The sequence below is a fragment of the Streptomyces yunnanensis genome (assembly GCF_029011865.1).
GTDB classification, from domain to species: domain Bacteria; phylum Actinomycetota; class Actinomycetes; order Streptomycetales; family Streptomycetaceae; genus Streptomyces; species Streptomyces yunnanensis.
The window spans coordinates 4389897-5312642 of the sequence record NZ_CP095749.1 but is presented as its reverse complement, the minus strand read 5'-3'; the positions used below and the strand labels follow the sequence as shown (position 1 = coordinate 5312642).

Sequence of the window (922746 nt, the reverse complement as noted above, 5' to 3'; positions counted from 1 at the left end):
AGATGTTCACGATGAAGTAGTTGAAGAGGTAGCAGACGAAGGCGATCACACCCAGCCAGGCGGCCTTGCGGCCCTTCCAGCCGACGGTGGCGCGGGCGTGCAGGTAGCAGGCGTAGGCGACCCAGGTGATGAAGGACCAGACCTCCTTGGGGTCCCAGCCCCAGTAGCGGCCCCAGGCGGCCTCGGCCCAGATGGCGCCCGCGATGATGGTGAACGTCCACAGCGGGAAGACGGTGGCGTTGACGCGGTAGGCGAACTTGTCGAGCGAGGCGGCCGAGGGCAGCCGGGTGAGGACCGAGGTGGCGAAGGCGCCGGGCTGCGGGCCGTCCGGGTCGGCGAGCTTGGCCTCGTGGCGGTCGCGGAAGAGGAAGAGCAGGCTCGCGACCGCGCCGAGGTAGAGCACCGCGCCGGAGAGGATCGCGCAGGAGACGTGGATCCACAGCCAGTACGAGTGCAGCGCCGGCACCAGCTGGTCGCTGGCGGTGTACAGCACGCTGACGGCCAGGCCCAGGTCGAGCAGGACGGTGGTGACCAGCGGCAGGCCGAGCCAGCGGACGTTCTTCTTGAGCAGCAGCAGGACCAGGTAGGCCGTCACCGCGGCCCCGCCCAGGGTCGTGGAGAACTCGTACATGTTGCCCCAGGGGGCGCGCTGCACGGACACGGCGCGGGTGACGATGCCGCCGACGTGCAGCGCCCAGGCCAGGACGGTCAGCGAGATCGCGATCCGGCCGTAGAGGTCGCCCTTCTCGGTGCCGCCGTGCGCGCCGGGGCCGTCGGGGACGTCAGGGCCGCCGGCCGCGGTCCGGGTGACGACCTTGGGGCGCTCCAGGACGGCGGTGCCCCCGATGCAAGCATCGGCTCCACTGGAGCTACGCGCCCCCTTCTGGGCGCTCCCGGCGGGGGCGGTGACCTCGGTGGTCAGGGCGGCGGCGGTCCGGCCGACCTTGCTGCGGCTGCCGAACACCCACTCGGCCATGTGGGCGACGAAGGCCAGGGTGTAGATGGCCATCGCCGAATAGACCAGCACATTGCTGTAGTGAGCCAGTGTCTCGTTGGCTGCGGCAGCGAGATTCACGTGCGCGCTCCTTCGGAGGGATCAGCAGGATCGGCAGAGTCGGTCGGCTCCGTCGGGTCTTCGGCGGACGCGGCGGGTTCGTCCCCGGTGTCCGGTGCGGCGGCGGCCGGCGGGGCACCGGGCGTCAGCTCGTCGGCGAGGGCGGCGAGCTCCTCCGCCACCCGGGCCGACTCGCTGCGGCCGAGGCCGGCCATCTCGACGACGGTGACGCCGCTGTCGTCGGCGCGCTCCGCGCGGACCCAGACCCGGCGCCGCTGGATGAACAGCGAGGCGGCGAGGCCGAGCAGGGCGGCGACCGCGCCGGTCAGCGCGAGGCCGTTGCCGGGCTGGTGGGTGATCTTGAAGCTGGCCCAGGTCTTGATGCCCTCGAAGGTGATGGAGCCGTCCCCGTTGGGGAGCTTCATCGTGGACTCGGCCTCGATCTCCTGGGGCGTCAGCTTGGCGCCGGAGTGACCGAGCATCTTCGCCGCCCGGTCCTTGGGCAGCAGCATCTTCTTGAAGAAGTCGCCGCTGGCGTCCTTGTACTGCTTCAGGCGCTTGGTGTCGAGCTGGTAGACGTTCTGCGGCAGGCCGGAGTCCATGCCGAGGTCGCCGTGCCAGGCGTTCACCGACAGGACGGGGAAGTCCGGGGCGGGGAACTGGGAGAACATCGACCCGGAGTTCTTGCCGCCGAAGGTCGGGACGAACAGCGCCTGGAAGCCGAGCTGGTTGCGCTCGCCGTCCTTGGACCGCGCGCCGGGGACCTTCACCACGCCGGAGGAGGTGAAGTTCTTGGGGTCCTGCGGGAGGAACGGCACCGCGCCGTGGTACACGACCTTGCCGCGGCCGTCCTTGACGGTGACGACCGGTGAGTAGCCGTGGGAGAGCAGGTAGACCTTGTTGCCGGCGATGTCGAGCGGGGTGTTCACCTCGATCGACTTCTTGTGCTCGGTGCCGTCCGCGCCGGTGAAGTAGGTGATGTTGGCGCGGAAGGTGCGGGGGGTGCCCTTCTGCGGGCCGGTCCGTTCGTAGGTCGCGTCGAACGAGTCCATGGTGAAGCCGAACGGCGCCATGGTGTCGGTGTCGAAGAACGGGCCGGAGGAGAAGTCGTCGTACTGGGTCAGGCTGTTGGAGAAGCCGTCGCCCTCGGTGACCAGCTTGCCGCCCTCGGACTTCCACAGGCTGCCGACGGCGAACGCCACCAGCATCACGATCAGCGCGACGTGGAAGAGGAGGTTGCCGGCCTCGCGCAGATAGCCCTTCTCGGAGGCGACCGCGGTGCCCTCCCGGCGGATCCGGAAGCGCCGCTTCTTGAGCATCCGCTCGGCGGCGTCCAGGACCTGCTCGGGCGCCGCCCCGGTGCGCCAGGTGGTGTACGCGGGCAACCGGGTCAGCCGGCGGGGGGCGGCCGGCGGGCGGCCGCGGAGCTGCCCGACGAACTGCCAGGCGCGCGGCACGATGCAGCCGATCAGCGAGATGAACAGCAGCAGGTAGATCGCGGAGAACCAGACCGAGCTGTAGACGTGGAACATCCCCAGCTTGTCGTAGATCTCGCCGAGGGTCGCGTGCTTGCCCTTGAACTCGTCGACCTTGACCGGGTCGATGCTGGTCTGCGGGATCAACGAGCCGGGGATCGCGCCGATGGACAGCAGGAAGAGCAGCAGCAGCGCCACCCGCATGGAGGTCAGCTGGCGCCAGAACCAGCGCGCCCAGCCGATCGGCCCGAGCGAGGGGAGGGAGATGTCCTCCTTGGGCGCGGTGGAGAGCTGGGATCCGGCGAGGCCGAGATCACCGCCCTGGTCGGCGGCGTCCGGCTCGTCCGTGGTGTCGGTCTTGGTGGACATCAATCAGATCCCAACGGTGATGCTTTGCGTCCAGCTCTGTAGCTGGGACATCAGAATGTCCCAGACGCCTGTGAGGAGGAGGACGCCGAGGGCGATCATCATGCCGCCGCCGGCCCTCATCACCCAGACGTAGTGCCGCTTGACCCAGCCGAAGGCGCCCAGCATCCGGCGGAAGGCGAGCGCCACCGCGATGAACGGCAGCCCCAGGCCCAGGCAGTACGCCACGGTGAGCAGCGCGCCGCGGCCGGCGCTGGCGTCGTAGAAGGAAAGGGTGTTGACGGCGGTGAGGGTGGGGCCGAGGCAGGGCGTCCAGCCGACGCCGAAGAGCACACCGAGCACCGGCGCGCCGGCCAGCCCCATCGCGGGCTTCTTGTGGAACCGCAGTTCGCGCTGGCCGAACCGCTTCAGGACGCCGGCGAAGGCCAGCCCGAGCAGGATCATCAGCACGCCCAGGACGCGCGCGATGACGTCCTTGTAGTCCTGGAGGGTCTTGCCGAAGAAGCCGAAGAGGGCGCCGCCGGAGACGAAGACGGCGGTGAAGCCGAGGACGAAGAGGAAGGCGCCGGCCAGCATCCGGCCGCGCCGGGCGTCGGCGAGGTCGGTGCCGGTGACGCCGGTCACGTACGACATGTAGCCGGGGACGAGGGGCAGCACGCAGGGCGAGAAGAACGAGACCAGGCCGGCCACGAGGGCGACGGGGACGGCCGCGATCAGGGCCCCGGTGAGGATGGTCTGGTTCTCCGCGGCGTTGGCGGCGAGCGTGATCACGCGATCACTTCTCGGCGATCAGCGGGTCGACCATCTTGCGCAGGTCGTCCTCGGCGAGCGGGCCGATCGACCGTGCGGCGATCCGGCCCTGCCGGTCGATGGCGATCGTGGAGGGGATCGACTGCGGGTTGAGGCTGCCCTTGGGGAAGCGCAGCATCAGCTTGCCGGTGGGGTCGTACAGGCTCGGATAGGGCACCTTGTGCTCTTCCTCGAACTGGACGGCCTGCGACTTCTCGGCGTCGCGGGTGTTGATCCCGACGAACTGGACGCCCTTGTCCTTGACCTCGTTCGCGACCTTGGCGAAGTTGGGGGCCTCGGCGATGCAGGGGCCGCACCACGATCCCCAGACGTTGACGATGACGACCTTGCCCTTGTAGTCGGCCACGTCCAGCTTCTTGCCGGTGGTGGTCTCCCCGGACAGGGCGGGGGCCGGCTGCCGGTCGCCGGGCTTGACGGTGTCGACGCCGTTCTTGCCCTGGACGAACCGGGTCTGCGCCGAGCCGCCGGAGGCACCGTCGCCGCAGGCGCTCAGCGTCAGCGAGGCGGCCGCCGCTCCCGCGGCGAACAGGGCGAGACGGCGGCGACTGGTGAGGCGGCGGGGGGCGCGGCTGTCACTCATGTGAAAAGTTTCGCATGGGCCATTTGCGGATCTTCCGCGCCCCCCTCGCCCCGTCGCGCCCCGGGCAAAGGGGCATGTCAGACCCTACGGAACGACAGCTTCCGGCGCGTTGTGCGGACTTGCGGGCCGGGTCAGACCTCGGCGAGGTAGCTCTTCCAGCCGCCGGCCGGCCGCTGGCCGACGCCCATCCCCTGGAGCTTGCGGACGACCCGGGGGTCCTGGGCGTCGATCCAGTCGGTGAACTGGCGGAAGGAGACCAGCCGGACGTCCTTGTTCCGCTCGTTGGCGATGTGCTTGAGCGCTTCCTCGACGGCGTCCATGTAGATGCCGCCGTTCCACTGCTCGAAGTGGTTGCCGATGAAGAACGGCGCGCGGTTGGTCTCGTAGGCCCGGCGGAATCCGGAGATGTAGGCGTCGGCGGCCTGCTTGCGCCAGCCCGGGTAGTTGGCCGGCGGCGCCTTGGTGGAGTTCTGGGACTGGTTGGCCAGGATGTTGTAGTCCATCGAGAGCACCTCGAAGGAGTGGCCGGGGAAAGGTATCTGCTGGAGCGGGAAGTCCCATATGCCCTGCTTCTTCCGGGGCCAGACCTGGCGACCGCCGGGCGAGCTGGCGTCGTAGCGCCACCCCAGCTTCCGGGCGGTGGGCAGCAGGTTCTCCTGGCCGAGCAGGCAGGGCGTCCGGGCGCCGACCAGTTCCTTGCGGTAGTCGAAGGGCAGCGGTTCGGCGTCGTCGAATCCGGTGTTCGTGCGCCACTTCGTGACGAAGGCCATGGCCTGGTCTATCTCGGACTGCCACTGCGCGGGCGTCCAGTGCTTGACGGAGGTCCGGGCGTCGCCGCAGAAGTGGCCGTTGAAGTGGGTCCCTATCTCGTGCCCGTCGAGCCACGCCTGGCGGACGTTGCCGAGCGTCTCCCGTATGTGGTCGTTGTTGAGGTAGCCGATGGCGGAGGCGCCGGGCTTGTTGTTCGGCGGGAGGTAGAGGTGCTTCTTGTCCTCGGGCAGCAGGTAGAGCCCGGAGAGGAAGAAGGTCATGGCCGCGCCGTGGTCCTTGGCGAGCTTGCGGAACCGGGGGAAGAGGCCGTTTCCGACCTCTCCCGCCCCGTCCCACGAGAAGATCACGAACTGCGGCGGGGTCTGCCCCGGCTCCAGCCGCTCGGGCGCGCCGGGCTGGTTCGGCTGCTTGCCGTAGTCCGCGGTCGAGCCGTCGCCGATGAGCTTGGGGCGGGCCGGCGCCGCGTTCTTGACCCGCTGCCCCTCCGCGTCGCCCTGCCCCGAGGCGGAGCACCCGGCGACACCCAGTGCGGCGGCCGCCCCCACGCCCATCCCCAGCAGACTCCGCCGGCTGATCGCGCCCATAGCGTCGTTCCCCATCCGTGCTCAACGAACCCGATATCCATATAAACGGACACCTTTGTAGAGGGCATGTCGGACGGTGAGGTTCCGCGTTATTCGCTCATACTTTCCGTTTCCGGAAAATTTGACATTCCGCCATGTAACGGCTTTTCAGGCCCCGAAAGCCTTGGACTTCCCCTTCGCGGGTTTGGCGCCGGCCAGCAGGTGGGAGGGAACCAGGTCGCGCGCCGGCTCGCTGTACCCCACCGAGATGATCTTGTCACCGTGGAAGGTGAACGACGTCAGCGAGGCCAGCGTGCACTGCCGCTTGCGCGGGTCGTGCCACAGCCGGCGCCGCTCGGCGAAGCTGCGCACGATCCAGATCGGCAGCTGGTGGCTGACCGCCACCGCCTCGTGCCCGCGGGCCGCGTCCCGGGCCGCGCCGAGCGCCGCCATCATCCGGACCACCTGCTCGATGTACGGCTCGCCCCACGAGGGCCGGAACGGATTGGTCAGGTACTTCCAGTTGCCCGGCTTCTTCAGCGCGCCGTCGCCCACCCCGAAGGTCTTGCCCTCGAAGACGTTGGCCGCCTCGATCAGCCGCTCGTCGGTGGCGATCGCCAGGCCGTGCGCCCCGGCGATCGGCGACGCGGTCTCCTGCGCGCGCTCCAGCGGCGAGGCCACCACATGCGTGATGTCCCGCTCCGCGAGGTGCTCGGCGACCCGGTCGGCCATCTTCCGCCCCAGGTCGGAGAGGTGGTACCCGGGCCGGCGGCCGTAGAGCACGCCCTCGGGGTTGTGCACCTCGCCGTGCCGCATCAGGTGCACGACGGTGATCTCGTCGCCGTTCTTCTCGCCGCTGCTCATGTCGCCCGTCCCGTTCATGCGGTCGCCTCGGCCGCGGCCCGGGCGGCGGCCGGCAGTGCGGCGGCGATCCGCTCGACGGCCGCGGTGTCGTGCGCGGTGGAGACGAACCAGGACTCGAACGCGGACGGCGGGAGGTAGACGCCCTGCGCCAGCATCGAGTGGAAGAAGGCCGTGAAGCGGAACGACTCCTGCGCCTTCGCCGTCTCGTAGTCCGTCACCTCGGCGTCCGTGAAGAACACCGAGAACATGTTCCCGGCGACCTGGAGCCGGTGCGCCACGCCCTCCTTGGCGAGCGCCTCGGTGACCAGCCCGCGGACCTCGGCGGAGACCGCGTCGACCTTCTCGTAGGCGGCGTCGTCCAGCAGCCGCAGCTGCGCGACGCCGGCGGCGGTGGCGATCGGGTTCCCCGACAGGGTGCCCGCCTGGTACACCGGCCCAGCCGGGGCGAGGTGCGCCATGACGTCCGCCCGTCCGCCGAAGGCCGCGGCCGGGAAGCCGCCGCCCATCACCTTGCCGAAGGTCATCAGGTCCGGGCGGACCCCGTCGATGCCGTACCAACCGGCCTTGCTGACCCGGAAGCCGGTCATGACCTCGTCGGAGATGTACAGCGCGCCGTTCTCGGCACACAGGTCGGCGAGCCCCTGGTTGAAGCCCGGCAGCGGCGGGACGACGCCCATGTTGCCCGGCGACGCCTCGGTGATCACACAGGCGATCTCGCCCTCGTGCGCGGCGAACGCGGCACGGACGGCGGCCAGGTCGTTGTAGGGCAGCACGATGGTGTCGCCGGCCTGCGCACCGGTCACCCCGGGGGTGTCCGGCAGCCCGAACGTCGCCACGCCCGAACCGGCCGCGGCCAGCAGCGCGTCCACGTGCCCGTGGTAGCAGCCGGCGAACTTGATCACCTTGGCCCGGCCGGTGAAGCCGCGCGCCAGCCGGATCGCGGACATCGTCGCCTCGGTGCCGGACGACACCAGACGCACCTGCTCGACCGGGGCGATCCGCGCCACGATCTCCTCGGCCAGCTCGACCTCGCCGGCACCGGGCGTCCCGAACGACGTCCCGCGGGCGACCGTCTCCTGGACCGCGGCGATCACCTCGGGGTGCGCGTGGCCGAGGATCATCGGCCCCCACGAGCACACCAGGTCGACATATTCCCGGCCATCGGCATCAGTGAGGTATGGACCGGTACCGGACACCATGAACCGGGGCGTACCGCCCACGGCCCGGAACGCCCGCACCGGAGAATTCACGCCGCCCGGCGTCACCACGGACGCGCGGTCGAACAGCGACTGCGAAACAGGGGCTTCATACGGAAAAGACACTGTGATCCTGACCTGCATATACGGGGGAGGAGGGCGGCGGCGCGCGGACACGGCCCGGCTGACTGCGGTACGGGAATCGCCCCGCGGACCACCCGGCCCGTCACGCGATTCCGCTTCATTCCCTCTTGGTTTCTTTTTTCGTTCCTCTCGCTCTCGACCGGGCGTCAGCCCCCGCGCGTCTGCGAAACTGGGGCGTCGTACGAGTAAGTCACGCAAGCAATGGTCTCAGAGGCGCACGGGGGCGTGCGGCCGGGCGTTTCACGCGCCGGCAACGGGGGAGGTCTCTGAGACGATGATCGGGTTGCGCGGCTGGGGCTGCGAGTGGTCGGGTGGAGATATGCATCGCGGTGGCGAACTGGGCGAGGGAACCAATGACCGGGGTCCCGAGCGCGCCCAGCGCGGCCGTCACCGGCGCGAGGGCTCCGAGAACGTCAGCGACGACCCTCCCAAGAGCACCGAGAGCATTACGGGCGGGGAAACCAGGGGCGGTCGCATGGGGGTGACGTACAAATACTTCGGCGCACCCAATGGCGCCACGGCTGCCCGGGTCCCGATCTCGATGCGGCCCGAGGAACTCGGCGGTGACGAGCTCGGCATGGGCGGCATGTTCACCAAGATCAAGCCGGAGACCATGGCCGCCATGGTCCTCACCGGTATAGAGGGCATACCGCTGCACAAGGTCCCCCCGCTGGAACTGGTCGTCCTCCACCCCGACTACGCCGTCGTGAAGCTCCCCATGACCGTGGTCGACCCGCTGCGCGGCGTCGGCGAGGAGTCCGTCGGCGCGGCCGCCTTCATCTGGTCCACCGTCCCCGACCGGGGCGGCCCGCGCGACGCCTTCAGCGTCTACCAGCTCCTCCACGAGTGGCAGGACTTCTCCCACCGGCTCCACGAGGCGGGCCACCAGGCGTACTGCCTGGTGTGGCCGTAGCGAAGCCGACTGCTCCGGCCCGGGCGGAGCAGCGCCGCGGGCCGATGCCGGATCGCGGGCCCATGCCGGGTCGTGGGCCCACCCACCCTGCGGGTCGGCTCACCATGTCGGCCGGGCCGAGACGCCGCCGTCCACGACGAGATCGTGGCCGGTGATCCACGAGGCCATCGGCGAGGCGAGGAAGACACAGGCGTCGCCGACGTCCTCCGGGCGCCCCAACCGCCCGGTGGGGGCCGCCTGTTGCCAGCGGCGCACCCCCTCGGGCCAGTCGTCGGCCAGGCCCGGCCGGGCGATCAACCCCGGCGAGACGCTGTTGACGCGGATCCCGTACGGCCCGTACTCCAGCGCCGCGGACCGGGCGTGCATCACCACCGCCGCCTTGGCCGCGCAGTAGTGGGCGTGCCGTGGCGCCGGGCGGTCCGCCTCGATCGACGCGATATGGGTCACCGATCCGCCGCCGGACCCGCGCATCACCGCCGCCGCGGCCTGGGTGCAGGCGAAGACGCTGTGCACGTCGGGGTCGGCGACGGCCCGCCAGTCGGCCAGCGACATCCCGGCCAGCTCCTGGGTGGGCTGCACGCCCGCGTTGTTGACCAGCGCGGTCAGTCGCCCCCGCCAGCCGGCCGCCTCCGCGACCAGCCGATGGCACTCCTCCTCCACGGCCAGATCGGCACGCAGCGCGAGCGCGTTCCGGCCGCTCCGCCCGATCTCGTCGACCAGCTCCCGCGCGGCCTCGCTCCCCGTGCGGTAGTGCACCACCACATCCGCCCCGGCCGCGGCGAACCGCACCGCGATCCCCCGACCGATCCCGCCGGACGCCCCGGTGACGAGCACGACGTGACCGGTGAGGTCGGGGAGGGCGGGGGCGGTCCCGTCCGTACGGTCCACGGGGTCGGCGGGGCCTGCCCGGTCCCCGGCGTCCGCGCGGTCGGCGGGGGCTGCCCGGTCGACCGGGGCTGCCGCCCCGTGGGCGGGGGCCGTGCCCGGCGGCCCGGTTGGGGGGCCGGTCCGGCCGAATCGACCCTGTGCGCCGGCCCGTTCGGAAGTACCCACCGCTCCCCCGGCGTTCGGCTCATGAGGGGTCCGCACCACTGTCATGCCCGGCTCAGCGCCCCGATCCGCACCGCCTCCTGGGGGAACCGCGCGGCCAGCGCCCCCGCCTCCCCGTGCTCGTAGTCCGCGAAGGTGAAGCCGGGTGCCATCGTGCAGCCGAAGAGCGTCCAGGACCCGCCGGCGGCGACCTCGGCGGCCATCCAGGTGCCGGCCGGCACCGTGAACTGCACGTGCTGCCCGCCCAGGACATCCGGGCCGAGGACGACCGTACGGGCCGCACCGCCGGCACCGCCCGCGTCGCCGGCCTCGGAGAGCAGGAGCAGGGCGAGCGGATCACCCCCGTAGAAGTGCCAGATCTCGTCGGTCGGCAGCCGGTGCAGCGCGGCGTAGACGCCCGGCTCGGCGGTCAGCAGCATCACGATCGCCGACCCCTCCGGTCGCCCGTCCGGCCGCTGCGGCCCCGCCCACGTACACCGGTACCAGCCGCCTTCACGGGGCATCCGGGTCAGCCCGTAGAACGCGATCAGCTCCTGCGGGAGCCGGTCGTGGGGCATCGCGGGGTGCTCGTCCATCCGTCTGGCCGCCTTCCGCTCGTCCACCGTGCCGAGAGGGTGATGGCCGGTCCACCGGTCCACCGGCCGCCGGCCCGTGGCCGGTTGCCGCCTCACCCTAGGGGCGACGGGGGCACAGGACGGGGAACGGCGGCACAATCGGGCCATGTCTGATCCCGCCGCCACCTCCCCGGGTCCCGTTGCGGACGCCAACTCCCCTTCTTCTCCCACCCGTTCCGGCGTCTCCTCCGGTGACGCGGTCCCCTGGGACACCGTCGCCGCGCTCGTCGGCTGGCTCGACCGGGAGAGTGCGCTGCCGGCGGAGCAGGAGCGGCTGCTGCGCATCCTGAAGCTCTCGGAGGAGGCGGGCGAGGTGGCCCAGGCCGTCATCGGGGCCGTCGGCCAGAATCCGCGCAAGGGGCACAGCCACAGCTGGGAGGACGTCCATGCGGAGCTGTGCGATGTCATCGTGACGGCGATGGTGGCCCTGCGGACGCTGACGCCCGAGGCGCGGCAGGTCTTCGACGGCCATCTGCGACGGATCGCCGGACGGTCGCTGGGGGCGGCGACCGAGACGTCCTGAGCCGCCGCCCGGCCGCGTCCGGGCCGGGCGCCGCCGACCCTTCGACGCGACTGCGCCCCGGCACCACGGCACGTCGCCGCTACGGCCGTTCCGCCGTCAGGTAGCGCTGGACGGTGGGCGCCAGCCAGGCGACGAGTTCGTCATGGCCGAGTTCGACGGCGGGGGCGACCCTCAGGACGTAGCGGCACAGCGCCATGCCCAGGATCTGCGAGCCGATCAGGGCGGCGCGGGTCGGCGCCTCCTCCGGCACGGGGCAGACCGCGTCGACGAACGGCCGCACCTGCTCGGCGAAGATCCGCCGCATCCGTTCCGCGCCCGCCTCGTTGGTGACGCCGACGCGCATCATCCCGGTCAGCGTCTCGTCGCTCTCCCAGAGCTCGATGAAGTGGCGTACGAGCCGGGCGCCCCGCTCCTCGTACGGCACCGTCGTGAGGTCGGGGGCGCGCAGATCGATCTCCGAGGCGGCGGCGAAGAGGCCCTCCTTGTTGCCGTAGTAGCGCATCACCATCGACGGGTCGATGCCCGCGTCCCGGGCGATGGCGCGGATGGTGGCGCGCTCGTAGCCGTCGGCGGCGAAGCGGTCCCGGGCCGCGGCGAGGATCGCGGCGCGGGTCGCGTCGGAGCGGCGGGGGCGCGGGTGGGTGCCCGCGTCGGGAGCCTCGGTGACCACCGGGGGCGGGCCGGCATCGACCTCGGGGCTGACCGCGGGAGCGGCGGAACGCGCACGGGAGCGGCCGCCGGACGGGGTGGCGGAGGGGGTGGCGGAGGGATCACGTTCGACCATGCCAACAAATGTAGGCCAACGAGCGTTGACACGCGAGTCGCGCGAGTCGTACGCTTGCCAACAAGCGTTGACCAACATGCGTTGGCAGGAGGCGGCAATCATGAATGCCCTCAACCGCAAGCCAGGAGTCACCCGCAGCGACACCGACGGCGCCGCCCGTCCCGACCGGGACGCGGACGTGATCGTCGTCGGCGCCGGCCCGACCGGTCTGCTGCTCGCCGGGGATCTCGCCGAGGCCGGTCTCGCCGTCACGCTCCTGGAGCGCCGCGACGGCACCACCAGCAATCTCAGCCGGGCCCTCGCCGTGCACGCCCGCTCACTGGAGCAGTTGGACGCCCGCGGCCTCGCCGACGAACTGATCGCCGGAGGCCACCGGCTCCCCGGTTTCCAGGTGTTCGGCAAGGCGGTGCTCCCCGCCTCCCGGCTCCCCACCCGCTTCCCCTTCGTCCTGATCACCCCGCAGTACGAGGTCGAGCGGCTGCTGCTGCGGCGCGCCCGGCAGGCCGGCGTCGCCTTCCGGCACGGGGCCGAGGTACTGGGGCTCGACCAGGACGCGGACGGTGTGACGGTGCACTTCCGTACGACAGGGGAGGCGGTCGAGGAGCCCGCCGAGGGCGTCGGGAGCCTCCGCGCCGGCTATGCGGTCGGCACCGACGGCGCCCGCAGTGCGGTCCGCGAGGCGGTCGGCCTGTCCTTCCCCGGCAAGGCGGTCATCCGCTCCGTCGTCCTCGCCGACGTCCGGCTGGCCTCGCCCCCCGACTCCCCCTTCATGATCAACGCCGCCCCTGACGCCTTCGCCCTGATCGGCTCGTTCGGCGACGGCTGGTACCGCGTCATCGGGTGGAACCGCCGGGCCCAGGCCGCCGACGACGCCCCCGCCGATCTCGACGAGGTCCGCGAGGTCACCCGGCTCGCCTTCGGCACCGACTACGGCATGCAGGACGCCCGCTGGATCTCACGCTTCCGCAGCGACGAGCGGCAGGCGCCCGCCTACCGCGTCGGCCGGGTCTTCCTCGCCGGGGACGCCGCGCACATCCACTCCCCGGCCGGCGGCCAAGGGATGAATGTGGGCCTCCAGGACGCGGCCAACCTCAGCTGGAAGCTGGCAGCGGTGGTGAAGGGCCACTCCCCCGACCACCTGCTGGACAGTTATCAGGACGAGCGCCATCCGGTCGGCACGGCGGTGCTGCGCAGCAGCGGCGCGATCATCAGGCTCGCACTGGTGCACTCCGCACCGGGCCGGGCGCTGCGCGCACTCGGGGTGCAGCTGCTGACCCGCCTGCGGCCGCTGGCCCAGCGAGCGATGGGCCGCGTCTCCGGTATCGACGTCGCGTATCCGGCCGAGCGTGGCGCGCATCGGCTGACGGGCCGGCGCGCCCCCGACGTCCGCCTCGCGGACGGCGGACGGCTCTACGCGCTCCTCCGGCAGGGCAAGTTCGTCCTGATCACGCCCGAGGGCGAGCCGCCGGAGGGCATGTCGGCGGGGCCCGCGCCCGACCGGGTGGTGACCGCCACCTGGGAGAGCGGACGCCGGACGGCCCTTCTGGTGCGCCCTGACGGCCATGTCGCCTGGGCCACCGACGCCACCGCTCCCGCCGAGCGTGCCGCGGCGCTCCGCGCCGCCCTCGCCCACTGGACCGGGTCCGGGTCCAGCAGCACGATCGCCGTCCCCGCTCCGGCCGCGGCTCGCCCCTTGCGCCCCAGCGAAGAGATATGAACCACCTGCGGCCGGGCCCGGGACGCCCGGCCGGACCGGGGCACCGGGACGGCTAGGGACGCCCGGCTCGGCCCCGCCCCGCCCTCGCCCGGGCCCGCTCGTCTCCTTACGCTGAACGGCATGCTCATCGCCCGTTCCGCCGCCCTGTTCGTCGTCGCCGCGCTCTTCGAGATCGGCGGTGCCTGGCTGGTGTGGCAAGGGGTACGGGAACACCGGGGCTGGGCGTGGATCGGCGCCGGGGTGATCGCCCTGGGGATCTACGGATTCGTGGCCACGCTCCAGCCGGACGCCGAGTTCGGCCGGATCCTCGCCGCGTACGGCGGGGTGTTCGTCGCCGGGTCGCTGGCCTGGGGCATGGTCGCGGACGGCTACCGCCCCGACCGCTGGGACGTCATCGGCGCGCTGATCTGCCTGGCCGGCATGGCCGTGATCATGTACGCACCGCGCGGCCGCTGATCCGACCGGCCGCGATCGCCCCCCTCATCACGCTCCGGGACCGCTCGACCCCGACGCCCCTCCGCCCGTCAACCCGCCACTTCCCACTGCATATCCTGGCCACGCACCACCCGAACCAGCCGCACCACCCACAGCAGTCGCACCACCCGCACCGCCGCTCACGAACCACACCGGGATTCACGCACCGCACCACGGCGCACGACCCCGGTTCACGGACCTGGTCCACCGACCCGGTTCACCGCCCGCACAAGGCTTCACGAGCCGCACCACGGCTCGCCGTTCGCACACGCACCGTGCAGAGGGAGCGCACCATGACCGCCGATTCCGCCGACATCCGTACCGCCGTCGTCACCGGAGCGAGCAGCGGCATCGGCGCCGCGACCGCACGGGCGCTGGCCTCCGCCGGCTACCGCGTCGTGCTCACCGCCCGCCGCAAGGACCGCATCGAGGCCCTCGCCGACACCTTGCCGCACGCCGAGGCGTACGCGCTCGACGTCACCGACCGCGCCGCCGTCGACGCCTTCGCGCGCTCCCTCGACCGCTTCCCCTCCGTCGACGTGCTGGTCAACAACGCCGGCGGCGCACTCGGTGCGGAGCCCGTCGCCACCGGTGACCCGGCCGACTGGCGCGCGATGTACGAGGTCAACGTGCTCGGCGTGCTGCACATGACGCAGGCGCTGCTGCCCGCGCTGACCGCCTCCGGCGACGGCACGGTCGTCGTCCTGTCCTCCACCGCCGGGCACGCGACGTACGAGGGCGGCGGCGGTTATGTCGCCGCCAAGCACGGCGCGCATGTCATCGCCGAGACGCTCCGCCTGGAGCTGTGCGGCGAGCCGGTACGGGTCATCGAGGTGGCGCCCGGCATGGTCAGGACCGAGGAGTTCGCGACCACCCGCTTCCGCGGTGACTCCGACAAGGCCGCCAAGGTCTACGCGGGCGTGGACGCCCCGCTCACCGCGGAGGACGTCGCCGACACCGTCGCCTGGGCGATCACCCGTCCCCCGCACGTCAACATCGACCTGCTCGTCGTCCGCCCCCGGGCGCAGGCGTCCAACACCAAGGTGCACCGCAGCAGTTGAGCAGCGGCAGTTGAGCAGCGCGGCAGCAGAGACGACGGCGAGGTGCCGGGCGGATCGCTGAGTGCGTGCCGCTAGGTGCGTGCGGCCGTGGACGGCTGGTGCGCATCGGTGGACCGCTGCTGTTCGGCGTCGACGATGCGGGACAGTCGCGGTACGCGTGAACGGAGCATCACCACGATCGCGAGGATCAGCGCGATCCCCGGCACCTTCTGCAACCCGTCGGCCTGGCTGACCGGAAACGCATAGACGATCACGACGTTCAGCAGGGCGTAGCCGAGCATCGCTGTGGCACTCGCGGCGGTGAGCCGGCGGTGGGTGGCCCGCATCTGCGGGGAGTTGTGCCAACTGCGCTCGTACGCCGCGGCCCGCTCCGGATCGCCCTTGGTGGCCATCGGTGTGGCTCCGGTGTAGGTGAGCGGGCGACCGCGCCAGCAGGAGAGCAGGAAGACGGTGGCGGCGACGGTGAGGTAGACGGTGGGGCGCAGCAGCGCCAGCCGGGCGTCACCGGAGACGGTCAGCAACGCGGCTGTCGCTGCGAGTTCGGCGATGACGAGCAGGCCGAGCGCATCCACTCGCTGGCCGCGGATCATGCGGGGAACGGTGTACCCGGCGGTGGCCGCGCAGGCGATGATCAGCGCGGGCACGTCGGCGACGCCGAGCCAGTGCAGCAGGTAGTAGACGACGGTCGGAACGATCAGGTCGGACAGGATGGGCAGCAGGGCCCGCAGCGTCCTGGTCATCGCTGGGTTTCCTTTCCGGCGTGGCGGATCGCCTGGGCGAACCGCTCGCCGTAGTGCAGCGACTCCGCTACGGCGGCGAAGCCGTAGCGGCGCATCTCGGTCTCGTACGCGTCCACCGCCGATACGAGCCCGGCGGGATGCCGGACGGCGGTGAGCCTGTCCGCGAGCGCGGCCGCGTCACGCAGCGCGGTGTTGGCGCCGGTGCCGCCGGCCGGCGACATCGGGTGGATCGCGTCGCCGAGCAGGGTGACCCGTCCGGCGGGCCAGGCGGGCGGCTGGTCGGCGACGCGTACGTTCTGGACGAAGCAGTCTTCCGGGACGGCCTGCCGCACCGCCTGGTGCAGGGCGGGGTGCCATCCGGTGGTCGCGTCAGCCGCGTACCGGTGCAGCGCGGCCGGCGACGCGGTACGCCACTGCTCTTCGTCGGCGAACGGTCCCCCCGGTTCTCCGCTGAGCACCCACATCAGGTAGTCGGGTTCCGGGTCCAGCGACACCACCGGCGTCACCGCAACGGCAGCTTCCGCGTGCGGTCGGCGGGCGCGGTAGGCCCCCCAGATCCCGATGTGGCCTTGCGGGGCGACCGTCACCGCGACCCGGTCGAAGAGCGGCGCGGGCAGCCCGTCCCGCAGTGCGGGGCTCAGTGTGGTGCGCCCCCACAGGCAGCGGACGCCGGTGTCGCGGGTCCGTACGTCGGGCAGCAGCCCGGCACGCACGGCCGAGCCCACGCCGTCGGCTCCGACCAGCAGATCGCCCTCGGCGGTCGAGCCGTCGGCGAGGAGGACCCGCACCCGGTCGGGGGTCTGCTCGAAGCCGACCACCTCCTGCCCGAAGCGCACCTCCCGTTCCAGTCCGGCCAGCATGATCTGGCGTAGCGTCAGCCGGTTGACCCCGGTGTGGTCCCGAGGGGTGGCGGTGCCGTCAATGCCGACGTCGGTCGCCTGCAGCGGGCGCATGCGGTGGTCGAAGACGGCTACCCGGGCCCGCGCCTCGTCGTTGGAGGTGGCCAGGTACAGCCGGAACAGTTCCTTCGGCAAGCAGGCGGCGAGGGCGTCGCCGCCCACGCGGTTGATGTTGATCCGGTATCCTCGCCGGTCGGCTCGTACCGTCGGCGTCCGCTCGAAGACCGTCACGGCCAGGCCGGCCCGGCGCAGTGCCTGGGCAAGGGCGAGGCCACCCACCCCCGCACCGGCGATCAGTACCCGAAGTGTCACGCGATCCCCCATGGTGAGGTGCTCTTGGTCGTGCGCTCCGCCCCGTGGTCACCGGTCCAGGTGGGTATCGCCCACCCTCGCCTTGGACTCCTCGAACCTGGTCAGCAGGTCGGCCAGGGTGCGCACGTCCGCGGCGTCCCAGTCGGCGACGAAGGCCGTGAAGCGGTCGAGGCCCTGCTCGGCCAGCCGGTCGAGCTCATGCCGCCCGGAGTCGGTGAGCGTGACGATGCTGGAGCGGCGGTCCGCCGGATCGGTCGTCAGTGTCACGTGACCAGCCTGCTGAAGCGTCTTCAGCTGGTGGGTGATGGCCGATCGGTGCACCTCCAGGGCGGAGGCGAGATCGGACGGGCGCACCGCCTTGTCCGGGACCTCCCGGTCCGCCCAGCCGAGCACCTGGAGGACGGCGAGGGACGCCGCCTCCGGAATCCTGCGTCGGGCCCGTTCCACACCGGCAGCCACCGTGTTGACCGCGAACGCCAACCGTGCCACGTCGTCTCTGCTTGGTCGCATGCCCTCACCATAATGTAGTTGATTGACTTAATCAACTGGATTGGGGCGAGGCCATGCCCTCAAGGGCCGTCCAAGGGGGAACGAGCGGGCTTTTCGACCGCTTCGCCACCCCGGTTCGAGCGAACCGGGGCTGAGCCTGAGCGCGCCTTTCACGCACCGAACCTGCCGAGGAACCAGCGGATACCCATGAGTACCCATGAGGCATGCACTCCTGGTGCCACCGGCCCAACGCGCTCGGCGCCCAGGCCGTCCGCAAGCATCAAGCCCCGGACCGCATCCGGTCCGGGGCTTGTCGATCACGTGCGGCGCCGGGCCTCAGCCCTTGACGCAGACGACCTGCTTGAGCTTGGCGACGACCTCCACGAGGTCCCGCTGCTGCTCCATGACCTTCTCGATCGGCTTGTAGGCGCCGGGGATCTCGTCGACGACGCCGGAGTCCTTACGGCACTCCACGCCCCGCGTCTGCTCCTCCAGGTCGCGCGTGGAGAAGCGCTTCTTCGCGGCGTTCCGGCTCATCTTGCGGCCGGCGCCGTGCGAGGCGGAGTTGAAGGACGCCTCGTTCCCCAGGCCCCGGACGATGTACGAGCCGGTGCCCATCGAGCCCGGGATGATCCCGTAGTCGCCGCTGCCGGCCCGGATCGCGCCCTTGCGGGTCACCAGCAGCTCCACGCCCTCATAGGTCTCCTCCGCCACGTAGTTGTGGTGGCAGGAGATCACCGGCTCGAAGACCGGCCGGGCCTTGTGGAATTCCTTGCGGACGACGTCCTGGTACAGGGCCATCATCACGTCCCGGTTGTGCCGGGCGTACTCCTGCGCCCAGAAGAGGTCGTTGCGGTACGCCGCCATCTGCGGGGTGTCCGCGATGAAGACGGCGAGGTCGCGGTCGACCAGCCCCTGGTTGTGCGACAGCTTCCGGGCCTGCTCGATGTGGTACTCGGCGAGCTCCTTGCCGATGTTGCGGGAGCCGGAGTGCAGCATCAGCCAGACCGAGCCGGTCTCGTCGAGGCAGAACTCGATGAAGTGGTTGCCGGACCCCAGTGAACCCATCTGCTTGGCGGCCCGCTCGTGCCGGAACTTGACCGCCTCGGCCACCCCGTCGAAGCGGCCCCAGAAGTCGTCCCAGCCGGCGGCGGGGAAGCCGTGGATCCGGCGCGGGTCCACGGGGTCGTCGTGCATCCCCCGGCCGACCGGAATCACCTGCTCGATGCGGGAGCGCAGACGGGAGAGGTCGGCGGGCAGGTCGTCGGCGGTGAGCGAGGTCCTGACCGCGCTCATGCCGCAGCCGATGTCCACGCCGACGGCGGCCGGGCAGACCGCCCCGCGCATCGCGATGACCGAGCCGACGGTGGCCCCCTTGCCGAAATGCACGTCCGGCATCACGGCCAACCCCTGGATCCACGGAAGCGTGGCGACATTGCGCAGCTGCTGCATCGCGACGCCCTCGACCGTGGCCGGGTCGGCCCACATCCGGATCGGCACCTGGGCGCCGGGCACTTCGGTGTACGACATATCTAACTCATTCCCCCGGAAAACCGAAAAACGCAAAAGCCGGACAATACGCCTGATCATGGACAGCGAACCGGCGTTCACGGCGAGACGTGCGGTAGACATTGTGTCCACCTGCTGCCATCCGGCGGCAACCGCATTTCCGCAAGGAAGGAGCCGCGAACGATGCCGCGCAAGTCGTTCGTACCCGGTGCCGCGCTGCTGGTCACCGCGGCCCTGGCCGCCGGTCTCACCGGCTGCTCCAGCGGCTCCACCACCGGCACCGGCAGCAGCGACGGCAAGGGCGGCGACACCACCGCCGCCAGCCGGTCCGCCCAGCCCGGCCGCTACCAGACCCTGCCGGAGGCGTGCGGCCTGCCCTCCCACAGCATCCTGCGCGACATGCTGCCCGGCGACGGCCAGCCGCTGCCCCCGGCGGACGCACAGAAGATCTACGCCGGCCGGGCCGACGTCACCTACGACACCGATCGACGGGTCGGCTGCCAGTGGACGCGGGAGACCACCGCGGGCACCCGCCACCTCACGCTCGACATCCAGCGCGTGGTCTCGTACAACGCCGCGGTCAGCGACGACGACCGGGCGCAGGAGATCTACCTCGGCAAGGAGCAGGCCGCCAAGATCCCGTCCGACGGCTCCGGCTCCCCCTCGGCCTCGGCCTCGGCCAGCCCGAAGGACCAGCCGAAGGGCAAGCCCACGGACCAGTCGAAGCCGACGGCCGGCGCCACGGGCCAGGGCGACGGCACGGACGCCGACGCGGGCGGCAAGAAGACGGACGGCGACGCGACCACGGCGACCCCGTCGGCCTCCCCGTCCGAGACGCCCTCCGACCCCGCCACGGGCCCCGGCAGCCCGCTCGCCCCGCGCGTCCTGGACGGCCTCGGCGACGCGGCCTTCCTCAACGACCAGCTGATCACCACGGACTCCGGCGTGCACCGCGACATCACTGTGGTCTTTCGCACGTCGAACGTCATCGTGACGCTCACCTACGACCAGTGGTCCACCGACAAGACGCAGCTGCCGGAAAGCCAGGAACTGCAGGACAAGGCCCGTTCGTTGGCCGGCGAACTCGCCGACAGCCTCAGCGAATAAGCCCGCTATAGGTCGATCCCCCGGAAAGGGGGAGATGCCCGAGAGCGCCCCATTCGCCCCACTTTTCAGTGGTGACGAACCGGGCAGCCGCCTCGCTCCGCCGCGTACCGTGCCCTAGGACCCGCCCCGACCACGGGGCCGGGCCGCCACACGCCACAAGGGTCCGCACCGACTCGACGACGACGAACAGCGAAGGAACCATGCACCGATCAGCCAAGCGACTCGCCGGCCTCCTCACCTGCGCAGCAGTACCGATGCTGCTCGTCGCCGGGTGCTCCGGCTCGGACAGCAAGAGCTCCGGTGACAGCACTCCCTCCGGCTCGTCCAGCGCCGCCACCAGCACCGCGCCGTCGCCGACCGTCGCCGCCGCGAAGTTCAAGAAGCTGCCGAACCCCTGCACGGCGTTCTCCAAGGACACCCTCGACAAGCTGCTGCCCAAGGTGAAGGACGCGGCCGGCGCGCAGGGCAAGTCCACCGACCCGACCGTCCGCGGCGCCTGCTCCTGGACCAGCTCGGACGACCAGGGCGTCGACGGCACCCAGTTCCGCTGGCTGGACGTCGCCTTCCAGCGCTACGACTCCGACCCGGCCGTCGGCTCGGGCGAGAAGCGCGCCACGGACTTCTACACCCAGCAGGTCAACGACGCCAAGGGCACCCAGGGCGCCAAGAAGGTCGCCACCGTGGCGACCGCGGGCACCGGCGACGCGGCCACCGCCATCACCTACGACATCGCGAAGGACGGCAACGACTTCAAGAACACGACGATCGTTACCCGCACCGCCAACATCGTCGTCACCGTCAACTACAACGGCGCGGGGATGGCCGGCGCCGACGACCCCAACGGCAACGACCTGCTGAAGGCCGCCCAGGCCGCCGCCAAGGAAGCCGTCACCGCCGCCACCAAGGCCAACAACGCCTGACCTCCCCGGGATCACCGGCCGGCGGCACCGCCCCGGCCCTCCCCGGCCCGGCGTGAACGGGTGTGCAACGCTAGGGCCGGCCCTAGGGCCCCAATTCGCCGAGTCCGGGGAGGGACCGCGGGTGTCCGCGACACAGACCGCGCAGTTGACCCGCACGCACCGCGTCCTGATCGGCGTGGTCATCGCCGGCGCGGCCCTGATCGCGGCGATCGGCTTCACCGGCTCCTACGCGGCGGTCCGCGCCCTGGCCGAGAAGAAGGGCTTCGGCGCCTTCTCGGTCGTCTTCCCGATCGGCATCGACGCCGGCATCGTGGTCCTGCTCGCCCTGGACCTGCTGCTCACCTGGATCCGCATCCCGTTCCCGCTGCTGCGCCAGACCGCCTGGCTGCTGACCGCCGCGACCATCGCGTTCAACGGGGCCGCCGCCTGGCCCGACGCGCTGGGCGTCGGGATGCACGCGGTCATCCCGGTGCTGTTCGTCGTCGCCGTGGAGGCCGCCCGGCACGCCGTCGGCCGGATCGCCGACCTCACCGCCGACCGGCACATGGAGGGCGTCCGGCTCGCCCGCTGGCTGCTGGCCTTCCCCTCCACCTTCCGGCTCTGGCGCCGGATGAATATCTCTATGCCGCACTGACCCGTCAGGGACGTACGGCACGTCCCATCACTCGTTCGTGGCTCACAAGTATCTACAACGCGGGAGTCACGTTAGGTACGGCATGAACGCCGATGCCTTTCAAGCTGAGCGGGCCCTGTCCCCCACCGGAGATCCTCAGGGCACCAGATGGGTCATCCTCGACCCCCAGCTTTCGATCCACCAGGAGGGGACGGACTTCCTGACGTTCCTGCACGGTGCGGACCGGTCCGTGAACACCATCAGGGTCTACGCGGGGCGACTGGCCCTGTTCCTGACCTGGTGCGCGGAGTACCCGGTCGACTGGAGAACCATCACTCTGGCCTCGATGGCACGCTTCCGGTTCTGGCTGGAGTCCACCACCGGAAGACGTGGCAAGCCGCGCTCCGGAGCAACGGTCAACGCGACGATCACAGCCGTGGTGGAGTACTTGCGGTACTGCGCTCGCCACGAACTGGTCGCCCCAGAGGTGGCGGACCGCTTGGCTCAGCCGCGCTACCTGGCTACACCGCCGCCCGGCTTCGATGCTGGTGAGCGCGGGCAGTTCCGCACGGTCCGCGCGAAGGCGATCAAGTCGCGCGAGGTGGAGAAGCCTTATGAGGCCTTAGCTGAGGAGCAGGTCGCCGCGGTGGTGGCCGGGTGTCCTACGGCCCGCGACCGGTTCTTGGTGGTGCTGATGCTGGCGACCGGCATCCGCATCGGGGAAGCGCTGGGACTGCGAAGGCAGGACATGCACTTTCTGCCGGATTCCCGCGCTCTGGGCTGCAGTGTGTCTGGGGCCCACATCCATGTACGCCACCGCCGGGACAACGAGAACAAAGCCCTGGCCAAGTCCCGCTACCCGCGGAGCGTGCCGGTCGATGCCCCCACTGTGGCCGAGTACGTGGCCTACCGCACCGACCGGGACGCGGTGGCCGAAGCCGAGGCGAACGACCTGGTCTTCGTCAATCTCTACCAGCGCCCCCTGGGCAAGGCGATGACCTATCAGGCGGCGAAGGGCATGTTCGAGCGGCTGTCGCAGCAGTGCGGCTTCGTGGTGCGTCCGCACATGCTGAGGCACACCGCCGCGACGTCCTGGGTCAGGGCCGGCGTGCCGATCGATGTCGTGCAGCAGTTGATGGGGCACGTCTCGGCCGCGTCTACCGCGATCTACCTGCACGCCAACGAGCGCGAGAAGCGGGAGGCCGTAGAGCGCGTGGCTGCCCGACGGGAGGTGACCACGCGATGAAGAGCGTGCCCGCTTCCACACGACTTCCGGCCCCGTCCCGGGAGCCTGAGGCGCCCACAGAGCGCTGGTTGGCGTGGCTGCGCCAGCAGGTGCAGCCCGGCTGGCGTCCGGGCGAGTGGGATCACGAGCGGATGTTCTTCGATGGCGATCTGGACAACGACGCCACCGGTGCCTCGCGGTGCAAGGTTGTCGCCTGCCGGACTCCCTGTCCTGGCCGCGTCGGCCGGTGCTCGCCCTGCAGCGTGGCCGCCCGGGGCAGTGACCTGTCTGACGAGGAATTCGACGCCACTTACCAGCCGGCCCGGAAGCGACGCGTGCGCGGAACGTCTGAGCGCGAGCCATGCCTAGTCACTGCCCCTTCGGGGCAATGCGCACGGGAAGCCGTGAGCCGCGGGCTGTGCCCGCGCCACGCCGCCGCCTTCAACGAGCGCCGGAAACGGAACCCTGGGCTGAACGTCGAAGACTGGCAACGCTTGGCGACCCCCCGCCCCCTGCCCCGCCGGGGGGAATGCCTCGTGGGTGGATGCGACCGTGAGCAGGAACAGCTCCGCCTGTGCACCTCCCACTACGGAAGATGGCGAGGTGAGGTCGACCGCGGGAACTGCGCGCCCGACCAGCTTCTGGCATGGGCGGCCACTACCGGGCCGTTCCTCCAGGTGCACCAATTCTGGTGCGGAGGGCTCCGCCCTGTCGTCGCCCACGAGCTGCTTCTCGGTCTTCAGGAGCGCGACCGAGCAGGGCTGAGCATCAATCCGATCGCAGTCCGGCACGCCATCGCATCGATCGCCGACGTGAACACATTGTGCGGCCTGGACCTGGCGTCGCTGCGGTTCGGCAAGGAAAAGGGCAGCAGTCCGGGGCGCGCATTACTGGGCCAGCTCCAGCGCATGGTCGAGCGCGCTCGACGGCGGTACGAAGGCGCCGACCCGATGGCGGGCGACGTATGGGACGCAGCCGCCGTAGGGTTGTGGGCTGCCACCCATCGCCGCTATGACGCGGTGAAGGGCTACGTCGACTTCCGTGTCGTCCGACAGACGTGGCTGCGCACACTTCTCGTGGACTGGGCACGCTCCGTCCGACCGACAATCCAAGACCTGCGCATCTCCCTCCTGGCTTTCTCTGCCGCGTCCGAAGGGCTGGCCACGCGGCCCGGAGGCGGCGAGGCTCCAGCGCGTCTGGGCGCCGCGGACATGACGACGGCAGTCGAGGCGATCAAGAAGTCCCGGAAGAAGAACGGATCCCTCCGCGCGGCAGCCACCCAGGACAAACTGGTCAGAGCATGGTTTGGGGTGTTGGACTTCGCTCGAGCGAGCGGGCTGATGGACGATGTGCCTGGCACCTTCAGCAGGGCCCGCCATCACCGTGTCGTTCCCGTCAAGGCCAATGAAGAACAAGCCGGCCGAGCCCTGCCCGACATCGTCATCCACCAACTAGACGCACAGCTACACCTGGTGGATGTCACCCACCGGGGCTGGCCGAAAGATCTCTCACGGCTGTTCCACCAGACCGTCTACGCCGTCCTGCGCGACACCGGTCGCCGCCTGGGCGAGGTCGCAAGCCTCAAAGTGGGCTGCGTCGAGCAGGAAGACGATCATTACCAGTTGGTCTACGACAACCACAAAGCCAAGCGGAACGGCCGCCGCCTGCCCATCCCCCAGAGCACGGCCGAACTGATCACCCTCTGGGAACAGCGCCGCGCGGAGCTCCCACTGACCGAGCGAGCCGGACCATGGCTGTTCCCCAGCGCCCTGCACGGCTCCGGCCGCGGAAACGGGCATATTCGGGCCGACAGTCTCTCAGCAGCACTGCGTACCTGGGTCGACGCACTCCCCCGCATCGACAGCGACGTCCCAGGATCAGAGGGGCAGCCGCTGCCCTTCGATCGCTCCCAGATCACCGCGCACGCCTTCCGCCACACCTACGCCCAGCGGCATGCCGACGCAGGCGTTCCCGTTGACGTTCTGCGCGACCTCATGGATCACGCCTCGGTCAATACCACGATGGGCTACTACCAGGTGACGCTGAAACGCAAGCGGGAGGCAATCCGCACACTCGCGCCCTTGGCGGTGGACCGCACCGGCCAGGCCGCACCTCTCCCCCAGACCAAGTACGAGATCGCCTCGGTAGCCGTACCGTTCGGCAACTGCACCGAACCCTCCAACGTCAAGGCCGGCGGCGGATCCTGTCCCATCCGTTTCCAATGCTCAGGCTGCACCTTCTACCACCCCGATCCGTCGTACCTGCCCGCCATCGAGGATCACGTACGCGACCTGAAGTCCGACCGCGAGACCGCAGACGCCATCGGGGCAGCCGACTTCGTACTGACCAACATCAAGGCTCAGATCGACAGCTTCCAGGAAGTGGCCACCACCATGCACGACCAGCTCGCCGCGCTGCCTGACGACGAACGGCAGCAGATCGAGGAAGCGAGCAAGATCCTCCGCAAAGCACGTGCCACTACGTCCCACAAGCTGCTGCCTCTGACAGTGATCAAGCAACGCGAGGAGGACCAGTGACCGCTCGCGAGGCCCGCGCTGCCGCGCTGAAGGCAGCGCGTGAGCGCGACAGCAAGGACAAGCGCCGGCGCGTGCTGGAGGTCCTGGAATCCCTGCAGCGCGCAGGAACGAAGATCACGTTCGCCCGGGTGGCCAAGGAAGCCGGCGTCTCCAACTGGCTTGCGTATTCGCCGGGGCTGCGCGAACCCATCGAGACCGCCCGCCAGCGCCAGGAGGAGCTCGGCATCGAGGCGACAGCCGATGCCGTTCCACCACCAAGCCGCGTCAGCAGCGCCAGCCTCAAGACCGACCTCGCCCTCGCCCAGCAGCAGATCAAGGAGCTCCGCGAGGAGCGCAACCGGCTGCGCGAACGGCTGCGCCTCCAGCTCGGGGCAGAACTGGACCGCACCGACGGCCAGGAACTCGTGGCCCGCGTGAGCGAGTTGAGCCGGGAGAACGCGGAGCTCGGCAGACAAGCGCAACAGGCTCAAGCTGACAACCGTACGCTTCGCACCACGATCGAGAGCCTGGAAGACGACCTGACGGCCGCCCGTCAGAGCTTGCGCAAGATGATGCGCAGCACGTAGAAGCAGATCAGACAGACGGCCTCTCAGCGCTGGCATGACGGACCTGCCCACACCATGCCGGTGCTGACCCTCACTCTGAGCGGAGGAAGCATGCCCCCGAGCCAGAGCCCGGTCCGCTTCATCCACTTCCTCCTGGCCCCCCGCATGGCTCGACGCCTGTACCTATGGACGCTAGATAACCCCGGTCTCACCTACCAGGCAGCACTGCGGTGGGAGGCGGCATGGGTCTGTGAACGCGCAAGATTGCGTCGGATTCACGGGTGGAGGTGGCGATGGAAGGCGCCTCCGATGGAGCGTGCAGCGATGCGTGTCGTCCTCTTCAAGCCCACACCACAGCAGTTCACTTAACAACGTTCCGTACCGGGACGTAGCCGTACCTGCACCTCTCGTGAACTCATTTCGCATGATCAGCATGAGGTGAGCACTGTTGCGTTCGCTACTCAACGTGTGATCATGCTGAAGTCACTGGCACTTCGAGGTATGCCGGAGACGACAGGGGGAGAGATGGCTGCTGATCCGTTAGAGACAGCGTGGAAGCTGCAGGCTGGGCTGGCAGACTCGACAGGCAAAGCAGATGCTAAAGCCTCGTTCGCGCTAGCCGTCCAATCAACCGCACTGGTACTACTCGGCGTTCTGACCAGCGCCGGAAAGAGTCCTGGCAACCCACAGCACGGCATCTCTCTCGTCCTCCTGTGGGCCGGCGCTGCCATTCTCGCCTGCGGAGCGTGTTGTGCGGCCGCTGCGGTCTCACCAAACCTACGCAAGGAACGACGCGGTCCACACCCTGACGACGACGTCCTCTTCTTCGGGCACCTGCGGCACTGGGATCCCACAGAACTCGAGGCTGCCTTAAAGAGCAAGGATCTTCTGCCGAACCTCTCCAGGCAGATCGTGGTGATGAGTGAGATCGCCTGGACCAAGCATCGCCGCGTGCAGTGGTCCTTCGCGCTAGCCGCAGTCGGCTCCGCAGCCCTGGGCTTGGCCGCAATCCTCAAGTGAGCCCGTGCGTTCTACCTGAGGGGGTAGCGCTACATGGTTTACCAGCCGCATCGAGCGGTGCTGGGGGAAGATCTGTGGAGCCGACTCTGTTCCCTGGCACCCGAACGCCCACGCCCCACCGGCAGCGTGCTGATGCGCCAAGGCGACCCGGGAACCCACGTTCTCGCGCTCACCTGTGGCTCAGCGATCGTGACACTGACCGGAGGTGAAGGGGAGCGCACATTGCTCGCGGTACGCGGCGCGGGTGAGCTGTTCGGCGAACTCGCGGTGCTGGATGCGCAACCCAGATCCGCCTCCGTCACCGCCGCACGCCCCTGTCTCGTCCATGTCATCGCCGCTCCCCTCTTCGAGCAGTTCGTCGCGGAGAACAGACTGACGAACGTGATGCTGCGACACGCCATCGCCCGCGTGAGGACAGCCGAGGAGGTACGACTGGAGCTGGCGACTGCGCCCGTCGTACACAGGTTGGCCTCCGCCCTGATGCGGCTTATCGAAGCCTCGGCACCAGAAGGCAGCGAGGTAGAAGTTCCCTTGACTCAAGGGGAGCTGGCGCAGCTGATCGGAGCCTCACGGAACGCGGTCGGAACGGTCATCGGCACGTGGAAGTCGAGGAACTGGGTGGCTACTTCACCGGCTGGCGGTCTACTGATCAAGAACGTGAAGGCCATCTACAGCACGCTGCACTGAACCGTGTGATGCACCGCACGCCGAGGCTGCCCAGCAGTGGGCAACCTCGCGGTCACACCCTCGACACCATGAAGGCCTGAGAACCAGACAGCGTCCCCTCGAAGGAGCCGAAACAGGATGCAATCCGAGACCGACTTCCGTGACATCCCCCCGGAGCAGGCCCTGTTCGTCCTGGATATGAAGGGTTACAGCCAAATCCGCGAGTGCCGTATGTCGCCCGTCCGCGGTGACCTGGACGACATCCTCGCGCACGTCTTCGCTCAAAGCGGCCTCGCCGAAGAGTGGGCGGACGGGACCGCCTACAAGGACACTGGTGACGGTGCGATCTTCGTCCTGCCCACTGCCCGGATGTGGCGGCTTGTGGACCCGCTGCTGGGCAACCTGGACCAGGCACTCGCCCGTTACGACCGAGAGAAGATGGAGCGCACGCCCACCATCAGACTCAGGGCGAGCATCCACGTCGGCCCTTTGACCCCTGAGGACCACCGGGGCAACGCGATCAACGATGCTTGCAGATTCGTCAACAGCGACCTTGCCTACGCTGGTATGAGTGCCGCCGTCGAGCACGACGCCTACGTCGCCGCCGTCCTATCTCAGATCGCTTTCAGTTACACCGTGGACGCTGGGCGATGCGAGCGACTGTCTGAAAAGCAGTTTCTGCCCGCGACCGCGCGGGTGGACAACAAACCTACGTTCACCGAATCGGCATATGTTCATGTGCCCGGAGTGGGCCCCACCAGCATCGCCGGGTGCATTACCCCTCACGCAGCCGGTCAGCGATCCGCCTTCCGTGGCGAAGAGCGGGAACGTGGTTCAGTGCGAGTCGTGCAGCGCCCGGAAGAAGTGAACGGCATCGTCCGTGGCGTGAAGGCTCGTGGTGTGACGGCACACGCCAACGTGGAGATTGACCAGGCAACCCCGGTAGTCAACCCAGGCGCTGAACTCACCGGTCTCGAGATCGACGGGACTCTCGGCTGAAGCATTCACGCTCTCACACAACCACGGCTCGATCATCTACGGGGAAGCAGCACCTCAATGACCGACTCAGACAGCGCAGCCACACCACCGCAGAGCAAAGATCCGCATGCGTTTGGACCAGGGTGGTTCGATCCTGACCACAGCCCAAGTGACGATATCTCCCCTCCTCAGGGTGAAGGGGACAAGAATGATGTCGTCGCCTCAGCAGAGGATCTACTTGAAGAGGCTCCCATCCCTGCCGACATCTCCGATCACTTGCGCAACTTGCTGGAGAAGTCCGGAACACGTGGCAGGCCAGAGCCCGAGGAAATCGCGAGGTTCCGGCAAGCTGCGATGCTCAACCTAGGCGAGATGAACCTCATTAAGGTTCTCAACGTGGCTCCGGACTCACTGGTGCCAGACGAGTTGGCCGAGGAGTATCTGGCGATGGTGCGCGCCGTCTACGCACGGCCGGCCGACTTCGACGACGCGTGTCAAGCGTTGCAGCAGCCAGGCTCCATCGTAGTCCTGCCCCGGAACGCTGGCACTGGCCGCATCATTTCTGCTCACGCACTCCTCGCCGAAATGCACTACAACCAGGACATCCGAGCACGGGTCGGGCCCCTGACCTTCGGAGGGCTAGACAAGTTCCCGGCAAAGAGGCTGCCGCAAGAAGACAACTGGTGCTACGTACTGGAACTTCCGGCTGACGAGGAAGGCTTCCAAGTCTCGGGAGACTTCGGTGCATCACTGAAAAATCTCATCTATCCCCTGCAGAAGCGAAACTCGCGCTTGGTCGTACTCACGACGCCAGACCAATGGGATCGGATCAAATGGGGGGCACCCTCTGGGGTCGTGCAGCTCACGGGGGAGGCCACCGCTAAGCAGATCGCCGAGAGGTGGCTACTCGCCGAGGATCCCGAATTCCCCGTGAGGAAGTGGCTCGACGATCCTGAGATCGACCATATCCTCCAAGGGCAGTATCCTGAAGACGCTTTGGAGATCGTCGATCATATACGATCCGCATCTCGCGCCGACGAAGAGGCACTACCTGCAAAGGAAGCTCTCACTGCAGGGCTCAGAGAGAGCCCTGACGCGCTCTTCCACCGACAAGTCCAGAGCGTGGTAAATGCCCGCGATCACTGGGAAAGTCAGTTGCTGGAATGGCATAGCGAAACTGGCCGCACCAGCTTCGAGCGGAACTATCTCCTCGCAGCCGCCGCTCTGCGCGACGCATCAGTAGCCCATATCTACGCGCAAGCAGCTATCCTTGGCTCCACGTTCAAGGAGAACGTGGAAATAAGCCTCGCTGGCCAGCAGGCTCCTGGGGTAATCCAAATGACAAAGGCCATTAAGGCCAAGCTCACTGCCCGCGGGACGCTTTCATTCGCTCGGCCAGGTTGGGACGATGGGGCATTGGAGTACTTCTGGACCGACCGCCCCCTGGCTCGCACCGCTTTCCTTAATTGGCTTGCCGAGGCCCCGTTCTCGGATTCCAAAGAGGCACTGGAAAAGCTGTCGCCTCCTGAGCAACGAGAACTAGCCGAGCGAATTGGGCGATTCGCAGTGCGTTGGGCCGCCCGGCACCGAAACTCCGCACCACTGGAGAAGATCGTCGCACGATGGCACGACAGTGACCTCTGGCCCGTCGCAGTTCAGCTCATCACCAGTGCCTCAGTGCACACTGCGAGCGAACAGTATGTCCATGAGGTCTTGTTGCGCTGGTCCAAGAACAAAGCAACGCCAGCACTGAGGATCATGACCGTCGCGGTATGCGCTGGCGAATTCGGCACACGACACACGGGCAAGGCACTTCGCCGCTTGCGGCACGCGGCGAACTCGCAGCACCCCGAAGTCATCGAGTCGCTTCGAGAGGCGGTCAGGACACTGTGGGCGGAGCCCACAGTCCGGACGACTCTCTTCGGTTACATCATCAGTTGGTGCGAGGCCGACGACTTGCTGGCTGAGGCCGGGCGTAGGACGTTTGGCGCCCTGGCCACTTCCGTCGCAGCCGACGACCCTTCCATGCCTCTCCTGCTCGCCGGAATGGAGGACGACGGCCCTCGACCAACCTCGATCTCTTTGGCAAAAGGATGGCGTACCTTGCTCGGTCCCGACTCGGATCTCGACGAGGCAGAACAGGCACTGCATCTATGGATGGATGGCGCCCTCAGCCATCCCACAATCAAGGAAACTGTCTTGGAATCCTTGCGCGCAGCTGTCGACACGTCCGTAGACGGAGGCCCTGTTCGCCCTCGGGACAATCTTCGCCGACTCCTTTTCCGATGGGAGAGCGCCTCCGCAGCGGGCTCATCGGTGGCGCGCGACGAACTGCGCTCCGAGCTGGCCAAGCTCCTCGACAAGGATCTCAGTAGGGCCCTGGATCACGCCCTCGAAAGCGCCAACAGCACCGGCGGCGCCGCGTGACCTGGTGGAGACGTACGAGGGACACTCCAAATCATCCCGAAAAGACATGGACATACATATTTCCAGACCGCCTCGACTCGCGTGACTCCGGTCTAGCCTTCGACGCATCCCTTCGCGTGGAGTGGCGCCCAGTACAAGACGCCCGTGCCCTGAGGCCGACTCAACAAACCGCCGGCCTGGTAGCACGGCGAATCGCAGAGGGCGCCGCGGTGGAGACCAGCGTGCTGCGTCGCCATGCCGCTGAACAGGACATCAACGACGCTCTGCGTCGCCAACTCCCTGCCCGTCGTGAGGGAGTAGAAGTACTTCGGGCTGAGATCAGTTTGCACGTCTCCAAAGACACTGCAGATGCCGCTAGCCATCTTGAGCAGGTAAAACGCGAGGGAGAACTCGATGCTTTGGCCCGCCGCCAGGCCAAAGCTCGCATGGAGTTTCTCTACAACGAAATGTTGGGCACCCCAGCGAAGGCCCGTCTCTACACCCTTCTGGAACACTCGCCTCGTCTGGAGGCCCTTCCTCCGGGCACTGATCCCGACGCTCTGGTACGTCAGGTCCAGCAATGGCAACCAGAAGGAAGGTGGGTTGTGATCGCCCAGCTCCTGCACACCTTCGTCGAACGCCTATCCAAAGAAGGTGAAGAAGAACTCCTCTTCCTCGCCGAGAAGCTGCTCCATTCCTTCGGGGAGAGGAAGCTCGCAGAGCAGGTCAAGCAAGTAGGCACCAAGTAACGAGTCGTCTCCCTCATGAGGAGGTTTGTTGCATCTTTGGGTGACTGCGTAACTCACATCCCAGACATCTCTGCAACGCCTCCACCTGCAGATATGCGCCGTCACCTAGAGATAAGGATGAAGCTGTGGGAACTGCGCTCCTACGAGCAGGTCATCCAGCTCGAACAGGACCGCCTCGTCTACCAGGCGCGACTGCGGGCCCGCTACGGGCGCGGCTGGCGGCGCCGGGCCCCGGTCGAGTCCCTGATGCCGCTGCGGCTGGCCCGCTACGGCGTCCCGCTGGCACAGACCGCGCCGGCCGGGCTGGCCGCGGCCGGGATCGACCTGCCGGCGGACCGGCCGCTCTCCCCCGCCCCTCCCCTTCCCACGGGCCCGGAGGCCCTGCCGGCCGTCCCGGGCCCCCGCGCGGCCACGGCCCCCGTGCCGGCAGCCCCCGAGCCGACGCGGGAAGCGGAGCCGAAGCCGCAACCGCAACCGCAACCGGAGCCGGAGCCGGAGCCGGAACCCGTAGCGGAAGCTCCCGCATCCGTGGCCGTCCCCGTGCCCGCTCGCATGGAGGAAACCCCGGCCGAGGCCGAACGCCCGCGCCCCGAGACCGAGTTGACCGTCCCGGTCGGACCGGGTCGACGACGCCCCCTGGGCACCGCGGGCGCCGCGCTCCCCCACGACGAGCCGGACGCCGAATTCCCCGACGCCGGCTTCCCGAACTCCGGCTTCCCGGAAGCCGACCCCGCCGACGAGGCGCCCCGGGACGAGAAGTACTTCGCCGCGTACCGCTCCTACGTGGCGGAGAAGAACGACTTCCCCGACTCCCGCCAATTCGGCCGCTATCTCCTGGAGTCCTACGGGTACCAGGGCCGCGACGGGGGCCCGCTCAGCGAGGGCTATCTGCGCGGTTTCCTCCGCGACTTCCGCGCCCGCTTCCGGATGGAGATGGAGTCGGAACACATCCCGTAGGCGGAACACACCCCGCGAGCCGGGCACCCACCGAGGCGGGCGGACGACGACAGCGACGACGGCACCGACACCGACAGTCGGCGCTCAACGCCCCTGCCCCAAAACCCCGTTACGCCGCTACGCCGCTACGCCGCTACGCCACCCTCCGCTCCCCCTCCCCTTCCGCCTTCCGCTTGCGGTCCCACTCACCCCATGCGATCAGTGCGACGCCCGCGGCACAGATGCCGGCGTAGGCGGGCGACGGCAGGTGGACGAAGTGCCGGATCACGCCCCAGGCACCGTCGAAGAAGACCTGCCCGACAAAGCCCAACCCGCCCTGGAGCATGACGATGAAGCCGATGATTCCCCTCATGCACCCAGCGTGACGGGTTCGGCCCCGGGGATCCTCCTCCCCGGGGCCGAACCCGTTCTCGCTCTTGGGTCGGAGAGCCCGGCGCGGCTCTCCTCCTCGGTCAGCCGGTCAACCGATCAGCCGGTCAACCGGTCAACCGGTCAACCGGCCAGCAGCTTGCGGACCCGGTCCGCGCCCACCGCGAGCAGCAGCGTGGGCAGCCGGGGGCCGGTGTCCCGGCCGACCAGGAGGTTGTAGAGCAGCGCGAAGAAGGCGCGCTGGGCGACCTTCAGCTCCGGCGTCGGCTTGGCCTCCGGGTCCAGGCCCGCCTGGACCTTCGGCACGCCGTAGACCAGGGTGGTCAGCCCGTCCAGCGACCAGTGGTCGTCCAGGCCGTCGAGCAGCAGCCGCAGCGCGCCGCGGGACTGGTCGTCCAGGGTGGCCAGCAGCTCGGTGTCGGGCTCCGCGCGGACGACGGTGCGCTGGTCGGCGGGGACCTGGGTGGTGATCCAGTGCTCCGCCTTGTCCAGCCGCGGCCGGGTCTCGTCCAGGGACGTGACCGGGTGCGCCGGGTCCAGGTCGGTCAGGATGCGCAGGGTCTGCTCGTCGTGGCCCGCGGTGATGTCCATGACGGAGGCCAGCGTGCGGTACGGCAGCGGGCGCGGCGTCCGCGGCAGTTCGCCGGCGGCGGTGCCGATGGCCCGGGTGTAGGCCGCGGCGTCCGCGGGCTGCGCGGTGCCGTCGGCGACCTTGGCCGCGAGCTTGTCCCACTCGTCGTAGAGCCGCTGGATCTCCTGGTCGAAGGCGATCTTGAAGGACTGGTTGGGCTTGCGGCGGGCGTACAGCCAGCGCAGCAGCGGCGCCTCCATGATCTTCAGCGCGTCGCCCGGGGTGGGCACGCCGCCCTTGGAGGAGGACATCTTCGCCATGCCGCTGATGCCGACGAAGGCGTACATCGGGCCGATCGGCTGGTCGGCGCCGAACACCTCGCGGACGATCTGACCGCCGACGACGAACGACGAGCCGGGCGAGGAGTGATCGACTCCGGAGGGTTCAAAGATCACGCCCTCGTAGGCCCAGCGCATCGGCCAGTCGACCTTCCAGACCAGCTTGCCGTGGTCGAACTCGCGCAGCGCCACGGTCTCGGAGTGGCCGCAGGCGACGCACTCGTAGGACATCTCCGTGGTCTCGTCGTCATAGCCGATGACCTTGGTGAAGTCCTTGTTGCAGACCGTGCAGTACGGCTTGTACGGGAAGTAGCCCGCACCGCCGGCGCTGCCGTCGTCCTCGGTGGCCGCGCCGGAGCCCTCGGCCGCCTCCAGCTCCGCCTCGTCCACCGGCTTCTGCTGCTGCTTCGGCTTGCCGGTCGCCTTGTCCTTGGTGCGGTAGCGGTCCAGGACGGCGTCGATGTCCTTGCGGTGCTTCATCGCGTGCAGGATCTGCTCGCGGTAGGCGCCGGAGGTGTACTGGGCGGTCTGGCTGATGCCGTGGTACTCGATGCCCAGCTCCGCCAGGGACTCCTCCATGGCCGCCCTGAAGTGCTCGGCCCAGCTGGCGTACGGGCTGCCGGGCGGGGCGGGCACGGCGGTCAGCGGCTTGCCGATGTGCTCCTCCCAGGACGGGTCGATGCCGGCCGGGACCTTGCGGTACCGGTCGTAGTCGTCCCAGCTCAGGACGTGCACACAAGCGTGGCCGCGGCGGCGGACCTCGTCGGCGACCAGGTGCGGGGTCATCACCTCGCGGAGGTTGCCGAGGTGGATCGGGCCGGACGGGCTCAGGCCCGAGGCGACGACGACCGGTTTGCCGGGGGCGCGGCGCTCCGCCTCGGCAATGACCTCGTCCGCGAACCTGGAGACCCAGTCGGTCTCGGTGCTCTGCTGAGCCACGATCGGCCCTTCCTCTTCCTGGTGTCCTGGTGCTTCCACGATGCGCCCACGCGCGCCCGCCGGCGCCGCGCTCCGTCTCCGCGCGGCGCGGGCGGGGCGGTCCCGGACGGACAAAAGCCTGACGGAGCCCATTGTCCCAGACGCCCGCCGCACGGAAATTCCATGGTGGTGCCGTGGGATACTCAGGGCAAACCCTTTCCACCCCAACGGAACGGCAGTTCAATGGCCTCGGTCACCTCCCTCGCAGCTACGGTCAACCAGCGCGTCGCGGACGCCCTCTCGGCAGCCCTGCCGGAGGCCGGCGCCGCGGACCCGCTGCTGCGACGCAGCGACCGGGCCGACTTCCAGGCCAACGGCCTGCTCGCGCTGGCCAAGAAGCTGGGGGGCAACCCGAGGGAGCTGGCCGGCAAGGTCGTCGACGCGATCGGCGCCGACGGCCTGCTGAAGGACGTCGAGGTCTCCGGCCCCGGCTTCCTCAACATCACCGTCGCCGACACCGCGATCACCGGCACGCTGGCCGCGCGCGCCGCCGACGACCGGCTCGGCGTGCCGTACGCCGACGCGCCGGGCACCACGATCATCGACTACGCGCAGCCGAACGTCGCCAAGGAGATGCACGTCGGCCACCTGCGGTCGGCGGTCATCGGCGACGCCCTGCGCAACATGCTGGACTTCACCGGCGAGAAGACCATCGGCCGCCACCACATCGGCGACTGGGGCACGCAGTTCGGCATGCTCATCCAGTACCTGATCGAGAACCCGGACCAGCTGGCCCCGGCCGCCGACACCGACGGCGAGCAGGCGATGAGCAATCTCAACCGGGTCTACAAGGCATCGCGCGCGGTCTTCGACTCCGACGAGGAGTTCAAGGAGCGGGCCCGCAAGCGGGTCGTCGCCCTGCAGTCCGGCGACCAGCAGACGCTGGACCTGTGGCAGCGGTTCGTGGACGAGTCGAAGATCTACTTCTACTCGGTCTTCGAGAAGCTGGACATGGAGATCCGCGACGAGGAGATCGTCGGCGAGTCCGCGTACAACGACATGATGGCCGAGACGGCCCGGATGCTGGAGGAGTCGGGCGTCGCCGTCCGCTCCGAGGGCGCGCTGGTGGTCTTCTTCGACGACATCAAGGGCAAGGACGACAAGCCCGTCCCGCTGATCGTGCAGAAGGCGGACGGCGGCTTCGGCTACGCGGCGTCCGACCTGTCCGCGATCCGCAACCGCGTCTTCGACCTGCGGGCGACGACGCTGCTCTACGTCGTGGACGTCCGCCAGTCGCTGCACTTCCGGATGGTCTTCGAGACGGCCCGCCGGGCCGGCTGGCTGAACGACGAGGTCAAGGCCCACAACATGGGCTACGGCACGGTGCTCGGCGCGGACGGCAAGCCGTTCAAGACGCGTGCGGGCGAGACGGTGCGCCTGGAGGACCTCCTCGACGAGGCGGTGCAGCGCGCCGCCGAGGTGGTGCGGGAGAAGGCCCAGGACCTCACCGAGGACGAGATCCAGGAGCGGGCCGCGCAGGTCGGCATCGGCGCGGTGAAGTACGCGGACCTGTCGACGTCGCCGAGCCGGGACTACAAGTTCGACCTGGACCAGATGGTCTCGCTCAACGGCGACACCTCCGTCTACCTCCAGTACGCCTACGCGCGGATCCAGTCGATCCTGCGCAAGGCCGGCGCGACCGAGCCGGCCGCCCACCCGGAGCTCGAACTCGCCCCGGCGGAGCGGGCGCTGGGCCTGCACCTGGACGCGTTCGGCGACACGGTCGCCGAGGCCGCGGCGGAGTACGCACCGCACAAGCTGGCCGCGTACCTCTACCAGCTGGCGTCGCTCTACACGACGTTCTACGACCAGTGCCCGGTCCTGAAGGCGGACACCCCGCAGCAGGTGGAGAACCGCCTCTTCCTGTGCGACCTGACCGCCCGCACCCTGCACCGGGGCATGGCACTGCTGGGCATCCGGACGCCTGAGCGGCTCTGAACAGCTGCTCCTCGCGTACGCCTTACCGCCGCGTCACACGGCGATAAGGCGTACGCGATCACCGCACAACGCCTTCATGTCATCGACGTCCGACGTCACCATCGCGACCGGGCCGGGCTGCCGCAGCGCGACCTCCGCGACGGTGGCGTCGATGGCGTATTTGTGACCATGCAGCCCGGTGGCCTTGAGCAGTTCCGCCGCCGCCTTCGCCGCCTGCTCGGTCACCGGCTCGATCTTCACCCTGGACAGCGCCCAGTGCAGCCGCGGCAGCTTGATCCGCGCATGACTGACCTCGACGATCGTGTTCGCACCGACGACGAGATCAGCGCCCATCTCATGAAACACCCGGAACATCGCCAGGACCTTGCGATCCTGAGCGACCCAGGCCGACAGGCCCTCGGAATCCAGAACGACGGTCTCGAAACGCCTGCTCACGCGGCGTCCGTCCGGCTGCCGGGCTCGCCCACACCGAAGATCCTCTCCTGCGCCTCAGCCAGCTCCTCCTCGGTGAAGGAGCCGTGCTCCTCTTCGTAGCGCCCGAGGTCCTCACCAAGGAGCTGGTGCCTTATCTGGCGCGCCACGGCCTCGGCGACATAGCCGGAAACGTTGTCGGTGAGCTTCCTGAGCACGGCCACCTGCTCATTCGGCAGCGTGACCGTGATGCGTGTGGTCTCGGACATACACCAAGCATACTGCGGTATGCGCGTGGATCGGAGCTTCAAAGCGGCCGAAGCCCTGCCGTGGTGACCCCGGCGGCGCGGTGCCACTCGCACCACACCACCTTGCCGGGGTGCCGCTCCCCCCCCGCCCGCCCGCCCTCGTCCACCGTGTCGGCGATCCGCGGCACCCCTCAGGGCCGTCCGGAAATTGATTTTCCCCATTCGCGGCACGAAGGTCGCGCAGCGTGACTAGCGTGCGGCAGTGAGTGAATCCGTACTCGGACTTTGTACGGGTTCGTACGGGGTCGGCGCGGGTGAGCGTGGGGAGTTAGGCCAGCATGAACTCCAGGAAGCAGCAACGGAAGAAGAACGTCTCGACCATGCGCATGCTGGGCATCCAGTTGCAGACAGCGCGCAAGGCGGCGGGGTACACACAGCGCTCGCTCGGCCAGGCGGTCCTCGTCGACGAGGAGACGATCGCCTCGATCGAGCAGGGCAGGCGGGCGCTGCTGGTCGACCTCGCCCGCACGATGGATCAACTCCTCGACACCAAGGGCACGTTGGCAGCCGGAGTCGAGAACCTGCCGGAGATCGACCAGTTCCCGCTCTACGCGGAGCAGTACATGGTGCATGAGCGGGAGGCGATCGCCCTGTCCTGGTACGACGCGCTGGTCATCCCCGGTCTGCTCCAGACCGAGCCGTACGCCCGCGCGGTCCTGTGCGAGCGCGTACCGGCGTACGACGAGGACGAGTTGGAGACCAAGACGGCGGCCCGGATCGCCCGCCAGGAGATCCTGCAACGCAAGTGCCCGCCGACGATGAGCTTCATCGTGTGGGAACCCGTGCTCCATCTCGACATCGGAGGCCTGACGGTCCGCCGCGCCCAGCTCCGCCACCTGCGCGAGTGCGCCGAACTCCCGGGCCTTTCCCTCCAGTTCCTGCCGATGCGCACCGCCGCGCACGCCGGTCTCGCTGGCCCCTTCATTCTCCTGGAGACACCCGACCACCAGCACCTGGCTTATGCCGAAGGCCAGCGTGGCAGCCAGTGGGTAGCTGACCCTGACGAGGTGTCTGTTATGGCACGCAAGTATGCGATGCTGCGGTCACAGGCCCTGACGCCTTACGAGTCAAAGGGTTTGCTCGACCGTCTGCTAGGAGACCAATGAGCACCGCACTTGAGTGGTTCAAGTCGAGCTACAGCAGCGACGAGGGCGGCGCCTGCCTCGAAGTCGCCTACGCCTGGCGCAAGTCCAGCTACAGCGGCGACGAGGGCGGGCAGTGCCTCGAAGTCGCCGTCTCCCCCCACGCCATCCACATCCGCGACTCCAAGAACAGCCCGGAGGGCGGCCCCACCTTCACCGTCTCGCCGGAAGCCTGGGCGGCGTTCACCGCGTACGCCGTCGCCGCTCGCTGAGGGACGCGTCACCGGCCGTTCGGCGATGTGCCCAGCTGCCCGGGCGTGGTGCCCGGGGCCTCGTGGCGCGATCTAGACTTGCCCCCGGCCCGGGGCGGGCACACGGAACCACGGAACCATGAGGGCTGCACGTGCGGGGGCGTATCACGACGGGTCGCAGGCTGCCCGCTTTCCTGGCAACGGCAGCGGTCACCCCGGCGCTGCTGCTGGTGACCGCCCGGCCCGCGGACGCCTTCGGCACGGTCAACGCGTTCGGGCAGCACGCCGAGCACGAGCGGATCACCCGGGCCGCGCTGGCCTGCGCTCCGGGGGTCCGCTCCGACGGTTCCTGTTTCGAGCCGCGCTCCCTGGGTCAACTCGCCGGGCACAGCTGGACGTTCGGCGCCGTCGGCGCGCCGGACTCGGACGAGTTCCTCAGCTCCGCCGCGCATTGCGACAATGCCGACTTCCTGGATGTCACGGGCTATCCGCAGAGTCGGCAACAAGCCACCGAGGCGCTGCGCACCTGCATAGCCCATCTGCAGGCGCGCTTCCGGCAAGGTCTCGCCGCGGCCGAGGGAACCCTCGACAGCCGGGGCCGCGTCGTGGCCTCCGAGACGGAGCTGCGAAGAGACTGCACCTTCACGCTCGGGCTGCCCGGCCGGGCCAAGTGCGAGGCCATGGAGGGGTTCGGCCGTGCCCTGCACGGAGTCCAGGACTTCTACGCGCACAGCAACTGGACGGACCGCACCGACCGGTCCCGCCCGGTCAGCCTGGTCAACCCCCCGGGCCTGGGCCGCTCCGCGCCCTCTCCGCTGCTCGACCTCGCCGCACCGCGGCCGCCCCGGCCGTCGGCGGTCCCGCGGAATCTGACGACGGGCTGCTTCTCGCTCCTCGTCGGCGCCTGCGCTCACCACGTCGGGCACTCCGACCTCAACAAGGACGAGGGGTTCATCGACCCGGCCTCCGGCTCCACCGGCGCTCCCGCCACGGCACGCGGCCGGGCGGCGGGGAACTTCGCCCGGGCGGTGCGGGGCGCCGTCGCCGACACCCGCCGCCAGTGGAAGCAGTTCCGCGAGGCGCTCCTCCAGCGGTACGGCACGCAGCGCGGTGCACGCATCGTCTGCGTCGTCACCCACGACGATCCGGTCCGCGACTGCGCCTGACACCCCCGGCGGGGCGGGCGGGCGCGGTCGCGGACCGGTCGTCGGCTTCCCGGTCAGAAGCCCTAGCCGAGCTTCCGGGCGACCTCCGTCGCCCAGTAGGTGAGGATCATGTCGGCGCCGGCCCGCTTGATGCCGGTCAGGGTCTCCAGGATCGCGCTGTCGCGGTCGATCCAGCCCTTCTCGGCGGCCGCCTCGACCATCGCGTACTCACCGGAGATCTGGTACGCAGCGACCGGCACGTCCACCGCGTCCGCGATCTTCGCCAGCACGTCCAGGTAGGGCAGCGCCGGCTTGACCATCACCATGTCGGCGCCCTCCTGAAGGTCGAGCGCCAGCTCGCGCAGCGACTCGCGGAGGTTGGCGGGGTCCTGCTGGTAGGTCTTGCGGTCGCCCTTCAGCGACGAGCCCACCGCCTCGCGGAACGGCCCGTAGAACGCCGAGGAGTACTTCGCGGTGTAGGCCAGGATCGAGACGTCCTCGTGGCCGGTCTGGTCCAGCGCGTCCCGGATGACGCCGACCTGGCCGTCCATCATGCCGCTGGGGCCCACGACGTGGACGCCGGCGTCGGCCTGGACCTGCGCCATCTCGGCGTACCGCTCCAGGGTCGCGTCGTTGTCCACCCGGCCCTCGGCGTCCAGGACACCGCAGTGGCCGTGGTCGGTGTACTCGTCCAGGCAGAGGTCCGACATGATCACCAGGTCGTCGCCGACCTCGGCCCGCACGTCCCGGATGGCGACCTGCAGGATGCCGTCCGGGTCGGTGCCCGCGCTGCCCACCGCGTCCTTCTTGGCCTCCTCCGGCACGCCGAAGAGCATGATCCCGGCGACGCCCGCCTCGACCGCCTCGACGGCGGCCTTGCGGAGGGTGTCGCGGGTGTGCTGGACGACGCCCGGCATGGCGCTGATCGGCACCGGCGCGCCGACCCCCTCGCGGACGAACGCGGGCAGGATCAGATCGGCGGGGTGCAGCCGGTGCTCGGCGACCATCCGGCGCATGGCAGGGGTGGTACGCAGCCGCCGCGGCCGCGCGCCGGGGAAGGATCCGTAGTGCGTCATGCCGCCCACGCTACGCCCGCCCCGCCCGTGCCTTTGCCGACGGCCCGTCGGCCGCGGGCGGGCCGGAACACGAAGTCGGGGGCGCCCCCGCAGGGACGCCCCCGGTCGACTACGGGGTGGCTCGCCTCCGGCGGGCACCCGGGCGCCGCTCGCTCGGCCGCGTCACCGGGTCGCCGGCCTCCAGCGCGGCATCGCGCCGCGCCGCGCCGAACTCCGCGAGCGCCTCGGCCAGCTTGTGGACCGACGGCTCGGGCGACATCACGTCCACCCGCAGCCCGTGCTCCTCGGCGGTCTTGGCGGTGGCCGGGCCGATGCAGGCGATCACGGTCACGTTGTGCGGCTTGCCGGCGATGCCGACGAGGTTCCGCACGGTCGAGGACGAGGTGAAGAGCACCGCGTCGAAGCCGCCGCCCTTGATCGCCTCACGGGTCTCGGCCGGCGGCGGCGAGGCGCGCACGGTCCGGTAGGCGGTGACGTCGTCGACCTCCCAGCCCAGCTCGATCAGGCCGGCCACCAGCGTCTCGGTGGCGATGTCGGCGCGCGGCAGGAAGACGCGGTCGATCGGGTCGAAGACCGGGTCGTAGGGCGGCCAGTCCTCCAGCAGCCCGGCCGCGGACTGCTCGCCGGACGGCACCAGGTCGGGCTTCACGCCGAAGGCCACCAGCGCCTTGGCGGTCTGCTCGCCGACCGCCGCGACCTTGATCCCGGCGAACGCCCGGGCGTCCAGCCCGTACTCCTCGAACTTCTCCCGGACCGCCTTGACGGCGTTGACCGAGGTGAAGGCGATCCACTCGTAGCGGCCGGTGACCAGGCCCTTGACCGCGCGCTCCATCTGCTGCGGGGTGCGCGGCGGTTCGACGGCGATGGTCGGGACCTCGTGCGGCACCGCGCCGTACGAGACGAGCTGGTCGGAGAGCGACGCGGCCTGCTCCTTGGTCCGCGGCACCAGCACCCGCCAGCCGAACAGCGGCTTGTTCTCGAACCACGAGAGCTGGTCCCGCTGCGCCGCGGCGCTGCGCTCGCCGACCACGGCTATGACCGGCTGGCCGCCGTCCGGCGACGGCAGCACCTTGGCGGCCTTCAGCACCTGGGCGACGCTCCCGAGGGTGGCGGTCCAGGTGCGCTGCCGGGTGGTGGTGCCGGCGACCGTGACGGTCATCGGGGTGTCCGGCTTGCGGCCTGCGGCCACCAGCTCGCCGGCCGCCGCGGCCACCGAGTCCAAGCTGGTGGAGACCACCGCGGTGGCGTCGCTGGTGCCCAGCTCGGACCAGCAGCGGTCGTCGGCGCTGCGGGCGTCGATGAAGCGCACGTCGGTGCCCTGGGCGTCGCGCAGCGGCACGCCGGCGTACGCGGGCACGCCGACCGCGGCGGCGATGCCGGGGACCACCTCGAAGACGATGCCCTCGGCGGCGCAGGCCAGCATCTCCTCGGCGACGTAGCCGTCGAGGCCGGGGTCACCGGTCACCGCACGGACGACCCGCTTGCCCGCGCGGGCAGCCGCCATGACAAGATTGGCGGTGTCCCGAAGGGCGGAAACGCCATGGGGACTGCCGGGGTTTGACACCGCGTCAGCTGACGCCTGCAGTGGCGTGTCCACCTGTGCGCGTGCGTGCACACGCACGACGTCCAGGACCTGCGGGTCGGCGACGAGGACGTCTGCGGACGCCAGCGCTTCCACGGCGCGCAGCGTCAGCAGACCCGGGTCTCCCGGCCCGGCACCCAGGAAGGTGACCTGACCGGAGGCGGAGTGGTTTGGGGCGGTGGGGTTCAAAGTGCTCGCTCCCCCATAAGACCGGCCGCACCCTTTGCGAGCATCTCGACGGCGAGTTCCCGGCCCATGCGAAGCGGGACCGAATCGTCGTCAAGAGAGGCAGGTACGTGCCCGGTGGTGGACAGCTGCACCAACGTGGTGCCGTCGAGCGTGCCGACGACTCCGCGCAGGTGCATTTCGGTGACAGCCTGCTCGTCGGCCTTGGGGCCTCCCCTGCTCGAACGAAGTCGAGAGCTTGGGGACAGGTCGGCGAGTGCCGCCACGGGGGCGGAACAGCCGGCCTCCAGGGCGGCGAGCAGGGAACGCTCGGCGGTCACGGCGGCCCGGGTGACCGGGTCGTCGAGCTCGCCGAGCGCGGCGACGAGGTGCGCGTCGGCCGCGACACACTCGATCGCCAGTGCCCCCTGGCCGGGGGCGGGCAAAACCACGTCGGGCGACAGCAGCTGCGTCGCCTCGTCGATCCGGCCGATCCGGGTCAGGCCGGCGGCGGCCAGCACGACCGCGTCCAGCTCGCCCTTCCGGACGAAGCCGATTCGGGTGTCGACGTTGCCGCGGACCGGGACGGTCTCGATGCGCTTGCCCAGCGTCCTGGCCCAGGCGTTGAGCTGTGCCATCCGCCGGGGGGAGCCGGTGCCCACGCGGGCGCCGTCGGGAAGTTCCTCGAAGGTGAGCCCGTCCCGCGCGATCAGCGCGTCCCGGGGGTCCACGCGCACGGGTATGGCCGCCAGGGCCAGCTCCGCGGGCTGCGCGGTCGGCAGGTCCTTCAGCGAGTGGACGGCGAAGTCGATCTCACCGGCCAGCAGCGCGTCGCGCAGCGCCGAGACGAAGACGCCGGTGCCGCCGATCTGCGCCAGGTGTTCGCGGGAGGTGTCGCCGTAGGTGGTGATCTCCACCAGTTCGACGGGGCGGCCGGTCAGGTCGCGCACCGCCTCGGCCACCTGCCCGGACTGGGCCATGGCGAGCGTGCTGCGCCGGGTGCCCAGTCGCAGGGGACTCATCGTGCTGTCGGTCATGCCCGCTCCCGTGCTGCGTCGTGCTGGTCGGCTCGGGTGTCGGCCCTGCTGACGGCGGCGACCGTCTGGGGGTCGAGGTCGAAGAGCTCCCGCAGGGCGTCCGCGTATCCGGCGCCGCCGGGCTCGCTGGCGAGCTGCTTGACCCGCACCGTGGGCGCGTGCAGGAGCTTGTCGACGACCCGGCGGACGGTCTGGGTGATCTCCGCCCGCTGCTTGTCGTCGAGGTCGGGAAGGCGGCCGTCGAGCCGGGCGATCTCGCTGCTGACGACGTCCGCGGCCATGGTGCGCAGGGCGACCACGGTGGGGGTGATGTGCGCGGCCCGCTGGGCGGCGCCGAACGCGGCGACCTCCTCGGCGACGATGCCGCGCACCGTGTCCACGTCGGCGGCCATCGGGGCGTCGGCGGACGCCTCGGCCAGCGACTCGATGTCGACCAGGCGGGCCCCGTCGATCCGGTGCGCCGCGGCGTCGATGTCGCGCGGCATGGCCAGGTCGAGCAGCCACATCCGGTCGTCGCGCCCGGCCAGCGCGGCGGCGATCCGCTCGCCGCTGAGCACCAGCCCGGACGCGCCGGTACACGAGATGACGATCTCGGCCCGGGCCAGCTCCGCCTCGACGGCCTCCATGGCGACGGCGCGGGCGGTCAGCCCGCTGGCCGCGCCCGGCCCGCCCGGCTCGGTCAGGATCTGTACCAGCCGCTCGGCGCGCGCCACCGTCCGGTTGGCGACGGCCAGTTCGCCGACGCCGTTGCGGACGAGGGTGGTCGCGGCCAGCGAGGACATCGAGCCGGCACCGATCACCAGCGCCCGCTTGCCCCGCGCCCAGGCGGCGACGTCCGGGACCGCGGCCAGCTGCTCCAGGCCGAAGGTGACCAGCGACTGGCCGGCCTTGTCGATCCCGGTCTCGCTGTGCGCGCGCTTGCCGACCCGCAGGGCCTGCTGGAAGAGGTCGTTGAGCAGCCGCCCGGCGGTGTGCAGCTCCTGGGCGACGGCCAGCGCGTCCTTGATCTGGCCGAGGATCTGGCCCTCGCCGACGACCATGGAGTCCAGGCCGCAGGCCACCGAGAGGAGGTGGTGGACCGCCCGGTCCTCGTAGTGGACGTAGAGATAAGGGGTCAGCTCCTCCAGGCCGACGCCGCTGTGGCGGGCCAGGAGGGTGGACAGCTCGGCGACACCGGCGTGGAACTTGTCCACGTCGGCGTAGAGCTCGATGCGGTTGCAGGTGGAGAGCACCGCGGACTCGGTGGCCGGCTCGGCCGACACCACGTCCTGCAGCAGCTTGCCGCGGCCCTCAGGGGCGAGCGCGGCCCGCTCCAGCACGCTCACCGGCGCGCTGCGATGACTCAGTCCGACGACCAGGAGGCTCATGCTCGCACCTCGCTCCGCGAGGCACAGCCTTCGCCTGTGACGCACCTTTCCATGATTCTCTCGCTGCGCTCGCTCATGCCGGCATCACCGCGGGTACGTCCCCGTCGGGTCCCTTGCGGTCGGTCGCGGTGGCGGTGGGCCGGGCCGGGGACGCCGGCGCGGTGTCCTCGGGACCCTCCATCGCCTCCGGACCGGCCTGGCCGGTCTCCTCGCCCGCCTTGCGCTGCTCGTGGAAGGCGAGGATCTGCAGCTCTATGGACAGGTCGACCTTGCGGACGTCCACCCCGTCCGGGACGGTCAGCACGGTCGGCGCGAAGTTGAGGATCGAGGTGACGCCCGCGGCGACCAGGCGGTCGCAGACCTGCTGGGCGGCGCCGGCCGGCGTGGCGATGACGCCGATCGAGACGCCGTTGTCCCCGATGATCTGCTCCAGCTCGTCGGTGTGCTGGACCGGGATGCCGGCGACCGGCTTGCCCGCCATGGCCGGGTCGGCGTCGATCAGCGCGGCGACCCGGAAACCGCGGGAGGCGAAGCCGCCGTAGTTGGCGAGCGCGGCGCCGAGGTTACCGATACCGACGATGACGACGGGCCAGTCCTGGGTGAGGCCGAGTTCCCGCGAGATCTGGTAGACGAGGTACTCCACGTCGTAGCCGACGCCACGGGTCCCGTAGGAGCCGAGGTAGGAGAAGTCCTTGCGCAGCTTCGCGGAGTTGACTCCCGCGGCGGCCGCGAGCTCCTCGGAGGACACCGTGGGGACCGAGCGCTCGGAGAGCGCGGTCAGTGCGCGCAGATACAGCGGTAGCCGGGCGACGGTGGCCTCGGGGATGCCTCGGCTTCGGGTCGCCGGTCGGTGAGTTCGGCCAGTTGCCACGGTGCTCCTGCGGGTAGAGCGGGGCTGCGGACGGCCGTGAGGAACCCGACCGCCCCGTCTCTTGCAGGCTATGTCTTTGTGAACGCGTGCACAAAGATGGTGTCCGTTTTGCCCGGCCAAAGTGATGGGGCTCACGCAGCTTTTACGGGGCCGCGCGGAACCAACTCCCGCGTCACACCGTTCGCACGCGCCACCGGCGATTCGCGGCAGCACCGACGGGAGCACGCGCCCTCACTCCTCACCGCCATCCCCCCGGACACCAACAAATCGCCCATCGATGGTACGCGAAACCATCCCTCCGGAGCGCCGCCGCGAACCGGCACAATGACCCCATGGCCCCCTTGTTCAGCCGCGCCCCCCGCAAGAGCCCCGCCGACCGGATGGTCACCCTCGTCCGGAAGCCGGGCTGCCACCTCTGCGACGACGCGCAGGCGGTGATCGAGAAGGTGTGCGCGGAGACCGGCGCCTCCTGGGAGCAGAAGGACATCACCGAGGACGCCGAGCTGTACCGCAAGTACTGGGAGCAGATTCCGGTCGTCCTCGTGGACGGCGCCCAGCACGACTTCTGGCGGGTCGACCCCCGGCGTCTGCGCACCGCACTGGGCGCCTGAGCGCCGCCGACCCGTCGGCCGCCCGCACCGCGGCGCCCTTCGGATGGCCGTAACGCAACCGTCGACCGCCCCGCTGCTCCCTGACACGCGCCCGTAACCGGCTGCACCGAACAAACTGGCTACGCTAGCCGCATGGCCCGCCCGTCGCCCGCCCACCGCCCCGACCGGAGCCCCGCCGGGGCGCTCTTCCCCGCGGGGTGGTTCACCCGCCGCAGACGACCCGCCACGGCGCGCAGCGTGCTGGCCGGCGAGGCCGCGGCCGAGGCCGCCCGCAAGTCGTCCCAGGAGGCGCCGCCCGCCGAGGCCCCGGCCGAGCCGGAGTTCCCGGTCGCCGGGGACACCAGCGCCGCCGCCTTCTTCGACCTCGACAACACGGTCATGCAGGGCGCCGCCCTCTTCCACTTCGGCCGCGGCCTGTACAAGCGGCACTTCTTCCACAAGCGCGACCTGGCCCGCTTCGCCTGGCAGCAGATCTACTTCCGGCTGGCCGGCGAGAACTCCGAGCACATGGCGGACGTCCGCAACAGCGCGCTGTCCATCGTCCAGGGCCACCGCGTCGCCGAGCTGATGTCCATCGGCGAGGAGATCTACGACGAGTACATGGCCGAGCGGGTCTGGCCCGGCACCCGAGCCCTGGCCCAGGCCCACCTCGACGCCGGCCAGAAGGTCTGGCTGGTGACCGCCGCGCCCGTCGAGACCGCGACGATCATCGCCCGCCGGCTGGGGCTGACCGGCGCCCTCGGCACGGTCGCCGAGTCCGTCGGCGGGGTCTACACCGGCAAGCTGGTCGGCGAGCCGCTGCACGGCCCGGCGAAGGCCGAGGCGGTGCGCGCCCTGGCCGCCGCCGAGCACCTGGACCTGTCGCACTGCGCCGCCTACAGCGACTCGGCCAACGACATCCCGATGCTCTCGCTCGTCGGCCACCCCTACGCGATCAACCCCGACACCCGGCTGCGCAAGCACGCCCGGGAACACAGCTGGCGGGTGCGCGACTACCGGACCGGACGCAAGGCCGTCCGGATCGGCATCCCGGCGGCCGCGGCCGTGGGTGCGCTCGCGGGCGGCGCGGCGGCGGCCGCCGCGCTCCAGCGCCGCCGCCGCTGACCGTCCTTGATCACCGGGCACGGCGCCGGGCCATCCGCACTCCCTACCCCCACCGTTGCCCCGTCAGTCCCTTTCCTGGCGGTTAACCACAACACGCCCTTCAACCAGGCAGATTGCGCTCCCTTCCGATCAATAGTTGCTCAATATTCGATACTTGATCCGCCACCAACCGGACACGGACCGTAAGTAATCGATGATTTGAGCAACTGGGTGTAGCGCTGCCTGTACGAAGCGTTATTCTCCTCAGACGCATTCCGGAACCCACACGTCCCTACGACGAGTGAACGGTCCCGCACTGCACGTGATGGAAGCTCTGCCTCTGGGAGTCCCGTGTACCCACACGTCGGGGTTGACGCCTCGGGCCTGGCTACGCTGCGTACGACACTCGTCGACCACCTGCGCAGTTTTGTCCCCACCGCGTACGCCGTCCCCGCATTCGCCACAGCCGTCCCCACCGGCCCCTGCTACGCGTTGGCCGACGGGAGCGCTACGGTCGGCAAGGCCGCCACCGCCGGCAGAACGCGCCGCGCCGGCACCGGTACCACCACCGCACGGCGCCCCGCGGACAGCGACAGCCGTCGCATGATGGATCTCGTCGAACGCGCGCAGGCCGGCGAGGCCGACGCCTTCGGTCGCCTCTACGACCAGTACGCCGACACCGTCTACCGCTACATCTACTACCGCGTGGGCGGCCGGGCCACGGCCGAGGACCTCACCAGCGAGACCTTCCTCCGCGCGCTGCGCCGCATCGGCACGTTCACCTGGCAGGGGCGGGACTTCGGCGCCTGGCTGGTGACCATCGCCCGCAACCTCGTCGCCGACCACTTCAAGTCCTCCCGCTTCCGCCTGGAAGTCACCACCGGAGAGATGCTCGACGCCAACGAGGTCGAGCGCAGCCCCGAGGACTCGGTCCTCGAATCCCTCTCCAACGCCGCCCTGTTGGAGGCGGTCCGCAAGCTCAACCCCCAACAGCAGGAATGCGTCACCCTGCGCTTCCTCCAGGGCCTCTCGGTCGCCGAGACCGCCCGCGTCATGGGCAAGAACGAGGGCGCCATCAAGACCCTCCAGTACCGGGCCGTCCGCACCCTGGCGCGGCTCCTCCCCGAAGACGCCCGCTGACAGCCGGCCCCTCACCGCCGACACCCCAACACCCCGCCCACCGCTCACCGTTGGTGATCGGGCATGCCCTGACGGTCAGATCATCGTGAGTGCGTAACCCGAGTGCCGCGCCGCTCGTTGTGCGGGATGCAGGCTCCACGCGGTCACGCCATGTCCGCAGCCCCTCACTCGTTCGAGTGGCCATGGATCACGGCGTGCAACCATCCGGCCCGTCTGGATAGTCAATGCCAGTCCGGGGAGTCGAGCGGGATGACGAGAGGAGGTGCCGCCCGTGATCGCGAATGTCTCGGTACACCGGCGGGCCAACGCCTTCGCCCAGGCCCTGGAGGAGCAGGTGCTCAGGGGCGCGGCGACCGAGGACCAGGTCGACAACGCGGCGCAAGCGCCGGTAGACGCACGGCTGTTGGCGGTCGCCGACGGCCTCGGGGAACTCCCGAAGCCGGAGATGGCCGCAGAGGTCAAGACTGTCCAGCGTGCCCAGCTCATCGCGGCGATGGAGGCAGCCTTCGCCGAAGGCGCCACGCCCGGCGACACCCGGGTGCCCGAACAACGCGAGAGGAAGGGCACCCACCGGGCCGGCACATCGCTCGGCCGGCTGCGCCCGCGCTCCCGCCTCTCCAAGGGGCTGGCGGCCGGCGGCCTGACGGTCGGCGTCGCCGCCGGCGCGTTCAGCGGCGTCGCCGCGGCCAGTACCGACGCCCTCCCCGGCGACTCCCTGTACGGCCTCAAGCGCGGCATGGAGGACCTCCGGCTCACCATGAGCGACGACGACTCCGACCGCGGCCAGCTCTACCTCGACCAGGCGTCCACCCGCATGTTGGAGGCCCGCCGCCTGATGGAGCGCGGCCGGTCCGCGCAGCTCGACCACGAGGATCTCTTCGAGGTCCGCAAGGCGCTGGCCGGCGTCCGGCACGACGCGGGCGAGGGGCACCGCCTGCTGCACGCCGCCTACGAGCGCGACGGCTCGCTCGGCCCCATCCAGGCGCTGAACTCCTTCACCAAGTCGCACCGCGGCACCTGGACCCAGCTGCGCGACAGGCTCCCGGTACAGCTCACCGACGTGCGCGACGAGGTCAGTTCGGTCTTCGCCGCCATAGACGATGAGGTCGGCCCGCTGCTCCCGGCGACCCCGGACGGCCACAGCCGCCACCACGACACGCCGACCGACCGGGGTGCCGTCGGCGGCGCCAGTCGCCCGTCGCCGGCCGGCAGCGAGTCCCCGTCCGACTCCCACGGCACCGCCCAGCAGGCCCCGCGCCCCTCGGCCTCGCCGTCCCAGGAGCAGGGCGGTCTGCTCGGCGGCAGTACGGGCGGCCTGCTCGGCTCGCCCGGCAAGGGCAGCGCCTCCCCGCACGACGGCAACCACGGCAAGGACGGCACCGGCCGCCCCGACGTCACGCTGCCGCCGCTGCTGCCCGGGCTCCTGCCCGAGCTGGGCATCGACGGCGACAACCTGCCCAAGTAGCCGGCCCGCCCGCGCGGCACGGGCCCGCGACGGCCGGCGCAGCCCCCCGGCGCTCGGTGTTCTTCCGGTCCACCCTCAGAAGAACACCGAGCGCCGCTGCACGAGCAGCTTGTAGAGGGTGTGCTGGATGGTCTCCCGGACCTGGTCGGTCAGGTTGAACATCAGCATCGGGTCGTCGGCCGCCTCCGCCGGATAGCCGTCGGTCGCGATGGGCTCCCCGAACTGGATCGTCCACTTCGTCGGCAGCGGCACCGCACCGAGCGGCCCCAGCCAGGGGAACGTCGGCGTGACCGGGAAGTACGGCAGCCCCAGCACCCGCGCCAGGGTCTTGGCGTTCCCGATCATCGGGTAGATCTCCTCGGCGCCCACGATGGAGCACGGCACGATCGGCACGCCGGCCTTCAGCGCCGTGGAGACGAAGCCGCCCCGCCCGAAGCGCTGGAGCTTGTAGCGGTCCGCGAACGGCTTCCCGATGCCCTTGAAGCCCTCCGGCATCACCCCGACGATCTCCCCGCGCTCCAGCAGCCGCTGGGCGTCCTCCGCGCAGGCGAGCGTGTGCCCGGCCTTGCGCGCCAGCTCGTTCATCACCGGCAGCACGAACACCAAGTCGGCCGCCAGCAGCCGCAGGTGGCGCTGTGCCGGGTGATTGTCGTGCACCGCGACCTGGAGCATCAGGCCGTCCAGCGGGAGCGTCCCGGAGTGGTTGGCGACGATCAGCGCGCCGCCCTCGGCGGGGATGTTCTCCATCCCCTTCACCTCGACCCGGAAGTACTTGTCGTGGAGCGGCCGCAGCAGCGACATCAGGACCTGGTCGGTCAGCTCCTTGTCGTAGCCGAAGTCGTCGACCTCGTAGTCGCCGGTGATCCGCCGGCGCAGGAAGGCCAGCCCGCCCGCGATCCGCTCGTCCAGGGTCCGGCCGCCTGCCGGGCGCGGGGCCGGTGGCGGCTCCGGTTCGGTGCGGGCCTCCGGTACGGGCGCCAGGGCGGTGCCGCGCGCGGACCGCCGGGCCTTGCGGCGCGCCCGCGGTTCCTCGCCGAAGGGAATGACCTTGGCGTCCGCCATCGTGGGTGAACTCCTCACTGGCTCGGGCCGCGGCGTGCGGAGAGCACACCGGCGAGCCGGTCGACGGTGCGGGCGAGGGACTCAGGCGGCAGCAGCCCGGGTCCGCGGCTGCGGGCGAATTCCTCGAAGGTCTCCGCCGTCGTGTACCGGGGGTGGAAGCCCAGTGTCTCGCGCATCTGGGTGGTCTCGACGACCCGGCCGTGGGTCAGCATCCGGATCTGCTCGGGCGAGAAGTCCGTGATGCCGAGCGACCGCAGGGCGGTGCCGGCCCAGGTCACGGTGGGCAGGAAGAGCGGGAGGGTGGGCCGGCCCAGGCGCCGGGAGACCTGCGAGAGCAGCAGGACGCCGTCACCCGCGATGTTGAACGTGCCGCTGTTGAGGGTGCCGCGGCGCGGCGCGGCGGCGGCGATCCGCAACACGTCGATCGCGTCGTCCTCGTGGACGAACTGCAACCGCGGGTCGTAGCCGAGGACGGTGGGCAGCACGGGCAGCGAGAAGTACTCGGCGAGCGGGGAGTCCGCGCACGGCCCGATGACGTTGGCGAACCGCAGGACGCAGACCGCCACGTCGGGGCGGCGCCGGGCGAAGCCGCGGACGTACCCCTCGACCTCGACGGTGTCCTTCGCGAAGCCGCCACTGGGCAACGACTTGGGCGGGGTGTTCTCGGTGAAGACCGCCGGGTCGCGCGGCGCGGAGCCGTAGACGCTGGTGCTGGACTTGATGACCACGCGCTGGACGTTCGGGGCCTTCTGGCAGGCGCCGAGCAGCTGCATGGTGCCGATGACGTTGGTCTCCTTCACGGAGGCCCGGCTGCCGCGACTGCCCAGGGGCGTGCCGTTGACGTCCATGTGGACGACGGTGTCGACGCCCGTTTCGGCCAGGACCCGGGCGATCGCCGGATGCCGGATGTCGGCCTTGAGGAATTCCGCCCCGCCCAGGGGGTGCTCCGGTGTCACGGCATCGACCCCGATCACCCGATCGACGTCGGGATCGCGCTGGATCCGGCGGACGAACCGGCCCCCCAGCTGCCGTGCGACGCCCGTGACGAGCACGACGTTGCCCAAGATCGGCCCTCCTTGCCGCAGCGGCTTCCGCCTGCGCCGAGATGTGCGGCTCACGCTATCGGGTCGGTGTTGCGCGGCGATGACCGCACGATGCCCGTAACGACATTTGCGTACGACCACCGTCCATACGGCCCACAAAAGCACCGCGGCCCCCTATCGCCCGAGGGACGACAAGGAGCCGCGAAATCGTGATCAGCGTCGCTTACTTCTTGTTGCGACGCTGCACACGGGTGCGCTTGAGCAGCTTGCGGTGCTTCTTCTTCGCCATCCGCTTGCGCCGCTTCTTGATAACAGAGCCCACGACTACCCTCGCTCACTTCGTATCACTCGGTGCGGGGCGTCCGAGCCCACACTACCTACATCGGGCCAGGGTACCCGGCGCCGGCCGTACCGCGTAATCCGAGGGTCGCCGAACGAGCCGTCAGGCCGACTCCACCCCCACATACGACTCACGGAGATAGTCGTGGACGGCCTGCTCCGGCACCCGGAAAGACCGTCCCACGCGGATCGCGGGCAGATGACCGCTGTGCACCAGGCGGTACACGGTCATCTTCGACACTCGCATCACCGTGGCGACCTCCGCCACTGTCAGAAATACAACCTCGTTCAACGGCCTCTGGTCCGCAGCCATCACACACCTGCACCTTCCGCATAAGACGGTCACCGGCTTCCCCTCCGGTGACTCTTCGTCGCCATGCGTTCACTCCCCAGATTAGGGGCGGGTGATGCGAGTGGGGAAGAGGAGCAGCGAACGACCGCCAATCAGGACAGATGCGCCCTATTGAGGACGTAGCGGATCAGGGGGCGGTAGTGCGTCGACCGGACGGCATCATCGAGCGGCACCACCGCGGACAGCCGTCCCTCCGCCCTCCCGACGAACGGCGCGGGGTCGTCGGCGTCCGCCAGCCCGATCGCCTCGATGCCCAGCTGACCTGCTCCGCAGACCCATCCGTGGTCCCCGATGACCAGCCCCGGAAGCGGTCCGGCGGACGCCGCGGCGAACCCCAGAGCGGTCCGCACCGGCAGCGGTGAATGGGTGTGCACGCCCCCCTCGGAGGGTGCGCCCCGCACGCCGGGCTCGCGCATCAGCGCGACTCCCCGTACGTAATCGAGGACCCGGGTGCGTACTCCGAACCGGGTCGCTATGTCGACACGATGGCCATACGCCGGGGTGAGGACGGTGCAACCCGCCGACGAGAGGGCGTCTGCGAGGGCGGCGTAGAACTCCAGCAGCCGGTGCGGGTGCCCGGTGCCGAGCAGCACCGGCACCCGACGGCCGGCCGCAACGGCGAGCCGGTCGGCGAACGCGTCCAACCCGGCGATCGTCCGGTCGGGATCGATCACATCCAGACCTGAAGTGTGCGCGGGATCGGCTGAAATACCGCACTCCTGTCCCATCAGTCGCAGGACTTCACCGAAGGACCAGTCCCGTTCGGGATCCAGCCCCAACAGCGCCCGCGGATCGCGCGCCGCGAAGAGCCGGTAGCGCCGCAGACTCTGCTCCCGCGTGGTCGCGATCGTCCCCGCGAGCCGCGCCTCGATCAGGTGCGCCCGCAGCGCCCCGGTGCCCAACACGGGCCCCATGCTGGCCGTTCGACCGGGATGCGGATGCCCTAACCGACGGGTAGTCACACATCCGGGGCAGCCCCGACGGAAGCGGGAATACCCCTTCCCCCCACCACGTTGTGGCCCCGCAGGGGGGCCTCGCATCCCCTACGGGTTCTGTTCCCCCACCCCCTACGGCATCCCCCGCCGCCTCACGGCAACAGCCCGTGGGACGGGAACACCGCCCGACGGGTGGCCAGCACCGCCTGGTCGAGCCGGTCGGCCGGGTCGTAGCCGCCCTCGGCGAAGTCCCGCCACTGCGGAGTCCGCCCGTCCGTCATCCGGTACGGCGCCAACTGCCGCGTCCTGCGGAACACTTCGTGCCGCCACTCCTCCGGCACCGGCGACGTCGGGTCGATCGGCCGGTGCCCGGCGATCGCCGCCAGATGCGTCCAGCTGCGCGGCACCACCTCCACCACCGCGTAGCCGCCGCCCCCGAGCGCGACCCAGCGCCCGTCCGCGTACTCGTGCGCCAACGCGTGACAGGACTCGGCCACCGCCCGCTGCGCGTCCAGGCTCACCGCGAGATGTGCGAGCGGGTCCTCGAAATGGGTGTCGGCGCCGTGCTGGGTGACCAGGGCCTGGGGCCGGAACGCGGCCAGCAGCTCCGGCACCACGGCATGGAAGGCCCGCAACCAGCCCGCGTCGGCGGTCCCGGCCGGCAGCGCCACGTTCACCGCACTGCCCTCCGCGCCCTCCCCGCCGGTCTCCTCCGGCCAGCCGGTCTGCGGGAACAGCGTCCGCGGGTGCTCGTGCAACGAGATCGTCAGCACCCGCGGGTCCTCCCAGAACGCCGCCTGGACGCCGTCCCCGTGGTGCACGTCCACATCCACGTACGCCACGCGCTCGGCACCCAGTTCCAGCAGCCGGGCGATCGCCAGCGCCGCGTCGTTGTAGACGCAGAATCCGGACGCGCCGCCGGGCATCGCGTGGTGCAGCCCGCCCGCGAAGTTCACCGCGTGCTCCGCCTCACCGCGCCAGACGGCCTCCGCCGCCCCCACCGACTGCCCGGCGATCAGCGCCGACGCCTCGTGCATCCCGGGAAACGCCGGGTCGTCCTCAGTGCCCAGGCCGTATTCGAGGTCCGCGGACTCCGGATCGGCGGACGCCCGGCGGACCGCCTCGATGTAGTCCTCACGGTGCACCAGGCGCAGCGTGGAGTCGCCGGCCGGCTTGGCGGCCACCACCTCCAGCGGCCCCCGATGGAGCTCGTACGCCTCCACCAGACGCATCGTCAGGGCGAGTCGGACGGGGTCCATCGGATGCCCCGGCCCGAAGTTATAGCCCGTTACTGCCTCGTCCCACATCAGCTGTGCGCGGCCGCTCATGGTCGTCACCGTATCGGGCCGAGGACGACCCGAACGAGCGGGCGTACACCAATGTCACCAGGACCAGCGCCATCGGGACGAGCATCGCCCCGCGATAGCTCCAGGCGTCCCCCAGCCCGCCGACCAACGGGGAGCCGATCAGAAAGCCCACATAGTTGAAGATGTTCAGCCGCGCGATGGTCGGATCCGAAGCACCCGGACCATGGCGCTCGACCGCGTACCGCCCGGCCGCCGCGAAAGTCTGCGGCACGATGACGCACAACCCGAGCCCCAACAGGACGAATCCCGCCATCCCGACCCAGGCCCCCGGCGCCGCCGCCACCACCGCGAAGCCGACCGCCGCGGCCACGGTCCCGATCCGCACCACCGCGACCGGCCCGAAGCGCCGCACCCCCAGATCCCCCACGGTCCGCCCGAGCAGCGTCGTCACCATGTAGACGTTGTACGGGACCGTCGACAACTGCTCCGAGCTGCCCAGGACGTCCTTCAGATACTTCGCGCTCCAGTTGGAGACCGTCGAGTCGCCGATGTACGCGAACGCCATCACCAGGCACAGCGGCAACAGCAGCCTCATCGCGACCGGCGTCCCGCCCGCCGTCCCCCCGGCGTCCTCCGACCCGCCCCGGTCCTCGCCGTCCACGAACCACCGGCCGATGACCAGCACCAGCGGGACGGCCACCGCCACCACCGGCCCGTACAGCACCACCAGCGGCACTTCCCAGTGCGCCCCCGCCCAGGCCAGCGAGGCCCCCACGATCCCGCCCAGGCTGTACGCGGCGTGGAAGCCGAGCATGATGCTCCGCCCGTAGGCCCGTTGGAGACTCACCCCGAGCATGTTCATCGACGCGTCCAGGCCGCCCACGGTCAGCCCGAACACGGCCAGCGCCACCGCGGCCTGCGCCAGCGACCCGACCGCTCCGACCGCCAGCAGCGCCAGGCACACCACCGGCTGCACGGCGCGCAGCACGACGCTCGGCCGCACCCGCTTCACCAGGTGCTCGGTGCCGACGCTGCCGACGCCGGCGAGCACCGGAACGGCCGCCAGGAAGACCGGCAGCAGGCCGTCGGAGATGCCGTAGCGCGTCTGGATCGCCGGTATACGGGTCGCGAGCAGGGCGAAGACCGCCCCCTGGGCGAAGAAGCTGAGGGCGAGCGAGACCCGGCCACGGCGGAGCCGCGCTCCCGGTACCTGAGGGGGCGTCATGGCGGGTCAGCCTAGAACTCCGGGCTACCGCTGGGTAGATGGATCACTGCCCCAATTCCGCCTGGTGTACGGGAAGTTGGCGGACCGGCGGGCGGATACCGCCCCGCACCCGTCCTTACCGCACCAACTGCGGCAGCTCCGCCATATCGCTGAACAGCGCGGTGGCCCCGGCCTCCCTCAGCTTCGCCGCCGGCGTCATCGCCGTGAACCCGTACACGTCCATCCCCGCGGCCACCGCCGCCCGCACGCCCAACGGGCTGTCCTCGACCACCGCACACCGCCCGGGCACGACGCCCATTTCCTTCGCCGCGTGCAGAAACAGGTCGGGCGCCGGCTTCCCCCGCGCCACGTCCTGCGACGAGAAGACCCGCTCCGCACCGAACCGCTCGAACAGCCCGGTCTTCGTCAGCGCCACCCTGATCCGCTCATGGCTCCCCGACGAGCCGACGCAGTACGGCACGCCGTCCGCGGCCAGCTTCTCCAGGACCGCCTCCACGCCCGGCACCGGCTGCAGCCGCCGACGGAACTCGGCAAAGACCCGCGTGTGGAAACCGGTCTCGAAGTCCGTCGGCAGCGCACGCCCGGACTTCTCCCGCACCATGTCCCGCACCCGCTGCACCGACCCGCCCATGAAGTCACGCAGCGATTCCTCGTACGTGGTGGGGTGCCCCAGTTCGGTGAGATAGCCGGCGAGGATCCGGTTGGAGATCGGCTCGCTGTCGACCAGTACACCGTCATTGTCGAAAATGATCAGGTCGTAACGCATCAAACGAGCGTACCCAGCCCGCGGGAAGGACAACGCAAAGAAGCCCTGTTGGGAACCGAGGTTCCCAACAGGGCTTCTTCTAAAATTAGTTCGGCGGCGTCCTACTCTCCCACAGGGTCCCCCCTGCAGTACCATCGGCGCTGAAAGGCTTAGCTTCCGGGTTCGGAATGTAACCGGGCGTTTCCCTAACGCTATAACCACCGAAACACTATGAAACACTAAACAACCGTTGGTCTGTTCGTGGCTTCAGAACCAACACAGTGGACGCGAGCAACTGAGGACAAGCCCTCGGCCTATTAGTACCAGTCAACTCCACACCTTACGGCGCTTCCATATCTGGCCTATCAACCCAGTCATCTACTGGGAGCCTTACCCCATCAAGTGGGTGGGAGCCCTCATCTCGAAGCAGGCTTCCCGCTTAGATGCTTTCAGCGGTTATCCTTTCCGAACGTAGCCAACCAGCCATGCCCTTGGCAGAACAACTGGCACACCAGAGGTCCGTCCGTCCCGGTCCTCTCGTACTAGGGACAGCCCTTCTCAAGACTCCTACGCGCGCAGCGGATAGGGACCGAACTGTCTCACGACGTTCTAAACCCAGCTCGCGTACCGCTTTAATGGGCGAACAGCCCAACCCTTGGGACCGACTCCAGCCCCAGGATGCGACGAGCCGACATCGAGGTGCCAAACCATCCCGTCGATATGGACTCTTGGGGAAGATCAGCCTGTTATCCCCGGGGTACCTTTTATCCGTTGAGCGACGGCGCTTCCACAAGCCACCGCCGGATCACTAGTCCCTACTTTCGTACCTGCTCGACCCGTCAGTCTCACAGTCAAGCTCCCTTGTGCACTTACACTCAACACCTGATTACCAACCAGGCTGAGGGAACCTTTGGGCGCCTCCGTTACCCTTTAGGAGGCAACCGCCCCAGTTAAACTACCCACCAGACACTGTCCCTGATCCGGATCACGGACCCAGGTTAGACATCCAGCACGACCAGAGTGGTATTTCAACAACGACTCCACACCAACTGGCGTTGGCGCTTCAAAGTCTCCCACCTATCCTACACAAGCCGAACCGAACACCAATATCAAGCTATAGTAAAGGTCCCGGGGTCTTTCCGTCCTGCTGCGCGAAACGAGCATCTTTACTCGTAATGCAATTTCACCGGGCCTATGGTTGAGACAGTCGAGAAGTCGTTACGCCATTCGTGCAGGTCGGAACTTACCCGACAAGGAATTTCGCTACCTTAGGATGGTTATAGTTACCACCGCCGTTTACTGGCGCTTAAGTTCTCAGCTTCGCCCCACCGAAATGGAGCTAACCGGTCCCCTTAACGTTCCAGCACCGGGCAGGCGTCAGTCCGTATACATCGCCTTACGGCTTCGCACGGACCTGTGTTTTTAGTAAACAGTCGCTTCTCGCTGGTCTCTGCGGCCACCCCAGCTCAGACAGCAAATGTCATCACCAGAAATGGCCCCCCTTCTCCCGAAGTTACGGGGGCATTTTGCCGAGTTCCTTAACCATAGTTCACCCGAACGCCTCGGTATTCTCTACCTGACCACCTGAGTCGGTTTAGGGTACGGGCCGCCTTGAAACTCACTAGAGGCTTTTCTCGACAGCATAGGATCATCCACTTCACCACAATCGGCTCGGCATCAGGTCTCACCCTGCATGAGAGACGGATTTGCCTATCTCTCGGGCTACACCCTTACCCCGGGACAACCACCGCCCGGGCTGGACTACCTTCCTGCGTCACCCCATCGCTTACCTACTACAAGTCTGGTCCGTCGGCTCCACCACTCCCCTTCACCCGAAGGATCCAGGGCGGCTTCACGGACTTAGCATCGCCTGATTCAGTATTGGGCGCTTCAAAGCGGGTACCGGAATATCAACCGGTTGTCCATCGACTACGCCTGTCGGCCTCGCCTTAGGTCCCGACTTACCCTGGGCAGATCAGCTTGACCCAGGAACCCTTAGTCAATCGGCGCAAGAGTTTCCCACTCTTGTATCGCTACTCATGCCTGCATTCTCACTCGTGAACCGTCCACAACTCGTTTCCACGGCTGCTTCACCCGGCACACGACGCTCCCCTACCCATCACGATCCCCGTTGGGGGTAATATCGCAATGACACGACTTCGGCGGTGTACTTGAGCCCCGCTACATTGTCGGCGCGGAATCACTTGACCAGTGAGCTATTACGCACTCTTTCAAGGGTGGCTGCTTCTAAGCCAACCTCCTGGTTGTCTCTGCGACTCCACATCCTTTCCCACTTAGCACACGCTTAGGGGCCTTAGTCGATGCTCTGGGCTGTTTCCCTCTCGACCATGGAGCTTATCCCCCACAGTCTCACTGCCGCGCTCTCACTTACCGGCATTCGGAGTTTGGCTAAGGTCAGTAACCCGGTAGGGCCCATCGCCTATCCAGTGCTCTACCTCCGGCAAGAAACACACGACGCTGCACCTAAATGCATTTCGGGGAGAACCAGCTATCACGGAGTTTGATTGGCCTTTCACCCCTAACCACAGGTCATCCCCCAGGTTTTCAACCCTGGTGGGTTCGGTCCTCCACGAAGTCTTACCTCCGCTTCAACCTGCCCATGGCTAGATCACTCCGCTTCGGGTCTTGAGCATGCTACTCCAACGCCCTATTCGGACTCGCTTTCGCTACGGCTTCCCCACACGGGTTAACCTCGCAACATACCGCAAACTCGCAGGCTCATTCTTCAAAAGGCACGCAGTCACGACCACACAGCAAACTGCATGGCGACGCTCCCACGGCTTGTAGGCACACGGTTTCAGGTACTATTTCACTCCGCTCCCGCGGTACTTTTCACCATTCCCTCACGGTACTATCCGCTATCGGTCACCAGGGAATATTTAGGCTTAACGGGTGGTCCCGCCAGATTCACACGGGATTTCTCGGGCCCCGTGCTACTTGGGTGGCTCTCAAGCAAGCCGCTGACGTTTCAGCTACGGGGGTCTTACCCTCTACGCCGGACCTTTCGCATGTCCTTCGCCTACATCAACGGTTTCTGACTCACCGACCGGCCGGCAGACCGATCAAGAAAGCTCCCACAACCCCAACCACGCAACCCCTGCCGGGTATCACACGTGACTGGTTTAGCCTCATCCAGTTTCGCTCGCCACTACTCCCGGAATCACGGTTGTTTTCTCTTCCTGCGGGTACTGAGATGTTTCACTTCCCCGCGTTCCCTCCACACTGCCTATGTGTTCAGCAGCGGGTGACAGCCCATGACGACTGCCGGGTTTCCCCATTCGGACACCCCCGGATCAAAGCTCGGTTGACAGCTCCCCGGGGCCTATCGCGGCCTCCCACGTCCTTCATCGGTTCCTGGTGCCAAGGCATCCACCGTGCGCCCTTAAAAACTTGGCCACAGATGCTCGCGTCCACTGTGCAGTTCTCAAACAACGACCAGCCACCCGTCACACACCCACAAGAGGCGCTTCACCGGGGCCGGCATCGCGAAGGCTCAGACCATAAGTCCGCACCCTCAGATACCCAACAGCGTGCCCGACCAGTTCAACCCACAGTCCCGTGTTCCACGCCGAAGCAGTACTAACGAGCCATGACCCTGAACAGGCCGAGTAGTCAACGTTCCACCCATGAGCTAACCACCGTCGAACACTCGCCGACGTAGTGGCTCTGGACAATCTTGCGACTGCCTAGATGCTCCTTAGAAAGGAGGTGATCCAGCCGCACCTTCCGGTACGGCTACCTTGTTACGACTTCGTCCCAATCGCCAGTCCCACCTTCGACGATTCCCTCCCACAAGGGGTTGGGCCACCGGCTTCGGGTGTTACCGACTTTCGTGACGTGACGGGCGGTGTGTACAAGGCCCGGGAACGTATTCACCGCAGCAATGCTGATCTGCGATTACTAGCAACTCCGACTTCATGGGGTCGAGTTGCAGACCCCAATCCGAACTGAGACCGGCTTTTTGAGATTCGCTCCACCTCGCGGTATCGCAGCTCATTGTACCGGCCATTGTAGCACGTGTGCAGCCCAAGACATAAGGGGCATGATGACTTGACGTCGTCCCCACCTTCCTCCGAGTTGACCCCGGCAGTCTCCTGTGAGTCCCCATCACCCCGAAAGGCATGCTGGCAACACAGAACAAGGGTTGCGCTCGTTGCGGGACTTAACCCAACATCTCACGACACGAGCTGACGACAGCCATGCACCACCTGTACACCGACCACAAGGGGGACCGTGTCTCCACGGTTTTCCGGTGTATGTCAAGCCTTGGTAAGGTTCTTCGCGTTGCGTCGAATTAAGCCACATGCTCCGCTGCTTGTGCGGGCCCCCGTCAATTCCTTTGAGTTTTAGCCTTGCGGCCGTACTCCCCAGGCGGGGAACTTAATGCGTTAGCTGCGGCACGGACGACGTGGAATGTCGCCCACACCTAGTTCCCAACGTTTACGGCGTGGACTACCAGGGTATCTAATCCTGTTCGCTCCCCACGCTTTCGCTCCTCAGCGTCAGTATCGGCCCAGAGATCCGCCTTCGCCACCGGTGTTCCTCCTGATATCTGCGCATTTCACCGCTACACCAGGAATTCCGATCTCCCCTACCGAACTCTAGCCTGCCCGTATCGAATGCAGACCCGGGGTTAAGCCCCGGGCTTTCACATCCGACGTGACAAGCCGCCTACGAGCTCTTTACGCCCAATAATTCCGGACAACGCTCGCGCCCTACGTATTACCGCGGCTGCTGGCACGTAGTTAGCCGGCGCTTCTTCTGCAGGTACCGTCACTCTCGCTTCTTCCCTGCTGAAAGAGGTTTACAACCCGAAGGCCGTCATCCCTCACGCGGCGTCGCTGCATCAGGCTTTCGCCCATTGTGCAATATTCCCCACTGCTGCCTCCCGTAGGAGTCTGGGCCGTGTCTCAGTCCCAGTGTGGCCGGTCGCCCTCTCAGGCCGGCTACCCGTCGTCGCCTTGGTGAGCCACTACCTCACCAACAAGCTGATAGGCCGCGGGCTCATCCTTCACCGCCGGAGCTTTCCACACGGAGATCATGCGACCCCGTGTCATATCCGGTATTAGACCCCGTTTCCAGGGCTTGTCCCAGAGTGAAGGGCAGATTGCCCACGTGTTACTCACCCGTTCGCCACTAATCCCCGACCGAAGCCGGTTCATCGTTCGACTTGCATGTGTTAAGCACGCCGCCAGCGTTCGTCCTGAGCCAGGATCAAACTCTCCGTGAATGCTTACCGGTAATCCGGTATCAACACTCGCGTTGAGCGGAACCACAAGGAGGAATAATCCTCGCGGTTCACAGCGTCCTCGCTGTGCGCCTCCCAAAGCTATTGGAAGGACTTTTCAAAGGAACCTCATCTCCATGATGGAGACGGGGTATCAACATATCTGGCGTTGACTTTTGGCACGCTGTTGAGTTCTCAAGGAACGGACGCTTCCTTTGGATTCCCTCTCGGGCTTCCTCCGGGCGCTTCCCTTCGGTCTTGCGTCTCCGACTCTATCAGATCCTTTCGGCTCCGATTTTCGCCGGTGCGATTCGGCCTTTCGGCTTCCTCGCGGTTCCAACCTTACCAGATCCGTTTCCGTCTCTGGCCCCCTGTTGGAGTGGGGTCCGGCCGCTTCGCTTTCGCTTTTCGGCCTTTCCGACTTTATCAGATCTTCTTTCCGTTCCGGCCCGCTTCTCAGCGAGTTGCGGTCGGTTCGAATTTCGATCCGATTCCCCGTCGGCGGGGTGTTCACTACGTTAGCGGAATTCCTCGCTGACGCCTAATCAGGCGCCCGGAATGAATTTCGAAATGCGAAATTCGCTCCCGTTGAGGGGCCGTGCAGTAGTGGGTTGCCGCGAAGCGGCGGGATGGCTGCCGCAGAACCGTTCCGGCTCGTTGGCAACTCGGAGAACACTACGGATCGGGGAGGGGCGTGTCAAACCCGGTCAGTCGAGGTCGCTCAGGCGGCCCTCGGCGTCGGGTTGGGCCTCCTCGACACGGCGCAGCAGCCGGGTCAACGCATCGCCGAGGATGCGGCGTTGCTCGCCGGAGAGGTCCTGGAGGAGATCCTCCTCGAAGACCGATGCCATGCGCATGGCCTCCAGCCACTTCTCGCGGCCCTCGTGGGTCAGCTCGACGATCACTCGGACGCGGTTGGTCTCGTCGCGCTCGCGGGTGACCAGACCCTCGCTCGCCATGCGGTCGATGCGGTGGGTCATGGCGGCCGGCGTGAGACCGAGGCGCTTGGCGAGTTCGCCGGGGCCCATGCGGTAGGGCGCGCCGGAGACGACGAGGGCCTTGAGGACCTCCCATTCGGCGTTGCTGATGCCGAGGGTGGCGGTCTGGCGTCCGTAGGCGACGTTCATCCGCCGGTTGAGGCGCTGAAGTGCGGAGACAACCTGCTCCACCTGGGGGTCGAGGTCCCGGAACTCGCGCTGGTAGGCCGCGATCTGTTCCTCAAGGCTCGGCTCGGAGTGACCGGCGGGCGCATCTGAGGGCTCTGGCATGCGGCGCAGTATGGCACGAAAGTCATTGGCGTTGAAGTTCTTCGTCATGTAGTCTTTAGCTTCGAACTTTAGAGTCGAAGTCTTGAGGGTGTGACTGTCCGGTCTTGGACGCCCCGGGTGTCGTGGACGCCGGGGACGCCGTGGACACCGCCTCGACTCGGCCCGGGGGTTCCTGACTCGTATCCGTCTTTTGTGACCTGACCTAGGTAGGTGAGTGTGACCACCGCGATGGGCGCCGCGCTGCGCCGGATCCAGCTGGGGAACGCGCTGAGCGCGTTCGGCAGCGGCTTCACCGTGCCGTATCTGTACGTCTACGTGGCGAACGTGCGGCATCTCGGTGCGAATACGGCCGGTGCGGTGCTGGCGATGCTGGCGATCTCGGCACTGATCGTGCTGCCGCTGACCGGACGGGTCATCGACCGGCGGGGGCCGCTCCCGGTGGCCGTCATCGGTACGGTCTCGGCCGCCGTCGGTTCGCTGGGGATCGGGCTGTCGGCCACCGAGCCGATGGTCATCGCGTCGGCGGTGGCGCTGGGGGCCGGTATCGCGGTGATCCAGCCGGCGCTCGCCACGATGATCGTGTGGTGCTCGACGACGGTGACCCGGTCGCGGGCGTTCGCCACCCAGTTCTTCCTGAACAACCTGGGGCTCGGCATAGGCGGCCTGGTCGGCGGTCAGCTGGTGGACGAGACGCACGCGTCGAGCTTTGTGCGGCTGTTCGCGATCGAGGCCGTGATGTTCCTGGTGCTGGGCGCGGCGATCGCGACCGTACGGCTGCCGCGGGCGCCGAAGGTCGAGGACGCGGTGCCGACGGAGGAGCGGGCCAAGGGCGCCTGGCGGGTGCTGTTCGGCGACCGGCGAATGGTGTGGCTGTGCGTACTGGGCTTCGTGCTGTTCTTCGCCTGCTACGGGCAGTTCGAGTCGGGGCTGGCGGCGTACGCCACGGAGGTGACCCGGATCGCGCCGGCGACGCTGGGCATCGCCCTGGCGGCCAACACGGCGGCGATCGTGGTGGCGCAGTTCGTGGTCCTGAAGCTCGTCGAGCGGCGGCGTCGGAGCCGGGTGATGGCGCTGGTGGGCGTGATCTGGACGGTGGCGTGGCTGGCCGCCGGACTGTCCGGGCTGGTGCACGGGAGCCAGGTGGTGGCGACCGTCCTGTTGATCTCCACGTATGCGCTGTTCGGCGTCGGGGAGTCGCTGCTGGCGCCGACCGTGGCGCCGCTGGTGGCGGATCTGGCGCCGGCCTCGCTGATCGGCCAGTACAACTCTGCGTTCGCGCTGGTCAAGCAGTTGGCGCTGGCGGTCGGGCCGGCCGTGGGGGCGCTGATGGTCGGGCACGGGATGCATGTCGCGTACATCGCGATGCTGGTGGCGTGCGCGGTCGGGATCTCGGTGCTGGCGCTGCGGCTGGGGCGGATGCTGACCCCGGCCCAGGACCAGCCGCACCGGGTGGCGGCCCTGCCCGCGCAGCGGGTGGAGGCCGAGCCGGTGGCCGCGGGCGTGTGAGAGGCGGTCCGGGGGCGGCGCCCGCTGTTGGCGCGGCGCCGCCCTCGGGTGGCGGCGACCTAGCCCCTGGGCAGGGCGAATTCGCACCAGACGGCCTTGCCGCCGCCCGGGGTGCGGCGGGAGCCCCAGGAGGAGGCGATGGTGGCGACGATGGAGATGCCGCGGCCGGTCTCGTCCACGGGCTCGGCCCGTCGGCGGCGGGGCAGGTGGTCGTCGCCGTCGGTGACCTCGATGATCAGGCGGCGGTCGGTGCGGCGCAGCCGTAGGCGCATCGGCGGGGTGCCGTGCTGGAGGGAGTTGGCGACGAGTTCGCTGGCGGCCAGGACACCGAGGTCGTGGAGTTCCGGGGAGAAGCGCCAGGAGGCGAGGACGCCGGAGGCGAAGGCGCGGGCGCGCGGTGCCGCCTCGGTGCCGCCGTGGAGTTCGAGGGCGGCGTTGTGGAACAGCTCGGCGTCGTGGCCCGTACGGACCGGGTTCTGGATGACGAGGATGGCGACGTCGTCGTCGTGCGCGGCGGTGATGCCCAGGGAGCGCAGCAGCCGGTCGCAGACGATGTCGGGGGTGCCGGTGGAGCCGGCGAAAGCGCGCTCCAGGGCGGCGACGCCCTCGTCGATGTCCTTGTCCCGGCGTTCGACGAGGCCGTCGGTATAGAGGACGGCGCTGCTGCCGGCGCCTAGCGGGACGGAGCCGGAGGTGTGCAGCCAGCCGCCGGTGCCCAGCGGCGGGCCGGTCGGTTCGGCGGCGCGGCGGATGGTGCCGTCGGCGTCCCGGACGAGCATCGGCAGATGGCCGGCCGAGGCGTAGACCAGGCGGCCCTCGTTGGGGTCGTGGACGGCGTAGACGCAGGTGGCGATCTGGCTGGCGTCGATCTCGGCGGCCAGGCCGTCGAGGAGTTGGAGGACCTCGTGGGGCGGGAGGTCCAGGCGGGCGTAGGCGCGGACCGCGGTGCGGAGCTGGCCCATGACGGCGGCGGCGCGCACCCCGCGGCCCATGACGTCGCCGATGACCAGGGCCGTCCGGCCGGCGCCGAGGGTGATGACGTCGTACCAGTCGCCGCCGACCGCGGCGTCCGTGCCGCCGGGTTGGTAGGTGGCGGCGACCCGCAGGTCGTCGGGCTGTTCCAGTTCCTGGGGCAGCAGTGAGCGCTGGAGGGTGACCGCGGCGGCGCGCTGGCGGGCCTCGCTGGCGCGGAGCCGTTCGGCGGACTCGATCTGGTCGGTGACCTCGGCGCCGAAGACCAGGACGCCCTTGTGCGGGGCGACGCAGGCGACCTCGGGGTCGGGGGCCGGGCCGCTGGCGGCGACCTCGATGGGGGTGCAGGTGAAGGTGTAGTAGCCCTCGCGGGTGCGGTCGCCGCCGGCGCCGGCCGGGACCTTGCGGGACTTGACGGTGCGGGGTTTGCCGCTGCGCAGGACCTGGTCCATCAGGGGCAGCAGGCCCAGTTCGCCGAGTTCGGGGAGGGCCTCGCGGGCGGTGTGGCCGGCCGGGCGGGGGCCGAAGACGCCGGCGTAGGCGCTGTTGACGTAGGCGATGCGGTGCTCGGGGCCGTAGACGACGGCGACCAGGGCGGGGATGGTGCCGAGGATGTCGTGGACGGAGAGCGCGTCGACGGTGGGGGGCGCGGTGGGCGGCGGGGCGTCCTCGCCGGGGCCCTCGGCGCGGGCGGCGGGGACGGTGCCGGAGGGGTCGTCGGTGGGCGCGGCGGAGTGCGCCGTGGGCCCCGACGGGGCGGACGGCGTGGCGGCGCGGTCGGACCGGGCGGCGGTGCGCCGCTGCGTGCCGGGGAATTTGGCGCTCCAGCGCGTGAAGATCACGGAGGGATACCTCTTACTTCGCGTCGTCGCGCGGGGTCGGGCCATCGGCGTGGGGGCGGGCCCCGTGGTGGGGCGGAGGGCACGATCGGCACCCTCTGGCGGAATGCAGCAAACGTCCTGAATCCTCGTGATTGTCACTCTTCGCAGATACGAGCCCACCCATGGTCACACGTCCAGTGTGGCCGACCGGACGGTCATCCGTCAGACGCCGGACGTCGAGGCGTAGTTCCCGGCCCGGGGGCGGTCGGCCCGGGCCGTCCGGGCGGCCGGTCAACGTCCCTGGTGGGGCGGCCGGTCAGCTGGTTTCGTTGTGCCGGCCGGTGCCCGCGGCGAGTTCGAATTCGGCGCGCGGGTTCTCCAGCGAGCCGAGCGAGACGATCTCGCGTTTGAACAGACCCGCGAGGATCCATTCGGCGAGGATCCGGGCCTTGCGGTTGAAGGTGGGCACCCGGCTGAGGTGGTAGGCGCGGTGCATGAACCACGCCGGGTAGCCCTTGAGCTTGCGGCCGTAGACCTGGGCGACGCCCTGGTGCAGGCCGAGCGAGGCCACCGAACCGACGTACTTGTGCGCGTAGTTGTGGATCTCGCCGCCGCGCAGGGCCGCGGTGAGGTTCTCGGCCAGCACCTTGGTCTGGCGGACGGCGTGCTGGGCGTTGGGGGCGCAGACGGCGCGCGGCGCGTCGGGGGTGGCGGGCGGCGGGGCCGTCAGGTCCGGGACGGCGGCCGCGTCCCCGGCTGCCCAGGCGTGTTCCACGCCGTCCACCTGGAGCGCGGCGGTGCACTTGAGGCGGCCGTGGTCGGTCAGCGGGAGTTTGCTCGCGGCCACGATGGGGTGCGGTTTGACGCCGGCGGTCCACACGAGCGTCCTGGCGGGGAAGCGGGAGCCGTCGCTGAGCCGGACGATGCGCTTCTCGCAGGACTCCAGGCGGGTCTGCAGGCGGACGTCGATGTTGCGGGCGCGCAGTTCGCGGACGGTGTAGCCGCCCATGTCGGGGCCGACCTCGGGCAGGATCCGGTCGGTCGCCTCGACCAGGACCCACTTCATGTCCTCGGGCCCGACGTTGTGGTAGTAGCGGACGGCGTAGCGGGCCATGTCCTCCAGTTCGGCCAGCGCTTCCACGCCCGCGTAGCCGCCGCCGACGAAGACGAAGGTCAGCGCCGCGTCGCGGATCGCGGGGTCGCGGGTGGAGGAGGCGATGTCGAGCTGTTCGAGGACGTGGTTGCGCAGTCCGATGGCCTCCTCGACCGTCTTGAATCCGATGCCGACGTCGGCCAGTCCGGGGACGGGGAGGGTGCGCGAGACCGATCCCGGCGCGAGGACCAGTTCGTCGTAGGCCACGGTGAGGGCGCCGGCGCCGGCGTGCTCCGTGGCCAGGGTGGCGATGGCCGCCTTGCGCTTCTCGTGGTCGATCTCGGTGACCTCGCCGATGACGACCGTGCAGTGTGGCAGGACGCGGCGCAGCGGGACGACGACGTGGCGCGGGGAGATGGAGCCGGCGGCGGCCTCCGGCAGGAACGGCTGGTACGTCATATAGGGCTCGGGATCGACGACGACGATCTCGACCGTGCCCTGCCGCAGCTCCTGTTTCAGCGTCCGCTGCAGCCGCAGGGCCGTGTACATCCCCACATAGCCACCGCCCACCACGAGAATGCGCGCCACGGCGTCCGAATGCTCCGAAGACACAGTCTTCACAGAGGTTCTCCTCGCGGTGTCGACCAGGCCGGGGCGCCACCGAGCGGGTGGCCAGGCCGGCGCGCGGCCACCTTCGGGCGCTGTGCCCCCGGACAGCACAGCACTGTTCCATGACGCACCGCCGGGACGGCTTTGTCCACAGGCCGGTCGAAAAGTATGTCCGGTACGAGGCACGGTGCGGAGCGGGACATTCCGGCTGAGCGGGGCGAAGTACGCTGGTCAGGCGGAGTTCGGCGCGAGGTGAGCGGAAGGACGAGCAGGACGGATCGGGTCCATTGGGCCGAACGGGGGGCACGGCGTACGGAGCGCCCCCTTCAATCTTGACGCGGGCTCAACTATGTTCGTATGTCGTTGGGGTGCACCCTCTTGTCGGGTCGCCCCGACCGTCAGGGCGGGGAGTCTCCGGGGGGAGACGTCATTACCGGGGGATCACTTATGCACATTCAGGGCTCTCAATGGTCGGCGGCGGCCACGATGACCGCTGCCGCTTCCGACGGTGTCAACGGCGCCGGCGGCAACGGAACGGGCGCGGCGACCGGCCTCAACGGCCGGAGCACACCCCTGCGGGTCGATGCCCAGCGCAATCTGGAGCACGTGCTGCGGGCGGCCCGCGAGGTCTTCGGCGAACTGGGGTACGGCGCGCCGATGGAGGACGTGGCGCGGCGCGCCCGGGTCGGGGTCGGGACGGTCTACCGCCGTTTCCCGAGCAAGGACGTTCTGGTCCGGCGGATAGCCGAGGAGGAGACCTCCCGGCTGACCGAGCAGGCACGGGCCGCACTGGGCCAGGAGGACGATCCGTGGTCGGCGCTGGCGCGGTTCCTGCGCACGTCGGTCGCCTCGGGCGCCGGGCGGCTGCTGCCGCCGGGCATCCTGCGGGTCGGCGCGAGCGAGGAGCGGGCGGACGGCGCGGCCGAGCCGCGGGTGCCGGAGGGCGGCACCGAGGCCCGGGTACCGCTGCAGCGGATGGCGCCCGGCGAGGCGGACGGGCCGCGAAGCGGCCCCGAGGCCGAGGAGACGCCCGGCGGGCAGGCGCTGCTGGACGTCGTCGGACGGCTGGTGGAGCGGGCCCGGACGGCAGGTGCGCTGCGGACCGATGTCACGGTCTCCGACGTGCTGCTCGTCATCGCCACGGGTGCGCCCGCGCTGCCCGATCCCGGGCAGCAGCAGGCGGCCTCCGCCCGGCTGCTGGAGATCCTGCTGGAAGGGCTGCGGTCGCGTCCCACGACATGAGGCGCGGCGGCCGGCTCCATGACTGCGGGCGGGGCACGAACCGCCCCCGTGGAGCCGGCGGCGGCACCGGGAGGCCCCGAGTGCGGGGCGTCCCGGTGAGCCGCCGGCATCCCTGCGATGCGGCGGCCCCGACCGGTGCGGGGCGCCCCGTGCGGGTGCACGCCAGTGCGGGCGCCCCGGATGAGTGGTTGCCCACCGGGGCCCTGAAGCCCGGGCCAGGGGTGTGGCACGCTTGCGCGGTGTTGCGGTGCGACGGGTTCGGGAGCCTCGGCGATGGGTGTTGACGGGCGGGACGAGCGGCGTGGCGAGACCACGGGACGCCCGTCGGAACAGGTGCCGGGCCGGACCGGGCCGCCGGGGGCGACGCCCCCGCTCGGCGGCGTGGAGGACGCCGGGCCCAGCGTGCCGGCGCAGCGCAGGCGCTCCCGGCACGGCGGGATGCCGTCGGAGGAGCCGGTGGGGGTGCCCGGCGAGCGCGCGGACGCGGATCTGCCGCCGTCCGACGCCGAGCTGGTCGCCGCGATGCGGGCCGGTGACGACAGCGCCTACGAGGAGCTGTACCGCCGGCACGCCGAGGCGGTGCGCCGGTATGCGCGCGGCTGCTGCCGGGACGCCCACACCGCCGAGGATCTGACCGGTGAGGTCTTCGCGCGCACCCTGCAGGCGGTGCGCGGCGGGGCGGGGCCGGACTCCGCGGTGCGCGCGTATCTGCTGACGACCGTGCGGCGGGTCGCCGCGGCCTGGGCGAGGACCGCCCGGCGGGAGCAGTTGGTCGAGGACTTCGCGGTGTTCGCGGTGTCGGCGGCCGGGTCGTCCCTGGACGACAACACGCTGGATCTGGGCGCGGACGTCCGGGCGATGCACGAGGCCGAGCAGACCATGGCGGTGCGGGCGTTCCGCAGTCTGCCGGAGCGGTATCAGACCGTGCTGTGGCACACCACCATCGAGGACGAGTCGCCGAGCGAGGTCGCACCGCTGCTCGGGCTGACCGCCAACGCCACCGCCGTGCTGGCCCACCGCGCCCGGGAAGGGCTCAAGCAGGCGTATCTGCAGGCGCATGTGAGCCAGTCGCTGACCGCGGGCGGCGACTGCGCGCGCTATGCCGACCGGCTCGGCGCGTACGCCCGGGGCGGATTGCGGATGCGGGCTGAGCGGGGGCTGCGCAAGCACCTGGAGGAGTGCGCCCGGTGCCGCGGGGCCGCGCTGGAGGTCGTCGACCTCAACCAGCGGATCGGGGCGGTGCTGCCGGTGGCGGTCGTCGGCTGGTTCGCGGCCGGGTACGCCGTCAAAGGTGCCGCCGCGGTGGCCGGGATCGCCGGCGCCGGGGCCGCGGCGGGTGCCGGGGTGGCCGCGGCCGCCGCGGGGTCCGGTTCCGGTACGGCGGGCGGCGCCGGCGGCGGGGCGGCCGTGGGCGAGGGGCTGGCCGCGCCGGTGAAGATCGGTATCGGGGCGGGGCTGGTGGTCGCGGCGGGGGCGGCGCTGGCGTTCGCGCTGGCCGGGTCGCCGCAGCCGGCCCCGCGGGCGCAACCGCACCGGCCGGCGCCGGTCGCGCCGCCCGTGCCGGCCCCGCCGCCGTCGCACACCCCCCGGCCGCCGGTGGGCGCGCCGGTCACCGAGCCGACCCCGTCCCGCACGCCGGCGCCCACCCCGGCGCCGTCCGAGCCCACCCCGACGCCGACACCGACACCGACGCCGACCCCGGCACCGCCGAAGCCGACGCCGACTCCAACTCCGACGCCCACTCCCACACCCACCCCGACCCCGACACCGACGCCCACCCCGACGCCCACTCCCACGCCGCCGACGACGGCATATCAGGTCAGCGCGTTGGCATACGACTTCATGGGGGACGGCAGCAAGCCGGAAGTACGGGCCCTCGACAGCGGCTGGCTGTGGAAGCGGTACCGCCCGAGCGTCGGCGGTACCGCCTATCCCCACGGGGTGAGCGTGCACGCCTCGTCCTCGGTGGTCATCGATCTCAACCGGCAGTGCACGGCGTACGACGCGATGGCCGGCGTGGACGACCTCAGCCTGGGCCTGGGCGCGCTGCGCTTCTCGGTGTACGGGGACGGGGTGCGGCTGTGGCGGTCGCCGGTCCTGCGCGGCGGGGAGTCGGCGGTGCCGGTGCACGTCCCGTTGGCCGGGCGCAAGACGCTGCGCCTGGTGGTCGAGCCGGAGAGCGCGGGCGATCTGTTGGCGCTGGGGGACTGGGCGCGGTCGCAGATCAGTTGTCGGTGAGTTGGTCGCCGCCGGTGGGGCGGGATCGCGCCGGAGGGCGGGCGGGACGGCGTACCCCGTTCGTCGGCACCGTGACGGACTGACCCGGTCGTCGGCGCGGCGGCGGATCCCGTCAGGGCTCGGCGGGCGCTGCGGGCGGTCAGGACGGGTGGGGTGCCGGGGTCGTACGGGGCGCAGGGCGGGCGGCGTGATCGGCGGTGTGATCGCCCGCGTGCGCGCCGCTTCCCCGGCGCGCGGGGCCTCGGGTGCGCCGTGGGTCGCGCCGTTCTGCTGGGCGCACCGGGACGCGGTCGTGCGCCGGACGTCCGCCCCGTGGAGAACGGGCGGCCGGGGGTGCCGGCGGGGCCGCCTCGACCCGGGGCGGTGAGGCGGCGCGCCGGGCGCGTCAGGAGAGCCGCGCGCGCACCACGCCCCCGGCGAGCGCCCGTTGCCGGGGCGCCTGCGCGCCCGTCCAGCACGAGCCGCGGCGGGCCAGCAGCCGGCGCAACCACACTTCGACGGCGACCAGTTCGGCCAGACCGTCCAGGGGCACCGGGGCGCCCTCGGCCGCCGCGCGGAGTGCGCGGCGGACCACCCGTGCCTCGACGAGGCCGGCGTCCGCCAGCAGGGGCGTGTCGAAGAGCTGGAGCAACGGGCCGACCGCGGCGCGCAGTCCGGCGCGGACCGCGGCGGTGTGGGTGTGGTGCGCGGCGGCGCCCCAGCCGGACGGCAGGTCCCGCACGCCGGCGCCGGCCAGGACGGCGCGCAGGACGGCGGCCCGGGCGCCCGGCTGCACCCGCAGGGTGTCCGGCAGGGCGCGGCAGGCCAGCACCACCTGGTTGTCCAGGAAGGGGGCGTGCAGCCGCTGGCTGCGGACCTCGACGGCCTGCTCGAAGATCCGGTGGTCGGCGGCCTGGCGGGCCAGGGCGGCGCGGGCCCGTCGTTCGCCGGGGCGGCCCCCGGCGGGCGAACGGTGCGCTGCGTCCCCGAGGCGAACCGATACTTCGGCCAGCGCCTCCCCCGTGAGCCAGCGGGCCGCGGGCCCCGGGCGGCACCAGGCGAGCGCGGCCAGGGAGGCGTCCACCGCGCCGCCGGCCACCGGCTCGTCGGCGAACCGGCGCTCCCTCAGGTGCCGCGCCGCCTCGGCCATCCCGGTGGCGTAGGGGGTGCGGGCGAGCTTCCGGGCGGCCCGGTAGACGGTGAACGGGACCAGCACCGAGTGCGCGGAGGGGCCGTCGGCCTTGGCCAGCGCGGTGACCGGGCGCAGCAGATGGCGCCGGCGGCGGTCCATGAGGAGGTCGGCGAGGCGGGCGGGGTGGGCGTCGAGGACCTGGCGGGCGCCGTTTCCGACGAAGTGGTCGGCGCCGCCGGACAGCAGCCGCCTGCGGTGCCGGCCGGCCAGGGTCAGCGAGGGACCGGACTCGTCGGTGAGCGGGAGGGCGTCCAGGCCGGTGTACGGGAGGGCCTCCTCGCCGGCGGCGACGACGACGTGGTGCAGCCGGGGGTCCTCGGCGATGCCGCGGGCGCGCTCCAGTTCCGCCTCGTGCTGGGCCCGGTCGCCATGGGTGGCGCGGTCGTTGAAGGTGACCGCCAGCAGGCGCTCGCCGTGGCCGTTGATCCGGCCGGGCTGCCCGGGGAGGCCGGCGGCCAGGAGGGCGAGGGTTCCGGAGGCGCTGCCTCCGGAGAGGTCGGCGCCGATGCCGGGGGCCGGTCCGCCGCGCGCCGCGCGCCGCTCCGCGGGGCCCATGCCGGGCACCGGGCCGGGGTCGAGCCGGTCGAGGCCGTCCGGGTCGGGCGCGAAGCGGGGGGCCGCCAGCCGGGCGCGCACGGCCTCCACGAGGGCCTCCCGGACGCCGTCCACCGCCTGCTCCGGGGCGAGTTGGGGGGCGGCGACGGCCAGGGACGCGGGCGGCTCGTAGGAGGCGATCTCGCTGCTGCCGGTGCGCAGCACCAGGGCGTGGCCGGGCGGGATCCGGCGGACCCCGTCGTACGGGGTGCCGGCGCCCACCGCCTCGGGGGCGTCCGGGCAGGCCAGCAGGGCGGCCAGATGGCCGACGTCGAGGCCGGCCTCGACGAGGTCGGCGAGCGGCAGGGCGGCGGTGGCGTAGGCGGTCCCGCCGGCCCACCGGGTGTGGAAGACGGGCCGGGCGCCGGCCAGGTCTCCGGTGACGGTGATCCGGCGGCCCACTTGGGCGACGGCGGTGTAGCTGCCCGGCCAGGCGGTCAGGTGGCGCAGCGCGCCCCCGCGGGCGGCGAACAGGCCCACCTTCAACTGGTCGTCGGTGGCACCGCAGACCCCGAAGACGGCGAGCCGGGTCTCCGGGTCGGCCTGGACGACGCGCACCTCGTGGGGCCGCCAGTCGCCCACCGCCCAGAGGGGATCGGGGTCGCCCCACAGGAGTTGGGCGCCCACGGGCAGCAGCGTGCGGCACTCCCTGTGGGCGGTCGCGGCACTGCTCCACCCCACCAGCCAGCGCATCGCCGCCTCCACCCGATTCCCCGTCCGCCGGGGCGGCCGGCGACCGCCCCGTACAGCGGATATCCCAGCTGTCGTGCGGACCATGCTGCCATGGCGGTGGCCTGCGGGAGGTGGCGAAGGAGGCCCGGACGCGGGCGGGGCGGCGGGCACGGCGAAGGGGCGCACGGGGGCGGTGTGGCGCCGTCGGGACGGCGGCTGCGCCCGGCGGCGGCCCCGGGTGGCCCCCCGTGTGGCCCCCGGGGCGCTGGACGGCGTGAAAGCATCACCCGTCGATTTTCGGCCAAAGTCCTTGCCGCGCAGCCGAGTTGACGCCCGGACACCGTCCCGTATACGGCGCCGTGCGGCGCGGTGGGCCGAGCCTCCGCCCGGCCCCCGCGACGGTCCGGGAAGCGGGCTGCGCCTCCCGGACCGGACCGCCACCCGCGGGGAATGAGGTGGCGGTGTCCCCCAGCCCACTGGATCCAGTGCAGCGGGCCGACCCACGCAGAACTCATCGAAGCGTGGGGGTCGTTGAGGGGCCAGCGCGCACGCACGGGCGCATGGGCACACGTACCCGGAGCACATGCCAATTCCCGCACCCCCGTTTGAACACGAATCTCGCCATCCAGGACACCGACCCTTAACGGTAGGGATCCGGCGAACTACTCTGGGTGGACGCATGCCCCGGGGTACGGGGCGGCTGTCGCTGTGTCGAGGGGTGCGCATGTCCAGGGATACACGCGGGCCGAACGAAAAGCTCGGCACCGTTCTCGCCCTCGCGGGGATCAGCAATGCCGGACTGGCGCGCCGGGTCAACGACCTCGGCGCGCAACGCGGCCTGACGCTTCGCTACGACAAGACGTCGGTGGCCCGATGGGTCTCCAAGGGCATGGTGCCCCAGGGCGCCGCGCCCCATCTGATCGCGTCGGCGATCGGCAGCAAGCTCGGGCGCCCGGTGCCGCTGCACGAGATCGGGCTGGCCGACGCCGATCCGGCACCCGAAGTGGGGCTGGCCTTCCCTCGCGACGTGGGCGCCGCGGTGCGCTCGGCGACCGAGTTGTACCGCCTCGATCTCGCCGGACGGCGGGGCAGCGGCGGCGGCATCTGGCAGAGCCTGGCCGGATCCTTCGCCGTCAGCGCCTACGCCACCCCCACCTCCCGCTGGCTGATATCGCCGACCGACAGTTCGGTGGCGCGGGAGACGGCCGAGGCGCGGGACAAGGACGCCGCGGCCGCCGGTGACGCGGGAGCCCCGCAGCACGTCGGCCACAGCGATGTCACCAAACTGCGCGAGGCGGCCGAGGACGCCCGGCGCTGGGACTCCAAGTACGGCGGCGGGGACTGGCGTTCGTCGATGGTGCCGGAGTGCCTCCGGGTGGACGCGGCGCCGCTGCTGCTCGCCTCGTACAGCGACGAGGTGGGCCGCGCGCTCTTCGGGGCGACGTCCGAACTCACCCGCCTGGCGGGCTGGATGGCCTTCGACACCGGCCAACAGGAGGCCGCCCAGCGGTACTACATCCAGGCGCTGCGGCTGGCGCGGGCCGCCGCCGACGTCCCCCTGGGCGGGTATGTGCTGGCGTCGATGTCCCTCCAGGCGACCTACCGCGGGTTCGCCGACGAGGGCGTCGATCTGGCCCAGGCCGCCCTGGAGCGCAACCGCGGCCTGGCCACCGCCCGCACCATGAGCTTCTTCCGCCTGGTGGAGGCGCGGGCGCAGGCCAAGGCCGGGGAGGCGCGCGCCTGCGAGGTGGCGCTGAAGGCGTCCGAGGGCTGGTTGGAGCGCTCCCGCAGCGGCGATCCGGATCCGTCCTGGCTGGACTTCTACTCCTACGAGCGCTTCGCCGCCGACGCCGCCGAGTGCTACCGGGACCTGCGGCTGCCCCGTCAGGTGCGGCGCTTCACCGAGCAGGCGCTGTCCCGGCCGACGGAGGAGTTCGTCCGCTCGCACGGGCTGCGCCTCGTGGTGTCCGCCGTCGCCGAACTGGAGTCCGGCAATCTGGACGCGGCCTGCGCCGCCGGCACCCGCGCCGTCGAGGTCGCCGGCCGGATCTCCTCGGCCCGCACCACGGAGTACGTGCGCGATCTGCTGCACCGCCTGGAGCCGTACGGGGACGAGCCCCGCGTGGTCGAACTCCGCGAGCGGGCCCGGCCGTTGCTGGCCGCGCCGGCCTAGCGGGAGCGCGGGCGGGACGGACCGGGGAGCGGGTCTGTGGGCCGGCCGTCGAAGGGGCGTCGCGGCGGGCCTGACGCCGCAGGTCAGACTGGTCACTGCGGATTGTCGGTGCCGCCCGTCATGATGGACTACGTCGTCGGCGATGACGCGCGGGCCCGCGGCGACGGGCGGGTCGGCGGTCATGCGGTTGGGGAGGTGCAGTGGCGGCGTACGACTGCGATGTGCTGGTGATCGGTGCCGGGATCGTGGGGCTTTCCACGGCCCATGCCCTCACGCGCGCGGCGCCCGGTATACGCGTCGTGGTACTGGAGAAGGAGCCTGCCGCGGCCCGCCACCAGACCGGGCGGAACAGCGGCGTGATCCACAGCGGCATCTACTACCCGCCGGGTTCGCTGAAGGCCCGCTTCGCCCTCCAGGGGGCGGCGGAGATGGTCAAGTTCTGCACCGCGCACGACATCCCGCACGAGGTCACCGGCAAGCTGATCGTCGCCACCGACCGCGCCGAGCTGCCCCGGCTGCACGGCCTCATCCAGCGCGGCCGCGAGCACGGCCTGCCGGTGCGGGAGCTGGGCCCGGCCCAGATCGCCGAGTACGAGCCCGAGGTGCGCGGCCTGGCCGCGATCCACGTGGGCACGACCGGCATCTGCGACTTCGGGGCGGTGGCCCGGCAGCTGGCCCGCCTCGCGCAGGAGGACGGGGCCCGGGTCGTCCTCGGCGAGGAGGTCACCACCATCGCCCGCCGCCCCGGCCGGGTCGCGGTGCGCACCGCCGGCGGCACGGTCTACCGCGCCCGCGCCCTGGTCAACTGCGCCGGGCTGCACTGCGACCGGGTGGCGAGGCTGGCGGGCGACGCCCCGGGCATGCGGATCGTGCCGTTCCGGGGCGAGTACTACACCCTCGCGCCGGAGCGCGCCGCCCTGGTCCGCGGGCTGGTGTACCCGGTCCCCGACCCGGCCTTCCCGTTCCTGGGCGTCCATCTCACCCGTGGCATCGACGGCTCCGTCCACATCGGGCCGAACGCCGTCCCCGCGCTGGCCCGCGAGGGCTACGACTGGCGCACGGTGCGTCCCGCCGAGCTCGCCGGGACGCTCGGCTACCCGGGTTCCTGGCGGATAGCCCGCCGCCACTGGCGCTACGGCGCGGGCGAGCTCCACCGCTCGCTGTCCCGCCGTGCCTTCACGGACGCGGTCCGCCGCCTGCTGCCGGCCGCCCGGGAGGAGGATCTGCTGCCGTCGCCGGCCGGGGTCCGCGCCCAGGCCGTGCTGCCCGACGGCACCCTCGTCGACGACTTCCTCTTCGCCGAGTCCCCCGGCATGATCCACGTCCTCAACGCCCCGTCCCCGGCCGCCACGGCCTCCCTGCCGATCGGGCGGGAGGTGGCCCGGCGGGTGACCCGGCTGCTGGGGCTCCCGGAGCGCGCGGTGCAGGACGGGGGCCCCGCGGAGTGAGGGGCACCGGGGCGAGAGGCGCCGGAGTGCGTCCGGCCGCGGGCCCGTGGGGACCGCCCGGATTCCGGTCGGCGCGGCGCTGACCTGCGGATTCGGGTGACGGTGGGGGCTGCTCTGTGCGTAGCGGCCGGCGGCGTTCCGGTCCGCCGCGGTGGCGTCCGTAGAATCGACACACTGTGTCCGAGAACCCCGCCACCCCCGAAACCACCGCCGCCGCGCCCGCCGCCCCGGTGGACGAACCGCGCCCCCTCGGTGCCACCGCCGTCTCGGCCGCCGTGCCCCGGCGTGGCAAGCCGATGTTCCCCGACGGGACGGGACCGGCGGCCGACCCCGCGGGCTCGCACCACGAGCGGCGGATCCGCTCCTTCCAGCCCCGTCGCAGCCGCGTCACCGCCTCCCAGGGCGAGGCGCTGCGCCGCCTGTGGCCCACCTGGGGCGTGGACGTCGACGGGCTCTCCCGCCTCGACCTCGACGCGTTCTTCGGCGGGCTGCCGGTCGTGCTGGAGATCGGCTTCGGGATGGGCGAGGCCACCGCGCAGATGGCCGCCGCCGATCCGGGCACCGGCATCCTCGGCTGCGATGTGCACACCCCCGGCCAGGGCAGTCTGCTCGGTCTCGCGGAGCGGAACGGCCTGTCCAACATCCGGGTGGCCAACGGCGACGCGATCATCCTGCTGCGCGAGATGCTCGCCCCGGCCTCCCTCGCCGGCCTGCGCGTCTACTTCCCGGACCCCTGGCCCAAGAAGCGCCACCACAAGCGCCGGCTGATCCAGCCGGAGTTCGTGGCGCTGGCGACCACCCGGCTCGCACCGGGCGCCCTGGTGCACTGCGCGACCGACTGGGAGCCCTACGCCGAGCAGATGCTGGAGGTCCTCTCCGCCGAGCCGACGCTGGAGAACCTGCACGACGGCTACGCGCCCCGGCCCGACTTCCGGCCCTTCACCAGGTTCGAGGGCCAGGGTCTGGACAAGGGGCACGTCGTGCACGACCTGCTCTTCCGCCGCCGGGGCTGAGGGCCGCCGCCCGGCGGGGCCCCGGCCCCGGTGGCGCCCGCCCGCGCCGGTCCGGCCCGACAAACCCGCATGCCCGCACTGTCCCGCCCTCGTTAGGGTCGATGGGTGTACCCGTCCTTGCCGCCGCTCCCCGAGCACCCAGCCGGCCCGCCGCCGTACACACCCGCCGAGGCCCACCGCGGGCCCCGGCGCTGGTCCGCGCCCTGGCACAGCAAGACCGTCCGGGCCATCGCGCTGGCCGCGCTGCTGGCGCTCTCCGGCGTGCTCATCCTCGGCATCGTCCGGCGGCAGACCGGCACCGAGGGTCTCCTCGTCGGCGTCGGACTGGCCGTCTTCCCGGTGCCCCTGCTGATCGCGGCCTTCTGCTGGCTGGACCGGATCGAGCCCGAGCCCTGGCGGAATCTGGCGTTCGCCTTCGCCTGGGGGGCGTGCGCGGCCACCTTGGTCGCGGTCCTGGCCAACGGCTTCGCCACCGACTGGCTGGCCAACAACGTCGCCTCCACGTCGCCGACCGAGGCCCAGGCATGGGGCTCGACGGTCATCGCCCCGATCGTCGAGGAGGTGATGAAGGCCGCCGCCATCGTGCTGCTCTACCGCTTCCGCCGCCGTGACTTCGACGGCATCACGGACGGCATCGTGATCGCCGGGATCACCGCGACCGGCTTCGCCTTCACCGAGAACATCCTCTATCTGGGCAGCGCCTTCGGCGAGGACCAGTCCTTGGGGCACACCGGTCTGAGCTCCCTCACCGCCGGCACCTTCTTCGTGCGGATCGTGGTCTCCCCGTTCGCGCACCCGCTCTTCACGATCCTCACCGGGCTGTCGTTCGGGATCGCCGCGACCCGCTATCCGCGGCGCCGCGGCGCCCGCGCCGCGCTCATCCTCTTCGGCCTGGCGACCGCGGTCCTGCTGCACGGCATCTGGAACGCCGCCTCCGACCTCAGCGACGCCGGCTTCCTCACCGTCTACGGCGCGTTCATGGTCCCGGTGCTGCTGGTCCTGACCTGGCTGGCGCTGTGGGCCCGGCGGCAGGAACTGCGCTCGGTCCGCGACTACCTCGCCCCGTACACCGCCACCGGCTGGCTCGCCCCACCGGAGCCCACCGCCCTCGCCTCGCTGCGGACCCGCGCGCTGGCCCGCGACATCGCCCGCCGCACCCACGGCCCGGCCGCCGCCCGCGCCGTCACCGCCTACGCGGCGCTGGCCACCGCCCTGTCCTTCCACCGCCGCCGGGCCCATCTGACGGGCCCGCCGCCGGACTTCGCCGCCCGGGAACGCGAACTGCTGGAGCGCCTGTGGCACTACCGGCCGTGGGCGGGCCCGGCGCTGCTCCAGGCGTGGGCGGGCGGGGCGGCGGGCCCCGGTCCGGCCGGGGCGGCGCGCCACCCGGCCCCGGCCCCGCCGCACGAAGCCGCGCCGCCGCCCGGCGCCGCGCGCTGAACCGTCCCCTCGACCGTGCTCCGCGCGCGGGATGCGGGCGCGCGTAGGCTCGTGGGAGTTGTCCGTGAAAGGGAGGATTCTGCGATGGCTGGGATACCGACGAGCGTGGTGGCGGCCACGGGCCTGGTGGGCGGTTACGGCGTGGCCCGGTGGACCAAGAAGCGGCCGTTGGGCGGCGTCGCGCTGGCCGCCGCCGGGGCGGTGGCGGCCAGGGGCTGGCAGCAGAAGGCCGGCACGAAGGCGGCCGCCGCGCTGAGCGGTGCCTATGTGGCGGCGTTCGCGGGGTCGCACCCGCTGGCCAAGAAGATCGGGGCGTGGCCTTCGGTGTTCGCGGTGGCCGGCGGCGTCGCCCTGGCCTCGTGGGCGGTGGCGGACCGACGCGGCTGAGGCGCCGCCGGGCCGGGTCCGCGCGACCGACGGCGGCCGGCGGCGCGGGGGCCTGTGCGGGCCCCGCACCGCCGTGCCGCGTCAGGCCGATGCCTCCGTGAGGAGGGACATCTCGGCGTCGGTGAGGACGAGTTCGTTGACGGCCAGCAGGGCAGGGAGCTGGGACACCGTGCGCGCGCTGGCGATGGGGGCCGCGACGGTGGGCCGGGCGGCGAGCCAGGCGAGGGCGATGGTGGTCGGCTCGGCGCCGTGGGCCGCGGCGACGGTGTCGAGGGCCTCCAGGACGCGGCGGCCGCGGTCGGTCGCGAGGTAGCCGGCGGCCTTCTCCGAGCGGGCGCTGTCGACACTGGCGCCCGGGCGGTACTTGCCGGTCAGGAAGCCGGAGGCGAGCGCGTAGTACGGGACGGCGGCGACGCCGTTGCGGGCGGCCACGTCGGCGAGTTCGCCCTCGTAGGTGTCGCGGGAGACGAGGTTGTAGTGCGGCTGGAGGGCCACGTAGCGGGCCACGCCCTCGCGGTCGGAAAAGTCCAGCGACTCCTGGAGGCGCCGGGCCGAGATGTTGGACGCGGCGATCTCGCGGACCTTGCCCGCCTTGACGAGGTCGTCGAGGGCGGTCAGGAACTCGCCCACCTCGACGGACTCGTCGTCGTAGTGGGTGTAGTAGAGGTCGATGTGGTCCGTGCGCAGCCGGGACAGCGAGAGGTCCACGGCGGTCTTGATGGTGGCGGCGGACAGGCCCTTGTGGTCGGGGTGGGCGCCGACCTTGGTGGCGATCACGACGTCGTCGCGGTTGCCGCGGGCCGCGAGCCAGTTGCCGAGGACGGTTTCGGACTCGCCGCCCTTGTTGCCCGGCACCCATGCCGAGTAGACGTCGGCGGTGTCGATGAAGTTGCCGCCGCCGGCCACGTAGGCGTCGAGAACGGCGAAGGACTCGGCTTCGTCGGCGGTCCAGCCGAAGACGTTGCCGCCGAGGCAGAGGGTGGAGACGGACAGCGAACCGAGCGACTTCGGGGTGGGGGCGGAGCCTTGGGCGTGTGTCACGGTCATGCCCGTTACAACGTCAGGACGTGGGGAGTTATTCCTCGTTCGGCGTCCGTCCGGGGGCCGGGGTCCGGGGCCCGATCGGTCCCGTCGGCCGCCCACGGGGCGTGGGCGGCCGGCCGGTCCGTCAGACGGCGGTCCCGCGGTCGCGCAGCCAGGACACCGGGTCCGTCGGTGCGCCGGCGTCCGGGCGGACCTCCAGGTGGAGATGCGGACCGGTGGCGTTCCCGGTGGCGCCGACCCGGCCGATCACGTCGCCCGTGTGGACCCTGCCCGTCGTCTTGACCATCGAGGACAGGTGGCAGAACCAGAGCTGCGTGCCGTCGTCGAGGGTGAGGACGATGCGGTAGCCGTACCCGCCGGCCCAGCCCGCCTGGGTGATGGTCCCGTCGTGAACCGCCTTGACCAGCGTGCCCGTTGGGGCCGTGAAGTCCTGTCCGGTGTGGTCCGCGGCCCAGCGGTCGTCGGACTGCCCGAAGCCGGCGGCGAGGGTGTACGAGGAGACCGGCGCGACGAAGGTCCGCGTCGGGTGGGCGCGGTGGTCGGCCGCCGGTGGGGCCGGGGCGTCGGCCGCCGCCGCCCGGGGTGCGGTCCCCTGCGCCGCCGGAGGCGCGGCCTCCGTGCGCTCCTCGGCGGCGCCGGCCTGTTTCGCCGCCCCCTGCTGCCCGGGCGCGCCCTGGTCCGCCTGCGGGGCGGCGGCGTGCTCGGCGGCCGTACCGGCCTCCGGCTCCGCGGCGTCCTGTGGGGCGTCGGTCTGAGGGGCGTCGGCCTGCTGGACGTCAGCCTGCTGGAGGATGCGGTTGCGCAGCGCCTCGGCCGCGCCCGCGGGTCGGGCGTCCTGGGCGGCCTCGTCGGGGGCGGTGCCGGTCCGGGAGGGGGCGACGGAGGGGCCGGCGGAGGCGGCGAGCGCCGTGCCGGTCTCCTGGCCCGTGCCGTCGCCGTCGGCCGCCCCGCCGGGGTCGGGCATCGATATCGGCACCGGCGGCCGGCCCTGGGCCGCGGCCACCCCGCTCGCGCCGACCGCCGCGATCACGCCGACGCCCAGTGCCGTGCCGCCGCGCGCGAGACCGCCGCTGCGCGCTCTGGCCACCCGGTGCTTGCCGCGGATCGCGCGGAGCGGCCCGTCGTCGTCGCTCGGCTCGTCGGCCGGGAGCCACTCGTCGCCGGTCCCGTCGCCTTCGCCGCGGGCCTCGCCCCCGCCTTCGGGGCCGGGGGACGGCGCGTCACCGGGCAGCGCGCCCTGTGCCGACCAGTGGTGCGGCGGCGAGCTCTGGGCCGTCTGGGAAGCCGGGGGCGCCTGGCCGTGGGAGAGGTCGCGGGAGAACGGCTCCTGGGGCGACCGCCCTTCCCTCAACCCGCCGGCGATCGGCGGGACTTGGGCCGGCTGGACGGGAGCGGCGGCCCCGGAGGGACCGGCCGGACCGACGGGGGCACCGAAGCCGACCGCGCCACTGAAGTCGGCGGGGCCACCGAGGCCGTAGGTGGACGGGCCATGTGGGGTGGGCCTGTTGGACGCCACGGGGGCGCACTCCTTTCCTTCCTTCTCGCCTACCGGGTTAGCTGACGGGTTCGGAGCAGGAAGGTCTCCTACGGGCACCGCTTGGCGAGAGGCGCCCGATTCACCCCAAGAGGGTGGTTCCCCGGTTCCCTCTACTCAATTCCCGGCAATTCCAGGCGGATCCGTCGGGGCCCCTCGAAACCGGTTGATCCGGGCGACTCGACGCGGGTCGAGGACACGGGTCGGGTCGTGCGAACAGCCGGCTCGGGCGGGTGACTCGGAGACGTTCTGGGCATGCGGGAACAGCGCGTGCGGGATTCGGCGTCGGCGCACGGTGCCGCCATTGGCGACGGCTGGGACGACCGCGCTCCGTTATCGGACAGTAATAGAGACGACGAGGGAAATCCAAGCGTTCCCTTGAATCCGCGGGGGTTCCGCAGGCTCCCCCTAGGGGCCCGCGGCAGGGACGTTCGCTACCAATTCGTCCGCAACCTGGGCGAGTTGGCGCCACACCGCCAAACGATCTCGCGACGATTGTGCGCCACTCGTTATGCGGAGGGACGCACGTCGATCACGGAGAGTGAGGACGGTAACGTCGCCCCATGGTCGTCAACGTCGCGAACACCGGAAACGCCGGGAACACGGTCAGCACCCCGCAGGAAATGGCGGTCCGGTACTGGGAGTTCTCCCGGCAACAGGCCCGGGGACGGTCCGACGCCCACGAGGAGCTGTCCGCCCGGATCAGCCACGACGACGAGCTCTGCGAACTGCTCGCGGCTTCGCTGCCGGCCGGCCACAAGCAGCAGCCGGACCTCCTGCTCGCCGCGGTGCGCCAGCTCGACGGTCCGCACGCGGAATGGGGGCCGCGCGGCGCGGCGGCATACGGGCGCTGGCGCGAGTGGACGATCCGGCACTGGGACGAGGTCCGCTCGGTGATCATGCGCCGCTCCGCCCGGACCGACGAACCGGCCCGGTGCGCCACCCTGCTGCCGCTGCTGGCCCGTATGCCGCAGCCACTGGCCCTCCTGGAAGTCGGGACGCCGGCGGGGCTGTGCCTCTACCCGGACCGGTACCGCTACCAGTACGTCCAGGAGGACGGCCGCGCGATGGACGGCCCGGGTGCCGCGGACAGCCCGGTCACGTTCACCTGCCGCGCGAGCGGGTTCGCGCCCGATGGCGAGGGTGGCGCGGCGGCGCTGCCCGGCGCCCTGCCCGAGGTCGTCTGGCGCGGCGGCATCGACCCGGCGCCGCTCGACCCCTTCGGGGAGGCGGACGACCTGCGGTGGCTGCGCGCCCTCGTCTGGCCCGGTGACGAGGCCCGTGCGGCGCGGCTCTCGGCGGCCGTGGAGGCGGCGCGGACCGCGCCCCGCCCCACCGTCGTGCGCGGCGACCTGCTCGACGAGCTGCCGGCGCTGGCCGCCCAAGTACCGTCCGGGGCGACGCTGGTGGTGTTCCACAGCGCGGCGCTGAACCACCTTCCGCCCGCCCGGCGCGAGGAGTTCGCCCGGCTCGTCCGGTCGCTGCTCGCCGAACGGGACGGCGGGGGCCACTGGATCTCCCAGGAGCACCACAGCGTGCTGCCGTGGATCACGGCGCCGGAGCACCGCTCCCCGGGGGCGGCGGACACGCCGCTGCTGACCCTCGCCCTGGACGAGCGCCCGGTCGCGCTGACCGACCCGCACGGCCGCAGCGTGCACTGGCTCCCTTCCGCGCTGTCGTAGCGCGCCCGCCCGGTCGCCCGGCGGCGGGCGGCGGGCGGCGGGCGGCGGGCGGCGGGCGGCGGGCGGCGGGCGGCGGCCGGCGGGCGGCGGGCGGCGGCCGGCGGCCGGGCGGCCCGCGGCGCCGGCCTACCCGTCCAGGGGCCGCTGGACCGCCAGCAGCGCCATGTCGTCCGCGGGCCCCCCGCCCGTGTGCCGGGCGACGTCCTCGACCACCACGTCCAACAGGTCGTCGGGCCCGCTGAACAGGCTGCCGCGCAACCGGGCGCACGGGTCGTAGAACCGCCCGTCCCGGTCGCGGGCCTCGGTCACCCCGTCGGTGAACAGCAGCAGCAGCGCCCCGGCCGGGAAGAACGTCGCGTCCGAACGGCCCGGCCGGGCCCCCAGGTCGCCCAGGCCCAGCGGCAGCGCGGCGACGGACGGGGCCAGCTCCCGGAGGCCGCCGTCCGGGGTGAGCAGCAGAGGGGGCGGGTGGCCGTGGTTGAGGACCCGGAGCACGGACGGGTCCTCGGCGGGGATCTCCGCCAGGACGGCCGTGGCGAAGCCCTCCTGTTCATCGAGGCCGGCGCGGCGCCTGCCCTCCCGTCTGAGCGCCCGTTCCAGCCGCTCCGCGACCGCCTCCAGGGTGGCCTCCTGCTCGGCCGCCTCCCGGAAGGCGCCGATGACGACCACCGCGGACTCCACCGCCTCCAGGCCCTTGCCCCGCACATCGCCGACGATCATCCGGACGCCGTGCGGGGTGTCCTGGACGGCGTACAGATCGCCGCCGATACGGGCGCCGGCCCGGGCGCCCACGTAGCGCGCGGCGATCCCGAATCCGGCCAGCCGGGCGGGCGGCGCCGGCAGGAGGGCCTGTTGGGCGGCCTCCGAGACGTCCCGTACGGAGGCCAGCCGGGCGTCGCTCACCCGCACGACCCGGTTGGTGGCGAGCGCGAGCAGCGCCACCACGACGACCGTGCTCGACTCGGTCACCGACTGCTGGTAGTCCGGGGCGCCGTGGAACGTGGCGAGCAGGACCTCGGCGACGATGGCTGCCAGCGCCATGCCGGCGGTGGCCCACAGGGAGAACAGCGGGGCGGCGACCAAGGGGGCGGCGACGAGGAACGGGGCCGCGGTGTACACGGGCGGCGTGACCAGGTCGAAGAGCACGCCGACGACGATCAGGGCGGCGGGGAGCCAGCGCGCGAGCCGGCGGCCGAGCGGGGACATCCGGGCGTGGCGCGCCCGTCGTTCCGCCTCGCCCGTGCGGTTCTCGCCGCCTCGCACCATCCGCACCGGCCTCTTCCCACTCCGCCGCCCGGTGGCGCCCGGAACGGGGCCCGGGGCCTCGCCGCTTCAAGGCTTGCCGGGGCGACGCCGGTCGGCGAGTCCTCCTGAGCCGAACGGGGTAGGACCGGGCTGGGGCCACCCCACCCCCTACGGGCCCCACCTACGGGCCCCCTGCCCCCACCTGACCCCTACCTGCCCCCGCCCTCGCACTGCCGGACCGTGGCGCGCGCATGGGCGAGGAAGCGCCGGGTCAGCGGATGCCCGTTGTGCCGCGGGAAGACCAGTTGCAGCGGCATCAGGGGCGCGTCGGGGATCGGCACGAAGGAGAGGAACGGGTGCACCCGTTGCCGGCCGATGGACTCCGGTACGACACCGACGCCCCGGTTCCCGGCCACCGCCTCCAGCCACTCGTCGAAGTTCCCGCACCGGACGGCGATCTCCGGCCGTTCCCCCGCCGGCCAGTCCGCCACGTCCGCCGGCCCGCCGGTCTCGTTCAGCACCAGCGGCATACGGGCCAGCTCGCGCCAGCCGACCTCGTCCCGCGCCGCGAGCGGGGACCGCACCGAGACCGCCGCGATCCGCCGCTCGTGCAGCAGCGTCACCGCCGTCAGGCCCGGCACGGCGACGTCCCCCCGCAGGATCGCCACATCGACCTCGCCGCTGTCCACCCCCGCCAGCGCCGCGTCCCGCCGGTGGACCCGCGCCCCGACACCGGTCTCCGCCTCGAACCGCTCGATGGCGGCCTGCGGCCACGTGGCCGGAAACCCCCAGGCGAACCCGATGCGGAAGACGGGCGCCTCCGGTGTCGGCAGGAGGGCGGCCTCCAAACGGGGCAGCAGGCCGCGGAGTTCGCCGTAGAGCCGCTCGCCGGCCGCGGTGAGCGCGACCTGGCGGGTGGTGCGCTCCAGGAGGCGGTAGCCGAGCAGCTCCTCCAGGCGGCGGATGGTGCGGCTCACCGTGGGCTGCGACAGACCGAGGCGGTCGGCCGCCCGGGTGAAGTGGCGTTCCTCGGCGAGGGCCAGGTAGCAGCGGAGGTGGTGCAGCTCGATGCCCGGTATCGCCATGATCGACATCCTAGGTCGGCTCCCTGACGGCCCGGCGGGGGCCGGCGGCCCCCGGCCGACCCTGCCGCGCCCCGAAGGGCCCCACGCCCCCGTCCCGGCCCGTCCCGGCGCCTCAACCGGCCGCCGCGTCCGCGCTCTTCGCGCCCGGCGCGCCCGGCGTCCCGCGCCGCGCCCGCATCCCCGCCCCGATCGCCAGGAACGCGGCCCCGGCCACCCCGCACAGCAGCCACATCGCCGCCTGGTTGCCCCGCAGGAACAGGTCGCCGGCGAGCGCCTCGACGTCGCGCCCGTCCCACCCGGTGTGCGCGCGCAACAGCCCGGGCCCCGCCCCGGGATCGGCCACGGCCCGCGCCGCCCACTCCCCGCCCGGCACGTGGCGCGCGGCGAGCGCGGCGTCCAGGGCGTCCCGCGCCGACCAGCGGTAGACCGCCATCCCCACCGCCAGCCCGATCGCCCCGCCCAGGTTGTGGAAGGTCCACGACGAGCCGACCGCCGTCCCCGCCAGCCGCTCCGGTACGGCCGAGAGCGCGGCCACGGTGGCCGGCCCGAGGACGAACGCCCAGCCGATGCCCATCAACGCGAACGCCGCCGCCACGAAGGCGACGTGGCTGTCCCGGGTGAACTGCGCCTGCAACGCCGCCGACAGGGCGAACGCCACGAACCCCGCGCAGAGCAGCAGCCGCGGCGGGAACCGGTCCACCAGCCGCCCCACCACCGGCGACAGCAGCGCCATCACCGCCGTGCACGGCAGCAGCATCAGTCCGCTCGCGGTGCTCCCGTAGTGCCGCACCGACACCAGGTACAGCGGCATCAGGAAGAACGCCAGGCAGTAGAAGAACGCGAGGGAGAAATCGGCGGTGAGCGCACCGAGGAAAGTGCGGTTCCCGAACAGCCGGAAATCGACGATCGGCGCCGTCACTTTCCGTTCCACGACACAGAACGCGACGACACCGGCGATTCCCAGGGCCAGCAGACCCAGAATGCGCGCGGAGGTCCAGCCCCAGGCGTCGCCCAGCGTCAGCGCGAGGACGAGTGCGGGCAGTGCCAGGCTGATCAGCGTCAGCCCCGGCCAGTCCGGCTTTCCGGCCGCCGCGGAATGCTCCCGCGATTCCCGCACCGCGGAAAAGCACACCGCCAACCCGATGGCGGTCAGCGGCACGTTCAGCCAGAACACCCAGCGCCAGTCCAGCCAGCCGACGAGGAGGCCGCCCAGCATCGGCCCGATCGCCAGGCCGAGTCCGTTGACGCCGTAGAGCGCCCCGATGGCCCTGCCGCGCTGCTGCGGCGGGAAGGTGTCCGAGACCAGGGCGCCGGTACTGGTGTAGAGCACGGCGCAGGCGGCCCCCTGGACGAAGCGGCACAGGATCAGCGTCCGTACGTCCCCGGCGAACCCGGCCGCCAAAGAGGTGACGCCGAAGACCGCGGTCCCCATGTAGAGCACCCGCCGCCGCCCGTACCGGTCCGCGAGCCGCCCCATGGTCACCATGAACATCGACAGCGCGACGATGAAGACGTTGACGATCAGCTGGAGCTCGGTGACCGTGGCCCCCATGTCCCGCTGAACGGCCGGCGCCGCGGTATTGACGATGGTGAGATCGATACATCCCAGGAAACTGATGATGCTCAGCCCGGTGAATGCCCGCCATCGGCGGGCCGCCCCGTCCCCTCTGCCGACGGGCCGCGCGCGCCGCCCTCCCCCTTCTCTCGCTTCTCCCCCTTCTCTCCCGTCGCCCGCGCACTCGGCAGAATTCACGCACTCGATCGTCAAGGTTCCCCCTCGGGCCGACGGGCGACGCCCGTGCCATTTCCCCCGTCCGTCACCCGCGACGCTAAATTCGGCGCCCCGCCCGGACAAATAGCCGCCGCGCCCGACTCATACACCCGCCGAATGAATCGGCGCGACGCCCCCACACCCCGCGGCGCCACCCCGACACGTCGCCCACCTCGCACGCCGCCCGCGCACCGCTCCCGCCCCCTGCACGCACAACGAGCGGCGCCCCGACCGCTGTACCGGTCGGGGCGCCGCTCCTCGTATGGCAGGAGCACCACACGTGCTCCATCTGGTGGGCCATCAGGGGCTCGAACCCTGAACCAATGGATTAAAAGTCCACTGCTCTGCCAATTGAGCTAATGGCCCGCACCGAGCAGCATAGCCCGAGGACGCGCCGCAGCCCGAAGGCATGGGGGATCTGGCCGATCCACGGCGTGCCGTGGCCGTCCCCCGCCGGCCCCGATTCCGCAGCTACGGCCGTGCCTCGCGGCCCTACGAGGCGCCCGCGATCACCGCGCACCCGGTACGGCACGCGCCCCGCAACGCGCCAACACGCGCGCCGGCGGCCCCGTATCCCTCGCCCCAACGCACAGGGCCCGTACGGCACTTCCGTGCGGTACGGGCCCTGAGAAGGCCATCAGGCTAGGGGCGGCGCTCCGTCAGGAGACCGGCCACCGCCGGATCAGCTGTTGCGCTTCCAGCGCGGCTTGTCCTCGCGGCGGCCGAAGCCGGACGCGCTGCCGGAGCCGCGGTGGTCGTCCCGCCGGCCGTACGGGCGCTCGCCGCCGGAACGGTAGCCGGAGACCGGCCGGCCGCCGGTGCGGTCGTCGCGGTTGAACGGACGGTCGCCGCCGCCGGAACGGTAGCCGCCGGTGGGGCGCCCGCCGCGGTCGTCACGGCCGAACGGACGGCTCGGACGGTCACCGCGGTCCCGGTGGAAGCCGCCGCGCTCGCCACCGCGCTCGCCGCCACGGTCGCCGCGCTCGTCACGACGGTCGTCGCGGCGGTCGAAGGAACGGCCACCGAAGCGGTCGTCACGACGGTCCCGGTCACGGTCCCGACCGAACCCACCGCGGTCGCCACCGCGCTCGTCACGACGCTCGAAGGAACGACCACCACGGTCATCCCGACGGTCCCGGTCACGGTCCCGACCGAACCCGCCACGCTCGCCACCGCGCTCGTCACGACGCTCGAAGGAACGACCACCACGGTCATCCCGACGGTCCCGGTCACGGTCCCGACCGAACCCGCCACGCTCGCCACCGCGCTCGTCACGACGCTCGAAGGAACGACCACCACGGTCATCCCGACGGTCCCGGCGCTCGAAGTTCCCACGCTCGTCCCGGCGCTCGCCGCGCCGCTCGTCACGACGGTCGTCCCGGCGCTCGTACGGCCGGCGGTCGCCCGAACCGGCCTGCGCCGGCACCGTGGCCTCCGCCGCCGCCTCGGCCACCGCCTCGGCGGCCGCCTGGGCGGTCACCGCCAGCGCCTCCGCCGGGTCCTCGCCGCGCTCGCGGGCGGCCCGGGCGGTCAGCCGGTCGGCCTCCTCGCGCAGCTCGGCGGCGCGGCGCTGGAGCCGCTCCAGCTCCTTGGCCAGGACGCCGACCTCGCGCTCGGCCTGCTTGGCGGTGTTGTTCGCCGAATCGGCCTGGACCTCGGTGAGCGAGCGCGCACCGGTGATCCGGGCCAGCTCCTCGTCGAAGGCACCGGCGCCGCCGACGATGTGGCGCGAGGCGTCCACGCCCGCGTCCTCCATCAGGCGGAAGATCTGCCGGCGCTGGTGCGGCAGCGACAGCGAGACGACGGTGCCGGACTGGCCGGCGCGCGCGGTGCGGCCCGAGCGGTGCAGGTAGTCCTTGTGGTCACCGGCCGGGTCGACGTTCAGGACCAGGTCGATGCCGTCGACGTGGATGCCGCGGGCGGCGACGTCGGTGGCGACCAGCGCGTTGAGGTAGCCGTCCTTGAAGTCCGCGAGGACCCGGGTGCGGGCGCCCTGCGTCATGCCGCCGTGCAGCGCGTCGGCCGTGACACCGGCCTCGATCAGCTGCTCGGCGACCCGCTCGGCGCCCAGCTGGGTGCGGACGAAGATGATGGTGCGGCCCTTGCGGGCGGCGATCGCGGCGGTGACCGGCGCCTTGTCCTTCGGCTTCACGACGAGGACGTGGTGGGTCATGGTCGTGACGTTGCCCTGGGCGCTGTCGACCTCGTGGCTGACCGGGTTGGTCAGGTAGCGCTTGACCAGCGTGGAGATCTCGTTCTCCATCGTGGCCGAGAACAGCATCCGCTGGCCGCCGTCGGGCACCTGGTCCAGCAGCTCGGTGACCTCGGGCAGGAAGCCCAGGTCGGACATCTGGTCGGCCTCGTCGAGGACGGCGACCTGGACGTCCTCCAGGGAGCAGGCGCCGCGGTTGATGATGTCGCGCAGCCGGCCCGGGGTGGCGACGAGGATGTCGACGCCGCGCTCCAGGGCGTAGATCTGGTTGCCCATGGACGTACCGCCGCAGACGACCTTCATCTTCAGGCCGAGCACGTCGCCGTAGGGCTGGAGGGCGTCCGCGACCTGCATCGCGAGCTCGCGGGTCGGGGTGAGGATGACCGCGCGCGGCTTCTTCTTCTCGGTGCGGCCGTCGGCCAGGCGGGCCAGGGTCGGCAGACCGAAGGAGAGCGTCTTGCCGGAGCCGGTGCGGCCGCGGCCCAGGATGTCCTTGCCGGCCAGCGCGTCCGGGATGGTCGCGGCCTGGATCGGGAACGGGGTGGTGACGCCGTTCTGGGCGAGCTTGCGGACGACGCCCTCGGGCAGCCCGAGGTCCGCGAAGGTCACGGTGTCGGCGTCGGCGTCCTCGGCGCGGTCGGTGTCGGTGTCGACGTCGGCCTCGGCGACGACGTCCGCCGCAGCGGTCGCCTCGACGGGCTCGACGGTCTCGACAGCCTCGGAAACCGGCTGCGCGGGCTGCTCGTCGTGTGCGGGCAGGACGGACTGATCAGGGGAAACGGACATGCGAAATGCGAAACCTTCCGGAGTCTCGGCACGCGCCCACAACTCCGTGTGATTTCACAAAGACCGCCTCAATGCGGTCAGCCACGGCAAGGGAGAGAACGCGCCACGCGGCGCGCTGTGGTCAGGGCGCCGGGCAAATGGGATCAAACGATCTACCACCATACGCACCTCACCCCCCGCAAAGCAAATGCTCCCCCCGACCGCCCCTCCCCGCCCGGCCCGCCCACCCCTCAGGCGTCCCACTCCACCTGCGGCGACACCGGTGAGGACAGCGAGGAGACCCCGGCCCCCGACTCGGACGCGTGCGCGGCGTCCGACGACTTCTGGGAGAACTTCGGCGGGGCCTGCGGCACAAGCGGCGACGGGCCGGACGCGTGGACACCGCCGCTCGGCGACGCGGAACCGCCGGACGGCCCGCTCGGCGGCGCGCTCGGCGAGCCGGAGCCCGGCGCGCTGGGCGGGGACGACGGGCGGCCGGGTCGGGACGGCGAGGGCTGCGCGGGCCCCGACGGGCCGTCCGTGCCGGGGGTCCCGCCATGGGCCGGCCCCGGCTGCGGGCCGGACGGCCGGGCCGGCGGGGGCGTCTTCGACACCGAGGCCGACGCGGACGGCACCGCGCTCGGCGACGCCCCGGCATCGCCCTCGCGGCCCGTCCCGGCGTCCCCGCCCGCCGGCCTCGCGGGCCCGCCGTGGCCGGTCCGCCGCGAGCCGTTGCCCCGCCCGTCGGCGGCCGACCCACCGGGGCGGGCGGCCTTCCCCTTCCCGTCGCCGGGGCGAGCGACGCTGCCCGACGGCGCGGGATGCCCGGGGTCACTGACACTCATGCAGCCGGCCAGCGAGGCGGCCAGCGCGGAGACGGTCACCGCCGCGACCGCGAACCGCGCCCTCGCGCGCACGGGCGGCGGGGGCGCCGGCGCCCTGGCGGTGGTCGGGTCGGCGTCGGACGACGGGCGAGGGGGCATCGGGTGCACGGGCGGGACCTCCGGATCCGGAGCGCAAGGACGGCGTCGACGCCCTGCCCAACTCCCGCCCCCCGCTTGAGGACACGCGGCGGCGGACACACCCGCCCAGACCGCCCGCCGGCCCCCCGTGGTGCGCCCGTGCCGGCCCCGGCGTCCCTCAGCCGTAGCCGAGCGCGTGCAGCCGCGCGTCGTCGATGCCGAAGTGATGGGCGATCTCGTGAACGACCGTCACCTCCGTCTCCGCGACCACGTCTTCCTTGGTGTCGCAGATCCGCAGGGTCGGCCCCCGGTAGACGGTGATCCGGTCCGGCAGGACACCCGCGTACCACTCGCCGCGGTCGGTGAGCGGGGTCCCCTCGTAGAGCCCGAGCAGGTCGGGGTCGTCGGCCGGGGGCTCGTCCTCGACGAAGACCGCCACGTTGTCCATGAGCCGGGTCAGCTCCGGCGGGATCCGGTCCAGCGCCTCGGCGACCAGTTCCTCGAACTCCTCGCGCGTCATTTCCAGCACGCCACCATTGTCCGCCACCGCTCCCCGTCGCCGGGCGCACGAGCGGAGCCGCCCCCTCCCGCATAACGGACGGCACAGCGGGCATAGGGGACCAATGGCCCGCGCCGCGCGCTCCCGGACATCACCCCCCGACCCGCCAGGCCGCCCCCGCCTCCGTCTGCCCGGCCCCCGCCGCCGCCCCGCCGTACGCGACCGGTCCGGCGCCGCAGGACGGCCGCCCACCGCCCTCCGCCGTCGCACCCGCCGTCCGGCCCCGGACAGCACCCTCGCGCCGCCCGCGCGCCCGTACACCCGGGCCCTCGGCCTGCTGGCCGTCAGCCTGCTCGGCGCCTGGCTGGGGCTGTTGCTCCTCGGCGGCGTCCGGGCGCCGGTCGGCCCGATGGACACCACCATGGCGCTGCGCCCCGCGCTGACCGGCGGCACCCGGATCACCGTCCCGCCCCTGGGCGACCTCGAACTGGACAGCCACCGCGCCCCCGTCCGCCTCGACGTCGCCGTCGACCGGCTGGACCCGGTCCGCTCCGCCGCGCTGGTCGACCACCCGGAGCGCTTCGCCGGACTCCAGCAGCAGGTCACCCGCGACGTGCTGCGCGGCGCCGCCGGCCTGGTGGTGACCTCCTGCGCCGCGGTCGCCGGCGGCGCCACCGCGCTGGGCCTGGTCGTCTACCGCCGCCCGCGGCGCGCCCTGGCCGCCGGCGGCCTCGCGCTGGCCCTGCTCACCGCCTCCGGAGCCGCCGCGTACGCCACCTGGAACCCCAAGTCGGTGCTGGAACCGCGGTTCTCCGGGCTGCTCTCCTCGGCCCCGTCCGTGGTCGGCACGGCGCGCAGCATCGTCAGCGAATTCGACGTCTACCAAAAGGAGTTGGCGCGCCTGGTCACCAACGTCAGCAAGCTCTACGACGCCGCCTCGACGCTGCCCGCCTACCGGCCGGACCCGACCACCCTCCGCGTCCTGCACGTCTCCGACATCCACCTGAACCCGGCCAGCTGGCACATCATCGCCTCCCTGGTGAAGCAGTACCGGATCGACGTGATCATCGACACCGGCGACACCATGGACCACGGTTCGGCCGCCGAGAACCACTTCCTCGACCCGGTCGCCACCCTCGGCGCCCCGTACGTGTGGGTCCGCGGCAACCACGACTCGCGCACCACCCAGCGCTACCTGACCGGCCGCCGGCACGTCACCGTCCTCGACGACGGCCGGGTCACCCAGGTGGCCGGGGTGCGCATCGCGGGCGTCGGCGATCCGCAGTTCACCCCGGACCGCTCGGTGGTCGCGGCCGGCGACGCGGCCGAGCGCACCGCCGGCGGCCGGCTCGCCGACGCGCTGCGCACCCAGCGGCTGGCCGGCACCCCGGTCGACATCGCGCTGGCCCACAACCCGGCCGCGGCGGCGGAGGCGGACGGCCTGGTCCCGCTGGCCCTGGCGGGCCACCTCCACCAGCGCGTGATCAGCACGCTCCCCCAGGGCACCCGGCTGATGGTCGAGGGCTCCACGGGCGGCGGCGGGCTGCGCGCCGTCCAAGACAAGCAGCCCGCGCCCGTCCAGGCGTCGGTGCTCTACCTGGACCGCACCACCCGACGGCTCCAGGCGTGGGACGAGATCACGCTGGGCGGGCTGGGGCTGACGCGCGCCGAGGTCAGCCGACACCTGCCCCGCGAGAACCAGCCCGGGGCACCGGGCGGCACCCCGTCCCCGGGCCCGTCGGCGACGCCCTCCGACCGGCCCGGGTAAACCGTTTTGGCGAACGGTCCTCCCATCCCATATGCTTCTCACGTCCCCGACGGGGCCGGCAACGGCACCAAGGCGGGCCATCAGCCCTCATCGTCTAGTGGCCCAGGACGCCGCCCTTTCAAGGCGGTAGCACGGGTTCGAATCCCGTTGGGGGCACGCACCACCGTGTGCGAGACTGGTTCACGCCACTCGCACAATGCAAGGTCCTGTGGAGCAGTTTGGAGTGCTCGCCACCCTGTCAAGGTGGAGGCCGCGGGTTCAAATCCCGTCAGGACCGCTGCGGCTGGGTAGCTCAGTTGGTACGAGCGTCCGCCTGAAAAGCGGAAGGTCGCCGGTTCGACCCCGGCCCCAGCCACACCCATTGGGAGAAGGTCCCGGTTCGTTTACGAACCGGGACCTTCTTCATTTCCCGCTCTCGTCTCCCGCCGCCCGGGAATCTCCCGGCGAAAATCTCCGCGCGGGTTTTTTCTCTTCAGGGTTCTCTTCGGGGGGCTCTTCGGGAAGCCGCTCCCGTCGGCGTGCGGGGCGGGACCGGCCGCCTCAGGCGCCGGCGGCGTGCGCGGGGGCGGGGGCCGGTTCGCGGCCGCCCGGGTGGCGGTGCCGCCCGATCCAGAAGACCGTGCAGGAGACCGCCGACCAGCCGGCCAGCACCAGGAACGGAAAGGCGTGCTGGTGACCGCCGAAGTAGACCGCGGTGTGCTGGGCGTTGACCGAGGCGCCGGGCGGCAGCCAGCGGCCGATATGGCCGAGGACGGACGGGAGCAGCGGCCAGGAGACCGCGCCGCCGGACGAGGGGTTGCCCAGGAGGACCATCAGGCCCCAGGTGGGGATCATCGCCCAGCGGCCCATCAGGGTGTTGAACATCGTGAAGACCATGCCGGAGGTGAACATGGTCAGCGCGAGGATCATCCAGGACTCGACCAGCGGCAGCCGCAGCGCGCCCAGCCACCAGTCGGCCACCGCCACGATGGCGAAGCCGCCGAGCAGGGCGTAGGCGACGGTGAAGGCGATCCTCTCGGCCGGATTGAGGTCGCGGGCGTGCACGCTGAGCTGGATGGCGCCGACGAAGCCGATGATCACGGCCGCCAGGGAGATGTAGAAGAGCGCCAGGCCACGCGGATCGCCCCGCTGCAAGGGGTTGATGTCCCGGACCGTGACGCGCACGCCGGTGGCCGGGCCGACCTTGGCGGCGGCCTCGGACAGCAGTTGGGCGACCGACGCGCCCGAGGCGCCGGACACGTCCAGTTCCATGCCGGTGCCGCGGGCCCGCAGCACCGCGAACTCGCGCTGGTCGTCGACGGCGTTCCGGGCGTCGGCGTAGGTGGCGTACCCGGTGAGCTGGAGGGGCGCGGCCAGGGCCCGCTCCATGCCGGCGACGAAGGTCTGCTGCTGCGGGGCGGCGGGAGCGACCACGGCGGTGGGGATGCGCCGGGGGGTCGGGTTGGCCATCGCGTAGGTGTAGGAGCCGGCGAAGAGGCCGGCCGCCGCGGCGAGGATGAACATCAGGACGACCGCCGGGAGGAACGGCGATCTCTTGAAGGCGGCCCAGTGCTCCGACCAGGTCCGGGGCCGGCCGTGCGCGCCGTGCGGGACGGCGTCACCTTCGTGATCACGCATGGGAAACACGCTAAGCCAGCGATGTCGGACATACCGCCCGAGGTCTCGCCTGCCGGCCGCCGGGGCCCTCCCGACCGGTGAGAGCCCCTCCCGGCGGGCCCGGACGGCGGCGCCCGGACCGCCGCCGACCCGGCCGGCCGGGATCCGCCCAGGTGGGGAGCTGGTCCGGCCGCCGCCGTGAAATGGTTCGCCAGTCTTTTCCGCGAGGTGAGATCCTGGGGGACGTATGTCCAGTCAGCCTGCCTCCGCCCTGTCCGACGGTGCCGCCCCCACGCTGCCCTCCCTGCTGAAGCGACTTCCCGAGCTGATGCTGCGCGACCAGCAGCGGCTGGGGCGCCGGATCGACGGCGCGCGCCGGATCCGCAAGCCCGAAGCCCGGGCGGCGGTGCTCGCCGAGATCACCGCCGGCCTCGACGAGGCGGAGCGGCGCGTGGCGCAGCGGCGCGCCGCGATGCCTGCGGTGAGCTATCCGGAGGAACTCCCGGTCAGCCAGAAGAAGGACGACATCCTGGCGGCCATCCGCGACCACCAGGTGGTGATCGTCGCGGGCGAGACCGGCTCCGGCAAGACCACCCAGATCCCCAAGATCTGTCTGGAGCTGGGGCGCGGCGTCCAGGGGCTGATCGGGCACACCCAGCCGCGTCGGATCGCGGCCCGTACGGTCGCCGAGCGGGTGGCCGAGGAGCTGAAGACGCCGCTGGGCGAGGCGGTCGGCTGGAAGGTCCGCTTCACCGACCAGGTCGGCGACGACACCCTCGTCAAGCTGATGACGGACGGCATCCTGCTCGCCGAGATCCAGACGGACCGGGAGCTGCGCCAGTACGACACGATCATCATCGACGAGGCGCACGAGCGCAGCCTCAACATCGACTTCATCCTGGGCTACCTGGCGCAGCTGCTGCCCAGGCGCCCGGATCTGAAGATCGTCATCACCTCCGCGACGATCGACCCCGAGCGGTTCTCCCGGCACTTCGGGGACGCGCCGATCGTCGAGGTCTCCGGGCGGACGTACCCGGTCGAGGTGCGCTACCGGCCGCTGCTGGAGGAGGGCGGTCAGGACCCCGATCGCGACCAGATCACCGCGATCTGCGACGCGGTGGACGAGCTCCAGGCCGAGGGCCCCGGCGACGTCCTGGTCTTCCTCTCCGGTGAGCGGGAGATCCGCGACACCGCGGACGCGCTGAACAAGAAGAACCTCCCCGCCACGGAGGTGCTGCCGCTCTACGCCCGGCTGTCGCACGCCGAGCAGCACCGGGTCTTCCAGCGCCATACGGGCCGGCGGATCGTGCTGGCCACGAACGTGGCCGAAACCTCGCTGACCGTCCCCGGCATCAAGTACGTGATCGACCCGGGCATGGCCCGGATCTCCCGGTACAGCTTCCGCACCAAGGTGCAGCGGCTGCCGATCGAGCCGGTGTCGCAGGCCAGCGCCAACCAGCGCAAGGGCCGCTGCGGCCGGACCAGCGACGGCATCTGCATCCGGCTGTACTCGGAGGACGACTTCCTGACCCGCCCGGAGTTCACCGACGCGGAGATCCTCCGGACCAACCTCGCCTCCGTCATCCTCCAGATGACCGCGGCCGGCCTCGGCGACATCGAGAAGTTCCCGTTCATCGACGCGCCGGACCGCCGCAACATCAAGGACGGCGTCGATCTGCTGCGCGAGCTGGGCGCGCTGGACACCGCGCAGCAGGACACCCGCAAGCGGCTGACCCCGCTGGGCCGCAAGCTCTCCCAGCTGCCGGTGGACCCGCGGCTGGCCCGGATGGTGCTGGAGGCGGAGCGCAACGGCTGTGTCCGCGAGGTCATGGTGATCGCGGCGGCGCTGTCCATCCAGGACCCGCGGGAGCGGCCGTCGGACAAGCAGCAGCAGGCCGACCAGCAGCACGCCCGCTTCAAGGACGAGGCGTCGGACTTCCTGGCGTTCCTCAACCTCTGGGGCTACGTCCGCGAGCAGCAGAAGGCGCTGTCCTCGTCCGCCTTCCGCCGGATGTGCCGATCGGAGTTCCTGAACTACCTGCGGATACGCGAATGGCAGGACATCTATTCGCAGCTGCGGACGGTCGCCAAGAGCATGGGCGTCCACCTGAACGAGACGGACGCGGCGCCGGAGCACATCCACACGTCATTGCTCTCCGGTTTGCTTTCGCACATCGGACTGAAGGACACGGACGCCAAGAACGAGTACCTGGGCGCCCGCAGCGCGAAGTTCGCGGTGTTCCCCGGCTCCGCGCTCTTCAAGAAGCCGCCGCGCTGGGTGATGTCCGCGGAGCTGGTCGAGACCTCCCGGCTGTGGGCGCGGGTGAACGCCCGGATCGAACCGGAGTGGATCGAGCCGCTGGCCCAGCATCTGGTGAAGCGGAACTACAGCGAGCCGCACTGGGAGCAGAAGATGGCCGCGGTGATGGCGTACGAGCGGGTGACGCTCTACGGCGTCCCGATCGTGGCCCAGCGCAAGGTCAACTACGGGCGGATCGACCCCGAGGTCTCCCGTGACCTGTTCATCCGGAACGCCCTGGTGGAGGGCGACTGGCGCACCCACCACCAGTTCTTCCATGACAACCGCAAACTCCTCGGCGAGGTCGAGGAGTTGGAGCACCGCGCCCGGCGCCGCGACATCCTCGTCGACGACGAGACGCTCTTCGACTTCTACGACCAGCGGATCCCGGCGGACGTGGTCTCCGGAGCGCACTTCGACTCCTGGTGGAAGAAGCAGCACCGGGAGGACCCGGACCTGCTGAACTTCGAGCACTCGATGCTCATCAACGAGTCCGCCGAGGCCGTCACCAAGGACGACTACCCGGACTCCTGGCGGCAGGGGAAGCTGAAGTTCAAGGTCACCTACCAGTTCGAGCCGGGCGCGGACGCGGACGGCGTGACCGTCCACATCCCGCTCCAGGTCCTCAACCAGGTCGCCTCCGAGGGCTTCGACTGGCAGATCCCGGGCCTGCGCGAGCAGTTGGTGACCGAGCTGATCCGTTCACTGCCCAAGCCGATCCGCCGCAACTACGTCCCGGCGCCGAACTTCGCCGCCCGTTTCCTGGACACCACCGTCCCCCTCCAGGGCGCCCTGACGACGTCGCTGGCCGCCGGCCTGCAGCGGATGGTGGGGGTACCGGTGGAGGCCGCGGACTTCGACCTCGCCAAGGTCCCGGACCACCTGAAGATCACCTTCCGGGTGTACGACGCCGCCTCCCAAAGCGGCTCCGCCGCGGGCCGCCGCAAGCTCGCCGAGGCCAAGGACCTGGAGGCGCTGCGGCTCCAGCTGAAGCCGAAGACCCAGGCCGCCATCTCCCGGGCCTTCGAGCAGGCCGCCGAGCGGCCCGGCAAGGACCGCAGGGGCGGCCGGCGGGAGACCCCGCTGGCCGGTCCGGAGCAGCGCACCGGCCTGACGTCCTGGACGGTCGGCACGCTGCCGCGCACCTTCGAGACCCGACGCGCCGGCCAGCCGGTGAAGGCGTACCCGGCGCTGGTCGACGAGGGCAGCAGCGTCGCGGTGCGGCTCTTCGACACCGAGGCCGAGCAGGTGTCGGCCATGTGGGCCGGCACCCGCCGCCTCATCCTGGCGGGCATCCCCACCAACCCCGCCAAGTTCGCCCAGGACAAGCTCAGCAACCAACAGAAGCTGGCGCTCTCCCGCAACCCCCACGGCTCCATCGCGGCGCTCTTCGAGGACTGCGTGACCGCCGCCGCGGACCGGCTGATCGCGGCCCGGGGCGGCCCGGTGTGGGACGAGGAGTCGTTCCGCAAGCTGTTCGACGCGGTGCGGGCCGATCTGGTGGAGGCGACGCTGAAGACCATCCAGCAGGTGCAGGAGGTGCTGGCCGCCTGGCAGGCGTGCGAGCGCCGGCTGAAGGCGACCGCCTTCCCCTCGCTGCTGCCGTCGCTGGCGGACGTCAAGGAGCAGCTGGCCGCGCTGATCAAGCCGGGCTTCGTGACCGCGCACGGCACCAAGCGGCTGCCGGATCTGATGCGCTACCTGGTCGCCGTCGACCGCCGCCTGACGCAGCTGCCCACCAACGCCGAACGGGACCGCAGCCGGATGGCGAAGGTGAAGGAGATGCAGGACGAATACGCCTGGCTGCTGGAGCAGTTCCCCCAGGGGCGTCCGGTGCCGGCCGCGGCCCGGGAGATCCGCTGGATGATCGAGGAACTCCGGGTGAGCTACTTCGCGCACGCCCTGGGGACGGCCTACCCGGTCTCCGACAAGCGGATCATGAAGGCGGTGGACGCCGCGGCGCCGTAGCGCCGACCCGGTCACCGGGGCGGCAGCCGGGACCGAGTTCGACCGCACCCCCTGACCTGCTGTACAGTCTTGCTTCGCAGCCCGCCGCAAGCGGGAGGCACAAAGCAAGGTCCTGTGGAGCAGTTTGGAGTGCTCGCCACCCTGTCAAGGTGGAGGCCGCGGGTTCAAATCCCGTCAGGACCGCATTTCACGGCCCGCACCGTTCTCCGGTGCGGGCCGTTGCGTTATCCGGATGCGCGGGCCCTACGGCCGGCGGACCCGGTACGGGGTGGCCCGAAGGTGCGGGCTGGGGCGGACGGCCATCTTGACGACGGCACCTGCCGCCGGTACTCACTCAGCAGAAGGCGTGGGGCCGGGAGGTGGCGTGCGATGACGACCGCGGTACGGCACGAGACCAGGGCGCTGCTACGCGCACATCTGTCGGCGGCCCTGCGATACGGCTACCGGCATCGGACCCACCACTGCCCCGTCTGCCATCAGCTGCTGCGGCTCGCCATGGAGCCGCACGGCGCCCGCTCCGGGCCCGCGGCGCCCCCGGCCGCCCCGACCCCCTCCCGGGCCGCCTGCGAGCCGCCGGCGGAGGACGAAAGTCCCGCCGGCGGGTGACCAAGGACGCCTGCGCCACCGGGCCCGGGGTGGAAGGCTGTTGAGAGAAGAGCGGCGGGAAGGCGCTATACCCCAGCGCCGTTCACCCTTCAAGGACCCCGTGATGTGACGGGAGTCACCGAACAAGTTTCGCGGGATGGGGAACTCACCACCCCCCTTCCGCTCGTCAATTTAATATGTGCAATTGCACCACCCTCACGGCATTCCGAAACAAGGTCGCCAGGTCCGGCCTGACGGGCCCTCTCAAAGCCCCTGAAGGCGCCCTGGCGCCCCTACCGGGGTCGGTAGGCGCCAGGGTGGCCCAAGCGTCGCGAGCGGCCCGGGAGCGGCCGCACACAAAAAGAGATCGCGCCGGACCCGGCGGAGTCCAGCGCGATCGATGACGTACCCGTGTGAAGTGGGTGTGGGACCTGTTGGGGCAGGCACCGCGTCGTATGAGCTCTGTTGGAGCGTGGTGAAGCAGGTGGAGCTGTGGCGCAAAAACGGGCGTTTCCGGGTTGGGGGGCCCGAAAACAGCCTGGTTATGCGGTTATTCAGGACTCGCTGCGCTGCTGCGGGATACCCGCGAGCAGTGCGCGGACCTCAGCCTCGCGGTAACGCCGGTGTCCTCCGAGCGTGCGGATGGACGTGAGCTTGCCTGCCTTGGCCCAGCGGGTCACCGTCTTCGGGTCCACGCGGAACATCGTGGCAACCTCGGCGGGGGTAAGCAGCGGCTCGGCGTCAGGGGTGCGAGCGGTCATGAGCGGCCTCCTCGGGAGAACCGAACCATCACGGTTCTTTCCTCTAAATTCTGCACCTTGACCCACGTTGCCCGAAATGGCGGACGCGGGCCGAGTCGGTTATAGGACGAACGGCTTGTCCTCGGCACTACAACTACACCATCTGTCCAGCCACGTCGGCCAAACCGATGGAATTGCCCTCTCAGGTGTTCAACCTTGGCGGATGCCGATGGACCGTGCCATAGCGGACAGTCACACCCCCGTGACGATCAGTCACAACGTGACCAGCCGCCATGAGACCCCTCAAGGAGCGCAATACCGATCTATCCGCCCTTAGTTGGACGGAAGGAGCCCAAGTCAGGCTCCTTGTCCTATTTTGGCACGAGGGTGCACCTTGGGAGCAAGACCCGAAGTCAGTGCTTTAGGTCACGCTTGGGGCAATAGCCCGGATCGGGACCTACGTCCCGTACGCCCGGCCTGCGGGATCTCCGCGGCCGGCAACTCCGTCCCGGACCCCCGGCGTTCAGCTGGAGAACTGGCGTTCGCGCATCACACGCCACCGCTGCGCGAGCTTCTCGTACGCGGCGTCGGCCCGCTCGCCGTCCCCCTCGCGCAGCGCCGCCAGCCCCTCCGCCACCTCCGCGACGGAACGGTCCTCGGCGAGCCGCCCCTCGGACACCGCGTGCACCAGCCCTCCGTAGTCCAGCTCCACGAGCGAACGCGGATGGAACTCTTCGAGCCAGCGCCCCACATCTACCAGGCCGTCGATCAGCGGCCCCTCTTCCAGGGCATCCCGAAGCGTACGCAGTCCGCGCGCGACCCGTCGACGCGCCTGCGCCATCGGCGTGCGGTAACGCAACAGAGCCCCGGGGTCACCCTCCGCATACTCCCGCTCGGCGTCGTCGAAGAGGACGAACCAGCGCACCGGGACGTGCCAGGTGGCGGCGCGGATCCACGGCCGGGCGTCCGGGTTGCGCTCGCGCCACCGCTCGTAGTCGGTGGCCGCCTGCCGGCGCACCACCGGGGGCAGCGCGGCGTCCAGCACCGAGGCCGGCAGCAGCTCCTCCAGGCCCTGGAGCGCCTGCCAGCCGCGCAGCCGGGTCCGCCAGGGGCAGACGCAGGTCACGCCGTCCACGACGGCGACGAAGGCGTCCCCGCTCTCGTGGACCGGCACCGGCACCGGCGGCGTCGACAGCAGGTCGGCGAGCGCCCGGCGCTGCTCCTCGACGGCGGTGGGGGTCTCCTCGCGCCGGGCGTAGCGCGCCCAGTAGGAACGCTCCGGCTCGGGGAACGCCGCCAGCGGCTCGTAGACCCGCAGATACGCCACATACGGGACCCGTACCGACGACGCCACGGCCACGCCCGCCCTCCAAAGGAAAGTCCACCGCGCGGAGTTGCCTGCCCCCGCCCGGCCCGGATACGGCAGATCGTCCCACGCCCGTCCCCCGGGAGAGGGTGATCCTCCCGACCTGACCGATCAACCCGCCCTCCAGGATCTACGCTCGTCCCAACCGGCCCTCCCCACCCTCAGGAGGGCGTCCTTCGCGACTATGGGAGTCACCACCGTGACCGACGTACGTCCTGCCCCTGCAGATGCCGCCGGCGGCGTGCTGCAGACCCTGTTCCGCACGGAGCAGGGCGGCCACGAGCAAGTCGTTCTCTGCCAGGACCGGGCCAGCGGCCTCAAGGCCGTGATCGCCCTCCACAACACCGCCCTGGGCCCCGCCCTCGGCGGCACGCGCTTCCATCCCTACGCCTCCGAGGACGAGGCCGTGCTGGACGCCCTGAACCTCTCGCGCGGCATGTCGTACAAGAACGCCCTGGCCGGGTTGGACCACGGCGGCGGCAAAGCGGTGATCATCGGCGACCCCGAGCTGATCAAGACCGAGGAACTCCTGCTCGCCTACGGCCGGTTCGTGGCGTCCCTCGGGGGCCGCTACGTCACCGCGTGCGACGTCGGCACCTACGTCGCCGACATGGACGTGATCGCCCGGACGAACAGGTGGACCACCGGGCGCTCGCCGGAGAACGGCGGCGCCGGCGACTCCTCCGTGCTGACCGCCTACGGCGTCTTCCAGGGCATGCGGGCCTCGGCCCAGCACCTGTGGGGCGACCCCACGCTGCGCGGCCGGAAGGTCGGCATCGCGGGCGTCGGCAAGGTGGGCCACCACCTGGTCGAGCACCTCCTCAAGGACGGCGCCGAGGTCGTGCTCACCGACGTCCGGGCCGAGTCGGTGGACCGGATCCTCGCCCGGCACCCCCGGGTGACCGCCGTCGCCGACACCGACGCGCTGATCCGCACCGAGGGCCTGGACGTCTACGCGCCGTGCGCCCTGGGCGGCGCGCTGAACGACGTCTCGGTGCCGGTGCTGACCGCGAAGGTGGTGTGCGGCGCGGCCAACAACCAGCTCGCGCACCCGGGGGTGGAGAAGGACCTGTCGGACCGCGGCATCCTCTACGCCCCGGACTACGTCGTGAACGCCGGCGGCGTGATCCAGGTGGCCGACGAACTGCACGGCTTCGACTTCGACCGGTGCAAGGCCAAGGCCGCGAAGATCTTCGACACCACGCTGTCGATATTCGCTCGTGCGAAGGCGGATGGCATTCCGCCGGCCGCCGCCGCCGACCGGATCGCCGAGGCCCGGATGGCGGAGGCGCGTCACACCTGACCGAACCCGGTCCACGTGGCCGGAAACACACCCTTGTGCGGCCCCTGGCGGGTGGTTGGCGAGACATCCCTCACCACCCGTCGGCGGGTCGCCGTACAGGACAGGTTAAAATCGCAGTTGACCAGCGTGGACGGGGCGCCGCGCCGGTCGTGCCGAGCGGTGGGTGATGCGGGCGACGTACCGTATGGCCGCGGAAGCAGGTACCGTTAAAGCCCTAGGGGCCGGTCTCTCTTTTGAGAGCCCGCTCTGAATCATGAACGCGTGTCAAGACTCTGGGGCCGACGAGCCCCGTCACTGAGGGGGTCGACCCATGGGGCGCGGCCGGGCCAAGGCCAAGCAGACAAAGGTCGCCCGCCAGCTGAAGTACAGCAGCGGTGGGACGGATCTCTCGCGACTGGCCGACGAGCTTGCATCGCAGTCGAACCAGCAACCTCCGAACCGAGAGCCGTTCGAGGATGACGAGGACGACGACCCGTACGCGCAGTACGCAGAACGCTACAACAGCGAAGACGACGAGGACGAGGGTCACTCCTCCCACCAGCGTCGTCGCGCCTGACACTTCTGCGCGCTCGCGGGGCTGATAGCACCATCGAGAACCCGGTCCAGGGAATCCCCCGGACCGGGTTCTCTGCTGCGCGCGGGGCCACCGGGCCGGTGCCCCCGCGCGGCGGCGGTGTCAGCTCGCGTAGTCACCGGTGAGGGTCACTGCCTCCGCGTGATCGCCCCGCTCGACGATCTCGCCGCTGACCCAGGCGTCCACGCCGCGGTCGGTGAGGGTGGTCAGGGCCACGTCCACCGACTCCGGCGGGACGACGGCCATCATGCCGACGCCCATGTTCAGGGTCTTCTCCAGCTCCAGGCGCTCCACCGAGCCGGCGGTGCCGACCAAGTCGAAGATGGCGCCCGGCGCCCACGTGGCGCGGTCGACGGTGGCGTGCAGGCCGTCCGGGATCACCCGGGCCAGGTTGTTGGCCAGGCCGCCGCCGGTGATGTGCGAGAAGGCGTGCACCTCGCTGGTGCGGGTGAGGGCCAGACAGTCCAGCGAGTAGATCTTGGTGGGCTCCAGCAGCTCCTCGCCGAGGGTGCGGCCGAGCTCGGGGACCTCCTGGTCCAGGGACAGTCCGGCCCGGTCGAAGAGGACGTGGCGGACCAGGGAGTACCCGTTCGAGTGAAGTCCGGAGGACGCCATCGAGATCACCACGTCGCCCTTACGGATACGATCCGCGCCCAGCACCCGGTCGGCCTCGACCACACCGGTGCCGGCGCCGGCGACGTCGAACTCGTCCTCGCCCAGCAGGCCCGGGTGCTCGGCGGTCTCGCCGCCGACCAGCGCGCAGCCGGCCAGCACACAGCCCTCCGCGATGCCCTTGACGATCGCCGCGACCCGCTCCGGGTAGACCTTGCCCACGCAGATGTAGTCGGTCATGAACAGCGGCTCGGCGCCGCAGACGACCAGGTCGTCGACGACCATGGCGACCAGGTCGTGGCCGATGGTGTCGTAGACGCCCATCTTGCGGGCGATGTCGACCTTGGTGCCGACGCCGTCGGTGGCCGAGGCCAGCAGGGGACGCTCGTAGCGCTTGAGCGCGGAGGCGTCGAAGAGACCGGCGAAGCCGCCGAGACCGCCGACGACCTCGGGGCGGGTGGCCTTGGCCACCCACTTCTTCATGAGGTCCACGGCGCGGTCGCCGGCTTCGATGTCGACACCCGCGCTCGCGTAGCTGGCACCGGTTGATTCAGCGGACATGGCTGAGAACTTTCGTTTGGGTGGGTACGAGCTCTACGGGCGACGCAGTGCGTCAGCGCCGCCGACCCCCGCAGTGAGCGTCCGGACGCCGTCCACGTCGGACGCGGCCGGGGCCTTGGTCTCGGACTCCAGAAGGTGCTTCCCCAGCAGCTCCGGGTCCGGCAGCTCCATCGGGTACTCGCCGTCGAAGCAGGCGCGGCACAGCTTCGGCTTGTCGATCGTGGTCGCCTCGATCATGCCGTCGATGGAGATGTACGCCAGCGAATCGGCGCCCAGCGACTTGCCGATCTCCTCGACGCTCAGTCCGTTGGCGATCAGCTCCGCGCGGGTGGCGAAGTCGATGCCGAAGAAGCACGGCCACTTGATCGGCGGGGACGAGATCCGGATGTGGACCTCGGCGGCGCCGGCCTCGCGCAGCATCCGGACCAGGGCGCGCTGGGTGTTGCCGCGGACGATCGAGTCGTCGACGACCACCAGGCGCTTGCCGCGGATGACTTCCTTGAGCGGGTTGAGCTTGAGGCGGATGCCCAGCTGGCGGATGGTCTGCGAGGGCTGGATGAAGGTCCGGCCGACGTAGGAGTTCTTGACCAGGCCGGAGCCGTAGGGGATGCCGCTGGCCTCGGCGTACCCGACGGCGGCCGGGGTGCCGGACTCCGGGGTCGCTATCACCAGGTCCGCGTCGGCGGGCGCCTCGGCGGCCAGCTTGCGGCCCATCTCGACCCGGGAGAGATAGACGTTGCGGCCGGCGATGTCGGTGTCCGGGCGGGCGAGGTAGACGTACTCGAAGACGCAGCCCTTGGGGCGGGCCTCGGCGAAGCGCGAGCTGCGCAGGCCGTTCTCGTCGACGGCGATCATCTCGCCGGGCTCGATCTCCCGGATGAAGCTGGCACCGCAGATGTCCAGGGCGGCCGTCTCGGAGGCCACCACCCAGCCACGCTCCAGGCGGCCGAGGACCAGCGGGCGGATGCCCTGCGGGTCACGGGCGGCGTAGAGGGTGTGCTCGTCCATGAAGCACAGCGAGAAGGCGCCCTTGACCTTCGGCAGGACGCGCGGCGCGGCCTCCTCGACGGTCAGCGGCTTGCCGTCCTCGTCGACCTGTCCGGCCAGCAGCGCCGTGACGAGGTCGGTGTCGTTGGTGGCCGCTACCTGGGTGGCCCGGCCGCCCTCGCGGGGCAGCGCGGCGACCATCTCGGCCAGCTCGGCGGTGTTGACCAGGTTGCCGTTGTGGCCGAGCGCGATCGATCCGTGCGCGGTGGCGCGGAACGTCGGCTGGGCGTTCTCCCACACCGAGGCACCGGTGGTGGAGTAACGGGCGTGGCCCACGGCGATATGGCCTTGGAGGGAACCGAGGGAAGTCTCGTCGAAGACCTGGGAGACCAGGCCCATGTCCTTGAAGACGAGGATTTGGGAGCCGTTGCTCACCGCGATGCCCGCGGACTCCTGTCCACGGTGCTGCAGCGCGTACAGCCCGAAGTAGGTGAGTTTGGCGACCTCTTCTCCCGGGGCCCAGACACCGAAGACGCCGCAGGCATCCTGGGGGCCCTTCTCACCGGGGAGCAGGTCGTGGTTGAGTCGTCCGTCACCACGTGGCACGCACCAGAGTCTAGGGCAGGTCGCTGATTCATCCGAACCGGGGATGGCCGCCGAGCTGGAGGAGTGCATGAACGGGGCGTTAAACCCGCTTGACGTGCCCACGACCGTCCGACGGGGTTTTCTGCCCGCGCAGACCCCGCAGCCCTTGGCGCGCCTGGGGTGTCACCGGGTGCCCCGCCGCGCGCCGCGCCTCGTGCGGCGCCGCCGTGCCGACCTCGGCCGGATGGCCGGCGCGATCCGTCACCGCGGGTGAGCGTGATGGCCGCGGGCCGCGCCTGATGCCGTGCCGAAGCCTCTGAGCTGCGCTTTCACGTTTCCGCCCGGTCTTCCGCCAGGGACTCTCCAGGAACTTTGTCGGCTTACGCCCGTAATGTCGGATGTCCTGTCGGTGTGAGATGCGCGACGTTCCGCCGCCCGCCCGTTCTCCCGCCGTCCCCGGGCGCCGATGCCCGGCATCACGGTCAAAACGACCTGCCCGGAGCGTCGCACCGATCCCTGCCGTCGGCCCCGCCCACTCGGCGCCCGCTCCGTGCCCGGATCAGCCCATGACGGGCAGCAGGTCGCCGAGGTCGGCCCGTTCGCCGCTGGCGCTGACCGTCGCCGCGTCCACCGCGGCGGCCCAGGCCAGCCGGCCGGTGGCCAGCCGTATCCAGGTCAGCGGGTCGGTCTCGACGACGTTGGGCGGGGTGCCGCGGGTGTGCCGGGGGCCCTCGACGCACTGCACCACGGCGAACGGCGGCACCCTGACCTCGACCGATCCGCCGGGCGCCCGGGCGGCCAGCGCGTCGGCCAACAGCCGGGTGGTGGTGGCCAGGGCGTGCCGGTCGAAGGGGATCTCCTGGCCGAGGGCGTCGGCCAGGTCGTCGGTGTGCACGACGAGTTCGAGGCAGCGGGTGACGAGATGGTCGCCGAGCAGCATCGCGGCGGGCCGGCAGGCGATGACCCGGTCGTCCGGCTCGGACGGCACCGTCGCGGCGTACTCCTCGGCGGCGCGCTCCAGCAGCTCCACCGGGTCGCTCCCGGCCGCGAGTTCGCGGACGGACTCGGCGGCGCCGGCGGCGAACCGCGCGGTCATGGACGGCCAGTCCTGGAGAGTGAGCTCCGCCGCGGCCGGGGCCGGCAGCCGCAGGGCGCGGGCCGCACTGCCGACCGCTATGGACAGATGCGCAACCAGCTCCCGCACCGTCCAGTCGCCGAGCCGGGTCGGCAGCGCCAACTGCTCGGATGTCAGGGCCCCGACGACCCCGCGGACGTGGGCGCACTGGGCGGTGACGGCGGCGCGGGTCTTGGCCGGGTCGTACCGGCGGGCACGCGGTGCGCGGGCAGCAGGAGACATACACCCAGCGTAGGCGGCACCACCGACAGCCGGCTCGGAATTCCGCGCGCCGGCCCGGGCGGCCGGGCGTCGGCCGCAACGGCGGAGCGGCCCGCCAGGCACTCCTGGCGGGCCGCTCCGGCACGGACACAACGGGGCGCGCATCCGGCCCCGTTGGCACCGCGCTAGGCGATCAGCCCCGGGATGGTCGCCTCATGGGCCGCCCGCAGCTCGGCCAGCGGGATGCTGAACTGCTCCTGGAGGGCGAACTCGTCGCCGTCGACGACACCGATCCGGGTGGCCGGCAGGCCCCGCGCACCGCACATGTCGGTGAAGCGGAGCTCCTCGCTGCGCGGCACCGAGACGATCGCCCGGCCCGCCGACTCGGAGAAGAGGAAGACGAACGGGTCCACCGCGTCGGGGACGACCACCCGGGCGCCCTTGTCGCCGCGCAGGCACGACTCCACCAGCGCCTGGACCAGGCCGCCGTCGGAGAGGTCGTGCGCCGCGTCGATCATGCCGTCGCGGGAAGCCGAGATGAGGATCTCGGCGAGCAGCCGCTCACGCTCCAGGTCGACCTTCGGCGGCAACCCGCCGAGGTGCTCGTGCACCACCTGCGACCAGGCCGAACCGCCCAGTTCCTCGCGGGTGTCGCCGAGGAGGTAGAGCAGCTGGCCCTCCTCCGCGAAGCCGACCGGCGTGCGGCGGGTGACGTCGTCGATGACACCGAGCACCGCGACCACCGGGGTCGGGTGGATCGCCACGTCACCGGTCTGGTTGTACAGCGAGACGTTGCCGCCGGTGACCGGCGTGCCCAGCACCTGGCAGCCGTCCGCGAGACCGCGGGTGGCCTCGGCGAACTGCCACATCACCGCCGGGTCCTCGGGCGAACCGAAGTTCAGGCAGTCGGAGATCGCCAGCGGCCGGGCGCCGGAGGCGGCGACATTGCGGTACGCCTCGGCCAGCGCCAGCTGCGCGCCGGCGTACGGGTCGAGCTTGGCGTACCGGCCGTTGCCGTCGGTGGCGACCGCGACGCCGAGGTTGGTCTCCTCGTCGATCCGGATCATGCCCGAGTCCTCGGGCTGCGCCAGCACGGTGTTGCCCTGCACGAAGCGGTCGTACTGGTCGGTGATCCACGCCTTGGACGCCTGGTTGGGCGAGCCGACCAACCGGAGCACCTGGGCGCGGAGTTCCGCGGCGTCCGCCGGGCGCGGCAGCGCGGCGGCGTCGTCGGCCTGGAGGGCGTCCTGCCACTCCGGGCGGGCGTACGGCCGGTGGTAGGTCGGGCCCTCGTGGGCGACCGAGCGCGGCGGGACGTCCACGATCTGCTCGCCGTGCCAGAAGATCTCCAGCCGCGAGCCGTCCGTCACCTCACCGATGACGGTGGCGATGACGTCCCACTTCTCGCAGATCTCCAGGAAGCGGTCGACCTTGTCCGGCTCGACGATCGCGCACATCCGCTCCTGCGACTCGCTCATGAGGATCTCCTCGGGCGAGAGCGAGGAGTCGCGCAGCGGAACGGTGTCCAGCTCGACCCGCATGCCGCCGGAGCCGGCGCTGGCCAGCTCGCTGGTGGCACAGGACAGCCCGGCGCCGCCGAGGTCCTGGATGCCGGCGACCAGCTTCTCCCGGAAGATCTCCAGGGTGCACTCGATGAGGAGCTTCTCCTGGAACGGGTCGCCGACCTGGACGGCGGGCCGCTTGGTGGGCTTGGCGTCGTCGAAGGTCTCGGAGGCCAGCACCGAGACGCCGCCGATGCCGTCGCCGCCGGTCCGGGCGCCGTAGAGGATGACCTTGTTGCCGGCGCCGGACGCCTTCGCCAGGTGGATGTCCTCGTGCTTCATCACGCCCACGCAGAGGGCGTTGACCAGCGGGTTGCCCTGGTAGCAGGGGTCGAAGACGACCTCGCCGCCGATGTTGGGCAGGCCCAGGCAGTTGCCGTAGCCGCCGATGCCCGCGACCACGCCCGGCAGGACGCGCTTGGTGTCGGGGTGGTCGGCGGCGCCGAACCGCAGCGGGTCCATCACGGCGACCGGGCGGGCGCCCATCGCCAGGATGTCGCGGACGATGCCGCCGACGCCGGTGGCCGCGCCCTGGTAGGGCTCGATGTACGAGGGGTGGTTGTGCGACTCGACCTTGAAGGTGACCGCATAGCCCTGGCCGACGTCCACGACGCCGGCGTTCTCCCCGATGCCGACGAGCAGCGTGTCGTTCTCGGGGGCCTTCTCGCCGAACTGCTTCAGGTGGACCTTGCTGCTCTTGTAGGAGCAGTGCTCGGACCACATCACCGAGTACATGGCCAGCTCGGCGCCGGTAGGACGCCGGCCGAGGATCTCCCGGATCCGCGCGTACTCGTCCTGCTTGAGACCGAGTTCGGCCCAGGGCTGGTCGGCTTCCGGGGTCTCGGCTGCGTGCTTGACGGTGTCGAGGCTCATGCGTTGACCAGCTTCTTCAAGATCGAGGTGAAGAACCCGAGGCCGTCGGTGCGGCCGGTGCCGATGAGCGGCTCGACGGCGTGCTCGGGGTGCGGCATCAGGCCGACGACATTGCCCGCCTCATTGGTGATGCCGGCGATGTCGCGGAGCGAACCGTTGGGGTTTCCGTACCCGTCGGCGGTCGGGCCGTCGGTGAGGTAGCGGAAGGCCACCCGGCCCTCGGCCTCCAGCATGTCCAGCGTCCGCTCGTCGGCGACATAACGGCCGTCGATGTTCTTCAGCGGAATGCTGATCTCCTGGCCCTGCGCGTAGTCGCTGGTCCAGGCGGTCGTGGCGTTCTCCACCCGCAGCTTCTGGTCGCGGCAGATGAAATGCAGGTGGTTGTTGCGCAGCATCGCACCGGGCAACAGGTGGGTCTCGGTGAGGACCTGGAAGCCGTTGCAGATGCCCAGGACCGGCATCCCCGCCCGGGCCTGTTCGATCACGGTCCCCATCACCGGCGAGAACCGGGAGATCGCGCCGGCCCGCAGGTAGTCACCGTACGAGAAGCCGCCGGGCAGGACCACGGCGTCGACCTGGTGGAGGTCCTTGTCGCGGTGCCACAGCGGCACCGCCTCGGCCCCGGCCGCCCGGACCGCGCGCTGGGTGTCGCGGTCGTCGAGCGTGCCGGGAAAAGTGATGACTCCGACCCGAGCGGTCATGACTCGGCCCGCGCGGCTTCGTCGACCCGGACGGTGAAGTCCTCGATGACGGTGTTGGCGAGGAAGGTCTCGGCCATTTCATGGATGCGGGCGAGGGCGGCGTCGTCGACCGGACCCTCCACCTCAAGTTCGAAACGCTTGCCCTGACGGACGTCGGCGATCCCCTCGAAGCCCAGGCGTGGCAGTGCGCGCTGCACCGCCTGCCCCTGCGGGTCGAGGATCTCCGGCTTGAGCATGACGTCGACTACGACGCGTGCCACTGGCACTCCCGGTGGTGTGGTGCGTAAGGCGGTGACCTCACAGTACCGTGTTCGAAAATCTACGCGCATAGATATACGGTGCACCTGATCACGAGCCGGTATCACCGGGAGTGCCCGCAAGGAAAAATCTCCGAAAAGAACGGGGGGCCGGATTGCGACGGGACACGCTGACGAAATTAAATGGGCTTCACAATGCAATGCCCATCGCTGTACAAATGAAAAAGCATTGATCCCAATCAGCCGGATCCGGAGCATCACCCCATGTCAACAAGGGGTTGCTCCACGAAAGGACCGATATCCGTGGCGCAGCGCGTAGTAGTAACGCTCTCCGATGACATCGACGGAGGAGAAGCCGCAGAGACGGTCATCTTCGGTTTGGACGGGAAGTCGTACGAGATCGACCTCAATCCCGCCAATGCGAAGAAACTGCGCGGCGCCCTCGCTCCGTACGTGGAGGCCGGCCGCAAGCGGGCCAAGTCCGGCAAGACCTTCCACCGGACCGCGGTGACCCCGGACCCGGCCGCGGTGCGCGCCTGGGCCCGCTCCCACCAGATGGACGTCCCGCCGCGCGGCCGCATCCCCAAGAAGGTCTACGAAGCCTTCAACGCGGCCAACCACTAACCGACTTCGCACCGTCCGCGGGTCCGCACACCGCCGACTTGCACAGCACCCCTACTGATCAGCTAGAGTCTGGAGCACGCCGAGGGGCGAGGCCGAAAGGCCGGGTCCCGAGGAGTCACGCGGGTGTAGCTCAGTAGTAGAGCGCCCCCTTTCCAAGGGGGAGGCGCAGTGTGCAATCCCTGTCACCCGCTCTGACAGTTCAACCGGTCCAAAGGATCAGGTAGAGTAGCTGTCGCGCCACTGGGTGAAAGCCGAGTGGATGCCTGCGGACGTAGCTCAGTTGGTAGAGCGCAACCTTGCCAAGGTTGAGGTCGCGAGTTCGAGCCTCGTCGTCCGCTCAGAGAAAAGGCCCCGGTCCTTGAGATCGGGGCCTTTGTCGTTTTCCCGACCGAAAAGCCGGACGGCTCCGGGGATCACGACCGGCACTGGCCGGCGCTCGCCCGCGGGCACCCTCGGAACTTTCCCCGGGAAATCGCGGGGTGGGCGGCGCGCGCGGTCGGACGGGCGGTGGCACGGCGTGTGGCGGTCGACACATTGCCGGGGTGGGCGCCGGGGCCGGGGGCGGGTGCGGGCGCCGGGGACGGAAGGTCGGGCGGGGGCGCGACGCGCCGGTCGAACGGTGCGGTGCCGACCGGGAGTTGCGCGGCGCGCGGCGGGGCCGGGGCGCGGGGTGCGGCGGGGGCGGAGCGCCGGGCGGGTGCGGGCCCGGGGAGCGGCGGCGGGGGCCGGAACGCAAAGGCGCGCAACGGCGGGCGGGAAGTTGGCTATAGTAGGGCTCGCACCGCGCGGCGGCGACCGGAACGGAAGCCAGGCACGGAGCCTGCGGACGTAGCTCAGTTGGTAGAGCGCAACCTTGCCAAGGTTGAGGTCGCGAGTTCGAGCCTCGTCGTCCGCTCAGAGAAAAGGCCCCGGTCCTCGTGACCGGGGCCTTTTTCATGGGCCGGTGCCGGCGGGCGGCGCCGGCACCGGGGTGTCGGATCGGGTGCGACCTAGAACCAGGATTGGCCGGTGAGGCGTTCGTACGCCTCCAGGTACTTGGCGCGGGTGCGGTCGACGATCTCCTGCGGGAGGGGCGGCGGGGGCTGCTCGCCGGTGCGGTCCCAGTCGGCGGCGGGCGAGGTCAGCCAGTCGCGGACGAACTGCTTGTCGAAGGAGGGCTGGGGGCGGCCCGGCTGCCACTGGTCGGCGGGCCAGAAGCGCGAGGAGTCGGGGGTGAGGACCTCGTCGGCCAGGGTGAGCCGCTCCCCGTGGAAGCCGAACTCGAACTTGGTGTCGGCGAGGATCAGGCCGCGCTCGCGGGCGATGTCGCGGGCCCGGCCGTAGACCGCGAGGGTCAGCTGGCGGAGCTGGGCGGCGGTCTCGGCGCCGACCTGGCGGGCGACCTCCTCGTAGGAGACGTTCTCGTCGTGGTCGCCGACCGCGGCCTTGGTGGCCGGGGTGAAGATCGGGGCGGGGAGTTCGGAGCCGTCGGTCAGGCCCTCGGGGAGCGCCAGTCCGCAGACCGTGCGGGACTCCCGGTACTCGGCGAGGCCGGAGCCGGTGAGGTAGCCGCGGGCGACGCACTCCACCGGGACCATGGCGAGGGAGTGGCAGACGAGGGTGCGGCCGGCCCAGTCGGCGGGGGCGCCCTCGGGGACCTCGGTGGACAGGACGTGGTGCGGGACCAGGTCGGAGAGCTGGTCGAACCACCACAGGGACAGCTGGGTCAGCACCCGGCCCTTGTCGGGGATCTCGGTGGGGAGCACCCAGTCGTAGGCGGACATGCGGTCGCTGGCGACCATGACCAGGTCGCCGGCGGCGTTCTGGTAGAGGTCGCGCACCTTGCCGGTGTGCAGGTGGGTGAGTCCCGGGACCTGCACGGGCTCGGGCTTTTCTACGAATCCGGACACGCTGCCTCCGCGTAGGTTGATCCAGGAGTCCTGGTGATTCTCCCGTATGCACCGGGGCGGCTCTGCCGCAGGGTCGCCGTCGGGGGCCGTGCACACACCCCGGGAGGGTCAAGCGGAGGACCGGGCTCCGGGGCGGAGGAGCACTGCGAGGGAGAGGAGGGCCAGGGCCGCGACGCCGGTGAGGATCGTCGACGGGGCAAACGCGCCGGTGAGCAGGGTCACCCCGTACGGGGTGAGGAAGCCCAGGTAGCACAGGGCCCAGAAGCGCGCGGTGAGGCGGGCCAGGTGGTGCGGGGACGCCAGGGCGGCGACCTCGGTCAGGCCGTAGGCCACGCACAGGCCGTAGCCGGCGCCGAGCAGGGCGGCGGCGAACAGGGCCACCACCGGCTGCGCGTGGGCCACCGCCAGGGCGCCGGTCAGCAGGCCGACGGCGGTGACGAGCAGGCCGGTGGCGGCGGTGGCGAGCCGGTGCCGGGCGCTCAGCCGGCGGGCGAGCGGGGCGACGAGGAGGCCGGCGCCGGGGGTGACGGCGGTGATGATCCCGGCGTAGACGGTCTGCCAGCCGTGCAGGCGGCCGTCGACGAGGGCGGGGAGGACGGCGAAGGCTATGGAGGGGGCGGCGAAGACCCAGGGGGCCACCGGGACGACGAGGCGGCGGAAGGGGGCGCGGTGGGCGGGGGCGGCGGGCTCGGCGACCGCGGTGTGCGGGCCCCGGGGCGGGGCGGTCTCGGGGGCGCGGGCGGCGCTCAGCGCCGCGGCGGCGGACAGCACCAGGTGCGGGACGTAGGCCAGGACCATCGGGAGCGGGGCCCACTGGGCGATCAGGGAGGCGGCCAGGCCGCCCGTGGCGAAGCCCGCGGAGAGGAAGAGGCCGGAGCGGCGGGCCGCGGCGCCGGGGCTGGGGGCCGTGCCGTACGGCGGGGTGGAGAGCTCCTTGATCCAGACGCTGCCGGCGGTGAGCAGGGTGCCCGCGCCGACGCCGGTCAGGAAGCGGCCGGGCCACAGCAGCGCGGGGACGGCCGGGCCGGCCATCAGCAGGCAGGTCGCCAGGGCCGAGAGGCCCAGGGCGGCGCGGGCGACCCGCCGGCGGCCGTGGCGGTCGGCGAGCGGGCCGCCCACGAGGAGGGCGGGGATCAGGCCGAGGACGTAGACGGCGAAGAGGGCGGTGGTGGTGGCGGCGGTCAGACCGAGATGGGCGCGGTAGGCGCCGAGCAGGGAGGAGTACTGGTTGGCGCTCCACCCGGAGGCGGTCATCAGCCAGCCGGCGCGGAGCCAGTGGCGGGGGGCGGGGGCCGCGGTGGCGACCGCTTCGCCGACCCGGGCCGTCGGGGTGTGTGACACGGACATGGAGGACGTTGTACGGCGCGGGCGGGTGGGCGCGCCGCCCGCGTTCAGGAAATGTGAACGGCCCGAGAACGGAGCTTCGGCCTCGGCCTATCGTGGCCGGTATGGATCTGCGCCGGCTGTCTTCCTTCCTGGCGGTGGTCGAGGAACAGCACTTCGGGCGGGCCGCGACCCGGTTGTTCCTGTCGCCGGCCGCCGTCACCCAGCACGTGCAGCAACTGGAGCGGGAGTTCGGGACGCGGCTGCTGGACCGCGGCCGGGGCCCGGTGGTGCCGACCGTCGCCGGACAGCGCCTGGTGTCGCACGCCCGGACGCTGCTGGCCGCCGCGAACGCCGCGGCGGCGGACGTGGCCGAGGCCGTCCGGGGCCGGCCGTCGCCGGGCCACGGGCTGCGGGTCGGGGTGATGAGCCACGGGTCGGCGGAGGTGACCCCGGCCGCGGTGAACGCGTTCCGCAGGGCCCGGCCGGACGTGCCGGTGTCGCTGGTGCAGCTGAACTTCACCGAGCACTGCAGCGCGCTGCGCGAGGACCGGGTGGACGTGGCGTTCGTCCGGCCCCTGGTGCGGGCCGAGGGCATCGAGGTGGACGTCCTGACGACCGAGCAGCGGATCGTGGCGGTCTCCGCGCGGTCGCCGCTGGCGGACGCGGCGCGGGAGGGGGTGCGGACCGCGGACATCATCGACCTGCCGTTCCTGCGGCTGCCGGCGCGCACCCCGCGGCCGTTCGTCGACTACCTCTACTTCCAGGAGGGCGAGCGGCGGGCGCCGGACTGTGCGCTGAACCCGCACGATGTGCTGACGAGCGTGGCGGCGGGGCGCGGGGCGGGCTCCGGGCTGAAGTCCTTCGCCCGGTACTACCCCTGGCCGGGGACGGTGTTCGTGCCGGTGCTGGACGCGCCGAGCGCGCAGAGCGTGCTGGCGACGCGGGCCGGGGATCCCCATCCGGAGGTGCGGATCTTCCGGGCGCTGACGGTGGCGCTGGCACGGGAGTTGGGGGAGTACGCGGCGCGGTAGCGCGAGCCCCGGGCGGGAGCGCGGCGCGCGGGCCCGACGGCCGGCAGACGGGAGTTTGACGGCAGGCCCTAGGGCGCTTCTGACGGATCTCCGCGGCGTCGCGGCGATCCGTCAGAAGCGCCCTAGTCGCGTTTGCAGATCCGGTCGAGGAGGTTGGCCGTGGCGCGCTGGACGCGCTGGTCGATGTGGCCGGGGCGGTCCAGGGCGGGCGACCAGGCGAAGGTGCCGGAGGAGAAGACCAGGGCGCCGCTGGGCGCGCGGTACAGGGACGTCTCCTGGTGGCGGCGGGCGCCCTCGCCGTCGCGGTACGGGGAGTGGGAGAGCAGGATGCGGCGGGTGTGCGCGGGGAGGCTGGTGCGCGGGAAGTAGCGGTCGGCCTCACCGGCGACCAGGCCGGGGAGTTCGTCGCCCTCGTGGGCGCCGGTGGCCTCCCAGAGCCAGTGGTCGGCGTTGCGCACGACCAGGGGGGCGGGCTCGGGGACCCGGCCGGCGTACTGGATGCCCATCAGCCGCTGCTCGGGATTGCCGAGTTCGCGCCAGAGGGCCGGCCGGCCGGGTCCCTGGCGTTTGCGGCAGGTGAGCAGGGAGTCGGGGCCGGCCGGCGACGGGGAGAGCTCCACCTGCCAGTACAGGGTGTTGGCGGAGAGGAAGACCAGGGAGGTGCCGCTGTCCCGGGCGGCCTCCACCGTGCGGCGCATGGGCACCGACCAGTACTCGTCGTGGCCGGGGAAGACCAGGCCGCGGTAGCGGGTGGCGTCCACCCGGCCGGCGTGCAGGTCGCGGGCGTCGGCGTAGGCGAGGTCGTAGCCGTAGCGCTCGGCCCAGCGGATGAAGTCGTAGGCGTGGCCGACATGGAGGGGGAGGCCGGCGCCGGCGTAGGGGCGGTCGAAGGAGACGGTGGTGGCGGCGTCCCGTTCGCCGAGGAGGGCGCCCTTCTCGTCCCAGGCGTGGTAGAGGCTGGCGCCGGTGCGGCCGTCCTCGGGGTAGAGGTTGTACGCCTGCCAGGTGATGTCGGGGAGCAGCAGCAGGAGGTCGGCGGGCTGGTCGTCGCGGACCGTGAAGGGGATGTGGGAGCGGTACCGGCCGTCGGCGGTGGTCAGGACGGCCACGTAGGCGCCGAGTTGCCAGTACGTGGGGACCTGGAGGCGCCAGGACAGCCACCAGTGGTGGCAGGAGACGGTGCGGTCGACGAGCAGCGGGGCCGGTTGGACGATGCCGGCGAGGCGGGGGCTGGTGGTGATCTTGGCGGCGCCGGCGCCGGCGTAGTGGCCGATGCGGTAGACGTCGATGCTGAAGGGCTGCGGCGGGTCGACCGAGACCCGGAAGTCGATGGCCTCGCCGGGGGCCACCGCGCCGGGAACGGCGAAGCCCTTGATCTGGCGGTGGACGTCGTCGGCGGTGCGCGGGCCGTTGTGCTTGCGGGGCGCGGGCAGCCGCAGGTCGCCGTGGGCGATCGCGGGATCGACGTACCAGGGGATGATCCGGCCGGAGTCGAAGTAGGTCTCGCTGCCGCGCAGCCAGGGCAGCGGGCCCTGTCCGAACGGATCCGTGACCGCGTGGGCGAGGGCGCCCGATTCCCAGCGCCTGATCTGTTCCGTCGCCACCTTCCACTCCCCTCCCGCGTCCCCCATGGCCGCGGCCGACCGGGCCTTACCCATCCCCCAGCACATCACATTACGCACTCACTTCGTCACCCTTCGTCGTGAATTTAGGTGCCCTTGCCCCGAAGCGCGAACTGGAAGGGAACATTCAGCCGGCCCGGCGGTCGCCGGGCGCCGGGCTCAGGCCAGCCGGACCGGCTTCTCCGGGCGGACGCCGACGCGGTGCAGCCAGCCGCGGAGCGGTTCGGCGTCGCCGTCGTCGACCAGGCTGAGGACGGGGCGGCCCAGGTCGGCGCGGCGGGCGCCGTCCACGAGGAGGGCCGGGCCGTCGAGCCAGTCCAGGCCGGGGGCGGCGCCGGCGGTGTCCACCGCGGCGCAGCAGACCATCGCCGTGACGTGGTCGGCGAGGAGTTCGCGGGCCGTGCGGGGCGGTTGCAGGGGGAAGAGCGGGAGGCCGCCGTCGGCCAGGCCGTCGCCCCAGGCGATGTCGGTGCCGCCGGTGCCGCCGCCGGCGGTCTTCGTCGCGCCGTCCCGAACGGCCTGGCGGGCGGCCGCCTCGCGCTCCTCGCGGGCGACCTCGGCGCCGAGCCGGGCGGCGAGCAGATCGCCGGCGTCGGTGTCGCGGGCCAGCCGGTCGATGACCCGGGCCAGGGTCGGGGCGACGGGCGGGGCGGCGGCCGAGAGCCCGGGGGCGGCGTCGAGCGTCCGGGGAAGGCCCGCGGGGTGATGGGCGGCGGGTGTACGGGCACGGGCGCCGGCGTAGGTGAGGGGCGGCGCGGGGGCGGCGGGGCGGTCCGGCGCACGGGACGCGTCCGGGGCCTCCGGGGCGAGGTCGACGGCGGTCGGTGGGAGGGCGTCGAGGACGCGGTGCAGCCGGGCGGCCTCCAGGCGCCACTTCCGGTCCACGATCTCCTGTGGGTACTGCTGCCAGCCGACCGGCGACCAGTCCGGGCCGGGCTCGGCCGGGCCGCCGTGGAAGAGCCGGGCGGCCAGCAGGGAGGCGGCGCGGTCGATGGTGCCGGGCTCCTCCAGGAGGTCGCAGGCGGGCCGCTCGCCGAGGCGGGAGGCGAACCCCTCGGCGAGGCGGTCCCGGCGGGAGAGCTCGGTGAGCGCGGAGACCACGCCGGCGTCCAGCCGGGAGGGCCAGCGGCCCAGGCGCCAGGCGGGCAGCGCGACCCGGGTCAGCAGGCGGTCCCAGCCCGCGTACGCCAGGCCGACCTGCTCCTGGGCGACGATCCGCAGGCCGTAGTCGACGCCCTGGGCGCGCTCGGAGGCGGCGGCGGCGACCCCGCGCTCCATGAGCGTGGCGTGCTCGCGGGCGGCGCGCAGCAGCAGCCGGGCGACCCGGCCGACGAAGCGGAGCGGGAGGGTGCGCAGCGGGCCCCGGGCGCGGGCGGCGACCCCGGCGGCCGCGTCCAGCCCGCGGATGAAGCGGCGGGCGGCCGCTATGTCCGGGTGCGCGGACGGGCCGGTGCCGGCGACGACGGGGGCGAGCAGGGCGCGCAGCTCGGCGACCCGCATCCACCACAGGAACGGCGAACCGATGACCAGGACCGGGGCCTCGGGAGCCCGGCGGCCGGCCCGCGGCGGGCCGTGGGCGCGGTGCGTGCGGTCCTCCAGCCAGCTGTCGCAGTCCGGGGTGAGCGCTATCGCCGAGGGGGCCGGGACGTCGAGGCGGTCGGCCAGATCGCGGACCAGGCGGTAGAGATCCGGGGCGGCGTCCTCGGCGATCGGCACGGAGGGGCTGAGCGCGGGGCGGGCGCGGGTGACGACGACGGAGACCAGGGCGGCCAGCACGAGGCTGAGCACGGTGAGTCCGCCGACCGCCCAGCGGGCGACCGCCCAGCCGCCCTCGGTGCCGAGCCGGCCGGTGGCGCCGCCCACGAGGAGCACCACGGCGGCCGCGGCCGGCAGCAGGGCCACCGCCAGCGCCGCACCGCGGACGCGGAGCACCGCGAGGGCGCGGGCACGCGCCACCAGGACGCCTGTTTCCGGACTTGCCACGAGCCTGTACACCCCCTGCGGTCCTGACGGGACGGGACGGAAGAACGCGGGACGGACGGACGAACGACGGTCGTGCGGTGTGCGGGCGGGAGAGCGTGCCCGCTCCCCACCACTGTGGCACCGGCCACTGACATCGCAATGTCGGTGGGCCAGTTGCCGGACGCGGCCGGGGTGGCGACCCCGGATTCCGGCACCGCGACCGCAGGACGCTTGCGCGGCACCATAGTTGGGGGTGCGGGGTTCGTCAGCTGGATACCCGCATGGTCACTCGATGGAATGGCTTTGGGTAAAGCCGTGAACCGACAGCGGGCGGATCTGGGCTGCTCCCGGCGGACGGAAAGGCCCATGACGCACCTGAGGCATATGTCGGGGAAATGACATATGCCTCAGGTGTCGTGGTCGTCGCGGCAGCGGCCGGCGAGCGGCAGGGAGCGGTCGGGCACCGCCCCGCGCTACTCCCCCGCCGCCGCCTTCGCGGCGATGTCGGTGCGGTGGTGCGAACCGTCCAGGGAGATCCGGCCGACGGCGCGGTAGGCGCGCTCCCGGGCGGTGGCCAGGTCGGCGCCGGTGGCCGTGACGGACAGCACCCGGCCGCCCGCGCTGAGCACCGCGCCGGACGCGTCGCGCCGGGTCCCGGCGTGCAGCACGTAGGCGTCGGGGGCGTCCTGCTCCGCGACCTCCGCCAGGCCCTCGATCGGGTCGCCGGTGCGCGGGGTGCCCGGATAGTTGTGGGAGGCGATGACGACGGTGACCGCGGCGCCGTCGTCCCAGCGCAGCGGCGGGAAGGCTGCCAGGGCACCGGTGGCGGCGGCGTACAGCAGGCCGGCCAGCGGGGTCTTCAGACGGGCCAGCACGACCTGGGTCTCCGGGTCGCCGAAGCGCGCGTTGAACTCGATCACGCGGATCCCGCGGGAGGTGATCGCCAGGCCCGCGTAGAGCAGCCCCGAGAAGGGGGTGCCGCGGCGCCGCAGCTCGTCGACGGTGGGCTGCAGGACGGTCTGCAGCACCTCGTCGACCAGCTTGGGGTCGGCCCAGGGCAGCGGGCTGTAGGCACCCATGCCACCGGTGTTGGGGCCCGCGTCGCCGTCGTGGGCGCGCTTGAAGTCCTGGGCGGGCTGGAGCGGGACGACGGTCTCGCCGTCGGTGACGGCGAAGAGCGAGACCTCCGGGCCGTCGAGGAACTCCTCGATGACCACGCGGTCGCAGGCCAGCGCATGGGCGCGGGCCTGCGCGACGTCCTCGGTGACGACGACGCCCTTGCCGGCCGCCAGGCCGTCGTCCTTGACGACGTACGGGGCACCGAAGGCGTCCAGGGCGTCGTCGATCTCCTCCGGGGTGGTGCAGACGTAGCTGCGGGCGGTCGGCACGCCCGCGGAGGCCATCACGTCCTTGGCGAACGCCTTGGAGCCCTCCAGCTCGGCGGCCTGCCCCGAGGGGCCGAAGACCGGGATGCCGCGCTCGCGCACCGCGTCCGCGACGCCCGCCACCAGCGGGGCCTCGGGGCCGACGACGACGAGGTCGGCCGCCAGGTCGACGGCGAGGTCGGCCACCGCCCGGCCGTCGAGGGCGTCGACCCCGTGCAGTTCGGCCACCTCGCCGATGCCGGCGTTGCCGGGGGCGCAGTGCAGCGCGGTGACGTCGGGGTCGAGGGACAGAGAGCGGCACAGGGCGTGTTCGCGGGCGCCGCCGCCGATGACGAGGACCTTCACGGGGTGCAGCCTAGACGAACGCACCAACCGACCGACCGCCGGGCGTGCCCCGATCGCACAAGCGCGGCCCCGGGCCGGAAACCGCCGGTGCCGGCGGCGTCCACCGGCGTACACCGGCACCGCGGCAACTCTTTCGGGTGAGATTCGCGAACGCCCTATACCGGATCCCGCACCACTTCCGGGCGGAAACCGGGCGATCTTGGGACAGAGGCCAGCCGTTCGGCGGTAGGAAAGGAGCGGTGCGCGGATCTTGCGTAGGCCATGCGCGCACCCCACGGATCCGCGTACGAGGGAGCGCACGGGTGAGTCAGCCGGAGATGCAGCCCGAGGGGCCCCCTTGGGGCGAGGGCGGGCCCGACCGGGGTCGCGGGCGGTCCCCGGACCGCCACCGGAACCAGGGCCGGCCGGGGCGGCGCCCCGCCGGCCCGCTCCGGGGTCGCGGCGACCTCGTGGGGCGGGCGTTCCCGCACGGCGACTGGGGGGAACCGGGCAACCGGCTGGACGCGCTGTACCTGTGGAGCGAGGAGGGTGCGCTGCGCACCGCCGACTGGTACCTGCGCGACCGGCTGACCAAGCGCCGCGGGGCGCGAGCGCTGCGGCTGGGGGCCGCCGCCGGGGTGACCGCGGGCGGCGCGCTGCCGTTGCTCGACCTCGCCGGCGTCTGGGAGCACGGGGCGCCCTGGGGCGCGCTGACGCTGCTGCTGGCGGCCGTGTGCGTGGGCTGCGACCGGTACTTCGGGGTGACCGCGGGCTGGATGCGGGACCTGGCCACCGCGCAGGCGATCCACCGGCGGCTGGAGGCGCTGCAGTTCGACTGGGCGACGGAGAGCGTGCGGGAGGTGCTGGGGCCGACGGAGGGCACCGCGAGCGAGGCGGCGGAGCGCTGCCTGGGCGTGCTGCGGCGGTTCAACGAGGACATCGGGGAGTTGGTCCGCACGGAGACGGCGGACTGGATGGTGGAGTTCCGGTCCGCCCCGCTGCCGCAGGCCACGCATGCGGTGCTGCCGTGGGCGGGGGCGCGGCCGGAGGGCCCGGGGCAGTCGGGGCGGTTCCTGCGGCCGCCCGGCACGCGGCCGAACATGCCGCGGCAGCGGCCGCCGGAGGCCCCGCGCTGAGCGCGGACCGGCCGGGTGCCCGGCGGGGCCGGGGCGGGGCGCCCCGCCGGTCCGGTGCGCTCAACTGAAGACGATCATGGAGCCCTGGCCGAGGCTCCGGGTGGCGGCGGCGTGCAGCCCGAGCCAGACGTGCCGTTCCCGGGCGAACGGGCCGTCGTCCAGGGGCACCTCGGTGGCCCGTTCCTCCAGGGAGGTGGGGCCGGCCGGCGGCGCGGGGGCGGCCGGCGGGTTGGCCGGGTCGATGCCCAGCGCCGGGGCGACCAGTTCGAGGTCCCGCAGCAGTCCGTGGGAGGAGCCCAGCGGGCCGCCGCCGGCCAGCAGTTCCTCGGTGGCGAGCGGGTGCGGGAAGTCGACCGGGACGTACGCGCCCGCGTGGTCGTAGTGCCAGACCAGGTGGGACTGCTGCGCGGTGGTCTCGAACATCTCCAGCAACTGCTCGTAGTCGCCGCCGAGTTCGTCGACCGGGGTCACCTCCAGACCGCACAGCCGCAGCAGGTAGGCGCGGCGCAGGAAGTGCAGCGCGTCGTAGTCGAAGCCGGCGACCGGCGCCACGTCGCCGGACAGGCCCGGCATGTAGCTGAAGACCGGGATCTCCGGCAGGCCGGCGCCCACCAGGGCGTCGTTGTAGGCGGCGATCTCTTCGGAGAACGGGTTGTCGGGGCTGTGGCACAGCACGTCGACGAGGGGTACCAGCCACAGATCACATGCCACGGGTGAGGGCTCGCTTCCGGTCGGGGACAGAGGGCACCGGCGCACGTACAGCCACGGGTACGGCCCATTACGGCCGATGGTCGGGACAGCGTAGTGCTAGCCGGCCGTTCCCACGAGAGCAAGGGAGTGCTCGTTGTACTCCGCGATCAGCCGCTGGGCGTCCGGCAGGTCGTGCCGCAGCAGGGCGTCGGCCAATTCGCTGTGGCCGTGCCACAGACGGCCCCGCAGGCGCGGATCGCGGCGCAGCAGCGGCACCGCGAACATCCAGGTCTGGACGCGGATCCGGTCCAGGAAGTCGCTGATGTAGGGGTTCTGGACGATGCCGCTCAGCTCGCGCCAGAACCGCAGGTCGTAGCCGATGAGGACGTCCAGGTCGCCGGCCCGGGCGGCGCGTTCGGCCTCCTCGGCGCGACGGCGGATGGAGATCAGCACCTCGGCGGGGGTGGCCAGCAGGGCCCGTTCGGCGTTGCTGCGGAAGATGCCCTCGATGATCAGGGTGCGGGCCTCGACCATGGCGCGGAAGTCGTCGGCGGTGTAGGCGTGCACCTTGAAGCCGCGGTGCTGTTCGACGTCGAGCAGGCCCTGGGCGCACAGGTCGAGCAGCGCCTCGCGCACCGGCGTCGCGGAGACGCCGTACTGGTCGGCGATCTCCTTGACGGTGAAGGGGTGGCCGGACGGCAGCCGGCCGGCCAGGATCTCGTCGCGCAGCGCGTCGGCGATCTGCTCGCGCAGGGTGCTGCGTCGTATCACTGAGCTGTCCGGGCCCGGGGCCATTCGGTGCGTCTCCTTCGACGTCCACGACCGCGGTGGCAGCGGCCCTCCCCACCATAGGCGAGGCGATTGTCGTGGTTTCACGTGAAGCGTTTCACGTGAAACCACGCGGCCCCCGTCCACGAGGGGCGGGGGCCGCGCGGAGCTGTCGCCCGGCGGGCGGGGCTCAGACGGTGTGCGCGTCGGCGACGGTCAGGGCCGCGTCGAGGGCGGCCAGGCCCTCCTTGGCCTCGGCCTCGGTGATGGTGCACGCCGGGACGACGTGGGTGCGGTTCATGTTCACGAACGGCCACAGGCCGCCGCGCTTGCAGGCCGCGGCGAACTCGGCCATCGGGGCGTTGTCGGCGCCGGCCGCGTTGTAGGGCACCAGCGGCTCGCGGGTCTCCTTGTTGCGGACCAGGTCCAGGGCCCAGAAGACGCCCAGGCCGCGGACCTCGCCGACCGAGGGGTGGCGCTCGGCGATCTCGCGCAGCGCCGGGCCGATGACCTTCGCGCCGATCTCCGCGGCGTTCTCCACGATCCGCTCCTCGGCCATCGCGTTGATCGTGGCGACGGCGGAGGCGCAGGCCAGCGGGTGGCCGGAGTAGGTGAGGCCGCCGGGGTAGGGGCGCTGGTCGAAGGTGGCGGCGATCTCGGCGCTGATGGCGACGCCGCCCAGCGGGACGTAGCCGGAGTTGACGCCCTTGGCGAAGGTCAGCAGGTCCGGGGTGACGCCGAAGTGGTCGGCGGCGAACCAGTGGCCCGTACGGCCGAAGCCGGCCATCACCTCGTCGAGGACGAAGACGATGCCGTGGCGGTCGCAGATCTCGCGGACGCCGGCGAGGTAGCCGGGCGGCGGGGTCATGATGCCGGCGGTGCCGGGGATGGTCTCCAGGATGATCGCCGCGATCGACTGGGGGCCCTCGAAGGCGATGGTCTGTTCCAGGTGGGCCAGGGCGCGCTCGCACTCCTGGGCCTCGTTCTCGGCGTGGAACGGCGAGCGGTAGAGGAACGGGCCCCAGAAGTGGACGACGCCGGCCGAGGCGTTGTCGGAGGGCCAGCGGCGCGGGTCACCGGTGAGGTTGATCGCGGCGGCGGTGGCGCCGTGGTACGAGCGGTAGGTGGACAGCACCTTGGGGCGGCCGGTGTGCAGCCGGGCCATCCGGACGGCGTTCTCCACCGCCTCGGCGCCGCCGTTGGTGAAGAAGATCTTGTCGAGGTCGCCGGGGGTGCGCTCGGCGATCAGCCGGGCGGCCTCGGAGCGGACGTCCACGGCGAAGCCCGGGGCGAGCGTGCACAGCTTCCCGGCCTGCTCCTGGATGGCCGCGACGACCTTGGGGTGCTGGTGCCCGATGTTGGTGTTGACCAGCTGGGAGGAGAAGTCGAGGTAGCGGTTGCCGTCGTAGTCCCAGAAGTACGAACCCTCGGCACCGGCGATCGGCAGCGGGTCGATCAGGCCCTGGGCGGACCAGGAGTGGAAGACGTGCGCGCGGTCGGCGGCCTTCACGGCGGCGCCGGAGGGGGGCACCTCCCGTGCCGTCGAGGCTACGGGGGAAGGGTCGGAGGGCAACGTGCTCACGGTCAGTACCTCGGATCGGTCGCGGGAGTCCGTCGCTGGACAGGAACGGCGAACGGCTCCCAGCGTAAGGATCACGGTGCGCTGACCGGTACCGACACTGTGTATGGCGCTCACCACGCGCGCGGACAGAATGTCTACGGTCCTGTAGGAAACTCCAGGGATGCCCGGGGGTGGGGTGACTGCCCCCGGGCATCGTCAGGATCCGCGGCGCCCAGTGCGCGCCGCTGCCCCGCGCACGGCCTCAGGCCGCCGTGGCGGCGGGGAAGGCGGTCCGGACCGGGCCGCGCCAGTGGTTGGCGTACAGGTGGGGGCGGAGCGCCGACAGCCCGCCGCAGTACTTGGTGAAGTCCGCGGCCTGGACGCCGCATCCGGTCAGCAGCCGGTCGGCCTCGGTGAGCCGGCCGGAGGTCTTGGTCTCGACGACGACCAGGCCGCCGTCGGCCCGCACGGTGCGGCCGGTCTCCAGGTCGCGGCAGACCAGCGCGGCGTCGCAGGTGACGCGCTGGCCGTCGGCGACGAAGGTGGCCCGTTGGTAGTCGGTCTCGATGGAGCGGCCCAGTTCGGTGGGGGCCTCGATGCCGTAGGAGCGGTCGAGCACGGCGGCGAGGAAGTCGCGCGGGGCCGGGCCGAGGGCCGGGTCGCCGGGCATCAGTGGACGGCGGTGCTTGACCGTCCGGCCGTGCTCCCCCTTGAGCTTGACCTCGAACTGCCGCTCACCGGTGTCCGCGTAGAGCCGCTCGCGGATCTTGAAGCGGAGCAGGTTGTTCCGTCGGTGGTCGTGGAAGGAGCGCAGGTCGGGGGTGTCGTAGTAGACGGACTGGTAGCGGAACCAGCGGCGGCCGTTGATGCACAGCGCCGCGAACGGGCCGCCGGGGCGGCGACGGTCGGTGAGTTCGGCCGCGAAGTCGGCGAAGACGTCGACCGGGACGAGGTAGGTGGTGCTGAAGCGGGCGAGGAGTTCGGCGCGGGCCTGGACCTCGGCCAGCGGGACGGGGCGGGCGGCCATGGCGGCGCGCGCGATGGCTCGTACGGCGGGTATCACACGGTCTCCTTGCGGAAAGGGGGACGGGGGATCGTGCGGGTCCTGTCGTCGCTCTCTGCGGTTTTTCTCCTTTCTTTACGATCGATAACCCCGGAGAGTTCCGTGTCGCGGAATCAGTCATCCATTACGTCAGTTCCCGGACAGCGCAGGCCCGTTGACGCGGCGTCGGCCGAGCTGCCCGGCACGCTGGCGGCGGGGCGGTGGCCACCTCGTGGACGGCGGCGCCCCAACCGCCTCTACGGGCGCGCGCCTTGGCCGAATACCGCCCCACCGGCCGTGCGCGCGGCCTCGATATCCTCACCGCGGACGAGCGGACGCTCCCGTGGGGCGGAGGCGGGGGAAAGTCGGGCAAAGGGCGGGGGACCATGGCACAGCAGAGACCGGCGGGGCAGCGGGGACGGGGCGGACGGCTCGGAGGGCTGGCACCGCTGGGCGCGCACGACCCCCAGTGGATCGGCGACTACCGCCTCCTCGGGCGGCTCGGCGAGGGCGGCATGGGCCGGGTGTTCCTGGCCCGTTCGGACCGCGGCCGGACCGTCGCGGTCAAGTTGGTGCGCGCGGAACTGGCCCACGAGGAGGAGTTCCGGGCCCGCTTCCGCCGCGAGGTGCGGGCCGCCCGCAAGGTGGGCGGGGAGTGGACCGCGCCCGTCCTGGACGCGGACACCGAGGCCGAGACCCCGTGGGTGGCCACCGGCTACATCGCCGGCCCCTCCCTCCAGCAGGCGGTCGGCGGGCACGGCCCGCTGCCCGAGCGCACGGTGCGGATCCTGGCCGCCGGGCTGGCCCGCGCGCTGCACTCCGTCCACGCCGCCGGCATCATCCACCGCGACCTCAAGCCGTCCAACGTCCTGTTGACCCTCGACGGCCCGCGGGTCATCGACTTCGGCATCGCGCGGGCCCTGGAGGGCGTCGGCGTCAGCGGGGTGACGCAGACCGGATCCGCGGTCGGCTCCCCCGGTTTCATGGCGCCCGAACAGGTCCGCGGCGAGCCGCTCACGCCCGCCTGCGACGTCTTCTGCCTCGGCTCGGTACTGGTCTACGCGGCCACCGGCCGCCAGCCGTTCGGCACCGAGACGACCCTGCCGCACGCGATGATGTACCGCATCGCCGAAGAGGAGCCGGACCTGACCGCGCTCCCCGAGGGACTGCACGACCTGGTCACGGCATGCCTGGCCAAGGACCCCGCGCGGCGCCCCGCGCCCGAGGAACTGGTGGCCCGGGCGGAGGCCGGCCCGGACGCGGCCGGGTCGGGCGAGGACGAACCGTGGCTCCCGGGGGCGCTGATCGCCCGCCTGGGGCGGCACGCCGTGGAGCTCCTGGAGGCAGAGAACCCGCAGGACGGCGCGGTCCCGGCGACCGCCGTCCGGCCGCACGGGACGTCCGCCACGGCTCCGGCCACGGTGGCGCCGCCGGCCGGCCCGTCCCCGGCGCGCCGCCGCCGCAAGGGCCGGGCACTGCTGGCCGCTGCCGTGCTGGTGCTGGCCGGGGCGGGCACCGCCACCGGGTACGCGCTGCTGGGCGGCTCGGACGGCAGCGCCGCCGCCACCGAGCAGGGCGCCACGAGCCGGCCCTCGGCCCCCGGGGGCATCCCGGCCGACTACCTGGGCATCTGGTCGACGACGGTGGGCGACTCCACCGTGGACGTCCGCCGCTTCACCCTCGTCCAGGGCAAGCCCGGCGAGACCGTCCTCCGGATGCAGGCCACCGGCCCCACCTACGACTGCCGTTTCGCGGCGACCCTGGAGAGCGTCGGCCCGCCGGTGCGGCTCGGCCCGTCCACCGTGGTCTCCGGCCCGCCCGACACCTGCCGTCCCGGTTCCCGCAGCACCCTGGAGCTGATCGCCGGGCAGCTGCGGCGGACCTTCGACGACGCGGGCGGCCTGGCGCCGCTGCTGTACGCGAAGAAGGGGTGACGGCAGGGGCACCAGGCCCCCGCCGCCACCCCTGGCGTCAGGTGTCCCCGACGGGGACCGGACCGCTACGGGCGCGCCGCGCGGCCCACCGGACGGCTCACGACAGGAACGAGTTGATCTCGATCGTCTCGTCCCGGCCCGGCCCGACGCCGATCGCGGAGATCGGGGCGCCCGACATCTCCTCCAGCGCCTTGACGTACGCCTGGGCGTTCTTCGGCAGGTCGGAGAAGGTCTTGGCCTGGGTGATGTCCTCGGACCAGCCCGGCAGCATCTCGTAGATCGGCTTCGCGTGGTGGAAGTCGGTCTGGCTGTAGGGGAGTTCCTCGACGCGCTTGCCGTCGATCTCGTAGGCCACGCAGACCGGGATCTGCTCCCAGCCGGTGAGGACGTCGAGCTTGGTGAGGAAGAAGTCCGTCAGGCCGTTGACGCGGGTGGCGTAGCGGGCGATCACCGCGTCGAACCAGCCGCAGCGGCGGTCCCGGCCGGTGGTGACGCCGCGCTCGCCGCCGATCCGGCGCAGCGCCTCGCCGTCCTCGTCGAACAGCTCGGTCGGGAACGGACCGGCGCCCACCCGGGTGGTGTACGCCTTGAGGATGCCGATGACCCGGCTGATCTTCGTGGGGCCGACGCCCGCACCCGTGCAGGCACCGCCCGCGGTCGGGTTCGAGGAGGTGACGAAGGGGTACGTGCCGTGGTCGATGTCGAGCAGGGTGCCCTGCCCGCCCTCGAAGAGCACGACCTTGTCGTCGTCCAGGGCCTTGTTGAGGATCAGGGTGGTGTCGGCGACATAGCCCTTGATCTTGTCGGCGTAGCCCAGCAGCTCCTCGACGACCTGGCCGGCCTCGATGGCGCGGCGGTTGTAGAGCTTGGTGAGCAGCTGGTTCTTGACGTCGAGGGCCGCCTCGACCTTCTGGGTCAGGATCGACTCGTCGTAGAGGTCCTGGACCCGGATGCCGGTGCGGTTGATCTTGTCGGCGTAGGTCGGGCCGATGCCGCGGCCGGTGGTGCCGATCTTCCGCTTGCCGAGGAAGCGTTCCGTCACCTTGTCGGTGGTGATGTTGTACGGCGTGATCAGGTGCGCGTTACCACTCAACAGCAGCTTGGACGTGTCGACGCCGCGCTCGTTGAGTCCGCTCAGCTCGGAGAGCAGGACCGCCGGGTCGACGACGACGCCGTTGCCGATGACCGGGGTGCACCCCGGCGAGAGGATTCCGGAAGGGAGGAGGTGAAGTGCGTACTTCTGGTCGCCCACGACGACCGTGTGGCCGGCGTTGTTGCCGCCCTGATAACGCACGACATAGTCCACGGACCCACCGAGCAGATCGGTGGCCTTTCCCTTGCCCTCATCACCCCACTGAGCACCGAGCAGCACAAGTGCGGGCACAGGCGTACACCCCTTCCGGGCGGGGCATGTCCAACGTGCGTGGATGGCGCGACGCCCGCGTGTTCACGCGTACGTCGTCGCCGGAGCCGTCGGACCGGTGCCCCGGAATAGACGAAGCCCCTGGCGCAATAGCGCAAGGGGCTCTTGCACCGAGATGCTACCTGAGGAAGGACCGAGGTGTCGGCGCAGTCTTCTGGGCACTCTCCCGCGGACTCCGTTCGGGGGTGCCCCCTGCTTGTGGTCATCGACCCGGTCGCCCGCAGGACGGACGGCGAATCCGTGCGGATCGCGAAGGACGTTCTGTGCGCCGGCGCAGGGGCGAAGATCTGCCTCCCGGAGGGCCCCGAGGAATTCGCCCAGGCGCTGGCCCGGCGCGGTCGGCGGCACCCGGTGGTGGTCGGCGACGACCGGGCGCTGCTGCGGGCGGTGAGCCTGCTCCACCGGGAGCGTGAGCTGGCCGGGGTGCCGCTGTCGATGGTGCCGGTGGGCCCGCCGGAGACGATCGCGCTGAGCCGCGCACTGGGCGTCCCCACGGACGCGGTGGCCGCCGCACGGACCGTCCTGGACGGCGGGGAGCGGCCGATGGACCTGCTCACGGACGACAGCGACGGCATCGTGCTGGGCGGGCTGCGGATCCCGTGCGGCGACGGGGCCGGGGCGCTGCCGGGGTACGCGGCGTACGGCGCGCCCGGGGAGCCTGCGGTGCACGGGGCGACGGGCGGGGTCGCCGGCTATCCGGGGCGGGCCGCGGCCCCCGGGGGCGCGGGGGCCGACGCGGCGGATCCGGGGCACCGGGCCTGGTGGAAGCCGGCCGCCCGGACCGCCCGTACGGCGCTGTCGCTGCTGGCCACGCCCGCTGCCGGCCGGTGGGGCGCGCCCCGGCCCGGCGCGACCGAGGCCGGCGGGGGCCGTCGGGGGCGGGTGCCCGCCCAGCGGCTGCGGCTGCGGATCGAGGCCGACGGGGCGCTGCTGGCGGATCTGGACCGGCCGGTGCGCGGGGTGTCGGTGGTGCCGGGCGCCGGAGGCGTCGGCGACGGGGACGCCGGGGCCGACGACCCTGCGGGGCGACCGGGCGGGCTGGCCGAGGTCGTCGTGCACTGGCCGGGCGAGGAGCGGCCGATACGGGTCCGGGCGCGGGCGGTGACGGTGTCCGGTGCGGACTTCCACTACCGGGCGGACGCGCTGGTCGGCGGGCCGGTGCGGACCCGGACGTGGACGGTGCAGCCCGGGGCCTGGCGGTTGCGGCTGCCGCGGCAGGAGTAGGCGCGGGGTCAGCGCCGCGTGGCCGGGCCGTTCTCCCGCGACGTGCCACCGGCCGCCCACCGGGTGGGCCCGTCCGCCTCGTCCGTGCGGAGCTTTCCGAGGTGGTCGCGCCAGCGTTCCATCATGCCGACGAGCTCGTGCTGCATGAACTCCGTGAAGGCCAGCGTCTCGCCGAGCCGGCGGCCGGCCGCGCTGTCCGGGCCGAGGCTGTCCACGCCCTCCCGGAGCACGTCCTCCCAGCGGGTCAGGATGCTGTCCCGGCGGGCCAGGGCCTCGTACCACTGGTCGCTGTGGACGCGGTAGCGGTCGCGCCGGGAACCGGGCTCGCGCTCGCGGCCGACCATGCCCACCTGGGAGAGGTAGCGGATCGCGCCGGAGACGGCCGCCGGGCTGACCTGGAGCCGTTCGCCCAGTTCGGCGGAGGTCAGGACGCCGGAGTCGGACGCCAGCAGGCAGGAGAAGACGCGGGCCGGCATCCGCTGCATCCCGGCGTCCACCATCTGCGCCGCGAAGCGCTCGACGAACGTCAGGACCGCCTCGTCGTCGCGGGCCGGCCGGCCCGCTCCCCGCTCGTACTGCTCGCTCATGTCCGCATCATCTCCCCTGTTCAGCGCAACATCTCCAACTTTATACGCTTTCTTAACTTCACAAATTTATGAAGCTAGCGTACCTTCGAAATCATGACGAAGGCGATCTCCCCCTTCCCCGCGATCCGGGTGGCCGGCCTCCACAAGTCCTTCGGCCGGACCCACGCGCTGGACGGCCTCGACCTCCACGTCGAGCCCGGTGAGGTGCACGGCTTCCTCGGGCCCAACGGGGCGGGGAAGTCCACCACCATCCGCGTCCTGCTGGGGCTGCTGCGCCCCGACGGCGGCACCGCGCAGGTCCTCGGCAAGGACCCCTGGTGCTCCGCCGTCGAGATCCACCGCCACGTCGCCTACGTCCCCGGGGACGTCACCCTGTGGCGCAATCTCTCCGGCGGCGAGGTCATCGACCTCTACGGGCGGCTGCACCGAGGCAGCGGCGCGAAGCGCCCCCCGTGGAGGGGTGGCGGCGGGCGACGGGCGGGCCTGGACGCCACCCGGCGGGACGAACTGCTGGAGCGCTTCGAGCTCGACCCCACGAAGAAGGGACGCACCTACTCCAAGGGCAACCGCCAGAAGGTCGCCCTGGTCGCCGCCTTCGCCTCCGACGTCGACCTGCTGATCCTCGACGAGCCGACCTCCGGGCTGGACCCGCTGATGGAGGAGGTCTTCCAGAGCTGCGTCGCCGAGGAGCGCGACCGCGGCCGCACCGTCCTGCTCTCCAGCCATGTGCTGTCCGAGGTCGAGGCGCTCTGCGACCGCGTCAGCATCATCCGCAAGGGCCGCACCGTCGAATCCGGCTCCCTGGGGGAGCTGCGCCACCTGACCCGGACCACCGTCGTCGCCGAGCTGGCCGGCCCGCCGGCCGGACTCGACGGGCTACCCGGGGTCCACGGCCTCACCGTCCAGCCGCTCCAGGGCGGCCCGGGCTGCCGCGTCCGGCTCCAGGCCGACACCGACCGGCTGGGCGCGGTGCTCGGCCCGCTCGGCGCGGCCGGCCTGCGCAGCCTCACCAGCACCCCGCCCACCCTGGAGGAGCTCTTCCTCCGCCACTATCAGGACGACCCGCGCCCCGAGGCCGGCCAACAGGACGGCGTCCGGCCCGCAGGGACGGTCGCCCGATGAGCGCCCTGGCCGCGCCCGCCGCCGTCCGCCCGGGCGGTCCGCGCCATCTGGCGGGCACCGGCACCCTGCTGCGCCTGGCGCTGCGCCGCGACCGGCTGATGATCCCGGTCTGGGTGCTGCTCCTCGGCCTCTCCGTCGTCGCCACCGGCCCGTCCTTCGCGTCGCTCTACGACACCGCCACCAAGCGCGCCGAGCTGGCCGCGTCGATGAACGCCAACGGCTCGCTGCGGGCGCTGTACGGACCGGTCTTCGGCGACTCCCTCGGCGGTCTCGTCGCCTGGCGGATGGCCGGATTCGGGGCGGTGCTGGCGGCCGTGATGAGCCTGCTGATCGTCGTCCGGCACACCCGCGAAGAGGAGGAGACCGGCCGCCAGGAGCTGCTCTCCGCCGCCATGGTGGGCCGGCGGGCGCCGCTGACCGCGGCCCTGCTGGCGGCCCTGGTCGCGGACGCCGGGGTCGCCGTGCTGACCGCCGCCGGGCTCGCCGCGTCCGGCCGGCCGGTGGGCGGATCGCTGGCCCTGGGCGTCGCGATCGGCGGCACCGGCCTGCTCTTCGCCGCCCTGGCCGCGATCGCCGCCCAACTGACCGAGAGCGCCCGATTGGCCAAGGGGCTGACCGGCGCGGTCCTGGGCGCCGCCTTCGCGCTGCGCGCCGCCGGCGACGCATCCGCCGACGGCGGCTCCCCGCTCACCTGGCTCTCCCCCATCGGCTGGGCGCAGCACCTGCGCGCCTACGCCGGCGAACGCTGGTGGGTGGTCCTGCTCCTCGCCGCCGCGACGGCGCTGGCGACCGCGGCGGCCTACGCCCTGACCGCCCGCCGCGACCTGGGGATGAGCTTCCTGCCGGCCCGCCCCGGCCCGGCCCGGGCGCCGCGCTCGCTCGGCGGGCCCACCGGCCTGGCCTGGCGGCTGCAGCGGACCACCCTGGCGGGCTGGACGGCCGGTCTCGCGCTGGCCGGCGCGGTGTTCGGCGGGATCGCCAAGGGGGCCGCAAGCCTGGTCGACGGCAATCAGCGGACCCGGGAGATCTTCGAGCGGCTCGGCGGACAGCAGTCCCTGACGGACGCCTTCCTGGCCTCGATCACCGGCCTGCTCGGCATGGTCGCCGCGCTCTACGCGGTGGGTGCGGTGCTCCGGATGCGCGCCGAGGAGACCGGTGGTCGCGCCGAGCCGGTCCTGGCGGGCGCGGTGGGCCGGCTGCGCTGGGCGGGCGGCCATCTGGTCATCGCGCTGGTGGGCACCGCCGTGGTGCTGGCCGCCGCCGGCCTGACCCTGGGGGTCGCCTACGGCGCCTCGGTCGGCGACGTCGCCGGCGGCACCGGCCGGGTGCTGGCCGCGACGCTCGCCCAGGTCCCGGCGGTGTGGACGCTCGCCGCGGTGGCGATGGCCGTGCTCGGCCTGCTGCCCCGGGCCGCCGGCGCGGTCTGGGCACTGACCGGGGGCTGCCTCGCCCTTGGCTGGTTCGGCCCGGTGCTGCGGCTGCCGCAGTGGGCGCTGGACCTCTCGCCGTACGGTCACCTGCCCAAGCTGCCCGGCGGGGCGGTGACGGCCGCGCCGTTCCTGTGGCTGACGGCCCTGTCGGTGGTCCTGATATCCGCCGGTCTGGTCGGACTGCGCCGCCGCGACATCGGCTGACATCAGCTGAATCGACTGGGAACGACTGGCAACGACTGGCAACGGTTGACCTCAGCTGACGCCGGCCGGTGCCGGCCGCCCCGGTCGTGCGCCGTCGGAGCCGTAGCGGACTCCGGCGGCGCACGGTGGCCGACGGCGACGCCGTCCACAGGGTGTGGACAGCGTCGGAGTGGGCGGCGCCGTCGTCAGCCGCCCGGTGTCACCAGCCGCGCCTCGTAGGCGAAGACCGCCGCCTGGGTGCGGTCGCGCAGCCCCAGCTTCACCAGGATCCGGCTGACGTGCGTCTTCACCGTCGACTCGGCGACGACGAGATGGGCGGCGATCTCGCCGTTGGACAGGCCCTGGGCCACCAGCACCAGGACCTCGGTCTCCCGTTCCGTCAGATCGCCGATGCGCTCCTGCGCCGGTGCGCGCGGCGAGCCCAGCCGGGAGAACTCGTTGATCAGGCGCTTGGTGACGGTGGGGGCGAGCAGCGCCTCCCCGGCGGCGACGATCCGCACGCCCTCGGCGAGCTGGCCGGCCGAGGCGTCCTTGAGCAGGAAGCCGCTGGCCCCGGCCCGCAGCGCCTGGTAGACGTACTCGTCCAGGTCGAAGGTGGTCAGCACCAGCACCTTGGCGTCCGCGTCGGCGGCGACGATCTCGCGGGTCGCCTCCAGGCCGTTCATCTCCGGCATCCGGATGTCCATCAGGACGACGTCCGGCTTGAGCAGCGCGACCTTCTGCACCGCCTGCCGGCCGTCCACGGCCTCGCCGATCACCTCGATGTCCGGCATGGCGTTGAGCAGCACGGAGAAGCCCTCGCGGACCATCACCTGGTCGTCGACGATCAGTACCCGGATCATGCTCCGCTCCCGCCCCGCGCGGTCTCCGCCGCCGTGTTCGTCACCGGGAGGAAGGCCGCGACCTCGAAGCCGCCTTCCTCGGTGCGGTCGGCCGTCATCTCACCACCGAGCATCTGCACCCGCTCCCGCATGCCGAGCAGCCCGTGGCCGGCGCCCGGCGACGGCTTGGCGAGCCGACTCGGGGGACCGTTGACGATCCGCAGCCCGATCCCGCCCAGGACGTAGGAGATCTCCACCCGTGCGTCCGCGCCGGGCGAGTGGCGCAGCGCGTTGCTCAGCGCCTCCTGCACGATCCGGTACGCCGACAGCTCCACGCCCTGCGGCAGCGGCCGGGCGGCCCCGGTGACCACCGACTCGACGGTCAGCCCGGCGCCCCGGACACTGTCCAGCAGCGCGTCCAGGCTGGCCAGGGTCGGCTGCGGGGCCTCCGGGTCGCGTTCGGCGAAGGCGTCCGGGTCCTCGGAGCGGACCACGCCGAGGATGCGGCGGAGTTCGGTGAGCGCCGCGACGGCGTTCTCCCGGATGGTGGCGAAGGACTTGGCGAGCTCGGGCGGCGGGTCGGTGACCCGGTACGGTGCGGCCTCGGCCTGAATGGCGATCACCGACATATGGTGCGCCACCACGTCGTGCAGCTCCCGGGCGATCAGCGCGCGCTCCTCCAGCAGGGTGCGGCGGGAGCGCTCCTCGGCGGTGACGCTGCGGGTCTCGACGACCTGCCGGCGCTCCTCCCGCCAGGCCCGGACCGCGGCGACCGAGACCAGGACGACGGCGGAGAAGAACGCCACCGGCGGCATGTCGCCCAGCGCACCGTTCCGGGCGAGCACCGACACCACCGAGCCCAGCCCGAACGTGACCACCCACATCTCCACGGCCAGCCGCGGCCGGGTGCGCAGCACCACCAGCGCCATCACGGCCAGGTGGACGACGAAGGCGGAGCTCCAGACGTTGGCGTACGGCGAGAAGAACCGGGCGCCGATCGACTCCACCACGAACGCCAGCAGCGACAGCCAGAAGGCGCCCACCGGCCGGGAGAGGACCAGCACCGGCGGCACCGCCATCATCAGTGCGAGGACGACATCGAGCATCTCGCGCGGCGCGCTGCCGCCGTAACTCGGGCCGACGGACCCCAGGAAGATGCAGGCCGCGAGGAAGGCGACGGCGCCGTGGGGGAGCCAGCGGGCCCAGCGCCGGGCCCGCGCCGGCAGCCATGACAGCCGCCGCGCCAGCCTGGCGTCGTCCAGTGGCGGAAGCGGGCGGAAGGCGAAGGCACCGACGAACAGGTCCTGGCGCACGGTGTGCAGCACGCCGTGGACTATCCGCGCCTCCGAGTGCAGGTCGCCCTGGCTCTGAGTCGTCTTGTTCACGCACACCACGGTAAGCAGCAACGGCCCGCAGGGCGTCCCCACCGAAGCGGATCTGCCGGCGTCCGTCTGAAGTACTACGCGGCGCCGTCGGGCCCCGCGCCCACCGTCCCCGCGGAGGCCGGACCGCCGCACAGCAGCCCGAGCAGGGTGCGGAAGGCGTCGGTGCCGGGCGTCAGCGGGGCGTAGTGGCCGGTGCCGGGCAGTTCGCGCAGCGCGATGGCGGCGGGGTGCGCGGCGGCGTAGCGACGGGAGAGGTCCGGCGGGACGTCGGTGTCGGCGGTGCCGTGCAGCAGCGTGACGGGGACGCCGGCGGGCGGGTGGCGGACCGGGTCGGCGTCGGCCAGCCGCCCGGCGAAACCGGGCCCGGCGCCGAGCAGCTCGGCCACCGCGCCGCCGCTGAGCCCCAGCTCGTGGGCGCGGGCGAGGTCGGCGACGGGGGCCACGGCGACGACCCGGGTGACCGGACCGGGGCGGGCGGCGGCGAGCAGCGCGAGATGGCCGCCCGCGGAGTGCCCGACGAGCACCAGCTCGCGGGGCGGGCCGCCGGGCGCCGCCCCGGCGTCGGCCGCGGTCGCGACGGCGGCCGTGACGTCCTGGAACGTCTGCGGCGCGCCGCCGCCCGCACCGACCCTGCGGTATTCGGCGAGCGCGACCGGCAGCCCGCGCCGGGCCAGCTCCGCCGCGCACGGCGAGAGATGGCGCCGGTCGTACGCGGCCCGCCAGAACCCGCCGTGCAGCAGGACGACGAGGGGCCCGGTCCCCGGCCACCGCCCGTACAGGTCCACGACCTGGTCCGGGTGCGGGCCGTAGGCGACCGTGCGGTCCGGCGCCACCGGGGCGAGCCCCAGCAGCGCCGCCTCCTCGTCCGCCGCGCTCACCCGGCGTCGCCGTCCGCCGCGGACTCCTGCCCCGCGCCGGCCGACTCCGACCCCGACGCCGACTCCGACCCTGACGCCGACTCCGCCGCGGCCTGCTCCCGCAGCACCTCGCCGAGCACCCACGCCGCCCGCTCCGCGTCCGCGAAGGTGGTGTAGAGCGGGGTGAAGCCGAAGCGCAGCACGTCCGGCGGCCGGAAGTCGCCGACCACACCGCGCCGGATCAGCTCCGCCATCACCTCACCGGCCACGGGGGCACCCCCCTGCGCGGCCGCGGAGGAGCCCCCGGGGGAGCACGCCAGCGAGACCTGGCTGCCGCGCCTCCGGTGCTCGTACGGGGTGACCGAGCGGACCCGGCCGGGCGGCGCGTACTCCGACACGCACTCCAGGAAGAAGTCGGTCAGCGCCAGGCTCTTGGCGCGCACGTCCTCGATGGCGACGCCCTCCCACGCCTCCAACGCCGCCTCCAGGGCCAGCATCGAGAGGATGTCGGGGGTGCCGACGCGACCGCGCAGGACGCCGTCGGCCGGGGTGTAGCCCGGCTCCATCCCGAACGGGTCGACGTGCGAGTTCCAGCCGGGCAGCGGCGACTCGAACCGCTCCTGGAGGCTCTTGCGGACGTAGAGGTACGCGGGCGAACCCGGGCCGCCGTTGAGGTACTTGTAGGTGCAGCCCACCGCGAGGTCCACCCCGCACGCGTCCAGCGCGACCGGCAGCGCACCGGCGCTGTGGCACAGGTCCCAGACCGCCAGCGTGCCCGCACTGTGCAGCGCGGCGGTGATCGAGGCCATGTCGTTGAGCTCGCCGGTGCGGTAGTCGACGTGGTTGACCAGCGCCAGCGCGGTCCGCTCGGTGACCTCGTCGGCGATCCGCGCGGGCTCGACCGGCCGCACCGCGAGGCCGGCCATCCGGGCCGCGGAGCGGGCGATATAGCCGTCGGTGGGGAAGGTCGTGGCGTCGACCAGGATCTCCGTGCAGCCCTTGCCGGCCATCCGGATGCCGCCGGTCACCGCCTTGAAGACGTTGATGCTAGTGGAGTCGCCGACCACCACCTGGCCCGGGGCCGCCCCGACGAGCGGGGCGATCCTGTCGCCGATCCGCTCGGGCGCGGTCCACCAACCGGCCTCGGTCCAGGAGCGGATGCGCAGCTCGCCCCACTCGTGGCGGATCACCTCGGCGATCCGGTCGGGCACCGCCCGGGGCAGCGCGCCGAGCGAGTTGCCGTCGAGATAGACGGTGTCGTCGAGGACGAACCTCTCGCGGGTCGTGGTCAGCGGCCCGGCGGCGTCCAGTTCGGCGGCGCGGATCGCCGCCTTGCGCGCCCCGGCAGCGGCCGGGCCGGGGCTCTTCGGGGTCTCACGGCTCTCAGACATGGCTTCGCGCCGTCCACAGCTCGGGAAAGACGTTCTTGCGGGCCCGCTTCTCCAGCCAGGCGACTCCCGCGGATCCGCCGGTACCCATTTTCGCTCCCATCGCCCGCCGGGTCGCCACCAGATGGTCGTTGCGCCAGCGCCAGACCAGCTCCGCGACATCGGTCAACAGCTCGCCGAGCCGCGCGAGTTCGGAGTCCGGCGCGCCGGCGAGGACGGTGGCCCAGACCTCCTCCACCGCCGGGTCCGACTCGTGGCGCTGGGTCGGGTCGCGCCGCAGCACCGTCTCCGGGATCGGGTGGCCCCGGCGGGCCAGCAGCCTCAGCACCTCGTCGTACAGACTCGGTTCGTGCAGTGCCTTCTCCAGTGCGGCGTGGTCCTGCGGGGAGCCGCGGTGCGGCACCAGCATCGACGCGGACTTCTCGCCGAGCAGGAACTCCAGCCGCCGGTACATCGCGGACTGGAAGCCGCTGCCCTCGCCGAGCGCGGCGCGGTAGGCGTTGAACTGCGCGGGCGTCAGCCGGGCGAGCGGCTTCCAGGCGGCGTTCAGCGCCTCCAGCTCCCACGTGGAACGGCGCAGCGCGTCCATCGCCACCGGCAGGTCGTCCCGGCGCAGCGCGTCGGCGGCGGTCGTCCACTCGTGGACGATGACGGTGAACCACAGCTCCATCACCTGGGTGGTGACCAGGAAGACCATCTCGCCCGGGTCGTCGGACTGGAGGTGCTGGAGGTGGGTGAGGACGCTCGCCCGGACATAGTCCTCGTACGGAGTGGCGGTGCCGGCGCCGATGCTCAGGTCGGGGCCGAACGGCGGGTCCGCCTCGGCGGCCGCGGTATCCGGGGCGCGGTGCGCGGGGTGGGTGGGAGACGGCTGCGACATGAGGGACTCCTCAGGTGCGAACTACCGGGTAGCGGTCCGCTCCTTCCTTGTCGGCTCGGGAGCCCCGGTCCCCTCGGGCGCGGGATGACCCGGCCCACTGGAAATCATCGGCGCTGCATCACCACCGCGCAAGAGCCGGCGCACGCCCGCGGCCTCCCGGACCGCCCGCCCCGGGAGAAGGGGCGGGCGGTCGCGACGGCTCAGGAGAGCGTGTCGGCCGCGGTCGGCGAGGAGTCGCGGAGGAAGGTCGTGCAGCGCTCGTACTCCTCCTGCTCACCGATCGTCTGGGCGGCGCGGGCGAGGGCGTGCAGCGCGCGGAGGAAGCCGCGGTTGGGCTCGTGCTCGAACGGCACCGGGCCGTGGCCCTTCCAGCCGGCCCGGCGCAGCGCGTCCAGGCCGCGGTGGTAGCCGGTGCGGGCGTAGGCGTAGGACTCCACCACCCGGCCGGCCTCGAAGGCGTCGTCGGCCAGCTGGGCCCAGGCCAGGGAGGAGGCCGGGTACTTCGCGGCGACATCGGCGGGCGCGGTGCCCGAGGCGAGCATCTCGCGGGGCTCCGGGTCGTCGGGCAGGTGGGTCGGGGGCGGTCCCCCGAGCAGGTTCTCGTGAATGGGCATGGGTCCAGTCTGCCCGTTCGCCGCGCTTGGCCGGTCGCCCACGTTGTCGGCGTTCCCGCCGTGGGGGTTTGGTTTGCGCCTGCGGCGCCTGTCCGCTGCGCGGGGCTGGTCGGTCGCGGTGTCGGGGTTGTGGGGTGGGGTGGTCCGGACTGCTGCGCTTTACGTCCAGACCACCCCACCCCACAACCCCGACACCTCCCGTTGGTGGGAGGGAATTCGCTGAGTGGGGGTGTGCGCTTGTGGGGCCCTGCGGGAGTTATGCGGGTGGGTGGGTGGGGGCGGTGTGGACGGTGGGGAGGGGTGGTCCGTGGTGTGTTCGCCGGGGTCCAGGGGTGGGGCGGAGACGCCGCAGTGGTAGGTGCACTCGGCGTGGCACGGCTCCGTGGCCTCGGGTTCCGTGGCGTGCAGGACGTCGCCGCGGACGGTCAGCCAGGCGATCAGCGCGCCCGCCAGCAGCACTCCGGCGCACAGCGGCATGGCGCGGCGGAAGGCCGCCTCGAACGCCGGGGCCGAGCGGTACGCCTCCGGGCCCATCCCGGCGAGGAGGGGCAGTGCGGCCACCGCCATCAGACCGGCGGCCCGGGCCGCCGCGTTGTTGATGCCGCTGGCCAGGCCGGCCCGGTCGACGTCCACCGACGCCAGCACGGTGGCGGTGAGCGGGGCGACCAGGGTCACCATGCCGGCGCCCAGCACCACCAGTGCCGGCAGCACGTCGACGACGTAGGACGCGCCGGGGCCCACCCGGGTCATCAGCAGCATGCCGGCCGCGCAGAGCACCGGGCCGACGGTGAGCGGGATGCGCGGTCCGATCCGTTGGCCCAGCTCGCCGGAGCGGGCCGACAGCAGCAGCATCAGCACGGTGGTGGGCAGCAGCGCGGTGCCGGCCTGGAGCGCCGAGTAGCCCACGACGACCTGGAGCTGGAGCACGGACAGGAAGAAGAAGCCGCCGAACGCCGCGTAGACGCACACCGTCACGGCGTTGACCGCGGTGAACTGGCGGATGGCGAAGATCGCGGGCGGCAGCATCGGATCGGGTCGCCGTCGTTCGACGCGGAGGAAGAGCGCTCCGAGCAGGACCCCGGCCACGGCCGGCACGATCACCGCGGGTGTGGCGCCCCGCCCGGGCGCCTCGATCAGCGCGTAGCTGACCCCGGCCAGCGCCAGCGCGCCCAGGACCGCCCCGAGCACGTCGAATCCGTGTGCCCCGTCGGCGCCGCGCTCGCGGGTCTCGGGGACGTGCCGCAGCGCGATCGGCACGCAGGCCGCCGCCAGCGGCACGTTGAGGAAGAACACCCAGCGCCAGCCGGCGCCGTCCACCAGCCAGCCGCCGACGAACGGGCCGACCGCCGCCGCCACGCCGCCCAGACCGGACCAGGCACCGACCGCCCGGGCCCGGTCGTCGGGGTGGAACACCGCCTGGATCAGGGCCAGGGAGCCGGGGGTGAGCAGCGCGCCGCCGATGCCCTGGAGCGCGCGGGCCGCGACCAGCACCCCGGCGTTCGGCGCCAGCCCGCACAGCAGCGAGGCCGCCGCGAACCAGATGACGCCGATGACGAAGATCCGGCGCCGGCCGTACCGGTCGCCGAGCGATCCGCCCAGCAGGATCAGCGAGGAGAGGGTGAGCATGTAGGCGGTGACGGTCCATTGCAGGACCGCCAGATCCGCGTTGAGGTCCGCGCCGATCCTGGGCAGCGCGACATTGACGACCGTGCTGTCCAGCATCGCCATCCCCGAGCCGAGGACGGTCGTGGTCAGTACCCAGCGGCCCTGCGGCGAGGCCAGCCTGACCCGCCCCGGCTCGCTCCTGGCCGGTTGCTCCATACGGTGAGCATGCCCCGTTCCACGACCACCCGCTCACCGGCGGCCCCGGATGCCGAAGGGCCCCGCAACCGATACGGCTGCGGGGCCCTTCGGGAGCCATGGGCGCTTACTTCAGCTTGGTGCCCGTGGAGCGCAGGTTGGCGCACGCCTCGCTGACGCGCTTGGCCATGCCGGCCTCGGCCAGCTTGCCCCAGCTGCGCGGGTCGTAGGTCTTCTTGTCGCCGACCTCGCCGTCGACCTTCAGCACACCGTGGTAGTTGCGGAACATGTGGTCCGCGACCGGGCGGGTGAAGGCGTACTGGGTGTCGGTGTCGAGGTTCATCTTGACCACGCCGTTCTCCAGCGCGGTGGCGATCTCCTCGGCGGTGGAGCCGGAGCCGCCGTGGAAGACGAAGTCGAACGGCGACGCCTTGCCGTACTTCGCGCCGACGCCCTCCTGGAGGTCCTTCAGCAGCTCGGGGCGGAGCACGACGTTGCCCGGCTTGTAGACGCCGTGCACGTTGCCGAAGGAGGCGGCGAGCAGGTAGCGGCCCTTCTCGCCCAGGCCCAGCGCCTCGGCGGTGCGCAGCGCGTCCTCGACCGTGGTGTAGAGCTCGTCGTTGATCTCGTGGGTGACGCCGTCCTCCTCGCCACCGGTCGGGGTGATCTCGACCTCAAGGATGATCTTGGCGGCGGCGGCACGGGGCAGCAGCTCCTGCGCGATGCCCAGGTTGTCCGCGAGGGTCTCGGCGGAGCCGTCCCACATGTGCGACTGGAAGAGCGGGTTGCGGCCGGCCTTGACGCGCTCCTCGGAGATCGCGATCAGCGGGCGGACGTAGCCGTCCAGCTTGTCCTTGGGGCAGTGGTCGGTGTGCAGCGCGACATTGACGTCGTACTTCTCGGCGACCACGTGCGCGAACTCGGCGAGCGCCACCGCACCGGTGACCATGTCCTTGTTGTGCTGACCGCCCAGGAACTCCGCACCACCGGTGGAGATCTGGATGATGCCGTCGCTCTCGGCCTCGGCGAAACCGCGCAGCGCCGCGTGCAGCGTCTGCGTGGACGTCACGTTGATGGCCGGGTAGGCGAACTTGCCTGCCTTCGCCCGGTCCAGCATCTCGTTGTAGACCTCAGGGGTTGCGATGGGCATCTGTCCGCTCCTTGTGTGTGCGGGGTGTGCGTTCTTGGCCCTGACCAGGGGGCGACGACTTCGCCGTGGCACATACTCCCAGACTCACCGACTCGCTCCACATCGCCCGTACGGCCGCGGGCCCCGGGGGAGCGCCGTTTCACGTGAAACGGCGCTCGGTGTTTCACGTGAAACCCTGCTCCCCGTTTCACGTGAAACACCGGATTCCCGGCAAAACCACAGGTCAGCGAGAACGACCCGATCGTGTCGTCAGCTCAGGCCGAGGTCGTCGAGCTGGTAGCCGGTGAGGTAAGGGAGCCCGGCGTCGGCGATGGCCGAAGCCGCACCGCGGTCGACGATCGTCGCCACTGCAACCACCTCGGCGCCGGCCTCCCGCGCCGCCTCGACGGCGGTCAGCGGCGAGCCGCCGGTGGTGGAGGTGTCCTCGACGACCAGGACCCGGCGGCCCTTGATGTCCGGGCCCTCGATCCGGCGCTGCATGCCGTGCGCCTTCTGCGCCTTGCGGACGACGAAGGCGTCCAGCCGGCGGCCACGGGCCGCGGCGGCGTGCAGCATCGACGTCGCCACCGGGTCGGCGCCGAGCGTCAGCCCGCCGACCGCGTCGAAGTCCAGGTCGGCGGTGAGGTCGAGCATCAGCTGACCGACCAGCGGCGCCGCCTGGCTGTCGAGGGTGATCCGGCGCAGGTCGATGTAGTAGTCGGCCTCCTTGCCGGAGGAGAGCGTCACCTTGCCGTGCACCACGGCCTTGTCCTTGATCTGCTGCAGCAGCTCGCCGCGCACGTCGTCAGTCATGCGCACGAGCTTAGGACAGCGCCCCCACCCCGGCGTCCGCCGGCTACAGGGCGCGCCAGCTCCAGGTCGTGGAGATCTCCAGCGGATCGATCGGGGTGACCAGGCGCGGGGCGGTGTTCAGTCCGTTCGGCGGGCCGGACTGCGGCTCCACGCAGACCGCGGCCTCCTGCTCGTCGTAGACCACGACCCACTCGGTGCGGCTGGACACCGTCAGCTCCAGCCGCCCCGGCCAGGTGAGCGTCACCTCGACCCCGCGCGACATCCCGAAGCAGTCGTCCCAGGGCCCGGGCTTCGGCGTGATCCGGCGACCGGTCGGAAGGTGGTCCGGCCCGCGCTCCTCCTGCCACTCGGGGGCGAAGTCGATCTGCACGTCCTGGCCCTCGCCGAGGTTGCGCAGGAACCACGGGTGCCAGCCGGCCTGCGCCGGGAAGGAGTCGCCGGTCGCCTCGACGCCCATGGTGAGGGTGAGCGAACCCCCGTCCTCGGCCAGTTCGACGACCTGGGTGACGGTCCCCGGATAGGGCCAGGGGGCCGCGGGATCGGTCAGCTCGTAGGTGAAGGCGGCCGTGGTGTCGCCGGTCCGCGCGGTGCGCCAGCGGAGGTTGCGACCGGTGCCGTGGATGGCGTGCGGCGGGGAGTTGACCGGCATCTGGTGCAGCTCACCGCCGTTGCGGAACCGCCCGTGGTCGATCCGGCCGCACCACGGGACCATCGGGAAGCAGCCGTACTTGTCGCCCTGCCGCAGCAGCTCCGTGCCGCCGACGCGCAGGCTGCCGATCCGGCAGCCGTGGTCAGGATGGACGGTCAGTTCGGTGTCCCCGGCGGACAGCCGTACGCCGTCCGCGCCGCGCTCCCGCGCCGCGCTCTGCGTGGTGTTCTCGGTGCTCACGGAAGCGACCCTAACGGTGCCCCCGCCCGCCCGCCGGGACCCGGGCGCCACCCGGTCACCGGCGTCGCCGCAACACCCGCCCGACGACCACCGCCGAGGCCAGCACCACCGCGGCGGCGGGGGCCGCCCAGCGCAGCGGCAGCGAGCTCCCGCCGGTCTCCGGCGCGGGCACCGGCGCGTACCGACCGCGCGGCGGGGCGTGGTCCACCTCCTCCGCGCTGCGCCCGATCATCGTCCGGCGGGCGTGCGCGGCCTCCGCGGGCGCGTCCCCGGAGAGCTCCTCCGGACCGCCGGCCGCGTCGAGCCCGTCCTCGTCGTCGTCCGCGGCGAAGGCGTCCGCGGCGATCTCGTCCGCCGCGTCGACTTCCGGTTCGTCCGGGTCGGCCACCACCTCGACGTCGTCCTCCGCCGCGCTGTGCGGATCCAGCGAGGAGGGCGGGACCTCGGTGTCGAAGATGCTCTGCGACACCGGCCCGGGGGCCTCGTCCGGAGCCTCGTCCGGGGCCTCCGCGATCGGCCGGTCCGTCAGATCCGCCGCGAGGTTCTCCGCGAAGCGGTCCAGCAGGCGCCGTCCGGCGGTCGCCGCGGTCTGCCCGTCGACCGCGGCCAGCCGGCCCTCGCTGCGGACCGTGCCGGTGCACACCAAGGTCGTCCCGGGACCGGGCTCGGTGGCCGGGACCAGCCGCACGGTCAGCGTCAGCGCCACCGTCCCGTCGCCCCGCGTCTCGGCGCCGCTCGCCTCGACGGTCATCGGTGCGGCCGCGTCGCCGGTCCCGGCGGGGCCGTCGCCGACCGTCAGCGCACCGCGGTAGGTGATGGTGGAGCTGCCGACCCGCAGCCGCAGCCGGCCCTCGGGGCGGTGCGGGACGGCGTCGGCATCGAGTTGGACTCCTGGGACACAGCGCGCCACGCGCTCCGGTTCGGTGAGCGCCTGCCGCACGGTCCCGACGGGAAACGGGACGTACACCTCATGCTCCATGGCATGGGAGCCTACCCAGCGCCCCCGCCGCCCGTGCCCGCTCCGGCGCGAACTTTCTGGTGCGGGCCCCGGACCGGTCCCGTGTCCCGTTGCGGGGCGGGCCTGCCGGTCACTGGAGATACCGGGGATGCATCAGCGTCGAGGGCGGCAGTCCGGGGATCCGCTCGCGGGCCGCGCCGCGCCAGCCGGCCCGCACGGCGCTCAGCGGGACGCCGGTGGGCGGGGCGTCCGGGACCGTGCCGAGCCGGGGCGGTCGCCGGGCGGCCAGCACGAAGCCCCAGTACCCCGCCCCGTCCGGCGGCGCGGCGGAGGGCCGCAGCCGGTCGAACGACCGCGCCGACGGCGGTCGGTCGTCGGTGCCGGGCCCGTCCTGCGGGGCGACCGAGCGGTCCGGGCCGCCCGAGAAGTCCGACGGCCGGCCGGGGATCCGGTACGGCAGGGTCCACAGGCCCACCGAGCGCAGCGTCGCCTCCACCGTCCAGTACGTCCGGGCCCGGGCGCGCGGCGGCCCGGCGTGCACCACCAGTCGTCCGTCGGCGGCCAGCACCCGGGCGGCGAGTCCGTAGAACTCCTGGGAGTAGAGCTTGGTGCTGGCGGTGATCCCGGGGTCGGGGAGGTCGGAGACGATCACGTCGTAGCGCTCCGGCGGACGGCCGCCCGAAGGGCCCTGGCCCCGCAGCCAGTTGAAGGCGTCGGCGGCGACGACCCGCACCCGGGGATCGTCGAGGGCATGGCGGTTGAGGGCGGACAGTCCCGGGTCCGTGCGGGCCAGCCGCACCACCTCGGGGTCGATCTCGACGACCGTCACGGACCGGACCGCGCGGTAGCGCAGCAGCTCGCGCACGGCCATCCCGTCGCCGCCGCCCAGGACCAGCACCCGGCCGTGCGGGCCGCCCGACATCGCGGGGCCCACCAGCGCCTGGTGATAGAAGCGTTCGCTGTCCGAGCTGACCCTCAACCGCCCGTCGAGGAACAGCTCCAGCGGTCTGCCGGAACCTTTCCTCCCCCGTCCGGAACCCGCCCCGATCTCGCGCGGACCGCCCGTGCCACCGGTCAGCACGACCTCCTGGACGGCGGTGCGCTCCGCGACCCGGGCCGCCGTCCCGTACACCGCCCGGCGCGCGGCCCGCTCGAACGGCCCGGCCAGCGCCACACCGGCGCCCAACAGTGCGAGCACCAGCACATTGACGCCGACCAGCACCCACCGCGCGCGGGTGGTCAGATCGCGGCCGAAGAGCCACAGCACCAGCACCGCGCCGGCCAGGAGATTGACCGCCCCGGTGACCAGCGCGCCCGTCAACTGCCCCAGACGGGGCAGCAGGAGGAAGGGGAAGGCCAGCCCGCCGACCAGCGCGCCGATGTAGTCCGCGGCGAACAGGTCGGCCACCGCCCCGCCCGCGTCCTGCCGGCGCACCCGCTGGATCAGCGTCATCAGCAGCGGTATCTCGGCGCCGATCAACACGCCGATGGCCAAGGAGAAGCCGACGAGCGCGGTGCGGGACTGGCCCAGCCAGGCGAAGCAGGCGTAGAGCGCCATCGCGGAGCCGCCGCCGACCAGCGCCAGCACCGCCTCCACCGCGCCGAAGCCGACCGCGGCCCGGCAGCGCAGCCGCTTGGCCAGCAGCGCCCCGACCCCCATCGCGAAGACCATGAAGGACAGCACGACCGACGCCTGGGTGACCGAGTCACCGACCAAGTAGCTTGCCAGGGCGACCAGTTCGAGCTCGTAGACCAGGCCGCAGGCCGCACAGACGAAGACCACGACGAGCACCAGCAGCCGACCGAGCCCGGACGGCACCGGAAGCCGGGCCGGCATCCGGACCTCCGGCGGCCCCAGCGTGCCGGCGACGAGGGGCTCTGGCGGGTCGATCATGACATGAACGCTACGTGACGATTCGGTGCCCCTATGTCACCCACACGAGTGCAGTGTGCGTGCCCCGCACACCAGTTGAGTCGTGTACGGAGTCGTGCGCGGAAAGGTGCGGCAGGCACCGGGGACGACCTCCTTCAGGCGGCGACCATCGCCCGCACCCCCACCCGCGTGCGGGTGACCACCAGCCGCCCTTCCTGTGGGTACGCATGCCAGGTACGCCATCGCACCTGCCCCTGCCGACGCTGCGCCAACATCGCGGTGAAGGCGTGCGGCGAGCCGGGGAAGGTGCCGGCGAGGCCGTGCGGATGCTCCGCGACCAGCGCCAGCAGTTCCTGCGCCCGCCCCGCGAACGAGCCGTGCGAGAGCGTCTCGACGTGCGCGGCGAACTCGTACTCCCAGTCGCCCAACCGCTTGGCCACGCCGAGCGGCAGCGGCGTGCTGCTGCCCGGCATACAGGCGACGGTTTCCGAACAGGTGCCGTGCTCCTCTTCGAGCAGCACCTGATGGGACGCCCCCAGCAGTCTCAACTGCACCTGGGCGTCGTCGAGTTGAAGATTCAGTACGGCCAGCGCCGGCAGGGGTTCCCTGCCCAGTGCCCAGGCCAGGTCGGATGCTCGGGTATCGGTATACGCCGTTTTCAGAGTGGTGAGCATGGGTCGGCTCCGCAAGCACGCAGTGGATGGTGGGCCGGCCCGCCCGAGAAGGGGCTCAGGGATGAATGACTGCCTGCCGGCTCGTGCCCACGCGAAGGTCCGAGAACTGGGGGATTCTCAAGGGAGAGGGAATCACGAATGGCGCAGTACCCACAGCGTTTTTACCCATCTTCGCCCTGGTTTCCATCCCCTAGAGGGCCATGCAGTTCACCTGTTCAACACCCCATCGCACAAATATCGGTGGGCGGTTTTGCGCCATGCGCCGGGAGCATATGCAGAGACGCATGAGCCGCCCGCATGTGTGCCGGAACCGGGCCCCGAAAGGCCGCCGGACGAGGGCCGGACCGGCCCGGAGAAGCAGTGCGCCCACGGCCGCGGACGAGCGCGTTCCGCGGTCATGGGCGCATATGCACGGGCGTCTGCGAGGGTGCTTGCCTCAGCGCCCCCTGGCGCCACTCTCAGGAACCGCCGCCACAGCCGCCGCCCCCGCCGCAGGAGGAACCCCCGCCACAGGAGTGCCCGCCGTGATGGCCGCCCCCGCCGCACGAGGAGTGGTGATGGTGGTGTCCGCCGCCCGAACCGGAACCGGTGTCACCGCCGGCGACCCACCAACTGCCCCCGGCGCCGGCGGCGGTGCCACCGCCGGACCTCTTGTACCCGCTGTGGCCGGCGTACTTCCGGCTCCCCTTGCGGGAGCCGCCCCGCGTGGCCACGATCACCACCGCCAGCAGCGCGATCACCACCCCCACGCACACCGCGATCGCTGCGAATCCCAGGATCACTGCCTCACACTCCTTCCGTCCCCCCAAGCGTGGGGTACCTCCCACGCCCTTAAAGCAGTGGGGTGGGGGTACCTCCCACGCCCTTAAGGCAGTGGGGGAGCCTGGCTCCCCCCGCGCCCCGTGCGCCGCGAGGCCGCCCTGGCCGGCGGCCGTCTTCGTCGTCGGTGCGGGGCTGATGCCCCGGCCCCGGGCGGCTCAAAGCACAGTTGAGGAACTCCAGAGGTTCGGCGGAGGATGGCGCGCATGGACCGACCGCTGCTCAACCACCGCCTCGCCGCCTTCGGCACCACGATCTTCGCCGAGATGTCGGCGCTCGCCCAACGCACCGGCTCCATCAACCTCGGCCAGGGCTTCCCCGACACCGACGGTCCGGAGGAAGTCCGGGAGGCGGCGGTGCGCGCCCTTCGGGACGGCCGCGGCAACCAGTACCCGCCGGGGCCCGGCGTCCCCGAGCTGCGCGCCGCCGTCGCCGCCCACCAGCAGCGCTTCTACGGGCACCTCGGACTGTCCTACGACCCCGACACCGAGGTCCTGGTCACCGCCGGCGCCACCGAGGCGATCGCCGCCTCGCTCCTGGCCCTCCTCGAACCGGGCGACGAGGTCATCGCGCTGGAGCCGTACTACGACTCGTACGCCGCCTGCATCGCGATGGCCGGCGGTCGGCGGGTCCCGGTGACGCTGCGCCCGTCCCCGGAGACCGGCACGTACCACCTCGACCTCGACGAGCTCCGCGACGCCATCACCGACGACACCCGCCTCATCCTGCTCAACACCCCCCACAACCCCACCGGCACCGTCCTGTCCCGCGACGAGCTCGCCGCCGTCGCCGCGCTGGCCGTCGAGCGCGACCTGCTGGTCATCACCGACGAGGTCTACGAACACCTCGTCTTCGAGGGGGAGCACCTGCCGCTCGCGTCGTTCCCCGGCATGCGCGAGCGGACCGTCACCATCGGCTCGGCCGGCAAGACCTTCTCGTTCACCGGCTGGAAGGTCGGCTGGGTCACCGCCGCCCCCGCGCTGATCACCGCCGTCCGCTCGGCCAAGCAGTTCCTCACCTACGTCTCGGCCGGCCCCTTCCAGTACGCCGTGGCCGAGGCGCTGGCCCTCCCGGACTCCTACTTCACCGGGCTCCGCGACGACCTGCGCGCCAAGCGCGACATCCTCGCCGCCGGCCTGGCCGACGCCGGCTTCGGCGTCTACCGCCCGGCCGGCACCTACTTCATCACCACCGACATCCGCCCCCTCGGCGCTGCGCTGTCCCACGAGGGGGACGGCTTCGCCTTCTGCCGCTCCCTCCCCGAGCGCGCCGGGGTCGTCGCCATCCCCAACGCCGTCTTCTACGACCACCAGGACCAGGGCGCGCCCTTCGTCCGCTTCGCCTTCTGCAAGCGCGTCTCCGTCCTGGAGGAGGCGGCGGGCCGGCTGAAGCGGCTGTAGCCGCACGGCGCGGGCGGGCGCCGCAACGACGCGGGCCCCGAAACCGAGGGCGTCGGTTACGGGGCCCGGGCAGCCGGAGGCGGACGGGGGTCAGTCCTCGTCGTCGCCCGGCTTCTCGTCGGAGTCGCCTTCGATCTCGGCCTCCAGACCGAGCTGCTCGACGATCCACCTGTCGAATTCGATCGAGGCACGCACCCAGCTGACCGTGCTCGACACGAAGTGTTCGAGCGAGACACCGGTGCCGACCAGCATCGATGCCTCACCGATCAGACGGACGCTGCCGTCGTCGTGGGTGTGGGTGTACACCTTGGGCCAGAGCGTCCGACGGTTCCAGTCGTCGATCGCCTCCAGCAGCTTCAGCTTCTCGTCGATGCCGTGGACGCGGTCGTAGAACGTACGGACGGAGAAGATCTCCTGCTCCGCCTCACCACGGAACATGAAGTACGTGCGGAACTGCTCCCACGGGGCGGCGAGGTCACCCTCCTCGTCGACGACGTACTTCAGCTCCATCTGCTCAAGGAGCTGCTTGACCAGGTCCTGGTCGGGGACGACGGGACCATCAGGCCCCGACGGCTGCGGTTCGGGCTGGCCCCCGAAATTCGGAATCGAGGACGGGTCGATGCTCACCGTGGAATTCCCTTCGTATGGTCCCTGCCATCCTCCCCCATACGCGCCCGGTCCTGGCAAGCCCGGAACAGCGGACGGGCGCGTACGGGGGCGGCGGGGCACCCCGCGCGGCCCAGCGCGTCAGGCGGCGGGGCGCACCGCCGCGACCGACAGTCGCTCGCCGTCACCGTCCACATCCACCCGGACGGTGTCCCCGTCGAGCACGTCCCCGGCCAGGATGGCGCGCGCCAGCTGGTCGCCGATGGCCGTCTGGACCAGGCGGCGCAGCGGGCGGGCGCCGTAGGAGAGGTCCGGCGCCGGGGCGTCCACGACCGGCTGCCGCCCCAGCCAGGCGAGCCAGGTCAGCGCCCGGGCGGTGACGTCCAGGGTGAGCCGCCGGTCGCCCAGGCGGCGCTGGAGGTGGTCCAGCTGGATCCGGGCGATCCGCTCCAGCTGGTCCGTGCCGAGCGGGTGGAAGACGACCAGGTCGTCCAGCCGGTTGAGGAACTCGGGGCGGAAGGCGGAGCGGACCGTCTTCAGCACCTTCTCCTTCTTCTGCTCCTCCTTCAGCAGCGGGTCCATGAGGAAGTTCGAACCGAGGTTGGAGGTGAGGATGAGGATGGTGTTGCGGAAGTCGACGGTGCGGCCCTGGCCGTCGGTGAGCCGGCCGTCGTCGAGCACCTGGAGCAGCACGTCGAAGACCTCGTGGTGCGCCTTCTCCACCTCGTCGAGCAGGACGACGCTGTAGGGGCGGCGACGGACCGCCTCGGTGAGCTGGCCGCCCTCCTCGTAGCCGACGTAGCCGGGGGGCGCGCCCACCAGCCGGGCCACGCTGTGCTTCTCGCCGTACTCCGACATGTCGATCCGGACCATCGCCCGCTCGTCGTCGAAGAGGAAGTCCGCCAGCGCCTTGGCCAGCTCGGTCTTGCCGACGCCGGTCGGGCCGAGGAAGAGGAACGAGCCGGTGGGCCGGTCCGGGTCGGCGATCCCGGCGCGGGTGCGGCGCACCGCGTCGGAGACCGCGGCGACCGCCTCGGTCTGGCCGATCAGCCGCTTGCCGAGCTCCTCCTCCATGCGGAGCAGCTTCTGGGTCTCGCCCTCCAGCAGGCGCCCGGCCGGGATACCCGTCCAGGAGCCGACCACGTCCGCGATGTCGTCCGGGCCCACCTCCTCCTTGACCATCGACTCCTTGGCGCCGCCGGAGCCCTTGGCCGCCTCCTGCTCGGCCTCCGCCTCCGCGGCCTTGGCCAGCTCCCGCTCCAGGGACGGGATCTCCCCGTACAGCAGCTTGGAGGCGGTGTCGAAGTCGCCGTCGCGCTGGGCGCGTTCGGCCTGGCCGCGCAGGTCGTCGAGGCGCTCCTTGAGCTCACCGACGCGGTTGAGGCTCTGCTTCTCCTTCTCCCAGCGGGCGGTCAGGCCGCGCAGCTCCTCCTCCTTGTCGGCGAGGTCCTTGCGCAGCTTCTCCAGCCGCGCCACGGAGCCGGCGTCGGTCTCGTTGCGCAGCGCCAGCTCCTCCATCTTCAGCCGGTCCACCGCGCGCTGGAGCTCGTCGATCTCGACGGGCGAGGAGTCGATCTCCATCCGGAGCCGGGAGGCGGCCTCGTCGACCAGGTCGATGGCCTTGTCGGGGAGGAAGCGGGAGGTGATGTAGCGGTCGGAGAGGGTGGCCGCGGCGACCAGCGCGGAGTCGGCGATCTGGACCTTGTGGTGCGCCTCGTAGCGCCCCTTGAGGCCGCGCAGGATCGCGACGGTGTCCTCCACGGTCGGCTCGGCGACCAGCACCTGCTGGAAGCGCCGCTCCAGCGCCGGGTCCTTCTCGATCCGCTCGCGGTACTCGTCGAGCGTGGTGGCACCGACCATCCGCAGCTCGCCGCGGGCCAGCATGGGCTTGAGCATGTTGCCCGCGTCCATGGCAGAGTCGCCGCCGGCGCCCGCGCCGACGACGGTGTGCAGCTCGTCGATGAAGGTGATGATCTGGCCCTCACTGGCCTTGATCTCGGCCAGGACGGTCTTCAGCCGCTCCTCGAACTCGCCGCGGTACTTCGCGCCGGCGACCATCGCGCCCAGGTCGAGGGAGACCAGCCGCTTGTTGCGCAGCGACTCGGGGACGTCGCCCTTGACGATCCGCTGGGCCAGCCCCTCGACGACCGCGGTCTTGCCGACGCCCGGCTCGCCGATCAGCACCGGGTTGTTCTTCGTCCGGCGGGAGAGCACCTGCACCACCCGGCGGATCTCCTGGTCCCGGCCGATGACCGGGTCGAGCTTGCCCTCGCGGGCCGCCGCGGTGAAGTCCGTGCCGAACTTCTCCAGCGCCTTGTACGTGCCCTCCGGGTCCGGGGTGGTCACCCGCTGCCCGCCGCGGCTCGCCTCGAAGGCGGCCAGCAGCTTCTTGGCGGTGGCGCCCTGCTGCTCCAGCAGCTCACCGGTGCGGCCGCCCTTGGTGGCGATACCGATGAGCAGGTGCTCGGTGGAGATGTAGGCGTCGCCCAGGTCCTTGGCGCGCTGGGCGGCGTCGGCGATGGCGGCGAGCAGCTCGCGGTCCGGCTGCGGCGGGGCCACGGTCGAGCCCTGGACGCTGGGCAGCCCGGCCAGCTGCCGCTCCGCGCCGGAGCGCAGCTGCGCGGCGTCCGCCTCGACGGCCGCCAGCAGATCCATGATGTTCTCGTTGTCCTGCCCCGCGAGCAGTGCGAGCAGGAGATGCGCGGACGTCATGTCCGCGTGCCCGGCGGCCACCGCCCGCTCACTGGCGGCGCTCAGCGCCTCCCGGCTCTTGTTGGTCAGCTCGGCGTCCACGTCTGCCTGGTCCTCCTCGTGTCCTCGTGCGATCCGGCGCTCGGCGCGCTTCCCTAGCCAATCCTGCCTCGGTTAACGTGCGATAAGTTGAGTCTATTCCACTCAATGCATTCGCTCACGCTTACGAGTGAAGATCCGACCATCGGCCTCATCCCGCTGGCGGCGGCCCGTGACACTGGCCTTCGACCACAAGGAGGTGCAGCATGACGGCTATGGCACAAGAGCCGATGGCCACGGACACGGAAACCCTCCTGGACTTCTTTCTCAGCCTGGACACCCCTGAGGGGTTCCGGGCCGAGCTAGTCGAGGGGGAGATTGTTGTGACACCGCCCACGGACGGCGATCACGAGGACTACCTGAGCATCATCGGCAGGCAGGTGACGCGAAGGTCCGCAACCGACATGCAGATCTCGGGCTGCAAGGGACTCGTCCTTCCCCACGCGGAGAACCAGCCCGCGGACCATGTGATCCCCGACGCCACCATCGCCCCCTACGCGTTGCGCCTCTTCCGAGGTGCGGAGCCATGGATGCCCAGTGACGGTGTCGACATGGTCGTCGAGGTGACGTCGAGCAAGCCCCGCCATGACCGCGTCACCAAACGGCACGCCTACGCACGTGCTGCCATTCCGCTCTATCTTCTCGTCGACCGCGGCAAGTCCGTGGTCACGCTCTTCAGCGAGCCGAAGGACGCCGACTACCTCACCACCCACACCGCCCCCTTCGGCGACCGCCTCCCCCTCCCCGCCCCCTTCTCCTTCGACCTGGAGACAGCCGACTTCGTGTGACCGGCCAGGGGCCGCCCGCCGCGGCCCCCACTACCCTGGCCCCCATGGCCCACGACCTGAGCGCGCTGTCCCCCGAGTACCTCGCCTTCTGGGGCGAGTACCAGATGCCGACCCTGACGACCCTGCGGGCCAACGGCACCCCGCACGTCGTCCCGGTCGGCGTGACCTACGACGCCGGGCAGCGGATCGCGCGGATCATCACCCGCAAGGACAGCACCAAGGTCAAGAACATCCTCGCCGCCGGCCCGGACGGGGCGCGCGTGGCGGTGTGCCAGGTCGACCGCGGTCGCTGGGCGACCCTGGAGGGTGTCGCCCGGGTGCGGACGGACGCCGAGACGGTGGCCGACGCGGTGCGCCGGTACGCCGAGCGGTACGGCCGGACCCCGGAGCCCAACCCCGACCGCGTCATGATCGAGATCGCGGTGACCAAGGCCCTCGGCCGGGCCTGAGGCCGCCGCGGCCCCGGCCAGGTCTGGACCTGGCCGAAACCGGATGCTCCAGATCCACCGTCGGGCGCCCACCTGGTACTCAGGAACGGCAGGAACCGAACACCTCCGCACATCGACGAGCGGCATCGGACCTGTCCCGGGCAAAAAGACGGCAGCTGGAGGCCGCATGGCGTCGGCATTAGGCAGCACGACGACCGTTCCGCGCCGCCCGCCGCGGCGGAAGCGCACGATCCGGCCCCGGCCGTACGCCGAGAACTGCCCCCGGTGCGGCGGCCAGTTGGCCGTGAATCAGGACGGCTGGAAGATCTGCCATGCCTGCGGATACGCCTCGCCACCCGGCGCAGCCCCTCCACCCCGGGCCCTCGGCGGGGGTATCGTCGCCCCCACAGTCGCCACGCCCCGGAGGGCACGATGAACTCGGTCCGAGTGACGGCGATCGCCTGTCTGATGCCGCTGTCCGAGCTGGACGAGGATCCGTTCCTGGTCGATGACCGCAGCCAGCACGCCATGTGCAAACAGTGGGCGGCAGCCCGTGACTACCGTCTGACCTGCCAGCTCAGCCTGCACCAGCTGCGCGCCGACCACAGCGCACTGTGGCACGACGTGGAAGAGGGCCTGGTCGACGTGTTCGTCACGCCCAACCGGCGGGCGCTGGAGTACGCGATCGACGGCGCCGACGAGTTCACCGCGCGGTGCGCGGCAGCGGGGGTCCGGCTGGAGACCGCCGACCTGGACGAGCCGGTCTACACCCTGGCGATGAAGTCGCAGGTGCACCGGCGGCTGTCGATGCCGACGGCCGGGTACAACGGCTGCTGACCGCAGGCGGACGACGCGGAGCGCGGGGACGCCGGACACACACGAAGGGCCGGGGTGGTGTGGGCGGTTTCTAGCGGTCGTTGCAACACGTGGTCGGTTGTCTAGGCCGCGAGCAGTTTATGCAGGCGCTCGGCTGGGGTTTCCCAGCCGAGCGTTTTGCGTGGGCGGCCGTTGAGTTCGGTGGCGACGGCGGCCAGGTGCTGCGGGGTGTGGACGGACAGGTCGGTGCCCTTGGGGAAGTACTGCCGCAGCAGGCCGTTGGTGTTTTCGTTAGAGCCGCGTTGCCAGGGGCTGGCCGGGTCGCAGAAGTAGACCGGGATGCCGGTGGCGATGGTGAACGAGCCGTGTGCGGCCATCTCACTTCCCTGGTCCCAGGTCAGGGACCGTCGAAGGTGGGAGGGCAGGGTCTGGGCCGTGGTGACCAGCGCGTCGCGGACGCGCTCGGCGCCGTGGTCGCCGGGCAGGTGCAGGAGCATGACGTAGCGGGTGGCGCGTTCGACCAGAGTGCCGATGGCCGACTTGCCGTCCTTGCCGATGATGAGGTCGCCTTCCCAGTGGCCGGGGCCGGCACGGTCGGATGCTTCCGCGGGCCGTTCGCTGATCATGACCATCGGTGTGGTGAACCGTGGCTGGCGGGAGGCGACCTGACGGTGGGGTTTGCGGCGGGCGCGGCCTGAGCGCAGGGCTCGGGCGAGCTCGCGGCGGAGCTCTCCACGTCCCTGGACATAGAGGGCCTGGTAGACCGTCTCGTGGACCACGTGCATCTCCGGCCGGTTGGCGAACTGTGCCCGCAGAGCCTGGCAGATCTGCTCCGGGCTCCACCGTAGGGTCAGGCGGTCCTGGATGAAGTCCCGCAGCTCGGGGTTCTGGCCGATCTTGCCCGGCTTGGGTCGCGGCCTGCGGGCGTCGGCACGGGCCTGGGCGGCGTGCGGGCGGTACTGGCCGCTGTCGGGGTGCCGGTTGCGGCGGATCTCCCGGCTGATGGTGGACGGGCTGCGGCCGAGCTCGGCGGCAATCGCCCGGACTGTCGCCTTCTCCCGGAGCCGGTCGGCTATGTGGATCCGATCGGCCTCACGCAGATATCGGGAAGGCCCGGAAGGCGGCACCACCGCGTTGATCGGTGGTGCCGCCTTCTGTCTGCGGTCGGCGCTACGACCGTTGCGCCACTTCCTGCCGGTCCGGGCATCGATCCCGACGAGTCGGCAGGCTTCCTTGTTGCTGTAGCCCTGCTGCACGAGCCGGGAGTATTCCGCGCGCTCCCGGCCCAGCTTCACAGGGCCCTGAGCCGTCCGGTCCCTTCGGATCTTGAAGTCCATTGCATCCCCTGAGCTGGGGTGTTGCAACGACTACTAGAACTCAAGGTGCCCACCCCGGCCCTTCGTCGCGTGGACCACGGCCTCACTCCGACGACCGCTTGGGCCGCCAGACCACCAGCGCACTGGTCTGCTGCACGTCCTGATACGGCACCAGGTCGCGGCGGTAGGAGGCGTGCACCGCGGCCTCCCGCTGCCGCATCGCGCTGGCCGCGCCCTCCAGGGCGCCCTGGAGTTCGGCGACCCGCTGCTGGAGGGCCGCGACCTGGTGCTCCAGCTCGATGATGCGCTTGATGCCGGCGAGGTTGATGCCCTCCTCCTGCGACAACTGCTGGACGGTGCGCAGCAGTTCGATGTCGCGGGCGGAGTAGCGGCGGCCCCGCCCGGCCGTGCGGTCGGGCGAGACCAGGCCCAGGCGGTCGTACTGCCGCAGGGTCTGTGGATGCAGGCCGGAGAGTTGGGCCGCGACGGAGATGACGTACACCGGCGATTCGTCGGTCAGTTCATAGGGGTTACGACGCTGCCCGCCCCGGCTGTCCATCTCATTCTCCCTTCGCGGCCTGGAACAGCTCCGCCCGCGGGTCCGGGCCCGCGGTCGCCTCGCGATAGGACTCCAGCGCTTCCTTCGCCTTGTCCCCGAGGTCCTTGGGAACGGCCACCTCTATGGTGACCAGCAGATCACCTCGGGTGCCGTCCTTGCGGGTCGCGCCCTTGCCGCGGGCCCGCATCGTGCGTCCGTTGGGAGTGCCGGCCGGCAGTTTCAGCGTGACCGGCGGGCCGCCCAGCGTCGGCACCTTGACCTCGCCACCGAGCGCGGCCTCCGGGAAGGTGACCGGCACCGTGACGGTGAGGTTGTCGCCCTTGCGGCCGAAGACCGGGTGGGCGCCCACGTGGACGACCACGTACAGATCGCCGGCCGGGCCGCCGTGCTCGCCCGGTGCGCCCTTGCCGCGCAGCCGGATGCGCTGCCCGTCCGAGACGCCCGCGGGGATGCGGACCTGCATCGTGCGGGCGCTGGAGGCCCGCCCGCTGCCCTTGCAGACCTCGCAGGCGTCCTGGGCGATCAGGCCGCGGCCCTTGCAGTCGGCGCACGGGTCGGTGAGCGAGAAGCCACCGCCCGCGCCCCGGCTGACCTGTCCGGTGCCGACACAGGTCGGGCAGACCCGAGGCGTACCGTTTTTGTCGCCGGTGCCGGAGCACGCCTTGCAGGGCGCCTGGCTGGACATCCGCAGCGGGACCGTGGCCCCGTCGACCGCCTCGGTGAAGCTGAGCGTCACCTCGGACTCGATGTCCTGGCCGCGGCGCGGCTGCGTACGGGTGCCGGAACCACCGCGGTTGAACAGGCCGCCGAAGACGTCCCCGAGCCCGCCGCCGAAGCCGCCGGAACCCCCCGAGCCCCCGGCGCCTCCGAAGAGGTCGCCGAGGTCGAAGTTGAAGTTCCCGCCTCCGCCGGGACCCGGCCGGAAGCCGCCGTTGCCGAACAGCGCCCGGGCCTCGTCGTACTCCTTGCGGCGCTTGGCGTCGCCGAGCACGTCGTTGGCCTCGGAGATCTCCTTGAAGCGCTCCTCGGCCTTGGCGTCGCCCTTGTTGGCGTCCGGGTGGAACTCGCGGGCGAGCTTGCGGTACGCCTTCTTGATCTCCGCTTCGGTGGCGTCCTTGGGGACGCCGAGGACCTTGTAGTAGTCCTTCTCGACGAAGTCCTTGGTGCTCATCCCCGACGTCCCTCCTTCCGCGCGGTTCTCGACTCTGCCCGTACGTCAGCCCTTGTCCGGGCCACCGCTCTCCTTGTCCGCAGCCTTGGCACCCTTGGCTCCCTTACCGCCCTTGGCGCCCTTGGCCTCCTCGTCGGAGGCGGACTTGGCGCCCTGTGCGCCCGGCTGCGGCTCGGCGACCGCGACCCGCGCGGGGCGGATCGTGCGCTCACCGATGCGATACCCGGGCTGCAGGATGGCGACGCATGTCGTCTCCGTGACGTCGGGCGCGTACGAGTGCATCAGCGCTTCGTGGATCGTCGGGTCGAAGGGCTCGCCCTCCTTGCCGAACTGCTGCAGACCGAGCTTGGCGACCACGGTCTCCAGCGACTCGCCCACCGACTTGAAGCCGCCGAGCAGTTCGCCGTGGTCCCGGGCCCGACCGATGTCGTCGAGCACCGGCAGCAGCTCGGAGAGCAGGTTGGCGACCGCGATCTCCTTGACCGTCACACGGTCGCGCTCCACCCGGCGGCGGTAGTTCTGGTACTCCGCCTGGAGCCGCTGAAGGTCGGTGGTGCGCTCGTTGAGCGCGGTGCGCACCTGGTCCAGCTGGGCCTGGAGCGCGACGTCCTGGACGTCCCCGGCCGGGGCCGAGCCCGCCTTGTCGGCGGACTCGGCCTGCGCCGCGTCTTCGGAAGCGGCATCGGAAGGGACGTCGGGCTTCTCCTCGAAGCCCGGGGTCTCCTCCGTCACGCCGCACCACCCTTGGCGTCCTTGGGCTTCTCGTCGTCGACGATCTCGGCGTCCACGACGTCGTCCTCGGCCTTGGCCTGCTGGCCACCGGCGGCACCCGCGGCGCCGGCCGCACCCTGGGCGGCCTGGGCGTCGGCGTACATGGCCTGACCCAGCTTCTGCGAGACGGCCGCGACCTTCTCCGACGCGGTGCGGATCTCGGCCGTGTTGTCGCCCTCGGCGGCCTCGCCCTTGAGCTTCTCCTTCAGCTCGCCGACGGCGGTCTCGACCTCGGTCTTGACCTCGGCGGGCACCTTGTCCTCGTTGTCCTTGAGGAACTTCTCGGTCTGGTAGACCAGCTGCTCGCCCTGGTTGCGGGTCTCGGCGGCCTCGCGGCGCTTGTGGTCCTCCTCCGCGTACCGCTCGGCCTCCTCACGCATCCGGTCGACCTCGTCCTTCGGCAGCGAGGAGCCGCCGGTGACGGTCATCTTCTGCTCCTTGCCCGTGCCCAGGTCCTTGGCGGTCACGTGCATGATGCCGTTGGCGTCGATGTCGAAGGAGACCTCGATCTGCGGGACACCGCGCGGGGCCGGCGGCAGACCGGTCAGCTCGAACATCCCGAGCTTCTTGTTGTACGCCGCGATCTCGCGCTCGCCCTGGTAGACCTGGATCTGCACGGACGGCTGGTTGTCCTCGGCCGTGGTGAAGATCTCCGAGCGCTTGGTCGGGATCGTGGTGTTGCGCTCGATCAGCTTGGTCATGATGCCGCCCTTGGTCTCGATACCGAGGGACAGCGGGGTGACGTCCAGCAGGAGGACGTCCTTGACCTCGCCCTTGAGGACACCGGCCTGGAGGCTGGCGCCCATGGCGACGACCTCGTCCGGGTTGACGCCCTTGTTGGCCTCCTTGCCGCCGGTCAGCTCCTTGACGAGCTCGGCGACGGCGGGCATACGGGTCGAACCGCCGACCAGGACCACGTGGTCGATCTCGGACAGCGAGATGCCGGCGTCCTTGATGACGTTGTGGAACGGGGTCTTGCAGCGGTCGAGCAGGTCCGCGGTCAGCTGCTGGAACTGCGAGCGGGTGAGCTTCTCGTCCAGGTGCAGCGGGCCCTCGGCGGACGCGGTGATGTAGGGCAGGTTGATCGTCGTCTCACTGGACGACGACAGCTCGATCTTCGCCTTCTCCGCGGCCTCGCGCAGGCGCTGGAGCGCCATCTTGTCCTTGGAGAGGTCCACGCCGTGGCCGCCCGCGAACTGCTTGACCAGGAAGTCGACGACGCGCTGGTCCCAGTCGTCACCACCGAGGTGGTTGTCACCGTTGGTGGCCTTCACCTCGACGACGCCGTCACCGATCTCCAGCAGCGACACGTCGAAGGTGCCACCGCCGAGGTCGAAGACGAGAATGGTCTGGTCTTCCTTCTCCAGGCCGTAGGCCAGGGCGGCCGCGGTGGGCTCGTTGACGATGCGCAGGACGTTGAGACCCGCGATCTCACCGGCCTCCTTGGTGGCCTGGCGCTCGGAGTCGTTGAAGTACGCCGGGACGGTGATGACCGCGTCGGTGACCTTCTCGCCGAGGTAGGACTCCGCGTCCCGCTTCAGCTTCTGCAGGATGAACGCGGAGATCTGCTGCGGGTTGAAGTCCTTGCCGTCGAGGTTGATCTTCCAGTCAGTGCCCATGTGGCGCTTGACCGAACGGATCGTCCTGTCGACGTTGGTCACCGCCTGGCGCTTGGCGACCTCGCCGACCAGCACCTCGCCGTTCTTGGCGAAGGCGACGACGGACGGCGTGGTCCTGGCGCCCTCGGCGTTGGTGATGACGGTGGGCTCACCGCCTTCGAGAACACTGACGACGGAGTTCGTCGTGCCCAGGTCGATGCCGACCGCACGTGCCATTTCGATTCCTCCAGCTGACTTGAGTGGAACAGGCTCAAGGGTGCAGCACCGAGCCGAAGCTGTCAACAGACCTGAGTCGGAGGCGCTCAACTTTTATGTCACCCTTATCGTCACCAGGTCATTCCGGAGGACGTCGGGACCGGCCCGACGGTTGCCCGCGCGACACAGATCACCGGCCGGGCGGCTTCAAGGGGCCCCGAATACTCGGTAACCTCAGCCGCAGACCCAAAAAGTTACCGCTTAGTAGTTCCGCTCGGATCTCCACGGCCCGGCCGTTCCGATCACGCGGAGCCGTCAAGATTTCGCCCGCTCTCGCAGGTTCGAGGAGCCCCCAATGCAACTCGCCGCGATCATCGTGTCGCTGGTCCTAATCGCGGTCGGCGTCGCGCTGTTCGGCCGTGCCATCCTGCAGATCTACCGCCACATGCGGCTAGGCCAGCCGGTACCCGCCGGAACCCGGACCGACGAGCCCGTGCGGCGGACCGGCACGGTGGTCAAGGAGTTCCTCGGCCACACCCGGATGAACCGCTGGGGCGTCGTCGGCGTGGCGCACTGGTTCGTGGCGGTCGGCTTCTTCTCGCTGCTGCTGACGATCGTCAACGCCATCGGCCAGCTCTTCAAGGCCGACTGGATCCTGCCGATCATCGGGGACTGGACGCCGTACAACGTCTTCGTCGAGTTCGTCGGCACCATGACCACGCTCGGCATCCTGGCCCTGATCGTCATCCGGCAGCTGAGCAAGCCGAACAAGCCGGGCCGCAAGTCCCGCTTCGCCGGCTCCAACTTCGGCCAGGCGTACTTCGTCGAGGCCGTCATCCTCATCGTCGGCATCTGCATCTTCATGCTGCACGCCCTGGAGGGCGCCCAGCACCACGTCGACGGCTACGAGGCGTCCTTCTTCATCTCGTACCCGGTCGTGGCGTGGCTGAAGGGGCTGAGCGTCGGCACGCTGCAGAACCTCACCTACCTCTTCGCCGGCGTGAAGATCGCGACCTCGTTCATCTGGATGATCACGGTCGCGCTGAAGACCGACATGGGCGTGGCCTGGCACCGGTTCCTGGCGTTCCCCAACATCTGGTTCAAGCGCGAGGCGGACGGCGGCACGGCGCTCGGCGCCCTCCAGCCGATGACGTCGGCGGGCAAGCCGATCGACTTCGAGGACCCGGGCGAGGACGACCAGTTCGGCGTCTCCCAGATCGAGCACTTCTCCTGGAAGGGCCTGCTGGACTTCGCCACCTGCACCGAGTGCGGCCGCTGCCAGTCGCAGTGCCCCGCGTGGAACACCGGCAAGCCGCTGTCCCCGAAGCTGCTGATCATGTCGCTGCGCGACCACGCGCACGCCAAGGCGCCCTACCTCCTGGCCGGCGGCGGCAAGGATGCGGAGGGCAACGAGAAGGCGACCGAGGAACAGCTCAAGGACGTCCCGGCCGCTGCTCTGGCCGAGGCCGAGCGCCCGCTGATCGGCACCCTCGAAGCGAACGGCGTCATCGACCCGGACGTGCTGTGGTCCTGCACGACCTGCGGCGCCTGCGTCGAGCAGTGCCCGGTGGACATCGAGCACGTCGACCACATCGTCGACATGCGCCGCTACCAGGTCATGATCGAGTCCTCGTTCCCGTCCGAGGCGGGCACGATGCTCAAGAACCTGGAGAAGAAGGGCAACCCCTGGGGCCTGGCCAAGAAGCAGCGTCTGGCCTGGACCAAGGAGGTCGACTTCGAGATCCCGGTCGTCGGCAAGGACATCGAGGACCTCACCGAGGTCGACTACCTCTACTGGGTCGGCTGCGCCGGCGCCCTGGAGGACCGCGCCAAGAAGACCACCAAGGCGTTCGCCGAGCTGCTGCACATCGCGGGCGTGAAGTTCGCGATCATGGGCGGCGACGAGGCGTGCACCGGTGACTCGGCCCGCCGCCTGGGCAACGAGTTCCTCTTCCAGCAGCTCGGCCAGCAGAACGTCGAGGCCCTGAACATGGCCTTCGGCGAGGACAGCGAGGACGAGTCGACGAAGAAGCCGAAGGCTTCCAAGAAGATCGTCGCCACCTGCCCGCACTGCCTCAACACGCTCGGCAACGAGTACCCGCAGCTCGGCGGCGACTACGAGGTCATCCACCACACCCAGCTGCTCCAGCACCTCGTCGACGAGGGCAAGCTGATCCCGGTCACCCCGGTGGAGGGCATCATCACCTACCACGACCCGTGCTACCTGGGCCGCCACAACAAGATCTACACGCCCCCGCGCGAGATCATCGGCAAGGTCCCGGGCCTGCGCAACGAGGAGATGCACCGCCACAAGGAGCGCGGCTTCTGCTGCGGCGCCGGCGGCGCCCGGATGTGGATGGAGGAGCGGATCGGCAAGCGCATCAACAACGAGCGCGTCGACGAGGCCCTCTCGCTGAACCCCGACATCGTCTCCACCGCCTGCCCGTTCTGCCTCGTCATGCTGACCGACTCGGTCAACGGCAAGAAGAACGACGGCAAGGCCAAGGAGTCCATCCAGGTCGTGGACGTGGCCCAGCTGCTGCTGGACTCCGTCAGGACGCCGATGGATCCGCCGTCGGACGAGGAGGAGCCGGCGGATGCGCCGGAGCCGGAGCCGGTGAAGTAGCTCCCCGACCGAAGTGGTTCCTCGGCGTTCCGGACGCCGAAACGGTGACGGCCGGTCCCTTCGGGGGCCGGCCGTTCCGCTGCGCGGGGCCGGTCCGCCGCGCGGGACGGTCGGGTGCGGTGACGGTCGCCACCGCCCCCCAGGGGTACCCCCTAGGGGATGTCACAGCTCGGCTCCAAAGGGCCGTCAGAATTCTCCGCGGGCCACCCCGCGTCGTGGGACCAGGTACTTTCGAAAGCGTGGCTGGATTCAGGATGGGGCGCGGACGGGATGCCCGCCCCGCACAGGACGGACAGCAGGCCGGGGCCCAGGGGCCGCAGGCGTACGGGCCGCCGGCTTCGTACGGGCGGCAGGCCCCGCCCCCGCAGGGTCAGTGGCCGTCGGCGCCGCAGCCGTACGGCGCCGCCCAGGCCGGGCCGGCCCCCCAGGGGCAGCCCGAGTACTTCGGCGACGGCGGGTACCCGGCGGAGCCGTCGTACGCGCCCTACGACAACCGCAACAACGCTCCGGGTCACACCCAGCAGTTCAGCGTCGGCGACGCCCCGGACGGCTACGGCACGTACGGGGACGGGTACGGGTCGGGCGACGACCAGTACGCGCAGGGCGGGACCTACCGCGCCGGGCAGACCAGCGCGCCGCCGGCCGGCCCGCGGCTGCACTGGAAGCAGCTGCTGTCCGGCGTCGTGCTGCGGCCCACGCCCACGTTCTGGCAGATGCGGGACCACGCGCTGTGGGGCCCGGCGCTGATCGTCACCTTCGTCTACGGCCTGCTCGCGGTCTTCGGCTTCGACAAGGCCCGTGAGGACGTGATCAACCAGACGATCGGGAACAGCCTCCCGTGGGTGCTGCTCACGTCGGTGATGTTCATCCTGGGCAGCCTGATCCTGGGCGCGGTCACCCACACCATGGCCCGCCAGCTCGGCGGCGACGGCGCCTGGCAGCCGACCGTCGGCCTGTCCATGCTGGTCATGACGATCCCGGACGCGCCGCGGCTGCTCTTCGCCATGTTCCTGGGCGGCGACAGCGCGCTGGTCCAGGTGCTGGGGTGGGCCACCTGGCTCGCCACCGGCTATCTGCTGACCTCCATGGTCGGCAAGTCGCACGACCTGCCGTGGCCCAAGGCCCTGGGCGCCTCCGCGATCCAACTGGTCGCGCTGCTGGCCCTGGTGAAGCTCGGCACGCTGTAACCGGCGCACGACGCGGTCCGGCCCACGGATCGAGGGGCCCGTTCCGAAAGGACGTCACCGACGTCTCTCGGAACGGGCCCCTCGTCGTGCCGGCGCGGGAGGCCCGCTCACGGCGTCCGACGGCCGGTCAGGCGAATCGCTGCCCCGCCGAGCCGTCGCACTTCTGGAGCCGCACCGGGTCCTTCGCCGCACCCAGCGTCAGGCAGAGCGACGACGCGGCGGCCGGCCGGAGGGTGCCGCCGTCCCGGACGAACTGCTGGTTGGCCGCGCCCGAGCAGTTCCACAGCACCAGCCCGGCGCCGGCCTCGTAGCGGGCCCCCGGCACGTCCAGGCACCGGGCCTGGGTCAGCTCCACGTGCAGCGACTTGCGGTCCTGGTCGTACCACCAGCCCTGGTTGCGCTGCCCGTTGCAGTCCCAGCCGCCGACCGCGGTGCCGTTGCGGGACAACCCGCCGGTGGCGTCCATGCAGGTGCCGGTCGCGGCGTTCTTCAGCGGCCGGTAGGCGTCGTCCCAGGCGCCCGGGTACAGCTTGGGCTGCCCGGTGTTCGCCGGGTCGGTGCAGGACGCCTCGCGCAGCTGCGGCGCCGCGTACAGCTGGGTCAGGCAGGACGCGAACGCGCCGTGCCCGCGGGCGTTGGGGTGGAAGGACTGGCGGACCGAATTGGCGTCCGGCGGGAAGGGGTTGGAGATGTTCACGTACAGCCCGCGGGCCCAGGTCTCCGACATGCACACCTCGTGCCCGTGGAAGAGCCGCGAGGAGTCGAGGTAGGTGGCGCCGGTGTCCTGTGCGATCTTCCGCATGCCCCGCTCGAAGGTCGGCACCGCCGTGTTGCGCCCCCATCCGGCGTCCGAGGTGTACCCGGTGCAGCCGCCCGGGATCTTCCCCGGGTACTGGGGGTTGTCCTCGACGTCCGGACCGATCGGGCTCGGGTACGACATCACCACGAGGCGGTAGTCGCCGTCGGCGTACCCCGCGTCCCGCATCACGGTCCGCAGGTCCCGCACCGTGGCCTCGACCTTCGGCACCAGCCCGTCGACCCGCGCCTGCCATCCCGGCTGGTACTTGGGCTCGCAGGTCCCCTGGAACAGGAACCAGCGCTCGACGCAGTCCGTCATCACCGGCCCGAACTGGAGGTCGTCGTTGGCCCCGGCGACCAACAGCACCATTTTCAGCCGGGTGTTGCGCGCCGCGATCGCCAGGCTGTCGCTCTGCACCAGTTCATCGGCGTACTGCTTGCTGCCGCCGATCCGGATGTTGCCGGTGTACGCCCCCGAGCACGCCGCGTTGTACGTCACGTCCGCGGCGATCCCGGTCCGGTGGATCGCCGAGTCCGGCGACCGGTGGCACCAGTTGGTGGGCCCGTCGGTGCCCGGCTCGTACGTCCCGACGCCCTCGCCGGAGATCTCGCTGTCGCCCAGCGAGATCAGCGAGGTCTTCCGGTCGTCGAGCGGCCGCACGGCGGCGGCGCCGTACAGCTTGGTCGCCTCCCGCGCCCGGATCCGTTCCAGTTCCGGCGACAGCGGCTGGACGGCCGGCCGCCCGGCCGTCGCCACGGTACCCGCCGTCGCGCCGGTGACCCCGGTGGCGCTGGCACCGCCCGCCGTCACCGTGAACGCGGCGGTCAACGCCGCCGCCGACACCGCCACGGCGGCCCGTAACCGCCGCCCTCGTGCACGTCCGCTCCCTCGCGGCCCGCGTCTCGCACGCACCATCGGACCTCCCCTCCGGTCTGCTGTTACCGCCGGTTTCTACTCGGAGGTACAGAACGGTGGAACACCCGGAACAGAACTGGCCGAAACGCGTGCCACAAAAAGCCCGCGAGCCCGCAAAGTACGCGGGCTCGCGGGAACGGAGAACGCCGTGCGGGCGCCCGTCAGGCGTCGAGGATCTGACCGTCCCGCCGGACCACCGGCGGCTCGACACTCCAGGGGAAGTTGATCCAGTCGTCCGTGCGCTTCCAGACGTACTCGCACTTCACCAGCGAGTGCGACTTCTCGTAGATCACCGCGCTGCGGACCTCGGCGACGGTCCCCTGGCAGAAGTCGTGCACCAGCTTGAGCGTCTTGCCGGTGTCGGCGACGTCGTCCGCGATCAGGACCTTCTTGTCCGAGAAGTCGATCGCGTTGGGCACCGGCGCGAGCATCACCGGCATCTCCAAGGTGGTGCCCACCCCGGTGTAGAACTCGACATTCACCAGGTGAATGTTCTTGCAGTCCAGCGCGTACGCCAGACCGCCGGCCACGAACACCCCGCCCCGGGCGATCGACAGCACGATGTCGGGCTCGTACCCGTCATCCGCGATCGTCTGCGCCAGCTCACGTATCGCTCCGCCGAACCGCTCGTACGTCAGGTTCTCCCGCACGTCACCCACGACTCTCCCAGACCTTCTCTTCGTCTCCGGGGGCCCGTGCCGGCCCCGCCTCGCACCCTCGCGCGGGGTGCCTCACACCTGCGTACGGTGGAAATTCTTGAACGACCGGGACGGCGTCGGACCGCGCTGTCCCTGATACCGCGAGCCGTAGCGCTCACTGCCGTACGGGTGCTCCGCCGGCGAGGTCAGCCGGAACATGCACAGCTGCCCGATCTTCATGCCCGGCCACAGCTTGATCGGCAGCGTCGCGACGTTGCTCAGCTCCAGCGTCACGTGCCCGCTGAACCCCGGGTCGATGAAGCCCGCGGTCGAGTGCGTCAGCAGCCCGAGCCGTCCCAGGCTGGACTTCCCCTCCAGCCGCGAGGCGATGTCGTCGGGGAGCGAGATGACCTCGTACGTCGAGGCCAGCACGAACTCACCGGGGTGCAGGATGAACGCCTCGGCGCCCTCCGGCACGACCTCGCGGGTCAGGTCCGCCTGCTCGACGGCGGGGTCGATGTGCGGGTAGCGGTGATTCTCGAACACCCGGAAAAAGCGATCGAGCCGCACATCGATGCTGGACGGCTGCACCATCGACTCGTCGTAGGGGTCGATGCGCACCCGACCTGCGTCGATCTCGGCCCGGATGTCCTTGTCTGAGAGAAGCACGCAGACGAGGATACGCGCCCGCGCACCCCCGGCCGTACGACGAGGGCCCGGCCCCACCGGGGACCGGGCCACTACGACCTCACGCCGACGTCACGTGCGAAGATCACCGCCGACCTTCACCGCGACCCCGCGACCGCCGCTACCGCTTCGCGTGCTCCACCGGCACCGAGTGCCGCAGCCGAGCACAGCGCGGGCAGCGCAGCAGCCGCCCGGGGCCGAGCCGGTCGGTGGTCTGCATGGGGAACGAAGCGGTGCTGAAGACGTGCCCCTCGGCACAACGTACGACGGTGCGCTCCATCAAGTCCCTCTCCCAACTGCGTGGACAACAAAAGCCACATTAGGGGATGAACTGGGCGCACTCGCAGGCGGCACTCCGATGCCCCACCGTACGCCCCAACTCCCTTCCCCCGCACCCGCGTCCCGCCCCGACACCCCTGCGCGCGCCCCCGCGCGAGACACCCTCCGAGGCCCCCACCGCACCCCCGGACATGCCAAATGCACCGCGAAGCGGTGATGGGGTAGAGTGTGCGAGGACGCTCCGCCTCCAGGCTGGTTCCCTCCAGACCGGGCGGTGTTACGCGGGTGTAGTTTAATGGTAGAACATGAGCTTCCCAAGCTCAGAGCGCGGGTTCGATTCCCGTCACCCGCTCCATAGTTGAGGCCCAGGTCAGCGACCTGGGCCTTGTTTGTTGTCTAGACCACTCTCGGGCTGCCCAGCCCTCCGCCAGCCCCATCTGCCGGCTGAGGCGTAAATTTCGCGCACCCCCGCACCGAGCCAGGCACCTTGGGAGTCGACCTTCTCAAATAGCGAGACGCATTTTCTGTGACTTGGGTCACCGACATCTGAGGTGTCGTGAGATTACGGATGCAAAATGGGCCCTTGGCAAGGGAGTTCGTCTGACCCCTGCCCGCGCTCCGGGCGGCGAACGCAACTCCGCCTAAAACACAGCGCAGCGTAGAACTCGCGCGGATAGGCGTGGGCTTACGGGCGTCGCCTGGGGCGGTTGTCCCAGCGGTGGGTGGTCCAGGATCGTCGGATCAGGCTGCGGACGGTGATGATCGTGTCCGCGAGGTCGAAGAAGGCGTCGATCACGACGGCGCGGCGTTCGTAGCAGCGGGAAAGACGGTGGAAGGCGTTCTGCCAGGCGTGGGTGCGCTCGACGTGCCACCGCCGGCTCGCCTGAATCGGTGCTTTCTCGCCCTTGTGCGCTATCTGACCGTGCAGCCCGCGTTCGTCGAGCAAGGCGCGGGCCTTGTTCGAGTCGTACCCAGCGTCCAGGTGCACCGTGATGTCGTCGGGCAGCGGCCCGAGTTCCGCGAGGCGGTCCAGGGTCGGGGCCGGCAGCGGAGAGTCGTGACAGTTCGCCCCGGCCAGAACGCGGCCGAGCGGGATTCCGTAGCGTCAGTCATGCCGGAGCGTTTCAGGCCCTGTTTTCCCCGGTCGACCGGGGAGCGCCCGGCGACCTCACCGCCGCCGGGTGCCTTGGTGAGGGAGCCATCGATGGCGATCTGATCCAGCATCAGGCCGACGATGCGGTCGTAGGAATCGAGCGCGATCTGCTTCAACTGGCTGAAAATGCCCAGGCGGATCCACTCATCGCGCCGGCTGCGGATGGTGCTGGCCGATCAGGTCGTGTCAGCGATCGCCCCACCGCAGCAACTGCGGAAGCTTGTCGAACACGATCCGGTCACTGATGCGCGGACGGTGGCAGCGCAGAGGATGGTCCGGGCGGTAGAGCCGCCGCTCGGGCAGCAGCGCCGAGAACTGGTCCCACAGCGGTTCGGTCCGCCATGACGGAAGAACAGGCACAGGTCCCCCCGGCGATCGCAGAGCGTCGCGCTGAAGCCGGCAGCAGCGATGGCCTCGACTGCCTGCGTCCGACTGATAGGCCCTTCCCGAACGTCGCCGCATCGTGGGCGCACCCCAGAGTTGACCATCCCACCCCAGCATTGTCATCATTGATGACAGCATTGATGATTGCGGGAGTGAGGGAGGGACATGGTTGTGGGCAAGGGCCGGGCGGTGCGGTTGTCGCCGGAGCTGATCGTGGAGGCAGCCGTACGGATCGCGGCGCGGGCGGAACCGGACGGGCTGACCGGACGCGCTCTGGGGGAGGAACTGGGCGTGGACCGGTCGGCAGTCTGGCGGCATTTCGCGGACCGGGACGCACTGCTGCTGGCGGTGGGTGACCGGCTGCTGGCCATGGCCGTGGAGCGTGTGCCCGACGGCCTGGGGCCGCGGGAGGTTCTGCAGGAGCTGGCCCGCTCCCTGGTGGAGGTCTTTGAGGCCCACCCGTACGTCGGTGCGGCCGTCGCGTGCCGGACCACCCGCGGCCCAGGGGAGTTCGCCGCGATGGAAACGATGCTCACGGCGCTGGAGGAGATCGGTCTGGACGCGGGCAGTGTGGCCCGCTACCAACGGATGCTCGCCGACACCGTGCTGGCGTACGCGGGCATGCGTGCCGGGTATGCCGCGCTCCCGCAGGAGGTGCGCGCCGCCGACGAGCGTGCCTGGGCCGGGGCGTACGCCACCATCTCCCCCGAGCGTTATCCGGCCATCACCACGCACCTGCCCCACCTGGCTGCGCAGGACGACGAGGCCGTCTTTCAGACGCTGATGGAGGCGTTCTGGCTGGCGGTCGACGCAACCGCCCGCACCACTCCCAAGGACGACGCCGATGTCTGACCATCGCCCTGCTGTGGAAGCCGCCGGCGAGGCTGACGAGGCCGTCGACACGGACCACAAAGCCCCCCAGGACAGCAGTCCTGGACCGGCAGCCAGCTCGCGGTCCGCTTCCGCTGCCGGTCCCACCACCCGGGCCGTGGAGCAGACCGACCGCACCGTGGCCGCCTCGCGTTCTGCAAAGCCGCGGACACGGCGCGTACTACGGCGCACCCTCATCGCACTGCCAATAGCGCTTGGCGTGCTGGTGGCCGGCTCCTACACCGCCACCGCGCTGCTGGACATCCCCTCCCCACCCACGCTGGTCCAACTGCTGACCACCGAGCCCTCGCGGCAGGGCGACCTGTTCGACACCCGCACCATTCCCGCCTCCGCCACGCCGGCACCTCTGCCCGTCCACGACGAGTCGCTACCTGCGACCGTGCCATGGAAGGGCGAGCGGGTGACGGTCGAGCAGTTCCTGACGACCACCCACACCAATGCCTTCCTGGTCCTCAGGAATGGCCGGCTGACCCACGAGTGGTACCGCGACGGGGTGGGCCCCACCACCCGCCTGTCCTCCTGGTCGGCTGCCAAGTCGGTGGTGTCCCTGCTCGCCGGGCAAGCCATCGAACAGGGCAGACTCCGGGAAGACGACCGGCTGGTCGACATCCTGCCCCAGCTCAAGACCGGCGGGGCCTACGACACCATCACCGTGCGCGACCTCCTGGACATGACGTCGGGTGTGGACGTCCCGGAGAACTACAACGAGTACTACCCGCTGACCGGCACCGCCCGGATGTACCTCTCCCGGGACCTGCCCGCCTTCGCGCAGGACCATCGCGACCTGCAGTTCCCGCCGGGCAGCCAAGGCGCCTACCGCAGCATCGACACCGAACTCCTCGGACAGGTCCTGGCCAAGGCCCAAGGACGGCCGCTGGCCGACCTCCTGGCGGACAACATCTGGGCACCGATGGGAGCACAGGACAGCGCCACCTGGAACCTCGACCACGACAACGGCCACGAGAAGGCGTACTGCTGCATCAACGCCACCCCCCGCGACTACGCCAAGCTCGGCCAGCTCGTCCTGAACAACGGCCACGCCCAGGGCAAACAGATCATCCCCCCGGCATGGATCAAGCGCATCGCCACCCCAGCACCCCACAAAGTCGACGGCTGGGGCTACTCCGCCCAGTGGTGGCATCCCCCCGGCGGCAACGGCAAGGACTACTCCGCCCTCGGCGTGTACGGGCAGTACATCTACGTCGACCCCATAAGCAGGACCGTCGTGGTCAAACTCAGCGACTACGGCGACCAGCAAGACGAACAGGAGACCTTCGACGCCCTGCGCGCCATCGCTCACAGCGGCTGACCTGCGCCTGTCGTGCTGTCACGGGTACCCCGCGCCTATCTGCGCGAGCTCGTAGGCAGGACCGTTCAGTTACTGAACGGTCCTGCCTACGCTGCGCATTGCCCTCTGGATTGGGGAAAGCCGACGCCTCAGCCGGAGTGCTTCCGCTCCTCCGCCTGAAGTTGCTCGGCTGCCTCCCGACGCTGCTGACGCACCTCGGCGTCGATGCTCTTCGCGAGCTTGCGCTGGTGCTTCTTCTTGGAGTGCTGGTAGATCAGCTGAGCCTTGGGGCTGGACTGGCCCGCGCGGACCATGAGGTCCTTGAGCTTCGCACCGGAGTCGGCCGCCAGGGTGTTACCGGTATGGCGCAGATCGTAGAAGCGGAAGTTGTCCGGCAGTCCCACCGCGATGCGTGCCTTGCGCCACTTGCGCCCGAAGGAGGACCGTCGCAGAGCGGCCCCGCGCTCGCCCACGATGAGGAGTCCGTCCGGTTCCTTCTCGGCGAACCACTGAAGGTGGCGACGCAGCTCGGGCACCAGGAAATCAGGCAGGTACACGGCACGCTTGCCCGCTCGCGACTTCGGATCGCCGATCACCTTCTTGCCGTTGGTCAGCTCCGGCGCGGCGCGCCTGATCCACACCACGCCCTCGTCGACGTCGATGTCGCTGCGACGCAGCTCGGCGAGTTCTTCGGGACGCAGGGACGCGAAGGCCCCGAGGAAGATCATGATGCGCCAGCGTGGTCCGATGGCTTCGGCCAGCGCATAGACCTGTTCGACCTCGGCGACGTCGCGTTCGTCGGCCTCCTCCTTGCCGGCGCCCTTGATACGGCACGGGTTGCTCTTGAGGAGATCGTCGTCGACCGCGGTCTGAAGGATGGCCTTCAGCAGGCGGTAGGACTTGGCCACCATCGTCTTCGCACCGTTGGTCGCCTTCAGCCGCTCGGCTCGCCAGACGCGCACATCCGCCGGTTGGATCTCGTCCAGGTCCCACGTGCCGAACGTGGGCGTGATGTGCTTGGTGAGCAAGCGGGTGTACAGGTCCTCGGTGGTCGCTGCGAGGCCGCGCTCGTTGACCCACTTCCTGGCGAAGTCCTCGAAGTTGACGGCGCCGGCGTCCGGGTCGGTCCAGTGCTTGCGCTCGATATCGGCCTGGGTCAGTGCGAGCCAGGTCGTTGCCTCCGTCTTGGTCTCGAACGTCTTCGGCGCATAGCGCCGCTTGCCGTCCGGTGCCCAGTAGCGGGCTTGGAAGCGCCCCGACTCGGTCTGGCGCACACTGCCGAATTCACGCCGCCGCTGCGGCTTGCGCGCCATCAGGCAGCCTGACCGTAGCCGGAGCGGAACCGTCGTGCCGGCTGAACGGTGCGGGCCGCTATATAGGCGGCGAGCACGCTCTCGGCGATACGGACGTGCCGCCCGACCTTGACGAAGGCGATCCGGCGCTCAGCGACGAGGCGGCGGGGGAAACGCTCCGTGGTGCCGAGGCGCTCGGCGACCTCGGGGATGGTCAGATAGCGCTCGGACGCGCTGGAAGAAGGCATGGAAGTCCTCCTCGCCGACCTGGGGCTGGCACCCCTGCGGCGTGATCGTTGATGGGTGGTCATTTGAAAGAGCTCGCTCACCTCGCGGGCGCGCTAACACCGTTGCGAGGAAAGCGGGTTAGACCAAGGGGTAGATGTCTCCCTTTTCGTCGACGTGGAAGTCAACGTAGGCCAGATCCTCGGGGAGGGCTGGGGGCACGAGACCCTCTTTACGCATGGCGTTGCGTTGGGCCCGAAGGTCCGTGAGTTGGTGCCGGGCGTAGTCGTCCAGCTTCTCCTGCATCTCGACGTTGATAGCCCGCTGCTCCGGATCACGGACCATGCTGAGGGTGCGACGGGTGCCGTCTGCGAATTCGACCGCCTTCCGCGCCGCGCTGAGCACCTGTGCGTGGAGGCGGAACTCGTAGAGCTTCGCCTCGATGGTGCCCTCCGGCGGCTCCTCACTGAGCGGGACCTCCGCGGTGAACCACGTCACCGCATCCCAGACCGACACTTCCTGGCCGGGGAGCACCTCGATGCTGCCGGCGACACCGACCGGCATCAGCAGCGCGATCGGGGGCACCTTCAGCGCCTTGGCGAGTACGAGCAGATCGGCGATCTCCACGCTCGCGCGCCGACCGTTCTCCAGGTTGGCGATCACGGTACGCGGGATCTCGTAGCCGATCTCGGCGCACGCGTCAGCGAGTGCCTGAGCGCTCATCCCCCGTTCCTTGCGGTAGCGACGCACGGCATCCGCCACTCGCTCAGCCAGCCGTCCTCGCCAGTCCTTCTCCGTCATACCCACCACGTAACCACACCTTCCGCACAGGATCAAGCGCAATATGTGCAGCGAAGGCGCATTGATTGTGTTGCAGGAGCCCAATATCGCGCCTTGACTGTGCGCACAGGGTGTGTAGTGTTCCTGTTCCCCTGCGGGGGTTGGTGGTGGCACTGCCTGCGGTGACGCCCCTGAAAACGGGAGCAGCCCCCGGTGTTAGCGCACCGAGGGCCGCGAACGGCTCCCTGAATGACCACCCATCAAGCGATCAACCGGAGTGCGGCCTGCCAGGGCCGTATGCACTCCGGGGAGGGATTCCATGTACAAGCCTACGGGCACAGGACCGAGCGACGCACCCCCGTCTGGGCCTTTCTCCCGCCCCGGCCTGTCGGGGCCGGATGCCGGCACGCCGCTACCGATGCAGCACGACGCCGACGCCGAGATGGCCGTGCTCGGGGCGTGCATGTTCCAGAGCGAGGTCATCGACCGGATCCGCCAGGTCCTGGAGCCGGGAGACTTCTTCCAGCCAGCGCACACCACGATCTGGCACGCATTGCTGCAGCTACGGAAGGAGGGCGCGCCCACCGACGCGATCGCCCTCTCCCACCAGCTGACGTCCACGGGCGATCTCACCCGCGTCGGCGGCCCCCCGTACCTGCACACCGTGGCCTCCGCGGCATCGGTGGGCTCCGGCGCCGAGTACTACGCCGACATCGTGCGCCACCACGCCGACCTGCGGACAAGCCACAGCGGTGCGTGTCCTGCAGGGCGCCACCGCACCAGGAGCGGACCCAGCAGAAGTTCGCAGCCTGCTGACAGCCTCGCTGAGCGAGGCAGCCGACCGCGCCCGCCGCAGCTCGGGCGGACGGCTTCAGCGCTACGCCACCGATGGCTGGTCCTTCGTCACCGACACCCCCGCCAGTACGGCCCCCGTCTGGGGCACGCCGGGGAAGACGGCCTGGGCGTCGGGCGAGAGCCTGATGCTGGTCGGCCCGCCGGGAGTCGGGAAGTCCACCATCGCCCAGCAAATCGTCCTCGCCCGCCTCGGCCTGCTCGCCCAAGTCCTGGACATGCCCGTACAGCAGGGCGAGAAGGTCCTCTACATCGCCGCGGACCGGCCCAGCCAGCTCGCCCGCGCCTTCACCCGCGTCGTGGACCCAGCCCACCAGGACATCCTTCGGCAGCGCCTGGTCTTCTGGTCCGGCCCGCTGCCCGCGTCTCTCAACGCCGAGCCGCAGCTGCTCACCGAGCTGGCCGCCGAACACGGCGCGGACACCGTGGTGATCGACAGCCTCAAGGACGTGGTCGGCAAGCTCACCGATGACGAAGCCGGGCTCGCCTACAACAACGCCCGCCAGCAACTGCTGCGCGACGGCATCGAACTGCTCGAACTGCACCACCAGCGCAAGCAAGGCCCCGACGCCTCGCGCAACCAACGCCCCGTGCTGGACCAGGTCTACGGGTCGGCGTGGTTCACCGCCGGAGCGGGAAGCGTCCTCTTCCTCAACGGCGCGGCCGGCGACCCGGTGGTCCAGCTCCACCACCTCAAGACCGTCGACGACGAGATCGGCCCCCTGCCGGTCATCCACGACCACCCCCGTGGCACCTCCCACGTCGACACCAGCCTCGACCCGCTCACCCTGCTGCGCCAGGCAGGCACTCACGGGCTCACCGCCCGCCAACTCGCCACGCAGACAACCGGTGAAGCCAACCCCCGCCCCGCGGACCTCGCCAAAGCGAGGCGCCGCCTGGAAGCCCTCACCAAGAGCGGACACGCCGTCCAGGAGACCGGCGCCGGAGGCGGGGCAGGCGGAGGCCAGGCCACCCGCTGGACCGCCGCCACCCGCCACATCAGCGCCGTCTCCTAACCGGCCCGGCTCCGTACGCACCCCCGTATGCGGTCTCCCCCGCCGAGACCGCCCACGCGCCGCTCACACCGCCTACGGATCGAACAAAACTGCAGGTCAAACGCGTACGCAGCCCCGTACGGCGCTTCCTCGCCCCAGCGCCTACGCGCGACCCCCTCCTTGTAAAGGGGGTCGCGTAAGCGCCCCGCCTCAAGCCCCCCCGGAGAACCCCTTTGTCCACCACCGCAGCTCCAGCGCTCAAGCACCCGTCGGCAACACGGGCGACGGCCTGGGACCGCGCCGCGATCGTCGCCCTCGGCGGCGCCGGCTGCGCCCTGTCCTACGACGCCCTCCAGCAGATGGCCATCGCCATACACATCCGCGGATTCCTCACCTACCTGTTCCCCCTCGTGATCGACGGCTTCATCGCCTACGGCGTCCGCGCCCTCCTCGTCCTGCGCACCGCCACGTTCCGGGCTCGCCTCTATGTGTGGACGCTCATCGGTACCGCCACCGCCGCGAGCATCTGGGCCAACGCCCTCCATGCCGTCCGCCTCAACCAGCAGGGCGCCACGGGCGAACTGCACTTGGGAGACGCCACCGTCGGTGTCCTGTCCACCATCGCCCCGCTCGCCCTGGCCGGAGCGGTCCATCTCCACATCCTCGTCACCCGCGAAGCCGCCGACGAGAGAGCGTCGGAACCGGTCGCCGCGGTTCAGGACGCCGGAGTTCAGGGCGCGGTGGTTCAGGAGGCCAAGCACCGAGGCGGCCGTCCGGTCGACGCCACCCTGGACAAGCTCGTGGAAGTCGGCCGCATCGCCGCCGCCGAGCACGGACGCCTCTCCCGCGCGGTCGTCCTCAAAGCCATACGGGACAAGGGCCTCAAGGTCGGCGGCGAACGACTGACCGAGGTCATGAACATCCTGCGGACCGAACTCGAAGTCGCCGCTGACACCGGTTCGGACAGCGGCTGACCACCTGCCCCACCGGGTGACCGGAACCCTTCCGGTCACCCGGTGGGTCGGTCACCGCCCCGCTCGGGGTCCGCTTATCCCCACCTGTGGACAGGGCGCTGACCATCCGCACTCCGCAGGACCTTCCCTGCCGGCCGACCTGCCCTCCCCGCCCCTTCCGGAGAACCACCAGTGACACACGACCAGCACCACATCGAAGATGCCCCCGACGAGCCGATGCCACTGACGAAGTCCCCTAAGCTGATGGACCGCCTGCGCCACGCGTTCGGGCGGATTGCCCCTGGCGGAGCCAGTAGTACCCCGAGTCCGACTCAAGGCCGGTCTTCGGGGATCTCCGCCCCGGGGGTGGCGGAGACGGCCCAGCGCCAGGGGGCGCAGGACCAGGAGGTCGGGGCCGAGGGTGGCCCCGACCTGGACACGCTCCACGCCGTCCAGAGCGAGATCCTTCGCCCCTCCCGCGCTGCCGAGACCGCCGCCGGCGAGCCCGCCGTGAAGAGTGCCCAGCCCACGATCCGCCGCTTCACCGGCACCAAACGCACCGTTCGTGTCGGCCCCATGCTCTTCACCGATGACGAGGAAACCCGTCTCCAGGAGACGGCCATCGAGCACGGCTATAAGGGAAAGTCCGGCTTCGCCGCCGACGTCGTCCTCGCCTTCATCACCGGTCGGTTCACCGCGAACCTCCCCCTGTCTGAGGACCGCCGCCGCACGCACATCTTCCGCGCCCAGGTCCTACGTCAGCTCAACCGCATCGGCGTCAACGTCAACCAGATCGCCCGCGCCCTCAACAGCGATCTCACCCCGCCCGACCTGCGTCAGCGCCTCGACGAACTCCACGACCTACTTGAGTTGATCGCCGAGGCTCTGCGTCAGCCCGCCGACGTGACGGAGGACCTCGCCGCATGATCGCCGCCATCAAGGCGCCCGGCGCCAACACCCGTGGTCTGCTGGCCTACCTCTATGGCCGGGGCACCCACGACGAACACTTCGACCCGCACATCGTCGCCGGCTTCGCCATGCTTGGCATGCCCGACCCCGGCCGTGACGAGAACGCCACCTTGACCGAACTCGCCCGTCACCTCGACGAGCCCGTCCGTCTGCGCAACAGCGAGTTCGGCAAGAAGATCACCGATCAGGTCTGGCACTGCCCTGTCCGCGCCGCACCCGAGGACCGCTACCTCTCCGACGCTGAATGGGGCGAGATCGCCCAGCGCATCGTGGAGGCTGCCGGTATCGCTCCGGCCGGCGACGATCTGGCCTGCCGCTGGATCGCCGTCCGCCACGCGGACGACCACATCCACATCCTGGCTACCACCGTCCGCGAAGATGGCCGACGCCCCAAACTCCACGACAGCGGCATCCGCGTCGGCGACGAATGCCGCGAGATCGAGAAGGACTATGGACTGCGGCAATTGAAGAAGGGCGACCGGACCGGCACCCGTCGGCCTACCCAGGCCGAGATGCACAAGGCCGAACGGCTCGGATGGGAGCAGACGAGTCCGGAGTGGCTCCAGGGTCGCATTCGTGCCGCCATTCCCCATGTGACCAATGCAGAGGAATTCATCGCCTACCTCGAAGCCGACGGCATCGAGGTGCAGGTCCGGCGCGGCCCGTCAGGAGACCTACTGGGATATGTCGTTGGCCGCCCCGGCGACCTCAACGAGCAGGGTGAGCAGATCTTCCACCCCGGCGGAAAGATCTCCCCCGACCTCTCCCTGCCCAAGATCCAGGGCCGCCTTGAATCCAGCCAGCCGGAAGAGCACCCCACCGCCCGCCGCAACCAGCCGGACACCCCCTGGCACCAAGCCACCGGCGCCCTCGACACCCTCCACACCGATCTCACAGACGACGCACGAGCCCAGGCACACATCACCGCCCTCGGCGAACTGATCGAGGCCACCGCGCAGAAAGCCCCCGCCGACCTGCGCACCGAACTCCGGGCTGCCTCGAAGGCTTTCGCTCACGCCCAGCGCTCCCAGATCCGGGCGGAGGACCGAGCCGCCCACGCCCTGCGGTCCGCGGCCCGCGACATTGCCAACACCGCCACCGGCCCTGACGGTAGCGCCCTAGCCGCCCTGGTGGCGGCGCTCGTCTGGGCGGCGATCGTCGCCGGACGGTGGCACGAGGGCAAGGGCCACGCCCACCAGGCCGACGCCGCCCGCCAAGCCCTCCAGCACCTCCAGACCGCTGCCGACCAAGCTCTCGTTCCGGTGCTCGCCGAACTTGAACCCCGCCCGCCCAGGGAATCGGCACAACGCGTACTCGCCAGCGACATCCGGGCGGCAGTCCCTGACCAAGCCGACCGCATCCTCGCCGATCCCGCCTGGCTGGCCCTGGCCACCGTCCTCGCCGATGCCGAAGCCCTCGGCCACCAACCCCACCAGCTGCTCAAGGAGGCCACCGCCCAACGTGAACTGACCACCGCCCGCCAACCCGCCCGCGTCCTGATCACCCGCATCCAGCACACCAGCCGCAACCCCGCACCCAATCGCCGCGCCGAAGCCGCCCGCAGCCGTTCCGCCATGGCAACAGACATCACTTCGCGGCAGATCCAGGCCCCGCAGCACGTAGCGGCCACGCACCCCACCAGCCAGCAGCACCAACAGCGTCGCTGACACCGTGCACGACGAGCCTCCGATCCTGCACATGGCCGGATCGGAGGCTCGGGGCTCCAAGCTGTCGGCAGAGGTGATGTGGTTCAGGCTCGGCACGGCTGATGTCCTCCCCCACTCGTCGCGAAGAAGGACATCCGGCTTTCCTTTGCCGCCCTTCAGGCCGTACCCAGGAGACAGCGTGAAGGCCGGCCGACTAGCTGGCGAGTGTGGCGTCCAGGTACTCCTGCACCGGCCCGAACAAGCCGTACGGGACGTACTCGGGGATCTGGTCGTGAGCCACCCAGGCAAGCTCGGCCAGTTCCTCGGTGTCCGCGACATGCGCGGTTCCGCTGAGCACTTCGCAGGCGGTATAGGACATCAGCCTGCCCGTTGCCGGGTGGACACGCTCGCCCAGCAGTTCGACGGCGGAGACGTTCAGTCCGGTCTCCTCTTTGGTCTCCCGCACAGCGGCGTCCTCGCGGGTTTCGCCGGGCTCGACTTCGCCAGCCGGGAACTGCCAGGAGAGCTTCCCCTCGCTGATCCGGCGCCGGACCATCAGAACGCGTCCCTCGTGCACGATGATGGCCGCTGCAATGCCGGGTCGCTCATCGGCGGTCTGCTGCGTCACGTCTGCTCCTCCAGGACGGCAAGCACGGGTGGAAAGATCGTATCGACGGGGATGAAACGGGTCACCGCGTTTCTGGGAACCCACATCACGTCGATGTTCTCGACAGCATCGGAGTTGGTGGCCTGGCCCGCGAGGTACTCGCACAGGAAGTATTCGCACTGGACGCCGGTCACCGGGTGAAGCCGGTTTCCGAGATGCTGCCGGATCGCGCAGTGCACACCGGTCTCGTCCAGCGTTTCTCGCACGGTCGCTGTCTCGGCCCTGGCGCCTGGTTTGATCACGCCTGCCGGGAACTGCCAGCTGAGGCCCGTTGCGTCATCGTCTCGCCGGCAGACGAGCAGCACCTCGCTGTCACGTATGACCACGGCGATCGCGACACGCAGGGCCTGCGCACCTGCTGGGCCCGGTGCGGATGCGCCGCGTTCAGCGGAGACCAGGAGCGCGAACCGCTGTCGTGCCGTGGGCGGGGCTTTCTCGTGGACGGTGTCGAGGAGCTGTTGCATCTCCTTGCGCGGCACTACGGCCGGGTCGGCGTGCCAGGCCGCCACGGTCCGTACCGCGATGCCGAGCCGGGCCGCGAACTGTTCATTGGTAAGGCGCAGGGCGGACTGCAGCAGGCAGGCGTGGCGGCCATTCCAGAGTTCGATCACATCCACGTCTACCCCCTCCTTCGCCACCGTCCTCAGTGCAGGAACTTGCGCACGGAAGGTGCATTCCGGCTGCACTGGCGGTTCATGGCCGTCCCGTAGGTGACTCGGAAGAATGATGGTTGCCGGGGCGGAGCGAGCCACAGGAATCGCCCTGAGCGGCCAAGCCGACTGCGCCCAAGAGCGCCGGTCGACCAAGGGGAGAGTCTAGGTGAGCGAGCCCAACGAGTAGTCAGGCCAACGTACTTGGCTGAAACGAATCCCGGTTTTCAGCCCTACCGTGCGCCATCCGGTGTCCGCCATCCGAGGGAAGGCCCGAGCGCCCGGTCGAGCAAGTGGGCGCCGGTAACCTCAGCTACCTGGCGGCTGATCCGCCGTCAATCTCCATGCATACAAGCGAAAGGGACTCCATGGCTGAGGATCAGGCACACCCCGTTGAGCGCACGCTCGTCCTGCTCAAGCCCGATGCGCTGGTGCGTGGCCTGGCGGGAAGGATCATCACCCGTTTCGAGGAAGCCGCACTGAAGATCGTCGGCACCAAGATGAAGTGGATGGACGAGGAGTTCACCCGGCGCCACTACTTCGATCTTGAGGAGCGGCTGGGGTCGGAGGTCTACCGCGTCACGTCGACGTTCATGCAGCAGGGGCCGGTCATCGCGCTGGTGCTGGAAGGGTTCGACGCCATCGCCACGGTGCGGAAGATCGTCGGCAGCACGTACCCGAACCAGGCGCCGGCGGGGACGGTGCGAGGCGACTTCTCGCACTACAGCGCCGCGGGCAGCATCGCCTCGGGCAAGGCCGTGGCCAACCTCGTGCACGCCTCCGGCAACAAGGAGGAAGCGCAGCAGGAGCTTGAGCTGTGGTTCGACAAGGACGAGCTGCACGACTACAAGACCCTCGCGGAGATCTACACCTACTAGCGGCGGGTTACGGCGTCACCGCGGGGACGCCGATGCGTTGAGCACCACCAGTGCACGACCGAACTTCAGAGGGGAAACCATGACCATCCAGACCCGCCTGGCCTCCGCCGAGGAGCTGGAGTCCGTCTTCCAGCGCGAACTGACGACAGACCGGTGGGCCGCCACCGAGACCGCGTACGCCCTGGCCGTACGCCACCGCGACCTGGGCGACCGACCCAAGTCCCGTGAGTGGGTGCAGCAGTGCCTGCGACTCCTGGAGGGCTTCCCCAGCGACACCGAAGAGCAGGTGGCCACCAGCCGCACCTCGGTGGGCGGTGTCCAGCTCCCCACCTACCTGCACGAAGGCGTAGTCCGGGAACGCTTCGGCGACCTGGACTGACTAGTGATCCATCCGGCGGGGTGGTGAGCCGGGCCGAGTGACGGCCGCACCGCCCCGCCCCTGCCCCACAACCGAAGAAGCAGCAGCCGTCCGAACCGGCACCCACCCCCTTGGCGCCGGTCCGGCTGGCTCCGTCATGCCTGATTCAGGAGGCGATACGCCCATGCCCATCGAGATCGAGATGCGTGCCCGCTTCGGCAAGGAGACTCGTGACCAGCTCGTCGACCGTCTGCGGACGGACGGCAAGGACCTGGGCCCCGACGACAAGCACATCTACTTCTACGTACTGCCGGACCAGTTGCTGAAGGTCACCGACAACACGGCTGCCGGCACCGCCAAGATCACCCTCAAGGGAAGCAAGATCGGCCAGGGCGCCGCATTCGCGGAGACGGAGTTCGCCATCGCCCCGGCCGACGTGGGCGCCGCGGTGAAGCTGTTCAACGCTCTCGGGTTCGAGGGAGCGATGCACGAGGCGTCCAATCTTCGGCACAACTTCCGCTTCGAGGGTGTCGAGATCGCGGTCAAGTGGAGCGAGGCATGGGGATACCACGCCGAATTCGAGGTCCTGCTGGACGACGACGCCCCCGACGCCGCTCGTGCCGAGGCAGCCGCCAAGATCACGGATGTCGCCGATGAGCTGGGCGTCACCCTGATGACCGAGCAGGAGCTGGCCGAGTTCACCGCCGCCTTCGAAGCCGCTGAGAAGGAACGCAAGGAGCGCGAGCGGCAGACCGCGCCCATCCGGTAGGAGCACGTCACCGCGGAGACCACCGAGGGGGTGGGCACTGATGAGCACAACCCCAACGACCGCAAGCCTGATCGACCTGGCTGCCCGAGGGCAGCTACCACTCCACCAGTACATGGACCGGGCCACCATCGACTGGATCACCACCAATCGGCCTGACCTCCAGCCCTCACCACAATCGGCCCTTCGGCCGGTCGCGCAGTACCTCCTGCGGCGGACCGGATTACCACGCGACTGGATGGCCGAGCCCCGGCTGTACGACTCGATCCACGGCGTTCGGCACGCCATGCGCACCGCAGCACTGGCCGCCATCCTCGCCGAGGCGAACGGCTTGGACGATGCCGACACCACCACCGCCATCGTTGCCGCCGCCGTCCACGACTGCCAGCGCCATCACGACAAGGACGACCGCGGACACGGGGAACGCGCAGCGATCTGGCTCGCCGCCAACGCGGACACCGTCTGGGCCCGCTTCGACCTCACAGCCACACCGCGCCGCGTCACACGGGCCGCCACCGCCATCCGACTGCACGACGTGCCCTACGGCGCATTCAGCCCCGACGACCAGGCCGACTACCTGCGAACCCAGATCATCTGCGACGTAATGAAGGCTGCCGACGCCCTGGACCGCTACCGCCTGCCAAAGACCAGGTGGTGGCCGAACGCCCAGCACGTCAAAGAGCCCGCCTTCGACACGTTCCGCAGCCTCGCTTTCGACCTCGTGAGCATCTCCGAGAAGGCCCACCTTGCCGGCGCCCACAGCCCGGCGGCCGTCCTGTACGCGCTTGCGGAGAAGGAGCTGGCGTGACCATGGACTTTCTCGACGCCTACCACCTCTGGGCCGACGCCCACGCCTTCTACGACACCACCCTCATCCTCAGCCCTGCCAACACAAACGACCCGCTGGCCCAGCAGTCGGCCACCTGGGACGAGCGGCTCGCCGCCACACCGAACGGGCACCTGCTGCGGCAGAACTCCCTCTTCGACGCCCTCAACGGCAACGGCACACTGCACCTCCTCCACGTCACCCACGCCCTTGAACAGATCAACAAGCAAGGCGTCCTCTACCCGTCCGGCGGCTGCCTCGTCGGCAGCATCTACTGCGCCCCGCTCACGGCTACGGACCGGGGCCTGCGGATGCACAACCTGGCCGCTTACGTCCTGACCAAGGAGGCGCCGGCCTTCCTGGCCAAGCTCGGCGTCACCGACCGCGTACCCGCCCCGCTGATCTTCGAGATCAACACCCCACCGCAGGCGTACCAGGGGCTGGCGGGAGTGGACTATCTGCGACTGGGCCTCATCCACTTGCGGATCTACTGCCACCTCGAATACCTGCTGAGCAAGAGCGAGCGCCACCGCTTACGCGAGACCGTCGTGGCCAGGGTGAAGAACTCTGCCGCCTTCCTCGCCACCGCTGCGGCCGCGGCCTACCGAGGCGCGCACATCGCCGCCAGGCCCTTCCTCGGCCTGCTCGACGAGACCATCCCCCGCTTACCGATCCTCGGCTACCTGTACTTCGAGGCGCTGGCGGAGTACCTGATGCTCCACTCGACCTCGCAGCACACGCGGCGCCTGGCCGACATCGGAGAGCTGAACAACTGGCTGTACAAGGAGATACTCTTCGCCTCCTACCCGAACATGGCCGGCAAGTTCGACCTCGCGAAGTTCCGCCCCAGGCCCGGCCAGCTGGCCGACCTCATCCACCAGGTCGACCCGACCATCGAGATCAACCACGCGACCCACTACCTGGTCGAACGAATCAGCCACCTCGTCGCAGCCCGGCTCTTCACCCCAGGGGAGGCCCCCGAAGCTTGGCATCACACCCGCTGGGAATTCGACGCCCTCTCCACCCAGCTCGGCCCCCTGCTGGGCCACCTCATCCACCGGGAACTGCGCACCTTCGGCCGCTACCCCGACTTCTACTTCTACTTCGACCAGTACAAGGCCCTGCAAGCCTGGAACTACTGGAACCACATGGACATCGTCGCCCCGTTCAACGGCACGATGCCCAAGGGCGAGATCGGCATCAACCCTGCCTACCCCAACCTCGACTACCGCGTCTGGCGCGCCGAACAGGACGACGCCGGCCACCTCCATCCGGCCGAGCAGCTCGCCCTGACCATCGCCCCGCGGCTGGTGGACATCAAGTACACCCTCATGCGCAACAACCAGTGGACCGCCCCGGCACCCAGCGCCGCGTAACCACTGCCGCCTTCACCAACAGCTGCTCTGCTGCCTCTTCTTCCCAGGAGCCCCGCCATGAGTTACTTCAGCTTGCCCTCCGTCGACCTCCTCGGCGAGCAGATCGACGCCCTACTGAGCGACCCCTCCACCACCCACGGCCTGGCCCGAGCACTCCGCCACACAGCCAAGGAGATCGAACTCCACCGCTACCACCACGCCAGCCAGCGGGCTTGGCCCGACGGCCGCATCAACCGGAAGCCCTCCAAGGTCCAGATCGGCGGCGGAACCCACCGCATCGAGGGCTTCTTCAACATCGACGCCGTCCCGCCGGCGGACCTGCTCTGGGATGTCCGCGAAGGCATCCCCCTGAACGACGACACCGTCGAGCTGATCTTCTCCGAGCACTTCCTGGAGCACATCGACTACCCCCGCTCCGCCAAGAACTACGTCCGCGAGGCCCACCGCGCACTCACACCGGGCGGCAAGATCATCACCGGCGTCCCCGACGCCGCCTTCGCCCTCAGCCAGTACCCCGGGCCACTGAACCCCGCCGACGAGATGCTCGAACGCTGGTACGCCAAGCGCAACTGCCGCAACGACATCAACACCCGGCTCGACCTCGTCAACCTCGTCTTCCGCGACCAGGACGACGATCCCAAGTACACCCCGCACCTCTGGGCCTACGACTACGAGAAGCTCGTCCAGCTCTTCACCGAGGCCGGCTTCACCACCGTGGAGCCGTGGACCTTCGACCCCAAGATCGCCAACCCGAAGCGCCGTTGGGGAAGCGTGTACGTCATCGCCACGAAGTAGCGATGACGTAGCCCACAGACCACCCGGATAGCGACCTCCCCGGCCGCACTCCCCCTGAGGGCTGTCATACCGACAACGGTCGGCATGCGGCGCCCACGCACACACAGCCGTCCCCGCTGAGGGAGGCATCCTCCGTGAATCACGTCGGCCTGCCGCTCAGCGTTCTCCCCTCGCCTCAAGCCCCGGTCTGAAGTCCGTCGAAGGGTCTCCGGCATGCGCCTCCACAGCCAAAGCTTCCTTCTGGTACGCGATCCAACCTCTGTGCCGATCAGCCGTCGCCATCTCCAGGGTCTGGCGAAAAAGTGGGGGCTCCGCCTCGACGAGTCCTCCGATACCGCACTGACCGTCATCACCTCGGAACTGGTCACCAACGCGGTGCGGCACGGCACCGGCACGGTGCTCACCATCACGGTGTCCGCCAACCTCAGCCGACGGCGAATCCTCGTCGAGGTCTACGATGGTTCGCTCGTCCTCCCTGTTCCGCACTGGGCGGATTCGGAGGACGAGTCCGGGCGCGGTATGGCACTCATCGACCGCCTGTCCCTCTGCCACGGGGCCGAGCACACCACCTGCGGCAAATGCGTCTGGGCCGAGATCGCCATGCCCCCACAGCGAGTCATCCGTCAACGGCTCATTCTCCGCCCCCGACGGGCCGCCAGAGCTATCGCCCGCCGTTTGGGCCCAGCCCGCAAGCCCCTGACGACCGTACGCGTAGGAAGCCGTGCTGGTCACGGGCGCCATTCGTCGGCTGTTACGCGCATATCCTCAGCCCTGCGGCCTGATCGCGAGCACCCGGCGCAGATCCGTGACACCCGGGAGGCCCTCCGTGGCAGCTGAAGCTGGGGGCCTCTGGGCGGTGGATAGATGGACTGGGCGTCGCGCCCGCGACGCGGATAGCACCCTATGGCCAAGGGCACGGGACGCGACGCAATCGTGCGTAACCACCTGGCACGATCTCGCAGGCCCCCGGCGGAAGAGCACCACATGGCGATCATGGTTGCTTCCTGACTATGACAAGCAGCTGCCACACCGGCGATGGGCGACGAGAGTCGTATCCCCCTCCGTGGCCTGCACAGGGCGCGTTGGACCTATGTCCTCCCACAGCCCCTTCGCGGGCTGTGGGATCCATCCCCACCCTGCGTCTCGATGGCTCTGCTCCGGATGGTGGTTGCACGCGTCCGGAAGGTGAGCCACCCCGTGTGGAGAGATCAGAACCGAGCCCAACACGACGGCCGCGCCATGGCTGGTGACCAGCGAGTCAGCCGCGCGTGACCGTCCGCATGTGGACGAGGTCCGAGGAAGCCGGGCCTCAGATACGCGGCTGTGACAGAGCCGGCCCCTCGACCGGGCATCCGGCACTCACCGGAGCCAAGCTGGCCCAAGATCTCGCGATCGCGGCAGAGGATCTGGCTGCCGCCTGCACGTATCTGGTGGGCGAGGACCTGATCACGGTCGACTGGACCGCGGGCAATACGCCGGCCATGGTCACGCTGACGCACCAAGGCATCCGGTGTATGGAGGCCGAAGAAGAGCGCAGTTGACGCCCTGCTCAGGCGGCGTCCGAACCGGGAGCACGTGCCCCTATCGGCGGAGGCCCGGAGGAACAACCCATCCGGCCGTTAGTGCTTTTCCTCTGCGAGGGGAACCGGTGAAGCATGGCTGGCACCTTCACCACACGCACCCTCGACATTGCAACCGGCGCCACGGAGACCATGCACGACCTGACGAACGCATGCTCCGCGTTCCTCCGGGAGGTCGCTCACGGGCGAAACGGACTGCTGAACGTCTTCACCCCCGACGCGACGTCCGGCCTGGCCATCATCGAGACCGGCGCGGGCAGTGACGATGACCTGCTGGCGGCGCTTCGCGACATTCTTCCCGCGGACGGCCGTTGGCGGGACCGCCACGGCGGTCCAGGCCACGGCAGCGGCCACGTACTCCCGGCTCTGGTCCCGCCACACGCCACGTTGCCCGTAGTCGACGGTGAGCTGGTGCTGGGGACCTCGCAGTCCGTCGTGCTGGTGAACACCGACCGGGACAGCCCCGAACGCCAAGTCCGGCTGTCCTTCCTCAGCTGACCGGACGGCCCACGCCGTCCTGCGGCTGAGGGCCCCCTTGTGGCAGCCGATGTCACACGAGACGTCCGGCTGCCCGCGCGGGAGGCTCTGCCCCTTCGCGGTTCTCGGGCCGACTGCTCCAAGGTCTTCTCTGTCGTGCACCCACGTCGCTCCGCATCGGTCCAGCGGGCCTTACCGGGAGTAAGCTGGAATTACCGAGGGCACTCCGCACACCAGCTCCCATGCTCGTGTCGTTTTCGGCGATTCACGACACCGGGCCGATCACGGTTGGCCCGGGGCAGGGTCCGCGTCATGACCACGACCATTGCGTATACGCCGGCGGTCGAAGACCGGACCGCTTCGCTGCCCCTGCGACTCGTGCTGGCGCCGGCCGGCAGTGCTCCGGCTCTGCTCGACGGTGCGTGGTGGCCCCGCTCCCGTGACCTCGCGGCGGAACTGCCCGCACTGACGGCCGTCCTCGACCCACTGTGGGGGCGGATCACCCATGCCACGGTGAACCCCACGTTCTGGCCGGTCATCCCACGGAAGGTGCCCGTCGACGGGCATGTGGTGGGTGTCGGCTGGTTCAAGGCCGAGCAAGATCCCCACAAGCTGCTGCTGTTCTCCTACACCGTCGGCCGTTGGGACCTCCTGGTGATCCCTCCGGAGACCAGCCCCGCCACGGCCGCCCGGCTCATGGCCGAGGCCGCCGATCCGCGGTGCACCCTCACCGCGAGCGCCCTGATGGACGAAGCGGAGCAACGCCGGATCGCGGAGGAGATGGAACTGTCCCTGGTCTCGGTCTGGGACTCCGAAGGCGGCCATGGCGCAAGCCTGCCGACCTCACGTTCACCCGCCCAAGCAGCCATTGCCCAGGTACCAGATGCCACGAAAGGTGCCTGAGCATCGTGTCAGTCATCGGGAGCGCGACGTCGGTCCCGCAGCCTGATCCGGAGGAAAGCTCCAGGCCAACCAGCCTGGGGCTTATCTCTTATCCGGACCTTTCCACCGCACGCCACGCCATTGAGCCGGCGGCCCTGAAGGAGAGACTGACACGCCGCCACTGGCTCAATGAGCCCTCTGGCCCGGTTGGCCGGGTCACTCTGTGCGAGTCGATCACGGTGGTTTCCGGAGCCCGCGTGCACAGTCGCATGAGGGGGTCTGCCAGTCCTTGCGCGGCCGGCGGCCGCCGAGCAAGGCGTGAACTTGTGCTCCGGCCCCTCACCGAGCGGGAGGAGCCGAAGGGCCGCAACGGACTCGAACACTCCGACCGTGGAGTGCGGCAGGGCCTCGTTGCCTCCCGCCCGCACTCAGTCATTCACGGACCGGCTCACCTTCCCCTCCCCCTCATCCAGACCCGCGCGCAGTGCTACCGGAGCCAAGCCACCGAAGTCGAACGCCAGGCCGCTCGGTGACCGACCCGTTGGAGACGGCCGGCATGGCGGGTGACGTCGCAACGAGGCTGCTTGGTGAAAGGGCATGGGTATGGCGGCAGGTGAGCGGGAGGCGGACACGGGCGCCGTGGACCGGTCGGAAGGGTTCGGCGAGCGACTGCTGGGGGTGCTGCTGGACCGAGCGCACGAGATGCCGCCGCAGTTGATCGCCCCGCTGGTCGCGGAAGAGGTGGCGAGGGTCGGCGGCCATCACGTCTCGATCCTCCTCCAGGACTATGCGCAGTTGCTGCTGGTGCCGCTGCCAGGTAGGCGGCTGACCGTCGGCCGGCCCGAGCTGATCGATGACTCGCACGCGGGCACGGCCTTCCTGTGCGGGGCCCCTGTCGAGGTATCGCAGGACGACGGCGTTCGGATGTATCTGCCGTTGCTGGACGGCAGCGACCAGGTGGGTGTGCTGGCTCTCACCATGGACACCGTCGATGACGATGACCGGCGCTTGTTGCGCAGACTCACCGGCCTCGTCGCCGACATGCTGGTCACCAAGCACAGCTACACCGACCAGTTCTTCCTCGCCCGGCGCCGCGAACCGATGAGCGTGGCCGCGGAGATCCAGTGGTCCCTGCTGCCGCCGCTGGCGATGTCCGTCCCGCAGGTCGCGGTGGCGGGAATCCTGGAGCCCGCCTACAACGTGGCAGGCGACAGCTTCGACTACGCCCTCAACGAGGACATCCTGCATGTGGCCATGGTCGATGCGATGGGCCACGGCCTGGATGCCGCCACCATGGCGACCGTCGCCATCGGCGCCTACCGGCACGCCAGACGCGCCGAAGTCGGTCTGTCCGAGATCTACGCGTTCATGGACCGGGCCATCGCCGAGCAATTCGGACCCGACCACTTCGTCACCGCGCAGATGATGCGCCTCAACATCACAACGGGCCATCTGCAGTGGGTCAACGCGGGCCACCCCGCACCGCTGCTGATCCGCAACCGCCAGGTCGTCCGGCAACTGGAGAGCCCGACCACCTTGCCGGTCGGCTTCGGTGGTGAAGAGCCCCAGATCAGCGAGCAGATGCTCCAACGCGGCGACCGGGTGCTGTGCTTCACCGACGGCCTGATCGAGGAGCACGAAGCCGGCGAAGAGCAGTTCGGCGAGGAACAACTCATCCACTGGGTCAACCGCATCGAGCACTCAGGGAAGGGGCCGCGGGCGGTGGTGCGCTCGCTCTCCCACACCCTGAAACAGGAGCGGGGCGGGAGCACCAGCGACGACGCAACCCTCTTCCTGATCGAGTGGCGCGGGGGCGCCGCCGACCACCTCGCCGTCCTGGAGTGAGCCGACAGCCGCACCACCATGCGATGGCTGTACCGGGCCAGCTCTCCCGCCGCGGCGTCTTTGCTGGCCAGACAGGATGCCCCAAAAGCCCACCTGATTCCCAAGCTCAGAGCGCGGGTTCGATTCCCGTCACCCGCTCCATAGTTGAGGCCCAGGTCAGCGACCTGGGCCTTGTTTATTGTCTGGACCTCTCGAAGGCCGCGTGCCCTCCTCGTGCCCTAACTCACGGAAAGGGGCCGGCTGGAGGGGATCGGACCACCTGCGGCACATGCGTCTGGGCGGAGATCGCCATGCCCCCGCAGCGAGCCACCGGCCAGCACATCATCCTCCACCCCCGATGGGCCGCCCGAGCTGTCGCACACCGTTCAGGTCACCGGCACGTCCTGGTCGGCAGGCCGCAAAGCACCGACACAGCCACGGGGAGGTGGCTACACGTGGAAGGGGACCGTGGTGATGACGATCTTCGGCAGTGGGCGCAGGGCGTGCCGCAGCCGTGGGGCGATCCTGCTGTGCAGCAGGCGGTAACGCCGGCGCATGGTGACGATCTCCGGCACGATGACCGTCACGGTGAGGTCCGGGCGCTTCGCGTGCAGGGCTTCGATGTAGTGGACGAGTGGTGCGACGATCGCGCGATAGGGGGAGACCACGACTTCCAGCGGGAGGTGGTCGCCCCACAGGGTCCAGTACTGGCGGAAGCGTTCGGCCTCGTCCTCTTCGGGGCTGACGTGGAGGGCGAGTACGGGCTGGTGGAGCGAGGCGGCGTAGGCCAGTGCGCGCATGCCGGCCAGGTCCATGGCCGCGATGGGGACGACCGACAGGTGGCGGATCTCCTGGGGTGTCTCCTCGTCCTCTTCTTCCGTCCGGGCGTCGGGAAGTGCCGTGGGGGACTGCGGAGTTGTCGCCGCGGACGGTGCCGCGTCGGGACCGGGGCGGGCCGGGAGGGTGGGGGTGGGCAGCTCGATGGCGTGCGGGTGCAGACGAAGAGCCTTGCCCACGGTCTCGTAGTGGTGCCGGATGCGCATCGTCACCACGAGGAACAGTCCGACGGCGAGCACGGCGACCCATGCGCCCTCGGTGAACTTGGTGAGGCCGGCGGTGAGGAAGACGACGGCCGACAGCAGGGCGCCGGTGGCGTTGAAGAACAGGCTCTTGCGCCAGTGGCGGTCACGCAGGCGCCACCAGTGGACCACCATTCCGGCCTGGGACAGGGTGAAGGCCAGGAAGACGCCGACCGCGTACAGCGGGATCAGGGACGCGGTCGTGCCGTTGAAGGCCACGTAGACCAGCGTCGCCGCGATCGTCAGCAGAATGATCCCGTTGCTGAAGGCGAGGCGGTCGCCCAGGCGCAGAAAGAGCTGTGGGGCGTGTCGGTCGCGGGCGAGCAGGAACAGCACGCGGGGGAAGTCGTTGTAGGCGGTGTTCGCCGCGAGCAGCAGCACCGCGGCCGTGGCGGCCTGTGTGAGGGCGTACAGCGGTCCGGAGCCGAAGCTGTGGTGGGCGAGTTGGGAGAGGACCGTCTCCTGGGTGCCGGGCACGACGCCGTCGAGTCGGACCATGGCGATCGTGCCGGCGAACAGCGCGATGAGCAGGCCGATCATCCAGGTCAGCGTGGTACGGGCGTTGCGCCACTCCACGGGCTTGAATGCCGGCACCGCGTTGGAGATCGCCTCGATACCGGTCATCGCCGTGGCCCCGGAGGCGAAGGCGCGCGTCACCAGCAGTACACCGACGCTCTCCGTGGCGTTCAGGTGCGGAGCCGCAGTGGGGTGGAAACCGCGCCCGGCGGCGTCGACGAGGCCCACGGTGACGAGCGCGAACACCGCGATGATGAAGGCGTAGGTCGGCGCGGCGAACAGTGCGCCGGCCTGCCGGATGCCTCGCAGGTTCCCGGCGAGCAGCAGGGCGATCACACCGACGCCGATCGGGACCGCGTCGGTGGCGAGTGAGGGAACCGCCGAGGTGATCGCCGCCACCCCGGAGGCGATCGACACGGCGACCGTGAGGATGTAATCGGTCATCAGGCCGGCGGCGGCGATCAGTCCGGGAACGCGGCCCAGATTGTCGCTGGCGACGATGTACGAGCCGCCGCCGTGCGGATACGCGCGGATCGTCTGGCGGTACGACACCCCCACCGCCAGCATCAGGAAGGCGATCGTGGCGGCGATCGGCACGGAGCAGGCCAGTCCCGCCGCGCCGCCGAGCACGAGGACGGCGAGCATGGCCTCGGGCCCGTAGGCAACCGAGGAGAGCGCGTCGGCGGACAGGACGGGCAACGCCACCAGCTTGCGCATCCGCTCCTGCGCGATCGCCGTGCTTTTCAGGGCGGCCCCCAGGACGACGCGTCGCACGTGGTAGCCGAAGCGGCCCAGTCGGCCGGGCGGCAGCTCTCCCGCGGCCTCGCCGGGGGCGGGCGGCCGCCCGCCGAGAGGCGAGACGCTGACCAGACGACCCCACCCGACAGGCTGGATCTCCGCGGGGGACGGAAAACGGCCCAGATCGGAATCCACGGGCAGCGCCCGGTGCCACGCCTCGGGAGCCGACACCCGCCCCCATTCACGCCCCACCCGACGCAGCAGCCCCAGCTGCTCCTCGTCGAGCCCCGGCAAGACGGCCGAAGGGCTCAGCGCGCCGGAGTCCCGGCCCTCTCCACCGCCATCACTCTGCACATGCGACACGTGACGTAGTGTCACCTATTGGTGCCCGTCGGAACCGCACCTTCGAGGCGACCTGCGTCCCTGTCGTCAAAGGAGCGTCGAAGCCTCGACGGCTACCTCACCGCTCGCCGGGTTCACGGCCCGTCCGAGGCTCTTCCGCGGGAACCGGGTATGCCCGATGGGTGCCGGTGTCGATGAGGATCTGCTTGGCCTGGGTGACGTTGCCGGCCTGGACGGCCCTGGCCATCGCGGAGCGGGCGGCTTCAGGTGTCGCGTGCGGCGGGACCACGAGCAGGGAGAAGTAGTCCTGGTCGCCTCGGGTGATGAGGACGGTGTCGTCGCCGACCGGGAAGGATTCGATGTGCACGACCCGGTCGTCGATGACCAGACGGGTCGGTAGTTCTTCCCAGGCGCCGGCGTCGAGGCCGACGCGCAGGACGGGTCCGAGGTGCTCGGTCAGCGCGGCGATCAGGCTGGGGAGCTCGGCGCCGATGTCGCGGGAACGCGGCCACCACGCGCCGTCGAGAACCTGCTCGCGGGTTTGCGTGGTCACCAGCCTCAAGAGGGCCGTCCCGGGCCTGACGGCATGGTGGACCGCGTCCGGCAGAAGCTGCGGAACGCCGGGAGTGTCGGAGTCGGCCATGTGCATTCGCCCGCCTTCCAGCGCGGTGCGTCCGCCCGGCGAGGCGACCTCCTCACTTCACCGTACTCCGCGTGCCGGGGCACGGGCGCACCCCGCGGTGACGGCGCCGGATCCGCGTTCGCCGGGAAAGTTCCTGCTCACGTACACCGTCACGGACGGCCTTGGCCGGAGTAGGGTGAAGAGACCGGGAGTATTTTGCACACCGGCTCCCACGCCGGTGTCGTTTCCGGCGAGCAACAACACCGGGACGTTCGACGACGAGCCCCGGGGACAGGTCCGCGCCATGACCGCGACCATCGACCGCGTCATCATCAGCGAGCGCGCACCTTCGCCACCGGTCCGCCTCTCCTTCACTCCGGCAGGATCGCCTCCGGGTCTTCTGGACGGTGCCTGGTGGCCTCGCTCTCGCGACCTCTTCCGTGAACTTCCCGCTCTGATAGCGGTGTTGGACGCGCGCTGGGGCCGGATCACTCATGTCACGGTGAACCCGACCTACTGGCCCGTGGTGCCGCGCAAGGTGCCGGTGGCCGGGCACACGGTGCACGTGGGCTGGTTCGCGGAAGAGCAGGATCCGAACAAGCTGATCCTCCTCTCCTACACCGCGGGCCGCTGGGACCTGCTGGTGATCCCGCCGGAGACCCATCCGGCCGCCGCCGCCCGGCTGATGTCCGCCGCAGCCACCTCCGGCGGCCTGCTGACCGCCAGCGCCCTCATGACGAGCGAGCACACCACCCATGACGCACAGGAGGAGCTGTGGCGGGAAGAAGACTGGGAGACCGACGGCGGAGCCGTCTCGGCAAACGGGGGCCGCGCATGACACCGACCTTTTTCTGAACCGGGGGCGGTGGGTGTGACGCGACGGCATCACGCCCACCGACACGTCGTCCTGCTGTTCCACGCGAGCGAGGTCACCATGAAGCCACCAGAACTCCCCTCAGCCGGGCGCGCCGACGTACGCATCGTAACCGCGTCCCCCGAAGCCGCCCGTCAGGTCGCAGACGTCCTCCGTCGTCGCTTCGCCGCCACCGAACAGCGCAGCTACCCCGTCGACGACTCAGGCGGAACCCGCCTCCACCTCACCGTCGACACCACCCACAGACCAGAGCCGGCGCAGCCCTGGCTGGTATCCAGTCGATCCTCCGGGGACGCCCGCACACAGACGGACGAAATCTGAAGCGAGGGCCCGCAAGGGCGGTGGGGCAGGCGTACTACCGCGCCTGGCTCACAGGCACCGAGTCGGTGCCCGGCGCGAGTGAGCGGCAATCATGGCAACACTGCACGAGCGGAAGCACTACCGCGAGACGATTATGAAGGCTCTGTACGAGACCACGGAAGGCAATCGATTCCTTGGCGTCACCGGGGCGAAGCTGCGCGACGATCTTCAGATCCCCGAGCAGGACCTGGCCGCCGCCTGCGCATACCTGGTGGGCGAAGGGCTGGTCACCGTCGACTGGGCACAGGGAAACACCCCCGTGATGGTCACGCTGACGCACCAGGGAATCCGGCTCCTGGAAGCCGAAGAGGAGGAACGGGGCTGACGCGACACGAAGGCCGCTTCCGGGAGCCGAGCCACCCCATTGCTACGTAATCGCCCTTATGCCGTAGAAGTGCCTCACGCATGGCATGAGAGGCGGGTCCGCGCACTCTCACGTGCAACGACCTGAAAGGGCGACCCCGGCGCGTATATGCCGGGGCCGTTGGCAACACGGATCGAGTGGCCGCCGCTGCCGAACGTGCGATGCCTATTCGCGGGCAACCGCCTCAAACGACTGGTCAGCCCTCCGCCATGCGTGAGCGATGCGTGAGCGGACTACGTGGCACAGACCGGCCGGCGGTGGACCCGACGTCAGCCGGATGCCCTCCGGCCTGGCATGAGTGGACTGTGGCCGACTGCGTAGGACCGTCGGTCACGTGTCCGTCGGGACTTTCAATCCAGCAGCCCGCCGCATTCGCGCGTGCACACCTCATCGCCGGCACCGACCCACTGCACCTCTCCGCACCCGAGCCAAGCCCGCACAAGTCACCTCAACCTCCACGCCATCGGGGGCCAGCCCCATCCCAGCCCTTTAGCGCGGTACACCAGGGTCAACAGCGGTCGAAACTGACCGCCTCCAACAAGGCCCCGCACCCAAATAGTCGCAGTTCAGAGCGCCGTTGCCCCCCTAAGACCCTGTTGATTCCCAAGCTCAGAGCGCGGGTTCGATTCCCGTCACCCGCTCCATAGTTGAGGCCCAGGTCAGCGACCTGGGCCTTGTTTGTTGTCTAGACCTCTCGGAGGTCGGCGTGCCCTCCGCGTGCCCTAACTCGCGGGAATGGCCTGGCCGGGGAGGCACTGAGGGGCCAAGCGGCACACCTGGACACGAATACGTCTCGAATGGCGAGACGCATTTCCTGTGACGCGCGTCACGCGCGAGCGATGGTTTTGTGAATTCGCATCCACAAAGCGGCGGTTGGCCTGACCAGTCGCGGGCACAGGCCAGCGCGTGGGGCGACCTGTCAGATATCAGGTGGTGGGGTGTCTCGCCGACTGCGGGGTTCGCCGGTTTCGGTCGGTCCTTCCGGGCGGTGGGTGTCGTCGTTGGGGGCCGAGTGGCGGGTGCCCCGTGGCCGCTGGCGAAGGCCCGTGGCCACGGAGGTGGCGAGGAGGGCCGCCCCGAGCGCGTAGAGCCATGTCTTGGACCAGCTGACCGCGAGAATGAAGGCCACCAAGCCGAGGCCGGCGAAAGCGGCTTTGAGTAGTGCCTGTCGTGCAGCCTTCCGGTCAGCGCGGGCCATCTCCGTTGTCCTCCTTGCCAGTTGTCACCGAGCTGTCAGGCGGCTGCGGAGCCGGTGAACCGGATCGTCCTGCACACCGCTCCGATGAGTTCCAGGCAGTCATCCCACTCGTCGATGTTCTCGGTGGCGAGGGAGAAGTCGGCCATGGCCAGGCGGCCGGGGACGGGCACGAAGATGTGCAGCTGCCGGACGATGGTGGGCTCGGGGTCGTCCTCCAGGAGGTTGACCGGCCTGGGAACCTTGGTGTCCTGGGTGACGACGACGGCCGGGCCGCAGTCCAGCATCATGACGCCGACTTCGGCCTCGGGGTAGATGGCGCCCATGGTGCGGGAGAGGCGGCGGACGGTGTGTTCGTTAGCCAGCTCGCTGGGGCGGGCGGTGACGGAGAGCATCACCGAGCTGAGCGGCTTGTGCGGGTCGTCCTCGCTGGGTCCGGACAGCAGAACGCCGGCGTAGACGGCGCCGGCGGCGGCGAGCATCTCGTACATGGCCTGCTGGGCCAGGACGGCGTGGGCGATCTGTTCCTGGCTGGGCTTGGGGTCGAGGGATGCGAGGTTGTCGATCAGCCGGTTGGTGTTGACCTCGGCCGAGACCTGGAAGTCGATGTCGCGGAAGGCGTCGGGGACGGAGAAGGTGAGCGGGAGTTCAGCGGTGGCGTCAGGCATGGCGCAGGTCTCCTATGGTCAGGGCTGTCGTGGCTGAGGGCAGGCAGTGGTGCGGCTGTGGCCCGTGCGGCTCACCGGCGTCCGATGACGCTGCCGAGGAGGGAGAGGGTGATCGTGCCGCCCTTCTGCGCGGCGGAGCCGACCGCGCCCCAGCTTCCAGCGGTATGGCCGAAGTTGGCGGTGAGCGCGGCGCCAGTGGCGGCCCCCTTGGCGTCGCTCTGATCGCTTCCCGTGGCGAACTCGATGGCGAGGGGGACCTGGGTGGCGAGACTGATCGAGCCCTGCATCACCTTGCCTGCGATCTTGCCTGCGTTGGCACTGGCTCCCACCGCCTTGGCGCCGCGGGCGCCGATATAGGTGAAGACCTTCGATGCCTCGGAGCCGCCCTTGCCAGCCACCTCTGCCAGGAAGGTCCGGCCGGCGGCCCGTGAGGCGACCTTGAGGCCGCTGACGGCACGCATCGACGCCGTGCCTGCCTTCAGCCCCTTGGCGGCGGCCCCGATGCCGGGGATCAGTGCGAGCGTGTCCGCTCCGAGGCCGGCGATCGTGGCAGCGTCCCAGTCGCCCTTGATCGCCGCACCGACCAGATGGGCCCCGAACGAACCCGCGGCAGTGACCAGCGCGATCGGCCCGAAGATGGGGGTGAGGACGGGGATCATGGCCAGCACACCGGTGACGGCGGATGCCATGCCCAGGACATCCCCCAGGAAGCCCCAGAACCCCCCGCCCTGTTCCTTGGCGGCCTCAGCGGCAGCCTTGGCCTTGAGGTACTCAAACTGCTGGTTGCTGGCGTCGATGACCTTCGTCATCTCCCGGTTGGTCAGGAGCGCCTGGAGCTGGTACTCGGCCTGAATCGCCAGGCAGTAGTCGACCAGGTCGCGCAGTTCGGGGTCGGCGATGCGCTGGGCGTCGTAGGCGACGTCCATCAGCCGCCACATCGTGCGGGTGAAGCCCCTGCCACCGCTCGCGAGCGAGCCGGGCGGGATCGGCCGGGCGACCACGGGGTCGGTGAAGTCGACCAGTGCGCAAGGGGTGCGCGCGCGGTGGAAACAGGAGGCGCCGTTGCCCAGGGCAGTGGTGAGGTGATCGGCGATGGCCTGGTCCTGCTTGGACGGCGTGTCCTTTCCCTGGCTGCCGCGGAGGAAGAGGTCCAGGGCTTGCTCCACGTCCTGGGAGTAGAGATCCCCACGGCCCGCCTCCCAGCCGAGTGCGATCCACTCGGCGAGCTGGCTCCGCCGCTCGGCGGCGAACTGTGGTGCTTCCTCCGCGGACCCGAAGAAGCCTTGCTCGTAGGCCACATCCTCTTCGATGCCGGAGGGTCCGTCGAAGGACCAGTCGATGATCCGTCGGGCGGCGTTGACGTTGAGCGAGTAGACGAATTCGCCGACGCGTCCTGCGGGCCGCTCCTGCTCCGCCTGAAGACGCAGCAGGCCCTCCCAGTCTTCCTCCTTCCTCAGGGCGTTTGACCGCTCGTAGAACCCGTCGCCCTCCTCCTCGGCCCCGGCCTGCTCCGCGGTGTCCTTCTCGATCAGGGCCCCGACGTCTCCGTCGAGCCGACGCATCGCGCTGATGATCCGCCGCTCCATAGCCAGCCAGGAGTTGATGATCAGGTCGATCCGGTAACGATCCTCCGCGGTTCCGGAGTTACCGCCCCAGCCCCAGATCGCCCGCGCGTCCCCGCCACCTCTATTGCTGTACATATTGAGCTTGGAGATGAGGGCGTCGATGATCAGGTCGCCTCTGCTGACGTCGTACCCGAGGTGCCACATCTCGTTGTGACCCTCGCCCTCGTTGTACCCATACAGGACGCCCATAAGGAACTCCTCCGCCCAGGTGGATGACGGCCCGTACCGGGCGAACCCCGGCGGGCCCCCAAATCCTGGAATCCACCGCCCGCCCGGACAAGGGTGACACTCAGGGCGAATGTGCGATTCTGACTGAATCGCACATGGCTGTGACCAGCCCTCCCTGAAAGCCCGGCACTTGGGGAGTTCCGGGCCGCACGGAATCGACCGAAAGCGCTGCCCCCAGCCAGCCACCGCCCCCAAACCGAAAGCCCCGAGGCTGACGGATCGGACCTGACCAGCTGATCACCGGCCTCGCGGTACTCCCCTGAAGGGACATCCGACGAACGGCAAGTGCGGGACGATCGAAGCGATGGCGCGCGCAGGGGGCGCACAAGGTGAATGAATCGCTCCGGTCGCCCCCGGTCCGCGCCCTGCCCCGGTCGGTTGGCGCACGCCACTATGACCGTGTCCTCAGCCGGAGTCTCTTGGCAACGGCATGGGACGGTCCGCCGGCGCGTCAGGCAGCGGCCCTTTGGGTTCTACGCATCTCATCGATCTCGCGAAGAGAACGAATTGGCATGGCGCAACCACCCATCCCATGGCAGGTCCAGCCAAGGAGGATCCACCCATGACTGAGCGCGTACCCGCCGCCTCCCAGCAAGTGCAGTTCCCGATCGTCGAATCGTTCACCCAGGGCACCGTGACCAACCCGCACTGGAAGCTCCTGGGCAGTGCGCAGCTGAACGGCGGCAGCCTGGAGCTCACCCCCAACGAACGTTCCCAGGCCGGGACAGCCTTCCTCGACGAGTCCTTCTCCTCATCGCTCGGCGTCACCATCGACTTCGACTACTCCTGTGAGGGCGGTGACCGTCTCGGCGACGGCTTCAGCGTCTACGTGATCGACGGCGAGCAGACAACAGAGCCCGGCGGCATCGGCGGAGCGCTCGGCTACTCCTTCACGAGGAATGGGGCGGGCGACATCGTCGCGCCGGGAGTCACAGCCGGGTACGTGGGTATCGGCTTCGACAACCACGGGAACTTCGCCACCCGGTACTCCGGTACGAACGGCCCCGGGCATCGGCCCAACACCGTCGGGGTACGCGGCTCGGGCAGTCTGCGGGAGGGGTTCCGCTGGCTCACCGGTGTCGAGGTGGACGGCGGATTCCGCGGGGGGTGGGACAACGGCTCCCACATCCAGGTCTCCATCATCGACGGCCGGCTGACCGTACGGCACGCCGACAAGGCCAACCCGAACGGCACCCTGGTGATCGACGACCTCGACCTCGCCGGTGCCGACGGACAGGCACGCATGCCCGAGACGTTCAAGCTGGGCTTCGCGGCGGGTACCGGCAGCGCCACCGCCTCCCACCGGATCAAGAACCTCACCGTGGCCCTGCCAGTCAACATGCCGCTGGAGATGAGCGGCCCGCAGACGGCGAAGGCAGGAGAACGCGTCTTCTACACCATCGGCGTGCAGAACCTCGGCCCCAACGACGCCCCCGACGCCGTGGTGGAGTGCACCGTCCCGGCGGAGCTGACCGATCCGGAGCTGACCTGCCAAGGCGAGAACGGAGCTGTCTGTGGCACCGGTTCGGTCCTGGACGGGCTGCACCTGCCGATCGACCTGCCCAGGGGCAGCAAGGCGATGGTCAACCTGACCGGCACCATCGACCCGCAGTTCGAGGGCCGGCTCACCTGCACCAGCCAAGTCACGTCGCCGACGCGCGCCAATACGGCCGGGCAGTACTCCGACTCGGTCGCCACCGAGGTCGAACTGCCCCCGGTCAGCGTCACCCCGGTGATCAACCTCCCCGGATGGCCCCAGACCTGGCCCCCGGAAGCGGAGGGCTGGGTCATCAGTTACGAACTCACGCTGGCCGCCAACGAGCAGCGCGTGGTGTGGTGGGAGATCTCCTTCGACGTACCGGAACGCACCCGCATCAACCCTCAACAGAGCCAGTGGTACGAGGTGGTCAAGGACGGCACCGACGGATCCGTCGTCATCGCCACGCCGGACGACACCCACACCATCGAGCCCGGCGCACCCCTCACCGTGGCCGTGCAGCTCCTCTACCCATCCCAGCACGACGCCGGTGACGGCACACTGCGCAACCTCCGCTCCATCGAGGTGACCCGGCCGTAGAGTCTGCTGTCACAGCGCTCCCGCTCGAAGTGGGAAGGCAGCCGGGCAGACCACCGCCGCTTCCCGAACGGCAGTCCTGCCGTCGGCTGTGAACGGGTGACGCGGCGCACCCCGTGGCCTTCCCACCTGCCCCGTACGGCCGGACGCTGCTGCCGGTTGCCCGTCCCGGCCCGCAGCAGCCGGCCTGTGGTCAACGGCCCGGCCAGCCCAGTTCGCCGGGGCGGACGGGCCGGGGCAGAGCTGGTCGTATCTCGTATCCGTTTCTTGAGAGGAGTACTGCCGTGCCCACTGCCACGATCGATCTCCCGCTCAGCTTCTCGGTCCCCGAGGATTTCCGGGACATCGACCTGACCGTCTCTGCGGAGGAGAACACCAACAAGCTGATCGGTGAACTCACCGGTCTGTCACGGCGCCCCAGTGACGAGGAGATCACCCACGCCGTCCTGGTGCAGCAGTCGATGTACGAGATGCTGGCCGCCGCCGGCGCCGTCTACGCCGGGATCCTGCTGGCCGGACCGTCCGAGGACGAACCCGACGGCCGGCTCACCTCGCTCATGCTGACGGTCACGGCCCGGCCCAGCGAACTGTCCAACGACCAGACCGTGCACCGGCTGGCCCGCACCATGGGCGCCATCTACCCCGAGGCCGAAGTGGGTGTGGTGCGGCTGCCGACCGGCCCCGCGGTGCTGCTCACCGAGGACAGCAAGGTCGAGCGGCCGGTGAACCTCCTGAGCGACGGAGGCGGCCCCACCGTCGTACGCCAACTGCATGTGTTCGTACCCGTTCCCGGGCGCCTGGCGATGGCGGACTTCTCCATCGCGACGGAGAACCTCGCCGAGTGGGACGACTACGTCGCCATCCTCGGCGAGGTCTGCAACACCATCGAATTCACCGACTGACCCGCCACGCGGAAGGATGACTCAAGGCCATGAAGACGCTCTACACCATCGCCGAAGGCGACGGCCGTTTCCCCATGCCGAACCTCGGCTACGAGGCGGGCCGTGGCGACCCCATCGTGGAGCCCGTGCACACCAAGCTCAACATGTACACCAGCAAGGCGAACGTGCGCGTCCCGTGGCGCTGGTCCGAGGAGGTCCTACGGGCTGAGGACCGCTACCGCATCGAGCAACTGATCCGCGCCTACCTCTACCAAGAGGACAGGATCGTCGCCGCTCTGCGGCGCCTGGACCGTGACTTCGGTGAGATGCGGTGGTCCTCCGACGAGGCCCGCAAGCGGATCGATGAATTCCTCAACTCCCTCCAGCAAGCGGACAAGAAACGCAGGAGCGAAGACCCCCTGGCCCGGACGTACCCGCAGCGGCCACGCAGTTCGGTCATCGACTTCACCGATCCCGAAATCGCGCACGTCCCCTCACTGAACGGGGATGGATCGTCCTTCTCCGTCCCCGTCGGGCGGCTGAAGGACAAGGGCTACGGACCCGACCGCATCGAGGACCCAGCCCTGCGCGACCTGATCGACCTCATCCTCGCCGTGCAGGCGGAGTACCAGCTGCAAAGCCTGCTGCTGAACCGCGAGTTCGAGCGTGTCGTCGAAACCCGCGGCCAGGAGGTCGAGTACCTGAGGGCGGCCGCCGCTGCCAAGGCCGCCGCGGAAGCCGGGGGGAGCAGCTTCTTGGGCATCCTCGGTGACGTCCTCGGGGTCGTCTCCGCCGTCGCCGGGGTCCTGGCGATGGTCCCGGTGCTGACCCCGCTGGCCGGGCCCATCGCCCTCGCGGCGGCGGCCGGCGCCCTGGCCGCGCACACCGCGGACGCGGTCATGCAGGGCGACTGGGACGCCGACACGATCGTCGGACTGGGCGCCGACGTGATCGGCGCCCTACCCGTCGTCGGCGCGCTCGGCAAGGCCGCGCGGGCCGGCAACCTCGCCATGCGCTCGGTCGGCAAGGCGAGCGTGGCCGTCCGCAGCGGCGGGCGTGCCTTCCTCGCCGCGACCGGCGGCGCCACCGCGGCCGAGGCGGGAGCCATCGGCAAATACCTCGGTGCCAAGGGCGCCAAGTTCGTCGGCGCGACCGCCCGCCAAGGCGAGGTCGCCGGGAAAGTGATCCAAGGAACGATCGACCTGGCCACCGAGATCCCCACCGTCGTCTCCCTGGCCGGCGCGGACGACACCGACACCGCGGAAGACGTCGCCACCGCTGTCGACTTCACCCAGGGCATGGCCGACAACGTCGGCGACTGGGCCGAAATGGGCTCCGCCGCAGCGAAAAAAGCCGGAAAGATCTCCCTCGCGCGCTTCGCCGCCGCCTTCGCCTAACACCCCGTCACGGCTTACGTGCCGGCGCCGGCATAGGGACGCGGGCGCCGACCTGGCCGGCATTTCTCAGGAGGTGGGGGTATCGCGTAGTGAATCCCGGTGTGGGCACCCCGTCGGCTCCCGCGGTGCCCACCGCGGAATTCGCTGATGCCAGGTTGCCGGCGGGGAGCCGTTTGGCCAAAGTCCCAGGTGGCAGAGGGCACGGTTGCGCTGCGGGTGCCTTCAACGAACCTTGGCCTTGACCGGTTCCGCCCGACCCCGAGCAGCCATCGCCCCCACCACGGCTGCGGCATGAAGATCCACAAGATTTCGCTGCCGTTCGACTGTCCGCCCACCGACGATCGCCGACAGCAGCTCAATTGGCACCGGTGATCACAGCCCGCCGATGGAGACGCCGCTCGCAGCGTGTGCTCGGTTGCGAGTAACACGCGCCATCCCGGCACCCAGTCGGGTGAGCGACTGGCGAGTGCTGCGTCTGCCCACTGCCGGCGGGGGCGACCATACCGGCGATGGGTTCACCCAAGGGAAAGGATTCGCCGTGCGCCGTGCATTGATCGTCGTCGATGTGCAGAAGGACTTCTGCGAGGGCGGCAGCATTCCGGTGAAGGGCGGCGCGGACAGGGCCGCCGCCATCGCCGACCTGGCGCGGCGCACTGACGGGAGTTACGCGTACACCGTCGCCACCCGTGACCACCACATCGACCCGGGGGCCCACTTCTCCGAGCACCCTGACTTCCAGGACTCCTTCCCCGTGCACTGCGTCGTCGGCAGCGAGGGAAGCGAGTTCCATCCGAACTTCGAGCCCGCCGTTGCCTCCGGGGCCGTCGACGAGGTCTTCTACAAGGGGAAGCACTCCGCCTCGAAGAGCGGATTCGAGGGCTCGACCCAGGACGGCACATCACTGACCGACTGGCTGCGTGCCCACGACGTCAGCGATCTCGACGTCGTCGGCATCGCCACCGACCACTGCGTGAAGGCCACCGCACTGGACGGCGTACGAGCGGGCTTCGCGGTACGGGTCCTACTCGACTACACCGCCGGCGTTGCCGCCGAAACCACCAGCACCGCGATCAGCGAGCTGCGCCACGCAGGTGTGGCGCTGAGCGGCGAGCCAGTCGTCCTCACCTGAAACAGCTGCCACTTCCGCCGCGGGACCGGCAGGTCCCTCGCCGCCGCGTGAGCGTTGCCACAGGCGGCTGAGGGCCGCCAGGTGGCTGTCAGTGCCGACGGGCTCCGGGGCAGCACCCTTCGTGTGCCCAACTCTCGGAAATTCCCTAGACGATGGGCAGGTTCCGCGCAGCATCCGGCCCGGAATCAGTGGCGCAAAGCCACGACTGCCATGCGCCGGTCAACAGCACGCCGCGATCAACGACGAAATGACGCGCAGCCCGGTTCAGCCGCCGATGCCGTTGCCCTCTGCCTGCGAACCGGCCCCGGGCTTGTTGTTGGCAGTCGGAGAAGACACGACCGAAACTCGCCCCGCACCGGGCACTCTACGAGGGCAACGAGCTCTTCCGCCGCAGACCGCGAAACGCACGCTACGGGACGGGAACTTGCACCCCGGTGACCTACGTGAGGCAGGCCCCTGGGCTGCAGTGCACTGCAGCCCAGGGGCCTGCCTCGCACCTACGCCGACAAGCGCAGCCGACAGGCGATCGGTCAGGCTTCGCGCACGGCTCGTTGACGCGTCGTCTTACCCGTGCGCGCAGCCCGAACCTTGGCGTCGATGCCCTCCGCGACCTCCTGCTGCCGCTCGTCGTCGGAGTGCTGGTAGATCAGCGCGGCCTTCTCCGAAGACTGTCCGGCGCGGACCATCGTGTCCTTGAGCGTGGCGCCGGACTGGGTGGACAGAGTGTGGCCCGTGTGGCGGAGGTCGTAAAAGCGGAAGTCGTCCGGCAATCCGACCTTGGCGCGGGCGCGGCGCCATTTACGGCCGAAGGTAGAGCGCCGGAACGGCGCGCCCTTCTCACCCACGAACAGCAGACCGTCGGTCCCCTTCTCGGCGAACCAATCGAGGTGTCGCTTCACCTCCATGTAGAGGAAGCCGGGAAGGTAGATGGTGCGCTCGCCGGCGGCCGACTTCGTGTCGCCCTCGACACGGCGGCCGGTAGTCAGCTCGGGTGCCGCCTCACTGATCTTGACCGCGAGGGGTTCGAGCGTGACGTTCGGGCGCCGCAGGGCTGCCTGCTCCTCCGGCCGCATCGGCCCGTAGGCGCCGAAGTACACCATCAGCCGCCACCGTGGCCCCATGGCTTCGGCAAGCGCGTCGACCTGCTCGACGGTGGCGGTCGGCCGTTCCTTCGCCCTCTCGGTGCCCGCGCCCTTGATCCGGCAGGGGTTGCGGCGGATCAGCTCATCGTCGGCGGCGGTCTCCATGATCGCCTTGAGCAGGCGGTAGGACTTGGCGACGGTGGTCGCGCCTGTGGCCTGGAGGCGCTCAGCGCGCCAGGTGCGGACGCCGGGCGGGGTGATCTCGTCCAGGTCCATGGGCCCGAAGGTGGGCAGGATATGCAGCCGCAGGAGCCTGCGGTACAGCTCATCGGTGGTCGCGGACAGCCCGCGCTCGTCGACCCACTTCAGCGCGTACACCTCGAAGTTGGCCGCACCGGCGTCGGGGTCGATCCAGTGCTTACGTTCGATGTCGGCCTGGGTGAGGGTGAGCCAGGTCTGCGCGTCGGTCTTGGTCTCGAAGGTCTCCGGGGCGGTCCGTCGGCTGCCGTCCGGTGCCCAGTAGCGCGCCTGCCACCGGCCGGAGGGAAGTCGGCGCACGGTCCCGAATTCACGCCGCCGCTGCGGCTTGCGGGCCGTCATCAGGCCGCCTTCCGGTAGGCCGAGCGCGCTTCGCGGAGGGTGGGGACGGTGTGGTCGTCGATGTACGCGTCCAGCACGCTGGTGCGGATGCGGACGTGGCGGCCGACCTTGACGTAGCGGATGCGGCGCTCCTGGACGAGGCGCCGGATGAAGCGGACGCCGGTGCCCAGGTACTCGGCCGCCTCGGCTGGGCTGAGGAGCGGGTCGGGGGTGTGGGTGATCACCTCCTTCGCGGACTTCGGCGTCTGGATGGAGGCGTGGGGTATCGCCGGGCGGCGCAAGGGTGGGTCCTCGTCTGGCGGGTGCGGCGCGGCAACACCGCACTCCGCCGGGTCGTTCTTGGGATGGGCGGAATGTGTTGTGTTCCCTGGCCTGTGGATTTGCGGGTCCCAGGGCCGGGGTGGTCTATGGCAGCAGGCCAGGTCGGCCAGCCGGTCAGTGGTCCTGGCCGGCTCCGGGCTCGTCGTCGGATGCTGCGTTGGGCGGCTGGGTGAGGTGGAACGCCTGGGCGAAGTTCGGGATGGCCTCGTCGGCCAAGGCGCTGGCGATCATGACCTCGGCTTCGTCTCGAATGTCGGGGTGTTCCGCGAGGTAGGCGTCGAAGGCGTCCCGGGCTTGGCTGAAGGCGGCGCCGGCCCGCTGGGTCTCACGGAACGCGCGGACGACGTTCTCGATCAGTTCCATTGCTCGGGCCTTGGCGGCGAGCCGCGGTGGTCCGACGAGGTTGTCCAGCGAGACGCCGAAGACCTCGGCGAAGCCGATCGCCTCGTCGAGGTTGACCCGGCGCTTGCCGTTCTCGATCCGCCACACCGCGGACGGGTTCATCTCGTACCCGGCCTCGTTCATGCGGTCTGACAGGGAGTTGGTGCTCCAGCCCCTGGCCTCCCGCTCGACCCGCAGCCGGGCGGCGACGTTCTCCTCGCCTCTGAGCAGAACCCCCTCTTCGGCACCGTCCGCTTCCGCGTCGGTCATGGGCCAAACCTTCCTTCCTCCAGCATCACTCTTCTGCGTTTTGCAGGAACGGCTCAACAGTAGCATCCGTACTGCGTTTCGCAAAGGGTTTCTGCAATCGGCATTCGTGTGGCATTGTTGTGGTCCCAACCGCCCGACCACGACCCCAGGAGCCCGTCTCACCCCGCGATCCGCGCAGCAAAAAGCCCCCCGGTGAAGCGAACACCGAGGGGCTCAAGCGCGAACCTCATGACCGCCCATCCCTGAACGATCTCCTGCGAAGCCGGGGTTGCCGCCCCATATGGCCCGCAGTCGAGGAGCTCCGTGCACCACAGTACGACCCCGCCCATGCCCGCGTCCATGTCGCAGCCCCCGCACGACGTGGACGCCGAGTGCGCCGTCCTCGGCGCCTGCATGCACGACAGCGCCGCCATCGACGAAGTACGACCCGTCCTCGGCGATGACGCCTTCTACCGTCCCGCCCACGAGACGATCTGGCGTGCCCTGCTCTCCCTGCACAGCGAGCGCAGGCCCACCGACCCGATCGCGGTCAACGACCGCCTCGGCGAACTGGACGCCCTCCAGCGCGTCGGCGGCCCCGGTTACACACACCACCTCGCCGGCGCCTCCCCCGGCATCAGCGGCGCCGTCTACCACGCGGAGATCGTCCGCAGGAAGGCCGACCTGCGCCGCCTGAGCGCCGCCGGCCTGCGCACCCTCCAGCGCGCCCAGGAGCCGGGCGCCGACCCCGACGTGATCCGCAGCGGGATCGAGTCGGAGATGCGCGCCGAGCGCGAGCGGGCCCTTGCCTCCGGCCACGGCCGCCTCTCCCAATTCCTTACCGATGGCTGGCGCTTCGTCACCGAGACCGGCGCCGAGACGGAGCCGCTGTGGGGCACACCCGACAAGGTCGCCTGGGGCTCGGGCGAGAGCCTGATGATCGTCGGGGCGCCCGGCGTGGGCAAGACGACGCTGGCCCACCAGGTCGTCCTGGCCCGGATCGGCCTGCGGGACACCGTCCTCGGCATGCCGGTCACCCCCAGCAAACGGGTGCTGTACCTGGCGATGGACCGGCCGAAGCAGATCGCCAAGGCCATGGTCCGCGGCATCGAGGCGACCGACGAACGGCTGCTGCGCGATCGCCTGGCCGTCTGGCAGGGCCCGCTGCCCGCGACCCTCGACAAGGAGCCCGACCTCCTCGCGGACCTCGCCGCCGCCCACCAGGCCGACACCATCGTGATCGACAGCCTGAAGGACGCCATCAGCACCCTCGTCGACGACGCCCTCGCCGTAGCGTTCAACAACGCCCGCCAGCGCGCCATCCGCAACGGTGTGGAGATCATGGAGCTACACCACCAGCGCAAGGCAACCGCCGACGCCCCGCGCGGCCAACGCCCCACCCTGGACCGGGTCTACGGCTCCACCTGGCTCACCTCAGGCGCCGGAAGCGTCCTGTTCCTCTCCGGAGACTCCGGAGACCCCGCCGTCACCCTGCACCACCTGAAGATGTGCACCGGCGAGATCGGGCCGCTGCAACTCCTGCACGACCACACCCGCGGCACCACGACCGTGGACCCGGCCCTTGACCCGTCCGCCCTGCTGGCCGCCCACCCCGGTGGGCTGACCACCCGTGACCTGGCCACCCTCCTCACCGGAGAGACCACACCCTCCCGCGGCGCCGTCGAGAAGGCCCGGCGCGAGCTGGAGCGCCTGGTAAAGGCCGGAAAGGCCACGAAGGCCGAAGGCGTCGCGGGCGGCAGCGGAGGCGGCCAGCAGGCCCGCTACTACACCACCGTGCGGCACATGAGCGTCGTCTCATGACCCCGCCCGGCCGGGCCCGGACCGTTCACGCGACCGTACACGCGCCCCTCCCGCCGCCATGCCCTTCACGCCCGCCAAAAGCGTTCACGCGCATCGCAAAACCGCAGGTCAAACGTTCACGCGACCGTACACGGCGTACACGCGACAGAGCGTTCACGCGCGAGCCCCCCTTTAGAAGGGGGCTCGCGTGTACGCCCCCTCGTGAACGCCCCCACTTCCGCCTCCCGCACCACCACATCGGAGCGCCACCACATGCCCCCGACTCCACCCGCCATACCCGGCACCGCCGCGATCCGCCTCGGCATCAGCCTGCTCGCCGCGTTCGCCTTCGCGCTCTCCTACGACGCCCTGCGGCAGATGGCCGTCGCCATCCACATCCGCGGACTGCTCACCTACGCCTTCCCCCTCGTGATCGACGGGTTCATCGCCATCGGCGTCGGCACCCTGCTCATCCTGCGCACCGCCCCGCTGCGCTCCCGCGTGTACGTGTGGGCGCTCGTCGGCGCCGCGACTGTCACGAGCATCTGGGCCAACGCCCTGCATGCCGTCCGCCTCAACCAGCAGACACGCCTGTACCTCGACAACCTCACCGTCGGCGCGCTGTCCGCCATCGCACCGCTCGCCCTCGCCGGCGCCGTCCACCTCTACATCGTCATCCGCCGCCACACACCCCACGGCCAGGGAGCCGACGCCACAAACCGCCACATCACGATCGGCCACAGCCACAACGGCACCGGCAGCGGCCAGCCACGTACCGCCGCTGAAGACGACGCCGGGCTGCCGGAGCCAACAGAGGCCACGCCCGATGTGGCCGATGGCCCCGCCGGCATGGCGCCGGATGCCACCAACGTGCCGGAGGCCCCACGGCCGCACACAGAGCCAGATGGCGAGGAGCCCAGCGCCATCTTCGACGAACTCCTCGCCCTCGCCCGCACCGCACCACTAGGACGCGGAGGCCGCGCTTCACGCCGCAGCATCGAGACGGCGATCCGCGCCGAAGGCCACCCCATCGGCAAGGACCGTCTGACCCAGATCAAGGACCAGCTGCAGGCCGAACTCGACGCCCCTGCCCCTCGGCAGACTGCACTCGACAAGGCCCCTGCCGGCGCTCTCTGAGCCCCGCAGCCGCGTCCAGTGCCCTCCGCGACGCGACTCGCATCACTCGTCCCCGCAACGAGCCAACCCCACGGAGAACCGCCCCATGCACGACCCGCACCACGAACTCCCCACCGCCCACCAGGAGATGCCCACCACCCCAGCAACAGACGCAGCAAGGTATCCCGCTGGACCGTCCAACGGCCGGTCCAACGGGGAAGCCTCCGCCCCAGGGGTGGCGGAGGCAATCGAGCACCAGGGGGTGCCCGAAGGGGAAAAGCCCGCCGACAACACCGCTGCTCTGCCGCTGCCGCGTGCCGCCGACGCCGCCGCCGTTCACCGTGTCGCCCGCCGCCGCAAGCGCGAAGACGTGCAGCGTAAAGAGCGCGTCGACGTGCGCTACAGCATCGGCGAGAAAGCCGACATCCTCGCCAAGGCCCGGTCGCTGAATGTGGCTGCCGCCCACTACGTCGGCGCCGTCGTCATGGCTCACGTCCACGGTGACCTCACCCTGCCCGGTCAGCGCACCCAGCTCGACGACTACATCGATGAGCTCAACGCCCTGCGCCAGCAGGTCGCCAAGATCGGCCACAACATCAACCAGATCGCCAAGAAGCTCAACTCCGGCGACGATCCACACCCTGTGGACACCGCCACCCTGGCCCAAGCCGAGCGCACCGTGACCGCGGTCGGCACTGCAGTCGGCCACATCGCGGCAGCCGCGAACCAGGCCGTGGCCAAGAAGGCGGCCTGATGATCGCGAAGATCGGCAGCGGCAAGGACACCGCGGGCCTGATCCGGTACCTGTTCGACACGAAGAAGGCCAAGGACCACACCGACCCGCACCTGGTCGCCTCCTGGGACGGTTTCGCCCCCGACCCCGGCCGCGCCGACGACTTCGACGCCGCCAAGAAGCTCCTCGTCGCCGACCTCGACCTGCACGTCAAGCAGGCCCAGCGGCTCGGCCGCGGACCCGAGAAGCACACGTGGCACTGCTCGATCCGCGCCGCCAAGACCGACCGCATCCTCAGCGACGACGAGTGGGCCGACATCGCCCGCCGCATCGTCGCCGCCACCGGCATCGCACCCGAAGGCGACCCGGACGGCTGCCGCTGGGTCGCGGTGCGCCACGCACCGGACCACATCCACATCGCCGCCACGAAAGTCCGCGGCGATCTGCGCACAGCCCGCCACTGGAACGACTACCTGACCGCCGACAAGGAACTGGCCGCCATCGAGAAGGAATACGGGCTCTTCCAGGTCGTACGCGGCGACCGCACCGCCGCCAAACGCCCCACCCGCGCCGAACAGGAAAAGGCCCGCCGTGCCGGCCAGCAGCACACGGCCCGCGAACGCCTGCGCACCACCGTCCGCACCGCCGTGGCGGTCGCCGCCAGCACCGAGGAGTTCCTCCGCCTCCTCACCGACCTGGGCAGCGTCCGCATCGAGGTCCAGCACTTCCCCTCCGGCGATTTGCGCGGCTACAAGGTCGCCCTCGAAGGCGACACCAACGACGCAGGCGAGCCCATCTGGTACTCCGGCTCCGAACTCGCCCCGGACCTGTCCCTTCCCAAGATCCAACAGCGCCTGGCCGCCACCGAACCCCAGCCCGCCGACCAGCAAGCAGGTCAGCGCAGGCCCAACCCCTGGCACCAAGCCACCGCAGCCGCCGAACGCATCCCCCACCACCTCGACCAGAGCGACGACGAAGCCGCCCAGGCCCACCTCGCCGCCTTCGGAGAAGCCCTCGACGCACTGCCCCGCCTCGCACCCAAGGACATCCGGCCCCAACTCCAGCACGCAGCCATCGCCTTCGAACGTGCCACCCGCTCCCGGATCCGGAACAACGACCAGCACGCGCGTGCCCTGCGCGGAGCTGTCCGCGCCATGCGCTCTCATCCCGTCACGGGCAACGGCGCGGTGCTCGCGATGTTCCTCGACGCGGCCGTCCTCGTCGTCATGGCCGCTGCCCGCTGGCATCAACAACGCCAGCACGACCAGCAGGTCATCGCCGCACACCAGGCCCTGACCCACCTGCAGACGGCATACGAACAAGCGGCCGCCGCTCCCTTGGTTGCCATGGCTCAGCGCAAGCCGCCCCAGCAGAAGGTCGACGGGTTCACCCGCCAGATATGGGAGGCCGTCCCCGCCTACGCTCAGCGGGTCCTCGACGACCCCACGTGGGACGCCCTGGCCACTGCACTCGCGGATGCAGAAGCCGCAGGGCATCAGCCCGCCAGGCTCCTCCAACAAGCAGCCGGCCAGCGGACACTGGACGACACCTATTCACCAGCACGGACCCTCGCCTGGCGCGTCCAACGCCTCAGCGCAAGGCCGGCGCCCAGCACCCAGGCCCTGGCCGCCCGAGCCCAAAGCACCACTGGCATCCGAGCTGCACGCCCTGCCCAACCCGAGCCACTTCCCCCGCACCAGCCCGGCCCCGCTAGGGCACAGGGGCGGCGTCGCTGAGGCCGAGCCCCTGGCCTGAGCCCGTCCCTGCCGGGGCTATTGGCCTCGGCAGAGACCGCTCGCCACCACCCACAAGTTCAGCGCTCAGCGGCAGGAGCGCGAGCGGCCAGGGCCGGAATGGACGCGATCTTCTCGGCGGCGTACGCGCACGCTGACTCAGGACCGTCAGGAGCGCCTCAGACCTGGCCGCTAACGTGGCGCCTCAAGTGGCCCAGGTGCTGCCGTACGCCATCAGCCAGGTCGGCATAGAACGGCACTCGGGCGGCTGCCTGGAGGATTTCGGTGCAGGCGGTCAGCTCACCGACCCGGCCGGCAGGAGTGTCCAGTACGTAGGCGAATTCCTTGCGGATCCGCTCGGCGACGTCCGGCACGGGCAGGGAGTGCAGGTAAAGGTTTGCGGCGTCGTAGCCCATGGGCGCTGTGCCCCAGCCTTCCCAGTCCAGAAGGGTCAGCGACGGGCCGGTGAGGTTCGCCCAGTGGAGGTCGCCGTGTGCTGTGGTCCAGGCGATCTCGCCGGGGGTCATGCCGGTGAACTCCGGGACACGGCGACGGATGTACTCCTCGCGCACCGCCTGCCGGTCCGTGCGGACGAGCGCGAGGTGGTCAAGTGTCTGGTGGAGGTCCTGCCACCAGGTGTCCGGCAGGTCCGCAAGGTGGTGAAGCACCGGGCTCTTCGACGCCGGCGGGGTGCCGACGATCTCGTAGTGCTCTGCCCGGTAATCCCAGCCGTCGGCGGACCAGTCGCGCAGGCCGAGCAGCCGCGGGCGAGGCACGACGGGGGGCACGGACCGTTCCGCCTCCTTGGGGCCGTCCCACAGCTTCCCGCTTCCCTTGCCCTCCGGTTCGCTGACCAGCCGCAGCCACGCGTCGCCTTCCGGCGTGATGACGGCCCCGGACAGCGTCCTGCCGGCGTATCCCCACACGTCCCCGCCCGCGGTGTCATCGAATCCCAGCAGGGCACACGCGTGGCCGCGGGCGGAGATCATGCGGTCCCTGACGGCTTGCTCAGGGGCAGTGAACATCGGCTAACTTCTCCGGCTGACGGTGGCGACGTCGGCCGCGACCAACTCGGAGACGAGAGCTGCGACTTGGTCAGCGGGGAGCCCGGAGCTTACCGCCAGCCGGCCCAGGGTCCAGGTGCTTCCCTCGGTGAGGAGCTTGATCACGTCGAGGACCGGGGCGGCGAACGTCCATTCCTGGCCGCCTGCGCTCAACACCACGTGGCCGTCCCCGTCCACCTCATACCAGGCCCCAGCAGCGGTGAGCCGGACAAACAGACTCTCGTCCGCGGGGATACCGTCCACGAATGGCAGGGACGGCATCGGCCTCCCGGGGTCCATGCTCCCCCGTGCGTTGACGAACTCCTCGATCACCCCATCGTGCACGGCTTCGGTGAGCTCCTTCCGCAGCGCTTCCAGATACGCCGTCCGTTCGTCCGGCGACGCGAAGTACGGCAGGTTCGCACGGACGGTGTCCGAGACCCGCAGCCGGTCCGACAGCCACGACAGGAGATCCGCGCCGGTGGTGGGGGTCAGGCCGCAGGTCAGGTGCAGGGAGCGGCCCTCGGTGGCGGCGACAGCGTGCCACCATCCCCGGGGCAGGTAGAGCATGTCGCCGCTCCGGAGCACGATCTCCACGACCGGATCGCCAGTTGGTGGTTCGGGGGCTTCGATGTCGACCCGTAGCGGGTCAGTACGAGTGGCCCCGTAGATTTTCCACCGCTTGGCGCCTTCGAGCTGGAGGACCACCACATCGTGGTCGTCCCAATGGACGCCGAAGCCCTCCTTCGAGGTCCACGAGGCATAGAGGTTGACCTGCACATCGGTGCGGAAGTGCCGTTCCAGGGCTGCCGCGAGGTCTTCCACGCCGGGGTGCAGTGCGTCCACGGCGTCCAGGACGAGCGAGGCGCCGTCTTTGAGCTGGTGGTGCAGGTTGTTCGGCTCGATGCGGTGCCAGACGGTGTGGCGCTTGGACACCACGGAGTGGGTGTAGGCGTGTTGCGGGACCTGGGTGCCGTCGTTGAAGAGCCGCAGCCGCGGAGGTTCGAGACGGTGCCGGGCGATGACCTCGTTGAGGTCGTCCCACGTGAACATGTGCGAGAAGTCGCCGACGTGCGGCCAGAGGCGGTAAGTGCGGCCGAACGCCTCGGCGGGGAAGTTCCCGCCGAGGCTCCGGACCGCCGAGGAGATGGCGGTCATCTACGGCTCCGATCAGTCGTTGCCGTCGCCCTTGCCGGTGCCGCCACCGTCGCTCAGCCGGTCCTGGCTGCGGGCGGCCTGCACGGAACGCTTCGAGACGATCAGGTCGTTCATTGCATGTTCCCTTCTCTTCGGTTCTCCCGCCGGGGTTCCGGCGGGAAATCTGTGGGCGCCTAGACGAGCGGCGCCGCGGCGGTATCGGGTGCGGAGACCGCGGTTGCCCCGGTGTGGTCGGCGTCGTGCTGGACGGTCAGCGCCAGGAGGGTGAGGCCGGCCGTGGTGCCCAGAAGCCACAGGCGCCCCAGCCACACGTCCAGCCGCGGTTCTCCGCTGCGGTGGCGACTCCTGACTCCGTGCACCGGCCGCGTCACCTCAAACCCCCCTCTTCGTGGTGGACCTGGCGGTGCAGTTGCTGGACGGTCAGGGCCAGGTTCTTGAGACGGCGAGCGGCGGACGCCAGCCCGTTGCCGGGGCCGGCCCGCAGCTGGAATCCGGCGTTGTCGATCTGGCGGTGTTCCCGGTACCAGGCGGCCTCTCCCGGGCGATGCTGCTCGACGTGCTCTTTGGCCTGCTCGATCAGCGGGGCGAGATGCCCCTGGAGGGTCGCGATCAGCCGGAGGACTTCGTCATACGGAGGGAGGACGATGCTGGAGCGCAAAGCGGCGGCGACGTCAGCCTGGAGCTGGTCCGTGGCATCCGTGACCGTCGGCTGCGAAGGGGACGGGTCGGCGCGGGTGGCATCCATGGTGCAACTCCTCGAAGACGGTGGTGGTCAGCACCGCCGCCCGGGGCGAGGAGAGGCCGGCCGTACGCGGCCCCTGGCGGCTGAGAAGAGTCAACCGCCGGAGAAGCAAGCAGATCCGCAACCGGGTTGCGAGGTAGCAAACCCTTTGCGGGCAGGAGCCGGTTTAGTCGACGGGCACGCCCGCACGACCGGCGAAGGCCCGGACTCCCGGAAGGCTTCGGTCGTGGCGGAGCAGGCCGCTGGCCAGGTTCTTGATCGCCCCTCGCCGGATCTCCTGTGGTGCGGCCCGCTCGGCCGCCAGTAGCGCCCGGTAGCACTGCTCGGGCTTGCCCCACTGGTCGAAGCAGCGGGCCACGTCGGTGAAGAACCGCCCCTGCCGCTCGGCGGTCGGCAGGGCCGCGGGGTCGATGGTCTTGGCCAGGTCGATCGCCTGCCCGGCATCACCGAGCAGGTAGTGGACAGACAACTGGTGCAGCAGCACCTGCTGAGTCCCGGTGTCCGTGCGGGCCGCAGGGCTCGTCCGGCTAACCTTCGCGGCCTCGGCAGCCTCACCGATCAGGGCGTGCGCCGTCTGCCGGTCACCCATCTTCGCCGCGGTGTACGCGGCCGTGGCCAACAACGAGCTGTTCGCGGACAGTCGGGCAGCCTCTGGGGCGCGGCGGTCCGCCCGTACGTCCTGCGCGGCCCTGACCGCGATGTCGGTGGCACGGGCAAGGTGGCCTTGGCGGCGCCAGGCGCTGGAGACCATCCGGTGTGCCTCGGCAATCGCCAGCGCATCCCCGCCGACCCGTGCGGAATTCAGCGCGCGGTCTGAGGTGATCGCCACGAGGCCGTCCTCGCCGAGCTTGATGCACAGCCGGGTGGCGATGTTGTAGAGGTCGGCGACCGCCGTAGCCGACAACTCCACCGGCTCCAGGGCCTGAGCTTGCGCGATCCGACCAGGCAGGGTCCGGGCCAGCATGTCGTAGCGGGCGGCACGGAAGTCCTGCCGGGATGTCTTCACCGCGGCAGCGACGCCGGCCGGTGATACCTCACTGTTCTTCGGCACAGTGGCCGTGCCATAGAGCAGGAGGTCTTCGAGCGGGGCAAGGGTGCTGGCCTCGGCCGGCGTGGCCCCGGCCAGGGGGGAGGCGAAGACCACCGCCGCAGCGGCCAGAAGTTCGCGGCGTCGCACGGGGTCGTCACCCTCCTCTGGACCAAGATTGTGAACAACCCTAGTCGAGCCGGACCGACGCCGAGCCGATACCGGCGATCGTCCAAGCGGCGTTACAGCAGCAAGGAGTTCGGCCAGAGACATGCCCAAGACATCGGAGATCTGCCGCAACGTATCCAAGCTGTTGACCGGGATCACGTCCCGCTCGACCTGCGACACCCAGCTTTCCGACCGGCCGATCATCGCAGCCAGATCCCGCTGCGGCCATCCCTTGCGCCTGCGTGCCTTGGCGATCGTCTTACCGAGTGTCAGTTCGCTCCCCGCCACTGGGCACGCCCCCGAGGTCCCGTATCCGCATCGCGTGAGCATGCAACGGTACTGGCGCAAGGAGCCCGGCTGTAGGGGGCAAGACGGCCAGGGCAACCGTAGCCAGACGCCGCGGGCAGCGGGACTTACGGTGCGTTGACTTGCGGGGGTGCTTGCAGGTCGGCGGAGAGCCAGCGTCGTGGGCGCATCCGCACCGTCATCAGCTCGGTGGCCAGGACCAGCCGTGACCTTCCCGCAGGTCGTGTGCCGTGCGCGCGTGACGCCACCTCGGCGAGCGCGGGCCGGAGGCTATGGCCGGGTCCGAGCATCCGCTCTCGGAAAGAGAGTGCAGGAAGTGCAGGCCAGCTCGTTGGCCTGGACGCGGACCGGGAAGCTGGACCGGCCCCAGCCTGATCGTCGGGACGATAGTGCCTCTCCGGACGTGCTGGAGAGGCACTGAGGTAGGGCGTCGGGGGACGCTCTGGGACCGGCGGTGTCCTACGCCTCGTCCTCGACGCAGCGGATGAAGTACTTCCCGTCCTTGTGGAGCACTCCGTGCGTCTCGCTGGCGAAGCCGGGGAACTTCCGGTCGAACGCCTCCAGCAGCTTCAGGTACTTCATGAGGTCGGACTCCATGTCGCCCACCTGCTCACCGGGCATGAGAACGGGGATGCCGGGCGGGGTGATGGCGATCTGTGTGGCGACGACGCGGCCGGGCAGCTCGTCCAGCGAGAGGAGTTCGGTCTCCCCCTGGATGAACTTCTGGTACGCCTCCGCGGGGGTGAGGACGGGCGTGGGCGGGGTGGCACCGGTGAACGCGTCGTTGAGCAGCTTCATGAGCTTGTTGTCCGACAGGTAGGTGTGCATCTCCTTGCACAGGCCGGGCAGGGTGAGGTTCTTGTACCGCTCGGGGTGTTCCTGGACGAGGCCGGGGAGTACCTCACTGAGCGCGGCGCCGTCGTCGTAGAGCTTCTTGAAGTCGGTGAGGGCGTCGAGGAGGGTGCCCCACTTGCCCTTGGTGATGCCCATGGAGAACAGGAGCAGGAAGGTGTAGACGTCCGTCTTCTCCACGACGATCTGCCGGGTCTCCAGATAGGCGCTGACGATCCGGGCCGGGATGCCGAAGGTGTCGAGCTCGCCCTGGGCGTTCACCCCCGGGCAGGTGATCGTGACCTTGATCGGGTCCAACAGGCAGAAGTCGTCCTCAAGGTCGCTGAAGCCGTGCCAGGTGTCGTCCGGGTCGAGCACCCAGCAGCTGCTCTGCTCCCGCAGGAGGTCGAGCGGCGCCTGGTGGAATTCGTAGGTCCGCTTCGTCTCGGGGTTGGTGACCTCCTCGGGCTGCCACACCCCGAAGAACCACTTCGGGCGGTCGCCGGCCTCGGCGAGGCGCTTGCCGAGGCGTACCGTCGCCTGCCTGAACCGGATCGCCTCGGTGATCGCCTCCGTGGTCAGCCACTTGCCGGACGGGCCGTCCATCATGCCCGCGGCCACGTCCAGCGAGGCGATCATCGGGTACAGCGGCGATGTCGTGGCGTGCATCATGTAGGTCTCGTCGAAGATCTCGCGGGCCGGCAGTTGTCCGGCCCCCTGCTTGACGTGGACCATCGCCGCCTGGGACAGGGCCGCCAGCAGCTTGTGCGTGGACTGGCTGGCGAAGACCGTGGGGTGGTTGCCGCCGTCGATCGCGCCGGGGTCGATGGCCATGCCGTAGCGGCGCTCGTAGAGCGGGTTGAAGTGGGCGTAGGCGAACCATGCCTCGTCGAACTGGAGGGCAGGGGTGCAGGGGGCGAGTAGTTCGGCCACGTGGACCGCGTCGTAGCACAGCCCGTCGTACGTCGAGTTGGTGATGACCGTCGAGGCCGGGTTCAGGCTCACGGCCTCCTCGGCGAGGGGGCTCTCCTCGATCTGCTTGCGGACGGCTTCCTCGGTCATGCGCTTGGGGGGAATGGGGCCGGTGAGGCCGTAGCCGTTCCGTGTGGGCACCAGGTAGACGGGACGGCCCAGGGACATGATGATGCCGTGGTTGATCGCCTTGTGGCAGTTGCGGTCCAGCAGCACGATCTCGTCGTGCGCCACCGTCCCGTGCAGCAGCATCCGCACCGACGTCGACGTGCCGTGCAGCACGAAATACGTATCGTCCGCCCCAAAGACCCGCGCGGCGTTCTTCTCCGCCTCACCGATCGGGCCGGTGTGCTCGAACAGGGAACCGAGCTCACCCACCGAGATGGAGATGTCGCTGCGCAGCAGCTGCTCGCCGTAGTAGTCGTAGAACGCCCGGCCCACGGGAGATTTCAGGAAGGCCACGCCGCCGTGGTGCGCAGGGGTGTGCCATGAGTATTCGTGTGCGCCGTCGAAGCGCCGCAATCGGCGGAAGAAAGGCGGCAGGATCTTCTGCCGGTACGTACTTGACGCATTGTCGACCCGGCCGGCGATGAAGGTGGCGGTGTCCTCCAGGAGATACACCCAGCCGTTGATCACTTCCGACACCCACAGCGGGGTGTCATCCATGTAGTCGCCGGTCGTCAGGAGGTACACAGGCAGCCGGGAGGAGAAATGGTCCATCAGGACCCTCAGCACGCCCTCGGCGCCCGTCTCCTTCGCCTCGCGCATATCGCTCGTCATGCCCGGAAGTTCCCAGCTCACCAGGGCGGCGGCGAGATCCGCCTGGGAGGAGGCGATCGCGACGGCATCGGCCGCATTGTCGACCATTTCCACGTCGTAACCACGGTTGGTGAGCTGCGAGCAGACTTCCGTCACTCGCTTGTAGGGAACGCCGTTGGTGTCCGTGCTGCCCACGGCGACGAGAATGCTGGGACGCTTCATGGCATTTCACTCCTGCACGATGAATTGCACGGCCCCTTCGGCGGTCCGGGCACGACGGAGCCGACCCGGCCGTATTCTGTGCGGCCTCGGGTCGGCTATTCGCCATCAAGATCATCAGGGTGTTGTGGGCCTGTCCATTCACACGGCCGATGCCCCGATGAGCGTCATTCGGATGCCGAAGGTGACGGGAGGGCCTGCCGGGGATCGGTTCGATCGATGAGGTCGTCCACGACGTCGGAAAGGCTGGCGCGGCGGCGGTAGGCGGCGCGCTGGCGGCAGGCGCCGCTGCCGTCGGTCTGGAGAAGCGACCAGCCGGCCCGGACCAGCTCCAGGTCGCCGTGGCAGGCGAGGGCGGGCGCGATGGTCGTCAGGAGGCGGTCGACCAGGGCGGTCGCGGGCACCGGGCGGCCGGCCGGCAGGTCGAGGCCGTGGCCGGTCAGGCCGTCGCGTGCGGCACGCCAGTAGGCCGCGCGCAGGAACTCCGGTTCCGGTCGGAGCGCGGGGGTGCCGGCGGCCACGGCATCGAGTGCGGTGGCGACCAGGCCCCGGGTCACGGCGGCCAGCAGAATGGTGTCATCACTGGTGAGGGCGGCGTCGGCGACCCGGATCTCGACCGTGGGCACATGGGTGGAGGGCCGCACGTCCCAGTACAGGGTGGAGCGGTCCAGGATCGCCCCGGTGTCGATCAGCCGGCTGACCAGTTCGTCGAAATGAGCGACCGATTCAAAATAGGGCGGCGGGCCGGCGACCGGCCATTGAGCCCAGGCCATGGTGCGCCAGCTGGCGTATCCGGTGTCTCGTCCGTCCCAGTACGGAGAATTAGCGGACAGGGCCACCAGAAGGGGGAGCCACGGGCGGATCTGATTGCTGATCTGTAATGCCTGGGACAGATTGTCGACGCCCACGTGAATGTGGCAAGCGCAGGTGCTCAATTCGTGGTCCAGGGCTCGGAAAGCGGCCACGCTGCGGGCATAGTGCGGACCCTCGGTGAGCTGGGGCGGAACGACCCGGCCAAGGACGGGGCTTCCGGACGAAACGATGCGCAGGCCCTGGCGTGCGGCGGCCGCTGCGACCGTTTTCCGGGCGGCACGGATCTGTCCTCCCACATCGGCGAGACGGGTACTGGGATCGGTTCTCACCTCGATCTGGTACTGAGTCATTTCGGTGCCGATGTGCTCACCCGGTCCGAGGGCGGCATCCGCCAGCAATGCAGCCGCTCCCGGGTGAAGTGCGCGCGAGACCGGATCGACCAGAAAATACTCTTCCTCCACGCCCAGCGTCAGCTGTCTCCTCCGAAGCATAGGGGCCACAATGACACAGACGGAAGGCCGGCGACCCCGTGACCGTCACATATGCGACGGCACCGGAATGCCCGGGATTCCGGCAGCCACCGATCCCGTGGCATATGCCTCGGGCGTACCGGCCAACCGGGGGACACGCGACCGCACGCATCCGGTCAGGCGCCGCCCGCCCCACCCGCACCGGAGCACCACAGGGAATGACAGCATTGTCACCCTTATCCACTCCATCGGCCCTTTCCTCACGGCCGAAAACGATCCATGTAAATGGCGCAAATACCAGAGTTTCTACGGGTGGAAAGAGTTTGTCGTGCGAAATTCTCGGGTATGCACTCGCCTGGATCTTCGGCAGAATTCAGTGCTGTATCTGCACCCGGTCCGCCGCCCCGACATGTGAAATGGGCCGATGGATTGCCATGCGAGCCGACGTGCCACGGCGCGTGTCACTGCGAGCAGCAGTTTCGCCGGATCTTCCGTGGTCGCCGCCAACAGCCATTCGGAGGAAGAGTCATGCATGCACTGGGCATCAAGGAACAGGTAGAGCAGTCCCTCGCCGCAGTACGGAATCACCCGCTGATCACCTCCGCCGAGGCGGGAACGCTCCCACTGGAGAACTCGAAGAGGTGGATCTTCTGCGCCGGACGGGAATCCCGCAGCTTCCCCTGGATTCTGAAGGATCTCCTCGCCTGGACGCCGGACGAAAAGGTACGAATCATCCTGGAGGAAAACTTACATGACGAACTCGGATCGGGAGATCCGGCACACGCGCATTTCCTGCACTATCTGCATCTGCTCGACGAGCTGCGCGTACCTCGGGCAGAGTTCGACAGCTATCAGGAACGCCTCGGTATCAAACTCGCCCTGAGCCTCGCCTTCAACATCGCCAAATCCCGCAACGCGGGCCGCGCCATCGGCTACATGCTCGTCAACGAGGCCATGACGCCCGTCACCTACACGGCCGCGAAGAGCGCCCTGACAGGCCACTTCCCGCACCTCCGGACGAACTTCTTCGACCTGCACATCGAGGTCGACGACCACCACGTGGCCGCCCTGTACGAAGCCGTCGAAGCACTGCCCGAGACGGACCGCGAGGACCTGGAGTTCGGTATCGCCCTCGGCCGGCGCGGCATGGAGACCCTGCTGGACGAGGCGTACGGCGTCTTCGACGCCCACCTGGAACCCATCACGATCACCGCCCCCGAATGGAACCCGCTGACCGGGGTGAGCGAGGGCGCCGAAACGGCCAACTGACGGAGGGGCCAGCCCCGGTCCCTCCGGAACGACTCGGCGCCCCGGCCGGATCCAACCGACGGGGGCGCCGCACACCAGCGACCGGCCGAGCAGCGTGGGACCTGCATGACGCGGATGCGCAGGGTCTCGTCTGCGACGGTGTCGGCGGCGCACCGTGCGGCGCCGGTGACCTCCTCGGTTTGCAACTCGGCGAGATCGGCCGAGGTGCGGAAGAGGAACAGGAAGCGGAAGTCGACCTGCTGGTGCCGGGCTCGTCGAGACCCTCTACGGCATCCGGCGGGATCAGCATGAGAACACCGTGGCGCGGCCCGACCCGAGCGCCGCCCAACCCGGGCGAGGCAATTCACTACGCCCGACTTACCCACGTGTCCAAGTCGTGCACAGTGGGCGCATGTGTGCGGCCCCGAGCACTTGCACCGGCAATCCCGTGTTGGATGCCCACACGCTCGCACCCTTCCACCCACCCGCGAAGGACGCCTGGTGGTATCCACTAGGCTCCTGACGAGGCCGTGCCCTCCACGTGCCCTAACAGGCGGTAAATCACGGTCAATACGGGTACCCTCCGGCACTCCCCACTCCGCCCCACCGCCTACGTTTACGCAGGTCAGACCCTCAATGGTGGCCACAGACCCCGTTGATTCCCAAGCTCAGAGCGCGGGTTCGATTCCCGTCACCCGCTCCACAGCGAAGGCCCTGGTCGATGACCGGGGCCTTGTTCGTTGTCCGGGGGCAGCGTCCGGACTCCTTGCGGGGTGCGTGCCGTAATGCTGGTGTCGGCGTGGGGAGTTGGGGGTATCCGCAGCCGGACTTGGTGCGTCCGAGGTGGGTGGGGCCGCTGAGGTGCGGGGTGAACTCCCTTTTACTGGTGGCGGCTTGGCGTGCCCAGGACGTTGGGGTTGGCGCGGCGGCCGGGAGGAGCGCGACGACGGTCCGTGCCGCGACCGCCGCGCTGGAGGGCGTGCTGGGGATCCGGGGCCAGGAGCGGTCGGGCGAGAGCGCGGCCTTGTGAGTTCGTCGCGGCGCACGCGGCGGTGGACGGCCCGCCGGTCGCCGGTGCGCAGCACCGCGATGGCGAGCGGGACCACATCCGGCCATGGCGGGCACTGAGGCCATCTGCGAGGAAGTCGAGGACGTCGAGGAAGTCGCCGCGCAGGCAGTGGAGTTGGCGTGCGGGCGTGGGCGGGGGCGGGAGTGGGAGTGGGGGCTGTTGGGGACGCCCGTCGGCACGGCGGGCGTCTGGTGGTGGGGGCGACGGAGGGCGGGGCGTCGGGGTGCGGGTGGCGTTTCCGGGACGAGCGGGCGTCGGACCGTCACTTCGCGTTCCGTGATCAACGGCACACATACTGCGCGGTAACAAGCGCCGGGTCACGGGCCTAGAGTGTGCGCCGTTGGCCGGCTCCGGGCCGGGTGGTCGGTGCGAGGTGGGAGGCAGCGTGCGCTCTGCGAAGGACTTTTTCCGTCCGTTGGCTGTAGGGGCCCCGGAGCCGGTGCGGGAGGTGCCGTTCCGGCCGTCGCGGATGATCCACTTCTTCGATCCGGGCAATCCCCGGATGGCCGCCAAGGTGCCGGACATCGCGCCGGGCGTCGATGTGCTGCTCGGCAACCTGGAGGACGCGGTCGCCGCGGACCGCAAGGAGGCGGCGCGGACCGGGCTGGTCGAGATCGCCCGCGCAACCGACTTCGGCCAGACGCAACTGTGGACGCGGATCAACAGCCTGGACTCGCCGTGGGCGTTGGACGACCTGCTGACGCTGGTCACCGAGATCGGCGACACGCTGGACGTGATCATGGTGCCGAAGGTGGAGGGCGCCGAGGACATCCACTACGTCGACCGGCTGGTGGCGCAGTTGGAGGCGAAGGCCGGGGTGCGGCGGCCGATCCTGCTGCACGCCATCCTGGAGACGCCGCGCGGGGTCGCCAACGTGGAGGAGATCGCGGGGGCCAGCCCGCGGATGCAGGGCATGTCGCTGGGGCCGGCGGACCTGGCGGCGAGCCGGCGGATGAAGACGACGCGGGTGGGCGGCGGCCACCCCGGGTACCTCGTCCGGGAGGATCCGCTCCCGGGGGCGGCGGACGCGCCGCGGGCGGTGTTCCAGCAGGACCTGTGGCACTACACGATCGCGCGGATGGTGGACGCCTGCGCGGCGCACGGGATCCTGCCGTACTACGGGCCGTTCGGCGACATCAAGGACACCGTGGCGTGCGAGGACCAGTTCCGCAACGCCTTCCTGCTGGGCTGCGTGGGGGCGTGGAGCCTGCACCCGGTGCAGATCGGGATCGCGAAGAAGGTGTTCTCGCCGGCGCCGGCGGAGGTCGCCTGGGCCCGCCGGGTCATCGCGGAGATGGGCGACGGCACCGGTGCGGTGATGATCGACGGGAAGATGCAGGACGACGCCACGGTCAAGCAGTGCCGGGTGGTGGTGGAGCTCGCCGAGGCACTGGTGGCGCGCGACCCCGAGCTGAAGGCGGCGTACGCGGCGGCGAGCGGCGAAGGAGCGGAGTAGGGCCATGGGTGCGACGGTCGAAGGGCAGGGGGTCGTGCGGGCGCGGCGGTCGGTGCTGTACATGCCGGGTGCCAACGAGCGGGCGCTGGAGAAGGCCCGGGCGCTGCCGGCGGACGGCCTGATCCTGGATCTGGAGGACGCGGTCGCCCCGGACGCCAAGGAGGCGGCGCGGGAGCGGGTCGCGGCGGCGGTGGCGTCGGGCGCGTACGGCCGCCGGGAGGTGACGATCCGGGTCAACGGGCCGGGCACCCTGTGGTTCGCGGACGATCTGCGGGCGGCGGCACAGGCCGGTCCGGACGCGGTGGTGGTGCCGAAGGTGGAGTCCGCGCAGACCGTGCGGGAGGTCGAGCGCCGGCTGGAGGAGGCCGGCGCCCCGGACCACACGGCGATCTGGGCGATGGTGGAGACGCCGCGGGCGATGCTGGACGCCCGTGCGGTGGCCGGGGCGAGCGAGCGGCTGACGGTGCTGGTGATGGGCACCAACGACCTGGCGAAGGAGCTGCACGCCGCGCATGTGCCGGGCCGGGCGCCGCTGCTGACGGGGCTGTCGCTGGCGCTGCTGGCGGCCCGCGAGGCGGGCAAGGCGATCCTGGACGGGGTGTTCAACGACGTCCGGGACCTGGCCGGGTTCGAGGCGGAGTGCGTCCAGGGGCAGCAGTTCGGGTTCGACGGCAAGACGCTGATCCACCCGTCGCAGCTCGAACCCTGCAACCGGGTCTTCGCACCGGCGGAGGCGGAGGTGGCCCGGGCGCGGAAGATCATCGACGCGTTCGAGGCCGCGGGCCGGGAGGGCCGCGGGGTGGTCACGGTGGACGGCCGGATGGTGGAGAACCTGCACGTGGAGGAGGCGCGGCGGGTGCTGGCGCTGACCGCGGCGGTGGCGGGCGCGCAGGAGTAGCGCGGCATCGGGTGTCGTCGGCATCGGGTGCGGTCGGCAGCTGTTGCGGTCGGTGCCGGGTGCGGTCGGTGCCGTTCAGGCCGGGCGCAGGGTCAGGACGGGGGCCGGGTCGGTGGTGAGGGCGCCGGGGGCGAAGCCGCCGGCGAGGCGGTCGAAGAGGTCGCCGAGCCAGCGGGCGTCCTCGGCCGAGGCGTGCCGCAGCCGCATCCGGTGGGCCTGGAAGGGGACGATCCGCAGCTCCTGGAGGCGGCCGGTGTCGGGCTCCAGGGCCGCGAGATAGAGCGGGCGCAGGTCGTCGCGGTAGCGCTCGTAGCCGGTGATGCCCTCGTAGTCGTCGATGAAGTCACCGCATCCGTGGAGGATCAGCTTTCCCTGGTAGACCTCCACCGGGCGCGGGTGGTGCGAGGAATGGCCGTGGACGAGGTCCACGCCGGCGTCGATCAGGGCGTGCGCACAGGCGGTCTGGGCGCGGGGGACGCCGTAGCCCCAGTTGGAGCCCCAGTGCACCGACACCATGGCCAGGTCGCCGATCCGCTTCCGGGCGCGCAGCTGGGCGGCCACCGCGGCGGCGGTGGCCGGCGTGGGGCCGTCCGCCCAGTGGACGCCGCTGTGCCGGGCGGTCGCGGCCCAGGTGCGCGGGATACCGCTGGAGGGCATGCCGAGGGCGAGTACGAGCAGGCGGTGGCCGCCGGGCAGACGGACCACCGCGGGCCGGCGGGCCGCCTCGGCGTCGGCGCCCGCACCCACCGAGCGCAGGCCGGCGGCGGCCAGGCCCCGCAGCGTCTCGGCCAGCCCCTCGCGGCCGAAGTCCAGGACGTGGTTGTTGGACAGCACGCAGACGTCGGGGCGGGCGGCGACCAGGCAGGGGAGGTTCGCGGGGTGCATCCGGTAGTGGATCTCCCGGCCGGGGGCGAAGGTGCCACGCCGGGTGACGGAGGTCTCCAGGTTGAGCACCCGGGCGTCGGGCTCGGCGGCGTCGAGCGCGGCCAGGGCGTCGCCCCAGGGGTAGCGGAAGGCGACGGGGTGGTGGACCGGGCCGTGGGCCGACTCGGCCAGGCCGACGTAGATCCGGGCGTCCTGGACGTACGGTTCGCGTAGCTCGGGATCGCCGGGAAAGGGCAGGATCTGGTCGACTCCGCGGCCGAGCATCACATCGCCGCAGAGTGCGAGGGTGACGGGTTCAGCGGTCATCGACGCGCACCGGCTTCCTTTTCCCAGGTTAGGGGCCGGCCGGCGGGGTGGCCCGGGCGACCGCCGCGGCGGCGTTTCACGTGAAACACCGCGCTTCCCGGGCGGTGTTTCACGGGCCGTGCGGCACATGGACGGCGGCGCGTCCCTCGCCGACGTCCGGTCCGAAGCGGCGGCGGTAGCCCGACGGGGTCAGACCGGTCTCGCGGCGCATCAGGGTGCGCAGATGGGTCGCGGTGCCCAGGCCGCTGCGGCGGGCGACCACCTCCAGGCGGGTCTCGCCGCGTTCGATCAACCGGCAGGCCAGGGCGATCCGTTCGCCGGTGAGCCAGGCCAGCGGGGTGGTGCCCAACTGGGCACGGAAGCGGCGGTGCAGGGTGGCCGGGCTGACCGCGGCGCGGGCGGCCAGGTCGGGCACCGTGAGCGGGGCGTCCAGGCGTTCCTGGGCCCAGGCCAGGAGCGGGGCGAGTGAGGCGTCCGGTATGCGGGGCACCGGGCGCTCCACGAACTGCCGCTGGCCGCCGTCCCGGTGGGCGGCGAAGACCAGCCGGCGACTGACCGTGTTGGCGATCTCCGCGCCGTGGTCGCGACGGACCACGTGCAGCCCCAGGTCGAGCGCGGCGGCGCTGCCCGCCGCGGTGAGGATGTCGCCGTCGTCCACGAACAGCACATCGGGCTCCAGGCGGACGGCGGGGAAGCGGGCCTGGAAGGCGTCCGCCCACTGCCAGTGCGCGGTGGCCCGGCGGCCGTCGAGCACACCGGCCTCGGCGAGGGTGAAGGCGCCGCTGCAGAAGCCGAGCAGCCGGGCGCCGCGGGCATGGGCCCGGCGGACGGCGTCCAGCACGGCGGGCCGACGGGGCACCTCGACGTCGGGGCGGTTGGGGACGATCACGGTGTCCGCGGTGTCGGTCGCCTCCAGGCCGGCGACACCGGCGAGGGTGAAGAAGCCGTCGCGCATCAGGGTCCGCGGCTCCGCCGAGCAGAGCGCGAAGTCGTAGAGCTCCCGGCCGATTTCGGGGCGGCGCAGGCCGAACACCTCGATCGCACAGCCCAGTTCGAAGGGGTTGGAGTTCTGATCGACGATGACGACGACGCGGTGCGGGCGACCGGGGGCGCGGCCCGGCGCCCGGCCCGGTTGCAAGGATCGTTGCGACATATGCGATTCCTAGCACTCACACCGCCCGAGCGGGGCGGACCAGGATCGGTTCATGAACACACACCCGCACCAGCCCCTGGAGCTCGGCGCCGCGCTGGCCTCCTTCGACGCCCTGTGGAGCCCCCGGATCGTCACCCGGGTCAACGACTACGACGTCCGGGTCGCCAAGGTCGCCGGCGAGCACCTGTGGCACGCCCACGACGACACCGACGAGTTCTTCCTGGTGCTCGAGGGAGAGCTGTTCCTCGGGCTGCGGGAGGCGACCGGGGAGCGCACCGTCCGACTCCCCAAGGGCGCCGTGTTCACCGTCCCCCGGGGCACCGAGCACAAGCCGTCCGCCCCGTCCGGCGCGTCGCTGCTGCTCTTCGAGCCCACCGGGACGTCCACCGTCGGCGACCGGCACGAGGACGTCCCCGACCACGTGGACGTGACCACGGGGCACGCGCTGGGGTGACCGCGGGGCCCGAAGGCACGCACGGGGCCGGGTCGCCTCCACACGGCTCGGCCCCCGCGCCTCACCCGGCGCAGTACACGTCCTGCCGCGGCCGTCGGCCGTCCCGCAGAAACGCGGTCACCGCCCGGTCCCCGCACGCGTTCCCGTTCGCCAGGTACACACCGTGCCCGCCGTGGTCGACGGTCACCATGCGGGCCCACCGCCCGAGCGCCGCCCGCATCTTCTTCGTCCCGAAGTACGGCGTCGCCGGGTCCCGGAGGTTCTGGATCATCATGATGTCGGCCGGTCCCCGGTCGGTGATCCGGACCGGCGGGTCGGCCGGCACCCGCGGCGCCGCGGCGGGGTCCCGGGCCTCCTTGATCAGGGCGGCCAGCCCGGCGAAGGCGGTCGCGTCGCCGTAGAGCGCGTTCTGCAGTGCCTGCCGCAGCCGGTTGCCGGTCAACGGCGCCCCCGGGACGTTCGACGGCTTCGTCGCCCGGTCCAGCTCCGCGGCGAGCCGCAGCACCAACGGGCGTACCTGATCGGCCCGTTGGGCCCGTCGCAGGCCGTCCGCGACGCGCGCCGGGTCCGCCGCCCAGGCCGCGAAGTCGGGGAACCGGTCGTCCGCCCCCTGCGCCATGTGGGCCAGCCAGCCCCGCGCCACCCGCGCCGGGTCCGGGTCGCCGGTGCTGTCCAGCACCCACCGGTCCGTACGGTCCGGATGCGTCTGTGCGTACACCGCCGCCACATACGTCCCGTACGACGTGCCCCAGGCGGACAGCTTCCGCTCGCCCGGCGCCTGCCGCAGCCGGTCGACGTCCCGCACCTCGTTCGCCGTGCTCATGCTGCGCACCAGCGGCGCCCCCCCGTTGCGGGCGCACGCCGCGGCGATCGGCCGGGTAACTCGTTATGTTCCCCGGCTCGTTGGCGCCCTCGCCGCCCGCCCATCCGGCGGACCGTCCACTCCTGGTGGGGGTTTCCCCCGCCTCGCGACCCGCCCCGACCACCCGCCCGGGTCCGGACGGGCGCCGGGCGGGCGGTTGGGCCACCCGGCTGAATATGGCCGGCGAGGGTTTGGCTCCCTGCGGGTTGTCGACAGCGCCGGCGGACAACCGCAGCACGATACGTCTGGGTTCAGCAGGCAGATCAGGCAAGGAGCGTCGTGAAAAGACTAGTGCAGGCGGGAACAGTCGCCGGGGCGTGCGGACTGGTGTTGTTCAGCACCGGAATCGCGCAGGCGCAGACCCTTCCGGACGATTCTCTACTGTCCGCGGTGGCGGGCGCCGACCTCGGCACCGTCACCGGCATGATTTCCGGCGTGATGTGCAACAACCGCCTCGCCGACTTCAATTACAAGTCGCCGGCCACGAAGTCGCCGCACCCGTGCATCAACGGTCCGGTCCGCAGCGGCAACAACAAGAACAGCAACAATTTCCTCAACCGCGGCAACCCCGTGGACAGCGGAAACATCGAGACCGCGAGCGGCTCGACCAACAGCCTCAACTCCGCGACGGGTTCGGAGAGCGGCAGCCGTAACGACACCTCCCGGATCCTCAAGCTCCTTCGCTGAGCCGTTCCGGACCATCCGACAAGAACACCTCAGGCCCCGGTCCTCCCGGGGCCTGAGGTGTTCTTGCGGCGCTCCGCGGTCAGCTCACAGGTGCAGACTGCTGCCCTGGCCGAGGTGCTGCTGCTTGTTACCGCTGCCGGACTGGCTTCCGTTGGCGGTGGAGCCGGAGTTGTTGGCTCCGCTGCTGTTCGTGGGACTGCCGCTGGAGCTGGGATTCCCGTTGATCCACACGTTCTCCGCGTTCTTGGTGTTGCCGCTGTTGACGGCACCGTTGATACAGAATCGCGCCCGACCCTCACAGTTGAACGAGGCGATGAACTTGTTGACGGTGTCACCGTTCGCATTGAACGGACCGTCCCCCCAGACATCCCAGGCCATGGCCGGCGACGCACCGCCACCCACCAGGAGCAGGCCGAAAAGACCCGCAACAGCCATCTTCTTGGGACTCGTTCTCTTCACAGTGTGGTCCTGCCCCTCGCGGTTGATAAACCCGCGGCCTTGCCTACCGGCAGTCCCCACATCGACCAAGCCTGAACAACGGCCCGTCTTCCGCGTTCACCCTGACCGACCACTGGATTCACCGTGACGGCCCCCCGTTTGCCTCACCCCGTTCGCGTCATCCCCGCAAACGCAGGTTCTGCCCGGGGAGAATATGGTCCGGCCCGCGGCTCAGCCGCGCTTTGTTGAGGGAGTAGAGGGTGGAGGGGCCGCCGGGGGTGCGCGCACGGCGGGCGATGGCCGAGAGGCAGTCGCCGGGGCGGACGGTGTAGGCGTCGGCGGGGGCCGCGAGGGTGTGGGAGACGGGGCGGACGCGCAGCAGGGCGCGGTCGGACGACGAGCTGCCCAGCCGGCCGCAGTTGGGCCAGGGGGCCAGACCGCGGTCCTGGGCGATCCGCTCGCCGATGGCGATCTGCTCGTCGCGGGTGGCGAGGTCGGCGCGCGCGGCGTAGCGGACGCCGCCGTAGGCCCGCCAGGTGGCCGGGGAGATCTGGAGGCCGCCGTGGTAGCCGTTGCCGGTGTTGGCCTGCCAGTCGCCGCTGCTCTCGCAGGCGGCGATCTGGTCCCAGTCGGTGCCGGACGGCGGCGGGCCGGCGAACGCGGGGCCCGCCGCGACCACCAGCAGCAGAAGGCAGAGCAGGCCCAGCGGTGTGGACGGGGTCGATCCGGCGGCGCGGCCGGCGAGCGGCGACGGCATGGCACTTCCTCCTGCGTGCTCCAGCGGCGTCGCGGCGTCGTGCGCGCCACGACTGAGGGGCAGGCACCAGGAAACCCGCCGGCGTGGCACACGGCAGTTCCAGGTGGGCCGAGGGGATGGCTTTTTCACCCGGGCGGGTCCCTGGCCGGGGCGGCGCGCGGAGCGCACGGCCAATTCCGGCCGCACGACCGGGTATTCCCTGCCGGCGCCGGGGCGCGGCGTACAGAGAAAGTGGCAGACGGCGCCGGACCAAGTGCCTACCTGCGGATGATCCTTCCGCCCGAACGGGGCGGCAGGCTGGTGAGGTCAACCAACTCCGGCTCTGCGACGAGGGACGAGGGAATTCATGAAGGGCATTGTCGGCGGAATTCTGCTGGCGATCGTCGGCGTCATCCTGTGGCTCACCACCGAGCGAATGGAGACACCGGTGATCTCGCTTCACAAAGCCGGGCTCGTTCTGGCGATCGTCGGCGGGGCGGAAGCGCTGTTCGCCCTCATGGGTTTGGGAAAGAAGGAAAGCAAATAGGGCCGCTGCACGGCGATGCGGGCCCGTCGCACCGTTCCGGACAGGGAATATCCCGACAAGTCGGTTCGGGTGGGTGTCAGTTCCGCATTTCGTAGAGTCCGGCCAGCCGTTCCCGGGCCCGATCGGCGTGCCGATATGCCTGCGCCCGCCGGAACAGCTCGGCGGAATACCGGAAGTGCCCGGCCGCCCTTTCCCGGTCCCCCAGCCGCGCACAGGCCGCCGCGATCTCCGAGAGCGCGGCGGCCTTCTCGTGGCACCGTCCGGAATCGGGCAGCGCGGACAGTTGCTCGCCCAGCACCCACACCCGGTCACGATCGCCCGCGGATTCCGCGCAGACCGCCTCGGCGGTCCTCAGCCAGAGCGGGAAGTCCGCTTCCCGCGCCACCGAGGCGACGACCAGGCCGCGCTCCACGATGCTCCGCGCGGCCGTCGGCTCGCCGCGGTCGAGCAGCAGCAGCGCATGGCGGCCGTTGACGGCCTCCCAGAGCCGGAAGCCGGCCGCGGGGGTGACCCGGCGCGCGGTCTCGGCCAGCAGCCCGGCCGCCCGGTCGGTCTCGCCGCGGTCCCACAGATCCAGCGCCCGGTGCAGGGCGATCCCGGCGCGGGGCCCCGGCAGCACCCCGTCCGCCGGGCACTCCTGGAGGCCGGTGCCGGCCTCCAGCGCCCAGTGGGCACAGCCGCTCCAGTAGGCACAGCGGGTCAGCGCGTCGAGCAGGTACCAGGAGTGGAAGGCACCGGCGGGCGCCTGGGTGTCGGCCGCCTCCAGGGAACCGGTGAGCGCGTAGCGCAACCCGTCCTGCACCCGGCCGGCCGCTTCCAGCAGGTCGGCCAGGGCGATCAGGCCGCGCAGCCGGGCCTCCGCGTGCGGGACGGGGGCGAGCGCGTCCAGCATGCGCAGCAGGACGGCCGCCCCTTCGTCGGCGCGGCCCAGCGCGCCCAGAATTTCCGCGATGGCGAGCTGGGACTCGGTGTACACGTCGTCGGGGCGACCGACCGGTTCCGTCCCGACCAGCGAACGGAATTCCCGCAGTGCCCCTTCGGGATCGCCGCCCTCCCAGCGGCGGCGGGCCGCCACCAATCGACCGACCAGGTCGCGGCGGCGGACGCGGCCGGTGGATTCCGGCCGCTCGACCACGCCGGATATGTCCGCCGTACCGACGCCGAGTCGCGCGGCCAGGATCTTGAGGGCGCGGCCACTGGGAAGTCGCTTACCACGCTCGACAAGGGAGATGTAGCTCGCGGAAACGTCGGACCCGGCGAGTTCGTGCTGGGTCATTCCCGCGCTGACCCGGAGCTCCTTGATTCGCCGCCCGGTGTCCGCCGGCTCAGGCATGCGACAAACCCCTCGGATTGCGAACAGTTGAGGACTCCGGCCGGATCTCCACGTCGCCGAGCCGCAAGGAATGCGCGCACTTTACCAAGCAGTCAACAGGAAGTCGATACGGATTCCGACGCCTCCACCGGACCGCACGCCACCGCCGAACAACCCTTTTTCCATTGGTGTCCGGATTACTAAGTGCGAGGGAAGATCAGGGAATAACCTCGCGCTCCATCGGAAAATACCGGCTGGCCGGTCAAATACGACCCCGGACATGCCAATGAGCCGCCCATTCCCGGACGGCTACGTCTACGAGAAACGCGACACGGTCGCGCCGCCACCCCCGAAGTGCCGCACGGCGTCGGGCTTCTGCCGCCCGGCGTGCGGTGCCATGTGACCCGTCGCGACGACACGGTCGCCTGCCCGGCGCACTCGGCGCCGTCGCGGTGCGCTCCACGGTCGACTCGGCCGGCGAGGCTCCGCTCGCCCGGCGCCGGGACCGATCCCGGTCGCGGAGTCCGAACGGCCTTCCGCCGTGCGCCGTTTCACGTGAAACCCGCGGATGCCCGGCCGTCTACCGGCTCCTGCGGCGGCCTCTCGTGTCCGGCCGACGGGTCTCGTCCCGTCGTCCCGTCGACGTCGAACGCAACGTCACATCAAAGTCTGTGGGTATTGCCGTGGGTACTTCTGTGGGTACTGCTGTCGGTACTGCCGTGGGCGTCGCCGTGGGTACTTCTGCGGGTGTCGCCATGGGTGTCGCTGCGGGTGCTGCACGAGCGCCGCCCGGGGACTGCCGTGGTCGCCGCGTCGGATTCTGCTTCGGATACCGCTTCAGGTGCTGCTGCCGCGGATGCTGCCGCGGGTTCTGGCTCAGGCCCTGCGTCGGCCCCTGCTCCTGCGCCTGCTCCTGCGCTCAGTGGTGTGCGCCCAGACGCCGGCTGGTGATGCCGGTACCGGCGGGTGCGAACGGGTGCGGCGGGTCGGTCGACCTGGTGCCACCGGTGTGCCGCAGCGGGCCGTGCGAGGCGTCGTGAAGTCGACGCACAGACGCGCGGAGGCGGTTCAGGCGGCACGGGCGGTGGTGTGCTCGCGGCGACGGGCCGCCGGAATGGCCGCGGAGAGCGGGGCGGTGGCGAAGTACGCCTCGGCGCCGTACGACGTGGCACGGAGCGCCCGGGAACCGGTGATGCGGCCGACGCGGGAGGTGGGGGAGGCGCCGTGGGCCTCGGCGCGGATGCGCTGCTTGAGGGTGGGCGGCAGCATCGGCAGCGGGACCCGGCAGCGGACGGAACCCTCCTGGCCGTACCGGGGCGCGGTGCGCGCGGCGGGCACGAAGGGCCTGGCCGCCTGCACGGCAGGGGGTAGTGGACCCGGATCGTGACCGGGTTCGGCGCCCTCCAGCGCCTCGGGGCCGTCCGTGCCCGGGGCGGCGCTGCCCAGGGTCCGCTCGTAGAGCGCGGCGTCCCGGCGGGCCGCGGACGCGGCGGGGGAGACGCCCAGTGATGCCAGCAGTCTGCCGAGGACGGCCAGGCAGGCCGCCCAGAACTTCATGACCTTGGTCGCAGCCATGATTCCTCGCTTTCGGGTGGGGACCCCGGGGAGGGATCCACGCGTTCCTTCTGTTGCGTTTTCTTATGATGAGTACGCAATGGGAGGATTCACGGACCGACGCCCCCGGATCGGCGTTCTTCCGATGAACACCACCCGTCCGCCGTAACGGCAGCCGGAAAGCCCCAGGCCGCGGGGAGGTCGGGGCATGCTGAGCGACCCGGTCGGGGCCGTTGCGGGGGCGGTGGAGCGGGGTCTGCGGATGCGCGCATCGGACTCCCGGGGTATGCCGGTGTTCGACGGTGCAGCGCTGGACGGGGCCGGCCGTCCGACGTGTGAGGCGGCGTCAGCTCGCGGTCAGGCCGGTGTCGGCGTCCCGGTCCGCGCCATCTCTGCCATCGCCCGGACCGCGTCCGGCTCCGGCGTCGCCGGCGGCAGGATCAGCAGGTCCCAGCGGCCGTGGCCGGCGGAGACCAGGCAGACGGTGTCGGGGCCGGGGCGGTTGGCGGTGTGGCGCAGCCGGACGACGTGGCCGGCGACGAGGATCCGGCCGGGCAGCGCGGGCCAGCCGGGGCCGTTCACCGTGGCATGGGTGATCCGCGGCCAGTCGAAGGGCAACGCGGCCAGCAGTTCGGGGAGTTCGGAGACCAGGTCGGTGGAGTGCGGCCACCACACCCCGTCGATCCGCCGGGTCACCTCGCCGTGCGGGGCGATGGCCAGTCGGGCCACCGGCGGTGGCGCGTGGTGCCGCGCGGAGCCGGGGCGCGGGGAGCGGCCCTCGGGGGCGGTGGTCATACGGCGCTCCTGACGCAACGGGTGGCGACCGCGACGACCGCGGGCGCCGGGGGCGGAAGGGGCCGGGCAGGGCCTGTCGTTGCGGGGCCGTGGTCGGGCGACGGGCGGGCGGGGCCGGTGGCCGGGGTGCTCACCGGTCGTCGCCCGGCTCCCGGGAAGGCGGCGGGCCCGTCGTGCGCGTCCCGGTGCCGGCACCGTGCGCGTGCTTGTGCAGCCGCTGCTGGAACGACTCCTTCATGTGCGCGTACCGGTGCGGGGTGGGACGACCGGCCGTCTGGGCGTTGACCCGGACGATGAACAGCACGCCCATCGCGACCAGGGCCAGCAGCACGAGCACGGACAAGAAGGTCTGCATGGCGCTCACCCGCATACTCCCGGGCGTCCCGTATGCCGGCATCCCGGGCGTTCTTGGAAACTCTTCGCTCTCCGGTGGTTTCTCCACCGTACTCCGCACTCTGCGGGCATATCGCGCCAAAGCTGGCCATGACGACAGGGGGTGGCATCCGCGCACCTTCTACAGGGCTGTAGATTTTACTTTCGCATGACCAAACTCATGCCTGAAGCATGCCCAGGGCCCGCCCTTGGCATGCTCGCCGCACGACCAGCCGAGGAGATTCACGTGGCACTGTGGGACCGGATCAAGGACTCCGCGCAGACGATGCAGAACCAGCTCGTCGCCAAGAAGAACGACCTCAAGAGCGGCGCCTTCCGCGACGCGAGCATGGCGATGTGCGCCCTGGTGGCCGCCGCGGACGGGGTCGTCGACCCGTCCGAGCGGCGACGGGTGGCGCAGCTGATCGCCACCAACGAGGTGCTGCAGAACTTCCCGGCCGAGGACCTCCGGGTCCGCTTCGAGGGCTGCCTGGACAAGCTCGCCGCCGACTTCGACTTCGGCAAGGTCGCGCTGATGCAGGAGATCGGGAAGGTGAAGAAGAAGCCGGTGGAGGCGCGGGCGGTGGTCCAGATCGGCATCGTCATCGGCGGCGCGGACGGCGACTTCGACCCGACCGAGCGCGCCGTGGTGCGCGAGGTGTGCTTCGCGCTGGGGATCGCTCCGGCCGAGTTCGACGTCTGAGCGCGGGCGGAGCGGGCGGGGGCGGGGGCCGCGGCGCCCCGCCGCCCCCGCCCCCCGGGCGCGGGCGTCAGACGTTGACGCCGAAGTCCGCCGCGATGCCCGCCAGCCCGGAGGCGTACCCCTGGCCCACGGCGCGGAACTTCCACTCCCCGTTGTGCCGGTAGAGCTCACCGAAGACCATCGCGGTCTCGGTCGAGGCGTCCTCCGTCAGGTCGTAGCGGGCCAGTTCGGCGCCGCCCTGCTGGTTGACGACGCGGATGTAGGCGTTGCGCACCTGACCGAAGTTCTGGCCGCGGCTCTGCGCGTCGTGGATCGAGACCGGGAAGACGATCTTCGTGATCTCGGCCGGGACGCCGTCCAGCGTGACGTCGACGGTCTCGTCGTCGCCGTCGCCCGCACCGGTCAGGTTGTCGCCGGTGTGCCGCACCGAGCCGTCCGGGCTGGTGAGGTTGTTGTAGAAGACGAAGTGCTGGTCGGAGGCGACCTTGCCGGTGTCGGTGCACAGCAGCGCGCTGGCGTCGAGGTCGTAGTCGGCGCCGGTGGTGGTCCGCACGTCCCAGCCGAGGCCGATCGAGACCGCGGTCAGACCGGGTGCCTCCTTCGTCAGCGAGACGTTGCCGCCCTTGGCCAGCGAGACTCCCATGGCTTCCCTCCAGGTGGTGGCCGGTGCCGGTTGCCGTGGACCGTCTCCGGCGGTGAACTCGTACCTGGCGGAAAACTACAGGAGTGTAGAAGTAAGCCGGTGGCGAGCGGCGCCGACGGGTGCAACCCGTGGGACGGCCCCAAGGCCGCGGCGGTCGCCGCCGTAAAATGCCCCGGCGTCCCAGCCCGTGGGGCGCCCGGTGCGACGGGAGGCGACGACATGGGCGGAACACCCTTCGGCAAGGCCCTCGGCGGAAGCGGGCGGGAGCGGGCCCGGCGCGGACAGGGCCAGTTGGAGGCCCAGGTGCTGGCCGCGCTGCACCACGCGCCCGGACCGGCCACCGCCGCCTGGGTCCAGGAGCGCCTCGGCGACGACCTCGCCTACACCACGGTGATGACGATCCTGTCCCGGTTGCACGCCAAGGGGGCGGTCACCCGGGAACGCGCCGGCCGGGCCTACGTATGGACCCCCGCGGCCGACGAGGCCGGGCTCGCCGCGCTGCGGATGCGCCGCGTCCTGGACAGCGAACCGGACCGGGACGCCGTGCTGACCAGCTTCGTCTCCGCGCTCTCGGCGCACGACGAGGACGTGCTGCGCAGCCTGCTGGCCCGCGCCGAGGACGACGGCGCCCCGGACCCCGCCCCCGGTACGGGCCGCGCGGACGCCTCGGACGAAGCGCGCGGAGGGTGACCGGTGGGCGTCTTCGTCTTCCTGCCGCTCGTCCTGCCGCTGTCCGCCCTGCCGATCGCCCGGCTCGCGGAACAGCACCTCCATCCCCGGGTCACCACCCGCCTGTTGACCCTGCTGGCCGTGGTCCTCGGCGTGTGCAGCACGCTCTGCCTGGGGCTGCTGGTGGTCGTCGGCACCGCCCAACTGCCCGGCAATCCGCTGCCGGACGGCTGGTCGGACCCGGAGGTACGGGCCGCTGTCCCCTACGCCGAGGTGGCCGGCATCGCGGCGATCTTCGTGCTGTCCGCCGCCCTCGTGGTGTGCGGCACCGCGCTGCGCCGCGCCCACCGGATCCGGGAGCGGGCCCACCGCGCGCTGGACGTCCTGCCGTCCGGCGCCGATCCGGCGGTGCTGCCGGACGACACCCCGTACGCCTACGCGGTGCCCGGCACCCCCGCGCGGCCGGGGCGGCCGGCCCGGCCCGGCCGCATCGCGGTCTCCCGGGGCATGTTGGGCAGCCTGGACGGCGACGAGCGGCGCGCCCTGCTGGCCCACGAGCGCGCGCATCTGCACTGTCGTCACCACCGCTATCTGCTCGCCGTCCGGCTGGCCGGGTGCGTCAACCCGCTGCTGCTGCCGCTGCGTTCCGCGGTCGCCTTCAGCGCCGAGCGGTGGGCGGACGAGGAGGCGGCACGGGCGGTGGGCGACCGGCGGTTGACCGCCCGGGCGGTGGGGAAGGCCGCGCTGATCTCGCGGCCCGCGCCGTACCCGGGGGCGGTGCAGTTCGCCTCGCCCGAACCGGGGCCGGTGCCACGGCGGGTGGCGGCGCTGCTCGGTCCGGTGCCGTCGGCGCGCACCTGGCCGCCGGCGCTGACCCCGGCGGGGCTGGCCGCGCTGGTCGCGGCGGCCGGCACGGCGGCCTCCGCACTCTCCGCGCTGAACGCATCGGTCGCTCTGTTCCTCGTTCTGAAGGCAGCGACGCCGTGGTGAGGGCACACTGATCCCGGACTCTCCAGCTCGCCACGCGGCGGATATCTTTTTGTGATCCGGTGCACACCAAACAACTTCTACAGCGTTGTAGAAGTTGCCGGTAGGGTTGCGGCTGACATGCGCAACGGGCGCTGCCGGAGGGGGAGATGGCGACGAGGTGCGGACCCCTGACCTGGGACAGCCCGCCTCCAGAGGCGGAGGTGCGATGGGTCTACCAACCGGTCGAGGTCCAATATCCCGACGGCGCCTGGGAATTGGGCCGGATCAGTGCCTGGTGGACGGACGGCGCGGGCGACCAGTGGTGCCTGCTGCGCACCGTCGCCGGCGGCAGCCGTCCCCAGTGGCTCCGCTACGACCCGGAATCCGTACGGCTGCTGCCCACCGAGGGCATCTGACCCACCGGTGCGGGCCGCCGCCCCGCGGCCCCCTGCCGGCCCCGCCGCCCGCCGGCACCGCGCCCTCCCCCGTGACCGCGCACACCTCCACCCAGCAAGACCAGCTCCAGAAGGACCAGAAGGGCCATCGGCGTGCATGACAGGACGACGCACAGGCAGGCGGCCCGGCGGGGCAACGGGAACGGCCGGGGTCCGGCGGCGGAGGACGGCGAGCGTGCCACGGGCGGCCGTGCCGAGCGGCGGCGGGCCGGCGGTTCCGGCACACCCGGGAAGACCCGGATGACCCGGCGCGGCCGGATCGTGGCCTGGACCGGCGGGGTGGTCGGCGTGCTCCTGCTGGGCACGGCCGGGACCGGCGTGTGGGTGTACCAGCACCTCAACGGCAACATCCACGGCGCGGACGTGAACAGCGAACTGGGCGCCGACCGGCCGGTCAACCTCAGCCCCGGCTCCAAGAACATCCTGGTCGTCGGCTCCGACAGCCGGGCCGGCACCGGCGGGAAGTACGGCAGCGGCCTGACCACCATGCAGTCGGACACGCTGATGGTGCTGCACATCTCCGCCGACCACAAATGGGCCACCGCGGTGTCCTTCCCGCGCGACTCCTGGGTGCCGATCCCGGCGTGCGACAAGGGCGACGGCACGCAGTCCACCCCGCACCACTTCAAGATCAACGAGGCGTACACCATCGGTGGCCTCAGCGGGAACGTCGGCAAGGCGGCGGCGTGCAGCATCAAGACCGTCGAGAAGAACACCGGACTGCGCATCGACCACTTCGTCTCGGTCGACTTCCAGGGCTTCAAGGGCATGGTCAACGCGCTCGGCGGCATCGAGGTCTGCCCCAAGCACGCCATCCACGACAAGAAGGCCCACCTCGACCTGGAGGCCGGCTGCCAGAACATCCAGGACGAGAAGGCGCTCGGCTACGTCCGCACCCGCTACAGCGTCGGCGACGGCTCCGACCTCGGCCGGATCGGCCGCCAGCAGGAGTTCATGAAGGCGCTGGGCAAGAAGGCGCAGGAGAAACTGACCAGCCCCACCTCGCTCTACGACTTCCTCGACTCGGCGACCAAGTCCCTGACCACCGACACGGGCCTGGACAGCATCAACGCGCTCACCAGCCTTGCCTCGACGGTCAAGGACATCCCCTCCGACCGCCTCACCTTCCTCACCGTTCCCACCTATCCGCGTGAGGCGGACGTCCCCACCGACAAGGCCAACGTGGTCTGGCAGTATCCGCAGGCCGCCGAGCTGTTCGGCGACCTCGCCCACGACCGGGAGATCGGCGCCGCCGGGAAGCAGAAGTTCGCCGACGCCCAGAAGAACCCGGTGACCGCACGCTCGGTCCGGGTGCGGGTGCTCAACGGCACCAGCACCAAGGGCCTCGCCGCGGACGTCGCCCAGAAGCTGCGGCAGCTCGGCTTCACCGTCGTCTTCACCGACAACGGCCCGAGCACCGACACGACCACGGTCAGCTACCCGACCGGCCTCAAGACCCAGGCCGAGGTGCTCGCCGGACGGCTGCCCGGCACCACGACGAAGGAGTCGGCGCAGGCCGTGCCGGGTGCGGTGACGCTCACGGTCGGTCCGGACTTCGCGGCGAAGGCCGGCTGACGCACGCGGACGCCCGGACGGACGGCGACCGGTCCGCCCGGGCACGGTACCGCCGTCCCCTCAGGCGTGCAGCCGCTCGACGGGGCGCGCGGTGCGCACCTCGATGTCGTGCGCGGCGCGGCTGAGCAGCTGATGGCTGAGATCCGACAGCGCCCGCGCCACCGCCAACTCGTCCCCGATGGCAGGGACGTTCTCGTCCGCCGGATTGCACCTGGCGGTTCCTGCGCCGACGATCTGCCCGCCCTCCTTGCCGCGCAGCCGGGCCTCGGCCTTCACCTCGCTGCCGGTCTCGACGATGCTGATCTCGGTGTTCCACATCTTCGTACGCTCACCCGTGCCGGTCACCGGAAGCCTCCTCGTACCGCAGGGGAACAGTCCCCCACCACTCAAGCGTCGCACCGGCGCCCAGGGGCCGCACCCGGAGGCGCTCCCCCACCGGACCCGGGGGTTAGCCCCATGGTCCGGCGGGTGCCCGGGCCCCTAGAGTCGGTGGCCGTGGGCCCGGAGCGGGCGGCCGGCAGGCCGCGGCACGGGCCCGGACCGCGGGGCGACGGGCACCTTCCCGGAGCCGTGAACAGACCGGATTCCGGGGGGAATTCATGCGCAGGCACGTCCGCTTCATCGGGGCCGTGGCACTGGCCGGGGCCGGGGTACTGGCCCTCGGCGCGTGCGGGCTGGTGGTCGGCGAGACCTTCTCCGACGACGCCACGGTGTCGCAGAAGATCACGTCGGTGCGGGTGGACACGTCCAACGGCGGCGTGACGGTGCGCGGCGGCCAGGGCGGCGACGCGGTGAGCGTGCACCGCAAGGTCACCTACCGGGGCGACCGGCCGACGGGTCCCTCGCACCGGGTCGAGGGCGGGACCCTGGTGCTCGGCGGCTGCGGCGACCAGTGCTCGGTGACCTACACCGTGGACCTGCCCGGCACGGTCCCGGTGACCGGCGAGACCACCAACGGCGCGGTGCACCTCTCCAAGGTGGCCTCCGTGCGGTTGACCACCAGCAACGGGGAGATCGACCTGGACGGGGTGTCCGGCGCGGTGGACGTGCACACCTCCGACGGCGCGATCACCGGGAAGGGCCTGGCGGGCACCGGCATCAAAGCGGAGACCTCCAACGGCGCGATCGACCTCACCACGACGAGGCCGCAGGACGTCCGGGCGAGGACGACCAACGGCGCGGTCGCGGTCACCGTGCCGGACGCCCGGTACCAGGTGTCCGCGGAGACCGACAACGGCGCGAAGAAGATCGGCGTCCACAACGACCCGGCCGGGCGGTACCGGCTCGATCTGAACACCAGCAACGGGGGGATCCGCGTCGGGACGACGGGCGGCTGAGCCCACCGGGCCCGTCCACGAGGGGGGCACCACCACGTCGGAAAGCTGCCGGACCGCGGAGCCGGCGGCTGCTGGACTGAGGGACATCGCAACGGTCGCCCCTCAGGACGGACATCATGACGACCCTCGGCAGCACCACGCCCACCGCCTCCCCGGGCCCGCACCGCACGACGGCCCCGCGGGGCTCCAGGCCCGCCTCGCCCCCAGCCCCGGCCCCGGCGGGCCGTTCGCCGCTCAAGGGCCGGCTCGCCGTGCTCGCGGTGACCCTGGGCATCTTCACCATCGTCACCACCGAGATCCTGCCCATCGGGCTGCTCACCCGGATCGGGGCCGACTTCGGCGTCTCCGACGGCACGGCGGGGCTGATGATGACGCTCCCCGGCTTCCTCGCCGCGTGCGCCGCGCCGACGGTGACGCTGGCCACCGCCCGGATCGACCGGCGGCTGATGCTCTGCGCCTTCATCGCCCTGCTGGCACTGGCGAACTTCCTCGCCGCGACCGCCCCGGTCTATGGGCTGGTGCTGCTGTCCCGGGTGCTGGTCGGCGTCGTCATCGGGGGGTTCTGGTCGATCGGGGTCGGGCTCGCCGAGCGGCTGGTGCCGGCGGAGTCGGCCGGCCGGGCCACCGCCGTGATCTTCTCCGCGGTGCCGCTGGGCTCGGTGATCGGGGTGCCCGCCGGGACCTTCCTCGGCGATCTGGCCGGCTGGCGGATCGCCTGCGCCGCCGTCGGCGCGCTGGCGGTGGCGGTGCTGGTGCTGACCGCCCTGGTGGTCCCGGCGCTGCCGGCGGTCCGCGCCACCGGCCCGGCGCTGCTGCGCCGCACCCTGCGCGGGGTGCACACCCGGTTCGCGCTGCTGATGACGTTTCTGATCGTGCTGGCGCACTTCGGCGCCTACACCTATGTGACGCCGTTCCTGGAACGGACCACCCATCTCGCGACCGCCGGGACGGTCACGGCGTTCCTGCTGGTCTACGGCCTCGCGGGGGTGGTGGGGAACTTCGTCGGCGGTGCCGTGGTGGCGCGCCGACCGCGCCTCGTCTTCGGGGCCGCGGCCGGGTTGACGGCCCTCGCCACGCTGCTGCTGCCGGTCCTGGGCCGCGGTCCGGCCGGTGCGCTGGCGCTGCTGGTGGTCTGGGGCGTCGCGTACGGGGCGGTGCCGGTGGCCTCGCAGACCTGGTTCGCCAAGGCGGCCCCCGGTGCGCCGGAGGCGGCGTCGGTGCTGTTCACCGCGTCGTTCCAGGCGACGCTGTCGCTCGGCGCGCTGGCCGGCGGGATGGTGGTGGACCGGACGTCGCCCTCGGTGGTGATGACACTGGGCGGGGCGACCGCGGCCCTGGTGGTCCTGGCCGCGTGGCTGCACCGCGCCAAGCAGCCTGCCTGGCCGCGCAGTTGAGGGACCCCGGCCCGGACCGGGCGGGGAGGCCGAGGCGGTGTTTCACGTGAAACACCGCCTCTCCTGACTCCTCTTCGCGGCGCCCGGTCCGCTTAGTCCTCGCCCTCCAGCTCGCCCTCGGTCTCCAGGAAGGCTTCGCGCAGCGCCGCCAGCGTCTCGGCGTCCGGCTTCTCCCACATGCCGCGGGACTCCGCCTCCAGGAGGCGCTCGGCGATCCCGTGCAGCGCCCAGGGGTTGGCCTCCTGGAGGAACGCGCGGTTCTCCGGGTCCAGGACGTAGGTCTGGGCGAGCTTGTCGTACATCCAGTCGGCGACGACCCCGGTGGTGGCGTCGTAGCCGAACAGGTAGTCCACGGTGGCGGCGAGTTCGAAGGCGCCCTTGTAACCGTGGCGGCGCATCGCCTCGATCCAGCGAGGGTTGACGACCCGGGCCCGGAAGACCCGGGAGGTCTCCTCCACCAGTGTCCTGGTACGGACCGTCTCGGGACGGGTCGAGTCGCCGATGTACGCCTCGGGGGCCTTGCCCTTGAGCGCCTTGACGGTGGCGACCATCCCGCCGTGGTACTGGAAGTAGTCGTCGGAGTCGGCGATGTCGTGCTCGCGGGTGTCGGTGTTCTTGGCGGCCACCGCGATGCGCTTGTAGGCGGTCTCCATCTCCTCCCGGGCCGGGCGGCCCTCCAGCCCCCGCCCGTAGGCGTAGCCGCCCCAGACGGTGTAGACCTCGGCGAGATCGGCGTCGGTGCGCCAGTCGCGGGAGTCGATGAGCTGGAGCAGTCCCGCGCCGTACGTGCCGGGCCGGGAGCCGAAGATCCGGGTGGTGGCCCGGCGTTCGTCGCCGTGCGCGGCGAGGTCCGCCTGGGAGTGGGCCCGGACGAAGTTGCGGTCGGCCGGCTCGTCGAGCCCGGCGGCGAGCCGGACCGCGTCGTCGAGGAGGCCGATGACGTGCGGGAACGCGTCACGGAAGAAACCGCTGATGCGCAGGGTGACATCGATGCGGGGGCGGCCCAACTCGTCGAGCGGGATGGCCTCCAGGCCCGTCACCCGGCGCGAGGCGTCGTCCCACACGGGGCGGACGCCCAGCAGCGCCAGCGCCTCCGCCACATCGTCGCCGGAGGTGCGCATCGCGCTGGTGCCCCACAGGGACAGGCCCACCGACTCCGGCCAGTCGCCGTTGTCGTCGCGGTAGCGGTCCAGAAGCGAGTCGGCGAGCGCCTGACCGGTCTCCCAGGCGAGCCGCGACGGCACGGCCTTGGGGTCGACGGAGTAGAAGTTGCGGCCGGTCGGCAGCACGTTGACCAGGCCGCGCAGCGGCGAGCCGGACGGGCCGGCGGGGACGAAGCCGCCGTTGAGGGCGTGCACCGCGTGGTCGAGTTCATCGGTGGTGGCGGCCAGCCGCGGGACGACCTGCCGGGCGGCGAAGTCGAGGATGTCGGCGACCGCGGCCGGGTGCCCCTCGGCGACCCGCGCCACCGCGGCCGGGTCCCACGCCGCGTCCTCCATCGCCTGGACGAGCGTGCGGGCGAGGGCCTCGGCGTCGTCGGCGGCCGTCCGGGTCGCGGCCGACTCGTCCAGGCCCAGCGCCTCGCGCAGGCCGGGCAGCGCGGAGGTGCCGCCCCAGATCTGCCGGGCGCGCAGGATGGCCAGGACGAGGTTGACCCGGGCCTCGCCGACCGGGGCGGCGCCCAGCACGTGCAGGCCGTCGCGGATCTGCGCGTCCTTGACCTCGCAGAGCCAGCCGTCGACGTGGAGCAGGAAGTCGTCGAACCCGTCGTCGTCGGGGCGCTCCTCCAGGCCCAGGTCGTGGTCGAGCTTGGCGGCCTGGATCAGCGTCCAGATCTGCGCGCGGATGGCGGGCAGCTTGGCCGGGTCCATCGAGGAGATCGCGGCGTACTCGTCGAGCAGCTGCTCAAGGCGGGCGATGTCGCCGTAGGAGTCCGCGCGGGCCATCGGCGGGACGAGGTGGTCGACGAGGGTGGCGTGCACCCGGCGCTTGGCCTGGGTGCCCTCGCCCGGGTCGTTGACCAGGAAGGGGTAGACGAGCGGGAGGTCGCCGAGGGCCGCGTCCGGGCCGCAGGCGGCGGAGAGTCCGGCGTTCTTGCCGGGCAGCCACTCCAGATTGCCGTGCTTGCCGAGGTGGACCATGGCGTCCGCGCCGAAGCCGCCGTCGGCGGCGGGCGTGGCGATCCAGCGGTAGGCCGCCAAGTAGTGGTGGGAGGGCGGCAGATCGGGGTCGTGGTAGATCGCGATCGGGTTCTCGCCGAAGCCGCGCGGCGGCTGGATGAGGATCAGCAGATTGCCGCGGCGCAGCGCGGCCAGCACGATGTCGCCCTCGGGGTTCCGGCTGCGGTCGAGGAACATCTCGCCCGGCGGCGGGCCCCAGTGCTCCTCGACGGACTCGCGGAGCTCCTGCGGCAGCGTGCCGTACCAGCGGCGGTAGTCGGCGGCCGGGATGCGGACCGGGTTGCGGGCCAGCTGTTCCTCGGTCAGCCACTCCTGGTCGTGGCCACCGGCCTCGATCAGGGCGTAGATCAGCTCGTCGCCGTCGCCGGACTCCAGACCGGGCACCGGCTCCGCGCCGAAGTCGTAGCCCTCGGACCGGAGGCGGCGCAGCAGCTCGACGGCGCTGGCCGGGGTGTCCAGGCCGACCGCGTTGCCGATCCGGGAGTGCTTGGTGGGGTACGCGGAGAGCACCAGCGCCAGCCGCTTCTCGGCGGCCGGGATGTGCCGCAGCCGGGCGTGCCGGACGGCGATGCCGGCGACCCGGGCGGCCCGCTCGGCGTCGGCGACATAGACCGGGAGGCCGTCCTCGTCGACCTCCTTGAACGAGAACGGCACGGTGATCAGCCGCCCGTCGAACTCGGGCACGGCGATCTGCGAGGCGGCGTCGAGCGGGGAGACGCCCTCGTCGTTCTCCTCCCAGGCGGCCCGCGATCCGGTCAGGCAGAGCGCCTGGAGGACCGGCACGTCCAATGCGGCCAGCGCACCCGCGTCCCAGGACTCGTCGTCCCCACCCGCGGACGCCTCGGCGGGCCTGGTGCCGCCCGCGGCCAGCACGGTGGTGACGATGACGTCGACCGCGCGCAGCTCCTCGATCAGCTCCGGCTCGGGGGCCCGCAGCGAGGCGACGTACAGCGGCAGCGGACGGCCGCCGGCGCGCTCGATCTGGTCGCACAGGTCGTGGACGAAGCGGGTGTTGCCGCTCATGTGGTGGGCGCGGTAGTAGAGCACGGCCACCGTCGGACCGGTCACGTCCGCCGCGGTGCGCTCCAGCGGCCCCCAGGACGGCGCGGCCGCGGGCGGCTCGAAGCCGTGGCCGGTGAGCAGCACGGTGTCGCTGAGGAAGCAGGCAAGCTGGGCGAGGTTGGCCGGGCCGCCGTGCGCGAGGTAGGCGTGGGCCTCGGCCGCGATGCCGACCGGGACCGTGGAGGCCGCCATCAGCTGGGCGTCGGGGGCCTGTTCGCCGGTGAGCACGACGACCGGGCGGTGCTGGTCCGCGGCCAGCAGCACGTCCAGGCCCTCCTGCCAGGCGCGCAGGCCGCCGAGCAGGCGGACGACGACGAGGTCGGTGCCGTCCAGGAGTCCGGGCAGTTCGGCGACGTCGAGGCGGGAGGGGTTGGCGAGCCGGTACGGCACGGGGCCGGTGGCGGCGCGGGCGCTGAGCAGATCGGTGTCGGAGGTCGACAGCAGCAGGATCACGGCGCAGCCCTTCCTCGGGGTGTCCACGCCCCGGGTGGTCGTATCGACGGCGGGAGTTCCTGGCTCACCCGGCGGTTGCCGGGTTCACAGTGGCGGGACCGCGCCGGATTCTCACCGGGCTTCCTCCCTTGACGCCGTCGCTGGCGTCCGGCGGGTCAGCCGACCCGCCGACCTGCATAGTAAGGGCTGCGGCCGGGCTGCGGGAGCGGGCCTTTCGGAGCCGCCCTCCAGGACCCCTCGCCCTGGTTCCGGCATCCACCGACGTAGGTATGCTCGCCGCCATGCCGCCCTCCCCCACACCACGCCCCGACCGGGCCGGACCGCCCGTACGGGACCGCGGTGACGCCTGCCCGGGAGCGCTGCGGCTGCACTCCGCCGCCGACGGGCAACTGGCCCGAGTGCGGCTGCCCGCAGGGGACTTGACGGTGCGCCAGGCGATCGCACTGGGGGACGCCGCGGAGCGGCTCGGCGACGGCCACCTCTCGCTCACCTCCCGCGGAAACGTCGAACTCCGCGGCCTGCCCGACGACTGCGGCCACCTGCTCGCCGACCTCCTCGCCGACGCCGGGCTGCTGCCGTCGGTACGCCATGAGCGGATCCGCAACGTGCTGGCGTCTCCGCTGGCCGGACTGGACCGGCACACCCCTTCCGACGTGCGGTTGTGGGCCCGGAGCCTGGACGGGCTGCTGTGCGCGAGCGAGCCGGCGACGGCGCTCTCGGGCCGCTTCCTGTTCGTCCTCGACGACGGACGGGGCGATGTGGCGGGCCTCGGCGGCGATGTGAGCTTGCTCGCAGAATCCGGCCGACGGGCCCCGGAGCACACCTCGTACCCGCCGGGGTCCGCGTCCGGGTACGGGGCGCTGCTCCGGGTCGGCGACGACCGGGCGGCGCTGCGGATCGCGGCGGACGACGTCCCGCGGGCGGCGCTGACCGCCGCCGAATGCTTCCTGGCCGCCGCCGCGGAGCGCGGCGACGGCGCCTGGCGGGTCCGTGAACTTCCCGCCGCACGGCCGCTGACCGCCCGAGAGGTATGGGACGCGCTGCGGACGGTGGGCATCGCCGCGGAGTACACCGACGCGGTCGGGCCGCACCCGGCCGTGCCGTACGCCGACGCCACCGCCCCCGGTCCGGTCGAGGGGTCCGACGGCCGCCGCGCCCTCGTGGTGCTGGCGCCGCTCGGCCGGCTGTCCGTGGCCCAGTGGCGGCTGCTGACCAGGATCGCCGACGACGACGGCTCCGGCGCACTGCGTCTGACGCCCTGGCGCGGCATCGTCGTCCCCGGTCTCTCCGCCGCCGCGGCGGACCGGCGGCTGCGCGCCCTGGCCACCGCCGGACTGATCACCGACCCGGCCTCCCCCTGGCGGCGGGTCACCGCCTGCACGGGCCTGCCCGGCTGCGCCAAGTCCCGCACGGACGTGCGCGGCGATGCGGCGACCGCGCTCGCCGGGGGCGGCTCCGTCCCGGCGGACAGCTCCGTTCCGGCAGACAGTTCCGGCGTGCCCGTCGGGCTGCCCGTCCACTGGTCGGGCTGCGAGCGGCGCTGCGGGCATCCGCACGGCGCCTGGGTCGATGTGCTGGCGTCGCCCGACGGCTATCGGACCACCGTCGTCCACCCCAAGTACCCTGCCCCGCCGCCGGTTTCACGTGAAACGACCGAACCGGCCCTGGTTTCACGTGAAACACCGACGGCGTCGTACAGCACTCCTTCTTCCACCCCTCCCTCCACCACCCCGAGGCCCCAGTGACCGCGTTCGACTATGAAAAGGACGGGGCGGCGATCTACCGCCAGTCCTTCGCCACCATCCGCGCCGAGGCGGACCTCTCCGGACTGCCGGCCGATGTCAGCCGGGTCGCGGTCCGGATGATCCACGCCTGCGGCATGGTCGACCTCGTCCGCGATCTGGCCTTCACCCCGGGGGTCGTGGCCAGCGCCCGCGCCGCACTGCACGCCGGTGCGCCCATCCTGTGCGACGCCACCATGGTGGCCAGCGGTGTGACCCGTAAGCGGCTGCCTGCGGACAACGAGGTGCTGTGCACCCTCGGCGACCCGTCCGTCCCGGAGTTGGCCGCCCGGATGGGCACCACGCGCAGCGCCGCGGCCCTCGAACTGTGGCGGGACCGGATGGAGGGCGCCGTGGTCGCCTTCGGCAACGCCCCCACCGCCCTCTTCCGGTTCCTGGAAATGATCGAGGAAGGGGCGCCGCGCCCGGCCGCCGTCCTCGGCATCCCGGTCGGCTTCATCGGTGCGGCCGAGTCCAAGGACGCGCTGATCGACCACACTTCGAAGCTGGATCACATCGTGGTGCGCGGGCGGCGCGGCGGCAGTGCCATGGCCGCGGCCGCGATCAACGCCCTGGCGAGCGAGGAAGAGTAGGCGTGAGCGAGCAGCAGGCCAGCAACGGCGCGGCGGACCAGCCGGCCGAGTCCCCGGAGCAGCCCACCGGTCGCCTCTACGGCGTCGGGCTCGGGCCCGGCGACCCGTCCCTGATGACCGTGCGGGCGGTGGAGGTCATCGCCGAGGCCGATGTGGTGGCGTACCACAGCGCCCGGCACGGACGCTCCATCGCGCGCTCCATCGCCGCCCGGCACATCCGCCCGGACCACCTCGAAGAGGCCCTGGTCTACCCCGTCACCACCGAGTCGACCGACCATCCCGGCGGCTACCGCGGGGCGCTGGACGAGTTCTACGAGAAGGCGGCGGCGCGGCTCGCCGCCCACCTCGACGCCGGCCGCACCGTCGCCGTGATCTCCGAGGGCGACCCGTTCTTCTACGGCTCGTACCAGCACATGCACAAGCGGCTGGCCCACCGCTACCCGACCGAGGTGATCCCCGGCGTCACCTCCATCAGCGCCGCCGCGGCCCGCCTGGGCACCCCGCTCACCGAGGCCGACGAGGTGCTGACCGTCCTCCCGGGCACCCTGCCCGAGGAGGAGCTGACGGCCCGTCTGAGCGCCGCCGACTCCGCGGTCGTGATGAAGCTGGGCCGCACCTTCCCCAGCGTCCGCCGCGCCCTGGAGCGCTCCGGCCGGATGCCGGAGGCCCGCTATGTCGAGCGCGCCACCATGGCCGGGGAACGGACCGGCGCGCTGGCCGACGTCGCCGCCGACACCGTCCCCTACTTCTCCGTCGCGGTCGTGCCCAGCCGCATAGCCGCCGGCGAGGAGTCCGAGCCGGCCGCCGCGGAACGCGGTGAGGTGGTCGTGGTCGGCACCGGACCGGCCGGTCCGCGCTGGCTCACCCCGGAGTCCCGCGGTGCGCTCGCCGCCGCCGACGACCTGGTCGGCTACACCACGTACCTGGACCGCGTCCCGGTGCGCCCGGGCCAGCGCCGGCATCCCTCCGACAACAAGGTGGAGTCCGAGCGCGCCGAGTTCGCCCTGGACCTGGCCCGCCGCGGTCGCCGGGTCGCCGTCGTCTCCGGCGGTGACCCCGGCGTCTTCGCCATGGCCACCGCGGTCCTCGAAGTGGCGTCCGAGGAGCCCTACCGCGGCGTCCCGGTGCGGGTGCTGCCCGGCGTCACGGCCGCCAACGCCGCCGCCGCCCGCGCCGGTGCGCCCCTGGGCCACGACTACGCGGTGATCTCGCTCTCCGACCGGCTCAAGCCCTGGGAGGTGATCGCCGAACGGCTGCGCGCGGCGGCCTCCGCCGATCTGGCACTGGCGCTCTACAACCCCGGCTCCCGCAGCCGCACCTGGCAGGTCGCCAAGGCCCGGGACGTCCTGCTGGAGCACCATGCGCCGGACACCCCGATCATCCTCGCCCGCGACATCGGCGGCCCCGAGGAGTCGCTCCGCACCGTCCCGCTCGCCGAGCTCGATCCCACCCAGGTGGACATGCGCACGATCCTGCTCGTCGGCTCGTCCCAGACCCGGCGGGTGCGGCGTGACAACGGCACGGAGGTCGTCTGGACGCCGCGGAGGTACCCGGAGCGCTGACCGCCGGGCGTTCAGCCGAGGAGCGCCCGCACCCAGTCCACCGCCGCGTCCGGCTCGGCGGCCACCGGCACGCCCTCCGGGACGGCCGGCCGCTGGACGACGACCACCGGTACCCCGGCCTCCCGCGCGGCAGCCAGCTTGGGGGCGGTCGCCGCGGCGCCGCTGTCCTTCGTCACCAGGACGTCGATGCGGTGCCGGCGCAGCAGTTCCCGTTCCCCGTCGAGGGTGAACGGGCCGCGGTCCAGGACGGTCGTCATCCGGGGCGGGTGCGGGGGCTCGGGCGCGTCCACCGAGCGGACCAGGAACCACAGGTCCGTGAGGTGGGCGAAGTGGGCGAGGCCCATCCGGCCGGTGGTGAGGAAGACCCGGCCGCCGAGGGCGGGGAGAGCGGCGGCGGCCTCGGCGAGGGAGGGAACCGGGTGCCAGACGTCGCCGGGTTGCGCGCCCCAGCCGGGGCGTCGGAGCGCCAGCAGGGGAACATGGGCGGTGGCCGCGGCCCGGGCCGCGTTGAAACTGATCGTGCCGGCGAAAGGATGGGTGGCGTCGATGAGCGCGTCCACCGCGTGCGCGCGCAGCCAGCGCGCGAGGCCCTCGGGGCCGCCGAACCCGCCGATGCGCACCTCCCCGGCGGGCAGCCGCGGCGCCGCCACCCGGCCGGCCAGCGAGGTCGTCACCCGCACCCCCGGCTCCGCTTCCAGGGCCGCGGCCAACCGGCGGGCCTCCGTGGTGCCGCCGAGGATCAGCACATGGCGGACGCGGGCGTGGACGGGTGACGAGGGCATGGGCGGCGGGTTCCTCCGTGGGTGAAACGCAACCGAAGGGTACGGGAGGGCGGAGCGCACAGCTCGCGCACACCGGGCTGCGGCACGGGTGGACGACCGGGGCGTGCGCCACGGCGGCCAGCTCGGCGGCGTACGCGGCGCTCCTGGGCGGGGAGTTCCCGGACCCGGTGACGATCACGCTGCCCAAGGGGCAGACGCCGTCCTTCGCACTGGCGGTGGAGGAGCTGACCGCCGCCGGGGCGGGACCGGCCACCGCCATGGCCGGGGTGGTGAAGGACGCCGGGGACGATCCCGATGTGACGCACGGGGCGTTGGTGCGGGCCACGGTGCGGGTGCTGCCGGCCGGGAGTGGAGTGGTCTTCCGGGCGGGCCCCGGCGTGGGCACGGTCACCCGCCCCGGACTGCCTCTCGACGTCGGCGAGCCCGCCATCAATCCCGTACCGCGGCAGATGATCCGGGAGCATCTGGCGCGCGTCGCGGAGGCATACCGAGGCAGCGGATCGACCGCGGACGTCGAGGTCGAGATCTCCGTCGATCACGGCGAGGAGATCGCGCGCAGCACCTGGAATCCGCGGCTCGGCATCCTCGGCGGGTTGTCGATCCTGGGGACGACCGGGATCGTCGTGCCGTACTCCTGCTCGGCGTGGATCGACTCGATCCGGCGCGGGGTGGACGTGGCGCGCGCGGCCGGCCGGCGGCATGTCGCCGGATGCACCGGCTCGACGTCGGAGAAGGTCGCCGTCGCCCTGCACCACCTGCCGGAGGACGCCCTGCTGGACATGGGGGACTTCGCCGGGGCGGTGCTCAAGTACATCCGCCGCCATCCCGTGGACCGGCTGACGATCTGCGGCGGCTTCGCCAAGCTGTCCAAACTGGCCGCCGGGCATCTGGATCTGCACTCGGCCCGGTCCCAGGTGGACAAGGGGTTCCTCGCCGAACTGGCCCGGCAGGGCGGCGCCGACGAGGCGCTGGCGGCGGCGGTGGCCGAGGCCAACACCGGCCTCGCCGCGCTCCAGTTGTGCGCGGCGGCCGGCGTTCCGCTCGGCGACCTGGTGGCGGCCACGGCACGGGACGCGTCACTGGCCGTGCTGCGGGGCGCACCGGTCGCGGTCGATGTCATCTGTATCGACCGGGCGGGGCTGGTGGTCGGTCGGGCGGAGCCGCACGGGCCGAGCACGACCTAGGGGTTGTCCCGTAGCCCGACCGGCGCCGGATGTTTCACGTGAAACGCGCCCGGCCTCACAGCCGGGATCCGACGCCCTGCCGAGCGACCCGTCGTCATCTCACATCCGCGGCAGCAACTCTCCGCGGCTCATACCCTCCTCGCGGCCCATGCTGTCCATACGGTCCTCCTCGGCACGGGCCGTCCCGGACCGGCGGCGCTCGCCGCGGTCCTCGCGGGCCATCGCCTCGCGGCGCTGCGCCTCACGTGCCTCCTTCACCCGGTCCCGCAGACAGGTGTCGTCACCGCCGGTCAGCGCGCCCAGCGCGCTGCCCAGGGCACAGGCGGCCATCTTGACGGGGCTGTCCTTCGAGCGGCGCGGGGTGTCCTTGCCGCTGGCGCTGGCAACGGTGCTGCCGGTGAGGGTCAGCACAGTCGCGGCAACGACCGCGGTGGCGGCCATTCTGGTACGCATCGTGGCATGCTCCTTCGCATCGATCCCCCTGGGTGTCGCAGCTTCCTTACCGACCTCCGGGATCATAAAAACGGACTTTCACCCCGATGCGGTCATACAATTCAGCCGAACAGGCCCGGTCCGACGCGCCGCTGACGCTCCCTCACGCACCGCCGTCGCAGGGCGCGTGCGGGCGCTCGCGCTCCGGCGAGTAGAGGTGGCTGTCGCGGAACTGCTCGGCCCCCAGCGTGCGGCCGACCATGATCACCGCGGTCCGGACCACGCCCGCGGCCTTCACCTGGCCGGCGATGTCGCCGAGCGTGCCGCGCAGCACGAGTTCGTCGGGGCGGGAGGCCATCGCGACGACGGCGGCCGGGCAGTCGGCGCCGTAGTGCGGCAGGAGTTCGTCGACGATCCGGTCCACGTACATCGCGGCGAGGTGCAGCACCAGCAGTGCGCCGCTGCGCCCGAGCGTGGCCAGGTCCTCCCCGTCGGGCATGGGCGTGGCGCGCTGCGAGACGCGGGTGAGGATGACGGTCTGGCCGACGGTGGGCACCGTCAGTTCGCGCTTGAGGGCGGCGGCCGCCGCGGCGAACGCGGGCACGCCCGGCACGACCTCGTACGGCACCCCCGCGGCGTCCAGGCGGCGCATCTGCTCGGCCACCGCGCTGAAGACGGACGGGTCACCGGAGTGCAGCCGGGCGACGTCCTGCCCCTCCTCGTGCGCCCGGACCATCTCCGTCGTGATGGCGTCCAGATCCAGCTGCGCGGTGTCGATCAGCCGGGCCCCCGGCGGGCACTCGGCGAGCAGTTCGCGCGGCACCAGGCTGCCGGCGTAGAGGCACACCCCGCAGGCCGCGAGGGTGCGGGCGCCGCGCAGGGTGATCAGGTCAGCGGCGCCGGGGCCCGCACCGATGAAGTAGACGGTCATGGCTGTCGGTCTCCTGGGGAGGGGTTACGAGGGGTCCTGGGAGCGGGACGGCGCGGCGGTGTCCTGCGGGCCCGGCTCCGGCGCTCCGGGCCGCGGGGGCTTCACCGCCGACCACTGGGTGACCGGCATCGCCTGCCGCCAGCCCGTGAAGCCGCCGACCGGCACCGCGTGAGCCACCGCGAGCCGCACCAGTTCGCCGCCGTGCCGCCGGTACCACTGGGTCAGCAGCGCCTCGGACTCCAGCGTCACGGTGTTCGCGACGATCCGGCCGCCCGGGGGCAGTGCGTCCCAGCAGGCGTCCAGCAGGCCCGGCGCGGTCAGGCCGCCGCCGATGAACACCGCGTCCGGAGTGGGCAGCCCGGCCAGTGCGGCGGGCGCGGCGCCGTGCACCACGCGCAGCGCCGGCACGCCGAGCGCCCGCGCGTTGTGGCCGATCCGCGCCGCCCGATCGGCGTCCCGCTCGACGCCGATCGCCCGGCAGCTGCGGTGCGCGCGCAGCCATTCGACGGCGATGGAGCCGGATCCGCCGCCGACGTCCCAGAGGAGTTCGCCGGGCGCGGGGGCCAGCGCCGCCAGGGTGGCGGCCCGGACATGACGCTTGGTCAGCTGGCCGTCGTGTTCGTAGGCGTCATCGGGGAGGCCGGGCACGACCGGCAGCCGCGGGGCGTCGGGCTCCCGCACGCAGTCCAGCGCGACCACGTTGAGCGGATCGCCGGCGGGCGCGTCCCACCCCGTCGCGGCACCCTCGACCAACTGCTCGTGCGCGCCACCGAGTTGTTCCAGTACGCGCATCCGGGTCGGTCCGAAGCCCCGTTCCCGCAGCAGCGCCGCGACCTCGCCCGGCGTCCCGGCCCCGGCCGACAGCACCAGCACCCGCATCCCGTCGTGCAGCACCCGCACCAGGTTCTCCGCGGGCCGCCCGACGAGCGTGACGACCTCGGTGTCCTCCACCGCCCAGCCCAACCGGGCACAGGCGTACGCCACGGACGACGGGTGCGGCAGCACCCGCAGCGGCCGCCGCACCGCGGCCTCCTCCGCCATCACCTCGGTCAGCGTCCGCCCGATCCCGTAGAACATCGGGTCCCCGCTGGCCAGCACGCAGACCCGGCGCCCGGCATGCGCGGCGAGCAGCCCGGGCACGGCCGGCCGCAACGGGGAGGGCCATGGCACCCGCTCCCCCGCGCACTCCGCGGGCAGCAGCGCCAACTGCCGCGCCCCGCCGAGCAGCACCTCCGCCGCCGTCAGCTCCCGGCGCGCGGCCGGCGACAGCCCGTCCCAGCCATCGGCCCCGATACCTACGACGAAGAGCGGAAGCGGGGGAGTCACGGCGGGGCACCTCGGGGCGCGAAGGGACGGGACGGAGGTCGGGGACCGTCCGGGGGGACGGGTGCCGAACTCTACTGACCGGCCGGGCGGTCCCGGCTTCCGGGGAGGGACCGCATGCCCCGGCACCTCCCGGTGTGCTCACCCCGGCCCTTCTTGCACATAGTGTGCAATTACTTGCTATTACTGTCCGGGGCACGAAACGAGGCGCGGAAGGAGTGCGGTCCATGGGCTCGCCGGTGGTGCTGGGCATCGAGTCGTCGTGCGACGAGACGGGCGCCGGCCTGGTGCGGGACGGGCGGCTGCTCGGGCACGCCGTCGCGTCGAGCATGGCGGAGCACGCGCGGTTCGGCGGGGTGGTGCCGGAGATCGCCGCTCGGGCGCATGTGCACGCGCTGACGCCCGTGGTGCACAGCGCCCTGGCCGATGCGGGGCTGCGGGCGTCCGACATCGGCGCGGTGGCGGTGACCACCGGACCGGGGCTGTCCGGCGCGCTCCAGGTGGGCCTGGCCGGCGCCAAGGGACTGGCCTATGCGCTGGGCGTGCCGCTGTACGGCGTCCATCACCTGGCCGGACACGTCGCCGCCGACACCCTCGCGCACGGTCCGCTGCCCGACCCCTGCGTGGTGCTGATCGTCTCCGGCGGGCACACCTCGCTGCTGCTCGTCCGTGATCTGGCCCGCGACCCGATCGCACACCTCGGCGACACCCTGGACGACGCCGCAGGAGAGTGCTTCGACAAGGTCGCGCGGGTCTTCGGGCTGCCGTACCCCGGCGGCCCGGCCATTGACCGGACAGCGCGCGAGGGGGATCCGCGCGCTGTCCACTTTCCCCGCCCGCTCACCGCGGGCCCGCCCGAGAAGCGGTTCACCTTCTCCTTCTCGGGGCTGAAGACGGCGGCGGCGCGCTGGGCCGAGAGCCATCACGCCGCGGGCCGTCCGCTGCCGGTCGCCGACGGTGCCGCCGCGCTCCAGGAGGCGGTCGCCGACGTTTTGACCCGCAAGGCGGTCGCCGCCTGCACCGAGCACGGCGTCGGAACGCTGGTGGTGGTCGGCGGCGTGGCGGCCAACTCCCGGGTGCGCTCCCTGGCCGAGGAGCGCTGTGCCGCGGCCGGCATCACCCTGCGGGTTCCCCCGCTGCGGCTGTGCACGGACAACGGCGCGATGATCGCGGCCGTGGGCGACCTGCTCGTCCGGGCCGGGGCCGCGCCCGCCCCGCTCGATGTCTCCATCGACCCGTCGGCGCCGCTGGAGTACGCGGCGCTGCATCCGGTCGCGGCGGGCCGCGCGCAGGCCGCCTGAGGGCGGCGGACACCCGCGGCCTCGTTTCCCGGGCAACCCGTCGTTTCACGTGAAACGCGGCGGACGCCCCTCCGGCCGGATCGTTCCGGTCCGCCCGCTCTTTTCTTCCGCACCGCTCTGACCAGGCACGATAGGCCGTTTGACGGTAATGACAACGGTCACCGATGCAGCCTTTGGATCTTTTGCCGAAGTGCGGTTTGCTTCGCTGCGAGGAGCAAGGTGGAGCCAGGAAGGAGCGCGCCATGACCGAGCACGCCCACAGTGGGCACAGCCACGCGCACGGCCACACCCATGGTGTGTCCCCGGACGCCGATCGGCGCTGGCTGCGGGCCGCGCTCATCCTGCTGACCGCCTACATGGCGGTCGAAGTGGTCATCGGCGTGCTGGCGCAGTCGCTGGCACTGATCTCGGACGCCGCCCACATGCTCACCGACGCGGTCTCGATCGTGCTGGCCCTGGTCGCGATGCGGCTGGCCGCCAAGCCCGCGCGGGGCGGCTACACCTACGGCCTCAAGCGCGCCGAGATCCTCTCCGCGCAGGCCAACGGCATCACCCTGCTCGTGCTCTCCGTCTGGCTGGCCTACGAGGCGGTCCAACGGCTGATCTCGCCGCCCGAGGTCACCGGCGGGCTGGTGCTGATCACCGCGCTGTCCGGCGTGGTGATCAACCTGATCTGCACCTGGTTCCTGTCCAAGGCCAACCGCTCCAGCCTGAACATCGAGGGGGCCTACCAGCACATCCTCACCGATCTGTTCGGCTTCATCGCCACCGCGATCTCCGGTCTGATCGTGCTGACCACGGGGTTCCAGCGGGCCGACGCGATCGCCTCGCTCGTCGTCGTCGCGCTGATGCTGAAGGCCGGTACGGGGCTGGTACGGGAGTCCGGACGGATCTTCATGGAGGCCGCCCCGGCCGGGATCGACCCGGACGCGCTGGGCGATCACCTGGTCGCCGCCGACCAGGTCGTCGAGGTGCACGACCTGCACATCTGGCAGATCACCTCCGGCCAGCCCGCGCTGTCCGCGCACATCCTGGTCGCGCCGGGCGGCGACTGCCACAAGGTCCGCCGCAACCTCCACGAGCTGCTGCGCACCGAGTACGGCATCACCCACGCCACCCTCCAGGTCGACCACCTCGGCGAACAGGACGATGACGAGTTGCTGACCCTGAGTCCCGGGCCCCGGCCCGAGCAGCCCTCCGGCAGCCACTGCGACGACTCCCACGGCCCCGTCCACCGCCCGGGACCGCACCGGCACTGAGCCGCCCGCCGTCACGGGTCCACCCGCACTCGGGTGAACCCCGCCCCCGGGCACGGCCGCGAGCCGTCCGCACGCGGCGCCGCACTGCTCGGATAGCGGCATGAGGACCGCCGCTGCCTGCGCGGTGCTGTGCGCCGCCGCGTTCCCCGCGCTGCCCGCCGCCGCGCCCGCCCTGCTGGACCCGCCGGCCGTCGAGGTGACGGTCACCGACGACGTCGACCATGCGGAGGCCGGGCAGCGGCTCGACTACCGCATCACCGTGCACAACCTCGGCGCCGACAAGGTGCCCGGCGCCCGCGTCGAACAGGAGCTGCCGGCCACCACGGTCTCGGCCACCGCCACCGACGGCACCATCGAGGACGAAGCCACCGGCGGGCGGAAAGCGGTCTGGCACACCGATCTGCCCGCGTACGGCATCGCGGTCTTCAGCGCCGGCGCGGTGCTCGGCGCCCGCCAGTCCCCGGACACCAGCGCCGCGCCGGGCACCCGGCGGGCCGCCACCACGGTCTGCGTCTACACCGCCCGGTCCGCCGCCCCGCTGGCCTGCTCCGGGGACCTGGACGACCTCCCCGAGTCGCGGCCCGAGGCGGAGCACGGGAACGGGGTGGGGTGGGCGATGGGGGCCCTGGCCTGCGCGCTGTTCGCCCCCGGGGTCGTCCGGGCGGTCCGGCGCGGGCGGACCCGGCGGTCCGGCTGAGCGGCGCGCCGCGCCCGCCGCCGCGGCCCTCACCCAGGTGGCCGCCCCTCCGCACGGATCACCCATTGGTACCGGCCCCGGTCGCGGCCGGCCGCCGCACCGACTTGCCTGGAGCGTGGCAGCAATCGCCGCTTTCAGGAGGGACCGCGACGCATGTCAGCGAGTGCACCCGCACGCGCCGACGGCCGGGTGACGGCGGCGCGCTGCCCACCGGGACGGCCGCGCCGGGGCCGCTCGCTGGCCGGCGCGGCGCTGCTGCTGATCGGAACGCTGCTGCTGCCGCTGAGCCTGGCCGCCGTCTGGGCCCGGGCCGAGCTCACCGACACCGACCGCTATGTGGCCGCGGTCGCCCCGCTCGCCGGGAACCCCGCCGTCCAGGACGCGATCGTCGACGACGTCACCAACGGCGTGATGCCCCACGTCCGGCTCGACGGCCTGCTCAAGGTGGTGCCGCGCGCCGAACGCCCCGCGCTGCGCCGGAAGTTCACCCGCGGCATCCGCGAGTTCATCGACAAGCAGGTCCGCCAGGTCGTCACCGGCCGCTCCTTCCCGGAGGTCTGGACCGGGGTCCACCGCACCGCCCACCGCACCCTGGACGGCACGCTGACGGCCTCCGGCGACGCCCCCGTCACCCTCGACCTCTCGCCGGTCATCGAGCGGGTCCGGCACCAGTTGTCCGGCAACGGGCTGGGCATCGACATCGTCCGCCGCGTGCCGCACACCGGCACCTCGATCGTGCTGCTGAAGTCCCCCGACGTGCCCCGGTTCCGGGCCGCCTTCCAGGCCGCGCGCATCGGAGCGCTCCTGCTGCCGCCGACCGCCGGGCTCTGCCTGGTGGCCGGACTGCTGCTGATCCGGCGCCGGCGGCGGGCGCTGATCTGCACGGCCATCGGCGGCGCGGTGGCCTGCGCCCTGTTGTCCGCGGCGCTGGCGCTGCTGCGCACCCGGCTGCTGGCCGCCCTGCCCCCCACGGTTTCCCGTCCCGCTGCCGACGCCTACACGGACGCCCTGACCGCCTCCCTGCGCTCCGGCGTCTGGACGGCGATCGGCGCCGCCGCGCTCACCGTGGCCCTCGCCCTCACGGGCCCGCTCGCCGCCCGCCTGCGCCGGTCCTCGGTGCCGGGCCGTCGGCCCGGGCCGGTTCCGCGGTGGGTGACGTCCCGTGGGTTGCGGGGCGTCCGCCGGCGTGCCAAGCGCCGGTTCGGCGACGACGGACCGAACCGGTAGCGACTTCCCGGAGTACTCGGCAGGCCCGAGCTGGCAACGGCCCGCTCGGGTGGCGGGGCGGAGCGTCCTCAGATGGCCAGGACGGTCTTCCCCTGCGCCCGCCCGGTCCGGCTTGCCGCCAGGGCCTCGGGCGCCCCCTCCAACGGGACTTCCAGACCCACGAGGACCGTGAGGCGGCCCGCGTCGAGGTGCCCCGCGAGGATCTCCAGGAGCTGCGGGGAGGGGCGGTTGACGAAGTTGAAGCCGCGCAGATTGTGCTCGGTGAGCACATCGGCATCGGCGGAGCCGATCAAGGAGACCGCCACCCCGCCGTCCCGTACGGTCCGGGTCAGTTCGACAAACCCCGCCGCGTCGCTGGTCATGTCGATCAGCACGTCCACCCCGTCCGGATGTGCCGCCAGGACCTGGTCGGCGACCGGCCCCGCGGTGTGATCGACGGTCTCCGCCGCGCCCAGCGTGCGCATCAGCTCCGCCTTGGACGGGCGGGCGGTGGCGATCACCTCGGCGCCGCGGCCGGCCGCGAGCTGCGTGGCGAAGGTGCCGACCCCGCCGGTCGCGCCGACGATCAACACCCGCCGGCCCTCGCCGATCCGGGTCTCCTCGACCAGGTTGTACGCGGTCATCCCGGCCGTCGGCACGGCCGCGGAGGTCGCATAGGTGACGCTGCGGGCGGCCAGGGCGATGGCGCCCTCCTCGGCCACGGCGAATTCGGCGTACGAGCCGCCGCCCCGGTCCGGTCGCTGGAACTGGCCGAACACCGGATCCCCCACGGTGAACCGCCGTACGCCACTGCCCACCGCGACCACCTCCCCCGCCCCGTCCGTCCCCAGGACCAGGGGGAAGGCGGCCTGGACGGCGTCCCCGAACGCGCCGTCGGCGAGCTTCCAGTCGACGGGGTTGAGGCCGGCGGCGGCCAGCCGCACCAGGACCTCGCCGGACCCCGGTTCCGGCTGCGGCAGCTCCATGAGCTGCGGGTCCGCACCGAAGGCGTTGACTGCTACGGCTCTCATCTGGCGTTCCCTTCCACCCTTTCGAGGAGGCGGCCGGAGTGGATCGTAAGCACGCCGGTCGGGCCGGGCGCAGCAGGACGGGAGGCGGTGCCCCGGAAGCAACTCGTACGGCCCCCGTCGCCGTTCCGTTTCCCCACTCGATTGCCCGCATGACGGGACCGGGGCCGGGCCGCGGGATTCAATGGCGCAATGATCCGGTTCGAGTCGGTCACCAAGAGCTACCCGGACGGGACCCTCGCCGTCGACGACCTTTCCTTCGAGGTCGGTGAGGGCGAGTTGGTCACCTTGGTCGGCCCGTCCGGCTGTGGCAAGACGACGACCATGATGATGGTGAACCGGCTCATCGACCCCACCAGCGGCCGGATCTTCGTCGACGGCGAGGACGTCTCCGGTGTCGATCCGGTCCGACTCCGCCGCCGGATCGGCTATGTCATCCAGCAGACCGGCCTCTTCCCGCACCGCACCGTCCTCGACAACACCGCGACGGTGCCGTTCCTGACCGGATGGAAGAAGGCCAAGGCGCGGGAGCGGGCCGCCGAACTCCTGGAGCTGGTCGGGCTGGACCCGGGCGTCCACGGCTCGCGCTACCCCGACCAGCTGTCCGGTGGACAGCGCCAGCGGGTCGGGGTGGCCCGCGCGCTGGCGGCCGATCCCCCGGTACTGCTGATGGACGAGCCGTTCGGCGCGGTCGATCCGGTCGTCCGAGACCGTCTCCAGAAGGAGTTTCTGCGGCTCCAGGGCACGATGCACAAGACCGTCCTGCTGGTCACCCACGACATCGAGGAGGCCATCCGGCTCGGCGACCGGATCGCGGTCTACGGCGCCGGGCGGATCGAGCAGTTCGACACCCCGGCGCGGGTGCTCGGTGCCCCCGCCACCCCGTACGTCGCCGAATTCGTCGGCGCCGACCGGGCGTTGAAGCAGCTCTCGGTCACCCTCATCGACCGCGACGACCTGGAGCGCCCGCCGTTCGCCCGGCTCGCCGAGCCGGCCGCGGACGCGGTGACCCGACTGCGGGGCGAGGGCGCACGCTGGGCGGTGGTGCTCGACGCCGACGGGGCACTGCACGGCTGGGTGGGCACGGAGAGCCTGGCGGGCGCAGGGGGAACCGTGGCGGACCACGCCCGCCGGATGGAGGCGTGGATCCCGGCGACCGGAACCCTCAAGGCGGCGTTCAGCGAGATGCTCAAGCACGACGCCGGCTGGATCGCGGTCCTGGACGGCCGGCGGTTTCTGGGCGTGCTGACCCCGAACACACTGCACGAGGCGCTGCGCCGCACCATCACCCCGGAGGAACGGGGAGTCTCGCGGGGGCGGCCCGAGGTGGACTCGGTCCCGACGGAATGAGGCGGTGCGGGACGGATGCGGTGTTTCACGTGAAACGGCATCGGGGGAGCGGTGTTTCACGTGAAACGTCGCCCGACGCCGTCAGCTCTTGCTCAACAGCCCCTTCGACACGAGGTAGTTGTGGGCCACGTCGGCGGCGAGCCGGCGCCAGCTGTCGACCTGTTCGTTGAGCCGGGCCAGGTCCTCGGTGGTCAGCACGCGGTTGAGCCGGTTCAGCGCGGCGGTCGGGCGGGCGCTGCCGGCCCTGGAGCGGTTGACGACGGGCACGACGTAGTCGGCGTTCTGCAGCTTGCGGTCGTCGGCGAGGACGACGAGGCCGAACTGGTCGAGGGTGGCGTCCGTGCTGGTGGTCAGCACCATCTGGTCCTGGCCGTTCTGGACGGCCTGTTTCGCGGGCGTGGTGCCGACCCCCTTGGGGTCCACGGCGGTGATGTTGATGCCGTACGTCTTCCGCAGCCCCGGTGCGCAGAACGGCCGCTGGACGCACTCGTCACCCGCCGCCAGCCGCACCGGCAGCTTGGCGCGACCCAGGTCGCTGAGGGTGCGGAGGCGATGCTCGGCGGCGTAGGCGGCACGCACCGCGAAGGCGTTCTGGTCGACGGCCCGGCCGGGCGGGAGCACCGTCAGACCGCGCGGAGCGGCGAGCCGGCGCAGTGCGGTCATGGTGGCGTCGAGGTCGGGGGAGGCGACCGGGGCGGCCTGGGCTCCGTGCTCCTTGGCGTTGAGCCAGTCCGCGAAGGTGGCGGCGTATTCGGGGACGACGTCGATCTGGCCGGCCTCCAGCGCGGGTTCGTAGAGCTCGCGGTTGCCGACGGTGAGCACATGGGTGCGATAGCCGGCCTGGCGGAGCAGCGCCGCGTACATCTGGGCGAGCAGCTCGCTCTCGGTGAAGCCGGCCGAGCCGATGGCGAGTTCGCGGCTGTCGCCAGGCGCGGCGGTGATCGCGCCGCGATGCTCCAGCGACGGCCCTCCGGCGCAGGAGACCAGGCTGGTCAGCACGGCCAGGGCGGTCAACGTGCCCAGTGCGCCGCGCACAAAGCGGAGCGGGGCCGGGGCCGCGCGGGGCGTCCTCACCGCTGCCGCCCACGCGCCCGTGCCGGCGCCAACCGCTGCACCAGCTCGAACAGGGCCTCCATCAGCAGCGCGAACACCGCGACCACCACCGCACCGGCCACCACCTGCGGGGTACTGGCCAGGTTGAAGCCGGCGGTGATGATGCGGCCGAGCCCGCCGCCGCCCACCAGCGCGGCCAGCGTGGCGGTGGCCACCAGCTGCACGGCGGCGATCCGCACCCCGGTGAGCACCAGCGGCAGGGCGAGTGGAGCCTCCACCCGCCACACCAACTGCACCCCGGTCATCCCCATGCCCCGCGCGGCCCGGACCACATCCTGGTCCACCCCGCGCATCCCGACATAGGCGTTGGTCAGCAGTGGCGGCACGGCGAACAGCACCAGCGCGATGATCGTCGGCCACTCTTCGTGCCGCCCGATCGGGGTCAGCAGGAGCAGGACCAGGACCGCGAAGGTCGGCACCGCGCGGCCGACGTTGGCCAGGTTGACCGCGAGCGCGCCGCCGCGGCCCAGGTGCCCCAGCGTCAGCGCGATCGGCAGGGCGATGAGGGCGCTGAGCACCAGACAGGCGAAGGTCAGGGCGGCGTGCTGGGCGAGCCGGTGCCAGACGCCGTTCTCGCCGGACCAGTTGGCGGCGGTGGTCAGCCAGGCCCAGACCGCGGCGGGGGTGCTCATTAGAGGACCATCCCTTCTGCAGCCCTCATGGGTAGGGTTGTGACCTCTCGGTCCCGGCGGGGTACGGCCAGTGGTGCGAGCCGTTGGACGGCCAGCATGAGTTCCGCCGGCCCTGCCGGGCCCGAGGCCGTCTGATCGGCTTCAGGGACAGGCCCCGCAGAGGGCCGATTAATGAGCTCCCGGCAGACGTCCTCATCACCGAGCAGGTGCTCCGCGCACGACACTGGAGTACTTCTTTCGTGTTCATCGGATGGGACTGGGCGACCGAGACCCACGACGTGACCGTCATGGACCACCTCGGCGCCCGCGTGGACCGGTGGGAACTGGCACACACCGAGGAAGGCATCACCAAGACGCTGGCCCGCCTGGCCCGATACGGGGCTCCGGCGGATCTTCCGGTGGCCATCGAGACCACCCGCGGCCTGGTCGTCGACCGGCTGCTGGCCGCCGGTCACCCGGTGGTGCCGGTGCACCCGAACGCCTTCCACGCGATGCGGCCGCGCTGGGGTGCCGCCAAGGCCAAGACGGACGCGGGCGACAGCATGAAACTCGCCGACTACCTGCGCACCGACGGGCACTTCCTGCCCCGCCTGGAGCCCACCGACCAGGCCACGCTGGACCTGCAGGCGCTCACCCGCCAGCGCGCCGACCACATCGAGGCCAAGGTCGCCGCCGTCAACCAGCTCGCCGCGTCGCTGGACGCCCACTGGCCCGGCGGAAAGGCCGTCTTCTACGAACTCGACAGCGACATCGCCCTGGCCTTCCTGGAGCGTTACCCCACCCCGGCCGCCGCCTCCAAGCTCACCGCCGGACGGCTTCAAGCCTGGTGCAAACGCCATGGCTACTCCGGCAACAAGCCCGGCAGCTTCCTCATCGAGCGTCTGCGTTCGGCACCCTCGGCTGCGTCCCGGCTCAGCCCGGCCGCCGTCGAACAGCTCATCCGCATCCAGGTCCAGCTCGTCCAGGGCACCCGTGCCACCCTCCGCGCGCTGGACAAGGCCATCACCGAGGCCGTCAAGGCCCACCCCTACGCACCGCTGTTCGCGACCATGCCGCGGATCGGCAAAATCAACCTCGCCCAGATCATCGGCGAACTCGGCCCGATCCTCGAACGCTCCCAGACCTGCGAGCAGTTCATCGCCGAAGCCGGAGTCGTCCCGGTCACGAAAGCCTCCGGCAAGTCCCGCACCGTCGCCTTCCGCTACGCGACCAACCGCCGCGCACGCCTGGCCGTCACGACGTTCGCCGACAACAGCAGACACGGCAGCGACTGGGCTGCGAAGATCTACACCGACGCCAGGACCCGCAAGAAGCGACACCCCCACGCCATCCGCATCCTGGCCCGCGCCTGGCTCCGCGTGATCTGGGCCTGCTGGCGCGACGGAGCCTGCTACGACCCCGCCACTCACCAAGCCAACGGGAAGATCAACACGAGTGCCGACACACCCGTCGCGGCATAGAGGTTGACTCAGGAAACTCATGCCCGCCGTCCGGAGGCGGTGGGCAGCCTCCTCCCGCGCGCCGGTCGCGGGGTCCGGCCCGCCCGTCGCCACGGTGTGAGCAGCCGCTCCACGCCGAGCAGCAGCAGGTCGAAGGCGACCGCGATCAGCACGCAGAGCACGGACGCGGTCAGCACCTGCGCCTTGAAGTAGGCGTTCATGCCCGCGTAGATGAGGTTGCCCAGCCCGCCGTACCCGACGATCGCGCCGACGGTGGTCAGGGCGACCGCGGAGACCGTGGCGATGCGCAGTCCGGCCATGGCGGCGGGCACCGCCAGCGGCAGTTCCACGGTCAGCAGTTGCCGCATCGGCCCGTAGCCCATGCCGCGGGCGGCCTCCTTGGTTCCGGCCGGGACACCGTCCAGCCCCGCCAGGATGTTCCGGACCAGAAGGGTGAGCGAGTAGAGGGCGAGGCCGACCACGACGAGGGTGGCGGAGAGCCCGTAGACCGGCAGCAACAGCGAGAACATCGCCAGCGAGGGGATCGTGTAGACCACGGTGGTGATGCCGAGCACCGGACCGACCGTCCAGCGCCGACGTCGGGCCAGCAGCGCCAGCGGGAGCGCGATCACCAGCCCGAGCCCCACCGAGACCACGGTCAACTGCACATGCTGGCCGACCGCGTCGAGCAGGATCTGGCGGCGGGTGCTCAGGTAGTCGCCGCAGATCCAGTCGTTGCGGGCCAGGCAGTCGTCCGGCGGGGCGGTCACAGCAGCAGTCCACCGCGGACGCGGCGGGGTGTCGCGCGGGGCGCACCCGATCGGGCTGTCGCACGCGTCGCGTCACACCCCGCCCCGCCTATACACGGGGTGTGTACCTTATGTGTATAGTCCTTGGAGTCCGTACGGCAGACGTTCGGCGCGCCGGGCCGATGGCCCGTCCGCGTCCGCTTCGCCGTGCCCGGACCCCGGGTCGCCGACGTCCCGGGGACCACCCGTGAGCGAAGGGCTTCGAGGAAGAACGCCGAGCACGCCACAGCAGCCAGCACCCCCGCGAACGACTCCAGGAAAGACATCGCATGCCGAAGCAGATATCCGCGGCCCGCCGCTCGTCCATGGTCGGGCTGCTGACGGCCGCCTCCCTGGCCCTGGCCCTCAGCGGCTGCGCCAGCTACGACGTCACCGCACCGGCCGACGCGCGGGCCGACGCCCCGGCGGCCGACGTGAAGACCAAGGACGCCAAGGACACCAAGGGCGGGGACGCCGGCGGCGACGTCGACTGCCGCAAGGCCAAGTGCGTGGCGCTGACCTTCGACGCGGGCCCAAGCGAGAACACCAACCGGCTGCTGGACATCCTCAAGGAGAACAAGGCCCACGCCACGTTCTTCATGCTCGGCAAGAACCACATCGCCGAGCGCCCCGCCGAGGTGAAGCGGATCGACGCCGAGGGCCATGAGCTGGCCAACCACACCTGGTCCCACCAGATCCTCACGGAGATCAAGCCGGACGAGGCCAAGCGCGAGCTGTCCCGGGTCCAGGACGAGGTCCGCAAGATCACCGGCAAGACGCCGACGCTGATGCGCCCGCCGCAGGGCCGGACCGACGGCACGGTCTCCGAGATCAGCAAGGAACTCGGTCTGGCGCAGGTCCTGTGGAGCGTGACCGCCAAGGACTACGAGACCACCGACTCGGCGCTGATCACCAAGCGGGTGCTCGACCAGACCAAGCGCGACGGCATCATCCTGCTCCACGACATCTACAAGGGCACCGTGCCGGCCGTCCCCGGCATCCTCAAGGAGCTCAAGAAGCGCGGCTACACGGTCGTCACCGTGTCCCAGCTGCTCTCCCCGGCGAAGCCGGAACCGGGGATGGCCTACCGGCCGTGAGCCGGCGGGTCCCGTTGGGGCGGGACCCCACGGAGCGGGCGGTGAGCGGCCGGGGACAGAACGGCGTCCTCGCACGGGGGACCGGCCGTACGACGAAGGGGGCGCCGGAACGGTCCGGCGCCCCCTTGCGCATGCTGCCGCCCCGGGCGGCACTCACCTCACCCCCGAGGGCGCTCGGCCTCCACCTGCTTGTGGGACCGGTCGTCGGCGGGCGCCTGCCCCTTGGCCACGCCCTTCGTCTGCCCGGGCGCCGGCTTCTGCGGCGGGTTCGGCTCGGTGTCCTGCGGGAAGGTCAGCTGCTGGCTCTGCCACTCCAGGGCCGGTACGACCTCCCGCCGCCAGGTCCCGAACTGGTGGCTGCCGTGGGGCAGGATGATCGAGTCGACCCGCATCGGCGGCTTCACCGCGTGGATGAACTTCATGGTGTCGCCGTAGTCCGACTCGCCCTGGCGGCTGCTGGCCACCAGCACCGAGACCTGCGGCGAGGGCAGGTTCTGCAGCCGCCACAGCAGATCGTGCTCGCGCTGGTGCTGGGCGCCCGTCGGGCCGGGACCGAAGAGGCTCCCGGTGGTGAGGTCGTCCTTGATCGCGTAGTCGCCGGAGAGCGAGACCGCCGAGGTGTACGCCTTCGGGTTGCGCATCGCCAGCTGAAGCGAGCAGGTACCACCGGACGAGTACCCGAACGCGCCCCAGGCGCTCGGGTCATGGCCCACCCGGTAGGCCGACTTCATGGCGTCCGGCAGATCCTTGGTGAAGAACGTCTCGGCCTGCGGACCGCCCGGCACGTCCACGCACTCGGTGTCGCGCGGCGGCGCGATCGTCGGCCGCACCATGACGATCACGGTCGGCTGCATCTTGCCCTGCGCGATCAACTGGCCCGCGTTCTGCGGGATCTGGAGATGCTGCGCGAGGTTCATGATCCCGCCCGGGTAGCCGCTGATGACGACCATGACGGGGAAGCGCTGCCGGTGGAACTGCTGCTGGAAGTACTGCGGCGGCAGATACACGAAGCCCGGGTTGATGGCCCGGGTGCGACGGCCGATGATCCGTACGGACTCGACCTTGCCCACCTTGCTGGCGGGTCCCTGCGGCAGTCCGGTCACCCGGTCGAGCCCCTGGGGGCCGGCGGGCTGGATCAGCCCGCCCTTGATGTTGCCGACCGTGGCGTACTGCCCGTCGCCCTGGCTCACCGAGGCCGGGGCCTGCTCGTTGTTGCCCAGCAACTCGTCCCAGTTGCCGTAGAACTCGAAATTCGCGTTCACCGCGAGGGCGAGCGCGGACACGATCGACAGCTGGGTGACCACGATGGCCCCCAGCCTCCCCAACACGTGGCGCCACCCGTTCCGCGACAGTCGGGGCCAGAGCCACACCGTCGCGGCAACACAGACCACCGCCAGCACGATCACCGTGATTTCGAGCGACTGACTGGTCAGCCCCATGCGCCCACATCTCCCGTCACCCTCGAAAGGGTTCTTGCCTTCTCACCGGCCGCCCCCCGAGGCACAACGGGCGGCTCAGGACAATGGTCACCGGAGAAGACGGGCGCATCCGGGAATCGGATACCTGCACGACTTACTTCTTACCGAGCTCTTGCCTGTTCGTTTCCCCCACGTGATGTGCGTGGGCGGGGCCGGGAGGTCCGTCACAACCGACGGAACCACGTGCATGTTTCACGTGAAACGACGTGCCGGTGAACACCTGGCGACAAGACGTCCTCTTCGACACCGAGAGCACCGCGGACCGAACCGCCTCCCCGCCCCCGTCCCGAACTGGCCCGAACACCACGCCAGTTGCATCGCCGCGCTTCGGGTCGCAGCAGCATCCCGCGTCGACATCCCCGACAATTTCGCTATCCGCCACATTGAGCACGCCATACGCCACTTCCGCACCATGCGGGGGATCAAGACCCGTCCTGCAAACGGTCACGTCGTCCCTTTTTAACGATCAATCGGGGCTTTTCCGCAAAGGATGCGTGCACAATTTCCCTCGCCCTGCGTGCGTTTTCCGGACCGGCGACGCGCTGGCCGAAACCGCATCCTCGCCCAACACCCCCGTATGGCCCACCATGCGAGGCGCGGGTTCCCACGATCAAGCCGGTGCAGGCCGCTACCCTTACGTATCCGTCCTGGTCAGGGACATGTCCGTGCTTCACGGACATTCGCCGCACCCACCACACGCAAGAGAGGTCAGCCGATGGGCATTCGGAGTCTGCTGCGCAACGCCTTTGGTCGCTCCAAGGCGACCCGCGACGGTTCCGGCGCGGCCCGGGACAGCACCGACAAGCCGGAATCGGCAACCATCCCGGAAGCCCGCGAGGAATCCACCCCGGCTCCGGCTGCCGCGGCGCCCGAGGTCGAGGTCCCGGCCGCCCGCACGGCACCCGCCGAGTCCACGCCCGCGCCGGCGCCGGTCACCGCCTCACTGCCCGCCCAGAGCCGGCCGGTTGAGCACACACCGGAGCCCGCGGCGAAGGAGGAGGCACCCGTACGGGACGAGGCTCCCGTGCGGGACGAGCCGGCGCCCGCCCCCGAGGCCACGAAGCCGACGGCCGAGGCGCCCCAGCCCCAGGCCGCCGACAAGGAGACCGACGAGGACACGGAGGCGGTCGCGGACCCGGGCACGGGGACGCCCGAGGCCCCGCGCGAGGAAGCGGCCACCGCCAAGGAGCTCGCGGAAGAGCCCACGACGAAGGATGAGCGCGGGTCGGGGTCCGACGCCGCTCCGGCCGCCGCCGACAGCGCCGCCGACCTGGTCAGCCAGGCGTTCGACACCCAGGCGGCGGACCGGCCCTCCGACACGGAGGACGCACCGGCCCAGGCCCAGGCCCCGGTGGAGCAGGCCCAGGAAGAGACCGAGAAGGCCGAGGCAGAAGCGACGCCCGAGGTCGCCGACGCTCCGGCGGCGGCAGCCACCGAAGCCGCCGCCGAGCCGACCCCCGAGCCGGCCGCCGAGGTCACAGAGACCGTCGAGGTCGCGGAGCCCGGCGAGGTCACCGCGCCCGCTGAGACCGCGGAGCAGGCTCCCGCCACCGGCGCACCCCACCCGGTCGCGGCGGTCGCCCCCGCCCTCCTCCCGCTCTACGACGCGGCACGGGCCACGCTGGAGAAGCACCAGCTCACCCAGCAGCGCGCCACGGTCTACCTGGTTCTCGACCGCTCCGGCTCGATGCGCAACTACTACAAGGACGGCACCGTCCAGCACCTCGCCGAGCAGGCTCTCAGCCTCTCCGCGCACTTCGACGACAAGGCCACCGTCCCGGTCGTCTTCTTCTCCACCGACGTGGACGGCACCGCCGATCTGGACCTCACCACCTACGAGGGCCGGATCGAGGAGCTGCACTCCGGCCTCGGCCACATGGGCCGGACGAACTACCACTGGGCCATCGAGGCCGTCGTCGAGCACTACAAGAAGTCGGGTTCCGCCCACCCCGCGTTCGTCATCTTCCAGACCGACGGCGCACCGACGTCCAAGCCCGCCGCCGAGCGGGCCCTGTGCGAGGCGGCCGGGCTCCCCATCTTCTGGCAGTTCATCGGCTTCGGTGACCCGGAGGCGAAGGGCTTCGACTTCCTCCGCAAGCTCGACGATCTGACCGTCCCGGAGAAGCGCGTCGTCGACAACGCCGGCTTCTTCCACGCCGGCCGCGACCCCCGCGGCCTCTCCCACGACGAGTTCTACCAGCAGCTGATGGTCGAGTTCCCGGAGTGGCTGACCGAGGCCCGCACCGCCAAGGTCCTCAAGGACGGCTGACCCACGGCACCTCCCGCCTCTCAGGCCGCGGCCGGACCCGATCGGGTCCGGCCGCGGCTGTTTCACGTGAAACAGGGCAGAAGGGCGCAGGCCGTGTGCGTGATGATGGACGGAGAGGGACATGGGGCCGGTTTCCCGTGGAACGAGCGGGCGAGTCACCGCTCGCGGCCCCCTTCCGGGCCCGAAAATGCTCGAGCGGGGACCCCTACCCCGTCCAGTACGATATTGACGTTGCGTAAAGCAAATCATCACTCACCGTAGCGACTTGGGAGCAGCCGGCAATGGCTCGACACCTCATCACCAGCGCCCTTCCGTACATCAACGGGATCAAGCACCTGGGCAACATGGTGGGGTCCATGCTCCCGGCCGATGTGTACTCCCGGTACCTGCGGCAGCGCGGTCACGACGTCCTCTACATCTGCGCGACCGACGAGCACGGCACGCCCGCCGAGCTGGCGGCGAAGGACGCGGGGCAGTCCGTCGCCGAGTTCTGCACCGAGCAGCACCACAAGCAGAAGGCGATCTACGACGGCTTCGGGTTGGAGTTCGACCACTTCGGCCGGAGCTCCTCGCAGGAGAACGTCGAGCTGACCCAGCACTTCGCGCGCAAGCTGCACGAGAACGGCTTCATCGAAGAGCGGGCCATCCGCCAGGTCTACTCGAACGCCGACGGCCGCTTCCTGCCCGACCGCTACATCGTCGGCACCTGCCCGCACTGCGGCTACGACAAGGCGCGCGGCGACCAGTGCGAGAACTGCACCCGGGTCCTGGACCCGACGGACCTGATCGACGCCCGCTCGGCGATCAGCGGCAGCGGTGACCTGGAGGTGCGCGAGACCAAGCACCTCTTCCTGCTCCAGTCGAAGCTCCAGCACGAGGTCGAGGGCTGGCTGGCCGGCAACGGCAGCAAGGAATGGCCGACCCTGGCGTCGTCCATCGCCCACAAGTGGCTGACCGAGGGCCTCCAGGACCGGGCGATCACCCGCGACCTGGACTGGGGCGTGCCGGTGCCGGCCGACGTGTGGCCGGAGCTGGCCGCCGAGGGCAAGGTCTTCTACGTCTGGTTCGACGCCCCGATCGAGTACATCGGCTCGACGAAGGAGTGGGCGGACCAGGCGCCGGAGGAGCGCGACTGGAAGTCGTGGTGGTACGAGGCCGACGACGTCCGCTACACGGAGTTCATGGCCAAGGACAACGTGCCGTTCCACAGCGTGATGTTCCCGGCGACGCAGCTGGGGACCCGCGAGCCGTGGAAGCGGGTCGACTTCCTCAAGGCGTTCAACTGGCTCAACTACTACGGCGGGAAGTTCTCCACCTCGCAGAAGCGCGGCATCTTCACCGATGCGGCGCTGGAGCTGCTGCCGGCCGACTACTGGCGCTACTTCCTGATGGCGCACGCCCCGGAGTCCGACGACACGTCCTTCACCTGGGAGCTGTTCTCGTCCTCGGTCAACAAGGACCTGGCCGACACCCTCGGCAACTTCGTCAACCGGGTGCTGTCGTTCTCCCGGAAGCGGTTCGGCGACGACGTGCCGGCGGGCGCCGAGGCCGGGGCCGCCGAGCAGAAGCTGGGCGAGGAGATCGCCGGGCTGCTCGCCGAGTACGAGGGCCACATGGAGGCGCTCCAGTTCCGCAAGGCGTCGGCCGCGCTGCGCGCCCTGTGGAGCGCGGGCAACTCCTACCTGGAGGAGAAGGCCCCGTGGCTGGAGATCAAGACGGACAAGGACGCGGCGGCGCTGACGCTGCGGACCGCGATGAACCTGATCCACCTCTACTCGGTGGTCTCCGAGCCGTTCATCCCGGCGTCGGCGAAGGCCATGCGGGGCGCGTTCGCTCTGGAGGGCGACACGGCCGCGTGGGTGTCGCAGGACGAGGCCAAGGCGCTGACGTTCGTGCCCGCCGGGACGCCGTTCACGGTGCCGCCGGTGCTCTTCGCGAAGATCACCGAGGATGACCTGGAGACCTACCGGGAGCGGTTCGGCGGCGACGAGGGCTGACGCCCGACGCGCGGAGCTGACAACGCAGAAGGGACGCCCCTGGACCGTTCGGTCCGGGGGCGTCCTTCGTATGGGGCCCACGGCGGCGGTCATTCCCCGGGGGATGCGCAGGGGCCCGGGACCACCACCGCGGTCCCGGGCCCCTGTACGCCGTCCTACTTGGTCGGCTTGTACGGCGTCGGCTTCGCCGGGCCGGTGCGGATGCTCAGGTGCAGCTCCTTGAGGCGGGCCTCGTCGACCTCGGACGGGGCGCCCATCAGGAGGTCCTGCGCGTTGCCGTTGAGCGGGAAGGCGATGGTCTCGCGGATGTTGGGCTCGTCGGCGAGCAGCATGACGATCCGGTCGACGCCGGGGGCGATGCCACCGTGCGGCGGGGCGCCGAACTTGAAGGCGCGGAGCATGCCGCCGAACTCGGCCTCCACGGTCTCCTTGTCGTAACCGGCGATCGCGAACGCCTTGTACATGACGTCCGGCTCGTGGTTCCGGATCGCGCCGGAGGACAGCTCGGTGCCGTTGCAGACGATGTCGTACTGCCAGGCGAGGATGTCCAGCGGGTCCTTGGTCTCCAGCGCCTCCAGGCCGCCCTGCGGCATGGAGAACGGGTTGTGGGAGAACTCGATCTTGCCGGTGTCGGCGTCGCGCTCGAACATCGGGAAGTCGACGATCCAGCAGAAGCGGAACTCGTTCTCCACGAAGTGGCCGGCGCGCTTGGCGGCCTCGACGCGCACCGCGCCCATGATCTTGGAGACCTCGTCGAAGTCGCCGGCGCCGAAGAAGACGGCGTGACCGGGCTTCAGGTCGAGGGCCGTGACCAGCGCCTTGACGTCGTCGTCGGTGAGGAACTTGGCGATCGGGCCGGCGAGCGCGTTGTCCTCGCCGACGCGGACCCACGCCAGGCCCTTGGCGCCCTGCGCGACGGCGAAGTCGCCCAGCTGGTCGAAGAACTTCCGCGGCTGGTCGGCGGTGTCCGGCACGGCCAGGGCGCGGACGTGCTTGCCGGCGAACGCCTTGAATCCGGAGTTCGCGAAGACGTCGGTGACGTCCACCAGCTCCAGCTCGGCGCGCAGGTCCGGCTTGTCGGAGCCGTACTTGAGCATCGCCTCGCGGAACGGGATGCGCGGGAAGGGCGAGGTGACCGTGCGGCCGTTGCCGAACTCGGTGAAGAGCTCGGTCATCAGCTGCTCGATCGGCTGGAAGACGTCCTCCTGCTCGACGAAGCTCATCTCGACGTCGAGCTGGTAGAACTCGCCCGGCGAGCGGTCCGCGCGGGCGTCCTCGTCGCGGAAGCAGGGCGCGATCTGGAAGTAGCGGTCGAAGCCGGCGATCATCAGCAGCTGCTTGAACTGCTGCGGGGCCTGCGGCAGCGCGTAGAACCTGCCGGCGTGCACACGGGACGGGACCAGGAAGTCGCGGGCGCCCTCGGGGGAGGTCGCGGACAGGATCGGGGTCGCCATCTCGTTGAAGCCGAGGGCCACCATCTTGTGCCGGATCGCGGAGATCACGGCCGTGCGCAGCATGATGTTGCGGTGCATGCGCTCGCGGCGCAGGTCGAGGAAGCGGTATTCGAGGCGCTTCTCCTCGTTGACACCGTCCTCGGCGTTGATCGTGAACGGGATCTGCTCGGCGGCGCCGAGCACCTCGACCTCGCCGACCTCGATCTCGATCTCGCCGGTCGGCAGGTCGGGGTTGACGTTCTCGGTGCCACGGGCGCTGACCTTGCCGTCGATGCGGACGACGGTCTCCTTGGTCAGCGAGCCGAGAACCTCGTTGGCCGGGGTGCCGGGGCGGGCGACGAGCTGCACGAGACCGTAGTGGTCGCGCAGATCGATGAAGAGGATGCCGCCCAGGTCACGTCGATTGTGCAGCCAGCCGCTGAGACGGACGTCGGTGTCGACGTCCGCGGCTCGGAGCTCGCCGCAGTTATGGGACCGGTACCGATGCATCGCTCATCCAAGTCGTCGCGAGTCGAGGTGGGGAGCTGACGGGCGGGAAGGGGAGATAGCAGGCTCGCGTGCCCGATCGATCGCCTTGTGGATCACCCGAAAGACCACCCCAGGAGTGGCATAACCGCTCCAGGTTACCGCCCGGCTCCGGCGAGCTGGTTGACATATACCCATCACAGTCCCCCCGGCGTGAAACCGGGCCTCCGGGCTGCGACGATGGTCACGTCCGGCTCGCTGGTCGGGCCACGTCAAATCCCCCTAAAGTGATGCAATGCGCACCAAGGACCTCCTGGCCGCCATCGCGACCGGCCTGTGGCGCTGGGACAACGCATCCGGCCGAGTGACCCTCGACGCGGAAGCGGCCCGGCTGCTGGGGCTTCCCGCCGAGCCGGCCGAACTCACCGAGGCCGCCGTGCGCTCCCGTTTTCATCCCGTCGACTTCGCCGAGATCAACGGTGTCGTCCAGCTCGCGGTCTCCGAGGGGACGGTCGCCGAGGCACGGCTGCGCATCGTGGACGAGCGCGGGCGGGTGCTGCGCGTCGTCCGCTCCCGCTCCCGGCCCCGGATCGTCAACGGCGACTTCGAACTGGTCGGCACCCTCCAGGAGGTGCCCGAGCCACAGCCCGGCACCTCCGCGGCACGGGCCCCGGTCACCGGCGACTGGCACCGCTCGCGCGAGGCGTTCCTGCTGGACGCGGGCCGGGCGCTGGCCGAGGCGCGGTCCACGGCCGAGGTGCTGCGGGTCGCGGCCGGGCTCTCCATGCCCGGGCTCATGCCGGACGGCCTGGCGGTCTTCGGCATCCGGGGCGACCGGCTCTCGGTGATCGGCCACCACGGGCGCCTCCCCGGCGACGAGCTGCCCTTCTCCGAGATGATGCTGGAGACCGACTACCCCGCCGCCGAGGTGGTGCGCACCGGCCGGGCCATCTACCTGCCCACCCCGGAGGACTACCAGCGCCGCTACCCCGCCACCTGGCCCCTGGCCGCCGATCTCGACCGCACGTCCTGGGCGTATCTGCCGCTGGTGAACGCGGGCCGGACGATCGGCGCCTGGATGGCCGGGTTCGCCCAGCCGGTCAGCTTCACCCCGGACGAGCGCTCGGTGCTGACCACCGTCGCCCGGATGCTGGCCCAGGCACTGGCCAGGGCCGGGGTGCAGGAGTCGCAGCACGAGCTGGCCGTGGGACTCCAGCGGAGCATGATGCCGACGGTGCAGCCGGACATCCCCGGGATGACGGTCGCGGCCCGCTATGTCCCGACCGGCGGCGGACTGGAGGTCGGCGGCGACTGGTACGACATGATCCCGCTGCCGTCCGGGCGGATCGCGCTGGTCATCGGGGACGTCCAGGGCCATGACGTACGGGCCGCGGGCCTGATGGGGCAGCTGCGGATCGCGCTGCGCGCCTACGCCTCCGAGGGGCATCACCCCGACGCGGTGCTCTCCCGCGCCTCCCGCTTCCTCGCCGGGATCAACGAGACCGAGTTCCGCGGCCACGGCGAGGACCAGCGCTTCGCGACCTGCCTGTACATAGAGGTCGACCCGGCCACCGGATCGCTCGACGTGGCGCGGGCCGGGCACCCGGACCCGGCGATCCGGATGGCCGACGGCGCGGTGATGATCCGGCCCACCTCGGGCGGGCTGCCGCTGGGCATCGACCCGGACGGCGACTACCCCACCACCCGGATCGTGCTGGAGCCCGGCGAGACCATGCTGGTCTGCACCGACGGGCTGATCGAGACCGGCGGGCACGACCTGGAGACCGGCTGGGGACGGCTGCGCGACGTCTTCGAGACGCACGGGACCGGGACCGACGAAGGCGGTGCGGAGAGCCTGGAGCAGCTGGCCGACGCCCTGGTCCAGGCGGTGCACGGCCCGTCGTCGCACCACACCACCGGTCCGCTGGTGGACCGTCGCGAGGACGACATCGCCCTGCTGCTGCTCTCCCGCGAGGGTGCCAGCTGCGGCGTGGGCGCCGGGGACCGGCTCGCGCAGCGGCCCGGGCGGCGCACCGTGTTCTCCGTCGCGCAGGCGGAGCCCGAGCGGATCGCCGCGGCGCGCCGCCAGATGCGCGATGTGCTGCACGACTGGCGCGACCCGGACCAGGTGGATTCCGCGGCCCTGCTGGTCTCCGAGATCGTCACCAATGTGCTGATGCACACCGACGGGGACGCGCTGTTGGTGGCCGAGGTCTCCGGCGAGCGCGGTACCCGGCGCCTCCGGGTCGAGGTCGCCGACGGCAGCGACGAACTGCCGCACCGCCGCCGGCCCGGTGAGCTGGCGTCCTCGGGGCGCGGCCTGGTGCTGCTGGAACTGCTGGCCGGGGCGTGGGGAGTGGAACCGCGCGGGGACGGCAAGTCGACGTGGTTCGAGCTCTACGAGGACGCCGGGGCGGCGGGGGAGTCGCCCGGCGCGGTGTCGTCCGGCGACGAGGAGTCCGTCTCCGAGCCCGCCGCGTAGTGCTTGCGCAGTTCGTGCAGGACGCCGGAGATCGCCGCGGTGAGCGGGACGGACAGCAGCATGCCGAGGATCCCGGCGACGCTCGCGCCCGCGGTGATCGCCAGCATGACGACCGCCGGATGCATCTGGACCGTACGGCTCTGGATCATGGGCTGGAGCACGTGGCCCTCCAGCACCTGGACGGCGAGGACCACGCCGAGCGCCCAGAGCGCGATCACGACGCCCCGGTCCGCGAAGGCCACCAGGATCGCCACGGCGCCCGAGATGAACGCGCCGAGGTAGGGGATGTAGGCGCCGACGAAGACCAGCGCGCCCAGGCCGAGCGCACCGGGAACGTCCAGGATCAGCAGGCCGACGGTGATGCAGATGGCGTCGATCAGCGCGATGAAGGTGGTGCCGCGCATGAAGCCCTCGATGGACTGGAAGCCGCGGCGGGCCATCCGTTCCAGCTGAGGGGCCGAGTTGCCCGGCGACCAGTCGTGCAGCGCACCGACCGCCTTGTCCGAGTCGCGCAGGAAGAAGAACGTCAGTAGCAGGGCCAGCACCGCGGCGGCGATGAACTGTCCCACGATGCTCACGCCGGCCAGCAGCCCGGAGGCGGCGGTGCTGCCGAACTTGCCGACCAGCGTCTTGGCGTTGGTGGCGAGATCGCTGAGTGAATCCCCCGCCACTCCGAAGTGTTTGGTGAGATCCGCCGCCGCGTCCTTGAGCGAGGCGATGATCTGGTCCCCGGTGTCGACCAGCGCGCTGACCACGACGTATCCGGCGCCACCGACCACGACCATCAGAAGGGCGCAGGTCAGCCCGGCGGCCAACGAACGGTTGAGCCGCATCGCCACCAGCCGCCGGTACACCGGACCGAGCAGCGCACTGCCGAGCAGGGCCAGCAGTACGGGGGTGACCGCGGCACTCAACTCGACGCAGAGCCAGACGCCGACGGCGACCACCGCCGCGACCAGCAGTCCGGCCGCACACCACGCGGCGGCGCGGCGGGCCTCGATCGGGAGCAGGGGCGCAGAGTGCGGCGGCCGGCCGGGCTCGGCGCCGCTCCGGTCTTGATCCGAGTCGTTTCGCACCTGGACAGTCCACCACGGCAGGGCGGCCGGTGAGGCGTATTGAGCGCCTCCCTCACGGGCCGGGATGCGGCCCGCAGCGGGGCGTTTCACGTGAAACACGTGTGTGGGGGCGGTGTTTCACGTGAAACACCGCCCCCGCGATCCCGCGATCAGCGGCCGCTCATAGCGCGTCAGCGGGAATCGTGCCCAGCCGGCCGGCCTGGAAGTCCTCGAAGGCTTGGGCCAGTTCGGCGTGGGTGTTCATGACGAACGGTCCGTAGTGCATCATCGGCTCCCGGATCGGCAGCCCGCCCAGCAGCACCACCTCGAAGTTCGGGCTGCGCGACTCCTGGCTCTCATCGGCCCGGATCGTGAGCGCGTCGCCCTCTCCGAAGACGACCGCCTGGCCCATGTGGAACGGACGACCCTCCGCACCGGCGGTGCCACGCCCGGCCAGGGCGTAGGCGAGGCCGTTGAAGTCCGCACGCCAGGGCAGCGTGACCTCGGCACCCGGGCTCACCGTCACATGGATCATCGTGATGGGGGTGTGGGTGACGCCCGGCCCCTGGTGACCGTCGATGTCACCGGCGATCAGCCGCAGCAGCGCACCGCCGTCGGCGGAGGTCAGCAGCTTGACCCGGCCGCCACCGATGTCCTGGTAGCGCGGCGCCATCATCTTGTCGCTCTTCGGGAGGTTCACCCACAGCTGGAGGCCGTGGAAGAGACCGCCCGACATCACCAGCGACTCCGGCGGCGCCTCGATGTGCAGCAGGCCGGAGCCCGCCGTCATCCACTGGGTGTCGCCGTCGTTGATGACACCTCCGCCACCGTGCGAGTCACGGTGCACGAACGTGCCGTCGAGCAGATACGTCACGGTCTCGAAGCCGCGGTGCGGGTGCCAGGGCGTGCCCTTGGGCTCTCCGGGCGCGTACTCCACCTCGCCCATCTGGTCCATCATGATGAACGGGTCGAGGTGCCGGTAGGCGATCCCGGCGAAGGCGCGGCGCACCGGGAAGCCCTCGCCCTCGAAACCGCTCGGGGCGGTGTTGACGGTCAGCACGGGCCGGGTGCGTGCCCCGGCGGGCGCGGCCACCCTCGGCAGGGTCAGCGGATTCTCTATGGTCACGGCGGGCATGACGGCCTCCTCGGTTGTTCGCGCTTCAAACAAGTTAGTTGAAAGCTGAACAACTGGCAAGGCAGGCGCCATTCCCGATTCGGCTCCATGAAGGTTTCCGCAGGTCAGCAGGGAGAAGAAGGGCTGGAGGCAGGCCGCCCGAGGGCATCATCGGCGGCCCGCCCGGCAATGCCGGCTAGCCGTACATCCGGCGCATGGCGAAGTCGACCATCTGCTCCACGGCCTTCGCGTCGAAGACCATCCGGTGGTCGCCCTCCATGTCGAGGACGAATCCGTAGCCGGTCGGCAGCAGGTCGAGCACCTCGGCGCCGGTGATCACGAAGTACTTGGACTCCTTGCCCGCGTACCGGCGCAGCTCCTTGAGCGAGGTGAACATCGGGATCACCGGCTGCTGGGTGTTGTGCAGCGCCAGGAAACCGGGGTTGTCACCGCGCGGGCAGTAGACCTTGGACGTCGAGAAGATGCCCTGGAAGTCCTCGGCCGACATCGAGCCGGTCGTGAAGGCCCGCACCGCGTCGGCGAGGGAGGGCGGGGACGGCTCGGGATACAGCGGCTGCTCGCCGTAGCCCCCGGGGGCCGGTTGCTGCGGCGGGGGCGGCGCTCCGTACTGCTGCCCGGCACCCGCGTTCTGGTCGTAGCCGTACATGCGCCACAGCGTACTGATTCGGGGTGGCGCGGGGGACGCTCGTCACAGATCGGCCGTTAGGGGTTGCTTCTTATTACTGATGGGTAGCATCATCGTAGCTACTTGCTGGTATTGCGTATCGAGGTCCCTTCCTCGCGTCGAGGTCTTCCTCGTACAGAGGCCCTCCCGAACCCTTACGGAGCCGTACCCATGGGGCACTACAAGTCGAATCTCCGCGACATCGAGTTCAACCTCTTCGAGGTGTTCGGCCGTGACAGCGTGTACGGCACCGGACCGTTCGCGGAGATGGACGTCGACACCGCCAAGAGCGTGCTGTCCGAGATCGCCCGACTCTCGGAGAACGAGCTGGCCGATTCGTACGCCGACGCCGACCGGAACCCCCCGGTCTTCGACCCGGACACCAACACCGCGCCGGTGCCGGACACCTTCAAGAAGAGCTACCAGGCGTACATGGACGCCGAGTGGTGGCGCCTGGGAATCCCGGAGGAGATCGGCGGCACCACGACGCCGCGTTCCCTGCTGTGGGCCTTCGCCGAGTCCATCCTGGGCTCGAACCCCGCCGTGTGGATGTACGCCTCCGGTCCGGCCTTCGCGGGCGTGCTCTTCGAGGAGGGCACCGAGCAGCAGAAGCACATCGCCAAGGTCGCCACGGAGAAGGGCTGGGGCTCCACCATGGTGCTGACCGAGCCCGACGCCGGCTCGGACGTCGGCGCCGGCCGCACCAAGGCGGTCAAGCAGGAGGACGGCTCCTGGCACATCGAGGGCGTGAAGCGCTTCATCACCTCCGGTGAGCACGACATGGCGGAGAACATCCTCCACTACGTCCTCGCCCGCCCCGAGGGCCACGGCCCCGGCACCAAGGGCCTCTCCCTCTTCCTCGTGCCGAAGTACGAGTTCGACTTCGAGACCGGCGAGCTGGGCGAGCGCAACGGCGTCTACGCCACCAACGTCGAGCACAAGATGGGCCTGAAGGCGTCCAACACCTGCGAGATGACCTTCGGCGACCGCCACCCCGCCAAGGGCTGGCTGATCGGCGAGAAGCACGACGGCATCCGCCAGATGTTCCGGATCATCGAGTTCGCCCGGATGATGGTCGGCACCAAGGCGATAGCGACCCTCTCCACCGGCTACCTCAACGCCCTGGAGTACGCCAAGGAGCGCGTGCAGGGCGCGGACCTGGCGGCGTTCACCGACAAGTCCGCCCCGCGCGTCACGATCACCCACCACCCGGACGTGCGCCGCTCGCTGATGACGCAGAAGGCGTACGCCGAGGGCATGCGCGCCCTGGTGCTGTACACCGCCACCGTCCAGGACGAGATCCTGATCAAGGAAGCCGCCGGCGAGGACGCGTCCGCCACGCACGCGCTGAACGACCTGCTGCTGCCGATCGTCAAGGGCTACGGCTCGGAGCGGTCCTACGAGCAGCTGGCCCAGTCGCTGCAGACCTTCGGTGGCTCCGGCTACCTCCAGGAGTACCCGATCGAGCAGTACATCCGGGACTCCAAGATCGACACCCTCTACGAGGGCACCACCGCCATCCAGGGGCAGGACTTCTTCTTCCGGAAGATCGTCCGCAACCAGGGCGCCGCCCTGACCCAGCTGGCGGAGACGATCAAGGCGTTCCTGGCCGACGCCGAGGGCGGCGCCGAGCTGGAGCAGGCCCGCGGCGAGCTGGCCAAGGCCGCCGAGGCCCTGGAGGGCATCGTCGGCGCCATGCTGACCGACCTCGCCGCCACGGAGAAGGACGTCAAGTCCATCTACAAGGTCGGCCTGAACACCACCCGCCTGCTGATGGCCTCCGGTGACGTCGTCGTCGGCTACCTGCTCCTCAAGGGCGCCGCGGTGGCCGCCGAGAAGCTGGCCGGTGCGTCGTCGAAGGACAAGCCGTTCTACGAGGGCAAGATCGCTGCCGCGAAGTTCTTCGCGCACAACGTCCTGCCCGGCGTGGCGCTCCAGCGCACGCTGGCCGACTCCATCGACCAGTCCCTGATGGAGCTCGACGAGGCCGCGTTCTGAGCCTCTGTTGAGCCCTGACGGTCCGGGAGCTGTTCCCGGACCGTCACGGGGTTCTCACAAACCTCTCAGAATCACTGCCGACACTGATGGTGCCCGCCTCTTCTTCCCCCGGGGAGGCGGGCATCGTCATGCCGGGACGGATGGTGCGGACGAGCCCACCGGTGCCCGTGCGGCCGAGTGGGACCGGAATCGGGCGCTCCAACGGCGCATCCGCTCTGGAATGGGAAAATCGTGGCCGGAAGGCAATGGAGTCGCGGCCTAGGGGCACACGGTAGAGCGGAGTTGGCTCCTTATGCTGAATCCATGACCAACTCCGCCCGCTTCGACCGCGGCCACACCGACGACCTGATGTCCTTCCTCGCCGCCAGCCCCTCGCCGTACCACGCGGTGGCGAACGCGGCGGAACGGCTGGAGAAGGCCGGCTTCCGGCAGGTGGCGGAGACCGACGCATGGGACGGCCGGAGCGGCGGGAAGTACGTGCTGCGCGGCGGCGCGATCATCGCCTGGTACGTGCCCGAGGGCGCGAGCGCCGCAACCCCGTTCCGCATCGTCGGCGCGCACACCGACTCCCCCAACCTCCGCGTCAAGCCGATCCCGGACACCGGCGCCCGCGGTTGGCGGCAGATCGCCGTCGAGATCTACGGCGGGACGCTGCTCAACACCTGGCTCGACCGCGATCTGGGGCTCAGCGGCCGGGTGACCCTGAGCGACGGCAGCAACCGGCTCGTCAACGTGGACCGGCCGCTGCTGCGAGTGCCGCAGTTGGCCGTGCACCTGGACCGATCGGTGAACACCGAGGGCCTCAAGCTCGACAAGCAGCGCCATATGACGCCGATCTGGGGACTGGGCGAGGTCGCCGAGGGCGATCTGATCGCGTTCGTGGCGGACGAGATCGGGGTCCCGGCCGGTGACATCAAGGGCTGGGACCTGATGGTGCACAGCGTGGAACCACCCGCCTACCTCGGGCGCGACCGCGAACTGGTCGCCGGGCCGCGGATGGACAACCTGCTGTCCGTGCACGCCGGTACGGCGGCGCTCGCCGCGGCGGCAACCGACGGCGGCCGGCTGTCCGGCATCCCGGTCCTGGCCGCCTTCGACCACGAGGAGAACGGCAGCCAGTCGGACACCGGCGCGGACGGCCCGCTGCTCGGCACGGTGCTGGAGCGTTCGGTCTTCGCCCGCGGCGGCGGGTACGAGGACCGGGCCCGGGCCTTCGCCGGCACCGTCTGCCTGTCGTCGGACACCGGGCACGCCGTACACCCCAACTACGGCGACCGGCACGAGCCGGGGCACCACCCGATGCCCAACGGCGGACCGATCCTCAAGGTGAACGTCAACCAGCGGTACGCGACCGACGGTAGCGGGCGGGCGGTGTTCGCCGCGGCCTGCGAGCGGGCCGGTGTGCCCTGGCAGTCCTTCGTGTCACACAACTCGATGCCGTGCGGCACCACGATCGGCCCGATCACCGCCGCCCGGCACGGCATCCAGACCGTCGACATCGGTGTCGCGATCCTGTCGATGCACTCGGCCCGCGAACTGTGCGGCGCCCAGGACCCGTACCTGCTGGCGAACGCCCTCACGGCATTCCTGGAGAGCTGAGTTGGAATTCTCGCTGCTCGGCCCGATCTCCGTGACAAGCGGCTCCGAGGAGCTGTCGCTCGGGCCCGCCAAACGGCGCAGTGTGCTGGCACTGCTGCTTCTGCAGCCCAACACCACCGTCCCACTGGAGCAGTTGATCGACTCCCTGTGGGAGGACGAACCACCCGAGCACGCCCGTACGGTCGTGCAGGGGCATGTCTCACGGCTGCGTGCCACGCTGGCCGCGGGCGGAGCCGAGGCGTACGGCATCGAGCTGGCCACGCACGGCTCGGCCTATCTGCTGCGGCTGCCGGAGGAGCTGATCGACGCTCACCGCTTCGGTGAGCTGGTCGCGTTGGCCCGCCCGGAGGCCGCGCCGGCCGATGCCGTGCCGCTGCTGCGCGAGGCGCTGGGGCTGTGGCGCGGGCCGGCACTGACCGGCACGGTCACCAGCCCGCCCTTCGCCGCCGCCGCGCACGCCCTGGAGGAGCGCAGGCTGTCCGCCGTCGAGGCCCTGGCCCGGGCGTACGGCGTGCTCGGCGAGCAGGAACAGGCCGCGGCCCTGCTGTACTCCGCGGCCGTCAACCACCCGTTGCGGGAAGGGCTGATCGCCGCGCTGATGCGGGCGCTGTTCCGGACGGGGCGGCAGTCCGACGCACTGGAGTGGTACCACCGCACCCGGCGGCTGCTCAGCGAGGAGCTGGGGGTCGATCCGGGTGAGCGGCTGCGCGCGGCGTACGAGGAGATCCTGCGGGCGGAGGCCACGGACAGGGGGCGGAAGGCCACGGAGCCGGCGCGCGGAGCCAAGGACGCGTCGACCGAGGGGCGCGCGTTTCACGTGAAACCTGACGGCGCCGCACCGTCGCCCGAAGGCGGGAGCAGCGGCGCGGCCGGCGGGACGGTCACGCCGGCCGGGGCGGAGACCGGTCGGGACAGGGCCGGTGCGGCGCCCCGGCTGCTTCCCCGGCCGCCCGCGCGCTTCCTGGGCCGGGAGCACCAACTCCAGGCCCTGACGGAAGCGTTGGCGGACCGTACGACCGGGGAGAGCCCGCTGGCCGTGGTCGCGGGCCCGGCCGGTGTCGGCAAGACCGCGTGTGCCGTGCAGTGGGCGCATCTGCACGCCGGGGCCTTCCCCGACGGGCAGCTCTTCGCCGATCTGCGCGGCTTCGGCGAGGGCGACGAGGCCGCGCCGGCCGAGATCCTGCGCGACTTCCTCCTGGCGCTCGGCACCCGTCCGGAGCGGGTGCCCGGCTCCGCGCAGGCCGCCTCGGCGCTGTTCCGCTCGCTGGTGGCCGAACGCCGGCTGCTGGTCGTCCTGGACAACGCGCGGAGTTCGGCTCAGGTCCGACCGCTGCTGCCCGGCGGTCCGCACTGCGCCACGGTCGTCACCAGCCGCAGCCGGCTCGACGGGCTGGTGGCCACGGACTGCGCCTGGCCGGTGGGCCTCCAGGCCCTCGGACACGAGGAGGGCGCAGCGCTGCTCGGTGCCATGCTCGGGTCGGTGCGGGTCGCGGAGGACCCTGCCGCGGCCCGGGAGCTGGTGGATCTGTGCGACGGGCTGCCGCTGGCGCTGCGGGCTGCGGCGGCGCAACTGACCGCCCGGCCGCGCTGGCGGCTGGCCAGGCTGGCCTCGGCGCTGCGCGACGAGCGGCGGCGGCTGGCACTGCTGTCGGCGGAGGACACCGGGATCGCGGCGGCGCTGCGGATGTCCGTCGCCCGGCTGTCCGCGGACGACGCGCGGCTGCTCCGGGCGCTGGCGAACAGCCCCGACGGGCATCTCAACGCCTCCGCTGCGGCGGCGCTCGCCGGGTCCGACCAGGAGCGCACCCAGGACGGCCTGGAGCGGCTCGCGGAGATGCACCTGGTGGACGAAGAGGCCACCGACGTCTACACGATCAGCACCCTGACCCAGCTGTTCGCCCGGGACGAGGGCGGGGACGGCGAGCGGGGGCGGGAGAGCGGCGACGGAACGGAGCCCGGGGGGCAGGGCGGACGCCCTGGTGGCACGCCCCGCTGAGCGGCGCGGGGCGGACGTTAGGCAGGCGTTAGTGGCACGGCAGCGGCGGTCGGCAATCTTGTGGTCAGACCGCAGGACCGACCGGGCCGGGCGCCGACCACGCCCGGCCACGCCACTGAGCGCAGCACAGCGCCCGTCGACCGGGGGAGACCGGACATGCCACGCACCGACGCCACCGCCGCCCGTCTCTCCCGCACGGCCCGGCGCCGTACGCTGCGGATCGCCGCGGCCGGGCTGACCGCCGTCGCCGCGCTCACCCTCACCGCCTGCGGCGGTCAGGACAACCCGCTCAAGACCAGCGACGCCAAGCCGTTCAACCCGGCCCCGCAGGACTCCAAGGACCCGGCTGCCGACGGCGGACAGAGCGGGCAGGGCAAACAGGACAGCAACGCGCCCACGGGGAACGGCAGTAAGGACAGCAAGGGCGACAAGGACGGCAAGAACAGCAAGGGCGGCACCACCGTCACGGACAGCACGGCCAGCGCCGGGAAGCACGGCTCCTCGGGCGGTGCGGGCCCGTCCGCCAACGGCGGGGGCACGGGCTCCGGTACCCGGCGGACCGCCTGCGACGCGGCGAAGATCCGTATCGTGGCGAAGCCGCTGACCCGCCCGATCAACCATCTGATGCTGCAGGCCACCAACACCTCGGGCGCCACCTGCGACCTCTACGCCTACCCCTACCTGCAGTTCGACAACGCCCAGGCGGCGGTGGCCGACATGCCGGACAGCAAGCCGCAGGCGGTGGTCACGCTGGCTCCGGGGGAGTCCGGCTACGCCAGCGTGCTGCTGTCCGGGGCCGACGGCGGCAGCAACGGCATCAACGCGACCTCGCTGTCCGTCAGCCTCTCCGGCCGGGACGGCAACGGGAGCGTCGGCGGCTCGGCGAAGGTGGCACTGCCCGGCGGCTCGGCGTACATCGACGACAACGCGCGGGTGTCGTACTGGCAGACGGACCCGAACACGGCGGCCTCCTGGTAATCCGGGCCCTCGCCCGAAGGCACTCCGCCGCCCCCAAAGCAGGGCGCCCGCGAATCCCCCGGCGGGCGCCCTTTCTCCGCGCCGCCTCCCCGGGGAGGTCGGCGACGCGCGGCCCCGGGCCGCCCGCGGCTGTCCCGTCATGTCCCAGCACGCCCTCGACGGCGTCCCGAAAACCCCCGCCCACCGGCGCGTCCTCGCAGGTCACAGCCTTACGACAGGGAAGGTGCGTCCCACGGGACGGGGATCGACCGTTCGTCGTCCGCGTCCCGCCCCAGCATGGTCCCCGTCGCCGCGAACCGATCAGGCGAACGGCACGGACCGATGACGCGGAGGGGCACACATGGCTGAACACGGCACCACGCAGCCGGGGGACGGCACAACCCCCGTGGAGGGCGCGGGATCCGCACTCCGTCGGGCCCTGCTGCGCCGGGTGCTTCCCGCGGCCGCCGCGGCCGGTCTCGGCATCACCGGGGTCGCCGGGGTCGCGCACGGTGCCGCGAGCGACGCACAGCGGACCGCCCGCGCCGACTTCCCCACCTGGGGCACCCGTTGGGTGGTGCACGCCGGCGCCGACACGCGCTCCCCCGCCGTGGGGGTGATCAACACCTCCGGGCCGGGCCGGGACCGGATCACCGCCGACTACCAGGTCGACACGGGCCACCGGGTGTGCGAGGGCAGCGCCTGCTCGACCTTCATGGCCCACCTCACCGGTCCGGTGAAGGGCTTCCTCACCGTGGTCGCGGTGGCCATACCGCAGGACCGGCTGCCGGACATACCCGTCCACGGCGGTCAGCCGCCGCAGCAGCCGGGCAGTTCGCGCCAGGAGATGCTGGCGCGCGCCGCCACCTGGCTGACCGCCGACAACGGCGCGCAGGTCCCGTACAGCCAGGCCAAGGTCTGGAAGGACGGCTACCGGCAGGACTGCTCCGGCTATGTGTCGATGGCCCTCGGGCTGCCGACGCCGGGCACCAACACCGTGGGCCTGGCCTCCGACCGCGGCCTCACCCGACCCATAGCGCTCGGCGCGTTGCGGGGCGGCGACCTGCTCATCGACGCGACGGGCGACAACAACAACCGGCACGTCGTCATCTTCGAGAAGTGGAACGACGCCGCGCACTCCTCGTACACCGCCTTCGAGCAGCGGGGCGGTCACGGCACCGACCACCGGAGCCTGACCTACGGCCTGCCGGGCGGCGACGCCGAGTTCACTCCCTACCGGCCCGTGCCGTTCGGCGACTGAACGACGCCGGCGAGCGGACTCGGTACGTCCGACGGATCCGGCACCACCCTCACGGAGCCGCGGCGCGCTGTTTCACGTGAAACGTCACCGAACGGTCCGTGTTCGTTCCGGATCACGTAACGAGGGGCACTTCCGTCACAGGGGAGCGGAAGTGCCCCTCGCACGCGCATGTCCACTGTGCTGGAATGCGAGACGTGCCTGGCCATGAGAACCACGCCACGAACATCCGCCGCAAACCCCTCGCCCCACTCCCCGCGGAACTCTCCGGTCCCGCACGGGACTTCGTCGCCGCCTTGCGCCGTATGCACGGCGAACTGGGATACAGCCTCCAGCAGTTGGCGGGACGGCTGCCGGCCAGCCGCTCGTCCCTCTCGCGGTACCTCCGCGGGCAGAGCCTGCCCGACGAACGGCTGCTGGTGCAGTGGTGCAAGCTCTCGTTCACCGGCGAGGACCGGCTGCCCGCGCTGGTGGAGCTGCTGCACCGCGCCCAGGAGGCGGCGGACGAGGCACCGGCGGCCACCGCGGAGCCGCACACCGGGACCGGACCGGGCGCCGAGGAGCCGGCGGGACCGCAGGACGCGGAACCCGCGGACACCCCGTCCGGGCGGCGCCGGCTGCTGCGCCTGGTGCTCGCCGGGCTCGGCACCGCCGCCGTGCTCGCCGGCGCCGCGTTCGCCGTCCCGGCTCTGACCGGCGCGGACGCCGGCAGCCGGGGTGCCGGGGGCGACGGCCGGGAGCCGGCCGCCTCGGCCCCGGGACCGACCGCCGGATCCGCCCGGATCACCGTGAACAACGTCGAACGGGCCTGCCAGCACAGCCACACCGACTACTGCGCGCTCGGCCTGGCACACGACCCCTATGCGCCGTATGAGCGGCGCAACGTCGTGGGGCACGTCTGGCACGGCGAGGTGCTGCGCGCCGTGTGCAAGATCGCCGACGGGATCACCGTCACCGACGAGGCCGGCGGGCACAGCAGCATCTGGTTCCGAGTCGACCACGACGGCGGTCCGGCCTGGATGCCCGGCATCCGCGTCCGGCCGGACCAGCTCGACGACGAGCTGCCCCGCTGCCGGAACTGACGGGGACCGGGTTTAGCCGTACGCGCCGGGGAAAGACGAGCGCAGGGCCGCGCGGGACAAACCCGTCCCGGCCGTGAAAACGGCAGTCGCTATGGTGGCCCGTGCCATGACATAGCCGCCTTGCTGTCCGCAGTACCTCTCTGGGGGAACCTTCCATGACCGCACGCCGCACCCGCCGCCGCTCCGCCGCGTACGCCGCGCTGGCTCTCGGCCTGGCCGGCTCGCTCGCCCTGACCGGTTGCAACAGCACCTCCTCGAAGTCGAAGAAGAGCTCGTCGTCCTCGTCCTCCAAGAGCAAGAAGCGCAAGATCATCGGCGGGGCGGCGGCGGGTGCGGGCGCCGGCGCGGTGGCCGGCCGGCACGTGTCGAACTGCAACCTCACCACGGCCCGGCTCCAGTTCAGCCAGCAGGCGAGGCCCAAGGGCTACGTGACCGTGCGGTACCAGAACTCCTCCAGCACGCTGAGCTGCACGCTGTACAACGCGCCGCTGCTCTCCTTCAACCAGGCGAAGACGCCGCTGCCGATGGTGAAGCCGGACTCGGGTCACCTCGTCACCCTCCGCCCGCACAACACCGCCTACGCGGTCATCCCGACCACCACGCCCGCGGCGCTGGGCACCACGCAGAAGAACGTGGCCGTCCAGTTCATGGGCCGGTCCGAGGGTTCCCGGACCACCGAGTCGCCCGTGACGTACGACTTCGCGGAGAAGCGCACCACGATCTCCGTCGGCCAGAGCAAGGTCACCAACTGGTACAGCAGCCTTTCCGCCGCCAAGCTGGAAGCCGGCGTCGGGTAACGGACCCCGCGCACCGGCCTCCCGCACTCCCCACCGGTAGCCCTGGCCCGGCCTTGGCCGGGGCTATTCCGCGTCCAGCCCCGCCAGCACCAGCCCCAGGCGGGCCGCGCCGTCCTCGGTGATCCGGACCGGAACGCCCCAGTCCTGCTGGTGCACATGGCAGGCCGGGTACTCGATGTCCGGGGCGTCGTCGCAGGACGCGGCCATCGCCGAGACGTGCAGCACGCCCTCGGTCACGCCGTCCGCGAGGACCAGGTCCCGCACCAGATCCGTACCCGCGCCCGACCCGTCGGCGAGCAGCTCCGGCGGCGTGGCGCTGACCAGCAGCCGCGTCGAGGGACCGTAGCGGGTGTCGAGCTTCTGGCCGGCCGGGGCCTGGAAGACCACGTCCAGGCGAAGCGTGCCGGCGGCGACGTCGGTGGCGGCGCGCTGGGTGCGGTGCGCCACCGACTCCACGCGGACCGCCTCCTCGGGGAGCCGGAGCCGGGTCAGCCGGTGGCGCGCGGACTCCACCACCACGATGTCGTCGTCGACGAGGACCGCCGCGGAGGGTTCCCGCAGATCCGTCGCGAGCGTGGTGACCTCGCCGCTCGCCGGGTCGTAGCGGCGCAGCGCGTGGTTGTAGGTGTCCGCGACGGCTACCGAGCCGTCGGGCAGCGCGGTCACCCCCAGCGGGTGCTGGAGCAGGGCCTGCTCGGCCGCGCCGTCGCGGTGCCCGAAGTCGAAGAGCCCGGAGCCGACGGCCGTGCGGACGACGTAGCCGTCACCCGGGGCGGCCGGGTCGTCGTGCGCGGCGCGCTCGATCCAGCGCACCGCGCTGGTCTCCGAGTCGGCGATCCACAGCCGGTCGCCGGCCGCCGCGAGCCCGGAGGGCTGGGCGAACCACGCCTCGGCGGCGGGGCCGTCCACCAGTCCCTCGTTGGTGGTGCCGGCCGCCACCGCCACCGTGCCGTCGGCCGGGTCGTAGGTCCAGATCTGGTGCACCCCGGCCATCGCGATCCACAGCCGGTCCTGCCACCAGGCGAGGTCCCAGGGCGAGGAGAGGTCCACCTCGCGCGCCGGGCCCGAGGTCGGCGAGCCCTGCCACCACTGCTTGCCGGTGCCGGCCACGGTCTCCAGGGCGCCGGTCGCGGGGTCAAAGACCCGGATGGCGTGGTTGACGGTGTCCGCGACGGCGACCGTGCCATCCGGCAGCAGCGCCAGCCCCTGCGGCTCGTTGAAGGAGTCCGGGCTCAGCCCGCGCTCGCCGGTCCCGATCCGGCGCACCACCTGCTCGCCGTCGGCCGCCAGCTCCACCAGCTGGTGCCGGGTGGTGTCGGAGACCAGGAAGGTGCCGCCGGGCAGCCGCACCGCCTTGCCGGGGAAGCGGAGGTCGGTGGCGACCGGCTCCGGCGGTACGTACGGCCCGTCGCCGCGCCGCAGCGTGCCCTTCTCGGTGTGCTCGGCGATCAGCTCCTCGACGAGCTTCTCGATGGCGTGCGCATGGCCCTCGCCCGCGTGCTGGGCCACGACGTAGCCCTCGGGGTCGATCACCACCAGCGTCGGCCAGGCCCGCACCGCGTACTGCTTCCAGGTCGCCAGCTCGGGGTCGTCGAGGACGGGGTGCTCGACGCCATACCGCTCGACGGCGTCCACCACGGCCTGGTGCTCGGCCTCATGGACGAACTTCGGGGAGTGCACGCCGATGATCACGACCGAGTCGCGGTGCCGCTCCTCCAGCTCCCGCAGCTCGTCCAGGACGTGCAGGCAGTTCACGCAACAGAACGTCCAGAAGTCGAGGATGACAATGCGTCCTCGCAGGTCAGAGAGGGCGAGGTCAGTTCCGCCGGTGTTGAGCCAGCCGCCCTTGCCGATCAGCTCGGGGGCCCGGACGCGCGCACGTGAAGCCATGTGGACATTCAACGTCACTCCGGTGCGCACGCATTCCGCAGGGGGCAGGGGGAACACGTCACCCATGCTGCAATCCCACGGGGGGCACTTCCCGCGCTCCCGCAAGTACGTCGTGCACGACCGGATCTTCGGCATCGGCGAGGACTACTGGGTCGACGACGATCACGGACGGCACGCCTTCCTCGTGGACGGGAAGGCGCTCCGCCTGCGGGAGACCTTCGAGCTCAAGGACACCGAGCGGCGGGTGCTGATCACCATCCGCAAGAAGATGTTCAGCCTGCGCGATGCGATGACCATCGAGCGGGACGACCAGCCGCTGGCGACGATCAAGCGCAAGCGGCTGTCGCTGCTGCGCCACCACTACCGCGTCGAGCTGGTCGACGGCACCGAGCTGGACGTCAGCGGCAAGATCCTGGACCGGGAGTTCGCGGTCGAGTACGACGGCGAGTTGCTCGCCGAGATCTCGCGGCGCTGGCTGACCATGCGCGAAACCTACGCGGTCAACGTCGTGCGGGAGGACGCGGACCCGGCGCTGCTGATCGCCGTCGCGGTCTCGGTGATCAGGATGGCGGAGCGGGAGCGCGAGGACGACTGAGGAGGTGCCAGGCGTACCGGTCAAACCCCCTGAATCGGGCGCCGGTTGACCGGTTTCGCCGACTCCGTACCAATCCGGGGAGGCGAATCGCGCACAGTACCACCGGCAACGCTTTCGACCGGCCCGGCCGTCGAACATCCGCCTACGATGGTCACCCGAAAGCACTGCCGGGGTGCCCGTGCGCAGCGTAACTTAACTGCCAGACAGCAGCCCGCGTACGAACCGTTCGAGGGGTCCCGTGACCGTCCATCCCAGCCTTCAGTCCTCCATCGATGCCTGGACGCACTCCATAGAAGCGATAACCGAGCTGGTGACGCCGCTCGTCGAGGGGGAGTGGAACAGGGCGACGGACCTCCCAGGCTGGTCCGTGCGCGACATCGTCTCCCACGTCATCGGCCTGGAATGCGAGATGTTGGGCGACCCCCGGCCGATCCACACGCTGCCCCGCGACCTCTACCACGTGCGCAGCGAGTCGGCCCGCCGGATGGAGGTCCAGGTCGACGTCCGTCGACACCACACCGCACCGGAGATGCTCAGCGAGCTCGAATACACCGTCCTCCGGCGCTCCCGGCAGCTGCGGAACGAGACCCGCCAGCCGGACACCGTGGTGCGCAGCCCGCTCGGCGAGGACCGCACACTCGAATTCATCCTGGAGCAGCGGGCGTTCGACGTCTGGGCGCACGAACAGGACCTGCGCCGCACGCTCGGGCAGCCCGGCAACCTCGACTCCCCTGGTGCGCTGGTGGCCCGCGATCTGCTGGTGCGGGTCCTGCCCGGCATCGTCACCAACCGGGCCAAGGCGCCGGCCAGTTCGACGGTGGTCTTCGACATCAGCGGTCCGGTGGAGTTCATGCGCACCGTCCGGGTCGACGCCGAGGGAAAGGCGACCGTCGACGGCAGCGTCTCGCTGGGCCCGACGGTGACGCTGGCGATGGACTGGGACACCTTCCACCAGCTGGCCTGCGGCCGGGTCCGTCCGTCGACGGTCGCCGAGCAGGTCAAGATCGACGGTGACCAGGAGCTGGCCCAGGCCATCCTCGACAACCTCGCGGTGACGCCGTAACGGAGCCCGCGACGACAGCCGACGGGCAACCGGCGGCGCTGACGGGACGCGGTCCTCAGCCGGCCCGAACCACTGCCCGTCGGCCGGACGGTGCGCAGGGAGTTACCCGTTTCACGTGAAACGATCTCCTTGGTTTCACGTGAAACGGTTGCCGCGGCTGCACACCGGCCTCGGCCGCGTCAGGCCGGGACGTGGACGGCCTCGACCCTGCTGACGACCAGACGTTCCCGCTCACGCCGGGCCGCACGGCTGCGCAGCCGGAGGATCTGCGTGACACCGAGCGCCTCCAGCACGAAGACCGAGGCGAACGCGATCCGGTAGTTGTCTCCGGTGGCGTCGAGCAGGATGCCGACGGCGAGCAGGGTGGTCATCGAGGCGGTGAAGCCGCCCATGTTGACGATGCCGGACGCGGTGCCCTGACGCTCCGGCGGATTGGCCGGCCGCGCGAAGTCGAAGCCGATCATCGAAGCGGGGCCGCAGGCACCCAGCACCACACAGAGCATGACCAACAGGCCCATCGGGGCGTGTGTGGTGGGCCAGCACAAGGTGAGCGCCCACAGCAGCGCGGTGGCCGCGACGGTGCCCAGCGCCAGCGGCAGGCGGGCCGCGTGATGGCGGGCGATGATCTGCCCGTAGACCAGGCCCACGGCCATGTTCGAGAGCACGACGAGGGTCAGCAGTTCGCCGGCCGTACCGCGGGAGAGGCCCTGTGCCTCCACGAGGAACGGCAGTCCCCACAGCAGCAGGAAGACCATCGCCGGGAACTGGGTGGTGAAGTGCACCCACATGCCCAGCCGGGTGCCGGGCTCGCGCCAGGCGTTCGCGATCTGCCGGCGGACGAACGTCGCGCCGCTGTGCTCGCGGGGCGTGGGCGGCGGGGCGAAACCCTCGGGGTGGTCCTTGAGGAAGAGCAGCAGCAGGACCAGCACGGCGATGCCGCCCAGGGCACTGCCGGCGAAGGTCGTCGTCCACCCGAAGGTGTGCAGCAGCCGGGCCAGCACGAGCGTGGAGATCAGGTTGCCCGCCATCCCGACCAGGGCCGCGATCTGGGCGATCATCGGCCCGCGGCGGGCCGGGAACCACCGGGCACCCAGCCGCAGCACGCTGATGAAGGTCATCGCGTCACCGCAGCCCAGCAGCGCCCGCGAGCCGAGTGCCATGCCGTACGCGTCCGAGAACGCGAAGCCGAACTGGCCGGCGGTGTAGAGGACCACGCCGAGGGCCAGGACCTTCTTCGCGCCCAGCCGGTCGACCAGCAGGCCGACGGGTATCTGCATCCCGGCGTACACCAGCAGTTGGAGGATCGAGAAGGTGGAGAGCGCGGACGCGTTGATGTGGAAGCGGTGGGCGGCGTCCAGGCCGGCCACGCCGAGGCTGGTGCGGTAGGTGATCGCGACGAAGTAGACCGCGACACCGATGCCCCAGACGGCTATGGCCTTCCGGCCGCCGGGCGGATCCGAGGGCAGCAGCCGGGCGCCACCCCCGACTATGCCGCCGCCACCTATGCCCCCTCCGGTGGAACCGCCGCTTCCGGCGATGCCGTCGGCACTGCTGCTCATCGCTGGTCCCCCTGCGCGAGGTGGCGGACCCAGCTGACGTGCCGGTGTACGGCGTCGGTGGCGGCCTCGGCGTCACCGGCCCGCAGCGCCTCGAGGATTTCGGTGTGCTCGGCGATGTTCTTGGCGATCCGGTCGGGGTGGGCGTGCATCACCGCGACGCCCATCCGCAGTTGCCGGTCGCGCAGTTGCTCGTAGAGCCGGTCCAGGATCTGGTTGCCGGCGCTGCGCACGATGGCGGCGTGGAAGGCGCGGTCGGTGACCGACACGGCGGCCAGGTCGCCCGCCGCGGCCTGCTCCCGCATGGTCTCCACCAGTTCGCTCAGCTCGTTGATCAGTGCCTCGCCGGCGGGCACGGCCTTGGCCGCCGCGTGCTTCTCCACCAGCAGCCGGGTCTCGACGACGTCGGCGATCTCCTGCGCGGAGACCGGCAGGACCAGCGCGCCCTTCTTCGGGTAGAGCTTGATCAGCCCTTCGACCTCCAGCCGCAGCAGTGCCTCGCGGACCGGGGTGCGCGAGACCCCCACCGCGTCGGCGAGCTCGCCTTCGGTGAGCAGCATCCCGCCCTCGTAGCGGCGTTCCAGGACGGCGTCCTTGATGTGGGTGTAGACCCGCTCGGCGGCGGGCGGCTGCTTCGTGGGAACGGGACCGGTCTCCCTTGTGGGGGCGGTGGAGGTGGACGCTGATGGCATGTGCACAGGATAGATACAACAGGTATGCGTCCGGTAAGTCATTCCGCGATGCGGACGATCAACGGGGTGTTTGTCCTGGTAGAGGCGTTATGAGGGCTGGCCGGTACCCCTGCCGGGGCGCCGGCCGACGCGGGCTCAGGCCGTCATCCGCCCCTGCGCGACCAGACGGTCCACCACCTGGCGGTGGGCCGGCGCACAGCGCACGAAGGACTCCTCGCGGTCGAACCACGCGTACTCGGCGATCTCCCGGCCGGGAGCCGGTTCGATGTCCTGGGGGCCGCCGGTGAAGCAGGTCATGTGCAGCCGCCGGCCGTTCTTGCCGTGTGCGACGTCATGGACGACGAACGCCTCCGACAGGTCCTCGGCGGGAATGCGCAGGCCGAGTTCCTCGGAGAGCTCCCGGGCGAGCGCCTGGCGCGCGGTCTCGCCCGGCTCGTACTTGCCGCCGGGGAGGTAGAAGGTGTCGTTCCCCCGCGTCCGGACGCTCAGCAGCCGCCCGTCACGGACATGCAGCCAGGACACCGAGCGCAGCGGCGCCTCGCGTGCCACGGTGATGAGCGGGTGGCCGGTCCGGTCGTCGATCCGCCGCCCGCGCTCGGTGAAGCCCAGGCCCGCGTAGAACCGCCGCCCGCGGGCGTTCTCCTCGAAGACCTCAAGGGTGAGCGCGCCGTAGCGCGCCGCCGCGTGCTCCACCAGTTCCCGGCCGATGCCGCCGCCCTGTGCCTCGGGCGCCACGAACAGCCCGCCGATCTCGACACCGCCGTCCTCGCCGCCGCCCAACAGGCCGAGCAGTCCGACGACGGCCCCGTCCCGCTCGGCGACCCAGTTCTCCGCCTGGACGAGATACACCTCGCGGAGGACCCGCGCCCGTTCTCCTTCGCCTTCCCCCTCGATGAACGGATGCGCCTGCCGCGACGCCCTGGACCACAGGTCGCACACCGCGTCCTGATCTGCTTCCCGATAGCGCCGAATGACCGTGTGACTACTCATTTCGCCGACCGTAAACAGTCGGGGCAGCTGCGGCAAACCCCTTTCCGGGGGCCAGCCCCTGCCGAGAGGGGGACTCCAGGGGGATCCCCGGTCCGACTCAAGGCGTATGCGAGTCCGTACCTGACGCGTACGGATCGGGCCCGAATCCCATGGGTGAATAGAGGTACGGAGCCGATACGGCCCACCGGACAAGGGGAGTTGACCATGCAGTCCAGGACGCACACCGGCCACCGCGCCCGCAACGCCGTCGTGCTGGCCCTGATCGTCGCCGCCGTATGGGCGGGCGCCGCACTGACTCGTGGCGCCGCGCAGGCGGACCCGTCCGCGCCGACCGGACCGGTGGCGCACTTCAGCCGCGTGGTCGAGCTCGTTCGGAGCTGAGCAACGACAAGGGGCGGTGTTCCACGTGAAACGCACCGACCTTTTCACGTGAAACACCGCCCCTGCCGCCGTCACGGGCTCGGCCCGGACGGTCAGTCCCGGCGGCTCACCCCCAGGTGATCAGCCGCTTGGGCCGCTCCAGGATCGCCGCGATGTCCGCGAGCAGCTTGGAGCCCAGCTCGCCGTCGATCAGACGGTGGTCGAAGGAGAGCGCGAGGGTGGTGACCTGGCGCGGCTTGACCTCGCCCTTGTGGACCCACGGCTGGAGCTTGATCGCGCCGACGGCGAGGATCGCCGACTCCCCCGGGTTGAGGATCGGGGTCCCGGTGTCGACACCGAAGACGCCGACGTTGGTGATGGTGACCGTGCCGCCGGACATCGCCGCCGGAGAGGTCTTGCCCTCGCGGGCGGTGGCCACCAACTCGCCCAGCTCCGTGGCGAGCTGGGGAAGCGTCTTGACGCCCGCGTCCTTGATGTTCGGGACGATCAGGCCGCGCGGGGTGGCCGCGGCGATCCCGAGGTTGATGTAGTCCTTGTAGACGATCTCCTGGTTCGCCTCGTCCCAGGAGGCGTTGACCTCCGGGTGGCGCTTGATCGCGACCAGGAACGCCTTGGCGACCAGGAGCAGCGGATTGACCCGCAGCCCCGCCATGTCCGGGTCCTGCTTCAGGTCCTGGACGAGCTTCATCGTCCGGGTCACGTCGACGGTGATGAACTCCGTGACGTGCGGCGCGTTGAAGGCACTGGCGACCATCGCCTGCGCGGTGGCCTTGCGCACGCCCTTGACCGGCACCCGCCGCTCGCGAGCGGCGTCGAAGGCGACCACGGGAGCCGCGGCCGGGACGCCCACCTCGGGTGCGGCGGGCGCGACGGCCGGTGCCGCCGCGGTCGGTGCGGCGGCCGCGTAGACGTCGTCACGGGTGATGACGCCGCCCGGCCCGGTCGGGGCGACCGTCGCGAGGTCGATGCCCAGATCCTTGGCGAGCTTGCGGACCGGGGGCTTGGCCAGCGGCCGCTCGGCGGCCGGCGCGGAGGCGGCGGGCACCACCGGCGGCGCGGGCACGGCCACCGGGGCGGCGACCGGCGCCGGCGCGGAGCGCCCGTTCAGCTCGGCCTGGAGGCCGACGCTCACCGGCTCGGTCTGGGCCGGCACCGCGGGCTGCGGCTTGCGGGCCCGACGCTTGGTCGAGGACGGCGCGGCGCCGTAGCCGACCAGCACCGCCTGCCGGCCCTGCGGCTCCTCGTCCTCCTCCGCGGTCACGGCGGGCGCCGCGGCGGCACCGGGCTGGTCCGCGACGGGCCCGGCACCCGGGTCGGTGTCGACCGAGATGATCACGGTGCCGACGTCGACGGTGGTGCCCTCGTCGAAGTTCACCGCGTGCACCACCCCGTCGTAGGGGATGGGCAGTTCGACGGCGGCCTTGGCGGTCTCGACCTCGCACACGACCTGGCCGTCGGTGACGGTGTCACCGGGCTGGACGTACCACTTGAGGATCTCCGCCTCGGTGAGGCCCTCGCCCACGTCGGGCATCTTGAACTCGCGGATGCGCTGCGTGTTCGCAGCGCCGGCGGTCCCTGCAGTCATGGTCACGACTCTCCTCAGTACGCCAACGCGCGGTCAACGGCGTCGAGCACCCGGTCCAGCCCCGGAAGGTACTCGTCCTCCAGCCTGGACGGCGGATAGGGGGCGTGGAAGCCGCCGACCCGCAGCACCGGTGCTTCCAGGTGGTAGAAGCAACGCTCGGTGATCCGGGCGGCGATCTCCGCGCCCGAGCCGAAGAAGACCGGCGCCTCGTGGACCACGACCAGCCGGCCGGTCTTCTCGACCGAGGACTGCACGGTGTCGAAGTCGATCGGGGAGATCGAGCGCAGGTCGACGACCTCGACCGACTTGCCCTCCTCGGCGGCGACCTTGGCGACGTCCTCGCAGACCTTCACCATCGGGCCGTAGCCGACCAGCGTGAGGTCGGAGCCGGGCCGGGTGATCCGGGCCTTGTGCAGCGGGTCCGGGATCGACTCGGTGTCCAGGCGCGACTTGTCGTGGTAGCGGCGCTTGGGCTCGAAGTAGATGACCGGGTCGTCGCCGGCGATGGCCTGCTGGAGCATCCAGTAGGCGTCGGAGGAGTTCGAGGGAGAGACGATCTTGAGGCCCGCGACATGCGCGAAGAGCGACTCGGGGGACTCGGAGTGGTGCTCGACCGCGCCGATGCCGCCGCCGTAGGGGATGCGGATGACGACCGGGACCTTGACCTTGCCCAGCGCCCGCGCGTGCATCTTCGCGAGCTGGGTGACGATCTGGTCGTAGCCGGGGAAGACGAAGCCGTCGAACTGGATCTCGGCGACCGGGCGGTAGCCGCGCAGGGCCAGGCCGATCGCGGTGCCGATGATGCCGGACTCGGCGAGCGGGGTGTCGATCACCCGGTCCTCGCCGAAGTCCTTCTGGAGTCCGTCGGTGACCCGGAAGACGCCGCCGAGCTTGCCGACGTCCTCGCCCATCACGAGGACCTTGGGGTCGGCCTCCATGGAGGCGCGCAGCGACGCGTTGATCGCCTTGGCGATGGTGATCTTCTCGTGGACGGCCATGGTCAGTTCCCCTCCGCGGCGGCTTCGGCGTCGGCGAACGACGCCTGGTAGGCGGCGAACTGCGCGCGCTCCTCGTCGACGAGCGCGTGCCCGTCTGCATAGGCGTTCTCGAAGATCGCCATGTGGTCCGGGTCGGGCATCGCCCGTACGGCATCGCGGACCCGCTTGCCCAGGGTCTCGCTCTCCTCGTCGATCGCCGCGAGGTACGCGTCGTCGACGAAGCCCTCGGCCTCCAGGTACTTCCGCAGCCGCAGGATCGGGTCCTTGGCCTCCCAGGCCAGCCGCTCCTCGTCGGCGCGGTACCGCGTCGGGTCGTCGGAGGTGGTGTGGGCACCCATCCGGTAGGTGAACGCCTCGACGAGCATGGGGCCTTGGCCGGTGCGCGCCCGGTCCAGCGCCGCCTTGGTCACCGCCAGGCAGGCCAGGACGTCGTTGCCGTCGACCCGGACGCCGGGGAAGCCGAAGCCGCGGGCGCGCTGGTAGAGCGGGACGCGGGTCTGCTTCTCGGTGGGCTCGGAGATCGCCCACTGGTTGTTCTGGCAGAAGAAGACGACCGGGGCGTTGTAGACCGCGGAGAAGGTGAAGGACTCGGCGACGTCGCCCTGGCTGGAGGCGCCGTCACCGAAATACGCGATGACCGCGGAATCCGCGCCGTCCTTCTGCACGCCCATCGCATAGCCGGTCGCGTGCAGCGTCTGCGACCCGATGACGATGGTGTAGAGGTGGAAGTTGTTGCTGTTGGGGTCCCAGCCGCCGTTGTTGACACCGCGGAACATGCCCAGCAGGTTCGTCGGGTCGACGCCGCGGCACCATGCCACGCCGTGCTCCCGGTAGGTGGGGAAGACATAGTCGTCGTCGCGCAGCGCGCGGCCCGAGCCGATCTGGGCGGCTTCCTGGCCCAGCAGCGAGGCCCACAGGCCCAGCTCGCCCTGACGCTGGAGGGTGGTCGCCTCGGCGTCGAAACGCCGGGTCAGCACCATGTCGCGGTACAGACCTCGCAGTTCCTCGGGAGAGAGGTCGATCGCGTAATCCGGGTGCTCGACCCGCTTCCCTTCGGGGGTCAGCAGTTGTACGAGCTGGTCCTGCTCCGCCTCGTCCGGCCGGGCGCTGTTCCTGGTCCCGGACTGCGTCGCCTTTTTCGTCGGCGTCGCCTTTTTGGCGGTGGTGCGCTTGCTGCCGCCGCGGGCGGTTTTCCGCTCGGCAGTGCCTTCCACGGTCACGTGCTGCTCCTCCGTCTGTCCGGCCCCCGGGGTCCGCCGGTGGCCGTTTGCGGCTCACCCGGTATCCGATACGGCGCACGGGGTGTGTGCGAACGCGGCCGGATCCGGGTGGAACAAAGCGCCCCGGAGTGGCCTGCTCATTGCACGTTACCCATTGTCAAAGCCGAAGTGGAAATGGCGCTGACCTGCGATTTTGCTTGGATTTCCAAGTAAATCGCGAAGGCTGGGAACAACTCCTGGTCACAGCGTTGCAGGCCGCCGGGACAACGGCACGTTATATCGGTGACCTGGAGCACGGGAAGAGTTGATGTGTGAGACTGGGGATGTGCGCGAAGACGGAAAAATCACGGTTTTCCTGCTCGATGACCACGAAGTGGTCCGGCGGGGCGTCCACGAAATGCTCTCGGTCGAGGAAGACATCGAGGTGGTCGGCGAGGCCGGCACCGCGGCCGATGCGCTGGTCAGGATCCCTGCGACGCGTCCGGACGTGGCCGTGCTCGACGTCCGGCTCCCGGACGGCAGCGGTGTCGAGGTCTGCCGTGAGATCCGCTCGCAGAACGAGGACATCAAATGCCTGATGCTCACCTCGTTCGCCGACGACGAGGCCCTCTTTGACGCGATCATGGCCGGTGCGTCCGGTTATGTTCTCAAGGCCATCCGGGGCAGCGAACTCCTCTCCGCGGTCCGCGACGTGGCGGCCGGCAAATCACTGCTCGACCCGGTGGCCACCGCCCGCGTCCTGGAACGACTCCGCGACGGCAGCGCCGCGAAGGGCGACGACCGACTGACGAACCTCACCGAGCAGGAACGCAAGATCCTCGATCTGATCGGCGAGGGACTGACCAATCGCGCAATCGGCGAACGACTCCATCTCGCCGAAAAAACGATCAAGAATTACGTTTCCAGCCTGCTTTCCAAGCTCGGTATGGAACGCCGCTCGCAGGCCGCCGCCTATGTTGCCCGCATGCAGGCCGAACGGCGCTGACCAGGAGAAAAACTCCGGCCACGGCCGCGGAGGCGGTGATTCCGCGGCAAGGACACAGGGACCAACGTCCCTCCGACCTGGGGCTGCCGCCCCTATCCGCCGCCCCGCCGGGCGGGCAGGGTGGGATCATGCCCAGCGACGTCTTCCGTGCCATCGAGCTGCTCAGCAGGACCCCCTACGGCCGTGTGTCGGCGAGCCGCCGGGCGCTCCCCTTCACCACCGTCACCCGGCACATCGTCGTCGACGACCGCGTGATCCTGCGGCTGCACCGCGGCTACGACTACCACCGCGCACTGGACGGCAGCGTCGTCGCGTACGAGGCCGACAACGTCAACAGCGGTGCCCGCGACACCTGGTCCGTGCAGTTCACCGGCACCGCCCGGGTCATCGAACCCGCCCCGGCCGAACGGGAGTTGTTCGGCCGCACCCCGCGGCTGGCCGACGGGGTCCCGTACGACCCGGTCTTCCTGCGGATAGAACCGGAGTTCGTGACGCTGCATCACCTCACAGATGTCCCGGTCTTCGGATATGCACACCCTCTGTAAGGCTTTCCGGTACGCCCACTCCACTGGGCGACGTTGATCTAACATCTGGCGCGTGCTGCGCTCATCTGTAGTCCGGTCGGCGGCGACGCCCGACCGCGACACCCTCGGATCCCTGCTGCGCCACTACGACAGCGCCGGGGCACCGCTGTCCTGCGAGCCCGTCGCCGAGGGACTGCTCAACCACGGCTACTTCCTCGCCACGACCCGCGGCCGCTACTTCCTCAAACACCACCTCGACGGCGACCGCGCCGCCCTCACCCGGCAGCACCGCGCCACCCGCCGGCTGGCCGGGCTCGGTCTGCCGGTCGTCCCTCCCGTGACGGGCGCGGACGGCCGGACCTTCACCGTGCTGGACGGCCGCTGCTACGCCCTGCACCCCTGGATCGAGGGCCGGCACCTGAGCGGCGCGGTGCTGACCGTCGGTCAGTCGCGCCGGCTCGGCGCCCTGCTCGGGCTCGTCCACACCACGCTGGAGCAGGTCATGGCCGATGAACCGGCGCCGCCGCGGCCGCCCGGCACGGACGCCGCCGCCGACCCCGAGCGGACCTTCGAGACGATCGACGAGCTGCTGGCACTGGCCCGCGGCGCCCGGCCCCGCACCAGCTTCGACGAGCTCGCCGAGCACCGTCTGCTGGAGCGCCGGACCCTGCTGGAGCGGCAGGCGCACCGCCGCCCGGCGCCCGGCGCGGAGCCCCCGGCGGGCTGGGTGCACGGCGACTTCCACCCGCTGAACGTGCTCTACCGCGGCACCGAACCGGCCGCGATCGTCGACTGGGACCGGCTGGGCGTCCAGCCCCGCGCCGAGGAGGCGGTGCGCGCCGCCGCGATCTTCTTCGTCCGCCCCTGCGGGACGCTGGACCTGGCGAAGGTCGCCGCGTACGCGGGCGCCTACCGCAGGGTGTGCGGCGCCGGTGCCGACGAGCTGGCCGCGGCCGTCCACCGGGTCTGGTGGGAGCGGCTGAACGACTTCTGGATGCTCACCTGGCGCTACCGGCTCGGCGACCGACGCACCGATCCGCAGTTCCCCGCCGCGGCCGCGCTGGCGGTGTGGTGGACCCGCGCGTATCCGGCCGTGCGGAGGGCCTTCACGGGCTGACGCGCGAGGCGTCAGCCCGTCCCTCGGTCAGCCGGCGGTCGTCCCGCCCAGCGGCGGCGTACCGCCGCCGGTGGTGGTGCCGCCGTTGTTGGTGCCACCGTTGGTCGTCCCGCCATTGGTCGTCCCACCGTTGGTGGTGCCACCGTTGGTCGTCCCACCGTTGGTGGTCCCGCCGTCGGTGGTGCCACCGTCCGTCGTACCGCCGCCGGTGGTGCCGCCGTCGGTGGTCCCGCCGGTGGTCGTCCCGCCGGTGGTGCTGGTCGGCGGCTCCGAGCTCGGCGGCTCCGAGCTGGGCGGCTCGGACGACGGCCGGGTGCTGGGCTCGCGGCTCGGCCGGTGGGTGTAGGTGTTCCCGCCACCGCTGGTGCCGCCCGGGTAGGTCTCCGGGGTGGTCTGCTCGTCCGTCGGCGGCTCGGTGGTCTGGTCCGACTCCGAGGGCTGCGGGGACTGCGTGATCGGCGTCTTGGGCTTGTGCCCGCTGTCGCCGGTGTTCTGCAGCGCGAAGGCCACACCCACGCCGATGGCGATCAGCGCGAGCACCGCGATCAGCCACGCCTTGCCCCGGCCGCCCTTGGCCTGGCGGTAGCCGCCCTCGAAACCGCCGTCGTCGTCCCGCATCCCGGGCGCCAGCATCGGCTGCGCCGCGGTCTGCCCGGCGTCGGGGTGGGACAGCGCGGTGGTCTCGGCGACGCCGCCACGGAGGGCCATGGTGTGGCCGCCCTCGGGCATCGCGACCGGACCGGTGTTCCAGGTGCCGGTGTGGCCGCCCTGCTCGTGCAGCATCTGCAGCGAGTACTGGACCAGACCGCGCATCTCCTCGGCGCTCTGGAAACGGTCGTCGGGGTCCTTGGCCAGCGACCGCATGACCAGGCCGTCCAACTCCGGCGGCACCGAGTCGGCGACCTGGGAGGGCGCCACCGGCATGTCCTGGACGTGCTGGTAGACGACCGAGAGCGGGGTCTCACCGGTGAACGGCGGCCGCTGCGCGAGGAGTTCGTAGAGCAGGCAGCCGGTGGCGTAGAGGTCGGAGCGGGTGTCGACGGTCTTGCCGAGCGCCTGCTCCGGGGAGAGGTACTGCGGGGTGCCCATGACCATGCCGGTCTGCGTCATGGTCGACTGCGCGCCGTGCAGGGCACGGGCGATGCCGAAGTCCATCACCTTCACGGCGCCGCTGTTGGTGATGATCACGTTCGCGGGCTTGATGTCGCGGTGCACGATGCCGTGCTGGTGGCTGTAGGCCAGCGCCTCCAGCACCCCGGAGACGATGATCAGCGCCTGGTCCGGCGGCGGGGCGTCGGCGTTGAGCAGCAGATCGCGGATGGTGTGGCCCTCGACCAGCTCCATCACGATGTAGGGCACGGTGTTGCCGCCGACGAAGTCCTCGCCGGAGTCGTACACGGCCACGACCGCGTGGTGGTTCAGGCCGGCCACGGACTGTGCCTCGCGGGTGAAGCGGGCCTTGGACACCGGATCCTCGGCGAGGTCGGCGCGCAGCAGCTTCACGGCGACGGTACGGCCCAGGCGTACGTCCTCGGCGGCGAACACCTCCGCCATGCCGCCGCGGCCCAGCCGGCGCGTCAGCCGGTAGCGGCCGTCACCGACCAGTCCGCCGTTGCCCCACATCTCCGGTGCGTCCGGGACATTGGAGCCGGTGGCGTCAGGATCGGACGGCCCCTGGGGGCTCTGCGTCGGTGCCATCGGTCCTCGCCGTCGAATCGATCCGCATCACAGCGGTAAGGTCTCGGTCTTCGCTAGAGCACGCTACAGGTTCCGCGGCACCCACCGGTCCGTCGTGGACCGGCCATCAAACCTTCCTCTTACCAAGTGTGGCAAGTTCACCAGGGGTGACCGGAGGCACCGAACCCTCCACGATCGTGCCCGGATCTTGCACATCTGGTCACGGAACGGGCACACAGCTTGACGTGTCCGCGGCCTGGGGCAGACTTGGCTGCGGAATCCTAGATTTGATCGCTGGACATACGGGCAGTGCGCCCAGGGGGAAGCGGGACGATGAGCCAGGACGGCGCTCAGGGCCAATTCGAGGGCCGTTCGGTCGGCGGTGGACGTTACCAGCTTCGTGATCTTCTTGGTGCAGGTGGCATGGCCTCCGTGCACCTCGCCTATGACAGCGTGCTGGACCGCGAGGTCGCAATCAAGACCCTGCACACCGAGCTCGGCCGCGAGCAGGCGTTCCGCGAGCGCTTCCGCCGCGAGGCGCAGTCAGTGGCGAAGCTCACCCACACCAACATCGTCTCGGTCTTCGACTCCGGCGAGGACGAGCTCGACGGCGGCATGGTCCCGTACATCATCATGGAGTACGTCTCCGGCCAGCCGCTGCGCTCCGTGCTCGACGGCGACATCGCCCAGCACGGCGCGATGCCGACGGAAAAGGCGCTGAAAATCACCGCCGACGTGCTCGCCGCGCTGGAGGCGAGCCACGAGATGGGCCTGGTCCACCGGGACATCAAGCCGGGCAACGTCATGATGACCAAGCGCAATGTCGTCAAGGTCATGGACTTCGGTATCGCCCGCGCCATGCAGTCCGGCGTGACGTCGATGACGCAGACCGGCATGGTCGTCGGCACCCCGCAGTACCTCTCGCCCGAGCAGGCGCTCGGCCGCGGCGTGGACGCCCGCTCCGACCTGTACTCGGTCGGCATCATGCTCTTCGAGCTGCTGACCGGTCAGCTGCCGTTCGACGCGGACTCCCCGCTGGCCATCGCCTACGCCCACGTCCAGGAAGAGCCGCCGGTCCCGTCGAGCATCAACCGCTCGCTGCCGCCCGCGGTGGACGCGCTGGTGACCAGGGCGCTGAAGAAGAACCCCAACGAACGGTTCCCCACCGCCGAGGCGATGCGGGACGAGTGCCTGCGGATCGCCGGCTCCGGCCAGTCCGGGGCGACGCCGCTGATCATCAGCGAGGGCCCGCGGGCCCGCACCAGCGGCGCCTCGGTCTCCTCCGCGGTGTTCCCCACCGCCTCCGGCAATCCGCAGACCCCGGCACCGCCGAACGTCCAGCAGCCGTACCAGCCGACGCAGGCGGCCTTCGGTCCCTCGACGCCGCCGCCGGTGAACAACGCCTACCCCACACCGGCGCCCGGCCCGGCCCCGACGCCCGCGCCGTTCGTCGGCGCCGGTTTCCAGGCCCCGCCGCCGCCCTTCCCCGGCCCGCCCGCGCCGGTGACGGGCTCGATGCCGCCGGCACGGCCCCGGAAGAACAACAGCCCGGTGGTCATCGTCTCGGCGGTGGTGGGCGTGGTCGTGGTCACCGCGATAGCGATCGGCATCGGCCTGAGCGCCGGCAGCGACGGCGGTGGCGGCACCGACACCCCGACGTCCGCGTACTCCTACTCCTCGTCGCCCACCGCCAGCACGCGCCCCGAGGACAAGACGGCGACGATCCGGGTCACCGAGTGCACCAACGCGACGCCGGCCGTCAGCGACAGCCTGAAGGGCAAGGTCCTCTTCCCCTATTTCAAGGGCAAGAACCTGGAGTCGGTCAAGCAGTGCATCGAGGCCGCCGGGTGGAAGTACAGGGTGGTCAGGGAAGTGAACGACGGGCTCTGGCCCAAGAACACCGTCACGGAACAGACGCCCGCAGCCGTCAGTTGGTGGGACCCGCGCAGCAACGACACCATCGAGCTGACCGTCTCGACCGGTCGCAGCAGCTGACCACAGCAGACCCTGACAGCGGAGGGGCCGGCACGCGCGATGCGTGCCGGCCCCTCCGGCCGTTGTGGGCGTCCGGACGCCGCGATCAGAGATAGGGGCCCGAGCGGGCGCCGCCATGACCGGGCTGCTCCTGGTGCCCGTCCGCGGGGATGCCCGGCGGCAGCGCACGACGCATCTGCTCCAGCTGGGCGCGGGCGGCCATCTGCTGGGCGAAGAGCGCGGTCTGGATGCCGTGGAAGAGTCCCTCCAGCCAGCCGACCAGCTGGGCCTGGGCGATCCGCAGCTCGGCCTCGGTCGGCACCGACTCCTCGGTGAAGGGCAGCGAGAGCCGCTCCAGCTCCTCGACCAGCTCAGGTGCCAGCCCGTCCTCCAGCTCCTTGACCGAGCTGGCGTGGATCTCCTTGAGGCGCACCCGGCTCGCCTCGTCGAGGGGAGCGGCCTTCACCTCTTCCAGCAGTTGCTTGATCATGCTGCCGATGCGCATGACCTTCGCAGGCTGCTCGACCATGTCCGTCACCGGCACCTCACGGGGCTCGTCGCCCTCGTCCCCGCCACCGGAGCCGGCGCTGCCGAGCGCCATGCCGTCCGGGCCGACGACCAGGACGTGCTGGTTCTCCTGCGACCGTTCGTTCATCGGCATATCCATGCCGCCATTCTCTCGTACGAGCACGTCTAGAACGGTGGTGCCCCTGTCAAAAGGTGATCCACCCTTTCCGGAACGGCGGATCGGCTTCGGACGGTCACGCGGCTTTCACCTGGCGCTTTCGGCGTGCGGTTTCACGTGAAACCGCAGCATCCCGGCCGTTTCACGTGAAACGACTCCTCCCCTCGTTTCACGGGAAACCACAAGGTCATGCCGTTTCACGTGAAACGACGGTGCGTCGCTTGACCGGGAACGGGGGCTCAACGACGCCGCAGACGGAGGCCGAGGAAGGCGAGGCCCAGGCCCGTGAGTGCCATCCCGGCGCCCATCGGGAGAACCCGCTCGACCTTGGTTCCGGGGGCGTCGATGGCGTAGGGGCTGGCCGCCGGCTCCGGACCGGCCAGGGAGTTGTCCGGTTCCCGCTCGGGGGAGGGCGAGGGTGCCTGCCCGTAGGGGCTCGGAGCGGGGGCGCCGGCCAGGTCACGCGGGCGCTCGGAGGACGGCAGCGTCGATTCGGCCGGGGCCGGGCCGGGCTCCGGCGAGGTCGAGGAAGCACCGTCGTGCGAGGTCGGCTGCTCGGACCGGCCGGGCGGCAGCTGCACGGGGTCGATCGCGGGGGCACTCGGCGAGTCGGACGGCGCGGGGGCGCCCGCGTCCGCGGAGTCGTCACCGGGGACCGGAGGGTCCGAACGCCAAGGGAAGACTCTGCCGAACGGGTGATGCCGGTGGTGGCGCGATCCATGGGGAAACGGCCCGCCGGGGTGGTGCGGGAAACCGGGCAGGGTGCCGGAGAGACCCAGGGCGTGGTCCGGAAGGTCCCGGAAGTCGTCGGCGCTGGGGAAGTCCGGTAGGCGGTCGGGCACGCCGGGGCGGCCGGGGTAGAGCTCCCCCAGGCGGCCGGCGGGCAGTGCGCGATCCGTCGCGTGATCGTCCGTGGGGCCATCGGGGCGGGCGGCCGGGGTGGGCTGGCTGTCCAGCGCCAGCGCGGGGCCGGCGGTCAGGGAGACGGGCAGAGCGGCGGCAACCACCAGCAGACTTGAGGCAATACGCGAACGGAATCCTGCAGCGACCACGGTGCCCCTCCCGTGCCGAGCCGTCGAGTGACGTGCCCAGCGTCACACAGCGGTGAGACCGCGGCATCTCGGGCAGATCGGCGGAGTGACCTGCCGGCACGGGGAGGGGCGAGGGGCGTTCGGAGCCCCGGGGGCGACGGGCGGGCCGCGCTCAGACGGTCAGCACGACCTTGCCGAAGTGGCTGCTGGCGTCCACGACGCGGTGCGCCTCGGCGGCCTCCGCCATCGGCAGGGTCCGGTCCACGATCGGGCGGACCTGGCCGTTGCCGATCAGCGGCCAGACGTGCTCCCGGACCGCGGCGACGATGGCGGACTTCTCGCTCACCGGGCGGGCCCGCAGACCCGTGCCGGTGATCGCGGCGCGCTTGGAGATCAGCGCGGCGAGGTTGAGCTCGGCCTTCACGCCGCCCTGCAGGCCGATGATCGCCAGCCGGCCGGCGACCGCCAGCGCCTTGACGTTCCGCTGGAGGTACTTGGCGCCGATGATGTCGAGGATGACGTCCGCGCCCTTGCCGTCGGTGGCCTTGCGGATCTCCTGGACGAAGTCCTGCTCGCGGTAGTCGATGAGGATGTCGGCGCCCAACTCGGCGCAGCGGGCCAGCTTTTCGGGACCGCCGGCGGTGACCGCGACCCGCGCGCCGACGGCCTTGGCGAGCTGGATCGCCATGGTGCCGATGCCGCTGGCGCCGCCGTGGACCAGCAGGGTCTCGCCGGGCCGCAGGTGCGCGATCATGAAGACGTTCGACCAGACCGTGCAGGCGACTTCGGGGAGCGAGGCGGCCGTGACGAGGTCGACGCCGGCCGGCAGCGGCAGCACCTGGCCGGCCGGGACGGCGACCTTCTCGGCGTAGCCGCCGCCCGCCAGCAGCGCGCACACCTCGTCGCCGACCGCCCAACCGTGCACGCCGGGCCCGACCGCCGCGATCCGCCCCGCGCACTCCAGGCCGGGGTACGGGGAGGCGCCGGGCGGCGGGTCGTAGAAGCCCTGGCGCTGGAGCAGGTCGGCGCGGTTCACGGCACTGGCCGCGACCTCGATCAGGACCTCTCCCTCTGCGGGCTGCGGATCGGGCACTTCGGCCCAGACGAGGGCTTCGGGGCCACCGGGCTCGGGGATTGTGATCGCTCGCATGGGCGCGAGGCTACTCGCCGACCGGCCATGGGGCGAAAGGGCGGGGCGGGGCTTCGCTACAGGTCACGGCCCGTCACGTCCGGTCCACAGCCCCCGTCCCACGATCCGTCACTCGTCCGCCGGACGCATGGGGGAGACCCCCGTGCCGGGCAGCGTCGGCTTGCCGGGCGGCTTGCCGGGGACGGCGGGCTCCTCCGCGGCGGCGCGGACGATGGTGATCAGGCGGTCCGCGGCCTGCAGCGGGCTCGCCGCCGGGTCGTCGTACCCCAGCAGCCGGTGGCCGCGCAGGACGGAGACGACCAGGTCGCCGGTCTCCCGAACGGACTTGCCGACCTCGGACTTGACCACCGGCCGCTCCACCAGGTCCAGGCCGCTGCCCTGTTGGATCAGGTCCTCCATGACGGCGCCCGCGCTGGGGCTGTGCACCGAGAGGCCCAACAGCCGCCCGGCCGCGCTGGCCGAGGTGATCACCGCGTCGGCACCGGACTGCCGCAGCAGCGGCGCGTTCTCCTCCTCCCGCACCGCGGCGACGATGTTGGCGCGCTTGTTGAGCTGACGCGCGGTCAACGAGACCAGGACGGCGGTGTCATCGCGCTGGGTGGCGATGACGATCTGGTGCGCGCGCTGGATCTCGGCCCTCAGCAGCACATCGCTGCGCGTCGCGTCGCCGACCACGCCCGCGAACCCCTCGGACACCGCGGACTCGACGACCTTGGTGCTGGGGTCGACGATGACGATCCGGTCCCGGGGCAGACCCGTGGCGCACAGGGTCTGGACGGCGGACCGGCCCTTCGTCCCGAAGCCGACGATGACGGTGTGATCGCGCAAGGCGTTTCTCCAGCGGGTCAATTTCCATTGCTCACGGGTGCGCTCGGTCAGCACCTCCAGCGTGGTGCCGACCAGGATGATCAGGAACAGCACGCGCAGCGGCGTGACCAGCAGGATGTTCAGCAACCGCGCGCTGGCGCTGTAGGGGACGATGTCGCCGTAACCCGTGGTGGAGAGCGTGACGGTGGCGTAGTAGACGCAGTCGAGCAGGTCCAGGGTGCCACCGGCGTTGTCGTGGTACCCCTCGCGGTCGATCCAGACGATGAAGACCGTCGCGACGAGCACCAGCAGGGCCATCGTCAGCCGTCGGGCGACCTGCCGTATCGGCGCCTTCGGGGTGCGGCGGGGCAGTATCACCCGGTGGGAGCGGTCCTCGGGGACCTCGCGGGCCGCGGCGTCGTGGGACGGGAGCTTCACGCGGCGCCTCCGGAGGGGGCTGCGGGGTCGTAGGAGGTGTCCGGGGTCGGCCAACCCGCCGACCAGCCCGCCGGCCAGGGCAGTTCGAGGAGTTCGACCTCGGTGCCGGGCTCCGCGCCGCCCGGCGGGACGACGGCCATCGCGTCGGCGGCGGCGATCCCGCGCAGCATGGCGGGCCCGTGGAAGTGCAGCGGCGCGGCCACCAGCCCGTGCCGGTCGTCGTCGCGGTAGGCCACCGGGACGAGCCGGGTGTCGTGCGGATGCCCGTAGACCGCGGCGGCCAGCGGCACCCGGTAGGGCGCGGCGGGGTGGCGGGCGGCGAGCGTGCGGAGCAGCGGCTCGGCGAGGGTGAGCAGGCCGGACACGGCGGCCAGCGGGTTGCCGGGGAGACCGACGAGGTGCCGGCGCGGGGCGAGGCGGGCCAGCAGCATCGGATGGCCCGGGCGCACCGCCACGCCGTCCACCAGGAGTTCCGCGCCGAGCCGTCGGAGGGTGGGGTGCACATGGTCGACGGGGCCCGACGCGGTGCCGCCGGTGGTGAGGACCACGTCGGCGGTGGACCCGGCGAGAGCGTCGTGCAGCGCGTCGGCGTCGTCGCCGAGGTGCCGCAGGGGCACCGCCTCGGCTCCCAGGGCGTGCAGCCAGGGCACCAGCATCGGGCCGAGTGCATCGCGGATCCGGCCGCCCTCCGGCAGTCCGCTGCGCAGCAGTTCGTCGCCGAGGACGAGCACCTCGACGCGGGGCCGGGGGTGGACGGAGAGTTCGTCGTAGCCGGCCGCCGCGGCCAGGCCGAGGATCGCGGGGGTCACCAGGGTGCCGGCGGGCAGCAGGTGGTCGCCGCACCGGCACTCCTGGCCGCGCGGGCGGATGTCCTGACCCGGCGGCACCGGCCGCGGCGCGTACAGCCGGGCCCGGCCGTCGGGGAGTTCGAGGACCTCGCCGTGTTCGCTGCGCAGCACCGCGGTGGCGCCGGCCGGGATGCGGGCTCCGGTGGCGATGGGGAGGGCATGGCCGTCGGGGAGCGCCGCGGTGGTGGCGTGGCCGGCGAGGATGCCGGTGTCCGGGTCGGTGCCGGTGTCGTCCGCCGCGTGGTCGAGGCGCCAGGGGCCGGGGCCGGAGACCGCCCAGCCGTCCATCGCCGAGGTGTCGAACGAGGGCAGGTCGGTGAGGGCCGTGAGGGGAGCGGCGAGCGTGCGGCCGAGCGCGTCGGCGAGCGCGGCCGTCCCGGGGCCGGGTGGTTCGTGCACCGCGTGTTCGGCGATGTCCCGGGCCGTGCGCCACGGCGTGCCGGAGCGGCCGGTGGACCGCTTGCCGGGGCGGGCGGGGGCGGTGTCGCGGACGTCGCCGGGCCCGGCGGGGCGGTCCCGGTCGGTGCCGCCGGCCGCGGGATCGTCGCCGGGCCTCGGCGATCCCGCGCGGGCGACGGGGTACGGACCGGGCGCCGCGCCGCCGGGTGTCCGGTCGCCGGATCCGGCGGGTCGGCGGCCCGGCGGGGTGCCGTTGGCCAGGGCGAGCGCGTCGGCGAACTCGTCGCCGAACGGGTCGCCGTGCTCGCCCTCGGTCATTCCGCGGACTGCGCTTCTTCAGCCGGGGATCCGGAGCCGGTCGCCGGCGCCGTTCTGGCCTCTTCGGCCGCGGCCTCCGCCGCCCAGCGGTCGGCCAGCGCGGCGACCTGCCGCGACAGCTCCGCCACGTCGCTTCCCTGGCGGCCCGCCGCGTAGCCGACCAGGAAGGTCGTCAGCGGCGCGGCCGGGCGGGCGACGCCGTGCGCCGCGTCCCGCGCGAGGTCGAGGAGTGCCGCCGTGTCGACATCGAGGTCGATGCCCAGTTCGGCCTTGACTGCCGTGATCCATTCGTCCAACACGTGTCCATGCTCCCTGATCCGGGCACGTGCCGTGCCGATGTCCTCCCAGGTGTCGCAGTCGAAGGACGCCGTGGACGTGGTGTCCGGGACGCGGACCAGCGCCAGCGCGGTCAGCAGCGGGCGCAGCGGCAGGCCGGTCAGGGCGCCGTGGGCGGACCGCAGCCGGTCCAGCGCGCGGCGCAGCGGGGCCGTCCGGTAGGCGGCCACCAGCGGCTGGTCCCGCCCTTCCGCATCGCGCAGCAGCGCCCCGTCCGGGGGTGGATCGTCGCCGGTGGTCGCCGTTTCGAGGAGGGCGCGGACCGTCCCGGCCGTCAGGAACGGCAGGTCGGCGGAGAGCACCAGCACGGTGGGGGCGGTGGTGTGCCGCAGCCCGGCGTCGAGCGCGGCGAGCGGGCCGCCGCCGGGCGGGTCTTCGAGGGCCTGGACCACGGGGCGGGCGGTCGGGCGCGCGGGGCCGACGACGACGGTGGCCGCGGCGTCGGGGCAGGTGGCCAGGACCCGGTCCAGGAGGGCGCGGCCGCCGACCGGCAGGGCGGGTTTGTCCGCCCCGCCGAGCCGTCGGGCCGCCCCTCCGGCCAGCACGATCGCGTCGTAGTCGGTGTGCTCGCTCACCCCTTGAGTATCGCCGGGTGCCACGCGCTCACACCGCCGGCCGCCGCGGGGCCGTCACCTCCCGCGCAGCAGCAGCGCGGGCCGCTCGACGCAGTCGGCGACATAGCGCAGGAAACCGCCCGCGGTACCGCCGTCGCACACCCGGTGGTCGAAGGTGAACGACAGCTGGACCACCTGCCGGACCGCCAACTCGCCCTCGTGCACCCAGGGTTTGGCGGCTATCCGGCCGACGCCGAGCATCGCCGCCTCGGGGTGGTTGAGGATCGGGGTGGAGCCATCGACGCCGAAGACGCCGTAGTTGTTGAGGGTGAACGTGCCGTGCGAGAGCTCGGCGGGGGACAGTTTTCCGGCCCGTGCGGCGTCGGTGAGCCGGGCGATCTCGGCGGACAGCTGCTCGACGGTGCGGTCCTGGGCGTCCCGGACGACCGGCACCACCAGGCCGCGGTCGGTCTGCGCCGCGAAGCCCAGATGGACCGCGGGCAGCCGGACGATCTCCTGGGCCGCGGTGTCGACGGTCGCGTTGAGCTCGGGGTAGCGGGCGAGCGCGGCCGTGCAGATGCGGGCCAGCAGCGCCAGCAGCGACACCTTGGGGGCGCCCGGCACGTTCATCGCCCGGCGGGCGGCGAGGAGTTCGGTGGCGTCGGCGTCCACCCAGCACGTGGCGTCGGGGATCTCGTGGCGGCTGCGGCGGAACTTCTCGGCCGCGGCGCCGCGCAGGCCCTTGAGCGGGATCCGCTCCTCCCCGGGGACGGGTCCGGCCGCCGCGACGGCGACCGGCTCGCGCGCCGCCCGCGCCCGGACCTCGGACTCGACGTCCGTGCGGAGGATCAGCCCCTCGCGTCCGGTGCCGCGCACCTCCCGCAGGTCCAGGCCGTGCTCGCGGGCAATGCGGCGGACCAGCGGCGAGATGACGGCCACCGTGCGGGTGCCGTTGGCCTCGGTGGTGGGGGCGGGACCGGCCGCGGCGGCGAGGGGCGCGGGCGCGGCGGGCCGGTGCGCGGGGCCCTCGGGGGCGCCCGGCCGGATCCTGCGGCGTCGGGCCGAGGAGCTGCTCGTCCCGTAGCCGACCAGGACGTTCCCCGAACCGGAGTCCTGCGGTTCCCCGGCCTCGGGGGGCGCCGGGGCCGGTGCGGTGGCGGGGCCGCCGGGGCCCGCCACCGCGCTGTCAACTCCTCCCCCACTCTCGACTGCGCTCGACCGGGGGGACCCCCATGCGCAGGGGGTGCCCCCCTCGTCTCCGGCGAGGTCGTCCGGCACCGCTCCGACCGCGACCGTCACCAGGGGTGCCCCCACCGGGACTTCGGCCCCCTCCTCGCCGAAGCGGGCGGTGACCACCCCGCCGTACGGGCACGGCACCTCGACCATCGCCTTGGCGGTCTCGACCTCCACCACCGGCTGGTCGACGGCCACCACGTCGCCGACCTCGACCAGCCACTGCACGATCACCGCTTCGGTGAGGCCCTCCCCCAGGTCGGGCAGGGTGAACTCGCGCACCTCGGCCATCACGCACCACGTCCTTCGGTCCAGCGCGACTCCCACTGGAGGCGGGCGACGGTGTCCAGGATCCGGTCCACACCGGGGAGGTGGTGCCGCTCCAGCATGGGCGGCGGGTAGGGGATGTCGAAACCGGCGACGCGCAGCACCGGCGCCTCCAGGTAGTGGAAGCAGCGCTCGGTGATCCGCGCGGCGATCTCGCCGCCGGGGCCGCCGAAGCCGTTGGACTCGTGGACGATCACGGCCCGGCCGGTGCGCCGCACGGACGCGCAGACCGTGTCGTCGTCGAACGGCACCAGCGTGCGCAGATCGAGGACCTCCAGGTCCCAGCCCTCGGCGCGGGCGGCCTCGGCGGCCTCCAGGCAGACGGGCAGCGACGGGCCGTAGGTGATGAGGGTGGCGCTGCTGCCGCGGCGACGGATCTCGGCCCGGCCCATGGGGGCGACCGGGGCCGGCGCGTCCGGCGACCAGTCGGCCTTGGACCAGTAGAGCCGCTTGGGTTCGAGGAAGACGACCGGGTCGTCGGAGGCGATGGAGGCGCGCAGCAGCCCGTAGGCGTCCTCGACGGTCGCGGGGGTGACGACCTGGAGGCCGGGGGTGGCGAGGTAGTACGCCTCGGAGGAGTCGCTGTGGTGCTCGACGCCGCCGATCCCGCCGCCGTAGGGGATGCGGATGGTCAGCGGCATGGCGACCGCGCCGCGGGTGCGGTTGCGCATCCGGGCGACATGGCTGATCAGTTGCTCGAACGCCGGGTAGGCGAAGGCGTCGAACTGCATCTCCACGACCGGCCGCAGCCCGTACATCGCCATGCCGACGGCGGTGCCCAGGATGCCGGCCTCGGCGAGGGGGGTGTCGCTGCAGCGGTCCTCGCCGAACTCCTCGGCCAGGCCGTCGGTGACCCGGAAGACGCCGCCCAGGGTGCCGACGTCCTCGCCCATCACATGGACGGCGGGGTCCTCGGCCATGGCGTCGCGCAGCGCGCGGGTGAGCGCCTGCGCCATGGTGGCCGGTTTGCGCGCGGCCGGCGCGGTGGTGGTCGTCATGGCCTGGCCTCCTGGGCGGGCGTGGCGGTGCCCGTGGTGGTCTCGGGGTGCCCTTCGGCCTCGGCGTCCAGCTCGGCGCGCAACTGGGCCGCCTGGGCGCGCAGTTGACCGGTCTGCTGGGTGAAGACGTGGTCGAACAGGTCCATCGGGTCCAGCGGCGGTTCGGTGTGCATCCGCTCCCGGAGGTCGGCGGCGAGCCGTTCGGCGCCGTCCCGGGTGGCGGTGGCGAACTCTTCGGTGAACAGGTCGCGGTCGGTCAGCTCGCGCTCCAGGAGGGCTATCGGGTCGTGGGCCCGCCAGGACTCGACCTCGGCCTGGGTGCGGTAGCGGGTGGCGTCGTCGGCGTTGGTGTGGGCGTCGATGCGGTAGGTGACGGCCTCGACGAGGGTGGGGCCGCCGCCCTCACGGGCCCGCCGGACCGCTTCGGTGAGGACCTCGTGCAGGGCGGGGGCGTCGTTGCCGTCCACCAGGCGGCCGGGCATGCCGTAGCCGACCGCCTTGTGGGCGAGGGTCGGCGCGGCGGTCTGCTTGGCCAGCGGCACGGAGATCGCGAAGCCGTTGTTCTGTACGAGGAAGACGACCGGGGCCTGCCAGACGGCCGCGAAGTTGAGCGCCTCGTGGAAGTCGCCCTCGCTGGTGCCGCCGTCGCCGACCATCGCCAGGGCGACCACGTCGTCGCCCTTGAGGCGGGCGGCGTGCGCCAGGCCCACGGCGTGCGGGAGTTGGGTGGCGAGCGGGGTGCACAGGGGGGCGATGCGGTGCTCGTACGGGTCGTAGCCGGTGTGCCAGTCGCCGCGCAGGAGGGTCAGGGCCTGTACGGGGTCGAGGCCGCGGGCGACGGCGGCGAGGGTGTCGCGGTAGCTGGGGAAGAGCCAGTCCTGCTCGTCGAGGGCGAGGGCCGCGGCGACCTGGCAGGCTTCCTGGCCCGCGGACGAGGGGTAGACCGCCAGCCGGCCCTGTCGGGTCAGGGCGGTGGCCTGGGTGTTGTACCGGCGGCCGCGCACCAGCTCGGTGTAGAGCCGCTTCAGCAGCGCGGGGTCGAGCCGGCGGGCGGCGTCCGTGCCCAGGAGGCGATGCGGCTCGGCCTCGGGCAGCAGGGGCGCGGGATCGACGCGCGGCCGCCAGGCGGGCGGCGGGCCGGCAGGGCCACTGGTGTGCCTGCTGCTGCCGGGCTGCTCAAGGACCGTCATGACGGGCACCTCCTCGTCATCGAAGGGGTGGCGCGATGCGCCTCACGGGGTGGGGGCGAGCGGGGGTGCCTCCCGGCGGTGGCGGGGGAGGCCGGGCGGAACGCGAACAGTCGGGGTGGGTGACCCCTCCCTACCGATTGTTCGGTCGCCGATGCATTTTGGCTACAGGCGGGTTCAGCCTGTGGACAAACGGTCCTCCACGGCTTGTGATGAAGACAGGGAGTCCATCAAGGGGAGGCGGGAGCACATGCCGGAGGAACAGATGGCCAATCCGGGCGGGCAGCCGTCGACGGCGCCCGCCCCGTCTGCTCCGGCCGCCCGCCCCCTGGACACCATCGACCGCGCCATCCTGCGCCTGCTGCGGACCGACGGCCGGGCCTCGATACGCTCCGTCGCCGAGCAGGTGCACGTCTCCCGCGCCAACGCCTACGCGCGGATCAACCGGCTGCTCGACGACGGCGTCATACGCGGCTTCAGCGCCCTCGTCGACCAGGAAAGGGCTGGTCAGGGGGCCTCCGCCTACGTCACCTTGAAGATCGTCCAGAACTCCTGGCGGACCGTGCGCAAGCAGCTCACCGCGCTGCCCGGGGCCGCCCACATCGCGCTGGTCAGCGGCGACTTCGACGTGCTGCTGCTGGTCCATACCAAGGACAATCGCGAGCTGCGGGAGCTGGTCCTGACCCGGATCCAGTCCATACCGGAGGTGCTGAGCACCCGCACGCTGCTGGTCTTCGAGGAGACGGACCTGGGGCTGGAGGAGGGGCGGGAAGGGGTCTGAGGCGGCCCCGGTGGGCGCGGCCCCGTTCAGACCTTGCGCAACCCCGTGAACGCCGTCCGCACCACGGCCTCCGCGACCTCGTCGCGACTCGCGGCGCCGCCGCGCCCGGGCCGGTACCACTCCACGATCGAATTGATCATGCCGAAGAGCAGGCGGGTGGCGAGCCGGACGTCCACGTCGTCCCGGAGGTCGCCGTCGGCCGCGGCCTCCTTCAGCAGCGCCGCGACCCGGTGGTCGAACTCGCGGCGGCGCTCCATGGCCCACCGCTCGGTGTCGGTGTTCCCCCGCACCCGCAACAGCAGCGTCACGTAGGGAAGTTCGTCCATCAGCACCTCGGCCTCGCGCCGGGTGACGTACTCCAGCCGCTCGATCGCCCGCCCCTCCTGGGCGCCGGGTTCCGCCAGCACACCGAAGAGCCCGTCCAGGGCGCGGCTTATCGCGCGGCGGAGCAGCTCTTCCTTGCTGCGCACGTGGTGGTAGATCGAGGACTTCGAGATGCCGGCCGCCTTGGAGAGGTGCTCCATGGAGGTGCCGTCGTAGCCGCGCTCGATGAACACCTCGACGGAGACCGCGAGCAGCGAATCGGGCGTGTAGGCGTCGCGCTTGGCCATGGTCATGATTAGAGCACCAATTCCTCGAGATCCGCACGGCGCCGCAGCGCCCGGGACGGTACGTAGCGTCCCCCGGCATTCTGGCGGTGCAGGGAGTCCAGCAGCGTGCTGACCCAGCGGGCACCGAGCCGCTCGACCCACTCCATGGGGCCACCGGGGTAGTTCACGCCGAGCCGCATCGCGGTGTCGATGTCCTCGGGGGTCGCGACGCCACGGGCCGCGGCGTCCACGGCGAAGTCGACGATCATCGCGACCGTGCGGGCGACGATCATGCCGGGGACGTCGTCGATCACGCTGACCTGCTTGCCGAGCGCCTGGAAGAGGCCGACGGCCTCGGCGAGGTCCGCCTTCGAGGCCGTCGCCGAGGGGGCCAGGGCGATCCGGGTCGCGGCCCGGTAGTCGAGCGAGAGGTCGAAGCGGAGACCGGGGCAGCGGTCCCGGCGCGTGGCCGGATCGCCGTCGGTCAGGGCGAGCCGGGCCCCGCCGGGCAGCCGGACGAAGCCTTCGGGCTCCCCCGCTGCGCCGTTGCGGAGGACCTTGATCCCGGCGTCCTCGATCAGCGCGGGCAGCGCGGCGGCGGGGCCGGGCAGCTCCCCGTGCAGGGCGACCGAGGCCGGGGGCGGGCAGGCCGCGGCGGTCGCCGGCTCGGGCCGCGCGGCGCCCTCGGCGTAGTCGAACCAGCCGCGCCCCGACTTACGGCCGTGCAGCCCGGACTCCACCAGGCGGCGCTGCGCCAGGGAGGGCGTGAACTTCGGGTCCTGGAAGAAGGCCGTCCACACCGAGTGGGTGACCGCCTCGTTCACGTCCTGTCCGATGAGGTCGGTGAGTTCGAACGGGCCCATCCGGAAGCCGCTGCCCTCGCGCAGGACGGCGTCGATGGTGGCGGGGTCGGCGGCCCGCTCCTCGTGGACGCGCAGCGCTTCGGCGTAGAAGGGGCGGGCGATGCGGTTGACGATGAAGCCGGGGGTGTCGGCGCAGCGCACGGGGGTCTTTCCCCAGGCCGCGGCGGTGTCGTAGGCGATGGCTGCGGCGGTGTCGTCGGTGGCGAAGCCGCTGACGATCTCCACCAGGGGGAGCAGCGGGGCGGGGTTGAAGAAGTGCATGCCCACGCAGCGACCGGGGTGCCGGAGCGCGCCGGCGACCGCGGTGACGGACAGGGAGGAGGTGTTGGTGGCCAGCAGGCAGTCCGCCGGGACGACGTCCTCCAGGGAGCGGAACAACTCCTGTTTGGCGGGGAGTTGTTCCAGGATCGCCTCGACGACCAGTGCCGCGTCGGAGAGTTCGGCGAGCCCTTCGGCCGGGGAGAGGCGGGCGCGGGCGGCGTCCCGTTCGGCCGTCGGGATCCGGCCTTTCTCCACCAGCCGGTCCAGCCGCCGCACGATGGCCTCGGCGGCCTGCGCGGCGCGGCCCGGGGCGCTGTCGTAGAGCCGTACGGGGTGGCCGGCGACCAGTGCCACCTGCGCGATTCCCTGCCCCATGGTGCCGGTGCCCACCACTGCCACGGTGGTGTCGATGCCGATTGCCGTCATGGCAGCTGATCCTCCCCGACCGAGTTTTCCACAGGATGGCCGGACCCTCTTGCCCCGACCGATCGTTCGGTTACTCTAACTCCGTTGCTGTGTCACTCCCAGCCCCTATCCACTTTCCGCGCAGTCGACGAGGAGTTGGTCATCGATGGCCGCCGAAATGACCGCAGCCCAGTTGATCGAGAAGCACCGCCCGACCCTCGACAAGGCGCTGGAAGCCATCCGCACCCGCGCGTACTGGTCCCCGCATCCCGAGCACCCCAAGGCGTACGGCGAGAGCGCCGCCCCGGACGGCCTCGCCGCCTTCGAGGCGCTGCGCGGCACCCGTTTCGCGCTCGACCAGCCCGGCACGGACGACTGGGCGGGCGAGGAAGTCTCGCCCTACGGGCCGGAGTTGGGCATCACCTATCCGCACCCGGACGCGTCGGTGCTGCTGCCGGCCATGCGGGCCGCGCTCCCCGTGTGGCGGGACGCCGGGCCGGAGGCGCGCGCCGCGGTGTGTCTGGAGATCCTGGCGCGGATCAGCGCCCGCACCCACGAGTTCGCGCAGGCCGTGATGCACACCAGCGGCCAGGCGTTCATGATGGCGTTCCAGGCGGGCGGGCCGCACGCCCAGGACCGCGGCCTGGAGGCCGTGGCGTACGCCTACGAGGAGCAGACCCGCACCCCGGAGAAGGCGGCATGGACCAAGCCGCAGGGCAAGCGGGACCCGCTGGAGCTGACCAAGACCTTCACGGCGGTGCCGCGCGGCGTGGCCCTGGTGATCGGCTGCAACACCTTCCCGACGTGGAACGGCTATCCGGGCCTGTTCGCCTCGCTGGCGACCGGCAATCCGGTGCTGGTCAAGCCGCATCCGCGCGCCGTGCTGCCGCTGGCCCTGACGGTCCAGGTGGCCCGGGAGGTGCTCGCCGAGGCCGGTTTCCCCGCCGATCTGGTGTGCCTGGCGGTGGACAGGCCGGGCGAGGGGCTGGCCAAGACGCTGGCGGTCCGGCCCGAGGTCCGGATCATCGACTACACCGGCTCGACCGCCTTCGGCGACTGGCTGGAGGCCAACGCCCGCCAGGCGCAGGTCTACACCGAGAAGGCCGGCGTCAACACCGTGGTCATCGAGTCCACGGACAACTACAAGGGCATGCTCAGCAACCTCGCCTTCTCCCTGTCGCTCTACAGCGGCCAGATGTGCACCACCCCGCAGAATCTGCTGATCCCGCGCGAGGGCATCGACACGGACGCCGGCCCGAAGTCGTACGACGAGGTCGTCAGTGATCTGGCGGGCGCGGTCGGCGGTCTGCTGGGCGACGACGCGCGGGCCAACGCGCTGCTCGGCGCGATCGTCAATCCGCAGGTCAAGGCGCGGATCGACGAGGCTTCCGGGTTCGGTGAGGTGGCGCTGGCCGCCCGCGAGGTGGTGAACCCGGAGTTCCCGGGGGCCACGGTCCGCACGCCGCTGATCGTCAAGCTCGACGGCGCCAAGCCGGAGTCCGAGGCGGCGTATCTGTCGGAGTGCTTCGGTCCGGTGTCCTTCGCGGTGGCGGTCGATTCCGCCGTCGACGCGGTGGCGCTGCTGCGTCGCACGGTCCGGGAGAAGGGCGCCATGACGGTCGGCGCGTACACCACCTCGGCCGACGTGGAGCGGATGGTGGAGGACGTCTGCCTGGAGGAGTGCGCCCAGCTGTCGGTGAACCTCACCGGCGGGGTGTATGTGAACCAGACGGCGGCGTTCTCCGACTTCCACGGCTCGGGCGGCAATCCGGCGGCCAACGCGGCGCTGTGCGACGGCGCCTTCGTGGCGAACCGGTTCCGGACGGTGGAGGTGCGGCGGGAGGCGTGAGGCCCCGGGGCCCGGACGCGTTCCGGGCCCCGATCCCAACGATCGGCAGCCCCTCGGCGGCGGCCCGGGAGGCCGGTTCCGCGGTGCCCGGGTGGTGGCGGACGTGCTGACGGTCGGTCACCATCACGCCGCGGCGCCGCCGTGACTGCTCACGGCGCCGGAGGCGGGCCGCCCCAGTGAAAGAGCGCCATGGCGACGCTCGTAGCCAGGTTGTAGCTGGAGACCTGGGGCCTCATCGGGAGGGCTACGAGCCGGGTGGCCCGCTTCCGGAGTTCCGGCGAGATGCCGTGCCGCTCCGACCCGAACGCCAGCAGCGCGTCATCAGGAAGCACCACGGATCTGATGTCGTCCCCCTCCGGGTCCAGTGCGTACACCGGCCCCGGCGGTAGATCGTCGAGCGGGAGGCTCTCGACCGCGGTCGCGTAATGAAGGCCCGCCGCTGCCCGCACCACGTTGGGGTGCCACGGGTCCATGTCGCCGGTGGTGACCACGCCGGTGGCGCCGAACCCCGCCGCGAGCCGGACCACGGCGCCGACGTTCCCGAGGTTGCGGGGGTTCTCCAGGACGACGATCGGAGCCGGCCGCGGGGTCCTCGACAGGGTCTCCAGATTGCGGTGGAGGTCGGGTCGAACGGCCAGACCGGCCACTTGGGTGGGATGCACCCTCGGCACAAGATCCCGGAGGGTTCCGGCCGGCACCTCGGTCACGAGATCGCCGATCCGGTGGGTGAGGTCGTCGGCCAACTCATCTGCCAACGCCAGGACGGAGCCCTTGTCGCTGGAGATCGCCAGGCGGACGTCCGCCTCGAAGCGGAGAGCGTGCTTCACGGCATGAAAACCGTCCAGCAGCACCATCTCAGGGGCAGTGTCCCGCCACTGTCGCACGACTGTGGTGATCTCGTCCTCGCTCACCACATCAGACTACGGCTCACGGCCGTTACCAGGGCCCGGGCCCTTCAACCACAGCCGTCTGGCGAGGGGACGTCGGCGACAGGAGCCCACAACGCCGGTTCTCGCAAAGAGCGGCAGGCTCAGAGAAGTCGGCTCACCGGGCACCCGTGGATCTCCGGTCGGCCTGAGAGGCACCCGTGCTCCCCTGGCGTCGTTCGCCGCTCGTGCGGACCGGCTGTCCGGCTTGCCGGCCGACTTGGCCGGGACGGCCGCCGAGCGAGGTGAGAGCGCGGCGCTTGGCAGACGACCGTCGCGCTCGTGGAGCAGCGGTAGCGATCGACGACGTTGCGGCGGTCGCCGTGGGCGAGCGGCCCGGGGCGTAGCGGGCCTCCCGCGGCCGGGGCCACGGGTGCGGCCCGACGCCGGTCTCGGGCCCGTGCCCCTCGTCCTACGGGAGGGGCACGGCGGGGGCGGTGGTTCCGCTGCTCACCCCACGAGCGGCTGGCCATCGCTGCCGGACCGGACGGCGGCCTCCGGCCCGGCGCCCCCGGCGGCGGTGCCCGGGCCGTGGTCGCCGGTGCCCGCGCTGGGGTCGCCGGTGCCCGCGCTGGGGTCGCCGGTGCGTCGGAACAGCCGGCGGCGCAGGCGGGTGAGCCGGCCGCCGAGCCAGGTCAGGAAGTTGGTCGGCAGGAAGACGGCGTCGGCGGTGATCATCGCCAGGGAGAAGAACGGCAGCCCCAGCAGGAACGCGATCGAGAGATGCTCGCAGATCATGACGACCAGCAGCGCGTTCTTCAGGCGCCGGTTGAAGACGGTGAACGGGAAGGCGACCTGGAAGATCACCGTTCCGTAGGTGATCAGCATGATCACTAGGCCGTTGCCGCCGAGCAGCTGGGACAGCTCCGGCCAGGGGGAGAAGTAGTCCAGGTGCATCGGGTAATAGACGGCGGTGCCGTCCTGCCAGCGCGAGCCCTGGATCTTGTACCAGCCGGCGGTGGCGTAGACCAGGCACACCTCGACCATGATCACCAGCAGGGTGGCGTTGTGCGCCAGCTTGGCGAGGGTGTCGAGGACGATCCGGGGCTCCCCGGGGGCGTGCCGTCGCACCGCCCACCACAGGCCGTGCGTCGCCCACAGTCCCCACAGGGCCAGGCTCCAGCCGAAGTGCGGGAACGGCCCGTGTCCGAACCAGGTGAGGCCGGGGGCGCCGGACAGCTGGGCCACGGCGAGGGCGAGGCCGAGCACCGCCCACAGGACGATGCCGGTCAGGTCGCGGGGCGGGACCGCGGCGTCTTCCCCGGGGGCGGCGGCCGCCCGCCGGGCGCGCCGGGCGTCCAGCGACCACACCTGACCGCACCGGGTCAGCACGAGGTAGATCGCCATCAGGTGGATGACGTTGTCGCCGCCGTCCCCGATGAAGACGCTGCGGTTCTGCAGCGAGAGCACGCCGACCATGAACAGCACCGACATGGTGCGGGTGCGCCAGCCGAGCATCAGCAGCGCGCTGACCACGATGGCGAGGACGTAGACGCACTCGAACCAGCCGCGGCCGTCGGACCACACCAGGACGGAGAAGCCGTGGTTGCCGTTGAGCAGCTGGCGCGCCATGCCGAAGTCCCAGGGGCCGGCGGGCCCGTAGAGCTGCTGCCGGTGGGGCCATTCGCGCAGCAGGAACAGCAGCCAGGTGCCGGCGAAGCCGATCCGGATGACGGCGGTCTGGTACGGGGCCAGCGCCCGGGCGGCGACCCGGGCGAAGCCGCGGCCGACGGCGCGTTCGATGCGGGTCTCCTGGTAGGCCGCGGGGGCCTCCTGCGGAGTCTGTGCGGGGGCGTCGGGGGTCCGGGCGGCGGTGCGCGGCTGCTGCGGCGTCGGTGACGTCACTTGTTGGTCGCCCCCTCGGGCAGGTCGTTCGCGGTGATCGGCCACCAGGGCAGGAGGCGGTAGACGGGCTGGTCGCTGATCTTCTCGGCGCTCCACGGCGGCGGGAGCACCGGGGTGGTCCGCGAGCGGATCTGGACCTGCTCGACCCGGTCGCCGCCCTTGGTCCACTCACCGGACATCCGGAGCATCACGATCCGCCGCAGGTAGCGGGCGAAGCTCTCGCCGCGCTCGCCGGTCGGGCGGTTCTGTGCGTCGAGGTTGTTGGAGAGCAGCTCCCAGCCGCGGCGCAGCTGGTTCTGCTGGGTGTGGCTGGGCAGCGGGTTGTGGAGGATGGCCTGCCCGTCGCGGGCGGTCAGATCGGTCCAGCCGGTGGTCCGCGCCGTGCCGTCCTGGGTGCGCAGCTGTGCGCGGACCTGGACGTCGGTGTTCTGCTGGAGGGGGTTGGGGGCGAACAGCTTCCAGTTCTGCTCGTACTCGGGGTAGACGTAGTCGTTGATCAGCCCGGCCTGCTGCTTACTGAGCGTGTTCGACGGTGCGATGTGCAGGAACATCATCGCGAGATGGATCAGGACGGCGACCGCGATGCCGCTGGCCGCCGTGCCTATGACGATCCGCGAGGGTAGCGACAGCGTGGCCAATGGCCGCGATTCGTCCCCGTATGACTGCATTCCCGCCCCGTTCCCCGTCCTCGTAACGGCCGACTCCGCCCCGGAACGGTACCTATGCGGCCGGCCCGAGCACACCTTCCCCTGGATATCCACAGGCTTGACACCCGCGGTCCGCCCACTCACCATTGAACCGAACGATCGGTCGGTCGGGAGGAGGGGGCACCACATGACGACGATCGCGCCGGAGGACACGGGCCAAGAAGCCCTGTTCGACGCAACCATCGCCGCGGACGAGCGGATCGAACCACGCGACTGGATGCCGGACGACTACCGCGCCTCACTGGTACGCCAGATCGCCCAGCACGCCCACTCCGAGATCATCGGCATGCAGCCGGAAGCAAACTGGATCACCAGGGCACCGTCCCTGCGCCGCAAAGCCATCCTCATGGCCAAAGTGCAGGACGAAGCCGGACACGGCCTGTACCTCTACAGCGCCGCCGAAACCCTCGGCACCGGCCGCGACGAACTCCTCGACAAGCTCCACACCGGCCGCCAGAAATACTCCTCGATCTTCAACTACCCCACCCTGACCTGGGCCGACGTCGGCGCCATCGGCTGGCTCGTGGACGGCGCCGCCATCACCAACCAAGTCCCGCTCTGCCGCTGCTCCTACGGCCCCTACGCCCGCGCCATGGTCCGGATCTGCAAAGAGGAGTCCTTCCACCAGCGCCAGGGATACGAGCTGCTGCTCACCCTCAGCCGCGGCACCGAGGCCCAGCACGCCATGGCCCAGGACGCCATCGACCGCTGGTGGTGGCCCTCGCTGATGATGTTCGGCCCGCCCGACGACGAATCCGCCCACTCCGCGCAGTCCATGGCCTGGAAGATCAAGCGCCACTCCAACGACGAACTGCGCCAACGCTTCGTCGACATCTGCGTCCCCCAGGCCGAAACCCTCGGGCTGACCCTCCCCGACCCGGACCTCCGGTGGAACGAAGAACGAGGCCACTGGGACTTCGGCCCCATCGACTGGACCGAATTCCGCGAAGTCCTCAAGGGCAACGGCCCCTGCAACGACGAACGGATCGGCCGCCGCCGCCGCGCCCACCAAGAAGGCGCCTGGGTCCGCGAGGCCGCCGCCGCACACGCCGCCAAACACCCGGCCCACACACCGCACGCCGGCACCGACCAGGAGGAGGCGGCCCGATGACGACACCACGCCCCACACACGCCCCGGCCGCACCCGCCGAACCCACCCGGCCGCACACCACCGCCGACCCCACGGCCACCACCGGCCCCACCGACTGGCCCCTGTGGGAAGTCTTCGTCCGCAGCCGCCGCGGCCTGTCCCACACCCACGCCGGCAGCCTCCACGCCCCCGACGCCCAGATGGCCCTGCGCAACGCCCGCGACCTCTACACCCGGCGCTCCGAAGGCGTCTCCCTATGGGTCGTCCCCTCCACCCAGATCACCGCCTCCTCCCCGGACGAGAAGGACACCTTCTTCGAACCGGCCGGCGACAAGCCCTACCGCCACCCGACCTTCTACGAAATCCCCGAGGGGGTGCACCACCTATGACACCGCACCCCACCACCCCCGCCCTGCCCCTCGGGGACGACGCCCTGATCCTCTCCCACCGCCTCGGCGAATGGGCGGGCAACGCCCCCGTCCTCGAAGAGGAAGTCGCCCTCGCCAACATCGCCCTGGACCTCCTCGGCCAGGCCCGGATCCTGCTCTCCCTCGCCGGCGACGAGGACGAACTCGCCTACCTCCGCGAGGAACGCCACTTCCGCAACGTCCAACTCGTCGAACAGCCCAACGGCGACTTCGCCCACACCATCGCCCGCCAGCTCTACTTCTCCACCTACCAAGAGCTGCTCTACGACCACCTCGCCACCACCGACACCCCGTTGACACCACTCGCCGGAAAAGCCGTCAAGGAGACCGCCTACCACCGCGACCACGCCACACAGTGGACCCTGCGCCTCGGCGACGGCACCGACGAGAGCCACACCCGCATGCAGCGCGCCCTGGACGCCCTCTGGCGGTTCACCGGCGAACTCTTCGACCCCGTCGACGGACTGGACGACGCCCCCTGGCAGCCCCTCCGCGACGAGTGGACCACCCGCATCACCGGCACCCTGGAGCGCGCCACCCTCACCGTCCCCGAAGGCCCCCGACACGGCGCCTGGACCGCCGGCGGCGGACGCCAAGGACTCCACACCGAACCCTTCGGCCGACTGCTCGCCGAAATGCAACACCTCCACCGCAGCCACCCGGGGGCGACATGGTGACCACCCCCACCACCCTGGAAGCGGAACTCCTGGCACTCGCCGGCTCCGTACCCGACCCCGAGCTGCCCGTCCTCACCCTCGCCGAACTCGGCGTCCTACGCGACGTACGGCTCACCGCCCCCGACCGCGTCGAGGTCACCCTCACCCCCACCTACACCGGCTGCCCCGCCATCGAAACGATGTCCGCCGACGTCCAACGCGTCCTCCACGACCACGGCATACCCCACGTCGAGGTCCACACCGTCCTCAGCCCGCCATGGACGACCGACGCGATCACCGAGGAAGGCCGCCGCAAACTCGAAGCGTTCGGCATCGCCCCACCCCGCCCCACCGGCCCAGCCCGCGGACCGATACCCCTCGACCTCACCCTCCGCTGCCCACACTGCGGATCGACCGACACCACCCTGCTCAGCCGGTTCTCCTCCACGGCCTGCAAGGCGCTGCGCCGCTGCGAGTCCTGCCGCGAACCCTTCGACCACTTCAAGGAGTTGTGATGTTCCACCCGCTCCGCGTGCGGGAGATCGAGCGACTCACGGACGACGCGGTGGCCGTCACCTTCACCGTCCCGCCCGCACTCCGCACGACCTTCCGACACACCCCCGGGCAGCACATCGCACTGCGCAGAACGGTCGACGGCCAGGAAATCCGCCGCACCTACTCCATCTGCACCCCCGCCACCGACGACCCCGTCCTGCGGGTGGGCATCCGCCTGGTCGAGGACGGCGCCTTCTCCACCTACGCCCTCAAGGAACTCACCGTCGGCGACACCGTCGACGTCATGGCCCCGGCCGGCCGCTTCACCCTCGCCCCCCGCCCCGGCCAGTTCGTGGGCATCGTCGGCGGCAGCGGCATCACCCCGGTGCTCTCCATCGCCACCACCCTGCTCGCCCGCGAACCACACGCCCGCTTCTGCCTGATCCGCAGCGACCGCACCACGGCCTCCACGATGTTCCTGGAGGAGGTGGCCGACCTCAAGGACCGCTACCCCGAACGGTTCCAGCTGGTGCACGTGCTCTCCCGCGAGGAACGCCAGACCGGCCTGCCCTCCGGCCGCCTCGACCAGGAACGCCTGCACACCCTGCTGCCCGCACTGCTGCAGACCGACGCCATCGACGGCTGGTACCTCTGCGGCCCCTTCGGCCTCGTCCAGGGCGCCGAACGAGCCCTGCGCGCCCTCGGCGTACCGCGCACCCACATCCACGAAGAGATCTTCCACATAGACAACGGCGCCGCGGCCCCCGTCCCCGCCGCCACCGCGCCCGCACACAGCACGGTGACCGCCACCCTCGACAGCCGCTCCGGCACCTGGCCCGTCCACGACGGCGAATCGCTCCTGGAAGCCGTACTCCGCAACCGCCCCGACGCCCCCTACGCCTGCAAGGGCGGCGTCTGCGGCACCTGCCGCGCCTTCCTCGTCTCCGGCGAGATCCGCATGGACCGCAACTTCGCCCTGGAATCCGACGAGGTCGACGCCGGATACGTACTGGCCTGCCAGTCCCACCCCGCCACCGAACAGGTCGAGTTGGACTTCGACCGCTGAGAACCACTCACCGCCGTCCGCGCCATTCCCAATTCCTGCAACATGTTCTACCTTGACGCCTCGTCAGATATCACTGTCGGAATCCGACGGCGCGCGGGAGGACGGACCGTGGACTTCACCTTCACCGAAGAACAACAGGCAGCCGTCGAAGCGGCACAAGCCGTCTTCTCAGCAGTCACCCCGGACAGCACACCCAGCCCGGCACTCACCCACGGCCCCGTGGCCGACGACTTCGACCGCCCCCTCTGGCACACACTCGCCAACGCCGACCTGCTCGGCCTCCCCATCGCCCCCGAACACAACGGCGCGGGCCTCGACCCCCTCGCCCTCTGCCTCGTCCTCCGCGAATCCGCCAAGGTCCTCGCCCGCGTCCCACTCCTGGAGTCCTACGCCGCCGCGCACACCCTCCAGCGCCACGCCACCGACGACCTCCGCGCCGAGATCCTCCCCCACATCACCACCGGCGACCTCGTCGTCACCACCGCCTCCCACGGCCGCACCGGCCACGACCCGGCCGAACTCGCCGTCACCGCCCACCAGGACGGCACCACCTGGACCCTCGACGGCACCCACACCGCCGTCCCCTGGGCCCCCACCGCCGACCGGATCCTGCTCCCCGCCCACACCCCCGACGGCCACACCCTCCTCGCACTCGTCCCCCGGGACCGCACCGGCCTCACCCTGCACGACCAGACATCCACCAACGGCGAACGCCACGCCGAGGTCCACCTCGACTCCGTACGCACCGACGCCCGGGAAACACTCACCGACCCCGCCGCCTGGAACACCCTGCGCGACCTGCTCACCACCGGCACCTGCGCACTGGCCCTGGGCCTCGGCGAACGCGTCCTGACCATGACCAGCGACTACACCGGGAAACGCGAACAGTTCGGCTTCCCCCTGGCCACCTTCCAGGCCGTCGCCGTCCAGGCCGCCGACCGCTTCATCGACCTGCGCGCCATGGAATCCACCCTCTGGCAGGCCGCCTGGCGCCTCACCACCGGAGCAAGCGGCCCCCTACCGCCCGCCGGGGACATCGCGGTCGCCAAGATCTGGGCCTCCGAAGGCGTCCGCCGCGTCGTCCAGACCGCCCAGCACCTCCACGGCGGCTTCGGCGCCGACACCGACTACCCACTGCACCGCTACCACGCCTGGGCCAAACAACTCGAACTCTCCCTGGGCCCCGCCGCCGCCCACGAGGAAGCACTCGGCGAACTCCTCGCCGCACACCCGCTCAGCTGAGACCCACGCGACACGGGCCACCACAGCAGACCAGGCCCTACGGGGAGATCCCCGAGGGCCTGAAGGAGATCCCCGAGGACCTAGATGACGGTCCCCACACCGCCCTTGCCGTCCGACACCGGACGCCCGGCCGCCTCCCACGCCTGCATACCGCCCGCGACATTCACCGCGTCGATGCCCTGCCGGATCAAATACTGCGCGACCTGAGCCGACCGCCCACCGACCCGGCACATCACATAGACCTTGCCACTGTCCGGCGCCGCCTCCGTCAACTCCCCGTAACGGGCGACGAATTCGCTCATCGGAATGTGCAGCGCGCCCTCGGCGTGCCCGGCCGCCCACTCGTCGTCCTCACGGACGTCCAGGAGGAAGTCCTCGGGCGTGAGGACATCGACACCGACCGTGGGCACAGAACCAAAATGCATACTCCCGACGCTACCCGACCAGCTGGGCGAGATACGCCTCGCGTTCCCGGACATCGGCCATCAGCTTCTCGGCGATCTCGTCCAGCAGAGCATCCGGATCGTCCGGCGCCATCCTGATCATCGAGCCGATCGCGCTGGCCTCCAGCTCCGCGACGACCGAAGCCAGCAGCTCCTTGCGCTCGGCCAGCCACTCCAGCCGGGCATAGAGCTCCTCGTTCTCACTCGGCCGACGCTCGGCGGGCGCCGGACCGGCCTCCCACTCCCGCACCAGCTCCCGCAGCAACGCCTCGTCGCCCCGCCCGTACGCAGCGTTGACCCGCGCGATGAACCCGTCCCGACGGGCCCGCTCCGCGTCGTCCCGCGCCAGGTCCGGATGCGCCCGGCGCACCAGGTCACGGTAGAGCTTGCGGGCCTCCTCGCCGGGCCGCACCTTCGGCGGCGGCTGAACCGGCTGATCCGTGAGCATCGCCTGCGCCTCGGGGAACAGCCCCTCCGACCCCAGCCAGCCGTGGAACAACTCCTCCACCTGCGGCATCGGCAACACCGACGCACGTGCCTCGCGGGCCTTACGGATGTCCTCGGGGTCGCCGGAGCGCGCCGCCACGGCCTCCGCGATCTGCGCGTCCAGCTCGTCCAGCCACGCGTACATGGGGCCGAGCCGCTGGTGGTGCAGCCGGGAGAAGTTCTCCACCTCCACCCGGAAGGTCTCCACCGCGATCTCGAACTCGATCAGGGCCTGCTCGGCCGCCAGCACCGCCTTCGCCAGCCGCCGGGTCCCCTCGTCCCGACCATCCGCGCCCTCACCCGCGCCCTGCGGGCCCCCGCCGGGAGCGGGGGCCTCCCCGTCGCCCCGCTCGGCGCCCGGCACCGCCCCGCGGGCATCCGCCGCCCGCGGTTCGGCCGGGGCGCCGGGTGTCCCCGGTACGTCCGGTCGGTCCTGGCCGTCCTGCGCGTTCTCCGCGTGCGAGTTCGTCACCTGGTCAGCGTACGGCCCGGGGGGTGCGGCCACCTGACCGCACCGGGGGCCTCGGGGCCCCTCCCCCCCGGCCCCCTCCCCACCCACCCCCGCGCCTCACCCCAACCACCGCCCCACCCCACCCCTCCCCGCAAAGCCCCCGAAAGGAGCCGGAAAGACCCGGAAGGCCCCCCTCGCCGTTACACCCCGCTCTCCGCCGCGATGCGACCACTGCGTATCGCCGCGACCAGGTCCGCGTGATCCGCTTCCGTGCGCTCCGCGTAGGCCACCGCGAAGGCCGCTATCGCCTCGTCGAGTGCCTCGCCCTTGCCGCAGTAGCCGGCCACTACGCGCGGGTCGGCGCTGTGGGCGTGTGCGCGGGCCAGGAGTGCACCGGTCATCCGGGCGTAGTCGTCGAGCTGCCCGTCCGACAGCTGGGCCGGATCCACGCTGCCCTTGCGGTTCCGGAACTGCCGTACCTGGAAAGGCAGTCCCGTGCCCAGACCGTCCGGCGCCCCCGCGCCACTCGACCGCTCCTCCCCGGCGACGCCATGGACGCCGGATACACCGCGTATGCCGTGTGCGCCATGTATGCCGTCCGTCGTGCCCTCCCGTACCGTCGTCCATCCCAGCAGCAGGTCGCTGACCACCTGCATCCGTCGCTGTCCGAGCACCACGCGCCGGCCCTCGTGTTCCGCCGGGGGCGCGGGGAAGCCGACCTTCGCCACGTAGGGCGCCAGTATCGAGCGGCGGGCCTCCTTCACCTGGAGGACCAGGGGCTCGCCACGGTGGTCCAGCAGCAGCACCACGTATGACCGCAGTCCGACGCTGCCGGTGCCGACTATCCGGAAGGCGACGTCGTGCACCGCGTACCGGGCCAGCAGCGGCAGTCGGTCCTCGGGAAGCGTCTCCAGATAGCCGGCGAGTGACGAGGCGACCGCTGCCGCCTCCGCGTCCGGTACCCGGCGCAGCACCGGCGGCGCGTCGACGAACCGTATGCCGCCGTCCGGTCCGCGCTCGGTGGATTTCGCCGCGAACCGTGCGCTGGTGTTCTTGCGTGCCTTGGCCTCGACCCGTTCGAGGGTGCCCAGCAGGTCTCGGGCGTCGGTGTGCGAGACCAGTTCCTCGTCGGCGATGGCGTTCCACGCCTCGGTCACCGGGAGCTTTGCCAGCAGCCGCATGGTGCGCCGGTAGGCGCCGGCGGCGTCCCGCGCCGCGGCCTTGCAGTCGTCCTCGCTCGCGCCCGCCTCCCGGCCGGCGAGAACTATCGACGTCGCGAGCCGTTTGACGTCCCATTCCCAGGGGCCGTGGACGGTTTCGTCGAAGTCGTTGAGGTCGATGACCAGGCCGCCGCGGGCGTCCGCGTAGAGGCCGAAGTTCGCGGCGTGCGCGTCTCCGCAGATCTGGGCCCCGATGCCGGTGACGGGGCTTTCCGCCAGGTCGTGGGCCATGAGTCCGGCCGAGCCGCGGAGGAAGGCGAAGGGGCTGGCGGCCATCCGACCGACCCTGATGGGCGTCAGTTCGGGCAGCCGCCCGGCGTTGGATTCCTCGACCGACGCCACCGCGTCGGGTCGCCCGGCCGTGATCCGCAGAACGGCCTGTTCGTCGCGGGGCAGTTGATCCCGCAGTGCCCGGCCCACGGCCTTGGCCGACGGCCCTTCCGCGTCCGCCTTTGCGAACCCCGGTACGTATGGCACGCGCGTCATGGCGGCCACCTCCCCCTTCGTGCCCTTGGTTTCGCGCGGCATCCCTGGTGTGCCCCGGCACACCGGCATCCCCCGCGTCCGTCCGACTCGGCGGCCTGTGCGGCTCGCCGGGCACTGACGTTACCGACAACGGCCCGGCGTCCGTCGGGCCTGTGGATAACTCTCGGAGGCGGACGGGGGGAGGACCGGAGGAAACGGATCGGACCGCCGGGCACCCCCAGGAAGGACGGGCGGAAGCGAGGAAGGGGGCGACGAAGGGAGCGAAGAAAGGAGGGGAGAAGGTGAGAAAGGGGCGAGCAAGCGGAGAAGGAGGCGGAGGAGGAAGCGGCCGGGCGAAACTGCCCGGCCGCTGCGGCATTGGCGGCGTCGGCTAGACGCCCACGGCCTCTTCCATCTCCTCTTCCGTTTCGCTGTCGCGCTGCGCGGTGGGCCGCGCAGCGGCCCGTTCAGGGGTGCGTCCGGGGGCTCGTTCCGGCATCGTGGCGGCTACCGCGGCGGCGGCCACCGCGCCGGCGTTGGCCACCGCTTCGGCCTCGGCCGTGCGTCGCCGCTGCTCGGTGAGAGCCGCCGCGGCGACCATCAGCATGCCGACGAGCAGCCATCCCGCGAGCGTCCAGACGTGTCCGGCGAGGCCGTGGCCGTCGAAGTAGACGTGGCTGCGGGTGCCTTCCACGAAGCCGGCGCCGTTCCAGAAGGAGTGCAGGGCGGCGAAGAAGCCGTTCTGCATCTCGGGGCGGAAGATGCCGCCGGAGGAGGTGAAGTTGAGCATCACGAAGAGCACCATCACGCCGAGCGTGGTCCAGCGCTTGAGGAAGATGTGCAGGCCGGTGCCGAGGAGCAGGATGCCGGCGGAGTACAGCCAGGCCATGCCCCACAGTGCCCACAGGCCGTGGTCGACCAGGTGGAAGACCGGTCCGGCGAAGAGGGTCCCGATGACGGCGACCACGAAGGAGGTGCCGGTCGCCAGGGCGGCGCGGATCCGCATCGGGAGGACGGCGCCGGCGCCGCCGATGACCGCGACGGAGGCGTAGGAGCCGATGCTGAGGGCGACGAGCAGGAAGAAGATGCCCTGTCCGGTGGGGTCGTGCGCGGCGGTCGGTGCGATGTCGGTGACCGTCAGCGGGGCGCCTTGTCGGGCGGCGAGCGGGGTGAAGATCTTCTGGACGACGGTGGCGCTGGTGTCGGATCCGGCGGTGGCCACCAGGAGTTCGGGGCCGTGGTGTGCGTCGCCGTTCCGGGAGAGGGCGGCCCGGTCGGTGGTACCGGTGCCGGTGCCCGTGCCGTTGGCTTGGTTGCCGCCGGCCAGGTAGGCGCCGAAGATCTCCTGGTTCTTCAACTGGCCGACGGCGGTGGCCCGGTCGGGGACGGTGCGTGCTTCGAGTTCGCCGTGTGCCGTGTCGTTGATGGTCTGGGCGAGTACTTGGGCGTGCGTGCCGGTTCCGACGATGGCGACGGGGAGGTGGTGCGGTGACGGGTCGGCGAAGGCGCCGAGGTAGGCGAGTCCCATCCCGATGCACATCAGGAGCGGGGTGATCAGGTGTGTCACCACGTGGCGCAGGTCGCCGGGCCGGACCGGGTGCCGGTCGCTTCGGTGGTCGCTTCGGTGGTCGGGACGTCGTCGGTCCGCGGTCATGGGCAAGCCTTCTCAGTAGTCGTCCGGGCCGGTTGTGTGGTGGGCCGGTCGTCGTCGTTCAGCTGTGGCCGGTGGGTTGTGGCTCCGGTGCCCGGGCGAGCGGGCGGACGCCCCGCCAGTAGTTGGCTATTACAACTCTCATGCCACGTTGTACTGTACAACTAGTTTCCCGAAAGGCAAAGGCGACCCCGTGACCCACCGCGACGCTTCCGTCGAGACCATCCAGCAGGAGATGACCGCGTTCGCCCGGCGCGCCCGCGCGACCGCCGCCCGGATGCACCCCGAGCTCTCCCTGGTGTCCTACACCCTGCTGGCGCACCTCGATGACCAGCAGGGATGCCGCGCCACCGACCTGGCGGCGCACTACTACCTGGACAAGTCCACGGTCAGTCGACAGATCGCGGCACTGGAGAAGCTCGGTCTCGTCGAGCGGCGCATCGACCCGGACGACCACCGCGTCCAGGTCCTGCACCCCACCGAGGAGGGCGCCCAGGCGCTCGCCCATGTGACCGCCAGCCGCCGCCAGGCGTTCCACGAGCGGCTCGCCGACTGGGACGAGGAGGACCTCGACCGGTTCGCCTCGTACCTGGTGCGCTACAACGCCACCCAGGAGCAGCTCGGTTGACCCACCGGGAGGGGTGCGACCAGCCCTCCCGCAAGCGCCTCGACCGCCCCTTCGGGAGCGGAGCCCCGCCCGCGGCGCTACTTCCGGAAGCGCTCCGGGCACTGCCCCCCGTCGGCGAGGTAGGTCTCGGCCCAGCGGCCCAGTTCCTTGAGGGCGGGCTCCATGGCGCGGCCGGCCTCGGTGAGCCGGTAGGAGACCCGCAGCGGCGGTCCGGCGTCGACCTCGCGGACGACCAGGCCGGTCGCGGCCAGCTCCATCAGGCGGTCGGAGAGCATCCGCTCACTGATGCCGGGGATGGCGCGCCGCAGGTCGGCGAAGTGGACGGGGCCGGGCATGAGAGTGGCCACGATCAGGCCCGTCCAGCGCTTTCCGAACAGTTCGAAGACGCGCGTCATACCGCCGTCGACCTGCCTGCACATCGCCTCACCGTGGTCCGCCATACACCCAGGGTACCGCCCTCCCGTTGGCTACTGCAGAAAAGTAAGTTCCTGTGCTATGAATAGTGACGTACGGAATTCAACTAGTGGTCGGTCCCGCCCGGCCACATAGCGAAGGACCGATCCCCATGGCCACGCTTCTGCTCATCGACTCTTCCGTCTTCCCCGAGGGCGGCTCCGCCTCCCGTGCGGTGACCGCCGCGTTCCGCAAGACCTGGGAGGAGCAGCACCCCGACGGCACCGTCATCCACCGCGACCTGGCCGCCGACCCGCTGCCGCACCTCGACGCCGTCGCCGCCTCCGCCGGCTTCTCCGACCCGGCCACGCACACCCCGGAACAGCAGGCCGCCTTCGCACTGCGCACCCAGCTGGCCGAGGAGCTGGAGCAGGCCGACGCCATCGTCATAGGCGCGCCCATGTACAACTTCACGATCCCCTCGACCCTCAAGGCGTGGCTCGACCAGGTGATCATCATGGGCCGCACCATCGGTGAGAACGCGTCGGCGAAGGGCAAGCCGGTCGTCGTGGTCGCCAGCCGCGGCGGCTCCTACGCGCCGGGCACCCCTCGCGAGCCTTTCGAGTACGTCCAGAACTACCTGGAGGCCGTCCTGAACGGTGGCTTCGGCCTGGAGGTGGAGTTCATCGTGCCGGAGCTGACCATGGCCCCCAGCAACCCGGCGATGGCCGAGCTGGTCCCGCTGTTCGAGACCTCCCGCGCCAAGGCCCACGAGCAGGCGGAGGCCAAGGCCAAGGAGCTGGTCGCGCGCTTCGCCGCCTGAGCGGAGACCGCGCCGCCTGACGGGAGGCCCGCCCGGACCGTGCCGGTCCGATCCGTGGGCCCCGCCGTCCGGCGCCCCGAGGAAGAACGGTCGTGCCCCACCTGCCCCATGGGCGGGGCTGACCGCTCCCGGCCTGTGTTCCGCCCGCCCGGGTCCGCGTCCCGTCCACCTCGCCCCGTGGCCGTGGCACCGTCTCACCCGTGGCGTCACCTCGTCCCCGTGACACCACCCCACGGCCATGGCCTCACCCTGTGGCCGCCGCTCCCCGGCCCGGGCTCCTGCCCAGCGCCGCGGCCAGCAGCGCGCCCGCCGCGAGTCCGCCGCCCAGCCCGATCACGCCGCCGGTCCCCCAGCCGTCCGCGGCCAGCCCGCCGATCAGCGCGCCCAGCGCGATGGCCGCGTTGAACACCGCCACGAACAGCGCCGAGGCCGCCTCCCGGGCGTCCGGCGCGGCCGCCATCAGCCAGGTCTGCGTACTGACCGAGACGCCCCCGTAGGCCAGGCCCCAGACGGCCACCAGGGCCGCGGCGCCCAGGACACCGGCGGCGTGCCCCATCGGGGGCACCAGCAGGACCGCGGCGGTCAGCACCGCGCAGATCGCCAGCAGCGTGGCCCGTGGGGCGCGGGCCGCGCCGGCGCCGGCCAGGAAGTTGCCTGCCAGCCCGGCGACCCCGAAGGCGAGCAGCACGGTGCCGACCTGTCCGGGCCGCGCGCCGGCCACCGTCTCCAGGACCGGCCGCACATAGGTGTACGCGGAGAAGTGCCCCGCCACCAGGAGCGCGACGAGCACCAGCCCGGTGCGCAACGGAGGCCGGCGCAGCAGCCCCAGCACCCCGCCCAGCCGCACCGCGCCGGGCGCCGGCAACGGGGGCAGCAGCACGACCAGCGCGACCAGGACCACGGTGCAGACCCCGGCCATCGCCGCGAACGCCGCGCGCCAGCCGCCCAGTTCACCCACCAGCGCGCCGGCCGGCACGCCCAGGACGGACGCCGCGGCGACCCCGCTGAATATCAGGGACGTGGCCGCGGCCACCCGCCGCTCGGGCACCAGCCGTACCGCGAGCCCCGAGGCGATCGCCCACACCCCACCCATCCCGAGCCCCACCAGTACCCGGGCCACCAGCAGCACCGCGACGTTGGGGGCGTAGACGGCCAGCAGGTTCGCCACGGTCAACGTGCCCATCAGGGCGGCCAGGACGGTGCGCCGGTCCCGGCGCCCGATCAGCAGCGTCAGCACCGGTGCGGCGAGGGCGGCGACCACGCCGGTGACGGTCACCGTCAGCCCGGCCGTCCCGTCCGACACCCCCAGGTCCCGGCCGATCGGCGTCAGCAGGCCCACCGGCAGCATCTCCGACGTCACCACCGTGAACGTCCCCGCCGCCAGCGCCCCGACCGCCGGCCACCCACCGCGCCGGCGCCTCGACTCCCCTTCTGCCGCGTCCCGTTGGAGATCCTCCACCGTGCCGGTGGCAGCCGCGCCGGTCACCGCACTCTCGCTCTTCGCCATGGCTCCCAGCGTTCCGGCGCCGCCGCGGGGGAACAACGGCGAACTCCTCACCCTTCTATGAGCAGGACTCATCGATCGACCGCACCTGGAGGAGGGGCGCATGAGCGGCCCGACCGCCCCCGCCGGCCCCGTAGGCGCTCCCGGCCTCGAACTCCGCGAGCTGGAGTGCTTCCTGGTGCTCTCCGAGGAGCTGCACTTCGGCCGTACCGGGGAGCGTCTCTACGTCTCCCAGAGCCGGGTCAGTCAGCTGCTGCGCGCCCTGGAGTCCCGGATCGGGGCGCGGCTGGTGGACCGCACCAGCCGCCGGGTCCGTCTGACGCCGCTGGGCGAGGAGTTCCACGCGTCCCTGCGCCCGGCCTACGACGCGCTGCGCGCCACGGTGGAGGGCGCCCGCACGGCCGCCCGCGGCATCGAGGGCCGGCTGACCGTCGGCTTCCAGGGCACCGCCGACGACCGGATCATGCGGGCGATCGATACCTTCCACGCCCGGCATCCGGGGTGCGCCACGCAGATCGTGGAGATCCCGCTGTGCGACCCGTTCGGTGCGCTGCGCAGCGGTGCGGTGGACGTGGCGGTGACGCTGCTCCCGGTGGCCGAGCCGGATCTCGTCCTGGGGCCGGTGTTCTCGGCGCAGCGGCAGACGGTGGCGCTGTCCGTGCGGCACCCGCTGGCGTCCCGTGCGTCCTTGAGTGCCGAGGAGCTGGCGGGGCTGCCCCTGATTGCCCCGGACGGGCCGGCGCCGGTGTACTGGCGCACCGCGCAGGCGCCCATCGCCACCCCTGAGGGCCGGTCCGTTCCGGCCGGTCCCCGGGTCAGCACGCTGCAGGAGGGGTTGACGCTGGCCGCGGCGGGCCGGGGCGGGATGCTGCTGTGCCGGCCGACGGCGGACTACCACGGGCGCCGTGACGTGGTCTTCGTCCCGGTCACCGGCCTCCCCGACTCGGTGCTGGGCGTGGTGCACCACGCGGCCCGGGAAACCGCCCGGGTCCGGGCCTTCACCGCCGCGGTGCGGGAGGTGACGGCGGCCGGCACCTCCCCGCGCCCGCGCCACCGGCCGGACACCGCGAACGGCGAAGCACGGCGCGGGAGGTGAGGGAGGGATGTGGCGCGGCGAACGCCGAGCGTCGCAGGAGGTCCCGCCGGGCGGCCCCGGTCAGCAGCGCGAAGCGGGAGGCGTCGAGGTCCGGGGCGGGGATGCCGGAGCCGTTCAGCCAGTGGTGCGGGGGCGGACGGGCCGCGGTCGATGTCGGTGACGGTGCGCGCCTTCGCCCGCCGCAGGGCGGCCGACGCCCTTCCACCGACCCGAACCCGCCCTGCCTGTAGTCAATGTCACACCCCGGTGGGGACGGCTCGCCTTCTCCACCACGACAGCTCTGGCTGCGCCCGCGGCAGTCGGCATCCGTCCGCCCACCACCTCGAACAGAGCCGCGGCACCGACCGGCAGAACGGCGGCAGCCCCCCGCCGATCGCGGGGGGCTGCCGCCCGAACCACACAAACAACGAGGCCGGTTGATCCGACTTCCGTCGAATCAACCGGCCTCGTATGGTCAGATGACCATCTGTGCGCGAGGGGGGAGTTGAACCCCCACGCCCTTTCGGGCACTGGAACCTGAATCCAGCGCGTCTGCCTATTCCGCCACCCGCGCATGGGTGCTGTCGGTTTATTCTCTCACGCGATCCGGGCCGTTCGGTCCGGGTCTTGCGGGAGCGCCTTCCGACATCGAGAACATTAGCACGCTGTTGGGGGTGTCTTCACACGCCTTTCCCCCGGTCCCCGGCCTGCGGAGGGTGCGGGGGCACTCGGGGGCGACCCCGCGCGTTCTCCGGAGGGCCACCTGGGACGCTGGCCTGAGTCGGCCCCCGCCCCCTCGGTCGGGTCGGCGGTTGCGGGACACTGTTAACGGGGCACATCTACGATCGCAGTGGACAGGAAGCGACGTAGGGAGGCGACGAGGAGGACGACGGGCACCGGGCAACCCTGTGGTGGGCGACACTCGTCCTCCAGGCAGGAAAGGGGAACCAGCCGATTTCCCGGCGCGTGGATACGATCAGTAAGCAGTATCAGGGCGACCCTGACGAAGACTGAGGAAGGAGGTGCCCCGTGGGAGTACTGAAGCGTTTCGAGCAGCGTCTCGAAGGTCTCGTCAACGGCACCTTCGCCAAGGTGTTCAAGTCCGAAGTGCAGCCCGTCGAGATCGCCGGCGCGCTGCAGCGCGAGTGCGACAACAACGCCAGCATCTGGAACCGCGACCGCACGGTCGTCCCCAACGACTTCATCGTCGAGCTGAGCACTCCGGACTACGAGCGGCTGAGCCCGTACAGCGGCCAGCTCGGCGACGAGCTGTCGGGCATGGTCCGCGACTACGCCAAGCAGCAGCGGTACACCTTCATGGGCCCGATCAAGGTCCACCTGGAGAAGGCCGAGGATCTCGACACCGGTCTGTACCGCGTCCGCAGCCGCACCCTCGCGTCCAGCACGTCCCAGGACCGTCCCGGTCAGGCCGCGGCGGCCCGCGCCACCGGGGCGCCGAATCCCCCCGGTGGTCATGTGGCGCCGCCCATGCCGTCGTCCCCGCCGCCCGGTGCGGCGCCCGTGCCCCGTACGGGAGCGCCCGGTGCCGGGCCGCAGCCCCCTGCGCAGACCCGGCGCTGGATCGAGATCAACGGCACCCGTCACCAGATCTCCCGCCCGACCATGGTGCTGGGCCGCAGCACCGACGCCGACGTGCGGATCGACGACCCCGGGGTCTCCCGGCGGCACTGTGAGATCCGGGTCGGGACGCCCGCCACGATCCAGGATCTGGGTTCCACCAACGGGATCGTGGTGGACGGGCAGCACACCACCCGCGCTAGTCTCCGCGACGGCTCGCGGATCGTCGTGGGCAGTACCACCATCGTTTACCGGCAAGCCGAAGGGTGAAGCGGGGCCAATGTCAGAGCTGACCCTCACGGTCATGCGGTTGGGTTTCCTCGCCGTACTGTGGCTGTTCGTCATCGTGGCCGTTCAGGTCATCCGCAGCGATCTGTTCGGCACGCGCGTCACACAGCGCGGTGCCGCCCGCCGCGGCGGGCCGGAACCGCGCACCCAGCGCCAGGCCGCCCCCCAGCAGCAGCGCCGCCAGGAGAGCGGCGGTCGCGGCGGGAACCGGCAGCGGCGCGGGGCCCCCACCAAGCTGGTGGTCTCCGAAGGGACGCTGACCGGTACGACCGTCGCCCTCCAGGGCCAGACGATCACCCTGGGGCGGGCACACGACTCCACCATCGTGCTGGACGACGACTACGCGTCCAGCAGGCATGCCAGGATCTACCCGGACCGCGACGGTCAGTGGATCGTCGAGGACCTCGGTTCCACGAACGGCACGTACCTTGACCGGACCCGACTGACGACCGCGACTCCGATTCCCCTGGGAGCCCCGATCCGCATCGGCAAGACCGTCATCGAGCTGCGGAAGTAGTACGACAATGAGCGAGCGGAGCGAGCGAGCCGTAACGGTCCACTCGGCGGACCCGGGCGTGCTCCCGACCGGAGGGTGGGCAGTGTGGCTCGACGAGACCGGCTGTACCCCGAGCCGACGGGTGAGGTGCGCATGAGTCTGTCGCTGCGCTTCGCCGCCGGATCGCACAAGGGCATGATCCGCGAGGGCAACGAGGACTCCGGCTATGCCGGGCCCCGGCTGCTCGCCATCGCGGACGGCATGGGCGGCCAGGCCGCCGGTGAGGTCGCCTCGTCCGAGGTGATCTCCACGCTCGTCCAGCTCGACGACGACGTTCCCGGCTCCGACATCCTCACCTCGCTGGGCACCGCCGTGCAGCGCGCCAACGACCAGCTGCGGGTGATGGTCGAGGAGGATCCGCAGCTGGAGGGCATGGGCACGACCCTGACCGCGCTGCTGTGGACGGGCCAGCGGCTCGGTCTGGTGCACGTCGGCGACTCCCGGGCGTATCTGCTGCGGGACGGGATGCTGACCCAGATCACGCAGGACCACACGTGGGTGCAGCGGCTGGTCGACGAGGGTCGGATCACCGAGGAGGAGGCCACCACCCATCCGCAGCGGTCGCTGCTGATGCGGGCGCTGGGCAGTGGCGATCATGTCGAGCCGGACCTGTCGATCCGCGAGGTGCGGGCCGGGGACCGGTATCTGATCTGCTCGGACGGGTTGTCCGGGGTGGTCAGCCACCAGACGCTGGAAGAGACCCTGGCCGGTTACCAGGGGCCGCACGAGACGGTGCAGGAGCTGATCCAGCTCGCGCTGCGCGGCGGTGGGCCGGACAACATCACCTGCATCGTCGCCGACGTCCTGGACGTGGACGGCAACGAGGCGGCGGCCGGGCAGCTCAACGACACCCCCGTGGTGGTCGGTGCGGTCGCCGAGAACCAGCACCAGCTGAACGACCCCAGCACGCTCCAGACGCCCGCGGCGCGCGCCGCCGAGCTGGGCCGCCGGGACGCGCAGGCCGCTCCGGGGGGTGCCTTCGGGCCGCCCGGCAGCGGGGACCCGGAGGTCGGCGGGATGCCGCAGGGCTCGTTCGGGGCGTTCACGGACGAGGACTTCCTCAAGCCGCGGCGGCGCGGCAAGTGGCTGAAGGCGTCGCTGTTCACGGTGCTGGCGCTGGGGGTGATCGGCGGAGGGCTGTACGGGGGCTATCAGTGGACGCAGACGCAGTACTTCGTCGGCGCCAAGGACGATCATGTCGCGCTGTACCGGGGCATCAGCCAGGACCTGGCGTGGATCAAGCTGAACGCGGTCGACGAGGACCACCCCGAGATCGAACTCAAGTACCTGCCGGTGTACCAGCGCAACCAGGTCAAGGAGACCATCGCGGTCGACAACCGCAATCAGGCGAGCGAGAAGGTCGTCGAGCTCGGCAAGCAGGCCGGCGCCTGTCAGGCGAAGGAGCAGCGCGAGGCCGCCGAGCGGGCGGCCGGGGCCGCCAAGGGCAAGGGCGGCCAGGCCGGTAAGCCCGGTGGTACGCCGACGACCGGCGCCAAGCCGGGGACCGCGGGTAACGGCGTGGCCGGGACGCTGGCCGCGACGGCCGGCACCACTCCCACGCCGACGCCCAGCCAGACGCCCTCCGAGGAGCAGCAGAAGCTGGAGAAGAATTGCAGCACCCAGCAGTGAGGGCGTAGAGGGCCGGAGATTTCATGAGCAGTACAACCACCACGACGACTGTGGGCACGTTCGCCGCCCCGAGTCGTCGCAACACCGAGCTGGCCCTGCTCGTCTTCGCGGTGCTGATCCCGGTGTTCGCCTACGTCAACGTCGGTCTGGCGAAGGACGGTTCGGTGCCCGCGGGGGCGCTGGGCTACACGCTGGGGCTGGGGTTGCTGGCGGGGGTCACGCACCTGGTCGTCCGTAAGTGGGCGCCGTACGCGGACCCGCTGATGCTGCCCATCGCGACGTTGCTGAACGGCCTGGGGCTGGTGTTCATCTGGCGGCTGGACCAGGAGCCGAAGATCAGCACCCCGCAGCTGGGCGGTGCCATGGCACCGGGTCAGTTGATGTGGTCGACGCTGGGCGTCGCGCTCTTCCTCGGTGTGCTGGTCTTCCTCAAGGATCACCGGGTCCTGCAGCGCTACACCTACATCTCGATGGTGGTGGCGCTGGTCCTGCTGATCGCCCCGATCTTCTTCCCGGCCCGGTTCGGCGCGCGCATCTGGATCACGATTCCCGGTGTCGGTTCGCTGCAGCCCGGTGAGTTCGCGAAGATCATCATCGCGATCTTCTTCGCGGGCTATCTGATGGTGAAGCGGGACGCGCTGGCGCTGGCCAGCCGCCGCTTCCTGGGCATGTATCTGCCGCGCGGCCGGGACCTCGGCCCGATTCTGGTCATCTGGGCGCTCAGCCTGATGATCCTGGTCTTCGAGACCGATCTGGGCACCTCGCTGCTCTTCTTCGGCCTCTTCGTGATCATGCTGTACGTGGCCACCGAGCGCACCAGCTGGATCGTCTTCGGTCTGCTGTTGAGCGCCGGTGGTGCGGTCGCCGTGGCCACCTTCGAGTCGCATGTGCAGGTGCGTGTCCACAACTGGCTCAACCCGCTGGAGCTGCAGAACGGCGGTGTGACGGAGACCGCGCAGTCGATGTACTCCTTCGGCTCCGGCGGCATCCTCGGGTCCGGTCTCGGACAGGGCTACTCCCGGCTCATCGGCGGCATCGCCCCGAAGAGCGACTACATCCTCGCCACCGTCGGCGAAGAGATCGGCCTGGCCGGTCTGATGGCGATCCTGCTGCTGTACGGCCTGCTCATCGAGCGCGGTATCCGTACGGCGCTGGCGGCGCGCGACCCGTTCGGCAAGCTGCTGGCGGTCGGTCTGTCGGGCGCCTTCGCGCTGCAGGTCTTCGTCGTCGCGGGCGGTGTGACGGGTCTCATCCCGCTGACGGGTATGACGATGCCGTTCCTGGCCCAAGGTGGCTCGTCCGTGATCGCCAACTGGGCGCTGGTGGGGATCCTGCTTCGGATCAGTGACACCGCGCGCCGTCCCGCTCCCGCTCCCGCTCCGTCCACCGACGCCGAGATGACCCAGGTGGTCCGCCCGTGAACAAGCCCCTGCGACGGGTCGCGGTCTTCTGCGGCCTGCTCGTCCTCGCCCTGCTCATCCGTGTGAACTGGGTGCAGTTCGTCCAGAGCGACCAGCTCAAGAACGATCCGCACAACAGGCGGGTGGCGATCGAGCGCTACAGCACGCCGCGCGGCAACATCATCGTCGCCGGCAAGGCCATCACCGGTTCGACGACGACGGACAGTGGTGACTTCAAGTACAAGCGGACCTACAAGAACGGCAAGATGTGGGCGCCGGTCACCGGCTACGCATCGCAGGCCTTCGACTCCAACCAGTTGGAGAAGCTGAACGACGCGATCCTGACGGGCACTGACGACCGGCTCTTCTTCAGCCGCACGGTGGACATGTTCACCGGTGGCAAGCAGAAGGGCGGGAACGTGGTGACCACCCTCGACGCCAAGGCGCAGAAGGCGGCCTTCGACGGGCTCGGGGACAAGAAGGGCGCGGTGGTGGCGCTCAACCCGGAGACCGGGGCGATCCTGGCGCTGGCCAGCACGCCGTCGTACGACCCGTCGACGTTCGCGGGGATGACGGACAAGGACGCCGAGGCGTACAACGCGCTGCAGAAGAAGAACAACCCGGACGAGCCGATGCTGAACCGGGCGCTGCGGCAGACGTACCCGCCCGGTTCGACGTTCAAGGTGGTCACCGCGGCGGCGGCGCTGGAGAACGGCCTGTACACCGACCCGGACGCCAAGACGGACTCGCCGGTGCCGTTCATCCTGCCGGACACCGCGCACCAGCCGCTGAACAACGAGGGCAGCATCGCCTGCGAGAACGTGTCGCTGCGGGAGGCCCTGCGGCTCTCCTGCAACACCGTCTTCGGCAAGGTCAGTGCGGATCTCGGCAACGCGAAGATGAAGGCCGAGGCGGAGAAGTTCGGCTTCAACGACGCGAAGATCGACACTCCGGTGCGGGCCGCGGAGAGCGTCTTCCCGAAGGACAACCGGCCGCAGAATGCGATGGCCGGTATCGGGCAGGCGTCGAACCGTGCCACGCCGTTGCAGATGGCAATGGTGGCGTCGGCGGTCGCCAACGGCGGGAAGCTGATGAAGCCGTACATGGTCGAGTCGCTGGTGGCGCCGAACCTCAACGTCGTGCAGCAGCACACGCCGCAGGAGCTGGGTCGGCCGCTGAAGCCGGAGAACGCGCAGAAGCTCCAGAGCATGATGGAGACCGTGGTCAAGGACGGCACGGGTCAGTCGGCGCAGATCGACGGCGTGACGGTCGGTGGCAAGACCGGTACCGCGCAGCACGGTGAGAACAACAAGGACAATCCGTACGCCTGGTTCATCTCGTATGCGAAGACCGCGAAGGGCACTCCGGTCGCGGTGGCGGTGGTGATCGAGGGGTCGGACACCCTCCGTGACGACATCGCCGGTGGCAAGCTCGCCGCTCCGATCGCGAAGGGCGTGATGGAGGCGGTCATCGAAGGCCAGCGGTGACGCGGGTCATGGCGATACCGGTCACGTATCAGGTTGCGGCTCCGGTCCGGTCCGGTCCGGCGTGCCGGGTACGGTATGCCCGGACAGCACACCGCCGGACCACACACGGGTGCGGTCGGGACTGACGGAGAGGGCTGGAGAAGCTTATGGAAGAGCCGCGTCGCCTCGGCGGCCGGTACGAGCTGGGCTCGGTGCTCGGCCGTGGTGGCATGGCGGAGGTCTACCTCGCGCATGACACCCGTCTCGGCCGCACCGTGGCGGTGAAGACCCTGCGGGCGGATCTCGCCCGCGATCCGTCTTTCCAGGCCCGGTTCCGCCGTGAGGCCCAGTCGGCCGCCTCGCTGAACCATCCGTCGATCGTCGCGGTCTACGACACCGGCGAGGACTACGTCGACGGGGTGTCGATCCCGTACATCGTCATGGAGTACGTGGACGGGTCGACGCTGCGTGAGCTGTTGCACTCCGGGCGGAAGCTGCTGCCCGAGCGGTCGTTGGAGATGACGATCGGTGTGCTGCAGGCGCTGGAGTACTCGCACCGCGCCGGCATCGTGCACCGCGACATCAAGCCGGCCAACGTGATGCTGACCCGTACCGGCCAGGTCAAGGTGATGGACTTCGGTATCGCCCGGGCCATGGGCGATGCCGGTATGACCATGACGCAGACCGCGGCGGTGATCGGTACCGCGCAGTACCTGTCGCCGGAGCAGGCCAAGGGCGAGCAGGTCGATGCCCGCTCCGACCTGTACTCGACGGGCTGCCTGCTCTATGAGCTGCTGACCGTGCGGCCGCCGTTCGTCGGGGACTCCCCGGTCGCGGTGGCCTACCAGCACGTGCGGGAGGAGCCGCAGCCGCCGAGCACCTTCGATCCGGAGATCGCCCCGGAGATGGACGCGATCGTCCTGAAGGCGCTGGTCAAGGACCCGGACTACCGCTATCAGTCGGCGGACGAGATGCGGGCCGACATCGAGGCGGCGCTGGACGGCCAGCCGGTCGCGGCGACCGCCGCGCTGGGTGCGGTGGGTTACGGCGAGCAGGACCAGCCGACGACGATGCTGCGGGCGCAGGACGCGGGCGGCCCGAAGACGTCGATGCTGCCGCCGATGAACCCGGACGACGGGGGCTACGGCTACGAGGAGCGCGGCGACCGGCGGCGGGGCGGCGGTAAGAAGAGCAACGTCTCCACGATCCTGCTGGCGCTGGCCGCGGTCCTGGTCCTGGTCGGTGCGATCTTCATCGGCAAGGCGATGTTCAGCGGCGGCAACAAGAACAACAGCATCACGGTGCCCAACCTCGAGGGCAAGACGCTGGCGGAGGCGAAGTCCTACGGCCAGAACAGCTCCTTCACGGTCGTCCAGGACGGCAGCAAGGAGTGCGACAACGCCCAGAAGGGCCAGGTCACCGCGCAGGACCCGGCGGCCGACACCAAGATCGACAAGGGCGCCACGGTCCACGTGACGATGTGCTCGGGTGCGGTGAAGGTGGCCGTGCCGGACGTGCAGGGCATGCCGTTCGACGACGCTGTGAACCAGCTCAAGAAAAAGGGCTTCCAGAACGTCACCAAGGCGGAAGAGGTGTCCGACCGGACGCCGAACATCGTCACGAAGCAGAACCCCGACGCGCAGTCCAAGGCGACCAAGGACGTCCAGATCACGCTGACGGTGGCCAAGGCGGCGCCGAAGGCGACCGTTCCGGACGTCAAGGGCCAGGACTTCGCCGCGGCGCAGAAGCAACTCCAGGACCAGGGTTTCCACGTCCAGCGGACCGACCAGAACGTGACCGACCCGGCGCAGAACGGCAAGGTCATCGCGGAAAGCCCGGACGGGAACCAGCAGGTGGCCCAGGGCTCGACGGTCACGCTGACGGTCGGAAAGGCCGCGCAGGCGCAGGTCCCGGAGGTGCGGGGCAAGAAGGTGAAGGACGCCAAGCAGATCCTGCAGCAGGCGGGCTACAACAACATCCAGTTCGCCAATGGCAGTTCGTCGGACGACAACGCCGTGGTCATAAACCAGGACCCGCAGCCGGGGACGCAGGGTGACCCCGCGTCGACCGCCGTGAACCTGACCACCGCGGGTGGGGGCGGCGACAACGGGAACAACGACGGCGGCATCTTCGGCGGACCGTTCGGCTGGGGGAAGAAGCACTAGCCTCCGCACGGCCCCGTACGACGGAGCCCCGGCTGCCCTTGGAGGGCGGCCGGGGCTCCGTCGTGTGCGGGGTGGTCGGTCAGCGGAGTTCCTCGGGGGGTGTGCGGTCCGCGTCGACCTTTTCGGTGCGTTCCAGTTCGCCCCAGACGATGTAGCGGTAGTCCGAGGTGTAGACCGGGGTGCAGGTGGTGAGGGTGATGTAGCGGCCGGCCTTGTGCTTGCCGGATTCGGCCGGGATCTTGTCGAGGACGTTCACGTTGTACTTGGAGGTCTGCGGGAGCGTCGCGTAGACCTTGTAGACGTACCAGGTGTCCTTGGTCTCGAAGACGACCGGGTCGCCGACCTTGAGCTTGTCGATGTTGTGGAACTTCGCGCCGTGGCCGTCGCGGTGCGCGGCGAGGGTGAAGTTGCCCTGCTTGTCCTGCGGCAGGGCGGACTTGACGGGCTTGGTGTAGTAGCCGGCGACTCCTTCGTTGAGGATGTCGTTGTCGGTGCCCTTCTTGACCAGCACCTCGCCGTTGTCCATCGCCGGTACGTGGAGGAAGCCGATGCCGTCCTTGGTGTCCAGCGCTCCCGGCCCCTTGGGGCCCGGTGGCGCGGCGGCCCAGTGCTTGCGGACCTGGTCGCTCTGCTTGTGGGATTCGCGGTCGGCGAGGACGTTGGTCCACCACAGCGAGTAGACGACGAACAGGCCCAGGATCAGCCCGGCCGTGATGAGGAGTTCACCGATGACGCTGACGACGGAGGCGAAGGTGCGCCACCCCCGGCGTGGCTCCGGTGACATCGCGGACCGGTCGCGGTCCTCGTCGATTCCGCTGGCAGTCACCGGTTAGCTCCCCTTCAGTTGTCCGCTCAGCCGGCGAGCGCTTCCGGTTTGCCCTTGCTCCGTGGCCGCTCGTCCACCATCTTGCCCCAGACGATCAATCGATAGGTACTGGTGAACTCCGGGGTGCACGTGGTCAGGGTGATGTACCGTCCCGGGCCGGTGAATCCCGAGCCGGGCGGGACCGGGCCGATCACGCTGGTGTTGCTGGGAGAGGTCTGCGGGAGGACGCTCTCCATCTCGTAGGTGTAGTAGGCGCTCTGCGTCTCGACGACGATCTTGTCGCCCTTGGTGAGGCGGTTGATGTAACGGAACGGCTCGCCATGGGTGTTGCGGTGGGCGGCGACGGCGAAGTTGCCGGCCTTGTCCCAGGGCATCGCGGTCTTGATGCCGCTGGCGGCGTCGTAGTGGCCGATCATGCCGTGGTCGAGAACGGCGTGCTTGTCGATGCCCTGGGCGATCGGGGCCTTCACGTCGAGCTTGGGGATGTACATGATGCCGAAGCGCTCGCCGTCCGCGAGGTTCTTCTTCTCGCCGCCGCCCTGCTCCCACTGGTGCTGAAGGTTGTTGGCGGCGCCGCCGGCCTCCTCGTCGGCCATCACGTTGGTCCACCACAGTTGGTAGGTGACGAACAGCAGCATCAGCACGCCGAGGGTGATGAACACTTCGCCCAGCGCGCGGCTGGCGATCAGGCCGGGGCTGTCCTTGGCGGCGCGCTGCGCCCGGCGGGCCTCGACCCGGGTCATGGGGGCCTTGGGCGCCTCGGCGTCCGTCGCGGCGGCCGGGGCCGAAGCGGAGGCGGTGCGGGCGCTGCGACGGCCGTGGCGCCCCCCGCGTTTGGCGGCGGCCTGGGCGGCCTTGCGGCGGGCCGCGCGGCCACCCGTCACCAGGGCCGCGGTCGTGGTTTCACGTGAAACGGCGATGTCGGCGTCGGTTTCACGTGAAACGGTCGTGCTGGTTTCACGTGAAACGGTGTCGTCGCCGGACTGCTCGGCCTGGCGCAGCGCCATGGTCGCGTCGTCCGACTGCGAGGGAGCCCCGGCCGGCGCCGGGCGCACGGGGCGGCCGGACCGGGAGGGAAGCAGCGGGGGGATCGTGGGGAAGGGCGCGGTGAGGGCCTCCGCGACGCCACGTGGATCGGGTATCGGCTCTGCGGGCGGGGCGTATCTGCCGTGGCCGAGGCCGCCGTTCACCTGACCGTAGGCGTCGGCTTCGGAGCCGTAGGGGCGCGGGGGCGGCGGGCCGGGCGTCGTGTCCTCGGGGCCGGGCCTGCGGTGCCGGGCCGGTCTCCGCGGCGGCGTTGGCGTCGGCGGCGGCTCGGGGCGGCCGGAGGCAGCGGGGTCCTGGCGGGGCCGGAACCAGGGGGAGCCCTCTGTCGCGGTGCCCCCGCCGGCGCGGTCGGTCGGTGCCTGCTGCCCGTAGGGGTTCGGGTGGGGCGCCGGGGAGCGGCCGGGCAGGGGGTCGTTCAGCGGGTCGTCGAGCCGCCCCACCGCCGTCTCGAACGCGTCGGACTGCCCGTACGGGTCGGACGGCGCGTACGGCTGCTCCTCGTACGGCTCGTAGGGCCGTCCTTCGTGCTCGGGGCGGAGCGCGGTCACGCGCCGGCCTTGCCGACCACCGGGGCAAGCCCCGCCGAACGCTCCACCGCTTCCTTGTCGCCGCACTCCACCAGCCAGTTGGCCAGCATCCGGTGTCCCCATTCCGTCAGTACCGACTCGGGGTGGAACTGCACTCCCTCCACGGGGAGTTCACGGTGCCGCAGCCCCATGATGATCCGGCCGCCGGGGGCGTCGTCGGCCTCCGTCCAGGCGGTGACGGCCAGTTCGTCGGGGACGGTGTCCGGTTCGACGGCCAGGGAGTGGTAGCGGGTGGCGGTGAAGGGCGAGGGCAGTCCGGCGAAGACGCCGGCGCCCTCGTGGAGGACGGGCGAGGTCTTGCCGTGCAGCAGTTCGGGGGCGCGGTCCACCACTCCGCCGTAGGCGACGGCCATCGACTGCAGGCCCAGGCAGACGCCGAACACCGGGACGCCGGTGTCGGCGCAGTGCCGGACCATGTCGACGCAGACGCCGGCCTGCTCGGGGGTACCGGGGCCCGGGGAGAGCAGCACGCCGTCGAAGCCGTCCTGGGCATGGCGCGGGGCGACCTCGTCGTTGCGCAGTACCTCGCATTCGGCACCGAGCTGGTACAGGTACTGGACGAGGTTGAAGACGAAGCTGTCGTAGTTGTCGACGACGAGAATCCGTGCGGTCATCGGGTGGCTGCCATCCCTTGGTCGACAGTGACGTCATTGAAGGGGAGCAGTGGCTCCGCCCACGGAAAGACCCACTGGAAGAGCACGAAGACCACCGCCAGGACGAGCACCACGGAAATCAGCGCCTTCACCCACGTGTTGCCCGGCAGATGCCGCCAGATCCAGCCGTACATGGTGTCGCTGTCCCCTTGCCGATGCCGTTGACGATGTCGATTGCGACACCAGAGTAAGGGGAGAGGCTGTGCGCACGTGGGTCAGCCGGTCAAAGCCGATGGCCTTCCTTGTGTGACGGGTTGGGTGGAATCGAGGTGTGCCCAGGCGATCAGCCGGTGGCTGTGGCCCCACTCCGGTTCGCAGGTGGTGAGGGTGAGATAGCGGCCGGGGCCGGTGAAGCCGGACTTCCGCGGCACCGGGTCGATGACGCCGATGTCGGTGGGCAGGGTCGTGTAGGGCCGGTTGTCGATGCGGTAGGTGAACCAGGTGGCGCCGTCGGTGAGGACCACGGCGTCCCCGGGGCGCAGCCGGGGGAAGTCCTTGAAGGGGTCGCCGTAGGTGCGGCGGTGGCCGGCCACGGCGAAGTTGCCGGTGGCGCCGAGCCGGGCGGTGCGGTCGTAGTGGCCCAGGCCGCGTTGGAGGACGTCGGTTGCGGTGCCTTCCAGGACGGGCTTGGCCCAGTCCGGCCCGAAGCGGGGGATGTACATGACGGCGAAGGAGCGGCCGGGCTCGTAGCGGCGGGGCGGGGCGGTGGGCGTGGGCGCGGGGGCGCCGGCGGCGACCGGGCCGGTGGACCACTGGTCCTGGAGCCGGCCGATCTCGCTGTCCATCGCGCTGTCCGCCCGGACGCCGGTCCAGTAGAGGAGGTAGACGACGAAGAGGACGATCAGTGTGCCGGCGGTGAGGCAGATTTCGCTGGCCGTCCGTACGATCCACCGCGTCGTCATCGGGCCGCCCCTCCCCGCCGGCCCGCGGCCTGCGGGCTACGGCTTCACAGGCTGTGCGTAGTGGAGATCCACTGTGCCGGAGTAGCCGGGAAGAGTCACCGCCTCGTGCTGGTCGACTTTCCAGCCGAGGCCGTAGGCGTTGACGTACTGGAGGTAGTTCTGGATGGCGGGAGACGCGGTCAGCGCCTGGTTGAGGGCGTCCCGGTCGCCGACCGCGGTGATCTTGTAGGGCGGGGAGTAGACCCGGCCCTGGAGGATCAGGGTGTTGCCGACGCAGCGCACCGCGCTGGTGGAGATCAGCCGCTGGTCCATGACCTTGATGCCCTTGGCGCCGCCGTTCCACAGGGCATTGACCACGGCCTGGAGGTCCTGTTGGTGGATGACCAGGTCGTTGGGCTGGGGTTCGGGGATGCCGGGGATCTTGGCGGTGGCGTTCGGCGGGGCGTCGGTGAGGGTGACGGTCAGGCCCTGGCCGGACAGCGGCTTGGTGCCGGCGCTCTGCTCCAGGCCCTTGAGCCTGGCCTCTTCCGTGGCGGAGGTGCTGGTGTCGCGGCGGGCGAGGGCGTCGACCTCGGCGCGGAGGCCGGCGTTGCGCTCGTCCTGGGCGCCGTTTTTGTGGCTGCGTTCCTGGATGAGGTCGGACAGCCGCAGCATCGAGTCGTCCGAGCGGAGGTTGGTGCCGCGGGCGGTGTCGAAGCTCAGCCAGAACATCAGGCCGGCGAGCGCGAAGACGAGGAGGGTGAGGAGTCGGACGGGCCGCAGCCGGAGACGTGGAGGGCGCCCGGGGGAGCCGGCGGAAGTGCTCAACGTACCCTTACTCCTTACGACGCCGCGGAAGCACTACGCTAACGGACGCCTGGGAAGGAAACCCGTTCCCCTCGTGTCCGTACCCTGGCTCCCGACCCGTACCGCTCCCGTGCGGCGGGGAGACCACCCGCTCACCGTCGGGAGTGGGGGAGCAGCACATCGACAGGAGAGTTCCTCGTGCCGAAGTCACGGATCCGCAAGAAGGACGACTTCACGCCGCCGCCGGCGAAGACCACCAGCCTGAAGATGAATTCAGGTCGTGGCTGGGTCGCGCCGCTGATGTTGGCGATGTTCGTGATCGGGCTCGCCTGGATCGTGCTGTTCTACGTATCCGAGGGCGATCTGCCGATCAAGGCGATGGGCAACTGGAACATCGTGTGTGGCTTCGGCTTCATCGCGGTGGGCTTCGGCGTCTCCACGCAGTGGAAGTAGCGCGCCCCTCCTGGGGATAGCGCAAGCCCTGCCCAAGGCCATCCACACAGTTATCCACAGCCGGGGAAAACTTCAGAAGATCTGTGGATAACCCTCGGGAGGTTGACGCCGGTGTGACCGGCGGTACCTCCCGATGCCGGCCCCCGCCCCCGCCCCTTCCTGCGGAAACGCCATTCTGCGGGGTGTCGGGGCCGGCTTCCGCACAGCATGCACAAGATCCTTCACGGACTGTGGACAACGTGGCCCCGCGGGGCCTCAACCCACCAGCTGAAGGGTCCGTACCCACACCACCGCGACGATCGCGAGCAGGGCGACCACGCACGTCCCGACGTGCACCAGCGTCCGGCGGTCCCGCGGCGCGTGCACCATCCCGAACGCCACCGCGGCGCCCACGACCAGTCCGCCGACGTGCGCCTGCCAGGCGATGTTCGGCCACAGGAACGTGAAGGCCAGGTTGAGGGCGAGCAGGATCAGGACCGGCTTCATGTCGTACCGCAGCCGCCGCATCAGCACGGCGGTGGCGCCCAGCAGCCCGAAGATCGCGCCGGACGCCCCCAGCGAGGGCTGGTTCTGGGCGGCCATGAGGAAGGACAGGGCGCTGCCGCCCAGGCCGGAGAGCAGGTAGAGCGCGGTGAAGCGGAGCCGGCCGAGGGCCGCCTCCAGCGGCGGGCCCAGCCACCACAGCGACAGCAGGTTGAAGGCGATGTGGGCGATCTGCTGGTGCAGGAAGACCGCGGTCAGCAGGCGGTACCACTCACCGTGGGCGACGCCGACCAGCTGATAGCGGCTGGGATCGATGGCCAGGCCGATCAGATCGAGCCGGTTGACCAGGTCGGTACCGGCCTGTTGGGCCACGAGCACCGCGACGAAGACGGCGACGTTCAGGCCCAGGAGGATCTTGGTGATCAGCCGGGGGTCGGCGGTGAGGGTGCCGCCCGCTATCGTGCGCGGCGCGCTGGCCTGCGGCGCCGGGCCGCTGCCGCCGCCGGTGCGGACGCACTCCGGGCACTGGAAGCCGACCGACGCACTGATCATGCACTCGGGGCAGATCGGCCGGTCGCACCGGGTGCAGCGGATGCCGGTCGGGCGGTCCGGGTGGCGGTGGCAGCCTGGCAGGCCGTCGTGGCCGTGCGCCTGCTGCGGCTCCTGCGGGCTGCCTGGCTGGTCCATCGGTCCCCTAAAGTCCTCGTTCTCGCCGGGACGCGGGCGCACCCCGCCCCCAGCCATCGCCCCACAACAAGCTTCGCGTCCCGCCGACCCGTCGCCCGGCCACCGCCCCACAACGAGCTTCGCGCCCCGTCCCTATCATCTACGACTGGACGGGGCGCGATGGTTCCCCGGATCGGTCCGGGGCGCAAGACCCGGGTCAGCGGGTCTCGATCACCACCGACTCGATGACGACGTCCTGCACGGGACGGTCGGTGCGCGGGTTGGTCTGGGTCTCGGCGATGGCGTCGACGACCTTCTTGCTGGCCTCGTTGGTGACCTCGCCGAAGATGGTGTGCTTGCCGGTCAGCCAGGCCGTCGGGGCCACGGTGATGAAGAACTGCGAGCCGTTGGTGCCCGGGCCGGCGTTGGCCATGGCCAGCAGGTACGGCTTGGTGAACGCCAGGTCGGGGTGGCACTCGTCGGCGAACTTGTAGCCGGGGCCGCCGGTGCCGTTGCCCAGCGGGTCACCGCCCTGCAGCATGAAGCCGCTGATCACGCGGTGGAAGACGGTGCCGTCGTAGAGACGGGCGGTGGTCTTCTGACCGGTGTTCGGGTCGATCCACTCCCGCTCGCCGTTGGCGAGCTCGACGAAGTTCTTGACCGTCTTGGGGGCGTGGTTCGGCAGAAGCCGGAGTTCGATGTCGCCCTGGTTCGTCTTCAGGGTGGCGTAGAGCTGCTCAGCCACGATCTACCTTCCATAGTCTTCGCGGACGGTCACCGATCCTGTCATGAACGACCGCCGGGCGCCGGGCCGCCACCACTTGACGGGGTTCGCACTGATTTCCCGCGCAGGATGCAACGCTGCGTGGCATGGTCGTCACAAGACTCCGGAAAGTCCCCAATGACCCGGATGCCCGCTCGCACATGCCGTGCGGACAGCGAGCGGGCATGCTCGTCAATCGGGTGGACAGGCGACACAGCACAGGTGGGGGAGCAGCCCCCAGACCAGGAACCCCACCGAGGAGGAGGATCCCCGTGACCCGCAAGGACAGCGTGCGCGCCGCGACCCACACGGCCAAGGACAGCGTGCGGCACGCAGCGGAGGTGGTGGCTCCCTATGCCGGTACGGCCAAGGACGCCGCCGTCCACTACTCGCACGAGGCGCGCACCCGGCTGGCTCCCAAGGTCGCCGAGGCGGCCCAGCAGGCCCGGTCCCAGTACGACACCCACCTGCAGCCGCGGATCGAGCACGCCCGCGGCGCGCTGCCGCCCAAGGTGGACGCGGTGGCGACCCGGGCCGCCGTCCGCACCCGTCAGGCGGCCCGCCAGGCCGCCGACTACACCGCCCCGCGGTTGGAGACCGCGATGGTCACCGCGCGGGCGGCGGCCGAGCCGGTGCGCGAGGAGGCGTTGGCCCGGGGTGCCGTGGCGCTGGCCGCGCTCCGCGGGGAGGTGACGGCGGCGGAGGTCGAGAAGCTGCACCGGAAGCAGTGCCGCCGGGCGGCCTGCGGCAAGGCCGCCAAGCGGCTGGCCCTGCTGGGCCTGGTGGTGGCCGGTGCGGTCGCCGCCTGGAAGTGGTGGGACAAGCAGGCCAACCCGGACTGGCTGGTCGAGCCGCCGGCGCCCACCGAGGTCGGCGACCGCGGCCACCTGAGCGCCGTGGACGGCAGTCAGGGCACCTCGCTCGACCCCGAGGTCCAGGCCAAGCAGGCCGAGTCCGACTCCGACGAACGGCGTGGCGGCGGCACCGCCTGACCCCCTTTCGCACCCGTCGACGGGCCGCGCACTGGTGCGGGGCGGGGCCCGTCGGCGGGTGCCGGCGCAGGCCCGGTGGGCGGCCGGTCAGGACACCTCGGTCCGGCTCCCCTGCCCGGCCAGCGGGTCGGCCCGCCGGGCCAGGGCCAGGAGGGCCTGCAGGGGCCGTTCGGCGAGGCCGAGGCGGGGGTGCCACTGGGCGATGATGCTGACCGGGCGGAGCGGCTCGACGAGCCGGAGGGCGACCAGGTCGCCCTCCGGCTCCCGGGCGACGGCCAGCGCCGGCAGCAGCGAGACGCCCTGGCCGTGGGCGGTCAGCCGGAGCAGCGCCGACAGCGAGCCGGTGACCGTAGCGGTGTGCGCCCCGGCGAGCAGGTCCCGGCCCAGGTGGTCCACCAGCATCTCGGAGGTGCAGCCCCGCTCGGCGACGAGGAACGGGCAGTCCAGGAGGCGATCCGGCGTCACCCGCTCCTGCCGGGCCAGCGGGTGGCCGGGGCCCGCCACCAGGACCGTGCGGTCATGGCCGACGACGGCGTGCGGACCGACCGCCCGCTGCCCGTTGTCGTACTGGAACACCACGTCCACTTCGCCCGCGCCGAAGGCCCGTTGCACCCGGTCGCGGTTGCCGACCGTCAGCTCGACCTCGGTGCTGGTACCCGGCCCGGCCGCGCCGTACTCCAGGGCCGCCAGCACCTCCGGCATCCAGGCGTGCGCCAGCGACTCCTGGGCGCCGATGCGCAGTCGGGGGCGTTCGCCGCGGGCGGCCCGGCGCATCCGCTCGTCCAGTTCCAGCGCCTCGCGGGCGTGCGGCAGCAGGCGCCGTCCGGCGTCGGTGAGCGTGGCGCCGGTGCCGGCCCGCACCAGGACCGTCGCGTCCAGCTCCGCCTCCAGGCGTTTGAGCTGGGCGCTCACGCTGGACTGGGCGTAGCCCAACTCCTGGGCGGCGGCGGAGATTCCGCCGTGCTCGACGACGGCGACGAAGGCGCGGAGGTAGCGGGAGTCCACCCCGCAAGGATGCCACCGGCCATCGAGGTTTCCGATGGGGATATCGGAAGTGCGGCGTCGCGGGCCGGGCCGGTCCGGGGTGACCGTGCTGCCATGACCACCGACACCCGCGCGCCGGCCACCGGCGCCCTCGCACCGGCACCCGCCCGCTCCCGGCTCGCGTTCGCCGGCATCGCCGCCGGCAATCTGCTCGTCCTCCTCGACACCACCATCCTCAACGTCGCCCTCCCCGACCTGCGGCGTGCGCTGCACCCGGCCGCCGCCGCGCTGCCCTGGGCGGTCGACGCCTACACCGTGGTCTTCGCCGGACTGCTGCTCGCCGCCGGGGTGTTCGCCGACCGGTGGGGTGCGCGCCGGATGTACGTCGGGGCGTTGATCGGCTTCGCCGTGCTGTCCGTGCTCTGTGCCGCGGCGCCCGGTGCCGGCGCGCTGATCGCCGGGCGGGCGCTGCTGGGTGCGGCCGGCGCCGGGCTGGTGCCGGCCTCGCTGGCGCTGCTCATCGCGCTCTATCCCGACCCCGCGCGGCGCACCCGGGCGATCGGCGCCTGGGCCGCGCTGAGCGGGCTGGGCGCGGCGGCCGGCCCGGTGTTGGGCGGCGGTCTGGTCGAACTCGGCGGCTGGCGGCTGGTGTTCCTGGTGAACCCGCCGATCGCGCTGGCCGCGCTGCTGCTCGCCCGCCGGCTCCCGGCGCCGGCTCCGCGGGCCGCCGGCGCCGCGCCGCGTGCCCTGGACCGGTCCGGGCTGCTGCTGTCCACCGGCGCGCTCGGCGCGCTCACCTTCGGACTGGTCCAGGCCGGCATCGAGGGCTGGTCCGCGCCGTCCGCCTGGGGACCGCTGGCGGCCGCGGTGGTCGCCTTCGTCGCGCTGGCCGCCGTGGAAGGCCGGGTCGCGGCGCCCGTGCTGCCGCCGGCGCTGCTCGTACTCCCCCGGGTACGGGCCGCCATGCTGGCCGCCGCGGTGTCCTGCTTCGCCTACTTCGGCGGGATGTACCTGCTCGCCCTGTGGCTGCAGCGCACCTACGCGCTCTCGCCGCTCGCCGCCGGGCTGGCCTCCCTGCCGCTCACCTTCCCGGTGTGCGTGATGCCGTTCTTCACCGGACGGCTGGTGGCCCGGCACGGCGCCCGTCCGGTGCTGCTGGCCGGGATGGCGGCCACCGCGCTGGCCGGCGGGCTGCTGCTGCTCGCCGGCGGCCGGCCGCCGCTCCCCCTGCTGGTGGTGGCCGAGCTGGCGCTGGCCGCCGCGGGCACCCTCTCCATCCCGGGTGCCGCCGCCGCGATGGCCGTCGAGGCGCCGGCCGAGCTGGCCGCCACCGCGCAGGGCGCCCTGAACGGGATCCGGCAGGCCGGCTCGGCGTTGGGCGTGGCGGTCCTGGGCACCCTGGGCGGGCCGCGGGACGCGGGCCTGGTGCTCGTCGTCGCCGGGCTCGCGGCGGTCCTGCTGATCTTCCGCGCGGGCGCCACGGGCCGGCGGTGACGGCCGGGCCGCCGCGACGGCCCGGCCCCGCCCTCAGCGGCGCACAAAAAGACCCCTCCGGCTGCGTTCCCACAGGTCAGAGGGGTTTGGGGGTGGAGCCTAGGGGAGTCGAACCCCTGACATCTGCCATGCAAAGACAGCGCTCTACCAACTGAGCTAAGGCCCCTTCGCCGAACAGGGTACCCGGTGTCGGGGTGCTTTCCCGACCGGGTATCGCCGCGCACCGTCGCTCTCCGTAGGATGCTTCGCGAGATTCGCGGCAGCGAAGCGCGATCGGGGATACAGGGGAGACGGCATGGATGCAGCACAGCAGGAAGCCACCGCGCGGGCCCGGGAGCTCCAGCGCAGTTGGTACGGAGAACCTCTGGGCGCGCTGTTCCGCCGTCTCATCGACGACCTCGGGCTGAACCAGGCCCGGCTGGCCGCGGTGCTCGGTCTGTCCGCGCCGATGCTGTCCCAGCTGATGAGCGGGCAGCGCGCGAAGATAGGCAACCCGGCCGTGGTGCAGCGGGTGCAGGCGCTGCAGGAGTTGGCCGGTCAGGTCGCGGACGGTCGGGTCAGCGCCGCCGAGGCCACCGACCGGATGGAGGAGATCAAGAAGACGGCGGGCGGGTCGGTGCTGAACAACACCACCCAGAACACGTCGTCGACGGGCGCCACCACCGTGCGCCGGGTGGTGCGGGAGATCCAGTCGCTACTGCGGTCGGTCTCCGACGCCGGCGAGATCATCGACGCGGCGAACAGCCTCGCCGCCACCCACCCCGAACTGGCAGAGTTCCTCCGGGTCTACGGTGCCGGTCGCACCGCCGACGCGGTCGCCCACTACGAGTCGCACCAGAGCTAGGGCCAAGCGCGGTCGGCCGCAGGCGAGTTGGCCGCAGGGAGTCGGATCCAGCAGCGGACGGGGCGCAATGGGTGAGATCTTCGCCGGTCGGTACGAGCTCGTGGACCCGATCGGTCGGGGCGGGGTGGGCGCGGTCTGGCGCGCCTGGGACCACCGGCGCCGCCGCTATGTGGCGGCCAAAGTGCTGCAGCAGAGCGATGCGCACACGCTGCTGCGCTTCGTCCGCGAGCAGGCGCTGCGGATCGACCATCCGCACGTACTGGCCCCGGCGAGCTGGGCGGCGGACGACGACAAGGTGCTGTTCACCATGGATCTGGTGCACGGCGGCTCGCTGGCCCATCTGATCGGTGACTACGGCCCGTTGCCGCCGCGGATGGTGTGTGCGCTGATGGACCAGCTGCTGGCCGGGCTGACCGCCGTGCACGCCGAGGGCGTGGTGCACCGGGACATCAAGCCGGCCAACATCCTGTTGGAGGCCACCGGCACCGGCCGGCCGCATCTGCGGCTCTCCGACTTCGGCATCGCGATGCGCAAGGGCGAGCCGCGACTGACCGAGACCAACTACGTGGTGGGGACGCCGGGTTACTTCGCGCCGGAGCAGATGCTGGGTTCCGAGCCGGACTTCCCCGCGGACCTGTTCGCGGCCGGGCTGGTCGCGCTGAGCCTGATCACCGGCGCCAAGCCGGACACCGAGGCGCTGGTCCGGCGGTTCATGGACCACGGCGGCGTACCGAACGCGCCCGAGGACGTGCCGGAGCCGCTGTGGCAGGTGCTGGCGTCGCTGCTGCACCCGGATCCGGACGCCCGGTTCAGGACCGCGACGGGGGCCCGGAAGGCGTTGCTGGCGGCGGCCGATCTGCTGCCGGAGGTGACGCTGGAGGACGAGGTCGTCGAGGTCTTCGACCACATCGGGCCGCTGCCGTCGGGGTTCGGTCCGGACGGGCCGCTGCGCGGCGCGCCGGGCGGGGACACCACCGGGCGCACCGGCGTGGCCGCCGCCGGGGCCACGGGAACCGCCGGGACCGCCGGGACCACCGGGGGGCAGGGCACGGACGCCGTCCCGGCGCCCCTGTCGGGCACCGGGAGCTTCCACCTCGCGCCGCCGGAGCCGTCCGTCCCGCCCCTGCCGAGCACCCCGCCGCCCTTCGCTCCGCCGACCGCCCCACCGCCGAGCACCCCGCCGCGCGGCACCGTCCCGGCCCCGCCGACCACCCCGCCCCGGACCCCGCCGCCGGCGCCGGCCGCCCCGGCCCCGGCCCCGGCCCCGATGCCGCGGTACGAGCCGACGGCCGCGGCACGCCCGGAGCCGTCCGCGACCCGCCCGTACACCGCCGGACAGCCGCCGCTGCCGGGGCAGCATCCGCCGACCGGAGGCGTCGGGGTGCCGGCGGTGCCTCCCCGGGCCGGGCCGGTACGGAAACCGGGACCGCCCCCGAAGGTCGCGATCCCGGTCCTGATCGTGGCGCTGCTGTGCATCGCGATCGGGGTGTGGTCGCTGCTCGCCGGCTGACCTGCGCCCGCCCGGGCCCACCGCGCCCGGCAGGAGGGCCGGCGCGGTCAGCGCCGCCAGGACGGCGAGCGCCGCCGTCCCGTTGGGCGTGCGCTCACCGTGCGTCGCCCGGCACCGGCTTCCGGCGGGCCCGGGCGTACGCCGTGCCCAGCCCGGCCAGCATCAGGACGCCCACCACGCCCACGGAGACCCCGGCGACCCGCAGCCCGGACCAGCCGCCGCTGCCGGTCGCACTGTCGGTGCTGGGGCCCGAATCGCCGTCGGGCGCCTGCCCCTTGATCGCCGCGGCACCGGCCTCCGGCCCGGCCTTGGCCCGTCCCAGGACGGCGACCCGCAGCACCACGCCGATCCGCGGGTCCTGTGCGACCTGGGCGGCCCTGGCGCCGAGCGTCACCGCGATGTAGAAGTCGCCCTTGGCGTGGACGGGGATGACGTTGGGGTGGGTCTCGTAGCGGTTGGTCCAGGAGACCGGCACCGTCCCCATGCTCAGCGAGGCCGACCGCCCGTTGTAGGGCACCTGTGGATTGAAGACGCCGGTTCCGCTGCCGACCGGGGCCCGGAACGGCGTGTAGACCTGGGTGCTGCCGAACGAGGTGTGGGAGCTGCCCTCGGAGCGCGGTTCGTTGGCGAACTCCACGTCGTAGCGGAGCTGTTGGCCCCAGCTGACCGGCACCTTGTACCAGAGCGTCTGCGCCGGGAGGATCTGGTCCCGCCAGACGCCCGGGCCCAACGGGCTGGCGTCGTTGAATCCGGTACCGCCGGTGACGTCCTTGGGCGCCGTGGTGGGCAGCTCGGCGTTCTTGCCGCCCGCACCGTACTCCGGGGACGACTGTGCGGGGGTGGTGCCCTTCGCCAACGGATGTTCCACGTGAAACATCAGCTCCATCGGCCAGTGCGCGGCGTCCGAGCCGGTGTCCGCATGGCGCTCGACGACCAGCCAGTACCGGCCCGCCCTGTCGCAGGTGCCGGTGCCGCTCTGCGTCGGGATGCGGCTGACGCCCGAGGTCAGCGGCGTGGCGCCCTCCCGCTGCCCGAACAGGGCGGTGGAGGACTCGCAACTGCCGTCCTTGTCCCGGACGATCTGGGTGCGCAGGGTGTCGAGGTAGTCGATCGCCGCCCCGGACGGTGGCACCACGGTGGCCGAGAAGTCGGCCGCCGAGGCGGCGTCCAGATCGACGGCGTAGTACCGCTTCTCGTTGGGCCCGATGCTGTCCAGGTACTGCCCGGGGGCGACGACCGGTGCGCCCGTCCGGTCGTCGGTGCCGCGGACCTGCTTGCCCTGGAACCGGTAGCCGCTCGCGGAGAGTTGGCCGGCGCGCTGGAGCTGGCGGCTGAGCGACCGGGCGTCGGGGGCGTCGTAGTACTGGCCGTTGCCGGACTTGGCGATGCACTCCAACTGGGCGCGGGCGCTGCCGGCCACCTGGAAGCCGACGACGTCGATGTGCAGATCGCCGCCGGACGTGGCGAGTTGGGAGGCGATCTGGCACGGCGACGGGGTGTGGCAGGTGTCCGCGCCGTCGGAGATCAGCACGATGGTGCGCTTGCCGACGCCACCGGCGGCCGGCTTGGGAAGGTCCTGGGCGGCCTTGGTCAGGGAGAGCCCGATGGGGGTGTCGCCCTTGGGACGCACGCCCGCCACGGCCTTCTTGAGGCCGTCCCGGTCCAACGGGGCGACGGGCTGGGCGAGCCGGGTGTCGTCACACCCCTTGGGCTTGTCCGCGCCGTAGACCCGCAGGCCGGTGGGATAGCCCTCGGGCAGGCCGTCCACGAGTGTGCCGACGGCCCGGCGGGCGTCGGCGATGCGGGTGCTGCCGGCCCCGTCGCTCCCGGCCATCGAGCCGGAGGAGTCGAGGACCATCACCAGTCCGCTGCCGTCGGCGGCCGGCGCCACCCGCGGGGCCGCCGTGGCCGGAAGCGCCGCCGCGACCGGGAGCACCGCGGCGGCCAGGGCCAGCAGCGCCCGCCCCCAGGCTCTCGCCCCGGTTCGGGCAGGGGGTACCCCCACCGCCCGCGCCACCGCCCCCCTACGTGGTGGTCGTGCCATGTCCTCGTCCCCCTCGCGTCTGCCGGTCACAGCCCGGACATCGACTTCAGGACCAGCGACTTTGCCGCTGCAACCCATCAATGTGCGATAGCAAACCCAGAAGCCCGTGTTCCCGCCCCGGTACGTACGAAACCCCGGCCGCCCATGGGCAACCGGGGTCCATACGAAATGTGCTGTGCGTGTGGTCTCACACACCCGAACCTGCGGGCACGGAGTCGGTCGCCTCCGTCCACAGATCCTGCTCGGCGCGATCCGCCTGGATCTGGCGGTACACGAGGAGCCCGCCGATGGCGGCCAGTGCGACCAGGAGAAGCTTCTTCACCGCGCGACCTCGTCTTTCGTTGACGTAGGGGACCCTATGTCGGCCGATGATACACACCGGTCGATACCGATCGGTTATCTAGCCCGCACTCGGCAACACCTCATCCGGAGGTGCGCGAAGGCCCCAACTCCCGCCCCATCACAACGAATCACCCCCGGGTCCGGTTCCCCCACCCCGAAAAGACCGCGCGGCGGGCAAAAGCAGCGGCCCGGCCGGAGAAATCTCCGGCCGGGCCGACTGTGCGGTGCGGCTACCAGGACTTGAACCTGGGGCCTCTTCCTTATCAGGGAAGCGCTCTAACCGTCTGAGCTATAGCCGCTCGCTCGCTGCACCAGAAGATTAGCGCACTTCAGAGGCGTTCCCAAAATCGGTTCCCGATGCCTTGGGAACGCCCGGCGCCGACCCCCTTCCGGGAGCACTCACTCGTCCTCCGCGAGGGTCAGCTCCACGCCGCCCACGAAGCCCGCTGACAGGTTGTAGATGAACGAGCCGAGGGTGGCCAGCGCGGTCGCCAGCACCACGTCGATCACCGCGATGACCGAGGTGAACAGCAGCACCCGCGGCAGCGAGAGGAACGACTGCAGATCGAAGCCACCGCCCTCGGCGGAGCCGGTCGCCTCGCTGATGGTCTTGCCGACCGTGGAGAAGACGCCCATCGCGTCCATCACCATCCACAGCACCGCCACCGCCACCACCGTGCAGATGCCCAGCGCGATGGACAGCAGGAAGCTCACCTTCATCACCGACCAGGGATCGGTGCGCGCGACCCGGAGGCGGGCCTTGCGCGTCCGCGGCGCCGTGCTGGCGCCCGTACGCGGCTTGCGCACGGCCTGGCCGGCTTCGGCCCCGCCGCCGCCCGGGTGGTACGCCTGGGGCGGCTGGTAGGGCTGTTGTACGCCGCCCTGCGGCTGTCCCTGGCCACCGACCCCGGCCGGCGGCTGGGGCTGGGGTTGCGGCTGTCGGGTATTCGTCACGGTTCCCCCCTCATGGGCGCCCTCGTCCCGGATGCCGTCGGACGCGACGGAGCCACGGGCGCTGCGTTCCCTTTCGGTTGCGGGTTCCGCCGCGGAGTCCGAAGTGACTCCCGCATCTCCCGTCGCAGCGCCCGTGGCTCCACTCACGACCTACTCCTCGTGTTACTCCGCCGCGGGCTGCTCGCCCTCGACTGCGGTGGCCCCGGACTCCTCGGCGGTGCCGGTCTCCTCGGGCCCGTCGGGCCCGTCGACCTCCTCGGCCTCGCGGCCGGCCTCGGCGTTGCGCGCGATGCCGACGACGGCATCCCGCTTGCCCAGGTTGATCAGTTGGACGCCCATGGTGTCACGGCCGGTTTCCCGCACCTCGTTGACCCGCGTACGGATCACGCCACCGCCGAGCGTGATCGCGAGGATCTCGTCGGCCTGCTCGACGATCAACGCCCCGACCAGCGAACCCCGGTCCTCGACGATCTTGGCGGCCTTGATGCCGAGGCCGCCGCGGCCCTGGACTCGGTACTCGTCGACCGCGGTGCGCTTGGCGTAGCCGCCGTCGGTCGCGGTGAAGACGAAGGTGCCCTCCCGGACCACGTTCAGCGACAGCAGCTCGTCGCCCTCGCGGAAGCTCATGCCCTTCACACCGGAGGTGGCCCGGCCCATCGGGCGCAGCGCCTCGTCGGTCGCGGTGAACCGGATCGACTGGGCCTTCTTGCTGATCAGCAGCAGGTCGTCGGTCTCCGAGACCAGCTCGGCGCCGATCAGCTCGTCGTCCGTGCCGTCCTCCCGCTCGCGGAGGTTGATCGCGATCACGCCGCCGGAGCGGGGCGAGTCGTAGTCCTTGAGCGGGGTCTTCTTCACCAGGCCGCCCTTGGTCGCGAGGACCAGGTACGGCGCCGCCTCGTAGTCGCGGATCGCCAGGATCTGCGCGATCTGCTCGTCCGGCTGGAAGGCCAGGAGGTTGGCCACGTGCTGGCCGCGGGCGTCCCGTCCGGCGTCCGGGAGTTCGTACGCCTTGGCGCGGTAGACCCGGCCCTTGTTGGTGAAGAACAGCAGCCAGTGGTGGGTGGTGGAGACGAAGAAGTGGTCGACGATGTCGTCTTCCTTGAGCTTGGTGCCCCGGACGCCCTTGCCGCCGCGCTTCTGCGAGCGGTAGTCGTCGGTCTTCGTCCGCTTCACATAGCCGCCACGGGTGATGGTGACGACGATGTCCTCTTCGGCGATCAGGTCCTCGATGGACATGTCGCCCTCGAAGGGCACCAGCTTGCTGCGCCGGTCGTCGCCGAACTTCTCGACGATCGCGGCCAGTTCCTCGCTGATGATCTGGCGCTGCCGCTCGGGGGAGGCCAGGATCGCGTTGTACTCGCTGATCTTGCGCTGGAGCTCGTCGTGCTCGGCGGTGATCTTCTGGCGCTCCAGGGCGGCCAGCCGGCGGAGCTGCATCTCCAGGATCGCGTTGGCCTGGATCTCGTCGATCTGCAGCAGGCCCATCAGGCCCTCGCGGGCCACCTCGACCGTCTCGCTGCGGCGGATCAGCGCGATGACCTCGTCGATGGCGTCCAGCGCCTTGAGCAGACCGCGCAGGATGTGGGCCCGTTCCTCGGCCTTGCGCAGCCGGAACTTCGTCCGGCGGACGATGACCTCGACCTGGTGGGTGACCCAGTTCCGGATGAAGGCGTCCAGGGAAAGGGTGCGCGGCACGCCGTCGACCAGCGCGAGCATGTTCGCGCCGAAGTTGGTCTGCAGATCGGTGTGCTTGTAGAGGTTGTTGAGGACGACCTTGGCGACCGCGTCCCGCTTGAGGACGATGACCAGCCGCTGGCCGGTGCGCGAGGAGGTCTCGTCGCGGACGTCCGCGATGCCGCCGATCCGGCCGTCCTTGACCAGGTCGGCGATCTTCTGCGCGAGGTTGTCCGGGTTGACCTGGTAGGGGAGTTCGGTGACCACCAGGCACTGGCGGTTCTGGATCTCCTCGACCGCCACCACCGCGCGCATCGTGATCGAGCCGCGGCCGGTGCGGTACGCCTCCTCGATGCCCTTGCGGCCCACCACCAGCGCGCCGGTGGGGAAGTCGGGGCCCTTGACCCGCTCGATCAGCGCGTCCAGCAGTTCCTCGCTGGACGCCTCCGGGTGGGCCAGCGCCCACTGCGCGCCCTCGGCGACCTCGCGGAGGTTGTGCGGCGGGATGTTGGTGGCCATGCCGACCGCGATGCCGGCCGAGCCGTTGATCAACAGGTTGGGGAAGCGGGACGGCAGGACCGTCGGCTCCTGGTTGCGGCCGTCGTAGTTGTCCTGGAAGTCGACGGTCTCCTCGTCGATGTCCCGGAGCATCTCCATCGACAGCTGCTTCATCTTGCACTCGGTGTACCGCATGGCCGCGGCCGGGTCGTTGCCCGGGGAGCCGAAGTTGCCGTTGGAGTCGACCAGCGGCATCCGCATCGACCACGGCTGGGCCAGGCGGACCAGCGCGTCGTAGATGGAGGTGTCACCGTGCGGGTGGTACGTACCCATGACGTCGCCGACGACGCGGGCGCACTTGTAGAAGCCCTTCTCGGGGCGGTAGCCGCCGTCGTACATCGCGTAGAGCACGCGGCGGTGCACCGGCTTGAGGCCGTCGCGGACATCGGGCAGCGCACGCGAGACGATGACGGACATCGCGTAGTCGAGGTAGGAGCGCTGCATCTCCGTTTCGAGCCCGACGGGCTCGACGCGCATTCCGACGCCTTCGATGGTGGCGGGCGCGCCCTCGGCGGTCACGCCGTCCGGGGTCACAGGGGGGTTCTCGTCGGCCATGGTGGTTCAAAGTCCTTTCGAGCTGCGGCTGGTGTGCGGGCCGACAGGGCTCAGATGTCGAGGAAGCGGACGTCCTTGGCGTTGCGCTGGATGAACGAGCGGCGTGCCTCGACGTCCTCGCCCATGAGGACGGAGAACAGGTCGTCCGCGCGGGCCGCGTCGTCCAGCGAGACCTGGCCGAGCACCCGGTGGTCGGCGTCCATGGTCGTCACGCGCAGCTCCTCGGCGTTCATCTCGCCGAGACCCTTGAACCGCTGGATGGAGTCCTCGCGGATCCGCTTGCCGTTCTGCTTGCCGCGCTCGATCAGCGTGTCCCGCTCCGGGTCGGAGTAGGCGTACTCGAAGTCGTCCCGACTCCACTTGATCTTGTACAGCGGCGGGCGGGAGAGGTAGACGTGACCGGCCTCGACCAGCGGGCGCATGAAGCGGAACAGGAAGGTCAGCAGCAGGGTGTTGATGTGCTGACCGTCGACGTCGGCGTCCGCCATCAAGATGATCTTGTGGTACCGGAGCTTCTCGATATCGAAGTCCTCGTGCACGCCCGTGCCGAACGCCGAGATCAGCGCCTGGACCTCGTTGTTCTGCAGGATCTTGTCGACCCGGGCCTTCTCGACGTTGAGGATCTTGCCGCGGATCGGGAGGATCGCCTGGTACTCCGGGTTGCGGCCGGACTTGGCCGAGCCGCCGGCGGAGTCACCCTCGACGATGAAGATCTCGCACTTGGTCGGGTCGTTGGACTGGCAGTCGCTCAGCTTGCCGGGCAGCGACGCCGTCTCCAGCAGCCCCTTGCGGCGGGTCAGGTCGCGCGCCTTGCGGGCCGCGACCCGGGCGGTGGCCGCCTGGATGCCCTTGCGGATGATGTCCGCGGCTTCGTTGGGGTTGCGGTCCAGCCAGTCGTTGAGGTGCTCGTGGACGACCTTCTGGACGAAGGTCTTGACCTCGGTGTTGCCCAGCTTGGTCTTCGTCTGGCCCTCGAACTGCGGCTCGGCGAGCTTGACCGAGATGATCGCCGTCAGACCCTCGCGGATGTCCTCGCCCGTGAGGTTGTCGTCCTTCTCGCGGAGCAGCTTCTTGTCGCGCGCGTAGCGGTTGATCAGGCCGGTCAGCGCGGCGCGGAAGCCCTCTTCGTGAGTACCGCCCTCGTGGGTGTGGATGATGTTCGCGAAGCTGTAGACACCCTCGCTGTACTGGGTGTTCCACTGCATCGCGAGGTCGACGGAGAGGTTCCGCTCCTTGTCCTCGGCCTCCACCGAGACCACCGTCGGGTGCACCAGCTCGCCCTTGCGGGAGTTGAGGTACTTCACGAAGTCGACGATGCCGCCCTCGTAGTGGTACCGCACCGAGAGCGGCTTGCCGTCCTCGTCCACGTGGTCGGCGCGCTCGTCCTTGAGCGAGATGGTCAGCCCCTTGTTGAGGAACGCCATCTCCTGGAAGCGTCGGGACAGCGTCTCGAAGCTGTAGGTGGTGGTCTCGAAGATCTCGGGGTCGGCCCAGAAGGTGACCGAGGTGCCGTGCTGGTCGGTGGCCTCGTGCTTGGCCAGCGGGGCGGTGGGCACGCCCTGCTTGTAGTCCTGGGTCCAGCGGTGGCCGTCCGTGCAGATCTCGACCGAGACCCGAGTCGACAGGGCGTTCACGACGGAGACACCCACACCGTGCAGACCGCCGGAGACCGCGTAGCCGCCGCCGCCGAACTTGCCGCCGGCGTGCAGGACCGTCAGCACGACCTCGACGGCCGGCTTGTTCTCGGACGGCACGATGCCGACGGGGATACCGCGGCCGTTGTCGTCGACCCGCACTCCACCGTCGGCGAGGATCGTCACCTCGATGGTGTCGGCGTAGCCGGCCAGCGCCTCGTCGACGGAGTTGTCGACGACCTCCTGCACGAGGTGGTGCAGGCCGCGCTCGCCCGTTGAGCCGATGTACATGCCGGGGCGCTTACGAACCGCGTCCAGGCCCTCAAGGACGGTGATCGCGCTGGCGTCGTACGACTTCTCCACCGAGGAGTCGCCCACGGCGCCGGCCGAACCCCCCTCTTCGGTAGAAGCCATGTTGATCTCGTTGAGGTCGCCGGAGTCGGCCACGAAGCGCCCTTTCTGGCACAGCACGAGCCCTTCCACACCTGTTGCGATCTCCCCGCGAAGGACAGGTGGGAGCGGCTCGTCGTTCGACTTGTTCCGCGAGTGGGCGGGATTGCTACCAGTCTACCGGTAGCGCCGACACTCATGGGGGTTTGCAGGCACCTGAGTCGCCATGTGCCGCCCTGAATTGACGTCCGCCGACTCCCCATATGCGAGACGGGGCCTCAGGGCGCTCACACGGGCACTCAGCGCTTCGGGCTGTCAACCGCCGGCTACCGTGAGCGGAGTCTCATGCGTCACACGTGTTTACAAGGCCCGCACAGCAGTGCGTCGTTTCACGTGAAACGACCCCTGACCAGCCGAGAAAGCACGAGGGGGGCGGTGTTTCACGTGAAACACCGCCCCCCTCGGCACACGCGCCCGGCCATGCCGTCGCACTCAGCCGTAGGTGTCGCCGGGACCCCGGCTGCCCGGTGCGCGCAGCGGTCCGTACCGGCGCCCGGGACCGCCCGGCCCCAGCACCTTGATCATCTTGACCGTGCCATGGCCCAGGTCCTCGTTGAGGCGGGCGACCAGCGTCGGGGCCAGCAGCCGCAGCTGCGTCGCCCATGCCGTCGAGTCGCACTGGACCGTCAGCACACGGGCGTCCTCGTCGTACCGCTGCGGCTCGCAGTGCTGGGCCACCTCGGGCCCCACCAGCTGCGGCCAGCGGCCCATCACCCCGCCGACCGCCGCCGGGGTCTCCCAACCGCGCTCGGTGATCAGGCGGTTGATCGCGGCGCCCAGCGGCAGCGGGTCCCGGCCGTCCGCCCGCGCGCCCGAGCGCAGCCCACCGCGGCGGGCCTGCTTCTTCTGCTGCGCGGCGGCGCCCCGGGCGCGCGCCTGCTCCTTGGCGGCCACCAGCGCCTGGCGGGCGAGGTCCACACCGGACAGTTCCGGAGTCTTGGGCCGTTCCGGCTGCGGTTCGCTCACCGGTCCACCCGCTCCACCGTGCCGCCGGAGACCGCGTACCGCGCCCCCACCAGCACTCCCGGCACATCGTCGTCCACCGCCGCGGTCACCAGCACCTGTTCGCCCGGTGCCACCAGCTCCGCCAGCCGCTCCCGGCGCCGCGCGTCCAGCTCGGCGAAGACGTCGTCGAGCACGAGCACCGGCTCGTTGCCCTCCGCGCGCAGCAGCTCGTACGAGGCCAGCCGCAGCGCCAGCGCGTACGACCAGGACTCGCCGTGGCTGGCATAGCCCTTCGCCGGCAGCTGGCCGAGTTTCAGCAGCAGGTCGTCCCGGTGCGGCCCGACCAGCGTCACCCCGCGCTCGATCTCGCTCTTGCGGGCCTCGCCCAGCGCCGCCAACAGCGCGCCGTACAGCTCCTCGCGGTTCGTGGCGGCGGCCATCGCCTCGCCCGCGGAACCGCGGTACTCCAGCCCCAACGGTCCGCCGCCGGGCGCCAGTTGCTCGTACGCCTTGTCCGCCAGCGGCCGCAGCGTGGCGATCAGGTCGAGCCGCTGGGCCAGGAGTTCGGCCCCGGCCCGGGCCAGATGCTGGTCCCAGACGTCCAGCGTCGACAGGTCCGCCCCCACGCTCGAATCCGCTCGCGCGGGAGGTGCCCCCCTCCGCCCGCCGTGCCGACGGGCCAGCGCCGCCGTCTTCAACAGGGTGTTCCGCTGCTTCAGGACGCGGTCGTAGTCCGCGCGCACGCCGGCCATCCGCGGCGTGCGGGCGGTGATCAGCTCGTCGAGGAACCGCCGGCGCTCGCCGGGGTCGCCCTTGACCAGCGCCAGGTCCTCGGGCGCGAACAGCACCGTCCGGACGATCCCCAGCACGTCACGCGGCCTGACCTGGGACGATCTGTTGATCCGGGCGCGGTTGGCCTTGCCCGGGTTGAGTTCGAGCTCCACCAGCTGCTGGCGTTCGCCCTGGACAACCGCGGCCCGGATGATCGCCCGGTCCGCGCCCATCCGCACCAGCGGCGCGTCCGAGGAGACCCGGTGACTGCCGAGCGTGGCGAGATAGCCGACCGCCTCGACCAGGTTCGTCTTGCCCTGCCCGTTGGGTCCCACGAACGCCGTGACGCCCGGATCGAGCGCGACCTCGACCCGGGCGTACGAGCGGAAGTCGGCAAGCGACAGATGCGATACGTGCATGACTACGCGCCGACCTCCCCCGGCTGCTGAGCTGGTTGTGCTTACTTCTTGGTCTCGACCGCGTGGCCACCGAACTGGTTGCGGAGCGCGGCGATCATCTTCATCTGCGGGGAGTCGTCCTGGCGGGACGCGAAGCGCGCGAAGAGCGACGCCGTGATCGCCGGCAGCGGCACGGCGTTGTCGATCGCGGCCTCGACCGTCCAGCGGCCCTCGCCGGAGTCCTCGGCGTAACCGCGCAGCTTGTTCAGGTGCTCGTCCTCGTCGAGGGCGTTGACCGCGAGGTCCAGCAGCCAGGAGCGGATGACCGTGCCCTCCTGCCAGGAGCGGAAGACCTCGCGGACGTTTTCCACGGAGTCGACCTTCTCCAGCAGTTCCCAGCCCTCGGCGTACGCCTGCATCATCGCGTACTCGATGCCGTTGTGGACCATCTTCGCGAAGTGGCCCGCGCCCACCTTGCCGGCGTGCACGGAGCCGAACTCGCCCTCGGGCTTGAGGGCGTCGAAGATCGGCTGCACCTTGGCGACGTGCTCCTTGTCGCCGCCGTACATCAGGGCGTAGCCGTTCTCCAGGCCCCAGACGCCACCGGAGACGCCGCAGTCGACGAAGCCGATGCCCTTGGCGGCCAGTTCCTCGGCGTGCTTCTCGTCCTCGGTCCAGCGGGAGTTGCCGCCGTCCACCACGAGGTCACCGGGCGAGAGCAGCTCGGCCAGCTCGTCGATCGTCGACTGGGTGGCGGCACCGGCCGGAACCATGACCCAGACCACCCGCGGACCCTGGAGCCTGTCCACAAGCTCCTTCAGGCTGCCCACGTCGGCCAGGTCGGGGTTGCGGTCGTATCCGATGACGGTGTGGCCGGCGCGGCGAATGCGCTCGCGCATGTTGCCGCCCATCTTGCCGAGACCGACGAGACCGAGCTCCATCAGAGACCCTCTTTGCACATAGTGGTTGCGTTCGTACCCGAGTCCGAGCCTACGCCCGAGACCCTGTGCACAGCTGTGGGCTCAGCCGCTCATCGGGGCCTGTCAGCCAGTCGCCGCAAGGGCCCCGGCGGAGAGCCGGGGCCCGGTCGGTACGAAAGCCGTCCGCCGCGTCAGCCCGAGAGGCGGACCGGCATGATCAGGTACTTGTAGGCGTCGTCGGCCTCGGCGTCCTTGGCCGGCCGGCCACTGAGCAGCGCGGGCTTGGTCGAGGTCGTGAACGACAGCTGGGCCACCGGGGAGTCGATCGCCGACAGGCCCTCCAGCAGGAAGCCCGGGTTGAAGGCGATCGAGATGTCGTCGCCGTCCAGGTCGGCGTCGACCCTTTCCACAGCCTGTGCATCGTCGCTGGAGCCGGCCTCCAGGATCAGCACGCCCTGCTCGAAGCTCAGCCGCACCGGGGTGTTCCGCTCGGCGACCAGCGCCACACGCTTGACGGCCTCGACGAACGGGGCGGTCTCGATCACGGCGACGGAGTTGAACTCGGTCGGGAAGAGCGTCCGGTACTTCGGCAGGTCGCCCTCGAGCAGACGGGTCGTGGTCCGCCGGCCGGCACCCTCGAAACCGATCAGGCCCTCGCCCTGGCCGGAGCCGGACAGCGCCAACGTCACGGTGTCGCCGCTGCTCAGCGACTTGGCGGTGTCCAGCAGCGTCTTGGCGGGCACCAGGGCGACCGCGGAGGTGTCCGGGCTCTCGGGCTTCCACAGGAACTCGCGGACCGCGAAGCGGTAGCGGTCGGTGGAGGCCAGGGTGACGGTGTCGCCCTCGATCTCGATCCGCACACCGGTGAGCACCGGCAGCGTGTCGTCGCGGCCGGCGGCGATGGCCACCTGGGCGGCGGCCGCCGCGAAGACCTCCGCGGCGACGGTGCCGGTGGCAGTGGGCATCGCCGGCAGGGACGGGTACTCCTCCACAGGCAGGGTGTGGAGGGTGAAGCGGGAGGAGCCGCACACCACGGTCACTCGTACACCGTCGGTGGAAATCTCCACCGGGCGGTTGGGGAGCGCCCGGCAGATGTCGGCGAGCAGCCGGCCGGAGACGAGGACGGTGCCCTCTTCCTCCACATCGGCTTCCACCGAGACCCGTGCGGAGACCTCGTAGTCGAAGCCGGAGAGGCTCAGTGCGCCGTCGTCCGCCTTCAGCAGCAGGCCCGCGAGGACGGGCACCGGCGGACGGGCCGGGAGGCTCTTGGCCGCCCAGGCCACTGCCTCCGCGAGTACATCGCGCTCCACCCGGATCTTCACCGGAAACCGCCTCCTGCTGTTGCTGGCTCTCGCCCTGCTGGCTCTTCGTCGTCGGCTGGGTTGCCGGAGACCAGTCTGACGCACGCCGCCGACAGTCGGTGCGGCTCGGGGTCAAGTCGACTCGACCGGAGCGAAGCGCTCCCGAGCCGAGTTGTGCACAGGGCCCGATTCGAAGCGCATTCCCCGGTTGATATCCGTGGTCGTAGTAGTAGGCCCTGTGGAAACCGTGGACAACTTCCTTTGCGCAGGTCAGCGCCGATTTTTTGTCCACCGCGCCTGTGGGTGGCGGCCGTGGATAAGCGGGCTCAGCTGTGGACCACGCGAAGTTCTGCACACCCCATGCACAGGGCCGGGGCACTTCTCCCCAGTGCCATCCCCAGCTTTACCCACGTTCCCCACAGCCCAACCCACCACCTTGGTGTGACCGCTTTCACTCGGCGTGGTGAGGGGTGGTGTCGCGTTGCCGAACAGTGGACAGCGGTGTGGAGAAGCCGGCGATCACTGGGGACAACGGCCCCCAACCTGTGGGTGGCCGGTGGACAAGTCATCACCACCCCTGTGGATGAACTCTCTGTCCACAGCCTGTGGATTGTGGTTGGCCACAAATCCACACGCGGTTGACCTTGCCCGATGGTCCGTCAACACCCGGGCCTGTGGATCTCACAGGGATAACTTTCCCCTCCCCAGGCTGTGGACGGAAGATTCTTGCCCAATCTGTGGAGAGAGGCCGTGACCTCGCCGGGAATCGAACAGAACCGGCGCGCTCCACAGGTTTGAGAGGACGGTGGGCGCTGCTCACCCCCGGCGACCGTCCGGCGAACCGCCCCGGAAAGCCCCGGAAGCCGGCTCACGCCAGGCCCACGACAGGCCACCGAAGGCCGGCGGACGCGCCGCGGAGCGGTTCCGAGCGCCCTCCTGGCCGTGTACGACGAAGGGCGCCCCGGGAGCGGATCCCGGGGCGCCCTGGTGGCGGTCGCGGCCGGCGGCGGGCCGCTCGTCAGCCGTTCTTGATGCGGTTGGTCAGCTCGGTGACCTGGTTGTAGATGGAGCGTCGCTCGGCCATCAGCGCGCGGATCTTGCGGTCGGCGTGCATCACGGTCGTGTGGTCGCGCCCGCCGAACTGCGCGCCGATCTTCGGCAGCGAGAGATCGGTGAGCTCCCGGCACAGGTACATCGCGATCTGGCGGGCCGTCACCAGCACCCGGCTGCGCGAGGAGCCGCACAGGTCGTCCACGGTCAGCCCGAAGTAGTCGGCGGTCGAGGCCATGATCGCGGTCGCGGTGATCTCCGGTGCGGTGTCCTCGCCGCCGGGGATCAGGTCCTTCAGCACGATCTCGGTGAGCCCCAGGTCCACCGGCTGCCGGTTGAGCGACGCGAACGCGGTGACCCGGATGAGCGCGCCCTCCAGCTCGCGGATGTTGCGCGAGATCCGGGACGCGATGAACTCCAGCACCTCCGGCGGCGCGTTCAGCTGCTCCTGCACCGCCTTCTTGCGGAGGATCGCGATCCGGGTCTCCAGCTCAGGCGGCTGGACGTCCGTGATCAGGCCCCACTCAAAGCGGTTGCGCAGCCGGTCCTCCAGGGTGACCAGCTGCTTCGGCGGCCGGTCACTGGAGAGCACGATCTGCTTGTTGGCGTTGTGCAGGGTGTTGAAGGTGTGGAAGAACTCCTCCTGCGTCGACTCCTTGCTCGCCAGGAACTGGATGTCGTCGACGAGCAGGATGTCCATGTCCCGGTAGCGCTTGCGGAACGCGTCCGCCTTGCCGTCCCGGATGGAGTTGATGAACTCGTTGGTGAATTCTTCCGAGCTCACGTACCGCACCCGAGTGCCGGGATAGAGGCTGCGGGCGTAGTGCCCGATGGCGTGCAGCAGGTGGGTCTTGCCCAGACCCGACTCCCCGTAGATGAAGAGCGGGTTGTACGCCTTGGCCGGCGCCTCGGCGACCGCGACCGCCGCCGCGTGCGCGAAGCGGTTGGAGGCGCCGATGACGAAGGTGTCGAAGAGGTACTTCGGGTTCAGCCGCGCGGTCGGTTCGCCGGGACCGGTCGCCGGCGCGGGCTGCGCGGCGAGCGGGCCGGGGGCGCCACTGGGCGCCGGCGGGGACCCGGGACCGCCAGGCCGGCCGCCGGGGCCGGGGGGCGGGAGCTCGGGGAGTTCGCGGTGCTGCTGCTCGTACGGGGAGCGCGGGCCGTCCGAGGGGCGTGGCCCGCTGCGGTCGGGCCCCTGCGCCCGGTAGTCGTTCTGGTGCTGCTGGAGGTGGGGCGGCGGCGAGGAGCCGTAGGGCTCGCGCCACGGTTCCGTGGACGTCTCGCGGTCGGGGTAGCCGCCGAGCTGCTGTTGCTGCCAGCCGTACTCCTCGCGGGGGCCGACCAGGTCGGTGCGGGAGTGCTGCGGCCACGCCCCGGGCTCGTGCCGCGGCTGTGGGTAGTCGGGGTACGCGGGGCGGACGGTGGGCAGGTCGTCGCCCTGGTGCCCGTAGCCCTGGCGCGCGTCGTGCCGCCCGTCGTAGCCGTCGTACGCGTCGTGCTGCGCCGGCTGGTGCGGGGGGTGCTGGGGGTGTTGCGAGTGCTGTGAGTGCTGTGAGTGCTGCGGGGCGTGCTGCTGGGGCGGCGCGGGCGGCTGGGGCGCGGGCTCCTCCGAGGAGTCGTCGACGGTGATCGCGATCCGGATCGGCCGTCCGCACTCGTGGCTGAGCGCCTCCCCGATCAGCGGTGCCAGCCGGCCTTCGAGCACACCCTTGGCGAACTCGTTGGGGACGGCGAGCAGTGCGGTGTCCGCAACCAGCGCCAGCGGCTGGGTCCGCTTGAGCCAGTCCTGGTCCTTGGGCTTGAGGCCGTCGGCCTCGGCCCGCAAGAGGTGATCGAGTACACGTGGCCACACTGCGGCAAGATCGGCAGGTACATCAGCCACAGGGCACGCTCTCTCACAGTCCCACGAATGTGTGATTCTCAGGACGGGCGGGAAGGAAATGGAGTTCAGCCACGGTAGTCAGGGCGGGCCTGGGGATTCAAGTTGTTGTCCACAGGCTGTGCATAGTGTGTCCTGGCGGGGGCTCTCCGCACCGTTCGGGAGCTGGTTTGACCGAATGGCGTAGCCCCGCGTACCGTGACCAGGTCGAGTTGTCGATGGCTGCTGCCGCCTGCCTCCGATGGGCAAAGATCGCGCCCTCGTGATCGTGAAGCGGTGCACTCGGGCGTGGCGAGCTACTCGTGGGCGCACGGTGACAGCCAGTCGACGCCCCACAAATCTGTCTCTCTGAGACAACAAGTTTCCTGGAGCCCCCGAGTGAGCAAGCGCACCTTCCAGCCGAACAACCGCCGCCGCGCGAAGACCCACGGTTTCCGTCTGCGCATGCGGACCCGTGCCGGCCGCGCGATCCTCGCGTCGCGCCGCAGCAAGGGTCGCGGCCGCCTGTCTGCCTGAGCAGCCTGAACCTAGGTCCATGACGTGCTGCCTACCGAACATCGGCTGAGGCGGCGCGAGGACTTCGCGACCGCGGTACGCAGGGGACGCAGGGCCGGGCGCCCGCTCCTCGTCGTGCATTGTCGTAGCGGCGCAACGGACCCGCACGCAGCTGGGGGAAGTGTTCCCCCAGCGCGTGCGGGTTTCGTCGTGAGCAAGGCCGTTGGCGGCGCTGTCGTCCGCACCAAGGTCAAGCGGAGACTCCGCCATCTCGTGCGCGACCGGCTGGACCGGCTGCCCGCCGGTAGCCTGGTTGTCGTACGGGCCCTGCCCGGCGCGGGTGCGGCGGAGTACGACCAACTGGCCCGCGACCTGGACGCCGCTTTGGAGCGGCTGCTGGGAGGGGCGCCGAAAGGCTGCAATCCCACCGGGGCGGTGACCGACGGCGGCCGCGCCGCTGGCCCCGGGAAGCCCGGACGGGACCCGGGAGGGAGCGCACAGTGAAGTACCCGCTGTTGCTTTTGATCAAGATCTACCAGTGGACCATCAGCCCGCTGTTGGGCCCGGTCTGCAAGTACTACCCGTCGTGTTCGCACTATGGCTACACAGCCATCGACCGGCACGGCGCGGTGAAGGGGACTGCGCTGACCGCCTGGCGCATTCTGCGGTGCAACCCGTGGTCGCTCGGTGGCGTCGATCACGTCCCTCCCCGGAAGCGTCCGGTTTGGCATCAGCGGCTGAGGAGCCGTCTGGGCGGGCCCACCGTCCCTGAGCCTGTCGCCCAGCCCGAGACTCAGCCCAACGCCCAAGGAGCCTGATTCGTGGACACGATCCTCAGTCCTCTTTATTACGCAGTTTCCTGGATCATCGTCCAGTTCCACTCGTTCTACAGTTTGATCTTCAATGCGAACAGTGGAGCTGCGTGGGGTCTGTCCATCGTCTCGCTGGTGGTGCTGATCCGTATCTGCCTGATCCCGCTCTTCGTGAAGCAGATCAAGTCGACGCGGAACATGCAGGCGCTCCAGCCGAAGATGAAGGCGATCCAGGAGCGCTACAAGAGCGACAAGCAGCGCCAGTCCGAAGAGATGATGAAGCTCTACAAGGAGTCGGGCACCAACCCGCTCTCGAGCTGTCTCCCGATCCTGGCGCAGTCTCCCTTCTTCATCTCCCTGTACCAGGTCCTCAGCCACATCGCGCAGAACAAGACCGTCGGCTTCATCGACCCGACGCTGCTGGCGAGCGCGCAGAAGGCGCACATCTTCGGTGCGCCGCTCGCGGCGAAGTTCATGGACAGCCCCTCGAAGATCGAGGCCCTGGGTGCTTCGGTGACCGACGTCCGCGTGGTCACGGTCATCATGATCATCCTGATGTCGGCGTCGCAGTTCTACACCCAGCGCCAGCTGATGACGAAGAACGTCGACCTGACGGTGAAGACGCCGTTCATGCAGCAGCAGAAGATGCTGATGTACGTCTTCCCGGTCATGTTCGCCGTCTTCGGCATCAACTTCCCCGTCGGTGTCCTCGTCTACTGGCTGACCACCAACGTGTGGACCATGGGCCAGCAGATGTACGTCATCCGCCGCAACCCCACCCCGGGCAGCAAGGCGTTCACCGACCGCCAGGAGCGGCTGCGCGCCCAGGGCAAGCTGGTCGAGAGCCCCGCCGAGATCGCGGCGAAGAAGGCGGCCGAGGACGCGCGCCAGAACCGCCAGCAGCCCAAGCGGCAGACCAAGGCCAAGCGCCAGACCGGTGCTACCGCACCGGCCGGTACCGCGGGGAACCGCACGCGGGCGACCTCGTCGGCGGGTGCCGACAATGCGTCGGAGGAAAGCACCGCGCAGGACGACAAGGGGAAGGGTGGTACGCCGGCCAAGGGCGGCGCCGCCTCCGGATCCCGTAACACCAAGTCCGGGCAGCGCAAGGGCCAGCAGCGCCCCAAGCACCCGTCCAAGAAGTAAGAAGGAGTCCTTACGTGACGGACACGACCCCTGGCACCAAGGGCGCCGACACCCTGACCCGCCTGGAGCAGGAAGGCGAGATCGCGGCCGACTACCTCGAAGGTCTGCTGGACATCGCGGACCTCGACGGTGACATCGACATGGATGTCGAGGCGGACCGCGCCTCGGTGTCGATCATCGGTGAAACGAACAGCCGCGATCTGCAGAAGCTGGTCGGCCGGGACGGTGAGGTGCTGGAGGCGCTGCAGGAGCTGACGCGGCTCGCGGTGCATCGCGAGACCGGCGACCGCAGCCGACTGATGCTGGACGTCGCCGGCTTCCGGGCGCAGAAGCGCGAGGAGCTCGCCAAGGTCGGCGCCAGCGCGGCGGAGGAAGCCAAGAGCACCGGTCAGCCGGTGAAGCTGGACCCGATGACGCCGTTCGAGCGCAAGGTCGTGCACGACGCGGTGGCCGCGGCCGGGCTGCGGAGCGAGTCCGAGGGCGAGGAGCCGCAGCGCCGCGTGGTGGTCCTCCCGGCCTGACGCTTCGCGTTCAGTCTTTCTTTGGCCCCGTCTGCTCGCAGGCGGGGCCAAAACTTCTCAGCCTTCTGTGTTATCCCCGGTCGTAACGCCGGGTTCTCGGCAGGAAAAGCAGTCCAGAGGAAGGGCGGTTCCCGTGACGGAGGCATCAGCGGAGTTCCCTCCTGCGCCGAAAGCGGCGCAGGAGGTTTTCGGCGAACGCTTTCCGGAGGCCGTGCGGTACGGCGAGCTGCTCGCTGATGCGGGCGTGCGGCGCGGGCTGATCGGCCCGCGGGAGGTGCCCCGGCTGTGGGAGCGCCACCTGCTGAACTGTGCCGTGCTCTCCGAGGTGGTTCCGGAGGGCGTCTCGGTGTGCGACGTCGGTTCGGGAGCCGGACTGCCCGGCATTCCGCTGGCGCTGGTGCGCCCGGATCTCAAGATCACGCTTCTTGAGCCGTTGTTGCGCCGGACGAACTTCCTTCAAGAGGTCGTCGAGCTGCTCGGGCTGGACCACGTCACGGTCGTGCGGGGCCGTGCGGAAGAAGTCATGGGCAAGCTTCCGCAGGTGCATGTGGTGACTGCGCGGGCCGTCGCGCCCCTCGACCGGCTGGCCGGCTGGGGGGTGCCGCTGCTGCGTCCCTACGGCGAGATGCTGGCGCTCAAGGGCGACACCGCGGAGGAGGAGCTCAAGGCGGCCCGGGCCGCGCTGAGCAAGCTCGGCGTGGTGGATACGTCGATCGTGCACGTCGGCGAAGGCGTGGTGGATCCGCCGTCGACCGTGGTGCGTGTGGAGGTCGGCGAGAGCCCCGGTGGGGTGCGATTCGCTGCGAAGCGGGCCAAGGCGGCGCGGACCAGCCGGGCGTCGAGGGGGCGGCGGCGCTGAGAATGTGCTGCGCGACGAATCCGGCCCGATTTCTCCGATTCGGGAGAACCGTCCGCTGAAGAGCGGATACGGCGAATTCCGCAGGCGCTACAAAAAGCCACAAGACGGAGTGTCGCGACTTAATCGGACGCGGCGCTGGCATCGTGTTTCACGTGAAACGTCGTTCTCTGCTGCAAGGGATCATCGGCCGTGGTCGTGCGGCTGCCGAGCCGCACGACCGGAAACCCACACGGGTCACGAAAGTATCCACAGAGGTGGGTTCATCCACAGGAGAACGGACCTCACTGGTTCGCGATACCGAAAGCATGGCAGGCTCTCACCATTGTGAGCCTGATGTCGAGGAGAGTGAATCCTTGCGGTCCGACGCCAACATCGCGGGACCGATGACCGATCCGGTCCCCGGTCCCCGCAACGAGTCGTTCGGGGACGACGTTTCACGTGAAACGCCGCCCCTGATGGACAACACACCGGTAGGTCGCGCAGCGCAGCTGGCGGTAGGAGCGATGGGCCGCGCAGGCGAGGGGCTGCCCCGCCCTGACGAGACCCGGGTCATCGTGGTCGCCAATCAAAAGGGCGGGGTCGGCAAGACCACCACCACCGTCAACCTTGCGGCTTCGCTGGCCCTGCACGGGGCCCGGGTGCTGGTGATCGACCTGGACCCGCAGGGAAATGCTTCGACGGCCCTGGGGATCGACCATCACGCCGAAGTGCCGTCGATCTATGACGTGCTGGTCGAGAGCAAGCCACTCTCCGACGTCGTACAGCCGGTGGTGGAGGTGGAGGGGCTTTTCTGCGCCCCCGCGACCATCGACCTGGCCGGTGCCGAGATCGAGCTGGTCTCGCTGGTGGCACGCGAAAGCCGACTGGACCGCGCCATCAAGGCGTACGAACAGCCGCTGGACTACATCCTCATCGACTGTCCGCCCTCGCTCGGTCTGCTGACCGTCAATGCGCTGGTCGCGGGTGCCGAGGTGCTGATCCCCATCCAGTGTGAGTACTACGCGCTGGAGGGTCTGGGGCAGTTGCTGCGGAACGTGGAACTGGTGCGAGGGCACCTCAACCCCAAGCTCCACGTCTCGACGATCCTGCTCACCATGTACGACGGACGTACCCGCCTGGCCTCGCAGGTCGCCGACGAGGTGCGTAGCCACTTCGGCAACGAGGTGCTTCGGACGAGCATCCCCCGCTCAGTCCGTATCTCGGAGGCGCCCAGCTATGGGCAGACGGTGCTCACCTATGACCCGGGATCCAGTGGAGCGCTCTCGTATCTCGAAGCGGCCCGAGAGATTGCGCTGCGGGGAGCTCCGCAGCCTGGGGGGCAGGGCCTGAGTGTGAACTACCAAGCACAGCACAGCATCTCGGAGGGGACTCAGTGAGTGAACGACGTAGAGGGCTGGGCCGCGGGCTCGGTGCGCTGATCCCCGCGGCACCGCAGAGCGCGGATCCGAACGGGCCGGCAGTGGGAAGGGGCACGACGTCGCCATCGTCCGTACCGGTTCTGGATCCGGATCGAGGAGTGGCGGCCGCCAAGGTGGCCTCGCTGCCGACGCCCGGTGTTTCACGTGAAACGGAAGCACCGGCTGGGACGGAAAACACCGGCAATTTTGCAGAGGTGGTCGGCGCGCACTTCGCCGAGGTGCCGCTGGACGCGATCAGGCCGAACCCGCGCCAGCCGCGGGACGTGTTCGACGAGGATGCGCTCGCCGAACTGGTCACCTCCATCAAGGAGGTGGGACTGCTCCAGCCGGTGGTGGTCCGCCAGACTGCGCCGGAGCGCTATGAGCTCATCATGGGTGAGCGGCGCTGGCGGGCCTGCCGCGAAGCCGGGCTGGAGAAGATCCCCGCGATTGTGCGGGCCACGGAAGACGAGCGGCTGCTGCTCGACGCGCTTCTGGAGAATCTGCACCGGGCACAGCTCAATCCGCTGGAAGAGGCCGCTGCCTACGACCAGTTGTTGCAGGACTTCAAGTGCACCCATGACGAGCTGGCCGATCGGATCGGGCGCTCGCGTCCGCAGGTCACCAACACGCTGAGGCTGTTGAAGCTCTCGCCGGCCGTGCAGAAGCGGCTCGCAGCGGGGGTGCTCTCCGCGGGACACGCCCGGGCTCTGCTGTCGGTGGAGGATCCGGAGGAGCAGGACAACCTGGCGCGCCGGATCGTGGCAGAGGGTCTGTCGGTCCGTTCGGTCGAGGAGATCGTGACGCTCATGGGGTCGAGCCCCAAGAGCGCCGGCAAGGCGAAGAAGCCCCGTGCGGGTGCCCGGGTGTCCCCTGCGCTCACCGGTCTCGCCTCCCGGCTGTCCGACCGTTTCGAAACCCGGGTGAAGGTCGATCTTGGCCAGAAGAAGGGAAAGATCGTCGTCGAGTTCGCCTCGATGGAAGACCTGGAGCGCATCTTGGGAACGCTTGCTCCGGGCGAGGGCCCCGTTCTGGGGAGCACGCCGGCAGACGATAGCGGCGAAGAAGAGTGAGCTGACGTCTACGGCTCCTGGGCGAGCCGTGTTCCGGAACTGATACCGGAACACGGCTCGCCCTTTGCTTTCTGGCAGTACCCGCGCCCGTAAAGGGTGGATACGATGCGATCGGGTATGGCACGCATCCACATGGAGAAACCTCACATCGAGGAGAGGGCCATGCGATCAGTGAGCCGCACCGGACTGCTGGCAGTGGGCTTCGGGCTCGCAGCCCTCGGAGGGTTCGTTGGTGGTCTGCTTAGAGAGCAGGCGGCGCTGACAGCGCTGCGCGGTGTGGCAGGCGAGGGAAGCGAGGACCTGGTTCCATGGGCCGTCGGCTCGTACCGCTCACGCTGGACAACCTTCCGGATCTCCCCAAGCGCTGTCGCTCCTGTGTCTTCTGGGAGCTCGACCCCGTCAGCGGCGAAGCCGCGGTAAAAGCGGGGCGTCCAGAGCTGGAGAAGGAAGCCTGGATCTCAGCGGTCTTGTTGGAGTGGGGATCCTGCGGGCGCGTTGTCTATGTCGACGATGTGCCGGCCGGTTTCGTCATGTACGCCCCGCCGGCCTATGTCCCACGGTCGACGGCCTTTCCCACCAGCCCGGTGTCGCCGGATGCGGTGCAGTTGCTGACGGCGTGGCTGACTCCCGGTTATCAGGGCCAGGGGTTGGGCCGGGTGATGGTGCAGACGGTGGCCAAGGACCTCATCCAGCGTGGCTTCAAGGCCATCGAAGCGTTTGGCGATGCCCGCTGGACCGAGCCGGCGTGTGTGCTGCCCGCCGATCATCTTCTGGCGGTGGGCTTCAAGACCGTCCGCCAGCATCCGCGGTTTCCGCGGTTGCGGCTCGAACTGCGGACCACGATCTCGTGGAAGGAAGATGTGGAACTTGCGTTGGACCGTCTGCTCGGAGCCGTCCAGAAGGAGCCCGCGCTCCGGCCGCTCTGAGCAGGAGTGTCCGCGGTGTTTCACGTGAAACATCGTCGTGTGTTTCACGTGAAACATCGTCGTGTGTTTCACGTGAAACAGGCCCGCCCCCACGAAGGGAGCGGGCCTGTTTCACGTGAAACGTGACGGCATGCCTCAGGCGAGGAAGTCCGCGAGGTCCTTCTCGATGGCAGCCTTCGGCTTGGCGCCGACGATGGTCTTCACGACCTCGCCGCCCTGGTAGACGTTCATGGTCGGGATCGACATGACGCTGTACTTGGCGGTGGTCGCCGGGTTCTCGTCAGTGTTCAGCTTGGCGATGACGATCTCGTCGTGCTCGGCGGCAATGGCCTCCAGGGACGGGGCAACCTGACGGCACGGGCCGCACCAGGTGGCCCAGAAGTCCACGAGAACGGGCTTGTCGCTCTTGAGGACGACCTCTTCGAAGTTGTCGTCCGTCACGGTCACCGTGGCGCCGGCCATGGCAATCTCCTTACTGGGTGGGTGGGGTGGGAAAGCTGGGGTGCGCGGGTCAGGCGGAAGCGGTCTTCTCCGGCTCGGCCGTGGCCTCGCCGTCCGAGAGCGCCGCGAGGAACCGCTCGGCGTCGAGGGCGGAGGCGCAGCCCGTGCCGGCAGCGGTGATCGCCTGGCGGTAGGTGTGGTCGACGACATCGCCGGCGGCGAAGACGCCCGCCAGGTTCGTCCGGGTGCTGGGTGCATCGACCTTGAGGTAACCCTCGTCGTCGAGGTTCAGCTGGCCCTTGAACAGCTCGGTCCGCGGGTCGTGGCCAATCGCGATGAAGAGGCCGGTGACCGGAAGCTCGGAGGTCTCGCCCGTCTTGACGTTGCGCAGCGTCAGACCGGAGAGCTTGTTCTCGCCGTGGACCTCGGCGACCTCGCTGTCCCACACAAACTTGATCTTCGGGTCGGCGAAGGCGCGCTCCTGCATCGCCTTGCTCGCGCGCAGGGCGTCGCGGCGGTGGACGACCGTGACGGACTTGGCGAAGCGTGAGAGGAAGGTGGCCTCCTCCATCGCGGTGTCGCCACCGCCGATGACGGCGATGTCCTGGTCCTTGAAGAAGAACCCGTCGCAGGTCGCGCACCAGGAGACGCCCCGGCCGGACAGCTCGTCCTCGCGCGGCAGACCGAGCTTGCGGTGCTGGGAGCCGGTGGCGACGATGACCGCCTTGGCACGGTGCACGTTGCCCGCGGTGTCGGTGACGGTTTTGATCTCCTCGGTGAGGTCGACCGAGACGATGTCGTCCGGCACGAGCTCGGCACCGAAGCGCTCGGCCTGGGCACGCATGTTGTCCATCAGGTCCGGACCCATGATGCCGTCGCGAAAGCCGGGGAAGTTCTCCACGTCGGTGGTGTTCATCAGAGCACCGCCAGCGGTGACGGCGCCTTCGAAGACGAGCGGCTTCAGGGACGCGCGGGCGGTGTAGAGCGCTGCGGTATAGCCCGCGGGCCCGGAGCCGATGATGATCACGTTGCGGACGTCGCTCACGGGTTTCTTCCTTGTCTCTGCCGACGGCTTGCTGGGGTCTCGGAACTCTCACCCCACCCAACGGATCCTAAGGGGCCAGCATTCCCAGAGCGCCACCGAGCACTTGCCGCGGTTCAGTCTCGCCGATACGAGTGGGTCAGCAGAACCTTCCCAGGAGCCGGCGGAGTGGCTGAGACGCATGAGGCAGTGACGACGTAGGCAGAGACGCTCTTCGGGTCGGACGGGTGCGGCAGCACGACGAGGAATGCGTCCGTGCCCTCATAGGTGCTGCGACTCGACGCCAGTGGTTTCTCGGTGCGGCCGATGCCCTGACGCACACACGACGGAACCGTGTCGGACTCGCTTCGGAACGGCGTCTCGGGAGAACTGCGTGTGCCGATCTCCGGCGCCTGGTGCGCCTTTTCCGTAGCGAGCAACTTGTGGACGTCCGTCCCGAGCCTGGCGACGGTCAGGCCAGAGGGGGCTCCTCCTCCGCTCGCAGAGGAGTTTTCCTGCTTGGTGGCCTGGACGCCGCTGGTGCCGGCGCTCTGGATGAGCAGGCCGCCCACTCCGAGCACCGCCGCAGCGGCCGCGGTGCCCAGCAGTACCCTGGGCCACCTCCTAGCGCCGGACGTGCGGCGCCCCGGCGCGTGGCGGCCTGGCCCCGTAGCGCCGCGGCCGCGCCCGGCTGGCGGAGCGGACACGGCTCCACGGGAAGGCGCCTGCACACTGGTTTCACGTGAAACGGAGGCCGGTGCGGTCGATGTTTCACGTGAAACTGTGACAGCGCCCGACGATGTTTCACGTGAAACCGCGCTGAGCGAAGGCGATGTTTCACGTGAAACGAGGGGCTCGCCCTCGGCTGTGGTGGAGTCGAGCAGCGCCTCTGCGGCGAGGGCCGCATCGATGCGTTCGGCGACATCGGCCGGCATCCGGGTCGCGCCCGGGAGCGTACCCAGGAGCCCGCGGATTTCCTCCAGGGATGCATAGACGTCCTCACACAGGGCGCAGCCGGCGAGATGATCTCGCAGATCCGCGGTGCGTGAGGGAGGGAGCAGCCCGTCCGTGAGATCGGAGATCTCGGATACCTCCGGGTGCTCGCCTGCGCCGGTCGTCGACGTCACGCTCGCCCACCTCCGCCCTTCACGGCACCTGTGCCCTTCGGTCCTGCCGTCGGTGGGACGGATGTCCCCTGCGCCCGGTTCCTTCCCCCGCTCGCGGGATTGCTACCCCCGTCATCGCCGCGCAGATGGGTGACCAATGGCAAGAGGCGAGCTCTGCCGCGTGAACAGCGGCTTTTCACCGTTCCGGTCGGGACGTCGAGAATCTCGGCGGCCTCCGCGACGGAGTACCCCTGCATATCGACGAGCACGAGAGCGGCGCGCTGCTCCTCGGGGAGCGTGCGCAGCGCGCGGAGCAGTTCACGGTGCAGGTCCTGGCGCTCTGCCGGGAGTGCTGCGGATTCCTCGGGTTCGAGAAGCTGCTCGAGGCGTTCGGTCTCGGCGACCGGAGAAGTGCGTCGGGAGGCTGCCTTACGGGCCCGGTCAAGGCAGGCGTTGACCGTGATGCGGTGCAGCCAGGTGGTCACGGCCGACTGGCCGCGGAAGGAGTGCGCGGCGCGATAGGCGGAGACCAGCGCGTCCTGCACGGCATCGGCGGCCTCTTCGCGATCACCGAGGGTCCGTAAGGCCACGGCCCACAGCCGGTCTCGGTGGCGTCGGACGAGCTCCCCGAACGCATCGGGGTCGCCCTTTACGTGCAGCGCGAGGAGATCGGCGTCGGTTGGTGTCGAAGCCTTGTCGCTGTCGGTGGACACGGGCCCCCCGGCCGTAGCTGCCTGATCTCGGTCCCATTGAAGCCCGCCGGGTGGCGAAAGTAAATGCTGGGAAAGGCACCTCACCGGCCGGAAACGATCTCAATGGAGCGAGGGGCGTGGGTACGGGCAATCGGCCTCGCGGCCGACCGCTCTCGTACCCACGCCCCTCATGGGCTGCGTGCCTGCTCAGCTGGTGAAGGAGACCTCGGTCACGCCCTGCTTGAAGCCGGCGCCGCTGTAGGTGTCCGCCGGCGAGTTGGGCATCGCGGTGATCCACACGACGACATAGCGCGCCTTCGCCGGCTTCTTCAGCGTGACCTTGGCGGTGCTGCCCGAGGTCTTGGCCGTACCGAGCTCACGCATGGAACTCAGCGGCTCGGACGGTGAGAAGGAATCGGCGGCGTAGAGCGTCAGCGTGGTGTGGTCACCGATGTAGTGCAGCCCGATGGAAGCGCTGCTTATCTGCTGCTCGGAGCCGAGGTCGTAGATCAGCCCGACGCCCTTTTTAAAGGCCGGGTTGAGATCGGGGCCTTCGCGGTAGCTCTTGCTGCGCCAGTACGTCGAGGGGTCCCCGTCGTAGGTGGCCCGCGCCTGGTCGGGGTGCTGCGGCTGGCCGTCAGGGTAGTACTCGGTGCCGTCCACGATCTTGATCGGCTTGCCGTCGGGCTTCTTGGCGCCGCCGCCGGTGGTCTGCGAGTTCCCTGGCGTGTCGTGGTCGTTCTCCCACTTCAGCAGGGTGTCCGCCAGCTGCCAGCTGCCCAGACCCAGCGCCGCGATCAGCAGTGCGGAGACGGACCACTTCAGCGCCTTGCCGGTGCGGCTCTGGAGCGGGGGCGGCGGCGTGGCGACAGGCTGTGTCGCCTGGGCCGCCTGGCCGTAGGAACCCTGTGGGAAGCCCGCGCGCTGATATGGCGGCGGGGTCGAGAACGCCGTCTCCGGGGGACGGATGCGCGGCATGGTGGCAACCGCTTTGGCCAGCTCCTCCGGCGTGGTGCACGGCGGCTCCTGGCGGGACGCGGTGGCTCCGTCGTTGACCAGGGCCCGCATGGCGAGCTCGGACAGGCCCCGGTGCACGCCGGCGCGGACCTGGTCGGGTGCGATCAGGCCGACGCCCTTGGGCAGGCCGGTGAGGCCGTAGGCGTCGTTCTCGTACGGCCAGCGCTGGGTGAGGGCGGCGTACAGCAGTGCGCCGATCGCCTCGGTGTCCGTGCGCTGCGGGTGTTCGCAGGTGATGCCGCGCAGCGCCGCCATGACGGCGAGGCCGCGGATGCGGTACTGCCCGGACTCCGTGCGCAGCACCGAGCTCGGAGTGAGCCGCAGATGGGACAGGCCCTCGCGGTGGGCGGCGGCCATGGCCTGGGAGACCTGGCTGACGAGTTGGTAGGCGTCGTGGGGCTCGAGCGGGCCGTTGGCGAGGACCGTGGCCAGCTCGGTGGCGTCCGGCAGCCACTCATGGACGACATAGACGAGGTCGTTGTCCTCGACGGCGTCGAGGACCTGGACGAAGCGGGGATCCCCGAGAAGCGCGGAGGCCCGGGCAGCCGAGAGCACCGGACGGGCCCGCGGGTGGTCCGCGGGGAGGACGTGCACCCCGACGGCCCGACGCAGCTTTTCGTCGACAGCACGCCAGCTGCTGAATCCGTCCAGACGGGTGACGCACTCTTCGAGTCGGTATCGTCTGGCGAGTTTGTGGCCGCTGTGGAGTTCCGGTGGCTTGGGATCGGTTGCCTCGGCGCCCTTTCCTTCGGTGCGCGCGGCGTCCTGTTCCTTGCCGGATACCTTCTCGGCCTGCGCACCGTCGTCCGTGGCCCGACCCGCCTTGGCGGTCAGCGACTCCTCGCCGCTGGTGTCGGCCACGTCGACGGCAGCCGTGCTCCGTTCCGCCACCGTCGTTCCTGCCTCCCCATCCGTTGCAGGCTCAATGAGCCAAGACAATTGTGCCCACAGTCCGCCACTATGCACGACACACGGTGGCAGCCGATGGTTGTGCCCGGTCAGCGTCCCAGCTTGGACCTGACCATGCCCACCAGGGCGTTCAGCTCCTCGATCCGCATTTTTCGGGCGGCGAGGTAGAAGACGGCCAGAAGTGCGGCGGCGCCGCCGATGAGCGCGGCGAGCGAGCCGACGAATCCGGTGCCGAGCGCCTGCATCAGGACGTACACCAGGGCGCCGGAGACGATCGTGGCCGGGATGCTGGCGCCGGCCAGCCGCGCGTAGGTCCGCACCACGTGCGCGGTGTCCAGGTCGCCGTCCATCCGCTTGCTGAGCCGGCGCCAGGCGACGCCGACGCCGATGACGTAGGCGAGGCCGTAGGACGCCGCCATGCCCACCACGGCCCAGCGGGCGGGCAGGACCAGGAAGCAGAGGGCGGAGGCCGCGGCGTTGACGCCGGCGACGATCACCGTGTTGTAGAAGGGGGTGCGGGTGTCCTCGTACGCGTAGAAGGCGCGCAGGACGACGTACTGCACCGAGAACGGGATCAGGCCCACACCAAAGGCCATCAGCATGTAGCCCATCGGGATACCGGCGCCGGACGAGCCGTAGACCAGCGTGCACAGCGGGATGCCGAGGGAGAGGAACCCGAACGAGATCGGAACGATGGCGACGGCCGAGGTGCGCAGTCCCTGGGACATATCGTCCCGGACCGCTCCGGTGTCGCCGTCGTGGGCGGAGCGCGCCAGCCGCGGCAGCAGGGCGGCCATGACGGAGACGGTGATGATCGCCTGCGGCATGTTCCAGATCAGCTGGGCGCTGGCGTAGGAGATGAACCCGGTGCCCGGGTGGCCCTGCCGGTCCGCGGTGTTGCCGGCCCAGGTGGAGAGCTGGGTGACGACCAGGACGCCTGCCTGGTTGGCGAGGACGAACAGCACCGTCCACTTGGCGAGCTTCGCGGCCTTGCCCAGGCCGTGGCCGCGCCAGTCGAACCGGAGCCGCAGCTTGAAGTCGGCTTCGCGCAGGTACGGGATCATCGCCAGCGCCTGGACCACCAGGCCCAGCAGGGTGCCGATGCCGAGCAGCCTGATGCCGTCGTCGGGGATCGTGGTGACGCCGATGTGCGAGGTCTTCGCAGTGCCGTAGACCCAGATGAACAGGCCGAAGGTGGCGATCATGACGATGTTGTTGAGGACCGGGGTCCACATCATCGCGCCGAAGCGGCCGCGGGCGTTGAGGATCTGGCCCATGACGACGTGCAGGCCCATGAAGAAGATCGTGGGCACGCAGTAGCGGGTGAAGGCGACCGCGACTTCGTTGGCCGCCGGGTTGCGGGAGATGTCGAACGAGACCAGTTTCACCAACAGCGGTGCCGCGAACACCGCAAGTATCGTCAGGATGCCCAACACGACGATGACGAGGGTGAGCAGCCGGTTGGCGTATGCCTCGCCGCCGTCCTCGTCCTCCTTCATCGCGCGGACGAGCTGGGGGACGAAGACGGAGTTCAGACCGCCGCCGATGGTCAGGATGAAGATCATCGTCGGCAGCTGGTAGGCCACCTGCCAGGAGTCACCGAGCACCGCGCCGCCGAGCGCCGCGACGATCAACGCCGAGCGGACGAAGCCGGTGAGCCGGGACACCATCGTGCCGGCGGCCATCACGGCGCTGGACTTCAGCAGCCCCGAGGCGCGGCCTCCGGACTGCTTGCCGGCCGCCGCCACCGGGGCGGGCTCCGGCTCGGGCTCCTCGGTGAGCTGCTGAGCCACCGGCTCCGGGCCGGGGGCCACCGCGGGCGCCTGCTGGGTCATGGGGGACGGCGCGGGGTGCGGCGGCTGGTAGGGCTGCTGCTGATCCCGGTAGAGGTGCGCGAAGGCGTCCCGCTCGGAGCGGTCCTCGGCGCCCTGGGCCATCAGCGCGTCGCCGCCGGCGAACTGCACCGTCGCGTCAGGATCGCCGTGCGCAAGATCGTGGGCCGGTGCCGGTGCCGGTGCCTGCGGCTCCGCGGGTGCGGGCCGCTGCTGCGGGCCGGGCGGCTGCTGGTAGAGGGGGTGCGCGGGCTGCCCCGGGGCTGGCGGGGGCGCGGCGTGGTCGTAGAAGGGCTCGGTGGCCTGACCCTGGGCCGGCGGGGCCGGTGCCTGGTGCGGATCGTTGCGGTAGGCGTCCTGGACGTAGTGGTCCTGGTCCGTGGGCAACGGCGGCGTCGGAGGGACCGCCCCCGAGGGATCGCCATGGGCGCCCCGGCCGCGGCCACCGTCATACGGCGCATTCATCGCTGCCCCACCTCATCCGTCGCCGGCCCTCCGGCCCCGTCGTCTATCAACGGTCCACTTTCTCACCTGAGCCGGACGGCCCGGACTTCTCCGATCCGGTGTCCGGCGCCGGGTCACTCGGCTGCTCGGGGCCCTCACCGCCCGTGCCGCCGTTGTCGCCGTCCTGGTCTTCGGCGGGGGAACCGCCGTTGTCCTCGCCGTTTTCCTCGTCCTCGGTGTCCTCTGACGCCGCCCGCTTGCGCTGGAGGTAGATCCGGACGCCGGCGAGCACGAGCAGCAGGACGCCGCCTGCGATGACGAGCATCACAGTCGCGGTGATCTCGGTGACGTTCACCCGGAACGTCATCGGCTCACCGTAGGGCTTGCCGTCCGAGGTGTAGAGCTGGGCGGTCACCCAGGCGAGACCGTTGGCGTTCGCCGTGGTCTCGAACTTGAACGACTGGCTGTGCCCGCCGTCCACCTTGATCTGCTGGGACTTCCCCACGTCCAGGCGGTTGGGCTGCGACGAGCTCAGCCGCAGGGTCAGGCCCTGGACGCCCTGCAGGAGGTTGTTCTGGACCGTCACCGGAATCGTGGCGCTGCGCCCGGAGAGCGTCGCCTCCGACTTCGGGATCAGGTGGACCTTCTTGGTCAGGCCGTCGAGGTAGCTGCGGACCGAGGCGCGGAAGGCGGCCGCGCCCTTGGGGTCGCCCCGCCACGACGTGGACATCTCGCGCATTATGGCGCTGCCGAACGGCGTGACCACGCGTTCCGGCTGGGCCAGGACCACTCGGAAGTCGTCCAGCGCGGCCTGGGTGTCCTCGATCTGCCGGAAGGCGTCGGCGGGGAGCTCCTGCTGGCGCAGCAGCGAGGGGTACGCGGCCCGGCCGGGGACCTGGCGGTTGGCGTCCGGGTCGGGCTTGGCCTTGGCGGCGTCGCCGAGCTTCGTCGGCTGGGCCCAGCCGGCCGACTCCAGGTTCCGCAGCGCGCCGGCCATCGCCTGCGCCTGGCTGACCGAGGGCATCCGCTGCGGTGCGACGACGATGCTGCGCTGCTGCTCCGGGTTCTCCAGGCCGATCATCTGGGCCTCGGCGAGGAACTCCTGGATCGCCAGGCTGGCGTTCCCGGACTTCGACATGTCGCCTTCGAAGGCCCGGGACAGCTGGGCGTCGGTGACGATGGCGGTGTTGCCGCCGCCGATGGGCCGAGCCGCGGTCGGGGTGTACGACAGGCTGTTGTCCCGGAGGCTGTCGCTGCGGGTAATGACGTTGTGGGCGCCGGCCGAGGTGGCGACATCGACGATCGAGGAGTCGATCGCGCCGTTGACCGGCCACGTGAAGTCGGTTCGCGGCTTCACGCTGAGGATGGTGTCCACGGTCTTCGAGGCGAGCTCGGTGGCCGGGCCGAGGTGGCTGAGCGCGCTGGGCACGCTCTTGCCGTGGTGCGCCAGCGAGGCCAGGTCCGGGTCGCCGAACGGCAGGGCGACGACCTCATGGCCCTTCACGGCGTTCTCGAGGTCGTTGAGCCACTGCTTGGCGGCGGCCTGGTTCTTGCCCATCGGGCCGTCCGGGCCGTGCACGCGGTACGGCTTGGTCATCGCGTCGACGGTCGCGAGCAGGTCGGGGTCGATGACGAAGGTCACCGGGAGGTTCTTGCCGAGCTCGACCATCTTCTGGAGCCGGCCGCCGTCGGCGATCTCCGCGGCGAGGTCGTCGTTCCGGAAGACCGGCGTCTGCTGGGCGTCGGCACCGGTCTCGGCCGTGAGGTGGGTGCTGGAGATCAGCGGCCACAGGTAGGTGAGCTGGGTCTTCTTCGCCGGGGCGGCGTCCTGCCAGGGCAGGAAGGTCCGGTCGATGCCGAGGACCTGGTCGTAGGACGAGCCGGAAGTGTGGCCGGACAGGGTGACCCCGAGCGGATAGACACCGTCGTCGCTGAGGCCGAGGTCCTTGACCGGGACGTTCACGGTGAAGGTCCGGCTGGTGCCCGGGTCCAGCTTGTCGATCTTCTCGGTGTGGTCGCCGATCTCCTTGCCGTCGGCTCCCGGCAGATAGCCGGTGCGCTTGGTCACAGCCTCGATGGAGCTGCGGTCGTTGAGCGCGGCGCCGCGGTGCAGCCCGACGTGGGCGTTGGTGATCGGGCTCTTGCTGTCGTTGGTCAGCGTCCCGGAGACGGTGACGGTGTCGTCCTTGCCGGGAGCGGCCGGCGACATCGCGTTGATCGTCACATTGACCGGGTGCGAGGCATCCGAGGCCGCGTCGGCGGCGGAGGCGTGGGGGACCTGCAGCGTTCCTACGAGCAGGGGTACACCGGTGAGCAGCGTCACGGTCCTTCGCAGCCACCGGCCACGCGGCCGTTCAGTCGCCTGGAACCCTGCCGCATCGGCCACGCGCTCGCCCGTCCCTCGTCGTCGTCAGTGGTCGTCGGAATGTGCGTCCACGAATGGTAACGAGGCCCGGCGTGCCGTAGTGCCGGGGAGTGCGCCACATGATCATTGCGTTGGGGGTCCGTGCACCCTTGTCCCCTTTAATAACGTGACGTCGGGGTGGTGCGCGGCCACGTACCCTTTTCTGTTGTGCCGAACGCCAACAATGACTTCCCCACCCCGCAGCCCGAGCGGACCCCGCAGCCGACGGACGCGCTGAACCACGTCCAGCGCCGTGCCGTGAGCGAGCTGCTGCGGGTGTCCCCCGTCGCTGACGACCTGGCCCGTCGCTTCCAGGAGGCCGGGTTCACGCTTGCCCTGGTCGGCGGGTCGGTCCGGGACGCGCTGCTCGGCCGGCTCGGGAACGACCTGGACTTCACCACGGACGCCCGGCCGGAGGACGTGCTGAAGATCGTCCGGCCGTGGGCGGACGCGGTCTGGGAGGTCGGCATCGCCTTCGGCACGGTCGGCTGCAAGAAGGACTCGTTCGACATCGAGATCACGACCTACCGCTCCGAGGCGTACGACCGGACCTCGCGCAAGCCCGAGGTGTCCTACGGCGAATCGATCGAGGACGATCTGATCCGTCGGGACTTCACGGTCAACGCCATGGCGGTGCTGCTGCCGCAGAAGGAGTTCGTCGACCCGCACAGCGGTCTGGAGGACCTGGCGGCCCGCGTGCTGCGGACCCCGGGGACGCCTCAGGAGTCGTTCTCCGACGATCCGCTGCGGATGATGCGGGCCGCGCGCTTCGCCGCCCAGCTGGACTTCGAGGTGGCGCCCGAGGTCATCGCGGCGATGAAGGAGATGGCGGAGCGCATCGAGATCGTCTCCGCGGAGCGGGTCCGTGACGAGCTGAACAAGCTGATCCTCGCCCCGAACCCGCGCAAGGGCCTGCGGCTGCTGGTCGAATCCGGTCTCGCCGACCGGGTGCTGCCGGAGCTGCCCGCACTGCGTCTGGAGAGCGATGAGCACCACCGCCACAAGGACGTCTACGAGCACACGCTGACGGTGCTGGAGCAGGCCATCGACCTGGAGGACGATGGGCCCGACCTGGTGCTCCGGCTGGCGGCGCTGCTGCACGACATCGGCAAGCCCAGGACGCGGCGCTTCGAGAAGGACGGTCGGGTCTCCTTCCACCACCACGAAGTGGTCGGGGCAAAGATGACCAAGAAGCGCATGACCGCCCTGAAGTACTCCAACGACCTGATCAAGGACGTTTCGCACCTGGTGGAGCTGCATCTGCGGTTCCACGGCTACGGCACGGGCGAGTGGACGGACTCCGCGGTCCGCCGCTACGTCCGGGACGCCGGCCCGCAGCTGGAGCGCCTGCACAAGCTGACCCGCTCGGACTGCACCACCCGCAACAAGCGCAAGGCGTCTGCCCTGTCGCGGGCCTATGACGGCCTGGAGGACCGCATCGCGCTGCTTCAGGAGCAGGAGGAGCTGGACGCGATCCGTCCGGACCTGGACGGCAACGCGATCATGGGGGTCCTGGGCATCGGGCCCGGCCCGCAGGTCGGCAAGGCGTACAAGCACCTGCTGGAGCTGCGGCTGGAGCACGGCCCGATGGAGCATGAGTCCGCGGTGGCCGCCCTCAAGGAGTGGTGGGCCGCTCAGAGTTGAGGACGCCGGAGCCCGCGCGACCGTGAAACCGATGATGTTTCACGTGAACCCGGGCTGAGCGCGACGGGGCGGTGTTTCACGTGAAACACCGCCCCGCGGCGTTCGAGGGTCGGGGCCGGGCTCTACTTCAGCGTCTCAAGGCAGAGCACGAACCGGGTGGTGGAGCTGTGGCGGGCAACGCACCGTGCGTGGCGAGCATGCCGGCCTCCGTCAGACTCTGGGACAACTCCGCGGTTCATCTCGTCGCGTAGGTGATTTGGGCCACAACAGGTGTGCATGTCTAGACCGTCTAGGCCCCCTTTGGTCTGATCTTGGTGATCGACTTCCCGACCTTCATGGGGGAACTATGCGGAGACTCGCAGCAAGCGCCTTAGCCACTGTAGGCCTGGCAGCCAGCGTGATTGCTTTTCCGGCGGTGGCTCACGCAGACCAGGCGACCAACTGCCTCAGGGAGTTCCACACAAAGAACGCTCCCAATTACATGAGCGTTGGCTGTGGCGCGGGAACCGGAAAGTTCCGTGCCGTGGCCGTCTGCGAACCCCGCAACGGGGGGGACTACTACAACGTGGTGGGCAACGTGGCGACGCCTACGAAGAGTGCTTCTTATGCCACGTGCAAGGGCTGGGATGGTCTGGTGAACGGGTACGTCCAGTACATCTAGCCCGGATTACGCACCTGCCTCGTCCGGTTGGAACGGGGCAGGTGCCTCGGATAGCCGAGGGTACCGCGAGGGGCCGATCCGGCAGCTCCGCGGCACTGTGCCCACCGGTTCACCAACGACGTCCGAAGCGGAGCAGGGCCGCGGCCACCACGGCGTAGAGCGCGGCCACCACGACGATCAGTACCGCGGACCGTCCGTCGGGCGGCAGCATCAGGGTGGCGACCGCGGCGGCGCCGACGAAGGCGACGTTGAACAACACGTCGTAGATGGCGAAGATGCGGCCGCGGAAGGCGTCGTCGACCGAGGACTGGACCACCGTGTCCGTCGTGATCTTGGTTCCCTGGGTGCCCAGGCCGAGGAGGAACGCGGCCACCAGCATCGGTGCCGGGTGGAAGAACAGCCCGAGCGTGGGAGCGAGCACCGCGCCCGCCGCGGCACAACTGGCCATCCAGCCGAAGGCGGTGAGCCGTGCGACGGCCCAGGGAGTGACCACCGCGGCGGCGAAGAACCCGGCTCCTGACACGGCGACGGTTATCCCGAGCAGGGCCAGGCCCTGGGACGTGCTGCTGGACCAGGCGTACCGGCACAGCATCAGCACCATGACCGTCAGCGCGCCGTAGCAGAAGCGCACCAGCGTCATCACCGCGAGCGCGCCGGCCGGGGTGGGACGCGCGGCGAGATGGCGCAACCCCTCGACCAATCCCCGTACGGTGCTCAACACGGCTTCTTTCACGTGGGGTTGGAGGACCGAGGTGTCCGGTCCGAGCAGCTGCGGTGCCATCCGCAGTGCGGTGAGGGCGGAGCAGAGGTACAGCAGCGCGGCCAGTATCACCACGTACGTGTCCACGTTCGCGCCGGCCAGCCGGATGCCGAAGGCGAGTCCGCCGCCGGCGGTCATGGCGATCGTCCCGGCCGTGGGGGCAAGGGAGTTGGCCATCACCAGCTGCTGTCCGCCGTCGACCACGCGCGGCAGCGCGGCGGAAAGGCCCGCCAGGACGAAGCGGTTCACGGCGGTCACGAACAGTGCGGAGACGTAGAAGAGCCAATCCGGGACCTGCGCCGCGATCAGCACCGCGGTGATCACCGCGAGCAGGGTGCGCAGCAGATTGCCGTACAGCAGGACCTGCCGCCGGCGCCAGCGGTCCAGCAGGACACCGGTGAACGGCCCGAGGAGGGAGTACGGCAGCAGCAGGATCGCCATGGCGGAGGCGATCGCCTCGGGGGACGCCTGTTTCTCGGGCGAGAAGATGACGAAGGTGGCGAGTGCTGCCTGGAACACGCCGTCGGCGGCCTGGGAGAGGAGCCGTGCGGCCAGGAGCGAGCGGAAGTCGCGTAGCCGGAGTAATACGCGGAGATCGCGCGCAGCATGCATGAGGCACAGCCTCACACAGCCCGCCGGCCTCCGGGAGGAATACCCGGAGGCCGGCGGAGGGAGGGTGCGGGGAGCGTGTTAGCGCTCGACCTCGCCGCGGATGAACTTCTCGACGTTCTCCCGCGCCTCGTCGTCGAAGTACTGGACCGGCGGGGACTTCATGAAGTACGAGGACGCCGAGAGGATCGGGCCGCCGATGCCACGGTCCTTGGCGATCTTGGCGGCGCGCAGCGCGTCGATGATGACGCCCGCGGAGTTCGGGGAGTCCCAGACCTCGAGCTTGTACTCCAGGTTCAGCGGGACGTCGCCGAAGGCGCGGCCTTCGAGGCGGACGTAGGCCCACTTGCGGTCGTCCAGCCAGGCCACGTAGTCGGACGGGCCGATGTGGACGTTCTTCTCGCCCAGGTCGCGGTCGGGGATCTGGGAGGTGACGGCCTGCGTCTTGGAGATCTTCTTGGACTCCAGGCGCTCGCGCTCGAGCATGTTCTTGAAGTCCATGTTGCCGCCGACGTTCAGCTGCATCGTGCGGTCGAGGATGACGCCGCGGTCCTCGAAGAGCTTGGCCATCACACGGTGCGTGATGGTTGCGCCGACCTGCGACTTGATGTCGTCACCGACGATCGGCACGCCGGCCTCGGTGAACTTGTCCGCCCACTCCTTGGTGCCGGCGATGAAGACCGGGAGGGCGTTGACGAACGCGACCTTGGCGTCGATGGCGCACTGGGCGTAGTACTTCGCCGCGTCCTCGGAGCCGACGGGGAGGTAGCAGACCAGGACGTCGACCTGCTTGTCCTTCAGGACCTGGACGACGTCGACCGGGGCCTCCGAGGACTCCTCGATCGTTTCCCGGTAGTACTTGCCCAGCCCGTCGAGGGTGTGGCCGCGCTGGACCTGGACACCGGTGTTCGGCACGTCGCAGATCTTGATGGTGTTGTTCTCGCTGGCGCCGATGGCGTCCGCGAGGTCCAGGCCGACCTTCTTGGCGTCGATGTCGAAGGCGGCCACGAACTCCACGTCACGGACGTGGTAGTCGCCGAACTGCACGTGCATGAGGCCGGGCACGCGGCTGTCCGGGTCGGCGTCCTTGTAGTACTCGACGCCCTGTACCAGCGAGGCGGCGCAGTTGCCCACGCCGACAATGGCTACGCGAACCGAACCCATTCCGGTTGCTCCCTGTGATCTCGATGAGGGCCTGCACGGCAGGGCCTCATGTGGTGGTGTCATTCGGACGGATCCAGCCGGGAACCGCCCCGGTGCCGGGGCGGGCCGCCCGTGTCTCCTGACTGGTTGTGCTCGTCCTGCGCTGCAGCTTCCGGTGCGCGCTGATCGCGCCCGGCGCGCTCACTCTCGATGAGCTCGTTCAGCCAACGGACTTCGCGCTCCACGGACTCCATGCCGTGCCGCTGCAGTTCGAGGGTGTAGTCGTCCAGCCGCTCGCGGGTCCTGGTCAGGGAGGTGCGCATTTTTTCCAGGCGCTCCTCCAGCCGACTGCGGCGGCCTTCCAGCACGCGCATCCGCACGTCCCGCGACGTCTGGCCGAAGAACGCGAAGCGGACACCGAAGTGTTCGTCCTCCCAGGCATCGGGACCGGAGTGGCTGAGCAGCTCTTCGAAGTGCTCTTTGCCCGCCGGGGTCAGCCGGTAGACGATCTTGGCTCGGCGCCCGGTCAGCGTCGTGGCGGGAACATCCTCCGGGGCGCCGCTCGTTTCCTCCACCAACCAGCCGTTGGCGACCAGCGCCTTGAGGCAGGGATAGAGGGTGCCGTAGCTGAACGCGCGGAAGACCCCGAGCGAGGTGTTGAGCCGCTTCCGCAACTCGTAACCGTGCATCGGGGATTCCCGGAGGAGACCGAGGACGGCGAATTCGAGGATCCCCGAACGCCTGCTCATCCTCCACCTCCTAGGCCCTGTGCGGTCTTTATCTCGTGCTGATGTATCGACTCGATACATCCAGACGATAGAACGGGGCCCTGTGCGGAACAAGTAGTCGGACGGTGAACGGCGTCACATCACTTATTCGTGCGATCCAACCTGACTGATTTGGAGTGAATTTCAACACTGGGCAGGTTTTGGCCGTGCGTAGTCTGTGCGGCATGCAGACTGCCGGGAACCGTGGGCCTATACGTGACGTCCCTGACCTCGGTGTAATGCGGCCCGCGCGTCAGGAGCGGGTCGTGCATCGGGGGGACCTGAAGAGAACTGCCGCCTTCAGGCGACGAGAGAGCGCGCCTGCCCGAGGAGTATTCGTTCCATGAGCGAGCACCGTCGCAAACCACCCCAGCCGCAAGGTGGCGGGCGTGCCGCTGCCAGACGCGCCGGACAACCTTCCGGACGTCGCGCTGCCCCTTCGCCGGGTGTTGGTGCCACGCCCACGCCCACGCCCCCGCCGCCGCAGCCGCGGCCGGGCGGGCGTGCCGAGGCCCGTCGGGCTGCCCAACGAGGCGGTCGTCGGCGGGCTCCCGATGCTGCGGAGATGGCTTCCGGCGGCGGCGTCGGCCATGGTGGCGGGGGCCGCCGTGGCGGCGGCGGTGGTGGTGGAGAAGGGGGCCGGGGCCGCGGTCGTGGCGGTGGCAATCCGCCCAAGAAGCGCTTCATCGACTACCCGCGCTCCAACCGCACCGGCTGGCGACGATGGATGCCGTCCTGGAAACAGGTGGCCAGCATGTGCGTCGCGGTCGCCGGTTTGGTCGTCGGCGTGGCCGGCGTCGGTCTCGCGTTGGTGCAGGTGCCCGACGTGAACAAGGCCGCCATGTCGCAGAACAACGTCTACCTCTGGGCCGACGGCAAGGTCATGGCCCGTGACGGCGAGACCAACCGCCAGGTGGTCGGTATCAGCGAAATCCCGATGTCCATGCAGGAAGCGGTGATTTCGGCGGAGAACGCGTCTTTCCGGCAGGACCACGGCGTCGACCCCATGGGTATCCTCCGGGCCCTGCTCAACATGGCCCGGGGCGGCGACACCCAGGGTGGCTCGACCATCACTCAGCAGTACGTCAAGAACGCCATGCTGAGCCAGGAACAGACCGTGACCCGCAAGTTCAAGGAACTCTTCATCTCGATCAAGGTCGGCTGGAAGCAGACGAAGCCCGAGATCCTCGCGGGATACCTGAACACCAGCTACTTCGGTCGTGGTGCCTACGGGATCCAGGCCGCGGCCCAGGCGTACTACGGTAAGGACGCCTCGAAGTTGAACCCGAGCGAGTCGGCCTTCCTGGCCGCCACGCTCAAGGGCGCGAACCTCTACGACCCGGCGGGCGGTATAGGGGGTAATGCCACCCCGGCCCTGAACACCGCACGCGCCAAGGAGCGTTGGTCGTGGATCCTCGACCGCATGGTGGAGAACCACCACCTGCCGGCGACGGAGGCGGCCACGTGGAAGGCCAAGGGCTTCCCCATGCCGCAGAAGCCGAAGGCGGGGGCCAGTAAGGGCGGCCAGATCGGCTATCTGATCGACGTCGCCAAGAAGTACGTCCTCAAGCACCGCCCGGACATCAGCGAGGCGCGCTTCGACAAGGGTGGCTACACGATCCGGACGACCTTCGACGAGAAGAAGACCAAGGAACTCGCCGCCGCGGTCAAGCAGGTCAACGACCGCTACATCAACCCGAAGTTGCGTCCCGAAAAGGACAAGTACGTCCAGTTCGGCGGTGCTTCGGTGGTGCCCGGAGACGGCAAGATCGTGGCCCTGTACGGCGGTGACGGCTACGACCAGGGGCACTTCAGCAACAACGCCGACACCTACGGCGTGCCGGTCGGCTCGACCTGGAAGCCGTTCGTCCTCGCCGCGGCGATGAAGTACGGGAAGGCCGGCGACGGTCAGGCGCTCTCGCCAGACAGCAAGTACAACGGCGACGACCACCTCAAGGTGAGGAAGTCGGACGGCACCTTTGTCCTCAAGAAGGACAACACGCCCTTCTACCAGGTGAACGAGAGCGACCATCCCTGGGGCTACATCACCCTACGGAAGGCGATGGAGCAGTCGGTCAACACCCCGTTCGTCCAGCTCGGCATGGACGTCGGGATGGACAAGGTGAAGGACATGGCGCAGACCGCGGGCATCGCGCCGAGCAGCTTCGACAGGAACCTCAACCCGTCCTTCGCGCTGGGCACGTCCACGCCGAGCGCGATCCGGATGGCCGACGCCTACGCCACCTTCGCCGCCTCCGGCATGCAGGCGGAGCCCTACTCGGTGACCAAGGTGACCTCCGAGGGCAAGGAGCTGGATGGCTTCGACAAGCCCTCGGCGCACTCGGCGATCGATCCGAACATCGCCAACAACGTCACCGACGTGCTGGAGAACGTGATCCAGAACGGTACGGGCAAGGCGGCCAAGAAGCTGGGGAAGCCGGCGGCGGGCAAGACGGGTACCACGGACGAGAACAAGTCGGCCTGGTTCGTCGGCTACACCAAGCAGCTGTCGACGGCCATCACCATGTTCCGTGAGGACGCTCAGAACCCGCGCCAGCTGTCCATGAACGGCGTCGGTGGTTTCGACTCGATCCACGGTGGTGCGCTGCCGACCGAGGTGTGGACGCAGTACATGCTGCAGGCGATGGACGGTCTTCCCTCGACGGACTTCCCCGCGGCCCAGCCGATTGGGCAGGTCATCAACGAGACCGGTATGCCGTCGCCCACGCCGACGCCCACCCCGACCTTGGCGCCGCCGACCCCGTCGAGTACGCCCAGCACCTCGGCCTCCCCGACGCAGACCCCGACCGCGACTCCGACCGAGACCTGCGCTCCCTGGGACCCTCGCTGCAAGAACCACGGCGGGCACAACGGTGGGGGCACCGGCGGTGGCCCCGGCGGACCCGGTGGTGACACCGGAGGGACGCCGCCGACCTCGCCCGACCCGACCAGTGGTGGGAGCACTGGCGGAGGAGGCATCTTCGGCGGGCCCACAGGCGGCTGATATCCGCTGAGCGTTTCACGTGAAACGACCGCCGTTTCACGTGAAACACGGCTCCACGAAGCCCCCGACCCGGTGCGACCGGGCGGGGGCTTCGTCGCGTTCGTCCCCGTCGCGTACGGCAGGATGGGGCCATGACGAGCCTGCGACAGGACGAGCCCGTGCGGCCGACGAGACGGGATGAGGTGGCCGCGGCCGGCAGCGAGCTGATCGGCGGGCCGATCGGTCGGCGCGCGCTGCTCGGGACGTACTGGCTGACGCCGGTGCGGGTCGTCGCGCTCGTCGCCATCGGCATGTTCGCGCTCGGCATGGTGCAGAAGCTGCCCTGCTACAACGGGGGTTGGTTCTTCGGCGCCACCAGCCAGTACATCCATGGCTGCTACTCGGACATTCCCCACCTCTACGCGGGCCGGGGCTTCGCCGACGGGCTGATTCCGTACTTCGACAAGCTCCCTGGCGATATGCAGTACCTGGAGTACCCGGTGCTGACCGGGCTCTTCATGGAGATCGCCTCCTGGATGACGCCGCACGGCGGGGCGATCCAGGACCGGGAGCAGATCTACTGGCTGGTCAACGCCGGCATGCTGATGGTCTGCGCGGCCGTCATCGCGGTGTGCGTGGCCCGTACCCACCGCCGGCGCCCCTGGGACGGGCTGCTCGTGTCCCTGGCACCGGCCTTCGCCCTGACCGCGACCATCAACTGGGACCTGCTGGCCGTCGCGCTGACGGCCGCCGGGATGCTGCTGTGGTCACGCAGCCGACCGCTGGCGGCCGGTGTCCTGATCGGGCTGGCGACCGCGGCGAAGCTGTACCCGGTGCTGTTGCTGGGCCCGCTGCTGGTGCTGTGCTGGCGTGCGGGCACGTGGCGCGCGTACGGGCGGGCCGTCCTCGGCGCGGTGGTGTCCTGGCTGGTGGTGAACCTGCCGGTGATGCTCGTCCACGACGGGTCCGGGTTCCACATCCGGGAGGGCTGGGCGAAGTTCTACACCTTCAGCCAGGAGCGGCCCATCGACTTCGGCTCGATCTGGCTGCTGATCTCGCAACGCACCGGCAACCCGCTGGAGAACGCCAACCTCTACGCGTCGCTGCTGATGATCCTGGGCTGTGGCGGCCTCGCGCTGCTGACGCTCTACGCACCGCGCCGGCCCCGCTTCGCGCAACTCGCCTTCCTCGTCGTGGCGCTGTTCATCCTCACCAACAAGGTCTACTCGCCGCAGTACGTCCTGTGGCTGGTCCCGCTGGCGGCGTTGGCCCGCCCGCGCTGGCGGGACTTCTTGGTCTGGCAGGCGTGCGAGGTCATGTACTTCCTGGGGATCTGGATGTACCTGGCCTACACCGGCAACGGCGACAAGCATCAGGGTCTGCCGCCCGAGGGCTATCAACTGGCCATCGCGCTGCACCTGCTCGGCACGCTCTACCTGTGCGCCGTGGTCGTCCGGGACATCCTGCTGCCGGAGCGCGATGTGGTCCGCAGGGACGGCGACGACGACCCGTCGGGGGGCGTCCTGGACCGGAGGCCCGACGTGTTCGTGCTCGGGCAGGCGCACCGCGCGCCGCAGCACGCGCTGCACTTCGAGGGTGCGCCACGGGTGAGCTGGGGCGCCCTACGGGACTGAGCGGGACGGCACAGGCGTCAGGGCCCGGTGCAGCGGAACGTTCCGCCGCACCGGGCCCTGGACGTCGGTGGGCGCCGGGCCGGTCGGCTCAGCGGTCCACGACGCGGTCGTACTGCGTGGTGGTGTGCCGCAGGTGGGCCACCAGCTCCTCGCCCACCTTGGGCTCGGGGGCATCTCCCGGGACGAACAGGATCGACACCTGCATGTGCGGGGGCTCGGCGAACCAGCGCTGCTTGCCGGCCCAGACGTACGGTGCGAGGTTGCGGTTGACGGTCGCCAGGCCGGCACGGGCCACGCCCTTGGCGCGCGGCATCACGCCGTGCAGCGCCTTGGGCGACTCCAGGCCGACGCCGTGCGAGGTACCGCCGGCCACCACGACGAGGTAGCCGTCGGCGGTCGCCTTCTGCTGGCGGTAGCCGAACCGCTCGCCCTTGGCGACACGGGTGACGTCGAGCACCGAGCCGCGGTACTCGGTGGCCTCGTGGTCGCCGAGCCACAGCCGCGTGCCGATCCGCGCGCGGAAGCGGGTCTGCGGGAACTGCTGCTGGAGGCGGGTGAACTCGTCGGGCTTGAGGTGGCTGACGAACATGGTGTGGAGCGGCAGGCGGTTGGCGCGCAGCTGGTCCATCCACCCGATGACCTCGTCGACCGAGTCGGAGCCGTCGGTGCGGTCCAGCGGGAGGTGGATCGCGAACCCCTCCAGCCGGACGTCCTCGATGGCCGCGGCGAGCTTCGGCAGGTCCTCCGGCTTGACGCCGTGCCGCTTCATGCTGCTCATGACCTCGATGACGACCCGGGCGCCGACCAGCCCGCCCACGCCTTCGACCGAGGAGACCGAGCGGATCGCCCGGTCGGGCAGCGGCACCGGCTCCTCGCCGTGCCGGAACGGGGTCAGGACCAGCAGATCACCGCTGAAGAAGTCCTTGATCTGGGCTGCTTCGTAGGTCGTGCCGACCGCGAGGATGTCGGAGCCGAGCCGGGTGGCCTCCTCGGCGAGGCGCTCGTGGCCGAAGCCGTAGCCGTTGCCTTTGCAGACCGGGACCAGCCCGGGGAACTGCTGGAGAACGCTCTGTTGATGCGCCCGCCAGCGTGCGGTGTCGACGTAGAGGGTGAGCGCCATGGCCGGCCCGGGACCTTTCTCGTGGCTGGGGTGTGTCAGGAGTGCGGACGGTGCGGTGAAGCGGTCAGCGACGCGACATGTAGATGTCGAGCGCCTTGTGCAGGAGCTTGTTGAGTGGGAAGTCCCACTCACCGAGGTACTCCGCCGCCTGCCCGCCGGTGCCGACCTTGAACTGGATCAGACCGAAGAGGTGGTCGTTCTCGTCCAGCGAGTCGCTGATGCCGCGGAGGTCGTAGACGGAGGCGCCGGCCGCGTAGGAGTCCTGCAGCATGCGCCACTGCATCGCGTTGGAGGGCCGGACCTCGCGGCCGATGTTGTCCGAGGCGCCGTACGAGTACCAGACGTGCCCGCCGACGATGAGCATGGTCGCGGCGGAGAGGTTCACCCCGTTGTGGCGGGCGAAGTAGAGCCGCATGCGGTCGGGGTCCTCGGTGTTGAGGGCGGACCACATGCGCTGGAAGTAGCTGAGCGGACGCGGCCGGAACTGGTCGCGCTTCGCGGTGATCTCGTAGAGCCGCTGCCATTCGGCCAGGTCCTCGTAGCCGCCCTGGACGACCTCGACGCCAGCCTTCTCGGCCTTCTTGATGTTGCGGCGCCACAGCTGGTTGAAGCCCTTGTGGATCTCCTCCAGCGGGCGGTCGGCCAGCGGTACCTGGAAGACGTAGCGGGGCTGCACATCGCCGAAGCCGGCGCCGCCGTCCTCGCCCTGCTGCCAGCCCATGCGGCGCAGGCGGTCGGCGACCTCGAAGGCGCGCGGTTCGATGTGGCTGGCCTCGACGTCCCGCAGCCGCTTGACGTCGGGGTTCTGGATGCCGGCCTTGATCGCGGTGGAGTCCCAGCGGCGGATGATGACCGGCGGGCCCATCTTCACGGAGAAGGCGCCCTGCTGCTTGAGGTGGGCGAGCATCGGCCGCAGCCATTCCTCAAGATTCGGCGCGAACCAGTTGATGACCGGGCCCTCGGGGAGATAGGCCAGGTATCGCTTGATCTTGGGCAGCTGGCGGTACAGGACCAGCCCGGCGCCGACCAGCTCGCCGGACGCGTCGAACCAGCCCAGGCTCTCGGACCGCCACTCGGCCTTCACATCCGCCCAGGCCGGGACCTGCATGTGGCTCGCCGCGGGCAGGCTCTGGATGTATGCCAGATGCTGCTCTCGACTGATGGTCCTCAGGGTCAGGCTCATGCGGGGCGCTCCTCGGCTGGTGTGTCCCCTTGGTCGGGGCTCCGGCTCTCGCGCCGAAGCCTACTGTGACCGGGGAGCGCCCCGTCTGGGCCGTACGGGACCGGGCCCCGTATGCCGTGGCGTGCGGGTTAGCCGAGGACGCCGCCGAAGAGCCCGCCGTGCGCCAGGCCGACGTAGAAGCCGACGCCCGACGCGCCGAGCCCGATGATCAACAGGAAGCGTTCCGCCGTCGTCGAGGAGATGTACTGGCCCCACAGGCCCGTGCCGATGCCGATCAGGCCCACCCATGAGCTGACCAGGTGCAGGCCGGGAGAGAGCGCGGTGAGGGCGGCAATCGCGCCGAACACCAAGGTCACGACCGCGAGGGTGTTCTCTACGGGATGGGGTTGGCCGTCGCTGTTGAGAATCGCGAGCAGATTCCGTTGGGTCCGTGCTGCCTGTGCCATGCGGCACCTCCACTGACAGGGCGGCGCACTGTAACGCCGCTCACACCCGTTGTGTTCCAGATTGGGGGGTCTGGTGGGCGGATTTCAACCGGAAGCGCGGAGGCAGGTACTCTGTACGGTCTGCGCCCATGTCTGCCCGGACGCTCCGGCGGGCCGGGCGCGGAACGCATCACGACCCTCCTGCCACGGAACGACCGTGGCCGCTGAGTCCAAAGGAGGTGGGTTAACCATGCGTCACTACGAGGTGATGGTCATCCTCGACCCCGATCTGGAGGAGCGCGCTGTCGCCCCCCTGATCGAGAACTTCCTCTCCGTCGTCCGCGAGGGCAACGGAAAGGTCGAGAAGGTCGACACCTGGGGCCGTCGTCGTCTCTCGTACGAGATCAACAAGAAGCCCGAGGGCATCTACTCCGTCATCGACCTGCAGGCCGAGCCTGCGGTCGTCAAGGAGCTCGACCGTCAGATGAACCTGAACGAGTCGGTTCTTCGGACCAAGGTCCTCCGTCCCGAGACCCACTGAGCGCGTACGCGTCCAGCGGTAACCGGGTTCGAGTAGCAGCAACACCAGCAGCCAGCAGCACACCCGCCGAGAGGTTCCCCTAATGGCAGGCGAGACCGTCATCACGGTTGTCGGCAATCTTGTCGACGACCCCGAGCTGCGCTTCACCCCGTCCGGTGCGGCGGTCGCGAAGTTCCGCGTCGCGTCCACTCCCCGCACCTTCGACCGTCAGACCAATGAGTGGAAGGACGGCGAGAGCCTGTTCCTGACCTGCTCGGTGTGGCGTCAGGCGGCGGAGAACGTCGCCGAGTCCCTTACGCGGGGCACCCGCGTGATCGTCCAGGGCCGTCTCAAGCAGCGGTCCTACGAGGATCGCGAGGGCGTGAAGCGCACGGTGTACGAGCTCGACGTCGAGGAAGTGGGCGCGAGCCTGCGGAACGCCACGGCGAAGGTCACCAAGACCGGCGGTCGTGGTGGCCAGGGCGGTGGCGGCTTCGGCGGCGGTCAGGGCGGCGGCCAGCAGGGCGGCGGCTGGGGCGGTGGCCCCGGCGGCGGTCAGCAGGGCGGCGGCGCTCCGGCCGACGACCCGTGGGCGACCGGCGGTCCTGCCGGCGGTGGCCAGGGTGGCGGCGGCGGTGGCTGGGGCGGCGGCTCCGGCGGCTCCGGCGGCGGCTACTCGGACGAGCCGCCCTTCTAGGTCCGGGCGACGGGTTCTTCCACCGATGTTTCACGTGAAACGGCTCGTTTCACGTGAAACGAGGTCGGAGAGCCGCCTGGGGCCTGAGGGCGTCAGCACATACTTCTTGAACTCACTGGAGAGAGACAATGGCGAAGCCGCCTGCTCGCAAGCCTAAGAAGAAGGTTTGCGTGTTCTGCAAGGAGAAGATCTCCTACGTCGACTACAAGGACACGAACCTGCTGCGGAAGTTCATCTCCGACCGCGGCAAGATCCGTGCCCGTCGTGTCACCGGCAACTGCACTCAGCACCAGCGTGACGTCGCCACGGCCGTGAAGAACAGCCGTGAGATGGCGCTGCTGCCCTACACGTCCACCGCGCGATAAGGGAAGGGTGACCGACAAATGAAGATCATCCTCACCCACGAGGTCTCCGGCCTCGGCACCGCCGGCGACGTCGTTGACGTCAAGGACGGGTACGCCCGCAACTACCTGGTCCCGCGCGGTTTCGCGATCCGCTGGACCAAGGGTGGCGAGAAGGACGTCGCGCAGATCCGTCGCGGTCGCAAGATCCGCGAGATCGCCACGATCGAGCAGGCCAACGAGGTCAAGGCTCGGCTCGAGGGCGTCAACGTGAAGCTGGCCGTTCGTGCCGGCGACGCGGGCCGTCTGTTCGGCTCCGTCACCCCGGCCGACGTCGCCTCGGCGATCAAGGCCGCCGGTGGTCCGGACGTCGACAAGCGCCGCGTTGAGCTCGGTACGCCGATCAAGACCCTGGGCGCGCACCAGGTCTCGGTGCGTCTGCACGCCGAGGTCGTTGCGAAGCTCGGCGTCGAGGTCATCGCCGCCTGAGCGTAGCTCGCAGCCGAACGCCGAAGGGCCGTACTCCCTCGTGGGGTACGGCCCTTCGCGTTGGGCGGGTGGTCAGGTGCGGGGGTCAGTCCTCGTCCTGGGCGCGCTTGTAGAGATTGGCGATGTCCTCGTCGAAGTAGGCGGCGTAGGAGACGTCGTCCTCGTCGCCGCCGCCCTCGTGGCCGCCGAGGACGCCGATGACCGTGCCGGTGTGGCTCTTGGGGTCGTAGTCGGCCAGCCAGGGGCTGCCGCTGGTGCCGCCCTCGAAGTCGGTGCACTGGATGCGCATCTGGGTGTCGCTGAACTTCGTGCTGCGGTTCTGGCAGGAGATCGGGGTGTCTCGGCTGGTGGGATAGCCGGTGATCTTGACTTCGTTGTCGAAGCCGCGGTCGATGCCGAGGGTGTTGCCGCCGAGGATGTCCTGGATCTCCTTGCCGTCCTTGGAGTCGAGGGTGAGGAAGGCGACGTCGAGGTTCTCGTCCTGAGACTTGGCCCAGCGGTCGTCGACCACGACCTTGTTGACCTTCCACAGGCCGGTGGGCTCGTCGCCGTTGCGGTAGTCGGGGGCGAAGACCAAGTCGTCCACCGGCTTGCCGGTGTCCGGGTCGAAGGCGCAGTGGGCCGCGGTGATCAGCATGTTCCGGCTCGGGCTCTGCACCACGCTGGCGGTGCAGAAGTGGGCGCCGTGGTCGTCCTTCTCGAAGACGGTGCCGATCCGGGCGTTCTCCTCGGTCCTGCGCGGGGTGTAGGCGTTGCCGTCCTGAGGCACGGCGGTGGCCGAGGGCTCCTGGTCCTGGGGGGCGTCGCCGGGCTCGCCGGACTTGCCGTAGCCGGTGTGGCCGCCGGTGGTTCTACTCGGGTGAGTTTCCTCCGCTGCGTAGCCCACCACTGCGGCTGCCCCCACGATGACGAGCGTCAGGGGCAGGATCGATTTCCTGGCAAGCGAGCGCACAAGGTCATTATCTGCACGGAGACAGGGTTCGGTAGGCGCTTCAGCGGGAGGCTCCGGTCACAATCCACCGTCCGGAGCGAGCGCGCAGCCAGAGCGTCAGCATCCGCACGGTCATCATCAGGGCCATCGCCCACCACAGCGCGACCAGACCGCCGCCCAGCGCCGGTACGGCGAGGGCCGCGGGGGCGAACACGGCCAGGGTCACCACCATGGCTCCGGCGAGGTACGGCCCGTCCCCCGCGCCCATGAGGACCCCGTCGAGGATGAAGACGATGCCAGCGACCGGCTGGGTGACCGCGACGACCAGAAGTGTGAGGAGCAGCGGGTGCCGGACGTCGGGATCGGTGGTGAAGAGGGGGATGAACAGTGGCCGGGCGAGCACCACCAGCGCGCCGAGGACGATGCCGGAGACGATGCCCCACTGGACCATCCGCCGACAGGCGGCGCGGGCGCCGTCCCGGTCCCCGGCGCCGAGGTAGCGCCCGATGATGGCCTGGCCGGCGATGGCGATGGCATCCAGGGCGAAGGACAGGAGCTGCCACAGGGACAGGACGATCTGGTGGGCGGCGACCTCGGCGTCGCCGAGCCGGGCGGCGACCGCGGTGGCGATCATCAGCACCGCACGCAGCGAGAACGTACGGATCAGCAGGGGGACGCCGGCCTGGGCGCAGGCGCGGATCCCGGCGGCGTCCGGGCGGAGCGAGGCGCCGTGGCGACGGGCGCCGCGGATCACCACGGTGAGGTAGACGGCGGCCATGCCGCACTGGGCGATGACGGTGCCCCAGGCGGAGCCGGCGATGCCGAGGCCGGCGAGGTAGACCAGTCCGGCGTTGAGGGCGGCGTTGGCGGTGAAGCCGCCGATGGCGACGTACAGCGGGGTTCTGGTGTCCTGGAGGCCGCGGAGCACTCCGGTGGCGGCGAGGACGACCAGCATCGCGGGGATGCCGAGCGCGCTGATCCGCAGGTAGGTCGTGGCGTACGGGGCGGCGGCCGGGGAGGCACCGAAGACGTCGACGAGCCAGGGGGCGGTGGGCAGGACGACGACGATGACGGCTGCGCCGAGCAGCAGGGCGAGCCAGATGCCGTCCATGCCCTGGCGTATCGCCGCGGGGAGTTCGCCGGCGCCGACCCGGCGGGCGACCGCGGCGGTGGTGGCGTAGGCGAGGAAGACGAAGACGGAGACGGCGGTTGTGAGGAGGGCGGCGGCGACGCCGAGACCGGCGAGCTGTCGGGTGCCGAGGTGGCCGATGACGGCGCTGTCGACCATGACGAAGAGCGGCTCCGCGACGAGGGAACCGAAGGCGGGCAGGGCCAGCGCGACGATCTCGCGGTCATGGCGGCGGAGAGCGCGCCGTGGCGTCGCGGGTGCCGATGTCATGAGGGGCAATCTAATCGTCCACAGGTAATGGATGCAACTGTGTTGTGATCCTTACTTTGCGCTGCGTGGGGGCGCCTTCTGTGTGGCGTTCGCGGCGATCATGAACAGGTTGCCGAAGTTTTTCTCCCCCACAGCCTATGGATGAGGAAAGCGCAGGTCAGAGGGGTGTGGATGGCGTGATTGTGTGCTTGTCCACAGAAGTTTCCCCCAGGCCGTGCACAGGATCCGGGGACTTCTCCACAGCTATGGGCCGGTCATCCACATGGCCTGTGGATAACCAGATTGGCGGACGGTGCGCGCGGGCCTACCGTGGACCGGCGCCCGCCGCCCCGTTCCGGCCGTGAGACCTGTCCGAACTCGACGCGCCGTAACCGGAGTCGGGCGTCTCGAATGTCAGGGCTGTGCCGTAGAAAGAACCGCACAGCAAGGTCCGCGTCGCGGACGGGAGGAGGTGCCGGGGTGAGTATTCCCGAGCCCATGGACGACCCCTGGGCGGACTCCGGTCCCAGCGACCTGCTGCCGGCCGCCCGCTCCCGTCGGGGCGAAGGAAAGGGCCGGGGCGGCCGCCCGGACCGTGACGACGACGGCGGCGGTTCCTGGGCCGGTGGCTTCGAGCGGGTCCCGCCGCAGGACCTCGACGCCGAGCAGTCCGTGCTCGGCGGCATGCTGCTGTCCAAGGACGCCATCGCGGACGTCGTCGAGGTCCTCAAGGGCGAGGACTTCTACCGTCCCGCCCACGAACTGGTCTTCCAGGCGATCCTCGACCTCTACGCCAAGGGCGAGCCGGCCGACCCGATCACCATCGCGGCCGAGCTCACCAAGCGCGGTGAGATCGCCCGGGTCGGCGGCGCCTCGTATCTGCACACCCTGGTCCAGTCCGTACCCACGGCCGCCAACGCCGAGTACTACGCCGAGATCGTCCACGAGCGGGCCGTGCTCCGCCGCCTCGTCGAGGCCGGCACCCGGATCACGCAGATGGGATACGCCGCCGACGGCGACGTCGACGAGATCGTCAACAAGGCCCAGGCGGAGATCTACGCCGTCACCGAGCAGCGGACCAGCGAGGACTATCTGCCGCTCGGCGACATCATGGAGGGCGCGCTCGACGAGATCGAGGCGATCGGCTCGCGGCAGGGCCAGATGACGGGCGTGCCGACCGGGTTCACCGATCTCGACGCGCTGACCAACGGTCTGCATCCGGGCCAGATGATCGTGATCGCGGCCCGTCCGGCCATGGGTAAGTCGACGCTCGCGCTGGACTTCGCGCGGGCCTGCTCGATCAAGAACAACCTGCCGAGCGTGATCTTCTCGCTCGAAATGGGGCGCAACGAGATCGCGATGCGCCTGCTGTCCGCGGAGGCGCGGGTGGCGCTGCACCACATGCGTTCCGGCAGCATGACCGACGACGACTGGACGCGGCTGGCGCGCCGCATGCCGGACGTCTCGGCGGCCCCGCTCTACATCGACGATTCGCCGAACCTCTCGATGATGGAGATCCGCGCCAAATGCCGGCGCCTGAAGCAGCGTAACGAGCTGAAGCTGGTCGTCATCGACTATCTCCAGCTGATGCAGTCCGGCGGCTCCAAGCGCGCCGAGAGCCGTCAGCAGGAGGTCTCGGACATGTCCCGTAACCTCAAGCTGCTCGCCAAGGAGCTGGAGCTCCCGGTGATCGCGCTCTCGCAGCTGAACCGTGGCCCCGAGCAGCGTACGGACAAGAAGCCGATGGTCTCCGACCTGCGTGAATCCGGTTCCATCGAGCAGGACGCCGACATGGTCATCCTGTTGCACCGCGAGGACGCCTACGAGAAGGAGTCGCCGCGGGCCGGTGAGGCCGACCTGATCGTGGCGAAGCACCGTAACGGCCCCACGGCGACGATCACCGTGGCGTTCCAGGGCCACTACTCGCGCTTCGTGGACATGGCGCAGACCTGAGCCGAGCGGGGATCTCCTTGTGAGGAGTGCGGGACCGGTCCATTTTTGACCTCGGGGTCAAGAATGGTGCTACTGTGCTGCACATGGGAAGGCCGAAGCAGTTCGATCCGGACGCCGCCGTCGAGCAGGCCATGCAGGTGTTCTGGCGCAAGGGGTACGCCGCCACGACGCCGCAGGACCTCGTCGACGCGCTCGGTATCGGCAAGGGCAGTCTCTACAACGCCTTCGGCAGCAAACACGCGCTGTTCGAGCGGGCGTTGGTCCGCTACCGGGACGGCCAGGCGCAGGCCCTGATCGACCTGCTGGAGCAGTCCGGGTCGGTGAAGGACCGGCTGCGCGACGCGTTGCGCCTTCTCGTGGAGCTGGACCTCGGTGATCCGGACCGTCGTGGCTGTCTGGCCGTCAACACCGCGGCGGAGCGCGCGATGACCGACGAGGCCGCGACCGAGCTGGTCCGCCGGATGTTCGACCGGACCGAGGGCGCGTTCCGTGCGCTGATCGAGGAGGGGCAGCGGGCGGGCGAGGTCGCGCCCGACCGCGATGCCCGGGCGATCGGGAGCCAGTTGTTGGCGACCGCCGTCGGCCTCCGGCTGCTGGCCCGGGTCGCCGAGGGGCCGGACCGGCTCTCCAGGGTGATCGACGCGACCATCGACTCCCTCTGACCCGTTGGGACCTAGGGGTTTCCGCGGGTCCCGTGCTACGCAAATTTTGTACCTACAGTTCAAGAATTGATGTCAGGATCGGAGTGTCATGCAGCTCAACCTCACCGACAAGACCGCCGTCGTCACCGGTGCCAGCCGCGGCATCGGACTGGCCACCGTCCGGGCGCTGATCGACGAGGGGGTGCGGGTCGTCGGAGCGGCCCGCACCCTCACCCCGGAGCTCAAGGAGAGCGGCGCCTTCGCGGTCTCCGCCGACCTGAGCACCGCCGACGGCGTGGCGACCCTGATGGACAGCGCCTTCGCGGAGCTGGGCGGGATCGACCTGCTGGTGAACAACGTCGGCGCCGGGGACGCCGTGGAGCCCGTCGGATTCATGGACACCGACGACGCCCAGTGGGGCGCCATCTTCGACCTCAATCTGCTGAGCGCGGTCCGCGCCGCCCGCGCCGCACTGCCCAGTCTGATCGAGCGCCGTGGCGCGATCGTCAACGTCTCCTCCATCAACTCCCGGCTGCCCGCGGCCGGTCCGGTCGCCTACAGCGCGGCCAAGGCGGCCCTGGCCGCGGTCGGGAAGTCGCTGGCCGAGGAGTTCGGGCCGCAGGGCGTACGCGTCAACACCGTCTCGCCGGGCGTCGTGCGGACGGCCATCTGGGAGGACCCGGAGAGCTTCGGCGGCAAAGTGGCGGCGAACGCCGGCGCGGAGCACGCGGCGTTCCTCCGGCAGCTCCCGGAGGCGTTCGCGATCACCAGCGGGCGGATCACCGAACCGCAGGAGGTGGCGGCCCTGATCACCTTCCTGCTCTCCGACGTGGCCGGGAACATCACGGGCGCGGACTACGTCATCGACGGTGGCACGATCAAGACGCTCTGACGCGGAGACGAGCGGGACGGGTCCGGCGGGCGCTCGACCGGCCGCAGATCGCGGCCGGTTTGACCTTCAGGTTGGTCGAAGCCCCAGAATCGCCGCCATGGACGACGACGGGGAACTCCTGGGCATCGGCGCGTTCGCCCGGCGGGTGGGACTGACGCCGAGCGCGCTGCGCTTCTACGACGACTGCGGGGTGCTGCGGCCGGACCGGGTGGACGCCGCCACGGGGTACCGGCGCTATGCGGCCCGGCAGGTGGCGCGGGCGGCACGGCTGCGGCAACTGCGGGCGGCAGGGCTGCCGTTGGTGGACGTCGAGACCGTGCTCGACGGTCCCCAGGACGCGGCCCGGAACGTGCTGCGGGCCCACCTGGAGCGGACCCGGCGGGCGGCGGACGAGGCGCGGGCCGTGGCGGAGGGCCTTCTGTACGAGACGCCCGAGGGGCCGGCGTCTCGCGTCGGTGCGGCGCGGGCTCGGGTGGACGGGCCGGAGCTCGCCAGCGCGGTGCGGCAGGCGGCGCCCGCGACGGCGGTCGGTGCGGCGGCGGAGGAGTTCCCGGTGCTGGGGTCCGTTCTGCTCGAACTCGCCGAGGGAGAGGTGCGGTTGGTGGCCACCGACCGCTATCGGCTGGCGGTGCGCGGGCTGCGACCGGAGGTCTTCGAGGGTGGACCGCGGCGGGTGCTGATCGCGGTGGACGCCGCACGCCGGATGGCGGAGTGGGCGGTGCGGCAGCGGGCGGTCGAGGTGGAGTGTCCGGCCGTGGTGGACGCTTCCGGGGTCGCGCGGGTGCGGCTGTGGAGCGGGGCGGAGCCCTGGGAGCCGGGGGCCCCGGGCACGGGGGCCGCCGGAGTGGGCGAGCCGGGGGAGTTCCCGGACTACCGGCTGATGTTGACGGGGCTGGTCGACGCGCGGCACCGGGTGATCGTGGACCGGGCAGGGCTGCGGGACGCGGTGGCGGACCGGGGCGGGGCGGTGGTGTCGCTGGCGTTCGGGGCGGTCGTGGCGCCGGTTGCGGAGGGTGCCACGGACGGGGCGCTGGAGGTGTCGGGTGGGGAGTCCGACGCGGTCCGGTTGCCCGCGGTCCGCACCGGGCCCGGGCTGCGGATCGCCTTCGACCCGGCGGTCCTGGTGCCGGTGCTGGAGGCCGGGGTGGGGCCCGATGTGTTGCTGGAGATCGCGTCGGCGGACCAACCGGTCGTCGTCCGGTCCGCGGACCAGGGGAGTTTCACGGCGGTGGTGATGCCGGTGCGGGGCCGTTGAGGGAGGACGGCCGAGGGCCGGCGGTCGGCGCGGGACGGTGCGTGAACGGAGACGGTACGGGCCCCGGACGGCGGGCGCGATCGGTGATCGAGGGAGGAAGCGGGCGGATGGATCCGGAGCTGCCGGTGGTGCGGCTGTGCGTGGCGGGCATGCAGGCCGAGGCGGAGGGGCGGGCGGAGGCGGCGCGGGACCTCTTTCAACAGGCATGGGACGGTGCCCGCGACGACTACGAGGCATGCATCGCCGCGCACTACCTCGCGCGGCATCAGGACTCGCCCGCGGAGACGCTGCGCTGGAACCAGGAGTGCCTGGACCGTGCCGACCGGGTCGGCGACGAGCGGGTACGGGACTTCTATCCGTCGCTGTACGTGAACATCGGGAACGCGCATCGGGAACTCGGTCAACTCGCCGTGGCGCACCGGTACTTCGTGCGGGCGGCCGAACGGGCGGCCGATGCGCCCGAGGGGCAGTACGGCGACTGGAACCGCTTCGCGATCGCGGAGGGACTGCGGGACACCGCGGACGCGGCGGCTGTCGAAGGCGACGAGGAGGCCGGTGCGCGAGGGGGCGTCGCAGAGGGCGTCGAGCGGCCGGTCCGGGAGCTGTTCGCGCGGTGGTGCGAGCGGGGCGACCTCAAGGCGCTGGGGCTGGTGCTCCCGGCGTATCTGGGATATCTGGGGACGGACGAGGACCGGGTGCGTCTGCGGAGTGCGCTGCACATGGTGCACGCGGCGCGCTGGCTTCCCGAGGGCGAACAGAGCCTGTTGGAGGAGGCGATGGGGGCGTTCGCCTTGCGATGACGCGTGGAGGTTTCACGTGAAACGCCGGGGCTGCGGCGTGCAGATGTTTCACGTGAAACGGCGGCCCGGTGACACCTCCCTGTTTCACGTGAAACAGGGAGGTGCCGGGGGCAGCGGTCAGGGCAGGATGGCGGCGCGGTGGGTAGTCGCTCGCCGCCGGCGCGGGCCCGCTGAGCCGGTCCTGCTGGGTGAGAAGTTTGTTGAGGAGCGTCATGACGGTGGTGGAGTCCGCGCAGTCGCAGGAGCCCGAGTCGCGTGAGGGAAGGGCGCGTGAGGTGGTCCCGCGCGGCGGTGCCATCGTCGATTCGGCCGAGGCGTATGTGGAGTTGATGCCGCAGACGCGGCGGGCGTTGCTGCGACGGCTGGCGATCGCGCAGGCCGAGGGGCGGGCGCCGTCGATGATGGGTGCGGTGGTCCGTGGTGGCGAGGTGGTCTGGACGGGCGCCCGGAGTGCGGTGGACGGTGAGGTGCCGCACGGCGATGTGCAGTACCGGATCGGCTCGCTGACCAAGAACTTCGTGGCCGTGCTCGTGCTCCGGCTGCGGGACGAGGGGCTGTTGCGGCTGGACGACCCCATCGGGACCCATCTGAAGGACGTCCCGGTGCCCGAGGCGACGATCGCCCAACTCCTCTCGCACAGTGCGGGATTGGCGGCCGAATCCCGTGGTCCGTGGTGGGAGCGGACCGCCGGAGAGCTGCGGCCCGAGCCCGCCGATCTGTTCGGCGAGCGGCCCCGGCTGCACCCGGCGGGGCGGCGGCACCACTACTCCAATCCCGGCTACGCCGTGCTCGGGGCGCTGGTCGAGCGGCTGCGGGACGGGACGCCGTGGGGCGAGGTGCTGCGCCGTGAGGTGCTGGAGCCGCTGGGCATGGCCCGCACGACGCTCCGGCCGGAGATGCCGCATGCGGGCGGCTGGGCGGTCCACCCCTGGGCCGATGTGATGCTGCCGGAGCCGGCGCACGACACCGGGCTGATGGGCCCGGCCGGGCAGTTGTGGTCAACGACCGAGGACCTGTGCCGGTGGGCGGCTTTCCTGTTGCGGGGCGACGAGCGGGTGCTGAGTGCGGCGAGCCTGGCCGAGATGCGGACCCCCGCGGTGCCGCCGGAGGGCGACGGCTGGGACGCGGGCTACGGCCTGGGTACCCAGCTCGTCCGGCGGAGCGGGCGCCGGTTGGCCGGGCACACCGGGTCGATGCCAGGGTTCCTGGCGGTGCTGTGGGTCGATCCGGAGGAGGACACCGCGGCGCTCGCGCTGGCGAACTGCACCTCGGGCATTCCGATCGGCACGGTGGCGGCCGACCTCCTGCAGATCGTCGCGCACCACGAACCGCGGATCCCGGAGCCGTGGCGCCCGCTGCCGGGCGCGGTGGACGAGGACCTGTTGGCCCTGACCGGGCCCTGGTACTGGGGCGCGAACCCATTCGCGCTGCGGCTGACGGGTTCCCGCGGGCTGGAGTTGGTCACGCTGTCCGGTGTGGGGCGCACCTCGCGCTTCCGCGCCGAGGCCGACGGCACCTGGACCGGGCTGGACGGCTACTACGCGGGCGAGACGCTGCGGGTGGAGCGGGCACCGGACGGTACGGTCACTCACCTCGACCTGGGGACCTTCGTCTTCACGCGTGGGCCCTACGAGCCCGCCGGGCCCGTGCCGGGCGGCGTGGACCCCGAAGGTTGGCGGGGCATCTGACCCGGCGAGGAGTGCCGAGCGGGCGCGGGGCCGGGCGGCCGGTTCCGCGCCGCGGGTGAGCCGAGGGTTCCGGGCAGCGGCCCGGGCCCGTACGGCGGGCATTCTCCGGGCGGACGTACAGTCGAGCGAGATGTCAGGAGCCGCCGCAGTGCGCGGCTCGCTACCGCTGGAAGGCCACTGTGACTGCCGTGACTGCGAATGTCGACGCCCCGGTCCTGCTCGATCTGCCTCCGCTCGACGCCGCCCGTTTCGCGCGGATCGAGGACAAGGTCGCGGCGCTGATGCGCACCCGCTGCGATGTCGTCGCGACGCAGGGCGAGGCGCTGCTGCCCCTGGAGGCATGCATCCGCTCGGCCGTGCGACCCGGCAGCACCGCCCTCAACATCATCACCGGCCCCTACGGCGAGACCTTCGGCGGCTGGCTGCGCTCCTGTGGCGCGGAGGTGGTCACCCTCAGCGCGCCCTTCACCGGCGCGGTCACCGCCGAGCAGGTGGCGGACGCCCTGCGGGAGCGCCCCGAGATCGACTTCGTGAGCCTGGTGCACGCCGAGGCGGCGACCGGCAACACCAACCCCGTCGCCGAGATCGGTGCGGTGGTGCGTGAGCACGGGGCCCTGCTGATGCTCGACGCGGTCGCCTCGGTGGGTGCGGAGCCGCTGCTCACCGATGAGTGGGGAGTGGATCTGTGCGTGATCGGCGGTCAGAAGGCGCTGGCCGGGCCGGCCGGGGTCTCCGCGGTGTCGGTCAGCGCCCGCGCCTGGGAGCGCATCGCGGCCAATGAGCAGGCGCCGCGCCGCTCGTACCTCTCGCTGCTGGACTGGAAGGAGCGCTGGATCGACGCCGGGCGCACCGCCCTTCCGCACGCCCCGGCGCAGTTGGAGATGCTGGCGCTGGAGCAGGCCGTGGACCGGATCGAGGCGGAAGGGCTGGACCGCGTCATCGCCCGTCACCGGGCCGCTGCCGCGGCCATCCGGGCGGGTGTCGCGGTGCTCGGCGGGCCGGTGCCCTATGTGATCCGGGACGAGCACGCGGCGCCGGCCGCCACCACGCTCCGCGCGCCGGCAGGGGTGGACGCCCGTGAGGTGGTCGCTGCCGCGGTCGCCGCCGACGGCGCGGTTCCGGTGCAGGCCGCCGCCGGCGCCCTGGCGGCGGAGATGATCCGGGTGAACCACTACGGGCAGGCCGCGGACCGCGCGGTGGTGCTTGCCTCGTTGGCGGCGCTGGCGACCGGCTTGCGGGCGCTGGGGGTGGAGGTCGACGAGGACGCGGCGGCCGGCGCGGCAGGCGCGGCATGGGACGAGGTCATCGCCGCGGCCTGAGCCGTGCGGTTCTGCTGACTGCTGACCCGTCGGGCGCCTTCTTGGCCGTCGGACGCGCCCTCGACAGGAGGGCCCCGGGTGTGGTCTGTTTCACGTGAAACAGACCACACCCTTTTTGCTGCCCGTGCCCGTGCCCGTGCCCACCGCTCGTGCTCCGCGCCCCGCGTCCAGCTCCAGGTCCCCAGCCCAGCTCTCGGCCACCAACTCGTCGTCTCCGGTCTCGTCGTCTCCGCCTCGTCATCCCGCGTCGCAGCCGCCGGCTCCGCCGCTGCCTCGTTTCCGCGTCGCGGCAGCTGCCTCCTCTCCCGCCGTCCCGTTCCCCGGTCCCGGCCCGGTCGTCCTTCTTCCGCGTGCCGATCCGCACGCATGTTTTAACGCCCTCGTAGAATCGGAACGCTCAGCCCGGTTGTCCCCCCGGGTGTGGAACGCGGAGGAGCAGGGTGGTTTCAGGAGGCGTGCGGGGTGTGGACGGCCGACCGGTGGTCGCCCGCGCGGATGCCCGGCGGAATCGTGCGCTGGTGCTCCAGGCGGCCCGATCCGCCTTCGAGGAACGGGGGTTGGCGGTCCCGCTCGACGAGATCGCCCGACGTGCCGGGGTCGGTGCGGGGACCGTCTACCGCCACTTCCCCTCCAAGGAAGCCCTGTTCAGGGAAGCGGTCAGGGATCGGATGTGGCTGTTCGCCGATGCCGCGGGGGACTTGGTCGACGCGGACGACCCCGGCGGGGTGTTCTTCCGCTTCCTGGCGTCGGTGGTGCGGCTGGCCGCCCCGAACCGGGCGCTGTGCGAGGTGTTGGAGGCGGCCGGGGAGGGCGGCCCGGCGCCGGCGGGCGAGGGGCCGGCGGGTCCGGATCTGGAGTTCCTGGTGGCCCTCGGCGTGCTGCTGTCCAGGGCCCAACAGGCGGGCGCGGTACGGGCGGACGTCGATCTGGACGACGTCCGCACGCTGCTGGCCGGGTGTCTGGCGATGGAGCGCCGGCGGTCGGTCGGGCGGGGCCCGGCGGGGCCGGACCCGGCGCCCGACACGGCGCCGATGGGCCGGATGACGGCGCTGATGCTCGACGGGCTGCGCGCCGACCGGTCCGTAACGGAACTGCCGGTCGCCGCGCCGATTCGTCACGAAACCCGGTGTCCGGTGTGCGATGCGGCGCTCGTGGCGGCGCGCACCGGGCGGCCCGCCCGGTACTGCGGCGGAGCCTGTCGGCAGAAGGCCCACCGGGCGCGGGCGCGCCGCACTACTCCCCCGGACCGCGGCTGACCGCCTTCCGGCCGGTCAGAGCTGGCGCTTGAAGCCCAGGTGGGACGCCTCGAAGCCGAGGCGCTCGTAGAAGCGGTGCGCGTCGAGGCGAGTGGCGTCGGAGGTGAGCTGGACGAGCTGGCAGCCGAGGCGACGGGACTCCGCGACCGCCCACTCGACGAGCTCGGTGCCCAGGCCGGAGCCGCGCTCGTCGGCGTGGATCCGTACCGCTTCGATGATCGTGCGGGTGGCGCCGCGCCGGGAGAGGCCGGGGATCACGGTGAGCTGGAGCGTGCCGACCACGCGACCGTCCCGCTCGGCGACGACCAGGTGCTGTTTCGGGTCGGCGTCCAGCGCGGCGAACGCGGTGCGGTAGGGCGCGAGGTCGTCGGGGGACTCGCGGCTGGCGCCCAGGGGGTCGTCGGCGAGCATCGCGACGATGGCCGGCAGGTCGGCTTCGGTGGCGCGTCGTATCTCAAGGTCGCTCATGGGCGTGACCCTATGCCGCCGCTCCGGGCCGACCCAGGGCATCGGCTGGGTGCTGCCCGGCGCCCCGACGAGTATGGGGTGGTCTGTCCCGCTACGCGGAGGCGCCCAGCGTCTCGACCGCCGTCACCAGCGGCGCCAGCTCGGGGCGTTGCGCGGCGTCCTGGAGGGACTCGCGCAGGGCGGTGTCGTGCGTGGGCCGGGCCTCTTCGACGAGGCGCAGTCCGTCGGGTGTGACGTCGGTGTAGATGCCGCGCCGGTCGTCGGGGCACAGGTAGCGGGAGAGCAGTCCGCGCTCCTCCAGCCGGGTGACCAGTCGGGTGGTGGCGCTCTGGCTGAGCACGACCGAGTCGGCGACCTGGTGCATCCGCAGGTGGCCGCCCGGTCCGTCGTGCTGCTCGCTGAGGACGTTGAGGACCGAGAACTCCCGGACGCTCAGGCCGTGCCGGGCCTGGAGGGCCCGCTCGATGTGCGACTCGATGCGGCCGTGCAGGGCGGAGAGCGCGCACCAGCCCTGGGCGAGGCTCCCGGTGGCCGTGCCCTGCGTCGTCGTGGCCGTCTCCCGCGTCCGCTGTGCCATCGCAGACCTCCTCATCCGTCGTGGGACCAGGATATGGCACATCTGAAATATCAGGCGCTTGCAAGTAAAGTCGTTCGCAATTATTGTGAGCGCTGGTTTGGGATGGGTGCAATCAATCGGAAGGATCCGCCATGCCTCTCGCTCTCCTGGCGCTCGCCATCGGCGCGTTCGGGATCGGCACGACCGAGTTCGCAGTCATGGGCCTGCTACCCGACATGGCGGCCGACTTCGGCGTCTCCATCCCGCTCGCCGGCTACGCGACCACCGTCTACGCCCTCGGGGTGGTGGTCGGCGCGCCCCTGATGACCGTGCTCGGCACCCGCTTCACCCGGAAGCAGATGCTGATGCTGCTGATGGGCCTGTTCGTCGTGGGCAACCTGCTCACCGGTCTCGCGCCCACCTTCGGGCTGGTGCTCGCCGGCCGGGTCGTCGCGGCGTTCACGCACGGCGCGTTCTTCGGCATCGGCTCGCTGGTGGCCGCCGACCTCGTCGCCCCGGAGAAGCGGGCCGCCGCGATCTCGCTGATGTTCAGCGGCCTGACCGTGGCCAACGTCGTGGGCGTGCCGGCCGGCACCCTGCTCAGCCAGCAGTACGGCTGGCGCACCACCTTCTACGCGATCGCCGTGCTCGGCGTGCTGGGGCTGCTGGGCATCGTCAAGCTGGTCCCGGCGCAGCGGGACAGGGCGGCCGCCCGGATCGGCAGCGAGCTGGCGGTCTTCCGCGACCCGCAGGTCGGTCTGGCGATGCTGATGACCGTCCTCGGCTTCGGCGGGGTCTTCTCGGCCATCACCTACCTCGCCTCGACGATGACCGAGGTCACCGGGTTCGCACCGTCCTCCGTGATCTGGCTGATCGCGGTCTTCGGCATCGGGCTGGTCGGGGGCAACCTCGTCTCCGGCCGGTTCACCGACCGCGCCATGATGCCGATGCTGTACGCGTCCCTGACCGGGCTGGCGGTGGTGCTGGCCGCGTTCACCTACACCGCGCACCACAAGATCGCCGCGCTCGTCACCGTCGCGCTGATCGGTTTCTTCGGCTTCGCGACCGTGCCGCCGCTCCAGAAGCGGGTGCTCGACCACGCGGCGGACGCCCCCACCCTGGCCTCGGCCGGCAACATCGCGGCCTTCAACCTCGGCAACGCGCTGGCCGCATGGCTCGGTGGCCTGGTGATCTCGGCCGGGCTGGGCCTGACCGCGACCAACTGGGTGGGCGCGCTGATGACCGTTGCGGCGCTGGGCGTGGCGGTGCTGGCCTCCTACCTGGAGCGCCGGCAGCGGGGCGGTGGACGGGTGGTGGCCGCGGGCGGCCCGGCCGCGACCGCCGACGAGACCGTTCCGGCGGCGCGGAGCTGAGCGTTCCGGTCGCCCGACCCGGTGGGCCGCACGGCAGCGGCCCGCCATCAGGGCCCCTCAGGACGGGGCGCCCACCCGCTCCCGGTTCCCGGCCGACCGTGCCCCGCGCGGTCGGCCGCCGCGTCGGGTGCGTCCCCACGGCTTGAGGACCGCGAGGGCGGTGAGGAAGAGGTAGAGCACGGAGGCGACCGCCGGTGCGACCAGGACGCCGGGATCGGGCGCCGGACGGCCGGTGGCGGACGCCGCGGCGAGGCCGGCGATGCCGGGACGGAGCGCGAGCAGCGTCAGCCCGACGGCCAGGAGCGTCGACCAGAACTTGGTGAGGACCCAGCGGTACCGGGCGAGCCCCCAGTGGGTACCGAGGGAGAGCGCGATACCGCTGGCCAGTGAGGCCGCCGCCACCGGGAGCACCAGGAAGTCCGTGAGGACCCCCATCGCCCGGTAGGCGGCCACGGCGGTCTCCGCGGAGCCGGCCGTGAAGCCGGCGATGCCGAGGGTGAGGAGTCCGGCGGTGAGCCCCAGCCAGCTGACGGACACGGCGACGTGGACGACGAGGAGGGCCCGGCGGACGGGCCGGCTGAGCTGCATGCCTCCACGGTGGCGGGCGGCGCCCGGGCGGGCATCTGACGAGGGGAGTATTCGCGCGTACGCGGCGGCGAGTACGGGCCGCGGAGAACCGCCGCCCACGTGTTTGCCGCCCGCCCCACCGGGTCCACGGGACAGGCCCTAGGCTCCGCTCATGAGCAAGCTGCATCTGTTCGACATGGACGGAACCCTGCTCCACGGCTCCGCGGCCGCCGTCGAGATCTCCCGGCAGCTGGGGCTGGACCGGGAGATCGCCGAGTTGGAACGGGCCTTCGCGGCCGGAGAGCTGACCCCGGCCGGCTTCGCGCAGCGGGCCTGCGTGCTCTGGGCCGCCGCCGACCTGACCGACGATCAGGTGCAGGCGGCATTCGAGGGCGCGCCGTGGATGGACGGCATCCGGGACGTGTGGGCCGACATCCGGGCGCGCGGCGAGAGATGTGCCGTGATTTCTCTCTCGCCGGGATTCTTCGTCGAACGGCTGCTGGCGTGGGGTGTCGACACCGCGCACGGCTCCCGATGGCCCGCGGTGCCGCTCCGGAGACCGCTGGAACCGTCCGGCATCCTCTCGTCGTCGGCGAAGGTGCGGATCACGGACGACCTCTGCGCGCGGTACGGGCTGACCCGGGGCGACTGCGTGGCGTACGGCGACTCCATGTCGGACGCCGAACTCTTCGCGGTGGTAACGGAGTCGGTGGCGGTGAATGCGGATCACCATGTCAGTGACCTGGCCACATATGCGTACACGGGACGTGATCTGCGTGAGGTTTACGAACTGGTGCGTACCGGCGAGTAATTCGGTGGACCGCGTGCTTTCCCTGGTGGATTCGTCCGCTGTGGGCACGGAAATTGTGGTCTGTGGGGAGGATCACTGCTATTGGCGGGGCCGCGCCGAGTGTTCCCAGATCGGGGCTTGTGGTTTCAACTACTGCCGGTATGGTCGAGTCCGGCTTGGCGGGGGTGAGGGTCTCCGTGGGCTCGTGGACAGCCGGGCAAAGCTCGTCAGCCTAGCGGGGAAGCGGCCCGTGGTACCCGGACTTCCCGCTGTTTGTCCGGTGTCGTGGGGCTGGGTGGCATGCTGACGGGATGCCATCTGCACCACTTGTCGCAAGGAAGTGAGACGTGTCCGCTTTAAGGGATGTTGCCGGAATCGCTTGAGTCGATTAAGAATTCCGGGCAGGACGGGGGAATTGCGGGCAGTTCCGGTCAGTGGAACGGCGAAGACAACCGAAAGACGTTCGAGGCGAGGCAGACCATGGACGCTCCGACCACCACGTCGGCCGATAGCGGCTCTTCTGGCGGCAGCAGTGGCGATTGGGGTTGGTTCACTCCGCCGGCGAAAAAATCTTCCGGAGATCAACAGGCCCGGAACAACAACCAGGATGGGCGGCAAGCATCACGGGGTGACCGTGACGAGCCGGGCGAACACGCCGAAAGGGAGCGGATACCCAGCCGTCCCGTCAACCCGATACGGCCGGTGGGCACCGCCGCCGAGCGGGAGACCGAGCCGGAGCCGCAGCGGGTGCCGCGACAGGGTCCGCAGCCGGGGTGGGATACGGGACAGCAGCCCGGCCCCGCCGCCACCGCCGCTCCCGTCGAGCGGCCCGAGCCCGCCGCCCCGCGCCCCGCGGTCGAGCCGGAACCGGTCCACGAGCCCGCCGCGCGGACCCCGTTCGACGCCTTCGGCTTCGTCGACCCGCGCACCTCGACGGCCGGCTACGCTGCCTCTGCTCCTGTGGCTCCTCCGGCTCCTCCGGCCCAGGCGGCTCCTGCGGCCCCAGTAGCCCCGCCGGCCCCGTCTGCCCCCACAGCTCCTTCCGGGTCCCCTGCTCCTCCCGCGCCTCCCGCACCCTCGGCCCCTGAGGGCTCTCCGGCCCCCGCTGCTTCGTCCGCCCCCGCGGCCTCCCCCGCGCCATCCACACCTCCGGCACCACCCGCCGCGGAACCCTCCCTGGCCACGTTGCAGGCCACCGGCTCGTCCGACGAGGGGGCCTCTCCCGACGCGGTCCTCATCCGCCGCACCATGGCCGAGATCGAGCCCGTGGCCGACAAGGTCACCTCGTACTTCTACGCGCTGCTGTTCGTCCAGCACCCCGATCTGCGGGCGCTGTTCCCCGCCTCGATGGACGCCCAGCGCGACCGGCTCTTCAAGGCGCTGCTCACCGCCGCCCAGCACGTCGACAACGCCGAGGTGCTCACCCAGTACCTCTCGCAACTCGGCCGCGGGCACCGCAAGTACGGCACCCAGCCCGACCACTACCCGGCGGTCGGTATGTGCCTGTTGAGCGCGCTGTCCCGTTATGCCACGGCCAGCTGGAGCCAGGAGACCGAGGACGCGTGGGTGCGCGCGTACACCGCGATCTCCCAGATCATGATCGACGCGGCGGCCGAGAACGAGGCCGTCGCCCCGGCCTGGTGGCAGGCCGAGGTCGTCGCGCACGAGCTGCGCACCCCCGACACCGCGGTGGTGACGGTCCGCCCGGACCAGCCGTACCCGTTCCTCGCCGGGCAGTACACCAGCCTGGAAACCCCCTGGTGGCCGCGGGTCTGGCGGCACTACTCCTTCGCCTCGGCGCCGCGCTCCGACGGCCTGCTCTCGTTCCATGTGAAGGCGGTGCCGGCCGGCTGGGTCTCCAACGCGCTGGTGCACCGCGCCCGGCCCGGCGACGTCCTGCGGCTCGGTGGGCCGGCCGGCTCGATGACCGTCGACCACTCCACCGGCAACGGCCTGCTGTGCGTCGGCGGCGGCACCGGCATCGCGCCCATCAAGGCACTGATCGAGGACATCGCGGGCCACGGTTCCCGGCGCCCGGTGGACGTCTTCTACGGCGCGCGCAGCGACCACGAGCTCTACGACATCGACACCATGCTGCGGCTGGAGCAGACCCACCCCTGGCTGACCGTCCGCCCGGTCGTCGCCATCGGGCCGGGCACCCGGGGCGGCCCCGCCACGGTCACCGGCCAACTCCCCGACGCGGTCCGGAAGTACGGCCCGTACCGGGAATACGACGCGTACCTGTCGGGTCCGCCGGGACTGATCCGCAGCGGTGTGGAGGCACTGGTGGGGGTCGGTGTCCGGGCCGAGCGGATACGGCACGACTCCATCGAAGAGCTGGTATCGACGGGAGACTGAGGTCTTGGCAGTTGACGGGGAACACGGCCGGGCGAAGGAGGGACGGGGTCTTCGCCTGCCGGTGGAGCGGCCCGGGAGCGATGGTGAGCACCTGGTACAGCAGAGACTCGGGACGACCGCGCGTGCCGACCGCTTCTACGCGGACCAGGTCCTGGACCACCTCAACGTGCGGATGCAGGAGTTCGTCGCCCGCCAGGAGATGTTCTTCCTGGCCACGGCGGATCGGCACGGCGAGTGCGACTCCACCTTCCGTGCCGGGCCGCCCGGATTCGTGCGGGTGCTGGACGACCGGCTGCTGGCGTACCCGGAGTACCGAGGCAACGGCGTCATGGCCTCCATCGGCAACATCTCGGAGAACCCGCGACTGGCCATCCTCATGATCGACTTCTCCCGCGACCGGATCGGGCTGCACGTCAACGGTCGGGCCCGGGTCGTGCTCGACGAGGAGATGCGGGCCTGCTACCCGGGCCTGCCGGTGGACCCGGTGCCCGGGCGGCGGGCGCAGCTGTGGGTGGCGGTCGAGGTCGAGGAGGCGTACATCCACTGCGCCAAGCACATTCCGCATCTGCAGAAGGTCCCGGCGAAGGAGCGCGGCGCCCGGGCCTGGGGCACCGACGACGTCAGGCGCAAGGGCGGAGACTTCTTCGGGGCCGCCGCCGAAGTGGCGCAGCGACCGCTGTTCCGGCGTCCGCAGCGCGCCAACGAGCATCTGCGCGGCGGGCTGCACGAGGACGCGCCGGAGCACGGGTACGGGGCCGAACCGGTGGCCCTGCCCGGCCCGCGGAGCCCCCTGCGGGACGGCCTGGCCGCGGAGCTGAACGGGGAGTTCCTCGACCGGGTCGAGCAGGTGCTGGCGCGCGCCCAGCCGCGCCGCCCCGCCGAGGACGCCCCGGAGTTCCGCGGCTGGTTCGACCGGCGCGACGGCTGACCCGGAGCGCTGCCGGGGGCGGGCCCTAGCCCAGATCGGGGGCGTGCATCGCGCGCACGCCCTCGATGTTGCCGTCCAGGTAGTGCCGCAGGGACAGCGGGACGACCTCGACCGAGGCGATCCCGACCCGGGTGAAGGGCACCCGCACGATCTCGTACTCGCCGCACGGCTCCTCGACCTCGGGGCCGTGCCGGCGGGACGGATCCATCGAGTCCAGCCGGCAGGCGAAGAAGTGCTGCACCTTGACGCCGTCCACGCCGCCGTCGGTGATGTGCTCGACGGTGTCGACGAAGACCGGCACCACATCGGTGACCTTGGCGCCCAGCTCCTCGTCCAGTTCACGGTGGAGGGCCTCGATGACCGTGGCGTCCCCGGGCTCCACGCCGCCGCCCGGAGTGATCCAGTACGGGGCTCGACCCGGCTTGGTGCGCTTGATCAGTACGAGATCCGCTCCGTCGAGCAGAATCGCGCGGGCGGTGCGTTTGACGACTGGCCGTACGGTCATAGGGGACAGATGCCGCAGTCACGGCCTGGTGAAACCCCTGTCCCAGCGCTTACGTCACCAGTGCGCCGCGGTGCGCAGCAGCCACTCGTGCGCCCGCGCGATGTGCGGTAGCCCCAGCGTCCCGGTCCGTACGGCCAGGAAGTAGGTGCGCAGCGGGGGCACCGGCGGGTCGAGGAGGGCGACCACCGCGCCGCTGGCAAGCGCCTCGGTGCACAGATAGCGGGGCAGGACGGCCAGTCCCGCGCCCGCCGTGACGCAGGACAGCACCGCCCTCAGGTCGCCGGCGACGACCGCGGCGGAGGCGGTGGGCTTGGCGTCGAAGACGGCGGCCCAGTAGCGGGCGATCAGCGGCAGGCTCTCGTGGACCTCGACCAGCGGGACCGGGTCCAGTGCGCGGACGCCGCGGGCCTGCAGGACGTCGGGGTCGCCCAGCCGGGCCGCCCAGTGGGGCGCGGCGACCAGCACGTGTTCCTCGTCGCACAGCGGGGTGGCGGTGAGCAGCCCGCCGCGCGGCCGGGTGGTGGTGACCGTCAGGTCGTGGTGGCCGGCGGCCAGGCCGTTCAGCAGCTCGTCGGTGTCGCCGAAGGCGGTGCGTATGGACAGGCCCTGGGTGATGAGCGGGCTCAGGGCGGGTAACGCGCGCTCGGCGGTGAACTCCGGTGGGCCGCCGAGGTGGAGCGTGCGGGTGGGGGAGTCCTGGTCCAGCCCGGCCTCGGTGATCTCGGTGAGGGCGTCGAGGTGCGGCGCGGCCTTGTGGGCGAGTTCGTCGCCGAAGGTGGTGGCGGTGACGCCACGGGCGCAGCGGACGAAGAGGGGGCGGCCCAACCGGCGTTCCAGCGTGCGTATTTGGCTGGTCACCGCGGGCTGGGAGAGTCCGAGCAGCGCGGCGGCCCGGGTGAACGAGCCGGCCCGGTGGACCGTCACGAAGGTACGCAGCAGTGCCAGATCCATCGCGTACCTCCTGCGCCCCTCGGAAGCCTGGTCGCGGGCCAACTATAAATTTGTCGATAGGGCTGTGTCGCTAGCGTGATTGGACACTGACGCTCAGTCAACTAGCCTTGTTGAAGCGGTTCGTTTCACGTGAAACATCGGTCTGTGAGACGTCCGGACCGGACTCACGGGAACCGCCGGCCGGCAGGGTGACGAGGGGGGATACCCTGCCGGCCGTTCCATGTAGGCGCTTCACCTGCGGTTTCGTGTCCGTTGGCGGCTTCCAGATGGGCGCTGGGGAGTCTGTGGGGAGTATCAGCACCAGGGGAGCGCGCCGGCCCGGTATGCCGAGCAGGGCGTCGATGGCGGCCATGCCCTTCGTGCCCGTATCCGGGATGAAGTGGGCGTAGTACTCCAGCGTGATCGTCGGGGAGTCGTGGCCGAGCCAAGCGGCCAGCGTGACGATCGACTCGCCCGCGTGCAGCACCTTGGAGGCGAAGGTGTGCCGCAGCGCGTGGAAGCCGTACTTGCGGGAGTGAGGGAACCGCCGCCGTATGGTCCCGGGCGGCGGCGTGGGGATCACGTCCGCGGCCACGAGCGCGGGCTTCCAGACGTAGCTGTTCCAGTCCTTGTAGTTGATCGCCTTGCCCGCCGCGGTGGTCAGCAGCAGACGGTGTTTCTGCGTCTCCGTGGCGTCCTCGGCGCCCCAGGGCAGCTCCACCTCGGTCGGCGGGTACTCCCGCATGTACGCCCGCACTTCCTGGGCCACCGATCGCGGCATCTTCGCCACGCGGGTCTTCTCGCCCTTCGGCAGCTTGAAGTAACGCTTCGCCCCGTTGTCGATGCGCACCTGGCGACGCACGTGCACGACCAGGTTGTCGAAGTCGAAGTCCTCGACGGAAAGCCCGAAGACCTCCCCCTGGCGTAGGCCGCACCCGACGCCGATGATTACGGCGATCCTGTGCCGGCCGTCGATGCACTCGCGTACTCGGTGGACGACGGCGTCCGACCACGCTTCCCGCTTCTCCTTGGTCTTTTTCGAGGGGAAGACCACCGAGCTGGAGCGGGCAGGGTTGGACGGGATGCGTTTGTCCTCGACCGCGATGTCGAGGATGTTGGCCAGGAGCGAGCAGATGGTGTGCCCGTAGCTGCTGGCGAGAGCGGCCTGCTTGGTGTCCGTCAGGTACGCGATGAACTTGCGGATCCCGGCGGAAGTGATCGCGTTGAGCGGCACGGCGCCGAACGCGTCCCGTATGTAGTTGAGCCGGGCGTCGGTGAACTTGCGGCTGCCGGCCGCACCGCCGCGCCCCGGCAGCCAGTACTCGTCGACGTACTCGTCCATCGTGATCGAGCCGTCGCGGGGGTCGGTGAAGGTTCCCCGGCTACTGTCCGTCTGGGAGTCGGTGAGCCAGGTCTTGGCGTCGTCGTGCGTGTTGAAAGACCGGTCACGCACTCCGGGTATGCCACCGACTCTGTAGCGCTTGCCCTTGCCGTAGCGGGCAGTTCTCTTGCGCTTGCCGGTCTTGGGGTCCTTTCTCTTGGTCAGCCAGCGATCCTCAATGTATCCAGGCATTCCAGTTCTCTTCGGCGTATGCGAAGCCGCACGCGGAGCATGTGCTCGGTGACGTTCAATTCCTGGGCAGCTTCCTCGGGGGAGGTGGCCCAACGCAGGACGGCTTCGAGATCTACAACGGGGATGAGTTTGCGGGCCGCGCCCTCATCGGCGCGGATCTCCTGGCGTCGGGCGCACAGGCGGCCGAGGGCGGTGCTGTGGCTACATTCGTCGTCGTTGCTGCGGGCGTGCTCGATCTCGTGGGCCAGCGCGCAGCGCTCTTCCACGTGAGTCAGCTGGTCGGCGACGATGATCAGGCAGCGGGAGGGCACCCACCACGCCCAGGAATCGCGCAGCGGCGCGTACCGGATGTGCAGGCCCATTTCCTCGGCGGCCTCCCACGGGGAGTAGGGAGCACGAGCCAGGATGGGGCGCCGCTGGGCGGGCACGGTCTCGCGGCGCGACGTAGCGCGCGCGTCGTCGAAGGCATGGGAAGGCATGCGTCCCCGTTTCAACTCTTGCAAGACGGATGTTGATCTTGTCGGGATTCATCCATTGTGCGCAAGTCGAAACTTTGGGTAATAGTTTGCTACCCCTTGGTCTGCTCCTCGTCGAAGGAGCGGACGACTTCGTCGACGATCGCCCGGTCTGACGCGGGGCCCCCTTCACCGCCGGGGGAGTGGGCTACGGCTTCGAAGTGCTCCTGAGTAAGGCGGTCGTTCGCCTTTCGCGTGGAGAAGACGCAGGCCAGCAGCGCTTCCGCGGCGGCTTCGAAATCGGCCACGGCTTCCTGGGGTGCGCCCAACTCTCCACATACGCGGCTGAATTCCATGGCCCCTGCGAGCGCCCGGAGCGCTTTGCCGGCGTGTGCCGCTTCCGCTATCGGGCGCAGGGGTACGGAGTCCCTTCCCTCGACGATGTCGTCCACTCTGCCCGGAGGCCAGCCGAGGGCGGCCTCGATGTGCGTAAGGGTGTACGGCTTTCGTCGCTTGGGGGCGGTCCCGGATTCGGCGTTCTTCACGCTTCCCACGGATACGCCCGCTCGATCCGCCAATTCGGCCTGGCTCAGGCCCTGACGTTCCCTCTCCCGCCGGATCGCGACCGCTAGCCGCTTCCAGCCTGATGGCTCGTTCAAGATCCTTGCCTATTCGTTGGCCTACGTGACTGGGCAACGCTACTTCTCCCTCCGTTTCGTCTGCAACGCATGGAAACGCGCTGAAACGCAGCCTGCCACGAATAGCCAACGAATGTCCATCGTTTGCTTGCTTCGTTGTCTTTCGTTGGCTAACTTCATGCCTGTCCAAGATCGCCATCTATTGGGTGACCAGGAGATATGCATGTCGCTCGCTGTCCCCTCGACTTCGCAGCCGCAGGCCGGTGCCTCGGAAGCCGTGGTCATGAACACCAAGCAGGCCGCCGCCTACCTCGGCGTCGCGATACCGACGCTGCGCACCTGGCGGCATCGTCGCCGCGGCCCGAAGTCCTTCCGCATGGAGGGGCACGTCGTGTACCGCCGCGCTGCGCTTGATGCGTTCCTCGACGCCTGCGAGGCGGCCGATTCGCGATCCAACCCGGAGTTGGACCCGCTCAACCAGGCGCGCGCCGCTACTCGGCGCGCGGTTGTGGGGGTGCCCCGATGACGGCGCCTGGGATCTCGGCCGCCCGGCTGCTGGGAGCTTTCGAGCCGGGAAGCCGTGAATGGGAGGAGGCCCGGTCGGGACGGGTGGTGACGGCCACCGATGTAGCCGCGATCGTCGGGCTGTCTCCGTGGATGTCGCCGTTCTCCTTGTGGCACCACAAGGCCGGCACGGTCCGGGCCGATTCGGCGCCGAACACGGCGATGTCCTGGGGCAGCCGGTTGGAGCCGGTGATCGCGGAAGCCTTCGCCGATGCCCACTCCGACCTCGTTGTCCATGCGACTGGCACCTGGGAGAACGGAGTGCGGCCGTGGCAGCGGGCGACGCCCGACCGCCTCCTCACCCCGGCGCCCGGCGGCCATCCCTCCGTGCTGGAGATCAAGACGTCGCGCTACGGCGAAGGCTTCGGCGAGCCGGGGACCGATGAGGTGCCCGTCTACTACCGGTGCCAGGTGCTGTGGCAGCTGGACACGCTCGGCCTGGAGGCCGCGCACATCGCGGTACTGATCGGCGGGCAGGACTATCGCGAGTACCTCGTCCGGTACGACGAGGACGAGGCTGTGTTCCTTCGGGAGCAGGCCGCCGCGTTCCTGGCCGGCATCGAGTCCGGCACCCCGCCGCCCTTGGACGGCCATGCGGCCACCTACCGCACGGCGCAGCGGCTGCCGGGCGGCGTCGAGGAAGTCGTCGCGGACATCTCCCCGGCGGTCGCCGAGGCGTACCGCGCTGCGCTGCTGGACTACCGCCGTGCCGAGGAGGCCAAGCGCGAGGCGTCCTCGGCCGTTCTGGCCGCCATGGGGCCAGCGAAGAAGTGCCAGGCCAGCGGGCGCCTGGTCGCCACTCGCACTGTCCGCGAGGACGGCACCACCCGCTCTCTCATTCCTCACCCCAGCTACGTGAAGGCGGCTACCGCATGACTTCCCCGATACGGGCCGCCGTGGCCCGCCGCGCCGGCGACCCGGCCGCGCTGGTCAGCCAGTACACCGCGGACTTCGCTGCGGTTCTGCCCTCCCACATCAAGCCCGCCACCTTCGTCCGGCTCGCCCAGGGCATCCTCCGCCGGGACGAGAAGCTGGCCCAGGCCGCCGCGAACGACCCGGGCCAGTTCATGTCCGTCCTGCTGGATGCCGCCCGTCTCGGCCTCGAACCCGGCACCGAGGCGTACCACCTCGTGCCGTTCAAGGGCCGGGTGCAGGGCATCGTCGGCTGGCAGGGCGAGATCGAGTTGATGTACCGGGCCGGCGCGGTCTCGTCGGTGATCGTCGAGACCGTCCGCGAGGACGACGTGTTCGTCTGGACCCCGGGCCTGGTGGATCGCGAGACTCCGCCGCGGTGGGACGGGCCGATGTCCTACCCGTTCCACGAGGTGGAGTGGGCCGGCGACCGGGGACCGCTCCGGCTCGTGTACGCCTACGCCGTGATGAAAGGCGGCGCGACCAGCAAGGTCGTGGTCCTGAACGCGCAGGACATCGAGCGTGCGAAGAAGACCAGCCAGGGAGCCGACAGCCCCTCCTCGCCGTGGCGGCAGCACGAGGCCGCCATGTGGTCCAAGACCGCGGTGCACCGACTCGCCAAGTACGTGCCGACGAGCGCCGAGTACATCACCGCCCAGGTCCGCGCCGTGCGCCAGGCCGGCACTCACCCGGCAGCCGCCGAGGAGTACGTCGACGCCGAGCTGGTCGGCGACGGCGGCCAGGAGCAGGGGGGCGGACAGTGACCGCCACCGTGCTGGCCGAGGCCCGCGCCGAGCGGAGGGCGAACGCTCTACTGGAGCGCATCCGGGGAGCCTCCGACACCGGACAGCTAGCTCTCGTCCAGGCCATCGTGCTCGATCACGCCCTCGGTGGCGCGGAGTTCTCCGCGAACGATTTCCGTGAAGTCCTCCCCGACGGCATCCCGCACGGCTTGTTGGGCGCAGCGATCCGTGGTCTGGCCGCCTCTCGCAGGATCATCAACACCGGCCGCACGGTCCCGAGCACCTCCCCGGCTACTCACGGGCACCGCATCGCCGTCTACCGGCTGACCGGACCCGGCCAGGAGAAGGGGGCGCCGACATGGTGAAGGCGACACACACCGTGGAACTTCCGCCCGGCATGACGCTGTTGAACTCCAATCACCGGGTGCACCACTACCGCCGGGCCCGGATCGTCAAAGCGCTGCGCAACGCGGCCAAGGAGGCCGCCGCCGGTCTGCCCGCCCTCGACGGCTGCGGCCCCGTGCGCATCATCGCCGTTTTGCATCCTCACGACCGACGGCGCCGGGACCCGGCGAACTGGTATCCGTCGGTCAAGGCCGCGGTCGACGGCCTCGTCGACGCCGGCGTCCTCACGGACGACGACCACACGCGCGTGATCGGCCCCGACATGCGCCTGGGTGACGTCGTGTGCGGCACCCAGCTGGTGCTGCACCTTCACCCCCTGGCCGCGTGAAGGCCGACTCGCAACATCCCGACCGACCACACTCCCTTGCCCTGGAAGGAGCCAGCACGCCATGTGGGCGAAGCTCGACGACGGCTTCCACTCCCATCCCAAGATCCGTAAGGCGGGGAACGCGGCGGTCGGGCTGTTCGCGCGCCTGCTGTCCTACGCCGGGCAGCACATGACCAACGGCATCGTCGTCGGCGCTGTGGCGCGCGACTACGGCACCGGTCCCCAGCTGCGCAAACTGACGGCCGTCGGGCTTCTTCATGAACACGGTCACGTCTGCGGCGCCTGCGCCCAGCCGGACCCCGGCGACTACGTCGTGCACGACTTTCTGGACGCCAACCCAAGCCGTGCCCAGGTCCGGCAGGCCCGGGACAAAGACGCACGGCGCAAGCGGAACGAGCGAAACCGGGACGCGCCCCGTCCGCGGAACGAGGACGATTCGGCGCCCAATCGCACCCGAACCGCGCCCCATCCGGGCCCTGAACCGCACCCCGATTCCGGCAAAGAACCGCAGGCCAACGGCGGGCGTCACACCGGACGCCTCGCGGGCGTGCGCGTAGACCCGTCCCATCCCGACCCGTGTTCTCTCCCTGAAGGGAGAGAACAATCCCCCCAACTCCCCCCACGGACCGCGCCCGCGGCCGGCGTCCCCGACTTCGCCCACCAGCTCGCCGACCGACTCGCCCATGCCGGTGTTCATGTCGCCTGGGGGACTGACAGCCAGGACCGCCAAGCCCTGCGCCAACTCCTGGACCGTGTCCCGGTCGAGCACCTGGTCCAGCACGCCGTGCGCACCTGGAATCCGAACAACCCACCCCGCACCATCCGCTACCTGATCAAGGTCTGGGCCGGCCTGCCCGCGGTGCCCGCCGACGCGCCGCTGCACCCGACAGCCGGTGGCACAACAGCGCCGCCGGTGCTGTCCACGGGTGAACAGCGCGCTGCCCAGGGTCTCGCCCTTGCTGCCCGGCTCCGTGCCCAAGAGACCGACACCGACCTGCTCCTGGAGGCTCTGCCATGACCCCGGCCGAACTCGCCGAAGTTCTCGGCTTCGCAGCCTTCTACGACAACCGCACCCTCGGCGAAGGCGACGTCCGCGCCTGGCATCTGATCGTCGGCCACCTGGACGCCGCGGACGCCAAGCAGGCCGTCGTCACCCACTACGGCACCACACGCGACCGCATGATGCCCGCCGACATGCTCCGCCTGGCCACGCACACCCGCGAGGACCAGGCCGCTCACATCCAAGGGCCGGGCCTCCCGCCGGAGATCCCCGATGCCGATCCCGACGACGTCCCCGCCTACCTGGCTGCGGTGCGCCAACAACGCCATCGCGCTGCCGTGACCGGCACCCGTCGCCCCGTTCGGGAACTCCTGGCTGGTGTTGGCCGTGCACTCCCCCGCCCTACGCGCGGCACCGGCCCGCGCAGTGTCCCCTGTGCCACCTGCGGCGCCGAGATTGGCCGCGCATGCACCCGCCCCAGCGGAGCGCGCCGAGCCACTTACCACTCTGCCCGCATCGATGCCGCCCCGCCCCGCGCCTACCTCCAGGAGATCTCGTAATGGCCCTGCCCACGATCACCGCCACCGGCAACCTGGCCGCCGACCCCGAACTCCGCTGCACCCCGAACGGCACCCCCGTTGCCACCTTCACCCTCGCCTGCAACGACAACCGCAAGAACGACCGCGGCGAATGGGAACAGGTCGGCACGACCTGGCTGCGGTGCACCATCTGGCAGCAGCGCGCCGAACTCACTGCCGAACAGCTCACCAAAGGCGACACGGTCACCATCACCGGTCGCCTCAAGCAGGACGACTACGAGAAGGACGGCGTCAAGCGCACCGGCTACCAGGTCGACGTGATCGAAGTCGCCCGCCCCCTCCGTCCCGGAACCAGCCGACAAGGCGCCGCGGCTGACGGAACCGGCACGGCGACGAGCAACGAGCCGTGGGGCAGGCCGAGCGGCCTGCAAACCGGCACACAGCCGCTCGCGCAGCGCCCCCCGTTCTGACGCCCGGACTTTCGCACGTCGGAGGAGGAGACCCCGTGCACCCCCTGGCCATCAAGCCGCCGCCTTTCGTCCCGCGCACCGAGGAGACGCCCCTGCCTTGTACCACCTGTCCCGACGTGTACTTCGCCCCGGACCACCGCGAATCCCACAAGGAGAGACTCGACCGCGTCGCCGCCGCCCAGCTCCTGTGCGGCGGCTGCGACGAGGACCGGCGCGCCGCCTGCGCCGACTGGGCGCGTACCCATCGGGAATGGGGTGTCTGGGGCGGTCGCACCGAGCGGCAGAACGGCTACAAACCCCGTAACCACAGCGCCGGCCCGGGAACCGGCCAGAGCACGACCGAGTGCGGCACCGAAGCCGGGGCCCGCGCCCACTACCGCCGCGGCGAACGTCCCTGCGCCGCCTGTGGCGCGGCAGCACGGCGGCGAGCGGCCGAGCGAAAGCAGGGCGCGGCGTGACTCGGCCGACGGCCTACGACCGTCCGGCCTGTGTCGTCTGTCCTCGCGACCTTTGGTCTGACGAACAGAGTCGCCTCGTCTGCCGCCCATGTGAACGGCGCGTCGCGTCTCTCCTCGGCGAACTCCCCAGCCTGACCAGGGAACTGCACGGCTTCCTGGTCCCCACGGCCCGGGCGCACGGCCTCCGCGTGACGGTACGTACCGAATCCCCGGCGCCGATCAACCTGCACGTCCTGGACCACATCACCAAGACCACCGCCACGCTCGACAGCTGGCTGGTCGACTGGCACGACCACCTCGGATGGGCCCCACCGTCCTACCGCACCGACCCCATGGCCGAGGCCGCCAGTGCTCTGCGGGCCAATCTCCCTTGGGCCGCCGAGCACCATCCCGCCATCGCCGACTTCATGAACGAGGTCACTGACCTGCACCGAACCGCCACCGGACTCCTCGACCCCGCCGCCCGCCCCCGGCGCATCGGCACCTGCCCCACCGCTCTCGACGACAGCGAGCCCTGCGGCGCGCCGCTGCGCTACGTCCCGGGCTCTGCTGCCATCACCTGTGGTTGGTGCGGTGCCGTATGGGATCCCCTCGATCTCGCTGCCCTCGTCCAGGCGACATCCCCGGAATGACACCTCCCGGTCCTCGCTGACTTTCGTGCAACACTCAGCAACAGCGCCACCCGTATGCCCACGCGGCAGGTGCGCGCTTCACGGCCCCGCGTCCTCCCCCCCCGACGCGGGGCCGTCCCCATTACCAGGGCGGAGGAGACAGCACGGTGCCCCAGACCATCACCGACACCGCAGCCGCCGCCCTCTACTTCCACGTTGCCCCCACCACGGTCCGGTCATGGATCAAGCGGGGACACGTCGAACATCACGGCCATGACCGACGAGGGCGCGCCCTCGTCGACCTCCACGAGATACGCGACTACCTGCACACGCGGCAAGCGGCACGACAGGAGTCCGAAAGGACTGGATGACCTCCCCGAGCTGGAAGCTCCACCGCGGCGACGCACTGACCGTTCTGCACACCTTGCCCACCGGATCGGCCGACGCAGTGATCACGGACCCGCCCTATTGCTCGGGCGGGCTCACCTCCGCCCAGCGAACCAGCCAGTCCACACGCGGCAAGTACGTCAGCACCGACGCCCAGCACCAGCTCGCAGACTTCGACGGCGACACTCGCGACCAGCGCGGATACTTCGCCTGGATGAGTCTCGTCCTCGGCCAGTGCTACCGCATCAGCCGGACCAGCGCGCCACTACTCCTGTTTACCGACTGGCGCCAGCTACCCGTCAACTCGGACGCATTGCAGTCGGCCGGCTGGACCTGGCGAGGGATCGTTCCCTGGCACAAGCCCATCGCCCGCCCCAGCAAGGGCGGATTCAAGCGGGCCTGCGAGTACGCACTATGGGCCACCAAGGGCCCCGTCGACGCAGCGCGTAACCCGGTCTACCTTCCCGGCCTCTACAGCGCGTCCCAGCCGCGCGGTTCCAAGCGCTTCCACATCACGCAGAAGCCCGACGAGCTGATGCGGGAGCTGGTGAAGATCTGCGTGCCGGACGGGACCATCCTGGACCCGTTCGCCGGCTCTGGGTCCACCGGTGTGGCAGCACTGACCGAAGGCCGTTCTTTCGTCGGTGTGGAGCTGTCGGAGCGGTACGCGGAGACCGCGCGTGAACGGTTGACCCTCGCTGCCTACGCCTGATGATCAAGGACCTACGGCCCTGGCGCCGCAACTGCCCCTCGCCTACCGTGCTTCGTTCCGAGTCGGAGACCACAGCAGGGAAGCAGGATGCGCCGCGCCATCGCCGCCTTAGTCACCACCGTCGCTACCGGATTCGCGCTCACCGCGTGCGGTAGCAGCTCCAGGTCGGAGGCCAAACCGACGCCTCCGACCAAGCCTGCGGCCCAGCGCATTCATGAAGCCCTCGTCGCCGCTGACTGCAAGGTCTACGGGCCCCCGGACCAGCCCTACGACGCGGTGCTCCTGACTGACTCGGACGACCGCCTGGGCGAAGGCGTACAGAAGGCGATACGAGAGCAAGCCGCCTTCGGTGACGCAGAGCTGGACATCCGGAAGATCGTCGGGGACGAGAAAGTCAGTACCGAGAGCATGGAATCTCACGCGATCAACTACCTGACGCGCGCCAAGGACAGCGCCAAGCAGGACCAGGACATGTTCCAGGCGAAGCTCGACGGCAACGACACCCTGGCGGACCTCAAGCTCATGATGCGCGCCACCGGCAAGGGGCCGACGTTGAGCGACTTCCGTGAGCGGTACCAGAAGGCCGCTGCCAAGCGCGGGTACACGTACAGCCTGGACGGTTGCAAGAAGTCCTGAGTCAGGCAGCCGGGGGCGTTTGTGGAATGCCCCCGGTACGGCCGGCACCCCCGGCCCATGACCTGGTGTCCGCCGGGGACGGGTGCCATTGCCCGCTCGCCGCGCCGTTGCCGCGCCGCGCAGCTCAGGTGATGTCGGCCAGCGCCTGTACGGACCACGAAGCAGGCGGGCCACCGGTGATCCGCCTATCGACATCAAGCGCGCCGGTCGGCGGGCCGAAGCGAGGGAGGGCTACGCGATGCCCCGTAGGGCCATGGCCATCTGCCCCACGCCCGGCTGCCCCGTCCCCACTCCCGGTGGCCGCTGTCCGTCCTGCCGGCAGGACGCCGAGCAGCGGCGCGGCAGCGCACGCCAACGCGGCTACGGCCGCGAGCACGAGACGCGGTTCCGCCGTCCGGTCCTCGCCCGCGACCCGACCTGCGTCCTGTGCGGCGCCAAGCCCTCCATCCACGCCGACCATTGGCCGCTGTCGCGCCGTGAGCTGCTGGCACAAGGCCGCGATCCGAACGACCCGAGCCACGGCCGCGGCCTGTGTGCCTCGTGCCATGCCAAGCACACAGCAGCAGCGCAGCCAGGCGGCTGGAACGCGACGAACAACTGAGACGACACGTGGCGCGGCGCCACGTGACCACGAACGCTCGGCCGTAGCGCGCTTCCCCTTCGGCGGCTGTCGACCGAGACGGTCCGTAATCGAATTCCCCCGGGGGTGACCCCCTGGGCCCCAGCCTGAGGGACCGCCGGGGAGGGCGCGCGCCAGTCCGTCAGGTTCAAAACGTTCTGGCTGTCACCGAGCGTCACGATCACCGGGAGGTGGCATGGCGAGCGGAGGTGCGCGTGCGCGTTCTGGGCCGGCACCGGACCCGGCGGCACTACGGCGGGACCGGGACGGAGACCAGTGGACGGTACTCCCTGCCGCCGGGCGGCCAAGCCCGGCGCCCGAGTGGCCGCTCACCGAGCCGACCGGACGCGAGCGGCAGCTGTGGGACGTGCTCTGGACGCGTCCGCAGGCAGTGATGTGGGAGCGGCTGGGCCTGGAGCTGGAGGTGGCGATGTACGCGCGCCGGTTCACCGAGGCTGAGCAGCCCGATTCTCGGGTGAACCTGTCCACGCTGGTGCGGCAGTTGGCCGACTCCCTCGGCCTGACCGTTCCGGGGATGCGCGCTAACCGCTGGCGGATCGAAGCGGCGGCAGACCAGGCACCTTCCGCGCCCCGGCCGACGGCACGCTCCTCGGCACGGTCCCGGTTGAAGGTCGTCGCGGATGGCGACGGATGAGTACGTCGTCGACTTCCCGGCGCTGTGGGTTGTACCGGAGTGGATCGAGCAGCACTGCGTCGTACCGGACGGCTTCCGTAAGGGCGAGCCGTTCACGCTCTACGACTGGCAGCTGTGGTGCACGGTCAATCACTACCGGATTCGGCCTGGCGCGCAGACCGGGCAGTTGGCGACGTCGTTCAGCAATCGGCGCTCCCAGGTGGTGGCGCCGCAGAAGACCGGCAAGGGCCCCTGGACGGCCGGCCTGGCCGCGGCCGAAGGCGTCGGCCCGGTGGTGTTCGCCGGATGGTCCCGCGGCGGTGAGGTCTACGACTGCCGGGACTGGGGATGCGGCTGCGGCTGGCTCTACGAGTACGAGCGGGGCGATCCTATGGGTCGGCCCTGGCCGACGCCGCTGATCCAGATCACGGCGTTCTCGGAGGACCAGACGGACAACATCTTCCGGCCCTTGCAGTCGATGATTCGGAACGGTCCGCTCGGCGAACTGATGCGGGTGGGTGAACAGTTCATTCGCCTGCCGGGCGAGGGCCGCATCGATGTCGTCACGTCCTCGGCACAGTCGCGGCTGGGCAACCCGGTGACGTGCTGTTTCCAGGACGAGGTCGGCTTGTGGACGGCAGAGAACAAGATGACGCGTGTCGCCGATACCCAGCGCCGCGGGCTGGCCGGCATGGGTGGTCGGGCCATCGAGACCACCAACGCCTGGGACCCGTCGGAGAACTCCGTTGCCCAGCGGACGGCGGAGTCGAAGGCCAAGGACATCTTTCGCTTCCGCCGCAAGGCTCCGGGATCATGGTCGTATGCGAACAAGGCGGACCGGCGACGGATCCACCGGTACGTGTACGCCGGCTCCACGCACGTGGACCTCGATGCCATCGAGGCCGAGGCCGCGGAGCTGCTGGAGACCGACCCGGCGCAGGCGGAACGGTTCTTCGGTAACCGCGTGGTGGCCGGGACCGGGGCCTGGCTGAACAGAGATACCTGGGATGCCCGCTGCGAGCGCCGTGTCGTGGAGGCGGGTATCCCGGTCGTCCTCGGTTTCGACGGTTCGGACGTGGACGACTGGACCGCCATCCGGGCCGAGACCCTGGACGGCTACCAGTTCACCCCCACCTACGGGCCGGACGATCAACCCACCATCTGGAACCCGGCCGACCACGGCGGGCAGGTGCCGCGCCTGGAAGTCGACGCCGCTGTCGACCACCTCATGACCCGCTACCGCGTGGTGCGCATGTACTGCGATCCGCCGTACTGGGAATCGGAGGTTGACGCGTGGGCGGACCGGTTCGGCGACAAGGTCGTCGTCCGCTGGTACACCCAGCGCGTGGCGCAGATGCACGCCGCGGCCGAGCGGTTGCTGACCGACGTGACCAAGAAGGACAGCCCCTTCCACCACGACGGATGCCCGATCACCGGGACGCACGTCGCCAACGCGCGCAAGGCCGCCCGGCCCAGCGACCGGTACGTGCTGCGGAAGGCCGCGCCCACACAGAAGATCGACGCCGCTGTCACGTCCATCCTCGCCCACGAAGCAGCAGGCGATGCGATCGCGGCCGGCGCCGCCCGCGAATCCGATCACTACGTCTGGACCGACTGAAGGGGAGGCCGCGGGCACATGGAGTTGTGGCAGGCCCAGGTCCTGGCCGATCGGCTCATCGACGAGCTGAACGCGCGGGCTCCGGAGATTCAGAAGCACGTCGACTACTACCGCGGCAGACACCCGCTCAAGTTCGCCTCGGCGGAGTTCCGCAAGTACTTCGAGCAGCAGTACAGCGACTTCGCCGACAACTGGGTGCAGCCGGTGGCCGACTCCCCGGTGGAGCGGCTGACGATGACCGGGGTGAAGCCCGCCGGGGAGACCTCGGCGGACGCGGATCTGTGGTCGGTGTGGCAGCGCAACGGCCTGGACGCCGATTCCCAGCTCGGCTTCGTCGGTGCCGCCTACGGAGCCCGGACCTTCGTCCTGGTGTGGGGCAACCCGGCCGACCCGGAGCTGCCGCAGGTGACCTTCGAGGACGCCCGCCAGGCGATCGTCGCCTACGAACCTGGCTCGCGCCGCCGGCGCCGGGCGGCGCTGAAGACCTGGCAGGACGGCTCCCGCGAGTACGCGACTCTCTACCTGCCCGACGAGGTCTGGAAGCTGGAACGGCCGAAGGTCAGTACCCAGACCCGCAAGACTCTCGCGCTGCGCGAGGTCGACGACCTGCTGCACGCCTGGATGCCCCGGGAGGTGCCCGGGGAGCCGAACCCCCAGCCCAATCCCATGGGCGTGGTTCCCATGGTGGAGCTACCCAACCGGCCGCTGCTGGCCGACGACCCGATCTCGGACGTGTCCGGCGTGGTCGCCATGCAGGACGCGATCAACCTGTTGTGGTCCCAGCTGTTCACCGCCTCGGACTTCTCCAGCTTCCCGGCTCGGGTGGTGCTCGGCAACGACGTACCCAAGACCCCGATCCTGGACAAGAACGGCCAGAAGATCGGCGAACGCCCGGTTCCGCTGGAGAAGTTCGCCACCAACCGCGTGCTGTGGCTGTCCAATCCGAACGCGAAGATCGACTCCTGGCCGCCGGCGAACCTGTCGGCGTACACCGAGGTCATCGAGGTCGCGGTCGGGCACATCGCCGCACAGACGCGCACCCCGCAGCACTACTTGATCGGCCGCATGGCCAACCTCTCCGGGGACGCCCTGATCGCCGCGGAGACCGGCCTGGTCAAGAAGGTCAAGGAAAAGCAGCTCTGGTACGGGCAGGCCCTGCGCGAGGTCTTCCAGCTCATCGCCCTGGCCCGCGGTGAGGCAGGTCGGGCCGAAGCGGTGGTGGGCGGACACGTGCTGTGGGCCGACGCCGAGTCCCGCAACCAGGCCCAACTCTCCGACTCACTCCTGAAGTTGAAGCAGATCGGCTTCCCCTTCGAGTGGCTGGCCCTGCGCTACGGGCTCTCCCCGACCGAAGTCGTCGACCTGCTGGCGATGCGTGAGCGTGAGGCCGCCGCGGATCCGGTGGCCGCACTGATGCTGCCCAAGGACGGGCCCGCGGGCGATCAGCCGACGGAGGCCGCGGAGTGACCCCGGCTCCGGTGGACACCCGGCCCGGGGAGCGTGCCCAGGTGGAGACACTGGCGGCGGCGTACTACCGCCGGCAGACCCGCCTGGCCGCCACCGCGGCCCGTCTCGCGGCCCGGTGGTGGCGGGCGATGCCCCGCGCGGACATCGACCTTTACTGGCGCCTGAACGCAGCAGCCTTGATCGCCGTATTCGCGCAGATGCAGGAGCAGGCCGCCGCGGACGCGGACGACTACGTCTCCGCGTGTCTTCTCGCCCAGGAGGTCGATCCTCACCCGGCCGGGCGCCTGAACCCCGCTGCATTCGCCGGATACGCAGCCGACGGCCGCCCGCTGGAGTCTCTGCTGTACCGACCCGTGATCACCACGAAGGAACTGATCGGGCGCGGGGCCCCGGAGCCGGCGGCGTTCGAGCGTGGGCTGACCGAGCTGCTGACGATCGCCAGCAGCGAGATCGCCGATGCCGGACGCTCAGCCACTGGCGCCCGGATCGCCTCCGACCGGGCCTGTGCCGGGTACGTGCGGATGGCCTCGGCGAAGGCATGCGCGCGGTGCGCGGTCCTGGCCGGTCGGGTCTATGCCTTCAACCGCGGATTCAAGCGGCACCGGCGATGCCACTGCTACCACGTCCCCATGGGACGTAAGGACCGGTGGAAACAGCGTGCCCAGACCTATGTCGAGGATCCCCGGGAGCACTTCGACCGCCTCTCCCGCGCCGAACAGGACCGGCTGTACACCGTGTCTGGCGCGCGGGCCATCCGTGACGGTGCGGATATCACCCAGGTCGTCAACGCCCGCCGGGGCCTGTACACCGCCGACGCTTTCGGTCATCGCGTGGAGGCTACCCGCGAGGGGACACGGCGCCGCTCGACCGCGTTCGTCCGCAACGAGCTGGCCCGCGCCATCGAGCGCGGACAGCTGCCACGCGGCCATACCGGCCGCGGCTGGCGCCCACAGACCCCGCGACTCACGCCGGAAGCCATCTACAAGATCGCCGATAGCCGCGACGAAGTGATCTGGATGCTCAAGCATCACGGCTACCTCTTCTGACCTCTCGAACCACCGATAGCTCACCTCGCCGGGGTCTGCGCCATGCCGGCCCCTTCGTCATGAAAGGGCCGCAATGGCTATGCCCACGACCATGCCGGACAGCAACGACGACCAGGCCACGGCCCAGCCGCAGGACTCCATCCAGCGCGACCAGGAAGACCATGGCGACGTAGCCGACCCCGCTGGCTCCTACCAGCTCGGCGACGCCGGAAAGCGCGCACTGGACACGATGAAGGCTCGGTTCAAGGCCGAACGGGAGGCACGGCGCACGGCCGAGGCCGCCTTGGAAGCAGCACAGCGATCCGACGAGGAGACGGCCCGGCAGCGTGAGCTGGAACAGGCCGCAGTAACCAAGGCGAACGCCCGCATCCTGCGTGCCGAGATCCGAGCGGCAGCCAAGGGCCAGCTCACCGATCCCACCGACGCGCTGACCTTCATGGATCTGGACCGGTTCGAGGTCGGCCCAGATGGCGCGGTGGACATCGACGAGATCACCGAGGCGATCGGTGAACTGCTCAAGGCCAAGCCCTACCTCGGCACCGCCACGAGCCGGACACCGCGGTTCGAAGGAACAGGCGACGGCGGCGCGCGTGCCGGACAGAGCCCCAAGCCGCAGCTGACCCGCGAAGAACTGGCGAAGCTCTCGCCGACCGAGCGGCTGGCGGCCTTCAACGAGGGCCGCTGCAAGAACCTGACCGGCTGAGCCGGCCGGCACCCGAACCGAGAGAGGCCACCCCACCCCCATGGCAATAACCAAGTTCGTCCCCGAACTGTGGGCCGCAGCCGTCCAGATGCCGTTCGACCGGGCCCTCGTCTACGCACAGCCCAGCGTGGTGAACCGCAAGTACGAGGGCGAGATCCGGAAGATGGGCGACACCGTGCACGTGGGCACCATCGCCGACCCCACCGTGCGCAAGTACGACAAGGACACCGACCTCCAGGTCGAGGACCTGGCCGACGACCAGCTCGACCTGAAGATCGACCAGGGCGATTACTTCAACTTCCGCGTCAACGACGTGGACAAGGTCCAGGCCGCGGGCGACTTCCAGGGCCCGGCCACCCAGCGGGCCGCGTTCAAGATGAAGGACCAGCTGGACCGGTTCATCGCCGGTCTGCACGCCCAGGCGATGCCGGCGAACCAGCTCGGCACGCTGGAGATCGCCAAGGACAAGCCGGGCCAGGCATACGACACCCTCGTCGAGCTGTCCGTCACCCTGGACACCGCGGACTGCCCCACCGACGGCCGGTACGTGATCGTGCCGCCGGAGTTCCACGGTGTCCTGTTGCGAGATGAGCGGTTCGTGCGCGTGGACGCCGCCGGCACCGACCAGGGGCTGCGCAACGGCATCGTTGGTCGCGCCGCCGGATTCGACGTCCTCAAGTCCAACAACTCTCCCGCCCCCAAGGCCGGAGAGCGCGTGATCCAGGCCGGCATCCCGGACGCCATCAGCGTGGCCCAGCAGATCATCGAGACCGAAGCCCTGCGCTCCCAGGCCCGCTTCGCCGATCTGGTGCGCGGCCTGAACGTCTACGGCGCCAAGGTCTTCCACCCCGAGGGCATCGCCACCGCCACGGTGAAGGTCGTCGACACCGCCTCGGCACCGGCCACCAAGACCGCGAAGTAGTTCTGCCAGCCGTAAGGAGGCTGCCGTGGCCGATCCCGCCCTGGCGACGCCGGCAGATGCCGCACGATACGGCTACGACCTCCCAGAGCAGGACGCACACGCCCTGCTGGAGCGCGCTTCGGCGCGCATCCGGCGGGCCGCCGGACAGACGATCACCGTCGCCGAAGTGGCGGTACGGCTGCCCGTCGAGCACGGGGCCGTACAGCTGCCCGCGCCGCCTGTCCGCACGGTGCACGGGGTGCGGGACATCGCCCCGGACGGCACCGCCCGCGACGTCGAGGGCTGGGGCTGGGACGGCGTGCGGCTGGCCGGGCTGGGCAGCGCGCTCCTGGTGGAGGTCGCCTACAGCCGCGGCTACGACCCCGTGCCGGCCGGAATCGTCGAGCTGACCTGCCAGGTCGCCCACCGGCTCGCCAATACCTCCCCCGGCATGGAATGGGGAGTTCGGCAGCAGTCCATCGACAACTACTCCGTCACCTACGCCGTCGAGCAGCTGGACGCCGCCGGAGACCTTCTCCCCGGTGAACTGCGCTCCCTCGAACGCGACTTGGGTGTGAGGAATGTCTGGATGGTGGAAACCCTGTGACCTCCGCCTTGGACCGGCTCCTCGCCCAGGGGCGCACGGCAGCGCAGCAGCTGATGACCGACCGGTGCCGGATCGAGCGCAGTACCGGCATCGACACCACCGACGACGGCCGGGACGTCGAACGGGCCACGACGGTCTACGAAGGCCGCTGTCGCCTTCGACCCGCCGGGCAGGCCGCTACGACCGACAAGAGCGGCACCGTGATCGTGGAGACCTGGGCGTACACCGTCTCCGTGCCGCTGTCCGTCGCGGGCGTCCGTACCGGCGACGCCGTACAGATCCTGACGTCCGATGACCCGGCCTTGGCCGGCCGTCGCCTGCGTGTGAAGTCCATCGACCGCGGCACACAGATCACCGCCCGTCGCCTGGCCTGCGAGGAGGTTGCCCGGTGAACATCACCGTCATCGGCGCCCGGGAGACCGCAGCCTCGTTCATCGCCTCGGCCCTGGCCCTGCAATACAAGTCCCGGCAGGCCGTCGAGATCACGGCCCGCAAGGTGAAGGACTCCGCCAAGCAGCGCGTCTCCGGCTTCAAACACCTGCCGCACTACCCGCGGTCGATCGGCTACGACCTGCACGGCGGAGCAGGCGCGGTCTGGGCGAAGATCGGCCCGGACAACCGCGCGGCCCAGTGGGGCCTCGGCCGCTTCATCGAATTCGGAACGCCCACCAGCGGCCCGCATCCGCACATGGGGCCGGCCCTGGTGGAGAACGAGGCCGATTTCACCCGCGGCATGCTGATCGCCGTTACCGAGGCCATCCGGTGAGGCCCGCGTGAACGTCACCGATCGCCTCGTAGACGCGCTGCGTGCGGCGGGGATGCCGACCGGGGACGCTGAGGCCCGGCAGGACGGCAAGGAGCTGACCGGCCGCTACGCGGTCGTGTGGCCCGTGGCCGAGCACGCCCCGGACGGCACGGCCTGGGACCCCAACCAGGACCGCACTCTGGACGTGCAGATCACCAGCTGCGGCCCCACCCGCCGCGCCGCCGACCAGGTCGCCGAGGAGGCCCGGCGTGTCGCCCTCGGCTCCTTCCCACCGCCGGACAGTTACGGCTGGCTCGCCCCGGCCGCCTACGTCACCGGCAACCCGACCACGCGGGAGAACCCCTCCGACCCCACACGCCCGGAATTGCGCGGCTACTACCGCGCGGACGTCTACCGCTACGCCATCACCCCTACTGCATAAGGAAGTTGCAACCGTGGCTCGCAGGAGCTTTACCGGCCTGGGCCGGATCTACTGGGTCCCCACCCTCGCCGACCCGGCCGCGCCCACCGTCGCCGAGATCAAGGCCGGGACCGAGATCACCACCAGCGTGAAGCGCGACGGCCTGGATATCCCGCGCAGCGTGGAGACCATCGACATCTCCGACGCCTCCTCCCGCGTCAACAAGACCGGCCCGGGCACCATGGGCGGCGACGCCGTGACGATCAACGCCTGGCGCGACTCCGACAGGACCCTGGACACCGCCTGGAACACCCTGATCGAGGACGAGGTCGGCTACCTGGTCGTCAACCGCTGGGGCAACGCCCAGGACACCAGGACCGGCCTGGGGGCCGGTGCGGACAAGCCCGCCGACGCGGCCAAGGGCGACCGCATCGAGGTCTACCAGTGCACGGTCATGTCCCGCGCCATGGACACCATCGGCGCCGAGGCCAACGCCTGCACCATCACCCTCACCCAGGGCGGCATCCCGCAGCTCGACGCCGTCGTCACCGACACGACGCCCGCCCGGAACAAGGAGAACGCGTGACGAACCCCGCCCCGCGCACCCTCGCCGAAATCCGAAAGGCCGTGCGCCGGCCGACGCAAAGCGTGGAACTCCTCCTCGACGGCGAACTGGCCGAGCGCATCGAGCGCCTGGAGCGCGAGCTGGAACGGGCCCGACGCACGGACGAGCTGTCCAACGCTCCCGACCACGCCCCGGCCATCCAGGCCGAGATCGACGGCCTGTACGAGCAGGCCGAGGCCGCCCGCCAGACGTTCACCTTCCAGGCCCTCCCGCACCGCGTCTACCAGCGGCTGCGCACCGAGCACCCGCCCACGCCCGAGCAACTGGCCCAAGCCCGGGAAAAGGACGGCGACGAGCCCGCCTTCGACCCGGACACCTTCGCCCCAGCCCTGGTGGCCGCCATGTGCACCGCCCCGGCCGGCACCGCCGCGGAGTGGGCCGAGCTGTGGGACACGCTCTCCGACGGGCATGTGACCACCCTGTTCACCACCGCGTTGGCGGCCCAGTTCCAGGTCCCCGACCTGGCCCCAAAAGCCACGACCGGCTGACCCGCTCGCCCGAGCTACGGGCGCAGATGGCGTACTGCGCGCCCCGCGGCATCCCGTACTCCGTGTTCATGGGGCGCACGGTCGCGCCGGGTGAGCCGGAGTGGACCGAAGAAGACACCGCCCTGGCCGTCGAGTGGCAGCGCATCCGGGACACCACCTGTGCGGGGTGCGGCCAGCCGCTGGCCGAATGCCTGACCGACGACGGCGGATACGAAACGACCGTGGTGCGCTGCCACGGATGCAAGGCCAAGGAGAAACGCGTGGAAGAACTCGGCAAGGTGAGCGACACGGCCGGCGTCAAGGTCGTCGTCCACCGCCTCCCCGAGGACGCGTGAAGGAAGGAGAAACGCTCAGTGGCCGAGCGCTCCATCACCGTCCTCGTCCGCGCCAACACCGCCGACTACGCGGCCGGCATGGCCCAGGCTGCGGCCCGCACCCGGGCCCTGGCCGACGCCGCACGCTTCGCCGGCGCGGGCATGCGCGGAATGGATGACCACACCCGCCGGGCCCGCGGCGGCCTGAACCAGATCGCTCAGGGCGCCACGGGCTCCCAGCGCTCCCTGTCCACCCTCGGAGCCACCGGCACCGGGGCGATGGGCTCTCTGCGCGGCAGCATCACCAGCGCCATGGCGCCGATGGCCGGCTTCGCCGCGCTCATGGGCACTGGCCTGGGCCTGGCCACCGTCATCGAGCAGGGAAACCAGTTCAACACCACGGTGGAGAGCTGGGGCGTGATCACCGGTGCCACCCGCGTCGAGTTGCAGCAGATGCGTACCACTGCCAAGGCTCTGGGCAACGACATGGACCTGCCCAAGTCGACCGCGGCGGACGCTGCCAAGGCGATGCTGGAGCTGTCCAAGTCCGGTTTCACGGCCCGGGATTCGATGGCCTCGGCCCGCGACACCATCGTCCTGGCGACCGCGGCCGAGGTCGAGATCGGTGACGCCGCGATGATGGCCTCGGACATGATGCAGCAGTTCGGACTGACGGCCAAGGAGACCTCGCGCGTCACCGACACCCTCACCAACGCGGCCAACGCCTCCTCGATCTCCCTGGTCGACGTCTACAACTCGATGAAGTACGCCGGCCCGCCCGCCAAGGCCCTGAAGATCTCGATGGAGGACCTGGCGACCGCGATTGCCGGGATGGGCAACGCCGGCATCAAGGGCGAAATGGCGGGCACCCAGCTGCGCGGCTCCCTGTCCCGGCTGGCCAAACCCACCCGGCAGATGCACAACGCGATGAAGAAGCTGAACCTGGTCGCCTTCGACCAGGAGGGCCGCTTCAAGGGCCTGCGCTACATCACCGAAACCCTCACCAAGGCCAAGAAGAACCTCTCCGACAAGGAGTTCATCGCCGCCACCCAGGCCACTTTCGGCATGGAGGCGTACACCGGGTGGGTGGCCGTCGCCGAGCAGGGTCTGGGCGTATGGGACAAGAACAGCGTCAAGATCCGCGAGCAGGGCTCCGCCCTGGAACTGGCCCGCGCCAAGACCAAGGGCCTGGGCGGTGCAATGGCGGGACTCCAGTCCCAGCTCACCGCGGCCGGAACGGCGATCTACGAGAGCATCGCCCCACCCCTGGAGAAGGGCACCCGCGCGGCCAGCAACCTGGTCAACAAGACGATCCCGCTCATCCCCGCCGCCTTCAACAAGGCCAAGGAGGCCGTGGCCGGTTTCGCCGGCCTGGTGGGCGACGCGTTCCACGCCGTCGAGCCGGCGCTGATGCCCGTCGTATCGACCGTCGGGAGCGCGGCTGCCGCCTTCGCCTCTCTGCCCGGCCCCATCGCGGCCTCCGTGGCCGCGTCCGCCGGCATCGTGCTTATGCGCAACCGCATCCAGTCCATAGGCAGCTCGATCGCGGCCGTCCCCGGGCAGTTCCGGGACGCCGCACGGGCCTCGCAGACCATGACCACCTCCACCGCTGCGGGAACGATCCAGCTGGGCCGCTTCGGGCAGGCCGTCGGCGCGATCGGGCAGCGCGTCCCGGTCATCGCCCAGATGCAGTCCGCGTTCATCAACTCCGCGGTCGGCGCTACTCGGTTCGGACGCACCGCGGGGACAGCTGCCGCGGCGACCGTGGGCCTACGCGCCGCCGGCGCCGGACTCGTAGGACTCCTCGGCGGCCCGCTGGGCGTCGCACTCACCGGCGCCACCATCGCCGCCGGACTGTGGGCGGACGCCAACGCCAAGGCGAAGCAGAAGGCCGCAGAGCACGCCGAAAGCGTGTCCCGCTTCAAGGACGCACTCCTGGAGTCCAACGGCGCCATCTCCAGCAACGTCAAGTCCCTGGTCATCCAGGAGACGCAGCAGACCAAGGTCGGCAACACCGGAAAGAACATGCTGAAGGTGGCCGACGATCTCGGTATCGCGCACCGCCGCCTGTACGACGCGGTGATGACCAACGGCCCCGCCTACAACCAGCTCAAGGCCCACATCCAGGACGTGGTGAAGGAAGGCACCACCTACAACACCACGCAGTACAACACCCAGGTCGTGCAGACCGAAGCGGCAAAGTCCGCCCAACGCCTCCTCGACGAACTCGGCGTGCTGCGCGGCAAGTTCACCGAGGGGCGCGACGGCGCCGAGGAGTACCGCAAAGCCCTATCGGAAGCGACCCCGTACACCTCCAACCTGACCGAAGCGCTCAAGAAGCTCGGCGACTCCTCGGCGAGTGCCGCGGAGAAGACCAGCGCACTCAAGCAGGCCCTCGACATCCTTCAGGGCAAACAGCAGGACGCCCAGCAAGCCACCGACTCCCACCGGCGCGCCGTGCGCGAGCACCAGGAAGCCGTCAAGCAGGCCGCGAAGGACGCGGACGTATGGGGAAACGCCTTGCTGGACAGCAAGGGCGCGCTCGACGTCTCGCACAAGGCGGCCGACGGCCTGAAGACCAGCCTGGACAGGCTGAAGGAGGCCGCGCTCGCCCAGGCGCAGGCGGCCTACGAGTCGGGTGAGTACAGCGGCACGAAGTACGCCTCCGGACTCAAGGCCGCCGAGGCCGCGATGAAGGACAACCGCGAAGCCGCGATCCAGATGGCCCGCGACTACGGCATCAGCAGGGACAAGGCCGAACAGCTGGTCAACCAGCTCGGCCTCATCCCCGCCGACGTGAAATCCGTCCTCACCCTGGCCGGCGCCGGCACGGTCACCCGCGAACTCGCCGGGATCAAGCAGCTGCTCGACCAGCAGAAGGAACGCAAGGTCATCACCGTCCAGGCCCTCACCAAGGACGCCGAGGGCCTGCTCACCCAGCTCGGCTTCAAGGTGGAACGGCTGCCCAACGGCATGGTCAAGGTCACCGCCCAGACTGCCGAAGCCTGGGCCGAGCTGAGGAAGCTTGACGGCGCCGAACTGGCGGACAAGATCCAAAGGCTCAAGGGGGACGGTTCCGATGCGAAGGCCAAGCATGCGGAAGTCGACGGCCTGACCTTCACCGACAAGATCCAGAAGTTCAACGGCGATGCCTCGGACGCCTTGCGGAAGCAGGCCGACGCCATTCGGAAGGGCAAGGAACTCGAAGCCCAGAATCCGACGCAGCACCTGCAAGGAGACGGCCGCGGAGCCGCCTCGGCACGGCAATCCGCGTTCCGCGGCGGCGCTCAGCTGAACAGCGCTGTCTTCACCCAGCGCCTGTCCGGCGACGAGTCCGGCGCCCGGCAGGCGCGCCTGTCGGCCCAGAGCGGCGGCAACCAGCTGGAGCGCGACCGCAAGACCCAGCACATCGACGGCGACAACTCCGACGCCTGGTCGGCCATCCGCGCGATCACCAGCTTCGTCATGCCGACCAAGACGATCAGCATCGTCGCCGACGTGGTCGGCAAGGCCAAGGAACTGCTGGGATTCTCCGCCGGCGGAATCGTCGAGGCGTACGCCAACGGCGGCATCCGGGACGTGCGATCCTCACGCCGAGCGGAAGCCCACCGGGCGCAGATCGCCCACGCCGGGGCCTACCGGGTCTGGAGCGAACCGGAGACCGGCGGTGAGGCGTACATCCCGCTCGGCCCGGCGAAGCGGGCCCGTTCCAAGAAGATCACCGAGGACGTGGTCGCCCGTTTCGGCGGGCAGGTGGCCTGGGCGCCGACCGTGCGTCAGGCAGCCCCGGCGCCGGCGCTGCCCGCCCGGATGCTGGAACAGATGGTGGCGGCCGTCGCCGAGGCGATCACCACCGCGCCGGCCGGCTCCCAGGGGCCGGCGCTGCACGTCGAGCACTACCACCAGGCCGGAGGCGCCTCCGCGTCCCAGGTGGCCGCCGAACTGGACTGGAAGCTGCGCACCAGATTGGGGAGGTGACACCGTGCCCAAGCCCGTCATCAGCTTCCGCGGCCTGGTGCTCGATCACACCCGGTTCGGGTGGCAAACCCTCACTGGCTGGGAAGACCTGCCGGCCCTGGACGCCGCCGACACCCTCCAGCCGGACGCCCACGGTTCGTGGCCCGGCAGGCTGTTGGCCCAGCCCCGGACCATCACCGTCGAGGGGATCTCTGTCCGTGCCCGCGGAGAGATTGGCGCCGCCGTGGCGGAGCTGAACGCGGCCACAGCCGTGGCGGACACCGAGGCCGAACTTGTCGTCGACCTCGACGAGCGCGGCCCGCTGGTGGCCTTCGCCCGCTGCACCCGGCGACACCTTCCCGTGGATCGTTTCTACGCCGCCAGCGGCATCACCCAGGCCACCGGGGCCCTGCAATTCGAGGCACCCGATCCGCGGCGCTACAGCATCACCGCCCACAGCCTGTGGACGCTCGTACCGCAACGCGAGCCGGGGCTGGCCTGGGAACGCCCGATGTTCGGCAAGGTCGGCGAACTGGACTGGGGGAGCGGGGCGGACGCCGGGCTGGAATGGGGACAACCAGGGTCCACTGGTCGCATCACCGCCGTGAACGGGGGCACCGCCCCGGCTCACCCCCTCATCACCTTCACCGGCCCCCTCGACCGCCCGGTCCTCACCCACCAGCAGACCGGCCGCTTCCTGGCCTACGACCTGGTGCTGGCCGCCGGCGAAACCCTGGTCGTCGACACCGTCGCCGGCACGGTCCAGCTCGGCCACCCGGGTGCCTCGCGCCTCCACACGGCCGCGGCAGACAGCAGCCCCGAACGCACCTTCGCCCTGGCCCCGGGAGAGAACACCCTCGCCCTCCGCGACCAGTCCCTCGCCAACACCACGGGTTCCGTGAACGTGACCTGGCGCGACGCCTACTGGTAACCCGCTACCCAAGGAGAGAACACGATGGCGGTACGCGCCGCATGGCTCACCACCCGAGGCGACAGCGCCGGAGGCCAGACCCGCGAGGACACCCGCCGCGCGCCGCTCGGCATGATGACCCCCGTCGGCGAGTGGCAGACCGACCCCGGAATCCTCCCCGGTGCCGGCGGCGACCAGACCGTGATCGGCGGACTACGCCTGTACCGCACCGGCCCCATGACCTGCCGAGTCCTCGGCGGTCGGGCCGTCGTGCAGGGAACCACCGAACAGGGCGCCTACCCGGTGCTCGTCGACAACCCGGTCCCCCTGCCCGTGGAGAACGGCGACGCCACCAACCCCCGCGTCGACCTGGTCGTCCTGCGCGTCTACGACGACCCCTACGACTCCAGCGGCCGCACCGAGGCCGCGGTCGAAATCCTCCAGGGCACCCCCAGCCCCCGCCCCACGCCTCCCGAAGTCCCACCGTGCGCCATCCCCTTGTACGAGATCACGGTCCCGGCCGGGACGTCGTCGGGTAGCGGCGGCATTGACTGGGGGAGCGCCCTCCGCGACCGGCGCTTCCCCACCGTCGCCGTCGGCGGCATCGTCCCCGCGGGCACTGCGGCCGGCCGCTACGCCGGGCAGTACCGGGACAACGGCAGAGCCCTGGAACGCTTCAACGGCCAGAGCTGGGGCAGCCCCCTGGAGGACACCGGCTGGCAGCCCATGCCGCTCGGCGGGAGCGTGCAGAACATCAGCTACGCCCCCTGCCACATCCGCCGCATCGGGAACGTCGTCTATCTGCGCGGCCGGGCCGAGAAACGACCCGGCCTGGCCGAATGGATCTGGCCCGACCAGGTCATCGCCCGCATACCCGAGGGACTGCGCCCCTACGGGGGCAGCATCTACACCTTCGCCGCGGCCCGGAACCGCATCGCGCAGTACGAGACCTGCCGCCTGGAGGTCAAGTCCAACGGAGAGCTGTACTGCATGTCCGGCAAGGTCGGCCAGCCCGCCAGCGACGAGTTGCCCAAGTGGGTTTCCTTCGACGGTGTTTCCTACCCGGTCGCCTGACCTCCAGATCCACCACCGACGGGAGGCCGGCCGGTGACCGCTGCGTACCGCCTCATCTTCACCGACCTGGTGACCGACCAGCTCCTGGACGTGTTCCCGGCCACTCAGCTCGAATTCGAGGACTGGATCGGTAAGACCGGCCAGCTCTCGGCACAGATAGCGCTCCCCGACGTCCAGACCGCCGCCCGCGTCCGGTCGGCCACCATCCCCGCCCGCACCGCCGTGTGGGTCGAGCGAGACCGCGAAATCTGGTGGGGCGGGATCGTCTGGCAACGCACGCCGACCTCCGCCTCCCGCAACGAACCTATGGCCCTGACGCTCCAGGCCGCGACCTTCGACTCCTACCTGGCGCGCCGGGAGCTGGACGTCCCACTACCTGCGTTCGTGCAGACCGATCAACTCGCCATCGCTCAGGCCCTTCTGGCCAAAGCGCAGGAGGTCCCCGGCGCCGACATCGGCCTGGTGGCCATCGGCGACGCCGTCAGCGGAGTACTCCGCGACCGAACCTACGAATGGCATGACCTTCCCCGATACCTTGACATCCTCGACCAGCTCTCCCGCGTCGAGAATGGCTTCGAGTGGCGCGTCCGCGGCCGGCGCGACGAGAGCGGGCGCCGCGTGCGCGAGCTGCTCCTCGGCTACCCACGTATTCGCTCCGCGTACAGCGAGATCGTCCTGGACCACCCCGGCCCCGTCGTCTGGTACAAGCTGCCCGAGGACGCCTCCGGCAAGGCCACCCACTGGATCAGCCGCGGCGCCACCCCCACTCCCAAGGGCGACGAGACCACCTACCCTTTGATCTCCCAACCCCTGCCCTTCCTCGCGGCCATCGAGGACGGCTGGCCGCGTCTGGACGGCTCCAGCGACTACCTCACCGTCGAACGGATCGCGACTCTCGACGAGCACGCCCGACACGACCTCGCTGACGCCTGGAACACCGCCCCCATCCCGGAAGTCACCGTGCAACTCGACGCCACCCCAATCACGCCGGCGATGCTCGGCGCCACCATCCGCCTGCGCATACACGACGCATGGCACCCCGACGGCACCTCCATGCACTACCGGCTCGTCGGCATGGCCATCACGCCACCGGACCGCACCACTCCGGAAACCGCCCGCCTATACCTCAACGCCACCTAGACGATCGAGTCCGATGCGTTCAGTGGCCGATTGCCCGTTCCTGGAACGTCCACGCTGGCGTTGTGGCTGTGCGGGCACAGGGAGGTGGCGCGGTCAGTCCGGTTTGCGGATCAGGACCACGGCGGCGAGGACAGCGGCTTGCCCGTCTCGAGGTAGGTCTTGAGGTTGGACAGTACCGCCGTCCAGCCGCCGGCGGCCTGGCGGCGCTCGGCCTCGTCGCGCAAGTTCTCGTGCGTGACCGTGAGTTGGACGACGGTGTCACCGAGCGGCTTGAGGCCGAAGGTGACCGTGGAGGGGCCGTTCGGGCGGTCTTCGTCGGGGCCGGCCCAGGTGATGACGAGGCGCTTGGCCGGGACGGCTTCGACGATGGTGCCCGCCACGTCGGCGATGCCGGAGCCGTCGGTGCGGCGGTGTTCCCAGGCGGAACCCGGTTGCCAGTCCGAGACGTTGCTGTGGCCCCAGTAGGCGGCGGTCATCTCAGGGTCGGTCAGGGCCTCCCAGACCTTGTCCGGGGTGGCCTCGATGTAGGTGGTGTACACGAACTGCGGCTTGGTTGACATGGCGTCCTCGGCTTTCTGTTTCAGTGCGCTTAGAGCCCGCAGGTGCGGGTGTTCGAACTTGTCGATCCACCGCTCCTGGATCTCGTGGATCGGCACGGGGTTGAGGTAGTGGAGTTTTTCCCGGCCTCTTCTGACCGTGCTGACGAGGTTCGCGGCCTCCAGTAGGCCCAGGTGTTGGGTGGCTGCCTGGCGGGACATTGCCAGGCCGTCGCACAGCTCACTGAGGGTCTGGCCGTTGTTCTCGTACAGCCGGTCCAGAAGGCGCCGGCGGGTCGCATCGGACAGAGCCTTGAAGGCCCTGTCCATCTCATCGCTCACACCAACCATCATGCAAGCATTTACCTGCATGTCAACCCGGGGCCGCCCAGCCCAGCCCGATATCACTGGGAAAGGGGGCGCCGACCTGCGGAAACACCGCCTTCCCAAACTGCCCCACAACCGACCTCATCACCCCGCGCGGTGCCCGACATCGGACTTGATCATCTAGAGCACTTGGGAGTTGCCATGGCCTACCTCCCCGCCGACCTCCTTGACCGCCTGGCCGCCATCGAACGCCGCCTACGCGTCGTCGAGGGTCGCTCCCAGTTCCGATCCGCCACGACGGACCCCCAAGTCCCGGCGCTCACAACCCGGGTGACCCGCATCGATGGTCGCCTCGCGTCCCTGGAATACAGCCTGCGCTACCAGCCACCCGGCGACGTCTGACTACATCCCGCACCACCCGCACCGCACCCGGCCCCGGGGGATCCCTCAGGGCCGTTTTCACGCCCGCGGCCGGCGCCACGAATCCGGCAGACACGGCACGAGACCAGGAGGACAGCACCCATGGGTACGACGTGGATACCGGGCGCCGAACGCCTGGGCAGCGGCTCCATCGGCGGAGCGATGGACGCGCCCGGACGCCCCGGGCGCGTGGTGTGGCACACCACCGAGAGCGGCGCCGGCGACCAGGCATTCGACAGCGTCGCCCAGTACCTGATCCAGATCGCCGCCCAGCCGCACCTCCTGTACGACCCGACCACTGACCGCCTCGGCCAGTTCGGGCCCCTGGACGAGTCGGCCCGTGCCTTGCGCAACGACGGAGCGAGCCGCACCAACCGGACCGGTCGCGTATGCATCCAGATCGAGGTCCTGGCCCGCGCCTCCCGGCCGTTCACCGCCTACTGGCGACCCGGCCCGAACTTCCGGTCGCTCATGTCCGCAATCCGATCCTGGGGCATCCCCGACACCTTCCCCATGGGCGACCCAGCCCGCACCGCGTATGCCGCGACCAACCGAAACCGCACCGTCTGGCATGCCGAAGGCGGCCACTACGGCCACTGCCACGTTCCTGGCAACGATCACTGGGACCCCGGCGCCATCGACCCCGCCGGCCTCTTCAAGGCCGCACCGGGAACCGGCGGCAACCACGCCCGGCCGTCCGGCCCCACCTGGACGGTGAAGGCCGGCCAAACCCTGGGAGCGATCGCCGCCGCCGCGGGAGTCTCGCTCGGGGCACTTCTCACCGCGAATCCCCAGATCCGGAACCCGGACGTGATCCACCCCGGCGACCGGGTCACCCTCCCTGACCGCAACGATCAAGGGAGCGCCGCGCCGGAGAACTCCGCCAAGCCCCGCCCACCGGCCAAGCCGGACCACCCCCGGAACAGCCAGATCGGAGGCAAGACCTACGGCCCCGGTGCCCGAGGAGGCCACATCACGACCGTCGGCCAGGCCCTCGTCGCCCACGGCTTCGGCCGCTACTACCGCGTCGGCCCCGGCCCCACCTGGACCGACGCGGACACTCGTGCCTACGCCGCCTGGCAGCGCTCTCTCGGCTTCCACGGCCCGGACGCCGACGGCATCCCCGGCCCCACCTCCCTCCGCCGTCTCCTCGGCGGAGGCATCCACGCCAAGCCGCAGACCGCACCGCCCTTCCCCGGCCGCGCGTCCGTCCGCTACGGCGCCCGCGGCCCGGCCGTCCTGAAGGTCGACCAGGCTCTGATCCGCCACGGCTACGGCCGACACCTCACCTACGGCCCGTCCGCCTACTACGGCCACACCACCTACGCCGGCGTGAAGGCATTCCAGCGCGCCCAGGGCTGGCGCGGCACCGACGCCGACGGCAACGTCGGCCCGATCACCTGGCGGAGGCTGATGCGATGACCGACCGCGACCCGTTAGGTGTCACGATCGGCGCTCGCGAGATCTACGACGAGGTCGTCGGTCTCCGCGAAGACGTGCGCTCCGTCGTCCAGAACTCCGAAAGCGTGCGCGGCACCCTCACCGACCACGAAGAACGCCTCCGCGCGCTGGAGCGCTGGAAGTACGCCCTCCCCCTGGCCCTGATCACAGCGCTTGGCACAGCAGCTGCCGAAGTCCTCCGCGCCCTTTCCTAACCGCACTCATGGAGCCGACACTCATGAAGTCGACACTCATGGAGCCGACATGCGCGATTTCCTCCGCAACAACCCGGTGATGGTTCGCTCCATCATCGTCGCCCTGCTGTCCCTCCTCGGGACGGCCGTACCCGCCCTGGCCGACATAGCCGTCAACGAAAGCGTGATCGGTGTCGGAGTCGCCCTCGCATCCGTATGGCTCGGTCTTGGCGCTCACCAACGCGTGACGCCGACACACAAGATCCCTGACCCCGACGACAGCACTCAGGTCTGATCGTTTCAGGCCATCGACGCATAAGCCCCCTACCGGCACCCGCCCGGTAGGGGGCTGCAGCCTTGCCCTGGGCCCTCCGTCGACAGGGCTGCCGCGTGGCTGGATTGCGTCGCCATCAGGGCGTTTGTCAGTGCTGTATGTCATGGTCACCACCGCGAGCCGCAACGATCGCCAGCGGCTCGCCAAGGGGTACGAGACATAAGGCCGAGGGGGAGGCATGGCTGGCAACGGCTTTGAGGTAGACACCAACCAACTCAAGTCCGCTGCACCGACGTTCCACCGGGAGTCCGTCGCCCTGGAACGGGCGACGGCCAAGCTCCGGGGGGCGCTCGACGGCCTGGGGGAGCCGTGGGGAAGCGACGAACAGGGCAAGAAGTTCGAGCACGTCTACGCCCCGCACCGGGCGGAGATCGAGAAGGCTGCCGCGGCCCTGGCCAAGGGCCTGTCCAGCATCACCAAGGCCATGAACGACATGGCGGCCAACCACGAGGAGGCGGATCGGTCTGCCAAGTCCGGCTTTAAGGGGGATGGGTAGTGGGCGCCGCGGATAAGGCCAAGGAGATCGTCCAGGACTTAACCGGGATGTGGTGGCCGGAGGGCGACGAGGACGAACTCCGGGAGGCCGCCCGTGCCTGGCGCACCTTCGCCGACGATGTCGAGGACTGCACGGCGGCCTGCCACAAGAAGGCCCAGGACGTCATCGACAACAACAAGGGCGCCGGCATCGAGGCGTTCGGCGCGTTCTGGAAGAAGTACCACGGGGGTGGCAAGGGCTACCTCGACGACGTCGCCACCGCCGCGCGGGACATGGCCAAGGCGCTGGACAAGTTCGCCGATCAGATCGCCGAGGCGAAGAAGAAGATCGAACACGAACTGGAGATCGCCGGCGCGGTCTTGGTCGCCGGAACGGCGCTGGCCATCTTCACCGGCGGCATCAGCGAGGTGGCCGCCGCGGGTGCCACCGAGGCGATCGTCGCCGCTGCCAGTACGGCGGGCGTGGCCGTCTCGGCAACCGTCGCAGAGATCGCCGGCACCGTGCTGGCGACAGCGGCCATCGGCAGCATCGGGTCGATCACGGTGGACGTGGTCGTCGCCCAGGGTGGTCGGAACCTGCTCGGGGACCAGCGCGGAATCAACGTCGCCGAGATCAAGGACGCCGGTGTGTCCGGCATGCTCATGGGCGGCGCCGCAGGGGGAGCCGCACGCGGCGTCAAGGCGGTGGTGGACGCGGGCGGCATCAAGAACGTCCTGGGCAACATGAAGCTGGACAGCTTGGGCAACCTCAACATCTCACTCCCCAACCTCCAAATATCGATGCCCAACCTGGCCGGCCCGCGGCTGGCGATGGCTGGCGAAGGTCCCGTCGGTCCGACCGGCCAGCCGCTGATGCGCAGCGCCGAGCGCGGTGGAGGGGGAGGCCGGGCACCTCAAAAGCCAATTCCCCCGTACTGCAAGCCGCTGGACAGCATGGGGCGGGCGACCGGCGTCGAAACGAGGATCACGCACGACATGCTCGACGCCGGTTCCAAGGCATCCCGGCGGGTGAAGCCACCCGGCTGGGAGGGGGAAGCCGCAGACCACACGCGTGGCCACCTGTTGGCCCGGTCTTTGGGCGGTGATGGCAGGTCGGAGGCGAATATTGCGATCATGTACGACAAGGCCAACAACGAGGCCATGAAGGACATAGAGCTGCAAATCTACGACACTGTGAAGAACAAGGGGCCTGTGGATTACTCCGCTACCCCTGTCTACGCACATCCGGACGACCTCATACCTGCTGGTATCCATATCGAGGCGACAGGATCCGGGCTGCACATCAATCAGACGATCATCAACAAGTAGGTGGGCATGTCCGATCTGGATCTCTTGGGGGCGTTTCCTGCGTATGGCGAGGAAGGCCCGGTGCTTAACGACTGGGATGACGCGGAGAAGAGCCTCGGCGTAGTTTTCCCCGAACACTTCAAGCGCTTTCTGGGAGTGTTCGGTGGGGCAAAGTTCGACGACTTCTTGCGCGTGTACCGCGCTGGGGCGGAGAACCCAAACGTGGACTTGGTCCACCGGACACTGGCTGCACGCGAAACCATGGAGAGGACGCGTGACGAGATCCGGGACCTGCTGGCGGAGCGAGGGTCGAGCCCGTCTGAGCTTGTCCGCTGGGGAGGCACGGACAACGCAGATCTGTGCTTCCTGATTCCGCATGAGGATCCGGACCGGTGGGCTGTCCTCACCGTGATCGGTCGAGGTGACGAATACGACCTGTACGAAGGCCCCGTGGAGGGCTACCTCCTGCGCGTCCTACGAGGCGACCTGGTGAGCGAGGTCTTCCCGGAGGACTTCCCCGACGAGGAACCCAGCTACGAGCACAACCCGCGGATCTGACGGGCACAGCAACGCGCCTCCGTTCCGGCCACATGACCGGAACGGAGGCGCCTTTTCGTTTTGCGACCAGGCCGCTCGGAGCCTAGGAGGACGTACGCGCCCCGACGGCAGTGGATACGGCAGAAGGCCCGGGAAAGTCCTCCGGCAGCGCATCCATGAACAGTTCGTCGGCGCGCTGCCCGAGCCAGAATCCCGACCGCCGGAGTCGTCCGGCCGGACGGAACCCGGCCTTCTCGTAGGCGGTGACGCCGGCCTGGTTCGGCTCCAGGACCTTGAGCCACACCATGTCCAATGAGCCGATGTGGAAAGCCCAGTCGAGCGTCAGGCGGGTGGCCTCGGCGGCATAGCCCTTCCCTCGTGCCTCGGGGGCGATGAGCATGATGTACTCCGCGGTGCGGACGGCCTGGTCGACGTACAGGACCGTCATCCCGACCGGCTGCCGGTCCTCAAGCCGCACTACCTCGAACGCGGGACGTTGACTGTTGCGAGCCTGCCCGTCCCAACCGGCGGTGCGGGCTTCCCAGCTCTGCGGCATCTGGTTGCCATAGCCGAGGATCGTCCGAGGATCGTTCTCCCACTGGTGGTACGTGGGCAACATGTCCTGCCGCGGCAGGCCGAGGGCGAGCCGGTCACCGGGGAGAACGATGTGGGGGTCACTCACGGTGTGCCTCCTTCGCGGCCCTGGGAGACCCGGGGCCGTCGGTCGTGTAGATCGGGGTGTAGAGGGACGTCTCGGCCGGCTCCTCAACCGGCCGCCCTTCCTGGTCAGCTATCCATGCGTGAAGCCGAACCGGTTCGGCGGCGAACCCGTGCCGCCACTCCGCCCGGCGTCCGATACTCGCCAGCAGCAGCGCGACAGCGGCCGACTGCTCCAGGCAGGCCCACCGCGCAGGAACAACCCGCGATGCCCAACGGACGGCACGAACGGCGCGCACGGCTTGCACCTGCGTAGCGGACGGAAGGTACCTACCGCAGCATCCAAGCCGAACCAGGCGGGAGAATCGGCCCTGCTTCGGCCCGATCACCCGAACGGCTACGGTCCCGAGCAGCGCCGGGATGGCGGCGAGCCACCATCGCGCGGGCACGGGCCCGGGAGCGGGAAGCACCGCCGGGACCTCCACGGTCCCCCACGATGGGGCGGCCGTACCGTGCCGCACTACCACTCCGTCTACCTTCATACCTGCCGTCAAAGGCCGTAACTCGGTACGCCCGGTACGGTAGTTGATGATCACGCACGAGTGCTCGGTGAGCACCGTCACCGTATTGCTATCGGTCACTGGAGCCGCCTCTCCTGTCATGCCACTCGATCGCGGGCGCACGGTCTACGGCTGCGAGCCACATCTCTGCATTCAGCGTTGGCAACAGCGCCGGCCAAGCCGTCTCGGCGCCGAGAGCAGCAGCATGCACAGCCGCCCGCAACGGCTCAGGCGTGACGAGACCGAGCCCGGCGAGCCGCCCCTCGGTGAGGTCGAGCACACGACGCAAGTTCGCCCGCATTCCGCGGTGAAACTCGCCGACGAAGACCCCCTTGGTCCGGCGACGCCGAACGGGCTGGGGCAGCAACGGGCCGACAGCATCGGCGAGCAGCGGCTTGTACCGGCTGACGGAACAACGCTCCCGCGGCGCCGCCGACATAACGGCGTCGACGACCCGACCATCGAGATAGGGGTTATGCAGCTCGACCCCGAGCGAGTCGGCGAGTTGTTGCTCGGTACGAGCTGACCGTGCCACATAGCGCACTTCGGCAAGCAACGCCGCATCCGACGCGTTCTCGACAGCGGGCAGGGACAGCCGGTCCGGTGCGGCAGCGGTGAGCCACGCTGGCCGCTGACCTCCGCCACCGACCAGCGCGAAACCGTCGCGGCGCACCGCTGCTCTCACGAGTCCCCACGGGCTCACCCGACGCAGTAGGGCCCACGCCTGCGCATCGGCTACGAGGCGGCCCCACTGCCCGGAGCGGGCAAGGTCAGACAGGTGCGTCGGCGGTGGCTGAAACAGAGTGTCCCCGCCATCTCCGGTCATGTGGCAGACCGCACCAGCACGGCTCACCGCCCGCAGCTGCGCCGAGCACCTTGCCCAGGTGATCGACGATGGCGCGGGCTCGTCGGTCGCCGGCAACTCCGTCTCTGCCTCACTCAGGGGCAGGTGCCGTTCGTCGAGTGGGAACAACACGTGCCGCATCACCGACAGCGCCCGGGCGAGGGCCCGGGCGTAGGTGACGTCGCCGCCGTCCGCGGCCCCATCCGGGTGCACGGTCATTCCCGTAACCGGGCCTTCGAGCGCGGCCAGGACAGCCAGCGTGCTGGAGTCGAGCCCCGCGACGTCCGACGAGACCGGAACGCCTGCGACCCGGGCTCGTACTCCTCCGACCAGGGCATCGCCCAGCGACGCGACGGCCTCCTTGTAAGCCTTCCGCCTGATCGTCCACCATGGTGAAAGCCGCTCCACACGGCCGTCCCGCAGGCGCAACTGGTGTCCGGCAGGCACGAGTTCGACGCCTACCCACGCACTCCGCTGGGGCATCTCTCCCTGTACGTCGAGCAGGTACGCGGACAGCCACTCGGTATCGACCCGCCCGCCGGTCAAGCCGGCCAGTGCCCGGGAACTGGATCCCCACACCACTCCACCAGGGACGCGCGCCGTGTATACCGGGCAGGCCCCTGCGGCATCGCTGATCACTTCGAGGATGCCGTCACTGCCAGCGCGCACGAGGGAGTACGTCCCCGCCCACGCACCGCCGAAGGCGGCCAGGTCCGGACTCGACAGAGCGCGGGAAAGTTCGCCGTCGGTCGCCGAGCACGGGCCGAACACGGCAAGCCGGCCGTCGCGGTCCGTAAGCGTGCGGACGAAACGTTGAGACCCGGCCCCCACGGTCCAGAGGGGCGGATCATCCCAGATGAACCGCGCACCAGCAGGAACTACGGACCGTCCGCCGGGCGCGCATCCTCCGAACCAGTTCATTCCCCACCTTCCGCTCGCTGATCGCTGCAACGGAGCGGTGGCCCTCCCCTTGGGGAAGGCCACCGCCGGGTTCATCAGCCGTACTGGTACCGCTTGTCCTCGGTGCTGGTGCCCTGGCCGCCCTGCGTCAGGGTCGCCGCGTTGTCGAGGACGATCACGGCGGGCACGCTGTCGTCCTCGCGCACCTGGTCGGATACCTGCTCAACCTGCTTCATCTGGGTCCCTCCTCTCGATCATCTCCGTGGAGCAACAGCCCCCAGTGGCGCTACGGCCCAGGACTGGGGCTTCATCCCCTGGGCCCGCTCACGCCCGCCCTCCCCTGTACGAGGAAGTCGTCGGGAAGGCGGTTCAGGAACCCGCTTCGGTACCGGTACGGTCCACCGCGAACTTCGGGGGTCTCGCCCGCGGTCTGGTGATCACCAGTACCGAAGCGGGGGTTCAGTGGGTTCTGTCCCAGCTCCGTGGCCGGCCGCCGACGGGTCGGCCTCTGGAGCCGACGCAGAGGACAGGACGGGCCGGGCCAGATCGGATCCAATGGCAGCGCCGAGGGTCAGAACGGTCAGGACCTGGAGGACATGCCATACCGCCTGTACGGGATCGATGGACGGCCCGGATAACCGGATCCGCCTCCCCTTCCCCGACGCTGGCGGTGCGAGTCGGCTGTACCGCCGCCTGCGGCGGGTCATCGGCCCTCTCCCGTGCTGTATCGGCCCGGGTGCCGCTGGCACCGACGGCATCGGCACGGAGGGAAGCGCATGCTCATGGGCGGCGGCTTCGCGCGGGCCGAAGACGCCGGCACGACGACGGACCCCAGCTTCGTGCGGGCCATCGTTTTGGGCGAGACCCGGTACACCCTGAGGGTCATCCCCGGCATGAGTCGCCACCCAGCTCGAAGTACGTCTTGAACGCGTGAGTGGTCCAGCGGCACGGGTCTCCGTGCCGGGCATAGAACGCTCGGGCTTCCGGCGTCACCGGACCGGATACGGCCGAATTCGCGAGGGATCCGGTCTTCGTCAGCGTGCAACTACGTACGTTGTTCGCGGGTGCAGGACGCGGATTCTGTGCAGTGGACACGATGACGGTCCTCTCCATCAGGCGGGGTATGGGGGCTGCTCCCGCCAGGACGCGGAAAACCGGCAGGAACAGCCCCGCTGCGCCACCGCGGCCAATCCAGCTCTCCCCCCAGGAGATCGGGAGCCAGGGGCGCCGCGGTGATGAGCCCAGTGAACGCTCCGCATCAGGGGCGTGGTAATCCCTTGCTGGGGTCCCCATGAGGGGTACACACCGTAGGGGGTGGGAGTACGCTCCGTGCGGGCACGGACATTGACGTTGCGTCATCATCTCGGGGGTGGGATGGAGTACCCGCTGTCACCGGCAGCATTGCCGCGCGCACTGCTTGCCGATCCACGGTTAGACAAAGCCCTTCAACGCCGCGATTTCGGGGCGGTGTTTGCCCTCGCCCACGAGGCGGCAGACATCAGCTACAACAAGATTGCCGAGGCGTGTGGGCTCAAGGCGGAACGGGTCGGAAAGCTTGCCCGGGGGGACGGAGCCGTCACTACGCTCGCCGCAATCGAACGGATTGCAGACGGACTTCGCATTCCGGGGCGACACTTGGGCTTAGCTGCGCGACCCTGGGAGAGCCGCACCAGTGCCTCCCCCGCCCGCATGGAGCACGACGATGGAGACGATCGGATGAAGCGCCGCAACCTCCTACGCGGCGCCCTCGCCGCCGGCCTCACCGGCGCCGGCGCCGCCGCGCTCACCGCTGCCCGTCAAGACCTCGACTCAGCACTCACCGACCAACCCACGGCGGATCTCTCCTACTGGGAGTCCACGGCCGAACGGTACGGCTACGGCTACAACGGCAAGGCTCCCACCAAGGTCCTGTCGGATCTGGTCCTCGACTTCGACGATATGAAACCGCTGTTCACGGCCTCCCAGACGGTCAAGTCGCGTACGCGCCTGTGTCATGTGACGGCGCAGATGGCGGGCATGACAGCAATCGTCCTGCATGACCTCGGCGATCACCGCGAGGCACACGCCTGGTTCCACACCGCTCGGCGCGCCGCCGGCGAGTCCGGCGACGCCGGCCTCCACGCCTGGGCCTTGGCCCGCGAGGCCATGGTTCCACTCAACTTCGGCGCCCCCGCGGCAGCAGCGGACCTAGCCGATCGCTCCCGTCACCTGGCGGGCGGCCAGCCGTCGGCCGCGGCTGCGCTCGCCTGCGCCGTCGCTGCCCGCGCCTACGCCGCTCAAGGTAACCGCGATGCCGCGCTGACGGCCGTGGCCGAGGCCGAACAACTCATGGACCACCTCACGCCGCAGCAAGCCGCCGACACCTGGTTCGGCTACCCCGAGCAAAAGCACCACGTGCATCTCAGCCAAGCACTCACCATCCTCGGAGAGTCGAAGCGCGCCTACGCCACCCAGTCCCGCGCGCTGGAGTTGTCCCGCAGCCCGAGCCTGATGACCCGCGCACTGATCTCCATCGACCGAGCCTCGTGCTTGGCCCACGACGGAGAGCCCGAGGAAGCCGCACGCGTCGCCGCCCAGGCGTTCGGAGAGCTACCGCCGGCTTACCGAACGGGGTTGACCCGTACTCGTGCGCTGGCGCTGTACAGAACCATCCGGACAGCACCGGGCGCGGGGCAACTGAGGGATGTCTTGGAAGCGTCGGCGGCCTGAACCAGTGCCGTAGCAGGCAACGTTTCCCCTGTTGGTGATGCGCCGTGACGCCTGAGCGGGAGTGACACCGCTCAGGCGTCGGCGGTGTGGGAGGCTGGGCCAATGCCTGTAAACCTCCGCCCTCTGGACGCCGAACACTTCCCTGCCTGGCTCGAACGTAGTCGAGCCGAGTACGCCAAGGAGCTCGTTGCTCTGGGGCAGACGTCCGAGGACGCCTACCGGCAGGCAGACGAGACCATGGCGCTCTCCTTTCCGTCCGGGACACCGACCCCGGATCACGCGGTCTTCGACGTGATCGACGATGCCGGGGTAGCCGTCGGCTACCTCTGGATCGGACCGGACAGGAGTGACGACGCCGGTGCCTGGTGGGTCTGGGACATTGCGATCGACGCCGACAAGCGTGGTCGGGGCCTGGGCCGAACGGCCATGCTCCTCGGCGAGGAATACGCCCGGGCTCGGGGCGCTCATACTCTGGGTCTCAGCGTCGCCGGGTTCAACACCGGCGCACGTGGCCTTTACGAGTCGCTCGGCTACGAGACGGCCTCGGTGAAGATGCGCAAGAAACTCGCCTGACACGGCACTAGCCATCTTCACACTGGCACACCCGCCCGCATCGCGGCGCGGGCCGCGGCGAAAAGCGCCTGCCCCGCTCTTTCGTCTGTGGCCCCGCCACCGTCAGCGGCCGTCTCGGCCTGCTCGCTGCGGCACGCCGCGCACAGCCGCTCATCGTCCACCGGCCGGAACAGCAACGGCTGTAGGTGCTCGCCGGCGCATTCCCGCATTGTGGCCACACGAGGCGTCGGGGACGCTCCGAACGCGCGCTGCTCGGCGAACGATGGAGCCTCCGGCATCTTCCGAACCAGCCGATCGCGCAGCAGCGCCGCCGGGCAGTGCACCGTCTCTGGCAGTCCGGACGTCAACGCTTCCCGGATGTCTCGGACCGTGGCCCCACGTTGCAGCCATTCGCCCGCCACCGGCGCGAGCCGCCGTACCTCGCGTCCCCCGAGCCGTAACCGCCTCTCGGCGTGCGACACCGCCGCGAGCGCCTGTGCGGCGCGTTCTACTAGCTCATGCGGCATCGTCGCCGCAGCGGTCGTCTCCAGCGCCGGGGCTTCCTCGTCGTTCGGGGACTGCCCTCCCTCCCTCCCAATGGCTTTCGCCCCGCAGCCGAGGACTGGGTCCTGGTCGTCGAACTCCTCCTCGAGGGAGGGAGGGTTGGGAGTGTTCTCGACAGTGTTCTCAAGGGAACGGCCGACCGTCCGGCCCGTCGGCTCACCGGCGGCCGGAATCCTGTCCGTCGGTCGCCCGTCGCGGAGCCCGGCGGCCTCGGCCGCACCGAGGGGCACATTCGAGACGAGCTGCACGGTCGACCAGCGGCCGGCAGGGCCCTGCCGGCGCCACTCGTGCAAGTAGCCCTCGGCGGACAGCTCACGCTTGGCGCGGATGAACCCCGTCTTCTTGATGCCGGCCCGCTTAGCCGTCACCGACAGCGGCTCGTTCGCGCCGTCCGGCAGCGACAGCTGCCACGTCAGCAGCCGCACGGCGTCCGACGACAGGCGTGGGTGGCGAATGATCTCGTTCGGCACCTGCGAGAAGAAGCGCGCAGGCGCGATAGCATGCCGAAGCATCCCAGGGAGGTCCTATCTCCTTGGCGGTGTAGGCCCTCGGATTGGTGTTACCAGCACCGCCGGGGGCCGCTTCGTTTTCGGCACGAAGCAACCGAATTGCCGCCACCGTACCTCAAGATCAATCTATGTGCCCCGCCCTGATTGCAGCGTGCTGAACGTGAGTTGATGCCCAGACACGCTGCTCGCGGGGCCCCGGCCTGACTCACCTTGAAGGCGCGGGAGGGGTGTTACAGCTGGTGCTCGACGAACGTCAGCAACCGTGAGACGACTGCGCGGACTACTCCGGAAACCGCCCCGCGGATGGCTGCAAGCAGGATCGGGTGTTTGCTGGTTGGAACTTTGCCGAACATCAGGCTCCTTGGGCTGCGTCGTGGCTGTTTGCGGCGCCGCAGATCCAGCTTGCGGTTCTGGTGGTGCAGGCAGCCGAAATCTGGAGCTAACTGAAAGAATCTGAAGGTGAGTTGGGCAGCCGAAGCCGGGGGTGGAAGCGCGTGGCAATCCCGATGCCGAGCCAGAGTGAGTTGCCACCAGGGCCGAGGAGGGACCTGGTGGCTTCGATTCACGAGCTGTATCAGCGCGCGGGGCTCCCTGGCGCCCCCAAGATCGCTCAACGGACCAAGGATCGAACCGATCTGCCGGACGTAGTGAGTCATGACACGGTGACCAAGCTGCTGAAGGGGCAGTGGATACCGGCGTGGCTGAAGGTGCATGCGGTCGTGGCCGTGCTAGCGGAGTACGCCTCGCATGCGCCGGATCAGCGGGAGGAGATCGAAAGGCACCACCTGCTCTGGATGGCTGAGCGTGGCTTGCACGAGGCGTCGCCGGTAAAGCGCGACGACACCGAGGGGGCGCCGTCGTCGATCATGGCTCTCAACTTCACCGGAGGGCGGGACCGGGACGATTTTCACGCCGTCCACTTGCGTCGGCGGTTCGAGGCGATCCTGTCGAGCCTGCTGGCTTCGGAAGTGCACAGGCAGTGGCTAGGCGATGGTGTTCTGATGCACGCACCGGGGCCGGAACTGGCGATTGCGGCTGTCCATGAGCTACTGCCGCGGATGTCTAGCCATCTGCTGATGGACAACTATGACGTGAACAACAATGGGCTGCTGTTCGTTCAGGGGAGCCTCCACATCGGCCCGGTGAAAGGCACTGCTGAGGGCGGCGGTTGGTTTGGCTCCGCGATGGTCGACGCTACGCGCATGGCGGATGCTCCCGTCCTCAGACGCGCGCACGAGCTTGTGGGACTCCAGCGTCGTCCTGGCCTTGCCGTACTTGTTTCGGATGAGGTTCGTCGGGCAGCTGACCCTGAGAGCCGCCCAGCTATGTGCAAGGTGGAACCCCTGTCCTTCAAGGACTGTGTGCTGCCAGCGGCATGGCTGTATGTTCCGCCGATGCCCTGGAATGTTGCGGCGCGTCTCCGTGGTCAGGAGGCGAGGCGAAGCTTCTGAAGGCCAGGCGTGACAGCGCTGCTGTCCGGCGGAGGGCCGTCGCCTAGCCGTGGTCCTCCGCCGAGTCGTGGCAGGGAGGCAACGATTGCCGTTTCGATCCGCGGCGGAACGGCGAGGGCTGACCGTTTCAGCGCGTTCCCCGGGGAGTATCTGGGGAGTTTGGGGAGCCGCTGGGGAGTGCGGCCCCCATAAACACCGCAGCACGGGCAACGCCATGAAACGGTCTCCACCGCAGGTCAGGGCCCCTCTCGGTGATCTTGGCCCGCTCCTTTCCGCTCAGCCTGGGTAAAGAGGGGGGATACCCTGCCGGCCGTTTCAGCGCCGCAGCGCCGCGGTGTTACGCCTTCGCCGCGTCCAGCGCCCGCAGCACGTCGGCGATCAGATCCTCCGGGTCCTCGACGCCGACGGAGAAGCGGATGAAGCCCTCCGGCACGTCGTCGCCGCCCCAGCGGGCGCGCCGCTCGGCGGTGGAGCGCACGCCGCCGAAGCTGGTCGCGTCGTCCACCAGCGTCAGCGCGGTCAGAAAGCGCTCCGCATGTGCCCGGTCCGGGAGGACGAAGGACACCACGCAGCCGAAGCGGCCGGGGCGCATCTGCCGGACGGCGAGCGCATGGGACGGGTCCGACGGCAGGCCGGGATGGCGCACGCCGGTGACCTCGCGGCGGTCGGCCAGCGCGGTGGCCAACGCCATCGCTCCCTCGGCCTGCTGGCGGACGCGCAGCGCCAGCGTGGCGAGCGAGCGGTGCGCGAGCCAGCTCTCCATGGGGCCGGGGATCGCGCCGACCGTCTTGCGCCACAGCCGGACGCCGTCGGCCAGCGCCGGATCCCGGGTGCTGACGTAGCCCATCAGGACATCGCCGTGGCCGGTCAGCGCCTTGGTGCCGCTGGCGACCGAGAAGTCCGCGCCCAGGTCCAGCGGGCGCTGGCCGAGCGGGGTGGCGAGGGTGTTGTCCACGGCGACCAGCGCACCGCGGGCGTGTGCCGCGTCGGCCAGTCGCCGGATGTCGTAGACGTCGAGCCCCGGGTTGGAGGGCGTCTCGATCCACAGCAGCCGCGCGCCGTCGAGGACGTCCGGTCGGGCGTCGTGGCCGCGATCAACGGGGGCGTGCGGCACGCTCGTTGAGGCGCGATCGTCGGTTGACGGGCGGGCGGTGCGGACCTCGATGCCGTAGCTCTCCAGGCGGGTGCGGACGGCGGGCAGCAGCTGATAGCCGTCGCCGGGGAGCACCACCGCGTCGCCGGCGCGCAGCTGGGAGAAGAGCACCGCGGTGATCGCCGCCATCCCGGAGGCGAAGGCGACGGTGTGCGCGGGTTCGTCCGGCGACTCCAGCTCGCCGATGGCGGCTTCCAGCCGGGTCCAGGTGGGGTTGTTGTCGCGGCCGTAGGTGTACGGGCCGGCGGCCTCGCCGGGCAGGTGGAAGTGGGCGGCGAACACCGGGCCGGGGAGGGCCGGTTCGTGGGCTGCCGGCTCCGGGAGCCCGGCCCGCACGACGCGGGTGCCGTCGCCGGTCATGCGCTCTCCTTGTGGTGGGGGCGGTGCAGGCCCGGCCGGGGCTCGGCCGGGCCCGGAGCACCGGAGGTGACCTCGGCGCGGACCGCCTCCAGGAGGCCGTCGCAGGCCGTCTCGATCATCTCCAGGCACTCCTCGAAGCCGGCGAAGCCGCCGTAGTACGGGTCCGGCACATCGAGGTCCGCGGGATCCGAGGCCGGGCCGGTGCGGCAGCTGTAGGAGCGCAGCAGGCGGACCTTGGCGGCGTCCTCGGGGGTCGGGGCCAGCCGCCGCAGCTCGCGCAGATGGCCCGCGTCGAGTGCGACGACCAGATCGCGCCGGGCGAACCAGGAGGCGCGGAACTGCCGGGCGGTGTGCGCCGTCGGATAGCCGCCGGCGTGCAGCACGGCGATGGTGCGGGGGTCGGCTCCGTCGCCTTCGTGCCAGCCGCCGGTGCCGGCGCTGTCGATCTCGACGAGCCCGTCGAGTCCGTCCTCGGCGATCCGGGCACGGAAGACGGACTCGGCGATCGGCGAGCGGCATATGTTGCCGGTGCAGACGAAGCAGACACGGTAGCGGGTGGTCAAGCGTCAGTCCTCGTCGGGAAGGATCACGTGCATCGCCCAGGAGACGATGGAGACGATCACGCCGCCGAGCAGTGCCGTCCAGAAGCCCTCCACGTGGAAGGCGAGGTCGGCCTTGCCGGCGAGCCAGGAGGTCAACAGCAGCATCAGCGCGTTCACGACCAGCGTGATCAGGCCGAGCGTGAGGATGAACAGGGGGAACGAGAGCACCTTCACCACGGGCTTGACCAGGAAGTTCACCAACCCGAAGATCAGCGCCACCAGGACCAGCGTGAACACCTTGCGGCCGGTGTTCTCTCCGGTGAGCGTGATGCCTTTGAGGAGCCAGATGGCCACGGCCAGGGCCGCGGCATTGGCGAGCGTCTTGACCACGAAATGCTTCATGGTGAGATCGTCGCAGACGACTGCTCACTGGTGAGAGGTGCGAACGGGATGAAGGCTTTCCGACTGGATGAACTGGAAGCGGAACGGCTCGCGAACAACGGCGCGTATCTGCAGTTCCTCCGGGAGCGCACCATGTCGGTCGGGCTGTACGGGCTGGACGCCGGCACCGTCGATCCGCAGCAGCCGCACGCCCAGGACGAGGTGTATCTGGTGGTGAGCGGCCGAGGGGCGATCACGGTGGGGACGGAGACGGAGTCGGTGGCCCGCGGCAGCGTGGTCTATGTGCCCGCCGGGGTGCCCCACAAGTTCCACCACATCAGCGAGGACCTCCGGGTCGTGGTGGTCTTCTCTCCGCCCGAAAGCTGAGGGACGGACCGCGGAACCCGTAGGGGTCGGCTCAGGGGCGAGCCGGGGCTGTCGGGCCCCCATGGCGCCCTCCGGCGCCCTAGCATCGTTGGTGTACAGGGGGAACCGGAGACGCGGAGACCGCGGACGGTGCCACCGGAGCGGCAGAGACCGACAACAGCGCGACAGACAGAAAGCAGGGCAGAGCAGTGGCTGGTAAGGGGATACTCGCAGGGCTTCCGTGGTGGGTCACCTGGGTCGTGGTGCCCGTCATCCTGATCGCCGTCTTCGGCGGGCTGATCGCCACCGCGGTCGGCTTCCTGGTCAGCCTGCTCTTCAAGGTGCTGATCGCGGCGGCCCTGATCGCCGGCGTCATCTATCTCGTGCGCAGGTTCACCGGTTCCTCGTCCTCGTCCTCGTCGAAGAGCGACTGGTAGGCCGAGCCCCTGACCGACCGGTCCTGTCCGACCCGCACCGTCCGAAGACGCCCTGCCCCCGCCCGGGAGCAGGGCGTCCGGCGTTCGGTGTCCCCCACCGACACACCCATCGCCGCGTCGAACGTGGGTCGGAAAGCGGCTCGTTCACTGTTTCCGCGCGCCGGACGCCCGAGGCGTTCCCCCTGCTCACCAACAGTGTGTGCGTTGCTCCGTAGAGTCATCGCACCCAGGGGGACGTGGACGGCCGGGTTAACTCCCGGGCTTTCGGCTCCCGTTCCGGATCGCCCGGGTTACAGTGCGGACGCAGGCGTCTTCCGGAGGTTGGCGTTCCGGAATGTACCGAGCGATCGGCCGGGCGTCGGGTGGGACGTCCTGGGAGACGCGCGGTCGCGGGAGCGGGTCCCGTGGCCGGGGCCGCGGGACCATGGCGCTCGGACCTGGGGGTTGCGTTGGCGATCGGCAACGACCAATCCAGCTCGCATCCCACCCTGATCGGGTCGGTGCAGCGGGCGCTGCGGCTCCTGGAGGCGGTGGCCGCGCACGCGGACGGGGCGCCCGCCAAGCAACTGGCCAGGGAGGCCCAGCTTCCGCTCCCCACGACCTACCACCTGCTGCGGACGCTGACCCACGAGGGCTATCTGCGCCGGGAGAGCGGCGTCTTCGTCATCGGCGAGGGCGCCGAGTCCATCGGTCGGGCCGGGGCCCGGCGGCGGCAGCGCCGGCAACTGGCCGACGTGCTGGCCGTGGCCGGCCGCGAGCTCGGCGCCGCCGTCTACTTCGCCGTCTACCGCGAGGGCGAGGTGGAGGTGGTGGCGATAACCGACGATCCGGCGCGGCCGCCCGTCGAGGAATGGGTCGACTTCCGGTCCAGCGCCCATACCCACGCGATCGGGCAATGCCTCCTGGCGCAGCTCGACGAGGCGTCCCGGAAAGAACATCTCGCCCGCTATCCCGTGCAGTCGATAACGCCTTTTTCGGTGCGTTCCGAGAACGATCTCCTCGGCCGGTTGGCTACGGTGCGTCGCGGCCAGGTCGCCTACGACCGCCAGGAATATGCCTTGGGCACGGTGTGCTCGGCGATCCCCATCCGGGTCGGCTCGGCCGCCGCGACGCTGGCGGTTTCCCTTCCGGCGAAGGAGGTGCACCGATTGCAGCCAGTTACGGAACGACTACGGAAAATGGCGGAGGGGGTACTAACGACACTCGCCTTCTCTATCAGTATCTGAAAACTCACTCCTTGTGATCTGCCTGCATGTGACCGACGATGGCGTCAATAGGGCTTCCGGGGATGATTCCCGGCCATCTCCGATCAAGTGCGGGGCAGTGGTTGATGAACGACACGGTTCAGGCAGAAGTGATCATGAGCTTCCTCGTCTCGGAGGAGCTCGCCTTCCGGATTCCGGTGGAGCTGGACTTCGACAGCGCCGACCCCTACGCCGTCCGGCTCACCTTCGATCTCCCCGGCGATGCGCCCGTGACCTGGGTGTTCGGCCGTGAGCTGCTGCTGGACGGGCTGAGCCGGCCGGCCGGTGAGGGGGACGTCCGGGTCGAGCCGACCTCCCCCGAGCACCTCAGCGATGTCTACATCAGCCTGCAAGTCGGCGCCGAGCGCGCCCTGTTCCGGGCCAGTGCGCCGCCGTTGATCGCCTTCCTGGACCGCACGGACCGGATCGTTCCGCTCGGCAAGGAGGAGGTCTGCGACACCCTGGAGGCCGCGCTGGACCGGATCCTGACGGAGGCCCCGGCCGGCTGATCCCGCCGGCCGCCGGCCCATTCATCCCACGACGCCCCCACCTCGCCGCCCACCGACCGGCCGGCCGTCGGCGCCCCTGCCCCGCTGCCCCGACGCCCGCCCACCGCGTTCACCCGCCCCGACCCGCTCCCTCCGTGCTGCCTGCCGCGCGCTCAGCGCTTACGGCGCCGTCCGTGTGCCGCGCGCCGCCCTCCGCGCCCCCCGGCGGCCGGCGCCCGCCCCGCCCCACCCGGCACGGGGCGGTCCGCCGCGACCACCAGTGCCGCCAGCAAGGTGGTCACCGGCACCGAGGCGACCAGCCCGATGCTGCCCACGAGCGTGCGGACGATCTCCTCCGCGACCACCTCGCTGGTGGCGACCGTGCCGACGCTGCTCTGTGCGATGGAGAACAGCAGGAGCAGCGGCAGCGAGGCGCCCGCGTAGGCCATGACGAGGGTGTTCACCACGGAGGCGATGTGGTCCCGCCCGATCCGCATCGCCGCGCCGTACAGCTTCCGCCAACCCGCCGTCGGGTCGGCCTCCTTCAGCTCCCAGACCGCGGCCGTCTGCGTCACCGTCACATCGTCGAGCACCCCCAGCGAGCCGATGATGATGCCTGCCAGCAGCAGACCGCGGATCTCGATGTTCGGGTACAGCCCGTGCACCAGACCGGTGGTGTCGTCCGTATTGCCGGTCAGCAGCGCCCAGTTGATGAACACCGTGCCCAGCAGCCCGATGAGCAGCAGCGAGGCGAGGGTGCCGAGCACCGCCACGGACGTGCGGGCGGTCAACCCGTGGCACATGTAGAGCGCGATCAGCATGATCGCGCTGCCGCCGATCACCGCCACCACCAACGGATCGGAGCCCTGGAGGATCGCCGGGAGGATGAACAGCGTCAGCACGCCGAAGCTGGCGGCCAGCGCCACCAGCGCCAGCACCCCGCGCAGTCGACCGACGATCACCACGGCACCAGCGAAGATCGCGGCCAGCATCCACATCGGCACGGTGCGGTCGACGTCCGTCACCGCGTACTGCAGATCCTTCGGCGCCTTGGGGGAGTAGGAGACGACGACGTCCTGGCCCGTCGTGTAGTGCCGCAGGGCGTCCGGCGTCACCACCGTCTGAAAGGTCCGGCCGGCGTTCTCGCCGGTGGTGACCTTGACCGTCACCTGCTCACAGGGTGTGCCCGGGGCCGCTCCCCCGGCCGGCGGTTGGCCTCCGGGCGCGGTGGGCTGCGGCTGCTGGGCGGCGTGCACCGCCGCGCAGTCCACCTCCTCGACCTTGATGATCCGCGCCTGCTCTGTGGGCTGGTCGAAGCCCACACCGGACGGCTTGTGCGGGGGCGCACCACCCGGCCACAGAACGATCAGGCCGACCGCCACCGCCGCCGCGAACGGGATCAGGACGGCGGCGATGACCTTGCGCAGATGCCGGGAGACGGGGGCGGCCGGCCCATGGCCGTGCGCGTGCGCGTGGCCGGCGGCGGGATGCGGGGCGTCGGGAGGGCTCACCGCCCGATCATCGCAAGAAGCGGTGGGCCCCCTGTTCACATCGCCGCATCGGCCGCTACCGTGGTGCCACCTTTGCAATCGCGGGAGCTCGGAGCACCGGGCTGAGAGGGCGCTGACCTCCGTCCCAGCGGTGTTTCACGTGAAACACCGGACGACGGAAGCCGCTGCGTCGACCGCCGAACCTGTTACCGGGTAATGCCGGCGTAGGGAGTTGGGTCTATATGACTCTGCAGGATGCACGCACGCCTGAAAACGGCCCGACCGACGGCGAAAAGTCGCAAATCGGCTGGCACAAGGGCTATGTCTCCGGAACGCGTCCCGACCTCCGGGTCCCGGTCCGGCGGGTGCACCTCACCAACGGCAAGCACGTGACGCTCTACGACACGTCAGGGCCGTACACCGACCCCCAGATCGAAACCGACGTCCGCCGTGGCCTGGCCCCGCTGCGGGAGAACTGGATCATCGCCCGGGGCGACACCGAGGAGTACGCGGGCCGTCCGATGCGTCCCGAGGACGACGGGGTCAAGCACACCTCACCGCGCGGTGGCCTCCGGAACCTCGACGCGGTCTTTCCGGGCCGTCCGCGTCAGCCGCGCCGTGGTCGGGACGGTGCCGCGGTCACCCAGCTCGCATACGCCCGGCGCGGCGAGATCACCGCGGAGATGGAGTACGTCGCCGTCCGCGAGAACGTCTCCCCCGAGTTCGTGCGGGACGAGATCGCGGCCGGTCGCGCGGTGCTGCCGGCCAACATCAACCACCCGGAGATCGAGCCGATGATCATCGGCAAGAACTTCCTGGTGAAGGTCAACGCCAACATCGGCAATTCCGCGGTCACTTCCTCGATCGAGGAGGAGGTGGAGAAGATGACCTGGGCGACCCGCTGGGGTGCCGACACCGTCATGGACCTCTCCACCGGCCGCAACATCCACACCACCCGCGAGTGGGTGCTCCGCAACTCCCCCGTCCCGATCGGCACCGTCCCCCTCTACCAGGCGCTGGAGAAGGTCGACGGCAAGGCCGAGGAGCTGACCTGGGAGATCTACAAGGACACCGTCATCGAGCAGGCCGAACAGGGAGTCGACTACATGACGGTGCACGCCGGCGTGCTGCTCCGGTACGTCCCGCTCACCGCCAACCGGAAGACCGGCATCGTCTCCCGCGGTGGTTCGATCATGGCGGCCTGGTGCCTGGCGCACCACCAGGAGTCGTTCCTCTACACGCACTTCGAGGAGCTCTGCGAGATCCTCGCCGCCTACGACGTCACCTACTCCCTCGGTGACGGTCTGCGGCCCGGCTCCATCGCGGACGCCAACGACGAGGCGCAGTTCGCCGAGTTGAGGACCCTCGGCGAGCTGAACACCATCGCCAAGCGGCACGGCGTGCAGACCATGATCGAGGGCCCGGGCCACGTCCCGATGCACAAGATCAAGGAGAACATCGACCTCCAGCAGGAGATCTGCGAGGAGGCCCCGTTCTACACGCTCGGCCCGCTCACCACCGACATCGCGCCCGCCTACGACCACATCACCTCCGGCATCGGCGCCGCGATGATCGCCTGGTGGGGCACCGCGATGCTCTGCTACGTCACGCCCAAGGAGCACCTGGGCCTGCCGGACCGCGACGACGTCAAGACCGGCGTGATCACCTACAAGATCGCGGCCCATGCGGCGGACCTCGCCAAGGGCCACCCGGGCGCCCAGGATTGGGACGACGCGCTCTCCGACGCGCGCTTCGAGTTCCGCTGGGAGGACCAGTTCAACCTGGCCCTCGACCCGGACACCGCCCGCGCCTTCCACGACGCGACACTGCCCGCGGAGCCGGCCAAGACGGCTCACTTCTGCTCGATGTGCGGGCCGAAGTTCTGCTCGATGAAGATCAGCCGAAGCATCACGGAGCAGTTCGGCGGCGGCGAGGGCGCGACCCCCGAGGAGGTCAAGGCCGGCATGCTGGAGAAGTCCAAGGAGTTCGCGGCGGCCGGCAACCGGGTGTACCTGCCCATGGCTGACTGAGGAAGGTGAGGGGCAGGCCGTGAAGTGGCCGGGCCTGCCCCGCTTTTCCTTCCCGCCCTCAGGGTGAGCGCCGGCGGATGGCCGAGGCGGAGGGCGGCGCACGCGCCGCCGTGGAGCAGACGGCCGGGTTCCTGCTGCTCGGGTTTCCGCCGCTTTGCTACTCGGGCCGGTGGTCCGGGCCGCCGTAGTCCGGGCTGGTGAAGTCCGGGCTGGAGTAGCGCGGACGGGACCAGGAGGTGCCGGCGTCGGGGCTGCTGAACCGCGGGCGGGTGTAGCCGAGCGTGGGGGTGCGGCGCTCAGGGGCCGACACGGGGCGGGGGACGTACTGGACCGGATCGTCCGCGGGGTCGGCCGCGGGATCGGCCAGCGCCTCACGGAGGAAGGGCAGCAGTCCGCGGTCCAGCAGGGCCTGTCGCCAGGTCTCGCGGGCGCTGTCCAGCGCGGCGGCCCGCGCCTCGGCCGCGGTGTCCCGGGAGACGCCGTTGCGCAGCGCGGTGACGACCACGCAGCCCATGGCGACCAGCGCACCGGCGGCGGCCAGCGCGGCGAAGATCCAACCGACGCTGACCAGCGGCCGGGAGACGGCCGGGTCCGGGTCGACGGCGCGCAGCACATAGCCGATGACGAGGAAGAGGACGGCCGCGATCCCGGCGAGCACCGGAACGAGGACGGTGGCCATCGCCGCAAGCCCGAAGCCGGTCGTCTCGGCGGCCGGGTCGTCGTCCGCGGTGGCCGGTCCGGTCTGCTCGTCAGAGGTCTGGTCCGCTGACGGAGTGCCCGCACCGGCGGCGGACGCGGCGGGCGCCGGTGCGCGCAGCTCGGCACGCAGCTGTATGTAGCGTTGGTATTCGGCCGTCGCGCAGGCGGCGATCGCGCTGGTCGCGCTGAGCGCCATCGTGCGCAACTGCTCGGTGCTGAGCCGGTTTCCGGTGGTGGCGGTGAGGCCGTCCGGGTGGTGTGCGGCGGTACGCAGCGCGTCATCAAGGATCCGCGCGAATTCCGCGCGGTCCTCGTTCAGCAGGTGCGGAGCGCTGTTCATGTGGATCCCCCGATGCTCCGTAGGGCCGTACGGGCCGGCCAGGGCCGGGCGCCGGGCGGAAACGGAGGAGAGCCTGCTACGGATAGACCGATGGTAGAGGGCCTCCGGCGCGGGGTGACAGAGAGTTTGCGGAATTTGCGGGATGGTGTGACCGGAACCCGCCGCGGCATGTCACCCGACGGAGGGGTATCCGCACCTCCGGCGAACTGTCACCCGACCAGGGGGAGTTGGCAGACCAGCAGCTTTCCGGCCATCGTGATACCGCCGTCCATCGCGATGGCCAGACCGTCGGCGTAGACGTGCGGGCCGTTCACCGCGATGCCGTCGCCCTCGCCGTCCTCCGCACCGACCTCGCCCAGCAGGTACGGGATCGGGCTGTGGCCGTGCACCACGCGGTGGCCGCCGTAGGCGTCGAGCAGCTCGCGGACGGCCTGCCCGCCGGCGGCCTCGTCCCGGAAGGCGAACCGCTTGGTGAACTTGCGGAAGAGGTCCCAGACTTCGTCGGCGTCGCTGCGGGTCAGCACCTCGTGGACGGTGTCGTTGACCGCCTCGATCGAGTCGCCGTATTCGAGGTAGGCGGTGGTGTCGGAGTGCACCAGCAGGTGCCCGTCCTCCTCCATCACGGCGTCCAGGCGGGCCATCCACTGGAGGTGGTGGTCCTCCAGCCGGTCCATGTCGGTCTTCTGGCCGCCGTTGAGGAGCCACGCGGCCTGGAAGGAGGCGGTGCCGGCGCCGGACTGGACGGGGGTGTCCCCGAACCGCTTGGCGCCCAGCAGCAGCAGCTCGTGGTTGCCCATCAGGGCCTTGCAGTAGCCGCCGGCCGCGGCGGCCTCGGCGGAGAGCTGCATGACCAGGTCGATGACGCCGATGCCGTCCGGGCCGCGGTCGGTGAAGTCGCCGAGGAACCAGAGCCGGGCGTTGCCGGCCGCCCAGGTGCCGTCGGCGTCGATCAGCCCTTCGGCCTCCAGCGCGGCGCGCAGCTCCTCGTAGTAGCCGTGCACGTCGCCGACGACGTACAGCGGGCCCGGGCCGTCGGGAGCGGGTGCCGGCTCCTGGGCCGGCACCACGGACGGGTGGTCGACGAGGGTGTCGGTGCGGCTGATGACCGGCAGGTCGCGGGCGGTCGGGGTGTACGCCTCGGGCAGCTGCACCGGGGGTGCCGGGGGTCCCCCCTGCTCGACCGACGTCGAGAGCTCGGGGGAGGGCTGCCCGGCCGGCGGTCCCGCGGGGGCTCCGGGCGGTGGAACGGACGCCGGAGGTTGTGCCCCCATGGTCCACACCATGGGTCCCTGACTGGCCCCCTGAGTCATCGACCCCTCCACCGTTGCGCCGCCGTGCACCTCTCGGACCTTGCCTGGTCGACGGCGGTCCGCGGTGTCGTGCGCCCATCATAGGAACGCCGCTCGCGGGTTGTGACGCACCCGGGGGTGATCAATCCCGCGAAGCCCGGTGTTCGCGATGGATTCCTCCCGAGATCGCCCTGTTTTTTCCTCGGTCGAGCGGGCGCCCGGAGAGTGCCCGTACGCCCGGTCCGTCGTGCCGGCGGCACACTCAGTCGCCGGCCGGGCCGCGTGGCGGGCTGACCGTCGTCCGCGGGGAGCGTCGCTGGGAGGAGGTTCGCACGATCAGGTCTGTCGGTATCACCTGCTCGACGGGGCAGCTGCCGTCGAGGCCCTCGATGGCGTCGATCAGGATCTGGACCACGGCGGTACCGATGCGCCGTGGCTTGAGGGAGAGCGTGGTGATCGGCGGATCGGTGGTGGCGTAGACGGTGGACTCGCTGCAGCAGACCAGCAGCAGGTCGTCCGGCACGCGTAGACCGTAGCGGCGGGCCGCGGCGAGCAGGTCGGTGCCGTTGGGGTCGAAGAGCCCGTAGACCGCGTCCGGCCGGTCGGGGCGGGCCAGCAGCCGGTCCGCGGCCACGGCGCCAGCGCGCGGGTCGTAGGCGGGATAGGACTCGTAGACCGGGTCCTGGCCGACCCGCTCGCACCAGTTGAGGTACGCGGTGGTCGACAGTCGGGTGTAGGTGTCGGTGGTGGTGCCCGTGAGCAGCCCGATGCGGCGGGCGCCGGCCTCGGCGAGGTGGTCGAGCAGGCCGAGGACGGCCGCCTCGTGATCGTTGTCGACCCAGCCGGTGACCGGGAGGGAGCCGCCGGGGCGGCCGTCGGAGACGACGGGGATGCCGTGCCGGACAAGCTCGGTGACCACGGGGTCGCCGTCGGCCGGGTCGATCACGACGGTGCCGTCGAGGGCGACGTTGGACCAGACGTCGTGGCGGGAGGTCGCGGGCAGGATGACCAGGGCGTATCCGCGGGCCAGCGCGGCGGAGGTGGCGGCTCTGGCCATCTCGGCGAAGTACGCGAACTCGGTGAAGGTGAAAGGTTCATCCCCGTAGGTGGTCACGGTCAGACCGATGAGGCCCGACTTGCCGGTACGGAGGGTGCGGGCGGCGGCGGAGGGGCGGTAGCCCAGCCGGTCGGCCACCTCGCGGACGTGGCTACGGGTGGCATCCGGAAGCCGGCCCTTGCCGTTGAGCGCGTCGGAGACGGTCGTGATCGATACACCGGCTGCGGCGGCCACGTCCCGGATACCCGCGCGTCCCAGTCGGCGACCGGTCGACCGGCCCACCTGGTGCTTCCCTGCTGCTGTCATGGCGAGCCGATAGTAGGGCTCGGTACGGCCATTCGCGGTGGACCCACGACGGCGTTGAGGCGGCACGTTTCTGCAAGGCGACTGACCCTCAATTGCCTTCAAATGTAAGGGTGTTGTCGCCCTTTTGGATTGCTCAAGGGAAGGGGTGGCCGCTCCGCCTGGCGATCCGCCCAGGTCTCGAACAGGTCTCAAGTCACCTTGACGAGGGATGCGCGCCACGGAGCGAGCCACCGGCGCGCGGTGTCCCGCATAGCGCTCCCCTCGGAGTGCGCGCCCGGCGCCCACTACGGCGGGTGCCCGCGGAAGGGCTGTCCGTCGCGGGCCTGACGCCGGACGGGGCAATCCTCATAAGGTGTGCAGTATTGGAGTCGATTGGATGGTTGAGGAGGACCTGCGGTGAGCGAGAAGACCCCGAGGCTGCGTGCTGCGCTGGACGGCATCCCTACCTACAAGCCGGGGCGACCGGCGGCGGTCGGCGGCCCGGTCGCCTACAAGCTGTCCTCCAACGAGAACCCCTATCCGCCGCTGCCGGGCGTCCTGGAGAGCGCGGTGGCGGCTGCCGGATCGTTCAACCGCTACCCCGACATGGCATGTACGGGGCTGATGGCGGAGCTGGCCGACCGGTTCTCGGTGCCGGTTACGCACCTGGCGACCGGCACCGGGTCGGTCGGGGTGGCCCAGCAGCTGGTCCAGTCGACGGCCGGGCCCGGCGACGAAGTGATCTACGCCTGGCGGTCGTTCGAGGCGTACCCGATCGTCACCCAGGTCTCCGGCGCGACGTCCGTGCAGGTGCCGCTGACCTCCGATGAGGTGCACGACCTGGAGGCGATGCTGGCGGCGATCACCGACCGGACCCGGCTGATCTTCGTCTGCAACCCCAACAACCCCACCGGCACCGTCGTGCGCCGGGCGGAGCTGGAGTCCTTCCTGGACCGGGTGCCGAGCGACGTGCTGGTGGTGCTGGACGAGGCGTACCGCGAGTTCATCCGCGACGAGGACGTGCCGGACGGGATCGAGCTCTACCGCGACCGCCCCAACGTGTGCGTGCTGCGCACCTTCTCCAAGGCGTACGGCCTGGCGGGGCTGCGGGTCGGCTTCGCGGTGGCGCACCCGGAGGTGGCCGCGGCGTTGCGCAAGACCGCGGTGCCGTTCGGCGTGAGCCAGCTCGCGCAGGAGGCGGCGGTGGCGTCGCTGCGGAGCGAGGCGGCGCTGCTGGAGCGGGTCGACGCGCTGGTCGCCGAGCGGGCCCGGGTGTACGACGCGCTGGTGGCGCAGGGCTGGACCGTCCCGACGTCGGAGGCGAACTTCGTCTGGCTGCGGCTGGGGGACCGGGCGACCGCGTTCGCTGAGGCGTGCGAGCGGGCCGGCGTGGTCGTGCGGCCGTTCGCGGGCGAGGGCGTGCGGGTGACGATCGGGGAGAAGCCGGCGATGGACCTGTTCCTGCAGGCGGCGGAGGAGTTCCGCAAGGCGCGGTAGCCGGTTTCCGGTCCGCGGGAAGGCGTCGTGCCTTCGCGCGGTGGTGTGTTCTGAGGCCGTGGGTCCGGCGGACCCGCGGCCTCGGTCGTCCGTGGACTCAGACCTTCCGGACGTGGATCGGGCCGCCGCTGCGGACGGTGGCCAGTGCGCGCGGGTCGCCGTCGATGCGGCCCAACACGTTGCAGGGGGAGGCGAGTCGGGACTCTCCCCCGCGGGATATCGGGGTGGGGCCGTAGGGGAGCGCGAGGGCGTTGCCCTCGGTCCAGAAGGCGACCGTGCCGGGTTCGACGACCTGGCGGGCGTCGGTCTCCAGCGCGGGGGCGAGCCCGGTGTCGAAGTAGACCTCCTCGCCCCAGGTGTGGGCGGTGGCCTGGAGTGGCAGGGCGGCGAGCAGCGCGGTGGCGGTCGGCGTGTCGTCGAGCGTGGCGGTCACATGCCCGGTGGGCCAGGAGATGCGGATCTTCATGGCGACGCATTCAACAATATGTTGAAGCCGTGCGGAAGGGTGCGCACATAACCTCGGCATAAGCATTCACGGGCCATGGATTCGAGCGTGACCGCAGTCACGTACCCCCCTCTCTCAAGGCGCAGTGCCCATGGGAGATAATGCTTGTGAATGTGAACGCGTTCACAAGCTCCCGTCCTGGTATGTGCCGCTTTATTTGGCGCAAAAGGGACATAGCCGTTCCGAAACGGTGACGCAAGGACGTAAGGAGGCCGCGACATGGAACTGGCGTTGGCGCCAGAGACTATGGCGCGATGGCAATTCGGCATCACGACCGTCTACCACTTCCTGTTCGTTCCCTTGACGATCTCCCTCGCCGCTCTGGTGGCCGGGCTTGAGACCGCATGGGTGCGAACGGGCAAGCAGAAGTACCTCAAGGCCACCAAGTTCTGGGGCAAACTGTTTCTGATCAATATCGCGATGGGTGTCGTCACCGGCATCGTCCAGGAATTCCAGTTCGGCATGAACTGGTCGGACTACTCGCGATTCGTCGGGGACATCTTCGGTGCGCCACTCGCCTTCGAAGCCTTGATCGCGTTCTTCTTCGAATCCACCTTCATCGGATTGTGGATCTTCGGCTGGGACAAGCTGCCCAAGAAGCTCCACTGCTTCTGCATGTGGATGGTCTCGATCGGCACCGTGCTCTCCGCGTACTTCATCCTGGCGGCCAACTCCTGGATGCAGCACCCGGTGGGCTACAAGTACAACCGCGCCACCGGGCGGGCCGAGCTGACCGACTTCTGGAAGGTGCTGACCCAGGACACCACCCTGGTCGTCGTCTTCCACACCCTGACCGCCGCCTTCCTGACCGGTGCCGCGTTCATGGTCGGCGTCTCCGCGTACCACCTGATGCGCAAGAAGCACATCAAGGTCATGCGGACGTCGCTGCGGCTCGGGCTGGTCACCCTGGTCGTCGCCGGACTGCTCACCGCGGTCAGCGGCGACAGCCTCGGCAAGGTCATGTTCAAGCAGCAGCCGATGAAGATGGCCTCGGCCGAGGCGCTGTGGGACAAGGCGGCGCCCGCGCCGTTCTCGGTCTTCTCGTACGGCGATGTCGCCAAGGGGCACAACAAGGTCGCCATCGAGATACCCGGCCTGCTCTCCTTCCTCGCGCACAACGACTTCTCCTCGCCGGTCCCCGGCATCAACGACGTCAACAAGTCCGAGCAGCAGAAGTTCGGGCCCGGCGACTACCGGCCCAACATCCCGGTCACCTACTGGGGCTTCCGCTGGATGATCGGCTTCGGGATGACGTCCTTCGCCATCGGTCTGGCCGGGTTGTGGCTCACCCGCAAGAAGTTCTGGCTGGCGCCCGGGCTGCGGACCGGTGACGAGGAACCACCGCACCTCGCGCTCACCAAGAACAGGACGCTGGGCGCCCGACTGACCAAGTGGTACTGGCGGCTGGCCTTCGTCACCCTCGGCTTCCCGCTGATCGCCAACTCGTGGGGCTGGATCTTCACCGAGATGGGCCGCCAGCCCTGGGTCGTCTACGGCGTGCTGCGCACCCGTGACGCGGTCTCGCCGGGGGTCTCCCAGGGCGAAGTGATCACGTCGCTGGTCGTCTTCACCACGCTCTACGCGATCCTCGCCGTGATCGAGGTGAGGCTGCTGGCCAAGTACATCAAGGCCGGACCCCAGGAACTCTCCGACTCCGATCTCAATCCGCCCACCAAGATCGGTGGCGACTCCACCGACGCCGACCGGCCGATGGCCTTCTCGTACTAGGAGGCGACCATGCAACTCCATGACATCTGGTTCGTCATCATCGCCTTCCTGTGGACCGGATACTTCTTCCTCGAAGGCTTCGACTTCGGGATCGGCGTGCTCACCAAGCTGCTCGCCCGGAACCGCAGCGAGAAGCGGGTGCTGATCAACACCATCGGGCCGGTCTGGGACGGCAACGAGGTCTGGCTGCTCAGCGCGGGCGGGGCGACCTTCGCCGCCTTCCCGGAGTGGTACGCCACCCTCTTCTCCGGTTTCTACCTGCCACTGCTGGTGATCCTGGTCTGCCTGATCGTGCGCGGTGTCGCGTTCGAGTACCGCGCCAAGCGGCCCGAGGAGCGCTGGCAGCGCAACTGGGAGCACGCGATCTTCTGGACCTCGCTGCTGCCCGCGGTGCTGTGGGGCGTGGCCTTCGGCAACATCGTCCACGGCGTGAAGATCGACGCCCACAAGGAGTACGTCGGCGGCGTGCTCGACCTGCTCAACCCGTACGCGATCCTCGGCGGCCTGGTCACGCTGGCGCTGTTCACCTTCCACGGTGCGGTGTTCGCGTCGCTGAAGACCGTGGGCGACATCCGGGAGCGGGCGCGCCGGATGGCGGGCGTCCTCGGGCTGGTCACCGCCGTGCTCGCGGTCGCGTTCCTGGGGTGGACCCAGGCCGACAAGGGCGACGCCGGCAGCCTGGCCGCGATGATCGTCGCGGTGGTGGCGCTGGTCGCCGCGCTCGGGGCCAACAGGCTCGGGCGCGAGGGCTGGGCGTTCGCGTTCTCCGGGATCACCATCGCGGCGGCGGTCGCCATGTTGTTCCTGACGCTCTTCCCGAACGTCATGCCGTCCACGCTGAACGAGAGCTGGGGCCTCACGGTCACCAACGCCTCGTCCAGCCCCTACACCCTGAAGATCATGACGTGGTGCGCCGCCATCGCCGCGCCGATCGTGATGCTCTACCAAGGGTGGACCTATTGGGTGTTCCGCAAGCGGATCGGCACCCAGCACATCGCCGAAGCCCACTAGCTGAGTCCCGCCCCGCCCCGCCCCGCCCCGCCAGGGCGGGGCTCGGGAGAACGGAAGGTTTCACGTGAAACCGGTCGACCCGCGCCTGCTCCGATACGCCCGTGCCACCCGCGGATTCCTCGTCGCGGTGGTGGTGCTCGGGCTTGCCGGAGCGGGCCTGGTCGTCGGCCAGGCCATGCTGATCGCGGAGATCGTGGTCGGAGCCTTCCAACACGAGCGCACCCTCGGGGCGTTGGCCACCCCCGTGGCGCTGCTCGCCGCGGTCTCGGTCGGCCGGGGGCTGGTCTCCTGGCTCACCGAACTGGCCGCGCACCGGGCCAGCGCGGCGGTCAAGTCCGAACTGCGGATGCGGCTGGTCGAGCGGGCGGCGGCGCTGGGGCCCGGGGCGGAGATCCGTCGCGCGGAGGGTGCCGGCACCCTGGAGCTGCGGACCGGGGAGTTGGCCACGCTGGCCACCCGCGGCATCGACGCCCTGGACGACTACTTCGCCCGCTATCTGCCGCAGTTGGGGCTGGCGGTCGTCGTGCCGGTCGCGGTGCTGGCCCGGATCGTCACCGGCGACTGGATCTCCGCGCTGACGATCGTGATCACCCTGCCGCTGATCCCGCTCTTCATGGTGCTGATCGGCTGGGCCACCCAGTCGCGGATGGATCGTCAGTGGCGGCTGCTCTCCCGGCTGTCCGGGCACTTCCTCGATGTCGTCGAGGGGCTGCCGACGCTGAAGGTCTTCGGCCGGGCCAAGGCCCAGGCCGCCTCCATCCGCGCGATCACCAGCTCCTACCGCCGGGCCACCCTGCGCACGCTGCGGATCGCCTTCCTCTCGTCCTTCGCGCTCGAACTCCTCGCCACCATCTCCGTCGCGCTGGTCGCGGTCGGCATCGGCATGCGCCTGGTCCACGGTGAACTCGACCTCTCCACGGGGCTGATGGTGCTGGTGCTGGCACCCGAGGCGTATCTGCCGCTGCGGCAGGTCGGGGCGCAGTACCACGCCGCGGCCGAGGGGCTCTCGGCGGCGGACGAGATCTTCGCCGTACTGGAGACCCGGCCGCGGACGCCCGGCACCGCGCCCGCGCCGGACGGCACCGGACTGACCGTCGAGGGGCTGGTGGTCCGCCACCCAGGGCGCACCGCCGCCTCGCTGCCGGCCACCTCGTTCGAGGTCCGGCCCGGGGAGACGGTCGCGCTGGTCGGCCCCTCGGGTGCCGGCAAGTCCACGCTGCTGAGCGCCGTGCTCGGCTTCACCGCGCCGTCCGAGGGACGGGTCCTCGTCGACGGCCACGACATCGCCGACCTCTCCCCCGACAGCTGGCACGGCCGGATCGCCTGGGTACCGCAACATCCGCACCTCTTCGCCGGATCCATCGCCGAGAACGTCCGGCTGGTGCGGCCGGACGCCGATGACGCGGCGGTCCGCGCCGCCCTGGGCGAGGCCGGGGCGTTGGACTTCGTCGACGCGCTGCCGGACGGCACGGCCACCCGGCTCGGGGAATCCGGCGCCGGGCTCTCCGCCGGTCAGCGGCAGCGCATCGCGCTCGCCCGCGCCTTCCTCGCCGACCGTCCGATCGTGCTGCTGGACGAGCCCACCGCCAATCTGGACGGTGAGACCGAGCAGACCCTGGTCGAGGCCGTGGGTCGGCTCGCGGCCGGACGCACGGTCCTGATGGTCGTCCACCGGCCGGCGCTGCTGGCGGTGGCCGACCGGACGGTGCGGCTGGCGGGGCCGGAGTCGGGCGCCGAGCCGGTGGAGTCGGTGGACGCGGCGACCGCCGATCCGGGCGCGGGGGCCGCCGCGGTCTCCCCCGCCGGGCCGGGCCGGGCGGCGGACGTCGCTCCGTCGCCGGAGGGGGAGGCCGTTCCCGGTGCCGCCGCGGGGAACGCGCTGCGGCGGCTGCGCGGGCTGGCCCGTGCGCGGCGGGCGCGCCTGGGGCTGGCGCTGCTGCTCGGCAGCCTCGCGCTGGGCTGCGCGGTGGGCCTGATGGCGACCTCCGGCTGGCTGATCTCGCGAGCCTCGCAGGAGCCGCCGGTGCTGTATCTGATGGTGGCGGTGACCGCGACCAGGGCGTTCGGCATCGGGCGTGCGGTGTTCCGGTACGCCGAGCGGCTGGTGGCGCACGACGCGGTGTTCCGGATGCTCGCCGACGTCCGGGTGGCCGTCTTCCGGCGGTTGGAGCGGCTGGCCCCGGCCGGGCTGAAGGAACGCCGCCGTGGCGATCTGCTGTCGCGACTGGTCGCGGACGTCGACGCGGTGCAGGACTACTTCCTGCGCTGGCTGCTGCCCGTCGGGGCGGCACTGCTGGTCGGCGCCGGCACCGTCGCGTTCACCGGCTGGCTGCTGCCGGAGGCCGGGGTGATCCTCGCGGTCGGGCTGCTGCTCGCCGGGGCCGGGGTGCCGGCGCTGTCGAGCGCGTTGGCGTGGCGTGCGGAGCGCCGGCTGGCGCCGGCCCGCGGGGTGCTCTCCACCCGCGTCGTCGATCTCCTCACCGGGACCGCCGAGTTGACGGTCGCCGGTGCCGTGCGGGCGCGCACGGAGGAGGTGCGCCGGGCCGATCGGGACCTGACCCGGATCGCGTCCCGCTCGGCCGCCGCGGCCGGTGCCGGGGCCGGCCTCTCGGCACTGCTGTGCGGGCTGACGGTGGCCGCCGCCGCGGTGGTCGGCATCCAGGCGGTGCACACGGGCCGGCTGGCGGGGGTGGCACTGGCCGTCGTCGTACTCACTCCGCTCGCCGCGTTCGAGGCGGTGGCCGGGCTGCCGCTCGCCGCGCAGTACCGGCGCCGCACCCGGCACGCCGCCGAGCGGGTCTTCGAGGTGCTGGACGCCCCGGCGCCGGTCCGCGAACCGGACGTCCCCACGACCGCGCCCGAGGAGCCGTTCCCGCTGACCGTGCGCGAGTTGACCGCGCGGCACCCCGGTCAGGACCGCCCGGCCCTGGACGGCGTCGGCTTCACCCTGACCGCGGGCCGCCGGCTCGCCGTCGTCGGCCCATCCGGATCCGGCAAGACCACACTCGCGCAGGTGCTGCTGCGCTTCCTGGACCGGGAAGCGGGGGCGTACGCCCTGGCCGGCACCGACGCCCAGGAGATGGCCGGCGACGCGGTCCGGCGGCTGGTCGGGCTGTGTGCGCAGGACGCGCACATCTTCGACAGCTCGCTGCGGGAGAACCTCCGGCTCGCCCGGCGGGACCGGAGCGGCGGCCCGGACGGCACCGACGACCAGGACCTCTGGGACGCGCTCGGCCGGGCGCGGCTGGCGGACTGGGTGCGCGGGCTGCCCGACGGCCTGGACACCATGGTCGGGGAGCATGGTGCCCGGCTGTCCGGCGGCCAGCGGCAGCGGCTGGCCCTGGCGCGTGCGCTGCTTGCGGACTTCCCGGTGCTGGTGCTGGACGAGCCCGCCGAGCACCTCGACCTGGCCACCGCCGACGCGCTCACCGCCGATCTGCTGGCCGCCACCGAGGGACGGACGACGGTGTTGATCACGCACCGGCTCGCCGGCCTGGACGCGGTCGACGAGGTGCTGGTCCTGGACCGGGGCCGGGTGGTGCAGCGCGGTGGTTACGCGGAGCTGGCCACGGCCGACGGTCCGTTCCGGCGGATGCTGGAGCGCGAACGGGCGGTGGACGCGGCGTACCCGCGGACGGGGGCCGCCGGGGGTGCGGCGGTGGACGCCGGTCGGGAGCCCGTCGGGGTGTCGGCGCTGACCGCGTGACGCGACGGAGGCCCTTCGGCGGGGGCGCCCTCCCGGCCGTCCCCACCCGGCCGTCCCCACCCGGCCGTCCCCACCTGGCTGTCCCCGTGTGGCCGGGCTCGCCGGATAGCTGCACTTTCCCCGGAAATGGGCCCTTATTAGGCTCGGGGCATGGCAGTCACGGCAGGATCGCGCCCGGACCCCCCGGACCCCCCGGACATCGGGAGGGACATCGGGCGCCCGGACCCCATGGACGCCGCCACCGAGGCCACCCGTAGTCTCCGCGGGCTGTCGTCCGAGCTGACCGCGCGGGTGCCGCAGCTGTTGGAGGCGATGCGCACGGTCGGCGCCGGGCTGGACCTGCACATCACGCTGGACCGGATCGTGGAGACCGCCGCCGAGCTCGCCAATGCGCGCTACGCCGCGATCGGGATCATCGACGACGCCCGGGAGGGGCTGTCGGACTTCGTGACCTACGGCGTGACCGGGGAGCAGCACGAGCGCATCGGCGCGCTGCCCGACGGCCACAAGGGCCTGCTCGGCGCGCTGATCCACGACCCGAAGCCGGTGCGGCTGGCCAACCTCGCCAAGGATCCGCGCTCGGCCGGCTTCCCGCCGGGACACCCGCCGATGCGGTCGTTCCTCGGGGTACCGATCCGGGTCCAGGGCGAGATCTTCGGGAATCTCTATCTGACCGAGAAACGCGGCGGCGAGTTCAGCGAAGAGGACCTGCACATGGTGCGGGTGCTGGCCACCGAGGCCGGTATCGCGATCGGCAACGCCCGGCTGTACGCGGCGACCCGGCAGCGGGAGCGCTGGATCGACGGGTCGGTGGCGGTGACCACCGAACTGCTCGCCGGCAGCGATGTCGACGACGCGCTCGCGGTGGTCGCGGAGCAGGCGAAGAAGCTGGCGGATTCGGCGGCCGGCATCGTGCTGCTGCCGGACGAGGACGGTGGGCTGGAGATCGTCGCGGTGTCGGCCGACGACCCGACCGGGATCATGGGGACCCAGATCCCGCGGGAGAGCCCGGTGGCCGAGCAACTCCTCGCCGGTGAGCCGGTGTTCGTGGACGACTCGGCCAGTGATCCGCGCATGGTCACCCACCTCGCGCCGCGCTTCGGCCCGAGCATGATGCTGCCGCTCAAGAGCGGCGGCCGGGTGCTCGGCACGCTCGCCACGCCGCGGGGGCGTGGGGCCCGCCCGTTCTCCGCCGCCGAGCGGACCCTGGCCACCCAGTTCGCCGCGCAGGCCGCGCTGGCGCTGGTGCTGGCCGACGCACAGCGCGACCGGGAGCGGCTGGCGGTCTACGAGGACCGCGACCGGATCGCCCGAGACCTGCACGATCTGGTGATCCAGCGGCTGTTCGCGGCGGGGATGATCCTGGAGAGCGCTCAGCGCAAGACCGTGGTGCCGGAGGTGGCCAGGCGGGTCGGTAAGGCCATCGACGAACTCGACACCACCATCCAGGAGATCAGAACCGCGATCTTCGCCCTTCAGCAGAGCCCGGCCGAGGCGCCGTCGGGGCTCCGGACCCGGGTGCTGCGGGAGGTCGGCACCGCCGCCGTGCCGCTCGGTTTCCAGCCGTCGGCGCAGTTCGTCGGCCCGGTCGACTCCCGGGTCGGGGAACTGGCCGGCAAGAACCTCATCGCCGCGCTGCGCGAGGCGCTGTCGAACGCCTTCCGGCACGCCGAGGCGTCCCGCATCGAGGTCGTGGTGGACGCCACGGTCAACTTGCCGGACGGCACCCCCGGCGTCCGGCTGACCGTCGCCGACGACGGGGTGGGCATCGCGCGGGGCGGTCGGCGCAGCGGCCTCAAGAACCTCGCCAAGCGCGCGGAGTCCCTGGGCGGCTCCAGCACCTACGGCCCTGGGCTGGGCGCGGGCGACAAGGGGACGATGGTGACGTGGGAGGCGCCGTTGTGAGGGGAGCGGGGGCTACGGTCGCTGGGCTTCCGCGCCAGAAGGGCGGCGATCGTCCTGGCCGCCCCTCAGCGGGTTCTTGCGTCAGGCGCGCCGTGACCCTGCCGGGACCGCACCCCATGTCTACGGCAGATCGCGGGAGTTGAGCGTTTCACGTGAAACATGCGCGGACCGGGGAGGGGTGTGGTTTCACGTGAAACGGTCCGGGACGGCGCGCAGTTGTGGTTTCACGTGAAACCACGGACCCGTCGAACGGACCGTTCTCCTGCCGCCGTCACAGCAGGCTCAGCGCCCCTGGAGAATCCGCTCGATCACGACCGCCACGCCGTCGTCGTTGTTGGATTCCGTGCGGCGCGTGGTGGCCGCCAGTACGTCCGGGTGGGCGTTGGCCATGGCGTACGAGGTGCCGGCCCAGGTGAGCATCTCGATGTCGTTCGGCATGTCGCCGAAGGCGACGACCTCCTCCGGTGAGATCCCGCGTTCCGCGCAGCAGTGGGCGAGGGTGCCGGCCTTGCTGACGCCCGGGCCGCTGATCTCCAGGAGCGCGGTGGGGCTGGACCGGGTGAAGGACGCCAGGTGGCCCGCGGTGGTCCGGGCCAGCGCGAGGAAGGCATCGGGGTCCAGGTCGGGGTGGTGCGCGAGCAGCTTGAGCACGGGCTGGTCGGAGGTGCCGGCGTCGCTGTGTGCGCGGGTGGCGCCCGCGGTGCCCAGTTCGGGCATATCGGAGTCGGTCGCATACGGACCGTCGGTGCCGGGGCCGTCCGCCGGATCGGGGGCCGGGGACGCGGCGAACCCCTCGGCGAGGAGCTTCTCGGCCGGCGCGATCACCGCGGCCGGGTCGAGGAAGAAGGGCGGGTACTGCGGCTCGTAGTGGATGCCGCCGGTGCGTTCGACGGCGAAGGTGGTGCCGGGGGCCGCGTCACGCAGGGCGTGGACGACGTCGAGCGCCACTCCCTGGTCCAGGGGGCTGACCTCGACGAAGCGGGAGCCCCGGTGCAGATCGACGACGGCCGCGCCGTTCGCGCAGATCGCCAGGCCATGGCCGTGCACATGATCGCTGACCACGTCCATCCAGCGGGCCGGGCGCCCGGTGACGAAGAACACCTCGATGCCCGCTGCCTCCGCGGCGGCGAGCGCGGCGATCGTCCGGTCGGAGACCGTCTTGTCGTCGTGCAGCAGCGTGCCGTCGAGGTCGGTGGCGATAAGCCGGATGGGCCGGGGCGGCGCGGCGGAGGCATCAGTCACGGGGCCATCTTCGCGTACCGGCACGTACAGGCGTGCGGTGGGTGTCACACATGAGCCGGGGCGAGGACGCGGCCGGGCGGGCTTTCTCCGGAGTCACCGTACGCTCGGGGATATGCGACTGAGCACAGTGATCTTGCCCGTCCGACGCTGGTCCGATGGCGGCAAGGAGGTATGGCAGCGCGCCGAGGAGCTGGGGTTCCACGCTGCGTACACGTATGACCACCTGTCCTGGCGGAGCTTCCGCGACCAGGCATGGTTCGGCGCCCTCCCGACGTTGACCGCGGCCGCCGCCGCGACCTCACGGATACGTCTGGGCACCCTCGTCACCTCGCCGAACTTCCGGCACCCGGTCACCCTCGCCAAGGAGCTGATCTCGCTCGACGACATCAGCGAGGGCCGTGTCACGCTGGGCATCGGCGCCGGCGGCAACGGCTTCGACGCCACCGCGCTCGGCCAGGAGCCCTGGTCGCCGCGCGAACGGGCGGACCGCTTCGCCGAGTTCACGGCGCTGCTGCACCAGTTGCTGACCCAGGACGCCGTCTCCTACGAAGGCACCCACTACTCCGCGGACGAGGTGCGGAACATCCCCGGCTGCGTGCAGCGGCCGCGGCTGCCGTTCGCGGTGGCGGCCACCGGCCCGCGCGGGCTGAAGCTGGCGGCCCGCTACGGGCAGGCGTGGGTGACCACCGGTGACCCCAAGGTGTCGAACGCGGGCGGCACCCCGGCCGAGTCGCGGGAGGCCATTCGCAGGCAGGTCGAGGGGCTGGCCAAGGCGTGCGCCGACCAGGGCCGGGACTTCGCCGAGCTCCACAAGATCATGCTGACCGGCTTCACCCCGGACCAGCCGCTGGACTCCGTGGACGCCTTCGTGGACTTCGCCGGGCGCCACGCCGAGCTGGGCATCGAGGAGCTGGTCATCCACTGGCCGATCGCGGATTCGGTCTTCGCGGCCGACCCGGCGGTCTTCGAGCGGATCGCCACCGAGGGGCTGGCGCAGCTCGGCGCCTAGGGCGCTTCTGCAAAGTCCCGCCCTCCGGGCGAACGACGGGGCTTTGCGGACACGCCCTAGCCACCCATCCTCGACTTCAGGCCGTACATCGCGATTCACCCCGGTATCCCGGCCGGGGCTTTACCCGGTATATAGCCGGCAAGAGGGAGAATTGGGGCAGCGGTGCAGTGTGCGGGACCCGGCGCGCGGAGACGACTGCGTGACCGGGCCGGCGCACTGTGCGAAATGCGGTGCGTTGTGGAGGAGCCATGGCACAGACCCGATTCGCCCCGGACCGCGGGCTGACCTCGCGCATGGTCATGACGATGTTCTTCATCGGGCTGCTGTACGTCGTGGTCGTGAGCGCGCTGGTCGTACTGCTCAAGGGCGCCTGGGTGGTGGTGCTGCTGATCGCGGGGGGCATGTTCGTCGCGCAGTTCTGGTTCAGCGACCGGATCGCGGCCTACAGCATGGGGGCGCACGAGGTCACGCCGGAACAGGCGCCCGAGTTGCACGGTGCCGTGGACCGGCTCTGTGCCCTGGCCGATATGCCCAAGCCGAGGGTCGCGATCGCCGAATCCGATGTACCGAACGCCTTTGCCACCGGCCGTAACCAGCAGAACTCCATGGTCTGCGCGACGACCGGGCTGCTCAGGCGGCTGGAGCCGGAGGAGCTGGAGGGCGTGCTGGCCCACGAGCTGTCGCACGTCGCCCATCGCGATGTCGCGGTGATGACCATCGCGTCGTTCCTCGGGGTCCTGGCCGGCATCATCACCCGCGCCGCCCTGTGGAGCGGTGTCGGGCGCAACAACCGCGATCAGAACGCCGCCATCGCCGTCCTGATCGTCACCGCCGTCAGCGTCGTCGTCTATGCCATCAGCTTCCTGCTGACCAGGCTGCTCTCCCGCTACCGCGAGCTGTCCGCGGACCGGGCCGCCGCCCTCCTGACCGGCCGCCCCTCGGCGCTGGCCTCCGCTCTGACCAAGGTCACCGGTCAGATCGCGCGGATCCCGACCGAGGACCTCCGCAAGGCCCAGCCGTTCAACGCGTTCTACTTCGCCCCGGCGTTCAACAAGGAGAGCTTCAACCAGCTGCTGTCCTCGCACCCGACGCTGGAGCAGCGGCTCGACCAGCTGGGACGGATAGCGGCGCAGTTGGGGCGGCCCTGAGCGGACGCGTCGGAGGGACGGCAGTGAGCGGCGCGTGGCGATGTTTCCCGTGAAACACGCCATCGCGTCACCGGAGCAAAGGATCAAGGAGCAAGCCGCGCATGGGATTTCTGGACGCCATCCTCGGCCGTAGCAAGCCCGTACGGCCCGATCTGGACCAGCTCTTCGCGCTGCCGTCCGCCGCGGTCACCCTGGAGGCCGCGGCCGGATTCACCCCGACCGGGCTGGGATCGGTGTGCTTCGCGAGCGTCGAGGGCGGGGCGTTCGCACGGATCCAGGAGGAGGCGCGTGCGCTCCTGGACGGCACGGTGGAGTTCACACAGGACGCGTACGGCTATACATGGCTGCTGGTGCGGCACGCCCCGGAGGACGTGGCGGGTCTGGTCAACGATCTGCACGCGGTCAACACCTCCCTGGAGGAGGCGGGGTTCGGCCCGCAGCTGCTGTGTTCGCTGCTGGGATTCCGCGATGCGCGACAGCGGTCGCTGGCGCTGGTCTACCTCTACAAACGCGGCACGTTCTACCCCTTCGCGCCGCACACCGGCGACGCCGAGAAGCGCGACAACCCGCTCGAACTCCAGGTGCGGGCGATGCTCGGGGACGATCTGACGATCGAGAAGGATCTTTCCCGGTGGTTCCCGGTGTGGGGAGCGCCGGGGCTCTGACCTGCGGGTTTCCTGAGGCGTTGTGCAAGGGGAGGGGTCAGCCGGGGAAACGGAGGAACTCCGGCGGCACATGACCGGTCAGCCAGACGCCGTTGGCGCTGACGCGGAAGACATGGCCGGCCCGGTGCATCGCCCCCGCGTCCACGGTCAGCACCACCGGCTTGCCGCGCCGGGCGCCCACCCGGGACGCGGTCTCGCGGTCCGGTGAGAGGTGCACGGCCAGCCGCGACATCGGCCGCAGCCCCTCCTCCCGTATGGCGGCGACGCTGCGGGCCACCGTGCCGTGGAAGAGGAAGCCGGGTGGCACCGCCGGCGGCAGACCGAGGTCGACGCGCACGGAATGGCCCTGATTGGCGCGGATGCGGCCGTTCTCCAGGGTGTAGCGCCGCTTGTCGTTGTCGGCGACCACGGCCTCCAACTCTGCTCGGGAGAAGGGGAATCCGTGCCGCGCGGCGGCGTCGAGCAGCGCGGCCACCTGGACCCAGCCCTGAGCGTCGAGGACGATGCCGATCCGCTCCGGTTCGTGGCGCAGGTGTTTGGCGAGGTACTTCGAAATGCGCACGGAGCGCTGGTGGTTCATGCCTTCAGGATGCCGTGGCGCGGTCGCCGCGGCACCTGCTATTCGGAGGCGGAGGCTCGGGGTCGGCGAGTGGGCGGCCGTCGCCGGGGCGCGCCCCGGCGAGGGCGTCAGTCGCCGCTGTGCCGCTCCCCCGCCGGCTGCTCGTCCTGCTCAGGCCGCTCCCTGCCGCGCTGCGCGCGGGCCAGTTCGCCGGCCTTCCGGGCCTTCGCGCTGGTCACCTCGTCGGCGGCCCAGCGAGCCCACTCCTCCATCGTCGTGGACATCCGGAGACCGTATTCCAGGGCGATGCGCCCGTAGACGGAGATCATCTCGTCGTCCCACTCCGCGGTCCGGTCGATCTGCTCGTACGCGGTGTGGGCGCGGGCGGCGGTCTCGGCCTGCGTGAGCAGGTACGACTGCGCCTCCAGCGGCGTGAGGATGCCGAGGAAGAACACCCGCAACAGGCCGTCGTGGCGCTGCGGGCCGGTGGGGGCGACCTCGGTGAGCCAGTGGCGCAGCTCGGCCAGGCCGTCGTCGGTGATCGCGTATTCCTTGCGGCCGCGCGGGCCGTGGGCGGCGACCTCGACCAGGCCGGCCGTCGTGAGCTTGTTGAGTTCGCCGTACACCTGGCTCTGGGTCGCCGGCCAGACGCTGGTGAGCGAGGCGTTGAACAGCTTCATCAGGTCGTAGCCGCTCGCCGGGGATTCGGAGAGCAGGCCCAGTACCGCGTGTCTCAGGCTCATGACTTGCACTTTACCTTCCATAAGTGACATGTCAAAGCTGGACTTTCCATCTTCGACATGTCACAGTTGGAATGTCGCTGGGTGGGGAGAGCCCGAAACCAGTGCACGTTGTGGCCGCGTTCGTCGGCCGGGCGCACCGTCGAGCAGCCGTCCGTGGTGATCGGGCGCAACCAAAATGGGGGGATCATGAACTACCTGCGGAGCTTCGTTCCATGGCTGGTCTTCGCGGGGGTGTCCACCGCCGGCTGGCAGTGGGGGGCGCTCGCCGGACTGGTGGCCTCGGTGGTGCTGCTGATAGCGGACCGCGCGACGGGACTCTCGCTGGAGAACCGGCTGCTGGAGTACGGCACCATCGTCTACTTCCTCGGTCTCTCCGTACTGGCCTTCACGCGCCCCGAGAGCGACCTCCAGCTCTACAGCGGCGCGATGTCGGTGGGTTGGCTGGCGCTCATCTCCTGGGTGTCGATCGCCGTCCGGCGCCCGTTCACCCTGGCGATCGCCCGGGGGATGGCCCCGCCCGAGGTCTGGGACACCCCGCTGTTCCGGCGCATCAACGTCGTGATCACCGCGGCCTGGGCGCTGTCCTTCACCCTGTCCGCGCTCGCCCAGGTCGCCATATCCGCCTACGGCCTCGGCACCGTCTTCTCGATCGTCGTCCAGGTCGCCGGATTCGTTCTTCCTGTCCGGTTCACCGCCACGTATCCCGACCGGGCCCGCGCCCGCTTCCTGCAGCAGTCCGGCGCCCGGTTCAACGCCCAGGAAGGTATGGCCTCATGACCGCCACCCCATCCACCGCGGTATCCGAATCCTCCGCACCGCCACCGCATCTGGCCGGCAACTTCGCGCCGGTCACCGACGAACTGACCACCTACGACCTCCCGGTCGCCGGCACCATCCCGCCGGAGCTCACCGGCTGGTATCTGCGCAACGGCCCCAACCCGCAGGACGCCGCCAGCCGGCACTGGTTCTTCGGCGACGGCATGGTCCACGGTGTGCGCCTGGAGGGCGGCCGGGCCGTCTCGTACCGCAATCGGTGGGTCCGCACCTCGACCTTCACCGACGGCATCCGCTTCGGTGACGGGTCGGGCCGCCGCAATCTGGCCGCCGGTGTCGCCAACACCCATGTCGTCCGGCACGCCGGTCGCACGCTGGCGCTGGTCGAGTCGTCCTTCCCCTACGAGATCGACTGTCGGCCCGGACACGAGCTGGAGACCGTCGGCTCCCATGACTTCGGCGGCTGGCTCGCCACCGCCATGACCGCCCACCCCAAGACCTGTCCCACCACCGGCGAGCTGCACTTCTTCGGGTACGGCCGTTCCAGTGCGCCCTATCTGACGTATCACCGGGCCGACGCGGCCGGTGAGTTGGTGGTCAGCCGTCCGATCGACGTGCCCGGCGCCACGATGATGCACGACTTCCACCTGACGGCACGCCATGTGATCTTCATGGACCTGCCGATGGTCCACGACCGAGACCACGCCGGCATGCCCTACCGCTGGGATCCGGAGTACGGGGCCCGCCTGGGGGTGCTGCGCCGGGACGACCCCCATGGCGAGGTCCGCTGGCTGGAGATCGACCCCTGCTATGTCTTCCACTCGCTGAACGCCCATGACGACGGCGATCAGCGGATCGTTCTCTACGTCTCCCGCTACGCCACGTTGGCCGGTCATGCGCCGCCCTGCCTGTGGCGCTGGACGATCGACCTCGCCGCGGGCACGGTGGCGGAGGAGCAAATCGACGACCAGATGGGCGAGTTCCCCCGGATAGACGACCGCCTGGCCGGGCTGCCTGCCCGGTTCGGCCATGTCACGGCCGCGGAGGCACCGGGCACCGGTGCGATACCCGGTGCCCTGCTCCGCTACGACCTGCGGACCGGCGGGGTGGCCCGCTACGACTTCGGCCCGGGGCGTACCCCGGGCGAGGCGGCGTTCGCCCCCGCCGACGACCGTCCGGGCGGTCCCGGCTGGCTGATCACCTACGTCTACGACGCCACCACCGACACCAGCGACCTCGTGATCCTCGACGCCGAGGACGTCACCGCCGGCCCGGTGGCGACGGTCTCCCTGCCGCGCCGGGTGCCGTACGGGTTCCACGGCAACTGGCTGCCGGATCCGACGGGTTGAGGAGCCCGTCGGGATGGCCGGGCGGACGGGCCGTCCGGCGTGATCCTTGACAACTGGAGAGGGAAGCAGGCGAGGCGGGCCCCGAGCGGGTCGGCCGTGGGGGAGCCGCCCGGGGGAAGGGACACCGGGCGGGTCAGTGCCCGGGGGTGTCCTCCGCGGCGGGCCGGGTGCCCCGGGCCGCCGCGGCCAGGGCGTCCATGGCGCGGGCGTGCGCCTCGCGCTGTGCGGCGGCGGCGATGAAAGCGGCCGTGTTCTCCGGGCCCACCAGGTCGCGTACGGCCTGAACGGCCGCGACGGGGAGCAGCACGGCCTCCGAGTCGGTCGCGGGACGGGGGGCCGCGGCGGGCCCGGGGGCCACCGCTGCCCCGGGGCGGAGCTCCGGCTCCGGCACGGGTCCGGCGGGCTCCTGCAGGCCGGACGGCCCTGATGGCCCCGACGCGCCCGCCGTTCCCGACGACAGGGCCTCGGCGAGGTGGTGGTGGATGTACCGGGTGGCCAGTGTCCGCATGGCGCGGGCGAGTTCGGCGTCGATGGTCTGCTGGGCCAGGGGACGGAGACGACGCACCAGGGCCGTGGCCTCCGCCGTCTCCGCCTCGGTGGGCGGATGGTTCAGGAACGACCGGAAGACGTGCTCGGCGGTGAAGTCCAGGAAGCGGGAGGCGATGTGTTCGACCTGGCCGCGCAGCTCTCGCAGGTGGCCGGAGATCGCCAGCAGCGGCACACCCGCCGCATGGAGTTCGGAGGCGACCGCGAGCTCCTGCGGACTGGGGACCAGGAACTCGTCGTCCCGGCCCGGCACGCGCACCAGGACGCCGAGCTCGACGGCCTCGGCCACCGCCTGCTCGTTGGGGCCGCCGAAGGCGGCGTCCAGGTCGTCACGGGTGATGCGGGTCGGCTTCTCGTCGGTCCACGGTCCGTCGATCTCGGCGACCAGACCCAGGACCCCGCCCAGGTCACGGCCGGCGTCCCAGGCTTCGAGGAGTTCCTTGATGCTGGCGAGGGTGTAGCCGCGGTCGAGCAGGTCGGCGATCTGGCGCAGCCGGGCCAGGTGGGCGTCGCCGTACACATTGGCACGGCCGCGACGCTCGGGGCGGGGCAGCAGCCCCCGGTCCTGGTAGGCGCGGATGGTGCGGACCGTGGCGCCACTGAGGTGGGCCAGGTCCTCGATGCGGTACTCGGCCGTCGGCGGCTGCTCGGGCGTCACTGTGGTGCTCCTTACGGGACGGCCGCCTCATCGAGGAGGCCGCGTTACCGGTCAGCCATCAGGGGGTGGCTGCTACGAGGCGGTGGCCCACGGAGGCCGTGCCGGGGCCGGGCGTGCCACGGGCCGTGGCCGGCCACCGCCGGTACCGCCACGGGCCGGGTGCGGCGGTGCCACGATACGGCCGCCTGATCGGCGTCGGGGCGGGGTGGTCGCCCGCACGGGACGGTCGGTGCGACCGGGCTCTGACCACAGGACGGCTCGGCACGCCGACCGGGGCGCGGGCGGTCCCCCTACGTCAGCCGGGGGCCAGCGGTCGGGTGCGTGTCGGGCGGAGGCGGTCCGTGACGGCGGACGCGGCCGGCTGATGCCGCCCGACGCGGACGGTCGTTACGGGAGGGCCGCGCGGCCTATCGCGCCGGCTGCGGCTCGGGCGGCCGGGGAGGAGGCCAGATAGGCGACGGCGGCACGCAGCGAGCCTTCCTGGGAGGGGTGGTAGGAGCGTCGGACGTAGCGGGGGATCGCCGCGCCCAGTTGCCGCCAGCTGGGTAACAGCCCCTTGCGGACGGCGCGGTTGTGTGCGCGCAGCGAATAGCGGGAGGGGGCGGACAGCCGAGGGTCGTGGCGCAGGAGATAGGTCGCGCCCCAGCACCAGAGGTAGAGCAGGACGGGGGCGGTCACGGCCATGGCCAGGACGCGGCGGGTGTAGCGGGCGGGTTCCTCGCCGCCGGTGTGCTGGTACATGTCGAAGGCGACCGCGCGGTGCTCGACCTCTTCGGCGCCGTGCCAGCGGAGCAGATCGAGCATCACCGGATCGGGGTCGGCGTGGTCCAGGCCGTCTGCGCCCAGGACCCAGCTGCCGAGCACGGCGGTGAACTGCTCGATGGCGGCGATCAGGGCGAGCCGGAAGCGCAGCCACTCCTGCTCGGGGATCGGGACGCCCAAGGGGGGCCGCTCCCCGAGGAGGTACTCGAAGAGGAAGTCGACGTGCCGGGTGTACGGGGTGGTGTCGAGGCCCTGATGGGCCAGGTGGTACAGGACATGGGCGTGCTGGACGCTGTGCGTGGCCTCCTGGCCCATGAAGCCCTTCACGTCCTTGAGGAGGTGCTCGTCCCGGACCAGAGGGAGGGCTTCTTTGAAGACCTTGACGAACCACCGCTCGCCGGCGGGGAGCAGCAGGTGCAGCACATTGATCACATGGGTGGCGGTGGGCTCGTCCGGTATCCAGTGCAGCGGGGTCTCGCGCCAGTCGAAGGCGACCCGACGGGGCGCGATGGGGTGGTGCTCCTGGGGGCGTGGTGTGCTCATCAGCGGCTCCTGACGTGCGAGGTTCTCCTGACCTGGGTGGGGCGGGCGGCCGGGCCGGGGTGTGCGGCCCGGCCGCACACCGGGTGCGGACCGTGGTGCGGGCGTGCGGGGTGGGGGCGCGGGCCGGTCACACGGGCGGTTTGAGCCGGGCGAGGGCGCGCAGCGTCCGTGGGGCGAAGCGGGACAGCAGGTGGGCGCCGCGCGCCTCGGGGGTGACCGGGACCACCGCCCGGTTGTGGACCACCGCGCGCAGGATGGCGTCGGCGACCTTCTCCGGCGGGTAGTTGCGCATCCCGTACATCCGCGCGGCCTTGGCCTGGCGGCGCTTCTCTTCCTCCTCGGAGACGCCGGTGAAGCGGGCCGTGCCGGTGATGCCGGTGTTGACGAGCCCGGGGCAGATGGCGGTGACGCCGATGCCCTGTCCGGCCAGCTCGGCGCGCAGGCACTCGCTGAGCATGAGGACGGCTGCCTTGGAGGTGCTGTAGGCGGGCAGGATCCGGGACGGCTGGTAGGCGGCGGCCGAGGCGGTGTTGACGATGTGGCCGCCCTGGCCGCGGTCCGCCATCCGCCGGCCGAAGATCCGGCAGCCGTGGATGACGCCCCACAGGTTGACGTCCAGGACCTTCTTCCAGTCCTCGGAGGTGGTGTCCAGGAAGGAGCCGGACAGTCCGATGCCGGCGTTGTTGACCAGCACGTCCACCGTGCCGTACTCGGCATCGACCTTGTCGGCGAGCTTCTCCATCGCCGCCTCGTCGGAGACGTCGACGGTCTCGCCCCATGCCTCGGGGGCGCCGATCAGCCGGGCCATGTCGGCGGTGCGGGCCGCGCCCTCGGCGTCCCGGTCGACGGCGATGATGCGTGCGCCGGCCTCCGCGAACGCGAACGCGGTCGCCCGGCCGATCCCGCTCGCCGCGCCGGTCACCAGTACCAGCTGACCGCCGAAGCGGTCGGCGTACGGACCGGAGGCCGCGACGTCCTTCGCCGGGTCGCCCTCCTCCTTGGCGGTGACGAACTCACCGATCCAGGCGGCGAGTTGGTCGGGGCGGGTGCGCGGCACCCAGTGCTTGGCCGGGAGGGTGCGGCGCACCAGTTGGGGCGCCCACCGGTCGAGGTCGTCGTAGAGCCGCTGGGAGAGGAACGCGTCGCCGGTCGGGATGATGAGCTGGACCGGGCAGTGCGCGTAGGCGTCGGCACGCGGGTGGCGGAGCCGGGCGCGGACGTTGTCGCGGTAGAGCCAGGCGCCGTGGGCCGCGTCGGTGGGAAGTGACGCGGTGGGGTAGTCGCCGCCGAGCACCTTCTCCACCCGCTGGAGGATTGCCGGCCACCGCTTGCCGAGCGGGCCCTTCCAGGCCAGTTCGGGCAGGGCGGGGGTGTGCAGCAGGTAGACGTACCAGGACTTGGCGCCCTGGTTGAGCAGCTGGGCGGCCCGCCCGGGGGTGGGGCGCCCGAGCCGCTTCTTGATCCAGTGGCCGAAGTGGTCCAGGGACGGCCCGGACATGGAGGTGAAGGAGGCGATCCGGCCCTCCGTGCGCCGCACGGTCGCGAACTCCCACGCCTGGACGGAGCCCCAGTCGTGGCCCACGACGTGGACCGGCCGGTCGGGGCTGACCGCGTCCGCGACGGCCAGGAAGTCGTCGGTCAGCTTCTCCAGGGTGAAGCCGCCGCGCAGCGGCCGTGGCGCGGTGGAGCGACCGCAGCCCCGGACGTCGTAGAGCACCACGTGGAAGCGGTCGGCCAGGCCGCGGGCGACCTCGGACCAGACCTCCTTGCTGTCCGGATAGCCGTGCACCAACATCACCTTGGGCCGGTCCGGATCGCCGAGCTCGGCGACGCACAGTTCGATGCCACCGGTGCGCACCCAGCGCTCCCGGGCCTCGGGGAGCCCGGTCCCGGTCGGCGCCGGCCTTCCGGTGCCCCGGCGCTGCTGCCCGTCCCGTCCAGGTCCTGTCTTCACGCGGCCCTCTCCTCCTGCCAGCGCCGCACATGCGGCAGATCGTCGTCCAGCCAAAAGGCGCTTTCCTGCGGGTCCCTGGAGTCCGTGACGACCAGGATCTCCTCGAACTTCGCCCCCGTGCCCCGGAAGCCGAGGTGGGGTTCCACCGCCCACAGCCCGGGCTGCGGCGGGTGATCGGAGAAGGTGTACGGGCTCCACAGCGGGGACCAGCCCTCCCGGTGGCCGTGCAGCGCGTCCGAGGCGAGGCCCTTGAGGGACTGGGTGCCGAACCCGAAGAGGGTGGGGGACCAGCGGCGCTGCCGCACCCGGTCGACCTTGTGCGCGATGACGCCGAAGGGATAGGCGCGGTGCCGGTTGGCGTACCCCTGCCGGACCATGAGCCGGTCGACGTCCTCGTAGATCTCGCGCAGCGGGCGGCGTTCGCGCACCTCGCGCAGGATCAGGTCGCGGTGGGCTTCGAGGTCGGCGAGGAGCCGGTCGTGCACGGGGTTGAGCCCCAGGCAGCCGGAGTAGCCGATGTCGGCGGTGCAGCCGTTGTGGACCGGGGCCATGTCGAGGATGAACGGCATGCCCGGTTCCAGTTCGCGGTCGGTGGGGAAGAACTGCAGCGGCACACGGAAGTTCACGAACGCGGTGCGGTCGCCGAACCATGCGAACGGCAGGTGGAACCAGTCCCGTACGCCGCGCTCGCGCAGCCACTCGCGCTGCATCCGCGCCGCCGCGCGCTCGGTGACCCCGGGCTTGAGCTGGGCGGCCACGGCTTCCGCGCAGGCGTAGGCGAGTCGTTGTACCTCCCGGAATCCCTTGAGCTCGGCGGTGAGTTCTCCCGTCGCTGCTGCGGTCGCTGAGGTGACTGAGGCCATCGCCAACCGTCCGTCCGTAAGCGGTTCATCGCGGTACGTGCCCGTAACTTGCCAGTGATGAATGTGACAATGGTTGGCGGCTGCGTCAAGAGGTGTGCGGCGGACGAGGCCAACGACACGGCCCGACCCCGACCTCTGTGCGGCTGAAGCAGGAGAACCCCTACGGGCTTCTCGTACCGGAGGGCTACGCGAAGACCACCGCTGGGGTTGACGACGGGGGTGTCCGGCGCCACTACCTTCGAACACGTGACTGTGATCGTGACCGAAAGCCTGACCAAGCGGTACCCGAGGGTGACCGCCCTGGACCGGCTCTCCGTTGACATCGCCCCCGGCGTAACGGGCCTGGTGGGTGCCAACGGCGCCGGAAAGTCGACCCTGATCAAGATCCTGCTCGGCCTGGCTCCGGCCACCGAGGGGACCGCCCACGTCCTCGGACTGGACGTGACCAAGGACGGCAGCACCATTCGTGAGCGGGTCGGCTATATGCCCGAGCACGACTGCCTGCCGCCCGACGTCTCCGCCACCGAGTTCGTGGTGCACATGGCGCGGATGGCCGGCCTGCCGCCGACCGCCGCCCGGGAGCGCACCGCCGACACCCTGCGCCACGTCGGGCTCTACGAGGAGCGGTACCGCCCCATCGGTGGCTACTCCACCGGCATGAAGCAGCGGGTGAAGCTGGCCCAGGCGCTGGTGCACGACCCCCAGCTGGTGTTCCTGGACGAGCCCACCAACGGCCTGGACCCGGTCGGCCGGGACGAGATGCTCGGCCTGATCCGGCGCGTCCACACCGACTTCGGGATCTCGGTCCTGGTCACCTCCCACCTCCTGGGGGAGCTGGAGCGCACCTGCGACCACGTCGTCGTGGTCGACGGCGGCAAGCTGCTGCGCTCGTCCTCCACCACGGAGTTCACCAAGGTCACCACCTCGCTGGCGGTGGAGGTCACCGACACCGACGCCCATCCGGACGGCACCGGAGCGCTCCGCGCTGCGCTGGCCGCGGCCGGCGCAGCGGTGACCACCGGCGCACCCGGCGCCGAGGGGCTGGCCTCCCCCGGGCACGTCCTCTTCGTCGAGGCGACCGGGGACGAGACGTACGACCTGGTGCGCGACACCGTCGCCGGGCTCGGGCTCGGCCTGGTGCGGATGGAGCAGCGGCGGCATCAGATCGCCGAAGTGTTCCGCGACGCGGACGCGCAGGCGGCGGTCGGTGCACCGGCGCAGGCCGGCGGCGCACCGGCGGAGAGGGCCGCGGCGGCCGGGCAGAACACCGATCGCCCCACCACCGTGGGCGGAGGGAACGCAGGATGAGTACGGAAACCACGCCGGGTGGCGCTTACATCCACAACATCGGCTACCGCCACTACGACGGCCCTCGGTTGGGCCGCGCCTACGCCCGGCGGTCGCTGTTCTCGCAGAGCCTGCGCGGCGCGTACGGCCTCGGGCGGTCGGCGAAGAGCAAGGTGCTGCCGATGCTGCTCTTCGCGGTGATGTGTATGCCCGCCGGGATCATGGTCGCGGTGACGATGTTCACCAAGGCCAGCAGCCTCCCGATCGGCTACACCCGGTACGCCATCTACCTCCAGGCCGTCATCGGCCTGTACCTGGCGTCCCAGGCCCCGCAGTCGGTCTCCCGCGACCTGCGCTTCAAGACCATCCCGCTGTACTTCTCCCGGCCGATCGAGCGGGTCGACTACGTCGTGGCGAAGTTCGCGGCGATGGCGAGCGCGCTGTTCATCCTGACCGCCGCCCCGCTGGTGATCCTCTATGTGGGGGCGCTGCTGGGGAAGTTGGACTTCGTCGACCAGACCAAGGGGTTCGGGCAGGGGCTGGTCTGTGTCGCGCTGCTCTCGGTGCTGTTCGCCGGGATAGGACTGGTCGTCTCGGCGCTCACCCCGCGTCGCGGCTTCGGAGTCGCCGCCGTGATCGCCGTGCTGACCATTCCGTACGGCGCGGTCAGTGCCATCCAGGGCATCGCCAGCCTCCAGGGCAGCGAATCGGCCGTCGGGTGGCTGGGGCTGTTCTCGCCCATCACCCTCGTCGACGGGGTGCAGGCCACGTTCCTGGGCGGCACCAGTTCCTTCCCCAACGGGCTGGAGCCCACCACCGGCGCCGGATTCGTCTACCTCCTCGTCTCGCTGCTCGTCATCGCCGGCTGCTACGGCCTGCTGATGCGCCGCTACCGGAAGGCCGGGCTGTGACCGCCCGCCCGGCTCGAAGCGCCGCGCGCCGCCCCGTCCCGTCGCCGTCTCCCGCCACCCACCACCCCTCAAGGAATGGGCTGCGCCCATGAGCACTCTTCGCATCGACCATGTCTCGCGCTGGTTCGGGAACGTCGTCGCCGTCAACGACATCACCATGACCATCGCCCCCGGTGTCACCGGCCTGCTCGGTCCCAACGGCGCCGGCAAGTCCACCCTCATCAACATGATGGGCGGCTTCCTCGCCCCCTCCAACGGCACCGTCACCCTCGACGGCACGACGATCTGGCGCAACGCGGCGAGCTACCGCCACATCGGCATCGTCCCGGAGCGCGAGGCGATGTACGACTTCCTCACCGGCCGTGAATTCGTGCTCGCCAACGCCGAGTTGCACGGTCTCGGCCGGGCCGCGGCGGCCCGGGCGCTGGCCACGGTCGAGATGGAGTACGCCCAGGACCGCAAGATCTCGACGTACAGCAAGGGCATGCGGCAGCGGGTGAAGATGGCCTCGGCGCTGGTCCACGACCCGTCGGTGCTGCTGCTCGACGAGCCGTTCAACGGCATGGACCCGCGGCAGCGGATGCAGCTGATGGAACTGCTGCGGCGGATGGGCGACGAGGGGCGCACGGTGCTGTTCTCCTCGCACATCCTCGAAGAGGTCGAGCAACTGGCCTCGCACATCGAGGTGGTGGTGGCCGGCCGGCATGCCGCCTCCGGCGACTTCCGCAAGATCCGCCGGCTGATGACCGACCGCCCGCACCGCTATCTCGTCCGGTCCGACGACGACCGGGCGCTGGCCGGGGCGCTGATAACCGACCCGTCGACGGCCGGCATCGAAGTGGACGTCGTCGAGGGCGCCCTGCGCATCCAGGCCGTCGACTTCGGCCGGTTCACCGAGCTGCTGCCGCGGATCGCCCGCGACCACGGCATCCGCCTGCTGACGGTCTCGCCCTCCGACGAGTCGTTGGAATCCGTCTTCTCGTACCTCGTAGCGGCCTGAGGCCAGAAAGGAGCCCTGAGGCAGCATGTCCACGACCTCTCCCGTGGCCCCGCCGGCGCCCGCCGCCGCGCCCAAGGCCACGCTCTTCCACCCGACCGTCGCCCGGCTCACCTACCGGGCGCTGCTCGGCCGGCGCCGTGCGCTGATCCTCTTCGCGCTGCCCGCCCTCCTGGTGGCGATCGCGGTGATCGTCCGGGCGCTGACCGGCGCCGATGACGCCACGGCCGGCGGCATCCTGGGCGGGTTCGCGCTGGGCACGATGGTCCCGCTGATCGGCGTGATCGCGGGGACGGGCGCGATCGGCCCGGAGATCGACGACGGCTCGGTGATCTACCTCCTGGCCAAGCCGGTCCGCCGCTCGACGATCATCTTCACCAAGCTGCTGGTCTCGATCGGCGTGACCGCGGCGTTCTCGGCGATACCGGTCCTGGTGGCCGGATTCATCCTCAACGGCAACAGCCAGCAGATAGCCGTGGCGTACGCGGTGGCGGCCGCCGTCGCCTCGGTCGCCTACAGCGCCCTGTTCCTGCTGTTCGGCACGGTCACCCGGCACGCCGTGGTCCTCGGCCTGGTCTACGCCCTGGTCTGGGAGGCGTTCGTGGGGAACATCGTCCCCGGGGCGCGGACCCTCAGCGTTCAGCAGTGGGCGCTCGCGGTGGGGCAGAAGGTGGGCGCCGAGGGGGCGCTGAACTCCGCGGTCCAGCTGCCGCTCGCGCTCTGCCTGCTGGTGGCCGTCACCGGACTGGCGACCTGGTACGCGGCGCGCCGGCTGAAGGCGCTGACGCTGGCCGGGGAGGAATAGGCGGCTCCGGCCGCCGGGGAGCGGACGGCCCCGGTGGCCGGGAGACGCAGCCGGCTGGGAAGGCAGTCGACGGGGAAGGCAGCCGGCTGGCAAAGCATTCGGCCGAGCGACCGGGACGAGGCGGCGACCCGATCGGTCGGCCGGAGGCGCGGTTGGACGGGGCGGGGGCTATCCGCCGGTGGCGGCACTGTTGGCGGAGCCACCGGCGGCGGAGCCACCCGAAGCGGACGCACTCGAAGCGGACGCACTCGAAGCCGGGCCACCCGAAGTGGAGCCGCCCGGAGCGGGGCCGCTGGAAGTGGAGGCGCCGGACGCGGAGTTCTTCTGTGCGTCGTTGAACTCCCGCACGTTCCGCTGGTGCTCCTGGTAGTCGGCGGTGAAGCGGGTGTCGCCCGGTTTGACGGTGACGAAGTAGAGCCAGTCACCCGCGGGCGGTGCGGCCGCCGCCTTCAGGGCGTCGGCGCCCGGGTTGTCGATCGGGGTCGGCGGCAGGCCCTCGAACTTGTAGGTGTTGTAGGGGCTGTTGGTACGGATGTCGGCGTGGCTGGTGCGGAGCGTGCTGCGGCCGAGCGCGTAGTTGATCGTCGAGTCCATCTGCAGCGGCATGTTCTTGGCGAGCCGGTTGTCGATGACCCGGGCGACCTTGCCCATGTCGGCCGGCCGGTCCGCCTCGGCCTGCACGATGCTGGCGATCACCACGGTGCGGTAGGAGGTGATGCGGTCGGCGGTGAGCCGCTGGTCGGCGGTCTTGACCATGTACGAGAGCAGCGACGCCGGGGTGGTGTCCTTGCGGAGGGGATAGGTCGCCGGGAAGAGGTAGCCCTCGGGGTTGCCCTTCGCCGCGGCGGGCAGGTCGAGGTGCGCGGTTCTGGCGGCCTGTGCGGTGGTCCCCTCGGGAACCTTCAGGGCCTGGTCGACGGCCGCGTAGATCTGGGAGGCCCGCTGCCCCTCCGGGACCGTGAGCTGCCCGTACTGCCGCTCGCGCAGCAGCCGTGGCACGAACAGCACGGCGAGGACGACCACGACACACAGAACGGCGACAAGGATGAGCCAGCCGACGCGGGAGAACCGCGGTCCGGGCCGGCGACCGGCGTGCTGAACATCGCTCATGGGGGCACGGTAGGGCAGCCGGATGTGATGTGGGGCCATCCCGTCGCACCGGATCACGGTGGATCATGGCTGGTGGCGGGGCCGTGGCGGGTGCCGCCCGCCCACCCGACCGGTCCCGGCGCTCGCGCGCGGGTCGGCAGGGCGTGCGGCGTGTTGCGCGTGTGGCGGTAGCCCGTTGGTGGGGCGTACGGCGGTCAGCGGTCAGCGGTCGACGGCCAACGGTCGGCGGTCGGCCTCTCGGGCCCCGGCCCCGGCCGCCCGCCCGCCCGGCCGCGACCGCCGCGGTCCGACCACCTGGCCCCGGCCGCCTGACCCTGACCACCTGGCGCCCGACCGCCGGGCTTCGACTGCCGAGGTCCGACCGCCGGGCCCGTCGCCCGCCCCGGCAGCAGTCGCCGTCAGCCGGCCAGGGTCTCCCCGATGCGGCGGTCGCGGCCGGCGCCCAGGCCCAGGAGGGCGAGGCCGGCGCAGACGGCGAGCAGTAGGACGAGCGGCACGGTCCAGCCGGCGGTGGCCTGGTGGACGGCGCCCAGGGCCAGCGGGCCGACGGCGGCGAGGAGGTAGCCGCCGGTCTGGGACATGCCGGAGAGCCGGGCCGCGGTGTGGGCGTCGCCGGACCGCAGCACCATCATCGTCAGGGCCAGGCCGAGGGCGCCGCCCTGGCCGATGCCGAGGATCGCCGCCCACAGCCAGGCACCGGCCACCGGCGCGACCAGCAACCCCGTGACACCGCAGGCCATCAGGGCGGAGACCGCCACGCCCAGCAGCCGCTGACGGCGCATCCGACCGGCCAGCATCGGCACCACGAACGAACCGACCATCTGCACCAGCGTGCTGAAGGCGAAGACCAGCCCCGCCTCGCTCTTGCCCATGCCGTGGTCGGTGAAGATCGTCGGCATCCAGGCGATGATCACGTACGCGATCAGCGACTGCGAGCCCATGAAGAGCGTCACCTGCCAGGCGAGCGGGGAGCGGGTCAGCTTCGGGCCGCGCCCGGTGGTGTGGGCGGGCGTCGCCGCGGCCTCGCCGTGGTGCGTGCCGCGGCGGGCGATCACGACCTGCGGGAGCCAGACGAGGGCGGCGACGGCGGCCAGCAGCGACCAGGAGACCAGGGAGCCCTGCCAACTGCCGAGCGCGTTCTCCAAGGGGACGGCGGAGGCGGCCGAGACGGTCGCGCCCAGGATCATCGCGGTCGAGTAGAGCGCCGTCATGCTGGCCGCCCGCTCCGGGAAGTCCCGCTTGATCAGGCCCGGCATCAGCACGTTGAGCAGGGCTATGGACGCGCCCACCACCGCGCAGCCGGCGAACAGCGCGGCGACCGGCGGTGCGATCCGCAGCACGATGCCGCCGCACAGCGCGACCAACGCACCGCACAGCGCCGCCTCGGTGCCCCAACGGCGCGCCACCCGCGGCGCGATGACCGATCCCAGGCCCATGAAGACGAGCGGGATGGTGGTCACCAGGCTGCTGGCGGTGGCGGCCAGATGGAAGCGCTGCGCCATCTCGCTGAGCAGCGGCGAGACTCCGGCGAGCGCCGCGCGCATGTTCACCGCGGCGAGCACGATGCCGGTGAGGAGGAGGGCGGGATGGGTCCGCAGCCGGCGCCGGGCGGCGGCCACCTGTGGGGCCGGGATGAAGTCTTCCTCGGCGTCGATGAGGTCGACCGGGGCGGTCGAGTCGGTCCCTGACATGCGTGCGTACCTGGCCAATCGTGCACTTCGTACGGGGGGAGGGGGAGGGGGAGGTGATGAGGGGAAGCGGGGAGGGGAGGGCGGAGAAGAGAAGGCGGAGAGGGGCTCGGGCGTCAGTCGCCGGCGAGGAGGGCCTCGACGGCCCGTTTGGGCTTCTCCAGGAGGGCGCGGGTGGCGCGTTCGGCGGCGTCCGGGTCGCCGTGGGCGATCGCGTCCAGGACGGCGCGGTGGTCACCGTGTACGAGCTTCGGCATCGCCTGGTCGTCGAGGGCGGTGACCAGCGCCTCCCGTACGGAGCTGCTGAACCAGCCGTAGGTCGCCGTCAGCGCGGTGTTGTGCGCGGCCTCGACGACGGCCTTGTGGAAGGCGATGTCGTGGTCGGCGTAGAGCTCCAGGCTTCCGGAGTGCGGCCGGCCCTCGGCGTCCTCCAGCTCGACCTGCGCGTCCAGGGCCGCCCGCATGCGTTCCAGGTCGGCGGGCTCGTGGCGGAGTGCGGCCAGCCGGGCGGCCTCCGCCTCCAGGGCGATGCGCAGTTCCAGGACGTCCCGGATGCCGGCCCGTTGGATGCCGCGCATGATCTCGGCCGGGTCCGCGGTGGAGACGACGAAGGTGCCCTCGCCCTGGCGCGAGCGCAGCATCCCGGCGTGGACGAGGACGCGTACCGCCTCGCGGACGGTGTTGCGGCCGACCTGGAGCTGTTCGGCGAGGGCGTGCTCGGTGGGGATGCGGGTGCCGACCTGCCACTCACCGGCGGCCAGCTGGGAGCGGAGGGCCTCGACGACCGTGTCGACGAGAGATTGCCGTCCTGCTGCCTTGAGCGTCATCGCCGTGGTCCCGTGCCCGTTCCTGTTGGTTCCGCCCGCGCGTGTTTGCCCGGTTGCCCAGTCATCCTACAACCATTCGTTTCATGGTGCAGCTAAATGGGTCGGCGTACGGCCCCACACCGGACCGTGTGGGGCCCTGCGGCGAGACGCGGAGGCATCGGAAGAGGAGGCGTCGGGAGAGGAGGCATCAGGAGAGGAGGCGTCGGACCAGCGGCAGGAACGGGCAGCCCCCACCTACGGGCAGCCGCACAACCCACACGCGGCCGCCCCACCCACGGGCAACGGGCAGCCGCCCCCCTCGGGCGGGACAGGGGCAGGGGCCCGAACCCGAACCGGCCGGCCCCCGCCCCCTCGGCCCCTCACAGGCCGATGTCGCGTTCCTGGATGTCGGCCAGGGACTCCCGGCGGACCAGGAGCCGGGCGTGGCCCGAGGTGACCGCGACGACCGGCGGGCGGCCGACGAGGTTGTAGCCGGAGGCCATCGACAGGTGGTACGCGCCGGCCACCGGCACGGCGATGAGGTCGCCGGGGCGGATGTCGCCGGGCAGTTGGACGTCGGAGGCGAGGATGTCGCCGGCCTCGCAGTGCCGGCCGACGACGGTCACCGGCTCGGTCGCGACGGTCGAGTGGCGGCCGACCAGCCGCGGCGCGTAGCGCACCCCGTACAGCGCCGGCCGCGGGTTGTCGCTCATCCCGCCGTCCACCGCCACGAAGGTGTGGACGCCGGTGCGCTTGACGGAGAGCACCCGGTAGAGGACGACGCCGGACGGGCCGGCGATGGCGCGGCCCGGCTCGACGGCCAGCCGCGGCACCGGGAGGCCGGCCGCCGCGCAGCCGCCGGCCAGTTCGGCGCGGATCTTGCCGGCGAGTCCGGTGATGTCGAGGGCGGGCTCGCCCGGCCGGTAGGCGACGCCGTGGCCACCGCCCAGGTCCAGTTCGGGGAGGGTGATCCCGTGCTGCTCGTGGACGCGGGCCAGCAGGCCGACCAGCCGCCGCACCGCCGAGAGGTAGGGCTTGACGGCGGTGATCTGGGAGCCCAAGTGGCAGTGCAGGCCGACGAGTTCGAGGCGCGGCTGGCCCAGTACGCGGGTGATGGCGTGCTGCGCGGAACCGTCGGCGAGGGACAGCCCGAACTTCTGGTCGTCGGTGCCGGTGCGGATCTTGGCGTGCCCGCCGGCGGCGATCCCCGGGACGACCCGGATCAGCACCTTCTGCCGGCTGCCGGCCGGGACCGCGGCGGCCAGCCGGGCGATCTCGGAGGTGCTGTCGATGACGATCCGGCCGACGCCGAGCCGGAGCGCGGCCTGGAGGTCGGCCGGGCTCTTGGCGTTGCCGTGCAGCACGATCCGCTCGGGCGGGAAGCCGGTGGTGACGGCGAGTTCCAGTTCGCCGGCGGAGCAGACGTCGAGGCCCAGGCCCTCCTCCGCGACCCAGTGCGCCATGGCGCGGCACAGGAACGCCTTGGCCGCGTAGTAGACGTCGGCGTCGGGGAAGGCGCGGAGGTAGGTGCGGCAGCGGCGGCGCACCTCGTCCTCGTCCAGGACGTAGGCGGGGGTGCCGAAGCGTTCGGCGAGTTCGGTCAGCGGGACGCCGCCGATGGAGAGGTCCTCGTCGGGGAGCGGCACGGTGGACGCGGGCCAGATGTCGAGCGGGTCCGGGCCCTGGTCGGGGGGCGCGGCCGACGGCGCGGGGGACGGTCGGGTCCCGGTCGTCCGTGGTGCGGGCGGCGTCGTGGTCCGGGTGGTCCGGGGCAGCGTGGTGTGGGTCATGGTGGGGTGCCCCTTCCTCAGACGGCCGGGCGGAGGTGGCTGCTGCGGGAGGCGCGGGGAACTCCCGGGGCGAGCAGTGGTTCGCGGCGGATGTCGGGGGTGAAAAGCGGCTCACGGGGAGCGTCGCGGCCGATCAGCGGGTCACGGGTGGTGCGCACGACGCCGGGCGCGAACCGCGGGTCACGGGCGGCGTCGGGGGTGCGCCGGGGCTCGCGGGGAGCCTCGGGGGTGAAGCGCGGATCGACGGTCACGGTGGTCGCGCCGACCGGCTCGGCCAGCGCGCGCAGCGCGGACTCGGAGAGCCGCACCCAGGGCTGGCCGCCGCCGAGAACCTCGGCCAGCCGCTGCGGTGAGGTGAAGCCGACGGCCGTGCGGCCGCCGAGCGGGGTGCGGAACAGGCGGGCGGTGCAGCCCGCGGGTCCCGGCCGGACGGGAACGAAGAGAGGCCCGGCCGGGACACGATCAGCAGGCTCGGGGTCTTCCGCGTGGAGATGGTGGGACACGGCGTTGCTCCTCGACGGGACGGCGGCCCCGGACCGATGGACTAGGCGTGCGCCGGGGCTCGGCACAGACGCTATGCCCGGCCCGGGGGGCGTCCCTCCGGTCCATGACGCTTCGTTGACGTTTTGCGGACCGGACTTGACGCGATGATGCCGCCGCTGGCCGGAGCACGTCGTCGAGTGGCGCATTCCGGTCGCGGAGCGGTCTCGGGCGGGCAACGGACCGTGACCGGTATGCGCTACGCCCCCCGTGGGGTTGCGGCCGTCCTTGACCTTGACACGGTGGAAACCACTCCACTGGAAGGCGTCATGTTCACCATCGGAGACTTCGCCCGGTACGGCCGTGTCTCGGCCCGCATGCTGCGTCACTACGACGCGATCGGACTGCTGCGGCCCGCCCGTACCGACCCCGCCACCGGCTACCGCTTCTACGCGGCGGCCCAGCTCGCCCGGCTCAACCGCATCATCGCGCTCAAGGACCTCGGATTCAGCCTCCACCAGGTGGCGGCCATCCTGGACGAGCAGGTGGACGTGGCGGAGCTGCGCGGCATGCTGCGCCTGCGGCAGGCGGAGCTGGCCGCCGCGCGGGCCGCCACCGAGGCGCGGCTGGCCCAGGTCGAGGCGAGGCTCCGGACGATCGAGAGTGAGGGACGCATGTCCACCGACGATGTGGTGCTCAAGAGCACGGAGCCGGTCCTGCTCGCGGAGCTGAGCGGGATCGCCGCCGGCTACGGTCCCGAGGACATCGGACCGGTCATCACACCGCTCTACGAGGAACTGGTCCGCCGGCTGGCGGAGGCGGGGGTGACCCCGGCCGGGCCGGGCCGATGGGGTCTCCCCTGCTCCTTAAGAGCTTGGGGAAATACTACGAGGCCGCGCCGGAGGCCGCCGGTGGTGAGGGGACGGGCGCCGGGGACGCGGTCGTGGTGCACGCCGGCATCGTGATCGCGCCGGAGGAGCTGACAAGGGCCCTGCGGCGGAAGGGAGTCGAGCCCGCGGCCCCCACCCCGGTGTCCTGCGCGGCGCCGGCCACCGGGCTCGGCTTCGACGCCGTCACGCTGCCGGGGCTCGACCTCGCCGCGACCGTCGTCCACCACGGCCCGATGAGCCGGATCGTGCCGACCGCGCAGCACCTCGCGCACTGGATGGACACCAACGGCTACCGCTCAGCCGGGTATGCCCGCGAGCTGTATCTGGAGTGCCCGGACGACAAGGAGAAGTGGGTCACCGAGATTCAGGAACCGGTCGTCCGGGCCTGAGGACGGGGTCCGGGGAGGGCGCTGCCGAGCGCCGCGGCCGGGTTCCGGCGCCCGGTCGCGGCGGCCGAAGTCCCGCCCACCAGATGGCGGTTCACCGTCTCGGCGAACTCCACGGCCGCGGGGCTGAGCGCGGCCCACTGCCGCACCGCCCAGCCGGTCGTCAGTGGCGGCAGCGCCGGGACCGGCACCAGCCGCAGGCCGGGGTGGTCGGCGGTCGCCCGGTGGCCGGGGAGACGGGGGACGACGGCGGGGCCGACGCCGAGTTCGGCGAGGAGCAGCGCGGTGTCCCAGTCGGCGACGCTGGTGGCGCTGGGGCCGGGCACCGCGGGATCCGGTGCCGGGGCGCCGTCCCGGTGGCCGAGGTGTCCGTCGAGGCGCATACGGGACGTGGAGTTCTCCGGCAGCCGGATGAGGCGGAGGCCGGCCAGTTCGTCCGGTTCGATGCGGTCGCGGGCGGCGAGCGGATCGCCCGCCCGGACCGCGAGTACCCAGGGCAGGCCGATCACCGGGTGTTGTTCGATGCCCCGTACGGGCGGGCCGATGGTGATCCAGGCCAGTTCGGAGTCGCCGTCCGCGACCGCCTCGAAGCAGCGGCGGCTGGAACTCTCGGTGTGGAACTCCAGGTTGACGTGCGGGTGACGGTCCCGGAAGGCGACCACCGCGTCGGACATGAAGTGCCGGACGGTGGTGGCGCCGGTGGTGACCCGGACCGTCCCGCCGTCGCCCCGCCGCAGGTCGGCCAGCCGGCGCAGGGCCAGGTCCAGTCCACCCAGGCCGTCGGCGGCGGCGCGGTGCAGGATCCGGCCGGCGGCGGTCGGTGCCACGCCGCGCGGCCGGCGCTCCAACAGGTCGACGCCGGCCTCGCGTTCGAGGCGCTTGACGCGTTGGCTGACGGCGGACTGGGTGCAGCCGAGGTCGCGGGCGACGGCGCTGAGGCTGCCCGCCTCGCAGACCGCCACGAAGGCGCGCAGATCGTCGAGAGTCACCCCGTCACGCTACGGTGCCGCCGCCCACCAATCCAAGTTGTGGCTAAGGAGTTTGCAAGGAAACCCGAGGATTGACTTGGGTGTGCCGCCCCGGGACGATCGTTCCAGGGCCCAAGGGCGGCAACCCGGAACCGTGGACGGCCGTACGGTTCCGGGTGCCGACCCGCCCTCTTGCGATGCTGCCCGCGCGGCCCCGTCCGCGGGGGCAGCGGGTACCGCCGGCGTCAGGCCCCCGCCGGTGCCTGGGCCCGCGGCCGGGCGTCGGCGGGCCCGGCGGCCGCGCCGTCCGCCGCTCCCGGCCGTCCGCCGTCCGACCCCGGCGCGCGCCGGACCACCGCGAGCACCAGCAGGCCGGTGACCAGCGCCACCAGGCCGGAGATCAGGGTGATGTCCCGCAGCCCGGAGAGGTAGCCGGCGGCGAGCGCGTCCCGGCCGCCGGAGCGCGCCCCGGAGTCCCGCAGCGCGGTGCCGAACACCGTCCCCAGGACCGCGATCCCGAACGCGAACCCCAGCTGTCGGAAGGTGTTCACCGCCCCGCTCGCCATTCCGGCCCGCTGTGGCGGGGCCGCGCCGAGCGCCGCCGACACCAGCACCGGCATCGCCGCGCCGACGCCGAGTCCGCTCACCGCCAGGCCCGGCACCAGCGCGGGCCAGCTCGCGCCGGAGCCGAGCAGTGCGACGTGCAGCAGGCTGCCCGCGCCGATCAGCAACAGGCCGATGCCGAGCGGGAGTTGCGGCGCCAGCCGCTGCAGTGCCCGGCCGCCCAGCGCACCGACCAGCAGCGACATCAGCGCCAACGGGGTCACCGCCAGACCCGCCCCGATCGGGCTCAGGCCGAGGATGTCCTGCGCCCACAGGCCCACGAACGTCAGGTAGGGGAAGGCCGCCGCCTGCATCAGCAGCGCCGCCGCCATCAGCACCGCGAACGACGGGCGGCGCAGCAGCCGCAGGTCCAGCAGCGGGTGCGCGGCGCGCCGCTCGGCGACCGCGAACACCAGCAGGGCGAGGACGGCGACCGCCAGCGCGGCCAGCGTCCCGGTCTCGGTCCAACCGTGTTCGCCGCCGCGCATCAGCCCGTACGTCAGCGCGCCCGCGCACACCGTGAAGGACGCCGCGCCCGGCCAGTCGATCCGCGCGCCGAGGTCGCCGTAGGACTCGCCCACGTACCGCAGGGTCAGCCAGACCGCGACGGCGGTCAGCGGCAGGTTGACCAGGAAGATCGCCCGCCAGTCGGTCCACTCGGTGAGCATCCCGCCCAGGACCGGGCCGACGGCCGCCGCCGCGCCGCTGGTGCCGCCCCAGACACCGAACGCCACCCCGCGGTCCCGGCCCTGGTAGGCGGCCATCAGCAGCGGGGTGTTGGTGGCGAACATCGCCGCGGCGCCGATGCCCTGGACGACCCGGGCGGCGACCAGCAGCTCCGCGCCGGAGGCCAGCCCGCAGGCCAGCGAGGCGAGCGCGAAGACCGCCAGCCCGGTGACGTAGAGGCGGCGCCGGCCATAGAGGTCGGCCGCCGAGCCCGCCACCATCAGGAGCGCGGCCAGCGCCAGCGCATAGCCGTCCATCACCCACTGGAGCGAGGTGAAGGAGGCGCCGAGGCCGTCGGCTATCCGGGGCAGTGCGGTGTTCACGATCGTGACGTCGACGAGCAGCATGAAGTTGCCGAGCGTGATGGCGACCAGGGGCCACCACTTCCCGCGCCCGGTGCCTGTGACGACACGGCCGCCGTCCCCGCCGGGAGCGTTGCCCGGTGCGTACCGCATGATCAAGTCCTCCGTTGGGTGGTGCTCCGGTGTGGGTTCCGGGCAGGGCGCCCGGCCGAGGGCCCACTCTGCGGTGCACCCCGCCCGTTCCCCCAGCCACGGCGCTCCCGGCGGCGCATTCCGACACGGGTTAGCCTCCAACGGTGAAAACCGACGGAACCGCGGGCCGGCCCGCGCCCTTCGACGAGCTCGACCGGCGGCTGATCCACGCGCTGCAGACCGACGGCCGGGCCCCCTTCAGCCGGATCGCCGCGGTGCTCGGCGTCTCCGACCAGACGGTGGCCCGGCGCTACACCCGGCACCGCGGCTCCGGCGCGTTCCGGGTGCTGGGGCTGGCCGAGCCGCGGGCGCTGGGCGAGGTGGAGTGGCTGGTGCGGGTGCAGTGCGCGCCGGACGCCGCGCTGCCGGTCGCCGAGGCGCTGGCCCGCCGCCCGGACACCTCCTGGGTCAGTCTGATGTCCGGCGGCACCGAGATCGCCGCGGTCTGCCGCTCGGCGAGCAGTGAGCACAGCGACGCGCTGCTGCTCCAGAAGCTGCCGCGCACCCCGAGCGTGGTCGGGGTGGCCGCGCACTGCCTGCTGCACGAGTTCTACGGCGGCCCGCAGAGCATGATCAGCAAGTCCGGTGCGCTGACCGCCGAGGAGGCCGCCCGGCTGAGCCCGCCCCCGCCCCTGCGGCCTTCCCCCAAGCTCTCAACTCCTCCCCCACTCTCAACTTCGTTCGAGCGGGGGGACCCCCATGAGCAGGGGGCACCCCCACTCCCGGTGGTGCTCTCCGACGCCGACCGGCGGCTGTTCGAGGCGCTCGGCCGGGACGGCCGGGCCCCGCTCGACGAGCTCGCCGCGGTCACCGGCTGGTCGCCCACCACCGTCCGCCGCCGGCTGGCGGCGCTGCGCGCGGAGGGCGTGCTGTACTACGACGTCGACTACGATCTGCGGTTGTTCGGGTACGGGGTGATGGTGGCGCTGTGGCTGTCCGTCGAACCCGCCGAACTCGCCGCCACCGGCGAGGCGTTGGCCACGCACCCGGAGGTCGCCTTCGCCGGCGCCACCACCGGGCCGAACAACCTCTTCGCGTCCGTCCTGTGCCGGGACACCAGCGCGCTCTACACCTATCTGACGACCCGGGTCGCGGCGCTGCCGGGCGTGCGGACGATGGAGAGCTCGCCCCGCATCCGGCACCTCAAGGGGCCGGGCCCGTATCTCGCGTTCTCCCCCGCCGCCCCGAGGAGCCGCCGATGAAACCACCGTCGCCCCGGGCCCTGGCCGGCCGGGCGAGGACCTGGGTGTGGGACTGGGTCCGCTCCACGCCCGGCACCCACATCTGGCTGCTGATCATCGGCATCACCAGCCTGGTGATCGCCTCGGCCTCCGAGGGGCTGGAGCAGTTCCTGCTGCACCGCAACAGCAGCAACATCCACGAGCTGAACGAGCATCCGCTGACCTCGCTGCTGATCAGCGGTTTCTGGATCGAGAAGCCGGGGTCGTTCCTGCTCTACGCGGTGATGTTCGAGCTGGTGCACGCCAACGTCGAGCGGTGGATGGGGAGTTGGCGCTGGCTGCTGACGGTCGGCGCGGCGCACGTCGCGGCCACGCTGGCCAGCCAGGAACTGGTGCTGCTGGCCATCGAGGGCCACCGGCTGCCGCGCTCGATGACCCACGTCGTGGACATCGGCGTCTCCTACGGACTGGCCGCCGCGGCCGGGGTGCTGACCTACCGGCTGCCGCCGCCCTGGCGCTACGGCTACCTCGTCGGCGTGCTGGTCTTCTTCGGGGTGCCGCTGGTGACCGGCGCGACCTTCACGGACTTCGGGCACGCCATAGCGCTGTCGATGGGGTTCGCGTGCTGGCCGCTGACCCCGGCGGCGCGTGTCGAGGAGTGGGAGGCGGACGCCGCTCCCCGCACCGACGGCGCCGACGATCCAGGGCCGCCGCCCGGGGGTCCTCAGGAGTAGAGCCGCTCCAGCACCACCGCGACGCCGTCGTCCTCGTTGGAGGCGGTGATCTCGTCGGCGACGGCCTTGAGCTCGTCGTGGGCATTGGCCATCGCCACGCTGTGCGCGGCCCAGGCGAACATCGGGACGTCGTTGGGCATGTCGCCGAACGCCAGGGTCTCCTTGGCGGTGATGCCCAGCCGGCGGGCGGCCAGCGACAGCCCGGTGGCCTTGGTCAGGCCCAGCGGCAGCAGTTCGACGACGCGGGGCCCGGCGACCATGACGCCGACCAGGTCCCCGGCGACCTGGCGGGCGGCCCGCGCCAGCGCGTCGTCGTCCAGCGTCGGGTGCTGTATGTAGACCTTGTTGAGCGGGGCGGACCACAGCTCGCCCGGGTCGTCGATCGGGACGTTGGGCAGCGGGCCCTCCTGGACCTGGTAGCCCGGGCCGACCAGCACCTCGCCGGCCAGGCCGTCCCGGCTCGCCGCCAGGTGGAGCGGACCGACCTCGGCCTCGATCTTGGACAGCGCGAGGCCGGCCAGCTGGCGGTCGAGCGTCACCGACGTCAACAGCCGCCGCTCGCCGGCGTGGTAGACCTGCGCGCCCTGCCCGCACACCGCCAGGCCCTGGTAGTCGAGGGCGTCGAGGATGTGCCGGGTCCAGGGCACCGCCCGGCCGGTGACGACGATGTGCGCCGCGCCCGCCGCGGTGGCCGCGGCGAGCGCCCGGCGGGTGCGCTCGGAGACGGACTCGTCGTGACGCAGCAGCGTCCCGTCGAGGTCCGTCGCGATGAGCTTGTACGGCAGCGGCGAACCCGCCGGGGCAGAGGAAATCACTTGGCGACGGGCTCCAGCACCTCACGGCCGCCCAGGTACGGACGGAGCGCCTGGGGGACGTGGACCGAGCCGTCCGGCCGCTGGTGGTTCTCGAAGATCGCCACGATGGTGCGCGGGACGGCGCAGAGCGTGCCGTTCAGCGTCGCCAGCGGCTTGACCTTCGGCTTGCCGTCGACGGTCTCGCGCATCCGGACCGAGAGCCGGCGCGCCTGGAACTCGTTGCAGTTGGACGCCGAGGTCAGCTCGCGGTACTTGCCCTGGGTCGGGATCCACGCCTCGCAGTCGAACTTGCGGGAGGCGGAGGCGCCCAGGTCACCGGTGGCGACGTCGATCACCTGGAACGGCAGCTCCAGGCTGGTCAGCCACTGCTTCTCCCAGTCCAGCAGCCGCCGGTGCTCGGCCTCGGCGTCCTCCGGCGCGACGTAGGAGAACATCTCCACCTTGTCGAACTGGTGGACCCGGAAGATGCCCCGGGTGTCCTTGCCGTAGGTGCCGGCCTCGCGGCGGAAGCACGGCGAGAACCCGGCGTAGCGCAGCGGCAGTTGCTCGGCATCGACGATCTCGTCCATGTGGTAAGCGGCGAGCGGGACCTCGGAGGTGCCGACCAGATAGAAGTCGTCGCGCTCCAGGTGGTAGACGTTCTCGGCGGCCTGGCCGAGGAAGCCGGTGCCCTCCATGGCGCGCGGGCGCACCAGGGCGGGGGTCAGCATCGGCGTGAAGCCGGCCTCGGTGGCCTGCGCGATCGCGGCGTTGACCAGCGCGAGCTCCAGCAGGGCGCCGACGCCGGTGAGGTAGTAGAAGCGCGAGCCGGAGACCTTGGCGCCGCGCTCGACGTCGATGGCGCCGAGCAGCTCGCCGATCTCCAGGTGGTCCTTGGGCGCGAAGCCCTCGGCGGCGAAGTCGCGGACGGTGCCGTGCGTCTCCAGGACCGTGAAGTCCTCCTCGCCGCCCACGGGGACGTCGGGGTGGACGAGGTTGCCGAGCTTGAGCAGCAGTGCCTGGGTCTCGTCGTTGGCCTCGTCCTGCGCGGCGTCGGCGGCCTTGACGGCGGCGGCCAGCTCGCCGGCCTTCTTCAGCAGCTCGGCCTTCTCGTCGCCGCTGGCCTTGGGAATGAGCTTGCCGAGCGCCTTCTGCTCGGAGCGCAGCTCGTCGAAGCGGACGCCGGACGACCTGCGCCGCTCGTCGGCGGAGAGGAGTGCGTCGACGAGCGCGACGTCCTCTCCACGGGCGCGCTGGGAGGCGCGCACACGGTCGGGGTCCTCACGAAGCAGGCGAAGGTCAATCACCCCACCAGGCTACCGGGGCCGGCAGCCGGCACTCGACGTGATATTCACGGCCGCACCCATTTGTCCGTTTTGGGGTTATTTATTCCATTGCGGGGAATCGCGTTTTCCGACCCGCCGGAACTCTTTCCGGGTGGTTGTGGTGACGCATAGTGAGGCCCTGCGGATTTCCTCGCCCAAGGTGTGAAAGGGGGCATTCGTGGCGGCGGATTCCCGGCGGCCCGGGGTGCGCCCGCAGGGTCGTACCCAGGTTGTCCCCCGGGTTGTCCACAGGGGGGAGGGGCTTGGGGATTCTTATCCACAGGCTGTGTGTGAGATCTGTGGAAGCCGGAATTGATCATTCTGTGCCCGAAATGGTCACCTATGGATTCTTGGCCCAAACCTTGTTCACGCACTCTTTCGTGTGGGATTACCTCGCTCTAAAGGATTGATTGCTGGAATTGCGCTGACGAGGTCCGGGGTGATCACCTGTGTGGGACTGTGGACGGGTGTGGGGTCACTAGAGGGATATGTCGACTCTGTCCGACTCGCATGTCGACTTACCCACAGGTCGAGAAGCGAGCCTGTGGATAACTTTGTGGACAACCGGAGCGGCAGTCGGACGGCGCCGCAGACCGGCCCCTCCGGCCCCGCCGAAGACGCAGGTCACAGCCTGTAACCCGAGGGGAGCGGGCGGTGGTGCGCTCAGCCCCGCCCGTCCAGGCAGCGGGCCAGCCAGTCCGAGGCGTCGGTGAACGCCGCGTCGGTCACCTGCGGCCGCACGTTCGCGCTCACCTCGTCCGCCCGCGGATACGAGCCGAGGAACCGCACATCGCGGCAGACCCGCTTGAGGCCCATCAGCACCTCGCCCACCCGGCGATCGGTGACATGGCCCTCACAGTCCACCGAGAAGCAGTACCGGCCGATGCCCTCGCCCGTCGGCCGGGACTCGATCCGCATCATGTTGACCCCGCGGACCGCGTACTCCTGGAGCAGCTCCAGCAGCGCACCGGGGTGGTCGGCGGCCAGCCACAGCACCACCGAGGTCTTGTCCGCGCCGGTGGGCGCCGAGGGCCGGGCCGGGCGGCCGACCAGGACGAAGCGGGTGGCGGCGTTCTGCGCGTCGTGGATGTCGGTGACCAGCGGGGCGAGGCCGTACGTCGTCGCCGCGAACTCACCGGCGAAGGCGCCGTCGTAGCGGCCCTCCTGGACCAGCCGCGCACCGTCGGCGTTGGAGGCCGCCGACTCCCAGACCGCGTCCGGGAGTTGGGTGGCCAGCCACTTGCGGACCTGGGGCTGGGCGACCGGGTGCCCGGTCACCGTCTTCACGTCGGTCAGCTCCGTGCCCGGGCGCACCAGGAGCGCGAAGGAGATCGGCAGCAGCACCTCGCGGTAGATCATCAGCGGTTCGCCGGAGGCCAGTTCGTCGAGGGTGGTGGTCACCCCGCCCTCGACGGAGTTCTCGATCGGCACCAGCGCCGCCGCGGCCTCGCCGGCCCGCACCGCGTCCAGCGCGGCCGGCACCGACACCATCGGCACCAGCTCCCGGGTCGCCGCCTCGGGGAGGGTGCGCAGCGCGGCCTCGGTGAAGGTGCCCGCGGGACCGAGATAGGTGTAGCGACTGGCCGACATGCTGTGGACTCCCTCGCGCGCCTGCGGGAGTGCCCCGCTGTCTTCCGCCCTGCCCCTGCCACGATACCGAGCGGCCCGGGGGCGGGCGGACGCGTTCCGAAGAGTGGTCCCCCGCCCCGGGCCCGGTCAGCCCTCCAACAGCGGCTGGGCCACGTAGTCGCCGGACGACGGGGCCGGTGGCACCGCGTACAGGCCGCTGGCCTCGTGCCGCAGGAACGGCGAGAGCGCGTCGCCGCGGTCCAGCTTCCGCTGGATCTGGGTGAAGGCGCGCAGCGGGTCGGCCTGCCAGCAGACGAAGAGCAGGCCGGCGTCCGGCGCGCCGTCCTCGCGGAAGCCGTCGTGGTAGGAGAACGGGCGGCGCAGCAGCGCCGCGCCCTGGTTGGCCTCGGGGGCGGCGATCCGGGCGTGCGCGTTGGCGGGGATCACCGGGAGCCCGTCGGGGCCGGTGGCGTCCAGGTTCATCGGGGTGGTCTCGGTGCCGCCGGTCAGCGGGGCGCCGTTGTCCTTGCGCCGCCCTATCACCCGCTCCTGCTGGGTGCGGGAACGCTTCTCCCAGTCGTCCAGCAGCATCCGGATCCGGCGCACCACCGCGTACGAGCCGCCGCGCATCCACTCCTGCGCGGTGTCCGCGCCGACGAAGATCCGCCGGTCGAAGTCCGGGTCGGACGGCTTGGGGTTGTTGGTGCCGTCGACCTGGCCCATCAGGTTGCGGGCGGTCATCGGGTGCGCGGTGGCGCCCGGGGTGCGGTTGAAGCCGTTCATCTGCCAGCGCAGCCGGGTGGCCCCCGCCGTCTCCTTCTGGAGCGTGCGCAGCGCGTGGAAGGCGACCAGCGCGTCGTCGGCGCCGATCTGGACCCACAGGTCGCCTTCGCTGCGCTGAGGGTCGAGGGCGTCGGCGGAGAAGGCGGGCAGCGGGTCGAGCTGGACCGGGCGGCGCGCGGTCAGGCCGGTCCGGTCGAAGAAGCTGCGGCCCAGGCCGAAGGTGACGGTCAGCGAGGACGGGCCGGCGTCCAGTGCCACGCCGGTGTCGGCGTCCGGGGCGCGCCCGGCCATCAGCTCCTCGGCCGTCCGCGACCAGCGGCGCAGCAGCGCGGCGGCCTCCTTGCGGCCGGCGCCGGGCGCCAGGTCGAAGGCGACGAGGTGGCCGCTGGCCTGCAACGGCGTGGTGATGCCCGCCTGGTGCTTGGCGCCCGCCGCCCGGAACGGGACCTCGGTCGTCCCGATCGCGCTCAGCGCCCGGGGGGCGTCGGCCTGCGCGGCCGAGGCGCCGAGCGCGCCGCCGGCCCCGCCGACGACCAGCCCGGCCGCGCCGGCCGCGCCGACGGTCCCCAGGAGGCGGCGGCGGGAGAGTTCCAGGGTGGCGCCGCCCGCGGCGGGGAGCCCGTCCGCCGCCGCGTCCGTGATGTCCTGCTGCTTGCTCATCAGTTGATTGTCACGTTCCTGGTCTCGGTCACCTGGTCGATGTCGGAGGTCCGCACGAGCAGTGAGAGCTGCCACTGCCCCGGGACGGGGAGCTGGACGCCGCTCGCGGTCCAGTGGCCGGTCCCGCTGTGGTGCAGCGCGACCGGGAGCGGCCCCAGCTTCTTGGCGTCGAGGGTGAAGGAGACCTTCACCTCGGGGACGTCCCGGGCCTTGCCCGAGGGGTCGGAGATCCGCAGCCGCAGCTCGTTGCCGCCGCCGCTGTGCCCGGGGTCGAGGTCGATCCGGGCGCTGCCCCTGCCGCCCGGGCCGCCGGTGTCGAACGGGACGGTCAGCACCCGCGGCTGGTTGGCGTCGGGGGACCGGCCGGCCGTGGCGGCCTGCACGGCCTCCTCGGTGCGGGCCGGTTCGGTGGTGGTCAGGGCGGTGGTGACCGCGAGCAGCACCACCGCGATCGCGGCCTCGGTCAGCACGGACTGCCGCAGGCCCCGTCGCACCGGGTCGGCGTCCCGGGCCCGCTTCTTGCGGGCGGTGGCCAACGCGGCCTGCTGGCGGGCGAGTTGGGCGGCCCGGTCCGGGTCGGCGGGGGCGGTCGGGGCGCCGGGTCGGGCCGCCTCGGCCTCGGCCTCGGTCTCCGCGTCCGCTCCGGTGGCGGGGACGGCCGCGGGGACGGCCACGGCGGCGGTGGTGTCGGCCGTGGCGGTGGCCGCCAGCCGGTTGGTCCACCGCCGGGACAGCCCCGCGACGGCCACCATGACCACGACCAGGCCCACCTTGACCAGCAGCAGCTGCCCGTAGGAGGTGTCGGTCAGCGCGCGCCAGGAGCCGACCTGGCGCCAGGACTGGTAGGTGCCGGTGGCGACCAGCACCAGGACGGAGCCGAAGGCGATCCGGGAGAAGCGGCGGACGGCGGTCCGCTCGATCGGCGGGCCCCCGTAGAGGGACACCAGCAGGGCCGCCAGCCCGCCGAGCCAGGCGGCGACCGCGAGCAGGTGCAGGACGTCGACGGGCATGGCGACGGCGGGCTGCAACCCGGTCGAGGCGTGCTCGGCGATCGCCCAGGTGGTGGCGAGCCCGGTGGCGACCGCCGCCCCGCCGACGGCGAGGCCGAGCGTGAGGTCCCTGCGCCGCTTGACCGCGCCCGTCGTGTCGTCGCCCTCCGGTCCGTCGTCGTCCGGGCCGTCGCCCTCCGGCCCGTCGCCCTCCGGCCGGTGAGCCCGGGCGTACGCCCCGAAGAGCACCGCCATGAACAGCGCCGCCGCGGCGAGCAGCAGCAGACGGGCGAGCAGCGCGGCCCCCGGCTTGGACAGCACCACCTGCTGGAGCCCGCCGAGGTCGAAGACGTCGGCGAGCTTCCCGGAGCCGGTGTACGGGGTGCGCAGCAGCAGCATCGCCAGCGTGGCGCCGGTCAGCAGCGCCCAGCCGTGGACCACCAGCCGCTGCACCGACCGCACCCGGGCGCCGGCCGGCCGGCACGCCAGCACGAACGCCGCGCCGCCGGCCAGCAGCACGAACCCGGCGTAGGCGAGATAGCGGGCGATCTCGTAGAGGGCGCCCACCAGCCCGCCGCCGACCTGCTGTTGCGGGAGGGCGGCGGCGGTCTTGGACGGCGCCCCGATGGAGAAGGTGAAGGCACCGGACACCGGGTGACTGTCCGCCGAGACGGCCTGCCAGGCGACGGTGTACGTCCCGTCGGCGAGCCCCGGCGGCAGCCCCGCCCCGTATTTGACGACGCTGCCGCTGCACAGATCGCGCAGCTTGCCGCGGTCCACCCGCCTGCCCTGCGGGTCTAGGACGCGCAGCGAGTCGTCGCCCATCGCCACGCCCTCGGAGAAGGTGAGCGCGACCTGCTCGGGGGCGTGTGCCACCACCGAGCCCGGCGCGGGATCGCTGCCGGTCAGTGCGGCGTGGGCGGCGGCCGGTGCGATGCCCGCGGCCAACACGCCGCACAGCACCGCCAGGACGACCAGCAGCCGTCGTGGCCGGAAGCCGGTGAGGGCCATGATGCTCGCTCCCCTTCCCGTTGGCATGAGGTGTCCGTTCCTTCACCGGGCCCGCTCGGGGGCCCGTCGCGTCATCTCGTCGGTGCTGCCGCGGCCGTCACTTCCCCGGCCGGTAGTCGGCGGGCTTCACCGGGACCTCGACCTTGACCGGGTCGGCGGTGGCGAAGTGCAGTTCGACGGTGACCTTCTGGCCCGCGGTGGGCTTGTGGCTCAGGCCCATGAACATCACGTGGGTGCCGCCGGAGCTGAGCGTGAGCTCCCCGCCTGCGGGCACCGGCAGGGAGTCGACCTGCTCCATCTTGTTGCCGGTGGTCTTGTGGAGGGTGATGTCCTTGGACAGGTCGCTGGTGACCGAGGTCAGCTTGTCGGCCGTGGAGCCGGTGTTCTTGACCACGAAGTAGGCGCCGGCCATCTGCGCCGTGATCGGCTGCGGCATGTAGGCGCCGCTGACCGAGAGCTGGGGCTTGCCGTCCGCGCCGCCGCAGCCCGTGAGGGCGAGGCCGGCGGTGAGGGCGAGCGCGGCGCCGAGGGCTATTCGGCGGCTGACGGGGGCGAGGGAGGTGGTGCGGCGGTTCACGGGTTCTGTCCCTTGATGATCTTCGGAAGTGCGGCGGTGTAGTTGTCGGAGGTGGCCTCCTGCATCCCCATCCAGTGGATCTTGTCGTCCTTGGGGGAGCTCAGCAGGACCTGGGCGCCGTGGGTGGAGACCACGTCGCCGTTCTTCTTCTTGACCGGGGCCTCGATGCCGATGTTCACGCTCCGGGCGGCCTGCTGGATCTTGTTGAACGGGCCGGTGAGCCCGATGAAGTCCTTGTTGATGCCGCCGAGCCACTTCTTGAGCTGGGCCGGCGTGTCGCGCTCGGGGTCGGAGGTCACGAAGACCACCCGCAGATCGTCGCGTTCGGCCTGCGGCAGCTGCTTCACGGCCACCGCGATGTTGGCCATCGTCGTCGGGCAGACGTCCGGGCAGTTGGTGTAGCCGAAGTAGATCAGGGTCGGGTGGCCCTTGGTCTTCTCCAGCAGGTCGTAGGACTTGCCGTCGGTGTCGGTCAGGGTGAGGTCCGGCTTCTCCGACGGGCTGTCGAGGGTGACGATCGGCTTGGCCGCCGTCCCGCCGGAGACCTCGGCGACGGCCTTGTCGCCGCCGTCGCCGCTGCCGCAGGCGGTCAGGGTGAGGCCGAGGGCGGTGGCCGCCCCCAGGGCGGACAGCAGCAGTTTTCTTCTACGCATGACGGATGTGTACCGGTCTTTCCATGCTCGGGGCCGGTGGGTTCGGGGTGTTCTGGTGGCCCGACGCCCGTGGGCTGCGTGCGTCGGGAGGGTCGTGCCGAAGGGTGCCGGACCGGTGCGTGGGGTGCGCCGGACCGGCCGCGCCCGGCGGCGGGGGTGGATCAGGCGTTGCGGCGCCGGCCGGCGAGCACGCCGACGGCCACACCGGCGATGCCGACGACGATCCCGCCGACGGCCAGCACCCGCGCGGTGGTGTCGCTGGTGGCCGCCGCGGCGTCCGTGCTGCCGTCCTTGGCGCCGTTCTTGGCGCCGTTCTTGCCGTCGGCCGGGCCCTGGCCGGTGCCCTGGGCGTCGGCCGAGACGAGCTTGAGCACCGGCGCCGGGCTCTCCGGCTCCGGGCCGCCCTCCTTGGCCGGCTCGATCCAGCGCACGACTTCCTTGTTGTCGTACGTCTGGAGGGCCTTGAAGACCAGCTGGTCGGTGTCGCTGGGCAGCTTGCCCACGGAGAGCGGGAACTGCTGGAACTGGCCGGGTTCGATGCCCTTGCCGTCCGCGGTCCAGGTGATCTTCGAGGGCGCCTCGTTGATCTTCTCGCCCTCCATCTCCAGGGGCTTGGCGAGCTTGGACTTGGTGACGTCCACCTTCCAGCCGGGCACCGGCTGCGGCATGACGGACGCCAGCGGGTGGTCGGTCGGCAGGGAGACCTCGACCTTCACGGTCGAGGCGTCGTCGCGCTCGTTGGGCACCTTGATGTTGACGGTGGCGTAGCCGCCCTTGGGGGCGGTGCCCGGCTGCACGGTGACGTGCGCGAAGGCCGGGCCGGCCAGCAGCAGCACGCTGCCGGCGGCGATCCCGCCGACGACGGGGAGCCGGCGGACCATCCGGCGGGCCGCGCCCGACGACGGCGCGGCGGGCGCAACGGGCACGGCGGAGGATGACGCTCCACCCGAAATCTCTGACATACCGGACTTATTGGCCATGGGGAAACACTCCACTGGGAGAGGAGGGGGACGACTGCGGGTGACGGTGTGGCCGGGCTCGACCCCGGCGCACGCTGCCGCCGCGCGCCGCCGTCCGTCCCCCGGCGAACCTCCGGGAGCGTGCTGCGCGTGGCGTCAGGCCGCGAGGGCCAGGCGGCCGAGACGGCCGGCCACCGGCGGGCCGCGTCGTATGACGCTGTGCCGGAGCGCCGGACCCTGTGGACCGGGCTCGTCCTCCTGCGCCGAGGGGGCGCGCCGCCCCTCCTCCTGCGCCGCGCCGAGGGCCGCGAGCAGCACCCGGACCAGCGCGAGCGACCGGCGCACCGCGCCGACCAGCGCCCGCGCCGCGACCTCGCGCGCCGCCGGCGCGGACAGCCGCACCAGCCGCCACAGGGCGGCCTCGCCGCGCCGCAGCAGCCAGCCCAGGACCAGCGCGGCGAGCAGGTGCCCGAGCAGCATGGGCATCGACGGCGCCAGGCAGTGCGACATCATCGGGACGCCGGCATCGCTCATCGCGTGCCCGCCGGCGCCTCCGGTCAGCCCGGCGTTGCCGGCCAGGTCCATCCCGCCGGGGCCGATCAGCCGCCGCGCCGTGCCACCGTCGAGCCGGACGCCGTCCAGCCCGCACGTCAGGTGCCGGGCCAGCGCCACCGCCGCCTCGTCGGAGAGGCCGGACGTCCGCCCGGACAGCACCGGCATCGGGTGCTGGCCCATGGCGAAGAGCGCGTGCAGCGCGAGTTGGCCGACCGCCAGTCCGGTCGCGATACCGGGCAGCGAGCGCTCCCGGCCGGCCAGTGGGGCCGCCACCGCGAACACCGCGACCGCGGCGAGACCGAGCGTCCACAGCGGTACCGTCGCCCACGACGCGGCCATGTGTCCGGCCGCGGACAGCGTGACGCAGACCACGGTGAACACCGCGGCCCGGAGCAGCCGCAGATCGGCGGCTGCTCGCGCTGTGGGGACGGAGGGGGCAGTCATGGCGGGCGCCATCATCCCACTGCCCCTGTTCGCCGCGTACGGCAGGGTTTCACCCGGCTACCGCGCGACGGGCTCACGGGGGCGCCCGCCAGGGGCGTTCGGAGTCCCGCACCGGGCGCGCGGAGGCGCACACCCGGTACCACGCCTACACCTGTGCGCTCACTTTTCGCATCCGCCGAATGAGCGGTATCACGTCCCGGAGATGCTTACCGACCTTGCGGCCCGGCAATAGGTATCGGTATGTCGAGCCGCGGCCAGGAGGCAGGAGCGATGAGCATCTGGTGGTCCCTCCATCTGCGGCGTGAGGCCGCGAGTGTGCCGCTCGCCCGGCGCCTGCTGCTGGGGGCGATGGAGACCGCCGGCGTCGACCCGGACATCTGTTACGACCTCTCGGTCGCCCTCTCCGAAGCCTGTGCCAACGCCGTCGAGCACGGCGGCGACGCCACCGACGACTACCGCGTCACCGCCTACATCGACGGCGACACCTGTCGCATCGAGGTCACCGACTCCGGCCCCGGCTTCCGCCGCCCCGCCCCGCCGCATACCGCCGCGGACCGCGCCCTGCCGCCGGTCTCCGTCCCCGCCCCCGCGCAGGCCCCCGGCGACGCCGAGGACGGCCGGGGGCTCTTTCTGATCGAGGCGCTCACCGACCACGTCCAGTACCGCAACCGCACCGGCCGAGCCGGCGCGGTGGTCAGCTTCGACAAGATCCTCAAGTGGCGGGAAGGTGCCGCCCTCCCCATGGCTTCGTAAGAGGAGCAAGGCAAGTTACTGGCTCTGACCTGCCGAAACGGTCAACACGGCGAGAATTTCGGGCCGCCAACGCCGCATCCTGACACCCGCGTTCAGGCGGCCAGGGCACACGCAGGGCACATGGCGGAGGGTTCTGCCCCGGTCGGTGTGCCCTCGGAGTTCGCGGGCGCTGTGGACGGGGCGTCTGTGCCCGCTTGGGTAAACGCCGCATCCATCGCCCGCCGTGTACGGGACTCGCTGTTCGGCATCAGATGCGTGTACGTGCGCAGCGTGAAGCCGGCGTCCGAGTGGCCGAGGTACTCGGACAGCGCCTTGATGCTCTCCCCGGCGTCGAGGAGGACGGACGCATAGGCGTGGCGGTAGGCGTGCATGCCGTCGTCGGGAGCGGCCGCGTAGCGCGGTGAGCCCTTCTCGCGCGGCGGGATGACTCCGGCGTCGGCGAGGGCACCCTTCCAGACGTACTGGTTGAAGACGCTGCGGTGGTACGCGCGCCCCTGCTCGTCGGTGAAGAGCAGCCGGAACGTGCGCGGTTCACCGTCGGGTTTGATCCATGGCAGGGTCACAAGCACCGGCGGGTACTTCTTCATATGGGCCTTGAGCGCGGCAGCGAGCCGGTCCGACATGGGGACGGTGCGAAGCCGGTTGCCCTTGGGCGGGGCGAACACCATGGTCGAACGGACCAGCTTGATCTGCTGGTTGATGTGGACCACGCCGCGGTCGAAGTCGAGCTCGTCCTCGTCGAAGCCGAAGACCTCGCCCTGACGCAGGCCGCAACCGAACGCCAGCTGGCCGCCGCACTGGAAGCGGTGGGGCAGCGCGGCGGTGACCGCGTGCACACGCGCCAGGCTCCACGGGACGATCTTCCGCTTCGGCTTGCTGGGTAGTTTGACCGAGCTGGACTTGCACGGGTTCTTGGGCAGCAGCCCGTCCTCGACGGCGGCGTCCAGCATGGCGGAGAGCACGGAGTTGACCAGGCCGATGGTGGACGCCTCAAGGCCCGCGCTCTGAAGTTTCTTCACCCAACCCTGGATAAGCGAAGGGCGGTTGAGGGCTCGCATCTCCAGGTGGCCCAGGTGCGGCTCGATGTGGTTGCGGACGATGCCCGTGTACGCGTCCACCGTGCCGATACCGGCGGTCGCGTCGCCGAGCCACTCGCGGGCGTACGTCTTGAGCGTCTTCTTCGCCTCCGTGGGGTCGAGGTACTTGCCCTGGCGCAGGTCGTTGTCGACGGCTGCCGCAGCCGCCTCGGCGTCGACCTTGCGGTCGTAGTTCTCCTTCCGCTGCTTGCCGAGCGGGTCGCGGTAGCGCAGCTGCCAGCGCTTGCCCTTGCCGTGGTCGGCCGTGGGGACCTTGCCCTTGTGCTCCGGGCACTCGTTGTCGCCTTCCTTCGGGAAGGACTTGTGCCAGCGGTCGTACACGTCAGCCAAGGAGGGCCCCCTGTATGCGGTTGAGGGTCTGGGCTGCGGAGTGGGAGACGGCGCCGTGGGCTGTCCACGAGGGCAGCAAGGCAGCTGGCGGCACACCGAGGGCGATGGCGATGACGACGAGGTCGTCTACGTCGCAGCGGCGTCGGCCGCGTTCAGTGCGGCTGAGGGCGGTGTTGGTCAGCGGGCGCCCGAGGGCGGTGCAGCGTTCGGCGAGCTGGTGCTGGGAGAGGCCGCGGGCCAGGCGCAGGCGCTCGATATTGCGCGCGGTTCGGATTCCGGCGGGGCCTATTTCGATTGGTCGGGTAGCCATGACGGATAGCTGTAACTCGAAAAGACCGGCCATGGCAAGGGGTTACTCAAGCATCCTGGAAAACTTGTTGGCGCCGGTTATTTAGGCGGCTCGGCGAAGCCGGATTTCCATGGTATGGTCCCGCGCCGCGAAAGCGGGGAGGCGTCTGATGGCCTCTGGTCTGGGGGATCGCGGTGGTTCTGGCCTGGTGCTTCGGCGCTGGCTGGCATGCCCCGCGGGGTGGAGATGATCCGGGAAGAAACCGGGCAGAGCCCCTCGCTTCCCGGCGTGATTTCGGCAACCGGGGATTCGGGTTTACGGTTTTGGTCCCACTCGGCGAAGGGCCGTTTGGTGCGGCCGTGGAATTTCCGCACAATGCCGCTGGACGCCGCAGACAACCTGTGGCTGTCTTGTCCATCCCGCCATTCCCGTAAAGGAGCCCCATGCCCCGAAACCCCCGCCCGTCAACCGAAGCCGGTGGTGCGGGCCGTGCGCCGCTGGCCACGCCGGAGGAGGTCGCGGTCTACCTCGGCGTGCCGGTGAAGACCCTCTACCAGTGGCGCCATCGCCGGATCGGCCCGAACGCCCTCAAGGTCGGCCGGCACCTCCGCTACCGCTGGGTGGAGGTGGACGAGTGGCTTACTGCCCAGTCCGCGTACGACCTCACGGCATAGCCGGCGCCGGAGCCGCGCGGCCCTCGGCGCGCCAACGCCGAGGGCCGGAGATTCCCCTGCACAGCACTCATCCCTGAACGAACGAGCCTGCAAGGGGCGGGACCTAGCCCGTCCTGCCCCTTGCCAGAGAGGAACGTCTATGGAGGACTCTACGTCCCCCAACACCACGGACACATCCCCCACGATCTGGCCCACGGCCGCAATCCCCGGCCAGGGCATCCCCCAGCGTCGCGGGGACCAGGCGGATACACAGTCCCCTGCACCGGAAGGTGCGAAGCGATCGGCGGGCGTGGAAGCACACGGGGACCAGCGTGCCGCTGACGCGGCGGCGGGGGACCGCCCCCAAAATGTGCCCGGTTCCCGGTCCCCGAAAGCCGCGGTCCTGATCTCCACGTCCGCTGGAAACGTGCAGGACAGCGGCGCGAAAATGGGGACCGGTCCCCAAGACGCGGGCGTTGCAGTAGGGGACCGCAACGGGGACCGTGAGCCTGATCCGCGGCAGTCGCCGGGGACCGGCGGTCCCGTGGAGGAGACCGTGCAGCACAACGCCCCGGTCCCCGATGAGGGATCGGGCATCGGGGACCATGAAGGTGCCGGCGTCGAGGCAGCCGGTGATGGTGCCGCGCTGCTGGATGAGTTGCGGGCGGCGATCGGCAAGTACGTGGTGCTGCCCAGCCAGGAGGCGCTGACCGCGGTCACGCTGTGGGTGGCGGCCACGCACATCCAGACCGCTCTGCAGCACGCGCCCCGCCTGGCGGTGATAAGTGCGACCAAGGGGTGCGGCAAGTCCCGCGTGCTGGACGTGCTCTACGAGACCGTCCACGACCCGATGATGACGGTGAACACCTCTCCGGCCGTCGTCTTCCGCACCATCGGCAAGATCCCGCCCACCTTGCTGGTGGACGAGGCGGACACCATCTTCGGCCCCAAGGCAAGTGGCGACAGCGAGATCCTGCGCGGTCTGCTGAACGCGGGCCATCAGCGCAACCGGCCCGCCTGGCGGATCTCCGGTCCGGAACACAAGCCCACCCCGTTCCCCACCTTCGCGATGGCCGCGATCGCGGGGATCGGTGACCTGCCCGACACCATCACAGACCGGTCGGTCGTGCTGCGGATACAAAAGCGCAAGCCCGGCGAGAAGGTCGCCCCGTTCCGCTCGCGGTACGCAGCGCCTGAACTCAACGCGCTGCGCGGCCGGCTGGCCGCCTGGCTGGGGCCGCTGCGGAGCACGGCGGCTCGTATGGTGCCGCAGATGCCGGTGGAGGACCGGGCGGCGGATACCTGGGAGCCGCTGGTCATCATCGCCGACCTGGCCAGCGGTCACTGGCCTGCCCAGGCCCGTGCCGCGTGCGTGGCCATGACCCGATTCGAGGCGGTCCAGGACGAGCAGACCAACGTGAAGGTGAGGCTGCTGCGCGACATCCACCGCATCTTCGAGCGGGCGAACAATCCCGAGGTCCTGTCCAGCCAGGACCTGGTCGCCGCGCTGATCCAGGACGCCGATGCCCCGTGGGCGGAGCACGGCAATAAGGGACTGAACGCCCACCACCTGGGCTTCCTGCTGCGGGACTTCGACATCCGCCCGGCAAACTACCGCTTCGCGGGCGGCAGGCAGGCCAAGGCGTACACACGCAACCGGTTCCTGGACGCCTGGGCCCGCCACTGCCCCCACCTCACCGAGGCGACATCCGAGCCCGTACACGGCGGCGCGCCTGCCCGTCCGGCCCAGGGCAAGCCGCCCGCCGCCCCGGCGGGTTCGCTGCCCGTCGGCCCGCCAGCCGGTCCCGCGGGGCCGAAGCGAACTCTCTGATCCCACCAGGGGCGTAGTCCGTAGCAGTGCGTCGCAACCGTCCCCGCGCAGGTCAGCGCGGGGACGGACTTTCTCGCCGGGACGCTCTTCTCCGTACCTGGGCTCGTGTCCGTACCTGTCCTGACCAGGCATGCGACGCATGCAACGGACGTGACACAGCCCCACCCCCCATTGCTACTGGAGCACCACCATGCACGACAACCCCACTGACAGCACCCCTCCGCACCGCCGCCGGGGATGGTTCGGCCTGGGGCGACGAACAGCAGCAAGCTGGAGCGAACGAGCCCCTAAAGGGGCTTCGTCCGCGCTTGTCCCCGCCCCTGGGGTGGCGGAGGAAGAGGGGGCCGGGCGCCAGCGGGCACCCGAGCCTGGAGCAGGGGTGGGCGAGACCAGCGCCATGACCGCCGTCGAGACCGCCGAGCACCCCGTCGCTGACTCCGCCACCTCGCACACCGAACCGCCTGTCGAGCAGCTCTCGTGGCGTGACCCCGACGCCCCGGCACTGCCCGCGCGGATGAACCGCAAGCGCACCACCGAGAACCGCGACCGGGAGAAGAAGATCCGCTTCACCCCGACCGCGGTCCGCATCATTGACGAGGCAGCCGAGCGGCGCCATCTGACGTTCGCCGGGTTCGTCGGCGACGCCGCGCTCGCGGTCGCGCTCGGCAAGGCGAACATGGCCGGCAGCCCAGAGGACGACCCCATCCGCCCGCTGGTGGAAGCCATCGAGGCGCACACCAAGGCGCTGAACCGGATCGGCACCAACCTCAACCAGATCACGGGCGCCATCCACTCCGGTGCCATACCCGAGCGCACGGAGGGCGTCCTCGACCACATCGAGCAGGCCGCCGAGGCCAGTTACCGGCTGATGGACCAGCTCATAGAGGAAGGGGCCGCTCATGGTGCCTGACGTCTCCACCGGCTCTGACACCCGCGGCCTGATCAACTACCTCTTCGGCAAGGGCCGGCGCGACGAGCACACCGACCCTCACATCGTGGCCGCCTGGGACATGGCCGGAGCCCCCGACCCCGGCCGCGACCCCGAGGCCACCTACACCCAGCTCGCCAAGCGCCTCGACCACCACGTCGACCTGCGCACCCGCGAACTCGGCAAGAAGCCACCGCAGCACGTGTGGCACTGCCCGGTACGAACCGCACCCGGTGACCGCTACCTGACCGACGCCGAGTGGGCCGAGGTCGCCCGCCGCGTCGTCGACGCCACCGGCGTCGCCCCCGAAGGCGACGAGAAAGCCTGCCGATGGATCGCGGTACGGCACGCGGACGACCACATCCACATCCTGGCCACCACCGTCCGCGCCGACGGCCGCCGGCCCCGCACGAACCGGGACGGCTGGCGGGCCCAGAAGGAATGCCGCAAGATCGAGGCCGAGTTCGGGCTGCGCCGCCTGAAGTCCGGTGACCTCACCGCTCCCCGCACGCCGACCGGGGCAGAGCGGGCCAAGGCCGAGCGCCAGGGGCAGGACGTGACCGCGCGAGAGTGGCTGCGCGAGCAGGCGTACGCGGTCGCCGCCTCCGTGCGCAGCATCGACGAGTACTTCACCGTGCTGGGCTCGCTCGGCATCCAGGTCAAGCCGCGCATCAGCGCCAAGACCGGCGAAGTGGACGGCTACAGCCTGGCCGCACCCGGCGACACCATCTGGTACGGCGGCTCCAAACTCGCCCCCGACCTGTCCTACAACCGCCTGACCGAACGCCTCCCCACTCAGGAGGTGGCCGACCGACCCCAGCAGGTGGCGGACCCGGCCGGCTCGTGGCGCCGTACCGAATCCGCCGTGCGCACGGCTCGCACGGTTCTCGATGCGGGCGACGATGCCGTGGCCCAAGGGCACCTGGAAGCCTTCGGTGACATCCTGCACAACCTCGCCCGCGCCACACCCGGCCCGCACCAGGAGCAACTACAAGCGGCAGCCCAGGCGTTCAACCGCGCCCGCCGCTCGGCGATCCGGGCCGACCACCAAGCCGCCTCCGAACTGCGCCGAGCCGCCAAGGAACTCGCGTACGCACCCAACCTTCCCGGTGGCCTGGCCATCGCCGTGGTCTTCGCGGCCCTGCACGTGGCCCGCGCCGCCGCCAAGTGGCATGAGCAGCGCGGACACGAGCAGCAGGCCGCCGCAGCCGAACAAGCCGTCCGTCACCTGCAGGACAGCTACCGCCAAGCGGCCGAGCCGGTCCTGGCGGACCTCACCCGCCGTGCGCCCCGCCTTGCCACAGCCCGGCGATTCGAGGCAGACGTGCGGGCAGCTGTCCCCGACCACGCCGACCGCATCCTCGCCGACCCCGCCTGGCTCGCCCTGACCACCACCCTCGCCCGCGCCGAGACCGCCGGCCACCGCCCCCGCCACCTCCTGGCCGAAGCGGCCGCCCACCGAGAACTCGACACCGCAGAACGGCCCGCCGAAGTCCTCAACTGGCGCATCACCGCACAGCCGAACAGGCGCGCACAGGCAGCACGCGCACAAAGCAGCCGTAGCACCGCGCCGATCGCGCAGGCACAGCATCCCACGCCTGCGGCGGTGAGCGAACGGCCCTCGGAACGTGGCCGACGCCGTTAGAGCCTCTCCGGGGGATCTTCAGCAGGCTTGTGGACCGGGGTGTACTGCCTGCGGATCCTGCAACTGAGTCACGCCATCGGGGCTTCGTGCGGGTGAACGGAGGCGGGTGGCTGCGAGCAGCCACCCGCCTCCTCACTTCCTCCGGCGGCTATCGACCCTTAGCGCAGGCGCGCGTCCAGTCGATCAACTTCTGCAACACCTCGATCATGACCCTCTGCTTTCGTACCGGCATGAAGGGCCAGCAAACCCACGCTGGCGCCGACAGCAAGACGAACAGCAGCAGGGGCAGGAGCGAGAGCGCAGGGAGGAAGATCCTCAATACACCAGGAGTGGGCACGACGTGTCCTTTACTCGAAGGAATCGAAGTGCGACACGCGGCCCACCCCTTAACTAACTACCTTTGCCGCAGCACCAGCCTAGCGTTCCAACCAGGGGATCACAGCGAACTTGAATGGTTTGCACGGTCGTTGGATGCCGCGCGACAGATGTCGAGCATTCTGTGCAGGCGCTTCAGCCCTGCCTGGCCGCCGACAGCTTGTTCACGAGCGCATTCAGGTCTCCGATGTGGACGATCACTTCTTCGTCGTCGGTAGGAGGGTCGAAGCGGTCGAAGAAGTCGTCGAGTGCTTCGGGTGTCACGGTGAGGGCATTGGCGTCCTCACGTTGGTTGCGCTCGGTGAGGCGCCGGAGCAGTTCCTCCCGGTCGGCGGGGAGGTAGACGACGAGGGGGTGGCCGCCCGCTTCACTGGCGGCTTGCCTCCAGGCGTCGCGCTCGCTACGGCGCCACAGCCCATGGTCGAGGACGACGTCGTGACCGGCCTCGATCTCCTTGATGAAGCGCTCCCGGGTCGCCTCGACGACAGGGCGTTCGCGCTCGAAGTAGGTGTGCTCGGGATAGTCCACGCCGTACCGGCCGTGGAGGCGGTGCACCTCCTCGTCCACGGACAGCCGGATGTAGCCGTGGTCGGCCAGGGCCTTGGCGACGGTGGTCTTCCCGGAGCCGGTCAGGCCGACGAGAAGAACGGCGAGGGGCACGTGGTCATCCCTTCTGTGAGCTATCCGCGAGCTGGGCATTCTCTCTAATCCTGGCCGGTGTGCGCGTACGGCCGCCAGGTGGTGAAGATGCTGCGGGCCTCGTCAGGCCAGCTGAAGGGCATCCGGTCCAGGCTGACCCGGCGGAAGGCGAACCGCGGATCGCTGGTGTTGATTACGCCGCGGTGCTGGCCGACGTGGGTGAGCAGGCGGCTGGCCTCGTCTCTGACGGCTGGCGTCTGTTCCTGCCAGGTGCCGGAGGTGAAGTGGTGGACCCGTCGTCGGAGGTCGTCCAGGATGCCCGAGCGCCACTTGAAGTGGTGAACCGCGCAGATGCGGTCGGCGTCCGGCCGGTGACCGGGTGCCCGGTGGTTGCCGGAGGCCACGGTGACGTCGTGGCGGGCGAGGACGATCTTTCGTGGGTCACCGTGCAGGAGCCGGTGGGTGAGGTGGCCGCCGAGGGGATAGGCGAGGTCGAGTCCGTCTTCTGGGCTCCAGCCGGCCAGGTGTCCGCCCGCGGCCACGCGGTCGAGCATCAGCCCACCGACCACGCGGTGGCCGGACCTCTCGGCCCGGGTGATGACCTCCGGGAGAGGGGCGGGGTACTGATGGAACTCGTCGGCGTCGGCGAGCAGATGCCAGCCCGGTCCGGCCTTGTGGCGAAGAGCGTCGCGGAGCTGGGTGTTGGTGTGCTCGTGCCACGGGCCGGTGCTGGTGCCGGTCGGGATGATGCCCAGCTCGCGGCTGGCGGACTGGAGTTCATGCCGACGGGCGTCGGGGACGTGATCGGGAAAGTGGAAGGCGAGCAGGATTCGCTCGATGCCCAGCCGCTGGTAGTGGCGGACCCAGGCGGTCAGAAGAGGTGGCTCGACGGGACCGATGACAGCGATCAGAGCGGGAGGCGTGGTCAGCATCGGGACTCCTTCGTACGCAGTGAGGCGAAGGTCCGGGTGAGGAAGTCGGCCTGCTCGGCGGCGGTCCACATCCCCAGCAGGCCCGGCGCCTCGGGGCCGGGCCGTTCGGGCGGCTGGCGGATCACGGCGTGCAGGGCACCGGCGAGGCCGTCCGGGTTGCCGGCGGGGAAGGTCAGGGCCCAGGGCTGGCTGCGCAGGCGGGCAGTGAGATGCGGGTCGTGGTCGGAGACGATCAGGGGGACGCCCAGGCGGGCGGCGTCCATTACGAGCCCGGATTCCTTGCCGACGCCTAGGCGCCGGGCGACCAGGGCGGCGTCGGCGGTGCCGTACACCAGCCGCAGCACGCTTTCCGCGACGGGGCCGACCACGAGATGCAGGTGAAGATTGGGCAGGTCCCGCCACCGTTCCAGTACGGCTGTGTCGAGCGGTTGGCCTGTGACCACGAGGTGCAGCGGTTCGGTCAGGCGGGTCAGCGCAGCGCCGACGGTGGCGATGTCCTTGTACGGCCACCAGCCGCCTATCAGGCACACCACAGCTTCGGCGGCGGGGATGTCGAAGGCCGCCCGGCCGCCCTCGCGTTCGGCGGCAGTCAGGCGGCGGCCGTCGTCGACCGCGAAGGCCCTCACCACTCCGGGCAACTCAGGGAAGGCCGCGGCGAACTGATCAGCGACGGCCTGAGTCGGGTACACCGCAACAGTCCGCTCCTCGCCTCGGCGGGTGAGCCCGCCGAGCAGCCGCACGGCAGCGTCCTCGGTGGTGACCTGCTCGTGGACGAACCGCAGGTGCGGCTGGCCGCCGAGGAGAGCGGCGGCCCCGTGCAGGGCCTCGCTCGCGGTCAGGATCACCACCGCCTCTGCGCCGGGTTCCAGGTGGCGGGCGGTCCGCAGGACGGACGCTTCGGTCAGACAGCGGGCCACCAGGGTGACCTGGTGCGGCAGCCGCCGCAGACAGCGGGGCCAGCGGCGCGAACAGAAGACCCTCTGCCCGATCGCCGCGAGCCCGGCCGCGAGCCGGGAGGCGGCCAGCAGCACGGTTGCCAAGTGCGTAGTGGGTGCGGTCACCAGCCGGGCTCCTGCCTCGCGCAGGGCCGTGACCGCGTCGCGGGCGATCCCGTTCGGAGCGATGACCAGGCTGCCGGGCCGAGCTTGGGCGAGTGCCACCAGCGTGCGCTGATGGTGCCCGCCCAAGCGGTCGGCGTACGGCTCGATGAGTACAAGGGGGCTGCCGATCATCCGGCCACCGCCTGATCCCCGTGGGCGGCGGCGAACCTGCTCCGCAGCCAGGACGGATCGTTGAGGTGGGCGAAAACCTTCGGATCGCGGGCAGCCGCGCGGGCGAAGGCGACGCCCTCCCGGGCCCCTGCCGCGGCGTAGGCGGCGAACTCCCCGTCCCGGCTGTTGATCCATGCCGCTACCCGGTGGCGGGCGTCCTCGCCCGCCATGCCGTACTCACTGCCACGAGCGAGCATCCCGCACTCGCGGAAGCCAGCCTTCCAGGCATGGAAAGGGCTCTGATTGAACCGAGAGACACCCGCGGCCTGTTCGGCGAACTCGACACGGCCGGGCAGCGCGGCCAGCACATCCACCGCCTCGCCCATCTCGCGCAGGGCACTGCGGCGGATCAGCTTCAGCCCGCCGTAGCCGTAGGTCAGGCCGTTGACCGGATTGACCGCCCGCCACACCCGCATCGACACGCTCTCGCCCAGGGGCTCGACGGCAGCCGGGGCGAATCCGGTGTCGATGGCGAAGTCGCCATCGGCGAGAAAGAACTGCTCGCGGTCGACGACCTCGGCGCACAGCCGGTAGGCCCGCCGCATCCCGTGCACGCCGTGCAGACGCTTGACCGTGCCGCCGAGCGTCCGCTGAAGCCGGGAGTGCAGGCGGTCGGCCATCGGCTCGTCGTAGGAGAGGAAGACCGCATCGAATTCGGTCACGAGAGCGCCTTCAAGTAGCGGCCGGCGACCAAGTCGGGAGCGAAGTCGGCAGTGGAGGCGTGAGCCCGCTTGGCGTGCACGGCGTGGAACTCGTCGTCCGTGGCCAGTCGTTCGGCCAGGCTGACGGCCTCGGCCGGAGTGGTGAAGCACAGCTCGGGGTCGATGTGCTCGGCGAGCCAACCCAGGCGCGGGGCGATGACCGGCAGGCCCATGCCCTGGCAGTCGATCACGCTCATGGACCACGGGCAGCCGGGCCTGAACGGGGCGATGCCGAAGCGGGCGTCGGCCAGCAGATTCCTGTAGCGGACGCGGTCACCCCGGTCGGAAACGACCTGGACGTGTGGCAGGGAGGCGAGCTGGTCGCGCATCCGCTCGGGGCTGCCGTCCAGTTCCGTACGAGCCGCCCGGCGCCGGCCGAACAGGTCCATGACCCGGAGATGCACCGCACCGGAGGCCACCAGATCGCGGGCCAGGTGCACGAACTTCGCGGTCCCGTAGTGCGCGTACAGCCGGTGGTTGTAGACCCCGATCGCAGCAGCGCCCTGCCGACGTTGGACCGCGGCGGGGTCGCGAACCAGCCGCTCGTCACGCGGTGCTGGCACCATTCGCAACCGGTCACCGAGGTCCACCGTCGTGCGGGCGGCGGCGGCCGACACCCATGAGGCGGCCGTCGAGGAGTGGACCATCACCCGGTCACAGGCCGCCAGCCCGGCGGCGAACGCCAGCAGCACCGGGCGCCCCATCCCCAGGTCGTTCAGCGACGGATCGAGCAGGAGCTGACCGCCACCGCTGAAGGAGAACGGCAGGTAGTGGCAGTAGCCAGCCAGCAACGCCTCTGATCCGGCCTCCAACAGAGCCGTGCGGATCGCCGGAGCCTCCTCGATCTGGTTGGCCACGACCGCATCCGGCTTCTCGGCGCGGATCAGTGCCACCAGCTCGTCGATGTCCGCGGAGAAGCGGGCGCGGTACTTCGTCCCCGGCACCTTCGTCTGGTGGAAGCCGCAGCGGGTATCCCCGGCCGCAGCCGGAGCCGCGACAGTCACCTCCGCGCCGGCATCGGCCAGAGCGGGGGCGAGAAGGTCCGCGAAGATCCATCCTGAATCCGCGGACAGCTGGTCAGGGTTGGAGATGTTGAGCAGGTACAGCACGCGCATGATGCGTCGCCTCCCTCGTCTGCCCGGAAGGGTCGATCCGGGTCGGTGAGGGAAGGAAACCGGCGACGTGAGCCGTGACGGGATGATGAACTGGGATCACTCACGGTTCACTCATGCTCACCAACGAGGACGCGGGGCGGGGCTTCGATGGACGCGCAGGAAGACGAGATCACCGTTGAACGGGCGGCCGAGAACTTCGCGGCAGAGGTCGCGCGGTGGCGGGAAGTGCGAGGCATGTCCAAGCGGGCCTTAGCGCAGGCCATGGGCTTCGACCCCTCGTACGTCAGCCACATGGAATCCGGCCGCCACCGGCCCCGTGAAGAATTCGCCCGGCTCGCCGACGAGGCCCTCAACGCAGGGAAGGCGATCTGGCGACGGTGGTGCGACTACGAGCAAGCCAAGGCCAGGGAGGGGCAGGCCCGGCGCCCTCCCACAGCCACGCCGGCCCCGCGCAGGCCCGAGCAGCCGTACGCGACCGGCTCTGCCCTCGTCGTCGAGCACGACGCCGCCCGACTCCAGTACGACGGCCGCTGCTACCGGCTCACGATGCGACGGCTGCTACGGAACACCGGCGAAGAGCCGGTGACCCGCTACCTGATCCGCATCTCCGTCGACCGCTACCCCGGTGACCCAGAGCGGTCCAATGCCCACTACCGAGCACACCCGCTGACCTGGCACGAACTCGACCTCACCGCCACCTGCCGGGGCGAGGCGATGCGCTGGCAGGCCAAGCACGACCGCGACGCCTTCAAGGAAGTCTGGCTGCTCTTCGACAACGAACACGGCCGCTTCCCGCTCTACCCCGGCGAGTCCGTGTGGATCGAGTACGCCTACACCGTCGGCGACGACAAGTGGGGCAACTGGTTCCAGAGGGCCGTCCGCCTCCCCACCGAGCAACTCGAAGTGCAGCTCGTCTTCCCCGCCGACCTCGACCCGGTGGTGTGGGGCACCGAGACCTCCATGACCGCCGAAGCCACCCCGCTACGCACACCTCCTGTCCGCAGTGACGACGGCGACCTACGGCAATTCACGTGGATCACGACCACACCCGCCCTGCACGCTCGGTACCGTCTGGAATGGCGGTTCCGGGCACAGCCCGAACCCGACACAGACCAAGGGGAGTTCAGGTGATCGACGTGCGGCCCAGCCAGCAGATGCGAGACCTCGGGGTCGTCCAGCGCGGTGCCGGCATCCTCGCCGAACCGGCCCGCGGCTTCGACCTGCCCGCCGAGCGAGACGTGGCCGAGCACGTCGTGGACGAGTTGTTCGCCGCCATGGCGCGAATCGGCCAAGTCCACCCCTTCGCCAAGGGCATGGGCATCGCCGCCCCACAGATCGGCATCGCACGTGCCGCCGCTGTCGTCCAGCCTCCCGGCGACGCCCCCGCCATCATCCTGCTCAATCCGAAGATCACAAGCAGTGCTGACGAGGCGGACGAGCAGTATGAAGGATGCCTGAGCTTCTTCGATGTCCGCGGCCTCGTCCCCCGTCCCCTGAAAATCACGGTGGAGTCCACGGACCTGGCCGGCGAAACCGTGCTCACCGCTTACGAACGTGGCCTCGCCCGCCTCATCCACCACGAGGTCGACCACCTCGACGGGCTGCTGTACACCGCCCGGATGCGGACGGGAGTCGACCCGATTCCCGTGGGTGAATACCGGCAGACCGGCCGGGCCTGGGCGTACGAGTAGGCCACCAGTGGCCCGGTTCGCGTGCAGTGTCCCGCTGTATCGGCGACAGACCCGCGGCTGTCCACCGGGTGACGCGCGATCTCGGCCGCCGAGCGATAGACAGGAAGGGTGGCGGACAGCAACGAGCCGGACGACGGCGCCAAGGACGAGGCCCAGACCGCGCTGTGTGATCTGTGCGGCACCGTGATCTCGGACGGTACCGAGTGGTATGCCGTGGTCCCGGATTCGTCGTCGATCCACGCCGTCGACGCGAAGTTCGACGGTAAGCGTGTGGTCGTCGGGTGTACGAAGGAGCACCTGGCCGAGCTGGTCGAGCAGTACGAACACCGGCCGTTCGTTCAGAGCGAGCTGTGGGCCGGGAAGATCGCCAGGGCTGTGGAGAAGCACAGGGGGCGGATCAGCAAGGAGGTCCTGGCCGGGGAGACTGGGCTGACCCCGGAGCAAATCGCGGAAGGGGTGGCGTGGGAGAACCTGGACTACCTGCGCTGGCGCCAGCAGTTCGGCGATGACGGCCCGGAGCCGACCTGGTAGGCAGGCACAAGCCTGTCGGTGTTGCTGTCACAGGACATCTGCATCGTCTGCCCAGTGCCAGGGAAGCTGCGACGCCCGGTCCCCGCCGCCCGGAAAGCGGGCGCTGGCAGCTCTGGGCACTTCCATACGGTCTCCGGTCAGTCTCCGAGGCCGGCTTCCTCCAGATCGAGGGCGCGTTGGAGGCGACGCCGGGTGCTGTTACTGATCTTGTTGGCCTCGTAGAGCTGCTGGAATTCAGCCGTCTCCACCGCGATCAGCGATCGGCGGATCTCTCGGTAGGCGTCGTCGAATCGGGCGGCTGGGCCTCGGGTGCCGCCTTCGCCGTCGTCGTCGACCTGCCGGAGGCGGGCTTCGATGTCCGTTCTTCCCGGACACCGCATCCGTGCGCCGGCGCTAGCTGGATAGTGAAGGAATGCGTTGGTCAGTGACAGCGGTATCTGTCCAGTCCGACCTTGCATATTCGGCTCGCGGGCTCCGTAAGCGCGCTGTCGCGCCGTGGAGTTCCTTCCGCCGTCGTGCGGGCCGGACGAGCTTGAGGTGGCCGTGGAACAGGAGCGTGCGCGCTGGGCGGGGTTAGGGGGGTGTGAGGGCGTCGAGTCGTGTGGCGAGGTCGGGGTGCGCGGTGGTCAGGTGGGGGCGCGTGGCGGTCAGGGGGGCGACGAGGTCGGTCGGGTCGTCCTGGGCGAGAGCCGCGTGGAGTTCCCTGAGCGGGTGGCGGGCGGCGGGGGGCAGGTCGGTGAGTGCGGTGATCTGACCGGCGAGGCGGCGCAGGTCGGCCGCGTTGGCGCGGGCCCAGGTGGAGGTGGTGCGTTCGGCGGCGCGGGCCTGGCGGGTGGCCGTCACACGCTGTTCGCCGGTGGTCCCCGCCGGGCCGGGACGGCCGCGCAGGTAGCGGCGCTCGGCGGCCTGGCGGCTGGCGACGCCGAGGGGGTGGGCGAGGTCGGCCCAGCTGGCGCCGGCGTCGCGGGCGGTTTCGATCAGGCCGGTCTCCCATCCGGCGAGCTGCTCGCGGACCTGCCGCAGCAGCATCAGGGAGGCCAGAGCCTGCTCCGGGGCCGGCCCGGAGCCGGGGGTGTCGGGGGGCTCGTGCCGGGCGGTGTGCAGGGCGTCGTCTATGGCGTTAAGGGCCGCCGCGGCGGCGAGGAACGACGCCGGGCTGTGGGCGTCGGTGCTGGACGAGGACGGCTGGTTGGCTGGGGTCATGGGCACCTCCCTCTCGTTGTCATCATGTCGACGACATCTTGTTTGTCATCCATTGGATGACATGTTACAACGGTGTCAGTGAGGCGCATTGGCAGTAACTGCCTGAACCTGCTGGAGGTGTTTTCACGATGTTGATGCGCACTGACCCCTTCCGTGAGCTGGACCGGCTGTCCCAGCAGCTGATGGGCCCGGGTACCTGGTCGAAGCCGTCGGCGATGCCGATGGACGCCTACCGCGAGGGCGACCAGTACGTGGTGGCCTTCGACCTTCCCGGCGTCACCGCCGAGGCGATCGACATCGACGTCGAGCGGAACATGCTCACCGTCAAGGCCGAGCGCCGGCCGGTGACGAAGGGCGACGACGTGCAGATGGAGCTGTCCGAGCGGCCACTGGGCGTCTTCTCCCGCCAGATCATGCTCGCCGACACCCTCGACACCGAGCACATCACGGCCGACTACGACGCGGGCGTGCTCACCCTGCGCATCCCGATCGCCGAGCGCGCCAAGCCCCGCAAGATCTCCATCGGCGTCGGATCCGGCCACAAGGAAATCTCCGGCTGACACCAGCCGGACGGGTGCGGAGGACGGGCACCTTAAATCCCCCTCAGCCCGCCCTCCGCACCCCCTGGGCAGTCCGAAGAAGGGGTGGTGGCCGAGATGACTCTGCGACGCGAAGCGTTCCTCGCCCACGTGACCGAACGCGGCGAGTACGGCACTGTGGAGGAAGCCGAACGCGCGGCCCGGGTGGTGCTCGCCCTACTCGGCGCGCACCTGGTCGGCGAAGTCCGCGCCCAGCTCGCGGCCCGCCTGCCGGAGGAATTCGCCCTGATCCTGCTCAACCCGCTGCAGAGCGCCGAACCGCTCACGCCGGAGCGGTTTGTGCGGGCGACGGCGGCCTGGATCGAGGGCGCCACCGAGCAGACCGCGACCTGGGACGTCAGCGCCGTGCTGTCCACGGTCGCCGACACGGCCGGCGACGACCTACTGGCGCAGATCCTGCTCCAGCTCCCCGACGGCTACGACCTGCTCTTCGGCCGCCCCCAGCCCACCTGACCCACACCTCGGTGCCACATCGGCATCACCCGACCCTGGCTCCACGAAAGGCATGCACCGCAGTGATCACCGACGTGCACGGACCGCTTGAGCACCAGCAGCCGTACTCGACGGCGTACGAGCAGATGCTGGAGAAGGTCCGCTACGAAGGCGCCTACCCCACCCGCGAGGAGGCCGACGAAGCCGTCCGCCTGGTCCTTGCGGGGCTGGGACGCCAGCTGACCGGCGACGAACGCGTCGACTTGGCCGCCCGGCTGCCCCTGGAGGCCGCACGCGTCCTGACCGCGCAGATCCCCGACACCCAGCCCCTGACCGGCTGGGCCTTCGTCAAGGACCTCGCCACCCGCCGCGGCGCCTCCATGGCCACCACCCGCTGGGACACCGGATCCGTCTTCTCCGCCGTCGTCGCCTACGCCGGCCCCGACCTGATCACTCGCATCCTCCACCAGCTCCCCAGCGGCTACGCCCTGCTGTTCGGCCGAGCCGAACTCAACCCCGCCGCATAGACAGCCACTGCGGGGCGTGGTGCGGACGACCGGCCCCAGGCTGTTGAACGAGCCAAGAACGCGATCTCCCTCGACAACTGACTGTCCCGCCGAGGGCGTACCGCAGAGGGGCAGGCCCGCCTATCCGTATGTGCTGCCCGCGGGCACACCCAGGGCACAACGCACCGAAAAACCCTGCGGACCAGTGGGAACCACCGAGCGTAGTTTTCCCTGGTCCGCAGGGTTTTCGCGGTAAAGCCGCAGGTCAGCCCCCACCCCACCCCATTTGATCCTCAAGTGGCGGGAGGGGGCGGCGCTTCCGATGGCGTCGTGATCGCGCGCTTTCAGAGTGCCGGGAGCCCGATCTCGATGGCGAGCGCGCCAAGGGCTTCCTTCTCGGGCCCGTAGATGGTGCGGATATTGGCGAGCTGCTGTTCGCGGCTGGCTGTTGGGTCGATGTTGGCCGGCCCCTCACCGTCGAGCAGGGCCTCGAAGTCCGGGTACTCGGTGACGCGCTTCACGCGGACGTCGCAGGTCTCCTCGGTGCCCTTGATCCGGAAGCGGATCGTGTCGTCTGCGGCGAGGCCGGCGAGGTGGGGGTATTTGACCCGGACCTCGATCGTCTTGGTGCCGGCGGCGACGAGTGCGAAGTACTGGCGGTAGAGGTTCAGTTCGCGGTGGCGAGGGGTGCTGTGCGTCATGGGGTGGGAAGGTTCCTCGTCTGTGGCGCGGTCATCATGAGGCCGATCTCTGCGGCCGAGTACGAGCGGAAGAAGTGCCGCGGATCGGAGAGCAGAACCCCGGCCAGGCCGAGCAGGCGCTCGACGTACTCGGACAACGAACCGGGCCACTTTCGGGCGTCGAGCATCCAGGGCTCGGCGCCTTCGGGCAAAGCTGTCTGCCCTCGCCGGATGAGGGACTTGGACAGCTTGGCGCCGGTGTCGGTGACCACCTGCGGGCAGAACATGCGGGCGGGGAGCTGTTCGGGGGTGAGTCCGATGGCTTGCATGGCGCCGTCGACGAGCTGTGCAGGGACGGGAGTCCGGCCGCCGGCCCCTGGCCAACATGAAAGCCGGCGCCTTCCTTGACCTGAAGCGCCGGCTTCTGGCCCTCGGCGCGAATCACACGGCCCTGGCTCTCCTGGACGCCGCCATGGACGCCGACCGAATCATCGAGGCCACCCTCGCCCCACCGGAGAGGTCCGATCCGCACCCTCTCGCCGAGTGGGTCCACACACGCGACACCGCCCACATGATCGCGTGGGCCGTGAACGGCACCCCGCCACCGGCGTTACGCGGCCGGAGTCCGTCCCGACGCGGACCCGTAGCGCCGACACCACTGATGGGCGCCCAAGACCGCGACTCCTTCTTCGCAAACCTGCGGGACGCGGTCGAAGCCGCCGCCCAGGGCGGGGACACCCTCCTGCGCGGCCTCGCCCGCGGCTTCGAGGAGTCACCCGGCTATGTCGACCTGTACGCCCACTCCCTGTGGGCACTGCTGACCGCGCACACCTGGCTGCCACAGGCGTCGCCGGCGCTGGCCCGCTCTCTCGCCGGACGGGTGGCGCGGATACTCGACGCTGGCGTGATCTCCCCACGATCCCGGCGCGAACTCGGCGCCGTGCCCTACGTTCTACGCGATCAACCGCACTGACACCGGAGGGCACCATGGCGGACGAGACGATCAACGCGCGGGGCACGGCTGGGTACCTCCTGGAGATGGGCATGCTCAAGCGTGCCAAGCGCACCGGCTGGTGGATCGCCGGTGTCAAGGACCCCGAGAGCATCGCCGAGCACAGTTTCCGCGTCGGCATCATCGGCGCTGTCCTGGCGATGATGGAAGGCGCCGACCCTGCCAAGGTCGCCCTGATGTGCCTTTTCCACGACACCCAGGAGACTCGCGTCGGCGATATCCCCCACATCGGCCGCCGCTACGTCGAAGCCGCCTCCAACGAGAAGGTCACCGCCGACCAGGTCTCCGCCGCCCACCCGGCGGTCGCGGCCGGCGTCCAGCGAGTGGTCGAGGAGTACGAGAACGGCGACTCCCTCGAAGTCGTCGTCGCCCACGACGCCGACAAGCTCGAATGCCTCGTCCAGGCCGTCGAATACCGCGAACAGGGCTGCGCCAACGTCCAGAACTGGATCGACACCAGCGTGGCCAAGCTCAAGACTGCCTCCGCCCAGGCCCTTGCCGAGGCCGCGCTGAACATGTCGTCGATCGAGTGGCAGAAGACGTACCTGGCCTGACTAAGGACGGCTCCTCTATAGCGGTCCACGTAGAGGATCGTCGCGGTCACTGCCATATCTGCCCTGCCCGCTCCGTACCGTCTGGAATGGCGATGTTCTTCCCGGACACTGCATCCGTGCGCCGGCGCTAGCTGGACAGTGAAGGAATGCGTTGGTCAGTGACAGCGGTATCTGTCCAGTCCGACCTTGCATGTTCGGCTCGCGGGCTCCGTAAGCGCGCTGTCGCGCCGTGGAGTTCCTTCCGCCGTCGTGCGGGCCGGACGAGCTTGAGGTGGCCGTGGAACAGGAGCGTGCGCGCTGGGCGGGGTTAGGGGGGTGTGAGGGCGTCGAGTCGTGCGGCGAGGTCGGGGTGCGCGGTGGTCAGGTGGGGGCGCGTGGCGGTCAGGGGGGCGACGAGGTCGGTCGGGTCGTCCTGGGCGAGAGCCGCGTGGAGTTCCCTGAGCGGGTGGCGGGCGGCGGGGGGCAGGTCGGTGAGTGCGGTGATCTGACCGGCGAGGCGGCGCAGGTCGGCCGCGTTGGCGCGGGCCCAGGTGGAGGTGGTGCGTTCGGCGGCGCGGGCCTGGCGGGTGGCCGTCACACGCTGTTCGCCGGTGGTCCCCGCCGGGCCGGGACGGCCGCGCAGGTAGCGGCGCTCGGCGGCCTGGCGGCTGGCGACGCCGAGGGGTGGGCGAGGTCGGCCCAGCTGGCGCCGGCGTCACGGGCGGTTTCGATCAGGCCGGTCTCCCATCCGGCGAGCTGCTCGCGGACCTGCCGCAGCAGCATCAGGGAGGCCAGAGCCTGCTCCGGGGCCGGCCCGGAGCCGGGGGTGTCGGGGGGCTCGTGCCGGGCGGTGTGCAGGGCGTCGTCTATGGCGTTAAGGGCCGCCGCGGCGGCGAGGAACGACGCCGGGCTGTGGGCGTCGGTGCTGGACGAGGACGGCTGGTTGGCCGGGGTCACGGGCACCTCCCTCTCGTTGTCATCATGTCGACGACATCTTGTTTGTCATCCATTGGATGACATGTTACAACGGTGTCAGTGAGGCGCATTGGCAGTAACTGCCTGAACCTGCTGGAGGTGTTTTCACGATGTTGATGCGCACTGACCCCTTCCGTGAGCTGGACCGGCTGTCCCAGCAGCTGATGGGCCCGGGTACCTGGTCGAAGCCGTCGGCGATGCCGATGGACGCCTACCGCGAGGGCGACCAGTACGTGGTGGCCTTCGACCTTCCCGGCGTCACCGCCGAGGCGATCGACATCGACGTCGAGCGGAACATGCTCACCGTCAAGGCCGAGCGCCGGCCGGTGACGAAGGGCGCCGACGTGCAGATGGAGCTGTCCGAGCGGCCACTGGGCGTCTTCTCCCGACAGATCATGCTCGCCGACACCCTCGACACCGAGCACATCACGGCCGACTACGACGCGGGCGTGCTCACCCTGCGCATCCCGATCGCCGAGCGCGCCAAGCCCCGCAAGATCTCCATCGGCGTCGGATCCGGCCACAAGGAAATCTCCGGCTGACACCAGCCGGACGGGTGCGGAGGACGGGCACCTTAAATCCCCCTCAGCCCGCCCTCCGCACCCCCTGGGCAGTCCGAAGAAGGGGTGGTGGCCGAGATGGCTCTGCGACGCGAAGCGTTCCTCGATCATGTGAAGGAACGCGGCGAGTACGGCACTGTGGAGGAAGCCGAGCGCGCGGCCCGGGTAGTGCTCGCCCTGCTCGGCGCGCACCTGGTCGGCGAGGTCCGCGCCCAGCTCGCGGCCCGCCTGCCGGAGGAATTCGCCCTGATCCTGCTCAACCCGCTGCAGAGCGCCGAACCGCTCACGCCGGAGCGGTTCGTGCGGGCGACCGCGGCCTGGATCGAGGGCGCCACCGAGCAGACCGCGACCTGGGACGTCAGCGCCGTGCTGTCCACGGTCGCCGACGCGGCCGGCGACGACCTGCTGGCGCAGATCCTGCTCCAGCTCCCCGCCGGCTACGACCTCCTCTTCGGCCGCCCCCAGCCCACCTGACCCACACCTCGGTGCCACATCGGCATCACCCGACCCTGGCTCCACGAAAGGCATGCACCGCAGTGATCACCGACGTGCACGGACCGCTTGAGCACCGGCAGCCGTACTCGACGGCGTATGAGCAGATGCTGGAGAAGGTCCGCTACGAAGGCGCCTACCCCACCCGCGAGAAGGCCGACGAAGCCGTCCGCCTGGTCCTTGCGGGGCTGGGACGCCAGCTGACCGGCGACGAACGCGTCGACCTGGCCGCCCGGCTGCCCCTGGAAGCCGCACGCGTCCTGACCGCACAGATCCCCGACGCCCAGCCCCTGACCGGCTGGGCCTTCGTCAAGGACCTCGCCGCTCGCCGCGGCGCCTCCATGGCCACCACCCGCTGGGACACCGGATCCGTCTTCTCCGCCGTCGTCGCCCACGCCGGCCCCGACCTCACCACCCGCATCCTCCACCAGCTCCCCACCGGCTACGCCCTGCTGTTCGGCCGAGCCGAACTCAACCCCGCCGCATAAACAGGCAGTGCGGATGGCGTGTCCTCTCGTCGCCCGGGGAGCGTGGCTGCCCGCCGGCACACCCAGGGCACAACACACCGAAAAACCCTGCGGACCAGTGAGAACCACCGAGCGTAGTTTTCCCTGGTCCGCAAGGGCCTGTCGCGGGGGTTGCCAAGCGACCCGCCCCGTGCTGCCCTGTTTATCAAGTGGCCTACATCTAGGGGGAGTTGTGGCTACCTTTCGCAACGCGTGCGGCGAGTGCCGCTACACCACGCCCTGGCTCACGGAGTCCGAGGCGGAACGGCGGATCATCGATCACTACGCCCGCCACCATCCACATCTCGTACCGGGCGGTGCCCAGCAGATCAACGGCGGCGGTGGCGGCGGTGGTGGGTGCGGCGGGTGCGGTGCCCTCCTGCTCGGGCTGTTCGTCCTGATCGTCATCATCAGCCTGGCCGGGCAGAAGTAGGGCGGCCGCGCCGGCCGCGCCCCGAGCGGGCACGGCCGGCGGCTCGGACGGGGCGCCCCGTCAGTGGTGGTGCTTGCCCAGGACGAGGGCGAGCGTCGCCACCACCGCCACGATGAGGATCAAGAAGGCGATCTTCCAGGGGCTGTAGGGGCGGTCGCCGGTCACCTCGCCGGTCTCGGCGTTGACCATGACCTGCCACTGCTTGCCGTTGTAGACGTACGAGGCGAACCACACGGGGAGCAGCAGGAGCTTGTACGTCACCGACCCGTAGTTGGTGTCGACCGAGTGCACCCGCTGGCGGTCGCCGCCGATGTCCCGCTTGCAGTCCTCCTCGATCACCTTGGACATCTTGTCCTGGGCGGTCTGGAAGCCCGACTCCGGCTCGATGTCGTACCGCAGGGTCCGGAAGCCGGCCAGGTACTCCTCCTGGTACGCCACCGCCTGCTTCAGCGGCCAGGGCTCCAGGGCGGTGAGCTTGTCGGCCGGGAGGTGTCCGACACCGGGGACGAGGACGTCGTCGAAGAACCGCTGGACCGTGCCGTTGACGCGGTACCAGCGGACCTTGGTCTCCTTGTCGTCCCCGCTCCCGACCGTGTACTCCTCGCCGCGTTCGCCGTGGTAGGCGGAGGCGGTCGCGGCGTCGTACGTCCAGTGCGGCACATACGTCCCGTGCAGGGTCTCCGCCGAGCTCACCGTCTTGAGGTTGTTCGGCGCGAACCAGCGCGAGCGGGCCCACTTGCGCAGGTTGTCGTGCACGTCCCGCTTGTTCACCCGGAACGGCACCAGGCCCTCGGGGACGATCCGGTCGGTGGCGGCCGAGGCGACCAAGGGCGTGGCGCAGAACTGGCAGCGGCCGGAGAGCGCGGTGGTCTCGTTGGTCGCGCCGCAGCCGGGGCACTTCAGGACGTGTCCGCCGGCCGCCATCGGCTTGGGAGCCAGCGTCGCCAGCTCCTCCCAGGCGTGCTCCCGCACCTCGCGGTTGACGGGGGCGATGGGCTGCTCGAAGCCGCAGTTCGGGCAGCGCAGCGCGTTCTTGCCGGGGGCGTACTCGGCGGTGGAACCGCAGCTCGGGCAGGCGTAGGACTGCGGCTGCTGCTGCTCGGACTGCTGCGGGGGCTGCTGCGCCGGCGGCTGCGGGGGCTGCGACTGCTGTGGCTGTGGCGGCTGTTGGTACTGCTGGGGCTGCTGCGGCGGGTATTGCTGCGCAGGCTGCTGGTAAGGCTGTTGCGGCTGCTGTGGATAGGGCTGCTGCGGCGCCTGCTGCGGGTACGGCTGCTGCTGGTAGGGCGGCTGCGGTGCCTGCTGGGGGTAGGGCTGTTGTGGATAGGGCTGCTGGGGTGGGTACGGCTGCTGCGGCTGGTACGGCTGGTAGCTCATGGGGTCACGGCCTCCTGGCGGTGGGTCACGCCTGCGGCGGCAGCGGCGGCGGGGTGGCGCGGAAGTGCTGGGCGAGCTCCGGCACGTTCTCCACCGGCTGCCATGCCCCCATGCCCTCTCGCCAGGCGAGCATGCCGGGTCGGATCGCACCCGAGCCGATGTGCCCGGTGAACGTCGCGTGGTCGTAGGGGCCCTGCTGCTGCCCGTCCACGGCCACGTACCACTGGTACTGCTGCTGGCCGGGGAGCGGCGGCGGAACGGCCGCGCCGCCGGGGGCCGGCGCGGCGGGCGCCTGCTGCTGGTTGTGCTGGGGCGTGAACGCCTGCGCCATCTGCTGGCCGACGGCCATGCCGAGCCCCAGGCCCATGCCCTCGCCGGCGCCGCCGGGGTTGTTCGCCGCGTCCCGGATCGCGTCCGCCGCCTGGAGGCGCGCGTAGTTGTCGACGTTGCCGAGGATGCCCATGCGGCTGCGGGCGTCGATGGCCTGCTCGACCTCGGGCGGCAGCGAGATGTTCTCGATGATGAACTTCGGGATCGAGATGCCGTGCGACGCCGCCAGCTCGTCGGTCAGCCCCTTGGCCAGCCGGTCGCCGAGCTCGGCCTGGCGCGCGGCGAGGTCGAGCATGGGGATGCCCGAGCTGGCCAGCAGCGTGCCGAGCCGTCCCACGATCAGCTGCCGCAGGTACTCCTCGACCTCTTCGGTGCGGAACTGCGGGTCGGTGCCGGCGAGTTCGGTGATCAGCCTGGCGGGGTCGGACACCCGCGCCGCGTAGCCGCCGAACGCCCGCAGCCGCACCATGCCGAACTCCGGGTCCCGCACCGTGACCGGGTTCTGCGTGCCCCACTTCAGGTCCGTGAACTGCCGGGTGGTGACGAAGTAGACCTCCGCCTTGAACGGCGAGTGGAAGCCGTACTTCCAGCCCTGGAGCGTGGACAGGATCGGCAGGTTCCCCGTCTGCAGCTCGTGCATGCCCGGCGCGAAGACGTCCGCGATCCGGCCCTGGTTGACGAAGACGGCGACCTGCGACTCGCGCACGATGAGCTTGGCGCCCATCTTGATCTCGTTCTCGTAGCGCGGGAAGCGCCAGACGATCGTGTCCCGACTGTCGTCGGTCCACTCGATGATGTCGATGAATTCGCCGCGTACGCGGTCCATGAAGCCCACGACAGGTCCCCCTGTTCGCTCCGGACGCCCGGCCGGGCCGCTGCCGGCGGTGGCGATGACGGAGTACGTCCACTCAGATGTCCACGTCATAGTAGAAGCCGGTCCCCGAGGTGTCCTGCAGCGGTGCGGACGAGGTGCATCGGGGCGGCCGGCCGGCGATCCGCCTCCGGCGGTCCTTGTTGCGGCACCGACGCATCGGATACGTTCCTGTATCGGTTGTTACGGACATGGACGCGACAAGGCTGTCGGGTGTCGACGGCCGCCGCGGGACCGTAGAGGAGCTCCCCATGAGCGAGCGCAACGAGGTGGCCGTATGAGCGACGACGCCGACGTCATCGTCGTAGGAGCCGGGCTGGCCGGACTGGTCGCCACCTACGAACTCACCCGTGCGGGGCGCCGGGTGCTCGTCGTCGACCAGGAGAGCGAGGCCAACCTCGGCGGCCAGGCGTTCTGGTCGCTGGGCGGGCTGTTCCTGGTGGACAGCCCCGAGCAGCGGCGGGCCGGCATCAAGGACTCGCCCGAACTCGCGCTGTCCGACTGGTTGGATTCGGCCGGCTTCGACCGGGACCGCGAGGACCACTGGCCCCGGCAGTGGGCGCAGGCGTACGTGGACTTCGCCGCCGGCGAGAAGCGCCGCTACCTGCACGACCTCGGGCTGCGGCTGACCCCCACCGTCGGCTGGGCCGAGCGCGGCGCCGGCCTGGCGACCGGGCACGGCAACTCCGTCCCCCGCTTCCACCTCACCTGGGGCACCGGCCCCGAGGTCGTCCGGGTCTTCGCCGAGCCGGTGCGGGCCGCGGCCGAGCGCGGGCTGGTGGTCTTCCGGCACCGGCACCGGGTCGACGAACTGATCGTGGAGGACGGCGCGGCGGTCGGGGTGCGCGGCACCACGCTGGCGCCCTCGGACCTCCCGCGCGGGGTGGCCTCGGCGCGCGAGGCGGTGGGCGAGTTCGCGTTCCGGGCGCAGGCGGTGGTGGTGACCTCCGGCGGCATCGGCGGCAATCAGGAACTGGTCCGCGGGAACTGGCCGGTGGAGCGGCTCGGCCCGGCCCCCAAGTCGATGATCACCGGCGTGCCCGCCTACGTGGACGGGCGGATGCTCCAGATCACCGAGCGGGCCGGCGGCTCGCTGGTCAACCGCGACCGGATGTGGCACTACACCGAGGGCATCAAGAACTGGGACCCGATCTGGCCCGACCACGCGATCCGGATCATCCCCGGCCCGTCGTCGCTGTGGCTGGACGCCACCGGCCGGCGGCTGCCCGCGCCGCTCTTCCCCGGCCACGACACCCTGGCCACCCTGCGCCACATCGTGCACACCGGACACGACCACACCTGGTTCCTCCTGACCCGTTCCATCGTGGAGAAGGAGTTCGCGCTCTCCGGCTCCGAGCAGAACCCGGACATCACCGGCAAGGACCTCAAGCTCGCGCTGGCACGGGTGAAGAAGGGCGCGCCCGGCCCGGTCCAGGCGTTCCTGGACCGCGGGGAGGACTTCGTCGTCCGGCGCACGCTGCGCGAACTGGTCGCCGGGATGAACGCGTTGGAGCCGTCGACCCCCCTCGACCACGCGACGGTCGAACGGGAAGTGGTGGCCCGCGACCGGGCGGTGGCCCACCCCTACTCCAAGGACCTCCAGCTGATGGCGGTGCGCAACGCCCGCGAGTACTGGCCGGACAAGCTGACCCGGGTCGCCAAGCCGCACCGGCTGCTCGACCCGGCGCACGGCCCGCTGATCGCGGTCCGGCTGCACCTGCTGACCCGTAAGACGCTGGGCGGCCTGGAGACCACCTTGGACTCGCAGGTGGTCCGGCCGGACGGCACGCCCTTCGACGGGCTGTACGCGGCCGGGGAGGTCGCCGGCTTCGGCGGCGGCGGGGTGCACGGCTACAACGCCCTGGAGGGAACCTTCCTGGGCGGCTGCATCTTCTCCGGCCGCGCGGCCGGTCGGGCGCTGGCCCGGAGCCTGGCGTGACCGGCCCCGCACTTCCGCCTTCGGCGGGGGCGTTGGGGCGGGGCCCGGGTGCGTGGTGGGCGCCGGGTGCGAGACGCCCCCGCCCAACACACCCCCGCCGCCGAAGGCGGAAGAACGAACACGGCGGGGGAGCCCACAACGTGGGCCCGGGCTGCGCCGAGCGGTCCGGCCGCCGTTCCGGTCCGCGGACGGACGGGGCGACGCCGGGGCGTGAGCGGAGCGGTACCGAGCGCAGCCGACGGGATGACGGACCGGGCCGGATCGGGCAAGTCGGGAGAGCGGGAAAGGCCGCAAAAATGGCCGGAATTCGGCCTTGAAAAGGTGGGCTGCGCGGTCTCGCGGTGGGAGGACCTCCCCCGCGGCGTCCCCTCTTCCAGCGAGACCAGCGCGGCACCACGATTAACGCGAAGTAGCTCGCGTTAACCTGTCATGGACAATACTTGGCCAGAACCCGCACTGCAATCCGCGCTGCGATCCGCACCTCGACCCCCGCAACGGAGCCGCTGTGACGACCGCGCACCAGGCCCCGGGCGAGACCCGCCCCGGAGGACGCACGGCACGCACCCGCCGAGCCGTACTGGACGCCGTCTTCGAGGAGTTGGGCGAGGACGGCTTCGCCACGCTGACCATGGAGCGGGTCGCCCAGCGCTCCGGGGTGCACCTCGCAACGCTCTACCGCCGCTGGCGCAGCGTCGACAAGATCGTCTGCGAGCTGCTGACCGACATGAGCAGCGGGGTGCCGCTGCCGGACACCGGCACCCTCCCCGGCGACCTGCGGGCGCTGGCCCACGGCATAGCGCGGTTCTACGGGGCCGCCCGGGCCCGCGGCCTGATCGAGGCGGTGGTCGCCGCCGCGGCCCGCGACCCCCAGGCCGCGACCGCGCTGCGGGACTTCTTCGACGAGCGGCTGGTCCTCGCCGGGGCGATGGTGGTGCGCGCCGTCGAGCGCGGCGAGCTGCCCGAGGACACCGACCCCAAGGCCGTGATGGCGGCGCTCGGCGCGCCCTTCTACTACCAGATCCTGATCGCCCGCCGCCCCGTGGAGCCCGAGCTCGCCGAGTCGGCCGCCCTCGCCGTCTGGGCCGCGGCCCGCGCCGGTGCGTACGGCACCGGGGGCGGCGGGCGGAGCGGCGGCGCGGAAGACGCCGGCGCGCCGGGGCGGGCGGACTGAGCCACCTGCCCCGGCGCGCCGGTCACACCTCGGGGCCTACTTGCCGAGCAGCCCCGCCATCCACGCCTCGACCTCGTCCGACCGGCGCGGCAGCGCCGCCGACAGATTGCGGTTGCCGCTCTCCGTCACCAGGATGTCGTCCTCGATCCGGACGCCGATGCCGCGGTACTCCTCGGGCACCGTCAGGTCGTCCGCCTGGAAGTACAGGCCGGGCTCGACGGTCAGCACCATGCCGGGCTCCAGGGTGCCGTTGACGTAGCTGTCGGTGCGCGCCGCGGCGCAGTCGTGGACGTCCAGGCCGAGCATGTGGCCGGTGCCGTGCAGGGTCCAGCGACGCTGCAGACCCAGCTCCAGGACGCGCTCCACCGGTCCCTCGACCAGGCCCCACTCCACCAGCTTCGCGGCGAGCACCCGCTGGGAGGCGTCGTGGAAGTCACGGAACGCGGCGCCCGGCTTCACCGCCGCGATGCCGGCCTCCTGGGCCTCGTACACCGCGTCGTAGATCTTGCGCTGGAGGTCGGTGTAGCGGCCGTTGATCGGCAGGGTGCGGGTGACGTCCGCGGTGTAGAGGGTGGTGGTCTCCACGCCCGCGTCCAGCAGCAGCAGGTCGCCGGAGCGGACCGCGCCGTCGTTGCGGACCCAGTGCAGGGTGGTGGCGTGCGGGCCGGCGGCGCAGATGGAGCCGTAGCCGACGTCGTTGCCCTCGACCCGGGCGCGCAGGAAGAAGGTGCCCTCGATGTAGCGCTCGCTGGTCGCCTCGGCCTTGTCCAGGACCTTGACCACGTCCTCGAAGCCGCGCGCCGTCGAGTCGACGGCCTTCTGCAGCTCGGCGATCTCGAAGTCGTCCTTCACCAGGCGGGCCTCGGAGAGGTACACCCGCAGCTCTTCGTCCCGCTCAGCGGTGACCTTGTCGTGCAGCGCCTGCTCGATGGTCGCGTCGTGGCCGCGGACCACCCGGACCGGGCCGGTGGCCTCCTTGAGCAGCTCGGACAGCTCGCGGACGTCCTTGCAGGGGACGCCGAGCAGCGCTGCGGACTCGTCGAGGCTGTTGCGGCGGCCGACCCACAGCTCGCCCATCCCGTTCAGCCAGAACTCGCCGTTCTCGCGGTTGGAGCGGGGCAGGCGGTAGAGCGTGGCGTCGTGGCCGTCGGCCGCGTCGGCGCGGGGCTCCAGGACGAGCACGCTGCCGTCGGTCTGGTCGCCGGTGAGGTAGACGTACTCGGTCGCGGCCCGGAAGGAGTACTCGGTGTCGTTGGAGCGGGTCTTCAGCAGGCCCGCGGGGATCACCAGGCGCTCGCCGGGGAAGCGCGCGGAGAGCGCGGCGCGCCGGCGGGCGGCGTGCGGCGCCTGCCCGATCGGCTCCAGGTCGTGCAGCTCGGTGTCGGCCCAGCCGCCCTTCATGTTCTCGGCGAGCTCATCCGAAACGCCCGGGTACAGGCCGTTCTTGCGCTGCTTGATCGGCTGCTCTTCCTCGTCCGGGATCTCCGGAGTCAGCTCGTCGGTCACCATGCCTCCTTTTAAGGCTTTTCAGACTGAACCGCATTCCATCGTAAGTGCGAGCGGGAATCGGTCCAGGGGCCGGCGGCCACGACCTGTCAGGGAGCACGGGGAAAGGGGGTGGGCGCCGCCGCACCCACCCCCTGTGACCTGCGGCGATGCTCGCTACGGCGCTACGCCGCTATGCCGCTGCCCGTCGAAGTGCTATGCCGCTACTCCTCGAAGTACGCCGCGAGCAGGACCACGTCCTCCTCGGAGGCGGGATCGTCCAGGCCCTGCGGCAGCATGGTCCGCACGATGTGGTCCACCACCGCCTCCGGGTCGTGCCGGCTGGCCCGGGGGACGCCGGCCGCCGCGGAGTGCAGACGGGCGAAGGCCCGGTCCATCGGCTCGCCGGTGCGGTGCAGCAGCCCGTCGCTGTAGAGGAGCACGGTCTCGCCGCAGGCCGGTTCGATCTCCACGCTGGGCGCCTCCCAGCAGGCCAGCATGCCCAGCGGCGCGGAGAGCGAGGTCTCCACGAACTCCGCCCGCAGATCGCCGAGGACCAGCGGCGGGCAGTGGCCGGCGCCGGCCAGCACCATCTTGCGCGGCCCCGGACCGCCGATCCCGGCCGGCATCGGGGGCCCGCCGGGCCCGCCGGACGCGCCCGGCTCCGGCTCGGTGAAGGCGAACAGCGCGGTGGCGCTGCGGGCCGGCTCGGTCAGCCGCATCAGCAGTTCGAGGTCGGAGAGGACCGCGACCGGGTCCTCGCCCTCCATGACGGCGTACGCGCGCAGCGAGGCCCGCAGCCGTCCCATGGCGGCCACCGCGCTCGGCCCGGACCCGGTGACCGAGCCCACGGCCAGACCCAGCGCGCCGTCCGGCAGCGGCAGCGCGTCGTACCAGTCGCCGCCGCCGCGCGGCCCGGCGGCGTGCCGCACCGCGAGCCGGACGCCGGGGATCCGCGGCAGCCGGCTGGGCAGCAGTTCCTCGCGGAGGGTCCGGGCGGCCTGCCGGCTGCGGTGGAGTTCGAGGAGGCGTGCGAGGTGCTCGGCGGCGTGTGCGCGGTAGAGGCCGACGAGGTGGCGCCGGCGGTCGCCGGGCTCGGCCGGTTCGTCGTAGAGCCAGACCGCGGCGCCGAGCCGGCCGACCGGGCCGGCGGTGAGCGGTACGGCGTAACTGGCGGCGTAGCCGAGGCGGGCGGCGACCTCGCGCAGGCGGGGGTCGAGGTCCTTCTCCCCGGGGATGTCCGGCTCGGCGATCTCGGTACGGGCCTCGGCGTCGTCGCCGGCGCCGGGCTCGGGGAGGCCGTCCAGTATCCGCGCGTACGACAGCGCGCGGCGCGGCACGGTCTCGATGTGGCCGATCTCGGCGTGGCCCAGGCCCAGGCCGACGGTGGTCTCCGGGCCGAGTCCGTCCTGGGGGGCCAGGACGACCAGCCCGCGGCGGGCGCCGACGAGGAAGGCGCCGGCCCGCAGCAGTTCGCGGAGCGCGTCCTCCAAGGTGCGGGTGCGGACGAGCTGTTCGGTGAGGTCGTGCAGGGTGCTGAGGTCGGAGATCCAGCCGGCCAGCCGGTCCTGGACGGCGGCGATCCGGTCCACGGTGGAGAGGTCGGCGGCGCCGGACGGGTCGTCAGCGGTGGTTTCGGAGGCGGATTCGGCGGAAGCGGGCGTCGCGCGCGGGTCGGTAGTGTGCGCGGGAGCGGGAAGCGCTGGTTCGATTCCAGCCACTTTCGGGAGGTGCGGGGCGCTCATGGCCGACAACCCACGTCGCGCCCGGCAAATCCCCAGGTCAGGCCGCGATGTGGCAGGGAGTGCGGCGTTTTGCTGAGTGATGTTGTGCGGTACGGCTGTCCGCTCAATTTCCTCAATAGCATCGCAAACCCCCATGTCATGCTGCTCCGCTATCAATGCCTCCACATGTACACGCACCAGCGATGTGATGTCCAGCACTGTCCCCTTGGGGTTTGTGGTGTCAGCGAGGTCTGTAGATTGGCCTGAAAACAGCCCCCCGGGCGTCAATTTGAGGTCTGCTGGCGGCGATCAGCAGCGCGTCATATCCACCGTGGCGGGTACGTACTCGGATAGGTGCGGGGGCAGTTGGGGCCGCACCGGAACTCTCCGGCCGGCACCGGCGTCCTATACGGCGACCACCGCGACGCACTCCCCAGTGGCGGGATGGCACCACCGGAAGCGCAAGCGCCATGCGCGCGCCACCCTCCGCCACGTTCCACGCCCGGTGTACGGCGTGATGCGCTGCCTCGTACACGCGGTGATCCAGAGCGCCGCGTGTGGTGATCGAGCGCGAAGGACCTCCGGGTCGCACCACCAGGCCGGCCACAACTGCACGACCGGACCGCAGCACCACCCCGCACCAGCCCGGAGCAGTACAACCGCAGTTGCGAACGGTATGCACCAACGATGTTCAAGCGCATCGGCATGCCGTGCGAAGGACGTGACGGACCAGCCCTCGGTGTAACGGAAAGGAACGAGCGCTCATGCGCGAGATCCTCGGAAGGCGACGCAAGCCCCTGTTCCGGCGCAGCGGGAGGTCGGCGCTGCTCGGTGCGGCGCTCCATTGCGCCACCGAGTGGCAGTGGCCCGTCCTCCCCGGCGTCGGGTTGCGGCCCGCCGGCCGGCAGCCGGCCGGCGGTCGGCTCGGCCTCGGTGAGCGGGTGCCCCGCCGCTGCAACTGCCCCGACGCCGATTGTGTGGTGCCGGGTGCCCACCCCTTCGACCCCGGACTGCTGGCGGCGACCACCGACGCCCGGATGATCCGCTGGTGGTGGACCAACCGTCCGGACGCGCCGATCGTCCTGGCGACCGGTGGCCGGGCGCCGTGCGCCGTGAGCCTGCCGGCCGTCGCGGGCGCCCGCGCGCTGGCCGCGCTGGACCACTTCGGCGTCCGCACCGGCCCCGTGGTGGCCACCCCGACCCGCTGGTCGCTGCTCGTGTCGCCGTACGGGCTGCCGGAGTTGGGCGAGCTGCTCAGCTCCCAGGACTGGGTGCCCAGCTCGCTGCGGTTCCACGGCGAGGGCGGTTACCTCGTCCTGCCGCCGTCCCCGACCGGCGCCGGCAAGGTCCGCTGGGAGCGTCCGCCGGCGACCACCCAGGCCGCGCCCTGGCTGCCGAAGGTGGCCACGATCGTCGACGCGCTGGTGATGGCGAGCACCAGCACCCCCGACGGCGGCAGCCGGCTCGCCTACTGAGCCGCTGCCCGCGGACGACAACGGGTGGCCGGAAAGCGCGCATATCCGGTTCACCCGTAAGGGTATGAGCTGTCCCGATATCTACAGGAATCGCGTGCACGGGCACCCGGTGTCACCCCCGGCGCCCGATAGGTTCGGCATACCGTCCGCCAGGCCGCGAACGGTGCTTCCCCGGCATTTCTCCCCCCTCCCGCATTCCTCGTAACTCTCGCAAGTGGGTCCCATGCAGCGTGCGCGGATTCTCCGCCTGACCGGGCTCGCCGGCACCGCCGTGCTCGCCCTCGCCGTTCCTCTGGCCGCCGCGACGGCCGGCCCGGCGGACTCCCTCCTCCCGCCGGGGGCGCCGGACGCCCCCGATGCCCCGAGGGCACCCGCCACCACGGTCACCGACCCGCTCACCGGCCTCGCCCTCCCGCTGCTCCCCGGTGCCGGGCGCGCCGCCTCCGCCGCCCCCGCGCCCCGCGCCACCCACTGCGGCCCCGAACTCACCTCCCAGGAAGGGATCACGGCCCAGACCTGTGTGCTCACCGAGGGCGGCCGCACCTGGGCGCGCACCTTCTTCCGGAACTCCACGGGTGACCCGCTGCGCGCCGCGTTGACGTTGCTGCGCCCGGACGGCCGGAGCGTCCAGGTGGAGTGCGCGGTGCCGGCGGACGGGACGCCGGGCGAGTGCGAGACGCCGGGCGGTCCGATGGTGGGCGGGGTACGGCTGCCGTACGGCGCGGTGGCGGAGTTCACCGACGCGGCGGGGGAGCGGCTGCTGCTGCGCTCCAGCGGCAACTGGACGCCGGGCGGCGGGAGTTCGGGGAGATGAGGGCCCGGCTGCGACGGGGCGGCGGGGCGACGTCGGACGGACTGCGTCCGGACATGGAAGCGCCCGGTCGCTGGCGACGGGGGATGCACCAGCGACCGGGCTCTTAGAACCGTAACAAGAGATCGGCGGTTCGCAAATTCGATCGTGGAATTCCGGACGCGTATTTATCGGCACGTACCCGGAGTTGCCACGGATCTTGTGACGGGTGTCACGTCTGCGGTCGATTCGGGCGGGCGGTCAGCTCAGGGTGATCTGACGGTTGGTGAGCCCGCCGCGGGCCCGGCGCTCCTCGGCGGTCAGCGGGGTGTCCGTGGCGAGCGCCTTGGCCAGCCGCTCCTGGAAGGCGGCGGCCGGCTCGGCGATCTCGTCGGCGCCCATCGAGGACGGCAGGTCCCACACCGGGACGACCAGGCCGTGCGCCCGGAACGAGCCCACCAGCCGGGTGCCTTCGACCAACGAGGAGGTGCCGGCGGCGTGCAGCCGGGCGAGCGCGTCGAGCAGCTGCTCCTCGGGGTGCGCGGTGACCCAGCGCAGGTGGTTCTTCTCCGGGGCCTCGCACCAGTACGCGCCCTCCAGGCCGGGAATCCGGGCGGTCGGGATGGCCGCGGCGTTGGCCCGCTCCAGGGAGGCGGCGACCTCGCCGGTGGCGTTCTCGGCGTTCTCCACCCAGAACTCGAAGCCGGTGTGGACGGTCGGCTCAAAAGGTGCGTTCAGGTCCAGCAGATCCTGTAGGCGCGGCCCGTCGACGGGGGCCCGCCCGGCGACGACCGGGTGGCCGGGCTCGGTCACCAGCGCCCGCTGGAGGGTGTCGGCGAGGTCCCGGCTGATGTCGCCGGACGCGGTGTCGTTCTGCAGCGCGAGCAGCACCGCGCCGTTGTCCCGGCGCAGCGCGGGCCAGGCCATCGGGAGCACGGTCGCCAGCGTCACCGACGGGACGCCCTCGGGCAGGCCGCCCTTGAGCGTCAACGGAGCGGTGGCGGCGGGCACCAGCTCGCGCAGCGCCACCCAGTCGCACTCGCCGGGCAGCCCCTCGAACGGGCGCCGCACCAGTTCGGTGGCGGCGTGAGCGGCCTGCCGGCCGTGGCACGCCTTGTAGCGGCGGCCGGAACCACACGGACAGGGCTCGCGGGCGCCGACCACCGGCACCTCGCCGTCCTTGATCTGTACTGCTGCGGCCCGGGGCTGGGGACGGCGCTTCTTGGCCATGGCGACGGTGTCTCCTGGTGGTTCCTGGTCGTACGGACGCGTTCCGGCGCGAGCCTAGAGGAGACCGGTGCCCGGGGCGCCACCAACAGCGCCGTAAGCGTCGCGAGTACGTCAGGGCGAGTGCGCGGGGGCGGGGGTGCTGCCGCTCCCTTCGCTACGGCAGCTCGTCGAGTTCCGCGAAGGCCAGGCCGGACGACGTGCCCCGGGCCGGGCCGCGGCGGGTCGGGGCCGGGCGGACGGCGCCGGTGCGCGGGTCCTTCCGCAGCGAGAGCGGACGGCCGGCGGCCAGCTCGGACGTCCGGTCGGTCGCCAACCCGGCCGTCCGGTCGGTCGTCAGGTCCACGCGCGTAGCGAACGCGCCTTGAAGGGAGAGTGCGGCCCAGACCGTCACCTCGCCGGGCACGGTGTCGCGGACACCCCAGTCCTTGGCGAGCGAGCGGATGATGGCCAGCCCGCGGCCGCCGCGGGCGGTGACGGACGGCGTGGCCGGAATCGGGCGGGTCGGGCCGCCGCCGTCGGTGACCGCGACGATCAGTCGGCCCTGACCGTCGATGCGCCAGGAGGCGCGCACGGCGGCGAAGGGGCCGCCGGAGGCGGACTGCCGCGCTCCGTCTGACGCACCATCGGACGCGTGGCCCGCTGCGGAATCCGACGACAGGGAGCGCGACGACACGGAATCCGGCGAGCGGTCCTCGTATATCGGACGCGCATGGCGACACGCATTGCTCAGTAGTTCCGACAGGACCAGGATCGCGTCATCGACGACGCTGTCCTGAACTCCCCTTGCCGACAGCTCTTCTCGCATGCGCCGCCTGGCCATGCCGACACCCGCTGGACCATGGGGTACGGCCATGATCGACGACGTCGGCACCTCTTGTGCCACCACCAACGCCACCCCCGAGACCTCCTTTGCCCCACGCCACGGGATGGATGCCCCAATGGACTGGACCGGAAACCGGCCAACCGGCACACAGTGACGCACTCGACACCGTCACATACGGGCCGAATGCGCCGGTGCACACCCTGTGATGAGCCTTACCTAAGGCCGAGTTGGGTTCGTACCTGCTTGGGGCGGTTCGTGATGATTGCGTCCACGCCGAGGTCGCGACACATCTCCACGTCGGCCTCTTCGTTGACCGTCCAGACATGGACCTGGTGGCCCGCCCGGTGCGCCCTGGCGACGTACTCCGGGTGCGCGCGGAGGATCCGTACGCCGGGCCCGGCGATGCGGACACCGGGCGGCAGCCGGCCGTCACGGTGACGGGGGGTGAGGAACTGCATCAGATAGACGCCGGGGATGTCCGGTGCGGCGGCCCGTACGCGGTGCAGGGAGCGCGCGGAGAAGCTCATGACGCGGACCGGCGGCGTCCAGTTGGGGGTGGCCGGTTTCGTATGGCCGAAGCGGGCGAGCAGCTCGACCAACCGCTCCTCCACCTGCCCGGCCCAGCGCGTCGGATGCTTCGTCTCGATGGCCAGCTCGACCCGCCGGTTCGCGTCCGCGACCAGCTCCAGCAGCCGCTCCAGGGTCAGTACGGACGTCCGCTCGGCGTTCTCCTGCTGCCAGTCCGGTTCCTCGCCCGCGTCCACCGGCCGGCCGTCGACCCGCGCCACGTCCTCCAGCACGCCCCTTCCCTCCAGGCCGTCCTTCCAGGAGCCGAAGTCCAGCGCGGCGAGGTCGGACAGCTCCAGCGCCGAGACCGCCCCGCGCCCGTTGGACGTGCGGTTCACCCGCCGGTCGTGGACGCAGACCAGATGTCCGTCCGCGGTCAGTCGGACATCGCACTCCAGGGCGTCCGCACCGTCCTCGATCGCCTTCCGGTAGGCGGCCAGGGTGTGCTCCGGCGCGTCCTCGGACGCGCCGCGGTGGGCGACGACGGCGATGGCGGGCCGACCTGCTCGGGCGTCCTCGGCGGGGCGTGGGTGGGTCACCGCGTCATCGTCCCATCCGTCGCCCCCGGCCCGCCCGCGAGAGGATCTACGGCTCGGGGCGGCCGGACGGTGCCCGGCGCCGTGCCGGATGCGGCGCGTCGGATGCGGGGCCGGCCGGCTGTTACGTCGGCGCTATGTCACCCAATCGCCACATATCGTGCATTTAATGCTGTCTGCCCTGCAACGTGGGGAATAAGTCACAGGTTCGGCTTACGGTGCTCTGACGGGCCGTGCGGAAGGCTTGGGAATGCTGGGCGAGGACGGTGGGCCCGGGCGGCGAGCCGCGCGGCCGGCCCGCGAGCGGGCCGCCGGACCACCGCGGGACCACCGCCGGGACGGCCGGGACTCGCCCTGGGCGGCGGGATCGCGGATGCTGGAGTACCGCGGGATCCCGGATGCTGGAATACCGGGGTCCGGTCTCCCGGGCCGGCACCCGCCGTGAAGCACGCGACTGAGGAGAGAGCTGTGAGCACCGAGAACGAGGGAGCCGGCGTCCCGTCGGAGGCCAAGCCGCCGACCGGATCGCAGCCGGACAGCGCTCCCGCGCCCGCCTCCGGCGAACGGTCTCAGGACGCCCCGACCGCCCCGACCGCGCCCCCGCCGCCGGACTACGCCCCGCAGGCCGCCGACGCCGCCCCCGGCCCGGCCGACCACGACCGGACGCAGCCGCTGCCGCCGACCCCGGCCGCGCACCCGGCCCCGCCCGCCGCCCCCTCCTCCCCGTATGCCGCGTCCGGGCACGGTCCGGCCGGTGGTTGGGGTGGGCCCCCGCCCGGCGGCGGTGACCCGTGGGCGACGCCCGGGCACCAGCCGGTCCCCCAGAAGCGCAACGGCGGCCTGATCGCCGCGGTGCTGGTCGCCGCGCTGGTCGCGGGCGGCGTCGGCGGCGGCATCGGCTACTGGGCCGCGGGCCGCAACGACAGCTCCTCGACGACGGTCTCCGCCTCCGGCGACGCCGGGGCGCTCAACCGCAAGCCCACCTCCGTCTCCGGGATAGCGCAGCGGGCGCTGCCCAGCGTCGTGACCATCGAGGCGCAGGGTGCCAGCGGCGACGGCGGCACCGGCACCGGCTTCGTCTACGACAAGCAGGGCCACATCCTCACCAACAACCACGTGGTCGCCAGTGCGGCCGACGGCGGCCGGCTCACCGCGACGTTCTCCAACGGCAAGAAGTACGACGCCGAGGTCATCGGGCACGCCCAGGGCTACGACGTCGCCGTCATCAAGCTCAAGAACGCCGCCGGCGCCACGCTCAACCCGCTGCCGCTGGGCAAGTCCGCCAACGTCCAGGTCGGCGACGCCACGATCGCCATCGGCGCGCCCTTCGGCCTGTCCGGCACGGTCACCACCGGCATCATCAGCGCCAAGGACCGCCCGGTGGCCTCCAGCGACGGCGGCGGCAGCAGCGCCTCGTACATGAGCGCCCTGCAGACCGACGCGTCGATAAACCCCGGCAACTCCGGCGGCCCGCTGCTGGACGCCGGCGGCAACGTCATCGGCATCAACTCCGCGATCCAGTCGGCCGGCAACGGCGGCGGGATGGGCGGCGACTCCGGCCAGGCCGGCAGCATCGGCCTGGGCTTCGCGATCCCCATCGACCAGGCGAACCGGGTGGCGCAGGACCTGATCAAGACGGGTCAGCCGGTCTATCCGCAGATAGGCGTCCAGGTCGGCATGCGGGAGGGCGGCGACGGCGCGACCATCGCCCAGACCGGCACCGGCGGCAGCGAGGCGGTGACCGCGGGCGGCCCGGCCGACAAGGCGGGCCTGAAGCCCGGCGACACCATCACCAAGCTCGACGACACCGTCATCGACAGCGGCCCGACCCTCATCAGCGAGATCTGGCAGCACAAGCCCGGTGACCGCGTCACCCTCACCTTCAAGCGCGGCGGCAAGGAGCACACCACCCAGGTCACCCTGGGACAGCGCACGGGCGACAAGTGACGCGCTAGTCTGATCCCCGCGACACCGCACTCCGGTGCCGCGGGGAGGCTTGCCCGAGCGGCCTAAGGGAACAGTCTTGAAAACTGTCGTGGCGGCAACGTCACCGTGGGTTCAAATCCCACAGCCTCCGCGCAGGTGAACGAACATGCAGATGGGCGGGGGTCCCGGGACGATCCGGGACCCCCGCCCATCCGTTTTCCTCCCACTTCGTCTCGGCGTGGTCCTCGGCACGGTCGAATCACGTCAACTGAGGCCGGAGGGCGGTGAGTTCGGGCTCGGGGGCGAGCGTGCGGCTCGGCCCCGACCTTCCGGCGGACCCGGTGGGGCTTCGGGGCGGTGCGGGCACATGGTCCCGAATCGGACAACAGTGACAAGTGACACATCAGTGAGAAGTCGCACATGGGCAAGTACTTGTTCTGCGCGTGACCTCGGGGTGGGATCGCCACAACTGTTGAGTGGGGGTCTCGCCTTGCAAGGGGAATAATCATGCGCAGAATTCGTGCGCGGCGCCGCATCGTGGCCGCGGCGGCCGGGGTCACCACCCTCGCCAATGTCGCACTCATATCCCCGGTTCTGTCCGGTTCCGCGGTCGCCGCACCTGTGCATGCGGCGCAAGGAGTCACCGTCGTGCCGGCGACAGCCGGGCAGCAATCCAAGAGCGCGTCTCAAAGCCTGCTGACCACCGGGCAGTGCCAGGCGAAGTGGCAGATCTCCTGTTACACCCCGAACCAGCTCCGGCAGGCGTACGACCTGAACCCGCTGTACCGGGCGGGGGTCACCGGCAAGGGGCGCACGATCGTGATCGTGGATTCCTTCGGCTCGCCGACCATCCAGCATGATCTGGATGTCTACAGCGCCCGGTTCGGCATGAAGAGCACCCACGTCGACGTGGTCAAGTGGGGCAACGTCCCGTCCTTTGACCCCGCCAACCCCGCCCATGTCGGCTGGGCCGGGGAGAGCACCCTTGACGTGGAGATGGCGCATGCCGTCGCCCCGGACGCGCACATCGTCCTGGTGGAGTCCGGGGCCGACCAGGACGGGAACGGCGCCACCGGCCTGCGAGAGATGATGGACGCCGAGAAGTCGCTCATCGACCGCGGTGTGGGCGATGTGATCAGCCAGAGCTTCGGCGCGACGGAGAACACCTTCCCCGGCTTCCGCAGCGGTGACTTCTCCAGCATCGAGAACCTGCGGTACGCCTTCAAGGACGCGGCCGAGCACAAGGTGACCGTCCTCGCCGCCTCCGGCGACAGCGGGGCCACCAACACCACCGCGAACGGCGACGCCCACTACCCGTACAAGGTCGACGCCTGGCCGTCCTCCGACCCGCTGGCCGTCTCGGTCGGCGGCACCCGGCTGCACCTGGACGCCAAGGGTGACCGCCTCGCGCCGGACAGTGTCTTCAACGACGAGGGCGCGGGCGGCGGCGGCCCGTCCCATGTCTTCGCCCGCCCCTCGTACCAGAGCGGAGTCAAGCAGGTGGTCGGCGACCACCGCGGCACTCCCGATGTTTCGATGTCCGCCGCGATGAAGGGCGGCGCATGGGTGTACTCCAGCTACAACCCGAAGCGGGTCGGCTGGGACGTCTACGTCGGCACCAGCGAGGCCAGCCCGCTCTTCGCGGGCATCGTGGCCCTGGCCGACCAGGTCGCCGGACACCGGCTGGGTGACATCCACCAGGCGCTGTACACGCTGTCCGCGCAGCCCTCGCGGAACCCGTCCACCGGAATCGTGGATGTGAAGGACGGCACGAACAACAGCTATGCGGGAGTCGCCGGCTACACCGCGGTGAAGGGCTACGACATGGCGACCGGCGTCGGCACGATCGACGCGGCCCGCTTCGTCCCCGCCCTCGCCAAGGCGGGCTGAGGGGAGGGCTGAGCGGCCGTCCCGCAGTGCATCGCCGTAAGGGGCGTCCGGCCGGAGGTCGGGCGCCCCTTTCGTGCGGGGTGGCCGGTGGGGTTATTCGCCGAGGGCCTGGTGTTCCTCCGCGGCCTCTTCCTGCTCGTGGAGGTGTTTGAGGGCGGAGCGGGCGGCGGGGCCGTCGTCGCAGGTGGACCAGAAGTCGTGGGTGACGACGCGCTCGGCGAGGTCGAGGGTGCGGGCGCGCAAGTCGGCCACCTGGGCCTTTTCCTCGTCGGTCCAGCCCCGGGACTCGGCGCGTTCGGTCTCGTGGAAGTGACCGTTCTCCTTGGTGTGCGTCCAGCCGGGGAGGGGGTCGACCGACCACGGAAGGCGCTTGTAGAGGTCCGCGAGGGCGGACTGGACCTGGTGCAGCTCCAGCTGTGCTTCCCGCAGGTCCTGGGGGAAGTCGTAGGTCTTCTGCTTGTCAGCCACAGCGAAAGGATACCGCTCACTCGTTCGATTCTGGCGGGGTGGCGCGGGTGGTGTCGGGGGCTTCACCTGGTTGGTGGGCGGGCGCTGCGGTGGCGGTGGTGGGGGAGAAATGGCTGGCGGGGGCGGTCGGGGGCGGTGAGGGTGGGGGCATGGAGCGTTCTTTCGAGGAGTTGGTGGCGGAGGCCGAGGCGGTGTCGGTGGCGGGCTGGGACTTCTCCTGGCTGGACGGGCGGGCCACCGAGCAGCGGCCTTCGTGGGGCTATCAGCGGTTGATGGGGGAGCGGCTGGCGCGGGCGTCGGCGGCGCTGGACATCCAGACCGGCGGTGGCGAGGTGCTCGCCGGGGCGGGGGCGCTTCCGCCGCTCATGGTGGCGACGGAGTCCTGGCCGCCGAACGTCGCCAGGGCGACCGCGCTGCTGCATCCGTTGGGCGCGGTGGTGGTGGCGGACGAGGACGAGCCGCCGTTGCCGTTCGGGGACGCCGCGTTCGACCTGGTGACCAGTCGGCATCCGGTGACGGTGTGGTGGGCGGAGATCGCCCGGGTGCTGCGGCCGGGGGGTGTCTATCTCTCCCAACAGGTCGGGCCGTCCAGCGTGTTCGAGCTGGTGGAGTACTTCCTGGGGCCGCAGCCGGAGGAGGTCCGGCGGGCCCGGCACCCCGAGGACGCCCGGCGGGACGCGGAGGCGGCGGGGCTGGAGGTCGTCGCCCTGCGGCACGAGACGCTGCGGACGGAGTTCTTCGACATCGGGGCCGTCGTCTACTTCCTGCGGAAGGTGGTGTGGATGGTGCCGGGCTTCACCGTCGAGCAATACCGGGAGCGGCTGCGGGAGTTGGACCGGCGGATCCGGCGGGAGGGCGCCTTTGTGGCGCACACGACGCGATTCCTGATCGAGGCGCGCAAGCCGGTGGTCTAGGGCCTGTCGTCAAACTCCCGTCGTTCGCCCGAAGGGCGGGCCTCGCGGCGTCTGGTGCGTGCGATCTCAAGGCGGAGGGTCATCCCGGTACCGGGCGTACCGGGATGAGCCCGACAACGCGGAGAGCGTGCGTGCCAGGCGTCGCGAGGCAGGCGGGAGTTTGACGACAGGCCCTAGCCACTCCCCGGGGTCCGGGCAAGTGGGCCGGCCCCGGGCCTCAGTGGCGGGATGCCGAGGCGAGGGTGGCGCGGGCCTCGGGCTCCGGGAGGCCGGTGCGGCGGGCCGCGGCGACCAGGCGTTCGGCGAGCTCCGGCCCGAGCCCGGCCTCGTACGCGCGGCAAGCGGCCCAGAAGAGGCGGGTGTTGCGCTGTCCGCGCGGGGAGGCGCGGACGAAGCGGAGGAGGGCGGCGGCGGGCGGCTGACGGCGGCCGTGCGGGGCGGCGTACGGAGGCGGGGCCGGGGTTCCGAGCGGGGGGAGCAGGAGCGCCAGCAGGGCGGGCGGGGCCGGGGCGGGGTGGCGGGGTGCGTCCGGTGCGAGGACGTACCGGCCGTGGGTGGTGAGGGAGCCGGGGCCGACCAGATAGCCGCCCGCGCCGCGGACGTCGATGCCCGGCGCGAGCCGGCCGGCGGAGTTGGGGACCGGTGACGCGGGCGGGCCGGTGAACCACAGGTGGCGGCCGCCGCTGGGGGTCAGGACGGTGACCGTCGGGGGGAGCGGGAAGCCGTGGGCCGCGGCGATCAGGCGCAGGGCGGTGTGGCCGTCCGCGCCGTGCTTGGTGTCGAGGTCGATGCCGACGAGGTGGTGCGGGGCCCGGCCGCAGGCGATGCCGTAGCCGGTGGCCCAGGGGGCGGCGGCGAACATCCGGCGGATGGTGAGCGGGTCGGTGGTGGCGTCGTGGACGCCGTGGCCGAGGCGTCCGCAGGAGCCGTGGCAGGGCGGGGCCACCGGTTCGTCGTGGGTGTGGTGGGTGCCGTGGGTGTGGTGGTCGTGGTGCGGGGAGCGCAGCGCGGGGAGTTTGGTGCGGGTCAGCGGGATGACCGGGTAGCCGTGCTCGGCGGCGCGCAGGGCGTGGGCGAGGGCGGCGTGGTGGGCGTCCGCCGGGGCGAGGGGCCGGACCGGGGGCGGATCGGGCCGGGGGTCGGGCCTGAGGTCGGCCGGGGGTTCGGGCGGGAACACGGGCGTCGCCGGGTGTGCGGTGGTCGGTGCGGTATGGCGGTGGGGCGTGGCCATGACTTCATTTTCGTACGAATGTTCGAGAAAGGGAAGGGGGGGGAGTGCAGGCGCGCGACGAAGATCACAAGTGCGCCGGGTCCGCTGGGCGGACGGGGGCGCACTTTTCCCTTGGGGGAGCGGGTCGCGGTGCATCGTCCGAGGTCGGCGGGGGCGCACGGGTGGTGCGAGTGGAGGCGTCGGGGTTTACCCGGGGTTCCTCATGCTTGCGGGGGAATCGACCTTTCCTCGTGGGTTCGCCGGGGATCGGGTGGGCAATCCTGTGGTCGCGACGTCGAGGCAGGAACCGGGGCGGTCGGCCAACTACCCGGTGAGCAGCTGGAGTTAGCGCTTTACGGACCGGTCGGGACCGGCGATCCGGAGCGGGGCCCGGGAATGCGGGGTCCGATCCGGGAGCGGTCCGGCGGCCGGGTCCACTTACCGGATCCATGCAGGTCGCAACCCAGAAGTTGCGTTCCGTAGGAGGAAGAGACATGGCAAGCACCCGTACTGCCCGCGTCATTGCTGTCGCGCTCGCGTTGCCCTTCGCTGCGGCGCTCTGTGCCGGTGTGGCGCAGGCCGACAACGGCGGCTTTGCGAACAACGGGTCGAGCTCGGCCGCCACCAGCCAGGTGGGCACCGGCGTCGGCGGCATCAACAACGGCAACTCCACCACCGGCCAGCAGGTCGCCAACGGTCACGGGGCGTCCAACGAGAGCAAGACCGCCAGTGTGAACGGCGGCGGCGTCACGGTGATCGACCAGGGCAACACCGACGTCGACCTCGACCAGATCTGGTGAGTCGGTCCGCCGCACACGGGTGCGGCGGTTGACCGGAGGGTGAGACGAGGTGCCGCGCGGCGGACAAGTGGGCCGCTCTGGGGTTCGCCGCGCGGACCTTGACAGCGAGCGGGTTTCTGACGGACAGTCAGAAACCCGCTCGCTCGTTCGTACGGCCGTCACCCGAAGGAAGGCCCGCCGACGTGCATCTCGCCCCCACTCCGCGCCAGCGGCGCCTGCGCGCCGAACTCCGTGCGTACTTCCGCGACGTGATGCCGGACGGGCCGGTCGCGGACCCGGTCGCGCAGCGCGCGGTGCTGCGCCGGATCGGCGCCGACGGCCTGTTGGGCCTGGGCTGGCCGACCGCCTACGGAGGGCAGGGGCGCGGTCCCGACGAGCAGTTCGTCTTCTTCGACGAGGCGTACCGCGCGGGCGCCCCGGTCTCGATGGTCACGCTGAACACCGTCGGCCCGACGCTGATGAAGTACGGGACGCAGGCCCAGAAGGACTTCTTCCTGCCGCGCATCCTCAAGGGCGAGCTGGTCTTCGCGATCGGCTACACGGAGCCGGAGGCCGGCACCGATCTGGCGTCGCTACGGACGCGAGCGGTGAAGGCGGAGGGGCCGGGGAGTGCGGAGGGAGCGGCGGGAGCGGCGGGAGCGGAGGGGCCGGGGAGTGCGGACGGGGTGGGCGGGCCCGACTGGCTGATCCGCGGCAGCAAGAGCTTCACCAGCAACGCCCACCAGGCCGACTGGATCTGGCTCGCCTGCCGCACCGACCCCGACGCCCCCAAGCACCGCGGCATCTCGATCATCCTCGTGCCCACCGATGCGCCCGGCTTCTCCTGGACGCCCATCGAGACGGTCGGCGGACTGATGACCACCGCGACCTACTACGACGGGGTGCGCGTCCCGCACGGGAACCTCGTGGGGGAGGAGAACGGCGGCTGGGGGCTGATCACCAACCAACTCAACCACGAGCGGGTCGCGTTGGCCGCCATCGGGATGCAGGCCGAGGACGCCTATGAGGCCGCGCTGGCCCATGCCCGTACGCCGGACCCGGAGACCGGGGAGCGGCCCGCCGACCGGCCCTGGGTGCGGGCCCGGCTCGCCGAGGCGCACGCCCGGCTGGCCGCCACCCGGTTGCTCAACTGGCGGCTGGTCGGGGACGTGGGCGCCGGGACGCTGAGCCCCGGGGACGCCAGCGGGGTCAAGTTCGCCGGGACGGAGAGCACGGTCGAGGTCTACCGGATGTGCCAGGAGGTGGTCGGCGACACCGCGCTCATCCGGGCGGGCTCGCCGGGCGCCCACGGGGACGGCGAGTTGGAGCGGATGAACCGCGCCGCGCAGATCAACACGTTCGGGGGCGGGGTCGGCGAGGTGCAGAGGGAGATCGTGGCCACGATGCGACTGGGGATGCGGAGGGGGCGGCAGCGGTGAGTGGGGATGCAGGGACCTCGGGGCGGGACGTCGGGACCTCGGGTGCCGGAGCGCCCGGTGGCGCCTCGTACGAGCGGGCGCTCAAGTCGTTCGAGGGCCGCCCGGCGTCGACCGCGGGCGTGGGGAAGGACCCGGTCAACGAGACGATGATCCGGCACTGGTGCGAGGCGATGGGCGACGCCCACCCCGCCTACCGGGGGCCGGACGCCGTCGCCCCGCCGACCATGCTCCAGGCGTGGACGATGGGCGGGCTCTCCGGGCACCAGGGCCGCAGCGGCGCGTACGACGAGCTGTCCGCCCTGCTCGACGACGCCGGTTACACCTCGATCGTGGCCACCGACTGCGAGCAGGAGTACCTCCGCCCGCTGCGCCCCGGGGACGTGATCACCTTCGACGCGGTGATCGAGTCGGTGTCGGCGCGCAAGACCACCAAGCTGGGCACCGGCCACTTCGTCACGACCCGGATGGACATCCGCGCGAACGGGGAGCCGGCCGGGACGCACCGCTTCCGGGTCCTCAAGTACGCGCCGGCGGCCCGGCACAGCCCCGAGGGCCGGGGGCCGGGTCGCGGCGGTCCGTCCCGGCCCCGCCCGAAGCGGCCCCGTCCGGTGGTCAACCGCGACAACGCCGGATTCTGGGCCGGCGTGGCCGACCGCAGACTGCTCATCCAGCGCTGCGGCGGTTGCGGGACGCTGCGTTTCCCCTGGCTGCCCGGGTGCAACGGCTGCGGCTCGGCGGACTGGGACACCGTCGAGGCGAGCGGCGCCGGGACGGTCTATTCGTGCGTGGTGATGCACCACCCGCCGTTCCCGGCCTTCAGCACACCCGATGCCGGTGCCGGAGCCGGTGCCGGTGCCGGAGCCGGAGCCGGTGCCGGCGAGGGCGCGGCCGGGCCGTACGCGGTCGGGCTGATCGAACTGGCCGAGGGGGTCCGGATGGTCAGCAACGTGATCGGCGTGCCGCCCGACCGGGTCCGGATCGGGATGCCGGTGCGGCTGGAATTCCTCCAGGCGGACGAGGAGTTGGTGCTGCCGGTCTTCCGGGCCGGGCCGGACGCGGACGGCGGCGTGCCGGACCCGGGCGGGGAGGGCTGACATGGACTTCACCCCCACCGAGGAGCAGCGGACCGCGAGCCTCCTGGCGGCGGAGATCTTCGGCGACCTGTCCACGCCGGAGCGGCTGGCCGCCCTGGGCACGTCCGCCGACGCCGACCTGTGGAAGGCCCTGTGCGCGGCCGGGCTGCCGGGCGCGATGGCGGAGACCGGGCTGTTGGGCCTGGTCCTGATGCTGGAGGAGCAGGGCCGGACGACCGCACAGGTGCCGTTCGCGGCCAGCTGCGTGTACGGGCTGCTGGCCCTCGGCGCGCACGGGAGCGCGGAGCAGCGGGCGCGGCTGCTGCCCGGCCTGCGGGACGGGACGGAGGTGGCCGCGGGCGCGTTCGCGCGGACGGCGGGGGCCGGCGTGCCCCGGCCCGTTCCCTCCGGGCCGCCCACGGCCGGCGCCCCGGGCCGGCTCACCGGGACCGTGCCCGTCGTCCCCTGGCTGTGCGAGGCCACGCTGGTCCTGGTCCCGGACGCGCGGCGGGGGCTGTGGCTCGTACGGGTCGGCGATCTCGGGGTCGGTGTCGAGCCGGTGGCGACCACCGCGCCCTGGTCGGCGGGCCGGCTGACGCTGCGCGACGCCCCCGCCGAGCCCCTCGGCGGCCCCGACCCGCACCCCGCCGGCGGCCCCGGCCCGCACGACCCGTACGCCGAGGTGCTGGCCACCGCCCGGATCGCCTTCGCCGGCCTCCAGGCGGGGGTGTGCGCGGGCGCGCTGGCCCGGGCGGTGGCGCACACCACCACCCGCGAGCAGTTCGGCCGGCCGCTCGCCGCCAACCAGGGCGTCCAACTGCGGGCCGCCGAGGCGTACATGGACATCGAGGCGATCCGGGTCACCGCCTACGAGGCGGCCTGGCGCCGGGACGCCGGCATGGACGCCGCCCCGCACGCGCTGACCGCCGCCTGGTGGGCGTCCGAGGCCGGCAAGCGCGTGGTGCACACCGGCCAGCATCTGCACGGCGGCATCGGCGCCGACCTCGACCACCCCGTGCACCGGCACTTCCTGTGGGGCCGGCAGCTCGACGCCCACCTGGGCGCGGGCGCCGAACTCCTGGAAGAACTGGGCGCGTTGCTGACGAAGGAGCCCCACGCATGACCACCGACGACGACGCCACCGCCGACGCAGACGCCGTCGCCGAGACCCGCGCCGCCCGGGACGCGGACCCGGCCGCCGCGCCCCGCCCGGGCCTGGAGCTCCCGCCCCTCACCCTCCCGATCACCCGCACCCTGATCGTCTCCGGGGCCATCGCCTCGCGCGACTACCAGGACGTCCACCACGACGCCGAGGCGGCCGGGGAGAAGGGCTCCCCGGACATCTTCATGAACATCCTCACCACCAACGGCCTGGTCGGCCGCTACCTCACCGACCACTTCGGCGCCCGCTCCGTCCTGCGCAAGGTCGCCATCCGCCTCGGCGCGCCCAACTACCCGGGGGACACCATGGTGTTGCGCGGCACGATCACCGACGTGGACGGCTCGACGGTCCAGGTGCGGGTGGTCGGGGCGAACGGCCTCGGCAACCACGTGACCGGCACCGTCACCGTCGAGCTGGCGGCGGTCGCCCGATGACCCGGCACCGCCCCGACGCCCTCGGCGGCCGGGCCGCGATCGTCGGCATCGGCGCCACCGAGTTCTCCAAGGACTCCGGCCGCAGCGAACTCAAGCTCGCCGTCGAGGCCGTGCACGCCGCCCTGGCCGACGCCGGGCTGACCCCGGACGACGTCGACGGCCTGGTCACGTTCACCATGGACACCAACCCGGAGATCACCGTCGCCCAGGCGGCCGGCATCGGCGAGCTGACCTATTTCTCCCGCGTCCACTACGGCGGCGGCGCGGCCTGCGCCACCGTCCAGCAGGCGGCCCTCGCGGTCGCCACCGGCCTCGCCGACGTCGTGGTCTGCTACCGCGCCTTCAACGAGCGCTCCGGCCGCCGCTTCGGCGCCGGCGTCCAGCAGCGCGAACCGTCCGCCGAGGGCACCGCGCTCGGCTGGAACCTCCCCTTCGGCCTGCTCACCCCCGCCTCCTGGGTCGCCATGGCCGCCCAGCGCTACCTGCACGCCTACGGCCTGACCCCGGACGTCTTCGGCCATGTCGCGGTCACCGACCGCCGGCACGCCGCCCGCAACCCGGCCGCGTACTTCCACGGCAAGCCGATCACCCTCGCCGACCACGCCGCGTCCCGCTGGATCGTCGAACCGCTGCGGCTGCTGGACTGCTGCCAGGAGACCGACGGTGCCCAGGCGCTGGTGGTGACCTCCGTCGAACGCGCCCGCGACCTGCCGCGGCCACCCGCGGTGATCACCGCCGCGGCCCAGGGCGCCGGCCGCGCCCAGGAGCAGATGACCAGCTTCTACCGCGACGACCTCACCGGCCTCCCCGAGATGAACGTGGTCGCCCGCCAGCTCTGGCGCACCTCCGGCCTCTCCCCCGCCGACATCGACGTCGCCATCCTCTACGACCACTTCACGCCCTTCGTCCTCATGCAGCTGGAGGAGTTCGGCTTCTGCGACCGCGGCGGGGCCGCCGACTTCGTCGCCGCCGACACCCTCCCCCTCAACACCCACGGCGGCCAGCTCGGCGAGGCGTACCTGCACGGCATGAACGGCATCGCCGAGGCCGTCCGCCAGCTCCGCGGCACCAGCGTCAACCAGGCCGGCACCCCCGCCCACACCCTGGTCACGGCGGGCACCGGGGTGCCCACGTCGGGATTGGTGCTGGGCCGGGAGGGATAGGGGAGCGGCCGGGCCGGCGACCGGTACGCCCCTAGGGGAGCGGCCTGCGCGCTCCCCCCTAAGGAGGTGCAGGGGGCACCATCCGTACAACTTCAGGGGGACCCCGCTTCGGCACCCTGGGCCGACGCCCGCGCCCCACCCCCGCTCCTAGCGTGGAACACATGACCACGACTGCGTGCACAAGCGCCTCGACGGCCGCGACGTTCCCGTCGTTCGCGTCCTACGTACGGGCCCGGGGGCCGGTTCTGCTGCGTGCCGCGCGGTCCCTGTCCTCGAACCCGAACGACGCCGAGGATCTCCTGCAGACCGCGCTCACCAAGACCTACGTGGCCTGGGAGCGCATCGAGGACCACCGCGCGCTGGACGGCTACGTGCGCCGCGCGCTGATCAACACCCGCACCTCCCAGTGGCGCAAGCGCAAGGTCGAGGAGTTCGCCTGCGACGAGCTGCCCGAGCCGGACCCGCTGCCCGCGCCCGACCCGGCCGAGCTCCAGGGCCTGCGCGACGCGATGTGGCGCGCGATCATGCGGCTCCCCGCGCGACAGCGCGCGATGGTCGTCCTCAGGTATTACGAGGACCTCAGCGAGGCCCAGACCGCCGAGGTCATGGAGGTCTCGATCGGCACCGTCAAGAGCGCCGTCTCACGCGCCCTGGCCAAACTCCGGGACGACCCGGAACTGGCGGTCCTGGGCCTTAGCCGGATCGCCGCCTAGCAGATCCCGTCTAGCGCCGGGCGAACGCGACGAAGTCGGCCCAAGAGGCCGGGGGGACGTGCAGGTGGGGCCCGTCGGCGTCCTTGGAGTCGCGGATGTGGATGGTGGCGGGGGTTGCGGCTACCTCTACGCACTCGTTGCCGTTGCCCTGGCCGCTGTAGGTGCTCTTCGTCCAAGCGACCTCAACGCAGTCATGGTCTTCGTTGCTGTCGCTGTAGCTGCTCTTGACCCACGCCAGTTCGGTGGAGTTTCCGACGGAGGGCTTGAGGCTCATGTCTCTCCCAGCAGTTTCTCGACGAAGGCCAGAGACTCCCTGGGCGTGAGAGCCTGGGCCCGGATGATCCCGTAGCGCAGCTCAAGGACTTGGATCAGCTTCGGGTCCTCGACCGGGCGGCTGCCGTATTGGCTCATCGAGTGCCCCACGATCGAGCCGTCCACGAACTTCAGCAGTTGGATCCGGCCGTCCATGCCCGCGTGGTCATCACGGTCCGTCGGCATGACCTGGATCTCGACGTTCCGCAACTGGCCCACCTCCAACAGGCGTTCGAGCTGACGCCGATGCACCATTCTCCCCCCGATGGGACGGAGCAGCGTCACCTCTTCCTGGACGAAGGTGAGCGCGGGCGCTGGGGTGCGCTCGAAGATTGAGCGACGGGCCATACGGGCGGACACCCGTAGATCCACTTCATCCGGTGTGTAGGCGGGCCGCCGCATCTCGTACAGCGCCCGCATGTGCTCCTCGGTTTGCAGCAGTCCATGGAGGTTGTGGTTTCCGTAGGAGCCGAGCTCAACGGCCTCGTCCTCCCAACGCTTCAGGTCCCTGACCTTCTTGGGATACCGGGCGCTCTCCAGGTCCTCCGCCATCGCGGCGATCTTTCCGCCCGCGTTCAGGACTCTGTCCGCCTTGTCCAGGTAGTCCGGGCGCGGGATACGCGCGCCGCGCTCGATCTTGTAGACCAGGTCAGCGCTGTACCCCATGGACTTGGCGAAGTTGGGGACGCGCAGGCCAGCGGCTGTCCGCCACAGCTTGAGCTGGCGCCCTACCAGCGCGACCGATGGCTGAGCGTCGTCACCTGGAGCAAGTGGCCAGCTTGAGTCGTCCGATGAGTCGCCTTTCATGCCCTCCACCTCCTGGACAGCCAAGACATCCTGTCCACTCCCTGGACATCACTGAATGTATTGGCGTCACTACTTTTCAGGGTAGGTGCGCGCGACCACGCTGAGTGATGTGAATCAGCAAATTGCCGAGCCCAAGCTCCTCTTCCGGATCCAGCTGTCCGCCACGCGCAGGGGTGCCCGTCTCGCCCGCCTCCTCGGTGTCGAACAACTCCGGTCCTGGGGGCTGCCGTTCGAGGCCCCGGGTCAGGTGATCGCCGAGCTGGCAGCGAACGCCGTCTCCCACGGGCGCGTTCCCGGACGGGACTTCCGGCTCGCGTTGGCGGCTGACGCGGACACGCTCTGTATCGGCGTCACGGACGCACGCGGTGACCGGATCCCGTTCCAACGGGCCCCGGAGGGAGGCGAGTCGGGCCACGGGCTATTCATCATCGGCGCGCTCGCGGACCGCTGGGGGACGGTCCTCGGGCCGTTCCCGTGCAAGACCGTCTGGGCCGAGTTCGACCTGCCGATGTGGGGCTGACCGGGACCCGGCGCGTCGGGCTCCGGTGGCGCGGGCCGCTCCAAGAACTCATAACTGGAAGGGAAAAACCAACCAACCAAACCGAACCGCCCGGGTTCGCACGCCTGTGTCACCCGGTGGGGTGATCCGGTGGCTCTGGGCTGGCTTTCCGGAGGTGCAGCGGTGCAGGCTCGGCGACGAGCAACCCCGAACAAGCAATTGGCCCCCGGCGGGACTGGCATCCCGGTCGAGGGCCTGACCACCTAGGAAGCGAACACCTTCCCGATGGCTATGAAGCAGTTTAATGCGCGCACTGGCGCGCCGCACACGGTTCGCCGGTCCCCCGCAGGAGTGCAAAAGGTGACCGAGTTCCAGGAACCGGGCTACACCATCATTGGCGATCACCTCGCCCAGCACCACGAGTTGTCGCTCGGCGCGATCGGCCTCGCGGTGTACATCCTCTCGCTGCCCGAGGGCTCGCACGTCGACATCCGCTCGTTGGCGAAGAGGTTCCCCGAAGGGCGTGACCGGATCGCCGCCGGTCTACGGGAGCTGGAGCGGCACGGGTACCTGAAGCGGGTGACCAAGCGATTAGACGATGGCCGCCTGGTGACGGTCACGATCTCGTACAACAACCCGAGGGCGACGCAGGCACGACAGGCGGGGGAGGCCGACGCCAGGCCCGCACGGCCCCCGGCCACCGCACAGAAGAAGGCTTCGGCCCCGCCGGAACGGGCCGCGCCCACGGCGCCCGCTCCAGTGGCCAAAGCCGGGCCGTCACTGCCCCGCCCCCGCTCCGCCCAGCACCTCACCACCGCCACCGCGCTCCTCGCCAACCTGCGCCGCGACGACGCCCGCCTCCTGCTCCCCGTACGGGACATCGACCGCCTCGCGCCGGGCGTGGCCGCCTGGTTGGAACGCGGGGTCTCCCCGGAGGCCGTCCGAAGAGCGCTGAGTGCGGATCTTCCGGCGGCCCTCCGCAATCCGGCCGGCCTGGTGGGCCACCGCCTCACGGCCCTGCTTCCGCCGCCCCTCCCCGAGACACCGACGCCCCCAGAGCCCGCTCGTGCCGCGCCCGCTCCCTTCCACAACTGCGAGGGCTGCGAGCGCGCCATCCGCACACCCGGTCCGGCGCGCTGCCGAGACTGCCGGTCCAACCGCAGAGAGGACGCCTAGCATGAACGTGACGATCCTTGCCCCTGGGCACAGACGACGAGGAGCGAGCGCCATGGCCATCGCATCGGACAACGCGCGGCAGGGAGCTTCCTCTCCCTACCTGACCATGCGGGACGTCATTCAGTCGATGGATGACGCCATCCCGGGGAAATTCGAGATCACCAAGGAAGGGATCGTTCACGACATGATGTCGCCGGTAGGGCCCCACGAGGTCACGGCTGCGCGCGTCAGCCGCCGTCTGGAGAAGGTGATGCCAGACGAGCTGCTAGCCCACACCGGCACACCCAATGTGGAGGACGAGCCCGAGGGTCTCCTGCGACACCCGGACGTCACGGTGATCGCCTGGACCGATCTCGGCGTTCAAGGCTCCGCCGACCCGCGTACGGCCGTCGCCGCCATCGAAGTCGTCTCCCGCTCCAACCCCGACAACGACTGGGTGGGCAAGGTCCGCGACTACCCCCTGATGGGCATCCCGATCTACGCGATCTTCGATCCCCGTACCGGCAGCGGCGCCGTGTTCACCGACATCCACTCCACCCCGGACGGCCCGCGGTACGCCGTCCGCAAGGACTTCGTGTACGGCGAGGACGTGACGATCGGTGAGTGGACGATCTCGACGGGGGATCTGCCGCGGTACGCCTAGCCGCGTCGGCCGGGCCCCGTTTGGCGTCGCCTGCCCTTAGGGCCTTTAGGGCCTTGTCCGCCCCTGATGCACCGGGCAGGCCCTAACATCACCTGCCATGACCGCTGAAGCCGATCCCCCGGCAGAGCCCGATGTCACGCTCACCAGCCCGGCCGAGTTGTTGGCGGGCTATCTGGACTTCTACCGTGACGCCGTGCTGCGCAAGCTGGCCGGCCTGACCGACGAGGAACTGCGGGGCAGCCGGCTGCCGTCCGGCTGGGCGCCGCTGGAGCTGTTGAAGCATCTGGCCTATGTGGAGCTGCGCTGGTTGCAGTGGGGCTTCGCCGGGCGGCAGGTCGACCAGCCGTGGGGCGACATGGAGGCCCGTGGCGGCAGATGGCGTGTCGAGGCGGGTGAGTCCGTCGAGGAGGTGACGGCGTTCTTCCGCGCCCAGTGCGAGCGGTCCCGCGCGATCGTCGCCGGCGCGCGGCTGGAGGACCGGATGGCCACGCTGGGGGGCCGGGTCCCGCCCGAGGAGGAGCGGCCGACGCTGATCTGGGTGCTGTTCCATCTGCTCCAGGAGTACGCGCGGCACGTCGGGCAGCTCGACGTCGTCCGGGAGCTTGCCGACGGCGTCACCGGCGAGTAGCCGGGGGCGGACGCCGGGCCTACACCTCCCGGCCGGCCATCAGGCGCTCCACGGACTGTTCCAGGGCGGCGATGCGGTCGGCGAGGCCGGCGGACTCCGCGTCACGGGCGTCGCGGAGCAGCAGTTCGATCTGGGCGAGGCGGCTGGCGATGTCGGAGAGGGCCTCGTCGCCGACGGGGGGTGCCGGTGTCGGTGCGTCCTCGGGTGCGTGCGGGGCGTGGGCGGGGCCGTGGGGTTCGGCGGGCGTCGCCGGGCTCTCCGCGGGGGTGGGGCCGGTCAGTAGGCGTTTCAACTGGTCGGCCTGGGAGGCGAGTTGGTGGTTCTTGCGGTAGAGGTCGAGGAAGACGTTGACCTTGGTGCGCAGGAGCCAGGGGTCGAAGGGCTTGATGAGGAAGTCGGCGGCGCCGACGGTGTAGCCGCGGTAGGCGTAGTTGGGATCCACGGAGGCGCCGGTGAGGAGGATGATCGGCACGTCCTTCGTCTGGTCCAGCCCCTTGAGGTTGGCGGCGGTCTCGAAGCCGTTCATGCCGGGCATCAGGACGTCGATGAGGACGACCGCGAACTCCTCGCGGAGCATGGCCTTGAGGGCTTCCTCGCCGGAGCGGGCGCGGACGACCTTGGAGGTGAGGGAGCTGAGGACCGCTTCGAGGGCGACGAGGTTCTCCTCCATGTCGTCGACGATGAGGATCGGCGCGGTGTCGGGCGCGGGAGGTGTCATGGCTGCGGCCCTTCCCTTCCCTCGTCGGAGGTGGGGTGCGGGGGGTCGCCGGCCGGCGCGTCGGCCGGGAGGGGAGTCTCGGGGAGGTCGGCCGGTGGCCTGGTCTTCGGGTCGAGCAGGCCGCAGATGACCGACAACAGGCGGTCCACGTCGACCGGTTTGGGGATGTAGTCGTCGGCGCCGCTGTCGATGGCCTTCTCCCGGTCGCCGGGCATGGCCTTGGCGGTGAGGGCGACGATCGGGAGGTCGGCGAAGCGGGGGGTGCTGCGGATGGCCCGGATCATCTCGTAGCCGTCCATCTCCGGCATCATGATGTCCATCAGGACGAGGGAGACATCGGGGGCCTGGTCGAGGACCTCCAGGCCCTCGACGCCGTTCTCGGCGTACTTGACCTTGATGCCGACCCGGCCGAGGACGTGGGTGAGCGCGAAGACGTTGCGGATGTCGTCGTCCACGATCAGGATCCGCCGGTTGGCGAGCACCCGTCCGGGGCGTCCGCCGAGCCAGTCCTTCAGCCGGGTGGCCTCGGGCCAGGTGACGTCGCCGCCGTCGCCGGGGCGGAGGGCGGCGCGCGGGGCGAGGCCCTCCTGGCTCGGGAAGATCTCGGAGGGGGGCGGGGCGGCGACGGGTGCCGGGCGGGTGCCGTCGGGGACGGCGGGCAGGGCGGGGGCGGCGGGGCCGCTGCCGTCGCCCAGGAGGCTCTCCGCGGTGTCGTCGGGGCGGGCCGACAGGCCGGCGGCCGGTGCGGTGGACGGTCCGGTGTAGCGGGCGGGGACGTAGAGGGTGAAGGTGGAGCCGACGTCCACCTGGCTCTCGGCCTTGATGCGGCCGCCGAGCAGGGCGGCCATGTCGCGGCTGATGGACAGGCCGAGGCCGGTGCCGCCGTATTTGCGGCTGGTGGTGCCGTCGGACTGCTGGAACGCCTCGAAGATCCCGTCGAGTTTCTCCGGGGGAATGCCGATGCCGGTGTCCTTCACGGAGAGCGCGATGACGGCTTCGGCGGTGCGCAGGGTCTCCTCCGCGAAACGGTCGCCGGGGACGCGTTCGACGATGAGCTCCACGCCGCCGGTGGAGGTGAACTTCACCGCGTTGGACAGCAGGTTGCGCAGGATCTGCTGGAGGCGCTGTTCGTCGGAGAAGAGCTCCTCGGGGACGTCGTCGCCGACCCGGACGTCGAAGCTGAGGCCGCGGTCGACGGTGAGCGGGCGGAAGGTGGCGCGGACGTAGTCGAGGAGTTTCTTCAGCGGCAGGGACTTGGGGTGGACGTCCATCCGCCCGGCCTCGATCTTCGACAGGTCGAGGATGTCGTTGATGAGTTGGAGCAGGTCGGAGCCGGCGCGGTGGATGGTGACGGCGAATTCCACCTCCTGCGGGCTGAGGTGGCTCTCGGGGTTGTCCGCGAGCAGGCGGGAGAGGACGAGCAGGGAGTTGAGGGGGGTCCGCAGCTCGTGCGACATGTTGGCCAGGAACTCGGACTTGTACTGCGAGGAGGTGGCGAGGAGTGCGGCCTTCTCCTCCAGCTCGGCGTTGGTGAGTTGGAGCTCGTCGGAGCGCTGGCGGAGTTCGGCGGTCAGCCGCTGGGACTCCGAGAGCAGCGATTCGGTGCGGGAGTTGGCGATGATGGTGTTGACGGAGACGCCGATGGTGTTGACGAACTGGTCGATGAAGGCGAGGTGGACGTCGCTGAAGCGGCTGAAGGAGGCCAGTTCGATCACGCCGAGCACCTGGTCCTCGAAGAGGATCGGCAGGATGACGACGCTGGCGGGGGCGGCGGCGCCGAGTCCGGAGCTGATGGTGAGGTAGTCGGCGGGGACGTTCTCGACGAGGATCCGCTTCTTCTCCGTCGCGGCCTGGGTGATCAGGCCCCAGCCGGGGGTGCCCATCCGCATCCGGGGCAGTGACCTGCGGCCCTCGGGGTGGCCGGTGCCGTAGCCGGCGATCAGCTCCAGGCCCTCGCCCGGCAGGGCGCCCGCCTCGGCCAGGAAGAACGCGCCGAACTGCGCGTTCACCAGCGGGGTCAGCTCGCGCAGGATCAGGTCGGCGACCTCGACCAGGTCGCGGTGGCCCTGCATCAGACCGGCGATGCGGGTCAGGTTGGACTCCAGCCAGTCCTTGGCGCGGGTAGTCTCGCGGAGGTTGGCGACCATGAGGTTGATGTTGTTCTTCAGGGCGGCGACCTCGCCCTGGGCGTCGACGGTGATCGAGCCGGACATGTCGCCCTGGGTGACCGCGCTGGTCACCTCGGCGATCGCGCGGACCTGGGTGGTGAGGTTGAGCGCCAGCTCGTTGACGCTGGTGGTGAGCTGCTTCCAGGTGCCGTAGACGCCCTCGACCCGGGCCTGGCCGCCGAGCTGGCCCTCGCTGCCGACCTCGCGGGCCACCCGGGTCACCTCGGAGGCGAACGAGGACAGGGTGTCGACCATGGTGTTGATGGTGGTCTTGAGTTCCAGGATCTCGCCGCGGGCGTCCACGTCGATCTTCTTGGAGAGGTCGCCGCGGGCCACCGACGTCGCCACCTCGGCGATGTTGCGGACCTGGGAGGTGAGGTTGTCCGCCATGGAGTTGACGTTGTCGGTGAGGTTCTTCCAGACGCCGGAGACGCCGTGGACCTGGGCGCGGCCGCCGAGCCGGCCCTCGGTGCCGACCTCGCGGGCGACCCGGGTGACCTCGTCGGCGAACGCCCGCAGCTGCTTCACCATGGTGTTCACGGTGTCCTTCAGCTCCAGGATCTCGCCGCGGGCGTCCACGTCGATCTTCTTGGTGAGGTCGCCGTTGGCGACGGCGGTGGTGACCTGGGCGATGTTGCGGACCTGCGAAGTGAGGTTCAGCGCCATGAAGTTGACGTTGTCGGTGAGTTCCTTCCAGACCCCGGAGGCGCCCCGGACCTGCGCCTGACCGCCGAGGTTGCCCTCGGTGCCGACCTCGCGGGCGACGCGGGTGACCTCGTCGGCGAAGGCGGAGAGCTGGTCGACCATGGTGTTGATCGTCGACTTCAGCTCCAGGATCTCGCCCTTCGCCTCGACGGTGATCTTCCTGCCGAGGTCGCCCTCGGCGACGGAGGTGGCGACCAGGGCGATGTTGCGGACCTGGGTGGTGAGGTTGTCCGCCATGAAGTTGACGCTCTCGGTGAGGTCCTTCCAGACGCCGGAGACGCCGCGGACCTGGGCGCGTCCGCCGAGCTGGCCCTCGGTGCCGACCTCGCGGGCGACGCGGGTGACCTCGTCGGCGAAGGCGGAGAGCTGGTCGACCATGGTGTTGATCGTCGACTTGAGTTCCAGGATCTCGCCGCGGGCGTCCACGGTGATCTTCTGGCTGAGGTCGCCGTTGGCGACGGCGGTGGTGACCTGGGCGATGTTGCGGACCTGCCAGGTCAGGTTGGACGCCATGGAGTTGACGTTGTCGGTGAGGTCCTTCCAGACGCCGGAGACGCCGCGGACCTGGGCGCGGCCGCCGAGCCGGCCCTCGGTGCCGACCTCGCGGGCGACCCGGGTGACCTCGTCGGCGAACGCCCGCAGCTGGTCGACCATGGTGTTCACGGTGAGCTTGAGCTCCAGCAGCTCGCCGGTGGCCTCGACGGTCACCTGCTGGGTGAGGTCGCCGCGGGCCACCGCGGTGGTCACCACGGCGATGTCCCGGACCTGGGCGGTCAGCCGGGACGCCATGGTGTTGACCGCCTCGGTCACGTGCAGCCAGTCGCCGGAGAGGTCCTGGACCCTGGCCCGGCCGCCGAGCCGGCCCTCGGTGCCGACCTCGCGGGCGACCCGGGTGACCTCGCCGGTGAACAGCGAGAGCTGGTCGACCACGCGGTTGACGCAGCTGCCCAGGCGGCGCAGGTCGCCGCGGAGCTGACGGCTGCCGTCGTGCAGATCGACATGACGGGTCAGGTCGCCGTCGGCGATCGAGTCCAGCACCCGGGTGGCCTTGGCGACCGGGGTGACCAGCGCTTCCAGGACGGCGTTGGCGGCGTCGACGTTGGTGGACCAGCCGCCCTGGCCGGGGCTGGCGCTGATCCGCTCGTCCAGCCGGCCCTGGCGGATGACCTCGTGGCGCAGCCGCTGGAGTTCGGTGGCGAGGTGGGCGTTGCGGGCGACGATCTGGGCGAAGACGTCGGTCATGTCGGCCAGCACGCCATCGGCCGGGGGATCGCCCGGGGCGGGTGCGGTCCGGGCTGCGAAGTCGCCGTCCCGCAGGGCGTTCATGGCGGCCAGCAGGGGGCGCAGCTCACTGGTGCGCACCCACGGGCCGTCGGGGCGGGGGTCCGGCGGGGACGCCGTGGACTCGGGCCGGGTCGGGTCGGGCGCCATGGCACACCATCCCCCCACTGATTCGAGACCGTACTTGTACCGAACGGATGGCGGGCCGGCCGGCCGGTGCAGTGCCGTTCGGCCCGTTCGGGGGGCGCTCCGGAGCCGGATCCGCAGTCGCCCGACGGGTTCCGGAGGAGGTCCGGAACTGATCGCATTGGTCAGATATGTCATAGTATAAAGCGCCCGTAATGAGATGCTTTTCCCAGGTTCATCAGGGGGCGCAGTGGCCACGCTGTCCCCGCGGACGACGGCGCCGCACGAGACCGAAACGGTGTCCCGCACCGGATTGCCGGCGAACCAGCTGGCCGCCTCCGGCGCCCGTCGCTTCGTGCGCGCGCTGCTGACCGAGCGGGCCGCCGCCCCCGAGGCCACCCCCGGCGCCGCGGCGATCAGCCGGGAACTCATCGACCAGGCCGTCCTCCTCGTCAGCGAACTGGTCACCAACGCCGTGATGTACGCGGGCACCGACATCGACGTGACCTGCCGGCTGGAGTACGGGCGCAAGCCGGCCGCCGCCGCCCGCGGCGAGGCCCCCGGCGGCTCCGCGCCGCCGGGCCCGGCCACCGTCGCCGTCGTCCTGGAGGTCTCCGACCGGCACCCCTCGCGGGTGGTGCGCGGCGGGGTGGACGCCCGCAGCGGCGAGCCCGGCTACGGCCTCCAGCTGGTCAGCGCGCTCGCCGAGTCCTGGGGCGTGACGTACCGCAAGTCGACCAAGACGGTCTGGTTCCGCCTGGAGGCCACCGAGGGCGAGACGGAGGCCGCGCCGCGCGGGCCCGCCCGGCACCCGCACGGGGCCGCGACCCCGGTCCGGGTGCCGGGCGGGCACGACGGCCCGCCGCACGGCGACGCCGCCGAGTGGGCCGACCGCGGCGGCCCGTCGTTCCTCGCCGAGACCAGCGAGCTGCTGGCCGGCCAGCTGGACCAGGACATGGTCACCGCGCTCGCCGCCCAACTGCTGGTGCCCCGCCTCGCCGACTGGTGCGCGATCTGGCTGAGCGTCGAGGGCGGCGGGATGGAGCTCTCCCGGGTCTGGCACGTCGACGAGCGGCGGATCGGGCCGCTCCGCACCGACCTGGAGCGCGATCCGCCCACCGACATCGTCCGCCCCGGCGGCACCTCCTGGCCCTGGCCGGAATGTGCCGGCGCGTCCTCGGCGGGCGGGTCGTCACTGGCCTTCCCCCTGGTGGCGCGCGGCGAACTGCAGGGCGTCCTGCTGCTGGGCCGGGCGGGCCGGCTGAAGATGACCGACACCGTCGTCCGCATGGTGGAGGACGTCGCCCGGCGGGTCGCCCAGGCCGTGCACACCGCCCGCCAGTACACCCGCCAGACCACCATCAGCCTGGCGCTCCAGCGCCGTCAGCTGCCCGCGTCGCTGGCCAGCATCCCCGGCGTGGACACCGCGATCGTCTACGAACCGCACGGCGAGGGGCAGACCGTCGGCGGCGACTTCTACGACATCTTCCCGATGGGCGACCGCCGCTGGTGCTTCCTGCTGGGGGACGTCCAGGGCAAGGACCCCGAGGCGATGTCGGTGACCGGGCTGGCCCGCCACCTGGTGCGCCTGCTGGCCCGCGAGGGCCACGGCGTCGAATCGGTCCTCGGGCGGTTGAATCTGGCCATGGCCGAGGAGAGCGCGGAGGCGGTGGAGCTCGGCGGTGAACAGGCCAGCTCCCGCTTTCTGAGCCTGCTCTACGGGGAACTGGCCGTCGATCCGGGCGTCCCCGGGACCCGTTGCACCGTCGCCTGCGCCGGGCACCCGCCGCCGCTCCACATGTTCACCGACGGCGCGGTGGAGCCGGCCGCCGACCCGCAGATGCTGCTGGGCATCGACGAGGGCACCGAGTACCACGCCAGCACCTTCGCCCTCGCCCCCGGCGAGACGCTGCTGTGCGTCACCGACGGGGTCACCGAACGCCGGTGCGGCAACTGGCAGTTGGACGACAACGACGGGCTGATCGAGGTCCTGCGGGACGGCCTCGGGCTGGGCGCCAAGGCGCTCGCGGAACACATCCGGCGGGCCGCGCACGACTTCGGCACCGGTCCGGTCGAGGACGACCTCTCGGTCCTCGTCCTCCAGGCGGTGCCCCCGAAGCCGGCGCCGGTGGTGTAGCCGCGGCGGGGGCGCGACGGGGGGCGCGGCGCCGCGCGCTGGGCGTGTTCCCGGCCGTTTCCGCCGCTGAGAGGAAAAGAACACGCCATGGAGGCGTGACATACCGCCTGGTACGCATCGACAATCGCAGCACCACTACCCGCCCGTAACAAAGCGGAGGCACTCGGTGCTCAGCACGATGCAGGACGTACCGCTCACGGTCTCGCGAATCCTCACCCATGGATCCACGGTCCATGGAAAGGCGCAGGTCATCACCTGGACCGGTGAGGCCGAGCCGCACCGCCGCACCTTCGCCGAGATCGGCCGCCGGGCCGCCCAGCTCGCGCACGCACTCCGCGACACCCTTGGGGTGGCCGCCGAGGAGCGGGTCGGAACCCTCATGTGGAACAACAGCGAACACATGGAGGCGTACCTGGGCATCCCGTCCATGGGGGCGGTGCTGCACACCCTCAACCTGCGCCTCCCGGCCGAACAGCTCGCCTGGATCATCAACCACGCCGAGGACCGGGTGGTGCTCGTCAACGGCACCCTGATCCCGCTGCTGGCGCCCCTGCTGCCGCAGTTGCCCACGGTGGCGCACGTGGTCGTCGTCGGCCCCGGCGACCGCACCCCGCTGGCCGACGCCCACGCCCAGGTCCACGACTACGAGGAACTGCTCGCCGGGCGCCCGGAACACTACGACTGGCCGGAGATCGACGAGCGGGAGGCCGCGGCGCTCTGCTACACCTCCGGCACGACCGGCGAGCCCAAGGGCGTGCTCTACAGCCACCGTTCGCTCTACCTCCACTCGCTCCAGGTCAACACCGCGGAGGCGTTCGCCCTCGGCTCCCGGGACATCGCGCTGCCGGTGGTGCCGATGTTCCACGTCAACGCCTGGGGACTGCCGCACGCGGCGTTCATGGCCGGCGCGTCGCTGCTGATGCCGGACCGCTTCCTGCAACCCGCGCCGCTCGCCGAGATGATCGAGACGATCCGGCCGACCATAGGAGCCGCGGTACCGACCATCTGGCAGGGCCTGCTGGCCGAACTCGACGCCCACAAGCGGGACGTGGCCTGCCTGCACACCGTCGTCATCGGCGGCTCGGCCTGCCCGCCGGCCCTGATGCGCGGCTTCCAGGAGCGGCACGGGATCCGCGTGGTGCACGCCTGGGGGATGACCGAGACCTCGCCGCTGGGCTGCGTCTCCCACCCGCCGGCCGGAGTGGACGACGAGGAGGAGTGGGCCTACCGCGCCACCCAGGGCCGCTTCCCGGCCTCCGTCGAGGCCCGGCTGATCGGCCCGGCCGGCGAGGAACTGCCCCGGGACGGCACCGCGGCGGGCGAGCTGGAGGTGCGCGGCCCGTGGATCGCGGGCGCCTACTACGGCGGCGCGCAGGGCGCGCTGCTGCGCCCGGAGGACAAGTTCAGCCCCGACGGCTGGCTGCGCACCGGCGACGTCGGCACGATCACGCCGGACGGCTATCTGACCCTGACCGACCGGGCCAAGGACGTCATCAAGTCGGGCGGCGAGTGGATCTCGTCGGTCGAGCTGGAGAACCACCTGATGGCCCACCCGGGCGTCGCCGAGGCCGCGGTGGTGGCCGTGCCGGACGAGAAGTGGGGCGAACGGCCGCTGGCCACCGTGGTGTTGACCGACGGTTCGGCGATCACCTACGAGGAGCTGCGGGCGTTCCTCGGCGAGCGGATCGCGCGCTGGCAGCTGCCGGAGCGGTGGGCGGTGATCCCGTCGGTGCCGAAGACGAGCGTCGGCAAGTTCGACAAGAAGGTGCTGCGGCGCCAGTACGCGGACGGCGAGCTGGACGTGACGCTGCTGAGCTGACCCCGAGGGGTGGGCCCGCCCGGGCCCACCCGCAGGTCCTCGCCCGGTGAACCCCCGGGCCGTCCGGTGAACCGGAGCCGGGCCGGCCCCGGTCCGTCAGTTCGTCCCGATCTTCGCCAGCAGGTCCACGATCCGGCCCTGCACCTCGGCGCTGGTGGAGCGCTCCGCCAGGAAGAGCACGCTCTCCCCGGAGGCCAGCCCCGGCAGCTGGGTCGGATCCAGGTCGGCGGCGGTGTAGACGACCAGCGGGGTGCGGTCCAGCAGCCCGTTGGTGCGCAGCCAGTCCACGATGCCGGCCCGGCGGCGCCGCACCTGCATCAGGTCCATCACGACGAGGTTGGGCCGCAGCTGCGTCGCCAGGGCGACCGCGTCGGTGTCCGCGCCGGCCCGGCCCACCTGCATGCCGCGCCGCTCCAGCGACGCGGTCAGCGCGCCCGCGACGGCGTCGTTCTGCTCGATGAGCAGCACCCGCGGCGGCTGGTCCTCGCCGTCCCGCGGGGCGAGTGCCTTGAGCAGCACGGCCGGATCGGCGCCGTACGCGGCCTCCCGCGTCGCCTGCCCCAGCCCGGCGGTGACCAGCACGGGCACCTCGGCGGCGCCGGCGGCCTGGCGCAGCGACTGGAGCGCGGTGCGGGTGATCGGGCCGGTCAGCGGGTCCACGAAGAGCGCCGCCGGATACGCGGCGATCTGCGCGTCCACCTCCTCGCGGGAGTTGACGATCACCGGGCGGTAGCCGCGGTCGCTGAGCGCCTGCTGGGTGGCGACGTCGGGCGCCGGCCAGACCAGCAGCCGGCGCGGGTTGTCCAGCGGCTCCGGCGGCAACTCGTCGTCCATCGGCGGCCGCTGACGCTCCATCACCTCGATCGCGCCGTTCGGCCCGTCCAGCGGTTCGGGCCCCTCGCTGCCCTCGTCGGGCGCGGAGACGGCGAACGTCCGGCCCTCGCCGGCGTCCATGAGGTGCGGCTGCGGGCCCGGTTGCTTGGCCCGGGCGGGCGGCTGCGGCCCGGCGGCCTGCGGCGGCAGGGCACCGGACGCCGCGGCCTCGGCGGCGGTGCCGCGCTCGCCCTCCGGCGGGGGCGCGGCGAGCTTGCGGCGGCGGCCCGAACCCGTGGCGGTGCCGCCCGGCGGCGTGGCGGTGCCGCCCTGGGCGGGGACGCCCGGCTGCGGCGCCGGACGCTTCGGGTCGGCCAACTGCTGGGCGAACGGCACCCCCTGGCCGAGCGTGCGCACGCTGAACGCCCGCCCGGCGGTGTGCCCGTCGTCCTCGGCGGGCGGCAGCGGCTGCCGGCTCTGCGGGGGCACGGCGACGCCCTGCGGCGGCACCGGCCCGCCCTGCGCGGGGCCGGCGGCCGGGCCGGCCGCGGTCTCCTCGGTGGGGCTGGGGCGGCCCCGGCGGCGGCCGGTGGGTGTGACCGGGGCGGTGGCGGCGGCGCCGGCGATCCCGGGCGCGCTGCCGGTGGCCGTGCCGGTGGCCTCGGCCGGCGCGTCCTGATCCGTCGGCCCGGCGGGCTGGGCGACCAGGCCCTCGGGGCCCGCGACGAACGTGCCGGACGCCGCGGCATCGGCCATCGCCGCGGCCGCGCGCTCCTCGGCGGCGGCCCGCCGCGCGCGCCGCCGGCCGGTCGGCTCGGCGTCCCAAGTGCCGTGCGCCTCGGGGAGTCGGACGCCTCGGCCGGCTGCCCGGCCGGGGCCTCGGGGTCGGCTCGGGGCCGGCGGCCACCGGACGGCGCGCCCGGCGCCGCCCCGTACCGGCCGCGTCCTGCGGTCCGCCCTCCGGCGCGACGGGCATCCCGCCGGCGATCGCGGGCAGCGCCGGCTGCGCGGTCGCCGGCTGCGGCGCCCGGTCCGCCGCGGCGGGCGGCAGCGCGAACGCCGAGCGCGGAGCGGCCGGCGGCTGGGCGGCGGCACCGGCCGTGTCCGGCTCGCCGGCCCGCTCGGGCGCCTCGGCCAGCGCCCGCCGGGCCCGCCGGCCACCGGCCGGCACCGGACCCTGCGCACGCACCGCGAGCTGCTGTCCCTGTGGCGGCCCCGCCTGCTGTCCCTGGGGCTGGCCCTGTTGCTGTCCCTGCGGTGGCACCGGCCCGAGCGCCGGGCTCACCGCGGGCGTCAGACCCTGCGCCGGATTGCCGGCCGGAGCCCCGTCACCGGCTCCGGACGGCAGCGCGGGCAGCGCCGAGCCCTCCGGCGCCGGCCGCGCCCGGCGACGGCCGCTCGGCGGCGCCGCCTCGGCGTCCGCCGGCAGCCCCGCGCCCTGGGTGCCGTCCGCCGCGACGGCCGGCGCCGCGCCCGAGTGCCGGGCCCGCCGTCGCCCGGTCGGCTGCGCGCCGGCCGTACCGCTCTTCGCCTCCGCACCCGAGGCGGTCTCCGCGGCGCCGGGCCGCCTCCCGCCGTCCGTGCCCGGACCGCCCGCGGCGGCGCCGTCCCCGTCGGCCTTCGCCTCGCCGTCCGGGGTCTCGGCCTCCTCGGCCGCCGGCTCCTCCGGCTCCGGCTCCGGTTCGTCGATCAGCACCGGAAGTTCCAGCACGTACGCGCTGCCGGTCGCGCCGGAACCGCCCGGCACCGCATGCGTCTGGATCAACCCGTCGTGCATCCGCACGATCCCGCGGACGATCGGTCCGTGCACCGGATCGCCGCCGCCGAACGGCCCGCGCACCTCGATGCGCACCACCTCGCCGCGCTTGGCCGCGGCCACCACGATCGTCGAGTCGCCGGGCACCGGACGCCCGCCCGGCCCGGCGGTGCCGTCACCGGCGGTCTGCCGGCCGGTGGAGTCCACCCCGGCGACGTCCGCGATCAGATGCGACAGCGCCTGCGCCAGCCGCTCCGCGTCGACCAGTGCCGCTATCGGCGGCGCGTGCACCGCGAACTGCGCCCGGCCCGGCCCGATCAGCTCGACCGCGCCCTCCACACCGGCCGCCACCACCTTGTCCAGCGACACCTTGGTGCGGTTGAGCTTCTCCTTGCCGGAGTCCAGCCGCTGGTAGCTGAGCACGTTGTCGACCAGCGTCGTCATCCGGGCGTGGCCGGCCGCGAGGTGGTGCAGGATCTGGTTCGCCTCGGGCCACAACTGGCCCGCCGGGTCGGCGGCCAGGGTGCCCAGTTCGCCGCTCAGCTCCGTGAGCGGCCCGCGCAGCGACTGCCCCAGGACGGCCAGCAGCTGGGTGTGCCGGGCCTCCAGCGCGTCGTACGGCCGCCGGTCGGTGAACGTCATCACCGCGCCCACCAACTGGTCGCCGTCCCGCACCGGCGCCGTGGTCAGATCGACGGCGACCGAGCGGCCGTCCTTGGACCACAGCACCTGCCCGCGCACCCGGTGCTTGCGGCCGGACTTGAGGGTGTCGGCGAGCGGGGTGTCCTCCCAGGGCAGCGCCGAGCCGTCCGGCCGCGAGTGGTGGATCAGCGGGTGCAGCTCCTTGCCGCCCAACTCGCTCGCCCGGTACCCGAGGATCTGCGCCGCGGACGGGTTGACGAGGACCACCCGGCCCTCGGAGTCGACGCCGACCACGCCCTCCGCCGCGGCCCGCAGGATCATCTCCGTCTGCCGCTGCTGGCGCGCCAGCTCCGTCTCGGTGTCCACCGTCCCGGTCAGATCGCGCACCACGAGCATCAGCAGCTCGTCGCCGGTGTAGCCGCGGTGGTCGGCGTAGGCGGCCTCGAAGGCGGACTCGTACGGGGTGCGGCCGTCCTCCAGATTGGCGCTGGTCACCTCGACCAGCAGCTCGTTGCCGTCGGTGCGCCGCGCGATCATCCGCGTCGGCTTCGTCCGGCCCTCGACCTCCTCGTCGCGGCGCCGCATGGAACCGGGGATCCGCTTGGAGTCGAAGGTCGGCAGCAGGTCGAGCAGACCCCGGCCGACCAGGGCCGTGCCCGGGGCCTGGAACATCTCCAGGGCGATGGCGTTGGCGTTGACGACGGTGCCGTTGCAGTTGACGAGCAGCAACGCGTCGGGGAGGGCGTCCAGTATGGCTGCGAGGCGAGCAGCGCCTCGGGATGGCCTGCTGCTCACGAGACGCTTCCTCCCTGTTACCGCACCTTGCCGACCCACCATGGCGGATCGCTGGGATGGAGTCTACGGGCACATGCCGGGGACGCGGAGGCGGATGACGCCCCGGCAATGCCGCGGCCCGACGCGACTCACCGCACGCCCGACATGTGCCCACTCGTCCTGACCTGGCGCGCTACTGCGGCACGAACCGGGTCAGGAAACGGTCTTGGGGAGCATGGGTTCGAAGCGGCCCCAGCGTTCGATCTCACACCCGTTGGTGCGCCGGAAGTCCGCGTTGACCCGGCGCCCGGACCAGGTCCCGGTGACGTGCGCCTGCGCCGGACCGCCGTACATCATCGTGCACTGCGCGCCCTGCGGCACGGGGGCGAACAGGTCCTTGCCCCACCGCGTCATCCGGTCCAGCCGGTCGCAGGCGTGCCGGGCGTCGAAGTGGTTCCCGCCGCGCGGGTGGCAGTACAGCTCGAACGTGCCGTCCGTCCGGCCCGCACCGGAGTGGCGGACGGTGATCGTGAGGTGGTCCCCGCGCCGCCCGGCCGGCCGGTGCGCGAGGGCATCGGGCGCCAGGTGGCCCAGGTACGGCAGGACGTCGTGGTGGTACGGCAGCGGGAGCGGGGCGGCCGAGGCGGCCGGCGCCGCGACGAGCGCGGGGGCCGCGCACAGGGCTGCCGCGGCGGCGGCGAACAGCGACAGCGACCGGGACGGGATCCGGCGACGGGACATCACGGGCTCCTGGGGGCGAGTGCGGGCGGCGGGGCCCGGACGGGACGGACGGCGGTACGCGATCCGTACGCACCGGGGGCGCACGACACATGAGCATCGGTGCCGCCCCGCCTCTTTAACGCGTCGCCGCCCCCGACGTTGCGCCGCAGGAACGTCTTTGCCGGGTAGGCCACGGGCCTAGTACCGTAGGGGGCGATTGGTGACAGGCCCTGGAGCTGTGTCATCATCTGTCCACGCCACATCGCGTTCGCGCGTGTGAGGTGTGTGGAGGCGTCGCCTAGTCCGGTCTATGGCGCCGCACTGCTAATGCGGTTTGGGTTTTAACGCCCATCGAGGGTTCAAATCCCTCCGCCTCCGCTCCTGCGTAACACCCGGGCCCGGTCATCACGACCGGGCCCGATCTGTTTCCCCGGCTGCCCCGCCTGCCCCGACTGCCAAGCCCACCCCGGCCGGCCCGGGCCGCCTCGCTCCCCCGTCGCTTGCCCCTCCCTTCCCCTCCCTTCCCTTCCTCTCCTCTCCACCTCCGCGGTCCTACGCTGATCGTCATGCCCCTGCCGAGGTCGACGCCGCCGCCCCGGACCGCGTCCGCGGGGCGCGGCCCCGCTCCCCGCCGCATCGTGATGCTGGCCTTCGAGGGCGCCCGACTGCTCGACGTCACCGGCCCGTTGGAGGTCTTCAGCGCCGCCGCCCGCCTCGGTGGGCGCTACGAGATCCACATCTGCTCGCCCGACGGCCGGTCCGTCACCACCGCCTCGGGCACCCGCCTGGCGGTCGACGCGGCGGTGCCGGACACCGCCGGCCCCGTGGACACCGTCCTCGTCCCCGGGGCCGAGGAACTCGCCGAGGGCCGATTCCCGCCCGGCCTGCTGGACTCCGTCCGCGCCCTCGCCGGCCGCTCCCGCCGGGTCGCGTCCGTCTGCGCCGGGGCGTTCGCCCTGGCCGGGGCCGGGCTGCTGGACGGGCGGCGGGCCACCACCCACTGGCGCCACACCGCCACCCTCGCCGCCCGCCACCCCGCCCTCACCGTCGACCCGGACGCCCTCTACGTCCGGGACGGCGACCTCTTCACCTCCGCCGGGGTCTCCGCCGGCATCGACCTCGCCCTGGCCCTCGTGGAGGCCGACGAGGGCCCCGACCTGGCCCGGGAGGTCGCCCGCGACCTGGTGGTCTTCATGCAGCGGCCGGGCGGCCAGTCGCAGTTCTCGGTGCCCGCCCGCACACCGCGGCCCCGCCACGACGCGCTGCGCGCCCTCCTGGACGCGATCGCCGCCGACCCGGCCGCCGACCACTCCAACACCGCGCTGGCCGCCCGCGCCGGCCTCAGCCCCCGCCATCTGACCCGGCTCTTCCGCGAGCACCTGGGCACCACCCCGGCCGGCTACGTCGAGGCGGTGCGCCTGGAGGCCGCCCAGACCTTCCTCGCGAACGGCGAGACGGTCACCGTCACCGCCCGCCGGACCGGCGTCGGCAGCGACGAGTCCCTCCGCCGCCTCTTCCTCCGCCGCCTGGGCGTGACCCCCTCCGCCTACCGCTCCCGCTTCCACACCACCGCCCGCTGATCACGGCCGGCACCGCCCGCGTGTCCCTACCCCCATGTCCCGATCTGTGGGCCGCCCGGCCCGTACACACCGGGCGCCGGCCACTCCCACCGGGCGAGGCTTCCCCCATGAACACCAACAGCGCCGCCTCCGGCCCCTCCGCCCCCTCCGCCCCCTCCGCCCCCTCCGTCCCCTCCACCGCGTCGTCCCGCGCCCTCGCCGGGATCCCCGTCCCGGACGGCCGGCTGGCCCGCGAGGCCACCGAACTGGTCCGCGACCTCACCGACGACCTGATCTACCACCACTCCCACCGGGTCTACCTCTTCGGCGCCCACCACGGCCTGCGCCACAACCTGGCCTTCGACCCCGAGCTGCTCTACGTGGGCGCCCTCTTCCACGACCTGGGCCTGACCGAGAAGTTCCGCACCTCCCAGCAGCGCTTCGAACTCGACGGCGCCGACGAGGCCCGCGCCTTCCTGATCGCCCGCGGCATCCCCGAGGACCGCGCCCGCCTCGTCTGGGAGGGCATCGCCCTGCACACCACCCCGGAGATCCCGCACCACATGGCCCCCGACGTGGCCCTCGTCACGGCCGGCGTCGAACTCGACGTCCTCGGCATCGGCTACGACACCCTGCCCCCGGAAACCCGCGAGGCCGTCGTCGCCGCCCACCCGCGCCCCGACTTCAAGCGCCACATCCTCCGCGCCTTCCACGCCGGGCTGGCCCACCGCCCCCAGACCACCTTCGGCAACGTCAAGGCGGACGTCCTGGACCGCTTCGAAGCGGACTACACCCGCCCGAACTTCGTCCAGATCATCGAAGACTCCCCCTGGCCGGCCTGATCCCCCACACCCGGGCGCAGGGGCGTTTCCGCAGGTCAGAGCGGGTGCGGCAATCGGATTTCGCCTAACGGCGCAGGTCATGTAATGTTGTTCCCGCAACGCCGACCGGCAAGAAAAACCGCCGGAAAGCCAAGCGCTCGTAGCTTAACGGATAGAGCATCTGACTACGGATCAGAAGGTTGCAGGTTCGAATCCTGCCGAGCGCACAGTAAGCCGGAGGCCCTGTCGAGTGATCGACAGGGCCTCCGGCTTTTGCGTTGATGGTGGGGTGGTCGGCGTCGGTCGTCGTCGAGGGGCGGCGCCGGTCAGGGTGCGGGTCGGGGTGGGTGCCGGAGGGGTTTTGGTTCTCCGGGTGGTGGGCTTCGGTTTTGAATCTTGCTTGGGGTGTGGCCTAACGTTGCGTCAGTTCGCCCGGATCTGATGGTGTCGATGGGGCGGGCGAAGATTTAGGGGAGAGAAGGGGCGGGGGCGTTTCGGATTCCGCGCCGAGTGGAATGCTTGTCGTTCTCTCCCTCGGGTGCAGGGGGAATGCGTACGTGCGGCACAAATGCATTCGCAGGGTTGCGGGCGGCCGCTGCTGCGGCCGGTATTTCCCTGGTGCTGCTGCTCCTGTTGTCGGTGCCGTCGAAATTCGGGAGGTCGCGGCCGTTGCCCCGCTTTTCGTGGCGGAGCTGGTCGGGCTGCAGGCCGTGGCCCCGGCTGCGTCGCCGGTGGTGAAGCCGAGTGCCGGATGTCGTCCCTGATGCGTCGGCTGGCGGGCTGTCTCGTCCGTAGGTGGTCCGAGGGGTGGGGTGGGGGCGTGTTTTCCCCGGCTTCCGGGGGCTGTTTCTTTTGTTTTTGAGGGGTAGGGGTATTCGGTGTGGAATGGAAATAAGGTGAGGGTGGGGTGGGAATGAAGAAGACGCGTGAGCGGATGGTGTCCGACAATATGTGGGGCTCTTCGGCGGTTTTCTGTATGGCTGCTTTTGTGGCGTTCGTTGTCGTGCGATCCGAGGCCGCTGTGCGAGTGGGGTGGATTCTGTACGGCTGCGGCTGGGTGGCCCCGGTCTGTATGGCGGTGTGGTGCGCGGCGCGGCGTAAGTCCCCTGGTGTCGGCGGGGTGTTCGCCTTCGGGCTCCTCGTGGTGTTCGGGCTGCTGACCTGGTTGGCGCATGGGTGACGTGGAGCAGGGGGCGGCGCTGCTCAGCGCGCGATCCGGCTCGGGTCGTTGGGGCCGTTCCTGATCTCTCGTCAGCAGCTGGCTGAGGTGGGGCAGTTGGTGGATGGCGTGGTTGTCCTGGCGCGCGGACAGGTGGTCGGCAGGAAGAGCATCGGGGATCTTGCCGGTGTGGTGGGAGGGCCCGTGACCGCTCGGTGGACCCGTTCGCAGAGGCGCGGGACGGGGGTGCGGCGGGTGGGCGCTCTCGGCTGCTGGCAGGGGGGGGTGTCGGTGGGCGGTCGTACGCTGACGGTGTGTGGCGATGTACGGGACCGCGGTGGTCGGGCGGTGAGCCGGGGGCCTTGGGGCAGCGGCTCGGTTGGTACTGCGCGGAGCGGGGCGCCGAGCGGGTGAGTCCGCTGCCGCCGGGGCGGGCGCTGGCGTTCGGGGCGGTCGGGGAGCGGCGGTGCCTGGGGGTGCGGCGGGCCGGGCGGTGGATCGTCTGCCCGTATGGCGCGGTGCTGGAGGGCGAGGGGGTGAAGGACCAGTGCCCGCGGTGTGCGCAGCTGGACCGGTCGCGGTCGGTGGCGGCGGACACCATGGCCGATGATCCGCGTCCGTACGGCGTCTATCTGGCGTACTTCGGGCCGGGGCTGGTGAAGGTGGGGATCACGGCGGCGGAGCGCGGGGCTGCGCGGCTGGTGGAGCAGGGGGCGGTGGCGTACGCCTGGCTGGGGCGCGGGCCGCTGATGGCGGCGCGGCGGGCGGAGGCGCTGTTGGGGAGCGCGCTGGGGGTGCCGGACCGGTTCGCGAAGGAGGCGAAGCGGGCGGCGCGCGGGGCGCTGCCGCCGGTGCCGGAGCGGGTCGCCGAGGTGGGCGAACTGCATCGGGTGGCACGGGGGTTGGCGGGGTGGCCGGAGACGTTGGAGCCGGTGGCGTTCGCGTGCGTGGACCATACGGAGCTGTTCGGGCTGGCGCGGATTCCGCCGGTGGGCGAGGTCGCCGAGCTGGGCGGGCTGACGGCCGGGGCGGAGATCGTGGGGGAGGTCGTGGCCGGGGTGGGGGCGGACGTCTATCTGCGGCTGCGGCTGCGGAGTGGGGGCGGTGGCGGGAGCGGGGCCGGTGGTGCGCGGGGTGCCTCGGCCGAGGGCGGCGCGGGCGGGGCGGTCGCCGTCCTGGATGCGCGGTTGCTGTCGGGTTGGGTGCTGGGGGCGGCCCGGGGGCGGGTGACGACGGCGCCGGTGCGGTGGCCCGTGGCGGGGGACGACGAGCGGGGAGCGGAGCAGGAAGGGCTGTTCTGAGGCGGGGGTTCGTCTGAGACGGGGGTTCGTCTGCGGCGGGGGTTGTTCTGCGGGCGGGGTGGGGGTTGTGTGGTGCATGGGCCGGGAGGTGTTCTCGGGGCGCCCGTGCGGCAGTCGGTGAGCGGGGGCCGGCGGGCGAGCGGAAGTGCGGGAGGGTGCGTGAGCGGGCTCGTGGCGGTGGACGGGGTCAGGGACGGGGACGGGCGGGTCGGGGAGTTCTGGCGGGGGCTTGGGCTGCCGGGGCTGATCGACGTGCACACGCACTTCATGCCCGAGCGGGTGATGGCGAAGGTGTGGGCGTATTTCGACGCCGCCGGGCCGTTGGTGGGGCGGCACTGGCCGATCGCCTACCGCTTCGAGGAGGACGAGCGGCTGGCGGTGTTGCGGGGCTTCGGGGTGCGGGCGTTCACCTCGATGATCTATCCGCACAAGCCCGGTATGGCGCGCTGGCTGAACGGCTGGGCGGCGGACTTTGCGGCCCGTACGCCGGACTGCCTGCGGACCGCGACGTTCTTCCCGGAGGACGGCGTCGCCGCGTACGTGGCGGAGGAACTCGCCGGTGGTGCACGGGTCTTCAAGGCGCATGTGCAGGTGGGCGGGTACGACCCGACGGACCCGGTGCTGGACCCGGTGTGGGGCGTACTGGCGGAGGCCGGGGTTCCGGTGGTTGTCCACTGCGGTTCGGGGCCGGTTCCGGGCAAGCACACCGGGCCGGAGCCGATCGCCCGGGTGCTGGCCCGGCACCCCCGGTTGCGGCTGGTCGTCGCGCACATGGGGATGCCGGAGTACGTCGACTTCCTGGAGTTGGCGGCGCGGTATCCGCGGGTCTGCCTGGACACCACGATGGCCTTGACGGACTTCGTCGAGCAGGCCGCGCCGTTCCCGAGGGCGGAGCGGGGGCGCCTGCTGGACGTGGGCGACCGGGTGCTGTTCGGGAGCGACTTCCCCAACATCCCGTACGGGTACGCGCATGCGCTGGAGGTGCTGGCGCGGCTGGAGTTGGGGGAGGAGTGGCTGCGGGCCGTCTGTTACGGGAACGGGGCGCGGCTGTTCGGGGTGGGGTAGCCGAGGCCGGAGGGGGAGGGCCGGGGGACGGGGAGGACGGCGGGTGGTGCGCGGGGCGGGGCGGGCCGGTGGGGGCGTTCCGTTCCGGCTACGCGGTGGTGCTGGTGGCCGCGGCGGCCAGGTGGGCCATGGCCGTGCGGAGGTCGGCGAGGGTGGGCTCGTCGGTGACGCGTTCGGCGCCGGGGTCGATCTTCGGGCCGATGGCGGGGATCTCGCGGCAGGCGTCCGCGATGACGTTGCCGGTCATCATGCGCAGGGTTTCGCGGAGTTGGGCGTTGGCGTGGTCGCCGCCGGTGGGGAACGGGGAGGCGGTGATCACGGCGACCGGCTTGTCGACGCATTCGCCGCTGCTGACCAGCCAGTCGAGGGCGTTCTTGAGGACACCGGGGACGCCGTGCGCGTACTCCGGGCTGACGAGGAGCACCGCGTCGGCCGTGGCGACGGCGGTGCGCAGGGCGGCGACGGGGGCGGGCGGGGTGGCGTCCTCGCCGTCCAGGTCGGGGTTGAAGTGCGGCAGCGCGCCGATGTCCGCGGTGGCGGTGGGGCCGTCGAAGAGTTCCAGGGCGGAGCGCAGGACGGCGCCGTTGGAGGAGCGGGCGCGGAGGCTGCCGGAGAGGGCCAGGAGTCGGGTCATGGGGATGACGTTACGGGGTGGGGTGGTGGGGCGGGAGTGCATTCAGGGGAGGGCCAGGGAGGGCCGAGGAAGGGCCGGGTGGAGGTGTCGTTGGTGCCGTCGATTCGGGTGAAAGTGCAGGTCAGGGGGATTGTCAGTGGGGGGTGTCATGCTGAGGACATGGTGATCGGTCTGGGCCGCGCGGGGGGCGGTCCAGACCGGTCGTGAGGGGTGTGGTGTCCGCCCGTGGGGTCCGGTGTCGAGCGGATGGCGGCCGGTGGGGCCCGTGGGGCGGTTGAGGCCTTGACCGAAGGGAGGGGAGATTCTCAGGAGATTCACAGAAACCGGCAAGGGAGCTTTCAGAGGACCAGGTCAGGCTGCCTGCCATGACCGTGACTTCGTCGACGTCCTCAGCTGTGAACCGTGCGCCGGCCTCGGGCCCGTCCTCCAGGGGGGCGACCGGTGGGGCGTCCGGCAGGGCACCCGGCCAGGGGCCGGGCAAACAGCCGGAGTTGTCGCGGGCCGACGGCAGTCCCGTGCGGGTGCTGGTCGTGGATGACGAGTCCGCGCTCGCGGACCTGCTGTCGCTGGCGTTGCGTTACGAGGGGTGGGACATCCGGGCGGAGGGCGACGGCGCGGGCGCGCTGCGCTGCGCCAGGAGCTGGCGGCCGGACGCGGTGGTGCTCGATGTGATGCTGCCGGACATGGACGGGCTGACCGTCCTGGGCCGGCTGCGGAACGAGCTGCCGGACGTGCCGGTGCTGTTCCTGACCGCCAAGGACGCGGTCGAGGACCGGATCGCCGGGCTGACGGCGGGCGGCGACGACTATGTCACCAAGCCGTTCAGCCTGGAGGAGGTGGTGGCCCGGCTGCGCGGGTTGCTGCGGCGGGCGGGCGCGGCCGCGGTGCGCAGCGAGTCGCTGCTGACCGTGGGCGATCTGGTGCTGGACGAGGACAGCCACGAGGTGTGGCGGGACGGCCAGGACATCCATCTGACCGCCACGGAGTTCGAGCTGCTGCGGTACCTGATGCGGAATCCGCGGCGGGTGCTGAGCAAGACGCAGATCCTGGACCGGGTGTGGAGCTATGACTTCGGGGGGCAGGCCAATGTCGTCGAACTGTATATCTCGTACCTGAGGCGGAAGATCGACGTCGGGCGGCAGCCGATGATCCACACCCGGCGGGGTGCGGGCTATCTGATCAAGCCGGCCGGGTAGCGGGTCGTGGCGTCTTCCGCGTCCGTGGCGGGTGCCGGCGGGTCGGTGACGGGTGCCGGCGGCGACCGTGCGGCCACCGAGGGTGGCGCGGAGGCCGCCGGGGCCGGGGCCGTCGGGCGGGCGCGGCGGCGCTGGACGCTGCGCACCCGGCTCGTGGTGTCGGCGGTGGCGCTGATCGCCGTCGTGGCAGCGGTGATCAGCACGGTCACCGCGATCGCGCTGCATTCGTATCTCCAGGGGCAGTTGGACCACCGGCTGGTCGACGGCATAGGGCGGGCGGTGGGGCCGTGGCCGCACGACCCGATGCGGGACAGCGGGCTGGAGTTCGTCGCCATGCCCGGCCAGCCTCCCGGGACGGTGGGGGCGCGGATCGCTCCGGACGGCAGGCTCGATTCCGGTGCGCGGCTGAACCGCCTGAAGAGCCGGGTGCCGTCCGAGCGGCTGACCTCGTTGACCGCGGAGCAGCTCGCGGCGCTGGCCGCGGTGTCCCGGGACGGCGAGGCGCACAGCGCGGACCTGCCCGGGCTCGGCTCGTACCGGGTGCGGTACGCCAAGGACGGCGCGCTGGTGCTGGGGATGCCGCAGAACGAGGTGGACGACACGGTCGGCCGGCTGGTGCTCATCGAGTGCTGTGTGACGCTGGCCGGGCTGGTGGCGGCCGGGATCGCGGGCTCGGCCATGGTCGAGATCGCGCTGCGCCCGCTGCGGCGGGTCGCCGCGACCGCGACCCGGGTCTCCGAACTCCCGCTCCACCAGGGCGAGGTGGCGCTGCACGTGCGCGTCCCGGCGGCCGAGGCCGACGCCCGTACGGAGGTGGGGCAGGTCGGGGCGGCGCTCAACCGGATGCTGGGGCACGTCGGCTCGGCGCTCTCGGCGCGGCAGGAGAGCGAGACGCGGGTGCGGCGCTTCGTCGCCGACGCCAGTCACGAGCTGCGCACCCCGTTGGCGTCGATACGGGGCTATGCCGAGCTGACCCGGCGCGGGACGGAGCGGCCCGGGCCGGAGACCCGGCACGCGCTGGGGCGGATCGAGTCCGAGGCGGAGCGGATGACCGGTCTGGTGGAGGACCTGCTGCTGCTCGCCCGGCTCGACTCCGGGCGCCCGCTCTCCCACGCCACGGTCGACCTCTCGCCGCTGGTGGTGGACGCGGTGAGCGACGCGCGGGCGGCCGGGCCCGGGCACCGCTGGCGCCTGGAACTGCCGGACGCGGACGCGCCCGCGCTGGTCCGCGGGGACGCCGACCGGCTGCACCAGGTCCTGGTCAACCTGCTGGCCAACGCGCGGACGCACACGCCACAGGGGACGACGGTGACGGCCCGGGTCCGGGCGGTGCGGCGGGCGCGCGGTGGCGGCCCGGGGGCCGTGCCCGGTGGCGGCACGGGCGACGCGGTCCTGCTGGAGGTCCAGGACGACGGTCCGGGCATCCCGGCCGCGCTGCTGCCGCACGTCTTCGAACGGTTCGCGCGGGGCGACGCGTCCCGTTCACGGGCCGCGGGGAGCGGGGGCAGTACGGGGCTGGGGCTGGCCATCGTGGAGGCGGTGGTGGCCGCGCACGGCGGGACGGTCGCGGTGGCGAGCGGGCCGGGGCGGACGGTGTTCACGGTGACGCTGCCGGAGGCGGGGCGCCGGTAGCCGGGGCGGGCACGGGGGCCGGGTCCGTCCGCCCGTAGCGGCTCACAGGCGGCCCACAGCTTCACCACACGGCCGTGACAGGCCGGTTGGCGAACGTCGTGGGCATGACGACGCCTCCGCCGACCCCGACCTCGACGCCGCTGGGTTCCCTGCCACCACGTGAGCATCTGCGCCTCGGCCAGATCGAGACCGTCCTCGATGTCGTGATCCCCGTCTACAACGAGGAGAAGGACCTGGAGTCCTGTGTGCGTCGGCTGCACGACCACCTGACCCGCACCTTCCCCTACGGGTTCCGGATCACCATCGCGGACAACGCGAGCACCGACGACACGCCCCGGATCGCCGCCCGGCTGGACGACGGGATGGACCATGTCACCGCCGTGCGGCTGGAGCAGAAGGGGCGCGGGCGGGCGCTGCGCACGGTGTGGTCGCTGTCCGAGGCGCCGGTGCTGGCCTATATGGACGTCGATCTGTCCACCGACCTCAACGCGCTGCTGCCGCTGGTGGCGCCCCTGATCTCCGGGCATTCGGACCTGGCGATCGGGTCCCGGCTCAGCCGGAGCGCCCGGGTGGTCCGCGGGCCCAAGCGCGAGTTCATCTCCCGCAGCTACAACCTCATCCTGCGGGGCTCGCTCGCCGCGCGCTTCTCCGACGCGCAGTGCGGCTTCAAGGCGATCCGCGGCGATGTCGCGAGCCGGTTGCTGCCGCTGATCGAGGACACCGGCTGGTTCTTCGACACCGAGATGCTGGTGCTGGCCGAGCGCGCCGGACTGCGCATCCACGAGGTGCCGGTGGACTGGGTGGACGACCCCGACAGCACCGTGCACCTGGTGCGGACCGCGACCGACGACCTCAAGGGCGTCTGGCGGGTGGGGCGGGCGCTGGCGACCGGCGCGCTGCCGCTGGACCGGCTCGCCCGGCCGTTCGGCGAGGATCCCCGGGACCGGCAGCTCTCCGGGGTGCCGGGCGGGCTGGCCCGGCAGGTCGTCGGGTTCGCCGTCGTCGGGGCGCTCAGCACGCTGCTCTACCTCGGCCTCTACTCCCTGTGCCGGCTGGGCGTCGGCCCCCAGGCGTCCAACGCCGCGGCCCTGTTGGTGTCGGCCCTGGCCAATACGGCCGCGAACCGGCGGCTGACCTTCGGGGTGCGGGGGCGGGAGCGGGCGGTCCGCCATCAGGCGCAGGGCCTGGTGGTCTTCGCCATCGGACTGGCGCTGACCAGCGGTTCGCTGGCGGCCCTCGACACCGCCACCGTCAGCCCCTCGCACGCCAGCGAGCTGACGGTGCTGGTGGCCGCCAACCTCGCGGCCACGGTGCTGCGCTTCCTGCTCTTCCGCGCCTGGGTGTTCCCGGAGCGCGAGCGGCGGGCGGCGGAGGACCCCGAGGCGACCGAGGCGCGCGGCGCGGAAGACCCGCAGGCCCGGCAGGCGCCGCATGACCCGCAAGACCCGCAAGACCCGTACGACCGGAACGACTTCAGCAGGAGCGCTCGATGAGCCCCCGTCCCTCCCCTCCGCCCCGCCCGTCCCGTCCGTCCCGCCCAGGCTCTGCGCAACAGGGCGACACTCCGCAGGCCCCCACAGATCAGGAGCAGTCGATGGCCCCGGAGAGGGCGGCGCACCACGCGCCGGACGGTGGTTCGCAGGCCGGCACGTCGGCCGGCCCGCAGACCGTCCCCGGAGAGTCCCCGGCGCGGCCCGGTCTCGTCCGGCGGATCGTGCGGGGGCGGCCGGCGGACCCGCGCTGGGCCCGGCCGGCGCTGCTGGCGCTGCTGGCGGTCACGGCGGCGCTCTACGTGTGGGACCTCTCGGCGTCCAAGTACGCCAACCAGTTCTACTCGGCCGCCGTCCAGGCGGGCAGCGTCAGTTGGAAGGCGTTCTTCTTCGGTTCCTCGGACGCGGCCAACGCCATCACCGTGGACAAGCCGCCGGCCTCGCTCTGGCCGATGGAGCTCTCGGTACGGCTCTTCGGGCTGAACTCGTGGGCGATCCTGGTGCCCGAGGCGCTGATGGGCGTCACCACGGTCGGCGTGCTGTACGCGACCGTGCGGCGCCGGTTCGGGGCGGCGGCGGGACTGCTGTCGGCCGGGGCGCTGGCGCTCACGCCGGTCGCCGCGCTGATGTTCCGCTTCAACAACCCCGACGCGATGCTGTGCCTGCTGATGGTCTGCGCGGTCGCCTGTGTGCTGCGCGCGCTGGAGGCGGGTCGGACGAAGTGGCTGGTGCTGGCCGGCGTCTGCTTCGGGCTGGGCTTCCTCACCAAGACCCTCCAGGCGTGGCTGATCCTGCCGGCGCTGGCGGTGGTCTACGCGTGCTGTGCGCCGGTCGCGGTGCGCAAGCGGCTGGGGCAGCTGCTGCTGGCCGGGGCGGCGCTCGTGGTCAGCGGCGGTTGGTGGGTGGCGATCGTCGAACTGCTGCCGGCGTCGGCGCGCCCCTATGTGGGCGGTTCGCAGACCAACAGCTTCCTGGAGCTGACCTTCGGCTACAACGGCCTGGGGCGGATCGACGGCAACGAGCGGGGCAGTGTCGGCGGTGGCCACGGCGGGGCCGGCGGCCGGGGCGGTGGCTGGGGCGAGACCGGCATCACCCGGCTGTTCTCCTCCGACATGGGCGGCCAGATCTCCTGGCTGCTGCCCGCCGCACTGATCCTGCTGGTGGTGGCGGTGTGCGTGCTGTGGCGGGCGCGGCGCGCGGTCGCCGCCGAACAGGCGGCCCAGCGGGCGGGGTTCCTGGTCTGGGGCGGCGCGCTGCTGATGACCTTCACGATCTTCAGCTTCATGTCCGGGATCTTCCACCAGTACTACAACATCGCGCTGTCCCCGTACATCGCGGCGCTGGTCGGCATGGGTTCGGTGCTGGTGTGGCGGCGCGGCGGGTGGGTGGCGCGGAGCGTGCTGGCCGGGGTCGCCGCGGTGACGGCGACCTGGTCGTACGTCCTGCTGGACCGGTCGCCGCAGTGGCTGCCGTGGCTGCGCTGGACGGTGCTGGTGCTCGGACTGCTGGCGGCGCTGGGACTTCTGCTGTCGGCGGGGGCGGACGCGCGGGTGCGGCGGCGCGCCGGGGTCGTGGCCGGCGTCGCGGCCGGGCTCGGGGTGGCGACGGCGCTGGCCGGGCCCCTCGCGTACACCCTGGACACCATCAACACCCCCAAGGGCGGCTCGATCATCACCGCCGGCCCGGCGGTCCAGGGCGGCCGGGGCTTCGGCGGCGGCCCGGGCCGGATGTTCGGGCGGGGCGGCGGCAAGGGCGCCGTGCCGGGCGGCACCACCGGCGGGCGGGGCTCCGCGGGCCGGGGCTTCCCGGGCGGTCAGGGCTTCCCCGGGGGCCAGGGCTTCCCCGGCGCCGGGCGGATGGGCGGCTGGCCCGGCCAGCCGGGTGGCGGCGGCGAGCGCGCCGGCCGGATGCGCGGCGCCGGCGGCATGGGCGGTCTGCTCGACGGCGCCTCGGTGAGCGACCGGGCCAAGCGCCTGGTGGAGCGGAACGCCGACCACTACACCTGGGCCGCCGCGGCGATCGGTTCGCAGAGCGCCGCGAGCTACCAACTGGCCACCCAGAAGCCGGTGATGGCGATCGGCGGCTTCAACGGGAGCGACCCGTCGCCGACCCTCGCCCAGTTCCAGCGCTATGTGGCGGAGGGGAAGATCCACTACTTCATCGCCGGCGGGCGGGACGGCTTCCCCGCCGGCCGCACCGACCGGGGCGGCGCCGGCGGCAAGCAGACGGGTGGTCAGCAGGCGGGCGGCAAGCAGGCGGGCGGCAAGCAGGCCGGCGGTTTCGGCGGCGGTCCGGGGGAGCGGGGCATCTCGTCCCAGATCAGCGCCTGGATCGAGAAGACCTTCAAGAAGGTCACCGTCGGCGATGCCACCTTCTACGACCTGACCCAGCGAAAGGCGTCCTGACGCGGCGTAGGACATGGCCCCGAAAAAGGAAATGTACGGCGTATAAGAATCCCTGTACGGTGTAAGCCTCCGCTCGCACCGTACAGGGAGCTCGTATGCCCGCCGTGGCCCCCGACGCCATCGCCCCCACCCTCCAACCGCCGGGTCGGCACGCCACCCGCTGGCTGATCCTGGCCGTCATCTGCATCGCCCAGCTCACCGTCGTCCTCGACAACACCGTGCTCAACGTGGCCGTCCCGTCCCTCACCGAGGAACTGGGCGCGACCACCGCCGACGTCCAGTGGATGATCAACGCCTATTCGCTGGTCCAGTCCGGCCTGCTGCTGATCGCCGGCAACTCCGCCGACCGCTACGGCCGCAAGAAGATGTTGGCCATCGGCCTGGCGCTGTTCGGCATCGCGTCGCTCGTGGCCGCCCTCGCCCATTCGCCGGGCCAACTGATCGGCGCCCGCGCCGGCATGGGCATCGGCGGCGCGCTGCTGATGACCACCACCCTCGCCGTCGTGATGCAGATCTTCGACGACGCGGAGCGCCCCAAGGCCATCGGCATCTGGAGCTCGGTGAACTCCCTGGGCTTCGCCGCCGGGCCGCTGATCGGCGGTACGCTGCTCGACCACTTCTGGTGGGGTTCGCTGTTCCTGGTCAACATCCCGGTCGCGGTGATAGCGCTGGTGGCCGTCCTCGCCCTCGTGCCCGAGTCCAAGAGCCGAGGCGGCGAGCGACCGGACGTGCTCGGCGCCCTGCTGTCGATGGTCGGCATGGTCGGGGTGGTCTTCGCGATCATCTCCGGCCCGGTGACCGGCTGGCTGTCGGGCCAGGTGCTGATCTCGGCCGCCGTCGGCATCGCCGGCCTGGCGCTCTTCGCCTTCTGGGAGCTGCGCATCCCGCACCCCATGCTGGACATGCACTTCTTCCGCAACCGCCGGTTCATCGGCGCGGTCTCCGGCGGCATCCTCGTGGCCTTCGGGATGGGCGGCTCGATGTTCCTGCTCACCCAGCACATCCAACTGGTGCTCGGCTACGGCCCGTTGGACGCCGGTCTGCGGATGGCGCCGCTCGCGCTCACCGTCGTGCTGATCAACTTCACCGGCCTGAGTGCCCGTCTGCTGCCGCGCTTCGGCACCCCCGGCATGATCGTCTCCGGGATGACCCTGCTGGCGGGCGGCCTGACGGCGATATCGCTGCTCGGCGGCCGGAGCTACGGCGGCATGCTGTTCGGCCTGATCGTCATGGGGATCGGCGTGGCGATCGCGATGCCCACGATGGCCAACGCCATCATGTCCGCGATCCCGCCCGCCAAGGCCGGCGTCGGCGCCGGCGTCAACGGCACCCTGATGGAATTCGGCCAGGGCCTGGGCGTCGCGGTGCTCGGCGCGGTCCTCAACTCCCGCTTCGCGGCGCTGCTTCCGCTGGCCGCCGCGGGCGCCGGCTCGCTCTCCGCGGCCCTCGCCCGTACGCACTCGGCGGCGGAGCGCACCGCCGTCCACGACGCCTTCGCGTCCGGCATCGGCACCAGCCAGCTGGTCGGTGCGACGGCGGTCTTCCTCGGCGGGCTGCTCGCCGCGGTCCTGCTGCGCCGGGCGGAACGCGTCGGGAGCGCGGCCGACGGTACCCCGGCGGCGCCCACCGGCCACGATCCGGCCACCGGCGCGGCGGAATAGCATCGGTTCCGGACGGGACGCCATCGCCCGTCCCGTCCGGACCGACCTCCGGACCGACCGCCGTCCCGGCGGCTCGGGCCGGCGGTCCCGCGGAACCGCACTCCCCGCAAGACCCAAGGAAGGGCGCCATGGCAGCAACGACGAACGGGCGCGCCGAGCCGCAACTACCGCACAGCGTCTGGCTGGCCGATCGCCCTCCGCTCAGGAGGAAGGCGGAACAGCCGGCCGGCCTCGGCCTCGACAAGATCGTCGCCAGCACCGTCCGGCTGCTCGACACCGAGGGCCTGACCAAGTTCTCCATGCGCCGCCTCGCCGCCGACCTCGGCGTCACCGCGATGTCCCTCTACTGGTACGTCGACACCAAGAGCGACCTCCTCGAACTCGCCGTGGACGCGGTGGCCGGCGAGATGGCGCTGCCCGACGAGTCCGACCCCGCCGCCGACTGGCGCGACCAGCTGCGTGGCCTGGCCACCACCTACCGCGACGGCCTGCTGCGGCACCCCTGGACGCCCCGCCTGCTCGGCGAGGTCATCAACATCGGCCCGCACGCCACGGCCTTCTCCAACGCCACCCTGCGCGTGATGGCCCGCAGCGGACTGGACCCGGACCACACCTCCGGCGCCCTGGCCTCCGTCTTCAACTTCGTCTACGGCTTCTCCACCATCCGCAGTCTCCACGAGGCCCGCTGCCGCGCCGCCGGCATCAGCATCGACGACTACTTCACCCAGGTCATCGCCGCGATCTCGGACCGCCCCGACTTCGCCGAGACGATGGAACTCTCCACCCGCGCCGGCTACGCCATGAGCGACGCCAGCGCCCTCGACATGCTCAACCGCGACTTCGACTTCGCGATCGACCTGCAGATCGCGGGCATCGACGCGATGCGGGCGCGCCTGGCGCGGGAAGCGGCGCACTGAGCGGCGCCGCCGGCAACGCCGTGGACCCGGACCGTTCGGAAACGGTCCGGGTCCACGGGTTGAGGGTCGCAGTCCGGTTCGTCGGGCGGGCGCCGGACTGCGACGGTCGGTGGGACTACGCGGCGCTGGTCACTTGGTGAAGGCCGCGGTGCCGTTCGGGGTGCCGAGGCCGGTCGGGCCGTCGTAGCCCTTGCCCGCCGTGCAGAGGTACGACGGGGAGCAGGAGCCGTTGGCACCGCTGGTGACGTCGTTCAGCGCGGAGGCGTGGGTGTACGGGTAGGAGGCGGGGGTGTCGCCCGCGGCCGGGGCGCCCGCGAGGGCGTAGACGCCGGCGATGAACGGGGCCGAGGCGCTGGTGCCGCCGTAGACGTTCCAGCCGCTGGCCTGGTAGCTGTCGTAGACCGCGAGGCCGGTGGCCGGGTCGGCGACCGAGGCGACGTCCGCCACGGTGCGCTTGGCGCAGCCGGTGTCCTTCTGCCAGGACGGCTTGGCGTCGTACTGGGAGCAGCCGGAGCCGGCGCCCTCGCCGCCCGCCTTGGTGCCCCAGACCGACTCGCTCCAACCGCGCGTGCTGCTGTCCTTCTTGAGCGAGGTGCCGCCGACCGCGGTGACGTACTGCGAGGCCGCCGGGTACTCGACGCCGTAGCCGCTGTCACCGGAGCTGACGGTGATCGCGACGCCCGGGTGCTTGAAGTACTTCTCGTCCGAGGTGGCGTCGGTGGAGTCCTCGCCGCCGCCGTAGCTGTTCGAGACGAACTTGGCGCCCATGGTGACCGCGCGGTTCACGGCCGCACCCAGGTCGTCCATGTTGGCGCTGTTCGCCTCGACCAGCAGGATGTGGCACTGCGGGCAGGCGGCGCTGACCATGTCGACGTCGAGGGATATCTCACCGGCCCAACCGGCGTCGGCCTTGGGGTACTTGGTGCCGCCGTTCTGGTCCACCTTCTTGAAGCAGCCGTTGGCGGTGGTGCAGTCCGGCAGGCCGTACTGCTTGCGGTAGGTGGCCAGGTCCTTCTCGGCGTTGGGGTCGTCGTAGGCGTCGATGATGGCGACGGTCTGGCCGGAGCCGCCGGTCTTCGGCAGCTTGTAGGCGCCCTGGAGGTCGGCGGGACCGAAGCCGGACGGCGTGATGTGGCGGCCCAGGGCCAGGCTCTGCTTGACGTCCGTACGGGCCACCGCGTTGCAGGCCATGTAGCCGGGCTTGGCCGGCTCCGCGCACAGGCGGTGGGTGGGGACGGCGGTGGAAACGGACGCGGCGGGGGAGGCGTGCGGGGCGGCCGGGGCCGGGGCGGCGCCCGCCGGGACGGCGGCGATCAGACCGCCGATGGCGAGGGTGGCCGCCGAGAGCAGGGCCGGGACGCCGCGGCGCGCCAGCCCTCCGGTGCGGTCCGCCCGTCCACTGTCCGCGGTGTTCTTTCGCAGGGAAGGCAAGGGAGTTACCTCCGTGGGGGGAGAGGGGAAGGGGCCGGTGGCCGGCGTGCTGCCGGCGCCGGGTGGGGGGTGGTGCGGTGGTGCCGGGAGGTGCGGTCCTGCGGGGCGGTGCGGTGCGATGGGGCCGTGGGGTCGCGCGGTCCGGGCGGCAGCGCCGGGTGCGCCTCGCTCCCCGCCATGTCGCGAACATGACAGGTTGCTCCGCGCGGGGCGCGCGTGCCTCCGTGGGGGAGTACGCGCGAGATGGGCGGACGCCCGGCCCCCCCCGTGGGCTCCGTACGGCTCCGGTGGTGCGTTGCGCACGTGCACTCGGTCGGTGCCACCCCGGTCAGTGGTGGCTCACAAGGAAAGTAGTGAACAGACCGTCAAAGGGACACCGGGTTACGGCAAAGCCTTCTTCTGGTCCGCTTCCGGTCCGCCTGCGGTGGCCTTCCGGACACCGGCGCGTTCGTCGCCCGGGCCCGATACCTTCTTGCCTCATGGAGTTGGAAGAAGACGCGGTCGGCAATCTCGTCGCGCTGGGACTGGCCCGTTACGAGGCGCGGGTCTACCTCGCCCTGATCAGACGGGAGTCGTACACCGCCGCCGAGGTCGCCCGCGAGGCGGACGTGCCACGCCAGCGCGTGTACGACGTGCTGGACGCGCTCGTCCGGCGCCGGCTCGCCAACGCGCACCCCGGGCGGGTGGCCACCTACTCGGCCGTCGCCCCCGAACTGGCCGTCGCCCGCCTGGTGGCGCTGCAACGCGAGTCCCTGGAGCGGCTGGAACGCGCCTCCGACACCCTGGCCGCGTCGCTCCAGCCGCTGTGGGCGGACGGGCGCCGGCACAGCGACCCGCTCGACTACGTGGAGATCCTGCGCGATCCGACCGTCATCGCCGAGCGGTTCGCCGACATCCAACGGCAGGCCCGCCGCGAGCTGCTGAGCTTCTGCAAGCCGCCGTTCGTCGCCCCGGCGGAGAACGCCGAGGGCATCGAGGCCGCCCGCCGGCTGCACGGGGCCGGCGGCACGGTCCGCGCCATCTACTCCTCCGGAGCCCTGGAGGACGCCGGCATGCTCGCCAACGTCCGCAGCTTCGCGGCGGCCGGCGAGGAGGCCCGCTTCACCGCGGACCTGCCGCTCAAACTCGTCATCGCGGACGCCTCGTTGGTCCTGTGCGACATGCCCGACCCGGTCGCCGGCGCCGACTCCACCACCGCCCTGGTCATCGAGCACCCGGCCCTCGCGGCGTGCCTGCGGCTGGCCTTCCTGACGGTGTGGGAGACCGCCGCGACCGCACCCGAGCCGCGCGAGGCGCTCCGGTCGTAGGCGGGGGCCCCGGGCGACGGGAGCCCGAAGGCGGCCCCGGCGGCAACAGAAGAAGGGGCGGGCCCGGCGCACGACGGTGCCGGGCCCGCCCCCGCACGCGCACGGACTCGCGTCGGGCCGCCGGTCGGAGGACCGCTCAGGCCATGGGCAGGCTCTCGCCCTGGACGGCCTGGATGTCCAGTTCGACCTTCAGGGTGGTGCCGATGGCCGCGATGCCGGCGGCCACGACCTGGTTGTAGTTCATCTTGAAGTCCTCGCGGCGCAGTTCGGCGGTGGCGCGGAACGCGGCGCGGACGCCGCCCCACGGGTCCGGGCCGGTGCCGAGGTAGCTGAGGTCGAGGTCCACCGGGCGGACCACGCCGTGCAGCGAGAGGTCGCCGTGCACCGTCCAGCGGTCCGGGCCGGCCGGCGCCAGGCCGGTGCTGCGGTAGGTGATCTGCGGGTAGACCTCGACGTTGAGGAAGTCCTCGTTGCGCAGATGGCCGTCGCGCATGCCGTTGCCGGTGTCGATCGACGCGGCCTTGATGACCGCCTCCACGCGGGACTTCTCGACGTCCTCGGCGATGTCGATCCGGCCGCTGAACTCGGTGAACCGGCCGTGCACGCTGGAGATGCCCAGGTGCTGGGCGACCGCGCCCACCGTGGAGTGCATGGGGTCGATGGTCCAGGGGCCGGGCGGCGGGAGCTCCACGCCGCCCTGGCGGGCCAGCACGACGGTGCCGACGTCCATCCGGCCGCTGGCGGTGACGATCGCGCTGGAGGCGACCGGTGCGTAGCCGACGGCGGTCACGATGACCGTGTAGGGGCCGGCGGGCAGCGGCTCCGCGCTGCGGACCGCGCCGTCCTCGTCGGCGTTGGCGCGCAGCACCTGCGCGCCCGTCATGTCGGTGACGGTCAGCACGGCGTGCTGTACCGCCCAGCCGTCCCGCGTGCGGACCTGCGCCCGTACGCCCGCAGCTCCCGCGCCCGTCGAAGTCATGTACGTGCCTCTCCCGTTCAGTGCCGGCACGCGCCCCGTGTGCGGGTACGTGCCGTGCCTGTCCGTGCGTGTGTCCGTGTGAGCGGGTGGTCCGTCGGGCCGCGCGGGCCCGGGTGAGCCCGGTCCGGCCCCGGTGGGTACCGTTCCCCGGCCGGCCGGCCGGTGGAGGTGTCGGGCCCCGGCGGCGGCGCCGCAGGCCGTCCCCTGCCTGTGCGCGGCGCCGCCGCCGGAGCCCCGGGTCCGGCCCGGGGCGCGCCTCCGCTCGATGCGCGCCCCGGTCCGGGGTGTGTCGCCCGGGCCGCCGCGGTCGCGGGGCCCGGGACCGGGGTCAGTCCCCGGGGTGGGCGAGCTGGACGTCGTAGCCGTCCACGCCGCCGGCCTCGATGGCCAGGCCGGAGGCGACCGGCGGGTAGCCGCTCGCGATGACCGTGTAGTCGCCGGCGTCCAGGTCGGTGAAGGCGTACGCGCCGTCCGCACCGGTGGTGGAGGTGGCCACGACGTTGCCCGCCGCGTCGACCAGGGTGACCCGGGCGTCGGCCAGCGGCGCGCGCTGCGCCCCGGCCCGGACCACACCCTGCACCCGGGCGCCGGACAGCAGCTCGATCTCGGTCCGGGTGGTGCCCTGGCCGCCGATCTCGACGGGCTGGGCGGTGGGCCGGTAGTCGGCCGCGTTGACCGCCAGGGTGTAGGTGCCGGGGGCCAGTTCACCGAAGGAGAAGGACCCCTCGGCGGTGGTCTGGCCGGTGGCCAGCACCTCGCCGCGGACGTCGGTGACGACGACCATCGCGCCGCCCACCGGCGCGCCGGTGACCGCGCTGCGGACCTGGCCGGTCAGGCCGCTGGTGCCGCTGAGCAGGATGTCGTAGCCGTAGGGCGCCTCGCCGACGACGACCGTGGACGCCTGCGGCTGGTGGCCGTCGGCCGCCGCGATCAGGACGTAGGAGCCGGCGCCCGGGGCACCGAGCACGTACGAGCCGTTGGCCTGGGCGACCGAGCGGCCCAACTGCCGGCCGCTGAGCGAGATCAGCGTGACGGCGGAGCGGGGCACCGGGTTGCCCTCGGCGTTGCGGACGAAGCCGTGGATCGAGGGCCCGGCCGGGAGGGCGTCGCCGCCGGCCGACGCGTACGCCGCCAGGGGCTGGGCCGCCGGAGCCGGTTGGGCCCAGGAGGGGGTGTGCAGGTCGTCGTCGGACAGGGAGTCGGATATGGAGGGGACGGCACCGACCAGGGCGGGCTCGCGCTCCTCGGCCGCAGCGGCGGGCGCCGGGGCCGGGGCGGACGCGGCGAGCGGGGCCGGTGCCGCGGCGGCCGCGGGGGCCTGGGACGCGTCGCCGTCGCCGTCTCCGGCGAGGGCGCGCTCCGAACCGGACTTGCTGCGCAAGGCGACCTCCTTGATGAACAGGGTGATGATCAGGGCGAGTAGGGCGAACGGAGCCGCGTAGAGGAAGACATCGCCGACGCCGTGCCCGTACGCGTCCTCCATGATCGACCGGATCGGGGCCGGCAGCGCCGACAGGTCGGGAATGCCGTCGCTGCTGCCGCCGCCGTGGCTCGCCGCCGCGGCGGCCTGGGGACCGAGGGCGGTCAGCCCGTCGGTCACGTAGTGCGTGACGCGGTTGCCGAGCGCCGCGCCGAGCGCCGAGACGCCCACCGCGCCACCGAGGGTACGGAAGAAGGTGACCGTCGAGCTGGCGGATCCGATGTCCTGGGGCGCGACCTGGTTCTGGGTCGCCAGGACCAGGTTCTGCATCATCATGCCGAGGCCCAGGCCCATCAGCGCCATGTAGATCGCGGCGTGCCAGTACGGGGTGTCCGTGCGCAGCGTGCCCAGCAGGCCGAGGCCCGCGGTGAGCAGCACACCGCCGCTGACGAGGAAGATCTTCCAGCGCCCGGTGCGGGTGATGATCTGGCCGGAGATCATCGAGGAGAGGAACAGGCCCGTGACCATCGGGATGGTCATGACGCCGGACATCGTCGGGCTCTTGCCCTCGGCCAGCTGGAAGTACTGCGAGAAGAAGACCGTGCCGCTGTACATCGAGATGCCGACGAACAGGGAGGCGACGGTGGCCAGGGTGATCGTCTTGTTGCGGAACAGCCGCAGCGGGATCAGCGGCTCCGCGGCCTTGTTCTCGACGATCACGAAGACGACCGCGAGCACCAGCGCGCCGCCGACCATGGCGAAGGTCTGCCAGGAGATCCAGTCGTAGTTCTTGCCGGCCAGGGTGACCCACACCAGCAGCAGGGTGACCGCGGCGGCGATGAAGAACGAGCCGGCCCAGTCGACCTTGACACCCGCGCGCTTGACGACCGGGAGCTTGAGGGTCTTCTGGAGCACGATCAGCGCGATGACGGCGAACGGCACGCCGACGTAGAAGCACCAGCGCCAGCCGAGCCAGCTGGTGTCGGTGATGACGCCGCCGAGCAGCGGGCCGCCGACGGTCGCGACCGCGAAGGTCGCGCCCAGGTAGCCGCTGTAACGCCCGCGCTCGCGCGGGGAGATCATCGCGGCCATGACGATCTGGGCCAGGGCGGACAGACCGCCCACGCCTATGCCCTGCACCACGCGGCAGGCGATCAGCATGCCGGTGTTCTGCGACAGACCGGCGACCACCGAGCCGCCGACGTAGATGACCAGCGCGATCTGGACGAGCGCCTTCTTGCTGAACAGGTCGGAGAGCTTGCCCCACAACGGTGTGGTCGCGGTCATCGACAGCAGTGCCGCGGTGACGACCCAGGTGTACGCGCTCTGGCCGCCGCCCAGGTCATGGATGATGTGCGGCAGCGCGTTGGAGACGATCGTCGACGACAGGATGGCGACGAACATGCCGAGCAGCAGCCCGGACAGCGCCTCCATGATCTGACGGTGCGTCATGGGGCCGTCATGGGAAGCGCCGTGGCCGCCCCCATGCTTGGCATGCCCGCCCCGCACACCTGCTGGTGAGGTCGTAGCCATGTGGTTCCTTTACTTCCTTTTCATCCTGCTGCGGGGGTACGGGTGGTGGCGGGGGAGTCGTGATGTGCCCGGATGCGGCAGTCGCCGAAGCTCGTGCGGAGCCTGGCGAGCAGCTCGATGAGGTGCCCGACGTCGGTGTCGGTCCAGTCGTCCAAGTACCGGGCGAGCGTCTGGGTGTAGCGCTCGGCGAGCTCCGCCAGGAGCTCCCTGCCGCTCGGGGTCAGCCGCAGCAGCCGCGACCGCTTGTCCACCGGATCGGGCTTGCGCTCGATCCAGCCGCGCTCAGCGACATGGGCGACGTGCCGGCTGGTCACCGACATGTCGATCGCGAGCAGCTCGGCCAGCTGGCTCATCCGCATCTCGCCGTGCCGGTCGAGGAGCGTGAGCACCCCGGCCGACGCCGGCGGGCAGTCCTGGGGCAGCATCCGCCCCATCTCCCGCTTGACGGCCCCGATGGCGCTGAGTTGCCGGGCCAGCTCTTCGTATTGACTTCGAGCGGCCACCGGCTCCTCCACGCCTCTTCACCTGCGCAACCTTCGCGGTTGTTTTGTTGCTTAGGGCAACCATAAGCAAGTTGGTTGCTGAAGGCAAACGATTTGCCGACAGGGGTGGTATGGGACTGGCAAAGTCTGGGTCATGGATAACCCAAGGGGGCTGCTTTGGCGTGTAAAGATGCTGGTCAATGCGGTAAATGAGCGATCCGGCGACGGGTGCGCGACCTTTGTGCCGCCCTGCCCCTCATGCCCGTCCCGCATCTCACGCCATGTACGCGTCAGGCGGCGCGGCGTAGGCTCCTCGTCTGCACTCCGTGACCAGCGGGTATGCGCTCGGTAGGCGCGCCGGCCCGACCGTCTGGGCCCGCGCCCGCGCACGCTCGCGGAGGATACGCGACCCCGGGGTGCCCCCGGGCCCGGGGTTCGCTAGGGTCCTTCACCATGGCGACCAACCCGCAGAACCAGGCCGGGGGCAACTACGACCCGGCGGGCAACACGCAGATGTTCCAAGCCTTCGTCGACGAGGGCGGCACCCCGCAGGGCGCCCGCCGCGCCCCCGCGCCCCAACAGGCGTCGAGCGGCCCGCGCGTCGGCCTGATCGTCGGCGTGATCGTCGCCCTCGTGGTGATCGCCGGCGCCGCCTGGCTGGCCCTGAACTGACGACACGACGGCGCGGGGCCGAACGCCCCGCGCCCGGCGACGAACTCCGGCCTTACGCCGACCAACTCCGGCCGCACGGCGTGAACTCCAGCCGTACGGCGGCGAACTGACGACATGACGGTGCGGCGACGGCCGTGCGCACGGGGCCCGGGAGGCCGCGGCGGACGCGGCGAACCGGGTCCCGCGCCCGGCGCCCCCGCCGTCAGCCCGCCGTGCCGTCGGCCGCCGCCCGCAGGGCCGCGAGGTCCAGTTTCTTCATGCCCAGCATGGCCCGCATGGCGCGGGTCGCGCGGGCCGGGTCGGCGTCCTGGAGGAGGCCGGCCATCGCCTCCGGGACGATCTGCCAGGACAGCCCGTACTTGTCCTTGAGCCAGCCGCAGGGGCCCTCCTGGCCGCCCTCGGAGAGTCGGGCCCAGTAGTGGTCGATCTCCTCCTGGTCGGCGCAGATGACGGCCAGGGAGATCGCCTCGTCGAAGGTGAACTCCGGACCGCCGTTGATCGCGAGGTACTCCTGGCCGTCGAGCTCGAACTCGACGGTCAGCACGGTGCCGGCCGGGCGCGGGCCGGCCTCGGTGTAGTGCGTGATGTTGGTGATCCGCGAGTTCGGGAAGACCGAGCAGTAGAACTCGGCGGCCTCCACGCCCTGGGTGTCGAACCAGAGGTTGGGCGTGATCTTCGGCATGGCGTGCTCCTGGTGTTCGGGCCGGACGGCCGGGCGGTCGTGGTCGGCGGTGACGGCCGGGGGGCCGCTCTTGTGCGTCGACTCTCTGTATCGACCGTCGTGCGGTGCCGGACTCATCGCCATTCGGGTGGGGAATTCCACGGCCGCCGGACCGCCCGCCGCCGCCCCCTCTCCCGAGGCGCCCGGACGGCCGTCCCACGGGCGCCGTCATTGGCCGGAAATCGCCGTTAACTACCGCGCTGTCATTTCCATTTGAAGGTCACGTCCCGGGTGTCCAGGTGCATCCCCCACGGGACCCGCCAGGCGTCCACGCACACCCGCCAGCGGCCGGTCGCCGGCGTGCCGGGGGCGAGCGGGAGCGGGAGGGGGCGGGTGGACTCCAGTGTCGCCCAGTCGATCCCGAGGGCGCCGATGACATGGCTGCCGAAGGTGACCGTGCCGGCGGTGACCGGGCGGTCGCCGGTGTCGAGGAAGGCGATGGTGATCTGCTGGCACCAGCGGACGTCCGTGTCGGCGAGCACCGGCTTGCCCACCACCAGGCCGGACGGGGCGCCGGGACCGGCCGGGATCGTGGGGGAGGGCGGCTGCGGCGCGGGGGAACCGCCGGGCGCGGACGGGGGGTTGGAGCCGGGGGTGCCGCCGTCGCCGTGGCCGGCCGGGGTGCCCGCGGAGGGGCCGGGCGGGGTGGTCGGGGGCGACGTGGTGGGGGCGCCGGTGGGGCTGCCGCCCGTCGGGCCGGGAGAGGGGCCAGGGTCGGCCGGGCCGGGGGAGTTGGGCGGGCCGGGGGAGTTGGGCGGGCCGGAGCGGCCGGAGGGGCCGGAGCCGTCACCGCCGCCGTCCAGGGGCGTCAGCTCGACGCCGCCCGGTGGGGGTGCGGGCTTCGTCGCCGTGGTGCCGTCGGAGGGGCCTGCCGCGCCCACCGCGGCATAGCCGGAACCGGCCGCGTCGGCGCAGCCGGTGAGGAGGACGCCCAGGCAGAGCACGGCCGCCGAGGCGGAGGCAACAGTCGTCGTCCGTCGCATCGGGACAGTGTTGCTGACGAAGCGTCAGGTGTGAAGAGAGGTGCGCGGAGCGCGGGCCGGCACGCGGCCGGGGACGGGGTCACGGCACGGGGCCGGTGGGGCGGGGCGGATCGGTCCGCGGACGTGCGGCGCCGTCCTTCTTGCTGTCCGCCGAGCGACCGGGGAACGGCTGTCCCTCGGCGGACCGTGCCTCAGTCCGAGATCAGCCCTTCCCGGAGCTGCGCCAGCGTGCGGGTGAGCAGTCGGGAGACGTGCATCTGGGAGATGCCGACCTCCTCGCCGATCTGCGACTGCGTCATGTTGGCGAAGAAGCGCAGCATGATGATCTGGCGCTCCCGGGGCGGGAGTTTGGCCAGCAGCGGCTTGAGGGACTCGCGGTACTCCACGCCCTCCAGCGCGGTGTCCTCGTAGCCGAGGCGGTCCGCGAGGGAGCCCTCGCCGCCGTCGTCCTCGGGGGAGGGGGAGTCGAGCGAGGAGGCGGTGTAGGCGTTGCCCACCGCCAGGCCGTCGACGACGTCCTCCTCCGACACCCCCAGGCACAGGGCGAGTTCGGGCACCGTCGGCGAGCGGTCCAGCTTCTGGGAGAGCTCGTCGCTGGCCTTGGTGAGGGCCAGTCGGAGCTCCTGGAGGCGGCGCGGGACGCGCACGGACCAGGACGTGTCGCGGAAGAACCGCTTGATCTCGCCGACCACCGTCGGCATCGCGAACGTCGGGAATTCCACCCCGCGTTCGCAGTCGAAACGGTCGATGGCCTTGATCAGGCCGATGGTGCCGACCTGGACGATGTCCTCCATCGGCTCGTTGCGGCTGCGGAAGCGCGCGGCGGCGTACCGCACGAGCGGGAGGTTCAGTTCGATGAGTGTGTCGCGCACGTACGCGCGCTCGGCGGAGTCCTTGTCGAGCGTGGCGAGCCGCAGGAACAGGGACCGGGAGAGCGAGCGGGTGTTGATGGCGTCGACGTCGTCATGCACGTGTGGTGCCGGCGCGGGAATCGCGGGAAGCACCTTCGAGCTGCCCAGTTCTACGGACATGCCACCCCCTTGAGGTCGCGGACGGGTCGCTGCGGCGTCCCCGGCCCAGGGCGGACCGAGGAGGTATACCTCCACCTGAATACCGGAGGCAGCACCACGGCAAACGCGGTTCCTGCAGAATGTCACATGTCGGCAACGCGCTGTAGCGTCTTGTCGACATATCTGTGCAGGAACGGGTCGCCCGTGCTGGTTAGGCGTCGATCCTGTTTGCGGATCGCAGGCGGGCGAAGCTCCGCGACAGTAGCCGGGAGACGTGCATTTGCGAAACCCCGAGCTCCGCACTGATCTGGGACTGCGTCAGATTGCTGTAGTAACGGAGCAGAAGGATGCGTTGCTCGCGCTCGGGGAGCTGGACGAGGAGGTGCCGTACGAGGTCCCGGTGCTCGACGCCGGCCAGCTCGGGGTCCTCGTAGCCGAGGCGGTCCAGCAGGCCGGGCAGGCCGTCGCCCTCCTGGGCGGCCTCCAAGGATGTGGCGTGATACGAGCGGCCCGCCTCCAGGCAGGCCAGCACCTCGTCCTCGCCGATCTTCAGCCGCTCGGCGATCTCCGCGGTGGTCGGGGAGCGGCCGTGCAGCACGGTGAGGTCCTCGGTGGCGCCGTTGACCTGGACCCACAGCTCGTGGAGGCGGCGCGGGACGTGGACGGTGCGGACGTTGTCCCGGAAGTAGCGCTTGATCTCGCCGACGACGGTGGGCATGGCGAAGGTCGGGAACTGGACCCCGCGCTCCGGGTCGAACCGGTCGATGGCGTTGATCAGGCCGATGGTGCCGACCTGGATCACGTCCTCCATCGGCTCGTTGCGGCTGCGGAAGCGGGCCGCGGCGTAGCGGACCAGCGGGAGGTTGGCCTCGATCAGGGCGGCGCGGACGCGGGTGTGCTCGGGGGTGCCGGGTTCCAGGCCCGCCAGCTCGGCGAAGAGCACCTGCGTCAGCGCCCGGGTGTCCGCGCTACGGCTCTCGCGGGCAGGAGCCTTGGGCGCAGTACGGGCCGTCACGGTCACGCCACCCTTCACAGTGCATTTTTCGCAGCATGTTTCGCGAATCGCATGTATCCGGCAAAAGCGGTCATAGCATCACAAGACATGTCCACTGTGTGCAAGCACCTCATAACGCCGTGTTGAAGAGAGAGTTGGCGGATACCGGGGTCGCGCGCGAGGGGTGCGACGGGTCGTCCGGCTGCACGGCGGAGCCCCCCGCCTGCGGGGCGAGGGGCTCTGGGTGGGTGCGGCGGCGCGGGTGGCGCCGGGGCGTTTCAGATCGCGTAGTCGGCGATCACCCAGGTGGCGAATTCGCGCCACTGGGCGGCAGCCGCCTGGTGGGCGGGATGCTCCAGGTAGCGCTTGAGGGCGTCGGTGTCGGCGACGGCCGAGTTGATCGCGAAGTCGTAGGCGATCGGGCGGTCGGTGATGTTCCAGGCGCACTCCCAGAACGTCAGCTCCGGGATCTCCTTCTCCAGCGCGGCGAAGGCCCGGACGCCGGCCTGCACCCGCTCCTCGTCGCGCGAGACGCCCTCGTTGAGCTTGAACAGGACCAGGTGGCGGATCACAGCGACCTCCGTACGGCGGGACGATGCGCAGCCGGTCCGGTGGGCCGACTGGGACCTAGCTGACCAGCTGGGTCATGAACTCGCCGACGCTCTGCGCGGCCGACGAGATGCCCTCGAAGCCTATCTGGACGAGGCCGGCGGCCCGTTTGGGGGTGGCGATGATCGTCCAGAGCACGAAGATGACGACCAGGTACAACGCGACCTTCTTCGCTGTCGCCATCAGTTCCGTCTCCCCTGCGGCAGGTCCCTGCGCCCTACGGCGTTTCCCCGCGACCCCCCTGGCCCCGGTGGCCGCCCCGGTTGCCGGTGCGGTCGGGCGAGTGTAACCACACGTGTTCGACCGGGCGAGGCGGTACACCCCGTCCGGCCCTGTCCTTCACACGGGCCTTATGGACCAAAGGCCCTCCAAGGAGGGCCCTTTGCCCGGCTGTTGGGACGGCCCGCGGGAGGCAGGATGGGTCATGAGGCCACCGCGGGTCTGGCAGGAATCCGCGGGGCCCCGGGACCAGTGCCCCACTGCGGGGTCCGTGCCGCGCGCCCCCTGACAGCGCGGCGTGGACTCGGGGCCCGGTCCTCATCGGGGGAGGCGGCTCCAACCCCCTGGCCCGCCTCCCCCGGCCACACCCCCGCGCGCCGGGCGCGCGCACTGGTCCGGGCCGTTCTCCGGCAACCTCAGGACCGTTCTTCTCGTCCCTCTTCCCGTAAGGCATCCCCGTAGGTCGCGGGTCACCTCATGTACGCGACAATCGGCCGGCACGGAGCGCGGGCCGGCCCGCGGCGGCCGACCGCCGTGGCACCGGCCCGCGCGGAACGACGAGAGGAAGACCGGGGGCTCCCGCGATGAGCATCGACTGGAACCGACGTACCTGCGCGCGGCGCGGGCACATCACCTACCGTCCGCACGAGGCGCATCTGGAGGCGAAGCTGCACGCCAGTACCGCCCTGGGCGCGGCCTGGCGCTGTCTGCGCTGCGGCGACTTCGTGCTCGGCGAGCCGCACGGCTCCGGGCCGGCCGCCGGCGCCCCGCTGGTCCCGCGCGGCAAGGTGCTGCGGGACCTGTTCCTCCTGCGGTTCCTGGCCGTGGAGCGGGCGCTGCGCGGGGTGTTCGTGGTGCTGGCGGCGCTCGCCGTGTGGCAGTTCAGCAACAGCCAGGACGCGGTCCGCCAGTTCTTCGACAAGAACCTGGACGTGGTCCGCCCGATCGCCGTCCACTTCCACTACGACCTGGACCACTCCCCGATCGTCGACACCATCCGGAAGACCTTCGGCTACAAGCACTCCACCCTGATGGTGGTGGCCGCGCTCCTGCTGGCGTACGCGCTGGTGGAGATCGTCGAGGGCGTCGGACTGTGGATGTCCAAGCGCTGGGCGGAGTACCTGGCGGTGGTGGCGACCGCCGCGTTCCTGCCGCTGGAGATCTACGAGCTGACCGAGAAGGTCAGCTGGCTCAAGATCGCCACCCTGGTCATCAACATCCTCGCGGTGCTCTACATCGCCATCGGCAAGCGGTTGTTCGGGCTGCGGGGCGGCCGCGCGGCCTTCGACGAGGAGCGCCGGAGCGCCTCCCTGCTGGAGGTCGAGACGTCCGCCGGAATGCCCACACCCGCCCATAATGGCTGAACGCACCGTACGAGGGGGAAAGCGAATCCCATGCGACTCACGTTCATGAACTCCGCGCACCGGCAGTCCGGTTCGCCGCACGCACCCGGCCGCCGGGCCGTGGCCCGCCGCCGCCCGATGGTCGTGCTGGCCCTGCTGTTCGGCATGTTGGCCGCGGCCGCCGGTCCGGCCGCCGCCGCCGGACTGGCCGAGGCCGCCGCGGCCCGCCCCGCCGCCGTGACCGCCGCGCAGGCCGCGCCGGGCGCCGCACGCGTCGAGGCGGCCCCCGCGGCCGCCCTGAAGTGGCGGCACAGCACGCACAGCAGCAGCTACCACCACGTCACGCAGCAGGCGGCCTTCACGTCCCACGACAAGCCGAAGAAGAAGATGGGCTTCTTCAAGAAGCTCGGTATCTTCCTGATCGTGATCATCGTGGTGATCATCGTCATCGTGATCCTGCTGATCTGGATGATCGTGCACTTCATCCGGAAGGCTTTCCGCCGTCGGGGCTGACGGATCAGGTCCGTTTTCCGCGCCTTGCGCGCACCGCGGGGGCGGTCGGAGTCCACACCGGACTCCGGCCGCCCCCGTTTTCCGCCGTCGGCCCGGCAACTGCCGCCTGCCGCCGCCCCTGCGCGCCGCCGCCCTCCCAACGGGCCGACGCGGGACCGGCCGTACGCCCGCCACCGCGGCACGGTCGCCCACGCCCTGGCGCCAAGGCCCTTGATATTCCCTCCGCTTGCCACGGCGGGCGCCCCCGGCCCGCTCGCCGAGCCCGCCGGCGACAACGCAAAACCGCCCCCGACCTGCTCGCGCAGATCGGAGGCGGTTCTCAAGAGCGGTAGCGGAGGGATTTGAACCCTCGGTGACTTGCGCCACACTCGCTTTCGAGGTTTGTTCGTGCTGGTCAGGGTCCAATCCGCGATCGTTCAGGCTTGTTCATCTCAGTACCCCCGTCCGTGGCGTGAACCGTCGTGAACGGCGCCGGACGGCGGTGAATGAGACGGAAACTGAGACGCGCCCGGCCATCGCTGACCGGGCGCGTTCGCCATTCTTGAGCGCGTGGCCGCGCCATTGCGGCCAGCCTGCTCACCACTGACGGAACGCCGCCGTGGCATCGTCGCCGGACTTGTAGGCGGGTGCTGCGCCCCTAAACGCGTCAGGGAGCTTTCACCTTTGCGCCACCCAGCCAGGCCGCTACCTCACGATCTCCACTGCCGTCCACTGGCGTACACCGCCGTTGATGTCAGCCGCTGATGTCACGCATCTCAGAACGCGTCGGCGAACACTCTGAAGCGGCGGACTCGGGCACCCCGCTCTCCCTCGAAGCACTGCGACGGGCCGATGCGATCGGATACGCGACCGCCAGCACGCCGGATGCCGTCGCAATCGGGGTGGCGACTGCCGGGAACAGATAGGCGAGGACCACAACTCCGAGGGCAAGAGCCCCGAACCCTGCCAATCTACGAAACCCGCTGCTTCCCAGGGGCCACACGCGCCCACCCGAGATCGGCTCATCCTCCGCGCCCTCACGGCCGGATGTTGTTTCCCCGGGACAGCTAGGTAGTGTCATAAGAGACCTTCCTTGCGCTACGAGTTAGGTCGGGGCGGCTCCCGTTGCAGCGGGGGCCGCCTTTTTGCGGCCACGCCAACCCCTTGGACCAATCGTGACACCAAGTCAGGTCGTCACCAATTCGCTTATCCACAACCCCTGTGGATAACTTGAGATTACCTGAGGATAAACGAAGATGACCTGTGGGTAAAATGGTGGAAGGGTCTGTGGATAGATCCACAATGTGCGACCCTCATGACTCCTGACCTGCGGATTCCGGACTCACAGGTTGTGGCGCAGAAAAACATCGACTTTCGCGACAAGAACTGCCGGATCCGGAGACGGAATGAAGAATTCCGGCAGGATTGACATCGCATGTAATAGGCATACGGCACCCTGGCCCATTACCGACTTCTTGAGTGCCCACCCTATGGTGTTGGTGCGTAAATAGCAGACGCCTGCGAGCTCAGCAGCGACTGCGGCCTGGAACTACGCCCCCTCAAGCGGCGGTGAGGGCCACCTGAACGCTGGTCCACGTAGGTTGCCGAGTCTCCATGACCGGCACTCACGCGGCCGCTCCCGAGTTTCTGCAGAGAGGGTCGCCCCGATTGTCAGTGACCTGCCGCGAGGTCTGCAGGGAACAGTCGTCGGCCGTCGTGAGCCCGCACCTGCGGCACCCCAGCGTCAAGCGCATCGAGGACGCGCACCGCGTACGCCTCCACCATGTGGCTCTCGACCTCTGCGCGGGTGAACCAGCGCACGTCCACCGATTCGTCCGACGTGCGCTCCTCGCCGCCGGCTGGCCGACAGCGGAAGACCAGGGCGACGACGCCTCGCTTCATGTTCTTGTAGACGCCGGTCAGACGCTCCGTCTTGACCTCGATGCCGGTCTCTTCCAGGACCTCTCGGCAGGCGCCCTCCTCGGGGCGTTCGTCCAGTTCAAGGACGCCGCCCGGCGCTTCCCAGGCGCCGTTGTCAGCACGCTTGATCACGAGAACGCGACCATCCTCGCGGACCACCACTCCGGCCACCGAAACCGAGTGAAGCGACATTGACCGGCCCTCCCGGTTAGCGTTACTCATGTACAGGAGCATAGGAGGACTGAAGGACATGGGCACAGCAGCCTCTAGAGACTCAGGTCAGCCACGGTACCTACAGATCGCGGAAGACCTGGCTCAGCAGATCAGGTCCGGAGTCCTCCCTGCAGGAGTCAAAGTTCCCAGCGAGTCGGAGCTCATGGCCCGCTACTCCGTGTCGCAGGGCACGGCACGCAAGGCCGTGGCGGAGCTCCGGCCCACCGGCTTGATCGACACTCACCACGGCAAGGGCTCGTTCGTGAAGAGCCAGCCGCCGGTACGCCGTAAGTCGTCCGACCGTTTCCGCCGGTCCCACCGTAAGGCCGGCAAGGCGGCCTACCTCGCGGAGTCCGAGCAGGCCGGGAAGACCGCGGGCGTCACCGTGCTGTACGTCGGCCCCACCGAGGCACCGGAGGAGATCGCGGAACGGCTGGGCGTCATCACCGGCACGAAGGTGCTGGCGCGTCGGCGTCTGTACTTCAGCAACGGGACGCCCACGGAGGAGGCGACGTCGTACCTTCCGTGGGACATCGCCGAGGAGATCCCCGAGCTGCTCGCGGAGAACCCTGGGGGCGGCGGCATCTACGCCCGCCTGGAGGAGCACGGGCACATGCTGAAGGAGTTCACGGAGACCGTTCGGGCCCGGCTCGCGACGAAGCAGGAGACCGGCGCCCTGAGTCTGAGCCCCGGCTCGCCCGTGATCCATCTGGTCCGGAACGCGGAAAGTGAGGACGGCCGGGTGGTCGAGGTCTGCGACACCGTCATGGCCGCTGACCAGTTCGTTCTCGACTACCGCATCCCTGCCGGGGACTGACGCAGCCTCAACTCCTTCAGCCCGTCGCGATGAAAGCTCTCGCGGCGGGTTGACTCATGTACAGGAGTTGGGCATTCTCATGGCAGCAACTCCTGCACATAAGTACATGAGTGCAGGAGTTCAGGGGTCATCTGCCCCGTGCATTGCCTGCCTGGACGCCTTCACCGGCGCCCGGGTGCACCACCCAGGAGCCCCGCAGCGGACGGGGGGAGGCGGCCCGGCGCCTTGTCATTCACCGGAGGGCTTAGACCGAAAGGTCACGTCTCCATATGCCTGAAACGGGAGCTCGCTCCCGAAGGAGACACCGCATCACCGCCCCGATGGTCGTAGGCAGGGTTCGACTCCCTGCCGGGGTGATCGGCCGACCGCTTCTTGCGGCTTCGGCCCTTTCTGCCCGGCGCGGCGGCACTCCCGGACAAGGACAGCTCGCCGCGCCTGGTCTCTCTATCCCGACGCAGTCAGGAGTTCTTCCATGACCGAGCGCACGATCCCTCTGGACGTCATCGGCCCGATCGCCCTGGACCTGGCGATGAACTCGGGCAGCATCCGCGTCGCCGTCGACCCGGCGCTGAAGCAGGCGCGGGTGGTGCTGAAGACCAACGCCACCTCGGGTCCGTCGGCTGACGCGATCCGCGACACCGCCGTCAGCCTGAACGGGCAGAACCTCAGGGTTCGCGTCCCGGACGCGGCCGGCGGCGTGAGCGGCAGTACCACCATCCGCATGGGCGGCAGCACCATGACGTTCTCCGGCGGCAGTGGCGTGCAGATCGTCGGCGGCAATGTCTACGTTTCCGGCAACGGGGGCGGCAAGGTCTTCATCAACGGCCGCGAGGTCACCGCCACCGGCCCGGCCGGCGACGCGGTCACCCCGATCACCGCCGAAGTCCACCTGCCCGCCAAGTCGGTGGCGCTGATCAGCACGCACACCGCCGACACCGTCATCACGGGCACGCTGGCGCGGCTGGAGTACGACGGCACCTCCGGCTCCCTGGTCGCTGACCGCGTCGGGGACCTGGACGTCACAGCTACCAGCGGCAGCGTCATCGTCAACGAGGTCACTGGCCCGCTGGACGCCAACCTGACCTCCGGCAACCTCGGCATCGGCGCGTACAGCGGCCACGCCGCCCGGCTGAACCTCACCTCCGGCAACGTCCGCATGGCCGCGACGGAGCAGGCCACCGGCCGCCTCACGGTCAACGCCACCTCGGGCTGCGCGCGCATCACGGGCGCCTCGCACCTGAACGTCCGCCGCCGGGCCACCAGCGGCTACGTCCAGATCAGCTAGCACCCGCCCCGCGCCGCCCACCCCTTTCTCTTCGGACAGGAGTCCGCCACCGTGCACGCTGCCACGTTCGCCGCTGTTTTCATCGCCCTGTACGTCGCCCACAGCGTGGGTGACCACTGGGTGCAGACCTCGCACCAGTCCGCACACAAGGGCCGTCCCGGTTGGGTCGGCCGCCTCGCGGACGCCCGGCACGTCGCCACCCTGACACTCACCAAGCTCGCCGTCCTCATCCCGGCCGCCGCGCTGCTGGGGCTGCACCTGTCGCTGCTCGGCATCGTCGCCGGGCTCATCGTCGACGCCGTCACGCACTGGTGGGCCGACCGGCGCACCACGCTCGCGTGGCTGGCCAAGGTGACCGGCAAGGGCGAGTTCTACCGGCTCGGTGCCCCGCGCGCCGGCCACGACGACAACCCGCACATCGGCACCGGCGCGTACGCGCTTGACCAGTCCTTCCACCACCTGTGGCTGCTGGTCGCCGCGCTGGTCATCGCCACCGTCTGACCTCTGATTCTTCGTGGGGCGGTCGCACTCCCGGACAAGGACAGCCGACCGCCCCGCGCCATCCCGACGTACCTGACAAGGAGAGATCCACCATGCGCATGCGCACTTTCGTCGCCGGTCAAGAAGCCGCAGACGAGAACGAGTTCGTGGAACTGGCCCTCGGCATCGACGTCGACCTGTTCCGTGGCCCGCTGGAGCAGGAGACGACCGAGGAGCGGCGCGCTCGCCGGGACGTGGCTCGCGAGGTGCTGCGGGACCTGCGGGAGTCGGCGGACGCCGGTGACGAGGTCGCCGGTTGGGACGCCCTGTACGCCGACGCGCTGGCCCACACGGTGCCGTTCGTGCGGGCCGCTCGCGGCCAGCGGGCGGGGACAGGGGCAGCGGCATGAGCGACACGACCGTACGCCTCGATTCCCTCCCTGAGGCGGCCGTGGCGTTGCTGCGCGCGGTCTATGACGCGCTGGACATCCCCCTGCCGGACACGACCGCCGCAGACCAACGCGCCTACGACACGCTCCTGCATCGCCGGTCGGTAGATGCGCGGGTCATCCTCGATGGTGTCCTCCACGAGGACCACATGGTGGGGCTCGCCGCCGAGGTGTTGCGCGAGTGGACGGCGCGTCGGCCGGTGACCTACACCCCGTGGACTGATGACGGGGGTGCGTCGTGAGGGCCAAGACGGTGCTGCCCGCCGTGGCGATGACGGCGGTGTCGATGGTGCTCACCTTGGCCGTGGTGGTGATGTGGCTGGGCACGGCGATGCCGTGGATGGTCGCGCTGGTCGTAGGTCTTGGCATCGACGGCGGTTGGCTGGCCACCCTCGCCTACGAGCGGCGGCTCGCCGCGCAGGGCGACCACTCCACCCCCGTCACGGTCGTCGGCTGGGCGTTCGGCGCGGTGGCGACCGGCGTCCTGGTCGCCCACGCGCTCACCAACTCGTCGTCCGCCGCGTGGCTGGCGGTCTCCTGGCTCCCCCTCGCTGCCAAGGCCCTGTGGCTCGTCCATGGGCTGTGGGAGCGCACGGCCCTGACCCCGAGGGCGCTGGAGTCGATCCGGGGCATCCAGCAGGAGGCCCGGGACGAAGCGGCCGTGGCGCGCGCCCGGCTCCGGGCTGAAGCGGCTACGGAGGAGACCCGACTGACGGCCGTGACGGGGGCCGGGGCACGCGTCGCACGCGTCCAGGCCGCGACCGCCGTGACGCTGTCCAAGGCGTGGTCGACGCTGGAGACGGCGCGGGCGGGAGAGGAGACCGGCAAGGCGCTGACCAGCGTGACGACCCCCGTCACGGTCGGCGTCACACCCCGCTGGGAGCTACCCGTGTGGGGTCCCTTCGAGCCGGTCCAGGCGCCCGCCTTGGACGCGGCACCGGCGCTCACTGATGACGAGCTGGACGCGTTGGTCGACGAGATCCGTCACAGCGAGGTCCCCGCCCTGTCCTACAACAAGATGTCCGCCCGGTTCCGGGCGGCTGGGCACTCCGCTTCTGAGGTTCGCTTGCGTGCCGCGTGGAAGCGCGTGGCCGCGTGATGGGTGCGCTGCCGGTGTTCCGGTGGCGTCTTGCCCCGGATGGCTACGCCACGCGCCGCCAACTGCGCGCCCGTGGCCTGCGGCCCGGGGGGCAGCAGGTGGCGGCGCAGCTCGAACGGCCGCGCCGCCGCCGGCCCCCGCTGGTCGCCTACCTCTACCGGGTCGACTTGGCAAAGCCTGCCCGCCCGATGACGCCCGCCCGGTGGGCGGCGCTGGCCAAGGCCAACCGTGCTCGTCGTATCTGCCCGCAGTGCCGCGCTGAAGCGGGCTACGTGATCCCTCCCTCGCTGGGCGCCTGCGTGCCCTGCGCCTTCCCCGACCCTTCCCGTGCCGTGAGGAGTGCCTGATGGGCAAGCCCGACACCCGTCGCCTGGACAAGGCGATACAGCAGACCACCCGCAAGCTCGAAGCTGTCCGCAACCGAGAGTTGTGGCCGCTGGAGGGGCGCGAGCGCCGCGCCGTGCTGGGCGCCCTCGCCTCCGGCTCTTACAGCACGCACCGGGGCAACGGCGTCGGCCGCGCTGAACGCAAGCTGGACACCGCTTGGACGAGTGCCGAGACCCGGCTCGTCAGCGAACTCGCCGCCCTGAACACCGAGCGGCAGCGCGTGGTCAACGAGGCAGCCGCCGACCGCGCGGCGAAGAAGTCCTCGGGGTGGTGGTGAGCGTGTTCCAGGCTGGAGACATCGTGCACATCGTCGCCTGTGAGGACGACCCCCGCGCCGTGGGCCGACGCGGCCGGGTCATCGATGAAGTCCCGCCGGGTCCGCTCACTGAAGGCCGGTGGACCGTCCACGGCGCCGGCCTGCTGATCGGCCCCTTGCTCTGCCACACGCACGAACTACGCAAGGTCAGCGCCCGACGCTAGCCCCCGCGCTGCCTTCCTGCGGCGCGGGGCTCCCCACGTGATGGGTTGAGCCCCGCGCCGCTCCCGCACACCTCCCGCCCTGATCAGGGCAGTTCAGGAGATCCTGTCGTGAGCAGCAACGTCGTTCGCCTGCACAAAGACCCCACCCCCGCCCCCGAGCGCGAAACGGCCCCCGTGACCACGCTGACCGTGGTCCCCGACCAGCCCGCCGCGCCCCCGGTCCCCCTGTGGGTGCGCTCCGGTCGTGCCCTCAAGACGGCCGTCACGCACGAGAACACGCGCACGGCCGCGCGCGGGGTGGCCCGGCACTCCTTGTACGTCGCTGGTGGCACGCGGATCGTGGCGCGCCGGGCGTGGGACGGTCGCACTGCCGCCCGCTACGAGCGCTACATGCGCACGGCGGAAGCCGCGGGGAACATCGAGGCGGCCGCCGAGTGGGAGGAGCGCGGGCAGCGCTTCCGCGAGGCCCGCCACCGGCGCCGCATGGACCTTCTTCACTCCCCGGTCGACGCTGCCAAGAGCGTCCTGGTCGGCACTGGCATGGGCGTCGGTGGCCTGGTCGCCCTCGGGATCGTCCTCGCCATCGCCAACAAGGACATCGCCGACGTCATCACCCCCATCAAGGCGGTGATCGACTTCATTGCCCTGATGATCACCATCGTTCGGGTGGTGTGGCCCTACGCGATCACCCTCGGGCCACTGTTCGCCCTGCTGGGGCTTTGGGCTGTGGGCCAGCATCAGCAGGCCGCCCCCGCGTGGGCGCTTCCCGCCAACGTCCGTTCCAGCGAGGGTGAGCCGATCACCCCGTCGATCGTGGTCAAGGCACTGCGGGACATCGGGGTGCCCGCGCTGCGCAACGCCATCAAGGAGATGGGCGACTCCGGCGCCTCGATGCTCGGCCCGATCACCATCGCCGGGTGCGGCGTCGAAGTCGACGTCACCCTGCCTTCCGGGGTGTCGACGAACGAGGTGCAGCAGCGCCGCCGCAAGCTCGCGGAGAACCTGAGCCGGCACGAGCACGAGGTGTTCATCACCATCCCGCAGGCGGCCCGCACGGTCCGGCTCTGGGTCGCCGACTCCGGTGCGCTCGATGAACCGATCGGGCCGTCGCCGCTTGTCACCGACGAGACGCTGACCGCCGACTACGCCAAGGGTCGCGCCCCCTGGGGTCAGGATCTGCGCGGGGACGCGGCCGCGCTGAGCCTGTATCAGCGCCACCTGCTCATCACGGGCCTGTCCAACCAGGGCAAGACCGTCGCCTTGCGCTCCCTCGCCCTGTGGCTGGCGCTGGACCGGTCGGTGCAGTTCCTCATGGGTGACCTCAAGGGCGTGGGCGACTGGAACATGTTCGACGGGCTCGCCACGACTCTGATCCAGGGCCCGACGGATGAGCACGTGATCCAGGTGACCGAGATGGTCGAGGGCGCGGTGGACGAGATGAACCGCCGCATCCAGGCGCCGCCCGGCACCGTGTTCCCGCCGCTGATCGTGCTGGTCGACGAAGCGCAGGTGGCGTTCATGTGCCCGGCCAAGGACGCCGAGAAGCGCCCGTACGGCGGGTCGAAGGCCAACTCCCGGTACTTCATGGCCGTCCGGAAGATCCACAACCAGGGGCGGGCCGTGAACGTCCTGATGTGGCAGGGCACCCAGGACCCGACCAACGAGAACCTTCCCAAGCTGGTCCGCGAGGGCGCCCACACTCGCGCCTCCCTCGCCCTGGGCACCGAGTCGCAAGCCCGCATGGCCTTGGGGGACAAGGCCGTTGACGGGGGCGCGGCACCGAACCTGCTGCGTCCGGGGCTGGACCGGGGAACCCTGGTCGTCGCCTCCGATGGCATCACCATCCCGGCCGGACAGTCCTCCATCACGGTGCGCACGCACTACATCGACGACGACGGAGCCGAGAACATCACCGACCGGGCCAAGGCCCTGCGTGATGGCGTCACCACCCTGCACGCCATCGCACGGGACGATGAGCACGATCCGCTCGCCGACATCGCCGCCGTTGTCGGCGACGCGCCCCGCGTGCGGACCAAGGACGTGCTGGCGCGGCTCGCCACGCGGAACGCGAACGCCTACGGCGGCTGGTCGTTCATCGACCTCAAGCGCGTCCTGGACGCCGCCGACGCGGAGCCGTACAAGTCCGACGGCGTCATGGTCGTCGCCCGCGACCGCGTCACCCGTGCCCTCGCCAACCGCGACGGAGATGGTTCCGCTTCCACCGCTGGATGACAGGGAGCGCACCGCCGACGGGTCAGGGAGACAGGGAGAACTCCCTGACCGCCTCCCTGACCCACCTCCCTGGATCTGACCTGCGCAAATGATCGTTCAGGGAGTCAGGGAGGCGCGCAGGTCAGGACGCCCGAAACCCCCTCCACAGCGCCCCCGGCAGGGGGTGTCTCTGCCTCCCTGGCCCTGCGCCGGAAGGGATTCCGCATGTACCCCGAGCATGCCCGCCGCCCGCCTGCCGAGTGGGCCGTGGAAGTCCACCAGCCCACCCCCATCACCCCCACCGTCATGCCGCCGGCACCGCTCGTCCCCATCCAGCCGGACGCTTTCCCGGCCGTGGCGAGCATCGCGCTGCCCGACGGCCGCGTCGTCACCGGCTACGCCCTCGAACCCACCAAGCCCGAACTCGTCACGGCCAAGCCGCCGGTCTCCCGCGCGGCGGTGAACATCGCTCTCGGGGGCATCGGGTTCGGCGCGGTGTGCGGCGGGCTGTTCCTGCTGACCACGTTCATCGCGGCGCTGACCGCGCTCATCACACAGCTCATCACGCTCGCCGCCATCTGCTTCGGCGGGTTCGTCGCGGTCCAGATCTTCAAGCCCAACGACGCCAAGAGCGGGACCACGTTCCACATCCGCAAGGCCGTCTTCAAGCGCAACCACTTCAACGGCTGACAGGAGACCAATCACCCATGCTTCGACTCCGTATCAAGGTCACCGGCTGGACCCAGCGGGCGCTGATCCTGACCGACACGCCCCGCCCCGACTGCCACGGCGACGGTGGCACCGCTCACGACTTTGGCGACCACAACGGCGAGTACGCCGGCACCGAGTGGGAGCCCTGCGCCTGCTGGAACGAAGACCGGCGCTGGCTCTTGATGCCGCTGCCGCGCCTGCCCCGGCGCCGTCGCGACCCCGAACGTGACCCGTGGGGCGTCGGCGGCTACAGCGACGAACCGCCCTTCTAGCTATGCCCGAGGGCGGCGGCTCCCGGACAAGGACAGCCCACCGCCCTCGGTCTCCGTATCCCGACGTAGCAGAACAGGAGACCTACAGCATGCCTCATGACGCCCGTGCCGCGCTGCTGCGCACGGCACTGGAAGCCGCCGAACGCGGCTGGCACGTCTTCCCGATCCGCCCCCGCATGAAGCGTCCCCCGGCCCTGCACGGCACCGACGCCTGTACCGGCACCGGCCCCTGCATGAGTGGCCACCTCGGGTGGGAGCAGCGTGCCACCACCGACCCCGACCGCATCCGTGCCGCTTGGGCGCAGGCTCCGTTCAACGTCGGTATCGCCACCGGCCCCTCCGGGCTGGTCGTCGTCGACCTCGACAAGCCCAAAACCACAAGCATCAAGGGCAGTTCGGACGCGCCTAGCGGCGCGGAGACCTTCACGGCGCTCTGCGAGCGCGCCGGGCACGCCGTCCCCGACACCTACCGGGTGCGGACCGCGAGCGGCGGGGAGCACCTGTACTTCACCGCCCCGGACGGCGTCCGGCTGACCAACACGGCCCGCACCATCGGGGAGTTGATCGACACCCGAGCGTGGGGCGGCTACGTCGTAGCGGCAGGCAGCATGACCACGGCCGGACCGTACGAGCCTCTGCGCGGCCCTGTGGCCGCTTCTCTGCCCGCGTGGCTGCAACACATCCTCGAACCGGCCCCCAAGCCGTCACGGGCCCCCTCAGTGGCCGTATCGGGCCAATCCGGCCGATACGCGGACGTAGCGCTTGCCAACGAAGCCGCGAACGTGGCCCGCGCCGCTGAGGGCGAGCGCGAGGCGACCTTGTTCCGGGCGGCGCGCGCCCTGGGGCGGTTCGTCGCGTGGGGCGACCTTCCCCGGCACGTGGTGGAGCAGGCTCTTCAGGAGGGGGGCGAGAAGGGCGGACTCACCCCGGCCGAGTGCCGCTCCACCCTCCGCAGCGCTCTGAACTGGTCGATCGCCCACAACCAGACCAGGCGGAACGCGGCATGAACACCCCGCCCCGCCCCCCACTGAAGAGCATCACGCACACCCCACCCCGACCGCGCCCCGCCGAACCAGCGGCACCGCGCCCGGTCGTGGGCGAGCCGAAAGGCGCCGCCCGCAAGGGCGCCCGAACTGCCCCTAGCCCTGACCCGCACGCGGGAGACGGCCGGTACCCCGTCGCGTGGCTGCACATCATGGCGCCGCGCGGTGCCACGCCCACGGTCACCTCGAAATGCCTGTGCGGCTGGGACCGCAGTGCCGTCGGTCAACGCCGCGTGCTGGCCCTGATCGAAGCCCACACCGCCCACCGCGCCACCTGCCCACTGCGCGCCACCCAGGAAGGGACCGAAGCCGCATGACCGCCACCATCGACGGGGCCACGCTGCTGGACGAGGTGGAGGCATTCCACCGCCGCTTCAACGTCTTCCCCCACGAAGCTGCCTACGTCGCCGTGACGCTGTGGGACGCGCACGCCCACCTGCTCGACTGCTTCGAGTCGACTCCGCGGCTGGCAATCCTGTCCCCCGAACCGGGGTCGGGGAAGTCGCGAGTGCTGGAGGTCGTCGAGACCTTGGTGCCGGCACCGATGACGGCCGTCAACGCGTCCGCCGCCGCCTTGTTCCGGTCGGTGTCCAACCCCAGCGGACGGCCCACGATCCTGTTCGACGAGATCGACACGATCTTCGGCCCGAAAGCGGGCGACAACGAGGAACTGCGCGGGTTCCTCAACGCTGGGCACCGTCGTACGGGTGTCACCTATCGGTGCATCGGCGACGGGGGCAACCAGACCGTCCAGGCGTTCCCCTCGTACTGCGCGGTGGCGGTCGCCGGACTCGGCAACCTGCCCGACACGATCATGACCCGCTCCGTCATCATCCGTATGCGCCGTCGGGCCAGGAACGAGAAGGTGGAAGCTTTCCGCGCCCGCATCCACGAGGCCGAGGGCCACAAGCTCCGTGACCGGCTGGCCCAATGGGCCGAACATGCCCGGGGGTTCGTGATGGGCGCGTGGCCGGACATGCCCGACGGCGTCACCGACCGACCGGCGGACGTGTGGGAACCCCTGCTCGCCATCGCCGACGCGGCCGGCGGCAACTGGCCCGAGCGGGCACGGGAAGCCTGCGTGGCGCTGGTGACCGCGTCCAAGGCCAACGACAAGGGCAGCCTGGGCATCCGGCTGCTGGCCGACCTGCGGGACCACGTCATGGTCGGCATCGACCGCCTGCCCACCGTCGCCATCCTGGACCGGCTCAACGCCCTGGACGATGCCCCCTGGGCGGACCTCCACGGCAAGCCGCTCGACAACCGGCGCCTGTCGCGGATGCTCGCGGAGTACATGACGGCCGACAACGAGCCCATCGCCTCCCGCAACATCAAGACCGCCGGGAGCGTCCTCAAGGGCTACTACGCCGCCGATCTGACGGACGCGTGGGCCCGCTACTGCCCCCCACCCCCGGAAAGTCCGCTACCTCCGCTACCCGACACGGAAAACACGGTCTGACCAGCAACAACGGGGTAGCGGCAACCGGACTTCCGGTCCGCTACCCCGCCGCTACCCATCCGCTACCGCTACCCCTTCCCGCTACCTCGCACAGGCCCCTGACCTGCGAGGTAGCGGAGGTAGCGGAAGTAGCGGACTTCCCGGGAAGGGGTGGGAGCCCCGCCCTTCCTCTCGCCGTGCAACGAAGGAGCATCGCGCGAATGGATACGGCTCAACTCGCTGAAGTCGTCGACACGACACTGGTGTTGCTGAGGGTGGAAGAAGCTGCCCGCCGCCTCCAGGTTGGTCGCACCGTCTGCTACCGGCTCATCAATTCCGGAGAGCTGGAATCCCTGATGGTCGGCGGACTCCGGCGCGTCCCCGCAGACGCCCCGGCCGCCTACCTCGCCCGCCGACGCGCCGAGCAGCGCGCAGCCTGACCTACTCATCACCGGAGCGCCGCCCCTCCATGGGGCGGCGCTCTGACGTTTCCACTCCCCAACCTGAAGGAGTCCCGCCCATGGCGGACGACAAGAAGCGCACCCGGCGAGCCAACGGTGAATCCTCCATCTACCTGGGCAAGGACGGGAAGTGGCACGGCCGCGTTACCGTCGGAGTACGGGACGACGGCAAGCCCGACCGCCGCCATGTCGAGCGCAAGACCCGAACCGAGGTGGTGAGGGCCGTCCGTGAACTGGAACGGGAACGCGACGCCAAGACCATCCGCAAGGCCGGTCGGCCCTGGACGGTCAAGACGTGGCTGACGCACTGGGTCGAGAGCATCGCGCCGCTCGCCGTCAACGAGAACACGATGGTCGGCTACGGCGTAGCCGTGCGGAAGCACTTGATTCCGGCGCTTGGCGCCCACCGGCTCGACAAGCTCAAGCCAGAGCACATCGAGCACTTCTACGGGCGCATGAAGATCGACGGCCGCAAGGCCGGGACCATCCACCAGATCCATCGGACGTTCCGTACCGCGCTCAACGAGGCGGTACGGCGTGGCCACCTCGGACGGAATCCCGTCCAGCTCGCTAAGGCGCCCCGGGTGAGCGAAGAGGAGGTGGAGCCGTACACCGTCGAGGAGGTGCAGCGGCTGCTGCGTACGGCGGACTGCCGCCGGAACTCTGCACGTTGGGCCGTGGCACTCGCCCTCGGACTCCGGCAGGGCGAAGCGCTCGGTCTCAAGTGGGCGGACGTGGACCTTGAACGTGGTGTGCTGATGGTCCGTCGGAGCCGCCGCCGGCCGCGATACGCCCACGGGTGCAGCGATAGCTGCGGCAAGAAGGCCGGGTACTGCCCGCAGCGTCAGCGGACCAATCCGGAGACTGCCGACACGAAATCCCGTGCGGGGCGCCGAGCAGTCGGACTGCCCGCACAACTTGTGGACCTGCTCCGGACGCACCAGACCAAGCAGCAGGCCGAACGCGTAGTGGCCGGGGACGACTGGTCGGAAGAGGGCTGGCTCTTCGCGACGCTGACCGGCCGGGGCACGTCACCCCGTACGGACTACGACGACTGGAAGGAGTTGCTCAGCGCTGCGAAGGTGCGGGACGGCCGGCTGCACGACGCCCGGCACACCGCGGCGACGGTCCTGCTGATCCTCGGAGTCTCTGAACGGGCCGTCATGGGGCTCATGGGATGGTCCACCACAGCCATGGCCGCGCGATACCAGCACATGGTCGATTCCGTCCGCAGCGATGTCGCCCGCCAGGTTGACGGACTCATCTGGAAGCCGGGAGGCGGTCCGGGTGACGATGACGACGGGCTTGCTGGAGCGCTCGTACCGGCCAACTGAGACGGGAACTGAGACGGAAAGCGATGAGGCGCCCGATCCAAAGGACCGGGCGCCTCATCCACCTGCGGTAGCGGAGGGATTTGAACCCTCGGTGACTTGCGCCACACTCGCTTTCGAGGCGAGCTCCTTCGGCCGCTCGGACACGCTACCGAGAGAGAGCTTAGCCCAAAGGGCCCCGTGCGCCGAAATCGGAGGGCGGGACGGGCGTCGCGCGGCGGTCAGCGGTCGCGGAAGAACGCGGTGAGGAGGGCGGCGCAGTCGGGCTCCAGAACGCCGGTGATGACCTCGGGGCGGTGGTTGAGGCGGCGGTCGCGGACCACGTCCCACAGCGAGCCGACGGCGCCGGCCTTGGCGTCGCGGGCGCCGTAGACGACCCGGTCGACGCGGGAGAGGACGATCGCGCCGGCGCACATCGTGCAGGGTTCGAGGGTGACGACGAGGGTGCAGCCGGTCAGGCGCCATTCCCCCGCCCGTCGCCCCTCACCACCCTGGCCGGAACGGCTGGGCGATGCTTGCTTCCGCAGGGTCTCGGCGGCGGCGCGCAGGGCGAGGACCTCGGCGTGCGCGGTGGGGTCGCCGGTGGCCTCGCGTTCGTTGTGGCCGGTGCCCAGGACCGTGCCGTCCGCGGACAGCACGACGGCGCCCACCGGGACGTCACCGGTCCCGGGGGCGCGGGCGGCCTCCACCAGGGCCCGACGCATCGGCGCGATCCAGGGGGCGCGCAGCGGGTCGGGGGCGGCGGAGGAGAGCGGGGCGGATGGGGGGACGGTCATGTCCCCAGTGTCGGGGACGTGGCCGGGGGCCGGGCCCAGGGGCGGAACGTGGGCCCGGCGGGGCTCAGCGCACGGCTTCCAGCAGGTCCGTGCAGCCGAGGGCGTCGGCGATCGCGCCGAGCGCGTCGCCGTCGAGGGTGAGCAGTTCCTTCTCCGTGACGCCGAGGTCGCCGAGCAGCCCGGCGTCGCCGAGCGGGCCGCTCACCATGGCCGTCTCGGCATCGTCGTCGAGGTCGTGGTCCGCTTCGGGTTCGCCGTCCTCGGTGCCGTCCAGGTCGAGGCTGTCGAGTTCGTCGCCAGCGCTGTCGTCGCGGCCGAGGAGTTCGTCGGTCAACATCGTGCCGTACGAGCTCCTGGCGGCCACCGCGGCGTTGGAGACGAAGACCCTGGGGTCCTCCTCGCCGTCGACCCGGATGATGCCGAACCAGGCGTCCTCCTGCTCGATGAGGACCACCACCGTGTCGTCTTCGACCGCTGCCTCTCGGGCCAGGTCGGCCAGATCGGTCAGCGTTTCCACATCGTCGAGCTCTGTATCGCTCGCTTCCCACCCGTCTTCGGTGCGCGCGAGCAGTGCGGCGAAGTACACCGTGACTCTCCCACTGGTCAGGGGCGTGCCGGGCCGGGCGGGGCGGCGCTGCACGCCGCTGCTTCCCGCCCCTTCGGAATCGTGGCAGAAACATCGCGTCCGCGCGCCGTCTTCGACGCTGCGTCGTGCGGACGTTGTGAGAGATGTCGCTCACGTGCCGGAGCGTGGGCGGTGCGCGACGGGCGCCGGGGCCCCGCGGCTCGGTTACTGTCGATGTCATGCGGATCCATGTCGTCGACCACCCGCTGGTGGCGCACAAACTCACCACTCTGCGCGACAAGCGCACCGACTCCCCGACTTTCCGGCGGCTCGCCGACGAGCTGGTCACCCTGCTCGCCTACGAGGCCACCCGTGATGTGCGCACCGAGCAGGTCGACATCGAGACGCCGGTGACGGCGACCACCGGCGTGCGGCTGTCCCACCCCCGCCCCATGGTCGTGCCGATCCTGCGGGCCGGTCTGGGGATGCTCGACGGCATGGTCCGGCTGCTGCCCACCGCCGAGGTCGGCTTCATGGGCATGGTCCGCAACGAGGAGACCTACGAGGCGCACACGTACGCCACGCGGATGCCCGACGACCTGTCGGGTCGACAGGTGTACGTCGTCGACCCGATGCTGGCCACCGGCGGCACGCTGGTCGCGGCGATCAGGGAACTCATCAAGCGCGGGGCGGACGACGTCACCGCGATCTGTCTGCTGGCCGCGCCCGAGGGCGTCGAGGTCATGGAGCGCGAGCTGGCCGGCACGCCGGTCACGGTGGTCACCGCCGCCGTCGACGAGCACCTCAACGCGGACCGCTACATCGTCCCGGGCCTGGGCGACGCGGGCGACCGGATGTACGGCACCGCCGGCTGAGGCACCCCTTCCCGGCGTGCCACGGGGCCCCGCACCACGAATCTGGTGCGGGGCCCCGTGGTGTGCTCAGCACGTGGCGGTGGCCGGGGGCTGGGTCGGGCGGGTCAGCAGGGACAGGGCCGCGGTGGCCTCCTGCGGGGTGGCGAGGGCCTTGAAGCCGCCGCCGATGATCAGGTCGAGGTCGGCGGTCTGCCGGCCGTCGGTCTTCAGTTGGGCTCCGGCCAGCTGGGTGGCCAGCACCTTCAGCGGGCCGACGGTGGCGGCCGTGGGGCCGATCAGTATGCCGGTGCCGTTGACCTTCTTGTCGTAGGCGGCAGGGGCGTTGCCCACCTTGCCGATCTTGAAGCCGCGCTTTTGGAGTTCGTCGGCGGTGCGCTTGGCGAGTCCGGCGCGCTCGGTGGCGTTGTAGACGTTGACGGTCAGGGACGCCGGGGCGGGCGGCTTGGCGGCGGGCGGGGCGGCGCTCGCGCGGCCGGCGGTGCCGGACGGGCAATGTCTCTTGTCCTGCGCGGCCTGGGCCGTACTGCCCTTGCCGCCGAAGACGTCGATGAGCTGCAGGGTTCCCCAGCCGACCAGCCCCAGGGCGCAGGCGCCGGCCACGATGCCGAGGACGATGCGACGACGGTGACGGGGACGGCGCATCCGCGGATACCTGTCGCCTTTGATGCGGTATTTACCGCCCATGCCGGGAGGCGTCAGCATGCTCATGGCCGCAGCGTAGTGCCGGGCGTGTGCCGTGCCTACTAGATGATCAGTGCGTTGTGTGTGGGAAACCCGAGTGGGCCAATTCAGCTGGCGTCCACGCCGGTGGTCGGGGTGGACGCGGGCGGCGGCCGGCCGTCAGCCGAGTTCGAGGACGCGGGCGTGCAGCACCTGGCGCTGCTGGAGCGCAGCGCGGACCGCCCGGTGCAGGCCGTCCTCCAGATACAGGTCACCCTGCCACTTCACGACGTGCGCGAAGAGGTCGCCGTAGAACGTGGAGTCCTCGGCGAGCAGCGTTTCGAGGTCGAGCTGCTGCTTGGTGGTCACCAACTGGTCGAGGCGTACCGGGCGCGGGGCGACGTCCGCCCACTGGCGGGTGCTCTCCCGGCCGTGGTCCGGGTACGGCCGCCCATTTCCGATGCGCTTGAAGATCACACGGAAAGCCTACCGGGCTGGGGGCACCGGGCGCAGCCAGGAGGCGGTGGAGCAAACGAGATCAATCGCGGCAATTTCGGATCATTGGTGGGTGATGAGCTGGCTGATACGGCACGAACGGGCTATCGCTCGCTCGTCCGGTCGCGGTGGTCGCGCGGCGCGGCGGGCCCGATCGGCTCACCACCGCACGGCGTCCGCCAGGCTCGGCTGCCAGTACGTGACCGCGGCGGTGTCTGGATCCACCCGGACCGGGCCGCGGCCGTCGACGCCGACCTGCGCGGGGGTGGTGCGCTCGGCCAGTGCGACCCCGAACTGGGACGCCTTTTCGGCCGTGCTGCGCGGGGCGCTCCGGCCGCCCGGCCCGCCGGGTTGGGTGTCGGTGAGCACCACGGCGTAGGCGGTGCCGTCGGGCGGCAGCGCGACGGGGGCGTGCGGCCGGCTGTACGGGAGGGGCGGGACCGGGCCCGGGCGGTGGTCGCCGAAGTGCAGCAGGGGGTAGGGCTGGGCGGCGAAGGTGCAGGTGCGGTCCGAGATGTTGGTGACGGTCAGCAGCATGTGGCGGGCGCGGTGCGGCTCGGCGCCGGCGTGGAAGCGCAGCATCTCGGGGGTACAGGCGTCCCGGGCGCGGGGGTCGGGGCCGGAGGGCGGGGACGGGGCGGGGGAGGCGGCGCGCAGGGGGAGGGCGGCGCGGTAGCCGCCGCCGTCCTGGCAGGCGGTGAGCGACAGGGCGGTGGCGGCCAGGAGGGCGGCGGCGAGGGTGCGGGCGCGGCGGGCGGCGTCGGTGCGGCGGGGCGGGGACGGGGACGCAGGGGCGGGCCGGAAGGGCATGGGCACGATTCTCGGGCACGGGGGGACGGGGCGGGCAAGGGTCGGTCAGCGAACGCTGGGCGTCGCTTTCCCGGTCGGCGGGGGCGGGGCGGACGCGGACGGCGTCGGGGTGGCGCTGCGGCCCGGCCAGCCGGTCGGGTGCGCGCTGGGCACGGGGGGCGCGGTGCGGTGCGGCGGGCGGCCGGAGGGGGTGCCCGGGCGGGTGCGGGTGGCGCCGGGGGCGGTGTCCGGGGACGGGTCGGGGACGGACGGGGTCGGGGTCGGGGTGCTGGTGTCCGGGGCGGGCGTGGCGGGGCTCGGCGGGGACGCGGGCAGCGGGCGGGCCGGCGGGCGCTCGGGGGCGGTGGCGAGGTGCGCGGCCAGGGCGAGGGCGGCGGCGCCCGCCGCGGCGGCCAGCGGCAGGACGAGGCGGCGCGGCCGGAACCGGCTGAGGAAGGCGGGCCGGGGGAGGCGGGCGCGGCGCAGGTGGGGGCCGGGGGGCGCCGCCGGGCGGAGGTCGTGGGCGTCGACGGCGTCGGCGCGGGCCGCGAGGGCGCGGCGCAGTCGGTCCTCGACGGGCCGTTGCGGGGCGGTGTCCCAGGGGGCGGGGTCGCGGGTGCTCAAGACCGTTCCTCCAGGATCTTCTCCAGCGCGTCCAGGGCGCGGCTGGCCAGGGACTTCACCGCGCCGCGGCTGATGCCCAGGGTCGCGGCGATCTGCGCTTCGGTGAGGTCGCCCCAGTAGCGCAGGACCAGGACCTCGCGGCGGCGCGCGGTGAGCCCGCCGAGCGCGGCGAAGACCTCGCGGTGTTCCTCGTCGAGGACCACCCGCTCCTCGGCGGACGGCGCGGCGGCCTCGTGCGGCGGGGTGTAGTCGCGGGCGGTGCGGCGGCGGCGCAGCACCGAGCGGGCGGCGTTGACCACCGCGGTGCGCAGGTAGGCGAGGGCGTTGTCGACCTCGCCGAGCTGTTCGCCGTGGCGTTTGTAGAGGGCGGCGAACGCGTCCTGGACGACGTCCTCGGCGGTGGCCCGGTCGTCGACGAGGAGGACGGCCAGCCGGACCATGTTCAGCCGGTGGGCGTGGTAGAGCTCGGTGAGGGTGGGGCGGTGCGGTTCCGGGGGCGGCGCGCCGTCCCGTTCGTAGGTCAACTCCCCTGAGGGAAGCGGGAGTTGATGGAGGGGCGCGGGGTGGCGGGGCGGCGACTCGCGGCGGACGGTGCGCAGCAGCCGGCGCCAGGCGGCAGGCCGGAGCCCCGGCAGGGCGAACCGTGCCGGGGCCGGGTGCGGGGCGTAGTGGGCCATCGTTCCTCGGGCGGACCGGGGCGGGGTCAGGCGCGGTTCCGGCGGACCGCGTAGAGCGCGCCGCCGCCCGCGAGCATCAGGGCCGCCGCGCCGCCGCCCAGGGCGAGGGTGGTCGCCGAGGAGGCGCCGGTCTTGGCGAGCTGCTTGCCCTGGCCGCCGTCCGGGGCCGGTGCGGGGCGGCTGCCGGGGTGGCTGGGGACGGGGCTCGGCCGGTCGCCGGGCGAGGACGGGGTGGCGGTCGGCCGGTGGCCGGCGGGGTGGGTCGGGACCGGCGAGGGGGTGGCGCCGTGGCCGGGCGGCAGGGTGGGGGAGGGGACGGGGGAGGCGCTGTGGCCCGGGGGGTTGGTCGGGGCCGGCGACGGCGTGGCGCTGGCGGCCGGGCCCGAGGAGGCGGTGGCGGCCTGGGCGGTACCGGCCGTCGCGACGGTGGTGAGCGCTATCGCGGCGAGCAGTCCGGCACCGGCCGAACGGCTCAGGCGGTGGCGGACGGTACGGGAGGTGCGCGCGGTACGGGAGGGGTTCACGGTCGGCTGCTCCAGTTCGTCAACGGGTGGCGCCCGAGGGCGCCCTCACCCGAGACGACGTGCGGCCTGGGGCGGGGTTGCCGCCCGGCGCGAAAAACTTATCCGCGGGCCGCCGGCGCTCCCGCGACCGTATCCGGTGGCCGGGTGGGGTCCGGTGCCCCGGGCCCCGGGCGGGGCTGCCGCCGCATGTCAGCCGGCCGCCGCGGGCCGGGGCACGGCGGCGGGCGCCTCCGCCGTCCCGGAGGCGGGCGCGCAGACGTCGTCCGGGCCGTGCACCGCCCAGGCCGGGAACGGGTCCTCGGCCGCGGTGGGCGCCGGCTCGCCGGGGTCGAGCAGGCAGGCGGCGAGGGCGGCGCGCAGCGGCTCCGGGCGCAGGCCGGTGCCGATGAACACGAGTTCCTGGCCGGACGGGCCGAGCGGCTCGTCGGGGGCGCCGGCGGTCCCGTCGGTGGTGTCGTCGGCGTCCGTCCCGGACGGTTCGAAGCGGGCGACCGTGCCCGCCTGGGACCACAGTCCGGTGATGCCGGGCCGGGTGGCGAGGCGGAAGAAGCCCTTGGAGCGGAGCACGTCGCCGTAGTCGCCGCTGTCCATCCGCTCGGTGACGAACCGCCAGAGGCGGCCCGGGTGGAAGGGGCGGTCGGCCCGGAAGACGGTGCTGGAGATGCCGTACTCCTCGGTCTCCGGGACGTGGTCGCCGTTGAGCTCCCGCACCCAGCCGGGCGCCTGCTGGGCGCGTTCGAGGTCGAAGCGGCCGGTGCCCAGGACCTCGGCGAGCGGCACCCGGCCGCGCCGGGCGGGGACGACCCGGGCGGCCGGGTTGAGGCGGGCGAGGGTGGCGCGCAGGCGGGCGGCGGTGGCCGGGTCCACCAGGTCGGTCTTGTTCAGGACGAGGACGTCGGCGAACTCGATCTGGTCCATGAGGAGGTCGCTGACCGTGCGTTCGTCGTCCTCGTACTGGTCCAGGCCGCGCTCGACCAGCGCGTCGCCGCCGGCCAGTTCGGGCAGGAAGTTGGCCGCGTCCACGACCGTGACCATGGTGTCCAGGCGTGCCAGGTCGCCCAGGGTGGCGCCGTCGTCGCGCGGGAAGGCGAAGGTGGCGGCGACCGGCATCGGCTCGGAGATCCCGCTGGACTCGATCAGCAGGTAGTCGAAGCGGCCGGTCCGGGCCAGCCGGTCGACCTCCGTCAGCAGGTCGTCGCGGAGGGTGCAGCAGATGCACCCGTTGGTCATCTCGACCAGCCGTTCCTCGGTGCGGGAGAGCGCCGCCCCGCCGCCGCGGACCAGCGCGGCGTCGATGTTGACCTCGCTCATGTCGTTGACGATCACTGCGACCCGCAGGCCCTCCCGGTTGCCCAGGATGTGGTTGAGCAGGGTGGTCTTGCCCGCGCCCAGGAAGCCGGAGAGCACGGTGACGGGCAGCCGGGGGTGGGTCATGGCCCGGTCAGCCCTTCGGGTCGAGCAGGCCGAGCCGGTACGCCTTCACCAGGTGCTGCGGCACCTGGTACACGACGCCGTCCAGGGTGAGCGGCACCAGCCGCGGGGCGCTGGCCTTCCACTGGGCGCGGCGGTGGCGGGTGTTGCTGCGGGAGAGCTTGCGCTTGGGTACGGCCATGGTGGCGGGCCTCCGGGAGTCGGGTGGGTGACGGTCGGGACGGAGGCTATATGGAAATGGCTACCATTTCCAAGTAGAGTGTTGGTGCGGTGCCTAGGGGTCACGGCACGCGAAACGCCCGGGGCGGCCAGTGGGGGCGGCCCCGGGCGTTCACCTCGCGCACGGTGCGTCGGGTCGTCGGTACGACAGGTCGGCGCGCCGGTGCGCGGCGCGACGGGTCAGATCGTCGAGGCGTCGATGACGAAGCGGTAGCGGACGTCGCTCGCCAGCACCCGCTCGTACGCCTCGTTGATCCGGTCCGCGCCGATCACCTCGATGTCCGCGGTCAGGCCGTGCTCGGCGCAGAAGTCGAGCATCTCCTGGGTCTCCGCGATGCCGCCGATCAGCGAGCCGGCGAACGACCGCCGGCCGCCGATCAGCGCGAACGGGGCGATGGGCAGCGGGTTCTCGGGGGCGCCGAGCTGGACCAGGGTGCCGTCGGTGCGCAGCAGCCCCAGGTAGGCGTTGAGGTCCAGGTTGGCCGAGACGGTGTTGACGATCAGGTCGAAGGTGCCGGCCAGCGCCTCGAAGGTGGCCGGGTCGCTGGTCGCGTAGTAGTGGTCGGCGCCGAGCCGCAGGCCGTCGTCCTTCTTGCGGAGCGACTGGCTCAGGACGGTGACCTCCGCGCCCATGGCGTGCGCGATCTTGACGCCCATGTGGCCCAGGCCGCCCAGGCCGACCACGGCGACCTTCCTGCCGGGGCCCGCCTGCCAGTGGGCGAGCGGGGAGTAGAGGGTGATGCCGGCGCACAGCAGTGGGGCCGCGGCGTCCAGCGGGAGCGCGTCGGGGATGCGCAGCGCGTAGTTCTCGTCGACGACCAGGTGGCTGGCGTAGCCGCCGTAGGTGATCTCACCGTGCCGGTCGGTGTCGTTGTACGTGTTGACGGTGCCGAGCTCGCCGGTGCAGTACTGCTCCAGGCCGGCCCGGCAGTTCTCGCAGCTGCGGCAGGAGTCGACGAAGCAGCCGACGCCGACCCGGTCGCCCACCTGGTAGCGGGTGACCTCGGAACCGGTCGCGGCGACCACGCCCGCTATCTCGTGGCCGGGCACGATCGGGAAGTTCCCGCCGTCGCCCCACTCGGCGCGCACGGTGTGGATGTCGGAGTGGCAGATGCCGGAGAACTTGATGTCGATCAGGATGTCGTGGGCACCCAGCTCGCGGCGCGGGATCGTGATCCGCTCCAGCGGTGCCTTCGGTGCGGGCGCGGCGTACGCGGCGACAGAGGTGTGGGTCATGCCACCGAGGATGTGTCGTTCCGCCCCGCCCAACCAGTGCACCCTTGAACGTATGCATGGCGTGCCTACTACTGACGGAACCCCCTTGGGGGGCGGGAAGCCCGCGGGGCCCGGCGGCCGGGCGGGGCGGCCGGCGCCGGTGGTCGTCGACCGGCGCACCGAGCTGAGCGACTTCCTGCGCTCGCGGCGGGCCCGGCTGCGGCCCGGGGACGTCGGGCTGCCCGAGCGCGGCGCGCGGCGCCGGGTGCCGGGACTGCGCCGCGAGGAGCTGGCGCAGCTGGCCGGGGTGAGCGTGGCGTACTACACGCGGCTGGAGCAGGGCCACGGCCAGAACGTCTCGGACGCCGTGCTGGCGGCGCTCGGCACCGCGCTGCGGCTGACCCCGGCCGAGCGCGACCACCTGCGGCACCTGGTCCGCCCGGTCCCCCGCCGGGCCCGGCCGGTCGCCGGCCCGCAGCGGGTGGGGCCCGCGTGCCGGCAGCTGCTGGACGCGTTGGAGCTGGTCCCCGCGTTCGTGGTGGGCCGACGGCTGGACATCATCGGCTGGAACGGGCTGGGCCGCGCCGTGTTCGGCGACTTCCCGGCGCTGCCGCCCGAGCGGCGCAACCTGGCCTGGCAGGTCTTCCTGGACCCGGCGACCCGCGCGCTGTACGTGAACTGGGAGGACAAGGCGGAGGTGACGGTCTCGCTGCTCCGGCAGGAGCTGGCGCGGATCCCGGACGACCCCGCGCTGACCGCGCGGATCACCGAACTGACCGTGCACAGCGAGGAGTTCCGACGGTTCTGGGCCCGGCACGACATCAGGGACAAGGGCTTCGGCGTGAAGCAGCTGGACCACCCGGTGGCGGGCCCGCTGACCCTCACCTACGAGACGCTGCTCGTGGCGGCCGAACCCGGGCAGACGCTGGTGACCCACCACGCCGCGCCGGGCTCGCCGTCCGAGGCGGCGCTGCGGACGCTGGCGGCCGGCCTGCCGGTGTAGGGCGTGCAGGGCCGTCGAGACGTGGGCGGGCCCGTCCGAGGGGCGTGGCGGCTGTACGCCTCTCGGACGGGCCCGGGTCGGGGAGGAACGGGGCTCAGGAGAAGAGCACCGAACGGAGCTTGAGCCGCTCCGAGCCGTGGCCGCCCTCCGGGCGCAGGGTGAAGTGGGCGCCGGTGCAGTCGGGGCCGGCGAAGACCGTGGCGGTGGACGCGGTGTGGTTGCGCGGCGAGTGCGCGGGCGGCAGGTACTCCTGGATCGCCTCGGGGAGCGTGACGCACCTCCCGCTCGGCGGGGCGACGAGGAAGCCGGGTCGCGCCCCGCCGCCCGGGGCCTCGTAGACGTAGCTGAAGTAGCCGGTGGCGGCGTGGGCCGAGGCGGTGGGCAGGGCCAGCGCGAGGGCCGCTGAGCCGGCCGCGGCGGCCAGCGTGCGACGGAGGCGGCGCATCGTCACGTCCTTTCGGGCCAAGGAAGTTGGCGTGGTGCGGGCTGGTTCGCTGCCCGCTCGGACGTCCGGTGATGCCTGCCGTCCCTCGAAGGGAGGGCGCCGAATCGATCCCTCGGCCGGGAGGGGTTTCGGCGGCCCGCCCCGGGTCCCGCGGTCGGGGCGGGAAGCGGGGCGCCGGTGGGTCGGTCCGTCGGTCGGCCCTGCGGCTGTCGGGTCGGTGGGTCAGTCGGTCACCGTGATCGCGGCGGCCGGGCAGATGGCCACCGCCTCGCGGACCGCGTCGTGGAGCGCGGCCGGCGGCGCGGGGTCGAGGACGACCACGATGCCGTCCTCCTCCCGCTGGTCGAAGACGTCCGGCGCGGCGAGGACGCAGCTGCCGGCGCCGCAGCACTTCTCCTGGTCGGCGTGGATGCGCATGATGCTCCCAAGTGGTGCGTGGTGAACGGTGGTCGGGGGGCGGGGCGCCGGGACTACCAGGCGATCGGCAGCGAGTGGACCCCGTAGATCGCCATGTCGTCGCGGAACGGGATCTCCTCGTAGGGCACGGCCAGCCGCAGCTCCGGAAGCCGGCGGATCAGGGTCTCCACGGCGATCTGGAGCTCCACCCTGGCCAGCGGCTGCCCCAGGCACTGGTGGACGCCGAAGCCGAAAGCCACGTGGCGGCGGGCGTCCCGGGCCACGTCGAGGCCATCGGCGTCGGGGAAGACCCCGGCGTCCCGGTTGGCGGAGTTGATCATGCACAGGACGCCCTCGCCGGCGCGGATGGTGCGCTCGCCGATGACGACGTCCTCGGTGGCGATCCGAGGGACGCCGTTGTGCACGATCGTCAGGTAGCGCAGCAGCTCCTCGACGGCACCTTTGACGAGGGCGGGCTCGGCGCGCAGCCGGGCGAGTTGGTCGGGGTTGCGGAGCAGGGCGAGGGTGGACAGGGCGGTCATGTTGGCGGTCGTCTCGTGGCCGGCTACCAGCAGCAGGCGCCCCATGGTGGCGATGTCCCCGTCGGCGAGTTCGCCGCGGGCGACCAGGCGGCTGACGATGCCGTCGTCCGGCTTCTCCCGCTTGGCCTGGGCCAGCCGGGTCAGGTACTCCACCAGCTCGTCCTGGGAGGCCCGGACCTCTTCGGGCGTCGACCGCAGGGAGAGCAGGATCCGGCTCCGCTCCTGGAAGAACTCGTGGTCCTCGTAGGGGACGCCGAGCAGCAGGCAGATCACCAGGGACGGCAGCGGCAGCGCGAAGTCGGTGACCAGGTCGGCGGAGGTGCGCCCGGCGGTCATCCGGTCGAGCAGGTCGTCGGCGAGCTGCTGCACCTCGGGGCGCATCGCCTCGACCTTCTTGACCATGAAGTCGGCGGTGAGCATCCGGCGCAGCCGGGCGTGGTCCGGGTCGTCCATGCGGATGAACGTCCGGCTGGTGCCGACGATTTCGCGGGCGCCGGCGGTGAGGAAGGGGAAGCCGGGGCGGTGGGCGTCGGCGCTGAAGCGCGGGTCGCCGAGTACCGTCCGGACGTCCTGATGGCTCGTCACCAGCCAGCATGCGGAGCCGTCCCAGAGCGTCGCCGGGTGATCGGTTCGGTGCGGGCCGCGTCGGTGATGCCCGGGGCGGGGTCGAAGGGGCAGCCCGGGGCGCGGCTGGCCGGGACGGAGAGGGCGTCGGGGGGAGCGGTGCGTTCTGCGGTCGTCATGCGGCCGGTCCTTCCGCGTGAGTTAATTACCTAACGTAGGTAACTAAGTTGTTCGTCACGCTAACCCGGGTCGGGTGGAGGAGGGAAGGAGGGAACGCGGCCGGTCCGATGTTGGCTCAAACCGCGTGGTGCAAGGGCCGACGACGGGCGACGGGGCACCGCCGTCGGCCGGTCCTCGGGGGAGGGGTCCAGGGTGGCCGGATCCTGGTAGGCGAAGCGGCCGATCCGAGGATCGGGCCCGCTACAGTTCCCCCATGCCGGACCCCGCGCTCCACCAGGACTCCACCATCGCCCTGCAAAAAGTGCTGGCTACGCTGTCCTACCTGCTCACCCGCTCGCAGGCGCACGAGCGGCAGGCGAGCCGGGCGGGGGTCACGGCCGGCCGCTCCGACCTGTATCTGCTGATGGCGCTGGAGGACAGCGGAGGCGTCAGTCGGGTCGGCGACCTCGCGGTGCAGATGATGGTCGAACCGCCGCATGTCACCCGGCAGATCAGCCAGTTGGAGGCGCAGAACCTCGTCGAGCGCACCCTGGACGAGCTGGACCGGCGGGTCCGCCGGATCGCGATCACACCGCACGGCAGGGCCGTCCTGGAGAGTTTCCGGCAGGCCAGGCTGGACGGATTGCGCCAGGCGCTCAGCGACTTCGACGACGCCGACCTGGACACCACCAAGGCGGTGCTGGACCGCCTCGTGGTCTACGTCCGCGAGTCGCACATGGAGGAGCCGCGGGGCCGCGGGGCGTAGCGACGAGCAGCGCGGGGGTCGGCCGCGAGGCGACCGCCCCCGGGCGCCGGTCGGCGTCGGAGCTACTCGATCTCGACGCGGCCGCTGTGCGCGGTGCCGTTGCCGTTGGCGGAGCCGGTCCCGCCGCCCGCGGTGTCGGACGAGGCCGCGGTGCCGAGGTTGCGGCGGACCGAGTCCAGGATGGTCAGGCCCTGGCCGACCAGGCCGGCGGCGATCTCGCCGAGGCCGTCGGTGCCGTTGAGGACGTTGACGTTGGCGTTGGCCAGGCCCGCGGACGCCTCCTTGACGATCTGCGGGAGCTGGTCGATCAGCATCCGGTCCAGGGCCACCCGGTCGTGCGAGGCGGCGGCCTCGGCCTGGATCTTCATCCGCTCGGCCTCGGCCGTGGCCAGCAGCTTGATGCGCTCGGCCTCCGCCTCGGCGGGCTTGACGACCTCGGCGACCAGCTCCTGCTGGCGCAGCCGGGCGCGGCGTTCGGCCAGCTCGGTCTGGGCGGCCAACACCTCCTGCTGGGCGTGGGCCTGGGCGAGCGGGCCGGCCTGCGCGGCGCGGGCCTGCGCGCGGTCCACCTCGGCGGAGTACTCGGCCTGGACCACCGCGGTCTGGCGGGAGTACTCGGCCTGGTTGCGCGCCGCCTCCTGCTGCGCCTCGACGGACGCCTGGGTGGCCTGGGCCTGGGCGATCTGCGCCTGGCGCTGGATGGCCGCCTTGTGCGGGGCGGACATCGCCTCGATGTAGCCGGTGTCGCCGTCGTCGATCGACTGGATCTGCAACGAGTCCACGATCAGGCCGATCTTGGCCATTTCGGTCTTGGACGTCTCCAGGACCTCGGTGGCCAGCTTCTGCCGTTCGGTGACGATCTCCTCGACCGTCATCGAGCCGATGATGGAGCGCAGATGACCGGCGAAGATCCGGCCGGTCAGGATCGACATCTGGTCCTGGTCAGACAGGAAGCGCTGGCCGGCGTTGACGATGCTCTCGGTGTCGTTGCCGACCTTGAAAGCGATCACGGCACGCACCGTGAGCGCGATGCCCTGCCGGGTCACGCACTTCTCGGCGACCTCGGACTCGCACAGCGCCAGCGTCAGGAAGCGGACCTTGCGGAACACCGGCAGCACGAACTTGCCGTGGCCGGTCACCACCCGGAATGGCGCACCGCCCTGCCCCCGCCTGCCACCGGAGATCAGCATGGCTTGATCAGGGGCAGGAACGCGGTAACCGAACATCACTCGTCTCCTCAACCTGCGTCGCCGGGGTCGCCGGCCGACGCGTCCAACGGATCGACCCACTCCATGACGTTGACCTGGCGATGGCCACGGGACTCGATCACGAGCACGGCCGCCCCGACGGGAAGGGGCTCGGCGGACCAGGCGAGGAACGTCTCGGAGCCGCCTCGGATCCGCACCAGAACCTCACCGGGTCCGGCAGCTCCACGCGTGCCGATCAGCAGCACTCCGGTACAGCCGATCACGGCTTCATCCCGGGCCATCGATCGCTGCCCTCCCCCGTTCCGTTCTATTCGATCTGACGATAGCGCTCCGGTGCACGGCGGCCTATGGCGGGACGGCGGCGAGTTGGTGCGCCGTTGCGGTGGTGCGCAGGGTCCGGGAGGAACGGCAGCAGCAGCGAGACCAGCCCGGCGAGGGCGGCGTTGGCGGTCAGGGCCCACATCATGGCGTGGCCGTAGGCGGCGGCGTCCTGGTGGGCGGCGGGGCCGAGGGCACCGTAGAAGAGGACACCGAGGACGGCCACGCCCACCGCGCCGCCGACCTGCTGGCCGGTGGAGAGGAGGCCGGAGGCCATCCCGGTCTCCTCGGGGCGGACGCCGGCGAGGACCGCGCTCAGCAGCGGGGTGACCAGCAGGCCGTTGCCGGCGCCGACCAGGGCCAGGGTCGGGACCAGCCGCCAGGCGGTCAGCTCCGGTCCGGCGGTGGCGGCCGTCACGACGGTGCTGGCGAAGCCGAGGAAGGTGATCAGGGCGCCGACCTGCAGCACCCGCCGTCCGAAGCGGGCGAGCCGCCCGGCCAGCAGGCTGGTGGCGAGGAAGACCACCGCGAACGGCAGGTAGAACAGCCCGGCGCCGAGGGCGTCCTGCCCCAGTCCGTCCTGGAGGGTGAGCGAGAAGACCAGGAAGAAGGAGTTGATGCCGGCGTAGGCGAGGAGCACCAGGCTCATGCCGACCGCGAAGGGCCGCTCCCGGAACAGCCGCAGCCGCACCAGCGGCGCCCCACCGGACGCGTCCACCCGCCGCTCCACCAGGGCGAACGCCACGAACGCCAGCACACTGGCGGCCAGGCTGAACCACGTCCACCGGGGCCAGCCGGCGGCCCGCCCCTCGACCAGCGGCACGACCAGCAGCGCCAGCGCCAGGGTCAGCACCCCGGCCCCGGGCAGGTCCAGGCGGCGCGCTTGCGGGGCGCGCGTCTCGGGCACGTACCGCGCGGTGAGCGCCAGCGCCACCAGGCCGACGGGCACGTTGACCCAGAAGACCGGGCGCCAGGAGGAGCCGAACAGGTCGGCGGAGACCAGGACGCCGCCCAGCAGCTGCCCCACCGCGCCGGCGATGCCGATCACCGCCCCCAGCGCCCCGAACGCCCGGGACCGCCGCTCGGCCGGCACCAGCACCTGGAGCATCGCGAAGACCTGCGGGAACATCGCGGCCGCGGAGAGCCCCTGGACGAGCCGCGCGGCGATCAGCACGCCCGCGTCGGGCGCCAGCGCGCAGCCCACGGAGGAGAGCGTGAACAGCGCCATCCCCCACTGGAACAGCCGCTTGCGGCCGAAGCGGTCGCCGAGCCGGGCGCCGGTGATCAGCGCGATGGCGTAGGTGAGTTGGTAGCCGGCCAGGATCAGCTGGACGTCGGCGTCGGAGGCGTGCAGGTCCGCCTGGATGGCCGGGGCCGCCACCAGCACGATGAAGGTGTCCAGGACGGCCACGAAGGCGCCGGTGAGGATGAGGGCGAGGACGCCCCGGGAAGCCGCCGCGGGCGGCGTGGGAAGAGGGGCCGGGGCGCTGTGCACGGCCCCGGCCGGACGTGATGTCTGAGCCATGCCGCAACGCTCGCGCAGCCCCGAACGGCCGTACAGAGACCGATTATGCTGGTGTTTTCGCTACCACCGACCGCGCGCGCACCACTGGCCGGAGATCCGTCACCGGCCGGGCGCCGCCGCCCTGGGGGAGGGCCATGGCCGACGAGGACAGGCGGCGCGCCCTGGCGGAGTTCCTGCGCGCCCGCCGGGAACGGATCACCCCGCGGGAGGCGGGCATCCTGGCCGGGCCCCGGCGGCGGACCCCCGGGCTGCGGCGCGAAGAGGTCGCCCAGCTCTCCGGCGTCAGCGTCACCTGGTACACCTGGCTGGAACAGGCCCGGGACATCGGCGTCAGCCGGCAGGTCCTGGCCAGCCTGGCGCGGGCCCTGATGCTCGGCCCGGTCGAGCAGCGCCATCTGTACGCACTGGCAGGCGAGTTGCCCCCGGAGCAGCCGGACCGCTCCGGCCCCGGGCCCGCCCTCCAGCGGCTGGTGGACGCACTGGACCCGCACCCGGCCTACCTGCTCGACGCCAACTGGGACCTGGTGGCCTGGAACCGCGCCGAGGCCGGGCTGATCGGCGATCCCGGCCGGCTGGCGCCCGACGAGCGGAACCTGCTCCGGGTGGTCTTCACCGACCCGGCGATGCGGACGCTCCTGGTCGACTGGGAGGGCCAGGCGCGGGACCTCGTCGCCCAGTTCCGGGCGGACGCCGGCGAGCGGTTCGGCGATCCCCGGGCCGAACGGCTGATCCGGGAACTCTCCGCGTGCAGCCCGGAGTTCACCCGGTGGTGGCAGGCGCACCACCTCGCGGACTTCGGAAGCACCCGGCGGGAGTTCCGCCATCCGCGGGTCGGGGCGCTGACCTTCGACTATGTGAAGCTGGCGGCGCTGGAGGCGCCCGGGGTCAAGCTGTTCGTGTGCATGCCGCACGACGAGCCGACGCGGGAGAAGCTGCCCGCGCTGCGGGAGTGCTGACCCGACCGACCCCGACCGTCCCCGTCCGCCGGGCCGTCGGCGGGCCGGACGGCCACGGCCTTGAAGAACGTGTAGTGGAAGCTGCCACCGGGCTCCGCGGAGCGCCGTAGGTCGGTGATGCCGCGGTCCCAGTCGGCGGGCGCGGTCAGCCCGGCGGCGAGAGCCTCGTCCCGGACGGATTCGACCATGGCGATGAAGGTGCGGCGGGTGAAGCCGGAGACGAGGCCGGGCCGGCTCGCGTCCGCGTAGACGGTACGGGGCCGGACGGCGACGTCCGCGAAACCGGCCCCGGTGAGCAGGGGGTGCAACTGCCGCCCGACCAGGGCGTTCCCGCCGGCCGCCGCCTGGAGGCGGACCTGGTGGTCGATCACCCGGCGGGCGGCCGGGCTGTCCGGGTGGAAGACCACCGAGCCGTGGTCGCCCTCGATGGCGGTGAGGGTGCCGCCGGGGCGCAGTACGCGCCGCAGTCCGGTCAGCGCGCGGACGGGGTCGGGGAGGTGCTCCAGGACGAAGCAGAGGAAGACGTGGTCGAAGGAGGCGTCGGAGAAGGGGAGTCGGTGCAGGTCGGCGCGGTGCCAGGTGACGTTGGCCGCCGCGTGCGGGGCGTGCGCGGCAAGCTGGGCGCGGGCCTGGTCGAGCGAGGCCGCGGAGCGGTCGAGGGCGGCGATGCGGGCCCCCGGACTGCCGTTGACCAGGTGCAGGGTCTGCGCGCCGACCCCGCAGCCGACCTCCAGGACGGTGCTCCCGGCCGGGTAGGCGGTCCCGGCGTGGAGCAGCTGCGCCAGGGTGTCGGCCTGGTCGCCGAGGCGGCGCGCCTCCCGGTCGGAGTAGCCGTGGACGTAGGCGGGGGAGGAGAGCCGGGACGGACGCGGGGACGGTGACGGGGACGGATGCGGGGAGGGGGACGGATGCGGGGCCGGTGACGGTGACGCGTACGCGTACGGGGGTGGCGGCGTGTCCGGTGCCGAGGAGGCAGGGAAGTCCGGGGATCCGGCGGGGGATTGGGGCTGGTCCGGCGCGTTCATGGAGCAACCGTCGCCGGATAATGGTCCGGTGGACAGGTCCAAAGAGCATCTCGTTGAAGGGTCCATAACAGGGGCCATGACGTCGGGGTCCGCCACCGGTTCCGATTTCCTCCAGTTGAGGATCGCGGCAGCGCCGGCGGGGGGCCGGGCGGACTGGCTGGCCGGTGAGCTGCGGCGGGCGATCGCGGACGGCCGGCTGCCGGTCGGGAGCAGGCTGCCCGCGACCCGGGTGCTCGCCGCCGACCTGCGGGTCTCCCGCGGCCTGGTCACCGAGGCGTACCAACGGCTGCGCGAGGACGGCCAGGTGGCCGGGCGGGGCCGCGGCGGCACGGTGGTGGTCGCGGCCCCCATGGCGACCGGCGCGGGGCCGTCGTCGGGCGCCGGGGCGACGCCGGACCGGGAGGCGCCACGTCCGGGCCCCGCCGCCTTCGCCGCCCCACCCCGCAGCGACGTCTTCGACGCCCTGCGCGCGACCCCCGCACGGATCGACCTCACGCCCGGCCTGCCCGACCTCGCCTCGTTCCCCCGTGCCGCCTGGCTGCGCGCCGAACGCGCGGTGCTCGCCGGGCTCCCGTCGGCGGCCCTCGGCTACGGCGACCCCCGGGGCACCCCCGAACTGCGCCGGGCGGTCGTCCACTGGCTGGCCCGCAACCGCGGCATCCGGGCCGACCCCGCCGACGTCCTGATCGTCTCCGGTACGGCACAGGCACTCGGCCTGATCACCCAGGTGCTGCTCCGCGACGGCATCGACGCCATCGCCGTGGAGGACCCCGGTTCGCTCGGCGCCCGCCAGCACCTCCAGTACTGGGGCGCGGCGACCCCGCCGGTCCCGGTGGACGAGGACGGCGTCCGGGTCGATGCGCTGCGGGCGACCGGCGCGCGGGCCGCCCTGCTGACCCCGGCCCACCAGTTCCCGACCGGCGTGGTGCTCGACGGGGCCCGCCGCCGCGACCTGCTCCGCTGGGCGAGCGACACCGGCGGCCTGATCGTCGAGGACGACTACGACGCCGAACACCGCTACGACCGCCCGCCGGCCCCCGCCCTGCACTCCCTCCTCGCCGACCACGTCTGCTACGCGGGCAGCGTCTCCAAACTGCTGGCCCCCGCCCTACGGGTCGGCTGGCTGCTGGCCCCGCCCCGCTACCGGGAGGCGCTGGTGGACGCCAAGCGGTTCGCCGACCTCGGCAACGCCGCGCTGCCGCAGCTGGTACTGGCCCGGTTGATGGAATCCGGTGAACTGGAGCGCCTGATCCGGCAGTTGCGACGCCGCCACCGGGCGCGTCGGGACGCCGTGGTCGCCGCCGTCCGCCGCCACCTCCCGGCCGCGGCCGTACACGGCGCCGCGGCCGGGCTGCACCTGACGGTCACCTTCCCGCCCGACGTCCCGCCCGACACCGAACTGGCCGCCGCCGCCCTCGCCCGCGGTGTCAAGGTCCATCCGCTGTCCTGGCACAGCCAGCGCCCCTACGGCCGACCGGGCCTGGTCCTCGGCTACGCGGCGCGCACACCGGGGGAGTTGGCGGAGGGCGTCACCGTCCTGGGGGAGGCGACCCGGGCCGTCGGCGGCCGGGGCGGAGGGGGTGGAGGGACCGGCAAGAGCGGCCGGGGCGGACAGGACGGGAGCGGTGGCCGGGGCGGCAGGGACGGGAGCGGTGGCCGGGGCGGGCCGTGAAGCCCTCACCGGAACGGAATCGGCAGCCCCCGTTCCGCCTCCGGCCGCGCCCCGAAGATCCGCCGCTCCGCCTCCTCGATCCGGACGTCGTGGATCCCGGCCTCCCGCCGCCCCATCAGCCCGGACGCGTCGAACTCCCACAGCTCATTGCCGTAACTCCGCCACCACTGGCCTCCGGCGTCCCGGCTCTCGTACTGGAACCGCACCGCGATCCGGTTCCCGGCATACGACCAGAGCTCCTTGCGGAGCGCGTAGTCCAGCTCCCGCTCCCACTTCCGGCGCAGGAACGCGACGATCTCGGCGCGCCCGGCGAGGAAGGTGTCCCGGTTCCGCCAGACCGAGTCCTCGGTGTACGCGAGGGCCACCCGCTCGGGATCACGGGTGTTCCAGGCGTCCTCGGCGGCCTGGACCTTCTGCCGCGCACTCTCCTCGTCGAACGGGGGGAAGGGGGGCCGGGGTGTGGTCATGGCGTGACTCCTCGTCTGTGCGGATGCGAGCGCTTGTCTGTGCGGATACGAGCGCCAACGCGAGGGCGAGCGCGAGGGCGACCAGGCGGAGAACGCTCGTTCTCCACCCGCCCGGCTAGTCTAGAGAACGAACGTTCTCCACGGAAGGCGGCCCCTGTGACGGCCCATGGCAACGCCCCCGAGGGCGTCCCCGACGACGTACGGACGCGGATCCTCGACGCCGCGGAGCGGCTCTTCTACGAGCGCGGCGTCCAGGCCGTCGGTATGGACGAGCTCCGCACCGCCGCCGGCGTGTCCCTCAAGCGCCTCTACGGCACCTTCCCCGCCAAGCACGACCTCGTCGAGGCGTACCTCCGCCGCCGCGACGCGCGCTGGCGGGCCGACCTGGCCGCCTACGTGGACGCGGCGGCGGAGGCGGACGGCGCCGTGGCTCCCGCGGACCGCCTCCTCGCCGTCTTCGACTGGCTCGGCAGCTGGTTCGCCGCCCAGGACTTCCGCGGCTGCGCGTTCATCAACGCCTACGGCGAGCTCGGCGCCACCTCGGAGGGCGTCGCCCGCGTCACCCGCGACCACAAACAGGCCCTGCGCGCCTACCTCGCCGACCTCGCCCGCCCCTTGAAGCACCCCGACCCGGCCGCCCTCGCCGCCCAGTTGGCGCTCCTGGTCGACGGCGCGATCACCGCCGCCGCCATATCCGGCGAACCGGCCTCCGCCCATACCGCCCATACCGCCCGCGCAGCGGCGGCGGCGCTCATCGGGGCGACCACGACCATCCCCAATATTTGAAAATAAAAAGAACTCCCGGCCGGTTTATTCGGGCATCGCTCGGCGGCGCTGTCAGTGCCGTATGCCAAAGTTGACCCAGCAGTGAGTTGACGAGTCGATGAGTGGAAACGCAACGGGGGAGGGGCTCGCCATGACGTTGGTGGACGAGGTAGCGGCGTTCCATGAGGGGCGGCCGAATCCGGCCGCGCTGATCGGTGAATTCCGGCGCGCGGCCGTGATACTTCCGGTCGTCAACGACAGCTTTCTCTCCGGCGAGTTGGACGGTATCCGCTGGCTCTACGCATTCAGTGACGAGGATGCCCTGTCCCGTTTTGCGGCGACCCGCGAGAGCGAGCTGGGGGCGGACCGGCAGTACGTCACCGCGGTCGGCGCCAGGGTCCTCGACGTGGTGATTCCCGCCATCGAGGGGCCGGTGGGCGTGGCCCTGGATGCCGGGAGCGCGCAGGGCATGCTTTTCCCGCCGGTATCCGGAATCGTCCCGGATCGCGTCGCCGTGGACGCCGGCGAAGACATATCCGCGGCCTCATCGGCCGGCACGTCGGGCACCACGAACGTCTAGGGGGAGAACGTCCATGGGGCTTATCGAGGGAAGCGGTTACAGCGCCGACCCCGAGGCTTTTGAACAGCTCACCAAGGGCATAAAAGCCGCGACCAGCGAACTGAAGGAGCTGGGTTTCGATATCGAGGCCCAACTCGGCCGCGGCTTCGACAAGTTGTCCCTGGACGCCATGGAGTGCGGCGACGACGGCCTGGCGTCGGTCTTCTCTTCGTTCTGCGACCGCTGGGGCTGGGGCGTCTACCACCTGATGCAGGACGCCAACGGCTTCTCCAAGAAGCTGGGTATCACCGCCGGTCTCTATTACGAGCAGGAGCAGTACGCCTCCGACATCCTCAAGCAGGGCGCGAACGCCGCCTTCGGCGACCCGACCAAGACTGCGGAGCAACTGCACCACACGTCCTGGAGCAAGCTCAAGGACGACGCCATCGACGCGAACACGGACTTCGACTGGAACCCGAACTCGGCGGCCTCGCAGGAGTCGTTCCGGCGGACGAGCGACGCCGCGCACGGGTTCGCAGACGAGGTCTCCTCGATTCCCGACCGCCTGAAGAACGGCGGCGAGGACCCGTCCGAGACCACGTCAAAGCTGGAGGAACCGGGTCGGAACCACGGGGGTAGCGACAAGTGAACTGGTTGGGGGACGGCGTCAACAAGGTCGCCGAGGGGGTGGGCGAGTTCACGGACGCCGTGGAGCGCGGTGCCGGTGAGGCCGTCGAGTTCGGCGCCGACAAGCTGGGCGACGGCCTGGAGGCGATCGGTGCGGACGGTGCCGCGGCGAAGGTCCGCTCGGGTGGGGACGAGCTCGCCGGCGCGCTGGGCGCCCATGTCGACGAGCGACAGCTGGGCGAGACCGAGGACCCCAAGCAGCTCGTCCACGGGGACGTCGAGAAGCTCAACGAGACCGTCTCCCATCTGAAGGACTTCGCGGCGGCGTTCAACCGCGTCGCCGACGGCATGCGCAAGCTGGGCTCCGGCCGGGGCTGGAGCGGGCAGGCCGCGGACGCCTTCCGCGAGGCGTTCGAGATGCACCCCAAGCAGTGGATGCACGCCGCCGACGCCTGCGACGACGCGTACCAGGCGCTGAAGGCGTACGCGGAGACGATCTCCTGGGCGCAGGGCAAGGCGTCCGAGGCGATCGAGAAGTACCGCCAGGCGCAGCAGGACCGCGAAATCGCCCTGCACGCCTGGAAGTCGAAGGTCGACACGTATGTGGCGCAGGGAGACAGCTACAACGCCGCCGTCCAGCGCGGCGAGGACCCCGGCCCGGAGCCGACCCCACCCGGCGACTTCGTGGACCCGGGCACCGAGGGCCGCGAGGCCGCGCAGGAGATGGTCAAGAACGCCCGCAGCCAGCGCGACGAGGCCGCCGAGCGGGCCCGCAACGCCATCCAGACCGCTCTGGCGCACGCTCCCGACAAGCCGCAGTTCACCGACCTGGCGAGCGCGGGCCTGAAGGACGGCGCCAAGGCGTTCGCCATCGAGCACATGCACCTGGCCGGCGGCATCGCGAAAGCCGGCATCGAGACCCTGAACCTCGCGCGCACGGTCAACCCCCTCGACCCCTACAACGTCGCCCACCCCTTCCAGTGGGCCTCGAACGTCTCCACCACCCTCCTCGGCCTGGGCCAGTCGGCCATGCACCCCGTGGAGATGGCCAAGGGCATGCTCGGCTCCGGCTGGGGCAGCGACCCGGTGGAGGCGTACGGCACGCTGCTCGGCAACATGGTCGGCGGCAAGGGGGCCGGGGGGCTGGCCAAGGGGGCGGTGAAGGCCGGCGCGAAGGACGCCCTAGAGGGCGCCGCCCGTAACGCCGCCAAGGAAGGCGGCAAGCGAACGATTCGCGACCGTCTGCGTACCCGCTGGTGCAAGACGTTCGGCGGCGACCCCATCGACATGGCCACCGGCCGCATGATCCTGCCGCAGACCGACATCAGCCTGCCCGGCAGCCTCCCCCTCTCCTTCACCCGCACCTTCGAGTCGTCCTACCGCACCGGCCGCTGGTTCGGCCGCACGTGGATGTCCACCCTCGACCAGCGCCTGGAGATCGACGCCGAGGGCGTCATCCTCATCGGCGAGGAGGGCAACTTCCTCCTCTACCCGCACCCGGCCGTCGGCGTCCCCACCCTCCCCCTCGAAGGCGAGGGTGCCCCGCTCTCCCGCACCCCGGACGGCGACTACTTCCTCGTCGACCCGGCCACCGGCATCCGCCGCTACTTCACCACCCACACCGAGAACCTCGCTCTCCTCGACGAGATCTCCGACCGCCACGGCAACCACCAGACCTTCGACTACACCGAGGACGGCAGGCCCGCCGCGATCACCCACAGCGCCGGATACCGCCTCCTGCTGACCACCGAGAGGACCGTCGACGGGACCACCGACGGGACGACCGGCGGGACCACCGAGGGCACCCGCATCACCGCCCTGCACCTGGCCGGCGCCGCCCCCGACGGCAGCGACCAACTCCTCGTCACCTACGGCTACGACGCCTTCGGCCACCTCACCACCGTCACCAGGCCCTCCTCCGACCGCCCCCTCCGCTTCACCTACGACGACGTCGGCCGCATCACCTCCTGGACCGACACCAACGGCAGCAGCTACACCTACGCCTACGACGAGGCGGACCGCTGCACCTCACAGGGCGGAATCGCCGGCCACCTCCGCGCCCGCTACATCTGGGGCGACCCGGCCCCGGACACCGGCCTGCGCACCAACCGCTTCTTCAACTCCCAGGATCAGCTGACCACTTACCAGGTCAACGACCACCACCAGATCGTCGCCACCACCGACCCGACCGGCGCTACCACCCGCACCACTCGCGACACCAAGCACCGCATCCTCACCACCACCGACGCCCTGGGCCGCACCACCCGCTTCACCTACGACGACGAGGGCCGACCGGTGGCGGTCACCCTCCCCGACGGCACCACCTCCACCACGACTTACGACGCCCACGGCAACCCCCGCACCGTCACCGGCCCGGACGGCGCCACCTGGACCCACACCTACGACGCCCGCAGCCTCCGCGTCGCCACCACCGACCCCGCCGGCGCCACCACCACCTACGCCCACGACCCCCGCGGCAACCTCGCCTCCGTCACCGACGCCCTCGGCAACACCACCCGCATCACCTGCAACGCCGCCGGCCTCCCCCTCACGGTCACCGACCCCTTGGGCCACGCCACCCACTACACCCGCGACGCCTTCGGCCGCACCACCTCAGTTACCGACCCCCTCGGCGCGACCACCCACCTCCAGTGGACCGTCCAAGGCAAACTCGCGGCTCGAATAGACCCCACCGGCGCACGAGAACAGTGGACCTACGACGGCGAAGGCAACCGCCTCACCCACACCGACGCCGTAGGCCAGACGACCCACTTCTCCTACACCCACTTCGATCTCCTCTCCGCCCGCACCGACCCCGACGGCGTCCGCTACGAGTTCGCCCACGACACCGAACTCCGCCTCACCCAGGTCACCAACCCCCAGGGCCTCACCTGGAACTACACCTACGACGGCGCCGGCCACCTGATATCCGAATCCGACTTCGACGACCGCGTCCTGTCCTACGTCCACGACGCGGCAGGCCAACTGGCCACTCGCACCAACGCCCTGGGCGAGGTCACCACCTACACCCGAGACCCCCTCGGCCGCATCACCGAGAAGAACGCCGCGGGGCTGCTCACCACCTACGCCCACGACCCCGCCGGCAACCTCCACCGGGCCGCCAACCCCGATGCCACCGTCACCTACACCCGCGACACCCTGGGCCGCGTCCTGACCGAAACGGTCAACGACCGCACCATGACGTTCACCTACGACGTCCTCGGCCGCCGCACCTCCCGCACCACCCCCACCGGCCACCACACCACCTACGCCTACGACGCCGCCGGCAACCGCACCGGCATGGACATCGGCGGCCACCCGCTCTCCTTCGAATACGACGCCGCTGGCCAGGAACTCACCCGCACCATCGGTGGCACCCTCCACCTCACCCACACCTGGGACCCCACCGGACGCCTGACCAGCCAGTCGCTGTCAGCAGCAGCCACCGACCCGACCGGCACCGCCCAGGCAGAGGTACAGCGTGTCCTCCAGCGGACCTACACCTACCGCCCGGATGGCCACCTCACCGCAATCGACGACTCCCACACGGGCCGCCGCACCTTCGACCTCGACCGTGCGGGCCGCGTCACGGCAGTCCACGCCACGGACTGGACGGAGACCTACGCGTACGACGCGGCGGGCAACCAGACTTATGCGGCTTGGCCGGACCGGCATCCGAACGCTTCGGCCCGGGGCGAGCGTGCTTATGAGGGCACGCGGATTACTCGTGCGGGGCGCGTTCGGTATGAGCATGACGAGCTGGGCCGGGTCGTCCTTCGCCAGAAAGCCCGGCTGTCGCGTAAGCCCGAAACTTGGCGTTACAGCTGGAACGCCGAGGGACGGCTCACTTCGGTCGTAGAACCGAACGGCACCATGTGGCGATACGTATACGACTCATGCGGCCGCCGTATAGCCAAGCGGCGGCTTGCTTCCCATGCTTCAACGATCGTCGAGGAGACGATATTTGCGTGGGACGGCCCAACGCTAGTGGAGCAAGCCACGCACTCCCCGGAAGCATCGAAGGCGATTGTGCTCACGTGGGACTATGAGGGCTTGTTGCCGGTTACCCAAACCGAGAGGAAGGTCTCAGTCGGAGGCGCGAGCGAATTCATCCAGCGAACCTTTGATCAAAGATTCTTCGCGATCGTCACGGATCTCGTTGGCGCTCCCACGGACCTTGTTTCTCTGGCGGGAAACATCGATTGGAGGAGTAGGGCAACGCTATGGGGCGCCACTAGTTGGGATGCGACTTCCTCGGCCTACACGCCGCTGCGTTTTCCCGGCCAGCAGTTCGATCCTGAAACCCAACTTCACTACAATTTTGATCGATACTACGATCCGTGCGATGCTCGCTACATATCCTCCGATGTTCTAGGTCTCACTCCTGCCCCAAATCCTGTTGCCTATGTCGGTAACCCTCTTGAATATTCGGACCCGCTGGGGCTCTTCGAGTGTAAGACGAAGACGTCGGGAAACTCTCAGCGACAACCTGGCGGTAGGCACGGGCCGGCAGTCAGTATCGATCAAGTCAAGCAAGAGCTGGGGCGCGCGGGCATGCCAGTGCATGACTATGATATCGAACATGTCCCCCACATTGATGGGCCATCGGGGTCAGCGTACGGAAATAGTCCGCATACTGATGGGTTCCCTGATCTGGGGATCAGGGGGCGGCCGAAAATTGAGATATCTGACATGGGCCTAAAGAGTATGGATCATGCGGTCGCTACGATCCATCACGAGATTTTTCATCACAAGCACTTCGTATTGACCAGAAATAACCGAATCCTGTGGCAGGAGGAGGGTGTGCTCCCGTCAAATAGGTGGGGTGGCACGGAAGAAGCGGCAGAAGAATACGGTCAGAGGATGCTTGAAATTTTCAAGAGGCGCAGGCGATAGGATCGTTAAATGCAGGAGTTTAATAGCGGGGAAGTCAAGGAACTCCTCTCCGGTGTTCGCTTCGTTAACTGTCCGCGGGAGCAGCAGTGTCCTGCGTGTGGCGCTGTGGCTGTGCGTACGTACGTTTATCGAAAAGAGACGCCCATGGGGGGGAATCTGATTACATATTCATGGTGTGCGCAATGTCGTAGGTTTAAGGGGTGGACTGGTCCGGATCTGGGTAATATGGAGTTCTCGGATCCATTGGCGAGTATGCGGGAAAGCTCTAGGGTGGCCCTGGTGAGGAATTTGAAATCATTGTTCGTTCGTCTCGATGAGTTGTGGGAGGAAGGGTGTCTTCCGCAGGAATTTAAAGACGCCTCAAAAGGTTGAAGTTCTCCCTGTCATGGTCGGCGCCTCCACGTGGCTCCGTGGGAGGTTCCGGAGCCTCTGGGGCGCGCGGAATTTATGGGGTTTCTGAGTGCGGCGACTCATGCGGGCTGGGGCGGATCGGGGTGGCTGGTGGACATGGAAGACATGTTGTTGCCGGTGGGGGAAGAGCGGGACTCGCGGGCCTGGGTGGGGCCGTTGGTTTCGAGCTTGGTCACGGTGGTGGCCGGGTTCTTTGCGCTTGGTGTGTTGGGGTTCTCGGCGATGGCTTGTGACTCGTGTAGCAGTGAGAAGGCGCATGGGTTTGATGCGAGCATCTCAACTGCCCTGGTGGTGCTGAAGGTTGGGTATTTGGTGCCGGCGGGGTTGCTTGTTGCGGCTTGGGGGTTGCCGTGGGAGCGGCGGAATGCCGGGCGGCGGGTGATGCTTGCGCTGTCGGCGCCGCTGGGGGTTGTGGTGCTGTTCGTTGCCTGTATGGCGATGGTGCGGTGGCCGTGAAGGGGCGGGCCGAGGGTGAGCGCGACCCGCTGGCATTGATGCCTCCGTTGATCTCGACCGGGGTCACGCTCCTCGGAGCGTTGGTGGTCGGCTGGCTGGCCTTCCTGACGCCTGTTCTGTTCGACCATGACTCGAACCGCACACGCATGGCGGAGAGGTATGAAGTCGGACTCGCGGTGAGTGCGTGTGGGCTTGTTGTGCCTTTGGCGATGCTGGTGATCAGTTGGGTGTTGCCGTGGCGGCGGCACCATCGTGGATCGAGGGTGGCCGCCGCAGTGCTGGCGCCGGTCTCGCTAGGGGCGCTCTACGTGCTCGTCCTCGTCCTGACCTTCGGGTTGTGAGGGCGCGGGCAGGCGGCCGAGGCGGCTGTCGGCGATGCGGAGGGTGTTGCCGAGGGCGTTGGTGGCGCGCATGAGCATCAGGCGGAGCATGAGGGGGCCGGCCGAGGAATTGCGCAGGGTCGTCTCGGCGTCGGTGTAGGCGACGGCGGCGTTGTGCATTTGTTGTTCCTCCATGCGGTCTGCCCTTCGGGAGAGGTAACCGTTGCCGTCGCCTGATGCGGCCAGGTAGCAGGGCCGTCCGTCCCATGTTTCCCAGGGGAGGAGGCGGAGGGGCGAGCCGGGTCGTTGGGCGTTGTCGGGGTCGTACTCGTAGCGCATGCGGGCGTCTTCCTGGCAGGGTCCGGCGGCGGCCGGATGGCTTCTGTGGATAAGTCACCAGGGTTGTGTCACCGCGCGTAGGCTTTCAATGGACAGAAAGTGACGGGGGTTTGGTCACGAGGGGGTGCGCGCATGAGCAACACGTACGGAGATTGGTTCAAGCAGCAACGGGAGCTGGCGGGACTGACGCAGCAGCAGTTGGCGGATGCGGCGATCATGACGCGGTCGCACATTGCCCATATTGAGGCGGGCCGGAGGGTTCCCTCCAAGGAGGATGCGGAACGCCTCGACAGGGCGCTGGGCACGGGAAACGTTCTCAGTAGCTTTCGGCCAGGTGGCGAGGTGGCGGTTGCCGACCGCTTCGCCGATGCGCTGGCGCTGGAACAACAGGCGACGATGATCTGGGAGTTCGCGAGCGCGCTGGTGCCCGGACTCTTTCAGACGGATGGGTACGCCCGTGCCGTCATGCGCACTGCCTGCCCACCGTGGAGTGATGAGGAGTGTGACCGGCTCGTCCGCACACGGCTGGGGCGAGCGGAGATCCTCGATGATCCGCTGACGCCGGTAGTGTGGGGTGTCCTGGACGAGGCGGTGCTCCGTCGTCCCGTCGGCGGGCAGGCTGTGATGGCAGAGCAGATCATGCACTTGGTCCGTCTGGCCGAGAGAGGCCGGGTCCGGATCCACGTGTTGCCGCTGGGTCTGGGCGCTGCGACGCTCATGCAGGGGCAGTTGAAGCTGATGTGGTTCTCGGACCAGCCTCCGGCGGGCTACACCGAGTGCGTGTCCAGCAGTTTTCTGCATGATTCGCCAGCCGTGGTTCAGGGGCTGCAAAGCAAATACGCTCTGGTGCTGAGTGATGCACTACCGCTGCAGCAGTCACTGGCCCTGATGAGGGCACAAGCGAAGGAGTACGGACACCATGGCTGAGGAAACCATTCCGATGGCCGCAACGCTGAACGGCTGGCGTAAGTCGTCGTACAGCGACAACGAAGGGGCTGATTGCGTCGAGGTGATCGACGGTCACCCCCACGGCATACCCGTCCGCGACTCCAAGGCCCCGCACGGGCCGGCGATCGTGGTTCCGGCGGGGGCTTGGAGTGCGTTTGTGGATGCCGTTAAGGGCCAGGCGTTCGGCGGGCGTTAGGCGAGTACGCGGCCCAACGTGGCGATTGCCGTGGTCAGTTCGTGCTCGGTGATGGTCAGGGGCGGGGCCAGGCGGATCGTTGAGCCGTGGGTGTCCTTGACCAGCACGCCCTCGGACATGAGGCGTTCGCTGATGGCGCGGCCGGTGCCCAGGGCGGGGTCGATGTCGATGCCGGCCCAGAGGCCGCGGGCACGGAAGGCGGTGACGCCCTTGCCGAGGAGTTCGGTGAGGCCGGAGTGCAGGACCTTGCCCAGGTCGGCGGCGTGGGATTGGAACTCGCCGGTGGTGAGGAGGTCGACGACGGCCGTGCCGACGGCGGCGGCCAGCGGGTTGCCGCCGAAGGTGGAGCCGTGTTGGCCCGGGCCGAGGACGGACATGACCTCGCGGCGGGCGACGACGGCGGAAACGGGGACGATGCCGCCGCCGAGGGCCTTGCCGAGGAGGATGACGTCGGGGACGACCTGTTCGTGTTCGACGGCGAGGGTGGTGCCGGTGCGGCCGAGGCCGGACTGGATTTCGTCGGCGATGAAGAGGCAGTTCGCGCGGCTGGTCGCGGCGCGGACGCCGGCGAGGTAGCCGTCGTCGGGGATGATGACGCCGGCCTCGCCCTGGATGGGCTCGATCAGGACGGCGGCGGTGGTGTCGTCGATGGCGGCTTCGAGGGCGGCCAGGTCGTTGTAGGGGACGGTGCGGAAGCCGGGGGTGTAGGGGCCGAAGTTGGCGCGGGCCTCGTCGTCGTCGGAGAAGCTGATGATGGTCGTGGTGCGGCCGTGGAAGTTGCCGCCGGCGACGACGATGGTGGCCTGGTCGGCGGGGACGCCCTTGACCTCGTAGGCCCATTTGCGGGCGAGCTTGATGCCGCTCTCGACGGCCTCGGCGCCGGTGTTCATGGGGAGGACCATGTCCAGGCCGGTGAGCTCGGCCAGTGCGCCGGCGAACTGCCCGAGGCGGTCGTGGTGGAAGGCGCGGGAGGTGAGGGTGAGGGCGTCCAGCTGGCGGTGGGCGGCCTCGATGAGGGCCGGGTGGCGGTGGCCGAAATTGAGCGCCGAGTAGCCGGCCAGCATGTCGAGGTAGCGGCGGCCCTCGACGTCCTCGACCCAGACGCCCTCGGCGCGGGAGATGACCACGGGGAGGGGGTGGTAGTTGTGGGCCAGGACCGGGGCCTCGGCCTCGATGAGGGAGGCGGAGGAGCGGCGGGTGTCGGTGGGCGCAGTCGTCATGGGCGAAGCTCCTGGGTGCAGCACTTGATGCCGCCGCCGGCCTTGTGGAACTCGGAGAGGTCGACGGGGACGGGGACATATCCGCGGGCGGTGAGTTGGTCGATGAGGTGCGTGGCCCGGGGGGCGACGAAGACGTGGCGGCCGTCGGAGACCGAGTTGAGGCCAAAGGCCAGGGCGTCGTCGCGGGTGGCCAGCACGGCGTCCGGGAAGAGCTGGCGGAGCACTTCGCGGCTGCCGGGGGAGAAGGCTTCGGGGTAGTAGGCGAGGGCCGCCCCGCCGGCGCCGCCGGCCCCGTTGCCGCCGGTGCCATTTCCGTCGGCGGGGAGGCCGGCGGCGGGGAGGCCGTCGTCGAGGACGAAGAGGGCGGTGTCCAGGTGGTAGAAGTACGGGTCGGTCAGCTGGAGGCTGATCACCGGGCGGCCGAAGAACTCCTGGACCTCGGCGTGTGCGTCGCGGGTGGTGCGGAAGCCGGTGCCGGCGAGGAGGTAGCGGCCGACGGGGACGAGGTCGCCCTCGCCCTCGCAGGGCGACTCGGGCCGGTGGAGGTCGTAGCCGGCGCCCTTGAACCAGATCTCGTACTCGTGGGACTCGGGGCGGCGCTGCGGGGCGTGGAAGAGCGAGCCGAAGGCCCGACCGCCCACGACGACGGCGGAGTTGGCGGCGAAGACCATGTCGGGCAGGCCGGGGGCCGGCCGGACGGTCTCGACGGTGTGGCCGTGGTCGCGGTAGGCGCGGACCAGGTCCTCCCACTGCCGCAGGGCGAGTGCGGTGTCGACGTCGGCGTCCTCGCGCATCCAGGGGTTGATGGCGTACTCGACGGCGAAGTGGGTGGGCCGGCAGAGCAGATAGCGCCGGGCGCGCGGGGTCCGGGGCGCCCGGGTGAGCGCGCCGCCGGGGTGGGTCATGGGCACAGAAAGGGCCTCCGCTTCCTGGGGTCCGTATCCACTGCCCGCCGGTCGGCACGACGGTCCGCACGCTCCGTTGGTCCGTACGGTCCGTCATGGGTCGTCACCGGGGGCAATACACGGTACGAAGCGGCGGATTCCGGCCACAAGAAATGAATGATGCGCAGGTACGCAGGAATGCTGCTTGTGGCGGATGGCTACCGCTGGTTTGCTGCGCGCCGTGGCGTCTGAGGATGGACCCGAGCGCCGTCGCCGGCCCGGCCGGCGGCCTGGTGGGCGGCCCGGTCGTCGGGGCGGGCGGCGGACCGGTCGTCGGAAGGACGGCGGGCACCGGCCTCGGGGCTGTCCGGGAGGAGGTGCGAGAGCACCATGTAGCTGATCGTCTTCCGGATGAACGGCTCGGTGCGGATGCGTTCGAGGACCTCCTCGAAGTGCTCGACGTCGGTGGCGCGGACGTGCAGCAGGGCGTCGGCGCCGCCGGTGACGGTCATCGCGGCGGCGATCTCCGGGTGGTTGCGGACGACCTCGGCCAGCCGCCGGGGCGGGGCGGCGCTGTCGCAGTAGACCTCCACGTACGCCTCGGTGAGCCACCCCAGGGCGGCGGGGCGGACGGTGGCGGAGAAACCGGTGATGACGTTGGTCTCGCGGAGGCGGTCCACGCGGCGTTTGACGGCGGTGGGGGACAGGCCGATGGCCGAGCCGATCTCGGCGAAGCTGGCCCGGCCGTTCTCGATCAGCGCGGCGACGATCTTGCGGTCCAGCTCGTCGAACGGCGCGGACTTGGTGCTCATGGTGCGGCCCTTTCTTCCTCTCCTCCTCGCGACCCCGGGCCGGGTCGTTACCCGTCCCCGGGGCGTGGGAGTGCAGTCACGTTAACCGGGACCGGCGGGTGGTGGCGCAGCGCCCGGGCGCCCGGGTAAATCCCCAGGTCAGGCATCTGTGCAGGTCAATGGTGGTGGCGTAACTCCGCCGTAACGGGGCTTGCTTAGCGTCGGGGGCCCGGCGTTCGCTCGTCGGGGCGCAACGGAGGCGGCGCGGCGGGGTGTGAGGAGGGCGGGCATGGACGCGGACGACGGCGGGGACGGCCACCGCGGCGGCGCGGTCGGCGACGGGCCGACGCGGGCGGACCGGGCGCGGCGGGTGGCGCATGTGCTGCGCGGGCAGGTGGTGCGGGGCGCGTTCCCCGGGGGCGTGCTGCCCGACGAGCGGGCGCTGGTCGCGGAGTTCGGGACCTCGCGCAACACGGTCCGGGAGGCGCTGGGGCTGCTGCGCGACGAGGGGCTGGTGGAGCGGCGGCGCGGGGTGGGGACGGTGGTCGTCGGCCGGACCTACGAGCATCCGCTGGGGGAGCTGTCCGGGCTGGCCGAGGTGTTGCAGCGGCACGGGACGGTGGTCAACGAGGTCCGGGCGGCGCGGATCGTGCGGGCACCGGGGTCGGTGGCGCGCCGACTGGAGCTGCCGGAGGGGAGCCGGGCGGTGTATCTGGAGCGGCTGCGGCGGGTGGACGGGATGCCGCTGTCCCTGGACTGTACGTACCTCATCCCCGAAGTGGGCGAGCCACTGCTGGCGTTGGGGCCGGAGCGGCTGGAGAACCGGGACGTCTTCGAGCTGATCGAGCGCGCGGCCGGGCGGCCGCTGGGGTCGGCGGAGGTCGCCGTGCGGGCGGTGGTCGCGGACCCGGCGACCTGCGCGGTGCTGGGGATGACGGCGGGCGGCGCGGTGCTGGCCGTGGACCGGCTGACGCGACTGGCGGACGGGCGGCCGGCCGACCTGGAGTTCATCCATCTGCGCGGGGACCGGCTGACGCTGCGGGCGCGGCTGGACCGGGCCCGGGAGGGGTGAGCCGGTGCGGTCGGGGCGGGTGCCCGCGCGGGCGCCGGTGACGTGCGCGCTGTGCCTGTGCGTGGCGCTGGTCGTCGGCATGGTCTCGGCGGTCAATCTGGCGATTCCGGATCTGTCCGCCGGGCCGTTGCGCCCGTCCGCGGCGGCGGTGGTGTGGGTGGTGGACGGCTATGTGGTGGTGTTCGCGTGTCTGCTGGTGCCGGCCGGGGCGCTGGCCGACCGACGCGGCCGCAAGGGCACGCTGCTGTGCGGGATGGCGGTGTTCGTCCTCGGCTCGGCGGTGTGCGCGGCGGCGCCACACGTCGGGGTGCTGATCGCGGGGCGGATGATCAGCGGGGTGGGGGCCGCGGCGGTGCTGCCGAACACCCTCGCGCTGCTGGTGGAGGGGCTGTCGGACGGGCCGCGCCGCCGGGCTATCGCGGTCTGGGCGGCCATGACGGGGCTCGCCGCGGTGCTGGGCAATGTGGGCGGGGGCGCGGCGATCCAGTACGGGAGCTGGCGGGCGCTGTTCGTGTGCGTGGTGCCGGTGGCGGTGGGCGCGTCGGTGCTGGTGGCGGTGGTCGCGCCGGTGGCGGGGCGGCATCCGGGGCCGGCCGCGCCGCTGGCCGCGGTCCTGTTCACCGGTGGGTTCCTGGCGCTCCTCAACGGGATCGTGAGCGGGCCCGGGGAGGGGTGGCTCGGCCCGTGGGTGCTCGGGTCGTTCGGGGTGGCCGGGGTGCTGCTGACGGGCTGGGCCCGGTGCGAACTGCGCTCCGCGCGGCCCCTGTTGGACCCCAGGGTGTTCGCCCGCCCCGCCGTCCGGGCCGGGGCGGTCGGGATGGCGGTGCTGTTCCTGGGCATGTTCGGGCTGTTCTACCTCAACGGCCAGTACCTCCAGTACGCGAAGGGGTACGGACCGTTCGGCGCCGGTGTGCGGCTGTTGCCGATGGCGGCGGCGCTGCTGGCGGGGCCCCGGTGCGGGCTGGTGCTGGAGCGCCGGTGCGGGCGGCGCGGCACGGTCGCCACCGGGATGCTCGTGCTGGCCGGCGGGCTGGCCACGGTGTCGGCCGCCGACGCCGGTACGCCGTACGCGCTCTACGCCGTCGGGGCCGGGCTGACCGCGCTGGGCTGCGGCACCGCGACCCCCCTGCTCTCGCACGCGATGATGTCCGCGCTGCCTCCGGAGGCCGCCGGGGTCGGCTCCGGACTGCAGAGCCTGACCCGGGAGTTGGGGAGCGCGCTGGGGATCGCGGTGACCGGGACGCTGACCGCGGCGGTGTTCACCGCCCGGCTGCCGGCGCCGCTGGCGGGGCCCGGGGCGCCGACGACGGTCGCGGCGGCCCAGGCCGCGCTCGGGGACCTGCCGGACCGGGGCGGGGAGCTGCGGACGGCGGTGATCGGGGCCTTCACGGACGGGCTGCACCTGGCGACGCTGGCGCTGGCCGCGGGGGTGGCGGTGGCGGCGGGGGCGGTCTTCCGGTGGATGCCCCGGGAGGGGGAGGGGGAGGCGGAAGCGGGGACGGCGCGCGCGCCAGCGCAGGGGGCGGGCCCCTGACGCGCACAGAGTGATCGTCGGACCACGGGGGTGATCGCCGGGCAGAAGCCCGAGGCGGGGGCCGGCCCCCGCCGTCTCCTCCGGCCGTCTCCCCCTGGCCTTCCCCCCGGCCATCTCGCCCCGGCCGCCCCCCTCCGGCCCTGTAGCCACACCCCCGCCCGGCCGCGCCTACCGCGGCTCCACCCGCTGGATCTTGGCCCGTGCGACCACCTCCGGACCCACTGTCGCGGCGCGGGCGATCAGCGCGCGGGCGTCCCAGTCGGGCGGCCAGCCCTCCCAGATGCGGAGCCGGCCGCCGACCACCACGGCGCGGATCTGGTCGCGGCCGGCCAGCCGGACGAGTTCCCAGCGCAGGTCGTAGGAGGGGGTGAGTTCGGGGACGGCGAGGTCCACGAGGAGGTAGTCGGCGGCCTGACCGGCGGCGATCCGGCCCGTGACGCGGCCCAGCCCGAGGGCGTCGGCGCCGCCCGCGGTGGCGTGCTCCAGCCACAGTTCCCCGGCGCCGCACACCGAGTCGCCCGACGCCAGCCCGTAGGCCAGCCGCTGGGCCGTCTCGGCCGCGTCGACCAGCCGGAAGCCGTCGCCACGGGTGCCGTCCGTACCGGTGCCGAAGCGGACGCCCAGCGCGGCCAGCATGGTGGCGTGCGCGACGGCGTTGCCCTTCCAGGCACTGGCCACCGGGTTGTAGCTGATCGCCGCGCCGGTGTCGGCCAGCTGCCGCATCTCCGTGGGCGTCAGGAGGGTGGCGTGCGCGCCCAGGGTGTGCGGGCCGAGGGCGCCGAGGTGGTGCAGATAGTCCACCGGGCGGCGGCCGACGCTCTTCAACGAGCGCTCCACGGAGGCCAGGTGTTCGTTGACGTGGATCTGGAGCACCGCCCCGGCCTCGGCACAGAGGTCGGCGGTCCGTTTGATGACCGGGCCGGTGGCGTCCTCGGGGACGGCGATGGCCAGGGAGGGGTGGACCAGCGGATGACCGTGCCAGCGCGCCAGGTGGGCCGGGCCGCCGGTCCCGGCGGAGACGATCTTGCCCAGGACGCACCGGATGCCGGCCTCCTCGGTGCCCTTGGCGATCGCGGCCACGTCGACCGGCGCCCGGGTCCCGGCGTCGGCGACGGTGGTGAAGCCGCCGCGCAGCGCCTCCAGCGCGGCCAGCTTCGCCGACAGATAGGCGCTCTCCTCGTCCAGGGCGTGTTCCAGCGGCTCCCAGACGGTCTTGAAGATCTCCGACGGCTGGCCGAACGACTGGGCCTTGCCGAAGCTCTGGGTCAGGTGGTGGTGGGCGTCGACGAAGCCGGGCATCAGGAGGTGGCCGGGCAGGCGGATCGGGGCGGGGCCGGCGCGGTGCGCGGCGAGGAGCCGGGCCGCCGGGCCGACCTCGCGGAAGGTGCCGTGCTCGACGAGGACGGCGTGGTCGCGCACCGGGCCGTCCGGCAGCAGCACCACCTCCGGGACGAGGAGCTGGCGGGGGCCGGCGAAGTGGTCGGGGCGGAGGCCGGGGTGGGCGTCCCGGGGCCGCGCGGAGGCGGTGCCGGCGCCCGGTCCGCCGAGCAGGCCGCCGGCGCCGGTCAGCCCGGCCACCCCGGCGAGGAAGCCGCGCCGACCGAGGCCGCCGCGGGGGCCGGCCTCTGCGGGCGCCGCGCCGGATGCCGCGTCGTGGGCCGCTGCGCTCCGTATGCCGTCGAGCCGTTCGCCGTCAGGTCGTTCGCCGTCCGGCCGTTGCACGTCCGGCCGTTGCGCGTCCGGACACCCGCCGGGAGCCCCGGCCTCCTGGGGCTCCCGGCCCCGCTGCTCGTTCGCCAACCCGCTCGCCTGCTTTCGTCGCCGCGTACGTAGGCGCGGCCGGGCCCGTGATCGGGTCGGCCGCGATGGGTGGCCCGACCCTAGGGTCGGGCCATAAAGCGGAACAAGGCTTTCGACATGCGGGATTTGGTGAGGTCGGGGAGGAGTGGCGCAACCCCGCGAGGGGCGTGGCGCGTCCCAGCTCACGGCGTGTGCCGAGGTCCCGTCCGGTGGCGTAACGTCGCCGAAACGCGACCTCCGGGGCGGCGGCCGGGCCATGGCCGAACGCCTGATCGCCACATGCGATCCTGGTGCGTCATGTTTCCGCCGGGCGGACGGTGTGCGTACGGCGACACGGGGAGGACGTCCGCTGCTGTGGTGGGCGGGTTGGCGATACGGGTGGACGTGCGGCGATACAAGGGTGCATCGATGAGACTCTGCTTCCTGGTGGAGGAGCAGTACCGCCACGACGGCATGCCGCAGGACGTGGTCGGTCAACTCCGCGCGTGGGGCCACCGGGTGGACGTGCTCTGGCCGGGCCGTTCGCTGATCCGGATGTCCGAGTTGTCCGGCGCGGTGGCGGAGGGCGACCATGACGCCTGGGTCCTCAAGACCGTCTCCGGCGGGCCCGGGCTGACCCTCCTGGAGGCCGCCGCGACCACCGGACTGACCACCGTGAACGACGTACGCGCCATACGAGGCGTCCGGGACAAGGCGCTCGCCGCGGTGATCGCGCGGGCCAGCGGGCTGCCGGTGCCGATGACGTACGCGGCGGTGCGGGCCGAGGAGTTCGCCGAGGTCCCCGAGGCGGAGTTCCCGCTGGTGGTGAAGCCCGCGGACGGCAGTTCGGGGCGCGCGGTGCGGCTGGTGGAACGGCCCGAGGAGCTGGCCGCCGGGGCCGGGGCGACGGCCGACGGCGTCGGCGCGGGCGACGGCATGCTGATCGCCCAGCCCTACGTCCCCAACTCCGGTACCGACCTGAAGGTCTACTGCGTCGCCGGCGACCTCTACGCGACCGAGCGCTGCTCCCCGCTGCACCCGGGGCGGGCCGTGACGGAACGGCAGGTGCCGCTGCCGGCCGAGGTCGCCCGGATCGCCGCCGAGATCGGCGAGGTCTTCGGCCTCGACCTGTACGGGGTCGATGTGCTGCTGGGACCGGACGGGCCGGTGGTGGTCGACATCAACGACTTCCCGAGCTTCCGGCAGGTGCCGGACGCGGTCGCCCGGGTCTCCGCGGCGGTGCTGCGGCTGGCCCGGCGCGGCACCGACCGCGCTCCGGTGCCGGCGCTGCCGTTCATCGGCCACCAGCGGACCCCGCGGCCGGCGGCGGAGACGGCCGGGGCGGTCGGGGGCGCACGATGAGGGTCGGCGTGATCAGCGCCGATCCCGGGCACCCGCTGCTGGCGGCGACGGCTGCGGTGCTGCGCGGGGACGGCCACCGGGTCGCCTTCGTCGGCCCGGACGGCGTGCCCCTCGCCGGGGGAGGGGAGCCGGGCGGGGCCGCCGCGCCCGGGGCGCTCGCCGACGTCTATCTGCTCAAGGCGCGGACGCCGCAAGCGCTGGCGCTCGCCGGCCGGCTGGAGGGCCGGGGCGCCCCGGTCGTCAACTCCGTTGCGGCGACGACCCGGTGTCAGGACCGGGTGGAGATGGCCGCGGTGGCCCGGGCGGCCGGACTGCCGTTCGCGGAGACGCTGCGGACGGCGACGGTCGGCGAGTTGGCGGCGGCCGGGCCGGACCTCGGCCTCCCGCTCGTCCTCAAGAGCCGCCGCAGCCGCCGGGGCGACCTCGTGGCGCGCGTCGACACCCCCGCGGACCTGGCGGAGCTGGCCGCGGCCCGGCCCGACGAGCCCGTGATCGTCCAGGAGTTCACCGACAACAGCGGATGGGACCACAAGCTGTGGGTCGTCGGCGGGCAGCTCTTCGCCGCCCGCCGCCGCTCCGAACTGTCCCCGGGCGGGCGCGGCCCGAACCAGCCGCTGCCGCCCGCCGCCCTCCCCTTCGCCTGGATCGAGGCCGCGCTGCACATCGGTGCGGTCTTCGGCCTGGAGGTCTACGGCGTGGACGTGCTGCACGCCGGGGCCGGCGCCGCGGTGATCGTGGACATCAACGCCTTCCCGGGCGTCCGCGGCCAGGTGGGGGCCCCGGAGGCGCTGGCGGCGCTGGCGCTCCGCCGGGCCGAGAGCGGTCCCGTATAGCCGATGCGACCCCTGCGTCACGCCGCTTCATCGCCAACTCAACTCGAAAGAGTGCCAGTTCAGCGCGGGTGTGACGCGATGCGCCTACGGCGGCGGACCCCGGGGTAGGGCTGCGCCGTCCATGGGGGTGCTTCGGCGCGCCCTCCTTCCGTACACACCGTCCGTGCGGAGGGGCATCGGTATCGGGAGAGGCCACCAACGGTGACGCAGCCGCAGCCCACGTCGCAACCCTTCACCTTGCCGCACTTCTACATGCCGCATCCGGCCCGGCTGAACCCGCACCTGGAGGCCGCGCGGGCGCACTCCAGGAAGTGGGCCCGGGAGATGAACATGCTGGAAGGTTCCGGCATCTGGGACCAGCGGGATCTCGACGCCCACGACTACGCGTTGCTGTGCGCCTACACCCACCCGGAGTGCTCCCAGGAGGCGCTCGACCTCGTCACCGACTGGTACGTCTGGGTCTTCTTCTTCGACGACCACTTCCTGGAGAAGTTCAAGCGCACCCTGGACCGGGAGGGCGGGAAGGCGTACCTCGACCGGCTGCCGGCGTTCATGCCGATGGATCCGGGCGCGCCCGTGCCGGAGCCGACCAACCCGGTCGAGGCGGGGCTGGCGGACCTGTGGCGGCGCACCGTGCCCGCGATGTCGCCGGACTGGCGCCGCCGGTTCGCCGAGAGCACCGAGCACCTGCTGAACGAGTCGCTCTGGGAGCTCTCCAACATCGACATCAACCGGATCCCCAACCCCGTCGAGTACATCGAGATGCGCCGCAAGGTGGGCGGCGCCCCCTGGTCGGCGGGGCTGGTGGAGTACGCGACCGGCGCCGAGGTCCCGGCGGCGGTCGCCGGCTCCCGCCCCCTCCGGGTCCTCAAGGACACCTTCGCCGACGCCGTCCACCTCCGCAACGACCTCTTCTCGTACCAGCGCGAGACCGAGGAGGAGGGGGAGTTGAGCAACGGCGTGCTGGTGCTGGAGACGTTCCTGGACTGCACCACGCAGGAGGCCGCGGACGCGGTCAACGAGATGATCACCTCGCGGTTGCAGCAGTTCGAGGACACCGTCTTCACCGAACTGCCGACGCTCTTCGCCGAGAAGGGCCTGGACCCGGCCGGCCGCGCCGCCGTCCTCGCGTACGCCAAGGGCCTCCAGGACTGGCAGTCCGGCGGCCACGAGTGGCACCTGCGCTCCAGCCGCTACATGAACGGCGGCGGGGCGGGCGCGCCCGGCAGCGCCGCGGCCCCCTGGTCGCCGCTGGTCTTCGGCGGGCTGGGCACCGAGGGCCTGGGCGCCTCGGCCGCCGACCTGGCGACGGCCCTGGCCTCGGCCGGCACCCAGCGCGTCCGCCGCCGCTCCCACGTCCCGTACGAGAAGGTCGGTCCGCCCCAACTCCCCGATTTCTGCATGCCGTTCACCGCCACCCACAGTCCCCACCTGGAGGCGGCCCGGCGCAACGTCGTCACCTGGGCGCACCGGATGGGACTGCTCCGGCCGCAGCCCGGCGTCCCGCTGTCCGGCATCTGGGACGAGGAAGCCCTGGTCCGCTGCGACTTCGCGCTGCGCGCGGCCGGTCCGCGCCCCGACGCCACCCCCGACGAGCTCGACCTCGGCACCCAGTGGCTGACCTGGGCCACCTACGCCGACGACTACTACCCCGCGGTCTTCGGCCGGACCGGCGACGTCGCCGGAGCCCTGGCCGCCACCCGGCGGCTGTCCGCCCTGATGCCGGTCGACGCCGCCGACCGGGCCCCGGAGCCGACCAACGCCCTCGAACGCGGCCTGGTCGACCTCTGGGTCCGTACGGCCGGGCCGATGGACCCGGACGCGCGCCGCGCTTTCAAGGCCACCGTCGACGCGATGACCGCCGGCTGGCTCTGGGAGCTGGACAACAGGGTGCTGCACCGCATCCCGGACCCGGTCGACTACATCGAGATGCGCCGCGCCACCTCCGGCTCCGGCCTCGCCATGGGCCTGAGCCGGCTCGGCCACGGCCGCCGGGTGCCGCCGGAGATCTACCGCAGCGGCCCGATGCGGTCGCTGGAGAACGCCGCCGCCGACTACGCCTGCCTGCTCAACGACGTCTTCTCGTACCAGAAGGAGATCGAGTACGAGGGCGAGGTCCACAACGGCATCCTCGTCGTGCAGAACTTCTTCGACTGCGACCACCCCACCGCACTGGCCATCGTCCACGACCTGATGACCTCCCGCATGCGCGAGTTCCAGCACGTCGCGCAGAACCAACTCCCCGTCCTCTACGACGACTTCGACCTCTCCGCCGAGGCCCGCGCCACCCTCGACGGCTATGTCGAGGAACTGGAGAACTGGCTCGCCGGCATCCTCACCTGGCACCGCGAGTGCGGCCGGTACCGCCCCGAACACCTCCGCCACCGGCCCGGCACGCCCGGCTGGACGCCGGGGCCGACGGGCCTGGGGACGTCGTCGGCACGCCTGACGGGGGCGCTCGGGGCGGCCCGCTAGGGCCTGTCGTCAAACTCCCGCCGTTCGCCCGGAGGGCGGGGTGGTGACGGAGCGCGGGTGGGGGACCGCGCAGGGCGACTGGTCCCCGGGAAGGGGCAGTCCGCGGCAAGTGATCCCATATGTCGTATTGCTTCTAAAATGGGCATGGTGCGGGCGCCTGTGACACCGCCGAGGACGCCGGTGGACCGCGACGGCAGCCACGCCGCGGCGGCGGCAGCGCCCGGGACAGAACCGGCTGCGACGGACTGGCGATGCGATGACCTCGGAGAATGACCGGCCGGACAGGTCGGGTCGCGGGGCGGGCGAGGGGCCGGGCCGGGCCTGCGACATCGCCACCGCGGCCGCGGCCGAGCTGGACGGGCGCGGGGTGGTGGTCTCCTGGACGCGGGCGGCGGAACGGCTGCTGGGCTACCCGGCGACGGAGGTCCTGGGGCGCAGCGCGGTGACGCTGCTGGCCGTACCGGGGGATGCGGCGCGGGTCGCCGCGGTGGCCCACTGGGCGGGGGACGGGTGGAGCGGGTCGGTGGCGGCGCGGCACCGGGACGGGCACGCGATCCAGCTGGCGGTGGAGGTGTCGCCGGTGATCACCGCGGCGACCGGCGGGACGGCCGCGCCCGAGCGGTGGTCGGTGGTCGCGCTGGAGGAGTGGCGGGTGCCCGGCGGCGGGGTGAACCAGCTGATGCTGGAACCGTTTCTGGCCCACGCCCCGGTCGGCATGGCCGTCCTGGACACCGACCTGCGCTACGTCTGGGTGAACGCGGTGCTGGAGCGCCTGATCCCGCTGGAGCAGCGGCTGGGGCGCACGGTCGCCCAGGTGCTGCCGCGGGACGAGGCCGACGCCTTCGAGGAGCGGATGGGGCAGGTGCTGAAGACCGGGAAGCCGGTCATGGACTACGAGTTCCGCACCCGCAACTACGCCGACCCCCAGCAGGAGCGGGCCTACTCGGCGTCGTTCTTCCGGCTCGCCGGCCCCAAGGGGCGGGGCGTGGGCATCTGGTACATGGTCATCGACGTCACCGAGCGCTGGCGGGCCCAGGAAGGGCTGGCGCTGCTGAACGACGCCAGCGCCCGGATCGGCAGCACCCTCGACGTGACGCGGACCGCGCAGGAGCTGGCCGACGTGGCGGTGCCGCCGCTGGCCGACTTCGTGGCGGTCGATCTGCTGGACTCCGTGCTGCGCGGCGAGGAGCCGGAGCCCGGGCCGGTGGACAGCACCCCGACGATGCGGCGGGCCGGGCAGCGGTCGGTCCGCGAGGGGTGCCCGGAGGCCGCGCTGGCGGTCGGCGAGGCGGTCCGGCGGCAGCCGTGGTCGGCGATCGGGCGGTGCCTGCTCACCGGGGAGTCGGTGGTGGAGCCGCTGCTGAACGCCGACAGCACCTGGGTGGCCGAGGACCCGCGGCGGGCCGACGTGGTGCGGGAATACGGGTTCCGGTCGGTGATGGTGGCGCCGGTCCGGGCCCGCGGCATCACGCTCGGCGCGGCGACCTTCGTCCGCTCCCGGCGGCAGGGGCTCTTCGACGCGGACGACGTACGGCTGGCCGAGGAGTTGGTCGCCCGCGCCGCGGTGTGCCTGGACAACGCGCGGCGCTTCACCCGCGAGCGCACCGCGGCCCGGATGATGCAGCGCAATCTGCTGCCGCACGCGCTGGCCGGCGGGGTGGCGCTGGACGTGGCGTCCTGGTACTTCCCGGCGGACGTCCCGAGCGGGGTGGGCGGCGACTGGTTCGACGTGATCCCGCTGTCGGGGGCGCGGGTGGCGCTGGTCGTCGGGGACGTCGTCGGGCACGGCATCGACGCCGCGGCCACCATGGGCCGGCTGCGGACCGCGGTCCGGACCCTGGCCAACCTGGACCTGCCGCCGGACGAACTCCTCGCCCGCCTCGACGACTTGGTGATCGGGCTGATGGAGACCCGCCGGGACGGTGGCGCGGGCGCCGACGACGGCACGGCCGCCACCGCGCTGGGATTCATGGGCGCCACCTGTCTGTACGCGGTGTACGACCCGGTCAGCCGGTCCTGCACGATGGCCCGCGCCAGCCATCTGCCGCCCGCGGTCCTCGCCCCCGACGGCGCCGTGGACTTCCCCGACCTGCCCGCCGGACCGCCGCTCGGCCTGGGCGCGCTGCCCTTCGAATCGGCCGAACTGGAGCTGGCCGAGGGCAGTTTGCTGGCGCTCTACACCAACGGCCTGCTGCAGACCTACGACCGGGACATCGGGGTGGGCATGGCCCGGCTCGGTCGCGCCCTCGCGGAGCCCGGCGCGACGCTCGACGAGATCGGGGGGAACGTCGTGTCGGCGCTGCTGACCGGCCCGCCGTCCGACGACGCCGCGCTGCTGCTGGCCCGCACGCACGCCCTGGACGCCAGCCAGGTCGCCTCCTGGGACCTGTCCGCCGACCCGGCGGTGGTCGCCGGCGCCCGCAACCTCGCCGGGCGGCAACTGGCGGCGTGGGGGATGGAGCCGCTGCGCTTCACCACCGAACTGGTCGTCAGCGAACTGGTCACCAACGCCATCCGGCACGGCAGCGGCCCGATCACCCTGCGCCTGATCCGCCAGGACGCCGCCCTGATCTGCGAGGTCTTCGACACCGGCAGCACCGCCCCGCACCTGCGGCACGCCCGGACCACGGACGAGGGCGGCCGCGGGCTGCTGATCGTCGCCCAGCTCACCCGCCGCTGGGGCACCCGCTACACGGCCAACGGAAAGATCATCTGGGCGGAGCAGGGGCAGGGGGAACCGCCGCGGGAGTCCTCGGGGGAGGCGCCGCGGGAGACGCCAGGGGAGAGGCCGGGGGAGCCGGCGCCGCCCGTCCCCGCCCCGCACGACGCGGGCTGACGCAGACTGACGCGGCATCAGTCACCGTGCGGCCCCCACCGCTGTCGCCGACGCCCCTGCCCACGCACCGTCAACATCCCGCCAGCGCCGTACAGTTCACGTCCCTTCCGGGCGAACGAACGGGCGGTGGCGCTGCACGACGCACCACGACGCACCACGACGCATCTCGAAGTACCTCGGGGGTGCAGCTCGATGTACCCCCGATCCGGGGGCGCTCCCCCTCGTCCCCGGCCCGCGCGCCGGGCATCGTGGTGGACGGGTCGAGCGCGCAGGGTCACCGTCGCTGACACGGCGTCCGCGACGCACCCGCGTGCCTTGCACCCCTCGGATCCACCACGCCCGGAAGGACACCGTCACCGATGAACGCCCTGAAAGCCGCGCTCTGGTGCGTACTGGCCCTCGCCGCCGTCGTCAACGCCTTCACCAGCCTCGCCTTCGACGGCGCTCAGCAGGTCGTGCTGAGCGTCGGCACCGGCACGGCCGTCATCGCCTCGGCCGTGGTCCTGTTCCTGATGCGCGAAAGGCGGCGCCCCTGACGCGGTTTCCTTCCACCGCGTCGACCGCGAGCGACCACCCTCCCACCCACAGTGACATGTACAGCATGTCTGAATTTTCACATAAAACCCTTGTTGGTGGTGGATGTCCGTCGTAGTGTCGGAGGTGTCGCGGACAGAACGTTCCTCCGGAACGCACCGCACGGGACGCCCCGGCGGGAACGCGCCGAATCGCCGTACAGAGCACGGTCCGGCTGAAGACCGCGGCGCACAGTCCGATTTCTCAGGAGGCGAAGATGACCTTCAAGGCATTCTTCCCCCGCAACCGCATCGAAGGCGGAGGAGGCGGCGGCCACGGTGGTCGCGGTCGTGGTGGAGGCTGGGGCTACGGCTACGGACGCGGCTTTGGCTACGGACGCGGCTACGGACGCGGCTTCGGCTACGGCTACGGATTCCGCGGACGCGGCGGACGTGGCTTCGGCTTCTTCCGGTGACATCCCGTCCGTTGCCGTGCCGGTGAAACGGCACACGACAACTGACGATCACTGACATGTGATTCGGGCCGACGGACCCGACGCACAGCCCGAGGCGGGCTCGCACGTGCGACGCGAGCCGGCCTCGCGGCCTGCCGGACCCCGCGATCAACGACCCGCACCACACGTGGCGACCATGCACCCCCGTAAGGCAGAACTGCCCTACCCCGTACCGGAGTCCACCGGCCCGGAGCCGGAACCGGACCCGTCGCGGCAGCGCGAACCGGCACCGACCCGGGGCCGCTCGCCGACACCGCCGCAGCCACCGTCACCGGCGACGCCACAGGCGTCGGGACGGGGCGCGACACCGGAAGAGGCGCGGCGGCAGCCGCGGCCCCCGTCTCCGCCGCGGGGACAGGAGCGGCCGCAGGCCCCCGCCCCCGCCGGCATCCGCGGTCAACTCCCCACCGAAGCGCCCATCCTGACCCGCCACGTCGGCGCCGTCGAGGCGTTCCACCGCTTCTGGCCGCTGACCAAGGGGGACCGCCGCTGGATGCTGCTGGTGGGAGTGTGCGCCATCGTCGCCGCGCTCGCCGAGACCGTCACGATCCTGCTCTTCGCCCAACTCACCGACCAGGCCCTCGCACAGGGCTCGGTCAGCGCGTTCTGGAACCCCGCCGGCACCTGGCTGACGGTCGCGCTGCTCGGCGCGGTGGTGGGCTACCTCGGCAGCTCCCTCGCGGCCTGGACCGCGGAACGCTTCCTGCTGCGCCTACGGGCCCGGGTCTTCACCCACCTCCAGACGCTGCCGCCGCACTTCTTCCAGCGCAACCGCCGCGGCGACCTGGTGGAACGACTGACCGGTGACGTCGACGCCATCGAACACCTCGTGGTCAGCGGCCTGGTGAGCGCCTGCACGGCCGTCTTCAGCACGCTCTTCTACGGCGCCGCCGCACTCTGGCTGCGCTGGGAACTGGCGCTGGCCACCTTCGTCGCCGCCCCGATCTTCTTCGCCGCCACCCGCCGCTTCACCAGCCGGCTGCGCGAGGTCTCCCGACGCCTGCGGGCGGCCGACGGCGCGCTCACCTCCGTCGTCGAGGAGACGCTGGTCAACGTCGTCCTCACCCAGGCGTACAACCGGCAGCGCGACGAGGAGACCCGGCTGAGCCGGGAGGCACTGCGCTGGCTCCGCGCCTCGGTCGCCAGCGCCCGCCTCAACGCCCTCTACGAGCAGCTCATCGAGGTCCTGGAGACCCTCTGCGTGCTGGCCATCATCGGCCTCGGCGCCTGGGAGATCTCGGCCGGCCGGATGAGCCTCGGCCAACTCCTCGCCTTCGCCGCCTTCATCGGCTACCTCTACCCGCCGATCCGCTCGCTGGGCCAACTCGGCCTGACCGCCACCGCCGCCACCGCGGCCGCCGACCGGCTGCTGGAGATCCTCGACGCCCGCCCGGCCGTCACCGACCCGCCACCCGAGCGCACCACGCCCTTCCCGCACCGCGCCCGCGGCGAACTCGCCGTCCAGGACGTCACCTTCCGCTACCCGAACGCCGCCCCCGGTCACCACGCCCTCGCCGCGCTCTCCTTCACCGCGCAGCCGGGCGCGTTCCTGGTCGTCACCGGCCCCAGCGGCGCCGGGAAGTCCACCCTCGCCGCGCTCCTGCTGCGCTTCTACGACCCGGACGCCGGCACCATCCGGCTCGACGGCATCGAGGTCGACCGGCTCTCCCTGGCCGACCTGCGCCGCAACATCACCCTGCTCCCCCAGGAGACCCTCGTCCTGCACGACACCATCGAGCACAACATCGCCTGCGGCCGGGACCGCCCCACCCCGACCCACGAGGAAGTCGTCCAGGCCGCCCGGGCCGCCGACGCCCACGCCTTCGTCACCGCCCTCCCGAACGGCTACGACACGGTCATCGCGCCGGCCACCGCCGCCCTCTCCGGCGGCCAGCTGCAACGCATCGCCATCGCCCGCGCCATGCTCCGCGACGCCCCGGTCCTCATCCTCGACGAGCCCACCACCGGCCTGGACACCCTCGCCGCCCAGCGCATCCTGGGCCCCCTGCACCGCCTCGCCGCCGGCCGCACCACCCTCGTTATCAGCCACGACCTCGACCTCGCCACCGGCGCCGACCTCATCCTCGTCCTCGACGAGGGCCACCTCACCGAATCCGGCACCCACCCCGACCTCCTCGCCCGCGGCGGCCTGTACACAGAACTCTTCGAAAGCGGCCGCGGCTGACCGGGGGCGGCGTCCCGCGCCCCGTCGTGCTACTCCTCGCCGACCGCGAGGCCGACGTTCTGGGCGAGTCGGGTGGCGGCGCGTGCGAAGAAGGCGTCGCGGGCCTCGATGACGCGGTTGAACTGGCCGAAGACCTCGAAGCTCACCAGGCCGAAGAGCTCGGCCCAGGCGGCGGCGATCTCCGCCAGGACGGGGGCGGGCAGGCGTACGTCGAGGGTCCTGCGCAGCTCCTCGGCGTCGTCCAGCACCTCTTGCGGAAGCGACGGGGCGGCCGGCGCGGGGGAGACGTCGGCCGGGTACGCGTCCTCGACCACGCCGATCAGGGCGAGGCCGACGCGGGCGGCGGACACGGTGGTGGCCTGGGGCGCGGCGTAGCCGGGGACGGGTGAGCCGTAGATGAGCGCGTACTCGTGCGGGTGCTCCACCGCCCAGCCGCGGACGGCGCGGCAGACCGCGGTCCACCGGGCGACGGGTGCGGCGCCCGCGCCGGCCTCGGCGAGGGCGTGCTCGGCCGCCTCGCCCACCGCGTCGTAGGCGTCGATGATCAGCGCCGTGAGCAGGTCGTCGCGGCTGGGGAAGTACCGGTACAGCGCGGAGGAGACCATCCCGAGCTCGCGGGCCACGGCACGGAGCGACAGCTTGGCGGCGCCCTCGGTGGCGAGCTGCCGGCGGGCCTCGTCCTTGATGGCGGCGGTGACTTCCCTGCGTGCGCGTTCCCGCGCTCCCTGGATGACGCTCATGGGGCCAGTCTGCCATCGGAGCGAGCAGCGACCAATATCGAGAGCAGTGCTCTTGCTTTGTGGATCCGCGCCGTGCACACTGCTCTACAGAGAGAGCACCGCTCACACTTTCACTTCTCCGGGAGGATCCCCATGAGCGCAGGCGTCGAGCAGCACGTCATCAAGCCGGGCTGGTTCACCCGCAACGTGTTCAACCGGCTCGTCGCCGCGCTCACCCGGCGCGGCATCAGCGTGCTCGGTTCCCAGGAGCTGGCGGTGCGCGGCCGCAAGAGCGGGGAATGGCGGTGCACGCCGGTGAACCCGCTCACCGTGGACGGTCGGCAGTACCTCGTCGCGCCGCGCGGTCATGTGCAGTGGACCCACAACATGCGCGCCGCCGGCGGCGGCGAACTCCGCATCGGGAAGACGGCGCGGCCGTTCACCGCCACCGAGGTCCCGGACGCCGAGAAGCCCGAGCTGCTGCGCGCCTACCTCAAGCGCTGGAAGGCCGAGGTCGGCGTCTTCTTCGACGGCGTCGGCCCGGACTCCTCCGACGAGGTGCTGCTGGGCATCGCGCCCAAGCACCCCGTCTTCCGCATCACGCTCGGCTCCTGACCCGTCGGGCATGACCCTGGTCTCTTCGCGCCGCGCGTGGCACCCTGCCCGGCGCACCGTCGGCGCCTCAGACACGGCTCCGCGCCGCGGTGCGCCCGAGCCCGAGTGGGCCCAACGGACAAGGAGGCGGCCATGAGTGCATCCCATGGTGAGAAGTCGCAGCTCGCGTCGGTCGATGCGGAGGTGCCGCCCCGCGGCGGGGCGGCGACCTCCGAGGAAGCCTTACGGGACTTGAGGAGGCAGCACCTCGCCCGGGGGCGGAGTGCGATCGACCGCGCGAGGGCCCTGTGCCGTTTTGCCGGCATCGGGGAGCAGGACGCGCGCCCGGTGCCGACGGATCCCGCCTCGAAGGCGGCCACGGCCGTCCGGCTGTCCGCCCAGGCGCTCGCGCGGGTCGCCGAGGCGCCCCTCGATCCGGCGGCCGACGCCCGTTGCGCACGGAACGCGGCCGCGGCCGCGGCGGTCGTCGCCACGGCCGCCCAGGCGCACGCGGGGGCCGGCGAGCTCCCGGACGCCGCGCACGCCGCCGCCGTGCGGGCTTCCCTGGCCAGTGGGCAGGCGGCGGGCCAGGTGGGCCTGGGCCGGGACGAGGCGCTGAACCGTACGGCGGACGAGGCGGAGGCGGCGGCGGTGGCCGCGGCCAAGGCGGCGGGGTGGTGGGTCTGAGGTCCGTCCGACCCTGACCCGTCAGACCCATCGCACCCATCGCACCCATCGGACCCACCGGACCCACCGGACCCGTCGGGCCATCGGACGGGCCCGGGGAGAGGGGCGGAACGGGGCGGGCCGCCCGTCGGGGCGGGCGGATCGCCCGGTGTCCGCCCCGGTGCTCCGCCCGCCCCGACCCCTCACCGTCACGGGCGGAGTCCCCATCCGCCGCCGTCACGGGCGGAGTTGCCCCGCGCCGCCGTCACAGGAAGAGCCCCCAGGCGGCGTCCAGTGACCAGCTCTGCCAGCACAGTGCGCAGAAGCCGACGGCGGAGATCAGCGCCATCATGAGGTTCTGGCCCTGCTCCGCCCAGTCGTGGAGCATCAGCACGAGGTAGATCAGGTTGAGCAGCAGCCCTGCGACCAGGGCGATCGGCGTCAGCAGCCCGACGATCAGGCCGAGCCCGAGCGCGAGTTCCGCATAGGCGACGACGTAGGCCATCAGTCGCGGGCGGGGCCGCACGATGCGGTCGAAGCCGGTGCGGACCACGGGCCAGCGGTGCTTGGCGGCGATGCCCGCCGCCCAGGTGATGCCGCCACCGGTGAACCAGGTCTTCTTGTCCTTGTGGCGCCAGCTCTCCAGCCACCACAGGCCGAGGCCGATGCGTAGCACCGCGAACCACTCGGCACCGGTGAGCCAGGTCGTCTGCATGCGAACCGCTCCTCTCGACCCCGCACGGGAGCTGATGGGGCGTCAGTTCAGCGGACGGTGCGCGAACGCGCAAGGGGTCGAGTTTCCGGCCCTCCCTTGTGGTTGCAGGGGGGAACTCCTAACCTCCGACCTGATGGGTCGTCAGATTTCGCCCGGCGTGACTCACCGGCACGGCAGTTGGGGGTAGAGCGTGACCAGCGGCAACGGCGACAACAGCGGCACGGCGGAGCTTCCGAAGGTCATCAGCGTGGACGACCACGTGATCGAACCGGCGCACCTCTTCGAGACGTGGCTCCCGCGGAAGTACCGGGACCGCGGCCCGAAACCCCTCACCGCCGGCATCGGTGAGCTGGCGTACGTCGGCGGCAAGTACCGCTTCACCACGGACCCGGAGGGCCAGATCACCGACTGGTGGGAGTACGAGGGGCAGCTGTTCCCGTACAAGCGCATCATCGCGGCCGTCGGCTTCTCCCGCGACGAGATGACGCTCGACGGCATCACGCGCGACCAGATGCGGCGCGGCTGCTGGGACCCCAAGGCCCGGCTGGCGGACATGGACGTCAACCACGTCGAGGCGTCGCTCTGCTTCCCGACCTTCCCGCGGTTCTGCGGCCAGACCTTCGCCGAGGCGGAGGACAAGGAGGTCGGGCTGGCCTGCGTCCGCGCCTACAACGACTGGATGGTGGAGGAGTGGTGCGGCGACAGCGGCGGCCGGCTGATCCCGCTGTGCCTGATCCCCCTGTGGGACATCGACCTCGCCGTCGCCGAGATCAAGCGCAACGCCGCGCGCGGCGTCCGGGCGGTCACCTTCAGCGAGATCCCCACCTACCTGGGCCTGCCGTCCATCCACTGCGGCTACTGGGACCCGTTCTTCGCGGCCTGCGAGGAGACCGGGACGGTGGTGAACATGCACATCGGGTCGTCGTCGCAGATGCCGGCGGCCTCCCCGGACGCGCCGCCGGCCGTGCAGGCGTCGCTGAGCTTCAACAACGCGATGGCCTCGATGATGGACTTCCTGTTCAGCGGGGTGCTGGTGAAGTTCCCCCGTTTGAAACTCGCCTACAGCGAGGGCCAGATGGGCTGGATCCCGTACGCCCTGGAACGGGCCGACGACGTCTGGGCGGAGCACCGGGCGTGGGGCGGGGTGAAGGACCTGATCCCGGAGCCGCCGTCGACGTACTACTACCGGCAGGTCTTCTGCTGCTTCTTCCGTGACAAGCACGGCATCGAGGCGATCGAAACGGTCGGGGTCGACAACGCGACCTTCGAGACCGACTACCCGCACGTCGACTCCACCTGGCCGCACACCAGGGACGTCGCCGCCGACCACGTGGGCCACCTCCCGAAGGACGTGGCGTACAAGCTGCTCCGCGGCAACGCGATCCGCATGCTGGACCTGCCGTTCGACCGTGAGCGGGCGACCGCCCGACCGTGAGCGGCCGACCGGGCCGACCGGGCCGTGCGCGCCGGTCGGCCGCCGCCGGTCAGTCGCCGGCCGGATACCGCCACGGGAAACGGGCCAGTTCACGGGCCCGGGCCGCCACGACGGCCATCCGGGCCGCCCGCTCGGCCGCCTCGACGTGCGACGCCTGACTGGTCACCTGCCCGGGCCACTTCCGGTAGAGGAGCCCCACCTCCGAGGAGAACCAGCCGCGACTGGTGGCGTTCAGGGCCAGCAGCAGCCCGGTGTCCTCGGAGGCCGGGAGGGCCATCCAACCGCCCAGGGCGAGCAGCAGATCGCGACGGACACACAGGGACGCCGGGTGGACCTGCGCGCGGAAATCGTGCGCCGTCCAGAAGTCGAGGACCGCGCCGCGCTCGATCGGCCCGGCCTCCGGATCCCCCTCGAAACCGACGGTGGAGCCGTCCGGCAACAGATCCAGGACGCGCGAGGTCGCCCAACCGAGGCCGCGGTCGCCCTCCAGGGCGGCCAGGTCACGGGCGAGCACGCCGGGCGTCAACTGGTCGTCGGCGTCCAGGACTTTGACGTAGTCGCCGTCCGCCCGGGAGAGGGCGATGGTGCGCGCGACCCCTGGCCCCCCGGGCCGCCCCTGACGGAACGTCACCCGTGGATCGTCCGGCACGTGCGGAGCGACCGCATCGCTCTTGCCGTCCTCCTGGACGACCCAGTGCCACTCCCACCCCCGGGGCAACTCCTGCCGGCACAGCGAGGCGTAGGCGTCCGGCAGGAACCGCGCGGACGGGGCATGGACGGCCGTGACGACGATGATGCGCCGGGGCACGGCTCACCACCTTTCCAGGGAAGTAGTGAACAGCAGTTCCGTGCGGTCGCCGGGCAGCACGAGATCGGCGACGTCCACGACGCGGCCGACGACGTCGTACGAGACCTTCCGGAGCACCAGCACGGACGTGCCGGGCGGCACCTCCAGCTCCGCGGCCTCCTCGGGCGTCGGCGGACGGGCGGTGACCCGCTCCTCGACGCGGTCCAGCTCGATCCCGACGGAGTACAGCTGGCTCTGCGACCCTCCGGGCCACGGCTCCTTGGACGCGTCCAGGAGATCGGGATTGCCCGCGATCATGTCGCGGACGAGGTAGGACGTCGTCAGGCCGAAGGGGGCGCTCTCGGCGGCGCACCGGGTCCGAAAGCGGCGTTCGAGCAGGGTCGTGCCCTCGGGGACACCGAAGGCCCCGGCGACGTCCGCGTCCGCCGCGACCTCGCGGTACCGGGCGCGGATCACCAGCTCGTCGGCCTCCAGGCCGGTGTCGTGCTCGGTCGCCCCGGTCCGCGCCCGCTGCTCCGGGGAGGCGCGCACCCGGTCCTTCTCCCACTGGTGCCGGAGGTTGGAGCGCCGGGCGGGGGTGCGCCGGCACCGGACGAAGGTGCCGATGCCGTGCCGCTTCTCGATGAGGCCCTCGTCACGCAGTGCGCGCAGTGCCTCCCGGACGGTGGGCACGCTGCGGCCGAACCGCTCCGCGAGCTTCGTCTCGGCCGGCAGCCGGTCACCGGGACGCAGGCGCCCGGCGCGGATGGCGGTGCGGAGGTCGTCCGCGATCCGCTCGTACGCCGCTGCCATTGGCACTCACCGCTTCGTCGATCCCGTGATCAACCGGCCAGCTCCAGGGTACGACTCCTCAAGAGGTGTTGAGCTCCCGCCCACGGACCGGCCACGGACCGGCCGCGCCAGAGCCGGAACATGCACGAAGGGCCCCACCGCGAACGGTGGAGCCCTTCGACATCGTGCCCGGTGAAGGCACTGGCGGAGGATACGAGATTCGAACTCGTGAGGGGTTGCCCCCAACACGCTTTCCAAGCGTGCGCCCTAGGCCACTAGGCGAATCCTCCGCCGCAAACAATACAAGACGTTGGGGAGTGCTCGCGAACATGATCCGGGGGAGGGGGTCGGCGAGAGGGTTCGGTGGGGGTGCGGGTCGTTTGTTGGGCGGGGGATCCGCTAATGTGGGGCACAGCCCCTCACGTGGCGCTATCTGACTGAACTCCCCCAGGGCCGGAAGGCAGCAAGGGTAGGTCGGCTCTGGCGGGTGCGTGGGGGGCGCTTGCGTTTGCGGACGGGGCCTCCCCTGCTCGGGCGGAGCCGAGAGCTTGGGGACCGCCGGTTGTCAGTGGGGCCCGATATCGTCGTATGCGTGTCGTCCCTTGCGCTGTACCGCCGCTACCGCCCCGAGACCTTCGCCGAGGTCATCGGGCAAGAGCACGTGACCGACCCGCTGCAGCAGGCGTTGCGGAACAACCGGGTCAACCATGCGTATCTGTTCAGTGGACCGCGCGGCTGCGGCAAGACGACGAGCGCGCGGATCCTGGCGCGCTGTTTGAACTGTGAGGAAGGTCCCACTCCCACGCCCTGCGGGACGTGCCAGTCGTGCGTGGACCTCGCGCGCAACGGCCGGGGCTCGATCGATGTGATCGAGATCGACGCGGCCTCGCACGGTGGCGTCGACGACGCCCGTGAGCTGCGGGAGAAGGCGTTCTTCGGGCCGGCCAGCAGCCGGTACAAGATCTACATCATCGACGAGGCGCACATGGTGACCTCGGCGGGCTTCAACGCCCTGCTGAAGGTCGTCGAGGAGCCGCCGGAGCACCTGAAGTTCATCTTCGCCACGACCGAGCCCGAGAAGGTCATCGGCACGATCCGGTCGCGTACGCACCACTACCCGTTCCGGCTGGTTCCGCCCGGGACCCTGCGGGAGTACCTCGCGGAGGTCTGCGGGCGGGAGGACATCCCGGTCGAGGACGGCGTGCTGCCGCTGGTGGTGCGGGCCGGCGCCGGTTCGGTGCGCGACTCGATGTCGGTGATGGACCAGCTGCTCGCCGGCGCCGGCGCGGACGGTGTGACATATGCCATGGCGACGTCGCTGCTCGGCTACACCGACGGGTCGTTGCTGGACTCCGTCGTCGAGGCGTTCGCGGCCGGCGACGGGGCGGCGGCCTTCGAGGTCGTCGACCGGGTCATCGAGGGCGGGAACGACCCGCGGCGGTTCGTGGCCGACCTGCTGGAGCGGCTGCGGGACCTGGTGATCCTGGCGGCGGTGCCGGACGCCGGGGAGAAGGGGCTGATCGACGCCCCGGCCGACGTCGTGGAGCGGATGACGGCCCAGGCGTCGGTGTTCGGCGCGGCCGAGCTGAGCCGCGCCGCCGACCTGGTCAACGCGGGGCTGACGGAGATGCGCGGGGCGACCTCCCCGCGGCTCCAGCTGGAGCTGATCTGCGCCCGGGTGCTGCTCCCGGCGGCGTACGACGACGAGCGGTCGGTACAGGCGCGGCTGGACCGCCTGGAGCGCGGAGCGGGCGCCGGGGCGGCGGCCATGGCGCTGGGCGCCGGGCCGGGCCCGGCAGGCGCCGCCGGCGGCATCGTTCCCGGTGGGGCCGTGCTGGAGTCCGGTGGGCCCGCGGTCGGGTACGCACCGGGCGCCGAGGCACATCCGCCGATGCCGGCCGGGCCGTCCGGACCGGCGGCGGCGCGGGCCGCGGTGCGCGGGGCGACGGGCTCCCCGGCGACCACGGCCCCGGCCCCGGCCCCCGACCCGGGCCCGGTGGCGGACGCGGTCGGTGCCCCTGCAGCTCCGGTGGCCCCCATCGGTCCCGGTGACGCGGCTGCCGGCCCCGGTGCGTACGGCGGCACCCCGGCCGGACAGGCGGAGGCCCCTCAGGGCGGGGCGGCGCGCCCCGGTGCGTGGCCCGGTGGCACCCGCGGTGCCGGTGCGACGGGCGCCGGCCAGGGGGCCGGGGGCCAGGGCGCTGCCGCGCGGCAGCCCGGCAGCTGGCCGTCGGCCGTGACACCGGGGCAGGGCGGTCAGCCGGCGGCCGGCGGGACCAGTGCGCCCGCGCCCGGTGCGCCCCGGCCGGTCCGGCCGCACCGGCCGGGCCCGTGGGCGGGGCGCCCGGGCCCGCCGGCGGTGGGCCCGCCGCGCCCGCTCAGCCGGTGTCCGGCGGGGCGGCGCAGGGTGCCGCGCAGGTGCGGCAGCTCTGGCCGCAGATCCTGGACGCGGTCAAGGGCCGACGGCGCTTCACCTGGATCCTGCTGAGTCAGAACGCCCAGGTCTCCGGCTTCGACGGCACCACGCTGCAGGTCGGGTTCCCCAACGCGGGGGCCCGCGACAGCTTCGCCAACGGCGGCAGCGAGGACGTCCTCAAGGAGGTGCTCGCCGAGCACTTCCAGCTCCAGTGGCGGGTCGAGGCGATCGTCGATCCGTCCGGTGGCGCCAACGCGCCGGCCGGCGGCGCCCGCGGCGGCGGGGGCGGCTTCGGCGGCGGGGCGAACGGCGGCTTCGGCGCCGCCGCCCCCCAACAGCCGGCGCCGCAGGCCCCGGCCGCCCGGCAGAGCGCCCCGGCGGCCCCCGAGCAGCACGGCTCGGGCGGCGCCGGCAGCGGTGGCGGACAGGGGGCCCGGATGGCGCGCGAGGCGGTGGCCGCCAAGCCGTCCACGGGCGTCGGCCAGGGCGGCCCCGCGGCGGAGCCCGCGTACACCGCGCCGGACTCCTCGATGTCGATCGAGTACGACATGCCGGCGGAGGACGACCCGGATCTCGTCGACTCCGCGCTCAGCGGGCACGAACTGATCGTGCGGGAGCTGGGGGCGACGGTCCTGGAGGAGTTCGACAACGAGTGAGCCACGGCCCCGTCCCAGGGGCGTACGGCGCACATCAGTGCTCCTCCCTGCGGCGTAGGGCGCCGGGCGCGGGAAACACGTAGGCTCGGGCTACCGCACCAAAATCGTTGTCGTACGGCAGGAGTCATGTCGTGATCCCCGGTGGTCAGCCCAATATGCAGCAGCTGCTCCAGCAGGCCCAGAAGATGCAACAGGATCTCGCGGCCGCCCAGCAGGAGCTGGCGGAGACGCCCGTGGAGGGTTCCGCGGGGGGTGGCCTGGTCAAGGCCACGGTGACCGGCTCCGGTGAGCTCAAGGGCCTGGTGATCGACCCCAAGGCGGTCGACACCGACTCGGCGGAGGAGACCGCCGAGACCCTCGCCGATCTCGTCCTCGCGGCGGTCCGCGACGCCAACGCGACCGCGCAGAAGCTCCAGCAGCAGAAGCTCGGCCCGCTCGCCCAGGCGCTGGGCGGCGCAGGCGGCGGCATCCCCGGCCTCCCCTTCTGAGGAGTAGCCAACTAGCGTACGCAGCACGGCAGAAGAGAGAGAAGACGTTCCGTGTATGAAGGCGTGGTCCAGGACCTGATCGACGAGTTGGGCAGGCTGCCCGGCGTCGGTCCCAAGAGCGCGCAGCGGATCGCCTTCCACATCCTTCAGGCCGAGCCGACCGATGTCCGCCGGCTCGCGAACGCGCTGATGGAGGTGAAGGCGAAGGTCCGGTTCTGCAGCGTGTGCGGCAATGTCGCGCAGGAGGAGCAGTGCCGGGTCTGCCTTGACCCGCGGCGCGATCCGGCGGTCATCTGCGTCGTGGAGGAGCCCAAGGACGTCGTGGCGATCGAGCGGACGAGGGAGTTCCGCGGCCGCTACCACGTCCTCGGCGGGGCGATCAGTCCGATCGAGGGCGTCGGTCCCGACGACCTGCGGATACGGGAACTCCTCGCCAGGCTCGCGGACGGCACGGTCACCGAGTTGATCCTGGCCACCGACCCGAATCTGGAGGGCGAGGCCACGGCCACGTACCTGGCCCGGATGATCAAGCCGATGGGCCTCACAGTGACGCGACTGGCCAGTGGGCTGCCGGTCGGAGGCGATCTGGAGTACGCAGACGAGGTCACGCTCGGGCGGGCCTTCGAAGGGAGGAGACTTCTCGATGTCTGACGCCACGCTGCACGACACGACACAGAACCCGGACGACTTCGCCGTTTCGATCTCCGACTCGATCGAGAGCTTCATCGTCGCGGTGACCGAGGTCGCCAAGGGCGACGAGCCGGACAGCGCGGTGCCTTTCCTGCTTCTGGAGATCTCCCAGCTGCTGCTCACCGGCGGCCGGCTGGGCGCCCACGAGGACATCGTTCCCGACGAGCGGTACGAACCGGACACCGGCCCGGAGCCGGACGTGGACGAGCTGCGCGAGCGGTTCGCGCGCCTGCTGGACCCGGTGGACGTGTACTCCGAGGTCTTCGACCCGTACGTGCCGCGCAGCGAGCCGGTGGCCTCCCGGATCTCCGACGACCTCGCCGACATCATCACCGACCTGCGGCACGGGCTGGCGCACTACCGGGAGGGCCGGGTCACCGAGGCCCTGTGGTGGTGGCAGTTCTCCTACCTCGCCAACTGGGGGCCGACCGCCTCGGCCGCCCTGCGGGCCCTGCAGTCGCTGGTCGCCCACGTACGCCTCGACCAGCCGCTGGACGCGCTGGACGGCCTGGACACCGACAGCGACGCCGCCGGGGACGAGGACCGGCTCGCCGAGGAGGCGGGCAAGGTCATGGCGGCCGAGATCGCCGGCCCGCTGGGGCTGCACGGGGTGTGAGCGACGGCCGCACCGCCGTACGCTGAAGCCGGGCACCGGGTGTGACCTGGGTTACGTTCTCGTGTGCCCGGAGGTGAAGCGGGCAGGTGCAGGCCGAGCCGGTGCGACGGAGCACCGCGCTGGACCGGCGAGGGACACCGTGTTCACGGACCGCGTTCGGCACGCTCATGGGGCACCTTCCGCAGGAGGGAGCCCGGGTGGGCGAGTTGATCAGAGCGTGGGTTCGGTGTCTCACGATGTGGTGGTAGCGGGGCGGATTCCGCCCGCTCGTTAGACTGAGCCGACCGCAGTACCCCCATTTCCGGGGGTCCGGGAGGGACTCCCTCCCGCAGAGACAGTTGCGAGGAGCGCACGTGGGCCTTGTCGTGCAGAAGTACGGCGGCTCATCCGTTGCGGATGCCGAGGGCATCAAGCGCGTTGCCAAGCGAATCGTCGAGGCCAAGAAGAACGGCAACCAGGTTGTCGTGGTGGTCTCGGCGATGGGCGACACGACGGACGAGCTGATCGATCTCGCGCAGGAAGTGTCCCCGATCCCGTCGGGGCGCGAGTTCGACATGCTGCTGACCGCCGGAGAGCGGATCTCCATGGCCCTGCTGGCGATGGCGATCAAAAACCTCGGCCATGAGGCGCAGTCCTTCACCGGCAGCCAGGCCGGTGTGATCACCGATTCCGTGCACAACAAGGCGCGGATCATCGATGTCACGCCCGGCCGCATCAAGGCGTCGATCGACGAGGGCAACATCGCCATCGTCGCCGGCTTCCAGGGCGTGTCCCAGGACAAGAAGGACATCACGACGCTGGGGCGCGGTGGTTCGGACACCACCGCGGTGGCGCTGGCCGCCGCCCTGAACGCCGATGTCTGTGAGATCTACACCGACGTGGACGGTGTCTTCACCGCCGACCCGCGGGTCGTGAAGAAGGCCCGGAAGATCGACTGGATCTCCTTCGAGGACATGCTGGAGCTGGCCAGTTCCGGCTCCAAGGTGCTGCTGCACCGCTGCGTCGAGTACGCACGCCGTTACAACATCCCGATCCACGTCCGCTCGTCCTTCTCGGGGCTGAAGGGCACGTGGGTCAGCAACGAACCGCAAGGGGACAGGCCGATGGAGCAGGCAATCATCTCGGGCGTCGCGCACGACACCTCCGAGGCGAAGGTCACGGTCGTCGGGGTCCCGGACAAGCCGGGCGAGGCCGCGCGGATCTTCCGTGCCATCGCCGACTCCGAGGTCAACATCGACATGGTCGTCCAGAACGTGTCGGCGGCCTCCACCGGGCTGACGGACATCTCCTTCACGCTGCCGAAGGCGGAGGGCCGCAAGGCCGTCGCGGCGCTGGAGAAGACCCGCGCCGCGGTCGGCTTCGACTCGCTCCGCTACGACGACCAGATCGCCAAGATCTCGCTGGTCGGCGCCGGCATGAAGACCAACCCCGGCGTGACCGCGGCGTTCTTCGAGGCGCTGTCGAACGCGGGCGTGAACATCGAGCTCATCTCGACCTCCGAGATCCGCATCTCGGTCGTCACCCGTGCCGATGACGTCAACGAGGCCGTCCAGGCGGTGCACAGCGCCTTCGGCCTCGACAGCGAGAGCGACGAGGCGATCGTCTACGGCGGCACGGGACGATGATCCCGGCCGAGGCGGGCCGCCCGTCCCTCGCCGACACGGCTGGGGCGGGGGCCCGCCCGGCCGCCAAGCCGCACCTCGCGGTCGTCGGCGCCACCGGTGCCGTCGGCCGCGTCCTGCTCGGGATCCTCTCCGAGCGGGCCGACGTCTGGGGCGAGATCCGGCTGATCGCCTCCGCCCGTTCGGCCGGCCGCAAGCTGACCGTGCGCGGCGAGGAGGTCGAGGTCGTCGCGCTGAGCGAGGACGCCTTCGACGGCATCGACGTCGCGATGTTCGACCTGCCGGACGAGCTCGCCGCGCGGTGGGTGCCGGTCGCGGTGTCCAAGGGCGCCGTCGTGGTGGACAATTCGGGCGCTTTCCGGGGGGATCCGGAGGTGCCGCTGGTCGTCCCCGAGGTCAACGGGTGCGCGGCGCGGATGCGCCCCCGCGGGATCATCGCCAACCCGAACTGCACCACCCTGTCGATGATCGTCGCGCTCGGTGCGCTGCACGCCGAGTACGGGCTGAGCGAGCTGGTCGTCTCCTCGTACCAGGCCGCGTCCGGGGTCGGGCAGGCCGGCGCCGAGACGCTGCGGGCGCAACTCTCGGCCGTGTCCGGAACGGAACTGGGCGCCGCGCCGGGCGACGTCCGGCGGGCGATCGGCGACACCCTGGGGCCGTTCCCCGCCCCGCTCGCCCTCAACGTCGTGCCGTGGGCCGGGTCGCTCCAGGCGGACGGCTGGTCCTCGGAGGAACTGAAGATCCGTGACGAGTCCCGGAAGGTCCTGGGGCTGCCCGAACTCCCGGTCACCGCGACCTGCGTGCGGGTGCCGGTGCTCACCACGCACTCGATGGCCGTGCACGCCCGCTTCGAGAACGAGGTCACGGTCGCCGGCGCGCACGAGATCCTGGCGGCCGCGCCCGGGGTCGTCCTGTTCGACGACCCGGCGGCGGGCGAGTACCCGACCCCGTCGGACGTGGTCGGGACGGACCCCACGTGGGTGGGGCGGGTGCGGCGCTCGTTGGACGATCCGCGGGCGCTGGAACTGTTCGTGTGCGGGGACAACCTGCGCAAGGGCGCGGCCCTGAACGCGGCGCAGATCGGGGAGTTGGTGGTGGGGGAGTTGCGCGCGCTCGGCGCCCCGGGGGGCTTCGGGCGCTGATCTTCGCGCGGGGTGCGGTAGTTGGCGGGAGGGGCTGCAGCGGGGTGGCCGCCTGCGACATAATTTGTGGGACGTGTGAAGATTTCGTGTATGAGGTGCTGGTCCGAGCCACTTGATCTGGGCTGATGTTCTGTTCGATCATTCGCTTCCCGCGAGGCTGCAACCGCCGGCCGGTGGGTGGCGTCTTTCCGGGTCACCCCCTGGGGCGGTCCGCGGTCTTCGTGGGTCGCTTCCGGGGCCCTGGGGTGGCGGGGCGACTGTGCCAACACAGTCGCATCAGGGCAATTGGGGCATTTGGGAAGAGCTGGTGCGCATGAGGGCATTCGACGCATCGCCACAAGCGGTGCCTTGCGCGTACAACCCTTTTGGGGGGAAGCGTGTCCAACAAGCGTGGCAGAGGTACTCGGATTCACCATCGTCCCGGCGGGAGCGGCAGGCGCGGCAGTGCGCCCGCAGCACCCACGGGTATCCGGGGGCATGCCGGTGATCGCCCCCTGGTCCGCCGCGCGCCCCGCGCAGCTCTCGACGCAGCGTGGGGACACTGACGACGCGATGGCAGCCGGCACCACAGTCGACCACCTCACCGAGACCTATCGCGCGCACTACCGCTCGCTCCTAGGCCTGGCGGCGCTGCTTCTCGACGACACCGCCTCCTGCGAGGACGTCGTACAGGAAGCCTTCATCCGCGTGCACTCCGCCCGTGGCCGGGTGCGCGAGCCCGAGAAGACCCTGGCCTACCTGCGGCAGACGGTCGTCAACCTCTCGCGCTCCGCGCTGCGTCGGCGCATCCTCGGGCTGAAGCTGCTCTCCAAGCCCATGCCCGACATGGCGAGCGCCGAGGAGGGCGCGTACGACCTGCTGGAGCGGGACCAGCTCATCAAGGCCATGCGCGGGCTGCAACGGCGCCAGCGCGAGGTGCTGGTGCTCCGCTACTTCGCCGATATGACGGAGGCTCAGGTCGCCGAGACGCTGGGCATATCGCTCGGCTCGGTCAAGGCGTACGGCTCGCGGGGGATAGCGGCGCTCCGCGTTGCCATGGAGGCTCCGGCGTGAGTGCGGCAGGACCCGACCGGGAGAACACCGGGCACGACGGGTACGACGGGCGCGACTGGGAATGGCGCGAGGGCGACGCCAGGGACGGTAGGGACGGCCGGGACGCGCGGGACGGTCGGGGGGAGAAGGTCGGTCGGCGGGCCGGCGGCGGCCGATCCGATGTCGACGGTTTCGCTGGTGACGACTTCGCCGGCGGCCGTTTCGGCGGCGATGGCTTCGGCAGCAATGGCTTCGGCGGCGACGCTTTCGGGCGCGGCGGTGACGGCTTCGGCGGTGAGGACGAGTTGCGGCGGCTGCTGCAGTCCCGCGTCGTCGACCTGGAGCCCGCGCCGGACGCCCTGGAGCGGTTGCGGCAGGCGGTCCCGGCCCGTCGTCAGCGGCGGCGTCATGCCGTGGTGGGCGCGGCCGCCGCGCTGCTGCTCGGCGGTACGGCGATCCCGGCGATGGTCCACGTGGCGAGCCTCGGCGACGGCCCCGGCGACCGTCCGGCCAACGCCGCCAGCAGCCGGGACGCCGAGCACGACACCAGCGGCACGCGCGGCGAAGGCACCGAGAAGGCCAGCACCCGGCCGACCGGCGGGGGCGGTGGGAAGCCCAGCGCTGACCGGCCGGCGGACAAGGCGGGCAAGGACGCCGAGAAGCCCGGTGCGGGCCTGCCCGGCACCGGCGCCGGCACACCCGCACCCGACACGACGATGGACGTCACCTCACCGGTCTGCGGGCGCGATCAGCTCGGCAAGGGCACCGGAACGGTCCGCCCGGCCGACGCGTCGGGCCGGGTCTACGGCGCGTTCCGGGTGGTGAACACGTCCGATTCCGCTTGCTCCGTGGAGGGCGGCGGGACCGTGGACCTCACCCCGCAGGGCTCCACCAAGGCGGACAAGATCCACGTCGTCGACCACACCTCGGGTGACGACGCCACCGGGCTGCCGGACCCGGCGACCACCCCGGACCAACTGGTGCTGAAGCCGGGCCAGGCGTACGAGGTCAAGTTCGCCTGGATCCCGGCGGCCGGCGGCGGCACGACCGGATGCGTCAGCCCGGGACCGTCGCCGACGCCCGACCCGTCCAAGGCGCCGGGGGACTCGCCGGCCGCCGCGGCGACGGCGGGCGGCACCGGCAGCGGCACCGGCACCGGCGGCCAGGCCGGCGGCGGTGACGGCTCCGGTGACGGCGGGGCGGCGGCCGGCGGCGTGCTCCTGACCCATACGCCGGAGGCGGGTCCGCCCACCGCGGCCGACACCAAGATCCCCGACGCCTGTGCGGGCACGGTGTACCGCACGGCACCGCTGGCCGCACCGTAGGCCGGGCGGCGCCCTGCCCGAGGACGGGGCCCTGCGGCGCGCTCCCCGGAGAACGGGCGGTGCCGCGCCCGAAGACCTGATGACGCTTCGGCTGTCCGGAGAGCTGACGACGCTTTGGCCGCCCGGAGACCGGATGGCGCCTCGGCCGCATGGCAGACCTGACGAGGCTTCGGCTGCCCGGCAGACCTGGTGACGTCATGGCCGTGCGGCAGACCTGATGACGGCTCGTTCGCCAGGAGCACCTGAGGAAGCCTCGGCTGCCGGGGAGTAACGCCTGGGGGCGAAGGGGGCACCTGACGGGCCCGAGGCTTCACCTGGGGAACCCGAAGGGGCCCTTGTCCGTTCGGTATGGGCGCGGGGTGGTGCGGCATGGGCGGAGGGTGGTCGGTATGGACGAGGGACGGCTGTCGGGCACCGGGCCCGGAACGGCGACCGCCCAGGTCCCGGGGCCGGAACCGCGGCGGGGAGGGGGCGGTGCGGCCGTGCGGCGCGGGCCCCGTACCGTTGGTGGGGTGTACCGGTTCCTGCTGACCCCGCGGTGGTGGGGAATCAACGTCTTCGCCGTGCTGGCGATCCCCTTCTGCATCTTCATGGGCAGCTGGCAGCTGAGCCGCTTCGACGCCCGGGTCGCCTCACACCACCAGCAGGAGAACCGAACCGCCGACGCGAAGGCCGCGGCGCCGCGGCCGTTGCAGAGCCTGCTGCCGGTCGACCAGGTCACTTCCGGCCGCCAGGCCAGTGCCCGTGGCCGCTTCGACGCCACGCACCAACTACTGGTCCCGGACCGCACCCTCCAGGGCAAGAACGGCGACCAGCAGGGCTTCTACGTCCTGACCCTGCTGCGTACGGACGGGGGCAAGGCCCTCCCGGTCGTCCGCGGCTGGCTGCCCGGCGACGCGAACGCCACGGCCGACACGGCGAAGGTGCCCGCGCCGCCCATCGGCGAGGTCACCGTGGTCGGCGCGCTGCAGGCGTCCGAGAACGAGGGCACGGCCGGGGTCCGGGCGGGCGGCGGCCTGCCGAAGGGGCAGCTCGGCATGATCAGCGCGGCGTCGCTGGTCAACATCGTGCCGTACGGCGTCTACGACGCCTGGATCACACTCACCGACCCGCCCGCCCCGCTGCGCGCCGTCCCGCCGGCCGCCGTGGAGGGCACCGGCCTGGACATGAAGGCGTTCCAGAACCTCGGGTACACCGGCGAATGGTTCGTCTTCGCGGGCTTTGTCCTCTTCATGTGGTTCCGTCTGGTCCGTCGCGAGGCCGAGGCCGCCAAGGACGCCGCCCTGGGCATCCTCCCTGAGGGGCCTGAGGGGCCTGAGGGGCCTGAGGGGCCTGAGGGGGCCGTGGGGCCCGTGGGGGCGGCGGCCGAGGAGGGCGCGACCGGCGAGGGCGCGACCGGGACCGAAGTCAGGGCCGGCAGGTAGGGGGCTCCCCCGGGGGGCTTCCCCCTCCCCTCCCCTCCCCCCCCGCCCCACCCACCCCCACCTCCCCCACAGCGTCGCTACTCGACCCTCTCGCTCGACTCGACCTCCTCGCTCGACTCGGACTCCGGGGCCCCCGCCCCCGCCCCCGTCAGATGGCGGTGGGCGAAGTCCAGCTCCAGGCGGACCTGCTTGATGCGCTCCTCCACGACGAGGGAGCCGTGGCCGGCGTCGTAGCGGTAGACCTCGTGGGGGTGGCCGCGCTTCTCCAGGCGCTGGACGTAGTTCTCCACCTGCTGGATCGGGCAGCGCGGGTCGTTGACGCCGGCGGAGATGTAGACGGGGGCCCGCACCGCGTCGACGTACGTCAGCGGGGAGGACGCCTCGAAGCGCTCGGGGACCTCCTCCGGCGTCCCGCCCAGGAGGGTGCGGTCCATGGCCTTCAGGGCTTCCATCTCGTCGTGGTACGCCGTGACGTAGTCCGCCACCGGGACCGCGGCCAGCCCGAGTGCCCAGGCGTCCGGCTGGGTGCCCAGGCCCAGCAGGGTCAGATAGCCGCCCCACGAGCCGCCGGCGAGGACCAGCCGCTGCGGATCCGCGAGACCGGAGGCGATCGCCCACTCCCGCACCGCGGCGATGTCCTCCAGCTCGATCAGGCCGACGCGGTGCTTGAGTGCGTCCGTCCAGGCGCGGCCGTAGCCGGTCGAGCCCCGGTAGTTGACGCGGACGACCGCGAAGCCGTGATCGACCCAGGCCGCCGGCGACGAGGCGAAGGCGTCGCTGTCGTGCCAGGTCGGGCCGCCGTGGATTTCGAAGACGGTGGGGAAGGGCCCGGTGCCGGGCGGCTGCTGCACCAGGGCGTGGATGCGGCCGCCGGGGCCGTCCACCCAGGCGTCCGTCACCGGGACCGATCCGGGGGCCTTCATGCCGGGCGGGTCCAGGACGACCGTGCCGGCCGTTGAGCGCACCTCCGGCGGCTGGGCGGCGGACGACCACAGGAACTCCACCGTCCCGTCGGGGCGGGCGGTGGCGCCCGAGACGGTGCCCGCGGGGGTCTCGACCCGGGTGAGGGGAGCGCCCTGGGCGTCCGAGCCGGCCGGTGGCGTGGCCAGCTCGTAGCGCCAGAGTTCGCTGCGGGCCTGGTACTCGTGCTCCACCAGCAGCGCCGAGCCGTCCGGGTACCAGTCCGCGCCCACGTCGCCGGGCAGGTCGATCTCCAGCGCGGTCTCCCCGCCCGTCAGCGGATCCCAGATCATCGGCTCCCAGCGGCCCCGCCGCTGATGCCCCACCAGCAGTCGGCTGTCGCCGTCCACCGGCGCGAAACCCATCACCGACAGGCCCAGTTCCTCGGTGCCGCCGTTGGTGTCGTCCAACTCGGCGACCGTCGTGCCGTCCGGCCGCACGACGCGGATGGCGGAGTGCATCGCGTCGCCGTGCTCGGTGTGCTCGATGGCGATCAGCGATCCGTCGTGGGAGAGGTCGCCGACGCCGGCCGACTCGCGGTGCCGGTAGATCTCCACCGGCGGCCGGCCGGGCCGTGCGACGTGGACCGTCGAGCCGTCCTCGTCGGTGGAGCAGCCGACCACCACCGTGCCGTCCCGGCTGATGGCCAGCCCGCCCGGGTAGGAGGGGGCGAGCCCCGGTACGGCCGGTTCGTCCGGGCCGCCGGCGAAGGGCTGACGCATCCAGACGCCGAACTCGTCCCCGTCGGTGTCCGAGAACCACCAGACCCACTCGCCGTCCGGTGACAGCGTCCCGTCCGTGGTGCCGTGCGGGCGGTCCGTGGCCTGCCGCTGGGTGCCGGTCGCGCGGTCCCAGGTGTAGAGCTCGAAGGTGCCGGTGGCGTTCGAGACGAACAGGGAGCGGTCCGGGGCGTACTCGGCCCATTCCGGCAGCCCGATCCGCGGGGCGCGGAAGCGCTTCTCCCAGTCCGGCATGGTGGCGGTCGGGTCCGCCGTTTCCTTCGTGGCGTCGGCGGAACGGGGGAGGGCGGGGGACGGGTCGGCGGGGGTGCGGCCGGGGCCTGTGGTCTCGTCAGTCATGGGGCCATTCTGCGCCCGGCGGGGAAATTTCCGTTGGCGAGGGCGAAGGGCTGTGGATAACTTCGGGCTATGCGAGAACAGACCGGTCCCGACGGCTGGCGTGAGGCGAATCGCGCGAGGTGGGACGAGCGCGTCGCCCTCCACACCGCGAGCGATTATTACGACCAGGACGAATTCCGGCGGACCCGGGATGCGATCCGCGACTTCGAGGCGGCGGAGGTCGGCGACGTCACCGGCCGGAGCCTGCTCCATCTTCAGTGTCACTTCGGCCAGGACACGCTGTCGTGGGCGTACCGCGGCGCCGCCCGGGTCGTCGGACTCGACTTCTCCGAACCGGCGATCGAGACGGCCCGCGATCTGGCCGCCGAATTCGGTTACGGCCCGGAGCGTGCGGCCTTCGTCGCCGCCGACGTTTACGACGCCGCCGAAGCGGTGCCCGACGCCGCGTACGACATCGTCTACACCGGCATAGGGGCGGTGAACTGGCTCCCGGACCTGGTCGGTTGGGCCGAGACGGTCGCGTCGCTGGTGGCGCCCGGCGGTTTTCTCTATCTCGCCGAATTCCACCCGCTGGCCGATGTGTTGGACGACAGGACCGGTTCGCAGGTCGCCCACGACTATTTCCGCACCGAGGCGTGGGACGAGGAAGCCCCCGGCAGCTATACGGACTTCGAGGCGCGGACGGTCCACAACAGGAGCGTCGAATGGCAGCATTCACTGGGGGATGTGGTCAGTGCGGTGGTCGGGGCCGGGTTGCGCGTGGAGTTCCTGCACGAGCACGACATGACGCTTTTCCAGCGTTTCGGTGTGCTGCGGCGGGGCGAGGACGGTTACTACCGTTTCCCGGACGACCGGCCCCGGATCCCGCTCATGTATTCCCTGAAGGCGAGCAAGCCGGCTTGAGGAGGGGCGGGTCCGGCCGTCGGGCCCGCTGTGGGGGCGCCGTGTCCGGCCCGTTAATGTGGCGGACTGCCCGGCCGGTTCGGGCCGGTCATTGTCGACAACGGGGGTTTTCCGTGCGGGTACGCACACGGATGGCCGGTGCCGCGGGTGCGGGCGTGCTCATGCTGCTGGCCGTGGGGTGCGGGGGAGCGCCGAGCAGAACGCCGCAGGCGGAGGCGTCCGCCGGCGTGCTGCCCGCCGCGCCGCAGCAGATGGAGTCCGCGTCCCGCGCCGGCACCTGGACCGGTTCCGACCACAAGGCGCGTCCGCTGCGGCTCAAGCCCACCCGCCTGGCCCTCGGCCACCCCGCGGACCTCGCGCACATCCGGCTGGACGACAACCTCAAGGGGCTCGCCCCGTACTACCTCACCGTCTCCTACACCAATACCGGCAAGGAGCCGGTGAGCGGGCTGTATCCGGAGCGGAACTTCTCCGTCAACGGGGTGGACGGTCAGGCCGGCGAGCAGGTCTCGCTGTTCCGCACCAACCCGCTGGCCACCAGCAACGGTCTGCCGCCCGAGTGCCAGGAGTCCGGCAAGGACACGCTGGCGGCCGGCGAGACCACGTCGTTCTGCCAGATCTTCATGCTCCCCAAGGGGCTGAAGCCGGGGAACGTCTCCTACAAGGACGACGGCGGCGACACCCTGATCTGGCAGATCGGCGGTGCCCGGCAGGGCGCGCCCGGGGTGCTGCCCCCGCACCAGCCCACCGACGCGGTCACCACGGACAGCGACCGTCACACGGCGACCGTCCTGGCCACGCCCAAGAGCGTCCGCACCGGTTCCCTGGCCGATCTGAGCCGCTTCGACCTGAAAGCGGACCAGAAGAAGCTCGTCCCGTACTACGTGACGGTGGAGTACCGGAACACCGGTGCGTACGAGCTCTACCCGGGCCTCAACGAGAACCTGACGCTGACCGGCGTCAGCGGCCAGCAGGCGCGGAAGATGATCCTGTTGGACATCGGCGGCCCCGGTGTTCCCCAGTGCCCCGAAGCGGTCCCCCACAAGATGGTCAAGCCGGGCGCCACGGTGACCGAGTGCACCATCCACATGCTGCCGAAGGGCGACCCGCCGGCCTCGCTGACCTTCCAGGGCGACGGTGACGGCGCGCGCCCGGTCACCTGGCGGGCGGTGGCGGACGACGGGAAGTAGGAGCGGCGACGGGCGCCGGGGCCGGGCCGTGGGCCGCGCCGGCGCCCGGTCGGCTACTCCGCGGGCCCGGCCCCCCGCCGTGCCAGCAGCGGCCCGAAGTCCGGGTCGCGTCCCAGCACCGCGCGGAACGCCGCCATCGGGTCGATGCTGTTGCCCCGGCTGAGCAGTTCCCGGCGGAAGATCTCGCCGCTCTCGCGGACCGTCCGGCCGTTCTCGCGGAACCAGCGCACGGTGTCCGCGTCCAGTACTTCCGCCCAGCGGTACCCGTAGTACCCGGCCGCGTAGCCGCCGCCGAAGACATGGGCGAAGTAGCCGGTCCGGTAGCGGGGCGGGATCGCCGGGTGGGCCAGCCCGTGGCGTGCCAGCGCGGCCGCCTCGAACGCCTCGACGCCGTCCGCGGTGGGCAGTTCGTCGGCGGGCACCGTGTGCCAGGTCCAGTCCAGGACGGCCGCGGCCAGGTGTTCGACGCTGTCGAAACCCTCGCCGAATCGTTCCGCCTCCCGCAGCCTGGCCGGCAGTTCGGGTGGCATCGGCTCCCCGGTGCGGTGGTGCCGGGCATAACGGGCCAGGACCTCGGGCCACTCCGCCCACATCTCGTTCACCTGCGAGGGGAACTCGACGAAGTCGCGCGGCACTTCGGTGCCGGCCAGCAGCGGATAGCGGACGTCGGAGAACAGCCCGTGCAGCGCGTGCCCGAACTCGTGGAAGAGCGTGGTGACCTCGCTCCAGTTCAGGAGCACCGGTTCGCCCGCCGCCGGCTTGGCGATGTTCAGGTTGTTGACCACCACGGGCCGCTGCCCCACCAGGTGCGACTGCGTGACCAGTTCGTTCATCCAGGCGCCGCCGCGCTTGGATTCCCGGGCGTGGAAGTCGCCGACATACAGGCCGAGGGGGCTGCCGTCGGCGTTGTGCACCTCGAAGACCCGGGCGTCCGGGTGGTACGCGACCAGATCGGGGCGCTCGGCGAAGGTGATCCCGTACACCAGGGTCGCGGCGTGGAAGACGCCGTCCCGCAGGACGGCCTCCAGCTCCAGGTAGGGGCGCAGCGCCGCCGCGTCGAGGTCGAACCGCTGCCGGCGCACCCGCTCGGCGTAGAACTGCCAGTCGGCCGCGCCGACCTCCGCGACGCCGGCGGCGTCCGCCAGCGCCGCGCCCTCCCGCTCGGCGTGGACCAGGGCCGGGCCGATCAGCTTCCCGAACATCTCCGCCACGGCGTCGGTCGTCCCCGCGGTCTGGTCGGCGACCTGCCAGGACGCGTGGCTGGAGTGACCGAGGAGGGCGGCGCGCTCGGCCCGCAACCGGGCCACGGCGATCGCGACGGACCCGTTGGCGGCGCCGCCCCGCCCCATGGAGGCGGTCAGCAGCCGCTCCCGCAGGGCGGGGTCCTCCAGCGCGGCGAGCTGCGGCTGGTTGGTGAAGTTCAGCAGGCTCAGGGCGAAGCGGCCGTCGTGCCCCAGCGCCCGGGCGTTCTCGGCGGCCGTGGCGATCTCGTCGTCGGGCAGTCCGGCCAGTTCCTCGGCGCGGTCCACCACCAGCGCGGCCGCCGCGGTGTCGGTCCGCAGATTCCGCCGGAAGTCGGTGCACAGGGTGGCGATCTCGGCGTTCAACTCCCGCAGCCGGCGCTGCTGCTCGGGGCCCAGCCGCGCGCCGGCCCGCACCCGCGCCGCGTGGTGGCGCTCCAGCAGCCGCAACTGCTCACCGTCCAGCCCGAGTCCGGCACGCGCCTCGTACAGCGTCTCCAGGCGGGCGAACAGGGCGGGATCGAGCAGCACGGCGTCCTCGTGGGCGGCCAGCCGCGGCACGATCTCCGCCTCCAGCTCCTGCGTGGCCTCGTCGGTGTCCGCGTTGGCCTTGTTGAAGAACACCGCGGACACCCGCCGCAGCACCGCGCCGCTGCGCTCCAGCGCCGCCACGGTGTTCTCGAACGTCGGCGGCTCGGAGTCGGCCCCGACGGCGGCCACCTCGGCCAGCTGCTGGGCGATGCCCCGTTCGAAGGCGGGCCGGAAGTGCTCGTGCCGGATACGGGCGAAGGGCGGTAGCCCGTAGGGAAGTTCACTGGCCGAGAAGAACGGGTTCGACGTCGCGGGCCGCCGGTCCGGGTCCGGAGCCGTCGCGGACCCCGTACCCGTCACCGGCCCCGAAGCCGTCGCTGCACTCGGACGCGTCTCGGAACTCTTCGCAGAAGTCACGGGGACCGACCCTACGCGGGCCACCGGCCGGCGGTCCGGTGCTTTGTCAGGACCATGCGCGGCCTTCGCACGCGGCCGACGCGGCCTTCTTCGTGCCCGCGCGGGAGAACGAAACGCCCGATCGCTGGCGACGGGGGATGCACCAGCGATCGGGCTGTGCCCCAGCCTAGCAAGGCTGTCCCCGCGGCGGGAGTCAACTGCCGAATTCAAGTGCGGAGTTGTGACCGGTTTCACCCGGCGTCACCACCTGAGGGGCCCCGGCGCCGGCCGGCGGTGCCCCGCCTGGCACTTCGCGCGGGCGCCGATCGCCGGGCCGCTCGCCCTCGTCACTCGCTGCACGGCGGCGCGTAGGAGAGCTGGGGCAGATACTCATGCCACTTCTCCGGCGTCAGCACGCCCCGCGTGGTCGAACAGATACGACGAACGGCGGTGTCGGTGTCCAGGCTCCACAGCCGGACGGTACCGGCGCCGCTCGCCACGCCGAGCATGCGGCTCTGGGGGCTGAACGCCAGGAAGTTGCCCGCCTTGGCGCGCGGGCTCGTCGACTGCCCGATGGCGCTGGCCCGGGACGGGTCCGCGACGTTCCAGAACCGGACCGTGTTGTCGCTGCCGCCGCTGGCCAGCGTCCGGCCGCTCTCGTTGAACGACAGCGACACCACCGCCTCGGTGTGGCCCGTGAGGGGGGAGCCCAAACGGGTCACCCGGCCGGGGTCAGCGAGGTTCCACAGCCGGACGGTGTCGTCGTCGCTGCCGCTGGCCAGCGTGCGGCCGTCCGGGCTGAAGGCGAGCACCCCGACCGGGCCCAGGTGCCCCGTCAGGGGCTTGCCGATCGGCGTGGCGTGCCGCGGGTCGGCGGTGTTCCACAGCCGCATGGTGGCGTCCGCGCTGCCGCTGACGAGCGTGCGGCCGTCGGGGGCGAAGGCGAGGGCGTTGACGTAGCCCTGGTGGCCGGTGAGCGGTGTGCCGAGCGGGACGACACGGGCGGGGTCGGTGACATTCCACAGCTGGATGGTGCGGTCGTCCATGGCGGTCGCCAGCGTGCGGCCGTCCGGGCTGAACGCCATGGCCTGGGGGCCCGCGTAGCGCGTCCGCAGCATGACGGGCGGACCGTAGGAGACCGGCCGGGTCGGGTCGGTGACGTTCCACAGGTACACCTTCCGGTGCGCCGTGTGCATGGCGAGGACGCGGCCGTCGGGGGAGAACTTCAGGGCGCGGTCGGCGCCGTCCCGTGGCATGAAGGGCGCGCTGAGCGGCACCGGGCGGTCGGGGTTCGCCACGTTCCACAGCCGGACCCGGCCGTCCCGGGCGGACGTGGCGAGCACCCGCCCGTCCGGACGGAACGCGCCGAACCGGCCGACCATGTCCGTCGTCGGGATCGACCACAGCCGCGCCTTGCCGTCGCCGCTCCCCGTCGCGAGGGTGCGCCCGTCGGGGCTGAAGCCGACGGCGTACATCTCGCCGCTGCCGCCGGCGAGGGACTCGCCGACCTGCGAGGGGTACTCCGGGTCGCTGACGTTCCACAGCGTCGCCGTGCTGTCCGCGCTGCCCGCGGCGAGCATGTTGCCGTCGGGGCTGAACGCCACGGACCACAGGGGCCCGGTGTGGCCGGTGAGCGGCTCGCCGATCGGCTTCGCCTGCCGCGGGTCGGCCACGTCCCACAGCCGGAGGGTGTTGTCCGCGCTGCCGCTGGCGAGGGTGTGGCCGTCGGGGCTGAACGCCACCGAGTGCACGGTGGCCGAGTGGCCGGTCAGCACCGTGCCGATCGGCTCCGGGTGTTGTCGATCGGCCATGTCCCACATCCGGATCGTGGCGTCGTCGCCGCCGGCCGCCAGCGTCCGTCCGTCGGGGCTGAACGCGACCGAGCGCACCGCGGCCGAGTGGCCGGTCAGGGCCCCCAGCGGCCTCGGCCGGCCCGGGTCGGCGACGTCCCACAGGCGCACGGTGTGGTCCTCGGTGGCGGACGCCAGCGTCTTCCCGTCCGGGCTGAAGGCGAGCAGGTAGATCGTGCCGTCGTGGCCGGTCGACGGGGTGCCCAGCACGCGCGGGTGGGCGGGGTCCCGCACGTCCCACAGCCGGAACGTGCCGTCGTCCGACGCGCTGGCCAGGGTGTGCCCGTCCGGGCTGAAGACGGCGGTGCTCACCCAGCTCGTGTGGCCGGTGAGGGGCCCGCCCAGGGGACGGGGGCGCGCCCGGTCCGACACGTCCCACAGCCGGACGGTCCGGTCGTAGCTGGCGGTGGCCAGGATCCGCCCGTTCGGGCTGAACGAGGTGAGGTAGACGGCGCCGGTGTGGCCCAGCAGGGGCGTGGCCAGCGGGGCGTTCACGATCGAGATGAGCCGGTTGGTCGTGCCCTCGTCGCCGGGCCGCAGACGGTGCGCCACCAGGTCGAGCTGGGCCGACAGGGACGGATCGGCGTACTGGGCGCGGTCGGCCTCGGCGAGCACCTGCTGGAAGACGGTGTCGTCCCGCTGCTGCCACGCCACCACCGCGGAACCGACGGCCAGCATCGCCATGACCACCAGCGCCGCCACCGCGCCGCGGCTGAGCCAGACGATGCGCTTGCGCAGCCGGACCGAGGCGGCCAGGAACTCCACCGCGCTGCGGGTCAGCGAGGTGTCGCCGGCGGACTGCGCCCAGGTACGGGCCTGCTCCAGACGGGAACCCCGGTACAGCAGCGACGGGTCGCGGTCCGAGCCCTCCCAGGCCCGACCGTCCTCCTCCAGGCGCTGGCGCAGCAGATTGCCGTTGCGGTCCTGGTCGATCCACTCGCGCAGCCGCGGCCAGGCGTGCAGCAGCGCCTCGTGGGTGATCTCCACGGCGTCCGCGTCGAGCGTCACCAGACGGGCGTGGACCAGCGCCTCCAGCGACTCCTCCGTCTTGCCGGGGTCCGTCGACTCCTCCGACAGCTGGCGCCGGGTCCCGCGCCGGCGGGTGGCCTGGGTGTCCTCGCCCAGCCGCACCAGCCGCAGGAGCAGCAGCCGCGCGGCGGTGCGCCCCGTCGGGTCGAGGCCGCTCCAGGCCCGCTCGGCGGTCGCCGCCACCGCGCCCTGGATCCCGCCCGCCGCGCGGTAGCCGGCCAGCGTCAGCCGTCCCGCCTTCCGGCGCTGCCAGGTGGCGAGCAGGGCGTGCGAGAGCAGCGGCAGCACCCCCGCGTCGTGCGCCCCGCCGGGGCCGTCGGCGCTGACCTCCCGGACGATCAGCTCGGCCAGGCCCGGTTCGATCTCCAGCCCCACCGCCTTGGCCGGGCCGGACACGGCCTCGCGCAGCTCCGTCGTGGTCAGCGGCCCGAGCACCATGTGCCGGTGCTGCAGCGCGTCGGCCAGTTCGGTGTGGCCCAGGCACTGTTCGTAGAAGTCGGCGCGTATGCCGATGATGACGAGGACGGGTGCCGGGGCGTCCGAGGACTCGGGGGAGGGCGTGCACGCCGCGTGCAGGAGCTGGATGAAGGTGCGTCTGGCCGTCTCGTCGGAGCAGAGGGTGAACGCCTCCTCGAACTGGTCCACGATCACGACCGGACGGGCGGCGGCGGAGGTCCCCTCGCGGCGGGCCCACGCCGCGACGGCCTCTTGTACCGCGCGCGCGAACCGCGGGGTACCGGGCCGGCGCTCGGCCGATCCGTCCTCGGAGGCGAGGACGGCGGCGAGCTCGGGGATCTTGCCGGTCAGCTCCCCGAGCGGATCGCCGCCCGGTACGAGCTGCAGCACGACCCGCTCCCGGCCGTCCCCGTCGCCCGGCGCGCCGCTGCGCAGCGCGGGCACCAGGCCGGCGCTCAACAAGGAGGACTTCCCCGCCCCCGAGGCGCCCACGAGCATGATCAGGCCGCCGGTGTCCTCCGCCGCGCAGAGCTGGGCGACGAGCGCCTCGGTGCTCCGCTCCCGGCCGAAGAACCACCGGGCGTCCTGCCGGCGATACGGGGCGAGCCCCCGGTACGGGCACACACCGGTGACGGTCGGGGCGTCGGCGGCGGGCCGCTCCTCCGCCTGCGCGGCGGGCGCGGCGCGGTCGCCGACCGGGCCCGCGACCGCGCGCTCCCAGAGGCGCTGCCACTGCGCCAGGTCGTACAGACCGGCGGACACCGGGGTCGACCGCAGGCGCCGGGCCTGGGGGATGAGGATGTGCAGCACCGCCGCGAGGGCGGCGAACTGCGCCGGCACGTTCTTGGCCCGCCGCCAGTCGCTGATCCGCTGGACGGAGACCCGCACGGGCCGTCCTCGCTCGTCGACCCGCTGGAGTCGGACAACCCCCTCGGCCACCTTCTTGAGGGGCGGGTTGCCGGCCTCCTTGTACAGCAACGCGAGGCGTTCGGCGAAGGCTGTGCGTGCCCCTGAGTCGGAACTCAAGGTTCCACCCCTTACTTCCCCCGCACCTGGACATCCGGACCGGAAAACCAACCTTAACTGGCTGACCTGCGGTTAAGCCCTCGGCTCGATACCGGAACCTCCTCGGGGGAAGCCACAGCTGGCAGGATCACGACGCAACGGCACACCAACCGGTACTACCCGGACGCGGGACGGGTCACCGGATCCGCGGACGAGCAATCGCATCCCTCCGCACTCTCCCGGCCACCGGCCGCCGGAGCCGCGGGCCGGTGGTGACGGGCCCGGCGCACGAGCGCCGGTCGTCCGTGAAGCCGAGGTCCTCGCCGGACCACCGCGTCGACCACGGGTCCGGCTGTTCCCGGATCCGCGCCGGTACGGGGGGCGCGGATCGACGCCGCCCGCGCCATGCGGCACCGGTCCCCACGAGGGGAGGGACCGGCGCCGAATGGCGCGGGCGGCCGGACGCACGCAGACGGAGCGCGCAGAGCGGACGTGCCGCGCCGGCCCGTTCAGCATGCGGTGCCGGCCCACTCATCGTGGAAGTCGTGGAAGTCGTGGCAGAACCCTCGAACGAAACCGGCTTTAGGGGCAATTGCCCCACTGCTGGCGATGAGGGAGGGCAGTGACCCGCCTAGCCGGACCCTGCCGTCCAGCGGTCATCCGCCCGCGCGGCGCCCTCGGCGCCAACTCCTGCGCGGACAACAGCGCCACGATGCACCACACATGCGGCAAGGGCCTGATCCTCAGTGAGGATCAGGCCCTTGACCTGGTGTTCCTTCAGTCGGGGTGGCGGGATTTGAACCCACGACCTCTTCGTCCCGAACGAAGCGCGCTGCCAAGCTGCGCTACACCCCGAAGCAACGAGCTCTACTTTAGCGGACTGATCCCCGTAGGTGAAATCCGGTTTCGGTCGGTGGTGGATACCCGGCTGACCTGCGGTTTTGTCGGGGCGGGTCGGAGGGGGCGAGGGGCGGGGGAGGAGAGGAACGGGGGGTGGCAGGGGGTGAAGTGACCGAGGTCACGCCGAAATGACGCGGTCCCCGGCTCCTGGAGGGGAGTCGGGGACCGGGCCGGGCGGGCGGCGGGGCGTCAGCCGCGCGGCGTCAGCGTCAGCAGGGTGGCCTCCGGGGGGCAGGCGAAGCGGACCGGGGTGTAGCGGTTGGTGCCGCAGCCGGCGGAGACGTGGAGGTAGGAGGTGTGGCCGTCGGCGGTGTGGGTGGAGAGGCCCTTGACGCGCTGGGTGTCGATGTCGCAGTTGGTGACGAGGGCGCCGTAGAAGGGGACGCACAGCTGGCCGCCGTGGGTGTGGCCGGCGAGGATCAGCGGATAGCGGTCGGCGGTGAAGGCGTCCAGGGCGCGCAGGTACGGGGCGTGGACGACGGCCAGCGAGAGGTCGGCGTCGGACTCCGGGCCGCCGGCGACCTCGGCGTAGCGGTCGCGCTTGATGTGCGGGTCGTCGAGGCCGGTCAGCGCGATCTCGGCGCCTTCCAGCTTCAGGCGGCCGCGGGCGTTGGAGAGGTTGACCCAGCCCGCCGCGTCGAAGGCGTCGCGGAGGTCCTCCCACGGGTTGTGGACGGCGCCGACGACGGGGGCGTTGCCGTTCAGGCCGTGCCGGCCCTGGACCTTCTCGACGAGATAGCGGGCGGGGTTGCGCAGCCGGGGGCCGTAGTAGTCGTTGGAGCCGAAGACGTAGGCGCCGGGGAACTCCATCAGGGGGCCCAGGGCGTCCAGGGTCTCCGGGACGCCGTCGGGGTCGGAGAGGTTGTCGCCGGTGTTGACGACGAAGTCGGGGCGGAGCCCTGCGAGCGACTGGAGCCAGCGCTGTTTCTTGCGCTGCCCGCCGACCATGTGGATGTCGGAGACCTGTAGGACGCGCAACGGCCGCATGCCGTGGGGCAGTACGGGCACGGTGACGCGTCGCAGGCGGAAGGAGCGGACTTCGAAGCCGGCGGCGTAGGCCACGCCGGCCGCGCCGACCGCGGCAAGGGACAGGGGAACTCCGTATCGCGCGCGCATGGGTCCATCGTCGCAGAGAGGACGGGGGACGGGGAGACGTGATCTTGGCGGGGGCGGCGGGGCGGGTGCGCCGTGCGGAGGCGGGCGGGTGGCGCGGGGCGCGCGGCGGGAAAAGGCGCGGCGGTTGTCGGTGGGGCGGGGCATACTCGACGGCATGACCACGCTCAAGGACAAGCTCAGGGACGACCTCACCGCCGCGATCAAGGCGCGCGACGAGCTGCGTTCCTCCACCCTCCGTCTGACGCTGACCGCGATCAACAAGGAGGAGGTGGCGGGCAGCCAGGCGCGCGAGCTGTCCGACGGCGAGGTCGAGAAGGTCATCGCCCGGGAGGCGAAGAAGCGCCGCGAGGCCGCGGAGGCGTTCGACAAGGGCGGCCGGGCCGAGCAGGCCGAGCGCGAGCGGGCCGAGGGCGAGGTGCTCGCCGGGTATCTGCCCAAGCCGCTGACGGACGAGGAGCTGGAGTCGCTGGTCGCCGCGGCCGTGGCGGAGGCCGCCGGGGCCGGGGCCGAGGGGCCGCGGGCCATGGGCGCCGTGATGAAGATCGTCAACCCGCAGGTGGCGGGTCGGGCCGACGGCGGCCGCATCGCCGCGATGGTGAAGAAGCTGCTGGCCGGCTGAGGCCGGAGGCGACGACCGGCCCGCGCGGCCGGCCGTCGTGGAACGGAGAAGGGGCGTCCTCGTCGTGAGGGCGCCCCTTCTCCGTGTTCGCCGTGCCGGTCAGGCCGCGCTCACCAGCCGCCGTTCCCGCCGCCGAGGATGTCCGGGAAGCCGGGGATGTGCCAGCCGCCGCCGGGCTTGTTGTCGCCGTCGCCGGGCTGGGGCTTCGGCTTCTGCTGGGGCTTGTCCTTGCCCTTGTTGCCGTCGTCGCCGTTGCCCTTGGGGTCGTCGAGCGGGACCGTCGGCAGGGCCGGGGCCGGGCGGTCGTCCAGCGCACCGGCCATCATGTCGCGCCAGATGGGGCCGGGGGTGTCGGCGCCGTAGACCTTGTCGTGCGCGACGCCGCCGATGGTGATGTCGTACATCTGGCGCTGGTGCCGCGGGTCGCCGACCCAGACCGCGCCGGCCGCGTTCGGGGTGTAGCCGACGAACCAGGCGGCGTAGCGGCTGTCCGTGGTGCCGGTCTTGCCCGCGCTGTCGCGGCCCTTGAGGCCGGCCTGCTTGCCGGTGCCGTCCTCGACGACGCCCTTGAGGAGGGCGTTGACGGTGTCCGCGGTCTTCTTGGACATCGCGCTGTGGCAGCTGGTCCTGGGGACGTTCAGCGCCTTGCCCTGCGCGTCGGTGATCGACGCGATGGCGACGGGGGAGCAGTAGGTGCCCTCGTTGGCGAACGTGGCGTAGGCAGCGGCCATCGTCAGCGGGGACATCTCCTGGCTGCCGAGCGCCATGGAAGGCTCCTGCTTCAGCTGCTTGCCGTCGGCCCGCTGGATGCCCATCTTCTTGGCCATGGTGACCGCGGGGCAGATGCCCATGTCGCTGATCAGCTGCACGTAGTAGGTGTTGACCGACTTCGCGGTCGCCTCCTTCATGGCGTACGGGCCGACCTCCTTGGGGTCCTCGTTCTGGACGGTGTCGGCGTCGGTGCCGTTCCACTCGCCGGTGCAGGTCTGGACCGGCCGCGGGTAGGCCATCTTGAACGGCGAGGAGTACTGCTGGTACGGGCTGATGCCCTGCTCCAGCGCGGCCGCCGCGATGATCGGCTTGAAGGTCGAGCCGGGCTGGTAGCCGGCCCCGCCGCCCATCTTGCGGTTGACCGAGAGGTTGATCTGGGTCTGGTTGGTGCCGAAGCCGTACGGCCGGGACTGGCCCATGCCGAGGATCTTGCCGGTGCCCGGCTCGACGACGGCACCGGCCGCGGCGACCGGGTCGTCCTCGTAGACGTGCTTGCTCAGCGACGCCTGGATCGCCTTCTGGGACTGCCGGTCCAGGGTGGTGCGGATGGTCAGACCGCCCTGCATCCAGCGCTGCGAACGGATCTCACGGGTCGCGCCGAACGTCTTGTCGTTCAGCAGCACCTCGCGGACGTAGTCGCAGAAGAAGCCGGCGCCGTCGGTGGCGGTGATGCAACCGTTCTGCGGGCGGCTGATCTTGAGCTTGATCGGCCGGGCGGCGGCCGCGTCGGCCTCGGCCCGGGTGATGTTCTTCAGGTCGGCCATCCGCCGCAGGACGGTGTTGCGCCGGGCGGTCGCCGCCTGCGGGTGGTTGACCGGGTCGTACCGCGTCGGGGACTGGACGATGCCGGCGAGCAGCGCCGACTCCTCCAGGGTCAGGTCCTTGGCGTGCTTGCTGAAGTAGCGCTGGGCGGCGGACTCGACGCCGTACGCCTGCTCGCCGAAGAAGGTGATGTTGAGGTAGTTCTGGAGGATCTTGCGCTTGCCGAGCTTGTCCTCCAACTTGATCGCGTACTTCAGCTCCTTGACCTTGCGGCCGAGCGTCTGCTGGGTGGCCTGCGCGACCTTGTCCGGGTCGTCGCCGGCCTCCTCGATGAAGACGTTCTTCACGTACTGCTGGGTCAGGGTGGACGCGCCCTGGGAGACGCCGCCGGACTGGGCGTTCTTGTTGACCGCGCGCAGGATGCCCTTCACGTCGATGGCGCCGTGCGAGTAGAAGCGGGCGTCCTCGATGGCGACGATCGCCTGCTGGACGTACCGCGACATGTCCTTGAGGGGGACGACGGTGCGGTCGCGGGAGTAGACCGAGGCGATCTCGCCGCCGTCGGAGTCGAGGATGGTGGTGCGCTGACTGAGCGGCGGGGTCCTGAGGTTGGCCGGGATGTCGTCGAATCCCTCGACGGACGTCTTGGCCGCGAGGCCGAGCGCACCGGCCGCCGGGAGCGCGATACCGGCGAGGACCGCTCCGGCGAGGACGCTGACACCGAGGAACTTGGCGGCCTGCTGGGTCCTGGACCGACCCCCGCCCGCGCGCTTCTTAGCCATGAGGGCACCCTACGTTCTCATTCGCCGGACAGGGGCGCACCTGTTCGTTTAGCCTGTTCCCACCTGCCGCAGCGGAACGGTTTCCCCTCAGTTCGTCAACCCCTACTCCCCGGTTGGGCACTGTCCCACATGTCCGCTGTGTGCCAGAAATCCCTTGCCATCACAGCGAAGTGTCCCGCTTGGGAGGGAAGTGACGTATGTCGCACGGTCACTCCGTTGGGTGATCTGCCGCGTACGCATAGTCCGTTCGGGCCATTCAAGATTGGGCCCGAAGGGGGTGTTGCGCCCTGCCCGCCTTCCGTAACGTCCTCAACTGGCAACGGTGAATATGCCGTTTGCCGCCGTGGGGGAGCCTCGATTTGGGGAGAGGACGGCGCCAGCATGGGCTGGGTAACCGACTGGAGTGCACAGGCAGCCTGCCGCACTACCGATCCGGACGAACTATTCGTGCAAGGGGCGGCGCAGAATCGCGCCAAGGCGGTGTGCACCGGGTGTCCGGTGCGTACGGAGTGCCTGGCCGACGCCCTGGACAACCGGGTGGAGTTCGGCGTGTGGGGCGGTATGACGGAACGCGAGCGGAGAGCGCTGCTGCGCCGCCGCCCGACGGTCACGTCATGGCGTCGCCTGTTGGAAACCGCGCGTACGGAATACGAGCGCAGCACGGGCATGTTGCCGGTGGACTGCTCGGACGACGCCTTCGACGACGCGTACGCGGCGGTCGGATAGGCCCGTCGGCCGGGGAGGATCCGTCCGTCGCCGACCGGTTGTCGGCAGGCCGCAGGGCAGCCGACGGTCAGTCGTCGGTCGCGCCCGGGCGCAGCGTCAGGCGGTCGCCGATCGCGCGCAGGCCCGCGAGGTCGTGGACGTCGCCGGGCAGCGCGGCGACCTCCGCCACCGGCACCTCGGGGTGCAGTGCGGTGAAGCGGTCGCGGGTGCGTCTTTCGCGCGCCAGGACCTGCATGCGTTCCGCGTGCAGCCGTAGGAGACCGGCGGCGAGCTGCGCTGCCGGGGCCGATGGGGATGTCGCATGCTCCGCGGCGGCGGGGGAGGGGCCGCCGGGGGTACGTGATCCAGTCTTCCCGTCGGCGAGATCCACAATGCCGTCCGGACCAAGATTTTCCGCGAGCGGCGAACCGGCCTCGCCAGGGGGCGAGTTGGGGTCGTCGTCCGCACCCTGCGGGGCCTCCTCCGCGTCCTCCGGTGCGCGGTCGGCGAGGTCCTCCGTCAGCGCCTCCGCGGCGGCCAGCGCGCGCTCCGCGCTGAGTTGGGCCGCGCCGCTGCCGTGGACGCGGTTGAGCACCAGCCCGGCCAGCGGCATCTGCTCGGCCGCCAGCCGCTCGACGAAGTACGCCGCCTCGCGCAGCGCGTCCCGCTCCGGCGCTGCGACCACCAGGAACGCCGTGCCGGGCGCCTGGAGCAGGCGGTACGTGGCGTCCGCGCGGGTGCGGAAGCCGCCGAACATGGTGTCCATCGCGGCCACGAACGTCTGCACATCACGCAGGAGTTGGCCGCCCATCAGCTTGCTGAGAGTGCCGGTCATCATCGACATGCCGACATTGAGGAACTTCATGCCGGCCCGACCGCCGACCTTCGCCGGCGCCATCAGGACGCGGATGAACTTGCCGTCCAGGAAGGACCCCAGGCGCTTGGGCGCGTCCAGGAAGTCCAGCGCGGAGCGGCTCGGCGGGGTGTCCACGACGATCAGGTCCCAGGCGTCGCCGGCGCGGAGCTGGCCGAGCTTCTCCATCGCCATGTACTCCTGCGTGCCGGCGAAACCGGCAGACAGGGACTGGTAGAACGGGTTCTCCAGGATGGCGCGGGCCCGCTCGGCGTCCGCATGGCCCTCGACGATCTCGTCGAAGGTGCGCTTCATGTCCAGCATCATCGCGTGGAGTTCGCCGCCGGCGGCCTCGTCGACGCCCTTCACCGGGCGCGGGACGTTGTCGAGCTCGGAGATGCCCATCGACTGCGCCAGGCGGCGGGCCGGGTCGATCGTCAGCACCACGACCTTGCGGCCGCGCTCGGCGGCGCGCACGCCCAGTGCCGCGGCGGTGGTGGTCTTGCCGACGCCGCCCGAGCCGCAGCACACCACGATGCGGGTGCGCGGGTCGTCGATCAGGGCATCGACCTCCAGCCAGGGGGCCGAGGCGTCCAGCGTCGTGTCGTCCGAGGTCATATGGGCCCCTGTTTCCGCAGGTCTCTGGCCAGGCCGTAGAGCCCGGCGAGGTCCACTCCCTCGGGGAGCAGCCCCAGCTCGTAGGTGGGCAGGCCCAGGGCGGTGAGCGCGGCGTGCTGGGCGCGCTCCAGCTCGACCCGCTCGGCGTGCTCGCGCGCCTGCTCCAGCAGGGGGTCGATCAGGCGCTCGGCGAGGCCGCCGCGGCGGGCGCCGCCCAGGCCGGCCTGGGAGAGCGCCTTGGCGATGCCGGCCCGGGCGCCGCGGGCGGCGACCTCCAGATCGCCGTTGTCCAGCAGCGCGGGGCGGGTCATGTTGATCACGACGCCGCCCACCGGGATGCCGGCCTCGCACAGCTCGGCGATGCCGTCGGCGGTCTCCTGGACGGGCATCTCCTCCAGGAGCGTCACCAGGTGCACCGCGGTCTCGGGGGACTTCAGGACCCGCATCACGGCCTGGGCCTGATTGTGGATCGGGCCGATCTTGGCCAGGCCGGCGACCTCGTCGTTGACGTTCAGGAAGCGGGTGACGCGGCCGGTGGGCGGGGCGTCCATCACGACCGCGTCATAGACGAACGCGCCGCTCTTGTCCTTGCGGCGGACGGCCTCGCACGCCTTGCCGGTCAGCAGGACGTCCCGCAGGCCGGGGGCGATGGTGGTGGCGAAGTCGATGGCGCCGAGCTTTTTCAGGGCCCGTCCTGCGCTGCCGAGCTTGTAGAACATCTGGAGGTAGTCCAGCAGGGCGCGCTCGGCGTCGATGGCCAGGGCGTGCACCTCACCGCCCCCGGGGGACACCGCGATCTTGCGCTCCTCGTAGGGAAGCGCTTCGGTCTCGAACAGCTGGGCAATGCCCTGCCGGCCCTCGACCTCGACCAGGAGGGTACGGCGCCCCTCGGTGGCCAGGGCGAGGGCGAGGGCAGCGGCGACCGTGGTCTTGCCGGTGCCGCCCTTGCCGCTGACGACATGGAGCCTGCTCACGGCAAGGAGCCTAACCAGTCCGCGTCCCGGGTACGCACGGGATACGCCTGGGAACCCCCGGAGATCCGCCCGCGCGCGGTCGGGGACGGGGTCGGGGATGCGCCCCAGGGGTCGCGGGCCGAGGGCGCCCGGCACAGGCATTACGCTCGGCCCATGACCAAGTGGGAATACGCGACCGTGCCGCTCCTCGTGCACGCGACGAAGCAGATTCTGGACACCTGGGGCGAGGACGGCTGGGAGCTGGTCCAGGTCGTGCCGGGCCCGAACAACCCCGAGCAGCTGGTGGCCTACCTGAAGCGGGAGAAGGCGTGAGCGCCGTAGAGGAGAAGATCGCGTCGCTCGGCCTGAAGCTGCCGGAGGTCGTGCCGCCGCTGGCCACCTACCAGCCCGCGGTGCGCTCCGGCTCGTACGTCTTCACCTCCGGCCAGCTGCCCATGGTGGACGGCGCGCTGCCGGTCACCGGCAAGGTCGGTGCCGAGGTCAGCCCCGAGCAGGCCAAGGAGCTCGCCGCGGTCTGCGCGCTGAACGCGCTGGCCGCCGTGAAGTCCGTCACCGGCGACCTCGACAAGATCGTCCGGGTCGTGAAGGTCGTCGGCTTCGTGGCCTCCGCGCCGGAGTTCACCGGCCAGCCGGGCGTCGTCAACGGTGCCAGCGAGCTGCTCGGCGAGGTCCTGGGCGAGAAGGGCGTGCACGCCCGCTCCGCGGTGGGCGTGGCGGTGCTGCCCATCGACGCCCCGGTCGAGGTCGAGATCCAGGTCGAGATCGCCGACTGACGCGGCACGAGCGGTGCGCTCGCGTCCGGATCGGGCCCTCTCCCCGGAGGGCCCCTCGAACATCCGCACGCGAGCGCATAGCATCCGGCCATGGCGTCGACGACGAACGGTCAGTGGTACCCGCCGGACTGGCCGGCCCGCATCCGGGCCCTGACGAACGGCGAACTGACGCCGCCCGCGCCGCGGCGGGCCGCGACGGTCCTGCTGCTGCGGGACACCGATCACGGCGGCCCCGCCGTCCACATGCTGCGCAGACGCGCCTCCATGGCCTTCGCCGGAGGCGCGTACGCCTATCCGGGCGGTTCCGTGGATCCCCGCGACGAGCGCCCCGTGGGGTGGGCGGGCCCCTCGCGCGCCGCATGGGCGGTGCGGCTGGGCGTCGACCCGTCCACCGCGCAGGCCATCATCTGCGCCGCGGTGCGCGAGACCTTCGAGGAGGCCGGGGTGCTGCTCGCCGGCGACTCGGCCAGCACGGTCGTCGCGGACACCACCGGCGAGGACTGGGAGGCCGACCGCGCGGCGCTGGTCGCCCACGAGCTGTCCTTCGCCGACTTCCTGGCCCGCCGCGGCCTGGTGCTGCGCTCCGACCTGCTGGCCGCCTGGGCGCGCTGGATCACCCCGGAGTTCGAACCGCGCCGCTACGACACGTTCTTCTTCATCGCCGCGCTCCCGGAGGGCCAGCGCGCCCTCAACGTCTCCACGGAGGCGGACCGCACGGTGTGGATCCGCCCGGAGGAGGCCGCGGCCGGCTACGACCGCGGCGAGCTGCTGATGATGCCGCCGACGATCTCCACGCTGCGCTCCCTCCAGCCGTACGCCGGCGTCACCGAGGCGCTGGCCGGGGCCGGGGCGCAGGACCTGACGCCGGTGCTGGCCCGCGCCCGCCTGGTGGGCGGCGAGATCGTGCTCAGCTGGCCCGGCCACGACGAGTTCACCAAGCACATCGCGACGACGGACGACGGCCCTGCCGACGCCCCGGGAGGTCCTTCCGCATGACCGAAGCAGCCGCCCTCCCCGGCCAGCCCCGCGGCGGTGTCATCTCGGGACGGGCGACCGCGCGCGCCCACTGCGTGCTGGCCCCGAACCCGTCCCCGATGACGCTGGACGGCACCAATACCTGGATCGTCGCCGAGCCGGACTCCGACCTAGCGGTCGTCATCGACCCCGGACCGCTGGACGACGCCCACCTCCGGGCCGTCGTCGAGACCGCGGAGCGGGCCGGGCACCGGGTCGCGCTGACCCTGCTCACCCACGGGCACCCGGACCACGCCGACGGGGCGGCCCGGTTCGCCGAGCTGACCGGCACCCCCGTACGTGCGCTGGACCCGGCGCTGCGCCTGGGGGACGAGGGACTCGGCGCGGGCGACGTCATCACCACCGGGGGCCTGGAGCTGCGGGTGGTGCCCACCCCGGGGCACACCGCGGACTCGCTCTCCTTCCATCTGCCCGCCGACGGGGCGGTCCTGACGGGCGACACGATCCTGGGGCGCGGCACCACCGTGGTCGCGCACCCCGACGGCCGGCTGGGCGACTACCTGGACTCGCTGCGCCGGCTGCGCTCGCTCACCGTGGACGACGGGGTCTCGACGGTCCTCCCGGGCCACGGGCCGGTGCTGAACGACGCCCAGGGGGCGGTCGAGTTCTACCTGGCGCACCGGGCGCACCGGCTCGCCCAGGTGGAGACCGCGGTGGAGGCCGGCCACCGTACCCCCGCCGAGGTCGTGGCGAGCGTGTACGCGGACGTCGACCGCTCGCTGTGGCCGGCCGCCGAACTGTCGGTGCGGGCGCAGCTGGACTACCTGAGCGAGCACGGGCTGATCTAGGGGCGGTCCACGGTCTTGGGGCGGGCCCGGTGCGTGCGGGCCCGGGTCCTGCCGGCGTGTCAGGGCCCCTGTGGGGGGAGCGCCTTCGCCCCGTGGACGGCCAGGTACTCGTCGGCCAGCCAGGGGGCGAGCCCGCTCAGCAGCGCGTCGAGCAGCTCGGGGTGCGCGGCGGGGTTCCGGGCGGCGCGCGCTGCGGCGTGCATCTGCTCGGCGTGCGCCGGGTAGTAGCGCCCGAACACCTCGGCGGACTCGACGAGATCACTGGTCCAGCCGCCCCAGCGGGGCATGACCAGGGTGAATCCGGTGCGGACGAGATTGCGCGCGACCCCTCTGGTCAGCCGGGCGCGCTCCTCGGGGGTGGTGGCCGCGGCGGCCCGCTCGCGCAGGCCGGGCAGCCGGCGGTGGAGGTCGCCGTTGGTCTCCCGGGCGAGGAGCGAGGTGGGCCGGTAACGGGGCAGCGACGCGGTCACGTCGGGCCCGCTGAGCGGCGTGCACAGACAGGCCACGAACCACGCCCCGTCGTACCGCTCCTCCGCGCCGAGCAGCCGGTCCACGGCCATCAGCAGGATCCCGGCGCCGTCGATCTGCGGGAAGGCGGCGTCCAGCTCGGCCTCGACGGCCCGGGCGGCGGCCCGATCGGCGTCGGTGGGGGCGGTCCGCAGGACGAGCAGCGCGTCGAGGTCGGACACCCCGGGGACGGCGGTGCCGCGCGGGATGCTGCCGTAGAGGTAGGCGCTGAGCAGCCGATCGGGCGCGAAGCGGTCGGCCAGACGGGCGCTCAGCCCCGCCACGACGGGCGCGAACGGCGCGGGCACCTGCTCCAGGGACCCTTCTCGTACGAAGCAGCCATCCTCGTCGAGGCCCTTGCCATGGCCCCCGGATCCACCGTCGGTCGTCATGGCGCTCACTATGGGGCGGCGGAACGGCGGGTGGCGAGCCAATTACGGGCGGCTGCCCGCCGCGGCCCGGGCACGGCGAAGGCCCCGCCGTAGCGGGGCCTTCGGTGCGGTCGCGTGGGCCGCGGGCGTCAGCGCGAGCGCTTGGCCAGCCGCTCGACGTCCAGCAGGATCACCGCACGCGCCTCCAGGCGCAGCCAGCCGCGTCCGGCGAAGTCCGCGAGCGCCTTGTTGACGGTCTCCCGGGAGGCGCCGACCAGCTGGGCCAGCTCCTCCTGGGTGAGGTCGTGCACGACGTGGATGCCTTCCTCGGACTGCACGCCGAAGCGGCGCGACAGGTCCAGGAGGGCGCGCGCCACACGGCCCGGCACGTCCGAGAAGACCAGGTCGGACATCTGGTCGTTGGTCTTGCGCAGCCGGCGGGCGACCGCACGCAGCAGGGCGGTGGCCACCTCGGGGCGGGCGTTCAGCCAGGGCTGGAGGTCGCCGTGCCCCAGGCCGAGCAGCTTGACCTCGGTGAGCGCGGTGGCCGTGGCCGTGCGCGGTCCGGGGTCGAAGAGGGACAGTTCGCCGATGAGCTCGCCGGGACCGAGGACGGCCAGCATGTTCTCGCGGCCGTCGGGGGAGGTGCGGTGGAGCTTCACCTTGCCTTCGGTGACCACGTACAGGCGGTCGCCCGGGTCCCCTTCGTGGAACAGGGCGTCGCCGCGGGCGAGCGTGACCTCTCCCATCGAGGCGCGAAGCTCGGCCGCCTGCTCGTCGTCGAGCGCCGCGAAGAGCGGGGCGCGCCGCAGAACGTCGTCCACGAGTTCTCTCCTTGTCGACATGCTCCGGAGGACTGTGGTCCCCATCATGCCGGAATGCAAAACAGTGCGATCAATCACAAGTTTGCCGGACCCGTGGTCCGAGCCATACGGCAGGGGGCCGATTGGGGTCACGAATCTCGGTGATCGGGTCGGATGTCAGTGGGGGGCCTTAGTCTGGCCGAGTGTCCAATACGCCGGTGAGAGCAGAGGACTGGGGGCCGACAGAGTGAGCGCACGGCGCGATTCCGCTGTGGGCGAACAGCTGCCCACAGGCGCCTCGAATACCGACAAAAGTAACAAATCGTCCCCTGGGGTGACGACCGGGCGGAGGCCGACGGCGCCCGCCACCGGCGCGTCGCACCCGAGGCGAAGGAGGCGGCCGTGACGGAGACCCCCGCGAAGCCGGCGGCGAAGAAGACCGCGACCAAGACCGCGACGAAGACGACCACCGCGGCCAAGAAGACCACCGCCAAGAAGGCACCTGCCAGGACCGCGGCCGCCAAGGCCCCGGCCGCGAAGCCGGCAGCGGCGAAGAAGACGGCCGCGGCGACGAAGACGGCCGCAAAGAAGGCCCCCGCGAAGGCCCCGGCCAAGAAGGCGGCCCCCGCCCGCAAGCCCGAGTCCCGGGTCGCGATGGTGCGCCGGGCCCGGCGGATCAACCGCGAGCTGGCCGAGCTGTATCCCTACGCCCACCCCGAGCTGGACTTCGGCAACCCCTTCGAGCTGCTGGTCGCCACGGTCCTGTCCGCCCAGACCACCGACCTGCGGGTCAACCAGACCACCCCCCGGCTCTTCGCCGTCTGCCCCACGCCCGAGGACATGGCCGCGATCCCCCCGGAGCAGCTGGAGGAGCTGATCCGCCCCACCGGCTTCTTCCGCGCCAAGGCGAAGTCGTTGATCGGCCTCTCCACGGCGCTGCGCGACCGCTTCGGCGGCGAGGTGCCGGGCCGCCTGGAGGACCTCGTCACGCTCCCCGGCGTCGGCCGCAAGACCGCCAACGTCGTGTTGGGCAACGCCTTCGGCGTCCCCGGCATCACCGTGGACACGCACTTCGGCCGGCTGGCGCGCCGCTTCGGCTGGACGACCGCGCAGGACGCCGAGAAGGTCGAGGCCGATGTCGCCGAGATCTTCCCCAAGAGCGAGTGGACGATGCTCTCGCACCGCGTGGTCTTCCACGGCCGCCGCGTCTGCCACTCCCGCAAGCCCGCCTGCGGGGCCTGCCCCGTCGCCCCGCTGTGCCCCTCGTACGGCGAGGGCGAGACCGATCCGGAGAAGGCGAAGAAGCTGCTCAAGTACGAGCTGGGCGGCCAGCCCGGGCAGCGGCTGAAGCCGCCGGCCGACTATCCCGGGCAGCCCGCGCTCCCGTTGGCGGCCTCGTAGGGCGGCGACGGCGAGCACGACTCCATTGGCGGACCGACCATCGACGTGAGCCTCAAGGGGGCGCGGATGACGAGTGCACGGGAGCAGTACGGCGAGACGACGGATGCCCGGCCGGCGGCGGCCGGGCGGGAGGCCGCGGTGACGACCGAGGGACTGCCCGAGTGGCTGGCCCCGGTGGCCCGCGCGGCCGCCACGGTGGAGCCGCGCCAGCTCAGCCGCTTCCTGCCGCCGGAGCGCGGCGGCCGGCAGTCCGCCGTGCTGATCCTCTTCGGGCACGGCGCCCGTGGGCCCGAGCTGCTCCTGATGGAGCGCGCCGGCACCCTGCGCTCGCACGCCGGGCAGCCCTCCTTCCCTGGCGGGTCGCTCGATCCGCAGGACGGTGATCCGGACGGGCCGGGTCCGGTCCGCGCCGCGCTGCGCGAGGCCCAGGAGGAGACCGGGCTGGACCCGGCAGGCGTCCAGGTCTTCGGGGTGCTGCCGCGGCTCTACATCCCCGTCAGCGGTTTCGTCGTGACGCCCGTGCTGGGGTGGTGGCGGCAGCCGAGCCCGGTGGGCGTGGTGGACCGCGGCGAGACCGCCCGCGTCTTCACGGTTCCCGTGGCGGATCTCACGGACCCGGAACATCGGGTCACCACCCGTCACCCCAGCGGCCACGTCGGCCCTGCCTTCCTCGTCGAGGACGCGCTGGTCTGGGGTTTCACCGCCGGGGTGATCGACCGGATCCTGCACTACGCGGGCTGGGAGATCCCATGGGACCGCGAGAAGCAGGTCCCGCTCGACTGGCGCTCGTGAGACGGTGTCCGGCGTGAACGTCCTGGACATCCTGCTGTTGGTCGCGGCCGTGTGGTTCGCGATCGTCGGTTACCGGCAAGGCTTCCTCGTCGGCATCCTGTCCGTGATCGGCTTCCTCGGGGGAGGTCTGATCGCGGTCTATGTGCTGCCGGTGATCTGGAACGGGGTCACCGACGATGCCAAACCGGGCACCTTCGCGGTGATCGCGGCGGTCGCCATCGTGATCGTCTGCGCCTCGGTGGGCCAGGCGCTCACCACCCACCTCGGCAACAAGCTCCGCCGCCACATCACCTGGACACCGGCGCGCGCGCTGGACGCGACCGGCGGGGCGCTGGTCAACGTCATGGCGATGCTGCTGGTGGCCTGGCTGATCGGCTCCGCGCTGGCGGGCACGTCCCTGCCGACGCTCAGCAAGGAGGTCCGCAACTCCAAGGTGCTGCTCGGGGTCTCCCAGGTCATGCCGCCGCAGGCCAGCACCTGGTTCGCCGACTTCTCCTCGGCGCTGGCGCAGAACGGCTTCCCGCAGGTCTTCACGCCGTTCTCCAACGAGCCGATCCGGCCGGTGCGCCCGCCGGACCCGGCGCTGGCCAACAGCCCCGTGGCGGCCGACGCCCGGCACAGCATCGTCAAGATCGTCGGCCGGGCGCCCAGCTGCGGCAAGATCCTCGAAGGCACCGGCTTCGTCTTCGCGCCGCACCGGGTGATGACCAACGCGCACGTCGTCGGCGGCGTCAGCGACCCCACCGTCCAGGTGGGCGGCGAGGGCCTCCCGGTGAACGCCAAGGTCGTGCTCTACGACTGGGAGCGCGACATCGCCGTCCTGGACGTCCCGCAGCTCCGTGCCCCGGCGCTGAAGTTCGCCGCAAAGGACGCCAGCAGCGGCAAGAGCGCCATCGTCGCCGGCTTCCCGGAGAACGGCGGCTACGACGTCCGCCCGGCCCGGATCCGCGGCCGCATCCAGGCCGACGGCGCGGACATCTACCACCGCGGCACCGTCGGTCGCGACGTCTACTCGCTCTACGCCACCGTCCGGGAGGGCAACTCCGGCGGCCCGCTGCTCACCCCTCAGGGCGAGGTCTACGGTGTGGTCTTCGCCAAGTCGCGGGACGACGCCCGGACCGGCTATGCGCTGACCTCCGACGAGGTCCGGCAGGACGCCGTCCGGGGCCGGGTCGCGAGCCGACAGGTCGACACCCAGGGGTGCGCGATCTGAGGCCGGGTGCTGGGCCGTGCACCGCTCGCTTGCGGACGGGACACGGCCCGGCGGTCGCGCCGGGCAGGCGCGCCGGGGTCAGCTTCGGGAATGGCGCAGGCGTGCGCTCATCCAGCGCGCTCTGCGGCGCAGGATGCGGGGGATGCCCATGGGGTGCGCCGGATCCGGGGACCCGTCGGATCCGAGATCCGGGGTACCCCTGTCCTGCGTGCCCACTGCAGCGGCACTGCTGCGGCGGTTGCGTGCCACGTCACGGTAGTCGTGCGTCCAGCCCATACCCTCGACTCTGCCCGGGGCCCAAGGTCCGTAACCGCCCGGGAGAGGGCCAATTGGCCTATGCGCCAGGCAATTGGCCGTTCGTCAGACGAACGTTCGTGTGACGCGGCGGGATGGGCCCTTCCCGGCGCGGGCGGCGGGTGCCGGACGCGGATGCGCGGGCCGTCAGCGGTCCGGTTCCGGGTCCTTGAGCCAGTTGATCAGTTCGGCGGAGAAGGCGGCCGGGTCCTCCTCGTGCGGCCAGTGCCCCAGGCCGTCGAAGAGCCGCCAGCGGTAGGGGGCCTCGACGTACTCGCCGGAGCCGGCGGCGCTGCGGGTGCGCATCACCGGGTCCAGGGAGCCGTGCAGATGCAGGGTGGGGACCCGGACGGGCAGCTTCATCCGGCGGTTGAACAGGATGCCGTCGGGACGGGCCATCGAGCGCACCATCCAGCGGTACGGCTCGATCGAGCAGTGCGCCGTGGACGGGATGCCCATCGCCCGTCGGTAGACCTCGACGGTCTCGTCCTCGGGGAGCCCGGGCCCGGACCAGTCGCGGAGCATCCGGCCCACCAGCGCCGCGTCGTCCGCGGTCAGCCGGCGCTCGGGCAGCCAGGGCCGTTGGAAGCTCCAGACGTGGGAGCTGCGGCGGACGTCGGCGAGCATCGCGGCCCGCCAGCGGCGCGGGTGCGGCATCGAGGACACCGCGAGTCGGCGGACCAGCTTGGGTCGCATCACCGCGGCCGTCCAGGCGAGGTAGCCGCCCAGATCGTGCCCGACCAGCGCGGCGTCCGGTTCGCCCAGGGAGCGGATGACGCCGGTGATGTCGAGGGCGAGGTTCGCCGGGTCGTAGCCGCGCGGGGTGCGGTCGCTGCCGCCGACGCCCCGCAGGTCCATGGCGACCGCGCGGAAGCCCGCGTCGGCCAGCGCGGGCAGCTGGTGCCGCCAGGTCCACCAGAACTGCGGGAAGCCGTGCAGCAGCAGCACGAGGGGGCCGTCGCCCAGCTCGGCGATGTGGAAGCGCGCACCGTTGGCCGCGACGTCCCGGTGCGTCACCTCTTGCCCGCCCGGGAGGGCGAGCCGCACGACCGAGGCGGTGCTGTCAGGGGCTGTCATACCGACGAGCGTGTCACAGACTCCAGGACCGGGTGGTCCGCTTCCGACACCCGCGGGTGCGGCCTGGCCTTCTGCAGCACGGCCGCGGTCTCCTTGGCGGAGGCGATCGACTTCTCCGGCTTGCTGATCTTCTTGATCTTGGCCATCGCGATCAGGATCAGCAGCGCGGCGATCACCAGGAAGGCGCCGCCGACGACCAGGAAGGACCAGGCGAGCCCGAGGCCGAGGTTGTGGATGCCGTAGGCCGCCGCGAAACTCAGCACCGGCAGCGCGAACAGCGCCAGGACGCCCGCCACGATGAACGCGGCACCGCCGATGCCCGCCCGCTTGGCGTCCTCCCGCAGTTCCGCCTTGGCCAGTGCGATCTCGTCGTGCACCAGCGCGGACATCTCGGCGGTCGCCGTGGCCACCAGCTGCCCGAGGCTGCGGTCCGCACCGTCGTCGGCTGCGCTCATCGCCGTCTCCCTCTTCTCTTCACCTGGATGCAAAGCCTCTCAGATCATGCCGGACCATGGTCCCCGGAGCGGGCGTGGGCGGCCATTTCGGCAAGCTTGCGATGCTCCGCGGCCTTCGCCTCGTGGATCGCGGCCATCCGGAGGTGGTACTCCGGCTGGTCCCGTTCGTAGACGTCGGGGATGCCGTCCTGGTCGTCGTCCCGCTCCTCCTCGTCGCACAGGACGCGGTACTTGTTGTTGCGGATCTTGAGGAGGATGCCGGCGAAGACGGCCGCGAGCAGCGAGCCGATCAGCACCGACGCCTTGATCTCGTCGGTCAGGGTGGTGTCGCCGGCGAAGGCCAGCTCGCCGATGAGCAGGGAGACGGTGAAGCCGATGCCGGCCAGGGCGGCGACGCCGAAGACGTCCGGCCACTTCAGATCGGGGTTGAGCTCGGCCCTGGTGAAGCGGGCGGTGCACCAGGTGCCGCCGAATATGCCCACCGCCTTGCCCACTATCAGCCCGAGGACCACGCCGAGGGTCTCCGGCCGGGTGAAGACGTCGTGGACGGCGCCGCCGGATATGGACACCCCCGCGGAGAACAGTGCGAACAGCGGCACCGCCAGTCCGGCCGACAGCGGGCGGACCAGGTGCTCGATGTGCTCGCCGGGGGACTGCCGCTCGCCGTCCCGGCGGTGGCAGCGCAGCATCAGGCCCATGGCCACGCCGGCGATGGTGGCGTGCACGCCGCTGTTCTCCATCAGCGCCCAGATCGTCACGCCGAGCGGCACGTACACGTACCAGCCGCGGACGCCCTTGCGCAGGAGCAGGTAGAAGAGCGCCAGGCCGGCGACGGCCAGGCCGAGGGCGAGGAAGTTGATCTTCGAGGTGAAGAAGATCGCGATGATCAGGATCGCGAAGAGGTCGTCGACGACGGCGAGGGTGAGCAGGAAGGCGCGCAGCGCGGACGGCAGGGAGGTGCCGATGACCGCGAGGACGGCGAGCGCGAAGGCGATGTCGGTGGCCGTGGGGACCGCCCAGCCCCGGAGGGATCCGCCGCCGGCCGCGTTGACGACGAAGTAGACGAGGGCCGGGGTCGCCATGCCGCAGATCGCGGCGATCACCGGGAGGGCGGCGGCCTTGGGGTCGCGGAGTTCGCCGGCGACCAGTTCGCGCTTGAGCTCGATGCCGGCGACGAAGAAGAAGATCGCGAGGAGGCCGTTGGCGGCCCAGTGCTGGAGCGAGAGGTCCAGGCCGAGCGATTCCGGGCCGATGTGCAGGCCGCGGACCGCCTCGTAGCTGCCGCCGAGGGTGTTGGCCCAGATCAGGGCGGCGATGGCGGCGGCGAGAAGAAGCACCCCGCCGACGGTTTCGGTGCGCAGTGCTTCGGCGATGAAATTCCGCTCCGGCAAGGGCATCCGGCCCAGGAATATGGAGCGGCGGTTGCTGGGCGCAGTCACGCGACGACCTCCGGCAGCTGAGAACGGCTGTAGCAGTTGCCGACCAGACTTCCCGGCGCACCCAGAGTTTCTTAGCGCCACGTTGACGCTGCCCTAACCCTAACGGGTGGGTGCAAGGGGTTAATGCGTGGGGATAACTTTACGGGCAATTCGGGCGCCGGGCTGCCGGGGGAGGGCGGGCCGGCCGCGGGAACGCCGGAGGGGGCACCGGCCGCGACGGCCCGGTGCCCCCTCCCTTCAGTGCTGGGGCGCGGGGGCTCGGCCCGCCGCCGTCGCGGCGGACCGAGCCCGGTGCGTCAGTCCTCGCTCTGCGCGCTCGGCAGCTTCGACTGGATGAGGTCCATGACGGAGGAGTCGGTGAGCGTGGTGACGTCGCCGAGGGTGCGGTTCTCGGCGACGTCGCGCAGCAGCCGCCGCATGATCTTGCCGGAGCGGGTCTTGGGCAGCTCCGCGACCGGCAGGATCCGCTTGGGCTTGGCGATCGGGCCGAGCTGCTGGGCGACATGCGCGCGCAGTTCGTCGACGAGCCCCTCGCCCTCGTCCGCGCCGCCGCGCAGGATGACGAAGGCGCAGATGGCCTGGGTCGTCTGCGGGTCGGTGGCGCCCACCACGGCGGCCTCGGCCACCTTCGGGTGCGAGACCAGCGCGGACTCCACCTCGGTGGTGGAGATGTTGTGGCCGGAGACCAGCATCACGTCGTCCACCCGGCCCAGCAGCCAGATGTCGCCGTCCTCGTCCCTCTTGGCGCCGTCACCGGCGAAGTACTTGCCCTCGAAGCGGGACCAGTAGGTGTCCAGGTAGCGCTGGTCGTCGCCCCAGATGGTGCGCAGCATCGCCGGCCAGGGCTCGGTCAGGACGAGGTAGCCGCCGGCGCCGTCGGGCACCTCGTTGGCGTCGTCGTCGACCACCGTGGCGGCGATGCCGGGCAGCGGCAGCTGTGCCGAGCCGGGCTTGGTCTCCGTCACGCCGGGCAGCGGGCTGAGCATCATCGCGCCGGTCTCGGTCTGCCACCAGGTGTCGACGATCGGCACCCGGTCCGCCCCGATGTGCTTGCGGTACCAGATCCACGCCTCGGGGTTGATCGGCTCGCCGACCGATCCCAGGACGCGCAGCGACGACAGGTCGAACTTCGCCGGGATGTCGTCGCCCCACTTCATGCAGGCGCGGATCGCGGTCGGCGCGGTGTACAGGATCGTCACGCCGTACTTCTGGACGATCTCCCACCAGCGGCCCTGGTGCGGGGTGTCCGGGGTGCCCTCGTAGAGCACCTCGGTGGCGCCGTTGGAGAGCGGGCCGTAGGTGATGTACGAGTGGCCCGTCACCCAGCCGACGTCGGCGGTGCACCAGAAGACGTCGGTCTCCGGCTTCAGGTCGAAGACCGCGTGGTGGGTGTACGAGACCTGGGTGAGGTAGCCGCCGGTGGTGTGCAGGATGCCCTTGGGCTTACCCGTCGTCCCGGAGGTGTAGAGGATGAACAGCGGGTGCTCGGCGTCGAACGCCTCGGGGGCGTGCTGCTCGCTCTGCCGCTCGACGAGGTCGTGCCACCACACGTCCCGGCCCTCGGTCCAGCCGACGTCCTGGCCGGTGCGACGGACGACCAGCACGCTGCGGACGTCCTCCGTGCCGGGCTTGGTCAGCGCCTCGTCGACGGCCGGCTTGAGGGCGGAGGGCTTGCCGCGGCGGTAGCCGCCGTCGGCGGTGATCACCACCCGGGCGTCGGCGTCGTTGATCCGCGTCGCCAGCGCGTCCGCGGAGAAGCCGCCGAAGACCACGGAGTGCGGTGCGCCCAGCCGGGCGCAGGCCAGCATGGAGATCACCGCCTCCGGGATCATCGGCAGGTAGATGGCGACCCGGTCACCGGCCCGAACACCCAGCTCCGTCAGGGCGTTGGCGGCCCGGCAGACCTCGCGCTGGAGCTCGGCGTAGGTGAGCGCGCGGCTGTCGCCGGGCTCGCCCTCGAAGTGGATCGCGACCCGGTCGCCGAGGCCGTTCTCCACGTGGCGGTCCACGCAGTTGTAGGCGACGTTGAGTTTGCCGTCGGCGAACCACTTCGCGAACGGCGGGTTGGACCAGTCGAGGGTCTCAATGGGCTCGGTCTCCCAGGTCAGGCGTTTGGCCTGCTCGGCCCAGAAGCCCAGCCGGTCCGCCGCGGCCCGTTCGTACGCGGCGGCCGTGACGTTGGCGTCCGCGGCCAGCTCGGCGGGCGGTGCGAACCGCCGCTCCTCCTTCAAGAGGTTGGCCAGGCTCTCGTTGCTCACGACATCTCCCAATCCCAGGGCGTGCGATGTGTCCCGGGTCATAGCTCATCAGCCCGCGGCCGACCCTGACAAGGTCTGTGGACAACTATTGGTGTAGACCTGTCCGAATCTGGTCCCTCGGAGGGCCGTTCGGGTGTCCTTACGCAGGTCAGACGCCGATCGCCGGGACGTCGGCGCGCACCGCGCGGAACCGTCCGCTGCGCTCGTCCAACAGGTACGCCTGGGCCTCGGCGACGTGGAAGTACATGCCGTGCAGGGTGAGGGTTCCCTCGGCCATCCTGCGGGCGACGCACGGGTGCGCCCGCAGGTGGTCCAGCTGCTGCCGCACGTTGACCAGCGCCAGTCGCTCCTGGTCGTCGGCCACCGGCCGCTCGGCGAGGGCGACTTCGCCCCGGCCCAACCGCCCGATCCGCGCCATCCGGGCCAGGCTCGGGCGGCCGTGCCGCAGCCAACGGGCGAGCGGGGTGGCCTCGTTCGACGGCGGCGGGGAGCCGGCCGCGTCGAGGAGCGCCGCCATGGCGCCACAGCCGGAGTGCCCGCAGACGGTGATCGAGTCGACCCGCAGCACCTCGACCGCGTACTCGACCGCGGCGCCCACGGAGTCGCAGGAGGCGTCCGCACCGGGCGGCGGCATCAGATTGCCGACGTTGCGCACGGTGAACAGATCGCCCGGCCCGCTCGACGTGATCATGCTCGTGACCAGCCGGGAATCGGCGCAGGTCAGGAAGAGCTGGGTGGGGCGCTGGCCCTCCCGCGCCAGCCGGGCCAGCTCCTCGCGCACCAGCGGGGCGGTGTGCCGCTGGAACGCGCTGACCCCGCCCAGCAGTTGGCTGCCGCTGTGCCGGGCCGCCGTGCGGTCCGGTGCGGGGCGGGTGCAGTGGTGGTTGCGCCAGGGCGTCCACGGCCGGCAGGAGTGCGTGCTGGCCGGCGCGGCGAGCGGGCGGCCGGAGCGGCCCCCGAGGGTCACCGATCCCCCGGTCGCCCGATGGGTGGTCGCCCAGGACTGCAGCGCCTCGTAGGCGGCGTGGTCCATGAACGATCCGCACAGCTCGACGACGGCGTCGGCGCCCGGCGGCACCTGCGCCAGGCTCCGGGTCAGCCGCGGCACCGCCAGGAAGGTCAACTGGCCGCTGACGCGCACCCGGTGGCAGCCGGCCTCCTCCGCCACCTGGACCCGGGTGTGGGTCAGCCGCCGCAGCGCCAGGAAGATCCCGACCGCGATGCCCGTCACGACCCCGGGCAGCACGCCGAAGAGCACCACGGCGCCCAGCGTGGCCGCGTACACCGGGAATTCGCGGTGCCGCTGCACGTGCTTGAGATGCGCGAAGCTGACCATCCGCACCCCGACGACCATCACCAGCGCGGCCAGGGCGGCCAGCGGGATCAGCTCCAGCACCCCGGCCAGCAGCCCCGCGCAGAGCAGCACCCAGACGCCGTGCAGCACGGTCGCCCGGCGGGTGGCCGCACCGGCCCGCACATTGGCCGAGCCGCGGATCGCGCCGCCGGAGACCGGCAGGCCGCCCAGGAGGCCGGAAACGACGTTCGCCAGGCCCTGTGCGGCCAGTTCGCGGTTGAGCCGGGGCCGTCCCGGAGGCGTCCCCGGCCGTTCGGCGGCCAGCCGGTCCACCGCCACCGCGGACAGCAGCGACTCCATGCTGGCGACGAGGGTGACCGTCAACACGGCCGTGACCAGGGCGGCGAGCGAGACGTCGGGCAACACGGGCGGCTCGGGCAGCCGCCAGGACGGCAGCTCGACGCGCGGCACCGTCGCCCCCATGCCGACCGCGGTCGCGGCGAGCACCGCGGCCAGCGGCGCCGGCAGCAGCCGCGCCCAGCGCCCGGCGCGGCCCGGCAGCCGCGGCCAGCCGGCCAGCACGGCGACCGTGACGGCCCCGATCAGCAGCGCGGTGGCGTGCGGATGCGCCAGCTGGTCGGGCAGCGCGGCGGCGTTGTCGACGGCCGAGCTGTCGGGGCTGCCGCCGAGCACCACGTGGAGCTGCCCGACGGCGATGGTGACGCCGATGCCGGCGAGCATGCCGTGCACGATCGCCGGGCTGACGGCGAGCGCCGCGCGGGCCACCCGCAGCGCCCCGAGGGCGAGTTGCGCCAGCCCGGCCAGGATCGTGACCAGGCAGGTGGCGCGCCAGCCGTAGCGCTGGACGAGGTCGGCGGTGACCACCAGGAGGCCGGTGGCGGCGCCGGTCACCTGGAGCGGCGCGCCGCCCAGGAGCCCGGCGATGATCCCACCGACGGCCGCGGCGACCAGCCCGGCCTGGAGCGGGGCGCCGGTGGCCAGGGCAACGCCCAGCGACAGCGGGACGGCCAGCAGGAAGACCACGACCGAGGCGGGCAGGTCCCGCCGCCAGGCCGTGCCTGCTGTCCTTCCGCGGGGTGCGGCCGCTGAGGGTGTGAGGGGCTCCGGCGGGAGCTCGGTCGGCGGCTGCGGTGACTTCTGGATCTGCGACATTCCCGTCTCCTCCGGGGCGGCGCGGTCGGCCTCGGGCGCGATCGCGGGGCGGCGGTGTGCTGCGGCGGGAGCGAGCCGGCCGGCGGGCGCCGCGGTGGGTGACGGGCCGGTGACTCTCAAGCATCGGTAAATGAATCGTAATGATGCGTAAAGACCCCGAGAAGGCTTTTGGGGCAAATGGCGCAGTCATTCCATCTATCGAGTGAATAAGCCGACTTTCGTCGTGCTCTTTTGTTCACCCGTCAATGGATATAGGAGTTTCTTCAGGTACGTCCTGATTGATCCCATGGTGCCGTGCGCACCAGGAATGAGGTGGCCGATGCCCGTCATATCGAAGACGACAGTGCGCATCGCGGCGGCGGTGGCACTGGCGGCGATAGCCGGCTGCTCCGCGGCGACCCAGGACGGGCCGTGGCAGAGCGCCACCAAAGGGCGCGCGGAACCCGCCGGGGATCCGGCCGCCCACCCGCTCCGCCTCATAGGCGACGGCTCCACCGCGTACACCGGGGCGCAGCCCCACCAACCCCGGCCCACGCGCCTCGATCCGGGCAGCCGACCACCACAGTTCGTGGTGTTCTCCTGGGACGGCGCCGGCGAGGACGGCCAGAAGCTGTTCTCCCACTTCCGCGCCGTCGGCAAGCAATACAGCGCGACGATGACGTACTTCCTCAGCGGCGTCTACCTGCTCCCCAGCGCGAAGGCGGAGCTCTACGAACCGCCCGGCCACCCCGTCGGCTCCTCGGCGATCGGCTTCAACGACCTCCAGGGGATCAAGGACACGCTGGCCCAGATGCGCGGCGCCTGGGAGGACGGCAACGAGATAGGCACCCACTTCAACGGCCACTTCTGCGGCCGCAACGGGGGCGGCAGGTGGACGCCGGAGGACTGGCGCAGCGAGATCGAACAGGCCGTGTCGTTCGTCCGGAACTGGAAGACCAACTCCGGCCTCAGGGACGAGCCGCCGCTCCCGTTCGACTACGCCAAGGAGCTGGTCGGCGGGCGCGCCCCCTGTCTGGAGGGGCAGCGCAACCTGATACCCGCGGCCAAGGAGATGGGCTTCCGCTACGACGCCAGCTCGTCGGGCGGTCTGCAGACCTGGCCACGGAAGGTCGACGGCCTGTGGAACTTCCCGCTCCAGCAGATACCGTTCCCCGGCCGGGGCTACGAGGCGCTCTCGATGGACTACAACTTCCTGGCCAACCAGTCCGGCTCCACCCATGGCAACCGCGCGATGCACGCCGCCTGGGGCCGGCAGATGCGCGACGGCATCCTGGACGCCTTCGAGCGCGCCTATCAGGGCAATCGCGCCCCGCTGTTCGTCGGCGACCACTTCGAGTCGTGGAACGGCGGCACCTACATGAAGGCCGTCGAAGAGGCGATCAAGGAGATCTGCCCGCGTGAAGGCGTGCACTGTGTCAGCTTCAAGCAGTTGAGCGACTGGCTGGACGTCCAGGACCCGCAGGTGCTGGCCAAGCTCCAGGACCTGCCGGTGGGCCGGGCGCCGGAGGACGGCTGGGCGGTGTACCTCTCCGATGCCCCGGAGGCATCCGGTCCGGCGCCGGCCGCCCGGATCACGCCGGTTGTGGGGTAGCCGCCCCCTCGAAGAGCACGAAGGCGGGGTCGACCTGGGCGGCCAGGTCGGCCCCGGTCTTGGCGTTGCCCCAGCTCTCCGCGTTCTTCAGGTGGAAGTGCACCATCTGGCGCGTGTAGCGCTCCCAGTCGCGGTGCTCGTAGGAGGCGTCGGCGGTGTCGTGCAGGATCTCCAGGGCACGGCGGTTGCCCTCCTCCAGGAGGGCGAAGGGGGCCGGCCGCCCCTTCTCAACGGCCCGCACCCAGTCCGAGTGACCGACGCACACCAGCAGGTCCTCGCCCACCTCGGCACGCAGGAACGCCAGATCGTCCGCCCCCTGGACCTTGTTTCCGACGACCTTCAACGGGACGCCGAAGTCCCGCGCGTACTCCTTGTACTGGCGGTAGACCGCGATGCCCTTACGGGTCGGCTCGGCGACCAGGAAGGTCATGTCGAAACGGGTGAACATCCCGGAGGCGAAGGAGTCCGATCCGGCGGTCATGTCGACGACGACGTACTCCCTGCGGCCGTCGACGAGGTGGTTCAGGTACAGCTCGACCGCGCCGACCTTGGAGTGGTAGCAGGCCACGCCCAGATCGGACTCGGTGAACGGGCCGGTGGCCAGCAGCCGCACCGCCCCGTCATCGAGGGCCAGCGCCCGCGCGCAGGCGTCGTGGACCGGGTTGTCCTCGCAGACCCGCAACAGCCGCGACCCCTCACCGGGAGGAGTGGTCTTGATCATCGTCTCGGTGGACGGGATGCGGGGGTTGCTGCCACGCAAGTAGTCCTTGATCAACGGGAGCTGAGCGCCCATCGCGGGCAGTGCGGCGGCCTCCGCCTCGTCCATGCCGAGCGCGACGCCCAGGTGCTGATTGATGTCGGCGTCCACCGCGATGACGGGGACCCGGGCCGCGGCGAGGTGCCGGATGAACAGGGAGGACAGCGTGGTCTTGCCACTGCCGCCCTTGCCTACGAAAGCGATCTTCATGTTCGGCAGGCTAGGTGTGGCAAACCTCTCGGGGGGTGGTTTACGTGAAGAAGACCACTCCTTCGAGGGGTCCGGCCTGGTGGTGCGTAGGGTCGTCCTCATGGCTGGAAACTCCGGGGGGACGCCCCCCGAACCCCCGCAGGCGAGCAACGACCCGCTCGCGTCCCTGGCGTCGCTCCCGGGGGTCGCCGACTCCGTGGACTCCGTCCGCAAGGCCGTCGACCGGGTCTACGGGCACCGGGTCATGCGACGCCGCAGCACCGAGATCACCGCCGAGGCGGCGCTGCGCGGGGCCCGGGCCTCCGCGGCGCTCTCCGGGGCGGACTGGGCGCTGGAAGAGGTCCGGCGGCGCACCGACTTCGGTGCCGGGGGCGAGCCGCGCACGGTCGGCGCGGCGCTACGGCTGACCGCCGAGGCGGGCCAACTGCTGAGCGTCTGGCGGCAGTCGCCGCTGCGGGTGCTGGCCCGGCTCCATCTGGTCGCGGCCGGCGGTGGCGTGGACGACGAGACGGTGGGGCGGCCCCGGCAGGGTGCCGAGCCGGTGGACGAGCCGCTGGTCGAGCTGCCGTTGCCGGACGCCGACGAGGTGGCCGGGCGGCTGGACGGGCTGTCCCGGCTCCTGCTGGCGGGCACCGCGGCGCCGGCCCTGGTGACGGCCGCGGTGGTGCACGGCGAACTGGTGGCGCTGCGGCCCTTCGGCTCGTACAACGGGCTGGTCGCGCGGACGGCGGAGCGGATCGTGCTGGTCGGCAGCGGTCTGGACCCGAAGTCGATCTGCCCGGCCGAGGTCGGGCACGCGGAACAGGGGAGTGCGGCCTACACGGCGGCCCTCCAGGGGTACGTCTCGGGCACCCCGGAAGGCATGGCGCAGTGGATCGCCCACTGTGGGCGCGCGGTCGAGCTGGGTGTACGGGAGAGCACGGCGGTCTGCGAGGCGCTGCAGCGCGGTGCGGCGTAACGACGCGGCGCACGGCCCCCGACACGGGTTGCGGCGGTACCAACCCTGAGGTACCGCCGCTGGCACGTCTGTCGAGTTACCAAGCGTGCACGAGTTTTTGCCCATCAGGTCGGATTCGTTGTCCGCTTACCTGGTGCGGCTGGCCCGTAATCGACGGGTCGGCGTCGCGTGGGTGCTCGGCATTCATGCGTCGGTCCGTGGGCCACGATGCGTTAAAGGCGTTCCTCTCGGATGTCCTTGGTCTCGCGGGCCGTTAAGTCCTTTGTACTACTCATGGGGGAGGAGCGGAACCCCAGCCCGCAGATCTTTACGTTTGCCCGCAAATGCGGGCAATACGGCAAGCCGTTTCTTTCCCGTATTGCGGCGGCTCGCGTACCAGACCAGGGTTGCGGTGGCGGCCGCCGCGCCGACCGCGGCGACGGCGGTGATCACCGGCCGGGAGGGCATCGCCAGGGTGGGCAGCCGCTTCTTGAGCGGCACCGGCCGGCTGAAGGTGACCACCGGCCAGCCGCGGGCGGTCGCCTCGCGGCGCAGCGCCCGGTCCGGATTGACCGCGCAGGGGTTGCCGACCGTTTCCAGCATCGGCACATCGGTGATCGAGTCGCTGTACGCGTAGCAGCGCTGGAGGTCGTATCCCTCGGACGCGGCGAGTTCCCGGACGGCCTCCGCCTTGGTGGGCCCGTAGGCGTAATACTCCACTTCTCCGGTGAAGCGGCCGTCGTCGCCGACCACCATTCTGGTGGCCACCACCCGGTCCGCGCCCAGGAGTTCACCGATCGGCTCGACGACCTCGGCGCCGGAGGTGGAGACGATCACGACGTCCCGTCCGGCCGCGTGGTGTTCCTCGATGAGCGAGGCGGCCTCGTCGTAAATGATCGGGTCGATGAGATCGTGCAGGGTTTCGGCGACGATCTCCCGGACCTGGGCCACGTCCCAGCCGCGGCACAGCGACGAGAGGTATTCGCGCATCCGCTCCATCTGGTCGTGATCGGCGCCGCCCGCGAGGAACACGAACTGGGCGTACGCGGTGCGCAGTACGGCCCGCCGATTGATCAGGCCGCCTTGGTAGAAGGACTTGCTGAAGGTCAGCGTGCTCGACTTTGCAATGACGGTCTTGTCCAAGTCGAAGAACGCGGCAGTACGGGGAGTCGAGTGAGGCACGGAGTGGTTTTCCACGGGGCGAGCATAGGCGCCCACCATTCGGCGTAAGGTGTGGCGCGTGGGTTTGCCTGAGAAGGCTCTCGGGTACACCATGGAAGTCACGGATCGTTCGCGACCGTGCTAACCCGGTCCGGCTCCTCCCCCCCCGAGTCGGCCGTGGGGACGACCCCCGCTCTCCCCCCCGGCGGGGGTCGTCGCATGTCCGGACGCTTTTTCTGCCGTGAGCCCCCGATGCAGCCGCTCTTCGCGCGTTGTCGGCGTGCGCTTCTGTCATGCATATGCCATCACGCAGGGTAGTCGTCGCGCTGCTCTGCGGAGGCTTCTCATGCGCCTCAGAAGTGCCCCTTCGTCGCTGGAATAGGTGACGGGGATATTCACAGCCGCGGAGTTGTCCACAGATTTGGGTCAAGATCCACAGAGATTTCCCGATCGCTGCACCGTAAAAGTCCGCGAAGTTCGCGGAAGCGCGAGTTGCGTAGCGATAGGGGGACAGAACGTGTCCGGATCATCTACTTCCGACCAGCTGGTGCGAAGCGGTGAAGAGCGGGACGGTCCGCTGCTGATCACCGAGGACGAAGAGCTCCTCGACGACCTTCTGCGGCTGTGCGCGGCGGCCGGCACGCTGCCCCACGTGGCGCACCGGCTGCCGCCGCGGAAAGAGGAGTGGGAATCGGCGCCGCTGGTGGTCGTCGGGGCGGACGCCGCCGGTCGGTTGTCCGCCACCGGCCGCAGGGCGGGCGTCGTCATCGCCGGCCGCGACGCCGACCACGCCGATGATGTCGCCGTGCTGCGCCAGGCGGTGGCGATCGGGGCCGAGCGGGTGCTGACCCTCCCCGACGGCGAGCGCTGGCTGGTGGACCGGATCGCCGACGCGGTCGAGGGGGCCGGGCCGCCGGCCCTGACGGTCGGGGTCGTCGGCGGGCGCGGTGGCGCCGGGGCGAGCACCCTGGCGGCCGCGCTGGCCGTCACCGCCGCCCGCACGGGGGAGCGCACCCTGCTCGTGGACGGCGACCCCCTGGGCGGCGGGCTCGACGTCCTGCTGGGCGGCGAGCAGGAGAAGGGGCTGCGGTGGCCCGCCTTCGCCGAGTCGCGCGGCCGGGTGGCGGGTGGCGCGCTCGCCGAGTCGCTGCCCCGGCTGCACTCCTTACGGGTCCTGAGCTGGGACCGGGGCGCGGAGGTGGCGATCCCGCCGCCGGCCATGCGGGCGGTACTGGCCGCGGCCCGGCGGCGCGGCGGGGTGGTGGTCGTCGACCTGCCGCGCAGGGTCGACGGGACGGTGGCCGAGGCGCTGGCGCAGGTGGACGTCGGGCTGCTGCTCGTCCCCGCGGAGCTGCGCGCGGTGGCGGCGGCCCGCCGGGTGGCCGACGGGGTACGGGCGGTGCTCCGCGACGTCCGGGTGGTGGCCTGCGGGCATCCCGGACCGGGGTGCGGTGGCGGGCCGACGGCAGAGGAGATCGCGCGCCTGGTGGGGCTGCCGTTGGCGGGTGAACTGCCGTGGGAGGCGGGGCTGTCGGAGGACCTGGCGCGGGGGCGGGTGCCCGGTGCACGGGCGCGGGGGCCGCTGGCGCGGTTCTGTGCGGGGTTCTGGGGGCGGGCCAGGGGTGGCGGAGGAGGAAGAGGAGGAGGGGCCGGCGCGGTGACCGCCGTGGACGCGGGCCGCGGGGCTGAGCTGGGGCCGGGGGGTGCGCCGGAATGAGGTGGCGGAAGACGGGAGCGGTGCGGTCCCGGGGCCGGGCGGCCGGCGGGCGGTGCGGTCCGCGGTTCGGGGACTGGTGGCGGGACGGACTGCTGTGCGGGGCGGGGTGGTGGTCCCGTAGGAGCGGGGGTGCCGTCGGGCCCTTCGGGGCCGCGTGGTCGGCGGCGACCGCCGGGGTCGGTGGCGCGGGATGAGCCGGGAACTACTGGATGTGGTGCGCCGACGGCTCGCCGAGGCCGGGGCGGAACCGACGCCGGCCCGGGTCGCGGTGGCGCTGCGCGAGGAGGGGCGCCTCCTCGGGGACTCCGAAGTACTGGGCGTGGTGGGCGCGTTGCGCTCGGAAATGGTGGGCAGCGGCCCGCTGGAGCCGCTGTTGGCCGCGCCCGACGTGACGGACGTGCTGGTGACCGCCCCGGACGCGGTGTGGGTGGACCGGGGTGGCGGACTGGAGCGCACCGACGTCCGCTTCCGGGACGCGGCCGAGGTCCGCAGACTGGCCCAGCGGCTGGCGGCGGTCGCCGGGCGGCGGCTGGACGACGCCCGGCCGTGGGTGGACGCCCGACTCCCGGACGGCACGCGGCTGCATGCCGTGCTGCCCCCGGTGGCGGTCGCCGGGACGTGCCTGTCCTTACGGGTGCTGCGGCCCCGGGCCTTCGCCCTTCCGGAGCTGGTGGCGGCCGGGACGGTTCCGCCGGGTGGTGACGGGCTGCTCCGGGCGCTGTTGGACGCGCGACTGTCGTTCCTGGTCAGCGGGGGTACGTAGACCCGCTAACGAAGACTAGCGGGTGGTACAGGTCGCCGCGCCGAAACAGTCCAGATCCAGATGCAGTGTGATGTGCCTTGATAAGGCGGACGGCAGCCGTGGCCGCTCACGCGACCCTGTCTGAGATGCTGGGGCCACCAGGCGAGAGGGGCGGCGAGCATGCAGTGGAAGACCTACGGCGAGCGGCAGATCTACACCAACCCATGGGTGAATCTGTGCCTTGTCGATGTTGAGCAGCCGGACGGCCGGCGCTGGGAGCACCATGTCGTGCGGCTGCGGCACCTCGCCGTGGCGGCCGTGGTGAATGATCAGCGGGAAGTCCTCATGATGTGGCGGCACCGCTTCATCACCGACTCGTGGGCCTGGGAACTGCCCATGGGGCTGATAGAGGAGGGCGAGTCACCCGAGGCGGCTGCTGCTCGTGAGGTGGAGGAAGAGACCGGCTGGCGGCCTGGTCCGATGAAGCCGTTGATCTATGCCGAGCCTGCGAACGGCATCACGGATTCGCAGCACTACGTGTTCCGGGCGGACGGTGCTACCCACATCGGCGCACCGACCGAGAAGAACGAGTCCGACCGCATCGAGTGGATACCGCTGGATCGTGTGCGGGCCATGATCGACCGCCGGGAGATCGTCAGCAGTGGCTCTCTCGTCGGCCTGCTGTACGTGCTGATGGATGAATCGATTCGCTGACGGTCACCGCAGTGTGGCCCGTAGCTGTGCCTCGAACGCGATGGCTGCGGGCTCCTTGCAGAATGGGGCCAGGCGCTGGTGGAACTCGCGCAGATGCCCCGTGATGCGCTCTGAATCCACTGCCGTGGCTGTCTCCAGTGCCGCCGTGGCGGTGTGACACGCCTGCTCGACCTTGCCGCGCTGGAGCTGGGTGGTGGCGAGCCAGAAGGAGTGGAAGGCGCGGCCTCGGTGGTTGCTTTCGGGCTCGCGCCGCAAGGCGTCGGCGATCAGTGGTTCGGCGGCGTCTGCCTCGCCGAGTCGGGCGTGGGCGATACCGGTATCCACGATGAGCTTCGGCTCGTCGAAGTAGGTCACCCAGGCAGGGTCAGGGTCAGCGTCTGAGATCTGCTCGAACTGCCGGTGCGCCTCGGCGAGTGCTGCGTGGGTCGCGCTGTGGCTGTTCATCGAGGCGTGTGCGAACGCTTCGCGCATGGACAGCATGGCCATCACTCGTGGTGTGCCACCGTGTCTACGAGCGCTGTCCTGCGCTGCTGTCGAAAGCGCTACTGCATCCGCCGGCCGGTCCTCGTAGGTGCCTTGTAGGCTCATGCAGGCCAGTACGTTCGCCATGAACTGGTGGTCGTCGATGGCCTTGGCGAGTTGTAGGGCTTCGGCGAAGTAGACGCGGGCTTGGCTGTACTGGCGCGCATCGAAGTACGTCCAGCCAGTGAGCCTGGCCAGCTCGGCGGCGACGCTGTAGAGGCTGCGCCGGAACTCGCCTTCGCTCGCTTCCTTGATCATTCCTACGACGTAGCGCAGCTGACCGACGACTGCCGGGCGCAGGGCCTCGCCTCCATGTTGGTCGTCGCGGCGCCAGTAGTCCTCGATGGACGAGTGGAGCGCGCGGAGCGTGGACGGACTGAGCCGCGGTCCGCTGGCAACGGCCAGAATGCTGTCCAGGTCCACGCCGGGCAGCGTGTTGACCGGATCGGCACGTTCGCTAATCACGGGCAGAACGGGGCTCGTTGGCGTGGCGGGGTCCGTGCTCAGTGCTGCGGGAGTCTCCCACTCTCGCTGGGCAAGTCCGAGCATGTGGCCAGGGATGCGAAGCCCGTCAGCCACGCGCTCGATGACGCTCATCTCCTTGATGACCCGCTTGCCGGTCAGTACCTCGCCAACTCGGCTGGGCGTCATGTCACAACGGCGTGCGATCAGTGACGGATAGAAGCCGCCTCGGGTCTTTGCCAACTCGAAGATCTTGGAGAAATCACGCTCTCGGCAGGCATCGATCATCCCGGTTGAGCTCAGCAGTCGGGCCGGGAGCCCTTCTGGCTGCTCGTACTTGGGCATGAGCGGCACTCCGTAGGTGCGGTGCGTGGCCGAGAGGTTACTCGGGATTTTACCCACCGTGGGTAATCACGTGGATGGCGATTTTGTGGCCCGCTCGCCGTGATGCTGTTGGTCATGCAGCCGCAGACACGTATGAACAGGCATGAAGCGGTACAGAGTTGGGCTGATCCGCAAGAGATGCGGACGCGCCCAGTCGATGGTTCCGGGCGATCGGTGGATGTCGAAGCGGTCAAGGCCGCGATTGTCCGGGCCCTCTCCGAGCGGTCGGCGTTGCCTCCGTACGCAGAGCTGTGTGAGTTGCATCAGGTGCTGCTGAGGCACATTGAGGTGCTGAACCCGTTGGCGGCGGAACGGATCGACGGTCTGAACCATGGCACGGTGGCGTGGTACGGGAAGCGGGCCAAGCTGGACTCGATTCCGTACGAGGTGTGTGCGGGGCTCGGCTCTGGTTTGCAGTCGGCCGCGTCGCATGTGCAGAGCCTGGGCTACACCCTGCGGTTCCTCCTGGAGAACTCGGGCGTACAGGGGCGGGCTGAATGAGCGGCCGGCACGCGCTCCCGAAACAGGCAGCAGACGGCGTGCTGTCCGCTGTCTGGGCTCTCGGCTCCGTCGCCACCCTCGGCCTGCTGGGCATGCTCATCGCAGACGTGCCCACCCACGGCACCCCCGCCCCCGTCTCTCAGCCGGACGCCGAGTCGTTCGAGCCTGCGGCTTTTCCCGTTGGCGCGCACGTCAATCACCTGGTGACGCAGCCGGACCGTACCGGCCTCGGTGGGGAGGGCCGGTGATTCGCTGGGACTGGACGGTGCCACGCCAGAGCGTCCGCGCCGTGTTGGACCCCGTCCGGCCCCTTGACGGACGTCTCCGGGCGAAGCTGCGGGCTCACGCGGCGGTGCTGGTGTCGATCATGAGGGCTCGTTCCCATGCCTGCGTTGCTGAGGATGTCGCCTTGGCGGTGAAGGAACTCACCGAAGCTCTCTACGGCTACACGGACTTGCCCATGGTGGCGCTGGCCGAAGACGTGCGCATCCTGCTGGATGCGGTGGACCCGGATGGGGGTGCGCTGTGATGACGCGCGGCCCGAAGACGAATGTGCAGGGCGATTTTCTGCCCATGGCGCGCGGTTTCACCGCCGCTGAGGTCGAGGCGGTACGGCGCTTGGTGGAAAGGTCCGCGCGAGATCGCAGTGACTGCCTCAACTTGCTCGATGCCTTGGGGCTGCAACCGGCGCAGGACCGTTGCGTCCAGCAGCACGAGAGCCCCTCCGCCAAGCGGCGACGAGATGACAGTGACAGGGATCAACTATGAGGAAGACGCAAGTGTCTGAGTGCCCGGTGCGTAAGCCTTCGGTGGTGCCGTATGTCGTTTCGTGGTCGACTGAACTGGCCGGATTCGAAGGCATGTTGGATGTGAAGTGGGACTCGCTTGGGCCGAAGCTGGGCTACAAGGATGAGCGGTCGTCAGACCGCGTCGGGCGCGATCAAGTGCTGTGGGGGCGGATGATCTATCGGCCTGGTGTGGGGCGACCTGAGTACGACTCCATGCATCCTGGGCGTCAGTACTACGCGATGCGGTGGATGAAGTGTCAGGTCTGTGGTGAATCGGTTTGCCGGAATGAGGACGGCTGGCTGTTTTTGGATTGGCGTAAGGAGAACGACCCGTTGACCTGGCCGGAGCGTTCTGTGACGGCTATGCCTCCGCTGTGTGAGGTGCACGCCCGAGTGGCCATTGCCGAATGTCCCCACCTGCGCAACACGGAGTTTCTTGCTCTGCGGGTTCGCACACCGCGCATCTGGGGCTATTCCGGGGCGCCTTACACGTTGACCTCCGACGGTTGGTCGGTGGGGGAGCACGATGCCCTCTGCCCTGTGGGTGACCCGAATCTGCGCGCGGTACTCGCGTCGCGTCTGTACCGCGAACTGTGCAACGTCACGGTGGTCGGGCGGGGGGTTGCTGGCTGATCGCGATGCCGGGATGCCGGCCGTTGGTGAACAAGTGAGACCGGACCACCCCTGTGCCTGGACAGCTGTCGGGGTGGTCCGGTCGGAGAGTCCCTGTTCAGGACCCTGGTGCCGATGGTACCGGGGTTGTCGTCGTGCTTTCGTTGCAGGTGACGCCCTTGCTGGACAGTCGAGTTGGCTCGTTTATGGGGGCGCAGTTGTGTTTGCCGGATTTGGAAGTTCCGTTGGTCTTGTGGGCCTCAGCCCACGAAAGTCAGCCACGATGCGCCCGCGCTGTGACGATCACCCGTCACGTGTGGACAGCAACCGGCCACAGTGCCCAGCCACGCTATCCGTTGACGTCACGGCGGGGGCCATGTCCCGGCCGTTGCGGCGGTCTGTCGCGGGGCCGCATGGGCGAATCCTGTGGCCGGCGTGGTGTCGGTCGGCGTGGTCGGTCGTTGGTGCAGGTGCGTCTCCCCGGGCTCTCCTTTTCGCAGTCGCTGGGGCTCGGGTGGGACGTCCATGGGGTGCCCCAGGTTTCGCGCTGCTCGCACTTGACCGCGTGGAGCCTGGGGCGTCGCCCCGGCTGTGAGAGGTCTCCGTGGATTCGGCTTGGCCTGGGCTGCTGGTCGCGTGCGCCTGGTCGTGGGGACTGCGCGGGTCGATTTCGTGGCGTCGGCCTGGTGGTGCTGCTTCGGGCTGGTCGGGTTGCTTCCTGGGCTCCGTCGGACCGCTTGCTTGGCCTTGCGCGCTGAGCTGCCGGGGGGTGCCGAGAGCGGGGCGGTAGACAGGAGCGTCGGCGGCCTTCGGCCGCCAGCGCGCGCGGGCCGCGTAGCGGGCCGCCTTGATCCAGTAAGGAAACTTTGAACAGCTCGGCTGCTGCTCCTCCTTGGCCGCTGCTGCGAAGCGTCCCAGCACTGCCCCCTCGTCCATGTCGCTCGCGCCCCTGCTTGCCCTGGACTATGCCGATTCATGCGAGTTCGTCTCGCAGATCGTCAAAATCTATCCACAGGCTGACCGTTGCAGAGTTCCTGCATGCCGATTTCACGCGACCGCGGTTCGAGATGTCCGCGGGTTTGTGCACAGGATGAATGCGGGTTTGGCCAGGTGCCGCACAGGCTTTGCGCTGTCCTGTCCGCTCCGGGTTGCTTCTCCGAGATGCCGAAATGTTGTCCACAGGGGGTGTCCGTTCCATGACAGATGGCCTCGACGGTGTTCGGCGCACGGAGAGGCGAAAGGCACATGGAGTGGCGTGGATCACATTCGGGGGACGCGTGTCACATCTGGCGGCCAGCGGCTCCCCTCTCCGCAATGGCAGCGGACGGCGGCGCGAGGTCCCCGGCTGCGAGAAGGAGGTTAGGTGTGACCTGCATCACTGGATGTCACACGCTGGCGGACACATAGCACGGGATCCCCGGTTACCCAAACCGGCGATCCTCCGGAATATGAATCTCCCAGCGACACCCAGGAAAGGACGGCACGGCGAATGAATGTGGTGTGGGTCATGATCCGTCACGCCTGGCCTGGATTCCCCACCTGTTCATGGGTGAGGGCGGGCTCCTATCACGGAAATCCGGCTTCGCCAAAAGCGCGATCGTCCGGAACATGGGGCGCGTTCGGGGAGGTGTCCGGTTGCCGTGCTGTGCTGCGGCGCCATGAAAGGAGGCAGGTGCCATGTACGCGGTGAGTGGTGAGCGGCAAAACGATTCGTCGTGCGGGGCTCGGATGCGGGTTGTTTCCCGCAGGGCGGGTTCCTGGAACGAAGTGGGCCGCAGGGCGGGAAGTGGTGCTGCGATCGCTGCGCATTGCGCGCACGGTGGTGGCAGGCGCCCGGAAGCTGGTGCCAGTTGCTCGGGCTGGTGGCCGGCCTCTGGTGAGCAGAGCCGCGTCTCCTCGGTGCCTTACTGCGCTGCTTACTTGGTCTTGCGGGGGCTTACCACGGGGCCTACCGGGCTGGTCGTGCCGCTTCCGTTACGTCAACGGGCCGATTTGGTAAGCGCGGTGGTGAGGTCGCGGGTGCTGACTGGGGTGGAAGCGAAATGACACGCAAGACGGGGATGTGCACGGTGAACGAGAACGATCTGACGTTGCTGATGGCGATCGCAGAGGCGGCTGCGGAGTTGAATCAGGAGATGGCGGAAGTGCGGGAGCGCGCCGGGCGGGTCAGCGAGCGTCTTTCTGCTCTAGCTGATGGACCTTGTCTTCAAGAGTCGCCACGTGCTGCTTGAGGGCCTTCACTTCCCCTGCCATCTCGCGCATCTGCTCCAGGATCTGAGCCAGGGCCTCGGTCACGGGAGAGGCCGCCTCGTCGCCGGAGGCGGTCTTCCCCTTGGCCGCGCTGTACCAGGCGGGCGCGGTGGAATCGATCTTGAACTCCGCCGCCTTGGGATCGCTGACATAGGTGCCACGGTTGGGGACGGAGTAGACCAGGCCCTCTTCCCGCAGCACCCGGAGGGCGCTGTGCACGGTGGCGTTCGCGATGCCGAGTTCCGTGACCAGATCCCGTGACGAGGGGAGCTTGTCGCCGGGCTTCAGCTTCCCCTCCTCGATCTGCTTGCGCAGCTTGCCGGCCGCCAGGAGGTACGGCGGGATCGGGTGGTCTGTCGGCATGCTCATACTCGCGAGGGTAGCCCGCTCTAGACCGGTCTGGACAGTCCGCGAGACTCCGGCGCTGCCTCTGGAGCGGCGATCCGGCCACGGGGAGTGAGCCGTGCCACCCCTGTTGTCGCTCTCGCCGTAATTGAGACTGAGCGGCTGAGTTGGCCGTCGGGCCTGTTCATTGGCTTGTTGCGGAGCCGTGGCGGAATCCGCTGCCATGGATGAGCCTCCCGTGGCGGCGGCTCGGGTGCGGAGTGGTCGTGCGGCGGATCGCGATCAGGGCGGCGTCGTCGTCGAGGCGTCCGCCGGCGTGGGCGAGGAGATCGCGCCGGATGTGATGCAGAAGCGTCTCGGGGCTGCTCTCGGTCCACTGGGCGGCCCGTTCCGTGAACGGGTAGAACCCGCCGGCAGGGTCGCGGGCTTCGATGACGCCGTCGGTGTACAGCAGGAGGGTGTCCCCGGGCTCGAAGGAGAACACATCGAGGGTGTAGTCCTCCGGTCCAGTGCGGCCCACCCCCAGCGGGGGCGCGGGGTGCACGAGAACGGTGACCGCCTCGCCCGGCCGCAGCAGCAGTGGCGGAGGGTGGTGGACTGCCATGACTGCCGCAGACCGGCAAGGCGCTGCTGGGCGGCCACGTCTCTACCGTGCACCCCCTCGGGGGTGGCTGCGAGCCCGGACATCAAGACGGCCCCCCCCGCCATTGCCGCTACTGGCACTCCCGTCTCGAAAGTGGTCTAGAGCGATCTGGTTCGCACTTGACTGCTCTAGAGCGTTCGGGTAAAACTGTTGTCACACCAGCCACACCGCGTGGCTGGCGACCGAAAGGAAAGAACACATGGCTCGCACGAGCATTCGCGTTGGTCTGCTGCCGGAGACCCGCTTCATGGCGGGCGCGCTGCCGGTGCCGAAGTGGGCGGACCAGGACAAGGGTGAGCGCGCCCTCGACCGTGAGACCAACGCCCCGCTCTACACGGTGATGATCTTCCTGATGGAGGGGGAGCGCGCCGAGACGCTGAAGGTCACCGTTCCGGAGACGGGCCTGCCCAACGGCCTCAAGCCCGGTATGCCGGTCAAGACCGTGGACCTGGTCGCCAACCCCTGGGCCAACCTGTTCAACGGTCAGGTCTCCTCGGGCGTGAGCTACCGCGTCAAGGCGCTGGTCATCGACACCCCGGCCGCCAAGGAGTCGGCCGCGTGAGGGACTTCATCCCGGGCTGGGATCGGGCCTATCCGGTCCCAGCCCCCCACCCGATCCGCGCTTCAGCGAGCAGGTGACGCATGACGTGGCGGCCGTTCTGGTCGCTCACGGATTCCCCCCAGTGATCAATGACTTCGACTGGGGCGACCTCGATTCGGCCCTGTGGGCCTTCCTCTACGGCGAACGGAGCCAGACGTGACACTCAACGAACTCAACACCTATTCCCCGGTGGTGGCGGTGACGGTGCTGACCGTCTTCGCGGTCATCGCGGCCGTGTGGCTGGGCCGCTACATCGCGGCGGACCGCACGATGAAGGCCAGCATCCGCCAGGCGGTCAAGGTGCGGTGGGGCTGGAAGCGCCTCGCACGGATGCAGGGGCTGTCGGTCACCGACAAGATGCCCACGGCGCTGGCGTCCCTGACCACCGATGGCGACAAGACGCCCAAGCCGCGGGAGCTGACCCCGGCACTGAAGGTCAAGCCGGACCGCTTCGGCATCGTGGCACGGGCGAACTGCCTGCCCAAGGTCGGCCTGGAGCAGTTCCAGAAGGCTGCACCGCACCTCGCCGACGCATGGCGCTGCGTCCGCGTCTCGGTCATGCCCGACGGCCCCGGCCACATCATCATCCGCGGCGTGCGCCGCGATCCGCTGATCACGCCCACCGAGCACGTGCCTACCGGTGAAGAGCCGGAAGACCTGGCTACTTGGCATCTGGGCGTCGACGACTACGCGCAGTCGGTCACCGTGCCGCTCAAGGACGTGCCCGGTGTCACCGTTGCCGGCCTTCCCGGCTACGGAAAGACCTCGCTGATCAACCGGTTCATCTGCGACTGCGCGCCCTCGCCGAACGTGCAGTTCGCGGTAGCGGACGGCAAGGTGTCGACCGCCTATGAGGGCGACTACGCCGACTTGATGCACCGCCTGTTCGCGTTCGTTGGCGATGACCTGGACGAGGCGAACGCCCTGTTCAAGCGGCTGGTCAAGCTGCGCCGGGGGCGCTCGGCGAGCATCAAGGACGTGCTGGGCGTGAAGAACATGTGGCACGTCGGCCCGTCCGAGAAGTGGCCGCTGACGGTGCTGATCCTCGATGAGGCCCACACCTACTTCCGCGACTACAAGGGCAGCGACCGCGAAACCAAGCGGCTGGCCGCTCTGACTGCGGAGAACGCCCGGCTGGTCGAGGACCTGGTCAAGAAGGGCCGCAGCGTCGGCATCCTGGTCATCCTCGCCACGCAGAAGACCACGGGCGATGCGATCCCGACGTTCATCCGGGACGTGTGCCCGGTGGGCCTGTCTTTCGCGCAGAAGACCGCGGAAGCGTCCGTGGCGGCGCTCGGTGAGGCCATCCGCGACTGGCCCGACGCCAACCCCATGCACCTGCAAGACCCGTCCTATGTCGGCGTCGCCTCCATGGCCTTGCAGGGCCGCCCCGGCTTCACCCGCGTCCGCACCCCCTACGTGGACGACGCGCACGCCGCCGAGATCGCCAACACCACCGGGCACCGCACCTGCGACCCGCAAATCCTTCTCGACCACTACGCCCCCGCCCGCATCGACCTGCACAAGGACGACGAAGCAGCCTGACCCCAACACCCCCGTCCCTACGGCCACTTGAGAGGAGGTGAACCCCCTATGTCTGAGGACCGGATCACTCAGCGCACCGTGACCGTGGTCATGGCCGTCATCGCCGCCCTGGCGTTCGTCTTCTCCTTCGGCAACGTCTGGTCCCTGGCCCTGCGCCTGGGCGTCCCCGCCCCAGTCGCGCCGCTGATTGCCCCCATGGTTGATCTGTCGGTCGTCGGCCTCCTGGTGGCCCTGCGCTACCTCTCCCTGCGCGGCGTCCAGGCCGAGCAGATGCGCTCCGCCTCCCGGCTGATGCACCTGTCGGGACTGCTGACCCTGGCCCTCAACATCGCCGAACCCCTCATCGCCGGTCACTGGGGCCGCGCCGCCGTGGACGCTGTCGCGCCCCTGCTCCTCCTTGGCTGGGGAGCGGTCGGCCCGCAGCTCCTGCGCCACTTCCACACCGTGACCCACACGGATACGGAACCTGCCGACGACGAGACCCCCGCCCCGGCACCTACCGCGGCAACCCCGGCTCCGGCTCATGTTTCGGAACCTGCGGCTGTTCCAGTACCGGTTCCTGCCCCGGCTCCGGCTCCCGCCAGAGCGGTACCGGCCCCCGCAGCCGATGCGGCTCCCGAAGTGCCCGAGCCGCTGCTCGATGAGGCGCGCAAGATCGCTGCCTCCCACCAGGCCGAACACGGCGAGCCCATCACGGCCACCCAGCTCAAGACCCGACTGGGCGTCGGCCCCCGGCTGGCCACCGCCGCATACGCGGCCCTGACGGCCTGACCCTCTGCCGGCCTCCCGGCACCCTCCCCGCCCTGCCCGTAACCGGGCTCGGTCCGGCATGCCTCCGGGCAGCAACCGCATGCGCATTTCGGTCGCTGCCCGGAGGCCCAACCGGAGGCTTCCCACCCTCACACCAGGAAGGACACCCCGCATCCCATGACCAGCCATCTGGACCTGCGCCACGTGGTCAGCCCCGCCGTGCGGGACCTGGTAGAGCTCGCCAACCTCCAAGACTTCGACCGCGTGCAGGAACAGGTCCGCAACCTGCGCGGCTGCACCCGCCCGGTCAACCTCGTCGGCCACACCGCCACCCTCGACGCCACCACGAACACCGTCCTGCGCTCGTACTCCACCGCCAACGAGCCCACCGGACGCCTGCTGACCGCGTGCGGCAACCGCCGCTCGTCCCGCTGCCCGGCCTGCTCCCGCGTCTACGCTGCCGACACCTACCACCTGATCAAGGCCGGCCTCTCCGGTGGCAAGACCGTCCCCGAAACGGTCCGCACCCACCCCCGCGTCTTCGCCACCCTCACCGCCCCCTCCTTCGGCCCCGTCCACAACCGCCCCACCGAAGGCGGCAAACTCCGCGCCTGCGCCTGCGGCACCCAACACGCCGAAGATGCACCGGAGTTGGGAACACCGCTCCGCCCCTCGACTTACGACTACACCGGCGCCGTGCTCTGGAACGCCCACGCGGGCGCCCTGTGGGCACGCTTCACCACCTACCTCCGCCGCGCCCTGGCCGCCCACCTCGGCATGACCCAAAAGGCGCTGAACGCTGCCCTGCGCGTCTCCTTCGCCAAGGTCGCCGAGTACCAAAAGCGCGGCCTGGTCCACTTCCACGCGGTCATCCGCTTCGACGGCCCCGAAGGCAGCAACCAGCCCCCGCCCCCCTGGGCCACCATCGACGCACTCAAAGCCGCCATCGACCATGCTGCCGAGAACACCGTTCTCACGGTGACTTCCGACCACACCGGAGACCGCGAAATCCGCTGGGGTGACCGCCTCGACGTACGCGAGATCACCGCACTCGGCAACGGCGAACTCACCGATAAAGCCGTCGCCGGATACGTCGCCAAGTACGCCACCAAAAGCGCTGAAGACTCCGGCACGGTGGACCGCTCCCTGATCTGCGCTCCCTGCGCCGGACGCGGCCACCGGCGCGGCCCTGACGGCTTCCGCGATCTGTGCGCCGACTGCGAAGGCACCGGGCAGGCCGAACCCCTCCAAGACCTCCCCGTACAGCGCCACGTCCGCCAGATGATCCGCACCGCCTGGGCCCTCGGCCACCTGCCCGAGTTCGCTGACCTCAAGCTTTGGAAGTGGGCGCACATGCTCGGATTCCGCGGCCACTTCTCCACCAAATCCCGCCGCTACTCCACCACCCTCGGCGCGCTCCGCGACGTCCGCCGCGCCTGGCGCCTGGAGCAAGCACGCACCCGTGCCGGCCTGGACGCTCCAGACGAGAAGACCACCCTCGTCGTCTCCCACTGGGCCTACCTCGCCTCCGGCTATCGCCCTGGCGAAGAGTTCCTGGCTGCTCAAACGCGCTATGAAATCCAACAGGCCAAACAAGCCGCCGACCGTGTCAAGACCGAGGGGGAATTGTGGCAATAAGTCGAGATTCCCGCCCTGCTGAGGATGAGTGCTGGGCTGAGTTTTGGCAGATCATCGGCAAGGCTGCGGCGCGCCGCTACCTGCGGGAAGTCGAAGAACCAGAATCTGTGCCTGCACCCGTTACGGCCCTTCCCGAAGCTGCCTGAAAAACACGGCGTCGCCCCACCTTGTACGGATGGGGCGACGCTTCGTGCTATCAGCTGGCCTCTACCTCCAGGATGGGCCGCTCCCACATGGGAATGATCTTGTAGCGGCCCTCATCATGGAACTCTCCGCGGCTCGCTGTGATGCGCCAGATCACCTTGCGCAATGCTGCACGCTTAGTGTCATCATCCAGATGCGGCCACTCCGTCATAAGCCCTTGAAAGATTTCCCGCTTGGGGATCGTGGGCACCCGGTAGCTCTTGGACCGCTTCAGTTTGGCCTCGGCCGCTGCAATCTCCGCGGCATACTCGTCGCGCTGCTCAATGAACTCTTGCTGGTCGATCTCCTCGGCAGCTCGCATGCGCACCAGGTTCTTCTTGAGTGTCTTCAGGCGGGTGATCTCGGCACTCCAGTGCGCAGAGTCATCCGGCTGTTGCTTCTCCGCGGAAACGGCCGCCTCGGCGACCGCACGGGCAGTTCCGTCATCCTTGGCCCACTCCAGGAGCCATTTCAAGATCACCGAATCCACTGCCTCACGGCTGGCGTTGGAGTGATTGCATTGGCCGGTGTCGATGTTGCCGCATCGCCATGTCAGGTACTTGCTACCGCGGGCGCCCCGCGAACTGCCCGCCCGCATGGCCTTTCCCTGCTTGTCACCGCAGTCAATGCAGAACACCAGGCCACTTGCCGGATATTTCGCTCGTGTCTTGTGGGATGCGATGCGGGTGCCGGCCCTGCGGCGTTCGAGGTAGCCCTCCCATACATCCTCAGACTCGATGACCTGCCGGTGGGCGCCGGGTATCCAGACGAACCGGTCGATCTTTGCTATCCCGATGCCGTCAACGGCGGACTCCGGGAGCTCGTCAGCCCAGCTCTGGGCGCCAGGAGTGACGCGGAGGTATCCGGCGCCAAACCCGGTGTCCATCGCAGCCAGCAGGCTCTTGTCCGTGATGATGTGACCGCCATACGTCCGCAGCCCATCTAGCGTGAGCTCATGCGCCACGCGGGTCAGTGGCTTTCCGTCGCTGAACTCCGAATAGGCGTATGCCAGCGCGGGACCGTAGCGCGGACGTGGGATCTGAATCCCAGACTTGCACTTCTCGCAGGTTTCGCGCTTCTTGTGCTCGCGGCGGACTCCTCGGGGGGATCGCGGCTTCGGCATCGGGCACGTGTCGCAGTACCAATAGCCGAACCGCGGGGCACCGTGATGCGGCAGCCCGTTACGCAGGCGATTGGCGTGAGTGCTCATCCAGTTTTCGCCGATGATGTCCCGCTGGAACTCGGCGATGCCCAGCATGTTCGTGCGGGCGAGACGGCCTGCGGCCGTCTTTGTGTCGAAGTGTTCCGTAGCCGACTTCGCTACGCCGCCGATACCTTCGAGCATCCGGATGTTGGTCAGGGACAGCTCGGTGTTTCGGCCGAAGCGGTCGTACCGATAGACCAGGACGCCATCCGCTTCGTCGCTGGCGACGCGGGCGATGATGGCGCCGATCTTGCGCTTCGCGAAGTCGTGCCCGTCCAGGTCCAAGTCGTAGATCACGTCGATGATCGCTGCACCGATGTCGGCGGCATACTTGCGGCCGGTGTGCTCTTGCAGCTCGGGGCTGATCATGTCTTCGCGGGCCGTGGAGACCCGGATGTACAAGATCAGCCGCAGCAGTTTGCTTGGCACCGCCCGCAGAATAGGCACTTGCGTTCTCCCTACGTGTGTTCCTTTGGGAGTCTACGTAGGTACGGGCTCCGGCAAGACCACGTTGCTCAGCGCGCTGCTCGGGCTGGTCGGCCCGGCCGAGCGGATCGTGCTGGCCGAGGACTCGGCGGAGCTGCGGCCGGACCACCCTCATGTGGTGCGGCTGGAGACCCGGCCGGCCAATCAGGAGGGCGTCGGCCGGGTGACCCTGCGGGACCTGGTGCGGCAGGCGCTGCGGATGCGGCCGGACCGGTTGGTGGTCGGTGAGGTGCGTGGCACCGAGGTCACCGATCTGCTGGCGGCCCTCAATACGGGCCATGAGGGCGGCTGTTGCACGGTCCATGCCAATGCCGCGTGCGATGTGCCGGCCCGTCTGGAGGCGCTGGGATGCACCGCGGGGCTGGATCGCGCGGCCCTGCACAGCCAGTTGGCGGCCGGGCTGTCCGTCGTGCTGCACCTCGTGCGCGACCGGGCCGGGCGGCGTCGGATCGCCGAGATCCACGTCCTGGAGCGGGACCGGGACGGCTTCGTGGTGACCGTTCCGGCGGCGATCTGGAGCCCGGAGGGGTTCCAGGAGGCGCGTGGCTGGGGGCGGTTGGCGCGGCTGTGCGAGAGGGGTGGCCAGGGGTGCTGAGGGACGCGGTGGGGCCGGTGGTGCTGCCGGCCGCGGTGGGATGCGCGGCGGTGCTGGCGCGGCGGCTGCGGCGCGGGCGCGCCCTGCGGCGGCGGATGGCTGCGCTCCTGGGGGACGTCGGGGCGGTGTCCGTCGCGGCGGGACGGCCGGACCGGGGGCGCGGTGCGGTGTTGCGGGAGTGGTGTGCCGGGCGGGCGGTCGACGGCGAGGGAGGCCGGCGGTGGCGGCTGGGGCGCCGGTGCGAGGTCGGCGCGGAGATCTGGTGCGTGCTGGCCGGGGTCGTGCTGGGGGTGCTGGGGCGGTCGGTGCTGCCGGTGCTGGGTTCCGTGGTGGCGCTGGTCGTCGTACGGCGGTGGCTGGCGACGTGGGCGCGGCAGCGAGCGGCGGACCGGCGGGCGGCGGCGGTGATCGGGTTCTGCGGGGCGGTGGCGGCGGAACTGCGGGCCGGCCGGCAGCCGGATCGGGCCCTGGTCGTGGCCGGGGCGTCGGGGCTGGGAGAGGCGGGGCCTGCGGTGCTGGCGGCGGCGCGGTACGGCGGGGACGTCCCCGGGGCGCTGCGGGCGGCGGCGCGGCAGCCCGGCGCCGAGGGGCTCGCCGGGGCGGCGGCGTGCTGGCAGGTGGCCCTGGAGGGCGGTGCGGGGCTGGCCCGCGGGCTGGAGCGGATCGCGTCCGGGCTCGCCGCGCAGCGCGACCAACGGGAGGAGCTACAGGCCCAGTTGGCCGGGCCGCGGGCCACCGCCCTGATGCTCGCCCTGCTGCCGGTGGGCGGGCTCCTGATGGGCGGTGCGCTCGGTGCCGATCCCCTCGGGGTGCTGCTGCACACCCCGGCCGGCTGGGGATGCCTGGCCGTCGGCGGGCTACTGGAGTGGGGCGGGGTGGCCTGGACGGCCCGGATCGTCGCCGAGGCGTCGGCGGAGCGGAAGTGAAGTGAGGGGGAGGTGGGTGTGGTGAGCCCGGAAGTTGTCCACAGGGTGGGGATGGCGGTGCTGGCCGCGGCGGCCGTGCTGTGTGCGGCGGCGCTGGGGCGGCTGCTGCATGGCGAGCGTGCCGTGCGGCGGCGGGTGCCGATGGTCCTGGAAGGTGCCGCCAGCGGGCTGTACGGCGGCGAGGAGGGCCCGCGCGCACGGGGGCGGTGGGTCGTCCGAGGCCGGTGGCGGAGGCGGGCAGCGGCCCGAGGAGGCGGCCCGCGGGGCGATCGGCTGAAGGAGTGGGCCGGGCCCCTGGGGGTGGCCGGATGCGTGGCCGTCCTTCTGGGCGGTGTCACCGGGCTGCTGGTGGGGCCCGCCGCCGGTTGGGGCGCGTACCACTGGCTCCGGCGGCAATGGGCCGCGGCGGCCGATCGGGGCACGGCGGCGCGGGTGGCCGCCGAACTGGCCCCGGCCGGCGATCTCCTGGCGGCCTGTCTGGCGGCCGGGGCCGGTCCGCGGGAGGCGGCCGAGGCGGTGGGCCGGTCGCTGGACGGGCCGGTCGCCGAGCGCTTGCGCCACGTCGCGGCGGAACTACGGCTGGGCGGTGAACCGACCGCGGTATGGCCACGGTTGGCGGAACTCCCGGGAGCCGGGGCACTGGCGCGCTGCATGGAGCGCGCCGGGATATCGGGGGCCCCGGCCGTGGAGCCGGCCTCCCGGATCGCGGCCGAGCTGCGTGCCGAATGGGGCCGGGCCGCGACCGCACGGGCCCGGCGGGCGGGGGTGCTGGTCACCCTCCCGCTGTCCGGGTGCTTCCTGCCGGCCTTCCTGGTGCTCGGGGTGGCACCGGTGCTGCTCGGACTGGCGGGCGGACTGCTGGGAGGTGACGGCTGAGCCGACACGGCGACACGGCGACACAGCGATGCGGCGGCCTGGTGGTCCGGCGGCCCGGCGGCCCGGCGTACGGAGGCGGGATCAGACGCGTCGGACGAGACCGAGACCGAGACCGAGACCGAGGCCCGACCACGGAAGGGACTTCACCGGGGCCATGGGCCCCACGGCTTCACCGCCGCACGGATCGACGGATTCACGGATCGATGGATCCACGGAATGACGGATTCACATGCACGGAATCGCGGACTCCCCGGGAGTTCGGGATTCGCGAGATGCCAAGGAGGCAGCAGATGTTCGGTCGATGGTGGGCGCGGGTGCGCGCGGCCGGGGCGGACCGCGGGATGAGCACCGCGGAGTACGCCGTGGGGACGCTGGCGGCGTGCGCGTTCGCGGCGGTGCTCTACAAGCTCGTGACGAGCGGACCGGTGGCCGCCGCGCTGCGGTCCGTGCTCCAGAGGGCGCTCGATGTGCCGTTCTGAGGGCAGCGGGCGGGCCCGGGCCGCGCGTGCCGGTGCGGGCCCGCCCGGCGGGCGCGGCGCACGGGACGCCGGATTCGTGACGGCGGAGGCGGCGGTGGTGCTTCCGGTGCTGGTGGCGGTCGCGGCGGCGCTGATCTGGGGGCTGCTGGCCGCCTGTGCCCGGATCGCCTGCGTGGACGCCGCGCGGGCCGCCGCCCGTGCGGCGGCGCGTCAGGAGCCGGCGGCGCAGGTGCTCGCCGCGGCCCGTGGGGCGGCTCCCCGGGGCGCGCGGATCACGGTGGCGCGCGAGGGCGACCTGGTGCGCGTACGGGTCGAGGCCGCGTTGCCCGGAGGGACCCGGCTGCCGGTGCGGGTCGGTGGAGAGGCGGTGGCCCTTGCGGAGGAAACGGTGCGGTGACGAGGGCTCCGCCACGGTGTGGACGGTCTTCGCGGCGGCGGCCCTGTGCGCGGTCTTCGCCGCGCTGGTGGCCGTCGGGCAGGCGGTCACCGCCCGGCACCGGGCGGGCGGCGCGGCGGACCTGGCGGCGCTGGCGGCCGCGGACCAGGCGCTCCGCGGCCCGGTGGCGGCGTGCGCCACGGCACGTCGGGTGGCCGCCGCGCAGCACACCCGTCTGGTGCGCTGCGCCGTGGACGCGCTGATCGCCGATGTCACGGCCGAGGCCGACGGCGGCCCGTTCACGGCGCGGGTCCGGTCCCGGGCCGGCCCCGCCGCTGCCGCAGCGGACGCCGAGACGGAAGCGTGGTCCGGCACGGTCCCGGAAACCGGCCCGCGGGCGGACGCCGGGCCCGTACCGGTGGCGTGGGCGGGGCCGCCGCCCCGGACACGTCCGCTGTCCGGCGAGGGCGGCCCCGCCCGGGCGACGGGCCGTCCCGGCTCAGTCGCCGGGCACCCCGCGCAACAGCTCCCCGAGCAGTCGGATGGCGCCCCGTTTGTGGAGCGGGTCGTTCCCGTTGCCGCACTTGGGGGACTGGATGCAGGACGGGCAACCGGCCTCGCACTCGCAGGCGGCGATGGCGCTGCGGGTGGCGGCGAGCCAGTCGGCGGCCGTGTGGAAGGCGCGTTCGGCGAAGCCCGCGCCACCGGGGTGGCCGTCGTAGACGAAGACCGTCGGGAGCAGGGTGTCCGGGTGCAGGGGGACGGAGACGCCGCCGATGTCCCAGCGGTCGCAGGTGGCGAAGAGGGGCAGCATGCCGATGGAGGCGTGCTCGGCGGCGTGCAGGGCACCGCCCAGCTGCTCGGGGTTGACCCGGGCGGCGTCGAGCTGGTCCTCGGTGACCGTCCACCACACCGCGCGGGTGCGCAGCGTACGGGGCGGCAGGTCGAGCTTGGTCTCGCCCAGGACCTCCCCGGTGATCAGTTTGCGGCGCAGGAAGGAGACGACCTGATTGGTGACCTCCACGGAGCCGAAGCACAGCCGGGCGTCGCCCCAGGGGACCTCGGTTTCGGTCTCCAGGATCGAGATCGCGGTGGTGTCGCGGGCGGTGGTGGAGTACGGCGGATTGGCCTCCTCCACGAGGGCGACGTTGTCCTCCAGGTCCAGGTGCCGGACGAGATAGCTGCGGCCCTGGTGGAGGTGGACCGCCCCGTCGTGGACGGTGGTGTGCGCCGCCGCGGCGTCGACGGTGCCCAGCAGGCGCCCGGTGCCGGCCTCCACGACCTGCACCGGCGAGCCGCCCTGGCCGCGGATGTCGGTGAGGTCGGCGGCCCGCTCGCGGCGCGTCCAGTACCAGGCGGTGGCGCGCCGGCGCAGCAGGTTCGCGGCCTCCAGCTGGGGCATCAGCCCGGGGGCGGCCGGGCCGAAGAGCGGGAAGTCGGCCTCGGTGAGCGGCAGTTCGGAGGCGGCCGCGCAGAGGTGCGGAGCGAGGACGTAGGGGTTGTCCGGGTCGAGCACGGTCGACTCGACGGGCTGGTCGAAGAGCGCCTCGGGGTGGTGGACGAGATAGGTGTCCAGCGGGTCGTCGCGGGCCACCAGGACGGCCAGCGCGCCCTGTCCGGCCCGGCCCGCGCGGCCGGCCTGCTGCCACAGGGAGGCGCGCGTGCCGGGATAGCCCGCGATGACCACGGCGTCCAGGCCGGAGACGTCCACGCCCAGCTCCAGCGCGGTGGTGGCGGCCAGCCCGAGGAGTTCACCGCTGTGCAGGGCGCGTTCGAGGGCCCGGCGCTCCTCGGGCAGATAGCCGCCCCGGTACGCGGCGATCCGCGCGGGCAGCGAGCGGTCCACCTCCGAGAGCCGCTCCTGCGCGATCAGGGCGATCAGTTCGGCGCCGCGCCGAGAGCGGACGAAGGCGACCGTCCGCACACCCTGGACGGCGAGGTCGGTGAGCAGGTCGGCGGACTCGGCGGTCGCGGTGCGGCGGACCGGGGCGCCCTGCTCGCCGTGGAGTTCGGTCAGCGGCGGCTCCCACAGCGCGAAGACCAACTCGCCGCGCGGCGAGGTGTCCTGAGTGATCTCGGCCACGGGCAGCCCGGTGAGGCGGGACGCGGCCTGCGCCGGCTCCGCGGCGGTCGCGGAGGCCAGCAGGAAGACCGGCTCGGCGCCGTAGCGGGCGCAGACCCGGCGCAGTCGGCGGACGACCTGTGCGACATGGGAGCCGAAGACGCCGCGGTAGGTGTGGCATTCGTCGATGACGACGTAGCGCAGTGCGCGCAGGAAGGAGGACCAGCGGGGGTGGGCCGGGAGGATGCCGCGGTGCAGCATGTCCGGGTTGGTCAGCACGTAGTTGGCGTACTGGCGGACCCACTCGCGCTCCTCGACCGGGGTGTCACCGTCGTAGACGGCGGGCCGGACGGCCGTGCCGAGCGGGGCGGCCAGCTCGCGCACGGCCCGCCGCTGGTCGGCCGCCAGGGCCTTGGTGGGCGCCAGGTACAGGGCCGTGGCCCCCCGGCCGTTGGGCGCCTCGGAGCCGTCCAGGAGGGTGGAGAGCACGGGCGCCAGATAGGACAGCGACTTGCCGGAGGCGGTGCCGGTGGCGACCACGACCGATTCGCCGCGCAGTGCGTGTTCGGACGCGCGTGCCTGGTGGGCCCAGGGGCGATCGATTCCGGCCGAACGGATGGCGTCGATCACTTCCGGCCGGATCTGTGCCGGCCAGTCGGCATGGGTGCCGATGCGCGGGGGCAAGTGCTCCGTATGAGTGATGCGCGCAGCGCGGGTCGCGCCCCGGGCCAGACGGTCGAGAATCATGCCTGGGGAAGTGCGCGCGCCAGGATCCGGCGGGAGTCGATTGGAGGCCATCGGCACCGAGTGTGTCACCGGTGTGACGGACAATGCTCACAAGGCGTCGTGCACGCCTGCTGGTAAGTGATTGAATGCCATGGCGGCTGCCGATCCGCCCCTACCTCGGTGGGGAGGCCCCAGGGGGGCGACCGCTCGATAGCAAGGTGCTGGAGGATCCGTGGACCTGTCCCTGTCGACCCGGACCGTTGGCGACCGTACGGTCGTCGAGGTCGGTGGCGAGATTGATGTATACACCGCGCCCAAGCTGCGGGAGCAGCTGGTCGAGCTTGTGAACGACGGAAGCTACCACCTCGTGGTGGACATGGAGCGTGTCGACTTCCTGGACTCCACAGGGCTCGGCGTCCTGGTGGGCGGACTGAAGCGGGTGCGTGCCCATGAGGGCTCGCTGCGCCTGGTCTGCAATCAGGAGCGCATTCTCAAGATCTTCCGAATCACCGGTCTGACCAAGGTGTTCCCGATCCACACCTCGGTCGACGAAGCCGTCCAAGCCACTGACTGACGGTTTGCCGGTCCCCCGCGCCCCGGGCGCGGGGGTGGAAGGAGTGGGGGGTACCGGACGCACCCGTCCGGCCCCCTGCGTTGCACGCCCGCATCACGAGGGGGATGGCATGGCCACCGTCGAACTTCGCTTCAGCGCCCTTCCCGAGCACGTCCGGACCGCGCGTCTGGTCGCGGCTGCCGTGGCACGGCGTGCGGGGGTGGACGAGGCCGTGCTGGACGAGGTGCGGCTCGCCGTGGGCGAGGCGTGCAGCCGGGCCGTGGGGCTGCACGAGATCCACGGCATCACGGCGCCGGTGCGGGTGGTGCTGGTCGAGGACGAGAAGCAGTTCTCGATCGAGGTCGGCGACGAGGTTCCCGGCCCCGGCGGGGCCGCCGCGGGCGGTGCCGATGCCGAGGGCATCGGGGAGAACGACGCCGAGGGCGAGGACGAGATGGGCCTCGCGGTCATCAGTGGGCTCGTCGACGACGTCGAGGTGACCTCCGGCGAGACCGGCGGGCGAATCCGGATGAGCTGGCCCGCACACCCGGCTCCGGTCCTGCCGTAGGGCCGTCGAGCGGAGGGCCCGGCGCCGGTCGGTCGGCGCTGTTCCGTAGCGGGTGGGGCACCTGTCGTGATGCGTAGGGGTGCGGGCGTGGGCGTTTGCCGCGTTGCCCTGCGTTCACCGCGTCGCGCGCCTGTTTCTGCGTGTTCGCGCGCCCGGCTTCCTGTGTAGTGCCAGGCCGGTGTGGCGCGGCAGCAGGCCGGTGCGGTCCGGTCGCGCGGGGAATTCCGTACGGTGCCGGTTCGGCGGGCCGGGCGTGTGGCGGTGGCCGGGGGCTGTCGGCCGCGGGCTGTGGCCCGTGGTGCGTGTCCCGTGGGCGGGCCGTGATCCTGGGGTTCCGACGCTCGTGTCCTCCGCCCGCCATCCCGTCCACCCCGACCCCGCGGTGGCTTCCTCAGGGGCGCTGCGTCCTGGTGCGGGCGATGCGATCCGGTCGGGATCTGATGGTCCGTCATCGAGATGGTGGAGGCTACGGAAGGCCGGCGAGGGGGTCTTGCGGTGGCCCGGGGAGGGCACCGGGCGGCTCAATTCCCTCCCGTTTCACGGCGGTCACAGTCGGAACGGGGCGCGGCGCGAGGTCGTTGAGCAGCGGCGATCACAAGTAGATCAATAGTACGGATAGATCATCTGTCCGGGGTCAGTGAATTGCGGGGTTTCCTTCGTCCGGACGAATTCGGCGGACCATCGGCCTTTTGATCTTCGCCGGGAACAGGCGAATTCCCTTTGAGGCGCCCTGTTTTGATCAACCGTCGCTCCCTACAATCCGTCCACATCTTGCTCAGGACGCCTGAGCGTGCTTCCGCGCGCCCATGTGCCATAACGTCAAGGAGGACGAATGGCGGGGCCTTACACCCCTCAGTCGATGGACACCCCCACTTTTCTGGCCGTCCCGTCACTCACCGCGGACAACCGCGGCATCGTGCTGGTGATCGCCGTCGTCGCCCTGGCCGCGCTGGCGGTCGCGGCGGTGCTGGTCCGCCAAGTGCTCGCGGCCGGTGAGGGGACCGACAGTATGAAGAAGATCGCGGCGGCGGTGCAGGAGGGCGCGAATGCCTACCTGGCGCGGCAGTTGCGGACCCTCGGCGTATTCGCCGTCGTCGTGTTCTTCCTGCTCATGTTGCTGCCCGCGGACAATTGGACGCAGCGGGCCGGACGCAGCGCGTTCTTCTTGATCGGCGCGGCATTCTCGGCGGCCACCGGCTATATCGGCATGTGGCTCGCGGTGCGCAGCAATGTGCGAGTGGCGGCGGCCGCCCGGGAAGCCACCCCGGATGACGGCGCGGCAGAGCAAAAGGATCTTACGGCGGTCTCCCACAAAGCGATGAAGATCGCTTTCCGTACCGGAGGCGTCGTCGGCATGTTCACCGTGGGCCTCGGCCTGCTCGGTGCGTCCTGCGTGGTGCTCGTGTACGCGGTCGACGCGCCCAAGGTGCTGGAGGGTTTCGGGCTCGGCGCCGCGCTGATCGCGATGTTCATGCGGGTCGGCGGCGGCATCTTCACCAAGGCCGCGGACGTCGGCGCCGACCTCGTCGGCAAGGTCGAGCAGGGCATCCCGGAGGACGACCCGCGCAACGCCGCCACCATCGCGGACAACGTCGGCGACAACGTGGGCGACTGCGCCGGCATGGCGGCCGACCTCTTCGAGTCGTACGCGGTGACGCTGGTCGCCGCGCTCATCCTGGGCACCGCGGCCTTCGGCGACGCCGGACTGGCCTTCCCGCTTCTGGTGCCGGCGATCGGCGTGCTCACCGCGATGGTCGGCATCTTCGTCGTGTCGCCCCGGCGCCGGGACCGCAGCGGGATGACCGCCATCAACCGCGGCTTCTTCGTCTCCGCGGGCATCTCGCTGGTCCTGGTGGCCGCCGCGGTCTTCGTCTACCTGCCGTCGAGCTACAAGGACCTCAGCGGCGTCAGCGACCCGGAGATCCTGGGCCGCAGCGGCGACCCGCGGGTGCTGGCGCTGGTCGCGGTCGCCGTCGGCATCGTGCTGGCCGCCCTGATCCAGCAGCTGACCGGCTACTTCACCGAGACCAGCCGGCGGCCCGTCCGGGACATCGGCAAGACCTCGCTGACCGGACCGGCCACCGTCGTGCTCGCCGGCATCTCGATCGGCCTGGAGTCGGCCGTCTACTCGGCGGTGCTGATCGGGTTGGCGGTCTACGGGGCGTTCCTGCTGGGCGGTGCCTCGATCACGCTGGCGCTGTTCGCGGTGGCGCTGGCCGGGACCGGCCTGCTGACCACCGTCGGGGTGATCGTGGCGATGGACACCTTCGGACCGGTCTCCGACAACGCGCAGGGCATCGCCGAGATGTCCGGCGACGTCACCGGGGACGGCGCGCAGGTGCTGACCGACCTGGACGCGGTGGGCAACACCACCAAGGCCATCACCAAGGGCATCGCCATCGCGACCGCGGTGCTCGCGGCCTCCGCGCTGTTCGGCTCGTACCGGGACGCGATCGCCAACGCCGTACGGGAGATCGGCCACGCGGCCGGCGGGCTGAGCCTGAGCCTGGACATCTCGCAGCCGAACAACCTGGTGGGGCTGATCCTGGGGGCCTCGGTCGTCTTCCTGTTCTCGGGGCTGGCGATCAACGCGGTCTCGCGGTCGGCCGGAGCGGTGGTCTTCGAGGTGCGCCGGCAGTTCCGCGAGCGTCCGGGGATCATGGACTACACCGAGAAGCCCGAGTACGGGCGGGTGGTCGACATCTGCACCAAGGACGCGCTGCGCGAACTGGCCACGCCGGGGCTGCTGGCGGTGCTCACGCCCATCGTGGTCGGCTTCGCGCTCGGCGTCGGGGCGCTCGGCTCGTTCCTGGCCGGCGCGATCGGCACCGGCACCCTGATGGCGGTCTTCCTCGCCAACTCCGGTGGCGCGTGGGACAACGCCAAGAAGCTGGTCGAGGACGGCCACCACGGCGGCAAGGGCAGCGAGGCGCATGCCGCGACGGTCATCGGCGACACCGTCGGCGACCCGTTCAAGGACACCGCCGGCCCGGCGATCAACCCGCTGCTGAAGGTGATGAACCTGGTCGCGCTGCTGATCGCGCCGGCCGTGGTGAAGTTCTCGTACGGCCACGACAAGAGCCTCGGCGTGCGCGCCGGGGTCGCCCTGTTGGCGCTCGTCATCATCGTCGGCGCGGTCTACGTCTCCAAGCGGCGGGGGATCGCCGTGGGTGATGAAGACAACAACTCCGAGGATCCCGAAGGCGTCGCCAAGTCGACCAGGACCGCCGTGGCGTCCTGACCGGACGGGCCGTCGGATCGGCCTGCTGACCGCTCAACGGGCGGGTGTACGGCGCTTATTGCGCGCGCCGGACACCCGCCCGCGGCGTGCCCGGCGGGGGACTCGGTCCTTGGTGCAAATGGCTGCAATGCGGGCCGGGGCGGATGCCCGACCCATGGGCGAAGCCGTTTGGACGTGTATGTTCCGGGGCCGAGAGCCATGGAAGGGACCAATCCGGTGAACAAGAAGCTTGTGGCTGCCCTGTCCGGCGGTGCCGCACTCCTGCTCGCGCTGACCGGTTGCAGCGAGGACAACACCAAGAAGCTCGACAACTGGGCGAAGTCGTTCTGCGACCCCGCGCAGGCTCCGTTCAAGCAGATCCAGGATGCCAACGCGGCGATGCAGACGGCCGACAGCGGCAACACGGACTCCAAGAAGGTCCAGCAGACGGACTCGGCGGCCTTCCAGAAGATCTCCGACGCCTACGGGCAGCTGGCCAAGTCCCTGGACAAGGCGGGCGCGCCGCCCACCGAGAGCGGCGCAGACGCCCAGAAGAACGCGGTCAAGGAACTCAACTCCCTCTCCTCGGGATACCAGGACCTCAAGAAGCAGGTGGACAGCCTGGACACCGGCGACAAGCTGAAGTTCGCGGACGGGCTGCGCAACCTCTCCAACGGGATCAACAAGCTCAACGCCAAGAGCGAGCAGGCCTTCAAGAAGCTGGAGGCCGGCGACGTGGGCAAGGCGATGGCGCGGCAGAAGGGCTGTCAGAACCAGGGCGGGTCGAACGGGCCGTCCGCGGCCCCGTCCAAGAGCGCGTAGCGCCTCCCGCGCGAGGGGCGACGGCCCGGCGACGCGCCCGAGGACGGGCGGGGTGCCGGGCCGTCGCCGATTGTCGGTGGCAGGGCCGACAATGGAGGGGTGACAACGCACCTCCCCACCGCAGATGCCCAGGACCCCGAGAGCAACGCCCGCACGAGCCGGCTGCGCGACGCGCTGCTGGCCGCCGCCTTCACCGCCGACGGGCTGCTGGACCTGCTCGGCGCGCCCGCGTACGCCGCGCTGGCCCGCAGCGAGACCGTCCCCGCGCTGCGCGCGACCCGGGGCGACGGGCCCCTGGAGACCCTGGTGCGGCTGTTCCTGCTGCAGTGCCCGGTGCCCGAGGCGCGGGTGGCCGCGGCGCTGCCGGTGGCGGACTGCCTCGCCGACGGCTGGCTGGTGCGGGACGGCGACGCACTGCGCGCCACGGTGGACGTGCGGCCCTACGGCGGCCCCGAGGGGCAGGACTGGTGGATCGTCTCCGACCTCGGCTGCGCGGTCGGCGGCGCCGGCGGCATCCGGGGCGCCGCGGAGGTGGACCGCGCCGAGCTGGTGCTCGGCGTCGGCGGGGCGTCCACGACCCTCGCCGGGATCACCGCGCGCCGCCCGGTGGCCAGGGCGCTCGACCTCGGCACGGGCTCCGGCATCCAGGCGCTGCACGCCGCGCAGCACGCCACCCGGGTCACCGCCACCGACCTCAACCCCCGAGCGCTGCGGATCACCGCGCTGACCCTGGCGCTCTCCGGGGCCGGCCCGGCCGATCTGCGCGAGGGCTCGCTCTTCGAGCCGGTGGGGGAGGAGACCTACGACCTGATCGTCTCCAACCCGCCGTTCGTGATCTCGCCGGGGGCCCGGCTCACCTATCGGGACGGCGGGATGGGTGGCGACGACCTGTGCCGCACCCTCGTCCAGCAGGCCGCCGCGCACCTCAACGACGGCGGGTACTGCCAGCTGCTGGCCAACTGGCAGCACGTGGCCGGCGAGGAGTGGCAGGACCGAGTGCGCGCGTGGGTGCCGCGCGGCTGCGACGCCTGGATCGTCCAGCGCGAGGTGCAGGACGTCACCCAGTACGCCGAGCTGTGGCTGCGTGACGGCGGTGACCACCGCGCCGGCCAGGAGGCGTACGCCGCGCGGTACGACGCCTGGCTCGACGAGTTCGAGGCGCGCAGGACCAAGGCCGTCGGCTTCGGCTGGATCACGCTGCGCAAGTCCGGCGCCGAGGACCCGTCCGTCACGGTCGAGGAATGGCCGCATCCGGTCGAACAGCCCCTGGGCGAGGCGGTGCTGCGCCACTTCGACCGGCAGGACTACCTGCGGGCCACCGATGACGCGGCGCTGCTGGCCGGCCGCTTCCGGTTGGCCGACGAGGTGGTGCAGGAGCAGGTCGGACTGCCCGGTGCGGAGGACCCGGAGCACGTGGTGCTCCGTCAGAACCGCGGCATGCGGCGGGCCACGAAGGTGGACACGGTCGGCGCCGGTTTCGCGGGCGTCTGCGACGGGTCGCTGCCCGCCGGGCGGATCCTGGACGCCATCGCCCAGCTCGTCGGTGAGGACCCGGTGCTGCTGCGGGACCGCACGCCGGCCTCGATCCGGATGCTGGTCGAGCAGGGCTTCCTGGAGCCGGTCGGCTGAGCCGGGGGCGCGGCGGCGGATGGCGGGCGGTCGGTGCGGGGCACCGGCCGCCGGGTGTGTTTCCAGGGGACAACGGCCCTTCCCGGGGCGGACGTTCAGTTCCGGCCAGTTTCGGTGAGTTGGGCGGTTTGTGCGGCGGAGGGGGAACCTCCGTGTGCCGATGCCCGTATTCCTGAGGGAAGGTCACCAACCAACCCATTGGCACATCAGTGAGGAATCCGACATGAACCGTGCACTGCGTTACGCCACCGTCGGGATGGTCGCCGCCGCCCTGCTCGCCGGCGGTTCGGCCGCCGCCTTCGCCACGCCGCAGCAGGTCCACACGCCCGCCGCGGTCGTGGCCACCGCGCCCGCGAAGGCGACGCTGACCGCCAAGGCCAGCGCGACGACGGTCCGCGCCTGGCAGGAGTTCCGGATCACCGGCGCCGGCAAGGGCCTCACGTCGGGCGCCAAGGTCACGGTCCAGCAGAAGCAGGGCGCGAAGTGGGTGTCGCTGCCGGCGCAGGCGCCGGTCCACGCCAACGGCAGCTACGCGATACGCGTCAAGCTCGGCATCAAGGGCGTCAACCAGCTGCGGATCGCGTCCGGGAGCACCCTCTCCCCGGTCGTGAAGGTCACCGTCCGCTGACGCCCGGGGGCCCGGCCGTCAGCCGATGAGATGGACGAGGTTGCGGCCGACCATCCAGACCGCGGCGATGCCGAGGACCACGGCATTGCCGCGGGCCGTCAGCTTCAGCGAGCGGCGCCGCCCGCGCAGCCCCGCGACCAGCCAGCGCACCAGGACGTAGGCCAGGGCGGGGACGCCGAGCGCGAGGAGGACGGCGTTGTCCTGGAAGGCCGTCGTGACGTCGCCGTGCATCAGGTCGTACGCCATCCGCGTCCCGCCGCAGAACGGGCAGAGCAGTCCGGTCAGCATGCGGAAGGGGCAGGGGATCAGCAGCTGACCGGGCTGGTGCGGATCGGTGTGCCAGAGGTAGCCGGCGGCCAGCGCGCCGGTGCCGAGCGCGAGGGCCGCCTGGCGGAGGGTGCGCCGGCGCACGGTCGCCGCATCGGCGGCCCCTCGGGGCTCGTCGGTGCTCACACGCTCAGCGACCTGGCGTAGTTGACCTGGTTCAGGACGAACATGACCTGCTCGCGCGACTGCACCGGGACCATCGTGGCGTGGTGCCGGCCCCCGCTGTTCACCGTGACCTGCACGAAGCCGGTCGTGATGCGCTCCTTCATCAGGAGGAAGAGCAGCCCGAGGAGGCAGAAGAAGAAAAAGATGACGGCGAGCACGACCGCGTGCGTGGGCATCCGCTCCTCCGTGCGCGACATGTCCGTGGCCGTCCAGACCGCGCCCTTGAGGGGCATCGGACCGGCCGGCGTGACGATCGTGTCGCCGTGGACCGCGATGTCGCCGAGGGCCAGTGCCAGGCCCGTGGCCTGCGGCGGCTGGACCGGCAGGCCGGCGGGCGGGGGCGGCGGGGTGCCGGGCGCGAAGACGGGCGGCGGCGGGGCGGCCTGCGGGTAGCCGTATCCGGGCTCGCCGGGGCGGCCGCCCTGCGGGTAGCCGTAGCCGGCCTCGGCGGGCCGGCCGCCGTCCGGGGCCGCGTACGGGTTCTGGCCGGGTTGGCCGGGTTGGCCGGGCGGCTGCTCCGGTGGCGGTCCGGGGTACTGGTGCGCCATGGGTGTCGTTTCCCCCCGAGTGCGTGACGTCGACGGCTCCCGGCCCACCCGGTGAGCCGTGCCGCATCCATCCTGCCAGCCGGCTCACCCGCCGTAGCAAGGTGATGACGGCAATCGCGGCCGCGCTGTGACAGTCGCCGCACGGCGCGTGTCCGGACGGTGGACGGAGCCGGGGAGCGGGTGGTTACTCTGCGAGATCGGTGGCAGGCCGGGGGCGGTGGTCGGCCGGCGTCGGACGGTGGGGCGGAGCGGGGCCGGGGTGCTCCACGAGGGGGCGTCGTAGGGCCGTCGGAGAGCGCCCGGAGCGGTCGGGGCGGCGCGAAGGCATGTAGTCGGGTTACCGTTCGAGTGGCGTTGCGGGGTTTTTCCGTTTGACACGGGGGCGGGAGGTACCGTCACACTCCGCAGCGTCAAGCGTCACCGCAGTGCGCCCCGGGCGTCCGGCCCAGGAGCATCCCCAGCGTCGACCGGAGAGAAGAGCGAAGTTGTCCCCGACCAGCGAGACCGCAGAGGGCGGCGGCCGCCGACTCGTCATCGTCGAGTCGCCTGCCAAGGCGAAGACGATCAAGGGCTACCTCGGCCCCGGCTATGTGGTCGAGGCCAGCGTCGGGCACATCCGCGACCTCCCGAACGGCGCGGCCGAGGTCCCGGCGAAGTACAAGGGCGAGTCCTGGGCCCGCCTCGGCGTGAACGTCGACGCCGACTTCCAGCCGATCTACGTGGTCAACACGGATAAGAAGGACCAGGTCAAGAAGCTCAAGGCGCTGCTGGCCGAGTCCGACGAACTCTTCCTCGCCACCGATGAGGACCGCGAGGGCGAGGCCATCGCGTGGCACCTCCAGGAGATCCTCAAGCCGAAGGTCCCGGTCCACCGGATGGTCTTCCACGAGATCACCAAGGACGCCATCCGCGAGGCCGTCGCCAACCCCCGCGACCTCAACCAGAAGCTGGTCGACGCCCAGGAGACCCGCCGGATCCTCGACCGCCTCTACGGCTACGAGGTCTCCCCGGTGCTGTGGAAGAAGGTCATGCCCCGGCTGTCCGCCGGCCGGGTGCAGTCGGTGGCGACCCGGCTCGTCGTCGAGCGGGAGCGCGAGCGCATCGCCTTCCGCTCCGCCGAGTACTGGGACCTGACCGGCACCTTCTCCACCGGGCGGGCCGGATGGGGGTCCCCCCGGCCGAGCGGAGCCGAGGCTGGGGGAGCGAGCGACCCGTCGACGCTGACCGCCCGCCTGAACAACGTCGACGGCCGCCGCGTCGCGCAGGGCCGCGACTTCGGCCCCAACGGGCAGCTCAAGAACGCCGACGTGCTCCACCTGGACGAGGCGAACGCCCGGGCGCTCGCCGCCGCCCTGGCGGACACGCAGTTCTCGGTGCGCTCGGTCGAGTCCAAGCCCTACCGCCGCTCGCCGTACGCGCCGTTCCGGACGACCACCCTCCAGCAGGAGGCCAGCCGCAAGCTCGGCTTCGGCGCCAAGGCCACCATGCAGGTCGCGCAGAAGCTGTACGAGAACGGCTTCATCACCTATATGCGTACGGACTCCACCACGCTCTCGGACACCGCGGTCGCCGCGGCCCGGGCGCAGGTGACGCAGCTGTACGGCGCCGGGTACCTCCCCGACAAGCCGCGGACGTACGCCGGCAAGGTCAAGAACGCGCAGGAGGCGCACGAGGCGATCCGCCCCTCCGGCGACCGCTTCCGCACGCCCGCCGAGACCGGGCTGACCGGCGACCAGTTCAGGCTCTACGAGCTGATCTGGAAGCGGACCGTCGCCTCCCAGATGAAGGACGCGACCGGCAACTCCGTCACCGTCAAGATCGGCGGCCGGGCCGCGGACGGTCGGGACACCGAGTTCAGCGCGTCCGGCAAGACCATCACCTTCCACGGCTTCCTCAAGGCATACGTGGAGGGCGCCGACGACCCGAACGCCGAGCTGGACGACCGCGAGCGGCGGCTGCCGCAGGTCGCCGAGGGCGACGCGCTCACCGCCCAGGAGATCACCGCCGACGGCCACGCCACCAAGCCGCCCGCCCGCTACACCGAGGCCACCCTGGTCAAGGAGCTGGAGGAGCGGGAGATCGGCCGCCCGTCGACGTACGCGTCGATCATCGGCACGATCCTGGACCGCGGCTACGTCTTCAAGAAGGGCACCGCGCTCGTCCCGTCGTTCCTCTCCTTCGCCGTGGTCAACCTCCTGGAGAAGCACTTCGGCCGACTCGTCGACTACGACTTCACCGCCAAGATGGAGGACGACCTCGACCGCATCGCCCGCGGCGAGGCGCAGGCCGTGCCGTGGCTGCGGCGCTTCTACTTCGGCGAGGGCGCCGGTGCCGGCGAGAGCGGTGCGGCGGACGCCGGCAACGGCGACGGCGACCACCTCGGCGGCCTGAAGGAGCTGGTCACCGACCTCGGCGCGATCGACGCCCGGGAGATCTCGTCGTTCCCGGTGGGCAACGGCGTCACGCTGCGGGTCGGCCGCTACGGCCCGTACGTCGAGCGCGGCGAGAAGGACGAGGAGGGCCACCAGCGGGCCGACGTCCCCGACGACCTGGCGCCCGACGAGCTGACCGTGGAGTACGCCGAGGAGCTGCTGGCGAAGCCGAGCGGCGACTACGAGCTGGGCATGGACCCCGAGTCCGGCCACCAGATCGTGGCGAAGGACGGCCGCTACGGCCCGTACGTCACCGAGGTGCTGCCCGAGGGCACCCCGAAGACCGGCAAGAACGCGGTCAAGCCGCGCACCGCCTCGCTCTTCAAGTCGATGTCCCTGGACACCGTGACGCTGGCGGACGCGCTCAAGCTGATGTCGCTGCCGCGCGTGGTCGGCACCGACGCCGAGGGCGTGGAGATCACCGCGCAGAACGGCCGCTACGGCCCGTACCTCAAGAAGGGCACCGACTCGCGTTCCCTGGAGCGCGAGGAGCAGCTCTTCACGATCACCCTCGACGAGGCGCTGGCGATCTACGCCCAGCCCAAGCAGCGCGGCCGGGCCGCCGCCAAGCCGCCGCTGAAGGAGCTGGGCACGGACCCGGTGAGCGGCAAGCCGGTGGTGGTCAAGGACGGCCGGTTCGGCGCGTACGTCACCGACGGCGAGACCAACGCGACGCTGCGGCGGGACGACGACGTCGAGACGATCACCCCCGAGCGCGGCTACGAGCTGCTGGCGGAGAAGCGCGCCAAGGGCCCGGCGAAGAAGACCGCCGCCAAGAAGACCGCGGCGAAGAAGACGACGGCGAAGAAGACCGCCGCCAAGAAGACCACGGCGAAGAAGACGGCGGCCAAGAAGACCACCGCCAAGAAGGCCGCCACGAAGACGGCGGCCAAGACGGCGGCGAAGAAGACCGCCGCTCCGGCCGAGGACTGAGGCCCGCCCGGGGCCGCGCCTGCCCGGCGTGGTCCGGCGCGGGACAAGGGCGGGCCGGCGGACACCCTCCGCCGGCCCGCCCTTTCGCGCTCCCGCTCAGCCGCCCGTTTGTTCGGGCAGGCGCCCAGTGGAGTGTTCCGTCCCGATAGGCTGGCGAGATGACGCGTGCCGAGCAGCCAACGGTCGTGACCCCCACCGCAGACGCCCTCGCAGCCGATTCCCGCGAGCGCGCCGTACGAGCCCTGCTCCGCTTCCCCCCACTGAAGCGGCTGTGGAGCGCCCAGTTCGTCGGGGGTATCGGCGATGCCCTGTCCTTGCTTGTCCTGGTACTCCTCGCCCTTCAGGCGGCGCTGTACGTACCGCTGGGCGGCCAGGCCGTGTTCGGCGGCGGCTACCGCGGCGCCGCCCTCGCGGTCACCGCCGTCTTCGGCGTACGGATGCTGGCGACGTTGCTCTTCGGGGCGGTCCTGCTGGGGCCGCTGTCCGCGCTCGCTGCGCCCAATGGGCCGCTGGACCGCCGCTGGACGATGATCGCCGCGGACGGGCTGCGGCTCGCGCTGCTGGTCATCGCCCCCCTGTGGATCGACTGGACGCCCACCAGCGCCCTGGCCTGGCTGCTGGTGACGGTCTTCGTCAGCGGCGTCGCCGAGCGCTTCTGGACGGTCGCCCGGGAGAGCGCCGCGCCGGTCCTGCTGCCCGCGCCGCCCCTGGAGGGCGCCGCCGTCCGGCCGCTGCCCGACAACATGGACGCACTGCGCCGGCTGTCGCTGCGCACCAGCTTCGTCGCCATGCCGATCGCGGCCGCCGCCCTGGTGGTCTGCGCGCTGGTCGGGAGGCTGCTGGGGACCGGCGTGGAGTGGTTCCACCTGCACCAGGCGGCGCTCGGCTCGTACCTCGCGGCCGGACTGTTCGCCGCGTCCGTGTCGATCCTCTACTTCATCGAGCTGCCCGACGGGCAGACGCCGCGGCCGCGCTCCCCGCTGGAGGGCCTGCGCCGTCCGAAGGGCACCTCGGCCGCGGCCAGGACCGGCTCCGGCTCGGAGCGGGGCCGCACCGGCGCCATCCCGCTGCTGGTGCTGGCCTGCGCCGCGGTGGCCGCCGCGATCGCCGCGGCCGCCGCGCTCGCCGTCCTGCACGCCGCCGACCTGGGCGCCGGGCCGGCCGGCTACGCGCTGCTGGTGCTCGCCCTGACCGGCGGTACCGCCCTCGGCATCCGCGGCGCCCGCAAGGTGCTGCCCGGGTTCTCCCGGCGCCGGCTGCTCGCCCTGGCGATCGCCGCCACCGGTCTGCTGCTGTTGGCCATGGGGCTGGTCCCGGACACCACGACGGTGCTGCTGCTCGCGCTGCTGGCCGGGCTCGGCGCCGGCGTCGCCGCCAATACGGGCCACGCCCTGCTGGACCAGGAGACCGAGGCGTTCCGCACCGCCCGGACGACCGAGCACCTGCAGGCCGTCGTCCGGCTCGCCATCGGGCTGGCCGCGATCGTCGCGCCCCTGCTGGCCGGGCTCATCGGCCGGCACCAGATCGGCAGCGGAGCCTTCGTCTTCGCGCACGGCGGCGCCGCGTACACGCTGATGCTGGTCGGCGCGCTGCTGCTGCCGGTCGCCGCCTGGGTGCTGGGCAAGACCGACGACCGGCAGGGCGTTCCGCTCCGGCACGACCTGCGGGAGGCGGTGCGCGGCGGCGACCCGGCGCAGGCCACCGCGGCCACCGGCTTCTTCATCGCCCTGGAGGGCGGCGACGGGGCCGGGAAGTCCACCCAGGTCGAGGCGCTGGCGGAGTGGATCCGGGGCAAGGGCCACGAGGTCGTGGTGACCCGGGAGCCGGGCGCCACCGCCATCGGCAAGCGGCTGCGCGCGATCATCCTGGACGTGTCCACGTCCGGGCTCTCGGACCGCGCCGAGGCGCTGATGTTCGCCGCCGACCGGGCCGAGCACGTCGACAGCGTCGTCCGGCCCGCGCTGGAGCGCGGCGCGGTGGTGATCACCGACCGCTACATCGACTCCTCGGTGGCCTACCAGGGCGCCGGCCGCAACCTCGCGCCCACGGAGATCGCCCGGATCAACCGCTGGGCGACCGGCGGCCTGGTCCCGCACCTGACCGTCCTGCTGGACATCGCCCCGGACGCGGCCCGCGAGCGCTTCACCGAGGCGCCGGACCGCATGGAGTCCGAGCCGGCCGAGTTCCACGAGCGGGTGCGCAGCGGCTTCCTCACCCTGGCCGCCGCCGACCCCGCGCGCTATCTGGTCGTCGACGCCGCCCAGGAGCCGGAGGCCATCACCACCGTCCTCCGGCACCGGCTCGACCAGGTCCTCCCGCTGTCCGAGGCCGAGATCGAGGCCCGGGAAGAGGCCCGTAAGGCGGCCGAGGAGGAGGCCCGCCGCAAGGCCGAGGAGGAGGCCGCGCGCAAGGCGGAGGAGGAGCGCCGGGAGCGGGAGCGCCAGGAGCAGCTCGCCAAGCTGCGCGCCGAAGAAGAGGAGCGCAAGCGGCGGGAGGCCGAGGAGGCCAAGGCCCGGGAGGCCGCCCGCCAGGCCGAGGAGGCCCGCAAGCGCGCCGAGGAGGCCCGCCAGGCGGCGGAGGAGGAGCGCAAGCGGCGCGAGGCCGAGGAGAAGGCCCGCCAGGCCGAGCGGGAGCGGCTGCGCAAGGAGCACGAGGAGCAGGCGCGGCTGCGCCAGGAGGCCGAGGAGCGCCGCCTGGAGAAGCAGCGCAAGGCCGAGGAGGCGCTGCTGCGCGCCGAGCAGGCCCGGATCGCGGCGGCGGAGGCGGCGGCCGCCGCTGAGGCGAAGGCCACGGCGGAGGCGGCCAAGGCGGCCGAGGCGCCGACCGCGGAGACGGACGTGACGCAGCTGCGGAAGCGGATCGCGGCGGACGGCGACTCGGGGACGGGCGCCGGACGGTCTTCCTCCGGAGCCTCCGGTTCTGCCAGCTCCGACGGTTCTGCCGGTTCCGCGGGCCCTTCGGGTGCTTCCGGGGCCGTGGCCGAGAGCCGCTCCGATGCGGGCACCGGCTCCGGTTCCGGCGCCGCCCCGGACGGCGAGCGGACGGCGGCGCTGCCGCGCCCCGAGCCGCGGGAGGCGCACGGCCAGGCGGACGAGACCGCGGTCCTGCCGCCCGTACGGGACGACGCCCGGCGCGCTCACCAGGGAGGTGGCGCGGACTCCGAGGAGACCGCCGTGCTGCCGCCGGTCCGGGAGGACGACCCGGCGGACCGGGTGCCGCCGTGGATGTTCGCCCAGGAGAACGGCGCGGGCCGGGACGCCGGCGCGGCCGAGCGGGGCGCCGAGCGGACCCGGGAGCTGCCGCAGGTCGATCCGGAGACCGGCCGTCCCGCGGAGTCCCCGCGGCGCGGCCGCCCCCGCCCCGAGTGGGCGGAGGAGACGCCGCTGGACGACCTGCCGACCCTCGCCGACGAGCTCCTCGGCCCGCGCGCGGACGATGACGCCGACCACGGCACGGGCGGCAACGGCCGCCGCCGGGGCCGGCGCGGCTGACCGGACGGGGGCCGGGAGCCCCTGGGCGACGCAGGAACGGCCGTGGCCGCAGCATTCGCGCTGCGGCCACGGCCGTTCCTCGTGCCGGGCGCGGGGCCGGACCGGGCGGGGGACCGGTTGTCAGTGGGGTGCACCACAATGGGTAGGGAACGGGTCGTGACGGACGGGTCCGGGCGGGGGAGCACCGGTGCGGGGCGCGGTGACGGGCCCGCGGCGGCGGCGCTCGCGCGGCCTTCCCGCGGCACGGTCGGGTCGGTGCGGCCCTGCGGCGACCCGAGCAGCACACACGCGGAACGGACAGGACGGCAGCAGCGATGGCGGTATGGGACGACGTGGTCGGCCAGGACCGGGTGGCGGCGCAGCTCGACGCCGCCGCACGCGATGCGGACGCCATCGTGACCGCCGAGAGTGCGGCACGGCAGGCCGCGGCCGGCGCTCCGGCGCAGGCCGCGCCGGAGCGGACCGGCGCCTCCCAGATGACGCACGCCTGGCTGTTCACGGGCCCGCCCGGTTCCGGCCGGGCCACCGCCGCCCGCGCCTTCGCGGCGGCCCTCCAGTGCGTCAGCCCGGACCGCGCCCTCGGGGGCGGCCCCGGCTGCGGCTTCTGCGACGGCTGCCACACCAGCCTGGTCGGCACCCACGCCGACGTCGAGATCGTCCGCACGGACCTGCTCTCCATCGGCGTCAAGGAGACCCGCGACCTGGTCCGCCGGGCCTCGCTCTCCCCGGCCGGCGGTCGCTGGCAGGTGATCGTCCTGGAGGACGCCGACCGCCTCACCGAGGGCGCGGGCAACGTCCTCCTGAAGGCCGTCGAGGAGCCCGCCCCCCGCACGGTCTGGCTCCTCTGCGCCCCCTCCATCGAGGACGTCCTCCCCACGATCCGCTCGCGCTGCCGCCACCTCTCGCTGCGTACGCCGTCCGTCGGCGCGGTCGCCGAGCTCCTGGTGCGGCGCGACGGCATCGACCCGGAGACCGCCGACCGCGCCGCCCGCGCCACCCAGGGACACATCGACCGGGCCCGCCGGCTCGCCACCGACGAGCGGGCCCGGGCCCGCCGGGCGGCCGTCCTGAAGCTCCCGCTCCGCATCGACGACATCGGCGGCTGCCTCAAGGCCGCCCAGGAGCTGATCGACGCCGCCGGCGAGGACGCCAAGCAGGTCGCCGAGGAGGTCGACGCCAAGGAGACCGAGGAGCTGCGCACCGCCCTCGGCGCCGCGGCCGGCACCGGCGGTCGGCTGCCCCGGGGCACCGCGGGCGCCATGAAGGAGCTCCAGGACAAGCAGAAGCGCCGCTCGACCCGTACCCAGCGCGACAGCCTCGACCTCGCCCTGGTCGACCTCACCGCCTTCTACCGCGATGTCCTCGCCGTCCAGATGGGGGCATCCGTCCCGCTCTCCAACGACGAGGTCGGCGACAGCGTCCGACGTATCGCCACCACTTCCACCGCCGAGCGCACCCTGCGCCGTATAGAAGCGGTGATCGCCTGCCGGGAGGCCCTGGAGCGCAATGTCGCCCCGCTGCTCGCCGTCGAGGCCATGACGGTCGCGCTGCGGGCGGGCTGAGCCGCCCGTCGGTCCACCGGTCGCACGATCGCCGCGCACACATCGTTCATATATGGATACGCTCCGTAGGTGACCTGAAGTCGCGAACCGACGACCGGGAGCCGGGGCCGCGCATCCACAACTGCGCATCCACCACCGGAGAACCGGGACCGGGAGACCGGGACCGATAGACCGGGACCGACGAACCGGTCCCCGGAACCGGGACGGGTGCCGAGCGCCGGACCGCCACCGCCGAGGAGCCACCACCGCCACCAGGAACGCCACACAGGCCACCACCGGGAACCCCGCCACCTGGGACCGACACCAAGAGGGACCGCCATGCCGCCCAGCCGCCTGTTCCGCTCCACCGCCACCACCGCGGCCGCTGCCGCCGCGGCCCTCGCCCTGCTGCTCTCCGGCTGTTCGTCGGGGACGTCGCCGTCCCCCGGTTCCGCCGCATCCCCGGACCGTTCGACGGAGGCCGGCGCCGACCGCCCGGGGTCCGCCGCCGCCCCGCTCCAACCGCTCCCCACGGCCATCCCGGACAACCTCCGCCCGTACTACGACCAGAAGCTGAGCTGGCACGACTGCGGAGTGGCGGGCTTCCAGTGCGCGACGATGAAGGCGCCGCTGGACTACGCCAAGCCCAGCGCGGCCACCGACCTGAAGCTGGCGGTGGCCCGCAAGCAGGCCACCGGCCCCGGTGACCGGATCGGCTCCCTCATGGTCAATCCGGGCGGCCCCGGCGGCTCGGCGATCGACTACCTCCAGCAGTACGCGCCCCAGCCGGCCGCGGTCCGGGCGCGCTACGACATGGTCGCCATGGACCCGCGCGGCGTCGCCCGCAGCGAGCCGGTCGAATGCCTCACCGACCCGCAGATGGACCGCTTCACCCAGACCGACACCACCCCCGACACCCCCGCCGAGGTCTCCCAGCTCGTCGCCGCCGACCGCAACTTCGCCAAGGGTTGCGAGGCCCGGTCCGGCAAGCTGCTGCCGCACGTCTCCACCGTCGAGGCGGCCCGCGACATGGACGTCCTGCGCGCCGTCCTGGGCGACAGGAAACTGACCTACATGGGCGCCTCCTACGGCACCTTCCTCGGCGCGACCTACGCCGGCCTCTACCCGACCCGCGCCGGCCGCCTGGTCCTCGACGGCGCGATGAACCCGTCGCTGGACTCCCGCACCATCAACCTCGACCAGACCGCCGGATTCAACACCGCCTTCACCGCGTTCGCCGCCGAGTGCGTCAAGAAGAAGGACTGCCCGCTCGGCACCAAGAGCGCCGAGGACGCCGGCCGGCAGCTCTCCGCCCTCTTCAAGAAGCTGGACGCCCACCCGGCGGAGACCGGCCAGGAACGCAAGCTCACCGAGTCCCTCGCCACCACGGGCGTGATCGCCGCGATGTACGACCAGGGGACCTGGCCGCTGCTGCGCCAGTCCCTCGCCCAGGCCAAGGCCGGCGACGGCCGCGGGCTGCTGGCCCTCTCCGACAGCTACTACGAGCGCAACTCCTCGGGCCACTACGCCAACCAGATGTACGCCAACCCGGCCGTCAACTGCCTCGACCTCCCGCCGGCCTTCACCGGCCCCGACCAGGTCCGCGCCGCCCTGCCGGCCTTCCGCAAGGCATCCCCGGTCTTCGGCGACAACTTCGCCTGGTCCGCCCTGAGCTGCGCGTACTGGCCGGTCAAGTCCAGCGGCCAGACCCACCGCATTGAGGCCAAGGGCGCCGCCCCGATCGTCGTCGTCGGCACCACCCGCGACCCGGCCACCCCGTACACCTGGGCCAAGGGCCTGTCCGCCCAGCTCTCCAGCGCCACCCTCCTCACCTACGTCGGCGACGGCCACACCGCCTACGGCCGCGGCAGCGACTGCGTCGACACCGCCATCAACACCTACCTCCTCGAAGGCACCCCGCCCGCCAAGAACAAACGCTGCACGTGACCCGCCCCACACCCCCCTGACCCTCGCCCGAACCGAGTACAGAGCACCCCTCGCTCCTGTGTAGACTGGGCCGCGCACCACGCCGCCTTAGCTCAGTTGGCCAGAGCAACGCACTCGTAATGCGTAGGTCTCGGGTTCGAATCCCGAAGGCGGCTCGGAAAAACCCCAGGTCACATAGCCCGTGACCTGGGGTTTTGTCTTGCTCGGGGCATGACGCGTCACACGGCCGGGGCGCCGTGGGATGACTTGCGTGAGCGATGCGTGAGCGGAGCGGTTGTTGATCTAGCTCTTTGGCTTCTTCCGCTTGGCCTTCTTCTTGGCCTTGGCCTGGGCTTTCGCCTTGTCTTCCGGCTTGCCCTTGCCGGTCTTCTTGGCCTTGGCCTTCGCGACCTTGCGGGCCGCCTTCTCCGCCTCGGCCTTGCGCTGGAGGGGGACCAACTTCGCGGTGGCCTCGGCGGCGTTCTTGCCGACCTGGGGCAGGACGCTCTGGTAAATGTCCCGCGTGATGCGGGTGTCACTGTGCCCGAGGGTGTCCGACACAATCTTGATGTCGATGTCGGCGGCCAGCATGAGGGTTGCCGCACCGTGGCGCAGGTCGTGCAGACGAATCGGTGGGAGGCCGGAAGCGATGACGAGCCGCTCGAAGAGGTCGGTCACCTTGCCGGGGTGGAGCCAGGAGCCGTCCTCCTGGGTGAAGACATGGCCGGTCTCGACCCAGGCCGAGCCCCACTCCTCGCGGTCCGCATCCTGCCGTTCGCGGTGCCGCTTCAGGACGTTGACGGTGTCGTCATCGAGCGCGACCATGCGGTAGCCGCTGTCCGTTTTGGGCTCGGACGTCTCGACCTCCCAACCGTCCTGCACGAGCTGCGAGGAGACGGTGAGGGAGTGGGTGTCGAGGTTCGTCTCCGACCACGGCTGCCCGCACGCCTCGCCTCGCCGCAGGCCGCGGAAGGCGATCAGGTGCCACATCGCGTACAGCCGATCTTCGGCGACGAAGTCGAGGAAGGCGCCGGTCTGTTTGGGCGTCCAGACCATCACGGGCGACGGCTTCTCGCCCGTCTGCTCCCATTTGGCGACCCGTTCGTCCGTCCACACCAGGGCCTTGGGCTTGCGTACGGGATCGATCTCGACGTGGGCGGCCGCATTGAACGTGATGATCTGCTGCCCGATCGCGTCGTTCAGGGCCGCGCGGAGCGTGGCCTTCACGTGCAGGCGAGTAGCGGGGCCAGTGACGCGGCGGAAGGGCGGCATCGCATCGATCGCTGCCTTCATCGCCTTCCGACGAGCGCGGTTCTCCGCCCCCTTCCACGGCACGGCCGCCAACTCATCGGTTGCAGCTCGCCGTTGGACGTTCTGCTCTAGGATCTGGGAATTGGCGTCGCGGATGTCCGTGAACATCTCGCTGAGGTGGCTGACGCGCAGCCGGTCGAGGCGCCGGTTCCCGATACGCGGCTTCAAGTGCACGCGGATGTCGGTCTCGTAGCGGTTCAGGCCGGACTTCCGTATGCGCTTGCCCGCCAGCCACCGGTCGAGCCACTCGCTCACCGTCAGGCTGCCGATGAGGTCCTGGCCGGCCTTGAGGCGCCGCCTGGTCTCCTCGACCTCGGGCAGGGGCGTCTTCTCGCTGCTGACTTCCGTCAGCATCGCGGCAATCAGCTCCACGCCCTCGGGATCGTCCGACTCGGCCAGGCCGAGTAGAGCACGGACGTGGTCGAGGTCGGCCTGGGCGGCCTTACGACTGTCGTAGCCGCCACGGGCGAACGACCTGCGGCTGCCGTCCTCACGCGGCGGCAGCTCCTGGCGTATGGAGTAGGTGCAGTGGTTCCTGCTGTTGCGCTTGGGGCAGGACGTGCCGAGCTCCTTGCCGGTCTTCGGGTCGCGGCAGGAACAGCGGCGGTAGGTGGAGCCCTTCAAAGGTCGTTCTCCTCGGTGGGGTTGGTGTCGGTTTCGGACGGCTCGACTTCGGCGGCGATGTCGGGCCACAGGAAGGGAGGCGTGACGCCCTCCTCCCGGATGAAGGCGCGGACCCTGCGCAGACGGACTTTGGCCGCCTCGGCCTCCTGGGCGGCACGGGCCTGGGTGCGGAGGGCCTCGGCCTTCCGGTCGGCGTTCGGGGCGGTCTCGGCGTGGTAGCGCGCGTACTCCTCCTCTTGCCGTGCGGCCTTGAACGTTGTCTCGGCGGCGTGGTGGGCGCGGAAGTAGCGCAGCATGTCGTCCTCGGCGCCGAGCTCGGTCTCCTCGCCGGTGAACCAGTTCAGGGCGTCCAGGGTGGAGGTGGGGTGTTCGAGAGGGAGCTGCTGCACGTCTTCTACGTAGCCGACGGGATAGATGAGGCAGATGGGGGGCGTGTTCAGGGCCTTGGCCAGGACCATGACGTCGACCAGGGGGAGGCCGGCGCGGCGGCCGGATTCCATATTGGCGATCACGTTGCGGGGGATCGGATGGCCGATCTCGTCGCACTTGTCGGCCAAGTCCTGTGCGCTCCAACCCAGTTCCTTCCGTCGTCTGCGGACCTCGGCGGCCACGGTGGCCATGACCTGGTCCGCCCACTCGGGCACGTCGTCCGGGTCAGTTCCATCATCGAAACGGCGTTGTGTCATGAGGACACAGTAGCTCGGTCATCCTGGATTTAGTGACCTGGAGACGGGCGCGGTCGTCGCGTTCGCCGAGGGCTCAGTCATGGATGGAGCGCCGCATGCGCGAGAACGAGATCGCCGGTAAGCCGCACGGGATGACCCGGGAGGAGCTGCTGGCCTTGCCTGCTGCCGTTGACCTGGACACCGGCAATCGGGCGCTGGGCCTGGGACGCAGCAAGGGCTATGCGCTGGCGAAGCAGGGCCAGTACCCGTGCAAGGTCCTGCGGCTGGGCAAGGCGTACCGGGTCGTGACGGCCGACCTGCTGAGCCTGCTCGGCCTGGCCGCATGACTGCGCGTGCGCGTAGCAGACGCTTCTGCGCTGAGCTGACACAGAAATGCTGGACTGTGGCAGGGCGTGGACGTACTGTCCGTGGTCCCTCGCCGCGGTCGAGTAGCCGCGAGACGTGGGTGAGCCTCCGGCGGGGCAACGCCGGAGGCCCGAGCAACACCCCTGCACGGCTTCACGTGAACCAACCCGGCGGCAAGGGCGGGCAAGCCCGTAACCGCCAGATGAGGAGCTGCCCTGTGAAACCTACGACACCCGATGCAAATTCCGCACCCGCCAAGGCGATCTGGCCCGCCAGCGCGATTCCCGGTCAGCCTGGCGCTCACCTGCGCTCCCCGTTGGCCGAAGACGCCAACGGGGGCGATGGCCACGATGCGGGTACCCATGATCCCGAGCAAGTGGCTGCGCCGAGCGGACCGGAGGAGATACAGATACCCGACACCGAGCCGACCGAAGGCGCGGGTCTGCTGGACGAACTGCGTGCGCAGCTCACTCGGTTCGTGATCTTCCCGTCCGAGCAGGCGCTGGACGCGGTCACTCTGTGGGTGGTGGCGACGCATCTGCAGCCCGCGTGGCAGCATGCCCCGCGCCTGGCGGTGGTGGGTCCTGCGAAGCGGTGCGGCAAGTCGCGGCTGCTGGACGTGCTGGTCGAGACGGTGCACGAGCCGATGCTGACCATCAACACCACGCCTGCGGCGATCTTCCGCTCCATCACCGAGGAGAATCCGCCGACACTGCTGGTGGACGAGGCGGACACGATCTTCGGCAGCCCGAAGGTGGCGGAGAAGAACGAGGAGATGCGCGGCCTGCTGAACGCCGGCCATCAGCGCAACCGGTACGTGACCCGGGTCGTCGGCAACGACCACACTCCGCACAAGTTCGCCACCTTCGCCATGGCGGCGATCGCGGGGATCGGCGATCTGCCCGACACGATCATGGACCGGGCGGTCGTGATCCGCATGCGCCGCCGTGCTGAGGGCGAGAGCGTCAAGCCGTTCCGCTCCCGCCGGGACACCCCGGCCCTGCACGACCTGCGTGACCGGATCGCCGCGTGGGCCAGGTCGCTGCTGGACGAGGCGGCGAACTTGGAGCCGGACATGCCGGTAGAGGACCGCGCTGCCGACACCTGGGAGCCCTTGGTGATCGTCGCCGACCTCGCCGGCGGCGCGTGGCCCCGTCTGGCGCGGGTCGCGTGCGCGCGGATGGTGGCCGCCGAAGCGGCGGCCGAGGAGGACCATCCCAGCGGGGCGCGCATCCTCGCCGACATCCGCCGGATCTTCGTGGGCAGGGGCGAGCCCGAGAGCCTTTCCACCGAGGAACTCCTCTACCTCCTGCGCCAGGACGTGGAGAGCCCGTGGGCGGAGTGGGGACGCAGCGGGCTGATCGCCCGTGATCTCAGCGCGATGCTGCGCGAGTACGGCATCAAGTCGGGCAACGTCCGTATGGCTGACGGGACTCAGCGCAAGGGGTACATGCGCAACAAGTTCCTCGACGCCTGGCGGCGTTACTGCCCCACCGTCCACTCAGTGGGCACCCAACCTGTTCCCTCAGGGAACACTCAACCTGCCGCCCTCGGCGAGGGCTGAGCCCCGCCACTCCCGGCTGCCGTCCTTGCCGTCCCTGCCGTGATCTCGCAGGTCAGACGGGGTGCAGACAAGACGGCAGCCGGGGCCAAGACGGCAACGCGATCACGAATCGCGCGCTGCCAGCTAAAACGCCGACCCGGATCCGTCTTGTGGCGTCCCTGACGTCCGTGCCGTATCCCTGCAGGTCACGGCCTTGCCAGACGAGACGGAAGACGCAACCGCCACGTCCTGGCCCCGGCAGCCACTCAGTCACGAGAAGCGCTGCGAGCCGCCTCGTGGCAGGTACGAAGACGCCGGCGCCGCCCGCCAAGACGGAAGGCCACGGCCGGTGCCGTACTCGCTCTGACCTGCGCTTTCAACGGCCAAGACGGCCAAGACGCGCCACACCGAGACCCCCAGGAGTATCCCGCTTGACCACGCCATCCATCTCCCATCCACCACACCCCGATGAGCCCGGCGGCGAGCGCGACGCCGAGTGGTGGGCGCTCGTCACGGCCGGGGCTGTCATTGCGGCGCTGACCGGTGGCGCGTTCTGGCTCTCGTACGCGCACCTGGCCGAGGTCGCAGGCCAGCACGGGCTGGGCTGTTCACCGATACGCCGCTGGGCCTGGCCCGCCACCTTGGACGCGTTCATCGTCGCGGGCGAACTGCTGATGCTCCGCGCGGGCCTGCGCCAGGTCACCGACAAGTGGGCGATCACGGTGACCGTCGCCGGGTCGATCGGCTCCATCGCGCTCAACGTGTTCGGCGTCAACAGCACAGGCAACGTCAGCAGCGTGCCCTTCCTCGACTACGTGGTCGCCGCGGTTCCCCCGACCGCAGCGATGCTGGCCTTCGCTGTCCTGATGCGGCAGATCCACCAGCTCGTCGACCGCACCACCAACCGGCCGGAACCCCTCACCGGCCAGCGGACGGAAGGTGCCGTTCAGAAACTGAACGCTCCCAGCCAGGAGCTGGAACCCGCAGCCGCTTCCACCGGCCTTAGCGATCCACTTCCCGTCGCAACTGCCCAGCCGACGGAACCATCGGCCCAGGTTTCGGAGGCCAAGCCGCGCGGTGGCCGGCCGCCCAAAGCCACGATCGAGGAGCTCGCGGAGATCGGCCGGATCGCTGCCTACGAGCACCGCAAGCTCACCCGGGACCTTCTCCGGGGGGCCGTGGAGGACAAAGGGCTGACGATCGGCAGCGAACGCCTGACGAAGGTGATGAAGATCCTCCGGCCGGAACTCGAAGCCGCCGGGATCGCCGTCTCCACCAGCGGCTGACCGCCCGCACCGGGTGACCGGAACCCCTTCCGGTCACCCGGCCACCACCCCGCTCGACACCACGCCAGTCCACAGCTGTGGACAGAGCGATGCCCGCATCGCCCAGCCCACCGGCCCCGCCCATCCGTCTGCCCATCCAGCCTTCTCCGGAGCACCGCCCATGACGCACGACCCGCACCACCCCGAGGACTCCCCGGACGAGCCGTTGTCGCTGACGAAGTCCCCTACGCTGATGGGGCGTTTGCGGCGCGCGTTCGGACGGGCTGCCCCTGGCGGAGCCAGTAGTACCCCGAGTCCGACTCAAGGCCGGTCTTCGGGGATCTCCGCCCCGGGGGTGGCGGAGACGGCCCAGCGCCAGGGGGCGCCAGGCCAGGAGGTCGGGGCCGAGGGCGGCACCGACCCGGACAACCTCCACGCCGCCCAGCGCGAGACCCTCCACCCTTCCTATGTCACCGAAACCGCCGCCGGCGAGCCCACCGTGAAGAGCGCGCAGCCCACCATCCGCCGCTTCACCGGCACCAAACGCACCGTCCGTGTCGGCCCCATGCTTTTCACCGATGACGAGGACGTCCGCCTCCAGGAGACAGCTGCCGAGCACGGCTATAAGGGCAAGTCCGGCTTCGCCGCCGACGTCGTCCTCGCCTTCATCACCGGCCGCTTCACCGCCAACCTCCCCCTGTCAGAGGACCGCCGCCGCACCCACATCTTCCGCGCCCAGGTCCTGCGCCAGCTCAACCGCATCGGCGTCAACGTCAACCAGATCGCCCGCGCCCTCAACAGCGACTACACCCCACCCGACATCCGACATCGCCTCGACGAACTCCAACACCTGCTCTCCCTGATCGCCGAGGCCCTGCGCCAGCCCGTCACTCCGGAAGAAGAGGTCTCCCCGTGATCGCCGCCATCAAGGCGCCCGGTGCCAACACCCGCGGGCTGCTCGCCTACCTCTACGGGCGCGGCCGTGCTGACGAACACCTCGACCCGCACGTCGTCGCCGGCTTCGCGATGCTCGGCATGCCCGATCCCGGCCGAGACGAGAACGCCACCCTCACCGAACTCGCCCGCTACCTCGACGAGCCCGTCCGCCTGCGCAACAGCGAGTTCGGCAAGAAGATCAACGACCACGTCTGGCACTGCCCCGTCCGAGCCGCACCCGAGGACCGCTACCTCTCCGACGCCGAATGGGGCGAGATCGCCCAGCGCATCGTCGAGGCCGCCGGCATCGCCCCGGCCGGTGACGACCTGGCCTGCCGCTGGATCGCAGTACGCCACGCCGACGACCACATCCACATCCTCGCCACCACCGTCCGCGAAGACGGCCGCCGCCCCAAACTCCACGACAGCGGCATACGCGTCGGCGACGCGTGCCGCCAGATCGAGAAGGACTATGGCCTGCGCCGACTGAAGAAGGGCGACCGCACCGGCACACGCCGGCCCACCCAGGCCGAGATGCACAAGGCCGAACGCCTCGGCTGGGAACAGCCCGCCCAGGAGTGGCTCGAAGAACGCATCCGCGCCGCCATCCCGCACGCCGCCAACGCCGAGGAACTCCTCGCCTACCTCGAAGCCGACGGCGTCCCGATCAAGATCAAGCGCGGCCCGTCCGGCGACCCCCTCGGCTACGCCGTTGGCCGCCCCGGCGACCTCAACAAGGACGGCGAGCAGATCTTCCACCCCGGCGGGGGAATTGCTCCCGATCTGTCCCTGCCCAAACTCCAAGCCCGCCTTGAATCCAGCCAGCCGGAAGAGCACCCCACCGCCCGCCGCAACCAGCCCAGCACCCCCTGGCACAAGGCCACTGACGCCCTCGACACGCTCCACGCCGACCTTGCGGACGACGAGCGAGCCCAGGCACACATCACCGCCCTCGGCGAACTGATCGAAGCCACCGCCCAGAAGGCACCCGACAACCTGCGGGCGGAACTCCGCTCCGCCTCAAAAGCGTTTGCCCGAGCCGAACGCTCCCAAATCCGGGCGGAAGACCGCGCCGCCCACGCCCTGCGCAACGCTGCACGCGACATCGCCCACACCGCCACGGGCCCCGACGGCAGCGCCCTCGCTGCCCTGCTTGCGACACTCGTCTGGGCCGCGATCGTTGCCAGCCGCTGGCACGAAGCGAAACACCACGCTCACCAGGCCGACGCCGCCCGCAAGGCTGTCCAGCACCTCCAGGTCGCAGCCGACCGCGCTCTGACGCCGGTACTCACCGAACTCGAAGCCCGTGCGCCCAAGCAGCGAGCCCGCCTCGTGCTCGCCAGCGACGTACGAGCGGCTGTCCCCGACCACGCCGAGCGGATCCTCGCTGACCCCAGCTGGCCGGCCCTCGCCACCGTCCTCGCCGACGCCGAAGCCCGCGGCCACAAACCCCACCAGCTCCTCAAGGAAGCCGCCACCCAGCGCGAACTGGACACTGCTCGCCAACCCGCCCGCGTCCTGATCACTCGTATCGAGCACACAAGCCGTAACCCTGTACCCAACCGCCGCGCGGAAGCCGCCCGCCGACGCTCTACTATGACGGCCTCGCTGTCGCCCAATGGGCCCGACGTCGCCCAGGCATCGGCGGCAGCCCCGGCACCGGCCGAGCAGCAGCACCGCCCTCGCCGATAGCTACCCAACGCGTCCTCGCTCGTTTCAGACCGTCGATGAATCGGCCCCCTACGGGCATCCGGCTGGCAGCGGCTGCAATCTCGCCCCGGACCCGCCAACTGGGCAGCGCTGCCGCGTGGCTGAAAAGTGTTCTGACCAGGTGGATTGTCAGTGCCGTATGCCAGGGTCGCTACGTGTGAGACGGAAGTCCTGACAGCGGATCGCGCCTATTACGACAGCAGGGCCAAGGGGGAGGCACAGCATGGCCGGCGACGGCTTTGACGTAGACACCGACCAACTCAAGACCGCCGCTCCGACGTTCCACCGAGAGTCTGTCGCCCTGGAACGGGCGACGGCGAAGCTTCGGCATGCGCTGGACGGGCTGGGGGAGCCGTGGGGAAGCGACGAGCAGGGGAAGAAGTTCGAGCACGTCTACGCCCCGCACCGGGCGGAGATCGAGAAGGCCGCCGCGGCCCTGGCCAAGGGCCTGTCCAGCATCACCAAGGCCATGAACGACATGGCGGCCAACCACGAGGAGGCGGATCGGTCTGCCAAGTCCGGCTTTAAGGGGGACGCGTAGTGGGTGCCGCCGATAAGGCCAAGGAGATCGTCCAGGACTTAACCGGGATGTGGTGGCCGGAGGGCGACGAGGACGAACTCCGGGAGGCCGCCCGCGCCTGGCGCACCTTCGCCGACGATGTAGAGGACTGCACGGCGGCCTGCCACAAGAAGGCCCAGGACGTCATCGACACCAACAAAGGCGCCGGCATCGAGGCGTTCGGCGCGTTCTGGAAGAAGTACCACGGCGGAGGCAAGGGCTACCTCGACGACGTAGCCACCGCCGCGCGGGACATGGCCAAGGCGCTGGACAAGTTCGCCGACCAGATCGCCGAGGCGAAGAAGATCGAACACGAACTGGAGATCGCCGGCGCGGTCTTGGTCGCCGGAACGGCGCTGGCCATCTTCACCGGCGGCCTCAGCGAGGTGGCCGCCGCCGGTGCCACCGAGGCGATCGTCGCCGCTGCCAGTACGGCAGGCGTGGCTGTCTCTGCAACCGTCGCCGAGATCGCCGGCACCGTGTTGGCGACGGCCGCCATCGGCAGCATCGGGTCGATCACGGTGGACGTGGTCGTCGCCCAGGGCGGCCGGAACCTGCTCGGAGACCAGCGCGGAATCAACGTCGCCGAGATCAAGGACGCCGGTGTGTCCGGCATGCTCATGGGCGGCGCCGCGGGCGGAGCCGCTCGCGGCGTCAAGGCCGTGGCGGACGCCGGCGGCATCAAGAACGTCCTGGGCAATATGAAGCTGGACAGCTTGGGGCACCTCAACATCTCACTCCCCAACCTCCAGATATCGATGCCCAACCTGGCCGGCCCGCGGCTGGCGATGGCCGGCGAAGGTCCCGTCGGTCCGACCGGCCAACCGCTGATGCGCAGCTTCGAGCGCGGTGGAGGGGGAGGCCGGGCACCGCAAAAGCCAATTCCGCCGTATGCCAAGCCGCTGGACAGCATGGGCCGAGCCACCGGCGTCGAAACGAGGATCACGCAAGACATGCTCGACACCGGCACCAAGGCATCCCGGCGGATGCAGCCCCCAGGCTGGGGAGGCGAAGCGGCTGGTCACACGCGTGGACACCTCCTGGCCCGATCACTCGGGGGAGACGGCCGCTCAGAGGCCAACATCGTGATCATGCACAAGACAGCGAACAACGAGGTGATGGAAAAGCTCGAAGAGCAAATCTATGAAACCGTGAAGCAGCGCGGGAGCGTGGACTATTCAGCTGCACCGGTCTACGCCAACCCGGGAGACGTCATTCCTACGGGCGTCCACGTCAGAGCCATCGGCCCTGGCCTGCACATCGACCAGACCATCATCAACAAGTAGGCGGCCATGACTGATCTCGAACTCTTGGCATCGTTTCCCGCAACTGGTGAAGCGGGACCGGTCATCAACGACTGGGAGGCCGCCGAGGAGACCCTGGGCACCACCTTTCCGCCTGCGTTCAAAACGTTTCTCGAAGCGTTCGGCGGCGCGAAGTTCGACGACTTCCTGCGCGTGTATCGGGCAGGTGCCGAGAACGAATACGCCGACCTGGTAGCGAACACCGTCACGGCGCGGCACACCATGGAGGTGACGCGGGACGCGATCCGGGAACTACTGGCAGAGCGCGGTGTGAAGCCCTCGCAGCTGATTTGCTGGGGCGGCACTGACAACGCGGACATGTGCTTCCTGGTGCCGCACGAGGATCCGGAGCAGTGGGCCGTCCTCACCGTCATCGGCCGCGGCAGGGAGTACGACCTGTACGAAGGCCCGGTGGAGAGCTACCTGCTGCGGATCCTTCGGGGTGACATCGTGAGCGAGGTCTTCCCGGACGACTTCCCCGACGAGGAACCCAGCTACGAGCACAACCCGTGGATCTAGCGAGTACAGCGACGCGCCTCCGATCCGGCACACGGCCGGATCGGAGGCACCGTGGTCTTTTGCCGCAACCCGTGACGAGCGCAAGCGCATCGCTGTCACAGCACCAAACGGCGCCCGAGTCGTTGTCTTCGGACAGCCCGGTGGCAGGTGAGCGATATCCGTCTCACCGCTTGATCTCGCTAAGGCGTCCAGCCAGGGCCAGCTATGAACCTCGGCATCCCAGGCTGCACGACGAGAAGTGGGCCCGCTGGCCCAATTTCTTGCTAGTTTCGGTCCGTTGCCAAGGAGGCCCAGTGTCGTCTTCCCTGTCCACCAGAGCCCCAGTGGATCTGAGGGTTGAACCCGTTGACGGTGTACTCGACGAGGTCGAGCGTGCCCTTCAAACGCAGTTGGACAGAGAGACGCTGGTGCGGAAGCGGCGGTCGCTGGGGGCGCGTACAGACCGTGGTACGTGGGTGCGGGTCGAGCGGCGTCGCTTCGACAAGATCGGTAGCCAAGGCTGGAACGGCACCGAATGCGCTGCCCTCCTAGAGGGAGTGGCCAAGCCGCAGTGGCACCGAGGCGCCGCTTGGAGACAGCCTGGGGACGCTGTGATGTGGCGGGCCGACGAGACGGATCTCCTGCCCGGAGCGCCGATCGGCAGCAGTGTCCTGGCTACCGAACCCGTGCTGTCGGATCAGTGGTGGCAGGCGTTCAATGCGTCGATGGATGCCCTGGCCGAGCAGCATACGAGCCGCGTCGCCACCCCGGACACTGTGGCGATCACGCAGAGCGGTGTCGCCGAGGCGATCCACCGCTTTCTCCGCAGCGGTGTCGACACGACGGTGGAACAGTGGCTGCCAGCACATGCGGATCTCAATTGGGCGAACATGACCGGGCCGGAGTTCTGCCTGTTCGACTGGGAGGACTGGGGCATGGCCCCTCAAGGGCTGGATGCCGCGTCGTTGTGGGGCAACTCCCTCGCCGTCCCGACTCTGGCCGAGCGCGTCCGCCACGAACGGCGTCACGATCTGGAGAGCCGGGACGGCATGTTGATGACCTTGTTCGTCTGCGCGAAGATCCTGGCCCCGGATGCTCACCCCGAGGACCCTCGCCTTGAACCGGCACGCCGCATGGCCGCGCAGGTGGCGGAGGACCTTCAGAGGGGCTGACGATCTCGCTGCTCGCAGAGGAGCCGCCGGTAGGTAGAGAGATTGTCCAGATTGGCCTCGTACCGCAGGGCATCGACGAGTTCCCCGAGGTGGGTGGGGCTGTCCGTACCGACGGAGATCCTTCCCACCCGCGGCAGCCAGTAGGCCACACGGAACGTGGCCTGCACGGCCGACAGGCCATCGTGCGGAGACTGGATGAACACCCGTGGGTCCAGCTTGCCCCACAGCGGCTGCGTCGCACTGCCCCCGAAGGGGCTCATGCCCCAGAGCTGCGATGGGTTGAGATCCCAGCGGGCCGCCAACGCTTCGGAGGCTTCCAGGACATCGATTCCAGCGAGGAGACCCGCGCGGACCATGACAGCGTCGGGTCTCGGCAGGGTGCCGTCCACGAGTCGGGGCAGCGGGCGCGGATCCCATGAGGAGATGCCCCAGCCTCCACACAGTCCCTCTGCCGCTGCCCTCTCCACGGCAGCGCACGCCATACCCAGCCTGTCCTGGGCGGCTGCCGAGGAGCCGGTCAGCGACCGCTCCGGATTATGGAGGAAGACCAGATCCGGGGCGCGCCCCAGATCGCGGATGCTGCGCTCCACGGCTTCCCGGAGACGATCGGGATCGAGGGAGTGCTCGGCCTGGCCGGCGGTCGGGAAGAAGCCGACCTTGGTGGAGATCTTGAAGCGGGGGAGGAGGTCGCTTCCGGCGGTTGCCAAGGCGGTGTGGGCCGAGAAGCCGTGGTAGTTGAAGCTGGTGTCGATCGCGTCGACGCCGAGGTCCAGGGCGCTCGTCAGGATCCGGCGTTCGTAGCGAGACCGGTGTAGCCCGAGAACAATTCGGGGGTCACACTCGCGCACAGCTCCTCCTCCACCAAGATCTTCGCCAGTGCCGCCACCTCGGCGCCCACGAGTCGAGCAGCCTCGTCCAGCCGCACGGGGTGACCGCTCAGGAGCAGGCGGAGCCCCGCCAGGGCCTTGGCCGCGAAGGTGAGCTTCTTGCCCGCGGCCACCACGACGACCGTCTCCCCGTCCTGCGTGATCACGGGCGGGAACTCGCTGACGCACGCCACGGCTTCAAGGGGGCCGAAGATGTCCAGGAACGGGACATGACGGCCGGGAGGAGCTTCCTGCTCACGGAGCCGAAGGAACTCCGCCGGGTCACGGGCGTCGATGAGCCGGGAGGCCGCGGTGGTCAACGCCAGCCGCTGGGCCTGCTGCTCGTCCGAGCTACCCCAGCGATCGAGATCGTGGCGGAACACCTCTTCCTGCCGGGACCAGTCGGCGAGCCAGGTCAGCCAGCTCACGGCGGTGCGCTTGGCGAAGCCGAAGGTCACGTGGGTGCTGTGGCCGCCGCCGTGACCCACGCGGGTGGCCGCATGCCAGTAGCCGCGCGGGATATGCATCACGTCGCCGGCCTTCATCGTGCCGGTCCACACGATCTCTTCGCTGGGGGTGTTGTTCCGCTCAGTGTCCCGGAACATCGGTACGGGCCGGGAGGCGCCGCGCACCTCCCACTGCTTCTCTCCGGCAAGCTGCACGATGAGTACGTCGTGGTCGTCCCAGTGCAGGTCGAAGCCGGACGCGTCGTTCGTGGTCAGGTAGACGTTCGCCTGGACGTGTTCCCGGGACCACCACTGCATGGCTCGGCAGGCAACTTCCATCGTGGGGTCGAAGACGTTCGACTGGTCCAGGACCAGCGTCGCGCCCTCGCACAGCAGGCTGCCCACGCGGCGCATGTCCGCCATCGGTATCGCCTGCCCCCGGGGTGTGACCTGCCGGTTCAGATAGGCGTCGGGGTGCAGCTCCTCGCCACCCTTGAAGAGTCGGAACTGCGGGTTGACCAGGCTGCGGCGCATGGCCATGTCGAGCAGCCGCGAAGGCGTGAGCAGCCTCGTCACGACTTCGCGGTCGCTGATGCTTCCGCGGGCGAACTCCCTTCCGAGAGGGGCGGGGCCGTCCCATCCAAGTGCCTCTTCGACGGCGCGGACCAAACGGTGCTCCATGAGTCGTTTCTCCCTCCTTGCGTCAGACGCGGGATGTGGGAGGCGGAGGGGCCGCCTACGCTGCCCCTCCGCCAGCAAACTGGCGGCTACGCCGCGTGGTTCAGCCCGTCTCCGCCAGGCCAGGGTCCGTCACCCGACGAGCCCTGCCCGGGGTCGGAGGCGTTGCTGTCGTGCCGGTCATGGACGCTAGTGAGGACTTCCACGGCGACCAGGAGACCCGCCTCGACGGAGGGCTTCTTGTCTTCCACTTCGTGCTCCTTCCTCTACCGGTCTCCCGCCGGTTCCGGCGGGACGTTTGTGGCGTGCGGAGGTGTTGGTGATGCGGGGCGGGGACTTGCCCTTGGGCGTGAGGTGTCACAGGGAGCGACGAGATCCGGGCGACGTAGCGCAGACAGTGCTCAGCGGCGGCGCAGGAATCCGCCTCGCGCTCGGTGCTTTCCTCCGCGGCGTCCGCCGGACGCCTCTGCTTCAGGCGGAACTTCCACTTGCGTGGACCCGGCCGACCCGTCGCTGACAAGGATGGATTGCCAGACTTGGTCCTGGAGTTGCCGGATACACGGTCCGCAGGCGTACATCGGCGCTTGGGCGCCGGCCACGTTCACGGGACCGATCCACAGGACCCGGGTCCACTGCTGGCCGCAGTAGAGCCAGCAGAAACCATCGACCCACCGGTTGCCGTCATCAGTGGCCGCCGGGGCAGGCAGGCCGCCGCGGGCGAAGTCGGCTATGCCAGGGATCACCCTGTACGGCATGGCCAGTTCCAGAAGCACGACGCGTCCCCCAAGATCAGTTGAACTGGGCGGCCACGGGGGCAGGGCGACTTTGGTCTACGGCGTGCCGGAGCCGCGTGCCGTGCAACCGGTTCCAGCACTCGACGTTGCAGCGGTGCAGCAGCTGTACGCACAGCATCCGGATCTTGCGTATAGCGGTGTCTTCCTCGAACACGAGTGAGCCCCCTTTGGCCAGTTCCCTGGTTGGAGACCCGATGGTGGCCGCGTGGACGGGGACCGCATCACCCCTTATGCGGACGCCTTCGAAGACGTCCTGGGACGTTTCAGTGCGCCGCGAAGCTCTCCAGGATCCGCAGTAGCTGCGCCGTATCTGACAGATCAGGTAGCACTACATCCGCGCCGGCCGCAGCTAGCTCTTCGGGACTGTGAACCCCTGAGGCAACCGCGACGATCCCGGAGCCCGTGACAAGAGCGGCCTCGACGTCCCGGGGAGTGTCTCCCACAAGCACCACGGGGACATCACCCCGAACTCCGCGGAGGCGCTGGGCCCGCTCCTGGGCGACACCCACAAGGTCCGGACGCTGCTCCGCATCAGCCCCGTAGGCCCCAACAGACAAGTCCAGCAAGGGATCAAGGTGAAAGGCCGACAGCTTCACGCGTGCGTTGGCCGCGATGTTGCCCGTCAGCACCGAAGACACCCAGCCATCATGTGCCGAAGCCGCCTTGAGCGCCTCGCGCACTCCCGGCAGCACGGTCCCGCGCTCACCGAGAACCTCAAGGCGCTCCTCCCCGGCACGGGCGAGCGCGGCCTCGACGGCAGCCCAGTCCGGCTCGGACAGACCGTGGCGCACGAACAGTTCCCGCATGATCAGGCGATCCGTTCGCCCCTCCGTCCGCGCCGGCCCAGCCGGCGGGCATCCTGCCAATGCCGAGAACGCCGCGGCGTAGATCTCCTTGCTCACCCCTGCGTTCTCGATGAGCGTGTGGTCGATGTCCCACAGGACGATGAGCTCCATGCCGCCAGAGTAGGGACCGGCCACAGCCTCGCCTCCAGAGAACGTCCCAAAACGTCCTTGCCGGATCACGGCCGCCTCGACTTCCATGACACCCGTGAACGAGCGACTTCATTCCGTACTCGCCCAGCGCGGCGTCTCGCCCGAGTCGCTCGCCGAAGTCTGCGACGTGGACCCCAAGACCGTCGGCCGCTGGCTCGGCGGGCGCGTGCCTCACCGACGCCACCGCTTCCGCGCCGCACAGCACCTGCGCGTGGAGGAGACGTTCCTGTGGCCCACCCCACCACCACACGGCAGCCGACCTGACGCCGGATTAGGTACCGAACTTGTCGGCACCTACCAGAACCGAGCCAGTGTTCCCCGGGACATGTGGCTCCAGCTACTGGCGGAGGCCCAGGAGCAGATCTGCGTACTCGTCTTCTCCGGGACCTTCTTCGCCCAGTCCAATCCCCACGTCGCCAAGATGCTCTCCGAGCGCGCAGCCGCCGGCGTCCGGGTACGCCTGTGCTTCGGCGATCCGCGAGGCCGGGCAGTCGCCGTCCGGGGCCGCGAGGAAGGCATCGGCGACACCCTCGCAGCCAAGATCCGCGCCTCCCTGACCTACTACCGTCTACTGCCCGAGGCCGGGTGCGACGTGCGGCTGCACGACACCACGCTGTACGCCTCCCTGTTCCGCTACGACGACAACCTGCTGGTCAACGCGCACGTCTGGGGCCAGCCGGCCAGCGCCAATCCACTCCTCCACCTCAAACGGGCTGACGCCACAGGGTGGTTCGACAACTACGCTCAAAGCTTCGAAGCAGTCTGGGCCGGTGCACGGCCCTGGACCCCCGACCAGGAGGGCACGGCCGCACATGGGTAGGACTGAGTACTACAACGACCCCACCGCCCCGAAGGCGAACACCCTCATCCCCGCCAGCAATCTCCTCGCCGTTGACGACGACGGAGCAATCCTGCTTCAGCGCCGTCGCGATACAGGCCAGTGGGCCCTACCTGGCGGCGCCCAGGACATCGGGGAGACCGCGGCACAGTGCGCGGTGCGCGAATGCTTGGAGGAGACCGGTATCGTCGCCGAGATCACCGGGTTCCTCGGGGTCTACACCAACCCTCACCACATCGTCGCCTACACCGACGGCGAGATCCGCCAGCAATACGAGAACACCTACATCGGCCGCCCGGTCGGCGGCGAGCCCACCATCAATGACGAGGCCGACGGTGTCCGCTTCGTCCAGCCCGCGGACCTCGACCAATACGACATCCACCCCAGCATGCGCCAGCAGATCGGCGACTACCTCGCCGGCACCTACCCCTACCTCGGCTGAGCCGCCAACGCCGCATCCACCCGCTCCACAGCAGCGAAGATCTCCGGCGACGCCCGACGGACGAACCGCCCCACGACACTGTCCGCCCCATAACGGCTCACAATCTCCGCCACCCGCTCCGGAGCAGTCGTCGCATTCCCGTCGGGCGTTGTCGTCATGTCGCAATAGACCAGCGCATCCACCAGCAGCGACTCTTCCAGCAACGGGAACTCCGTCTCCAGCGCCTCGCGAAGCCCGCGCTCCTCGGCCTCCAGCAACGCGAACGAGTGGTTCGCCACCAACCGCACCAGCCGCTCATCGGCACCATGCTCATCACGAAGGAACCGGGCACCGTCGAGCGGATGAAATCCCGTCGCCGCCAGGCGGGGCGCGTAGCCGACATCGTGAAGCGCTGCGGCAGCTACCAGCAGGCTGGCATCCTCCCTGAAGATTCGCCCTAGATCGTCCGCACGACCTGCGACCCCTAGGGAATGAGCCCACCGTCGAGGAAGCGCCGCACTCAGTTCCGCTTCCGCCACTCGCGTTGCCCAGTCCACCATCGATCCACCCATGGCTTGGTTCATGCCCGAGTGCCGCCCTGGCCAGTCCATAGAACTGCTCACAGGGGCAGGGCTGCTCTCTCACAAGATGGTCTCCACTCGGGGCTCGAGACAGCCTTCCTCAGAGACCCGTCCCTACAGACCGCCTGTGGAACAGGGAACGCTTCGCCCTACGCCACTGCCAGAGCTGCGACGAGTATGGCTGAGCTGGCACGCATCCGGTGCCTCTGCGCTAGTCAGGCCGTCTACACGTGAGCGGGCAGGGTGGATGTTGCACTGGGCATCACACGAGCGAGGCCAGCAAGCCTATGACCAGGGAGAACGGCTCTCGGAAAAGCCGCATGGCACCACCCTCCACGATCTTGCAGGTCCGTGGGGCCGAGGTGCGCTTGGATCTTCCTTCCGCAATTGTCGGCGGGCTCCGCTAACCTCCTCTGCGTGATTACAGGTGAGCTGAAGAGCAAGATCGACCGACTGTGGGATGCCTTCTGGTCCGGGGGCATCTCCAACCCGCTGGAGGTCATCGAACAGATCACCTACCTGATGTTCATCCGGCGCCTTGACATCCTTGAGCAGGCCAAGCGGAACAAGGCCAATCGCACCGGGCGGCCGGTAGAGAAACCGATCTACACAGATAAGACCCAGGACCTGCGTTGGTCGGTGTTCATCAACGAGTCTCCCGAGAACATGCTCACCAGGGTGCGCGACGACGTCTTCCCTTGGCTGCGCACTCTGGGCGGCGAGGACTCTACTTACGCGCACCATATGAAGGACGCGCGCTTCACCATTACGACCTCGAACCTGCTCGCCAGGGCCGTCGACATACTGAACGGCATCGACATGGGGGACAAGGACACCAAGGGCGACCTGTACGAGTACATGCTCAGCAAGATCGCCACGGCAGGGCAGAACGGCCAGTTCCGTACGCCACGTCACATCATCCAGCTGATGGTGGAGATGATGGCCCCGCAGCCCGGCGACGAGATCTGTGATCCGGCGTGTGGCACGGCCGGCTTCCTGGTCGCCTCCGCCGAGTACGTTGAGCGCACGCACCGCGAGGCGCTGTTCGAGCCGGCCCAGCGGCAGCACTTCAACGAGAGCATGTTCCACGGCTTCGACTTCGACAGCACCATGCTGCGCATCGGGAGCATGAACATGCTGCTGCACTCGGTCGAGAGCCCTGACATCCGTTACCGCGACTCGCTCGCACAAAGCGCGGCGGGCGAGGCCGACCGGTACTCCCTCATCCTCGCGAACCCGCCCTTTGCTGGCAGCCTCGACTACGACGCGACGGCCGCGGACCTGCAGAAGGTCGTCAAGACCAAGAAGACCGAGTTGCTGTTCCTGGCTCTCTTCCTGCGCCTGCTCAAGCCCGGTGGTCGGGCTGCGGTCGTCGTGCCGGAAGGGGTCTTGTTCGGGTCCAGCAAGGCGCACAAGGATCTTCGGAAACTGCTCGTTGAAGGCCACAAGCTGGACGCGGTGGTGAAGCTGCCCGGTGGCGTCTTCAAGCCGTATGCCGGAGTTTCCACGGCCATCCTCTTCTTCACCAAGACCAACAGCGGTGGCACGGACAACGTCTGGTTCTACGAGGTCACCGCTGACGGCTGGAGCCTGGACGACAAGCGCACGCCACTTCTGGCAGAGGGCAAGCTCGGCCCGCTCGTGGGCGACAGTGCGCTGGGCAAGGACGAGCACGCCAAGAACAATCTGCCCGACGTGCTGACACGCTGGCGGCACCGCAACGGCAGTGAACAGGAGCGGGCACGGACAGAGCAGAGCTTCTGTGTCCCCAAGGATGACATCGCCGCGCAGGACTACGACCTGAGCCTCAACCGGTACAAGGAGATCGTCCATGAGGAGGTCGAGCACCGTGCACCGGGCGAGATTATGGATGACCTGTCACGGATCGAGTCGGAAATCCAGCAGGGCATGAGCGAGTTGAAGATTTTCCTCACCGAAGGCTCCCACCGGAGGACGTCATGAGTAGGGTGCAGGACCGCCCGGAATGGCGTTTGATGAAGCTGAAGGACCTACTGAGTGAGCCCTTGATTAACGGGCGTTCGGTGGTTACTCGGGATGACGGCTTTCCCGTGCTTCGACTGACGGCTATCAAGCCTGGTGGAATCGATATTTCCGAGCATAAGGGTGGTGCTTGGAGTCGGGACCAGGCATTGCCTTTTTTGATCAAGCAGCGTGACTTCTTTGTGAGCCGCGGTAACGGCTCGTTGGACCTGGTGGGGCGGGGGGCTCCAGTCTGGGAAAGTCCTATTGAGGTTGCGTTTCCCGATACGATGATCCGCGTTCGAGTGCGACCTGATGTCATTTCTGCTGCCTACCTATCCCGAATCTGGGATTCCTCGTATGTGCGGAGCCAGATTGAGAGATCCGTTCGCACGACATCGGGGATCTATAAGGTGAATCAACGGACTCTCAGTGAAATTAAACTGTGGGTCCCCCCTCTGGCGCATCAGTCCCGGATCTCCGAGGTACTGGACCGAGTGGATGACCTGCGCGCCAAGCGCCGCGAGGCCATCCGCCTCCTCGGCGACCTTGCCCAGTCCATCTTCATTGACATGTTCGGTGATCCTGCGCGCAACCCCCTGAAGTGGCCGATGAAGAAAATCGGTGACCTCATTGATTCGGCGAGTTATGGGACAAGTGAGAAGGCTAGTGAGGTAGGTGATCTCCCTGTACTGCGGATGGGTAACATCACCTCTTCAGGGCGGGTCGATCTAAGCGACCTCAAGTTTATGGATCGTGCCAGCACGGACGAGAAGTATCTGATTCGTCGTGGTGACGTTCTGTTCAATCGTACGAATAGTGCGGAGTTGGTCGGTAAGTCTGCCATTTATCGCGGAAACGATGACCTCGCTTTCGCTGGCTATCTTGTGCGCGTGCGTGTTAATGCAAGCAATGATCCAGAGTATCTGGCGGCCTTCCTTAATACGCAATATGCGAAACGTGTCCTTAGAGGGATGAGTAAAAGCATCGTGGGGATGGCGAATATCAACGCTCGGGAGCTCCAGGGTATTGAAGTTGCCGAACCGCCACTGCCCTTGCAAGTTGAATTTGCGAAGCGCGTGGGAGCTGTTGAATCACTGAGGGAAATTCATCGGCGCCACCTTGTCGAGCTGGATTCCTTGTTTGCCTCGCTTCAGGACCGCGCGTTCCGTGGTGAGCTGTGGCCTGATGCTTCCGTGCCAGCCATCTGACACCGCTACACCGCCTCGCAGCACCGTCCGTCCGCACCAGCGAAAGGTCACCCCGTGAGCAACTTTGAGTTCCTCCAGGCCGAGTGGCCTGAGCTGCACCGCGAGGCGGTACATGCTGAGCGATTGGCATTTGCGGACCCGCGGGCGTCCGCGTTCTACGCGCGGCGGGTGCTGGAGCTCGCAGTGGCGTGGTTGTTCGAGGCGGATGACACTCTCAAGCTGCCATACCACGATGATCTGGCGGCACTGATTGCTGAGCCGACGCTGGTGAAGGTGGCCGGCCCTGCGATCCGGGCGAAGATGGATGTGATCCGTCGGCAGGGCAACGTCGCCGTGCACCGCAAGGTGCCGGTCGCTCCTAAGGATGCAGTGCGCACCGTCGCCGAGCTCTTCCACGTCCTCTACTGGATGGCTCGCACCTACACCCGCGACCAGGCCCAACTGCCCGCGCCAGCACTTGCGTTCGACGCTGGGCTGATACCTCGGCCGGTCCCGGCCGAGGTACGGATTGCCAAGCAGGCCGAGCTGAAGGCGCAGGCAGAGAAGTACGCCGCACAGGATGCCGTGCTTGCCGCCGAGCGGAAGAAGAATCAGGACCTCGACGCCGAGATCGCCCAGCTGCGCGCGCAGATCAAGGCGGCCAAGGCCGCGAATGAGGCTCAGCCGGACACTCACGACTACAACGAGGCCGAGACTCGCACCCTGATCATCGACCTCCTTCTCAAGGAGGCCGGCTGGGCGCTCGATCAGCCGAGGGACCGCGAATACCCTGTCACCGGGTTGCCCACCTCGGCCGCGCCTTCAGGTAAGGGCAAGGTCGACTACGTACTGTGGGACGACGACGGAAAGCCCCTGGCCGTCGTCGAGGCCAAGGGGACCACGCGCGACCCGAAGCAGGGCAAGTACCAGGCGACGCTCTATGCCAATGCCCTGGAAGCGCAGTTCAACCAGCGGCCGGTGATTTTCTACACCAACGGCTATCGCACGTACCTGTTCGACGATCTCAACTACCCGCCCCGCGAGGTCCAGGGCTTCTACACCAAGGACGAACTGCGCCTCCTCGTGCAGCGGCGGGCCAGCCGTCGCAGCCTCGCCAAGCTGCCGATCAACGAGCAGATCGCTGGCCGGCACTACCAGTCGCGCGCGATCCGGCGGATCGCCGACTCCTTCGAGAAGGACTCGCTGCGTCACGCGCTGCTCGTCATGGCGACCGGCTCCGGCAAGACCCGCACCGTGATCGCGCTCAGCGACCTGATGATGCGCGCTAACTGGGCCAAGCGCATCCTCTTTCTCGCCGACCGCAAGGCTCTGGTCAAGCAAGCCACCAATGAGTTCAAGAAGCACCTCCCCGGTGCCAACCCGGTGAACCTGCTAGAGGAGAAGGACCCCCACTCGCGGGTGTTCGTTTCCACCTATCCGACCATGATGAACCTGATCGACCAGACCGATGCCGAGGGCCGCCGCCTCTTCGGCCCCGGCTTTTTCGACCTGATCGTCATCGACGAGGCGCATCGCTCGATTTACCAGCGATACGGTGCAATTTTCGACTACTTTGACGCGCTCCTTGTCGGCCTGACAGCGACGCCCAAGGACGAAGTCGACCGGAACACCTATCGCCGCTTCGAGCTTGAGGACGGCGTGCCCACCGACGTCTACAGCCTGGACGAGGCGGTGTCCGAGGGCTACCTGGTAGCGCCGCGCGCCGTTGATGTCCCGCTGAAGTTTCAGCGCGGAGGCATCAAGTACGACGACCTGTCCGACGAGGACAAGGAGAAGTGGGACGAGACGGAGTGGAGCGAAGACGGTGACATCCCCGATGAGATCACCACGGAGGAGCTGAACAAGTACCTCTTCAACGCCGACACCGTCGACAAGGTCCTGCAGACCCTCATGACGCACGGCCTTAAGGTCGAAGGCGGCGACAAGCTCGGCAAGACCATCATCTTCGCCGCCAACAACCATCACGCGGAGTTCATCGCCGAGCGGTTCGACAAGAACTATCAGCACCTCAAGGGCGCCTTCGCGCAGGTCATCACCCACCGCAAGGAGTACGCCCAGAGCCTGATCGACAAGTTCTCCGACGCGGCGGAGCTTCCTCAGATCGCCATCTCGGTGGACATGCTGGACACCGGCATAGACGTCCCCGAGGTCGTCAACCTCGTCTTCTTCAAGCTGGTGCGCTCCAAGACCAAGTTCTGGCAGATGATCGGTCGCGGTACCCGTCTCGCGCCCGACTTGTTCGGCCCGAACCGTAGCAAGGACGGCTTCCTCGTCTTCGACCTGTGCCAGAACATCGAGTTCTTCAACCAGAACTTGATGCGCGCCGACGGTAAAGTCGCCCCCTCGCTCAGCCAGCGGATCTTCGAGCGCCGCGCCGACCTGCTCCTCGCCCTCGACGGCGCATTGGAGCTTGGTCAAGAGCCAGCCGAGGGGGGCACTGTACGCCCCGAGTCCGACGGCACCGTCTGCGAGTCCGGACTGCGCTGGGACCTCGCCACCCGGCTGCACGACGAGGTCACGGCGATGAACCCGGATAACTTCCTGGTGCGCCCGCATCGCGAACAGGTCGACGCCTTCGCTGACTTCGACGCCTGGCTTGCCTTCACGCCCGACACCCACGCCGAGGTCGTCGATCATCTGGCGGGCCTTCCGACCGCCTTCCGCGACAAGGGCGACGTCGGAGAGGAGGCCAAGCGCTTCGATCTGCTCGCGCTCCGTCTCCAGCTCGCCATCGTGAACGGAGACCCGGGCTTCACCCGCCTGCGGGACCAGGTCCAGGAGATCGCGTCCACCCTGCTCGATCAGCTGACGATTCCCAAAATCAAGGCCCAGCAGGTTCTGCTCGACGAGGTCGCCGGCGATGAGTGGTGGCAGGACGTGACGCTGCCCTTGCTGGAGACCATGCGTCGCCGACTGCGCGGCCTCGTCCGGTTGATTGAGAAGCCTAAGCGCGGCATCGTGTACACCGACTTCGAGGACGAGCTCGGCGAGCTGACCGCTGCCACGCTCAGTGGCATGGAGATCGGTACTGACCTGGCCCGCTTCGAGCAGAAGATCCGTATCTACCTCAACACGCACCAGGACCAGCTCGCCGTCCAGAAGATCCGTCGCAACAAGCAGATCACTGCCTTGGACCTGTCGGAGCTGGAGAAGATCTTCGTCGAGGCCGGCCTCGGGACTACGGCAGACATCGACTACATCAAGGACGCCAAGGGCGGCCTCGGCCTGTTCCTACGGTCGCTGACAGGCTTGGAGCGGGAGGCGGCGGCCTTGGCCTTCGACGCCTTCCAACAGGGCAAGACGCTCACAGCCAACCAACTCCGGTTCGTCAACGAGCTGATCGACTACCTGGCGCGCAACGGCACGATAGACGTCGACGCGCTGTACGAGGCGCCCTTCACTGCCCTTGCTCCGACTGGTCCCGAAGCGATCTTCCCTGAGGTCGAGGTGGATGTCATGGTGTCCGTCATTCACTCGATCCGCTCTACCGCCGTCGCTGCTGACGGCGCGGCGTGATCAACAAGGCACGGAGGAGAGACGATGAGTCAACAAGAGATCGCCGATGAATGCCCTGGGACGGGGCAGCATGGGCACATGGACGAGAACGCCGTGGGCGACGAGTGGTATGTGATCTGCCACGTGTGCGGAGCGAAGTGGGCGGGAGGCAGCACCCTGCTCGTGCCTCACAGGGACCGGCGTAAGAGCTGAGGCTCCGGTTGCTGCTGCGTGAGCGTTGCGTGAGCGGACGGTCCAGCACCCAATGGATCGAGCGTCATGCGCGCGAGGTCGACAAGCACTTGACCAGCCAAAACAGGATCTGAAGTGACCACCCGCCACCACCCGTCACGATCCCGCACCCCCTCGTAATGCGTAGGTCTCGGGTTCGAATCCCGAAGGCGGCTCAGAGAGACCCCAGGTCACGCAACCCGTGACCTGGGGTTTTGTGTTTCCGGGAGCGCTCTGTGGCGATGGGGCGCCCCTTCTGGGGCGCCTTCTGGGCGTCATGATCGCCGCCGGTGGGCAACCGGTGAACAGGTGTGCAGCGAGTGTGAGGCGGGCGTGAGACGGGCGTGCGGAGCGGTGGACGAGCGGGTGATTGCCGTTGGGTGGTGAGTGGGCAATCCCCGGAGCGCGTCCACGGGGCATCAGAGGCGCGTGGTTGAGGCGTTCTTAGGGGGCTCCCGTGGAACGGGCGTGACCGGTGTTCAGCTCGTAGCGCTGCCACTCGACGCGGAACGCGCCAGGTCGGATGAACTCCGTTGCCAGGCCGGCGATTTCGCCCCGGCGCCTACCGGTGTGGTCTTCGGAGGGCGACGGCGACGAACCCGTCGTCGAGGCGGCCGGGTCGGACGTGATCAGGTCCGGGGCGCGCCTCCGGCCGCGCCGGGCAGTCGCCTCTTCCGCTGCTGCCGCCTGCTCGGCCTCGCGTTCGGTGGCGGAGTGACCGCGACAGCCCAGCCGCTCGCGGGGCGAACGAGACCTTGCTAGCATAAAAAGAACTGGCTCGATGCAGCCCAGGAATGTATGACCTGGGCGAATACCTCGTGTGCGGGGATGGACCGCGCGGGCCTCGGATGGGGGAGAGCGGGGATTTTTGCCAGATCGCGACGATTTCCCCTCGCGTTTGTGATGCCCAGTCAGCGCAGCCATCCGCGGGCCATCGTCACGAGGGCGTCGCACCCCAGGAATCGCATCACTGAACACTGCAGCCGGTAGGACGACCATGACTGAGTTGGACACCATCACAAATGCATCCGATCCCGCGGTGCAGCGGATCATCGATGTCACCAAGTCCTCGCGATCCAACATAAAGACAACGTTGATCGAGGACACCGAGACGCTCATGCAGTCCATCTCGGCCGGAGTGCAGTTCATCGAGGTCTACGGCAGTGACAGCAGTCCTTTCTCAGCTGAGTTGCTGGCTCTGTGCAGGCGGCAGGACATTGCGGTCCGCCTCATCGACTCGTCGATCGTCAATCAGTTGTTCAAGGGGGACCGCAAGCCCAAGACGTTCGGCATCGCCCGCGTCCCTCGCCCGGCCAAGTTCAGTGACATCGCAAACCTCAGCGGGGACGTCGTCGTTCTCGACGGGGTGAAAATCGTCGGGAACATCGGCGCGATAGTGCGCACGTCGCTCGCGCTCGGAGCGTCGGGGATCATCCTGGTCGACAGCGATATCACCAGCATCGCGGACCGGCGTCTGCAAAGGGCCAGCCGAGGTTACGTCTTCTCGCTTCCCGTCGTCCTCTCCGGTCGCGAGGAGGCCATCGCCTTCATTCGGGACAGCGGTATGAAGATGACGACGCTCACCGCACGCGGCAAGCTTTCCGTGAAGGACCTCGGGGACATTCCCGATCGGCTGGCCTTGCTGTTCGGCAGCGAAAAGGAAGGGCCTTCCGAGCTGTTCGAGAAAGCAGCTTCCGCCTCGGTTTCGATCCCCATGATCAGCGAGACCGAGTCCCTCAATGTGTCCGTCTCGCTCGGTATCGCGCTGCACGAGAGGATTCACAGGAATCTCGCGGCCCAGCGATGAGCGCCTAGGTTCTCAGAGACTCGGTTCCTCGACGTTCCTCGACCTCGATGCGTCGGTGGTGATCACCTCACACGGCAGTGATCATCACCGACGCGTCGAGGTCGACGGTCTTTCGGCGGGTAGCCGATGATGCCGATCGCCCGGCTGACCGACAGCGGGTTCTGCATGTTGACGCCGTCCCAGAGGTACACCGCCCCCCCAGTAGCCCTTCTCGGCGTCCGCGAACCAGGTCTTCATCCGCATCCCCTTGAGCGTGGAGAACGCGTCCACCGCGTAGTCACGCAGGTACTCGCGAAGGTCCTCGACCGTGGCTTTCGAGTTCTTCAGGTTCCAGAGGACGATGCTGATGTACACGCTCATACCTCCCAGGACGGCGAAGCCCGGCGCCGCAGACGGTACGGCGCCCACCAGACGCTGCCGCCGGTCCGGACGGCCAGGTGATGCTTCTCGAACACCGACATCGCCGCGGCCGGCACGGAGTCCGCTCTGCGGTCGGCCGCCAGCGACTCGACCGCGGAGACACAGGCAGGGTCCGAGACCGTGAGCCGGCGCAGACCGGCGTGGCGCCGGTCCCGGATCTGCAGGAACCCGGGACCGCGACGGAAGAAGCACCTGCCCACGTGGTATCTCGCCCGCCATATGTTCAGTGCCTCGGCGCCGCGCGGCCCCTCCAGGTCCGACGGGGGGAAGAGGTGGCTGAACACCCATCACTCGGGACTGTCGGGCGCCTTCTACGGACTCGGACGACGGACGGTCGGCCTTCGATCGCGCCGCCAGTCCCTGGCCCACCCGGATCGGCATGAACCTCTGGTTGCGGTCCTTCGTGACGACGTGGATCAGGCGGCCGTCGTCCGTGAAGAGCAGACCCGGCTCCATCCATCGGTCGATCACGGCGCCGACGTCCGTCTGCCCGAGCCGCTTCGCGCACTCGCGCTCCAGGTACGGGAGCGACCTGGGCTGGTCGAGCAGCTGGAAGAGCGCGATCTCGACGTCGGTGGTGAGTTGGATGACGTGCCAGTCGAAGCCCGGCCGGGTGTTGGTGAGCGTGATGCTCTCCTCGGTCTCGAAGTAGGACAGTTGGCTGTGCCAGTGCGCGTCGCGCCATATGTCCATGGCGGCGCACAGTTTCCACGTCATGTCGTTCCCGATGCCCTGGTGCGTCGCTTTGAAGATGTACGCGATATCGAACAGTTCCTGCTCGGGAAGGTCATAGGTGAGTCCGTACTGAGGGGCCGCCCACCGCTCGTGGAAGCCGAGCGAGGGGTTCTCGAAGTACGGAGCGAAGCGCTGGACCGCGACCTGACGGGCAGCCGACGATCCGGCTGGACACCCCGGTCGGGTGGCCGTGTTCGGGGATTTCGTCGGCAACTTCGCGCCGTACACCGAGTTTCCGGAGAACCGCGCAGCAGCGAGGATGTGCTCGCGCGTGATCGGCTCTACCAGGCAATGAACAAACGCGGCCTGCTGCGGAACGGCATCCCGAACCTGGTGTACACGAGGAACGCGTCGATGCTCGGATTCCTCGTCCTCGACCGATTCGACCCGGCGGGCGCTGAGTTGACCAGCGGACGGAAGGCCGATTCCTCGGCGCACCTCGTCAAGGAATCCTTTGACTACCTGCGCGAACACATGGTGGACCGCAGGAGGAACCCCCGCGAAGACCTGATCTCCAAGCTGGTCCAGGCCGAGGTGGACGGTGAACGCCTCAGCGACAACGAAGTGGTGAACTTCTCCAACGTGCTGCTGATCGCCGGGCACATCACCACCACGATGCTGCTGGGCAACTCGATCCTGTGCCGGGACACCCATCCGGAGTGGCTCGCCTCCGGACACCTTCGACCCGACGCGGGACCCGAACCCGCATCTGGCGTTCGGCCGTGGGGCCCACTTCTGCATCGGCGCGCCGCTGGCAAGGCTGGAAGGCAGGGTGGCGCTGAACATCCTGCTGGACCGCTTCCCGAACCTGCGGAGCGATCCGGACCGGCCGCCGCGGTTCCTTCCCAGCCTGAGCATGACCGGGGTCCGGGAACTACCGCTGCTGTTCTGAGCAGGACGCCCCACAGGAGAAACCCCGGCTCGGATCCCGTCCGGGCTGGGGTTTTGGGGTCGGTGGGTTTCAGATGGCCAGTTGGGGGAGGACCTCGGCGCCGGGGAGTTGGGCCAGGAAGCGGCCGGGGAGGATGATCTTGCCACGGCGGCGGCCGCTGCCGATGAGGACGTGGGGGGTGGCGGCGACCGCCTCGTCGATCAGGACGGGCCAGTCCGCCGGCAGGCCGAGCGGGGAGATGCCGCCGTATTCCATGCCGGTTTCCGCGACGGCGGTCTCCATGGGGGCGAAGCTGGCCTTGCGGGCGCCGAGGTGCTTGCGGACGGTCTTGTTGACGTCGACCCGGGTGGTCGCCAGCGCGACGCAGGCGGCGAAGGTGACGTTCTCGCCGCGCTTGGCACTGACGATCACGCAGTTCGCGGAGAGCTCCGGCGGTACGTCGTAGCTCTCGCAGAAGACGGAGGTGTCGGCCTTCTCCGGATCGGTGTCGACGACCAGCACCGACTCCACCGGCTCGGCTCCGGCCCATGTGCGCAGGGCCGCGGCGGTGGGGTCCGCCACCAGTTCCGGACGGTCGACGGCTCGCCAGGCTGCTTCGAATCGGCCGAACGGCGTGGTCAGAGAGTTGATCATCGTCGCATGGTAGGGGAACGGCGGTCGCCCGAGGGGGCGTTGGGCGGGATCCTGCGGGCGGTCCGCGGCCCGGTCGGGCGGTCCGCTGTGCTGTCCGGGGAGTGGGTGTGACCTGCGGATTGCTGGGTTTGGGCGGCGCGGTGTCGGGGTGGCGTCAGGGTTTCGGGGGGCGCTGTGGGCCCGGCTGATCTGCGCGATCAATCCCGGGCCTTCATGGTCACCCGGTACGCCGCCTGCGCCGCGGCCCTCTGCGGCGCCCCGACCCGGTGACTCCCCGGTAGGCCCACCCTTCGTGCGGGGCTGCGCCCGGCGGGCCCCGCACGGATGGGGGCCTCCGGGCGCAGCCGCCACGGGACGTCGCTGACCTGCGGAAAGGGTGGGAGAGGGGAGCCGCGGGGGAGCGCCGGCGGGAGCCCTCGCGTGGCGGCGGTGCCGGGATGGGGGCAGGGTCGGTAGGCAGGGCGGATCCGGAGCCCTAGGGGGCGTACCTGACGCAGGCGGGACGGTCTGCGCGAGTGACCTGGAGGCTCCGCATGCTTCGGAGAACGGTGCGGATCCGGCAGCCGTTGCGGGGCGCTTCCGGTGCCCTCGCGTTCGTCATCACGGCGACCATGGCGTCGTCCGCGCTGGCCTCCGGCCCGGACGAGCGGCAGCAGCTGGCGACCCGGGGCGGGACGCTGGTGAGCCTGCGGGTGGGGCAGCGCGAACCCTTCGTGATCGCGCACCGGGGCGCGTCCCGGTACGCACCGGAGAACACCCTCGCGGCGGTCGACGCGGCGCACAGCCGGGGGCTGGTGTGGGTCGAGAACGACGTGCAGCGGACCAAGGACGGCCGGCTGATCGTGATGCACGACGACACGCTCAACCGGACCACCGACGCCGCGCGGGTGTTCCCGCACCGGGCGCCGTGGCGGGTGCGGGACTTCACCGCGGCGGAGATCGCGCGGCTGGATGCCGGGAGCTGGTTCGGGAAACGGTTCGCCGGTGAGCGGGTGCCCACGCTCGCCGACTATCTGCACAGGCTGGACCGCAATCAGCAGGGGCTGCTGCTGGAGCTGAAGCAGCCCGAGCTCTATCCGGGAGTCGAGGCGCAGGCCCTCCGCGAACTGCGGGAGCTGGGCTGGCTGGATCGTGCGCACCTCCGTAATCGGCTGGTGATCCAAAGCTTCTGCGTGCGCTGTGTGAAGCGGGTGCACAAGCTGATGCCGCAGGTGCGGACGGGGATTCTGGGGCGGCCCCCGATCAGCAGACTGCGGCGCTATGCGCGCTTCGCCGATCAGATCAATCCGCGGATGTCCGAGGTCGGTTCGCGGTGGACCCGGGCCGTGCACCGGCTGAGCGGGCCGCACGGCCGGCCGCTGGAGATCTACGCGTGGGGCGTCGGCGCGGAGGCGAGCGTGCGGGCCGTACGTGCACAGGGCGTAGAAGGCGTTATCGACTGATCACCCGTTCCGTGTGGGATGCGCGGCGGGCCCGGCGCGGACCCGCGACGTGCGGAAGAGACCGCGGACGTTCCCGAACGTGCGGAGTTGTTCGGGAGCGGGTGGGTTTTTCGTGTCTGCCGGAGTTGCGACCGCTCGTCCGCCCTCTACGGGTGTAATCTCCCGCCCACGTTTTGCGGCGATTCGCCCGGCTGTGGTGAGGGTGTGAACCCGGTGGGCGGTCCCGCCCGGGCGGGATTTACGGGATTCCGTCGGCGCGGCTAAGGTGCCAGAGATGTTCGACGCCACACTCCCCGTAAACCAACTAAGACGCTGGATTCGGCCTGTGGGTTCCGTTGTGGAGCCGGTTGATTCGGTGCGTCCGGATCCTCCCGCAGGCGCGTTCCGGGAGGGCCGTTGACGAACGAGTTTCCGGCGTACGGCCAGCGGCGGGTGCCACTGCCCGCGCCGCGGCAGATGCCGCAGGACCCGCTGCACACGGCGGGTGCGGCCGGGCGGGTGGACGGGGCACGTGTGTCGACGGCCACGATCCCCCCGGTCCCGCCCCCCGGGCCGGTGGCGGGCGAGGGCGGAAGCGGGAGCAGACGGCACGCCAAGGGGCGCGCCGGCCGGGCGCACGCCAGCACCGGCCGGGCGGCGCGCGGCGGTGCGCGGAGCGCGACCCGCGACGCGTTCTTCGACAACGCCAAGTACCTGGCGATCGTGCTGGTGGCGATGGGCCACTCCTGGGAACCGCTGCGCTCCGGCAGCCGGTCGGCGGCGGCGCTCTACCTCGCCGTCTACGCCTTCCACATGCCGGCCTTCATCATCATCTCCGGCTATTTCTCGCGCAGTTTCGACATGCGCAAGGACCGGCTGCGGCGGCTGATCACCGGGGTCGCCGTCCCCTACGTCCTCTTCGAGGTCGCCTACACCTTCTTCAAGCGCTGGGCGGGCGACGATCCGGGCTACCCGATCACCCTCCTGCAACCCTGGTACCTGACGTGGTTCCTGGTCGCCCTCTTCATCTGGCGGCTGACCACCCCGCTGTGGAAGATCGTGCGCTGGCCGCTGCCGCTCGCGCTGACGATCGCGGTCCTGGCCTCCTGCTCGCCGGAGATCGGCGACGATCTCAACCTCCAACGCGTGCTGCAGTTCCTGCCGTTCTTCGTGCTGGGGCTCGCCCTGCGGCCCGAGCACTTCCAGCTCCTGCGCAGCCGGTCGGTGCGGCTCGCCGCGCTGCCGGTCGTCGCCGGCGCGCTGGTCTTCGCCTACTGGGCCGCGCCGCGGATGAACGCCGCGTGGTTCTACCACCGCGACAGCGCCCAGGAGCTGGGCGCCCCCTGGTGGAGCGGGCCGGTGATGACGCTGGCGATGTTCGGCTGCTCCCTGGTGCTGGTGGCCTGCTTCTTCGCCTGGGTGCCGGGCCGCCGGACGTGGTTCACGGCGCTGGGCGCGGGCACCCTCTACGGCTATCTGTTGCACGGCTTCCTCGCCAAGGGGTCGCGCTTCTGGCACTGGTACGACAACGCCTGGCTGCACACGCCGTGGGGTCTGGTGCTGCTGACCCTGCTCGCGGGCACCCTCGTCACACTGCTGTGCACGCCGCCGGTGCAGCGGATCTTCCGGTTCGCCGTGGAGCCCAGGATGGCCTGGGCGTTCAAGCCCGATCCGGTGGGGACGGCGCACGGGCGGAGGTGAGCGGCGTCGTACCGTCGGCCGATTCGTTGCGTTGCCGCTGTCTCATAGGCTCCGTTGCGGCTTTCCCGAGAGGGGGACGCCACGACGAAGGGGGAGACACCATGACCGGATCCACCTGGGGCGGCGACCGGCTCGACCTGGACGCCTACCTGGCGCGCATCGGCTACGAGGGCGACCGCCGGCCGACCCTGGAGACGCTGCGCGCACTGCACGCCGCGCACAGCGACTCCCTCGGCTTCGAGAACATCGACATCGTGCTGGGCCGCCCGATCCTGCTCGACCTGGAGGCGCTCCAGGCCAAGATGGTCCGGCAGCGGCGCGGTGGCTACTGCTACGAGCAGAACCTCCTCTACGCCGCGGCCCTGGAGCGCCTCGGCTTCCGCGTCCGCGGGCTCGGCGCCCGGATCCGGATGGGCGAGGACAAGGTGCGCCCGGTCACCCACGCCCTGTTGAAGGTGGAGCTGGACGGCACGGACTGGATCACCGACGTCGGCTTCGGCGGCGAGGCGCTGCTCGCCCCGATCCCGCTGCGGGACGGCGTCGAGGAACGGCAGGGCGCCTGGACCTTCGGCGTGGTCCACGAGAAGGAGACCGAGACGTGGGTGCTGCGCTCGCGCCATGCGGACGGGTGGTTCGACCTCTACGCCTTCGGCACCGAGCGGCGCTTCCCGGTCGACTACACCGTCTTCAACCACTACATATCGACCCACCCGCGGTCGCCGTTCACCGGCAGGATCGTGGTGCAGAAGCCCGGGCCCGAACTGCGCAGCACGCTGGTCGGCCGGGAGCTGGTCCGCACCCGGCCGGACTGGTCGCGCGAGGTGCGAGAGGTCGCCCCGGAGGAGATCCCGGGCCTGCTGGACACCGAGTTCGGGATCACGCTGTCCGCGGCGGACGCCGAGGCGCTGGTGGCCACGTACGGGCAGTGAGCGGGGCGGGCTACCGCACCACCGCGATGCCCTCGATCTCGACCAGGGCCGCCTCGTCCCACAGGCGGCCGGCGCCGATCACGGCCATGGCCGGGAAGTCGCTGCCGACCAGCCGCTTCCACACCCGGCCGAGCTCCTTGGCGTGACGACGGTAGTCGGCGACGTCGACCGCGAAGACGGTCAGCTTGGCCAGGTCGGCAGGGGCCGCCCCGGCGGCCGCCGCCGCCTCCAGGAGGTTGCCCAGCGCCCGCTCGAACTGCTCGACGATGCCGTTCCCGACGATCCGGCCCGCGCCGTCGAGCGCGGTCTGCCCGGCGAGGAAGACCAGGGTGCCGGGGGCGGTGACGCGCACCGCGTGGCTGAAGCCGGTCGGCGGCGCGAGGTGGGGCGGGTTGATGCGCTCCAGGCCGTCGCCGCTGTCGTCGTTGCTGCCGCTCATCCCCGCCGGCTCCCTTCCGTCGCCAACTCGTCACGCACTCCCAGGGATTGAAGCGCCTCCTGCTCCTCCCGGGGAAGGTGCCCATCGGAGATGACGAGATCGAAGTCGGCCAACGGCGCCAGCTCGTACAGCGCCTGACGGCCGAACGTGGAGTGGTCCACGAGCAGCACCGTGCGCCGGGCCGCGGCCCTCAGCGCGCGCTTGACCAGGACGTTCTCCTGCGCCTGGTGGTAGCGGTGGCCGTTGTCGACCGCGGAGGTGGACAGGAAGGCGATGTCCGCGCGGAAGCTGCGGGCGATGTCGGTGGTGGACATGCCGAGGAAAGCGTTGAACGCCGCGTGGTACTCGCCGCCCAGCGCGATCACCCGGATATCGGGCTCCTCCGCCAGCTCGTTGATGACGTGGAGGGAGGTGGTGATCACGGCCTGGCCCGGCTCGGCCAGGGCCAGCGCGGCCTCGCAGACGGCCTCCTTCGCCGCCACCTGCTCGTTGCCCCGCCAGCGCGCCGTGGATTCGAACAGCGCGCTGGGGGCGGCCGTGGCGCCGCCGCGCACCTTGCGCGGCCAACCCTGGTGCTCAAGGGTGTCCAGATCACGATGGACCGTCATCTGGCTGACGCCGAGCTCCTGGACCAGCTCCTCGCTGGTCACCTGCCCCTCGGCCAGCACCCGGTCGCTGATCCGCTTGCGGCGGTCCTTGGGGCTCAGCCTGGTGACCGGCGCCTGGCTGGCGTCCGGGGCGTCGGCTGCCCCTTCGGTGTCGGTCAACGCTGATCCCTTCGCGGCTCGGACGGCCCGAACGGTTCGGACGGCCGGCGTTCGCCTGCCGACGGTCCCCTACCCGGCGAGTTTAGGACGTGACGGGGGAGCCGCTGGCGTCCGTCCGGCGCGCCGAGGCCCGACACGCCCTGGCGCCAGGGGCGGACCGCCCCTAGGGCCTGTCGTCAAACTCCCGTCTGCCGGTCGTCGCCCGTCACGTACTCTCGCCGCACCGGGCGATGACCCCAGTACGCCCGTACAGGGGCCATCGCCCGGCACGCCGAGAGCACGCACCGGACACCGCCCGGCCCGCCCTCCGGGCGAACGACGGGAGTTTGACGACAGGCCCTAGAACGTCCCGTGCAGCGCCGCCCGCAAGTGCCCCTTCCAGTGGGCCGTCATCTCCCGTGCGAGCCGGGTGCCGGGGGCGCTGGACTCGAAGCCGTGCCAGGCACCGGGCACCTGGTGGACCGTCACGCCCACCCCCGCGTCCATCAGGCGCCGGGCGTACGCCAGGGCCGGTTCGCGCAGCGCGTCGAGGCCGCAGACCAGGATGTACGCCGGCGGCAGGCCCGACAGGTCGGTGGCGCGGCCCGGCGAGGCGTAGGCGTCCGGCGCGGTCCGCCGCTCCGCCGCGAACGCGCCCTCCGGGAGGTAGTGCCGCCACGCAAGCCGGACCATGCGCAGGATGTGCAGGCGCAGCTGCGGCCCGGCGTCCCCGCCCGGCCCGTCGGCGTCCGCCGGGATCGGTTCGTCGGCGATCCGGTCGTCCACGTCCGGGACGCACATCGACTGGTAGGCGATCGCCGGGCCGCCGCGGTCCCGGGCGATCAGCGCGACCGCCGCGGCGAGCCCGCCGCCCGCCGACGTGCCGTGGACGGCGATCCGCTGCGGATCGATGCCCAGGTCGGCGGCGTGCGCGGCGGTCCACTCCAGGGCGCGGTAGCAGTCCTCCACACCGGCCGGATAGCGGTGCTCGGGCGCCAGCCGGTACTCGACGGCGATCGCGACGGTGCGCAGTTCGCGGCAGAGCGCGAGCGCGGTCCGGTCCTGCCCGGGGAGGGAGCGGCCGACGGCGAAGCCACCGCCGTGGAGGTTCAGCACGGCGGGCAGCGGCCCGGTGGGCGAGGGGCCCGCCGCGGGCTCCGGGTGGTAGACCTCGACGACCAGCGCGCTGCCGTCCGGCCGCGGGATGTCGTGACGCTCGCTGCGCACGCCCGAGCGGTCGGCGGGGTGCGCGGCCAGCATCGCGTCGAACCGCGCACGGGTGGCCACGATGTCCTCGTACGGGTCGGAGAACGGCCCCAACGGGCCGACATACGGCAGGAGTTCGGGGTGTACCGCTAAGCCGGGCGGGACGGGCATCGGCTGCCTCTTCTCTGCTCGTGCGGCGGGACGCCGCGGGACCTCACGGGCGATCAACGATGGAACGGCGGACCCTCGGCGCGCCAGGGGAGTTCCGGCACATCGCGGTGCGCGGCGCGCTCACTTCGCGTCCCCGTAGCACTCCGCCACCGCCGTGGTGAACGGGAACCGCACCGGGGTGGGGCCGAAGGCGATCCGGCCCGCGGTGGCCGCCGCCGCCGTGATGGCCTCGGCGACCGTTGCGGCCTCGTCCGCCGGGCAGTGCACGATCACCTCGTCGTGCTGGAAGAAGACCAGCTCGGCGCGGAGCCCGCCGCGGGCCAGCGCATGGCGCAGGGCGGCCAGCACCAGCAGGGCCCAGTCGGCGGCGCTGCCCTGCACCACGAAGTTGCGGGTGAAGCGGCCGCGGGCGCGGGCCGCCGAACTGCTGCCGTAGCCGCCGGACCGCTCCTCCTCCTGGGGCAGGCCCGCCTCGTCGGGCGCTGCCATCGAGGCGGGCGGGCAGGTGCGGCCCATCCAGGTGCGCACCAGGCGGCCCTCCTCACCCGCCCGGGCCGCGTCGTCGACGTACGCCACCGCGGCCGGATAGCGCCGGCGCAGGTCGGCCATGTGCTTGAGGGCGTCGCCCGACGTCTGCCCGTAAATGGCGCCCAGCAGGGCGAGTTTGGCCTGGTCGCGGTCGCCGCCGAAGGCGCGGGCCGCCAGATCCGCGTAGAGGTCCTCGCCGGTGCCGGCCACCTCCATCAGGCCCCGGTCGCGGGAGACCGCGGCCAGCACCCGCGGCTCCATCTGGTCGACGTCGGCGACCACCAGCCGCCACCCCGGATCCGCGCGCACCGCCTGCCGGATCACCTTGGGGATCTGCAGGGCGCCGCCGCCGTTGGTCGTCCACCGGCCGGAGACCGTGCCGCCGGGCAGGTACTCGGGGTGGAACCGGCCGTCGTGCACCCACTGCTGGAGCCAGGACCAGCCGTGGGCGGTGTGCAGGCGGTACAGCGACTTGTACGCCAGCAGCGGCGCCACCGCGGGGTGGTCGATCTGCTGGAGCTCCCACTTGCGGGTCGAGGAGAGGACGACGCCGGCGCGGGCGAAGGCCCTGATGATGTCGTGGGGCAGGTCGGGGCGGACCCGCGCGCCCTCCCCGAAGGCCCGCGACACCTCGTCGGCCAGCTCCGCCATCCGCCGTGGCTCCAGCCCGCCCGGAAAGCGCTCGCCCAGCAGGCCGTCCAGCACCTCGCGGTGTACGTCCGCGCGCCAGGGGATCCCCGCCCGCGACATCTCCGCGGCGACCAGCATGCCCGCCGACTCCGACGCCAACAGCAGCCGCATCCGGTCCGGGTGCTCGGCCCGCGCGGCACGGGCCACCTGGTGGGCGTAGACCTCCAGCAGCGCGGTGAGCTCGTCGGTTCCGGGCGGCAGCGGCACCGGGCCCGGCGCGAACAGGGAGGGCTGGGTCTCGGCGGCGCGCACCGGCGCGTCCGCCGGCACCGGCAGGCCGTGCAGCCGCGCCCAGGCGGCGGCCAGCGAGTGCGGCTGACCGGACTGGCCCTCCTCGTGGCCGATCAGCAGCGCCTCCGCGGCCTCGACGTCGTAGCAGCGCTCGACCCGCACCCCGGCGTCCAGCAGCCGCCGGTAGATCTCCGCCGTGGACCGCCACACCCACCGCTCGACCTCGGGGCGCGACCGCACCGCCTCGACGAGCGAGGGCTCCGACACCACCGGTCCGGCGGACCGGCCGTCCGGGGCGAGCGGGCAGAGACGAGCACCCCCGTCGCCCGTCTCCGCCATCGCCCATCTCATGGTCCCGAGTCTTGCACCAGGGTCTGACAACGGCCCCGACCGGCAGTCCCGGCACCCCTCCACCGAACCGCCGCCGCGCCCGCCCGTCCCCGCGCCGTCCCCCTCCCCGAACCCCCACACCCCGAACCCCCACACCCCGGCCACCCGCCCCGGAACGACGCAGCGCCACAGGGCCGCCGACCCACGCCACCCTTGGGGCGTATGGCATAACTCCCGCCTACCATCACCCATTTGGCCCCACTACTTTTCCCGGCTTTGTTGCGTTGAACTTCTTGTCGCTCCAGGCGGCGCGCACAGAAATCCTGAATGCAGCTCAGTGAAGAGGTACGCCGTGAAGTTTGTCTCCAAGGCCGTCGTCCTGTCCGCCGCCGCGGGCATCGCCGTGGTGGGCGGGGCCGGAATCGCCAGCGCCTCCGGGCACGGTGGGGCCCACGCCGCGGGTAAGGCGGTGGGTTCGCCCGGTGTGCTCTCCGGAAACCTTATCCAGGTGCCGATCCACGTCCCGATCAACGTGTGCGGCAACACCGCCAACCTGATCGGCGTACTCAACCCGGCCTTCGGCAACGTCTGCGTGAACGACTGATCCCCGTAAGGCGATTGAGGCCCGTCCCACTCGGGGCGGGCCTTTCATATATGTAATTACCATGCTGGGAGGGGGAGTTGGGCAGCAGTGTGCCGCCCTGTCGCGACGGGCCGACGTCTCGGCGGGCGGGTGCGGTGATATGTGTCTATGGTTCCGCGGCATCCGAGTGAATCCGCGAAACCGCATTCTGGGAAGCGAGTTGACCAGTGCGCTCCGGATACGGGCACTCCGCTCCCAGAAGGGTAAACAGTGATCAAGAAGGTCCTGGCCACGACGGCGGTAGCCGCTTCCCTGGTCGGCGTTTCGGCGACGGTGGCCCCCCAGGCGATGGCGGGCGGCAAGCACCGCGGCACCACCACGGTCAACGGCAACCGCGCCGTTTCCGCGTTCGGCAACTCCACCACGCACGGCAGGATGAGCCCGCAGATGGAATTCATCCAGGGCTCGCTGAACAAGCCCTGCATCGGCCTGCCGCTCAAGGGGAACTTCGGCTCGCTGTTCGGGATCTTCCCGGTCACGGTGCAGGACATCAACGTCCTGTCGTCGCCGCAGAACCAGCAGTGCACCGAGAACTCCACCCAGGCCAAGGGCGACGAGGCGCTGTCGCACATCCTGGACGACATCCCGATCGTCTCCGGCAACGGCGTCCGGAACCGCATCCGCTGAGTCGGCCGTCGGCCGCGGGCCCGGAGTTCCTGATTCCCCGGTCGGTGGGAATTTGTATTCGGCGGGCGCACCGTCCGCTCGAATGACGGTGTTTTTTTGCGGTTTTTATGTGTGGGCGCATCCGGAATTGCCTATGCCATTCGGGCGATTCCTCCGAAAACTTCCCCATGGGAGTTTCGCCGACCCGGACAAATCGTTACCAATATCGACAGCGGAGTTACGGGCGGCCAGGTCCGCGCCCGTGCGGCACGATGGTCGTGTGCGCTACGGATCCCGCTGCGGGAAGGGCTGAAAGTGAAGTACGCAAAGGTTGCAGCCGTCACTGCCGGCACGCTGATGGCAGTGGGCGCTGCTGCGCCGGCTTTCGCCGACGCGCACGCCGGTGGTGTTGCCAAGCGCTCCCCGGGTGTTCTCTCCGGAAACGTCATCCAGGTGCCGATCCACGTGCCGATCAACGTGTGCGGCAACACCATCGACATCATCGGGATCCTCAACCCGGCGTTCGGCAACCGCTGCATCAACCGCTGACTGCAGAAATCCGAGCCGTGTCGTGGTAACCGGCCCCGGCCCGCCATCGCCGCGTGTCGGGGCCGGAGGTTTTCGACGGTATTACGGCGGCGTGTCGGGCGACCCGGAATCTTTCGGGTGGCGTACCTGAAGAATCGGAACTGCACGGTTTCTCCGGGCGATGGCACTCGTTAGGCACGGGGAAAGCGGTGATCCGAGCAGCGAAGCGATTGCTCGCGCGGCAGCGATGTCGCGATTCCATCGAGCACCGCACCAGAAGGGACAGTGGGAAGTGAAGTACGCGAAGTCTGCCGCGGCTGTTGCCGGCTCCGTCATGGCGCTGGGTGCGGCGGTGCCCGCTTTCGCTGCCGAATCCGGTGCGCCGAACCCGACCTCGCCCTCCATGAGCCTCAACGGCGGGCTGATGGACCTGCTGAACGGCAGTGGCCAATTGGACAGTCGCCAGATCAGGCCGCTGGTCGACACGGTCCGGGGTGCGGAAAAGACAGCCAAGCATCCCAGGCAGCTTCTCGGTGGTGCCACGGGGGCCACCAAGGACGTTCCGCTGCTGGGCGGGTTGCCGCTCGCCAAGTGACGGGCCGGCGAACCGGATTTCACTGTTCCGCGGGATCGCCCGGGGAATCGGCAGTGGCCGTGTGAAGCCTCAGCCGCCGGATCAGGCAGATAGGCGCCGATCGACTTCGACGGTCGGTGGGCTGATCCGGATGGTGGAGCACGGTCGCGGAATTCCGGCTGGGGTACCCGATCGGCAGGACGGGTCGGCGTATCCAGCTCATTGCGCGCTAATGAGCACAACCGAATGCGCCCTTGCGAGTGGGCCGGATCGCTCGGCTCAAGGGCATCCCGAAACACGAAGGATCAACAATGATCAAAAAGACGCTGGCAACCGCAGCCGCGGCTGCGTCCATTGTCGGGGTGGCCGCAGCCGCCGCTCCCCACGCGATGGCCGCGGGCAACCGGCACGGGACGTCGACCGTCAACGGCAACGGCGCGAAGCAGGCCTTCGGCAACTCGACGACGTACGGCTACATGAGCCCGCAGATCGGCCTGATCCAGGGCTCGCTCAACAAGCCCTGCGTCGGTCTGCCGGCCAAGCTGAACTTCGGCTCGCTGGTCGGTGGCATCCCGGTCACCGTGCAGGACATCAACGTCCTGTCGTCGCCGCAGAACCAGCAGTGCACCGAGAACTCCACCCAGGCCAAGGGTGACGAGGCGCTGTCGCACATCCTGGACGACATCCCGATCCTCTCCGGGAACGGCAAGCACAACCGCCGCTGATCGGCCGAGGAACAACCGGGCCGCCCAGATCTCTCGAGTCTGGGCGGCCCGGATTTTTCATTTTTATCGCCCGGCCGGCCCGGGAATTGTTATTCGCTCGTGACCCCATGTGGTTCGGTCGACTCGTTAGGAATGGCGTGTGGAGGGATGCATGCCAATGCCCTCGCGAGATGATGGGGCTGCCAGGGCATTGGCATGCCGGTGAAAATGCGGCGTAGTACCCGGGAAATATCCTCGTGGTTTTGTGGGCCCGATGGTCTGCAGTAGGTCTTTTCGGGATAATGATTGCCATCTATTTGGGTGATGGCGCGGAACTCGGGCGCCCGTGGTCGGTTGTTTGAAACAGGGCTCCCGTGCCGGGAGTTCCTTCTCCTGAAGGGTTTAGCGCGATGAAGAAAATGATGGCGGCCGCGACGATCGCGGCATCGCTCGTCGGAATCTCGGCCGCGGCGGCTCCAGAGGCCCTGGCGGACGGCAACCGCCACGGCACCAGCACCGTCAACGGCAACGGCGCCAAGTCGGTGTACGGCAACTCCCGGACGCACGGGAAGCTCAGCACCCAGCTCGGACTGCTCCAGGGCAGCCTGAACGACCTGTGCATCGGTCTGCCGGCCAAGGGGAACTTCGGCTCGCTGGTCGGGTTCATCCCGGTCACGGTGCAGGACATCAACGTGCTGTCCTCGCCGCAGAACCAGCAGTGCACCGAGAACTCCACCCAGGCCAAGGGTGACGAGGCGCTGTCCCACCTCGTGGACGACATCCCGATCTTCTCGGGCAACGGCGTGGGCAACGGTGCCAAGCACTACGGCAAGCACTACGGCAAGCACCACGGCAAGCACCACGGCAAGCGTCGCTGACGGCCTCGGCTTCGGCCGGGCCATCGTTTGTGACACCGGGCGGTCGGCGGGCGTTTGCGCCGCCGGCCGCCCGGTCGTGTGTGCACCACGGGGGTGCGGGCGGGGCGCCCGTACGCGAGCTGCGGAGTGAGGAGAGGGGATATGCGACAGGGCCTGAGGACGTGCCTGCTCGTTGCGGCGGCGTCGGGGGTGCTGGGGGCGGGTGCCGGGCCGGTGTTCGCGGATGCCGGTGCGCAGGGCGGCGCCGCGGACGCGCCGGGCGTGCTGTCCGGGAACGCGGTCCGGATGGAGGTGAACGCGCCGGCCGATGTGTGCGGCAACGCGGTGCTCGTGGTGGGGCTGTTGAGTCCGGCCGAGGGGAGCCGGTGCGGGACCGGCGCGGCGCCCGGGCCGGTGCTGCGGCAGGCGCCGGCGGGCGGACCGCGGCCGGACGGGCACCGGGGCCGACCGGTGCGGCGGTCGGTGCCGCGCGGCGACCATGACCGCCGGGTGGGTGCGGTGGCGCGGGCCGGGAAGTCGGCGGGGGAGGCGCTGCTGGCGTCCACCGGGACGGAGCGGCTGGGGCTGGCGGCCGGAGCCGGTGGCGGGCTGCTGGCCGCCGGGGCGGTGCTGCTGCGCCGGGCCCGTAGGCGCCGGGGCTGAGCCGGGCGGTGCCCGAGGGGCTCGGCGGCCGGCCGAGCGGGTGCGGCGGGCCGCTCGGCCGGGGCCGCCCGGTCGGGGCGGCGCCCGCGGCGCCGGACGTCCCGACCGTGGCCGTCGTACCGCTGGTGTCGGGCGGCGCTGCGGCTGGAAGTCGCCCGGGGTACGACGGATCGTGCGGATCAACGCGCGATGGCGATTGCCCGGCACGGGAAGGATCGTTCTTTCGCTCGTTGGTGGGATGCGTCTTAACCGGATGTTTGGGGAAGAATCGGGTGAAAGGCAATAAAAGGTATTAGCGGCAGTTCATCGAGGGGGAATGGGGCATGCTTGTCGCGCTGGCGCAGACGGACTGCGTGCTGGGGGACGTGCCGGAGAACCTGCGGGTCGCACGGGAGCAGATCGAGCAGGCGGCGGCCCAGGGGGCGGATCTCGTCGTCTTTCCCGAACTCAGCCTGCACGGCTACCACTTGGGGGCGCTCAAGCGGGACGAGTCCGTCGCGGCGGCCGATCCGCGGCTGCGGGAGCTGAGCACCGTGGGGCCGGCCGTGCTGGTCGGGTTCCACGAGCACACCAGTCTGCGGGCGTACAACACGTCCGCGTATTACGTGGACGGTGCGCTGGCGCATGCGCACCGCAAGCTCTACCTGCCGAACTACCTGGCCTGGGAGGAGCGCAAGCACGTCAGTCCGGGGCAGTCGCTGCGCGCCTACGAGCTGGCGAAGTCCGAGAACGGGGGGCGGGCGGCGACGCTGGTGTGCAACGACGCCTGGCAGCCCGTGCTGCCGTGGCTGGCGGTGCAGGACGGGGCCGAGGTGCTGTTCGTGCCGACCAACAGCGCGGCGAGCCTGGACCCGGAGGCGATGGACACCGGGCTGTACTGGGACACGCTGCTGTCCTACACGGCGCGGATGCTCCAGTGCTGGGTGGTCTTCGTCAACCGGGTCGGCAACGAGCACGGGGCGTCGTTCTGGGGCGGCTCGCGGGTGGTGGACCCGCGGGGGGCGGTGGTGGCCCAGGCGCCCAAGTGGGAGCCCTCGCTGGTGACGGTGGAGATCGATCCGTCCGAGGCGCGGCGGCAGCGGCGGGCGGTGCCGCTGGTCGCGGAGGCCCGGCTGGGGCTGATCGACCGCGAGGTGCGGCGGTTGATCGACGAGGGCGGCGACCACTGACCGCGCCGGGCCGGGTCAGCGGCCGGCGGGCTGCTCCGCGCCGGTGGACTCGGTGGCCCGCTCGTCCTTGAGGGCCTTGGCCTCCGACTTCAGGATCCGCATGGAGCGGCCCAGGCCGCGCGCCATGTCGGGGAGCTTCTTGGATCCGAAGACCAGCACGAGGACGGCCACGATCAGGATCAGGTGCCAGGGCTCCAGGGCGTTGCGCAGCATGGGGTCTCGTTTTCGTCGGGGTGCCTGCGGAGGTCCGTCCAGTATGACCCGAACGGCCCGGCCGCCCGGTCCAGGGGGCGTGCCCGGGACGGGCGGCCGGGTCGGGGGTCACCAGCTGGACTTGGTGACCCCCGGCAGGTGGCCCTTGTGCGCCTGCTCGCGGAGGTTGATCCGGGAGAGGCCGAAGGCGCCGAGGTAGCCGCGCGGGCGGCCGTCGATGCTGTCGCGGTTGCGGACGCGGGTGGCGCTGGCGTCCCGTGGCTGGCGGGAGAGCTCCCGGCGGGCCGCGCCGCGCTCCTCGTCGGAGGTGCGCGGGTTGCGGATCACGGCCTTCAGCAGGGCTCGGCGGGCGGCGTAGCGGGCCACCGTGGCGCGCCGCCGCTCGTTCTTGGCGATCTTGCTCTTCTTGGCCATCAGACCTTCCCTCCTCGGGCGCGGATGCGGGCGACGGCGGCCTCGATGCCGATCGTGTCGACGGTCTTGATCCCCTTGGCGCTCAGGGTCAGCCGGACGTGCCTGCCCTCGCTCTCCAACCAGTAGCGCTTGCGCTGGATGTTCGGGTCGAAGCGTCGGGAGGTGCGGCGGTGCGAGTGGGAGACGGTCTTGCCGAAGCCCGGCGCGCGGCCGGTCAGCTGGCAGTGGGCGGACATGGTGCGGTCCCTCCGGTGGTCGAGCCCTCCAAGGGCTTATTGAAAATGGAAACCATTTGCGTATACTACCGGTATGGCTCGCAACGAACTCCGCCCGGTCATCAAGCTCCGGTCCACCGCCGGCACCGGGTTCACCTACGTCACCCGCAAGAACCGCCGTAACGACCCCGACCGCCTGGAACTGCGCAAGTACGACCCGGTCGCCGGTCGGCACGTCACCTTCCGAGAGGAGCGCTGAGCCCGATGAAGCCCGGAATCCACCCCGCCTACGGGCCGGTCGTCTTCCGCGACCGGGCCGGCGACTTCGCCTTCCTGACCCGCTCGACCATGACCAGCGACAAGACGGTGGAATGGGAGGACGGGAACACCTATCCCGTCATCGACGTCGAGATCTCCTCGGCGAGCCACCCCTTCTACACGGGCACCGCCCGGGTGCTGGACACCGCCGGCAGGGTCGAGCGGTTCGAGCGCCGCTACGGCAGGCGCGGGGCCCGCTGATGCAGCGGCTGAGCGTCGTGCTGGTGGGCGGGCTGCACGCGGACGCCCGGCGGGCCACCGTCGAGCGGCTGCTGGAGACCGTCCCCGGCAGCGTCGCCCTCCACCACGACCTGGCCTCCGCGGCCGACGGCACGGTGCGGCGCACCGTCCGCGACGCCGGCGGCACGCTGGACACCGGCGAGGCGCCGCTGGTCAACGACTGCGCCTGCTGCGCACTGCGCGAGGACCTGGTGCCCGAGCTGGTGCGGCTGGCCGCGGGACGGACCTGCCGGCTGGCGATCGTCGAGCTGTGGGACTCGGTCGAGCCGAAGGCGATGGCCGAGGTGGTCACCTCGCACGGGGGCGACGGCCTGGAGCTGACCGGTGTGATCACCGCGGTCGACCCGGCACTCCTGCTGCCCTACCTCGGCTGCGGCGACGACCTGGCCGAGGCGGGGCTGGCGGCCGCAGCCTCCGACCAGCGGACGGTCGCCGACACCTGGGCACGGCAGCTGGAGTACGCGCCGGTGCTGGCGCTGGCCACGGGCGAGGAGCCCGCCGACGACGCCGACCACGCGCTGCTGGCGCAGCTGCACCCGATGGCGCGCCAGGTGGCCGTGGACTCGGACGAGTTGGCCGCCGCCGCGCTGGCCGGCTTCGACGTGGCGGCCGCCGCGGGCCGGCAGCACCCGGCGTGCGCGCTGCTGCCGCAGGAGGCCGAGGCGGCCGGCGTGGCCACGCTCGTCTGGCGCGGCGCCCGGCCCTTCCACCCCGAGCGGCTGTACGCGGCGCTGGAGGACCTCTCGTGCGCGGCGGCGCGCAGCCGGGGCCGGTTCTGGCTGGCCGACCGGCCGGACACCCTGCTGTCCTGGGACGCCGCGGGCGGCGCGCTGTGCGTGGAGAACGCCGGGCCGTGGCTGGCCGCGCTGCCGGACGCCGCCTGGGAGATGGTGCCGCCGATGCGCCGGGCCGCCGCCGCGCTGGACTGGCACCCCGAACACGGCGACCGGGGCCAGCACCTGGTCTTCACCTCGCCCGGCCTGGACCGCGACGGGCTGCGCGCCCTGTTGGAGTCCTGCCTGCTCACCGACGCCGAGTACGCGGGCGGTCCGACGGCCTGGAAGGGCCTGCTGCCGGCCTTCGACGCACTGCTCGACCCGGTGTCGTGACGCCGCGCCGCACGCCGGTGCCGTGATCCGCGGTCCGTACCGCTCGACCGCCGTGAACCGGCCGTTTCTCCGCCCGGAACCGGACCCTCCGCCCCCAGTAAGGAACCAAGGAACCTCTGCCATGCCCCGACGGAACGACGCGCGGCGTAAGGCCGCCCCCCGCCCCAACCCGCTGGACGCGGCGGGCATCACGTACATCGACTACAAGGACACCGATCTGCTGCGGAAGTTCCTCTCGGACCGCGGCAAGATCCGCAGTCGCCGGGTCACCCGGGTCACCGCCCAGCAGCAGCGGCAGCTGGCCCGCGCGATCAAGAACGCCCGGGAGATGGCGCTGCTGCCGTACGCCGCGCGGTGACGACGCCGCGCGAGCGGGCCCCGGTCGCGACCGCGTCCGCGATCGGTAGGAGATTCCCTACGTTTGACGAGTAGGGAATCTCCTACGTGTTTTGGGGGAGTGAACGCCACTCCTGCACCGCCGCGCACCGCCCTGTCCGCACCGGACCAGGACCGGGTCTTCGCGGCGCTCGCCAACGCCACCCGGCGCGAGGTGCTCCGCCTGCTGCGGGACGACGGGCCGCAGCCCGTGCAGCGGCTGGCCGACCACTTCGCGATGAGCCGGCCGAGCCTGTCCGAGCATCTGAAGGTGCTGCGCCAGGCCGGACTGGTGAGCGAGCAGCGGGCCGGCCGGCAGCGGATCTACCGCCTGGAGGCGACTTCCCGGCCCTCGACGGCGACCCGGCGGACGCGACGACGATCCGCCTCGATCACTTCCTGCCGCATCTCCCCCCTGCTCCTTAAGAGCTTGGGGGAGGATGCTGCGGCTGCGCTGGCAGGATGCCGACGAGGGCCAGGGCAACCGCGCCGACTGGACCATCACCTGGATCTTGGAACCCGAAGGGCGAGGCACGCGTCTCTTCCTCGTCCACGAGGGCTTCGACCCGGACGACCCGTACCAGGTGCAGGCGCACCGCATCATGGGCGGCGGCCGGCGGTCGATTGTGACGGAACGTTTGGGGAAGGTGCTCAACAAAATGTGACCGGCCCGGCACCCCCTGTCGTGCACGTGCATCTGCGCATGCATCCGCATGTGAACGCAGCTATGATCCCGGGCAGTTGACACCGTTTATCACCGCGTTCACCACCGGGAGAGCCCTGTGCCCCACGCATACAACGGCATGGCCGCAACGGATCTCCGTGATGTGACATGGCAGAAGAGCCGGCACAGCAATTCCCAGGGGTCCTGCGTGGAGTTCGCGAAGCTGCCCGGCGGTGACATCGCGGTCCGCAACTCCCGTTTCCCGGACGGCCCGGCACTGGTCTACACGCCGGCCGAGGTCGAGGCGATGCTGCTGGGCGTCAAGGACGGGGAGTTCGACCACCTGGTGCGCGACTGAGCGCACCGCGGCCCCGGGCTCCGGCCCGGCGGGCCCGCAGACGAAAAAACGGGCGCCCGCGAAGAGCGGGTGCCCGGCGTAGGGGGCGGGTGGCTAGGACGGGCGGGCCGTCACGGCAGCCGGAAGAGGGCCCACACGATCTTGCCGTGCCGGCCACCGGACAGTCGGTGCCAGCCCCAGCTGTCGCTGAAGGACTCCACCAGATAGAGCCCGCGGCCCGATTCGGCGACGGAGTCCGCCTCGCCGGCCTCCGGTGAGGCGTCGCTGGGGTCCCGTACCGCGCAGACCAGGCGGGAGGACCAGCGCATCAGATGGAGTCGGGCGGGCGGAGCGCCGTCCATGAAGTCCGCGCCGAATGCCGGGTGTTCCGGGACGGCCAGGACCGCGTGTCGCAGGGCGTTGGTGACGAGTTCGGAGACCACCAGGCCGACGCCGTCGAAGAGTTCCTCCAGGCCCCAACCGGTGAGTGTCTCGCGGGTGAACTTCCGGGCGCAGCCGACCGATTCGTAGCGCGGCGGGAGCGGGCAGGACACGGATCCGGAGACGGCCAAGGGGTCGACGGGAGGAAAGCCCTGCCATAACGGCTCGAAGTCGAGCATGGTCGAAACCTTGGTCCCCATGCGAGGCACTCCTGGCGTTCGCGGACGTCATGACCCTGGCCGGTCAGCCGGATCTGGCGGATCTTTCACGAGCGTGCATGCGTGCGATGCCTATGGTTCCCAATGCGTAGGGCAGATGCAAGGGCAGATGCACGTGCAGCTGACGTGATTGCGTAAGGGTGGACGCATAAGCGCCGTATTCTTCCTGTGATTTCTTGTGGAGGGCTTGCGGGGGCCGCACATATCAGTAACCAGATGAGCACTGAACGAAGCCTGAACATGGCAGACTGCGCTTCCACTGTTGGACGGGGTGGGGTCACAGGAGGGTCAGAGAGGTGTCCGCAAGTGAGTCGGGCGGGTCGGTGGTGCGGCGGATCCTGCTCGGATCCCAGCTCCGTCGGCTGCGTGAATCGCGCGGGATAACCCGTGAAGCGGCCGGCTACTCGATCCGTGCGTCCGAATCGAAGATCAGCCGCATGGAGTTGGGCAGGGTGAGCTTCAAGGCACGCGATGTCGCAGATCTGCTCACGCTCTACGGCGTGAGCGACGAGCAGGAGCGCGAGGCGTTGCTCGGGCTGGCCAAGGAGGCGAACGTCGCGGGCTGGTGGCACAGTTACAGCGATGTGCTCCCCGGTTGGTTCCAGACGTACGTGGGTCTGGAGGGGGCCGCCTCCCTCCTGAGGGTCTACGAAGTCCAGTTCGTCCACGGGCTGTTGCAGACGGAGGAGTACGCGCACGCCGTCGTCTCCCGCGGCATGCCGGGTGCGCCGGCCGCCGAGATCCAGCGACGGGTCGCGCTGCGCCAGGAGCGGCAGAAGCTGCTGATCTCGGAACGGGCGCCGCAGCTGCACTGTGTCCTGGACGAGGCCGCGCTGCGCCGCCCCTATGGTGGACGGTCCGTGATGCGGGGGCAGTTGAAGCATCTGATCGACATCTCGGAGCGGCCCAATGTGCGGCTCCAGGTGATGCCGTTCAACTTCGGCGGGCACGCGGGGGAGAGCGGTGCGTTCACCATGCTGCGCTTCCCGGAGTCCGACCTCTCCGACGTCGTCTATCTGGAGCAGCTCACCAGCGCCCTCTACGTGGACAAGCCGGAGGAGGTCGCGCAGTACGAGCGGGCGATGGAGCGGCTGCAGGAGGACAGTCCGGACCCTGCGGAAACCCGGGATCTCTTGCGTGGTCTGCTCCAACTCACGTGACCCAGCAGTAGGATGACGCTGGATCAGCCCCCCCCCGCAGAGCAGTGCCGCACAGAGTAGGGATGCCATGTCCATCTTCGCAGACCTGGCCTACCAGTTCATCGACGGTGAGTGGCGGGCCGGCAGTGGCTCGTGGGACATCATCGATTTCAACCCCTACGACCAGGAGAAGCTGGCGTCGATCACGGTCGCCGGCGCGGACCAGGTCGATGCGGCCTACCGCGCCGCCGAGCGGGCACAGCGGGACTGGGCGCTGCGGAACCCCTACGACCGGCGGCAGGTCACCGAGCGGCTGCTGCGGCTGATCGAGGAGCGCGAGGAGGAGATCGTCGAGGCGCTCGTCCTCGAACTGGGCGGCACCCGGATCAAGGCCGCGTACGAGGTCCGGCTCGCCAAGGAGTTCGTCCGCGAGGCGATCCAGCTGGCGCTGCGTCCGCAGGGGCGGATACTGCCGTCGCCGGTGGACGGCAAGGAGAACCGCGTCTACACCCAGCCGGCCGGGGTCATCGGGGTGATCAGCCCGTTCAACTTCCCGTTCCTGATCTCGATGAAGTCCGTGGCGCCGGCGCTGGCGTTGGGCAACGCGGTGGTCATCAAGCCCAACCAGAACGCCCCCATCACCGGCGGCGGGCTGATCGCCAAGCTGTTCCAGGACGCGGGGCTGCCGGCCGGGCTGCTCAACGTGCTGATCACCGACATCGCAGAGATCGGGGACGCGCTGATCGAGCACCCGGTGCCGCGGGTGATCTCGTTCGCCGGTTCGGACAAGGTCGGCCGGCACGTCGCGGCGGTCAGCGCCGGGCACTTCAAGCGGGTGATCCTCGAACTCAGCGGCAACAGCGCGCTGATCGTGATGGACGACGCCGACGTGGACTACGCGGTGGAGGCCGCGGTCTTCAGCCGGTTCGTCTATCAGGGGCAGGTCTGCATGGCGGCCAACAGGGTGCTGCTGGACCGCGCGGTGGAGGCCGAGTTCACCGAGAAGTTCGTGGCCAAGGTGGCGGCGCTGCGGACCGGTGACCCGCGCGATCCGCGCACCCAGATCGGGCCGCTGATCAACACCTTCCAGGCGGAGGCGCTGACCTCGGTGGTCGACCGGGCGATAGCCGAGGGGGCCACGCCGCTGCTCCGCGGCCGTACGGAGGGCAACCTCGTCGAGCCCAGCGTGCTGGCCGGGCTGCCGACGGACTCCGCGCTGCACGGCCAGGAACTGTTCGGGCCGGTGGCCCTGTTGGTGCCGTTCGACGGCGAGGAAGAGGCGGTGCGGATCGCCAATGACACCCCGTACGGACTCAGCGGGGCGGTGCACACCGCCAATGTGGAGCGCGGGGTGCGGATCGCCCAACGGATCGTGACCGGCATGATCCACGTCAACGACGGAACCGTCCACGACGAGCCGCAGGTGGCGTTCGGCGGGGAGAAGTTCTCCGGGACCGGGCGGCTGAACGGCGAGTCCACGGTCGAGGCGTTCACGACCCAGAAGTGGGTGTCCATCCAGCACGGGCGGTCGCCGTTCTCGCTGTGAGGCGGGCGTCATCCGGTGCGGCGGACGGGAAGTCCGTCCGGATCTAGGACACGTGCTGTCCTAGGTGATCCGTAGCGTGGGTGGAGTCGAAGCGGCCGGACGGCTCGGTACCGGCCGGCCCGCGGTGCCCTGCCGCCGGCGTGATGAAAGGTGGAACCCATGCCCGCTCATGTTCTGGCCGAGGCCCACGGCGACGAGCGCGGTGCGCTGCTGGCCTTCCTGGAGGCGCAGCGCGGCGGGTTGCGCCGGGCCGCCCTGGGGCTGACCGACGAGCAGACCAAGCAGCGGCCGAGCGCCAGCGAGCTGTCGCTGGGCGGGTTGCTCAAGCATGCCGCGCAGGTCGAACGGAACTGGCTGGCCATCGCGCAGCAGCGCGATCTCGGCGAGCGGCCCAGCGAGAGCGAGTGGCTCCTGGGCTTCCGGCTGCAGGACGGCGAGACCGCCGCGGGGATGCTGGAGCTCTGGGAGGAGGCCGCCGCCGAGACGGAGAAGTTCATCCGCTCCGTGCCGAGCCTGGACGACACCTTCCCGCTGCCGCCGGCCCCGTGGTTCCCGAAGGACGCCCGGCAGTCGATGCGGTGGCTGGTGCTGCACCTGATCGAGGAGTTCGCCCGGCACGCCGGCCACGCCGACATCGTCCGGGAGTCCCTGGACGGCAAGACGGCCTTCGCCCTGGTGGACGAGGAGCGCGAGGGGTCGCAGGGGTAGCCGGCGGCGGGCCTGGCCATGACCCATCGGACAACCCTTAGTCTGGCGGCAGGCCGCGTGCGGGATGCGTGCCGGGATTGAGGTGGCGATGTCGGCGATCCGGCTGCTGGTGCTGGGGGCCGTGCGGCAGCACGGTCGGGCGCACGGCTACCAGGTCCGCAACGACCTGGAGTTCTGGGGCGCGCACGAGTGGTCCAACGCCAAGCCGGGGTCGATCTACCACGCGCTCAAGCAGATGGACAAGCAGGGGCTGCTGCGCGCCCACGACATCGCGCCGAGCACCGCCGGCGGTCCGCCGCGCACCGAGTACGAGCTGACGCCGGCGGGCGAGGAGGAGTACTTCCGGCTGCTGCGGGCGGCGCTGGCGCAGCGCGACCCGAAGACCGACCTGCTCAGCGCCGGGATCGGCTTCATCGTCGATCTGCCGCGGGACGAGGCGGTGGCACTGCTCAAGGAGCGGGTGCGGGCGCTCGCGGAGTGGCGGACCACGGTCACCTCGTACTACACGCCCGAGGGCGGGCCCGGGCAGCTCGGCCACATCGGGGAGATCATGCACATGTGGGTGCACGCGGCGGACAGCGGCGCGGAGTGGACCTGCGGGCTGATCGAGCGGATCGAGGGCGGGGCGTATGTCTTCGCCGGCGAGGGGGAGCCGTTCGTGGGGGTGCTCGCGGACGGCCAGGAGAACCCCTACGCGCCGCGGGACGCCGCCCGGGCGCCGGAGGCCGCCGACGGCGAGGACGGGCCCGACGACGCGGACTGAGGGCCGGGGCGGCGTCCCGGGCGGCGGTGCGGCGGGCCGCGGTCGGTCAGTGGTGGAAGGCGGTGGCGATGTTCTCCGGGCGGTCCAACGGGGCGGGCTGCCGGCGGAGTTCGGGGAGCAGCTGCTCCAGGTCGGCCAGGAAGCTGTCGGCCAGGTCCAGCGAGAAGCCGTTGCGGCAGACCACCCGGAGGACGGAGAGGTCCTGGCGGTTGGGCGGGAAGGTGTAGGCGGGGACCAGCCAGCCGCGCTCCCGCAGCCGCCGGGACACGTCGAAGACGTCGAAGGACGTGACGTCGTCGGCGGTGGTGAAGGCGAAGACCGGCAGCTGGTCGCCCTGGGTGAGCAGGCGGAAGTCGTCCAGCGCGCCGATCCGTTCGGCCATCGAGCCGGCCACGTCGCGGGTGGCCTGCTGGACGGCGCGGAAGCCCTCCCGGCCCAGCCGCAGGAAGGTGTAGTACTGGGCGGCGACCTGGGCGCCGGGGCGGGAGAAGTTGAGGGCGAAGGTCGGCATGTCGCCGCCCAGGTAGTTGACGCGGAAGACCAGCTCCTCGGGGAGCGCGTCCTGGTCGCGCCAGAGCGCCCAGCCGACGCCGGGGTAGACCAGGCCGTACTTGTGGCCGGAGGTGTTGATGGAGGCGACCCGGGGGAGGCGGAAGTCCCACAGCAGGTCGGGGTCGAGGAACGGTGCGATCATGCCGCCGGACGCGCCGTCCACGTGGACGGGGACGTCCAGGCCGGTGCGGTCCTGGAGCGCGTCGAGGGCGGTGCAGATCTCCGCCACCGGCTCGTAGGAGCCGTCGAAGGTCGAGCCCAGGACGGCGACGACGCCGATGGTGTTCTCGTCGCAGAGCGCGGTGACGGAGTCCGCGTCCAGGTGGAAGCGGTCGCCCTCCATGGGGACCTGGCGGGCCTGAACCTCCCAGAAGTTGCAGAACTTCTCCCAGCAGACCTGGACGTTGGCGCCCATGACGAGGTTGGGGCGGGCGGTGCCGGGATAGCGGTCGGGGTTGCGCCGGGCCCAGCGGCGCTTGAGGGCCATGCCGGCGAGCATGCAGGCTTCGCTGGAGCCGGTGGTGGAGCAGCCCATGGCGGCGGACGGGTCGGGGGCGTGCCAGAGGTGGGCGAGCATCGCCACGCAGCGCCGTTCCAGTTCGGCGGTGCGCGGGTACTCGTCCTTGTCGATCATGTTCTTGGCCTGGCACTCCGACATCAGGACGTCGGCCTGCGGCTCCATCCAGGTGGTGACGAAGGTGGCGAGGTTGAGCCGGGCGTTGCCGTCCAGCATCAGTTCGTCGTGGACGAACTGGTAGGCGGTGTGCGGGGAGATGGGGCCCGCGGGGAGGGTGTGCCGCGGGGGTGAGGTCTCCATCCCGGCGACCGGGTCGGCCTCGCCGTAGAAGGGGTTGACCGGGTGGGTGCGGCGCCGGCGGTCCCGTTCGGAGTCGCCTTTGTGCAGGGTCATCGGCTGCGGCCTCTCGTCAACTCGTCGCGGCCAGGCCGGCCTTGATGGCCTTGGTGAACTTCACCACCCGCTCCGCCTGAATACGGGCGGCGGTGCGGGCGTCGGCGTCGACCGGGGTGTCCGGGCCGCCGACGTGCGAGGTGCCGTAGGGGTTGCCGTCGGCGAACTTCGCCGGGTCCGTGTAACCAGGGGCGATGAGGATGCCGCCGAAGTGGTGGACGGTGTGGTAGAGCGCGAGGAGGGTGGACTCCTGGCCGCCGTGCTTGGACTGGGTGGCGGTGAAGCCGCTGTAGACCTTGTCGGCCAGCCGACCCTGCTGCCAGAGGCCGCCCAGGGTGTCGATGAACTGTTTGAGCTGGGACGTCACGTTGCCGAAGCGGGTGGGGGTGCCGAAGAGCACCGCGTCCGCCCAGAGGATGTCGTCGTGGGTCGCCTCCAGGATGTCGGCGGTGGCGGCGACGTTGGCGGCCCAGGCGGGGTTGGAGTCGATGGCGGACTGCGGGGCGAGCTCGGCGGCCCGGCGCAGCCGTACGTCGGCGCCCGCGTGCTCGGCGGCGTCGGCGATCAGCCGGGCGATCTCGGCGACGGTGCCGGTCGACGAGTAGTAGATGACGGCGACGTTGACGTCGTGCAGCGGCATGGACGCACCTCCTGGAACCCGACGATAAGGGCATAAGGTGCGAACGGCCTCCAGGGTTCCCCCAGTGGAAGCGGGGCCGGGCCGGGCTCCGCGGACCCGGCCCGTACCGGTCAGCTCGCGCTGGCCAGCGACAGCTTGGCGGCGAAGCCGAGGAAGGCGGCGCCGGCGCCGGCGGACAGGCCGGCGGTCAGGCGCTTGCGGCGGCGGAAGGTCGCCGCCAGGAACGTCCCGCTGAAGATCAGCAGCGAGAGGTAGCTGAAGCTGAAGAGCTGCGCCCAGGCGCCGAGCGCCACGAACGACAGCACCGGGTGGGCGTAGGAGGGGTCCACGAACTGCACGAAGAAGGAGATGAAGAACAAGATCGCCTTCGGGTTGAGCAGGCTGACCACGAACGCGCGGCGGAACGGTCGCTCGGCCTTCGGGGCGGCCCCGTTCTCCGCCGGAGCCGCCGGAGCCGCCCCGGCCGCCTGCTCCGGCGTCGCGCTCCGCAGGGTCTTGCCGGACGCCCGGCCGCCGCGCCACAGGGACCAGGCGCCGCGCAGCATCCCGACGGCCAGCCACGTCAGATAGCCCGCGCCGGCGAACTTCACGATGCCGAACAGCAGCGGGCTGGCCTTCAGCAGCGAGGCCACTCCGCCCGCGGACAGCGTCATCAGCACCGTGTCGCCGCACAGCACGCCCGCCGCCGCCCGGTACGCCACCCGACGGCCCCGCCGGGCGGCGACCGAGACGACGTACAGCGAATTCGGCCCCGGCAGCAGGATGATCAGGGCGAGGCCCGCCAGATACGTGGACAGATCCGTTATTCCGAGCATGCGCGGAGGATCTCACCCGCGGACCCACCGCCTTGCCTCTTTTCAGAATCCGGACGTGCGCCTCACGCGGCGTGAGGAGCCGTCGTGAAGCGCGTACCGACGGCCGACGAGGGAGTGGTTGCGGGTCAGCCCTGGGGTTCCAGCACCACGGCCGTGCCGTAGGCGCAGACCTCGGTGCCGACGTCGGCGGCTTCGGTGACGTCGAAGCGGAACATCAGCACGGCGTTGGCGCCGCGGGAGCGGGCCTGCTCCACCAGGCGTTCCATGGCCTGGTTACGGGTCTGGACGAGGGTCTTGGTCAGACCGCGCAGCTCACCGCCGATCATCGACTTCAGGCCCGCGCCGATCTGGCTGCCGAGGTGTCGGGAGCGCACGGTGAGGCCGAAGACCTCGCCGATCACGTGTTTCACGTGAAACCCCGGCACGTCGTTGGTCGTCACCACCAGGACGTCGGACTGCTCGTGCTGTCCGCCGCCGTACTCCTCGATGCCCATGATCCGCACCTCCTGTCCTTGCGATCAGGATCACCCGGGGCGGCCGGAGCGGCCAGCGCTCGGGGGCGGTCGGGTGGGGGTCGGCGGCCGGCGTCGAGGCGGGGCGGGGCGGCCCGGGAGGCCGTGGCCGGGGGTGCTCCTGGAACCACGGGACGTCATAGTCCGTTGATAGCTTTGGGCCGCACACTGCGCCTGCACCCCTCGCTTCCGCTCGCCGCGCCGCGCGAGCCGGGCGCCCTCGACCCAGGAGCCTTCACCCCGTGAATACTCTCGCGCTCGGCCCCCAGTGGCTGAACTCGGACTACTTGATCACGACATTCGGCCTGATCGGCGTCCTGCTCATTGTGTTCGCGGAGTCGGGGCTGCTGATCGGTTTCTTCCTGCCCGGGGACTCGCTGCTGTTCACCACCGGCCTGATGGTGACGACGAACAAGATCGACAAGCCGCTGTGGCTGGTGTGTGCGCTGGTGGTGCTGGCGGCCGTCCTGGGTGACCAGGCCGGATACCTCTTCGGGCGCAAGGTCGGCCCCTCGCTCTTCAAGCGGCCCGACTCCCGCCTCTTCAAGCAGGAGAACGTCGAGAAGGCGCATGCCTTCTTCGAGAAGCACGGTCCGAAGTCGCTGATCCTGGCCCGATTCGTCCCGATCGTGCGGACGTTCACGCCGATCATCGCGGGCGTGAGCCGGATGCAGTACCGCTCCTTCATCATCTTCAACATCATCGGCGGCACGCTGTGGGGCGCCGGCGTGACGCTGCTGGGCGCCGCGCTGGGCAACGTCGAGTTCGTGCACAAGCACATCGAGCTGATCCTCGTGGCGATCGTGCTCATCTCCGTGGTGCCGGTCGTCATCGAGTTCCTGCGGGCGCGCGCCAAGGCCAAGAAGGAGCCGGCGGCCGACGCGGCGATGGACGCCCCGATGGCCGCGGCCCAGGCCCGTCCGCAGGGGCGGGGGCGCCACGCCAAGCGCTAGCGCTTGGCGGGCTTCCCACGTTGTCGGCTCCCCCACCCCACAGACCCGTCCCCTCCCGTTGGTGGGTGGGTTTCAGGCCGTAGGGGTACGCCTGGGTGGTCCCCTGCGGGGTCGTCGTGGAGTGGTGACGGCTGTCAGGGGACCACTTGCGTCGGCTCCCACTCACCGTCTTTCCCACCCACCCACGGGAGGGGGTGGGTCTGCGGGGTTGGGGGTGTCCGGACGTAAAGCGCAGCAGTCCGGACACCCCCAACCCCGCAGACCCGCCACCGCACCCGACAGCCCCGCGCAGCGGTTCCGCCCGCGCAGCGGAACCGGCACACCCCGCCGTCAGGCGGACCCGCGCCGCGGGCGCACAAGGCGAACCCCTACGACGGGGCAGCCGACAACGTGGGAAGCAGGCCAAGCGCCAGCGCCAAGCGCAGCGGACGGGCCCCCGAAGGAGCGCCGTCCGCAGCCATGCGGCATCGTGTGCATGACCAGTCGGCAGGAGGCACGGGCACGAGGAGCGGAGAGACGTGGCGTCGGATCCACCACGCGGTAATGGCAAGGGCAAGGGCAGCGGCATCTCGGAGCAGGCCGGTCTTCCCGAGGACCGCAAGCCGCAGTCGGACGAGGCGCACAGCGCCTTCACTCCGCCGTTGGGTGTGCCGTTGCCGCCGACGCCCGAAGAGGAGCACCCGACCTCGGAGTTCGCGTTGCCCGAGGGGCTCCGGCCGGAGGCGCCGGCCGAGCCCGAGGGGTCGGCGTTCGCCCCGCCGGGGGGCACCACCGGGCAGACCCCGCTGCCGACGTTCACGCCGCCGCACGGCATACCGGTCCTCAGCCTGACCAAGGAAGCGCCGTGGCAGGACCGGATGCGCACCATGCTGCGGATGCCGATCCACGAGCGACCGGTGCCCGAGCGCGCGGAGCGCACCGAGGAGGAGGGCGGCGGCCCCGCCGTGCCCCGCGTCCTGGACCTGACGCTGCGTATCGGCGAGATCCTGCTGGCCGGTGGCGAGGGGGCCGAGGACGTCGAGGCGGCGATGTTCGGTGTGGCGCACGCCTACGGGCTGGAGCGGGTCGAGCCGACCGTCACCTTCACCCTGCTGTCGATCTCGTACCAGCCGTCCCTGGTGGAGGACCCCGTCACCGCCAGCCGGACGGTGCGGCGGCGCGGCGTGGACTACAACCGGCTGTCGGCCGTTTTCCGGCTGGTGGACGAGATCACCTCGGAGGGGATCAGTCTCGAAGAGGCGTACCGGGGGCTGGCGGAGATCCGCCGTAACCGGCACCCGTACCCGAGCTGGGCGCTGACGGTGTCCTCCGGGCTGCTCTCCGGCGCGGCGAGCATGCTCGTCGGCGGCGGGGTGCTGGTGTTCATCGCGGCGGCGATCGGCTCGATGCTCGGCGACCGGCTGGCCTGGTTGGCGTCGGCGCGCGGACTGCCGGAGTTCTACCAGTTCGTGGTCGCGGCGATGCCGCCCGCCGGGATGGGGCTCGCCTTCGCCCTGGCCCATTCCAATGTGCAGTCCTCCGCGGTGATCACCGGTGGGCTGTTCGCCCTGATCCCGGGGCGGGCGCTGGTCGCCAGCGTGCAGGACGGGCTGACCGGTTACTACATCACCGCCTCCGCGCGACTGCTGGAGGTCGGCTATCTGATCGTCGGCATCGTCGTCGGCGTGCTGTCCGTGCTCTACCTCGGGCTGCAGGCCGATCCCGGTCTGAAGCGGCTCAACCCCGAGCAGGCGCTGCAGCTGTACAACGAGCCGGTGGTGCAGACCATAGCGTCGATGCTGCTGGCGCTGGCGTTCTGCGTCCTGCTCCAGCAGGAGCGGCACACGGTGGCGTTCGCGACGCTCAACGGCGGGGTCGCCTGGGTGGTGTACGGGGCGCTGACCGCCACCGCCGGCTTCAACGCGGTGCCCTCCACGGCCATCGCCGCCGGGCTCGTCGGCCTCTTCGGGCAGTTGCTCTCCCGGTACCGCTACGCCTCCGCGCTGCCCTATGTGACGGCGGCGATCGGCCCGTTGCTCCCTGGTAGCGCGACCTACTTCGGGCTGCTGAACTTCGCCCAGGGCAATCTGCTGGAGGGCTTCTCGTCGCTGATCAAGGCCGCCTCGCTGGCGCTGGCGATCGCGGTCGGCGTGAACCTCGGTGGCGAGGTCGCCCGGCTGTTCCTGCGGGCGCCGCTCGCCGTCGAGCCGGGCGGCGAGCGGCGGGCCGCCAAGCGGACCCGCGGCTTCTAGGGCCTGTCCGGACCTGGTGCATCGGACGGACCCCCAGGGCCCGTCCGATGCACCAGGGCCGCGCCCGCTGTGTCGGGTGAGTCGATCGCCCCTGGCGCGCCGTGCGTCGGGGGCTTCGTCCTGCTCACCCGTGAGGGGACCGTGGTGTTCCTTTCGGGCACCGCGCCAAGTGGACAACAAACGCGTTTACTTACGCCGGCCGGGCCTGCGGGTCATTCGACCGGGCAGGGCGTTCCAGCGAATCAACTTACGAGAAATTTGACGCCGGAGGGTGTGCTAGTTTCGGCCATCTTGACGACAAAACTCTGAGGTCGGGGCCGTTATCTTGGTCGCGCATCGCCGTGACCGTTGTCAAAACGGGGGGAGTGTGCTCATGGCGAGGCGCGTCGCCAACACGAACCAGAGGAGCGGAGCCGGGCCCGGCGCCGGCCGGGTGGGGAGTGTCGCCAAGCGGCAGACCGCGCTGCTCGGTGCGGGAGTGGCACTGGGGCTGCTGGGGGTCGGAGCCACGCTCGCCCAGCCGTGGGCCATCGGAAAACTGATCGGGGCGGTGTCCGCGGGAGCGTCGCTGACCGGGTCCATCATCACGGTCGCCGCCCTTTTCTGCCTGGGTGCTTTCTTTTCCTCGCTCCAGTCCTACGTAATAGGGCGGGCCGGGGAAAATATCGTCTATGACGTCCGCCATGGCCTTGTCGGAAGACTGTTGCGGGCCGATCTCGCGGAATTCGGGAAATGGTCGCAGGGCGACATCGTCACGCGCACGGTCACCGATACTTCGCTGGTAAAGATCGCCCTCTCACAGAGCCTCGCGCAGCTGGTCATCAGCGGCGCCACGACAATCGGCTGCGTCGTGCTGATGTGCACCATCGACCTGTCGCTGATGCTCATCACCCTGGCCAGCCTCGGCGTCGCCAGCACCCTCGCCATCGTGCTCGCGCGCAAGCTCCGCGGAGCGGCCCTGCAGAACCGTGACGACACCGGCGCGTTCGGCAGCGGCGTCCAGCGCGTGCTCTCCGCGCTGCCCACGGTCAAGGCGTCCCGGGCCGAGCCGCGCGAGACCGCCCGGATCGGCGCGCTGGCCGAGCGGGCGCGGCGCTCGGGGATCCGGGTGAACGCCTACAACGCCCTGCTGGTTCCCTCGATGAACGTCGGCACCCAGGGGGCACTCGCCGTCGTCGTCGGCGCGGGCATGGCCTGGGTCGCGCGGGGCGAGATGAGCATGGCCGACCTGACCACGTTCGTCATGTACCTGTTCCAGCTGGTCTCCCCCCTGGTGATGGTCTTCATGGCCATCGGCCAGTTCGTCCAGGGCCGGGCCGCCATCGAGCGGGTCGACAAGCTCGCCGGCCTGCCCCAGGAGGGCGGCGGGGCGGCGGACGCGGGGCAGGGCCCCGCACCGACCGGGCCGCTGCCCGCGCACCACCCCGCGGTCGAGTTCCACGACGTGCGCTTCGCCTACCGGCGCGGAGAGCCGGCGGCCATGACGCAGGTGCTGCACGGCGTCTCGCTCAGCGTGCCGGCGCGCGGGCTGACGGCGGTGGTCGGGCCCTCGGGCGCCGGCAAGACCACCCTGTTCCAACTGATCGAACGCTTCTACCGGGTGGACGGCGGTCGCGTGCTGCTCGGAGGGCGGGACGTCGAGGGGCTGCCACTGGAGACGCTGCGCGGGCTGGTGGGCTACGTCCAGCAGGACAGCGCCGCCATGCGGGGCACCGTCCGGGAGAACCTCACCTACGCCCAACCGCACGCCAGCGAGGACGACATCCGGGAGGCGCTGGCGATGGCCGGGCTCGGCGCCGTGGTCGCCGGGCTCCCCCAGGGGCTGGAGACCGAACTCGGCGACCAGGGCAGCGGATTGTCCGGCGGCCAGCGCCAGCGCCTGTGCATCGCCCGCACGCTGCTCCAGAAGCCCGCGGTCATGCTGCTGGACGAGGCCACCTCCCACCTGGACTCCGACTCGGAGCGGGACTTCCGCGACGTGCTGCGCCGGGTCTCCCGACAGTGCGCGGTGATCGCCATCGCCCACCGCATCTCCACGGTGATCGACGCCGAGAAGATCGTGGTGCTGGAGGACGGCCGGGTCCGGGCCACCGGCGTGCACCGGGACCTGATGGAGAACGACGCGCTGTACCGGCGGCTGGCCGGCTCCCAACTGCACGCCGAGTCCGGCCCCGCCGCCACGGCGGGCGACTGGGCGCGCGGGGAACCGGGGGCGGGGCCGCTCCCGTCCGCGGTCGGCCGGCCCCCGTGGGGCGGCCTCAACGAGCAGACGGTGCGGCTTCGGCCCATCAGGAGCGAGGAGCAGTGGTGAACAGCACCGATGTGGCGATCGTCGGCACCGGCCCCAACGGCCTGGCGGCCGGCGTGGTCCTGGCCCGGGCCGGCCTGAGGGTGGAGCTCTACGAAGCGGCCGAGACCATCGGCGGCGGGCTGCGCACCACGTCGCTCTTCGACAGCGGCGTCGTGCACGACATCTGCTCCGCCGTCCATCCCATGGCCGCCGCCTCCCCGTTCTTCCGGGCGTTCGACCTGGCGGCCCGCGGGGTCGAGCTGCTGCACCCCGAGATCAGCTACGCCCATCCGCTGGACGGGGGCCGCGCCGCCCTGGCGTACCGCTCGCTGGCGGACACCTGCGCGCACCTGGGCCCCGACGGCCCGCGCTGGCGGCGGCTGATGGGCCCGCTGCTGGAGCACAGCGAGGCCGTCGTCGACCTGATCCTCTCCGGGCAGCGCAGCCTGCCGCGGGACCCCGCCGCCGCCCTGCTGCTGGCCGGCCGGGTGGCGGTCCACGGCACCCGGCTCGGCGCGGCGTACTTCCAGGGCGAGGAGGCGGCGGCCCTGCTCACCGGCGTCGCCGCGCACGCGGTCGGCAAGCTGCCCAGTTTCGCGGGCGGCGCGGTGGCCATGCTGCTGGGACACCTCGCACACGGGACGGGGTGGCCGCTGCCGCGCGGGGGCAGCGGCCGGATCGCGGAGGCGATGGCCCGGGACATCACCGCGCACGGCGGCGTCTTCCACACCGGCCACCCGGTGACGGACCTGGCGGAACTCCGCGGCGCGCGGGCGGTGTTGCTCGACACCAGCCCCAAGGGCTTCCTGGCCCTCGCGGGCGACCGACTGCCCCGCTCCTACGCGCGCGGCCTCGCGCGCTTCCGCTACGGTCCGGGCGCGGCCAAGGTCGACTTCCTGGTCTCCGAGCCGATCCCCTGGTCCGATCCCGCCGTGGGGCGCGCCGGGACGGTCCATCTGGGCGGTACCCACGCCGAGATGGTCCGCCAGGAGACGAAGAACGCGCGCCGGGTGCGGACCCGGGAGCCGTTCGTCCTCCTCGTGGACCCCGCGGTGGCCGATCCGGGGCGCGCGCTGCCCGGGAAGCGCCCCGTGTGGGCGTACGCGCACGTGCCGAACGGGGATCCCACCGATCCCCACGAGCTGGTGCGCGCGCGCATCGAGCGCTACGCCCCGGGGTTCGGGGACACGGTCCTCGCCCACCGCTCGGTGCCCGCCGCCTCGTACGAGATGTACAACCCCAACTACGTCGGCGGCGACATCGGTTCGGGTGCGATGACGCTGTACCAGAGCCTGGCGCGGCCCGTCCCCCGCTTCGACCCCTACCGCACCCCGCTGCCGGGGGTCTTCCTGTGTTCCTCGGCCACCCCTCCGGGGCCCAGTGTGCACGGCATGTCCGGTTATCTGGCGGCTGTTTCCACATTGCGGCATTGTTTCGGGACATATGGCATACCCGACCTGGGCCCGAAGTCCACGCTATTGACGAGTACATGTCCGCGCTAAAGCGGCGATAACTTTCACTTCCTCCGTCAATCAATGACCAACTCTTCAGGTCTTCCCGAGTCGTGCACGGCGACGCGGGACAAGGCAGGATGGAGTGGGGCCGGGAACGGCGGTATAGACCAGGGTGGTTGGCGTCATCCGGGCCCGCGGCGCGGGGCAATCCAGGCTTGCTTCGGACGGCAATCACCCGGCCGGAAGCTTTGCCTCCTTGTTGTATCGCACGTATTCACTGGCGCCCATCGCGATGTATATGATGGACTCACACGACATAACCTGAAGTTCCCCACACTTCGTTGAGGCGTTTCCCCTGGATCGACAGGCGCTGCTGGTCTGACCAACCATGCGCAACGACTGCGGTTTCACCTGCAGTCGTGTTGGCCTATGACGTCCTTCCTTGCTCCGGCTTCACGGCGGCCCCTTAGGGATCGAATGTGGGGACAAAGTGAGGGAGTTCGGTGACTAACGGGGTTGAAGACATCGGCTATGGGCGGCAGTTCGCCGGCTGGTACGACAGGTTGATACCGGACGACGAAGTCACCGCCGAGGCGGTGAAGGGGCTACTGGCCCTCCATCCCGCCCCTGAGGCGGGGACGATCGAGCTCGGCGTCGGCACGGGGCGGATCGCCGTCCCGCTTTCCGAGAGCGTCGGCAGGGTGACCGGTGTGGACTCCTCACCGGAGATGCTGGACGCGATGCGCGTCAAACTGAAGGAGCGTGGCGACGTCACCCCCGTCCACGGTGACATCCGCAGCTATACCTCGGATTCCCGTTACGGGCTGGTGTATTGCGTCTGTGCGACGCTGTCGCTGCTGCACACCCCCCAGGACCAGCAACTGGCCGTCCGGCGCGCGGCCGACCTTCTCGCCCCCGGCGGCAGGCTGGTGATCGAGACGCACAACAAGCCGCCGATCCTGGGACTCCACGAGGGGCGCAAGCGCACCACGTATTTCGTCCCCTATCCGGAGCCCGGCACGGGCGTGCAGACCCATTCGACGCTGCTCGACGGCGACCTCTGGCACTGCTCGCACATTCTGTACCAGGCCGACGGCACCACCCGGGTGGGCAGCGAACTCACCCGGCTGACCACCCCCGAAGAGATCGACGCATACGCCCGCGCGGCCAGCTTGGAGCCCGAGGCCCACCTTTCTCGGTGGGACGGCACCCCCTATAACGAACAGTCACCCATGTTCGTCTGCTGCTACGTCAAGTCCTGAGCGCACACAGGAAAGCGGAACACAGAAGGGGGCCACAGGTGGGACGACCGCCGATTTTGCCGGCAGACAAGAAACTCGGGCTCCTGGTGAGAGTGATGAGTGGCCAACTGACCGCGGCCGAGGCGGCGCGGGAAGTCGGAGTCTCCGAGCAATCCGTATCGAACTGGCGTCGACAGTTTATTGAGGGAGCCCGTAACGGCCTGGCCGGCGAGAGTGGAAAGGACTCCGAGGAGGCTTCCAGGATCGCCGAGCTCACTCAGGAAAACGCGATGCTCAAGGCCACGATAGGCGAGCTGTATATGGAGCTCCGGAAGTCGGGGCGGGGCACACCCGGCCGAGTTCCGCAGCCCTGCGGGAAGACGCGCCCGGCCCAGCGGGTCAACTAACTCATTATTTGACCCCGGCATCCGGTGTTAGTGTCGGGGATATCAGCCACTTGAAATCACGGGGGAGGGATTGTGGCGTCTTTGGAGCGCCAATTCGCCGTGGGCATAGCTGGTTTGGCCGGTGCGAGCCTGCTGACCGGTGCGGTAATGCGATTCACGGGGAAACGCGAACGTGCGCGTCGCTACCTGATGCACGAGAGGCCGGACGGCAGCCTCGTGGAGGTCGACGTCAGCATTCCTTCTCAGGCCCGGCGCGTCGTCCTGCTCGACAACGGGCTGGGCGCGCCGCACGAATACTGGGACTGGGTGTGCGACGCGCTTCCCGCGGACATGGGATACGTGCGGTTCAACCGTCCCGGCTACGGACTCAGCACACCCGCCGCCCAGTACGGTCTGCACCGGCACTACGCGCTCTTGCAGGAATTGCGCGACACCTATGTCCCCGGTCTCCCGGTCGTCCTGGCCGGCCATTCCCTGGGCGGGTACTTCGTCGCGGCCTACGCCTCGCGCCATCCGGGCGCGCTGGAGGGCGTGAGTGCGGTGGTCGTGATCGACGCCACCGAGGTGACCAGCCTGCGCCACTCCCGCCGCACCGACATCGACCGGTGGGCGCACCAGTCGCTGGTGATGGAGCAGGCGTACGCCTGGGCGGGCCTGTCGGCCTTCCGCCCGGCGAAGAACGTGAACCAGCAGTACCGTCCGGAGATCAACCGCAGCTACACCGCGTTCATGACGAACCCCCGCTCCTGGGCCACGGCCCACCAGGAGTACCGGGACGCCATGACCTACCCGGAACTGACCGACCTGGACTGCCCGTTGACCGTGGTCACGGCGGAGAACAACGTCGGTGACAACACCCTGCACCACGCCGTCCAGGCCCGGTTGGCCGCCATCTCGAAGCGGTCCCGGCACCACTTCATCGAGGGCTCGGACCACGAATCCGTGCTCGCCGTGCCGGACCACGCCCGACAGGTGGCGGAGGTGATCGCGGGCGAACCGCCCACCGGGCGGACCGGCCCGGAGCGGCGGCAGTCCGCCAGGAAGGACCGTCCGGCCGCGGCGCGCGACACGGAGCGGGAGGAGGAACTGACGTGAACGTGAACACGGAACGCCTGAAAACGGCCGCCGTCACGGCCTCGATCGCCGCCTGGCTGGTGGCGACGGCGGCCGGGCAGCTGCCCGAGAACCGTTTCGACAACCTCCTGCGGCGCGGGCGGTGGCAGATCCCGGTCCCCAACTGGCGCTTCTTCGGCCCGAACCCCGGGGTCAAGGACAACCACCTGCTCTACCGGGACATCACCGACGGCAGGCCCGGTGACTGGACGGAGGTGGAGATCACCCGCGACCGGCCCTGGTACGCCCTGGTCTGGAACGCCCGCAACCGTTCCCCCAAGGCCCTGTTCGACGCGAGCCAGGACACCATCTCCCGCTCGGTGGCCTTCGGACCGGAACTCCGCCTGGTGACCCTGGGCTCCGGATACCAGCTGCTCTCGCGCTACATCCAGCGCCACCTGCCGCACGCCGAGGGCGCCTCGCACAGCCAGTTCATGCTGATGCAGTCGTACCTCAACGCCCCCGGCGACCGGCAGATCAACCCCGTCTTCGTCTCCGTGGAATTCCCGCTGACCGAAGACGCCACGCCCGACGCGGCCGCATTCCCGCTGGCCGCGTAGCGAGCCGATCAACCTTCTCGGCCGGAAGCTGCGAGCTCACTCGGTTCCCCTGCGCCGCGTGAGTTCGCGCCCTCCCGCCGAACGGCTGGAGAACTCGCTGTGAGATGTCTACGAGAAAGAGGACAGAAATGTCTGTTGTGGCTGAATTCGCCAACACGCAGCTGGTGGACGTGAAGCCGGGCCGTATCGGTTCCGACGCCGCGCCGACCATGATGACCCCGCTGGCCACCGTCGCGACCCCCGAGGCCGTGTCCGCCGGCATCGCGGTGACCTCCGCGACCGCGGCCGCGCTGAACATGGTCACCCACAACGTCCAGCACGGCTGAGCGTTCGGCTGCGGGGCGGTGCTGACCGGCATCGATAACCCCGGCCGATGAAAGACGCGGCGGCACGGTACGCCCGATACGCATACCGTGCCGCCGTTTCCCCTATCCACCGTACTCGCCTCACATCATCAGGAGCACCCCTCCATGTTCCTCAGCGCTCCGCCCGAGGTCACGGCACGCCGAGTGGCTTCGCTGGGTACGCTTGTCTCCGCACTGGAAATGCTCAGCCAGACGCGTAAGTTCGAAGACGGTGAATTGCTGAGCGGCCAGCTCGCGAACATGCGGCCCAAGTTCGCCAAGCGATTTCCCCGCCTCACCCGCGCCCTGAGCTCCAAGAAGGCGGCGGTCGCCCTGTACGGAGTGCAGGCGGGTGCTTCTGCCGCCACGCTGATCTGGGGCCACAAGCGCGCGGTCCGCACGACGGGCAGCGCGGTCCTGGCGGTGACGGGCGCCGCCGGCCGGTTGCACACCCCCTTCGGCGGCGACGGTGCCGACCAGCTCCAGCAGGTGGTCAACGTCGTCCTCGCCTCGACCGGCACCTTCAAGGACGGCGAGAAGGCCCGCGACGTGGCCATGCGCGCGCTGGCCCTGGAGACGACCATCTCCTATGTCGCGTCCGGCGTGGTCAAGCTCGTCTCCCCGGTGTGGCTCAGCGGCGAGGCGTTCAGCGGGGTCATCCGTACGCACAACTACGGGGACCCGCGCCTCTTCCAACTCGTGCACAAGTACCCGCTGTTGGGGAAGCTCATCACCTGGGGAACGGTCGCCGCGGAGGTCGGCTTCCCGCTGGTCTTCGTGCTGCCCAAGCCGGCGGCCAGGGCATGGCTCGGCTCGATGAGCCTCTTCCACCTGGGCATCGGGCAGTTCATGGGCCTCAACCGCTTTGTGCTGGCCTTCGGCGCCACGCACCCGGCGATCCTCTATGTCCTCGACCAGAGCGAAGGGCGTGCGGCGCTGACGGGGAGGACCGTCGCGGCCGTGACGTCGGCCCCCGCGGCCGCCTGAGCGAGGACAGGCACAGCCATCGGCATGAGGCATGCCCGCCCGGCGGGCTCCCTTTGCCGTTCGCGAAGCACATCACCGCAATGGCCGGACGCGTTCCCGGACAGCGCGATGAATTCCCCCGCAGGGTCCCGACTTTCAAGGGAGACACCATCATGAAGCGCATCACCATGGCCGCGGGCGTCGCGGTGGCGGGCGCCATGCTCGCCGTGTCCGCTCAGGCCGGCGCACAGGCCGCGCCGCTGCCGCGGACGACCGTGGCGGACGCGGCGGCCGTCACGCCCTCGGCGGCGCAGGGCGACTGGAACCCGCCGGCCGGCTACACCCTGGAGCGCTCGTTCCTGGGCGATGGCGCCTCCTGCCGTAAGGAAGGGGACGCGGGGGTGGCCGCGGGGAAGTGGCATCAATACGTCTGTCACGAGCAGATGGTGAAGCTCACCGACACCTGGATGCTCTTCCAGTTCCTCTACGTCAAGAAGTAGAAGAAGGAGAAGAAGCGGGTCGCGGACCCCGCGACACGTACGACGGGCGGCCCCCAGACGGGTGCCGCCCGTTCGCGTACGAAAATCAGAGCGCGCCGACGGGCGTGCGGGGCCCCTGAGAACCCCGCCCGCCGCCGGATCCGCTCCGCCGGTCGGGTCAGTGCCCGCCGTGCGCCTCGAAGCGCTTGTACGAGCGCTCGATCTCGGCCTCGGCGTCGGTACGGCCGACCCAGTTGGCGCCCTCGACGGACTTGCCGGGCTCCAGGTCCTTGTAGACCTCGAAGAAGTGCTGGATCTCCAGGCGGTCGAACTCCGAGACGTGGTGGATGTCGCGGAGGTGCTCCACGCGCGGGTCCGAGGCGGGCACGCACAGCAGCTTGTCGTCGCCGCCGGCCTCGTCCGTCATCCGGAACATGCCGATGGCACGGCACTTGATCAGGCAACCGGGGAAGGTCGGCTCGTCCAGGATGACCAGCGCGTCCAGCGGGTCGCCGTCCTCGCCGAGGGTGTTCTCGACGAAGCCGTAGTCGGCCGGGTAACTGGTCGAGGTGAAGAGTCGACGGTCCAGGCGGATCCGACCGGTCTCGTGGTCCACCTCGTACTTGTTCCGCGAACCCTTCGGGATCTCGATGGTGACGTCGAACTCCACGGGTGGCTCCTCCATGATCAACACATACGTCTGGTGATTAAGTGTCCCCCACGCAGGTGTGTGGTGGCGAAAGGGGCTGGTCCGAAGTGCCCGAGACCCGAACATGGCAGGTCACATGGCAGTCGGCGCAGCGTTCCGCGCGGGTGGCGGCACGCCGGGCGGGGCGTTCCGCACGCACCGCGGCACGGACCGCACAGCGCGCCGCGCATGCGACAACGGGCGCCGCACAGCACGCATGGCAGGCCGCACCGCAGCAGACGCGGCAGACCTGGCAGCTGACAGCGGTGTCCGCCGCCACAGGTCTGGCGGTCGCGGTCGTCGCCGTGGCGGCGGCCGGGCCGTGGGACTCCGGTCAGCGTACGGCCGAGCGGGCGGCGGCGGTCCCCGCTCCGGCAACAGGTGGCGAGCATCACGATGACGGCCGGGCGCCCGGCCCCGCGCCCAGCGCGCCGGCCGTGCTGACCGCGCTCGGCGGGCCCGCGCGCGGTGCGGTGGGCCGCGGCGGCGCGGCGCCGGCGCCCACCGACGCCGGACTGGCCGACGCGCTGTCCCCGCTCCTGTCGGACCCCGCGCTCGGCCCGCTGCGGACCGCGTCCGTGGTGGACGTCGCGGCCGGCCGGCAGGTCTTCGGCGAGAAGCAGGACGAGGCGGCCACCCCCGCCTCCACGGTCAAGCTCGCCACCGCCGTGGCCGCGCTCTCCCGGCTCGGCGCCGACCACCGCATCGACACCGGCGTCGTGTTGGCCGGCAAGGACCGGATCGTCCTGGTCGGCGGCGGCGACCCGACCCTGACCGCCCGCGCGGCCGGCCCGGGGCCCGACGAACGGCCGGCCAGCCTGCGCGACCTCGCCGACGTCACCGCCCACGCCCTCCAGCAGCGCAAGCTGACCACCGTCGGCCTCGGCTACGACGCCTCCGCCTACACGGGCCCCGCCGAGCACCCCATCGGCTCCAACGAGAACATCGCCCCGGTCGCCGCCCTGATGACCGACGAGGCCCGCCTCGACGACAGCGACCACGGCACCGCACCGCGCTCCACCGACCCCGCCGGCGACGCCGCCCGCACCTTCGCCGGCCTCCTCAAGGAACGCGGCATCACCGTCACCGGCGACCCCGCCGAGGCCCGCGCCCCGAAGAACCCCGACCGGATCGCCGTCGTCCGTTCCCTGCCGCTCTCCGCCCTCGTCGAGCGGATGCTGACCTACAGCGACAACGACATCGCCGAGGCGCTGGCCCGTCAGACCGCCCTCGCCGCCCACCAGCCGGCCAGCTTCGACGGCGCCGCCAAGGCCGTGCGCGACGCGCTGGCCGCCCAGCACCTCCCGCTGACCGACGCCGTCTTCGAGGACGGCAGCGGCCTGGACCGGGACGACAAGGTCTCCGCGAACCTGCTCTCCCGCCTCCTGCTGGTCGCCGCCGCACCCGACAAGCCCGAACTCCGCCCGGTCCTCACCGGCCTCCCGGTGGCCGCCTTCACAGGCACCCTCAGGGGGCGCTACGTGGGCGACACCGCCGGCGCCGGCACCGTGCGCGCCAAGACCGGCACCCTCACCGGCGTCAACAGCCTCGCCGGCACCGTCGTCGACGCCGACGGCCGCCTCCTGGCCTTCGCCTTCATGACCACCGGCACCACCGACCCCCAGGCCGCCCAGAAGGCCCTGGACCGCATGGCCTCCACGGTGGCCAACTGCGGCTGCCGCTGAACGACCCACCCTCCGGGCGCCCGCCCACCGTCCTTTCCACCCGCGCAGCGGCCACGTGGGGCCAACCACCCCCGTCGGCTACCAGCCGGCGCAGCGTCCCCGTACCGTGAACCCATGACGAGCATCGGTGGTGTCGAGATGGTCGACTGGAATCTCGCGGTCGCGACCGCGACCCGATTCGTACGGCCCGGTCCGGAGGTGAGCCGGGACGAGGCGCGGGCGATCGTCGCCGAGCTGCGCCGGCACGCCAAGTCGTCCGAGGAGCACGTCCGGGGGTTCACCCGAATGGCGCAACCCGGCGCGGAGGGCGGGGCGGTGTCGCACGACACGCCGGTCCTGGTGGTGGACCGTCCCGGCTGGATCCGGGCCAACGTCGCCGGCTTCCGGGCGGTGCTCAAACCGCTGCTCGCCAAGATGGAGGACCGGCGGTCCTCGACGCCCGGCGGTGCGGTGCTCGGCGCGGTCGGCGGCAAGGTGACCGGCGTGGAGCTGGGCATGCTGCTGTCGTTCCTGGCGTCGCGGGTGCTGGGCCAGTACGAGACGTTCGCCCCGGCCTCGCGGGACCTGCCGGCCGGGACGCAGGGCGGCCGGCTGCTGCTGGTGGCGCCGAACATCGTCCATGTGGAGCGGGAGCTCGACGTGGCGCCGCACGACTTCCGGCTGTGGGTGTGCCTGCACGAGGAGACCCACCGGACCCAGTTCAGCGCCGTGCCCTGGCTGCGGGACCACATCGAGGGCGAGATCCAGTCCTTCCTCGCGGAGACCGACATCGACCCGGGGACGCTGCTGGAGCGGCTGCGGGAGGCCGCCCAGTCGCTGGCCGGTGCCAGGCCGGAGGGCGAGGAGGGCGAGGAGAGCCGTTCGCTGGTGGACGTGGTGCAGACGCCCGTGCAGCGGGAGATCCTCGGGCGGCTGACCGCGGTGATGTCGCTGCTGGAGGGGCACGCCGACTACGTCATGGACGGGGTGGGGCCCGAGGTGGTGCCCTCGGTGGCGGAGATCCGGGAGAAGTTCCAGAAGCGGCGGGCCAGCGGTGCCGGTCGGCTGGACCAGGCGCTGCGGAAGCTGCTGGGGCTGGACGCGAAACTGCGGCAGTACCGTGACGGTGAGCGGTTCGTGCGGTCCGTCGTCGAGGAGGTCGGCATGGACGGCTTCAACCGCGTCTGGACGTCGCCCAACACCCTCCCCACCAAACAGGAGATCGCCAAACCGGCGGACTGGGTCGCGCGGGTGCACCGGAAGGCCGACGGAGCACCGTAAGCGCAGGAGGTGAGCCGGGCACGCCACGCGGCAGTAGAGCGCCCCTTCAATCACCCGTCTGAGGGACCGTGACCGATGGATAGGCGTGCAATGCTCGGGGAACTGCTCACTTCTGTCACCATCTAGACACTCTGTGTGACGAAGTGCCGTCCACGCTTGAGGCTCGTCCCCCAGCTGAACGATTGGAAACGGACATGGGTCCCCATCCAGCGGTCGCCGCGATACGCCTGGCGGTCCGCCGCGTACTCCACGACGTGCTCACCCACCACTGCGCGCAGGACCGGCGCGAGGCACCGCTCGTGCTCGTCGCCTGCTCCGGCGGCGCCGACTCCATGGCGCTCGCCTCCGCCCTCGCCTTCGAAGCCCCCAAACTGGGTGTCCGCGCCGGGGGCGTGACCATCGACCACGGCCTACAGGAGGGCTCCGACCTCCGCGCCGCCGAGGTCGCCCTGCGACTGCGGGCCCTCAAGCTCGACCCCGTCGACATCGTCAGCGTCGAGGTGGGCCGGGTCGGCGGCCCCGAAGCGGCCGCCCGCGATGCCCGCTACGCCGCCCTGGACGCCACCGCCGACCGCCACGGCGCCAGCGCGATCCTCCTCGGCCACACCCGCGACGACCAGGCGGAGACCGTGCTCCTCGGGCTGGCCCGCGGCTCCGGGATCCGCTCGCTGTCCGGGATGGCCGCGGCCACCGGGACGAACGGCCGCTACCGCCGCCCCTTCCTGGACGTGGACCGACAGACCGCCCGTACGGCATGCCTCATCCAGGCGCTGCCCGTCTGGGACGATCCCCACAACACCGACCCCGCCTACACCCGCTCACGGCTGCGGCACGAGGGGCTGCCCGCCCTGGAGAAGTGCCTGGGCAAGGGCGTCGTCGAGGCGCTGGCGCGGACCGCCCAGCTCTCCCGCGACGACGCCGACGCACTGGACGGCTGGGCCGCGGACGCCGAGGCGACGGTGCTCGACGAGGCCGGCACCCTCGACGTGGCCGGACTCTTCGCGCTGCCGGCCGCGGTGCGCCGTCGGGTGCTGCGCCGGGCGGTCATCGCGGCCGGTTCGCCGGCCGGTTCGCTCTTCGCCCGCCACATCGAGGAAGTGGACCGGCTGATCACGGCCTGGAGGGGTCAGGGTGCCATCAACCTCCCCGGGCGCGTGGGTGTGCGACGGCAGGGTGGCAGACTGGTCATTCGGCAGGGCTGAGCGGCAGAGATCGCGCCCTGCCGTGTGATCTCACGACCGGTCCCCGCTTCGTGAGCTCCACGACCGATCTGCACACGTAACCGAACGAGAGTGGCACGGGTGGACGACAAGGACATGGGCGCCGACCTTCAGTCGGTGCTCATCACTAAGGAAGAGATCGACGCCAAGCTGGCCGAGCTGGCTGCGAAGATCGACGCGGAGTACGCGGGCAAGGACCTGCTCATCGTCGGTGTCCTCAAGGGCGCGGTGATGGTGATGGCGGACCTGGCGCGTGCGCTGTCCAACCCCGTCACGATGGACTGGATGGCCGTGTCCTCCTACGGCGCGGGCACCCAGTCCTCCGGTGTGGTCCGCATCCTCAAGGACCTGGACACCGACATCAAGGGCAAGCACGTCCTGATCGTCGAGGACATCATCGACTCGGGTCTGACGCTGTCGTGGCTGCTGTCGAACCTCGGCTCGCGCGAGCCCGCCTCGCTGGAGGTCTGCACGCTGCTGCGCAAGCCGGACGCGGCCAAGGTCGCCATCGACGTGAAGTGGATCGGCTTCGACATTCCCAACGAATTCGTCGTGGGTTACGGCCTGGACTTTGCGGAGAAGTACCGCAATCTGCCGTTCGTCGGTACCCTTTCGCCCCACGTGTACGGCGGCTGAGAGCACCCCCGCGTCCCCCGGCCGCCGCGTCGGACGGGGACCCGGATGGCCCGTGGCGGGCGTCGGGAACCCTTCGGGGATTCCCGCCGTTGGAGCAGGGAGAGGGGAATCCCGGGCTTCATTGTTCCGCACCGGCACGGGCGCCGGGTGACAATGCTGGGGTACCGTCCGAAGGCAGTCGGTTTTCGGGCCAGTAATACACACCGTACGCACGACCAGCCCTCCAGAGGGCGTTGTGCCTCACTGTGGCAGGAGGGACGGGGCCTTAGGTGGCTCCGTGTGGATGGACGTGAAGCGATACTTCCGTGGGCCGGTCATGTGGATCGTGCTGGCCGTCCTCGCCGTGGTCGTGTTGATGCAGGTCGTCGGCTCGTCCGGCGGCTATAAGACGGTGGACACCGGTCAGGTCGTCAAGGCGATCGCTGACAACAAGGTGAAGTCCGCCGAGCTCACCACCGGCGACGAGAACAAGATCAAGATCGAGCTGTCGGGCGACAACAAGATCGCCGGCTCCAACAAGATTCAGGCCAGCTACATCGGCGACCAGGGCGTTGACCTGGCGAAGAACCTGCAGGCCAAGTACCAGACGGGTGAGATCAAGGACGGCTACACCGTCTCCCCGTCGAAGCAGAACCCGTTCGTCAGCGTGATCATCACGCTGCTCCCCTTCATCCTCATCCCGGTCATCTTCCTGATCCTGATGAACCAGATGCAGGGCGGCGGGTCCCGGGTGATGAACTTCGGCAAGTCGAAGGCGAAGCTGATCACCAAGGACACCCCCAAGACGACCTTCGCGGACGTCGCGGGTGCCGATGAGGCCGTCGAGGAGCTCCACGAGATCAAGGAGTTCCTCCAGGAGCCGGCGAAGTTCCAGGCCGTCGGCGCCAAGATCCCCAAGGGCGTGCTGCTGTACGGCCCGCCCGGTACGGGCAAGACGCTGCTCGCGCGCGCCGTCGCGGGCGAGGCCGGCGTCCCGTTCTACTCGATCTCCGGCTCCGACTTCGTCGAGATGTTCGTCGGTGTCGGTGCCTCCCGGGTCCGTGACCTCTTCGAGCAGGCCAAGGCGAACGCCCCGGCGATCGTCTTCGTCGACGAGATCGACGCCGTCGGCCGGCACCGCGGTGCGGGTCTCGGCGGTGGCCACGACGAGCGCGAGCAGACCCTCAACCAGCTGCTCGTCGAGATGGACGGCTTCGACGTGAAGGGCGGCGTGATCCTGATCGCCGCCACCAACCGCCCGGACATCCTCGACCCGGCGCTGCTGCGCCCCGGCCGTTTCGACCGGCAGATCGCCGTCGACCGTCCGGACCTGCAGGGCCGGCTGGAGATCCTCAAGGTCCACCAGAAGGGCAAGCCGGTCGCGCCGGACGTCGACCTCTCGGCCGTCGCCAAGCGCACCCCGGGCTTCACCGGTGCCGATCTGTCCAACGTCCTCAACGAGGCCGCGCTGCTGACGGCCCGGAGCGACGAGAAGCTGATCAACAACCACTTCCTGGACGAGGCGATCGACCGCGTCGTGGCCGGACCGCAGAAGCGGACCCGGATCATGTCCGAGAAGGAGAAGAAGATCACCGCGTACCACGAGGGCGGGCACGCCCTGGTCGCGGCGGCTTCGCCGAACTCCGACCCGGTCCACAAGATCACGATCCTGTCCCGCGGTCGGGCTCTGGGCTACACCATGGTCCTGCCCGACGAGGACAAGTACTCCACCACCCGCAACGAGATGCTCGACCAGCTGGCGTACATGCTGGGCGGGCGTGCGGCGGAGGAGCTGGTCTTCCACGACCCGACCACCGGTGCCGCCAACGACATCGAGAAGGCGACCGCCACCGCCCGCGCGATGGTCACGCAGTACGGCATGACCGAGCGGCTCGGCGCGATCAAGTTCGGCACGGACAACTCCGAGCCGTTCCTGGGTCGCGAGATGGCGCACCAGCGCGACTACTCCGAGGAGGTCGCCGCGCTGGTCGACGAGGAAGTCAAGAAGCTCATCGAGACCGCGCACAACGAGGCGTGGGAGATCCTGGTCGAGAACCGCGACGTGCTCGACAACCTCGTTCTGGAGCTCCTGGAGAAGGAGACCCTGAACAAGGAGCAGATCGCCGAGGTCTTCAAGCACATCGTGAAGCGCCCGGCCCGCCCGGCGTGGACCGGCTCCTCGCGTCGTACGCCCTCGACCCGTCCGCCGGTGCTGACGCCCAAGGAGCTGGCCCCGGCCAACGGCTCCACGGCACCGTCGGTCTCCATGGAGAAGACGGACACCGCCGAGGAACCGCGCTCGGATAGCTGAGCCAGGGGCCCCCGGGCCCCGGAATACGCGCCGCGCCCCCCAAGGTTTTAGCCTGGGGGGCGCGGCTTTCCGCGTTTCGAGCGGGCCCAGAAGGAACGAGGCACCAATGACGGACCCTGTGACGCTGGACGTCGAGGGCGCGATCGGCACGTTTGACGAGAAGCGCGCCGAGAACGCCGTGCGCGAGCTGCTCATCGCGGTGGGCGAGGACCCGGACCGGGAGGGCCTGCTGGAGACGCCGGCGCGGGTGGCGCGGGCGTACAAGGAGATCTTCGCCGGACTGTGGCAGAAGCCCGAAGACGTGCTGACCACCACCTTCGACCTCGGCCATGACGAAATGGTGCTGGTCAAGGACATCGAGGTGGTCTCGAACTGCGAGCACCACTTGGTGCCGTTCGTCGGTGTGGCCCACGTCGGCTACATCCCGTCCACCGACGGCAAGATCACCGGGCTGTCCAAGCTGGCCCGGCTGGTCGACGTGTTCGCCCGGCGCCCCCAGGTCCAGGAGCGGCTGACCACCCAGATCGCCGACTCGCTGATGAAGATTCTGGAGCCGCGCGGGGTGATCGTGGTCATCGAGTGCGAGCACATGTGCATGACCATGCGCGGGGTGCGCAAGCCGGGGGCGAAGACGACGACCTCCGCGGTGCGCGGGCAGCTGCGCGATCCCGCGACGCGGGCCGAGGCGATGAGCCTGATACTGGCCCGCTGAGGCCGGCAGGCCGGGAAGAGACGGGAAAGGCGGTCGTCGGCGCCCTGTGCGGCGTGCCACGGCCCGTAACGGGGAGCGGCCCGGGGCCGCGGCGGTATCGCCGGGACCCCGGGCCGCTGCCGGGTCGCCAAGGGGCCTGGTCAGGCCTTCAGGTGGCCGCCCATCCACGCCAGCGCGGCGGGGATCTCGCGGCGCCAGGTGTTGAAGTTGTGGCCGCCGCTGTCCAGGATGATCGACGCGACCTTGGACGGCGACTTGGTGCCCTCGATGAACTTCAGGGTGGGCTTGTAGTTGCTCTCGCCGTGCTTGCTGCTGGTGACCAGCAGGTTCACCGGGGGAGCGGGCATGTGCTTCTGCCGCCAGTGCAGGTCGTTCTCCCGCTCCAGCTGCTTGCTCCCGCCGAACAGGGGGCCGGTGGTGGCGTCGATCGGCGCCTTGTAGTCGCCGGAGAGGGAGACCGCGGTCGAGTACGACTGCGGGTTGCGCATGGTCAGCTTCAGCGCGCAGTAGCCGCCGGTGGAGTCGCCCATGATGCCCCAGCTCTTGGCGTCCTTGCCGACGCGGTACTGGCCGCTGATGTCGTGCCGCAGGTCGTGGGCGAAGAACGTCTCGGTCTGGGGGCCGTTGGGTATGTCCACGCACTCGGTGTCACGGGGCGGGGCGACCGTCGGGCGCATCATCACCAGGACGGTCGGCTGGATGCGGTTGTCCTGGAGCAGGTCGTACTGGGTCTGCGGGTAGTGCAGCTTCTTGTAGAGCGCCTCGGCGGTGCCGGGGTAGCCGGTCAGGACCACCGCCGCGGGGAACTTCTTGTGCGCGTACTTCTTCTGGAAGTACTGCGGCGGCAGGTAGACGTACGCCGGGCTGGCGATCTTGGACTTCTCGCCGCGGATCAGGACCTTGTCCAGCCGGCCGGCGGACGTCGGGACCGAGGCGCCCTGGATGCTCAGGCGCTCGGTGCCCAGCATCTTGAGGTTGGTGCCGTTCGGGCCGGACTTGTAGTTGGTGACCACGCCCGGTTCCTGCTCCTGGCCGAAGAGGTCGGCCCAGGAGGCGTAGAAGCCGAAGGTGTTGTTGGCGAACAGGCCGATCGCCGCGAAGAGCGAGAGCTGGGTGGCGAAGAGCAGGCCGATGCGGCCGAGCACGGCGCGCCAGTTGCCCTTGGAGAGCCGCGGCCAGAGCCAGATGGTGAGAACGAACAGTGCCACCGCGACGAGTACGGCGAGCAGCAACACTTTCTTGCTGGTGAGACCCATGTGGTGCTTTCTTCCGGGCGGCCGGGCCATCCGGACCGCAAGTGGAACCCCGAGCCCTGAGACGCCGTCATACAGGGCGCAAAAGTCCAGATGCTGCGACTAGGCTCGCACGTTCTCTCGACCGGGGCGACGGGAAAGTGATGTCTGACAGGCTAGATGGGGAAAAGTCGGAGAAGGTTGCGTGGTCTGCGCCACGCTGGCTCCGTGGCCCGCGGCCCACGGCGGTACCCGGGCTGATCGGCACGGCAGGCGTCGTGGTCGGTGTGCTGAATCTCATGTCCGGGCTCTTCCCGCGCTTCCGGCACAGCCGGGTGCACGCGGTGGCCGAGGTGCTGCCGGGCGCGGTGAGCCCGCTGGCGGCCTCCGCCTCGCTCGTCGTCGGGATCCTGCTGCTGCTCCTGGCCCACGGGCTCAAGCGGCGCAAGCGGCGGGCCTGGGTGGCGGCGGTGGCGCTGCTGCCGGTGGGGATCGCCGCCCAGGTGGTGTACCGGCACTCGGTCTTCGGGGCCGTGCTGTCGTTGCTGCTGCTGGGGTTCCTGATCCGGCACCGGCGGGAGTTCGCGGCGCTGCCGGACCCGCGCAGCCGCTGGCGGGCGGTGGCCAACTTCATCGTCCTCGGTGGGGTCAGCTTCGCCCTCGGGATGGTGATCGTCAGCTCCCACCCGCACAAGATCGTCGGCTCGCCGTCGTTCGGTGCGCGCGCCGAGCACGTGCTGTGGGGGCTCTTCGGCTTCGAGGGGCCGGTCGCCTACACCCATGGCGTGGACTACACCGTGGGCTACTCGCTCGGTGCGCTGGGCCTGCTGACCGTGGCCACCACCGCGTACCTCGCCTTCCGGCCCGAGCACCCCGCGGCCCGGCTGACGGACGAGGACGAGCAACGGCTGCGGGAGCTGCTGGCCAAGCACGGCAGCCGGGACTCGCTGGGCTACTTCGCGCTGCGCCGGGACAAGGGCGCGGTGTTCTCGCCGTCCGGCAAGGCCGCGGTCTGCTACCGGGTGATCTCCGGGGTGATGCTCGCCAGCGGCGACCCGATAGGGGACGTCGAGGCGTGGCCGGGCGCCATCGAGCGCTTCATGGAGGAGGCGCGGGCGCACTCCTGGACCCCCGCGGTGCACGGTTGCAGCGAGACCGGCGGCCAGGTCTGGACCCGGGAGACCGGGATGGACGCGCTGGAGCTGGGCGACGAGGCGATCGTGGACGTCGCCGACTTCACCCTGTCCGGCCGGTCGATGCGCAACGTGCGGCAGATGGTCAAGCGCATCGAGCGCAACGGGTACACCACTCAGGTGCGCCGGGTGCGCGACCTGGAGCCGGAGGAGCTGGAGCGGGTACAGAAGGCCGCCGACGCCTGGCGCGACACCGACGACGAGCGCGGCTTCTCCATGGCGCTCGGCCGCATCGACGCGGACAAGGACGGCGACGCGGTGATCGCGACCGCGCATCTGGCCCCGGCGGAGGGCGAGGAGGCCGGCCCGTTCGGTGACCTGAAGGCGTTGCAGTACTTCGTGCCCTGGGGGCCGGACGGTATGTCGCTGGAGCGGATGCGGCGCGACCGCAGCGCCGACCCGGGTATGAACGAGCTGCTGATCGTCGCCGCCCTGCACACCGCGCCGGAGCTGAAGATCAAGCAGCTCTCGCTGAACTTCGCGGTCTTCCGCTCCTACCTGGAGCGGGGCGAGAAGCTGGGCGCGGGCCCGGTGATGCGCATCACGCGCGGGACGCTGCTCTTCCTGTCCCGCTGGTACCAGATCGAGTCGCTCTACAAGTTCAACGACAAGTTCCAGCCGCGCTGGGAGCCGCGGTTCGTGGTCTTCCGCAGCAGCCGGGACATCCCGCGGATCGGCCTGGCGACCATGCAGGCGGAGGGCTATCTGGAACTGCCGCGGGTGCTGCGCCGCCGGAAGGCCGCCGAGTCGCTGCCCTGCGCGCATCCGGAGGAGTCGGTGCTGGCGGCCGGGACGCTGGAGAAGGTCGCCTAGGCCGCGTCCGCAACCGCGACGAACGGGCCGTTCGGGCGCCCCGCACGGGGTGCGCGGGCGGCCCGTCGGACGTCGGGTCGCGCAGGTCGGCGGGGGCAATCCGGCCGGTCGGCACACGGCCTACGCTGGTGCCATGAGTACCTTGCGCGGCCGGGTGGCCGGACTGCCGGACTGGGACCGCTGCGCGGTGATGGGCGTCGTGAACGTGACGCCCGATTCGTTCTCCGACGGCGGCGAGTGGTTCGACACCGAGCTCGCCGTCAAACACGGTCTGGACCTGGTGGCCCAGGGCGCCGACATGGTGGACGTCGGCGGCGAGTCGACGCGCCCCGGCGCGGCCCGGGTGGACGAGGCCGAGGAGCTGCGCCGGGTCGTCCCGGTGGTCCGGGAGTTGGCCTCGGCGGGGGTCGTGGTCTCCGTCGACACCATGCGCGCCGCGGTGGCCGAGCAGGCCGTGGAGGCCGGCGCGTGGTTGGTCAACGACGTCAGCGGCGGGCTGGCCGACCCGGCGATGGTGCCGGTGGTCGCCGCCCACCACGTCCCGTTCGTGGTGATGCACTGGCGGGGCCAGTCGATCGACATGAACAACCGGGCGGTCTACGCGGACGTCGTCGGCGAGGTGGTCGACGAGCTGGCGGTCAGCGTGGAGCGCGCGGTCGCCGGCGGGGTGGACCCGGAGCGGATCGTCATCGACCCCGGGCTGGGCTTCGCCAAGGAGGCCGGGCACGACCTGGCGCTGGTCGCCCAGCTGAACCGGCTGCGGGCGCTTGGCCGACCGCTGCTGGTGGCCGCTTCGAGGAAACGGTTCCTGGGCAGGGTGCTGGCAGGCGGCGAGGGTGCCGCTCCACCGCCGGCCCGGGAGCGGGATGCCGCGACGGCGGCGGTGTCGGCGATCGTGGCGCGAGAGGGGGCCTGGGCGGTGCGGGTGCATGAGGTCAGGGCGAGCGCGGACGCGGTGCGGGTGGCCCGCGCCGTCGAGGGCGCGGTGGCCGGGAGCGCCGGGGCGTCCGGTGCGGGCCGGGTGAGCGGTACGGCGACGACGACGGGGACGAAGTGAGCGGCTTGGGCCCACGGACGGACATCGAGCTGGTCGAGCAGGCGAACACCACGCTGTACGAGACCATCGAGCGTGGCGACCACGAGGCGCTGTCCGAGCTGTGGTTGGACGGTCAGGTGAGCGTGGTGCACCCGGGGTGGCCGGTGCTGCGCGGGCGCGGGGAGGTGCTCCGCTCGTACGCGCTGATCATGGCGAACACCGAGTACATCCAGTTCTTCCTGACCGATGTGGAGATCGACGTCATCGGCGACACCGCGCTGGTGACCTGTACGGAGAACATCCTCAGCGGGGGGCCCGCCGAGGACGACGGCTCGGTGGGGCCGCTGATCGGCCAGTTGGTCGTGGCGACCAATGTCTTCAGACGGACCGAGGACGGCTGGCGGGTCTGGTCGCACCACGGCTCGCCGGTGCTCGCGGACCGCGAGGACGACGAAGGGGACGACGACGCGGACGAGGACGAGGAGAGCGGGCCCGCCGGCCGGTTGTAGTCCCACTCCGCGGACATGTGAGTGGCTTCACAAGCGTGCCCGTCCCGGGGGAGTGCGCCGGCGCGCCCGGCGTCAGCGGCCCGGGCGGGGCGCACCCGTTCGAGCCAAGTGCGGTATGGGTAGGGGTGGGGCGGGTGTGCGCGGGTAAGAGGCCGCGCGGGCGATCTCCCGTGCGCCGCAAGGCTGTCTGCGCGACGCGGCCTAGCAGCGGGACGGGGCCTTGTCCATAGCCCCCGTGGGCGAGCGCTGTCGGTGCTCGCAGGTAGATTCGAATGGGGCAGCGTCGCCGGCCGACTCTGGCGCCTGCCCGAATCCGACGAACAAATGGCGCCAAGGGTGCCGCCGGACCAGTGGGAGTGATTCGCGTGGATCGTGTCGCGCTGCGTGGGCTGAAGGCCAGAGGCCACCACGGGGTGTTCCCCCGGGAGCGCGAGGAAGGCCAGACCTTCATCGTCGACCTGGTCCTCGGCCTGGACACCCGCCCGGCGGCGGCCTCCGACGATCTCGCGAAGACCGTCCACTACGGCATCGTCGCCGAGGAGGTGGTGGCCGTCGTCGAAGGCGAGCCCGTCGACCTCATCGAGACCCTGGCGGAGCGCATCGCCGACCAGTGCCTGAAGCACGAGGGGGTGCAGGAGGTGGAAGTGGTGGTCCACAAGCCGGACGCACCGATCACCGTCCCCTTCGATGACGTGACCATCACCATCACTCGGAGCCGAGTATGAAAACCACCCAGCAGCCGGCCCCCGCCACCCCCTCCCGCTCCTCCCACGTCAACCCCGTCAACGACCCGACCGTCCAGCCGGTCCCCGCTTCCGTGGTGGAGCAGGTGGACGCGGCGGACGTCACGCTCTCCAACCCCAAGCGCGCGGTGATCTCGCTGGGGAGCAACCTCGGCAACCGCCTGGAGACCCTCCAGGGCGCCGTCGACGCGCTGGAGGACACCCCCGGTGTACGGGTCAAGGCGGTCTCCCCGGTGTACGAGACCGAGCCGTGGGGCGTCGCCCCCGACTCGCAGCCCTCGTATTTCAACGCCGTGGTGCTGATCAAGACGACGCTGCCGCCGGAGTCCCTGCTGGAGCGCGGGCACGCCATCGAGGAAGCCTTCGAGCGGGTGCGGGACGAGCGCTGGGGCCCGCGCACCATCGACGTGGACATCCTCGCCTACCAGGACGTGGTCTCCGACGACCCGCGGCTGACGCTGCCGCACCCGCGCGCCCACGAGCGGGCGTTCGTCCTGGTGCCGTGGCACGACATCGACCCGGAGGCGGAGGTTCCGGGGCGCGGCGCGGTGGCCGCCCTGCTGTCGGGGGTCGGCGCCGAGGGTGTGAATCTCCGGGCGGACCTGGAACTGCGGCTGCCCGAGTAGTCGTTAGGGTTGCGGGCCGGTCGCGTACGGTGGCGATGCGTTCGGGACGCCGGGTGCGCTGATGTACTGGCGTATGGACGTCGGTGGCGTACGCGCTCGCGCGTACGCAGGCGGCCGGACGGATACGGCGGCCGCACCGGTGGGTGCGGCCATGAGAGCAGACTCGGTCATCGCGGCAGGGGTGACCGGGACGGTGCGAGGGGCGATCGCGCGGTGAAGCAGCTACGGATCAAGGTCCTGGTCGGGCTGTTCCTGGTGATGGGGATCCTGGCCTGGGCGGGCGCCCGGTTGTGGGACTCGTTCGGGACGCTTCCCAGTGTGCCGGTGGCGGCGCCGATCGTGTTGGCGCTGATCGCCGCGGTGCTGGCGGCCACCGCCTTCTCGCTGCGGTCCCGGCTGCGGGCACAGCGCGAGCGGCGGCCCGGGGCGAAGGGCGTCGAACCGCTGGTGGCCGCCCGGGCGGTGGTCTTCGGCCAGGCGAGCGCCCTGGTGGCGTCGCTGGTCGCCGGGTTGTACGGCGGCGTCGGGGCCTTCCTGCTGACGTCGGGGGTGGACGACGCGCGCAGCAGCCAGGCGGTGTACGCCGGGCTCTCGGTGGTCGCCGGGGCCGGCGTGATCGCCGCGGCGATCTTCTTGGAGCGGGTCTGCAAGCTGCCCGAGGGCGAGGAAGGCGACGACGGCCCCGGCGCGACGCGGGCGTGACCGCGACGCGGGTGTGACGGAGCCCCGGCCGGACCGACGCGGTCCGGCCGGGGCTCCGGTGCTCTTCAGGTCCGCGGGACGGTGTCCAGGGCGACCTCGTCGCGCGGGAGGTCGGCGGCGTCCGCTGTGGTGGCGCGGCGCAGCGCGCCGTGCAGTGCGGCGGGGGTGAGGACGCCCCGGTAGCGGTCGCCGTCGAGGACCGCGAGCCAGCCCGCGTCGTGCTGGAGCAGCGTGCTCAGCGCCTGCCGGAGCGGGGTGCCGAGCGGCACCGCGGCGGTCATCGGGCGGGCCAGGTCGCGGACGCCGGCGGTGCGGTCAGCGGCGGGGCCGGTGAGCGTGTCGGCCGCCACCCAGCCGTAGAGCGATCCGTCGGTGTCCAGGACGACGGCCCAGGGGGCGTCGGCGGCGGAGAGCGCGTCGGCGGCCCGGGAGGCCGGGTCGTCCAGGCGGACCACCGGCGGCTCGTCGAGGTCGGCGGCCTCGACGGGGGTCACCGCGAGCCGCTTCAGCCCCCGGTCGGCGCCCACGAACTCGGCGGTGTACGGGGTCGCCGGGGCGCCCAGGACCGTCGCCGGGGTGTCCAGTTGCTCGATCCGTCCGGCGCCGTAGACGGCGATGCGGTCGCCGAGCCGGACCGCCTCCTCGATGTCGTGGGTGACGAAGAGCACCGTCTTGTGGAGCGTGGACTGGAGCCGCAGGAACTCGTTCTGGAGGTGCTCGCGGACGACCGGGTCGACCGCGCCGAAGGGCTCGTCCATCAGCAGCACGGGTGGGTCGGCGGCGAGTGCGCGGGCCACGCCCACGCGCTGCCGCTGGCCGCCGGAGAGCTGGTCGGGGTAGCGGTCGCCGTAGACGGACGGGTCCAGGCCGACCAGGTCCAGGAGTTCGGCGGCGCGGGCCCGGGCCGCTTTGCGCGGCCGGCCGAGGAGGTGGGGGACGGTGGCGGTGTTGTCCAGGATGGTCTTGTGGGGGAAGAGCCCGACCTGCTGGATGACGTAGCCGATGTGGCGGCGGAGTTCGACCGGGTCGGCGTCGGCGATGTCCTCGCCGTCGAGGAGGATCCGGCCGTCGGTGGGGTCGATGAGCCGGTTCACCATCTTCATCGTGGTCGTCTTGCCGCAGCCCGAGGGGCCTACGAGGGTGATGAGTTCACCCTTGGCGACCTCGAAGGAGAGGTCGTCGACGGCCGTGGTGCCGTCGGCGTAGCGCTTGGTGACGTGCTCGAAGCGGATCATGAATTCCCCCTGTGTGGACGGGCCCCATTGTGTACGCGTCGTGCGTGGGTGGCATGAACGCGATGTTGCGAGTGGAGGGTGGGCCGAGGCGATTGTCAGTGGTGGGGGTTAGGGTCGCAGACAGTCACCACGGTATCGGCGAGCGGGGGAGGTGACGGCGGTGGAGGCACCGGTGCGCGCGGCGGAAATGCTGACGGGCAGTCAGTTCATGGCGCAGGGCGGCGGGCCCGGCTGCCTGGAGCGGAACGACTGGATATGCGGGGAGTACCTCCGCACCCGGAGCCAGGAGTTGCTGGACGCCACGCTCCAGCACGTCGGCATCACGGTGGTGTCGGTGCTCCTCGGGCTGCTGGTCGCCTTTCCGCTGGCGCTGCTGGCGCGGCACCGGCGGGGCGTCGCGGGCCCGGTCCTGGGGCTGACGACGGTGTTGTACACCGTGCCGTCGCTGGCGATGTTCGCGCTGCTGACACCGGTCTTCGGGGTGTCGCCGTCGGTCGTCGTGACGGGCCTGGTGCTGTATTCGCTGACGATCCTGGTGCGCAACATCCTCGCGGGGCTGGACGGGGTGCCCGCCGAGGTGCGGGAGGCCGCCCGCGGGATGGGGTACGGGCCCGCCCGGCTGCTGTTCGAGGTGGAACTCCCGCTCGCGCTGCCCGCGTTGGTGGCCGGTGTGCGGATCGCCACGGTCTCGACGGTGGCGATGACGACGATCGGCTCGGTCGTCGGCTACGGCGGGCTGGGCAATCTCATAGCCAGCGGCATGGAGGGCTTCTTCAAGGCGGAGGTGCTGACCGCGTCGGTGCTGTGCGTGCTGCTTGCGCTGGTGGCGGATCTGCTCCTGCTCGGGCTGCAGCGGCTGCTGACGCCGTGGACGCGGGCGCGCTCCGGGGGCCGCCGGGTGCGCCGCGGGGCGGCCGTGGCGAAGGCGGTGGGGTGAGCGTGGACGCGATCACGGGGGCCTGGCAGTGGCTGGGCACGGCCGCCAACTGGGCCGGCGAGAAGGGCGTGTGGCACCGCCTCGGTGAGCACCTCTGGCTGAGCGGGCTGTGCCTGCTGCTGTCGTGTCTGATCGCACTGCCGCTGGCGCTGTGGCTCGGGCACATCGGCAAGGGCGGGACGCTGGCGGTCAATGTCTCCAACGTGGGGCGCGCGGTGCCGACCTTCGCGGTGCTGGTGCTGCTGACGCTGAGCCCGTTGGGGAAGCACGGCGACTGGCCGACGATCATCGCGCTGGTGCTGTTCGCGGTGCCGCCGCTGCTGACCAACGTCTATCTGGGCATACGCGAGGCGGACCGCGATGTGGTCGAGGCGGCGCGCGGGATGGGCATGTCGGGTCCGCAGCTGCTGCGGCGGGTGGAAATACCCCTCGCCTACCCGCTGATCATGACGGGCCTGCGCTCGGCCGCGGTCCAGGTGGTGGCCACCGCGACGCTGGCCGCGCTGGCCGGCGGCGGGGGCCTGGGCCGGATCATCACCGCCGGCTTCGGCAACTACGACACCGCGCAGGTGGTCGCCGGTGCGGTGCTGGTGGCGCTGCTGGCCCTGGTGGTGGAGGGGGCGCTGGTGCTGCTGGACCGGGCCTGCGACCCGATGCGCGGACGGCGGCGCGGGCCGCGCAAGAGGGGGCAGGGCCCGGTCGAGGAGGCCCCGCCCGCTCCGACCCGAGACGTCTCAACCGGTCAACCGACCTGATCCGAACGGACGGAGTGGAATTCCATGAGCAGCACAGCACGCACGGCCCGCACGGCGCGTACCGCGCTCGCCGCGGGGACGGTGGTGGCGCTGGCGGCCGGGCTGGCCGCGTGCGGCGGGCAGAGCCTGGAGGAGAAGGGCGGCCAGGGCAAGGGTGGCGGGAAGGGCGAGATCGTCATCGGCTCGGCGGGTTTCACCGAGTCGAAGGTGCTCGCCGAGATCTATTCGCGGGTCCTCGCCGATGCCGGTTACCGCCCGCGGGTTCAGACGCTGACCAATCGTGAGCTGTATGAACCGGCCCTTGAGAAGGGCCAGATCGATGTCGTTCCGGAATATGCCTCCACGCTCGCGGAATTCCTCAACGCGAAGAAGAACGGCGCCAAGGCGAAGCCGGTGGCGTCCAGCGACATCGGCAAGGCGGTGGCGGAGCTGAAGAAGCTGGCCGAGCCGCGCGGACTGAAGGTGCTGCCGGCGGGCGCGGCCACCGACCAGAACGCGTTCGCGGTGACCAAGGAATTCGCCGCCCAGCACACGCTCAAGACGCTCTCCGACCTGGGCCGTTCCCAGCAGAAGATCAAACTCGCCGCGGGGGAGGAGTGCGAGACCCGGGTCTTCTGCAAGCCCGGCCTGGAGAAGACCTACGGCATCACCGTCGAGGGCATCGACCCCAAGGGCGTGGGGACTCCCCAGGCCAAGCAGGCCGTCAAGGACGGCACCGATCAGCTGGTGCTCACCACGACCACGGACGCCACCCTCGACAACTTCGGTCTGGTGCTTCTGCAGGACGACAAGAAGCTGCAGAACGCCGACAATGTCCTGCCGGTGCTGAATGCCAAGAGCGCCGGTGACAAGGAGATCGAGACCGCCCTCGACAAGATCACGAACGTGCTCACCACCGAGGACTTGATCAACTTGAACCGCAAGGTCGACGCCGAGCGTTTGAAGCCCGCCGATGTCGCGCAGGCATATTTGGAGTCCAAGGGGTTGGTCAAGAAGTAACCAGCGGGGAACGGATCCGTAGGCGAGGCCCCATAGGTCTCGAACGCACGGTAAGTTTCTGGCCATGCCACGAGGACGCCACCGCCATTCCCCACCCCTCCACCGGCTGCTTCCTCCATTGACGGTCGCCGGTGCGTCAATTGCCTGCGCCACGGGAGCCTGGTTCGTCGGCGACGACCTCGTGCAACGGGTGCTCGCCGCCGGTGCCGCGGCCGCCGCGGTCACCGGTGCGGTCCTGCTGCGCTCATGGGACCGCAAGGCCGGTAAGCGGGTCGCCGAGCTGACGCGCGCCCGGGTGCGCGACGAGTGGCGCACCGAGGAGCGGGTCGCGGAGCTGGAGACGGACGTCGAGGAGGCGCGCGAGATCCGCGCCGGCCTGGACGCCAAGCTCCGTGCCAAGCGCGCCGAACTCGCCAGGTTGCGCAGCGAGCACGCCGCGCTGCTGCGCCGCTACGCCACCGCCGAGACCGAGCGGGCCAGCGCCCTGGAGGGGCGCCGACTGCTCGCCATCGAGGCCGGGCAGCCGTCCTCCGGCGGCGAACTCGTCCCGGCCCGGCGCGGGCCGGCGACCGGCGGCGGTCGCCCGGTGCCGGCCGCCCGGGACGCGGACGGCGCGGCCCCGGCCCGTCCGGCCGCCACGTTCGCGGAGGCGGACCGGGCGCTGCGCGAGCTGGCCCGCAACGCCGCCCGGCAGCGCGCGGCCGCAGAACACACCGGCCAGGACGGCAGCAGCGCCGAGGGGAAGCCCGAGGCGACCGACCGGGGGAAGGCCGGGGCGGCGGCCGCGCAGGGGGTGGGCGGACCGGCGCTCCGCCCGGTGCCGGCCGCCGCCGCCATCGCCCCGACCCGCCCGCCCGTGCCCCGCATGCTGGGCGGCTTCGACTTCTTCGGCAACACCACCGTGCCGCGTCAGCAGTTGACCGCGCCGCTGGAGGAGGACCTGGCGGACGTCGTCGGCGACGAGGCGGTCGCCGAACAGTCGGCGCGGGCTGAGGCCCGCGCGGCGCTTCCGCAGGCCGCCGGTGCGACCACCGCCGCGGCGCACCCGGGGTCCGAGGCCACGGAGTCCGACGCCACCGAGCCGGCGGCCGCGGAACACGACACCGCGGCCGGCGCCGACGGCGAGGCGTCCGGCGAAGAGACGTCCGGCGAGGAGGCACCCGGCAAGACGGTCGCCGACGGGGAGACCACGCACGGCGCCGGCGAGGTCATCGACCTGACCGCGCACGACGAGACCGAGCAGCTCGATCTCGCCGAACTGCGCAGCGCCATCTCCTGAGCGCCGGAAGGCGGCAGAACGCACCGAGCGGCGGGGAGTTCGTCCACAGCCTGTGGACGAACTCCCCGCCGCCGTGTCGTACGCGGGCGACCGCCGCGGGCCGTCGCGCGTCGGCGACGCGTCGAGGCCCCGGCGGTCCGGCTACTTGTCGATGTCCCCGACCACGAAGAACATCGACCCCAGGATGGCGACCATGTCGGCGATCAGGGTCCCCGGCAACAGCTCCGTCAGCACCTGGATGTTGTTGTACGACGCGGAGCGCAACTTCAGGCGGTAGGGGGTCTTCTCGCCCTTGGAGACCAGGTAGTAGCCGTTGATGCCCAGCGGGTTCTCCGTCCAGGCGTAGGTCGCGCCCTCGGGGGCCTTGAGGACCTTGGGCAGACGCTGGTTGATCGGGCCGGGCGGCAGCTCCGCGATCCGGTCCAGGCAGGCGTCGGCCAGGTCGAGGGAGTTGTGGGTCTGCTCCAGCAGGCACTCGAAGCGGGCCAGGCAGTCGCCCTCCTCCTTGGTGACGACCTTGAGCGTGGACTGCAGGTCCCCGTAGGCGAGGTACGGCTCGTCGCGCCGCAGGTCGAAGTCGACGCCGGACGCGCGGGCGATCGGCCCGGAGACGCCATAGGCGTGCACCGCCTCACGGCTCAGCACGCCCACGCCGCGGGTGCGACCTCGGAAGATCTCGTTGCCCAGCACCAGGTCGTCGAAGACGCCCATACGGGAGCGGACGTCGGCGACGGCCTGCCGGGCCCGGCCCAGCCAGCCGGCGGGCAGGTCCTCCTTGAGGCCGCCGACCCGGTTGAACATGTAGTGCATCCGGCCGCCGGAGATCTCCTCCATGACGGTCTGCAGCTCCTCGCGCTCCCGGAACGCGTAGAAGACGGGGGTGATGCCGCCGAGCTCCAGCGGGTACGAGCCGAGGAACATCAGGTGGTTCAGGACGCGGTTCAGCTCGGCGAGCAGCGTGCGGGTCCACACCGCGCGTTCGGGGACCTCCATGCCGAGCATCCGCTCGACGCCGAGCACCACGCCCAGCTCGTTGGAGAACGCCGACAGCCAGTCGTGGCGGTTGGCGAGCATGATGATCTGGCGGTAGTCGCGGGCCTCGAAGAGCTTCTCGGCGCCGCGGTGCATGTAGCCGATCACCGGCTCGGCCTGCCGGATGCGCTCGCCGTCCAGGACGAGGCGCAGCCGCAGCACGCCGTGCGTGGAGGGGTGCTGCGGGCCGATGTTCAGCACCATGTCGGTGCTCTCCGCCGCGCCGCCGATGCCGACCGTCGTCTCCGTCATGGGGACAGTGTCGCAGGGCGGGGTGAAGCGGAGCCGGGTGGTCCGTGGTGTGGAACGGGCCCGACCGAGGGCCGGGCGGCGGGGCCGGGGCATGGGGCGCGGCCGTGCGGTGCGGCCGCGCGGTCAGGCCGTGGGGTGCCGTCGGTCCGGGGCGTCGGAGGTGAGCAGGCCGGCGCAGGCGGCGCCGCCGACCGGCTCCAGCAGCCAGCCGAAGCCGCCCAGGCCCGCCGGATCGGTCAGTTCCGCGGCGTCCCCGGCCGCGCCCAGTGCCCGTAGGTAGCCGGCCGGGTCGGTGCCGGCCAGGGACAGCGGCGGGCGGCGACCGGCCACGCCGAGGGCGTGCAGCGCGGCGCGCTGGGTCAGTCGCTCGGCGGCCGGACCGGCGCAGGCGTCCAGCGCGACGTGCGCGGTGAGGTCGCAGCTGCCGTCCGGGACGGGGCGGACCTCGCGGCCCTCCCGGAAGCCGGTGAGGGTGCCGAAGGGGGGCCGGTCGGCGCGGTGGTGGGCGTAGTCGACGGCGACCGCGAGCCCGGCGCGGAGGGTGCGGACGGCGCGCGCCCAGGCGGCGTCCCGGGGGCGGCCGATCTCGGCGCGCGACCCGGTGGCGGGGCCGGCGTCGGCCTCCGGCGCGACGGGCGGCCACCAGCGGGCGAGCCACTCCGCGTCCGGGCCGTCGACCGGCGGACCCAGCCGTTCCGTGCCGTCGGCCCGGACCAGGACGCGGCGCGGTACGCCGTCGGCGTCCGTCTCGACGACGTCCACCGGGACGTTGTCCAGCCACTCGTTGGCGAAGAGCAGGCCGGCGAGGGAGCCCGGGGTGGGCAGCTCGGCGCGCCAGGTGATGCGGGGGTCGAGGCCCTGGGGGCGCGCGGCGCGTTCGACGGCGTACGGGCGCAGCCGGGCGCGCACGTCCTCGGGCAGGGCGGCCAGCACGCCGGTGAGCAACTCGCCGCGGCCCGCGCCGACGTCGACCAGGGCCAGCTCGTCCGGGTGCCCGAGTGCGGCGTCGACCCGGCGGAGGAGGGTGGCGACGGCGCCGGCGTACAGCGGGGAGGCGTGGACGGAGGTGCGGAAGTGGCCGGCGGGGCCGGGGCCGCCGGGGCGGGTGTAGAAGCCGTCGGGGCCGTAGAGCGCGTGCTCGGTCGCCTCCCGCCAGCCGCGCCAGGTGCCGTCGGCGGCGGCCGGCTCGGTGGTGCCGTCGGTGCCGGGGCCGGAGGGCGCGGCGGGGTGGTGGTCCTCGGCGGTCGCCGGCCGGGCGTGCCGATGCCCGTTCGCCGCCGGCCCGCGTCCCTGTGTCGTCACACGCACCACGGTACGGGGGGTGGCGCGCGGCGAAGGGGGTCGCCCCGTGGTGTGACGGTCGGCCTGCGGTATGAGCCCGGGTGGGGAGGAAAGCCGCTGGTGGCGGGCGTTTCTCCGGGGGCGGAGCGGGGGACGCCCGGGCCTTGTGATCATGTGTCACCCCCGGGGTCGACACAATGGGCGCATGGGGCCTCCACCTAGCGGAGTAGGCCCCACCGAAGAGGATCGCCCCTCCGGTTGACTCCGCTAGCCCTCTGCGCTGCCTACGCTGGGTTACGTGCAGCGCCTCTATGACTTCCTCCGCAGGCACCCGACGGGAGTGGACAGCTTCTGGGCTTTCCTCCTCTTCGGGCTCACCGGGTTGTGGGTCATCTCCCGGTCGGGCATCGAGGGCAAGTTCCTCGGCCTGTTCTTCAGCATCGGGCTGTGCCTGGTCATCGCCCTGCGCCGGAAGTACCCGGTCAAGATGCTGCTGCTGACCGCCGCCCTCGGCATCGGCCAGCTGATCTTCAACGTGACGCCCAATACGGGCGACTTCGCGATGCTGGTGATCATCTACACCGTTGCCTCGGAGACCTCGGCCCGCCGCTGGGCCTCACGCTTCGCACTGGCCGCCGCGCTGATCGCCCCCGGGCTGTCCCAGCTCCGCTTCCGGGACAGCCCGGTCGAAACGCCGTTGTGGGCAGCGGCGTTCTTCACGGTGCTGCTCACCGTGCCGTTCGTACTGGCCTGGGTGCTGGGCGACTCGATCCGCACCCGCCGCGCGTACTGGGCGCAGCTGGAGGAGAAGGCCGCCCGCCTGGAGAAGGAGCGCGAGGCCCAGTCCCGGATCGCGGTCGCGGCCGAGCGCGCCCGGATCGCCCGCGAGCTGCACGACGTCGTCGCGCACAACGTCTCGGTGATGGTCGTCCAGGCCGACGGCGCCGCCTACGTCCTCGATGCCGCGCCCGAGCAGGCCCGGCAGGCACTGGAGACGATCTCCGGCACGGGCCGGCAGGCGCTGGCCGAGATGCGCCGGCTGCTGGGCGTGCTGCGCACCGGCGAGCAGGCCGAGGGCGGGGAGTATGTGCCGCAGCCCGGCGTCGAGCAGCTCGCCGATCTCATAGACCAGGTCCGGGGCGCGGGGCTGCCGGTCGACTTCCGGGTGGTCGGCGAGCCGCGCCCGTTGCCCAGCAGCGTCGAACTGACCGCGTACCGCATCGTCCAGGAGGCGCTGACCAACACCCGCAAGCACGGCGGCCCCAGCGTCAGCGCCACCGTCCGCCTCACCTACCGGGACGACGACCTCGATCTGCTCGTCGAGGACGACGGCCGCGGCGCGCAGCACGAGCTCTACGAGTCGGGCGGCGAGGACGGGCTCGGCCACGGCCTGATCGGTATGCGCGAGCGGGTGGGCATGGTCGGTGGAATCCTCGACGCCGGGCCGCGGCCGGGCGGCGGCTTCCGGGTCAACGCCGTACTGCCGCTCAAGGCGGAGCGGTGAGGGGCCCGTCCGCGCCGCCGCCGCACCGGCCCGGCACGCCACGGTGCCGCTCCCGTAGGACGATGTGGTCCCGCGCGGCCCGGCGCCGCTCGCCGTGGTCCCGTTCGGGGCCGCCCCGCTCGCTTCCGTCCCACCTGCCTCAGCCGACCCAGCCGACCCAGGCAACCTGTGAAGGGATCCCCCTGCCATGACCATCCGCGTGATGCTCGTCGACGACCAGGTGCTGCTGCGCACCGGCTTCCGGATGGTGCTGGCCGCACAGCCCGACATGGAGGTCGTCGCCGAGGCGGGCGACGGGGTGCAGGCCCTGGAGGTGCTGCGTTCCACCGACGTGGACGTGATCCTCATGGACGTCCGGATGCCGCATCTCGACGGGGTCGAGACCACCCGCCGGATCTGCGGGGGCGGACAGCCCGAGGGCGCCCCGAAGGTGCTCATCCTGACCACCTTCGACCTGGACGAGTACGCCTTCTCCGCGCTGAAGGCCGGGGCCAGCGGCTTCATGCTCAAGGACGTCCCGCCGAGCGAACTCCTCGCCGCGATCCGGTCGGTGCACAGCGGGGACGCGGTCGTCGCCCCGTCCACCACCCGCCGCCTGCTGGACCGCTTCACGCCGATGCTGCCCGCCACCGCCGGTGAGCCCGCGCGGCCCGAGTTGGCGCGGTTGACCGATCGCGAGCGGGAGGTGCTGCTGCTCGTCGCGCAGGGACTGTCGAACGGCGAGATCGCGGCGAGGCTGGTGCTGTCCGAGGCCACGGTCAAGACCCATGTGGGCCGGATCCTGACGAAGTTGAGCCTGCGGGACCGGGTCCAGGCGGTGGTGCTCGCGTACGAGACGGGGCTGGTCCGGGCCGGGGGCGCCGGGGCGTAGCGCGGCCGACCGGGCCGACCGGGCCGGACGGGCGCAGGCCCGGTCGGTCCGGTCGTCGCGGTACGGGCGATGTCCGGCACGAGTGTTGACGCGAACACGTAAACGGGAGCAGATTGGCGCGCGGTAAGGAAACTTTCCTAACAGAAGGGTTCCCCGTGCGCAGCAGAACGCTTGCCCTCGCCACCGCCTCCGGCGCCGCCCTCCTCACCGCCGCGGCCCTTCCCGCCACCGCCCAGCCGGCCGCCCACCGGGCCGCGCCGCACACCGCCCTCCAGGAGGGCTCGGTCTCCGCGGCCCAACTGCTCGCCAAACTCAAGGACTGCAAGCAGATATCCAACGGCACGTACCGGACCGACGAGGAGACCTCGGCCACCGTCCCGGTCTGCGGCAAGAACGGCGCCGTCTTCTGGAAGGCCGACATGGACATCGACTGCGACGGGCAGATCACCGCGCAGTGCAACGCCGACACCGACCCCTGGTTCCAGGACGACACCCGCTTCCACCAGTCCGACGGCAAGCCGTTGAACGCCGCGAAGCTCCCCTATGTCGTGGTGCCCAGCGTCAGCGGCATCTGGAACTACGAGTCCGCGGGCATCAAGGGCGGCGGTGTGGTCGCCATCATCTACAACAACCAGGTCGAATACGCCGCCGTCGGCGACACCGGACCGGAGAAGATCATCGGCGAGGCGTCCTACGCGGCCGCCAAGGGGCTGGGCATCGACCCCAACCCCGAGACCGGCGGCGCGGATTCGGGCGTCACCTACCTGCTGTTCAAGAACTCCCGGACCTCGCCGATCGAGAGCCACGCCGATGCGGTCGGCCGCGGCGACGCCCTGGCGAAGGCGTTCCTGCAACAGAACTGACGGGCGGTGGGGCGGCGGCCCGCGCCGGGACCGCCGCCCCTCAGCGCAGCACGCCCTCAAGGAAGTCGCTGCCCAGCCGGGCCACCACCTGGAGGTCCAGCTGGTGCAGCACATAGCGCCCGCGGCGCCGGGTCTGCAGCAGCCCCGCCTTCTTCAGCACCGCGATGTGCCGCGACACCTCCGGCGGCGTGATGCCGAACGCCGTCGCCAGCTCCCCCGTCGTGTGCGGCCCCCGCGACAGGGTGCGGCACAGCTGCATCCGCATCGGATGGCCGAGCGCCTCCAGCCGTTGCTGGACGAGCTCCAGCGTGGCCGGTGCGGGCAACTCCGGGCTGGCGACCGGGTATTGGAGCACCGGACGCCAGCCGGGCGCGTGGCTGAACAGCAGGTGCGGCCAGCCGAACGAGGTCGGGAGCAGGGTGAGCCCGGGATCGGCGGGGTCGGCGAACGCCGTCGTGCGTCCGCTGGCCAGCTTGTCGACCAGGATCCGGGTGGTGCCGCTGCCGTCCTGCGCCTCGTCGAGCGTCAACGCCCGCGAGGTCGCGGCCAGCGTCTCGGCCAGGCCCTTGCGCCGCAGCAACTCGGTCTTGTGCCGGGCGTCGGCGGCGAGTTGGATGCCCACCCGCCGCCAGATGTCCCCGAAGAAGGCGTCCTCGCAGTCCTCGAACAGGCGGCGCAGCCACACCCGAAGCCCGTCGGGGTCGGTCAGCATCCGGTCCGTGAACGCCGCCTGCCGCGGGCCGCGGGCCGCCGCCATCTCCCGTACGCGCGCCCGTTCACCGGCGTCGACCAGGGGCGACGGCGTGGGAAGCGTGTACCTGGCCGAGCAGTTGATCTCGAAGAAGGCGGCCACGAACCGCTCGTCGTCGATCGTGTCCAGCGCGTCCAGCTCCTCCCGCAGCGTCGCCTTGGGGTGGGCGGGCAGCAGGATGTCGGAGCGGGAGGACCGCCACAGGAAGTCCGCCTCGCACAGCCGGTCCGCCAGGTCGGTCTTCAGCCCGGCGTTGGTCGCGGTGACCCAGCCGTGCAGCCCTGGATGGTGGCCCGGCTCGGACAGCGCGTGCAGCGCCGCACTCAGCTCGGCCAGCGGGGAGGGCGTGAAGACGACGCGCTCCGGCGGCAGCCCGGTGATGTCGATGACGTTGGCCATGGACCTATCATGCGCGAGGCCGTGACCTGCGGTGTCGTCGATTGACGGCTCTCGTCAATCGACGCGCCAGAGGCCGCTCGGCCGTCCCACAGTGAGGGACATGAACGCCATGCAGCAGCATCTCCTCGACAGCTACCGCGCCGCCCAGCGAGGCGAGGCCGCCCCGCCCGCACCGTACGCGGAAACCGCCCGCACCGTCCGGGAGGTCCGGCAGTGGCGCCGCTTCCGGGCCGTCGTCGGCGAACCCGCCGAGCGCTGGTGGGGGCGCGGCGGACGGCTGGCACGCGCCACCGCGGCACTGCTGGCCCACGGCCCGCGCCCGCTGGACGGCCGCCCTGCCGGACCGGCCCGGCCCGTCGCCGGACGGCTCCCCGCCGAGCACGACGGCAGGCACCGCGCGGGAACGGCCCGGGCATGAACCGCCCCGGCGGCAACGGCACGAGCGCGAACCGCCCGCGCAGCAAACACCCGGACACGACCCGCACGAGCACGAACGGCCCTGCCGGGAGCTCGTGGTGGGCTTCGCGGTGGTCCTCGCCGAGGTCCGCGCGACATGCGTCGCCGGGGCGCCCGGAGGGCCGCGCCGGCCGTCGTCAGCCGTCGATGCGCCGGACGAAGTCGCCCACCGCCGTGCGTATCTCCTCCGCCGTCCACTCCAGCGCGGGGGAGGCGACCGTCACCTCCGTCATCGCCACGCCCGGCGGTCCGGCCGAGGCCGGCTCGAACCACCTGCCGAACAGCGTCGTCCGGGTCGCCTCCGCCTGACGGATGCCCGCCTCGTTCAGAACCTCCGGTGGATGCGGCAGCCATACCTGGAACTCATGGGTGTGCGGCTCCTCGGGGTGGATCCGGAACCAGGGCACACCGGCCTCCGCCAGACCCTCCCGCAACGCCCGGGCGACGACCTTGGCCTGGGCCACGTACTGCGGCAGCCGCGGAAGCTCCTGCTCCAACCCGACCAGTGCGGCGAGAGCGGTCGGCCACTGCTGGAAGAGCTGACCGCCGTAGCGGTGCCGCCAGGCCCGGGCCTCCTCGACGAACTCCTCGGTGCCGGCCAGGGCGGCGCCCGCTATCCCGCCCAGCGATTTGTAGAACGAGACGTAGACGCTGTCCGCGAGGGCGGCGATCTCCGGGAGCTCCCTGCCGAAGTGCGGTGCGCACTGCCACAGCCGGGCGCCGTCGAAGTGCACCACCGCGTCCAGGTCCCGCGCCGCGGCGACCGCCGACGTCAGCTCCTCCCAGCTGGGCAGGACGTATCCGGCGTCCCGCAGCGGGAGTTCGAGGGCGAGGGTGCCGAAGGGTTCCTGGAGGTCGTAGATCTCGCCGGCGGTCGGCAGGCGCGGGGCGCCCGTCGGATGCACCATGCGCAGCCCGCTGACCACCGCGTACGCGTCGCGCTCATGCACCTCCAGGTGGGACAGCGGGTGACCGGCGACCGTCGTACTGCCCGTGCGGCCCGCCCAGCAGCGCAGCGCCACCTGCTGCGCCATCGTGCCCGTCGGGAAGAACACGGCGGCCCCGGTGCCCAGCGCGTCGGCCGTCCGACGCTCCAACTCCCCGACGATGCCGTCGTCGTTGCCGTAGCGGTCCGTCCGGTCGTCGAGGCCGTAGACGCCGGGGGCGTCGGCCGTCAGACGGGCCAGCCGCTCGGCGATCGTCTCCGGCGGGCGGGCGCCGGACAGCCTCCGCACCGAGCCGCGGTAGGCGGCGAACCGCCGCTCCCGGTCGTCGGCCGCGGCGACCACCGTCTCCTCCACCGCACCATCCCCGCAGGTGTGCTTCCCGCCGTCCGCCGGGTGCTTTCCGCCCTCGATCATGTCCCCCACCTCTGCTTCGTCCCGCGCCGTCCGTGCGTGGTGTCGTATCGATCATCGCGCGGGCTCCGCCGGCGCGGCGAGCCCTGTGGATAACTCCCCGAACAGGGCGGAGTGAGATGTTCCGTTTCTGCTCGGAGACCCTCGTCTCACCCTCCGCACAACTCTCCGGGCGGTGGGAGGCACTCGCGTAGCATGGCGACGAATCGTCCGGTACCCCTCGCGGACTGGAACGGAAGGCCGTCTCCACGTGAACCCACATCCCTCCATCGAGGCCCAGGACCGGCCCGCCCGGCTCACCGTCGGAGTCGTCGGGGCAGGCCGCGTCGGGCCGGCGCTCGCCGCGTCGCTACAGCTCGCGGGGCATCGCCCGGTGGCCGTCTCGGGGGTCTCCGACGCCTCGGTGCGGCGCGCCGCCGACCTGCTGCCCGGCGTCCCGCTGGTCCCCCCGGCCGAGGTGCTCGCCCGTGCGGACCTCGTGCTGCTGACCGTCCCCGACGACGCCCTGGCGGACCTGGTGCACGGCCTCGCCGAGACCGGCGCCGTACGGCCGGGCCAGCTGCTGGTGCACACCTCCGGGCGCTTCGGCACGGCGGTGCTGGAGCCGGCGACCCGGGCCGGCGCGCTGCCTCTGGCGCTGCACCCGGCCATGACGTTCACCGGCACGTCCGTGGACGTGCAGCGGCTGGCCGGCTGCGCCTTCGGGGTCACCGCGCCCGAGGAACTCCGGATGGCCGCCGAGGCACTGGTCATCGAGATGGGCGGAGAGCCCGAGTGGATCGCGGAATCCGCCCGTCCGCTGTATCACGCGGCGCTCGCCATCGGCGCGAACTACCTGGTCACGCTGGTGGCGCAGGCCATGGAGCTGCTGACGAAGGCCGGTGTGCGGGCCCCGGACCGGATGCTCGGCCCGTTGCTCGGCGCGGCTCTGGACAATGCGCTGCGCTCCGGTGACGCCGCCCTGACGGGCCCGGTCGCCCGGGGCGACGCGGGGACCGTCGCGGCCCATGTGGCGGAGCTGCGCAAGCACGCCCCGCAGGCCGTCGCCGGCTATCTGGCCATGGCCCGTACGACGGCCGACCGGGCGCTGACGCACGGTCTGCTCAAGCCGGAGCTGGCGGCGGAGCTGCTGGACGTGCTCGCGGGCCCGGCTCCCGACGGCGGCGCCGCCGGTCCGGCCGCATCCTCCGGAGGGCAGGCGCCCACCGACCCGCCGTCCGGGACCGAGGGCGCACCCGAACCCGAGGGCGAGGCCGAGGACGAACGGGATCGTGATCGCGACCGTCCCGAGGGCGCTGAGGGCGCTGAGGGCGCTGAGGGGGCCGAGGGGTCCGAGGGGTCCACGGGCGCCGATCACCCCGACCGGTCCGTGGACACCGATCCCGCCTCCGGTCCCACCCGCTCGGAATCCGCTGGCCCGGAGTCCGCCGGCCCCCGGCCCACCCGGCCCGACTCGCCCGATTCCGCATCCCCCGACCTCGGCCCCCACGGAGGCGACGCATGACCTCCTCGCCCGTCAGCCCGACTCCGGACGCCGCTCGCACGGCGCCGGAACCCCAGCTCGTGCGCACCGCCGCGGCCCTGCGCGCGCTGCCGCGCCGCAGCGGTGTACGGGCCGTCGTCATGACCATGGGGGCGCTGCACGAGGGGCACGCCGCCCTGGTCCGGGCCGCCAGGGAGCGGGTCGGGCCGCAGGGCCAGGTCGTCGTCACGGTGTTCGTCAATCCGCTGCAGTTCGGGGCGGGCGAGGACTTGGACCGCTACCCGCGGACCCTGGACGAGGACGTGCTGCTGGCCACCCGGGCGGGCGCGGACGCCGTCTTCGCGCCGTCGGTCGACGAGGTCTACCCGGGCGGGGAACCGCAGGTCCGCGTGTCCGCCGGCCCCATGGGTACCGTCCTGGAGGGCGCCAGCCGCCCCGGGCACTTCGACGGGGTGCTCACCGTCGTCGCCAAGCTGCTCCATCTGACCGCGCCGGACCTGGCGTTCTTCGGGGAGAAGGACGCCCAGCAGCTCGCCGTGATCAGACGGATGGCCGCCGACCTGAATTTCCCCGTCGAGGTCGTCGGCGTCCCGACGGTCCGGGAGGCCGACGGGCTGGCCCGTTCCAGCCGCAACCGCTATCTGTCCGGCCCGGAGCGGCGCACCGCGCTCGCGCTGTCCGCGGCGCTCTTCGCGGCCCGCGACCGGCTCACCGCCGAAGAGGCGCTGCGCGCCCGCGCCGCCTCCGCCGGGCACCCCGTGCAGGACCGTTCCGCGGCGCTGGCCGCCCTCGGGGAGGACCGGGCGGCCGCCGACGCGCACGCCGTCGCCTACGCCGCCTCGGGCCCGCCGCACGGCCCGTCGGTGGCCCGCGCGGCCGCCGGCGCGGTGCTGGAGGACGCGGCCCACCTGGACCCGCCGCTCCACCTGGACTACCTGGCCCTGATCGACCCGCGCGACTTCACCGAGGTCCCGGACGACTACGAGGGCGAGGCGATCCTCGCGGTGGCCGCCAAGGTGGGCACCACCCGGCTCATCGACAACATCCGGCTCGTGTTCACCGCGGGCGCTGCCCCGTATCCGGCCGCCGCCCAGGGACGGCACGGCGGCCCCCAGGGGAAGTCCGCGCCCGCGCCGGTCTCCGGAACCACCCGCAAGAGCAGGAAGTCCACCCCACCCCAAGGCCCCCTCGGAGCGAACCGATGACCGCTACCGGAACCGCCACCGGACCCACCGGCATACGACTCACCGCCCCCGCCCCGGGGTGGTCCATCACGGCGGACGTCGTCGTCGTGGGCTCCGGCGTCGCCGGGCTGACCGCCGCGCTGCGCTGCGCCGCCGCCGGCCGCCGGACCGTCGTCGTCACCAAGGCCCGCCTCGACGACGGCTCCACCCGTTGGGCGCAGGGCGGGATAGCCGCGGCCCTGGGGGACGGCGACACCCCCGAGCAGCACCTGGCCGACACCCTCGTCGCGGGCGCCGGCCTGTGCGACGAGGAGGCCGTGCGGGCCCTGGTGACCGAGGGCCCGGACGCCGTCCACCGGCTGATCGCGGCGGGCGCCCGCTTCGACACCGCCCACGGGAGCGACGAGATCGCGCTCACCAGGGAGGGCGGCCACCACCGCAACCGGATCGCGCACGCCGGCGGCGACGCCACCGGCGCGGAGATCTCCCGCGCACTGGTCGCCGCGGTTCGCTCCGCGGGACTGCGCACCATCGAGAACGCGCTGGTCCTGGACCTCCTCACGGACGCCGAGGGCCGGACGGCCGGCGTCACCCTGCACGTCATGGGGGAGGGCCAGCACGACGGTGTCGGTGCCGTACACGCGCCGGCGGTGGTGCTCGCCACCGGGGGCATGGGCCAGGTGTTCTCCGCGACCACCAACCCGGCCGTCTCCACCGGCGACGGGGTGGCCCTGGCACTGCGCGCCGGCGCCGAGGTCTCGGACCTCGAATTCGTCCAGTTCCACCCGACCGTGCTCTATCTGGGACCGGAGGCGGAGGGCCAACAGCCGCTGATCTCCGAGGCCGTGCGCGGCGAGGGCGCCCACCTGGTCGACGCGGACGGCACCCGTTTCATGGTCGGACAGCACGAACTCGCCGAGCTGGCCCCGCGCGACATCGTGGCCAAGGCGATCCTGCGCCGGTCCCTGGAGCAGGGCGTCGAGCACATGTACCTGGACGCCCGCCACTTCGGCGCCGAGATGTGGGAGCGTCGTTTCCCGACCATCCTGGCCGCTTGCCGCGCGCACGGCATCGACCCGGTCACCGAGCCGATCCCGGTCGCCCCGGCCGCCCACTACGCCTCCGGCGGCGTCCGTACCGACCTGTCCGGCCGGACCACCGTCCCCGGCCTGTACGCGTGCGGCGAGGTGGCCTGCACCGGTGTGCACGGCGCCAACCGGCTGGCCTCCAACTCCCTTCTGGAGGGCCTGGTGTTCGCGGAGCGGATCGCCGCGGACATCGCCGCCGACGGGCCGGCGGTCCCGGCCTCCGCCCCGGTGGAGACCCGCGCCCCGCTGCCCCTCCTCCAACCCGAGGCGCACGTCGCCGTCCAGCGGATCATGACCGCCGGGGCCGGTGTGCTGCGCAGCGCGGCCAGCCTGGCCCGGGCCGCCGAGGACCTCGACCGCCTCCACCAGGAGGCCGTCGAGGCGGCGTCGGACCCCACTCCCGCATCTGTCAAGGCCCCCGAGCCCGGTGTGGAAGCCTGGGAGGCCACCAACCTGCTGTGTGTCGCCCGGGTCCTGGTCGCCGCCGCGCGGCAGCGCGAGGAGACCCGCGGCTGCCATTGGCGGGAGGACCACCCGGACCGCGACGATGCCTCCTGGCGCCGGCACTTCCGCATCACCCTCGGTGCCGACCGCACCCTGAGCGTCCACACCACACAGACCGCCGGCTTCCCGCCGACCGTCGGCCCCGCCCCTCAGCCCGCCCCTCTTCCCGATACGGAGCCCACCCCGTGAGCAGCACCCCCGACCTCCCCCTCCTGCAGATCGGCCGACCCGGCGCCGTCCCCGAAGGCGGGGGAGGCTGTGGCGACGCCTGTGGGTGCGCCGGTGACGGCGACGCCTACGAGCTGGACCCGCTGACCTGCGGGCTCGACCCGGACCTGGCCGCGCTCCTGGTGGCCGCCGGCCTCGACCCCGTCCAGGTCGAGGACATCGCGCACATGGCCATCGAGGAGGACCTCGACCAGGGCGTGGACGTCACCACCGTGGCCACCGTCCCCGAAGACGCCTTCGCCACCGGGGACTTCACGGCCCGGGAGCCCGGCACGGTCGCCGGTCTGCGGATCGCCGAGGCGGTGCTCTCCGTCGTCTGCACCGACGAGTTCGCGGTCGAGCGGCACGTGGAGGACGGCGAGCGGGTCGAGGCCGGACAGAAGCTGCTGTCCGTCACCACCCGCACCCGCGACCTGCTCACCGCCGAGCGCAGCGCGCTGAACCTCCTGGGCCGGCTGTCCGGGATCGCCACCCTGACCCGCGCCTGGGCGGACGTCCTCGAAGGCACCGAGGCCAAGGTCCGCGACACCCGTAAGACGACGCCGGGCCTGCGCGCCCTGGAGAAGTACGCGGTGCGCTGCGGCGGTGGCGTCAACCACCGGATGTCGCTGTCCGACGCGGCGCTCATCAAGGACAACCACGTCGTGGCGGCGGGCGGCGTCGCGGAGGCGTTCACGGCCGTGCGGCGCGAGTTCCCCGGAGTGCCGATCGAGGTGGAGGTCGACCGGCTCGACCAGATCCCGCCGATCCTCGCCGAGGGCGCCGACCTGATCCTGCTGGACAACTTCACGCCCGAGCAGACCCGGGAGGCCGTGGAACTGGTCGCCGGCCGCGCGATCCTGGAGTCCTCGGGCCGACTCACCGTCGACAACGCCCGCTCGTACGCGGAGACCGGCATCGACTACCTGGCCGTGGGCGCGCTCACCCACTCCGCCCGGGTCCTCGACATCGGCCTGGACCTGCGCGAGAGCGACGACGAGAGCCTCTGATCGCCATGCTGCTGACCATCGACGTGGGCAACACCCACACCGTGTTGGGCCTGTTCGACGGTGACGAGATCGTCGAGCACTGGCGGATCTCGACCGACGCCCGCCGCACCGCCGACGAACTGGCGGTGCTCCTCCAGGGCCTGATGGGCATGCACCCGCTGCTCGGGGAAGACCTGGGCGACAACATCGAGGGCATCTCCATCTGCTCCACGGTCCCCTCGGTGCTCCACGAGCTGCGCGAGGTGACCCGTCGCTATTACGGGGACGTCCCGGCGGTCCTGGTGGAACCGGGCGTCAAGACGGGCGTGCCGATCCTCATGGACAACCCCAAGGAGGTCGGCGCCGACCGGATCATCAACGCCCTGGCGGCCGTCGAGCTGTACGGCGGCCCCGCCGTCGTCGTCGACTTCGGCACCGCGACCACGTTCGACGCGGTGAGCGCCCGCGGGGAATACGTGGGCGGCGTGATCGCCCCGGGTATCGAGATCTCCGTGGACGCGCTCGGCGTCAAGGGCGCCCAGCTCCGCAAGATCGAGCTGGCCCGGCCGCGCAGCGTCATCGGGAAGAACACCGTCGAGGCGATGCAGTCCGGCATCCTCTACGGCTTCGCCGGCCAGGTGGACGGCGTGGTGCAGCGGATGGCCCGGGAGCTGGCGGACGACCCGGACGACGTGACGGTGATCGCCACCGGCGGGCTGGCGCCGATGGTGCTCGGCGAGTCCTCGGTGATCGACGAGCACGAGCCCTGGCTGACCCTGATCGGCCTGCGGCTGGTATACGAGCGCAACGTCGGGCGGCTGTAACCGGGGCGGCGGAGGGGCGCGGCCGGTTCCCTACTGGGGCGCCCGTGTGACGCGCGCCCCGCTGCCGCGCCACCGCAGCGAATTAAGCGGCTTTTTTCCGAATTGGTCGTAAAGTCGCCCCATGCCAATGCCATACGGATCCCGCGGCGGCATGGCCTTCGGCGCCGATGAGTTGCGTGTACTCCGTCGCGCCCTCGCCCATGCCCTCCAGACGACCTCTCCCGCCGCGCCCCTGGGCGCCCTCGGTGCGGACCGGTCGCAGGACGTCCAGGAATACCTCCGGCTGGCCGAGGCGGTGGACGAGGCGGTCCGCGAGGGCGCCCGCCTGCGCGCCTTCCTGCTGGCCGACCTCGCCCGCTACCGCGAAGCCCTGCCCGGTGCCGCCGCCGGCTATCTCACGCGGCTCAAGGAGGCGCTGGCGGCCGGCCATGTCCCCGGCCCCGACGACCTCGCCGCGCTGCGCTCGCTGCTCGCCCGGCCCGCCGCCGAGGCCGAGCGGAAGCGCCGCACCGCACTGCTGCGGCACTGCGAGCGGCTGGCCGAGCACACCGTCCGGGTCCGCCTGCGCGCGCTGCCGGGCGGGCGTTCGAGCGCCTCCCCGGACGCCCTCTCCGGTGGTCGCACCGGCGGCCGTCCGCGCCCCTCCGCCGCGGCGCCCCGGAGCGTGGCGGACCCCGGCCCGGACTCCGGCGCTGACCCCGGTCGGGATCCCCAACAGGAGCCGCGACCGGAGCCCCGCCGGGAACCGCCCAAGCCCGCCCCGCACCCCAAGGCGCCGCGGCCCGACCGGCCGATCCCCACTCCCGGTGAGGTGTTTCCGCCCCGTCGGAAGCCTGTTCCGCCCCCGGAGACCCGCACCGCCTGAGCGCTGCGTACTCTGGCTGGGTACTGTCGCGGGCTTACGCCTTGAAGGAGGCCCATGCCATGGATTACGTCGCCGCGCTGCTCCCGCCCGTAGTGATGGCAGTCGCCTTCACCTGCCTGATCGTCACGATGATCAAGAGCCAGGGTGGGCAGAACAAGTCGAAGGAGGACGCGGCCGTCGACGAGGCGTTCGCCCGTGCCGAGGCCGCCGGGCAGGAGCCCAAGGCGTTCCGCACCTGAACTGCCGCCATTTCCGGCGGGCCGCCCGCTCAGTACGGCTCGGGATTGACCGTCCCGGGCCGTACTTCCTTTTTCCGGACCAAACGCAACGAGATCAACCGGCATTCGCGACATCTCCCACTATTCTTCTTGTGTGCCGAGACGCTTGGGTGATCTGGAAGACGCGGTGATGACGCGGGTCTGGGAGTGGAACCGCCCGGTCACTGTTCGAGAAGTTCTGGAGGATCTCCAGAAGGAACGGTCGATCGCCTACACCACGGTCATGACCGTATTGGACAACCTCCATCAGAAGGGCTGGGTGCGCCGCGAAGCCGAAGGCCGCGCCTATCGATATGAGGCGGTCTCCACTCGCGCCGCCTACTCGGCCGCACTCATGAACGAAGCATGGTCCGCCAGTGACAACCCCGCCGCCGCACTAGTGGCCTTCTTCGGCATGATGTCGCAGGAACAGCGGCAAGCCCTCCGCGATGCCGTGCGGATGGTGCAGGTCGACGATCGACCCGAAGCAGAGCAAGAACAGGCGACGGCCCGCGAAGGCGCCGGGGAACAGGCCCGGGAAGAACAGCCGCAAGCCGCGGATGAAGCGCCGGCCGGCGAAGGAGATGAACCCGGAGCGGAGGCCGGCGGCAAGGGGCGATAGCGTCCGGGCATGCCAGCGCATTCAAAAGGGCTCACCGTCCGCCGTGCCCGGACCAGCGATGTACCGGCCGTCCGCCGCCTCATCGACGCCTACGCGCGCGACGGGATCCTGCTCGACAAAGCGACCGTCACGCTTTACGAGGACATCCAGGAGTTCTGGGTGGCCGAGCGGGACGAAGACGCCGAGGTCGTCGGTTGCGGAGCACTGCACGTCATGTGGGAAGACCTGGCCGAGGTCCGCACCCTGGCGGTGGACCGGACGCAACGGGGAACCGGAGTCGGCCACCAGGTCCTGGACAAGCTGCTGGCCACCGCGCGGTGGCTGGGAGTGCGGCGAATTTTCTGTCTCACCTTCGAAGTCGACTTCTTCGCCAACCACGGCTTCGTGGAGATCGGCGAGACTCCCGTAGACGGGGATGTCTACAGCGAACTGCTGCGTTCCTATGACGAGGGCGTTGCCGAGTTCCTCGGTCTCGAACGAGTGAAGCCCAACACCCTGGGCAACAGCCGCATGCTTCTGCACCTGTGATCAGCGTTCTATGTCCGAATCGCTCCCCTATCTCATGGCTACGGAAGCATGCGTTCCCCGCTCTGTGGGCAAGTGAACCCTACCCAAGGGTTTGTGTTTTTCCCGGAAAAGCGGTTTGCTTTCCGTCGTAATCCACATTCGATGAAAGGGAATCCTGGTGGCACAGAAGGTTCAGGTTCTTCTTGTCGACGACCTCGACGGTGGCGAGGCCAACGAGACCGTGACGTTCGCTCTCGACGGCAAGTCCTACGAGATCGACCTCTCCGACGCCAACGCGGACAAGCTGCGCGAGGGGCTGGCCGAGTTCGTGAAGGCCGGCCGCAAGACCGGTGGCCGTTCCGCTGGCCGCGGGAAGGCCCGTGCGGCTTCCGCGGGCTCCCCGGACACCGCGAAGATCCGTGCGTGGGCGAAGGAGAACGGCTACAACGTGAATGACCGTGGCCGTGTCCCCGCCGACATTCGCGAGGCATTCGAGAAGGCCAACGGCTGATCGCCGTACGCGCGATCAGATTGGCCGTTACGAGCACGTACCAACCGGGCCCGGTGGCACTCCGTTGCCGCCGCGCTCACGAGCCGTACGAGGTCGGGGGCGCCCCCAACGTCCCCGATTCCTGCCCCGATCCCCGTGGTGGGCAGAGAATTCTCCACCTCGTACCCAGGCCGGGGAGGCCGCACCCACCCCGCGGCCTCCCGCGCGCCGCAGCCGTCCGGCGCCCGGCCCCCTGAGGGGGGCGCCGGTGCGGGCATCCGCCCCCCGGCCCCACGTGCGGTGAGATCCGCCGCGAGCGTGCCCCACTCCAGCCATTCCAGGATTTCCGGGAGCTCCTCCGCGCCACCGGCCGCGATGAGCAGGAGCAATTTCGGTCGATCCGCCGCACTCTTTTCGCCCGGTCCGGGCCGCAACAGGGCGACCGGACCCGTGCGCGGCATCCGCTGCAGAACGGCGCGTCCCGCGTCGGCGGGCATCTCCAGGACGTCGAAGCGCAGGCCGGTGAGGAGTTCCACCGGATCCGTGCCGGTGGACGGCCAGCCGAGCTCCTCCTCGTACCACCGGCGGACGGTGGAGAGCGGGGGGCGGGGTCGCGGAAGCGCGCAGGCCATGTCCGGTGCAACTCCCGGCATCACGGAAGGTTACGTTGCGTACATGGAGAGTTGCATTCCGTATATTGCGGAGGGGAGCACGGGGCATCCCGGGATGTGTGGGTGTTCGCCCGTAGCGGAGGGAAAGGGCCCGCGCCGCATGGAGTGTCAGTGGCAGCGGGTAAGACAGTCTCAGTGGGAAGAGACGCTGTGACCGGCGCCCTCGGCAGTTCGCCGCCGTCTTTGGCCGGTGGTGGACGGTGTGTCGGCGAGGCCCGCGTTCGCCACGGGCGTAGTGGCGGCATGCGTATATGCCTGGCCTGCGGGAACATCGTCTCGCACCATCGAGTTGGAGCAGATGTCAGCTGTTCGGCAGTAAATTTCCCCGTCGGAGCGGGGTGATCCGGACGGGTGTCGGCAGTTGGAATGAGCTGTCCCGCCCTGCGGGACTAGCATGCGGAAGGACAGGGAGGGGACCGACCCCTAACTGCCTGACCGCTCTGAGGAGCGATTAACGATGTTCGAGAGGTTCACCGACCGTGCGCGGCGGGTTGTCGTCCTGGCTCAGGAAGAAGCCCGGATGCTCAACCACAACTACATCGGCACCGAACACATCCTCCTGGGTCTGATCCACGAGGGTGAGGGTGTCGCCGCTAAGGCCCTGGAGAGCCTCGGCATTTCGCTCGAGGCGGTCCGCCAGCAGGTGGAGGAGATCATCGGCCAGGGCCAGCAGGCCCCGTCCGGCCACATCCCCTTCACGCCCCGTGCCAAGAAGGTCCTGGAGCTGTCGCTCCGCGAGGCCCTCCAGCTCGGCCACAACTACATCGGCACCGAGCACATCCTGCTCGGCCTGATCCGCGAGGGCGAGGGCGTCGCCGCCCAGGTCCTCGTGAAGCTGGGCGCCGACCTGAACCGGGTGCGCCAGCAGGTCATCCAGCTGCTCTCCGGCTACCAGGGCAAGGAGGCCGCCACCGCCGGCGGCCCCGCCGAGGGCACGCCCTCGACCTCCCTGGTCCTGGACCAGTTCGGCCGCAACCTCACGCAGGCCGCACGGGAGACCAAGCTCGACCCGGTTATCGGGCGCGAGAAGGAAATCGAGCGGGTCATGCAGGTGCTGTCCCGCCGCACCAAGAACAACCCGGTCCTCATCGGCGAGCCCGGCGTCGGCAAGACGGCGGTCGTGGAGGGCCTGGCGCAGGCCATCGTCAAGGGCGAGGTGCCCGAGACCCTCAAGGACAAGCACCTCTACACCCTCGACCTGGGCGCGCTGGTCGCCGGCTCCCGCTACCGCGGTGACTTCGAAGAGCGCCTGAAGAAGGTCCTCAAGGAGATCCGCACCCGCGGCGACATCATCCTGTTCATCGACGAGCTGCACACCCTGGTCGGCGCGGGCGCCGCCGAGGGCGCCATCGACGCGGCCAGCATCCTCAAGCCCATGCTGGCGCGCGGCGAGCTGCAGACCATCGGTGCCACGACGCTCGACGAGTACCGCAAGCACCTGGAGAAGGACGCGGCCCTTGAGCGCCGCTTCCAGCCGATCCAGGTCGCGGAGCCGTCGCTGCCGCACACCATCGAGATCCTCAAGGGCCTGCGGGACCGCTACGAGGCGCACCACCGGGTGTCCATCACGGACGCCGCGCTGGTCGCCGCGGCCACCCTGGCCGACCGCTACATCTCCGACCGCTTCCTGCCGGACAAGGCGATCGACCTGATCGACGAGGCCGGCTCCCGGATGCGCATCCGCCGGATGACCGCGCCGCCGGACCTGCGCGAGTTCGACGAGAAGATCGCCGACGTCCGCCGCGAGAAGGAGTCCGCGATCGACTCGCAGGACTTCGAGATGGCCGCCGGCCTGCGCGACAAGGAGAAGCAGCTCCTGGCCGCGAAGGCGAAGCGGGAGAAGGAGTGGAAGGCCGGCGACATGGACGTCGTCGCCGAGGTGGACGAGGAGCTGATCGCCGAGGTCCTGGCCACGGCCACGGGCATCCCGGTCTTCAAGCTCACCGAGGAGGAGTCCAGCCGGCTCCTGCGGATGGAAGACGAGCTGCACAAGCGCGTCATCGGCCAGAAGGACGCCATCAAGGCGCTCTCGCAGGCGATCCGCCGCACCCGTGCCGGTCTGAAGGACCCCAAGCGTCCCGGTGGCTCGTTCATCTTCGCCGGCCCGTCCGGTGTCGGTAAGACCGAGCTCTCCAAGACGCTCGCCGAGTTCCTCTTCGGCGACGAGGACGCGCTGATCTCCCTCGACATGTCGGAGTTCAGCGAGAAGCACACGGTCTCCCGTCTCTTCGGTTCGCCCCCCGGCTACGTGGGCTACGAAGAGGGCGGCCAGCTCACCGAGAAGGTGCGCCGCAAGCCGTTCTCGGTCGTCCTCTTCGACGAGGTCGAGAAGGCCCACCCGGACATCTTCAACTCGCTGCTGCAGATCCTGGAGGACGGTCGCCTGACCGACTCCCAGGGCCGGGTCGTGGACTTCAAGAACACGGTCATCATCATGACCACCAACCTCGGCACCCGGGACATCTCCAAGGGCTTCAACCTGGGCTTCGCCGCCCAGGGCGACGTCAAGACCGGCTACGAGCGGATGAAGGCGAAGGTCAACGAAGAGCTCAAGCAGCACTTCCGGCCGGAGTTCCTCAACCGTGTCGACGACACCGTCGTCTTCCACCAGCTCACCGAGGAAGACATCATCCAGATCGTCGACCTCATGATCAACAAGGTGGACGAGCGGCTCAAGGACCGCGACATGGGCATCGAGCTCAGCGGCGAGGCCAAGTCGCTGCTGGCCAAGCGCGGGTACGACCCGGTGCTCGGCGCCCGTCCGCTGCGCCGCACGATCCAGCGCGAGATCGAGGACGCCCTCTCGGAGAAGATCCTCTTCAACGAGCTGCGTCCGGGCCACATCGTGGTCGTCGACGTGGAGGGCGAGGGCGAGTCCGCAAAGTTCACCTTCCGCGGCGAGGAGAAGTCGGCGGTGCCCAGCGCCCCGCCGGTGGAGTCCGCGACGGGTGGCTCCGGTCCCAACCTGAGCAAGGACGCGTAACGCGCGATACACGCCGAGCCGCCCCGGAACCGTTCGACGGTTCCGGGGCGGCTTTATGCGTAGGCCCTGCCTGGCCCTCCTACGTGCGGGGTCGGGGGAAGAGGGTGAGGTTGATGTGGGGCGGGAGGGGGTGGTCGGGGGAAGGGGTGAGGCGGGAGAGGTGGAGGTCCCGGAGGGCGGGGAGCGATTCCACGGGGGAGAGGTCGATGGGGCCGGATGCCGAGCCGCCGTAAAGCCGCAGGGATTGGACGCGAGGGAAAGCTGGGAGGGCGGCGCGTAGCTGCTCGGTGAGTTCTTTCGGGGGACGGCCTGGATCGTTGAGGAAGCTGAGGGTTTCTACCTGGGGAAGTCGTAGGCCCGAGGGGATCCGGAGAGCGGTTTCGCCCCATCCCAGGCTGAAATTGAAGGACCTCAGGTCACTGAGGAGGGACAGGGCGTGCCACTGGTCCTCACCGAGTTCGCCAGGGAGGTTCCGCAGGTAGATCTCGTTCAACCGCGGCCAGGTAGGGACGCGGGCGAGATCGGGGAAGGTGCGCTGGTCGCCGAGGATGAGCGTGGTTAAAGGAGCGTCTTCGGGTAAAGCGTCCAGCCCCGCTGGCGGGAGTTGGGAGTAGAGGATCAGGGATTCCAGTTGGCTCAGGCGGTCGAGCGCTTGTGGGGTGCGTGCACCGCCATCGATGTGTCCGCTGATGTTGAGGGTTCGCAGAGGCAGCTCAGTCAGTGGAGCGAGGGTCTCGACAACTGGGCAGTTCCAGAGGGTCAGGGACTCCAGCGCGGGGAAGCCCTGAAGGAATGCGAGATCGCTGATGCGTGGGTTGCCATCCAGCATGAAATCCGTGATCTGGTGCGGGTGTAGGCCAGCCAGGATTTCCTTCTCAGCGAAGGCGCCTCTCATGATGATGCGCTGTCGGGTGCCCAAGTCTTTGAGCGCACGCAGTTCGGCGGGTGAGGCGACGGTGACTCTCGCGCGCGGGCCGAGATGCCGGATGACCTCTTCCGCGTAGCGGTCGGTGTCGAATCGACTCCAGCTGTCCCCCAGGTTGAAGCGGACCCCCGATGAAGGATGGTCGCGGAACCGCTTGAGGCATTCCAGCGCGGCGTCGGTGCCGAGGGACTTGGCGGTGAAGACCACCCACTCGGCCTCGTCATCCTTCAGTCCGTCCGGGCCGGGCAGCAGTTCCAGCACGAGCGGGCCCGCGTCGATGAGCAGTTGCGACTCGTCGCGGTTGCGGGGCGGGAGGATCGTCGCCGCCCGGGAGGTAATTTCCTCGCGCACTGCCGGATCGATCTCCGTTGCGTGCTCCAGGCAGGCCATCGCCAGCAGGTCGGTGCGGAGTTCACCCCGGTCGAGCAATCCCCTTAGCAGTTCGGCCCGTTCGCGCGGCCTGGCATGGGCCACTGCCATCCGGATCACGTCCTCCCACTGGGAATCCGTGGCGTGCTGTAGCAGCAGGCCGAAGTCGCCCTCCTCCACGGCGGCCTTGGCGCCCAGGTAGTCCTGGAAGGTGCGGTGGACGAAGTCGACGGTGCCGGGGGCCGGTTCGCGGAGCAGGCCGCTGCGGTGGAGGAGGTGGCGGAAGACGGTCGGGGCGTCGCCCTGGGCGGCGGCGACCGGGACGGCGGGGAGGGCGTCGGCGACGATGCGTTCGGCGCGGTCGCGGTCGAGTTCGGTGCGGCCGTTGCGGATCAGCCAGTAGGCGAGGCGCTGGAGGAGCTGGATCTGCGGCTCGTCGGCCAGCTCGACGCCGTCCGGGCCGCGCATGTCGCGTTCCCGGTCGCGGCGGGAGAGCAGCATGCTCAGGGCGGCGTCGTAGAGCTCCTTGCGGCCGTGCGGGAGGTAGCCGCGGCGGTCGCGGTGAAGGGCGCAGATCAGGCCGCACATCAGGGGGTTGGTGGCGAGGCGGCCGAGGTCCGGCTTGGTGCGGACGGCGTTCAGGAGGGACTGCTCGTAGGAGTCCAGGAGCGCGGGGTCGTCGGCGTCGTGGTGGGCGGCGCGGTGCCAGCGGGCGAGAAAGGCGGCGACCTCGTCGCGGCTCATGGGGGAGAGGGTCAGTTCGTCGAAGCCGTCGGGGGCCAGCCAGTCGTCGCGGACCGCGGAGGGGCGGGTGGTGACCAGCCAGAGGTTGCCGGGGAAGGCGTCGAGGAGGTCGCGCAGCCAGCGGCGGGTGGCCTCGCGTTCGCGGTCGGGGATCTCGTCGAGGCCGTCGACGAGGAGGAGGGCGCGGCCGGAGGTCAGCACGCGGTCCGCCCAGCCGGTCGGTTGTCCGCCGGAGACCGGGGAGCCGGTGGTGGCCAGGAAGCGGTCCGGGGTGGGGAGGGCGGCACCGGCGCGGGTGAGGGTGCGTAACGGCAGGACGAAGGGGATCCGGCCGTAGACGTGGGGGAGGGCGGTGTCGCCGACGGGTTTGGTGCAGGAGACGGCCAGCCACTGGACGAGGGTGCTCTTGCCGGAGCCGGCGACGCCGCGGAGGAGGACCCGGTCGCGGCCGGCGAGGGCCTGGTCGGCGGGGACCGGGGCGCGGGGCGGCTGGTCCTCGAAGGGGTCCTCGGCGCGGCTCGGGCCGGTCGCCTGCAGGCTCATGTACGCGGCGTCCAGGGGCCAGCGGTCCGGGGAGTTGTGCAGGTCGATGCCGTAGATGGTGAGTCGGCCGTGCTTGCGGGAGAGGTGGGAGAGGTAGGTCCGCTCGAAGGCGAGGTCGGCGGCGCGGGGGGACGGGTGCCGCGCGAGGAAGTCGTCGATCTTCGTGACCAGGGTGTCCAGGGTGTGGCTCTGCTGGACGAGGGTGCGCGAGATGAAGGTGGAGCGCTGGGTGAAGAAGTGGATGACGTGCAGGCAGGCGGTGGTGAGAAGGGTGTGGTGGAGGAGTTCGGCGTCCTGGGAGAGGTCGCGGGTGGCCTGAGGGGCCGCGGTGGTCAGGCACTCCGCGAGGGCCGCCGGGCCCAGCCGGACGGCCTGGACGTCGTCCATGGTCACGGTGCCGAGGGCGGCGAGGGTGCCGGCCAGGGCCGCGGCCACCGCGGCCTCCTCGTCCTCGGGGATCGGGCGTTCGCCGGGTGCCGCGGAGCGCACGGCCCGGCGGACCAGCTCGGCGGCGAGCTTGTGCAGGTCCTTGTCGGTGAGGGTGCGCCGCTCGCCCCTGAAGGAGACGAGGGCGGAGATGCGGACCGGGGCGTCGACGAGGCCGGCGCCCGGACCTTCCTGGACGAAAAGTTTCTTGACGAGCGGTGCGACGACGGCGGACGCGAGCCGGGCGCCCAGTGCTGACGGGTCCATGTGTGGTCCGTTCCCCCCTGCCGGTGCTGCCTGTCGGCTGCTGGCTGTGATGTTGTCCGGATCAGGTTAGAGGGGCGGGCGGGGTGCGGTCAGGCGTTTTTGAATTTCCCGGTGGCCGCGGATCAGGAATTACGTAACGCGGGTCACAGCTTTTCTCGTAACGCGGGTCACATTGCCTTCCGGGATTGTGTAATGCGGGTCACGTGAAAGGTCTTGGTTCTCGTGACATGGCGCACAGGGATTTGGGTCCTACTAGTCGGAGTAGGGGGATTGTGAGGGGTGGGGGGATGGCGGGAGGGGAGGGGTAATGCGCAGGTGGGAGGGGGTGTGGTGGGTGGTCTGGGGTGGGTTCGCGGCGGTCGGTGAGCGTGCCGGCTATTACGGGTCCCGGTAGTAGAAAGGGGGCCTTGGCGCCAGGGCGGAGGCGGGTTACCAAGGAATGGCGATCCCGGGCCGCAGCCGGGAAAACCCCTTCACTTCCTCCCTGGAGATAAAACCCGCATGTCGAAGTTTGCCGCGATACGCAATTCCAAGAACTCCACCAAGGCCGGTAAGTACGCGCTGCGTCACCGGGTGGCCGTCGTGGCCGCTGGCGCCGGTATCACCGCCGCGCTGGGCGCCGGTGTCGCCACCGCCGCCGACGGCGGGCTGCTGCACCTGACCGCGGGCGTCAGCAAGGCCGTCGCCGCGCAGGCCGACGCGCAGGCCAAGGCCGCCACGGACGCCAAGGTCACCGCGGCGAAGGCCAAGGTGGACGCGGCGAAGAAGGCCAACGCCTGGGTGAAGCCGGTCAACAACTACGTCCTGGGCGAGCCGTTCGGCATCCCCGGCAGCCACTGGGCCCACAAGCACAGCGGCCAGGACTTCGTCGTGCCGACCGGCACCGCGGTCCACGCCGTCCACAAGGGCACGGTCGTCAAGGCCGGTCCGTGGGGTGGTGGCGACGGCCCGGCCTACGGCAACGCGATCGTGATCAAGCACGCGAACGGCATGTACACCCAGTACGCGCACCTGTCACAGATCCAGGTCCACGTGGGTCAGCAGGTCTCCACCGGCCAGCAGATCGGTCTGTCCGGCAGCACCGGCAACTCCACCGGCCCGCACCTGCACTTCGAGGTCCGCACCGGCCCCAACTACGGGTCGGGCATCGAGCCGACCGGATTCCTGCGGGCTCACGGCGACGCCGTCTGAGCTGAATCCGGCCGGGCTGGCCGGCGGCTCGGCGGGTTCGCCGCCGTGACCAGTTCTGTGGCGACCCTGAGGATGGCCTCGCGCTTCTCCTCGGGGTCGCCCTCCACGTTCTGCATCGCGAACATGCCCGCGTGCATGGCGAACAGCGCCGTGATGCAGCGCACCTGGTCCACCAGCTCGGCGTCGTCGTCCTTCAGCAGGTCGTAGAGGGTCAGCATCCGCTCCTTGAAGCGCCGCCCGACGGTCAGGTCACGGACGGTGCCCTGGTTTTCCTGCATGAAACGGAAAAGAGCCTCGGAGGACCGCAGCGACTCGTGGTAGCGGCGGATCACCTCCTGCTTGGTCTCCAAGGTGCGCGGCTGCTCCTGCGCCCAGTCGATCAGCTCGTCGATGGGCCGGCAGAGGTCCTCGAAGAGGCTGACGACGATGTCTTCCTTGGTCTTGAAGTGGTAGTAGAGGGCGGCCTTGGTGACGTCCAGCCGCTCGGCGATCTCGCGCAGCGAGGTCTTCTCGTAGCCGTGTTCGGAGAACAGCTCCAGGGCGACGTCCTGGATGCGCTGGCGGGTGTTCCCCCGGCGCGGCTGTGTTGCGCTGCTCATGCTGCTCTCCTGCGTGACGACGGTGTCGGTGCGGGGCCGGGCACGGCCCGCGTCCCGGCAATCATCTGCTGCCCCGCTGGTCACGGACCTATCCACCCGGACGCCAAGAAACTTACTTGACGCCCGGCTAGTAGCTCTTCTACCTTCTCACTGTACAAAACTAGCCGGGCGGCAAGTAAGTAAGAAACGATGGGGAAGTGATGGGGATGTCGCGGACAGCGGCCCCGACGGGGGAAATACAGGAGCCGGCGCAGGGCACGGGCAGACGTCCGGCCAGCGTGCGGATGGTGGTCTTCGCACTCATGATCGCGATGCTCCTCGCGATGCTGGACAACATGATCGTCGGCACCGCGATGCCCACGATCGTCGGTGAACTGGGCGGGCTGGAGCACCTGTCCTGGGTCGTCACCGCCTACACGCTGGCCACCGCGGCGTCCACGCCGATCTGGGGCAAGCTCGGCGACATGTACGGCCGGAAGGGCGTCTTCCTGACGTCCATCGTGATCTTCCTGATCGGCTCCGCGCTGTCCGGCATGGCCCAGGACATGGGCCAGCTGATCGGCTTCCGCGCCGTACAGGGCCTGGGCGCGGGCGGTCTGATGGTGGGCGTCATGGCCATCATCGGCGACCTGGTCCCGCCGCGGGAGCGCGGCAAGTTCCAGGGCATGATGGCCGGCGTCATGGCCGTCGCGATGATCGGCGGACCGCTGGTCGGCGGCACCATCACCGACCACCTCGGCTGGCGCTGGAGCTTCTACATCAACCTGCCGCTCGGCGCGATCGCGCTGATCATGGTCACCGCGGTGCTGCACCTGCCGAAGAAGCGGTCGCAGACCCGGATCGACTACGCGGGCGCGGCCCTGCTGACCATCGGCATCACCTCGCTGGTGCTGCTGACCACCTGGGGCGGCACCGAGTACGACTGGCTGTCGAAGCAGATCGTGGGCCTGGGCGTCCTGGCCGTCGTCGCGCTGGTCGCCTTCGTCCTCGTCGAGCGCAAGGTCAGCGACCCGGTCATCCCGCTCCGGATCTTCCGGAACGCCAACTTCTCGCTCGTCACGGTCGTCGGCTTCCTGGTCGGCTTCGTGATGTTCGGCGCGATGACCTTCCTGCCGCTGTTCCAGCAGACCGTGCAGGGCGCCTCGGCGACCAACTCCGGCCTGCTGCTCCTGCCGATGCTGCTGGCGATGATGGTGGTGTCGCTGATCGCGGGCCGGGTCACCACCCAGTCCGGCAGGTACAAGATCTTCGTCACCGGCGGCGGCGCCCTGATCACCATCGGCCTGGGCCTGCTGGCCCTGATGGACGTCGGCACCACGCGCCTCACCTCGGGTCTCTACATGGCGGTGCTCGGCGCCGGCATGGGCTTCCTGATGCAGACCACGATGCTGATCGCGCAGAACAGCGTCGAGATGAAGGACATGGGCGTCGGCTCCTCGTCCGCGACCCTGTTCCGGACGATCGGCGGCTCGTTCGGCGTCGCGATCATGGGTGCGGTCTTCACCAACCAGGTGAAGGACACCATGATCGAGAAGCTCGGCACCGCGGCCGGCGCGAAGATGACCGGCGGCGGCGCCCAGATGGACCCGAAGAAGCTGCCCAGCCTGCCGGCCCCGGTGAAGGACGCGTACGCGCACGCGGTGGCGTCCGGCTCGCACCAGGTGTTCCTGTGGGGCGCGATCATCAGCGTCGTCGGCTTCGTCGCGGCGTGGTTCCTCAAGGAGGTCCCGCTGCGCGGCAGTGGCCCCACGAAGTCGGCTGACGCCGACGCGGCTGCTGAGAAGCCCCTGGTCGTCGAGGCGGTCTGACGCCGACGGCCTGACCGCCCGCGGACAGCGAACGGCCCCTGGTGTGCGTGCGTCACGCACACCAGGGGCCGTTCTCGTGCTCAGGCGCTGGGCAGTTGGCCGTTCTTTACGGCACCGACGAACGCCGACCAGCCGGCGGCCGGGAAGACCAGTGCCGGGCCGTACGGGTCCTTGCTGTCCCGGACGGGGACGTGGCCGGGGAGGGTATCGACAACCTCGATGCAGTGGCCGCCGTCGCCGTTGCTGTAGGTGCTTTTGCGCCAGGTGGCGGCGGCGAGGAAGTCGTCCGATACCTCGATGCAGTTACCGCCGTCCGGATTGCTGTAGCTGCTCTTGCGCCAGGTGGCCGTGCCCAGGTCAATCCCGTTGCTGCGCTTCATTTCGGTAGCCCCTTGCCGCTTCTTCGACCATGGCCAGGGACGCCTCAGGCGGCAGTGCGGCGGCCCTGAGCAGATCGTACGACCTCCGATACTCCGTCACGAGTGGTGGGAAGTCGATGACTTGGCCGCTGTGGACGTTCTCGGTGTAGGCGATGGTGGGCGCATCGGGGAAGGCCATGACTCGCAGATCGCCCATCATGACGGGGCCACTTGCCACGGCTTCGGGCAAGAGCTGAAGAACGCTCTCGCTGTTCCGGATCACTGCGGCGATGTGGTCCAGTTGGTCAGCCATCTGTCCGGGCGGCAGAGTTGGTCGACGGATGAGCGACTCGTGCAGGATGCCCCAGTAATAGGCGTGGTCGTCGCGCTTCCAGAAGTCGGCGCGCGCCATTCGTGCACGGACGAGCTTCTCGACTTCCTTGCCCTTCAACCAGGGCTTTCCTGCCCGTACGAGTCGTCGGACGTAGGCGTCGGTCTGCAAGAGTCCAGGGAAGACGCCGGGTGCCCACTCCTCGATCGTCGTTGCGCGGACCTCCATCTCCACGACGTCCGCGAAGTATGCGGCGATGCCGGAGCGGCGTGCCTGCTGCACGTTCTCGCAGTGGCGCTGGAAGAAGCCACCCGTCTTGAGTCTCTTGTCGATGTGGACGGCAAGATCCATCGGCATGCCCAGTTCGCCGCGCTCGATCCGGCTGAGTAGCGGTGCGCCGCGGAAGCTGCCCTCCACCAACTGATCCAGCGTGAGGCCCGCGCTCTCCCGCAAGAAGCGCAACTCGGCGCCGTAGAAGGACGGGACGCTCGCGGACGGGTCGGGGTCCTTGCGAGGGGACATGACTCACCACCACCACTTGCTCGTTGGGTCTGCAGGCCCGATTTCCTTCCAAAAGTAGGGCGCCCGACGTCACGCTGTGAGCGATTCATCACAATGCGCACAGGAAGGTGAACGACCATGGATGACGTGCACGAGTGTGCCGAGGGGCTGCGGTCCGCGCTGAAGGCCAACGGGATCACGCTGCCCTCCCTCGGCGTCGAACTCCCCTCGTTCGCGGGGGCGTACCCGCCGCCGCTCGTCGCGCTCGGCAACTGCAACATGGCCACCGCCCGGAAGCTGGCCGAGGTGCTGCACAAGGCGGCGGCGCGGTGATGACGGTCCGGCTGCTCGCCGTGCCGAAGGAGGTACCGCTGCTGCGGCAGGCGGTGCGGGCCCATCTCGGCGCGTCGGCTTCCTGCGAAGTGGAGCTGTGCGTCAGCGAGTTGGTGGGCAACGTCATCCGGCACGTGGGGGAGGGCACGCCGGTCACCGTGCACGTTCGCAGGATCGGGGACGGGCGGACGCGGATCGAAGTCGTCGACCCCGACCCGCGCGCCCTGCCCGTCCTGCTCCGGGCCACCGTGGACGACGAGAACGGGCGTGGCATAGCGCTGCTGGACGCCGTCGCGCTGCGGTGGGGCGTACGGCAGGAGGAGGCCAGTAAGACGGTCTGGTGCGAGGTGGCGGGAGAGTCGGCGACGGCGTAGGCCGGAGGGGATGTCCCGGGGTGCGCCCGCAGGATCTGGAGCGAACGCCGGGGTAGTCCTCATCTACGGACCAGATGCGCCCGCACCGAGGACGTACCCCGGGGCAGCCCCTCCGGCCCCACCCACGGCGGGAAGCCGCAAAGGCCCGCCCCCACCGGGGCAGCAGACGAACACCCGCCCCCACGGAGGGAAAGCCGAAAACGTACGGCGGCCCGGCCCGGCCCCGCCCGGCACGCCCCGTCAGCGGTCCGGGAGCTGGATGACCGGGAAGCTGCCGGTGGACGTCGGGGCGTTCTCCGGGAGCCAGAGGACCGAGACCGCGCCCGTGGAGCCGTCCGTCAGCTCGTCGGCGTTGCGGAAGGTGAGGCGGGCGCCCAGGACGCGGGCCTGGCCGACGGCGATGGTCAGGCCCAGGCCGTGGCCGACGCCGGCGCGGTCGCTGCTGCCGGTGCGGAAGCGGCTGGGGCCCTCGCGCAGCAGGGCCTCCGGGAAGCCGGTGCCGTGGTCGCGGACCCGGATGACGCGGCCCTCGACGCTGACCTCGATGGGCGGCTTGCCGTGCCGGGAGGCGTTCGCGATGAGGTTGCCCAGGATGCGTTCGAGGCGGCGGGGGTCGGTGGAGACCTCGGCGTCGCGGATGACCTCGACGGTGACGCCGGAGTCGAGGGCGCGCACCCGGCGGGTGACGAACTCGCCCAGGGCGACGTCCTGGAGCTCGGCGCGCTCGGCGTGGCCGTCGAGTCGGGCCACCTCCAGCACGTCCTCGACGAGGGTGCGCATGGCCTGGGCACGGTCGCGGACCAGTTCGGAGGGGCGGCCGGGGGGAAGGAGTTCGGCGGCGGTCAGCAGGCCCGTCACCGGGGTGCGGAGCTCGTGCGCGATGTCCGCGGTCACCCGCCGCTCGGCCTCGATGCGCTGCTGGAGGGCGTCGGACATGGCGTCCACCGCCCAGGCGAGGTCGTCCGTCTCGTCGCGGACCCGGCCGCCGCCGACCTCGTCGCGGACCCGGACGGAGGTGTCGCCGTCGGCGAGCTTCCCGGCGGCCGCGGCGGCCTTCCGCAGCCGTTGGGAGAGCCGGCCGCCGACCAGGACGCCCAGCGCGCAGCCGCCGACCACCACGGCCGTGGAGCCGATCAGCAGCGCCTGGTCGAGGTCGTCGAGGACGGCGAAGCGGTCGGGGAAGCGGTCGTGGAGGGAGAGCACACGGCCGTTGCTGAGGGGGGAGGCGGCCCAGACCTCGGGGGCGGTCTGGCCGGTGTCCTCCAGGTAGGTGGCCCGGTCGCCCTCCTTGACCTCCTTGCGGAGGGCCTTGGGCAGCGCCGGGTCGTCGATCTTCGCGCCGAACTGGAGGCGGTTGGTGGACTCGAAGATCTTCTGCGTGAAGTTGAGGCGTTCTATCTGGACGTCACGGCTGTTGTCGAGCATGGAGACCCGGGCGGCGTTGTGCACGACAAGGCTCAACGCCACCGCGACCAGCGCCCCGACGAGCGCGATCGCGGCGCTGAGTTTCCATCTCAGACCCGTTCGCAGGGCCAGCCTGACCACCGGAGGTGTCAGCCTCTCAGCTTGTATCCGAAGCCGCGGACCGTCTCGATCCGGTCCTGGCCGATTTTGCCGCGCAGCCGCTGGACGTGGACGTCCACGACCCGGGTGTCGCCGCCCCAGCCGTAGTCCCACACCCGCTCCAGCAGCCGGTCGCGGGAGAGGACGGTGTTCGGGGCGGTGGAGAACTCCAGCAGCAGCCGCATCTCGGTCGGCGTCAGCGCGACCGTCTCGCCGCCCTTGCGGACCTCCATGCCCTCGGTGTCGACCTCCAGGTCGCCGAAGCGCAGTACCGCCTCCGCCAGGCCGTCGGCGTCCGCCGCGCCGGCGCCGGCACGGTCGTCCGGGCCGCTGGCGTGGCCGAAGCGGCGCAGCACGGCGCGGATCCGGGCGACCAGCACCGCGCCGTCGAACGGCTTGGTGACGTAGTCGTCGGCGCCGGCCTCCAGGCCCAGCACCACGTCGATCGAGTCGGCACGCGCCGACAGCATGATCACGGGGACCGTGGACTCGTCACGGATGCGGCGGCAGAGGCTGACGCCGTCGAGCCCGGGGACCATCACGTCGAGCAGGGCGATGTCGGGACGGTTGGCGCGGAACGCCTCCAGGCCCGCGAGCCCGTCGGGCATCGCGGTGACCACGAAGCCGTCCCGCTCCAGTGCGAGCTGGGTGGCTTCACGGATGACGTCGTCGTCCTCGACGAAGAGCACGTGGGTGTCGGCCATGCGGTTGTCTCGCCCTCCGCTCACATGGTTCCGTCGGCGGTGGTGTCATCGTCGACGGTGGTCTTGCTGTAGTCGGTGTGGTACCGGTCGTACTCGGTGAAGTGGTCGTTCGCCCAGCGGTACGTCATCACATCTTCCCCCGAGGGGCAGCACACCTTGTCACCCGTGTCATAGGTCTGCTTGGAGACCTCCAGCTCGCCCTTGCTCACTCCGGCGTAGACGGACGGCTGCTCGTTCGCGTACACGTTGTCATACCCGTCCTGGGAGCCGGCGCGCTCGCGGTAGACGTACGAGCCGAGGCCGACGGAGTCCGCGCAGGTCATCACGTTGACGATGATGTCGGAGGACTTGCTGCCGGTCAGTGAGGCGTAGGTCACCTCGATCGGGTACTCGTCCGCCGCGCACGGCTTGGCGACGGCCCGCTTCACGTCCGCGCTGACCTTCGGGTCGGCGGCGAGCAACTTGACCGCGTTGACCTTCTTGAAGTGCGTGCTGGGCGTGGGCGCCGGCGTGGAACTCACTGCGCCCCGGGGCGCGGGAGTGCTGCTGGCCGTCCCCTCCTTGCGTATGCCCTCGCCCCCGGGGGTGCATCCGGCGAGCAAAAGACCAACGGCGGCCAGGCCCGCTGTGGCCGTGCCGCCCTTGGTCCAACCGCTTCTGGCCAGGCCCCTGGTCAGCCTGTATCTGGACAATCCGCTCCTGCTCACCGTGCCGCTCGCACAGCCGCCGCTCCCCTTGCCGCCGCGCGCTCGACCGCTGCTCCTGAGGAGATTGTCGCGCGCCGGGCCGTGAGCCGGGCTGTGGGCTTGGTTACGTCGCCGGCCGTGCCGGCGGAAGTGCTCCCCGTCGCGCCGCCGGTCAGGCCGCGCAACGCTCCCGCTCCTGCTCCCCGCGCTCCAGGATCCGGGCGTCTATGTCGCGGTTCTCCAGCTCCTGGCGGAGCCGGGCGAGGGCCCGGTGCAGGGTGCTCTTGACGGTGCCGGTCGACATGCCGAGCGCGGCGGCGGTCTCCTCGGTGCTCATCTGCTCCCAGTGCCGCAGCACGACGACGCTGCGCTGCTTGGGGGCGAGCACGCCGAGGATGTCCATCAGCAGGGCGCGGTCGGCGCGCTGCTCGGTGCCGTCGTCGACGCTGGCGTCCGGGAGTTGCTCGGTGGGCACCTCTTCCAGCTTGCGGGCGCGCCACCACTCGGTGCGGGTGTTGATCATGACGCGGCGGAGGTAGGCGTCCGCCAGCGACTTGTCCGCGATGCCGTCCCAGCGGCCGTAGGTGCGGACGAGGGCCGTCTGGAGCAGGTCCTGGGCGTCGACCGGGTCCGGCACCAGGCGCCGGGCGCTGCGCAGCAGGGCATCCTGCCGGGTCCGCACGTACTCTTCAAAGTCCAGTACCTTGCCGCCGCTGGTCGCCATCCCGACGCCTCCGATCCGCTTTCGTTTCCCCACGTTGTCCGTGCCGGCGGTCATCTCCAGCACGGGAACGACGCTACGGAGGGGGTGTTGCGACGTAATGTGCGTCGGCCCCTCAGGGAGTGCACGGAAAACCGTCGGTTGTGTAACAGCCCGCTGGGGGTCATACCTCGGACGGACAGGGGCCGGAGCGGCGTCATACTCGCGGCGGACGAGAGGCCCCCACCAGGAGGGACGAAGGTCCCGCGGAGGGCTCGTGAGAAGCCCGAGACCGCCGTGGAGGGACAGATCCCGCCTTATCGGGGCGCTTTTCGGCCAGATCACCGATTGCTCGGTTTCGGTCGGCATCCGCACCCGGCCGCCGCCCAGCGGGCCGTCGCGGTCGCCGATCCGGTGGCCGTGCGGCGCCGGCAAGCCGACGGGCGCGACCCCGGAAAAGAGGGATCGCGCCCGTGAAGACGCGCGGAACGGCGCGGGCGTTACATGACGGCACCGTGACATAGATGACGGCGACGTGACGACGACCCGGGCTGGCGGGCGCCGACGAAGGCGGTCACCGCCGCCGTACCCACGTCGCCGCCGCGCCGGTCAGCCGCCCAGGTGACCACCGGAGCGAGCTGCCGGTCGCCACTCAGGAGTGCGGCAGCCGGTAGCGGCCACCGCCCAACGGCTCCACCAGGCCGTCCGACACCAGCCCGTCGAGCGCACGGGCCCGCTGCACCGGCTCGTCCCACACCGCGTCCAGCGCGCCCTGCGGCACCGGCGCCACCGCCTCGCGCAGGACGGCCAGCAGTTTGCCGCGCACCTGGCGGTCGGTGCCGGCGTACGCCTGGGTGCGGCGCGGCGGACCGTCATGGGCCGGCGCCCCCGCCAGCCGCCAGGCGCACTGCGCGGCGATCGGGCAGCGATGGCACTCCGGACCGCGGGCGGTGCAGATCAGGGCGCCCAGCTCCATCGTGGCCGCCGCCCAGCGGGCCGCGAGGTCCTCGTCGTCGGGGAGCAGGGCGCGGGCGAGCTTGCGTTCGGCGGCGGTGGTGGCGTTCGGCGGGTACTGGCGGCCGGTGACGGAGCGGGCGAAGACCCGCCGGACGTTGGTGTCCAGCACCGCGTGTCGCTGTCCGTAGGCGAAGGAGGCGACGGCCGCCGCGGTGTACTCGCCGACGCCGGGCAGCGCCAGCAGCTGGGCGTGTTCACGGGGGACGTCGCCGCCGTGGCGCTCCTGTATGGCGGAGGCCGCGGCGTGCAGCCGCAGCGCGCGCCGCGGATAGCCGAGCCGGCCCCAGGCGCGCACCGCCTCGCCCGGTGGCTCGGCGGCGAGGTCGGCGGGCCGTGGCCAGCGGGCCAGCCACTGCTCGTACACCGGCAGCACACGGCTGACCGGCGTCTGCTGGAGCATGAACTCGCTCACCATCACCCCCCAGGCGCCCGCCTCGGGGCGGCGCCAGGGCAGGTCGCGGGCGTGCTCGGCGAACCAGTCGGTGACCGGGCCGTGCAGCCCGGTCCCGTCCGTGGCCTCCGCGGCCGATGCGGCGGCGGAGGCGTTCTCGGCGACGGCGGTCATGGCACTGGAAATGGCAGGCGTGGAAGTCATGGCACTGCCGATCCTGGCACGCCCGCCCGCCCCCGGGAAACGCACCGGCCCCGCCCCGCCGCACGCCCACCCACACGCAGGAAGGCCGGCCGGCGGCGGGCGGGGGCTACCGGCGGTCGCACCACCACCGGGCCACGGGTCGGTGCGCCGGGCGTGGCGGTGGCGTACGAGGATGCAGACATGGAGGAGACGAGCGGTGCGCAGGGCGTCGGGGGCCGGGCGGCGGAGTCCGGTGACGCGGTCGGGACGGCGGTCGGGAAGGCCGGCGCGGCGGCGGAAGCGGGAGGGAGAGCGGCCGGCAGGTCCGTCGGCGACGCGGCCTGTCCGGCCGGGATCCGGCGGGCGCTGGACGGGCACACCACGATGACGCTGGCGTACGCGGACGAGGACGGGCCGCAGGCGTGCGCGGTGCTCTACGCCGCCGGGGAGGCCGCCGACGGGGCGCCGGTCCTGTACTTCGTCACCGCCGCGAGCACCCGGCACGGCCGGGCCCTGGGGGAGCCCGGCGCGCGGGCGGCGTTCACGGTGCAGCGGGACGGCCAGGAGTGGAGCGGACTGACCGGGATCCAGGGGCGGGGGAGCTGCCGCCGGTTGGACGGCGACGAACGGGCCGCCGGATGGCGCGCCTACACCGCGCGCTTCCCCTTCGTCGCGGCCGACGAGCGACTGCGCGCGGCACTGGAGCGGACCGCGCTGTGGGAACTGCGCCCGGACTGGCTGCGGCTGATCGACAATGCGCAGGGATTTGGCCACAAGGAGGAGTGGCGGGTACAGCGCGCCTCTGAGGGCGGGGCCGGTGCTGCCGGGCGGGCCGGTGAGGGCTCGGCCGGAGAGCGGTGACGCCGGCGTGGGGCGTGTGCCGGTGGGCGTCCCGTGGTCGGAGGGGAACCGCGCCGTTCCGTGGTGAGGGCGCCGCTCCGTGGTGAGGGGGAGGACGGAGTCGGCCACCAGGAGCGGAATCTGACGAAATGTCAGGCATGCGGGCGGGGTTGGCGACGAGCGGTGCGCCGCGCGGTGCGCGCCGCGGTCCGGGCGGAAAGGCGCAGGGGTGGACGGCCACGGACGGTCACCGGGCTGATGATGGGAAAAGTTGCAGCCTGATGCGGCGGGTACTGGCCGGTGCCGGTGCGGATCTCTCGTAGAGTTTTCGCGTGGGATCACTGCGCAATCCGATCGGGCCGCTTCCCTCCTCCATCTACTGGCGGCGGAGGGCCATTGCGCTGGCCGTCGTCATCCTCCTCACCGCCCTGGTGGTGTGGGTGCTCACCATGGGCGGAAGCGACGGGAAGACGGGCAACGAGGGCAAGGGCGCAGCGGGATCCGGACCCGCCGCCTCCATCACGCCCGGGCCCGCGCCCAGTGGCCCCGCGATCAGCCAAAAGCCGGGCGGCCGCGACGAGTCGGGGTCCGGCGGCGGTTCGGGATCGGGCGGCGGTTCGAGCTCCGGGGGCGGCGCGGGGTCGGACGGCGGGAGCGGGGGCTCCGGCGGCGGTTCCGGCGCGGGCGGTGCCGGCTCCGGCAGCGCGCCGATCGGGCAGCCCGCGGGCGGCGACGTCGTCGCGGCGGGCCCCTCGCTCCCCAACTGCGGTTCCGAGACGGTGAAGTTGACGCTGAAGAGCGTCAAGGACTCCTACGCGCCCGACGACAAGCCGAAGTTCCAGCTGGCCGTGCAGAACACCGGTGGCGCGGCGTGCAAGGTGGACCTCGGACGCAAGGCGGCGGTGCTCACCATCACCGACACCGCGGGCGACGACCGGGTGTGGGCCTCCGACGACTGCGCGACCGGCGCGGGCCCGGCGCTGCTCCAGGTGCCCGCCAAGGCCACGGTGAGCCGCACCGTCGAGTGGGACCGGCGGGCCAGCGGCCCCCAGTGCGAGACACCGAGCGCGGCCGCGGTGCCGGCCGGCACGTACCTGGTCCAGGCGAAGGTGCCGGGGCTGACCGCGGTCCACGCGTCGTTCGAACTGGCCAAGGACTGACGCCCGGCACGGGACGGTGCGGCCCGGCGGTACACGGAAGAGCCGCCTCCGGAAGTTCCGCCCGTAGGTGATCCGCTCACAGCGTGCACCACTGGTGGCGGTCCGGCCGCTGGGGCACAGTCGCCGCCATGAGGCTACTGATTCTGGGCGGTACGGAGTTCGTGGGGCGGGCGCTGGCCGAGGCGGCGCTGGCCCGGAACTGGGACGTCACGGTCTTCCACCGGGGGCGGCACGCGGCACCCGAGGGGGTCACCGTGCTGCACGGCGACCGGCTGGCGGAGGGCGGGCTGGCCGCCCTGGAGGGCGGCGCGTGGGACGCCGTCGTGGACACCTGGAGCGCCGCACCGGTGGCGGTCCGGGACGCGGCCCGCCTGCTGGCCGACCGGGCGGGCGGCTACGCGTACATCTCCAGCGGTTCGGTCTACGCCTTCCCGCCCACCGGGCGGATCAGCGAGTCCGCGCCGGTGGTGGCGGGCGCCGACCCGGCCGCGACCGACGCCGACGACTACGCGCGCGCCAAGCGGGGCGGTGAACTCGCCGCCATCGAGGCGTTCGGGGAGGACCGGGCGCTGCTGGTCCGCGCGGGGCTGATCCTCGGCCCGTACGAGAACATCGGGCGGTTGCCGTGGTGGCTGAACCGGATCGCGCGCGGCGGGCCGGTCCTGGCGCCCGGCCCGCGCGACCTGCCGTTGCAGTACATCGACGCCCGCGACCTCGCGGAGTGGACCCTGGACGCCGTACGGGACCGGCGGTCCGGCGCGTACAGCCTGGTGAGCGAGTCGGGGCACGCCTCCATGGGCGAGCTGCTGGAGAGCTGTGCGCGGGTCACCGGCTCCTCGGCCGAACTGCGGTGGACGGCGCCGGAGGACGTGCTGGCGGCGGGCATCGAGCCGTGGACGGAGCTGCCGGTCTGGCTGCCGCCGGGCGAGCTGCACGACGCGATGCACGGCGCCGACGTCTCCAAGGCGCTGGCGGCGGGGCTGCGTTGCCGGCCGGTCGGCGAGACGGTGGCGGACACCTGGCAGTGGTTGCGCGGCATCGGCGGGGTGGCACCACAACGCCCGGACCGGCCGGCCCTGGGACTGCCGACGGAGAAGGAGGCGGCGGTGCTGGGGCGGGAGGCGTAGGGGCGGGGCCGTGGGGCCCGGGGCCCCACGGCGGAAACCTCCTAGACGTACCGCTCCAGGATCGACGACTCCGCCAGGCGGGAGAGGCCCTCGCGGACCGAGCGGGCGCGGGTCTCGCCGACGCCCTCGACCGCCTGGAGGTCGTCGACGCTGGCGGCGAGGAGCTTCTGGAGGCCGCCGAAGTGGTCGACCAGGCGGTCGATGACGGCGCCGGGGAGGCGGGGGACCTTCGCCAGCAGCCGGAAGCCGCGCGGCGAGACCGCCGAGTCCAGCGTCTCGGGCGAGCCGCTGTAGCCCAACGCGCGGGCCACTATGGGGAGTTCGAGCAGCTCGGTGTGGGTGAGGGCGTCCAGCTCGGCCAGTGCCTCGGCGACCGTGCGGGAGCGCTTGGCGGTGGGCTCGGGGACGTAGTCCCGGGCGACCAGCTCGCGCTCCGGCTCCACCCCGGCGATCAGCTCTTCGAGCTGGAGGGCCAGCAGGCGGCCGTCGGTGCCCAGTTCGACGACGTACTCGGCGATCTCGGTGGCGATCCGGCGGACCATCTCCAGGCGCTGGGCGACCGCGGAGACGTCGCGGACCGTGACCAGGTCCTCGATCTCCAGGGCGGAGAGGGTGCCGGCGACCTCGTCGAGGCGGAGCTTGTAGCGCTCCAGGGTGGCCAGCGCCTGGTTGGCGCGGGAGAGGATCGCGGCGGACTCCTCCAGGACGCGGCGCTCGCCGTCCACGTAGAGCGCGATCAGGCGCATGGACTGGCTGACCGAGACCACCGGGAAGTTGGTCTGGATGGAGACCCGCTGGGCGGTGCGGTGGCGGGTGCCGGTCTCCTCGGTGGGGATGGAGGCGTCCGGCACCAGCTGGACGCCGGCGCGGAGGATCTTGGTGATGTCCTTGTCGAGGACCAGCGCGCCGTCGAGCTTGCACAGCTCGCGCAGGCGGGTGGCGGAGAACTCGACGTCCAGCGCGAAACCACCGGTGCACATGGACTCGACGGTCTTGTCGAAGCCGAGGACGATCAGGCCGCCCGTATTGCCGCGGAGGATGCGCTCCAGGCCGTCCCGCAGGGCCGTACCGGGCGCGACGGCGCTCAGCGAGGCGCGCATCAGGCTCTCGGTGCCGGTCCCTGCGGACCTGCCGGGAGACGACGCCCGGTCGTTCGCTGCCACTGCACTCCTCCGTCGCATGGTCTGTCGGTCCGGGCCGCCCGGCCGGTGCCGCGGTGCGTACCACACGGAGAGTACCCAGGAGCTACGCAGCCGGCGGTGGGACGGCGGTGACGGGCGAGACCGGGGCAAAGTCTACCGGCGCGCTTCCTCCTCCCGCGGGGCCTCCCGGCGGACCCGCTTGGGCAGCACGGACAACGCCTGTCCGACGTCGGCGACCTCCATGACCCGCATCCCGTCGGGGATCTTGCCGGGGTCGGTGGGGACCAGGGCGTGCGTGAAGCCGAGCCGGGCGGCCTCCGACAGACGGCGCTGGACGCCGGTGACCCTCCGGACCTCCCCGGCCAGCCCGACCTCGCCGATGGCGACGAGGTTCTTGGGCAGCGGGGTGTCGCTG

823 protein-coding genes, 19 tRNA genes, 3 rRNA genes, 1 other RNA gene, 16 pseudogenes and 2 riboswitches (2 of these 864 running past the window's edge) are annotated in these 922746 nt (G+C 71.1%); of the genes and pseudogenes, 479 read left to right on the top strand and 383 right to left on the bottom strand.

The features are described from left to right. The 7 genes from ccsB to hemL form a co-directional block, all read right to left on the bottom strand. A protein-coding gene (ccsB, locus tag MOV08_RS23110) for a c-type cytochrome biogenesis protein CcsB (RefSeq protein WP_275308718.1) crosses the window boundary here: on the bottom strand, positions 1-1075 show its 5' portion. It extends 35 nt beyond the left edge of the window; only the first 1075 of its 1110 coding nucleotides appear in the window; it begins with the start codon at positions 1073-1075; its stop codon lies beyond the left edge, outside the window. Then, positions 1072-2898, bottom strand: a complete 1827-nt coding sequence (gene resB / locus MOV08_RS23105) for a cytochrome c biogenesis protein ResB (protein ID WP_275308717.1) — start codon at positions 2896-2898, stop codon at positions 1072-1074. The genes ccsB and resB overlap by 4 nt, the downstream gene beginning before the upstream one ends. Positions 2899-2901: 3 nt before the next feature. Further along, the gene (locus MOV08_RS23100; RefSeq protein ID WP_107080335.1) at positions 2902-3666 is read right to left on the bottom strand and encodes a cytochrome c biogenesis CcdA family protein; all 765 of its coding nucleotides are present in this window, start codon (positions 3664-3666) and stop codon (positions 2902-2904) included. Between the two features lie 4 nt (positions 3667-3670). Beyond that, entirely contained in the window at positions 3671-4285 is a 615-nt protein-coding gene (locus tag MOV08_RS23095; protein WP_039635154.1) for a TlpA family protein disulfide reductase, read from the bottom strand. Positions 4286-4416: 131 nt separating this feature from the next. Beyond that, a complete protein-coding gene (locus tag MOV08_RS23090; protein ID WP_275311859.1) occupies positions 4417-5640 on the bottom strand; it encodes a polysaccharide deacetylase family protein in 1224 nt (407 codons plus the stop codon). A gap of 147 nt (positions 5641-5787) precedes the next feature. Then, on the bottom strand, positions 5788-6483 hold the full coding sequence (locus MOV08_RS23085; RefSeq protein ID WP_039635150.1) for a histidine phosphatase family protein: 696 nt from the start codon (positions 6481-6483) through the stop codon (positions 5788-5790). A 14-nt stretch (positions 6484-6497) separates the two neighbouring features. Then, positions 6498-7823 (bottom strand): glutamate-1-semialdehyde 2,1-aminomutase, encoded by a 1326-nt coding sequence (hemL, locus tag MOV08_RS23080; protein WP_078875855.1) that lies wholly within the window; start codon positions 7821-7823, stop codon positions 6498-6500. 319 nt (positions 7824-8142) lie between these two features. Between hemL and MOV08_RS23075 the strand changes: the two genes are divergently transcribed. Then, the gene (locus MOV08_RS23075) at positions 8143-8736 is read left to right on the top strand and encodes a hypothetical protein (RefSeq protein ID WP_078875854.1); all 594 of its coding nucleotides are present in this window, start codon (positions 8143-8145) and stop codon (positions 8734-8736) included. A 99-nt stretch (positions 8737-8835) separates the two neighbouring features. Here the strand turns inward: MOV08_RS23075 and MOV08_RS23070 are convergent, their stop codons facing one another. Both MOV08_RS23070 and MOV08_RS23065 read right to left on the bottom strand, forming a co-directional pair. Then, positions 8836-9624 (bottom strand): SDR family NAD(P)-dependent oxidoreductase, encoded by a 789-nt coding sequence (locus tag MOV08_RS23070; RefSeq protein WP_275308716.1) that lies wholly within the window; start codon positions 9622-9624, stop codon positions 8836-8838. Positions 9625-9830: 206 nt separating this feature from the next. Next, positions 9831-10361: a cupin domain-containing protein gene (locus MOV08_RS23065; protein ID WP_275308715.1), complete on the bottom strand. Its 531-nt coding sequence runs from the start codon at positions 10359-10361 to the stop codon at positions 9831-9833. A gap of 145 nt (positions 10362-10506) precedes the next feature. Between MOV08_RS23065 and MOV08_RS23060 the strand changes: the two genes are divergently transcribed. Continuing rightward, the gene (locus tag MOV08_RS23060; protein ID WP_275308714.1) at positions 10507-10923 is read left to right on the top strand and encodes a MazG-like family protein; all 417 of its coding nucleotides are present in this window, start codon (positions 10507-10509) and stop codon (positions 10921-10923) included. Between the two features lie 79 nt (positions 10924-11002). On the opposite strand, the gene MOV08_RS23055 is transcribed toward MOV08_RS23060, so the two are convergent. Then, positions 11003-11707: a TetR/AcrR family transcriptional regulator gene (locus tag MOV08_RS23055; RefSeq protein ID WP_275308713.1), complete on the bottom strand. Its 705-nt coding sequence runs from the start codon at positions 11705-11707 to the stop codon at positions 11003-11005. Positions 11708-11807: 100 nt separating this feature from the next. Between MOV08_RS23055 and MOV08_RS23050 the strand changes: the two genes are divergently transcribed. The 3 genes from MOV08_RS23050 (at position 11808) to MOV08_RS23040 (ending at position 14959) form a co-directional block, all read left to right on the top strand. After that, a complete protein-coding gene (locus tag MOV08_RS23050; RefSeq protein ID WP_275308712.1) occupies positions 11808-13424 on the top strand; it encodes an FAD-dependent oxidoreductase in 1617 nt (538 codons plus the stop codon). Positions 13425-13544: 120 nt separating this feature from the next. Beyond that, positions 13545-13880: a YnfA family protein gene (locus MOV08_RS23045; RefSeq protein ID WP_039635142.1), complete on the top strand. Its 336-nt coding sequence runs from the start codon at positions 13545-13547 to the stop codon at positions 13878-13880. A gap of 311 nt (positions 13881-14191) precedes the next feature. Further along, positions 14192-14959, top strand: a complete 768-nt coding sequence (locus MOV08_RS23040; protein ID WP_039635140.1) for an SDR family NAD(P)-dependent oxidoreductase — start codon at positions 14192-14194, stop codon at positions 14957-14959. Between the two features lie 71 nt (positions 14960-15030). On the opposite strand, the gene MOV08_RS23035 is transcribed toward MOV08_RS23040, so the two are convergent. The 4 genes from MOV08_RS23035 to MOV08_RS23020 all read right to left on the bottom strand — a co-directional run bounded on the left by MOV08_RS23035 (position 15031) and on the right by MOV08_RS23020 (position 18929). After that, positions 15031-15699, bottom strand: coding sequence for a VC0807 family protein (locus tag MOV08_RS23035; protein WP_275308711.1), 669 nt, complete (start codon positions 15697-15699; stop codon positions 15031-15033). After that, entirely contained in the window at positions 15696-16910 is a 1215-nt protein-coding gene (locus tag MOV08_RS23030; protein ID WP_275308710.1) for an FAD-dependent oxidoreductase, read from the bottom strand. Before MOV08_RS23030 ends, MOV08_RS23035 begins: the two co-directional genes overlap by 4 nt. Positions 16911-16958: 48 nt before the next feature. Continuing rightward, on the bottom strand, positions 16959-17420 hold the full coding sequence (locus MOV08_RS23025; RefSeq protein ID WP_275308709.1) for a MarR family winged helix-turn-helix transcriptional regulator: 462 nt from the start codon (positions 17418-17420) through the stop codon (positions 16959-16961). Between the two features lie 315 nt (positions 17421-17735). Next, complete coding sequence (locus tag MOV08_RS23020; protein ID WP_275308708.1) at positions 17736-18929, bottom strand: RtcB family protein; 1194 nt, start codon at positions 18927-18929, stop codon at positions 17736-17738. Between the two features lie 162 nt (positions 18930-19091). Here MOV08_RS23020 and MOV08_RS23015 point away from each other — a divergent pair, with 162 nt between their 5' ends. The 12 genes and pseudogenes from MOV08_RS23015 to MOV08_RS22960 all read left to right on the top strand — a co-directional run bounded on the left by MOV08_RS23015 (position 19092) and on the right by MOV08_RS22960 (position 32631). Continuing rightward, entirely contained in the window at positions 19092-20015 is a 924-nt protein-coding gene (locus MOV08_RS23015) for a hypothetical protein (RefSeq protein WP_275308707.1), read from the top strand. Between the two features lie 200 nt (positions 20016-20215). Next, positions 20216-20935, top strand: coding sequence for a DUF3558 family protein (locus MOV08_RS23010; RefSeq protein ID WP_275308706.1), 720 nt, complete (start codon positions 20216-20218; stop codon positions 20933-20935). Positions 20936-21056: 121 nt separating this feature from the next. Beyond that, positions 21057-21554: pseudogene (locus tag MOV08_RS23005) on the top strand (DUF2637 domain-containing protein); the annotation flags it as partial. Between the two features lie 97 nt (positions 21555-21651). After that, on the top strand, positions 21652-22794 hold the full coding sequence (locus MOV08_RS23000) for a tyrosine-type recombinase/integrase (RefSeq protein ID WP_275308705.1): 1143 nt from the start codon (positions 21652-21654) through the stop codon (positions 22792-22794). Between the two features lie 515 nt (positions 22795-23309). Next, positions 23310-25310, top strand: a complete 2001-nt coding sequence (locus MOV08_RS22995) for a tyrosine-type recombinase/integrase (RefSeq protein WP_275308704.1) — start codon at positions 23310-23312, stop codon at positions 25308-25310. Then, positions 25307-25876, top strand: coding sequence for a DUF6262 family protein (locus tag MOV08_RS22990; RefSeq protein WP_275308703.1), 570 nt, complete (start codon positions 25307-25309; stop codon positions 25874-25876). The genes MOV08_RS22995 and MOV08_RS22990 overlap by 4 nt, the downstream gene beginning before the upstream one ends. Before the next feature lie 453 nt (positions 25877-26329). Next, positions 26330-26875, top strand: coding sequence for a Pycsar system effector family protein (locus MOV08_RS22985; protein ID WP_275308702.1), 546 nt, complete (start codon positions 26330-26332; stop codon positions 26873-26875). A gap of 33 nt (positions 26876-26908) precedes the next feature. Beyond that, positions 26909-27562, top strand: coding sequence for a Crp/Fnr family transcriptional regulator (locus tag MOV08_RS22980; RefSeq protein ID WP_275308701.1), 654 nt, complete (start codon positions 26909-26911; stop codon positions 27560-27562). A 117-nt stretch (positions 27563-27679) separates the two neighbouring features. Further along, positions 27680-28540 (top strand): hypothetical protein, encoded by an 861-nt coding sequence (locus MOV08_RS22975; RefSeq protein ID WP_275308700.1) that lies wholly within the window; start codon positions 27680-27682, stop codon positions 28538-28540. Between the two features lie 57 nt (positions 28541-28597). Then, positions 28598-30946: a hypothetical protein gene (locus MOV08_RS22970; protein WP_275308699.1), complete on the top strand. Its 2349-nt coding sequence runs from the start codon at positions 28598-28600 to the stop codon at positions 30944-30946. A 209-nt stretch (positions 30947-31155) separates the two neighbouring features. After that, complete coding sequence (locus MOV08_RS22965) at positions 31156-31674, top strand: hypothetical protein (RefSeq protein WP_275308698.1); 519 nt, start codon at positions 31156-31158, stop codon at positions 31672-31674. A gap of 117 nt (positions 31675-31791) precedes the next feature. Then, positions 31792-32631 carry a hypothetical protein gene (locus MOV08_RS22960; RefSeq protein WP_275308697.1) on the top strand — a complete coding sequence of 280 codons (840 nt, stop codon included), beginning with the start codon at positions 31792-31794 and terminating at the stop codon, positions 32629-32631. A 133-nt stretch (positions 32632-32764) separates the two neighbouring features. Here the strand turns inward: MOV08_RS22960 and MOV08_RS22955 are convergent, their stop codons facing one another. Then, complete coding sequence (locus MOV08_RS22955) at positions 32765-32983, bottom strand: hypothetical protein (protein WP_275308696.1); 219 nt, start codon at positions 32981-32983, stop codon at positions 32765-32767. Positions 32984-33123: 140 nt separating this feature from the next. Then, positions 33124-34848, bottom strand: coding sequence for a lysine--tRNA ligase (gene lysS / locus MOV08_RS22950; RefSeq protein ID WP_039635126.1), 1725 nt, complete (start codon positions 34846-34848; stop codon positions 33124-33126). A gap of 222 nt (positions 34849-35070) precedes the next feature. Here lysS and argS point away from each other — a divergent pair, with 222 nt between their 5' ends. After that, positions 35071-36825, top strand: a complete 1755-nt coding sequence (gene argS, locus MOV08_RS22945; protein WP_039635123.1) for an arginine--tRNA ligase — start codon at positions 35071-35073, stop codon at positions 36823-36825. Between the two features lie 33 nt (positions 36826-36858). Here argS and MOV08_RS22940 read toward each other — a convergent pair whose 3' ends face one another. Further along, a complete protein-coding gene (locus MOV08_RS22940; RefSeq protein WP_039635121.1) occupies positions 36859-37260 on the bottom strand; it encodes a DNA-binding protein in 402 nt (133 codons plus the stop codon). Continuing rightward, on the bottom strand, positions 37257-37505 hold the full coding sequence (locus tag MOV08_RS22935; RefSeq protein WP_039635119.1) for a type II toxin-antitoxin system CcdA family antitoxin: 249 nt from the start codon (positions 37503-37505) through the stop codon (positions 37257-37259). The genes MOV08_RS22940 and MOV08_RS22935 overlap by 4 nt, the downstream gene beginning before the upstream one ends. A gap of 317 nt (positions 37506-37822) precedes the next feature. Between MOV08_RS22935 and MOV08_RS22930 the strand changes: the two genes are divergently transcribed. From MOV08_RS22930 to MOV08_RS22920, 3 genes are all read left to right on the top strand, one after another. Further along, positions 37823-38650 (top strand): helix-turn-helix domain-containing protein, encoded by an 828-nt coding sequence (locus tag MOV08_RS22930; protein ID WP_275308695.1) that lies wholly within the window; start codon positions 37823-37825, stop codon positions 38648-38650. After that, positions 38647-38898: a DUF397 domain-containing protein gene (locus tag MOV08_RS22925; RefSeq protein WP_275308694.1), complete on the top strand. Its 252-nt coding sequence runs from the start codon at positions 38647-38649 to the stop codon at positions 38896-38898. Before MOV08_RS22930 ends, MOV08_RS22925 begins: the two co-directional genes overlap by 4 nt. Before the next feature lie 131 nt (positions 38899-39029). Next, entirely contained in the window at positions 39030-40043 is a 1014-nt protein-coding gene (locus tag MOV08_RS22920; RefSeq protein ID WP_275308693.1) for a CinY protein, read from the top strand. Positions 40044-40105: 62 nt separating this feature from the next. Here MOV08_RS22920 and hemB read toward each other — a convergent pair whose 3' ends face one another. The 5 genes from hemB to MOV08_RS22895 all read right to left on the bottom strand — a co-directional run bounded on the left by hemB (position 40106) and on the right by MOV08_RS22895 (position 46120). Next, positions 40106-41098 carry a porphobilinogen synthase gene (hemB, locus tag MOV08_RS22915; protein WP_039635111.1) on the bottom strand — a complete coding sequence of 331 codons (993 nt, stop codon included), beginning with the start codon at positions 41096-41098 and terminating at the stop codon, positions 40106-40108. A 109-nt stretch (positions 41099-41207) separates the two neighbouring features. Further along, entirely contained in the window at positions 41208-42869 is a 1662-nt protein-coding gene (locus MOV08_RS22910; RefSeq protein WP_039635109.1) for a bifunctional uroporphyrinogen-III C-methyltransferase/uroporphyrinogen-III synthase, read from the bottom strand. Beyond that, on the bottom strand, positions 42866-43882 hold the full coding sequence (hemC, locus tag MOV08_RS22905; protein ID WP_039635106.1) for a hydroxymethylbilane synthase: 1017 nt from the start codon (positions 43880-43882) through the stop codon (positions 42866-42868). The genes MOV08_RS22910 and hemC overlap by 4 nt, the downstream gene beginning before the upstream one ends. Further along, on the bottom strand, positions 43879-45249 hold the full coding sequence (locus MOV08_RS22900; RefSeq protein ID WP_039635104.1) for a glutamyl-tRNA reductase: 1371 nt from the start codon (positions 45247-45249) through the stop codon (positions 43879-43881). The genes hemC and MOV08_RS22900 overlap by 4 nt, the downstream gene beginning before the upstream one ends. Before the next feature lie 73 nt (positions 45250-45322). Next, positions 45323-46120, bottom strand: coding sequence for a redox-sensing transcriptional repressor Rex (locus MOV08_RS22895; RefSeq protein ID WP_039635102.1), 798 nt, complete (start codon positions 46118-46120; stop codon positions 45323-45325). A gap of 332 nt (positions 46121-46452) precedes the next feature. On the opposite strand from MOV08_RS22895, the gene MOV08_RS22890 reads away from it, so the two are divergent. The 4 genes from MOV08_RS22890 (at position 46453) to MOV08_RS22875 (ending at position 50419) form a co-directional block, all read left to right on the top strand. Next, positions 46453-46731: a glutaredoxin family protein gene (locus MOV08_RS22890; RefSeq protein ID WP_039635100.1), complete on the top strand. Its 279-nt coding sequence runs from the start codon at positions 46453-46455 to the stop codon at positions 46729-46731. A gap of 237 nt (positions 46732-46968) precedes the next feature. Then, positions 46969-47835 (top strand): HAD family hydrolase, encoded by an 867-nt coding sequence (locus tag MOV08_RS22885; RefSeq protein WP_039641349.1) that lies wholly within the window; start codon positions 46969-46971, stop codon positions 47833-47835. A gap of 330 nt (positions 47836-48165) precedes the next feature. Continuing rightward, complete coding sequence (locus tag MOV08_RS22880) at positions 48166-48954, top strand: ECF subfamily RNA polymerase sigma factor, BldN family (protein ID WP_039635099.1); 789 nt, start codon at positions 48166-48168, stop codon at positions 48952-48954. A 271-nt stretch (positions 48955-49225) separates the two neighbouring features. Further along, positions 49226-50419, top strand: a complete 1194-nt coding sequence (locus tag MOV08_RS22875) for a DUF5667 domain-containing protein (RefSeq protein WP_275308692.1) — start codon at positions 49226-49228, stop codon at positions 50417-50419. A gap of 75 nt (positions 50420-50494) precedes the next feature. Here MOV08_RS22875 and MOV08_RS22870 read toward each other — a convergent pair whose 3' ends face one another. The 12 genes from MOV08_RS22870 to MOV08_RS22815 all read right to left on the bottom strand — a co-directional run bounded on the left by MOV08_RS22870 (position 50495) and on the right by MOV08_RS22815 (position 63943). Beyond that, positions 50495-51481, bottom strand: coding sequence for a lysophospholipid acyltransferase family protein (locus tag MOV08_RS22870; protein ID WP_275308691.1), 987 nt, complete (start codon positions 51479-51481; stop codon positions 50495-50497). A gap of 14 nt (positions 51482-51495) precedes the next feature. After that, on the bottom strand, positions 51496-52545 hold the full coding sequence (locus MOV08_RS22865; protein ID WP_039635093.1) for an NAD-dependent epimerase/dehydratase family protein: 1050 nt from the start codon (positions 52543-52545) through the stop codon (positions 51496-51498). Positions 52546-52747: 202 nt separating this feature from the next. Further along, positions 52748-52846, bottom strand: coding sequence for a 30S ribosomal protein bS22 (locus MOV08_RS22860; protein WP_003948845.1), 99 nt, complete (start codon positions 52844-52846; stop codon positions 52748-52750). A 120-nt stretch (positions 52847-52966) separates the two neighbouring features. Next, positions 52967-53176 carry a helix-turn-helix domain-containing protein gene (locus MOV08_RS22855; protein ID WP_014144137.1) on the bottom strand — a complete coding sequence of 70 codons (210 nt, stop codon included), beginning with the start codon at positions 53174-53176 and terminating at the stop codon, positions 52967-52969. Between the two features lie 131 nt (positions 53177-53307). After that, the gene (locus MOV08_RS22850) at positions 53308-54120 is read right to left on the bottom strand and encodes a phosphatase (RefSeq protein WP_039641347.1); all 813 of its coding nucleotides are present in this window, start codon (positions 54118-54120) and stop codon (positions 53308-53310) included. Positions 54121-54302: 182 nt separating this feature from the next. Beyond that, positions 54303-55478: an acetoin utilization protein AcuC gene (locus tag MOV08_RS22845; protein WP_039635088.1), complete on the bottom strand. Its 1176-nt coding sequence runs from the start codon at positions 55476-55478 to the stop codon at positions 54303-54305. Further along, positions 55429-56682 (bottom strand): MFS transporter, encoded by a 1254-nt coding sequence (locus tag MOV08_RS22840; protein WP_275308690.1) that lies wholly within the window; start codon positions 56680-56682, stop codon positions 55429-55431. The genes MOV08_RS22845 and MOV08_RS22840 overlap by 50 nt, the downstream gene beginning before the upstream one ends. A gap of 115 nt (positions 56683-56797) precedes the next feature. After that, the gene (locus MOV08_RS22835) at positions 56798-57448 is read right to left on the bottom strand and encodes an HAD family hydrolase (protein ID WP_275308689.1); all 651 of its coding nucleotides are present in this window, start codon (positions 57446-57448) and stop codon (positions 56798-56800) included. Positions 57449-57536: 88 nt separating this feature from the next. After that, a 5S ribosomal RNA gene (gene rrf / locus MOV08_RS22830) occupies positions 57537-57653 on the bottom strand. A gap of 71 nt (positions 57654-57724) precedes the next feature. Continuing rightward, positions 57725-60844: ribosomal RNA gene (locus MOV08_RS22825) — 23S ribosomal RNA — on the bottom strand. Positions 60845-61149: 305 nt separating this feature from the next. Further along, positions 61150-62678 (bottom strand): 16S ribosomal RNA (locus tag MOV08_RS22820). The 16S, 23S and 5S rRNA genes sit together here, the layout of an rRNA operon. Before the next feature lie 704 nt (positions 62679-63382). After that, positions 63383-63943 carry a MarR family winged helix-turn-helix transcriptional regulator gene (locus MOV08_RS22815; RefSeq protein WP_039641345.1) on the bottom strand — a complete coding sequence of 187 codons (561 nt, stop codon included), beginning with the start codon at positions 63941-63943 and terminating at the stop codon, positions 63383-63385. A 216-nt stretch (positions 63944-64159) separates the two neighbouring features. Here MOV08_RS22815 and MOV08_RS22810 point away from each other — a divergent pair, with 216 nt between their 5' ends. Next, positions 64160-65449 carry an MFS transporter gene (locus MOV08_RS22810; RefSeq protein ID WP_275311858.1) on the top strand — a complete coding sequence of 430 codons (1290 nt, stop codon included), beginning with the start codon at positions 64160-64162 and terminating at the stop codon, positions 65447-65449. A 59-nt stretch (positions 65450-65508) separates the two neighbouring features. Here the strand turns inward: MOV08_RS22810 and MOV08_RS22805 are convergent, their stop codons facing one another. Beyond that, the gene (locus tag MOV08_RS22805; RefSeq protein ID WP_275308688.1) at positions 65509-67263 is read right to left on the bottom strand and encodes a SpoIIE family protein phosphatase; all 1755 of its coding nucleotides are present in this window, start codon (positions 67261-67263) and stop codon (positions 65509-65511) included. Positions 67264-67558: 295 nt separating this feature from the next. Continuing rightward, positions 67559-68884, bottom strand: coding sequence for an NAD(P)/FAD-dependent oxidoreductase (locus tag MOV08_RS22800; protein WP_275311857.1), 1326 nt, complete (start codon positions 68882-68884; stop codon positions 67559-67561). A gap of 507 nt (positions 68885-69391) precedes the next feature. Between MOV08_RS22800 and MOV08_RS22795 the strand changes: the two genes are divergently transcribed. Both MOV08_RS22795 and MOV08_RS22790 read left to right on the top strand, forming a co-directional pair. Next, complete coding sequence (locus tag MOV08_RS22795) at positions 69392-70186, top strand: TetR/AcrR family transcriptional regulator (protein WP_275308687.1); 795 nt, start codon at positions 69392-69394, stop codon at positions 70184-70186. Between the two features lie 273 nt (positions 70187-70459). Further along, positions 70460-72424, top strand: a complete 1965-nt coding sequence (locus tag MOV08_RS22790) for a sigma-70 family RNA polymerase sigma factor (RefSeq protein ID WP_420834200.1) — start codon at positions 70460-70462, stop codon at positions 72422-72424. 385 nt (positions 72425-72809) lie between these two features. Here MOV08_RS22790 and MOV08_RS22785 read toward each other — a convergent pair whose 3' ends face one another. After that, positions 72810-74882 carry an asparagine synthase-related protein gene (locus MOV08_RS22785; protein ID WP_039635074.1) on the bottom strand — a complete coding sequence of 691 codons (2073 nt, stop codon included), beginning with the start codon at positions 74880-74882 and terminating at the stop codon, positions 72810-72812. Between the two features lie 703 nt (positions 74883-75585). Here MOV08_RS22785 and MOV08_RS22780 point away from each other — a divergent pair. From MOV08_RS22780 to MOV08_RS22760, 5 genes are all read left to right on the top strand, one after another. Beyond that, entirely contained in the window at positions 75586-77034 is a 1449-nt protein-coding gene (locus MOV08_RS22780) for an NsdA family TPR-like regulatory protein (protein WP_039635071.1), read from the top strand. Positions 77035-77234: 200 nt separating this feature from the next. Next, positions 77235-78482 carry an L-2-hydroxyglutarate oxidase gene (gene lhgO, locus MOV08_RS22775; protein WP_275308686.1) on the top strand — a complete coding sequence of 416 codons (1248 nt, stop codon included), beginning with the start codon at positions 77235-77237 and terminating at the stop codon, positions 78480-78482. Positions 78483-78658: 176 nt separating this feature from the next. Beyond that, a complete protein-coding gene (gene trmB / locus MOV08_RS22770) occupies positions 78659-79495 on the top strand; it encodes a tRNA (guanosine(46)-N7)-methyltransferase TrmB (protein ID WP_039635067.1) in 837 nt (278 codons plus the stop codon). Positions 79496-79600: 105 nt separating this feature from the next. Beyond that, positions 79601-80935, top strand: a complete 1335-nt coding sequence (locus MOV08_RS22765) for a PrsW family intramembrane metalloprotease (RefSeq protein ID WP_052286837.1) — start codon at positions 79601-79603, stop codon at positions 80933-80935. Positions 80936-81019: 84 nt separating this feature from the next. Beyond that, positions 81020-81322 carry a hypothetical protein gene (locus MOV08_RS22760; protein WP_026247493.1) on the top strand — a complete coding sequence of 101 codons (303 nt, stop codon included), beginning with the start codon at positions 81020-81022 and terminating at the stop codon, positions 81320-81322. Positions 81323-81403: 81 nt separating this feature from the next. Here MOV08_RS22760 and MOV08_RS22755 read toward each other — a convergent pair whose 3' ends face one another. Both MOV08_RS22755 and MOV08_RS22750 read right to left on the bottom strand, forming a co-directional pair. Then, positions 81404-82369 (bottom strand): aldo/keto reductase, encoded by a 966-nt coding sequence (locus tag MOV08_RS22755; RefSeq protein ID WP_052286836.1) that lies wholly within the window; start codon positions 82367-82369, stop codon positions 81404-81406. A gap of 121 nt (positions 82370-82490) precedes the next feature. Beyond that, positions 82491-83882 (bottom strand): M23 family metallopeptidase, encoded by a 1392-nt coding sequence (locus MOV08_RS22750; RefSeq protein WP_275308685.1) that lies wholly within the window; start codon positions 83880-83882, stop codon positions 82491-82493. A gap of 11 nt (positions 83883-83893) precedes the next feature. Continuing rightward, positions 83894-84040: riboswitch (cyclic di-AMP (ydaO/yuaA leader) on the bottom strand. A gap of 423 nt (positions 84041-84463) precedes the next feature. Between MOV08_RS22750 and MOV08_RS22745 the strand changes: the two genes are divergently transcribed. Beyond that, the gene (locus MOV08_RS22745; protein ID WP_275308684.1) at positions 84464-85582 is read left to right on the top strand and encodes a DUF2332 domain-containing protein; all 1119 of its coding nucleotides are present in this window, start codon (positions 84464-84466) and stop codon (positions 85580-85582) included. A gap of 126 nt (positions 85583-85708) precedes the next feature. Here the strand turns inward: MOV08_RS22745 and MOV08_RS22740 are convergent, their stop codons facing one another. The 5 genes from MOV08_RS22740 to MOV08_RS22720 all read right to left on the bottom strand — a co-directional run bounded on the left by MOV08_RS22740 (position 85709) and on the right by MOV08_RS22720 (position 92681). After that, complete coding sequence (locus tag MOV08_RS22740; RefSeq protein WP_039635061.1) at positions 85709-86848, bottom strand: PP2C family protein-serine/threonine phosphatase; 1140 nt, start codon at positions 86846-86848, stop codon at positions 85709-85711. Positions 86849-87036: 188 nt separating this feature from the next. Further along, positions 87037-87912: a LysR family transcriptional regulator gene (locus MOV08_RS22735; RefSeq protein ID WP_275308683.1), complete on the bottom strand. Its 876-nt coding sequence runs from the start codon at positions 87910-87912 to the stop codon at positions 87037-87039. 112 nt (positions 87913-88024) lie between these two features. After that, positions 88025-89539: an MFS transporter gene (locus MOV08_RS22730; RefSeq protein ID WP_275311855.1), complete on the bottom strand. Its 1515-nt coding sequence runs from the start codon at positions 89537-89539 to the stop codon at positions 88025-88027. A gap of 434 nt (positions 89540-89973) precedes the next feature. Further along, a tRNA-Lys gene (locus tag MOV08_RS22725) sits at positions 89974-90049 on the bottom strand. Positions 90050-90365: 316 nt separating this feature from the next. Then, positions 90366-92681 carry a DEAD/DEAH box helicase gene (locus tag MOV08_RS22720; protein WP_275308682.1) on the bottom strand — a complete coding sequence of 772 codons (2316 nt, stop codon included), beginning with the start codon at positions 92679-92681 and terminating at the stop codon, positions 90366-90368. 117 nt (positions 92682-92798) lie between these two features. Here MOV08_RS22720 and MOV08_RS22715 point away from each other — a divergent pair, with 117 nt between their 5' ends. Beyond that, positions 92799-93722 carry a hypothetical protein gene (locus MOV08_RS22715; protein ID WP_275308681.1) on the top strand — a complete coding sequence of 308 codons (924 nt, stop codon included), beginning with the start codon at positions 92799-92801 and terminating at the stop codon, positions 93720-93722. Between the two features lie 78 nt (positions 93723-93800). Here MOV08_RS22715 and MOV08_RS22710 read toward each other — a convergent pair whose 3' ends face one another. Continuing rightward, positions 93801-94151, bottom strand: coding sequence for a metallopeptidase family protein (locus MOV08_RS22710; RefSeq protein ID WP_039635044.1), 351 nt, complete (start codon positions 94149-94151; stop codon positions 93801-93803). Positions 94152-94245: 94 nt separating this feature from the next. On the opposite strand from MOV08_RS22710, the gene MOV08_RS22705 reads away from it, so the two are divergent. The 4 genes from MOV08_RS22705 to MOV08_RS22690 all read left to right on the top strand — a co-directional run bounded on the left by MOV08_RS22705 (position 94246) and on the right by MOV08_RS22690 (position 96244). Further along, positions 94246-95889 (top strand): metallophosphoesterase family protein, encoded by a 1644-nt coding sequence (locus MOV08_RS22705; RefSeq protein ID WP_039635042.1) that lies wholly within the window; start codon positions 94246-94248, stop codon positions 95887-95889. 83 nt (positions 95890-95972) lie between these two features. Beyond that, a tRNA-Glu gene (locus MOV08_RS22700) sits at positions 95973-96045 on the top strand. A gap of 46 nt (positions 96046-96091) precedes the next feature. Continuing rightward, positions 96092-96166: transfer RNA gene (locus MOV08_RS22695), tRNA-Asp, on the top strand. Between the two features lie 4 nt (positions 96167-96170). Then, positions 96171-96244 (top strand) — tRNA-Phe (locus tag MOV08_RS22690). 185 nt (positions 96245-96429) lie between these two features. On the opposite strand, the gene MOV08_RS22685 is transcribed toward MOV08_RS22690, so the two are convergent. After that, a complete protein-coding gene (locus MOV08_RS22685; RefSeq protein ID WP_275308680.1) occupies positions 96430-97506 on the bottom strand; it encodes an ABC-2 transporter permease in 1077 nt (358 codons plus the stop codon). 226 nt (positions 97507-97732) lie between these two features. Between MOV08_RS22685 and hrpA the strand changes: the two genes are divergently transcribed. The 3 genes from hrpA to MOV08_RS22670 all read left to right on the top strand — a co-directional run bounded on the left by hrpA (position 97733) and on the right by MOV08_RS22670 (position 102358). Continuing rightward, on the top strand, positions 97733-101752 hold the full coding sequence (gene hrpA, locus MOV08_RS22680; RefSeq protein ID WP_275308679.1) for an ATP-dependent RNA helicase HrpA: 4020 nt from the start codon (positions 97733-97735) through the stop codon (positions 101750-101752). A 108-nt stretch (positions 101753-101860) separates the two neighbouring features. After that, positions 101861-101935: transfer RNA gene (locus MOV08_RS22675), tRNA-Asp, on the top strand. A gap of 186 nt (positions 101936-102121) precedes the next feature. Next, positions 102122-102358 carry a DUF6274 family protein gene (locus MOV08_RS22670; RefSeq protein ID WP_039635037.1) on the top strand — a complete coding sequence of 79 codons (237 nt, stop codon included), beginning with the start codon at positions 102122-102124 and terminating at the stop codon, positions 102356-102358. 533 nt (positions 102359-102891) lie between these two features. Here MOV08_RS22670 and bldC read toward each other — a convergent pair. Continuing rightward, the gene (bldC, locus tag MOV08_RS22665) at positions 102892-103098 is read right to left on the bottom strand and encodes a developmental transcriptional regulator BldC (protein ID WP_003980577.1); all 207 of its coding nucleotides are present in this window, start codon (positions 103096-103098) and stop codon (positions 102892-102894) included. Between the two features lie 502 nt (positions 103099-103600). Continuing rightward, positions 103601-104437: a DUF8083 family protein gene (locus MOV08_RS22660; protein ID WP_275308678.1), complete on the bottom strand. Its 837-nt coding sequence runs from the start codon at positions 104435-104437 to the stop codon at positions 103601-103603. Positions 104438-104627: 190 nt separating this feature from the next. Here MOV08_RS22660 and MOV08_RS22655 point away from each other — a divergent pair, with 190 nt between their 5' ends. Both MOV08_RS22655 and MOV08_RS22650 read left to right on the top strand, forming a co-directional pair. Further along, positions 104628-105746: a Leu/Phe/Val dehydrogenase gene (locus MOV08_RS22655; protein ID WP_275308677.1), complete on the top strand. Its 1119-nt coding sequence runs from the start codon at positions 104628-104630 to the stop codon at positions 105744-105746. 310 nt (positions 105747-106056) lie between these two features. Further along, positions 106057-106302: a DUF3073 domain-containing protein gene (locus MOV08_RS22650; RefSeq protein ID WP_039635030.1), complete on the top strand. Its 246-nt coding sequence runs from the start codon at positions 106057-106059 to the stop codon at positions 106300-106302. Positions 106303-106422: 120 nt separating this feature from the next. Here MOV08_RS22650 and purM read toward each other — a convergent pair whose 3' ends face one another. The 6 genes from purM to purS form a co-directional block, all read right to left on the bottom strand. After that, positions 106423-107493: a phosphoribosylformylglycinamidine cyclo-ligase gene (gene purM, locus MOV08_RS22645; RefSeq protein WP_073446417.1), complete on the bottom strand. Its 1071-nt coding sequence runs from the start codon at positions 107491-107493 to the stop codon at positions 106423-106425. Between the two features lie 33 nt (positions 107494-107526). Continuing rightward, positions 107527-109086 carry an amidophosphoribosyltransferase gene (purF, locus tag MOV08_RS22640; RefSeq protein WP_039635026.1) on the bottom strand — a complete coding sequence of 520 codons (1560 nt, stop codon included), beginning with the start codon at positions 109084-109086 and terminating at the stop codon, positions 107527-107529. Positions 109087-109624: 538 nt separating this feature from the next. Next, positions 109625-110422 carry a maleylpyruvate isomerase family mycothiol-dependent enzyme gene (locus MOV08_RS22635; RefSeq protein WP_275308676.1) on the bottom strand — a complete coding sequence of 266 codons (798 nt, stop codon included), beginning with the start codon at positions 110420-110422 and terminating at the stop codon, positions 109625-109627. Positions 110423-110586: 164 nt separating this feature from the next. Beyond that, a complete protein-coding gene (gene purL, locus MOV08_RS22630) occupies positions 110587-112836 on the bottom strand; it encodes a phosphoribosylformylglycinamidine synthase subunit PurL (protein WP_275308675.1) in 2250 nt (749 codons plus the stop codon). Further along, positions 112833-113537: a phosphoribosylformylglycinamidine synthase subunit PurQ gene (purQ, locus tag MOV08_RS22625; RefSeq protein WP_102926905.1), complete on the bottom strand. Its 705-nt coding sequence runs from the start codon at positions 113535-113537 to the stop codon at positions 112833-112835. Before purQ ends, purL begins: the two co-directional genes overlap by 4 nt. Further along, positions 113534-113797: a phosphoribosylformylglycinamidine synthase subunit PurS gene (gene purS, locus MOV08_RS22620; protein ID WP_039635018.1), complete on the bottom strand. Its 264-nt coding sequence runs from the start codon at positions 113795-113797 to the stop codon at positions 113534-113536. The genes purQ and purS overlap by 4 nt, the downstream gene beginning before the upstream one ends. 300 nt (positions 113798-114097) lie before the next feature. Here purS and MOV08_RS22615 point away from each other — a divergent pair, with 300 nt between their 5' ends. The 4 genes from MOV08_RS22615 to MOV08_RS22600 all read left to right on the top strand — a co-directional run bounded on the left by MOV08_RS22615 (position 114098) and on the right by MOV08_RS22600 (position 115313). Further along, positions 114098-114418 (top strand): histone-like nucleoid-structuring protein Lsr2, encoded by a 321-nt coding sequence (locus tag MOV08_RS22615; protein WP_039635016.1) that lies wholly within the window; start codon positions 114098-114100, stop codon positions 114416-114418. Positions 114419-114537: 119 nt separating this feature from the next. Next, a tRNA-Gly gene (locus MOV08_RS22610) sits at positions 114538-114609 on the top strand. A 74-nt stretch (positions 114610-114683) separates the two neighbouring features. Beyond that, a tRNA-Gly gene (locus MOV08_RS22605) sits at positions 114684-114756 on the top strand. Between the two features lie 484 nt (positions 114757-115240). Continuing rightward, positions 115241-115313, top strand: a tRNA-Gly gene (locus MOV08_RS22600). A gap of 94 nt (positions 115314-115407) precedes the next feature. Here MOV08_RS22600 and MOV08_RS22595 read toward each other — a convergent pair. Both MOV08_RS22595 and MOV08_RS22590 read right to left on the bottom strand, forming a co-directional pair. Then, the gene (locus MOV08_RS22595; protein WP_039635014.1) at positions 115408-116307 is read right to left on the bottom strand and encodes a phosphoribosylaminoimidazolesuccinocarboxamide synthase; all 900 of its coding nucleotides are present in this window, start codon (positions 116305-116307) and stop codon (positions 115408-115410) included. Positions 116308-116415: 108 nt separating this feature from the next. Further along, positions 116416-117654, bottom strand: a complete 1239-nt coding sequence (locus MOV08_RS22590; protein ID WP_275308674.1) for an MFS transporter — start codon at positions 117652-117654, stop codon at positions 116416-116418. A gap of 101 nt (positions 117655-117755) precedes the next feature. Between MOV08_RS22590 and MOV08_RS22585 the strand changes: the two genes are divergently transcribed. Continuing rightward, positions 117756-118664, top strand: a complete 909-nt coding sequence (locus MOV08_RS22585) for a LysR family transcriptional regulator (RefSeq protein ID WP_039635013.1) — start codon at positions 117756-117758, stop codon at positions 118662-118664. Positions 118665-118786: 122 nt separating this feature from the next. Here the strand turns inward: MOV08_RS22585 and MOV08_RS22580 are convergent, their stop codons facing one another. From MOV08_RS22580 to purD, 3 genes are all read right to left on the bottom strand, one after another. Next, positions 118787-120268, bottom strand: coding sequence for a N,N-dimethylformamidase beta subunit family domain-containing protein (locus tag MOV08_RS22580; protein ID WP_039641323.1), 1482 nt, complete (start codon positions 120266-120268; stop codon positions 118787-118789). Positions 120269-120445: 177 nt separating this feature from the next. Continuing rightward, positions 120446-122269 carry a hypothetical protein gene (locus tag MOV08_RS22575; protein WP_239010116.1) on the bottom strand — a complete coding sequence of 608 codons (1824 nt, stop codon included), beginning with the start codon at positions 122267-122269 and terminating at the stop codon, positions 120446-120448. Between the two features lie 452 nt (positions 122270-122721). Continuing rightward, positions 122722-123978, bottom strand: a complete 1257-nt coding sequence (gene purD, locus MOV08_RS22570) for a phosphoribosylamine--glycine ligase (RefSeq protein WP_275308673.1) — start codon at positions 123976-123978, stop codon at positions 122722-122724. Positions 123979-124280: 302 nt separating this feature from the next. On the opposite strand from purD, the gene MOV08_RS22565 reads away from it, so the two are divergent. Continuing rightward, on the top strand, positions 124281-125093 hold the full coding sequence (locus MOV08_RS22565) for an SLATT domain-containing protein (protein ID WP_039635002.1): 813 nt from the start codon (positions 124281-124283) through the stop codon (positions 125091-125093). Positions 125094-125153: 60 nt separating this feature from the next. Here MOV08_RS22565 and MOV08_RS22560 read toward each other — a convergent pair whose 3' ends face one another. The 4 genes from MOV08_RS22560 to MOV08_RS22545 all read right to left on the bottom strand — a co-directional run bounded on the left by MOV08_RS22560 (position 125154) and on the right by MOV08_RS22545 (position 129175). Continuing rightward, positions 125154-125804: a hypothetical protein gene (locus MOV08_RS22560; RefSeq protein WP_039635000.1), complete on the bottom strand. Its 651-nt coding sequence runs from the start codon at positions 125802-125804 to the stop codon at positions 125154-125156. Between the two features lie 96 nt (positions 125805-125900). Next, the gene (locus MOV08_RS22555; RefSeq protein ID WP_039634997.1) at positions 125901-126578 is read right to left on the bottom strand and encodes a GntR family transcriptional regulator; all 678 of its coding nucleotides are present in this window, start codon (positions 126576-126578) and stop codon (positions 125901-125903) included. Positions 126579-126741: 163 nt separating this feature from the next. Next, positions 126742-128133, bottom strand: a complete 1392-nt coding sequence (locus MOV08_RS22550; protein WP_420834199.1) for an aspartate aminotransferase family protein — start codon at positions 128131-128133, stop codon at positions 126742-126744. Between the two features lie 241 nt (positions 128134-128374). After that, positions 128375-129175, bottom strand: a complete 801-nt coding sequence (locus tag MOV08_RS22545) for a polyphosphate polymerase domain-containing protein (protein ID WP_275308672.1) — start codon at positions 129173-129175, stop codon at positions 128375-128377. Between the two features lie 365 nt (positions 129176-129540). Here MOV08_RS22545 and MOV08_RS22540 point away from each other — a divergent pair, with 365 nt between their 5' ends. After that, entirely contained in the window at positions 129541-131088 is a 1548-nt protein-coding gene (locus tag MOV08_RS22540; protein WP_275308671.1) for a serine/threonine-protein kinase, read from the top strand. A gap of 97 nt (positions 131089-131185) precedes the next feature. Here MOV08_RS22540 and MOV08_RS22535 read toward each other — a convergent pair whose 3' ends face one another. Then, the gene (locus tag MOV08_RS22535) at positions 131186-132472 is read right to left on the bottom strand and encodes an adenylosuccinate synthase (RefSeq protein ID WP_039634992.1); all 1287 of its coding nucleotides are present in this window, start codon (positions 132470-132472) and stop codon (positions 131186-131188) included. A gap of 237 nt (positions 132473-132709) precedes the next feature. Here MOV08_RS22535 and MOV08_RS22530 point away from each other — a divergent pair, with 237 nt between their 5' ends. After that, on the top strand, positions 132710-133735 hold the full coding sequence (locus MOV08_RS22530) for a diacylglycerol kinase catalytic domain-containing protein (RefSeq protein ID WP_275308670.1): 1026 nt from the start codon (positions 132710-132712) through the stop codon (positions 133733-133735). Positions 133736-133743: 8 nt separating this feature from the next. Here MOV08_RS22530 and MOV08_RS22525 read toward each other — a convergent pair whose 3' ends face one another. After that, positions 133744-134322: a GbsR/MarR family transcriptional regulator gene (locus MOV08_RS22525; RefSeq protein ID WP_275308669.1), complete on the bottom strand. Its 579-nt coding sequence runs from the start codon at positions 134320-134322 to the stop codon at positions 133744-133746. A gap of 93 nt (positions 134323-134415) precedes the next feature. On the opposite strand from MOV08_RS22525, the gene MOV08_RS22520 reads away from it, so the two are divergent. Both MOV08_RS22520 and MOV08_RS22515 read left to right on the top strand, forming a co-directional pair. Then, positions 134416-135444 (top strand): ABC transporter ATP-binding protein, encoded by a 1029-nt coding sequence (locus tag MOV08_RS22520; RefSeq protein ID WP_275308668.1) that lies wholly within the window; start codon positions 134416-134418, stop codon positions 135442-135444. Then, the gene (locus tag MOV08_RS22515; RefSeq protein ID WP_039634985.1) at positions 135441-137078 is read left to right on the top strand and encodes an ABC transporter permease; all 1638 of its coding nucleotides are present in this window, start codon (positions 135441-135443) and stop codon (positions 137076-137078) included. The genes MOV08_RS22520 and MOV08_RS22515 overlap by 4 nt, the downstream gene beginning before the upstream one ends. Positions 137079-137263: 185 nt before the next feature. On the opposite strand, the gene MOV08_RS22510 is transcribed toward MOV08_RS22515, so the two are convergent. The 14 genes from MOV08_RS22510 to MOV08_RS22445 all read right to left on the bottom strand — a co-directional run bounded on the left by MOV08_RS22510 (position 137264) and on the right by MOV08_RS22445 (position 151941). After that, positions 137264-137920, bottom strand: a complete 657-nt coding sequence (locus MOV08_RS22510; RefSeq protein WP_039634984.1) for a response regulator — start codon at positions 137918-137920, stop codon at positions 137264-137266. Next, positions 137917-139284, bottom strand: a complete 1368-nt coding sequence (locus MOV08_RS22505) for a sensor histidine kinase (RefSeq protein WP_239010115.1) — start codon at positions 139282-139284, stop codon at positions 137917-137919. The genes MOV08_RS22510 and MOV08_RS22505 overlap by 4 nt, the downstream gene beginning before the upstream one ends. Positions 139285-139358: 74 nt before the next feature. After that, positions 139359-140162, bottom strand: coding sequence for an alpha/beta hydrolase family protein (locus tag MOV08_RS22500; RefSeq protein WP_275308667.1), 804 nt, complete (start codon positions 140160-140162; stop codon positions 139359-139361). Then, positions 140159-141532: a kynureninase gene (locus tag MOV08_RS22495; RefSeq protein WP_052286830.1), complete on the bottom strand. Its 1374-nt coding sequence runs from the start codon at positions 141530-141532 to the stop codon at positions 140159-140161. The genes MOV08_RS22500 and MOV08_RS22495 overlap by 4 nt, the downstream gene beginning before the upstream one ends. Continuing rightward, positions 141525-142409, bottom strand: a complete 885-nt coding sequence (locus MOV08_RS22490; protein WP_039634980.1) for a tryptophan 2,3-dioxygenase family protein — start codon at positions 142407-142409, stop codon at positions 141525-141527. The genes MOV08_RS22495 and MOV08_RS22490 overlap by 8 nt, the downstream gene beginning before the upstream one ends. A 200-nt stretch (positions 142410-142609) precedes the next feature. Then, a complete protein-coding gene (locus MOV08_RS22485) occupies positions 142610-143023 on the bottom strand; it encodes a DUF3151 domain-containing protein (protein ID WP_039634978.1) in 414 nt (137 codons plus the stop codon). Positions 143024-143182: 159 nt separating this feature from the next. After that, positions 143183-144844 (bottom strand): MFS transporter, encoded by a 1662-nt coding sequence (locus MOV08_RS22480; RefSeq protein ID WP_275308666.1) that lies wholly within the window; start codon positions 144842-144844, stop codon positions 143183-143185. A 106-nt stretch (positions 144845-144950) separates the two neighbouring features. Then, the gene (gene fbaA, locus MOV08_RS22475) at positions 144951-145973 is read right to left on the bottom strand and encodes a class II fructose-bisphosphate aldolase (protein WP_039634976.1); all 1023 of its coding nucleotides are present in this window, start codon (positions 145971-145973) and stop codon (positions 144951-144953) included. 249 nt (positions 145974-146222) lie between these two features. Further along, positions 146223-146765, bottom strand: a complete 543-nt coding sequence (gene pyrE, locus MOV08_RS22470) for an orotate phosphoribosyltransferase (RefSeq protein WP_039634974.1) — start codon at positions 146763-146765, stop codon at positions 146223-146225. A 43-nt stretch (positions 146766-146808) separates the two neighbouring features. Further along, positions 146809-147654: an aldose epimerase family protein gene (locus tag MOV08_RS22465; RefSeq protein WP_039634972.1), complete on the bottom strand. Its 846-nt coding sequence runs from the start codon at positions 147652-147654 to the stop codon at positions 146809-146811. 55 nt (positions 147655-147709) lie between these two features. Further along, on the bottom strand, positions 147710-148633 hold the full coding sequence (locus MOV08_RS22460; RefSeq protein WP_039634970.1) for an SRPBCC family protein: 924 nt from the start codon (positions 148631-148633) through the stop codon (positions 147710-147712). Between the two features lie 109 nt (positions 148634-148742). Next, a complete protein-coding gene (locus MOV08_RS22455; RefSeq protein WP_275308665.1) occupies positions 148743-150506 on the bottom strand; it encodes a polyamine aminopropyltransferase in 1764 nt (587 codons plus the stop codon). A 134-nt stretch (positions 150507-150640) separates the two neighbouring features. After that, positions 150641-151159 carry a DUF2617 family protein gene (locus MOV08_RS22450; RefSeq protein WP_275308664.1) on the bottom strand — a complete coding sequence of 173 codons (519 nt, stop codon included), beginning with the start codon at positions 151157-151159 and terminating at the stop codon, positions 150641-150643. Between the two features lie 458 nt (positions 151160-151617). Further along, complete coding sequence (locus tag MOV08_RS22445; RefSeq protein ID WP_275308663.1) at positions 151618-151941, bottom strand: hypothetical protein; 324 nt, start codon at positions 151939-151941, stop codon at positions 151618-151620. A 243-nt stretch (positions 151942-152184) separates the two neighbouring features. Here MOV08_RS22445 and MOV08_RS22440 point away from each other — a divergent pair, with 243 nt between their 5' ends. Further along, positions 152185-153378 carry a pyridoxal phosphate-dependent aminotransferase gene (locus MOV08_RS22440; protein ID WP_039641308.1) on the top strand — a complete coding sequence of 398 codons (1194 nt, stop codon included), beginning with the start codon at positions 152185-152187 and terminating at the stop codon, positions 153376-153378. Positions 153379-153468: 90 nt separating this feature from the next. On the opposite strand, the gene MOV08_RS22435 is transcribed toward MOV08_RS22440, so the two are convergent. Continuing rightward, a complete protein-coding gene (locus MOV08_RS22435; protein WP_039634965.1) occupies positions 153469-154005 on the bottom strand; it encodes a YbjN domain-containing protein in 537 nt (178 codons plus the stop codon). A 120-nt stretch (positions 154006-154125) separates the two neighbouring features. After that, entirely contained in the window at positions 154126-156777 is a 2652-nt protein-coding gene (clpB, locus tag MOV08_RS22430) for an ATP-dependent chaperone ClpB (protein ID WP_275308662.1), read from the bottom strand. Between the two features lie 203 nt (positions 156778-156980). On the opposite strand from clpB, the gene MOV08_RS22425 reads away from it, so the two are divergent. The 3 genes from MOV08_RS22425 (at position 156981) to MOV08_RS22415 (ending at position 158827) form a co-directional block, all read left to right on the top strand. Next, entirely contained in the window at positions 156981-157562 is a 582-nt protein-coding gene (locus MOV08_RS22425; protein ID WP_203232564.1) for a Uma2 family endonuclease, read from the top strand. A 44-nt stretch (positions 157563-157606) separates the two neighbouring features. Continuing rightward, positions 157607-158011 (top strand): pyridoxamine 5'-phosphate oxidase family protein, encoded by a 405-nt coding sequence (locus MOV08_RS22420; protein WP_039641305.1) that lies wholly within the window; start codon positions 157607-157609, stop codon positions 158009-158011. Between the two features lie 411 nt (positions 158012-158422). Beyond that, positions 158423-158827 (top strand): hypothetical protein, encoded by a 405-nt coding sequence (locus MOV08_RS22415; protein ID WP_039634961.1) that lies wholly within the window; start codon positions 158423-158425, stop codon positions 158825-158827. Between the two features lie 101 nt (positions 158828-158928). Here the strand turns inward: MOV08_RS22415 and MOV08_RS22410 are convergent, their stop codons facing one another. From MOV08_RS22410 to dnaK, 5 genes are all read right to left on the bottom strand, one after another. After that, positions 158929-160143, bottom strand: coding sequence for an IS30 family transposase (locus MOV08_RS22410; RefSeq protein WP_275307072.1), 1215 nt, complete (start codon positions 160141-160143; stop codon positions 158929-158931). An 82-nt stretch (positions 160144-160225) separates the two neighbouring features. Beyond that, entirely contained in the window at positions 160226-160681 is a 456-nt protein-coding gene (locus MOV08_RS22405) for a heat shock protein transcriptional repressor HspR (RefSeq protein WP_039634959.1), read from the bottom strand. Position 160682: 1 nt separating this feature from the next. Next, on the bottom strand, positions 160683-161852 hold the full coding sequence (dnaJ, locus tag MOV08_RS22400) for a molecular chaperone DnaJ (RefSeq protein ID WP_275308661.1): 1170 nt from the start codon (positions 161850-161852) through the stop codon (positions 160683-160685). A gap of 45 nt (positions 161853-161897) precedes the next feature. Further along, positions 161898-162584 (bottom strand): nucleotide exchange factor GrpE, encoded by a 687-nt coding sequence (gene grpE, locus MOV08_RS22395; RefSeq protein WP_039634955.1) that lies wholly within the window; start codon positions 162582-162584, stop codon positions 161898-161900. Then, positions 162581-164458 carry a molecular chaperone DnaK gene (dnaK, locus tag MOV08_RS22390; RefSeq protein ID WP_275308660.1) on the bottom strand — a complete coding sequence of 626 codons (1878 nt, stop codon included), beginning with the start codon at positions 164456-164458 and terminating at the stop codon, positions 162581-162583. Before dnaK ends, grpE begins: the two co-directional genes overlap by 4 nt. Positions 164459-164792: 334 nt before the next feature. Between dnaK and MOV08_RS22385 the strand changes: the two genes are divergently transcribed. Together MOV08_RS22385 and MOV08_RS22380 are read left to right on the top strand one after the other, a co-directional pair. Beyond that, positions 164793-167063 (top strand): (Fe-S)-binding protein, encoded by a 2271-nt coding sequence (locus MOV08_RS22385; RefSeq protein WP_275308659.1) that lies wholly within the window; start codon positions 164793-164795, stop codon positions 167061-167063. A 254-nt stretch (positions 167064-167317) separates the two neighbouring features. Further along, positions 167318-168250: a Yip1 family protein gene (locus tag MOV08_RS22380; RefSeq protein ID WP_039634948.1), complete on the top strand. Its 933-nt coding sequence runs from the start codon at positions 167318-167320 to the stop codon at positions 168248-168250. A 127-nt stretch (positions 168251-168377) separates the two neighbouring features. Here MOV08_RS22380 and MOV08_RS22375 read toward each other — a convergent pair whose 3' ends face one another. From MOV08_RS22375 to MOV08_RS22360, 4 genes are all read right to left on the bottom strand, one after another. Further along, a complete protein-coding gene (locus MOV08_RS22375; protein WP_275308658.1) occupies positions 168378-169964 on the bottom strand; it encodes a ricin-type beta-trefoil lectin domain protein in 1587 nt (528 codons plus the stop codon). A gap of 161 nt (positions 169965-170125) precedes the next feature. Then, on the bottom strand, positions 170126-170623 hold the full coding sequence (locus MOV08_RS22370) for a phosphoribosyltransferase (RefSeq protein ID WP_067349512.1): 498 nt from the start codon (positions 170621-170623) through the stop codon (positions 170126-170128). 72 nt (positions 170624-170695) lie between these two features. Then, a complete protein-coding gene (dcd, locus tag MOV08_RS22365) occupies positions 170696-171271 on the bottom strand; it encodes a dCTP deaminase (protein WP_039634942.1) in 576 nt (191 codons plus the stop codon). A 139-nt stretch (positions 171272-171410) separates the two neighbouring features. Next, a complete protein-coding gene (locus MOV08_RS22360) occupies positions 171411-171569 on the bottom strand; it encodes a hypothetical protein (RefSeq protein ID WP_016573140.1) in 159 nt (52 codons plus the stop codon). A 280-nt stretch (positions 171570-171849) separates the two neighbouring features. Here MOV08_RS22360 and MOV08_RS22355 point away from each other — a divergent pair. Next, positions 171850-171923: transfer RNA gene (locus MOV08_RS22355), tRNA-Gly, on the top strand. Between the two features lie 330 nt (positions 171924-172253). Here MOV08_RS22355 and MOV08_RS22350 read toward each other — a convergent pair. Then, positions 172254-173081: pseudogene (locus tag MOV08_RS22350) on the bottom strand (IS5 family transposase). Positions 173082-173270: 189 nt separating this feature from the next. On the opposite strand from MOV08_RS22350, the gene MOV08_RS22345 reads away from it, so the two are divergent. Together MOV08_RS22345 and MOV08_RS22340 are read left to right on the top strand one after the other, a co-directional pair. Continuing rightward, positions 173271-173957: a TetR/AcrR family transcriptional regulator gene (locus MOV08_RS22345; RefSeq protein ID WP_275308657.1), complete on the top strand. Its 687-nt coding sequence runs from the start codon at positions 173271-173273 to the stop codon at positions 173955-173957. Further along, the gene (locus MOV08_RS22340) at positions 173950-175305 is read left to right on the top strand and encodes a serine hydrolase domain-containing protein (protein WP_275308656.1); all 1356 of its coding nucleotides are present in this window, start codon (positions 173950-173952) and stop codon (positions 175303-175305) included. The genes MOV08_RS22345 and MOV08_RS22340 overlap by 8 nt, the downstream gene beginning before the upstream one ends. 128 nt (positions 175306-175433) lie before the next feature. Here the strand turns inward: MOV08_RS22340 and MOV08_RS22335 are convergent, their stop codons facing one another. From MOV08_RS22335 to MOV08_RS22325, 3 genes are all read right to left on the bottom strand, one after another. Beyond that, a complete protein-coding gene (locus MOV08_RS22335; RefSeq protein WP_275311853.1) occupies positions 175434-176600 on the bottom strand; it encodes a tyrosine-type recombinase/integrase in 1167 nt (388 codons plus the stop codon). After that, positions 176597-176824, bottom strand: a complete 228-nt coding sequence (locus tag MOV08_RS22330) for an excisionase family DNA-binding protein (RefSeq protein WP_159502965.1) — start codon at positions 176822-176824, stop codon at positions 176597-176599. The genes MOV08_RS22335 and MOV08_RS22330 overlap by 4 nt, the downstream gene beginning before the upstream one ends. Positions 176825-176942: 118 nt before the next feature. After that, the gene (locus tag MOV08_RS22325; RefSeq protein WP_073446489.1) at positions 176943-177602 is read right to left on the bottom strand and encodes a helix-turn-helix domain-containing protein; all 660 of its coding nucleotides are present in this window, start codon (positions 177600-177602) and stop codon (positions 176943-176945) included. 298 nt (positions 177603-177900) lie between these two features. Between MOV08_RS22325 and MOV08_RS43865 the strand changes: the two are divergent. From MOV08_RS43865 to MOV08_RS22300, 5 genes and pseudogenes are all read left to right on the top strand, one after another. After that, a pseudogene (locus MOV08_RS43865) lies at positions 177901-178242 on the top strand (DnaB-like helicase N-terminal domain-containing protein); the annotation flags it as partial. 91 nt (positions 178243-178333) lie between these two features. After that, a complete protein-coding gene (locus MOV08_RS22315) occupies positions 178334-179449 on the top strand; it encodes an AAA family ATPase (protein WP_275308655.1) in 1116 nt (371 codons plus the stop codon). A gap of 212 nt (positions 179450-179661) precedes the next feature. Beyond that, complete coding sequence (locus MOV08_RS22310; protein ID WP_275308654.1) at positions 179662-180402, top strand: DUF2637 domain-containing protein; 741 nt, start codon at positions 179662-179664, stop codon at positions 180400-180402. 345 nt (positions 180403-180747) lie between these two features. After that, complete coding sequence (locus MOV08_RS22305) at positions 180748-181308, top strand: MobC family plasmid mobilization relaxosome protein (RefSeq protein WP_102926880.1); 561 nt, start codon at positions 180748-180750, stop codon at positions 181306-181308. Beyond that, the gene (locus MOV08_RS22300; protein ID WP_275308653.1) at positions 181305-183017 is read left to right on the top strand and encodes a relaxase/mobilization nuclease domain-containing protein; all 1713 of its coding nucleotides are present in this window, start codon (positions 181305-181307) and stop codon (positions 183015-183017) included. The genes MOV08_RS22305 and MOV08_RS22300 overlap by 4 nt, the downstream gene beginning before the upstream one ends. A gap of 193 nt (positions 183018-183210) precedes the next feature. Here the strand turns inward: MOV08_RS22300 and MOV08_RS22295 are convergent, their stop codons facing one another. Beyond that, positions 183211-183624: an NUDIX hydrolase gene (locus tag MOV08_RS22295; protein ID WP_275308652.1), complete on the bottom strand. Its 414-nt coding sequence runs from the start codon at positions 183622-183624 to the stop codon at positions 183211-183213. Further along, positions 183621-184280, bottom strand: a complete 660-nt coding sequence (locus tag MOV08_RS22290) for an NUDIX hydrolase (RefSeq protein ID WP_275308651.1) — start codon at positions 184278-184280, stop codon at positions 183621-183623. The genes MOV08_RS22295 and MOV08_RS22290 overlap by 4 nt, the downstream gene beginning before the upstream one ends. A 401-nt stretch (positions 184281-184681) precedes the next feature. Here MOV08_RS22290 and MOV08_RS22285 point away from each other — a divergent pair, with 401 nt between their 5' ends. From MOV08_RS22285 to MOV08_RS22235, 11 genes are all read left to right on the top strand, one after another. Then, the gene (locus MOV08_RS22285) at positions 184682-185191 is read left to right on the top strand and encodes a nucleoside-diphosphate kinase (RefSeq protein WP_275308650.1); all 510 of its coding nucleotides are present in this window, start codon (positions 184682-184684) and stop codon (positions 185189-185191) included. A 79-nt stretch (positions 185192-185270) separates the two neighbouring features. Then, positions 185271-185570 carry a hypothetical protein gene (locus tag MOV08_RS22280; RefSeq protein ID WP_018088334.1) on the top strand — a complete coding sequence of 100 codons (300 nt, stop codon included), beginning with the start codon at positions 185271-185273 and terminating at the stop codon, positions 185568-185570. Positions 185571-185733: 163 nt separating this feature from the next. Then, positions 185734-186318: a CYTH domain-containing protein gene (locus MOV08_RS22275; RefSeq protein WP_102926873.1), complete on the top strand. Its 585-nt coding sequence runs from the start codon at positions 185734-185736 to the stop codon at positions 186316-186318. 40 nt (positions 186319-186358) lie between these two features. Further along, positions 186359-187123: a hypothetical protein gene (locus tag MOV08_RS22270; RefSeq protein ID WP_275308649.1), complete on the top strand. Its 765-nt coding sequence runs from the start codon at positions 186359-186361 to the stop codon at positions 187121-187123. A 2-nt stretch (positions 187124-187125) separates the two neighbouring features. Next, a complete protein-coding gene (locus MOV08_RS22265; RefSeq protein ID WP_275311852.1) occupies positions 187126-188517 on the top strand; it encodes a hypothetical protein in 1392 nt (463 codons plus the stop codon). A gap of 57 nt (positions 188518-188574) precedes the next feature. Next, on the top strand, positions 188575-189312 hold the full coding sequence (locus MOV08_RS22260) for a class I SAM-dependent methyltransferase (protein WP_102926870.1): 738 nt from the start codon (positions 188575-188577) through the stop codon (positions 189310-189312). Between the two features lie 213 nt (positions 189313-189525). Next, complete coding sequence (locus MOV08_RS22255) at positions 189526-190149, top strand: ATP-binding protein (protein ID WP_275308648.1); 624 nt, start codon at positions 189526-189528, stop codon at positions 190147-190149. Between the two features lie 431 nt (positions 190150-190580). Further along, positions 190581-190853 carry a hypothetical protein gene (locus MOV08_RS22250; protein ID WP_275308647.1) on the top strand — a complete coding sequence of 91 codons (273 nt, stop codon included), beginning with the start codon at positions 190581-190583 and terminating at the stop codon, positions 190851-190853. Between the two features lie 114 nt (positions 190854-190967). Further along, positions 190968-191390: a YjbQ family protein gene (locus MOV08_RS22245; protein ID WP_102926867.1), complete on the top strand. Its 423-nt coding sequence runs from the start codon at positions 190968-190970 to the stop codon at positions 191388-191390. A 291-nt stretch (positions 191391-191681) separates the two neighbouring features. Further along, positions 191682-192272 (top strand): DUF5994 family protein, encoded by a 591-nt coding sequence (locus MOV08_RS22240; protein ID WP_055583422.1) that lies wholly within the window; start codon positions 191682-191684, stop codon positions 192270-192272. A 582-nt stretch (positions 192273-192854) separates the two neighbouring features. Then, entirely contained in the window at positions 192855-194096 is a 1242-nt protein-coding gene (locus tag MOV08_RS22235; protein ID WP_275308646.1) for a PP2C family protein-serine/threonine phosphatase, read from the top strand. A gap of 428 nt (positions 194097-194524) precedes the next feature. Here MOV08_RS22235 and MOV08_RS22230 read toward each other — a convergent pair whose 3' ends face one another. After that, entirely contained in the window at positions 194525-196387 is a 1863-nt protein-coding gene (locus MOV08_RS22230) for an APC family permease (RefSeq protein ID WP_275311851.1), read from the bottom strand. Between the two features lie 481 nt (positions 196388-196868). Continuing rightward, positions 196869-197393: a DUF5994 family protein gene (locus tag MOV08_RS22225; RefSeq protein ID WP_275308645.1), complete on the bottom strand. Its 525-nt coding sequence runs from the start codon at positions 197391-197393 to the stop codon at positions 196869-196871. Positions 197394-197676: 283 nt separating this feature from the next. Between MOV08_RS22225 and MOV08_RS22220 the strand changes: the two genes are divergently transcribed. The 3 genes from MOV08_RS22220 to MOV08_RS22210 all read left to right on the top strand — a co-directional run bounded on the left by MOV08_RS22220 (position 197677) and on the right by MOV08_RS22210 (position 198931). Next, entirely contained in the window at positions 197677-198210 is a 534-nt protein-coding gene (locus tag MOV08_RS22220; RefSeq protein ID WP_275308644.1) for a DUF5994 family protein, read from the top strand. Between the two features lie 96 nt (positions 198211-198306). Next, complete coding sequence (locus MOV08_RS22215) at positions 198307-198567, top strand: hypothetical protein (RefSeq protein WP_275311850.1); 261 nt, start codon at positions 198307-198309, stop codon at positions 198565-198567. Positions 198568-198658: 91 nt separating this feature from the next. After that, the gene (locus MOV08_RS22210; protein ID WP_016577979.1) at positions 198659-198931 is read left to right on the top strand and encodes a hypothetical protein; all 273 of its coding nucleotides are present in this window, start codon (positions 198659-198661) and stop codon (positions 198929-198931) included. A gap of 1272 nt (positions 198932-200203) precedes the next feature. On the opposite strand, the gene MOV08_RS22205 is transcribed toward MOV08_RS22210, so the two are convergent. Together MOV08_RS22205 and MOV08_RS22200 are read right to left on the bottom strand one after the other, a co-directional pair. Further along, positions 200204-200833 (bottom strand): hypothetical protein, encoded by a 630-nt coding sequence (locus MOV08_RS22205; protein ID WP_275308643.1) that lies wholly within the window; start codon positions 200831-200833, stop codon positions 200204-200206. 71 nt (positions 200834-200904) lie between these two features. Continuing rightward, complete coding sequence (locus tag MOV08_RS22200; protein WP_275308642.1) at positions 200905-202647, bottom strand: hypothetical protein; 1743 nt, start codon at positions 202645-202647, stop codon at positions 200905-200907. A 601-nt stretch (positions 202648-203248) separates the two neighbouring features. Here MOV08_RS22200 and MOV08_RS22195 point away from each other — a divergent pair. The 4 genes from MOV08_RS22195 to MOV08_RS22180 all read left to right on the top strand — a co-directional run bounded on the left by MOV08_RS22195 (position 203249) and on the right by MOV08_RS22180 (position 208167). Beyond that, positions 203249-204763 carry a hypothetical protein gene (locus MOV08_RS22195; RefSeq protein ID WP_275308641.1) on the top strand — a complete coding sequence of 505 codons (1515 nt, stop codon included), beginning with the start codon at positions 203249-203251 and terminating at the stop codon, positions 204761-204763. A gap of 281 nt (positions 204764-205044) precedes the next feature. Then, positions 205045-205662: a hypothetical protein gene (locus MOV08_RS22190; RefSeq protein ID WP_275308640.1), complete on the top strand. Its 618-nt coding sequence runs from the start codon at positions 205045-205047 to the stop codon at positions 205660-205662. Between the two features lie 29 nt (positions 205663-205691). Beyond that, positions 205692-207038 carry a hypothetical protein gene (locus tag MOV08_RS22185; RefSeq protein WP_275308639.1) on the top strand — a complete coding sequence of 449 codons (1347 nt, stop codon included), beginning with the start codon at positions 205692-205694 and terminating at the stop codon, positions 207036-207038. 538 nt (positions 207039-207576) lie between these two features. After that, positions 207577-208167, top strand: coding sequence for an isochorismatase family protein (locus MOV08_RS22180; protein WP_275308638.1), 591 nt, complete (start codon positions 207577-207579; stop codon positions 208165-208167). Positions 208168-208697: 530 nt separating this feature from the next. Here the strand turns inward: MOV08_RS22180 and MOV08_RS22175 are convergent. From MOV08_RS22175 to MOV08_RS22165, 3 genes are all read right to left on the bottom strand, one after another. Further along, positions 208698-209849: a tyrosine-type recombinase/integrase gene (locus MOV08_RS22175; RefSeq protein ID WP_275308637.1), complete on the bottom strand. Its 1152-nt coding sequence runs from the start codon at positions 209847-209849 to the stop codon at positions 208698-208700. Further along, positions 209849-210130 carry a helix-turn-helix domain-containing protein gene (locus MOV08_RS22170; protein WP_338057186.1) on the bottom strand — a complete coding sequence of 94 codons (282 nt, stop codon included), beginning with the start codon at positions 210128-210130 and terminating at the stop codon, positions 209849-209851. The genes MOV08_RS22175 and MOV08_RS22170 overlap by 1 nt, the downstream gene beginning before the upstream one ends. Before the next feature lie 154 nt (positions 210131-210284). Next, positions 210285-210821, bottom strand: coding sequence for a helix-turn-helix domain-containing protein (locus MOV08_RS22165; protein WP_275308636.1), 537 nt, complete (start codon positions 210819-210821; stop codon positions 210285-210287). 327 nt (positions 210822-211148) lie between these two features. Here MOV08_RS22165 and MOV08_RS22160 point away from each other — a divergent pair, with 327 nt between their 5' ends. The 4 genes from MOV08_RS22160 to MOV08_RS22145 all read left to right on the top strand — a co-directional run bounded on the left by MOV08_RS22160 (position 211149) and on the right by MOV08_RS22145 (position 216185). Then, the gene (locus MOV08_RS22160) at positions 211149-212621 is read left to right on the top strand and encodes a DnaB-like helicase N-terminal domain-containing protein (RefSeq protein WP_275308635.1); all 1473 of its coding nucleotides are present in this window, start codon (positions 211149-211151) and stop codon (positions 212619-212621) included. Between the two features lie 252 nt (positions 212622-212873). Next, a complete protein-coding gene (locus tag MOV08_RS22155) occupies positions 212874-213737 on the top strand; it encodes a DUF2637 domain-containing protein (protein WP_275308634.1) in 864 nt (287 codons plus the stop codon). Positions 213738-213822: 85 nt separating this feature from the next. Continuing rightward, complete coding sequence (gene mobC, locus MOV08_RS22150; RefSeq protein WP_275308633.1) at positions 213823-214470, top strand: plasmid mobilization relaxosome protein MobC; 648 nt, start codon at positions 213823-213825, stop codon at positions 214468-214470. Further along, the gene (locus MOV08_RS22145; protein WP_275308632.1) at positions 214470-216185 is read left to right on the top strand and encodes a relaxase/mobilization nuclease domain-containing protein; all 1716 of its coding nucleotides are present in this window, start codon (positions 214470-214472) and stop codon (positions 216183-216185) included. Before mobC ends, MOV08_RS22145 begins: the two co-directional genes overlap by 1 nt. 176 nt (positions 216186-216361) lie before the next feature. On the opposite strand, the gene MOV08_RS22140 is transcribed toward MOV08_RS22145, so the two are convergent. From MOV08_RS22140 to MOV08_RS22110, 7 genes are all read right to left on the bottom strand, one after another. After that, complete coding sequence (locus MOV08_RS22140) at positions 216362-217207, bottom strand: aminoglycoside phosphotransferase family protein (protein WP_275308631.1); 846 nt, start codon at positions 217205-217207, stop codon at positions 216362-216364. 3 nt (positions 217208-217210) lie between these two features. Then, positions 217211-218383 (bottom strand): cupin domain-containing protein, encoded by a 1173-nt coding sequence (locus MOV08_RS22135; RefSeq protein WP_275308630.1) that lies wholly within the window; start codon positions 218381-218383, stop codon positions 217211-217213. 173 nt (positions 218384-218556) lie between these two features. Then, a complete protein-coding gene (locus tag MOV08_RS22130; protein ID WP_275308629.1) occupies positions 218557-218742 on the bottom strand; it encodes a hypothetical protein in 186 nt (61 codons plus the stop codon). 8 nt (positions 218743-218750) lie between these two features. After that, positions 218751-219128 (bottom strand): DUF6415 family natural product biosynthesis protein, encoded by a 378-nt coding sequence (locus MOV08_RS22125; RefSeq protein WP_275308628.1) that lies wholly within the window; start codon positions 219126-219128, stop codon positions 218751-218753. A 163-nt stretch (positions 219129-219291) separates the two neighbouring features. After that, entirely contained in the window at positions 219292-220608 is a 1317-nt protein-coding gene (locus MOV08_RS22120) for a helix-turn-helix domain-containing protein (protein ID WP_275308627.1), read from the bottom strand. A 477-nt stretch (positions 220609-221085) separates the two neighbouring features. After that, a complete protein-coding gene (locus tag MOV08_RS22115) occupies positions 221086-223410 on the bottom strand; it encodes an Orn/Lys/Arg family decarboxylase (RefSeq protein ID WP_275308626.1) in 2325 nt (774 codons plus the stop codon). 164 nt (positions 223411-223574) lie between these two features. Beyond that, positions 223575-224681 (bottom strand): carboxylate-amine ligase, encoded by a 1107-nt coding sequence (locus tag MOV08_RS22110; protein ID WP_275308625.1) that lies wholly within the window; start codon positions 224679-224681, stop codon positions 223575-223577. Between the two features lie 537 nt (positions 224682-225218). Here MOV08_RS22110 and MOV08_RS22105 point away from each other — a divergent pair. The 3 genes from MOV08_RS22105 to MOV08_RS22095 all read left to right on the top strand — a co-directional run bounded on the left by MOV08_RS22105 (position 225219) and on the right by MOV08_RS22095 (position 229361). Then, positions 225219-225959 carry an iron-containing redox enzyme family protein gene (locus tag MOV08_RS22105; protein ID WP_275308624.1) on the top strand — a complete coding sequence of 247 codons (741 nt, stop codon included), beginning with the start codon at positions 225219-225221 and terminating at the stop codon, positions 225957-225959. Positions 225960-227392: 1433 nt separating this feature from the next. Continuing rightward, positions 227393-228463 carry an HpcH/HpaI aldolase/citrate lyase family protein gene (locus MOV08_RS22100; RefSeq protein ID WP_275308623.1) on the top strand — a complete coding sequence of 357 codons (1071 nt, stop codon included), beginning with the start codon at positions 227393-227395 and terminating at the stop codon, positions 228461-228463. Between the two features lie 4 nt (positions 228464-228467). Continuing rightward, positions 228468-229361 (top strand): HpcH/HpaI aldolase/citrate lyase family protein, encoded by an 894-nt coding sequence (locus tag MOV08_RS22095; protein WP_275308622.1) that lies wholly within the window; start codon positions 228468-228470, stop codon positions 229359-229361. 75 nt (positions 229362-229436) lie between these two features. Here the strand turns inward: MOV08_RS22095 and MOV08_RS22090 are convergent, their stop codons facing one another. Both MOV08_RS22090 and MOV08_RS22085 read right to left on the bottom strand, forming a co-directional pair. Then, entirely contained in the window at positions 229437-230552 is a 1116-nt protein-coding gene (locus MOV08_RS22090; RefSeq protein ID WP_275308621.1) for a CapA family protein, read from the bottom strand. Positions 230553-230661: 109 nt separating this feature from the next. Then, positions 230662-231705, bottom strand: coding sequence for a helix-turn-helix domain-containing protein (locus MOV08_RS22085; RefSeq protein ID WP_052286825.1), 1044 nt, complete (start codon positions 231703-231705; stop codon positions 230662-230664). Between the two features lie 52 nt (positions 231706-231757). Between MOV08_RS22085 and MOV08_RS22080 the strand changes: the two genes are divergently transcribed. Continuing rightward, positions 231758-232159, top strand: a complete 402-nt coding sequence (locus tag MOV08_RS22080) for a cupin domain-containing protein (protein ID WP_039634938.1) — start codon at positions 231758-231760, stop codon at positions 232157-232159. Positions 232160-232220: 61 nt separating this feature from the next. Here MOV08_RS22080 and MOV08_RS22075 read toward each other — a convergent pair whose 3' ends face one another. Further along, positions 232221-232982: an alpha/beta hydrolase gene (locus MOV08_RS22075; protein ID WP_420834198.1), complete on the bottom strand. Its 762-nt coding sequence runs from the start codon at positions 232980-232982 to the stop codon at positions 232221-232223. Positions 232983-233300: 318 nt separating this feature from the next. Here MOV08_RS22075 and MOV08_RS22070 point away from each other — a divergent pair, with 318 nt between their 5' ends. Next, entirely contained in the window at positions 233301-233708 is a 408-nt protein-coding gene (locus tag MOV08_RS22070) for a hypothetical protein (protein WP_275308620.1), read from the top strand. 84 nt (positions 233709-233792) lie between these two features. Here the strand turns inward: MOV08_RS22070 and MOV08_RS22065 are convergent, their stop codons facing one another. Both MOV08_RS22065 and MOV08_RS22060 read right to left on the bottom strand, forming a co-directional pair. Beyond that, the gene (locus MOV08_RS22065) at positions 233793-234143 is read right to left on the bottom strand and encodes a hypothetical protein (protein WP_039634933.1); all 351 of its coding nucleotides are present in this window, start codon (positions 234141-234143) and stop codon (positions 233793-233795) included. Between the two features lie 181 nt (positions 234144-234324). Then, positions 234325-234903: a LysM peptidoglycan-binding domain-containing protein gene (locus tag MOV08_RS22060; protein WP_039634931.1), complete on the bottom strand. Its 579-nt coding sequence runs from the start codon at positions 234901-234903 to the stop codon at positions 234325-234327. 346 nt (positions 234904-235249) lie between these two features. Between MOV08_RS22060 and MOV08_RS22055 the strand changes: the two genes are divergently transcribed. Continuing rightward, complete coding sequence (locus MOV08_RS22055; RefSeq protein ID WP_039634929.1) at positions 235250-235429, top strand: DUF5708 family protein; 180 nt, start codon at positions 235250-235252, stop codon at positions 235427-235429. Between the two features lie 76 nt (positions 235430-235505). Here MOV08_RS22055 and MOV08_RS22050 read toward each other — a convergent pair whose 3' ends face one another. The 4 genes from MOV08_RS22050 to MOV08_RS22035 all read right to left on the bottom strand — a co-directional run bounded on the left by MOV08_RS22050 (position 235506) and on the right by MOV08_RS22035 (position 239445). Next, positions 235506-236762: a helix-turn-helix domain-containing protein gene (locus MOV08_RS22050; RefSeq protein WP_078875846.1), complete on the bottom strand. Its 1257-nt coding sequence runs from the start codon at positions 236760-236762 to the stop codon at positions 235506-235508. Between the two features lie 1047 nt (positions 236763-237809). After that, the gene (locus MOV08_RS22045) at positions 237810-238316 is read right to left on the bottom strand and encodes a DUF6344 domain-containing protein (RefSeq protein WP_039634927.1); all 507 of its coding nucleotides are present in this window, start codon (positions 238314-238316) and stop codon (positions 237810-237812) included. A gap of 336 nt (positions 238317-238652) precedes the next feature. Further along, the gene (locus tag MOV08_RS22040) at positions 238653-239090 is read right to left on the bottom strand and encodes a DUF5994 family protein (RefSeq protein ID WP_039634926.1); all 438 of its coding nucleotides are present in this window, start codon (positions 239088-239090) and stop codon (positions 238653-238655) included. A 130-nt stretch (positions 239091-239220) separates the two neighbouring features. Next, on the bottom strand, positions 239221-239445 hold the full coding sequence (locus MOV08_RS22035; RefSeq protein WP_240167606.1) for a hypothetical protein: 225 nt from the start codon (positions 239443-239445) through the stop codon (positions 239221-239223). 264 nt (positions 239446-239709) lie between these two features. On the opposite strand from MOV08_RS22035, the gene MOV08_RS22030 reads away from it, so the two are divergent. Then, on the top strand, positions 239710-240165 hold the full coding sequence (locus tag MOV08_RS22030; protein ID WP_189858819.1) for a tellurite resistance TerB family protein: 456 nt from the start codon (positions 239710-239712) through the stop codon (positions 240163-240165). 67 nt (positions 240166-240232) lie between these two features. On the opposite strand, the gene MOV08_RS22025 is transcribed toward MOV08_RS22030, so the two are convergent. Then, a complete protein-coding gene (locus tag MOV08_RS22025) occupies positions 240233-240808 on the bottom strand; it encodes a TerD family protein (RefSeq protein ID WP_039634923.1) in 576 nt (191 codons plus the stop codon). A gap of 219 nt (positions 240809-241027) precedes the next feature. Between MOV08_RS22025 and MOV08_RS22020 the strand changes: the two genes are divergently transcribed. From MOV08_RS22020 to MOV08_RS22005, 4 genes are all read left to right on the top strand, one after another. Then, positions 241028-241498, top strand: coding sequence for a BlaI/MecI/CopY family transcriptional regulator (locus MOV08_RS22020; protein ID WP_039634922.1), 471 nt, complete (start codon positions 241028-241030; stop codon positions 241496-241498). Between the two features lie 3 nt (positions 241499-241501). Continuing rightward, positions 241502-242467, top strand: a complete 966-nt coding sequence (locus tag MOV08_RS22015; protein ID WP_039634921.1) for a M56 family metallopeptidase — start codon at positions 241502-241504, stop codon at positions 242465-242467. A gap of 200 nt (positions 242468-242667) precedes the next feature. Further along, positions 242668-242862 (top strand): hypothetical protein, encoded by a 195-nt coding sequence (locus MOV08_RS22010; protein ID WP_039634920.1) that lies wholly within the window; start codon positions 242668-242670, stop codon positions 242860-242862. Positions 242863-243141: 279 nt separating this feature from the next. After that, a complete protein-coding gene (locus MOV08_RS22005) occupies positions 243142-244476 on the top strand; it encodes an LCP family protein (RefSeq protein WP_275311848.1) in 1335 nt (444 codons plus the stop codon). A 60-nt stretch (positions 244477-244536) separates the two neighbouring features. Here the strand turns inward: MOV08_RS22005 and MOV08_RS22000 are convergent, their stop codons facing one another. Then, positions 244537-244794 (bottom strand): DUF1876 domain-containing protein, encoded by a 258-nt coding sequence (locus tag MOV08_RS22000; protein WP_039641295.1) that lies wholly within the window; start codon positions 244792-244794, stop codon positions 244537-244539. Between the two features lie 281 nt (positions 244795-245075). Between MOV08_RS22000 and MOV08_RS21995 the strand changes: the two genes are divergently transcribed. Then, on the top strand, positions 245076-245813 hold the full coding sequence (locus MOV08_RS21995; RefSeq protein ID WP_275308619.1) for a DUF4097 family beta strand repeat-containing protein: 738 nt from the start codon (positions 245076-245078) through the stop codon (positions 245811-245813). A 116-nt stretch (positions 245814-245929) separates the two neighbouring features. Continuing rightward, positions 245930-247207 (top strand): MFS transporter, encoded by a 1278-nt coding sequence (locus MOV08_RS21990; protein WP_275308618.1) that lies wholly within the window; start codon positions 245930-245932, stop codon positions 247205-247207. A 92-nt stretch (positions 247208-247299) separates the two neighbouring features. Here the strand turns inward: MOV08_RS21990 and cobN are convergent, their stop codons facing one another. After that, a complete protein-coding gene (gene cobN / locus MOV08_RS21985) occupies positions 247300-250902 on the bottom strand; it encodes a cobaltochelatase subunit CobN (protein WP_275311847.1) in 3603 nt (1200 codons plus the stop codon). 51 nt (positions 250903-250953) lie between these two features. Further along, a riboswitch (cobalamin riboswitch) is annotated at positions 250954-251051 on the bottom strand. Positions 251052-251171: 120 nt separating this feature from the next. Here cobN and cobG point away from each other — a divergent pair. Genes cobG through MOV08_RS21970 form a run of 3 tightly spaced genes read left to right on the top strand, consistent with a single transcriptional unit; the run spans position 251172 to position 254838 of the window. Beyond that, entirely contained in the window at positions 251172-252647 is a 1476-nt protein-coding gene (cobG, locus tag MOV08_RS21980) for a precorrin-3B synthase (RefSeq protein WP_420834197.1), read from the top strand. Beyond that, complete coding sequence (locus tag MOV08_RS21975) at positions 252644-253276, top strand: precorrin-8X methylmutase (protein ID WP_275308616.1); 633 nt, start codon at positions 252644-252646, stop codon at positions 253274-253276. Before cobG ends, MOV08_RS21975 begins: the two co-directional genes overlap by 4 nt. A gap of 2 nt (positions 253277-253278) precedes the next feature. Beyond that, complete coding sequence (locus tag MOV08_RS21970; protein WP_420834196.1) at positions 253279-254838, top strand: precorrin-2 C(20)-methyltransferase; 1560 nt, start codon at positions 253279-253281, stop codon at positions 254836-254838. Positions 254839-254849: 11 nt separating this feature from the next. Here MOV08_RS21970 and MOV08_RS21965 read toward each other — a convergent pair whose 3' ends face one another. Next, positions 254850-255620, bottom strand: a complete 771-nt coding sequence (locus tag MOV08_RS21965; protein WP_039634909.1) for a cobalt-precorrin-6A reductase — start codon at positions 255618-255620, stop codon at positions 254850-254852. Between the two features lie 17 nt (positions 255621-255637). On the opposite strand from MOV08_RS21965, the gene MOV08_RS21960 reads away from it, so the two are divergent. After that, positions 255638-256804, top strand: coding sequence for a cobalt-precorrin-5B (C(1))-methyltransferase (locus MOV08_RS21960; protein ID WP_275308615.1), 1167 nt, complete (start codon positions 255638-255640; stop codon positions 256802-256804). A gap of 99 nt (positions 256805-256903) precedes the next feature. Here MOV08_RS21960 and MOV08_RS21955 read toward each other — a convergent pair whose 3' ends face one another. From MOV08_RS21955 to cbiE, 3 genes are all read right to left on the bottom strand, one after another. After that, positions 256904-257257, bottom strand: coding sequence for a hypothetical protein (locus tag MOV08_RS21955; protein WP_239010112.1), 354 nt, complete (start codon positions 257255-257257; stop codon positions 256904-256906). A gap of 142 nt (positions 257258-257399) precedes the next feature. Next, complete coding sequence (gene cobM / locus MOV08_RS21950; RefSeq protein ID WP_275308614.1) at positions 257400-258167, bottom strand: precorrin-4 C(11)-methyltransferase; 768 nt, start codon at positions 258165-258167, stop codon at positions 257400-257402. 24 nt (positions 258168-258191) lie between these two features. Then, a complete protein-coding gene (gene cbiE / locus MOV08_RS21945; protein WP_275308613.1) occupies positions 258192-259493 on the bottom strand; it encodes a precorrin-6y C5,15-methyltransferase (decarboxylating) subunit CbiE in 1302 nt (433 codons plus the stop codon). 224 nt (positions 259494-259717) lie between these two features. Here cbiE and tsaD point away from each other — a divergent pair, with 224 nt between their 5' ends. The 4 genes from tsaD to MOV08_RS21925 all read left to right on the top strand — a co-directional run bounded on the left by tsaD (position 259718) and on the right by MOV08_RS21925 (position 263974). Further along, positions 259718-260791: a tRNA (adenosine(37)-N6)-threonylcarbamoyltransferase complex transferase subunit TsaD gene (gene tsaD / locus MOV08_RS21940; protein ID WP_275308612.1), complete on the top strand. Its 1074-nt coding sequence runs from the start codon at positions 259718-259720 to the stop codon at positions 260789-260791. Between the two features lie 242 nt (positions 260792-261033). Further along, entirely contained in the window at positions 261034-262050 is a 1017-nt protein-coding gene (locus MOV08_RS21935; RefSeq protein WP_039634898.1) for a cation diffusion facilitator family transporter, read from the top strand. Positions 262051-262150: 100 nt separating this feature from the next. Then, positions 262151-262747, top strand: a complete 597-nt coding sequence (locus MOV08_RS21930) for a hypothetical protein (protein ID WP_275308611.1) — start codon at positions 262151-262153, stop codon at positions 262745-262747. 153 nt (positions 262748-262900) lie between these two features. Beyond that, positions 262901-263974, top strand: a complete 1074-nt coding sequence (locus MOV08_RS21925; protein WP_275308610.1) for a hypothetical protein — start codon at positions 262901-262903, stop codon at positions 263972-263974. Between the two features lie 68 nt (positions 263975-264042). Here MOV08_RS21925 and MOV08_RS21920 read toward each other — a convergent pair whose 3' ends face one another. Continuing rightward, the gene (locus MOV08_RS21920) at positions 264043-264984 is read right to left on the bottom strand and encodes an NADP-dependent oxidoreductase (RefSeq protein ID WP_052286823.1); all 942 of its coding nucleotides are present in this window, start codon (positions 264982-264984) and stop codon (positions 264043-264045) included. Between the two features lie 189 nt (positions 264985-265173). Between MOV08_RS21920 and MOV08_RS21915 the strand changes: the two genes are divergently transcribed. Then, a complete protein-coding gene (locus tag MOV08_RS21915) occupies positions 265174-266331 on the top strand; it encodes an ABC transporter ATP-binding protein (protein WP_275308609.1) in 1158 nt (385 codons plus the stop codon). Positions 266332-266412: 81 nt separating this feature from the next. On the opposite strand, the gene MOV08_RS21910 is transcribed toward MOV08_RS21915, so the two are convergent. Together MOV08_RS21910 and MOV08_RS21905 are read right to left on the bottom strand one after the other, a co-directional pair. Beyond that, positions 266413-267366 (bottom strand): ABC transporter substrate-binding protein, encoded by a 954-nt coding sequence (locus tag MOV08_RS21910; RefSeq protein WP_039634891.1) that lies wholly within the window; start codon positions 267364-267366, stop codon positions 266413-266415. A 35-nt stretch (positions 267367-267401) separates the two neighbouring features. Next, a complete protein-coding gene (locus MOV08_RS21905; protein WP_275308608.1) occupies positions 267402-268076 on the bottom strand; it encodes an ABC transporter permease in 675 nt (224 codons plus the stop codon). 239 nt (positions 268077-268315) lie between these two features. Between MOV08_RS21905 and MOV08_RS21900 the strand changes: the two genes are divergently transcribed. After that, positions 268316-269536, top strand: a complete 1221-nt coding sequence (locus MOV08_RS21900; RefSeq protein ID WP_052286520.1) for an IS110 family RNA-guided transposase — start codon at positions 268316-268318, stop codon at positions 269534-269536. 17 nt (positions 269537-269553) lie between these two features. Here MOV08_RS21900 and MOV08_RS21895 read toward each other — a convergent pair whose 3' ends face one another. Beyond that, positions 269554-270285, bottom strand: coding sequence for an ABC transporter permease (locus MOV08_RS21895; RefSeq protein ID WP_039634886.1), 732 nt, complete (start codon positions 270283-270285; stop codon positions 269554-269556). A gap of 308 nt (positions 270286-270593) precedes the next feature. Between MOV08_RS21895 and MOV08_RS21890 the strand changes: the two genes are divergently transcribed. Beyond that, positions 270594-271400, top strand: a complete 807-nt coding sequence (locus MOV08_RS21890) for a polysaccharide deacetylase family protein (RefSeq protein ID WP_275308607.1) — start codon at positions 270594-270596, stop codon at positions 271398-271400. Positions 271401-271558: 158 nt separating this feature from the next. Here MOV08_RS21890 and MOV08_RS21885 read toward each other — a convergent pair whose 3' ends face one another. Further along, a complete protein-coding gene (locus tag MOV08_RS21885; protein ID WP_275308606.1) occupies positions 271559-272839 on the bottom strand; it encodes an alpha/beta hydrolase in 1281 nt (426 codons plus the stop codon). Between the two features lie 754 nt (positions 272840-273593). On the opposite strand from MOV08_RS21885, the gene MOV08_RS21880 reads away from it, so the two are divergent. Together MOV08_RS21880 and metG are read left to right on the top strand one after the other, a co-directional pair. Next, the gene (locus tag MOV08_RS21880; protein ID WP_275308605.1) at positions 273594-275147 is read left to right on the top strand and encodes a vWA domain-containing protein; all 1554 of its coding nucleotides are present in this window, start codon (positions 273594-273596) and stop codon (positions 275145-275147) included. A 281-nt stretch (positions 275148-275428) separates the two neighbouring features. Further along, on the top strand, positions 275429-277144 hold the full coding sequence (metG, locus tag MOV08_RS21875) for a methionine--tRNA ligase (protein WP_039634880.1): 1716 nt from the start codon (positions 275429-275431) through the stop codon (positions 277142-277144). 155 nt (positions 277145-277299) lie between these two features. Here the strand turns inward: metG and aspS are convergent, their stop codons facing one another. Then, the gene (gene aspS, locus MOV08_RS21870; RefSeq protein WP_039634878.1) at positions 277300-279087 is read right to left on the bottom strand and encodes an aspartate--tRNA ligase; all 1788 of its coding nucleotides are present in this window, start codon (positions 279085-279087) and stop codon (positions 277300-277302) included. Positions 279088-279358: 271 nt separating this feature from the next. Between aspS and MOV08_RS21865 the strand changes: the two genes are divergently transcribed. Then, entirely contained in the window at positions 279359-281545 is a 2187-nt protein-coding gene (locus tag MOV08_RS21865; protein ID WP_275308604.1) for an ATP-binding SpoIIE family protein phosphatase, read from the top strand. Here the strand turns inward: MOV08_RS21865 and MOV08_RS21860 are convergent. From MOV08_RS21860 to MOV08_RS21850, 3 genes are all read right to left on the bottom strand, one after another. Beyond that, entirely contained in the window at positions 281461-282621 is a 1161-nt protein-coding gene (locus tag MOV08_RS21860; protein WP_275308603.1) for an AI-2E family transporter, read from the bottom strand. The genes MOV08_RS21865 and MOV08_RS21860 overlap by 85 nt on opposite strands. Positions 282622-282781: 160 nt before the next feature. After that, positions 282782-283735: a pirin family protein gene (locus tag MOV08_RS21855; protein WP_039634872.1), complete on the bottom strand. Its 954-nt coding sequence runs from the start codon at positions 283733-283735 to the stop codon at positions 282782-282784. 175 nt (positions 283736-283910) lie between these two features. Next, a complete protein-coding gene (locus tag MOV08_RS21850) occupies positions 283911-284381 on the bottom strand; it encodes an SseB family protein (protein WP_016571781.1) in 471 nt (156 codons plus the stop codon). A gap of 189 nt (positions 284382-284570) precedes the next feature. Here MOV08_RS21850 and MOV08_RS21845 point away from each other — a divergent pair, with 189 nt between their 5' ends. From MOV08_RS21845 to MOV08_RS21815, 7 genes are all read left to right on the top strand, one after another. Next, a complete protein-coding gene (locus tag MOV08_RS21845; RefSeq protein WP_275308602.1) occupies positions 284571-286397 on the top strand; it encodes an acyl-CoA dehydrogenase in 1827 nt (608 codons plus the stop codon). 303 nt (positions 286398-286700) lie between these two features. Continuing rightward, positions 286701-287996, top strand: coding sequence for a M18 family aminopeptidase (locus MOV08_RS21840; RefSeq protein ID WP_039634868.1), 1296 nt, complete (start codon positions 286701-286703; stop codon positions 287994-287996). 1 nt (position 287997) lies between these two features. Next, positions 287998-289992: an AfsR/SARP family transcriptional regulator gene (locus tag MOV08_RS21835; RefSeq protein ID WP_275308601.1), complete on the top strand. Its 1995-nt coding sequence runs from the start codon at positions 287998-288000 to the stop codon at positions 289990-289992. A 156-nt stretch (positions 289993-290148) separates the two neighbouring features. Continuing rightward, positions 290149-290970, top strand: a complete 822-nt coding sequence (locus MOV08_RS21830) for a DUF4232 domain-containing protein (protein ID WP_275308600.1) — start codon at positions 290149-290151, stop codon at positions 290968-290970. 340 nt (positions 290971-291310) lie between these two features. After that, positions 291311-292210: a hypothetical protein gene (locus tag MOV08_RS21825; protein WP_275308599.1), complete on the top strand. Its 900-nt coding sequence runs from the start codon at positions 291311-291313 to the stop codon at positions 292208-292210. Between the two features lie 185 nt (positions 292211-292395). Continuing rightward, positions 292396-293289: a helix-turn-helix domain-containing protein gene (locus MOV08_RS21820; protein ID WP_275308598.1), complete on the top strand. Its 894-nt coding sequence runs from the start codon at positions 292396-292398 to the stop codon at positions 293287-293289. 155 nt (positions 293290-293444) lie between these two features. Further along, positions 293445-294086, top strand: a complete 642-nt coding sequence (locus MOV08_RS21815) for a DUF4232 domain-containing protein (RefSeq protein WP_039634861.1) — start codon at positions 293445-293447, stop codon at positions 294084-294086. A 63-nt stretch (positions 294087-294149) separates the two neighbouring features. Here the strand turns inward: MOV08_RS21815 and MOV08_RS21810 are convergent, their stop codons facing one another. Then, the gene (locus tag MOV08_RS21810) at positions 294150-295976 is read right to left on the bottom strand and encodes an NHL domain-containing thioredoxin family protein (RefSeq protein WP_275308597.1); all 1827 of its coding nucleotides are present in this window, start codon (positions 295974-295976) and stop codon (positions 294150-294152) included. 64 nt (positions 295977-296040) lie between these two features. Here MOV08_RS21810 and MOV08_RS21805 point away from each other — a divergent pair, with 64 nt between their 5' ends. Together MOV08_RS21805 and MOV08_RS21800 are read left to right on the top strand one after the other, a co-directional pair. After that, on the top strand, positions 296041-296571 hold the full coding sequence (locus tag MOV08_RS21805; protein WP_052286819.1) for an LURP-one-related/scramblase family protein: 531 nt from the start codon (positions 296041-296043) through the stop codon (positions 296569-296571). A gap of 238 nt (positions 296572-296809) precedes the next feature. Beyond that, a complete protein-coding gene (locus tag MOV08_RS21800; RefSeq protein ID WP_275308596.1) occupies positions 296810-297634 on the top strand; it encodes a maleylpyruvate isomerase family mycothiol-dependent enzyme in 825 nt (274 codons plus the stop codon). Positions 297635-297813: 179 nt separating this feature from the next. Here the strand turns inward: MOV08_RS21800 and MOV08_RS21795 are convergent, their stop codons facing one another. The 3 genes from MOV08_RS21795 to MOV08_RS21785 all read right to left on the bottom strand — a co-directional run bounded on the left by MOV08_RS21795 (position 297814) and on the right by MOV08_RS21785 (position 300872). Continuing rightward, positions 297814-299067 (bottom strand): MFS transporter, encoded by a 1254-nt coding sequence (locus tag MOV08_RS21795; protein WP_039641276.1) that lies wholly within the window; start codon positions 299065-299067, stop codon positions 297814-297816. A 122-nt stretch (positions 299068-299189) separates the two neighbouring features. Continuing rightward, positions 299190-299882, bottom strand: coding sequence for a GntR family transcriptional regulator (locus tag MOV08_RS21790; RefSeq protein ID WP_039641274.1), 693 nt, complete (start codon positions 299880-299882; stop codon positions 299190-299192). 135 nt (positions 299883-300017) lie between these two features. Beyond that, positions 300018-300872 (bottom strand): GNAT family N-acetyltransferase, encoded by an 855-nt coding sequence (locus MOV08_RS21785; RefSeq protein ID WP_275308595.1) that lies wholly within the window; start codon positions 300870-300872, stop codon positions 300018-300020. 204 nt (positions 300873-301076) lie between these two features. Between MOV08_RS21785 and MOV08_RS21780 the strand changes: the two genes are divergently transcribed. Beyond that, a complete protein-coding gene (locus MOV08_RS21780; RefSeq protein WP_275308594.1) occupies positions 301077-301253 on the top strand; it encodes a hypothetical protein in 177 nt (58 codons plus the stop codon). A gap of 106 nt (positions 301254-301359) precedes the next feature. On the opposite strand, the gene MOV08_RS21775 is transcribed toward MOV08_RS21780, so the two are convergent. From MOV08_RS21775 to pdhA (MOV08_RS21765), 3 genes are read right to left on the bottom strand one after another with little or no spacing between them, the layout of a single operon-like run. Next, positions 301360-302838, bottom strand: a complete 1479-nt coding sequence (locus MOV08_RS21775; RefSeq protein WP_275308593.1) for a dihydrolipoamide acetyltransferase family protein — start codon at positions 302836-302838, stop codon at positions 301360-301362. Positions 302839-302852: 14 nt separating this feature from the next. Next, the gene (locus MOV08_RS21770) at positions 302853-303836 is read right to left on the bottom strand and encodes an alpha-ketoacid dehydrogenase subunit beta (protein ID WP_039634855.1); all 984 of its coding nucleotides are present in this window, start codon (positions 303834-303836) and stop codon (positions 302853-302855) included. Positions 303837-303838: 2 nt separating this feature from the next. Continuing rightward, on the bottom strand, positions 303839-305056 hold the full coding sequence (pdhA, locus tag MOV08_RS21765) for a pyruvate dehydrogenase (acetyl-transferring) E1 component subunit alpha (protein ID WP_039634853.1): 1218 nt from the start codon (positions 305054-305056) through the stop codon (positions 303839-303841). Between the two features lie 325 nt (positions 305057-305381). Between pdhA (MOV08_RS21765) and MOV08_RS21760 the strand changes: the two genes are divergently transcribed. The 3 genes from MOV08_RS21760 to MOV08_RS21750 all read left to right on the top strand — a co-directional run bounded on the left by MOV08_RS21760 (position 305382) and on the right by MOV08_RS21750 (position 307682). Next, on the top strand, positions 305382-306041 hold the full coding sequence (locus MOV08_RS21760; protein WP_275308592.1) for a response regulator: 660 nt from the start codon (positions 305382-305384) through the stop codon (positions 306039-306041). 128 nt (positions 306042-306169) lie between these two features. Then, positions 306170-306586: a pyridoxamine 5'-phosphate oxidase family protein gene (locus tag MOV08_RS21755; RefSeq protein ID WP_039634849.1), complete on the top strand. Its 417-nt coding sequence runs from the start codon at positions 306170-306172 to the stop codon at positions 306584-306586. Between the two features lie 52 nt (positions 306587-306638). Next, positions 306639-307682 (top strand): phosphotransferase, encoded by a 1044-nt coding sequence (locus tag MOV08_RS21750; protein WP_073446595.1) that lies wholly within the window; start codon positions 306639-306641, stop codon positions 307680-307682. Between the two features lie 27 nt (positions 307683-307709). Here MOV08_RS21750 and MOV08_RS21745 read toward each other — a convergent pair whose 3' ends face one another. Next, positions 307710-309380, bottom strand: coding sequence for a protein kinase domain-containing protein (locus tag MOV08_RS21745; protein ID WP_275308591.1), 1671 nt, complete (start codon positions 309378-309380; stop codon positions 307710-307712). Positions 309381-309692: 312 nt separating this feature from the next. Here MOV08_RS21745 and MOV08_RS21740 point away from each other — a divergent pair, with 312 nt between their 5' ends. After that, positions 309693-311354 (top strand): protein kinase domain-containing protein, encoded by a 1662-nt coding sequence (locus tag MOV08_RS21740; protein ID WP_275308590.1) that lies wholly within the window; start codon positions 309693-309695, stop codon positions 311352-311354. An 85-nt stretch (positions 311355-311439) separates the two neighbouring features. Here MOV08_RS21740 and MOV08_RS21735 read toward each other — a convergent pair whose 3' ends face one another. From MOV08_RS21735 to pdhA (MOV08_RS21695), 9 genes are all read right to left on the bottom strand, one after another. Next, complete coding sequence (locus tag MOV08_RS21735; protein WP_174717883.1) at positions 311440-312000, bottom strand: bacterial proteasome activator family protein; 561 nt, start codon at positions 311998-312000, stop codon at positions 311440-311442. A 257-nt stretch (positions 312001-312257) separates the two neighbouring features. Then, positions 312258-313025: a hypothetical protein gene (locus MOV08_RS21730; RefSeq protein WP_275308589.1), complete on the bottom strand. Its 768-nt coding sequence runs from the start codon at positions 313023-313025 to the stop codon at positions 312258-312260. A 196-nt stretch (positions 313026-313221) separates the two neighbouring features. Continuing rightward, positions 313222-314199, bottom strand: a complete 978-nt coding sequence (locus MOV08_RS21725; RefSeq protein WP_039634838.1) for an NAD(P)H-quinone oxidoreductase — start codon at positions 314197-314199, stop codon at positions 313222-313224. Between the two features lie 108 nt (positions 314200-314307). Continuing rightward, positions 314308-315444, bottom strand: coding sequence for a potassium channel family protein (locus MOV08_RS21720; protein WP_039634836.1), 1137 nt, complete (start codon positions 315442-315444; stop codon positions 314308-314310). Continuing rightward, positions 315441-317009 carry a molybdopterin molybdotransferase MoeA gene (locus tag MOV08_RS21715; protein WP_275308588.1) on the bottom strand — a complete coding sequence of 523 codons (1569 nt, stop codon included), beginning with the start codon at positions 317007-317009 and terminating at the stop codon, positions 315441-315443. Before MOV08_RS21715 ends, MOV08_RS21720 begins: the two co-directional genes overlap by 4 nt. Continuing rightward, on the bottom strand, positions 317006-317920 hold the full coding sequence (locus tag MOV08_RS21710) for an NTP transferase domain-containing protein (protein ID WP_275308587.1): 915 nt from the start codon (positions 317918-317920) through the stop codon (positions 317006-317008). The genes MOV08_RS21715 and MOV08_RS21710 overlap by 4 nt, the downstream gene beginning before the upstream one ends. 54 nt (positions 317921-317974) lie before the next feature. Next, positions 317975-319423 carry a dihydrolipoamide acetyltransferase family protein gene (locus MOV08_RS21705; RefSeq protein WP_275308586.1) on the bottom strand — a complete coding sequence of 483 codons (1449 nt, stop codon included), beginning with the start codon at positions 319421-319423 and terminating at the stop codon, positions 317975-317977. Further along, on the bottom strand, positions 319423-320457 hold the full coding sequence (locus tag MOV08_RS21700) for an alpha-ketoacid dehydrogenase subunit beta (RefSeq protein ID WP_275308585.1): 1035 nt from the start codon (positions 320455-320457) through the stop codon (positions 319423-319425). The genes MOV08_RS21705 and MOV08_RS21700 overlap by 1 nt, the downstream gene beginning before the upstream one ends. Beyond that, positions 320454-321647 (bottom strand): pyruvate dehydrogenase (acetyl-transferring) E1 component subunit alpha, encoded by a 1194-nt coding sequence (gene pdhA, locus MOV08_RS21695; RefSeq protein WP_275308584.1) that lies wholly within the window; start codon positions 321645-321647, stop codon positions 320454-320456. Before pdhA (MOV08_RS21695) ends, MOV08_RS21700 begins: the two co-directional genes overlap by 4 nt. 247 nt (positions 321648-321894) lie before the next feature. On the opposite strand from pdhA (MOV08_RS21695), the gene MOV08_RS21690 reads away from it, so the two are divergent. Continuing rightward, the gene (locus MOV08_RS21690; protein WP_039634824.1) at positions 321895-322425 is read left to right on the top strand and encodes an Lrp/AsnC family transcriptional regulator; all 531 of its coding nucleotides are present in this window, start codon (positions 321895-321897) and stop codon (positions 322423-322425) included. 26 nt (positions 322426-322451) lie between these two features. Here MOV08_RS21690 and MOV08_RS21685 read toward each other — a convergent pair whose 3' ends face one another. Beyond that, the gene (locus MOV08_RS21685) at positions 322452-323042 is read right to left on the bottom strand and encodes a TetR/AcrR family transcriptional regulator (protein ID WP_039634822.1); all 591 of its coding nucleotides are present in this window, start codon (positions 323040-323042) and stop codon (positions 322452-322454) included. 2 nt (positions 323043-323044) lie between these two features. After that, positions 323045-324565 carry a 3-hydroxyacyl-CoA dehydrogenase gene (locus MOV08_RS21680; RefSeq protein WP_275308583.1) on the bottom strand — a complete coding sequence of 507 codons (1521 nt, stop codon included), beginning with the start codon at positions 324563-324565 and terminating at the stop codon, positions 323045-323047. Positions 324566-324710: 145 nt separating this feature from the next. On the opposite strand from MOV08_RS21680, the gene paaN reads away from it, so the two are divergent. Continuing rightward, complete coding sequence (gene paaN / locus MOV08_RS21675) at positions 324711-326393, top strand: phenylacetic acid degradation protein PaaN (protein WP_039634818.1); 1683 nt, start codon at positions 324711-324713, stop codon at positions 326391-326393. On the opposite strand, the pseudogene MOV08_RS44205 reads toward paaN, so the two are convergent. From MOV08_RS44205 to MOV08_RS21655, 4 genes and pseudogenes are all read right to left on the bottom strand, one after another. Continuing rightward, positions 326344-326529 (bottom strand): annotated as a pseudogene (locus tag MOV08_RS44205) (hypothetical protein); the annotation flags it as partial. The gene paaN and the pseudogene MOV08_RS44205 overlap by 50 nt on opposite strands. A gap of 13 nt (positions 326530-326542) precedes the next feature. After that, complete coding sequence (locus MOV08_RS21665) at positions 326543-327247, bottom strand: TrmH family RNA methyltransferase (RefSeq protein ID WP_107080460.1); 705 nt, start codon at positions 327245-327247, stop codon at positions 326543-326545. Between the two features lie 522 nt (positions 327248-327769). Continuing rightward, entirely contained in the window at positions 327770-329164 is a 1395-nt protein-coding gene (locus MOV08_RS21660; protein WP_275308582.1) for an HTTM domain-containing protein, read from the bottom strand. Further along, entirely contained in the window at positions 329161-329832 is a 672-nt protein-coding gene (locus tag MOV08_RS21655; RefSeq protein WP_275308581.1) for a DUF5819 family protein, read from the bottom strand. Before MOV08_RS21655 ends, MOV08_RS21660 begins: the two co-directional genes overlap by 4 nt. A 166-nt stretch (positions 329833-329998) precedes the next feature. On the opposite strand from MOV08_RS21655, the gene paaA reads away from it, so the two are divergent. The 6 genes from paaA (at position 329999) to MOV08_RS21625 (ending at position 334848) form a co-directional block, all read left to right on the top strand. Beyond that, the gene (paaA, locus tag MOV08_RS21650) at positions 329999-330982 is read left to right on the top strand and encodes a 1,2-phenylacetyl-CoA epoxidase subunit PaaA (protein WP_039634811.1); all 984 of its coding nucleotides are present in this window, start codon (positions 329999-330001) and stop codon (positions 330980-330982) included. Continuing rightward, on the top strand, positions 330979-331350 hold the full coding sequence (gene paaB / locus MOV08_RS21645; RefSeq protein ID WP_420834195.1) for a 1,2-phenylacetyl-CoA epoxidase subunit PaaB: 372 nt from the start codon (positions 330979-330981) through the stop codon (positions 331348-331350). The genes paaA and paaB overlap by 4 nt, the downstream gene beginning before the upstream one ends. Further along, positions 331347-332066, top strand: a complete 720-nt coding sequence (paaC, locus tag MOV08_RS21640; RefSeq protein ID WP_275308580.1) for a 1,2-phenylacetyl-CoA epoxidase subunit PaaC — start codon at positions 331347-331349, stop codon at positions 332064-332066. Before paaB ends, paaC begins: the two co-directional genes overlap by 4 nt. Next, entirely contained in the window at positions 332060-332560 is a 501-nt protein-coding gene (paaD, locus tag MOV08_RS21635) for a 1,2-phenylacetyl-CoA epoxidase subunit PaaD (protein WP_039634807.1), read from the top strand. Before paaC ends, paaD begins: the two co-directional genes overlap by 7 nt. Further along, the gene (gene paaE / locus MOV08_RS21630) at positions 332560-333606 is read left to right on the top strand and encodes a 1,2-phenylacetyl-CoA epoxidase subunit PaaE (protein ID WP_275308579.1); all 1047 of its coding nucleotides are present in this window, start codon (positions 332560-332562) and stop codon (positions 333604-333606) included. Before paaD ends, paaE begins: the two co-directional genes overlap by 1 nt. A gap of 108 nt (positions 333607-333714) precedes the next feature. Next, the gene (locus MOV08_RS21625; protein WP_039634803.1) at positions 333715-334848 is read left to right on the top strand and encodes an acyl-CoA dehydrogenase family protein; all 1134 of its coding nucleotides are present in this window, start codon (positions 333715-333717) and stop codon (positions 334846-334848) included. A gap of 80 nt (positions 334849-334928) precedes the next feature. On the opposite strand, the gene MOV08_RS21620 is transcribed toward MOV08_RS21625, so the two are convergent. From MOV08_RS21620 to MOV08_RS21605, 4 genes are all read right to left on the bottom strand, one after another. Continuing rightward, the gene (locus tag MOV08_RS21620) at positions 334929-335273 is read right to left on the bottom strand and encodes a rhodanese-like domain-containing protein (RefSeq protein ID WP_275308578.1); all 345 of its coding nucleotides are present in this window, start codon (positions 335271-335273) and stop codon (positions 334929-334931) included. A gap of 10 nt (positions 335274-335283) precedes the next feature. Then, positions 335284-336249 carry a J domain-containing protein gene (locus MOV08_RS21615; RefSeq protein WP_275308577.1) on the bottom strand — a complete coding sequence of 322 codons (966 nt, stop codon included), beginning with the start codon at positions 336247-336249 and terminating at the stop codon, positions 335284-335286. A 179-nt stretch (positions 336250-336428) separates the two neighbouring features. Continuing rightward, positions 336429-337976, bottom strand: a complete 1548-nt coding sequence (locus tag MOV08_RS21610; RefSeq protein WP_420834194.1) for a DUF2252 domain-containing protein — start codon at positions 337974-337976, stop codon at positions 336429-336431. A gap of 328 nt (positions 337977-338304) precedes the next feature. Then, positions 338305-339567 (bottom strand): ABC transporter permease, encoded by a 1263-nt coding sequence (locus MOV08_RS21605; protein ID WP_338057184.1) that lies wholly within the window; start codon positions 339565-339567, stop codon positions 338305-338307. A gap of 190 nt (positions 339568-339757) precedes the next feature. Between MOV08_RS21605 and MOV08_RS21600 the strand changes: the two genes are divergently transcribed. Then, positions 339758-340192 carry a MarR family winged helix-turn-helix transcriptional regulator gene (locus tag MOV08_RS21600; RefSeq protein WP_039634795.1) on the top strand — a complete coding sequence of 145 codons (435 nt, stop codon included), beginning with the start codon at positions 339758-339760 and terminating at the stop codon, positions 340190-340192. 77 nt (positions 340193-340269) lie between these two features. Here MOV08_RS21600 and MOV08_RS21595 read toward each other — a convergent pair whose 3' ends face one another. Then, the gene (locus MOV08_RS21595) at positions 340270-340632 is read right to left on the bottom strand and encodes a winged helix-turn-helix transcriptional regulator (protein ID WP_039634792.1); all 363 of its coding nucleotides are present in this window, start codon (positions 340630-340632) and stop codon (positions 340270-340272) included. Positions 340633-340757: 125 nt separating this feature from the next. On the opposite strand from MOV08_RS21595, the gene MOV08_RS21590 reads away from it, so the two are divergent. Continuing rightward, on the top strand, positions 340758-341408 hold the full coding sequence (locus MOV08_RS21590) for an FMN-dependent NADH-azoreductase (RefSeq protein WP_039634790.1): 651 nt from the start codon (positions 340758-340760) through the stop codon (positions 341406-341408). A gap of 244 nt (positions 341409-341652) precedes the next feature. Here MOV08_RS21590 and MOV08_RS21585 read toward each other — a convergent pair whose 3' ends face one another. Continuing rightward, entirely contained in the window at positions 341653-342915 is a 1263-nt protein-coding gene (locus tag MOV08_RS21585; protein WP_275308575.1) for an MFS transporter, read from the bottom strand. 100 nt (positions 342916-343015) lie between these two features. Between MOV08_RS21585 and MOV08_RS21580 the strand changes: the two genes are divergently transcribed. Continuing rightward, complete coding sequence (locus tag MOV08_RS21580) at positions 343016-344008, top strand: LysR family transcriptional regulator (protein ID WP_275308574.1); 993 nt, start codon at positions 343016-343018, stop codon at positions 344006-344008. Between the two features lie 469 nt (positions 344009-344477). Here the strand turns inward: MOV08_RS21580 and MOV08_RS21575 are convergent. After that, positions 344478-344561: transfer RNA gene (locus MOV08_RS21575), tRNA-Leu, on the bottom strand. A gap of 455 nt (positions 344562-345016) precedes the next feature. Between MOV08_RS21575 and MOV08_RS21570 the strand changes: the two genes are divergently transcribed. From MOV08_RS21570 to pknB, 6 genes are all read left to right on the top strand, one after another. Next, a complete protein-coding gene (locus MOV08_RS21570) occupies positions 345017-345835 on the top strand; it encodes an FhaA domain-containing protein (RefSeq protein ID WP_039634788.1) in 819 nt (272 codons plus the stop codon). Positions 345836-345845: 10 nt separating this feature from the next. Then, complete coding sequence (locus tag MOV08_RS21565; protein ID WP_039634786.1) at positions 345846-346370, top strand: FHA domain-containing protein FhaB/FipA; 525 nt, start codon at positions 345846-345848, stop codon at positions 346368-346370. Positions 346371-346502: 132 nt separating this feature from the next. After that, entirely contained in the window at positions 346503-348038 is a 1536-nt protein-coding gene (locus MOV08_RS21560) for a PP2C family protein-serine/threonine phosphatase (protein WP_102926822.1), read from the top strand. A 23-nt stretch (positions 348039-348061) separates the two neighbouring features. After that, positions 348062-349459 carry an FtsW/RodA/SpoVE family cell cycle protein gene (locus MOV08_RS21555; RefSeq protein ID WP_039634781.1) on the top strand — a complete coding sequence of 466 codons (1398 nt, stop codon included), beginning with the start codon at positions 348062-348064 and terminating at the stop codon, positions 349457-349459. Further along, positions 349456-350925: a peptidoglycan D,D-transpeptidase FtsI family protein gene (locus tag MOV08_RS21550; protein WP_039634779.1), complete on the top strand. Its 1470-nt coding sequence runs from the start codon at positions 349456-349458 to the stop codon at positions 350923-350925. Before MOV08_RS21555 ends, MOV08_RS21550 begins: the two co-directional genes overlap by 4 nt. Positions 350926-351071: 146 nt before the next feature. After that, positions 351072-353069, top strand: coding sequence for a Stk1 family PASTA domain-containing Ser/Thr kinase (gene pknB / locus MOV08_RS21545; RefSeq protein WP_275308573.1), 1998 nt, complete (start codon positions 351072-351074; stop codon positions 353067-353069). Positions 353070-353148: 79 nt separating this feature from the next. Here the strand turns inward: pknB and MOV08_RS21540 are convergent, their stop codons facing one another. The 6 genes from MOV08_RS21540 to MOV08_RS21515 form a co-directional block, all read right to left on the bottom strand. Further along, positions 353149-353895 (bottom strand): class E sortase, encoded by a 747-nt coding sequence (locus MOV08_RS21540; protein WP_039634775.1) that lies wholly within the window; start codon positions 353893-353895, stop codon positions 353149-353151. A 26-nt stretch (positions 353896-353921) separates the two neighbouring features. Beyond that, positions 353922-355490 (bottom strand): class E sortase, encoded by a 1569-nt coding sequence (locus MOV08_RS21535; protein ID WP_039634773.1) that lies wholly within the window; start codon positions 355488-355490, stop codon positions 353922-353924. Beyond that, a complete protein-coding gene (locus tag MOV08_RS21530) occupies positions 355487-356143 on the bottom strand; it encodes an aminodeoxychorismate/anthranilate synthase component II (protein WP_039634771.1) in 657 nt (218 codons plus the stop codon). The genes MOV08_RS21535 and MOV08_RS21530 overlap by 4 nt, the downstream gene beginning before the upstream one ends. Beyond that, the gene (locus MOV08_RS21525) at positions 356140-356316 is read right to left on the bottom strand and encodes a hypothetical protein (RefSeq protein WP_039634769.1); all 177 of its coding nucleotides are present in this window, start codon (positions 356314-356316) and stop codon (positions 356140-356142) included. Before MOV08_RS21525 ends, MOV08_RS21530 begins: the two co-directional genes overlap by 4 nt. 81 nt (positions 356317-356397) lie before the next feature. Then, complete coding sequence (locus MOV08_RS21520; RefSeq protein ID WP_275308572.1) at positions 356398-357084, bottom strand: class E sortase; 687 nt, start codon at positions 357082-357084, stop codon at positions 356398-356400. A 36-nt stretch (positions 357085-357120) separates the two neighbouring features. After that, positions 357121-357891: a DUF881 domain-containing protein gene (locus MOV08_RS21515; RefSeq protein WP_039634765.1), complete on the bottom strand. Its 771-nt coding sequence runs from the start codon at positions 357889-357891 to the stop codon at positions 357121-357123. 177 nt (positions 357892-358068) lie between these two features. Between MOV08_RS21515 and crgA the strand changes: the two genes are divergently transcribed. Next, positions 358069-358323, top strand: coding sequence for a cell division protein CrgA (gene crgA, locus MOV08_RS21510; RefSeq protein ID WP_039634763.1), 255 nt, complete (start codon positions 358069-358071; stop codon positions 358321-358323). A 255-nt stretch (positions 358324-358578) separates the two neighbouring features. On the opposite strand, the gene MOV08_RS21505 is transcribed toward crgA, so the two are convergent. Continuing rightward, positions 358579-359493, bottom strand: a complete 915-nt coding sequence (locus MOV08_RS21505) for a rhomboid family intramembrane serine protease (protein ID WP_039634761.1) — start codon at positions 359491-359493, stop codon at positions 358579-358581. 196 nt (positions 359494-359689) lie between these two features. Beyond that, entirely contained in the window at positions 359690-360217 is a 528-nt protein-coding gene (locus MOV08_RS21500; protein WP_275308571.1) for a peptidylprolyl isomerase, read from the bottom strand. Positions 360218-360507: 290 nt separating this feature from the next. Here MOV08_RS21500 and MOV08_RS21495 point away from each other — a divergent pair, with 290 nt between their 5' ends. Next, complete coding sequence (locus MOV08_RS21495) at positions 360508-361227, top strand: DUF5324 family protein (RefSeq protein ID WP_275308570.1); 720 nt, start codon at positions 360508-360510, stop codon at positions 361225-361227. Positions 361228-361314: 87 nt separating this feature from the next. Here the strand turns inward: MOV08_RS21495 and MOV08_RS21490 are convergent, their stop codons facing one another. Then, positions 361315-362232: a LysR family transcriptional regulator gene (locus MOV08_RS21490; protein WP_275308569.1), complete on the bottom strand. Its 918-nt coding sequence runs from the start codon at positions 362230-362232 to the stop codon at positions 361315-361317. Positions 362233-362325: 93 nt separating this feature from the next. On the opposite strand from MOV08_RS21490, the gene MOV08_RS21485 reads away from it, so the two are divergent. Then, positions 362326-363705: an MFS transporter gene (locus tag MOV08_RS21485; RefSeq protein ID WP_039634753.1), complete on the top strand. Its 1380-nt coding sequence runs from the start codon at positions 362326-362328 to the stop codon at positions 363703-363705. Positions 363706-363798: 93 nt separating this feature from the next. Here MOV08_RS21485 and MOV08_RS21480 read toward each other — a convergent pair. Continuing rightward, a tRNA-Ala gene (locus tag MOV08_RS21480) sits at positions 363799-363871 on the bottom strand. 129 nt (positions 363872-364000) lie between these two features. Here MOV08_RS21480 and MOV08_RS21475 point away from each other — a divergent pair. Then, on the top strand, positions 364001-364549 hold the full coding sequence (locus tag MOV08_RS21475) for a helix-turn-helix domain-containing protein (protein ID WP_039634751.1): 549 nt from the start codon (positions 364001-364003) through the stop codon (positions 364547-364549). A 67-nt stretch (positions 364550-364616) separates the two neighbouring features. Further along, on the top strand, positions 364617-366059 hold the full coding sequence (locus MOV08_RS21470; protein ID WP_275308568.1) for a serine/threonine-protein kinase: 1443 nt from the start codon (positions 364617-364619) through the stop codon (positions 366057-366059). A gap of 94 nt (positions 366060-366153) precedes the next feature. Here the strand turns inward: MOV08_RS21470 and MOV08_RS21465 are convergent, their stop codons facing one another. From MOV08_RS21465 to dnaA, 11 genes are all read right to left on the bottom strand, one after another. After that, positions 366154-368064 carry a vWA domain-containing protein gene (locus MOV08_RS21465; protein ID WP_275308567.1) on the bottom strand — a complete coding sequence of 637 codons (1911 nt, stop codon included), beginning with the start codon at positions 368062-368064 and terminating at the stop codon, positions 366154-366156. Positions 368065-368290: 226 nt separating this feature from the next. Beyond that, complete coding sequence (locus MOV08_RS21460; RefSeq protein ID WP_003958712.1) at positions 368291-368425, bottom strand: DLW-39 family protein; 135 nt, start codon at positions 368423-368425, stop codon at positions 368291-368293. Positions 368426-368670: 245 nt separating this feature from the next. After that, positions 368671-368744, bottom strand: a tRNA-Ile gene (locus MOV08_RS21455). Between the two features lie 100 nt (positions 368745-368844). After that, positions 368845-369546 (bottom strand): DUF3566 domain-containing protein, encoded by a 702-nt coding sequence (locus MOV08_RS21450; RefSeq protein WP_078875842.1) that lies wholly within the window; start codon positions 369544-369546, stop codon positions 368845-368847. A gap of 15 nt (positions 369547-369561) precedes the next feature. Next, on the bottom strand, positions 369562-372186 hold the full coding sequence (gene gyrA / locus MOV08_RS21445) for a DNA gyrase subunit A (protein ID WP_039634745.1): 2625 nt from the start codon (positions 372184-372186) through the stop codon (positions 369562-369564). A 50-nt stretch (positions 372187-372236) separates the two neighbouring features. Then, a complete protein-coding gene (gene gyrB / locus MOV08_RS21440; protein WP_039634742.1) occupies positions 372237-374291 on the bottom strand; it encodes a DNA topoisomerase (ATP-hydrolyzing) subunit B in 2055 nt (684 codons plus the stop codon). Positions 374292-374702: 411 nt separating this feature from the next. Continuing rightward, positions 374703-375236, bottom strand: coding sequence for a DciA family protein (locus tag MOV08_RS21435; RefSeq protein ID WP_039634740.1), 534 nt, complete (start codon positions 375234-375236; stop codon positions 374703-374705). Continuing rightward, positions 375233-376405: a DNA replication/repair protein RecF gene (gene recF, locus MOV08_RS21430; protein ID WP_275308566.1), complete on the bottom strand. Its 1173-nt coding sequence runs from the start codon at positions 376403-376405 to the stop codon at positions 375233-375235. Before recF ends, MOV08_RS21435 begins: the two co-directional genes overlap by 4 nt. 41 nt (positions 376406-376446) lie before the next feature. Beyond that, positions 376447-377325: a phosphogluconate dehydrogenase (NAD(+)-dependent, decarboxylating) gene (gene gnd / locus MOV08_RS21425; RefSeq protein WP_039634736.1), complete on the bottom strand. Its 879-nt coding sequence runs from the start codon at positions 377323-377325 to the stop codon at positions 376447-376449. Between the two features lie 170 nt (positions 377326-377495). Then, a complete protein-coding gene (dnaN, locus tag MOV08_RS21420) occupies positions 377496-378626 on the bottom strand; it encodes a DNA polymerase III subunit beta (RefSeq protein ID WP_039634734.1) in 1131 nt (376 codons plus the stop codon). Positions 378627-379623: 997 nt separating this feature from the next. Continuing rightward, complete coding sequence (gene dnaA / locus MOV08_RS21415) at positions 379624-381507, bottom strand: chromosomal replication initiator protein DnaA (RefSeq protein WP_039634732.1); 1884 nt, start codon at positions 381505-381507, stop codon at positions 379624-379626. A gap of 405 nt (positions 381508-381912) precedes the next feature. On the opposite strand from dnaA, the gene rpmH reads away from it, so the two are divergent. The 9 genes and pseudogenes from rpmH (at position 381913) to MOV08_RS21370 (ending at position 388763) form a co-directional block, all read left to right on the top strand. Next, a complete protein-coding gene (gene rpmH / locus MOV08_RS21410; protein WP_009716483.1) occupies positions 381913-382050 on the top strand; it encodes a 50S ribosomal protein L34 in 138 nt (45 codons plus the stop codon). A gap of 24 nt (positions 382051-382074) precedes the next feature. Beyond that, positions 382075-382443 (top strand): annotated as a pseudogene (gene rnpA / locus MOV08_RS21405) (ribonuclease P protein component); the annotation flags it as partial. Positions 382444-382529: 86 nt separating this feature from the next. After that, positions 382530-382847 (top strand): membrane protein insertion efficiency factor YidD, encoded by a 318-nt coding sequence (gene yidD, locus MOV08_RS21400; protein WP_006604423.1) that lies wholly within the window; start codon positions 382530-382532, stop codon positions 382845-382847. A 3-nt stretch (positions 382848-382850) separates the two neighbouring features. Next, positions 382851-383987, top strand: coding sequence for a membrane protein insertase YidC (gene yidC, locus MOV08_RS21395; RefSeq protein ID WP_275308565.1), 1137 nt, complete (start codon positions 382851-382853; stop codon positions 383985-383987). A gap of 14 nt (positions 383988-384001) precedes the next feature. Then, the gene (locus MOV08_RS21390) at positions 384002-384508 is read left to right on the top strand and encodes a Jag family protein (RefSeq protein WP_275308564.1); all 507 of its coding nucleotides are present in this window, start codon (positions 384002-384004) and stop codon (positions 384506-384508) included. A 133-nt stretch (positions 384509-384641) separates the two neighbouring features. Continuing rightward, positions 384642-385367, top strand: coding sequence for a 16S rRNA (guanine(527)-N(7))-methyltransferase RsmG (rsmG, locus tag MOV08_RS21385; protein WP_275308563.1), 726 nt, complete (start codon positions 384642-384644; stop codon positions 385365-385367). A gap of 305 nt (positions 385368-385672) precedes the next feature. After that, positions 385673-386743 carry a ParA family protein gene (locus MOV08_RS21380; RefSeq protein WP_078875840.1) on the top strand — a complete coding sequence of 357 codons (1071 nt, stop codon included), beginning with the start codon at positions 385673-385675 and terminating at the stop codon, positions 386741-386743. After that, on the top strand, positions 386740-387837 hold the full coding sequence (locus MOV08_RS21375) for a ParB/RepB/Spo0J family partition protein (protein ID WP_275308562.1): 1098 nt from the start codon (positions 386740-386742) through the stop codon (positions 387835-387837). Before MOV08_RS21380 ends, MOV08_RS21375 begins: the two co-directional genes overlap by 4 nt. Positions 387838-388145: 308 nt before the next feature. After that, entirely contained in the window at positions 388146-388763 is a 618-nt protein-coding gene (locus MOV08_RS21370) for a GNAT family N-acetyltransferase (RefSeq protein WP_039634717.1), read from the top strand. Between the two features lie 135 nt (positions 388764-388898). Here MOV08_RS21370 and trxA read toward each other — a convergent pair whose 3' ends face one another. From trxA to MOV08_RS21335, 7 genes are all read right to left on the bottom strand, one after another. Next, on the bottom strand, positions 388899-389225 hold the full coding sequence (trxA, locus tag MOV08_RS21365) for a thioredoxin (protein WP_039634715.1): 327 nt from the start codon (positions 389223-389225) through the stop codon (positions 388899-388901). A 49-nt stretch (positions 389226-389274) separates the two neighbouring features. Continuing rightward, positions 389275-390249 carry a thioredoxin-disulfide reductase gene (trxB, locus tag MOV08_RS21360; RefSeq protein WP_275308561.1) on the bottom strand — a complete coding sequence of 325 codons (975 nt, stop codon included), beginning with the start codon at positions 390247-390249 and terminating at the stop codon, positions 389275-389277. A gap of 113 nt (positions 390250-390362) precedes the next feature. Then, on the bottom strand, positions 390363-391352 hold the full coding sequence (locus tag MOV08_RS21355) for an anti-sigma factor family protein (protein WP_275308560.1): 990 nt from the start codon (positions 391350-391352) through the stop codon (positions 390363-390365). After that, complete coding sequence (sigM, locus tag MOV08_RS21350; RefSeq protein ID WP_275308559.1) at positions 391349-392044, bottom strand: RNA polymerase sigma factor SigM; 696 nt, start codon at positions 392042-392044, stop codon at positions 391349-391351. The genes MOV08_RS21355 and sigM overlap by 4 nt, the downstream gene beginning before the upstream one ends. Positions 392045-392230: 186 nt before the next feature. Next, positions 392231-393931 carry a protein kinase family protein gene (locus tag MOV08_RS21345; protein ID WP_275308558.1) on the bottom strand — a complete coding sequence of 567 codons (1701 nt, stop codon included), beginning with the start codon at positions 393929-393931 and terminating at the stop codon, positions 392231-392233. A gap of 107 nt (positions 393932-394038) precedes the next feature. Further along, entirely contained in the window at positions 394039-396246 is a 2208-nt protein-coding gene (gene murJ, locus MOV08_RS21340) for a murein biosynthesis integral membrane protein MurJ (RefSeq protein ID WP_275308557.1), read from the bottom strand. A gap of 46 nt (positions 396247-396292) precedes the next feature. After that, a complete protein-coding gene (locus tag MOV08_RS21335) occupies positions 396293-398548 on the bottom strand; it encodes a DUF6049 family protein (RefSeq protein ID WP_275308556.1) in 2256 nt (751 codons plus the stop codon). A 249-nt stretch (positions 398549-398797) separates the two neighbouring features. On the opposite strand from MOV08_RS21335, the gene MOV08_RS21330 reads away from it, so the two are divergent. Next, the gene (locus MOV08_RS21330) at positions 398798-400273 is read left to right on the top strand and encodes a CCA tRNA nucleotidyltransferase (RefSeq protein ID WP_275308555.1); all 1476 of its coding nucleotides are present in this window, start codon (positions 398798-398800) and stop codon (positions 400271-400273) included. 770 nt (positions 400274-401043) lie between these two features. Here MOV08_RS21330 and MOV08_RS21325 read toward each other — a convergent pair. The 3 genes from MOV08_RS21325 to MOV08_RS21315 form a co-directional block, all read right to left on the bottom strand. Next, on the bottom strand, positions 401044-402306 hold the full coding sequence (locus MOV08_RS21325; protein ID WP_039634698.1) for an MFS transporter: 1263 nt from the start codon (positions 402304-402306) through the stop codon (positions 401044-401046). Positions 402307-402384: 78 nt separating this feature from the next. Next, positions 402385-403467: an inositol-3-phosphate synthase gene (locus MOV08_RS21320; RefSeq protein ID WP_039634696.1), complete on the bottom strand. Its 1083-nt coding sequence runs from the start codon at positions 403465-403467 to the stop codon at positions 402385-402387. A 59-nt stretch (positions 403468-403526) separates the two neighbouring features. Then, the gene (locus tag MOV08_RS21315; protein ID WP_275308554.1) at positions 403527-404195 is read right to left on the bottom strand and encodes a PadR family transcriptional regulator; all 669 of its coding nucleotides are present in this window, start codon (positions 404193-404195) and stop codon (positions 403527-403529) included. A 361-nt stretch (positions 404196-404556) separates the two neighbouring features. On the opposite strand from MOV08_RS21315, the gene MOV08_RS21310 reads away from it, so the two are divergent. Further along, entirely contained in the window at positions 404557-407217 is a 2661-nt protein-coding gene (locus MOV08_RS21310; RefSeq protein ID WP_420834193.1) for a transglycosylase domain-containing protein, read from the top strand. Between the two features lie 131 nt (positions 407218-407348). Next, on the top strand, positions 407349-408830 hold the full coding sequence (locus MOV08_RS21305) for a glycosyltransferase family 87 protein (RefSeq protein WP_275308553.1): 1482 nt from the start codon (positions 407349-407351) through the stop codon (positions 408828-408830). An 88-nt stretch (positions 408831-408918) separates the two neighbouring features. On the opposite strand, the gene MOV08_RS21300 is transcribed toward MOV08_RS21305, so the two are convergent. The 3 genes from MOV08_RS21300 to MOV08_RS21290 all read right to left on the bottom strand — a co-directional run bounded on the left by MOV08_RS21300 (position 408919) and on the right by MOV08_RS21290 (position 411579). After that, positions 408919-409950 (bottom strand): alanine racemase, encoded by a 1032-nt coding sequence (locus MOV08_RS21300; protein WP_039634688.1) that lies wholly within the window; start codon positions 409948-409950, stop codon positions 408919-408921. Between the two features lie 64 nt (positions 409951-410014). After that, positions 410015-411133, bottom strand: a complete 1119-nt coding sequence (locus tag MOV08_RS21295; RefSeq protein WP_039634685.1) for a lipid II:glycine glycyltransferase FemX — start codon at positions 411131-411133, stop codon at positions 410015-410017. Between the two features lie 128 nt (positions 411134-411261). Then, positions 411262-411579: a hypothetical protein gene (locus MOV08_RS21290; protein WP_039634683.1), complete on the bottom strand. Its 318-nt coding sequence runs from the start codon at positions 411577-411579 to the stop codon at positions 411262-411264. Positions 411580-411808: 229 nt separating this feature from the next. Here MOV08_RS21290 and rpsF point away from each other — a divergent pair, with 229 nt between their 5' ends. From rpsF to rplI, 4 genes are all read left to right on the top strand, one after another. Continuing rightward, on the top strand, positions 411809-412099 hold the full coding sequence (gene rpsF / locus MOV08_RS21285) for a 30S ribosomal protein S6 (RefSeq protein ID WP_018542659.1): 291 nt from the start codon (positions 411809-411811) through the stop codon (positions 412097-412099). A gap of 82 nt (positions 412100-412181) precedes the next feature. After that, the gene (locus MOV08_RS21280) at positions 412182-412775 is read left to right on the top strand and encodes a single-stranded DNA-binding protein (protein WP_039634679.1); all 594 of its coding nucleotides are present in this window, start codon (positions 412182-412184) and stop codon (positions 412773-412775) included. Between the two features lie 128 nt (positions 412776-412903). Further along, on the top strand, positions 412904-413140 hold the full coding sequence (rpsR, locus tag MOV08_RS21275; RefSeq protein WP_003978893.1) for a 30S ribosomal protein S18: 237 nt from the start codon (positions 412904-412906) through the stop codon (positions 413138-413140). A gap of 18 nt (positions 413141-413158) precedes the next feature. After that, positions 413159-413605, top strand: a complete 447-nt coding sequence (gene rplI / locus MOV08_RS21270; protein ID WP_039634674.1) for a 50S ribosomal protein L9 — start codon at positions 413159-413161, stop codon at positions 413603-413605. An 85-nt stretch (positions 413606-413690) separates the two neighbouring features. Here the strand turns inward: rplI and MOV08_RS21265 are convergent, their stop codons facing one another. Continuing rightward, positions 413691-414509, bottom strand: a complete 819-nt coding sequence (locus MOV08_RS21265) for a trypsin-like serine peptidase (RefSeq protein WP_239010107.1) — start codon at positions 414507-414509, stop codon at positions 413691-413693. A gap of 88 nt (positions 414510-414597) precedes the next feature. Next, a complete protein-coding gene (locus tag MOV08_RS21260) occupies positions 414598-415935 on the bottom strand; it encodes an MATE family efflux transporter (RefSeq protein ID WP_275308552.1) in 1338 nt (445 codons plus the stop codon). Positions 415936-416394: 459 nt separating this feature from the next. Here MOV08_RS21260 and dnaB point away from each other — a divergent pair, with 459 nt between their 5' ends. From dnaB to MOV08_RS21220, 8 genes are all read left to right on the top strand, one after another. Further along, positions 416395-417867, top strand: coding sequence for a replicative DNA helicase (dnaB, locus tag MOV08_RS21255; RefSeq protein WP_275308551.1), 1473 nt, complete (start codon positions 416395-416397; stop codon positions 417865-417867). Between the two features lie 83 nt (positions 417868-417950). Further along, complete coding sequence (locus MOV08_RS21250) at positions 417951-418529, top strand: TetR/AcrR family transcriptional regulator (protein WP_275308550.1); 579 nt, start codon at positions 417951-417953, stop codon at positions 418527-418529. An 88-nt stretch (positions 418530-418617) separates the two neighbouring features. Beyond that, positions 418618-419400, top strand: a complete 783-nt coding sequence (locus MOV08_RS21245; protein WP_039634665.1) for an oxidoreductase — start codon at positions 418618-418620, stop codon at positions 419398-419400. Positions 419401-419497: 97 nt separating this feature from the next. Further along, positions 419498-420655 carry a MerR family transcriptional regulator gene (locus tag MOV08_RS21240; protein WP_275308549.1) on the top strand — a complete coding sequence of 386 codons (1158 nt, stop codon included), beginning with the start codon at positions 419498-419500 and terminating at the stop codon, positions 420653-420655. A 107-nt stretch (positions 420656-420762) separates the two neighbouring features. Further along, a complete protein-coding gene (locus tag MOV08_RS21235) occupies positions 420763-421455 on the top strand; it encodes a hypothetical protein (RefSeq protein WP_275308548.1) in 693 nt (230 codons plus the stop codon). 329 nt (positions 421456-421784) lie between these two features. Continuing rightward, complete coding sequence (locus MOV08_RS21230; RefSeq protein ID WP_039641251.1) at positions 421785-423143, top strand: serine hydrolase domain-containing protein; 1359 nt, start codon at positions 421785-421787, stop codon at positions 423141-423143. 179 nt (positions 423144-423322) lie between these two features. Next, the gene (locus tag MOV08_RS21225; RefSeq protein ID WP_275308547.1) at positions 423323-424462 is read left to right on the top strand and encodes a pyridoxal-phosphate-dependent aminotransferase family protein; all 1140 of its coding nucleotides are present in this window, start codon (positions 423323-423325) and stop codon (positions 424460-424462) included. Between the two features lie 464 nt (positions 424463-424926). Next, a complete protein-coding gene (locus tag MOV08_RS21220) occupies positions 424927-425718 on the top strand; it encodes a TetR/AcrR family transcriptional regulator (RefSeq protein WP_275308546.1) in 792 nt (263 codons plus the stop codon). A gap of 15 nt (positions 425719-425733) precedes the next feature. Here the strand turns inward: MOV08_RS21220 and MOV08_RS21215 are convergent, their stop codons facing one another. Both MOV08_RS21215 and MOV08_RS21210 read right to left on the bottom strand, forming a co-directional pair. Beyond that, positions 425734-426186, bottom strand: coding sequence for a GNAT family N-acetyltransferase (locus MOV08_RS21215; protein WP_039634654.1), 453 nt, complete (start codon positions 426184-426186; stop codon positions 425734-425736). Positions 426187-426277: 91 nt separating this feature from the next. After that, entirely contained in the window at positions 426278-426763 is a 486-nt protein-coding gene (locus MOV08_RS21210) for a MarR family winged helix-turn-helix transcriptional regulator (protein WP_039634652.1), read from the bottom strand. 131 nt (positions 426764-426894) lie between these two features. On the opposite strand from MOV08_RS21210, the gene MOV08_RS21205 reads away from it, so the two are divergent. Beyond that, positions 426895-428115 carry an MFS transporter gene (locus MOV08_RS21205; protein WP_039634650.1) on the top strand — a complete coding sequence of 407 codons (1221 nt, stop codon included), beginning with the start codon at positions 426895-426897 and terminating at the stop codon, positions 428113-428115. Positions 428116-428172: 57 nt separating this feature from the next. On the opposite strand, the gene MOV08_RS21200 is transcribed toward MOV08_RS21205, so the two are convergent. Then, entirely contained in the window at positions 428173-428703 is a 531-nt protein-coding gene (locus tag MOV08_RS21200) for a DUF2269 domain-containing protein (RefSeq protein ID WP_275308545.1), read from the bottom strand. A 151-nt stretch (positions 428704-428854) separates the two neighbouring features. On the opposite strand from MOV08_RS21200, the gene MOV08_RS21195 reads away from it, so the two are divergent. From MOV08_RS21195 to MOV08_RS21185, 3 genes are all read left to right on the top strand, one after another. After that, on the top strand, positions 428855-429493 hold the full coding sequence (locus MOV08_RS21195; RefSeq protein ID WP_039634646.1) for an HAD family hydrolase: 639 nt from the start codon (positions 428855-428857) through the stop codon (positions 429491-429493). 459 nt (positions 429494-429952) lie between these two features. Continuing rightward, positions 429953-431830 carry a globin domain-containing protein gene (locus MOV08_RS21190; protein WP_275308544.1) on the top strand — a complete coding sequence of 626 codons (1878 nt, stop codon included), beginning with the start codon at positions 429953-429955 and terminating at the stop codon, positions 431828-431830. A gap of 55 nt (positions 431831-431885) precedes the next feature. Then, complete coding sequence (locus MOV08_RS21185; RefSeq protein WP_275311843.1) at positions 431886-432758, top strand: pyridoxamine 5'-phosphate oxidase family protein; 873 nt, start codon at positions 431886-431888, stop codon at positions 432756-432758. Between the two features lie 25 nt (positions 432759-432783). Here MOV08_RS21185 and MOV08_RS21180 read toward each other — a convergent pair whose 3' ends face one another. The 5 genes from MOV08_RS21180 to MOV08_RS21160 form a co-directional block, all read right to left on the bottom strand. Continuing rightward, positions 432784-433263, bottom strand: coding sequence for an NUDIX domain-containing protein (locus MOV08_RS21180; RefSeq protein WP_039634641.1), 480 nt, complete (start codon positions 433261-433263; stop codon positions 432784-432786). Positions 433264-433317: 54 nt separating this feature from the next. After that, positions 433318-434214 carry a LysR family transcriptional regulator gene (locus MOV08_RS21175; RefSeq protein WP_275308543.1) on the bottom strand — a complete coding sequence of 299 codons (897 nt, stop codon included), beginning with the start codon at positions 434212-434214 and terminating at the stop codon, positions 433318-433320. Positions 434215-434311: 97 nt separating this feature from the next. Continuing rightward, entirely contained in the window at positions 434312-435766 is a 1455-nt protein-coding gene (locus tag MOV08_RS21170) for a tyrosine-type recombinase/integrase (RefSeq protein WP_275308542.1), read from the bottom strand. Then, the gene (locus MOV08_RS21165) at positions 435736-436245 is read right to left on the bottom strand and encodes an ImmA/IrrE family metallo-endopeptidase (RefSeq protein WP_275308541.1); all 510 of its coding nucleotides are present in this window, start codon (positions 436243-436245) and stop codon (positions 435736-435738) included. The genes MOV08_RS21170 and MOV08_RS21165 overlap by 31 nt, the downstream gene beginning before the upstream one ends. Positions 436246-436334: 89 nt before the next feature. Then, positions 436335-436880 (bottom strand): helix-turn-helix domain-containing protein, encoded by a 546-nt coding sequence (locus MOV08_RS21160; RefSeq protein WP_275308540.1) that lies wholly within the window; start codon positions 436878-436880, stop codon positions 436335-436337. 202 nt (positions 436881-437082) lie between these two features. Here MOV08_RS21160 and MOV08_RS21155 point away from each other — a divergent pair, with 202 nt between their 5' ends. The 31 genes from MOV08_RS21155 (at position 437083) to MOV08_RS21005 (ending at position 461893) form a co-directional block, all read left to right on the top strand. Beyond that, positions 437083-437385, top strand: a complete 303-nt coding sequence (locus tag MOV08_RS21155; protein ID WP_275308539.1) for a helix-turn-helix domain-containing protein — start codon at positions 437083-437085, stop codon at positions 437383-437385. Further along, complete coding sequence (locus tag MOV08_RS21150; protein ID WP_275308538.1) at positions 437382-438299, top strand: YqaJ viral recombinase family nuclease; 918 nt, start codon at positions 437382-437384, stop codon at positions 438297-438299. The genes MOV08_RS21155 and MOV08_RS21150 overlap by 4 nt, the downstream gene beginning before the upstream one ends. Next, positions 438296-439099 (top strand): recombinase RecT, encoded by an 804-nt coding sequence (locus tag MOV08_RS21145; RefSeq protein ID WP_275308537.1) that lies wholly within the window; start codon positions 438296-438298, stop codon positions 439097-439099. Before MOV08_RS21150 ends, MOV08_RS21145 begins: the two co-directional genes overlap by 4 nt. Continuing rightward, positions 439096-439443: a hypothetical protein gene (locus MOV08_RS21140; protein WP_275308536.1), complete on the top strand. Its 348-nt coding sequence runs from the start codon at positions 439096-439098 to the stop codon at positions 439441-439443. Before MOV08_RS21145 ends, MOV08_RS21140 begins: the two co-directional genes overlap by 4 nt. Then, positions 439437-439811, top strand: coding sequence for a RusA family crossover junction endodeoxyribonuclease (locus MOV08_RS21135; protein ID WP_275308535.1), 375 nt, complete (start codon positions 439437-439439; stop codon positions 439809-439811). The genes MOV08_RS21140 and MOV08_RS21135 overlap by 7 nt, the downstream gene beginning before the upstream one ends. Before the next feature lie 61 nt (positions 439812-439872). Beyond that, entirely contained in the window at positions 439873-440829 is a 957-nt protein-coding gene (locus MOV08_RS21130; protein WP_275308534.1) for a mucin-2, read from the top strand. After that, on the top strand, positions 440826-441371 hold the full coding sequence (locus tag MOV08_RS21125) for a zinc finger domain-containing protein (RefSeq protein WP_275308533.1): 546 nt from the start codon (positions 440826-440828) through the stop codon (positions 441369-441371). The genes MOV08_RS21130 and MOV08_RS21125 overlap by 4 nt, the downstream gene beginning before the upstream one ends. Continuing rightward, entirely contained in the window at positions 441371-441820 is a 450-nt protein-coding gene (locus MOV08_RS21120; RefSeq protein WP_275308532.1) for a single-stranded DNA-binding protein, read from the top strand. The genes MOV08_RS21125 and MOV08_RS21120 overlap by 1 nt, the downstream gene beginning before the upstream one ends. Positions 441821-441855: 35 nt before the next feature. Beyond that, on the top strand, positions 441856-442278 hold the full coding sequence (locus tag MOV08_RS21115) for a WhiB family transcriptional regulator (RefSeq protein ID WP_275308531.1): 423 nt from the start codon (positions 441856-441858) through the stop codon (positions 442276-442278). Between the two features lie 188 nt (positions 442279-442466). Continuing rightward, positions 442467-442910, top strand: coding sequence for a hypothetical protein (locus tag MOV08_RS21110; RefSeq protein ID WP_275308530.1), 444 nt, complete (start codon positions 442467-442469; stop codon positions 442908-442910). 146 nt (positions 442911-443056) lie between these two features. Next, positions 443057-443260, top strand: coding sequence for a helix-turn-helix domain-containing protein (locus MOV08_RS21105; RefSeq protein WP_275308529.1), 204 nt, complete (start codon positions 443057-443059; stop codon positions 443258-443260). Then, the gene (locus MOV08_RS21100; RefSeq protein WP_275308528.1) at positions 443257-443988 is read left to right on the top strand and encodes a DNA-methyltransferase; all 732 of its coding nucleotides are present in this window, start codon (positions 443257-443259) and stop codon (positions 443986-443988) included. Before MOV08_RS21105 ends, MOV08_RS21100 begins: the two co-directional genes overlap by 4 nt. 87 nt (positions 443989-444075) lie before the next feature. After that, the gene (locus MOV08_RS21095; RefSeq protein WP_275308527.1) at positions 444076-444624 is read left to right on the top strand and encodes a hypothetical protein; all 549 of its coding nucleotides are present in this window, start codon (positions 444076-444078) and stop codon (positions 444622-444624) included. 238 nt (positions 444625-444862) lie between these two features. Then, positions 444863-445225 carry a holin gene (locus tag MOV08_RS21090; RefSeq protein WP_275308526.1) on the top strand — a complete coding sequence of 121 codons (363 nt, stop codon included), beginning with the start codon at positions 444863-444865 and terminating at the stop codon, positions 445223-445225. Positions 445226-445439: 214 nt separating this feature from the next. After that, positions 445440-445898 carry a hypothetical protein gene (locus MOV08_RS21085; RefSeq protein ID WP_275308525.1) on the top strand — a complete coding sequence of 153 codons (459 nt, stop codon included), beginning with the start codon at positions 445440-445442 and terminating at the stop codon, positions 445896-445898. Beyond that, a complete protein-coding gene (locus tag MOV08_RS21080; protein WP_275308524.1) occupies positions 445885-447495 on the top strand; it encodes a hypothetical protein in 1611 nt (536 codons plus the stop codon). The genes MOV08_RS21085 and MOV08_RS21080 overlap by 14 nt, the downstream gene beginning before the upstream one ends. 18 nt (positions 447496-447513) lie before the next feature. Beyond that, complete coding sequence (locus MOV08_RS21075; protein WP_275308523.1) at positions 447514-448962, top strand: phage portal protein; 1449 nt, start codon at positions 447514-447516, stop codon at positions 448960-448962. A gap of 41 nt (positions 448963-449003) precedes the next feature. Beyond that, complete coding sequence (locus MOV08_RS21070; protein WP_275308522.1) at positions 449004-450008, top strand: VG15 protein; 1005 nt, start codon at positions 449004-449006, stop codon at positions 450006-450008. 91 nt (positions 450009-450099) lie between these two features. Beyond that, positions 450100-450711, top strand: coding sequence for a hypothetical protein (locus tag MOV08_RS21065; RefSeq protein ID WP_275308521.1), 612 nt, complete (start codon positions 450100-450102; stop codon positions 450709-450711). Positions 450712-450751: 40 nt separating this feature from the next. Next, the gene (locus MOV08_RS21060) at positions 450752-451633 is read left to right on the top strand and encodes a P22 coat protein - protein 5 domain protein (RefSeq protein WP_275308520.1); all 882 of its coding nucleotides are present in this window, start codon (positions 450752-450754) and stop codon (positions 451631-451633) included. Between the two features lie 25 nt (positions 451634-451658). Further along, on the top strand, positions 451659-452219 hold the full coding sequence (locus tag MOV08_RS21055) for a hypothetical protein (protein ID WP_275308519.1): 561 nt from the start codon (positions 451659-451661) through the stop codon (positions 452217-452219). Continuing rightward, positions 452216-452611, top strand: a complete 396-nt coding sequence (locus MOV08_RS21050) for a DUF6093 family protein (RefSeq protein ID WP_275308518.1) — start codon at positions 452216-452218, stop codon at positions 452609-452611. Before MOV08_RS21055 ends, MOV08_RS21050 begins: the two co-directional genes overlap by 4 nt. Continuing rightward, complete coding sequence (locus MOV08_RS21045) at positions 452608-452985, top strand: HK97-gp10 family putative phage morphogenesis protein (protein ID WP_275308517.1); 378 nt, start codon at positions 452608-452610, stop codon at positions 452983-452985. The genes MOV08_RS21050 and MOV08_RS21045 overlap by 4 nt, the downstream gene beginning before the upstream one ends. 7 nt (positions 452986-452992) lie before the next feature. Then, entirely contained in the window at positions 452993-453406 is a 414-nt protein-coding gene (locus tag MOV08_RS21040) for a hypothetical protein (protein ID WP_275308516.1), read from the top strand. Between the two features lie 13 nt (positions 453407-453419). Continuing rightward, the gene (locus MOV08_RS21035) at positions 453420-453971 is read left to right on the top strand and encodes a phage tail tube protein (protein WP_275308515.1); all 552 of its coding nucleotides are present in this window, start codon (positions 453420-453422) and stop codon (positions 453969-453971) included. Next, positions 453968-454498: a hypothetical protein gene (locus tag MOV08_RS21030; protein WP_275308514.1), complete on the top strand. Its 531-nt coding sequence runs from the start codon at positions 453968-453970 to the stop codon at positions 454496-454498. The genes MOV08_RS21035 and MOV08_RS21030 overlap by 4 nt, the downstream gene beginning before the upstream one ends. Positions 454499-454566: 68 nt before the next feature. After that, a complete protein-coding gene (locus tag MOV08_RS21025; RefSeq protein WP_275308513.1) occupies positions 454567-454833 on the top strand; it encodes a hypothetical protein in 267 nt (88 codons plus the stop codon). 18 nt (positions 454834-454851) lie between these two features. Beyond that, positions 454852-458790, top strand: a complete 3939-nt coding sequence (locus tag MOV08_RS21020; RefSeq protein ID WP_275308512.1) for a phage tail tape measure protein — start codon at positions 454852-454854, stop codon at positions 458788-458790. A gap of 4 nt (positions 458791-458794) precedes the next feature. Continuing rightward, a complete protein-coding gene (locus tag MOV08_RS21015; protein ID WP_275308511.1) occupies positions 458795-459700 on the top strand; it encodes a phage distal tail protein in 906 nt (301 codons plus the stop codon). A 24-nt stretch (positions 459701-459724) separates the two neighbouring features. After that, positions 459725-460753: a hypothetical protein gene (locus MOV08_RS21010; protein WP_275308510.1), complete on the top strand. Its 1029-nt coding sequence runs from the start codon at positions 459725-459727 to the stop codon at positions 460751-460753. Between the two features lie 33 nt (positions 460754-460786). Then, positions 460787-461893: a hypothetical protein gene (locus MOV08_RS21005; protein WP_275308509.1), complete on the top strand. Its 1107-nt coding sequence runs from the start codon at positions 460787-460789 to the stop codon at positions 461891-461893. Positions 461894-462003: 110 nt separating this feature from the next. On the opposite strand, the gene MOV08_RS21000 is transcribed toward MOV08_RS21005, so the two are convergent. Continuing rightward, complete coding sequence (locus tag MOV08_RS21000) at positions 462004-462759, bottom strand: ArsR/SmtB family transcription factor (RefSeq protein WP_275311842.1); 756 nt, start codon at positions 462757-462759, stop codon at positions 462004-462006. 198 nt (positions 462760-462957) lie between these two features. On the opposite strand from MOV08_RS21000, the gene MOV08_RS20995 reads away from it, so the two are divergent. The 7 genes from MOV08_RS20995 (at position 462958) to MOV08_RS20965 (ending at position 467484) form a co-directional block, all read left to right on the top strand. After that, on the top strand, positions 462958-463158 hold the full coding sequence (locus MOV08_RS20995; RefSeq protein WP_275308508.1) for a hypothetical protein: 201 nt from the start codon (positions 462958-462960) through the stop codon (positions 463156-463158). A gap of 120 nt (positions 463159-463278) precedes the next feature. Further along, entirely contained in the window at positions 463279-464598 is a 1320-nt protein-coding gene (locus tag MOV08_RS20990; RefSeq protein ID WP_275308507.1) for a peptidoglycan-binding protein, read from the top strand. After that, a complete protein-coding gene (locus MOV08_RS20985) occupies positions 464595-464831 on the top strand; it encodes a hypothetical protein (protein WP_275308506.1) in 237 nt (78 codons plus the stop codon). The genes MOV08_RS20990 and MOV08_RS20985 overlap by 4 nt, the downstream gene beginning before the upstream one ends. Before the next feature lie 49 nt (positions 464832-464880). Then, entirely contained in the window at positions 464881-465105 is a 225-nt protein-coding gene (locus tag MOV08_RS20980; RefSeq protein WP_275308505.1) for a hypothetical protein, read from the top strand. Between the two features lie 217 nt (positions 465106-465322). After that, positions 465323-465640, top strand: coding sequence for a WXG100 family type VII secretion target (locus MOV08_RS20975; RefSeq protein WP_275308504.1), 318 nt, complete (start codon positions 465323-465325; stop codon positions 465638-465640). Then, a complete protein-coding gene (locus MOV08_RS20970) occupies positions 465640-466947 on the top strand; it encodes a WXG100-like domain-containing protein (protein ID WP_275308503.1) in 1308 nt (435 codons plus the stop codon). Before MOV08_RS20975 ends, MOV08_RS20970 begins: the two co-directional genes overlap by 1 nt. A gap of 6 nt (positions 466948-466953) precedes the next feature. Then, positions 466954-467484 (top strand): SMI1/KNR4 family protein, encoded by a 531-nt coding sequence (locus MOV08_RS20965; protein ID WP_275308502.1) that lies wholly within the window; start codon positions 466954-466956, stop codon positions 467482-467484. An 82-nt stretch (positions 467485-467566) separates the two neighbouring features. Here MOV08_RS20965 and MOV08_RS20960 read toward each other — a convergent pair whose 3' ends face one another. The 4 genes from MOV08_RS20960 to MOV08_RS20945 form a co-directional block, all read right to left on the bottom strand. After that, positions 467567-468145 carry a GNAT family N-acetyltransferase gene (locus MOV08_RS20960; RefSeq protein WP_275308501.1) on the bottom strand — a complete coding sequence of 193 codons (579 nt, stop codon included), beginning with the start codon at positions 468143-468145 and terminating at the stop codon, positions 467567-467569. After that, a complete protein-coding gene (locus tag MOV08_RS20955; protein ID WP_275311841.1) occupies positions 468138-468662 on the bottom strand; it encodes a lasso peptide biosynthesis B2 protein in 525 nt (174 codons plus the stop codon). The genes MOV08_RS20960 and MOV08_RS20955 overlap by 8 nt, the downstream gene beginning before the upstream one ends. An 88-nt stretch (positions 468663-468750) precedes the next feature. Beyond that, positions 468751-470445: an albusnodin/ikarugamycin family macrolactam cyclase gene (locus MOV08_RS20950; RefSeq protein ID WP_275308500.1), complete on the bottom strand. Its 1695-nt coding sequence runs from the start codon at positions 470443-470445 to the stop codon at positions 468751-468753. A 74-nt stretch (positions 470446-470519) separates the two neighbouring features. Beyond that, positions 470520-470660: a hypothetical protein gene (locus MOV08_RS20945; RefSeq protein ID WP_275308499.1), complete on the bottom strand. Its 141-nt coding sequence runs from the start codon at positions 470658-470660 to the stop codon at positions 470520-470522. A 1138-nt stretch (positions 470661-471798) separates the two neighbouring features. On the opposite strand from MOV08_RS20945, the gene MOV08_RS20940 reads away from it, so the two are divergent. Further along, positions 471799-473133, top strand: coding sequence for an NsdA family TPR-like regulatory protein (locus MOV08_RS20940; protein ID WP_275308498.1), 1335 nt, complete (start codon positions 471799-471801; stop codon positions 473131-473133). 102 nt (positions 473134-473235) lie between these two features. Next, complete coding sequence (locus tag MOV08_RS20935; protein ID WP_275308497.1) at positions 473236-473706, top strand: GNAT family N-acetyltransferase; 471 nt, start codon at positions 473236-473238, stop codon at positions 473704-473706. 17 nt (positions 473707-473723) lie between these two features. Here MOV08_RS20935 and MOV08_RS20930 read toward each other — a convergent pair whose 3' ends face one another. Next, the gene (locus tag MOV08_RS20930) at positions 473724-474719 is read right to left on the bottom strand and encodes a hypothetical protein (protein ID WP_275308496.1); all 996 of its coding nucleotides are present in this window, start codon (positions 474717-474719) and stop codon (positions 473724-473726) included. Between the two features lie 590 nt (positions 474720-475309). Here MOV08_RS20930 and MOV08_RS20925 point away from each other — a divergent pair. Next, positions 475310-476209, top strand: a complete 900-nt coding sequence (locus MOV08_RS20925; protein WP_275308495.1) for a hypothetical protein — start codon at positions 475310-475312, stop codon at positions 476207-476209. A gap of 337 nt (positions 476210-476546) precedes the next feature. Here the strand turns inward: MOV08_RS20925 and MOV08_RS20920 are convergent, their stop codons facing one another. The 3 genes from MOV08_RS20920 to MOV08_RS20910 are packed head-to-tail and all read right to left on the bottom strand — an operon-like array spanning position 476547 to position 478666. Next, a complete protein-coding gene (locus tag MOV08_RS20920) occupies positions 476547-477722 on the bottom strand; it encodes a cystathionine gamma-lyase (RefSeq protein WP_275308494.1) in 1176 nt (391 codons plus the stop codon). Next, positions 477719-478285 (bottom strand): low molecular weight protein-tyrosine-phosphatase, encoded by a 567-nt coding sequence (locus MOV08_RS20915; RefSeq protein WP_275308493.1) that lies wholly within the window; start codon positions 478283-478285, stop codon positions 477719-477721. The genes MOV08_RS20920 and MOV08_RS20915 overlap by 4 nt, the downstream gene beginning before the upstream one ends. Positions 478286-478288: 3 nt before the next feature. Further along, entirely contained in the window at positions 478289-478666 is a 378-nt protein-coding gene (locus MOV08_RS20910) for a phage holin family protein (protein WP_275308492.1), read from the bottom strand. A 48-nt stretch (positions 478667-478714) separates the two neighbouring features. Here MOV08_RS20910 and MOV08_RS20905 point away from each other — a divergent pair, with 48 nt between their 5' ends. The 4 genes from MOV08_RS20905 to MOV08_RS20890 all read left to right on the top strand — a co-directional run bounded on the left by MOV08_RS20905 (position 478715) and on the right by MOV08_RS20890 (position 481201). Next, entirely contained in the window at positions 478715-479032 is a 318-nt protein-coding gene (locus MOV08_RS20905; RefSeq protein ID WP_039634631.1) for a cupin domain-containing protein, read from the top strand. 188 nt (positions 479033-479220) lie between these two features. After that, positions 479221-479448 (top strand): DUF5326 family protein, encoded by a 228-nt coding sequence (locus tag MOV08_RS20900; RefSeq protein WP_039634630.1) that lies wholly within the window; start codon positions 479221-479223, stop codon positions 479446-479448. Positions 479449-479897: 449 nt separating this feature from the next. Beyond that, the gene (locus MOV08_RS20895; RefSeq protein ID WP_275308491.1) at positions 479898-480674 is read left to right on the top strand and encodes an IclR family transcriptional regulator; all 777 of its coding nucleotides are present in this window, start codon (positions 479898-479900) and stop codon (positions 480672-480674) included. Positions 480675-480778: 104 nt separating this feature from the next. Further along, positions 480779-481201, top strand: a complete 423-nt coding sequence (locus MOV08_RS20890; protein WP_073444498.1) for an SsgA family sporulation/cell division regulator — start codon at positions 480779-480781, stop codon at positions 481199-481201. Positions 481202-481353: 152 nt separating this feature from the next. On the opposite strand, the gene MOV08_RS20885 is transcribed toward MOV08_RS20890, so the two are convergent. Next, a complete protein-coding gene (locus tag MOV08_RS20885; RefSeq protein ID WP_039634625.1) occupies positions 481354-482691 on the bottom strand; it encodes a YibE/F family protein in 1338 nt (445 codons plus the stop codon). A gap of 221 nt (positions 482692-482912) precedes the next feature. Here MOV08_RS20885 and thiC point away from each other — a divergent pair, with 221 nt between their 5' ends. Continuing rightward, on the top strand, positions 482913-484700 hold the full coding sequence (gene thiC / locus MOV08_RS20880) for a phosphomethylpyrimidine synthase ThiC (RefSeq protein ID WP_039634623.1): 1788 nt from the start codon (positions 482913-482915) through the stop codon (positions 484698-484700). A 157-nt stretch (positions 484701-484857) separates the two neighbouring features. On the opposite strand, the gene MOV08_RS20875 is transcribed toward thiC, so the two are convergent. The 3 genes from MOV08_RS20875 to MOV08_RS20865 form a co-directional block, all read right to left on the bottom strand. Beyond that, positions 484858-485739, bottom strand: coding sequence for a hypothetical protein (locus MOV08_RS20875; RefSeq protein ID WP_078875836.1), 882 nt, complete (start codon positions 485737-485739; stop codon positions 484858-484860). Positions 485740-485948: 209 nt separating this feature from the next. Continuing rightward, on the bottom strand, positions 485949-487010 hold the full coding sequence (locus MOV08_RS20870; RefSeq protein ID WP_420834192.1) for a metallophosphoesterase: 1062 nt from the start codon (positions 487008-487010) through the stop codon (positions 485949-485951). A gap of 280 nt (positions 487011-487290) precedes the next feature. Next, positions 487291-488391, bottom strand: coding sequence for a LacI family DNA-binding transcriptional regulator (locus MOV08_RS20865; protein ID WP_039634618.1), 1101 nt, complete (start codon positions 488389-488391; stop codon positions 487291-487293). 396 nt (positions 488392-488787) lie between these two features. On the opposite strand from MOV08_RS20865, the gene hisC reads away from it, so the two are divergent. Further along, positions 488788-489867, top strand: a complete 1080-nt coding sequence (hisC, locus tag MOV08_RS20860; RefSeq protein WP_039634616.1) for a histidinol-phosphate transaminase — start codon at positions 488788-488790, stop codon at positions 489865-489867. A gap of 97 nt (positions 489868-489964) precedes the next feature. On the opposite strand, the gene MOV08_RS20855 is transcribed toward hisC, so the two are convergent. Then, positions 489965-490333 (bottom strand): cyclophilin-like fold protein, encoded by a 369-nt coding sequence (locus tag MOV08_RS20855; protein WP_275308489.1) that lies wholly within the window; start codon positions 490331-490333, stop codon positions 489965-489967. Positions 490334-490591: 258 nt separating this feature from the next. Here MOV08_RS20855 and MOV08_RS20850 point away from each other — a divergent pair, with 258 nt between their 5' ends. From MOV08_RS20850 to MOV08_RS20835, 4 genes are all read left to right on the top strand, one after another. Then, positions 490592-492100 (top strand): cytochrome ubiquinol oxidase subunit I, encoded by a 1509-nt coding sequence (locus tag MOV08_RS20850; RefSeq protein WP_039634612.1) that lies wholly within the window; start codon positions 490592-490594, stop codon positions 492098-492100. A 9-nt stretch (positions 492101-492109) separates the two neighbouring features. Continuing rightward, on the top strand, positions 492110-493111 hold the full coding sequence (cydB, locus tag MOV08_RS20845) for a cytochrome d ubiquinol oxidase subunit II (protein WP_039634610.1): 1002 nt from the start codon (positions 492110-492112) through the stop codon (positions 493109-493111). Positions 493112-493175: 64 nt separating this feature from the next. Beyond that, positions 493176-496817, top strand: coding sequence for a thiol reductant ABC exporter subunit CydD (gene cydD, locus MOV08_RS20840; protein WP_275308488.1), 3642 nt, complete (start codon positions 493176-493178; stop codon positions 496815-496817). Positions 496818-497045: 228 nt separating this feature from the next. After that, positions 497046-498722, top strand: a complete 1677-nt coding sequence (locus MOV08_RS20835; RefSeq protein WP_039634608.1) for a sensor histidine kinase — start codon at positions 497046-497048, stop codon at positions 498720-498722. A 282-nt stretch (positions 498723-499004) separates the two neighbouring features. On the opposite strand, the gene MOV08_RS20830 is transcribed toward MOV08_RS20835, so the two are convergent. Continuing rightward, positions 499005-499964, bottom strand: a complete 960-nt coding sequence (locus tag MOV08_RS20830; RefSeq protein ID WP_039634605.1) for an HAD-IIB family hydrolase — start codon at positions 499962-499964, stop codon at positions 499005-499007. Positions 499965-500076: 112 nt separating this feature from the next. On the opposite strand from MOV08_RS20830, the gene MOV08_RS20825 reads away from it, so the two are divergent. The 3 genes from MOV08_RS20825 to pspAB all read left to right on the top strand — a co-directional run bounded on the left by MOV08_RS20825 (position 500077) and on the right by pspAB (position 502786). Beyond that, on the top strand, positions 500077-500973 hold the full coding sequence (locus tag MOV08_RS20825; RefSeq protein WP_039634603.1) for an LLM class flavin-dependent oxidoreductase: 897 nt from the start codon (positions 500077-500079) through the stop codon (positions 500971-500973). A gap of 248 nt (positions 500974-501221) precedes the next feature. Next, positions 501222-502121, top strand: coding sequence for a zinc metalloprotease HtpX (gene htpX, locus MOV08_RS20820; protein WP_039634601.1), 900 nt, complete (start codon positions 501222-501224; stop codon positions 502119-502121). Between the two features lie 101 nt (positions 502122-502222). Continuing rightward, positions 502223-502786 (top strand): PspA-associated protein PspAB, encoded by a 564-nt coding sequence (gene pspAB / locus MOV08_RS20815; protein ID WP_039634600.1) that lies wholly within the window; start codon positions 502223-502225, stop codon positions 502784-502786. 37 nt (positions 502787-502823) lie between these two features. Here the strand turns inward: pspAB and MOV08_RS20810 are convergent, their stop codons facing one another. After that, the gene (locus MOV08_RS20810; RefSeq protein WP_275308487.1) at positions 502824-503366 is read right to left on the bottom strand and encodes an RNA 2'-phosphotransferase; all 543 of its coding nucleotides are present in this window, start codon (positions 503364-503366) and stop codon (positions 502824-502826) included. Between the two features lie 107 nt (positions 503367-503473). After that, positions 503474-504088, bottom strand: coding sequence for a PadR family transcriptional regulator (locus tag MOV08_RS20805; protein ID WP_275308486.1), 615 nt, complete (start codon positions 504086-504088; stop codon positions 503474-503476). A gap of 186 nt (positions 504089-504274) precedes the next feature. On the opposite strand from MOV08_RS20805, the gene MOV08_RS20800 reads away from it, so the two are divergent. Together MOV08_RS20800 and MOV08_RS20795 are read left to right on the top strand one after the other, a co-directional pair. After that, positions 504275-504865 (top strand): DUF3159 domain-containing protein, encoded by a 591-nt coding sequence (locus tag MOV08_RS20800; protein WP_275308485.1) that lies wholly within the window; start codon positions 504275-504277, stop codon positions 504863-504865. Then, complete coding sequence (locus MOV08_RS20795) at positions 504862-506211, top strand: carotenoid oxygenase family protein (RefSeq protein ID WP_275308484.1); 1350 nt, start codon at positions 504862-504864, stop codon at positions 506209-506211. The genes MOV08_RS20800 and MOV08_RS20795 overlap by 4 nt, the downstream gene beginning before the upstream one ends. A 133-nt stretch (positions 506212-506344) precedes the next feature. Here the strand turns inward: MOV08_RS20795 and MOV08_RS20790 are convergent, their stop codons facing one another. From MOV08_RS20790 to MOV08_RS20775, 4 genes are all read right to left on the bottom strand, one after another. Continuing rightward, complete coding sequence (locus MOV08_RS20790; protein WP_275308483.1) at positions 506345-507415, bottom strand: MerR family transcriptional regulator; 1071 nt, start codon at positions 507413-507415, stop codon at positions 506345-506347. A gap of 387 nt (positions 507416-507802) precedes the next feature. Next, a complete protein-coding gene (locus MOV08_RS20785) occupies positions 507803-508720 on the bottom strand; it encodes a metal-dependent hydrolase (protein ID WP_275308482.1) in 918 nt (305 codons plus the stop codon). Positions 508721-508847: 127 nt separating this feature from the next. After that, positions 508848-510578 carry an SDR family oxidoreductase gene (locus tag MOV08_RS20780; RefSeq protein WP_338057409.1) on the bottom strand — a complete coding sequence of 577 codons (1731 nt, stop codon included), beginning with the start codon at positions 510576-510578 and terminating at the stop codon, positions 508848-508850. Positions 510579-510670: 92 nt separating this feature from the next. Then, on the bottom strand, positions 510671-511537 hold the full coding sequence (locus tag MOV08_RS20775) for a M24 family metallopeptidase (RefSeq protein ID WP_275308480.1): 867 nt from the start codon (positions 511535-511537) through the stop codon (positions 510671-510673). Between the two features lie 219 nt (positions 511538-511756). On the opposite strand from MOV08_RS20775, the gene MOV08_RS20770 reads away from it, so the two are divergent. From MOV08_RS20770 to MOV08_RS20755, 4 genes are all read left to right on the top strand, one after another. Further along, a complete protein-coding gene (locus MOV08_RS20770) occupies positions 511757-512845 on the top strand; it encodes an ABC transporter ATP-binding protein (RefSeq protein ID WP_275308479.1) in 1089 nt (362 codons plus the stop codon). Continuing rightward, a complete protein-coding gene (locus MOV08_RS20765) occupies positions 512842-513735 on the top strand; it encodes an ABC transporter permease (protein WP_039634582.1) in 894 nt (297 codons plus the stop codon). The genes MOV08_RS20770 and MOV08_RS20765 overlap by 4 nt, the downstream gene beginning before the upstream one ends. Before the next feature lie 88 nt (positions 513736-513823). Further along, positions 513824-514735 carry an ABC transporter ATP-binding protein gene (locus MOV08_RS20760; protein ID WP_102926779.1) on the top strand — a complete coding sequence of 304 codons (912 nt, stop codon included), beginning with the start codon at positions 513824-513826 and terminating at the stop codon, positions 514733-514735. Between the two features lie 25 nt (positions 514736-514760). Continuing rightward, on the top strand, positions 514761-515537 hold the full coding sequence (locus MOV08_RS20755) for an ABC transporter permease (protein ID WP_039634578.1): 777 nt from the start codon (positions 514761-514763) through the stop codon (positions 515535-515537). A 168-nt stretch (positions 515538-515705) separates the two neighbouring features. Here MOV08_RS20755 and mltG read toward each other — a convergent pair whose 3' ends face one another. The 5 genes from mltG to MOV08_RS20730 form a co-directional block, all read right to left on the bottom strand. After that, positions 515706-516647, bottom strand: a complete 942-nt coding sequence (gene mltG / locus MOV08_RS20750) for an endolytic transglycosylase MltG (protein ID WP_275308478.1) — start codon at positions 516645-516647, stop codon at positions 515706-515708. A gap of 398 nt (positions 516648-517045) precedes the next feature. Next, entirely contained in the window at positions 517046-518338 is a 1293-nt protein-coding gene (locus MOV08_RS20745) for a CynX/NimT family MFS transporter (protein WP_275308477.1), read from the bottom strand. A gap of 113 nt (positions 518339-518451) precedes the next feature. Continuing rightward, a complete protein-coding gene (locus MOV08_RS20740; RefSeq protein ID WP_039634574.1) occupies positions 518452-519162 on the bottom strand; it encodes a FadR/GntR family transcriptional regulator in 711 nt (236 codons plus the stop codon). Between the two features lie 359 nt (positions 519163-519521). Further along, positions 519522-520931 (bottom strand): diaminopimelate decarboxylase, encoded by a 1410-nt coding sequence (lysA, locus tag MOV08_RS20735; protein WP_275308476.1) that lies wholly within the window; start codon positions 520929-520931, stop codon positions 519522-519524. Positions 520932-520948: 17 nt separating this feature from the next. After that, entirely contained in the window at positions 520949-521434 is a 486-nt protein-coding gene (locus tag MOV08_RS20730; RefSeq protein WP_275308475.1) for an SAV_915 family protein, read from the bottom strand. 306 nt (positions 521435-521740) lie between these two features. Between MOV08_RS20730 and MOV08_RS20725 the strand changes: the two are divergent. Continuing rightward, positions 521741-522690: pseudogene (locus tag MOV08_RS20725) on the top strand (MerR family transcriptional regulator). On the opposite strand, the gene MOV08_RS20720 reads toward MOV08_RS20725, so the two are convergent. Both MOV08_RS20720 and MOV08_RS20715 read right to left on the bottom strand, forming a co-directional pair. Beyond that, on the bottom strand, positions 522666-523676 hold the full coding sequence (locus MOV08_RS20720) for a LysR family transcriptional regulator (RefSeq protein ID WP_073444226.1): 1011 nt from the start codon (positions 523674-523676) through the stop codon (positions 522666-522668). The pseudogene MOV08_RS20725 and the gene MOV08_RS20720 overlap by 25 nt on opposite strands. 224 nt (positions 523677-523900) lie before the next feature. After that, positions 523901-525439, bottom strand: coding sequence for an MFS transporter (locus MOV08_RS20715; RefSeq protein WP_275308474.1), 1539 nt, complete (start codon positions 525437-525439; stop codon positions 523901-523903). Positions 525440-525582: 143 nt separating this feature from the next. Here MOV08_RS20715 and MOV08_RS20710 point away from each other — a divergent pair, with 143 nt between their 5' ends. Beyond that, on the top strand, positions 525583-526680 hold the full coding sequence (locus MOV08_RS20710; protein ID WP_039634563.1) for an Lrp/AsnC family transcriptional regulator: 1098 nt from the start codon (positions 525583-525585) through the stop codon (positions 526678-526680). Beyond that, the gene (locus MOV08_RS20705; RefSeq protein WP_275308473.1) at positions 526677-527393 is read left to right on the top strand and encodes a rhomboid-like protein; all 717 of its coding nucleotides are present in this window, start codon (positions 526677-526679) and stop codon (positions 527391-527393) included. The genes MOV08_RS20710 and MOV08_RS20705 overlap by 4 nt, the downstream gene beginning before the upstream one ends. Here the strand turns inward: MOV08_RS20705 and MOV08_RS20700 are convergent. From MOV08_RS20700 to MOV08_RS20660, 9 genes are all read right to left on the bottom strand, one after another. Beyond that, entirely contained in the window at positions 527384-528208 is an 825-nt protein-coding gene (locus MOV08_RS20700) for an HAD family hydrolase (RefSeq protein ID WP_275308472.1), read from the bottom strand. The genes MOV08_RS20705 and MOV08_RS20700 overlap by 10 nt on opposite strands. After that, entirely contained in the window at positions 528205-529494 is a 1290-nt protein-coding gene (gene serS / locus MOV08_RS20695) for a serine--tRNA ligase (RefSeq protein ID WP_039634559.1), read from the bottom strand. Before serS ends, MOV08_RS20700 begins: the two co-directional genes overlap by 4 nt. Before the next feature lie 681 nt (positions 529495-530175). After that, on the bottom strand, positions 530176-531102 hold the full coding sequence (pheA, locus tag MOV08_RS20690; RefSeq protein ID WP_039634557.1) for a prephenate dehydratase: 927 nt from the start codon (positions 531100-531102) through the stop codon (positions 530176-530178). Between the two features lie 126 nt (positions 531103-531228). Continuing rightward, positions 531229-532524 carry an iron uptake transporter deferrochelatase/peroxidase subunit gene (gene efeB, locus MOV08_RS20685; RefSeq protein ID WP_275308471.1) on the bottom strand — a complete coding sequence of 432 codons (1296 nt, stop codon included), beginning with the start codon at positions 532522-532524 and terminating at the stop codon, positions 531229-531231. After that, positions 532524-534524: a copper resistance CopC/CopD family protein gene (locus MOV08_RS20680; protein WP_275311840.1), complete on the bottom strand. Its 2001-nt coding sequence runs from the start codon at positions 534522-534524 to the stop codon at positions 532524-532526. The genes efeB and MOV08_RS20680 overlap by 1 nt, the downstream gene beginning before the upstream one ends. Positions 534525-534621: 97 nt before the next feature. Beyond that, positions 534622-535101 (bottom strand): copper chaperone PCu(A)C, encoded by a 480-nt coding sequence (locus MOV08_RS20675; RefSeq protein WP_275308470.1) that lies wholly within the window; start codon positions 535099-535101, stop codon positions 534622-534624. Beyond that, entirely contained in the window at positions 535098-535754 is a 657-nt protein-coding gene (locus MOV08_RS20670) for an SCO family protein (protein WP_275308469.1), read from the bottom strand. The genes MOV08_RS20675 and MOV08_RS20670 overlap by 4 nt, the downstream gene beginning before the upstream one ends. Before the next feature lie 161 nt (positions 535755-535915). Then, positions 535916-536635: a YcnI family copper-binding membrane protein gene (locus MOV08_RS20665; protein WP_275311839.1), complete on the bottom strand. Its 720-nt coding sequence runs from the start codon at positions 536633-536635 to the stop codon at positions 535916-535918. Between the two features lie 234 nt (positions 536636-536869). Further along, the gene (locus MOV08_RS20660; RefSeq protein ID WP_275308468.1) at positions 536870-537712 is read right to left on the bottom strand and encodes a hypothetical protein; all 843 of its coding nucleotides are present in this window, start codon (positions 537710-537712) and stop codon (positions 536870-536872) included. A 270-nt stretch (positions 537713-537982) separates the two neighbouring features. On the opposite strand from MOV08_RS20660, the gene MOV08_RS20655 reads away from it, so the two are divergent. Next, positions 537983-538465 carry an ATP-binding protein gene (locus MOV08_RS20655; protein ID WP_039634547.1) on the top strand — a complete coding sequence of 161 codons (483 nt, stop codon included), beginning with the start codon at positions 537983-537985 and terminating at the stop codon, positions 538463-538465. Positions 538466-538557: 92 nt separating this feature from the next. On the opposite strand, the gene MOV08_RS20650 is transcribed toward MOV08_RS20655, so the two are convergent. Both MOV08_RS20650 and MOV08_RS20645 read right to left on the bottom strand, forming a co-directional pair. Continuing rightward, positions 538558-539892 carry a tyrosine-type recombinase/integrase gene (locus MOV08_RS20650; RefSeq protein WP_275308467.1) on the bottom strand — a complete coding sequence of 445 codons (1335 nt, stop codon included), beginning with the start codon at positions 539890-539892 and terminating at the stop codon, positions 538558-538560. Continuing rightward, positions 539885-540202, bottom strand: coding sequence for a helix-turn-helix domain-containing protein (locus MOV08_RS20645; RefSeq protein ID WP_275308466.1), 318 nt, complete (start codon positions 540200-540202; stop codon positions 539885-539887). Before MOV08_RS20645 ends, MOV08_RS20650 begins: the two co-directional genes overlap by 8 nt. Positions 540203-540624: 422 nt before the next feature. Here MOV08_RS20645 and MOV08_RS20640 point away from each other — a divergent pair, with 422 nt between their 5' ends. From MOV08_RS20640 to MOV08_RS20625, 4 genes are all read left to right on the top strand, one after another. Beyond that, complete coding sequence (locus MOV08_RS20640; protein ID WP_079181868.1) at positions 540625-540855, top strand: helix-turn-helix domain-containing protein; 231 nt, start codon at positions 540625-540627, stop codon at positions 540853-540855. 637 nt (positions 540856-541492) lie between these two features. After that, the gene (locus tag MOV08_RS20635; RefSeq protein ID WP_420834302.1) at positions 541493-542665 is read left to right on the top strand and encodes a DUF3631 domain-containing protein; all 1173 of its coding nucleotides are present in this window, start codon (positions 541493-541495) and stop codon (positions 542663-542665) included. 397 nt (positions 542666-543062) lie between these two features. After that, a complete protein-coding gene (locus MOV08_RS20630; protein WP_420834301.1) occupies positions 543063-543575 on the top strand; it encodes a hypothetical protein in 513 nt (170 codons plus the stop codon). Then, positions 543565-545238: a relaxase/mobilization nuclease domain-containing protein gene (locus MOV08_RS20625; protein WP_275308463.1), complete on the top strand. Its 1674-nt coding sequence runs from the start codon at positions 543565-543567 to the stop codon at positions 545236-545238. Before MOV08_RS20630 ends, MOV08_RS20625 begins: the two co-directional genes overlap by 11 nt. A 510-nt stretch (positions 545239-545748) precedes the next feature. Here MOV08_RS20625 and MOV08_RS20620 read toward each other — a convergent pair. The 5 genes from MOV08_RS20620 to MOV08_RS20600 are packed head-to-tail and all read right to left on the bottom strand — an operon-like array spanning position 545749 to position 550271. Beyond that, positions 545749-546273, bottom strand: coding sequence for a P-loop nucleotide/nucleoside kinase family protein (locus MOV08_RS20620; protein ID WP_275308462.1), 525 nt, complete (start codon positions 546271-546273; stop codon positions 545749-545751). A gap of 44 nt (positions 546274-546317) precedes the next feature. After that, positions 546318-547184, bottom strand: a complete 867-nt coding sequence (locus tag MOV08_RS20615) for a glycosyltransferase family 2 protein (RefSeq protein ID WP_073444239.1) — start codon at positions 547182-547184, stop codon at positions 546318-546320. After that, on the bottom strand, positions 547178-548416 hold the full coding sequence (locus MOV08_RS20610; protein WP_275308461.1) for a glycosyltransferase family protein: 1239 nt from the start codon (positions 548414-548416) through the stop codon (positions 547178-547180). Before MOV08_RS20610 ends, MOV08_RS20615 begins: the two co-directional genes overlap by 7 nt. Next, the gene (locus MOV08_RS20605) at positions 548413-549117 is read right to left on the bottom strand and encodes a hypothetical protein (protein WP_079181871.1); all 705 of its coding nucleotides are present in this window, start codon (positions 549115-549117) and stop codon (positions 548413-548415) included. Before MOV08_RS20605 ends, MOV08_RS20610 begins: the two co-directional genes overlap by 4 nt. Continuing rightward, entirely contained in the window at positions 549114-550271 is a 1158-nt protein-coding gene (locus MOV08_RS20600) for a glycosyltransferase family protein (protein ID WP_073444241.1), read from the bottom strand. Before MOV08_RS20600 ends, MOV08_RS20605 begins: the two co-directional genes overlap by 4 nt. A gap of 147 nt (positions 550272-550418) precedes the next feature. Here MOV08_RS20600 and MOV08_RS20595 point away from each other — a divergent pair, with 147 nt between their 5' ends. The 3 genes from MOV08_RS20595 to MOV08_RS20585 all read left to right on the top strand — a co-directional run bounded on the left by MOV08_RS20595 (position 550419) and on the right by MOV08_RS20585 (position 552493). Beyond that, entirely contained in the window at positions 550419-551402 is a 984-nt protein-coding gene (locus MOV08_RS20595; RefSeq protein ID WP_208622180.1) for a helix-turn-helix domain-containing protein, read from the top strand. Continuing rightward, a complete protein-coding gene (locus MOV08_RS20590; protein WP_208622181.1) occupies positions 551399-551962 on the top strand; it encodes a peptide deformylase in 564 nt (187 codons plus the stop codon). The genes MOV08_RS20595 and MOV08_RS20590 overlap by 4 nt, the downstream gene beginning before the upstream one ends. A 108-nt stretch (positions 551963-552070) precedes the next feature. Then, on the top strand, positions 552071-552493 hold the full coding sequence (locus tag MOV08_RS20585; protein ID WP_073444242.1) for a hypothetical protein: 423 nt from the start codon (positions 552071-552073) through the stop codon (positions 552491-552493). 137 nt (positions 552494-552630) lie between these two features. Here the strand turns inward: MOV08_RS20585 and MOV08_RS20580 are convergent, their stop codons facing one another. Together MOV08_RS20580 and MOV08_RS20575 are read right to left on the bottom strand one after the other, a co-directional pair. Next, positions 552631-552873, bottom strand: coding sequence for a hypothetical protein (locus MOV08_RS20580; protein ID WP_073444243.1), 243 nt, complete (start codon positions 552871-552873; stop codon positions 552631-552633). A gap of 193 nt (positions 552874-553066) precedes the next feature. Further along, positions 553067-553696, bottom strand: a complete 630-nt coding sequence (locus tag MOV08_RS20575; RefSeq protein ID WP_073444244.1) for a type III effector protein — start codon at positions 553694-553696, stop codon at positions 553067-553069. A 128-nt stretch (positions 553697-553824) separates the two neighbouring features. Between MOV08_RS20575 and MOV08_RS20570 the strand changes: the two genes are divergently transcribed. The 3 genes from MOV08_RS20570 to MOV08_RS20560 all read left to right on the top strand — a co-directional run bounded on the left by MOV08_RS20570 (position 553825) and on the right by MOV08_RS20560 (position 555254). Beyond that, positions 553825-554256, top strand: a complete 432-nt coding sequence (locus tag MOV08_RS20570; protein WP_039634537.1) for an Hsp20/alpha crystallin family protein — start codon at positions 553825-553827, stop codon at positions 554254-554256. A gap of 96 nt (positions 554257-554352) precedes the next feature. Beyond that, entirely contained in the window at positions 554353-554748 is a 396-nt protein-coding gene (locus tag MOV08_RS20565; RefSeq protein ID WP_073444508.1) for a DUF2267 domain-containing protein, read from the top strand. Between the two features lie 62 nt (positions 554749-554810). Next, positions 554811-555254 (top strand): DUF2267 domain-containing protein, encoded by a 444-nt coding sequence (locus MOV08_RS20560; protein ID WP_073444245.1) that lies wholly within the window; start codon positions 554811-554813, stop codon positions 555252-555254. A 323-nt stretch (positions 555255-555577) separates the two neighbouring features. On the opposite strand, the gene MOV08_RS20555 is transcribed toward MOV08_RS20560, so the two are convergent. Beyond that, entirely contained in the window at positions 555578-555934 is a 357-nt protein-coding gene (locus MOV08_RS20555) for an ASCH domain-containing protein (RefSeq protein WP_275308460.1), read from the bottom strand. Continuing rightward, positions 555931-556242, bottom strand: coding sequence for a hypothetical protein (locus MOV08_RS20550; RefSeq protein WP_338057180.1), 312 nt, complete (start codon positions 556240-556242; stop codon positions 555931-555933). Before MOV08_RS20550 ends, MOV08_RS20555 begins: the two co-directional genes overlap by 4 nt. A 143-nt stretch (positions 556243-556385) precedes the next feature. Here MOV08_RS20550 and MOV08_RS20545 point away from each other — a divergent pair, with 143 nt between their 5' ends. Then, positions 556386-556886, top strand: coding sequence for a hypothetical protein (locus MOV08_RS20545; protein ID WP_275308459.1), 501 nt, complete (start codon positions 556386-556388; stop codon positions 556884-556886). Positions 556887-556900: 14 nt separating this feature from the next. Continuing rightward, positions 556901-557479: an HD domain-containing protein gene (locus tag MOV08_RS20540; protein WP_039634540.1), complete on the top strand. Its 579-nt coding sequence runs from the start codon at positions 556901-556903 to the stop codon at positions 557477-557479. A 307-nt stretch (positions 557480-557786) separates the two neighbouring features. On the opposite strand, the pseudogene MOV08_RS20535 reads toward MOV08_RS20540, so the two are convergent. Further along, a pseudogene (locus MOV08_RS20535) lies at positions 557787-558415 on the bottom strand (type III effector protein). Positions 558416-558543: 128 nt separating this feature from the next. On the opposite strand from MOV08_RS20535, the gene MOV08_RS20530 reads away from it, so the two are divergent. From MOV08_RS20530 to MOV08_RS20515, 4 genes are all read left to right on the top strand, one after another. Beyond that, positions 558544-558975: an Hsp20/alpha crystallin family protein gene (locus MOV08_RS20530; RefSeq protein ID WP_275308458.1), complete on the top strand. Its 432-nt coding sequence runs from the start codon at positions 558544-558546 to the stop codon at positions 558973-558975. Positions 558976-559071: 96 nt separating this feature from the next. Beyond that, entirely contained in the window at positions 559072-559467 is a 396-nt protein-coding gene (locus MOV08_RS20525) for a DUF2267 domain-containing protein (RefSeq protein ID WP_039641235.1), read from the top strand. A 62-nt stretch (positions 559468-559529) separates the two neighbouring features. Then, positions 559530-559973, top strand: a complete 444-nt coding sequence (locus MOV08_RS20520; protein ID WP_275308457.1) for a DUF2267 domain-containing protein — start codon at positions 559530-559532, stop codon at positions 559971-559973. A gap of 211 nt (positions 559974-560184) precedes the next feature. Beyond that, complete coding sequence (locus tag MOV08_RS20515; protein ID WP_039634533.1) at positions 560185-560424, top strand: hypothetical protein; 240 nt, start codon at positions 560185-560187, stop codon at positions 560422-560424. A 60-nt stretch (positions 560425-560484) separates the two neighbouring features. On the opposite strand, the gene MOV08_RS20510 is transcribed toward MOV08_RS20515, so the two are convergent. Together MOV08_RS20510 and MOV08_RS20505 are read right to left on the bottom strand one after the other, a co-directional pair. After that, positions 560485-561801 (bottom strand): TFIIB-type zinc ribbon-containing protein, encoded by a 1317-nt coding sequence (locus MOV08_RS20510; protein ID WP_275308456.1) that lies wholly within the window; start codon positions 561799-561801, stop codon positions 560485-560487. Between the two features lie 25 nt (positions 561802-561826). Further along, positions 561827-562957 carry an SPFH domain-containing protein gene (locus tag MOV08_RS20505; RefSeq protein WP_275308455.1) on the bottom strand — a complete coding sequence of 377 codons (1131 nt, stop codon included), beginning with the start codon at positions 562955-562957 and terminating at the stop codon, positions 561827-561829. 322 nt (positions 562958-563279) lie between these two features. Here MOV08_RS20505 and MOV08_RS20500 point away from each other — a divergent pair, with 322 nt between their 5' ends. Continuing rightward, positions 563280-564941: an FAD-binding dehydrogenase gene (locus MOV08_RS20500; protein WP_039634529.1), complete on the top strand. Its 1662-nt coding sequence runs from the start codon at positions 563280-563282 to the stop codon at positions 564939-564941. Positions 564942-565446: 505 nt separating this feature from the next. After that, complete coding sequence (locus MOV08_RS20495) at positions 565447-566112, top strand: TetR/AcrR family transcriptional regulator (protein WP_039634527.1); 666 nt, start codon at positions 565447-565449, stop codon at positions 566110-566112. Between the two features lie 36 nt (positions 566113-566148). Here MOV08_RS20495 and MOV08_RS20490 read toward each other — a convergent pair whose 3' ends face one another. After that, on the bottom strand, positions 566149-567618 hold the full coding sequence (locus MOV08_RS20490; RefSeq protein ID WP_039641231.1) for an aminopeptidase P family protein: 1470 nt from the start codon (positions 567616-567618) through the stop codon (positions 566149-566151). Between the two features lie 203 nt (positions 567619-567821). Continuing rightward, complete coding sequence (locus MOV08_RS20485; RefSeq protein ID WP_420834191.1) at positions 567822-569540, bottom strand: PP2C family protein-serine/threonine phosphatase; 1719 nt, start codon at positions 569538-569540, stop codon at positions 567822-567824. A 545-nt stretch (positions 569541-570085) separates the two neighbouring features. Here MOV08_RS20485 and MOV08_RS20480 point away from each other — a divergent pair. Together MOV08_RS20480 and MOV08_RS20475 are read left to right on the top strand one after the other, a co-directional pair. After that, positions 570086-570796, top strand: a complete 711-nt coding sequence (locus MOV08_RS20480; protein ID WP_039634523.1) for a bifunctional DNA primase/polymerase — start codon at positions 570086-570088, stop codon at positions 570794-570796. Positions 570797-571019: 223 nt separating this feature from the next. Continuing rightward, the gene (locus MOV08_RS20475) at positions 571020-571610 is read left to right on the top strand and encodes a hypothetical protein (protein ID WP_275308453.1); all 591 of its coding nucleotides are present in this window, start codon (positions 571020-571022) and stop codon (positions 571608-571610) included. 237 nt (positions 571611-571847) lie between these two features. Here the strand turns inward: MOV08_RS20475 and MOV08_RS20470 are convergent, their stop codons facing one another. From MOV08_RS20470 to MOV08_RS20460, 3 genes are all read right to left on the bottom strand, one after another. Then, complete coding sequence (locus MOV08_RS20470; protein WP_039634519.1) at positions 571848-572816, bottom strand: DUF5926 family protein; 969 nt, start codon at positions 572814-572816, stop codon at positions 571848-571850. Positions 572817-572970: 154 nt separating this feature from the next. Next, positions 572971-573798, bottom strand: coding sequence for an ATP-binding protein (locus tag MOV08_RS20465; RefSeq protein WP_275308452.1), 828 nt, complete (start codon positions 573796-573798; stop codon positions 572971-572973). Positions 573799-573851: 53 nt separating this feature from the next. Further along, a complete protein-coding gene (locus MOV08_RS20460) occupies positions 573852-574745 on the bottom strand; it encodes a glycerophosphodiester phosphodiesterase (protein WP_039634517.1) in 894 nt (297 codons plus the stop codon). Positions 574746-575210: 465 nt separating this feature from the next. Between MOV08_RS20460 and MOV08_RS20455 the strand changes: the two genes are divergently transcribed. The 3 genes from MOV08_RS20455 to MOV08_RS20445 all read left to right on the top strand — a co-directional run bounded on the left by MOV08_RS20455 (position 575211) and on the right by MOV08_RS20445 (position 578558). Beyond that, a complete protein-coding gene (locus MOV08_RS20455; protein WP_275308451.1) occupies positions 575211-576689 on the top strand; it encodes a S1C family serine protease in 1479 nt (492 codons plus the stop codon). Positions 576690-576732: 43 nt separating this feature from the next. Beyond that, a tRNA-Ser gene (locus MOV08_RS20450) sits at positions 576733-576819 on the top strand. Positions 576820-577175: 356 nt separating this feature from the next. Continuing rightward, positions 577176-578558 carry a S53 family peptidase gene (locus tag MOV08_RS20445; RefSeq protein WP_275308450.1) on the top strand — a complete coding sequence of 461 codons (1383 nt, stop codon included), beginning with the start codon at positions 577176-577178 and terminating at the stop codon, positions 578556-578558. Positions 578559-578651: 93 nt separating this feature from the next. On the opposite strand, the gene MOV08_RS20440 is transcribed toward MOV08_RS20445, so the two are convergent. Then, positions 578652-579026: a hypothetical protein gene (locus tag MOV08_RS20440; protein ID WP_039634512.1), complete on the bottom strand. Its 375-nt coding sequence runs from the start codon at positions 579024-579026 to the stop codon at positions 578652-578654. Between the two features lie 149 nt (positions 579027-579175). Between MOV08_RS20440 and MOV08_RS20435 the strand changes: the two genes are divergently transcribed. Next, positions 579176-579940, top strand: coding sequence for a class I SAM-dependent methyltransferase (locus MOV08_RS20435; protein WP_039634510.1), 765 nt, complete (start codon positions 579176-579178; stop codon positions 579938-579940). A gap of 217 nt (positions 579941-580157) precedes the next feature. Here MOV08_RS20435 and MOV08_RS20430 read toward each other — a convergent pair whose 3' ends face one another. Further along, entirely contained in the window at positions 580158-581171 is a 1014-nt protein-coding gene (locus MOV08_RS20430) for a bifunctional DNA primase/polymerase (protein ID WP_275308449.1), read from the bottom strand. Positions 581172-581644: 473 nt separating this feature from the next. Between MOV08_RS20430 and MOV08_RS20425 the strand changes: the two genes are divergently transcribed. The 7 genes from MOV08_RS20425 (at position 581645) to MOV08_RS20395 (ending at position 587913) form a co-directional block, all read left to right on the top strand. Further along, the gene (locus MOV08_RS20425; RefSeq protein ID WP_039634506.1) at positions 581645-581950 is read left to right on the top strand and encodes a hypothetical protein; all 306 of its coding nucleotides are present in this window, start codon (positions 581645-581647) and stop codon (positions 581948-581950) included. Positions 581951-582132: 182 nt separating this feature from the next. Further along, positions 582133-583368: an acyl-CoA dehydrogenase family protein gene (locus MOV08_RS20420; RefSeq protein ID WP_275308448.1), complete on the top strand. Its 1236-nt coding sequence runs from the start codon at positions 582133-582135 to the stop codon at positions 583366-583368. Beyond that, positions 583365-584462: a bifunctional MaoC family dehydratase N-terminal/OB-fold nucleic acid binding domain-containing protein gene (locus MOV08_RS20415; protein ID WP_275308447.1), complete on the top strand. Its 1098-nt coding sequence runs from the start codon at positions 583365-583367 to the stop codon at positions 584460-584462. Before MOV08_RS20420 ends, MOV08_RS20415 begins: the two co-directional genes overlap by 4 nt. A gap of 1 nt (position 584463) precedes the next feature. Continuing rightward, complete coding sequence (locus MOV08_RS20410; protein WP_275308446.1) at positions 584464-585564, top strand: acyl-CoA dehydrogenase family protein; 1101 nt, start codon at positions 584464-584466, stop codon at positions 585562-585564. Beyond that, positions 585561-586037 carry a MaoC family dehydratase gene (locus MOV08_RS20405; protein ID WP_275308445.1) on the top strand — a complete coding sequence of 159 codons (477 nt, stop codon included), beginning with the start codon at positions 585561-585563 and terminating at the stop codon, positions 586035-586037. Before MOV08_RS20410 ends, MOV08_RS20405 begins: the two co-directional genes overlap by 4 nt. Then, entirely contained in the window at positions 586034-587200 is a 1167-nt protein-coding gene (locus MOV08_RS20400; RefSeq protein WP_039634498.1) for a lipid-transfer protein, read from the top strand. The genes MOV08_RS20405 and MOV08_RS20400 overlap by 4 nt, the downstream gene beginning before the upstream one ends. A 161-nt stretch (positions 587201-587361) precedes the next feature. Further along, entirely contained in the window at positions 587362-587913 is a 552-nt protein-coding gene (locus MOV08_RS20395) for a SigE family RNA polymerase sigma factor (RefSeq protein ID WP_275308444.1), read from the top strand. A 10-nt stretch (positions 587914-587923) separates the two neighbouring features. Here MOV08_RS20395 and MOV08_RS20390 read toward each other — a convergent pair whose 3' ends face one another. Further along, positions 587924-588187: a DUF397 domain-containing protein gene (locus MOV08_RS20390; protein ID WP_275308443.1), complete on the bottom strand. Its 264-nt coding sequence runs from the start codon at positions 588185-588187 to the stop codon at positions 587924-587926. After that, a complete protein-coding gene (locus MOV08_RS20385) occupies positions 588184-589032 on the bottom strand; it encodes a helix-turn-helix domain-containing protein (protein ID WP_275308442.1) in 849 nt (282 codons plus the stop codon). Before MOV08_RS20385 ends, MOV08_RS20390 begins: the two co-directional genes overlap by 4 nt. A gap of 109 nt (positions 589033-589141) precedes the next feature. Between MOV08_RS20385 and MOV08_RS20380 the strand changes: the two genes are divergently transcribed. The 4 genes from MOV08_RS20380 (at position 589142) to MOV08_RS20365 (ending at position 591978) form a co-directional block, all read left to right on the top strand. Further along, positions 589142-589552, top strand: a complete 411-nt coding sequence (locus MOV08_RS20380; protein WP_275308441.1) for an ATP-binding protein — start codon at positions 589142-589144, stop codon at positions 589550-589552. Between the two features lie 339 nt (positions 589553-589891). After that, positions 589892-590707, top strand: coding sequence for a helix-turn-helix domain-containing protein (locus MOV08_RS20375; protein WP_275308440.1), 816 nt, complete (start codon positions 589892-589894; stop codon positions 590705-590707). Positions 590708-590759: 52 nt separating this feature from the next. Then, positions 590760-591350 carry a Uma2 family endonuclease gene (locus MOV08_RS20370; RefSeq protein ID WP_039634484.1) on the top strand — a complete coding sequence of 197 codons (591 nt, stop codon included), beginning with the start codon at positions 590760-590762 and terminating at the stop codon, positions 591348-591350. Between the two features lie 97 nt (positions 591351-591447). Then, the gene (locus tag MOV08_RS20365) at positions 591448-591978 is read left to right on the top strand and encodes a DinB family protein (protein ID WP_275308439.1); all 531 of its coding nucleotides are present in this window, start codon (positions 591448-591450) and stop codon (positions 591976-591978) included. A 19-nt stretch (positions 591979-591997) separates the two neighbouring features. Here the strand turns inward: MOV08_RS20365 and MOV08_RS20360 are convergent, their stop codons facing one another. Then, the gene (locus tag MOV08_RS20360) at positions 591998-592696 is read right to left on the bottom strand and encodes a response regulator (protein ID WP_275308438.1); all 699 of its coding nucleotides are present in this window, start codon (positions 592694-592696) and stop codon (positions 591998-592000) included. Next, complete coding sequence (locus MOV08_RS20355; protein WP_275308437.1) at positions 592693-597000, bottom strand: HAMP domain-containing protein; 4308 nt, start codon at positions 596998-597000, stop codon at positions 592693-592695. Before MOV08_RS20355 ends, MOV08_RS20360 begins: the two co-directional genes overlap by 4 nt. 226 nt (positions 597001-597226) lie before the next feature. Here MOV08_RS20355 and MOV08_RS20350 point away from each other — a divergent pair, with 226 nt between their 5' ends. Further along, complete coding sequence (locus tag MOV08_RS20350; protein ID WP_275308436.1) at positions 597227-599113, top strand: SpoIIE family protein phosphatase; 1887 nt, start codon at positions 597227-597229, stop codon at positions 599111-599113. A 166-nt stretch (positions 599114-599279) separates the two neighbouring features. Further along, positions 599280-600932, top strand: coding sequence for a long-chain fatty acid--CoA ligase (locus MOV08_RS20345; RefSeq protein ID WP_039634476.1), 1653 nt, complete (start codon positions 599280-599282; stop codon positions 600930-600932). A 96-nt stretch (positions 600933-601028) separates the two neighbouring features. Here the strand turns inward: MOV08_RS20345 and MOV08_RS20340 are convergent. Then, positions 601029-604938: pseudogene (locus MOV08_RS20340) on the bottom strand (response regulator). A 192-nt stretch (positions 604939-605130) separates the two neighbouring features. Continuing rightward, on the bottom strand, positions 605131-605658 hold the full coding sequence (locus tag MOV08_RS20335) for an SSI family serine proteinase inhibitor (RefSeq protein WP_275308435.1): 528 nt from the start codon (positions 605656-605658) through the stop codon (positions 605131-605133). 266 nt (positions 605659-605924) lie between these two features. Here MOV08_RS20335 and MOV08_RS20330 point away from each other — a divergent pair. The 7 genes from MOV08_RS20330 to MOV08_RS20300 all read left to right on the top strand — a co-directional run bounded on the left by MOV08_RS20330 (position 605925) and on the right by MOV08_RS20300 (position 611542). Continuing rightward, positions 605925-606015, top strand: a tRNA-Ser gene (locus MOV08_RS20330). Positions 606016-606203: 188 nt separating this feature from the next. Further along, positions 606204-607217 (top strand): GlxA family transcriptional regulator, encoded by a 1014-nt coding sequence (locus MOV08_RS20325; protein WP_275308434.1) that lies wholly within the window; start codon positions 606204-606206, stop codon positions 607215-607217. 107 nt (positions 607218-607324) lie between these two features. Then, on the top strand, positions 607325-608038 hold the full coding sequence (locus MOV08_RS20320; RefSeq protein ID WP_275308433.1) for an HD domain-containing protein: 714 nt from the start codon (positions 607325-607327) through the stop codon (positions 608036-608038). A 133-nt stretch (positions 608039-608171) separates the two neighbouring features. Next, positions 608172-608244 (top strand) — tRNA-Arg (locus tag MOV08_RS20315). A gap of 686 nt (positions 608245-608930) precedes the next feature. Further along, positions 608931-609197, top strand: a complete 267-nt coding sequence (locus tag MOV08_RS20310; RefSeq protein ID WP_275308432.1) for a hypothetical protein — start codon at positions 608931-608933, stop codon at positions 609195-609197. 341 nt (positions 609198-609538) lie between these two features. Continuing rightward, a complete protein-coding gene (locus MOV08_RS20305; RefSeq protein ID WP_275308431.1) occupies positions 609539-610477 on the top strand; it encodes a DUF2797 domain-containing protein in 939 nt (312 codons plus the stop codon). 177 nt (positions 610478-610654) lie between these two features. Next, positions 610655-611542, top strand: coding sequence for an amidohydrolase family protein (locus tag MOV08_RS20300; protein ID WP_420834300.1), 888 nt, complete (start codon positions 610655-610657; stop codon positions 611540-611542). An 88-nt stretch (positions 611543-611630) separates the two neighbouring features. Here the strand turns inward: MOV08_RS20300 and MOV08_RS20295 are convergent, their stop codons facing one another. Further along, a complete protein-coding gene (locus tag MOV08_RS20295; protein ID WP_275308429.1) occupies positions 611631-612176 on the bottom strand; it encodes an NADPH-dependent FMN reductase in 546 nt (181 codons plus the stop codon). 365 nt (positions 612177-612541) lie between these two features. On the opposite strand from MOV08_RS20295, the gene MOV08_RS20290 reads away from it, so the two are divergent. From MOV08_RS20290 to MOV08_RS20265, 6 genes are all read left to right on the top strand, one after another. Continuing rightward, positions 612542-613372 (top strand): response regulator transcription factor, encoded by an 831-nt coding sequence (locus tag MOV08_RS20290; protein ID WP_275298614.1) that lies wholly within the window; start codon positions 612542-612544, stop codon positions 613370-613372. A 138-nt stretch (positions 613373-613510) separates the two neighbouring features. Then, a complete protein-coding gene (locus MOV08_RS20285) occupies positions 613511-615004 on the top strand; it encodes a sensor histidine kinase (protein WP_039641215.1) in 1494 nt (497 codons plus the stop codon). 104 nt (positions 615005-615108) lie between these two features. Continuing rightward, positions 615109-616497 carry a bifunctional glycosyltransferase family 2/GtrA family protein gene (locus MOV08_RS20280; RefSeq protein ID WP_275308428.1) on the top strand — a complete coding sequence of 463 codons (1389 nt, stop codon included), beginning with the start codon at positions 615109-615111 and terminating at the stop codon, positions 616495-616497. 101 nt (positions 616498-616598) lie between these two features. Then, the gene (locus MOV08_RS20275) at positions 616599-618899 is read left to right on the top strand and encodes a glycosyltransferase family 39 protein (protein WP_275308427.1); all 2301 of its coding nucleotides are present in this window, start codon (positions 616599-616601) and stop codon (positions 618897-618899) included. Positions 618900-618994: 95 nt separating this feature from the next. Then, positions 618995-620560 carry an MFS transporter gene (locus MOV08_RS20270; protein ID WP_039634464.1) on the top strand — a complete coding sequence of 522 codons (1566 nt, stop codon included), beginning with the start codon at positions 618995-618997 and terminating at the stop codon, positions 620558-620560. A gap of 128 nt (positions 620561-620688) precedes the next feature. Beyond that, positions 620689-621477, top strand: a complete 789-nt coding sequence (locus tag MOV08_RS20265; RefSeq protein ID WP_039634462.1) for a TetR/AcrR family transcriptional regulator — start codon at positions 620689-620691, stop codon at positions 621475-621477. A 129-nt stretch (positions 621478-621606) separates the two neighbouring features. Here the strand turns inward: MOV08_RS20265 and MOV08_RS20260 are convergent, their stop codons facing one another. Then, positions 621607-622908 (bottom strand): S53 family peptidase, encoded by a 1302-nt coding sequence (locus MOV08_RS20260; protein WP_275308426.1) that lies wholly within the window; start codon positions 622906-622908, stop codon positions 621607-621609. 479 nt (positions 622909-623387) lie between these two features. On the opposite strand from MOV08_RS20260, the gene MOV08_RS20255 reads away from it, so the two are divergent. After that, positions 623388-624215 (top strand): TrmB family transcriptional regulator, encoded by an 828-nt coding sequence (locus MOV08_RS20255; protein ID WP_039634460.1) that lies wholly within the window; start codon positions 623388-623390, stop codon positions 624213-624215. A 136-nt stretch (positions 624216-624351) separates the two neighbouring features. Here the strand turns inward: MOV08_RS20255 and MOV08_RS20250 are convergent, their stop codons facing one another. From MOV08_RS20250 to MOV08_RS20240, 3 genes are all read right to left on the bottom strand, one after another. After that, the gene (locus MOV08_RS20250) at positions 624352-625194 is read right to left on the bottom strand and encodes a YceI family protein (RefSeq protein WP_102926724.1); all 843 of its coding nucleotides are present in this window, start codon (positions 625192-625194) and stop codon (positions 624352-624354) included. Between the two features lie 328 nt (positions 625195-625522). Beyond that, positions 625523-628066 carry an MFS transporter gene (locus MOV08_RS20245; protein ID WP_476718402.1) on the bottom strand — a complete coding sequence of 848 codons (2544 nt, stop codon included), beginning with the start codon at positions 628064-628066 and terminating at the stop codon, positions 625523-625525. 101 nt (positions 628067-628167) lie between these two features. Then, complete coding sequence (locus MOV08_RS20240) at positions 628168-628650, bottom strand: MarR family winged helix-turn-helix transcriptional regulator (protein ID WP_039641209.1); 483 nt, start codon at positions 628648-628650, stop codon at positions 628168-628170. Positions 628651-629082: 432 nt separating this feature from the next. Here MOV08_RS20240 and MOV08_RS20235 point away from each other — a divergent pair, with 432 nt between their 5' ends. Next, a complete protein-coding gene (locus MOV08_RS20235) occupies positions 629083-629301 on the top strand; it encodes a hypothetical protein (RefSeq protein WP_039634453.1) in 219 nt (72 codons plus the stop codon). Between the two features lie 202 nt (positions 629302-629503). Here the strand turns inward: MOV08_RS20235 and MOV08_RS20230 are convergent, their stop codons facing one another. The 6 genes from MOV08_RS20230 to MOV08_RS20205 all read right to left on the bottom strand — a co-directional run bounded on the left by MOV08_RS20230 (position 629504) and on the right by MOV08_RS20205 (position 633801). After that, positions 629504-629983: a VOC family protein gene (locus MOV08_RS20230; RefSeq protein WP_039634451.1), complete on the bottom strand. Its 480-nt coding sequence runs from the start codon at positions 629981-629983 to the stop codon at positions 629504-629506. Between the two features lie 242 nt (positions 629984-630225). Beyond that, positions 630226-631005, bottom strand: coding sequence for a hypothetical protein (locus tag MOV08_RS20225; protein WP_275308424.1), 780 nt, complete (start codon positions 631003-631005; stop codon positions 630226-630228). A 191-nt stretch (positions 631006-631196) separates the two neighbouring features. Next, positions 631197-632036, bottom strand: coding sequence for an RNA polymerase sigma factor SigF (locus tag MOV08_RS20220; RefSeq protein WP_039634447.1), 840 nt, complete (start codon positions 632034-632036; stop codon positions 631197-631199). A 190-nt stretch (positions 632037-632226) separates the two neighbouring features. Then, on the bottom strand, positions 632227-633036 hold the full coding sequence (locus MOV08_RS20215) for an RNA polymerase sigma factor SigF (RefSeq protein ID WP_039634445.1): 810 nt from the start codon (positions 633034-633036) through the stop codon (positions 632227-632229). 251 nt (positions 633037-633287) lie between these two features. After that, entirely contained in the window at positions 633288-633581 is a 294-nt protein-coding gene (locus MOV08_RS20210) for a Dabb family protein (protein ID WP_067348790.1), read from the bottom strand. Between the two features lie 55 nt (positions 633582-633636). Then, positions 633637-633801, bottom strand: coding sequence for a hypothetical protein (locus MOV08_RS20205; RefSeq protein ID WP_167390733.1), 165 nt, complete (start codon positions 633799-633801; stop codon positions 633637-633639). A gap of 620 nt (positions 633802-634421) precedes the next feature. Between MOV08_RS20205 and MOV08_RS20200 the strand changes: the two genes are divergently transcribed. Continuing rightward, entirely contained in the window at positions 634422-635201 is a 780-nt protein-coding gene (locus MOV08_RS20200) for a DUF2127 domain-containing protein (RefSeq protein ID WP_039634441.1), read from the top strand. A 30-nt stretch (positions 635202-635231) separates the two neighbouring features. Beyond that, a complete protein-coding gene (locus MOV08_RS20195) occupies positions 635232-635693 on the top strand; it encodes a hypothetical protein (RefSeq protein WP_275308423.1) in 462 nt (153 codons plus the stop codon). A gap of 1650 nt (positions 635694-637343) precedes the next feature. Here MOV08_RS20195 and MOV08_RS20190 read toward each other — a convergent pair. Further along, positions 637344-637826 carry an NUDIX hydrolase gene (locus tag MOV08_RS20190; RefSeq protein WP_275308422.1) on the bottom strand — a complete coding sequence of 161 codons (483 nt, stop codon included), beginning with the start codon at positions 637824-637826 and terminating at the stop codon, positions 637344-637346. 16 nt (positions 637827-637842) lie between these two features. Between MOV08_RS20190 and MOV08_RS20185 the strand changes: the two genes are divergently transcribed. From MOV08_RS20185 to MOV08_RS20105, 17 genes are all read left to right on the top strand, one after another. After that, complete coding sequence (locus MOV08_RS20185; protein WP_275308421.1) at positions 637843-638622, top strand: GntR family transcriptional regulator; 780 nt, start codon at positions 637843-637845, stop codon at positions 638620-638622. A gap of 472 nt (positions 638623-639094) precedes the next feature. Beyond that, entirely contained in the window at positions 639095-639907 is an 813-nt protein-coding gene (locus MOV08_RS20180) for a DUF4097 family beta strand repeat-containing protein (RefSeq protein ID WP_275308420.1), read from the top strand. A gap of 51 nt (positions 639908-639958) precedes the next feature. Continuing rightward, on the top strand, positions 639959-640408 hold the full coding sequence (locus MOV08_RS20175; protein WP_275308419.1) for a DUF3307 domain-containing protein: 450 nt from the start codon (positions 639959-639961) through the stop codon (positions 640406-640408). A gap of 98 nt (positions 640409-640506) precedes the next feature. Next, positions 640507-640797, top strand: coding sequence for a hypothetical protein (locus MOV08_RS20170; protein ID WP_275311838.1), 291 nt, complete (start codon positions 640507-640509; stop codon positions 640795-640797). Further along, positions 640794-641078, top strand: coding sequence for a hypothetical protein (locus tag MOV08_RS20165; RefSeq protein ID WP_275308417.1), 285 nt, complete (start codon positions 640794-640796; stop codon positions 641076-641078). Before MOV08_RS20170 ends, MOV08_RS20165 begins: the two co-directional genes overlap by 4 nt. Next, complete coding sequence (locus MOV08_RS20160) at positions 641075-641935, top strand: protein spdB (protein WP_275308415.1); 861 nt, start codon at positions 641075-641077, stop codon at positions 641933-641935. Before MOV08_RS20165 ends, MOV08_RS20160 begins: the two co-directional genes overlap by 4 nt. Further along, positions 641935-642282: an RRQRL motif-containing zinc-binding protein gene (locus MOV08_RS20155; protein ID WP_275311837.1), complete on the top strand. Its 348-nt coding sequence runs from the start codon at positions 641935-641937 to the stop codon at positions 642280-642282. The genes MOV08_RS20160 and MOV08_RS20155 overlap by 1 nt, the downstream gene beginning before the upstream one ends. After that, positions 642282-642599, top strand: a complete 318-nt coding sequence (locus MOV08_RS20150; RefSeq protein ID WP_275308413.1) for a hypothetical protein — start codon at positions 642282-642284, stop codon at positions 642597-642599. The genes MOV08_RS20155 and MOV08_RS20150 overlap by 1 nt, the downstream gene beginning before the upstream one ends. Before the next feature lie 2 nt (positions 642600-642601). Continuing rightward, entirely contained in the window at positions 642602-642802 is a 201-nt protein-coding gene (locus MOV08_RS20145; protein ID WP_275308411.1) for a hypothetical protein, read from the top strand. 108 nt (positions 642803-642910) lie between these two features. Continuing rightward, a complete protein-coding gene (locus MOV08_RS20140) occupies positions 642911-645034 on the top strand; it encodes an FtsK/SpoIIIE domain-containing protein (protein WP_275308410.1) in 2124 nt (707 codons plus the stop codon). 204 nt (positions 645035-645238) lie between these two features. Then, positions 645239-645703 carry a hypothetical protein gene (locus tag MOV08_RS20135; RefSeq protein WP_275308409.1) on the top strand — a complete coding sequence of 155 codons (465 nt, stop codon included), beginning with the start codon at positions 645239-645241 and terminating at the stop codon, positions 645701-645703. Between the two features lie 17 nt (positions 645704-645720). Then, positions 645721-645996 (top strand): hypothetical protein, encoded by a 276-nt coding sequence (locus MOV08_RS20130; RefSeq protein ID WP_275308407.1) that lies wholly within the window; start codon positions 645721-645723, stop codon positions 645994-645996. Between the two features lie 89 nt (positions 645997-646085). Continuing rightward, on the top strand, positions 646086-647003 hold the full coding sequence (locus MOV08_RS20125; RefSeq protein ID WP_275308406.1) for a bifunctional DNA primase/polymerase: 918 nt from the start codon (positions 646086-646088) through the stop codon (positions 647001-647003). Positions 647004-647191: 188 nt separating this feature from the next. After that, positions 647192-647356, top strand: a complete 165-nt coding sequence (locus tag MOV08_RS43855; RefSeq protein WP_338057179.1) for a hypothetical protein — start codon at positions 647192-647194, stop codon at positions 647354-647356. Next, positions 647353-648498 (top strand): DUF3631 domain-containing protein, encoded by a 1146-nt coding sequence (locus tag MOV08_RS20115; protein WP_275308402.1) that lies wholly within the window; start codon positions 647353-647355, stop codon positions 648496-648498. Before MOV08_RS43855 ends, MOV08_RS20115 begins: the two co-directional genes overlap by 4 nt. A gap of 200 nt (positions 648499-648698) precedes the next feature. Next, positions 648699-648917, top strand: coding sequence for an excisionase family DNA-binding protein (locus MOV08_RS20110; protein ID WP_275308400.1), 219 nt, complete (start codon positions 648699-648701; stop codon positions 648915-648917). Between the two features lie 80 nt (positions 648918-648997). After that, entirely contained in the window at positions 648998-650272 is a 1275-nt protein-coding gene (locus MOV08_RS20105; RefSeq protein WP_275308398.1) for a tyrosine-type recombinase/integrase, read from the top strand. A gap of 65 nt (positions 650273-650337) precedes the next feature. Here the strand turns inward: MOV08_RS20105 and MOV08_RS20100 are convergent. The 3 genes from MOV08_RS20100 to MOV08_RS20090 all read right to left on the bottom strand — a co-directional run bounded on the left by MOV08_RS20100 (position 650338) and on the right by MOV08_RS20090 (position 651631). Continuing rightward, positions 650338-650422, bottom strand: a tRNA-Ser gene (locus MOV08_RS20100). 68 nt (positions 650423-650490) lie between these two features. Next, a complete protein-coding gene (locus tag MOV08_RS20095; RefSeq protein ID WP_063777461.1) occupies positions 650491-651045 on the bottom strand; it encodes a nucleoside deaminase in 555 nt (184 codons plus the stop codon). 64 nt (positions 651046-651109) lie between these two features. Further along, a complete protein-coding gene (locus MOV08_RS20090) occupies positions 651110-651631 on the bottom strand; it encodes a tRNA adenosine deaminase-associated protein (protein WP_067348781.1) in 522 nt (173 codons plus the stop codon). A 218-nt stretch (positions 651632-651849) separates the two neighbouring features. On the opposite strand from MOV08_RS20090, the gene upp reads away from it, so the two are divergent. After that, on the top strand, positions 651850-652485 hold the full coding sequence (gene upp / locus MOV08_RS20085; RefSeq protein WP_039634434.1) for a uracil phosphoribosyltransferase: 636 nt from the start codon (positions 651850-651852) through the stop codon (positions 652483-652485). A gap of 66 nt (positions 652486-652551) precedes the next feature. On the opposite strand, the gene MOV08_RS20080 is transcribed toward upp, so the two are convergent. From MOV08_RS20080 to MOV08_RS20040, 9 genes are all read right to left on the bottom strand, one after another. Continuing rightward, complete coding sequence (locus tag MOV08_RS20080; RefSeq protein WP_275308396.1) at positions 652552-653193, bottom strand: LytR C-terminal domain-containing protein; 642 nt, start codon at positions 653191-653193, stop codon at positions 652552-652554. A 132-nt stretch (positions 653194-653325) separates the two neighbouring features. Beyond that, on the bottom strand, positions 653326-653622 hold the full coding sequence (locus MOV08_RS20075; RefSeq protein ID WP_003986294.1) for a type II toxin-antitoxin system VapB family antitoxin: 297 nt from the start codon (positions 653620-653622) through the stop codon (positions 653326-653328). Between the two features lie 177 nt (positions 653623-653799). Next, a complete protein-coding gene (locus MOV08_RS20070; protein WP_275308394.1) occupies positions 653800-654450 on the bottom strand; it encodes a DUF4232 domain-containing protein in 651 nt (216 codons plus the stop codon). A 45-nt stretch (positions 654451-654495) separates the two neighbouring features. Continuing rightward, complete coding sequence (locus MOV08_RS20065; protein ID WP_275308393.1) at positions 654496-655053, bottom strand: hypothetical protein; 558 nt, start codon at positions 655051-655053, stop codon at positions 654496-654498. Beyond that, the gene (locus tag MOV08_RS20060; RefSeq protein WP_275308391.1) at positions 655050-655730 is read right to left on the bottom strand and encodes an RNA polymerase sigma factor; all 681 of its coding nucleotides are present in this window, start codon (positions 655728-655730) and stop codon (positions 655050-655052) included. The genes MOV08_RS20065 and MOV08_RS20060 overlap by 4 nt, the downstream gene beginning before the upstream one ends. A 26-nt stretch (positions 655731-655756) precedes the next feature. Next, the gene (locus MOV08_RS20055) at positions 655757-656254 is read right to left on the bottom strand and encodes an LAETG motif-containing sortase-dependent surface protein (RefSeq protein ID WP_275308389.1); all 498 of its coding nucleotides are present in this window, start codon (positions 656252-656254) and stop codon (positions 655757-655759) included. A 189-nt stretch (positions 656255-656443) separates the two neighbouring features. Then, the gene (locus MOV08_RS20050; RefSeq protein WP_275308388.1) at positions 656444-657688 is read right to left on the bottom strand and encodes a GTP-binding protein; all 1245 of its coding nucleotides are present in this window, start codon (positions 657686-657688) and stop codon (positions 656444-656446) included. A 7-nt stretch (positions 657689-657695) separates the two neighbouring features. Next, on the bottom strand, positions 657696-657866 hold the full coding sequence (rpmF, locus tag MOV08_RS20045; RefSeq protein ID WP_039634423.1) for a 50S ribosomal protein L32: 171 nt from the start codon (positions 657864-657866) through the stop codon (positions 657696-657698). 218 nt (positions 657867-658084) lie between these two features. Beyond that, complete coding sequence (locus MOV08_RS20040; RefSeq protein ID WP_039634421.1) at positions 658085-659140, bottom strand: NAD(P)-dependent alcohol dehydrogenase; 1056 nt, start codon at positions 659138-659140, stop codon at positions 658085-658087. 85 nt (positions 659141-659225) lie between these two features. Between MOV08_RS20040 and MOV08_RS20035 the strand changes: the two genes are divergently transcribed. Further along, complete coding sequence (locus tag MOV08_RS20035; protein WP_239010100.1) at positions 659226-660122, top strand: helix-turn-helix domain-containing protein; 897 nt, start codon at positions 659226-659228, stop codon at positions 660120-660122. A 94-nt stretch (positions 660123-660216) separates the two neighbouring features. Here MOV08_RS20035 and MOV08_RS20030 read toward each other — a convergent pair whose 3' ends face one another. From MOV08_RS20030 to MOV08_RS20020, 3 genes and pseudogenes are all read right to left on the bottom strand, one after another. Beyond that, a complete protein-coding gene (locus MOV08_RS20030; RefSeq protein WP_275308386.1) occupies positions 660217-660567 on the bottom strand; it encodes a hypothetical protein in 351 nt (116 codons plus the stop codon). A gap of 222 nt (positions 660568-660789) precedes the next feature. Further along, positions 660790-660984: a ferredoxin gene (locus MOV08_RS20025; protein ID WP_275308384.1), complete on the bottom strand. Its 195-nt coding sequence runs from the start codon at positions 660982-660984 to the stop codon at positions 660790-660792. A 53-nt stretch (positions 660985-661037) separates the two neighbouring features. Beyond that, positions 661038-662248, bottom strand: a pseudogene (locus MOV08_RS20020) (cytochrome P450). A 254-nt stretch (positions 662249-662502) separates the two neighbouring features. Between MOV08_RS20020 and MOV08_RS20015 the strand changes: the two are divergent. Further along, complete coding sequence (locus MOV08_RS20015; protein ID WP_039634410.1) at positions 662503-662994, top strand: MarR family winged helix-turn-helix transcriptional regulator; 492 nt, start codon at positions 662503-662505, stop codon at positions 662992-662994. A gap of 62 nt (positions 662995-663056) precedes the next feature. On the opposite strand, the gene MOV08_RS20010 is transcribed toward MOV08_RS20015, so the two are convergent. The 3 genes from MOV08_RS20010 to MOV08_RS20000 are packed head-to-tail and all read right to left on the bottom strand — an operon-like array spanning position 663057 to position 666045. Continuing rightward, positions 663057-664220, bottom strand: a complete 1164-nt coding sequence (locus MOV08_RS20010; protein ID WP_039634408.1) for an SPFH domain-containing protein — start codon at positions 664218-664220, stop codon at positions 663057-663059. Between the two features lie 11 nt (positions 664221-664231). Next, a complete protein-coding gene (locus MOV08_RS20005) occupies positions 664232-664483 on the bottom strand; it encodes a hypothetical protein (protein WP_039634406.1) in 252 nt (83 codons plus the stop codon). Positions 664484-664509: 26 nt separating this feature from the next. Further along, a complete protein-coding gene (locus MOV08_RS20000) occupies positions 664510-666045 on the bottom strand; it encodes an MFS transporter (protein ID WP_275308382.1) in 1536 nt (511 codons plus the stop codon). Positions 666046-666179: 134 nt separating this feature from the next. Between MOV08_RS20000 and MOV08_RS19995 the strand changes: the two genes are divergently transcribed. Further along, positions 666180-667001, top strand: a complete 822-nt coding sequence (locus tag MOV08_RS19995; RefSeq protein WP_275308381.1) for a helix-turn-helix transcriptional regulator — start codon at positions 666180-666182, stop codon at positions 666999-667001. Here the strand turns inward: MOV08_RS19995 and MOV08_RS19990 are convergent. Then, complete coding sequence (locus MOV08_RS19990; RefSeq protein ID WP_275308379.1) at positions 666896-668026, bottom strand: methyltransferase domain-containing protein; 1131 nt, start codon at positions 668024-668026, stop codon at positions 666896-666898. The two genes, MOV08_RS19995 and MOV08_RS19990, sit on opposite strands and share 106 nt — an antisense overlap. A 76-nt stretch (positions 668027-668102) precedes the next feature. Between MOV08_RS19990 and pdxR the strand changes: the two genes are divergently transcribed. Continuing rightward, positions 668103-669698 carry a MocR-like pyridoxine biosynthesis transcription factor PdxR gene (gene pdxR, locus MOV08_RS19985; protein WP_275308377.1) on the top strand — a complete coding sequence of 532 codons (1596 nt, stop codon included), beginning with the start codon at positions 668103-668105 and terminating at the stop codon, positions 669696-669698. A gap of 5 nt (positions 669699-669703) precedes the next feature. Here the strand turns inward: pdxR and MOV08_RS19980 are convergent, their stop codons facing one another. Further along, positions 669704-670165, bottom strand: a complete 462-nt coding sequence (locus tag MOV08_RS19980; RefSeq protein WP_275308376.1) for a nuclear transport factor 2 family protein — start codon at positions 670163-670165, stop codon at positions 669704-669706. Positions 670166-670321: 156 nt separating this feature from the next. Here MOV08_RS19980 and MOV08_RS19975 point away from each other — a divergent pair, with 156 nt between their 5' ends. From MOV08_RS19975 to MOV08_RS19950, 6 genes are all read left to right on the top strand, one after another. Then, complete coding sequence (locus tag MOV08_RS19975; RefSeq protein ID WP_275308375.1) at positions 670322-670951, top strand: TetR/AcrR family transcriptional regulator; 630 nt, start codon at positions 670322-670324, stop codon at positions 670949-670951. 130 nt (positions 670952-671081) lie between these two features. Further along, positions 671082-671510 carry an SseB family protein gene (locus MOV08_RS19970; RefSeq protein WP_275308374.1) on the top strand — a complete coding sequence of 143 codons (429 nt, stop codon included), beginning with the start codon at positions 671082-671084 and terminating at the stop codon, positions 671508-671510. A 13-nt stretch (positions 671511-671523) separates the two neighbouring features. Further along, complete coding sequence (locus MOV08_RS19965; protein ID WP_275308372.1) at positions 671524-672138, top strand: hypothetical protein; 615 nt, start codon at positions 671524-671526, stop codon at positions 672136-672138. After that, positions 672135-677012: a putative T7SS-secreted protein gene (locus MOV08_RS19960; RefSeq protein ID WP_275308371.1), complete on the top strand. Its 4878-nt coding sequence runs from the start codon at positions 672135-672137 to the stop codon at positions 677010-677012. The genes MOV08_RS19965 and MOV08_RS19960 overlap by 4 nt, the downstream gene beginning before the upstream one ends. 507 nt (positions 677013-677519) lie before the next feature. Beyond that, positions 677520-677879, top strand: coding sequence for a hypothetical protein (locus MOV08_RS19955; RefSeq protein WP_275311836.1), 360 nt, complete (start codon positions 677520-677522; stop codon positions 677877-677879). Then, positions 677870-678220: a hypothetical protein gene (locus tag MOV08_RS19950; protein WP_275308369.1), complete on the top strand. Its 351-nt coding sequence runs from the start codon at positions 677870-677872 to the stop codon at positions 678218-678220. Before MOV08_RS19955 ends, MOV08_RS19950 begins: the two co-directional genes overlap by 10 nt. On the opposite strand, the gene MOV08_RS19945 is transcribed toward MOV08_RS19950, so the two are convergent. Then, on the bottom strand, positions 678173-678538 hold the full coding sequence (locus MOV08_RS19945) for a hypothetical protein (protein ID WP_275308368.1): 366 nt from the start codon (positions 678536-678538) through the stop codon (positions 678173-678175). The two genes, MOV08_RS19950 and MOV08_RS19945, sit on opposite strands and share 48 nt — an antisense overlap. Positions 678539-678670: 132 nt before the next feature. Here MOV08_RS19945 and MOV08_RS19940 point away from each other — a divergent pair, with 132 nt between their 5' ends. Both MOV08_RS19940 and MOV08_RS19935 read left to right on the top strand, forming a co-directional pair. Beyond that, positions 678671-679465: a helix-turn-helix domain-containing protein gene (locus tag MOV08_RS19940; RefSeq protein WP_275308366.1), complete on the top strand. Its 795-nt coding sequence runs from the start codon at positions 678671-678673 to the stop codon at positions 679463-679465. Next, positions 679458-679682 (top strand): DUF397 domain-containing protein, encoded by a 225-nt coding sequence (locus MOV08_RS19935; RefSeq protein ID WP_275308364.1) that lies wholly within the window; start codon positions 679458-679460, stop codon positions 679680-679682. The genes MOV08_RS19940 and MOV08_RS19935 overlap by 8 nt, the downstream gene beginning before the upstream one ends. Here the strand turns inward: MOV08_RS19935 and rocD are convergent. The 3 genes from rocD to MOV08_RS19920 form a co-directional block, all read right to left on the bottom strand. Then, positions 679679-680902: an ornithine--oxo-acid transaminase gene (rocD, locus tag MOV08_RS19930; protein ID WP_275308363.1), complete on the bottom strand. Its 1224-nt coding sequence runs from the start codon at positions 680900-680902 to the stop codon at positions 679679-679681. The genes MOV08_RS19935 and rocD overlap by 4 nt on opposite strands. Next, positions 680899-681807 carry a dimethylargininase gene (ddaH, locus tag MOV08_RS19925; RefSeq protein ID WP_275308361.1) on the bottom strand — a complete coding sequence of 303 codons (909 nt, stop codon included), beginning with the start codon at positions 681805-681807 and terminating at the stop codon, positions 680899-680901. The genes rocD and ddaH overlap by 4 nt, the downstream gene beginning before the upstream one ends. 197 nt (positions 681808-682004) lie before the next feature. Beyond that, positions 682005-682598, bottom strand: coding sequence for an Lrp/AsnC family transcriptional regulator (locus MOV08_RS19920; RefSeq protein WP_052286809.1), 594 nt, complete (start codon positions 682596-682598; stop codon positions 682005-682007). Between the two features lie 268 nt (positions 682599-682866). On the opposite strand from MOV08_RS19920, the gene MOV08_RS19915 reads away from it, so the two are divergent. Next, complete coding sequence (locus MOV08_RS19915) at positions 682867-683649, top strand: GntR family transcriptional regulator (RefSeq protein WP_275308359.1); 783 nt, start codon at positions 682867-682869, stop codon at positions 683647-683649. A gap of 4 nt (positions 683650-683653) precedes the next feature. Then, positions 683654-685183, top strand: a complete 1530-nt coding sequence (locus MOV08_RS19910; protein ID WP_275308357.1) for an MFS transporter — start codon at positions 683654-683656, stop codon at positions 685181-685183. Positions 685184-685351: 168 nt separating this feature from the next. Here the strand turns inward: MOV08_RS19910 and MOV08_RS19905 are convergent, their stop codons facing one another. Continuing rightward, positions 685352-686905 carry an amidohydrolase family protein gene (locus MOV08_RS19905; RefSeq protein WP_420834190.1) on the bottom strand — a complete coding sequence of 518 codons (1554 nt, stop codon included), beginning with the start codon at positions 686903-686905 and terminating at the stop codon, positions 685352-685354. A 486-nt stretch (positions 686906-687391) separates the two neighbouring features. Here MOV08_RS19905 and MOV08_RS19900 point away from each other — a divergent pair, with 486 nt between their 5' ends. From MOV08_RS19900 to MOV08_RS19870, 7 genes are all read left to right on the top strand, one after another. Next, positions 687392-688324 carry an ATP-grasp domain-containing protein gene (locus MOV08_RS19900; protein WP_039634384.1) on the top strand — a complete coding sequence of 311 codons (933 nt, stop codon included), beginning with the start codon at positions 687392-687394 and terminating at the stop codon, positions 688322-688324. Further along, positions 688321-689157 carry an ATP-grasp domain-containing protein gene (locus MOV08_RS19895; RefSeq protein ID WP_275308356.1) on the top strand — a complete coding sequence of 279 codons (837 nt, stop codon included), beginning with the start codon at positions 688321-688323 and terminating at the stop codon, positions 689155-689157. Before MOV08_RS19900 ends, MOV08_RS19895 begins: the two co-directional genes overlap by 4 nt. Before the next feature lie 252 nt (positions 689158-689409). Continuing rightward, positions 689410-691632 (top strand): terpene synthase family protein, encoded by a 2223-nt coding sequence (locus tag MOV08_RS19890; RefSeq protein WP_275311834.1) that lies wholly within the window; start codon positions 689410-689412, stop codon positions 691630-691632. Between the two features lie 256 nt (positions 691633-691888). Beyond that, positions 691889-694468: a SpoIIE family protein phosphatase gene (locus MOV08_RS19885; RefSeq protein ID WP_275308355.1), complete on the top strand. Its 2580-nt coding sequence runs from the start codon at positions 691889-691891 to the stop codon at positions 694466-694468. A 359-nt stretch (positions 694469-694827) separates the two neighbouring features. After that, a complete protein-coding gene (locus MOV08_RS19880; protein WP_159030874.1) occupies positions 694828-695004 on the top strand; it encodes a hypothetical protein in 177 nt (58 codons plus the stop codon). A 254-nt stretch (positions 695005-695258) separates the two neighbouring features. After that, complete coding sequence (locus MOV08_RS19875) at positions 695259-695456, top strand: hypothetical protein (protein WP_039634380.1); 198 nt, start codon at positions 695259-695261, stop codon at positions 695454-695456. 532 nt (positions 695457-695988) lie between these two features. Next, on the top strand, positions 695989-697680 hold the full coding sequence (locus MOV08_RS19870) for an ABC transporter ATP-binding protein (protein WP_052287483.1): 1692 nt from the start codon (positions 695989-695991) through the stop codon (positions 697678-697680). Positions 697681-697709: 29 nt separating this feature from the next. Here MOV08_RS19870 and MOV08_RS19865 read toward each other — a convergent pair whose 3' ends face one another. Continuing rightward, on the bottom strand, positions 697710-698420 hold the full coding sequence (locus tag MOV08_RS19865; protein WP_275308353.1) for a TetR/AcrR family transcriptional regulator: 711 nt from the start codon (positions 698418-698420) through the stop codon (positions 697710-697712). A 132-nt stretch (positions 698421-698552) separates the two neighbouring features. On the opposite strand from MOV08_RS19865, the gene MOV08_RS19860 reads away from it, so the two are divergent. Together MOV08_RS19860 and MOV08_RS19855 are read left to right on the top strand one after the other, a co-directional pair. Further along, complete coding sequence (locus MOV08_RS19860; RefSeq protein WP_039634377.1) at positions 698553-699014, top strand: nitroreductase family deazaflavin-dependent oxidoreductase; 462 nt, start codon at positions 698553-698555, stop codon at positions 699012-699014. Between the two features lie 132 nt (positions 699015-699146). After that, positions 699147-699680, top strand: a complete 534-nt coding sequence (locus tag MOV08_RS19855) for a hypothetical protein (protein WP_275308351.1) — start codon at positions 699147-699149, stop codon at positions 699678-699680. A 244-nt stretch (positions 699681-699924) separates the two neighbouring features. On the opposite strand, the gene MOV08_RS19850 is transcribed toward MOV08_RS19855, so the two are convergent. Then, a complete protein-coding gene (locus MOV08_RS19850) occupies positions 699925-700374 on the bottom strand; it encodes a DoxX family membrane protein (RefSeq protein ID WP_039634375.1) in 450 nt (149 codons plus the stop codon). Between the two features lie 190 nt (positions 700375-700564). Between MOV08_RS19850 and MOV08_RS19845 the strand changes: the two genes are divergently transcribed. Continuing rightward, positions 700565-701809 carry an amidohydrolase family protein gene (locus MOV08_RS19845; protein WP_039634373.1) on the top strand — a complete coding sequence of 415 codons (1245 nt, stop codon included), beginning with the start codon at positions 700565-700567 and terminating at the stop codon, positions 701807-701809. Positions 701810-701858: 49 nt separating this feature from the next. Here MOV08_RS19845 and MOV08_RS19840 read toward each other — a convergent pair whose 3' ends face one another. From MOV08_RS19840 to MOV08_RS19830, 3 genes are all read right to left on the bottom strand, one after another. Continuing rightward, positions 701859-702617, bottom strand: a complete 759-nt coding sequence (locus MOV08_RS19840; RefSeq protein WP_039634371.1) for a glycosyltransferase family 2 protein — start codon at positions 702615-702617, stop codon at positions 701859-701861. 3 nt (positions 702618-702620) lie between these two features. Beyond that, the gene (locus MOV08_RS19835; RefSeq protein WP_275308349.1) at positions 702621-703409 is read right to left on the bottom strand and encodes a GntR family transcriptional regulator; all 789 of its coding nucleotides are present in this window, start codon (positions 703407-703409) and stop codon (positions 702621-702623) included. A 181-nt stretch (positions 703410-703590) separates the two neighbouring features. Next, positions 703591-703678: transfer RNA gene (locus MOV08_RS19830), tRNA-Ser, on the bottom strand. 120 nt (positions 703679-703798) lie between these two features. Between MOV08_RS19830 and ffs the strand changes: the two genes are divergently transcribed. The 10 genes and pseudogenes from ffs (at position 703799) to MOV08_RS19780 (ending at position 714799) form a co-directional block, all read left to right on the top strand. Next, an RNA gene (gene ffs, locus MOV08_RS19825) (signal recognition particle sRNA small type) lies at positions 703799-703897 on the top strand. Between the two features lie 83 nt (positions 703898-703980). Beyond that, positions 703981-706460 (top strand): annotated as a pseudogene (locus tag MOV08_RS19820) (DNA polymerase III subunit gamma and tau). Between the two features lie 131 nt (positions 706461-706591). Continuing rightward, complete coding sequence (locus MOV08_RS19815) at positions 706592-706948, top strand: YbaB/EbfC family nucleoid-associated protein (RefSeq protein ID WP_073444326.1); 357 nt, start codon at positions 706592-706594, stop codon at positions 706946-706948. Positions 706949-706999: 51 nt separating this feature from the next. Further along, the gene (recR, locus tag MOV08_RS19810) at positions 707000-707599 is read left to right on the top strand and encodes a recombination mediator RecR (RefSeq protein WP_039634325.1); all 600 of its coding nucleotides are present in this window, start codon (positions 707000-707002) and stop codon (positions 707597-707599) included. Then, positions 707592-708254 (top strand): DUF5063 domain-containing protein, encoded by a 663-nt coding sequence (locus MOV08_RS19805; RefSeq protein ID WP_039634322.1) that lies wholly within the window; start codon positions 707592-707594, stop codon positions 708252-708254. Before recR ends, MOV08_RS19805 begins: the two co-directional genes overlap by 8 nt. A 353-nt stretch (positions 708255-708607) precedes the next feature. Next, positions 708608-709879 (top strand): aspartate kinase, encoded by a 1272-nt coding sequence (locus tag MOV08_RS19800; protein WP_039634320.1) that lies wholly within the window; start codon positions 708608-708610, stop codon positions 709877-709879. Continuing rightward, entirely contained in the window at positions 709876-711018 is a 1143-nt protein-coding gene (locus MOV08_RS19795) for an aspartate-semialdehyde dehydrogenase (RefSeq protein WP_039634318.1), read from the top strand. The genes MOV08_RS19800 and MOV08_RS19795 overlap by 4 nt, the downstream gene beginning before the upstream one ends. A 390-nt stretch (positions 711019-711408) precedes the next feature. Continuing rightward, the gene (locus MOV08_RS19790; RefSeq protein ID WP_420834189.1) at positions 711409-712071 is read left to right on the top strand and encodes a SigE family RNA polymerase sigma factor; all 663 of its coding nucleotides are present in this window, start codon (positions 711409-711411) and stop codon (positions 712069-712071) included. Continuing rightward, positions 712068-713375, top strand: coding sequence for a hypothetical protein (locus tag MOV08_RS19785; protein WP_275308348.1), 1308 nt, complete (start codon positions 712068-712070; stop codon positions 713373-713375). The genes MOV08_RS19790 and MOV08_RS19785 overlap by 4 nt, the downstream gene beginning before the upstream one ends. Positions 713376-713887: 512 nt before the next feature. Further along, on the top strand, positions 713888-714799 hold the full coding sequence (locus tag MOV08_RS19780; RefSeq protein WP_275308347.1) for an SURF1 family protein: 912 nt from the start codon (positions 713888-713890) through the stop codon (positions 714797-714799). Positions 714800-714876: 77 nt separating this feature from the next. Here the strand turns inward: MOV08_RS19780 and MOV08_RS19775 are convergent, their stop codons facing one another. Continuing rightward, positions 714877-716733 (bottom strand): S9 family peptidase, encoded by a 1857-nt coding sequence (locus MOV08_RS19775; RefSeq protein WP_275311833.1) that lies wholly within the window; start codon positions 716731-716733, stop codon positions 714877-714879. 174 nt (positions 716734-716907) lie between these two features. Between MOV08_RS19775 and MOV08_RS19770 the strand changes: the two genes are divergently transcribed. Continuing rightward, positions 716908-717741: a methyltransferase domain-containing protein gene (locus MOV08_RS19770; protein WP_275308346.1), complete on the top strand. Its 834-nt coding sequence runs from the start codon at positions 716908-716910 to the stop codon at positions 717739-717741. Positions 717742-717854: 113 nt separating this feature from the next. Continuing rightward, positions 717855-718931 carry a hypothetical protein gene (locus MOV08_RS19765; RefSeq protein ID WP_275308345.1) on the top strand — a complete coding sequence of 359 codons (1077 nt, stop codon included), beginning with the start codon at positions 717855-717857 and terminating at the stop codon, positions 718929-718931. 53 nt (positions 718932-718984) lie between these two features. Here the strand turns inward: MOV08_RS19765 and MOV08_RS19760 are convergent, their stop codons facing one another. The 4 genes from MOV08_RS19760 to MOV08_RS19745 form a co-directional block, all read right to left on the bottom strand. After that, positions 718985-721063, bottom strand: a complete 2079-nt coding sequence (locus tag MOV08_RS19760) for a M3 family metallopeptidase (RefSeq protein ID WP_275308344.1) — start codon at positions 721061-721063, stop codon at positions 718985-718987. A gap of 383 nt (positions 721064-721446) precedes the next feature. Continuing rightward, on the bottom strand, positions 721447-725460 hold the full coding sequence (locus MOV08_RS19755) for an nSTAND1 domain-containing NTPase (protein WP_275308343.1): 4014 nt from the start codon (positions 725458-725460) through the stop codon (positions 721447-721449). Positions 725461-726220: 760 nt separating this feature from the next. Then, positions 726221-726294 (bottom strand) — tRNA-Pro (locus MOV08_RS19750). A 234-nt stretch (positions 726295-726528) separates the two neighbouring features. After that, complete coding sequence (locus MOV08_RS19745; protein WP_275308342.1) at positions 726529-727455, bottom strand: metallophosphoesterase; 927 nt, start codon at positions 727453-727455, stop codon at positions 726529-726531. Positions 727456-727609: 154 nt separating this feature from the next. Here MOV08_RS19745 and MOV08_RS19740 point away from each other — a divergent pair, with 154 nt between their 5' ends. Then, positions 727610-728074: a GatB/YqeY domain-containing protein gene (locus tag MOV08_RS19740; RefSeq protein ID WP_039641149.1), complete on the top strand. Its 465-nt coding sequence runs from the start codon at positions 727610-727612 to the stop codon at positions 728072-728074. A 110-nt stretch (positions 728075-728184) separates the two neighbouring features. Here the strand turns inward: MOV08_RS19740 and MOV08_RS19735 are convergent, their stop codons facing one another. Beyond that, positions 728185-730389, bottom strand: coding sequence for a transglycosylase domain-containing protein (locus MOV08_RS19735; RefSeq protein ID WP_275308341.1), 2205 nt, complete (start codon positions 730387-730389; stop codon positions 728185-728187). 381 nt (positions 730390-730770) lie between these two features. Here MOV08_RS19735 and MOV08_RS19730 point away from each other — a divergent pair, with 381 nt between their 5' ends. After that, positions 730771-731115 (top strand): WhiB family transcriptional regulator, encoded by a 345-nt coding sequence (locus MOV08_RS19730; protein ID WP_039634300.1) that lies wholly within the window; start codon positions 730771-730773, stop codon positions 731113-731115. Positions 731116-731182: 67 nt separating this feature from the next. Here MOV08_RS19730 and bagB read toward each other — a convergent pair whose 3' ends face one another. Continuing rightward, positions 731183-732565, bottom strand: a complete 1383-nt coding sequence (bagB, locus tag MOV08_RS19725; protein ID WP_275308340.1) for an ATPase BagB — start codon at positions 732563-732565, stop codon at positions 731183-731185. Then, a complete protein-coding gene (gene bagA / locus MOV08_RS19720; RefSeq protein WP_275308339.1) occupies positions 732562-733539 on the bottom strand; it encodes an ATPase BagA in 978 nt (325 codons plus the stop codon). The genes bagB and bagA overlap by 4 nt, the downstream gene beginning before the upstream one ends. A 153-nt stretch (positions 733540-733692) precedes the next feature. On the opposite strand from bagA, the gene MOV08_RS19715 reads away from it, so the two are divergent. From MOV08_RS19715 to MOV08_RS19700, 4 genes are all read left to right on the top strand, one after another. Then, a complete protein-coding gene (locus tag MOV08_RS19715) occupies positions 733693-733851 on the top strand; it encodes a Sp36 family protein (protein WP_003967454.1) in 159 nt (52 codons plus the stop codon). Then, positions 733848-734312, top strand: a complete 465-nt coding sequence (locus tag MOV08_RS19710; protein WP_039634295.1) for a RidA family protein — start codon at positions 733848-733850, stop codon at positions 734310-734312. The genes MOV08_RS19715 and MOV08_RS19710 overlap by 4 nt, the downstream gene beginning before the upstream one ends. Positions 734313-734402: 90 nt before the next feature. Next, positions 734403-735308, top strand: a complete 906-nt coding sequence (locus MOV08_RS19705; protein ID WP_275308338.1) for an NUDIX hydrolase — start codon at positions 734403-734405, stop codon at positions 735306-735308. Continuing rightward, the gene (locus MOV08_RS19700) at positions 735305-736135 is read left to right on the top strand and encodes an MBL fold metallo-hydrolase (RefSeq protein ID WP_275308337.1); all 831 of its coding nucleotides are present in this window, start codon (positions 735305-735307) and stop codon (positions 736133-736135) included. Before MOV08_RS19705 ends, MOV08_RS19700 begins: the two co-directional genes overlap by 4 nt. A gap of 59 nt (positions 736136-736194) precedes the next feature. Here MOV08_RS19700 and MOV08_RS19695 read toward each other — a convergent pair whose 3' ends face one another. Further along, a complete protein-coding gene (locus MOV08_RS19695; RefSeq protein WP_275308335.1) occupies positions 736195-737034 on the bottom strand; it encodes a nucleotidyltransferase family protein in 840 nt (279 codons plus the stop codon). Between the two features lie 128 nt (positions 737035-737162). Beyond that, entirely contained in the window at positions 737163-737837 is a 675-nt protein-coding gene (locus MOV08_RS19690) for a Crp/Fnr family transcriptional regulator (protein ID WP_003981529.1), read from the bottom strand. Between the two features lie 381 nt (positions 737838-738218). On the opposite strand from MOV08_RS19690, the gene nth reads away from it, so the two are divergent. The 3 genes from nth to MOV08_RS19675 all read left to right on the top strand — a co-directional run bounded on the left by nth (position 738219) and on the right by MOV08_RS19675 (position 741222). After that, on the top strand, positions 738219-739217 hold the full coding sequence (gene nth / locus MOV08_RS19685; protein WP_039634287.1) for an endonuclease III: 999 nt from the start codon (positions 738219-738221) through the stop codon (positions 739215-739217). Positions 739218-739283: 66 nt separating this feature from the next. Then, entirely contained in the window at positions 739284-740009 is a 726-nt protein-coding gene (locus MOV08_RS19680) for an NUDIX hydrolase (RefSeq protein WP_039634285.1), read from the top strand. A gap of 13 nt (positions 740010-740022) precedes the next feature. Continuing rightward, entirely contained in the window at positions 740023-741222 is a 1200-nt protein-coding gene (locus MOV08_RS19675) for a MarP family serine protease (protein ID WP_039634284.1), read from the top strand. Between the two features lie 78 nt (positions 741223-741300). Here the strand turns inward: MOV08_RS19675 and MOV08_RS19670 are convergent, their stop codons facing one another. The 6 genes from MOV08_RS19670 to MOV08_RS19645 all read right to left on the bottom strand — a co-directional run bounded on the left by MOV08_RS19670 (position 741301) and on the right by MOV08_RS19645 (position 749212). Continuing rightward, positions 741301-741498 (bottom strand): hypothetical protein, encoded by a 198-nt coding sequence (locus MOV08_RS19670; RefSeq protein WP_073444356.1) that lies wholly within the window; start codon positions 741496-741498, stop codon positions 741301-741303. Between the two features lie 165 nt (positions 741499-741663). Beyond that, complete coding sequence (locus MOV08_RS19665) at positions 741664-742593, bottom strand: alpha/beta fold hydrolase (RefSeq protein WP_275308334.1); 930 nt, start codon at positions 742591-742593, stop codon at positions 741664-741666. Further along, entirely contained in the window at positions 742590-743048 is a 459-nt protein-coding gene (locus MOV08_RS19660) for a phage holin family protein (protein WP_275308332.1), read from the bottom strand. The genes MOV08_RS19665 and MOV08_RS19660 overlap by 4 nt, the downstream gene beginning before the upstream one ends. A gap of 44 nt (positions 743049-743092) precedes the next feature. Then, entirely contained in the window at positions 743093-744487 is a 1395-nt protein-coding gene (gene nhaA / locus MOV08_RS19655) for a Na+/H+ antiporter NhaA (protein ID WP_420834188.1), read from the bottom strand. 296 nt (positions 744488-744783) lie between these two features. After that, positions 744784-746745 (bottom strand): acetate--CoA ligase, encoded by a 1962-nt coding sequence (acs, locus tag MOV08_RS19650; RefSeq protein ID WP_275308331.1) that lies wholly within the window; start codon positions 746743-746745, stop codon positions 744784-744786. 148 nt (positions 746746-746893) lie between these two features. After that, positions 746894-749212: a SulP family inorganic anion transporter gene (locus tag MOV08_RS19645; RefSeq protein WP_275308329.1), complete on the bottom strand. Its 2319-nt coding sequence runs from the start codon at positions 749210-749212 to the stop codon at positions 746894-746896. 319 nt (positions 749213-749531) lie between these two features. Between MOV08_RS19645 and MOV08_RS19640 the strand changes: the two genes are divergently transcribed. Then, positions 749532-750803: a polysaccharide deacetylase family protein gene (locus MOV08_RS19640; RefSeq protein WP_275308328.1), complete on the top strand. Its 1272-nt coding sequence runs from the start codon at positions 749532-749534 to the stop codon at positions 750801-750803. Here the strand turns inward: MOV08_RS19640 and MOV08_RS19635 are convergent. Then, a complete protein-coding gene (locus MOV08_RS19635) occupies positions 750784-751770 on the bottom strand; it encodes an ATP-binding protein (protein ID WP_275308327.1) in 987 nt (328 codons plus the stop codon). The genes MOV08_RS19640 and MOV08_RS19635 overlap by 20 nt on opposite strands. 100 nt (positions 751771-751870) lie before the next feature. Between MOV08_RS19635 and MOV08_RS19630 the strand changes: the two genes are divergently transcribed. Continuing rightward, entirely contained in the window at positions 751871-752728 is an 858-nt protein-coding gene (locus MOV08_RS19630) for a Fic family protein (protein WP_275308326.1), read from the top strand. 267 nt (positions 752729-752995) lie between these two features. On the opposite strand, the gene MOV08_RS19625 is transcribed toward MOV08_RS19630, so the two are convergent. Beyond that, on the bottom strand, positions 752996-753928 hold the full coding sequence (locus MOV08_RS19625) for an HAD family hydrolase (RefSeq protein WP_275308325.1): 933 nt from the start codon (positions 753926-753928) through the stop codon (positions 752996-752998). A gap of 457 nt (positions 753929-754385) precedes the next feature. Between MOV08_RS19625 and ssd the strand changes: the two genes are divergently transcribed. From ssd to MOV08_RS19610, 3 genes and pseudogenes are all read left to right on the top strand, one after another. After that, positions 754386-755585 (top strand): septum site-determining protein Ssd, encoded by a 1200-nt coding sequence (gene ssd, locus MOV08_RS19620; protein ID WP_275308323.1) that lies wholly within the window; start codon positions 754386-754388, stop codon positions 755583-755585. A gap of 190 nt (positions 755586-755775) precedes the next feature. Continuing rightward, positions 755776-756345: pseudogene (locus tag MOV08_RS19615) on the top strand (ATPase, T2SS/T4P/T4SS family); the annotation flags it as partial. Between the two features lie 162 nt (positions 756346-756507). Then, positions 756508-757041 carry an NUDIX domain-containing protein gene (locus MOV08_RS19610; RefSeq protein WP_030068385.1) on the top strand — a complete coding sequence of 178 codons (534 nt, stop codon included), beginning with the start codon at positions 756508-756510 and terminating at the stop codon, positions 757039-757041. Between the two features lie 3 nt (positions 757042-757044). On the opposite strand, the gene MOV08_RS19605 is transcribed toward MOV08_RS19610, so the two are convergent. Beyond that, positions 757045-758370: an NsdA family TPR-like regulatory protein gene (locus MOV08_RS19605; protein WP_275308322.1), complete on the bottom strand. Its 1326-nt coding sequence runs from the start codon at positions 758368-758370 to the stop codon at positions 757045-757047. A 213-nt stretch (positions 758371-758583) separates the two neighbouring features. Here MOV08_RS19605 and MOV08_RS19600 point away from each other — a divergent pair, with 213 nt between their 5' ends. The 4 genes from MOV08_RS19600 (at position 758584) to MOV08_RS19585 (ending at position 760331) form a co-directional block, all read left to right on the top strand. Next, positions 758584-758910 carry a DUF6415 family natural product biosynthesis protein gene (locus MOV08_RS19600; protein WP_275308320.1) on the top strand — a complete coding sequence of 109 codons (327 nt, stop codon included), beginning with the start codon at positions 758584-758586 and terminating at the stop codon, positions 758908-758910. A gap of 38 nt (positions 758911-758948) precedes the next feature. Continuing rightward, positions 758949-759158 (top strand): hypothetical protein, encoded by a 210-nt coding sequence (locus MOV08_RS19595; RefSeq protein ID WP_275308319.1) that lies wholly within the window; start codon positions 758949-758951, stop codon positions 759156-759158. Continuing rightward, on the top strand, positions 759155-759439 hold the full coding sequence (locus MOV08_RS19590) for a hypothetical protein (protein ID WP_275308318.1): 285 nt from the start codon (positions 759155-759157) through the stop codon (positions 759437-759439). The genes MOV08_RS19595 and MOV08_RS19590 overlap by 4 nt, the downstream gene beginning before the upstream one ends. A gap of 235 nt (positions 759440-759674) precedes the next feature. Continuing rightward, positions 759675-760331, top strand: coding sequence for a hypothetical protein (locus tag MOV08_RS19585; RefSeq protein WP_275308317.1), 657 nt, complete (start codon positions 759675-759677; stop codon positions 760329-760331). 2145 nt (positions 760332-762476) lie between these two features. Here MOV08_RS19585 and MOV08_RS19580 read toward each other — a convergent pair. Together MOV08_RS19580 and MOV08_RS19575 are read right to left on the bottom strand one after the other, a co-directional pair. Then, a complete protein-coding gene (locus tag MOV08_RS19580) occupies positions 762477-762929 on the bottom strand; it encodes a GntR family transcriptional regulator (protein WP_275308315.1) in 453 nt (150 codons plus the stop codon). Positions 762930-763089: 160 nt separating this feature from the next. Beyond that, positions 763090-763509, bottom strand: coding sequence for a PP2C family protein-serine/threonine phosphatase (locus tag MOV08_RS19575; RefSeq protein ID WP_275308313.1), 420 nt, complete (start codon positions 763507-763509; stop codon positions 763090-763092). 238 nt (positions 763510-763747) lie between these two features. Here MOV08_RS19575 and MOV08_RS19570 point away from each other — a divergent pair, with 238 nt between their 5' ends. From MOV08_RS19570 to MOV08_RS19555, 4 genes are all read left to right on the top strand, one after another. Further along, positions 763748-764110 carry an SCO3933 family regulatory protein gene (locus MOV08_RS19570; RefSeq protein WP_275308312.1) on the top strand — a complete coding sequence of 121 codons (363 nt, stop codon included), beginning with the start codon at positions 763748-763750 and terminating at the stop codon, positions 764108-764110. A gap of 195 nt (positions 764111-764305) precedes the next feature. Further along, complete coding sequence (locus tag MOV08_RS19565) at positions 764306-765694, top strand: FtsK/SpoIIIE domain-containing protein (RefSeq protein ID WP_275308310.1); 1389 nt, start codon at positions 764306-764308, stop codon at positions 765692-765694. 48 nt (positions 765695-765742) lie between these two features. Continuing rightward, positions 765743-766465 (top strand): DUF2637 domain-containing protein, encoded by a 723-nt coding sequence (locus tag MOV08_RS19560; protein WP_275308309.1) that lies wholly within the window; start codon positions 765743-765745, stop codon positions 766463-766465. A gap of 156 nt (positions 766466-766621) precedes the next feature. Further along, entirely contained in the window at positions 766622-768082 is a 1461-nt protein-coding gene (locus tag MOV08_RS19555) for a replication initiator (protein ID WP_275308308.1), read from the top strand. 196 nt (positions 768083-768278) lie between these two features. On the opposite strand, the gene MOV08_RS19550 is transcribed toward MOV08_RS19555, so the two are convergent. After that, positions 768279-769898: a recombinase family protein gene (locus MOV08_RS19550; RefSeq protein WP_275308307.1), complete on the bottom strand. Its 1620-nt coding sequence runs from the start codon at positions 769896-769898 to the stop codon at positions 768279-768281. 55 nt (positions 769899-769953) lie between these two features. On the opposite strand from MOV08_RS19550, the pseudogene MOV08_RS19545 reads away from it, so the two are divergent. From MOV08_RS19545 to MOV08_RS19520, 6 genes and pseudogenes are all read left to right on the top strand, one after another. Next, positions 769954-770550 (top strand): annotated as a pseudogene (locus MOV08_RS19545) (CpaF family protein); the annotation flags it as partial. Then, positions 770544-771476 (top strand): type II secretion system F family protein, encoded by a 933-nt coding sequence (locus tag MOV08_RS19540; protein ID WP_275308306.1) that lies wholly within the window; start codon positions 770544-770546, stop codon positions 771474-771476. The pseudogene MOV08_RS19545 and the gene MOV08_RS19540, both read left to right, overlap by 7 nt. 21 nt (positions 771477-771497) lie before the next feature. Next, on the top strand, positions 771498-772352 hold the full coding sequence (locus MOV08_RS19535) for a type II secretion system F family protein (protein WP_420834187.1): 855 nt from the start codon (positions 771498-771500) through the stop codon (positions 772350-772352). 290 nt (positions 772353-772642) lie between these two features. Continuing rightward, entirely contained in the window at positions 772643-772831 is a 189-nt protein-coding gene (locus MOV08_RS19530; RefSeq protein ID WP_099055706.1) for a DUF4244 domain-containing protein, read from the top strand. Beyond that, a complete protein-coding gene (locus MOV08_RS19525; RefSeq protein WP_078875817.1) occupies positions 772818-773228 on the top strand; it encodes a TadE family type IV pilus minor pilin in 411 nt (136 codons plus the stop codon). Before MOV08_RS19530 ends, MOV08_RS19525 begins: the two co-directional genes overlap by 14 nt. Then, positions 773188-773478 (top strand): annotated as a pseudogene (locus MOV08_RS19520) (Rv3654c family TadE-like protein); the annotation flags it as partial. The gene MOV08_RS19525 and the pseudogene MOV08_RS19520, both read left to right, overlap by 41 nt. Positions 773479-773706: 228 nt before the next feature. Here the strand turns inward: MOV08_RS19520 and MOV08_RS19515 are convergent. Further along, the gene (locus MOV08_RS19515) at positions 773707-776067 is read right to left on the bottom strand and encodes a DEAD/DEAH box helicase (RefSeq protein WP_203232561.1); all 2361 of its coding nucleotides are present in this window, start codon (positions 776065-776067) and stop codon (positions 773707-773709) included. Positions 776068-776227: 160 nt separating this feature from the next. On the opposite strand from MOV08_RS19515, the gene bldG reads away from it, so the two are divergent. The 6 genes from bldG (at position 776228) to MOV08_RS19485 (ending at position 783415) form a co-directional block, all read left to right on the top strand. Further along, positions 776228-776569 carry an anti-sigma factor antagonist BldG gene (gene bldG, locus MOV08_RS19510; RefSeq protein WP_039634263.1) on the top strand — a complete coding sequence of 114 codons (342 nt, stop codon included), beginning with the start codon at positions 776228-776230 and terminating at the stop codon, positions 776567-776569. Positions 776570-776678: 109 nt separating this feature from the next. Beyond that, complete coding sequence (locus MOV08_RS19505) at positions 776679-777116, top strand: ATP-binding protein (RefSeq protein ID WP_039634261.1); 438 nt, start codon at positions 776679-776681, stop codon at positions 777114-777116. An 832-nt stretch (positions 777117-777948) separates the two neighbouring features. Then, positions 777949-780357, top strand: coding sequence for a sodium-translocating pyrophosphatase (locus MOV08_RS19500; RefSeq protein ID WP_039634259.1), 2409 nt, complete (start codon positions 777949-777951; stop codon positions 780355-780357). Between the two features lie 216 nt (positions 780358-780573). Continuing rightward, a complete protein-coding gene (locus tag MOV08_RS19495; protein ID WP_039634258.1) occupies positions 780574-781158 on the top strand; it encodes a hypothetical protein in 585 nt (194 codons plus the stop codon). A 99-nt stretch (positions 781159-781257) separates the two neighbouring features. Beyond that, positions 781258-782787, top strand: a complete 1530-nt coding sequence (locus MOV08_RS19490) for a N5-glutamine methyltransferase family protein (protein ID WP_275308305.1) — start codon at positions 781258-781260, stop codon at positions 782785-782787. Between the two features lie 223 nt (positions 782788-783010). Beyond that, entirely contained in the window at positions 783011-783415 is a 405-nt protein-coding gene (locus MOV08_RS19485; protein ID WP_205366041.1) for a hypothetical protein, read from the top strand. Positions 783416-783433: 18 nt separating this feature from the next. On the opposite strand, the gene MOV08_RS19480 is transcribed toward MOV08_RS19485, so the two are convergent. Beyond that, positions 783434-783868, bottom strand: coding sequence for a DUF2752 domain-containing protein (locus tag MOV08_RS19480; protein WP_039634251.1), 435 nt, complete (start codon positions 783866-783868; stop codon positions 783434-783436). Next, positions 783865-784455 carry a hypothetical protein gene (locus tag MOV08_RS19475; RefSeq protein ID WP_275308303.1) on the bottom strand — a complete coding sequence of 197 codons (591 nt, stop codon included), beginning with the start codon at positions 784453-784455 and terminating at the stop codon, positions 783865-783867. Before MOV08_RS19475 ends, MOV08_RS19480 begins: the two co-directional genes overlap by 4 nt. Before the next feature lie 485 nt (positions 784456-784940). On the opposite strand from MOV08_RS19475, the gene topA reads away from it, so the two are divergent. From topA to MOV08_RS19450, 5 genes are all read left to right on the top strand, one after another. After that, positions 784941-787820, top strand: coding sequence for a type I DNA topoisomerase (gene topA / locus MOV08_RS19470; RefSeq protein ID WP_275308302.1), 2880 nt, complete (start codon positions 784941-784943; stop codon positions 787818-787820). 158 nt (positions 787821-787978) lie between these two features. Next, on the top strand, positions 787979-791311 hold the full coding sequence (gene tmk, locus MOV08_RS19465) for a dTMP kinase (RefSeq protein WP_275308301.1): 3333 nt from the start codon (positions 787979-787981) through the stop codon (positions 791309-791311). Between the two features lie 314 nt (positions 791312-791625). Beyond that, complete coding sequence (locus tag MOV08_RS19460; protein ID WP_275308300.1) at positions 791626-792873, top strand: DNA polymerase III subunit delta'; 1248 nt, start codon at positions 791626-791628, stop codon at positions 792871-792873. Positions 792874-793191: 318 nt separating this feature from the next. After that, positions 793192-794799: an alpha/beta hydrolase gene (locus tag MOV08_RS19455; protein WP_275308299.1), complete on the top strand. Its 1608-nt coding sequence runs from the start codon at positions 793192-793194 to the stop codon at positions 794797-794799. Between the two features lie 81 nt (positions 794800-794880). Then, positions 794881-794954 (top strand) — tRNA-Thr (locus MOV08_RS19450). A 127-nt stretch (positions 794955-795081) separates the two neighbouring features. On the opposite strand, the gene MOV08_RS19445 is transcribed toward MOV08_RS19450, so the two are convergent. Together MOV08_RS19445 and MOV08_RS19440 are read right to left on the bottom strand one after the other, a co-directional pair. Then, positions 795082-796713, bottom strand: coding sequence for a tyrosine-type recombinase/integrase (locus tag MOV08_RS19445; protein WP_275308298.1), 1632 nt, complete (start codon positions 796711-796713; stop codon positions 795082-795084). Continuing rightward, positions 796710-797399 (bottom strand): helix-turn-helix domain-containing protein, encoded by a 690-nt coding sequence (locus tag MOV08_RS19440; RefSeq protein WP_275308296.1) that lies wholly within the window; start codon positions 797397-797399, stop codon positions 796710-796712. The genes MOV08_RS19445 and MOV08_RS19440 overlap by 4 nt, the downstream gene beginning before the upstream one ends. A gap of 95 nt (positions 797400-797494) precedes the next feature. Here MOV08_RS19440 and MOV08_RS19435 point away from each other — a divergent pair, with 95 nt between their 5' ends. The 9 genes from MOV08_RS19435 to MOV08_RS19395 all read left to right on the top strand — a co-directional run bounded on the left by MOV08_RS19435 (position 797495) and on the right by MOV08_RS19395 (position 806731). Further along, entirely contained in the window at positions 797495-797725 is a 231-nt protein-coding gene (locus MOV08_RS19435) for a hypothetical protein (RefSeq protein WP_275308294.1), read from the top strand. Between the two features lie 395 nt (positions 797726-798120). Then, positions 798121-799308, top strand: a complete 1188-nt coding sequence (locus MOV08_RS19430) for a DUF3631 domain-containing protein (RefSeq protein WP_420834186.1) — start codon at positions 798121-798123, stop codon at positions 799306-799308. A 410-nt stretch (positions 799309-799718) separates the two neighbouring features. After that, positions 799719-800573: a DUF2637 domain-containing protein gene (locus MOV08_RS19425; RefSeq protein ID WP_275308291.1), complete on the top strand. Its 855-nt coding sequence runs from the start codon at positions 799719-799721 to the stop codon at positions 800571-800573. 334 nt (positions 800574-800907) lie between these two features. Further along, positions 800908-801468: a MobC family plasmid mobilization relaxosome protein gene (locus MOV08_RS19420; RefSeq protein WP_275308290.1), complete on the top strand. Its 561-nt coding sequence runs from the start codon at positions 800908-800910 to the stop codon at positions 801466-801468. Then, positions 801465-803180: a relaxase/mobilization nuclease domain-containing protein gene (locus tag MOV08_RS19415; RefSeq protein ID WP_275308289.1), complete on the top strand. Its 1716-nt coding sequence runs from the start codon at positions 801465-801467 to the stop codon at positions 803178-803180. The genes MOV08_RS19420 and MOV08_RS19415 overlap by 4 nt, the downstream gene beginning before the upstream one ends. Positions 803181-803421: 241 nt before the next feature. Then, positions 803422-803739 (top strand): WXG100 family type VII secretion target, encoded by a 318-nt coding sequence (locus tag MOV08_RS19410; protein ID WP_275308288.1) that lies wholly within the window; start codon positions 803422-803424, stop codon positions 803737-803739. Beyond that, positions 803739-805043, top strand: coding sequence for a WXG100-like domain-containing protein (locus MOV08_RS19405; RefSeq protein ID WP_275308286.1), 1305 nt, complete (start codon positions 803739-803741; stop codon positions 805041-805043). The genes MOV08_RS19410 and MOV08_RS19405 overlap by 1 nt, the downstream gene beginning before the upstream one ends. Positions 805044-805049: 6 nt before the next feature. After that, on the top strand, positions 805050-805580 hold the full coding sequence (locus MOV08_RS19400; protein WP_275308285.1) for an SMI1/KNR4 family protein: 531 nt from the start codon (positions 805050-805052) through the stop codon (positions 805578-805580). 293 nt (positions 805581-805873) lie between these two features. Continuing rightward, the gene (locus MOV08_RS19395; RefSeq protein ID WP_275308283.1) at positions 805874-806731 is read left to right on the top strand and encodes a hypothetical protein; all 858 of its coding nucleotides are present in this window, start codon (positions 805874-805876) and stop codon (positions 806729-806731) included. On the opposite strand, the gene MOV08_RS19390 is transcribed toward MOV08_RS19395, so the two are convergent. From MOV08_RS19390 to MOV08_RS19370, 5 genes are all read right to left on the bottom strand, one after another. Beyond that, positions 806719-807579, bottom strand: coding sequence for an aldo/keto reductase (locus MOV08_RS19390; protein ID WP_275308281.1), 861 nt, complete (start codon positions 807577-807579; stop codon positions 806719-806721). The genes MOV08_RS19395 and MOV08_RS19390 overlap by 13 nt on opposite strands. Beyond that, a complete protein-coding gene (locus MOV08_RS19385; RefSeq protein ID WP_275308279.1) occupies positions 807513-808724 on the bottom strand; it encodes a JmjC domain-containing protein in 1212 nt (403 codons plus the stop codon). Before MOV08_RS19385 ends, MOV08_RS19390 begins: the two co-directional genes overlap by 67 nt. A gap of 86 nt (positions 808725-808810) precedes the next feature. Beyond that, entirely contained in the window at positions 808811-808972 is a 162-nt protein-coding gene (locus tag MOV08_RS19380; RefSeq protein ID WP_018386185.1) for a hypothetical protein, read from the bottom strand. A gap of 538 nt (positions 808973-809510) precedes the next feature. After that, entirely contained in the window at positions 809511-809669 is a 159-nt protein-coding gene (locus tag MOV08_RS19375; RefSeq protein ID WP_275308278.1) for a hypothetical protein, read from the bottom strand. 109 nt (positions 809670-809778) lie between these two features. Beyond that, complete coding sequence (locus tag MOV08_RS19370) at positions 809779-810471, bottom strand: HAD family hydrolase (RefSeq protein WP_275308277.1); 693 nt, start codon at positions 810469-810471, stop codon at positions 809779-809781. Positions 810472-810565: 94 nt separating this feature from the next. On the opposite strand from MOV08_RS19370, the gene MOV08_RS19365 reads away from it, so the two are divergent. Beyond that, the gene (locus MOV08_RS19365; RefSeq protein WP_275308275.1) at positions 810566-811330 is read left to right on the top strand and encodes an XRE family transcriptional regulator; all 765 of its coding nucleotides are present in this window, start codon (positions 810566-810568) and stop codon (positions 811328-811330) included. Then, complete coding sequence (locus MOV08_RS19360; protein WP_275308273.1) at positions 811323-811790, top strand: NUDIX hydrolase; 468 nt, start codon at positions 811323-811325, stop codon at positions 811788-811790. The genes MOV08_RS19365 and MOV08_RS19360 overlap by 8 nt, the downstream gene beginning before the upstream one ends. Here the strand turns inward: MOV08_RS19360 and MOV08_RS19355 are convergent. Beyond that, positions 811778-812353 carry an HD domain-containing protein gene (locus tag MOV08_RS19355; protein WP_420834185.1) on the bottom strand — a complete coding sequence of 192 codons (576 nt, stop codon included), beginning with the start codon at positions 812351-812353 and terminating at the stop codon, positions 811778-811780. The two genes, MOV08_RS19360 and MOV08_RS19355, sit on opposite strands and share 13 nt — an antisense overlap. A 414-nt stretch (positions 812354-812767) precedes the next feature. Between MOV08_RS19355 and MOV08_RS19350 the strand changes: the two genes are divergently transcribed. Genes MOV08_RS19350 through MOV08_RS19340 form a run of 3 tightly spaced genes read left to right on the top strand, consistent with a single transcriptional unit; the run spans position 812768 to position 819057 of the window. Beyond that, on the top strand, positions 812768-814312 hold the full coding sequence (locus tag MOV08_RS19350) for a type I restriction-modification system subunit M (RefSeq protein WP_275308271.1): 1545 nt from the start codon (positions 812768-812770) through the stop codon (positions 814310-814312). Beyond that, complete coding sequence (locus MOV08_RS19345) at positions 814309-815541, top strand: restriction endonuclease subunit S (protein WP_275308269.1); 1233 nt, start codon at positions 814309-814311, stop codon at positions 815539-815541. Before MOV08_RS19350 ends, MOV08_RS19345 begins: the two co-directional genes overlap by 4 nt. Before the next feature lie 54 nt (positions 815542-815595). Continuing rightward, the gene (locus MOV08_RS19340) at positions 815596-819057 is read left to right on the top strand and encodes a DEAD/DEAH box helicase family protein (RefSeq protein ID WP_275308268.1); all 3462 of its coding nucleotides are present in this window, start codon (positions 815596-815598) and stop codon (positions 819055-819057) included. Positions 819058-819738: 681 nt separating this feature from the next. Here the strand turns inward: MOV08_RS19340 and MOV08_RS44200 are convergent. Next, positions 819739-819874 (bottom strand): annotated as a pseudogene (locus tag MOV08_RS44200) (LacI family transcriptional regulator); the annotation flags it as partial. A gap of 390 nt (positions 819875-820264) precedes the next feature. Here MOV08_RS44200 and nshR point away from each other — a divergent pair. Next, positions 820265-821074, top strand: a complete 810-nt coding sequence (gene nshR, locus MOV08_RS19335; RefSeq protein ID WP_275308267.1) for an NshR/TsnR family 23S rRNA methyltransferase — start codon at positions 820265-820267, stop codon at positions 821072-821074. An 84-nt stretch (positions 821075-821158) separates the two neighbouring features. Here the strand turns inward: nshR and MOV08_RS44405 are convergent, their stop codons facing one another. Further along, positions 821159-822832, bottom strand: coding sequence for a hypothetical protein (locus tag MOV08_RS44405; protein ID WP_275308266.1), 1674 nt, complete (start codon positions 822830-822832; stop codon positions 821159-821161). Positions 822833-822881: 49 nt separating this feature from the next. Between MOV08_RS44405 and MOV08_RS43850 the strand changes: the two genes are divergently transcribed. Then, on the top strand, positions 822882-823121 hold the full coding sequence (locus MOV08_RS43850) for a cytochrome P450 (protein ID WP_338057404.1): 240 nt from the start codon (positions 822882-822884) through the stop codon (positions 823119-823121). Positions 823122-823190: 69 nt separating this feature from the next. On the opposite strand, the gene MOV08_RS19325 is transcribed toward MOV08_RS43850, so the two are convergent. Further along, positions 823191-823754 carry a YbaK/EbsC family protein gene (locus MOV08_RS19325; protein ID WP_275308264.1) on the bottom strand — a complete coding sequence of 188 codons (564 nt, stop codon included), beginning with the start codon at positions 823752-823754 and terminating at the stop codon, positions 823191-823193. A gap of 533 nt (positions 823755-824287) precedes the next feature. On the opposite strand from MOV08_RS19325, the gene MOV08_RS19320 reads away from it, so the two are divergent. The 3 genes from MOV08_RS19320 (at position 824288) to MOV08_RS19310 (ending at position 827805) form a co-directional block, all read left to right on the top strand. Beyond that, entirely contained in the window at positions 824288-825196 is a 909-nt protein-coding gene (locus MOV08_RS19320) for a glycerophosphodiester phosphodiesterase (RefSeq protein ID WP_078875816.1), read from the top strand. Positions 825197-825592: 396 nt separating this feature from the next. Then, positions 825593-826876 (top strand): acyltransferase family protein, encoded by a 1284-nt coding sequence (locus tag MOV08_RS19315; RefSeq protein WP_275308263.1) that lies wholly within the window; start codon positions 825593-825595, stop codon positions 826874-826876. A gap of 101 nt (positions 826877-826977) precedes the next feature. Beyond that, positions 826978-827805 (top strand): arylamine N-acetyltransferase family protein, encoded by an 828-nt coding sequence (locus tag MOV08_RS19310; RefSeq protein ID WP_275308262.1) that lies wholly within the window; start codon positions 826978-826980, stop codon positions 827803-827805. Positions 827806-827815: 10 nt separating this feature from the next. On the opposite strand, the gene MOV08_RS19305 is transcribed toward MOV08_RS19310, so the two are convergent. From MOV08_RS19305 to MOV08_RS19290, 4 genes are all read right to left on the bottom strand, one after another. Continuing rightward, positions 827816-828244 (bottom strand): RidA family protein, encoded by a 429-nt coding sequence (locus MOV08_RS19305; RefSeq protein ID WP_275308261.1) that lies wholly within the window; start codon positions 828242-828244, stop codon positions 827816-827818. Continuing rightward, positions 828241-829011, bottom strand: a complete 771-nt coding sequence (locus MOV08_RS19300) for a DeoR/GlpR family DNA-binding transcription regulator (protein ID WP_275308260.1) — start codon at positions 829009-829011, stop codon at positions 828241-828243. Before MOV08_RS19300 ends, MOV08_RS19305 begins: the two co-directional genes overlap by 4 nt. 339 nt (positions 829012-829350) lie before the next feature. Beyond that, positions 829351-830367 (bottom strand): alpha/beta hydrolase, encoded by a 1017-nt coding sequence (locus MOV08_RS19295; protein WP_275308258.1) that lies wholly within the window; start codon positions 830365-830367, stop codon positions 829351-829353. 120 nt (positions 830368-830487) lie between these two features. Further along, on the bottom strand, positions 830488-832167 hold the full coding sequence (locus tag MOV08_RS19290) for a bifunctional 3'-5' exonuclease/DNA polymerase (RefSeq protein ID WP_275308256.1): 1680 nt from the start codon (positions 832165-832167) through the stop codon (positions 830488-830490). Between the two features lie 331 nt (positions 832168-832498). On the opposite strand from MOV08_RS19290, the gene MOV08_RS19285 reads away from it, so the two are divergent. The 8 genes from MOV08_RS19285 (at position 832499) to MOV08_RS19250 (ending at position 837890) form a co-directional block, all read left to right on the top strand. Beyond that, positions 832499-832750, top strand: coding sequence for a chaplin (locus MOV08_RS19285; protein ID WP_039641129.1), 252 nt, complete (start codon positions 832499-832501; stop codon positions 832748-832750). Positions 832751-832999: 249 nt separating this feature from the next. Next, the gene (locus MOV08_RS19280) at positions 833000-833416 is read left to right on the top strand and encodes a rodlin (RefSeq protein ID WP_039634230.1); all 417 of its coding nucleotides are present in this window, start codon (positions 833000-833002) and stop codon (positions 833414-833416) included. A 294-nt stretch (positions 833417-833710) separates the two neighbouring features. Beyond that, positions 833711-833944, top strand: coding sequence for a chaplin (locus MOV08_RS19275; protein ID WP_039634229.1), 234 nt, complete (start codon positions 833711-833713; stop codon positions 833942-833944). A gap of 271 nt (positions 833945-834215) precedes the next feature. Continuing rightward, a complete protein-coding gene (locus MOV08_RS19270) occupies positions 834216-834518 on the top strand; it encodes a hypothetical protein (RefSeq protein ID WP_039634228.1) in 303 nt (100 codons plus the stop codon). A gap of 290 nt (positions 834519-834808) precedes the next feature. Then, positions 834809-835222: a rodlin gene (locus MOV08_RS19265; RefSeq protein WP_039634226.1), complete on the top strand. Its 414-nt coding sequence runs from the start codon at positions 834809-834811 to the stop codon at positions 835220-835222. Positions 835223-835611: 389 nt separating this feature from the next. Beyond that, the gene (locus MOV08_RS19260; protein ID WP_275308255.1) at positions 835612-836079 is read left to right on the top strand and encodes a rodlin; all 468 of its coding nucleotides are present in this window, start codon (positions 835612-835614) and stop codon (positions 836077-836079) included. A 141-nt stretch (positions 836080-836220) separates the two neighbouring features. Then, positions 836221-836721: a chaplin gene (locus tag MOV08_RS19255; protein ID WP_078875815.1), complete on the top strand. Its 501-nt coding sequence runs from the start codon at positions 836221-836223 to the stop codon at positions 836719-836721. A 323-nt stretch (positions 836722-837044) separates the two neighbouring features. Next, the gene (locus MOV08_RS19250; protein ID WP_275308253.1) at positions 837045-837890 is read left to right on the top strand and encodes a nitrilase-related carbon-nitrogen hydrolase; all 846 of its coding nucleotides are present in this window, start codon (positions 837045-837047) and stop codon (positions 837888-837890) included. 15 nt (positions 837891-837905) lie between these two features. Here the strand turns inward: MOV08_RS19250 and tatA are convergent, their stop codons facing one another. The 3 genes from tatA to rpmB form a co-directional block, all read right to left on the bottom strand. After that, positions 837906-838103: a Sec-independent protein translocase subunit TatA gene (tatA, locus tag MOV08_RS19245; RefSeq protein ID WP_039634219.1), complete on the bottom strand. Its 198-nt coding sequence runs from the start codon at positions 838101-838103 to the stop codon at positions 837906-837908. 108 nt (positions 838104-838211) lie between these two features. Continuing rightward, positions 838212-838517 (bottom strand): 30S ribosomal protein S14, encoded by a 306-nt coding sequence (gene rpsN / locus MOV08_RS19240; protein ID WP_039634217.1) that lies wholly within the window; start codon positions 838515-838517, stop codon positions 838212-838214. Then, a complete protein-coding gene (gene rpmB, locus MOV08_RS19235; protein ID WP_039634215.1) occupies positions 838517-838753 on the bottom strand; it encodes a 50S ribosomal protein L28 in 237 nt (78 codons plus the stop codon). Before rpmB ends, rpsN begins: the two co-directional genes overlap by 1 nt. A 73-nt stretch (positions 838754-838826) precedes the next feature. Here rpmB and rpmG point away from each other — a divergent pair, with 73 nt between their 5' ends. From rpmG to MOV08_RS19200, 7 genes and pseudogenes are all read left to right on the top strand, one after another. Then, entirely contained in the window at positions 838827-838991 is a 165-nt protein-coding gene (rpmG, locus tag MOV08_RS19230) for a 50S ribosomal protein L33 (RefSeq protein WP_039634212.1), read from the top strand. Positions 838992-838996: 5 nt separating this feature from the next. Beyond that, positions 838997-839251 (top strand): type B 50S ribosomal protein L31, encoded by a 255-nt coding sequence (locus MOV08_RS19225; RefSeq protein ID WP_275308252.1) that lies wholly within the window; start codon positions 838997-838999, stop codon positions 839249-839251. Next, positions 839251-840399 (top strand): CobW family GTP-binding protein, encoded by a 1149-nt coding sequence (locus tag MOV08_RS19220; protein ID WP_275308250.1) that lies wholly within the window; start codon positions 839251-839253, stop codon positions 840397-840399. Before MOV08_RS19225 ends, MOV08_RS19220 begins: the two co-directional genes overlap by 1 nt. Positions 840400-840520: 121 nt before the next feature. After that, positions 840521-840757, top strand: a complete 237-nt coding sequence (rpsR, locus tag MOV08_RS19215) for a 30S ribosomal protein S18 (protein ID WP_039634206.1) — start codon at positions 840521-840523, stop codon at positions 840755-840757. A gap of 132 nt (positions 840758-840889) precedes the next feature. Further along, positions 840890-841114 (top strand): annotated as a pseudogene (locus MOV08_RS19210) (metalloregulator ArsR/SmtB family transcription factor); the annotation flags it as partial. A 97-nt stretch (positions 841115-841211) separates the two neighbouring features. After that, positions 841212-841439, top strand: a pseudogene (locus tag MOV08_RS19205) (SRPBCC family protein); the annotation flags it as partial. 117 nt (positions 841440-841556) lie between these two features. After that, positions 841557-841796, top strand: a complete 240-nt coding sequence (locus MOV08_RS19200; RefSeq protein ID WP_039634203.1) for a DUF397 domain-containing protein — start codon at positions 841557-841559, stop codon at positions 841794-841796. A gap of 110 nt (positions 841797-841906) precedes the next feature. Here MOV08_RS19200 and MOV08_RS19195 read toward each other — a convergent pair whose 3' ends face one another. Then, a complete protein-coding gene (locus tag MOV08_RS19195; RefSeq protein WP_039634202.1) occupies positions 841907-842416 on the bottom strand; it encodes an ATP-binding protein in 510 nt (169 codons plus the stop codon). 314 nt (positions 842417-842730) lie between these two features. Here MOV08_RS19195 and MOV08_RS19190 point away from each other — a divergent pair, with 314 nt between their 5' ends. The 4 genes from MOV08_RS19190 to MOV08_RS19175 all read left to right on the top strand — a co-directional run bounded on the left by MOV08_RS19190 (position 842731) and on the right by MOV08_RS19175 (position 846590). Continuing rightward, positions 842731-843594: a helix-turn-helix domain-containing protein gene (locus MOV08_RS19190; RefSeq protein WP_039634200.1), complete on the top strand. Its 864-nt coding sequence runs from the start codon at positions 842731-842733 to the stop codon at positions 843592-843594. A 67-nt stretch (positions 843595-843661) separates the two neighbouring features. After that, positions 843662-845119: an aldehyde dehydrogenase family protein gene (locus MOV08_RS19185; RefSeq protein ID WP_275308249.1), complete on the top strand. Its 1458-nt coding sequence runs from the start codon at positions 843662-843664 to the stop codon at positions 845117-845119. A 159-nt stretch (positions 845120-845278) separates the two neighbouring features. After that, entirely contained in the window at positions 845279-845827 is a 549-nt protein-coding gene (locus tag MOV08_RS19180) for a DinB family protein (protein WP_275308248.1), read from the top strand. Positions 845828-845915: 88 nt separating this feature from the next. Next, a complete protein-coding gene (locus tag MOV08_RS19175) occupies positions 845916-846590 on the top strand; it encodes a PadR family transcriptional regulator (protein WP_275311829.1) in 675 nt (224 codons plus the stop codon). Positions 846591-846636: 46 nt separating this feature from the next. Here the strand turns inward: MOV08_RS19175 and gad are convergent, their stop codons facing one another. The 4 genes from gad to MOV08_RS19155 all read right to left on the bottom strand — a co-directional run bounded on the left by gad (position 846637) and on the right by MOV08_RS19155 (position 850001). Next, the gene (gad, locus tag MOV08_RS19170) at positions 846637-848052 is read right to left on the bottom strand and encodes a glutamate decarboxylase (protein ID WP_275308247.1); all 1416 of its coding nucleotides are present in this window, start codon (positions 848050-848052) and stop codon (positions 846637-846639) included. A gap of 16 nt (positions 848053-848068) precedes the next feature. After that, on the bottom strand, positions 848069-848692 hold the full coding sequence (gene wrbA, locus MOV08_RS19165) for an NAD(P)H:quinone oxidoreductase (protein ID WP_039634190.1): 624 nt from the start codon (positions 848690-848692) through the stop codon (positions 848069-848071). A gap of 110 nt (positions 848693-848802) precedes the next feature. Then, on the bottom strand, positions 848803-849507 hold the full coding sequence (gene leuE, locus MOV08_RS19160) for a leucine efflux protein LeuE (RefSeq protein WP_275308245.1): 705 nt from the start codon (positions 849505-849507) through the stop codon (positions 848803-848805). Positions 849508-849632: 125 nt separating this feature from the next. Beyond that, a complete protein-coding gene (locus MOV08_RS19155) occupies positions 849633-850001 on the bottom strand; it encodes a YbjQ family protein (protein WP_039641121.1) in 369 nt (122 codons plus the stop codon). Positions 850002-850261: 260 nt separating this feature from the next. On the opposite strand from MOV08_RS19155, the gene MOV08_RS19150 reads away from it, so the two are divergent. From MOV08_RS19150 to MOV08_RS19100, 11 genes are all read left to right on the top strand, one after another. Continuing rightward, positions 850262-850972, top strand: a complete 711-nt coding sequence (locus MOV08_RS19150) for a DedA family protein (RefSeq protein WP_039634186.1) — start codon at positions 850262-850264, stop codon at positions 850970-850972. Positions 850973-851490: 518 nt separating this feature from the next. Continuing rightward, entirely contained in the window at positions 851491-853203 is a 1713-nt protein-coding gene (locus tag MOV08_RS19145; RefSeq protein WP_039634184.1) for a threonine/serine exporter family protein, read from the top strand. 373 nt (positions 853204-853576) lie between these two features. Next, a complete protein-coding gene (locus MOV08_RS19140) occupies positions 853577-855514 on the top strand; it encodes an ABC transporter ATP-binding protein (protein WP_275308244.1) in 1938 nt (645 codons plus the stop codon). After that, complete coding sequence (locus MOV08_RS19135; protein ID WP_275308243.1) at positions 855511-856995, top strand: phytoene desaturase family protein; 1485 nt, start codon at positions 855511-855513, stop codon at positions 856993-856995. The genes MOV08_RS19140 and MOV08_RS19135 overlap by 4 nt, the downstream gene beginning before the upstream one ends. A 455-nt stretch (positions 856996-857450) precedes the next feature. Beyond that, positions 857451-858209: a class I SAM-dependent methyltransferase gene (locus MOV08_RS19130; RefSeq protein WP_275308242.1), complete on the top strand. Its 759-nt coding sequence runs from the start codon at positions 857451-857453 to the stop codon at positions 858207-858209. A 38-nt stretch (positions 858210-858247) separates the two neighbouring features. Then, the gene (locus MOV08_RS19125) at positions 858248-858595 is read left to right on the top strand and encodes a transposase (RefSeq protein WP_039634180.1); all 348 of its coding nucleotides are present in this window, start codon (positions 858248-858250) and stop codon (positions 858593-858595) included. Positions 858596-858784: 189 nt separating this feature from the next. Then, positions 858785-859690, top strand: a complete 906-nt coding sequence (locus tag MOV08_RS19120) for an alpha/beta fold hydrolase (protein WP_275308240.1) — start codon at positions 858785-858787, stop codon at positions 859688-859690. Then, complete coding sequence (locus tag MOV08_RS19115; RefSeq protein ID WP_239010084.1) at positions 859687-860268, top strand: hypothetical protein; 582 nt, start codon at positions 859687-859689, stop codon at positions 860266-860268. Before MOV08_RS19120 ends, MOV08_RS19115 begins: the two co-directional genes overlap by 4 nt. 128 nt (positions 860269-860396) lie before the next feature. Then, positions 860397-860594 carry a linaridin family RiPP gene (locus MOV08_RS19110; protein WP_159030869.1) on the top strand — a complete coding sequence of 66 codons (198 nt, stop codon included), beginning with the start codon at positions 860397-860399 and terminating at the stop codon, positions 860592-860594. Between the two features lie 144 nt (positions 860595-860738). Further along, the gene (locus MOV08_RS19105; protein WP_039634173.1) at positions 860739-861599 is read left to right on the top strand and encodes a hypothetical protein; all 861 of its coding nucleotides are present in this window, start codon (positions 860739-860741) and stop codon (positions 861597-861599) included. A 152-nt stretch (positions 861600-861751) separates the two neighbouring features. Beyond that, a complete protein-coding gene (locus tag MOV08_RS19100) occupies positions 861752-862078 on the top strand; it encodes a hypothetical protein (protein WP_039634171.1) in 327 nt (108 codons plus the stop codon). Between the two features lie 157 nt (positions 862079-862235). Here the strand turns inward: MOV08_RS19100 and MOV08_RS19095 are convergent, their stop codons facing one another. Further along, complete coding sequence (locus tag MOV08_RS19095) at positions 862236-862727, bottom strand: inorganic diphosphatase (RefSeq protein ID WP_039634169.1); 492 nt, start codon at positions 862725-862727, stop codon at positions 862236-862238. 86 nt (positions 862728-862813) lie between these two features. Here MOV08_RS19095 and dacB point away from each other — a divergent pair, with 86 nt between their 5' ends. The 6 genes from dacB to folE all read left to right on the top strand — a co-directional run bounded on the left by dacB (position 862814) and on the right by folE (position 870548). Further along, positions 862814-864430: a D-alanyl-D-alanine carboxypeptidase/D-alanyl-D-alanine endopeptidase gene (gene dacB / locus MOV08_RS19090; protein WP_275308239.1), complete on the top strand. Its 1617-nt coding sequence runs from the start codon at positions 862814-862816 to the stop codon at positions 864428-864430. Positions 864431-864544: 114 nt separating this feature from the next. After that, on the top strand, positions 864545-865690 hold the full coding sequence (locus MOV08_RS19085; protein ID WP_039634166.1) for a zinc-dependent metalloprotease: 1146 nt from the start codon (positions 864545-864547) through the stop codon (positions 865688-865690). A 194-nt stretch (positions 865691-865884) separates the two neighbouring features. After that, positions 865885-866892: a tRNA lysidine(34) synthetase TilS gene (gene tilS / locus MOV08_RS19080; RefSeq protein ID WP_039634163.1), complete on the top strand. Its 1008-nt coding sequence runs from the start codon at positions 865885-865887 to the stop codon at positions 866890-866892. Positions 866893-867006: 114 nt separating this feature from the next. Beyond that, on the top strand, positions 867007-867546 hold the full coding sequence (hpt, locus tag MOV08_RS19075; RefSeq protein WP_039641113.1) for a hypoxanthine phosphoribosyltransferase: 540 nt from the start codon (positions 867007-867009) through the stop codon (positions 867544-867546). Positions 867547-867829: 283 nt separating this feature from the next. After that, positions 867830-869836 carry an ATP-dependent zinc metalloprotease FtsH gene (ftsH, locus tag MOV08_RS19070; RefSeq protein WP_039634162.1) on the top strand — a complete coding sequence of 669 codons (2007 nt, stop codon included), beginning with the start codon at positions 867830-867832 and terminating at the stop codon, positions 869834-869836. 106 nt (positions 869837-869942) lie between these two features. After that, positions 869943-870548 carry a GTP cyclohydrolase I FolE gene (gene folE, locus MOV08_RS19065; protein WP_039634160.1) on the top strand — a complete coding sequence of 202 codons (606 nt, stop codon included), beginning with the start codon at positions 869943-869945 and terminating at the stop codon, positions 870546-870548. Positions 870549-870688: 140 nt separating this feature from the next. Here the strand turns inward: folE and MOV08_RS19060 are convergent, their stop codons facing one another. After that, positions 870689-871804 carry an alpha/beta hydrolase gene (locus tag MOV08_RS19060; RefSeq protein WP_275308237.1) on the bottom strand — a complete coding sequence of 372 codons (1116 nt, stop codon included), beginning with the start codon at positions 871802-871804 and terminating at the stop codon, positions 870689-870691. Positions 871805-871944: 140 nt separating this feature from the next. On the opposite strand from MOV08_RS19060, the gene MOV08_RS19055 reads away from it, so the two are divergent. From MOV08_RS19055 to MOV08_RS19030, 6 genes are all read left to right on the top strand, one after another. Next, entirely contained in the window at positions 871945-873786 is a 1842-nt protein-coding gene (locus tag MOV08_RS19055) for a phosphatidylglycerol lysyltransferase domain-containing protein (RefSeq protein WP_275308236.1), read from the top strand. A 133-nt stretch (positions 873787-873919) separates the two neighbouring features. Beyond that, on the top strand, positions 873920-874843 hold the full coding sequence (gene folP, locus MOV08_RS19050; protein WP_039634156.1) for a dihydropteroate synthase: 924 nt from the start codon (positions 873920-873922) through the stop codon (positions 874841-874843). Between the two features lie 5 nt (positions 874844-874848). Beyond that, complete coding sequence (locus MOV08_RS19045; protein WP_275311828.1) at positions 874849-875331, top strand: nuclear transport factor 2 family protein; 483 nt, start codon at positions 874849-874851, stop codon at positions 875329-875331. Between the two features lie 365 nt (positions 875332-875696). Beyond that, complete coding sequence (folB, locus tag MOV08_RS19040; RefSeq protein WP_016574864.1) at positions 875697-876056, top strand: dihydroneopterin aldolase; 360 nt, start codon at positions 875697-875699, stop codon at positions 876054-876056. Continuing rightward, a complete protein-coding gene (gene folK / locus MOV08_RS19035; RefSeq protein ID WP_039634152.1) occupies positions 876053-876700 on the top strand; it encodes a 2-amino-4-hydroxy-6-hydroxymethyldihydropteridine diphosphokinase in 648 nt (215 codons plus the stop codon). Before folB ends, folK begins: the two co-directional genes overlap by 4 nt. A gap of 213 nt (positions 876701-876913) precedes the next feature. Further along, positions 876914-877402: a DUF3180 domain-containing protein gene (locus tag MOV08_RS19030; protein WP_039634150.1), complete on the top strand. Its 489-nt coding sequence runs from the start codon at positions 876914-876916 to the stop codon at positions 877400-877402. A gap of 65 nt (positions 877403-877467) precedes the next feature. On the opposite strand, the gene MOV08_RS19025 is transcribed toward MOV08_RS19030, so the two are convergent. Then, entirely contained in the window at positions 877468-878637 is a 1170-nt protein-coding gene (locus MOV08_RS19025) for an ABC transporter ATP-binding protein (RefSeq protein ID WP_275308234.1), read from the bottom strand. A gap of 208 nt (positions 878638-878845) precedes the next feature. On the opposite strand from MOV08_RS19025, the gene MOV08_RS19020 reads away from it, so the two are divergent. The 4 genes from MOV08_RS19020 (at position 878846) to MOV08_RS19005 (ending at position 882607) form a co-directional block, all read left to right on the top strand. Further along, positions 878846-879574 carry an ABC transporter permease gene (locus MOV08_RS19020; protein WP_039641108.1) on the top strand — a complete coding sequence of 243 codons (729 nt, stop codon included), beginning with the start codon at positions 878846-878848 and terminating at the stop codon, positions 879572-879574. Positions 879575-879576: 2 nt separating this feature from the next. Then, positions 879577-880329, top strand: a complete 753-nt coding sequence (locus MOV08_RS19015; protein WP_039641106.1) for an ABC transporter permease — start codon at positions 879577-879579, stop codon at positions 880327-880329. 24 nt (positions 880330-880353) lie between these two features. Beyond that, entirely contained in the window at positions 880354-881328 is a 975-nt protein-coding gene (locus MOV08_RS19010) for an ABC transporter substrate-binding protein (protein WP_275308233.1), read from the top strand. Between the two features lie 64 nt (positions 881329-881392). After that, a complete protein-coding gene (locus MOV08_RS19005) occupies positions 881393-882607 on the top strand; it encodes a hypothetical protein (protein ID WP_420834182.1) in 1215 nt (404 codons plus the stop codon). Positions 882608-882748: 141 nt separating this feature from the next. Here the strand turns inward: MOV08_RS19005 and MOV08_RS19000 are convergent, their stop codons facing one another. Together MOV08_RS19000 and MOV08_RS18995 are read right to left on the bottom strand one after the other, a co-directional pair. Continuing rightward, entirely contained in the window at positions 882749-883891 is a 1143-nt protein-coding gene (locus tag MOV08_RS19000; RefSeq protein WP_039634144.1) for an NADH-quinone oxidoreductase subunit D, read from the bottom strand. Between the two features lie 123 nt (positions 883892-884014). After that, on the bottom strand, positions 884015-885193 hold the full coding sequence (locus MOV08_RS18995; RefSeq protein ID WP_275308232.1) for an SAM-dependent methyltransferase: 1179 nt from the start codon (positions 885191-885193) through the stop codon (positions 884015-884017). A gap of 277 nt (positions 885194-885470) precedes the next feature. Between MOV08_RS18995 and MOV08_RS18990 the strand changes: the two genes are divergently transcribed. The 3 genes from MOV08_RS18990 (at position 885471) to MOV08_RS18980 (ending at position 888410) form a co-directional block, all read left to right on the top strand. Further along, positions 885471-886676 carry a sensor histidine kinase gene (locus MOV08_RS18990; RefSeq protein WP_078875812.1) on the top strand — a complete coding sequence of 402 codons (1206 nt, stop codon included), beginning with the start codon at positions 885471-885473 and terminating at the stop codon, positions 886674-886676. 187 nt (positions 886677-886863) lie between these two features. Further along, positions 886864-887547: a response regulator gene (locus MOV08_RS18985; protein WP_039634138.1), complete on the top strand. Its 684-nt coding sequence runs from the start codon at positions 886864-886866 to the stop codon at positions 887545-887547. 155 nt (positions 887548-887702) lie between these two features. Beyond that, on the top strand, positions 887703-888410 hold the full coding sequence (locus MOV08_RS18980; RefSeq protein WP_039634136.1) for a glycoside hydrolase family 75 protein: 708 nt from the start codon (positions 887703-887705) through the stop codon (positions 888408-888410). A gap of 40 nt (positions 888411-888450) precedes the next feature. Here MOV08_RS18980 and MOV08_RS18975 read toward each other — a convergent pair whose 3' ends face one another. Continuing rightward, positions 888451-889560, bottom strand: a complete 1110-nt coding sequence (locus MOV08_RS18975) for a DUF5937 family protein (protein ID WP_039634134.1) — start codon at positions 889558-889560, stop codon at positions 888451-888453. A gap of 100 nt (positions 889561-889660) precedes the next feature. Here MOV08_RS18975 and MOV08_RS18970 point away from each other — a divergent pair, with 100 nt between their 5' ends. Next, positions 889661-889978, top strand: coding sequence for a hypothetical protein (locus MOV08_RS18970; protein ID WP_275308230.1), 318 nt, complete (start codon positions 889661-889663; stop codon positions 889976-889978). 175 nt (positions 889979-890153) lie between these two features. Here the strand turns inward: MOV08_RS18970 and MOV08_RS18965 are convergent, their stop codons facing one another. Beyond that, entirely contained in the window at positions 890154-891377 is a 1224-nt protein-coding gene (locus MOV08_RS18965) for a threonine aldolase family protein (protein ID WP_275308229.1), read from the bottom strand. A gap of 247 nt (positions 891378-891624) precedes the next feature. Between MOV08_RS18965 and MOV08_RS18960 the strand changes: the two genes are divergently transcribed. The 10 genes from MOV08_RS18960 (at position 891625) to MOV08_RS18915 (ending at position 900415) form a co-directional block, all read left to right on the top strand. Beyond that, positions 891625-892878, top strand: a complete 1254-nt coding sequence (locus tag MOV08_RS18960; RefSeq protein ID WP_275308228.1) for a Rossmann-like and DUF2520 domain-containing protein — start codon at positions 891625-891627, stop codon at positions 892876-892878. Then, complete coding sequence (gene panC, locus MOV08_RS18955; RefSeq protein ID WP_275308227.1) at positions 892875-894062, top strand: pantoate--beta-alanine ligase; 1188 nt, start codon at positions 892875-892877, stop codon at positions 894060-894062. The genes MOV08_RS18960 and panC overlap by 4 nt, the downstream gene beginning before the upstream one ends. Beyond that, positions 894059-895822, top strand: coding sequence for an L-aspartate oxidase (locus MOV08_RS18950; RefSeq protein ID WP_275308226.1), 1764 nt, complete (start codon positions 894059-894061; stop codon positions 895820-895822). The genes panC and MOV08_RS18950 overlap by 4 nt, the downstream gene beginning before the upstream one ends. Beyond that, complete coding sequence (gene nadC / locus MOV08_RS18945; protein ID WP_039634128.1) at positions 895819-896850, top strand: carboxylating nicotinate-nucleotide diphosphorylase; 1032 nt, start codon at positions 895819-895821, stop codon at positions 896848-896850. Before MOV08_RS18950 ends, nadC begins: the two co-directional genes overlap by 4 nt. Positions 896851-896855: 5 nt before the next feature. Next, entirely contained in the window at positions 896856-897653 is a 798-nt protein-coding gene (locus tag MOV08_RS18940) for a type III pantothenate kinase (RefSeq protein WP_039634126.1), read from the top strand. A 121-nt stretch (positions 897654-897774) separates the two neighbouring features. Next, positions 897775-898518 (top strand): hypothetical protein, encoded by a 744-nt coding sequence (locus MOV08_RS18935; RefSeq protein WP_239010083.1) that lies wholly within the window; start codon positions 897775-897777, stop codon positions 898516-898518. Positions 898519-898577: 59 nt separating this feature from the next. Next, the gene (locus MOV08_RS18930; RefSeq protein ID WP_039634122.1) at positions 898578-898757 is read left to right on the top strand and encodes a hypothetical protein; all 180 of its coding nucleotides are present in this window, start codon (positions 898578-898580) and stop codon (positions 898755-898757) included. A 169-nt stretch (positions 898758-898926) separates the two neighbouring features. Beyond that, the gene (locus tag MOV08_RS18925) at positions 898927-899397 is read left to right on the top strand and encodes a BlaI/MecI/CopY family transcriptional regulator (protein WP_239010366.1); all 471 of its coding nucleotides are present in this window, start codon (positions 898927-898929) and stop codon (positions 899395-899397) included. A 9-nt stretch (positions 899398-899406) separates the two neighbouring features. Then, complete coding sequence (locus MOV08_RS18920) at positions 899407-899925, top strand: amino-acid N-acetyltransferase (RefSeq protein ID WP_039634118.1); 519 nt, start codon at positions 899407-899409, stop codon at positions 899923-899925. A 157-nt stretch (positions 899926-900082) separates the two neighbouring features. Continuing rightward, the gene (locus MOV08_RS18915) at positions 900083-900415 is read left to right on the top strand and encodes a histone-like nucleoid-structuring protein Lsr2 (protein ID WP_039634116.1); all 333 of its coding nucleotides are present in this window, start codon (positions 900083-900085) and stop codon (positions 900413-900415) included. Here the strand turns inward: MOV08_RS18915 and MOV08_RS18910 are convergent. Beyond that, entirely contained in the window at positions 900346-901026 is a 681-nt protein-coding gene (locus MOV08_RS18910; protein WP_078875810.1) for an SCO3374 family protein, read from the bottom strand. The genes MOV08_RS18915 and MOV08_RS18910 overlap by 70 nt on opposite strands. Before the next feature lie 496 nt (positions 901027-901522). Here MOV08_RS18910 and MOV08_RS18905 point away from each other — a divergent pair, with 496 nt between their 5' ends. After that, entirely contained in the window at positions 901523-904048 is a 2526-nt protein-coding gene (locus tag MOV08_RS18905; protein WP_039634114.1) for an ATP-dependent Clp protease ATP-binding subunit, read from the top strand. A gap of 79 nt (positions 904049-904127) precedes the next feature. Here MOV08_RS18905 and MOV08_RS18900 read toward each other — a convergent pair whose 3' ends face one another. After that, positions 904128-907322 carry an NACHT domain-containing protein gene (locus MOV08_RS18900; protein WP_275308225.1) on the bottom strand — a complete coding sequence of 1065 codons (3195 nt, stop codon included), beginning with the start codon at positions 907320-907322 and terminating at the stop codon, positions 904128-904130. Between the two features lie 501 nt (positions 907323-907823). Between MOV08_RS18900 and MOV08_RS18895 the strand changes: the two genes are divergently transcribed. Continuing rightward, entirely contained in the window at positions 907824-908513 is a 690-nt protein-coding gene (locus tag MOV08_RS18895; protein ID WP_039634110.1) for a M23 family metallopeptidase, read from the top strand. Here the strand turns inward: MOV08_RS18895 and MOV08_RS18890 are convergent. Next, positions 908495-909112: a TetR/AcrR family transcriptional regulator gene (locus tag MOV08_RS18890; RefSeq protein WP_039634108.1), complete on the bottom strand. Its 618-nt coding sequence runs from the start codon at positions 909110-909112 to the stop codon at positions 908495-908497. The two genes, MOV08_RS18895 and MOV08_RS18890, sit on opposite strands and share 19 nt — an antisense overlap. Before the next feature lie 284 nt (positions 909113-909396). Here MOV08_RS18890 and MOV08_RS18885 point away from each other — a divergent pair, with 284 nt between their 5' ends. Beyond that, on the top strand, positions 909397-910920 hold the full coding sequence (locus tag MOV08_RS18885; protein ID WP_275308223.1) for an MDR family MFS transporter: 1524 nt from the start codon (positions 909397-909399) through the stop codon (positions 910918-910920). Between the two features lie 80 nt (positions 910921-911000). Here the strand turns inward: MOV08_RS18885 and MOV08_RS18880 are convergent, their stop codons facing one another. Continuing rightward, the gene (locus MOV08_RS18880) at positions 911001-911300 is read right to left on the bottom strand and encodes a DUF397 domain-containing protein (protein ID WP_275308222.1); all 300 of its coding nucleotides are present in this window, start codon (positions 911298-911300) and stop codon (positions 911001-911003) included. After that, complete coding sequence (locus MOV08_RS18875) at positions 911278-912132, bottom strand: helix-turn-helix domain-containing protein (RefSeq protein WP_275308221.1); 855 nt, start codon at positions 912130-912132, stop codon at positions 911278-911280. Before MOV08_RS18875 ends, MOV08_RS18880 begins: the two co-directional genes overlap by 23 nt. A 117-nt stretch (positions 912133-912249) precedes the next feature. Between MOV08_RS18875 and MOV08_RS18870 the strand changes: the two genes are divergently transcribed. Continuing rightward, positions 912250-912444: a hypothetical protein gene (locus MOV08_RS18870; RefSeq protein ID WP_039634104.1), complete on the top strand. Its 195-nt coding sequence runs from the start codon at positions 912250-912252 to the stop codon at positions 912442-912444. After that, the gene (locus MOV08_RS18865) at positions 912444-912818 is read left to right on the top strand and encodes an ATP-binding protein (protein ID WP_039634103.1); all 375 of its coding nucleotides are present in this window, start codon (positions 912444-912446) and stop codon (positions 912816-912818) included. The genes MOV08_RS18870 and MOV08_RS18865 overlap by 1 nt, the downstream gene beginning before the upstream one ends. Before the next feature lie 240 nt (positions 912819-913058). Here the strand turns inward: MOV08_RS18865 and cseC are convergent, their stop codons facing one another. From cseC to MOV08_RS18840, 5 genes are all read right to left on the bottom strand, one after another. Beyond that, the gene (gene cseC, locus MOV08_RS18860; RefSeq protein WP_039634101.1) at positions 913059-914363 is read right to left on the bottom strand and encodes a two-component system sensor histidine kinase CseC; all 1305 of its coding nucleotides are present in this window, start codon (positions 914361-914363) and stop codon (positions 913059-913061) included. Positions 914364-914371: 8 nt separating this feature from the next. Next, the gene (cseB, locus tag MOV08_RS18855; RefSeq protein ID WP_039634099.1) at positions 914372-915085 is read right to left on the bottom strand and encodes a two-component system response regulator CseB; all 714 of its coding nucleotides are present in this window, start codon (positions 915083-915085) and stop codon (positions 914372-914374) included. Between the two features lie 20 nt (positions 915086-915105). Next, on the bottom strand, positions 915106-915606 hold the full coding sequence (locus MOV08_RS18850) for a hypothetical protein (RefSeq protein WP_275308220.1): 501 nt from the start codon (positions 915604-915606) through the stop codon (positions 915106-915108). 337 nt (positions 915607-915943) lie between these two features. After that, positions 915944-916495: a SigE family RNA polymerase sigma factor gene (locus tag MOV08_RS18845; protein WP_018540435.1), complete on the bottom strand. Its 552-nt coding sequence runs from the start codon at positions 916493-916495 to the stop codon at positions 915944-915946. Between the two features lie 628 nt (positions 916496-917123). Further along, complete coding sequence (locus MOV08_RS18840; RefSeq protein ID WP_039634095.1) at positions 917124-918083, bottom strand: HhH-GPD family protein; 960 nt, start codon at positions 918081-918083, stop codon at positions 917124-917126. 180 nt (positions 918084-918263) lie between these two features. Here MOV08_RS18840 and MOV08_RS18835 point away from each other — a divergent pair, with 180 nt between their 5' ends. From MOV08_RS18835 to MOV08_RS18825, 3 genes are all read left to right on the top strand, one after another. Further along, positions 918264-918923, top strand: a complete 660-nt coding sequence (locus MOV08_RS18835) for a pyridoxamine 5'-phosphate oxidase family protein (protein ID WP_275308218.1) — start codon at positions 918264-918266, stop codon at positions 918921-918923. Between the two features lie 311 nt (positions 918924-919234). Then, positions 919235-920062, top strand: a complete 828-nt coding sequence (locus MOV08_RS18830; protein ID WP_275308217.1) for a hypothetical protein — start codon at positions 919235-919237, stop codon at positions 920060-920062. Between the two features lie 128 nt (positions 920063-920190). After that, positions 920191-921189, top strand: a complete 999-nt coding sequence (locus MOV08_RS18825) for an NAD-dependent epimerase/dehydratase family protein (protein ID WP_275308215.1) — start codon at positions 920191-920193, stop codon at positions 921187-921189. Between the two features lie 41 nt (positions 921190-921230). On the opposite strand, the gene disA is transcribed toward MOV08_RS18825, so the two are convergent. Next, positions 921231-922352: a DNA integrity scanning diadenylate cyclase DisA gene (gene disA, locus MOV08_RS18820; protein ID WP_039634091.1), complete on the bottom strand. Its 1122-nt coding sequence runs from the start codon at positions 922350-922352 to the stop codon at positions 921231-921233. A 132-nt stretch (positions 922353-922484) separates the two neighbouring features. Further along, positions 922485-922746, bottom strand: the end of a protein-coding gene (gene radA, locus MOV08_RS18815; RefSeq protein WP_039634089.1) for a DNA repair protein RadA. It continues 1151 nt past the right edge of the window; the window shows 262 of its 1413 coding nt (coding positions 1152-1413); its start codon lies off the right edge, out of view; the stop codon is at positions 922485-922487.

Coding starts and splice junctions, on each gene's coding strand:
- MOV08_RS20155 (WP_275311837.1), top strand. CDS start 641,935: ATGGGTGCGCTGCCGGTGTTCCGGTGGCGTCTTGCCCCGGATGGCTAC.
- MOV08_RS22440 (WP_039641308.1), top strand. CDS start 152,185: ATGGACCGACCGCTGCTCAACCACCGCCTCGCCGCCTTCGGCACCACG.
- MOV08_RS18950 (WP_275308226.1), top strand. CDS start 894,059: ATGACCGCTACCGGAACCGCCACCGGACCCACCGGCATACGACTCACC.
- MOV08_RS22095 (WP_275308622.1), top strand. CDS start 228,468: ATGGGTGCGACGGTCGAAGGGCAGGGGGTCGTGCGGGCGCGGCGGTCG.
- MOV08_RS21820 (WP_275308598.1), top strand. CDS start 292,396: ATGCGAGACGTGCCTGGCCATGAGAACCACGCCACGAACATCCGCCGC.
- MOV08_RS18895 (WP_039634110.1), top strand. CDS start 907,824: ATGTCGAAGTTTGCCGCGATACGCAATTCCAAGAACTCCACCAAGGCC.
- MOV08_RS19260 (WP_275308255.1), top strand. CDS start 835,612: ATGAAGAAAATGATGGCGGCCGCGACGATCGCGGCATCGCTCGTCGGA.
- MOV08_RS22425 (WP_203232564.1), top strand. CDS start 156,981: ATGACGGCTATGGCACAAGAGCCGATGGCCACGGACACGGAAACCCTC.
- MOV08_RS20805 (WP_275308486.1), bottom strand. CDS start 504,088: ATGAGCCTGAGACACGCGGTACTGGGCCTGCTCTCCGAATCCCCGGCG.
- MOV08_RS19310 (WP_275308262.1), top strand. CDS start 826,978: ATGACCGGATCCACCTGGGGCGGCGACCGGCTCGACCTGGACGCCTAC.
- MOV08_RS20265 (WP_039634462.1), top strand. CDS start 620,689: ATGGCAGCAACGACGAACGGGCGCGCCGAGCCGCAACTACCGCACAGC.
- MOV08_RS22925 (WP_275308694.1), top strand. CDS start 38,647: ATGAGCACCGCACTTGAGTGGTTCAAGTCGAGCTACAGCAGCGACGAG.
- MOV08_RS22800 (WP_275311857.1), bottom strand. CDS start 68,884: ATGTACACGGCCCTGCGGCTGCAGCGGACGCTGAAACAGGAGCTGCGG.
- bldC (WP_003980577.1), bottom strand. CDS start 103,098: ATGACCGCTCGCACCCCTGACGCCGAGCCGCTGCTTACCCCCGCCGAG.
- MOV08_RS22380 (WP_039634948.1), top strand. CDS start 167,318: ATGGGGCGCGGACGGGATGCCCGCCCCGCACAGGACGGACAGCAGGCC.
- hemB (WP_039635111.1), bottom strand. CDS start 41,098: ATGACGCACTACGGATCCTTCCCCGGCGCGCGGCCGCGGCGGCTGCGT.
- MOV08_RS22300 (WP_275308653.1), top strand. CDS start 181,305: ATGATCGCCGCCATCAAGGCGCCCGGCGCCAACACCCGTGGTCTGCTG.
- MOV08_RS22410 (WP_275307072.1), bottom strand. CDS start 160,143: ATGGACTTCAAGATCCGAAGGGACCGGACGGCTCAGGGCCCTGTGAAG.
- MOV08_RS20990 (WP_275308507.1), top strand. CDS start 463,279: ATGGGTACGACGTGGATACCGGGCGCCGAACGCCTGGGCAGCGGCTCC.
- MOV08_RS20370 (WP_039634484.1), top strand. CDS start 590,760: ATGGCCATCGCATCGGACAACGCGCGGCAGGGAGCTTCCTCTCCCTAC.
- MOV08_RS21260 (WP_275308552.1), bottom strand. CDS start 415,935: ATGACATCGGCACCCGCGACGCCACGGCGCGCTCTCCGCCGCCATGAC.
- MOV08_RS22635 (WP_275308676.1), bottom strand. CDS start 110,422: ATGTCTCCTGCTGCCCGCGCACCGCGTGCCCGCCGGTACGACCCGGCC.
- MOV08_RS21620 (WP_275308578.1), bottom strand. CDS start 335,273: ATGCATTTTGGTTCTGTGCCCACGGTCGGTGTCGATGTCCTCACGCCC.
- MOV08_RS19980 (WP_275308376.1), bottom strand. CDS start 670,165: ATGACCACACCCCGGCCCCCCTTCCCCCCGTTCGACGAGGAGAGTGCG.
- upp (WP_039634434.1), top strand. CDS start 651,850: ATGCGGATCCATGTCGTCGACCACCCGCTGGTGGCGCACAAACTCACC.
- MOV08_RS18880 (WP_275308222.1), bottom strand. CDS start 911,300: ATGAAGCGCAGCAACGGGATTGACCTGGGCACGGCCACCTGGCGCAAG.
- paaN (WP_039634818.1), top strand. CDS start 324,711: ATGGCCGCCGAAATGACCGCAGCCCAGTTGATCGAGAAGCACCGCCCG.
- MOV08_RS21655 (WP_275308581.1), bottom strand. CDS start 329,832: ATGCAGTCATACGGGGACGAATCGCGGCCATTGGCCACGCTGTCGCTA.
- MOV08_RS20110 (WP_275308400.1), top strand. CDS start 648,699: ATGGATACGGCTCAACTCGCTGAAGTCGTCGACACGACACTGGTGTTG.
- MOV08_RS20200 (WP_039634441.1), top strand. CDS start 634,422: ATGAGCATCGACTGGAACCGACGTACCTGCGCGCGGCGCGGGCACATC.
- MOV08_RS20865 (WP_039634618.1), bottom strand. CDS start 488,391: ATGACAGCAGCAGGGAAGCACCAGGTGGGCCGGTCGACCGGTCGCCGA.
- MOV08_RS20010 (WP_039634408.1), bottom strand. CDS start 664,220: ATGTTCGGTTACCGCGTTCCTGCCCCTGATCAAGCCATGCTGATCTCC.
- MOV08_RS20390 (WP_275308443.1), bottom strand. CDS start 588,187: ATGAGCCTCAAGCCCTCCGTCGGAAACTCCACCGAACTGGCGTGGGTC.
- MOV08_RS19355 (WP_420834185.1), bottom strand. CDS start 812,353: ATGAACCAAGCCATGGGTGGATCGATGGTGGACTGGGCAACGCGAGTG.
- MOV08_RS20190 (WP_275308422.1), bottom strand. CDS start 637,826: ATGCTCCTGTACATGAGTAACGCTAACCGGGAGGGCCGGTCAATGTCG.
- MOV08_RS23000 (WP_275308705.1), top strand. CDS start 21,652: ATGAACGCCGATGCCTTTCAAGCTGAGCGGGCCCTGTCCCCCACCGGA.
- MOV08_RS19295 (WP_275308258.1), bottom strand. CDS start 830,367: ATGCCCGTCCCGCCCGGCTTAGCGGTACACCCCGAACTCCTGCCGTAT.
- MOV08_RS20755 (WP_039634578.1), top strand. CDS start 514,761: ATGTCCACGACCTCTCCCGTGGCCCCGCCGGCGCCCGCCGCCGCGCCC.
- MOV08_RS21290 (WP_039634683.1), bottom strand. CDS start 411,579: ATGGCACAGGCAGCACGGACCCAACGGAATCTGCTCGCGATTCTCAAC.
- MOV08_RS22255 (WP_275308648.1), top strand. CDS start 189,526: ATGCGCCTCCACAGCCAAAGCTTCCTTCTGGTACGCGATCCAACCTCT.
- MOV08_RS21955 (WP_239010112.1), bottom strand. CDS start 257,257: ATGCGTACCAGAATGGCCGCCACCGCGGTCGTTGCCGCGACTGTGCTG.
- MOV08_RS19965 (WP_275308372.1), top strand. CDS start 671,524: ATGGGGCTTATCGAGGGAAGCGGTTACAGCGCCGACCCCGAGGCTTTT.
- pheA (WP_039634557.1), bottom strand. CDS start 531,102: ATGTCGGCCAGTCGCTACACCTATCTCGGTCCCGCGGGCACCTTCACC.
- MOV08_RS22020 (WP_039634922.1), top strand. CDS start 241,028: ATGGGCGGAACACCCTTCGGCAAGGCCCTCGGCGGAAGCGGGCGGGAG.
- MOV08_RS21680 (WP_275308583.1), bottom strand. CDS start 324,565: ATGACGGCAATCGGCATCGACACCACCGTGGCAGTGGTGGGCACCGGC.
- MOV08_RS19110 (WP_159030869.1), top strand. CDS start 860,397: ATGTCTGTTGTGGCTGAATTCGCCAACACGCAGCTGGTGGACGTGAAG.
- MOV08_RS19560 (WP_275308309.1), top strand. CDS start 765,743: ATGTCTGAGGACCGGATCACTCAGCGCACCGTGACCGTGGTCATGGCC.
- lysA (WP_275308476.1), bottom strand. CDS start 520,931: ATGACCCACACCACGCTGCCCCGGACCACCCGGACCACGACGCCGCCC.
- MOV08_RS19525 (WP_078875817.1), top strand. CDS start 772,818: ATGTGCCGTTCTGAGGGCAGCGGGCGGGCCCGGGCCGCGCGTGCCGGT.
- MOV08_RS21885 (WP_275308606.1), bottom strand. CDS start 272,839: ATGGGGCTGACCAGTCAGTCGCTCGAAATCACGGTGATCGTGCTGGCG.
- MOV08_RS21905 (WP_275308608.1), bottom strand. CDS start 268,076: ATGAGCACCCCCGCCGCGGTCTGGGCCTGGCTGACCACCGCCGCCAAC.
- paaA (WP_039634811.1), top strand. CDS start 329,999: ATGACGACGATCGCGCCGGAGGACACGGGCCAAGAAGCCCTGTTCGAC.
- MOV08_RS19345 (WP_275308269.1), top strand. CDS start 814,309: ATGAGTAGGGTGCAGGACCGCCCGGAATGGCGTTTGATGAAGCTGAAG.
- MOV08_RS22000 (WP_039641295.1), bottom strand. CDS start 244,794: ATGTGGAACACCGAGATCAGCATCGTCGAGACCGGCAGCGAGGTGAAG.
- MOV08_RS22125 (WP_275308628.1), bottom strand. CDS start 219,128: ATGGATGCCACCCGCGCCGACCCGTCCCCTTCGCAGCCGACGGTCACG.
- MOV08_RS19900 (WP_039634384.1), top strand. CDS start 687,392: ATGAGACTCTGCTTCCTGGTGGAGGAGCAGTACCGCCACGACGGCATG.
- MOV08_RS21930 (WP_275308611.1), top strand. CDS start 262,151: ATGAGGACCGCCGCTGCCTGCGCGGTGCTGTGCGCCGCCGCGTTCCCC.
- MOV08_RS19305 (WP_275308261.1), bottom strand. CDS start 828,244: ATGAGCGGCAGCAACGACGACAGCGGCGACGGCCTGGAGCGCATCAAC.
- MOV08_RS21210 (WP_039634652.1), bottom strand. CDS start 426,763: ATGGCACAGCGGACGCGGGAGACGGCCACGACGACGCAGGGCACGGCC.
- MOV08_RS20540 (WP_039634540.1), top strand. CDS start 556,901: ATGGCGGACGAGACGATCAACGCGCGGGGCACGGCTGGGTACCTCCTG.
- folE (WP_039634160.1), top strand. CDS start 869,943: ATGACGGACCCTGTGACGCTGGACGTCGAGGGCGCGATCGGCACGTTT.
- MOV08_RS19920 (WP_052286809.1), bottom strand. CDS start 682,598: ATGAGCACCAAGTCCGCGCCGTTCGACGAGCTGGACCGCAAGATCGTC.
- rocD (WP_275308363.1), bottom strand. CDS start 680,902: ATGACGACTGCGCCCACCGACACCCGCCGCTCCTCCGCCTCCCTCATC.
- MOV08_RS19485 (WP_205366041.1), top strand. CDS start 783,011: ATGAACCGTGCACTGCGTTACGCCACCGTCGGGATGGTCGCCGCCGCC.
- ftsH (WP_039634162.1), top strand. CDS start 867,830: ATGGACGTGAAGCGATACTTCCGTGGGCCGGTCATGTGGATCGTGCTG.
- MOV08_RS21060 (WP_275308520.1), top strand. CDS start 450,752: ATGGCAATAACCAAGTTCGTCCCCGAACTGTGGGCCGCAGCCGTCCAG.
- MOV08_RS22270 (WP_275308649.1), top strand. CDS start 186,359: ATGAGCACAACCCCAACGACCGCAAGCCTGATCGACCTGGCTGCCCGA.
- MOV08_RS20785 (WP_275308482.1), bottom strand. CDS start 508,720: ATGAGCACACCACGCCCCCAGGAGCACCACCCCATCGCGCCCCGTCGG.
- MOV08_RS22230 (WP_275311851.1), bottom strand. CDS start 196,387: ATGCGCAAGCTGGTGGCGTTGCCCGTCCTGTCCGCCGACGCGCTCTCC.
- rplI (WP_039634674.1), top strand. CDS start 413,159: ATGAAGATCATCCTCACCCACGAGGTCTCCGGCCTCGGCACCGCCGGC.
- MOV08_RS19625 (WP_275308325.1), bottom strand. CDS start 753,928: ATGGTGGGCGCCTATGCTCGCCCCGTGGAAAACCACTCCGTGCCTCAC.
- MOV08_RS21775 (WP_275308593.1), bottom strand. CDS start 302,838: ATGACTGCAGGGACCGCCGGCGCTGCGAACACGCAGCGCATCCGCGAG.
- MOV08_RS21735 (WP_174717883.1), bottom strand. CDS start 312,000: ATGGATATGCCGATGAACGAACGGTCGCAGGAGAACCAGCACGTCCTG.
- MOV08_RS19850 (WP_039634375.1), bottom strand. CDS start 700,374: ATGCAGACGACCTGGCTCACCGGTGCCGAGTGGTTCGCGGTGCTACGC.
- MOV08_RS21245 (WP_039634665.1), top strand. CDS start 418,618: ATGCAGCTCAACCTCACCGACAAGACCGCCGTCGTCACCGGTGCCAGC.
- MOV08_RS21205 (WP_039634650.1), top strand. CDS start 426,895: ATGCCTCTCGCTCTCCTGGCGCTCGCCATCGGCGCGTTCGGGATCGGC.
- MOV08_RS20355 (WP_275308437.1), bottom strand. CDS start 597,000: ATGGCGCCCGACCCGACCCGGCCCGAGTCCACGGCGTCCCCGCCGGAC.
- MOV08_RS21470 (WP_275308568.1), top strand. CDS start 364,617: ATGGGTGAGATCTTCGCCGGTCGGTACGAGCTCGTGGACCCGATCGGT.
- MOV08_RS19155 (WP_039641121.1), bottom strand. CDS start 850,001: ATGGGCATCGAGGAGTACGGCGGCGGACAGCACGAGCAGTCCGACGTC.
- MOV08_RS20550 (WP_338057180.1), bottom strand. CDS start 556,242: ATGCAAGCCATCGGACTCACCCCCGAACAGCTCCCCGCCCGCATGTTC.
- MOV08_RS19990 (WP_275308379.1), bottom strand. CDS start 668,026: ATGAACGCGCCGGACCAGCCCCAATCCCCCGCCGGATCCCCGGACTTC.
- MOV08_RS21990 (WP_275308618.1), top strand. CDS start 245,930: ATGACGACCCTCGGCAGCACCACGCCCACCGCCTCCCCGGGCCCGCAC.
- MOV08_RS21525 (WP_039634769.1), bottom strand. CDS start 356,316: ATGTACGGCTGGATCTGGCGGCATCTGCCGGGCAACACGTGGGTGAAG.
- MOV08_RS20870 (WP_420834192.1), bottom strand. CDS start 487,010: ATGGGGGCACAACCTCCGGCGTCCGTTCCACCGCCCGGAGCCCCCGCG.
- MOV08_RS20525 (WP_039641235.1), top strand. CDS start 559,072: ATGGCTCTGCGACGCGAAGCGTTCCTCGATCATGTGAAGGAACGCGGC.
- MOV08_RS21915 (WP_275308609.1), top strand. CDS start 265,174: ATGATCCGGTTCGAGTCGGTCACCAAGAGCTACCCGGACGGGACCCTC.
- MOV08_RS22460 (WP_039634970.1), bottom strand. CDS start 148,633: ATGGAGCATGAGGTGTACGTCCCGTTTCCCGTCGGGACCGTGCGGCAG.
- MOV08_RS20995 (WP_275308508.1), top strand. CDS start 462,958: ATGGCCTACCTCCCCGCCGACCTCCTTGACCGCCTGGCCGCCATCGAA.
- MOV08_RS19290 (WP_275308256.1), bottom strand. CDS start 832,167: ATGAGATGGGCGATGGCGGAGACGGGCGACGGGGGTGCTCGTCTCTGC.
- MOV08_RS22495 (WP_052286830.1), bottom strand. CDS start 141,532: ATGTCTGAGAGCCGTGAGACCCCGAAGAGCCCCGGCCCGGCCGCTGCC.
- MOV08_RS19635 (WP_275308327.1), bottom strand. CDS start 751,770: ATGAAGATCGCTTTCGTAGGCAAGGGCGGCAGTGGCAAGACCACGCTG.
- MOV08_RS19630 (WP_275308326.1), top strand. CDS start 751,871: ATGGCTGGAAACTCCGGGGGGACGCCCCCCGAACCCCCGCAGGCGAGC.
- MOV08_RS20280 (WP_275308428.1), top strand. CDS start 615,109: ATGACGACGCCTCCGCCGACCCCGACCTCGACGCCGCTGGGTTCCCTG.
- MOV08_RS20445 (WP_275308450.1), top strand. CDS start 577,176: ATGCGCAGAATTCGTGCGCGGCGCCGCATCGTGGCCGCGGCGGCCGGG.
- MOV08_RS23085 (WP_039635150.1), bottom strand. CDS start 6,483: ATGAGCAGCGGCGAGAAGAACGGCGACGAGATCACCGTCGTGCACCTG.
- MOV08_RS19410 (WP_275308288.1), top strand. CDS start 803,422: ATGGCCGGCGACGGCTTTGACGTAGACACCGACCAACTCAAGACCGCC.
- MOV08_RS20610 (WP_275308461.1), bottom strand. CDS start 548,416: ATGATCGGCAGCCCCCTTGTACTCATCGAGCCGTACGCCGACCGCTTG.
- MOV08_RS20125 (WP_275308406.1), top strand. CDS start 646,086: ATGCCTCATGACGCCCGTGCCGCGCTGCTGCGCACGGCACTGGAAGCC.
- MOV08_RS22105 (WP_275308624.1), top strand. CDS start 225,219: ATGCATGCACTGGGCATCAAGGAACAGGTAGAGCAGTCCCTCGCCGCA.
- MOV08_RS22200 (WP_275308642.1), bottom strand. CDS start 202,647: ATGGGCGTCCTGTATGGGTACAACGAGGGCGAGGGTCACAACGAGATG.
- MOV08_RS19680 (WP_039634285.1), top strand. CDS start 739,284: ATGACGAGTGCACGGGAGCAGTACGGCGAGACGACGGATGCCCGGCCG.
- MOV08_RS21325 (WP_039634698.1), bottom strand. CDS start 402,306: ATGCATGCTGCGCGCGATCTCCGCGTATTACTCCGGCTACGCGACTTC.
- MOV08_RS22160 (WP_275308635.1), top strand. CDS start 211,149: ATGCCCGCGTCCATGTCGCAGCCCCCGCACGACGTGGACGCCGAGTGC.
- nshR (WP_275308267.1), top strand. CDS start 820,265: ATGACTGAGTTGGACACCATCACAAATGCATCCGATCCCGCGGTGCAG.
- MOV08_RS21170 (WP_275308542.1), bottom strand. CDS start 435,766: ATGCCTGGATACATTGAGGATCGCTGGCTGACCAAGAGAAAGGACCCC.
- MOV08_RS21310 (WP_420834193.1), top strand. CDS start 404,557: ATGAGCGAGCACCGTCGCAAACCACCCCAGCCGCAAGGTGGCGGGCGT.
- MOV08_RS22975 (WP_275308700.1), top strand. CDS start 27,680: ATGCAATCCGAGACCGACTTCCGTGACATCCCCCCGGAGCAGGCCCTG.
- MOV08_RS20955 (WP_275311841.1), bottom strand. CDS start 468,662: ATGAAGGTAGACGGAGTGGTAGTGCGGCACGGTACGGCCGCCCCATCG.
- MOV08_RS22260 (WP_102926870.1), top strand. CDS start 188,575: ATGAGTTACTTCAGCTTGCCCTCCGTCGACCTCCTCGGCGAGCAGATC.
- MOV08_RS19895 (WP_275308356.1), top strand. CDS start 688,321: ATGAGGGTCGGCGTGATCAGCGCCGATCCCGGGCACCCGCTGCTGGCG.
- MOV08_RS19460 (WP_275308300.1), top strand. CDS start 791,626: ATGGCGGTATGGGACGACGTGGTCGGCCAGGACCGGGTGGCGGCGCAG.
- MOV08_RS19505 (WP_039634261.1), top strand. CDS start 776,679: ATGGCCACCGTCGAACTTCGCTTCAGCGCCCTTCCCGAGCACGTCCGG.
- MOV08_RS20530 (WP_275308458.1), top strand. CDS start 558,544: ATGTTGATGCGCACTGACCCCTTCCGTGAGCTGGACCGGCTGTCCCAG.
- rpsN (WP_039634217.1), bottom strand. CDS start 838,517: ATGGCCAAGAAGAGCAAGATCGCCAAGAACGAGCGGCGGCGCGCCACG.
- cobM (WP_275308614.1), bottom strand. CDS start 258,167: ATGACCGTCTACTTCATCGGTGCGGGCCCCGGCGCCGCTGACCTGATC.
- MOV08_RS19515 (WP_203232561.1), bottom strand. CDS start 776,067: ATGGCCTCCAATCGACTCCCGCCGGATCCTGGCGCGCGCACTTCCCCA.
- MOV08_RS19120 (WP_275308240.1), top strand. CDS start 858,785: ATGCACGAGAGGCCGGACGGCAGCCTCGTGGAGGTCGACGTCAGCATT.
- dnaK (WP_275308660.1), bottom strand. CDS start 164,458: ATGGCACGTGCGGTCGGCATCGACCTGGGCACGACGAACTCCGTCGTC.
- MOV08_RS22740 (WP_039635061.1), bottom strand. CDS start 86,848: ATGGTGCGAGGCGGCGAGAACCGCACGGGCGAGGCGGAACGACGGGCG.
- aspS (WP_039634878.1), bottom strand. CDS start 279,087: ATGCATCGGTACCGGTCCCATAACTGCGGCGAGCTCCGAGCCGCGGAC.
- MOV08_RS20165 (WP_275308417.1), top strand. CDS start 640,794: ATGAGCGACACGACCGTACGCCTCGATTCCCTCCCTGAGGCGGCCGTG.
- MOV08_RS19220 (WP_275308250.1), top strand. CDS start 839,251: ATGCAGCGGCTGAGCGTCGTGCTGGTGGGCGGGCTGCACGCGGACGCC.
- MOV08_RS22760 (WP_026247493.1), top strand. CDS start 81,020: ATGGCTGGGATACCGACGAGCGTGGTGGCGGCCACGGGCCTGGTGGGC.
- MOV08_RS20655 (WP_039634547.1), top strand. CDS start 537,983: ATGAGCATCTGGTGGTCCCTCCATCTGCGGCGTGAGGCCGCGAGTGTG.
- MOV08_RS19995 (WP_275308381.1), top strand. CDS start 666,180: ATGGCCGACGAGGACAGGCGGCGCGCCCTGGCGGAGTTCCTGCGCGCC.
- MOV08_RS20645 (WP_275308466.1), bottom strand. CDS start 540,202: ATGGCTACCCGACCAATCGAAATAGGCCCCGCCGGAATCCGAACCGCG.
- tatA (WP_039634219.1), bottom strand. CDS start 838,103: ATGCTGCGCAACGCCCTGGAGCCCTGGCACCTGATCCTGATCGTGGCC.
- MOV08_RS21520 (WP_275308572.1), bottom strand. CDS start 357,084: ATGACGACGCGGTGGATCGTACGGACGGCCAGCGAAATCTGCCTCACC.
- MOV08_RS20580 (WP_073444243.1), bottom strand. CDS start 552,873: ATGCGGTGTCCGGGAAGAACGGACATCGAAGCCCGCCTCCGGCAGGTC.
- paaB (WP_420834195.1), top strand. CDS start 330,979: ATGACGACACCACGCCCCACACACGCCCCGGCCGCACCCGCCGAACCC.
- MOV08_RS18910 (WP_078875810.1), bottom strand. CDS start 901,026: ATGGCCTGCGCGCTTCCGCGACCCCGCCCCCCGCTCTCCACCGTCCGC.
- MOV08_RS20595 (WP_208622180.1), top strand. CDS start 550,419: ATGGACGCGCAGGAAGACGAGATCACCGTTGAACGGGCGGCCGAGAAC.
- rpsR (WP_039634206.1), top strand. CDS start 840,521: ATGCCCCGACGGAACGACGCGCGGCGTAAGGCCGCCCCCCGCCCCAAC.
- MOV08_RS18885 (WP_275308223.1), top strand. CDS start 909,397: ATGGTGGTCTTCGCACTCATGATCGCGATGCTCCTCGCGATGCTGGAC.
- mobC (WP_275308633.1), top strand. CDS start 213,823: ATGCACGACCCGCACCACGAACTCCCCACCGCCCACCAGGAGATGCCC.
- argS (WP_039635123.1), top strand. CDS start 35,071: ATGGCCTCGGTCACCTCCCTCGCAGCTACGGTCAACCAGCGCGTCGCG.
- MOV08_RS21240 (WP_275308549.1), top strand. CDS start 419,498: ATGGACGACGACGGGGAACTCCTGGGCATCGGCGCGTTCGCCCGGCGG.
- wrbA (WP_039634190.1), bottom strand. CDS start 848,692: ATGCCGCTGCACGACGTCAACGTCGCCGTCATCTACTACTCGTCGACC.
- MOV08_RS19865 (WP_275308353.1), bottom strand. CDS start 698,420: ATGAGCGTCATCCAGGGAGCGCGGGAACGCGCACGCAGGGAAGTCACC.
- MOV08_RS20665 (WP_275311839.1), bottom strand. CDS start 536,635: ATGGTCCGCCGGCTCCCCGTCGTCGGCGGGATCGCCGCCGGCAGCGTG.
- MOV08_RS21175 (WP_275308543.1), bottom strand. CDS start 434,214: ATGGATCTGGCACTGCTGCGTACCTTCGTGACGGTCCACCGGGCCGGC.
- MOV08_RS23040 (WP_039635140.1), top strand. CDS start 14,192: ATGACCGCCGATTCCGCCGACATCCGTACCGCCGTCGTCACCGGAGCG.
- MOV08_RS20325 (WP_275308434.1), top strand. CDS start 606,204: ATGCCCCTGCCGAGGTCGACGCCGCCGCCCCGGACCGCGTCCGCGGGG.
- MOV08_RS19005 (WP_420834182.1), top strand. CDS start 881,393: ATGCCACGAGGACGCCACCGCCATTCCCCACCCCTCCACCGGCTGCTT.
- MOV08_RS18905 (WP_039634114.1), top strand. CDS start 901,523: ATGTTCGAGAGGTTCACCGACCGTGCGCGGCGGGTTGTCGTCCTGGCT.
- MOV08_RS19915 (WP_275308359.1), top strand. CDS start 682,867: ATGGACGCGGACGACGGCGGGGACGGCCACCGCGGCGGCGCGGTCGGC.
- MOV08_RS20670 (WP_275308469.1), bottom strand. CDS start 535,754: ATGCGTAGAAGAAAACTGCTGCTGTCCGCCCTGGGGGCGGCCACCGCC.
- MOV08_RS20630 (WP_420834301.1), top strand. CDS start 543,063: ATGACCGCCGTCGAGACCGCCGAGCACCCCGTCGCTGACTCCGCCACC.
- tsaD (WP_275308612.1), top strand. CDS start 259,718: ATGGGCTCGCCGGTGGTGCTGGGCATCGAGTCGTCGTGCGACGAGACG.
- MOV08_RS22485 (WP_039634978.1), bottom strand. CDS start 143,023: ATGCCCATTCACGAGAACCTGCTCGGGGGACCGCCCCCGACCCACCTG.
- MOV08_RS20975 (WP_275308504.1), top strand. CDS start 465,323: ATGGCTGGCAACGGCTTTGAGGTAGACACCAACCAACTCAAGTCCGCT.
- MOV08_RS21855 (WP_039634872.1), bottom strand. CDS start 283,735: ATGCCCGCCGTGACCATAGAGAATCCGCTGACCCTGCCGAGGGTGGCC.
- MOV08_RS20470 (WP_039634519.1), bottom strand. CDS start 572,816: ATGGCCAAGAAGCGCCGTCCCCAGCCCCGGGCCGCAGCAGTACAGATC.
- MOV08_RS21790 (WP_039641274.1), bottom strand. CDS start 299,882: ATGCCATCAGCGTCCACCTCCACCGCCCCCACAAGGGAGACCGGTCCC.
- MOV08_RS22590 (WP_275308674.1), bottom strand. CDS start 117,654: ATGTCCGTGTCACACACCCCGACGGCCCGGGTCGGCGAAGCGGTCGCC.
- MOV08_RS20800 (WP_275308485.1), top strand. CDS start 504,275: ATGAACTACCTGCGGAGCTTCGTTCCATGGCTGGTCTTCGCGGGGGTG.
- MOV08_RS19940 (WP_275308366.1), top strand. CDS start 678,671: ATGAGCAACACGTACGGAGATTGGTTCAAGCAGCAACGGGAGCTGGCG.
- MOV08_RS20205 (WP_167390733.1), bottom strand. CDS start 633,801: ATGGCGACAGCGAAGAAGGTCGCGTTGTACCTGGTCGTCATCTTCGTG.
- MOV08_RS20705 (WP_275308473.1), top strand. CDS start 526,677: ATGAAACCACCGTCGCCCCGGGCCCTGGCCGGCCGGGCGAGGACCTGG.
- MOV08_RS19320 (WP_078875816.1), top strand. CDS start 824,288: ATGCTTCGGAGAACGGTGCGGATCCGGCAGCCGTTGCGGGGCGCTTCC.
- folP (WP_039634156.1), top strand. CDS start 873,920: ATGAGTACCTTGCGCGGCCGGGTGGCCGGACTGCCGGACTGGGACCGC.
- MOV08_RS21280 (WP_039634679.1), top strand. CDS start 412,182: ATGGCAGGCGAGACCGTCATCACGGTTGTCGGCAATCTTGTCGACGAC.
- MOV08_RS22080 (WP_039634938.1), top strand. CDS start 231,758: ATGAACACACACCCGCACCAGCCCCTGGAGCTCGGCGCCGCGCTGGCC.
- MOV08_RS21605 (WP_338057184.1), bottom strand. CDS start 339,567: ATGACCGCGGACCGACGACGTCCCGACCACCGAAGCGACCACCGAAGC.
- MOV08_RS23035 (WP_275308711.1), bottom strand. CDS start 15,699: ATGACCAGGACGCTGCGGGCCCTGCTGCCCATCCTGTCCGACCTGATC.
- MOV08_RS22455 (WP_275308665.1), bottom strand. CDS start 150,506: ATGATCGACCCGCCAGAGCCCCTCGTCGCCGGCACGCTGGGGCCGCCG.
- MOV08_RS22155 (WP_275308634.1), top strand. CDS start 212,874: ATGCCCCCGACTCCACCCGCCATACCCGGCACCGCCGCGATCCGCCTC.
- MOV08_RS20115 (WP_275308402.1), top strand. CDS start 647,353: ATGACCGCCACCATCGACGGGGCCACGCTGCTGGACGAGGTGGAGGCA.
- bagB (WP_275308340.1), bottom strand. CDS start 732,565: ATGACCTCGGACGACACGACGCTGGACGCCTCGGCCCCCTGGCTGGAG.
- thiC (WP_039634623.1), top strand. CDS start 482,913: ATGACTCTGCAGGATGCACGCACGCCTGAAAACGGCCCGACCGACGGC.
- MOV08_RS20095 (WP_063777461.1), bottom strand. CDS start 651,045: ATGACCGTCCCCCCATCCGCCCCGCTCTCCTCCGCCGCCCCCGACCCG.
- MOV08_RS23065 (WP_275308715.1), bottom strand. CDS start 10,361: ATGGACGAGCACCCCGCGATGCCCCACGACCGGCTCCCGCAGGAGCTG.
- MOV08_RS20030 (WP_275308386.1), bottom strand. CDS start 660,567: ATGCGCCGCCTCCGTCGCACGCTGGCCGCCGCGGCCGGCTCAGCGGCC.
- MOV08_RS21595 (WP_039634792.1), bottom strand. CDS start 340,632: ATGGCGGACCACGGTGAGGCGATGTGCAGGCAGGTCGACGGCGGTATG.
- MOV08_RS21825 (WP_275308599.1), top strand. CDS start 291,311: ATGGCTGAACACGGCACCACGCAGCCGGGGGACGGCACAACCCCCGTG.
- MOV08_RS21840 (WP_039634868.1), top strand. CDS start 286,701: ATGACCAACTCCGCCCGCTTCGACCGCGGCCACACCGACGACCTGATG.
- MOV08_RS22515 (WP_039634985.1), top strand. CDS start 135,441: ATGAGCGCCCTGGCCGCGCCCGCCGCCGTCCGCCCGGGCGGTCCGCGC.
- MOV08_RS21560 (WP_102926822.1), top strand. CDS start 346,503: ATGAGTCTGTCGCTGCGCTTCGCCGCCGGATCGCACAAGGGCATGATC.
- MOV08_RS20505 (WP_275308455.1), bottom strand. CDS start 562,957: ATGGACCGCGTACGCGGCGAATTCATCGACATCATCGAGTGGACCGAC.
- MOV08_RS19185 (WP_275308249.1), top strand. CDS start 843,662: ATGTCCATCTTCGCAGACCTGGCCTACCAGTTCATCGACGGTGAGTGG.
- MOV08_RS21095 (WP_275308527.1), top strand. CDS start 444,076: ATGCGCCGCGCCATCGCCGCCTTAGTCACCACCGTCGCTACCGGATTC.
- MOV08_RS21745 (WP_275308591.1), bottom strand. CDS start 309,380: ATGGCACCGACGCAGAGCCCCCAGGGGCCGTCCGATCCTGACGCCACC.
- MOV08_RS18835 (WP_275308218.1), top strand. CDS start 918,264: ATGGAGGAGACGAGCGGTGCGCAGGGCGTCGGGGGCCGGGCGGCGGAG.
- MOV08_RS22265 (WP_275311852.1), top strand. CDS start 187,126: ATGGACTTTCTCGACGCCTACCACCTCTGGGCCGACGCCCACGCCTTC.
- MOV08_RS23015 (WP_275308707.1), top strand. CDS start 19,092: ATGCCGCGCAAGTCGTTCGTACCCGGTGCCGCGCTGCTGGTCACCGCG.
- MOV08_RS19020 (WP_039641108.1), top strand. CDS start 878,846: ATGGCGCAGGGCGGCGGGCCCGGCTGCCTGGAGCGGAACGACTGGATA.
- MOV08_RS22970 (WP_275308699.1), top strand. CDS start 28,598: ATGACCGACTCAGACAGCGCAGCCACACCACCGCAGAGCAAAGATCCG.
- MOV08_RS19805 (WP_039634322.1), top strand. CDS start 707,592: ATGTCTGACGCCACGCTGCACGACACGACACAGAACCCGGACGACTTC.
- MOV08_RS20025 (WP_275308384.1), bottom strand. CDS start 660,984: ATGCGCATCCACGCCGACCAGGAGAAGTGCTGCGGCGCCGGCAGCTGC.
- MOV08_RS20565 (WP_073444508.1), top strand. CDS start 554,353: ATGACTCTGCGACGCGAAGCGTTCCTCGCCCACGTGACCGAACGCGGC.
- MOV08_RS22330 (WP_159502965.1), bottom strand. CDS start 176,824: ATGCCTTCTTCCAGCGCGTCCGAGCGCTATCTGACCATCCCCGAGGTC.
- MOV08_RS22040 (WP_039634926.1), bottom strand. CDS start 239,090: ATGACCACCGCCCCCGAGGGCCGCTCCCCGCGCCCCGGCTCCGCGCGG.
- dnaJ (WP_275308661.1), bottom strand. CDS start 161,852: ATGAGCACCAAGGACTTCGTCGAGAAGGACTACTACAAGGTCCTCGGC.
- MOV08_RS21815 (WP_039634861.1), top strand. CDS start 293,445: ATGACCGCACGCCGCACCCGCCGCCGCTCCGCCGCGTACGCCGCGCTG.
- MOV08_RS19140 (WP_275308244.1), top strand. CDS start 853,577: ATGGCGAGGCGCGTCGCCAACACGAACCAGAGGAGCGGAGCCGGGCCC.
- MOV08_RS22275 (WP_102926873.1), top strand. CDS start 185,734: ATGCCCATCGAGATCGAGATGCGTGCCCGCTTCGGCAAGGAGACTCGT.
- MOV08_RS21315 (WP_275308554.1), bottom strand. CDS start 404,195: ATGAGCAGGCGTTCGGGGATCCTCGAATTCGCCGTCCTCGGTCTCCTC.
- MOV08_RS21725 (WP_039634838.1), bottom strand. CDS start 314,199: ATGCGAGCGATCACAATCCCCGAGCCCGGTGGCCCCGAAGCCCTCGTC.
- MOV08_RS22845 (WP_039635088.1), bottom strand. CDS start 55,478: ATGAGCGGCCGCGCACAGCTGATGTGGGACGAGGCAGTAACGGGCTAT.
- pdxR (WP_275308377.1), top strand. CDS start 668,103: ATGACGTCGGGGTCCGCCACCGGTTCCGATTTCCTCCAGTTGAGGATC.
- MOV08_RS21295 (WP_039634685.1), bottom strand. CDS start 411,133: ATGAGCCTGACCCTGAGGACCATCAGTCGAGAGCAGCATCTGGCATAC.
- MOV08_RS22220 (WP_275308644.1), top strand. CDS start 197,677: ATGACCGCGACCATCGACCGCGTCATCATCAGCGAGCGCGCACCTTCG.
- MOV08_RS22360 (WP_016573140.1), bottom strand. CDS start 171,569: ATGGAGCGCACCGTCGTACGTTGTGCCGAGGGGCACGTCTTCAGCACC.
- MOV08_RS22090 (WP_275308621.1), bottom strand. CDS start 230,552: ATGACCGCTGAACCCGTCACCCTCGCACTCTGCGGCGATGTGATGCTC.
- MOV08_RS19885 (WP_275308355.1), top strand. CDS start 691,889: ATGACCTCGGAGAATGACCGGCCGGACAGGTCGGGTCGCGGGGCGGGC.
- MOV08_RS21665 (WP_107080460.1), bottom strand. CDS start 327,247: ATGGTGCTGCTGGACGGTTTTCATGCCGTGAAGCACGCTCTCCGCTTC.
- MOV08_RS20825 (WP_039634603.1), top strand. CDS start 500,077: ATGCGACTGAGCACAGTGATCTTGCCCGTCCGACGCTGGTCCGATGGC.
- MOV08_RS21150 (WP_275308538.1), top strand. CDS start 437,382: ATGACGGCGCCTGGGATCTCGGCCGCCCGGCTGCTGGGAGCTTTCGAG.
- MOV08_RS22930 (WP_275308695.1), top strand. CDS start 37,823: ATGAACTCCAGGAAGCAGCAACGGAAGAAGAACGTCTCGACCATGCGC.
- MOV08_RS22720 (WP_275308682.1), bottom strand. CDS start 92,681: ATGTCCGTTTCCCCTGATCAGTCCGTCCTGCCCGCACACGACGAGCAG.
- MOV08_RS20225 (WP_275308424.1), bottom strand. CDS start 631,005: ATGCGACGGACGACGACTGTTGCCTCCGCCTCGGCGGCCGTGCTCTGC.
- MOV08_RS22075 (WP_420834198.1), bottom strand. CDS start 232,982: ATGAGCACGGCGAACGAGGTGCGGGACGTCGACCGGCTGCGGCAGGCG.
- MOV08_RS20295 (WP_275308429.1), bottom strand. CDS start 612,176: ATGACCCGACTCCTGGCCCTCTCCGGCAGCCTCCGCGCCCGCTCCTCC.
- MOV08_RS19440 (WP_275308296.1), bottom strand. CDS start 797,399: ATGACACAACGCCGTTTCGATGATGGAACTGACCCGGACGACGTGCCC.
- MOV08_RS21320 (WP_039634696.1), bottom strand. CDS start 403,467: ATGGGTTCGGTTCGCGTAGCCATTGTCGGCGTGGGCAACTGCGCCGCC.
- trxA (WP_039634715.1), bottom strand. CDS start 389,225: ATGGCCGGCGCCACGGTGACCGTGACGGACGACAACTTCGAAGAGGTC.
- MOV08_RS21155 (WP_275308539.1), top strand. CDS start 437,083: ATGTCGCTCGCTGTCCCCTCGACTTCGCAGCCGCAGGCCGGTGCCTCG.
- MOV08_RS19385 (WP_275308279.1), bottom strand. CDS start 808,724: ATGGAGCACCGTTTGGTCCGCGCCGTCGAAGAGGCACTTGGATGGGAC.
- MOV08_RS21230 (WP_039641251.1), top strand. CDS start 421,785: ATGCCGCAGACGCGGCGGGCGTTGCTGCGACGGCTGGCGATCGCGCAG.
- MOV08_RS22520 (WP_275308668.1), top strand. CDS start 134,416: ATGACGAAGGCGATCTCCCCCTTCCCCGCGATCCGGGTGGCCGGCCTC.
- pdhA (WP_275308584.1), bottom strand. CDS start 321,647: ATGACGGTCCTTGAGCAGCCCGGCAGCAGCAGGCACACCAGTGGCCCT.
- pyrE (WP_039634974.1), bottom strand. CDS start 146,765: ATGACTGACGACGTGCGCGGCGAGCTGCTGCAGCAGATCAAGGACAAG.
- MOV08_RS23050 (WP_275308712.1), top strand. CDS start 11,808: ATGAATGCCCTCAACCGCAAGCCAGGAGTCACCCGCAGCGACACCGAC.
- MOV08_RS20625 (WP_275308463.1), top strand. CDS start 543,565: ATGGTGCCTGACGTCTCCACCGGCTCTGACACCCGCGGCCTGATCAAC.
- MOV08_RS19955 (WP_275311836.1), top strand. CDS start 677,520: ATGGAAGACATGTTGTTGCCGGTGGGGGAAGAGCGGGACTCGCGGGCC.
- MOV08_RS22655 (WP_275308677.1), top strand. CDS start 104,628: ATGGGAGTCACCACCGTGACCGACGTACGTCCTGCCCCTGCAGATGCC.
- MOV08_RS22140 (WP_275308631.1), bottom strand. CDS start 217,207: ATGTTCACTGCCCCTGAGCAAGCCGTCAGGGACCGCATGATCTCCGCC.
- MOV08_RS19640 (WP_275308328.1), top strand. CDS start 749,532: ATGCCCGTCATATCGAAGACGACAGTGCGCATCGCGGCGGCGGTGGCA.
- MOV08_RS22745 (WP_275308684.1), top strand. CDS start 84,464: ATGGTCGTCAACGTCGCGAACACCGGAAACGCCGGGAACACGGTCAGC.
- MOV08_RS21700 (WP_275308585.1), bottom strand. CDS start 320,457: ATGACGACCACCACCGCGCCGGCCGCGCGCAAACCGGCCACCATGGCG.
- MOV08_RS22585 (WP_039635013.1), top strand. CDS start 117,756: ATGGATCTGCGCCGGCTGTCTTCCTTCCTGGCGGTGGTCGAGGAACAG.
- MOV08_RS20935 (WP_275308497.1), top strand. CDS start 473,236: ATGCCTGTAAACCTCCGCCCTCTGGACGCCGAACACTTCCCTGCCTGG.
- MOV08_RS43855 (WP_338057179.1), top strand. CDS start 647,192: ATGGCGCCGCGCGGTGCCACGCCCACGGTCACCTCGAAATGCCTGTGC.
- MOV08_RS21370 (WP_039634717.1), top strand. CDS start 388,146: ATGGGCCGTCGGCTCGTACCGCTCACGCTGGACAACCTTCCGGATCTC.
- paaC (WP_275308580.1), top strand. CDS start 331,347: ATGACACCGCACCCCACCACCCCCGCCCTGCCCCTCGGGGACGACGCC.
- MOV08_RS20810 (WP_275308487.1), bottom strand. CDS start 503,366: ATGAACCACCAGCGCTCCGTGCGCATTTCGAAGTACCTCGCCAAACAC.
- MOV08_RS22450 (WP_275308664.1), bottom strand. CDS start 151,159: ATGCTCACCACTCTGAAAACGGCGTATACCGATACCCGAGCATCCGAC.
- MOV08_RS21890 (WP_275308607.1), top strand. CDS start 270,594: ATGCCGAAGCAGATATCCGCGGCCCGCCGCTCGTCCATGGTCGGGCTG.
- MOV08_RS20435 (WP_039634510.1), top strand. CDS start 579,176: ATGGAGCGTTCTTTCGAGGAGTTGGTGGCGGAGGCCGAGGCGGTGTCG.
- MOV08_RS22890 (WP_039635100.1), top strand. CDS start 46,453: ATGGCCCCCTTGTTCAGCCGCGCCCCCCGCAAGAGCCCCGCCGACCGG.
- MOV08_RS20985 (WP_275308506.1), top strand. CDS start 464,595: ATGACCGACCGCGACCCGTTAGGTGTCACGATCGGCGCTCGCGAGATC.
- MOV08_RS19105 (WP_039634173.1), top strand. CDS start 860,739: ATGTTCCTCAGCGCTCCGCCCGAGGTCACGGCACGCCGAGTGGCTTCG.
- hpt (WP_039641113.1), top strand. CDS start 867,007: ATGGGCGCCGACCTTCAGTCGGTGCTCATCACTAAGGAAGAGATCGAC.
- MOV08_RS22795 (WP_275308687.1), top strand. CDS start 69,392: ATGCACATTCAGGGCTCTCAATGGTCGGCGGCGGCCACGATGACCGCT.
- MOV08_RS19970 (WP_275308374.1), top strand. CDS start 671,082: ATGACGTTGGTGGACGAGGTAGCGGCGTTCCATGAGGGGCGGCCGAAT.
- MOV08_RS19795 (WP_039634318.1), top strand. CDS start 709,876: ATGATCCCGGCCGAGGCGGGCCGCCCGTCCCTCGCCGACACGGCTGGG.
- MOV08_RS20545 (WP_275308459.1), top strand. CDS start 556,386: ATGGACGCCGACCGAATCATCGAGGCCACCCTCGCCCCACCGGAGAGG.
- MOV08_RS18845 (WP_018540435.1), bottom strand. CDS start 916,495: ATGGCGACCAGCGGCGGCAAGGTACTGGACTTTGAAGAGTACGTGCGG.
- MOV08_RS21830 (WP_275308600.1), top strand. CDS start 290,149: ATGCCACGCACCGACGCCACCGCCGCCCGTCTCTCCCGCACGGCCCGG.
- MOV08_RS21135 (WP_275308535.1), top strand. CDS start 439,437: ATGGTGAAGGCGACACACACCGTGGAACTTCCGCCCGGCATGACGCTG.
- MOV08_RS19530 (WP_099055706.1), top strand. CDS start 772,643: ATGTTCGGTCGATGGTGGGCGCGGGTGCGCGCGGCCGGGGCGGACCGC.
- MOV08_RS23010 (WP_275308706.1), top strand. CDS start 20,216: ATGCACCGATCAGCCAAGCGACTCGCCGGCCTCCTCACCTGCGCAGCA.
- rpmB (WP_039634215.1), bottom strand. CDS start 838,753: ATGTCCGCCCACTGCCAGCTGACCGGCCGCGCGCCGGGCTTCGGCAAG.
- MOV08_RS19610 (WP_030068385.1), top strand. CDS start 756,508: ATGCAGTGGAAGACCTACGGCGAGCGGCAGATCTACACCAACCCATGG.
- MOV08_RS22235 (WP_275308646.1), top strand. CDS start 192,855: ATGGCGGCAGGTGAGCGGGAGGCGGACACGGGCGCCGTGGACCGGTCG.
- MOV08_RS20365 (WP_275308439.1), top strand. CDS start 591,448: ATGACCGCTGAAGCCGATCCCCCGGCAGAGCCCGATGTCACGCTCACC.
- MOV08_RS22785 (WP_039635074.1), bottom strand. CDS start 74,882: ATGCGCTGGCTGGTGGGGTGGAGCAGTGCCGCGACCGCCCACAGGGAG.
- MOV08_RS22840 (WP_275308690.1), bottom strand. CDS start 56,682: ATGACGCCCCCTCAGGTACCGGGAGCGCGGCTCCGCCGTGGCCGGGTC.
- MOV08_RS22555 (WP_039634997.1), bottom strand. CDS start 126,578: ATGGCCCCGGGCCCGGACAGCTCAGTGATACGACGCAGCACCCTGCGC.
- MOV08_RS22210 (WP_016577979.1), top strand. CDS start 198,659: ATGGCAACACTGCACGAGCGGAAGCACTACCGCGAGACGATTATGAAG.
- MOV08_RS20835 (WP_039634608.1), top strand. CDS start 497,046: ATGGACGCCGCCACCGAGGCCACCCGTAGTCTCCGCGGGCTGTCGTCC.
- MOV08_RS21850 (WP_016571781.1), bottom strand. CDS start 284,381: ATGTACGGCTACGACCAGAACGCGGGTGCCGGGCAGCAGTACGGAGCG.
- MOV08_RS21000 (WP_275311842.1), bottom strand. CDS start 462,759: ATGGACAGGGCCTTCAAGGCTCTGTCCGATGCGACCCGCCGGCGCCTT.
- MOV08_RS22415 (WP_039634961.1), top strand. CDS start 158,423: ATGAACTCGGTCCGAGTGACGGCGATCGCCTGTCTGATGCCGCTGTCC.
- MOV08_RS18920 (WP_039634118.1), top strand. CDS start 899,407: ATGCCAGCGCATTCAAAAGGGCTCACCGTCCGCCGTGCCCGGACCAGC.
- MOV08_RS22955 (WP_275308696.1), bottom strand. CDS start 32,983: ATGAGGGGAATCATCGGCTTCATCGTCATGCTCCAGGGCGGGTTGGGC.
- efeB (WP_275308471.1), bottom strand. CDS start 532,524: ATGAGCAAGCAGCAGGACATCACGGACGCGGCGGCGGACGGGCTCCCC.
- MOV08_RS21755 (WP_039634849.1), top strand. CDS start 306,170: ATGCCCAGCGACGTCTTCCGTGCCATCGAGCTGCTCAGCAGGACCCCC.
- MOV08_RS23060 (WP_275308714.1), top strand. CDS start 10,507: ATGTCTGATCCCGCCGCCACCTCCCCGGGTCCCGTTGCGGACGCCAAC.
- MOV08_RS20615 (WP_073444239.1), bottom strand. CDS start 547,184: ATGCTGACCACGCCTCCCGCTCTGATCGCTGTCATCGGTCCCGTCGAG.
- murJ (WP_275308557.1), bottom strand. CDS start 396,246: ATGAATGCGCCGTATGACGGTGGCCGCGGCCGGGGCGCCCATGGCGAT.
- MOV08_RS21530 (WP_039634771.1), bottom strand. CDS start 356,143: ATGACCGCACGGATTCTCGTCGTCGACAACTACGACAGCTTCGTCTTC.
- purM (WP_073446417.1), bottom strand. CDS start 107,493: ATGTCCGCTGAATCAACCGGTGCCAGCTACGCGAGCGCGGGTGTCGAC.
- MOV08_RS21505 (WP_039634761.1), bottom strand. CDS start 359,493: ATGGACCAGCCAGGCAGCCCGCAGGAGCCGCAGCAGGCGCACGGCCAC.
- MOV08_RS20795 (WP_275308484.1), top strand. CDS start 504,862: ATGACCGCCACCCCATCCACCGCGGTATCCGAATCCTCCGCACCGCCA.
- MOV08_RS22225 (WP_275308645.1), bottom strand. CDS start 197,393: ATGGCCGACTCCGACACTCCCGGCGTTCCGCAGCTTCTGCCGGACGCG.
- recF (WP_275308566.1), bottom strand. CDS start 376,405: ATGCACGTATCGCATCTGTCGCTTGCCGACTTCCGCTCGTACGCCCGG.
- MOV08_RS19195 (WP_039634202.1), bottom strand. CDS start 842,416: ATGGGGACCAAGGTTTCGACCATGCTCGACTTCGAGCCGTTATGGCAG.
- MOV08_RS19880 (WP_159030874.1), top strand. CDS start 694,828: ATGAACGCCCTGAAAGCCGCGCTCTGGTGCGTACTGGCCCTCGCCGCC.
- MOV08_RS20290 (WP_275298614.1), top strand. CDS start 612,542: ATGACCGTGACTTCGTCGACGTCCTCAGCTGTGAACCGTGCGCCGGCC.
- MOV08_RS19645 (WP_275308329.1), bottom strand. CDS start 749,212: ATGTCGCAGATCCAGAAGTCACCGCAGCCGCCGACCGAGCTCCCGCCG.
- MOV08_RS20250 (WP_102926724.1), bottom strand. CDS start 625,194: ATGACTTCGACGGGCGCGGGAGCTGCGGGCGTACGGGCGCAGGTCCGC.
- MOV08_RS20500 (WP_039634529.1), top strand. CDS start 563,280: ATGAGCGACGACGCCGACGTCATCGTCGTAGGAGCCGGGCTGGCCGGA.
- MOV08_RS22280 (WP_018088334.1), top strand. CDS start 185,271: ATGACCATCCAGACCCGCCTGGCCTCCGCCGAGGAGCTGGAGTCCGTC.
- MOV08_RS20405 (WP_275308445.1), top strand. CDS start 585,561: ATGACCACCGACGACGACGCCACCGCCGACGCAGACGCCGTCGCCGAG.
- MOV08_RS19025 (WP_275308234.1), bottom strand. CDS start 878,637: ATGATCCGCTTCGAGCACGTCACCAAGCGCTACGCCGACGGCACCACG.
- MOV08_RS22045 (WP_039634927.1), bottom strand. CDS start 238,316: ATGGCTGCGACCAAGGTCATGAAGTTCTGGGCGGCCTGCCTGGCCGTC.
- MOV08_RS20475 (WP_275308453.1), top strand. CDS start 571,020: ATGCAGCGTGCGCGGATTCTCCGCCTGACCGGGCTCGCCGGCACCGCC.
- folK (WP_039634152.1), top strand. CDS start 876,053: ATGAAAACCACCCAGCAGCCGGCCCCCGCCACCCCCTCCCGCTCCTCC.
- MOV08_RS20185 (WP_275308421.1), top strand. CDS start 637,843: ATGGGCACAGCAGCCTCTAGAGACTCAGGTCAGCCACGGTACCTACAG.
- MOV08_RS22480 (WP_275308666.1), bottom strand. CDS start 144,844: ATGGAGCAACCGGCCAGGAGCGAGCCGGGGCGGGTCAGGCTGGCCTCG.
- MOV08_RS18975 (WP_039634134.1), bottom strand. CDS start 889,560: ATGGCCAACGTCATCGACATCACCGGGCTGCCGCCGGAGCGCGTCGTC.
- MOV08_RS21215 (WP_039634654.1), bottom strand. CDS start 426,186: ATGAGCGACCTTGAGATACGACGCGCCACCGAAGCCGACCTGCCGGCC.
- MOV08_RS20940 (WP_275308498.1), top strand. CDS start 471,799: ATGGAGTACCCGCTGTCACCGGCAGCATTGCCGCGCGCACTGCTTGCC.
- MOV08_RS19500 (WP_039634259.1), top strand. CDS start 777,949: ATGGCGGGGCCTTACACCCCTCAGTCGATGGACACCCCCACTTTTCTG.
- MOV08_RS20400 (WP_039634498.1), top strand. CDS start 586,034: ATGACCCGGCACCGCCCCGACGCCCTCGGCGGCCGGGCCGCGATCGTC.
- MOV08_RS19705 (WP_275308338.1), top strand. CDS start 734,403: ATGGCGTCGACGACGAACGGTCAGTGGTACCCGCCGGACTGGCCGGCC.
- MOV08_RS20000 (WP_275308382.1), bottom strand. CDS start 666,045: ATGGCTCAGACATCACGTCCGGCCGGGGCCGTGCACAGCGCCCCGGCC.
- MOV08_RS22670 (WP_039635037.1), top strand. CDS start 102,122: ATGACGACCGCGGTACGGCACGAGACCAGGGCGCTGCTACGCGCACAT.
- MOV08_RS19175 (WP_275311829.1), top strand. CDS start 845,916: ATGTCGGCGATCCGGCTGCTGGTGCTGGGGGCCGTGCGGCAGCACGGT.
- MOV08_RS22050 (WP_078875846.1), bottom strand. CDS start 236,762: ATGCCTGAGCCGGCGGACACCGGGCGGCGAATCAAGGAGCTCCGGGTC.
- MOV08_RS20385 (WP_275308442.1), bottom strand. CDS start 589,032: ATGAAAGGCGACTCATCGGACGACTCAAGCTGGCCACTTGCTCCAGGT.
- MOV08_RS20255 (WP_039634460.1), top strand. CDS start 623,388: ATGGAGTTGGAAGAAGACGCGGTCGGCAATCTCGTCGCGCTGGGACTG.
- MOV08_RS22375 (WP_275308658.1), bottom strand. CDS start 169,964: ATGGTGCGTGCGAGACGCGGGCCGCGAGGGAGCGGACGTGCACGAGGG.
- MOV08_RS20890 (WP_073444498.1), top strand. CDS start 480,779: ATGAACGACACGGTTCAGGCAGAAGTGATCATGAGCTTCCTCGTCTCG.
- MOV08_RS21475 (WP_039634751.1), top strand. CDS start 364,001: ATGGATGCAGCACAGCAGGAAGCCACCGCGCGGGCCCGGGAGCTCCAG.
- MOV08_RS19265 (WP_039634226.1), top strand. CDS start 834,809: ATGATCAAAAAGACGCTGGCAACCGCAGCCGCGGCTGCGTCCATTGTC.
- tmk (WP_275308301.1), top strand. CDS start 787,979: ATGACGCGTGCCGAGCAGCCAACGGTCGTGACCCCCACCGCAGACGCC.
- MOV08_RS22650 (WP_039635030.1), top strand. CDS start 106,057: ATGGGGCGCGGCCGGGCCAAGGCCAAGCAGACAAAGGTCGCCCGCCAG.
- MOV08_RS21705 (WP_275308586.1), bottom strand. CDS start 319,423: ATGGCCGAGGTGCGCGAGTTCACCCTGCCCGACCTGGGGGAGGGCCTC.
- MOV08_RS22490 (WP_039634980.1), bottom strand. CDS start 142,409: ATGTCGCAGCCGTCTCCCACCCACCCCGCGCACCGCGCCCCGGATACC.
- MOV08_RS21555 (WP_039634781.1), top strand. CDS start 348,062: ATGAGCAGTACAACCACCACGACGACTGTGGGCACGTTCGCCGCCCCG.
- MOV08_RS18825 (WP_275308215.1), top strand. CDS start 920,191: ATGAGGCTACTGATTCTGGGCGGTACGGAGTTCGTGGGGCGGGCGCTG.
- MOV08_RS20195 (WP_275308423.1), top strand. CDS start 635,232: ATGCGACTCACGTTCATGAACTCCGCGCACCGGCAGTCCGGTTCGCCG.
- MOV08_RS23045 (WP_039635142.1), top strand. CDS start 13,545: ATGCTCATCGCCCGTTCCGCCGCCCTGTTCGTCGTCGCCGCGCTCTTC.
- MOV08_RS22735 (WP_275308683.1), bottom strand. CDS start 87,912: ATGGCGATACCGGGCATCGAGCTGCACCACCTCCGCTGCTACCTGGCC.
- hrpA (WP_275308679.1), top strand. CDS start 97,733: ATGTCCAGTCAGCCTGCCTCCGCCCTGTCCGACGGTGCCGCCCCCACG.
- MOV08_RS20360 (WP_275308438.1), bottom strand. CDS start 592,696: ATGACACCTCCCGCGCCCGACACCGCGCCGATCCTCATCGTCGACGAC.
- MOV08_RS19370 (WP_275308277.1), bottom strand. CDS start 810,471: ATGGAGCTCATCGTCCTGTGGGACATCGACCACACGCTCATCGAGAAC.
- MOV08_RS18930 (WP_039634122.1), top strand. CDS start 898,578: ATGGATTACGTCGCCGCGCTGCTCCCGCCCGTAGTGATGGCAGTCGCC.
- MOV08_RS21075 (WP_275308523.1), top strand. CDS start 447,514: ATGGAGTTGTGGCAGGCCCAGGTCCTGGCCGATCGGCTCATCGACGAG.
- MOV08_RS19180 (WP_275308248.1), top strand. CDS start 845,279: ATGCCCGCTCATGTTCTGGCCGAGGCCCACGGCGACGAGCGCGGTGCG.
- MOV08_RS20480 (WP_039634523.1), top strand. CDS start 570,086: ATGCGCGAGATCCTCGGAAGGCGACGCAAGCCCCTGTTCCGGCGCAGC.
- MOV08_RS18925 (WP_239010366.1), top strand. CDS start 898,927: ATGACGCGGGTCTGGGAGTGGAACCGCCCGGTCACTGTTCGAGAAGTT.
- MOV08_RS18840 (WP_039634095.1), bottom strand. CDS start 918,083: ATGACTTCCACGCCTGCCATTTCCAGTGCCATGACCGCCGTCGCCGAG.
- MOV08_RS23075 (WP_078875854.1), top strand. CDS start 8,143: ATGCATCGCGGTGGCGAACTGGGCGAGGGAACCAATGACCGGGGTCCC.
- MOV08_RS19570 (WP_275308312.1), top strand. CDS start 763,748: ATGGCTCGCACGAGCATTCGCGTTGGTCTGCTGCCGGAGACCCGCTTC.
- cydB (WP_039634610.1), top strand. CDS start 492,110: ATGCAACTCCATGACATCTGGTTCGTCATCATCGCCTTCCTGTGGACC.
- MOV08_RS21585 (WP_275308575.1), bottom strand. CDS start 342,915: ATGGCGAAGAGCGAGAGTGCGGTGACCGGCGCGGCTGCCACCGGCACG.
- MOV08_RS18875 (WP_275308221.1), bottom strand. CDS start 912,132: ATGTCCCCTCGCAAGGACCCCGACCCGTCCGCGAGCGTCCCGTCCTTC.
- MOV08_RS22755 (WP_052286836.1), bottom strand. CDS start 82,369: ATGACCGTGACACACGCCCAAGGCTCCGCCCCCACCCCGAAGTCGCTC.
- MOV08_RS19835 (WP_275308349.1), bottom strand. CDS start 703,409: ATGGCAGCGGCGTACGAGCGGATCGCGGACGACCTCCGCACCGCCATC.
- MOV08_RS20275 (WP_275308427.1), top strand. CDS start 616,599: ATGGCCCCGGAGAGGGCGGCGCACCACGCGCCGGACGGTGGTTCGCAG.
- MOV08_RS19855 (WP_275308351.1), top strand. CDS start 699,147: ATGAGTGCATCCCATGGTGAGAAGTCGCAGCTCGCGTCGGTCGATGCG.
- MOV08_RS20775 (WP_275308480.1), bottom strand. CDS start 511,537: ATGGCCTCAGTCACCTCAGCGACCGCAGCAGCGACGGGAGAACTCACC.
- MOV08_RS20015 (WP_039634410.1), top strand. CDS start 662,503: ATGCCGGACCCCGCGCTCCACCAGGACTCCACCATCGCCCTGCAAAAA.
- MOV08_RS22420 (WP_039641305.1), top strand. CDS start 157,607: ATGGCCCACGACCTGAGCGCGCTGTCCCCCGAGTACCTCGCCTTCTGG.
- MOV08_RS21865 (WP_275308604.1), top strand. CDS start 279,359: ATGCGCACCAAGGACCTCCTGGCCGCCATCGCGACCGGCCTGTGGCGC.
- MOV08_RS21235 (WP_275308548.1), top strand. CDS start 420,763: ATGGATCCGGAGCTGCCGGTGGTGCGGCTGTGCGTGGCGGGCATGCAG.
- MOV08_RS18940 (WP_039634126.1), top strand. CDS start 896,856: ATGCTGCTGACCATCGACGTGGGCAACACCCACACCGTGTTGGGCCTG.
- MOV08_RS21485 (WP_039634753.1), top strand. CDS start 362,326: ATGACCACCGACACCCGCGCGCCGGCCACCGGCGCCCTCGCACCGGCA.
- MOV08_RS19740 (WP_039641149.1), top strand. CDS start 727,610: ATGACCACGCTCAAGGACAAGCTCAGGGACGACCTCACCGCCGCGATC.
- MOV08_RS21300 (WP_039634688.1), bottom strand. CDS start 409,950: ATGGCGCTCACCCTCTACGTCGACACCGCACGCTGGCGGGCGCATCAA.
- metG (WP_039634880.1), top strand. CDS start 275,429: ATGGCTCGACACCTCATCACCAGCGCCCTTCCGTACATCAACGGGATC.
- MOV08_RS19455 (WP_275308299.1), top strand. CDS start 793,192: ATGCCGCCCAGCCGCCTGTTCCGCTCCACCGCCACCACCGCGGCCGCT.
- resB (WP_275308717.1), bottom strand. CDS start 2,898: ATGTCCACCAAGACCGACACCACGGACGAGCCGGACGCCGCCGACCAG.
- MOV08_RS20070 (WP_275308394.1), bottom strand. CDS start 654,450: ATGCCCTTCCGGCCCGCCCCTGCGTCCCCGTCCCCGCCCCGCCGCACC.
- MOV08_RS22055 (WP_039634929.1), top strand. CDS start 235,250: ATGAAGGGCATTGTCGGCGGAATTCTGCTGGCGATCGTCGGCGTCATC.
- MOV08_RS21920 (WP_052286823.1), bottom strand. CDS start 264,984: ATGAGAGCCGTAGCAGTCAACGCCTTCGGTGCGGACCCGCAGCTCATG.
- MOV08_RS20945 (WP_275308499.1), bottom strand. CDS start 470,660: ATGAAGCAGGTTGAGCAGGTATCCGACCAGGTGCGCGAGGACGACAGC.
- MOV08_RS22005 (WP_275311848.1), top strand. CDS start 243,142: ATGACCCGGCGCGGCCGGATCGTGGCCTGGACCGGCGGGGTGGTCGGC.
- MOV08_RS21580 (WP_275308574.1), top strand. CDS start 343,016: ATGAGCGGCCCGACCGCCCCCGCCGGCCCCGTAGGCGCTCCCGGCCTC.
- MOV08_RS22185 (WP_275308639.1), top strand. CDS start 205,692: ATGAAGACGCTCTACACCATCGCCGAAGGCGACGGCCGTTTCCCCATG.
- purL (WP_275308675.1), bottom strand. CDS start 112,836: ATGAGCCTCGACACCGTCAAGCACGCAGCCGAGACCCCGGAAGCCGAC.
- MOV08_RS22340 (WP_275308656.1), top strand. CDS start 173,950: ATGTCTGACCATCGCCCTGCTGTGGAAGCCGCCGGCGAGGCTGACGAG.
- MOV08_RS19665 (WP_275308334.1), bottom strand. CDS start 742,593: ATGACAGCCCCTGACAGCACCGCCTCGGTCGTGCGGCTCGCCCTCCCG.
- MOV08_RS21200 (WP_275308545.1), bottom strand. CDS start 428,703: ATGCAGCTCAGCCGGCCCGTCCGCCGGGCCCTCCTCGTCGTCCACGTC.
- MOV08_RS22385 (WP_275308659.1), top strand. CDS start 164,793: ATGCAACTCGCCGCGATCATCGTGTCGCTGGTCCTAATCGCGGTCGGC.
- MOV08_RS21080 (WP_275308524.1), top strand. CDS start 445,885: ATGGCGACGGATGAGTACGTCGTCGACTTCCCGGCGCTGTGGGTTGTA.
- MOV08_RS18970 (WP_275308230.1), top strand. CDS start 889,661: ATGAACGCCATGCAGCAGCATCTCCTCGACAGCTACCGCGCCGCCCAG.
- MOV08_RS20040 (WP_039634421.1), bottom strand. CDS start 659,140: ATGACCCACACCTCTGTCGCCGCGTACGCCGCGCCCGCACCGAAGGCA.
- MOV08_RS19010 (WP_275308233.1), top strand. CDS start 880,354: ATGAGCAGCACAGCACGCACGGCCCGCACGGCGCGTACCGCGCTCGCC.
- MOV08_RS19000 (WP_039634144.1), bottom strand. CDS start 883,891: ATGACGGAGACGACGGTCGGCATCGGCGGCGCGGCGGAGAGCACCGAC.
- MOV08_RS20395 (WP_275308444.1), top strand. CDS start 587,362: ATGACCACGACTGCGTGCACAAGCGCCTCGACGGCCGCGACGTTCCCG.
- MOV08_RS22790 (WP_420834200.1), top strand. CDS start 70,460: ATGGGTGTTGACGGGCGGGACGAGCGGCGTGGCGAGACCACGGGACGC.
- MOV08_RS19945 (WP_275308368.1), bottom strand. CDS start 678,538: ATGCGCTACGAGTACGACCCCGACAACGCCCAACGACCCGGCTCGCCC.
- MOV08_RS22525 (WP_275308669.1), bottom strand. CDS start 134,322: ATGAGCGAGCAGTACGAGCGGGGAGCGGGCCGGCCGGCCCGCGACGAC.
- MOV08_RS20230 (WP_039634451.1), bottom strand. CDS start 629,983: ATGCCGAAGATCACGCCCAACCTCTGGTTCGACACCCAGGGCGTGGAG.
- MOV08_RS18985 (WP_039634138.1), top strand. CDS start 886,864: ATGACCATCCGCGTGATGCTCGTCGACGACCAGGTGCTGCTGCGCACC.
- MOV08_RS19695 (WP_275308335.1), bottom strand. CDS start 737,034: ATGACGACCGACGGTGGATCCGGGGGCCATGGCAAGGGCCTCGACGAG.
- MOV08_RS18935 (WP_239010083.1), top strand. CDS start 897,775: ATGCCAATGCCATACGGATCCCGCGGCGGCATGGCCTTCGGCGCCGAT.
- MOV08_RS20850 (WP_039634612.1), top strand. CDS start 490,592: ATGGAACTGGCGTTGGCGCCAGAGACTATGGCGCGATGGCAATTCGGC.
- MOV08_RS20920 (WP_275308494.1), bottom strand. CDS start 477,722: ATGACCGGCGACGGCACCCGCGTCGTGCGGGCCGGGCTCCCGGAGCCG.
- MOV08_RS22025 (WP_039634923.1), bottom strand. CDS start 240,808: ATGGGAGTCTCGCTGGCCAAGGGCGGCAACGTCTCGCTGACGAAGGAG.
- MOV08_RS22060 (WP_039634931.1), bottom strand. CDS start 234,903: ATGCCGTCGCCGCTCGCCGGCCGCGCCGCCGGATCGACCCCGTCCACA.
- gyrA (WP_039634745.1), bottom strand. CDS start 372,186: ATGGCCGACGAGAACCCCCCTGTGACCCCGGACGGCGTGACCGCCGAG.
- MOV08_RS20855 (WP_275308489.1), bottom strand. CDS start 490,333: ATGAAGATCCGCATCTCCTGGCCCACCGGGCATGTGACCGCCACGCTC.
- MOV08_RS19055 (WP_275308236.1), top strand. CDS start 871,945: ATGTCTGACAGGCTAGATGGGGAAAAGTCGGAGAAGGTTGCGTGGTCT.
- MOV08_RS20905 (WP_039634631.1), top strand. CDS start 478,715: ATGAAGGCTTTCCGACTGGATGAACTGGAAGCGGAACGGCTCGCGAAC.
- MOV08_RS21145 (WP_275308537.1), top strand. CDS start 438,296: ATGACTTCCCCGATACGGGCCGCCGTGGCCCGCCGCGCCGGCGACCCG.
- MOV08_RS20980 (WP_275308505.1), top strand. CDS start 464,881: ATGCGCGATTTCCTCCGCAACAACCCGGTGATGGTTCGCTCCATCATC.
- MOV08_RS21780 (WP_275308594.1), top strand. CDS start 301,077: ATGCAGTCCAGGACGCACACCGGCCACCGCGCCCGCAACGCCGTCGTG.
- MOV08_RS21380 (WP_078875840.1), top strand. CDS start 385,673: ATGGCAGGCTCTCACCATTGTGAGCCTGATGTCGAGGAGAGTGAATCC.
- MOV08_RS21065 (WP_275308521.1), top strand. CDS start 450,100: ATGCCGGACAGCAACGACGACCAGGCCACGGCCCAGCCGCAGGACTCC.
- MOV08_RS22815 (WP_039641345.1), bottom strand. CDS start 63,943: ATGCCAGAGCCCTCAGATGCGCCCGCCGGTCACTCCGAGCCGAGCCTT.
- MOV08_RS21250 (WP_275308550.1), top strand. CDS start 417,951: ATGGGAAGGCCGAAGCAGTTCGATCCGGACGCCGCCGTCGAGCAGGCC.
- MOV08_RS23095 (WP_039635154.1), bottom strand. CDS start 4,285: ATGAGTGACAGCCGCGCCCCCCGCCGCCTCACCAGTCGCCGCCGTCTC.
- MOV08_RS22205 (WP_275308643.1), bottom strand. CDS start 200,833: ATGCCTGACGCCACCGCTGAACTCCCGCTCACCTTCTCCGTCCCCGAC.
- MOV08_RS18890 (WP_039634108.1), bottom strand. CDS start 909,112: ATGAGCAGCGCAACACAGCCGCGCCGGGGGAACACCCGCCAGCGCATC.
- MOV08_RS19715 (WP_003967454.1), top strand. CDS start 733,693: ATGACCAAGTGGGAATACGCGACCGTGCCGCTCCTCGTGCACGCGACG.
- MOV08_RS19580 (WP_275308315.1), bottom strand. CDS start 762,929: ATGAGCATGCCGACAGACCACCCGATCCCGCCGTACCTCCTGGCGGCC.
- MOV08_RS20510 (WP_275308456.1), bottom strand. CDS start 561,801: ATGAGCTACCAGCCGTACCAGCCGCAGCAGCCGTACCCACCCCAGCAG.
- MOV08_RS22115 (WP_275308626.1), bottom strand. CDS start 223,410: ATGAAGCGTCCCAGCATTCTCGTCGCCGTGGGCAGCACGGACACCAAC.
- MOV08_RS20640 (WP_079181868.1), top strand. CDS start 540,625: ATGCCCCGAAACCCCCGCCCGTCAACCGAAGCCGGTGGTGCGGGCCGT.
- MOV08_RS20430 (WP_275308449.1), bottom strand. CDS start 581,171: ATGGCCACGCCCCACCGCCATACCGCACCGACCACCGCACACCCGGCG.
- rpmF (WP_039634423.1), bottom strand. CDS start 657,866: ATGGCCGTACCCAAGCGCAAGCTCTCCCGCAGCAACACCCGCCACCGC.
- MOV08_RS22685 (WP_275308680.1), bottom strand. CDS start 97,506: ATGCGTGATCACGAAGGTGACGCCGTCCCGCACGGCGCGCACGGCCGG.
- MOV08_RS21590 (WP_039634790.1), top strand. CDS start 340,758: ATGGCCACGCTTCTGCTCATCGACTCTTCCGTCTTCCCCGAGGGCGGC.
- rpsF (WP_018542659.1), top strand. CDS start 411,809: ATGCGTCACTACGAGGTGATGGTCATCCTCGACCCCGATCTGGAGGAG.
- pspAB (WP_039634600.1), top strand. CDS start 502,223: ATGGGATTTCTGGACGCCATCCTCGGCCGTAGCAAGCCCGTACGGCCC.
- MOV08_RS20220 (WP_039634447.1), bottom strand. CDS start 632,036: ATGTCCGTAGAACTGGGCAGCTCGAAGGTGCTTCCCGCGATTCCCGCG.
- MOV08_RS20410 (WP_275308446.1), top strand. CDS start 584,464: ATGGACTTCACCCCCACCGAGGAGCAGCGGACCGCGAGCCTCCTGGCG.
- MOV08_RS20600 (WP_073444241.1), bottom strand. CDS start 550,271: ATGCGCGTGCTGTACCTGCTCAACATCTCCAACCCTGACCAGCTGTCC.
- MOV08_RS22240 (WP_055583422.1), top strand. CDS start 191,682: ATGACCACGACCATTGCGTATACGCCGGCGGTCGAAGACCGGACCGCT.
- MOV08_RS21740 (WP_275308590.1), top strand. CDS start 309,693: ATGAGCCAGGACGGCGCTCAGGGCCAATTCGAGGGCCGTTCGGTCGGC.
- MOV08_RS20555 (WP_275308460.1), bottom strand. CDS start 555,934: ATGACGCACAGCACCCCTCGCCACCGCGAACTGAACCTCTACCGCCAG.
- MOV08_RS20050 (WP_275308388.1), bottom strand. CDS start 657,688: ATGACCCACCCCCGGCTGCCCGTCACCGTGCTCTCCGGCTTCCTGGGC.
- MOV08_RS22870 (WP_275308691.1), bottom strand. CDS start 51,481: ATGGCGGACGCCAAGGTCATTCCCTTCGGCGAGGAACCGCGGGCGCGC.
- cobG (WP_420834197.1), top strand. CDS start 251,172: ATGCTCGCCGCCATGCCGCCCTCCCCCACACCACGCCCCGACCGGGCC.
- MOV08_RS23090 (WP_275311859.1), bottom strand. CDS start 5,640: ATGGGCGCGATCAGCCGGCGGAGTCTGCTGGGGATGGGCGTGGGGGCG.
- MOV08_RS19575 (WP_275308313.1), bottom strand. CDS start 763,509: ATGGCAGTCCACCACCCTCCGCCACTGCTGCTGCGGCCGGGCGAGGCG.
- MOV08_RS21125 (WP_275308533.1), top strand. CDS start 440,826: ATGACCCCGGCCGAACTCGCCGAAGTTCTCGGCTTCGCAGCCTTCTAC.
- MOV08_RS19585 (WP_275308317.1), top strand. CDS start 759,675: ATGAGGAAGACGCAAGTGTCTGAGTGCCCGGTGCGTAAGCCTTCGGTG.
- MOV08_RS19060 (WP_275308237.1), bottom strand. CDS start 871,804: ATGGGTCTCACCAGCAAGAAAGTGTTGCTGCTCGCCGTACTCGTCGCG.
- MOV08_RS20575 (WP_073444244.1), bottom strand. CDS start 553,696: ATGACCCCAGCCAACCAGCCGTCCTCGTCCAGCACCGACGCCCACAGC.
- MOV08_RS19875 (WP_039634380.1), top strand. CDS start 695,259: ATGACCTTCAAGGCATTCTTCCCCCGCAACCGCATCGAAGGCGGAGGA.
- MOV08_RS21100 (WP_275308528.1), top strand. CDS start 443,257: ATGACCTCCCCGAGCTGGAAGCTCCACCGCGGCGACGCACTGACCGTT.
- MOV08_RS22510 (WP_039634984.1), bottom strand. CDS start 137,920: ATGATCCGGGTACTGATCGTCGACGACCAGGTGATGGTCCGCGAGGGC.
- MOV08_RS22135 (WP_275308630.1), bottom strand. CDS start 218,383: ATGACCGCCATCTCCTCGGCGGTCCGGAGCCTCGGCGGGAACTTCCCC.
- MOV08_RS21770 (WP_039634855.1), bottom strand. CDS start 303,836: ATGGCCGTCCACGAGAAGATCACCATCGCCAAGGCGATCAACGCGTCG.
- tilS (WP_039634163.1), top strand. CDS start 865,885: ATGGGTCCCCATCCAGCGGTCGCCGCGATACGCCTGGCGGTCCGCCGC.
- MOV08_RS22085 (WP_052286825.1), bottom strand. CDS start 231,705: ATGTCGCAACGATCCTTGCAACCGGGCCGGGCGCCGGGCCGCGCCCCC.
- MOV08_RS20680 (WP_275311840.1), bottom strand. CDS start 534,524: ATGGCCCTCACCGGCTTCCGGCCACGACGGCTGCTGGTCGTCCTGGCG.
- MOV08_RS19700 (WP_275308337.1), top strand. CDS start 735,305: ATGACCGAAGCAGCCGCCCTCCCCGGCCAGCCCCGCGGCGGTGTCATC.
- htpX (WP_039634601.1), top strand. CDS start 501,222: ATGGCACAGACCCGATTCGCCCCGGACCGCGGGCTGACCTCGCGCATG.
- MOV08_RS21925 (WP_275308610.1), top strand. CDS start 262,901: ATGTCAGCGAGTGCACCCGCACGCGCCGACGGCCGGGTGACGGCGGCG.
- MOV08_RS19775 (WP_275311833.1), bottom strand. CDS start 716,733: ATGCCGGACTGGGAGAAGCGCTTCCGCGCCCCGCGGATCGGGCTGCCG.
- MOV08_RS21935 (WP_039634898.1), top strand. CDS start 261,034: ATGACCGAGCACGCCCACAGTGGGCACAGCCACGCGCACGGCCACACC.
- MOV08_RS20760 (WP_102926779.1), top strand. CDS start 513,824: ATGAGCACTCTTCGCATCGACCATGTCTCGCGCTGGTTCGGGAACGTC.
- MOV08_RS19100 (WP_039634171.1), top strand. CDS start 861,752: ATGAAGCGCATCACCATGGCCGCGGGCGTCGCGGTGGCGGGCGCCATG.
- MOV08_RS20740 (WP_039634574.1), bottom strand. CDS start 519,162: ATGACGCTCAAGGCAGCAGGACGGCAATCTCTCGTCGACACGGTCGTC.
- MOV08_RS20875 (WP_078875836.1), bottom strand. CDS start 485,739: ATGAACAGCGCTCCGCACCTGCTGAACGAGGACCGCGCGGAATTCGCG.
- MOV08_RS20060 (WP_275308391.1), bottom strand. CDS start 655,730: ATGGCCCACTACGCCCCGCACCCGGCCCCGGCACGGTTCGCCCTGCCG.
- MOV08_RS21120 (WP_275308532.1), top strand. CDS start 441,371: ATGGCCCTGCCCACGATCACCGCCACCGGCAACCTGGCCGCCGACCCC.
- fbaA (WP_039634976.1), bottom strand. CDS start 145,973: ATGCCCATCGCAACCCCTGAGGTCTACAACGAGATGCTGGACCGGGCG.
- cseB (WP_039634099.1), bottom strand. CDS start 915,085: ATGGCCGACACCCACGTGCTCTTCGTCGAGGACGACGACGTCATCCGT.
- MOV08_RS19660 (WP_275308332.1), bottom strand. CDS start 743,048: ATGAGCGCAGCCGACGACGGTGCGGACCGCAGCCTCGGGCAGCTGGTG.
- MOV08_RS19555 (WP_275308308.1), top strand. CDS start 766,622: ATGACCAGCCATCTGGACCTGCGCCACGTGGTCAGCCCCGCCGTGCGG.
- MOV08_RS19745 (WP_275308342.1), bottom strand. CDS start 727,455: ATGCGCGCGCGATACGGAGTTCCCCTGTCCCTTGCCGCGGTCGGCGCG.
- MOV08_RS22985 (WP_275308702.1), top strand. CDS start 26,330: ATGCTGAAGTCACTGGCACTTCGAGGTATGCCGGAGACGACAGGGGGA.
- MOV08_RS23055 (WP_275308713.1), bottom strand. CDS start 11,707: ATGGTCGAACGTGATCCCTCCGCCACCCCCTCCGCCACCCCGTCCGGC.
- MOV08_RS21715 (WP_275308588.1), bottom strand. CDS start 317,009: ATGACCGAGGGCGAGCACGGCGACCCGTTCGGCGACGAGTTCGCCGAC.
- MOV08_RS20950 (WP_275308500.1), bottom strand. CDS start 470,445: ATGAACTGGTTCGGAGGATGCGCGCCCGGCGGACGGTCCGTAGTTCCT.
- MOV08_RS21010 (WP_275308510.1), top strand. CDS start 459,725: ATGGCGGTACGCGCCGCATGGCTCACCACCCGAGGCGACAGCGCCGGA.
- MOV08_RS19735 (WP_275308341.1), bottom strand. CDS start 730,389: ATGGCTAAGAAGCGCGCGGGCGGGGGTCGGTCCAGGACCCAGCAGGCC.
- MOV08_RS20765 (WP_039634582.1), top strand. CDS start 512,842: ATGAGTACGGAAACCACGCCGGGTGGCGCTTACATCCACAACATCGGC.
- MOV08_RS21810 (WP_275308597.1), bottom strand. CDS start 295,976: ATGGCTTCACGTGCGCGCGTCCGGGCCCCCGAGCTGATCGGCAAGGGC.
- MOV08_RS22175 (WP_275308637.1), bottom strand. CDS start 209,849: ATGACGGCCCGCAAGCCGCAGCGGCGGCGTGAATTCGGGACCGTGCGC.
- MOV08_RS19360 (WP_275308273.1), top strand. CDS start 811,323: ATGGGTAGGACTGAGTACTACAACGACCCCACCGCCCCGAAGGCGAAC.
- MOV08_RS20310 (WP_275308432.1), top strand. CDS start 608,931: ATGAAGAAGACGCGTGAGCGGATGGTGTCCGACAATATGTGGGGCTCT.
- MOV08_RS19325 (WP_275308264.1), bottom strand. CDS start 823,754: ATGATCAACTCTCTGACCACGCCGTTCGGCCGATTCGAAGCAGCCTGG.
- MOV08_RS22285 (WP_275308650.1), top strand. CDS start 184,682: ATGGCTGAGGATCAGGCACACCCCGTTGAGCGCACGCTCGTCCTGCTC.
- MOV08_RS20245 (WP_476718402.1), bottom strand. CDS start 628,066: ATGACGCACCGTCAGATCATGGAGGCGCTGTCCGGGCTGCTGCTCGGC.
- MOV08_RS19890 (WP_275311834.1), top strand. CDS start 689,410: ATGCCGCATCCGGCCCGGCTGAACCCGCACCTGGAGGCCGCGCGGGCG.
- MOV08_RS21880 (WP_275308605.1), top strand. CDS start 273,594: ATGGGCATTCGGAGTCTGCTGCGCAACGCCTTTGGTCGCTCCAAGGCG.
- MOV08_RS21195 (WP_039634646.1), top strand. CDS start 428,855: ATGAGCAAGCTGCATCTGTTCGACATGGACGGAACCCTGCTCCACGGC.
- MOV08_RS21965 (WP_039634909.1), bottom strand. CDS start 255,620: ATGCCCTCGTCACCCGTCCACGCCCGCGTCCGCCATGTGCTGATCCTC.
- MOV08_RS19670 (WP_073444356.1), bottom strand. CDS start 741,498: ATGGGCTGGACGCACGACTACCGTGACGTGGCACGCAACCGCCGCAGC.
- MOV08_RS22835 (WP_275308689.1), bottom strand. CDS start 57,448: ATGCGTTACGACCTGATCATTTTCGACAATGACGGTGTACTGGTCGAC.
- MOV08_RS21190 (WP_275308544.1), top strand. CDS start 429,953: ATGGACGCTCCGACCACCACGTCGGCCGATAGCGGCTCTTCTGGCGGC.
- MOV08_RS20570 (WP_039634537.1), top strand. CDS start 553,825: ATGTTGATGCGCACTGACCCCTTCCGTGAGCTGGACCGGCTGTCCCAG.
- MOV08_RS22065 (WP_039634933.1), bottom strand. CDS start 234,143: ATGGCTGTTGCGGGTCTTTTCGGCCTGCTCCTGGTGGGTGGCGGTGCG.
- MOV08_RS21090 (WP_275308526.1), top strand. CDS start 444,863: ATGCCCCGTAGGGCCATGGCCATCTGCCCCACGCCCGGCTGCCCCGTC.
- MOV08_RS22960 (WP_275308697.1), top strand. CDS start 31,792: ATGAAGCTGTGGGAACTGCGCTCCTACGAGCAGGTCATCCAGCTCGAA.
- MOV08_RS22705 (WP_039635042.1), top strand. CDS start 94,246: ATGGCCCGCGCCGCGCGCTCCCGGACATCACCCCCCGACCCGCCAGGC.
- panC (WP_275308227.1), top strand. CDS start 892,875: ATGACCTCCTCGCCCGTCAGCCCGACTCCGGACGCCGCTCGCACGGCG.
- MOV08_RS19250 (WP_275308253.1), top strand. CDS start 837,045: ATGCTTGTCGCGCTGGCGCAGACGGACTGCGTGCTGGGGGACGTGCCG.
- hemC (WP_039635106.1), bottom strand. CDS start 43,882: ATGACCGACAGCACGATGAGTCCCCTGCGACTGGGCACCCGGCGCAGC.
- MOV08_RS20235 (WP_039634453.1), top strand. CDS start 629,083: ATGGCGACCAACCCGCAGAACCAGGCCGGGGGCAACTACGACCCGGCG.
- MOV08_RS18965 (WP_275308229.1), bottom strand. CDS start 891,377: ATGATCGAGGGCGGAAAGCACCCGGCGGACGGCGGGAAGCACACCTGC.
- MOV08_RS22900 (WP_039635104.1), bottom strand. CDS start 45,249: ATGAGCCTCCTGGTCGTCGGACTGAGTCATCGCAGCGCGCCGGTGAGC.
- paaE (WP_275308579.1), top strand. CDS start 332,560: ATGTTCCACCCGCTCCGCGTGCGGGAGATCGAGCGACTCACGGACGAC.
- MOV08_RS19225 (WP_275308252.1), top strand. CDS start 838,997: ATGAAGCCCGGAATCCACCCCGCCTACGGGCCGGTCGTCTTCCGCGAC.
- MOV08_RS23025 (WP_275308709.1), bottom strand. CDS start 17,420: ATGCGACCAAGCAGAGACGACGTGGCACGGTTGGCGTTCGCGGTCAAC.
- MOV08_RS19435 (WP_275308294.1), top strand. CDS start 797,495: ATGCGCGAGAACGAGATCGCCGGTAAGCCGCACGGGATGACCCGGGAG.
- MOV08_RS19860 (WP_039634377.1), top strand. CDS start 698,553: ATGAGCGCAGGCGTCGAGCAGCACGTCATCAAGCCGGGCTGGTTCACC.
- MOV08_RS23020 (WP_275308708.1), bottom strand. CDS start 18,929: ATGTCGTACACCGAAGTGCCCGGCGCCCAGGTGCCGATCCGGATGTGG.
- MOV08_RS20425 (WP_039634506.1), top strand. CDS start 581,645: ATGGCAAGCACCCGTACTGCCCGCGTCATTGCTGTCGCGCTCGCGTTG.
- MOV08_RS22035 (WP_240167606.1), bottom strand. CDS start 239,445: ATGCAGACCTTCTTGTCCGTGCTCGTGCTGCTGGCCCTGGTCGCGATG.
- MOV08_RS21025 (WP_275308513.1), top strand. CDS start 454,567: ATGGGGCGCACGGTCGCGCCGGGTGAGCCGGAGTGGACCGAAGAAGAC.
- MOV08_RS20150 (WP_275308413.1), top strand. CDS start 642,282: ATGGGCAAGCCCGACACCCGTCGCCTGGACAAGGCGATACAGCAGACC.
- rpsR (WP_003978893.1), top strand. CDS start 412,904: ATGGCGAAGCCGCCTGCTCGCAAGCCTAAGAAGAAGGTTTGCGTGTTC.
- hemL (WP_078875855.1), bottom strand. CDS start 7,823: ATGCAGGTCAGGATCACAGTGTCTTTTCCGTATGAAGCCCCTGTTTCG.
- MOV08_RS22245 (WP_102926867.1), top strand. CDS start 190,968: ATGGCTGGCACCTTCACCACACGCACCCTCGACATTGCAACCGGCGCC.
- MOV08_RS20080 (WP_275308396.1), bottom strand. CDS start 653,193: ATGAGCATGCTGACGCCTCCCGGCATGGGCGGTAAATACCGCATCAAA.
- MOV08_RS21130 (WP_275308534.1), top strand. CDS start 439,873: ATGTGGGCGAAGCTCGACGACGGCTTCCACTCCCATCCCAAGATCCGT.
- MOV08_RS19085 (WP_039634166.1), top strand. CDS start 864,545: ATGACGAGCATCGGTGGTGTCGAGATGGTCGACTGGAATCTCGCGGTC.
- MOV08_RS21690 (WP_039634824.1), top strand. CDS start 321,895: ATGCCGGAGGAACAGATGGCCAATCCGGGCGGGCAGCCGTCGACGGCG.
- MOV08_RS19475 (WP_275308303.1), bottom strand. CDS start 784,455: ATGGCGCACCAGTACCCCGGACCGCCACCGGAGCAGCCGCCCGGCCAA.
- MOV08_RS20715 (WP_275308474.1), bottom strand. CDS start 525,439: ATGCGGTACGCACCGGGCAACGCTCCCGGCGGGGACGGCGGCCGTGTC.
- MOV08_RS20170 (WP_275311838.1), top strand. CDS start 640,507: ATGCGCACTTTCGTCGCCGGTCAAGAAGCCGCAGACGAGAACGAGTTC.
- MOV08_RS20660 (WP_275308468.1), bottom strand. CDS start 537,712: ATGACTGCCCCCTCCGTCCCCACAGCGCGAGCAGCCGCCGATCTGCGG.
- MOV08_RS22345 (WP_275308657.1), top strand. CDS start 173,271: ATGGTTGTGGGCAAGGGCCGGGCGGTGCGGTTGTCGCCGGAGCTGATC.
- MOV08_RS21305 (WP_275308553.1), top strand. CDS start 407,349: ATGACGAGCCTGCGACAGGACGAGCCCGTGCGGCCGACGAGACGGGAT.
- MOV08_RS20320 (WP_275308433.1), top strand. CDS start 607,325: ATGAACACCAACAGCGCCGCCTCCGGCCCCTCCGCCCCCTCCGCCCCC.
- MOV08_RS19935 (WP_275308364.1), top strand. CDS start 679,458: ATGGCTGAGGAAACCATTCCGATGGCCGCAACGCTGAACGGCTGGCGT.
- gad (WP_275308247.1), bottom strand. CDS start 848,052: ATGACCCTGCACAAAGGCGACTCCGAACGGGACCGCCGGCGCCGCACC.
- leuE (WP_275308245.1), bottom strand. CDS start 849,507: ATGCTCGGAATAACGGATCTGTCCACGTATCTGGCGGGCCTCGCCCTG.
- MOV08_RS22195 (WP_275308641.1), top strand. CDS start 203,249: ATGACTGAGCGCGTACCCGCCGCCTCCCAGCAAGTGCAGTTCCCGATC.
- MOV08_RS22215 (WP_275311850.1), top strand. CDS start 198,307: ATGAAGCCACCAGAACTCCCCTCAGCCGGGCGCGCCGACGTACGCATC.
- MOV08_RS20005 (WP_039634406.1), bottom strand. CDS start 664,483: ATGGCCCGGGATGAAGCCGTGATCGGCTGTACCGGAGTGCTGCTGATC.
- MOV08_RS22540 (WP_275308671.1), top strand. CDS start 129,541: ATGGCACAGCAGAGACCGGCGGGGCAGCGGGGACGGGGCGGACGGCTC.
- MOV08_RS20105 (WP_275308398.1), top strand. CDS start 648,998: ATGGCGGACGACAAGAAGCGCACCCGGCGAGCCAACGGTGAATCCTCC.
- MOV08_RS20135 (WP_275308409.1), top strand. CDS start 645,239: ATGTACCCCGAGCATGCCCGCCGCCCGCCTGCCGAGTGGGCCGTGGAA.
- MOV08_RS22935 (WP_039635119.1), bottom strand. CDS start 37,505: ATGTCCGAGACCACACGCATCACGGTCACGCTGCCGAATGAGCAGGTG.
- MOV08_RS21180 (WP_039634641.1), bottom strand. CDS start 433,263: ATGACCGTACGGCCAGTCGTCAAACGCACCGCCCGCGCGATTCTGCTC.
- gnd (WP_039634736.1), bottom strand. CDS start 377,325: ATGGAGCTCGGTCTCGTCGGTCTCGGCAAGATGGGCGGCAACATGCGC.
- MOV08_RS22165 (WP_275308636.1), bottom strand. CDS start 210,821: ATGACCGACGCGGAAGCGGACGGTGCCGAAGAGGGGGTTCTGCTCAGA.
- MOV08_RS19770 (WP_275308346.1), top strand. CDS start 716,908: ATGCGAGAACAGACCGGTCCCGACGGCTGGCGTGAGGCGAATCGCGCG.
- MOV08_RS21995 (WP_275308619.1), top strand. CDS start 245,076: ATGCGCAGGCACGTCCGCTTCATCGGGGCCGTGGCACTGGCCGGGGCC.
- MOV08_RS21805 (WP_052286819.1), top strand. CDS start 296,041: ATGCTGCAATCCCACGGGGGGCACTTCCCGCGCTCCCGCAAGTACGTC.
- MOV08_RS20910 (WP_275308492.1), bottom strand. CDS start 478,666: ATGAAGCATTTCGTGGTCAAGACGCTCGCCAATGCCGCGGCCCTGGCC.
- MOV08_RS19400 (WP_275308285.1), top strand. CDS start 805,050: ATGACTGATCTCGAACTCTTGGCATCGTTTCCCGCAACTGGTGAAGCG.
- paaD (WP_039634807.1), top strand. CDS start 332,060: ATGGTGACCACCCCCACCACCCTGGAAGCGGAACTCCTGGCACTCGCC.
- rpmG (WP_039634212.1), top strand. CDS start 838,827: ATGGCTCGCAACGAACTCCGCCCGGTCATCAAGCTCCGGTCCACCGCC.
- MOV08_RS21165 (WP_275308541.1), bottom strand. CDS start 436,245: ATGCCTTCCCATGCCTTCGACGACGCGCGCGCTACGTCGCGCCGCGAG.
- MOV08_RS22325 (WP_073446489.1), bottom strand. CDS start 177,602: ATGACGGAGAAGGACTGGCGAGGACGGCTGGCTGAGCGAGTGGCGGAT.
- pknB (WP_275308573.1), top strand. CDS start 351,072: ATGGAAGAGCCGCGTCGCCTCGGCGGCCGGTACGAGCTGGGCTCGGTG.
- MOV08_RS21565 (WP_039634786.1), top strand. CDS start 345,846: ATGTCAGAGCTGACCCTCACGGTCATGCGGTTGGGTTTCCTCGCCGTA.
- MOV08_RS22405 (WP_039634959.1), bottom strand. CDS start 160,681: ATGGACAGCCGGGGCGGGCAGCGTCGTAACCCCTATGAACTGACCGAC.
- MOV08_RS21845 (WP_275308602.1), top strand. CDS start 284,571: ATGGGGCACTACAAGTCGAATCTCCGCGACATCGAGTTCAACCTCTTC.
- MOV08_RS22780 (WP_039635071.1), top strand. CDS start 75,586: ATGTCCAGGGATACACGCGGGCCGAACGAAAAGCTCGGCACCGTTCTC.
- MOV08_RS20180 (WP_275308420.1), top strand. CDS start 639,095: ATGACCGAGCGCACGATCCCTCTGGACGTCATCGGCCCGATCGCCCTG.
- MOV08_RS19255 (WP_078875815.1), top strand. CDS start 836,221: ATGCGACAGGGCCTGAGGACGTGCCTGCTCGTTGCGGCGGCGTCGGGG.
- MOV08_RS20965 (WP_275308502.1), top strand. CDS start 466,954: ATGTCCGATCTGGATCTCTTGGGGGCGTTTCCTGCGTATGGCGAGGAA.
- MOV08_RS18900 (WP_275308225.1), bottom strand. CDS start 907,322: ATGGACCCGTCAGCACTGGGCGCCCGGCTCGCGTCCGCCGTCGTCGCA.
- MOV08_RS19605 (WP_275308322.1), bottom strand. CDS start 758,370: ATGCCCAAGTACGAGCAGCCAGAAGGGCTCCCGGCCCGACTGCTGAGC.
- ddaH (WP_275308361.1), bottom strand. CDS start 681,807: ATGACCCACCCCGGCGGCGCGCTCACCCGGGCGCCCCGGACCCCGCGC.
- MOV08_RS18865 (WP_039634103.1), top strand. CDS start 912,444: ATGACGGTCCGGCTGCTCGCCGTGCCGAAGGAGGTACCGCTGCTGCGG.
- MOV08_RS22855 (WP_014144137.1), bottom strand. CDS start 53,176: ATGGCTGCGGACCAGAGGCCGTTGAACGAGGTTGTATTTCTGACAGTG.
- MOV08_RS20130 (WP_275308407.1), top strand. CDS start 645,721: ATGCTTCGACTCCGTATCAAGGTCACCGGCTGGACCCAGCGGGCGCTG.
- MOV08_RS20335 (WP_275308435.1), bottom strand. CDS start 605,658: ATGTCCCGTCGCCGGATCCCGTCCCGGTCGCTGTCGCTGTTCGCCGCC.
- MOV08_RS21785 (WP_275308595.1), bottom strand. CDS start 300,872: ATGAGTAGTCACACGGTCATTCGGCGCTATCGGGAAGCAGATCAGGAC.
- MOV08_RS22980 (WP_275308701.1), top strand. CDS start 26,909: ATGGTTTACCAGCCGCATCGAGCGGTGCTGGGGGAAGATCTGTGGAGC.
- MOV08_RS21610 (WP_420834194.1), bottom strand. CDS start 337,976: ATGCCGCGCGAAACCAAGGGCACGAAGGGGGAGGTGGCCGCCATGACG.
- MOV08_RS19730 (WP_039634300.1), top strand. CDS start 730,771: ATGGGCTGGGTAACCGACTGGAGTGCACAGGCAGCCTGCCGCACTACC.
- mltG (WP_275308478.1), bottom strand. CDS start 516,647: ATGAGCGATGTTCAGCACGCCGGTCGCCGGCCCGGACCGCGGTTCTCC.
- purQ (WP_102926905.1), bottom strand. CDS start 113,537: ATGACCGCTCGGGTCGGAGTCATCACTTTTCCCGGCACGCTCGACGAC.
- MOV08_RS21085 (WP_275308525.1), top strand. CDS start 445,440: ATGGCGAGCGGAGGTGCGCGTGCGCGTTCTGGGCCGGCACCGGACCCG.
- MOV08_RS19870 (WP_052287483.1), top strand. CDS start 695,989: ATGCTGCTGGTGGGAGTGTGCGCCATCGTCGCCGCGCTCGCCGAGACC.
- MOV08_RS20745 (WP_275308477.1), bottom strand. CDS start 518,338: ATGTCAGGGACCGACTCGACCGCCCCGGTCGACCTCATCGACGCCGAG.
- MOV08_RS21685 (WP_039634822.1), bottom strand. CDS start 323,042: ATGACCATGGCCAAGCGCGACGCCTACACGCCCGATTCGCTGCTCGCG.
- MOV08_RS22145 (WP_275308632.1), top strand. CDS start 214,470: ATGATCGCGAAGATCGGCAGCGGCAAGGACACCGCGGGCCTGATCCGG.
- MOV08_RS20270 (WP_039634464.1), top strand. CDS start 618,995: ATGCCCGCCGTGGCCCCCGACGCCATCGCCCCCACCCTCCAACCGCCG.
- MOV08_RS18870 (WP_039634104.1), top strand. CDS start 912,250: ATGGATGACGTGCACGAGTGTGCCGAGGGGCTGCGGTCCGCGCTGAAG.